Origin of the sequence: Paenibacillus sp. ov031 (assembly GCF_900143165.1) — a bacterium.
In the GTDB taxonomy this organism is placed as follows: Bacteria; Bacillota; Bacilli; order Paenibacillales; family Paenibacillaceae; genus Paenibacillus; species Paenibacillus marchantiae.
On the sequence record NZ_FRDO01000003.1, the window covers coordinates 1 to 785,758 of the forward strand.

General features: G+C 45.4%; 747 protein-coding genes, 10 tRNA genes, 7 pseudogenes, 3 riboswitches and 1 other annotated feature. Of the genes and pseudogenes, 166 read left to right on the forward strand and 598 right to left on the reverse strand.

Going from position 1 to position 785,758, the window contains the following annotated elements:
- Positions 1-283 precede the first annotated feature (283 nt).
- From BUA17_RS13695 to nrdR, 3 genes are all read right to left on the reverse strand, one after another.
- Positions 284-356 (reverse strand) — tRNA-Lys (locus tag BUA17_RS13695).
- 16 nt (positions 357-372) lie between these two features.
- Positions 373-445 (reverse strand) — tRNA-Ala (locus BUA17_RS13700).
- Between the two features lie 185 nt (positions 446-630).
- Entirely contained in the window at positions 631-1,098 is a 468-nt protein-coding gene (gene nrdR, locus BUA17_RS13705) for a transcriptional regulator NrdR (protein WP_063568108.1), read from the reverse strand.
- A gap of 115 nt (positions 1,099-1,213) precedes the next feature.
- Between nrdR and BUA17_RS13710 the strand changes: the two genes are divergently transcribed.
- Positions 1,214-1,435, forward strand: coding sequence for an alpha/beta-type small acid-soluble spore protein (locus BUA17_RS13710; RefSeq protein ID WP_053783555.1), 222 nt, complete (start codon positions 1,214-1,216; stop codon positions 1,433-1,435).
- A 107-nt stretch (positions 1,436-1,542) separates the two neighbouring features.
- Here the strand turns inward: BUA17_RS13710 and BUA17_RS13715 are convergent, their stop codons facing one another.
- The 12 genes from BUA17_RS13715 to BUA17_RS13770 form a co-directional block, all read right to left on the reverse strand.
- Complete coding sequence (locus tag BUA17_RS13715) at positions 1,543-2,106, reverse strand: lytic transglycosylase domain-containing protein (protein WP_063568107.1); 564 nt, start codon at positions 2,104-2,106, stop codon at positions 1,543-1,545.
- Entirely contained in the window at positions 2,103-2,699 is a 597-nt protein-coding gene (gene coaE, locus BUA17_RS13720; RefSeq protein WP_063568106.1) for a dephospho-CoA kinase, read from the reverse strand. The genes BUA17_RS13715 and coaE overlap by 4 nt, the downstream gene beginning before the upstream one ends.
- Positions 2,700-2,708: 9 nt before the next feature.
- Positions 2,709-3,506, reverse strand: coding sequence for a manganese efflux pump (locus BUA17_RS13725; protein WP_072733974.1), 798 nt, complete (start codon positions 3,504-3,506; stop codon positions 2,709-2,711).
- A 154-nt stretch (positions 3,507-3,660) separates the two neighbouring features.
- The gene (gene mutM / locus BUA17_RS13730; protein WP_063568104.1) at positions 3,661-4,491 is read right to left on the reverse strand and encodes a DNA-formamidopyrimidine glycosylase; all 831 of its coding nucleotides are present in this window, start codon (positions 4,489-4,491) and stop codon (positions 3,661-3,663) included.
- Between the two features lie 116 nt (positions 4,492-4,607).
- Positions 4,608-7,262 (reverse strand): DNA polymerase I, encoded by a 2,655-nt coding sequence (gene polA / locus BUA17_RS13735; protein WP_072733975.1) that lies wholly within the window; start codon positions 7,260-7,262, stop codon positions 4,608-4,610.
- A 221-nt stretch (positions 7,263-7,483) separates the two neighbouring features.
- Positions 7,484-8,143 carry a phosphate signaling complex protein PhoU gene (gene phoU / locus BUA17_RS13740; protein WP_063568102.1) on the reverse strand — a complete coding sequence of 220 codons (660 nt, stop codon included), beginning with the start codon at positions 8,141-8,143 and terminating at the stop codon, positions 7,484-7,486.
- A 63-nt stretch (positions 8,144-8,206) separates the two neighbouring features.
- Entirely contained in the window at positions 8,207-8,962 is a 756-nt protein-coding gene (gene pstB / locus BUA17_RS13745) for a phosphate ABC transporter ATP-binding protein PstB (RefSeq protein ID WP_063568101.1), read from the reverse strand.
- Positions 8,963-9,180: 218 nt separating this feature from the next.
- The gene (locus BUA17_RS13750) at positions 9,181-10,374 is read right to left on the reverse strand and encodes a methyl-accepting chemotaxis protein (RefSeq protein WP_072733976.1); all 1,194 of its coding nucleotides are present in this window, start codon (positions 10,372-10,374) and stop codon (positions 9,181-9,183) included.
- Positions 10,375-10,525: 151 nt separating this feature from the next.
- Positions 10,526-11,254 (reverse strand): response regulator transcription factor, encoded by a 729-nt coding sequence (locus BUA17_RS13755; protein ID WP_053783546.1) that lies wholly within the window; start codon positions 11,252-11,254, stop codon positions 10,526-10,528.
- 115 nt (positions 11,255-11,369) lie between these two features.
- Complete coding sequence (locus BUA17_RS13760) at positions 11,370-13,199, reverse strand: two-component system histidine kinase PnpS (protein ID WP_072733977.1); 1,830 nt, start codon at positions 13,197-13,199, stop codon at positions 11,370-11,372.
- Positions 13,200-13,229: 30 nt separating this feature from the next.
- Positions 13,230-13,574 (reverse strand): cupin domain-containing protein, encoded by a 345-nt coding sequence (locus BUA17_RS13765; RefSeq protein ID WP_072733978.1) that lies wholly within the window; start codon positions 13,572-13,574, stop codon positions 13,230-13,232.
- A gap of 274 nt (positions 13,575-13,848) precedes the next feature.
- Positions 13,849-14,718: an SDR family oxidoreductase gene (locus BUA17_RS13770; protein WP_072733979.1), complete on the reverse strand. Its 870-nt coding sequence runs from the start codon at positions 14,716-14,718 to the stop codon at positions 13,849-13,851.
- A gap of 448 nt (positions 14,719-15,166) precedes the next feature.
- Here BUA17_RS13770 and BUA17_RS13775 point away from each other — a divergent pair, with 448 nt between their 5' ends.
- Positions 15,167-16,726, forward strand: a complete 1,560-nt coding sequence (locus BUA17_RS13775; RefSeq protein WP_063568096.1) for a histidine kinase N-terminal 7TM domain-containing diguanylate cyclase — start codon at positions 15,167-15,169, stop codon at positions 16,724-16,726.
- 228 nt (positions 16,727-16,954) lie between these two features.
- Here BUA17_RS13775 and BUA17_RS13780 read toward each other — a convergent pair whose 3' ends face one another.
- The 4 genes from BUA17_RS13780 to citZ all read right to left on the reverse strand — a co-directional run bounded on the left by BUA17_RS13780 (position 16,955) and on the right by citZ (position 21,030).
- Positions 16,955-17,380 carry a hypothetical protein gene (locus BUA17_RS13780; RefSeq protein WP_170867849.1) on the reverse strand — a complete coding sequence of 142 codons (426 nt, stop codon included), beginning with the start codon at positions 17,378-17,380 and terminating at the stop codon, positions 16,955-16,957.
- 138 nt (positions 17,381-17,518) lie between these two features.
- The gene (mdh, locus tag BUA17_RS13785; protein WP_072733980.1) at positions 17,519-18,460 is read right to left on the reverse strand and encodes a malate dehydrogenase; all 942 of its coding nucleotides are present in this window, start codon (positions 18,458-18,460) and stop codon (positions 17,519-17,521) included.
- Positions 18,461-18,475: 15 nt separating this feature from the next.
- A complete protein-coding gene (icd, locus tag BUA17_RS13790; RefSeq protein WP_063568094.1) occupies positions 18,476-19,768 on the reverse strand; it encodes an NADP-dependent isocitrate dehydrogenase in 1,293 nt (430 codons plus the stop codon).
- A gap of 149 nt (positions 19,769-19,917) precedes the next feature.
- Positions 19,918-21,030 carry a citrate synthase gene (citZ, locus tag BUA17_RS13795; protein WP_072733981.1) on the reverse strand — a complete coding sequence of 371 codons (1,113 nt, stop codon included), beginning with the start codon at positions 21,028-21,030 and terminating at the stop codon, positions 19,918-19,920.
- A gap of 478 nt (positions 21,031-21,508) precedes the next feature.
- Between citZ and ytvI the strand changes: the two genes are divergently transcribed.
- Entirely contained in the window at positions 21,509-22,627 is a 1,119-nt protein-coding gene (ytvI, locus tag BUA17_RS13800) for a sporulation integral membrane protein YtvI (protein ID WP_072733982.1), read from the forward strand.
- Between the two features lie 71 nt (positions 22,628-22,698).
- Here the strand turns inward: ytvI and BUA17_RS13805 are convergent, their stop codons facing one another.
- The 8 genes from BUA17_RS13805 to BUA17_RS13840 all read right to left on the reverse strand — a co-directional run bounded on the left by BUA17_RS13805 (position 22,699) and on the right by BUA17_RS13840 (position 33,200).
- Positions 22,699-23,100, reverse strand: a complete 402-nt coding sequence (locus BUA17_RS13805; protein WP_063568091.1) for an FxsA family protein — start codon at positions 23,098-23,100, stop codon at positions 22,699-22,701.
- A gap of 6 nt (positions 23,101-23,106) precedes the next feature.
- Complete coding sequence (locus tag BUA17_RS13810) at positions 23,107-23,613, reverse strand: acyl-CoA thioesterase (protein WP_063568090.1); 507 nt, start codon at positions 23,611-23,613, stop codon at positions 23,107-23,109.
- A gap of 130 nt (positions 23,614-23,743) precedes the next feature.
- The gene (gene pyk, locus BUA17_RS13815) at positions 23,744-25,171 is read right to left on the reverse strand and encodes a pyruvate kinase (protein WP_063568089.1); all 1,428 of its coding nucleotides are present in this window, start codon (positions 25,169-25,171) and stop codon (positions 23,744-23,746) included.
- 105 nt (positions 25,172-25,276) lie between these two features.
- A complete protein-coding gene (locus BUA17_RS13820; RefSeq protein WP_064639318.1) occupies positions 25,277-26,308 on the reverse strand; it encodes an acetyl-CoA carboxylase carboxyltransferase subunit alpha in 1,032 nt (343 codons plus the stop codon).
- Positions 26,309-27,202 carry an acetyl-CoA carboxylase, carboxyltransferase subunit beta gene (gene accD, locus BUA17_RS13825; protein WP_063568087.1) on the reverse strand — a complete coding sequence of 298 codons (894 nt, stop codon included), beginning with the start codon at positions 27,200-27,202 and terminating at the stop codon, positions 26,309-26,311.
- A 406-nt stretch (positions 27,203-27,608) separates the two neighbouring features.
- The gene (locus tag BUA17_RS13830) at positions 27,609-27,797 is read right to left on the reverse strand and encodes a hypothetical protein (RefSeq protein WP_017689496.1); all 189 of its coding nucleotides are present in this window, start codon (positions 27,795-27,797) and stop codon (positions 27,609-27,611) included.
- A gap of 286 nt (positions 27,798-28,083) precedes the next feature.
- Entirely contained in the window at positions 28,084-28,575 is a 492-nt protein-coding gene (locus BUA17_RS13835; RefSeq protein ID WP_024629130.1) for a phosphatidylglycerophosphatase A family protein, read from the reverse strand.
- Between the two features lie 560 nt (positions 28,576-29,135).
- Entirely contained in the window at positions 29,136-33,200 is a 4,065-nt protein-coding gene (locus BUA17_RS13840; protein ID WP_072733983.1) for a DNA polymerase III subunit alpha, read from the reverse strand.
- Positions 33,201-33,506: 306 nt separating this feature from the next.
- On the opposite strand from BUA17_RS13840, the gene BUA17_RS13845 reads away from it, so the two are divergent.
- The 3 genes from BUA17_RS13845 to BUA17_RS13855 all read left to right on the forward strand — a co-directional run bounded on the left by BUA17_RS13845 (position 33,507) and on the right by BUA17_RS13855 (position 34,786).
- Positions 33,507-33,836 carry a YtrH family sporulation protein gene (locus BUA17_RS13845; protein WP_024629128.1) on the forward strand — a complete coding sequence of 110 codons (330 nt, stop codon included), beginning with the start codon at positions 33,507-33,509 and terminating at the stop codon, positions 33,834-33,836.
- 21 nt (positions 33,837-33,857) lie between these two features.
- Positions 33,858-34,346 (forward strand): sporulation membrane protein YtrI, encoded by a 489-nt coding sequence (locus BUA17_RS13850; RefSeq protein WP_063564310.1) that lies wholly within the window; start codon positions 33,858-33,860, stop codon positions 34,344-34,346.
- Positions 34,347-34,444: 98 nt separating this feature from the next.
- Positions 34,445-34,786, forward strand: coding sequence for a YtpI family protein (locus BUA17_RS13855; protein WP_244552145.1), 342 nt, complete (start codon positions 34,445-34,447; stop codon positions 34,784-34,786).
- 123 nt (positions 34,787-34,909) lie between these two features.
- Here the strand turns inward: BUA17_RS13855 and BUA17_RS13860 are convergent, their stop codons facing one another.
- From BUA17_RS13860 to BUA17_RS13870, 3 genes are all read right to left on the reverse strand, one after another.
- Entirely contained in the window at positions 34,910-36,244 is a 1,335-nt protein-coding gene (locus BUA17_RS13860) for a DRTGG domain-containing protein (protein WP_064639320.1), read from the reverse strand.
- 237 nt (positions 36,245-36,481) lie between these two features.
- Complete coding sequence (locus BUA17_RS13865; RefSeq protein WP_090808856.1) at positions 36,482-36,766, reverse strand: hypothetical protein; 285 nt, start codon at positions 36,764-36,766, stop codon at positions 36,482-36,484.
- Positions 36,767-36,870: 104 nt separating this feature from the next.
- Positions 36,871-37,218: a YlbF/YmcA family competence regulator gene (locus tag BUA17_RS13870; protein WP_024629123.1), complete on the reverse strand. Its 348-nt coding sequence runs from the start codon at positions 37,216-37,218 to the stop codon at positions 36,871-36,873.
- 280 nt (positions 37,219-37,498) lie between these two features.
- On the opposite strand from BUA17_RS13870, the gene BUA17_RS13875 reads away from it, so the two are divergent.
- The 5 genes from BUA17_RS13875 to BUA17_RS13895 are packed head-to-tail and all read left to right on the forward strand — an operon-like array spanning position 37,499 to position 43,856.
- Positions 37,499-38,866, forward strand: coding sequence for a YheC/YheD family endospore coat-associated protein (locus tag BUA17_RS13875; protein ID WP_063564308.1), 1,368 nt, complete (start codon positions 37,499-37,501; stop codon positions 38,864-38,866).
- 30 nt (positions 38,867-38,896) lie between these two features.
- Positions 38,897-40,087 (forward strand): YheC/YheD family endospore coat-associated protein, encoded by a 1,191-nt coding sequence (locus BUA17_RS13880; protein ID WP_072733984.1) that lies wholly within the window; start codon positions 38,897-38,899, stop codon positions 40,085-40,087.
- Positions 40,088-40,147: 60 nt separating this feature from the next.
- Complete coding sequence (locus tag BUA17_RS13885; protein WP_063564306.1) at positions 40,148-41,521, forward strand: YheC/YheD family endospore coat-associated protein; 1,374 nt, start codon at positions 40,148-40,150, stop codon at positions 41,519-41,521.
- Positions 41,521-42,627 (forward strand): YheC/YheD family endospore coat-associated protein, encoded by a 1,107-nt coding sequence (locus BUA17_RS13890; RefSeq protein WP_063564305.1) that lies wholly within the window; start codon positions 41,521-41,523, stop codon positions 42,625-42,627. The genes BUA17_RS13885 and BUA17_RS13890 overlap by 1 nt, the downstream gene beginning before the upstream one ends.
- A 35-nt stretch (positions 42,628-42,662) precedes the next feature.
- Positions 42,663-43,856 carry a YheC/YheD family endospore coat-associated protein gene (locus BUA17_RS13895; RefSeq protein WP_063564304.1) on the forward strand — a complete coding sequence of 398 codons (1,194 nt, stop codon included), beginning with the start codon at positions 42,663-42,665 and terminating at the stop codon, positions 43,854-43,856.
- A gap of 106 nt (positions 43,857-43,962) precedes the next feature.
- Here the strand turns inward: BUA17_RS13895 and BUA17_RS13900 are convergent, their stop codons facing one another.
- Positions 43,963-44,649, reverse strand: coding sequence for an HAD hydrolase-like protein (locus tag BUA17_RS13900; protein WP_063564342.1), 687 nt, complete (start codon positions 44,647-44,649; stop codon positions 43,963-43,965).
- Between the two features lie 286 nt (positions 44,650-44,935).
- Here BUA17_RS13900 and BUA17_RS13905 point away from each other — a divergent pair, with 286 nt between their 5' ends.
- Positions 44,936-46,654 (forward strand): methyl-accepting chemotaxis protein, encoded by a 1,719-nt coding sequence (locus BUA17_RS13905; protein ID WP_072733985.1) that lies wholly within the window; start codon positions 44,936-44,938, stop codon positions 46,652-46,654.
- 122 nt (positions 46,655-46,776) lie between these two features.
- Here the strand turns inward: BUA17_RS13905 and BUA17_RS13910 are convergent, their stop codons facing one another.
- Positions 46,777-47,748 (reverse strand): Gfo/Idh/MocA family protein, encoded by a 972-nt coding sequence (locus BUA17_RS13910; RefSeq protein ID WP_072733986.1) that lies wholly within the window; start codon positions 47,746-47,748, stop codon positions 46,777-46,779.
- A gap of 406 nt (positions 47,749-48,154) precedes the next feature.
- Here BUA17_RS13910 and BUA17_RS13915 point away from each other — a divergent pair, with 406 nt between their 5' ends.
- The 4 genes from BUA17_RS13915 (at position 48,155) to BUA17_RS13930 (ending at position 51,752) form a co-directional block, all read left to right on the forward strand.
- Positions 48,155-49,786, forward strand: coding sequence for a thiamine pyrophosphate-binding protein (locus tag BUA17_RS13915; RefSeq protein WP_072733987.1), 1,632 nt, complete (start codon positions 48,155-48,157; stop codon positions 49,784-49,786).
- 13 nt (positions 49,787-49,799) lie between these two features.
- Positions 49,800-50,168, forward strand: a complete 369-nt coding sequence (locus BUA17_RS13920) for a carboxymuconolactone decarboxylase family protein (RefSeq protein WP_024629113.1) — start codon at positions 49,800-49,802, stop codon at positions 50,166-50,168.
- A 186-nt stretch (positions 50,169-50,354) separates the two neighbouring features.
- The gene (locus BUA17_RS13925) at positions 50,355-50,705 is read left to right on the forward strand and encodes a hypothetical protein (protein WP_063564300.1); all 351 of its coding nucleotides are present in this window, start codon (positions 50,355-50,357) and stop codon (positions 50,703-50,705) included.
- A gap of 54 nt (positions 50,706-50,759) precedes the next feature.
- On the forward strand, positions 50,760-51,752 hold the full coding sequence (locus BUA17_RS13930) for a 3-oxoacyl-[acyl-carrier-protein] synthase III C-terminal domain-containing protein (protein WP_063564299.1): 993 nt from the start codon (positions 50,760-50,762) through the stop codon (positions 51,750-51,752).
- Between the two features lie 221 nt (positions 51,753-51,973).
- Here BUA17_RS13930 and BUA17_RS13935 read toward each other — a convergent pair whose 3' ends face one another.
- The 7 genes from BUA17_RS13935 to BUA17_RS13965 all read right to left on the reverse strand — a co-directional run bounded on the left by BUA17_RS13935 (position 51,974) and on the right by BUA17_RS13965 (position 58,783).
- The gene (locus BUA17_RS13935) at positions 51,974-52,543 is read right to left on the reverse strand and encodes a manganese catalase family protein (RefSeq protein WP_063564298.1); all 570 of its coding nucleotides are present in this window, start codon (positions 52,541-52,543) and stop codon (positions 51,974-51,976) included.
- Between the two features lie 93 nt (positions 52,544-52,636).
- Positions 52,637-52,912, reverse strand: coding sequence for a spore coat protein CotJB (locus BUA17_RS13940; protein WP_063564297.1), 276 nt, complete (start codon positions 52,910-52,912; stop codon positions 52,637-52,639).
- Positions 52,902-53,141: a spore coat associated protein CotJA gene (locus BUA17_RS13945; protein ID WP_063564296.1), complete on the reverse strand. Its 240-nt coding sequence runs from the start codon at positions 53,139-53,141 to the stop codon at positions 52,902-52,904. Before BUA17_RS13945 ends, BUA17_RS13940 begins: the two co-directional genes overlap by 11 nt.
- A 222-nt stretch (positions 53,142-53,363) precedes the next feature.
- Positions 53,364-54,758 (reverse strand): hemolysin family protein, encoded by a 1,395-nt coding sequence (locus BUA17_RS13950; protein ID WP_072733988.1) that lies wholly within the window; start codon positions 54,756-54,758, stop codon positions 53,364-53,366.
- A 46-nt stretch (positions 54,759-54,804) separates the two neighbouring features.
- Positions 54,805-55,941 (reverse strand): radical SAM/CxCxxxxC motif protein YfkAB, encoded by a 1,137-nt coding sequence (gene yfkAB, locus BUA17_RS13955; RefSeq protein WP_090808721.1) that lies wholly within the window; start codon positions 55,939-55,941, stop codon positions 54,805-54,807.
- Positions 55,942-56,164: 223 nt separating this feature from the next.
- Positions 56,165-57,283, reverse strand: a complete 1,119-nt coding sequence (locus BUA17_RS13960) for an HD-GYP domain-containing protein (protein ID WP_063564294.1) — start codon at positions 57,281-57,283, stop codon at positions 56,165-56,167.
- 69 nt (positions 57,284-57,352) lie between these two features.
- Positions 57,353-58,783, reverse strand: a complete 1,431-nt coding sequence (locus BUA17_RS13965) for a bifunctional metallophosphatase/5'-nucleotidase (RefSeq protein ID WP_072733989.1) — start codon at positions 58,781-58,783, stop codon at positions 57,353-57,355.
- 120 nt (positions 58,784-58,903) lie between these two features.
- Here BUA17_RS13965 and BUA17_RS31875 point away from each other — a divergent pair, with 120 nt between their 5' ends.
- Both BUA17_RS31875 and BUA17_RS13975 read left to right on the forward strand, forming a co-directional pair.
- Positions 58,904-59,650, forward strand: coding sequence for a molybdenum cofactor biosynthesis protein (locus tag BUA17_RS31875; RefSeq protein ID WP_063564292.1), 747 nt, complete (start codon positions 58,904-58,906; stop codon positions 59,648-59,650).
- Positions 59,651-59,774: 124 nt separating this feature from the next.
- Positions 59,775-60,824: an HD-GYP domain-containing protein gene (locus BUA17_RS13975; RefSeq protein ID WP_063564291.1), complete on the forward strand. Its 1,050-nt coding sequence runs from the start codon at positions 59,775-59,777 to the stop codon at positions 60,822-60,824.
- Positions 60,825-60,963: 139 nt separating this feature from the next.
- Here BUA17_RS13975 and BUA17_RS31465 read toward each other — a convergent pair whose 3' ends face one another.
- The 9 genes from BUA17_RS31465 to BUA17_RS14015 form a co-directional block, all read right to left on the reverse strand.
- Positions 60,964-61,095 (reverse strand): YjcZ family sporulation protein, encoded by a 132-nt coding sequence (locus tag BUA17_RS31465; protein ID WP_211754048.1) that lies wholly within the window; start codon positions 61,093-61,095, stop codon positions 60,964-60,966.
- 142 nt (positions 61,096-61,237) lie between these two features.
- Positions 61,238-61,957, reverse strand: a complete 720-nt coding sequence (locus BUA17_RS31880) for a M23 family metallopeptidase (protein WP_072733990.1) — start codon at positions 61,955-61,957, stop codon at positions 61,238-61,240.
- 244 nt (positions 61,958-62,201) lie between these two features.
- The gene (sufB, locus tag BUA17_RS13985) at positions 62,202-63,599 is read right to left on the reverse strand and encodes a Fe-S cluster assembly protein SufB (RefSeq protein ID WP_024629097.1); all 1,398 of its coding nucleotides are present in this window, start codon (positions 63,597-63,599) and stop codon (positions 62,202-62,204) included.
- Positions 63,600-63,619: 20 nt separating this feature from the next.
- Positions 63,620-64,051 (reverse strand): Fe-S cluster assembly sulfur transfer protein SufU, encoded by a 432-nt coding sequence (gene sufU / locus BUA17_RS13990; RefSeq protein ID WP_063564289.1) that lies wholly within the window; start codon positions 64,049-64,051, stop codon positions 63,620-63,622.
- Positions 64,041-65,261, reverse strand: a complete 1,221-nt coding sequence (locus tag BUA17_RS13995) for a cysteine desulfurase (RefSeq protein ID WP_072733991.1) — start codon at positions 65,259-65,261, stop codon at positions 64,041-64,043. The genes sufU and BUA17_RS13995 overlap by 11 nt, the downstream gene beginning before the upstream one ends.
- Positions 65,258-66,562, reverse strand: a complete 1,305-nt coding sequence (gene sufD, locus BUA17_RS14000; protein ID WP_063564287.1) for a Fe-S cluster assembly protein SufD — start codon at positions 66,560-66,562, stop codon at positions 65,258-65,260. The genes BUA17_RS13995 and sufD overlap by 4 nt, the downstream gene beginning before the upstream one ends.
- Before the next feature lie 24 nt (positions 66,563-66,586).
- Positions 66,587-67,366: a Fe-S cluster assembly ATPase SufC gene (sufC, locus tag BUA17_RS14005; RefSeq protein WP_063564286.1), complete on the reverse strand. Its 780-nt coding sequence runs from the start codon at positions 67,364-67,366 to the stop codon at positions 66,587-66,589.
- Positions 67,367-67,737: 371 nt separating this feature from the next.
- On the reverse strand, positions 67,738-68,295 hold the full coding sequence (locus tag BUA17_RS14010) for a DUF1802 family protein (protein ID WP_072733992.1): 558 nt from the start codon (positions 68,293-68,295) through the stop codon (positions 67,738-67,740).
- 127 nt (positions 68,296-68,422) lie between these two features.
- Positions 68,423-68,884, reverse strand: coding sequence for a Dps family protein (locus BUA17_RS14015; protein ID WP_063564284.1), 462 nt, complete (start codon positions 68,882-68,884; stop codon positions 68,423-68,425).
- A 299-nt stretch (positions 68,885-69,183) separates the two neighbouring features.
- Between BUA17_RS14015 and mtnK the strand changes: the two genes are divergently transcribed.
- Complete coding sequence (gene mtnK, locus BUA17_RS14020) at positions 69,184-70,401, forward strand: S-methyl-5-thioribose kinase (RefSeq protein ID WP_072733993.1); 1,218 nt, start codon at positions 69,184-69,186, stop codon at positions 70,399-70,401.
- Positions 70,402-70,446: 45 nt separating this feature from the next.
- On the forward strand, positions 70,447-71,520 hold the full coding sequence (mtnA, locus tag BUA17_RS14025; RefSeq protein ID WP_072733994.1) for an S-methyl-5-thioribose-1-phosphate isomerase: 1,074 nt from the start codon (positions 70,447-70,449) through the stop codon (positions 71,518-71,520).
- Between the two features lie 111 nt (positions 71,521-71,631).
- Here mtnA and BUA17_RS14030 read toward each other — a convergent pair whose 3' ends face one another.
- From BUA17_RS14030 to BUA17_RS14090, 13 genes are all read right to left on the reverse strand, one after another.
- Positions 71,632-71,934: a YunC family protein gene (locus BUA17_RS14030; RefSeq protein ID WP_017689545.1), complete on the reverse strand. Its 303-nt coding sequence runs from the start codon at positions 71,932-71,934 to the stop codon at positions 71,632-71,634.
- Positions 71,935-72,133: 199 nt separating this feature from the next.
- Positions 72,134-73,957: a DNRLRE domain-containing protein gene (locus BUA17_RS14035; protein WP_211754049.1), complete on the reverse strand. Its 1,824-nt coding sequence runs from the start codon at positions 73,955-73,957 to the stop codon at positions 72,134-72,136.
- Positions 73,958-73,980: 23 nt separating this feature from the next.
- Positions 73,981-76,107: an SPRY domain-containing protein gene (locus tag BUA17_RS14040; RefSeq protein ID WP_072733996.1), complete on the reverse strand. Its 2,127-nt coding sequence runs from the start codon at positions 76,105-76,107 to the stop codon at positions 73,981-73,983.
- 52 nt (positions 76,108-76,159) lie between these two features.
- Complete coding sequence (locus BUA17_RS14045) at positions 76,160-77,419, reverse strand: discoidin domain-containing protein (RefSeq protein ID WP_244552168.1); 1,260 nt, start codon at positions 77,417-77,419, stop codon at positions 76,160-76,162.
- Between the two features lie 254 nt (positions 77,420-77,673).
- A complete protein-coding gene (locus BUA17_RS14050; RefSeq protein ID WP_072733998.1) occupies positions 77,674-79,032 on the reverse strand; it encodes a LamG-like jellyroll fold domain-containing protein in 1,359 nt (452 codons plus the stop codon).
- A 62-nt stretch (positions 79,033-79,094) separates the two neighbouring features.
- Positions 79,095-80,768 carry a hypothetical protein gene (locus BUA17_RS14055; RefSeq protein ID WP_072733999.1) on the reverse strand — a complete coding sequence of 558 codons (1,674 nt, stop codon included), beginning with the start codon at positions 80,766-80,768 and terminating at the stop codon, positions 79,095-79,097.
- A 6-nt stretch (positions 80,769-80,774) separates the two neighbouring features.
- Positions 80,775-81,935 (reverse strand): discoidin domain-containing protein, encoded by a 1,161-nt coding sequence (locus tag BUA17_RS14060; protein ID WP_072734000.1) that lies wholly within the window; start codon positions 81,933-81,935, stop codon positions 80,775-80,777.
- A gap of 5 nt (positions 81,936-81,940) precedes the next feature.
- On the reverse strand, positions 81,941-82,513 hold the full coding sequence (locus BUA17_RS14065; protein WP_072734001.1) for a hypothetical protein: 573 nt from the start codon (positions 82,511-82,513) through the stop codon (positions 81,941-81,943).
- Between the two features lie 32 nt (positions 82,514-82,545).
- Positions 82,546-83,166: a hypothetical protein gene (locus tag BUA17_RS14070; RefSeq protein WP_072734002.1), complete on the reverse strand. Its 621-nt coding sequence runs from the start codon at positions 83,164-83,166 to the stop codon at positions 82,546-82,548.
- 66 nt (positions 83,167-83,232) lie between these two features.
- Complete coding sequence (locus tag BUA17_RS14075) at positions 83,233-83,775, reverse strand: hypothetical protein (protein WP_072734003.1); 543 nt, start codon at positions 83,773-83,775, stop codon at positions 83,233-83,235.
- A gap of 17 nt (positions 83,776-83,792) precedes the next feature.
- Positions 83,793-84,557 carry a hypothetical protein gene (locus BUA17_RS14080; RefSeq protein WP_072734004.1) on the reverse strand — a complete coding sequence of 255 codons (765 nt, stop codon included), beginning with the start codon at positions 84,555-84,557 and terminating at the stop codon, positions 83,793-83,795.
- Positions 84,558-84,915: 358 nt separating this feature from the next.
- Positions 84,916-85,650, reverse strand: a complete 735-nt coding sequence (locus BUA17_RS14085; RefSeq protein ID WP_072734005.1) for a hypothetical protein — start codon at positions 85,648-85,650, stop codon at positions 84,916-84,918.
- Positions 85,631-88,366, reverse strand: a complete 2,736-nt coding sequence (locus BUA17_RS14090) for an RNA dependent RNA polymerase (protein ID WP_072734006.1) — start codon at positions 88,364-88,366, stop codon at positions 85,631-85,633. Before BUA17_RS14090 ends, BUA17_RS14085 begins: the two co-directional genes overlap by 20 nt.
- A gap of 268 nt (positions 88,367-88,634) precedes the next feature.
- Between BUA17_RS14090 and BUA17_RS14095 the strand changes: the two genes are divergently transcribed.
- Entirely contained in the window at positions 88,635-89,213 is a 579-nt protein-coding gene (locus BUA17_RS14095; protein WP_072734007.1) for a hypothetical protein, read from the forward strand.
- 149 nt (positions 89,214-89,362) lie between these two features.
- Here the strand turns inward: BUA17_RS14095 and BUA17_RS14100 are convergent, their stop codons facing one another.
- On the reverse strand, positions 89,363-89,749 hold the full coding sequence (locus BUA17_RS14100; protein WP_063564280.1) for a DUF423 domain-containing protein: 387 nt from the start codon (positions 89,747-89,749) through the stop codon (positions 89,363-89,365).
- 278 nt (positions 89,750-90,027) lie between these two features.
- Between BUA17_RS14100 and BUA17_RS14105 the strand changes: the two genes are divergently transcribed.
- Together BUA17_RS14105 and BUA17_RS14110 are read left to right on the forward strand one after the other, a co-directional pair.
- On the forward strand, positions 90,028-90,504 hold the full coding sequence (locus tag BUA17_RS14105; protein WP_072734008.1) for a hypothetical protein: 477 nt from the start codon (positions 90,028-90,030) through the stop codon (positions 90,502-90,504).
- A 120-nt stretch (positions 90,505-90,624) separates the two neighbouring features.
- On the forward strand, positions 90,625-91,473 hold the full coding sequence (locus BUA17_RS14110) for a DegV family protein (RefSeq protein ID WP_063564278.1): 849 nt from the start codon (positions 90,625-90,627) through the stop codon (positions 91,471-91,473).
- A gap of 135 nt (positions 91,474-91,608) precedes the next feature.
- Here the strand turns inward: BUA17_RS14110 and pdaA are convergent, their stop codons facing one another.
- Both pdaA and BUA17_RS14120 read right to left on the reverse strand, forming a co-directional pair.
- Positions 91,609-92,388, reverse strand: coding sequence for a delta-lactam-biosynthetic de-N-acetylase (pdaA, locus tag BUA17_RS14115; protein WP_072734009.1), 780 nt, complete (start codon positions 92,386-92,388; stop codon positions 91,609-91,611).
- 156 nt (positions 92,389-92,544) lie between these two features.
- The gene (locus tag BUA17_RS14120) at positions 92,545-92,943 is read right to left on the reverse strand and encodes a hypothetical protein (protein ID WP_072734010.1); all 399 of its coding nucleotides are present in this window, start codon (positions 92,941-92,943) and stop codon (positions 92,545-92,547) included.
- Positions 92,944-93,091: 148 nt separating this feature from the next.
- Between BUA17_RS14120 and cysC the strand changes: the two genes are divergently transcribed.
- Complete coding sequence (gene cysC / locus BUA17_RS14125) at positions 93,092-93,730, forward strand: adenylyl-sulfate kinase (protein WP_063564275.1); 639 nt, start codon at positions 93,092-93,094, stop codon at positions 93,728-93,730.
- Positions 93,731-93,839: 109 nt separating this feature from the next.
- Here the strand turns inward: cysC and BUA17_RS14130 are convergent, their stop codons facing one another.
- The 9 genes from BUA17_RS14130 to BUA17_RS14165 all read right to left on the reverse strand — a co-directional run bounded on the left by BUA17_RS14130 (position 93,840) and on the right by BUA17_RS14165 (position 103,934).
- Positions 93,840-95,744: an ABC transporter ATP-binding protein gene (locus BUA17_RS14130; RefSeq protein ID WP_083584710.1), complete on the reverse strand. Its 1,905-nt coding sequence runs from the start codon at positions 95,742-95,744 to the stop codon at positions 93,840-93,842.
- 3 nt (positions 95,745-95,747) lie between these two features.
- Positions 95,748-96,944 (reverse strand): nucleotidyltransferase domain-containing protein, encoded by a 1,197-nt coding sequence (locus tag BUA17_RS14135; RefSeq protein ID WP_083584711.1) that lies wholly within the window; start codon positions 96,942-96,944, stop codon positions 95,748-95,750.
- The gene (locus BUA17_RS14140; RefSeq protein ID WP_063564274.1) at positions 96,928-97,410 is read right to left on the reverse strand and encodes a lasso peptide biosynthesis B2 protein; all 483 of its coding nucleotides are present in this window, start codon (positions 97,408-97,410) and stop codon (positions 96,928-96,930) included. Before BUA17_RS14140 ends, BUA17_RS14135 begins: the two co-directional genes overlap by 17 nt.
- A 3-nt stretch (positions 97,411-97,413) precedes the next feature.
- A complete protein-coding gene (locus BUA17_RS14145; RefSeq protein WP_072734011.1) occupies positions 97,414-97,713 on the reverse strand; it encodes a lasso peptide biosynthesis PqqD family chaperone in 300 nt (99 codons plus the stop codon).
- Positions 97,710-98,657 (reverse strand): hypothetical protein, encoded by a 948-nt coding sequence (locus BUA17_RS14150; protein WP_083584712.1) that lies wholly within the window; start codon positions 98,655-98,657, stop codon positions 97,710-97,712. Before BUA17_RS14150 ends, BUA17_RS14145 begins: the two co-directional genes overlap by 4 nt.
- Before the next feature lie 145 nt (positions 98,658-98,802).
- Positions 98,803-98,940: a paeninodin family lasso peptide gene (locus BUA17_RS30870; protein WP_170867850.1), complete on the reverse strand. Its 138-nt coding sequence runs from the start codon at positions 98,938-98,940 to the stop codon at positions 98,803-98,805.
- A gap of 77 nt (positions 98,941-99,017) precedes the next feature.
- Complete coding sequence (locus BUA17_RS14155; RefSeq protein ID WP_072734013.1) at positions 99,018-100,949, reverse strand: asparagine synthase-related protein; 1,932 nt, start codon at positions 100,947-100,949, stop codon at positions 99,018-99,020.
- On the reverse strand, positions 100,946-102,214 hold the full coding sequence (locus tag BUA17_RS14160; protein WP_072734014.1) for a sulfotransferase family protein: 1,269 nt from the start codon (positions 102,212-102,214) through the stop codon (positions 100,946-100,948). The genes BUA17_RS14155 and BUA17_RS14160 overlap by 4 nt, the downstream gene beginning before the upstream one ends.
- A 379-nt stretch (positions 102,215-102,593) precedes the next feature.
- Positions 102,594-103,934, reverse strand: coding sequence for an MFS transporter (locus BUA17_RS14165; protein WP_072734015.1), 1,341 nt, complete (start codon positions 103,932-103,934; stop codon positions 102,594-102,596).
- Positions 103,935-104,197: 263 nt separating this feature from the next.
- Between BUA17_RS14165 and yhbH the strand changes: the two genes are divergently transcribed.
- Complete coding sequence (gene yhbH / locus BUA17_RS14170; RefSeq protein WP_053780501.1) at positions 104,198-105,364, forward strand: sporulation protein YhbH; 1,167 nt, start codon at positions 104,198-104,200, stop codon at positions 105,362-105,364.
- Positions 105,361-106,800, forward strand: a complete 1,440-nt coding sequence (locus tag BUA17_RS14175; protein WP_063564267.1) for a SpoVR family protein — start codon at positions 105,361-105,363, stop codon at positions 106,798-106,800. The genes yhbH and BUA17_RS14175 overlap by 4 nt, the downstream gene beginning before the upstream one ends.
- A 65-nt stretch (positions 106,801-106,865) precedes the next feature.
- On the opposite strand, the gene BUA17_RS14180 is transcribed toward BUA17_RS14175, so the two are convergent.
- The 7 genes from BUA17_RS14180 to BUA17_RS14210 form a co-directional block, all read right to left on the reverse strand.
- Positions 106,866-109,337, reverse strand: coding sequence for a bifunctional diguanylate cyclase/phosphodiesterase (locus tag BUA17_RS14180; RefSeq protein ID WP_063564266.1), 2,472 nt, complete (start codon positions 109,335-109,337; stop codon positions 106,866-106,868).
- A 299-nt stretch (positions 109,338-109,636) separates the two neighbouring features.
- A complete protein-coding gene (locus BUA17_RS14185) occupies positions 109,637-111,298 on the reverse strand; it encodes an ABC transporter substrate-binding protein (protein ID WP_072734016.1) in 1,662 nt (553 codons plus the stop codon).
- Between the two features lie 116 nt (positions 111,299-111,414).
- Positions 111,415-113,184 carry a sensor histidine kinase gene (locus BUA17_RS14190; protein WP_348537073.1) on the reverse strand — a complete coding sequence of 590 codons (1,770 nt, stop codon included), beginning with the start codon at positions 113,182-113,184 and terminating at the stop codon, positions 111,415-111,417.
- Between the two features lie 12 nt (positions 113,185-113,196).
- Positions 113,197-114,813 (reverse strand): response regulator, encoded by a 1,617-nt coding sequence (locus tag BUA17_RS14195; RefSeq protein ID WP_170867851.1) that lies wholly within the window; start codon positions 114,811-114,813, stop codon positions 113,197-113,199.
- Between the two features lie 236 nt (positions 114,814-115,049).
- On the reverse strand, positions 115,050-116,054 hold the full coding sequence (locus BUA17_RS14200) for a LacI family DNA-binding transcriptional regulator (protein WP_072734018.1): 1,005 nt from the start codon (positions 116,052-116,054) through the stop codon (positions 115,050-115,052).
- A gap of 129 nt (positions 116,055-116,183) precedes the next feature.
- Positions 116,184-117,188 (reverse strand): globin-coupled sensor protein, encoded by a 1,005-nt coding sequence (locus BUA17_RS14205; protein ID WP_072734019.1) that lies wholly within the window; start codon positions 117,186-117,188, stop codon positions 116,184-116,186.
- A gap of 246 nt (positions 117,189-117,434) precedes the next feature.
- A complete protein-coding gene (locus BUA17_RS14210; RefSeq protein ID WP_063564261.1) occupies positions 117,435-119,330 on the reverse strand; it encodes a PrkA family serine protein kinase in 1,896 nt (631 codons plus the stop codon).
- 361 nt (positions 119,331-119,691) lie between these two features.
- Between BUA17_RS14210 and BUA17_RS14215 the strand changes: the two genes are divergently transcribed.
- Entirely contained in the window at positions 119,692-120,540 is an 849-nt protein-coding gene (locus BUA17_RS14215; protein WP_072734020.1) for a DUF2161 domain-containing phosphodiesterase, read from the forward strand.
- Positions 120,541-120,640: 100 nt separating this feature from the next.
- On the opposite strand, the gene BUA17_RS14220 is transcribed toward BUA17_RS14215, so the two are convergent.
- From BUA17_RS14220 to BUA17_RS14230, 3 genes are all read right to left on the reverse strand, one after another.
- Positions 120,641-121,267, reverse strand: a complete 627-nt coding sequence (locus BUA17_RS14220; RefSeq protein WP_063564259.1) for an FMN-dependent NADH-azoreductase — start codon at positions 121,265-121,267, stop codon at positions 120,641-120,643.
- A gap of 239 nt (positions 121,268-121,506) precedes the next feature.
- On the reverse strand, positions 121,507-122,730 hold the full coding sequence (locus BUA17_RS14225; RefSeq protein WP_063564258.1) for an aminotransferase-like domain-containing protein: 1,224 nt from the start codon (positions 122,728-122,730) through the stop codon (positions 121,507-121,509).
- Between the two features lie 141 nt (positions 122,731-122,871).
- Positions 122,872-123,528 (reverse strand): response regulator transcription factor, encoded by a 657-nt coding sequence (locus BUA17_RS14230; RefSeq protein WP_063564257.1) that lies wholly within the window; start codon positions 123,526-123,528, stop codon positions 122,872-122,874.
- A gap of 441 nt (positions 123,529-123,969) precedes the next feature.
- Here BUA17_RS14230 and BUA17_RS14235 point away from each other — a divergent pair, with 441 nt between their 5' ends.
- Together BUA17_RS14235 and BUA17_RS14240 are read left to right on the forward strand one after the other, a co-directional pair.
- Positions 123,970-124,380, forward strand: coding sequence for a hypothetical protein (locus BUA17_RS14235; RefSeq protein WP_063564256.1), 411 nt, complete (start codon positions 123,970-123,972; stop codon positions 124,378-124,380).
- Positions 124,377-125,441: a phosphodiester glycosidase family protein gene (locus BUA17_RS14240; protein WP_072734021.1), complete on the forward strand. Its 1,065-nt coding sequence runs from the start codon at positions 124,377-124,379 to the stop codon at positions 125,439-125,441. Before BUA17_RS14235 ends, BUA17_RS14240 begins: the two co-directional genes overlap by 4 nt.
- Positions 125,442-125,787: 346 nt before the next feature.
- On the opposite strand, the gene BUA17_RS14245 is transcribed toward BUA17_RS14240, so the two are convergent.
- The 7 genes from BUA17_RS14245 to BUA17_RS14275 form a co-directional block, all read right to left on the reverse strand.
- On the reverse strand, positions 125,788-126,804 hold the full coding sequence (locus BUA17_RS14245; protein WP_063564254.1) for a LacI family DNA-binding transcriptional regulator: 1,017 nt from the start codon (positions 126,802-126,804) through the stop codon (positions 125,788-125,790).
- Positions 126,805-126,903: 99 nt separating this feature from the next.
- The gene (locus BUA17_RS14250) at positions 126,904-130,275 is read right to left on the reverse strand and encodes a GH36-type glycosyl hydrolase domain-containing protein (protein WP_072734022.1); all 3,372 of its coding nucleotides are present in this window, start codon (positions 130,273-130,275) and stop codon (positions 126,904-126,906) included.
- Positions 130,276-130,398: 123 nt separating this feature from the next.
- Positions 130,399-132,564, reverse strand: coding sequence for a beta-glucosidase BglX (gene bglX / locus BUA17_RS14255; protein ID WP_072734023.1), 2,166 nt, complete (start codon positions 132,562-132,564; stop codon positions 130,399-130,401).
- A gap of 134 nt (positions 132,565-132,698) precedes the next feature.
- A complete protein-coding gene (locus tag BUA17_RS14260) occupies positions 132,699-134,297 on the reverse strand; it encodes a type 2 periplasmic-binding domain-containing protein (protein WP_063564251.1) in 1,599 nt (532 codons plus the stop codon).
- 54 nt (positions 134,298-134,351) lie between these two features.
- Entirely contained in the window at positions 134,352-135,254 is a 903-nt protein-coding gene (locus BUA17_RS14265) for a carbohydrate ABC transporter permease (RefSeq protein WP_063564250.1), read from the reverse strand.
- 18 nt (positions 135,255-135,272) lie between these two features.
- Positions 135,273-136,232, reverse strand: coding sequence for an ABC transporter permease (locus tag BUA17_RS14270; RefSeq protein WP_063564249.1), 960 nt, complete (start codon positions 136,230-136,232; stop codon positions 135,273-135,275).
- Positions 136,233-136,243: 11 nt separating this feature from the next.
- Positions 136,244-137,008 (reverse strand): alpha/beta hydrolase, encoded by a 765-nt coding sequence (locus BUA17_RS14275; protein ID WP_064639416.1) that lies wholly within the window; start codon positions 137,006-137,008, stop codon positions 136,244-136,246.
- 464 nt (positions 137,009-137,472) lie between these two features.
- Between BUA17_RS14275 and BUA17_RS14280 the strand changes: the two genes are divergently transcribed.
- Together BUA17_RS14280 and BUA17_RS14285 are read left to right on the forward strand one after the other, a co-directional pair.
- Positions 137,473-138,390 (forward strand): serine hydrolase domain-containing protein, encoded by a 918-nt coding sequence (locus tag BUA17_RS14280; protein ID WP_072734024.1) that lies wholly within the window; start codon positions 137,473-137,475, stop codon positions 138,388-138,390.
- Positions 138,387-138,818, forward strand: coding sequence for a GNAT family N-acetyltransferase (locus tag BUA17_RS14285; protein ID WP_072734025.1), 432 nt, complete (start codon positions 138,387-138,389; stop codon positions 138,816-138,818). The genes BUA17_RS14280 and BUA17_RS14285 overlap by 4 nt, the downstream gene beginning before the upstream one ends.
- A 94-nt stretch (positions 138,819-138,912) precedes the next feature.
- Here BUA17_RS14285 and BUA17_RS14290 read toward each other — a convergent pair whose 3' ends face one another.
- The 17 genes from BUA17_RS14290 to BUA17_RS14365 form a co-directional block, all read right to left on the reverse strand.
- On the reverse strand, positions 138,913-139,167 hold the full coding sequence (locus BUA17_RS14290) for an AbrB/MazE/SpoVT family DNA-binding domain-containing protein (RefSeq protein WP_024629045.1): 255 nt from the start codon (positions 139,165-139,167) through the stop codon (positions 138,913-138,915).
- 170 nt (positions 139,168-139,337) lie between these two features.
- A complete protein-coding gene (trmL, locus tag BUA17_RS14295; protein WP_064639422.1) occupies positions 139,338-139,802 on the reverse strand; it encodes a tRNA (uridine(34)/cytosine(34)/5-carboxymethylaminomethyluridine(34)-2'-O)-methyltransferase TrmL in 465 nt (154 codons plus the stop codon).
- Positions 139,803-139,939: 137 nt separating this feature from the next.
- The gene (gene serC, locus BUA17_RS14300) at positions 139,940-141,028 is read right to left on the reverse strand and encodes a 3-phosphoserine/phosphohydroxythreonine transaminase (RefSeq protein WP_063564244.1); all 1,089 of its coding nucleotides are present in this window, start codon (positions 141,026-141,028) and stop codon (positions 139,940-139,942) included.
- A 233-nt stretch (positions 141,029-141,261) separates the two neighbouring features.
- Positions 141,262-142,686, reverse strand: coding sequence for a type I glutamate--ammonia ligase (gene glnA / locus BUA17_RS14305; RefSeq protein ID WP_063564243.1), 1,425 nt, complete (start codon positions 142,684-142,686; stop codon positions 141,262-141,264).
- 414 nt (positions 142,687-143,100) lie between these two features.
- The gene (aroF, locus tag BUA17_RS14310) at positions 143,101-144,165 is read right to left on the reverse strand and encodes a 3-deoxy-7-phosphoheptulonate synthase (protein ID WP_063564242.1); all 1,065 of its coding nucleotides are present in this window, start codon (positions 144,163-144,165) and stop codon (positions 143,101-143,103) included.
- Between the two features lie 232 nt (positions 144,166-144,397).
- Positions 144,398-145,351, reverse strand: a complete 954-nt coding sequence (locus tag BUA17_RS14315; RefSeq protein ID WP_072734026.1) for a 4-hydroxy-3-methylbut-2-enyl diphosphate reductase — start codon at positions 145,349-145,351, stop codon at positions 144,398-144,400.
- Between the two features lie 68 nt (positions 145,352-145,419).
- The gene (locus BUA17_RS14320; RefSeq protein ID WP_063564240.1) at positions 145,420-146,880 is read right to left on the reverse strand and encodes a sensor histidine kinase; all 1,461 of its coding nucleotides are present in this window, start codon (positions 146,878-146,880) and stop codon (positions 145,420-145,422) included.
- 1 nt (position 146,881) lies between these two features.
- Complete coding sequence (locus BUA17_RS14325) at positions 146,882-147,571, reverse strand: response regulator transcription factor (RefSeq protein ID WP_063564239.1); 690 nt, start codon at positions 147,569-147,571, stop codon at positions 146,882-146,884.
- A 195-nt stretch (positions 147,572-147,766) separates the two neighbouring features.
- Positions 147,767-149,467: a S1C family serine protease gene (locus BUA17_RS14330; protein ID WP_072734027.1), complete on the reverse strand. Its 1,701-nt coding sequence runs from the start codon at positions 149,465-149,467 to the stop codon at positions 147,767-147,769.
- A 148-nt stretch (positions 149,468-149,615) separates the two neighbouring features.
- Positions 149,616-150,278, reverse strand: a complete 663-nt coding sequence (locus BUA17_RS14335) for a response regulator (protein ID WP_072734028.1) — start codon at positions 150,276-150,278, stop codon at positions 149,616-149,618.
- Complete coding sequence (locus tag BUA17_RS14340; protein WP_063564236.1) at positions 150,275-151,312, reverse strand: HAMP domain-containing sensor histidine kinase; 1,038 nt, start codon at positions 151,310-151,312, stop codon at positions 150,275-150,277. The genes BUA17_RS14335 and BUA17_RS14340 overlap by 4 nt, the downstream gene beginning before the upstream one ends.
- A gap of 3 nt (positions 151,313-151,315) precedes the next feature.
- On the reverse strand, positions 151,316-152,371 hold the full coding sequence (gene liaF, locus BUA17_RS14345) for a cell wall-active antibiotics response protein LiaF (RefSeq protein WP_072734029.1): 1,056 nt from the start codon (positions 152,369-152,371) through the stop codon (positions 151,316-151,318).
- Between the two features lie 170 nt (positions 152,372-152,541).
- Positions 152,542-152,727 (reverse strand): hypothetical protein, encoded by a 186-nt coding sequence (locus BUA17_RS14350; RefSeq protein ID WP_063564337.1) that lies wholly within the window; start codon positions 152,725-152,727, stop codon positions 152,542-152,544.
- A gap of 115 nt (positions 152,728-152,842) precedes the next feature.
- Positions 152,843-153,616 carry a 3D domain-containing protein gene (locus tag BUA17_RS31885; RefSeq protein WP_274570318.1) on the reverse strand — a complete coding sequence of 258 codons (774 nt, stop codon included), beginning with the start codon at positions 153,614-153,616 and terminating at the stop codon, positions 152,843-152,845.
- Positions 153,617-153,798: 182 nt separating this feature from the next.
- A complete protein-coding gene (gene thrS / locus BUA17_RS14360) occupies positions 153,799-155,736 on the reverse strand; it encodes a threonine--tRNA ligase (protein WP_063564234.1) in 1,938 nt (645 codons plus the stop codon).
- A 5-nt stretch (positions 155,737-155,741) separates the two neighbouring features.
- Positions 155,742-155,969, reverse strand: a complete 228-nt coding sequence (locus BUA17_RS30875; RefSeq protein WP_063564233.1) for a hypothetical protein — start codon at positions 155,967-155,969, stop codon at positions 155,742-155,744.
- A 196-nt stretch (positions 155,970-156,165) separates the two neighbouring features.
- Entirely contained in the window at positions 156,166-157,110 is a 945-nt protein-coding gene (locus BUA17_RS14365) for a putative sporulation protein YtxC (protein WP_063564232.1), read from the reverse strand.
- Positions 157,111-157,291: 181 nt separating this feature from the next.
- On the opposite strand from BUA17_RS14365, the gene BUA17_RS14370 reads away from it, so the two are divergent.
- The 4 genes from BUA17_RS14370 to BUA17_RS14385 all read left to right on the forward strand — a co-directional run bounded on the left by BUA17_RS14370 (position 157,292) and on the right by BUA17_RS14385 (position 160,766).
- Positions 157,292-157,696, forward strand: a complete 405-nt coding sequence (locus BUA17_RS14370; RefSeq protein ID WP_063564231.1) for a hypothetical protein — start codon at positions 157,292-157,294, stop codon at positions 157,694-157,696.
- Positions 157,697-158,008: 312 nt separating this feature from the next.
- Entirely contained in the window at positions 158,009-158,503 is a 495-nt protein-coding gene (locus tag BUA17_RS14375) for a cation:proton antiporter regulatory subunit (RefSeq protein WP_053780467.1), read from the forward strand.
- Between the two features lie 4 nt (positions 158,504-158,507).
- Positions 158,508-159,746 (forward strand): cation:proton antiporter, encoded by a 1,239-nt coding sequence (locus BUA17_RS14380; protein WP_063564230.1) that lies wholly within the window; start codon positions 158,508-158,510, stop codon positions 159,744-159,746.
- A 114-nt stretch (positions 159,747-159,860) separates the two neighbouring features.
- Complete coding sequence (locus BUA17_RS14385; RefSeq protein WP_063564229.1) at positions 159,861-160,766, forward strand: YitT family protein; 906 nt, start codon at positions 159,861-159,863, stop codon at positions 160,764-160,766.
- Positions 160,767-161,044: 278 nt separating this feature from the next.
- On the opposite strand, the gene BUA17_RS14390 is transcribed toward BUA17_RS14385, so the two are convergent.
- The 6 genes from BUA17_RS14390 to metA form a co-directional block, all read right to left on the reverse strand.
- A complete protein-coding gene (locus BUA17_RS14390; RefSeq protein ID WP_072734031.1) occupies positions 161,045-162,058 on the reverse strand; it encodes a zinc-binding alcohol dehydrogenase family protein in 1,014 nt (337 codons plus the stop codon).
- Positions 162,055-163,032 carry an aldo/keto reductase gene (locus BUA17_RS14395; RefSeq protein ID WP_072734032.1) on the reverse strand — a complete coding sequence of 326 codons (978 nt, stop codon included), beginning with the start codon at positions 163,030-163,032 and terminating at the stop codon, positions 162,055-162,057. Before BUA17_RS14395 ends, BUA17_RS14390 begins: the two co-directional genes overlap by 4 nt.
- Before the next feature lie 251 nt (positions 163,033-163,283).
- Entirely contained in the window at positions 163,284-164,420 is a 1,137-nt protein-coding gene (mqnC, locus tag BUA17_RS14400) for a cyclic dehypoxanthinyl futalosine synthase (protein WP_063564227.1), read from the reverse strand.
- 244 nt (positions 164,421-164,664) lie between these two features.
- On the reverse strand, positions 164,665-165,858 hold the full coding sequence (locus BUA17_RS14405; RefSeq protein ID WP_072734033.1) for a trans-sulfuration enzyme family protein: 1,194 nt from the start codon (positions 165,856-165,858) through the stop codon (positions 164,665-164,667).
- Entirely contained in the window at positions 165,851-167,038 is a 1,188-nt protein-coding gene (locus BUA17_RS14410; RefSeq protein WP_053780460.1) for an aminotransferase class I/II-fold pyridoxal phosphate-dependent enzyme, read from the reverse strand. Before BUA17_RS14410 ends, BUA17_RS14405 begins: the two co-directional genes overlap by 8 nt.
- A gap of 24 nt (positions 167,039-167,062) precedes the next feature.
- On the reverse strand, positions 167,063-167,980 hold the full coding sequence (metA, locus tag BUA17_RS14415; protein ID WP_063564335.1) for a homoserine O-acetyltransferase MetA: 918 nt from the start codon (positions 167,978-167,980) through the stop codon (positions 167,063-167,065).
- 234 nt (positions 167,981-168,214) lie between these two features.
- A riboswitch (SAM riboswitch) is annotated at positions 168,215-168,339 on the reverse strand.
- A gap of 453 nt (positions 168,340-168,792) precedes the next feature.
- Here metA and corA point away from each other — a divergent pair.
- Positions 168,793-169,728 carry a magnesium/cobalt transporter CorA gene (gene corA, locus BUA17_RS14420; protein WP_053780458.1) on the forward strand — a complete coding sequence of 312 codons (936 nt, stop codon included), beginning with the start codon at positions 168,793-168,795 and terminating at the stop codon, positions 169,726-169,728.
- Positions 169,729-169,820: 92 nt separating this feature from the next.
- On the opposite strand, the gene BUA17_RS14425 is transcribed toward corA, so the two are convergent.
- The 8 genes from BUA17_RS14425 to BUA17_RS14460 all read right to left on the reverse strand — a co-directional run bounded on the left by BUA17_RS14425 (position 169,821) and on the right by BUA17_RS14460 (position 177,140).
- Positions 169,821-170,822 (reverse strand): HRDC domain-containing protein, encoded by a 1,002-nt coding sequence (locus BUA17_RS14425; RefSeq protein WP_063564225.1) that lies wholly within the window; start codon positions 170,820-170,822, stop codon positions 169,821-169,823.
- Positions 170,823-171,005: 183 nt separating this feature from the next.
- Positions 171,006-171,884, reverse strand: a complete 879-nt coding sequence (locus BUA17_RS14430; RefSeq protein WP_072734034.1) for an ROK family protein — start codon at positions 171,882-171,884, stop codon at positions 171,006-171,008.
- Positions 171,885-171,955: 71 nt separating this feature from the next.
- Positions 171,956-172,651, reverse strand: coding sequence for an MOSC domain-containing protein (locus BUA17_RS14435; RefSeq protein WP_072734035.1), 696 nt, complete (start codon positions 172,649-172,651; stop codon positions 171,956-171,958).
- A 29-nt stretch (positions 172,652-172,680) separates the two neighbouring features.
- Positions 172,681-173,787: a phosphodiester glycosidase family protein gene (locus BUA17_RS14440; protein ID WP_072734036.1), complete on the reverse strand. Its 1,107-nt coding sequence runs from the start codon at positions 173,785-173,787 to the stop codon at positions 172,681-172,683.
- 5 nt (positions 173,788-173,792) lie between these two features.
- Positions 173,793-174,686: a 5'-3' exonuclease gene (locus tag BUA17_RS14445; RefSeq protein WP_072734037.1), complete on the reverse strand. Its 894-nt coding sequence runs from the start codon at positions 174,684-174,686 to the stop codon at positions 173,793-173,795.
- A gap of 173 nt (positions 174,687-174,859) precedes the next feature.
- Complete coding sequence (locus BUA17_RS14450) at positions 174,860-175,225, reverse strand: arsenate reductase family protein (RefSeq protein ID WP_063564222.1); 366 nt, start codon at positions 175,223-175,225, stop codon at positions 174,860-174,862.
- 353 nt (positions 175,226-175,578) lie between these two features.
- A complete protein-coding gene (locus BUA17_RS14455; RefSeq protein ID WP_072734038.1) occupies positions 175,579-176,562 on the reverse strand; it encodes an RluA family pseudouridine synthase in 984 nt (327 codons plus the stop codon).
- The gene (locus BUA17_RS14460; protein ID WP_063564220.1) at positions 176,559-177,140 is read right to left on the reverse strand and encodes a cob(I)yrinic acid a,c-diamide adenosyltransferase; all 582 of its coding nucleotides are present in this window, start codon (positions 177,138-177,140) and stop codon (positions 176,559-176,561) included. Before BUA17_RS14460 ends, BUA17_RS14455 begins: the two co-directional genes overlap by 4 nt.
- 227 nt (positions 177,141-177,367) lie before the next feature.
- Between BUA17_RS14460 and BUA17_RS14465 the strand changes: the two genes are divergently transcribed.
- Positions 177,368-177,979: a DedA family protein gene (locus BUA17_RS14465; RefSeq protein WP_024628348.1), complete on the forward strand. Its 612-nt coding sequence runs from the start codon at positions 177,368-177,370 to the stop codon at positions 177,977-177,979.
- A gap of 105 nt (positions 177,980-178,084) precedes the next feature.
- Here the strand turns inward: BUA17_RS14465 and BUA17_RS14470 are convergent, their stop codons facing one another.
- The 7 genes from BUA17_RS14470 to BUA17_RS14500 all read right to left on the reverse strand — a co-directional run bounded on the left by BUA17_RS14470 (position 178,085) and on the right by BUA17_RS14500 (position 182,330).
- The gene (locus tag BUA17_RS14470; RefSeq protein ID WP_072734039.1) at positions 178,085-178,621 is read right to left on the reverse strand and encodes a bifunctional adenosylcobinamide kinase/adenosylcobinamide-phosphate guanylyltransferase; all 537 of its coding nucleotides are present in this window, start codon (positions 178,619-178,621) and stop codon (positions 178,085-178,087) included.
- A gap of 37 nt (positions 178,622-178,658) precedes the next feature.
- Positions 178,659-179,210, reverse strand: coding sequence for a type 2 periplasmic-binding domain-containing protein (locus BUA17_RS14475; protein WP_063564218.1), 552 nt, complete (start codon positions 179,208-179,210; stop codon positions 178,659-178,661).
- Between the two features lie 162 nt (positions 179,211-179,372).
- On the reverse strand, positions 179,373-179,594 hold the full coding sequence (locus BUA17_RS14480) for an aspartyl-phosphate phosphatase Spo0E family protein (RefSeq protein ID WP_323374397.1): 222 nt from the start codon (positions 179,592-179,594) through the stop codon (positions 179,373-179,375).
- A gap of 190 nt (positions 179,595-179,784) precedes the next feature.
- Positions 179,785-180,993, reverse strand: coding sequence for an aminotransferase class I/II-fold pyridoxal phosphate-dependent enzyme (locus BUA17_RS14485; RefSeq protein WP_063564217.1), 1,209 nt, complete (start codon positions 180,991-180,993; stop codon positions 179,785-179,787).
- 13 nt (positions 180,994-181,006) lie between these two features.
- Positions 181,007-181,507: an Lrp/AsnC family transcriptional regulator gene (locus BUA17_RS14490; RefSeq protein WP_024628343.1), complete on the reverse strand. Its 501-nt coding sequence runs from the start codon at positions 181,505-181,507 to the stop codon at positions 181,007-181,009.
- Between the two features lie 158 nt (positions 181,508-181,665).
- Complete coding sequence (locus tag BUA17_RS14495; protein WP_063564216.1) at positions 181,666-182,061, reverse strand: spore coat protein; 396 nt, start codon at positions 182,059-182,061, stop codon at positions 181,666-181,668.
- Positions 182,062-182,096: 35 nt separating this feature from the next.
- The gene (locus BUA17_RS14500; protein ID WP_063564215.1) at positions 182,097-182,330 is read right to left on the reverse strand and encodes a hypothetical protein; all 234 of its coding nucleotides are present in this window, start codon (positions 182,328-182,330) and stop codon (positions 182,097-182,099) included.
- 96 nt (positions 182,331-182,426) lie between these two features.
- Between BUA17_RS14500 and BUA17_RS14505 the strand changes: the two genes are divergently transcribed.
- On the forward strand, positions 182,427-183,647 hold the full coding sequence (locus BUA17_RS14505) for an NAD(P)/FAD-dependent oxidoreductase (protein WP_072734040.1): 1,221 nt from the start codon (positions 182,427-182,429) through the stop codon (positions 183,645-183,647).
- 61 nt (positions 183,648-183,708) lie between these two features.
- Here BUA17_RS14505 and BUA17_RS14510 read toward each other — a convergent pair whose 3' ends face one another.
- The 4 genes from BUA17_RS14510 to BUA17_RS14525 form a co-directional block, all read right to left on the reverse strand.
- On the reverse strand, positions 183,709-184,923 hold the full coding sequence (locus BUA17_RS14510) for an MFS transporter (RefSeq protein ID WP_072734041.1): 1,215 nt from the start codon (positions 184,921-184,923) through the stop codon (positions 183,709-183,711).
- Between the two features lie 128 nt (positions 184,924-185,051).
- A complete protein-coding gene (locus BUA17_RS14515) occupies positions 185,052-185,618 on the reverse strand; it encodes a hypothetical protein (protein WP_072734042.1) in 567 nt (188 codons plus the stop codon).
- Between the two features lie 118 nt (positions 185,619-185,736).
- On the reverse strand, positions 185,737-186,114 hold the full coding sequence (locus BUA17_RS14520) for a DUF350 domain-containing protein (RefSeq protein WP_053780553.1): 378 nt from the start codon (positions 186,112-186,114) through the stop codon (positions 185,737-185,739).
- 114 nt (positions 186,115-186,228) lie between these two features.
- The gene (locus BUA17_RS14525) at positions 186,229-188,598 is read right to left on the reverse strand and encodes an endonuclease MutS2 (protein WP_063564211.1); all 2,370 of its coding nucleotides are present in this window, start codon (positions 188,596-188,598) and stop codon (positions 186,229-186,231) included.
- A gap of 187 nt (positions 188,599-188,785) precedes the next feature.
- On the opposite strand from BUA17_RS14525, the gene BUA17_RS14530 reads away from it, so the two are divergent.
- Positions 188,786-189,151: a phage holin family protein gene (locus BUA17_RS14530; protein ID WP_053780442.1), complete on the forward strand. Its 366-nt coding sequence runs from the start codon at positions 188,786-188,788 to the stop codon at positions 189,149-189,151.
- A 205-nt stretch (positions 189,152-189,356) separates the two neighbouring features.
- On the forward strand, positions 189,357-189,740 hold the full coding sequence (locus tag BUA17_RS14535; RefSeq protein ID WP_072734043.1) for a cupredoxin domain-containing protein: 384 nt from the start codon (positions 189,357-189,359) through the stop codon (positions 189,738-189,740).
- Between the two features lie 104 nt (positions 189,741-189,844).
- On the opposite strand, the gene zapA is transcribed toward BUA17_RS14535, so the two are convergent.
- The 15 genes from zapA to leuB form a co-directional block, all read right to left on the reverse strand.
- On the reverse strand, positions 189,845-192,565 hold the full coding sequence (gene zapA / locus BUA17_RS14540; RefSeq protein WP_072734044.1) for a cell division protein ZapA: 2,721 nt from the start codon (positions 192,563-192,565) through the stop codon (positions 189,845-189,847).
- Positions 192,566-192,703: 138 nt separating this feature from the next.
- A complete protein-coding gene (pheT, locus tag BUA17_RS14545; RefSeq protein WP_072734045.1) occupies positions 192,704-195,157 on the reverse strand; it encodes a phenylalanine--tRNA ligase subunit beta in 2,454 nt (817 codons plus the stop codon).
- A 72-nt stretch (positions 195,158-195,229) separates the two neighbouring features.
- Positions 195,230-196,264: a phenylalanine--tRNA ligase subunit alpha gene (pheS, locus tag BUA17_RS14550; RefSeq protein WP_024628331.1), complete on the reverse strand. Its 1,035-nt coding sequence runs from the start codon at positions 196,262-196,264 to the stop codon at positions 195,230-195,232.
- A 458-nt stretch (positions 196,265-196,722) separates the two neighbouring features.
- Positions 196,723-198,615: a ribosomal protection-like ABC-F family protein gene (gene abc-f / locus BUA17_RS14555; protein WP_072734046.1), complete on the reverse strand. Its 1,893-nt coding sequence runs from the start codon at positions 198,613-198,615 to the stop codon at positions 196,723-196,725.
- Positions 198,616-199,106: 491 nt separating this feature from the next.
- Positions 199,107-199,177, reverse strand: a tRNA-Gly gene (locus BUA17_RS14560).
- Positions 199,178-199,188: 11 nt separating this feature from the next.
- A tRNA-Pro gene (locus BUA17_RS14565) sits at positions 199,189-199,262 on the reverse strand.
- 142 nt (positions 199,263-199,404) lie between these two features.
- Positions 199,405-201,531, reverse strand: a complete 2,127-nt coding sequence (locus BUA17_RS14570; RefSeq protein WP_072734047.1) for a bifunctional diguanylate cyclase/phosphodiesterase — start codon at positions 201,529-201,531, stop codon at positions 199,405-199,407.
- Positions 201,532-201,932: 401 nt separating this feature from the next.
- On the reverse strand, positions 201,933-202,889 hold the full coding sequence (locus BUA17_RS14575; protein WP_063564204.1) for an aldolase catalytic domain-containing protein: 957 nt from the start codon (positions 202,887-202,889) through the stop codon (positions 201,933-201,935).
- A gap of 83 nt (positions 202,890-202,972) precedes the next feature.
- Positions 202,973-204,289 carry a hypothetical protein gene (locus tag BUA17_RS14580; RefSeq protein WP_072734048.1) on the reverse strand — a complete coding sequence of 439 codons (1,317 nt, stop codon included), beginning with the start codon at positions 204,287-204,289 and terminating at the stop codon, positions 202,973-202,975.
- Positions 204,286-205,401: a DUF58 domain-containing protein gene (locus tag BUA17_RS14585; protein WP_072734049.1), complete on the reverse strand. Its 1,116-nt coding sequence runs from the start codon at positions 205,399-205,401 to the stop codon at positions 204,286-204,288. The genes BUA17_RS14580 and BUA17_RS14585 overlap by 4 nt, the downstream gene beginning before the upstream one ends.
- Before the next feature lie 3 nt (positions 205,402-205,404).
- Positions 205,405-206,373 carry an AAA family ATPase gene (locus BUA17_RS14590; protein WP_063564201.1) on the reverse strand — a complete coding sequence of 323 codons (969 nt, stop codon included), beginning with the start codon at positions 206,371-206,373 and terminating at the stop codon, positions 205,405-205,407.
- 127 nt (positions 206,374-206,500) lie between these two features.
- On the reverse strand, positions 206,501-207,604 hold the full coding sequence (locus tag BUA17_RS14595; RefSeq protein ID WP_063564200.1) for an ATP-binding protein: 1,104 nt from the start codon (positions 207,602-207,604) through the stop codon (positions 206,501-206,503).
- Between the two features lie 443 nt (positions 207,605-208,047).
- Complete coding sequence (locus BUA17_RS14600) at positions 208,048-208,464, reverse strand: hypothetical protein (RefSeq protein WP_024628323.1); 417 nt, start codon at positions 208,462-208,464, stop codon at positions 208,048-208,050.
- A gap of 363 nt (positions 208,465-208,827) precedes the next feature.
- Positions 208,828-209,367 carry a peroxiredoxin gene (locus BUA17_RS14605; protein ID WP_024628322.1) on the reverse strand — a complete coding sequence of 180 codons (540 nt, stop codon included), beginning with the start codon at positions 209,365-209,367 and terminating at the stop codon, positions 208,828-208,830.
- Positions 209,368-209,640: 273 nt separating this feature from the next.
- The gene (gene leuB / locus BUA17_RS14610; protein WP_024628321.1) at positions 209,641-210,726 is read right to left on the reverse strand and encodes a 3-isopropylmalate dehydrogenase; all 1,086 of its coding nucleotides are present in this window, start codon (positions 210,724-210,726) and stop codon (positions 209,641-209,643) included.
- 231 nt (positions 210,727-210,957) lie between these two features.
- Here leuB and BUA17_RS14615 point away from each other — a divergent pair, with 231 nt between their 5' ends.
- Positions 210,958-211,938, forward strand: coding sequence for an aldo/keto reductase (locus BUA17_RS14615; protein WP_063564199.1), 981 nt, complete (start codon positions 210,958-210,960; stop codon positions 211,936-211,938).
- Positions 211,939-212,164: 226 nt separating this feature from the next.
- On the opposite strand, the gene BUA17_RS14620 is transcribed toward BUA17_RS14615, so the two are convergent.
- The 4 genes from BUA17_RS14620 to ilvB form a co-directional block, all read right to left on the reverse strand.
- Complete coding sequence (locus BUA17_RS14620) at positions 212,165-213,706, reverse strand: 2-isopropylmalate synthase (protein ID WP_063564198.1); 1,542 nt, start codon at positions 213,704-213,706, stop codon at positions 212,165-212,167.
- A 123-nt stretch (positions 213,707-213,829) separates the two neighbouring features.
- Positions 213,830-214,822 carry a ketol-acid reductoisomerase gene (ilvC, locus tag BUA17_RS14625; protein ID WP_053780427.1) on the reverse strand — a complete coding sequence of 331 codons (993 nt, stop codon included), beginning with the start codon at positions 214,820-214,822 and terminating at the stop codon, positions 213,830-213,832.
- 302 nt (positions 214,823-215,124) lie between these two features.
- On the reverse strand, positions 215,125-215,607 hold the full coding sequence (gene ilvN / locus BUA17_RS14630; protein WP_024628317.1) for an acetolactate synthase small subunit: 483 nt from the start codon (positions 215,605-215,607) through the stop codon (positions 215,125-215,127).
- Positions 215,604-217,355, reverse strand: coding sequence for a biosynthetic-type acetolactate synthase large subunit (gene ilvB, locus BUA17_RS14635; protein WP_063564197.1), 1,752 nt, complete (start codon positions 217,353-217,355; stop codon positions 215,604-215,606). Before ilvB ends, ilvN begins: the two co-directional genes overlap by 4 nt.
- 601 nt (positions 217,356-217,956) lie before the next feature.
- Between ilvB and BUA17_RS14640 the strand changes: the two genes are divergently transcribed.
- On the forward strand, positions 217,957-218,400 hold the full coding sequence (locus BUA17_RS14640; RefSeq protein ID WP_063564332.1) for a GNAT family N-acetyltransferase: 444 nt from the start codon (positions 217,957-217,959) through the stop codon (positions 218,398-218,400).
- 6 nt (positions 218,401-218,406) lie between these two features.
- Here the strand turns inward: BUA17_RS14640 and BUA17_RS14645 are convergent, their stop codons facing one another.
- The 9 genes from BUA17_RS14645 to BUA17_RS14685 form a co-directional block, all read right to left on the reverse strand.
- Positions 218,407-218,787, reverse strand: a complete 381-nt coding sequence (locus tag BUA17_RS14645; RefSeq protein WP_063564196.1) for a hypothetical protein — start codon at positions 218,785-218,787, stop codon at positions 218,407-218,409.
- Positions 218,788-219,002: 215 nt separating this feature from the next.
- Positions 219,003-219,965, reverse strand: a complete 963-nt coding sequence (locus BUA17_RS14650) for an ABC transporter permease (RefSeq protein WP_063564195.1) — start codon at positions 219,963-219,965, stop codon at positions 219,003-219,005.
- On the reverse strand, positions 219,966-221,045 hold the full coding sequence (locus tag BUA17_RS14655) for an ABC transporter permease (RefSeq protein WP_063564194.1): 1,080 nt from the start codon (positions 221,043-221,045) through the stop codon (positions 219,966-219,968).
- A complete protein-coding gene (locus BUA17_RS14660) occupies positions 221,038-222,576 on the reverse strand; it encodes an ABC transporter ATP-binding protein (protein ID WP_072734050.1) in 1,539 nt (512 codons plus the stop codon). Before BUA17_RS14660 ends, BUA17_RS14655 begins: the two co-directional genes overlap by 8 nt.
- Positions 222,577-222,916: 340 nt before the next feature.
- On the reverse strand, positions 222,917-223,957 hold the full coding sequence (locus BUA17_RS14665) for a BMP family lipoprotein (RefSeq protein ID WP_072734051.1): 1,041 nt from the start codon (positions 223,955-223,957) through the stop codon (positions 222,917-222,919).
- Positions 223,958-224,535: 578 nt separating this feature from the next.
- Positions 224,536-224,895, reverse strand: a complete 360-nt coding sequence (gene rplT, locus BUA17_RS14670) for a 50S ribosomal protein L20 (RefSeq protein ID WP_017689664.1) — start codon at positions 224,893-224,895, stop codon at positions 224,536-224,538.
- A gap of 78 nt (positions 224,896-224,973) precedes the next feature.
- Positions 224,974-225,174 (reverse strand): 50S ribosomal protein L35, encoded by a 201-nt coding sequence (gene rpmI / locus BUA17_RS14675; RefSeq protein WP_062320217.1) that lies wholly within the window; start codon positions 225,172-225,174, stop codon positions 224,974-224,976.
- 24 nt (positions 225,175-225,198) lie between these two features.
- Positions 225,199-225,693, reverse strand: a complete 495-nt coding sequence (infC, locus tag BUA17_RS14680; RefSeq protein ID WP_024628309.1) for a translation initiation factor IF-3 — start codon at positions 225,691-225,693, stop codon at positions 225,199-225,201.
- A 313-nt stretch (positions 225,694-226,006) separates the two neighbouring features.
- Complete coding sequence (locus BUA17_RS14685; protein ID WP_063564191.1) at positions 226,007-227,245, reverse strand: glycosyltransferase family 2 protein; 1,239 nt, start codon at positions 227,243-227,245, stop codon at positions 226,007-226,009.
- A 711-nt stretch (positions 227,246-227,956) separates the two neighbouring features.
- Here BUA17_RS14685 and BUA17_RS14690 point away from each other — a divergent pair.
- Together BUA17_RS14690 and BUA17_RS14695 are read left to right on the forward strand one after the other, a co-directional pair.
- Positions 227,957-228,484 (forward strand): phosphatase PAP2 family protein, encoded by a 528-nt coding sequence (locus BUA17_RS14690; RefSeq protein WP_063564190.1) that lies wholly within the window; start codon positions 227,957-227,959, stop codon positions 228,482-228,484.
- A gap of 50 nt (positions 228,485-228,534) precedes the next feature.
- Positions 228,535-229,683: an MGDG synthase family glycosyltransferase gene (locus BUA17_RS14695; protein WP_063564189.1), complete on the forward strand. Its 1,149-nt coding sequence runs from the start codon at positions 228,535-228,537 to the stop codon at positions 229,681-229,683.
- 83 nt (positions 229,684-229,766) lie between these two features.
- Here the strand turns inward: BUA17_RS14695 and BUA17_RS14700 are convergent, their stop codons facing one another.
- From BUA17_RS14700 to BUA17_RS14710, 3 genes are all read right to left on the reverse strand, one after another.
- Positions 229,767-231,314, reverse strand: coding sequence for an ABC transporter substrate-binding protein (locus BUA17_RS14700; RefSeq protein WP_139295662.1), 1,548 nt, complete (start codon positions 231,312-231,314; stop codon positions 229,767-229,769).
- A 113-nt stretch (positions 231,315-231,427) separates the two neighbouring features.
- The gene (locus BUA17_RS14705; protein ID WP_063564187.1) at positions 231,428-232,327 is read right to left on the reverse strand and encodes a carbohydrate ABC transporter permease; all 900 of its coding nucleotides are present in this window, start codon (positions 232,325-232,327) and stop codon (positions 231,428-231,430) included.
- 29 nt (positions 232,328-232,356) lie between these two features.
- Entirely contained in the window at positions 232,357-233,262 is a 906-nt protein-coding gene (locus BUA17_RS14710) for an ABC transporter permease (protein ID WP_063564186.1), read from the reverse strand.
- A 402-nt stretch (positions 233,263-233,664) separates the two neighbouring features.
- On the opposite strand from BUA17_RS14710, the gene BUA17_RS14715 reads away from it, so the two are divergent.
- Positions 233,665-235,911: an AraC family transcriptional regulator gene (locus BUA17_RS14715; protein WP_072734054.1), complete on the forward strand. Its 2,247-nt coding sequence runs from the start codon at positions 233,665-233,667 to the stop codon at positions 235,909-235,911.
- A 117-nt stretch (positions 235,912-236,028) separates the two neighbouring features.
- Here BUA17_RS14715 and trmB read toward each other — a convergent pair whose 3' ends face one another.
- Positions 236,029-236,778: a tRNA (guanosine(46)-N7)-methyltransferase TrmB gene (trmB, locus tag BUA17_RS14720; protein ID WP_064639506.1), complete on the reverse strand. Its 750-nt coding sequence runs from the start codon at positions 236,776-236,778 to the stop codon at positions 236,029-236,031.
- 152 nt (positions 236,779-236,930) lie between these two features.
- Positions 236,931-237,131: a hypothetical protein gene (locus BUA17_RS14725; protein WP_062320234.1), complete on the reverse strand. Its 201-nt coding sequence runs from the start codon at positions 237,129-237,131 to the stop codon at positions 236,931-236,933.
- 272 nt (positions 237,132-237,403) lie between these two features.
- Between BUA17_RS14725 and BUA17_RS14730 the strand changes: the two genes are divergently transcribed.
- The 4 genes from BUA17_RS14730 (at position 237,404) to BUA17_RS14745 (ending at position 241,168) form a co-directional block, all read left to right on the forward strand.
- The gene (locus tag BUA17_RS14730; RefSeq protein WP_063564182.1) at positions 237,404-238,357 is read left to right on the forward strand and encodes a tRNA modification radical SAM protein MnmL/YtqA; all 954 of its coding nucleotides are present in this window, start codon (positions 237,404-237,406) and stop codon (positions 238,355-238,357) included.
- Between the two features lies 1 nt (position 238,358).
- Positions 238,359-238,943, forward strand: a complete 585-nt coding sequence (locus BUA17_RS14735; protein WP_072734055.1) for a tRNA 5-(aminomethyl)-2-thiouridylate-methyltransferase MnmM — start codon at positions 238,359-238,361, stop codon at positions 238,941-238,943.
- Between the two features lie 187 nt (positions 238,944-239,130).
- The gene (locus tag BUA17_RS14740; RefSeq protein ID WP_072734056.1) at positions 239,131-240,108 is read left to right on the forward strand and encodes a type I phosphomannose isomerase catalytic subunit; all 978 of its coding nucleotides are present in this window, start codon (positions 239,131-239,133) and stop codon (positions 240,106-240,108) included.
- A gap of 82 nt (positions 240,109-240,190) precedes the next feature.
- A complete protein-coding gene (locus tag BUA17_RS14745; protein ID WP_072734057.1) occupies positions 240,191-241,168 on the forward strand; it encodes an alpha/beta fold hydrolase in 978 nt (325 codons plus the stop codon).
- 126 nt (positions 241,169-241,294) lie between these two features.
- Here BUA17_RS14745 and odhB read toward each other — a convergent pair whose 3' ends face one another.
- The 11 genes from odhB to BUA17_RS14800 form a co-directional block, all read right to left on the reverse strand.
- Positions 241,295-242,569, reverse strand: a complete 1,275-nt coding sequence (odhB, locus tag BUA17_RS14750; RefSeq protein WP_072734058.1) for a 2-oxoglutarate dehydrogenase complex dihydrolipoyllysine-residue succinyltransferase — start codon at positions 242,567-242,569, stop codon at positions 241,295-241,297.
- Between the two features lie 5 nt (positions 242,570-242,574).
- Positions 242,575-245,448 carry a 2-oxoglutarate dehydrogenase E1 component gene (locus tag BUA17_RS14755; protein ID WP_072734059.1) on the reverse strand — a complete coding sequence of 958 codons (2,874 nt, stop codon included), beginning with the start codon at positions 245,446-245,448 and terminating at the stop codon, positions 242,575-242,577.
- Between the two features lie 678 nt (positions 245,449-246,126).
- The gene (locus BUA17_RS14760; protein ID WP_244552146.1) at positions 246,127-249,228 is read right to left on the reverse strand and encodes a DUF5704 domain-containing protein; all 3,102 of its coding nucleotides are present in this window, start codon (positions 249,226-249,228) and stop codon (positions 246,127-246,129) included.
- 588 nt (positions 249,229-249,816) lie between these two features.
- Positions 249,817-251,100 (reverse strand): S-layer homology domain-containing protein, encoded by a 1,284-nt coding sequence (locus BUA17_RS14765; RefSeq protein WP_083584716.1) that lies wholly within the window; start codon positions 251,098-251,100, stop codon positions 249,817-249,819.
- 342 nt (positions 251,101-251,442) lie between these two features.
- A complete protein-coding gene (locus BUA17_RS14770) occupies positions 251,443-251,856 on the reverse strand; it encodes an NUDIX domain-containing protein (RefSeq protein WP_240321356.1) in 414 nt (137 codons plus the stop codon).
- Between the two features lie 163 nt (positions 251,857-252,019).
- A complete protein-coding gene (locus tag BUA17_RS14775) occupies positions 252,020-252,382 on the reverse strand; it encodes a cupin domain-containing protein (RefSeq protein WP_063564173.1) in 363 nt (120 codons plus the stop codon).
- Complete coding sequence (locus tag BUA17_RS14780; RefSeq protein WP_063564172.1) at positions 252,379-252,891, reverse strand: GNAT family N-acetyltransferase; 513 nt, start codon at positions 252,889-252,891, stop codon at positions 252,379-252,381. The genes BUA17_RS14775 and BUA17_RS14780 overlap by 4 nt, the downstream gene beginning before the upstream one ends.
- 172 nt (positions 252,892-253,063) lie before the next feature.
- Positions 253,064-253,480, reverse strand: a complete 417-nt coding sequence (locus BUA17_RS14785) for a GNAT family N-acetyltransferase (protein ID WP_072734415.1) — start codon at positions 253,478-253,480, stop codon at positions 253,064-253,066.
- A 175-nt stretch (positions 253,481-253,655) separates the two neighbouring features.
- Complete coding sequence (locus BUA17_RS14790; RefSeq protein ID WP_072734061.1) at positions 253,656-254,024, reverse strand: YybH family protein; 369 nt, start codon at positions 254,022-254,024, stop codon at positions 253,656-253,658.
- A gap of 44 nt (positions 254,025-254,068) precedes the next feature.
- Entirely contained in the window at positions 254,069-254,563 is a 495-nt protein-coding gene (locus BUA17_RS14795) for an 8-oxo-dGTP diphosphatase (protein WP_063564170.1), read from the reverse strand.
- Positions 254,564-254,840: 277 nt separating this feature from the next.
- Complete coding sequence (locus tag BUA17_RS14800) at positions 254,841-255,626, reverse strand: DUF3891 family protein (protein WP_072734062.1); 786 nt, start codon at positions 255,624-255,626, stop codon at positions 254,841-254,843.
- A gap of 193 nt (positions 255,627-255,819) precedes the next feature.
- Here BUA17_RS14800 and coaA point away from each other — a divergent pair, with 193 nt between their 5' ends.
- Entirely contained in the window at positions 255,820-256,749 is a 930-nt protein-coding gene (coaA, locus tag BUA17_RS14805) for a type I pantothenate kinase (protein ID WP_072734063.1), read from the forward strand.
- A gap of 58 nt (positions 256,750-256,807) precedes the next feature.
- Positions 256,808-257,170, forward strand: coding sequence for a DUF423 domain-containing protein (locus BUA17_RS14810; protein WP_072734064.1), 363 nt, complete (start codon positions 256,808-256,810; stop codon positions 257,168-257,170).
- Between the two features lie 70 nt (positions 257,171-257,240).
- Here the strand turns inward: BUA17_RS14810 and BUA17_RS14815 are convergent, their stop codons facing one another.
- The 18 genes from BUA17_RS14815 to BUA17_RS14895 all read right to left on the reverse strand — a co-directional run bounded on the left by BUA17_RS14815 (position 257,241) and on the right by BUA17_RS14895 (position 271,872).
- Positions 257,241-257,792, reverse strand: a complete 552-nt coding sequence (locus BUA17_RS14815; RefSeq protein WP_072734065.1) for a histidine phosphatase family protein — start codon at positions 257,790-257,792, stop codon at positions 257,241-257,243.
- 32 nt (positions 257,793-257,824) lie between these two features.
- Positions 257,825-258,649, reverse strand: coding sequence for a glutamate racemase (gene murI / locus BUA17_RS14820; RefSeq protein WP_072734066.1), 825 nt, complete (start codon positions 258,647-258,649; stop codon positions 257,825-257,827).
- Positions 258,650-258,681: 32 nt separating this feature from the next.
- Positions 258,682-259,068, reverse strand: a complete 387-nt coding sequence (locus tag BUA17_RS14825; protein WP_072734067.1) for a hypothetical protein — start codon at positions 259,066-259,068, stop codon at positions 258,682-258,684.
- A gap of 227 nt (positions 259,069-259,295) precedes the next feature.
- Complete coding sequence (locus BUA17_RS14830; RefSeq protein WP_072734068.1) at positions 259,296-259,814, reverse strand: GNAT family N-acetyltransferase; 519 nt, start codon at positions 259,812-259,814, stop codon at positions 259,296-259,298.
- A gap of 48 nt (positions 259,815-259,862) precedes the next feature.
- A complete protein-coding gene (locus BUA17_RS31890) occupies positions 259,863-259,991 on the reverse strand; it encodes a hypothetical protein (RefSeq protein WP_280174356.1) in 129 nt (42 codons plus the stop codon).
- 233 nt (positions 259,992-260,224) lie between these two features.
- A complete protein-coding gene (locus tag BUA17_RS14835; protein WP_072734069.1) occupies positions 260,225-261,109 on the reverse strand; it encodes a serine/threonine-protein kinase in 885 nt (294 codons plus the stop codon).
- Entirely contained in the window at positions 261,106-261,687 is a 582-nt protein-coding gene (locus BUA17_RS14840; RefSeq protein WP_083584717.1) for a GNAT family N-acetyltransferase, read from the reverse strand. The genes BUA17_RS14835 and BUA17_RS14840 overlap by 4 nt, the downstream gene beginning before the upstream one ends.
- Positions 261,684-262,265, reverse strand: coding sequence for a DJ-1/PfpI family protein (locus BUA17_RS14845; RefSeq protein WP_072734070.1), 582 nt, complete (start codon positions 262,263-262,265; stop codon positions 261,684-261,686). Before BUA17_RS14845 ends, BUA17_RS14840 begins: the two co-directional genes overlap by 4 nt.
- A gap of 51 nt (positions 262,266-262,316) precedes the next feature.
- Positions 262,317-263,237 (reverse strand): SDR family oxidoreductase, encoded by a 921-nt coding sequence (locus BUA17_RS14850; protein ID WP_083584718.1) that lies wholly within the window; start codon positions 263,235-263,237, stop codon positions 262,317-262,319.
- A 70-nt stretch (positions 263,238-263,307) separates the two neighbouring features.
- Positions 263,308-264,621 (reverse strand): F390 synthetase-related protein, encoded by a 1,314-nt coding sequence (locus tag BUA17_RS14855; RefSeq protein ID WP_072734071.1) that lies wholly within the window; start codon positions 264,619-264,621, stop codon positions 263,308-263,310.
- Positions 264,618-265,478 (reverse strand): MBL fold metallo-hydrolase, encoded by an 861-nt coding sequence (locus BUA17_RS14860; protein WP_072734072.1) that lies wholly within the window; start codon positions 265,476-265,478, stop codon positions 264,618-264,620. The genes BUA17_RS14855 and BUA17_RS14860 overlap by 4 nt, the downstream gene beginning before the upstream one ends.
- Positions 265,472-266,467: an NAD-dependent epimerase/dehydratase family protein gene (locus tag BUA17_RS14865; protein ID WP_072734073.1), complete on the reverse strand. Its 996-nt coding sequence runs from the start codon at positions 266,465-266,467 to the stop codon at positions 265,472-265,474. The genes BUA17_RS14860 and BUA17_RS14865 overlap by 7 nt, the downstream gene beginning before the upstream one ends.
- Positions 266,464-267,759, reverse strand: coding sequence for an ATP-grasp domain-containing protein (locus tag BUA17_RS14870; protein ID WP_072734074.1), 1,296 nt, complete (start codon positions 267,757-267,759; stop codon positions 266,464-266,466). The genes BUA17_RS14865 and BUA17_RS14870 overlap by 4 nt, the downstream gene beginning before the upstream one ends.
- Positions 267,749-268,750 carry a beta-ketoacyl-ACP synthase III gene (locus BUA17_RS14875; protein ID WP_072734075.1) on the reverse strand — a complete coding sequence of 334 codons (1,002 nt, stop codon included), beginning with the start codon at positions 268,748-268,750 and terminating at the stop codon, positions 267,749-267,751. The genes BUA17_RS14870 and BUA17_RS14875 overlap by 11 nt, the downstream gene beginning before the upstream one ends.
- A gap of 257 nt (positions 268,751-269,007) precedes the next feature.
- Positions 269,008-269,889, reverse strand: coding sequence for a TIGR01777 family oxidoreductase (locus BUA17_RS14880; RefSeq protein WP_072734076.1), 882 nt, complete (start codon positions 269,887-269,889; stop codon positions 269,008-269,010).
- A gap of 82 nt (positions 269,890-269,971) precedes the next feature.
- Positions 269,972-270,475 carry a hypothetical protein gene (locus BUA17_RS14885; RefSeq protein ID WP_072734077.1) on the reverse strand — a complete coding sequence of 168 codons (504 nt, stop codon included), beginning with the start codon at positions 270,473-270,475 and terminating at the stop codon, positions 269,972-269,974.
- A gap of 58 nt (positions 270,476-270,533) precedes the next feature.
- Positions 270,534-271,091 carry a DJ-1/PfpI family protein gene (locus tag BUA17_RS14890; protein ID WP_072734078.1) on the reverse strand — a complete coding sequence of 186 codons (558 nt, stop codon included), beginning with the start codon at positions 271,089-271,091 and terminating at the stop codon, positions 270,534-270,536.
- 379 nt (positions 271,092-271,470) lie between these two features.
- Entirely contained in the window at positions 271,471-271,872 is a 402-nt protein-coding gene (locus BUA17_RS14895; protein WP_139295663.1) for a hypothetical protein, read from the reverse strand.
- 258 nt (positions 271,873-272,130) lie between these two features.
- Between BUA17_RS14895 and BUA17_RS14900 the strand changes: the two genes are divergently transcribed.
- Positions 272,131-272,478: a helix-turn-helix domain-containing protein gene (locus tag BUA17_RS14900; protein WP_072734079.1), complete on the forward strand. Its 348-nt coding sequence runs from the start codon at positions 272,131-272,133 to the stop codon at positions 272,476-272,478.
- A 99-nt stretch (positions 272,479-272,577) separates the two neighbouring features.
- On the opposite strand, the gene BUA17_RS14905 is transcribed toward BUA17_RS14900, so the two are convergent.
- The 5 genes from BUA17_RS14905 to BUA17_RS14925 form a co-directional block, all read right to left on the reverse strand.
- Entirely contained in the window at positions 272,578-273,309 is a 732-nt protein-coding gene (locus BUA17_RS14905) for a YdcF family protein (RefSeq protein ID WP_072734080.1), read from the reverse strand.
- Between the two features lie 52 nt (positions 273,310-273,361).
- Positions 273,362-273,913 carry a nucleotidyltransferase family protein gene (locus tag BUA17_RS14910; protein WP_348537074.1) on the reverse strand — a complete coding sequence of 184 codons (552 nt, stop codon included), beginning with the start codon at positions 273,911-273,913 and terminating at the stop codon, positions 273,362-273,364.
- 262 nt (positions 273,914-274,175) lie between these two features.
- Positions 274,176-275,057, reverse strand: coding sequence for a glycoside hydrolase family 43 protein (locus BUA17_RS14915; protein ID WP_072734419.1), 882 nt, complete (start codon positions 275,055-275,057; stop codon positions 274,176-274,178).
- Positions 275,058-275,135: 78 nt separating this feature from the next.
- On the reverse strand, positions 275,136-275,993 hold the full coding sequence (locus tag BUA17_RS14920; protein WP_244552147.1) for a DMT family transporter: 858 nt from the start codon (positions 275,991-275,993) through the stop codon (positions 275,136-275,138).
- Positions 275,994-276,035: 42 nt separating this feature from the next.
- The gene (locus BUA17_RS14925) at positions 276,036-277,001 is read right to left on the reverse strand and encodes a metallophosphoesterase family protein (RefSeq protein ID WP_072734081.1); all 966 of its coding nucleotides are present in this window, start codon (positions 276,999-277,001) and stop codon (positions 276,036-276,038) included.
- A 259-nt stretch (positions 277,002-277,260) separates the two neighbouring features.
- Here BUA17_RS14925 and BUA17_RS14930 point away from each other — a divergent pair, with 259 nt between their 5' ends.
- The 3 genes from BUA17_RS14930 (at position 277,261) to BUA17_RS14940 (ending at position 279,833) form a co-directional block, all read left to right on the forward strand.
- Positions 277,261-278,031: a DeoR/GlpR family DNA-binding transcription regulator gene (locus tag BUA17_RS14930; protein ID WP_072734082.1), complete on the forward strand. Its 771-nt coding sequence runs from the start codon at positions 277,261-277,263 to the stop codon at positions 278,029-278,031.
- A gap of 76 nt (positions 278,032-278,107) precedes the next feature.
- Positions 278,108-278,638, forward strand: a complete 531-nt coding sequence (locus BUA17_RS14935) for a TetR/AcrR family transcriptional regulator (RefSeq protein WP_072734083.1) — start codon at positions 278,108-278,110, stop codon at positions 278,636-278,638.
- An 88-nt stretch (positions 278,639-278,726) separates the two neighbouring features.
- Positions 278,727-279,833 (forward strand): MFS transporter, encoded by a 1,107-nt coding sequence (locus BUA17_RS14940; RefSeq protein WP_072734084.1) that lies wholly within the window; start codon positions 278,727-278,729, stop codon positions 279,831-279,833.
- Positions 279,834-279,869: 36 nt separating this feature from the next.
- Here the strand turns inward: BUA17_RS14940 and BUA17_RS14945 are convergent, their stop codons facing one another.
- Complete coding sequence (locus tag BUA17_RS14945) at positions 279,870-280,904, reverse strand: formylglycine-generating enzyme family protein (protein ID WP_083584720.1); 1,035 nt, start codon at positions 280,902-280,904, stop codon at positions 279,870-279,872.
- Positions 280,905-281,053: 149 nt separating this feature from the next.
- Positions 281,054-281,599, reverse strand: coding sequence for a hypothetical protein (locus tag BUA17_RS14950; RefSeq protein WP_072734086.1), 546 nt, complete (start codon positions 281,597-281,599; stop codon positions 281,054-281,056).
- A gap of 249 nt (positions 281,600-281,848) precedes the next feature.
- On the opposite strand from BUA17_RS14950, the gene BUA17_RS14955 reads away from it, so the two are divergent.
- Positions 281,849-282,148, forward strand: a complete 300-nt coding sequence (locus tag BUA17_RS14955; RefSeq protein ID WP_072734087.1) for a SunI/YnzG family protein — start codon at positions 281,849-281,851, stop codon at positions 282,146-282,148.
- 136 nt (positions 282,149-282,284) lie between these two features.
- Here the strand turns inward: BUA17_RS14955 and BUA17_RS14960 are convergent, their stop codons facing one another.
- The 10 genes from BUA17_RS14960 to BUA17_RS15005 all read right to left on the reverse strand — a co-directional run bounded on the left by BUA17_RS14960 (position 282,285) and on the right by BUA17_RS15005 (position 296,230).
- On the reverse strand, positions 282,285-283,247 hold the full coding sequence (locus BUA17_RS14960; protein ID WP_072734088.1) for a glycosyl hydrolase: 963 nt from the start codon (positions 283,245-283,247) through the stop codon (positions 282,285-282,287).
- 91 nt (positions 283,248-283,338) lie between these two features.
- Positions 283,339-284,349: a carbohydrate ABC transporter permease gene (locus tag BUA17_RS14965; RefSeq protein WP_079696486.1), complete on the reverse strand. Its 1,011-nt coding sequence runs from the start codon at positions 284,347-284,349 to the stop codon at positions 283,339-283,341.
- A 32-nt stretch (positions 284,350-284,381) separates the two neighbouring features.
- Complete coding sequence (locus BUA17_RS14970; protein ID WP_064639573.1) at positions 284,382-285,281, reverse strand: carbohydrate ABC transporter permease; 900 nt, start codon at positions 285,279-285,281, stop codon at positions 284,382-284,384.
- Positions 285,278-287,863, reverse strand: coding sequence for a DUF5696 domain-containing protein (locus tag BUA17_RS14975; protein WP_072734089.1), 2,586 nt, complete (start codon positions 287,861-287,863; stop codon positions 285,278-285,280). Before BUA17_RS14975 ends, BUA17_RS14970 begins: the two co-directional genes overlap by 4 nt.
- A 14-nt stretch (positions 287,864-287,877) precedes the next feature.
- Positions 287,878-288,498, reverse strand: a complete 621-nt coding sequence (locus BUA17_RS14980) for a YIP1 family protein (protein WP_072734090.1) — start codon at positions 288,496-288,498, stop codon at positions 287,878-287,880.
- The gene (locus tag BUA17_RS14985; protein ID WP_072734091.1) at positions 288,479-289,945 is read right to left on the reverse strand and encodes an NHL repeat-containing protein; all 1,467 of its coding nucleotides are present in this window, start codon (positions 289,943-289,945) and stop codon (positions 288,479-288,481) included. Before BUA17_RS14985 ends, BUA17_RS14980 begins: the two co-directional genes overlap by 20 nt.
- 11 nt (positions 289,946-289,956) lie before the next feature.
- Entirely contained in the window at positions 289,957-290,820 is an 864-nt protein-coding gene (locus tag BUA17_RS14990; RefSeq protein ID WP_064639582.1) for a carbohydrate ABC transporter permease, read from the reverse strand.
- Positions 290,821-290,822: 2 nt separating this feature from the next.
- Positions 290,823-291,734 carry a carbohydrate ABC transporter permease gene (locus BUA17_RS14995; RefSeq protein WP_064641001.1) on the reverse strand — a complete coding sequence of 304 codons (912 nt, stop codon included), beginning with the start codon at positions 291,732-291,734 and terminating at the stop codon, positions 290,823-290,825.
- 75 nt (positions 291,735-291,809) lie between these two features.
- Entirely contained in the window at positions 291,810-294,737 is a 2,928-nt protein-coding gene (locus tag BUA17_RS15000) for an extracellular solute-binding protein (protein ID WP_072734092.1), read from the reverse strand.
- Positions 294,738-294,853: 116 nt separating this feature from the next.
- A complete protein-coding gene (locus BUA17_RS15005) occupies positions 294,854-296,230 on the reverse strand; it encodes an ABC transporter substrate-binding protein (protein WP_244552148.1) in 1,377 nt (458 codons plus the stop codon).
- 521 nt (positions 296,231-296,751) lie between these two features.
- Here BUA17_RS15005 and BUA17_RS15010 point away from each other — a divergent pair.
- Entirely contained in the window at positions 296,752-297,792 is a 1,041-nt protein-coding gene (locus BUA17_RS15010) for a LacI family DNA-binding transcriptional regulator (protein ID WP_244552149.1), read from the forward strand.
- Between the two features lie 112 nt (positions 297,793-297,904).
- Here the strand turns inward: BUA17_RS15010 and BUA17_RS15015 are convergent, their stop codons facing one another.
- The 20 genes from BUA17_RS15015 to BUA17_RS15110 form a co-directional block, all read right to left on the reverse strand.
- Positions 297,905-299,083, reverse strand: coding sequence for a DUF4272 domain-containing protein (locus tag BUA17_RS15015; RefSeq protein WP_072734094.1), 1,179 nt, complete (start codon positions 299,081-299,083; stop codon positions 297,905-297,907).
- A 214-nt stretch (positions 299,084-299,297) separates the two neighbouring features.
- On the reverse strand, positions 299,298-300,518 hold the full coding sequence (locus BUA17_RS15020; protein ID WP_072734095.1) for an RtcB family protein: 1,221 nt from the start codon (positions 300,516-300,518) through the stop codon (positions 299,298-299,300).
- Between the two features lie 199 nt (positions 300,519-300,717).
- Complete coding sequence (locus BUA17_RS15025) at positions 300,718-301,140, reverse strand: hypothetical protein (RefSeq protein ID WP_072734096.1); 423 nt, start codon at positions 301,138-301,140, stop codon at positions 300,718-300,720.
- Positions 301,141-301,246: 106 nt separating this feature from the next.
- The gene (locus BUA17_RS15030) at positions 301,247-301,684 is read right to left on the reverse strand and encodes a GNAT family N-acetyltransferase (RefSeq protein WP_072734097.1); all 438 of its coding nucleotides are present in this window, start codon (positions 301,682-301,684) and stop codon (positions 301,247-301,249) included.
- Positions 301,685-301,724: 40 nt separating this feature from the next.
- On the reverse strand, positions 301,725-302,150 hold the full coding sequence (locus tag BUA17_RS15035) for a GNAT family N-acetyltransferase (RefSeq protein ID WP_063564137.1): 426 nt from the start codon (positions 302,148-302,150) through the stop codon (positions 301,725-301,727).
- Between the two features lie 22 nt (positions 302,151-302,172).
- The gene (locus BUA17_RS15040; protein ID WP_072734098.1) at positions 302,173-302,655 is read right to left on the reverse strand and encodes a GNAT family N-acetyltransferase; all 483 of its coding nucleotides are present in this window, start codon (positions 302,653-302,655) and stop codon (positions 302,173-302,175) included.
- A gap of 41 nt (positions 302,656-302,696) precedes the next feature.
- A complete protein-coding gene (gene pgsA, locus BUA17_RS15045) occupies positions 302,697-303,275 on the reverse strand; it encodes a CDP-diacylglycerol--glycerol-3-phosphate 3-phosphatidyltransferase (RefSeq protein ID WP_072734099.1) in 579 nt (192 codons plus the stop codon).
- 157 nt (positions 303,276-303,432) lie between these two features.
- Complete coding sequence (locus tag BUA17_RS15050; protein WP_072734100.1) at positions 303,433-305,358, reverse strand: ABC transporter permease; 1,926 nt, start codon at positions 305,356-305,358, stop codon at positions 303,433-303,435.
- On the reverse strand, positions 305,355-306,110 hold the full coding sequence (locus BUA17_RS15055; protein ID WP_072734101.1) for an ABC transporter ATP-binding protein: 756 nt from the start codon (positions 306,108-306,110) through the stop codon (positions 305,355-305,357). The genes BUA17_RS15050 and BUA17_RS15055 overlap by 4 nt, the downstream gene beginning before the upstream one ends.
- Positions 306,111-306,210: 100 nt before the next feature.
- Positions 306,211-307,215 (reverse strand): sensor histidine kinase, encoded by a 1,005-nt coding sequence (locus BUA17_RS15060; protein ID WP_072734102.1) that lies wholly within the window; start codon positions 307,213-307,215, stop codon positions 306,211-306,213.
- On the reverse strand, positions 307,212-307,901 hold the full coding sequence (locus tag BUA17_RS15065; protein ID WP_072734103.1) for a response regulator transcription factor: 690 nt from the start codon (positions 307,899-307,901) through the stop codon (positions 307,212-307,214). The genes BUA17_RS15060 and BUA17_RS15065 overlap by 4 nt, the downstream gene beginning before the upstream one ends.
- Positions 307,902-308,205: 304 nt before the next feature.
- On the reverse strand, positions 308,206-308,946 hold the full coding sequence (locus BUA17_RS15070; RefSeq protein WP_072734104.1) for an SDR family NAD(P)-dependent oxidoreductase: 741 nt from the start codon (positions 308,944-308,946) through the stop codon (positions 308,206-308,208).
- A gap of 72 nt (positions 308,947-309,018) precedes the next feature.
- On the reverse strand, positions 309,019-309,738 hold the full coding sequence (locus BUA17_RS15075) for a class I SAM-dependent methyltransferase (RefSeq protein ID WP_072734105.1): 720 nt from the start codon (positions 309,736-309,738) through the stop codon (positions 309,019-309,021).
- Between the two features lie 267 nt (positions 309,739-310,005).
- Positions 310,006-310,512: a GNAT family N-acetyltransferase gene (locus BUA17_RS15080; RefSeq protein WP_072734106.1), complete on the reverse strand. Its 507-nt coding sequence runs from the start codon at positions 310,510-310,512 to the stop codon at positions 310,006-310,008.
- A gap of 30 nt (positions 310,513-310,542) precedes the next feature.
- The gene (locus BUA17_RS15085; protein ID WP_072734107.1) at positions 310,543-311,016 is read right to left on the reverse strand and encodes an NUDIX domain-containing protein; all 474 of its coding nucleotides are present in this window, start codon (positions 311,014-311,016) and stop codon (positions 310,543-310,545) included.
- Positions 311,017-311,043: 27 nt separating this feature from the next.
- Positions 311,044-311,568 carry a YfiT family bacillithiol transferase gene (locus BUA17_RS15090; protein WP_063564126.1) on the reverse strand — a complete coding sequence of 175 codons (525 nt, stop codon included), beginning with the start codon at positions 311,566-311,568 and terminating at the stop codon, positions 311,044-311,046.
- 47 nt (positions 311,569-311,615) lie between these two features.
- On the reverse strand, positions 311,616-312,155 hold the full coding sequence (locus BUA17_RS15095; protein WP_072734108.1) for a GNAT family N-acetyltransferase: 540 nt from the start codon (positions 312,153-312,155) through the stop codon (positions 311,616-311,618).
- Positions 312,155-312,697, reverse strand: coding sequence for a hypothetical protein (locus BUA17_RS15100; protein ID WP_063564125.1), 543 nt, complete (start codon positions 312,695-312,697; stop codon positions 312,155-312,157). Before BUA17_RS15100 ends, BUA17_RS15095 begins: the two co-directional genes overlap by 1 nt.
- 20 nt (positions 312,698-312,717) lie before the next feature.
- Entirely contained in the window at positions 312,718-313,158 is a 441-nt protein-coding gene (locus BUA17_RS15105; protein WP_072734109.1) for a cupin domain-containing protein, read from the reverse strand.
- Between the two features lie 57 nt (positions 313,159-313,215).
- Positions 313,216-313,887, reverse strand: a complete 672-nt coding sequence (locus BUA17_RS15110) for a class I SAM-dependent methyltransferase (protein ID WP_244552170.1) — start codon at positions 313,885-313,887, stop codon at positions 313,216-313,218.
- Positions 313,888-314,112: 225 nt separating this feature from the next.
- Here BUA17_RS15110 and BUA17_RS15115 point away from each other — a divergent pair, with 225 nt between their 5' ends.
- Complete coding sequence (locus BUA17_RS15115; RefSeq protein ID WP_072734111.1) at positions 314,113-314,886, forward strand: sporulation protein; 774 nt, start codon at positions 314,113-314,115, stop codon at positions 314,884-314,886.
- 97 nt (positions 314,887-314,983) lie between these two features.
- Here the strand turns inward: BUA17_RS15115 and BUA17_RS15120 are convergent, their stop codons facing one another.
- The 3 genes from BUA17_RS15120 to BUA17_RS15130 are packed head-to-tail and all read right to left on the reverse strand — an operon-like array spanning position 314,984 to position 316,418.
- Entirely contained in the window at positions 314,984-315,277 is a 294-nt protein-coding gene (locus BUA17_RS15120; protein ID WP_139295665.1) for a hypothetical protein, read from the reverse strand.
- Between the two features lie 9 nt (positions 315,278-315,286).
- Positions 315,287-315,823: a DEAD/DEAH box helicase family protein gene (locus BUA17_RS15125; protein ID WP_072734113.1), complete on the reverse strand. Its 537-nt coding sequence runs from the start codon at positions 315,821-315,823 to the stop codon at positions 315,287-315,289.
- Positions 315,824-315,842: 19 nt separating this feature from the next.
- Entirely contained in the window at positions 315,843-316,418 is a 576-nt protein-coding gene (locus BUA17_RS15130) for a DMP19 family protein (protein WP_072734114.1), read from the reverse strand.
- 241 nt (positions 316,419-316,659) lie between these two features.
- Between BUA17_RS15130 and BUA17_RS15135 the strand changes: the two genes are divergently transcribed.
- Entirely contained in the window at positions 316,660-317,820 is a 1,161-nt protein-coding gene (locus BUA17_RS15135) for a glycosyltransferase family 4 protein (RefSeq protein WP_072734115.1), read from the forward strand.
- Between the two features lie 241 nt (positions 317,821-318,061).
- On the opposite strand, the gene BUA17_RS15140 is transcribed toward BUA17_RS15135, so the two are convergent.
- The 46 genes and pseudogenes from BUA17_RS15140 to BUA17_RS15365 all read right to left on the reverse strand — a co-directional run bounded on the left by BUA17_RS15140 (position 318,062) and on the right by BUA17_RS15365 (position 347,561).
- Positions 318,062-318,580: an NUDIX domain-containing protein gene (locus BUA17_RS15140; RefSeq protein WP_231952621.1), complete on the reverse strand. Its 519-nt coding sequence runs from the start codon at positions 318,578-318,580 to the stop codon at positions 318,062-318,064.
- Between the two features lie 66 nt (positions 318,581-318,646).
- Positions 318,647-319,309 carry an HAD family hydrolase gene (locus BUA17_RS15145; RefSeq protein ID WP_072734116.1) on the reverse strand — a complete coding sequence of 221 codons (663 nt, stop codon included), beginning with the start codon at positions 319,307-319,309 and terminating at the stop codon, positions 318,647-318,649.
- Positions 319,310-319,870: 561 nt separating this feature from the next.
- On the reverse strand, positions 319,871-320,650 hold the full coding sequence (locus BUA17_RS15150; protein ID WP_072734117.1) for a Cof-type HAD-IIB family hydrolase: 780 nt from the start codon (positions 320,648-320,650) through the stop codon (positions 319,871-319,873).
- A gap of 232 nt (positions 320,651-320,882) precedes the next feature.
- On the reverse strand, positions 320,883-322,418 hold the full coding sequence (locus tag BUA17_RS15155; protein ID WP_072734118.1) for a PH domain-containing protein: 1,536 nt from the start codon (positions 322,416-322,418) through the stop codon (positions 320,883-320,885).
- On the reverse strand, positions 322,415-322,912 hold the full coding sequence (locus BUA17_RS15160; protein WP_072734119.1) for a PH domain-containing protein: 498 nt from the start codon (positions 322,910-322,912) through the stop codon (positions 322,415-322,417). The genes BUA17_RS15155 and BUA17_RS15160 overlap by 4 nt, the downstream gene beginning before the upstream one ends.
- A gap of 104 nt (positions 322,913-323,016) precedes the next feature.
- Positions 323,017-323,583, reverse strand: a complete 567-nt coding sequence (locus BUA17_RS15165) for a GNAT family N-acetyltransferase (protein WP_072734120.1) — start codon at positions 323,581-323,583, stop codon at positions 323,017-323,019.
- Positions 323,584-323,846: 263 nt separating this feature from the next.
- Positions 323,847-324,269, reverse strand: coding sequence for a YhfM domain-containing protein (locus BUA17_RS15170; RefSeq protein WP_139295666.1), 423 nt, complete (start codon positions 324,267-324,269; stop codon positions 323,847-323,849).
- Positions 324,270-324,470: 201 nt separating this feature from the next.
- Positions 324,471-325,247, reverse strand: coding sequence for a hypothetical protein (locus tag BUA17_RS15175; protein WP_072734122.1), 777 nt, complete (start codon positions 325,245-325,247; stop codon positions 324,471-324,473).
- A 109-nt stretch (positions 325,248-325,356) separates the two neighbouring features.
- A complete protein-coding gene (locus BUA17_RS31210) occupies positions 325,357-325,512 on the reverse strand; it encodes a hypothetical protein (RefSeq protein ID WP_162842428.1) in 156 nt (51 codons plus the stop codon).
- A 224-nt stretch (positions 325,513-325,736) separates the two neighbouring features.
- Complete coding sequence (locus BUA17_RS15180; protein ID WP_072734123.1) at positions 325,737-326,069, reverse strand: HIT domain-containing protein; 333 nt, start codon at positions 326,067-326,069, stop codon at positions 325,737-325,739.
- Between the two features lie 20 nt (positions 326,070-326,089).
- A complete protein-coding gene (locus BUA17_RS15185; RefSeq protein ID WP_063564108.1) occupies positions 326,090-326,539 on the reverse strand; it encodes an NUDIX hydrolase in 450 nt (149 codons plus the stop codon).
- A 46-nt stretch (positions 326,540-326,585) separates the two neighbouring features.
- A complete protein-coding gene (locus BUA17_RS15190) occupies positions 326,586-326,981 on the reverse strand; it encodes an HD domain-containing protein (protein WP_348537078.1) in 396 nt (131 codons plus the stop codon).
- Entirely contained in the window at positions 326,962-327,156 is a 195-nt protein-coding gene (locus tag BUA17_RS31975; protein WP_348537075.1) for an HD domain-containing protein, read from the reverse strand. Before BUA17_RS31975 ends, BUA17_RS15190 begins: the two co-directional genes overlap by 20 nt.
- A gap of 34 nt (positions 327,157-327,190) precedes the next feature.
- Positions 327,191-328,042, reverse strand: coding sequence for a GNAT family N-acetyltransferase (locus BUA17_RS15195; protein ID WP_072734124.1), 852 nt, complete (start codon positions 328,040-328,042; stop codon positions 327,191-327,193).
- The gene (locus tag BUA17_RS15200) at positions 328,039-328,839 is read right to left on the reverse strand and encodes an inositol monophosphatase family protein (RefSeq protein ID WP_072734422.1); all 801 of its coding nucleotides are present in this window, start codon (positions 328,837-328,839) and stop codon (positions 328,039-328,041) included. The genes BUA17_RS15195 and BUA17_RS15200 overlap by 4 nt, the downstream gene beginning before the upstream one ends.
- Before the next feature lie 326 nt (positions 328,840-329,165).
- A complete protein-coding gene (locus BUA17_RS15205; protein ID WP_072734125.1) occupies positions 329,166-330,002 on the reverse strand; it encodes a phosphotransferase in 837 nt (278 codons plus the stop codon).
- Complete coding sequence (locus BUA17_RS15210) at positions 329,986-330,441, reverse strand: GNAT family N-acetyltransferase (RefSeq protein WP_072734126.1); 456 nt, start codon at positions 330,439-330,441, stop codon at positions 329,986-329,988. The genes BUA17_RS15205 and BUA17_RS15210 overlap by 17 nt, the downstream gene beginning before the upstream one ends.
- Positions 330,442-330,459: 18 nt before the next feature.
- Complete coding sequence (locus tag BUA17_RS15215; RefSeq protein WP_170867877.1) at positions 330,460-330,897, reverse strand: cytidine deaminase; 438 nt, start codon at positions 330,895-330,897, stop codon at positions 330,460-330,462.
- Positions 330,857-331,651, reverse strand: a complete 795-nt coding sequence (locus tag BUA17_RS15220) for an aminoglycoside adenylyltransferase domain-containing protein (protein ID WP_072734128.1) — start codon at positions 331,649-331,651, stop codon at positions 330,857-330,859. Before BUA17_RS15220 ends, BUA17_RS15215 begins: the two co-directional genes overlap by 41 nt.
- Before the next feature lie 26 nt (positions 331,652-331,677).
- The gene (locus BUA17_RS15225; protein WP_072734129.1) at positions 331,678-332,571 is read right to left on the reverse strand and encodes a PhzF family phenazine biosynthesis protein; all 894 of its coding nucleotides are present in this window, start codon (positions 332,569-332,571) and stop codon (positions 331,678-331,680) included.
- Complete coding sequence (locus tag BUA17_RS15230; protein WP_072734130.1) at positions 332,568-333,227, reverse strand: Type 1 glutamine amidotransferase-like domain-containing protein; 660 nt, start codon at positions 333,225-333,227, stop codon at positions 332,568-332,570. Before BUA17_RS15230 ends, BUA17_RS15225 begins: the two co-directional genes overlap by 4 nt.
- On the reverse strand, positions 333,202-333,783 hold the full coding sequence (locus BUA17_RS15235) for a GNAT family N-acetyltransferase (protein ID WP_072734131.1): 582 nt from the start codon (positions 333,781-333,783) through the stop codon (positions 333,202-333,204). Before BUA17_RS15235 ends, BUA17_RS15230 begins: the two co-directional genes overlap by 26 nt.
- 45 nt (positions 333,784-333,828) lie before the next feature.
- Positions 333,829-334,206 carry a MerR family transcriptional regulator gene (locus BUA17_RS15240; RefSeq protein WP_072734132.1) on the reverse strand — a complete coding sequence of 126 codons (378 nt, stop codon included), beginning with the start codon at positions 334,204-334,206 and terminating at the stop codon, positions 333,829-333,831.
- Positions 334,203-334,715 carry a nucleoside deaminase gene (locus tag BUA17_RS15245; RefSeq protein WP_072734133.1) on the reverse strand — a complete coding sequence of 171 codons (513 nt, stop codon included), beginning with the start codon at positions 334,713-334,715 and terminating at the stop codon, positions 334,203-334,205. The genes BUA17_RS15240 and BUA17_RS15245 overlap by 4 nt, the downstream gene beginning before the upstream one ends.
- Before the next feature lie 104 nt (positions 334,716-334,819).
- Positions 334,820-335,386 carry a histidine phosphatase family protein gene (locus BUA17_RS15250; RefSeq protein WP_072734134.1) on the reverse strand — a complete coding sequence of 189 codons (567 nt, stop codon included), beginning with the start codon at positions 335,384-335,386 and terminating at the stop codon, positions 334,820-334,822.
- A gap of 102 nt (positions 335,387-335,488) precedes the next feature.
- Positions 335,489-336,337 (reverse strand): adenylyl-sulfate kinase, encoded by an 849-nt coding sequence (locus tag BUA17_RS15255; RefSeq protein WP_072734135.1) that lies wholly within the window; start codon positions 336,335-336,337, stop codon positions 335,489-335,491.
- Positions 336,338-336,375: 38 nt separating this feature from the next.
- The gene (locus BUA17_RS15260) at positions 336,376-336,903 is read right to left on the reverse strand and encodes a hypothetical protein (protein WP_072734136.1); all 528 of its coding nucleotides are present in this window, start codon (positions 336,901-336,903) and stop codon (positions 336,376-336,378) included.
- The gene (locus BUA17_RS15265; RefSeq protein ID WP_244552150.1) at positions 336,900-337,481 is read right to left on the reverse strand and encodes an HAD family hydrolase; all 582 of its coding nucleotides are present in this window, start codon (positions 337,479-337,481) and stop codon (positions 336,900-336,902) included. Before BUA17_RS15265 ends, BUA17_RS15260 begins: the two co-directional genes overlap by 4 nt.
- 335 nt (positions 337,482-337,816) lie before the next feature.
- Entirely contained in the window at positions 337,817-338,152 is a 336-nt protein-coding gene (locus tag BUA17_RS15275) for a hypothetical protein (protein WP_072734138.1), read from the reverse strand.
- A complete protein-coding gene (locus BUA17_RS15280) occupies positions 338,142-338,552 on the reverse strand; it encodes a hypothetical protein (protein ID WP_072734139.1) in 411 nt (136 codons plus the stop codon). The genes BUA17_RS15275 and BUA17_RS15280 overlap by 11 nt, the downstream gene beginning before the upstream one ends.
- Before the next feature lie 47 nt (positions 338,553-338,599).
- Complete coding sequence (locus BUA17_RS15285) at positions 338,600-338,956, reverse strand: immunity protein Imm33 domain-containing protein (protein ID WP_244552151.1); 357 nt, start codon at positions 338,954-338,956, stop codon at positions 338,600-338,602.
- Between the two features lie 32 nt (positions 338,957-338,988).
- On the reverse strand, positions 338,989-339,390 hold the full coding sequence (locus BUA17_RS15290) for a hypothetical protein (protein ID WP_072734141.1): 402 nt from the start codon (positions 339,388-339,390) through the stop codon (positions 338,989-338,991).
- Between the two features lie 226 nt (positions 339,391-339,616).
- Entirely contained in the window at positions 339,617-340,000 is a 384-nt protein-coding gene (locus BUA17_RS15295) for a hypothetical protein (RefSeq protein ID WP_072734142.1), read from the reverse strand.
- Between the two features lie 32 nt (positions 340,001-340,032).
- Complete coding sequence (locus tag BUA17_RS15300) at positions 340,033-340,545, reverse strand: hypothetical protein (RefSeq protein ID WP_072734143.1); 513 nt, start codon at positions 340,543-340,545, stop codon at positions 340,033-340,035.
- Positions 340,546-340,601: 56 nt separating this feature from the next.
- Positions 340,602-341,105: a DUF4188 domain-containing protein gene (locus BUA17_RS15305; RefSeq protein WP_072734144.1), complete on the reverse strand. Its 504-nt coding sequence runs from the start codon at positions 341,103-341,105 to the stop codon at positions 340,602-340,604.
- A 40-nt stretch (positions 341,106-341,145) separates the two neighbouring features.
- Positions 341,146-341,628, reverse strand: coding sequence for a GNAT family N-acetyltransferase (locus tag BUA17_RS15310; RefSeq protein ID WP_072734145.1), 483 nt, complete (start codon positions 341,626-341,628; stop codon positions 341,146-341,148).
- Positions 341,629-342,021: 393 nt separating this feature from the next.
- On the reverse strand, positions 342,022-342,657 hold the full coding sequence (locus BUA17_RS15320) for a zinc dependent phospholipase C family protein (protein WP_072734147.1): 636 nt from the start codon (positions 342,655-342,657) through the stop codon (positions 342,022-342,024).
- Between the two features lie 38 nt (positions 342,658-342,695).
- Entirely contained in the window at positions 342,696-343,220 is a 525-nt protein-coding gene (locus tag BUA17_RS15325) for a hypothetical protein (RefSeq protein ID WP_063564085.1), read from the reverse strand.
- A gap of 82 nt (positions 343,221-343,302) precedes the next feature.
- Positions 343,303-343,608: a hypothetical protein gene (locus tag BUA17_RS15330; RefSeq protein WP_063564084.1), complete on the reverse strand. Its 306-nt coding sequence runs from the start codon at positions 343,606-343,608 to the stop codon at positions 343,303-343,305.
- A gap of 88 nt (positions 343,609-343,696) precedes the next feature.
- Positions 343,697-344,179 carry a hypothetical protein gene (locus tag BUA17_RS15335; protein ID WP_063564083.1) on the reverse strand — a complete coding sequence of 161 codons (483 nt, stop codon included), beginning with the start codon at positions 344,177-344,179 and terminating at the stop codon, positions 343,697-343,699.
- A gap of 210 nt (positions 344,180-344,389) precedes the next feature.
- On the reverse strand, positions 344,390-344,905 hold the full coding sequence (locus BUA17_RS15340) for a GNAT family N-acetyltransferase (protein ID WP_072734148.1): 516 nt from the start codon (positions 344,903-344,905) through the stop codon (positions 344,390-344,392).
- Positions 344,906-345,109: 204 nt separating this feature from the next.
- Entirely contained in the window at positions 345,110-345,598 is a 489-nt protein-coding gene (locus BUA17_RS15345) for a cysteine hydrolase family protein (RefSeq protein ID WP_063564081.1), read from the reverse strand.
- A complete protein-coding gene (locus tag BUA17_RS15350) occupies positions 345,595-346,002 on the reverse strand; it encodes a DinB family protein (protein ID WP_211754050.1) in 408 nt (135 codons plus the stop codon). Before BUA17_RS15350 ends, BUA17_RS15345 begins: the two co-directional genes overlap by 4 nt.
- A gap of 95 nt (positions 346,003-346,097) precedes the next feature.
- A pseudogene (locus tag BUA17_RS15355) lies at positions 346,098-346,807 on the reverse strand (AAA family ATPase).
- A 41-nt stretch (positions 346,808-346,848) separates the two neighbouring features.
- On the reverse strand, positions 346,849-347,175 hold the full coding sequence (locus tag BUA17_RS15360; RefSeq protein ID WP_072734149.1) for a DUF962 domain-containing protein: 327 nt from the start codon (positions 347,173-347,175) through the stop codon (positions 346,849-346,851).
- Between the two features lie 20 nt (positions 347,176-347,195).
- Complete coding sequence (locus tag BUA17_RS15365) at positions 347,196-347,561, reverse strand: VOC family protein (protein ID WP_072734150.1); 366 nt, start codon at positions 347,559-347,561, stop codon at positions 347,196-347,198.
- A 234-nt stretch (positions 347,562-347,795) separates the two neighbouring features.
- Between BUA17_RS15365 and BUA17_RS15370 the strand changes: the two genes are divergently transcribed.
- Genes BUA17_RS15370 through BUA17_RS15380 form a run of 3 tightly spaced genes read left to right on the forward strand, consistent with a single transcriptional unit; the run spans position 347,796 to position 350,671 of the window.
- Complete coding sequence (locus tag BUA17_RS15370) at positions 347,796-348,680, forward strand: PRD domain-containing protein (protein ID WP_244552152.1); 885 nt, start codon at positions 347,796-347,798, stop codon at positions 348,678-348,680.
- Positions 348,677-349,183: a PTS sugar transporter subunit IIA gene (locus BUA17_RS15375; RefSeq protein WP_072734151.1), complete on the forward strand. Its 507-nt coding sequence runs from the start codon at positions 348,677-348,679 to the stop codon at positions 349,181-349,183. The genes BUA17_RS15370 and BUA17_RS15375 overlap by 4 nt, the downstream gene beginning before the upstream one ends.
- 30 nt (positions 349,184-349,213) lie before the next feature.
- Positions 349,214-350,671, forward strand: coding sequence for a PTS transporter subunit EIIC (locus BUA17_RS15380; RefSeq protein ID WP_072734152.1), 1,458 nt, complete (start codon positions 349,214-349,216; stop codon positions 350,669-350,671).
- A 142-nt stretch (positions 350,672-350,813) separates the two neighbouring features.
- Here BUA17_RS15380 and BUA17_RS15385 read toward each other — a convergent pair whose 3' ends face one another.
- The 7 genes from BUA17_RS15385 to BUA17_RS15415 all read right to left on the reverse strand — a co-directional run bounded on the left by BUA17_RS15385 (position 350,814) and on the right by BUA17_RS15415 (position 356,396).
- Entirely contained in the window at positions 350,814-351,827 is a 1,014-nt protein-coding gene (locus BUA17_RS15385) for a bifunctional glycosyltransferase family 2/GtrA family protein (RefSeq protein ID WP_072734153.1), read from the reverse strand.
- Between the two features lie 2 nt (positions 351,828-351,829).
- Positions 351,830-352,816, reverse strand: a complete 987-nt coding sequence (locus BUA17_RS15390; RefSeq protein WP_083584724.1) for a phosphodiester glycosidase family protein — start codon at positions 352,814-352,816, stop codon at positions 351,830-351,832.
- Between the two features lie 205 nt (positions 352,817-353,021).
- Positions 353,022-353,990 (reverse strand): radical SAM protein, encoded by a 969-nt coding sequence (locus BUA17_RS15395; protein WP_072734154.1) that lies wholly within the window; start codon positions 353,988-353,990, stop codon positions 353,022-353,024.
- A gap of 167 nt (positions 353,991-354,157) precedes the next feature.
- Positions 354,158-354,634 carry a hypothetical protein gene (locus BUA17_RS15400; protein ID WP_139295667.1) on the reverse strand — a complete coding sequence of 159 codons (477 nt, stop codon included), beginning with the start codon at positions 354,632-354,634 and terminating at the stop codon, positions 354,158-354,160.
- 113 nt (positions 354,635-354,747) lie between these two features.
- Positions 354,748-355,341, reverse strand: coding sequence for a GNAT family N-acetyltransferase (locus BUA17_RS15405; protein ID WP_072734156.1), 594 nt, complete (start codon positions 355,339-355,341; stop codon positions 354,748-354,750).
- A 68-nt stretch (positions 355,342-355,409) separates the two neighbouring features.
- Positions 355,410-355,718, reverse strand: a complete 309-nt coding sequence (locus BUA17_RS15410) for a hypothetical protein (protein WP_072734157.1) — start codon at positions 355,716-355,718, stop codon at positions 355,410-355,412.
- A gap of 21 nt (positions 355,719-355,739) precedes the next feature.
- Positions 355,740-356,396 (reverse strand): pyridoxine/pyridoxamine 5'-phosphate oxidase, encoded by a 657-nt coding sequence (locus BUA17_RS15415; protein WP_072734158.1) that lies wholly within the window; start codon positions 356,394-356,396, stop codon positions 355,740-355,742.
- A gap of 279 nt (positions 356,397-356,675) precedes the next feature.
- On the opposite strand from BUA17_RS15415, the gene BUA17_RS15420 reads away from it, so the two are divergent.
- Entirely contained in the window at positions 356,676-357,122 is a 447-nt protein-coding gene (locus tag BUA17_RS15420) for a GNAT family N-acetyltransferase (protein ID WP_072734159.1), read from the forward strand.
- A gap of 53 nt (positions 357,123-357,175) precedes the next feature.
- Here BUA17_RS15420 and BUA17_RS15425 read toward each other — a convergent pair whose 3' ends face one another.
- The 12 genes from BUA17_RS15425 to BUA17_RS15485 all read right to left on the reverse strand — a co-directional run bounded on the left by BUA17_RS15425 (position 357,176) and on the right by BUA17_RS15485 (position 366,798).
- The gene (locus BUA17_RS15425; RefSeq protein WP_072734160.1) at positions 357,176-357,790 is read right to left on the reverse strand and encodes a histidine phosphatase family protein; all 615 of its coding nucleotides are present in this window, start codon (positions 357,788-357,790) and stop codon (positions 357,176-357,178) included.
- 78 nt (positions 357,791-357,868) lie between these two features.
- Positions 357,869-358,375 carry a DUF2569 domain-containing protein gene (locus BUA17_RS15430; protein WP_072734161.1) on the reverse strand — a complete coding sequence of 169 codons (507 nt, stop codon included), beginning with the start codon at positions 358,373-358,375 and terminating at the stop codon, positions 357,869-357,871.
- Between the two features lie 146 nt (positions 358,376-358,521).
- Complete coding sequence (locus BUA17_RS15435) at positions 358,522-358,815, reverse strand: RNA polymerase alpha subunit C-terminal domain-containing protein (RefSeq protein ID WP_072734162.1); 294 nt, start codon at positions 358,813-358,815, stop codon at positions 358,522-358,524.
- Positions 358,816-358,857: 42 nt separating this feature from the next.
- The gene (locus BUA17_RS15440; RefSeq protein ID WP_072734163.1) at positions 358,858-359,865 is read right to left on the reverse strand and encodes an aminoglycoside phosphotransferase family protein; all 1,008 of its coding nucleotides are present in this window, start codon (positions 359,863-359,865) and stop codon (positions 358,858-358,860) included.
- A gap of 3 nt (positions 359,866-359,868) precedes the next feature.
- A complete protein-coding gene (locus BUA17_RS31680; protein ID WP_244552153.1) occupies positions 359,869-360,846 on the reverse strand; it encodes a GNAT family N-acetyltransferase in 978 nt (325 codons plus the stop codon).
- Between the two features lie 55 nt (positions 360,847-360,901).
- Positions 360,902-361,345 carry a GNAT family N-acetyltransferase gene (locus tag BUA17_RS15455; RefSeq protein ID WP_244552154.1) on the reverse strand — a complete coding sequence of 148 codons (444 nt, stop codon included), beginning with the start codon at positions 361,343-361,345 and terminating at the stop codon, positions 360,902-360,904.
- Positions 361,346-361,607: 262 nt separating this feature from the next.
- Positions 361,608-362,114: a DUF4275 family protein gene (locus BUA17_RS15460; RefSeq protein WP_244552155.1), complete on the reverse strand. Its 507-nt coding sequence runs from the start codon at positions 362,112-362,114 to the stop codon at positions 361,608-361,610.
- A 58-nt stretch (positions 362,115-362,172) separates the two neighbouring features.
- Entirely contained in the window at positions 362,173-362,715 is a 543-nt protein-coding gene (locus BUA17_RS15465; protein WP_072734165.1) for an NUDIX hydrolase, read from the reverse strand.
- 167 nt (positions 362,716-362,882) lie between these two features.
- On the reverse strand, positions 362,883-363,560 hold the full coding sequence (locus tag BUA17_RS15470; RefSeq protein ID WP_072734166.1) for an ABC transporter ATP-binding protein: 678 nt from the start codon (positions 363,558-363,560) through the stop codon (positions 362,883-362,885).
- Positions 363,557-364,681 carry an ABC transporter permease gene (locus BUA17_RS15475; protein WP_072734167.1) on the reverse strand — a complete coding sequence of 375 codons (1,125 nt, stop codon included), beginning with the start codon at positions 364,679-364,681 and terminating at the stop codon, positions 363,557-363,559. The genes BUA17_RS15470 and BUA17_RS15475 overlap by 4 nt, the downstream gene beginning before the upstream one ends.
- Before the next feature lie 66 nt (positions 364,682-364,747).
- Entirely contained in the window at positions 364,748-366,124 is a 1,377-nt protein-coding gene (locus BUA17_RS15480; RefSeq protein WP_072734168.1) for a sensor histidine kinase, read from the reverse strand.
- Entirely contained in the window at positions 366,121-366,798 is a 678-nt protein-coding gene (locus BUA17_RS15485; protein ID WP_063564057.1) for a response regulator transcription factor, read from the reverse strand. The genes BUA17_RS15480 and BUA17_RS15485 overlap by 4 nt, the downstream gene beginning before the upstream one ends.
- A 303-nt stretch (positions 366,799-367,101) precedes the next feature.
- Here BUA17_RS15485 and BUA17_RS15490 point away from each other — a divergent pair, with 303 nt between their 5' ends.
- On the forward strand, positions 367,102-368,070 hold the full coding sequence (locus BUA17_RS15490; RefSeq protein ID WP_072734169.1) for a cation diffusion facilitator family transporter: 969 nt from the start codon (positions 367,102-367,104) through the stop codon (positions 368,068-368,070).
- Positions 368,071-368,212: 142 nt separating this feature from the next.
- Here the strand turns inward: BUA17_RS15490 and BUA17_RS15495 are convergent, their stop codons facing one another.
- From BUA17_RS15495 to BUA17_RS15535, 8 genes are all read right to left on the reverse strand, one after another.
- Positions 368,213-368,509, reverse strand: a complete 297-nt coding sequence (locus BUA17_RS15495) for an SHOCT domain-containing protein (protein WP_072734170.1) — start codon at positions 368,507-368,509, stop codon at positions 368,213-368,215.
- 119 nt (positions 368,510-368,628) lie between these two features.
- Positions 368,629-369,087 carry a DUF2262 domain-containing protein gene (locus BUA17_RS15500; protein ID WP_072734171.1) on the reverse strand — a complete coding sequence of 153 codons (459 nt, stop codon included), beginning with the start codon at positions 369,085-369,087 and terminating at the stop codon, positions 368,629-368,631.
- Between the two features lie 131 nt (positions 369,088-369,218).
- Complete coding sequence (locus BUA17_RS15505) at positions 369,219-370,082, reverse strand: phosphotransferase (protein ID WP_072734172.1); 864 nt, start codon at positions 370,080-370,082, stop codon at positions 369,219-369,221.
- A 77-nt stretch (positions 370,083-370,159) separates the two neighbouring features.
- Entirely contained in the window at positions 370,160-370,375 is a 216-nt protein-coding gene (locus BUA17_RS15510) for a hypothetical protein (protein WP_072734173.1), read from the reverse strand.
- Between the two features lie 330 nt (positions 370,376-370,705).
- Positions 370,706-371,569 (reverse strand): DUF4085 family protein, encoded by an 864-nt coding sequence (locus BUA17_RS15520; RefSeq protein ID WP_072734175.1) that lies wholly within the window; start codon positions 371,567-371,569, stop codon positions 370,706-370,708.
- Positions 371,570-371,754: 185 nt separating this feature from the next.
- Positions 371,755-372,159, reverse strand: coding sequence for a hypothetical protein (locus tag BUA17_RS15525; RefSeq protein WP_139295668.1), 405 nt, complete (start codon positions 372,157-372,159; stop codon positions 371,755-371,757).
- A gap of 45 nt (positions 372,160-372,204) precedes the next feature.
- Positions 372,205-372,699 (reverse strand): NUDIX hydrolase, encoded by a 495-nt coding sequence (locus tag BUA17_RS15530; RefSeq protein WP_083584727.1) that lies wholly within the window; start codon positions 372,697-372,699, stop codon positions 372,205-372,207.
- 18 nt (positions 372,700-372,717) lie between these two features.
- Complete coding sequence (locus tag BUA17_RS15535) at positions 372,718-373,035, reverse strand: winged helix-turn-helix transcriptional regulator (protein ID WP_170867878.1); 318 nt, start codon at positions 373,033-373,035, stop codon at positions 372,718-372,720.
- A gap of 318 nt (positions 373,036-373,353) precedes the next feature.
- On the opposite strand from BUA17_RS15535, the gene BUA17_RS15540 reads away from it, so the two are divergent.
- Positions 373,354-373,941, forward strand: coding sequence for an NAD(P)H oxidoreductase (locus BUA17_RS15540; protein WP_072734178.1), 588 nt, complete (start codon positions 373,354-373,356; stop codon positions 373,939-373,941).
- A 96-nt stretch (positions 373,942-374,037) separates the two neighbouring features.
- On the opposite strand, the gene BUA17_RS15545 is transcribed toward BUA17_RS15540, so the two are convergent.
- The 6 genes from BUA17_RS15545 to BUA17_RS15565 all read right to left on the reverse strand — a co-directional run bounded on the left by BUA17_RS15545 (position 374,038) and on the right by BUA17_RS15565 (position 378,744).
- A complete protein-coding gene (locus tag BUA17_RS15545) occupies positions 374,038-374,679 on the reverse strand; it encodes a FusB/FusC family EF-G-binding protein (RefSeq protein ID WP_072734179.1) in 642 nt (213 codons plus the stop codon).
- A gap of 353 nt (positions 374,680-375,032) precedes the next feature.
- Positions 375,033-375,206 carry a hypothetical protein gene (locus BUA17_RS31215; RefSeq protein ID WP_170867856.1) on the reverse strand — a complete coding sequence of 58 codons (174 nt, stop codon included), beginning with the start codon at positions 375,204-375,206 and terminating at the stop codon, positions 375,033-375,035.
- Positions 375,207-375,401: 195 nt separating this feature from the next.
- Complete coding sequence (locus tag BUA17_RS15550) at positions 375,402-375,983, reverse strand: hypothetical protein (protein ID WP_072734180.1); 582 nt, start codon at positions 375,981-375,983, stop codon at positions 375,402-375,404.
- A gap of 71 nt (positions 375,984-376,054) precedes the next feature.
- Positions 376,055-376,714: a hypothetical protein gene (locus BUA17_RS15555; protein WP_072734181.1), complete on the reverse strand. Its 660-nt coding sequence runs from the start codon at positions 376,712-376,714 to the stop codon at positions 376,055-376,057.
- A 190-nt stretch (positions 376,715-376,904) separates the two neighbouring features.
- The gene (locus tag BUA17_RS15560; protein WP_072734182.1) at positions 376,905-377,777 is read right to left on the reverse strand and encodes a carbohydrate ABC transporter permease; all 873 of its coding nucleotides are present in this window, start codon (positions 377,775-377,777) and stop codon (positions 376,905-376,907) included.
- A 16-nt stretch (positions 377,778-377,793) separates the two neighbouring features.
- On the reverse strand, positions 377,794-378,744 hold the full coding sequence (locus tag BUA17_RS15565; RefSeq protein ID WP_053780273.1) for an ABC transporter permease: 951 nt from the start codon (positions 378,742-378,744) through the stop codon (positions 377,794-377,796).
- Between the two features lie 182 nt (positions 378,745-378,926).
- On the opposite strand from BUA17_RS15565, the gene BUA17_RS15570 reads away from it, so the two are divergent.
- The 3 genes from BUA17_RS15570 (at position 378,927) to BUA17_RS15580 (ending at position 384,561) form a co-directional block, all read left to right on the forward strand.
- Positions 378,927-380,735 carry a sensor histidine kinase gene (locus BUA17_RS15570; RefSeq protein ID WP_072734183.1) on the forward strand — a complete coding sequence of 603 codons (1,809 nt, stop codon included), beginning with the start codon at positions 378,927-378,929 and terminating at the stop codon, positions 380,733-380,735.
- 428 nt (positions 380,736-381,163) lie between these two features.
- Positions 381,164-382,771 (forward strand): response regulator transcription factor, encoded by a 1,608-nt coding sequence (locus BUA17_RS15575; RefSeq protein WP_072734184.1) that lies wholly within the window; start codon positions 381,164-381,166, stop codon positions 382,769-382,771.
- Between the two features lie 107 nt (positions 382,772-382,878).
- Positions 382,879-384,561, forward strand: coding sequence for a type 2 periplasmic-binding domain-containing protein (locus tag BUA17_RS15580; RefSeq protein WP_072734185.1), 1,683 nt, complete (start codon positions 382,879-382,881; stop codon positions 384,559-384,561).
- Positions 384,562-384,665: 104 nt separating this feature from the next.
- Here the strand turns inward: BUA17_RS15580 and BUA17_RS15585 are convergent, their stop codons facing one another.
- A complete protein-coding gene (locus BUA17_RS15585) occupies positions 384,666-384,992 on the reverse strand; it encodes a hypothetical protein (protein ID WP_072734186.1) in 327 nt (108 codons plus the stop codon).
- A 36-nt stretch (positions 384,993-385,028) separates the two neighbouring features.
- Positions 385,029-385,214, reverse strand: coding sequence for a hypothetical protein (locus BUA17_RS15590; protein WP_072734187.1), 186 nt, complete (start codon positions 385,212-385,214; stop codon positions 385,029-385,031).
- Between the two features lie 164 nt (positions 385,215-385,378).
- Between BUA17_RS15590 and BUA17_RS15595 the strand changes: the two genes are divergently transcribed.
- The gene (locus BUA17_RS15595) at positions 385,379-385,630 is read left to right on the forward strand and encodes a helix-turn-helix domain-containing protein (RefSeq protein WP_072734188.1); all 252 of its coding nucleotides are present in this window, start codon (positions 385,379-385,381) and stop codon (positions 385,628-385,630) included.
- Positions 385,631-385,871: 241 nt separating this feature from the next.
- Here BUA17_RS15595 and BUA17_RS15600 read toward each other — a convergent pair whose 3' ends face one another.
- The 4 genes from BUA17_RS15600 to BUA17_RS31220 form a co-directional block, all read right to left on the reverse strand.
- Positions 385,872-386,612: a hypothetical protein gene (locus BUA17_RS15600; RefSeq protein WP_072734189.1), complete on the reverse strand. Its 741-nt coding sequence runs from the start codon at positions 386,610-386,612 to the stop codon at positions 385,872-385,874.
- A gap of 901 nt (positions 386,613-387,513) precedes the next feature.
- The gene (locus BUA17_RS15605; protein ID WP_072734190.1) at positions 387,514-388,224 is read right to left on the reverse strand and encodes a hypothetical protein; all 711 of its coding nucleotides are present in this window, start codon (positions 388,222-388,224) and stop codon (positions 387,514-387,516) included.
- A gap of 130 nt (positions 388,225-388,354) precedes the next feature.
- Positions 388,355-388,933, reverse strand: a complete 579-nt coding sequence (locus BUA17_RS15610) for an HNH endonuclease (protein WP_072734191.1) — start codon at positions 388,931-388,933, stop codon at positions 388,355-388,357.
- Between the two features lie 230 nt (positions 388,934-389,163).
- Positions 389,164-389,871 (reverse strand): GNAT family protein, encoded by a 708-nt coding sequence (locus BUA17_RS31220; RefSeq protein WP_072734192.1) that lies wholly within the window; start codon positions 389,869-389,871, stop codon positions 389,164-389,166.
- On the opposite strand from BUA17_RS31220, the gene BUA17_RS31685 reads away from it, so the two are divergent.
- Complete coding sequence (locus BUA17_RS31685; RefSeq protein WP_072734193.1) at positions 389,858-390,133, forward strand: hypothetical protein; 276 nt, start codon at positions 389,858-389,860, stop codon at positions 390,131-390,133. The two genes, BUA17_RS31220 and BUA17_RS31685, sit on opposite strands and share 14 nt — an antisense overlap.
- A gap of 139 nt (positions 390,134-390,272) precedes the next feature.
- Here BUA17_RS31685 and BUA17_RS15625 read toward each other — a convergent pair whose 3' ends face one another.
- From BUA17_RS15625 to BUA17_RS15640, 4 genes are all read right to left on the reverse strand, one after another.
- Positions 390,273-391,832 (reverse strand): hypothetical protein, encoded by a 1,560-nt coding sequence (locus BUA17_RS15625; protein WP_072734194.1) that lies wholly within the window; start codon positions 391,830-391,832, stop codon positions 390,273-390,275.
- Positions 391,833-392,006: 174 nt separating this feature from the next.
- Positions 392,007-393,512 (reverse strand): RNA-directed DNA polymerase, encoded by a 1,506-nt coding sequence (locus BUA17_RS15630; protein ID WP_244552156.1) that lies wholly within the window; start codon positions 393,510-393,512, stop codon positions 392,007-392,009.
- A 169-nt stretch (positions 393,513-393,681) separates the two neighbouring features.
- Positions 393,682-394,965, reverse strand: a complete 1,284-nt coding sequence (locus tag BUA17_RS15635) for a hypothetical protein (protein WP_072734196.1) — start codon at positions 394,963-394,965, stop codon at positions 393,682-393,684.
- A 194-nt stretch (positions 394,966-395,159) separates the two neighbouring features.
- The gene (locus BUA17_RS15640; protein ID WP_018883096.1) at positions 395,160-395,384 is read right to left on the reverse strand and encodes a helix-turn-helix domain-containing protein; all 225 of its coding nucleotides are present in this window, start codon (positions 395,382-395,384) and stop codon (positions 395,160-395,162) included.
- 152 nt (positions 395,385-395,536) lie between these two features.
- Between BUA17_RS15640 and BUA17_RS15645 the strand changes: the two genes are divergently transcribed.
- A complete protein-coding gene (locus BUA17_RS15645) occupies positions 395,537-395,818 on the forward strand; it encodes a hypothetical protein (RefSeq protein ID WP_072734197.1) in 282 nt (93 codons plus the stop codon).
- A 219-nt stretch (positions 395,819-396,037) separates the two neighbouring features.
- Here BUA17_RS15645 and BUA17_RS15650 read toward each other — a convergent pair whose 3' ends face one another.
- The 21 genes from BUA17_RS15650 to BUA17_RS15755 all read right to left on the reverse strand — a co-directional run bounded on the left by BUA17_RS15650 (position 396,038) and on the right by BUA17_RS15755 (position 416,214).
- Positions 396,038-397,831, reverse strand: coding sequence for an AIPR family protein (locus BUA17_RS15650; RefSeq protein ID WP_072734198.1), 1,794 nt, complete (start codon positions 397,829-397,831; stop codon positions 396,038-396,040).
- A gap of 198 nt (positions 397,832-398,029) precedes the next feature.
- The gene (locus tag BUA17_RS15655) at positions 398,030-399,565 is read right to left on the reverse strand and encodes a tetratricopeptide repeat protein (RefSeq protein ID WP_072734199.1); all 1,536 of its coding nucleotides are present in this window, start codon (positions 399,563-399,565) and stop codon (positions 398,030-398,032) included.
- A 247-nt stretch (positions 399,566-399,812) separates the two neighbouring features.
- Positions 399,813-400,196 carry a hypothetical protein gene (locus tag BUA17_RS15660; protein WP_072734200.1) on the reverse strand — a complete coding sequence of 128 codons (384 nt, stop codon included), beginning with the start codon at positions 400,194-400,196 and terminating at the stop codon, positions 399,813-399,815.
- Between the two features lie 277 nt (positions 400,197-400,473).
- Positions 400,474-401,478: a tyrosine-type recombinase/integrase gene (locus BUA17_RS15665; protein WP_280174357.1), complete on the reverse strand. Its 1,005-nt coding sequence runs from the start codon at positions 401,476-401,478 to the stop codon at positions 400,474-400,476.
- 212 nt (positions 401,479-401,690) lie between these two features.
- Positions 401,691-401,984, reverse strand: coding sequence for a hypothetical protein (locus tag BUA17_RS15670; RefSeq protein WP_244552157.1), 294 nt, complete (start codon positions 401,982-401,984; stop codon positions 401,691-401,693).
- 12 nt (positions 401,985-401,996) lie between these two features.
- Positions 401,997-402,290 (reverse strand): hypothetical protein, encoded by a 294-nt coding sequence (locus BUA17_RS31690; RefSeq protein WP_244552158.1) that lies wholly within the window; start codon positions 402,288-402,290, stop codon positions 401,997-401,999.
- A gap of 76 nt (positions 402,291-402,366) precedes the next feature.
- On the reverse strand, positions 402,367-403,152 hold the full coding sequence (locus BUA17_RS31695) for a WXG100 family type VII secretion target (RefSeq protein WP_348537076.1): 786 nt from the start codon (positions 403,150-403,152) through the stop codon (positions 402,367-402,369).
- 631 nt (positions 403,153-403,783) lie between these two features.
- Positions 403,784-404,239: a hypothetical protein gene (locus BUA17_RS15685; RefSeq protein ID WP_072734202.1), complete on the reverse strand. Its 456-nt coding sequence runs from the start codon at positions 404,237-404,239 to the stop codon at positions 403,784-403,786.
- Positions 404,240-404,286: 47 nt separating this feature from the next.
- A complete protein-coding gene (locus BUA17_RS15690; RefSeq protein WP_072734203.1) occupies positions 404,287-404,751 on the reverse strand; it encodes a hypothetical protein in 465 nt (154 codons plus the stop codon).
- A gap of 19 nt (positions 404,752-404,770) precedes the next feature.
- Positions 404,771-405,457 (reverse strand): hypothetical protein, encoded by a 687-nt coding sequence (locus BUA17_RS15695; protein ID WP_139295669.1) that lies wholly within the window; start codon positions 405,455-405,457, stop codon positions 404,771-404,773.
- A 307-nt stretch (positions 405,458-405,764) separates the two neighbouring features.
- Positions 405,765-406,247, reverse strand: coding sequence for a DUF4279 domain-containing protein (locus tag BUA17_RS15700; RefSeq protein WP_083584730.1), 483 nt, complete (start codon positions 406,245-406,247; stop codon positions 405,765-405,767).
- Between the two features lie 1,028 nt (positions 406,248-407,275).
- The gene (locus BUA17_RS15710) at positions 407,276-407,584 is read right to left on the reverse strand and encodes a hypothetical protein (RefSeq protein ID WP_072734206.1); all 309 of its coding nucleotides are present in this window, start codon (positions 407,582-407,584) and stop codon (positions 407,276-407,278) included.
- Positions 407,585-407,667: 83 nt separating this feature from the next.
- Positions 407,668-408,072 carry a hypothetical protein gene (locus tag BUA17_RS15715; protein WP_072734207.1) on the reverse strand — a complete coding sequence of 135 codons (405 nt, stop codon included), beginning with the start codon at positions 408,070-408,072 and terminating at the stop codon, positions 407,668-407,670.
- A gap of 215 nt (positions 408,073-408,287) precedes the next feature.
- Positions 408,288-408,893, reverse strand: a complete 606-nt coding sequence (locus BUA17_RS15720) for an oxidoreductase (RefSeq protein ID WP_072734208.1) — start codon at positions 408,891-408,893, stop codon at positions 408,288-408,290.
- 374 nt (positions 408,894-409,267) lie between these two features.
- On the reverse strand, positions 409,268-409,867 hold the full coding sequence (locus BUA17_RS15725; RefSeq protein WP_072734209.1) for a hypothetical protein: 600 nt from the start codon (positions 409,865-409,867) through the stop codon (positions 409,268-409,270).
- A gap of 585 nt (positions 409,868-410,452) precedes the next feature.
- Positions 410,453-411,190, reverse strand: a complete 738-nt coding sequence (gene pyrH / locus BUA17_RS15730) for a UMP kinase (protein ID WP_063564016.1) — start codon at positions 411,188-411,190, stop codon at positions 410,453-410,455.
- A gap of 293 nt (positions 411,191-411,483) precedes the next feature.
- Positions 411,484-413,205, reverse strand: coding sequence for a helix-turn-helix domain-containing protein (locus BUA17_RS15735; RefSeq protein WP_072734210.1), 1,722 nt, complete (start codon positions 413,203-413,205; stop codon positions 411,484-411,486).
- Positions 413,206-413,250: 45 nt separating this feature from the next.
- Positions 413,251-414,027 (reverse strand): (2Fe-2S)-binding protein, encoded by a 777-nt coding sequence (locus BUA17_RS15740; RefSeq protein WP_072734211.1) that lies wholly within the window; start codon positions 414,025-414,027, stop codon positions 413,251-413,253.
- Position 414,028: 1 nt separating this feature from the next.
- Positions 414,029-415,069 carry an ABC transporter substrate-binding protein gene (locus BUA17_RS15745; protein ID WP_072734212.1) on the reverse strand — a complete coding sequence of 347 codons (1,041 nt, stop codon included), beginning with the start codon at positions 415,067-415,069 and terminating at the stop codon, positions 414,029-414,031.
- Between the two features lie 136 nt (positions 415,070-415,205).
- Positions 415,206-415,484, reverse strand: coding sequence for a hypothetical protein (locus tag BUA17_RS15750; RefSeq protein WP_072734213.1), 279 nt, complete (start codon positions 415,482-415,484; stop codon positions 415,206-415,208).
- A 145-nt stretch (positions 415,485-415,629) separates the two neighbouring features.
- Positions 415,630-416,214, reverse strand: coding sequence for a chloramphenicol phosphotransferase CPT family protein (locus BUA17_RS15755; protein ID WP_072734214.1), 585 nt, complete (start codon positions 416,212-416,214; stop codon positions 415,630-415,632).
- 441 nt (positions 416,215-416,655) lie between these two features.
- Here BUA17_RS15755 and BUA17_RS15765 point away from each other — a divergent pair, with 441 nt between their 5' ends.
- A complete protein-coding gene (locus BUA17_RS15765) occupies positions 416,656-417,270 on the forward strand; it encodes a hypothetical protein (protein ID WP_072734215.1) in 615 nt (204 codons plus the stop codon).
- A gap of 276 nt (positions 417,271-417,546) precedes the next feature.
- Here the strand turns inward: BUA17_RS15765 and BUA17_RS15770 are convergent, their stop codons facing one another.
- The 4 genes from BUA17_RS15770 to BUA17_RS15785 form a co-directional block, all read right to left on the reverse strand.
- Positions 417,547-418,383, reverse strand: coding sequence for a carbohydrate ABC transporter permease (locus tag BUA17_RS15770; RefSeq protein ID WP_072734216.1), 837 nt, complete (start codon positions 418,381-418,383; stop codon positions 417,547-417,549).
- A 17-nt stretch (positions 418,384-418,400) separates the two neighbouring features.
- Positions 418,401-419,336, reverse strand: a complete 936-nt coding sequence (locus tag BUA17_RS15775; protein WP_072734217.1) for a carbohydrate ABC transporter permease — start codon at positions 419,334-419,336, stop codon at positions 418,401-418,403.
- Between the two features lie 72 nt (positions 419,337-419,408).
- The gene (locus BUA17_RS15780; RefSeq protein ID WP_072734218.1) at positions 419,409-420,710 is read right to left on the reverse strand and encodes an ABC transporter substrate-binding protein; all 1,302 of its coding nucleotides are present in this window, start codon (positions 420,708-420,710) and stop codon (positions 419,409-419,411) included.
- 411 nt (positions 420,711-421,121) lie between these two features.
- Positions 421,122-422,246: a GntR family transcriptional regulator gene (locus BUA17_RS15785; RefSeq protein ID WP_072734219.1), complete on the reverse strand. Its 1,125-nt coding sequence runs from the start codon at positions 422,244-422,246 to the stop codon at positions 421,122-421,124.
- 57 nt (positions 422,247-422,303) lie between these two features.
- Between BUA17_RS15785 and BUA17_RS31700 the strand changes: the two are divergent.
- A pseudogene (locus BUA17_RS31700) lies at positions 422,304-422,481 on the forward strand (transposase); the annotation flags it as partial.
- Between the two features lie 85 nt (positions 422,482-422,566).
- On the opposite strand, the gene BUA17_RS15790 reads toward BUA17_RS31700, so the two are convergent.
- From BUA17_RS15790 to BUA17_RS15845, 12 genes are all read right to left on the reverse strand, one after another.
- On the reverse strand, positions 422,567-423,838 hold the full coding sequence (locus tag BUA17_RS15790; protein WP_072734220.1) for a Gfo/Idh/MocA family protein: 1,272 nt from the start codon (positions 423,836-423,838) through the stop codon (positions 422,567-422,569).
- 43 nt (positions 423,839-423,881) lie between these two features.
- On the reverse strand, positions 423,882-425,507 hold the full coding sequence (locus BUA17_RS15795; RefSeq protein WP_072734221.1) for a type 2 periplasmic-binding domain-containing protein: 1,626 nt from the start codon (positions 425,505-425,507) through the stop codon (positions 423,882-423,884).
- Positions 425,508-425,548: 41 nt separating this feature from the next.
- Positions 425,549-426,433, reverse strand: a complete 885-nt coding sequence (locus BUA17_RS15800; protein ID WP_064639811.1) for a carbohydrate ABC transporter permease — start codon at positions 426,431-426,433, stop codon at positions 425,549-425,551.
- A 15-nt stretch (positions 426,434-426,448) separates the two neighbouring features.
- Positions 426,449-427,411, reverse strand: coding sequence for an ABC transporter permease (locus tag BUA17_RS15805; protein ID WP_083584731.1), 963 nt, complete (start codon positions 427,409-427,411; stop codon positions 426,449-426,451).
- 628 nt (positions 427,412-428,039) lie between these two features.
- On the reverse strand, positions 428,040-429,092 hold the full coding sequence (locus BUA17_RS15810) for a LacI family DNA-binding transcriptional regulator (RefSeq protein WP_072734222.1): 1,053 nt from the start codon (positions 429,090-429,092) through the stop codon (positions 428,040-428,042).
- 534 nt (positions 429,093-429,626) lie between these two features.
- Positions 429,627-429,923, reverse strand: a complete 297-nt coding sequence (locus tag BUA17_RS15815) for an aspartyl protease family protein (protein WP_348537079.1) — start codon at positions 429,921-429,923, stop codon at positions 429,627-429,629.
- Positions 429,914-430,144, reverse strand: coding sequence for a hypothetical protein (locus BUA17_RS15820; protein WP_063563999.1), 231 nt, complete (start codon positions 430,142-430,144; stop codon positions 429,914-429,916). The genes BUA17_RS15815 and BUA17_RS15820 overlap by 10 nt, the downstream gene beginning before the upstream one ends.
- Positions 430,145-430,302: 158 nt before the next feature.
- Positions 430,303-430,947 carry a DUF3885 domain-containing protein gene (locus BUA17_RS15825; RefSeq protein WP_063563998.1) on the reverse strand — a complete coding sequence of 215 codons (645 nt, stop codon included), beginning with the start codon at positions 430,945-430,947 and terminating at the stop codon, positions 430,303-430,305.
- Between the two features lie 56 nt (positions 430,948-431,003).
- A complete protein-coding gene (locus BUA17_RS15830) occupies positions 431,004-431,411 on the reverse strand; it encodes a hypothetical protein (protein ID WP_139295670.1) in 408 nt (135 codons plus the stop codon).
- 208 nt (positions 431,412-431,619) lie between these two features.
- The gene (locus BUA17_RS15835) at positions 431,620-432,387 is read right to left on the reverse strand and encodes a nucleotidyltransferase domain-containing protein (RefSeq protein ID WP_072734223.1); all 768 of its coding nucleotides are present in this window, start codon (positions 432,385-432,387) and stop codon (positions 431,620-431,622) included.
- 131 nt (positions 432,388-432,518) lie between these two features.
- Positions 432,519-432,902 (reverse strand): nuclear transport factor 2 family protein, encoded by a 384-nt coding sequence (locus tag BUA17_RS15840; protein ID WP_072734224.1) that lies wholly within the window; start codon positions 432,900-432,902, stop codon positions 432,519-432,521.
- Positions 432,903-433,025: 123 nt separating this feature from the next.
- Positions 433,026-433,580 (reverse strand): GNAT family N-acetyltransferase, encoded by a 555-nt coding sequence (locus BUA17_RS15845; protein ID WP_072734225.1) that lies wholly within the window; start codon positions 433,578-433,580, stop codon positions 433,026-433,028.
- Positions 433,581-434,202: 622 nt separating this feature from the next.
- Here BUA17_RS15845 and BUA17_RS15850 point away from each other — a divergent pair.
- Entirely contained in the window at positions 434,203-434,910 is a 708-nt protein-coding gene (locus BUA17_RS15850) for a CAP domain-containing protein (protein ID WP_072734226.1), read from the forward strand.
- Between the two features lie 183 nt (positions 434,911-435,093).
- On the opposite strand, the pseudogene BUA17_RS31980 reads toward BUA17_RS15850, so the two are convergent.
- A pseudogene (locus BUA17_RS31980) lies at positions 435,094-435,318 on the reverse strand (IS30 family transposase); the annotation flags it as partial.
- A gap of 195 nt (positions 435,319-435,513) precedes the next feature.
- Here BUA17_RS31980 and BUA17_RS31710 point away from each other — a divergent pair.
- Positions 435,514-435,696, forward strand: a pseudogene (locus tag BUA17_RS31710) (hypothetical protein); the annotation flags it as partial.
- Between the two features lie 288 nt (positions 435,697-435,984).
- Here BUA17_RS31710 and BUA17_RS31715 read toward each other — a convergent pair.
- The 7 genes and pseudogenes from BUA17_RS31715 to BUA17_RS15895 all read right to left on the reverse strand — a co-directional run bounded on the left by BUA17_RS31715 (position 435,985) and on the right by BUA17_RS15895 (position 445,522).
- Positions 435,985-436,314 (reverse strand): tyrosine-type recombinase/integrase, encoded by a 330-nt coding sequence (locus BUA17_RS31715; protein ID WP_348537077.1) that lies wholly within the window; start codon positions 436,312-436,314, stop codon positions 435,985-435,987.
- Positions 436,304-436,852, reverse strand: a complete 549-nt coding sequence (locus BUA17_RS15870; RefSeq protein ID WP_139295671.1) for a tyrosine-type recombinase/integrase — start codon at positions 436,850-436,852, stop codon at positions 436,304-436,306. Before BUA17_RS15870 ends, BUA17_RS31715 begins: the two co-directional genes overlap by 11 nt.
- A gap of 405 nt (positions 436,853-437,257) precedes the next feature.
- Positions 437,258-439,300 carry a B12-binding domain-containing radical SAM protein gene (locus tag BUA17_RS15875; protein WP_072734228.1) on the reverse strand — a complete coding sequence of 681 codons (2,043 nt, stop codon included), beginning with the start codon at positions 439,298-439,300 and terminating at the stop codon, positions 437,258-437,260.
- Positions 439,301-439,372: 72 nt separating this feature from the next.
- Positions 439,373-441,253 (reverse strand): DNA helicase RecQ, encoded by a 1,881-nt coding sequence (gene recQ, locus BUA17_RS15880; RefSeq protein WP_072734229.1) that lies wholly within the window; start codon positions 441,251-441,253, stop codon positions 439,373-439,375.
- 344 nt (positions 441,254-441,597) lie between these two features.
- Positions 441,598-441,875, reverse strand: a pseudogene (locus tag BUA17_RS15885) (Rpn family recombination-promoting nuclease/putative transposase); the annotation flags it as partial.
- Positions 441,876-441,885: 10 nt separating this feature from the next.
- The gene (locus tag BUA17_RS15890) at positions 441,886-443,694 is read right to left on the reverse strand and encodes an ABC transporter ATP-binding protein (RefSeq protein ID WP_072734230.1); all 1,809 of its coding nucleotides are present in this window, start codon (positions 443,692-443,694) and stop codon (positions 441,886-441,888) included.
- Positions 443,687-445,522 carry an ABC transporter ATP-binding protein gene (locus BUA17_RS15895; protein WP_072734231.1) on the reverse strand — a complete coding sequence of 612 codons (1,836 nt, stop codon included), beginning with the start codon at positions 445,520-445,522 and terminating at the stop codon, positions 443,687-443,689. Before BUA17_RS15895 ends, BUA17_RS15890 begins: the two co-directional genes overlap by 8 nt.
- Before the next feature lie 115 nt (positions 445,523-445,637).
- Between BUA17_RS15895 and BUA17_RS15900 the strand changes: the two genes are divergently transcribed.
- Complete coding sequence (locus BUA17_RS15900) at positions 445,638-446,531, forward strand: AraC family transcriptional regulator (RefSeq protein WP_063568328.1); 894 nt, start codon at positions 445,638-445,640, stop codon at positions 446,529-446,531.
- Positions 446,532-446,552: 21 nt separating this feature from the next.
- Positions 446,553-447,074 carry a DUF5412 family protein gene (locus BUA17_RS15905; protein WP_072734232.1) on the forward strand — a complete coding sequence of 174 codons (522 nt, stop codon included), beginning with the start codon at positions 446,553-446,555 and terminating at the stop codon, positions 447,072-447,074.
- A gap of 79 nt (positions 447,075-447,153) precedes the next feature.
- Here BUA17_RS15905 and BUA17_RS15910 read toward each other — a convergent pair whose 3' ends face one another.
- Genes BUA17_RS15910 through BUA17_RS15930 form a run of 5 tightly spaced genes read right to left on the reverse strand, consistent with a single transcriptional unit; the run spans position 447,154 to position 452,233 of the window.
- Positions 447,154-448,290, reverse strand: a complete 1,137-nt coding sequence (locus BUA17_RS15910; protein ID WP_244552161.1) for a glycosyltransferase family 2 protein — start codon at positions 448,288-448,290, stop codon at positions 447,154-447,156.
- 59 nt (positions 448,291-448,349) lie between these two features.
- Positions 448,350-449,096 carry a class I SAM-dependent methyltransferase gene (locus BUA17_RS15915; RefSeq protein ID WP_072734233.1) on the reverse strand — a complete coding sequence of 249 codons (747 nt, stop codon included), beginning with the start codon at positions 449,094-449,096 and terminating at the stop codon, positions 448,350-448,352.
- Complete coding sequence (locus BUA17_RS15920) at positions 449,083-450,510, reverse strand: nucleotide sugar dehydrogenase (RefSeq protein WP_244552171.1); 1,428 nt, start codon at positions 450,508-450,510, stop codon at positions 449,083-449,085. The genes BUA17_RS15915 and BUA17_RS15920 overlap by 14 nt, the downstream gene beginning before the upstream one ends.
- A 25-nt stretch (positions 450,511-450,535) precedes the next feature.
- On the reverse strand, positions 450,536-451,525 hold the full coding sequence (locus tag BUA17_RS15925) for a polysaccharide biosynthesis protein (protein ID WP_072734234.1): 990 nt from the start codon (positions 451,523-451,525) through the stop codon (positions 450,536-450,538).
- Positions 451,526-451,543: 18 nt separating this feature from the next.
- A complete protein-coding gene (locus tag BUA17_RS15930) occupies positions 451,544-452,233 on the reverse strand; it encodes a glycosyltransferase (RefSeq protein ID WP_063568332.1) in 690 nt (229 codons plus the stop codon).
- Positions 452,234-452,588: 355 nt separating this feature from the next.
- Here BUA17_RS15930 and BUA17_RS15935 point away from each other — a divergent pair, with 355 nt between their 5' ends.
- A complete protein-coding gene (locus BUA17_RS15935) occupies positions 452,589-453,299 on the forward strand; it encodes a GT-D fold domain-containing glycosyltransferase (protein ID WP_072734235.1) in 711 nt (236 codons plus the stop codon).
- Between the two features lie 111 nt (positions 453,300-453,410).
- Here BUA17_RS15935 and BUA17_RS15940 read toward each other — a convergent pair whose 3' ends face one another.
- Positions 453,411-453,827, reverse strand: a complete 417-nt coding sequence (locus BUA17_RS15940; RefSeq protein WP_063564344.1) for a hypothetical protein — start codon at positions 453,825-453,827, stop codon at positions 453,411-453,413.
- Between the two features lie 189 nt (positions 453,828-454,016).
- Between BUA17_RS15940 and BUA17_RS15945 the strand changes: the two genes are divergently transcribed.
- The 12 genes and pseudogenes from BUA17_RS15945 to BUA17_RS16000 all read left to right on the forward strand — a co-directional run bounded on the left by BUA17_RS15945 (position 454,017) and on the right by BUA17_RS16000 (position 463,823).
- Positions 454,017-455,150, forward strand: coding sequence for an RluA family pseudouridine synthase (locus tag BUA17_RS15945; RefSeq protein WP_072734236.1), 1,134 nt, complete (start codon positions 454,017-454,019; stop codon positions 455,148-455,150).
- Between the two features lie 114 nt (positions 455,151-455,264).
- A complete protein-coding gene (locus BUA17_RS15950) occupies positions 455,265-455,843 on the forward strand; it encodes an SLOG family protein (RefSeq protein WP_072734237.1) in 579 nt (192 codons plus the stop codon).
- 121 nt (positions 455,844-455,964) lie between these two features.
- Positions 455,965-456,783 (forward strand): adenosylmethionine decarboxylase, encoded by an 819-nt coding sequence (gene speD, locus BUA17_RS15955; RefSeq protein ID WP_063564347.1) that lies wholly within the window; start codon positions 455,965-455,967, stop codon positions 456,781-456,783.
- Positions 456,784-456,960: 177 nt separating this feature from the next.
- Positions 456,961-457,371 carry a flagellar basal body rod protein FlgB gene (flgB, locus tag BUA17_RS15960; RefSeq protein WP_072734238.1) on the forward strand — a complete coding sequence of 137 codons (411 nt, stop codon included), beginning with the start codon at positions 456,961-456,963 and terminating at the stop codon, positions 457,369-457,371.
- Positions 457,372-457,600: 229 nt separating this feature from the next.
- Positions 457,601-458,092, forward strand: a pseudogene (locus BUA17_RS31720) (GNAT family protein); the annotation flags it as partial.
- Positions 458,093-458,293: 201 nt separating this feature from the next.
- Positions 458,294-458,701, forward strand: coding sequence for an NUDIX domain-containing protein (locus tag BUA17_RS15970; protein ID WP_244552172.1), 408 nt, complete (start codon positions 458,294-458,296; stop codon positions 458,699-458,701).
- A gap of 234 nt (positions 458,702-458,935) precedes the next feature.
- Complete coding sequence (locus BUA17_RS15975) at positions 458,936-459,457, forward strand: RNA polymerase sigma factor (protein WP_063564349.1); 522 nt, start codon at positions 458,936-458,938, stop codon at positions 459,455-459,457.
- Positions 459,447-460,784 carry a DUF4179 domain-containing protein gene (locus BUA17_RS15980; RefSeq protein ID WP_072734239.1) on the forward strand — a complete coding sequence of 446 codons (1,338 nt, stop codon included), beginning with the start codon at positions 459,447-459,449 and terminating at the stop codon, positions 460,782-460,784. Before BUA17_RS15975 ends, BUA17_RS15980 begins: the two co-directional genes overlap by 11 nt.
- Positions 460,785-460,878: 94 nt before the next feature.
- On the forward strand, positions 460,879-461,922 hold the full coding sequence (locus BUA17_RS15985) for a S66 family peptidase (protein WP_072734240.1): 1,044 nt from the start codon (positions 460,879-460,881) through the stop codon (positions 461,920-461,922).
- A gap of 64 nt (positions 461,923-461,986) precedes the next feature.
- Positions 461,987-462,292, forward strand: coding sequence for a hypothetical protein (locus BUA17_RS15990; protein ID WP_063564352.1), 306 nt, complete (start codon positions 461,987-461,989; stop codon positions 462,290-462,292).
- Positions 462,293-462,592: 300 nt separating this feature from the next.
- Positions 462,593-463,354, forward strand: coding sequence for a threonine/serine exporter family protein (locus BUA17_RS15995; protein ID WP_064641029.1), 762 nt, complete (start codon positions 462,593-462,595; stop codon positions 463,352-463,354).
- Positions 463,355-463,373: 19 nt separating this feature from the next.
- Positions 463,374-463,823: a threonine/serine exporter family protein gene (locus BUA17_RS16000; protein ID WP_072734241.1), complete on the forward strand. Its 450-nt coding sequence runs from the start codon at positions 463,374-463,376 to the stop codon at positions 463,821-463,823.
- 243 nt (positions 463,824-464,066) lie between these two features.
- On the opposite strand, the gene BUA17_RS16005 is transcribed toward BUA17_RS16000, so the two are convergent.
- From BUA17_RS16005 to BUA17_RS16040, 8 genes are all read right to left on the reverse strand, one after another.
- Complete coding sequence (locus BUA17_RS16005; RefSeq protein ID WP_072734242.1) at positions 464,067-465,929, reverse strand: transglycosylase domain-containing protein; 1,863 nt, start codon at positions 465,927-465,929, stop codon at positions 464,067-464,069.
- A complete protein-coding gene (locus tag BUA17_RS16010) occupies positions 465,923-466,717 on the reverse strand; it encodes a hypothetical protein (protein WP_139295672.1) in 795 nt (264 codons plus the stop codon). Before BUA17_RS16010 ends, BUA17_RS16005 begins: the two co-directional genes overlap by 7 nt.
- 168 nt (positions 466,718-466,885) lie before the next feature.
- A complete protein-coding gene (locus BUA17_RS16015) occupies positions 466,886-468,022 on the reverse strand; it encodes a sensor histidine kinase (protein ID WP_072734244.1) in 1,137 nt (378 codons plus the stop codon).
- 54 nt (positions 468,023-468,076) lie between these two features.
- Complete coding sequence (locus BUA17_RS16020) at positions 468,077-468,811, reverse strand: response regulator transcription factor (RefSeq protein WP_170867859.1); 735 nt, start codon at positions 468,809-468,811, stop codon at positions 468,077-468,079.
- Positions 468,812-469,135: 324 nt separating this feature from the next.
- Entirely contained in the window at positions 469,136-469,594 is a 459-nt protein-coding gene (locus tag BUA17_RS16025; protein ID WP_079695331.1) for a DinB family protein, read from the reverse strand.
- Positions 469,595-469,778: 184 nt separating this feature from the next.
- Complete coding sequence (locus tag BUA17_RS16030) at positions 469,779-470,723, reverse strand: DUF1963 domain-containing protein (protein ID WP_072734245.1); 945 nt, start codon at positions 470,721-470,723, stop codon at positions 469,779-469,781.
- Between the two features lie 155 nt (positions 470,724-470,878).
- Positions 470,879-472,168 carry an ammonium transporter gene (locus BUA17_RS16035; protein WP_072734246.1) on the reverse strand — a complete coding sequence of 430 codons (1,290 nt, stop codon included), beginning with the start codon at positions 472,166-472,168 and terminating at the stop codon, positions 470,879-470,881.
- A gap of 2 nt (positions 472,169-472,170) precedes the next feature.
- On the reverse strand, positions 472,171-472,584 hold the full coding sequence (locus BUA17_RS16040) for a hypothetical protein (protein WP_063564360.1): 414 nt from the start codon (positions 472,582-472,584) through the stop codon (positions 472,171-472,173).
- A 282-nt stretch (positions 472,585-472,866) separates the two neighbouring features.
- Here BUA17_RS16040 and BUA17_RS16045 point away from each other — a divergent pair, with 282 nt between their 5' ends.
- Positions 472,867-473,367, forward strand: a complete 501-nt coding sequence (locus BUA17_RS16045; RefSeq protein WP_072734247.1) for a DinB family protein — start codon at positions 472,867-472,869, stop codon at positions 473,365-473,367.
- Between the two features lie 87 nt (positions 473,368-473,454).
- On the opposite strand, the gene BUA17_RS16050 is transcribed toward BUA17_RS16045, so the two are convergent.
- Positions 473,455-473,958, reverse strand: a complete 504-nt coding sequence (locus BUA17_RS16050) for a GNAT family N-acetyltransferase (RefSeq protein WP_063564362.1) — start codon at positions 473,956-473,958, stop codon at positions 473,455-473,457.
- A 100-nt stretch (positions 473,959-474,058) separates the two neighbouring features.
- Positions 474,059-475,207 carry a M23 family metallopeptidase gene (locus BUA17_RS16055; protein ID WP_083584735.1) on the reverse strand — a complete coding sequence of 383 codons (1,149 nt, stop codon included), beginning with the start codon at positions 475,205-475,207 and terminating at the stop codon, positions 474,059-474,061.
- A gap of 217 nt (positions 475,208-475,424) precedes the next feature.
- On the opposite strand from BUA17_RS16055, the gene BUA17_RS16060 reads away from it, so the two are divergent.
- From BUA17_RS16060 to thrS (BUA17_RS16070), 3 genes are all read left to right on the forward strand, one after another.
- Positions 475,425-476,192, forward strand: coding sequence for a response regulator transcription factor (locus BUA17_RS16060; protein ID WP_072734248.1), 768 nt, complete (start codon positions 475,425-475,427; stop codon positions 476,190-476,192).
- On the forward strand, positions 476,189-477,949 hold the full coding sequence (locus BUA17_RS16065) for a sensor histidine kinase (protein WP_072734249.1): 1,761 nt from the start codon (positions 476,189-476,191) through the stop codon (positions 477,947-477,949). The genes BUA17_RS16060 and BUA17_RS16065 overlap by 4 nt, the downstream gene beginning before the upstream one ends.
- Before the next feature lie 475 nt (positions 477,950-478,424).
- Positions 478,425-480,404, forward strand: a complete 1,980-nt coding sequence (gene thrS / locus BUA17_RS16070; protein WP_244552162.1) for a threonine--tRNA ligase — start codon at positions 478,425-478,427, stop codon at positions 480,402-480,404.
- Between the two features lie 116 nt (positions 480,405-480,520).
- Here the strand turns inward: thrS (BUA17_RS16070) and BUA17_RS16075 are convergent, their stop codons facing one another.
- Positions 480,521-481,384 (reverse strand): SDR family oxidoreductase, encoded by an 864-nt coding sequence (locus BUA17_RS16075; protein WP_063564365.1) that lies wholly within the window; start codon positions 481,382-481,384, stop codon positions 480,521-480,523.
- 129 nt (positions 481,385-481,513) lie between these two features.
- On the opposite strand from BUA17_RS16075, the gene BUA17_RS16080 reads away from it, so the two are divergent.
- Positions 481,514-482,059 (forward strand): hypothetical protein, encoded by a 546-nt coding sequence (locus tag BUA17_RS16080; protein ID WP_063564366.1) that lies wholly within the window; start codon positions 481,514-481,516, stop codon positions 482,057-482,059.
- Positions 482,060-482,126: 67 nt separating this feature from the next.
- On the forward strand, positions 482,127-482,858 hold the full coding sequence (locus BUA17_RS16085; protein ID WP_072734250.1) for an MBL fold metallo-hydrolase: 732 nt from the start codon (positions 482,127-482,129) through the stop codon (positions 482,856-482,858).
- Positions 482,859-482,960: 102 nt separating this feature from the next.
- Here the strand turns inward: BUA17_RS16085 and BUA17_RS16090 are convergent, their stop codons facing one another.
- Positions 482,961-484,169 carry a PQQ-dependent sugar dehydrogenase gene (locus BUA17_RS16090; protein WP_072734251.1) on the reverse strand — a complete coding sequence of 403 codons (1,209 nt, stop codon included), beginning with the start codon at positions 484,167-484,169 and terminating at the stop codon, positions 482,961-482,963.
- 250 nt (positions 484,170-484,419) lie between these two features.
- Here BUA17_RS16090 and BUA17_RS16095 point away from each other — a divergent pair, with 250 nt between their 5' ends.
- Positions 484,420-485,511 (forward strand): M24 family metallopeptidase, encoded by a 1,092-nt coding sequence (locus BUA17_RS16095; RefSeq protein ID WP_072734252.1) that lies wholly within the window; start codon positions 484,420-484,422, stop codon positions 485,509-485,511.
- 104 nt (positions 485,512-485,615) lie between these two features.
- Here the strand turns inward: BUA17_RS16095 and BUA17_RS16100 are convergent, their stop codons facing one another.
- Both BUA17_RS16100 and BUA17_RS16105 read right to left on the reverse strand, forming a co-directional pair.
- Positions 485,616-486,299, reverse strand: a complete 684-nt coding sequence (locus BUA17_RS16100) for a queuosine precursor transporter (RefSeq protein WP_063564370.1) — start codon at positions 486,297-486,299, stop codon at positions 485,616-485,618.
- A 259-nt stretch (positions 486,300-486,558) separates the two neighbouring features.
- Positions 486,559-487,956, reverse strand: a complete 1,398-nt coding sequence (locus tag BUA17_RS16105; protein ID WP_072734253.1) for an L-cystine transporter — start codon at positions 487,954-487,956, stop codon at positions 486,559-486,561.
- 334 nt (positions 487,957-488,290) lie between these two features.
- On the opposite strand from BUA17_RS16105, the gene BUA17_RS16110 reads away from it, so the two are divergent.
- Positions 488,291-489,991: a methyl-accepting chemotaxis protein gene (locus tag BUA17_RS16110; RefSeq protein ID WP_072734254.1), complete on the forward strand. Its 1,701-nt coding sequence runs from the start codon at positions 488,291-488,293 to the stop codon at positions 489,989-489,991.
- A 345-nt stretch (positions 489,992-490,336) separates the two neighbouring features.
- On the opposite strand, the gene BUA17_RS16115 is transcribed toward BUA17_RS16110, so the two are convergent.
- From BUA17_RS16115 to cobD, 11 genes are all read right to left on the reverse strand, one after another.
- On the reverse strand, positions 490,337-491,878 hold the full coding sequence (locus BUA17_RS16115) for a cobyric acid synthase (protein WP_072734439.1): 1,542 nt from the start codon (positions 491,876-491,878) through the stop codon (positions 490,337-490,339).
- 72 nt (positions 491,879-491,950) lie between these two features.
- Positions 491,951-492,841 (reverse strand): adenosylcobinamide-GDP ribazoletransferase, encoded by an 891-nt coding sequence (cobS, locus tag BUA17_RS16120; protein WP_072734255.1) that lies wholly within the window; start codon positions 492,839-492,841, stop codon positions 491,951-491,953.
- A complete protein-coding gene (gene cobU, locus BUA17_RS16125; RefSeq protein WP_072734256.1) occupies positions 492,838-493,398 on the reverse strand; it encodes a bifunctional adenosylcobinamide kinase/adenosylcobinamide-phosphate guanylyltransferase in 561 nt (186 codons plus the stop codon). Before cobU ends, cobS begins: the two co-directional genes overlap by 4 nt.
- Positions 493,395-494,534: a nicotinate-nucleotide--dimethylbenzimidazole phosphoribosyltransferase gene (gene cobT, locus BUA17_RS16130; RefSeq protein ID WP_072734440.1), complete on the reverse strand. Its 1,140-nt coding sequence runs from the start codon at positions 494,532-494,534 to the stop codon at positions 493,395-493,397. Before cobT ends, cobU begins: the two co-directional genes overlap by 4 nt.
- Positions 494,535-494,581: 47 nt before the next feature.
- Entirely contained in the window at positions 494,582-495,361 is a 780-nt protein-coding gene (locus tag BUA17_RS16135) for an ABC transporter ATP-binding protein (RefSeq protein ID WP_244552173.1), read from the reverse strand.
- Between the two features lie 38 nt (positions 495,362-495,399).
- Positions 495,400-496,446 carry a FecCD family ABC transporter permease gene (locus tag BUA17_RS16140; RefSeq protein ID WP_072734257.1) on the reverse strand — a complete coding sequence of 349 codons (1,047 nt, stop codon included), beginning with the start codon at positions 496,444-496,446 and terminating at the stop codon, positions 495,400-495,402.
- Entirely contained in the window at positions 496,443-497,444 is a 1,002-nt protein-coding gene (locus BUA17_RS16145) for an ABC transporter substrate-binding protein (RefSeq protein ID WP_072734258.1), read from the reverse strand. The genes BUA17_RS16140 and BUA17_RS16145 overlap by 4 nt, the downstream gene beginning before the upstream one ends.
- 199 nt (positions 497,445-497,643) lie before the next feature.
- Positions 497,644-497,781, reverse strand: a riboswitch (cobalamin riboswitch).
- 166 nt (positions 497,782-497,947) lie between these two features.
- Positions 497,948-498,595 carry a histidine phosphatase family protein gene (locus BUA17_RS16150; protein WP_072734259.1) on the reverse strand — a complete coding sequence of 216 codons (648 nt, stop codon included), beginning with the start codon at positions 498,593-498,595 and terminating at the stop codon, positions 497,948-497,950.
- Entirely contained in the window at positions 498,586-499,566 is a 981-nt protein-coding gene (gene cbiB / locus BUA17_RS16155; protein ID WP_072734442.1) for an adenosylcobinamide-phosphate synthase CbiB, read from the reverse strand. The genes BUA17_RS16150 and cbiB overlap by 10 nt, the downstream gene beginning before the upstream one ends.
- 44 nt (positions 499,567-499,610) lie before the next feature.
- Positions 499,611-500,429 (reverse strand): adenosylcobinamide amidohydrolase, encoded by an 819-nt coding sequence (locus tag BUA17_RS16160; RefSeq protein ID WP_072734260.1) that lies wholly within the window; start codon positions 500,427-500,429, stop codon positions 499,611-499,613.
- Positions 500,410-501,558, reverse strand: a complete 1,149-nt coding sequence (gene cobD / locus BUA17_RS16165) for a threonine-phosphate decarboxylase CobD (RefSeq protein ID WP_139295673.1) — start codon at positions 501,556-501,558, stop codon at positions 500,410-500,412. Before cobD ends, BUA17_RS16160 begins: the two co-directional genes overlap by 20 nt.
- Before the next feature lie 211 nt (positions 501,559-501,769).
- Here cobD and BUA17_RS16170 point away from each other — a divergent pair, with 211 nt between their 5' ends.
- Together BUA17_RS16170 and BUA17_RS16175 are read left to right on the forward strand one after the other, a co-directional pair.
- A complete protein-coding gene (locus BUA17_RS16170) occupies positions 501,770-502,771 on the forward strand; it encodes a lipoate--protein ligase (RefSeq protein ID WP_063564381.1) in 1,002 nt (333 codons plus the stop codon).
- Between the two features lie 242 nt (positions 502,772-503,013).
- Positions 503,014-503,817, forward strand: coding sequence for a Cof-type HAD-IIB family hydrolase (locus tag BUA17_RS16175; RefSeq protein ID WP_072734262.1), 804 nt, complete (start codon positions 503,014-503,016; stop codon positions 503,815-503,817).
- 111 nt (positions 503,818-503,928) lie between these two features.
- On the opposite strand, the gene BUA17_RS16180 is transcribed toward BUA17_RS16175, so the two are convergent.
- Positions 503,929-504,234: a hypothetical protein gene (locus BUA17_RS16180; protein WP_063564383.1), complete on the reverse strand. Its 306-nt coding sequence runs from the start codon at positions 504,232-504,234 to the stop codon at positions 503,929-503,931.
- 40 nt (positions 504,235-504,274) lie between these two features.
- Positions 504,275-505,219 (reverse strand): DMT family transporter, encoded by a 945-nt coding sequence (locus BUA17_RS16185; protein ID WP_072734263.1) that lies wholly within the window; start codon positions 505,217-505,219, stop codon positions 504,275-504,277.
- 120 nt (positions 505,220-505,339) lie between these two features.
- Between BUA17_RS16185 and BUA17_RS16190 the strand changes: the two genes are divergently transcribed.
- Positions 505,340-506,761, forward strand: a complete 1,422-nt coding sequence (locus tag BUA17_RS16190) for an aminotransferase-like domain-containing protein (RefSeq protein ID WP_231952662.1) — start codon at positions 505,340-505,342, stop codon at positions 506,759-506,761.
- A gap of 186 nt (positions 506,762-506,947) precedes the next feature.
- Here the strand turns inward: BUA17_RS16190 and BUA17_RS16195 are convergent, their stop codons facing one another.
- From BUA17_RS16195 to cysT, 16 genes are all read right to left on the reverse strand, one after another.
- Positions 506,948-507,574, reverse strand: a complete 627-nt coding sequence (locus BUA17_RS16195) for an ABC-2 transporter permease (protein ID WP_072734264.1) — start codon at positions 507,572-507,574, stop codon at positions 506,948-506,950.
- Positions 507,567-508,433: an ABC transporter ATP-binding protein gene (locus BUA17_RS16200; RefSeq protein WP_072734443.1), complete on the reverse strand. Its 867-nt coding sequence runs from the start codon at positions 508,431-508,433 to the stop codon at positions 507,567-507,569. The genes BUA17_RS16195 and BUA17_RS16200 overlap by 8 nt, the downstream gene beginning before the upstream one ends.
- The gene (locus BUA17_RS16205) at positions 508,433-508,813 is read right to left on the reverse strand and encodes a GntR family transcriptional regulator (RefSeq protein WP_063564387.1); all 381 of its coding nucleotides are present in this window, start codon (positions 508,811-508,813) and stop codon (positions 508,433-508,435) included. The genes BUA17_RS16200 and BUA17_RS16205 overlap by 1 nt, the downstream gene beginning before the upstream one ends.
- A 218-nt stretch (positions 508,814-509,031) precedes the next feature.
- Positions 509,032-509,613, reverse strand: coding sequence for an ATP-dependent Clp endopeptidase proteolytic subunit ClpP (clpP, locus tag BUA17_RS16210; protein ID WP_072734265.1), 582 nt, complete (start codon positions 509,611-509,613; stop codon positions 509,032-509,034).
- Positions 509,614-509,631: 18 nt separating this feature from the next.
- Positions 509,632-510,498: an RNA polymerase sigma factor gene (locus tag BUA17_RS16215; protein WP_072734266.1), complete on the reverse strand. Its 867-nt coding sequence runs from the start codon at positions 510,496-510,498 to the stop codon at positions 509,632-509,634.
- Between the two features lie 133 nt (positions 510,499-510,631).
- Positions 510,632-511,411: an MBL fold metallo-hydrolase gene (locus BUA17_RS16220; RefSeq protein WP_072734267.1), complete on the reverse strand. Its 780-nt coding sequence runs from the start codon at positions 511,409-511,411 to the stop codon at positions 510,632-510,634.
- A 158-nt stretch (positions 511,412-511,569) separates the two neighbouring features.
- Positions 511,570-512,016: a hypothetical protein gene (locus BUA17_RS16225; RefSeq protein ID WP_072734268.1), complete on the reverse strand. Its 447-nt coding sequence runs from the start codon at positions 512,014-512,016 to the stop codon at positions 511,570-511,572.
- A gap of 55 nt (positions 512,017-512,071) precedes the next feature.
- A complete protein-coding gene (locus BUA17_RS16230) occupies positions 512,072-513,007 on the reverse strand; it encodes an ABC transporter ATP-binding protein (protein ID WP_063564391.1) in 936 nt (311 codons plus the stop codon).
- The gene (locus BUA17_RS16235; RefSeq protein ID WP_072734269.1) at positions 513,004-514,029 is read right to left on the reverse strand and encodes an ABC transporter ATP-binding protein; all 1,026 of its coding nucleotides are present in this window, start codon (positions 514,027-514,029) and stop codon (positions 513,004-513,006) included. Before BUA17_RS16235 ends, BUA17_RS16230 begins: the two co-directional genes overlap by 4 nt.
- Before the next feature lie 129 nt (positions 514,030-514,158).
- Positions 514,159-515,004 carry an ABC transporter permease gene (locus BUA17_RS16240; RefSeq protein ID WP_053781729.1) on the reverse strand — a complete coding sequence of 282 codons (846 nt, stop codon included), beginning with the start codon at positions 515,002-515,004 and terminating at the stop codon, positions 514,159-514,161.
- A 7-nt stretch (positions 515,005-515,011) separates the two neighbouring features.
- A complete protein-coding gene (locus BUA17_RS16245; protein ID WP_064639956.1) occupies positions 515,012-515,962 on the reverse strand; it encodes an ABC transporter permease in 951 nt (316 codons plus the stop codon).
- 271 nt (positions 515,963-516,233) lie between these two features.
- A complete protein-coding gene (locus tag BUA17_RS16250; protein WP_064639958.1) occupies positions 516,234-517,841 on the reverse strand; it encodes an ABC transporter substrate-binding protein in 1,608 nt (535 codons plus the stop codon).
- 223 nt (positions 517,842-518,064) lie between these two features.
- The gene (locus tag BUA17_RS16255) at positions 518,065-519,129 is read right to left on the reverse strand and encodes a sulfate ABC transporter substrate-binding protein (protein WP_072734270.1); all 1,065 of its coding nucleotides are present in this window, start codon (positions 519,127-519,129) and stop codon (positions 518,065-518,067) included.
- Positions 519,130-519,185: 56 nt separating this feature from the next.
- Positions 519,186-520,250, reverse strand: a complete 1,065-nt coding sequence (locus tag BUA17_RS16260) for a sulfate/molybdate ABC transporter ATP-binding protein (protein WP_072734271.1) — start codon at positions 520,248-520,250, stop codon at positions 519,186-519,188.
- A 1-nt stretch (position 520,251) separates the two neighbouring features.
- Entirely contained in the window at positions 520,252-521,049 is a 798-nt protein-coding gene (locus BUA17_RS16265; protein WP_064639962.1) for a sulfate ABC transporter permease subunit, read from the reverse strand.
- A complete protein-coding gene (gene cysT / locus BUA17_RS16270) occupies positions 521,046-521,861 on the reverse strand; it encodes a sulfate ABC transporter permease subunit CysT (RefSeq protein WP_072734272.1) in 816 nt (271 codons plus the stop codon). The genes BUA17_RS16265 and cysT overlap by 4 nt, the downstream gene beginning before the upstream one ends.
- A 364-nt stretch (positions 521,862-522,225) precedes the next feature.
- Between cysT and BUA17_RS16275 the strand changes: the two genes are divergently transcribed.
- The gene (locus tag BUA17_RS16275; protein ID WP_072734273.1) at positions 522,226-522,627 is read left to right on the forward strand and encodes a secondary thiamine-phosphate synthase enzyme YjbQ; all 402 of its coding nucleotides are present in this window, start codon (positions 522,226-522,228) and stop codon (positions 522,625-522,627) included.
- Between the two features lie 194 nt (positions 522,628-522,821).
- Here the strand turns inward: BUA17_RS16275 and BUA17_RS16280 are convergent, their stop codons facing one another.
- The 5 genes from BUA17_RS16280 to tkt all read right to left on the reverse strand — a co-directional run bounded on the left by BUA17_RS16280 (position 522,822) and on the right by tkt (position 528,269).
- Positions 522,822-523,424, reverse strand: coding sequence for a TetR/AcrR family transcriptional regulator (locus BUA17_RS16280; RefSeq protein ID WP_063564400.1), 603 nt, complete (start codon positions 523,422-523,424; stop codon positions 522,822-522,824).
- A 5-nt stretch (positions 523,425-523,429) separates the two neighbouring features.
- Positions 523,430-524,062, reverse strand: a complete 633-nt coding sequence (locus BUA17_RS16285) for a YigZ family protein (RefSeq protein WP_072734274.1) — start codon at positions 524,060-524,062, stop codon at positions 523,430-523,432.
- Positions 524,063-524,226: 164 nt separating this feature from the next.
- Positions 524,227-525,582 (reverse strand): glucose-6-phosphate isomerase, encoded by a 1,356-nt coding sequence (locus tag BUA17_RS16290; RefSeq protein ID WP_063564402.1) that lies wholly within the window; start codon positions 525,580-525,582, stop codon positions 524,227-524,229.
- Positions 525,583-525,768: 186 nt separating this feature from the next.
- On the reverse strand, positions 525,769-526,086 hold the full coding sequence (locus BUA17_RS16295) for a pyrimidine/purine nucleoside phosphorylase (RefSeq protein WP_053781719.1): 318 nt from the start codon (positions 526,084-526,086) through the stop codon (positions 525,769-525,771).
- Positions 526,087-526,226: 140 nt separating this feature from the next.
- Complete coding sequence (gene tkt / locus BUA17_RS16300) at positions 526,227-528,269, reverse strand: transketolase (protein ID WP_064639968.1); 2,043 nt, start codon at positions 528,267-528,269, stop codon at positions 526,227-526,229.
- A gap of 433 nt (positions 528,270-528,702) precedes the next feature.
- On the opposite strand from tkt, the gene BUA17_RS16305 reads away from it, so the two are divergent.
- Positions 528,703-529,203, forward strand: coding sequence for a hypothetical protein (locus BUA17_RS16305; RefSeq protein ID WP_072734275.1), 501 nt, complete (start codon positions 528,703-528,705; stop codon positions 529,201-529,203).
- Between the two features lie 80 nt (positions 529,204-529,283).
- Here the strand turns inward: BUA17_RS16305 and purU are convergent, their stop codons facing one another.
- A complete protein-coding gene (purU, locus tag BUA17_RS16310) occupies positions 529,284-530,177 on the reverse strand; it encodes a formyltetrahydrofolate deformylase (protein WP_072734276.1) in 894 nt (297 codons plus the stop codon).
- 22 nt (positions 530,178-530,199) lie between these two features.
- Positions 530,200-531,327: a deoxyribonuclease IV gene (locus BUA17_RS16315; RefSeq protein ID WP_064639974.1), complete on the reverse strand. Its 1,128-nt coding sequence runs from the start codon at positions 531,325-531,327 to the stop codon at positions 530,200-530,202.
- Between the two features lie 170 nt (positions 531,328-531,497).
- Here BUA17_RS16315 and BUA17_RS16320 point away from each other — a divergent pair, with 170 nt between their 5' ends.
- Together BUA17_RS16320 and BUA17_RS16325 are read left to right on the forward strand one after the other, a co-directional pair.
- On the forward strand, positions 531,498-531,968 hold the full coding sequence (locus BUA17_RS16320; RefSeq protein ID WP_063564408.1) for a DUF2621 domain-containing protein: 471 nt from the start codon (positions 531,498-531,500) through the stop codon (positions 531,966-531,968).
- 157 nt (positions 531,969-532,125) lie between these two features.
- Entirely contained in the window at positions 532,126-533,037 is a 912-nt protein-coding gene (locus BUA17_RS16325) for a TIGR01777 family oxidoreductase (protein ID WP_072734277.1), read from the forward strand.
- On the opposite strand, the gene BUA17_RS16330 is transcribed toward BUA17_RS16325, so the two are convergent.
- The 16 genes from BUA17_RS16330 to BUA17_RS16405 form a co-directional block, all read right to left on the reverse strand.
- Positions 533,026-534,942, reverse strand: coding sequence for a DUF6382 domain-containing protein (locus BUA17_RS16330; RefSeq protein ID WP_072734278.1), 1,917 nt, complete (start codon positions 534,940-534,942; stop codon positions 533,026-533,028). The genes BUA17_RS16325 and BUA17_RS16330 overlap by 12 nt on opposite strands.
- Positions 534,943-534,968: 26 nt before the next feature.
- On the reverse strand, positions 534,969-535,481 hold the full coding sequence (locus BUA17_RS16335; protein WP_072734279.1) for an A24 family peptidase: 513 nt from the start codon (positions 535,479-535,481) through the stop codon (positions 534,969-534,971).
- Positions 535,482-535,489: 8 nt separating this feature from the next.
- Positions 535,490-536,575: a pilus assembly protein gene (locus BUA17_RS16340; protein ID WP_083584737.1), complete on the reverse strand. Its 1,086-nt coding sequence runs from the start codon at positions 536,573-536,575 to the stop codon at positions 535,490-535,492.
- Positions 536,576-536,604: 29 nt separating this feature from the next.
- Positions 536,605-538,755 carry a hypothetical protein gene (locus BUA17_RS16345; protein WP_083584738.1) on the reverse strand — a complete coding sequence of 717 codons (2,151 nt, stop codon included), beginning with the start codon at positions 538,753-538,755 and terminating at the stop codon, positions 536,605-536,607.
- A gap of 57 nt (positions 538,756-538,812) precedes the next feature.
- Complete coding sequence (locus tag BUA17_RS16350) at positions 538,813-539,490, reverse strand: TadE/TadG family type IV pilus assembly protein (RefSeq protein WP_072734281.1); 678 nt, start codon at positions 539,488-539,490, stop codon at positions 538,813-538,815.
- Entirely contained in the window at positions 539,471-539,662 is a 192-nt protein-coding gene (locus BUA17_RS16355) for a Flp1 family type IVb pilin (protein ID WP_072734282.1), read from the reverse strand. The genes BUA17_RS16350 and BUA17_RS16355 overlap by 20 nt, the downstream gene beginning before the upstream one ends.
- 12 nt (positions 539,663-539,674) lie before the next feature.
- Complete coding sequence (locus BUA17_RS16360) at positions 539,675-540,544, reverse strand: type II secretion system F family protein (RefSeq protein WP_072734283.1); 870 nt, start codon at positions 540,542-540,544, stop codon at positions 539,675-539,677.
- A 12-nt stretch (positions 540,545-540,556) separates the two neighbouring features.
- Complete coding sequence (locus BUA17_RS16365) at positions 540,557-541,318, reverse strand: type II secretion system F family protein (RefSeq protein WP_244552163.1); 762 nt, start codon at positions 541,316-541,318, stop codon at positions 540,557-540,559.
- A gap of 25 nt (positions 541,319-541,343) precedes the next feature.
- On the reverse strand, positions 541,344-542,648 hold the full coding sequence (locus tag BUA17_RS16370) for a TadA family conjugal transfer-associated ATPase (RefSeq protein ID WP_083584739.1): 1,305 nt from the start codon (positions 542,646-542,648) through the stop codon (positions 541,344-541,346).
- On the reverse strand, positions 542,645-543,868 hold the full coding sequence (locus BUA17_RS16375; protein ID WP_072734285.1) for a nucleotide-binding protein: 1,224 nt from the start codon (positions 543,866-543,868) through the stop codon (positions 542,645-542,647). The genes BUA17_RS16370 and BUA17_RS16375 overlap by 4 nt, the downstream gene beginning before the upstream one ends.
- Before the next feature lie 159 nt (positions 543,869-544,027).
- Positions 544,028-544,411, reverse strand: a complete 384-nt coding sequence (locus BUA17_RS16380; protein WP_072734286.1) for a VOC family protein — start codon at positions 544,409-544,411, stop codon at positions 544,028-544,030.
- 266 nt (positions 544,412-544,677) lie between these two features.
- Positions 544,678-545,541 (reverse strand): DUF6612 family protein, encoded by an 864-nt coding sequence (locus BUA17_RS16385; protein WP_063564419.1) that lies wholly within the window; start codon positions 545,539-545,541, stop codon positions 544,678-544,680.
- 99 nt (positions 545,542-545,640) lie between these two features.
- Positions 545,641-546,063, reverse strand: a complete 423-nt coding sequence (locus BUA17_RS16390; protein ID WP_063564420.1) for a thiol-disulfide oxidoreductase DCC family protein — start codon at positions 546,061-546,063, stop codon at positions 545,641-545,643.
- Positions 546,064-546,206: 143 nt separating this feature from the next.
- Complete coding sequence (locus BUA17_RS16395; RefSeq protein ID WP_024629327.1) at positions 546,207-546,485, reverse strand: hypothetical protein; 279 nt, start codon at positions 546,483-546,485, stop codon at positions 546,207-546,209.
- A 98-nt stretch (positions 546,486-546,583) separates the two neighbouring features.
- Complete coding sequence (locus BUA17_RS16400; RefSeq protein ID WP_024629326.1) at positions 546,584-546,829, reverse strand: zinc ribbon domain-containing protein; 246 nt, start codon at positions 546,827-546,829, stop codon at positions 546,584-546,586.
- Positions 546,830-547,034: 205 nt separating this feature from the next.
- On the reverse strand, positions 547,035-547,454 hold the full coding sequence (locus BUA17_RS16405; protein ID WP_063564421.1) for an organic hydroperoxide resistance protein: 420 nt from the start codon (positions 547,452-547,454) through the stop codon (positions 547,035-547,037).
- Positions 547,455-547,900: 446 nt separating this feature from the next.
- On the opposite strand from BUA17_RS16405, the gene BUA17_RS16410 reads away from it, so the two are divergent.
- Positions 547,901-549,196: an Nramp family divalent metal transporter gene (locus BUA17_RS16410; protein ID WP_063564630.1), complete on the forward strand. Its 1,296-nt coding sequence runs from the start codon at positions 547,901-547,903 to the stop codon at positions 549,194-549,196.
- A gap of 140 nt (positions 549,197-549,336) precedes the next feature.
- Here the strand turns inward: BUA17_RS16410 and BUA17_RS16415 are convergent, their stop codons facing one another.
- Together BUA17_RS16415 and BUA17_RS16420 are read right to left on the reverse strand one after the other, a co-directional pair.
- Entirely contained in the window at positions 549,337-550,029 is a 693-nt protein-coding gene (locus tag BUA17_RS16415; protein WP_161490571.1) for an HAD family hydrolase, read from the reverse strand.
- 165 nt (positions 550,030-550,194) lie between these two features.
- On the reverse strand, positions 550,195-550,593 hold the full coding sequence (locus tag BUA17_RS16420) for an HAD family hydrolase (RefSeq protein WP_228469185.1): 399 nt from the start codon (positions 550,591-550,593) through the stop codon (positions 550,195-550,197).
- A 117-nt stretch (positions 550,594-550,710) separates the two neighbouring features.
- A riboswitch (cyclic di-AMP (ydaO/yuaA leader) is annotated at positions 550,711-550,886 on the reverse strand.
- A 367-nt stretch (positions 550,887-551,253) separates the two neighbouring features.
- Between BUA17_RS16420 and BUA17_RS16425 the strand changes: the two genes are divergently transcribed.
- The gene (locus BUA17_RS16425; protein ID WP_072734287.1) at positions 551,254-551,730 is read left to right on the forward strand and encodes a glutathione peroxidase; all 477 of its coding nucleotides are present in this window, start codon (positions 551,254-551,256) and stop codon (positions 551,728-551,730) included.
- A gap of 150 nt (positions 551,731-551,880) precedes the next feature.
- Here BUA17_RS16425 and BUA17_RS16435 read toward each other — a convergent pair.
- Positions 551,881-551,963: transfer RNA gene (locus tag BUA17_RS16435), tRNA-Leu, on the reverse strand.
- Between the two features lie 421 nt (positions 551,964-552,384).
- Between BUA17_RS16435 and BUA17_RS16440 the strand changes: the two genes are divergently transcribed.
- The 3 genes from BUA17_RS16440 to BUA17_RS16450 all read left to right on the forward strand — a co-directional run bounded on the left by BUA17_RS16440 (position 552,385) and on the right by BUA17_RS16450 (position 554,248).
- On the forward strand, positions 552,385-553,086 hold the full coding sequence (locus tag BUA17_RS16440; RefSeq protein ID WP_072734289.1) for an urease accessory protein UreF: 702 nt from the start codon (positions 552,385-552,387) through the stop codon (positions 553,084-553,086).
- Positions 553,087-553,363: 277 nt separating this feature from the next.
- Positions 553,364-553,567 (forward strand): hypothetical protein, encoded by a 204-nt coding sequence (locus BUA17_RS16445; RefSeq protein ID WP_063564423.1) that lies wholly within the window; start codon positions 553,364-553,366, stop codon positions 553,565-553,567.
- Between the two features lie 27 nt (positions 553,568-553,594).
- Complete coding sequence (locus BUA17_RS16450; protein ID WP_063564424.1) at positions 553,595-554,248, forward strand: nitrogen regulation protein NR(II); 654 nt, start codon at positions 553,595-553,597, stop codon at positions 554,246-554,248.
- A 25-nt stretch (positions 554,249-554,273) separates the two neighbouring features.
- Here the strand turns inward: BUA17_RS16450 and urtE are convergent, their stop codons facing one another.
- The 5 genes from urtE to urtA form a co-directional block, all read right to left on the reverse strand.
- The gene (gene urtE, locus BUA17_RS16455; RefSeq protein WP_072734290.1) at positions 554,274-554,969 is read right to left on the reverse strand and encodes an urea ABC transporter ATP-binding subunit UrtE; all 696 of its coding nucleotides are present in this window, start codon (positions 554,967-554,969) and stop codon (positions 554,274-554,276) included.
- A complete protein-coding gene (urtD, locus tag BUA17_RS16460) occupies positions 554,947-555,756 on the reverse strand; it encodes an urea ABC transporter ATP-binding protein UrtD (protein ID WP_072734291.1) in 810 nt (269 codons plus the stop codon). The genes urtE and urtD overlap by 23 nt, the downstream gene beginning before the upstream one ends.
- On the reverse strand, positions 555,719-556,813 hold the full coding sequence (urtC, locus tag BUA17_RS16465; RefSeq protein ID WP_072734292.1) for an urea ABC transporter permease subunit UrtC: 1,095 nt from the start codon (positions 556,811-556,813) through the stop codon (positions 555,719-555,721). The genes urtD and urtC overlap by 38 nt, the downstream gene beginning before the upstream one ends.
- An 18-nt stretch (positions 556,814-556,831) precedes the next feature.
- The gene (gene urtB / locus BUA17_RS16470; RefSeq protein ID WP_072734293.1) at positions 556,832-557,737 is read right to left on the reverse strand and encodes an urea ABC transporter permease subunit UrtB; all 906 of its coding nucleotides are present in this window, start codon (positions 557,735-557,737) and stop codon (positions 556,832-556,834) included.
- A 149-nt stretch (positions 557,738-557,886) separates the two neighbouring features.
- Positions 557,887-559,137, reverse strand: coding sequence for an urea ABC transporter substrate-binding protein (gene urtA, locus BUA17_RS16475; RefSeq protein WP_072734294.1), 1,251 nt, complete (start codon positions 559,135-559,137; stop codon positions 557,887-557,889).
- Between the two features lie 260 nt (positions 559,138-559,397).
- Here urtA and BUA17_RS16480 point away from each other — a divergent pair, with 260 nt between their 5' ends.
- From BUA17_RS16480 to BUA17_RS16505, 6 genes are read left to right on the forward strand one after another with little or no spacing between them, the layout of a single operon-like run.
- Positions 559,398-559,700, forward strand: a complete 303-nt coding sequence (locus BUA17_RS16480; protein ID WP_063564430.1) for an urease subunit gamma — start codon at positions 559,398-559,400, stop codon at positions 559,698-559,700.
- A gap of 18 nt (positions 559,701-559,718) precedes the next feature.
- A complete protein-coding gene (locus tag BUA17_RS16485) occupies positions 559,719-560,108 on the forward strand; it encodes an urease subunit beta (RefSeq protein WP_063564431.1) in 390 nt (129 codons plus the stop codon).
- Positions 560,105-561,823, forward strand: a complete 1,719-nt coding sequence (gene ureC / locus BUA17_RS16490) for an urease subunit alpha (RefSeq protein ID WP_072734295.1) — start codon at positions 560,105-560,107, stop codon at positions 561,821-561,823. Before BUA17_RS16485 ends, ureC begins: the two co-directional genes overlap by 4 nt.
- A gap of 15 nt (positions 561,824-561,838) precedes the next feature.
- Complete coding sequence (locus tag BUA17_RS16495; RefSeq protein WP_072734296.1) at positions 561,839-562,537, forward strand: urease accessory protein UreF; 699 nt, start codon at positions 561,839-561,841, stop codon at positions 562,535-562,537.
- 36 nt (positions 562,538-562,573) lie between these two features.
- Positions 562,574-563,296 carry an urease accessory protein UreG gene (gene ureG, locus BUA17_RS16500; RefSeq protein ID WP_072734297.1) on the forward strand — a complete coding sequence of 241 codons (723 nt, stop codon included), beginning with the start codon at positions 562,574-562,576 and terminating at the stop codon, positions 563,294-563,296.
- The gene (locus BUA17_RS16505) at positions 563,268-564,173 is read left to right on the forward strand and encodes an urease accessory protein UreD (RefSeq protein ID WP_170867860.1); all 906 of its coding nucleotides are present in this window, start codon (positions 563,268-563,270) and stop codon (positions 564,171-564,173) included. The genes ureG and BUA17_RS16505 overlap by 29 nt, the downstream gene beginning before the upstream one ends.
- 168 nt (positions 564,174-564,341) lie before the next feature.
- Here BUA17_RS16505 and BUA17_RS16510 read toward each other — a convergent pair whose 3' ends face one another.
- From BUA17_RS16510 to BUA17_RS16525, 4 genes are all read right to left on the reverse strand, one after another.
- On the reverse strand, positions 564,342-564,758 hold the full coding sequence (locus tag BUA17_RS16510; protein WP_063564435.1) for a helix-turn-helix domain-containing protein: 417 nt from the start codon (positions 564,756-564,758) through the stop codon (positions 564,342-564,344).
- Positions 564,759-564,930: 172 nt separating this feature from the next.
- A tRNA-Leu gene (locus tag BUA17_RS16515) sits at positions 564,931-565,013 on the reverse strand.
- Between the two features lie 17 nt (positions 565,014-565,030).
- A tRNA-Lys gene (locus tag BUA17_RS16520) sits at positions 565,031-565,106 on the reverse strand.
- A 112-nt stretch (positions 565,107-565,218) separates the two neighbouring features.
- Positions 565,219-565,290: transfer RNA gene (locus BUA17_RS16525), tRNA-Glu, on the reverse strand.
- 307 nt (positions 565,291-565,597) lie between these two features.
- Between BUA17_RS16525 and BUA17_RS16530 the strand changes: the two genes are divergently transcribed.
- Both BUA17_RS16530 and BUA17_RS16535 read left to right on the forward strand, forming a co-directional pair.
- Positions 565,598-566,374 carry a DeoR/GlpR family DNA-binding transcription regulator gene (locus BUA17_RS16530; protein WP_063564436.1) on the forward strand — a complete coding sequence of 259 codons (777 nt, stop codon included), beginning with the start codon at positions 565,598-565,600 and terminating at the stop codon, positions 566,372-566,374.
- Positions 566,375-566,377: 3 nt separating this feature from the next.
- Complete coding sequence (locus tag BUA17_RS16535) at positions 566,378-567,274, forward strand: Cof-type HAD-IIB family hydrolase (protein WP_063564437.1); 897 nt, start codon at positions 566,378-566,380, stop codon at positions 567,272-567,274.
- 57 nt (positions 567,275-567,331) lie between these two features.
- On the opposite strand, the gene BUA17_RS16540 is transcribed toward BUA17_RS16535, so the two are convergent.
- Positions 567,332-568,003 (reverse strand): MgtC/SapB family protein, encoded by a 672-nt coding sequence (locus tag BUA17_RS16540; RefSeq protein ID WP_079695276.1) that lies wholly within the window; start codon positions 568,001-568,003, stop codon positions 567,332-567,334.
- Between the two features lie 210 nt (positions 568,004-568,213).
- Complete coding sequence (locus BUA17_RS16545) at positions 568,214-568,882, reverse strand: flavin reductase family protein (RefSeq protein ID WP_083584741.1); 669 nt, start codon at positions 568,880-568,882, stop codon at positions 568,214-568,216.
- A gap of 101 nt (positions 568,883-568,983) precedes the next feature.
- Here BUA17_RS16545 and BUA17_RS16550 point away from each other — a divergent pair, with 101 nt between their 5' ends.
- On the forward strand, positions 568,984-569,682 hold the full coding sequence (locus BUA17_RS16550; RefSeq protein ID WP_072734299.1) for an ArsR/SmtB family transcription factor: 699 nt from the start codon (positions 568,984-568,986) through the stop codon (positions 569,680-569,682).
- Positions 569,683-569,796: 114 nt separating this feature from the next.
- Here the strand turns inward: BUA17_RS16550 and BUA17_RS16555 are convergent.
- The 5 genes from BUA17_RS16555 to BUA17_RS16575 all read right to left on the reverse strand — a co-directional run bounded on the left by BUA17_RS16555 (position 569,797) and on the right by BUA17_RS16575 (position 572,938).
- Positions 569,797-569,885, reverse strand: a tRNA-Ser gene (locus BUA17_RS16555).
- 5 nt (positions 569,886-569,890) lie between these two features.
- Positions 569,891-569,966, reverse strand: a tRNA-Asn gene (locus tag BUA17_RS16560).
- 126 nt (positions 569,967-570,092) lie between these two features.
- Positions 570,093-571,421 (reverse strand): sensor histidine kinase, encoded by a 1,329-nt coding sequence (locus tag BUA17_RS16565; RefSeq protein WP_244552174.1) that lies wholly within the window; start codon positions 571,419-571,421, stop codon positions 570,093-570,095.
- Between the two features lie 214 nt (positions 571,422-571,635).
- The gene (locus BUA17_RS16570; RefSeq protein WP_090953172.1) at positions 571,636-572,337 is read right to left on the reverse strand and encodes a response regulator transcription factor; all 702 of its coding nucleotides are present in this window, start codon (positions 572,335-572,337) and stop codon (positions 571,636-571,638) included.
- 139 nt (positions 572,338-572,476) lie between these two features.
- Positions 572,477-572,938 (reverse strand): SprT family protein, encoded by a 462-nt coding sequence (locus tag BUA17_RS16575; RefSeq protein ID WP_072734302.1) that lies wholly within the window; start codon positions 572,936-572,938, stop codon positions 572,477-572,479.
- Positions 572,939-573,058: 120 nt separating this feature from the next.
- Here BUA17_RS16575 and BUA17_RS16580 point away from each other — a divergent pair, with 120 nt between their 5' ends.
- The gene (locus BUA17_RS16580; RefSeq protein ID WP_024630711.1) at positions 573,059-573,415 is read left to right on the forward strand and encodes a hypothetical protein; all 357 of its coding nucleotides are present in this window, start codon (positions 573,059-573,061) and stop codon (positions 573,413-573,415) included.
- Positions 573,416-573,647: 232 nt separating this feature from the next.
- Entirely contained in the window at positions 573,648-573,791 is a 144-nt protein-coding gene (gene cmpA, locus BUA17_RS30895) for a cortex morphogenetic protein CmpA (protein ID WP_090808144.1), read from the forward strand.
- Between the two features lie 153 nt (positions 573,792-573,944).
- On the opposite strand, the gene BUA17_RS16585 is transcribed toward cmpA, so the two are convergent.
- The 6 genes from BUA17_RS16585 to BUA17_RS16610 all read right to left on the reverse strand — a co-directional run bounded on the left by BUA17_RS16585 (position 573,945) and on the right by BUA17_RS16610 (position 582,613).
- Positions 573,945-576,167 (reverse strand): Tex family protein, encoded by a 2,223-nt coding sequence (locus BUA17_RS16585; protein ID WP_063564442.1) that lies wholly within the window; start codon positions 576,165-576,167, stop codon positions 573,945-573,947.
- A 274-nt stretch (positions 576,168-576,441) separates the two neighbouring features.
- Positions 576,442-578,631 carry an alpha-galactosidase gene (locus BUA17_RS16590; protein ID WP_072734303.1) on the reverse strand — a complete coding sequence of 730 codons (2,190 nt, stop codon included), beginning with the start codon at positions 578,629-578,631 and terminating at the stop codon, positions 576,442-576,444.
- Positions 578,632-578,865: 234 nt separating this feature from the next.
- Positions 578,866-579,216 carry a type II toxin-antitoxin system PemK/MazF family toxin gene (locus tag BUA17_RS16595; protein WP_024630714.1) on the reverse strand — a complete coding sequence of 117 codons (351 nt, stop codon included), beginning with the start codon at positions 579,214-579,216 and terminating at the stop codon, positions 578,866-578,868.
- 3 nt (positions 579,217-579,219) lie between these two features.
- A complete protein-coding gene (locus BUA17_RS16600) occupies positions 579,220-579,501 on the reverse strand; it encodes a CopG family ribbon-helix-helix protein (protein ID WP_024630715.1) in 282 nt (93 codons plus the stop codon).
- A 261-nt stretch (positions 579,502-579,762) separates the two neighbouring features.
- A complete protein-coding gene (gene alr, locus BUA17_RS16605; RefSeq protein WP_063564444.1) occupies positions 579,763-580,950 on the reverse strand; it encodes an alanine racemase in 1,188 nt (395 codons plus the stop codon).
- Positions 580,951-581,410: 460 nt separating this feature from the next.
- Positions 581,411-582,613: an outer membrane lipoprotein-sorting protein gene (locus BUA17_RS16610; protein ID WP_072734304.1), complete on the reverse strand. Its 1,203-nt coding sequence runs from the start codon at positions 582,611-582,613 to the stop codon at positions 581,411-581,413.
- Positions 582,614-582,908: 295 nt separating this feature from the next.
- Between BUA17_RS16610 and BUA17_RS16615 the strand changes: the two genes are divergently transcribed.
- The gene (locus BUA17_RS16615) at positions 582,909-584,402 is read left to right on the forward strand and encodes a serine hydrolase (protein WP_072734305.1); all 1,494 of its coding nucleotides are present in this window, start codon (positions 582,909-582,911) and stop codon (positions 584,400-584,402) included.
- Between the two features lie 43 nt (positions 584,403-584,445).
- Here the strand turns inward: BUA17_RS16615 and BUA17_RS16620 are convergent, their stop codons facing one another.
- A complete protein-coding gene (locus BUA17_RS16620; protein ID WP_170867861.1) occupies positions 584,446-586,275 on the reverse strand; it encodes an ABC transporter substrate-binding protein in 1,830 nt (609 codons plus the stop codon).
- 141 nt (positions 586,276-586,416) lie between these two features.
- On the opposite strand from BUA17_RS16620, the gene BUA17_RS30900 reads away from it, so the two are divergent.
- Positions 586,417-587,667, forward strand: coding sequence for an MDR family MFS transporter (locus BUA17_RS30900; protein WP_072734307.1), 1,251 nt, complete (start codon positions 586,417-586,419; stop codon positions 587,665-587,667).
- Between the two features lie 154 nt (positions 587,668-587,821).
- Positions 587,822-589,996 (forward strand): serine hydrolase domain-containing protein, encoded by a 2,175-nt coding sequence (locus tag BUA17_RS16630; protein ID WP_072734308.1) that lies wholly within the window; start codon positions 587,822-587,824, stop codon positions 589,994-589,996.
- 156 nt (positions 589,997-590,152) lie between these two features.
- Here BUA17_RS16630 and BUA17_RS16635 read toward each other — a convergent pair whose 3' ends face one another.
- A complete protein-coding gene (locus BUA17_RS16635) occupies positions 590,153-591,217 on the reverse strand; it encodes a hypothetical protein (protein ID WP_072734309.1) in 1,065 nt (354 codons plus the stop codon).
- On the reverse strand, positions 591,217-593,052 hold the full coding sequence (locus tag BUA17_RS16640) for an HSP90 family protein (protein ID WP_072734310.1): 1,836 nt from the start codon (positions 593,050-593,052) through the stop codon (positions 591,217-591,219). Before BUA17_RS16640 ends, BUA17_RS16635 begins: the two co-directional genes overlap by 1 nt.
- Before the next feature lie 448 nt (positions 593,053-593,500).
- On the opposite strand from BUA17_RS16640, the gene BUA17_RS16645 reads away from it, so the two are divergent.
- From BUA17_RS16645 to BUA17_RS16660, 4 genes are all read left to right on the forward strand, one after another.
- Positions 593,501-594,406 carry an ABC transporter ATP-binding protein gene (locus BUA17_RS16645; RefSeq protein ID WP_170867862.1) on the forward strand — a complete coding sequence of 302 codons (906 nt, stop codon included), beginning with the start codon at positions 593,501-593,503 and terminating at the stop codon, positions 594,404-594,406.
- Entirely contained in the window at positions 594,399-595,232 is an 834-nt protein-coding gene (locus tag BUA17_RS16650; protein ID WP_063564453.1) for an ABC transporter permease subunit, read from the forward strand. Before BUA17_RS16645 ends, BUA17_RS16650 begins: the two co-directional genes overlap by 8 nt.
- 152 nt (positions 595,233-595,384) lie before the next feature.
- Complete coding sequence (locus BUA17_RS16655; RefSeq protein ID WP_063564454.1) at positions 595,385-596,671, forward strand: hypothetical protein; 1,287 nt, start codon at positions 595,385-595,387, stop codon at positions 596,669-596,671.
- A 198-nt stretch (positions 596,672-596,869) separates the two neighbouring features.
- A complete protein-coding gene (locus BUA17_RS16660) occupies positions 596,870-598,498 on the forward strand; it encodes a helix-turn-helix domain-containing protein (RefSeq protein ID WP_072734312.1) in 1,629 nt (542 codons plus the stop codon).
- Positions 598,499-598,596: 98 nt separating this feature from the next.
- Here the strand turns inward: BUA17_RS16660 and BUA17_RS16665 are convergent, their stop codons facing one another.
- On the reverse strand, positions 598,597-599,169 hold the full coding sequence (locus BUA17_RS16665) for a GbsR/MarR family transcriptional regulator (protein ID WP_063564456.1): 573 nt from the start codon (positions 599,167-599,169) through the stop codon (positions 598,597-598,599).
- A gap of 497 nt (positions 599,170-599,666) precedes the next feature.
- Here BUA17_RS16665 and BUA17_RS16670 point away from each other — a divergent pair, with 497 nt between their 5' ends.
- Together BUA17_RS16670 and BUA17_RS16675 are read left to right on the forward strand one after the other, a co-directional pair.
- Positions 599,667-600,896 carry a quaternary amine ABC transporter ATP-binding protein gene (locus BUA17_RS16670; protein WP_063564457.1) on the forward strand — a complete coding sequence of 410 codons (1,230 nt, stop codon included), beginning with the start codon at positions 599,667-599,669 and terminating at the stop codon, positions 600,894-600,896.
- On the forward strand, positions 600,862-603,453 hold the full coding sequence (locus tag BUA17_RS16675; RefSeq protein ID WP_072734313.1) for a glycine betaine ABC transporter substrate-binding protein: 2,592 nt from the start codon (positions 600,862-600,864) through the stop codon (positions 603,451-603,453). Before BUA17_RS16670 ends, BUA17_RS16675 begins: the two co-directional genes overlap by 35 nt.
- Positions 603,454-603,634: 181 nt before the next feature.
- Here BUA17_RS16675 and BUA17_RS16680 read toward each other — a convergent pair whose 3' ends face one another.
- The 13 genes from BUA17_RS16680 to BUA17_RS16740 all read right to left on the reverse strand — a co-directional run bounded on the left by BUA17_RS16680 (position 603,635) and on the right by BUA17_RS16740 (position 622,166).
- The gene (locus BUA17_RS16680) at positions 603,635-603,847 is read right to left on the reverse strand and encodes an immunity 17 family protein (protein ID WP_064640044.1); all 213 of its coding nucleotides are present in this window, start codon (positions 603,845-603,847) and stop codon (positions 603,635-603,637) included.
- A gap of 155 nt (positions 603,848-604,002) precedes the next feature.
- On the reverse strand, positions 604,003-609,558 hold the full coding sequence (locus tag BUA17_RS16685; RefSeq protein WP_072734314.1) for an S-layer homology domain-containing protein: 5,556 nt from the start codon (positions 609,556-609,558) through the stop codon (positions 604,003-604,005).
- Positions 609,559-610,044: 486 nt separating this feature from the next.
- Positions 610,045-611,418: an ABC transporter substrate-binding protein gene (locus BUA17_RS16690; protein WP_072734315.1), complete on the reverse strand. Its 1,374-nt coding sequence runs from the start codon at positions 611,416-611,418 to the stop codon at positions 610,045-610,047.
- A gap of 290 nt (positions 611,419-611,708) precedes the next feature.
- On the reverse strand, positions 611,709-612,530 hold the full coding sequence (locus BUA17_RS16695) for a carbohydrate ABC transporter permease (protein WP_063564462.1): 822 nt from the start codon (positions 612,528-612,530) through the stop codon (positions 611,709-611,711).
- Entirely contained in the window at positions 612,527-613,489 is a 963-nt protein-coding gene (locus BUA17_RS16700; RefSeq protein WP_063564463.1) for a carbohydrate ABC transporter permease, read from the reverse strand. Before BUA17_RS16700 ends, BUA17_RS16695 begins: the two co-directional genes overlap by 4 nt.
- A gap of 402 nt (positions 613,490-613,891) precedes the next feature.
- Complete coding sequence (locus BUA17_RS16705; protein ID WP_063564464.1) at positions 613,892-615,709, reverse strand: APC family permease; 1,818 nt, start codon at positions 615,707-615,709, stop codon at positions 613,892-613,894.
- A 284-nt stretch (positions 615,710-615,993) separates the two neighbouring features.
- Positions 615,994-616,845 carry a rhamnulose-1-phosphate aldolase gene (gene rhaD / locus BUA17_RS16710; protein ID WP_063564465.1) on the reverse strand — a complete coding sequence of 284 codons (852 nt, stop codon included), beginning with the start codon at positions 616,843-616,845 and terminating at the stop codon, positions 615,994-615,996.
- Between the two features lie 388 nt (positions 616,846-617,233).
- On the reverse strand, positions 617,234-617,755 hold the full coding sequence (locus BUA17_RS16715; RefSeq protein ID WP_072734316.1) for a GNAT family N-acetyltransferase: 522 nt from the start codon (positions 617,753-617,755) through the stop codon (positions 617,234-617,236).
- Between the two features lie 236 nt (positions 617,756-617,991).
- The gene (locus tag BUA17_RS16720) at positions 617,992-618,279 is read right to left on the reverse strand and encodes a hypothetical protein (RefSeq protein ID WP_063564467.1); all 288 of its coding nucleotides are present in this window, start codon (positions 618,277-618,279) and stop codon (positions 617,992-617,994) included.
- Between the two features lie 177 nt (positions 618,280-618,456).
- The gene (locus BUA17_RS16725) at positions 618,457-618,945 is read right to left on the reverse strand and encodes a DinB family protein (RefSeq protein ID WP_063564468.1); all 489 of its coding nucleotides are present in this window, start codon (positions 618,943-618,945) and stop codon (positions 618,457-618,459) included.
- Positions 618,946-618,971: 26 nt separating this feature from the next.
- Positions 618,972-619,883: a helix-turn-helix domain-containing protein gene (locus BUA17_RS16730; protein ID WP_072734447.1), complete on the reverse strand. Its 912-nt coding sequence runs from the start codon at positions 619,881-619,883 to the stop codon at positions 618,972-618,974.
- 221 nt (positions 619,884-620,104) lie between these two features.
- A complete protein-coding gene (locus BUA17_RS16735; RefSeq protein WP_072734448.1) occupies positions 620,105-621,073 on the reverse strand; it encodes an alpha/beta hydrolase in 969 nt (322 codons plus the stop codon).
- 28 nt (positions 621,074-621,101) lie between these two features.
- Positions 621,102-622,166 carry an LLM class flavin-dependent oxidoreductase gene (locus BUA17_RS16740; RefSeq protein ID WP_072734317.1) on the reverse strand — a complete coding sequence of 355 codons (1,065 nt, stop codon included), beginning with the start codon at positions 622,164-622,166 and terminating at the stop codon, positions 621,102-621,104.
- Between the two features lie 306 nt (positions 622,167-622,472).
- Between BUA17_RS16740 and BUA17_RS16745 the strand changes: the two genes are divergently transcribed.
- From BUA17_RS16745 to BUA17_RS30905, 4 genes are all read left to right on the forward strand, one after another.
- On the forward strand, positions 622,473-623,057 hold the full coding sequence (locus BUA17_RS16745; RefSeq protein WP_072734318.1) for a TetR/AcrR family transcriptional regulator: 585 nt from the start codon (positions 622,473-622,475) through the stop codon (positions 623,055-623,057).
- A gap of 209 nt (positions 623,058-623,266) precedes the next feature.
- Entirely contained in the window at positions 623,267-623,530 is a 264-nt protein-coding gene (locus BUA17_RS16755; RefSeq protein WP_064640066.1) for a DUF2642 domain-containing protein, read from the forward strand.
- A 369-nt stretch (positions 623,531-623,899) separates the two neighbouring features.
- A complete protein-coding gene (locus tag BUA17_RS16765) occupies positions 623,900-624,469 on the forward strand; it encodes a hypothetical protein (protein WP_072734321.1) in 570 nt (189 codons plus the stop codon).
- Between the two features lie 744 nt (positions 624,470-625,213).
- Entirely contained in the window at positions 625,214-625,813 is a 600-nt protein-coding gene (locus BUA17_RS30905; RefSeq protein ID WP_244552175.1) for an IS3 family transposase, read from the forward strand.
- Positions 625,814-626,119: 306 nt separating this feature from the next.
- Here BUA17_RS30905 and BUA17_RS16780 read toward each other — a convergent pair whose 3' ends face one another.
- The 8 genes from BUA17_RS16780 to BUA17_RS16815 form a co-directional block, all read right to left on the reverse strand.
- A complete protein-coding gene (locus tag BUA17_RS16780; RefSeq protein WP_072734322.1) occupies positions 626,120-626,821 on the reverse strand; it encodes a hypothetical protein in 702 nt (233 codons plus the stop codon).
- Positions 626,822-627,426: 605 nt separating this feature from the next.
- Positions 627,427-629,058: a chaperonin GroEL gene (gene groL, locus BUA17_RS16785; RefSeq protein ID WP_063564477.1), complete on the reverse strand. Its 1,632-nt coding sequence runs from the start codon at positions 629,056-629,058 to the stop codon at positions 627,427-627,429.
- Positions 629,059-629,131: 73 nt separating this feature from the next.
- Positions 629,132-629,413 (reverse strand): co-chaperone GroES, encoded by a 282-nt coding sequence (groES, locus tag BUA17_RS16790; protein ID WP_024630746.1) that lies wholly within the window; start codon positions 629,411-629,413, stop codon positions 629,132-629,134.
- A gap of 450 nt (positions 629,414-629,863) precedes the next feature.
- Positions 629,864-630,646 (reverse strand): twin-arginine translocase subunit TatC, encoded by a 783-nt coding sequence (tatC, locus tag BUA17_RS16795; protein ID WP_072734323.1) that lies wholly within the window; start codon positions 630,644-630,646, stop codon positions 629,864-629,866.
- 78 nt (positions 630,647-630,724) lie between these two features.
- A complete protein-coding gene (tatA, locus tag BUA17_RS16800) occupies positions 630,725-630,973 on the reverse strand; it encodes a twin-arginine translocase TatA/TatE family subunit (protein ID WP_072734324.1) in 249 nt (82 codons plus the stop codon).
- A gap of 202 nt (positions 630,974-631,175) precedes the next feature.
- A complete protein-coding gene (locus BUA17_RS16805; protein WP_024630749.1) occupies positions 631,176-631,661 on the reverse strand; it encodes a MogA/MoaB family molybdenum cofactor biosynthesis protein in 486 nt (161 codons plus the stop codon).
- Positions 631,662-631,698: 37 nt separating this feature from the next.
- Entirely contained in the window at positions 631,699-632,202 is a 504-nt protein-coding gene (moaC, locus tag BUA17_RS16810; protein WP_072734325.1) for a cyclic pyranopterin monophosphate synthase MoaC, read from the reverse strand.
- 15 nt (positions 632,203-632,217) lie between these two features.
- Positions 632,218-632,856, reverse strand: coding sequence for a 5-formyltetrahydrofolate cyclo-ligase (locus tag BUA17_RS16815; protein ID WP_072734326.1), 639 nt, complete (start codon positions 632,854-632,856; stop codon positions 632,218-632,220).
- A gap of 278 nt (positions 632,857-633,134) precedes the next feature.
- Here BUA17_RS16815 and BUA17_RS16820 point away from each other — a divergent pair, with 278 nt between their 5' ends.
- On the forward strand, positions 633,135-635,093 hold the full coding sequence (locus tag BUA17_RS16820) for an ABC-F family ATP-binding cassette domain-containing protein (RefSeq protein WP_063564481.1): 1,959 nt from the start codon (positions 633,135-633,137) through the stop codon (positions 635,091-635,093).
- 521 nt (positions 635,094-635,614) lie between these two features.
- On the opposite strand, the gene BUA17_RS16825 is transcribed toward BUA17_RS16820, so the two are convergent.
- From BUA17_RS16825 to BUA17_RS16860, 8 genes are all read right to left on the reverse strand, one after another.
- Positions 635,615-637,171: a 2-isopropylmalate synthase gene (locus tag BUA17_RS16825; protein WP_072734327.1), complete on the reverse strand. Its 1,557-nt coding sequence runs from the start codon at positions 637,169-637,171 to the stop codon at positions 635,615-635,617.
- Between the two features lie 214 nt (positions 637,172-637,385).
- Positions 637,386-637,730 (reverse strand) — a binding site (T-box leader).
- A 17-nt stretch (positions 637,731-637,747) separates the two neighbouring features.
- Positions 637,748-637,897, reverse strand: a complete 150-nt coding sequence (locus BUA17_RS31225) for a hypothetical protein (protein WP_170867863.1) — start codon at positions 637,895-637,897, stop codon at positions 637,748-637,750.
- Between the two features lie 344 nt (positions 637,898-638,241).
- Positions 638,242-639,297 (reverse strand): tRNA (adenosine(37)-N6)-threonylcarbamoyltransferase complex transferase subunit TsaD, encoded by a 1,056-nt coding sequence (gene tsaD, locus BUA17_RS16835; protein ID WP_072734329.1) that lies wholly within the window; start codon positions 639,295-639,297, stop codon positions 638,242-638,244.
- Complete coding sequence (rimI, locus tag BUA17_RS16840; protein ID WP_063564485.1) at positions 639,294-639,815, reverse strand: ribosomal protein S18-alanine N-acetyltransferase; 522 nt, start codon at positions 639,813-639,815, stop codon at positions 639,294-639,296. Before rimI ends, tsaD begins: the two co-directional genes overlap by 4 nt.
- 17 nt (positions 639,816-639,832) lie before the next feature.
- Positions 639,833-640,681: a tRNA (adenosine(37)-N6)-threonylcarbamoyltransferase complex dimerization subunit type 1 TsaB gene (gene tsaB / locus BUA17_RS16845; RefSeq protein ID WP_072734449.1), complete on the reverse strand. Its 849-nt coding sequence runs from the start codon at positions 640,679-640,681 to the stop codon at positions 639,833-639,835.
- 2 nt (positions 640,682-640,683) lie between these two features.
- Complete coding sequence (gene tsaE, locus BUA17_RS16850; RefSeq protein ID WP_063564486.1) at positions 640,684-641,166, reverse strand: tRNA (adenosine(37)-N6)-threonylcarbamoyltransferase complex ATPase subunit type 1 TsaE; 483 nt, start codon at positions 641,164-641,166, stop codon at positions 640,684-640,686.
- 193 nt (positions 641,167-641,359) lie between these two features.
- Positions 641,360-641,536 carry an H-type small acid-soluble spore protein gene (locus tag BUA17_RS16855; RefSeq protein ID WP_053783520.1) on the reverse strand — a complete coding sequence of 59 codons (177 nt, stop codon included), beginning with the start codon at positions 641,534-641,536 and terminating at the stop codon, positions 641,360-641,362.
- A gap of 2 nt (positions 641,537-641,538) precedes the next feature.
- Positions 641,539-641,835, reverse strand: a complete 297-nt coding sequence (locus BUA17_RS16860; protein WP_063564487.1) for a hypothetical protein — start codon at positions 641,833-641,835, stop codon at positions 641,539-641,541.
- A gap of 197 nt (positions 641,836-642,032) precedes the next feature.
- Here BUA17_RS16860 and BUA17_RS16865 point away from each other — a divergent pair, with 197 nt between their 5' ends.
- From BUA17_RS16865 to BUA17_RS16905, 9 genes are all read left to right on the forward strand, one after another.
- Complete coding sequence (locus BUA17_RS16865) at positions 642,033-642,944, forward strand: non-homologous end joining protein Ku (RefSeq protein ID WP_072734330.1); 912 nt, start codon at positions 642,033-642,035, stop codon at positions 642,942-642,944.
- A gap of 306 nt (positions 642,945-643,250) precedes the next feature.
- Positions 643,251-644,120, forward strand: a complete 870-nt coding sequence (locus tag BUA17_RS16870; protein WP_072734331.1) for a VOC family protein — start codon at positions 643,251-643,253, stop codon at positions 644,118-644,120.
- A 218-nt stretch (positions 644,121-644,338) separates the two neighbouring features.
- The gene (locus BUA17_RS16875) at positions 644,339-645,436 is read left to right on the forward strand and encodes a GerAB/ArcD/ProY family transporter (protein ID WP_072734332.1); all 1,098 of its coding nucleotides are present in this window, start codon (positions 644,339-644,341) and stop codon (positions 645,434-645,436) included.
- A 68-nt stretch (positions 645,437-645,504) separates the two neighbouring features.
- Positions 645,505-646,053, forward strand: a complete 549-nt coding sequence (locus BUA17_RS16880) for an ATP-dependent DNA ligase (protein WP_244552164.1) — start codon at positions 645,505-645,507, stop codon at positions 646,051-646,053.
- A 243-nt stretch (positions 646,054-646,296) separates the two neighbouring features.
- Positions 646,297-647,511, forward strand: coding sequence for a hypothetical protein (locus BUA17_RS16885; RefSeq protein WP_072734333.1), 1,215 nt, complete (start codon positions 646,297-646,299; stop codon positions 647,509-647,511).
- A gap of 5 nt (positions 647,512-647,516) precedes the next feature.
- Positions 647,517-650,912 (forward strand): helix-turn-helix domain-containing protein, encoded by a 3,396-nt coding sequence (locus BUA17_RS16890; RefSeq protein ID WP_072734334.1) that lies wholly within the window; start codon positions 647,517-647,519, stop codon positions 650,910-650,912.
- Positions 650,899-652,575: a site-specific integrase gene (locus tag BUA17_RS16895; protein ID WP_170867864.1), complete on the forward strand. Its 1,677-nt coding sequence runs from the start codon at positions 650,899-650,901 to the stop codon at positions 652,573-652,575. Before BUA17_RS16890 ends, BUA17_RS16895 begins: the two co-directional genes overlap by 14 nt.
- The gene (locus BUA17_RS16900) at positions 652,562-653,209 is read left to right on the forward strand and encodes a hypothetical protein (RefSeq protein ID WP_083584745.1); all 648 of its coding nucleotides are present in this window, start codon (positions 652,562-652,564) and stop codon (positions 653,207-653,209) included. The genes BUA17_RS16895 and BUA17_RS16900 overlap by 14 nt, the downstream gene beginning before the upstream one ends.
- Before the next feature lie 259 nt (positions 653,210-653,468).
- Complete coding sequence (locus tag BUA17_RS16905; RefSeq protein ID WP_072734337.1) at positions 653,469-655,334, forward strand: hypothetical protein; 1,866 nt, start codon at positions 653,469-653,471, stop codon at positions 655,332-655,334.
- Between the two features lie 201 nt (positions 655,335-655,535).
- Here BUA17_RS16905 and BUA17_RS16910 read toward each other — a convergent pair whose 3' ends face one another.
- From BUA17_RS16910 to BUA17_RS16940, 7 genes are all read right to left on the reverse strand, one after another.
- Positions 655,536-655,898 carry a hypothetical protein gene (locus tag BUA17_RS16910; protein WP_072734338.1) on the reverse strand — a complete coding sequence of 121 codons (363 nt, stop codon included), beginning with the start codon at positions 655,896-655,898 and terminating at the stop codon, positions 655,536-655,538.
- A gap of 23 nt (positions 655,899-655,921) precedes the next feature.
- Positions 655,922-656,296, reverse strand: a complete 375-nt coding sequence (locus tag BUA17_RS16915; protein WP_072734339.1) for a hypothetical protein — start codon at positions 656,294-656,296, stop codon at positions 655,922-655,924.
- A gap of 12 nt (positions 656,297-656,308) precedes the next feature.
- Positions 656,309-657,679, reverse strand: coding sequence for a hypothetical protein (locus tag BUA17_RS16920; protein ID WP_083584746.1), 1,371 nt, complete (start codon positions 657,677-657,679; stop codon positions 656,309-656,311).
- A 429-nt stretch (positions 657,680-658,108) separates the two neighbouring features.
- Complete coding sequence (locus tag BUA17_RS16925; RefSeq protein ID WP_072734340.1) at positions 658,109-658,873, reverse strand: hypothetical protein; 765 nt, start codon at positions 658,871-658,873, stop codon at positions 658,109-658,111.
- A gap of 358 nt (positions 658,874-659,231) precedes the next feature.
- Positions 659,232-660,806 (reverse strand): hypothetical protein, encoded by a 1,575-nt coding sequence (locus tag BUA17_RS16930; RefSeq protein WP_072734341.1) that lies wholly within the window; start codon positions 660,804-660,806, stop codon positions 659,232-659,234.
- Positions 660,807-661,098: 292 nt separating this feature from the next.
- A complete protein-coding gene (locus tag BUA17_RS16935) occupies positions 661,099-662,283 on the reverse strand; it encodes a restriction endonuclease (protein WP_072734342.1) in 1,185 nt (394 codons plus the stop codon).
- Positions 662,284-662,707: 424 nt separating this feature from the next.
- Positions 662,708-663,091 carry a helix-turn-helix domain-containing protein gene (locus BUA17_RS16940; protein WP_170867865.1) on the reverse strand — a complete coding sequence of 128 codons (384 nt, stop codon included), beginning with the start codon at positions 663,089-663,091 and terminating at the stop codon, positions 662,708-662,710.
- 142 nt (positions 663,092-663,233) lie between these two features.
- Here BUA17_RS16940 and BUA17_RS16945 point away from each other — a divergent pair, with 142 nt between their 5' ends.
- The 4 genes from BUA17_RS16945 (at position 663,234) to ligD (ending at position 667,270) form a co-directional block, all read left to right on the forward strand.
- Complete coding sequence (locus BUA17_RS16945; protein ID WP_072734343.1) at positions 663,234-664,229, forward strand: DGQHR domain-containing protein; 996 nt, start codon at positions 663,234-663,236, stop codon at positions 664,227-664,229.
- A gap of 542 nt (positions 664,230-664,771) precedes the next feature.
- Positions 664,772-665,722 (forward strand): ATP-dependent DNA ligase, encoded by a 951-nt coding sequence (locus BUA17_RS16950; protein ID WP_072734344.1) that lies wholly within the window; start codon positions 664,772-664,774, stop codon positions 665,720-665,722.
- Between the two features lie 221 nt (positions 665,723-665,943).
- Positions 665,944-666,300 carry an ATP dependent DNA ligase gene (locus BUA17_RS16955; protein WP_072734345.1) on the forward strand — a complete coding sequence of 119 codons (357 nt, stop codon included), beginning with the start codon at positions 665,944-665,946 and terminating at the stop codon, positions 666,298-666,300.
- A 79-nt stretch (positions 666,301-666,379) separates the two neighbouring features.
- Positions 666,380-667,270, forward strand: coding sequence for a non-homologous end-joining DNA ligase (ligD, locus tag BUA17_RS16960; protein ID WP_063564492.1), 891 nt, complete (start codon positions 666,380-666,382; stop codon positions 667,268-667,270).
- Positions 667,271-667,329: 59 nt separating this feature from the next.
- On the opposite strand, the gene BUA17_RS16965 is transcribed toward ligD, so the two are convergent.
- The gene (locus BUA17_RS16965) at positions 667,330-668,238 is read right to left on the reverse strand and encodes a YitT family protein (RefSeq protein WP_072734452.1); all 909 of its coding nucleotides are present in this window, start codon (positions 668,236-668,238) and stop codon (positions 667,330-667,332) included.
- Positions 668,239-668,585: 347 nt separating this feature from the next.
- A complete protein-coding gene (gene cls / locus BUA17_RS16970) occupies positions 668,586-670,025 on the reverse strand; it encodes a cardiolipin synthase (RefSeq protein WP_072734346.1) in 1,440 nt (479 codons plus the stop codon).
- A gap of 376 nt (positions 670,026-670,401) precedes the next feature.
- Between cls and BUA17_RS16975 the strand changes: the two genes are divergently transcribed.
- Positions 670,402-671,745 (forward strand): hemolysin family protein, encoded by a 1,344-nt coding sequence (locus BUA17_RS16975; protein ID WP_063564494.1) that lies wholly within the window; start codon positions 670,402-670,404, stop codon positions 671,743-671,745.
- 349 nt (positions 671,746-672,094) lie between these two features.
- Here BUA17_RS16975 and BUA17_RS16980 read toward each other — a convergent pair whose 3' ends face one another.
- The 24 genes from BUA17_RS16980 to BUA17_RS17090 form a co-directional block, all read right to left on the reverse strand.
- Positions 672,095-673,174 carry an AI-2E family transporter gene (locus BUA17_RS16980; RefSeq protein ID WP_240321363.1) on the reverse strand — a complete coding sequence of 360 codons (1,080 nt, stop codon included), beginning with the start codon at positions 673,172-673,174 and terminating at the stop codon, positions 672,095-672,097.
- A 220-nt stretch (positions 673,175-673,394) separates the two neighbouring features.
- On the reverse strand, positions 673,395-674,189 hold the full coding sequence (locus BUA17_RS16985) for an ABC transporter permease (protein WP_063564496.1): 795 nt from the start codon (positions 674,187-674,189) through the stop codon (positions 673,395-673,397).
- A complete protein-coding gene (locus tag BUA17_RS16990) occupies positions 674,182-675,090 on the reverse strand; it encodes an ABC transporter ATP-binding protein (protein ID WP_072734347.1) in 909 nt (302 codons plus the stop codon). The genes BUA17_RS16985 and BUA17_RS16990 overlap by 8 nt, the downstream gene beginning before the upstream one ends.
- A 32-nt stretch (positions 675,091-675,122) precedes the next feature.
- Positions 675,123-675,374 (reverse strand): hypothetical protein, encoded by a 252-nt coding sequence (locus BUA17_RS30920; protein WP_064640103.1) that lies wholly within the window; start codon positions 675,372-675,374, stop codon positions 675,123-675,125.
- A 243-nt stretch (positions 675,375-675,617) separates the two neighbouring features.
- Positions 675,618-676,136 carry a hypothetical protein gene (locus BUA17_RS16995; protein ID WP_072734348.1) on the reverse strand — a complete coding sequence of 173 codons (519 nt, stop codon included), beginning with the start codon at positions 676,134-676,136 and terminating at the stop codon, positions 675,618-675,620.
- An 88-nt stretch (positions 676,137-676,224) separates the two neighbouring features.
- Entirely contained in the window at positions 676,225-676,797 is a 573-nt protein-coding gene (locus BUA17_RS17000; protein ID WP_063564499.1) for a VanZ family protein, read from the reverse strand.
- 38 nt (positions 676,798-676,835) lie between these two features.
- Positions 676,836-677,753, reverse strand: a complete 918-nt coding sequence (locus BUA17_RS17005) for an LCP family glycopolymer transferase (protein WP_072734349.1) — start codon at positions 677,751-677,753, stop codon at positions 676,836-676,838.
- Positions 677,754-677,792: 39 nt separating this feature from the next.
- Entirely contained in the window at positions 677,793-679,124 is a 1,332-nt protein-coding gene (locus BUA17_RS17010; protein WP_072734350.1) for a UDP-glucose dehydrogenase family protein, read from the reverse strand.
- Complete coding sequence (locus BUA17_RS17015) at positions 679,121-680,509, reverse strand: sugar phosphate nucleotidyltransferase (RefSeq protein ID WP_072734351.1); 1,389 nt, start codon at positions 680,507-680,509, stop codon at positions 679,121-679,123. The genes BUA17_RS17010 and BUA17_RS17015 overlap by 4 nt, the downstream gene beginning before the upstream one ends.
- Before the next feature lie 47 nt (positions 680,510-680,556).
- Positions 680,557-681,549 (reverse strand): polysaccharide pyruvyl transferase family protein, encoded by a 993-nt coding sequence (locus tag BUA17_RS17020; protein ID WP_063564503.1) that lies wholly within the window; start codon positions 681,547-681,549, stop codon positions 680,557-680,559.
- The gene (locus tag BUA17_RS17025) at positions 681,515-682,900 is read right to left on the reverse strand and encodes a lipopolysaccharide biosynthesis protein (RefSeq protein WP_139295677.1); all 1,386 of its coding nucleotides are present in this window, start codon (positions 682,898-682,900) and stop codon (positions 681,515-681,517) included. Before BUA17_RS17025 ends, BUA17_RS17020 begins: the two co-directional genes overlap by 35 nt.
- Positions 682,900-683,796: a glycosyltransferase gene (locus tag BUA17_RS17030; RefSeq protein ID WP_072734352.1), complete on the reverse strand. Its 897-nt coding sequence runs from the start codon at positions 683,794-683,796 to the stop codon at positions 682,900-682,902. The genes BUA17_RS17025 and BUA17_RS17030 overlap by 1 nt, the downstream gene beginning before the upstream one ends.
- A gap of 31 nt (positions 683,797-683,827) precedes the next feature.
- Positions 683,828-684,973 (reverse strand): glycosyltransferase family 4 protein, encoded by a 1,146-nt coding sequence (locus BUA17_RS17035; protein ID WP_063564505.1) that lies wholly within the window; start codon positions 684,971-684,973, stop codon positions 683,828-683,830.
- A 39-nt stretch (positions 684,974-685,012) separates the two neighbouring features.
- Entirely contained in the window at positions 685,013-686,095 is a 1,083-nt protein-coding gene (locus BUA17_RS17040) for a glycosyltransferase family 4 protein (RefSeq protein WP_063564637.1), read from the reverse strand.
- Positions 686,088-687,242: a glycosyltransferase gene (locus BUA17_RS17045; protein WP_063564506.1), complete on the reverse strand. Its 1,155-nt coding sequence runs from the start codon at positions 687,240-687,242 to the stop codon at positions 686,088-686,090. The genes BUA17_RS17040 and BUA17_RS17045 overlap by 8 nt, the downstream gene beginning before the upstream one ends.
- 5 nt (positions 687,243-687,247) lie before the next feature.
- Positions 687,248-687,544, reverse strand: coding sequence for a hypothetical protein (locus BUA17_RS17050; RefSeq protein WP_139295678.1), 297 nt, complete (start codon positions 687,542-687,544; stop codon positions 687,248-687,250).
- Positions 687,545-687,687: 143 nt separating this feature from the next.
- The gene (locus tag BUA17_RS17055; protein WP_072734353.1) at positions 687,688-688,881 is read right to left on the reverse strand and encodes a glycosyltransferase; all 1,194 of its coding nucleotides are present in this window, start codon (positions 688,879-688,881) and stop codon (positions 687,688-687,690) included.
- 25 nt (positions 688,882-688,906) lie between these two features.
- Entirely contained in the window at positions 688,907-689,869 is a 963-nt protein-coding gene (locus tag BUA17_RS17060; RefSeq protein WP_063564509.1) for an SDR family NAD(P)-dependent oxidoreductase, read from the reverse strand.
- A gap of 33 nt (positions 689,870-689,902) precedes the next feature.
- Positions 689,903-690,571: a sugar transferase gene (locus tag BUA17_RS17065; protein ID WP_205412004.1), complete on the reverse strand. Its 669-nt coding sequence runs from the start codon at positions 690,569-690,571 to the stop codon at positions 689,903-689,905.
- Positions 690,568-691,476 carry a UTP--glucose-1-phosphate uridylyltransferase GalU gene (gene galU, locus BUA17_RS17070; protein WP_063564639.1) on the reverse strand — a complete coding sequence of 303 codons (909 nt, stop codon included), beginning with the start codon at positions 691,474-691,476 and terminating at the stop codon, positions 690,568-690,570. The genes BUA17_RS17065 and galU overlap by 4 nt, the downstream gene beginning before the upstream one ends.
- Positions 691,477-691,736: 260 nt before the next feature.
- Positions 691,737-692,420 carry a CpsD/CapB family tyrosine-protein kinase gene (locus tag BUA17_RS17075; RefSeq protein WP_063564510.1) on the reverse strand — a complete coding sequence of 228 codons (684 nt, stop codon included), beginning with the start codon at positions 692,418-692,420 and terminating at the stop codon, positions 691,737-691,739.
- Positions 692,398-693,150 carry a YveK family protein gene (locus BUA17_RS17080; RefSeq protein ID WP_063564511.1) on the reverse strand — a complete coding sequence of 251 codons (753 nt, stop codon included), beginning with the start codon at positions 693,148-693,150 and terminating at the stop codon, positions 692,398-692,400. The genes BUA17_RS17075 and BUA17_RS17080 overlap by 23 nt, the downstream gene beginning before the upstream one ends.
- Before the next feature lie 66 nt (positions 693,151-693,216).
- On the reverse strand, positions 693,217-693,975 hold the full coding sequence (locus BUA17_RS17085) for a tyrosine-protein phosphatase (protein ID WP_072734354.1): 759 nt from the start codon (positions 693,973-693,975) through the stop codon (positions 693,217-693,219).
- A 151-nt stretch (positions 693,976-694,126) separates the two neighbouring features.
- Positions 694,127-694,561, reverse strand: a complete 435-nt coding sequence (locus BUA17_RS17090) for a hypothetical protein (protein WP_063564513.1) — start codon at positions 694,559-694,561, stop codon at positions 694,127-694,129.
- Positions 694,562-694,893: 332 nt separating this feature from the next.
- Here BUA17_RS17090 and BUA17_RS17095 point away from each other — a divergent pair, with 332 nt between their 5' ends.
- Positions 694,894-695,262 carry a helix-turn-helix domain-containing protein gene (locus BUA17_RS17095; RefSeq protein WP_063564514.1) on the forward strand — a complete coding sequence of 123 codons (369 nt, stop codon included), beginning with the start codon at positions 694,894-694,896 and terminating at the stop codon, positions 695,260-695,262.
- A 102-nt stretch (positions 695,263-695,364) separates the two neighbouring features.
- Here the strand turns inward: BUA17_RS17095 and BUA17_RS31230 are convergent, their stop codons facing one another.
- From BUA17_RS31230 to BUA17_RS17110, 4 genes are all read right to left on the reverse strand, one after another.
- Complete coding sequence (locus tag BUA17_RS31230; protein WP_157258495.1) at positions 695,365-695,520, reverse strand: hypothetical protein; 156 nt, start codon at positions 695,518-695,520, stop codon at positions 695,365-695,367.
- 221 nt (positions 695,521-695,741) lie between these two features.
- Entirely contained in the window at positions 695,742-700,340 is a 4,599-nt protein-coding gene (gene gltB, locus BUA17_RS17100; RefSeq protein ID WP_072734355.1) for a glutamate synthase large subunit, read from the reverse strand.
- Positions 700,341-701,013: 673 nt separating this feature from the next.
- Positions 701,014-703,296 (reverse strand): YhgE/Pip family protein, encoded by a 2,283-nt coding sequence (locus BUA17_RS17105; protein ID WP_072734356.1) that lies wholly within the window; start codon positions 703,294-703,296, stop codon positions 701,014-701,016.
- Positions 703,297-703,504: 208 nt separating this feature from the next.
- On the reverse strand, positions 703,505-704,089 hold the full coding sequence (locus BUA17_RS17110) for a TetR/AcrR family transcriptional regulator (RefSeq protein WP_072734357.1): 585 nt from the start codon (positions 704,087-704,089) through the stop codon (positions 703,505-703,507).
- A 357-nt stretch (positions 704,090-704,446) separates the two neighbouring features.
- On the opposite strand from BUA17_RS17110, the gene BUA17_RS17115 reads away from it, so the two are divergent.
- Positions 704,447-705,667 (forward strand): MGDG synthase family glycosyltransferase, encoded by a 1,221-nt coding sequence (locus BUA17_RS17115; protein ID WP_063564518.1) that lies wholly within the window; start codon positions 704,447-704,449, stop codon positions 705,665-705,667.
- A 277-nt stretch (positions 705,668-705,944) separates the two neighbouring features.
- Here the strand turns inward: BUA17_RS17115 and BUA17_RS17120 are convergent, their stop codons facing one another.
- Positions 705,945-706,802 (reverse strand): cell wall hydrolase, encoded by an 858-nt coding sequence (locus tag BUA17_RS17120; RefSeq protein ID WP_072734358.1) that lies wholly within the window; start codon positions 706,800-706,802, stop codon positions 705,945-705,947.
- A 130-nt stretch (positions 706,803-706,932) separates the two neighbouring features.
- On the reverse strand, positions 706,933-707,541 hold the full coding sequence (gene thpR / locus BUA17_RS17125) for an RNA 2',3'-cyclic phosphodiesterase (protein ID WP_072734359.1): 609 nt from the start codon (positions 707,539-707,541) through the stop codon (positions 706,933-706,935).
- A gap of 189 nt (positions 707,542-707,730) precedes the next feature.
- Between thpR and BUA17_RS17130 the strand changes: the two genes are divergently transcribed.
- On the forward strand, positions 707,731-708,687 hold the full coding sequence (locus BUA17_RS17130) for a D-2-hydroxyacid dehydrogenase (RefSeq protein ID WP_072734360.1): 957 nt from the start codon (positions 707,731-707,733) through the stop codon (positions 708,685-708,687).
- A 138-nt stretch (positions 708,688-708,825) separates the two neighbouring features.
- On the opposite strand, the gene BUA17_RS17135 is transcribed toward BUA17_RS17130, so the two are convergent.
- From BUA17_RS17135 to BUA17_RS17335, 40 genes are all read right to left on the reverse strand, one after another.
- The gene (locus tag BUA17_RS17135; RefSeq protein ID WP_244552166.1) at positions 708,826-709,800 is read right to left on the reverse strand and encodes a TRM11 family SAM-dependent methyltransferase; all 975 of its coding nucleotides are present in this window, start codon (positions 709,798-709,800) and stop codon (positions 708,826-708,828) included.
- Positions 709,801-709,844: 44 nt separating this feature from the next.
- Positions 709,845-711,557, reverse strand: coding sequence for a methyl-accepting chemotaxis protein (locus BUA17_RS17140; protein ID WP_072734362.1), 1,713 nt, complete (start codon positions 711,555-711,557; stop codon positions 709,845-709,847).
- 362 nt (positions 711,558-711,919) lie between these two features.
- A complete protein-coding gene (locus tag BUA17_RS17145; protein ID WP_244552167.1) occupies positions 711,920-712,915 on the reverse strand; it encodes an LLM class flavin-dependent oxidoreductase in 996 nt (331 codons plus the stop codon).
- Positions 712,916-712,945: 30 nt separating this feature from the next.
- On the reverse strand, positions 712,946-714,361 hold the full coding sequence (dgt, locus tag BUA17_RS17150) for a deoxyguanosinetriphosphate triphosphohydrolase family protein (protein WP_072734363.1): 1,416 nt from the start codon (positions 714,359-714,361) through the stop codon (positions 712,946-712,948).
- Between the two features lie 610 nt (positions 714,362-714,971).
- The gene (locus BUA17_RS17155) at positions 714,972-716,180 is read right to left on the reverse strand and encodes a hypothetical protein (protein ID WP_072734364.1); all 1,209 of its coding nucleotides are present in this window, start codon (positions 716,178-716,180) and stop codon (positions 714,972-714,974) included.
- Between the two features lie 734 nt (positions 716,181-716,914).
- On the reverse strand, positions 716,915-718,795 hold the full coding sequence (htpG, locus tag BUA17_RS17160) for a molecular chaperone HtpG (protein ID WP_072734365.1): 1,881 nt from the start codon (positions 718,793-718,795) through the stop codon (positions 716,915-716,917).
- 882 nt (positions 718,796-719,677) lie between these two features.
- Positions 719,678-720,577 carry a nickel transporter permease gene (gene nikC, locus BUA17_RS17165; protein WP_072734366.1) on the reverse strand — a complete coding sequence of 300 codons (900 nt, stop codon included), beginning with the start codon at positions 720,575-720,577 and terminating at the stop codon, positions 719,678-719,680.
- Positions 720,578-720,601: 24 nt separating this feature from the next.
- Positions 720,602-721,606: an ABC transporter permease gene (locus tag BUA17_RS17170; RefSeq protein WP_072734367.1), complete on the reverse strand. Its 1,005-nt coding sequence runs from the start codon at positions 721,604-721,606 to the stop codon at positions 720,602-720,604.
- A gap of 152 nt (positions 721,607-721,758) precedes the next feature.
- Positions 721,759-723,411 (reverse strand): ABC transporter substrate-binding protein, encoded by a 1,653-nt coding sequence (locus tag BUA17_RS17175; protein ID WP_072734455.1) that lies wholly within the window; start codon positions 723,409-723,411, stop codon positions 721,759-721,761.
- 843 nt (positions 723,412-724,254) lie between these two features.
- Positions 724,255-725,184 (reverse strand): glycoside hydrolase family 25 protein, encoded by a 930-nt coding sequence (locus BUA17_RS17180; RefSeq protein ID WP_072734368.1) that lies wholly within the window; start codon positions 725,182-725,184, stop codon positions 724,255-724,257.
- A gap of 122 nt (positions 725,185-725,306) precedes the next feature.
- Entirely contained in the window at positions 725,307-725,804 is a 498-nt protein-coding gene (locus BUA17_RS17185) for a phage holin family protein (protein WP_072734369.1), read from the reverse strand.
- A 212-nt stretch (positions 725,805-726,016) separates the two neighbouring features.
- On the reverse strand, positions 726,017-726,853 hold the full coding sequence (locus tag BUA17_RS17190) for a tail fiber protein (protein WP_072734370.1): 837 nt from the start codon (positions 726,851-726,853) through the stop codon (positions 726,017-726,019).
- A complete protein-coding gene (locus tag BUA17_RS17195) occupies positions 726,854-727,399 on the reverse strand; it encodes a putative phage tail protein (RefSeq protein ID WP_072734371.1) in 546 nt (181 codons plus the stop codon).
- Positions 727,396-728,454: a baseplate J/gp47 family protein gene (locus BUA17_RS17200; protein WP_072734372.1), complete on the reverse strand. Its 1,059-nt coding sequence runs from the start codon at positions 728,452-728,454 to the stop codon at positions 727,396-727,398. Before BUA17_RS17200 ends, BUA17_RS17195 begins: the two co-directional genes overlap by 4 nt.
- On the reverse strand, positions 728,447-728,860 hold the full coding sequence (locus BUA17_RS17205; protein WP_072734373.1) for a DUF2634 domain-containing protein: 414 nt from the start codon (positions 728,858-728,860) through the stop codon (positions 728,447-728,449). Before BUA17_RS17205 ends, BUA17_RS17200 begins: the two co-directional genes overlap by 8 nt.
- On the reverse strand, positions 728,857-729,114 hold the full coding sequence (locus BUA17_RS17210) for a DUF2577 family protein (RefSeq protein WP_170867869.1): 258 nt from the start codon (positions 729,112-729,114) through the stop codon (positions 728,857-728,859). The genes BUA17_RS17205 and BUA17_RS17210 overlap by 4 nt, the downstream gene beginning before the upstream one ends.
- Before the next feature lie 6 nt (positions 729,115-729,120).
- Positions 729,121-730,131: an XkdQ/YqbQ family protein gene (locus tag BUA17_RS17215; RefSeq protein ID WP_072734374.1), complete on the reverse strand. Its 1,011-nt coding sequence runs from the start codon at positions 730,129-730,131 to the stop codon at positions 729,121-729,123.
- Positions 730,132-730,144: 13 nt separating this feature from the next.
- Positions 730,145-730,840 carry a LysM peptidoglycan-binding domain-containing protein gene (locus BUA17_RS17220; RefSeq protein WP_072734375.1) on the reverse strand — a complete coding sequence of 232 codons (696 nt, stop codon included), beginning with the start codon at positions 730,838-730,840 and terminating at the stop codon, positions 730,145-730,147.
- A complete protein-coding gene (locus BUA17_RS17225) occupies positions 730,841-732,829 on the reverse strand; it encodes a phage tail family protein (protein WP_072734376.1) in 1,989 nt (662 codons plus the stop codon).
- A 201-nt stretch (positions 732,830-733,030) separates the two neighbouring features.
- The gene (locus tag BUA17_RS17235; RefSeq protein WP_036611390.1) at positions 733,031-733,453 is read right to left on the reverse strand and encodes a phage tail assembly chaperone; all 423 of its coding nucleotides are present in this window, start codon (positions 733,451-733,453) and stop codon (positions 733,031-733,033) included.
- Between the two features lie 181 nt (positions 733,454-733,634).
- Positions 733,635-734,093 (reverse strand): phage tail tube protein, encoded by a 459-nt coding sequence (locus BUA17_RS17240; RefSeq protein ID WP_017690162.1) that lies wholly within the window; start codon positions 734,091-734,093, stop codon positions 733,635-733,637.
- Position 734,094: 1 nt separating this feature from the next.
- Complete coding sequence (locus BUA17_RS17245) at positions 734,095-735,411, reverse strand: phage tail sheath family protein (RefSeq protein ID WP_072734378.1); 1,317 nt, start codon at positions 735,409-735,411, stop codon at positions 734,095-734,097.
- Complete coding sequence (locus BUA17_RS17250) at positions 735,411-735,620, reverse strand: YqzN/YkzM domain-containing protein (protein WP_072734379.1); 210 nt, start codon at positions 735,618-735,620, stop codon at positions 735,411-735,413. Before BUA17_RS17250 ends, BUA17_RS17245 begins: the two co-directional genes overlap by 1 nt.
- 48 nt (positions 735,621-735,668) lie before the next feature.
- The gene (locus BUA17_RS17255) at positions 735,669-736,100 is read right to left on the reverse strand and encodes a phage tail terminator family protein (RefSeq protein ID WP_072734380.1); all 432 of its coding nucleotides are present in this window, start codon (positions 736,098-736,100) and stop codon (positions 735,669-735,671) included.
- 119 nt (positions 736,101-736,219) lie between these two features.
- Positions 736,220-737,428: a tail fiber protein gene (locus BUA17_RS17260; protein ID WP_072734381.1), complete on the reverse strand. Its 1,209-nt coding sequence runs from the start codon at positions 737,426-737,428 to the stop codon at positions 736,220-736,222.
- Entirely contained in the window at positions 737,428-738,018 is a 591-nt protein-coding gene (locus tag BUA17_RS17265; protein WP_072734382.1) for a YmfQ family protein, read from the reverse strand. The genes BUA17_RS17260 and BUA17_RS17265 overlap by 1 nt, the downstream gene beginning before the upstream one ends.
- Before the next feature lie 215 nt (positions 738,019-738,233).
- Positions 738,234-739,373: a baseplate J/gp47 family protein gene (locus tag BUA17_RS17270; RefSeq protein WP_072734383.1), complete on the reverse strand. Its 1,140-nt coding sequence runs from the start codon at positions 739,371-739,373 to the stop codon at positions 738,234-738,236.
- 4 nt (positions 739,374-739,377) lie between these two features.
- Positions 739,378-739,833, reverse strand: coding sequence for a DUF2634 domain-containing protein (locus BUA17_RS17275; RefSeq protein WP_072734384.1), 456 nt, complete (start codon positions 739,831-739,833; stop codon positions 739,378-739,380).
- A complete protein-coding gene (locus BUA17_RS17280) occupies positions 739,826-740,236 on the reverse strand; it encodes a hypothetical protein (protein WP_072734385.1) in 411 nt (136 codons plus the stop codon). Before BUA17_RS17280 ends, BUA17_RS17275 begins: the two co-directional genes overlap by 8 nt.
- Positions 740,229-741,215, reverse strand: coding sequence for an XkdQ/YqbQ family protein (locus BUA17_RS17285; RefSeq protein ID WP_072734386.1), 987 nt, complete (start codon positions 741,213-741,215; stop codon positions 740,229-740,231). Before BUA17_RS17285 ends, BUA17_RS17280 begins: the two co-directional genes overlap by 8 nt.
- Positions 741,212-741,841 (reverse strand): LysM peptidoglycan-binding domain-containing protein, encoded by a 630-nt coding sequence (locus tag BUA17_RS17290; RefSeq protein WP_072734457.1) that lies wholly within the window; start codon positions 741,839-741,841, stop codon positions 741,212-741,214. Before BUA17_RS17290 ends, BUA17_RS17285 begins: the two co-directional genes overlap by 4 nt.
- Positions 741,842-741,895: 54 nt before the next feature.
- Positions 741,896-743,566 (reverse strand): hypothetical protein, encoded by a 1,671-nt coding sequence (locus BUA17_RS17295; RefSeq protein WP_072734387.1) that lies wholly within the window; start codon positions 743,564-743,566, stop codon positions 741,896-741,898.
- A gap of 183 nt (positions 743,567-743,749) precedes the next feature.
- Entirely contained in the window at positions 743,750-744,184 is a 435-nt protein-coding gene (locus BUA17_RS17300; protein WP_072734388.1) for a phage tail assembly chaperone, read from the reverse strand.
- A 183-nt stretch (positions 744,185-744,367) separates the two neighbouring features.
- The gene (locus BUA17_RS17305; RefSeq protein ID WP_064640174.1) at positions 744,368-744,775 is read right to left on the reverse strand and encodes a phage tail tube protein; all 408 of its coding nucleotides are present in this window, start codon (positions 744,773-744,775) and stop codon (positions 744,368-744,370) included.
- A 173-nt stretch (positions 744,776-744,948) separates the two neighbouring features.
- Complete coding sequence (locus tag BUA17_RS17310) at positions 744,949-746,412, reverse strand: phage tail sheath family protein (RefSeq protein WP_072734389.1); 1,464 nt, start codon at positions 746,410-746,412, stop codon at positions 744,949-744,951.
- A complete protein-coding gene (locus BUA17_RS17315; protein WP_083584750.1) occupies positions 746,412-746,612 on the reverse strand; it encodes a YqzN/YkzM domain-containing protein in 201 nt (66 codons plus the stop codon). The genes BUA17_RS17310 and BUA17_RS17315 overlap by 1 nt, the downstream gene beginning before the upstream one ends.
- Positions 746,613-746,793: 181 nt before the next feature.
- A complete protein-coding gene (locus BUA17_RS17320; RefSeq protein WP_139295679.1) occupies positions 746,794-747,699 on the reverse strand; it encodes a hypothetical protein in 906 nt (301 codons plus the stop codon).
- A 342-nt stretch (positions 747,700-748,041) separates the two neighbouring features.
- Complete coding sequence (locus tag BUA17_RS17325; RefSeq protein ID WP_063564552.1) at positions 748,042-748,401, reverse strand: hypothetical protein; 360 nt, start codon at positions 748,399-748,401, stop codon at positions 748,042-748,044.
- Between the two features lie 54 nt (positions 748,402-748,455).
- A complete protein-coding gene (locus tag BUA17_RS17330; protein ID WP_063564553.1) occupies positions 748,456-749,559 on the reverse strand; it encodes a matrixin family metalloprotease in 1,104 nt (367 codons plus the stop codon).
- A 301-nt stretch (positions 749,560-749,860) separates the two neighbouring features.
- Positions 749,861-751,714 carry a DUF4127 family protein gene (locus tag BUA17_RS17335; RefSeq protein ID WP_072734391.1) on the reverse strand — a complete coding sequence of 618 codons (1,854 nt, stop codon included), beginning with the start codon at positions 751,712-751,714 and terminating at the stop codon, positions 749,861-749,863.
- Positions 751,715-752,067: 353 nt separating this feature from the next.
- Here BUA17_RS17335 and BUA17_RS17340 point away from each other — a divergent pair, with 353 nt between their 5' ends.
- Positions 752,068-752,550, forward strand: a complete 483-nt coding sequence (locus tag BUA17_RS17340) for a hypothetical protein (protein ID WP_063564555.1) — start codon at positions 752,068-752,070, stop codon at positions 752,548-752,550.
- Positions 752,551-752,605: 55 nt separating this feature from the next.
- On the opposite strand, the gene BUA17_RS17345 is transcribed toward BUA17_RS17340, so the two are convergent.
- The 7 genes from BUA17_RS17345 to BUA17_RS17375 form a co-directional block, all read right to left on the reverse strand.
- Positions 752,606-753,730 (reverse strand): hypothetical protein, encoded by a 1,125-nt coding sequence (locus BUA17_RS17345; protein ID WP_244552176.1) that lies wholly within the window; start codon positions 753,728-753,730, stop codon positions 752,606-752,608.
- Positions 753,705-754,340, reverse strand: coding sequence for a VOC family protein (locus BUA17_RS17350; RefSeq protein ID WP_072734392.1), 636 nt, complete (start codon positions 754,338-754,340; stop codon positions 753,705-753,707). Before BUA17_RS17350 ends, BUA17_RS17345 begins: the two co-directional genes overlap by 26 nt.
- Positions 754,337-754,807 carry a VOC family protein gene (locus BUA17_RS17355; protein WP_072734393.1) on the reverse strand — a complete coding sequence of 157 codons (471 nt, stop codon included), beginning with the start codon at positions 754,805-754,807 and terminating at the stop codon, positions 754,337-754,339. The genes BUA17_RS17350 and BUA17_RS17355 overlap by 4 nt, the downstream gene beginning before the upstream one ends.
- Before the next feature lie 19 nt (positions 754,808-754,826).
- Positions 754,827-755,402, reverse strand: a complete 576-nt coding sequence (locus BUA17_RS17360) for an NADPH-dependent FMN reductase (protein ID WP_063564558.1) — start codon at positions 755,400-755,402, stop codon at positions 754,827-754,829.
- Positions 755,403-755,582: 180 nt separating this feature from the next.
- Positions 755,583-756,305, reverse strand: a complete 723-nt coding sequence (locus tag BUA17_RS17365; RefSeq protein WP_063564559.1) for a response regulator — start codon at positions 756,303-756,305, stop codon at positions 755,583-755,585.
- A gap of 17 nt (positions 756,306-756,322) precedes the next feature.
- Positions 756,323-757,993, reverse strand: a complete 1,671-nt coding sequence (locus tag BUA17_RS17370) for a GAF domain-containing sensor histidine kinase (protein ID WP_072734394.1) — start codon at positions 757,991-757,993, stop codon at positions 756,323-756,325.
- A gap of 95 nt (positions 757,994-758,088) precedes the next feature.
- The gene (locus BUA17_RS17375; protein WP_053783401.1) at positions 758,089-758,571 is read right to left on the reverse strand and encodes an ArpU family phage packaging/lysis transcriptional regulator; all 483 of its coding nucleotides are present in this window, start codon (positions 758,569-758,571) and stop codon (positions 758,089-758,091) included.
- A 791-nt stretch (positions 758,572-759,362) separates the two neighbouring features.
- Here BUA17_RS17375 and BUA17_RS17380 point away from each other — a divergent pair.
- The 3 genes from BUA17_RS17380 (at position 759,363) to BUA17_RS17390 (ending at position 762,235) form a co-directional block, all read left to right on the forward strand.
- Complete coding sequence (locus BUA17_RS17380) at positions 759,363-759,809, forward strand: helix-turn-helix domain-containing protein (RefSeq protein WP_072734395.1); 447 nt, start codon at positions 759,363-759,365, stop codon at positions 759,807-759,809.
- Between the two features lie 42 nt (positions 759,810-759,851).
- Positions 759,852-760,268: an ImmA/IrrE family metallo-endopeptidase gene (locus BUA17_RS17385; protein WP_072734396.1), complete on the forward strand. Its 417-nt coding sequence runs from the start codon at positions 759,852-759,854 to the stop codon at positions 760,266-760,268.
- Between the two features lie 182 nt (positions 760,269-760,450).
- Positions 760,451-762,235 carry a 5'-nucleotidase C-terminal domain-containing protein gene (locus BUA17_RS17390; RefSeq protein WP_072734397.1) on the forward strand — a complete coding sequence of 595 codons (1,785 nt, stop codon included), beginning with the start codon at positions 760,451-760,453 and terminating at the stop codon, positions 762,233-762,235.
- Positions 762,236-762,819: 584 nt separating this feature from the next.
- On the opposite strand, the gene BUA17_RS17395 is transcribed toward BUA17_RS17390, so the two are convergent.
- Positions 762,820-764,589 carry a proline--tRNA ligase gene (locus tag BUA17_RS17395; protein ID WP_072734398.1) on the reverse strand — a complete coding sequence of 590 codons (1,770 nt, stop codon included), beginning with the start codon at positions 764,587-764,589 and terminating at the stop codon, positions 762,820-762,822.
- Positions 764,590-765,119: 530 nt separating this feature from the next.
- Between BUA17_RS17395 and BUA17_RS17400 the strand changes: the two genes are divergently transcribed.
- Positions 765,120-765,791 carry a 3'-5' exonuclease gene (locus tag BUA17_RS17400; protein ID WP_063564564.1) on the forward strand — a complete coding sequence of 224 codons (672 nt, stop codon included), beginning with the start codon at positions 765,120-765,122 and terminating at the stop codon, positions 765,789-765,791.
- Between the two features lie 54 nt (positions 765,792-765,845).
- Here the strand turns inward: BUA17_RS17400 and BUA17_RS17405 are convergent, their stop codons facing one another.
- The 3 genes from BUA17_RS17405 to BUA17_RS31240 all read right to left on the reverse strand — a co-directional run bounded on the left by BUA17_RS17405 (position 765,846) and on the right by BUA17_RS31240 (position 768,053).
- Positions 765,846-766,811 (reverse strand): helix-turn-helix transcriptional regulator, encoded by a 966-nt coding sequence (locus BUA17_RS17405; protein WP_072734399.1) that lies wholly within the window; start codon positions 766,809-766,811, stop codon positions 765,846-765,848.
- Positions 766,812-766,973: 162 nt separating this feature from the next.
- Positions 766,974-767,678 carry a hypothetical protein gene (locus BUA17_RS17410; RefSeq protein WP_139295681.1) on the reverse strand — a complete coding sequence of 235 codons (705 nt, stop codon included), beginning with the start codon at positions 767,676-767,678 and terminating at the stop codon, positions 766,974-766,976.
- 207 nt (positions 767,679-767,885) lie between these two features.
- Positions 767,886-768,053, reverse strand: a complete 168-nt coding sequence (locus BUA17_RS31240) for a hypothetical protein (RefSeq protein WP_170867871.1) — start codon at positions 768,051-768,053, stop codon at positions 767,886-767,888.
- Positions 768,054-768,393: 340 nt separating this feature from the next.
- On the opposite strand from BUA17_RS31240, the gene BUA17_RS17415 reads away from it, so the two are divergent.
- From BUA17_RS17415 to queF, 6 genes are all read left to right on the forward strand, one after another.
- The gene (locus BUA17_RS17415; protein ID WP_024632428.1) at positions 768,394-768,849 is read left to right on the forward strand and encodes a hypothetical protein; all 456 of its coding nucleotides are present in this window, start codon (positions 768,394-768,396) and stop codon (positions 768,847-768,849) included.
- Between the two features lie 18 nt (positions 768,850-768,867).
- Positions 768,868-769,572, forward strand: coding sequence for an AIM24 family protein (locus tag BUA17_RS17420; RefSeq protein WP_063564567.1), 705 nt, complete (start codon positions 768,868-768,870; stop codon positions 769,570-769,572).
- A 360-nt stretch (positions 769,573-769,932) separates the two neighbouring features.
- Positions 769,933-770,622: a 7-cyano-7-deazaguanine synthase QueC gene (queC, locus tag BUA17_RS17425; protein ID WP_072734460.1), complete on the forward strand. Its 690-nt coding sequence runs from the start codon at positions 769,933-769,935 to the stop codon at positions 770,620-770,622.
- The gene (gene queD / locus BUA17_RS17430; protein ID WP_064640203.1) at positions 770,619-771,110 is read left to right on the forward strand and encodes a 6-carboxytetrahydropterin synthase QueD; all 492 of its coding nucleotides are present in this window, start codon (positions 770,619-770,621) and stop codon (positions 771,108-771,110) included. The genes queC and queD overlap by 4 nt, the downstream gene beginning before the upstream one ends.
- A complete protein-coding gene (gene queE / locus BUA17_RS17435; RefSeq protein WP_072734400.1) occupies positions 771,103-771,855 on the forward strand; it encodes a 7-carboxy-7-deazaguanine synthase QueE in 753 nt (250 codons plus the stop codon). Before queD ends, queE begins: the two co-directional genes overlap by 8 nt.
- Before the next feature lie 123 nt (positions 771,856-771,978).
- Positions 771,979-772,470: a preQ(1) synthase gene (queF, locus tag BUA17_RS17440; RefSeq protein ID WP_072734401.1), complete on the forward strand. Its 492-nt coding sequence runs from the start codon at positions 771,979-771,981 to the stop codon at positions 772,468-772,470.
- Between the two features lie 146 nt (positions 772,471-772,616).
- Here queF and BUA17_RS17445 read toward each other — a convergent pair whose 3' ends face one another.
- On the reverse strand, positions 772,617-772,829 hold the full coding sequence (locus BUA17_RS17445) for a hypothetical protein (protein WP_072734402.1): 213 nt from the start codon (positions 772,827-772,829) through the stop codon (positions 772,617-772,619).
- Between the two features lie 217 nt (positions 772,830-773,046).
- Here BUA17_RS17445 and BUA17_RS17450 point away from each other — a divergent pair, with 217 nt between their 5' ends.
- Positions 773,047-774,315, forward strand: a complete 1,269-nt coding sequence (locus tag BUA17_RS17450) for an MFS transporter (protein WP_072734461.1) — start codon at positions 773,047-773,049, stop codon at positions 774,313-774,315.
- Between the two features lie 323 nt (positions 774,316-774,638).
- Here BUA17_RS17450 and BUA17_RS17460 read toward each other — a convergent pair whose 3' ends face one another.
- From BUA17_RS17460 to BUA17_RS17495, 7 genes are all read right to left on the reverse strand, one after another.
- On the reverse strand, positions 774,639-775,484 hold the full coding sequence (locus BUA17_RS17460; RefSeq protein ID WP_072734403.1) for an EcsC family protein: 846 nt from the start codon (positions 775,482-775,484) through the stop codon (positions 774,639-774,641).
- 201 nt (positions 775,485-775,685) lie between these two features.
- Positions 775,686-776,666, reverse strand: coding sequence for a glycoside hydrolase family 43 protein (locus BUA17_RS17465; RefSeq protein ID WP_072734404.1), 981 nt, complete (start codon positions 776,664-776,666; stop codon positions 775,686-775,688).
- 710 nt (positions 776,667-777,376) lie between these two features.
- On the reverse strand, positions 777,377-778,798 hold the full coding sequence (locus BUA17_RS17475; RefSeq protein WP_072734462.1) for an arabinan endo-1,5-alpha-L-arabinosidase: 1,422 nt from the start codon (positions 778,796-778,798) through the stop codon (positions 777,377-777,379).
- A 56-nt stretch (positions 778,799-778,854) separates the two neighbouring features.
- On the reverse strand, positions 778,855-779,697 hold the full coding sequence (locus BUA17_RS17480) for a carbohydrate ABC transporter permease (RefSeq protein WP_072734406.1): 843 nt from the start codon (positions 779,695-779,697) through the stop codon (positions 778,855-778,857).
- A gap of 26 nt (positions 779,698-779,723) precedes the next feature.
- The gene (locus tag BUA17_RS17485; protein ID WP_062324023.1) at positions 779,724-780,614 is read right to left on the reverse strand and encodes a carbohydrate ABC transporter permease; all 891 of its coding nucleotides are present in this window, start codon (positions 780,612-780,614) and stop codon (positions 779,724-779,726) included.
- Between the two features lie 243 nt (positions 780,615-780,857).
- Positions 780,858-782,198 (reverse strand): ABC transporter substrate-binding protein, encoded by a 1,341-nt coding sequence (locus BUA17_RS17490; RefSeq protein WP_063564577.1) that lies wholly within the window; start codon positions 782,196-782,198, stop codon positions 780,858-780,860.
- A 132-nt stretch (positions 782,199-782,330) separates the two neighbouring features.
- Entirely contained in the window at positions 782,331-783,290 is a 960-nt protein-coding gene (locus BUA17_RS17495; RefSeq protein ID WP_072734463.1) for an arabinan endo-1,5-alpha-L-arabinosidase AbnA, read from the reverse strand.
- A 351-nt stretch (positions 783,291-783,641) separates the two neighbouring features.
- On the opposite strand from BUA17_RS17495, the gene BUA17_RS17500 reads away from it, so the two are divergent.
- Both BUA17_RS17500 and BUA17_RS17505 read left to right on the forward strand, forming a co-directional pair.
- Positions 783,642-784,559 carry an ArsR/SmtB family transcription factor gene (locus BUA17_RS17500; protein ID WP_063564578.1) on the forward strand — a complete coding sequence of 306 codons (918 nt, stop codon included), beginning with the start codon at positions 783,642-783,644 and terminating at the stop codon, positions 784,557-784,559.
- A gap of 222 nt (positions 784,560-784,781) precedes the next feature.
- Entirely contained in the window at positions 784,782-785,309 is a 528-nt protein-coding gene (locus BUA17_RS17505; protein ID WP_170867872.1) for an NAD(P)H-dependent oxidoreductase, read from the forward strand.
- A gap of 82 nt (positions 785,310-785,391) precedes the next feature.
- Here BUA17_RS17505 and BUA17_RS30645 read toward each other — a convergent pair whose 3' ends face one another.
- Positions 785,392-785,508, reverse strand: a complete 117-nt coding sequence (locus BUA17_RS30645; RefSeq protein WP_280174362.1) for an IS3 family transposase — start codon at positions 785,506-785,508, stop codon at positions 785,392-785,394.
- A gap of 3 nt (positions 785,509-785,511) precedes the next feature.
- Positions 785,512-785,758: pseudogene (locus BUA17_RS30650) on the reverse strand (DDE-type integrase/transposase/recombinase); the annotation flags it as partial.

Sequence of the window (785,758 nt, forward strand, 5' to 3'; positions counted from 1 at the left end):
AGTCAAAATTAAAAGGCATGAGCCCGGTACAATACCGAATTCATGCCATACAGGTTGCATAAAAATATTTGTCTAACTTTAAGGGGTCACTTCAATTTACGGCACCCTGGTTTTTGTTTTTCTATTCAAGTCGGGTCAGGAATTTGTTTTTCTTCCCACGGCGCAGCACGACAAGTTCGTCAGATAGTTATGCATCTTGCCACTTAAAGACTCTGTGACTGTATAAAAGCAATCAAGTTGTCTCCTAATAAAAAAAGAACGGCATCTCTGCCGTTCTTTTTGATGGACTCTCAGGGACTCGAACCCTGGACCAATTGATTAAGAGTCAACTGCTCTACCAACTGAGCTAAGAGTCCATATGATGTTCTTGTATGGAGCCTAGGGGGATCGAACCCCTGACCTCATCGCTGCCAGCGATGCGCTCTCCCAGCTGAGCTAAGGCCCCAAATTATGAATGTAACAAGTTGTCCAACACTGCAATGCTCCGCAGGCGACTCCTATATCATATAAAATACAGCTTTTGCTGTCAACAACTTTTTCTTGAAGCTAAAGTGATTGGAGAAGAACAACCTTTTTACTGGAACACACAGATGGTAACCCCAGAATGCTCTTCCCCTTTTACCCGTTTCACTAATCCTCGTTGTTGTCTTTGGACAATAAAGATTTCAGTTCTTTCATGAACATATTGATGTCTTTGAATTGACGGTACACCGAAGCAAAGCGCACATAGGCTACTTCATCCACTGGAAACAGCTGTTCCATCAGCAGTTCGCCAATCTGACGGCTCTCTACTTCTGCATCGGCTGTATTTCGCAGAGACTTCTCTGCCTCAGATACCATCATTTCCAGTGTCTCCACAGAGACCGGACGTTTCTCACAAGCCCGAATCAGGCCACGGAGAATCTTGTCCCGGCTAAATTCCTCACGACTGCCATCTTTCTTGATGACGATCAGCGGTGTTTCTTCCACCATTTCAAAAGTTGTAAATCGACGGCTACATTGCTCACACTCACGACGACGACGAATCGATTTCGATTCATTGGCCGGCCTTGAATCAAGCACCTTTGTGCCCAGGTAGGCGCAATAAGGACATTTCAAATCAGATCACTTCCCACGTTTTACTTTTTACCAGAAATTGCCTGCATGTATTTAGTTATGAAAATCGTATTGCCGACACATAATACTTTTACCAACCGCGAGGAGGTGAACAGCAATGGCACAAAGCAATGGTAACTCCAACAACCTGGTGGTAACTAAAGCTTCCGCAGCTCTCGAACAACTGAAATATGAAGTTGCTCAAGAACTCGGAATCAGCATCCCACAAGACGGATACCAAGGTAACATGACTTCTTACGAGAACGGTTCGATCGGTGGATACATCACGAAGCGTCTGGTAACAATTGCAGAACAGCAATTGGCAGGTCAATACCAATAATATCTGCATCGTAATACGGTACACAGAGGAGCATGGAGCGGCCGGTGAACAACCGGCCTGCTCGGTGCTTCTACTTATTTTAGAGCATGAATCCAAAGTGTCTTAACTTAGAACGTATTATAGATCTTTACATATTGATTATAATAATAAATGACGCGTTGTACATAGTGCCGGGTTTCACCAAACGGAATATCTTTGACCGTCTCGAATGAACCGTCCCATACGCCATCCCTTAACCATGAGTTCACTTTACCTGGACCTGCATTGTAAGCAGCAATCATAGCCGCTTCATTCCCGTCAAATTGATCTGACAGATTACGTAGATACCAGGTGCCCAGCTGGATATTCCTTTCAGGCTCGTGCTTCAATTCTTCCAATGAGGTTCCCGGAATTTTGGCTTGCTCCATAATCCAGTTCGCGGTGTCAGGCATCAGCTGCATTAATCCGATGGCACCTCTCTTGGATTCCTTGCTTGTCTTAAAATTGGTCTCCACCTTGATGATGGAAGCTATGAGAAACGGATCAACCTCATAACTCTGAGACTGGGCCCGAATCTCTTCCTTATAATGAATCGGATAGAACCATGACATCCAATTGGTATTCAGGAACAGCACCAATACAAAAGACACAAACATCAACAACAGTACCCGTTTCTTACGCAGCAATCTCATATTAGGCCCTTACGATGCAAAAATGAAATGAGTTGCTGCTCCGTCTCTGACCACAAGCCGCTGTTATCGATAACCACGTCAGCACGCTGCTTCTTATCTTCAATATCCATCTGCACGTCTATACGGGCATCTGCCTGTTCTGCCGTCATTCCATCCCGGCTCATCAGTCGTTCTAGCTGCACTGACCTCGGAACGTAAACAACCATCACCTCTTCGAAGCCATCCTCCAGCCCTGACTCGTACAATAACGGAATATCCGATACGACCAGCTTGTCCGGATGTTCAAGCTCGTACAGAGCAGCGCGCTCGCGCATCTCCTTGCGGATCGCTGGATGTGTAATAGCCTCAAGTGCCTTACGTTCCTCTGGATTCTGAAAAACAATACTGCCAAGCTTTTTCCGATCCAGTGTTCCGTCCTCATTCAATATGGCTTGTCCGAACCGCTGAACAGCCGCAGCCAAAACGGGATGCCCGGGCAGCATTACTTCCCGGGCAATAACATCTGCATCAATGAGCAACGCTCCCTTACTGGCGAGAAAGGCGGACACGCTGCTTTTGCCTGTCGCGATCCCGCCGGTTAAGCCAATATTCATTATTTCACCTCACAACAACTTCATTATTCCCATAAACATTAATAAAAGCGCAGGTAACACAGATAATCTTCGCATCCACCGCAGAGCAGCAAAGCGCAACCCAACTTTCATGCCCAGTGACAGAAATGCCCCACTAAACAACGCAATAACTAATGCTGTCCACAAAGTCGGAAATCCCAATAATGCTGCCCCTAATCCTGCACCAAAAGCATCCAGAGAAAGGGCTATCCCCAGCCACATCGCTTCTTGGACGGATATACTGCCCGAGTTATCCATATCCGCCTTCGAGGGACTACGCAGGATCTGAATAACCACACCCAGCTTCCGCAGCTCAAGTGTAAAGACCATTCGTTCCAGAGATCCTCCAGAAGCAGATGGCTCAAGCTCCAGCGCGAGCACCTGATTCCTGCCCTTCGACTGAGCTTCTGGTGAGGCTTGCGTACTACTGCGGATTGTTCCTGCTCCTGCTCCTGCTCCTGCTCCTGCTCCTGTTCCCTCACCCACTCCATTGTCCGTTTCCAGCTGTTCCTTGCCCCGTTTTCGAATGAGTTGCAGCAACGACCATGCGCCAATACCGATCAGAATAACCGCTCCAACAATTGAAGCCACGTCCGGAGATACGACATGAGACAGAAGCACACCTACTTGCATCGATAATGCAATAACCAGACCCGAACAGATGGAAATGACGACAATGGATAACAGCGGAATTTTAGTTCTCCGCAGCCCATATGTAATCCCGACTCCAAAACCATCTAAACTAAGCGCCAAAGCAAGCGCCAGTAATGAAATAAAATGATGCAGCACCCCGGATTCCTCCCCTGTGCGGAACTCGTTCCAACTGGCGGCTGCCAGTATGGGTATACGCCCGCTTATTTCTGCCATATCAGTATATGGAGGGAGGAATCCAAGGGTGCTACAATTTGACGATTTCGTTCATGCTACCAAACCCATCAACGATTTAGAGCAGCGGTTGACAGTTTGGACAGTAATGCGTGCCCCTACCACCTACAACACTCTTCTCGATTAATGTGCCACACGTTGCACAAGGTTCAGACTTGCGTCCATATATTTTCAACTGATGCTGGAACATTCCCATCTCGCCCTGTCCATTGACATAGGACTTAATGGAGGAACCTCCTGCATTCACCGCATCCTGGAGCGTAACCACGATCGCTTCATGCAGCACGGTTAACTGGGCTTCGGTTAATGTCTTGGCAATGGTTTCTGGATGAATTCCAGCGCGGAACAAGGCCTCGTCCACATAAATATTCCCGATGCCGACCACATATGCCTGATTTAACAAGACGGCTTTAATTTTGGTCGTGCGTTTGCCAACAGCATCACGGAAGGCAGCTACAGTAAACGCAGGATCAAGCGGCTCCAGCCCCAGTTTTAACAAAGGTTTGGATACCAGTTCCTCCCCTGCATTGAAGAGATGCATTGTACCGAATTGACGGACATCCTTGTAACGTAATTCTGTACCATCGGTAAAGTGAAAGATAACATGGGTATGCTTCTCCACTTCCTCATGCTGTTGGTATACCCCGTACCTGCCTTCCATCCGCAGATGGGAGACAAGCACCAGCCCGTCCAGCAAAATACGCAAAAACTTGCCTCTGCGCTCCACACCGATCACGGTATGTCCCTTAAGTTCCATTGCAAATGCATCTATGTCGTCCGGCCGCTGAATAATCCGCGGCAAGCTAACGGTAACGGAGTCAATGGTCTTGCCAACAATAAGTTGATTCAATGTTCTTCTGACTGTTTCGACTTCCGGTAATTCCGGCATGATGTTCTCACCTCCCCTATATTATAACGGAAGATGGCGCTCAGCGGGACCCCTTCTTGTGTCGAAAACAGTTGAAAAATATTTTGTAAAATAACGGAAAACCCGCTTGGGATCTATTATTTAGCCTCGTACCAGTTTTCTCCGTAGCTGACTTCCGCTTTTAGCGGCACTGACAGCTCCAATGCTTTTTCCATCACCGAAGGAACCAGCTCTTTCATCAGTTCCATTTCATCCGCAGGCACTTCGAATACAAGCTCATCGTGCACCTGTAATAGCATGCGGCTCTTCAGCTTGCGTTCACGCAGTGCTTCATCCATCTGTACCATGGCAAGCTTGATGATATCTGCCGCAGTTCCCTGGATCGGTGTATTCATTGCTGTCCGTTCAGCAAAGGAACGCAGGTTAAAGTTGCTTGCATTGATTTCTGGCAGATAACGACGGCGTTCCAGCAACGTTTTGACATAACCATCCTGACGGGCTTCCTTCACAATATCATCCATATATCGACGCACACCCTGAAATACTTCAAAATATTGATCAATGAACTGTGCTGCCTCTTTCCGCGTGATGTGCAGGTTCTGAGACAAACCGTAGTCGCTGATCCCGTATACGATACCAAAGTTAACTGCCTTGGCAGAACGACGCATGTCTCCATCCACCTCTTCTGGCTTCACGCCAAACACATCTGAGGCCGTCTTCGTATGGATATCCATGTCCTGGACAAAAGCTTCCTTCAGCCGCTCATCATCTGAAATATGTGCAAGGACGCGCAGTTCAATCTGCGAATAGTCTGCTGCCAAAATGGACCACCCTGGTTCGGAAGGAACAAATACCTTTCTGATTTTACGGCCTTCCTCCATCCGAATCGGAATGTTCTGCAAGTTCGGGAACTGGCTGCTAAGACGTCCAGTAGCCGCAATCGTCTGACGGTAAAACGTATGCACCTTGCCATCCTTATCTGAAATCTCTTTGAGGAGTCCTTCTACATATGTGGACTGCAACTTGGCAAGTTGACGATATTGCAGAATATGTTTGACCACATCATTATATGGAGCCAGCTTCTCCAATACTTCGGCATCCGTAGAGTATCCTGTCTTTGTTTTCTTCACCACAGGCAAACCGAGTTTATCAAATAAAATCTCACCCAGCTGTTTCGGTGAATTCAGATTGAATTCCGTACCGGAAAGCTTGTAGATTTCCGCCATCAACCTGCTTATATTTTCTTCGAACTCACTACCCAAAGCCTTCAAATCTGCCGTATTAGCCTTAATCCCCTGTTTCTCCATATCTGCAAGAATACGTGACAATGGCATCTCCAGTTCATGGAAAAGTGCGTTCATCTCATTACTCTCCAGTGCCTGCTCTTGGAGTGGAATAATGGCTGCTACTGCCGCCGCTTTACGACATAGAAAATCGCCCAATATATTCGCCTCAGGCACTCTGTATTTTGCACCTTTGCCCATAACCGAATCATCCTCCACGAGGGAAGGCAGACCATACTTCGTGGTCAGGCCGCTAATCGTCTGATTCGATTCGGTTGGATCAAGCAAATAGGCAGCCAATTGCACATCAAAGGACGCTCCAGCAAACTCAATGCCATGCGCATGCAGTGCCAGATCAACACGATGTAGATCATAACCACGCTTGGGTTGATCTGCATTGCCGAGCCATTCTCGTACTGGGGCAGCTGCATCTGACTGGAGCAATTCGGAAGACAGGAATGTATAGGTTTCGGCTGAACCAACAGCAAGTCCAATGAGTTTCGCCTGATGCGGGTTATCACCATGTGTCTCCACATGCAGCACATCAATGGATTCGAGTGAACTGAACAGTTCACTAATCGTTTCTTCTGTTGCAATGGAGGATTCCACTACGGCCGCCGGAACGGCTTCCTGTTCAGAAACTACACTTGCACGGAATGACAGGCGCTCTAGCAAAGACTTGAATTCGAGCTTGGCCAAAGCCGGACCTGCCAGTTCCTCTTTTAAGCCAGCAAACTGCATATCTTCCCAAGTTTGTTCCAATGGAACTTCACGGTGGATCGTGGCAAGCTGCTTGCTCATACGTGCATCTTCGGCGTGAGCCTCAATTTTTTCTTTCATTTTGCCCTTTAGCTCACCTGTGCCGTTAAGAACTTCCTCAACCGAACCGAACTGGTGCAGCAGCTTCAGAGCCGTTTTCTCTCCAACACCAGGAATGCCCGGAATATTGTCGGACGCATCGCCCATCAGACCTTTGAGGTCAATGATTTGCAGCGGGGTCAGACCATAGCGCTCCTTGATCTGAGCGGGATCGTATAGCTCAATCTCGGTTACCCCTTTGCGCGTAAGCCCGATATGCACATGTTCAGAGGCAAGCTGCAGCATATCTTTGTCACCTGACACAACGAGAACCTGTCTTCCGGCTTCATCCGCACGTTTCGTTAATGTTCCGATAATATCATCCGCTTCAAACCCTGCAAGCTCAAACTGGGCAATCCCGAAGCCCTGAAGCAGCTCTTTCAGCAGCGGAAATTGTTCCGACAACTCCGGCGGTGTTTTCTCCCGACCACCCTTATACTCCTGGTAACCTTCGTGTCGGAACGTAACTTTGCCTGCATCAAATGCCACCATCACATGTGTCGGTTTATGCTCTTCCAGCAAGCGCAGCAGCATCGTGGTGAAGCCGTACACCGCATTGGTGTGTAAGCCTTTCGAGTTAGTTAGCGGTGGCATTGCAAAAAACGCCCTGTAAATAATGCTATTTCCATCTATAAGAATAAACTTGTCCATTCCAGCACCTCGCGTATCGTATGGTCAATCCTTCAATCACATCTACTCTCATGATACCATACACACCTGTTACAACAAAAAAAATAGTCATCTTTATAGGCCATAATCTGGCCTGCAAAAAAAAGGAACTCCCTCCGCGGATTGCCTGTTCACAGGCCGCCCGAGAGAAAGTCCCTTCATTTCGCTACGAATAATACCCCAATTCCACTAAAAACGGTTACCTATTGATTCAAATCAGGGCGTTTTCCTGTTACCAGATACACCGTGCTCTCACCAATGTTTGTTGCGTGGTCACCAATCCGTTCGATATAACGTCCTACCAACATCAAGAGCATCGCTTGGGAAGCCTTATTTGGATGGTCTGTCATAAACGAGTAGAGGTCACTGATCATATGACTGTACAATTGGTCAACCTGATCATCGGTCTGAGCCATTTTGTAGGCCAGATCCGTATTTTCTTTCAGGAAGGATTCAATGGATTCCTCAATCATGGACTTCACGATTTCCGCCATTCTTGGAATATCCACAAGCGGTTTAATGAGCTCCTGCCCATCCATACGAAGGGTCACTTTGGCCACATCCAGCGCAAGGTCACCCATACGCTCCAAGTCACTTGAGATTTTGAAGGCAACAATAATGCGTCGCAAATCCTTCGCTACCGGCTGTTGTGTAATGATGAGCTTGGAACCCAATTCCATAATCTTGTCTTCCAAGGCATTCAGATTCGCATCATTCTTGATGATGACCTGAGCTTTCTCGGCATCCATCGTCTGTAAACTTTCAATAGCACCATCCAACGCTGTGCCAACATGCTCACCCATTTGCCGAAGCAGTGTGCGCAGTTCCTCAAGCTCCTGATCAAATTCTCTTCTGCGAATCATAGATTCCATGTCCTCCTTATCCATCATCTCCGGACACGCCGGGATCGTTCGAACTCAGCTAGCTTATCCGAACCGTCCGGATATATAATCCTCGGTTCTGGAATCTTGCGGTGTGGAGAACAATGTTTCTGTATCCGCTGCCTCCACCACTTCTCCGTTCAGGAAAAATACCGTACGACCCGATACACGAGCAGCTTGGTGCATGTTGTGGGTTACCATTACAATTGTGTATTTGTGGTGCAATTCCTTGACCAGTTCCTCAATTTTGAGCGTTGAGATTGGATCAAGTGCAGACGTTGCTTCATCCATCAACAGTACGTCAGGCTGCACGGCCAGAGCACGTGCAATACAGAGGCGCTGTTGTTGTCCACCAGAGAGACTGAGTGCCGATTTTTTGAGCACATCCTTTACTTCATCCCACAGTGCAGCATGAACAAGACTCTGCTCAACCAAACGATCCAGTTCGGCTTTTTGCGTCACCCCATGAAGTCGTGGTCCGTAGGCCACGTTATCGTAGATCGATTTTGGAAAAGGGTTAGGCTGCTGAAATACCATTCCGACCCGCTTACGCAGCGTCTCTACTTCAATCTCATTGCTATAAATGTCGGAACCGTCCAACATAACTTGTCCTTCCACACGTACGCCTGGAATCATGTCATTCATCCGATTCAATGTACGAAGCAAGGTCGATTTACCACAGCCCGACGGACCGATAAACGCGGTAACTGTCTTCTCCGGCAGGTCCATCGATATATTTTTAAGCGCGTGATGCGTATCATAGTATAAATTAAGTCCTTCAATGTGAATGAGGTCCTTCATGGATGTTCACTTCTCCTTCGCGGCAGGGACAACCAGATTCCCTTACGTAGACCGATGCCAATGATTGAACTTGGCTCTCGGTCATCTATAATATCCTACCCTCTCATTGTAAAAACAGTATCACTTTCATGTTAACGGAATGTAAAAAGAGACATCTTTCACACCCATGACCCTCCTATCCGATCATTGCGTATGAATGATGCCTATCCTACCGTCATTTAGTCATCCGCCTGGACCATATCTTCCAGTCTCTCCCGAATGTGCTCGGCCAATTCTCCAGCCGTTTTGCCTTCCTTCGCGATATCCTCTGCAATATGGGACATGCCTGCCACAGCCGTGTTCAGCTGTTTGAATGCAGCCCCTCCTTCGTTTACATGAACGGAGCTGCTGTCAATCTCTGCCGCGCTTGCTCTCACCAGTTCTACAGTCTGTCTGGTCAATCCTCCGATATCATCCAGTAAAGAGGACATATTTCCCGCAACCTCACGGGTCTGCTTGGCTAGTGCACGAATCTCACCAGCAACGACCTGGAAACCCCGTCCGTACTCCCCCGCATGTGCCGCTTCGATGGAAGCATTCATAGCGAGTAACCCACTTTGGTCAGCCAATGAACGAATGGAACGTGCCATCCCGGAACCCATGTCGATAGAGCTCAGCATGTCATCAGCGTGTTTCTGCTGACCCTCCATATGCTGATATACACGGTTATAGGAAGCATCAACCTGACTGAGACTGCTCGCTCCCCGTTCGGACAACTGCATGATCTGAGACGCTTCTACCCCAGCCTTTTGAGCAGCTTGAACCAGTTTGGTGACGGAGTCGTTGATTCTCGTTATTTCCTGTCTGCTCTGTGTAATAATATGTACACGTTCTTCCGAAGCCACATGCTGCAGTTTACGGGAAAGGGACATAACATCCCTCATCGTCAACACACCCAGCAATCGGTCTTCTTCCGTAACGATCAAACAATCGTAGAAATGTTGCTCACTGCGTGCAAGAGCGATGTCAATAATCGCGGTCGCTTCTGCATGCACATCGACAATAACAGGAGAAGAGTCCGCTACGTGTACAACCGGCTTACGATAGAAAAGATCTGCCGCGAAGCGTCCATTCAACATTCGGTATAATGTCTCTCGCATCAACAAACCTAATGGCCGCATGTGATCATCACATAATACAATACACGGATATTCCTGATCCTGATTGAGCAGGCTTGCCGCTTCCCCGCAGGTAGTGTGAACGTCAACTACAGGTATTTGACGGCAATAGTCCCGTAATGAAATTACATTCTCTTTGGTGACCCCAATTTCATCTTCATCTTTTTGTTCTCCCGTGGGAGCTACAACTTGTTCCTGTTGCGTATTTATCATTTCTTCGGGCTGGTCGGGCTTCACTTCGAGCAACATGGGCATAAATGCGCAATCTCCTTTACGTATGAGCTCCGTCCTGAGGTGGAATATATAGGTATAAAGTATCACTCAGACAGCTTCATCCTACTCCCTATACGTAAAGGAAAATAATTGTTTATGTTAACGGAATGTAAAAAAAACTCCCCGATCATTGTTAACTTGAATGATGGGGAGTTTTTCTTTTTACAACCAATTTATAACCTACACCGCGAATCGAATCAATATGAACCGATTCCGGGTCCAGCTCCAACTTTTTCCGCAATGAACTGACATGAACGTCCACCGTGCGCTGTCCTCCGATATAATCGAAGCCCCAGACCGCATTCATCAGATCATCCCGTGTAAGCACAACACCCGGCTTCTTGGCCAGATAAAGCAGTACCTCGAACTCCTTGGGACGAAGACTGATGGATTGTCCACCCAGTGTCACTTCATACTTCAAAGGATAAATCTCAAGCTCTCCCAGAATAATACGGGAACCGTCTTTATCCTCTGGTTGCGGCAAATCTTCACCGTTCGAATAACGTCTTAACACTGCATCTACGCGAGCAAGCAATTCGGATACACCAAATGGCTTCGTAATATAATCATCGGCACCTGATTTTAAGCCTTGTACAACTTCGGCTTCACCGTTTTTGGCTGTGAGAATAATGACCGGTGTGCTAACACCCTGAATTCGTAACTTATTCAGAATATCCAGACCGTTCATTCCAGGAAGCATCAGATCCAGCAGAATCAGATCAAACTCCTGGGACAACGCCCGATCATAACCTGAAGATCCGTGATCCTCAGCAATAACATCATAGCCCTCTTGTGTCAGGTTATACGTAAGCAATCTTGATAATGTTGGTTCATCTTCAATAACGAGCAAACGCTGCGCCATGATACCCCTTCTCTCTTATAGGTTGTCTGTTGCCACAACACTTTCATTATCATAGCACCTAATTGTTAACTCTGTGTAAAACAGCTCATTCCTTTTACATTTCACTTCCATTGCACTAGATTTCTTCATCCTGAATTAATGGAAGGATAACACGAAACGTAGTCCCCATGCCAAGTTCGCTCTCTACAGACAGTTTGCCATGGTGCAATTCTACCAGATGTTTCACAATTGAAAGTCCAAGTCCGGTGCCTCCCGAATTACGGGATCTGCCCTTATCCACCCGATAGAAGCGTTCAAAAATCCGCGGCAAATCTTTCTTCGGAATACCAATTCCTGTGTCGGATACTGCAAATACAACTTCTTCTTCGTCCTCATTATATTCAACCGACACTTGTAATTTTACCCGTCCGCCCTCAGGCGTGTAATTAATGCCGTTGGATAACAGATTAATAAAGATCTGCTTCATTTTATCCTCATCAGCTTCAATATACAATTCTTCGGGAACATTCATCTCCAGGCGAATCTCTTTCTTCTCCGCCACCTTGGACAAGGTACCCAGGACCATCTCAAAGAACGAATGCACATGCACAGGTGAACATTGCAGGGGAGCCCGTTTGGACTCAATTTTGGATAACTCCAGAATATCTCCGATTAATCGATTCAGTCTGTCACCTTCATCATAGATAATCTGCAGGAATGAACGCTCCGTCTCTTTGTCCTGTACCCCGCCGCTAAGAAGCGTTTCGGCAAAACCTTTGACCGCAGCCACCGGCGTTTTGAGTTCATGAGATACATTCGCGACGAATTCACTGCGCATTGATTCCAGCCTGCGGATTGCTGTTACATCCTGCAGAAGGAAGAGCATCCCCCGATAAGCGCCGTCATCTTCGGACATCGGTACTCCATCAATGCGAATTAATTTTTCGACTGGATTGAACACACTTACTTCTTCATGCATCGGTTCTCGCAATGCAACACTCTCTTCAATCGTGCGTGTCAGCTCATAATGCCGCTTCAATTCAATATATGGTTTGCCAGTAACCCGCTCTGCCTGAATGCCGAGCATACGCTCCGCTTCCCGGTTAACCAGTGCAATGGATTGACCTGCATCAATCATAATAATGCCGCCCGTCATGTTGGCAAGCACACTTTGCAGCAGCGCTTCATTATCCCTGATCGTCTTCAGTTGCATCTGAAGGCTGTCTGCCATTCCGTTAATGGCAAGTCCCAGTTGACCGATCTCATCATTACGAGTTACATCCACTCTAGCATCATAATCCAGCTTGGTGATCCGGTGAGCCACCTTCGTAATATGCTCAATGGGCGATGTCAGTCCCCGCGCAACCCGGTAACTTACCAGAGCCACAATCAGGAACAGAAGGCCCAAGGTGAAGAACATCAAAATCCAGCCCTGCTGAAGACCCTGATCAACAGCTTCAAGACTCATGGATAGTCGAATGTAACCATCAAATTTCCCACTGGGTAACTCGATCATGTCGCTTTGATCCGAATTCACAGGAAGCGCCACATACAGCATGTCCTGCCCTAATGTTGCACTATAACGAATCGACTGACCATAATTTTGCCCAACCGCTTCTTTAATCTCCTGACGGTTCAAGTGGTTGTCCATTGAATTGGGATCGCTCTCCGAGTCGCCAATGACCGTTCCGTCTTTATTGATAAAAGTTACCCGTGAATCCGTCAGTCGATCCAGCTCAACCGCACGTTCTGAGTAATATTTCTGTGTCTCTGCATTTTTTGGATTGGTTGCATCATGGAACGGGAACGTTGCTTTTAGCAAGTTGATCTCACGCACCATCGTTTGCTCCAATGCATTAATGTGAGTAGTCTTAAAAACTCTGCCCATCGTATACCCCGCCACAATGACGGAAATACCGATCAGCACCATCATAATGATGGCAAGGCGAATTCGGAACGGTCTCATCTATCTCTTCCTTTGTTATAAAATTAATAATTACATATCTATTTCTATTCGATCACCACGAGTGGTGGGTTGTGAAATGACAAGAAACTCTACGTCTGCTTCGCCCCGATTCTGCATCTGATGTGGCATCCCCGGTGTAATCTCTATCCCTTCTTGGGGTTCAAGCACAAACTCTTCCCCGTTAAGTTCCATACAAGCCTCACCGCTAAGAATAAAGAAAAACTGACGACTTTTCGAATGGTAGTGCCGGGTTTCAGAAGTTCCTGCAGGCATACGTTCATGAATAATGCTCAGTGTTTCATTTTGAACGAGATGCCAACCATCGCACTGTCCACCCCATATATAGTGTGCCGCATTTTGTTTGCTAATCTTCATGTGAGCGCCTCCGAAGCTTACTTGTTCGGTCTATATCATATCACAGATAGCATGGAGACCCTGCCATTTTTGATTAGCAGCACGCGGCGTCAGTTCTAGAACTATCTCCAGGCAAGCCTAATGATAAAGTATCATGGTTGCATCAACGCCGATCCCGACTTTTGTAAACTGGATCAAAATCATATCTCTTCCGCTATATGCTCATTAAAAAAAGACGTACCGACCAGTCATGCTGGTAACGATACGCCTTCGTTTGAAATACGTCGTCAATGGATTATCCGTTGACCACTTCGCCGCCATTAACGTGCATCACCTGACCGCTCACGTAGGAAGAATCATCCGAAGCGAGATATACGTAAGCTGGAGCCAATTCATTCGGTTGCCCTGGACGTTTCATCGGCTGAGTAGCACCAAATTCACTCACCTTTTTCTCATCAAATGTGGATGGAATGAGCGGGGTCCAAATTGGCCCTGGAGCAACAGCATTCACACGAATTCCCTTCTCCACAACATTCATCGACAAGGAGCGTGTAAATGAAGTGATAGCTCCTTTCGTAGATGAATAATCAATTAACGTCGGATTTCCGCGATATGCGGTAATGGAGGTTGTATTAATGATTGTACTGCCTTTCTTAAGATGTGGCAGAGCAGCCTGTGTAATATAAAACATGCCAAAAATATTTGTGCGGAACGTACGCTCCAGCTGTTCTGGAGTAATATCCTCCAGCTGCTGTTGGGGATGCTGCTCCGCTGCATTATTCACGACAATATCCAGCTTGCCTAGTTGATCCACCGTCTGCTGCACGGATTTCTTGGCAAAGGCATTGTCACCAATATCACCGGGAATCAATATGCATCGGCGTCCTTCCTGTTCGACCTGACGCTTGGTCTCTTCCGCATCCTCATGCTCACTCAGGTATACAATCGCTACATCCGCGCCTTCCTTCGCATATGTAACGGCAACAGCACGTCCAATTCCACTGTCTCCACCCGTGATCAGAGCAACCTTATCTAACAATTTACCGGCTGCTTTATATTCAGGTTTCTCAAACTCTGGTTTGGGGTGCATCTCCGATTCGATACCCGGGCGCTGATCCTGATGTTGGGCAGGCATCGTCTTTTTGTTTTGTGTGTCGGTTGACATCTGGCATTTCTCCTCCCAAAATGGAATGTCCTGATTCAGATTCATTCTGTAGGATGGCATGAACAGTACAGATTAATCCCTTTTCCAATGCTCATGCTCCAAAGTCCCTGTCTCTTGCCTCGATACATACTTACCACTCGCTTTTGGCGGTTAAACAGAAAAATTCCCAATACTCTAATGGCTGTTTCTTTATCGTTTCTCGCAGACATGCTGTCAACTGAGGCAAAGCCGCATTGAATTCGACCTATTATGCCAATCATTCGAAAATTTTATCGAAATTGAACGGATTCACCAACCAAATTGTATTCCTATGCCGTATGGGCTGATGTACAATGTACAGTATACAGATAAGCTTTAAATAAAATTAATCCAGTTTGGATGAAGCGATGTCATGCATTCATGCTTCCCAACTAAGCAAATATTCTGATCTAATATGGAGACCAAACCCATGGAATCGCACATTAATTCTTATATAACACTTGTAGCAACTTCAGCTGTGCTGAATGTTTTTCTGTGTTTATATACTTATGTTAGAAGAGCAGAAATCCCCAGTTCGAAAATATTCATTCTCTATACAGCAGCTCTGTCGGTTTACACCTTCGGTTACGCGATTGAACTCGCCAGCAATACACTGGAGCAGATGAAATTCTGGACGGTCATCGAATACATTGGTATGCCTTTCTCCGCCTCTCTTGGGCTGATGCTCATGATGCAATACACGGGTAAAAAATTATCCAAAAAAGCTTCTGCTGCACTGTTTGTAATCCCTTCCATTACCTTGTTCATGGTGGCAACAAATGATTTTCATCATCTTTTCTATAAAAGAGTATGGTTAAGAGAAGACAGTTCCGTCCCTCTAATGGATATTGCCGTAGGGCAATGGTACGTTGTTCATGGTGCATTCACCTTTTCCTGTCTGTTATGTGCCTGCCTTATTCTCGTCGGACAATGGAAACATACCAAAAAGATGTATCGTCGTCAGTTACTCACATTGATCACTTCACAGCTTATTCCCATGGTAGCGGCCTTTGTGTATTTACTTGGTCTGACCCCAGGTGGTATGGATCCTGTTCCGGTTCTCATGTGCATTACATCCGCAATGTATATCTGGGCTATTCTATCCTCCCGTCTGTTAACCATCGTACCTATCGCCAAGGATAGTATCTTTGAGAGCATGCGTGAAGGCGTTATCGTGCTGGATAGTTCCAATCGTCTCGTCGACTATAATAAATCTCTGCGTGATATGCTGCCAGAGCTTGATTTCAGCATGGTAGGTCAACATCTGAACGATGTATGGCTGTCGCTTGCCGGTGAGACCTTTCCAGTGGAATATGGCCGAGAAGGTCTGCAAACCGATCTGTACTGGCAATTAAACGGAGAGACCGTCTGTTATCAGGTGAGAACCTCTTATGTGTATAACAAAGAAGGACAAGCCGTTGGCACACTGATTATGCTGATTGATATTACAGAGCAACGTTTCCTACAAGAACAATTGAAGCAACTGGCTTACTTCGATGGTCTCACCAAAATATATAACCGCACGCAGTTCCTGCTTAGAGGTCGAGAGATACTGAGTGAAGCCCAGCTTAATCTGCGGCCGACGGCCTTTATCTTATTTGACATTGATCATTTCAAACGAATTAATGACACCTATGGACATGACGTTGGGGATCAGGCCATCATTCATGTGGTCTCTGTATGTAATCGTTATCTGAATTCGGAGATGTTGTTTGCACGTTATGGAGGAGAGGAGTTTGTTATAGCTGTACCCAATGCCTCCCTCCAAGACGGTGAGCAGCTTGCTGAGAAGTTACGCGTGGCTTTGTTGAATGACCCGCTGGAGGTACAAGGTACTCGTATTCCACTGACTTCAAGCTTCGGAGTGGCACAATATAATGGAGGGTCCGATTCTCTAGAATCCTTGCTGCGTGATGCCGATACGGCACTATATGAGTCCAAGCGTAACGGTCGTAACACCGTATTTGCCCACGCTGTAAGCTTGGGTTAACTAAATGTAGCGTTTAACTACGTGAGCCATATATGCCGTTATTTCAACACTAGCACCTTGTTGGTTGTCAGACCATCACCCCAGACCGAGCGAACAAAAATAGACAGCCTCAGGGCTGTCTATTTCAATACGGTTCAAAACCTTACTTTCTTATTCAGCTTGTCCCAACGTTTGAAGTGCAAACGCTTTAAGTTCAGCTCGCAAATAAAACTCGTTTCGCAGCTATTGTTAGATCACCTGGTTGTTCACCATCAGATACACCATAATGAGCAGGAATACGGCAAGCAATGTGCTGAACGTACGAATCTTGCTTTGTTCTGCACTGACGTCACGATTGCTTTTCACAGCCTCTGCTGCCAAGCGTAACGGTTTACCCATAATGCCACCGATTGCTGCAATAGCCAGCAACAGAACCACTACCACGCCCATCCACAGATAGGAATAGTCACCCTTGGTCATCAAGTAACCACCCGTAAGAAGCTGAATCACAAGTCCGTACTGTGCGATACGGTTCAATGAACGGAGCGATGCAAATGCTCCCTCTTGAGCGGCGACACTCAAGGTCCGGATTTTGCCAACTACGAATGGCAAGATCAGATAGAAACCCATCGCCAGTGCTCCAATAATATGGAGCAAATACATAATCATTGTCAAAATGTCCATCCTCCTCAGAAATTTCAGTCAGTGTGCTATACATCACATCTCATTATACTGGGGAACTTATCCAAAGAAAAGAAAACCTCCGGATGATCCGAAGGTTTTCTGTCTGTTCCTGTCAAAAAGTTTTCAAACTTACAAGTTAACTACTGAAATGACGTTACGAACCGAATCCGCAGATTTGTCGAGTCCCGCTTTTTCTTCAGCAGTCAGTTCCAGTTCAAATATTTTCTCAATTCCGTTACCACCCAGAACGGTTGGCACACCAAGGAACAAGTCGTTGTAGCCATATTCCCCTTCAAGGTAAGCAATAACCGGAATGATTCGTTTTTTGTCTTTCAAAATGGCTTCGGTCATTTGCACCAATGAAGCTGCTGGTGCATAATATGCGCTGCCGTTTCCGAGCAGGTTAACGATCTCACCCCCGCCAACACGTGTGCGTTGTACGATGGCTTCAATGCGCTCTGCCGGGATGAGGGTATCGATTGGAATACCGCCAACGCTGGAATAACGAACGAGTGGTACCATATCGTCTCCGTGGCCGCCAAGAACGAATCCACGGACGTCTTCAACCGATACATTCAGCTCTTGTGCAATGAATGTGCAATAACGTGCAGTATCCAGAACACCGGACTGGCCGATTACGCGGTTTTTAGGGAAACCAAGCGTCTGATAAGCTGCATATGTCATTGCATCTACCGGGTTGCTTAGAATAATGACGATGGAATCAGGGCAATATTTTTTCACATTTTCACAAACAGACTTCACGATTCCTGCATTCGTGTTGACCAGATCATCACGGCTCATACCTGGTTTACGGGCAATACCTGCCGTAATAATAACAATCTCCGAACCTGCAGTATCCTCGTAGTTGGAAGTACCGACGATATTGCTGTCGAAGCCCTGAACAGGACTAGCTTCCCACATGTCGAGCGCTTTACCTTTAGTCGGGTTTTCCAATTGCGGAATATCAACCAGAATAACATCCCCGAGTTCTTTTTGGGCAAGCATCAAAGCCGTTGTAGCTCCGGTAAATCCGGCGCCGACTACTGTGATTTTTTTGCGCTGAATAGTCACGATTCACATCTCCCCTTACAGGTTTTTAATGATTTGATCAGCAAATTCAGAACATTTCACTTCAGTAGCGCCGTCCATCAGACGTGCAAAGTCATAAGTTACTGTTTTGTTGTTGATGGATGTTTCCATACCTTTGTAGATCAGGTTAGCCGCTTCTTGCCATCCCAGGTGCTCAAGCAACATTACGCCGGACAGAATAACGGAACCAGGGTTCACGACATCTTTGTCTGCATATTTAGGTGCAGTACCGTGAGTAGCTTCGAAGATAGCATGTCCTGTTACATAGTTGATGTTCGCTCCTGGAGCGATACCAATTCCGCCAACTTGTGCAGCCAGTGCATCGGACAGATAGTCACCGTTCAGGTTCAACGTTGCGATTACATCGAACTCACCTGGACGAGTCAATACTTGTTGCAGAGCGATATCGGCAATAGCATCTTTCACGATGATTTTGCCAGCATCTTCAGCTGCTTTTTGAGCTGCATTAGCTGCATCCGTACCGTCTTTTTCTTTAATGATATCGTATTGTGCCCAAGTGAACACTTTGTCAGCGAACTCGTCTTCAGCAACTTCATATCCCCAGTTTTTGAAGGCACCTTCTGTAAATTTCATGATATTACCTTTGTGTACCAATGTAACGCTCTTACGGTTGTGATCGATGGCATATTGTACTGCTGCACGTACCAAACGTTTGGAACCTTCGGAGGAAACTGGCTTGATACCAATACCGGAAGTTTCAGGGAAGCGGATTTTGTTTGCACCCATCTCCTGTTGCAGGAATTGGATTACTTTTTTCACTTCTTCTGAACCTTCTGCGTATTCAATACCTGCATAGATATCTTCCGTATTCTCACGGAAAATGACCATGTCTACCAACTCAGGACGTTTAACCGGAGAAGGTACACCATCGAAATAACGAACAGGACGCAAGCAAGTGTACAGATCCAGTTCTTGACGAAGCGCTACGTTCAGGGAACGAATTCCGCCACCGATTGGTGTAGTCAATGGTCCTTTGATCGCTACGATATACTCGCGAATAGCTTCAAGCGTATCGTTTGGCAGCCACTCCCCGTATGTATCGAATGCTTTTTGTCCAGCAAACACTTCATACCATGCGATTTTTTTGTTGCCGTCATATGCTTTTTCAACAGCTGCATCCAATACACGTTTGGAAGCTTTCCAGATGTCACGGCCTGTACCGTCACCTTCGATAAATGGAATGATCGGGTTATTAGGTACTTGCAGTGTACCGTTATCAATTTGAATTTTTTCGCCTTCAGTTGGGTGAGCAAATTTTTCTAATTTCATTAGTATAATTCCTCCTTGGGTTTCGTAGATGCAGTATGATAACACACCGCTTGTCTTATTGGAGGAAGGGTTATGAACGTGCTGCTAATTTCAGCCAACATGTTACACCCCTTCACCCCGTCCTTTTTATTATACTGGTTTTGATGCCATTAGCGAAGTTCGATTGAAACGTACTTCTGATCTGTTGGGCCTGTGTACTCGGCACGCGGACGAATAATACGGTTATCCGCAAGCTGTTCCAGAATATGAGCAGTCCAACCTGATACCCGGCTAATCGCAAAGATTGGTGTAAACAGGACCTCTTCAATACCCAATTGGGTATATACGGAAGCGGAATAGAAATCTACATTTGGTTTCAGACCTTTTTGTCCTGTCACCAGTTCTTCGATCTTCACCGACATATCGTACAAGTGTGTATCGTTGTTCATTTCCCCCAGTTCCTTGGACATCTTTTGCAGATGTTTCGCACGTGGGTCTCCATTTTTGTAGACACGGTGTCCAAAGCCCATGATCTTCTCACGGTTGTTCAATTTTTCTTGAATAGCTGCTTCCAGACGATCAGGTGTTCCAATCTCATTCAGCATTTTCATAACGGCTTCATTTGCACCGCCATGCAATGGCCCCTTCAATGCGCCAATCGCAGAAGTTACTCCCGAATAGATGTCGGAAAGCGTAGCTACTGTTACACGTGCTGCAAATGTAGAAGCGTTCAACTCGTGATCCGCATGCAGGACAAGCGCTTGATCAAGGGCTTTAACAGCGGTCTCGGCTGGTTGTTCTCCAGTCATCATATATAAAAAGTTTTCTGCGATGGAAGCGCCTTCTTTTGGAGCCACAGGTTCTTTGCCCTGACGGATACGGGCTATGGCTGCCACAATGGTTGGCAACTGCGCTTGCAGCTTAACCGCTTTATTCTCGTTCGCTTCCGCTGTCATCTCGTCAGCCTGCTCATCGTACAGAGCCAGTGCGGATACCGCGGAACGCAGTGCTGCCATGGTACTCATGTTTTTCGGATACAATTGGATTTGTGCAATCAACTCGCTCGGAATCGGCGCGTAATCGCTCAGGCTTTTGCGAAGGGATTTCAGTTCATCCGTAGTTGGCAATTTACCAAACCACAGTAAATAGGCAACTTCTTCAAAGCTTGCATGTTCTGCCAGATCGTCAATATCGTAACCACGGTATGTAAGCACACCGTCTACAATGGAGCTGATCGAAGAGGTTGTTGCAACGATGCCTTCCAGACCTTTGGTAGCTGTCATATTACATCTCTCCTTTAATAAACGAAATCAAGAACCCATCCAGAGTGTCATCTACGTGCTCAAACGCACTCGTCCTTCTTTTGTAACCATTTACATTTTAAAATTAATAAATACATCAATATCCGGTTTTCATATCTGTCAATCGGTATTTCCTTATCTCATCATACTGGATTTTGTCGTTTATGTGAACATGATGCGAGGTCATCCGCACATCAAACTTCTTTATCAGACCGATAAAGCATTTTTGAAAACCTTTACAAAAACAAGGTTGACATTTTATTCTTTTTATATAAATCCGTGCTATAAATCAAGTTTTTATTGCTATATTTTGTGAACATGAGGCATACTCTAGGCAAAAGAAAAGATATAATTCGACGACATCCTGGCGTTTCAAATCAGTGTATTTGCTCTATATTAACTAGATAACTTCCTGTGCTTCCCTCATGGTAGCTTGAAATGGAATAAGGAGAGTTGATGCTTGGATAGAATCATAATGAAACGCCTGTTGCGCGGCTTATGGGTGATTATCGCGACCATACTCATTGCCGTTGCCATATACCTGCTGTTCCCGCTGTTATATCCTTTTGCCATCGCCTGGATTATCGCTTATGCGATGAATCCTCTGGTGAAGTTGCTTCAATACAAGGCCCGATTTCCCCGCTGGCTGGCTGTAACCTTATCATTAATCATTTATTTCGGGGCCATTGTCGTCGTATTATCTGCCGCGGTAACCCGTATGGTCAAGGAAGTCATTTCACTAACGACGAGCTTCGACCTTCATGTCGATGAGATAAAAGCTACGTTCGTCCGCTGGACTCAGAATGATACGATTCAGAGTTTAATTGGACAGATTAATGAATTTTACAAAGAAAATCCCAATTATCAGGAGACCATTAACAGCAATATTAGCAAAACAACCGAAACGGTAGGTACAGCTGTAACGGACCTGGTCACCGGATTTTTCAACATGATCCTGAACCTGCTCACTTCTCTACCCAATATGGGAGCCGTATTAATCGTGGTTCTGCTATCAACTTTCTTTATAAGCAAAAGTTGGACCAGACACAGCATTACCGTATCGGGCTGGGTACCCTCATCCATTCGCAAACCGATTACCGACATATGGAATGATCTGAAAAAAGCCCTGTTCGGTTATGCACGAGCCCAGTTGATCATGATCTCCATCACCGCATTATTTGTCATGATTGGATTGCTTGTGCTCCAGGTTAAGTCTGCCTTCACGATTGCATTGCTTATCGGTCTGGTGGATCTGCTTCCTTATCTCGGCGTTGGCCTGGTGATGGTTCCCTGGGCAGCATACCTGCTTATGAATGGAGACTTGTACCTGGGGATCGGCATCAGTATTGTATATCTCATTGTGCTGATTGCTCGCCAAATCATTGAACCAAAAGTGCTTGCCAGCAGTGTCGGGTTGGAGCCTCTGGCCACATTGGTTGGCATGTTTGTCGGATTGAAACTGTTCGGTGTACTCGGTTTGATTATCGGCCCTGTCAGCCTCGTTATCCTTGATGCATTTAATCGAGCGAACGTGTTCCGTGATCTCCGAACATATATTATTAACGGACGTGTCCGATGAATAAAAAAAGGCACCGCTCATCAGACTGAATCTGGTGGTGGGTGCCTTTCTTTAACTGATGCTGGTATATCCTATTTTTTCGGACCACGATAAAACTTAATACTTCCGTTTCTCATTTTTTTCTCCAGCCAGCCCAGGAAGAATAGACGGTACACTGAACGTGTTACTGGGAACAACAGTGTAAATCCGATCAGATCTGTGATAAAGCCCGGAATCAACAGCAGGAAACCACCGACAAAAATAAATAGTCCATCTACCATTTTCCTTCCGGGCACCTTACCGCGCTCCATCTCGGATTTGGCATCAATAAGTACTTTTCGTCCTTCAAACTGCAACATTGCTATACCGATCAAGGACGTGAGAATCATGAGAAGCAATGTCTTTCCGGCTCCAATCCAGTCACTCATAAGAATGAAACCAAACAGTTCAATCACCGGAATGATTAATAGCAGGGCCCACATCCATCTTCGCATTACGTATTACCCCTTTCCTGAAAGCCACACTTTCTCAAGCGCGCTGTAGAGCTCAGAAGCTGCCTTATCCAGCCTGACTGGCTTCCAGTCCCCATTGACCCATACATGTTGGGTAGAGCCTGTAACCAATCGTTCACCAGGAAGGGACTCCTCAGATGACCATACTCGTTGCCCGCTGCCTATCTGCTCATTAAGGTCTGGAGTCATGCGCCTTATGTCATACTCATAGTTCAGTCGCAGACCACTAAATGCAGCAATACGGGTGAAAATGATGATGTCATCATCATACCGGGCAGGTTTATGATATTTCACATCCAGTCCGGTTACCGGAAGCAGTAACCCCTGTTCCTCCATTTTACGATATGTATACCCCATTTGGCGAATCATCTCGGTTCGACCGATTTCAAACCAATTCAAATAGTTGGCGTGATAGACCACACCCATCTGATCACTTTCTTGATAACGCACGCGAAGGCGTGCCGTGTACCAACTGCCATTGCTTTGTTGTTGCATGTTACCGGCCTCCTTCGATATACCAATTATTACGTATCTAGCGACGATAAAGTCTCATAAAGATGGAAAAAAAGCAACGGGACGCAAACGCCCCATTGCTTCATTCCTGTTGCTTCTCGTCCAAACACAATTATGCGTTGTTTGGAATTTGGCTTACTTTGATCAGGTTAGTGGAACCCGAACGACCCAAAGGTACACCCGCTGTAATAACAACAAGATCTCCTTCTTTTACAAGTCCGGATTTCACGCCGCCTTCAATTGCATTTTCAAACAAAGCGTCAGTGGAATCAACAAGTCTTCCTTTGACTGGTGTTACACCCCAAGCCAGTGCAAGACGACGGGAAGTTCTGTCTTCCGTTGTCACCGCGATGATTGGAGATTCTGGACGATATTTAGAAATCATGCGTGCTGTATGACCGGATTCAGTCGAAGTAATGATCGCTTTAGCGTTCAGATCTTGAGCTGACAGGGCAACAGATTGGCTGATTGCTTCAGTAACTGTTGTTTGTTGTGCAACACGTTGTTTCAGATACAGCTCTTGGTAAGGCAGAGCGGATTCTGCTTTTTCGGCAATACGGGACATTGTCAGAACGGATTCAACTGGGTATTTACCAGCAGCTGTTTCACCAGACAACATGATTGCATCTGTACCGTCGAAGATCGCATTAGCCACGTCACTTGCTTCTGCACGTGTTGGACGCGGGTTGCGTTGCATGGAATCCAGCATTTGTGTAGCTGTGATAACCGGTTTGCCTGCAACGTTACATTTTTCGATCATGCGTTTTTGTACCAATGGTACTTCTTCCGCAGGAATCTCTACACCCAGGTCTCCACGAGCAACCATCAGGCCATCGGACACTTCAAGGATTTCATCCAGGTTGTCCACACCTTGTTGGTTCTCAATTTTGGAGATGATTTGGATATGTCCAGCATTGTGTTTTTCAAGCAATTCACGAATCTCAAGGACGTCGCTTGCTTTACGAACAAATGAAGCCGCGATGAAATCGACACCTTGCTCGATACCAAATACGATATCGTTAGCATCTTTTTCAGTAATACCCGGCAGAGAAATGGCAACGCCAGGAACGTTAACACCTTTTTTGCTTTTGATCGTACCGCCGTTAACGATACGGCATTTGATCTCGGTGCCTTGTACTTCCACCACAGTCAGTCCGATCAGACCGTCGTCGATCAGAATTGTAGATCCCGGTTCAACATCACTCGGAAGATCTGCATACGTAATGGAGAGACGTTCTTTGGTGCCCAGAATTTCTTCTGTTGTCAAAGTGATGTACTCGTCTTGAACCAATTCGATTGGCTCCACTTCGAGTTTACCTGTCCGAATTTCCGGTCCTTTGGTGTCCAGCAAGATCGCTACTGTCTTGTTCAGCTCTTCGCATGCTTGGCGAATTGCTGTGATCCGTCCGCCGTGCTCATCGAAATCACCGTGGGAGAAGTTCAAACGGGCCACGTTCATACCGGCCATAATCAATTTTTTGGTATTCTCCAATGATTCACTGGATGGACCAATCGTACATACAATCTTTGTTTTGCGCATTTTGGGTTTCCTCCGATTTTAAAGGTCTATCTTTTTATCTCTTTTTCTTTTTCCAACTATTAAATTTACTATACTTTTGCTCATTTGTATAGGAAATTCGTCACATCATTCAGCATTTCCCGACAAATTACCCGCTGGATCGACTTCAACAGGTACTTGAGGGGCTTCAATTTGCACCTCAGGTTCAAACGTGACTGATCCAATCTTACGGAATTTCTCATACCGATCCTGCTTCAATTGGTCACCAGTCCAGCCTTTCATCTCGTCCAGATGACGAACCAATGCCTCGCTAATTGCAGCCGCAGATTCTTCATAATCCCGATGAGCACCACCGCGTGGCTCAGGGATTATTTCTTCAATGACCTCCATCTCCAGAAGGTCTTTGGCCGTTATTTTCATCGCTTCGGCCGCCTGATCTGCCTTGGATGCATCTTTCCAAAGAATGGACGCAGCACCGTTCGGAGAGATCGCTGAGTAAATCGCATGCTCCAGCATCAACACACGATTACCCACAGCCATAGCCAGGGCCCCGCCGCTTCCGCCTTCGCCGATGACCACTATAATAACAGGCACCGAGAGCTTCGCCATTTCCAGCAGGTTACGGGCAATAGCTTCCGATTGACCTCTCTCTTCAGCAGTATTACCCGGATACGCCCCTTTAGTATCAACGAATGTAATAATTGGACGACCAAATTTGTTCGCTTGCTTCATGAGACGCAGCCCTTTTCGGAATCCTTCTGGATGTGCGCTCCCAAAAAAACGGGCGATATTATCCTTCGTATCTTTCCCCCGCTGTTGGCCGATGACCGTTACTGTTTTTCCGTTTAGCTTCGCCAGTCCGCCAACAACCGCCAGATCGTCTCCGAACATGCGATCACCGTGCAACTCAATGAAATCGGTAAATATCAATTGGATTAAATCCAGTGCCGTCGGACGCTGCTGATGCCGCGCCAGATGCATTTTCTGAGCAGCCGTTATGCCGGTATAAATCTCTTCTTCGAGTCTATGATAACGTTCTTCCAGGCGGGCAATTTCATCAGTGAAGTCGATGCCTTTTTCCTGTCCAAACTGTACGAGCTCTTCGATCTTCTTGCGCATCTCAACCAGAGGCGCTTCATATGGCAACTCACCCGCCATTTAGACCCCTCCTTTTTCACTATGCATGTCTAGAAGCTTGCCAAGGGTGGCTCGAAGTTCTTTACGATGGACCACCATGTCCAGCTGACCGTGCTGCAAATTAAATTCTGCCGTCTGAAAATCATCAGGCAGTTTCTGACGGATCGTCTGCTCAATGACGATTCTACCGGCGAAGCCAAATACAGCTCCCGGCTCGGCGATGATGATATCACCAAGGCTCGCAAAACTGGCCGAAACTCCACCTGTCGTAGGATCGGTAATGACCGAAATATACAATCCGCCCTGTTCATCCAAACGGGACAAAGCCGCACTAGTTTTCGCCATTTGCATAAGGCTAAGAATACTCTCTTGCATCCGGGCACCCCCAGATGTTGAGAAAATGATCAAAGGTAAGCGTTTCTCTGTTGCATGCTCAATCGCACGGGTAATTTTCTCCCCTACAACCGAACCCATACTACCTGTGAAGAAGTCGAAGCTCATGACAGCAACAACCACAGGCAAACCTTCTAAGGTTCCCTCACCCGTAATGACAGCTTCCTTCAGTCCTGACTTCAGGCGCTGTTGTTCCAGTTTGTTACTATATCCAGGGAATTCAAGTGGATCAACTGATACCATATCAGCGTCATACTCCACAAACCCTTGCTCATCTAGAACCATGGCGATACGTTCCATTGCGTTCAAACGCATATGGTAGCCGCAAGCCGGACATACTTTCAGGTTTTTTTCCAATTCCTTGCTATATTGAATCGTGCCGCATTTGCTGCACTTGTTCATAAGTCCTTCAGGTATTTCCCGTTTTGGACGTTCTCCAGCTTCCTGACCTTCGCCACGAAGCGCACGCTCGGAAGGTATGGTGGCGTACTTCCGTTTTTTCTGGAATATATCTTTGAACACAACTACACCTCTCCAGCCGTTGATTTGATGGCCGCAACCTGCAGTCCGTTGCATGTAGCAACTTCATCCGCGCGCTGCGGTAAACCGCTTACGACCCATACGCTGCCATGGGCCTTGTCCAGCATTCACAACAAAAAAATCCGCCGGTATAAGGCAAGGATCAGCGGCTTCTGTCAGCACGATTGATGTTACCTGCAATAACCGAAAGATTGTTGCGCTGATGTTTGAATCTGTCTTGGTAGGGTCTCTGGGAGCAATCTGGTCAGTCCTTGTCCTAACAAAAAAAGAAGGAAGGACAGCAGCATACAATACATGCAAGTCGATTCCTCTTTCCGCTTACGCGGTCAGTCCCTTATGTACCATTGGTACTTCTTCATCTGCCAAGGCACGTCTGATATCGAATGAATCAGGAATGCAGAATCGAATTCAGCACTTCCTGAACCTCTTCCAATTCCCCTGAAGGGACGCGAATCTCAAATTGCTGCTTGGATAAACTGATGGGACGGGTCTGTACCAGAAAACCTTCTTCCGAAAGCTTGGTCTTAATCTTGTCCGCAACCTTTGCTGTCGGTGCAATGTAAATCACCGTCCACATGCCATGTCCGCCCCCTAAGCTAATGTTCAGAGCCCGTATATTGGACTAATGATAACATACCTCACTTTTTTTCTGCAAGGAAGGGTTCGGGACCTTTGGGGAGAAAACGAGATCTAGAGGGACATTTGTCCCGCGAGGATAACCGATATGGTTGATGCAATGTTCCTAAGACTTTCTTTATCAAAAAGGAATTTCAGGCCGCTCAGGGCAGCAACAGCCACCCTGGATGACCTTCCATTGAACAAACAAAAGATACCAAATGAATGAAAAACACAAATGGAGAAAATCAGATATCCGATGGATATTTCTTGGCTTTAATATTTTTGTGAGCAATTCGGGCAGAAGCAGCAGCGGCGAGCCCGGCAACCAGGTCGTCCAGAAAAACATGTATAGCTGGTCCTGCTTCGTTCAGATCATGAATGACACCAATCTTTTCTTTATCCAGATAACCAAAACTGGTTAAACCGATCATACCATACACATGGGTAATGCCAAGAGCAAGAGTCTCGTCCACTCCATACAGGGATTCATCCGCCTCCATAATTGCCTGCAAAGGTTGCGGCAAAAGGCGTTTCTCAGCAAGCTCGTCGAGGGCTATACCTGTGTACAGCGTATATTGCACCTCACGTTTCTGCAGTACCGATTTTACACTCGTGACACAGTCATCCATAGTCAGTTCCGGGTGGTACCCTTTTTGCAGACGATATACAATTTCCGCGATTGCATCAATCTGTACACCCCGCCGGGCCAGCATGGCTTCTACGATTTCATATGACATATCTCGACCTCCCGCATCGCTCCCCCGAGGACCCCCAGGTCCTTCGGTGTTCTCAAGTGTATGCGGCAAACTTCCAAAATGTTCATAAAAAATGCGGAATGCACATTCGCTTTGATAGTCTGCTTATCCTATAAATTATGTAAAAAGATTCACATATTACATTCTTGCTTGCGTTCAATATCTCCTTCGCCTGCATACCTGATGGAATTGGTAAAATAAATACAAAAAACCTGCTCGGCAGTTGGCCGAACAGGTTTCATCATTGGAAATAAGAGAGGTGTCACAAAAGTCATGAGCATGGCTTGAGACACCTTTCAAGTTTTATTCGATTCGGACCTAACGAATCCAGCGCACGTTATTAGCTCCAATTTCCACAGAACTGCGGTTTAACGAATCACAGAGATGTTATTTCGTCATTCTATAAAGTCGTGCCGCAGTTTTGTACCGGAGTACCGTCACTGAAGTTCGTTAAATTTTGCATTTTACGATCATCCGCCTTTAAGGCGCGGTAGATTCGTTAGCGCTTTGAATCGAGAAACAATCTCTTGCGTGATAGGCTATTATTTTATTTTGACCGTGCCCTCACCCAGCATCTTCTCCATCTCGGAGAACAAAGAGGGCGAAGGTTTAATCCGGTAGGCATCACTCAATGCGAGCAGCTTCTGCTGCTGTTCATAGAAGAGCACCGTCGCCACCGGGCCCGAATGCTGCTGAAGCAACTGTTTCAGTCGGGCCAGAAGCTCGGGCTTCTCCGACTGCGGGGTGATCTTCACGAACACCCGCTGCTCCGCCACTCGTGGCCCACGACTCTGCTCCGTGCCGCTAGCGGCCTCAGGGGCCCGACGAGCCACGGAAGCAGCCCCATTCGCATCGGCCGCCCCAGATCCCCCCCCAGCGCCGTGCGACGCTGCCGGACCCTTGCCTGCGCTGCTGCGTGCAGCTCCGGCTCCCGCGCCGCTCGCCTGCCGTGGCGGAGCCGCCGGGCGCGAAGCACTGCCGCCGCCGGGCTTACCGCGCCGTTCGCGGCTGCGCAGCTGCTGTTCCAGTGCCGCTGGTGACAACGGCGCCACTTCCTCAGCCAGCAGCTTGAACCCTTCGTCCTGCTGCTGCACCTTGGCGCGCACGACGAGCAGTTCACCTTTCCCGACATGCTGCTGGCTGCGCCGCCATACTTCGGGAAAGAGAACCACTTCACAGCGTTCGATCTGGTCTTCCAGCTCCATGAACGCCATAGCCTTGCCTTGTTTCGTCGTAATTGACTTCACAGACACGACCATCCCGGCTGCCACGGCCATCGTATCGTCAGCCGCTTCCGTCAGCTCCATAATGCGATCTGCGCCGCTGGATTCAAGCACATCTTCATAGTCATCTAATGGATGACCAGATAGATACAAACCTAACAGCTCACGTTCCAACTCCAATTGCTGACTCCCGGAATAAGGCGGAATTTGAGGATATTCAATCTCCCAGTTCGGCGTCTCGACAAAATCAAACAATTGAATTTGCAGATCCTCGCGTTCTTTGCGCCATTTCAAAGCCGCTTCCACAGTCTCATCCAGCATGGCAAGTAATTGGGCACGGTGCCCAGGCAATGTGTCAAAGGCTCCCGCCTGAATAAGCGATTCAATTACACGTTTGTTGCATACCCGCAAATCGACGCGACGACAAAAATCGAGCAAACTGTCGAACGGTCTTTCCTGCCGTACAATCATGATACTTTCCATCGCCTGGGTACCTACATTTTTCACCGCAGCCAGACCGAAACGTATCGCCCCGGTTACAGTATCTGCATCAGAGTTCTGATTCGACAATCCATCTTTCTCCTGTACAGCAGACATTTCATGCTGTTCAGAATGCGAGGACTCCTCTTCCACAGTTCCATGCAGACGTTCTGCTGTAGAAACAGTCACTACGCCCGAATTAATCCGATCCTCGGACTGCTCTGGCACAGCCGTCGCTGCCTGCCACTCATAGGCACTACCGTCTTCGTCTGGTGAGGGACCCGGGTCATCTGGTAGAGGTGCTTCACCGTACTCCGCTTGTCCGGAATAATGATCATCAACATGTATGGCATGTTCCATCGTAGAACTTGCTGTACCGTCCTCCCCATGTTCTCCCTCTAAACGTTGGGTTTCCGCCGCTTGTCCAGCCTTTGTTCTGTTGGATGATGCAAGCACAGGTGTAAATAGAATGCCGCTCTCATTCACATCCGGTGGAAGTACTTCAATATCCATGCGACGGCATTCCACAACGTACTCCGCTACTTTGCGGTGACTGCCCATAACGGCTGTTAACATCGATGCCATAAAATGAATGGGATAATGTGCTTTCAGATAAGCCGTCTGGAAAGCAAGCACGCCATACGCAGCGGCATGAGCACGCGGGAAACCGTAGTTGGCAAACTTGACGATCATGTCATAGACCAGGTCTGCCTCCGCTTCACTGTATCCTTGCTTAAGACTGCCCTGAACAAAATGTCCACGTTCGAGATCCAGTACTTCCCGTTTCTTCTTGGAAACCGCTCTACGGAGCAAATCTGCTTCGCCGAGAGAGAAGCCCGCCATCCGGGAAGCAATCTGCATAATTTGTTCCTGATATACAATGATGCCGTACGTATCCTTGAGGATGGACTCCAGATCCGCATGCGGGTAATCCACTTCGATCTGTCCATGTTTGCCCTGAATGTATTTGGAGATGAATTCCATTGGGCCCGGACGATACAAGGCCAGCACGGAAATAATATCTTCAAATACACTTGGCTTCAGCTCCTTCAGGACACGACGCACTCCTGCGGATTCGAGCTGGAATATCCCCATCGTGTCGCCTCGACCAAGCATCTCATATGTGAGTGCGTCGTCATCCGGAATATGACGAAAATCCGGAATTTCGGCATTTTCCCCAATCCAGCGCAGACAGCGTTCAATAATTGAAAGGGTACGCAGACCGAGGAAGTCCATTTTGAGCAGTCCGATAGACTCCAGGTTTTCCATGGAATATTGCGTTAAGGCCGTTCCCTCACTGCCCTCCTGAAGCGGAACAGCATCCGTCAGCGGATCACGGGAGATGACAACCCCCGCCGCATGTGTGGAAGCATGACGAGGCATACCTTCCACCTTCATGGCCATATCGAGCAATTCACGTGTTTTCGGCTTGGTCTCATACAAAGCCTTTAGTTCAGGGGTGGATTCCATTGCCCGCTGAATGTTAATACCAAGCTGTGCAGGAATCAGCTTCGCTGCCTTGTCCACCTCGCCGTAAGGCACATTCAGTGCACGTCCGACGTCCCGAACGGCTGCACGGGCAGCCATCGTACCAAAGGTAATGATCTGGGCGACATGGGCTTTGCCATATTTTTTCGCCACATATTCAATGACTTCGTCCCTACGTTCATCGCTGAAGTCGATATCAATATCGGGCATGGAGATCCGTTCCGGATTCAAAAACCTCTCGAAGAGCAGGTTATACTTCATGGGATCAACGTCTGTAATACGCAAGGTATAGGCAACCAGACTACCTGCCGAGGAGCCACGTCCCGGTCCGGTAACAATTCCCTGCTGGTGAGAATAGGCGATAAAATCCCACACGATCAGAAAATAATCCGAGAATCCCATACTGTCTATAACCCGGAGCTCATAATCCAGCCGCTGTTCAAGTGCGGCTCTGAGCTCCGAGTCCGTCCAACGTGATGATTCACTATAGCGCTCTTCCATTCCCTCTTCGCACAACTGACGCAGATAGGTAGAAGGACTTTTCCCTTCAGGAAGCGGTCTGTACTCCGGCAAAATGGATTTGCCGAATTCGAGCTGCAACTCACATGACTCCGCGATGCGAACCGTATTCGCCAAAGCCTCGGGCACATGTGGGAACAAACGCGCCATTTCTTGTTCACTCTTGAGATAGAGCTGATTGGTTCCAATGCGCAGCCGATTCTCGTCATCTACCGTTTTCCCTGTTCCGATGCAGATCAACACATCCTGAAGCTCAGCGTCCTCTTCGGACAGATAATGCGCATCATTAGTCGCCACCAATGGAATATCCAGTTCTGCTGCCAGACGAATCAGCTGAGGGTTCACTCTTTTTTGCTCAGATAGCCCATGATCCTGCAGTTCCAGATAGAAATCGGCACCAAAAATATTTTTGTAACGCAGCGCCGCACGCTTTGCCTCTTCCTCTCGTCCATGCAGCAGATGCTGGGGAACCTCGCCTCCCAGACATGCACTTAAACAGATGATACCCTCGTGATGGGCAGCCAGACTCTCCATATCAATACGTGGTTTGTAATGGAAGCCTTCCAAATGTCCGATGGAGCATAGTTTCATCAGATTTTGATAACCCGTCATATTTTTGGCTAGTAAAATCAGATGATGGATCGGCTGATCCTTGCGGCTTCCCCGCTCTTTGCGAGACCCGGCAGTCATATAAGCCTCACATCCAATGATCGGCTTAATTCCCCGCTCGACGCATGCTTTATAGAAAGGAATAGCACCATACATTACACCGTGGTCGGTCAATGCCAGCGTAGTCATTCCGAGATCCGCGGCCTTATTCACGAGATCCGGTATACGCGCAGCGCCGTCCAGCAAACTATATTCACTGTGAACGTGCAAATGCACAAAAGAACTCATGTTTTTTTCTTCCTTTCGCCATGGACAGTCGCATCAACCTTTTTGCATCAGGTTACTGCACTGTCTTCTTCTATCCGTATTTTTCATCCTTCGGTTCAGACCGAAAGTCGTTTTCTGTATTCATGTAAAATGCTCTATTAATGAAATGAATGAAATATAAGGATTCATCCTAATGGAGCGCGTTTTATTATTCTATTTTATCATAACGTTCGGGGGCACGCCCATACAATAGAAGTACAAGCCGCTCCCCCTGTTACGGACCGAAGACAGGAGGTGTGCTGCTGGGTCTGAAAGGGGTGTTGCCGGATGAGCACATTTTTGTCCAAAGCTATTCTTGATTTCTTCATTGCGTTTGGGATCGTGCTGGGCGGCGCGATGATTGGAGGTATAGGAGCGGTGGTCTCTCTCCAGCCTCCGACACAGACGATGCTTGATGTCGCTGGGAAAATTAAAATTTGGGCGCTCGCAGCGGCCGTTGGCGGTACAATCGATCCGATGCGGGTGATCGAAAGCAACGTGCTGGACGGCAATCTGTCTCCGGCAGTCAAACAAATTTTGTACTTGATATCCGCCTTTATGGGCGCACACATGGGTACTGAACTGGTGAAATGGGTTTGCGGTGGAGGACGGGGTTAGCATGACTCCAGGACAGCGCCCATGAGAATCCCGCCTTTTTCACGTTACCGCCCGCTTATGCGCATGACTGCTGTCTTTGTTCTGGGAATGATCGCCGGTTGTGTCGTGTACAACGGTGTATTTCACCTGAGTTACAACGAGTTGTGGCTCAACAATCAGGAGTTGCAGCTTCAGCTGCATCAGAATGAGGAGGATATTAAAACGCTGAAAAAATACAGTAAACGCCAAACCGTCATCAAGGAAATCAAGGTCCGTGCAGAAGACTCTGACAAAGGTCCGGACGAGGCCTCCCTAAAAGTGATGTTGCAGAAACTGGGGGATGAACTTGAGGTGCTCCGGGGTCGCGACGTCTTCAATATCGATGAGTACAGCAAAATGACGCGGATTATGCTGAACCAAAAAGTGTATACGGTCAGAGAAAAGGAATATACCGTCCAGGTGAAAACGATGCTGGTGATGGAAGGTGTGCTGCAAGTTTGGGTACAGATTCGGATGCACGTTCCGGCTTAGGAAATGGATGACAGCCCCGGAAAAAAACTGCCCTTGCCCTCTGCCTGCATGGTACAATAAGGGCAGTAAATGCTTTCCAGAAAAGGAGCTGCGTCTTTGTGTTCATCGATGTACTCAAATATGCCCTAATCGCCATCTTTGCCCTGGCCATGGTCTGTTCAGCTCTGAACAGCATTCGTTCGCGCAGGACCACTGATCCCATCGCCATAGGTCTTTATCGCTCATGGACCAACATCTGGATGGGTAGCATGCTGATTATTCTTTCCCTCATCCTGATGTTTGTGTTTACCGGTTCTACGCTATCCGTCGTTGTGGAAGCGCTATTTCTGATTATAGGAGCGTACAATCTGTTCGCCGGATTACGTAACCGCAGTTACTATGCTCGTCTTCAGCAGCATGCAGACGGTGGAACTGGCAAGACATCCGGACAATCTGCCTGATGCACTTAGCACGATGTCATAGCGCTCTGCCAAAAAGAGAGTATCCTCATCTATCGAACAAGCCTGAACCACGTCGATTTCGGGGTACAGTTCGCTCTTTCGATAAGAGGATACTCTCTTTTTCTAGGCATGGTCAATGGATTGCAGGGTCATTACCGCTTTGCATACAACATTCCCATCACGGGAAATGACAATATCCATTTTGCAGGTCCGACGACTTGTCTCCAGAATAATGGGACGAACCAGAATCTGATCTTCAATCTGTACCGGACGAACAAAATACGTTGTTACATTATCCACGACATGGTCGTTTCCTGTAACATCCCAGGCTGCGCGCCGTCCCGCCTGTGTCATCACATTCAGCAGAACGCCTTCCGAGATGGTACCAAGGTCTGTCGCCATCTGCGGAATGATGAATCCGTGGAAAAACAATTCGTTCTGCTCTCCGCGCTCTTCCGCAAACCCGTTCCAGATCAGATGATCAAACGTCTCTCCAAGCTGTGGCTGCTTCTGTGCATCACGCATCGCCTGCAATACTTCCTTACGTGTGACGGATGCAATCAGTTTACGGTTCCGATCTACAATCGGCAGGAAGTCAATGCCTTCCCACGTCATGATCTGTGCAGCCGAAGCCAGTGAGGTTTGCAGCGAAGCTGTGATCGGGCGGCGTACGACACACTTCTCAATACTCTGATCCTCTTTTAACTCACTCACATCTTTCAGACTGACAATACCGATAACCCGGTTCCATTCATCTACTACCGGGAAGCGATGCTCTCCCGTTTCGGAAACCAGCAGATGAAAATCCGCGGCTGAACTGGTCACCTTTAGCACCTGAAGGCGGGGTTTCTGACCGATAATATCCTCTACCAACATAATCTTTTTCTTAATCAGTCGATCAAAGATCGCACGGTTAATCATTGAAGCCACTGTGAACGTATCATGTCGGGAGGAAATAATGGGCAGACCCAACTCATCAGCCATCACTCTCACTTCACGGCTTGTACCGAAGCCACCTGTAATTAATACACCAGCGCCCTGTTCGAGCGCGAGGGAATGTGCATTGTCCCGGTTACCAACAATCAACAGGCTTCCCGCGTCAATGTATCGGGCCATGGCCTGCTCTTTCATCGCACCGATCACGTACTTGTGAAGCGGTTTGGCTAGACCGTCACTTCCACCCAGCACATGACCTTCGACGATGGTTACCACATCGGCAAAAGTCAGCTGCTCGGTCATACCGCGAGGTCTTTTCTCGATCCGCACTGTTCCAATTCGTTCCTTGGTCACGACCAGGCCGAAGTTCTCTGCCTCTTTTACCGCACGATATGCTGTTCCTTCGCTTACCCCCAGCTCCCGCGCCAGTCCGCGCACCGATATTTTACTGCCTACCTTCAGTTGTTCAATATGTTGAAGCAATTGTTCGTGCTTCGTCACGTTTTCTTCCTGTCCGTCCATCTGTACCACCCCCGAAGATGCATCTGTACTATTCTGTATCTATTATAACACGACCTTAGGAAAATAACCCCATCCTACGTACCTTTCTCCTAAAGAACCTCGCTACATGGATCTGAATAATCGGAGCAGCAAATTACGGGCATAAAAAAAGACCGGTTCCTTTTATGCCAAAGGGAATCCGGCCTTACTTAGACAGATAGAACCATCTCTATTACCATGTCGTATGTGATCCAAACCTTATACAGATTTGCTCTGCTCCTGCTTGTCCACCAGTTTCATCTCCCACTGCCGCAGCTTTGCCCGTCGAACAGCTTCCAGTGCACGCTTCTTCTCTTCATCCACACCAAGAATAAAATGCAGATGTGCACCAATGATTAATAACGAGAACAGCACCCATACGATGCCAAAAATATTAACCCAGTCCATTCCACCAGCAAAGGAAATCCGCGGCAACGCAATAACCAGCATCGACAACGCGATAACCAGATAGATCACATGTTTTGCTTTCTTTAACCTTTTCACCATTCACAGCTCCTTCGTTCTTGATCGACTCTATATGTCTAGTCTATGAACGATAAGGAGCTAATATGAGAGGTTCAGGCAAAAAAACGGGACAAGGTTTAAGTTTAGGCTTCAGCGCCACCGTACAGATGACCCAGGCTGTCTGCAATAATTTTGTTCACGTCTTCGATAATGACACTCAGGCGACGTTCAGCGTCAAACAGACGACGGATATTCAGGTTCAGGCTCAATACTTCGAACAGTTTCTCCATTTTCTCCATTTCGTCCGGTGCAGGCATATCCCCACTCATCATACGTTGTTGCAATTCCATCTGTTGATCACGAAAATTATCCAGCATAGCCTTTGCTTCCGGGTCTACTTCGATCAGCTTCATCGCAGAAGTTATTTCTTCCACCTCGCTACTTTCTCTCAGTGCTTTGGCCAAATCATTGGCTTTGTCATAAATGTTCACTATAATTCCTCCTCAAATTGGGTTGTTCTTCTGTTATTCATTCGTATTCATTCGCATTCTCATCGCAACGTTCACCCGTGTTAATACACGTATTTCACTTCCGTCAAACAAAGGTTGCGGAAACATGCCATCCATTACCTACCGAGCATCAAATGCATTTAATCCAAATGGGTCAATCACCAAGGGTTATATGTCCTCATATGATGAAGCACATGCCATGTTCAGATGCCGTTCAACTTCGAGATCAGACATCAAGTTGCCGCCCGGAAGGAGATCCGTGATGTCCACTAAAAAAGTAACGATTCAGGTTACCGGCTCGGGCATCCTGCAGGACGACGTCATCATGCTCGGTGAAGGGCTGCTCAAGGCGCTTAAAATCCCTTCGGGAAGGCCGCTTCAGCTGCAATTCGGCTCTTTCCGCCGTGAAGTTACTGTCATCCCTGTTCCCAGGTATGACGGTCTGCGCATCAATCAGACGGTAGCCAGCAAGACCGGCCTTGTTTCCCGTTCGGTCCTGAGCATATCTTATCGTTCAACCAGCCGTACTTTGCGTCTTGGACCCTACATCAGTGTATTGGTCAGCCAGGATTACCCCGATCAGCCCGATCGGCCCTTTGGCTCCATCACGATGTTCTGTCAAGAACTGGTGAACGCCTGCCGGAAGAAGGGCGCCTATGTATCCTTTTTCACACCGGAGGATATTGGAGCGGTAACGGGTTATATGAAAGGCTGGGTGTATGATGACGGCTGGAAAAAGACCGTTCTGCCTATAGCAGACGTCGTCAATAACCGGCTGACGTCCCGTAAGCTTGAGAACAAACCTAGCGTACAGCATTTTATGAAAGAAGTAAAATCGCTTTACGGTACACAAACCTTCAACGAAAAGTTTCTGGACAAAAATGAAGTATTCGATGCCTTGAAGTCCATTTCAACACTGAAGAGGGTACTACCCGAATCCCATTTGCTCAAAGCTTCCGCCACACTCAAAACGATGTGCAATCGATATCCGGTTGTCTTTCTGAAGCCTGTTCGCGGGTCGCTTGGCAAAGGTATCATCCGGGTCTCTCGTCAAAGCGATGGCAGCTTTCTCACGCTCGCTACAAGCGTTGGGGGGACCCGAAAACAAACGTATGCTTCTCTGGATAAACTATATGCCAGTCTGTCCGGGAAAATGAAAACAACGCGCTACCAGATCCAACAGGGTCTTTCCCTGATCGATAACAGCGGCAGACCCGTAGACTTCCGTGCGCTTGTGCAAAAAAACCGTACGGGCAAATGGAGTGTCACTTCCATCGTCGCACGTATTGCAGGCGGCAGTCACTATGTATCCAACCTGGCACGAGGTGGAAGTCTCAGCACCGTCAAGGAAGCTGTAGCCAAAACCCAATTATCCTCATCAGCCAAAGCTTCTGCGTATGCAGGATTGCATACGGCGGCGCTGGATATCGCCAAAGGCATTGAAGGTGCCATCCCCGCCCATTTCGGTGAACTCGGCATCGACCTTGCCTTGGACACCAGCGGAAGGGTCTGGCTGCTTGAAGTAAACTCCAAACCATCCAAGAACGATAATACGCCACTTAGCGAGAGCAAAATCCGGCCTTCGGTCAAAGCGATGCTGGAATACTCCACCTATCTGGCCGGATTCTGAAGAGTCATCCATTAGAGGAGGTGCAGCGGCATGTTCCTGCAACATCAGACAAACACACTAGCCATCCTGGTTCGGGCAACAGAAGGCTCGCCTCCTTTCGTGGATGAACTCTTCTGTCGTCGTCTCAGTTTGGAAAGCGACCGTTACGGCCTAAATATCATTGTGCTGGCCGTAGCGAATAACCCCAGCGTATCTCGGCTCACACAGGGCTATGTATTTGACAGAGGAGAATGGAACATCGTGCCTCTTCCTGCTGTGGACCTAATCATGGACCGCTGTCTGCTGCCACTTCCCAGAACATTCAAACAGCAGCTTCAGCAGCTAGTTTCCTCAGGCAACGGACACCACGGTCGTTACTGGTCTGCTTCCTTGCCTGGTAAATGGAAGGTATATCGCGCCTTGTCTACTGATATAAGACTGCGTGCTCTTCTTGCGCCTACGACACTTCTTCAGTCGGATACCCGATGGGAGAAATGGCTGGAGCGCTGGCCGAAAGGCATTTTCTTCAAACCTGTATCGGGCACCCATGGTAAAGATACGTTTCGCCTTTATCGCGAAGATCACCACACCTCCTGGATTATGGAGGGCAGAAATACTCGCAATGAATTGATTCACCGTACATTTGAGTATCGCCAGGATGTCTCTGCCTGGCTGGATTCACACAAGGCCGGTAAAAAGATGATCTTACAGCCGTACCTGGAACTGAGTCATCACGGACGACCATTCGACATTAGGGCCTTGATGCAAAAAAATGGGCAAGGACGCTGGTCTCTAACCGGATGTATGGTACGGGAAGGACCGGCTGGCTCACTCACTTCCAATTTGCATGGAGGGGGAAAGGCGTACCCTGTGCATCCTTATCTGCTGGAACGATATGGGAGCAAGCAAACCAGCGCTCTGCTGGAGAAGATCAGGCAGGCTGCTGCCCGCATCCCTACCCTGTTGGAAAGCCAATTTGGCAGACTGGCCGAACTGGGTCTTGATTTCGGAGCAGATGTTCAGGGTCGCCTCTGGCTGATCGAAGTGAATTCGAGACCGGGACGTTCCTCATTCGCAGAGGCGGTTGACCCCCGTATGCACAGTCTGACCTACACCCAGCCGCTTGCCTATGCCCGTTATTTGCTGCAACAACATGTTCTCACGGACGTGAAGCGTCCAATGAAAATGCCGAATACATCCAGCACAGCTGGCCTGAAACCCATCCCGATTCACGGCGGTTGAGGCACGCAGCGCCCCGCTGCCATGGAGCCGAAGGATCTTTTCAGGATAGGAGGATAAATCATGAGTTTGACCTTTTGCAATCTGCATTTCACACAGCAACCGGATAAAGTGGTTTATGTATCCAACGCATTAATGAAAAGCCTAAATCTAACCGGCAAAAAAACGATTCATCTGCGGTTTGGCCGTGACCGGGTGCCCGCAACCATCAAACCGATCAAAAAGGCTGGCAAACATCTCTATCTCGCTTCTGGCATACGCAATCTGATGAACGTTCCGAAACGGGGCAGCATCTACCTCCGCAACTTGCAGAACGATGAAGTCCAGTTGGGTCCACTGATCGGGGTGCTGTCTGACGGACCTTCGTCTGGCTCCAATCCGTTTGGTTCCCGTACCGGTTTTATCAAACAACTGCTCCGCGAAGGAAGCCGTAAATCCTATATTTATGCGTTCACTCCAAGAGATATCAACTGGCAGAACGAAACGGTGTCCGGTTTTTTCCTTAATGACAATGGAAGCTTCAGTCGGAAAACGGTACCTCTGCCAGACGTCGTGTATAACCGATTACCCAGCCGTCGCTCTGACTTCTCACCAGCGATCAATCAGCTTCGGGAGCGATTCGTTCGGCGCAAAATTCCTTTCTTCAATTGGAGTTTCTTCAACAAGTCGGATATTTATAAACTGCTGGAGAACGACCCGGCAGCAGGACGCTATATACCTGAGTCCATCACCAACCCGACGGTAGAGCAAATGAAAGAAATGCTGGAACGCCATCAGTTTGTCTATTACAAACCAACAGCGGGAAGTCTGGGCAACGGTATCTATCGATTGACCTACTCTCCCAAACGTGGATATTTTGCCCGATATCGCAAAAAAAGCGGCAACGCACTTCTGCGCTTCGGCTCATTTAACAGCCTGATGCGCATGCTTCAAGGCAGACATGGCAAACAACTTCGCGGTTATGTTGTTCAACAAGGCATCCGGCTTATTGAGATTGACGAATGCCCCATTGATTTTCGTTTTCACATGCACAAGAATGGCAACAATCAATGGGTCGTCGTTGGAATCGGCGCCAAAAAAGCTGGTCGCGGCAGTGTAACCACACATATCAAAAACGGCGGCTCCCTGATGACACCTGAGCAGGCACTCAAACGAAACTTTGGTGACCGCTCTGGAGAAGTGCTTCAGCATGCCAAATCTGTCGCTATTACACTGGCCCAGGCGATTGAAACCCAGCACCAGCATCTGATTGGTGAGATTGGCTTTGATCTGGGCATTGATCAGGAGGAACATGTATGGATGTTCGAAGCGAACGCCAAACCCGGCCGCTCCATTTTCCGTCACCCTTCGCTGCGGCTGGAAGGAAAATCATCGGTGGAGCACATCCTGGAACATTGCCTGTATTTGAGCAAATTCCGGAAGAAAGACGGCATTTGATGAGCTTGCAGGATGATTTCAGACCCGTTATTGCTATCCTGACCATGCATGATGATCAACGGATGTTCAGAGGAAACCATCAAAACTTCCTGGATATTGTGCAGACGGGCGAAAATATGGGATATGTGGTGTACGTCGTGACTGTAAGAGATTTAAACGTGAGCGGCCCCACCGTAAAAGGATACACTTACAACAATGGGAGTGGGAGATGGACTTCACAGTCCTTCCCCCTTCCCCATGTACTCTACAATCGGATTCCCAACCGGGAAGATGAACGCAAATCTTCAGTACAGCGAAAAATTGAAGAATGCATGCATTCTGGAATCGAACTGTATAACCCGTTTTTTTTCAATAAATGGAATCTGTTCGAATGGCTTAAGAAATCCAAATCCACCCAGCAGCTGGTCCCCCATACTCGCCGGATGCGAACAGCAACTGCTCTCGGGACGGTGCTGCGATCACATCCCTACCTATATCTGAAACCAGAGAGCGGCAAGGCCGGCAAAGGCATCATGATGCTCAAGTTCCAGGAAAAAGAACGTCTTCCTTACCGACTTAAAATACAGAGTACCCGAAAAAGCACCACGTACAAAGCAGCAACCCTTTCCAAGTTATGGGCAAGAATTCGCAAGGAGACCGGTCACACGCCCTATATCATGCAACAGGGTATTGAGCTGGCGTCATCTCACAAGCGCCCATTCGATCTCAGGGTACTCGTGCAGAAAAACGGCAAGGGACAGTGGAGCGTAACCGGTGTTGGCGCCCGTCTCGCTGGCTACCGAAGCATTACCACCCACGTTCCGCGTGGAGGTACGGTGGAGGACCCGGAGAAGCTGCTCACCGATCTCTTCGGGGAAGAAATGTCGAATACACTGATGAAGCGGGTGAAGTCCACTTCATTGTTGATCGCGAGACAAGTGGAACGAGGCTCAGGGCATACGCTCGGTGAGATGTCCATGGACCTGGGCGTTGACGATCTGGGCGAGATCTGGTTCTTTGAAGCGAATGCAAAGCCGATGAAGTTCGATGAACCGCAGATTCGGCGGAAGTCACTGGAACGTATTTTTCAGTACAGCGCCTACCTTGCCCGTCAGTCCAAACGATGATGAACAGGAATAACAGCAAAAGAAGGTGATTGTTTGTGTCCTCACCTGTTCTGGGCATTATGACGTTGTACTTAAATGAACATCGCGCTCTGGAAGAACGGAGCATATACCGCAGAATGATCCTTGAAGGGCGCAAGCGGGGACTCGATATATATGTGTTCACACCTGCCGATGTACATCCAGGAGGCAAACAGATTGAGGCCATGGTCTTTCATTCGGGAAAAGGCTGGTCCCGGGAATGGCGTTCATTCCCGGATATCATCTTCGACCGCTGCCGCATACAGCGCAATCGCAGATTCCAGCAGCTGCTTGCCTTTCGGCAAAGGTATGGTCACTTGCTCTTTCTCAACCGCCCATTGCGTAATAAGTGGACCATCCATCAGACACTCTCGGCGAAATCAGCCTTTCGTGAGCATTTGCCCGACACTTTTCTGTATCAGGATATGTCCGACGTCAATCGAATGCTGAAGGCCTCCTCCCTGCTCTACCTGAAGCCCATTAATGGAACCGGAGGGCGCGGAATTCTCCGCATCGAACGCAGTGGCAGCGAGGCCAATACAGTTCTCGTACAGGGACGGGACCAGAAGCGGCGGATCATCACCCCGCGTAAAGTCCATCTGTCACGCTTGGGTTCACTTCTCCAGAACTGGAATATGAAAGACAAATATCTGGTTCAACAGGGGATTCAACTCCAGCTTCCGAATGGCCGTGTTCATGATTATCGAATGCTGGTCCAGAAGAACGGCGAAGGACAGTGGGAATTGACCGGATGTGCCGGACGGATGGGTGCGGAGAAAAGTGTTACCTCTAATCTGCATGGTGGTGGTCAGGCCATAGCGATGCACAAACTGATGAAACAATGGATCACGGATGAGAAGCAGCGAACAGAAATTTACGCAACGGCCGAGAAATTCGGGATTGATGTAGCTACGTTTCTGGAAAACACCTATGGCAACTTGTGTGAATTGGCTCTCGATTTGGCGATTGACAAGAGCGGGCACATCTATCTGCTTGAAGTGAATCCGAAGCCTGCGCGTGAGGTGTTTGCCCGCATTGGTGAGAATGATATCTATTCCAAAGCGATCACCCAACCATTGGAGTACGCCTTGTGGGTGTACCGCAATCATGCAAATACAATTCGTCCCCCTCGGGGGGTGAAGGTAACTAAACCGGTCAAACGCGTAAAAGGTAAATCCGCCACCCTCAAAAGAACCAGAGGATCCCGGTGATGACCGTCAGACTTCATTGGTAGTGAACCAAATCCTCCTTGAACTAAAAAACCGACCACTCCAATGTCCGAATGGACTAGGGGTAGTCGGTTTTTTTGGTTTTGTTCTACTCGGCTTCCCGATACAAACGAAGCAGTTCCGTAAAATCAGAGATCAGTACATCTGATCCTGCCAGTTCTTCGTCCCGTCCGAACCCTGCATAGGCACAGCCGATAACGGTCTGGTTATTCATTTTGCCTGCCTCCACATCCGAAGAGCGATCCCCTACCATCCATGCATCCTGAATCCGATGCTTCTCAAGCAGGATCTGAACCAAGTTAACTTTGGAAGCGGTCTTGTACTGTCCAGCACTATACACGCCTTCAAAGAGCGGCATGATCTCATGGGCAAAGGCCACGCCTTTGACATAGTCCTCCAGCCCGTTGCTGGCGACAAACAACCGCACACCCTGTTCTTTCAACGCTTTCAGCGTCTCTTTTACTTGTGGGTACAGCTGCGAGCTTCCCCCATCCAACCCTTCAATCTCCAACTGAAGCAGCAATTCGTCTGCACGTCGATGGGCCGCAACTGAAGCTTCGGGCATAACCACTTTCCATATATCCTCTAGCAACATCCCCAGGCTTCCCAGCATTCGTTCTTCAGGAGGAGTCTCTCCCTCAAAATGCCCTTCGGCCCGCAATGTATCAAACAGCTGATGATAGGCTGGCAACAACAGAGTTTCCGTCTGAAACAAAGTACCATCCATATCAAAAATCATCGCTTCCGGTTTACGCAATACCGTCTCTTTTGTCATGTCCAATGTTCCTTTCGGATTGGGATATGTATTCGGAATCGTTCCCCTTCCATGATAAACATAAACGTTTGGCAGTGTAAACCGCGCAATGTAAAACATCTGTATCGTCGACGCCATACAAAATCCACAAACATTATACTTAAATTAAACAAACTATATACAAGTAAACATCCTTTAAGTATAATACTGAAAATAGTTCTTTAGACACCACACCTAAAGGACTATAATAGCTATTGTTCAAGTTTTTTCGACAAATACATATACCCCAAGGAGAGGCATAACAAACATGAAAAAGCACAGGACCTTCAAAATTTTTTATAAGATTGGTTTAGGTTATTTGCTCGTACTCGCGGTGCTCGCTGGCTCTATTTTATTGATTCAAAACAGTATCAGCCAGTTGCAACGAGAACTGGACTTTCTGGTGGATCACGATATGAAGGTACATGATCTAACCTATGAGATTGAAAATATTATGGTGAACATGGAGACAGGACAACGAGGTTATGTAATTACAGGACAAGAAAACTACCTGGACCCTTATAACACAGGCGTTCAACAGAAGAATATACTCAAGGATCAGCTTGCGGTGCTTGTCTCGGATAACCCGGCACAGCAGGCACTTCTTGAAAAAATTTCAGCTAAAATGGATGACTGGATTCAAATCGCTGGCGAACCGGTTATTGCGCTTCGAAAAGCGAATGATATGGCGGCGATAAGGCAATTTTTTGTGGAGGACCCCGGCAAGAAGGATATGGATGAGATTCGCGGTTTATTGAATACATTTCGCACCAATGAGCTGGCGTTGACTGAAAATCGCACCGAAGCGCTGAAGCAAAAGAACAAAATTTTGAACTGGGAGCTTTACGGAGCGCTTATCGTTGTGGCCTTGATCTCGATCTTTGCAGCCTTGATTCTATCCCGTTCCATTGTAAAAAACATCCGAACAGTAATCCGCGCGCTGAATGACATCGGCTCCTCCAATGGCGATCTGACACTGCGCATTGCCACGCCGATGAAGGATGAAACGCGGGAACTTGCGGAGGCAGCCAATACGATGCTCCTTGGTTTGCAGCAGATGATGCTGGACGTCCAAAGCAACGCTACCACCCTGAACGCCGCATCTGACCGGCTGGATAAAGGCGTGTCCGACAGTCATCTGGCTGGAAAAGAGGTTGCCGCAGCCATGGAACGTGTGGCCGAAGGCGCAGATGAGCAGGTTGCACTTACACAGACGATGGTTGCCGCCATGGAACAATCCCTGACCGGACTCAACCGGGTTGCTGGCTCCGCATCGGAGGCTGCTGAACGCGCTGTACGCACAGAGTCCATTGCACTCGATGGACAGCAGCGAATTAATAATGCGGTTGGCAAAATGGGGACCATCGAACAATCCTTCCTGTCTGTTCAGGGAGCCATTCATGAAATATCCAAAATGTCCGATCAGGTCATCAACATTGCCGATTCCATGTCAGGCATTGCAAGACAAACGAATCTACTCGCGCTCAATGCCGGAATTGAAGCGGCGCGTGCAGGGGAGAATGGACGCGGATTCGCTGTAGTCGCTGGCGAAATTCGGAATCTGGCAGATCAAAGCGCCACCTCTGCCAAAGAAATTACAAGCATTCTGGAGACGGTCGTAGCTGGTATACAGAGCACCGTTCATGAAGTCGAAGGCAGTACACAGCATGTCAGCGAAGGCTTACAGACGATTGAAGACGCGGGCCAAGCCTTTGCGAATATTACGCAGCACATTCAAGACCTCAGCGCTGAGATGCTGGATGTATCCGCTGTGGTTGAAGAGCTCACCACAGGCAGCGAAGCAGTAATGACATCCATTAACGAAGTATCAGCCGTTGTAGAGGACACCGCATCTGCCACGGAGGAAGTATCGGCTATGACCGAGGAGCAGCTTGCGTCGTTACAGGAAATGGCGGATACGTCCAAGCAATTGAACGAAATGTCAGATGCGCTTGATCAATTGGTTAACCGATTCAAGCTGTCCTGACCCTATTGATCAGTCCCAGATAACACAAAGAAGCAGATCCCACTCTATAGGGATCTGCTTCTTTTTTTCAAAATGAAAGAACATTTAACATGAATCCTTTTCTAGCTCAGTACCTTTTTCGATCAGGATTGATCCGGATTACGCAGCGCTTCAAGGACAAGCTGTGCATGATAGCCATCGTTGAAATCGTATATTTTGGCAGGTTGGCCTTGAATACGGGCAATGACGTGTTTAAGTACAGGCAGCTGGCTTAAGGATTCATCTACTTCGACGGGAACAAGCGGCTCTCCGATGCGCCCACTCCATAGTTGGTCCCAGTTTTCCAAGGCAATCGTTCCTTCTGTACCGTAAACCACCATGGATACACGCTCTTCACCTGCAAAATGAGCAATCCCATTTAATTGAATTCGGGTTCCATCCTCTAGCTCCATCGCGGCCTGAACTTCATGTTCACATTCACCTGTATTTTGAGGAAATTGAACCTCACTGTTAATCACACGGATAGCACCAAACACATTTTGGATCATATGAATCCAGTGGATTCCCACTTCAAGAATGAATCCGCCCTGCTCGCGGCTGGTAATCCAGGCATTTTGCTGCCACGCTCGTGGCCACTGAGGGAATTGCAGAATCAGATCGATTTTGCGAATCTCACCAATCGTTTCCTGACGAATCAGCTCTTGCAATTTCACTACCGATGGTTCATGCGGCATGGAGAAATGAATTGCATGTACTACACCAGCCTTCTCGGCTGCCTCGAGCATTGCTCTAGCTTCCTCCACGCTATTGGCCAGTGGCTTCTCACAGAATACATGAATCTTGCGCTTTAATGCCTCCATAACGACTGGATAATGATATTTAGGTGGAACTGCTATGTACAGCAGATCAACCGGATGTGTGTCGAGCAATTGCTTGAAATCCATATACGTCTTCGTCTCCGGATGCGAGGAAGCAAACGATGTCAAATTTTCCTCACTGGAATCGCACACTGCTACAATCTCTACTTTTTCGGATAGTTCTGCCTCTGTTGCCTGATGTATCATATGTATTCCCATTTTGCCCAGACCAATTACGGCCATTTTTATCGTTGTCATTCAACTCACTCCCATCGAATTTCAGTATAACAGAAAGCATAATATTGCCAATCCTTGCACGGATACGAAATGGAAAGCATACGCTTCTAATTTGATCTACACAAAAAAATACATCATATTATATAGTATTTTACATTTAATTCTATAAATCTTGTTTATAGGTAATTCGTTGCAGGAATATATAACCAATTTATTTTCTCATATGGGACAAGACATTAAGCGTTTCCAACCTAAGAATCAGGAACTTATACTCATAAAAGCGGTTGACAAAAAACCACAAAAAAAGCTACTCTTCCTATTAACGAGGATTTATTTCCTTTTACAACCTTAGACAACGACATACACTCCAAAAACGGAACTTGACCTGTGGGTCCAAAAACCTATTTTGTGAAGCGAGGTGTCCCGCATGAGAACAGTTGCGGACTATTTGGCAGAAGCTCTGCGTAATTTAGGCGTTACTCATGTCTTTGGTATTATCGGAAAATCCATCTGTCCTGCTGTCCTGAAAATGGTCGATTACGGTTTGGAATTCATTCCAGGTCGCCATGAATCCAGTTCAGGCTTTGCCGCATCGGGCTATGCCCTCCAAACAGGGAAACTGGGTGTGGCCTTCGCCACTTCTGGTCCGGGCGGAACCAACTTGCTCACCGCTGCAGCCCATGCCAAGGCCAATAATTTGCCCGTCCTGTTTATTACGGGTCATCAATCCATTCAGGAATTGGGGCTTCCGCAATGTCAGGACTCTTCTTCCTACTTGGCTGATCTGGCGGAGATGTTCCGTCCTGCCACGCTATTCAGCAAACTGGTGGAGCGTGGTGATCATTTCAGCACCATATTGAATCACGCCCTTTCCATTGCACTCGGTCCCAACAAAGGGCCCGTCCATCTCTGTCTTCCTTTTGATGTACAAACCGAACAGCTTGCTGACTTTCGGGTTGTCATCCCGGAGCCAGAACCCCTGATTAGCGTATCCAACCTGAATCGTATCCTCCCCTTACTTCAACAGTCCAGTCATCCTTTAATTATTGCAGGCAAAGGCGTCAGCCGCGCCAGAGCCCATGATGAATTGCTCCATTTTGCCGAACATTTCAATATTCCTGTCATTACTTCTCCTGGCGGAAAAGGTGCCGTTGCTTGGGATCATCCCCTATATCATGGGCCCTGCGGTGTTGGTGGCTTCCCTCATGCAGATGAACTACTGAATCAAAGTGATCTCTATATCGTACTCGGTTCACGTCTAAGTGATATGACGATCTGTAATTTGAAGCCTGAGAACCATCCTGCACATCTGATTCAATTCGACGCTGATCCTACATTCGTTGGTAAAATACTTAACGCTCAAACCTTACATATCACCGGAGACTTGAAGAACAACCTGCAGTTTTTGCTCGGTACACTGACAGAACAACCTATTGTTCCAAAAGAAACTACAACTGTAGATTACACCGTACCTCTCCCGGATCTGCCGAACCTGTCCCTGGCATCCGTGCTGGAAGAAATGAGTGAACTGCTTCCATATGATCATAAGCTGTTTGTAGATGATGGTAGTCATGGTTTTCATGCCGTTCAACGATATAAAGTCAAGAAACCCGGCAGCTTTGTGTTTGACGCCTACTTTGCCTGCATGGGTAATGCCATCGGCATGGCTATTGGGGCCAAGACTGCCGCACCGGAAGAAACCATCGTATGCATTACAGGTGACGGATGCTTCATGATGCTTGGAACCGAGATTAACACTGCTGTATGCAACAATCTGCATGTCATCTTCATCGTCGTGAACAATAAACAGCTGGATATGGCACTGAAAGGCATGGAAAAAACAACAGGCCGGATCGATGGCACCTTGTACGAGGTTCCCGTGGATGCGGCAAAGTTTGCGGAGTCTCTCGGCGCTGTTGCTTTCCGGGCGGAAACACGGGCCGAATTCACATCTGCTCTACAGACCGCGCAGCAGCTGAACCAAGTTACTGTAATTGAGCTTCTTACCGATCGCGACGAGATTCCACCCACGGCTCACCGTACCGTGACTTTGAATTAGGAGGAACATAGGCATGAGTGAACAAGTGACTCAAGGATTGGAGCGTTTTGCAAAGCTTTCGGGTGAATATGGTGCAAAAGCATTGGCACCCATTAAGGATCAGTTCCCTGAGCTCGCCGAGTTTATTATGGGAACGGCTTACGGTGATATTTTTCAACGTACCACCATTACCGATCAATGGAAGGAAGTTGCGATTATCTCCTCACTGATCTCACAAGGGCAGTATGAGCAGTTGGGGGTTCATTATACGATGGCGCTAAGTGTCGGTGTAACTGTAGATCAGCTCAAAGGAATTTTGCTGCATCTGGCACCTTGTGTTGGAGCACCGCGGATCATCAGTGCTTTTAATATATTGCTCGCTACACTGGATGAAATCCAATAATTCACTCTTCTACATTTTTATACACGATTCGACTTTTTTATTGATCTTATTACATCTCTACCTTTATAATATGGTTAAATTATCCTTCGAATCCGCCTACATCTCAGAAGCATTCAGCGAGGGCCTCAAGGCCTATGTCTTGGTGAGCGGGATAGCCTTAACTCATTTAAAGGAGAGATAACAATCATGGGAAGTTTTATACTGAATACTGACGTTCCGAACAAGGTGTTGAACATTGAACTGGAGGGCTCTTTCTCTCAAGAAGACGGTTTACGTTCCATCTCGGCATATCAGGACACGATCGCTCCGATTAACACCAAGGAGTATGAGCTGAATATTGATTGCAAAAAGTTGAATGTTACCGCTCCGGAAATTGTGCCTCTTCTCGAGGGCTGCCTGCAGATGTTCAAAAAAGATGAATATAAAAAAGTGGTGTTGACGCTTGAGAATAATGCCATTCTGAAAATGCAGCTGTCCCGTCTTGGACGGTCTGTCGGACTGGAAAATCTTGAGATCATCTCCACGGTTACGACCTAATAAACCAGGCGGACAAGCTGAGGGTTCACCCATCCGCTCAGAAGGAGAATGAAGATGGCTGGAATTCGTATTGTAGATATCGATATCTATCATCCAACGAACAAGGTGGGCAATGACTTTTATATTGAACATTTTGATGCAAGAGGTGTAGATATTCGGGGATTGTTAAAGGCACTTGGGCGTGATACACGTTACAAAATTGACAACGATGATGAAAACTCACTAAGCATGGCCTTTGAGGCCGCCAGTAATTTGCTCGAAAAGACCGGACTCACCGGTGCCGATATCGATCTGATTGCTTATGCAAGTCAAACGCCGGAATACATCTTTCCTACGAATTCCTTAATGATTCATCGCCTGATTAACGGGGCATCCCATACGATCTGCATTGATAGCAATGCCAACTGTGCGGGCATGACCGCAGCCTTTGAACAAGTTAGCCGTCAGATGATGAGCAATCCCAGAATTCGTCGTGCTTTGATTATTGGCTCGGATTACGTGGCTCCTCACGCCAGTCCGGATGATCCTGTATACTTCGCGAACTTTGGGGACGCAGCAGCAGCTGTCATTGTTGAGCGGAATGAGCAGGCTGTCGGTTTTATTGACTCGATCTATCAGACCGATACCTGTGTGTACGGCAATTCTCTTTTCCCGGCACAAGGTCTTGCAAAACTGGGCCAAACCGGTGTTGACGCAGGAGCCTTCCATGTCAAATTCATACCGTTTGATGATTCCATCTGTGTAGGTGCAGCCTCTGAATCGATTCGCACGCTGCTGAGTCGTAACGAAATCGGAGCAGATGAGATCAAAGCCGCTTGTTTCTCCCAATTATCTATTGGCAATATACGTGCTGTATCCGAAAACATTGGCATTGGCGAAGATATTGCCGTCTACATCGGAGACGAGTTCGGGTACACCTCAACCAGCAGTCCGTTTATTGCATTACATCGAGCCATTACATCCGGCCAAATTCAGCGTGGTGATAAAGTGCTGTTCTGGACCGTTGGTGCTGGGTGGCAAAATGTTGCCATGGTCGTTGAATACTGAGAGCTTGACACGGAACCCCAAAAAGCAGGGCAGCCTTTTTTAACAAAAAAAAGGATGGTCCTGCTTTTTTATTATTTTATATTTGAATGATAACTTACATTGGATAACATTCCATTCCCATTACTTCAAAACCAACGAGGAGCATGCTCTAAACGTTCCTTTCATCGCAAAAACCGCTCCCTTTGCAGAGAACGGCAATGAGAATTGATATGTTGTCCTCATCAGAAAATCTTCTTTGTCTCCCGATCATCCTTCAGAATCTCTACGGCCTCACGAAAACGCAAGGAATGCACAATCTCCCGTTCTCTCAGAAACTTGAGACTGTCCTGTAGATCCACGTCATCCGTCAGATCGATCAACCACTGATATGTAGCCCGAGCCTTCTCTTCCGCTGCAATATCCTCGTACAAATCTGCGATTGGATCCCCTTTCGAAGCAATATAGGCTGCTGTAAATGGTACACCGGAAGAATTCGTATAGAACAAAGCAGAATCACGCTGTGCATAGTTCGGCCCAAGCCCCGCTGCTTCCAGTTGCTCCACAGTCGCATCCTTTGTCAGCTTGTAGATCATTGTTGCAATCATCTCAAGATGAGCAAATTCCTCCGTCCCTATATCATTCAACAGCCCGATAATCTTGTCCGGAATCGTATATCGCTGGTTCAGATACCGCAGGGCAGCCGCCAGTTCTCCGTCTGCGCCTCCATACTGTTCAGCCAGCAATTTCGCCATATGAGGATCACATTTGCTAACCCGAACGGGATATTGCAATTTTTTCTCATACACCCACATGCAGACGCCTCCTCTTTTAAATCAAATCCTACCTGTTACGATCCCTCGAGTTCCCGGCCTGGAACGACTGCAAGGAAACCCGAGGATGTTATCTCACACTTGCCAAGGCCATGGTGTCTGGGACCATTCCCACGGATATTTGGAGAAAGCATGCCCAAAGTTCATCAGCGGTCCGTACAATTGCTGAAACTCATGTGCCACTCTCATCCGCTCCTGGCTGAATTTGTTGTATTGCTCGATGCTTTGATAGTCGCCCGGGTGGGTGTCCAGATACAGATTCAGCTCAACCAATACAAAATCCAGGGCCTGAAGTTCCTCCAGCAACTCATAGTATTTTGCATCACAGGCTTTGGGTGCTTCAGGTTCCATCTGCTTCCACCTTCCTTCCCTTCGAGCTCGCAGGTGTATAAGGACTGTATAAAGCAGGCCACAACGTTCCAATTCTTAAAGCTTCTGCGGGACTGTACTGCGGCCAGCCCATCGGCTGAAATGGGATAAACAATTGCGGAGGAACCAAGTACGTCCGAATCGTCTTCGGTGGACATGGATCAAACGGCCCCACAAAAGGGGCGTAAGCACGAAGCTGCGGATCTGACACAGAACAACGCCTCCTTCATCACTGATTTGGTACATTCGACATCCCTACATTACAAGCTTTCATTTCCCGTCTCTATAACCATATGTCGCTGTCCCCCAAGTTAATCCCATATTTAGCGGAACGCAAAAAAAGACCTTCGAACAACTTCCCCCGCTGGGCAGTGTCCAAAGGTCACTTCATTTGATATGGCGGCATAAGCATCAATGATTATTTCATCAATACTCAGTCCCTGTTAAGTTCACGATCATCATCCTGCATCGAACCTGGTTCCTTTTCTTCCATTTCCACCTTATCTTCTTCAGGATCGGGTCGCTTATATACCTTCACACGGGTAATTCGGAGACGGGTAGATTCTTCCACTTCAAAGACATAACCGTTTTGCTCCCGTGTTTTACCTTTGACCGCGCTGCCTTCCAATTCCTTGAATAGCCAGCCGCCAATCGTATCAACTTCCTCATCCTCAATGACAGCTCCTGTCCATTCATGGACCTCTTCAATCAGGGAACGACCATCGATGGAAAAGGCTTCTCCACTGCGCTCCATATGCGGACGTTCGTCTTCGAACTCATCATATAGATCACCAACAATCTCTTCCAAAATCTCTTCAGCAGTCAGCAAGCCGGCTGTACCGCCATATTCGTCGACCACCAGCGTCATCTGGGAGTGCTTTTTCTGCATCAAACGAAGTACATGACTGATCTCCATCGATTCAGGAACATTCAGAATTGGTCGAACAAGCGCAGCCAGATCATGCTGCTGGGCTGGTTCAGCGAGAAGCAGATCGGTAATGTGGATAAATCCGATAATCTCATCCTTATCCTCAACAGCTACAGGGTAACGGGAATGCTTCGTTGCATTAATGATTTTCAGGTTTTCTTCCAGCGACATATGAGTGTACAGACAGTCCATATCCGTACGTGGCAGCATAATTTCGCGTGCCAGCATATCGGAGAAATCAAAGATGTTATCCATCAGTTTGATTTCATCCTTGTCGATAACACCACTCTTCGCACTTTGCTTCATCAAGATGCGAAGCTCATCTTCCGAATGGGCCTCCCCTTCGCTGGCGGGTTCAATGCCCGCCAAACGCAGCAGTGCATTGGCTGATACGTTCAGTACCCAGATGAATGGGAAGAAAATTTTATAAAATAACAGCAACGGTGCGGATAGCAACAAAGCCACTCCGTCTGTTTTTTGAATCGCCAGAGATTTGGGCGCAAGCTCACCCAGCACAATGTGCAAAAACGTAATAATACAGAAACCAATGATGACCGATACCGTGGATATAAGTCCTGTATCCGCTACACCAAGCTTGAACATTAGAGGTTCGACCAGCAATTCGGAAATGGCCGGTTCACCTAGCCAACCAAGCCCCAGCGATGTCAGCGTGATTCCGAACTGGGTTGCCGATAGATAGGCATCCAATTTACCATTCACCTTCAGTGCATAACCAGCCAACTTATTCCCTTCACTCTGTAATTGAGTGAGGCGTGTTTGTCTAACTTTGACCAGAGAAAATTCCGCTGCGACAAATACACCATTCAAAAATACGAGCAGAAACACACAGACCAGATTAAAAACCAACTGCCCAAGATGAAATTCGGTATGAATACCCAAGTCGAAACTCCCCTTTTCTCTCTATTTCAGGAATACACCTGGAATATCAACGTGTAATTGCTTTTCTCGATTTGAAATCCACACCTTTATAATACATATCTGCCACCAGCAGATTCGGACCGCAGCAAGAAGCAGCATCACAATGACAGTTCACTGTCTGATTCAAAGGATGTTCCGCCGACCACTCATGGAATACGTCATCCAGCTTCCGGTCACGAATGTTGCCAAACGCCGGGATGTCGGCAAAATCGGTAACATACACGTTCCCAGTGAACATGTTCACGTTAACGCGGTTACGACCATCGGGATCATTACGAACCGTCACTTTAGGCTCGCTATACAGGCGGTTGATCAGTTCGCGATCCTGCTCTGCTGCACTGCATGCGAAGAACGGAAGTGTACCAAACAGCATCCACATATCCTTGTCACGCACATCTAACAAACGATGAATTGCTGCTCTCATATGATCAAGGGAAAGCACCGGCAGCGAAGAAGCAAAATTCGAATTATACATCGGATGCACTTCATGACGGACACAGCCCATCTCACGGATCAATTGATGAATGCCCTCAAGCTTGTCATGAGTACGGAAGTTAATCATGGACTCCGCAGAGATAAACATGCCCGCTTCACTGAGTTTTTGGGAATTTTCAATCATTTTCTCATACATCTTCACCGCGACTTCCCGTTTTACAGGTCTACCACTGTTGGCAAACCCAACTTGGTGAAAGTCATCGGCATTCAGATAATTGAATGAGATATGCATAACGTCCAGATAAGGCAGAAGCTGCTCGTACCGACGGTAATCCAGCGTCAGATTGGAGTTAATCTGGGTACGAATGCCCCGTTCCTTGGCATATTTGAGGAGCGGAATGATCATCTCATCCACGGTCTTCTGGCTGAAGCTCGGCTCACCACCCGTCAGACTGATCGTCTGAAGGTGCTCAACCTCATCCAGCCTTTTAAGCATCAAAGGCAGCGGAAGCGCAGGTGCTTCGCGCATCGTTAACATATCTCCTACCGCACAATGCTCGCAGCGCATATTGCACAGATGAGTCACGGTCATTTCTACACTGGTCAGCACATGGCGTCCATATGTACGCAAAGAGCCGATCGGATCCCAAGGATCATTAGTCGGCGATAAAGGCATCGGTTCTACCGATCCTGAGTTTAGCATGGTCATTGTTCTTCACCTTATTCCTTTTATTAACCTAAAAAGTTTTATTTACAACATACCCCGTCTGCAACTTTTGGAGTTATCTTTAATCATAGCACAATTTCCTGTGCTCTGGCATGAGCATGCTCTGTCCATTACATGACAAAAAACGCCCGCGTAATATCAAGGCCTTGCTGGCCCGGATATTACGAAATGAGCGTTGACCCATTCTCCATTTGACGTCAGGATATCAAAATAATTCGCCACGCGCTGAAGCTGGCGTAGCGTCTTCCACACCCTCAACACCTGTAATCATAACAGACAACGCTGTAGACAGATCGATCTCGTAGGGTGCACTTAATGTCTGTCCGTCTGCATCCTTGAGAACACGAATACGTGGTCGTTGCGGAATGCGCGTATGGATGTCTGCAACAACCCCGACCTCCCCTGTACTCAGCGTGACGGAGATACCTAAGGGATAAATGGCTACGCAGTCACGGAACTTCTCCAGCATTCGCTGTTCATATAAAGTTCCTGAACCCGTGTATAATACTTCCACAGCTTGATGTGGCAGCAAAGCTTGTTTATATACCCGATTGGTTGTCATCGCATCATACGAATCGGCAAGAGCTAGCCATTTGGCGTACTCATGAATCTCTTTGTCTTTCAAACCAAAAGGATAGCCGCTGCCATCAATCCGTTCATGGTGTTGTAATGCGCAATGGGCAGCAAGGAGCGGTATACCCGGTTCGTCTTTGAGAATACGATGTCCATATGTAGTATGCTGCTGTATGATTTTAAATTCCTCATCGCTCAATTTGGCAGGCTTGTGCAGAATTTCTGGAGCAATCTGTGTTTTTCCAATATCATGTAACAAGGCACCCAGACCAATCTCCATTAATTGCTGGCGGGTATAACCCGATGCCACACCAAGAACCAGCGTATACACACATACATTAAGAGAATGATTATACAGGTCAAAATCACTGGCGTTCATATCCATAAGCATAATCATTGCTTCCTTCTGACTGCCGATGTCCTCCAGAATCGTATTCATTAACCCGCTAAGTGCTTTTCCGAAGTGTGGGATTCGGCTTTTGGTTTTGAGACCCGACATACTCTGAAACTGCTGTTTGATCTCAACTAACGCTCTGCGCCTGGTCTCTTCCTGCAGCATATCCGGAATGATGATATCCTCTGTTGCTGCATCCGAAATATACACATATCCAATCCCCAGGTCCTTCAGACGTCCAATCAACCGACTGGTCAGCTCCACTCCCTCACTGAGCAGAACCAAACCCTCTTCACTATAAATTCGTTTCCCCAGCTTCATGCCAGGCTGCAATAGGTTTATATGTACTAAACGCACAGCCTATCCTCTCCCGCTCCGTAGATGTAATTTCCACTAGCCGCCGCTTCAGCAGAAGGCAAGTACTTGTTAGATTTTATGCCAACGGGATCGCAGGCTGTCATCCAGCGCCCCAGGCCTTTTTAATTCCGTTTCGAGCAGGTCACGTATGAATTCAGGAAGTCGATACGATATATCCGTTCCAAGAGCAAGGGACGGATATCCCACGTTAAAGGTAAACATGTCGAGTGTTCCTACCACATATTCATGTTCATCATGAACCGGCTCGCCCTCAATATATATGGCACGGATTTTCTCATATGGAGGCGAATGGGGGTCATACTCCACATCCATACCATCCATGCACAATGTTCCTAAAATATCCCCACGAAATCCAAACCCGATAATCGGTTTACGTGAAAACTCTGACAACAGGGACTGCTCCAGAGCCTCCCGAATCTGAATTCCATTCAAGCATATTGTACAGGCATTAATGGGAGATGGACATAGGGAATGTAACATTCCCTTCGTGATATTCCCCTGCGGAAGATTTCCAAGGAGCTGCCCGGCGTTAACAAGAGACAACTGCGCTCCAGTGAACTGCCGAACTGCCTGGGCAAGCAATGACGCAAACGGTGACTCATGATCGTAATCAATGGTCAGCGTCCTGTCCGTAATAACGGCTGTTTGGCCCAGCGCACGCTCAGCTTCCGTCCGGTGTGTATCTATAGCCAGCGATACGCTTTCTTCGAGCAACATGTTCTGGACCGGAACACAGCCGCTGCTCACCAGTGTAAGTTCATTCGCTTCATATTCCCGATCCAGTACCACCTTACCGAGCCACTGGCCAAACTTGCCTGCCGCTCCAAGCACCGTCTGACCAATGATTAATGGTTCTTCCAGTACATGATGTGTATGTCCGCCCAGAATGACATCGATGCCCTGGATCTGTTCGGCCAATCTGCGATCTGTGGAAAGCCCCAGATGAGACAAAATAACGACTACATCCACCTGAGGACGCAAAGCTTCAACTTGCTCACGCAGCGTCTCTACCGGGTCCAATACATCCCAACCCAACAATTCATAAAAAGCGGTAAAGGGTGCTGTAGCACCAAGCAAACCGATGCGAAAAGGCCCCTTCTCCAAAATGAGAGAGGATTTCATCCAGACTGGTGGCAGGCCTGTAGCCTGGTCCACAACATTTCCACATACAACAGGACACAGAAGTCCAGAGTAAGACTGCGCCAGTTGCTCGGATGTAAATGTTAGTCCTTCGTTGTTTCCGATCGTTACCGCATCATAACCGGTCAGGTTAATGACATCCACGTTGGCTGCCCCCAGGGTACCCTCCGTCTCAACTGCCATCCGGTCCATATGATCTCCGATATCCACTACCAGAAATTCTCCAGCCTGTTCCTTCTCGTGTCCGATCATGGCGGCGATGGAGCTCATGGAGCCAAAATGACTATGGATGTCATTGGTGTGTAGAATCGTTAATGTTTGCGCCTTCTTGGTGCTCATCACACCGCCTCCCTCATATCGTCGATAACGTACATTCCTCTAATGGATAAGCATAACATTTTCCGCGTCGTTATGATATATTTATAGGGTTTAGAGATTAAAAAGAGGTGAGTAATTTCCATGAAATTAACAATTCAACTATTTGCAGGAATCGCTGAACGTCTGGGCACATCCCTGCTTGAATATGATTATCCCGGAACGGATCCAACTCCTATGCAATTAAAAGAAAAACTGGGCCTTGCTTACCCTGAAGCGGCTGCTCAAATACGTGTTTCTTTTCTAGCAGTAAATCAGCAGTATGCTTCTGCCGATATTATAATCAAGGCCCAGGATGAACTCGCCTTAATTCCCCCTGTATCGGGAGGAGATGGTTCCCATTTGAATGGTGACGGACATCGTTCTACCCATCCTGAGCATCGTACGGATGACGGATTATTCCTGATCACCCAGTCCCCGCTGTCCGTCGAAGCTACAACGGAGCTCGTCATTACGGCAAACCATGGAGCTGCCCTTACCTTTGTTGGCACCACCCGTGAAATGACCGGACAACAACGAACGGTTCATCTTGAATATGAGGCCTATGTACCTATGGCACTTTCTCAGATGGCAGCTATCGGTAGTGAAATCAATGAACGCTGGCCAGGCGTAAAATGTGCGATTAGCCATCGGATTGGGAAGGTAGACGTAGCAGAGATCAGCGTCGTTATTGCCGTTTCCTCCCCTCATCGCAGTGACTGTTATGACGCAAGCCGTTACGCGATTGAAAGACTCAAACAGAATGTACCCATCTGGAAAAAAGAAATATGGGAAGATGGTTCCGAGTGGAAAGGTCATCAACTAGGACCCTGGAACCCTACAGACAATTAAATAACTAGTCATTCGACCTGTTCGACGGGTGATGAAATTAGTAAATAAGTCGTTGTCAACCCATTTTTTTCTTGTTATTATAATCATATATGTCGATATTAGTCGAGGAAAAGGTGGTTTATACGTGAGAGTGCATGTTACTGATCTTAAAACTGGCGACCTGTTAAAAAATGATGTGTACAACAGTTCGGGTCTCCACATGCTGATGAAAGGTTCCACACTCAGCGACGATGATATTGCCAAGCTGCTGCAGCACGGAATCGATTACGCAGATGTAGAGCATACAACATCTGACCTCCACTCTGATGCACAAACCTTACCTTCCGATCAAACCCGTCTGTTAACTAACCTGTTTAACGATACGATCAAAGGTACAGAATCTCTGTTTGGACAAGCGATGGAGAAGGGTTTTATTGATGAGACTCAGGTCGATGAAATACTGATAACCCTAACGGGACAGCTTGAAAAACAAAAGGACGTTGTCTCCTTGCTGCTGATGCTTGACGGGGATAACGACTATACCTACAACCATTCCTTACAAGTCGGAATGCTCGCTTTTTATATCGCCGGCTGGATGGGCTACAATCCTGAGGAGTGTCTAACCGTGGCCAAAGCAGGATATCTTCACGATATTGGCAAGTCCAAGATTCCTTCTGAAATTTTACATAAGCCGGGCAAGTTAACGCCGGAAGAATTCGAAGAAATGAAGAAACATACGTTATATGGTTATGAGATTGTCAAAGAGTCCACTCAGGACGAGATCCTTGCAACCGTTGCCCTCCAGCATCATGAGCGCGAGGATGGAAGTGGCTACCCTTACGGACTGAAAGGTGACGAGATTCATCCATTTGCCCGTATAACGGCTGTAGCCGATGTGTACAGCGCGATGACGACTAATCGGGTGTATCAGACTAAGCAGGAATTAATCTCCGTGCTATGCGAACTGTACAGCCTCAGCTTCGGCCAGTTGAATGCTGAAGTTACGCAGGAACTCATCAAACACATGCTACCCAATTTTATTGGCAAAAGGGTTCTGCTCACAACCGGCGAAACCGGTCTGATTGTCTTGAATAACCCTGCGGATTACTTCCGCCCACTCGTTCAGACCTCTACAGCCTTCATTGATTTAGCGAAGGAAAGAGATGTAGCTATCGTTGAAATTTATATCCAGTAACCATTAGCATTTAGGTATGCGCAGCAGCAGTTAGAGTAACCCAAGCTCAAGAGAATTTCTTACACACTTATATTATTTGACGCAAAAAAGGGGAGCCGTTAAGGCTTCCCTTTTTGAATACCGATTTGTTCATATCATATTAAATAAAGAATGCTTTAGTGATGATAACCAACAGAATGAACAGTACCAAGATCGCACCCGTGTTTGTGAACATATTGTATCCGCCTACGCCGCCTACGTTGCCCCCACAGCCATATCCTACTTCGCTCATGTGATTGCCTCCTCTTCATCAGGTATACCCTAACATATGACGTTTGCGTTGGGATGAACCGGGCGAACTGGAAACATTCAATAAATGGTTGTCTGCCTGCTTTTGCCTAAATCAATCTTCACGTATACTCCTGATCTGTTCGTTAACTTGAGGAACTGGAAGAGACCTTGATTCCCTTCTCCTTACGATACATGATGACAAGTAATCTCCAAAAGTCATAACTGCCTGTTTCGTTCATTATATATGGTTGGTAGTAATGATAAGCTTCCTCAGCCCAAGACGGACAAGCCATACTGGAAATGCTCTTCTGCTGCTGAATCCAGGCTGACTGGGATTCCAGCATCTTCTCCATCGCTGTTAATCGTGCCCTTTCCTCCGTCGTCATTGGGGTCCCCTCCTGTCCTTCAACCGTCGAACTATATTCAGATTGCAAATATATCCCTGGATCAACAACACCATTTTCACTAGCCGTGTATCCATACGAAGGGGAGCTCGTTTTGCGTACCTCATAATGCACATGCGGACCCGTGCTTTCACCCGTGCTCCCCTGGTTGCCAAGAAGCTGTCCTTGTTTCACTTGCTGTCCAACTTTCACTGCAATTCTAGAAAGGTGAGCATAACAATGCAAGTAGCCCCTATGATCCTGTACTGCAACCGTAAGCCCGTAACCGCCGAATCCTGAGCCTGTAGCACCTTCCGCAGCAAAACGTACAGTCCCGTCCATAAATGCATGTATGGGCCCATTCCATGGCTCTGTGACGAGATCGATTCCACGATGAAATGTCTGACCGCCAGAAATAGGATGAATTCGATAGCCAAATGAACTCGTAATCCGATATCCCTTAAACGGATTTATGCTCATGTATTCACATCCTTTTCTATCATTAGATGCTTAAATCTAGTAAATGGCTTGTGCTATTGATCTTATTTTATTACAAATAAACCCAGGATAGAGCATCCCAGTTCGTTTCTACTGCAATAAAAAAAGATCGAGGGATAAACTCCCTCGATCTTTCTTGATATGCTATTTAGTTCACGTGAAACTGATTCAGCACAACTTTGCCACAATCAGAATCGACGTTTCGAAACGGGTTAGGGCAGTTGGATTAACCAATTGACCCTTCCATTTCAAACTTGATCAATCTGTTCATCTCTACCGCATATTCCATCGGCAGTTCCTTCGTGAACGGTTCAATAAAGCCCATGATGATCATCTGTGTTGCTTCTGCATCGGTCAAACCACGGCTCATCAGGTAGAAGAGTTGATCCTCGGACACTTTGGATACCGTAGCTTCATGCTCAAGCATGATGTTATCATTCATGATTTCATTGTAAGGAATCGTATCGGATGTGGACTCATTATCCAGAATGAGCGTATCACATTTGATATTGGATTTTGCGCCCTCCGCTTGGCGACCAAAGGAAGCCAGACCACGGTAGGTTACTTTACCACCATGTTTACTGATCGACTTGGATACAATCGTTGATGTTGTATCTGGAGCCAAGTGAATCATTTTCGCGCCTGCATCCTGATGCTGATTTTTACCAGCTACAGCGATGGACAGAACCGAACCTTTAGCTCCGCGGCCTTTCAGTACAACTGCTGGATATTTCATCGTCAGTTTGGAACCGATGTTGCCATCGACCCATTCCATCGTTGCATTTTCTTCAGCAACCGCACGTTTCGTAACCAGGTTGTAGATGTTTGGTGCCCAGTTTTGAATCGTTGTATAACGAACACGAGCATTCTTCTTACAGATGATCTCAACAACCGCACTGTGAAGTGAGTTCGTGCTGTAGATTGGAGCTGTACAGCCCTCTACATAGTGAACGAAGCTGTCTTCGTCCGCAATGATGAGTGTACGCTCGAATTGTCCCATATTTTCGGAGTTAATCCGGAAATAGGCTTGCAGAGGCACTTCACATTTTACGCCTTTAGGCACGTAGATGAAGCTTCCTCCGGACCAAACGGCACTGTTCAATGCAGCGAATTTGTTATCTGCTGGTGGAATAACGGTTGCGAAATATTCACGCAGGATTTCCGGATGCTCTCTAAGTGCAGTATCCGTATCCATGAAGATTACGCCCTGATCTTCCAATTCTTTTTGCATGTTGTGGTATACAACCTCGGACTCATACTGAGCCGATACACCTGCGAGGAACTTTTGCTCCGCTTCAGGGATACCCAGTTTATCAAAAGTTTCCTTGATTTCGGAAGGAACTTCTTCCCATGTTTTTCCTTGCTTGTCAGAAGCACGGACATAATACTGAATTTCGTTGAAATCCAATCCGTCAAGATCTCCGCCCCATTTAGGCATCGGCATTTTTTCGAATTGTTTCAGGGATTTCAAACGGAATTCCAACATCCATTCCGGTTCGTTCTTAATTTTGGAAATCTCCGTAACGACTTCTGCAGTCAGACCTTTACCGGTTTGAAAGATGGATTTGTGCTCGTCGCGAAAACCATATTTATACTCTTCCATTTCTGGTGCTTTTTTAGCCATCTTGCTCTACCTCCCTATCGTTATTGTACATTGTCCTCTTCGTCAATTCCTTTGCGTAAAGCATTCCAGGCCAATGTGGCACATTTGATGCGTGCAGGGAACTTGTTCACACCGGATAGGGCTTCGAGATCTTCATAATCGTCGAAATCGACTTCTTCCCCTTTCATCAGTGAGGAGAAACGGTTAGCCATGTCGAGTGCCTGATCCATCGTTTTGCCTTTGACTGCCTCGGTCATCATTGATGCCGAGGACATGCTGATGGAACAACCTTCCCCCGTATACTTGGCTTCCTGAACGATTCCGTCTTTCAGTAAAAGTTGCAGTGAAATCCGGTCGCCGCACGTTGGATTGTTCAAATTCACCGTGACAGCTTCATTATCAAACGTTCCGCGGTTCCGCGGGTTTTTGTAGTGGTCCATTATGACACGCCGGTACAGATCATCAAGTTGCATCGCCAAAATACTCCTTTGTCTGGATTAAGGCGCTGACAAGCCGGTCCACATCTTGTTCGTTATTGTATAGATAGAAACTGGCACGAGCTGTTGAACTGACTTCAAGCCAGCGCATCAGCGGTTGGCAACAGTGGTGTCCGGCACGAATGGCTACGCCACTCGCATCCAGCACAGTTGCCACATCATGCGGGTGTACATCACCGAGGTTAAATGTAACCACTCCGACATGACGCTTGGCTGGTCCATAAATGGTCAGTCCGTCAATCTCGGCCATACGTTCCGTTGCATAAGCTGCCAGCACACTTTCATGATGAGCAATCTCATCCATGCCAATCTGCTCCAGGAAATCGACAGCAGCGCCCAATCCAACCGCACCTGCGATAATCGGTGTTCCACCTTCGAATTTCCAAGGAAGCTCTTTCCAATTGGATTCATAGAGACCCACATCATCAATCATTTCACCGCCGAACTCAACCGGCTCCATGGACTCCAGCAGCGCCTTTTTGCCGTAAAGTGCACCGATCCCGGTTGGTCCGCACATTTTATGGCCGGATAATGCGTAGAAATCACAGTCCAGATCCTGCACATCCACCTTCATGTGCGGTGTGCTCTGTGCGCCATCCACAACGATGACAGCACCATTGCGGTGTGCAATTTCAGCAATTTGTTTTACCGGATGAACAACACCCATAACATTGGATACATACGCGATTGCTACAATTTTGGTATTGTTCGTAATCGTCTTCTCCACATCAGCCAAATCAATGTTGCCATCCGGCTGTAGCGGAATGTATTTCAATGTCGCTCCCGTTTCCTTGGCTACTTGCTGCCATGGAATCAGATTGCTATGGTGTTCCATCTGCGTAATAACAATCTCATCGCCTTCTTTGCAGACTGAGCGTCCGTAGGACGAAGCCACCAAATTCAGAGCGGTCGTTGTCCCACGGGTGAAAATAATCTCCTGTGTGCGCCGTGCGTTGATAAACTTGGCAACCTTCTCACGTGCGCCTTCATAAGCATCCGTTGCACGGCTTCCAAGCGTATGAACACCACGATGCACATTGGAGTTCTCAAATTCATAATAATGTTTAATCGCTTCGATTACAGCCAGCGGCTTCTGGGAAGTCGCTGCGTTATCTAGGTATACGAGCGGGTGTCCGTTGATTTCCTGGTGGAGGATCGGGAACTGCTCGCGGATAACCGGGTTCATTGTCCCAGTTTCCGTTCGATGAGAGACTGCAATTGGGTACGCAGTGCTTCCAAAGGAATATCCGCCACCACCGGAGCCAGGAAGCCGTAAATGATCAGGCGTTCCGCATCCGTACGGTTAATCCCGCGCGACATCAAGTAATGAATTTGCTCCACATTGACTTGACCTACAGAAGCCGCGTGACCAGCTGTTACATCATCCTCATCAATGAGAAGGATTGGGTTGGCGTCTCCACGTGCTTTCGGGCTCAGCATCAGTACTTTCTCTGTTTGCTGTCCGTCCGCTTTGGTAGCACCTTTCTCAATCTTCGTGATTCCGTTAATGATTGCAGAAGCCTCTTCACGCATAACTGCACGTGTAATCATCTGACTTGGCGTGTTTTTGCCAAAGTGACGAGCTTCTGTTGTGTAGTTCAGTTTTTGGGAACCGGAACCTACTGCGATAACTTTGGAATCGGAGCTTGAGCCGTTCCCTTTAAGAACCGTCATCGTGTTGCTAGCAGTATCACCGTTGTTCATCTCACCAACGATCCACTCAATCGAAGCGTCGTTCTCCACCACTGCACGGCGGAAAGATACGTCAGTAACACTTGTGCTCAGTTGGTGAACTGATGCGAAACGGACTTTGGCACCAGCTTTCACGAATACTTCCACAACACCGTTATGGAATACAGGTGAAGACAGTTCGCCAGATACATAGTTATCCACATAAGTAACGGAGCTGTTGGACTCAGCAACTACAAGCACATGCGGTGCAAATGTTGCAGTAGCATCATCTGTAAGCAGTACCGCTTGCAGCGGAACTTCAATCTCTACGTTTTTCGGAACATAGAGGAATACCCCACCGTTCCAAAGTGCTGCATGCAGTGCAGCAAGGGAATGCTCATCTGCTTTCACAGCCGTATTCAGATATGGTTTTACCAGATCGCTGTGTTCGCGAACCGCTGTAGCAAGATCCGTGAAGATAACTCCTTTTGCTGCAAGATCAGCAGACAACTTGGAATATACCGTACTGGAATTACGCTGGATAACCAGACTGCCTTCCGCTTGGTCCTTAACCAGATCTTTAATGGAAGCTGGTACTTCCTCAAGGGAAGCAATCGCTTCACTAGCTTTATACGTGCCGTACTCGCTGACATTCCAGCGTTCGATTTTTTGTTTTTCCAGTTTAGGAAGCGCAAGCCCACTTGCTAGCTTAAGGGCTTCGAGACGCTGCTCGGTCAACCAGCCGGGTTCATTGTTGCTTTCCGACAAGGCGCGAAGCGCTTCAGATTCAACCGGAAGAATTGTTTGTGTAGTCATTGATTATCCTCCTCCGTTTTGTCTTTACGCTTGACCTACAGTTTCGTCTGTGATTCCCAGCTCTTCCTTAACCCAGTCATATCCTTCAGCTTCCAGACGGTGAGCCAGTTCAGGTCCGCCAGACTTCACGATACGACCTTGCATCATTACGTGTACGTAGTCAGGAGTAATGTAGTTCAACAGGCGTTGGTAGTGAGTGATGATCAGGAAGCCGCGATCTTCGCTCTTCATTGCGTTTACACCGTTTGCTACGATTTTCAGAGCATCGATATCCAGACCGGAGTCGATTTCATCGAGTACTACAATTTTTGGATCAAGCAACATCATTTGCAGAATCTCGTTCCGTTTTTTCTCACCACCAGAGAAACCTTCATTCAGGTAACGGTGAGCAAACTCAGGGTTCATGTCGAGTTCTTTCATTTTACCTTCCATTTGGCGAATGAACTTGATCAGGGAGATCTCGTTACCTTCACCACGACGTGCGTTGATTGCGCTACGCAGGAAGTCAGAATTCGTTACGCCAGCAATTTCACTCGGGTATTGCATAGCCAGGAACAGACCTGCACGAGCGCGCTCGTCTACAGCCATATCCAGTACATCTTCACCATCAAGTGTAATCGTACCTTCTGTTACTTCATATTTAGGGTGCCCCATAAGTGCAGAAGCCAGTGTTGATTTACCTGTTCCGTTCGGACCCATGATTGCGTGGATTTCTCCACCTTTCATTTCCAGGTTGATGCCTTTCAGGATTTCCTTACCTTCGATCGTCGCTTTCAAACCTTCAATGACGAAATTCGTAGCCATGTGTATTGTTTCCCTCCATTGATTAAATTGATGTTTACTGTCGAAAACGAAAAAGCACCTATTAATATCTGAACAGGGCTTCCCCTGAATTTCTCCTGTACTCCAATCTCCAAAGCAAGAATCACTTTAGAATAATTCTAAACTGATTCTCAATGATTATCAAGTCATTTCCTAAGAACTCTTGTCCCTTACAGGAAACATTATTCTATCTGATTCTATAATAAAAGCCAGATTGAATCAAATGACAAAACTTCTACGTCATAAATAGACAGTGAGAAAAATCACAGGGATTCAATCTTTTATCAAATCTGATCCTCTCAATTGAAAAAGGACCTATCCATATCATGGACAAGTCCTTCCGATAAATAACATTACATTTTGAGCATCTCGTTAATCTTCTGTACCTGTTCGTCAAAATCCGCAACGTCCACCACCGGCGTCATTTCGCGCGGCACCGGACCATTCGGAATGGAAATCCATGAACGGCATCCGTTGTATTCCATCGGTTCCTTCAAACGGTACATTCGGAGTATCAATACGTGGAGTGGATCTTTGCGTTTCCACTTTAGGCGATCTTCGGCAAAATCCGCAGTCCACATATGAAAGTCAAGAAGTCGATCCAGCATCTTCTGATCTATGATCTCCAAATCCTGTGTCACTTCAGCATATGCTGTGAGACGGATCGTCGAAGCTTCAGGCACCCATTCGGCCAGTGATTCCTCAACATAGAAATGATCAGAGGACTTTATCAGTTCTTTACGCTGATGTTCATAAGTCGGATACAGATAGAACGCTGGACTTTTCAACTCAAAACGTCGGGTTTCCTCCACAATCCCGCCTTTACGCATCACCATAATCTGGCGATCCGTTTCCAGTGCTTTGATTGCGGAGGCCCATTCTTTTAACGCTGGTATCGTTGTGCCTATCATAAAGTTCTCCTCCCGAAGTCAGTCTTGTCAGCAGTATAGACGCTCGGCGTCATCCTGACAACGTGAAAGATCGGTTAGAGTAACTGGATGGTTTATAAGCCAACAAACTCGGTAAATGCGGATGGAATTAGCCCAAGAAAGAGCGCAGCATCCACATATGTTTCTCCAGATCAGCTTTGAAGCCTGTCAGCATATCAGATGTTGGTTGGTCTTCCGCAGCGTCTGCCACTTCAATACCTTCCTGGTACTCGTTCGACAATGTAGCAAAATCTTCGATCAGATTCTGTACCATTGTGTTGGCATCTTCGCCACCAGCTGCTTCCTGAATGGAGGAAATCTCCAGATATTCTTTCATCGTAGCCGCTGGGCTACCTTTGAGGGTAAGAATACGTTCAGCAATTTCATCCATTTGTACAGTCACTTCATTGTAGAATTCTTCGAATTTTACGTGCAGTGTGAAAAAGTTAGGTCCTTTTACATACCAGTGATAGTTATGGATTTTAACATACAGGACGTTCAGGTTTGCCACCTGACGATTAAGTACTTGTTCCACCGATTTTGCTTGATCTGTTTTGTTTTTTGTAGCCATCTTAATCCCATCCTTTTATTTTAAAATTAGTCTGACATTCACTATAAGCAGGGTACCCTGCCGTAAATGACAGAGATTTAACATTTCGGCACCACCCAGTGGTGGGGAGCCTTGTCGGCGGTATTTCTGTCAACCGTCCGGCCTATTTGTTTTTACCCGTACACCGGAAGTTCGAAACAAGTCCAGTATGGGCTGTCTCAAAAAAAGGGTACAAAATCACAGTTATTTCCGATATACTGACATATACCAAGCAAAGAAGTGGGTTTTCCTGTTTCTTCATATATATGGAGGTGGCATTCTTGTCCCAATATCACCCTTTTACACCCCAGGATGCAATCGAACTGGCCAAAACTTTACCGGGTCCGTTTGCGGCAGATGCGAATCTGGAATGTCGTGAGATCGGTGACGGCAATCTGAATTTGGTCTTCCATATCACGGATCAGAACTCCGATAAAAGTATCATTATCAAACAGGCTCTTCCTTATGCGAAAGTGGTCGGAGAATCATGGCCATTGTCTCTGGTACGTGCCAGAATTGAACGGGAAATCCTACAGGAAGAGTATCGTCTATGTCCGGGAATGGTGCCGGAAGTGTACCATTATGATGATGATCTCGCCTTAACCGTGATGGAAGATTTGAGCGATCATGTGATTATGCGTAAAGGCCTCATCGATGGCGGAACATATCCTCTTTTTGCACAACATATTGGGGAGTTCATGGCAAGAACATTGTTTTTCACGTCAGATCTTGGCATGAACCAGCAACTGAAGAAAGAGAAACAGGGCAGATTCGTCAATCCCGATCAATGTAAAATAACCGAAGATCTGATCTTTGATGAACCGTATCGCATTGCGGAGAAAAATAATTATGAGGCTTCCATTGAAGATGAAGCGGAAGCACTTCGTACAGATGGAGAACTTCATCTTGAAGTAGCCTTGCTGCGCGAGAAATTTCTCACCCATGGTCAAGCTCTACTTCATGGTGATTTGCACACAGGCAGTATTTTTGTCACACCTGAATCCACGAAAGTCATTGATCCCGAATTTGCCTATTTCGGCCCAATGGGATTTGATGTAGGAGCCGTGCTTGCCAATCTGCTTCTACATTACGCGTCGCTGCCAGGTCGAATTCAGGATCAGAAGGCTCTTCATGAGCGTGAAACGATTTTGCTGGATATGGTTCGTGACGTATGGACTGAATTCGAATCCCGCTTCCGTGGTCTGTGGAATTCCGATCTGGTTGATCCTATGGCTAAAGCACCTGGATATGAAGATCTTTATGTACAACAATTATTCAGAGACTCTGCTGGCTTTGCTGGCGCAAAAATGGTCCGTCGTATTGTTGGACTTGCGCATGTCGCAGATATCGATACGATTGAAGATGCGACACAACGTGAACGTGCTCAGCGAAAAGCGCTGGCCATCGGTAAAGCACTCATCAAGCATAATCGCAATCTGAATACCATTGGTGAACTTCTAGATACAGTAGCTACTGCGGTTACTTCTATTAAAGCCTAACTCAAAGAATGCATATGACTTAACTCAAGGAACGGAGGAACATCCATGACAACCCCTGAACATCAGCCTCTGTCCTCCCTTATATGGAAACAGGACAAGCTTGAAATGCTTGACCAGCGTCTGCTGCCTGAAACAATTCTGATGCTGAAACTGTACACCCCCGAGGAAGTATGGGAATCCATCCACTCAATGAAAGTACGCGGCGCTCCCGCCATCGGGATTGCTGCTGCATTTGGTGTCGTGCTCGGTGCCAAAGCATATGACGGACTTGCTGTACAAGGCTGGCTGGATCATGTCAAATCCATCTGTGCTCACCTTGCCACTTCCCGTCCAACGGCCGTGAACCTGTTCTGGGCGCTGGATCGTATGATGCAAAAAGCCAGTGACCTTGCTGAATCCGGTGCAAGCATTGAAGTTAGCAATGCTGCTCTTGAAGCGGAAGCACTTTTGATTCAAAAAGAAGACGAAGAAGTCTGCCGTCTTATCGGTGAAAATGCTCTTCCTTTGTTCGCAGACGGTATGGGTGTGCTCACACACTGTAATGCAGGCGGACTTGCAACCGCGAAATACGGAACGGCAACTGCACCGATGTACCTCGCTCACGAGCGCGGCATCAACCTGAAAGTATTCGCAGACGAAACTCGCCCTGTCCTTCAGGGTGCACGCCTTACAGCCTTTGAGCTCCAGCAAGCCGGTATCGACGTTACTCTGATCTGCGACAACATGGCAGGCATGGTCATGTCCAAAGGCTGGATTCAGGCAGTTATCGTGGGTACAGACCGCGTCGCTGCCAATGGGGATGTAGCTAACAAAATCGGAACTTATAGCGTAGCGGTCCTTGCCAAAGCGCACAACATTCCATTCTATGTAGCCAGCCCACTGTCCACCATTGACCTGTCTACACCATCCGGAGATCTCATTCCGATTGAGGAACGTGCTGCGGAGGAAATAACCGAAGGATTTGGCAAGCGTACCGCACCGCAAGGTGTGAAAGTATTCAACCCAGCGTTTGACGTCACACCTAACGAATATGTAACAGCCATTATTACGGAAAAAGGCGTCGTTCGCGCTCCTTTTAAAGAGAATCTGGCTGCCTTGTTCGCCAAGGATGAAGCTTAATTAGTGGAAACATGTTTTATCGTTTGATATAGAATGGTATATGTAAATTAAAGAGAGGGCTTCCCAGTAGGGGAGCCCTTTTTCATTGTTGAATTATTGATTATTCAGGGATTAGATCATCTTGAGCAATGCTTCTACACCCGTCATGCCAACCGTAATGCCCATAGCCTCGGCTTCCGTGGTCACCGACTCCATAGGTGCATGCAACAGCTGTTCCAATGTGCGCACACCAACCGCCCGAGCTGCAATAATTTTGCGATCCCCAAGCTTCTCGTTAAGTAATCCCACATCGAGTGCTCCGCACATGATATATCCTTTGGATGTATTAATCGTCAGTAATGTCGTTTTTGGCAGTTTTACCTCTACTCCGACCAGAACATGTTCTCCAACCACAATCGGCTCCATCGTCACCATAATTTCCCGATACACCTCCTCTTCCACAGGTCACGATAATTGTATGCCTCATTCTGGATAGCCGTGTGGACACCTGCCGTGTTTTGAGAAAATGTAAGTTATTTACGGATGAAATGAGTTTATTGCTTCTACAATGAGTGTTAAACGAGAAACGCAAAAAAAGAGGGCACTAGGCCCTCTTTTTTGACTTTATTTTGATTTATAAAATGTAGAAATAAGCTTGATTCCCAGGTCCTTTCACAACCACTGTGGATGTTAAATCACTCGCACCTCGTTTACGAATACTTGTAATCGAACTTAATTCCTCATTCGCAATTACTCTTGGATGGATATAACCAGCCAGATCCGGTTTGGAAACCGTAATTTCATTCTCCATATCAAAGATCTGTCTAACATCAACAGTCGATTGTATGTCCTTCCATTCATACACATAAAGGGTACACTCCAGGTATTCTCTTTCTTTAACGATAATGTGGCCATCCAGAACATCCACATATTTGACCTCAATACTCGAAACCACATCAGGTTTGGAAACAGACAGTTTCCCGGGTTGTTCTTCAAAATTCGGAACTTCAATAATGCTTGCTATATCTGCATTGGCTGAAGCTCTTACGTTGATCTCACTGTTTATATCAGGTGTAGACACGGCCAAATTCGAAATCCAGACTTCTTCATATAACTGTGAAATGGTTAGTTCACTAGCCAGAGTCATCTGTCTATCGACAGTAATCACTGAAGATATTTCAGGATGAGAAACGGTAATTCCCATCTCTTTTTCTTCGTTGCGACTTACTCTAACAGCTACCAAGCTTTCTTTATCTGCGACTGTGCGTATGGCGGTAATGATTTCGGAATTGAGCTCTGGATTCGAAACGGCAATCCATGACTCTTTCTCCTCCACCATATTTTCAGCTACCGAGATCGTCACCATCAGTTCTGCATTCAACCGCTTGGCTACAATCAGGTCTACATCCAGGTTAGGATGACTAACAGATATAACCTCAGGTAAATCATGATGTACATGGTCTTGATATCTGTGAACATACAACTCTGACGTTAGCCATTCAAGGCCAATATCACTGTGTACAGTTAACGTTGAAGCGACTTCTGTCCGACCTGCGCCATAAATAAAAACGGCACTTTCTATTTCGGTTCGACCGATCGAATAGATTTGAGAAGTGATATATTTAATTTGTAAAATCGGTGGTTTGGATGACTCACGAGTGTTGAAATAAATAGGTGTGGCATCACTTGATTGAATAATCAATCCCATATTCGGAACGCTTTGCTCTCTCCACATCTTCAGCAATTCCATCATATCAAACTCAACACAACGTTCAGTTGTATTGAGAATATAACCAGATGATAAAAGTTGAGTTGAATGTGGTCTGTTCGCATACGTTATGCCGTATTCACGCCATAATGTATTAGGCTGATGTAGTTCAATACGTGCATCAGGTGCCAGACTCCCCGTGTAATACAATTTCAACTTGGCTTCTTCAAGATATAATAGATCAGGTATTCTGGCATCCAGATCACCAAAACTTACGAAGGATTCAAACTGCTCTATTTCATCTCTACCAATCATCATACGCTGCGTGTCACCAAAGTTGAGTGTCTGCAAGTGAGGCTGACTTCGCGTTGTCGCATCGGCAATCGGCTCTAGTTTCATTACGACACGCGGTGCTTCCAATAACTCATATTTACCATATGCACGGTTATGTGGACGAACGGAGAGCGTACCTTCAAGATCTATTTTAGATGCTGCTTGGATGGATGAATCCAATTCTCCTTGCCCTCTGTACATGATAGAAAGATTATTGGTCATCTCATGTGTACGTCTGACGCGGACAGATACACTTGAGGACATATCAGAAGCTAATCTTGTCGCAGCTATTAACGATGCAGATAAATCTTCGTCCACCTGATTGTATAGAATATACTTTGCAGCAAAACGATTTTCTGGACTTTTTATATGTATATAACTATCTAATAGAGTCTCCCCGTTTAGGATTTTACTCACTTCCTGTCTCATTGTATTGAGAGCTACACCCGGTCTGCGGTGACCTTCATCTCAAAATTACCATTAGGATTAGGCTTCGCATGGATATCAGTTGCAATTCGAATATAAAAATCAATGCTCTCATCAGGCTGAGTTAGACCGTATATCAGATAGTCGATCGGAAGAAAAGGATTAGCCTGTCTGGATAATTGGACTTCTACACCCTCGGTTTCAAATTTCTTATCCATCTCCAGGTAAACATTATCTACGGCATATCCAAGCAGATTTTTAATTCTAACTTTCTTCGTTAATGTCGTCTGTCCAGCGATGATCACACCATAATCAAGTTGCTTCAAAATACCGCCAAATGTATCGGACAGAAAGTCTCCCGACTCATCCATAAACATTAATCCAGAATACGATCCTATAAATTTGGTTTCCCAATAGTCGATGACGCCCCAGTAATCCTGGAACTCAACCTTCAACGTGTTTTCGGCACCAAAATTAACTTTCCTCTCGTCAATGCCAATATCGATATTAAACGGCGAGGACATTAATCGAGTGAACCCCCCTTCCTCTGGATAATATAGTTTACCGTTCAATAACACGCGATATTTGACTTTACCCTGATCTGCATCTTCCAGCACACCCTTTAGCTTGTTACCAGAGAAGGTTACGTTGATCGTAGCTGTAGTATTCAGGAGTTGCAGAGACATATCTTTGAACTCGACTCCATTACGGGGCGAGCCCATCACCATCATCACTTCATCCAATGCATAGGCATTTTCATAATGCATACTACTGTCAAAGTAATAGGCAATTCGGGTTAAACCTGTTAAGTCCTTCTCAGGGATAGCGTTGAGTGTATCCAGACTCATCCCCTTTCTCTTGAACAAAGTTGAATTTGTAATATCCATTTCGAACCACTTATTGAAACGATACGTCTTCCATGTTAGCCCGGAGTCAAACGATGCAGCCATTTTCAATATGCCCTCAGCAGAGGTTGGGACTACTTTCGTAGCAATAATTTTTTTCACATCTCCATACAAAGCAATATCAGATGGTTGCACAATTAATTGTTCGAAAGGCAACGCATTGTACGTTAACATCATGTCGCTATTTCCTGCAATAACGTCTTCATCATTCGTCCACGTAACCACGTCAAAATCTCCCTCAAGTTCATCCAATGGGGAGTAGTTTGCAGTGATATTTAATTCGGCTGATGTTTTGGATGGGTCATCTGTGTAATACAAAACATCGACACTATCGCCTAGTTCGTCATATAGGGTAAAAGGTTCAGTTTCGATTGTGATCGTTGATTCTGTTTGATTGGGATCGTCGGTGTACTCAATGATTTTGATTTCCTTGTCTTCCCACTCTTCTTTCAGAGTAAAAGGTTCGGTTTCAATGTTGAAGGATACTTCTGTTTTTGTTGGATCGTCAGTATAATTACACAATTCCACTTCTCCTTGGAGCTGTGACCATGAGGACTCGGGTATGATTGAGATGTCGTCAATTCCATAAGTTAGGTAGTCTTGTTCTGTGGGACTCTTGGATACATCAATCCAAGAATTTGCACTGTAACTGTAAAAGGAATTATTGAAATTAACTAACGTTTTTTTATCGATTTCCCAAGCATAAGGTAAATATCCTGTAGGAACATTATATACGAAAGGCGTACCGCCAAAATTATAAGTCATTATTCTAGTGGCATTAATTGCTCCCGCTCTGAAATGAGGAAATACTTCACCCAACCCAGATAAATCATTATGAGATGTACCCACGTAAACACCGTTTTTATAAAATCCCAATTTTCCACTATCTAAATCTAGTGCTATACCTACAACATCACCGTAAGCGATTCTTGTTCCATAAGATAAATTCTCAGGATACTTATTACCATCGTTGCCATAGTAACCTCTAAAATTAACGTTTGTCTCTACTCCGCCGCCGCTTGATGGTATTGTTTTATTGGAAATTCCAACAAAAACATTATAACTGTTCGAACCCACCTCGAATTTGACCTCCCAATACCATTTCCCTTTTGACTTTCCAATGGTCGCCCGAACACCAGCATAAGAAGATGTGTTAGTTACCGTTAGGTTGTTATTACTAAAAACATTAGATGTAGAGGAATCATTAGGATTAAGTGTAACAGTAGTAATTGCCATTTTCTTTTATCACTCCTTTCTAAATTATTAATCATACAATCATTTCATATAGTCATGTGATTGATGCTTTCTTAATTGGTATCTTAGCTGTATCAATTTTTTGTTTGAAAACTTTTCCTGAACCAAGTGTGATTGATGTTGGATTGACAAAGATTCTAGTTGAGAAACTAATGTCTAATCCAATAGATTCAGATTTACTCATACCGTGAGATAAGTAAGCCGTTTCAGCATTATTTAATTTTACATTTTTCAAGTAAGCCCCTTGATTAGAACAACCCATTTTTATTTCCTTTATTAGTACTCCGTTGCTGGAGTTGTTATTTACAGCATTTATCCTATACATCTTATACTTTGCTTTATTACCAATAATAAATGATCTTGTCTGTGTAGTATTCCAGTCTATAACATTTCTTCGTGTGTCTAATACAGTCCAATTCGTTCCATCATTTGAACCTTCAAAAGTCCAATCTTTGGGAGACATGGTGTAATTAGCATCCGATCTTCCTGTGATTGTATACCTGTCAATTATAATTGGACTATTGAAATCGAAGCCAATCCATCCAGACATCATGGTTGCAGATATCCAAGCAAATTGATGATCTGATGTAATTGTTTTTTTATCAAATGCTTGCCATGCAGGGTAACTTGCATTCTCATCACTACGGATGACACTTCCTAAAACAGTTACATTACTTGTCAGTGCAGGAATAATATCGTCAGACTCAGGATATTGAGTAACACTATAATATTTATCTTCTGATGAAATCAAGAATTTATCAGAATAAAAGCTGTTGTAAGGAATGTATCCAGATGGTAGATTGTATTTAAAAGGCGTAGCACCAAAATTAGCAGTATAACTGGCGCTACCTCCATTAGAACCTACCCCTATTTTTACACCATTGCTAAGACTAAGTTTGCTATTTATGCTGGATACCTTTCCTTGGCTAACCCCATTCTTCCAAAACTCCAACTCATTATTGTCACAATCAATCAAAATACTAATCGTATCACCAACACCATAATTAACGCCATATGGAAATGATGCTTGTGAGCGGAAAAAATTACCAGTATAACCATACAGCCCTGTTATTTGATACGACCACAATCGATTTCCAGCAAGATGTGTAGCTGGCACTATTCCAATCATAAAGTAGATTCCACTTACAACAGTAATCTCTGTATAAATTTTTCCAGTATTTCTAACTAAAGATGATAGTGCATTTTTATCTAACGCTGGAGTTAAAGCTGTTAAATCACCATTACTTAAAACTACGCCTGTACCAATATTTACCTTATCCCAAGTAACTAGCACCTTATCCAAAAAATCATTCTCCTTTTTATGAAAGTTAAACATTTCTTTTAAGCGAAATAAAAAGAAGCAGAGTATATGAAACTCTACTTGTCACCTTAAACAATATCTTATTTGTTTTACGCTTAGACAAGTCGATAACGTGTTCATATGTCTTTCCTGATCCGAGTTCTCGACCTTCACGCTAACATCTACCACACTGGAATAGGTGTTAAGTTCTACGGCAGATACACCATATAGATGTGTTCTTCATAAATTTAGCCAAGCGTAATCTTATCAACTCGGCGTTTTGACATATCAATTGTGTGTTCAAATGTTTTCCCTGAAGCAAGCGTAGAAGAATTACTTCTGTATAATTTTATCTTATCTGCTATTTCAGACAAGTTTCCAATATCTATTCCTTCTTTCAAAAATGTAGATTCATCACTATTAGTAAGCAGTTTCAATGTAGATGCTCCTAACTCCATCATTTCCATTTCACCTATGCTTACATATGAGGTGTCACCGTTATTAGAGGTTACATTGATACGATACGATAAAAACTTCGTTTTATTTTTGAATACATATGATCTTCTTTCTCCTGTTGACCAGTTGGTTTCATTTGTTCGCGTATCCAAAACAGTCCAATTGGTTCCATCATTAGACCCTTCAAATGTCCATGTTTTTGGCGTTCTTGTTGTGCTGTTATCGCCAGATTTAATAGTATATGCTTGCACCAAGATTGCCAACGGGAAGGTGTATTTCAACCAACCAGTTATAGCATTTGACAACCATCCGTAACTGTCATTCACCCTGTCGAATGCTTTCCATGCATAATAAGAAGAATATGTTGTACTTGCTTCTACTGTGCCTGATGGTATTGTATAATTCGTCATAGCTGGAACTAAATTTTCTTGTGGTGAACCTTGCTTAACACTAACTACTTTATCACCATATGAAAGTAAGATTTTACTCATAATCGGAACGACGACTTCATTATAGATTTCCAGTTCATCTATTAGACCCGTAAAATACAGTCTAGCATTCGAAAGACTAGATGCACCAATTACTAGATTTGTGCTTTGTGCTGTCGTTTCAATAGCTGTTGCTGTAGATGTTGCAACAGGATTTTTCATATCATCTACATAAATCTTGGCTGTATTGGTATTTGTAGTACCATCCCAAGTAAGAAGAATGTCGTGCCATTGGTTGTCACACACTGAATTTGGAGAGCTAAAAGCAAGTCTAAATACACCACTCGTACCCTTACAGCTAACCCAAGTAATTAATCCAGTATTGCCCGTGACCGATATTCTATCTCCATGATTACCACTACTACCTAATTCATTTGAAATAATATATTCATCGCTTAATGGATTTCCATTTCTCTTAAATTTAAATCGGATACTCTTTCTGCCTAAAGGTATCACTCGGCTATTAAGCTGTATTAAACCGGCGCCATCGAATGACCTTGCGTTTCCACTCACACCTGAAACAATTGATGTTCCTGTTACTGTAGATGTATTTGTTCCCTTTGAGTCCAATACTGTACTCGTGACAGTTTCATCAAATTTAAACCATGATACACCATATTTATCCATTAAGTATTTTGTATAAAGAGCATTGTAATTAACCAAATAAATGTCTCCTTTCTTTAAAATCATTATTTTAAAAACAAAAAGAAGTAGAGCGCCCAGCTCTACTTCACACTTACACTTGTTATTTCAAAATACTTTTTCAAATCGACACTAACCTTAAATATCTTGCCTGATCCTAATGAACCATTAGCAGACATACTCGCAACGAAACCTTTGTTTTTCCTATCTAATACAGAAAGATCATCCATTCCGTCATTAATAAAAGTGTTTTCTGAAGGCAAAGTTGCGGATATTGTCTTCCAGTTTCCAGTAATAGTGTCGAATTTTTTATATGATCCATCATGATTAATGAATGTTCTGTTCATCGGTAGAGATTCAATTTCCAAGACAGGGCGATAAATATTTGAACCGCTCGAACCAGTTGCCTCGAAGGAAGAAACAGAACTGCTTCCTCTTCTAATCCGATTGACACTGTTCACACTTGATGTACTCGTAAGGCTTGTAGCTCCGCTCCAATTCCAAACACTGTTATCGCCAGCAGTTATTTTTCCACCCAACGTAGAGCTGACAATATATTTATCCCAATCATTATCTTTGTCTGATGCATTTATTCCACCCGTTAGAAGCCTGAGATTGATTTTAAACCTATTATCTCCAAAATCTCTATTAACACCAAAAATCAAACCATCGTTATTAAGAGAATCCCACGATATCGATGACTGAATGTTCCTGTCGGCTATAAGCACCTTTTTCCCATTATATTCGTCGACCATAATGAAGTAAAAATCTCCACTAGGTACACTTGATGGTGTCGTAGGTAGCATATTTGAAGTCTCTTTGCCTAAGTTTCCAAACGCACCAGTTTTACCAGAAGTAGTAACAACGTAATTGCATCTGATTCGCTTACCAATTTCAAGGTCTGAGATATTTGTTACTTCATCTGGATGGAATAATCGTCCTGTAGAATCAATATCTATAGCATCGAGAGAAAACCAGCTTCCACTAGCAGATGAAATCTTCACATCATGATAACCCAAAGATAGATCAGTTTTCTCAAAAACCATGACTTGAGTAACCGCCGATGCACTTGTACAGTTATAGACAAATGATTGTCCATCAATCATAATCGTCCTGTCTCCACGACTTGCCGTTTTGTAGTCGATTACCCTAATTTTTGTACCGTAGAATCTAAACGTAAATACATCATCTGTAGTGGGTGTTTGTTTCTCCAAGATGGAACCATTCCAGTGAGAAGCACCCGTAGTCCTAGTCCATCCAGCACCTCCAACCTTAACAGATGTCTCGTCGTACCGTTTCCAACCTACGTCTGGTGTAGTCAGTTGGCTACCAATTGTTCTGGTTAAATATCCATCTTCATCAACGTCAATAGCATCAAGCAACAGAACTTTTGTGTCCATTGTTTTAATCAGGACGAAATGTTTCCCTTTGGTTAACCCAGACAAATGAAAAACAAGAGCTTTTGTCCGGGAGGTCGCAGAATCTTCATTAATCGTTCCTACAACTTCTCCATCAATAATGACCTGTGCAGTTGTTGTTCTACCACTATACAAACCGCCAATAATTCGTAGCTTTGTACCGAAGAATGTGAAGCTCATAGTAGAGCCATTAATTGAAGTATACTTTGCGCTTCCACCATAGTTACCAGCAAGTGTTTCTGTTGACCACGTACCCGTGTAGACAATCACTTCATTTGTATCATCACACCTTTGCCATCCACTTTCTGGTGATGATAATTGTTCTCCTATAGCTACCATAGATTTTTACACCTCCCTGTATTCAAATACTGGACGGAAACCAATTTCTGCATTAGCCGTAGAAGATGTTGCGCTATATCCAACCCGCTTTAATGTGGCTTGTATAGCACTAGATTGAATTTTGCCTCTTCTCATTCTGCTAGATGAAGTTGCACTACTTGCGCTTCCATCTATAGCCGCCAGTCCAGTCACAGGTGTATCTTTGCACCAAGTACTAACTCCTACAGACCAATTAAATACATCGTCCAACGTCTTCCCCACTTGAATTTTATTAAGTGGAAAATTAACTATGTATTTATCCCACTCATTAACAATAGGCCATGCTCCATTACCTAAGTCGCCACTTAGAAGCTTTTCCCCATTTACATCAGCGTAAGCTACACCACCACTAAGTGAACGAAATCTCCCCTCAACTGCATCCTTCAATTCCAACTCGGACAATGCTACATAGTCTGTATGTCCATGATTCAAAGTTATATTTAAACGATAACAAATATAACTTTGTTTATTATTAATTACATATGTTTTTTTCTCTAAGGACGAGTTCAGAGTCTCATCCACTCTATTATCAAGCACCTCCCATCTCGTTCCATCGTTAGAACCTTCAAATGTCCAACTTTTCGGATTAACTTGAGCGGTAAGTTGAGCAGTATCAACTCCAGTAATAATGTATTTAGTTACTACCCTCCCTTCCGAAAATCTATATTGAATCCATCCTTGGCGAGCGTTTGCCTGCCAGAATTTATTCCCATTTGCTTTATCAAAAGCCTGAAATGCAAGGCGATTATTATTTATTTCACTACTAGCACTTGCTACACCATAAGGGGCAGTATTACTAGTCATTGTTGGTGTCAAACCAAAAGAATCCCATGACGTCCCTTCAATTAATTTCCCTGCATTCAGCGCATCCCATGTAACCGAATTAAATATGACTCGATCAGAAATTAAAAGTCCCTTATCCACTTTTACAAAATAAAAACCACCAGATTGTCCTGAAATTGAATTGAAACCAGTAAAAGGTATTTCATCGGTTCTAGGATAACCGATATCGTATGCGAATGATGCTGATAGTCCTGATGAACGCAGAGCACTACATGAAATATAATCCCCAACTTCCATATCTCTTATATTCGATCTCAATTGACCTGTCGTTGCTGGTGCCGGCATCTCTTTTACCCCCTTCCCACTTTAATCGCATCCATTTTTTTGAACTTGGTTCTTTTAATCTTTTTTGAAACAATGAGACCACCAGGGGGGCTCGATACCATATCCATCTTATCTCTGTATGTTCTCTTTAAAGACAGGAAGCCAGCTTCACTTTCAACAAACTTATTATTGTATTTCCCCGGAACTTTAAAATCATCTATGTAAAAATTAGAGTCTTTCTTCTCAGCGATAATTTCAATTTTCAACTTGACGTACTTTGCAGGAGCATTATGAATAGTGCCATCTGTACGCGCTTCTTCATATGTACTCCAATTAAAACCATCCTCAGATGTACTCACATACTGCTTGTACGTGGCTCCACCAGAAACATCAATAGTACCAGCGATACCTTTTAATGAAGTTATCTTGTCCTGAATCAGAATCGGCATAGACTCCCAGAATCCAAAGGCAGGATATATCGGATTTCCATCTGCGTCTTGTCCTAGCTTCCTTAACTTTAATTTCTGATCCTGGAAAACTGTATCTTGGAATACCCCCACTGATAAATCGATATTCAATGCTATTTCCTGAATTGCCATTCCCCCACCACCTTTATAATATCGAATTCAAATCAGCGAATATCCCAGTTGATGATTCCCGCATGGTTAGCCTTCAACGGAGCTTCTATCTGATCTATTACAAATCCGTTCTTTCGAATAACTAATCGTCCAGGCAGATCCTGGTTGGAAGAAATTTTCATCTGAAAATATACATTTTCCTTTAATGGCAGGGAACACACGCATTGAAAATTAATCTGAACATCGTTCAAACTCATCGATTTTTTGTAACCAAAGTTAAAACATTCGATCGTGTTTCTGAACGTTCCCGAATTCGCAGTTCCTGAATATCCACTCATATTAGCTTCTGAAGAACCATTTTTGAATTGAATGATGTCATTATATAGAAAGGTTCTTCCGGTTAACGGATACTCTTGATCTTCACATACGTAAGATACGGAGTAACGATCGGCATTAATGTGAAAGACACCATTTGCAACGTTATAGTAAACTTGAGAGCCTTGACCTAATAATCCGAAAGAAACCAGCTTGTCTTTGTTAATCTCATAGAAACTATGCCATTCTTTTGTTTGTAAATCGAATTCACTTAGATATGTTCCATCATAATAATCAGCAACCCATACATAAGCTTGAGATACAAGTGAGTGAGTATATTGCGTATTACCTAGAATCAAAATGTTCCCCCCCCTTATATTAAAAAGAACAGGCTAATTTAGCCTGTCCTCATAAGTGTTTCTTTCTTACACATACCGATAGGAAATACGTTTCTTGAACTGTTGCTTGCCACTTCTTGCATTTAACGGTACTTCACATTGGATGGAGAGTGTCACGTAGTTTCCCGCTGCATCTTGGGGATTCCCATTGTTACTCACACCCAGAATTTCTTTTACTCCTGGTGCCATTGGTGTTGCGTAAGCTTTTCCCGTATAATCCTTGGTTGTTTTACCAGTAGTTCCAATGGGTTTGGAAAAGCTTTTACCTACTCGGGAACTCTCTTGATCCAGGTCTGTCTCGTTCAATGAATCGACCTGAACGTGGAACCAGTTATTTTTAACAACTTCAACTTCGTTACCTACAGTATCTCCAGTACCACCACTCATGTCCCGAGTCGTAAATGTGCAATCTTCCATTTTGGACACATCTGACTCACCATTTCTATTGTTCCACACGTTAAAGATGTATGGTCGGCTTTTGGAATCCGCATCAATGACACCGTAGTCAAACGGCGCCGTAATCTCCTTGCTGTGTGTAGCATTCATCCATGTAATAATAGGTTGTGTCATCGTATCTATCTCCCTTTTTATGTTCTGATCGTTAATTGAATCGTGAGATGTTGAATGTTTGCCCCTGCTTTAGTGATGTTGACTCTAAAGACGTCTCCAGCCTCCACTTTTTTCGCTCTAAATGTTGCATTACCGTTATCACGCTGCTGATTTGCCTCGAACAGTAATGGACTTTCCATTACATCATCCCAGTGTACGAGATTACTGGATCTTTCAATTTTTAATTCTGTTTCCGTATCTCCGGCTACACCGCTGTACCCCTTCACACTTAAGATTTCACCATTAAATGGAAAAGGAGCAAGAGTTCCCACGATCTCAGGAAATACATGTGAATCTATACAAAATACAATAACCCGATCCTGAACTTCGAGCGGAATTTCGCTTAATTTCACATGTTCAGCGGCACTCATGAGTCCATCCTGATCTGGATTAACGGGTTGCAAATTCTGACCAAACACATCAATTTCAACCCACGTCTTGCCATCATAACGATATCTCTTTCCGTCCTTATACGTCTGCACAGTCCAGCCCATGTCCGGGGAAGGATAGAGCGTATGCAGCTCCTGCAAATCAGCAACCGGTTTCTTGTACACTAGCTGGGTTGTCTGATAAGCTTCTTTTGCCCTTTCAGCGGCATGTAAGGCATCATCCGCAGCCTGGAGTGCTCGCTTAATGGCGAGTTCAGTTGCCCCATTCCCTTCACCAGGTTGTCCCGTGCCAGTGTGGTCTAGAGCTTCCCTAATTACAGCCTCTACATACGCTACAGTTATTCCATTTGCCATAGTTCACCTACCTATGTGTTAAGTTCCATTTTTTTGTTGAACCTGTTATGTACAAATCTTTGTTCATTTAGAATCAATACCTCAATGACTCTTTCACAATCTACTATCCTTTAAACCTCTTCTTGAATGGTTATGACAAACACCTCCTTTAAATTGCCCCAACGCCTAACCTGCCCCTGGCTTATCATTAAACAATTTCTTGATAAACAGAACAAAGCGTTGCTCCATCTAGGTTTACAGCAATTTTCTAACGAGGTTAAGTTGGTAAAATTAAAAAAGAAATCATGTCTTCTGCACCCATGACTTCTTTCCTTACAAATACAGTTTATAAGCGACGTAATCATTCATTCGAAAGGGGTTAACCGGCTCTCTTACATTCCCTGCAATATTTCATTCGGTTCGATTTCGCCAACATTCGTCTCCCGCATACAGTACAATTTTTAATATTTTCTCCTTTCCAACGCAAATATTCCAATACAAAGTCATCAAACCTAACCAGTTTGAAAGCAACTTCATCCTCCTCAACGGCAAACAGCACTTGTACGTTGGTTGAATCAATGTACCTGCTCTCTTTGAGATACCCTAGTTGAATGAGCTTGTGCACGAGTAAGCCTTGATCCTTTTTACTTACTGCCATTTGACTATCACTATAGATCTCTTTTAAATCGTTGTTGATCCAATACGTATCGTTTTCGTTGATCAAATTATTAATTTTACTATATACCAGCAAGACAAAGGCTAGTTTCTCTAATCGTTTACTTTTAAGTTGTTTGATCTTTCGAAGTTCACTATACGTAATGGACACGCTATTGATCTCAATCAGCTTGCTCTTATGCGCTTCTTCCCTAGATTTGATGTACTTTTGAGACTGCTTAATTACACGGGTCAAAAATGTATCCCAACGAACCGTATTATAGTGTGGATAATACTCGGTCATGAAGTTATTTAATAAGTCGTAGGTACTGTCAGCACTTTTGCCTTGCTCAAGCCCATATTTGGCCAAACATCCTAATGTCTTCGCAGGTTTTCTATCCATTTCTCCATACTGTAGTGCGCGCTCGGCATGGCGTCGCTCATTCAGAATGATTTTCACTGTAAAGATCCTCCAGCTTCAATGTAGTCATTTTGAACGTTTTCCCACCAAATTCAATATCTCCCTGCGGGTCACTGACTGGATAACCAACCATATGATCGTTAGCATTCAATAAATTGCGGATAATCTGATCCCCAGAAACGTCCCAGACAAATTGCTTTGATTTCTCAACATTCTTATAACATAGCGATACAATCATATTGCACAAATCTTCCTCGTTATTGCAAATGCCCAGTGCCTGCTCTTTAAAGCGTGAAACAAACAATTGCCATTGGGCTGATCGTTCATCTTTTTTCACTTTACTCTTACGTATGTTCGTCATATAGCTACGTAATTCTTCATTATGAACCTGATATAATTGTTTAATTTCTTTGTATCTGGCTTGCGAATACTTCTTGGGGCTCATCAGAATGTTAGGGTCAAAGGCTGTATTTGCCTGTTTCCACTTTAATCCCTCAAACACCTTCTCAACCTGGTGACACAGCCGGTTCATTACAGAGGGGGCCATCGACACAGGCAATCTCTGTTCAAATTGAGTAAGAAACTGTGCTTCATCCATAGATAATTCATTCTTTGAGCGCAATTCATCCATAGTCATACCAAACCGTTGCAAGCACTTCTGACTGGTCTTTTCCATGTACGTTGTATAATCCCGTTTCTGTTCCGGATCGTTGTATATGAAAAAGTACGGTTTTTTATGGGCTACGATGTTCAGATCCAATTCGTTCTTTGCAGCAACCCGAATATCATACCAATGTTTAGGCATTCTTTTACACTCGATCCCTTTTGCCTGATCAATGGCATTTTGTTGATAATGCTGACCGCATTGAATCCGATACATCAGTTCCTGATATTCAGCACTGTCCTCTTTATAATTGGCTAGCACATCAAACATTGAAGTAATCTTATTAGTGGTAAAACCGATCAAGTCTCCAAAACTGTCTTTATTGGCCTGAATCAAATCGTCCTCATCCGGAATTTTGGGAGCAGCTGTCTTCTGAACACACACAATTGCATCCAGTTCCTGAATTGCATCTAGAACGACTTTATTATCTGTAGTCAGAACCTGATCACTATCCATATCTGCACCATTCAAGGAATGAGTTGTTGTATCCCATGAATTTAATATGGTGACGGTATTCATGTATCGGTACCAGTGTCGCATTTCGTCGGTATCACCGAAACGAAGCACCTTGATATTGTTATGACATGTCATCGGAGCTCTGAAACAAGCCACACGGTTAACATCACGCTTAATCCAGTATCTTGAATAAAACTCACCGGACTTTACCAATCCTGTTAGTGCCATCCCAAATATACTTTGGCATAACGTAAACGGATCACCGGATATGATGCTGAAATTTCCTCTAACTCTCAGAACGCCTATTTTAGCTTTGTTCATACGCTTCCGAATCTGTTTGTATATTTTATTTCTTACAAAAGGATCATTGATGAGTCGCTGATCAATCATTAACCCTTTGATATAATCGTTTGGACTGTTTCTGAAATGCTGTTCGTTTATATGAACGCCCTTGAGAAATAACAATGCTTTGCGATAATCCTCGCCAAGTACATCTTTAATGGAGTCTACCGTAGGGCGTATGAGTTCACTAATCTGAGCATCATTCAGTTTAAGAGATTGAATAAATTGGTAATTCAGATGACGCTCATCCTCCAACTGCTCGGGTGTGATTTTCGTAACGCTGAATGTGTAACCATAATAACCACAGCATAGTAGATAATCATCAACGCTGTTGTATGATCTCCAAAGTTTGAGCATGGACGTCGTTATAATCAAATCCACCTCACGGATATCTACGGAATTACCCCATGCATCATCAACCATATATTTATGCGAAACTTTATCTGCAAACTCATGGAAATCAAACGTGAATACCATACCTTTACAAAAGCTATTGCGGATACAAAAACCACTTGGAATATATCCATGCCCCAGTTCTTTAGCCCATCGTTCACTTAATTCAGGAGAAATGAGACCAAACCCATCACTCATATTCATTCGAATAGGTGCATTTCTTTTGCTTTCAATTTGAGGATATTCCGATTCAGTGTCATCAATTTGAATGATATTGGCTTCAAATTCAGTTATACAATCATGTACTACCAGCAAACGTTCAGGATGTGACACGGGTATGCTTGTACTACAAGCCAATGCCTTGTATGCCTCCAGTTTAGTCGGGATCATCTCCATATTCGGATTTCTACCGTTATTCAATCTGTTCTCCAATAGCGGATGAATATCCTCACTTACATAAATGACCGTTGAACTTTTAGCGCCTCCTGTCGTTGCCAGTAAGCGTTTATATTTCTTACCATTAACTTTGAATCCTTTGGAGGAATTTAGTCGGTCATAATCTTTATTGTTTTCAATGACAATCAGCAGGTAATCGCTAACGAATTTCAGTTGATTTAATTCTTCATGTAATCTTTTAACCGTCCTTTTATTTTGCACATTCGTCTTCAAAGCTTTTAATTGAAGGATCTCTCCCTCAATTTTGGCGATGTCGACATCTCTATGTTTATGTTTTCGAATCGTATCGATGAAACGTAGTACCTGGTTGTTTCCAATAGACGCCAGTTCTCCATTAACTGTAGCTTCATGATAAGTAAGCTGAAGATCGTATTCCAATTTTCGAATTCTGGAAGATGTAATTTTATACACATACCTCAAGCGATCCTGATATGAACGTCCCATACATGATACCTCCTGTTGCATCCTAGCAATGATTAACTAAATTATATATACAACCAGGATTAATGAAGCCGGAATACAGGATGATCATGGGACGAAAAAAGAAGAGTTTTGGATTCATTCCATTGAGATAAGGGCGATGATAGGGGATCTTAATCGTACATAAGCTGCTCATTTTCTATGTCTCCAGTACTATGATTATTGCCTTTTTAATGATATAGTGTATTGAAGCATGTTTTTGCTGACATATCTTTTAACGGGGCTGGGATCAATGAAAGAAACCTTATCCAACGAAGAAGAAATCGGCTTTTTATTCAATGTCGATATTCTTATTAAGAGCCGCTCGAATGCATTGGCACTGCAGTCCCTGTTGGAGTTTATAAACAAAGAGGAACAAATTGCAGACTTCCGGATTCAATCCGGCATAGAGCTTGGCAAAATTATTGAAGTGACTCTGCAGTCCAAAAAGGACTCATTCGCCTTTCTTCATAAAGAAAGAAAAAAATCACAATCCAATGCAAGACAGAAGAACACTTCACCAAATCAAGCGACGGCTTCAACCGTTCCAGTCAAACCACAAAGTGAAATCGAAACACCTGCTTCCCAGAAAGCTCCTTCAACCGAAGCATCCAACACTACCAACGGAAATTCATTCGATGTATGGATTGATACCCTTATCAAAGAAAACCGTCTTACTCGGATCGTTGTGAACAACAAGAACGGCCGGCATCAAAGCATACCATGCCGAATCTTGAATTTTGATCGGGATACCAGCATTGTAAGCGTCTACCATGTGGATGAAAAACAAGTGTATACGTTCCGGACCAATGAAATTGATGAGTTTCTTTAACTCAATGAGCATTCAAACAAAAAGCAACTTACGGGGAAATTCCATAACATTTCCCAGGCAAGTTGCTTTTTTAGATAATCATTCATGTAACAATGAACTGCTACATCATAATTTCTCCATAACTACTTCCAGCTATTGTAAATAAATCATCATGAGCGATCTTTTCCCCGCTGCCATACGTCTATTGCTAATAACAACCATCCGACAATAAAGGCTACCCCGCCGATTGGCGTGATGGCTCCCAATATTTTAATACCGGAAATACTCAGTACATACAGACTGCCCGAGAATATGATAATTCCGATAAACAGCAGGCGTGCTGCCCACTTGAGCTTGGTGGACGGACCAAGCTGGCCCGCTGTAAGACCAATAATCAGAAGTGCGATTGCATGTATCATGTGGTACTGCACTCCGGTTTCATACACGGCTATGGCGTCTGCACCAATTTTTTCCTTGAGCATATGTGCACCAAACGCACCAATAGCTACCGAAAGCATTGTCAGTACAGCACCAAGCATCATCCATTTCCGTTGCATTTAACTTCTCTCCCTTAATTCATCTCTCAACTATTATTTTAGCGAATCCTTGCAGTGTTTACCAGCCAGCTCCGATGCGGAAGGCATTTATATGTCTGGTTATATATACTTTGTTGCGCTTTTGCCTCAAAATCGACGAAAACTGGCGTTAAACCTTGATTTTTATCGATTTTTATGGAAAAGTAAAAAGGAATGCCTTCATTCTCTTGATGAGAATCATAATACCCGGATTAGGTTAATTACACTCATGCCACGATTAAGGGAGGGATATACCATTTATGGATAATCACAATAAACAGAATAACAATAATCCTTATCAATCCGGTTCCGGCACGGATTATTCAGATCCCAATCATGACAACCTGTTTACACCTTCCCCTTCCTCCCTGGAAGATCCATCCATGGGTCGATTGAAACATTCCGGGCCTGGTATTGCAAGTTTTGTGATTGGATTGGTCTCAATCATTGGTTACATGCTGACTTTTTTTATTGCCACAATGGCTATAAACAGTTCAATTGGCGTTGTAACCACACCGATCCAAGTGGAGGAGATTGCATTACATCCAGCAGTTGTTCTGGCTTCTCTGGCTATTCTAGTTTGTCTGATTCTTAATCTGGCCGGAATCATTCTCGGCGTGATTGGGCTTATTCTCAAAAATCGAAAAAAAGTCTTTGCTATTATTGGAACCATTCTCAGTGGAGCCATGATCCTGGCGTTTGCAGGGCTTATTATTGCAGGTATCTATATGATGTAGAAGCGTATATCCGCTTTACATTCATTCTTCAAAAATGATAATGAAATAACACTGATTCATCTCAACATAATCCATTTGATCCATTCTATTGCCAAATTTTCGTATCCAAAGGAGATTGACATGTCACGAATCAAAATTTTCACGGACAGCACAAGTGATCTGGCCCCAGCATGGATCCAGCAGCACGATATCGGTATCATCCCTTTATATGTCGTGTTCGGTGAGGAATCACTGAAGGACGGTGCTGAAATTAAGCCGGAGCAGCTCTATGAACGTGTAAGCAGGGATGGGCGTCTGCCCAAAACAGCAGCACCTTCACCTGCTGATTTCATGACGGCATTTCAACCTTACATAGAACAAGGGTATGATATCTTATATATCAGCTTGTCCTCTGAACTTTCGTCAACTTACCAAAATGCGAGATTGGCCAGTTCCGAGTTCCCGGAAGGTCGCATCTCTGTCGTGGATTCTCTGAATCTTTCTTCCGGGATTGCCCTGCTGGTGATGAAGGCAGTTCATGCAGCAGAAAAAGGGCAAAGCCTGACGGAGATTACACATCTCGTTGAAGCCATCAAGCCAAATGTGCGAACTGAGTTTGTCATCGATACGTTGGAGTATCTGTATAAAGGTGGACGCTGCTCGGGCATGCAAAACCTGATTGGCAGTCTGCTGAAAATTCGCCCCGTCATTCGGGTAGCCGATGGCAAGATGTCTCCTGCCTACAAAGTCCGTGGCAAACGGGAAAAGGCGCTGGAACAAATGCTGCAAAACACACTTAACCATAAGGAACAGATCGATCGCGATCTCGTTATCGTCGTGCATACCATGGCCGAGGAAGATGCGCTTGATTTGCAAAAGTCTCTGCAGGAGCAGACTGGAGCACGAGTGGAATTAACTACGGCTGGTTGCGTTATATGTAGTCATTGTGGTCCCAAAACGATCGGTATCATTTACAACACGGTTTTATAAAAGGCCTCTCATCACACAGCATGTTTCCTTAATGATTAGAATCATGTCTGCTGAAACCATTAAAGACCAAGCCAGAAAGGGCATCCCAAGCTATCGTAGCTCAGGATGCCCTTTTTCTATTGTAAACATGTAACATTAATAACTTTTTGTTTTCAGGTCATTCAAACTTTTGAACGCATATCCTTGCTTACGTGCCTCATCAATGATGGAGGCTAGCGCCTCTGTGTTATCCTTCGACACAGAGTGAAGCAGAATGACTGCTCCCGGATGAAGCTGTTTCAAGACTTGCTGACGTGCATACTCTGTCCCACGTTGCACTTTGGTATCCCAATCTTTATAGGCAACGGACCAAAACACATTAACGTAACCTTGGGCGTGGCTCTCTGCAAGCGTCCGGTTGTTAAAAATGCCACGTGGTGGCCGCAAAAAGGTCGCTTGCTGTCCAGTTAACCGATTGATCTCAGAACGTACCTGATCAAGCTCTGTTCTTATTTTTTCATTGGAAACTCGGGTCATATCGGGATGGCTCCAGGAGTGGTTACCCACAATATGGCCTTCAGCCGACATTCGCTTCACCAATTCGGGCTGGTCTTTCAGATAATGTCCCGTAACAAAAAAAGCAGCTGGCACTTTCTTGTCGCGCAGAACGTCCAATATAGCTGGCGTAAACCCATTTTCATAACCGTTATCAAACGTAAGATACAGCTCTTTCTGTTTTGTATCCCCCAGGAAAATGGCATCATTATGCTGCAATATCTCCTTAAATCCTTCCTGATCAATGGAAGGCAACTGGCCGTTTTGGCTCTTTTTGAAGCCAAAATGATAAGCTCCATTTATTGGCGATGCTTCAGTATGTGCCGGTAATGTACCGAACGTCAATACAGCCAGCAGCATGTAAAGAACCATTCGCTTCATTGCTATCCGCTCCTGTTCCTGAAAAATTCGGTTTGTCGTTTCCTATCACGAACACCTTCAGGTAATATGCCACAGGAACAGCTAATGTATGTAAATTTCAATTACAGATCGCTTCACATACTTACACACCATGGAGCCCAGTTCTCATTTCTCCGTTTAAAACCGTTTATTGTCTCGCTCGGGATGATGAAACAATTCAAGTAAGGTCTGAGGTTTTCCACTGGAAGCCAACCATTCTCTAACCATCTCTATTGCACGTGTCTGACCATCACCACTATCCCGCCAGGTTAGCAGCTCAATTACTTTAATAATCAGGGCAGACATATTATGATTATCATGCTCAGAGCGATCTGCGCGCAATTTATGATATAGAGCCTCCTGCTCCCAATCAAGTAAAATCTCGTCACCAATGGTAGGCTTCATCAATGTGTATGCTCTACCACACTCTGAACAGCGAACCGCACTCACCTGCTCATGAGCAAAGATTGCCCGAATATCCTGATCGCAATCCGCGCACTGAAAATATACCTGTATGTTGTGTATGTTATTGTTCATGTTGGTCTTCCTCCTGCTATGTATGTACTACATCTATACCCGAATTGTCGTTGATTCACGCTAAATTCCGCCAAATTCAGAAGGTGCTATAATCTTGTAAATATGTTAAAATATTATACATATCATAAGTAGGAAGAGGCGGATATCCATGTCAAAGGAAGAGCGTAACATTACTTGGCAGCAATCCAGCTTAAACAGGCAGGACAGGGAAAAACATAACGGTCATCGCAGTCGTGCCTTATGGTTCACCGGCCTATCCGGCGCAGGAAAATCCTCGCTTGCATTTGCTCTGGAGCAGTACCTTTATGAAAAAGGGGTTCATTGTTACGTACTTGATGGGGATAACGTACGTCATGGACTGAATCGGGATCTTGGGTTCACAGCCGAGGATCGGCAAGAAAATCTGCGCCGAATTGGTGAAGTATCCAAGCTGATGGTAGATGCCGGGTTATTTGTTCTTTCCGCCTTTATCTCGCCAGATGCACAAGACCGGAATATGGTTAAACAGCTCTTTGAAGCGGATGATTTCATTGAAATTTATGTTCGTTGTTCGATCGAAGAGTGCGAACGACGTGATCCGAAGGGACTTTACAAAAAGGCCCGCAGCGGTGCCATTCCACATTTCACAGGGATTTCGGCCCCTTATGATATTCCAGAAGATCCTACACTCATCATTGATACCGAAGAGCTGTCCATCGAAGAGGCCGTGCATGAAATTGTGCAGCATCTGGAACGTGTTGGTGCTTTTCAGCTGCCGCAACCTGTTAGTAATGCCATCGTTCACTAAATGCAAATGGCAATCTGATTGAATTACTTTCCAACTACACATACTTCAAAGGCGCTGCCTTTAATGGCGCGCCTTTTTACTTTATTCATTTCCGGATTTACCGAGAGACTCATTGCCCCACGACACCTGCCTGCATGTTTAACAGTTTGCTGAACGTGCCTACCGGATCAGTAGACAATTGCTGATAACCCCCTTGTTGGATAACCCGGCCCTCATCCAATACAATCACTCGATCTGCTGTTCGAATAGTGGATAGTCGGTGGGCGATAACAATAACCGTCACATGCCCTTTCAGGCGCTCGAGAGCCTCATGAATGTGCTGTTCATTCTCACTATCCAGCGCACTCGTCGCCTCATCCAATACCAGTACAGAAGGGTTCCGAAGCATGGCGCGGGCAAGCACCAAACGCTGACGTTCACCGCCGGACAGGCGGATGCCCCGATCACCGATAATGGTATCCAGTCCTTGGGGAAGTTTGCGGACAAACGCTGCAGACGAAGAAAACTGTAGTGCTTGCCACATCTGTTCCTCACTGGCATTTGGATCTACCAGACGCAAATTTTCACGAATACTCGTATGGAACAGAAAAGGGTCCTGAGAGACATAACCGATTGAACTTCTCCAGGCTAACAATCGATTCTCGGTTAACGGCACCCCATCCACCAAAATCTGACCACTCTCCGGACGTATGAGTCCCATAATCAAATCAATCATCGTGCTCTTCCCGGCTCCAGACTTGCCTACAATGGCTGTCATACCTCTCGCAGGGATGGATGCATACGCTTCGAATAACGAGTAGGTATCGCTGCCTTCGTAGCGATAATTCACTTGCTGACACTCGATGGACTCCTTAAGTACCAGAGGTTCAATAGGTAGCATATTGCCATCTTTCTGCTGCTCATTCAGCTTGGCCTGGGCCTTCATTCTAACCGAACGAGGACCGGGAATCGTTGACTCCTCATCATATGGTTCACTAGCATTACCCGTTTTTTCGCTAATCTCACGGCTTTTCTCGGTCTCAGTCTGTAACTCTCTGACAATCTGAAATGCGGGCAGCATCGAACTCATATACTCCAGATTGGATTGAATGGATGTAAATCGTGGCCACAACCGTGAAAAGATCAGAATGATGAGCAACAAACTTGCCGGAGGCACAGCGAGCACATGCAGGGATAAATAGATAAAAGCAGCAATAATGACAGCCGCCGATATTCGATGAATCAATTGTGTGCCACTGTTCAACTGGCTGAACTGAATCACATTACGTTCAATCCGCCCACACATACGTTCAAACCAGCTAATATGTGATTTTTCAAGCATATTGCTTTTAATGTCCTTGATTCCGTTAAAGTGCTCTGTAATGCCGTTATAATAGCTCTGGGAATATTCCGACGTCTGATCCCCAATCTGTTTTGCTCGTTTCACGAATTTTCTCAATACAATAAACAGTACCAATCCGCAGACCAAGACAAGGGTAGTTAACTTGGCAGACAACCAGAAGGCCAGGACGATTTGAATGCCGGTGAAGATCAAGGAAGCAGCCATTTGCAGCATAATATTCGTTCCCTGACTGACACGGGCGAGTTCGGTCGTTAATATATGATTAAAATCGGATTTTCGTTTTTGGAGAAAAAAAGACCACTGCGCCATAATGATGGCACGATAGGTTTCCATGCGCAGCGTTCGAACAAATTGCTGCTGAATTCGAGTGTTGCGAATCGTCTGAAGACGTTGTAGCCACGCCTGTCCAGAGACAATGAGAACAAAGGTCAACAATACAAGCAGCAACCGGCCATTTTCCGGAAAACGATTTAAAAATTCAGATATCCAGGGTAAGTGCAGACCTGTTGAACCCATTTCAAAAATACCAATAAGACTTAACATCGGAACGAGCATATAAATGCCTATTCCTTCCATCAGACTGATGCAGATCATGCCCAGCAGGTTCCAATATAACACTGGGCCCGTTACACGATGCAGTTTCCGCATAAAGAATTGTAATTCCGAAATCATACGTTATCCCCTCTCCGTCATCGTGTTCCTTTTGATTCGCCGCCAGAACCAGAGAAACGGACGTAACGGAAAATACAAAAAATGCAGTGAACGCGGAAGTGGTAGTTGGTCTACATCCCAGGTACTCGGATACAAACGTTCGATAAAGAAAAACAGCTTCTGCCTTGTGCTTCGCAGTGCGAACAGATAGGAACGATAACTCTTTACATCTGCCGGGCTCTCAATCATCTCATTCATGAACACTACGCCGCGTCTGGCTAATTTCTCTCCCGCACGTTCGTGAGCAGACAACAAAGCAAGATAATTGGCATCCAAAGGGGTGTCCATTAATACCGAAGCCAGATGAAGAGCTTGTGAACCGATAGATAATCTTCCTTCTGCTTTCAGGCGTCGCTCCACTTTTTTGACATCCAGTGGCATATTGCGAATCATCTGGTCGATATCCAGTAACCAGCGCATTCTGAACCACCCGTGTCTTGCGCCGTGCGTCACCAAATATGCCCACAGATCCTCCCTTTCCAGCATACGGACAGGCGTCTGGGTATAGGTGCTGAATCGGCTGCGTTTCCACAATAATTCAAAATCGGTTTCTCTTCCGGAATCCGGGTTAAGCCGCCAATGGATCTCGACTTGGGTTCTTTTGACCGGGTGTTTGTAACAGATATGATGTTCCCGCCATTTCCAGCTGGCAACAGTTGGTGTTCTCTTGCCTTCCTTTGATTCGTAACCAAGCGATCCAAGGATCTCTTCCGCAGACTCCACATCATCAAAGGGAATGAGAATGTCCAGATCTTTAGAGGTCCGCAATGAAATATCTCCGTATAAATCATGTGCCAGCGCGGGCCCTTTGAGCGTAATATTCCGAATGCCTCGTTCACGAAAAGCACCACACACCTGCTCCATTTCGGCTGTCAGATGTAACATGCGGAACGTATTGACTGTATATTGCTGCTTCAGGTTTTCCACTACAAAAGCGGGAATAAGCGCTGAATCCAACTCTTTTATGTTCAGATAGAGTACAGAGTACAGTCGATGATGATGGGCAAGCTGCAAAAAGAGCTGCCAGTCCATGTCCTTCATCCGTATTTGGGCGTCCTCAGGGGTTATTGCTGTTAGATCGCCTTTAATCATACTCAAAATCAGCTTAAGCTCCTGCGGAAAATCCGCTGTATATTGTTCCCACTCATGTATCGTAGACAATCTCCCCAGCTCCCTTCTCAGGACACCGTTTGCCAAACACGCCGACAACCGTATATTGGTCCATTGTATCTGCTCCAGTCACAATCAATTTCCCACTTCGCAGCCATGCATGAGCCATCATTTGGCCTTGTTTATTCCGTGCAGTACCCATATATAGAGTACTCTCCATTTTACGGCGTTCCAGCATCTTCATCGCTGCGATTGCCATGACAAGGCAACGACTCTCCCATAATGTATGCCTGCTAGCAATGAGTATAGCTTTAGAAATATTTCGTATTGTCGTCACATCACTTCGATTGAGTCCCGTCATCGGCGTTTCGTACATGGGTGTACCGAGACCAGGAGCAATCTTGGCAAAAGGCATCGCCTTTAGTATTCGTGCCCATCCAAGGTGGACATAAGCTTCCCATACCAATCCACGAATTTCACGCGGCAATGAACGATATGCTTTTATTTTTCGCAACATGGTCTACTCTCCGCGGGTAACGTCAATTAATCCTTCATGCGTCAAATGCTCTAGAAATTGTACAACCTGCTCACGGCATAGGTCTGGTTCAATCTCATATTCTGAAGCTAACACTTCAACCAATTCAGTCAATGTTCGTTCTTGGCTGATTAGATCCCAGATTCGTCCACCCGTGCTGCCCAGATTATAGTACTTTCCGTTATGGATGCTCATCATGACTTTTTCCCCGCCCATGTCACTGACAAGATTGCCTTCCTTACGCAACACACGGTCTTCCCCATTCATTGGCTTCGTTGCTGTCATTGTCCCGTATACACTCCTTTGCGCGCATATTCTGTAATTCGGTCAGCCATCTCAAATGCCGTAAAATCAGAGCCTGACCTCGTGATTCTAAAAACTTCAATACCGGCGGACAGCCGTGAAACCGTCTCGAACAGCCATTGTGCCAGACCCTGCCTGGAAACAAGTCCACTACGAAATGTATGAGAGCACAGCATGTGAAGGCGTTCCAATCCGGCAACTTCCTTCAGCTGTACGGGTTTCAGCATCTCTTCCGGTTTCGGATCAAGTTCAAACACAGCCGCAAGCGGAACAGGTCTATCATGAAAATAGTGCTGAACCGGTATCGCGTATTTCGTAATCTCCGCATGAACCGTTGCGTAATCCTGTTCCTTCATGCCGAATCCGTCTAGACTAGGCTGCCATAACTTTTGCTGCGGATAACCCGGTGATACGATTGCTCTTCCTCCTGCATCCCATGTCAGTGCCACGACATCATCCGTTAAGAGTGGAAAGCCGCGTGAGGCAAGTGCAGCTGATAAAGTGGATTTGCCTGCACCCGAGTGTCCAACAAATGCATAAGCCCAACCATCAATGACCACCGCACTTCCGTGGAGCGGAAGAATGCCGCGCTGCATCATAATGACGGCCATACATGTGCCCAGCACAAATAATCTAACCTTTTTGTCATCTGCTCCCACTTGAGGGGATACCACGATACGGCGTCCTTGTTCCATGAGAAACAGACCTGTATCTTCGATCCGAAAAAAAAGACTGCCATTCCGGGATACAAAGTTATCACTCCCCACATCCCACGCTTCCCACTGTGCCGCCAAATCAGCTATTTCAATGTGTACGTCCGTATAGGCAGCTAGAGAATCTGTATCGTTCTGTACGATTTGGAGTTCAGGCATTGGGAATTGGCTCAACCAAGACAAGCCATACGCTTTATACTGCACAGGCAACAATGAATGACTCCTCCTTCGCAATTCTGCATGTAAGTAAAAAAAGCCCTTATATTCGTAATGCTCAATATAAGGGCGGAGGCGAAAAGTTGGAATATTGCCCTTTCCGCCCTTCTAAGTATGATGGCACATGTTAAAACTAAACAACTTAGGAAGTTGGATCGTAGAGATCAGCATCGTGGACAGTAACCCAGTCGATCTGTCTGTAACCTACTCCTGCCATCGTTTGGTTCACTTCCAATACTTCCAGTGCTGGTGCTTGCCATTCCTTTTTTTCCATTTGCATCGTGTTCACCTCCTCTCGTGAGTCAACTGATTAATGAACCTGTAACCCGGTTCATATCGCTACGCCCACTAGCTACATCAGAACTTTCGGATGAATCGATACACGATCAGGCTATGCATCATCAACCGCAAGTCGGGGTGGGAAGCGAGCTCCGGCCGAGGGTTTGGAAAATTCGCAAGTGCGGACTTGATTCGCTCTGTGTTCAATATGCCAGCGACCCGGCTGTCAGAACATAACGCACGCAATTCGGCAGTAAAATCACCCCAATTGGGAATCATGCGGTGCAACCAATCCGCGGGCTGAACACCGCGCACTCGCTGGTTTAACCTCACTTTGTCAGGCAGCTCAGGCGATGTAGCCCTCCGAATCAAAGCACGGTCCGTTCCTTGATTAACATATTGTTCAATCGGTACAGACAGACAGAAACGAATCACTCTGGCGTCACTCGTAGGATCACGCTCCCACGCCCGATAACGAAGGGAGCATTTGGTGGCGACAGCACCATTTTTGTTCGCAATGGCCAGGTTGTTGAATTTCTCTGCCCGTACTTTGAGCGCATCTGCCTGCGCACCACCTTGCAGAACGATAATTGATTTGAGCCGATCCAATACGCCTGTTCTTCTAGCAAACTCCGGATGGATTAATTGCACCGATGCGGCTTGGGCAGCTCCCTTTGACATGGATTTAAACAATTCCGGATACGCTTTACGGCCCGTAATTTTGGCAATTCGTGAGAACTTCATTCCGGTTCGTTCACTGTACTGCTGCATTTCCCGGAGCCACCGGAACCAACGTCCGCTTTTTAGCAAACTGGCGTAATAATCTAGTGCTGGGCCCCAGGAGACCGTGAAGTTGCCCCGCGCTCCAGTCAGTAGAATGCCTGCATCCTGCTGGCTCGCTTTTTCATAAAAACCACGAATCCAGAAGGAGTTCTCAAAGTATTTATAAGGCATTTCCATAATATCAAGCCAGGTGTCTACCTCACTAAGTGGGCTTCTCCCCTCAAAATCAAGATAATTCTCTGTGATATTACCCACATGATTAACCGTAGACTGGATAAACGGTCGTTCATCTGCTAACAGTGTTTTCGATGTATAATCCGTGAAGTCAGGCACCGGAACATAGCTATACGCATTTAACGTTTTTCCCTGTCTCCGCAGTGTTCCTGAGGCAAATCCAACCACAGCTCCGGAATCCAGCCCTCCGCTTAAAGCAGCAGCCACCTGTCGATGCGTTCGCAAACGCGATCCAACAGCTTGACCAAATACCTCGCGGAATGCTTCTACATATTCCCCATCGGACTTGAGCCGTAAAGGCTCCACTTCGTCCCAGCGATGATATTGTTTCTGTTCCAGCCTTCCATCCCTGAAGCTAAGCGTATGGGCAGGGGGCAGCTGGCTCACTCCGCGATAGACGGTAGAATGGATATCTGCTGAGTCATGCATGTCGGGAATGGCAAGAAATTCGGACAACCAGATCTCATCCAGTTCTTTATGTACACCTTCCAATTGCAGCAACGGATTCATTAAAGTACAGAAGGCAAACCGCTCACCATCATGCCGAAAATAAAAGGATCTCATGCCCGTAATATCTCTGGCAGCGAAGAGTCTGCGCTTGCGATCATCCCAGATTGCGAAGGCGAAATCGCCAAGCAGTTTCTCTGCCATATGTTCATCCCACCGCAGATAGGCTCGCAGGATCAGTTCACTATCCGACAATCCTGCTAACTCCGCTCTTGATATGGACATTTGGTCTGCCAATTGCTCCCGATTATCCAAAATGGCATCCGACGTGATAGTCAGACCGCTCACTTCATCATATAAAGGCAATTGCTCGCTGACCGACTCCGGCGTAATCCACTGGGCGTGGCAGCTCAGAAAAGCTTCATTTCCTTTCCAGACCCCCGTTGTATCCGCCGGAACGTGGCCTAGACTGGCATATAGGCGCCAACTGTCCTCCCACAACGCTTGCTGACCATCGGTGTGAACAATTCCTGCTATAGCGCTCATGACTTTCCTCCCCGGAGTATCTTGCGCTGTGAAGCCCAGGCGCTTATCTGGTTACCAAACGGAATCAAGGATTTGATACGCTGAATCTTACTGTGAGCAGAGGCAAGCTGTACCTTCAATCGTTCCCGCTCACTGTACCCTCGCTCCAGCCGATTATCGGCTGCACGTAATGCGGCTTCCAACTGCCTGATCGTTGCCAATGCGGCCAGTGTCGGGTCAATTGCATCGGGTTCATTCGCTGCCTGATTATCCCTGTTTTCATCTGGAGTATTGCTCACTAGGTCTACCGGCTGCATCCGGTAACCTTGCTGCCAGCTGCTGCCCGTTGCTTCGGAGAATTGACGCGTTAACTTGGATATGACTTCCTCATCCGGGCCAGCTTCGTAACGTACACCCGTCCATCGCTCGGCTTCTTCGAGCTGTTCACTGTAGCCCATCCGATGGAACAGATCTGCGCCTATCACTCGGCAATAGAATTCAACTTCCTGTGGATCGAGTATTTTTTTCCAGTTGTTAACAGAATCTTGATGAGCTTCCTGATGCGAGGACAGAAATGGATCACCGACACCCATACTATAGAACATATTGGACTTTGTACTGTCCACAAAGCGTCCATATTGCTCAATTCCCTCTTCATATCCGATGCCAAGAAAACCGCATAGCTTTTCCATTTCGTCCCCAGGGTTGGAGACAAGTTGTTCGTACTGAACTTCATAGGCATTCGTGTGTTTGTCCGCAAAATAATCGTTCAAACGGAGCATACCCAGTGTGAGATCAACTGCTTTCATATTAAGGTTCGGACTCTGCAAGCTGCCAATCAGTTCGAATCCTTCTCCTGTATGGCGGTTTACCTTTTTGTAGGAAGCAGCTATGGCAAGGGGGTTACGCTGGAGATGAATGCGCTTGGACTGTGGAAACAGGCGATCAAGCCATTCTAGCATATAATAGTAACGAGGAGATTTATCTACGATGAAGTCTGCTCCACTCCCCTCCAGAAATCCGTTATAGATTTCAAGAGCAAAGCTTCTGCACGCCTTCTCAAAACCTTCGTCTGATACCATAGCGCTGTAAAACTGACGGATAATTGCACTTCCACCATAGGGGCGGGAATCAGCCTTCTGCAAATCTACAAGATTCATCAGAAACCACATCTCCTGTGTGGCAAATACACGGCTGTGATTTTGCAGCATCACGGTGGATAGCGAACTTCCACTGCGAGGTACACATAGTAGTAAGACAAGTCCGTTACCATGAACATCTACCAATGGCAGCCTCTCCTCTGTAAAATTAAAATAAGCATGCAGTTGGTATAGCTCTTTATATCAAAATCCGCTAATAATCCTACTTGGGAATAGGTAATATGGATGATGTACTTTCGACAATTTTTAGATACGATATGTATTCATACTTTTACTCTATGATACAAAATGTATCATGTCAATCTTTTATTTTCACCTTTTCATAATATCTTTCTATCCACTCTATTCTGTTCTCTGTCGTTTAAGCACTTATACTTATTCTATGACCCTCAACATCTATAACTGTTGCATAAACATGAAAAAGCTCCAAAGCAGTTTACGAATAAACAGGCCCACGGAGCTACTATTATTAATGATGAACATTCTATAAAACGTTAATAACCACTCATCCAGTCGATCTTGCCTCTGAGCTTTTCCCCGAAATGGGATGATGCATCCATCCCTGCCCTTCTTCCTGATCCGCCTGAATCGCATCCGACATCCCCTGCTGCACTTTCACAGTCACTAGCACTGCAATCCCCACAGCGAAAAAGAAAATTAGAGACAGAATTCCCCAACGGGTTGACCCTGTTAATTGGCCTACCCAACCAAATACAAACGGCCCAAAAATGGAAGAAAATTTGCCTGTAATATTCACAAATCCAAAATACTCTCCAGTTCTGCCAGCAGGCATCAAATTGCTAAACAAAGAACGCGCTGTCGATTGACTTACGCCCTGCACTACGCCAACCAGCCCAGCGAGCAGATAAAAATGGATGGATGATGTCATGAAATATCCTAAGATAACGATGCATATGTAAATGGACAAGCTTACCATCAACACCTGCTTCGCGCCCCAACGCTGTGCCCATGCCCCCAGCAGCAATGTACAAGGAAATCCGATAAACTGGGTCAGTAACAAAGCAAGCATCAGATCTGCTGTCCCGATCCCAATGCTTGTTCCATAAATCGTTGCCATCAGGATAATCGTGTTAATGCCATCATTGAAAAACCAGAAAGCAACCAGCATGCGCATCAGCTGCGGAAAACGCCGGATCTGGCGAAAAGTTTGGCCAAGTCTGCGCACGCCCACACCGGCATATGCTTTCCATGACTTGGGCATGTCCGGTGCTGCAGGACGGCGTGGTGCATGGCGGAATAACGGAATGGAAAATACCAACCACCACAACGCTACGGAGATAAAAGCAAGTCTTGTTCCCGCAAGTGTGCTCGCCATCCCAAACCACCCAGGCTGCTGAATCATGAGCATATTGATCGCAAGCAACAATCCTCCACCAATATAACCATAAGCATAGCCTTTGGAGGAGACCATATCTCTTCGGTCCGCTGATACCAGATCAGGCAGCATCGCATCATAGAACGTGTTACCACCCGCAAAACCGATTGTCGAAATGACCAGCAGTGCAGAAGCGAACAGCCAGTCTCCCTCCCCAATGAAGCTGAATCCGAGTGTTGCAACGATACCAATGATGGAGAATACTCGCAGAAAATCACCTTTGCGTCCCGATAAATCCGCTAATGTCCCCAGCAAAGGGGTTAATAGCGCTACACATAACATGCCGATGGAATGGGTGTACGCCAGATATGATGCTGCAGTATCTGTATCCAGTGTAGCTGCAGCCACGGAAGCGTAGAAGACGGGAAGAACGGCTGCAAGTACCGTCGTCGCATAGGCCGAGTTGGCCCAATCATACATAATCCATGCCTTAACTGCCCGTTTATCCAAATGGTATCCTTCCTTTGCACACATCCCTCAACGGGATGCCAAGTAAACACCTTGTCCCTATTGTAAAGGAAGTTCGTCACACTTGTTCATCGTTTCTGTAAAAAAGTTCCGGACGATCTGTACAATTTTAGTTGATCCCGGAAGGCAAACTCGCGTAATTGTATCATTTTATCTACTCACGCATCACATATCGTCCCCGCCCGTGAATATACTTAATTACCGACAGGCCAAACTGTGCCGCGTAATCAATGGGGGGTGCCTACATGTCAAATTCACACCAGCCTTACTCGTTCGTCGTATCCCGGGAAGATTGGTCGCTTCACCGCAAAGGGTACCAGGACCAGCAACGCCATCAGCAAAAGGTTAAAGATGTCATCAAGCAGAATCTGCCTGATTTGATTACTGAAGAAAACATCATTATGTCCGATGGACAACAAATCATCAAGGTACCAATCCGCAGTCTGGATGAGTACCGTTTTGTGTATAACTACCAAAAGCAAAAACATGTGGGGCAGGGAGACGGTGACAGTCAGGTCGGGGATGTCATTGGTCGTGATCCCGCTTCGAAGAAACCAGGCAAAGGTGAAAAGGCCGGAGATCAGCCCGGGCATGACATTGTTGAAGCCGAGGTGAGCATCGAGGAATTGGAAGATATGCTTTTTGCGGAACTGGAGCTTCCGGATCTGAAGCAAAAAGACAAGGATCAGATTGAGACACATACAGTGGTATTCAACGATATTCGCAAAAAAGGCATGCAGTCCAATATTGACAAGAAACGCACCATATTGGAGAACTTGCGCCGCAACGCCACTACCGGCAATCCGGGTATTCACCATATCAGTCCGGATGATCTGCGTTACAAGACGTGGGAAGACAAAATCATTCCACAGTCCAATGCAGTCATTATCGCCATGATGGACACTTCCGGGTCCATGGGCTCCTTTGAGAAATATTGCGCACGCAGCTTTTTCTTCTGGATGACCCGTTTCCTCCGCCGTCAGTATGAGAAGGTTGAGATTGTTTTCCTAGCCCATCATACCGAAGCCAAGGAAGTGACCGAGGAAGAATTTTTCACCCGCGGCGAAAGTGGAGGCACCATTTGCTCCTCTGTATATATGAAGGCACTGGAAATTATTGATAGTCGTTATCCGCCTTCCAGCTACAACATCTACCCTTTCCATTTCTCGGACGGAGATAACCTGACCTCGGATAATGAGCGGTGTGTCAAACTGATTGGTGAGCTGATGAAGCGCAGCAACATGTTTGGTTATGGCGAGGTGAACCAATACAATCGCAGCAGCACACTGATGTCCGCCTATCGTCATATCAAGATCGACCAGTTCATGTATTATGTGATCAAAGAAAAAGGCGAAGTGTATAAAGCTTTGCGCAGCTTTTTCCAGAAACGGGAAGGAGGTAGCGTAAGATGACAGATGAAATCCGCGACCTTGAATACGCCATTGCCGAGATTATGGAGATTGCCGATGGATTCGGCCTGGATTATTATCCGATGCGTTATGAAATATGCCCTGCCGATATCATCTATACCTTTGGAGCGTATGGTATGCCGACCCGGTTCAGTCACTGGAGCTTCGGGAAGACTTTTCATAAAATGAAGATGCAATATGATTTTGGACTCAGTAAAATTTATGAGCTCGTAATCAATTCCAACCCTTGTTACGCCTTCCTGCTGGATGGCAACTCGCTGATCCAGAACAAGCTGATTGTCGCACACGTGCTGGCTCACTGCGATTTTTTCAAAAACAATGCTCGCTTCTCCAAGTCGAATCGTAATATGGTGGAGAGCATGGCCGCGACGGCTGATCGGATCAGCAACTATGAGATGGAATATGGTACAGAGGCTGTTGAAGCGTTCATCGATGCCGTTATTGCGATTCAGGAACATGTTGATCCACAGTTGATCAAACCCCGCCATTTGGACAAACAACGTTATATGGAGATGAAAATGCGGGAGCAGCGTGGGGAGAAAACGCCAAAGCCGGAAGGTCGCTATGATGACTTGTGGTCCCTTGATGATACCCAGCCCGAGGAAACACCTGCGGAGGGAATACAAGTGCATCACTTCCCACCAGAACCGGAAAAGGATGTCATGTGGTTTATCCAGGAATTTTCCGAAGTGTTGACCGATTGGCAGCGGGATATTATGAGTATGATGCGTGAGGAAATGCTCTATTTCTGGCCGCAGATGGAAACGAAAATTATGAATGAAGGCTGGGCCTCCTACTGGCATCAACGTATTATACGGGAGCTGGACCTGAACAGTGAGGATACGATTGAATTTGCCAAACTGAACTCTTCCGTCGTGCAGCCATCCAAGCAAAGTTTGAATCCCTACTATTTAGGGCTGAAAATATTCGAAGATATTGAACGTCGCTGGGATAACCCGTCCCGCGAAGAAAGAGAACGTTTTGGGCGTCAACCAGGGCAGGGTCGTGCCAAAATGTTTGAGGTACGCGAATTCGATTCCGATACCTCATTTATCCGCAACTACATGACCAAGCAATTAACCGAAGACCTCGACCTCTACGTATTCGAGAAAAAGGGCCCGGACTGGAAAATTACCGACAAGTCCTGGCAAAACATACGGGATCAGCTTGTATTTTCACGCATCAACGGTGGTTCTCCGTATCTCGTCGTTCAGGACGCCGATTACCTGCGCACCGGAGAACTCGTGCTCAAGCATCAATACGAGGGCATCGAGCTGGATCTGAAGTATATGGAACGGACCCTGCCTTATCTGTACCGGCTTTGGGGGCGTACCGTCCATGTGGAAACACGGGTGGAAGATAAACCGATCTGGTTCACATATGATGGCAAGAAGCACCACCGCAAGTTTTTATCATAAGAACACAAAAAAGCGGCAAGTCCCTGGCATAAGGCGGGGACTTGCCGCTTGGCATTTCAGTGAACTTAGAGAATCGATGGAGTTCCATGCAGCCGCAGTGGCACAAAAAAGTCATGCTCCACTTCGCTTGCCGGCAATGGACGACTGAAATAATATCCCTGAATTTCGCGGCAATCATTTTGCATCAGAATATCCAGCTGTCCTTTCGTCTCGATCCCTTCCGCGATCACTTCCATCTTCAGATTTTGAGCCATCGATATGATCGTGGCCACAATCGCCTGATCACTCCGGCTCTCCGTAATATCCGTCACGAAGGAACGGTCAATCTTTAACTTATGAATTGGAAAATGCTTCAAATAACTCAGCGAGCTATATCCTGTCCCGAAATCATCCAGGCTGATTTTGACTCCAAGCGCTGTAAGTTCATTCAGAATACCTGTGGATACGGATGCATCCATCATCATGCTCTCTGTAATTTCCAATTCAAGATAGCGGGCATCGAGGCCCGTCTCCGTGAGTGCATTTTTGACCTGCTCCACTAGGTTGGATTGATGAAACTGCTGACTAGACAAGTTAACGGATACCGGAATGAGTGGACCGCCACTGGCATGCCAAAGTTTCATCTGTCTGCACGCTTCGCGCAATGTCCAGTTCCCGATCTCATAGATCAGGCCTGTCTCCTCAGCTAGTGGAATGAACACATTCGGAGACAGAACGCCTTTGTCTGGATGATTCCAGCGAATCAAAGCCTCCACGCCGATCATACGGCTGTCTTCTGTACGTATCTGGGGTTGATAATACAAGACCAGCTCATCTCGTTCCAGTGCCTTGCGCAAATACCCTTCCAGTTCAATTCGTTCATACAGCTCCGAATCCAGTTGGGCCGTGTAAAACTGAAAACCGTTCTTGCCGTTTTTCTTGACTTCATACATGGCAGAGTCTGCATGCTTCAACAACGCATCCGCTCCTGTTCCATGATACGGATACATTGCGATCCCGATGCTGGCTGTAACGTAAAAGTCATTTTCCTTTAATCGATAAGGTAGCTGAATCGCTCGAACAATCCGTTCGGCCAGTTCGGCCACCCGTTCTTCATTCCCCTGCTCATTGGTAACAACCAGTGTGAATTCATCGCCCCCCATACGAGCAAGCATGACATTATCCGTCGCGTTCGGGTCTGAATCTTGGATTGCACTCATAATTCTGCTGCTCACTTCTCGAAGAAACATATCTCCAATGGAATGTCCCAGAGAGTCATTAATCATTTTGAAACGGTCAATATCCATCACCATAACCGCAAATGAACTTCCTGCTGCCCCCGAAGTCGCGATCGTGCTCTCCAGCACATCATCCAGCTTGCGTCGATTAGGGAGCCCGGTCAGCGGATCATGCAGAGCCTGATGGCGGATGCTTTCCTGAGCCTGTTTCTCCTCGGTGACGTCTTTAATCAGGATATGGCTTCCCTGATGTTTACCATCAATCAGTACAGGTACTACAGCGATACTTAGATCAAGAAGATTTCCCTGAACGTTTTTCATTTTGCCCATGAAATGCTGCTGCTCACGGCTATCATCATCCCATTCCACATGATGCATTTCACTTGCCCAATGAATATCAACATGCTGTGAAATCTCATCAATAGAATGATGTATGATCTCTCTTTCCTGGTATCCTGTAATACGTGTGACTGCAGCATTAATCCCCTTGATAGCCCCTTGCTTATCCACCGAAATAATGGCATCTGAATGGTTTTCGTACAAGGCTTGATACCACTGTTCATTTTCATGAATCCGGCGATCCTTCTGAGTTAGACGCTGATTAATAAAGATACCGAACAAGGTCAACCCTAATGCAATAAAAGTACCCGCTGCGATCAGATACGCAAGAAGTGAAGGCTCAATCTGCATCCCCGAACCAGCCATTGCATCATGTGCATGATGAAATTGTGCAGCTGACATCCCCGTATAATGCATTCCCGAGATGCCCAGCCCCATAATGAGTCCGCTGCCCATCTTGTACACCCATGTATAACGTGACTGATGCTGCCGGAAGAAAAACATGAGCCACAAGGCAGCAAATGAAGCTAAAGCTGCGATCAGGATGGATAACAACACTATGCCTGGTTCATATGTGATGGTAACCGACATGGCAGCCATTCCGATGTAATGCATGCTGCTAATGCCTGCGGTCATGAGCACCCCTGCGATCAGGAGCTTGCTTATTTTACCTGACTGCTGACCTGCAATATTTAACGCAACACCAGATGCAATGATTGCAAGCAGAACGGATAGAAAGACCTCACCTGTGGAATACGACACATGCATGGGAAGAACAAAAGCCAGCATGCCCACAAAATGCATGGACCAAATTCCCAAACCCATAGAGACTGCGCCGCAGGTAAGCCAGACATTTCGGGACATGCCCTTAGCCAGACTTACTCGGCCCGCAAGGTCAAGCGCTGCATAAGAAGCCAACGCTGCAATAATGTAAGATAAAATAACCAGTTCTAAGTTGTACGTTCCATGTAGGTGCTCCACTCACTTTGTCCTTTCAACCGGGAAATGCCTTGTATGTATGCAAAATGTAAAAAAAAGCGAGTGCGCTGTCTGGATGACAGGCACTCCCTCCACATCATTTGTCTGGAGACCACCGACTTATTATAAAGCCAAAGTCATACATCTCTAACCCGTTAATATTGATGTATATAGTCTAAACGTCCCAGACGTGAAAATCAACACTTTTTTCCAGATAAAACGAATGTTTAATATTGTCGAATTCCCATTCACCACGCGCCTTGCAGGCGCTTATCCCTCCATGCCATCCTTTCCTCACCACCTTATTCACCTTGGACCAGTTTTGCCTTCTTGCGAACTTCTTCGGTCATCGTCTGTTCATAGCCCTTCACATCGAGCTTGTTGAATTCCTTCACATATTCATCCCAGACCTTGTTAAAGTCAGCCGGACTGGAGAGGACTAGTTTGGGCACATATTTCTTTTGCAAATCTGTACGTTTCTGTCCATAGATATGGGCTGGGGAACCTTGATCAAAAGCAATGCTCCAAGCCGGGTACCATGGACGTTCATCCGGCGCAGCGAACAGTTGAGAGAACGTCTCCACGCCATACTTCTCCAGAATGAGCTTATCTCCATCCGTATAGGAGAATTGGGCAACTTCGGGTTGTCGTTCTACACCGACAGAATTACCGTCAGGCAGAGTCGATCCATTACCGTAACGCGGCCAGCTGTACTCAAAATATTTGAATCCGAACGATTGACGGAACTCATCTGAATCTGTTTTCCGGATCATTTCCGCAGAGCGCGTAAACCGCCCCTTGTCATCCACTTCGTAGGTTTCTCCTTCGATCCCCCAGTTGGACAGAATCTGATTCTCATCCGTTAATAGGTTATCGAAGAATTGGATGATACGGACCGGATCTTCTGCACTTACGGTAATGCCAATCCCCCGGTTATTAACAAAGCTCGGCGGATCAGTATACTGATCCTTGGTGTTTGCGTCGTACACAATCGGCAGTGCCATATAACGCAAATCGTCATTACCGGCTTCCTTCAGATTGTTCATTTCCTGCCCTACCTGCCAGGCATAATCAAAGAATCCAAGCACTTTCCCACTGGTCACTTTCGCAAGATACTGGTCATAGTTATCGACAAAGGAGGACTTATCAAACAGCTCTAATGAATTCATTTCATTCAACTTCTGCATCCAGCGTTTGGTCTCTTCCGTAAGCCCATAGTCCTTGGCTTCCTGTGTCTGCATATCCACCATAATGGCTCCATCATTCGGATAACCTGCAAGGTGCATGGCCGGATTAGTGATCGTAAAAAATTTATCATCATACGTCAACGACAGGAATCCAGTCAATCCTTCATCCTTATGTTTGTCAGCGTATTGTTTAATCAGATCCATGTATTCATCCAGCGTGGTGATCTTTGGATATCCAGCCTCCTTCAATACACGACGCTGTATCCAGAAGGCACCTTGATCCACATTCGGATTAGGCAGATAGTTTCCAACCACTGCGCTCATGGGCAGAAAATAAATGTTGCCATCTTCCTCTTTCATCAGGTTGTAGTACGACTCATACACCCGTTTAATGTTGGGTCCATACTGATCAATCAGATTGTTGAGAGGAATAAATGCACCGGCATCCACGATTTTGTCAATAGCCCCGTCCGGGACCATCACATCCGGGTACTTGTTGCTTGCAATCATCGTTCCAATTTTGGTATTAATATCACCAACCAGGTATTCAATTTTGAAATTAACCCCGGTTTGTTCCTCCAGCTTTTTGCCGATTGTGGTTTCATTTGTATTGATGTCCTTGCCTGAACCCGCTTTAAAATACGAGAATGTCACTTTCTCTGTGCTTACTTTGCCGTCTCCCCCCGCTCCAGCTTCCGGTTTAATCTCACTTCCTCCCCAGGAACAAGCCGTCACCATGGTTAAAGCTAATACTGCCGGCAGCCAGCGCTTCAGCATGTGATTAACCAATATGAACGCACCCTCTTTCCCCCCTCTAATGTAAGCACTCTCATTATAAGGTTGATGACAAACTTTGTTTACCGGATAAACTATAGGTTTATGCCTTAGAATGTTTAATGCTTTGGTGGATTGGATGAATCTTCAAGGGGTAAACCAATTTCCACACGTGTGCCTGTCCTAGGAGCGCTATCGATCTGAATATGGAACCGGCTATCGTAGATCAGCTTCAGACGATAGATGACATTCTGTACACCTACGCGATCACCCATTGAATCTTCCGTTTCCACGTAAGAGAGTAGCTGCTTTCTTTTGTCCTCTGTCATACCTGCCCCGGAATCCTCCACCACACAGATCAGTTCTGTGCCTGTTCGTCGAATACAAAGCCGAATTTCCCCGCCTTCCTTCAGTGGTTCGATCCCATGAATGCTGGCATTTTCAACAAAAGGCAACAATGTCATCTTGGGAATGGAACAATCCGCAGCCTCTGGGTCCAGATCAATCCTATAATTCAACTTATGACCAAAACGATATTTCTGGATTTCAAGAAAACAGGTCACATACTCCAATTCCTCCCTTATGCTGACTTTATCCCGATTCCAGGTGAGGGCATTTCGAAAAATTTTAGCCATATGATAAATAATTCGTGCCGTCTCATCCTCATCTTTCATGAGGCTGCGCATACGGATGGTCTCCAGCGCATTAAACAAAAAGTGTGGATTAATCTGGCTCTGCAATGCATTTAATTGGGCATGCCGCCGCTGTAACTCCAAATTTTTATGTTGAATGTCTGCTACATAGACGTCGTTAATCAAACGATGGATCGTCATCGTCATGCGATTGAATTCGGCTGTCAGCTGCCCAATCTCGTCCGACGATTCCGGCTGTCTAATCGGTTCAAATCGCTGATGCTTCACTTTTTCCATGTGTTTCAGTATTCGAGCCAGCCTCACGTGGATTGTGCGTGTCATCCAGATAATAATCCAGGTCGGCAGGATCAGATTGATACAGGCCAGCACAACGACAAGGTGACTGGGTTTGCCCAGTTCCTTGTAAATCTCGGATTCATCGAACACTCCGTTGATTTTCCATCCCTCCATTTCACCGGACAATGGATAGGCCATTTCGAACTCTTTCTTACTTTGTTGATCCATGACATCACTATAATTCACGAGTTGACTGGACCATGGGATACCAGAATCCGTCGAGTAGTCTATTTGTCCAGCCGGATTAATCAGATACAGGTTGCCCTGTACGTTAAGGTTGGTGAAAATCTGGCGAATCGTCGATGGCTTCAGATCCAATCGTACGAACTTTTCCTTCCACCCGGGCAGAGCTTCATAATAATTGAGTTTGCGTAAAATGCTGAACGTCTGCCGATTCCCTTCAGGACCGGATCTCATCAGAATGGGTGCGGAATGTTTACTGTTTGCCAGCAGCCTGTATGGCTTCGACTGTCGAACCTCTTCGGTTAGAAACTCAACTCCCCCGGAAGGCAGTACACTTTTGTTATCCACATATATCGTCAAACCTTGGAGGGAGCGGTAACCGGAGTAATAGGTATTCAGGATTTTGCGAAGATAAGAATCGTAGGCTTCGATATACTGAACCGGATTGGTGTAATTCACATCCAGCATGTCATTCAGTATACTGTCCGTATAAAAGCTTGAGGAAAAATCGGCCGCATTGCGAATTTCCCCCATAAATTGACTTCGAATCTGTTCCATTCCTTTGGAGAGGTCGGCCATTCGCTGGGATTTTACGTTCGCTATAGTCACCTGATAGAAAATAACATTAGTTAGAATAACGGGTACGAGTACAAAGAAGAGATATAAGATCAGCATTTTATCGCGTAAGCGGATATTATTAAAAAAGTTGAGCTTCACGCTTTCATCTCCCTACCCTTCATCCATGATGCGATTTCGATATTCCGTAGGAGCGCATGATTCCGTTTTCTCAAATTGAGTTGCGAAATAATCACTGCTTCCAAACCCAACCCTCTCGGCGATTTCATATACTCGCATATCCGTCTGACGCAGCAGCTTCTTGGCTTCCTCCATCCGAAGTTGAAGCAGGAAGTCGTTGAAATACATGCCATACACCTTGCGGAAGCGTTGACCCAAATAGACCGGATTCATGTAAAATATGGAGGCAATACTTCTCAAACTAATATTGCTGCTGTAGTTGGCTTCAATATAATGTTTGATTTTTGTCATTGCACCCCTGTGATTGTACTGACGCTGTTCCGCCAGCTTCCGCGCTGAATCTAGCATGAAAACCGTCAACAACTGTCTGGTCTCAGCCAATGTTCCCCGCTCCGCTTGCCATGCCAGAATGGGTTTGAACGAAGGTATCTCTTTCACATTTGCCTCAGCCGATTTCAGAATCGATAGTACCGCTGAGATCAGTTGGTGGATTGCAGACGTCACTGCAACAGGAGCGTAATTGGCCGTTCTCATATCGGTGAACCATTCACCCATTGCATACTCTAACGCCTGAATCCGTTGTTCCTCCATAAGTGTCAGGAGCTCCTGCTCCTTTTCATGATCGATATGCACCCACTGTACAGACTCATGCAGCATGTTATCATACAGAACGATCCCACTCTTCTCTGAAATAAATTTATAGGAAATCGCCTTCAGTGCGGTTTGATAGGCATGTCCAATGAGTAAAGGTTCATAACAAACCTTCCCGATATATATGCATACAGAGTCATGACCCATTTCGGCGAAGCAGGATTGCATTTGCCCGGCAACCGCATGTAGATTCATTGAATAAGGGCGTAGATGTTCCGCAGTTAACAGAACTCCGATACGTTCGCCGTGCTCTTTTACATACAGATATGAGCGATTTGCATACATCTTTCCAAGAACAGACTGCACAATCCGGCCAAAATTTTCTCCGTTCCTGGCCCCCGGCCCCTCCTCTTGAACAGTATCCGAAACCTGGAAATGTGGCGTGTTATTCTCAAACAGCAGATATGCCAGCGGATCGTTAGCACTTGTACCCGTCAGTTCAATCCATTGTTCAACCGTTTCCAAATCCGATTCGCCATAAATAAACTGATTAAGTAATCTGACGTATTCCTGCTCACGTCGGGTTTGTTCAGCATGCTTGCGCCGATTCAACTCCTCCGCCAGCTTGCGTAAAGTCCCTTCCAGTTCAATCTCATCAATTGGCTTCAAAATATAATCCTGTACCCCGTACCTTACGGCCTGCTGGGCATAAGCAAAATCATTATATCCACTCACGATGATAAAATAGGGCTGTTTGCCCTTGGTCAGAACCTGCCCATCTCGCTCAACCGTGCGCCGGATCAATTCCAGTCCATCCGTCTCCGGCATACGTATGTCCGTAATGACAACGTCGGGCTGTAGCTCTTCGATCCGGGTACAAGCCTCATCCCCATCATTCGCCTCTCCAGCCACTTCGAACCCGCATGCTTCCCAGTGGATCAGTTTTCTAAGTCCTTTTCGTGCGTATAGTTCATCATCAACCAACAGTACCCGATGCATGCCCATCACCCTTCCCTTTGAATGACAATTGCAGTGTCCCTATATTCATCAGTAAAAAGAAAGCGGTTACATAAATTTTTGTATTATTCTGCCTTTTATTGTTAAGGTCTGTGTGGTAAAAAGTCAACAGCTTTTCCTGCAAGGATTGCACAACAACTTCTGATATCCGTTATTTCCCAAAAAGAAATAGCATACCAAAAAAGCACAGCCCATAGGCTGTGCTGGTTTGAAGACCTTTACGCTTGCACAGGTGCAGTCGTTTGGCGAATCACCAGATTGGATGGCTCCGTAACGACTGGAGGAGTATATGCAGGATTCTCAATCATGGCGATCAGATATTCGATGGATTTGATTCCAATGGAATGAATATTTTGATTAATCGTGGTCAACCCTGGTTTGAACACTTCCGCATAGTATGTGTTATCAAATCCGACAACAGATACATCCTCAGGCACCCGTAAACCATGCTTCTCAATTTCGTGGATCGCACCAAAAGCAGACATATCTGAAGCACAGACAATCCCCGTAGGCTGGTCCTTCAATGCAAGCAATCGGCGAGCTGCCTTACTGCCACCATCGAAAGAATAGTCACAGACCTCCAGATACACCGTTGAATATGGAATGCCGCAGAATCGCAAACCTTCCCGATATCCATCCAGTCGAAGATTCGCTACGGCAGGCCCAAGTGTACCTGAAATATAGGCAATTTTCTGGTGACCCAGTTCATGCAAATGCTTCACACTCATGGCAATGGCATTTGCATTATCCGTCGTTATGTATCCTGCCCGCTTGCCAAACAAGTCGGTATCAACGAACATCGTCGGAATCTCAGCAGTAACCAATTCCTGAATACTCTCGTTGTCTCTTCCTTCCCCGAATACAACAACGCCATCCACATTTCGGCTGCGGCAATGTTTAATAAACGAGTATGTCGGATCATCAAAACGTGTAGATAAGCGAACAAGATCGTATCCGCTGTTTTCCAGCGCTGTTTTGATTCCTTCAAGCAACTCCGATACAAACGGATTGGTAAAAGGAACCGTCAACAATACACCTACCGTCCAAGAACGGCGTTTTACAAGTCCACGTGCAACCACATTCGGTTGATATTTCAATAGTTCGATGGCTATATTGACTTTTTTGCGAGTTTTGTCACTTACATCGGGATAATCGTTCAGCACTTTGGAAACGGTTGCAACAGATACGCCCGCCTCTTTGGCCACATCATGGATAGAAGCCACCTGATCACCTCAACCTCTTTCAAATCCCCTGTCTCCGGCTGCATTCACTATAACATCGGCAGGTTTGTCTACCCATTATAGCTTAAAACAGCCAGAAACGGTATCACAGCTTCCAGCCAGTATTACCGCCTATTCCTGATGATCCAATTTCCTGAGATCAAGTGCCAGTTTCTCCATAGTGGTAGCAAAAACCGCAAGCTCTTCTGATCGGGATGCCTGACGCCTTGCTCCCGAAGCAGTGTGCTCCGACTCCTGTTGAACACTACCTAGCTTCTTCATGATCTGTGCCAAGTTCGACTGAATTTTCCCTTGAGCCTCTCGGGAACTAGCCGCAAGCTTGCGAACCTCACTGGCAACCACCTCGAATCCCCGGCCAAATTCTCCTGCATGTGCAGCTTCAATGGCGGCATTCAAACCCACGAGATGACTCTGATCTGAGATTTCACGAATGATTTCACCCATTTTGCCAATCTGATGAATTTCCTTAGTCAGCTCTTCCAACAATCCATTTGCCTGATCCTGAGAGGCAGCCGTTTCTCTGGCCACATCAGAGATCGCCTGAGCATTTTCATTCAATTCACTAATCATGCCCGTCAACTGCTGGGTAATGTCCGTGATGGCCAGCAACGTATGCTGCTGATCTTCAGCAAGTTGATTTAATTTTTCCTTTTCCTTCTTCTCGTAAGCCTCCAATACAAGCTGTGAATCGAGATTGAACATTTTACTAAGAGCCTGGATGACCAGATGCCAGTGTTCGGGGATGACTTGCTGAAATATGCTTGTTGCAATATCGAGGTAAACCATATACGTGCCCAGATAATAATCTTCGGACAAACCAATGCGGGAATGGACCAGTCCGATTGCAATGCGCTGTTCAATGTATGCATCATCAACTACACCATCGGTCATGGATAACCAGTATAGCTTTTGTGTTTCCTTCAAACGGTCAATGGACGAGAACCGGGCAATCAGTTCGACCAAATTCGGATAATTGCCTACATGATTGTAGAAATGGTCCACCACTTCGTCCACGACTTTCTCAAAAGCAGGTCGATGATCCGCAAGCAATTGTAGATCTCCGGCGGTCAACCCAATATAATCAAGTTGTTGTTGTCTTGCTATAGTAATACTCATAACTAGTTCTGTCAGCTCCTTAATAACCACAAAAAATATTAAATTGTAAATATCTGTTTACCGATTATAGACTAAATGACCTAATTTTACATATACCATTAGAACTAATTTGTCATGGAATTGACCTTCTCTGTCATTTTACTAGTCATAATTGTACAAATACCTATATAAAAAGACCCCTGACCCTGCTGTGAAGGAGCCTCACAGCAGGCGTCAGGAGCCTGATCCGGAATGGTTCGTTGCAGATTAGCGATTCAACAGACTACCCACATAACGGAGCAGTTCATTCGCACTAGCTGCGGTATATCCATGTTCTTCAATCAACCGTTTAATCACTTCATTCATTCGTTTCAGTTGAGTGGCATCTGGTGTCTTGGTTGAAGTTGTGATCTTCACAATATCCTTCAAGTCAGTGAACAGTTTCTTTTCAATCGCTTCACGCAAACGATCATGACTGCTGTATTCGAACTTCCGTTCCTTGCGGGAATAAGCCGAGATGCGGATCAATATCTCTTCCCTGAAAGCCTTTTTGGCATTTTCGGAAATACCGATCTGCTCCTCTATCGAACGCATCAAGCGCTCATCCGGGTCCATCTCCTCATCCGTCAGTGGATCACGAATTTTGGCCCAGTTGCAGAATGCCTCGATATTATCGAGGTAATTTTCGAACAGCGTTCTGGCCGACTCTTCGAACGAGTAGACAAATGCTTTCTGCACTTCCTTCTTCGCCAGCTCATCATATTCTTTCCTAGCCAGGGCAATAAAGTTCAGATAACGCTCACGTTCCTCTTTTGAAATCGAAGCATGCTGATCCAGACCATCCTTGATCGCCCGGAGAATATCCAGCGCGTTAATGCACTGAAGGTTTTGCTTAATCAAAGCACTGGATATCCGGTTGATGACATAACGCGGGTCAATGCCCGACATGCCTTCATCCAAATATTCATTTTGCATCTCACGCAGATCAGCTTCTTTGTACCCTTCGACTTCTTCACCGTCATACATCCGCATTTTTTTGACCAGATCCATGCCTTGTTTCTTCGTTTCTTTCAAGCGGGTAAGTATGGAGAAAATGGCTGCAGTCCGCAGAGCATGCGGTGCAATATGGACATGCTTCATATCACTTTGCTGAATGAGCTTGCCGTAAATCTTCTCTTCCTCGGAGACCTTCAGGTTGTAGGGAATTGGCATGACGATCATCCGGGATTGCAAGGCTTCATTCTTTTTGTTGGAAATAAATGATTTGTACTCGGATTCATTCGTATGCGCCACAATCATTTCATCCGCACTGATCAAGGCAAATCGACCTGCTTTAAAATTCCCTTCCTGCGTCAGCGATAACAGGTTCCACAGAAACTTCTCATCACATTTCAGCATTTCCTGAAATTCCATCAAGCCACGGTTGGCCTTGTTCAATTCACCGTCAAAACGATAGGCGCGTGGATCGGACTCGGAGCCGAATTCAGTAATGGTTGAGAAGTCGATACTTCCCGTCAGATCGGCAATATCCTGGGATTTGGGATCGGATGGACTGAATGTTCCGATTCCCACCCGGTTATCCTCGGAAATGGTGACCCGTTCCACTCGCACCTTGCTGATATCACCGCCATATTCGGTCCGAAGACGCATCTGGCAGGATGGGCAGAGATTGCCCTCAATGCGGACACCGATCTCCTTTTCCACTTCGGGACGAAGCTCCAGCGGAATCAGATGCAAGGGCTCCTCATGCATTGGGCATCCGTCAATGGCGTATATAGCACCCTTCTCTGTGCGGGAGAATTGTTCAAGGCCACGTTTCAGCAGCGTTACCAGTGTTGACTTACCTCCGCTGACCGGACCCATAAGCAGCAGAATCCGTTTGCGAACATCCAGACGGCGTGCTGCCGAGTGGAAATATTCTTCCACCAGCTTTTCAATGGACCGATCTAGCCCAAAAATCTCCTGTTCAAAAAACTTGTACCGTTTGTGCCCCCCAACTTCTTCCACGCCAAATGATTCAATCATCTGGTACACTCGTGCGTGAGCCGTCATTGCCGGAGTCGGGTCCTCTCTCAGCAGTGCAATATAATCTTCAAATGTCCCGTTCCATGATAAACGGTCACTCTCTGCCCGATGTTCCGCAACGCGTTCAAAAATATTCATGCTTGGTACCTCCCATGGCTCCTTTAGTGTGATTGTCAACCATTCCGAATGGTATGAAGAAATCAATAGAATTACGGCTTGTGCTTGAATACCAATCTTGCGGTCCGGATTAGTCCCGCCACCCTCTGTCCAAACATCATGTATTGTTGTGAAAAGTGTATTACATACCTATGCGGCAAATCGGATAAGTTGACCTCTTTTTTTCAATCTGCAGGTCTTAATTTGAGGCTTTCCCTGTTCTATCAGACATCTTGTGCGCTCAGAAAAAAAAGAACGGATATGATATAATGAAGGTTCTAAATTCAGAAAACGGAACAATAGATGGCCAGAGACGAGCCACTTCAGGAAAGGAGCAGAAACGATGGCAGTAAAGTACGAAACCGAGTTATATTCGCCTGTAAAGGCTTTTTTCGAACGACGCGGCTACGACGTGAAGGCTGAAGTCAAACATTGTGACCTGGTTGGGGTCAAATCGGATCAGAATGAACCACTCATTGTGGAGATGAAAAAAACATTTAATCTGTCTCTGCTGTTACAGGGAATGCAGCGCCTGAAGCTCAGCCCCTTCGTGTATCTGGCAGTTGAGCGGAACCGCAGCAAGCGTGGTGCCGTGAACCAGCGCTGGGGAGATTTGACCGCACTGTGCAGACAACTTGGGCTAGGGCTTATCACCGTTACGTTCTACAAAACCAAATCACCTCTGATTGATGTGCTGTGCGAACCTGCTGCCCAAGCTCCTATGTCTGGTAGCGGCAGCACCGGTGTCCGTAAAGGCGGTATCCGGCGGCAACGACTGCTGAAGGAATTCGACGAGCGAAGTGGTGACTACAACACAGGAGGAAGCACACGCAGGCAGCTGGTCACCGCTTACAGGGAAAAAGCAATACGTGTGGCTTCCGCCCTTCGCGCTCAGGGAGAAGCCTCCCCCGCCTTGATCAGTAAACAGACAAGTGTGGGTTCCGCTGCGGCCATTTTGCAAAAAAACTATTATGGCTGGTTCGAGCGCTTATCCCGTGGACGATATGTGCTGACGGTTAAGGGTGTGCAGGCACTAACTGAGCATGCTCACATGCTTGAGGATAATGATATGATTGAACGGAGTATAAATGAACTAGAAATGGATTTTTCCTTAAATCAACATGACGACATTGAGCTAGAGCTTATTGCGGAAGTAGCGGAGCCCTACCTGATCCATGGAAAGAATGACTGAGGCAACAGGTAACGTAGCTTCATGCAAAATGAAGATGCAAAAAAGCCCATCATCTCCAATAGAGATCATGGGCTTTTTCGTGTTTCTATATATTAGGCTATTAGAAGCTTGCTGCTACTTCGGAAGCCAATTTCAGACCTGCTGCTACGATCTCTTGGGAACGGTCAGGTGAAGCATTGTGGCCTTCAACGATAACCAGTTCAGGGTTTTGGATACCCCAGAAGTTCAGTACATTTGTTACATATTTAACGGACATTTCAGCGGATGCCATAGGCTCTACGGAGTAAACTCCGCCACGTGCGTTCAACAATGCCACTTTTTTGTCGCCTACCAGACCTACAGGGCCTTCAGCAGTGTATTTGAACATTTTGCCAGCTTGGCTCAGGTAGGAAATGTAGTTCACCAGTGGTGCTGGAACAGTGAAGTTCCACAGTGGGAATGCAAATACTACTTTGTCTGCTGCCAAGAATTGATCTTGCAATTGTGCTGCCAGTGCAGCTGCTTTTTGCTCTTCAGCAGTTGCTTCGATACCATTAGCGGCTTTGTATCCACCTGTAATTACAGTGTTGCCGTAGTAAGGAATATCTGTATTGTAGAGATCCAGTTCGGTAACTGTGTCACCTGGGTGGGATTCTTTGTATGCGCTCAAAAATGCATCGTACAATTGTACGCTGACTGCTTGATCTGCAGGACGGTCGTTTGCTTTGACAAATAAAATGTTAGACATGTTCGTTCCCCCGTTAGTTAAAATATATGAGTGCTTCTCCTGAACTTGCAATGATTGCAGCTTATATAAAGAAAACAACAACTCATTAATACATATTATATATAAAAATGTTAGTGGATGCAATAACGTAATTACTTTGGGGGTAACCTATTTGCTTCCAAATCCAGTGCCTGGAACTTCTGCTGTCCCAAGTTCCAGGCATGAATTTGACCCTACATTCTTTCTTTTCTAAATCCGGTTTAGCTCCGGGCTGTAAACTCTGTTATGGACTCACTGATCAGATTCATGCCAAGCAGCAACTCATCCCGGCCGGGATGACTGAAGTTCAACCGGATGTACCGATGATCCTGTTCACCCGTGGAGCAGAGGGAACCGGGAAGGAAGGACACCCCTTTTAACAGCGCTGCTTTGAGCAGAGCTCCGCTGTCCAATCCATCCGGTAACTGTACCCACAGATACATCCCCCCTTCAGGAATGCTATACTGACTGCCTTTCCAACCCGGGCGCTTCAACAATTCGAGCATAAGCTTGAGTCTGGTCTTATACTCCCTGTTCAGCATGGAGAGATGATCACTCCACTTAAAAGGAGAATGGGCAAGCAGTTGATACAATAACCGCTGATTCATGGGACTGGACTGTCCGTCTGCTATCCGTTTCACGGAGGCCATAGCCTGGATCAAGGCCGGATGTCCGGCAGCCCAACCTGTACGCAGGGCAGGTGCTACAGTTTTGCTAAACGAACCAATGTAGAGAACATGTCCACCCTGATCCGCTGTATCCAGCGCAAAGAGGGAAGGATATTTCCGGTAGAAGTCTGCTGGTTCCAATCCATCGAAATGAAGTTCACCATAGGAATCATCTTCCACGAGCAGTACGCCATAACGTGAACACAGATCAAGAACAGCCTCACGCCGCTCCATACTCCACAGCACGCCAGTTGGATTGGAAAAACTGGGTGCAGCAAAAAGCAGCTTCGGTCTCACCTGCTGCATGTGATGCTCCAAAAGGTCAGGCAAAATGCCATCCCCATCGCCTGTGACGGGCACGATTTTGGCACCTTGCATCTCCAGAACCTCGAGACAGCCTGGAGAGGTAGGATGCTCGACCAGTACGGAATCTCCAGGCTCAAGCAGCAAACGCATCACAAGATCGATGGCCTGCTGAGTCCCTGTGGTCAATAAAATCTGCTCTGGAACTGTCCGTATGCCCTTGCGAGCATTCCAATCGTTGTCCAGCCATTCTCTCAACGGTCTGTACCCTGCCGGCTCGCCATACTGCAATGCGGAGGGTCCGGAACTAAATACAGACACCGCTGCTTCTTCCAGCAGTTTAAATGGAAACAGCTCCTCCGCAGGCAGTTCTTCTGCCAGAGAAATGAAATAATCCCGACCAGACATCTCACGTATGTCCCTCAGCGGTGATGTCAAAAGCCTGTTTGTACGGGAGGCGAAGAAATACTTCATCGGTCCGTTCCCCTTTCATCCCTAATCCGAACTTTGCTCGCAGTCCGTAGCCCCTACAACCTATTCCTGTTGGACACTGAATATGACCAGACCGGACACTTGACGAGTCATCGTACATAGGGATTCATGGAACCATGCTCGTCAGGATACGGTTTTGGTCTGCCTCGCATATAAAGCGTAACGTTCAATCGCCTGTGCCCTGCTGCTTACATCCAGTTTCACGTATATTTTACGCAGGTAATTATCAATCGAACGTCTGCTAACGTTAATCTCACTGGCTATTTTATCATAGGTTACGCCCTGAACAATTCTTTCCATGATAAAAGTTTCGGTTTCTGTTAATTCAACAATAAGTTCTTCTGCAGGAGATTCGACGGGCTGAGCCCACTCTGAACTGGCTAACCATGATAAAGGAATGGATACACATCCCTCACGCAACCCGGAAATCAGATGAATCAGCTGGCTAGGGGAAGCCTGTTTGGACAGCATACCACTAGCACCAAGACTGATCAGATGACGAAATAATTTTACATTGTCCTCGTCCGTTAGAATAATGATGTGACTATGAGCCGACAGATTTTTCATTTGGGATATATACTGATCCGCCTGGCCCTCAGGAAGCCGGTAATCCATCAAAATCAGATCGGGCTGGTGAATGTTCACCAGGTCAAGACCTTCGGACCCGGTCGAAGTCATCCCCCGTACCAACAGATCCTGCTGTTCTTCCAAAATCAATTTTGTTCCCAGCATGCTGGTGGGGTGGATATCTACGATGACCACCTGCCATACTTTTTTCATTGTTGTTCCCCCTGTTATGTATTGGACAAATTCCTTTTCTACCATCAGCCATGATAATGCCTCTATCCTTGCGACAGTCCGTGTATAGAAGAAGTAAAAGTCGGATAATGTCGAAAAATAGAAAAACACTTGATACAGCTGTAAGAACAGCTCTATTTCTACTGTATTTTGCTGTCGTCACATCAGGACTTTTGTCTTCCCAAGCGAAGAAAGATCAAAATATAGTATAAATTTCCTGCATTTCTATCTAAAAAAGTCGAAAAACTTGCCCAAAGTTCCTACTTATTGCATCTATAAGAAATTGTATCCTAGGACTTCCTTCCGATGCAATCTCTTTTTATCCTATTACTCAAAGAATTTCATTTTTGCGTAATCAATAGTGGCATGATAGAATGAGGACTGGAAAATTTTTTGTACCTATAAATAACCAGGAGTGATGATATGAAACCTTCTGTCCAACCTTCTGACATCCATCACACCCGGAGCGCCAAAGGTAAGGCCGGATCTTCAGTCAAGCTGTTTCTGGTCATGTGGATTGTTCTCATTGCACTTGGAGTACTCGGAACCTACTATTATAGTAACCACCTCCAGCAACAGATGATTAATCAGCTTCAGACCCATAATCAACAGCAGATTGCAGCGCTTAAAGCCGACTACGAAAAGCAGCTAACAACGATATCCAAGGAAGTAGCGGACCTGCAGGGCCAGGTGCAGTCCTTTAATGAATTACTGACTTTCACCAAGGATAATGCAAACGATAAAACCGACAACAGCAACAAATTGTATACCCAACTGAGCGAAGTCAAAAAACAACTGGAGACACTCCAGAAAAAGATGGACCTGCTCAAATGATTACACCCGTAAAAAAGGTTAATCGTTTATTTATGCTTGCACTTGCTCCTTTTGTTGGATTGATGTTATGCATGCTGCTGATTCGTCCTCCGCTTGAACCGGGAGACTTCATTCATTCCGGTCTGGCTGAAGAGAATGTTACACCCCGGACCCAGGCAATTAGCCAAGAGCTTGCAGGGGCAAAAGAAGCTGCTGTTCAGACTTCTTCTTCTATTAAAAGAACAACACAGCTGTACAATCAGACAACGAGTACGATGTCGACGCTTGTACAGAAGGCTACGGTTCAAGCCGCTCGCCCGGAAACGATCTACAATCAACGGATCTCATCCAAGCTGGGCGTTCCGTTTGAACGGATAGACAGTGATCGAGTTACGATTGAACTCTATAGGGTCAATCCAGGCGCCTATAAAGGCTATGCGATGAAAATCAAGCTAAAAGACCCCACGGCCATGAAGATGGCTCTGGACAGCGAGCCAGGCCGATCTGAGACAACTATGCAAGCGGTCAAGCGCAGCGGTGCCATTGCCGGAATTAATGCCGGAGGATTCGCCGACAGCGGCGGAAAACGGTATCCGCTGAGTACTACCGTTATGGACGGCAAGTATGTGAATGGTTTTCAGGCCAGCTTTAAGGATCTGTTTTTTGTAGGTCTTGATAATGCCGGTAAGCTGGTAGGCGGTAAATTTTTCGAAAAAAGTTCCCTGGATCGCCTACAACCCCAATTTGGTGCCACATTTGTACCCGTGCTCTTGCAGAATGGACAAAAAACGGTCATTCCCGCCAAATGGAAAGTCTCACCCAAGCGGGCTCCACGCACCGTGATCGGCAACTACAAGGACGATCAATTGTTGATTATCGTTGTTGACGGGTATAACGAAGGGGGCAGCTCAGGAGCCACCCTGGAAGAGCTGCAAGGACGTTTGTACAAACTTGGCGTCATGGACGCCTATAATCTGGATGGCGGCGGATCGTCCTCACTCATCGTGAACAACCGGGTTGTGAATAACCCTTCGGATGGGAGCCTCCGACCGGTACCTACTCACTTTTTATTTTACAAATGATGGAGTGAAGCATTTCTTTTCTTCCTATAATGGTTATAATAGAAGTAAAGATTTTGCAGGAGGTGCTATGGTATGTCATTTTCACTGACATTTTGGATTATTGCAATTGTATTGGCTCTCTTCCTTACAGGCATTCTCACTTCATCCTACAACAATGACAAAACTAAGGGCCTTTAAGGGCCAAGCCTCTCCTGGTGAGAGGTTTTTTCATTTTATAATGGGTCAAATAAACAAGCTAAACAAGAGACAAGGCTTAAAAGAATGCTTCAATTCTTCTAAGCCTTGTCTCTTGCTGTACAGTCGTCGTTTAACACAACATCCATGGAATGAAGAGGGGGCAGCGTCGTCAATAGCTAACCGCCTTTTCACCTTGGGCTTGTGCAAGATATGCTGACTGTACCTTGCTGTTTACCGACCCGCCCTCCACCAGTGTCACGTAGATGCGTTCATGATCAACAGGCTCTCCGGCAATAATCTTGATTAATTGTTCGGCTGCCAGTGCGCCCCATTTTCGTTTGGAATAATCAATCGTGACCAGTCTTGGCTGCACATATTTGCTAAGTTCAATATTATCAAATCCGATAATATCAATCTCCTGACCAATGTTTAACTCGCTATCAGCGAGCCGGTCACACATCCCAATCGCCATCTCGTCATTGAGACAAAACACCCCAACTGGTTGAGTATATTCCTGAATAATACGTTCGGCTGCCCGTTCTCCGCCACTCTTCTCGAAATCTCCGGTAATTTCGATCCATTCCACATTCGCTTCCCGCTCCGATACTTGCCTCACAGCCTTCAACCGCTGAGCCGAGTCAAATGAACCTTCAGGACCTGTCACGACATAGATCTTCGTGTGTCCCTGTTCGATCAAATGCTCCATCGCAAGGGTTGCTCCTGCCTTGTTATCCAGTAGAACCTGATTAATATTGGGGTGATCCAGTTCCCGGTCAAGAACGACAATCTTGTGTCCTATGTCTGCATATTGCATTAGTTCCTTGCTCGCAAATGTATGATCCAGAATGACAGCACCATCAATCATTCGCTCCGGAAGCATTCGATGAGATTGTTTCCCGCTGCACACAATCAGGTCGTACCCTTGCGCGTTACATACAGATTTCATACCACTAAGTAAGTCTCCATATACATCCCCGCTAAAATCCGTCAGAAATACACCCAGAATTTTGGATTCTCTCTTCTTCAATGTTCTGGCAGCAGCATTGGGAACATAGTTCAGCTCTTTGGCGATAGCCAAAATTTTGGAACGGGTCTCATCTGTCACTTTGTTGCTACCATTCAGAGCGTATGACACGGTAGAGATCGAAACTCCCGCCTGTTTGGCGATATCCTTGATACTGACCACATTCTTCGCTCCCCTGTTATGTTCATCAGGCCCTTCGAAATCGAAGGACCTGACATCTAAAATATTTATACTTGATAAAATGGACTAACGTTTACACGATTAACTGTAAATCTCAATCACGTTATTCTCGCTTAGGCTCTGTTCAAGCTCCTTACGTGAAATACGCAGTCCACCAAGACGATAAGGTTGTTGCAACCTAGTCGCATCCAGTTCCTTGCCATTCAGCACAATACGTTGTACGGCCTCTCCGCTGAGATGATAGACGAAGGTTACCTTTTTGCCGGCAAATTGGAAATCAAAATGCAAGCCATCCAAGCTGACAGGTAACACAGGGTCCAGAACCAGATCTTCTTCCTCCTGACGAATACCCAGGGCGTTCGAAATGAGTTGATTCATGTAGATTCCCGGTCCACTGGAGTAGATTCTCCAGCCGCCCTTCACCTGCACATCTCCGGTGCGAAGCTTATCGAACTGCTCCTGCGCTGCATAACGGTTGTTGAATTTCCCGTCAGAACTGCTGAAGTAGGCATTACTCTGGCGTAGATCTGCGTTAGGAACAGCTTCCTGAATACCCACTGGGTTGATAATGCCCAGCCCATTCCAGACCTCATCCGGGTTGCCCAGCTTCGCCATGGCTTCAATATAACGGATGTGAGCATGAACATATTGCAAGCCCACTTCACGTCCGAAGTTGGATGCCTGCTCTGCACGTTTGAAATGAGTGCTGACGCCGCCATCATATTGTGCTGGACGATTCATCAATCTGACACCATCCGGGCAGTACAGCTTGTCCTTGATCAGTTCATAATGGGATTGCGCTTGCTCAGGCTCCAGCAACTCGGCAATCATGCTGCGTGTCATCGGCAGCAAACGGTACTGAATACCTGTCTCGCTGTCATCCGGATGCAGCATGCGCTTCGCTTGTGCCGGATCTTCCATATATACAAAGCCCGGAATCACATCGGTATCCAACATATACTTGCTGAAGTCCTTTTTCACACCCGCTGCCATATCGCTTAATTCCGAAGAAAGCTCCGGTTTCACAGGCGCAAGCGCTCTGGATAGCTGCTTCAACGTTTGATAGGTGAGCGCCACAGTCCAGCTGCTGACCATATATTGCTTCAATTGAGCATTGGCAGGCTGTAATGTATCGTCCCAGTCCCCGTCACCATATGAAGAGAGGAATGTATCATGCAGGAAATGACTGCGGATATACTCCAGTTCTTTCTGGGCATGCTCCAGCACGCTGGCTGTCTGATCAGTAAAGTCAAAACCATGTTTTACGGTATAAGGTACTTCCTCATTCAGAATCGAATAATCCTTGGTGGCAATCAGATAATCACTTAGCACTTTGAGAGGCCAAACAATAATGTCACCATGGCTTTCTTCCTGCTGAACTTTGAAATAACGATCGAACATAAACCATTGCGGCCAGTTACCGTCATCCTCATACTGATGCGAATATACCGTCTTCAGAATGTCGCGAACCTGCTCATACTTTTGTGTAGCCATAAAGTATTCGACCGGACCCTGGCAGACATCCCGTGTACCCCAAGCTGCACCGCCATATTGCTCCAATCCGTGAGGAACAGAGTAATGCACCAGCATATTGTGGGTGTACCACCATGCAAGAGCATTCACTTTGAACAACTCATCTGCTCCTTGCTTCTGAGGTTGAGACAAATGGAACCCATTCATCACTTCTGCATAGAAGGTACGATAAGCTGCCACTTCCTCTTCGAAGCTGCGTGTCGAGGATGCAATCTGTCCTCCTTCCAACAGCCCTTGAATGGTCAATGTCCATTCAGCACTGCTGTCCAGTCGTAAAGTCGTCAGTGAGTCGTCGCCTGCGTTTACTCCACTAGCCAGTTCAGTCTCATCGCCAACCGTCACTCCTGCTCCGCTTACCCGCATGCGGTACTCCAGATTAGGATATACTTCGGCACTGAGGGAGCTGTGATCTGCCTTGAAGATCAATTCACCATTCTGCTCCGAAACATGAACAGGAAGTTCATATTCATTCACATTCATCGTAATCTGATTGGTAATCAGGTATCGATAAGCTATTCCTTTTTCCGACTTCACATGAAGATGTACTTCAGGAGTATCCAAAGTTGTATAATTCGTGATAATCAGCGTATCCTCAGCTGTTTTGTAATACCAGCGAACATAGTTGAAGCCCATTTCAAACAGGGAAGGCATCGTGAGTAGGTGGAAGATTCCTTCAACCTCGACGTAGATCCGCTGACCGGATGATTTGGGTATGTTGAGTGCGCTACGTGCATTGCTCATCATTTTATTGAAGTTCGTATTTCCCACAACCACATGGGAATTGAAGATACCATACATATAGGAAGACGTTGTGATTACGTTCTGACCCTGCTTCACATTTTTACCACTCATCAGAATGTGTCCATGCGGACGTTCCACACGCATTTCCTTTTCCTTGAGCACAATATGCTCATACGTATCTGTAAAGAACGCCAGCAATTTACCATCCGCGCGCTCTTCTTGATGTCTCTTCGAAGCCGGGAAACGGGAATTAACTTCTTCCTCGGTCATCGATAAAGTAGGCAAGGGTTCACCCATTACCGGATGGAGAGATACTTTTGGGAATACGTTGGATACTGCTTGTACCGTGCTTGTATTCTCTTGACGCTTCGCTTCATACTCGTCCCAAGCCTGTTGGAGAACATCCTGGTATTCGAGTTCCTTCACCGCTTCAGCGTGGTTGGCCTGAAAGAGTCCATAGAACACAAAGCGAGCTTCGCCACTCAACACCACTTTTTCGGACTGCAGAGCTGTGTATGCAAATTCATACTGGTACACTTCATTCGCAAGTGTTGGCTTACCCAGACTTTCAGGGACATTCGTCTCCTTGTAACTCAAGCCAAAGAACTGAAATCCATCTGTGGAGTAACCTGCTGCACGGGTTAATGAACCCTGTTGAAGATAAGGAAAAGCCCCGCCCTGCGGTTGATTCTGCCGTGAAGCTACGATATATCCAAGTTTCGCATCCTCAAATACGGCATGGTCAATATATTGCGACAAGTAAGCCTCATTGCTGCGTACCGCACCTGGATCAGCATTGCCGACATCCTGGCCATAGACCACGTCGACCTCTTCTCCATTACCGTTTACGGTTACATCCCAGAACCATACACCTTGTGCTGTTGGAGCAAATACAACCTGATAACCTACGCCCTCAGCGGTACCTGTCCATACCATACGACTGCCGTCAGTGCTCACCTGGCTGTCGGAGTGAATGCCAAGCATTGGCACAAAACGAATGCCGGATTCACTGTGAAACCGCAAGTATAGATTGTTCATGGAGCCGTCCACCGGACTAGCCATCCACTGATTAATCATCGTTGTTCCACTTACAGCCTTGAACAAATCACCGCTTTCCCAGAACGTAAAGCACAGGTCGCCGGATTGTACGTTGATTTGAGATTTATTCATGGTCTTCATATATCTATTCATATCCTCCTATCCTGCCTTGTTCCCTGCTGCGAACAGAAGAGAAGAAGGCAGTGCAGATTTGCTGCTTTTGTATGATGAGTTCAATCATTCATCGATATGAGGTGTATCCCATTACACCAGCTTGAATGTGCTCTCCAATGTATCGCGGCTATTCGGCCCTACGAAAATGTGGAATGTTCCCTTATCACTGCGATGACTCAAATCGGAATGATGATAACGAAGCTGTTCTTCGTTTAATGTAAATGCAGCCGTACCACTTTCACCCGGTGCGAGTGACAGCTTGACATACCCTTTCAGCTCACGCATTGGACGTACAACTTCACCAGTGACATCACGTACGTACAACTGAACCGTCTCTACGCCAGCACGTTCGCCAGCATTGGTTACACGCACTTGGATTGTCAGAGGTTGATCAGCAGTCATTTCATTGCTTGATACTTCCAGGTCACCATACTCAAACGAGGTGTATGACAAGCCGTAGCCAAACGGAAGCAGCGGATCATTCGGACTATCAATATATTTGGAAACATAACGCTCTTCCGTCTTTTGCGGATTGAGTGGACGTCCTGTATTAAAATGATTGTAATATACCGGTATCTGACCTACAGATTGCGGGAAGGACATCGTCAGACGCGCAGATGGATTCACCGCACCTGTCAATACATCGGCAATGGCCGCTCCACCTTCACTGCCGGGGAACCACGCTTCAAGCACAGCATCGGATTCTTCAAAAACACCATGTAAGTCCAGAGGGCGACCGTTGAAAATAACGCTGGCGATTGGTTTGCCGGCTGCTTTGAGCTGTTTAACCAATTCCAGTTGAACTGCTGGCAAACGAATATCCGTACGCGATCCACCTTCACCACTCATTTCGGAATCTTCACCAAGTGCAAGCACGATCAGATCGGCTTTGCTTGCTACTTCAAGCGCTTCAGCAATCTGTTCAGCGGTGATCGTGTGAACGTTGCTGCCTTGAGCCATATGAACTTTCCCGGCAGTAAGACGTTCCTGCAAAGCAGTTCCGAGTTTAACGGCATCTTCTTTGACACCTTCACAGGACCACCATCCGAGAATGTCTTCACTTTGGGCAAAAGGTCCAATTAACGCTACATTGGCTTCTGGCTTCAGCGGAAGCACGTGATTATCATTTTTCAACAATACAGCGGATTTGGTTGCAAGCTCATACGATACCTGACGATGTTCTTTCGAGAACACAATCTCGCGCTCACGCTCCGGATCTGCTGCACGCAGTGGATTATCGAACAATCCCAGCTTTTCTTTCAGTTGTAGAATACGCAGCACCGCTTCATCAATGAGCTTTTCTTCCACTTCTCCGTTCTTGATCAACTCTGGCAGATGATGGACATAACAAGGTGTCATCATCTCGATGTCCACTCCTGCACGAATGGCGCGGTATGCAGCTTCACGATCATCTTCAGCTGCGCCATGAGCAATCATCTCGCGAATGGAAGCCCAATCCGAGATCAATACACCATCAAAGCCCCACTCGTCACGCAAGATGTCACGCATGAGCTTCTCATTTCCGCTCGCTGGAATACCCTCTACGGTATTGAATGAAGCCATAACCATTTCAACACCTGCATCCAATGCTGCCTTGTAAGCCGGTAAATAGTACTCACGCAAGTTGCGTTCAGACATGTCGACCGTGTTGTAATCACGACCACCTTCTGCTGCCCCATATGCTGCAAAGTGTTTTACACAAGCCGCCAGACGATCCGGCTCATCCTTCAAACTGTCGCCCTGATATCCACGTACAAATGCCGCAGAAAACAGACTGTTCAAATAAGGATCTTCGCCTGTCGTCTCCATTACTCGACCCCAGCGCGGATCACGAACAAGATCGACCATCGGTGCAAAAGTGACATGGAGGCCAGATACGGCGGATTCACGTGCTGAAATCTCAGCACTTTTCTCAGCCAGTTCGGTGTCCCATGAACAGCCAATGGCTAGCGGGATGGGGAAAATGGTTTTAAAACCATGCACGACGTCCGCCATGAACAAGAGCGGAATGCCGAGACGGCTTTTTTTCAGGTAAGCTTGCTGTACATCTATAATGGCCTGTGCACCAGACAATCCCAGAATGGAGCCACTGGCATCCACGGACTGCTCCGTGATTCCCATCTCTTCCATTGGACCTGTGATCTGACCTTCAACATTGGTTCCTTCATAAAAGTTAGCGGTCAGCTGAAGCAGCTGGGCCGTTTTTTCTTCCAGGGTCATTTGGTTTACAAGGTCTAGCAACTGCTCGTTATTCATAGACATTATCCTCCACTACATGTTGTTGAAATAAAGAACCCGGCTGCGTTCGGGGAGAGACCGCGCACCGGGTTCGATTGGATGGGACAGACAGAACACACCTGTCATATCCCATCTTGCTAATTACTGAATGATTACTTGAATTCTTTGTTCAGTTCATCCAGATAAGGTTGAACCAGGGACATTTTACTGTTTACCCATTCTTTCCAGTTCGCTTCAAGATCTCCATTTTTGAGGATCAAGTTGGCATATTCATTCTGGTAGTCGAATGAAGCCTGACTTTTAGCTTTGGAATCGTACAGGTTGATATCCCAGTCGTATGTTGCGAGTGACTGACCTTCTGTACCGAGTTTTGCTTTTTCCTCGAACAGCTTCACAGCTCTATCACGGTAATCCTTTTTAATTGCAGGGTTTACAACACTGAAGTCGTCACCCAGCAGGTACAGACCTTCGAAACGTGCTGGGTATTTGTCTTCCAGAACAGTTCCTTCTGGCAGCAAGCTAACCAGTTCTTTGTTTTCATCATATTTCCAATCTTTACCTTCGAAGCCCATGTTGATGAGCAGTTGTCCTTCTTTGGTAGTGGAGTAGTCGATCAGATCCATGATCCGTTCGAATTTCTCGTCACTGATGTTCGGATTGAAAATCAATGCAGACCAGAAGTTCGCTTGCTCCATGTTGCGGTATTTCCCATCATCGCCCAATACGATTGCTGTGTGTACCAGGTCATCACTATCTACACCCAGATTCTTTCTCATATCAGAATCCAGACCTTGTCTGTACGAAGCCAGTCCGCCCAGACTTGTTACTGCAGCTGTACCTGTTACTTTGAAGTTGTTTTGACCTTCATTGTTTTTCCATGTGTAGAACTCAGGATTGAGCAAGCCATCTTTGTAGGCTTTTTGCATCAATTTAAGTCCTGTCAGAGTTTCAGGATCTGATGGTCCCCAGTGGAACTGGCCATCTTCTCCTTTATAGAACGGAGAGTCAGTCATGGCATGCACACTGTTCGGCATAATGATATTCGTCATGGCATCTGCCGCATTGTAGGACAGAGGTACAAGTTTGTTGCCCACTTTGCCTGGATCTTTTTCTTTCACAAGCTCAGCGTATTCATTCAATTCAGTAGTTGTATATGCATCTTTCAGTTCGAAACCAACCGCTTCAGCCCAGTCTTTGCGAAGCGCAATGACACCAATTTGGTTCGTCAATGGGTCAGCAGGTTTGTTCTCGAAATAGATTGGTCTTGGCAGGACGTATGTTCCACCCGTCAGTTCTTCCAGCTTGTCTCCAAGACCGGTCAACTTGTAGGCTGCTGCCACGTTAGGCCAGCGTTCTTTCCAGTCATCCGGAAATTTGTAGAACAGGCCTTGATCAATACTGTTCATGGCATCGCCATGCACGTAGTTCCATACTGCTACATCCGGCAAATCGCCAGAGTTGATCCACAGACGAAGCTTCTCGCCCCATGAATCCCAATCGATATAGTTGTAATCCCAAGTTACATTGAACTTGTCTGTCCAGAACTTGTGGAAGTCATTATCCAAGTTCCCGTTTTTAATTTCTGTCAGGTTAGCTACTGAGATGGTCAGGTTGTCTTTGTAATTTCCCTCTGCATCTTTTTCGTTACCACCTGAAGCTCCTTGGCTGGAACAAGCGGTAACCATCAGCATAACTACACTAAGCGTGATGGCAAAGAGAGCTCTTACTGACAACTTTTTGTTCGTTTTCATGTTTTACCCCCATGTTTTTTAGTAGAATTTTAATGCAAAATCCTATACGTATAATCAGGTCTTGATAGCCCCTGTTAATACCCCTTTGGCAAAGTGTTTTTGCAGCATTGGGAAGAAACACATAATTGGTACCATGGTGACAAATACTGCCGCCATCTTCATACCCATTGAGAAATTGCTTGCTTGGGCAGCATCCACACTGGATGCATTGGATGCGTTCGTCTGGGATGTGACGATAATGTTTCTGAGTACATTCTGGAGCGGTAACTGATCCGCTTTTCGAAGGAATATCATCGCATCATACCAACTGTTCCAGTACGCCACACCGTAGAACAACGTGATTGTAGCCATAATTGGTGTAGCCAGCGGAAGAACAACTGAGAACAGAATTCTCCACTCTCCTGCTCCATCCAATCTCGCCGATTCCATCAGCGATTCAGGCAAGGTATAGAAGTAGTTCATCATCAGAATCATGTTGAAAGCACTAAAGCTTCCCGCCAGGATAACGGACCATAGCGTACCTGTAAGGTGAAGTGATTTCATGATCAGGTACAGCGGTACAATACCACCATTAAAGATCATGGTGAACAGTACTAAGAAAAAGAGAAATTTCTTGAACGGAAATTTGTTGCGACTAAGGCCATATGCCATGCTTGTTGTCAGGAACAAGCTGAGTGGCAAACCGATGACTAGCAAAATAATTGTATTTTTGTACCCCGACAGAATCGTTCCGTCAGCGAACAACGCCTTATAGGAATCCAATGTCCATTCTTTAGGGAACATCAAAAATGGATTGTCAGCATATTCTTTTTGTGTTGCGAACGAGATCATGATGACATTCCAGAACGGAATCAGAATCATCAGAGCAAGCACAAGTAAAATGGCGAAAATAATGTAATCGAGAAATGTCATTTTTTCTGTACCAATTCTCGGTTTTTTGTTAGACTTCTTACTCATTTCATTTTTCCTCCTCTCTTATCGGAACAAACCGTCTCCGCCAAGCCACTTGGCAAATCTGTCTGCGAGAAGCAGCAAGACCATATTCACGAGGGAACGGAACAAGCTGACCGCTGTCGAGAATGAGAAGTCCGTTGAGGACTGGAACGTAATCCGATAGATATATACATCCAATACTTCCGATACATTTTTAGTTGCGGCATTTGCCAAGTTGAAGATCTGGTCGAAACCGGAAGACATCAATCCACCAACCGACAGAATGAACATGACGGTGATTGTTGGAAGTATGTTTGGCAATGTAATCTTGAACATCTGCTGCATACGGGAAGCGCCGTCAATCTGCGCCGATTCATACTGATCCTGATCAATACCGGAAATGGCTGCCAGGAAGATAATCGCACCCCATCCGCTTGATTTCCAAATATCCGTCAACAGCAGCATCGGTACAAAGTTAGACTCGGAACCAAGGAAGTTAATGGTTGGCAATCCAAGCAAACCAAGTGCGCTGTTTACCAGTCCGTCATAAGCCAAGACGTTGATGACTACCCCGGATACGATGATCCATGAAAGGAAGTGAGGGAACGTAAGAACCGTCTGGAACCACTTTTTCCCTCTGCGCATCCGCAATTCATTCAACAACAGGGCAAGAATAATCGGGAACGGGAACTGAATAATCAGTTTTAGAATGTTGATGTACAGCGTCCGCCATACCGCGTCAATAAAGGTTGGATCCCGGAAAACGTATTTGAAATTCTCAAATCCGCTCCATGGGCTTCCCCAAATCCCCAGGTTTGCCTTGTAGTCTTTAAACGCAAGAGACAGGCCACCCATTGGCATGTAGGCAAACAGGATCAGCCAGACGAGCCCTGGAATAAGCAGGGTGTACGTCATTCTGTGCTTCCAGATTTCACTCCAGAGCGAATTGCCTTTCAAGTTTCCCTTCAGCTTTTTGCTAGGTCCTTCGGCTGCAGGTTTCAAATTGCATCTCCTCACTCTACTTTGGTCTTGTCGTTATACAGAAAATCAAACATTGTTCTCAGGTGTTGCTCCCAGAATCTCCATTCATGGGTACCCGGTGTCTCCACATACCGAAACTCAAAATCCGTTTCCTGCATGTATTCCGCGAATTTGCGATTCATATCCACAAACGGATCAATGTCACCACAACAACTCAGAATATCCGGTAAATCTCCACCTTGCTTCAACAGCTTGGCAGACAGTGCGTACAGGTCCTGATCAGGTTTTACCTGTAACCGTTCTCCAAAAACCGCTTTCATTTCCTTGATCATGCCTGATGGCATCTCCGGATCGTGAAGCCGGGTCTGAATATCAGTTACACCTGATAAGGACACCGCTTTGCGGTACCTCTCGGGATATGTCAGTGCACATTTCAATGCACCGTACCCACCCATGGATAGACCGGCTACGAAAGTCTTTGCCGGGTCTGTATTGAGATTGAGCTGACGCCTGCAGAATTCAGGCAGCTCCTGAGTGATGTAATGGAAGTAATTCAGGCCGTATTCCATATCGGTGTAATAGCTTCGGTTCGCTTCCGGCATAATGATGGTACAGCCATATTGTTGCGCATACATTTCAATTGTAGTCAAACGTTGCCATGTACTTGCGTTATCGCCTGCCCCATGCAGCAAATATAGCGTACCGCCTGAAGTGTCTCCGGAGTCACTGGACACTACATGTATGCTTGTATTCATGCATAACGTAGGCGATCCGGTTTCGATCGTTATATGCGCCATATGTAACCCCTCTCATCGTCGGCTGCTGTCTGTAAACTTCTGTTTCTCTGCCTTTTTGTTGCAACTTCCAGTGATTCCCCCGTATTTCGCTCGGTTATCGAAACGATTTTCTCGAATCGTTTCAAAACATAGCCAACGTTGATTTACTTGGACTTGATTACAACACATTTTACGTGGAAGCGATTTCTTCGAATCGTTTCGAATAAATCATAATCCCGAAGTACAAACCCTGTCAATAACCTTTTTACAAATTTCGTGCTTTTTTCTCAAAAAACTGATTTTCCGTGATAAAATTTGCGTCAAAAGGCACTTTTAATTTGAAACAATTTCCTTTAAGTAACCGTTTGCACCTATTCATTGACATTGAACTTCGTTTGTACTAACATAAGTTCTAATTTTTGATCCAGATTGCGGAAACGTTTCACCAACAGTTAAAATTCTTCTTTTTTAGAAAGGATGTTAAGATGTCTAGTATTATTAATTCTTTTGTTCATCATATAGATGAGCAGCAGTTAAACGTTCATTCTGTTCGGGTATTGCAGAAAGGGGTTACAATCGGAGCGTGGGATCGCACCAGCGATATGCGCCGCTTACAGCATTCTGTCAGCAAATCGTTCACCTGCATGGCGATTGGACTTGCTTTGGATGCGGGCACACTTACACTTGAATCCAGACTAGGAGACTATTTCACATCACCAACACCTGCTTCCCATTTAACAGCCTTCCCTCCTGCGGACCTCACCCTGTACGATTTGCTGCGAATGTCATCGGGGCATGACGTACCTGTGTTATGGGCAGAAGAGCGAGCCACCCTTCCTGAGAAAGATTGGGCGAAATATTACATGTCCCTTCCTTTGAACAGAGTTCCTGGTGAAACGTTTACATACAGCAGTGCAGATACGTTTATGATCTCCGCCATGTTCCAGACTGCCTCTGGTCAAACCGTTAAGGACTATCTGACTCCCCGGCTATTCGAGCCACTGGGCATTACGAATGTAGAGTGGGAGACTTCTCCCTTAGGCATTACATTGGGCTGTGCGGGCCTGCAACTCACCAATGAGGAATTAGGCAGGTTCGGTCAACTGTTGCTTCAGGAGGGCCACTGGAACGGCGAGCAGCTCATTCCTGCGGAATGGATCCGATTAGCGACAACACAACAGATCCCTACACCAGGAGACGGCGACTGGGGACAAGGTTATGGATATCAATTCTGGAGATGTTCCCATAACGCTTACCGTGCTGATGGCGCCAATGGTCAACTATGTGTTGTCCTACCGGAGCTGGAGTCCGTCGTTGCCATCAATAGTGATGAACAAAATATGCAAGCCATTCTTGATCATGTATGGTCAGATATATTGCCTATTCTGGAGGGGATCATTTGATTATACGAGCAGCCACTCAGGCAGATTATGCGGAGTTGAGAATCATCTATCTCGAGTCGCGACGTGCCCGGTTCCACTGGGCTAAGCCGGAAGAGCTGTCCCTACAGGATTTTGATACAGACACCGTTGAAGAATATATCCTCGTGGCTGAAAATGAAGAAGGACAGCTTCTCGGCTTCGCTTCGCTATATCTTCCCGAGAACTTTATTCACCTTCTGTTTATCCATCCCGGTTTTATCGGCGGGGGTACAGGTTCACGCTTACTTGATGCGTCAATTTCACTTATGCAGCAGCCTGTTCGATTGAAATGTGTATCTGATAATCATAAAGCAATTGGCTTTTACGAACGACAGGGTTGGAAAAAAGTCATTGAAGAAGGTACACCCGGGGAGAAATATTGGGTGATGGAATACAACACGAATAGCTGAATCCATTCGTTTGATCCCGGTAAATTGGAAGTGGACATGATTTTTCCACACAAAAAAAGTATCATGACCTTTAGAGGCCATGATACTTTTTATTTTACCCGTGCTGTGGAAGCTGGGTCATTTCATCTAAACATTGTGCGCATATGTAACGCTCTTTGAACTCATTGACTTCTTCCATCGATCCACAAAAAATACATTTTGGACGGTATCTCTCCAGAATGATATGGTCCCCTTGTACTAAGATCTCTACAGGATCTCCCTCATTCATTTGATACCTTTTACGCAAAGATTTAGGCAATACGATCCTACCCAATTGGTCAACTTTGCGAACGACTCCAGCTGGCTTCATAGCTACGGCACACCTCTCCTATCTTACTCTAAATTTCTAGGTACATTTGTACTATGTTTATTAATTCGCCAAGATTTTGTCGAATCCTGCTGGAAATAAACATTTTTTGTCCTTTTTTTTGAAAAATGTTTTTTTAGCGAATTCTAACCGTCACTTATACGCGAATTGGATTAATCAAGACCCGGGAAATTAAGTTGACGCAAAGCCTCATACACAATGATTGCTGCTGAGTTTGACAAGTTCAATGATCTGACATCACCTGTCATTGGCATCTTCATACAAGTATCTGGATTAGCAGCAATTAACTCTGGAGGAAGGCCTTTGGTCTCTTTACCGAACACCAGAAAATCTCCATCTTGAAACTTAAAATCGCTATAACGGTTCTTTGCCTTCGTGGTTGCGTAGAAAAAACGCCCATCTGGATACTGTTCCTGAACCTCGGCAAACGAATCATGATATTCAATATGAACGGCATGCCAGTAATCCAGACCCGCGCGTTTCAGTGTGGCATCATCCGTACGGAATCCGAGTGGACGCACGAGATGCAAATGTGTGCCGGTAGCCGCGCATGTACGAGAAATATTGCCCGTATTTGCTGGAATCTCCGGTTCAACCAGAACGATATGTAAAGCCATATGTGTTCAATCTCCTTTTCATTTCATGTAAACGACAATTCTCTAATCTTAAAGAAAAGCCCTCCACACGTCAATGTGGAAGGCTCTGGTAAAGCACAAGTGTGAATGCTTGAATTCACAACTCGCTGCCAGGTTATTTATCCATTTGTCTTCTGGAAGTGGCTCATGAAGTCCGTAAGTGCTTTAACACTTTCATATGGAGCAGCATTGTAAATGGAAGCACGCAGGCCGCCAACACTCCGATGCCCTTTCAGACCAACAAATCCTTCTTGCTCCGAAGCCTTGATAAACTGTTTCTCCAAGTCCTCGTTAGCTAAGCGGAAGGTCACATTCATCAGGGAACGATCTGCCGGATTTACACAGCCACGGTAGAAGTCTCCGGAGGAATCGATCGCATTATAGAGCAAATCCGCTTTCTTCACGTTCTTCTGTTCAATTCCAGCCAATCCGCCTTGTTCCTCGATCCATTTCAGAACCTCATTCACCATGTATACGGAGAAGGACGGTGGTGTATTATAGAGAGAATTGTTGTCCACATGTGTACTATAACGAAGCATCGTCGGAATCGTTTTAGGAGATTCACTAACCAGTTCTTCGCGAGCAATAACAACCGTAATCCCTGATGGGCCCAGGTTCTTCTGTGCACCCGCATAGATCATGCCGAATTGATTAAGGTCAAACGGTTTGCAGAAAATGTCACTCGACATGTCGGCAATAAGTGGAACTGAACCGGTATCCGGGAATGACTTGAATTGAGTTCCCTCAATTGTTTCGTTAGACGTCAAATGAACATAAGCTGTGCGATCCGGGAAGCTAAGATTCGACACATCCGGCAATTTCATATATTTATCCGCTTCGGAAGATGCAGCGACCTGCGTCTCCCCAATCAGTTTTGCCTCAGACAGTGCCTTCTTGGCCCAGCTGCCTGTCATGACGTAACTGGCTGTCTGCCCTTCCCCGAGCAGGTTCATCGGCAGCATGGCGAACTGAGTGCTGGCTCCGCCCTGAAGGAAGAGGACCTTGTATCCCTTGGGGTTGCCTAGCAGAGACAACAAACGCTCCTGAGCTTCATTATGTACAGATTCGTACACCGCTCCACGGTGAGACATCTCCATAATCGACATCCCTGTATTCCGAAAATCAACAAATTCTGCCTGAGCACGCTCCAGAACCTCAAGTGGCAACGCCGCAGGTCCTGCATTAAAATTATACGCTCTCTTTGTCACAAAATCCCCCGCCCTTTCCATCCGTAGCTGACATATGAAGTGAATATTATCGCTATGATATCAGTATTCCCTATCTGCTTCAAGGGCAATAAGCACCGAAGCTGCGAATCAGGGTTATCAAATTCCTTTATCACCCTGCAAAGTTAATGCACTACATCGTTCAATTCAAGGAAAAGCCTCCGAGAGCGAGTCCCGGAGGCTTTACATTGGGAACAGTTTCTGTTCCGACTGGATTAGCAGTCGAAGTAGAGGCTGTACTCATGCGGATGAATGCGAATTGCCACTGCTTTTGCTTCGTCACGTTTGAGGTTGATATAGTTTTCGATGAATTCTTTCGTGAAGACGCCACCTTCAGTCAAGAATTCGTTGTCCGCTGCCAGAGCGTCAAGCGCTTCTTCCAGGGAAGCTGGCACACTGCGGATATTTTCTTTGTCTGCATCAGACAAATCATAGATGTTTTTGTCGAGTGGACCATATCCAAGCTCAGTTGGGTTGATTTTGCGTTTGATTCCATCCAGACCCGCCATCAGCATTGCAGCGAACGCCAGATAAGGGTTAGCTGTGGAGTCCGGTGTACGGAACTCGATACGACAACCTTTTGGTGTCACAGCTGCAACAGGAATACGTACTGCTGCCGAACGGTTACCTTTGGAGTATACCAGGTTAACCGGTGCTTCATAACCAGGTACGAGACGTTTGAATGAGTTCGTACTAGGGTTAGTCAAAGCAATCAGAGCTGGTGCGTGGTACAAAATGCCTCCGATGTAGTGCAGAGCCATTTCGCTCAGGTTTGCATATCCCGCTTTGTCATAGAACAATGGGGAATCGCCATCGAAGATGGATTGGTGAACGTGCATTCCGCTACCATTGTCACCAAACAGTGGTTTTGGCATGAATGTTGCTACTTTACCATATTGACGTGCAGTGTTATGCACGATGTATTTGTATACAAGCAGGTTATCTGCTGTTTTCTTCAACGTATCAAAACGGAAGTTAATTTCGGCTTGACCAGCTGTCGCCACTTCGTGGTGATGACGCTCGATCGACAGGCCCGCTTCTTCCAAAATGCGACACATTTCACTACGAATATCTTGTTGTGTATCCACTGGAGCTACAGGAACGTATCCGCCTTTAGTGCGAACTTTGAAGCCCAGGTTACCGCCATCTTCCTTACGGTTGGTGTTCCAAGAAGCTTCTTCGGAATCTACGAAATAGGAAGAGCTGTTCGTGCCGCTCTCATAACGTACATCGTCGAAGATGAAGAATTCGGATTCAGGTGCGAAAAATGCTGCTGTACCTACTCCGCTTTCTTTCAGGAACTCTTCGGCTTTGACTGCGATACCGCGTGGGTCACGCTCATAACGCTCGCCATCCGGAGTGAAGATATCACACATAACATTCAATGTAGGGTGTGCTGTGAACGGATCGACAAAAGTCGCTTCAGGATCTGGAATCATAACCATATCGGACTCTTCAATTCCGCGGAAACCTTGAATAGAAGAACCATCAAAGGCTACTCCATTTACAAAAGTGTCTGCGTCAACTGCCGAAGCTGGTAACGAGATGTGGTGCGCACGACCGGATAAATCTACAAAACGAAAATCTACCCACTCGATGTTGTTCTCTTGAATTGATTTCAATACGTTTTCAACCGACATGTATTCGTCCTCCCAAATATTCCGAACATTAAACAACCCCGCTAAGAAAATGTCCATATTCGAATTTTTTTCTGTCGTCATTATAAAATCTCAAATGTGACATCGTCAATACTTATGTAAGGTATTTTTTGCAACTATGTAAGCTATGCTAACATTTTATAAACCTATTGATTTCACTTAACAACGTAAATACACTATATTTAACTGGTTTAATGCGGTAAAGCAGGGGTATATTTAGCCTAAATTATGGTAATAACATTACATCATAAATGTTTCTTATCACCTATGATTAATAAATGCGTTCAAGGCTCCAAATAACATAAAAACCGGACATTTTGTCCTAGCCTCATTCTCATCGAACGGAGCCAGGGCAGATGCCCGGATGATATATATTACCTATACTATGAAGATCAGTTATACGCCTACTCGTGCTGGAAAGAACTCCGCCGGTTGTTTGGCTGTGTTGAATGTTTTACCCACGATTGGTGCCAATTTCTCCAGATCCTGAAGCAGGTTGGCGAATTGGTCAGGGAACAAAGATTGCACGCCGTCACCCGTCATGGAATTATCCGGGTCCGTATGCATTTCGATAATTAGGCCGTTAGCACCAGCAGCAACAGAAGCCTTCGTCATCGGTTCAACCAGCTCACGGCGACCCGTACCATGACTTGGGTCCGAAATGACTGGCAGATGACTGAGAGACTGCAGAACAGGGATGGCCGACAAGTCGAGCGTATTGCGTGTGTAGGATTCGAATGTACGAATACCACGCTCACACAACATTACATTCGGGTTGCCACCCGCAAGAATGTATTCAGCCGCATTCAACAGCTCATCATAAGTTGCACTGAAACCACGTTTCAGCAGTACCGGTTTGCCACACTCACCCAATTTGCGCAGCAAATCGAAGTTCTGCATGTTCCGTGTACCTACTTGCAGAATGTCTGCGTACTCGGCACAAATATCAACATATTCAGGCGTCATGACTTCTGTAATGGTCAACAGGTCATGTTTCTTGCCTGCTTCAGCCATCATGATCAGACCTTCAACACCCGTTCCCTGGAAGCTGTACGGACCTGTACGTGGCTTAAATGCACCACCGCGCAGCACCTGTCCACCAGCAGCCTTAACCAGTCCGGCAATCTCATCAATCTGTGCAGCTGATTCAACCGCACAAGGTCCGCCCATAACGACGAGTTCTTTGCCGCCAATATCTACTCCTTTGATGGAGATTACGGTATCTTGAGGATGGAAGTCACGGCTTGCCAATTTGTAAGACTTCGAAATCTTGACGACATTCTCCACACCTTTCATTTGACGGAGATGCTCAGCCATTTTCGGCTCTACTTTACCAATCAAACCAATGATGGTGCGGTCCTCTCCACGCGAGATATGAACCTGAAGCCCTTCCTTTTCAATTGTAGCGACGATATCCTGAATATGTTCCTCCGGAGTAGCTTTACCTGCAATAACGATCATTATAAATCCCATCCTTCCTTGTATGAGAGCGCCTAAGCGCGTCTGATTTAATCTCCAAAACTCTTCTTCACTTAAACGCTTGTTCGCTTTTAAGCTTTTATCCACTAAAGTAAATATAACATATTCACCCTTTTCAGTCAAGCCGACTCTTATCCCCCTCAAAAAAAAAGAATCCTGCATTCAGTCACCGGATTTCGGCTCTGTACTGCAGGATTCTTATAATAATGTTTGTTTACGTTGTACGAGTCTTTTCCCTTACAGGAGGTAATAGCTTGCTCATATTCACCGTACGCTTGATTTCCCATGTTTCCGGCTTGTCATGTTCATATTGCTCCAGATACAGGATGACTTCCTTCGTGATCGGTGTTGGTGTAGATGCGCCCGAAGTAACCGCCACCTTATTCACACCTTTCAGCCATTCCTGCTGAATCTCAGCCACATCTGATACACGATATGCCGTTACACCCGCAATTTCCTCCGATACTTGTGCAAGTCGGTTGGAGTTATTACTGCGAGGATCACCGACAACAATGACCAGATCGGCTTGCCCTGCCTGTTCAGCAACAGCTTCCTGACGTACTTGGGTAGCCAAGCATATCTCATTATGAATTTCTGCGCCTGGATACTTCTCCAGAAGACGGCTCATAATGTGTTTAATGTCCCATTGACTCATCGTTGTCTGATTTGTGATAAGGATTTTGCCAGGAGGTACGTTCAGTCCGTCAATCTCCTCTTCCTTCTCGATCAGATGAACATGATTGGGTGCAACACCAACCGCACCTTCCGGCTCTGGATGGTTCCTTTTCCCGATATAGATAATGTCATACCCTTCAGCCGTCTTCTCCCGAATAAGGTCATGGGTTTTGGTTACATCCGGACAAGTTGCATCCACTGTAGTCAGACCTTTATCACGTGCCATCTTGCGCACTTCCGGAGATACACCATGGGCTGTAAAGATCACTGTTCCGCTCTCTACTTGGCTCAAAATATCAATCCGGTTCGGTCCGTCCAGTGTAATAATGCCCTCATCTTCAAAAGAGTCCGTCACATGTTGGTTATGCACAATCATACCCAATATATAAATAGGCCGTGGTAGGTCCAGATTGCGTGCCGCCTGGCGCGCGAGCACCATCGCATCCACAACTCCATAACAATATCCCCGCGGCGAAATTCGCAGTACTTCCACTTGGTTGCCACCCGCTTTCTTTCTCGGCAAAGATAGCCGATGTAATTGCAGTCCTGTCTATTATAACCTTATTCGATAGGCGGAGCAAAGACAACCGGCAACCAAATGATAAAGGTCGTTCCTTCTCCACGTCTGGTTACAACCTCGACAGACCCTTGGTGTTCCTCTATGATCCACTTGGCAATCGACAGCCCCAGACCTATACCTGGTGTGGCACCGCGCGACTCATCTGCCCGATAGAACCGGTCAAAGATAAATGGAACTTCATCCCGATCCATTCCGATGCCCGTATCACTGATGCGCAGTCCTACCTGACCTTTATAAAGTATTGCATCAAGCGTAACCGAGCCATCTGGAGTGTACTTGAAAGCATTCTCGATAAAAATAAACAACATTTGCTGCAAATAGTCCTTGCTCCCGTTCACATAAATGCCATTCAAAATCGATAGATCACCTGGACGCCAGTCAGCCTGGTGATCAAGGAATTGCGATCTGCGAGCCACTTCCTGCACCAGAATCTGCAACGGGATCGGATTCAGTTCGATTTTCTGTCCTGTATCGGCTCTGGCCAAAGACAACATGTCACTGATCAGTCTGCTCATGCGTTTGCCTTCATCCGCCATGTCCTCTATCGCTTCAAGCGACATTTGTTTAACCGTTTCTTCGTCCAGATTCGGTCGGTCCGTGCTCTCCTGATCCCATAGCTTCTTAAGGAAGTCCACATTGCCACGGATCGTGGTCAGCGGTGTACGCAGCTCATGTGAAGCATCAGATACAAATCTGCGCTGAGCTTTATTCGTCTCCTCGAGCCCGCGGAATGACAGCTCTGTTCGTTCAAGCATATTATTAACTGTTTCAATCAGACGCCCAATCTCATCCTTGGGACCTGTGTATTGAATACGCACACTAAGGTCATCCCCGGATTGAATCTGATTGGCGGCATCAATCACATTGACGAGCGGACGCATGGATTTACGAGCCAGAATCAGACCCGAAGTAATGGCAAGTGCCATCGCTACAAGCCAGCCAAAAACCAGAATATTTCGCAGAGCTTCCAGCAATCGTTCCTGGGAACTAACATTGGCACCGACTTGAAGGAGCCCCCTTATTTCATTGGTCCCCTGAAGAGACAAGGGCTGTTGATTCACCAAGAAAGGGGTCCCATTGACATAGATCTTGGATATGCCACGCTTTTTCTGAATCTCATTGGATTTCACAACGGGAAATTGAATCTGAAGCTTCTCCATATTGCCTGAGATTTTACCAGATCTGCTCTGATAGTCCCACAACTGGATGTATATCTGCGCTTCCTGAAGCTGACTTTCTGTAAAAGGGTCCAGATCCAGCGACTGTGAGAGCGGATTGACACCAATCTGATTCGTAATTCGTTCACTTTTATCTTTCAGTTGCTGTTCCACTTCTTGATACGTATTAAAATAAACAAAAGCGTAGATCACAACTCCCCAAAAAATGAGCACGGCTGCCAAGATGCCTGAATACCACGCGGTTAATCTTAACCGAATGGACATGTCAGGAGTCACCCCTCAAAATATAGCCGGCTCCCCGGATCGTCTGGATCAAACGTTTGCCGCCGTATTCTTCGGTTTTTTGTCTGAGCATGGCAATATACACTTCGAGCACATTGGATTCACCACTGTAATCATAACCCCAGATTTTATCCATAATCAGATCACGGGACAGCACACGTTTCGGATTTTGCATGAACAGATTCAGCAATTCGAACTCCTTGGCAGTCAGTTCCAGACGCTGACCGTCACGCAACACCTCACGAGAATCATTATCCAGAATAATATCCTCATACATAAGTCGATTATCAGGCGTGTCTGCTATATCCGCTTTACGACGCAATAAGGCACGGACACGAGCCAACAGTTCTTCAAGCGCAAACGGCTTCACGAGATAATCATCTGCACCTGTATCGAGCCCAATTACCCGGCTCTGTACTTCATCTTTGGCAGTGAGCATTAGCACGGGCACTTTGCTCCCCGCTTCTCTGAGTCTGCGGCATACTTCAAACCCGTCAATTTGCGGCATCATGACATCAAGAACCACGATATCCGGCTCTTTATCCATTAGCTTACTGAGGCCCTCCGCCCCATTCGAAGCTGTCTGTACCTCATATCCTTCAAAAGCAAGTCCCCGCCGAAGCATGGAAACGATTTTTTCATCATCATCAACAATCAGAATAGTTGAGCGCATGGTCTTTCTCCTTTATCCCTTAACGTTTTAATCTTATTGTAACAGCCAAAAGCGCAATCTGCATCTTTCCAAACACCTTGTTGCTTTGCGAGTCAGACCTTGATGGAGTACAAACGAATATAGTGCAAAAAAAGCGAAAGGGCCCTCGAACCCTTCCGCTCTTCTAAACCTTATTCTATAACCCATGTTTCGGCATTATGGTTGTTGTTGCTGTTGTTGATCCGTTGTTTGTGTAGTATCGTAATCATTTTTGTTGCCGATTTTGAGTTTCACATCCATTTTTTTACCGTCCCGAACAACATTCAGTGTCACTTCACTGCCAATTTCCTGTTTCTTGATGAAATCAATCAAATCCTGACTTGTGCTGTATGCTGTGCCATTGGCACCTGTGATGATGTCATAAGCACGCAGGTCTGCTTGGTAAGCAGGGGATTGATAGATCGTGCTGGCTACAACTGAACCTTCAGTGATATCCGTTCCCATCTGTTTAGCCACTTCAGGCGTGAGGGCCATCAGAGATGCACCAATGAACGGTACGGGCTCTTTGGGAACTTCTTTGTTTTCTTTCAAATATTTAACCGCATCCGAGATTACACTCGAAGGAATGGCAAACCCAATACCCTGGGCATCCGCGCTAACCGCAACGTTCATACCAATGACTTCACCATTCAGGTTAAGCAATGGTCCACCGGAGTTACCAGGATTGATGGAAGCATCCGTTTGTAACAAGTGGCTGTACTCACGAGTTTTGCCGGTTTCTTCGTCCGGAATGCTGATGGTACGTTCTTTCGCACTCAACACACCTGCAGTAACTGTATGTTCAAATCCTTCCGGGTTACCAATAGCTACAAGCCATTCACCAACTTGAGTACTGTTAGAATCGCCCAGTGGAGCGACAGGGAAAGCATCATCGCCACTGTTTTTCTCAATTTTCAATACGGCAAGGTCAAGGTCGAAGCTGCTTCCCAGCAATTTTGCTTCATACGGTTTGCTGTTGTTCTCCAGCGTTACCTGAATCACATCTGCACCCTGAACCACGTGTTGGTTCGTCAGGATGTAGCCTTCTTTGTCAAAAATAAATCCGGAACCAATGCCGAGTGGAACCAACTGATTGCTGCTTTGTTGCTGTTGCTGCTGATTATTTTGGCCTTGGTAGCTATCTGTTCCACCATTGCTTCCGTTACCAAAGAAGTATTGGTACAATGGATCGCTCATCGTAGAACCACCCTGGCTACTGCTGCGTGTAGACTGCTTGGCAAGTGTTTCAATTTTGACGACAGCCGGACTTGTACTCGTTACTACAGAGGATACATCCTCTTTGCCCGTTGGCAGTAATGACGCTGTCACATTATTGCTGCTGCCTGAGTTAGTAGGAGAAGATGACTGACTGGAGCTTTCATTGTCTGCACTTGTCAGCGCTTCCTGTGGTGTAAACATGTTTGTTCTGTCCGCTGTATACATCAGCACTGTAATGACCAGCATCCCGGCGATAAAAGAGAACAGGAGCGATCTTACGGAAGAACGTGGCCGACGGTTATTATAATTCCAATTCCCATTGTTCTTGCCGCCGTTCCCCTGATCTCCTCCGTTGCCTGAACCATTGCCGCCGCCCCCTCTGGAGGACGTATTAGCTTGATCAGATGATTCGTTATTGTAATTACTGTAGTAAGTAGGTACGGGCTTCACGGGTTCAGGTCTTGTAATCTCTACATTTCCTTCTTCACGTTGATTATTTTCCCCATTATGACTTGCTGTATCTTCCTGATTCACGGACTGAAAAGGTCCGTAAGAATAATAATAGGAGGAATCGTCCGTCCCTGATGAATTGCGATTCTCCGCTTGTTTAGTTTCATTTTCCTCGTCTTGACGGTTCGCTCTGTAATTACGTTCGTCCATGCCTCTCTACCTCCCAATCTCTTCTTCGCAAGAGATATTCTTTAACTGTCCTTATTTTGTACTTTAAACCTTAACCGTACCTTAAAAACAATTAAAAAGGAGATAAAAGCACGCTGTTATAGAACATTTTTCCCGCCAAATCTGCATTCTAACCCTTATTCTTCACCCAGCCCTGACGATGAGCGTAGATTGCCAGCTGTGTCCGATCGTCCATTTCACATTTCATCAGCAGATTGCTCACATGAGTTTTGACGGTTTTGATACTAATATGTAGTTCTTCCCCGATGTCCTTATTGGTCTTGCCCTCTGCAATCAGCAAAAGCACTTCCTTTTCCCGTTCCGTCAGGCCGGATTCGTTCTCTCTTGCTGTGCGCTGCCTGATGCCACGGGTCAATGCCTGTGATACGTCGCCTGTCATTACAGGCATACCTCGGTATGCTCCTTGCAGAGCGTAGATCAACTCTTCAGCAGATACTGTCTTCAGCACATAACTGACCGCACCGGCTTCAATCGCTTGTACCACAAGGTCATCCTCCAGAAAACTGGTCAGCATCACAATTTTCATCCCCGGAAATTCGGTCATAATCGCTTGTGTCGCTTCCGCGCCATTCATTACCGGCATCATCAAGTCCATCAGGATCAGGTCAGGCAGTTCGTTTTCTCCCAGCTTGCGCAGCTGATTCAATGCATCCTGTCCGTTACCCGCTTCCCCCATCACATGAAATGTAGGCTCCAGCATAAGATACGTTTTTAACCCCATCCGCACCATATCATGATCATCCACAATCATTACATTTATTATTCCGCTCATTCCGTTTCCCCCTCTGGTTCTTTCGGGAATTTCGGGATGAATACCCGCACCGTCGTCCCCGCTCCCGGCTTCGATATAATCTGAACCTGACCCCCAAGCTTCTCTGCCCGTTCACGCATCGTTGATAATCCGTATGAACCAGGCCGTTCCGCTTGCTGCAAAAACCCCTGACCGTCATCGCTAATGCTCATGCTGATCTGATGTTCACTCTCTCGTATGGACAGACTGACTAGACCCGCTTCCGCATGTTTGACCACATTAGCGACCGCTTCCTGAATAACAAGAAACAGCTGGTGCTCGATGGCATCGGAAATTCCGCCATCCAGTTCCAGCTCTTTCACTCCTTTTAAACCATTCTGCCTGCAATAATCCGGGAACCAGCTATCCAGCGCTTCGCCAAGATTCCTTCCCTCCAACTCCACTGGGCGAAGCTGAGCGATAAGCCCACGCATCTGCCGCTGTGCGATATGCGACATCTGAATAAGTTGCTCCAACACTTTGCTGCCATGCTCGGGATTCATCTCCAGCAAACGTGGTAAGGAGGAAGCCGACATATGCATGGCAAAAAGCTGCTGGCTGACCGTATCATGCAAATCTCTTGCCATCCGTTTGCGTTCTTCAATCACAGCGCGCTCGGATGCCTGTTCCTTTTCAATGACTTCCTGCTCACCAAGCCGCTGAAGCAATCTCATTTTTTTCTCAATCGAATCCATCATGACATTGAATTCCTGATATACCCGTCCGAAGGAGGCATCATCTGCCTCAGGCATACGAACAGCGAGATTGCCCTTGGACACTTTCAGCATGTTGAGATCCAGAAGATCAATCTTGCGTTGAAGCCGTAAGGCGGCAATATATCCCGTGATTATGGTAGCCAGGAGAACAACAGCAACATAGGTCCACGCACGCTGACGCCCTGTTCCCATCAGCACTTCCCCGTACAGTAAGTAAAACCCGCCCAAAGTAATGAGTCCGGTCAGCGCAAAATACATCATCAGTTCCCACTTATTTGCCTTGAGAATCGTTCGAATCATGCGTTAACCCACCTTGTTCACTTTGACATCTCCAATAAACACACTAACGACAATCCGTACTTTTTTTCCCGCTTCCCGATAATGCGCCGTTTCAGCCTGAGCACTGCTTAGGAATCCACCCCGTTTTTGATTTAACAGCGACATGTCTCCAATAAACGAGTTCGTCGTTACAGTCACACCCAGATCCATATCTTCCGGTACAAATACCTTCACATCCCCGATAAAAGAGGAAATGTTAATCTTCGTCTCACCGTAAGGTATTTGCGCCTTCGTCAAATCAATCACCGTATCGCCAATAAATGCCGAAATATTCATCGGTTTCAGGGAGAACACTTCCTGTCCCATATACATATCGCCGATAAATGCCGATTTGTTAATCGTATTCCCATGGCCATCATAATAATTCGAATCATCATCATAGTGGTCATCATCATCAAATGTTCCATATGCCTTTTTATTTGAACCATAACCTTTATGCTTGTGATGATGTTGTTGATGTTTATGATGGTGTTGATGTCCGTGTGATTTATGGTCTTCCTTATCTTTATAAAATGAGCCATGTGAATCATTCTTTTGTTCCTGTTTCGGTTTGCCAAATGTTTTCTCAAACTGTTCGTCAAACGAAGACGGCATTTCCAGATCCTCAGGGGACAATGGCTTATAAGGTGGCTCCGGTGGTGGAGGCGGTTGTACTTGGTCATGATGTTTCCGGTCACGACGACGAGGTCCGATCAGAACGAACAATCCCCCACCAATGAGCATCACCGGTATCAGGTAGCGTATAAACTCACCCATGGAGTAATCAATCCACCCCAGATTGCGTGCCAAGAAGTATCCACCAATCGCCAGTACAATGGCCGGTCCAATCAATGCATGACTCCCATTGCGCCGAATTTCGGTTATACCTTTTACACCCCACCAAATCAAAAATAACGGCCAATATGTTCTGAACATGTATCCGATATCTATGTCATATCCCAATTGCCTGAACAATATTATTGCGCCAATCGCAATAAGAGGAATGCCAACCCACCAGCGGTCCCGCGTAGATCGTTTCATCGCTCATGTCTCCTTTGTCTGTATTCTGTATCCAGTTTACATCAGACAAGGATTGGTTAACAGCGGCGGCAGATGGAATTGATCTCAGTCTCCAGACCGAGACGGAAGGGTATTTATGTAAAATATTAAAAACACCCTGGAGAAATTCTCCAAGGTGTCTGTGCATTGATTTACTTTTGTGATTTGCCTGTGTTCTCAGTACCGAACTCAGCATTGTATTTTTCATCAGGTGTTTGGAAGTTATCCTTCACTTTGTTTTGGTGCGATTGTTTCACTTTGCTTGCTGCATTCTCTTCTCCAAACTCTGCATTGTACTTCTCGTTTGGCGTTTGTGAACCTTGAGATTTCTTAGCCACGACGATCACCTCTCTCTTCATATTTACATTGCATGTCTGCAACGCGGGGTTCGTCCCCAGAGAGTATTATGTGAAGAGTGCGCGTGCGTTATTCATGTATTAAAATTCATCATCATTATACGGCCTTGTCCAGCCATGAATCGGGTACGGATTTGTACACATCGATGGCTTCTGATAATTCTTCCAGCATTTTTTCAGTGCATTTTCCAGCACCTTGTTTGATCACCTGTACTTCGACGTCCTTTTTGCCCCATTCTTTATACACTTGCTTTGTGGTAGGGAAATAAAGATCAATTTTATTGCCCTTGATCGCCGAGCCCGTGTCTGCAACGATGCCGTAACCGTAACCGGGAATATATAAAATGGAACCCAGTGGGAACAGCTTCGGATCAGCTGCAATCGTTGAGACCGTTTCTTTATCACGGCGCACCTTTACACCTGAATACGTGATTCCGTATTGAGGATGTTTCGGACCTTTTCCGGTTGATTCCACACCTGCAGTGTATCCGGTAGCCGTCACTTTATGCGTGTCCAACACCTGTTCTGTACGCGGAGCGAGCACCGGCATGGATGGGTCAACTCCGGTCTGCTTCTCCGGAACTTCCGGCCGTAGAATAACAATAGGCTGTGGAGACCATAAAAACCCCATATAGACCAAGGTTGTGAGCTGAGCCTGATCGCTGTATTCATAAACTGCCGTTTCAGAATGTACGCCTTCAAGCTCTCCTGAAGTTTCGCTGTGCTGATTCTCCACATACATGACTTCATTTTCCTCTTCGAAGGTATATGCTTCTACCTGATTCCAGCCCAAGACTACTCCGGCGAACATTACACAACAAGAGATGATGAACCTTATGTTTTTCTTTTGAATTAAGAATTGCTTTTTCATTATAGAACCTCCCCCTTACTGCAAAGGTTTTCCAAAATGAAAAAATTCTATACTTTTCACCTATTAAGGCTTTTAAACCGGATGTCAGAAAACCAGAAAACAACAAAAAAAACCGTCTGAACCCTTGGATTTACTCCAATATGATTCAAACGGTTTTCTATTATAGAACCCACAATTCAGGATTACACCAGTCTTGTTGCAATCTCTTCTTTGAGCTGGGCTACAATTTCGTCCACAGGTTTCATGCCGAGGTCGCCTTCTCCACGTTTCCGCACAGATACACCCTCTGCATTACGTTCATTTTCACCAACGACAAACATGTAAGGCATTTTCTCAAGCTGTGCTTCACGAATTTTATAACCAAGCTTCTCGTTACGCAGATCCGCTTCAGCAGAGATGCCTGCACGTTTCAGCTTCGCTTCCACTTCACGTGCGTAGTCGTCGAAGTTGCCGGATACAGGAATAACCTTCGCCTGTACAGGAGACAACCACAGTGGCAGAGCCCCTGCAAAGTTCTCCAGCAAGAATGCAGTGAAACGCTCCATCGTACTGATTACACCGCGGTGGATAACGACCGGACGATGTTTCTGCCCATCATCTCCCACATATTCAAGCTCAAACCGCTCTGGTAAGAGGAAGTCCAATTGAACGGTAGACAATGTCTCTTCTTTGCCCAGTGCTGTCTTGATCTGAACATCCAGTTTTGGACCATAGAATGCCGCTTCGCCTTCTGCTTCATAGAATGGAAGGTTGAGTTCTTCCACAACTTCACGGAGCATGCGTTGGGACATTTCCCACATCTCGTCATTCTGGAAGTATTTCTCGGTATCCTGAGGATCGCGGTAGGACAGACGGAAACGATATTCGTGAATGCCGAAATCTTTATAAACCGTTTGAATCAGCTCAATAACACGAGCGAACTCTTCCTTGATCTGATCCGGGCGTGCGAATATATGAGAATCGTTCAGCGTCATCGCACGTACACGGTGCAGACCTGTCAACGCGCCCGACATTTCGTAACGATGCATCATGCCAAGCTCGGCAATCCGGATCGGCAGATCACGGTAGCTGTGCATGCTGGACTTGTACACCATCATGTGGTGAGGACAGTTCATCGGACGAAGAACAAGTTCTTCATTGTCCATAACCATTTTCGGGAACATGTCATCCTGATAGTGCTCCCAGTGACCTGATGTTTTGTACAATTCAACATTACCCAGCACCGGTGTGTACACATGCTGATATCCGAGGCTCTCTTCCAAATCCACGATATAACGCTCCAACGTCCGGCGCAGCTTGGCACCATTAGGCAACCAGATTGGCAGACCTTGTCCAACCAGTTGGGAGAATGTGAAGATTTCGAGTTCCTTACCCAGTTTACGGTGATCCCGTTTACGAGCTTCTTCCAGGAAGTGCAAATGCTCATCAAGCTGTGCTTTTTTCACAAAAGCTGTACCGTAAATACGTTGCAGCATTTTGTTTTTGCTGTCTCCACGCCAGTAAGCACCGGCAACATTCATCAGTTTGAATACTTTGATTTTGCTGGTGGATGGTACGTGTGGTCCACGACACAAGTCGAAGAATTCACCTTGCTCATAAATAGTGATAACACTGTCTTCTGGTAAGTCACGAATCAATTCAAGCTTGTAAGGATCGCCCACTTCTCCGAAGATTTTGATCGCTTCCTCGCGGCTAACTTCCTTACGTACAATCGGCAAGTTCTCATTAACAATACGTTCCATTTCCTTCTCGATCTTTTGCAGATCTTCGGGATTGAGAGGTTGTTCCAGATCCATATCATAGTAGAAACCATCTTCAATGACAGGACCAACGCCGAGATGTACCTCTTTGTTTCCATATAAACGTTTCACAGCTTGAGCGAGCAAGTGAGCTGTACTATGACGCATCACTTCCAGGCCTTCTGGTGAATCCAGTGTTACGATCTCCACCAATGCTCCCTCATGAAGTGTTGTGGACAAGTCCACCACGATTCCATCCAGTTTGCCGGCTACGGCATTTTTGCGAAGTCCGCTGCTGATCGAAGCGGCCACATCTTCAATGCTGCTTCCGTCGGCATACTCACGAACCGAACCATCGGGTAGTTTAATGTTAACTGCCATTTGTCTCATTCCTCCTGTAAATTCAACCTCTGTCCATACATAATCATGGATGGATAATCTATTGCTGTTCCTGCAATTTTTGCAAAGGAACGCAAAAAACACCCGTCCCGGCAAAGGGACGAGTGTTGTATACTCTCGTGGTTCCACCCTAATTCAGCTGCTTCATCCGTATTGGAAGTACAGCCCTCATTGGCATGACGGTAACGGGCATGACCCGGCATATCCTTACTCATGGATGACTACCTGTATTATAGAGGCAATATTTATATCCATTTTCAAAACTGCAGCTACAAAGGGGTAAACCAAACGTGGCATCCGGAGGAAATTTCAGCCTAGTTCCCTCTCTCTGCACTGACCGTGCGTATGGTTCTTGTCTTTGTCAACGCTTTTGTTTATTGTTCCATAACAACCTCAAATAAATATCATGGATCAACAGTTATTATAATTGCCGATATCACTTGCGTCAAGACCTGTCAACAATCCGGAGCGCAGCACTTCACACTCAGGGCAATGATGGCATAATTGCACCTTGTCTTCAAAGATCTGACGGATCGTAGAGATGATAGGCAGATCTGGAGTCCGTGTATGCAGCATGACCTTTTCAGGCGAGATGGAGATCAGCGTACTCACGATCATGTCTTCGATATCCATTTCCAATTCAAGTCCAGGCATCTCTACAACGACCTGTTCATCCTTTTGTACGGGCAGCACATTAAGCGCAGCATCCAATACTTGAAATTCATGCAAACCTTTGTGTATCAAATGCACAAGAGGTACTTTCGCCTCCTGAAAGAACACAAAATATTTGAGTAGCCCCATAAACTCTTCATATTGACGATCCATCCAGAATTCATCCAGCGCATATTCTACCAGCTCATGAAGTTCCTGCTTATATGGCCGAATCCGGAAATTAAGAATGCCTTCAAGATTAAAAAAATGCACCTCTTCCAAATCTTGCTTCAAACCATTGGCCAAAGTGGTACGGCGACGCTCGCGCAGGCCTGGCTGATCCAAGTCACCATTGAATAATAAAGGCATGCAAATCCGATTTACCTTCTCCACCTCATGTTCATCCATGACTGAGCAGGCCTTTGAGATCATCTCTTCCACCATAATACGTTCACGTGTATCCATGATGTAATCTGCAAGTCCAGTGGCAAGCAAATCACTGATCTGAGGCAGCCACTGCTGGAAGTCAGCGTGATTCTCATTGCCTCTGCATACCCAGGCCGCTCTTCCGTCATTATGTTTGAAGGTGAGCCGAAATCCTCTTTTGCTTATATGTAAACCTTTGGTTTTTTCCTTCACACAACGATAAAATTGATCCGCTTCCTCCTGCCCTGATACATCGGTCCATACGGCGAACAGTTCCATAAGAATCACTCCTTTCCTTCCTGTTCAAAGTATATGGCAAGGCTGATAGGGATATACGAAGCGGATTGATGGAAAGCGTGTCATGATTTCTCAGTATATTATCAATCTGTTTGGAGTTAAGACAAAAATGTGTTATTATTTTTATAACAGTATGTTTCACGGAAAAGGGGGGGAAGCCAAAATGAGACAACAACCAAGAATACTCCGTTACGCTTTTATTATCATTTTGTGCGTATTCCAAGCGTTGTCCTTCCCTATTCCGATGCAGTCGGAATCCGCTGTCGAGGTAACCGTTGAGACGACTTCCAACAAGGAAGTGCTTGTCCACACATTGGAGTCTCAGCAGAAACCTGCCATTCGCAAATACCCACAAGTCATGTCGAAGTTGATTGCGGTCACGCATAACAAACCTGTCTTTCTTGTGCTCGCTTTGTTGCTAATGCTGCGAATTCCTACACCGCGTCTACCCTTTAAACCGTTGATTTGTCTGTTTAAACGCAGATTATTTCTGCTACCCATCAAATTCACCAGTATGTATGTATCTCCCACCCCTATAGCACCAAAATACGTGAACGCTCTTAACTAGCCTTTACACCGTATTTTAGGTTGCTTTGCATGGAGACACCTCTGTCTGATAGACGGTGTGCTTGTGCATAACTTTTAACCCTTTTAGCAAATGTTAGATATCGATCAGCCTCATTGGCAACACCTATTTGTTAGCATCTATTTTGTTATCCCCATTTTCATTAAAAATTCACAACACAAGGCTGTGTGTCAGGAGTCCCTGGCTCTGTTTACCCGCATCATTTAATGTTCCTAAGTTCAGCTGTTCATTCTATTTTCGGGAAATAAGCCTGTCTTCTGTGGCCAGCCCTCAATTTAAGGAGGCATACTATCCATGGATGTACGCGAAACAGATTTGCCGGGAATCGGCAAGAAATTTCAGATTGAAACGAGCAGTGGAGATAAAATTATTGTCATTATTCACGATGACGGTCGCCGGGAAATGTACCATTTTGAGTACGATGATCCAGACCAAAGCATCTCCATGATTACACTTGATGACTATGAAGCAAGACAGATTGCTGCCATCGTTGGTGGATTGACCTATAAACCAAAGCAGCTTGAAAATATTGAAGTAACGTTTGACGATCTGATTATTGAATGGTACAAAATCGAGCCATCCTACGGATGTATCGGTAAATCTATTGGTGAACTGGACGTACGTCAAAACTCAGGGGCAACGGTTATTGCCGTTGTAGAGAAGAATCACAAAAAACATATCAGCCCCGGTCCGGAGGTCGTGATTAGTGCAGAGTCCACGGTAGTAGCCGTTGGCGAACGCAATCAGCAGAAACTGTTTAAATCCCTCCTCCTGACTGGAAGGGGGTAAATAGATGGATCATTTGATATTCGAAGTAGGTCTGGCCCTTGTGCTCATTGCGGCAGCCGGCCTTTTATCGGCAAAACTAAGATTTTCGGTCGTTCCGTTTTATATTCTGATCGGGATGGCTGTTGGGCCACATGCTATGAAAATCTGGCATCTGGACTTCCGTTTCATTGAAAGTCAGCCGTTTATTGAGTTTATGGGCCGCATTGGTATTCTCTTCCTGCTCTTCTATCTAGGGCTGGAATTCTCGGTTGGTCGTTTGATCAAATCGGGTAAATCCATTGCAGTCGGCGGGTCTATCTATATTGGGATTAACTTCACGCTGGGATTAATATTCGGTTTTATGTCCGGTTTCCCAGTTGCAGAAGCACTTATTATCGCAGGTATAACTACCATCTCTTCCAGTGCCATCGTGGCCAAGGTACTCGTGGATTTGAAACGAACGGCCAATCCTGAAACAGAGATGATATTGGGTATTATTATGTTCGAAGATGTATTCCTCGCTGTATATATCTCGATCTTGTCCGGACTTGTGCTTAGTGATTCATCCTCCATCGGAGGCGTCATCATGTCCGCACTTATTGCTCTCGGATTCATGCTTATCGTGATTATCCTTGGACGCAAAGCAACACCGCTACTAAACAAATTGCTTAAAATTCGATCGAATGAGCTATTCTCTCTCGTTGTATTCGGAGCCTTGTTCCTGGTAGCCGGCTTCTCTGAAACCATTCATGTTGCCGAAGCGATTGGTGCATTACTGGTTGGTCTGGTGCTTGCTGAAACAGAACACGCGAAACGGATTGAGCACTTGATTCTACCGTTCCGTGACTTCTTCGGAGCAATCTTCTTCTTCAGCTTTGGATTGTCCATTGATCCGTTGTCCTTGGGTGGCGAAGCCGTATGGTTAGCTCTGATTGCAGTTGTTATTACATTGTTCGGTAACTTCCTGGCAGGTATGATGGCCGGACGCAGTGCAGGACTATCGCCCAAAGCATCGGCGAATATTGGATTAACCATTGTGTCACGGGGTGAATTTTCCATCATCTTGGCCAACATGGGTAAAGCCGGAGGACTGTTGCCAATGATTCAACCGTTTGCCGCGCTCTATGTCCTAATTCTGGCCATTCTGGGTCCTTTATTAACCAAAGAGTCCAAACATGTATTCCGTTTATTGGATAAAATATTCAAGTTCAAGGATCCTCGGAAAAAGAAAGAAGAACCAAAAGTTCTACAGAAAGAAGGATAATTCCTTATGTCTGTACAGAACAGACACACTAACGTACTTCGCGGCTCTTATGCCGATCTTTCTGTGACTAACCCAGGGAGAATGGCTCGAAAGCCGCACTAAGGAGGATGACCTATGAAAGCACCTCTGATATCGGCTAATCCGGTGCCACAAACCGCCAAGACCAGATTATCATCTGCCCGTCGCATGTTGAATTTATTGTTTGTAATCGCGGGTGGAATTCTGGCCTCCGTGGGACTTGAATTGTTTCTACATCCCAATAAGATCATTATTGGAGGCATTACAGGTATCTCTTCGTTGTTCGCCCACTGGACCGAAATGAGGATTGGTTTGTTCCTGTTTTTGTTCAACGTTCCGTTTATCTTTCTGTCCTATAGACTCGTGCAAAAGAAATTCGTACTGGTCACTGTTCTGGGTTTGGTTGTCTTTTCGATTGGTGCCATTGTGCTTCATCCCATGCCGCCGCTTGTCGAGCACCCGCTGGCTGCCGCCATGTTTGGCGGATTATGTCTCGGTCTAGGAATCGGTCTAGTCGTGCGGTATGGTGGGACACTGGATACGCTGGAAATCGGTGATCCGTCCTCCCGTCCACCTGAACGTGTATTTAGCGGGAAACGGATGCTTATCGAAAAAATAATCATGCTGCTCAACTTGTTGATTCTAACCGCCGCTGGTGTTGTCTTCGGTTGGGATCAAGCGATGTACTCGGTAATTGCTTATCTCATTGCATATGAAATGGTGTATATTGCATTCCGCGGATTCACAGCTAAGCGCAAAATATGTATTTTAACTACACAAAGCGCTCAAGTTGAAAAAGCCATCCGTAAACGGCTGCGCCGTGAACCTGGAACATTGGCTGCTTCAACGGATCCAGGGCATCCAGCTGTCGCTGAAGGTTGGATCCAACACGTTCCGGGAGCGCTCTACTATGAGATTCATTTCCTCGAAATGATCTGGCTCAAATCCATTGTGCGTCATATTGATCCACATGCAGGTATTGTGACAAATCCGGAAAAATAATAGCTCATGTAAGTTGAACTAAAGATATTTACACTGACACTACGATGACAGAACAACCTTCCAATCGCTGTTATCCCCAGATTTTTTCGATTCCCTTTTCTGAAGGGAAAAATCCGGGGATAAAGGCGAACGCTTCGCTTTTTCAGGTTTTTTCTGTCCTCTTCGTTATCGTGTAATTTTAATTCAATTTACAAAAAACGCTCTCTTCCCCTATGGATGGACAGTATTGTCCAGTAAGGTCAGAGAGCGTTTTTTTCTGTTATCAGACTTACTTGTTATTATAGCTCAACGATGGCTTTGACTACATGTGAATTTGGCAATAACCATTGATCTATTGCAGTAGGTAACTCATCAAATTCCACTCGATGTGTGATATACCCATCCATGCTTAATTTCTTTTGACGCAAGGTCGACAGGACTTGTTCAAAATCTTCACGGGTTGCGTTTCGACTGCCCAAGATACTCATCTCCCGCTTGTGAAATTCGGGGTCATGAAAGGTAACATCCGCTTTCACCAGTCCCACGAAAATAAGTTGACCACTATGAGCAACATATTGAAACGCCTCATTCATCGAATTCACGTTACCTGTTGCATCGAAGACAGCCGTCGCATAGTCCCCATTCGTGATTTCAGCAACTTGTTGTACAGAATGTTCATTGGCCTGTACCGGGTCATCCGCTCCAGCCCAAGTCCGGCTAAGCTCCAGCCTGTCCAGATTACGATCAACGGCAATAACACGCGCCCCCGCCTGTTTGGCAAATGCCATCACACCCAATCCAATGGGGCCAGCTCCAATCACAACCACATGCTCACCATACTTGATTCCCGCTCTTCTGACGGCATGGGCTCCAATGCTTAATGGTTCTACCATTGCCGTCTCATCCAGCGTCAAACCTTCTGCTGAGAGCAGATGTGAGACAGGCACGCTGATTTTTTCTCTCATGCCTCCGTCTACGTGCACACCCATCACCTGCATGGACACACAACAATTCGTTTTCCCTGATCGACAGGCGATACAATGCCCACAATGCAAATACGGAATAATACTAACCTGATCTCCCTTCTTCAGGCCCGCTTCATTCTCCCCGATGTCTTCAATAATCCCTGCAAGCTCATGACCCAATACACGAGGATAGGTGAAAAAAGGCTGATTGCCTCTGTATGCATGCAGATCTGTGCCGCAGATACCAATTCGTCGGATAGTAACCAACGCCTGATTCTCGGTTCTTTCGGGTTCAGCTATGTCTCGCAACGCCAAACGATTTATTTCTTCACATATAACTGCTCTCATTCCTGTTCCCCCTTCGATGATGCTTGTGACTTCATGTTATGTTCAATGTTATATTCAGGACGGCCGCTGGCCCAGCTCTCATTATGAACCGGAGCCAGGATTCGGAGCACCTCCGATAACAGTTCCTGGTCTAATGGTTCCTCAATCCAGGCTGCATTGTTGCGGATATTATGTTCACTTGCACTGCTGACCAGTGTCGTTGGAATCCGTTCATTGGCTGTTGCAAACTGCACGGCAAGCTTCGCAATATCGCTGCCCTGTTCCGCGCAGAACCGCGCCGCTTGCAGGCAGACCTGCTTCACGCGATCATCTGCCGGGTGCCAGGCAGGAGCTCCTCTTGTGCTTAATAAGCCCATAGAAAGAGGCGAAGCATTCACAAGGCCAATTTCTTTTTTTTCCAACAAGGGCAATAACGACAATAATGAGGTATCATTCAATGAATAATGACAATACGAGATGATCGCATCCGGATCGATCTGTGGCAGAACCTTCTCGAACAACGGTAGGGGCAATCCACAAATCCCTGCATGGCGAATGACTCCCTGCTCCTTTAGGCGGAGTAAGGTTGGGAAAGCTTCTTCAATAATAATATCGGCCGGGACAAACTCGATGTCATGCAAGAACAGGATGTCGATATAATCGGTATGCAGTCGATCCAGACTCTCTTGTACACTATCATGTATCCGCTTACGCGAAAAATCAAATGCATTCTCCCCATAACGTCCAGCCTTGGTCGACAACGTAAACGAGCTACGTGGCAAACTACGGATGGCTTCTCCAAGGACCGATTCAGCCTTCGTTAATCCATAATAGGGCGAAACATCTATATAGTTCATCCCTGCATCTACAGCGGCGTGAACCGTACGAACACCCTCACCTCGGTCAATATCACGAAATACTGAACCTAGAGAGGATGCTCCAAAGCTCAGTACAGGTACTTCCAATTCCGTCTTCCCAAGTCTTCTTGTTTTCATCGGCCTGCCCCTTCCCAGCATGTCTGCTTACTCACGTGTCCTTTCATTGTAACAGTTGAATTTCAAACTAAAATATCGCCAAATGCGTAATATGTACTGTTTGATGATCTGTGAATAATCGCTTGGTGTGAAGTGAAATTAAAAAGTCCGCCGATTCCCCCTTAAAGAGTAATCAACGGACTTCATATCCAAACTGACTGAATGATTCTTATCCATTCAATTCATCAGCGTGATGTACTATAAAATAAATATTAGTTCTGCATTACAAAATCTTGTTGAATGGCATTATTCTCATCAAACGTCCGCAGGATGTCATATCTTGTGTTACGCTGTGCCGGAATATAACCGGACTCCCGAATCAGTTGCGTAATGGAACCAATGTTGACTTTGTACGTTGCGCCTGCAGCAGATACCACGTTCTCTTCAATCATGGTGCTACCAAAGTCATTGCAGCCAAATTCGAGTGATTTTTTGCCGACTTCAGGTCCCATCGTTACCCATGAGGATTGAATGTTTTTGATGTTGTCCAACACCAGTCGACTGATCGCTACCGTCTTCAGGTACTCTTCTGGCGTCTGACGCTCCAGCTTCAGGTTTGTATTATCCGGTTGGAATGTCCAAGGAATGAACGCCAGGAATCCTTCGGAATCATACTTGTTCGCAATGCACTCATCCTGAGCTTCACGTACACGAAGCAGGTGCAGTGCGCGCTCTTCCATCGTTTCACCAAGGCCGATAACCATCGTTGCCGTTGTGTTCATACCGATACGGTGAGCTGTCTGCATAACGTCCATCCAATCGCGCCATGAACCTTTCAAACGGCTGATTTTGCGGCGTGTACGGTCATCCAGGATTTCCGCACCACCACCAGGCAGAGAATCGAGTCCCGCTTCGTGAATTGCACGTACAACCTCTTCCAAAGTAAGACCGTCGGACACTTCAACCATTTTCATAATTTCAGCTGGCGAGAAGGAGTGCATCGTAATATTAGGGAAACGCTCCTTGATCGCTTTGAGCAGGTCAGTGTAATAGCTAAACGGCAGATTCGGATTCGTTCCGCCTTGCATCAAAATCTCGGTACCATTTACGTCTTCGGTTTCTTGAATCTTCTGGAAGATGACTTCATCGGGAAGTACATATCCTTCGTCAGAGCCAGGTCTGCGGTAGAAAGCACAAAAACGGCAGTACACATCACACACGTTCGTGTAGTTGACGTTACGCCCAATTACAAATGTTCTGTATGGTTCGGGGTGCATGCGTTTTACAATCACATTGGCGGCGGCCCCGATTTTGTCTACTTCATTTGATTCAAACAGCTGAATCGTGTCTTCCAAGTCCAAACGTTCGCCCCGAAGGGCTTTATCTAAGATACGGTCTACCGTACTCATCGTAAAAAAGCCTCCCTCATGAAGAGAAAATATAATCACGATCCGTCCCAACTTGCTCATATAGATGAAAGTTTTGGTGGCAACATCGCATTTCTGTACTCCACATATCGTAACACAGGTTACATGTGAAAAAAAGCACCTTATGAGAAGGTGCTTTAAAAATTAATAAAAATGTTTACATATGCTATCTATTTCATTTCTTTTTCAGCGGGATCTAACACCCGTGTTTCAATACGGTTCGATCCTACGAGTCCTGAAGTGCCTGATCCAGATCTGCAATCAGGTCATCAATGTCTTCCAGACCTACAGAGAAGCGCAGTAATCCGTCAGTTATACCCCGATCACGGCGAACCTCAGCCGGCATAGCCGCATGAGACATCATTGCAGGATAAGACAAGATACTTTCAACCGCACCCAAGCTCACGGCAACAATTGGCAATTTCACACGATTAAGTACTGCCTTGGCCCGATCGCCTGAACCAACGTCAAATGACACGACTGCCCCGTATCCGCTTGACTGACGTTCATGAGCTTCACGGCCGGGATGATCCAGCAGCCCCGGATAAAATACAGCCGTAATATCACTGCGTCCACTAAGCCATGCAGCCAGCTTCGCTGTGCTCTGTTCACTGTGTGCCATACGCGCACCCAAGGTCTTCATACCACGCATCAGCAGCCAGGATTCCTGAGCCCCGAGCACGGTTCCAAGTCCATTCTGCAATTGTTTTAGCTGTGTACCCAATGAATCCGTACGAGCAACGGCTAAACCTGCCAGCACATCACTGTGTCCGCCAAGAAACTTGGTCGCACTATGTACGACAATATCCACCCCGAGCTCAATCGGACGTTGGTAATAAGGCGTCATGAAGGTGTTATCAAGAATGGAGATTAACTCATGTTCCTGTGCCCAGGAGGTGACTGCAGCAATATCCGTGATCCGAAGTGTCGGGTTGGATGGTGTCTCCATATAGACTGCCTTCGTGTTCGGTTTGAGTGCTGCCTTTACTTCTTCAATATTGGTCATATCCACAAAGGTAGTCTCAATCTGCATCCGGCTCAGAATGGAAGTAAGCAGTCGATACGTTCCTCCATATACATCTTCCGTCACAATCATGTGATCGCCTGCCGAGAACATCATGAACACACTGGAGATGGCAGCCATGCCTGAGGAATAGGCAAACCCTCGTGCCCCACCCTCCAATAATGTAATGTAATCCTCCAATGCCTGACGAGTCGGGTTACCGGAACGACTATAATCATGTTGAGGTGGATTAAAAATATCAAAATGATGGAATGTGGAGGCCTGGTAAATTGGCACACTGGAAGCCCCGGTGGTTTTATCGATTTCGTCACCGAAATGCAGCAGCTTGGTATCGAACTTCAGGTCGGAATGAACATTCCGTTCATGATTGTTGGCATTATTGTTTTGCTCACTCATGATGCGTTCCCCCTTCTATCTCCTGCTGTGCAGCTGTGAGTGCATTGCCCAGATCGGCAATCAGATCTTCGGCGTGCTCGATCCCTACAGAGAAGCGCAACAGACGGTCATCTACACCTACAGCGTCACGAATTTCAATCGGAATATCCGCATGGGTCTGTACCGCAGGATAAGTCATCAATGACTCTACACCTCCGAGGCTTTCCGCAAAAGCAATCAGTTTAATGTGACGTAGCAATGGTTCAACATAACGAGCATCCTTTACTTTGAAAGAGAAAATGCCTGTATTTCCACTGGATTGTTTATTCTGTATTTCAAATCCGGGATGATCCGACAAACCAGGATGATACACTTCATTAACGGCTGGGTGCTCCAAAAGGTACTTGGCAATCGTCAAAGCATTATACTCATGCCGCTCCATACGAAGAGCGAGTGTCTTCATGCCTTTCATCAGCTGATAGGAGTCGCTTGGAGACAACACTGCTCCAATAGAATTGTGCAGGAATGCCATTTCGGCCGACAATTCTTCCCCTTTGGTAATAATTAATCCGGCAAGTACATCATTATGACCACCCAGATACTTCGTGGCACTATGGATGATGATATCAGCACCGAGTTCAATTGGACGCTGGAAGAATGGAGTCAGTAGTGTATTATCCACAATGGTCAGCAAGTTATGGCTCTTGGCCCAGGAGCATACCGCTTCCACATCCGTAATCATCATTAGTGGATTGGTTGGTGTCTCAATAAATACCGCTTTTGTATTCGGTTGACGAATACTTTCCAGAGCTGCCAGGTCATTGGTATCTACATAACTTGCTGTCACACCAAATCGAGACAGGATGCGTTCAAGCAAACGATACGTTCCGCCGTACAGATCCAGCGATACAATCAGATGATCCCCTTGTCCAAATAAAGCGAAAATCGTTTGCAAAGCAGCCATGCCGGAGCTACAGGCAAAACCTGCATCACCGGATTCCAACGCTGCCGCTGCTTCTTCCAACACTTTACGGGTTGGATTGGTCGTACGAATATAATCAAATCCCGTGCTTTGTCCAAGCTTTGGGTGGCGAAACGCAGTGGATTGATAGATCGGAAAATTAATGGCGCCCGTTACCGGTTCATTGATAGACCCAATTTGGGCCAATCGACTTTCGATTTTCAACTTATTGTCTTCCATTGCAGCATCCTCCTGTAATGTCGATTAGATTTGCGGACCAATATCGTAAGGTGTCTCTTGATACACATAGTAATTGAGCCAATTAGAGAATAATAAGTTTGCATGTGCCCGCCAAGTGGCCGGGGGAACACGGGAAGGATCGTCATTCGGGAAATAATGTCTAGGCAGCGCAATGTCCATGCCTTTAGCTGCATCACGGTCATATTCCCATTTCAATGAAAGAGGGTCATACTCAGCATGTCCGGTTGCAAAAATCTGTTTGCCGTCTTTGGTAGCAACCAGGAAAATACCCGCTTCCTCAGATTCAGCCAATATCTCAAGGTTTTCGTTTTTTTCAATATCTTCACGTCGCACTTCCGTATGGCGGGAATGCGGGACGTTGAATACTTCATCAAATCCGCGCAGCAACTGCACATTGGATCTGTTGATCGTATGTGAGAATACGCCAAAACATTTTTCATCCAGCGGAACTTTGGGAACTCCAAAATGATGGTATAAACCCGCTTGGGAAGCCCAACATATATGCATGGTCGAAGTCACATTGGTTTTGGTCCATTCGAAGATCTCCTGGATTTCTTTCCAATAGTTCACGTCTTCAAAGTCCATTTGCTCTACAGGAGCGCCTGTAATAATCATGCCGTCAAAACGGCGGTGTTCAATCTCATCAAAGGTTTTGTAGAACAAGTCCAAATATTCCTGGGAAGTATTCTTGGACGTATGAGACTTCGGATGAACCAGAACGATATCTACCTGAATGGGTGTGTTACCCACCAGACGAAGCAATTGTGTTTCTGTCGTTTCCTTTGTGGGCATCAGGTTTAATATAGCGATACGTAGTGGACGAATGTCCTGCTGGTAAGCAGATGTCTCGTCCATGACAAAGATGTTCTCTCCTGCAAGTACTTCCTTGGCAGGCAGTGTGTCTGGAATTTTGATTGGCATGGTGTTTCTAACTCCTCCTTGTGCATAAATAGATGCAGCCACTGCGGAATCGATACGATTCGCATCCGTACAGTTATAGGCTGCCATGAGCTTGCCTGCAGGCGCTGAATTGCAACCACATTGCTGGCGGCAAGCTCAAGTTCCTTAGCGAAAATCACTGCTGAGAAGTCGGTGCATATAACAAAGACCTTCCTCGGATTCCGAGAAAGGTCATATGTAAATAGATATGCGCCTCTCTCATCTCTCAGTTACAACAGTGTCACTTGGACACTTGGTCGCTGCAAGAATTAGCACCGTGCGGTATACCGCCGGTTGCCGGGTTTCATCGGGCCAGTCCCTCCACCTACTCTTGATAAGATTTCGCTTTATTCAATTGTAAATACTAGTGTGGTTCACCTTTTACTTTAAGACATTAATCCCCTCACGTCAAGGTGTAGTTCAATGTCTGTTCCTCAGGATCGGAACCGTTCATCATCCGTTGTCATACACTGCTCCAGGGCGCGAAATGGACACATTTTTGCGCTTGAAAGGACCCTGTACCAGCGGTATACTAGACAAGTGTTATAAACCCTTATGTGAGAGGTGACATATTCAATGGATGGCGACCCGAGGCCTGACTGGCAGCCGAATTCCGACAAACTGCATAGAGAATTGATATCAGCATGCCGGCAGCGGGACGTTACTTCCGTTTGATTATAGAGCGAACGCAGTCCTGACTTCCAGGCTCCGCTGCCGACCGGCTGATCTGTTCTTTTTGCGCCCATATTGATGAAATCCGCCCATTTGGCGGGTGCAGAAGGAGTAGATGAATAATGAAAATCCGGTTGGTAAATAACGGTGTATTTATTCCGGTGGACGACATTCAGCAGGCGCTGACTCCACCAGCGGAGGGGTTTTACTGGATTGATGCGGACGTAGACGATTTGGCGGTACTTCAACCGCTGTTCATGATGCATGATCTGGCCGTGGAAGACTGTTTGAGTGACGAAGAACAACGTCCGAAGATTGAAATTTATGAGAGCCATTATTTTATTGTTATTAATAGCATTCGTTTTGATGATGAAGAGATTTTTTTACGTGCCGTCAACTTGTTCCTTGGCAGACACTTTATTATCAGTGTTACCAAACAGAAAGTTAGCGAATTGCGAACATTGAAACCGATCCTATGGGAACAGGAAATCAGTACGCCGGATAAGCTGCTGTATCTGCTGGTTGACTTGATTGTTGATAATTATTTCACCGTAGGTGACCGAATTGAAGCGCGTATCGAGAAGCTAGAAGAAGACATTTTGATGCACACCAAGAAGTCTCATCTGAATGAGATTATCGGGTTGCGCAGTGAGATTTTGTGGCTGAAGAAAGTGCTGGGACCTCAGAAAGAGGTCATTAACACACTCAATAAAAAAGATCTGCGTCTTATTGATGATCAACTGCAAAAGTATTTCAGTGACATTTATGAGAATGCTGTTAAAATATCCGAAACCTTTGAGACTTATCGCGACCTGATGGGGAACTTACGAGAAGCTTACCAATCCAGTATCGCCAACCGGGCGAATGAAATCATGCGTGTGTTCACCGCCATTACCACGGTGTTCATGCCGCTGACCGTTATCACTGGCATCTATGGGATGAACTTCACGAACATGCCTGAGTTGGACTGGAAATATGGTTATTTCGTGGTTATTGGCCTAATGGTTACGCTGGGCCTAAGCATGTTCTTTATTTTCCGCAAAAAAGATTGGGTTTGAAATAGCAAAAGACGAAGCGCTCCACTTTTGGAGACGCTTCGTCTTTTTTTATAATTAGCTTATTGTATGACAACTAACGTCCTATTTCCAATCTAGCCTGCATTCTGCTCTGTCTCTGTGTGACGACGAAACCGGATGCGAATCATGCGCAGTCTTTCGTAGACCTGCTCCAGATTGCTCCCGCCAGGCTTCTCTTCTCCATACACCTTATGTAACACGGGCTTCAGAAACGTATCTCCCAGCTCCTCGTAGGCGCTCCATACTGCCTCTTGCTCCTCTTCGGGCATGACAGCAAGCTCCGCATCGAGTAGACAATCTGTGTCATACCCCTCCAAATCCAGTGCCTCTAACAGTTCAATTAGCTCCCGACGGGACAATCCGGAACGATTCACGATCTCCTCTAACGTATATCCTTCTTTCATCCCTTCAAGTACCTGCTTCCGTGTGGTAAATCTGTCTAGCTCCTGCTTGTATTTCTGCTCTCTCTGTTTGTACAACCAGCTCTCATATTCTTGTTCCTTCAGAACCGAGTACACCCACTCTAGCGGAAAAGATGTGGAACGTTCCAGTCCATTCGTAAGCTCCAACCATTCAGCTCCGTACTCGGAAGCCTTGCTCTCTCCTACGCCAGGCAGTTGCATCAATTCATCGATGGTTTGTGGAACAAATGCACTGATCATGCGTAACAACCGGTTTGTTGCAATAAAATAGGGGGCCTTCCGGTCAGACGCTGCTCTCTTCCTGCGCCATATGCATAGGTCCATATACAGCCCCTCATTGCCATATAATTCACTGTAACAATGAAGACGTTGACCGCCATAACTGCGCGACTTCAAATCATCATTTTCGTGAAACATACCCTGCAGCAACGGACGATATCCTTCGCCCATCTGTATGGCTAACTGATGACGATAAACATGTAACAGCTCGTCCCACGAACTGCCAGCATACCAGATGTCATCCGTTCGATCTCCTTCCTCATATCGGCTCCATCCCAGATGCCACGCTCCTTCTTCTTCACCGATCCACAACTGCGCATGCTCTTCATTCTGACCTGACATTCTGGATAATCTGTTCATGAAAATGACTTCCATATCTTGTCCCTCCTTCAATAGTTCAGCTCGACACAGTTTGTATTGTGCTAAATTAAGCAGCACAAAAAAACACCTCTCCTGCAAAATCCATGCAAGAGAGGTGCTTCCTCATTAACCGTGCTATGCTGTTGCTCATATATTACCACAATGGAAAAATTCGTCAACTGCTTGTTTGTAAAGCTATTACTTGTTCAAAGCCAATTTGGCCAACGCAAGCGAACCACACAGTCCTGCGTTATCGCCAAGTCCCGGTGAAACGACATACTGGTCAATTTCGGACTGAAGTGCAGGATGCTGAACGTATCCAGCGAGCAATTCCTGCAGTTTGCTGCGAACCATTGGGAACAGATGCTCCTGCTTCATCACACCGCCACCCATTACAATTTTCTGAGGTGTGAGGATCAATACATAATTCATCAGAGCATGCGCCAGGTAATGTGCTTCAATCTCCCAGGCCTTGTGATCGGCTGGCAGATCGTAAGCTGGTTGCTCCCAACGTTTATTGATAGCAGGACCTGCGGCAAGCCCTTCCAGACAGTCTCCATGATACGGACAGAACCCTTCATACGTATCTTCAGGATGTCTGCGTACAATGATGTGTCCCATCTCTGGATGTGACAATCCATGGACCATTTTGCCACCTACAACTGCGCCTGCACCAATACCCGTTCCGACAGTAATATACAGACAGCTATCCAGGCCTTGTGCAGCCCCCCAGGTTGCTTCCCCAAGCGCAGCACCGTTCACATCCGTGTCGAACGTCATCGGTACATCAAAGTGCTCCTTGAGCTTACCAATCAGGTTATACTGACCCCAATGCGGTTTGGGTGTTGTTGTGATGTAACCATAGGTCGGGCTTCCTTCAATCGGATCAATTGGACCAAATGAACCTACACCCAAAGCTTCAATACCTTTACCTTCAAAAAAAGCGATTACTAGAGCCATCGTCTCTTCCGGTGTCGTCGTTGGAAAGCTTACGCGCTCAAGAACTTCTCCTTCTTCCGTACCGATACCACATACAAATTTGGTTCCTCCAGCTTCAATTGCGCCTAAAATCGTCATGTTAGTCACTCTCCCAAGTAGTTTAAAATTAAAATGGATCTTCGAATCTGTTCTCTAAACGAGGACATGAATTAATCCTGTTCAGCAGTTTCGAGCTTGGCCAATCGCTTCAATAAGGTCTGCTTCCAGCTGTCGGCTAACGTTGGAATGGCCAGCAAAGCACGCATAGCAACGGCATCCTGCTTCCCCTGATGCATAATTCGATTGGCTTCCAGAATGGTCATTGATGCAGGGTCCGTGCTTATTCGTCTGAATATTGCAGAAGGAGTTACCTCACCCTCTTGCAACACCCGAAAATAAAATCCGGTATGCCCGCTATCCTGAAAATAAACAGGCAATTCTTTGTAATCATACCTTGCACCAAGCTTGAAGCAAGGCTGTCTTGGCTGGCTGACCTGTACCGTGGCTTCCCCCAATTCATACACATCACCAATCCGGACTTCTTCCTCCATACAGCCTTCAACTGTCAGATTTTCTCCACAAGCTCCCCAGTCCAGCTTGCGATCCATCAGTTGTTCAAGCGCCGCATAACGACTGTAATCGTATACACAAACTGCCTTATCAGGCCCACCATGATGCTCGAGATCCGCCTGGGCATCCCCTGTCATTCCGGTGAATGACAGGAAGACCGGGCTGGATATGGGATGTTTCACAATGCCGCTCATCACTTCACGCTTCTGGCCAGGCAAGGCCTGAAGTTGCCCTACGTTTACAGCTAATACCGCCGTTTTGTTTTTATCTGGCTTCCGGTTATGTGTGAGTGTCATCTGATCCTACCTCTCATATTAGCTTTCTTTTAACGAACAGAGCCACCAAAAACAAGTGTATTACTTAACAAGCGGCCCGGGGAAGTAAGCATTTTGCCGCCAGCATACATGCCAGAAGATGCACCACCATCCAGGTTCATTGCCTCCTTGGCACCAAGCTTCTGCATGACAGCAGCCCATTCTTTGATGGTCGCTCCTGACACGGTAGTCAACATAACCGAACCGTCGGCCATTATGGCTATACCGCTTCTTGCGCCGGAGGCATTGAGAATTTTGGTATCCTTGAAGCCCTCACTCGTTGGATTTACGGCAACTTTGCCGTCTTTCACCAGACGCGGACCTGCGCCCACAGCGGTGACTACATCTTGCCAAGGGATCTCTTTGCCTGCTGCATTGGTGTATTTATAATTCATCTCTACAGTTGATCCAACGGTGAAGCGATCCGACGAAGATTTCTGATTTCCCGTGAAGACCAGCACCGAGCCATTCTTCGGAATGACTACATCGGTATTCGGTACTTTCTTGGTGACAATCCCTTTCTCCATCACAACCGCCGTACCTCCTTTGAACCCGACTGTAGATCCCCGCTCTGGCGTGTATAACATCGTAATACTCGCATTCGCGGAAGGTGTTCGGTTAATAAAGGTCGCATACCAACTGCGTGATTTCCCTTCTTTATCTGTTACTTTACCCGTCAGACTCACTTGAAGCGAATCCATGATGGCTGAACCGTCTTCCTTAAACCCAATCGTTGTTCCGTATCTTCCAATATGTATAACCTTGCCATTTGCTATTAACATGCCGTATGGATCTGGAGCTCCGTTATAAGCTTCAAAAAATGCTCCGTTAATGGCCGCTTGTGCGCCATATGCCTTAACAATCGAAGGTAATGTTGCGGTCTGACCGACCTGCTTCTTCGCCAATCCTACGGTAACTGGTGTACCCTTGGGAATACTAACCGTCTGCACGGTAAAACTGCGTCCTGCTGCTTTTACTTTCTGTACCTTGGTGCTAATTGCCGCTTTGGCATCCGCTGTCTGTGGAGCACTCACCGCTCCTGAAAGGATTACCGGCAAAGCAAGGACGAGGGCCATAGCCCCTGTCCACCACTTTTTGCCCGTCCTTTTTGTCTGCATACTACTCACCCTATTGCCACTCCCATCCAAGAGCCCAGGCTCTTCATCTCAAGTTGTTCGAACTTGTCCATCACCATATCCGGATCAAGACGCAATTCACATACATCCAGTGCACAAGCTACCGGAACAGCACAGTGAATCTCTGCCAGTTTACGAGACAGATGAAGCATATCGAGATCATTCTCAATCTTGTTACGTACCGAAGGGGTAAGTTTATCCATATTGTCCAAAATGCCTTCTATGGAGCCAAACTCCTGCACAAGTTTCAAAGCCGTCTTCTCCCCAATGCCCCGTACCCCAGGATAATTGTCACTGGCATCGCCCATCAGACCTTTCATGTCAATCACTTGACGAGGTGTCAGTTGTTTCTCCGTCATTAGAGATTCAGGCGTATACACCATGTAATTGCCATGACCTTTTTTCATAATAATAATGCTTGTGCGGTCATCAATCAGTTGCAGCATATCATGGTCACCCGTAAGTACCATCACGTTCATATCCGTCTGCTCGGTGTAGTACTTGGCAAGTGTACCGATGCAATCATCAGCCTCATATCCTTGAGCGCCAATATTCGGAATGTTCAAACTATCCATCACTTCACGAATCAGAGCAAATTGAGGAATCAGATCATCCGGAGCTTCCGGACGGTTCCCCTTGTACGCTGCATACTCTTCACCGCGAAACGTCTTGCCCCCCATATCCCAACAGCATACGACATGACTTGGCCCAAAGGTCTGAACCGCATCCCAAAAATAACGGATAAATCCGTATACTGCGTTGGTTGGCACGCCTGCCTTTGTACGTCTGATATATCCGCTTGCAGATGTTGCATAGAATGCACGGAACAACACCGCCATACCATCTACCAGCAACAAAGTAGGTTCATTACGTTGATTCACTTGAATTTGTTCTCTCCTGTCCTGTATCTAGCAAATAAAATATCGAACTAATTCTATCATTATAGCATAGTTCCGCCAAGGATCGACCAGCCAAAAAAGCCCTGAAATTTGAACATTCAGAGCCTTTTTCACCTTGGTTCATTTAACAATCAATGAAATCATTCATCTATAAATTACGCGTTGTTCCATTCCTGCTCATACGTGTCTTCTTTGAATCCTACGGTCACTTTGTGACCATCCGTAACGATTGGACGTTTAATCAGACGACCATTGGAAGCCAGCAAACGAATCTGCTCTTCTGTGGACAACCCTGGCAGCTTGTCCTTCAATTGCTGCTCCTTGTACACTTCCCCACTCGTATTAAAGAACTTCTTCACTTCAACTCCGCTCTTCTGAATCAACTCCGTTAATTCTGCTTCGGATGGAGGTGTGTCGAAAATAGGGATTAATTCCAGCTCATGCCCCTGAGCTTCCAGCCATTTTACGGCTTTGCGGCACGTGCCACATTTGGCGTATTGATATACTTTTAGATTACTCATCGTTACTTGTCCTCCTATGTGTGCTCCGGTGGTGCTCCGGTTTCGACTTCTCGCTTCCCTTGGTTTGCTTTGCAAATCCAAAAGTCGCTCCAAACCGATACCATCGCACTGTAATTTTAAACCTCTTTTCGAATGAGAAAAATATACATTCGGTTATATCATTTTAGGATCAAGACACTATGACCTAAGAGCTCTAGAACCAAAGAGCTTATAATCGCAAGACCTTAGCCTACGGCATATTGTTCGGATACATCGCATCCCTCACATGGGTTATCTTACATCCAGTTGATATGCGGACGCACCATGCACTGAAGTCCGCACACAGCGCAAATCACAGGCCGTTTGACAGCATTTCACAATACTTCTCTAGGTGATGCCTCCGTATCCAGGCGAGCCTCCAGGGCAGCCATATCAGCGGGCAACGGGGCTTGGAACGTCATACGGCTTTGCAAAATGGGATGGTCAAACGCCAGCTCACATGCGTGCAATGCCTGACGGGCAATCCAAGTATCTCGTTCCTCCCGAACAGCCATGGTCTGCCCATCGATCTCATGCACAGGAAGGGTCTTGTACATCCGATCCCCAATTAACGGGCAGCCAATCGATGTCATATGTACCCTTATTTGATGGGTTCTGCCGCTCTCCAGCTTCAGATTCACCGCACTGGCACTTCCGCCCGCCCATCGGACAACGGTCGTGTATAACGTTCTTGCCGCATACCCGTCAGGTGTAACGATTCGACGATGCGGCTCTTCGGGATCACGATCAATCGGGCCATCGATGGCCCCCTCTTCTTGTGCAGGACTACCGTGCACTAAGGCAATATATTGTTTATCCACCGTTCCTGCGATCATCTGTTCAGACACATGCTGGTGCACATATGGATTTTTTGCGATTGCCAGCACACCCGATGTTTCCTGATCCAGTCGATGAATCGGCCTGAAGCGGAATCGCTCGCCTTTGGACTTCCAATAATGGACAACCCCGTTTGCCAAAGTACCTTTGTAATGCCCATGTGTTGGATGTACGATGACACCGGAATCTTTGTTCACGATAAGCAAGTGCTCATCTTCATACAGTATCGTAAAGGGAATCGGCTCAGGTAAAATATCATCCGACTCTTCCTGTTCCATTCGGACTTCCAGGACGTCACCTGCGCTAACTTTGACGCTGATGTATACCCGCTCGCCATTCAACATAATTCCCTGCTCTGTAAGTTTGATTCTCGACAGGAGCTTGCGCGAAACCTGTAGGCGCCGCTGAAGCACGGTCTTCAGCAGCCAGCCATCTTCATTTTCGGGAACCGTGTAAATAAGTGGTGAATAATAATCGCTCATTCTTTGTCTTTGCGGCGGAATACTTTTTTGCTCCGCACATACTCAATGTCAGCTACCTGTTGTCTCGCATTAGCAGTCCGAGCTACAACGAAGAAATAATCAGACAGACGATTCAAATAACGTCGTACAGAAGGGTTGATATCCGTGTGCTGTCCGAGTGTTACGGCGCGGCGTTCAGCGCGACGACATACTGTACGGCAGACATGTAATGTGGAAGAGAGCAAACTGCCCCCTGGCAAAATAAACCGTTCCACCTTCGGATTTTCCGCATCATACAGATCAATCCATTGCTCAAGCCGGGTGACCATCTCATCCCGTACTTTATATTTGGTTTCGCTAATTTTTACAAAGGCGAGATCGGACCCGCAATCAAACAATTCTTGCTGAATTTCGAGCAAGTGTTCACGCAAATCCTCAAATTCCCCATTTGCTTGATCAATAAAACTGATGGCCTGCCCAACAAAACAATTCAGCTCATCAATTGTCCCGTAAGCTTCAACCCGGTCATCGTCCTTGATGACCCGTCCACCAATGACTGAGGTCTGCCCCTCGTCACCTGTTCGTGTATATATGCCCATTGTAATCCCTCCTATTGTTAATATCATTCGCATGGTAGAACGCTGGGGTTAAATATAAATGCATTGCCCTTCTAGAGTTTAACTTAATCAGTATACTTGACCTGCTATGAATACGGGAATGCTATTATTTTCAGAAACCAGTGAGATCCTTCACACGTATATATGAGTTGGTGTACTCTGCCGAGTATACGCCAAATCCTTGCAAACCAAAAGTAGAGGAGACGATTATGCAAAACTGGATAACCGATTTCATGGAACAATACGGCTACATAGGCATTGCACTCATTATTGCGCTTGAAAACGTATTTCCCCCCATCCCCTCCGAAATCATATTACCTTTTGGCGGCTTCATGACCACCTACACCAGCCTGACCCTTCCCGGTGTTATTATTGCTGCTACCATTGGTTCTGTGCTTGGGGCTGTCATTCTCTATGGGATCGGACTGCTGATTGATGTCAATCGGCTGGAGAAGATTGTAGAACGTTGGGGTCATATTCTGCGGATCAAAAAAGAAGATATCCACCGTGTCGATGCATGGTTTGACAAATATGGAATGTGGACCGTACTATTCTGTCGCATGGTTCCCCTTGTTCGAAGCCTGATCTCAATTCCTGCCGGCATGTCCAACATGAAATTTGGTTTATTCCTACTCTTCACAACCATTGGAACACTGGCCTGGAATATTATTCTCGTCTCGGTTGGTGCGGCTCTCGGTGCTTCATGGGAGAGTATTCTGCACTTTATGGACGTGTACTCCCTGGTCGTATATGTACTTCTGGCGATTATTGTTGTTGGCTGTATAATCTGGTGGATCAGACGCAATAAAACTCGGAAATAAAGAAATTTACACGCATAGCTTTTGTCATAAAATAAAGCCTCCGCACCACAATTTGTGGTAACGGAGGCTTCTTTAGGCTCGTCCATCGTTTAACACTATGAAATACTAATCTTCATATCGCAGCCCTCGATCTTTGAGATCAACAGGCAAGCCAGATATCAACAGATACATCTGTTCCGAATGCGCCTGCAACGCCCGGTTAACTGACGCCATTCTTGCTGCAAAAATTCGTTCTTCCTCTGAAGGATATAAAGAACCGTGCATTTCATTGGTAATCACGAGCAGCTTTCCCTGGTAAGACAGAAGGGCGTCCAGCAACAGCTGTGTCTCTGAACGCTGCTGATCCAGATCATCACTTGCCCTGAACCCGGCTGCCATCCATGCGGTCAGACTATCCACAATGACAATCCGCTGATCTGCCAGGAAGAGATTGGATTCTCGATTAATCTGGTGAAGCACCTCCGTCAGGTGCTGGCCGTTCCCAGCCTGGATGGCACGATAATGAGCGGATGGCAATTCGGGAATCACGGGATCATGATCACCAGTGGATAAATAGATGCCCTCCCGGCTAATCCGGGCTGCGTATCCAAGCGCAAATCGGGTTTTACCACTGCCTATGCCGCCTGTGACCGTAATTAGCAATCCGCTCCCCTCCTTCAGTAGCCATACTAGATTGCATTTACTCTGTCAGCGCCTTCAGCACTTTCTTGGACTCTTCGACATTAGACGCCGACACCGGAATGGTAGCAAACAGATTTTGCGCAGCATAATCTACATCTTTGAACATTTGCATGTCTTCCAAGGGAATGCCATAGAGATGTGATTCTGTCTTGATATCTGAACCGTCATCTCCTTCACCCTTTTCAACCAGGACCCCGCCTTCAAATACACCGCGCTTATACTTCTCCGCATCAAATGTATCATCAAGCGGAATATTGGAGCCGTTACTTCCGTACTGCTTCATATCAGCCTCAGGCAAAATGAAAATATCATGACCACCGGCCGCGTACTCTACCATAATTTTCTGCACATCATACATCGCACTGGTGATAACCTCCACCTTGGGCTCCTCGCCCAGCTTCTGCTGCAAATTAGCTTGCAACTGCTCCGAGATCACGGATGGATTTCCTTGGTTATCAATGATAAAAATTGTAAAACCGTCCTTACCGCCACAGCCAGCAAGCAGAAAAATCATAGAAATGATTGCGGTAAGCCCCCAAAATCTCTTCATTCCAGTTCCCCCTTTAGTCTCCTATGTACAATATATCACAATTGTTCCACGCAAAAAAATAACCCTACCTATCCAAAGCAATCTGTTCATAGATCAAAAAAAAAGACCCTTTCCGGGTCTTCTTCCAATCGAATATGCGTAACGTTTCGATACAACGAAAAATTACTTTCCTTTAATCGGATTAGCCTTCATGTATTCATTAATCTTCAAATCTAGCAAACTGCTAATTTCAATTACAATATCGGATGTGAATGATTTCTCTTCAAGGAATATCTGTTCCATCTTGCGGCGTAGCATATGGATCTCATCTTCCAAGGAAACGTTATGCAAAGATGCGTGATCCGGTTTCACCGACCATCGGTCGCCATGATCGCCTTCTGCCAAATAATGCCCACGATTAGTCGGTAAATCATATTCAACACAAAACAAAGCCAACCCCTCCTTGGAAAAATTAGTTTCCAAATACAAGAAAAACTTATTTCAAATTGAAATTATATCACAATATTTTGTAAAAGAAAGTTATTTTTTTCTAGTTTGAAGAAAGTTTATGTCGATCAGAAGCTTCTAATCCCTATTAACCCTCTTTTTGCAGTTTGTAAACAAAGTTTCCGATTCGTTCCAAGGCTTCATTCAATTGGGTCACAGATGTTGCATAGGAACAACGAAGAAATCCTTCACCTTGTGGACCAAATACATTCCCCGGTACAGCCGCCACTTTATTTTCCGTTAGCAAACGCTCAGCAAAAAGATCCGAACTCAGCCCCGTCTTCTGGATACTAGGAAATGCATAAAATGCTCCCTGGGGTTCATGGCAGTCCAGTCCAATATCTCTAAAACCCTGCACGATAAGGCGTCTGCGCTGATTATAGGATTCAACCATTCTATCCTTCTCACCCAAACCGTTCGTCAATGCCTCAAGCGCGGCCACCTGTCCCATAGCAGGTGCACACATCACCGTGTACTGATGAATTTTGAGCATGGCTGCAATCAGTTCGGGATGTCCGCACATATACCCAATTCGCCAGCCGGTCATCGCAAAAGCCTTGGAAAACCCACTAACCAAAATGGTACGTTCCTTCATATCCGGAATCGTAGCGAAACTAACATGTTTTTGCGTATACGTCAGCTCAGCATAAATCTCATCCGCAATGACGATCAGATCATGCTTTTTGATCACTTCAGCAATAGGCAGCCATTCTTCATAGGTCATGATGGCACCTGTCGGATTGCTCGGATAACAGAGGATAAGAACCTTCGACTTCGGCGTAATTCCCGCTTCCAGCGCCTCGGCAGTCAGTTTAAATTGATCCTTCGCATACGTTTCTACACCAACCGGTATACCTCCACCAATCGAAGCGATTGGAGAATATGCCACATACGAAGGTTCTGGAATCAGAATTTCGTCTCCGGGTACAATCAATGCACGCAATGCCAGATCAATGGCTTCACTGCCACCAACGGTAACGATAATTTCGTCCTTTGGATCATACTTGGTATCAAATTGAGTATCCAGATACTCGCTGATGGCTTCCCTCAGTTTCGGCATACCCGCATTGGAAGTGTAACTGGTCATGCCTCTTTCGAGTGAATATACACAAGCTTCACGCATATGCCATGGTGTAACAAAGTCCGGTTCACCTACACCCAGTGTGATGATATCCTTGTTATCGCCAACCAGATCAAAAAATTTACGTATGCCGGATGGCGGTATCTGTTGAACCAAAGGTGCCAAATACGAAGTCATTTTCTTGTTGTTTCCTGTTGTCTGTTCATTCACTATCATGACGCATCTTCCTTTACGGCGAGATCATGAGACGGTTGTCTTCCTGATGGTCTTCAAAAATAATCCCGTCCTGCTTATATTTTTTAAGAATAAAATTCGTTTTGGTTGAAAGTACAGAGTCAATCGGAGACAATTTCTCCGATACAAAATTAGCGACTTCACGCAGGTTGCCACCTTCTACTTCTACGAGCAGATCATATGCACCTGACATGAGATATACCGATTTCACTTGCGGATACAGATAAATGCGTTCAGCGATCCCTTCGAAGCCACGACCACGCTCAGGCGTAATCTGTACTTCAATCAAGGCCGTTACTTTCTCATCATCAATCTTGCTCCAGTTCACAACGGTTGCGTATTTCACAATCACGTGGTCCTGTTCAAGCTGGGCCACGGCGTTCTTGATCTTATCTTCCGACTCCCCCAGCAGCGTCGACAGCAGTGCGGGAGTCCTTCTCGCGTCTTCCTTCAACAAATCCAGAACTTTTAATTGCAGATCGTTCAGATCCTTCATGTCTTTCCCTCCAGCGTCATCCAGCTTCCTGAAAATGAATTAATACTTATATTACATGAATTCAACGATCATGCAAAGACAAAAACCGCCCGCCCTGAATTCGGGCAAGCGGTGGTATGGTCTGTAACAGTACCTGCTTCAAACCATAATTACAAAGGTTACATGTAATAAGGGTTACCGTAATTCGGTTGATGCTGGGGTACATTAGGCGCCTGGTTGTAAGCACTGGCCTGCGTATTCTTTTCCTGAATGAACTGCTGGCATTTCTGTTGGGTCTGGTGGGCCGATTGAATCTGCTTGTCCACATCCTGGCGCAATGCCTTCGAGCCTACCGAATACATGTTGTTCTGCTGCATCACATTAAACAGCTCACCTTGCAAACGGAGTGTATCATTGGTCAAATCTGTGAACATCCGACGTGTAATGGGACAGGAAGCTTCGGTTGTTGCTGTCGTATATTCGCGCGCGGTTCGTCTTAAATCCGCAAGAATCGACTTCAACAAATCCTGTTCCTGCATAAAAGATCCACTAGATGATAAAGATTGAGAATACACACGATTTCCTCCTATACGGTTAGATTCGGCTTCTATTACTGTGCTTGTGTTGGAGCAATAGATTGATGTTGTTGCAAAGCATTAACGAGTGTGTTCAGATGCTGTTCATGGGAACGAACATAGTGATTCAGTGCCTGCTGAATTTGCGGATTATGTGAGATAGAAGCTGTAGCCGCGCACTGCTTGATCAGCAGTTCTTCATTGGTTATTGAATCCGCAATATAATTCAATTCTTTCGGACTCAGCGCTTGCATGGATTGATTCTGCATGTTTCGTTGACCTCCTCGGCATAAAGTTTATGCGCAATTATTGTTAACCCGGTCACTCAAAAGTATACAAACGTAATCATGAAGGAGATGTTTCTAATGGATCTGGTCTATGGTACACCGTTCTGGCCTTCCACTTTTAACCCAAATTCTAACTATCCCTCGCTACAAACCGACATCTCCTGTGACTGCTTGATCATAGGTGGTGGTATGGGGGGGGCACTGACTTCCGAATTGCTTACGGAGCGTGGAGTTAATACGGTTGTTATTGATAAGAGAAAGATTGCGCATGGCAGTAGTTCAGCCAATACAGGACTTTTGCAGTACACAAACGACAAAACACTGACCTCCTGTATCAATACCTTTGGTGAAAAGACAGGCGTGCGCTTCTATGAACTATGTCGTGAAGCCATGCAGAAACTCACACAAATTGCGGACAGGCTGGATACCGATCCCTGGTTTATTCCACGGACCAGTCTCTGTTTTGCCAGCAGCATTGATGATGTAGCCATGCTGGAGGAAGAATATCAAACGTTGAAGCATTATGGCTTTGAAGCTGAACTGTGGAATTCCGACAAAATCAGCACCCATTTCCCCTTCAGCAAACCTGCCGCATTATATACGTTGGGGGATGCTGAAGTGAACCCGTATCGTTTTGTTCATGCCTTGTTTGAATCGGCAAGCAAACGAGGAGCACGAATCTATGGACAGACTGAGATGATTCATTGTGAATTCGATGATGATGGTGTGCTGTGTCATACTTCAGGTGGGAAAATCCGCGCCAGCAAGGTTATTTTTGCTGCCGGTTATGAGACGCAGGCCATCAAAAAGGATCAAGGAGCCTACCTACAAACCACCTATGCTATCGCTACAAAACCGTTGCCTGACCTTAAGGAATGGTATGAGCACAGTCTGATCTGGGAGACGGCACGCCCTTACCTGTATATGAGAACCACACCAGACGGACGGATCATTGCTGGCGGTCTGGATGAAGAGACACCGAGGGAAGATCAGCGTGAGATTCGGGCAAGACACCGGGGAGATACACTCCTGGAAGAAGTTCGCTCTTATTTCCCACTGGAGGGTCTTGAAGTTGATTATGCCTGGGGTGCCGTATTTGGCAATACGAATGACGGACTTCCGTTTATCGGCCCACATCCTGAATACCCGCATTCTTATTTTCTTGAGGGTTATGGCGGTAACGGTACAGTGTACAGCATGTTCGCTGCTTCTATTTTGGCCGATGCTGTTACAGGAGTTGAGAAGGGCGATATGGAACTTTTCTCATTAACGAGAACGAGTAAACCTTCTCCTGTGTAAGCAACGCCTCAAATAAATAAGGGTACAGCTCAGGATTATTCCCTGGACTGTACCCTTTTCCCTATGCTGAGGGTTCTTGCTGATCCGGATGTACTAACAAGTTGCGCATGAATATCCAGCCAATAAGCGGGAAAGCCCCAAGCGCCACAATAAGCCAGGTTAATGTTTGTAAAGAAGGGCCATTCATGACCGTCAGAATAAATACAGCAAGGCCAAATAAACGACCGACCATCAAACAAAGCTCCCTTAATACGACAAGTTCAACCCTTTTCTCTACATTTTCGCCGCTCGCTCCCATCAGGTCGAATCCTGCCGAAATCATTGGCAAAATATACAACGGCATCGATAAGGCAGATCCAATTCCCATAATTAAAAGCGTACCATAGCTGACCTTCCATAATAGCGGAATTAACACGATGAATAACAGTATCGCACCGGCTAACATCCCTCTGGACCTGTATTGCGGCTTAAACCATTTTCCTGCGGCCCAGTAACTCACCAGTGCTACGGCTGAAGTAATTAGCGAGAACTGCCCTAGTTTATATTCCTGCTTAGTTGCCACATAGACAAGCAATGCAATCAGAAAGGCAAATACGCCTTCCCGCACGCCTTGTGCAAACAGTCCCATGCCAAGCGGTCTCCATGCGCTATCCTTGGCAGACAACTGTCGCCACGGTTCAGACCAGCGGTATGTGCCGCTGACCTCCCTTTTTTTCAGAAAAAAACTGAACACAACGGCAATCACATATATGACCAATGACACCGTAAAAATAAGGCGATAACCCGAATTATCAACCATTCGTGAAATAATAAGACCTGAGAACCACGGACCGATGATGCCTGTCATGGAACCCAGCAGACCCACCCAGCCATTGAACAGGTCCCTATTCTCCCGGTCAGTCACCTCAAAATAAACCACATTGAACGCAATCCAGAACAATCCAAGTGCACATCCAAACAAAATCCCCAGAGGCCATATCCAGTCAACCGCTTTTGGTCCCGCCCATAAAACAAGCATGTAAAAAATACCTGACAAGGCCGTTCCTAATCGCAACGCACTCATTTTGTTATGTTCCTTGACCCACTTTCCCGCAAGCCAAAACGTGAGTCCAAGTGCAATTTGCTGGCTGATCGTAAACCATCCCAGCATAGCGTAGTCGGGACGACTTTTCCACAGATACACATTCAGAAACGTTCCCGACAAAGCTCCGGCTAACACAAACAATCCATTCACGCCTAGTAGCAGAATGGATTGTCGGCCCAGAGAAATCTTCATCTGCTCCCTCCTTATTCCACCTGAAGTCAGCACTTCACAGGCAAGGTCTAAGGGTTAACGTACCCCAAGCAGAAGGAAAACATGATGAATTTCCCGGATTATTATATTTTCAGAAGCGTCTTACTCTCTTATTTCCGTGCACTCAAATTCTGGATCAGACGCAGACGGTCATCTTCGGACAGGTTATATTGAACCTGGAAGCAACCTGAGCATACATACATTTGTACAGAGAACGGCGCATCCAGCAACGAATCCGTACCAGAGACAGCGTTGGCAACAGTGTTGAACGTATCCTTGGTTGCCTTCTGTGTACCCGTGAGGATCATGAATTCACGGCAGTGTGGGCATTCCGGAACCTCTTCTTGCAAATCAAGCTGCTTCTCCACGCCTTCTTCGTATTGAATCAGATCATTGCCCTCATCCGCATATTTCGTCAATGTACGAAGCTCCGGCAATTTCAGCTCTACTTCATCTCCCCACAAATTGGCGAGATCCGTAGTTTGTTCACCGTCCTCAACATCATCCATATCATAGATGTCTTCCTCGGCTTCATTGTTCTCTTCATCACCGATATTGATGTTTAGAGTACGATATCCCTTTAATTCATTATGACAGTAAGGGCATTCTTCTTCTGGACCTAGCTCCTCATCCCATACAATCTCGGTGTGGCACCATGGACATACTGTTGGTTCCATATTAAATCAACCTTTCTTTCAGATAATCATGTGTTTAACACATATATGATGCCTATGGCAAAAAATACAATCGATGCAGCAAACAGAATCCGTATCAATATCTTCATGAACGGTCCCCCTACATGATGCTCGCGCCAATAACAAATGACAACGAGACGGAAATAATCATGGATATCAATCCAACGGCCCGGTTATCCGCTTCAATCTCCTTGTCAATGGAGAACACCGGTGTCAGAAACTCGAATAGAAAATAGGCAATGAGCAGAAGGACAAATCCTACAAATGACCACGTCATAGCTTCATACACCGATGATTTGGCCTGAATGCAGAAATGAAGCACGTTGCAGATTCCAAAGATCTTGCCTCCTGTAGCCATCGCAACCGCCACATTGCCCTTCTTGATTTCATGCCAGCATTTGTACTTGGTCACCAGTTCAAAGCAAGCAAGAAATACAAGCAGCTCCATAATCGCTACGGAGAAAAATCCGAGCACCATCCCCAAGGGATGAGACAGCAATTCGTCAATCGTCCCTTTCACTCATCGTTCCCCTTCCCCATTCTGCCGCCTGAACTCACTCAGGCGGCAGAACTTCTTTGATTCCTGGTCGGGCTATTCCAATTCTGCGACGGTCACACCGTTTCCGCCTTCTCCGTAATTGCCCAGCCGGTAACTTTTTATATGTCTATGCTTACGCAGGTAATCCTGAATACCGGAACGCAAAATTCCTGTTCCTTTACCGTGAATAATATACACCTGACCCAGATTAGCAAGGAAAGCTTCGTCGATAAAACGATCTGTCTCCATCAAGGCTTCTTCCAGATTCGTCCCCCGCAAATCCAGTTCACTTTTCACATTGTCATCGCGAGTTCGTTTCACGCCGGTTACCGGTTTCTGCTTCGGTTTGGCTTCTGCTGGTGCAGACTGCTGTAATTCCAGGTCATTCAGGGATACTTTCATTTTCATGATCCCCAATTGAACCATGGCATCCTTGGTGCCTGACATCTCCACCACATGACCTTTTTGATTCAAACTGTAGACAAGAACTTCATCGCCCGGTCCGATGGCCCGAGACTTCGTTGCCGTTGAAGTGCGCTTAGCCGTCTTCTTGCGTTTCTCAGGTTCAGCTTCATCCAGTTGTTTGCGAGCAGCAATAAGTTTGTGCTCCTTCACGGATGCGCCTTCTTCCATAGCGAGCTGACGAAGATCAGTTATAATCTTCTCAGCTTCCGCTCTGGCCTTGTCCACAATGTTGCGGGCATCTTCTTCCGCTTTTTCAATGCGTCGGTCACGCTGCTGTTCCAGCTTCTCCAGTTCGGCTTGATGACGGCTGCGCAATTTCTCCATGTCCTGGCGCAGACGTTCCGCACTCTCACGTTCTTGCTCCGCAGTAAGCCGGTTCTCTTCCAGGGAAGCGATCATATGCTCTACACGCTGGTCTTCTTCTTTCACTTCGCCACGCGCGTAATCCAGAATGTATCCTGGCAGGCCTAGCCGCTCCGCAATTGCAAACGCGTTACTCCGTCCCGGCACACCGACGAGTAGTCGGTAGGTAGGGCTCAGTGTATTAACGTCGAATTCCATGCTGGCATTAATAACACCTTTTCGCTCATAAGCGTAAGCCTTCAGCTCACTGTAATGCGTTGTTGCTACCATGCGGCATCCGGTCTGATGCATATGCTCCAGAATGGAGATCGCCAGTGCAGAACCTTCTGCCGGGTCGGTACCTGCCCCAAGTTCGTCAAGCAACACCAGACTTTTGGTTGTCATGTTCTTCAGTATCCGAATGATGTTCGTCATATGACTGGAGAATGTACTCAGGTTCTGTTCAATGCTCTGTTCGTCACCAATGTCCGCGTAAATCGCATCAAAAACACATAACTGGCTGCCATCTTCCGCTGGAACGAACAAACCTGACATTGCCATGAGGCTCAGTAAACCAATCGTTTTGAGTGTTACTGTCTTACCACCCGTATTTGGACCCGTTACGATAATGGACGTATAATCGTTGCCGAGTTCAATGTCGGTTGGCACCACATTTTCAATCGAGATCAGCGGATGGCGTCCCTTTTTGAGCTTGATGAATCCGCGATCGTTCATGCGTGGCAATGTGGCTTTCAATTCACGGGCAAGACGTGCTTTGGCAAATATGAAATCCAGCGATCCCAGCAGGTCAACATCAACCAATAACCACTCTGCCTGTTCACTGACAAGTGCCGTTAATTTCTGCAAAATCACTTCAATTTCGCGTTCTTCCCGGATTCGGGTCTCGCGCAATTTGTTATTCATCGCAACGATGGATTCTGGCTCAATAAACAGCGTTGCTCCTGAACCGGATTGATCATGGACAATCCCGCCAAAGTAAGAGCGATATTCCGATTTCACGGGAATCACGAAACGGTCTCCCCGAATGGTTATCAGCTGGTCCTGCAGCATTTTGGATACTGTAGAAGAACGGATCATCGAATCCAGTTTCTCACGGATGCGAGCTTCACCGCCGCGCAGCTCACGACGAATCTGCGCCAGTGTTACACTCGCGCTATCTGAGACTTCGGCATTGTCGTCAATACAGATACGAATTGCATCTTCAAGCGTTTTTTGCTCAGATAACTGATCACTGATGTAGAAAATCGATTCCACCTTTTCATCATCGTGGAGTGCAGCGATCTGACGTTTCAATCGACGTGCTGCAAAAGTGGTGTTGGAAATTCCCAGTAACTCATGCGGGTTCAACGTGCCCCCTATTTCGGCGCGTTTGATCGAAGCGGTAATATCCACAATTCCCCCAAAAGATGGAGAGCCTTTCAGACGATCAAACATAAAAGCTTCATCGGTTTGCTGGAGCAGTCTCTTCACTTCTTCCAGTTCACTGATCGGCTCCAATTGTTCCGCTTTCTTTTTTCCCATCGTAGTCTGGGCAAAGCTTTGCAATGTATTTAAAATTTTGCGATATTCCAATGTTTTCAAAATTTTCGTGTCCAAGTGTACAACTCCTTCCAAACTATAACTGTATTATAACGAAAGAAACTTTCTAGCGCTATTTAACGAATCCTTCCACACATAACTTGGGACATAGCGCCGCAAACTACAGGTGTCAGGATTGTGCAACCTCACCATTGAACAGGATGTACAATGCTCAATCCGATCTGAATAAAGGAGGTATAACACCATGAATTTTCTGGGACATGTCGTGCGATTTATCATCGCCGCAATTGTATTGATGGTCGTCAGCTGGATCGTGCCCGGATTCGCCGTCGGTGGTTTCTGGAGCGCACTGATGCTTGCTCTGGTTATCGCTCTGCTTGGCTGGGTTGTCGAAGGAATCTTCGGGAAAAGGGTTAATCCTTTTGGCCGTGGTATTGTCGGCTTCATCGTCAGCGCACTGGTGATCTGGATTGGTCAATATGTCGTAGATCATGTACATGTCAGTCTGCTTGGTGCCGTTCTGGCTGCATTGGTCATTGGGATTATTGATCTGTTCATCCCGGTTTCCACCCCTTTTGATGCCGGAAGAAGATCCAAGGATCACGCATAGGCTCCAACGTACCTACTCCCCATAGGCTTCCCCTAAACCTCTGATGGCTTAAACGCCTGATGAGGTTTATTTTTTTAGGTTGTGTGCATGCTTATGTTCAAAAATACGACATAGGCAGCATGTACAGGCATCGTCAATTTGCGGTATGATGACTGGAGAAATCAATCAAATTTTATCCATATCACGCTTTTTGAGGAGGCATATGATGAAGAAAGGCATGGCATGGCTTGCGGTCTGTATGTTGATTCTGGTCCTTGCTGCATGTGGTGGAACTGGACAATCCGCAGAATCAAACGGCGAGTCCGACTCGGGTGCAACTGCAAGCGAAGAACTGGTAATCAAAGCAAGCAACTATGAATTTGACCAACCTGAATACCATTTGAAAAAAGGTGTCCCGGTTAAGATTATTTATAAAAATACAAACGGAAACCATGGTGTTCTCGTGCCTGAGCTGAACCTTCGGCTGGATACCAGGAACAATTCCAAAGTGATTACTCCCGACAAAGCAGGGGAATTTGAAATGTCCTGTTCCGTCTATTGCGGAAGCGGTCACGGCAGTATGATCTCCAAAATTATTGTTGAAGAATAGTGTTCAAGACAAGGAGCCCCCGTAGCGACGGGAGCTCTTTCTTCATTATAACAAATTGTACAAGAGTGCGCTGTCCAGGATTCCAGTTATGACATAATCATCAGCTAGGTCTGATCCTGCTCAATCAATTCAATCCATTCGTTATATTCCGTCTGCAATTTCGTATATTCATCCCGCAATTGGCGGTAATCTGTATTCAGTTGCTCCGCCTTCTCCTGCTCCATCTCACGTTCAACTTGCAGCAAACGTAACTGATTGGCCGCAAGTTCATACCGCTCACCGATATCCAGCAGTTCATTTTCCATCGTCTGCTTTTCTTCGATTGCTTCTGCACGCTGCTGGGCAAGCTGCTGCCGCTCGTGTTCCAACTCTTCTACCTTCTCCACACTGGCAGCACTTTCTTTCTGCCAGAGATTCAATTCATTCTCCAGTGCAGCCCATCGATCTTGCCAGGACTGTTCCTGAGCCGCCCATTCATCAGCACGACGTTGCCAAACCTGATCTTGTTGTTCTGCTTGTTGTTCCGCTTGTTCTACTCTGGATTTCAGCTCAACTTCCCGGGCAGTCAGCTCTTGCAGGCGAGAGGAGAGCTCTGCCTGTTGGGCAGATAATTCTTCATGCTTAATCTGCCACTCAAGTGCTTCTTCTTCTGTCTGAGTCAGTAAGCTGCCTTGCTCATCAATCCGCGCAGACAGCTGATTGGCATGCTGCCTGGATTCTTCAAGCGCACGCACGATTTCTTTCTTTTCTTCGCTCATCTCATTCAGCTTGCGAGTATAGTCTTCTTCGCGCTGCAATGCATCACCATAATCCTTGCGGATTTGTTTATAATTCTCCTGCAGCTTGTTCAGTTCTTCACGTGCTTCATTCAATTGACCATCAAGCTCTTTATGTTGTAGCTCCAGACGACCAGCTTGCGCAAGATAACGTTCTGCTTCTTCGCTGGCGTGACGAGCTTCTTCTTTAACAACGGATAATTCATCATGAAGGGACTGTACACCAGACTCTAACGTTTCATTCTGTTCTGCAGCTTCAAGTACCTGTGTCTCCAATTCGCCGATCTCGATCAGACGTTGTTCAGCCTGCTCTTTCCAAGACTGCTCGCTCTGCGTCAGTGCACCAAGTTCATGTTGCAATGTGCGTACTGCCGCATGGGCCTGCTCAAGCACTTTTTGCAACCTGCGCTGCTCATCCTCGGACTTCACTTCGGCTTCACGGAGTTTTTTGATTTCCTGTTCAAGCTGACCGTGCTGATCCTGTACTTTTCGCAGTTGTGCTGTCAGAGAAGATTCACGTTCAACGGTCTCGTTATACTGCTGTTTCCATTGCTGTTCCGCTTCCCGGAAATGTTCGGCCTCAGCTTCTGTGTTGCGGAGTTGTTCAGTCAGCAGAGCACTGTCCGCTTTTAGTTGTTCCAGCTGCTGCTCCAATTCCGTAATTCGACGAAGCTGAACATCTTGCTCCTGTTTGTATACGGCTTGTTCACTGCGCAACGTTTCAGTTTGATTACGCTCGTGTTGGAGCTGTTGCTCCTGATCCACAACAACCTCTTGAGCATTCTTGAGCTGCTTGCGTACCTCGGCTAATTGGCCTTCAACATCGATTAAGCGCGATTTGGCCTGTTTACGTTCTTCTTCCAACTGCTGCTTCAGCTTGCCTTGCTCTTCTTGCAGCAAAGCTTCAGCAGTTGCCGCAGCTTCGTTCGCCTGAGTCTGGGCTGCTTCATGGATTTGCTGAAGCTGTTCTTCATAAGCCGCTTCTTTTTCCATCCATTCCAATTCCGCCAGTTCGGATGACTCCTTGAACGTTGCATTCAGCTGTTCAATCTCATCCAATCGCTTCTGCTCTGCTTGTTGCTGCAGTGCGGCTTGTTCTTCTTTTGCCTTCTCAGTCAGTTCTCGAGCTTGATTGACGGCAGCTTGCTCTGCCTGCTGTATACGCTGCTCCATCTCGGACTGAAGTTCACGGTATTGAAGCTGGGCTTCTTCCTGAACCTTTTGCAATTGAGACTCGGCTTGTTCCAATTCAGACAAAATTGCCGCTTCTGCTTGCTCCTTCGCCGTTTGTACTTGCTGTGCAGCCTGCACCTCAATTTTTTGACGTTCTGCCACGGCCCGAGCTTCGGCTTCTTTCAGTTGAGCTGCCGTCTTATCCTGCAGCTCCTTGTATTGTGCAGCCGCTTTAGCTTGGGCTTGCTGCAACTCATTTGCTGAACGTGTCTGTGCTTCTTTCAGCTGAGCTGCCGCCTGAGTCTGTGCATTCTTGAGTTGATTCGCTGCTTTTTCTTCTGCTTCTTTGAGACGCGCCTGTGCCTTCTCCTCAGCCGCTTTCAGTTGCGACGCAGTTTGAGCCTGAAGCTTTTGCTCGCGACCTGCTGCCTGAGCGCGTTCCTGCTCCAGTAATGTATTCAGCTTGGCTACTTCTGCCTGCTGATCCTTCTGGAGTTTCGCGATGGCCTGTTCCACCTCAGCCTTAAGTTTCATTGCTTCAGCGAGTTCTTGGTCACGGCGTTCCAGTTCCTGCTGATGTTCATTTTGTATGGCATTCAGCCGATTGAGTTCATTTCTCATTTCGGTACGTTCACCGGTCAGCATTTTCAGCTCATTCCGAATTTCCTGAGTCTGAAGAGACTGCTCAGCCATATGTACAGCTGCCAGAACTGCAATACGCGGGGTATCCAGTCGGGAATTATGTTTGGAGATGGCGCTCATTCGCTCATCCACCAGGTTAGCTACTTGTTTCATATAGTCGGCACTGCTGCCAACCAGTTTATAGGAAGTCCCGTAGATCTCTACGGTGACGCGTGTACGATCAGGTATAGTCACAGTTGTGCCCTCCTTAAAGTCTGTATGTTGATTCTAAGCTGTAAAACAAAAAAAGTCACATCGATCCTCTAATGCTAAGGATTCGATGTGACTTCAAGCAATTCCTGCTAATCTTTGTTCAAAAAATTGACTTATGTTCTATTTACGCAATTCGGCTCCAAATTGCTCCTCCAGACGAGCAACAACACGAGCATGAACCTCGGTAATTTCCTCATCTGTCAATGTGCGTTCACGGTTGCGATAAACGAGAGCCATCGCTACGCTCTTCTTGTCTTCACCCAACTTGCTGCCTGTAAACACGTCGAATACCTGTACGGTTTGCAACAGTTCGCCAGCAGATTCACGAATTGAGCGCAGCATATCCCCAGCTTCGATTTCTTTACTCACAACAACTGCGATATCCCGCTCAACTGCCGGGAATCGTGGAAGCTCACGATAACGGATATCCGCATCCGCTTCACTATAGATAGCTTCAAGCCCGATCTCTGCGAGATATACATCGTTCAAATCATATTGCTGTTGCAGTTCAGGATGCAATTGACCCATCGTACCAATCAGTTTGCCCTCTCCGCCATCTTTTGCTTCAAGGTATACCGATGCGGAACGACCAGGGTGGAAGCCTTCTGGACTGTTTGCTACCAGGCGAATGCGCTGCTCCAGGCCCACATAGGCGAACAGGTTCTCAAGTGCACCTTTCAGATCGAAGAAGTCCACTTTCTCTACTCCCACATTCCACTGCTGGGATGCACGATTTCCAGTGAGCAACAAGCTCAGGACCGGAATTTCATGCGGTTGCTTCGTCAGCTTTTCTTCTTCAGTGAAGAACACACTACCTACTTCGAATACAGCCAGTGAATCATGTTTGCGGTTCATGTTATACACCGTGGCATCCAGCATTTGCGGCAAGATGCTCTTACGAAGCACGCTGCGGTCCTCACTCATTGGCATAGCCAGCTTCACGGCTTTACTGCCTTCTGTTAGAGAAGGGAACAAGGATACTTTATCCGGGTGTACGAATGAATAGCTGATCATTTCCTGCCAGCCACTACCTGCAAACAAACCACGAATGGTACGGCGCATTGCTTGTGAACGCGTGTAAGCACCCGGTGTTGTTGGTCCTTCGATCAACGTGGTTGGAATATTGTCGTATCCATACAGACGGGCAATCTCTTCAAACAGATCCACATCAAGTGTAATATCCCCTCTGCGGCTAGGCACTTCAACATCAAGCAGACCCTGCTGCGCATCACCACATGCAAAGTGCAAACGAGCGAAGATGGTTTTCACTTCAAGCAGGGACAACTCGGTTCCCAGATAGCGATTCAGTTTATCCAGCGACAGCTGCACAATATGTTTATCCGCTGCGGCTGTTCCAGCTTCCACAATCCCCTGATGAACTTCGCCTTCCGCATAACGCTGAATCAATTCAGCCGCACGGTTCAATGCCGTAATGACAGCAGCCGGATCGACTTCTTTCTCAAAACGCATGCTTGCTTCGGAACGCAGCCCCAGTTGGCGCGACGTTTTCCGAACGGTTCCGCCGTCGAACTTGGCGGATTCCAGCAACAGATTCACTGTGGTTTCCGTTACCTCGGAATTCTCGCCACCCATAACACCCGCAATGGCTACCGGTTTCACGCCATCGGTAATGAGCAGCATATGCGGCTCCAGCTTGCGCTCTTGGCTATCCAACGTCACGATCGTTTCGCCTTCTTTGGCCATCCGCACTTCAATGTGGCCCTTTTCCAGCTTATCTGCATCAAAAGCATGCAGCGGCTGTCCGTATTCCAGCATGACATAGTTCGTGATGTCAACGATATTATTGATCGGACGGATGCCAGCGGCCATCAAACGGTTTTGCATCCACTGCGGGGAAGCTCCCAGCTTGATCCCAGTTACATAGCGGGCTGCATAATGACTGCATTGTTCGTCAGCCGTAATCTCAACCGAGATATGATTCGCAGCCGCATCACCGATTTCCACCAACTTTTGAGTTGGATCAGGCAGTTTCACTTCACGACCAAGAATTGCACCTACTTCATAAGCTGCACCCAGCATGCTCAAACAGTCGGAGCGGTTCGGTGTCAGGTCCAGTTCAAGAACATGATCGTCAAGACCAAGCACTTGGCTGATTGGTGTGCCAATTTCCGTTTGTGCCGGCAATACGAGAATGCCTTCTTGTTGGTCCTTCGGCAGCAACTTGTCGTTCATGCCCAGTTCTTTCGCAGAGCAGATCATGCCAAGTGAAACAACGCCGCGCAGCTTGGCTTTTTTGATATCGAGTCCACCAGGGAGCTTCGCTCCTACCAGGGCAACGACTACCTTTTGACCGGCATCCACATTTTTCGCACCACATACAATCTGCAGATCTTCTTCCTGTCCGGCATCAATCACACATACATTCAGCTTATCAGCGTCAGGGTGTTTCTCCTTACTCTTCACGTAACCAACAACCACTTTGTTCACGCCCTGGTTCCGGTTCTCCACTACATCAATCTCAATCCCCGCACGGGTGAATTTCTCTGCCAACTCCTGCGGTTCCACGCCTTCCAGCGCGATATAATCAGACAGCCAATCTGTCGATACTCTCATGGACGTTCACTTCCTAATCTATGAATTGGTGTTGCAAATGAAGGGCGTTCGCCCTGTATGCTACTTCGGTAATTACAGTCGTCCGAATTGTTTCAGGAACGCCATATCACTGTTGTAGAAATGACGAATATCATCAATGCCGTATTTCAGCATGGCGATACGCTCTACGCCCATTCCGAATGCAAACCCACTGTATTTCTCCGGATCATAACCGCCCATCTCGAGCACTTTCGGGTGAACCATACCGCCGCCCAAAATCTCAAGCCAACCGGTCTGTTTACATACCCGACAGCCACTGCCACCACATTGCACACAAGTCACATCCACTTCAGCACTTGGCTCTGTGAACGGGAAGAAGCTTGGACGGAGACGAATTTCGGTGTGTGAACCGAACATTTCGCGTACGAATTGCAGCAAGGTACCTTTCAGGTCACTCATGCGAATGTTCTCGCTAATAACCAAACCTTCTACCTGATTGAACTGGAACGAATGCGTCGCATCGTCATCGTCACGACGGTATACTTTACCCGGACAGATGACTTTAACAGGAACTTCACCTTTCATGCTTTGCATCGTACGAACCTGAACCGGAGACGTATGCGTACGCATCAACAGATCTTCTGTTACATAGAAAGAATCCTGCATATCACGCGCCGGGTGGTTCTTCGGCAGATTCAGTGCTTCGAAGTTGTAATAATCCATTTCAACCTCAGGACCTTCCGCTACGCGGTATCCCATACCGATGAAAATATCTTCGATTTCCTGTACCACTTTGGTCAGTGGATGCAGTCCGCCTTGACGTCCGCGACGTCCTGGCAGGGTCACATCAATTTTTTCGGATTGCAGACGTTTAGCCGTCTCTTCCTTCTGGAACTGCTCCTGCTTGCTATCAATGACTTCTTCAATCGCGCCGCGAACATCATTGGCAACCTGACCAATCACCGGACGTTCCTCTGCACTAAGCGCACCCATACCGCGCAAAATCTCGGTCAATGCACCCTTTTTCCCCAAATACTTTACACGCAGATCACTCAGCGTCTGTGGATCGTTCACGCCAGACAGTTGCTCCAGCGCTTCGATCTTTAATGCCTCCAAACGTTCTTTCATGTGTAAATGCCCCCTTTATGTGGTTTAATGCAACAAAAAAAGGCCTTCTCTCCCCTGAAGGGACGAAAAGACCGTGGTACCACCCTTGTTAGACATTCAGTGCTGCCCGGCCCTTCCGGCCTGCAACATGTTTGCCTCACTCTATACGGAATAACGACCGTTAACCGTTACCCCCTACTGACTCCTGCGATGAATCGCAAGATATGGTTCAGGGAACCGCTCCGGAGTGAATTTCAGCAGCCTTGTTCTACAGAAACGCTCTCAATCTACGGCGCTTCCTCCCTGTACAGAGGCACTGCTTACTTGTCTCCATCATCACGTTTGCATGTCAGATAAACCTTCAAATTTACTGATGATCGTCCATTATTATATGCAAAATCGCTCGAAATAGCAAGCCGTAAAGCCGCATGATCAAACGTTAAGCCAAAAAGTAAAACGGCATAAGCTTCGTCAATCGATTACTTCTGTTTTCGCAGCTCGTGCAACTGTTTTAAACGACGCTGAATTTCGCGAACCTCGGCAACTTCAGCCGCCCGTTCAATTACATCATCAGGCTTAGTCAACACATCATTGCCCCCACTGTTCATGGGAGATAACAATTCGGATAAACGCATTTCAAGCCGCAGCCGTTCATCATCTGACTCCCGAACCTCAAGGGCAGACTCTCGCAGTTTGATGGATTGCTCCCAGTCCTCCACTCCGCCTTCATACAGTGTAGCCTTCCCACCGGGTTCTAAATCAAGCAAGCGGCTGGCGAGTACTTTGGTCAACATGCGGTCATGGGATACGAGTACCAGTGCTCCGGATGCCTGCTTCAATATATTCTCCATCACTTCCTGTGTGTCAATATCCAGATAATTGGTTGGTTCATCTAACACCAGTACATTAGATCCCCCGAAGTACAACCGCAGGAATGCAACTCTGCACTTCTCTCCCATACTCAAATCCCCAATACGCTTGAACACATCATCTCTTGAGAATAAAAAGCATCCGAGAATGGTACGTGCAGCACTTTGTGTCATGGATGGAAGACTGAGCAAACTGTCCAGAAGTGTCTCTCTTTCCGGTAACCCCTCAAGCTCTTGCGAAAAATAACCGATCTTCAGTTGTGGATGACGTGTCACTTTGCCCTGGGATGGTTCCAGATCTCCAATCATCAGTTTGAGCAGTGTCGTCTTGCCTGTGCCATTCGGACCACGTACGGCAAGACGATCTCCACGTTCGACTGCAATCCGGAGATTGTGAAGCAATGTCGGGCTCCCCGGATAAGCAAAGCTAACGTCTTCCAGTGCAAGGAGTTGGCGGGCAGCCAGCGTGTTCACCTGCAGCTCCATGTTCAATTTTGCAACTTCGCGGGGTTTATCCACGCGTTCCTTCTCCAGGCGCTCCAGTTGCTTTTGCTTGGCATGGTAGCGGGAAATGTTCTTGTTGGCTTTCGCTTTGTAAAAGCTCTGAGTTATTTTCACTTCCACATCGCTTGCTGAATTATGAGCCTGATGAAACCACTGCTGATAATTGCGGATCGTCTCTTCTAGCGCTTTCCGTTCCAGCTCCTGCTTGCGATAGGTTGCTTCCTGCTCACGTAATTCGCGTTCCTTATGGCCTTTGTAATCAGTGTAACCGCCTTTATATTTGGTCAGTGCATCCGGGCTAAATTCAATAACACCCGTTGCAACCTCATCAATAAAGGTCCGGTCATGAGAAACAAACAACAATGTTCCGGCATAGGCAGAAAGCCATTCTTCAAGCCAGCACATGCTCTCTTCATCCAGATGATTCGTCGGTTCATCCAAAATCAGAAATTTGGGTTTACTGACCAAAAGTCCTGCGAGACGGGCCTTCGTTTTTTGCCCACCACTCAAAGAATGATATGGCCGACTCCAATGTTCCAACGATAACCCCAGACGAGTCAGTACCTTCTCTACCTCAGTCTCCCACATATACCCGTTCAATTGCTCATATTGCTCCATCGCTATCGTATAAGCTTCGAGCAGCCGCTGCTCATCTGCCGCTCCACTGTTGCTCATCCGTTGTTCCAGTAATTCCAGGTCACGCTTCACCTCGTAAATCCGTCCACTTTCCTGCCGGACAGCATCAAGCACATTCATCTCAGGCTTGATCAATGAGCGCTGGCGCATGAAACCCCACTCCTGCTGCGGAATGTGACGTTCGATGCGTCCACCACCCTCTTCTTCTCCAAGTATGATGCTTAATAAGGTGGTCTTGCCACAGCCGTTGCGACCTAGAATGGCGAGCCGCTCACCTTCATTTATTTCGAGATTTAATCCTGCAAACAACTCATTCCCGTTCCACTCTTTCGATACTTCATGTAGGCGTACCATTGTCATCATGAGGCCTCATCCTTCCTGCAATTCAAAATAAAAAAACCGCTGGCATCAGCCGGCGGTAGGCAATTCAGGATTGGATAAAGCGTCAAAAAACAAGCATAAGATACCCCACGGTATGAACAAAGAACCCTTAAAAGGGTACACACAAGCAAAGCCAGAACAGCCTGCCTGTTTCCATACCTGATCCCATAGCTGAATTTGGACACACGAATCCCCTCATTGCTCAGCCGCTTTTTGGCTGACTGCGTCATAAACTCTCTGCAGTTACTGGGGTTCAATTCATGTGTTTTACTTCATGGGACGTATGGTTACCTCTCATTCATGTGTAGTATCGATTTCTCCGTTATTGTACCAGATGATGGGGAAAAAGCAAAGGTTTTGAATTTGGAGTCAGTGATATTCTCCATTCAAACATGACTTAAAATACACTAACTAACTTCTAGAAAAAGAAAAAACCCTTGTTTTCACAAGGATTTCAGGTGTTGCATTAGTTAAGCGGGTGATGGGAATCGAACCCACGCTATTAGCTTGGAAGGCTAAAGTTCTACCATTGAACTACACCCGCGCGAATGACGATCGGGACGACACGATTTGAACATGCGACCCCCTGGTCCCAAACCAGGTGCTCTACCAAGCTGAGCTACGTCCCGTCAAGTTCCGAGGAACATTAACATGAATTTTACAAAATTAATATACCATGATCATCCAATGCTTGCAACTTCTTTTTACCATTTCTCCCCTAATCTTTCGAAACAAAACAAGACAGAAGCGTGTCCACGCCCCTGTCTATCCTTACCCCGTGGGTTTATCCACATCTCTCAAAAATTTTTTTTCAAAATCGGCTGCCACAATGGGTTTGCTGAAAAAGTACCCTTGAGCCTCATGACAATGCTGATCACGAAGAAATGAAAGCTGGTCCTCATTTTCAACGCCCTCAGCCGTCACTTTCAACTGCAGGTGATGAGCCATCGACGTAATGGTCGACACAATTGCCGCGTTATTGCTGTCCTCCATCACTTCATTGACAAAGGAACGGTCAATCTTGAGGCGGTCAATCGGCAAATCTTTCAAATAGTGCAGTGAACTGTACCCTGTACCAAAATCATCAATACTGATGTGCACACCAATTTCCTTGATTTTGCGCAACTGCTCAAACGCACGATCCTTGTCAAACGTCATGCTCTCCGTAATCTCGAGCTCAAGCCACACAGGTTCCAAGCCTGTTTCCTTGAGAATGTCGCTGATGTTGTCCAGCAGATGGGAATGTCTGAATTGTCTCATGGACAGGTTAACCGATACACACAGCTTGCGGTAACCTGCTTCTTGCCAGCGCTTGTTCTGTGCACAGGCCTCACGCAATACCCATTCTCCAAGTGGCACGATCAGCCCACTCTCCTCCGCAAGAGGAATAAATTCCCCAGGGGATACTGACCCTCTCAGCGGATGCTGCCAACGTACCAAAGCCTCCATACCCACAATCAAACCACTAGCTAGATTAACCTGCGGCTGATACACAAGATAGAACTGCCCTCGATCCAACGCTTTGCGCAAATCATTCTCAAGCTGCAAACGTTCTTGGGCTTTCATCTGCATCGCATGAGCATATCGGTTTAGCTCTATTCCCTGCTCTTTGGCATTATGCAGCGCTGTATCCGCATTTTGGATGATCTCTTCCGGTGAGTCTCCGTCATGCGGAAATATCGCCATACCAATACCCAACGTGAGATGGTACTCGTTCCCATCCACCGTTACAGGTTTTTCGAACAGTTGCAAGATCGATCTAGTCCGTCGCAACGCCGTATCTGTTGTGCAGAAGTCTGTCATTGTCAGTACGAATTCATCTCTTCCCAGTCCGAACACTTCCTCTCCCGGGAGCGAAGAATGATTCAAACGCTGTCCAACCTGACGAAGTACACGGTTTGCCGCTTGTTGCCCCAACGAATCATTAATCGTTTTGAACCGATTAATATTCAATACCAAGACTCCAACAAGCTGCTCCTCTACCATAGCTGCATTCATCATCACTTTCAGTCGCTGAGAAAGACGACGGCGATTCGGCAGCCCTGTCACATCATCATGGTGAGCAATAAAGTTCATTTTAGCTTCAGCCACCTGTTGTTTGAGGAAAGGCGTATCCACCACAGACGAATACAGTCCCTTCTGGATGAAGAAATAACCCAAACAATCGCTTAACAGACCTAGCAACAGATTGAGATCATTAATCTTCGTAGCAGAGACAAAGTAACATTCTCCAAAGAAGAAACAGAGGATTGCACAAAGGATGGTAGGCAGATCACCATCTTTGCCTTTTTTCCATTGAACGAATAACACAACAGCAGTCACGCCATACAGGATTCCGATCAGAAAATGAATTCGGGTAAACATGCCTCCAAGTACATTGCCCACCAGCAAGTTCGGCAGTACAGCCCATTCCTGAATAGCCACTGTATACAAAACAACAAAAATGCCGAGTGTTCCGCTGAAGAGTAAAAATTTGCGTGGTAACGCAATTTCCCTCTCGCTAACTGCATATATGAACAGCAAACCTGCCGCACAAACAAGAGATCCCAGCGACATCATCTTCAGCGAGAATTCTGATTCCACCATTGCGCCATTCGGCATTTCTTCGGCAAAAGAAACGATGTGAACCAGTTCAAATAAACCAATTAATAAAAACAGTGTAGTCATAAGGACCCTTCGGAGGGTCAGTCTTTGAGTCTGAAATAACCAGCTTTGATTATAAATGCCGATACAGGCCGCTGCTGCAGCGAAGCCACCCAAGAGTGTCAAAACCGGGTAACCCGATATGATCAGATCAGAGCTTGCAGAGGAACGAAACCATTGACTTGCGAGGAAACACAATAAGCCGCCTATCGCGACCCAACCTATTTTTCTCTGATCTTGCTGATTAGCCTTCATGCCGTGTTTTCCTTCCCGGGATCACCTATCCTGAAATAACTTTAACGATATAAATTTACATTGTTACAATATTCGACATTTTTACATCTACCAACGTTCAATTCACATGCGAATACATGCTATCTGGTACATAATAACATTTATTTCCGCAGACGTGAACAAAAAAATAAGCACTCCTAGGAATATTTATTCATAGATATGTAGAAAAACAAGGCAATAAGAACTAAAAAAACATGAACTCCTCATTGGAGTCCATGTTTTTTTGATTTGCAACTGTATTTTAGACTAATTTTCGCCACATATGCATCATTCGACTTAAAACGCTAATGCGCTAAAGTTATAGTCGTATTAGATCCATCTCTTGTTGACTTGAAGTCAATCTCAAGAATTATGCAACAAGCTTATTTGTCAAAATTCACTTCTGGTGTTGTCAATTTATCATAGAAATCAACAACCTTGTCTTTGTCTTCCGACGAACGCAGTGCCATCGCCGAGCGAGGATGCTCGTCCAATGTACCTGTAATCATATAAGGCAAAATGTAACCCCACTCTTCTTTTTCACGGAGAGGGACCATCAATTGCTCCAATACACCCAGTACTGGACGCAGGTTGTATTTTGTGCCTTTCAAATGAGCAACGAGCAGTTCAGTAGGACAGTTTCCTGCAGCACGTCCCATACCGTATACGGAAGCATCCAGCAGTTCAACGCCAAGCTCAGCTGCTACCAACGAGTTCGAGAACGCCAGTTGCATGTTATTGTGTGTGTGAACGCCAAGACGTTTGTTCGGCAGATGAGTTTTGAACTTCTCCACCAGATATTTCACATCGTTATGATCCAGGCTTCCATAGGAGTCTACTATGTATACAACATCCACAGAACTTTCCTTGATCAGTTCAAAAGCTTCCAGCAGTTCATTTTCCATAACATTAGACAATGCCATAATGTTCAGCGTTGTTTCATATCCACGATCGTGGAATGTTTGAACCAGAGCAAGTGCCTTGTCTACATCTTTGCTGTAACAAGCTACACGGATCAGATCCAGCATGCTTTCGCTGCGCGGCAGAATGTCATTTTCGTCCACACGTCCAACGTCAACGAGTGCAGACAATTTGGTATTGCCTTTTTGCGGAATTACTTTACGCAGGAAATCATCATTCAGAAAACGCCATGGTCCTGCTTCTTCTGCACCTTTCAAGAGCTTAGGTGAGTTTTTGTATCCAATTTCCATATAATCAACGCCCGCTTCATTCAATCCAGCATAGAGCTGTTGAACAAAGTCCACGCTAAAGTCCCAGTTATTTACCAATCCGCCATCACGGATTGTACAATCTACTATTTTGCAATGATTTGTCTTCATTAATGTCTGCTCCTTTTCTGACCAACTTGTGTATTCCTCTCATGATACTTGAACGTAACAAGAAAAGTAAAGGGATTCCCGACTTATTTACTTCGATAAGATTTCCATATCCGATCAATCTCACTCATCTCGGAATCGTCTGGAGATTTCTTCCCATAGCGCACAACGTTATAGGTATCTGGTAGCATTGCAGAGAGCTTCTGATCATCTTCTCTGGCCCCATGCTGAACAATCGTCTCCGCAGCCTCCAGTGGCGTATGTGCACCCTGTATATGCACGCCCCGATGTGCAGCTCTGTCAATCCACTTTCGATAATAATATCGAACACGTTCAGCTTCCTGTGAGGGCAGCGACTCCTTCTTGCGGAACCAGGATTTGCGCGTTTTTGCAGGCACCTCTAACGTTTCGCTAATGTCCACATACTCCGTCCGGGGTTCTACCTTCTTCTGACCGGGCTGCAGTAGCCCTTTGAAACGCTCCATAAGTTTGTTTATCGCCTTCTGTCCCAAACGTAGGATAAGCCACAAGATCACAACTGCGACAGCCCCCATGACTACCCAACCCAGGATATCCCAGAAAACAGAGGGCTCCCCTGCCGGTTCCATCCCTTCAGGTATCATTGGCGGTTCATTTGGAGCTGTAGGCGTAATAGGTGGCTCCTGATTGGAACTCGAACCTATTAAACCTCTGATCCAAGCAAGCAGACGGTCACGCAGTGGTCCTAGCCAGGCAACAAGACTGGGAAAAGCACCAATTCCTGCGATCACAATCAGCATCCATAACAGACGCTGATGATTCGCCCGGGCAAACTTACGTAACACGATCCTTTTTGAGCCATCATTTAATATCGCCCGATCCAGCTGCACACTGTATTGGCCTACCAACCAGCCAACAAAACTGATTAATCCCGCTGCATATATGGTTCCGGTGTAAGCCCGAAGAGGTTGCATGAATTCAATTCCATTGGCCGCCCCACTAAGCACAATTGCACTGACTACACCCCAAATCTGCAAGCGCCAAATCAAAATCGAACGGAAGACAGGTTGAAAATTCAACCCAATATAGGCTGAAATAATACCCCATACCACTGCCGTCAGCAAATCAGGTAAAGGAAAAGCCCACACTAGTGCGATAACCAATGAGACCAACAGCCCCATAAGCAACGCTGCACCCCATCGAATAAACGTGTTTTTTTCACTGATGGTTGGTAACCTATGTTGTACCCACTGACCTAACCAGCCAGCAATAACAAAGATAGCCATTAATGTGTATGGAAAATGTCCCGTTGCATAGAGAGAAGTAAGCGTTAATAGCGGATAGAAATATACTCCAATCAACAGAACGGCCGACAAGGATAAAAGTACTTTTTCCTTGGTATTGTTGCTGTTGGACTCATTCATGCACTCACCGCCTTGGAATCGCTTTTCCCGCCCTCTACGGGGAGTACGGTCACACGGTGGCCTTGCTCATGCAAACGCGCAATTTCATGTTCCATAGCTGGAGATACATAGGACGTAATTAAGAGATAACTGCGAACCTGCTGAGCCTCTTCATTCCGTTCGACCTCATCACTCAGGAACTGCTCCATGGGAACCATGCATTTCAGCTCCGTCTCTGCCATAGCTTCCAGTAACATTTCCAGATGAGGACTGCCGTAATCTGGCTCAATCCGTAATGGATCACGCCCTCCACTTACACGGTAGCCATTATGAGCAAATCCTGCGGGTAACCCTCTTCCAATCGCATCTACCGCGGCTGTTGCCGCATAACGGAGTGCCCGTTCGATCATCTCGGGGCGGGTAACGACACTCCACATGTCTGCTGACTCCTGAATGTTAACCACAATCCAGGATTGAGGGTCCGCAGTCCATCCCTGCTTATAAACCTGCAATTCTCCTGTGCGTGCACTCGCTTTCCAATGAATACGGTTCATCGGATCACCCGCACCATACGGTCGTACCCCGAGAATCAGAAAGGGATCTTCAACAATCCAACGGGATACTTCAACCTCACCCTGCCATACCTGATAAATCGCAGGCAGATCCTCCGCATGAACAAGTGAAGGATAGACGACCATGGACAGATGAACGGGAATAGGCTTCGAGGTACGCCAAAGGCCGAACAAGTCCCCTCCGGTCATGGTTACGGTGTTTAACGTGTAGATCCCACGTCTACTGCATACAAAAGGATGCTTGCGCGTAATACGGGTAAACGGTTTCAAAGTAAAGATACTTTTATGATTCTGATAAATATCTCCCTGACTGATATCCATGCCTGAGCCGGAACGGAATACAAATGAAACTGGCATCATAGCTTCAAGTCTGAGCCATGGAACCGATATTCGTTTTTCATTCGCAATCGTCTCAACCATCTCCAGCTCATCCCCGGCGTAACAACGCATTTTGCTGAACTGTCTGGTATACTTCAGCTTGCGTAAAGCCGGACGGCCGAACCATATGCCGTGTACTCCAATAACAATGCCTCCAACAACGACAAGCCATAGTAATGCCATATGTTATCGCCCGCTGCCTGTAGCAAGATTCTCCGTCGGCACTTCAATCTGGCTCAGAAGTTCCTGAATAATACGCTCCGCCAAGCCCTCTTGTTGTCTCACCCGGTTACGGAATACAAGCCGATGGGCTAACACGGGCTCCGCCAATAATTTAATATCATCAGGGAGAACGAAGTCTCTGCCATGTAAAGCAGCCCAGGCCTGACTTGCCTTGAGCAACGCCTGAGCTCCTCGTGGGCTTACGCCCAGTGAAAGCTCGGGATGCTGCCTAGTCGCTTCTGTCAGACGGATAATATATCGTAATAGATCTTCGTCGATTTGGACCGATGTATAAGTGCTCTGTGCCTCAAGCAGCTGCTCGCGACTAATGATAGCGGACAGATCGGCAACAGAAAGGCTCGCTACCGTACGTCTCAGAATTTCTACACTTTCTTCACTGCTTGGATAGCCCATTCGGATCTTCATCATGAAACGATCCATCTGTGCCTCGGGTAATGGAAAAGTTCCCTGGTTATCTACCGGGTTTTGTGTGGCAATGACGATAAATGGTCGTTCCAGCTGTCTGGTTGAACCATCAATACTGATCTGCCGTTCCTCCATACACTCCAGCAAACTGGATTGGGTACGCGGTGTAGCCCGGTTAATCTCATCTGCCAGCACCAAGTTGGCAAACAGGGGGCCAGGTCTGAATTCAAAGTCACCTTCTTTTTGGTTGAAAAAATGAATACCTGTCAAATCGGATGGCAACAGATCCGGTGTGAACTGAATACGCTGGAAGGTACAATCCAGTGAAGAGGCTACAGATTTGGCCAACATGGTTTTCCCCGTACCGGGTACGTCCTCCAACAGAACATGCCCTGAGGCAATGATGGCTGTCATTACAAGCTCAATCGTATGGTCTTTTCCCACAATGATCTTCCCTACATGGTCCATTAGCTGTTTGTTCATTTGTTCCATTCCCTGGATATTCATAATTGGTTCTTCCTCCCGTAAATTGAGCTATGTATTCGCATTCATTCTAACTATAACCCTAATCGTCCCAACAAAAAACAACAGGAATCGGCGGGTAGGCCAATTCCTGTTTTCATAACTCTTGCCTCTACACCAAGGGAAGCATAATGATGAACCGGGTGCCTTCCCCTTTTTTGCTATCCACAGAAATATTGCCTCCGTGATTTTTGATAATGCGGTAACTCACGGAAAGTCCCAGCCCTGTTCCGCTCTCCTTGGTGGTGAAAAACGGGTCAAACAGGCGCACAAGGGTGTTGTGGTCCATTCCCTGTCCATTATCAGCAATGGATATCTGCACATACTTGTTCTCGGTTCCCGTAGAGATCTGAATCAAGCCAGTATGCTCTTCGCCCACATCCTCGATGGCATCCATTGCGTTTTTAACCATATTCAAAATTACCTGCTTAATCTGTTTGACATCAATGGACACATTTAACGGGACTTCTGCTTCATCCAGGGTGATCTCGCACCCCTTCATCAATCCTTCGCTTTCTGTCAGCAAGACCACCTCTTTGAGCAAAGAGTTAACAGAAATAATGGTCTTCTGAGGAGCTGACGGTTTCGAGGAATTCAGAAATTCGTAGATAATGTCGTTCGCCCTGTCAATCTCCGTTAGAATGATTCGAGCGTACTCGTCTTTCCCCAATTGCAACAAATGAGGACGAAGCAACTGGATAAATCCCCGGATAGCCGTCAAAGGATTGCGAATCTCATGGGCAATCGATGCCGAAATCCGCCCCAACATTGCAAGTTTGTCATTCTGATAAGCGGTCTGCTCAATCTGTTTATAATCGGAAACATCCTTCACACTGAAGAGGAAGTCCCCATCCATCTGATCCCCGTACGTTACTGTAACCAGCCAATGCCTGCCATACTCGTCAATCAATTCATGATAGCGCTTACGATGAAAGATAGTTTCCCGATAGATGCGTAAAATTTTCTTTTTCTTGAATCGGCTCATCTGTGGATGATGCAGCATTTGCATCAGGGTGCAGCCGCTCAATAGACTCCTAGGAAGCTCCAACAATTTTGCCATTTGAACGTTAATAAATGTCAATACACCGTTACTGTCAAACAACATTATACCGCTATCCAGATGTTCCAGGACATTCTCATACTTGTTGTTATCCAGATGTACAGGCGGGAATCCATTCGTTGGTCGAGGCACTGTATCCTGAAATTCACTAATCATGTCAGGTTCCTCCTTTTCACGTAAATGATAAACTTGCCATTCGGACATCATATCATCACAGAAACAGGAAGGGCCGATTTTATTTTTCATTACCGGTGCCCTTTCATTAGGGGGCTGAGCCGAAAATATGGATGGCATGTCCGGAACCCAAGCTGGTCTATTCCGGGTAACCAAGAGTCGATCCGGAAAACATTATACGTCTGTTCCATTCTAACCTTCTCCTATTCCCAAACACGAACATTTTTTGCTCCGCCTCTTTTGCAAGTCTGTTTTTATCATAGACAAGTTTATAGAAGGGAGTCAATCGGAGAAAGTGTCGAATGGAAATTATTTTAAGAAAAACCGTGAATTAGTTTCTATATACAACAAAAACGAAGCTTATTCGCTCGATTAGCGAATAAGCTCCGTTTGTATAGTTTAAATTTTAAATAATTAAATTCAATCTATAGTCCACTCTTGTTATGCTGAATTTTGAGTCTGCGCTGACTCATGACGGCTAAGCGACGCTTTAGTTCACTTTCCCACTTCTCATCCTTCATTTCCTTGGCAAGACGAAGTAGATCCAGAGACATGTCGATCTGACGCTGCACAATGACCATAGCATCCTCGCTTTCACGATTCACGCAATTTTCAAAAATCGCATCTTCGTCTTCCGTCACGTAATCTTGAAAATCAATCTCCGACGCACCATCTCCATGCGCATATTCAGCCAAAATTTCATATTCATTTTCCACTTTATAATGCACTTCTACCCGGTGACACACCGGACAAAACAGCAGGGGAACATTATGAACCTGGGTGCGGTAATGCTTCAGCGTGCCCTTTGTTCCCACCATACTTGCCCCACAACAGTAACTCATTTTTGTTCACCCTCCTTATAACGTGCCGAGACTTTTTAATGGATAGCAGTCCCGTACACTTCAAGCACTTCCGAAAAAGGAATAGTTCCATCAGTGTATCACATTCATGTACAAATTATAAATGCAGAGCACCGGAATATTTACCGGGTTTCCATACCCTATTCGCCTTAAGGCCCTTCGATTCCTCTTTCCAGAGATAAAATGAAGGCTTTCTTCTATTACATCATTACCACGTTTACGTCCCTGTTTAAACACTTTTCTTCCTTTAGGCTTTATATTCTCGCAAAAGGGTGCAAAAAGCCCTCAATCCCATGAGGGATGAGGGCTTGAACAATAAACGTTCAAGTTGAAGTTCAATCAGGCTTACAGGTTGTTGTCGCCTGGTTTCCAGTTCATTGCACACAATCCACCGGATTGCAGAGCTTGCAGTACACGAAGTGTTTCTTCAACACTACGGCCTACATCATTGTGGTTAACGACTTGGTATTTCAATTCGCCTTCTGGATCGATGATGAACAAGCCGCGCAGTGCAACGCCTTCTTCTTCGATCAGAATGCCATAATCTTTAGCAACTTGTTTCGTGATGTCGGAAGCAAGTGGGAAGTTCAATTGACCAAGACCATTGCTGTCTTTAGGTGTGTTGATCCAAGCTTTGTGGCTGTGTACGGAGTCAACGCTCACGCCAAGAACTTCAGTATCCAAAGCTTTGAATTGCTCAGCAGCATCACTCAAAGCTGTAATTTCAGTTGGGCACACAAAAGTGAAATCCAAAGGATAAAAGAAAAATACGAGCCATTTGCCACGATAATCGGACAGTTTTACGGAACCAAAGTCTTGTCCATCTCCCGATACTGTTTCCATTGCAAAATCCGGTGCGGGTCTACCAACCAAACGTTCTGCCATAACTAACAATTCCTCCTTTGGGATTATGTAAGCACTCACATTGAATGCTCATCATCAAGAAAAACGAGAACGCTTTTCCTGTAATTAAAATGGGTTTGTTACTTGATAACAAGTACAAGTAAAATGTTATCATCCGGACTTCTCAAAGTCAAGATTATAATCGTTGTTTTATTATAATAATTATAAATAAGGATTTTTCGTGGCAAAAATCATAAAGATACAGCCCTCTGCAATTCCGGATCGGAGCAAAGGGCTGTACTGTTCTTACTATTATTAAGCCTGTTTCTGAATTGCCGCGACAATCAGATCGCCCATTTCCGTCGTGCTGATCGCTTTGCTCTTGTCTACAGCGATATCGCTTGTACGATGTCCCGCATTTAGTACATCAGACACAGCTGCTTCAATTGCATCAGCACCTTCTGCATAACCAAAGGTTGTACGGAACATCAATGCCAGCGAAAGGATCGTTGCGATCGGGTTCGCCAGTCCTTGACCTGCGATATCTGGTGCTGAACCGTGTACTGGCTCATACAGACCAAAGCTGCCTTCACCCAGCGATGCAGATGCCAGCATGCCGATCGAACCTGTCAGCATCGCTGCTTCATCACTAAGGATATCTCCGAACATATTTTCAGTCACAATAACGTCAAAGCTGGATGGACGACGCAGCAACTGCATTGCACAGTTGTCTACAAGCACATGTTCCACTTCAACATCCGGATATTCCGGTGCTACACGGTTAACGACTTCTCTCCAAAGACGGGAAGTTTCCAGCACGTTAGCTTTATCTACCGAAGCCAATCTTTTGCTACGTCCTTGGGCAATTACAAAAGCCTGACGAACGATGCGCTCCACTTCAGTTACATTATATACGCATGTATCCACTGCTTCTTCGCCTTGTGCACCTTCACGTCTGAACTTTTCACCAAAGTAGATTCCCCCGGTCAACTCACGCACGACCATCAGATCCGTACCTTCCAGCACTTCCGGTTTCAAGGTGGAAGCATCCTTCAAGCAATCAAATACCACTGCCGGACGCAGATTTGAGAACAATCCGAGCGCTTTGCGAATGCCGAGCAAGCCTGTTTCCGGACGCAATTCCTTGCTGTTGTTGTCCCATTTTGGGCCACCAACGGCTCCGAGCAGCACAGCATCTGCACTCTTACATACTGTCAGTGTTTCTTCAGGAAGCGGCGTACCTTTCTCATCAATAGCGATTCCACCAAACAGCGCATGCTCTGTCTCAAAACGGTATCCGAACACTTCCTCCGTACGTTTGAGAACTTTCTCTGCCTCTGCTACAACTTCAGGACCAATTCCGTCACCTGCGATAACTGCAATTTTTTTCACGTCTGCCATGGGTTGTCCACTCCTTATATCCATTCATTCGGTTATTCACTTCAATAATTAACGTGTCATTTTTAACTCTCTCCTTTGTATCATATTCAGAGGTCATTTGACCAAGATATACAATCTATGACTTTAATAGTTTTTACCTATAAGTGGTTTAAGATTGGTTGTTCTGTACCTCTGACTGAGTTAAAATAAAGCCTGAAGACAAATTCAGGTAACTCAGGAGGGATTGCAATCATGCAATACACGTACTTGGGAAAATCAGGTCTTAAAGTCAGCCGGATCTGTCTCGGCACGATGAACTTTGGTCCTGCTACAGACGAAAAAGAGGCATTCCGTATCATGGATGCGGCACTCGATGCTGGTGTGAACTTTTTTGATACCGCTAACATTTACGGCTGGGGCGAAAATTCGGGTCTCACCGAAGAAATCATTGGGCGCTGGTTTAAACAGGGCGGCGGCAGACGTGAAAAAGTTGTTCTTGCGACCAAAGTCTATGGCTCTATGCACGACGATACAGACGGTCCAAACAATGATGCAGGTCTCTCCGCTTACAAAATCAGACGGCATCTGGAAGGTTCCCTCCGCCGCCTGCAAACCGATCATGTTGAATTGTACCAGATGCACCATGTTGATCCCGCCATCTCGTGGGACGAGCTTTGGGGCGCATTTGAGAACGCTGTTCATCAAGGCAAAATTGGTTATGTAGGTTCAAGTAACTTTGCTGGTTGGCAGATTGCCGTTGCCCAAAGCGAGGCCAAAAATCGCCATTTCCTCGGTCTTGTATCCGAGCAGCATAAATACAGTCTTAACTGCCGTTTGCCTGAGCTCGAAGTGCTGCCCGCAGCGAAAGAACTGGGCCTTGGCGTTATTCCATGGAGTCCGCTTGATGGTGGTTTACTTGGACGCAATGCCCTCCAGAAGCTGGAAGGTACACGCAGTGGAGGCATTGCTGAACGGATTGAATCCCATCAAACTCAGTTGGAACAATTCGCAGCACTTTGCCGCGAACTCGGCGAACCACAGGATACCATAGCTTTGGCTTGGGTTGCCGCCAATCCAGCAGTTACCGCACCCATTATTGGGCCTCGTACGCTGGAGCAGTTTGAAACTGCGCTTAAATGTTTGGATGTACCTTTGGAAGAAGCGGTCCTCAAACGTTTGGATGAAATCTTCCCAGGTCCGGGAGGACAAGCTCCAAACGCTTATGCTTGGTAAAAGCTTATCAGCTTAACTGAGTGCGTCTTTTCAATAAAAATGCTCTAAATAATAATGCAATTATCCTATACGTAACAACAAAAAAGTCTGACCTTCAAATGTTGAGGGTCAGACTTTTTATGTACCTCACTGAACTACAATACTTAGGGCTGGGGACTCCATCTCAGCTTCTCCAGCCAGACGAATTCCAGTCCAATGAAGAGCTTTGCTTGCTGCAAATGATGTGTTAAAGGTTCACATTAACGCGATTCGTGTAAGTCTTGCGTTTTTCGATCAACTTGTTCAATCCATCGACATAAGCACGTGCACTGGCACCCAGAATATCGGTGCTTACGCCACGTCCTTGTACAGATATTTGGTTTTGAGTAAGTACGACGTGTACCTCACCCAATGCGTCCTTACCATGTGTAACCGATTTTATCGAGTAGTCGGATAGCGTGACCTCTTCCCCGCTCACTTGGTCAATTGCATTATAGATGGCATCTACCGAACCATTTCCTTCTGCTTGTTGTTCCACCGTATCACCATCAAGTGTAGCAATACGAACTTTAGCCGTTGGAGTAGATTCATCACCATACGTCACAAAGATGGATTCCAGTTTAAACACCTCAGGTGCATCCTGCAATTTCTCTTCGATGACCGCCAGCAAATCCTCATCTGTCACTTCTTTTTTCTTATCAGCCAGATCTTTGAATTGGGCAAAAGCACGGTTCAATGCTTCATCTTCCAGTTCATAACCCAACTCAATCAAGCGCTCACGGAAGGCATGACGTCCCGAGTGTTTACCCAGTACGAGCTTACTTTCCTTCAGACCGATGGTCTCTGGCGTCATAATTTCGTATGTTGTTTTCTCTTTCAGCATGCCATCTTGGTGAATTCCGGATTCGTGTGCAAACGCATTCGCACCAACAATCGCTTTATTTCCAGGCACAACCATACCCGTCAAACGACTCACGAGGCGGCTGGTCCGAGCAATTTCAGAAAGTTGCAGCGAAGTTCTCGCCTGGAAAAATTCCTGACGTGTCTCCAGTGCCATGGCAATCTCTTCAATCGCGGTATTACCTGCACGTTCACCAATGCCGTTAATGGTGCCCTCAATTTGATCGGCTCCATTCAGGATGGCTGCAAGCGTGTTGGCAGTTGCCATCCCCAGATCATTATGACAGTGTGCACTCAGCTGCACTTTATCAATGTTGTGTACGTTTTCCTTAAGATGTTTGAAAATATTACCGTACTCATATGGGCTCAGATAGCCCACCGTATCCGGGATATTTACAACAGCTGCCCCTTCTTCCACTGCCATATTTACCATCTCAACGAGGAAATCATACTCGGTACGACCTGCGTCCTCCAACGAGAATTCAAGCTTCGAAAAAGTTTTCTTCGCATAACGAATTGCGGAACGAGCTGTATCGAGAACCTGAGCTCTGTCCATCCGCAATTTATGCTGACGGTGAATAGGTGAAGTTGCCAAAAAGATATGGATACACGGGTCTTGAGCGCCCTTCAATGCCTCTTTCACCGCATCGATATCCTGCTCTCTGGAGCGGGACAAGCCAATGACGGTAACGTTTTTGACCGCTTTGGCTACTGCATTAACTGCCGCCAAATCGCCTGGAGAGGCCGCGGGGAAACCGGCTTCCATCCGGTCAATACCAAGCCGCTCGAGCTGGTGCGCAATTTCCACCTTTTCACGAGTATTCAGATTGACCCCCGGGGATTGTTCTCCATCACGCAGCGTTGTGTCAAATACATAGATTTTACGCACGCCTCGCACCTCCTAGACTTGTATTTTATGTTCCTCTAAACCAGTAATAGCGGCACACGCATATGCACGGCCGCTATTCCCGGTTAAAGCTGTAAGTTTACTAGATTACCTTAAAACGAATGCTTACTTCTTGATCCAGTGCATCATCTCACGCAATTGTCCGCCAACCACTTCGATTGGGTGTTCAGCTTCATTGCGACGAGTTGCTGTCAGGAATGCACGACCGGATTGGTTTTCCAGGATGAAGTCACGTGCAAATTTACCTTGTTGGATATCTGTCAGAACTTCTTTCATTGCTTTCTTCGTATCTTCAGTTACTACGCGAGGTCCAGTTACATAGTCACCGTACTCAGCTGTGTTACTGATGGAATCACGCATGCTTGCAAGTCCACCTTCATACATCAGGTCAACGATCAATTTCAATTCGTGCAGACACTCGAAGTATGCCATTTCAGGAGCGTAACCCGCTTCTGTCAATGTTTCAAATCCAGCTTTTACCAGGGCGCTTACACCACCACACAGAACAGCTTGCTCACCGAACAGGTCTGTTTCTGTTTCTTCACGGAAGGAAGTTTCGATAACCCCTGCACGCGTGCAACCGATACCTTTAGCATAAGCCAAACCGATATCTTTTGCTTTACCTGTTGCATCTTGCTCAATTGCGATCAGGCCCGGTACACCGAATCCTTCCACGTAGGTACGACGTACCATGTGACCAGGGGACTTAGGAGCTACCAGCAATACATCGCTGTCTTTTGGAGCAACGATTTGACCGAAATGAACATTGAAACCGTGGGAGAAGAGCAATGCAGCGCCTTTTTTCAGGTTTGGTTCGATTTCGTTTTTGTATACAGAAGCTTGTGTTTCGTCAGGCAGCAAAATTTGAACTACGTCTGCACGGCTAGTAGCTTCAGCCGGGGACAGAACTTCAAATCCGTCATTTTTTGCAGTGTCAAAAGATTTACCTTCACGAAGTCCGATGACTACGTTCAATCCACTGTCACGCAGGTTTTGAGCTTGGGCATGGCCCTGGCTACCGTAACCGATGACCGCAATCGTTTTTCCTTTCAATACGTTAAGCTCTGCATCCTGTTCATAATAAGTAGTTACTGGCATGTTTATAAGTCCTCCTTTGTATTGTAAAGAACCCTTCATTAATGAGCGGGTGTCTCAAGGGACCGGCACGCTTTTCCTGCTTTAGCGTCTCTGGTCTGATCCGATCCGTTCAGACACCCGCCCATTAATGCGGGTGTGTGGCTATATAGTCAAGCGTTACATCACTAAAATGTTAAATTGCAACTTGTACGGGACTGGCACCTCATCTAAGATGAACGGTATTTCTCAGCTTAATGCTGCTAACACATCATTGTCGTTCCGTCGATAAGCATCAGACCATGCTTTTTTCTCAATATAATTGCTTAAACGTTGCCTCGTACCAATGCAGTTATGCCTGTACGTGACAGTTCGCGAATGCCGTATGGCTTAAGCAGTTCAATCATCGCATCAATTTTATCTGTATCCCCGACCACCTGTACAATCAGGCTGCCTGGACCAACATCTACAACAGATGCACGGAATGTCTCCACCACACCCAGAATTTCTGGACGTTCAGATGGCTCTGCCTTTACCTTGATCAATGCAAGTTCACGGGCAACCATCGGTTTCAGACTGAAATCAACCACTTTGATGACATCGATGATTTTGTAGAGTTGCTTTTCAATCTGTTCCAACGTTTTGTCATCACCGATCGTCACAATGACCATCCGGGACAAACCCGGTTCCTCGGATTGACCTACCGTGATGCTCTCAATGTTGAATCCCCGTCGACCGAACAACCCTGATACCCGCTGCAGGACGCCAGGCTGATCGTTGACCAATATCGAAATCGTATGTCTTATCATTCCTCAGCATCCCCCATCAGCATTTGATCGATTGTCGCTCCTTGCGGAACCATTGGATATACGTTTTCTTCCTTGCGTACTACGAATTCAACAACGACCGGTCCTGGTGTATCCAGGGCTTCTTGCCAAGCACGCTCGGCTTCTTCCTTGTTGGTTGCACGCAATCCTTTTACGCCATAAGCTTCAGCAAGTTTTACAAAATCAGGGCTGCCTGCCAGATCGATATGACTGTAACGGTTCTCATAGATGATCTCTTGCCACTGACGTACCATTCCAAGGACCTGATTGTTGATAATAACAATTTTCACCGGGATGTTGTTAATGGCACAAATTGCGAGTTCTTGAGAACACATCTGCATGCCGCCGTCACCATTGATGGAAATCACGAGCCTGTCTGGATTGGCCATTTGAGCGCCAATTGCAGAAGGGAATCCAAAACCCATCGTTCCTAGTCCACCAGAGGTTACCCATGAACGCGGTTGGTTGAATTTGTAATATTGGGCTGCCCACATTTGATGCTGTCCAACGTCCGTAGTCACGATTGCTTCACCTTTGGTTGTATCATTGAGCATTTCCACAACCCATTGCGGTTTTAATACTTCATCTGAATCTGTGTAGCTGTAAGGTTTCTCTTGTTTCCATTGTTTGATCTGATCTCTCCAAGCATCCGCACGTTCAGCACGTTGAACCTCTTTGTTCGCTATTTCGAGAACCGTTTTCACATCACCAACGATTGGAATGTCGGTTGCAATGTTTTTGCCGATTTCAGCCGGATCAATATCAATGTGCACAATTTTGGCATGTGGAGCGAATCCGTCCAGCTTGCCTGTTACCCTGTCATCGAAGCGTGCGCCGATGTTGATGAGCAAATCCGATTTTTGAATCGCCTGATTGGAAGTGTATGTTCCGTGCATACCCGGCATCCCGGTCCACAATTCGTGACCACTCGGGAATGCTCCAAGTCCGAGAAGTGTTGTCGTGATTGGAATGCCTGTCTTCTCCACAAATTCGAACAGTGCTTCGTGTCCACCGGAGTAAACTACACCGCCGCCTGCCAGAATCATCGGACGTTCTGCTTCCTGAATCGCCTGAGCCAGACGATCAACCTGAAGTTTGTTCGGTACTGTCCGTGGGTTGTACCCTCTCAATGTAACAGGTTCAGTCACCGGTTCAAACAACGTTTTGTTTGCCGATACATCCTTCGGAATGTCGATCAATACGGGACCTTTACGACCTGTATTCGCAATATGGAATGCCTCATGAATGACACGTGGCAGATCTTCTACGTCTTTTACCAGGTAACTGTGTTTGGTGATTGGCATTGTGATTCCGGTGATGTCCGCTTCCTGGAAAGCATCTGAGCCGATCAGGCTGGAAATTACATTCCCCGTAATGACTACGAGTGGTACGGAATCCATATACGCTGTTGCAATACCCGTAACTAGATTCGTTGCTCCAGGTCCGGAGGTAGCGATACAGACACCCACTTTTCCGCTCGCCCGTGCATATCCGTCAGCTGCATGAATGGCGCCTTGTTCGTGACGGGTTAACACGTGCTTGAAATCCTCGAAACCATACATCGCATCGTAAATGTACAACACTGCGCCGCCCGGGTAACCAAAAACACACTCTACACCTTCCAGCAACAAGCTTCTCAGCAGAATTTCGGAACCGCTAATGACCTCCGGCTTCATCCATTTTTCACGTAATTCATCTGTCGATCGTACTTCTGGAATTTGAGCTCCCATCAGTCATCCTCCTCTCGGAATTTACATCATTCTGACATTTAAAGTTACAAAAAAAACCTTCCATCCCTGCAAACAAGTTTATGCTTGCGAGGGACGAAAGGTTGTTGCTTCCGTGGTACCACCCAACTTTGTCCGAAATTTCGCAATAACGGACCTTACCAGGTACAAAAAACGATAGATCAAACGGATATACCCGTTCTCCATACCTGTTGTCTGTAACGCAGACATACGATTTTCCCTAATACCCAATGGAGTGACATCCAATGCTTTTCAGGAAAACAGCTCCGAGGTGAGCTCGTATATAAGGGGTAATGGTGGTGGTTTCAGCAATTCCAGCCACTCTCTGAGCAAAAGAGCCCTTAAAACTTCGTCCTCTTCATAGCCGATGAAATATTCTCGTTAAATGTTAGGAACATTATATGATTCCTCTAACCGATAAGTCAATACCCCTTTTGTATAAAAATTCAGAACGTCCCTAATTCCTTCATTCTCCATCTTTAACGTTACCCCAATCCCAATGCTTCATTCAGTCACCTTTCAACTTGCCTCAGGCATAGGATATACGAGCAGCACGACTGGTCCTGAAAGGAGGCTTCCGATGGTGATTCGGCAACGTAAATCCAAGCTGGATGATGCCGCCATAATGAGGCTGATTGACTCTCAACTTGTTCCTCTATCTCATATGAGTGAAATTGAAATTAATAAAATACGCAAAGAAATACCCCTGCGAATGAACAGGGGCATGACCTTTGTTGTCTCATCGAATCCTGACAACGAAGCTGTCGCATTCATCCATTTTCTCATGCACGGCGAACTGCTGTATGTGGATATGATGGCTGTTGCTACAAAAGAACAGCGAAAGAAATACGGTCAGACCTTGCTGCTCAAAGCCGAGAATTTCGCAGCATCTCGTGGTTGCAAAAGATCCAAAGTGATGGTTGACGAAGGCAACACAAAAGGTCTTCGATTTTACCAGAAAAATGGATATATCACCATTCGATACATTATGTTAAGCCGCTGTTACGAGTTGGAAAAAACATTATAAATCGGTCTAGAAAAAGCCTGGTGGCCGTGGTCCATAGGGTCCATATCCCGGTCCTGGCCCTGGTCCATATCCACCACCAAAACCAGGTCCATACCCTGGGCCTGGTTTTGGCCCCGGGCCAAATCCTGGTCCACCACCTGGACCATAACCGAATCCAGGGCCAGAGCCGTAAGCATAAGGCAGCGTTGCGACAGCGAGTAAATCAAATAATACCAATGGCAAAATAGCTTTGGTGTGTACTTTTTTGCCAACTGCACGTTTCAGCACTAATTTATTGCCCGATACTTTCAACAGTCTTCCGGTCACCCGAGTACCGTCTTTTTTGATCGCGACAATATTTTTGCCTATTAATTTCATCGCTTCATCACGCGTAACATGTTGTTTCATACTTTCCCCTCCTCCTCGGATCGTTCAAAACAGTGTATTCGTCCAGGGCCGGCTTCGCCTGTTTCTTTGTCCCTAAATGAAAATATGGGTGTCTTTCTCTTTAACAGTTAAGGAAGCTGATGATCTGTTATTTATCTTTGTGAAACAAAAAAAAGGTTCGCACGAGGCGAACCTTTTCTAGTAAAGAATTATGTGGGAAAACAGAATTTCTGTCGTTACCTTTTCCCGGGATCATACGGTTCCCCAAGTGCGGACGGAGCAGAAGAGCGTCCAACAGCCGCAACGAGCACGATGATGGTGAGCAGGTAAGGAAGCATATAAATAATTTCCTGGGGAATACTTTGAGACCATTCGAACAACTGTACATAGTTCCGGATAGCTTGCGAGAAACCAAAGAACACAGCCGCCCCAAAGGCACCAATCGGATTCCACTTACCAAAGATCATCGCTGCAATCGCAATGTAACCTTGGCCGGAAACGGTATTATGAGAGAATGTACCTGTCGTAGTCAGCGTGATTGCAGCTCCACCAATAGCAGCCAGCGCACCACTGATCATCACGGCAACATAACGGTAACGACGCACTTTAACACCTACGGTATCCGCAGCACTTGGATGTTCACCAACCGAGCGAAGACGAAGACCGAATGGAGTTTTGTACATAATGTAATACGTCAGGAAGACGAACAGAATAGCCAGATATGTTGTCGGGTACACATTCTTGAAGAAAGCTTCCCCAAGCAAAGGAATATCCTTTAACAGCGGCACATCAAACTTGCTGAATCCTTGTACCAATGGTGAATCGCCTGATCCTTCAAACAGCAGCTTTACCAGATAAAGTGTGCTTCCTGCTGCCAGAAAGTTAATGACGATACCGCTGATAATTTGGTCAGCCTTAAACGTAATGGAGGCAACCGCGTGGATCAGTGAAACCACTACACCCAACACAACCGCGAACAAAATCCCCATCCAGGCAGACGTCGTTCCTCCCATGCCAGCTTCTTGTGCATAATGCGCAGCAATCCCTGCAGCAAACGCACCAAATACCATGAAACCTTCAAGTCCAAGGTTGGTCACACCGGATTTTTCCGAGAAAATCCCGCCCAGGGATGCAAAAATCAATGCCGTGGCAAAGACAAGCGTCGTATTGATAATTTGCCCAATTGTCAACAAGTCCATCTACAACACCTTCTCTTTCTTGCGCTTGGAATAGAACGGTTTAAGTACCCAGCGCACGATGCCTTGTGCCGCAATGAAGAAGATAATCGAACCGATAACAATCCGAATAATCTCGGGCGGTACATCCGCAGCAAAGCTCATTCCCGCAGATCCATAAGTGAGCGTACCGAATAACAAAGCACCCAGCAACACACCAAACGGATGATTCAAACCAATCAGTGCAACCGCGATTCCGTCAAAACCTGTACCTGGCGAGCCCGACATAACGGTTTGATATTGGAACACCCCGAGTACCTGGAATGCACCGCCAAGACCTGCAAGCATACCACTGATAAACATAGCTTTAACGATATTGCGATTGACATGCATACCCGCATACTCTGCCGCATTCGGGTTATATCCTACGGCACGAATCTCGTACCCTTGTTTGGTTTTCCACATGTAAATATAAAAGAGTACAGCCATGACAAGAGCAATCAATGTTCCCATGTGAACACGGGAGTTGCCCATCAGCTCAGAAAGCCATGTCAGACTAATCGATGCGCTATCACTGATATCCACCGAACGATTTTCACCTTTTAACAGCAGGAATTGGCGCACGATCAGGTTGGCCAGATACAGACCAATCCAGTTCAGCATGATACTACTGATAACTTCGTTAACCCCACGCGCTGCTTTCAGATAACCGGCAATAGCTGCCCACAGACCACCAAATACTGCACCAGCAATCAAAGCCAGTGGAGCATGAATGTAGATTGGCAGACCTGCAAACTTCACGCCTACAAAAGTCGCCGCAGTCATACCGACGAGAAATTGTCCTTCGCCCCCGATATTAAACAGTCCTGCACGTGCCGCAAATGCAAATGCAAGTCCTGTCATAATCAGTGGTGTCATTTCCCGGACTGCTTCACCAAAGTTGTACATGTCTCCGAAAACCTTCGTAAACAATGCACTGTACGCTTCAATCGGGTTGTATCCGCCGATCAGCATGACAATACCACCCAGGATCAGACCCATAATGATGGCTACAATAGGTAATATAAATGAATCACGGGTAAACCATTTTAATACGTTATTCATGCACAGTACCTCTCTTTTGGGTGCTGCCCGCCATCATCAAGCCGAGCTCCCTGTCATTGGTTTCTTCCGGCAGCACCTCGCCCACGATCTGTCCTTCATAGATGACAGCAATTCGGTCGGATACGTTGATAATTTCATCCAGCTCGAATGAGATCAGCAATACCGCTTTGCCCTGATCACGTTGTGCAATCAATTGTTTTTGAACAAACTCAATAGCACCTACGTCCAGACCACGAGTTGGCTGGGCAGCAATAAGCAGTTCAGGATTTTTATCAACCTCACGTGCGATAATGGCTTTCTGTTGGTTCCCTCCCGATAAGGAGCGGGCCTTTGTTTCAATGCTTGGTGTACGCACATCAAATGCCTCGACAAGACGCTTCGCTTGCTTCTTGATCGCATCGAAGTTAAGGAATCCTTTACGCGTATAAGGAGACTTATAATACGATTCCAGAACAATATTTTCACTCACAGAAAAATCAAGGACAAGTCCATGCTTGTGCCGGTCTTCCGGAATATGGGCTACACCCGACTCCGAAATATGGCGCGGAGAATGATTAGACAGTTCTTTACCCTCAAGGCGAATCGAACCGCTATCTACTTTACGCAGTCCGGTAAGAGCCTCAATCAGTTCGCTCTGTCCATTACCATCGACACCTGCGATTCCTACAATCTCTCCTGCACGTACATTCAGGTTGAGTTCGTTCAGAACCGAAATGCCTTCTTTGTTTTTGGCGGTCAATTTGCTAACTTCAAGCACATTGTTTCCTGGTGTAGCCGGCTTTTTGTCCACTTTAAATGTGACATTGCGACCAACCATTTTTTCTGCCAACTCATTTGGATTCGTTTCTGATGTTATAACTGAATCAATCACTTTACCACGGCGAATAATTGTCACCGTATCGGAGATTTCCATGATTTCTTTCAGTTTGTGTGTAATCAGAATAATGGACTTGCCTTCGGCCACTAATTTTTTCATGATTACCATCAGTTCTTTGATTTCCTGAGGTGTTAATACAGCAGTAGGCTCGTCAAAAATAAGAATGTCTGCACCACGATACAACGTTTTTACAATTTCAACACGTTGCTGCATTCCGACAGAAATATCATGAATTTTGGCATGCGGATTCACTTTGAGTCCATACTGTTCAGACAGACGCTGCACTTCAGCAGCAGCTTTTTTATAATTAATGTTGAGACCTTTCCTTGGTTCAGATCCCAAAATAATGTTCTCTGTTACCGTGAACGGCTGTACAAGCTTAAAGTGCTGATGCACCATGCCGATGCCAAGATCGATTGCTTTGTTAGGGCTATCGATGATGACAGGCTTGCCATTCACTTCAATGGAACCTTCATCCGGCTGATAGAGACCAAAGACAATATTCATCAACGTTGATTTACCAGCGCCGTTTTCGCCCAGTAGAGCATGGATCTCGCCTTTACGAAGCTGAAGGCTGATGGCGTCGTTGGCAACAATGCCTGGGAAACGCTTCGTGATTTGTTTCAACTCAACGACGGGGGTTGCTGCACCCATGTAATCACCCTTATACCTGATATAGTGTGGTTCCGCAAACGTAAGAAAAACGTCTAACGACGTTTATTCAAGGAAGATGACCGCATTTCAGCGGTACTTTTTCTTGGGATTATCGAATCCTTCAGTTTCAGCGAAACTTCTGCATTCCATAATCTTAAGAAAAGCTCCTACCGGAGCGTTGATACGAAGACTTCTTTCTTTTGCCGTGGCTAATGCCCAAGCACATACTACATAGCTTGTACAATTGTTATGATGACCTGAGCAAATTTTCCTACTCTGACAATCATAAGGCCGGTCAAGACCGGCCTCGATGATTATTCATTTTCACAGCAGAATCAGATTACTCTGTAGGAACTTTGATTTCGCCGTTGATGATTTTTTCTTTGTACTCGTCCACTTTTGCAAGTGTATCAGCAGAAACATTTTTCGTAGAAGTGTCAGCGATACCTACACCGTTTTCTTTCAAAGTCAGGTTCTCAGCTCCGCCTTTGAATGTTCCATCGATGATTTCTTGGTTTACGCGCTTAACAGCTTCGTCAACTTTTTTGATCATGGAAGTCAGTGTTACTTCATCACCAAACTCCAGGGATTGGTCTTTATCTACACCGATAACCCAAACGTCTTGACCTTGTTTCTTACGAGCGATTGCTTCGTTGAACACACCATTACCTGTAGCACCGGAAGCGTGGAAAATGATATCTACGCCTTTGTTGTAAAGTGTAGCTGCTGCTGCTTTACCAAGGTCAGGCTTATCAAATGCACCTGTGTAGTTGGAAATGAATTCAGCATTAGGATTAACCGCTTTAACGCCTTCTCTGAAACCTACTTCAAACTTTTTGATCAGTGGGCTTTCCATACCGCCAACAAAACCAATTTTGTTCGATTTAGTTGTCAGACCAGCTACAACACCTACCAAGTAAGAACCTTCTTCTTCAGCAAATGTTACTGATTTAACGTTAGGAGCATCAACAACACTGTCGATGATCGCGAGTTTGGAATCAGGATTTTGTTCAGCTACAGTCTTGATCGCATCAGCCAATTGGAAACCGATACCCCAAGTCAGATCATATCCACCTTTAACGAACTCGTTCAGGTTTGGAATGTACTCTTCATCGGATTTACTTTGCAGGTATTTAACAGCTACACCTGTTTCAGTTTCAGTTGCTTGCAGAGCTTCCCAAGCGGATTGGTTAAACGATTTGTCGTTAACTCCACCTACGTCAGTAACCATACCGATTTTCAAATCGGATTTAGCTTCAGTGTTTTCTCCACCTGCAGTTCCTCCGGCATTTGTTTCCTCTTTCGGTTTGCTACCGCAACCTGCGAGCATAACCGATACTGCCAGCAACATGACCAAAGACAAGCTGAGCATCTTTTTCATTTCTCTGTTCCCCCTTAATGATATATACCTAATTCCTGTCCAGGCCAAAATGGAACGGATCAACAGATCGATAATATGGCTTTTATGCAGAATGTATGGTTTCTTCGACATTAAAAGCGCATTCTTACCACTAAACAATTGTGTCACCTGTCGAAAAACCGAACATTATGACTTGAAGAGAAAATTTTAGGACTAGCCTACTAGAGGTGATTATACATTCAACCCGTGGTAAAATCCAGATGTTTCATCACCAAATCTCACTTATTTTTGCTCTTTTTTTATTGAAAGCGCTTAATAATTTAACGATTTAACACACTAACGTTACAACGATGTGATGTTATATAACAAAAACTTATCACACTCCCTAGAAGGATGTGGAATTCACCTGTTTTTGTTTGCATTATTTCACCGTTCGTATTTTATGTATTATCACAGCCTGTTATTCACCCGTTATATGCTTTCATTGTGCCCTTACAGATTGCAGCATATTCGTCGCGCACAACCAGACTCTTTGGAGTAGATCAATCTTTAAGCCGTAAAAAAAGCCGCCATAGGTACGGCGGCTTGCATAAACAATTTTAAGCGTTGATTTTGCCTTTAGCTACAGTAGCCAAAGAGTTGAACGCATTGATGTCGTTAACGGCCAGATCAGCCAACATTTTGCGGTTCATGTCTACACCAGCAAGTTTCAATCCATGGATCAGTTTGTTGTAAGACAAACCATTCATACGTGCTGCAGCATTGATACGAACGATCCACAGTCTGCGGAAGTTACGTTTTGTGTTGCGACGGTCACGGTATGCGTATACCAGGGATTTCATTACTTGCTCGTTAGCTGTTTTAAAAATACGGTGTTTGGAACCGAAATAACCTCTTGCCAGTTTCAAAACCTTTTTATGACGACGACGTACTACAAAACCGCCTTTTACTCTTGCCATATTAAAAGAACCTCCCAATAAATATTAAATGTATCCGTGGTATGTGTACGGCCTAAGCCGATCCCCCATACGGATTTACTATTTCAAGTTAGCCAGACCTTGTTTCAAACGTCTTACGTCCCCGGCAGCCATTACTGGGTTGCCGTTCAGAACGCGCTTAGCACGTTTTGATTTGTGGGAAAGCAAGTGGTTTTTGTGAGCTTTGTAACGCAGGACTTTACCGGAACCGGTAATTTTGAAGCGTCCTTTCAAACTGCTGTGTGTTTTCATTTTAGGCATTTTGTGTTTCCTCCTCCAATGTTATCAGGCTTTAGGAGCCAGAATCATGATCATACTGCGGCCTTCCAATTTTGGTTGACGTTCGATGGTGCAAAGTTCTGCAACCTCCACCTTAACGCGTTCCAAAATCCGTTGACCAATAGCGGCATGCGCAATTTCACGTCCGCGGTAACGAACGGAACATTTTACCTTGTCGCCTTCTTTCAAGAACTTAACTACATTACGAAGCTTCGTTTGATAATCATGCTCCTCAATATTGGAACGGAACCATACTTCTTTAATGTCAACAATTTTCTGGTTCTTACGGGCTTCTTTGTCTTTCTTTTGTTGCTCATAGCGGAATTTGCCATAGTCCATGATGCGGCATACCGGCGGTTTAGCCTGTGGTGCCACATTGACCAGGTCCAAGTTCAGGTCAATCGCCATTTGCAGTGCTTCCCGAATCGGCGTGATCCCAATTTGTTCTCCTTCAGCTCCGACAAGGCGTACTTCCTTCGCCCGAATCTCATCATTAATCATGTGATCTTTACTAATAACCGTCCACCTCCAGGTCATTTTGAATATCCTGTTACACAAAAATAAAAGGGATGCCGGTTAAGCTACCGACATCCCTGTAATCAACACAATTCTTCATGAGTAAACACTTCATAAATTATTGGGATCGTTGACCAGCCAACATGTTTGTTGATCAGGTGAGAAGTCGGACTTCTACTTGTGATTCCATAGCTATTCATTTAACGCACTTGAATACTATAACATCCTGCAAAACTATTGTCAACGTCTCTACAATATTTTTTTTACAGACATGCTTTTCATCCAAGTCAATCATTCATTATCCCTGCTTACTCTGCACCTCATCCAAACGTACAACACGTGTATGTTGAGTATGGCTCCATTGTTTGTTGTTCTGCGTGAAGAACGCGTAGAACGTAATTGGATACCATGAAAGAAGGTAAATCGGGAACAAGATCAGGTACAGATACACTTTGGCAAAAGTAACCTTTTCCAGCGCCATGGACAACAAGAATGTCAGGACATTCAGACCAATCGCTACGAACCCTACCCAAAGCGGGAAGTATCCGTATATGTTTGCGATATGTGGACCACTGAATATCGCTGTATCCACCCACAGGACAGCAGTCATCAGGAACGTAAGCAAAACAACGTACACGTTTGCTCCATACACAGCAAGGTCAAATTTCACCAAGCTTCTTTCCTTGATACTCTGCCACAGCAGCGGGAAGAAATATCTACGCGCAACCGTAAAGTGACCTTGCATCCAGCGAAGACGTTGTCTTGCTGAAGCTTTAAAGGTTAACGGTTTCTCATCAAATACTTTGGCATCATAGTTAAAGACAGGATATACATTACGCTGAACACTGCGCATCGTAAACTCCAAATCCTCAACCAGACTTGTAGCGCCCCAGCCAATTTCCTTGAGCAGGTTGGTCTCGAAGCACATTCCAGTACCTCCGAGGAAATTCGCCATATTCAAATTATGACGGGACAACTGCCACAGACGGTTGATGTACCAGTAAGATACACCATATGCTGCAGTGATCCAGGAATCCTCCGGATTCTTGGTATCAATGTATCCTTGAATTACACGCGAACCATTGCACAAGTCGTCATTCATCTCAAGCAAGAAGTTACGGTCAACCAGGTTATCCGCGTCAAACATGACAACTGCGTCATACTGACGTGGCAATTTCCACAAGTATTTAAGCATCCATTCAATGGCATACCCTTTACCTCTGAGATCAGCATTCGTACGTACACAAGCATTTAATCCATGCTGTCTTACAATTTGAGCCGTTCCATCCGTACAGTTGTCACAAATGACAAACACATCGTACAGATCTTCCGGGTAATCCAGTTGTTTCAAGTTCTCCATCAAAGCACCAATAACTTGTTCCTCATTGTGTGCTGCGACGAGTACAGCGAATGATTTTGTCGCCGGATAATGTTTCTTTTTCTTTTTCTTAATCAGACCGAACAGCGAAAACGTGAATTGGTACACGGCTAGCAGTGCCAGAAGGACCTGCATCGTGACGAATATAGCGTCCAACATCGTTCTCTGTTACCCCCTTTTTTTCAAAACCAGATTACTTTAAATGTTTCTCTTCCTGGATTCTGCACTTTTATTTTTTTGTGATGCGCAGAATATGACCCTGTTCTTTTGTTTACTACGCAAATATTTCAGACAATGTTTCAAGCATGGTTGATGCCAGTTGGCTGCTTTATCGATTTTGTATTCTTTTCAGCCATTTGTCAAAACCGCAATTCCACTTCCTGAAGCAGAAATGTGAACTTTAAACGCTGAATAGGCACCTCGTGATACTCCAACCTCGCATTCATGCCTGTTATATCTTATTTTCAGCCGTTTACTTGATTTTTATTTCTAAAGTCCCTGCTTTTTTCATCAGGCTGATACATATCGACAGAGGCTCTATATCAAATAACGTAAACAGACCTCATAAAGTTCAGTCTTAAACTTACATTTTTTTAACCGCATTTCAGCCATGTTGAATCATTGTATCTTTTTTAGATAGTCCGAGTCAAAAAGTTAAGTTGGGTGTATATCCACTCTTTAACATGAATTTTACCTTCTTCACATGTGTTCTTCTTGAAAAGGACAACATTTAAAAATATGATAAACATATACCTGAAATAACCTCAAGTTCACGAAAAAACGGTTATATACTATTCAGGACGAAACCGGACACAGCAATTTACCGGAAATACTGCCGCCAACATGGGGCCTGACTGGCAGGAGGCCAATATGAGCCGTTTATTCGTAAAGTTTCAAGAGTATGATCGAAATGTATTTATGTGGATTAATGGTCGACTTCATAATCGATTTATGAACTTTTGGCTGTATTATTTCACCCATCTGGGCGGAGCAACTTCTTCTATTGCAGTATCCTTACTAATCTGGCTGCTGGCTCCCGCTCCTTGGAGTACAACAGGACTTCAGGCATGCATCGCTCTAGCGGTTAGCCACATTCCCGTAGCAATCGCCAAAAAACTGTATCCGCGCATTCGGCCTTACCTGGCCCTACCGGATACGATTACGTTCCGCAATCCCCTGACGGACCATTCGTTCCCTTCAGGGCATACTACTGCCGTATTCTCGGTTACGGTCCCTTTTATGACGATGGAGCCGTTCCTGTTGCTGTTGCTACTCCCTGTTGCATTAATTGTCGGATTTTCACGAATTTACCTGGGATTACACTATCCCTCAGATGTTCTCGCAGGTGCTACGATCGGTACTTTAGTCGCACTTGCAACTGTTGCTTTATGGACATAATGTGAATATGTTAGACTAAGGAAAACCTAGCAGGAACAGGTGAAGCAAGCGTGGAGAAAAAAAGAGTATTACTATTATCTGAAGGCTTTGGCGCTGGTCATACTCAAGCCGCTTATGCGCTGTCCAGCAGTTTGCGAAAACTTTCGCCGAATGTGCAAACCAAAGTGCTTGAGTTGGGGAGTTTTCTGAACCCCAGAGTTGCGCCACTCATCATTACAGCGTACAAAAAAACGGTCATTAACCAGCCCAAGCTCATCGGGTATGTATACAGGCACCAATATAAAAAATCCTTGAACCGGCTGACTACACTCGCGTTGCATAAACTGTTTTATACCCATACACGCAGTATTGTCCGTCAGCTTCGTCCGAATGTTATTGTATGCACCCACCCTATTCCCAGTGCTGTCATATCCAGACTGAAACGTCTGGGTGTGCAGGTTCCACTTTGTACAGTCATTACCGATTATGACGCGCACGGGACGTGGATTAGCCCTGAAGTGGATCTGTATCTTGTTTCTACAGATGAGGTAAAGTCCAAATTAATGCTGCGGGGTGTATCTTTAGACAAAATTCGCGTTACCGGCATTCCGATCCACCCCAACTTCTGGGAACATCCCGGGCGGGACGAGATCCGAGGAAAATTCAATTTGAAGAACATGCCTACTGTGCTTGTGATGGGCGGTGGTTGGGGAATGCTTAGTGATGAAGTAGTTAACCAATTATTGACACGCTGGCATGAGGATGTTCAGATTATTTTCTGCCTTGGCCGCAATGACAAAAGCCGAATCAGCATGGAACAAAATCCGTTGTATAAAAAAGATAATATCCATATCATCGGGTACACCAATGAAGTGGACAAATTAATGGAAGTATCTGATCTCCTGATCACCAAGCCGGGTGGAATGACATGCAGTGAAGGGTTGGCAAAGGGAATCCCCATGCTGTTCCATAATCCCATACCGGGTCAGGAAGAAGAAAATGTTCAGTATTTCACCGCACGAGGTTTGGGGGAGCCCATTACTTCCCTTGATGTTGTTGTGAAATGGATGAATAAACTGCTTCATAACTACCCTGACATTGTTCGCAAACGCAAACGCCACATGGCGCAGATTGCCAAGTATCACCCAATGCAAAGCGCACAAAGTATTATCGACCTTCTGGATCTGCGTCCCTACTCGGCAGACCAAGCCAGACTGTAACGGCTTCAAACAAGCCTGCATGTACACAGCAAAGGTGCCTTCGAATCGAAGGCACCTTTTTTTAATATGAAGAATAGTACAAACTATTGAATACCAGCCGACTTCAAGTAATCCTGCCACTGCTTGGTATACTCGGTCTGAATCTTCTCAAGGCCTGCCTGTTTGGCTTTTTCCATAAATGTATTCAGACCCGCTTCTACATCCTCCACCAATCCCACATTTAACGGATAGAGATACTGCTTCTCTACCTGCTCCAGTGCAGCTTTCTCAGCTTGGTATGGCGTCCAATCCTCAGCAAATCCAGTAAAGATATCCGGCTTTTTCATTTTGTCCAGCTCTTTGAAAATAGCCAGTACGTCATCAAAGCTCTTATCATAGAGCATGAATTCCGGATTACGCCAAGCCCAACCATTCATGCCTTCGCGCGGAAATCCATTGGTCTGGGCATCGCCCACCATTTTATAATAACCGTCTTGAACTTCAAAGTTCTTGCCTTCCACACCATATTCGGTAAGCCAGTTGTAACGTTTGTCGGTAACCAGTTTTTCATAGAATGCAAGTGCTTTCTCCGGGTTTTTGCTGCTGCGCGGAATTGCAAAACCATTGTGAATCGGGTGAACTGGTTGTGCAAATCCTTTGGCATTCGGGTAAGGGAAATAACCGAGCTTCCAATCCGGGTGAGTGGACTGGACCTTGATCACATCCGCATTAAATTTGTTCGGGTTCTCACCCGACAGTACAACAGCCGATTTGCCATTTTGCAGTAATGAGTTGGACGTATCCTTTACATTCAGCACGTTTTTCGGAAAAAAGCCTTTGTCCATCCAGCGTTTGTACGTTTTCAGGTCCTCCAGATGCTGTGCAGACCCCCAATAGGAAGTGATATTGGATGGTGTGTCATACATGATGTCCAGACCATAAGGGAGCTGACCTGCCGTATTCACCAGCTTGGATGTCAATTGTCGAATACCATGGGTATGGTTCGCATTGCTATCCGCGATTGGAATCATATTCGGTTCATTGGCTTTGATACCCTCCAGATAGGCTTCGAGTGTCTCCAGAGATTCCGGTTTGGACAGATTGTACTTCTCACGCAAATCCTCACGGTACGCAATACCCTCAGTAACATATTCAGTCCATGTCGATGGTACAGTATAGATCTTTTCATTGACTTTTACCGCGTTCCACATGTCATCAGGTACATAAGCTTTGAGCGTTGGTGCTGCCTTAGGCAGTAATTCATCCAGAGGCAGGAACGCTCCTTTTTTCGCATAGGACTGATAGAACGTCCAATCCGCGGTAAAAATCAGATCAATCGGTTGACCGGAAGACAGCAGCAATTTGTATTTTTGGTCCCAGTCTGTCCAGGAGGTATAGTTAAATTTCACATTGACGTTCAGATCAGCCTCAGCCAGCTTGTTGATTTCCGACTCAATCACAGGCAGATCCTTGGGGGCATCACCAAGCATGTAGAATTGCAGTGTTACCTTCTCCCCTTTGTTCTCAGAAGAACCTCCCTGCTCACTTCCTTGCGCAGATCCCCCCGAACCGTTATTACATGCGGCAAGCACCCCGGCAAACAACATCAGGGCAAGTACCATAGACAGGTGCCGAATTGTTTTGTTACGCATACGCATCCTCCCTTTTTGTGGTCAACCTTATATGTTAGCGCAGACTCGCCATGATTCAGACGCAGACGGATAGACAGCTATCCCGCCATCTGCACCCACAGCGCGTGCACGTTCTAACCTTTCACCGCACCAATGGTAAGACCCTTGACAAAGTACCGCTGCACAAATGGATACAGGAACAAAATGGGTCCAGTAACCACAATAGCCATCGCCATTTTGGTCGATTCGGTAGGTACATCCTGGCTAAGAGTTATGCCGGTACCAATCGCCATCTGGTCAATGAAGGTAATCGTGTTCATGGTGTTATACAAATAGAATTGCAGCTGGTACATATCCGGGTTGTTAATGAACAAGGATGATGTGAACCAGTCATTCCAGTATCCCAGTGCCAGAAATAACCCTACAGTGGCAATGCCGGGCATCGCCAGTTTCAGTACTACGCTAAAGTAAATGCGGAAATCATTCGCACCATCGATTTTGGCTGACTCAATCAGCTCATCCGGAACGGCTGAACGAATGAAGTTTTTCATCAGGATAATGAGAAAAGGCGTCATCAATCCCGGAAAAATCAACACCGTATACGTGTCCGTAAGATTGAAATAATTTGCAAGCATGATGTACCAAGGAACCAATCCCCCACCAAAGAGGGTTGTAAAGTAGATGAAAAATGAGAAAGCGTTCCGGTACTTGAAATCTTTGCGTTGCAGTACAAATCCCGCCATCGTAATAAGAAATAGTCCAAGGGCCGTACCCACAACGGTTGTAAATACCGTCACGCCATAAGCTTTGAGCACCTGGGTCGGAAATTTGAACACCATCTTATAACCTTCCAAGGAGAAATCGGTGGGAAAGAGGTGATACCCGTCTCTTACAATCGATTCGTTGCTGCTGAATGAGCCGGATAAAATCAAAAGAAATGGAATGATACAGATTAAGGAAAGAATCAGGATCATGCTGTAAGCGATGATTTGAAACAACAAGGTGAATTCCGTATCTCGGGTACGCGTGTGCATAGTAGGTCTCCCTTCTGCCTATAGGCGTTTTAGAACAAGGCGTAGTCCTCATTCACTTTACGGATGATATAGTTGACGGTCATGATCAGGATAAAACCGAACAGCGATTGATACAGACCAGCCGCAGTAGCCATTCCGATATCAAACGTCACTTTCAGGGAACGATACACATACGTATCGATGATATCTGTAGCGTTATATAAGACACCGTTATTTCCAATGAGTTGGTAAAAGAGATCAAACTGTCCCTTCATAATGCTCCCGAGCGAGAATAACAACAGGATGACAAAGGTCGGTTTTAGCATCGGTACGGTGATGTACCAAATGCGCTGAAAGATATTGGCCCCGTCAATCCGGGCGGCCTCGTAATACTCATCGCTGATCCCTGTAATGGCTGCAAGGTAGATGACCATGCTGTAGCCGAGATTTTTCCACAGATAAAAAATGATGATCAGAAACACCCAGATCCAGGGTGTGTTGTAAATATCAACAGGCCCCGCCTCAAAACGTTTGAGTACCGTGTTCACAAAACCGGATTCATAATTGAACATGTTGTAAGCGATTACACTTAATAGAACAAACGAGATAAAATACGGTAAAAACATGACCGACTGCGTAATTTTCTTAAACACTTTTCCCCGAATCTCACTGAGCAAAATCGCACAGAAGATCGCTAGCCCGTTTCCTAATATAATGAAGGCCAGATTGTACCCCACCGTGTTGGTTGTCAGCTTCAGCAGCATTCCGGATTGCCACAGAAACTTGAAGTTCTCCAGGCCCACAAATGGGCTGCCGAACAATCCACCTTCAAAATCATAGCGGGTAAACGCATAATAGATGCCGACCATCGGAAAATACGAGTTAATCAGAAAAAAGATCAGTGTAGGCAGCAGCATGAGAAACATGATTTTGTTTTTGTTCAATTCTTTGAGCATGGCTCGATCCCTCCCGAATTTCTTACGGCGCGGCGCGCAGTGGAGCTCTGTTTTTATTGTAGTTGCCCTAAGTGCTACCGGATACTGAATCATTCGGCCGGATCATGAACGATTCTGCGAAACAGAATATGAACAATATGAACGAACACTGAAATGAATGCCTGAGCGTTCACAAAAGTTGATATCGTGCATAGGTTGAACCTAGTGAACAATAAAGCGAAAGTTGAACTTTAGCTACGGAAATCGGCCATAGCATGCTGTCCACCGTTGATGTAAACGCATACATACTATATAATTCGAGATACATCCGTGATTCACCACGCCCATATATGAATTCTTATCCTTCGCTATGAAGTCTAACTTTTGTTCATCCAAAACAGGAGGTCCACAGGAGGAAAGGTCATGCGCAAACGTTCAGAGGACAGCCAGAAAGTGTTTGCACGGATTCTCATCGGCATTATTGTTAGCACTGTTGCCACCTTGCTTGTGGCTTCTACCATTTTGTACGTCAACTATAATCGTATTGCCCTCCGTCAGGTCTACCGAACCGATATGAACGGTCTTACCCAGACCAGTCGGGAAGTCTCCAAGATGACCGAGACCGCCAAATCACTGTCTTATCAGATTTATCAGGATTACATGATCTCTGCCCTGCTGCTCTATTCAAATCCGAGCATCTATGAAATTACGTCAGCGATGGAACAACTCGACAACTATCGCATGTCCCTCCCTTTTATCGAATCCATCTATGTATATAACTCCAAAAATGATGAGTTCTTTATCAGCTCCAATGAGGTTCGCAATGGACAACAATCCATCTCTGAAATAGACGATCAAGGGATTACAAGTATCCTCGACCGTTTCCATGATTACAAACCCTTTGTCCCCATTCCGCGTACATACCAAGTTGGCTCCACCGAGGAAACTCAAGTCAGCAGTTATACGTACCTCTGTTACGACACGATCAATGACAATGCTACACTGAATTATGCTGTTGTCGTAAATATCAAGGACGACTGGCTCAGTCCCAATATGAACTCAGCTGATCAGCCAGGGAAAACGTTTATTATCAATGAACAGGGACAGTTATTGTCCGATTTCAGCAATCGTGCGCTAATGAAAGATTTGTCCAATGAAACGTTTATGCAGCCAATCCTAGAAAACAAGGAGCAGTCCGCCTACTTTACGGCAGAGGTCGATGGAATAAAATCACTCATTACCTACACTGCTCCTGATAACCTAGGGTGGCGCTATGTAAGAATAACGCCTTATGACCTGATCACCTCAGATATTCGTAATATGCGGACACACACCGTTCTGTTTTGTATTGGGCTATTAATTGCGGGATTGCTCTTATCCTACCTCGTGTCCCGGAAGCTATATCATCCCATTGATAAAGTGCTTGTCCGTATGCGTGTGATGGAAGCGGAGCGTCGTGGCAGTCTGCACCTATTACGACAGGATTTTCTACGTGGGGCTTTGCAAGGACGTGAAACGGTATCGGGAGGCATGCTGGAGGACAGAATGAAGTTCTACGGCTCTTCTGTTGATGTTCATCGTCTAACAAGACTGGTACTGCTTCGTATTGATCATTTTACCGATTTCAGCGATACCTACAGGGATGAAGTCCAACTTATAAAATACGCGATGATAAACATTTGCACGGAAACGGCTGACCTTTACTACCACACCGAAGCTGTGGATATGGGCAGCGATCTGATCACACTTATCTTTAATGATAAAGTTCAGGATGAAGCTGATGATGAGTATTGCCCCATTGAGGACCTGCTGCGCATGATGCAGGCTGCCGTGATGACACATCTAAGATGTTCCATTTCATTTACCATCGGGCCAGTGGAAGATTCACTGGAAAACAGTATTGCTTCTTATACTCGATCAGCAGAAGCTTCTCTTCATCGTTTGTTCATGGGTCCTGGATGCCTGATTTATACCTCGGACATCATGGCGTACCATGCCAAAGAATATGCTTTCCCTGTTGGAAAAGAGAGACAGCTGATTGATTGCCTGATGACAGGCAAGACAGGCGAAGCCAAACAGGTCTATGCAGACATCGTGAGCGAAACGGCAACATATCCATTTACCGTATTTCAACTGGCTCTGTCCCATCTGACCATGACTCTGAATCATGTGAGAAACACACTCAAAAAGAACAACCAGCTTACACTTGAATCCATCACCGATCGTTCAATGCTTCCGATTCATGATGCCGAGGATCTTAGTGAAGTTCACGCCCACTTCTATCGCATGTTCGACGAGCTTGGATCCAAAGTTGAGGAGAAAAGAACGCTTAAGCATGAGGAACTCATTCGAAAAATTAACTGCATTATTGAACGAGATTACGCAGACACCAATCTTTGTCTGACCTCGATTGCAGATGAACTAGCCATGTCACCCATCTATGTCAGCAGACTCTATAAACAACTAACGTTAAAAGGTCTAACCGATGTTATTAACGAGACCCGCATAGCCAAAGCGCAATTCCTGCTCATTGAGACGGAAAACTCTGTAGCTGATATTGCTGAGCAAACCGGGTTCACCAACAGTTCTTATTTCTATCGGATGTTTAAGAAATTCAACGGGGTTACTCCCAACGATTATCGACGTAAGGAGCTTCATTCGGAGCTTTAGCAGAAGTAAAACGAATTTCCACAAGTGACTTCATGAGGTTTAGTTCATCGAAATTAGCAAAAAAAGCGTGATATGAGAGTCTGGTAGCCAGATGCATATCACGCTTTTTTTATAATATCACTCTTGATCTTCGCCAGACTCGTCCGCAGCTTCCCGAACTTTATACTTGTCCAAGCGGATTTGTTGATACTCGCGCAAGGCCTCTTCACCTACGATAACTTCAACCCGGTGAATGTTCATGCCTTTGCCCATGAATTTCTGCTCATACTCTGTCATGACATGCTCTTCATTCAATCCATCACGGTGCAGGTTCAGAGACAAATTGGTCATTTGCAGACCAAAGTCGGCAATTGCATTGAGAGAGAAATCAAACAATGTTTCCGAATCTGTTTTGAAATGAATCTGTCCTTTGGTGTTAAGCAGTTCCGTATATTTCTTCAGGAAACGTGGATGTGTCAAACGACGACGTGCATGCTTGGCTTTCGGCCAAGGATCGCTGAAGTTCAGATAAATCCGTTCCAGTTCTTCCTGTTCAAATACTTCCTCAATCTGTTCGATATTAGCCAGCGCCAGCTTCAGGTTGGGTGGTGTCTCCACTTCTGCCTGACTCCATGCTTTCCGAGCCTTCTCGCTGGCACGACGCACCAATTCATCATACATATCAATACCGATAAAATTAAATTCCGGATATTTATAACTCATTTGGCTGATAAATTGACCTTTACCCATGCCAAATTCCACAAAGATTGGATGGTCATTGCCAAACAGTTCAGACCATTTTCCTTTGTACTGTTTGGGATCAAGAACAACGAGGTCAACTTGTTGCTCCAAATTTTCACGAATCCCTTTTCTGCCACGTAAACGCATCTTATTCCTCCGTTTATCCATACTTGTCTCAGAATCATTTTGCCGAAGAACTGGCTAATTGTAAAGAGCAATGAAAAAGGAATCTTCGGATCTGCCACTTTGGGGCAAATCTCAAAGATTCCCTCTTCGATTTATTTGGAATTGGGGTCCAACTACTTTAATAGTTCATAGTCTACCTTATCTTGGTGTGAAAAATCAAATGTCTTTTCGAAAGCATCGCGAACTTTTTGTCTTGCAGCCGCTTTCACTTTCGGATTGCCATTGAAACGAACACCTGTCAAAGCCAGAGCTTCTTCTGCCGTCAGTTCTACAGAAACATGATGAAGATCATTATTTTTAACTTGGGAATTCATTCATATCACCTCACGGTATAGTATGGTCCATGACGTCAACATTGATTCAAATGCTATGATGAATAGTACCCATTAGATGGTGTCTGACGCTGGTTTAAATATAACATAATGTGTAAACTATAGCAAGGATAAAACCTCGTTTCTACGGCCTATTTTTGCGACTAGATTCCCCTTTTTTTGAGTTTTTTGATACAATGGTAAAAGTTCAAAAAGAGTCGAATTCGGTAATAGAATAAGCAAGCCATTAGGTAAGCCAAAGGAGTACCCTGAAGATGAATGCACCTTCAATACAACCTCCTCTTCTGTGGGGAGATAAACGATTCCATACCTGGAATTACGAAATGAGAGACGAATTTAACAATAAGGTTTTCAAAGTGATGCTGGATGCAGGTTTCACCTGCCCAAACCGAGATGGATCTATCGCCAAAGGAGGCTGTACATTTTGCAGCGCTCGTGGATCGGGTGATTTCGCCGGTAGCAGACGCGATGATTTGGTCACCCAATTTAATACCATTCGGGATAAACAGCATCTGAAATGGCCGTCAGCTCACTACATTGGCTATTTCCAAGCCTATACCAACACATACGCACCCGTTGAAGAACTGCGTGAATACTTTGAAGAAATTTTGAAGCAGCCCGGTGTCGTGGGACTGTCCATCGCCACTCGCCCTGACTGTTTACCGGATGACGTCGTTGATTACTTGGCTGAATTGAATGAACGCACCTACCTATGGGTTGAGATGGGTCTGCAAACCATTCACGAGTCCACGTCAACCCTAATTAACCGTGCGCATGATACGCAGTGTTATGAGGAAGCCGTTGCGAAGTTACGCAAACGGAATATTCGGGTGTGTACACATATTATTTACGGACTGCCTCAGGAAACCCATGAAATGATGCTGGATACCGGACGGGCTGTTGCCAACATGGATGTGCAGGGAATCAAAATTCATCTACTTCATCTGATGCGCAAAACGCCAATGGTGAAACAGTATGAAGCCGGGCTCCTTCGTTTCCTGGAACAAGACGAGTACATTAAACTGATCGTCGATACGCTGGAAATGCTTCCACCCGAAATGATTGTACACCGTCTTACAGGGGATGCACCGCGTGATTTGCTGATCGGGCCAATGTGGTCCATGAACAAATGGGAAGTGTTGAATTCGATTGATCGTGAGCTGCGTGAGCGGGATTCCTGGCAAGGTAAATACTGGAGGGGTGCTTAAGATGGGCTTTCTTTCGGTTTTAAGTTGTGCTCATCAATGGATTTCTTCCCGGCTACAGCCTGGAGATTTAGCTATTGATGCAACGGTTGGAACGGGGGCGGATACTCTGTTTCTGGCGCAAAAAGTTGGTAAACGTGGTCAAGTCATTGGTTTCGATATTCAGAGCGAGGCACTTACCTTGGCACAAGCCCGTATTCGCAAACAAGAGGATAGCGCAAAATTAGGCTCCATCTCCATGCTTCAATTAAGCCATGATCGAATGGCTGAGGCCGTTCCTGAAACATGGCAGGGTAATGTCGGTGCTGTAATGTTCAACCTGGGTTACCTGCCTTCGGAAGATGCGGACTCCACCATAATTACGGAAACAGACAGTACTATTGCTGCTCTCCAGGCTGCACTGGCATTGCTCAAGCCGCGCGGCATTATTACCGTTGTGCTGTATCCAGGTCATGATGGAGGATCACAGGAAGCGGATGCGGTATTGGAGTGGTCCTCTGCTCTACCTGTAGAGCAGGCACAAGTGGTGATTTATCGCCAATTGCAGCGTGATGCCTCTCCTTTTCTGATTGGCATCGAGAAAAAATAATTTCCTTTGTCCCACAAATGCAATAAACTAGACACAATCGCAACAAAGCACTCTTTGGGTTTAATTTATGCGATTTGTGTACTACATAAAGACGTGCAACCGTATTCACTGTTACATTCATGCCAATTACGCGGTCATGATTGATTAAAGCGATCCACCATTTCATATACTAGAGGAGAGATTAGGAATGCCTACGCCATACCCACTGCAATTTCAACCAGAGTTTAAAGAACGTGTATGGGGAGGTCGCGCGCTGGAGCAATTCGGCCTGACGCCACCTGAAGGACATATAGGAGAAGGCTGGATGATTGCGGATCATCCCAATGGTACAACCAAGGTATTAAATGGAGTACTTGCTGGAAAAGGCCTGGACGAAGTTCGTGAACAGCTGGGCACAGCATGGCTTGGAACTAAAGGAGTTTCGGAAAAGGGCGGACGATTCCCGCTTCTGATCAAACTGCTTGACTGTAACGATGATCTGTCCGTACAAGTTCATCCAACAGATGATTACGAAGCGCTCCCTCCTGGCGAGCTTGGCAAAACGGAAATGTGGTATGTGCTTGATGCCAAACCAGGAGCTCATATCATTTACGGCTTGAATGAAGGCGTTGATCGTGAAGTACTGAAGGAAGCGCTGGAAAATGGTACGGTCATGGATACCCTTCGCCAAGTACCTGTAGAGGCTGGAGATACGTTCTTTATTCCTGCGGGAACGGTACACGCTTTATGTGCAGGTGTCGTTGTGGCTGAGATTCAGCAAAACTCGGATACAACATACCGGATTTATGATTATAATCGTCCAGGCCTGGATGGCAAACCACGTGAGCTGCATGTTGAGGATTCATTGAATGTAACGGCTTATGAGGGTGCTGGCGCCACGACGATGAAAACCAACAACGCAACTCCAGGTGAGTGGCTGAAGCTTGCGGAATGTCCATACTTTGTAGTGGAAAAAGGGATTGTTACAGGACGTTGGGAGCTCTCTACAAGTGCTGAAAGCTTCACTATTCTTGTGGTCTGTGAAGGTAGCGGAACGCTGGAGTGGGATAACGCGGAATCGGATAAAATTGAATTGAAAGCTGGACAATGTTACTTACTGCCTGCCAACCTAGGCTCCTATACGCTGGATGGCAACACTACTGTTCTTCGCTCTTATTTGCCTTAATCGTATAATCAATGATCTATTCAAGTGATTTACCTTAGCTTAAATGGCTCTAATGTGACCTGTGAAGGAGGATTTACACGAGATGCAGGAATCTACCTTTAGCCTGGTTGGCAATGAAGGTACCCGTATTCATGTGTACCGCTGGCTTCCCGATCCGGAGTGCAACATCAAAGGTGTGGTCCAGATTGCACATGGCATGAGCGAGACCGCTGCCCGATACGCTGAATTTGCGCAACATCTCACCACGCACGGCTACGCGGTCTACGCAAATGATCATCGTGGTCATGGTAAAACCGTCGAAAACTCGAATTTGTTGGGCAATGCCGGCGTAGATGCTTTCCGCTGGATGGCGAGTGACATGATGAATCTGGGCGAAGTTGCCGCCAAAGAAAACCCTGATGTGCCCCTCTTTTTGATGGGGCATAGTATGGGATCGTTTTTGGTACAGCATCTAATGTATGCTGGCCACGAGCGTTACCATGCATTTATTTTGTCCGGCACCAATGGCAAACGTGGTCTTCTTCGGATTGGAGAGAAACTGGCTTTCTTGCAGTGTGGCATTCAGGGGAAGGGTCATCCAAGTATGCTGCTCAATGCGCTCGTATTTGGCGGATTCAACCGTTCTTTCCGTCCGGCAACCACGCCATTTGATTGGCTGTCTCGGGACTCCGAAGAGGTCAAGCGGTTTATGGATGATCCTTTGTGTGGAGCCGTCTGCTCCGCAGGTTTTTTCCGTGACTTTTTCAAACTGCTGTTGGACATTCACTTGCCGCGCAACATGAAACGTATTCCTAAGGATAAATCTGTATATCTGTTCTCGGGTGAACAAGATCCAGTGGGGCTTCATGGCAAAGGAGTGCTTAATCTGGTCTCCCAATATCGAGAGCTTGAGCTTGAGGATATTGAATACCGCCTCTATCCGGGGGGGCGCCACGAAATGCTGCATGAAACGAATCGGACTGAGGTTGCCGGGCATGTCGTGGAGTGGCTGGAGAGGCATACGTCCGACTACAGTGCCTATCATTCCACAGCACACGCAGAAACCGCCGATTCCATATAATGCGACACAAATTACCTATACAATGACGAAAGCCCCTGAACGGGTGCACAGCATACACTGTGCTCCGCGTTCAGGGGCTTTACTTTTTTATTTATAAGATGGCAATTTAATGTTAATCGTTATGGATTACCCTTCGATCAGCAAAGACTCTGGATCTTCAAGCAATTCTTTTACCGTCACGAGGAAACGTACGGCTTCGCTACCATCAATGATACGGTGATCGTACGACAGGGCGATATACATCATCGGACGGTTCTCCATCCGCTCTGCATCAATCGCTACCGGACGAAGCTGGATTTTGTGCATACCCAGAATACCTACTTGAGGTGTATTCAAAATTGGTGTGGACAACAGGGAGCCAAACGTTCCGCCATTGGTAATGGTGAAGGTTCCTCCTTGCAGATCAGACAAAGCTAGCGTGTTGGAACGCGCTTTGGACGCCAGGTCAGCAATGCTTTTCTCGATCTCAGCAAAGCCAAGACGATCTGCATCACGTACAACCGGTACGACAAGACCTTCTTTGGCAGATACCGCAATACCGATATCATAGTACTTTTTGAGTACAACATCTTCACCATCAATTTCCGCGTTAATGGTTGGGAACTTTTTCAGTGCGCCTACAACTGCTTTGGTGAAGAAGGACATGAAGCCGAGATTGATTTCATGTTTCTCTTTGAACTTGTCCTTACGACGTTTACGAACATCCATGATTGCCGTCATATCCACTTCGTTAAACGTAGTCAACATCGCTGCAGTCTGCTGTGCTTCTACCAGGCGTTTCGCGATGGTAGCACGACGGCGGGACATACGTTGACGCTCCACTGGTTTGGTATACGTGGAACCACCTGCTGCCGGAGCACTAGGTGCTGTAGCGGGAGCTTTAGCAGGAGGCGCTGTAGGAGCGGCAGCCTGCGTGTTGTGAGTTTTCACATCATCCTGATAAACACGGCCAATCGGATCCTTGCTCTGTACCTGATCGAGCTCAATACCACGCTCACGTGCAAGTTTACGAGCAGATGGTGAAGCTGTCTTCGAGCCGTTATCCGAAGATTCCGGTGCTGCAGCAACGGGTGCTGGTGGCGGAGTTGGAGCTTCCGGTGCAGGAGCTGATTGTTTCTGCTCTGTTGCTGCTGGTTGGGAAGCGGACGCGCCGCTTCCTCCTCCAGTTCCAGCTGAAAGTGTTCCAATCGTTTCACCAATTTCTACAGTCTCGCCTTCCTGGCGAACAATTTTCTCAAGAACACCGCTCTCTTCAGCACTGATCTCAATATTTACTTTATCCGTTTCTAGTTCCAGAAGAACATCACCCTGATTAACGGTTTCGCCTTCTTTGACCAGCCATCTGGATACGGTTCCTTCCGTTATCGACTCACCCATTGCAGGTACTTTAATTTCACTCACAGCTGTTACCTCCCCAGTGGAATATTATTCTTCGTCGTTTGCTTCAATGCGGATGTAATGATCTGTTGCTGTTCCATGCCATGCACAAGTTGATAACCGCTGGAAGGACTCGCATGTTCCGGGCGACCTTCGTATTTAACGGTTGTTCCTTCTGGGGCGATTTCACGAAGACGAGGCTCCATGTATGTCCAGGCACCCATGTTTTTGTTTTCTTCCTGTACCCACACCAGCTCTTTCAGCTTGCTGAAACGTGCAAGTACACGCTTGATTTCTTCCGCCGGGAACGGATACAGCTGTTCGACACGAATAATGTGAAGCCAAGACCAATCTGCTTTATCTTTCTCAAAAGCATCTTCCAGATCGATGGCGATTTTACCACTGCACAAAACAATGCGCTCTACGCGATCCGGTTTTGTGCCCAATCCTGCTTGCTCAAGCACAGGCTCAAACTTGCCTTCGCTGAACTCTGTTGCAGGTGAAGCGACACGAGGATTACGAATGAGACTTTTCGGCGACATCATAACGAGCGGACGAGCATCTTCCGTTTCAGTCAACGAAGCCTGACGACGCAACAGATGGAAATATTGCGATGCACTTGTCAAATTCGCAACGGTCATATTGTCTTCTGCACAAAGCTGCAGGAAACGTTCCAGACGAGCACTTGTATGCTCAGGTCCCTGACCTTCGTTCGCATGAGGGAGCAGCATGACCAGACTGGATTTTTGTGACCATTTGGCACGGCCGGCAGATACGAATTGGTCAAAAATAACCTGTGCACAGTTGGCAAAGTCTCCGAATTGTGCTTCCCAGATTACAAGCGTATCTGGTGAATAGACGTTATATCCGTATTCGAAACCAACAACGGACTCCTCAGACAACGGACTGTTGTAGATGGCAAAAGATGCTCTTGCCTGTGGCAGATGATGCAGTGGGCAGAATTTCGCACCATTCTCGGAGTCATGCAACACCAAGTTCCGATGGGCAAACGTTGCACGCTCTGCATCCTGTCCACTGATCCGGATTGGTTTGCCATCCGCAAGAATGGTAGCAAACGCAAGCGTCTCTGCAAGACTCCAGTCTACTTTCTCGCCTTCGTTCAGAGATGTGCTTCTGCGCTGCAAAATACGCTGCAACTTCGGATACACATTAAAATTCTCTGGCCATTTCAGCAAATCGGCGTTAATTGTCCGCAGATTTTCCAATGGTACCGCAGTTGGAATAATCGAAACGGCTTCTGGCTCGCTAATTTGACGTTGATAATATTCATGTACTTCATTGTTCTTCATCTGCTCGTATGCTTCTTTTAAGCGGTTCGTCACAGCTTCACGAATGCTGTTGATGGAGGCATCGTCGATAACCGATTCCTCTTTCAGATGATCCTGATACAAGTGACTAACCGTTGGATGAGCTTTTACTTTGTCATACACCGTCGGCTGTGTTGTTTCTGGATCATCCGTTTCGTTATGACCATAACGACGGTAACCGATCAGGTCAATCAGGAAGTCCTTTTTGAACAGGTTACGGTATTCTGCTGCCATACGAATAGCTGCGATACACGCATCCGGATTGTCTGCATTGACATGCACAATCGGAATCTCATATCCTTTGGCAAGGTCACTCGCATAATACGTTGAGCGTGAATCGCTGCTGTCTGTTGTGAATCCAAGACGGTTGTTCACGATAATATGAATTGTTCCGCCATTTTGGTAACCAGGCAATGCTTTGAAATTGAGCGTTTCTGCTACAATACCTTCCCCAGGGAAAGCCGCATCACCATGCATCAGAATAGTTGCCGCTTTGGTTACATCCTGCTTCGGATATCCCGGATCACGGCGATCATCCTGTGCTGCACGTGCAAAGCCCTGTACAACCGGATTTACATATTCCAGGTGACTCGGGTTATTGGCTAGCGTAAGACGCGCTTGTACTGTTTCACCGTCTTTTACATAACGGTTTGCGCCCAGATGATATTTGACATCCCCCGTCCAACCGTAATTGATTCCTGTTGACCCTTCGGAAGGAACCAAATCCTTGTTCGGAGAATGATGGAATTCAGAGAAAATTTTGCTATACGGCTTGCCCAGTACATGAGCAAGTACGTTCAATCGACCACGGTGAGCCATCCCCATCAGAATATGGCTGGAACCAGCGTGTGCCATAATTCGGACTGCTTCATCCAGCATAGGGACTAACACGTCGTTACCTTCAATGGAAAAACGTTTTTGCCCAACAAATGTTTTGTGGAGGAAATCTTCAAATTGCTCCACTTCAACCAAACGTTCCAGTAAAGCTTTTCGCTCCTCTGGATTAAGCGGTGCCGGCGAAGTACGAGATTCTGCACGGCGGTTCAGCCATTCCCGCTCATGAACCTCATGCACATGGCTGAATTCATAAGCGATAGGACCAGTATATATTTGCCGCAGGCGCTGGATGGCATCCAATCCTGTTACCGTCTGTCCATCTGCACCTTCCCAGATCAGGGAAGCTGGCAGAGCTTTCAAATCTTCTTCATTCAATTCAAAATGCTTCGGTTCAAGCAAAGAAGTATCTGAATCTTCACTGATTCCAAGGGGATCAATATCGGCCGCAAGGTGACCATAGGTACGTATATTCATTACCAGTTTCCCTGCTGTAACCGCTTTCTGTAATAGTTGAATATCCACGCTTCCGGAAGCCTTTTGGGCGTTGCCAGAATACGAGACTGTATGTGCATCCCTGCCAGACATCGGCGGTGCACCCCATTGTTCAAATAATTCCCGATAAGCCGGTGTAACTGCACCCGGGTCTTGGGAGTATAATTCATATTGTTCCTGTACGTATCCCATATTCGGGCCATAGTAACTTTCCCAGGGTTTCTTGTTGCCTTCCTCGATCGTCATCGACGTTCCCTCCGTCTTGATTTAGTCATAAGTTTTTGACGGAAATCATTGACTAAGCCGTAATTTGCGTTCGTTCAACATTTTAAGCTAAATTTTTCGTGAAGTCCAATAATCGTGCTGTTGGTGGTAGTAACGTTGTTCCGACGCTCCCGTCAAGGTTTGTCTGCGTTTTCAAAATCATAGTAAACTGATGATTGTATATACCGTCGCACAGATGTCGAATACTGTCCTGATCCGTTCGAGGGTTACACCTTCCTCAACTTTTTCAAGTGAAGTCCGTGTTCTAATATCTATTCTATAAACTTTTACGCTCAGGAGCATTTCCTATTTTTAGTTCAATTGATGCATAAATTAGATGAATCGAATAATTGGAACATTTCCGACCCACAAATGTGCTCTGATTGTATGGCGTTTTGTTGTTAATCGCTTATCCTACAATGGTTTCTACACATTTTCAGGTTTCACCCGTTTTGCAGCCTCCTTATTTAGAATTGTGGTCCATAATGTCCAAAAACAAACCGTCAAGATAAATATTAACCATTTGGCTTGGTATTCAACAAGAAAATGGGTATTTCTTGAAATTCAATGTATAAACCAAAAGCCGCCTGTAATGCGTAAAAGCATCCGGGCGGCTCTTTTGGACTTAGTTTATTTAAACTGACAGACTTTTTATTTTTTTTAATGTGGCACCTGAGACTGAAAATCGCTCCGGCTGGACTGATCTGCATGGTAAAAGACCACATCGCCATCCTTTAAGAACCAAGTTCTGCCTTGACTGTCTACTGGACTGTTGTTGAAACCTTCCATCTTCCACTGATTCATCAGTGGAGCATAAATGTATTGCAGGTGTGGAGCTTCTGTATTCCCATCTCGAAGTGTCTCGATATTAAAGTTGACCACGATATATCCGCCCTTCAGAAATACAGAAGCCTTTTCATCCAGTTGATTTTGTCTGGCAAGCAATTCGAGATTAGTTCCCTTCGGCACGGCGTATACATCTGCAGGCAGGCTGTATTCTCCGTACCAACGCTGGATCGCCGCATTCGCCCGGTCCACACTAACACCCGAAGGAATGTCTGTCTTTGGTCCAATCAGTGTACGAATTGAAGCGGGTAGGATCATCCAGTCATAGCGGCCTACCCATGTTTTCTGGTGAGAGGTTTGATCTACAAGCGTAACCATATAATCGGCGAGCGATCTCTGGTTACGGTCATCGGCTGTCAGTTCATACGTATACTGATAACGCGCCGTATCCCCCAATTCCGTACCGGGTACATTACGCAATCTCGAGTTCAGGACAACAAACCGTTTCTCCAAATCCTGCGCCGATCCTATCCGAATAAGTCGCTCTTGACCGCGGTGGTAGTATAGATCAACTTCTTGTCTGGAAGAGCCATCTTTGCTCACAAAGTAGAATGTTGGAGTAATTCGAACACCATCCTGTTTGCCAAACATATTGCCTTTTGTTTTCAGGTCGAACTTGATATGGTAACCCGTTTTCACCGCAATATTACTAAAACCCTGCACAGGGTGACTACCTGGGCGAACAGGTAACACTAATGGTTCCAGATTCCCTCGCGGATCACCATCAATACTGTTAAGTCCTGTCCAGTAGCTCACTCCTGTCGGCTCCGAACTCCCGAGTTGCTTGCGGAACACGTTCTCCCAATTATAATCGGCGATATCCGTAACATGAAAATCATACAATCGCCCAACAACCTCCACCGGGACCGTATCTGCCGCGACATGATGGGTCAGATTTGTGTTGGCATCCTGCTGTTCGGTGAATGTCGAAGGAGCATTTTCCGCAATATTGCGAAATTCAACTCGGTAATGCCCTTCATCCACCCATACTGGAAGATAGAAAATGGTATCCAGTTGGTTAACCGGAATGTCCACCCAGGTCTTGGCTAGAATGAACTGACTCCTATCGGCGTTATAGACGTCAAAGGGGAAACGAATCTGCTTGATGCGAAAATACTTAGCATAGTCCCTATTGCCATAACCCGGGTAACTGGTTACGTCCAGATGCTGCCCTGAGGTCGGGATGCGTACGATAAACGGTCGTTCCAAAATAAGTGCCGAACTGGTCGGATCAGGCACTGTTTTCTGGTTATGCGGCTGATCATCAGACACCCAGGCGTAGTTAACGACAGGCGTGTGCACCGTGACAGAATTGATCCCTTGAATAGAAAACTTCTGATCCTGACCGCCTTTAATGTTGCCAGGAATCAAGCCATATGCGATCTCGCCCGTTGTCGGTTGGTCTGCCTTGTTGACCAGTGTATTCTGAATAGTTAAACGATTCTGGTACAGCACGTTGTCGGCGATCATACCAGGCTGAGGGATTGTCCCAGGTCGCGGAGCAGTCTTATCCATCGAAGCAGGATCCATCACAGTGGTACCGTTAAACACTACCTTGTCATTATTTACAGTGTTCTCTTTAACCTCAGTCTCCGCTTTGGATTGGAATAATGACGTCTCATCAGGTGTAGGCGGCTCGCTGTCACCGCCTGACTTTGTTTCAGTGCCAAGGTCGATTTCCTTGCAAGGTGCAGGTTTCACATGTGCGGTAACCGCATCATCATTAGCCGATTGTAAGGTCGGGGGTGTATATCCGTTTGGAGTCAACGTTACTGTACCACCGTAGCCACCAAGTGCATAGTTGGATATCGTAGCTTGATTTATCTGATAGACTTCCAAATTATCAATCTGCCAATAACTATATTGTCGTGTAACCTGCATTGGTTTTTCCACAGGAACGTCTAGTTCCTTAGGTTGTGGAGGTGTGCCTGGATCATTCGGTCCTGTCGAGGCTCTGCCCGGAATCGTCCATGTTTTGTGATACTTCTTTTTTACGTTGACCGTATAAGTCACTGTTCCCGTCATGTTCACCCAACGGTGCTGGAACAAGTATCCTCTAGCCATGACATTTGCATAGAGATCTTCAGAAGTCGGGATGCCTCGGGTGACATCGAACTTCTCAGACCCCCGATCATCAGCTTTCAGCACGCCCGAAACGGAGGGGTCCATGACAGCCGATTCGATCAACGCTCCTTTATTAGGAGGACTGATGGTCACGGGGCAACCCACAACACCGCCGTTACCTGGATCAGTTCCCCCATCTCCTCCGTTGCCTGTGCAATCCTTTACATCTAAAACCTGAGTTCCTTCCTCATCCAACTGCTGGGCAGTATCCAAAAATCGCGCAGTAATGGTGGTGCTGCCGACGATACCCTTGATCGTCATTTTCCCATCTGCACCTATGGTCGCTACTGCTGGATTAGAGCTTTGCCAGGTCAATTTGGGATGAGCAGTAAGCTCATGAACAGAAAGGTCTGACTTGGTCAGGATAGCTTTAGCTTGCAGCGGTGTAGCTGTGTCTGCTTTACAAGCGTTTGGCAGGTTCACAATGAGTCCTGGTTCGGACGTTACCGTAATGTCAGCCGTATCCGAGATGAGGTATGTACCGTTGTTCCAGATTGCACGCACAAAAGCAGTACCCGGCTTTTCAGCCTTCACCATTCCGGTTTTGGGTTCAATACTCACAATACTCGGATCGGATGACCACCAGGTGGTTTCAGCTTCGCGCCGACTTACGTCGATGCCTTCACTAAATTGAGTTGCACCATAGTTTTTCGTTTTAACTTTGGCTACCATCTGTTTAGTTTCTCCGACCGTTAGAGTGGAGTCTGGAGTTACGTCGATTTGCTTTTCTTCTTCGAGATCCCCTTCCCAGATGATATCCATTGGTGTATGGTAGGCTACTACTTGCTTCACACAATTTTGATTAGTTTTACCACCATTTTCGAACTCTGTTCGATCACTTACTGAATGATTCCCTCCTGTTTTTGTGTTGATTTTTACAATGGTACTATCTCTTCGTATTACCGTTTCACCAATTCCTGTATAAGAAGTTTGCTGTAATCTGGTTTGATAAGTAACACTTTTTATTCTTATAGACTTAAGAACTGATGAAGTTATAGGATATCCATTATATTCATTCCATTGAGTAGCAGGCCAATTGGAAAAGTCAACTTCATCGGGTATATCTTTTTCGTCAGGATAAGGAGACGAACAAGACAAGGGATTCAAGTTTCTAGAGAAACTAGGCCCAGTAGTATGATCAGCTTTAAAACTTCCATCATCAAGCTGATACCAATAAACACCTGGATTAGCAACTCTTGGTGCAGATTTTACGGTCAGGACAGATGGACTCTTCATTGATTTTGGACCGTACGGATCATTGGTAGCTGCTTGAATTGGAAGATAAAATGTACCCATAGCACCTACAATTAAAAACATAACGTTAAATACTAACATTAATTTATAATGGAGTTTCAGTACTCACTCACCGCCTTGAAGAAACTACATGTTCTGAATTTGAACTAAATCATTGTTGTTAGCTTTTAAATAATAAGAGCCACCTTTTGCCACAAGCACAGAGGAAGTCCAAAAACGTTTTTTAACATCTTTCTTTATAAGATTACTAGACATCTCTGGAATAGTTATGAATCCATTTTTTTCGGCATGTTTAACATCCATACGATTAAATCTTAACAATGCACTGTCTAGACCACCGCTAAAAGCTAAGAGATTCGATTTTTCTATATTGGATGTAAACGAAATATCTGCAAATGTCATGTAGCTTCCTGGAAACTGAATGGAATCGGGACCAATAAACAGTGATGAGTAAACCCCTTTCGGCGTGCCTTTCGTAACATCTACTACAATAATTCGATGCAGTCGAAGTATGCCGGAATTATTAGAGAGAGTTATATCTCCCTTAGATAGATCACTTACCGTAACAGAATTTTTAGTATAAAAGTAATTACTAATCGTCGTTAAATTCGTTCCTGTTTTACCTACCTCACGCATTTCATTCAGATCACTGTACTTCCCTGCATCCGTACCCTCGACATCCATATAACGCAGCAAAATGGCAGACACTTCAGCTCGCGTTGTTGGATCAGCAGGCTTCAAGGAACCATCCTCAAATCCACCCACAATGCCAGTGCCGCGAACAAGTGCAAGATAAGGAATTTGCTCTGCACGAATCGTTCCACGATTCACTTCAGGGGTAGGTAGCAGTGTATTTCTGGTATCGTCAAAAGCATCCTGGAAACTAGTTCCGGACTTGATCAGTCCGTTTGCAATCCATTTCATCATCTCGTAGCGTGTGAGCTCGGCATTGGGGTTGAATCCTTTCGGATAATCATTAGCGTTAATAAAGCCTTGGCCAACCAACTGTGTCACAGCGGATTCAGACCAGTGCCCCTTGAGATCAGCAAAAGGATTCTCGCTTTGTACCTTTTCCGAGCTGGTTGCACGGCTGAGAAGTGTGGCATACTCACCACGTGTGATTTTGGCATTGGGGCGGAACGTACCATCCTGATAGCCGGAGATCAGATTTTTATCATAGGCTTTGACAATTGTGGCTTGCGCCCAGTGCCCTTTGATATCTTTGAACTTCGTAAGCGCAGAGGCAGTTGTGCCCGCTCCATTCGTGCTTGTAGCAGCATCCACAGTAGACACCAGACCCACGGTTCCAGTAGTCAGCAGCGTTCCTGCCAGCAAAGCCGTCGTCAACAATCCGACTATTAACACATTCCTTTTTGATTTACTACCGTTTAATCTCATCTGCTTCTTCAAATCTACTCACTCTCCTATGTACCTTAGTATGGGGCAAACTTCTGCTTCTTCAGCAATCGTACTACTCTTCAAGCCAAAACCTAAATTTGTAATAATCATCAATATTCTACCATGCAAATCTAGGCTATTGGTATTATTTTTCAGCAATCCCCATCACTACAAGGCCTGCAACCTCCCCTTCCAAAGACCCAATCCACCCCTAAAAACACAAAAAAAGGCCACGAATCCGCAGATTCATAGCCTTATGCTTTAAGGTGTCAGTCCTATTCATTTGAAAAAATTGTAATCTATCTATCACAGAATAAACGATTCTGTTCCATTTGACCAGTCCTAAAATTCAAATCAAGTAGTTTTGTTAATCATATACTTTGCAAATGGCGTCAACGACAACGCTCCGACCTCTTCCAGAGTAAACCATTGTGCGCCCAGCGAATCTTCGCCATCCGGTTCCCTTTTGATCTCATAAGGCCGACTTTCGCTTGTCAAATATACATCGTATAGAATTCCAATATGGTGCAGCTCTTCCGGCTCGCCTTCGTGAACCCACTCCAATACGTTCGATTCCGCAGAACGAATCACCAATTGTAGATTGGAAAGACCCGTCTCTTCCTCGATCTCACGGTGTAGGGCGGTCTCCGGTTGCTCACCAAACTCCAACCTTCCTCCAGGCAAATCCCATTTCCCCATGTAGGCCCCTCTCGCCTTATGTATTAACAGGACTTTTTGCTCCCAAGTGACTAAACCGTATACCCCCATGTGTGTGTACCGATCCACTTAAAGGTTCTTCCTCTCGTCTGAAAGATGCCTAACTTGCTCTTCCAATCTACGAATACGCTTATTCAACTGATAGAACGATGGAGTAAATATCACTCCAATAATAATAACAATGACCCAAACACTCAAATCATCAGCCCCTATCTTAAGAATCTCCCGACTCTAGCGATAACCGAACAATCAGTTCTTCACCCTCAATCAACAATGCGGTTAACCCTTTGTTCGAGCCAGATTGGTGATTCTCCCCGTTGGTCCAATACGCGGCTTCTCCTGATCGTATCGCTACCCGTTCGCCTGTCTCACCTTCCACCCAACCTTCGCCTTCAAGCACCAGAAACACCTGCTCACCCACTGCTGGATGCAAACCTACACTTCCTCCTGCAGACAGTTTCAGTTGTGCTACGTGGCAGGCTGTTGCGCTTCGGAGTATCGGCGTAATCTCTGCTCCCTCACTGCCATAAGCGGTGATGGTACGTCGGTCCTCTGGTTTGAGACGATATATCTTCACTTCTTATTCTCCTCTGCCACGGTATCCAGATCCAGAGACAAACGAATCATATCGACGCAGCGAATACCATCTTCTATAATCTCTTCTTCATAATGTTTCACAAAGAAATCCCGATCAACCCCTACAATGCGAAAACCACAGCGTTGATATAGCTTCAACTGATGAAAACTTGAGTTGCCTGTCCCAATTTCTACCGTTCGACCACCGAGCCTGCGTGCTGCTTCTATCGCTTCCTTGATCATGTGTTTGCCAACGCCCTGTCCCTGTAATTCTTCCTGTACGGCAATATTAACAATCTCAACCGTCTCTGGACGCGTCTTCAGCAAGACAAACTCTCCTACCATTTCCCCTTCATATTCAGCGATAAAACAAACACCGCGACTCAGATATTCGTCAACTATGGCTTTGGACGGATCAGCCATCAATAAAAGTTGATAAGGTTTTTCTTCTTCCCAGTCCAAAATCCGGAACGACAATTTCACACCAATCTCCACCTTTTCCTCGTACATATTCATTTACGTCCCGTTTGCAGAAGCCTATGTATGGCTAGTCACCAAATATATAACAACCTTCCGTATATAAATGTTTTAGTCTGAATTCATATTTTTCTCTTTTTATAACTTCGGGTTACTACGGAACGATTTTTATACTTTATTTCAACCATCTAGTTCACCAAATCTATTAGCTACTTACCGCTCCAGCCTGATTTTGATAATGACGAATCACCATGCCAGATGCTTTTTGCATGCCCTGTTTCTCATAGAACTCCTGGAGTTCGTTATCGCACAAAAGATCAATCATATAGAGATCACCCAGACGATTAAACATACGCTTGATGAGATCTGTTCCGATCCCTTTACCCTGATACTCCGGAAGCACTTCCAGTAATGGAATATATGCACTAAGAACTCCATCTGAAATCGCTTGAATAAAACCCACCACATTTCCGGTTTCTTCATCAATAGCCAGTTCGACAGCATAGGATTGTTCCAGCAACTTCAGAAATGTAGGCGTAGATGGAGGGTTTGGCCAACCTTCGAAAAAAGCCCCGCTAAGTTGGTCGATACATATTCCCTCCAGCGATTCACGAAATGTAATATCCATAATAGCAAGTCCTCTCCTTTTAAAAAAGTAAACTTCATTATATCATAATATCTGGATATAAATATATAGAATTGGCTGATAAAATAAGAGACATGCTTTAAATAGAAGCCTTAATTATTAGCTTTATTCATGTAGACTGTTATAACAACGCAACGTTCTATTGGTCACGTTATACACCCGCACTTAAATGTTCGTGGATTAATTTCCATTCTCCGTTGATGCCTGCAACAAAAACATTGGTAGCCCGACCTTTTCCAGCAGCCGGCTCCCCTTGATACATTCCTTTCCAGTGATACGTATAAATACAGACCGCCTGTTCTTCGCCAGTCGTAATCCACGTGACATCTTCTGCACGATATACCTCATCCTTGACTGTCTCCCAAGCGTTTTCAAAATAAGCCCGAATTTCGTTAAGGGTAGTACAAGACGTTCCCGTAAACCAATATACGGCAGCCGGTGATAACCATTTGCTTACCTCATCAAACTCATGTGTATTGGTTGCTGCAATGTATCCTTCCAGTGCATGCTGGTATCCCATAAATGCTTCCTCCTCCTGAGCGTTTTGAATTATTTAACTTCACTCTATTCAAGAACCGAATCGCTATACACCATAAACGTCTCTTTCAGTGTACGTCCGGTTGATTTCTCCCAGATCACACTCCGCTCAAACGTACCTGCTTGAAAAAATCGCGGGAAACGTTCTGCAAACCAATCCTGCATGGGCAGCTCAAGCGCCTGTCCCAGAGACACCCACAACAGTTCGCCTTCCGGCGGCTCGTTCAATAGCTCTCCCTCATAAGAAGTAGCCACGTAGTTGAAGACCATATAACGCAATCCTTGCTCCGGATCACAAAATTCATCAAGACCTTTGTATGTAATCTCTTTCACAACAAGTCCTGTTTCCTCTTTAACTTCTCGCACGGCACCATCCACAATACTTTCTGGAAAATCAACTTTCCCTCCAGGAGCAATGTATCCCGGAAATCCTTTTTGGTTCGGACGATTCATTAATAGCACCTGATCATTCCGTTTGTCCCATACCATACACATCGTTAAAATCTCAGTTCTAGTGTCCATGTTTATCCTCCCAGTTGCCTTATACAAAACCTAATCCCTTGCAATTCACACATAGAATTAATCTTATATACTTCGTTGTACACTAACACTTCTGGTACATAGATAGATTCTCCTGCTTCAATCTCTATTCCGAATCCCTCTTCACTTTCCTGATTATCTGCAAATTCAATTTCGATATAAACGCATACGAAAGACGGACACCGGAAATTTCGGAGGCCCGCCTCTTTATGATGTATGCAATGTTTTGTTTTTGAACCGAATATCGAATAGGCGATACTCAGCTCATGCCTGTAATTAATACCCGGCGCTCTTTCCACTCGGCACGGCGATAAGCCTGCAGCAGACCAAATTTGCGGATACTTGCTTTCGGTACCGATTTGTAAGGCATAACGACTGTAAAGTCCTCATCAAACGGCACAAAAGACAATCCGACTTTCTCATTGGAAAGCCACTCGGCCTGAATGGGCTGCCTTGAACAGGCATCGAAGGTAGAGCCCAGTCCATCAGCGAAAAAATCATAACGTGCAGCAGGTGTTCCGGGTTCCTCCATACAGAGAAAAAGGCTGAGCTGATCACAAAATAGCATAATTTCTAAATCATGTTTCAGCCTAAGCTTCAACGCTTCACCAGCACCAAGCTGCTGTTCCCAACGTAACTGATGCTCCCGTTCATCGTTTAGATACTCCCTGATATCTTCATCATCATTGGCGTTAGCACCCAGGTTTTTTTGAAACAAATCTGTATACATCATGCTGCACAACAACCCGGCGTACAGGTTTTTCTCCCGAACCTCTTCAATACCTTTACGGTAAAATACAAATCGTGGACGTAGCGGAAAATCACGAAACGAATACGGTATCTGACTATAATCATTCCAGAATGGAGCAGAATCCAGTTCAATCCATCCCCGATCATGCTCTTTTGCGGCAAAAATCAGATCTTCTCGATGCGCTTCATCAGTTAATAATTCCGTTTTCCAATGGGAAGCCATTTCTCCGGCTACTAATCCATGCTCATGCTGTGCGGTCAAAACAAAATCATGCTCTCTCTCATATACGATCATTTGCTGTCACCCTCCCGCATGGTATACGTTGACTTTAACATAATTTGGTTTACAATTTCCTATAAGTTGCTTTTCATTCAACTTTCAGGGAATATACTAAGGGACCATCAATGTAAAGGTGTTGTCAGTTCCCTGAAATTTGGTACACTAATGATTGTGCCAACATAACATTACATACAGAAAGCGGGATCTCATGAATTTATACTCTCCTTACACCGAGTTTAACCGCAAGGAATGGGCTGACTTGAAGAAATATCAGACCACTCTTCCACTAACGACAGCGGAATTGGAACAGCTAAAGGGATTAAATGAAGAGGTATCCATTCAAGAAGTTGAGGATATTTATCTACCTCTTACCCACTTTATTGACTTATATGCAGGAGCTTCACGAGAGCTGAATCGCTTAACGGCATCTTTTTTAAAAAAAGAAGCACATCACGCTCCCTACATTATCGGTATTGGGGGCAGTGTTGCCGTGGGCAAAAGTACAACTGCCCGCCTGCTTCAGGCTATGCTGGCCAGAGGCAAAGGAAATCCAAAGGTGGATCTGGTCACTACGGATGGTTTCCTGTATCCCAATGCCGTGTTGCAAGAAAAAGGCATCATGAACCGAAAGGGATTCCCGGAAAGTTATGATATCAAGTCACTGATTCAGTTCATGGGTGATGTCAAATCGGGCAAACCCGAAGTGATGGCACCCGTATACTCCCATCTTGCCTACGACGTCATTGCAGGTGAAGAGAATGCCATATGTCAGCCGGATATCCTCATTATTGAAGGAATTAACGTGCTCCAGGTCAAAAAGGAAACCCCACTGTTGGTCAGTGATTTTTTTGACTTCTCCATCTATATCGATGCAGAAGAGGAGCATATTCGCCACTGGTACATTGAGCGTTTCAAGTTGCTACGCAATACAGCGTTTCAGAATGAGAATTCCTTCTTCCACAGCCGTTTTGCCAATCTGGAAGAAAATGAGGCTGTTCTTACGGCAAGTCAGATCTGGAAAGATATCAATGCCAAAAATCTGCACGAAAACATCCTGCCAACTAAAGGACGAGCCAGACTGATTCTGAAAAAGGAAGCGGACCATTCGATTCAGCGCATTCAATTGCGTAAGCTTTAAGTGTCATAATGAGCAGAAACATTCTGCTTAATACTCATTAAAAAGGAGACAAGACTACATGCAGACCTTGATTGTACTTGGAAGTATCATGATGTTTCTTGCTGTTGCCCTTGGAGCATTCGGTGCACATGCGCTCAAACGCAGATTGTCTGCTGACATGATCAAAATATACGAGACTGGCGTTCAGTATCACCTTGTTCACGGACTCGGAATCATCCTTCTCGGACTGTTTGCTGATCGACTGGAGCAGCCTTCTCTTGTGTTGCTGGCTGGATGGCTGCTATTCGCCGGCATCCTCTTGTTCTCGGGCAGTCTGTATGTCCTAAGCGTAACTGGCGTTCGAAAACTGGGGGCGATCACACCCCTTGGCGGAGTAGCATTTTTGGTTGGTTGGGTAATGTTATTAGTCGCCGCTTTGTAAAACCAACATCGTAAACTGAAAAGAGTGTTCTAGCCGATCTCAAAAAATCGCTGGAGCACTCTCTTTATGTTTAACTTCGCCCTATACGGCGAATGCTGTGTGTGACTTTATCTCCCTGCTGTTTTTCCAGGACATATACATCAGGATTAGATAGATTTTTCCACTCCTCGAATCCAAAGGATTCATCATGGCTGCGAATGAGCAGAGATAACAGATTACCGTGTGTAATCACAGCCCCGCTATGCTCAGGCCGGCTCCACAGCTCGTCCAGCACCTCAAGGCCCCTGGCTGTCGCGAAACGAGAAGATTCACCACCTTCTTCCGTCCAGTCTTCGTCCGTGTATGTACGTTCAAGCACATCCATCCAGTTATCCAGATGAAGGGTACTAAGCACCCTTTCTTGAAGACGTTCATCCGTATGTATATGTTGCAGGACGGTTTTGCCCAGTGGGGCAGCGGTTTGAAGTGCCCTTTTCCACGGACTCGACACAATGTATTGGATTGGGTGCTCCGCCAACATCTCAGCAAGTTCTTCTGCCTGACGAAGTCCTTCATCCGTAAGCTCGGCATCCGGTTCTTGCCCTGTAGCTTTGGCATGACGAATGAGATAAATAGACTGCATCGCCCTTCAACTCCTGTTGATTCAAATTACATTCAATGCTTCTCCAGATATTTGAGTGCAATTCGCATGTTCTCCCGGTCTTCCGAACGGCCAGATGAACTAAGAAAAGTAACCTTTTCCTCTGTCCACACGCCCTTTTGGTCTGCCAACCCAAGAAGCTGCTTCAAGCGGTTAACCGTTCCCGTACTGCCATCAATAATCTGAATATGATCTGGTAGAACCGTACGAAGAATCGATGTGTAAAACGGGTAATGCGTGCAGCCAAGTACAACTGTACCGTATAAGTTCAGATCAAGATCAGCCAGTTTAAGGCGGAAATACGCCGCAATCTTCTGTGGATCAAAGTCCAACTGCTCACACCACTCCACAAGTTCAGGTAATGGAATGGAATCGACACTGTGGTGATCATCCACTCGGGATACCAATTCATGATATTTCGTTTGACTCAAGGTTAGGGCTGTAGCAAATACAAGCACTCTTTTGCCGCTTCTTCGATTCATTTCCACTGCCGGTTTCACAGCAGGCTCCATCCCGATAACGGGGATATCATACTTGGCACGTAAATCCTTCACGGTCAGACTGGTCGCTGTATTGCAGGCAATCACAATCGCTTGCACATTTTCCTGAACAATAGCCTCCACACAATGGAAGATATGTCCTCTAACCTCATCGGCGGACTTGGTCCCATAAGGAACATGCAATGTATCGGCATAATACAGAAACGCTTCTTCAGGGAATTGATGCAAAGCTTTATGCAAGACGGTTAAACCACCGATTCCCGAGTCAAAAAATGCAATTTTCTTCTTCAAGGGTTTCACCTCTATAACGTATTCTTTCAGGTTCCTGGAACCTCTCATTCCTGCTCATGATGACTGGGAGGTGAGTTATGTTATTCTACCTTCATTTTATACTGTCTGAGCCAGTCTTTGCCACTTTGCCAGCGTTCCACAGGGTTACGCTCTCCGAGCAGCTCCGTACTTGCCTGAGCCATAAGCCATTCCTTAAGGCCATTATCTGCACTGGACTCCAGTTGCTGAATCAGAACGTTCAGTCCCTCTTCACCCGTATCCAGAATCTGAGCATACGCCTCTGTGTTAGCAACAATATAATCACCTGGATTACTGCTGGTCAGAATCTCAGTTTCGTTCACGATTTGCTGAAGATTGCTATCAATTTTCCAGCTCACGTCATGACTTTCCACCTGATTCGAGCATGCTACCAACATCCATGCTGCACACAGCATCACCGTGCCGCTTGCAATACGTTTGCGAATCATGGAATCACTCCTGTCCCTGCTCAAACTTATGAACGGCACTCTCAATAAACTCGACAAAGCTATGATCATAATTATACTCATCCCGATAGATACGGATATGCGCTACAATGACTTATTGCAGGTTCTTTTGTACAAAAGTCCTAATTATTGCTGCAACAACAACTTTTGATCCAGAGTTTCAACCCTGCGGATTGATGCCCTTCATTTAACACAAATGATTGCATCTTTTATGACGAGGTCGTGATGCTGAAATCCACACCAAACTGGATTAGTCCCAACTTCCGGGCAACAGTCTGCGAAGCTATATTATCCCATGATGTGCTATAGATTGGAATGCGCCCGCTCTCTTTAACATGATACTTCCAGCACTTTACAGCCTCTGCTGCATAACCCTGTCCTCTGAAATTAGGCGCCGTATACAGACTAGCCTCAGCACCCTGTTGGGATACACGGGCCGAACAACATACAGCGACAGCCGAATTCTCCATTACATAAGCGGCAATGGGCATTTTCTCTTGCAGTCGTTCTATTAAATCAGGAAAATGCTCTTCCAGCAAAAAAGCACCATGACTCTCTATAAGCTGAACATTCGGATGCCATTCGCCGCACTTCTCGGGAAATGTATAAGCCGGGCCCATCCATGCACTCTTCACTGGCTTAAACGTCTCCACTCTCCGAATCAGCTTCGCAATATCGAGCGGAAGCTCAGCATCACAGCCTAGCTCCTCAATCAGAGTGAACGGCAACTGCTCATGATAGTAGGAACATTGCCCGACAGAAGTTATTCCAATAAATTAGGCTGGAGCCTGCCCACCATCCGGCTCGTTAATACTTAACAGACGCTTCTGATTGTCCATCGTATACAATGTATTTGCCTGAATTTTCATCATATCCATGGGTGAAGGATTTAATATGGGATTCATAATTACGGAATGAACCTCTGCAATAACGGTTCGCCTACACTTCTTATTCCAGCGTCATGCTGCTTCAGAAAATCAGTTATTAATCCTGATATCGTATATATGCACATTGGCTATACCCCCTCATTAATTTCCATTATACGGTATATCCCGTGCAGATACGAATCCAATGTGCACAATTACGTATGAGAAATATATTAGATAATTTTAAGATCTAAACAAGGATTCAATATCGCTTATTGATCCTGCAGCACGGCTTTTTTCCATGCTTCACCTAATTCAGCAACCGACGCATAGCGACTCGCTCGCTCAGGGTCTATCGCACGAATAACCACCTGGTACAACGCTTCTCCCGCATCCCATCTGGCATATGAACGATCCAACTCTCCACCCAGCAGGGAGAAAGCCATCGCTCCCATGTTGAACACATTCGTGACTCCATCCATTGGTGCACCCAACTCAAATTCCTCAGGAGACATAAACCGGGATGATCCCCACATCCGTCCCATCGTATTCGTGAAAGAGCCCTTTCGATACAAATCAATATCACATATTTTCATCGATTGTTTGTCAAAATCATAGATCAGACTGCCATCGTAAAAATCAACAGCCACATACCCTCTCCGTTGCACTTCAATGTGAAAATCCAAAATCTGCTTCATCGCCTGAATACGCGTCTTTACCGGAAGCTGTCTGAATCGATAATAGGGGGAACGAGGGTCCTCATACTTGGCTGGTGGTGGAAAATCCCAATGGGAATGCAGACATTCTCCTTCCACCCAATCGAATACACAGACGTAGCCATGTTCCGTTGCAAAATGGTCTTTTAAATGAATCAATGTGTCATGTGCCAAATCTTCGTATATGGAAACGGATGATTTCAAATAATGAATCGCTTCGGCAGGTGTACTTAAACTGTTCGCATGTATCGTGCATGCTCCAGCATATTTCACGAATATCCGCTTTCCGTCCAGACCCAGAATACCAAAGGACAAATTGCCAGAATCCTGCTGATCAAACACACGGAATACAGTACCCAGGCGCGCGATCCACTCGAATGAATGAGGTTCTTTTAACTCAAAAGAAATGCCGTCAAGTTCAAGCTGAACCGTGTCCGTCATAAGTCACCACCTTCTTCAACATGCTCATCGCTCACATTCAAACGCTCAGCATAAAAGTACGTCATATGCGCTTCATCGTAACCCTTTCCCTGAACGACCAGTGCATTGCGCTCAATGCCATAGGTTTCAAATCCATGCTGCTCATACAATCGCCTTGCTGACCCGTTTGTGGTAACCACACTGAGATTGATTTGCTCTATGCCTTCCAATTCCCTGCCCCGATCCAACACTTCGCGGAGCAATCGGGAAGCAAGTCCACATCCACGATAAGACGGTGAGACATAAACTCCCCAGATGTATCCTTTGTGCCTCAGCTTTAGTCCCTGTTCTCTTTTGAACCCCATTGTCCCTGTGAGGATGCCTTCTTCTGTATATGCACCCAGAATGTAATTATCGGGTTCGGTATGTATACGTTCCTGCACTTCACTCATGGGAAGCTGAATGGACATTTCAAATGAAGCCCCGAAGGCTTCCGGATGATTTTTCAGTGCTTCCAGCCGCAAAGGCCAATATTTCTCTGCCTCATCTCTGCGTATATTGCGAAGGATGAACACGTTCTCCTTCTGACCTTCATTCATTCTTCAACCACTCCCTGCATGTCATAAGGATAATCGATTTGTAGCTTTACATTCGCTGCGGCTTCCTGGCCTGCAAGCAAACCTACAACATAGACCCCAAGATCAATGGACGTCGCTACCCCTCCGGCCGTAATCACATTTCCGTCTTTCACAATCCGAGTTTGAATCACCTCAGCAACATATGGCTCAAGCAGTTCATAGACATTGGGATGCGTTGTTGCTTTTTTACCCGTTAAAAACCCCGCCGCCCCCATCAGCAGAGAGCCTGTGCACACGGATACCTTCAGTGGAACATTCTCAGCTTGTCTCAGCCAGCCCACAAAAGCCTCATCGAATCGAAGCTTACGGGTTCCCATGCCACCAGGAACAAAAATGAGATCATATTCCGCCAAATTGGGCTTCACCCGGTCCACCTTCAACGTTAAACCCGATTCGTCCGTAACCTGATCTGTCATCGCACATGTTTCCCACGTCGTGCCTTTGGTTTGTTCAAAGAAATTCAACCGATTGATCACATCATAAAATCCTGCAAAATCAAGGAAAGTCAAACCATCAAACAAAACAAAAGCGATTTTCATATGAAAGCCCTCCAGTGTTTTTTATTTCGTGATTGAGTTTCGTAGCTGATTCTATTTCAATCCACGCGCAATAATCCACTCCAGCCATTTCCAGGGAAGCAGCAGCTTGCCGATGATAAGCAAACGCGAGCCTTTGCCCAGCGCATAACGAAGCCTTGGTGCACGCATCCGTGCAATGCGAGCAATCAGATCGGCTACTTCCTGCGGATCAGGTGCAGTCTCTCCAGCATGCTGGGAATAACGAAGAACCGCGTCCAGCTTATCCTTATAGGGAGAATCATCGCTCCTGTGAATTTCGCCCAAGCCTTTACTCCATATGGGTGTACGATAAGCACCCGGCTCTACCAGCACAACCCGGATGCCGAACGAGGACATCTCATGACGCAAACTTTCCGTGAAACCTTCCACTGCGAATTTGGATGCAGCATACGGCGCATAACCTGGAAAACCGGACAATCCACTGACGCTGGACAAGTTGATGATCAATCCCTGCTTTTGCTCACGCATGACAGGCAGGACCGCACGTGTAACGGCAATCAAGCCAAACAGATTCGTTTCCATTTGCCGACGCCAATCATCCATGGATACTTCTTCAATAAATCCGCCAAGCGCAAATCCTGCATTGTTCACCAGCATATCGATCCGCCCATTGTTTTGAAGTACCGTCTGAACAGCCTCCTGTACCGAATCACCATCCGTTACATCCAGGCGAATAACCTGTAACCGATCCGAAATGCCCGCCTGCTCCGCCAACCTTGCCAATTCCACATTCCGACTCAAATCTCGCATCGTTGCCACAACACGATATCCTTGTTTAGCCAGCGTAACCGCCGTAAGCATGCCGAACCCACTCGATGTACCCGTGATTAACGCAATAGGAGCGTTTGAGTCGAACTCTTCCGGTTTCCCCACGGTTGAACCTGTTTCGCCCTGTATATGATTGTCCTCTGTCTGTATCTTCTGTTCTGTCATCTGCTTCACCTCTTCCCTCGATGGATTTAGTAGATTTATTATCGTTAACACTATCATCAAAACGCTTCACTTAAGTGTGTTGTCTCTCCACTCGGCGCAGCTTTGTTATTCCCGGTTCAAACGTATAAGGGACAAATCTGATATCAGGTACGATGCATTCCAGCCGCTCTCCCAGATTCATCAGCTCCCGCTTCACACCAACTTCCACCTGCTGCATCCCTTCTCCTGCAAGCCGAAGTGATACTTCCAACACCCCGTTACCCCGCTGAACGACGCGATAATGCTCAATAGCCGGAGAGGCTGCAATCACTGCACGCGTAACAAAATCCGGAAATACAGGTACGTCTTCGCCCGTTTGTCGATGTGGAAAATAAAGCGTGTCATCACACCGGCCTTCGATCCGCTCAATGGCAGTGAACGAAGACCCACAGGCACAAGGAACCGCTGCCTCGGTCAGAATGTCGTTCAGCCGATACCGGATAATCGGCTGTGATGTTCTGGAGAAGTCCGTGATCACAGGCACGAACCTCCGGGTCGTGGGATCAATGAACTCTTTTTCAATATGAACGATATCTTCATTCAAATGCAAAGTGCCGAAGCGGCAGGTTGCGCCCAGAAATCCCTCAGTACACTGGTACACCTGATGAATGGTTTGCCCAAAAACACTCTCCAGCACCTTGCGATCCAGCGGGTCCAGCACTTCAGCAACCGAAATGATTTTGTCCGGTACAATGGTCAATGTGCCTGACGTATAAGCGTCAGCCAACATTCTCAGCATGGAGGGCGGCGCTACCCATACGGTGGGTCGGTATGTTTCCATACGTTCAACCAAGGTATCGACACGCTCCAGCAGATCAAAATATTGAAATTGCAGCTTACCCCGCTGCACCGATTCATACAGATTACTGTTGGCCCGGAGGAAAAAGGCGATCTTGGCAGGCTTCCACAGTCCGCCAGGCAGGAGCTTGGCCAACACAGTCCCTGTCCACGCATCCTGCTCACGATCACTCACCAGAAACAACCCCCGGTTGCCCGATGTGCCTGAGGACAAGCCTACCGTCACGCCCTGAACGGATGGCTTGAAATCACGCGTTTCCTCACTTTCCCCGGCGAGAGCCATCGCTTCGCCCTTGGAAATGCCCACCGTGTTGAGCCGATCGAAATGCTGCATCATGATCGTTTTGTCAATCAGCGGAAAGCTTCTCCAGTTGGATGCATCAACATCACCCCACCACTCCCGGTAAAAAGCGGACTTTTTACGAACCCGTTCCACTTGCCGAATGATCTGGCGTTCCTGCCAGCGTTCAAGCTGCGCTCGTGTTTTCCATTTTCTCAATCCCCGTGCAAGTGCATAATGGTAGACAATACGCAGTGTACTGCTCATATGTGCTCACCCTCTGTACCCCAAGCATTCAGCGCTTCATGGCAATGACTGGGCACAATCCGAATCGCTGGAAACTGCTGATGCAACTGAACGAGTCTGTCAAAATTCCTTCGATACGCCTGACGATCCGACATAATGATTCCAGCGAGTGCATGAGGTCTGCGTTGTTCCTGAAAAGCACGACTCGACCACACTGTGTCCGCGCACAGAAAATAGTCATGTGACTCCGTACTAAGCAAAATTCCCATCATGCCTTCCGCATGACCCGATACGTCAACACCCAGCAGACTGCCATCACCGAAAATATCGTATACCTCGGGAAAAGGAAAATCCTCACCCGCTCTTACCCATCTCTCCGGCTGCTTCGTAACAGGCAATGATCGGGCATCAAAGTCCTCTGGCAGCAGCCCGGACAGAAACCCTGCCTTTACAGCCGCAATGGGGCCAAGTGAACGCACGGCGTCATAGGCTCTTGGCAGATAGATCAATTGCGCCTGTGGGAAATCCCGCACACCTGCAATATGATCCCCATGAAAGTGCGAGAGGATGATGTACCGAATATCCGAAGCTTCCAGTCCTAAACGAGCCAGAAAATGTACCGCACTGTCTTCTTCACGATAGACCACAGGTGTAATATGACGATACAGCGCGTTTGGCAAGCGGGCGGTTTCCTTGAAAAAACGGGAGCTATATCCCGTGTCCAGCAGAATCGGACCATGTACAGGATGAATGATGCACGCAAAGCCTGCCGGAAAGGCCACCGGACGCAAACTTCCACCACGCAGCGTCAGAAACTCCGGATGTGTGCAATAACCCGCTGCTCCAAGATGAAGCTTTACCGAAGTTGTTGTCAGCATGATTCAGCCCTCCACCAGTCTGCAAATTGTTGTAACCCCTCATCAATGGACAACCGAGGCACATATCCCAGCTTCTCACGGGCATCCGTAATATCCAGCGTCTGCGGGATAGATAATGAACCAACCGTATACCGCGTCAATTGAGGTTCACCTAACGCAGGAATCAAGCGGTGTACACGTTCCAGCACTGCGGCTGCTCCGTATGCTGCTCCGTAGGGAATATTTCGACGGTGTAAAGACATTTCCAGCTTTCCAAACAACGTGCTCACCAAATCCTGAAACGGTCTCGGATCTCCATTGGAAATATTGTAGGCACGACCCAGCACTTCTGTCTTAGCATCCCTGCATAACAAAAGCGCATCCACCACGTTATCCACACAAGTCAGGTCAATGAGTGCCTGTCCGCCTCCGATCATAGGTACACCCGATTTGGCATTTGCTGCAACGATTCTGGGAAAAAGGGTCTGGTCATACGGGCCAAAAATAGCTCTCGGACGAATCATGATCGATGGAAGTCCCTTAGCATGAGCCTGCAAAACCACCTGCTCAGCGAGCCGCTTGGTGGCTGCATAATGATTAGCTGGCTTGGATGGCAAGGGGTCATTCTCATGTATGTCATATCGCGGACTGTAGTTAAAATATAGGCTCGGCGTTGATACATGAATGAAGCGCTTTATGCCAACTTTCATACAACGGTCCACCAAATGCTGTGTCCCCTCCACATTGATGCTGTAAAAATCCCGGTATTTGCCCCATGGCGACGATAACGCCGCACAGTGAAACACAACACCCTGGCCCGAACAGGCCTCATTCACTGCCTCCTGATCCCGTATATCTCCGTTATAAAAGCGAATGCCTGCTGCCTCCAGCTGTGCACCGTGCTTTTGCTGGCGTCCCATACCCGTAACTTGCCAGCCTTGCTCTGCAAGCCGTATCGCCAAATGCCTGCCCAGACATCCCGTTGCTCCTGTAACCAATGCTCTATTCATTGTTGTTCACCGTTCCATTCTATGTCGTGAGTCAAAGCTTCAGTCAGCGAGAACTTATGTTTCCTTGCAAGCCGCCAGGCGGAGAGTACAATTGCAAATTGCTCAAACAAAGGTTTCATATCGTGTCTCAGATACACCACATCCCTCGTTCCCCGCCAGGCTATCATCCATGCCCGCATGCTGCCCTTCCCCCAGAGCTGCTGCAATCCACTTCCCAACATCGGAAGCATCAACATCGCTTTGCTTCCTTGCTTGGGGATGATCACCTTTGCTGCTTTCACCAGCTCTTCAGGTGCAATTAAAGCACGTACCAAACCATCACCAGGGTGAAACAAATGGATGCCACTGGTCGCCCTCGGATTACACTCAATGGCATATACTTGTCCGTCCTCTGTTTCGATAAAATCAAACCCAATCTGCCCGCTAAACCCTGTCGCCTGTACAAATTGCCTTACCCACTCGTAAATTCCTTCATGCTCCACATGTTCAAAAAAAACACTCGCCCCTACGCTGCCCGTTCGATAGCGACTGTCGTAGGTTGTATGTGCAACGATTTTCCCTTCATAAGCTACGCTGTATGTACATAACATTTGCCCGGCAACATAAGCCTGTGCAACCCAAGGGGAAGCCGAGGATATTTCCGTGTCACCAGGAGGATCATTCTGTAAACGGTGCTGCTTCATTTTACCTTCGTATATCTTCTGATCAGGTGCGCCTCTATCAAAGTCTGCTGTGGAGGATATCGGCATACGAACTCTGGCAGCAAAGCGGGAGTATACGGGCTTCCATACCCATTCCCCTTCTATATCCAGATCAGCCTGCGCTTCCATCCATTCCTGCCGACTGTTGATCAGACGGGTATCCGGCACCGAAAGGCCAAACGACTCTGCAAGCTGAATAAAGCGATATTTATGATGCAATTCATGCAGCTGCTCTATAGACGAAACAAGTACACGGCAGTGATTACGCAGTCGATCTGTCCCTTGGGCAATATAAAAAACTTCTTCACACATCGGAATCAACAATTCGATCTGCCAGGTTTGAACCAGACTCTCCATCTCTAACAAGTAATCCTCTGTTTCATGACGTGGAGATGGAACCATGAAACACTGCTCCACCGCACTGGTCAATCTGCACAAATGACGCACCACGCTCTCCGCAACGTAAACCCGGTGACCCGCACGATGAAGCATACGCGCCAGATCGAGCGTTACCGGAGCCCGCCCGCCTGTGAGCAGCACATTTAAGGATTCTGATGTTTGATTTCCATTCTTCGTGAATCTAGTAGTCAAAAATAAGTCCTCCCAGTGATAATCCGGCGGCTGTTCCGATCATTAGCACCCGATCTCCCCTCTGAATGCGCTGCTGCTTGATCGCTTCATGCAACCCCATCGGAATGGAAGCGGCAATGGTATTGCCGTGATTTCGTGTAATGTCCATAAAACGGTCCTCTTCGATTCCTAGCTTCTTGCGGATCAGCCTCATCGCCATGGCACTTCCCTGATGCGGAATTACCAATTGGAAATCCTTCATCTGATTACCAGTTGCTTGCAACATATCGTCAATAAATGCTGGCAGCAATCTGGAAGCCATACGGAAGATGGCCTGTCCATCCATATGAAAAAGATAGGGCGCCGGCTGCTCTGCCACATAATTCGAGGCATGCAGACGAGTGCCCCCACCGGCAATTTCCGAAAACCGCGCGCCGCGGCTGTACGTTTTCAGCGAGGCATGTACAATCTGCGAAGACTCTCCTTCAGCGGAGCGTTCAATAATGACAGCAGCAGCTCCATCACCGAACAGGGCTGCACTCTCCTTGTTTGACCAATTCAATCCCTTCGAAGCGATCTCCGTAGCTACAAGCAGCACCCTTTTATAACGCCTGGCATCCACCATATAGGAGATAACATCCAACCCGTTTAGGAAACTTAAACAGGTCGCATCCATGTCAAAAGCCGGTACACCTGAATCCTGCTGTCCCATCGCCTGCTGAATGAATACCGCCGTACTGGGTAAAGGTTGTTCCTTCGTACCGCTCGTACACACCAGACAGTCTATATCTGCGAACGTCAATCCCGCATCAACAAGTGCTGCTTCGGCAGCCCTCGCTCCCATGAAGGAAGAGGTCTCTGCATTGGAAGCATAATGGCGCACACCAACACCTGTTGCTTTACTGACCCAGCCCGCAGGCACTTGCAAACGGCGATCCAACTCCTCGTCGGTTACTTCCTGTTCAGGCAAATACTTGCCTGTTCCCACAATTCTCACTCTTCTAAGCTGCATATGACCTACCTCTTTCTCTTCTTCTGACTGAATATAAGTTCAACTAATAAATATGTACACTAACACTCCAATGACAGAACAACCTTGTTATCGCAGTTATCGTGTAAATGTTTAGTCGAACATATCTAAATGAAAATTACACTTCACCCCGCCTGGCTAAACGCCATGACGAAGTGCAGAAAATACAGCAGAAGGGCAGATATCTCTGCCCCTCCCGTTGTGTTATCTTTTTTATTCAGTCATGTTGATTCATTTCCTTACTTCAAAATCTTGGCCAGTGCAAGATCGAGCGTATCATACTTGAATGTAAATCCTTCTCTTTCCAGCCTCTCGGGAATAACCCAGCGACTTTTGAGAACCAGCTCTGTTTCGGTCCGGATGAATCGTGCCCCCAGTTCCAGCATCCAGCGAGGTGAAGGAAGTCCAATACGAACTCCCATCTGCCGCCGCAGACTCTCCATAAGCTGGCGGTTCGTGACAGGATGGGGAGAGGATGCATTAAATACACCCTCCAATTGCGGATGCTGCTTAACATAGATCACCATGCAGAACAAATCTTCTATATGAATCCAGCTAAACTGCTGGGTTCCAGGTCCTTGTGATCCACCCAGCCCAAAGCGGACCAGATTGGTGAGTGGCTCCATGACGCCGCCTTCTCCCAGCACAATGGCAATCCGTAATGCAATCTGACGTGTAGACGGCAGACTGAATTCAAAAAAAGCCTTTTCCCACGCCTTGGCGACATCCACCGAGAATCCGGAGCCAATCTCGCCCTCTTTCTCCGTCATGGGACGATCTTCTGCATGTCTGTATATGGTGGCCGTGCTCGAATTAATCCATAATTCAGGAGGGTTGCTACAAGCCAGAACAGACTCGCCCAAAATGCGGGTTGTGCGTGTTCTGGATTCCAAAATGACTTTGCGGTTCTCGTCCGTGTAACGGCAGTTTACGGATTTTCCGGCCAGGTTAATCAGCAATTCTGCACCTTCAAGTGCCTCTATGATTCCAGCCTGGTTCTCCCAGGCAATATGACCGGGCTGACGTGAGATGATGAGCACCTCATAACCAAGCTCCTTGAATCTTTGGGCAAAATCCTGACCAACAAACCCTGTTCCACCCGCCAACACAACCTTTTTCACGGTATCCCCTCATTTCCCCATACTGGGTAAAGCAACTACGCTATATATGGACTAACACTGTCTGCGACGGTTTTGTTTGATTTTAATTTATGCCCAAGGCTGCGTATAAACGATTGCGTTCTTCAATCGCCCATGCGTTCGCTGAGTTTTGCTCCAACTGATACATAAGCTCATCATGGAAATCATGAATCATGAACCCTTCAGGCAAATTCCCCAGCATGGCTGTAAAATTGTATTCAGGCAGTTTTCTTTGTCCTTTACCGATCTGCTTCAACCATTCCATCCATTCGACAAGCGTCAGCACTTCTACCTGCCATAGTTCGGCCTGTAATCCAAGTGCATCCTGAAACTGCTCATAAGCAGATAGCTCGGAGAAGGGACGACAAGCTTGCACAGCCAATTCATACAACTCGATTACTGCGCGCCGCACCTCATGCTCAAGCTCGATTTCCAACCCTTCCATGAAGTCCTGAACTTGAATTGACAGCCCGTCATCATATAGTAATGGTGCGTGTGCCAACAAACGCACAATCTCTTCCATGTCATGCGCTGAAACTTTCTTTTGCTCATAGAGAGCAGGTAACATATATGCTGTAATGATCCTTCACTCCTACATCGTTCTTCTATTAATGACGTATATTATATCATGATTTGGCGTTGAAATATTTGAACACTTGAATCGTTTCTTCCAGATCTTCAGGACCTGAATAGATATTCATAACTTTACCGATTTCGATTCCAAAATCCACATAAGCACTCGCCTTGGCTGTAATGATATGTCCATCAACAACAACACCTTCATTTACATATTTCCCTTGGGCTGTGATAGCTCTCATCTCGGATTCAGCATTAGTCGTAAATGATCTGCTCTCCAATATTTGCGCTTGACCGAACAATAATATTCCTGCACAGATGGCTGCAATGGGCGTCTTGCGCGCATTAAGTGCTTTGATGAAGTACATCAAGTCCGGACGTTGCAGCATTGCCGTAACATCTCCTCCGGGAATTATCAAAAGTTCCACTTCTGACGGATCAATCTCATTTAGTAGAACAGAGGGATTAACCGAAAATCCCTCATATGACTGTAAAGGTCCTTTTTCCAACGCTACCGTTATGATGTCTCCTTGGGTTTTCATAAAATAGCTGGCTAACATAATCTCAAATGATACGTATCCTTCAAATAATAATATGTATGTTTTCAAATCAGCTGCCCCCTTCTTTTTGTCCTTCTACCCTCGATACATATTAGTCTGCAAACATTTTTAAAGCATACTGATGATTATTTCTGATCAGATGATCATGGGCCATTCTCAAAAATTAGTTGTGAGCATCATTTGAATCCCGCAGCTGGATAAAATGCTTTTAATCCTGCTCTTCTATTTCACATAAAATGATCTTGATTAGTAACTAATGCATCCTCTCATGTTTATCCCCTATTTATGTTTCAATTTTCCAACTACCTCATTGTACAAGATTCTTTCGATTGATGGCGTGTTCCAACAAAAAAACAGCCCCGTGTAGGCCGATTTGGAATACGGAAGCTGTCGCAGTCAAACAAAACTTTTTATATATTTTCAGCAATTAAAAAAGTGGAGTGTTTGGTTCACTAAGAATTCGGGCGGATAGTTCACTCAACACTTGTTCTGTTCGTTCAAGCAGTTTGTCAATGTTGGTTGGCTCTGCAAGAAAAGAGTCTGGGCCGTTTTCTATTGAAGATATATATTGTATCGTGCTGATGAATAAGACAATATCCAATCCGGGATTCTTATCTGTATGCACAAAAGAAAGAATTTCGTTCATCGTCCATTTGTCAGGTAAGATCGTTGTTTGGTGCTCATGAATGTACAAAGCCTTGATCATGGCAGTCAAAGCCCAGTCACAGAGAATCAGGCAAACTTTCCTTTGGCTATGCTTATGCATCATAAAAGCCAATTTCATATGATATCCAGCAAGTTTTTGATAATCGAACACATCTCTTTTCACATTGGAAATCTCATCAGTTAAGTACAATAAAGGTTTATCGATCTGCCGATTCATGAAGGAGTGCATTTCATTCAAGTCCAACAACCCCTTTATCCGTTTTACTCTCTGTACAAAAAACTGGTGTGTATTTTTTAAGTTTTGGGCAAGATATAGATAAAATATTACTATATAGTAGTTTTTTAATCAAATTACTTATTAAGTATTGGTTAATCAACCTCTATTCTTTCTCTACACTTCTAATTAAAGAGAGGTGTACCCATGTCAGAACTTTTGGAGTTAGTTGGTGCAAGAATAAGAGATCTTCGGAAATCCAAGGATCTATCTCAAGAGGCTTTAGCTGAAAAGGCAGGATTTAATACAAGCTATATCGGATTCATTGAACGCGCGGAGCGTAACATCTCTTTGAAAAATTTGGATAGAATCGCGGATGCTCTTGATGTCGGCGTTAATCAATTATTTACATATGTGAATGAAAACGAGGCACTCTCCTATGAAGATAATAACATTCAGAAACTAATTACCATCCTGAGAACCCATGAACCACATGAAATAGCTATGGCTCTCAATGTGATCACTGAAATTTTCAAAACGTATGATAAGAAATAACAAAAAGGCAACGTTCACTCGATTAGGAGTTGATCGTTGCCTTTTTTGGATGTGATATCTTGAAGATTGTAATCCATTTCTGAATTCGCGCATTATCCATTAGATAAACGCTTTAACCGCTGCAAAATACTCCCGGATCATATTGATCGGTTTCAGATAACCCGGTGAAGGAGCGGAAATGCCGTATTCGGCAGCGTAACCGTTCTTGGCGGCCAAATACTTGGATCTGAACATATGGTAATCACTTGTGACAATCATGATCTTGGGATGCTCCAGCCCAGATGCATCAATGATTTTTTTGGAAAAAGCCATATTCTCCTGGGTGCTCGTCGATCGATCTTCCATAATGACTTGTGTGGGGCTGATCCCCTGATCAACAAGGTAGTTTTTCATGGCGAGTGCTTCCGGAATCGATTCACCCGGCCCCTGCCCGCCGGATACAATCACTGGCGTCTGAGGATGACTGCGGATATAGTCCAAACTGGCATCCAGCCTTTGTTTCAAGGTCAATGACAATTCAGTTCCCTTGATGCCCGAGCCGAGAATAATGACATAGTCCGCTTCTTCAGGATCATTCGCGTTAAGCTGAGTAAACACAAGTGCTTCGATAATTACAAATGAAACCGCAGCGATCCCGAAGCCAGTAAGCAGAATGCGTTTCAGCAGGATATGCTTTTGATAATCAATCCGCCTCAACACGATAAAAGCTATAGTGATCATGCCAAAAAACTTCACTGCGAAGTTCCAGCCCCAGAAAACAAGGAAGAACACAAAACATGCAATGAAAATAAGATCAAGGATTAGGCCTTTTTCTCGTATAAACTTTTTCATAAATCCAGTAACACTCCTTCTCGGGCCTTCACTTCCGTCATATGCCCTTGATTCAGGATTTTATGATCGTGAGCTTGGGCCACTGTTGTTGCCAGCATTTCTTCTCTACACGATGATTATAGTAGTCTGCATCCGAGAAAAACGGACTTTGGCGTACGATTAACGTATACAGATCCTCCAGCCCATGCGGGGCACAGATACGCACCTGACCTTGTTCATCTAACCGCACACCTATGGCTGTGACGATTTCTGGCCAATACCGAAGGGCATCTTCTGTGGATTGATAGGGCTTGTTTCCATTACGCAGATGCATCCTCGCCTGATTTTTCACCGACCATATGGAATTGCCTGTCTGCTCGCGAAGCCCTTGTTCCAGCAGCAGGTCCCGCTCCTCACGCATATCTTCCGTATCGTAGTAAACAACATCAATATCGCTGTGAAGTTCGCGAAGAGGATAGCCATGAAGCACATCCCAGATATAATTGCGAATATACCCCGCACCTATGTAACACTGAGGCAGATCCAGACTGCGAATCCGCCGCAGGTCGTGCATTAATTGTTCATGCTCCGTAATCGCCTGGATCAACTTTTCCTTATGCAACATATAAGGTCTCTCCCCGTCACTCTGTCCATTTCATTATAGAGCTATCATTGCTCGCTTTTACATTACCGACACGCTGCTCCTTCCAATATATCATGTTTGAGTACCTGCGATAAAATAAACAAATCCCCTCAGGCAGTCATCCTAGGCTCATCTGAACAGATGTTCCTTAAGATCATTTACCCTGAGGGGATGAATTGAAGAAGATTGAAAAATCGATTAGGCCAGCATCTTTCCCGAATACATGATCTGCATTTTCTACATTTTACGTTGGATTATCCATAAGCGTCAGTTGTCCTTGCTTCTCCTGCATGCGGAAAATAACGGGTCGTTCCTTCGGATGATTGTTCGGAGCATGAATGGTGAGACACAGTTGTCCTTCGAACGTTCGAAACAGCATCCCATGTCCTCCATTATTGGCGAACAACGGCTTGTCATCCTGCTTCCATGGTCCTTGCGGTTTACCGGACACCGAGCGGGCCACCCCCAGTGTATAACCGTCTTGACCGGATGTGGACCACATCATGACGAGTTCATCATTTTGCATACGATACAAAAACGGACCATCCGTGACATAACGGTTTCGCTGTTCTCCACCTCCGACAGACCATGGCGCTTCGGAAGCTTTGAATAACAGATCAGGTTTGCCTATCGTTCCTTTCAGATCCGGTTTCAGACGTACCGCGTACATCTCCCCATCCTCCACCTGTACCCATTCCTTGCAAAAGATCATCCACGGATCACCCTGATCGTCCACATACAATGTACCGTCCAGGCATTCCCAATCTGGTGGCGTCAGGGAGCGACACCACAATTCAAAAGGCCCTTCCGGCTGATCAGCCACCAACACACCTGTTACCCGCGAAACACCTTCCGCCTTGAAGCTGGCAAACATATAAAAGCGACCTTCCCATTCATAGACTTCCGGGGCCCAATAGTGGTGATCGGACCAGAAGTCCGCAGGTGCACGGAAGCATGGGGAAGGACCGCTCCAATGGATCAGGTCTTCGCTCTCATAGACATCAAAACCGATGGCTGGGCCATTCCACACATTTTGCCCGATAGAGCCATATAAATAATATTTCTTGCGCGATGGTATAGCCAGTATGTAGGGATCACGAAAATGAATATCTTCCAAACGGTGCACGTTCAATGGTTCATCCTCCTCATGAGAGCGGTTCATTAACCATGAGTATACACCATATCTCCAAATACTGGAATTCCATTAACCCCACATACCAATCAGCAATATGCCGCCAAAAATAACGATGGAACAGAGAATACGCTTCTTCCCCTGCTGTTCTTTCAGTAACAAAATACCGAGGAAGGCCGCAAATACTGTCCCTACTTCCCGAAGCGGGCCCAGTCTAGCCATTGGCGCCTGCTGCAATGCAAACAGAAACAACAAGTACGAGCCTGGATTCAGCAGCGCTCCCAGCATAATGGTTGATCGGTTCTTCTTCCACTCCTGACGCAGTTGGCGGGAAGCGAGCAGCGCCGGAGTCAAGCCGGCAACAAAGCCAATGTTCGTCACTTCAAGTAACGACAGGGGTGAAATATGCTCTAGATTTAATTTGTCCACGAACACATAACTCGTTGTACATAACCCGACACATAAGGCCATCAGAACCGGCTTTGATCCTGTTACACTTGAGCCAGATTTGCCAACTCTGCTTCCCACACCACTCAGCACCGTAAATCCTACAATCATGCAGGCAATACCGACCCAGCCGAACATGGACAACGTTTCCCCCAGAAAAGCAACACCGATCAATGGCACTAACAAGGTGCTCGTTCCCCGCATAATCGGATAAATCTGCGACAAATCACCCGATTCATACGTCTGCGATAGCAGCCAGGAATACAAGGCTTGCAGCGCCATTGATAACACGAGTAGTGCATAGGCTGGCATGGATAAAGGTTCCCGTACCAATTCCACAATAAGCACAGGCAGCAGTATTACGGTTGGAATCATCATGATGGACCATAAAAACACACTTTTGTTTAAACTGCGTTTGGTGAACATACTCCAGACAGCGTGAGCCATCCCGGAAGCGAGCACCAGAACTATAGGTAAAATCATAATCAAAACGTTCCTCTCTAATGCCTTGCTCTTCTATATTCTCTAATGTGCCGAAGTGCTCTCAGGTTGATGTTCTGGCTGTTCCTTCACGACCGATCCGTCTTCCAGACGAATCCAGGTATCAAAGCTGCGTTGTCCCGCCTGCAATTGAATGACCCGTCCTCCGCGCAGCATGCCTTCCCTTCCATATGTACTGTGTCCACTCGAACGCCCGTAGCAGAGACGAATGCCGTGGTAAGTCCCCTGAAAATCATTCACATGATCATGTCCGCAAAAGGTCCCCATCACATCGCCCATCTCCAGCAGTGCAGAGAACAGACCCGAGTTCACTTGGGCAGAGCAGACAGGTTCATATTTGCTGCCGTAACAGATCTGTGTGTCCCACATGGACTGATATTCAGGAATCGGGATATGGAAAAACGCCAAGGCTGGGAGCTTCTCCCCGCGGCTGCGGCCGGGATTGACGCGTGTGGATTCAGACATCAGCCACTGGATCTGATTAGGCTGAATCCAGCCATAACCGGGAATGGACTCGAACTGGGAATAGTTCCCCGAATCGAGTAAATACAACACTGCCCCCGGACGGCCATCCGCTCCGGCAATCTCCAATGTGTAATTGCCTAGTCCCGCAATCTCACGCGGTCCAGATTCCGTCACGGTATGCGCATGCTCCTGAATCACATCCATTAATGCATCGGGGGTAATCCGATTCTCTGTATCATGGTTGCCATACACAAAAGCCCACGGAATACCACGCTCTTCCACTACCGACACAGCATCCCGGAATGCCTGCTCCGGGTGTTCACATTCCTTATTGCCAGGATCGACTGGTCCCGTGTAGATGACATCGCCTGTAAAGACAACCAGATCGGGTTGTTCCGCTTCAATGACCGTTTTCATTAATTGCCTGGTCCGAAGATCTTCAGGTCGCCCATCTTTCCAGTGTAGATCTGTAAACTGCACGATTTTGAATGCTCCATTTGCTTGAAAAGCAAGCTGACGTTTCACCCTTTTTCCTCCCTGATGATCCATGTACTATGGATTAATATTTAAATGTTGTTTGTTGTGGTTTTACGTTGTTTCATATGATCTTATCGTCACATCATATTACTGTCAATACATATTAAGAACAGAATATACTCCTCATTACATTTCAAAATTGACAAGGTCTTCTCTCCAACTTAAACTATTAAAACAACAACAATCCACACTATCTCACAACTCTAAAATAAATAGAACTTAGATCGAAACTTCAGGAGGCACAAACATGTCTTTAACGTATGAAGAACGCAGACACACCATTCTTAACCAGCTTGCTACCCAGGGCAAGGTTCAGGTACAGGTTCTGGCGGATCTGTTTCAGGTGTCTACGGAGACGATTCGGCGGGATCTGGACCGACTTGAAAAGGAAGGCGAATTGCGCAAAGTATACGGAGGCGCTGTACGTGTACGCTCAGGCATGATCGAAGCCCCTTTTCAAAAGCGTGCGCAGCTTCAACTGAACGAAAAGCAGGCCATTGGCGTGGCAGCCGCCTCTCTGATTGAGGATGGAGAGACCATAATGCTGGACAATGGTACAACAACGCTGGAGATTATGCGGCAGCTGCGACATCGGTCTCAGGTGACCATCATAACCAACTCCGTCCCCATTCTTACCTGTGCGCTAGAGGAGTTTGCAGGCAAAATCATTTTCGCTGGAGGAGAAGTCACCCCGGTCGTACAAGCCTCTACTGGACCCATTGCTCATGAATTGCTCAGTCAATTCAAAGTCAACAAGGCATTCATCTCAGCAGGCGGCGTTTCGTTAACGGATGGGATCACAGATTATGTGCTGGAAGAGGCACTCATCTCCCGCAAAATGATGGAGCGTGCGGAGGAAGCCATTTTGGTAGCAGATCATACCAAGTTTGGACGTTCAACCTTCGCCCAGATTGCACCTATAAATCAAATATCCATGGTGATCACAGATTCTGGATGTCCCACAGAATGGATAGATGCTCTTCACCAAATGGAAATCGAAATGGTTCACAGCATTTGACAATGTGAGCCATTTTCTATATTTTAGAAGTATAATGATCGTTCTATCTTATTCTGAAAGGAGCGTATCGCTTCTTATGAGCAGCAAAAAGGAAATGCTGTTGAACGTGGCTGAGGAATTATTCTACCTGCACGGCTTTCATTCTATCGGCTTGAAGCGAATCATCACAGATGCCGGGATTGCCATCATGACGTTATATAATCACTTCAACTCCAAGGATGATCTCATTGTTGAAGTACTTCGGCGGCGCGAACAGCGCTATCTGGAACAGTTGCGGCAGTATGCCGACAACAAAGCGCAACCCGTATTCCTCAATCTGGCGGAAGGACATGCACGCTGGTTGATGGAGCATGAGTCGAGAGGATGCTTGTTTTTGCGTGCCAAGGAGGAATTTGGCGGAGATCCAGACAACGTCATTGTACAAACTGTCAACGCACATAAGAAACATGTGATGACCTTGATTAAAAATCTTGATCCTGCCGCAAGTGACCGTGCAGTGTTGCAATTTAGCCTGTTGCTGGAGGGTTCTACTGCACTCGCTGAGACAGAAAATGTAAATAGCGTCTGCCGGGAACTCATTGACATGACGAAGAATAGTTTCAAGTAGTCCCACACCGGGTGAGTTAGTAGTTCAACTCACTTTTTTATTTTAAAGAAAATATAATGATCGTTCTATCTAAAAGGCGGTGGATTTGATGAAAAAAATTATTTTCCCAGGGATTGCCCTTATCGCTGTATGTTATGCATTCGGGAGATTCAGCTATGGGCTGTTTATGCCGGAAATCTCGGAAGCACTCCAACTGGACGATGCCCAATCCGGAGCAATCAATTCCGCAACCTACATTGCGTACTGTCTGTCTCTACTTAGTGCCCCACTGTTAATTAATCGCATTGGGCACTATCATGTCATTCAAATAGCGGGCGTTAGTGCTGTGCTCGGTTTATTGGGCATAGCCTTGTCTCCAAACGCGTTTGTTCTCACACTAGGTGTATTTCTTGCCGGATTAAGTACAGGCTTGGCCTCTCCTGCATTGGGTAACACCGTCTACGCTGAGCTTGCACCTGAGCAGCAAGCCAGGGGGAATAGCTGGATTAACACAGGTACCAGCTTTGGCATTATCGTATCCGGTCCGATCTACTGGCTGTTCACCGAGTATTGGCGTTTTACTTACATCTTCTTTGCTGTTCTGGGTGTTGTAGTAGTGTTATGGAATAGACGTGTTCTTTCCCCACGCAAAACAGAGCCTTGTACCAAGTCCCTCTGGGCATGCATGAAGCCGACCAGACCCGGTGTGGCTCTGCTCATGGCTTCCCTTCTGACAGGTATCAGTTCTGCGATCTATTGGACCTTTGCCCGAAACTTCCTCACCGACGAAAAAGGGGCCTCCGATTCGGAAGCCGTACTGTTCTGGATTGTGATGGGGATTATGGGGATTCTCGGTGGGTGTGCTGGACGGATTATTGAACGCATCGGAATTGGATGGTCCTATCGGATAGGCCTTCTACTCTTGTCTGTTTCACTTGGCGTTATCCTTCTTCCATCGATGGCCGCCAGCCTGGTCTCAGCTGTTATGTTTGGCAGTACCTATATATTTCTGACCAGTGTATTCATCGTGTGGGCGACCAGGTTATTTCGCCCAAATACGTCCATCGGAATCAGCCTTGCTTTTCTCGCGCTCGGTGCGGGGCAGTTCATAGGTTCATCGATAGCGGGGTACACCATTGAGATGTTCTCCAACACGACAGCATTTCTGGTCTTTGCTGTACTGGGTCTGTTCGGATTACTTATTCGGGTGAAATAGCCAGACCCTTATCCTACAAACAAGCAAACCAACAGACTATACATCCGCTGCGCATCTGAAACCAATATGCCCAGTAGATGTATCAGGCGTGTTGGGGATTCTGGCCGCCACTCTATAGCGATTGCAGTAGGAACGGTGGCATAGGTAGGAACCGCCTTTTAACACCTTGCGGTCTTCATGAGGAGATAATTCCGTGGCAGCATCCGCAGCCTTCTCGTGATCCGTAACGTAGTTGTCTGCGCACCACTCCCATACATTGCCTGACATATTATAAAGTCCGTATGCATTGGGAGGAAACGATTGAGATGGAGCGGTGCCTGCATAACCGTCGGCTGCATTATTTTTCGCCGGAAATACACCCTGCCAGATGTTGCAATAGTGCTGTCCATCCGGCCTTAACGTATCGCCCCAAGGATATTTTTTCTGAATTAGGCCACCCCGGGCTGCATATTCCCATTCGGTTTCTGTAGGCAGACGTTTACCCGCCCAGCGGCAATAGGCATTGGCATCATTCCATGAGATATGAAGAACGGGATGATCAGAGCGATCTTTTATATTAGAATCGAGTCCTTCGGGATGAGCCCAGTCTGCACCTTCAACAACCCACCACCAGGGTGTCTGTTGTACCACGGTTCGAACTTGAGTCGCCGTTTGCGGAGAAACGAACAGATGAAAAACAAAAGACCAGCCAAACCGCTCCGCCTCAGTCCTATACCCCGTCTCACGAACAAACTGTGCAAATTCCGCATTGGTTACCGTACAGGCATCCAGATAAAAGGAGTTCACCTGAACTTCTCTGACGGGGCCTTCTCCATCCGCTGCAAAAGCTTCAGGGTCATTCGTGCCCATCAGGAAACGTCCACCTTCAATACGAATGCTTTCTTTCTTCTCTGCTCTATTGGTTAGAGCTATTGTGAAGTCAGCTGAATAACTGGTATGACTTGATGGCTTGTCCTCAACAGCCTCTACCGATGCAGCCGTTTCCTCTGGCAAACTCTTTTCCTCGAGCTTGCCGCTCCGACTTGCAGCGCAGCAGCAGGAAGAAGGTTTCTTTGGCAGCCGATCATGCATCTCAAGCATCCCCTTCTATGGTTAGGTTTAAGACTTTTTCCCCCTATTGTACACGGCAGGACGAATATTCGGATACGGTGGTGTTATCATTCCTGCTCCTACTTTTTTGAACAGTCCATTCAACTGAATTTCTTCATCCATTTCGCATATCAATCAAGGTAACGATATGGTCTGATAATTCTCTCGTTCCACACCTGTACTTCGATATAACGCTCCGGTCCGAGATCACCCTGTTGATTCCATTCCTGAGGCCAGCCATAGGATTGAATAATGTCCAGTATTTCATCTTTCGTGTAGACCTGCTTACGATAAGGTTTATCATCGATATAACGCATCGTTGGAAACAAATCGCCGTAGGTAAAACTTACGGAATCAGCAGGCAGATTCTCCCATGAGATCGTGACCCAATCCGGTTCGGTATACCAAGATTCCAACCACGCGCATGCACCCAGGGTCATATAGTGAGGATAACGGTTGGTCGGTTTCCCACCTTTGGAGATAAACTGCTCGTACGCTTTCCGCTCAAGTTCTCTTCGAATCATCATGTAATCTGCTGATCGCTGACTGGCAAAATTCCGGCCTCCCTGCCTGATATGCTGCGCAACGGCTTCTGCATCCTGCTCGGACAAACTGGAGAGATTGCGGAATGGTCCAACCCTTTTTTCAAAATAATGATACGCTTTCAGATCTGTCATACGGCACCACCTCCATGTACATCTCTTCGTCCCCCGTTTTCGTTAGTCATAGTGTACATCACGCCAACATGTATGGAAATAACTGTAGCAAACCATTTCCTCTGGTACACTATGCCATTTCAATTACAGTACCATCTTCCGATCGCTGCTTCGCTTCTCCAGGATGATCCAGCACTCTCCGTCCAATAAGTGATAAACTAATAAAAGGGCATTTATCTTCAACAAGCTTAAAGGGAGGAGGTTGTGTGTATGTTAGGCATAAAAGTACAGCAAGTAGAGAATCAACTCATCATCCGTTGGCAGCTTTCCAAAATAGAAATTCCCATCTCAGATATTAAAACAGTTACCCTTGATGATACATATGGTGGAAGTGAGCCTTCAGCCGTTCGAATCGGCGCAGCGTATGGCTCTTCCGAAACAATTCTAATCCGTACAACCAATCAACACTATATCCTGTTCACTTCCAGTGAGACTTTATTTCCAAAAATCAGTGCCATGCTATCCAATAATTCAGGTGAAGCGGAATGCGTCAAACTTGCAACGTGCTAACGAATCTAGCGCACCTTAAAGGTCCGATTCTCAAGGCAGGCCAAATTAACGCGAACAAGGGGCGTCCACCGTCATGTTCATGACTTGTGGAACAGTCCCCTTTTTTTTCACGTCGGTAGAAGTTCAAATGATATCCCTATCTCCAACTCCACTTCGGTAATTGATCCAGCGTAATGACTTCTTCACTATTATATACTTCCTTCAAATACGCCACGGTATTATGATTACCACCCTGTAGGAATTCTCCCGTCCAGGTACAAAACCAGCTCCAATGTACACCTTGCTCTTTCATCTGCTTTGGATCTGGAATGGAGCCGTTCTCGGCTAAGGCAATGATTTTGCTGTCATTCACCAGTTCACGCAGATTTTCATAACGCTTAGCTAATGGGCTGTGATCGCCTGCTTCTGGATACACATCCACACTCACAATGTCCACCACATCGTCACCCGGATACCAATCCGGCTTTTCCGAGTTCCACACCCAGATCAGATTACCCAGCTCATACTTGTTGACCAATTGATCATACATTAGGCGATATAACTGTTTGGCAGGTTCAGGTCCTTTGGCTCCCCACCAGAACCAGCCTCCTTCCGCTTCATGAAGCGGCCGGAATAACACTGGCACCCCAGCCTCCTTGAGTTCTTGCAGATGTACTGCAATTGCATCGATATCCCGGATCAATAAGGTATACTCTTCCGATTCAGGGTGAGCCAGCGCTGACGCGAGATCGTAGGTGGTGGCATCCGTATAGAAGCCGCGCCACCATTCTTTACCGGGTTCATTGATCAGATTAGCAGGTGCATTCCAGTGCCAACATAATGTCACAATTCCGCCTTGCTGATGCCATGCAATCGCATCCCGAATCTCCTGAGAGATCGCGCCGCGTTCTGTCCTTGATGGAGAATAATCCATGAGATCGAATCCAATTACCGCCGGCTTGCGGCCTGTATTCTCATTAATCCAGTTCAGATTGCCGTAATCCTGTTGACCTGACAGTACCCCTTTTCCATAACGCTCCGCCAAATACTTCATCAGTTCTCTAGCCTCGGAAGTCGCATCTTTATTCACTAAATTACTGCTTATCTTTTGCTCCGTCATTGATAATCCCCCATTCCCATGCAGGGCACATAGCGACCCAAATATCAAAAACACCCGAATTACGCATCCTATACGACTACTCCAAACCCGGTTAACCAACTACACCTGAACGTTCAATACTCTCGACGAAATAGCGTTGTACAAACAAATACAAAATAATGAGCGGTGCAATCGCCAGCAGAATGCCTGTATCCACGATCATGGCAACATAATTAGGGTCTGCCTTCATGCCCGAGTTCGAACCAAAACCCATCAATTGGGGAATTAACTGGTTCGCCTGGGCAGGCAATGAAGCCACCTTCAGCGAGATAAGCGGGCTTTCACTCATGAATAGCGCGGAATAGAACGTATCGTTGTACTGCCAGACAAACGAGAACAGAATGACTGTGATCAGCGGCGAAATGGCGTTCGGCAGCATAATTCGGGCAAATGTCCGAAATCCGCCCGCTCCATCAATCAGTGCAGCTTCTTCAATTTCCTTGGGCATGCCCTTGAAGAACTGGCGGAAAATATAAATGAACAGCCCCGCCTTCAGCCCACCAGCCGTAGCCGCAGTAATCATCGACGGCCAGTATGTATTCAGCAGGTTGATCCCTTCTCGCCCCGTGAACAGCCGAATCATGCCGAGAAAATCAAAGTTGCGGAAATGCAGATACATCGGCACCATCAGGGTGCTTGTCGGTACTAAAATAGTGAGGATGACTAATACAAACAGCACATTGCTGCCGGGAAAAGAAAAGCGGGCGAAGCCGTACCCGGCTAACGCACAGGATATCGCTGTGAGCAGCGTTGTAATCGTGACGAACAACAACGTATTCGCCAGCAAAGGTAAATAATCCATCACCTGCGCCGCAAGCTTGATATTATCCAGCGTAAAATGCTGGGGAATCATATAGATGGTCGGATTATAGATATCCTGTTTATCTTTGAACGCAACCGAGATTTTAAGAAACAATGGATACAAAATAATAAATGAAATACCAATAATCAATGCATATCTGAAGATGGAATACAGGAGGTCCGATGTCTTGTTTCGTACCCTCTGCATGCGGTAGTTCTCTTTCGGAACCACCACCATGCGATCCGTTCCCGACACAGCCATAGTCTCATGCCTCCTTCAACGTTCGTTAGCTTTCAGTTGTAATGAACCCGTCGTGATAGTACCCATCCCACAACAACCAATACCAGACCGATGACCAGCGTATACAGCCAGGACATGGCTGAGCTCAGGCCGAAGTTCTGGGTTTTAAATGCCGTCTGGTAGATGGCCTCCGTCACCGGGCTGCCTGCAAAGGAATCAATAATCGTATAGATGACATTCGTCAGGATCAATGGACTCACCATCGGAAACGTAATTTTCCAGAAGGATTCATAGGCCGTTGCACCTTCAATTTTGGCCACTTCATACATCGAGCCGGGTACCGATTGCAGCGCAGCGAGGAAGATTAAAATCTGTACCCCAGAGCTGCTGACAATATCGTAAATGCGCATGATGGCTTCAACGATGTAATCGACATATGCCATTGGCAGCCCCACATCATTCAGCATTCGCACGATTGAAACGACGTTGAACGAAGCTCCCCCCTCCGCCGACGTATCCACTGCACTGATGTCTCCCATCAGATTGATCAGACCTGCGGACTCGGCCGCCGCCACCGCACTGGAGGCCAGAATGACCGGCAGGAAGAAGATCGCACGTGCCATCGTTCTGCCCTTGAATTTCTGGTTAAGCAGTGTCGCCGTAAATAAACTGAAGAATAGAATCATCGGCACATTCAGCAGCATCGCTCCGACCGAATCCACCAGAATCCGGTTGAATGTTGCATCGACCAGGATGGCATCTTTGAAATTTTTCAAACCGACAAAATCCAGTACATAGCCTCCTGGGGCAACCGACAGATTGCTCAAACTGAACCGGATCGATTGCAGCAGCGGCGTAGCGAACAAGAAGATGAAACCAATCAACCAGGGCGAAATAAACGCAAGGCCAAGCAGCGCTCTCCGTGATTTCAAGGATAAACGAAGGGTTCTCATCGGTTCACTCCTTCCACTGCATAGTCCGCCCCGCCAACGGTAATTCCATCAATCGTTACCGGATCAGCCGTATAATTCACCAAAATCGTTGCATCGCCACTATATGTGACACGCACCACGCCATCCTGAACTCGTTCATGCTCGGTTATTGGCTGGTTCCGCAAATGACCTAATACCTCATTCGCTTCCTTGTATAAGGCTGCTGCGTCATCTACCCAATAGGCAAAGTCAGTGGCATAAGCCGAATCATAACTGGTCAGCTTCAGCTTGGACGATGGTTCATACGTCCATTGAAACTGCGGAGCTGATCCCAGCTCCAGACTGCGGAGCAGCTGTTTGCGCAGATCCTGATCCCCTGACGTATTCATTGCGGAAGCAGCGTAGTCCATATATCCATGAATGACCATCTCATAAAAAGGAACTTCCTCATCGGTAATGTTGAACCGGCTGGAGCCTGAGGGAGCATTAACAATATGCTGCGTATATCCCCACGCATACGCATTAGCGGATGATAACATCATGTTTGGATATTCCTGCTGCAGCTTGCCCAGCTGCTCCTTCACGATGTTCTTCGCGGTCTCCCGGTGGATGACACGACTATCCCGATAATCCGAGCTCAATACCTGCCCGAGATCACGCAGCGATAATGCGCTGAGTTCCAATTTGTTGATTTTCCCGGCAAACTCGCTCACCACATACGGCAGCTTGGCGGCCGACAACAGATAATAACTGTCTTTGCTCTGATCCATCCGGTTGAGGGCAGGACTGTATGGATACAGTTCAGCCGTCTCCTTGGTGACAAATCGCGCTGCATCGGAGGATGGGGCAAAGTTCCAATCGTCGTGGTAAATACGCTGGAACGCCACATCAGGGAATAACGCTCCACCGGACTGCTTCAGTTGTTCAGACAGATCATGCAACTCGGAACGACTGCCCACTTCACTGTCCAGCTTGACCTGTGTCGGTGTATGGTGGCTGAAACCTCCGCCAAACCATCCCTGATACCGCATCTGCACGCGGTTCACACCTTCCTGCTGCAGCTTCGCAGCCATTTCAGCCGCTTGTTCATATGTCGTCATAGCCAATGTGGTCCGATAAGGTACACCCAGGAATGAAGCTTTTTTGTCCACTGCACCTAACACATCCACGTAAAAAGGCAAGGCTGAATCGTCCTCCAGCGGTTTCAGTACGTTCTGCCCAACCAATTGCTGCTGATACAAACGGGCCATCCCGGAATAGCTGGCATCCTTACCATTAAGGAAATGGTAGCGCACCTGAATATCCCCGCGGAATGGTTCCTCGCTTAGTAGCTGAATCTCCTGCATCTTTTGCGAGGTATACATCTCCAACTCATCCTCACCCCGCAGGGAGAACGTGCCGTAGACGTGGTTATAGCTATTTTGCCTGCCTCCAATGTCCGCAGAGATACTGGCCATGCCATCCCCTTTTTCAATCACGGCAAACCAGGCATGTTCACCGTTCTTCAAACCAAAGACAGGCATATGGACAGATTCACTAACCTGCGGGCGACTGAGTGAATTGTCATTCGGATCTGCACCATACACACGTTGTACGTACTGCTCCTCTTTGACCTTTCCGTTATTCAGATGGATCAGACTACCTGATCCGTCAGGTACAAACATATAACCTTCACCTTTCGTATCGGCGGCACCAAAATAAGCGAGCAGATCGATATTACGAATACGGTATTGACCGCTCTCTTTCACCTGACTTAGCGGCACGGTTACAACCAGCGAACCTTGATCCAGCCGATATTCCACCGGAATGACGAAGCTTGGTTTATCCGATGTGCCCCCGCCTTCGACTCCATTCTCCTCATTGTCAAAAGCAAGATCTTCAGCGGTGTAACCCGCCGTCTCAAAGGCATCCAGCATCTTGTTCAGTACAAGCTGCTTTGATATCTGTCCATCCAACCGTTCCAGCACATCCGGATTGTTCTTGGTTGGATAGTAGCGGGCAGATGTATATCTTGCGACTGTGGCATCCAGTTTCGAAAGTACCTTCTCCTCCAGACGCTGTTTGCTTATCAGTTTGGGCAGAGCATCAATGCCTAGCGAGGTATCCCCAAGCGTGTATGTAACACGAATGCCCTGATCCACATTGGCAGCTGCGAACTGTTTGTTGCTGATGCTGGAGCTAAAGTTCGGAAAGTTCTCCAGTGTACCGATCGCATCCCGAAATGACACGTTCAGCTGGGAGGACAACACTTCCTTTTCATAAGCGGAAGCCAGGCCATCCTGATTACGTTCGTTCGGATTGCTGTACCAGATCTGTCCACTCGCTCCATCACGAACGGCAATTTCCGTCGTCTCCTCGTTGTAATAAAGCGCCAGTCCCTGATCCTCGGCGACCAGTTGCATACCCGGCACCCCCTGCGAGGAATCGGTAAGGAATTGCAATGATTCCGTCTCGGTTGGCATAGCCTCTGTTGTTGCTTCAAGAAAAGTCGTTGCCTCCACGGCTGGAACTCCCCTGTTATTGATATACAGCAGTCCGGCTGTAAGCAGGATCACAGCAGCACCACTGGCCAGCACCGTATATATTCGTTGCCTTTTGTTCACGGATGCCGCCTCCTTTAGGTCCGAAAAATCAACTCGAGGTAGATGTTGTAACCGAATTCATATAACTGCTGCAACATGCTGAACACCAATGCTCCGAGGAACACGATTATGCCCATGACAATTAACGTCAGCAGCATCGTCAGGATCGTTTTGATCACGGTGTACTGGTGTACCGTCATCGTGCCAATGAAGAGCAGCAGCACGAACCAGAAGAACGCGATGCTATTAAATAAATAATAAAAAGCCGTCTCTTCCTGTACCATAAACCGGCTAATGATAATCATCGGGACATAGATCAAAATAATCGGAATAAGCGAGTATCCTGTTGCCAGAAAAATCTCCCTGAACTTTCCTTCACCTTCCATCAGGGTGGTTACCGCCCAGTTGGCTATGCACCAAAGAAAGAACGGTACTGCAACCGTTGCGATCTCCCCTATGCTGTTGATTGTGCGAGGATCGATGTAATTCACAAGAAACCCCGCGTATTGTTTTTGCAAAATCATCATGATAATGGTAAGCGCCAGTGCTCCAAAAGCAACGGTCAACCTGCCCCGCTGATCCGACTTGATATCCCAGAATGCATCAATGGGGTGAAAAATGAGATGCAGCGGAAACTTAATGTAATCCTGCTTCACGGTCAATCTGCCTCCTCCGTCTCCATTTAACCGCCACTCGGACCAGGATCAGAATGAAAATCAGTGCGATGGCAAGTGTCAGAAAGGTGCCGAAATGTTCCTTCATCATCTCTCGCCGATATCTTTTGAACGCGACAGAATAACTTTTGCGATCCATTCCCAGTTCGAAGTAACCCAGAGCTTCCTCGTTTTTCTTCTCCATCAGCAAGGACTTGCCGATACCGATATAGGCGATATCATAGTTGGCGTTAAGCTTCAGCACTTCTTTCCAGATATGAACAGCCTCCGTATCCTCACCCTGATAATGAAGGGCAACCGCCTGGTTCACGCTGGCTCCAAACCGTGTTGGCTCATAGATAACCAGATTGCTTTTTCCCCGATCCAGCACTAATTGATGATCCCCGGACTGTTCCATGGCGACTGGTGTTTTGAGCGTTCCCACCTGATTGCCTTTGCCTCCATATACGTAGAGCAGATGACCTTCATCATCGTAAGTAAACACCCGGTTCTGCGTCGCATCCAGCACACTGTACATACCGTTGCCCAGTACCTTCACATCAATCAGCTTGGACGGGCCCGGGTTATTGCGGAATCTGATATCTCCTTTGACTTCAAAATAACCAAATCTCTTTAGCACATCCTCGCCAGATGGATTGAGACGTTTAATCGGTTCGCTGGAACCCGGGTCGATATTAGTCGCATATACGAACCCTTTGGTGTCGATATCGACATTGGAAAACTCGGTCGGTACAAACAAAACCATCTGCGCCCGCTGGGCTTTGGTTGAGAGCATCCGCCAAATGTATTCGCCGTAGTCGCGTTCCACCTTGTTCGTACCGACGTATCCAATGAATTGACCGTGCTCGTCAAACTGCATAATTCCTTCGTAAACACCCTGAGCCACCACATACACGCGGCCTACCCGATCCACAGTCAATTTCAGCGGTTGGAACTGAAAATTGGTCGCGAGGATATCGGACTCCGGCTTCGTAATCGTATGGACCAGCTGACCTTCCGCATCCAGGACAACTACACGGCTGTTCCCCGTATCAGCGATGTATACTCGATCCTCTTCATCCACGAATAATCCACCTGGCGTATTAAAACTCTCCTTGCTGCCGTCCATCATAAATCCTTCGATCACCCGCAGCAGCTTATAATCCGCGTCCAGGACAACAATTCGGCTGTTGCCACTGTCCAAAATATAAATCTGCCCGGAGGGAGAAACGTTTACATCACCGGGGTCTTTGAATTCGCCAATGCCCAGGTCGCTGCCCGAGATGGTTTGCTTGGGCAGATAGGCATCCGGTGAAGGAACGGCCTCTTTCCAGTAGTTGTAGTTATAACTCTCATACGGCGCCGGGGAGGCCGCCGCAGGCACGGCATTCACCAGCAGCAGCGATACTGCCGCCAGGAGAACAAGCCATCTTTTCACTGTGCGTGCCATATCGTTCCCCCTTATTCCTTCATGCCCGAACTCGCCATCGTCTCAATGATGCGGCTCTGGGAGAAAATGAATAGCGTAATGGGCACACTCATCAAAATAAGTGCTACCGCAGCACCTGCCCCGGCCCGGGATATCCCGCCCTGAATGATCTGACCCGCCGCATAGTGCAAGGTCTTGAGCTGTTCACTGTAGATGTACCCATTGCCATCACTGCCCCACAGCATCTGGAACAGCAAAATGATCAATGTGAGCCAGGCTGGCTTTACATTGGGCATGACAATGGACCAGAAAATCCGGTATTCACTGGCACCGTCAATTTTGGCTGCTTCCAGCAACGCATCCGGGATCTGCTCCATGAACTGCTTCATCAGATACAGACCCAATGAATAGGCAAATGCCGGAATAATGACGGCCCAATACGTATCAATCCAACCCAGCCATGACATGATCATATAGTTGGGAATGGCCGTCACGGCAGGTGTGAACATCAGGGAAAGCACAACAACCTGGAACATGAACACTTTGCCCGGAAATTTGTGCTTGGCGAGTGGGTACGCCGCTGCCGAAGCGAGCAGTACATGGCCCACGATGCCAATGCCCGTAATAAATACCGTGTTGAATATATATCGTGAGAACGGAACCCACGAGTCACTCAGCAGATTCAGCAGATCCGTAAAGTTGCTGAACGTTGGATTTTTGACAAATAGTGTGGGTGGAAAAGTAAAAATCTCATCCAGCGGTTTGAACGCATTATTGATCGCATAGATCAGCGGCAGCACCATGAAAGCACCAAATACGAGCAGAAGGGCAAACAGGGAGATGCTTCCTGATAAAGAGCGGTTGACCCTCTTTTTGCCTGTCGCAATTGCAGCCATAGCTATTCTCCCACCCTTCGAAGCAGTTTCTGTACCAGCAGGTTGGTGCCCACCATAATCATGAACAGCACGGTTGCAATCGCCGAGGCGTATCCCATCTCAAACCGCGTTGTACCAAAGTCGATCAAATGGGTCACCACCGTCTCCGCCGCATAGTTCACACTTGGGAACCCCGCCAGCGCAATGGACACATCCGCCACCGCGAATGAGGTCGTAAGTTGAATGACCGCACCGAACATCAATTGCGGGCGCATCGAAGGCAGGGTAATATACCAGAGCTCCTGCCAGCGATTTTTGATTCCATCTACCGCACCTGCTTCATATAACGTCCGGTCTACGGTCTGCAAACCGGCGATAAACGCCAGAAAGCCTGTGCCAAGACTGAGCCACAATTGCACCAGAATGAGGATTGGCATAATATAGGCTTCCGTTTTCAACCACTGGATTGGCTCCAGCAGAAATCCCCATTTGATCAGCAGTCCATTGGCTATACCGTAGCGATCCCCCGAGAAAATCATCAGCCAGATAAAATAGACGTTCCCCGATATGGATGGCGCATAGAAAATCAGCGTCATGAACGCTCTCCATTTGGGTGTTAATTCATTAATGATCCACGCAAATACGAAACAGGCAATATAGCTGATGGGTCCGGTAATAATGGCAAACAGCAACGTATTTTTGATAGCAATCAGAAATACGTCATCCTCCAGAAACAGCCGGGTATAGTTCTGCCAGCCAATAAAACGCGGAAACTCCAACATGTTGAAATAAGTGAAGCTGAGTATGATGGAAATGACCACCGGAATCACAGTGAACATGATGAATAGGATCATATAAGGAGCTAGCAGTACATAGGAATGTTTGCTGGCCTTCATTTCCTTGAGCTTCCAGGACCACCATGATTTCATGCCCATGCCTGGTGTTTTCTCAGGAGGACTGTTTTGTCCGTCTCGGAGTGATATTTGTGACACTGTTAACCCTCCCTCTACTTACGGAAGACCAAATTCATTACGCTTGACTCGAATCTCGTCCTGAATATACTGGGTGTAATCCATGATGGATTCCCTGGCTTCCACTTGGCCAACAACCGTCTTGTAAAATGCATTGAACAGATGGCGTCCGGTAAAATAACCGCCAGGCACCTCGGGAATGCCCTTTACCGTCTCGAATTGTGCTTTCAGATTCGCATAATCCTCAGCAGGCCACGGAAGTGAATCGAGTGCCTTGATGTTGGCTGTCGGATAACGCGCAGCCGCACCCATCAGCCCTTCCATCTCGCGGCCAAACTCAGCCTGAACCGGTGTACTGGTCCACCATTTCATGAACTCCCACGCGGCCTCTTGGTCCTTGGCGCTCTCCAGCATCATGACCGCGCTGCCGCCACCCGGAACGTCCCGATTCAATGTTCCATCCGGCTGCACAGTCCCCGGAACCGGAACAAATCCCCATAATCCACGGATCTCCGGTGCAAATACAGACAACTGGTTATACATCGTGTAATCCGTCAGACCAATCGGCATCTGTCCGGTCCGGAAACGGTTGGCAAAGTCATACTCCCGCTCCAGCTTGTAATCGGTATAAAACTCTGTCCACTTCTTAAAGGTCTCAATACCGATGCGCGAGTCCAGATCCGATTCCTTGCCGTCATTCCGATAGAAGGAGCCTCCGTTCTGCAGCAGCATTGTGGCATACTGCGAGTTAGGCGGGATATTGACCCCCTGAATGTTGGCTTGGGCCACCACCGGCATGCCAAATTCCATATGATTTTTACTCAGAATCGCCAGCAGGCTCTCGACATCATCCCACGTTTGAGGAACTTCAAGCCCCAGCTCTGCAAGCACATCTTTTCGATAAAACAACATATTAAAGGTCTGTGTCTCCGGCAGGGCGTACACGCCTGAATCATAGGCGTACGGTACGATGGCACTGTCTCTAAACTCCTGTTCTACCGTGGTATAGTCACTGAACTGGGTGAGATCCACCGCCGAGTTCCGCATCGCAAAGTTCACCGGCAGATCATTGCCGATCTGCATCGCTACATCAGGTCCTTCACCCGACAAGGTGGCTGGCAACAGCGTACCCATGTTGACCAGCTTCAAATTGACGTTGATGCCGCTCTCCGGTGTGAATGTCTCATCAATCATCGCTTTCATCGTGTTCGCCTGATCACGGCCACTGCCGATCCAGACCGTCACCGTGCGCTGATCCTCTGATGTGGCTACGTTCCCGATCTGGTTATAATCAATGAAGAACGAATGATAGAATGTCTTCGCTTCATGACCAAGCTTCGCCAGCGGACCCATACCCTTTCCGGGAATGCTGCTGTCTAATGAAGCTACATAGAGGGCATCAATCTCAAGCGGTTGCTCGCGAGCCTGCTGCACCCAAGTCCCCAGTCCGCCCGTGTTCGTTTTGTAAGCGGCAAGTCTTCTTGGAATGGTATCCGGCTTATCGATCATCTCATCCAGCTGTTGGGCCATCGTTTTGATCAACGCTTCCTGATCGCTGGACTGGCCTGACAGAAGACGAAGTTGCCTTGCAACTTCCTTCAGACGTTTGCTTTCTCCGCTAAACACCTCCAGCAGATTCGGGATCTGCTTCTCCACCCGATAATCCCGGAATTCATCCGGCTTGGTGCCTGTAATCATCAGAATTCTCCGGTACATGGAGTTCAGGTTGTACAGGCTGTCCTCCACATTGCGAATAAGTGGTGCGAAGTCGCCCAGGCTGTTCTCCAGACGAATGACATGTCTGCCTTTATCCAACTGGAACTTGTAAGCTTCCTCGCCGCCCAGCACATCAATGCGATAATCGCTTTGGTAACGGAACGGCGCCTTCGTCATCTCTGCAAACGGAATCTCGCCATCAATGGTCAGCTTGCGTGTGGAATAGATGCCTTTGACAAAATTTTGCTGAGCGGTAAAACCGATATGATAAAGTCCACTCTCCGGCACATCCACTTCCCATTCGATCCACTGTCCTGGCAGACGCCAGTTAAAACCACCAATCGTATTAATACGCACCTGGGAAGCGCTGTACGGAGATACGGCTGAACTTGATCTTTCACTGGTTGGATATAACGTAGGTGAAGATTTGGCAACAGCCGCTTCCCCTTCAATTCGGATGAGCACATCCTTAGGCTGACCAGAAGCATCCGTATGCTCGGCCCCTGCGGTTTCCGCATAAGGAACGGCTGGCTTCTCATTGAATAGCCGTATGGATCGAATTACTATGGGTTCGCGAGAGGATTTTAGCGTTAACGTGTGCCTTCCCTTTTCCAGATAGAATTTGAATGGAGCCTGTTCATACCCGTCCGAATCCTGAAATGTTTCCTCCATCCAGCGGGGCTTCTCCACTTGTTTTGGGCGAAGATCATTGCCCTGATTATCCTGTTCAACAGCCTGTTTCTCATTGCCCCATACCCGGTCAAACTGCAAATAGGCGGCTTCCGCAAACGGAAGTTCACCATCAATGTACAATGCACGCTCAATGGCCGAACTCTTTCCTTCTACGGGAAAATAGACAGCAGAGAGGTTGTACAGCCCGGTTTCCGGTACTTCAACTACCCAGTCGATCTCGCCTGTCTCCCCAGTATGAAGCGATACACCTGGCTTGCCCTCATAATCATTCAGCTTGCGTACCTCTTCACCCTCTGCCCGTATGTAGTCTCCTGCTTCGATGGTCATATCCACATTCGGTCTTGAGGCCTCACCTGCCTGGGACAAATATTGTTCATATCCGTTCTTCTGCCTCGTCTGCTGCAAGATGGCATCCACCTCAATGGCAGGCAAACTGCCAGAAGGCACAACTGCACTCTTTACACCTGCACCGGAAGTAAGCAAAAGTATGACGCAGGCTGCCGCTGCTGCAATGACTATGGGCAGGATCCATTTCTTTCGTTGTAGAATTCCAGCCATCCTACGAGCCCTCCTCATCAAGGCTGATGCCAGCAATGCTTAAATGGTGATACAGGAAAAGAGGTACCCGTGCGTGAGCCCGGACACGAGGCACCCCTGTCTGAATCATGCTGGTATTACTGTTTGCCAAGTTTATCGACTGCCGCTTGTGCCTGCGCTTTATACTTCTCAGCTGTTGCTGTAACGGAAGCATTGTTTTTGATGATGTCGTTTACATAGTCACCGATTGGATAGCCCGTGTAGGCGTCATCTAGCAGGATGCGCCCCGTTCCTGCGATATGCTCGCGAATCATAGCGATGTCCTTCTCGTCGGTATAACGGCTTTCCAGGTAATCCTGACCTGGGTACTCTTCAATCTGCGGAATGTCGAAGGTTTCTTCATAGATTTGGTATACAATTTTAGGATCTTCCACACCTTTGGGAATGAATTTTGCTGAGGCAGCGTTGTTGGCGTATGTTACATCCTTGTTGCCCTGAGGACCGTTCGGAATTGGTACGACTCCAGCAGCAAAGGTGATATCGCCCAACTGCCATTCCGCAGCAGTGAACAAAGCCACATCTCCATCCTTGAATGTGTTGCTTTCCTCCCAGTTCGTTTTGTCGCCTGTTTTGACTTTCACAACATTCTCGACGTTATACAGGCGTTTGACGAATTCGGCAGCTTCAATCGTTTTCGGATCGGACAATCCTTCTTTTGAATGTTCGTCGTCTACGATCGTGCCGCCATTGGCTGCAGTAAAGTGACGAAGTACGTCGATGGCCCAGCCAGAGAACCCGTATACGTCAATTTTTCCGTCGTTATCCGTATCTTTGGTCGCCTGTTTCGCCAGTTCCATGAATTTATCCCAATTCCATTCGCCTTTGTTGTATAGCTCCTGAGGATCAGGCAGCGACAACTTCTTGAATAAGTCACGGTTATAGTGAAGTCCCAGACCGATGCTGGTTGGAGATTCAAATGCGTAGTAGTTGCCTGCGATGGCAGGGAATTTCGTGATCAGGTTTGCCTCTTGGTTGATGTTATTCTCAGCTGTGGTGAATTCGGAGATCGGAAGCAGTTGCCCTTTGAGGATGGCGGGTAATGCGGATTTGTACTCCATCTGAACGATGTCTGCGAACGGTTCGCCAGCTAGCGCTGTCGTGGTAAATTTGTTCATGTATTCTTCGAATGGCACGTTTACAAACTCAATTTTCACGTTGTATTTCTTCTCGACTTCAGCGATTTTATCCAGTCTAGCCTTATCCGATGCGGTCTCCCCCGCTGGCTTCAGATCCCACCAGGCCGCAACCTTGATGACACGTCCACCCAAATCAGGTACATTTACGGCCACTTCTTCTTTTCCGCCTTCTTTGTCTGTTTCGACGGTTCCAGTGCTATTGCCCGAATTCGCTGGTGCATCATCAGCTGGCTGAGCCGTCCCCCCACCACTGCAAGCGGATACAAAAAGCATTACGACCAATAACATGAGCGGCAAAACGTTCCATTTTCTAGTCACGATTTTAACAACCTCCCCGAATGTGTATACAAATCATGGTCCGGCATAACTCCCTGACTTTCATTTACCCTAATGAAATTCGACGACCACCACCATTTGTTATTTTACCGTTTGGTTTTGACAAACAAAATTTAACATAGCATAATGTAAGCGTCAACATTTTTATTGTTAACATTTTCTAATTATTCTGATAAAATGCTGTTATATCGCTTTAATACCTTATGATATAGCATATTATTCGAATACCATTCTGAGTACTTCCATATCCAAAACGAAAATCATTTTTGATTATTTTGTTATTTTATAAAATAACAAAAAGATAATAACCCATTCAAAATTCGCCTTTTTCTCCTGCAACACGTCCATTCGCCAAGGTCTATTTTCGTCGTTACATGTATGGAACACTAACATTTTCACTTCTACAGCCGTTATTAGATTAAGAGAAATACATCATGATATACTAGAAACAGCTTTATTGCACAATGTAAGGAATACGGCAGAACTACGAGTGTAAGGATGGTATGATGAAGACGAAGGTAACAATTCAGGAAATTGCACATTTTACAGGTCTGTCGAAATTTGCGGTCTCACGAGCACTGTCCGGAAAATCAGGTGTTAGTGAGCAGACACGGGACGTTATTCTTAAGGCCGCTGGCAAACTTGGATATTTCAAAGATAACAGCATGTTGTCTGGTGATATGTATAGCAGCAATGAACTTCAGGACCCGCAGAACACGCGGTGGAGTGGCACCATTTTGATTTTGTTTCCTAATGTTCGTTATCAGAATCAGGAATCCGTATATTGGGGGCCTGTCTTTAACGGGATATCCTCCAGACTGAACCAGAAAGGCATCAATATTCTTACTCTGACAGAGCCTTCTGCGGATCAACTGTTCACGTTGCTGAATCCGGATGCCATTCGGGGCATTATTACGGTTGGTTCTATCTCCACACCCATTCTGCTTGAAATTAAGCGTCTGGGCATTCCTGTTGTCATGGTGGATCATCTGGACCCCGTCTTTCACAGTGACAGTATTTTCACAGACAACTTTGCTTCCATGCGTGACATTATGCTCTATTTGCTGCGCAAGGGATTCAAACGGTTTCAGTTTGTTGGAAATACCAGTGATGCGCACAGCTTCTATGAACGATGGGTCGCCTATACTTCGGTATTAATGGGTCATGGATTGGAAATGAATCAGATCCCTGAACTAAGCAGCCCGGATGTGGATGATTTTCGCAAGACGTTCACTTCGGTCATTCATGAGGGGAATTTGCCTGAGGTTTTTGTCTGTGCCAATGACTTCTATGCGCTATACACCATCGAAGCTCTGGAGAGTATTGGGATTAGTGTACCCAACCAGTGCGTAGTCACCGGTTTCGATAATGTGTATGATAATATCCCTGTACTCGCCACAGTTAATGTGAACAAGGAATTGCTTGGTGCGCGTGCGGTTGACCAGATGTTATGGCGAATTGTAAACCCGGAGAGCAGTGTGGAGAAAAAGCTGATTCTTGCTGATGTGATGATTCGGGAACAGTACGGAAGACATAACGGATAAAACGGCAAGGTAACCATAGACACCAAAACACCCCCATATCCAGTGTTCGGCTGGCTTGGGGGTGTTTGAATTTGAATGTCATATAAAAAATAGTTGATGTTAAAAGTCCATTCTACGTATCTGTCCGGACATCATCCCAATCTTGATCCAGATAACAGATCAGCCAATTCAGCGCACGGTGACGTTCGTAGGCCACTCCGCCATTCAGACCCCCGGGAGGTGTTTGCTCCTTCACACGACTGTCTACACACACCCAGTTGTACCGGTAGATTAGATCCGCTGCATCCAAAATCTCACTTTTGGAGCGAAGCTGTGCCCCGGCTACAAAGGCTTCAACATCGTCACATTGCTGCAAATACCCTACATCTTGTCCTACGTTACAAAGATTTACTGGTGCTCCAAGTTCCTTGACGTAGCCAAGCGCCCATAACATCACATGATAAGCTTCGTATCCCCATGAAAAGGAGATGACCTCCTGATGCTCTGCTCCATGCTGCTCCACAAATCTTCTCTCTACAGGAGAGAAAAATGAATTCGCATCATACTTGTCGATCACTTCCTGGACCAGCGCTGCTGTATCTTCTGCGCTCTCCCCCGCTCCAAGGCATTCACCTTTGAGAGCTGCAATACAAAGGGCTACCGCGCGCTCTGCGACTTGTTCCACACTGCGGATCGTAGTATGCTCATCCCCCGCTCTTGCAGGCAAATGAACATTGAATGGGATTCCTTGCTCCGTTAGAAGCTGCTCGGAGCGCTCTTTACGCTGCATTGCAGATTCCGACGGGGGTCTGGCATCATCCAGAAAACTGGTGTGCGCTGTCACTTTGTAATCCTCTACTTCGGATTCTCCGTTGACATCCAACAGCAGCTGACCTTGCGCATTCAGCAAGGAGCCACCTCCCCAGAAGATGACTGCATCCAGGGCATCGGCCAGATGCAATAATTCATTAAAGAATTCTTCGGAAATGTCTTCTTCTGTCTCGATCCCAACAACCATATTCAGTGTAGAGCATTTAATAAGTACCTTTTCCTGTAGCGCAGCATTCTTTCCCTCAATCTGACTTAGAAATCCCAGCATCCCCTGAATCATTGCAGTAAATTCTTCAGGGTGGGTCTGGCTCGTCATGATATTGAAGCCCTTTGTCTTCTTACTAAATAACTTCTTACGTGTAACTTGAATATGGGTTTTGTCTTCCTTACGCTCAATTGTATCCTGAGGGTATATGGATTGAATCATTTCAAACAGCTGATCCAGGTCAAACTGCGAGCTGTATATCGCACAATTTCTCATGAGGTTCACCTTCTTCTTTCTATATAAGTTCAACTAATAAATATTTACACTGGCACTCCGATGACAGAACAACCTTCCGATCGCTGTTATCCCCAGATTTTGTTGATTCCCTTCTCCAAAGGGAAAAATCCGGGGATAAAGGCGAACACTTCGCTTCTTCAGGTTATTTCTGTCCTCTCCGTTGTTGTGTAAATGTTGAGTTGAACATATCTAACTAGTCCTTATACGGGTCGAATTCATTACCTCCGGCCATCGCGACACCTACGGGACGCAGAATATGGTTTATTTTCAAGGTATGCGCATGCGCATTCAGCACGTCCTGCAGCTTTTTGTACACAAATGGACTTTCATCCGTTCCTGCACCCCGAAGCTCCACACCATATGCACGAATCGCCGCTCGCATCTGTTCCTCGCTGATCTCGCCGCCCATACGTGTGCGCAGCTTGTAATTCATTTTGCCAGCCGCTTGGGTTCGGCTCATAGTGCGCCCTGCACCATGCACGGTGCTGCGGAAAGACTCGGTATTCTCTTCGCTGTGGATTCCTTCCACGATCACCGAGATATCCCCCATGCTTCCGCCCACAAAACCGAGCTGGCCCGGTGCCAGCGGCGTTGCTCCCTTGCGGACCACCACCACGTCTTCGCCCATATGCTGTTCTTTCCAGGCAAAGTTATGATGGTTATGAACCGAATATTCTGCGATCGCTCCGAGGATGCCGAGAACCTGCTCAATCACATAATCGCGCCCTGCATACGCATAACGGCCTGCCAATGTCATCCCGTCCCAATACATATCACCCATTTCACTCTTGAGGTCAAACAGTGTTGGTGGTTGGTCCATCGATTCTCCCGGCGCTTTGCCACTAAACGCACGTCCGGCAGCCAGATTCAGAAAACCACTGGCGACCTTATGCCCAAAGCCACGACTGCCAAAATGGTTTGCAATCCATACTTTACCCGTCGCCTCTTCCACAAAAATATCAACAAAATGATTACCACTGCCCACAGTCCCGAGCTGGTTGCGCGCGAGTGTCTTCAACTTGTGCTGTAGCCCATGCTCAATGGAATCAAACAGCTTCCAGCTGGCATCGTCGAACAGCTCATGCTCCACAGGGTTGGGATTGTTGCGTCCTACACCAAAGGATATGGTCGCATTAATATCATCCATAATCACAGCAATCTGATCCCGTATATCATCCCACATCAGGTTGGTGCGCACTGCCTTGTTACCGCAGGCAATATCATATCCAACCCCTGACGGACTGATCATGTTCCGGTAGGCAACTACGCCCCCGATGGGCTGTGAATATCCTTTGTGATGGTCTGCCATTAGAGCCACGCCCAGTACATCTCCATACTGCGAGCAAGTCACCGCCTGACTTACCGCATTCTCCAGCGGCTCCCCCCAGACTTTAATGTTATCTACGATACGCATGATCTGGTTAACCTCCTTTTGTCTTCATTAAAACTTACAATTAAATATGTACATTGAAACATATAAGTCCCTGCCCACAACTTTCTTTATTTTACCAAAGAGGGACCCTTCCCGAAACTATACATTCCTTCAGCTCAAAGATATCCGTATAAAGTAAAAAAAGAGAGCTAGGCTCTCTTTTACATGATCAGTCCCTATTTTATTTCTTACTGATCTTAAACTTGAACTCCCACGTCGCTGTGTTACCCGAATAACGCCCTCTGTTCTCCGTCACAACTACGGATAGGGTCTTGTTAATTGATTTGGTAATGGAGGAAACCTTAACGTTCATACTTTTGCTCCCCAGATCAGGGATTTTGTCCTGCTCTTCGGCATTCGCTTGTAATTTCAGCGTATCTGTAGGTTTCAGATTCAACGTGACCGACGAACCCTCCTCCAGGCTCTTGCCGTTCACACTTGCCCCTATGGCCCATTCATTACCAACGGAATTGTTCTCCACCAGTTCTGCACTGACAAGCGTCACGGTCACTTTAACCGTCTTGGCAGCGGCATAGGATGTTGGGGAACATACAGCGAATACCAAACTCAGAATCATCAAAACATTAGCCCATTTTTTGAACACGAGAGTGCCTCCCTCATATCAGTTCATTTATTTCGAGACTATGCCTTATTCGCCCTGCTCCTTAAGTAGTCCTTCTACCTATTAGACATTTTCCGTGATATATTGATTAATTAAAATGCTTCCGGTAACCCTGAACTTTCTCATCTTCAAAGCCCAGCTTTTCATAGAAAATATGAGCCTCTTTGCGCTGATCGCCAGACACCAGAATCATGTATTCACATCCAAGATCTCTCGCAATGTGCTCAATCTGAAGCATAAGCTTCTGACCAATTCCCTGTCTGCGTACCCGATCGGATACAATCACATTCTCCACAACCATGAAGGGATTGCACTGACCCGCCAGATCCATACATTCAATACCCATAACCGATCCGGCCAGTTCGCCGTCGTAAAATGCACCGAGTACATGGTAGTGCCCATTTTGCTGGATATAATGAAACATCTTCTGCATCTGTTGTTCATTAGTCGGTGTACCCATCAATTCGTTGTATAATTGGCTTAGCGCCGGTAAATCCTCAAGTTCGATTGCTTTAATGGTAACCATAATAACCCTCCTGATTTTGCCCTATTTCACATACGCTGTCTTACGTTAGGTCCTTCTTAAAATAATAATGACTGTGTCCGGTCGGTGCATTCTCGATCGTTGTGATCAATTGGTAGCTATGCTTCTTGTAAAATTCCGGTGCTTGATATGAGAATGTGTTCAATTGGATGAAGTCACAGGATTTCTCTCGCGCAATTCGCTCAACTTCAAGCAACAACTGAGAACCATATCCCCGATGCCGTTGTTCAGAATCCACCCAAAGAATATCAACTTCCAGCCAGTTCCAGCAAAGTGTACTAAGCACACCTGCAACTATCTCGCCGGTCTCATTTTTGATATTGAAATTCAGTTCTTCGTAACGATGCCTTAATTCCTCGCTCACATGCGCAGCATTAAATGCGATAAGTTGCTGACGAACATACTCTGAATCCTCTGAAGTACTTGGATTGATGTTTATTTGGGACATCCTCTTCTCCTCCTTCTCGTCATTACTTCGTGGTAAACATCTGAATAGGACCTTCCCAGTCAGGCTCTCTAACCTCTTGGTATTTATTATCGGTATAGCGTGCGATGACCTTACGCCAGAAAATCTGAGCAGGCTCATTCGTCTCCATCTCCGCTACTTTCCATGTCCCAGGGAAAAGGTTGAACACATGGATGGCCGCTTGCGCACCCATTCCCAGCTTTCTGTATTTTTTCATTACAAAAAACTCTGCCATAGCGTATATACTCGTTCCCTGTTCACTCTCGATTTCACGAATCAGTGCGAATCCCGCCAATTGTCCTTCTACCCGAAACAAAAAAGGATATCTGCCCGCTTCTGTCCAATAATGGTCCAGGTACACATATTCATATAACCCGTTTTCGTTAACATCTTCCGGGTCATACTCACTAAAATCATATTTGTACAACTCCATCAGATTACGCAAAGTTGATTTATGTTGGTAATCCGCCTTATGAATCGATAACATGAGATTATTTCCTTCTTTCCGTTAGGTTTCGCAGGGGTTCTTTATTTCAGTAGTCTATAATTTACTAAGATATAGTTCAATCCTGAGAACAGCGTAACTCCTGCCGCCAGCCATAATAAAATCATATCAACCCGCACATCTGTCAGCAAACTGAACGGAAAATTATTCAATAATACAGCGATGATGGCTGCCACCTGCAGCACCATTTTGATTTTGCCATATCGATCAGCAGCCAAGGCAATTCCCTGTTCACTCGCAATCATACGCAGTGCTGTAATGACAATTTCACGTCCAATGATGATCACAGCAATCCATGAACCGATCAGATTCTCCTGAACCATCATAATCAGTGCAACCGAAATCAAGAGTTTATCTGCCAGGGGATCAAGCAATTTCCCCAGATTGGTGATCTGATTATATTTTCGCGCCACATACCCATCCAGCTTATCCGTACCCGCAGCCAGTGCAAAAATAATAACGCCAATCACCAGACCATGCTGATCCAAAAAACGAATAAGTTCACTCGACTCCTGTATCCATGATGGCAACGGGATGAAGCACAACATAAATAAAGGAATCAATGTCATTCTTGCCAGGGTAATCTTGTTAGCCAGGTTCATGGAAAACCTCCCTCTACTTCACTCCAATATGTTGTGATTTCTCCACCCTTGCGCCATCCTCCTTTTTTTCACAAAAAAAGAAAGGGCAGACTGTATATCATACAGTTGCCCTTCTTCGGAATTTTTTAATGTATTCCTCTGTTCCTCATCCTCTGGTCTACAATGATTCCTTAATCACTCGTTTGTAATACCATATGGACAACAGGCCGAAGATGGAATACAACAACGTATACACTATCATGACGATTACAGTCGGTGTGGCAAGTTCTGTACCGAAGAAAAACCAGCCTGATTTCACGGCAAAATAACTATGGCTCAGTCCCACAACAAGGGGAATGCCGAAATTAAACAACTGCTTGAACTGAATTCCGCGTAACAGATTGCTTTGCGTAAACCCGAGTTTGCGCAGAATCGTATAGTTTGATTTCTCTTCTTCGCTCTCATTCATTTGTTTGAAATAGAGGATACACCCGGATGTAATCAAGAAGGTGAGTCCCAGGAAACCAACAATGAACATAATCAGGCCCATACTGGTACGTTGATTATTTCTGAACTCGATCTGGGAGAAGCTTGGGGCCTTCAATTGCAGATCTGCAAAAATAGCATATGCATTCTCGTCTTGCCTCGAATCTGTAATTTGCACACCGTAATAATCGGTCGCTTGCCCTTTTTGAAGTTTTGGATCAAGATCCTGCGCAAGCTCTGCATAAACCAATTCATCCACAACCGTCACGGGCGTGCCTTGGTTATAGTATACGGGAAGCACGCCCTGTTTCGTGGTTCCGATTAGCTGCTGGTCAATCGTTTTCTTCAACCCGTGAAGAACAATGGGACCTTCATCCTTAATAGAAAAGAATTGCTGAATCACATTGCCATATCCCATGAAAATAACTTCGCCTGGTTTCAGGTCGATGTTATCCACCATGCTGTCACTTAACACACTGCTGAACAATCGATCTTCCGACAGGGAGTCATTCATGACCTTCGATGCATCAATCTCAATATATAAAGGTTGTCTGTGCTTTTCTTCATACGGAATTTGTTTGTTATCCAGCTCAGCTACAAAACGATCCTTTACATTCGCCTGAGCAAAAGAGAAATCCTCCGGCAGGCTTTCCTTGGCTTGTGCCTCTGCCGAATAATAGGAAATGTAACTGAGCGACAACAAACCTATGGCGAGTGCAGATACGGTAGTAATAATGGTCAGTAGCAAGGCATTCGACCTCATGCGAAACATGATGGAGGATAACGACAATACCTCATTAATGGAGAGATAGCCTTTTTTACTTTTGCGAATCAGATTAAAGAGAAAACTGACGGAACCTTTATAGAACAGATATGTCCCCAGAATAACCGAGAACAAAATCAAAATCATGGTGTACATTAACTGCTGCATATCCAATTTCTCGACGCTGAACAGCCGTGCAGACAAGATGTAACCGAACACGATGAGAGCAATACCCAAGATACCCATCAGAATCTGCCCCACAGATAACTTCTGTACCTGCTGCTCCGTTGTAGAAGATACTCGGAAGAGCGATAGGATGCTCTGTGCTCGGATAAACAGGTAATTCATCAGCATGATGAGCAAGTACATGACCGCAAAGACAATCAGCGTTTGCAACAGCGCCATCGGTGAGAAGTATAGTTTTGTTATCGCATCAACGCCAATAATTTTGAACAAAATCATTAATATCAGCTTGGAACCCAGAAACCCGATTAGAATACCGATTACCATAGAACCAAAGTAGAGAATACAATTTTCCGCACTCAAGATGCCAAATATTCTCCCTTTCGTCAGTCCGATTAGCTGAAACAAACCGATCTCCTTACTGCGTCGCTTGATAAAGATTGTATTGGCATAGAGCAGAAAAATGCCCACAATGACAATCAGTAACACGGACGAGGCCCCTATCGCGGCAGCCCCTTTCGTTGATTCAGCAACCTCATTCATGGAGGGATCATACTGCAATGTCACAAAGGAAAAATACAGCGCCACACTAAAGATCAGGGCGAAGACGTAAAGATAATAATTCTTCAGGTTTTTCCTCAGATTGCGAAAAATGATGTAGTTCAGACTCATGGCTGCACACCACCCAATACGCCCTGAGTTTTGATAATATCGTTGAAGAAGGATTGCCGGGACTCGTCTCCTTTATTTAATTGAGTGTAGATCTGACCGTCCCGAATGAAAATCACCCTGCTGCAATAACTTGCGGCAAACGGATCATGTGTAACCATAATAATCGTAGCCTGATGTTTCCTGTTCATATCACCCATTTTGCCAAGCAGGTCCGAAGCCGATTTGGAATCGAGTGCACCTGTCGGCTCGTCAGCGAAAATAATGCTCGGATCATGCACAAACGCACGCGCAGCCGACGTCCGCTGCTTTTGTCCACCCGAAATTTCGGACGGATATTTGTCTTTCAATTCGTATATGCCCAGTTCACGAGCGATTTGTTCGAACTTCAGGTGTGCCTCCTGCTTCGGAATACTCGTAATCGAGAGCGGCAGCAATACATTTTCCTTCACGGTGAGGGTATCCAGCAGATTATAATCCTGAAAAATAAATCCGAGATAGTCTTTGCGGAACTCAGCCAGCCGTTTCTCCTTCATGCCGGTAAACTCCTGGCCTTCGATTTCAATCGTGCCCTGACTTACCCGATCAATCGAGGAAAGGACATTGAGCAATGTCGTTTTCCCTGAGCCGGAAGGTCCCATAATGCCAACAAACTCTCCCTTGCTTACCCCCAGATCAATCCCCTTGAGGACTTCCTGTTTATTTAATTTGTTGCCATAGACTTTATGAATTTTTTTGGCTTCCAGTATCCACATATCCCACTCACTCCTCTTTGGTATATCTCCATCATAGGCGGGATACTCCGATTTATCGTGCGATTCACCGAACAAAACCAAAAAGCATGTGACAATGTTGTCACACGCCTGCTAGGTGGATCATGTCATTTTTTCTCGGGAAGGTTAGTTTGACACTAGTGCCCTCTACGGGAGCAGACTGTACTTTAACGTCTATACGAAGTGCTTGTGCCACCTGTCGGGTCAAATACAAGCCCATTCCCGTTGCCGTTCCTTCCAGTCTACCCTGAGTTGAAGTGAAGCCTTTATCAAAGATACGTGGTAAATCCTGCGCTTCGATCCCTCTTCCATAATCCTGAATGGTCAATATGATGTGCCCATCCTGTTCCTTGCTTTCAATGACAATGTCAGAGGAATGGCTGTATTTCACGGCATTACTAAGCAGCTGCCGTATGATAAAACCTAACCATTTGCTGTCTGTCAGCACCTTTGTCACATCTAATGACACGTCGAAGCCAATCCGTTTGGATATACACCACGACTTCAAAGCTCTAATCTCGCCATTCAAAATCGGTTCAAGCTCTGTTTCTTCCACAAACAAATCATTATGCATAAATGGAATACGCTTCTGGTGAAGCTGCTGATCGAGAAGTTGGTGAATTCGCAGCCATTCATACGTCATCTGACCCTGCAGCTTGTCATCCGGCATTCGCTCAATCATTAATTGTAGCGCGGTTAAGGGCGTCTTCACCTCATGAATCCAGGACAGCATCTCATCCTTTTCTTGCTCCAGCAAAATAAAATGAGCTGAGGACTCCTTCCGATAACGTTCGGTCTGGGAAGTGACAGCATCGTGCACAATCCGTTCATAAGGGCTTTCAACGATATCTAAATCCCCTGGATCATAGGTGTGATCCCAGGCAGTTAATCTTTTGTAGAAACGAGTCTCTCTTGGATATCTCGCCCAGATAAACACAATGCATACCACCACATTCAGCACGACGATATACGCTACAGATCGGAATGGAATGGACGTGTCGATATAGGCTACAAATAAAATGATGAGCTGCATGCTTATAAGTAACACTAGCCAGCTGAGCTTTTCCCGTATGTATTTGCGAATCATACTTCCGCCTCTTCTGTTGCCATATAGCCCTGACCTACTTTCGTTTCGATATAGCTATCGAGTTCTAGCGGCTCTAGCTTCTTACGAAGGCGATTGACGTTGACTGTCAGCGTGTTATCACTCACAAAATGTTCATGATCCCATAAGCTGCGAATCAGGTCTTCCCGGGTCACAATCTGATTTTTGTGCTCCACTAGCACTTTGAGAATGAACATTTCATTTTTGGTCAAAAGGACAGATTCATTGTTATGGGTAAGTGTATTTTTCACATATTCAATGGTAGCCCCACGCCATGTGCGCAGCTCAATCCGCTCTGTATTGTAGTTATACACCCTACGCAGGGTCGCTTGGATCTTGGCAATCAGCACATCGAAATGGAAGGGCTTCTGGATAAAATCATCTGCGCCCAGATGCATCGACATGACCATATCCGTAGGATGATCACGTGAGGACAGAAAGATAATCGGTACATTGGAATGGGCTCGGATCATGCGACACCAATGAAATCCGTCATACTGGGGAAGCTGAATATCAATGATGACCAGCTGTGGCTGAATGGCACTGTATTCCTGCATCACTTTGCCAAAATCCTGCACGCCATACACGTCATACGACCACTGGGATAACCGTTCTTTGATTTCACTGAATAACGATTCATCGTCTTCAATGAGCATAATTTTAAACATATACTTTCACCACGTTTCTGTTCTTCTTGGGCATTGCCCGAAGCATATTGTTTGACAATCTACGAGGGACCGTTCCAGATACGGATCGTTCTTCCGATCGCAGTTGTCCCCAAATTTCCTTTATTAGATTTATTAAATGTAGAAATTAGGTGACAAAGGCGAACGCTACCGCTTCTTCAGAATCGATTCCGTCTCTTCCACTCCTGCCGCTATTACATAGAACAATACAAATTGTCGAGGCAAAGTAAAATCCATAGTCTCTTACCAATTTAGATGAATCTAAACGTTTATAACTTTTAATCTGTTATCCCTCCATAGTATGGAGGACCTTGCTTGGATCACTGATTTCTTCCATCCGTTCGATCAATTGCTTTGCGACATCTTGTGGCGATCTTAATTGGCCTGCTTCATAGACCTGACCGAATACCTCAGACAGTGCAAATTCTTCTGCACTTTTGCCTCTTGCCACAACCTGTAGCTCAGTATCTACCATCCCTGGATCGAATGCAATCACTTCAACGGAATTGGGTTGCCCGGATTGTTCCATCGCTACGCATTGGGTGAACATGTTTATTCCAGCTTTGGAGGTACAGTAAGATGCCATTGAAGGTGCCGGATAACTGCCTGACCCGGACGATACATTGACTATTTTTCTGCGTGTGGTCAGGTGGTTGGTATGTTGTATAAAAGATGAAGTCAGAATCATAGGCGCTGCCAAACTGATGTTCAGATTAAGACTGATCTCCTCTGCACTGCACCGATCTATCGATTTCAACGGTTCCAGCATCGCTGCATTGTTAATGAGCCCGATGAATTCAACTTCTTGCAGTGGAATCTGTTCTAATATGCCTGAGACAAGATCGTCGATGCTATGAATATCTGCCAGATCAAACTGAACATGCTGGTAACGCTCGTAAGCTTCCTCCAAGTCAGACGTTCCGCGTGCAATACCGTAGACGTGATCTCCCTTTTCCAATAACAATTCCGCAAGCTGTTTGCCGATTCCTTTGGATGTACCTGTAATGATAAAATACCTTTGTCCCATATTCTCCCCGCCTTTCTCTCGCTCTGTGCAATATTGGTTAAACACGTCAAATCTATGACCCTTCCTCTATGACTACACGTTTGGTTTTCTCCACAATGTCACCCATAGGATGGGCAAGCCAAAACAATCTTCATCCTGATCCATCGCCTTCATCGGTCGCAGCTCCACGCATTCAAAAGGATCTTCCAGCAAATAGCGAAGCTTTTCTTCCGTAAAAGCCAGACCACCTTTCATCGACTTCTCACGGTATACCTCCCAATCGTCCATAACGCTCTCCGGTCCACCCTGACCGCCAAATCCTGGAGCAAAGCAGGTCATTCCAAAATACCCTCCAGGTTTAAGTCCGTTCTGAATCTTCTGTATGTAGGGAATTCGCTGATGTGGCAGCAGATGGTGAAGACAGCCCGAATCATAGACGAGATCGTACTCTTCATGTGGCGTGAGTTCTAATGCTGATTTACATTCGAAATTCACTTCAAGCTGTTCCTCCACAGCTCTTTCCTTGGCCCAGGCAATGGCTGTCTCTGAAAGATCATAAGCATCTACTTTATAACCCTGACGTGTTAGATATATTGCATTTCTTCCCGGGCCACAACCGAGCTCCAATGCTTTGCCCCCAGGTAATATTCCTGAGTTTACATGTGCTACCAGATTTTCATCCGGTTTGTTTGAAAAAAAGGGAATCGGCCGGTCTCGATCCTCGTAAAAAGGTTCCCAAAATTGCTTCGCTGATCTGAATTCTGAGTCAAGCATGTCATATAGATCCTGGACATTTTTAATCGTCTTCTCCATAACCACATTCCTCCTCAAATTCATATAAATTATCCTTCATATTCCCTCTTATGTTTCGATCTCTGTGCTCACCATTTGCCCGCTTCATCACGGTTTATACGCTAAATCAACTACCCTCTATTATAACATTTTCACCCAATCCAACTCTATTTTTCTTGTAAGATTCGAGCCGAAAACAGTCTGATTATATGTAAAAAAACGCTGTTTAGAAGAAAGTAATTCCCTGTCCTCTCAACAGCGTTATAATCCTTTTTATTCAGAATTCGATCAGCTTAACTTCTTCGTTAAATAGAGCACTACATCGTCGTCGATGATCGTTTCATCGCCCCACTTTAGATAACGGTCATGCTTGTGAATGCCCTGTCCATCTGGTATATATCCACGACGGGCATATAGAATTTGAGCTTTGCCATAATCGGAGAACACCCCAACACCAATCCCGGCAGTTTCGGTTCGCTCATGAATGACTTCTTCTGCCCGGTCCATCAAACGTGATCCAATTCCCTGACGCTGATACTTGATCAGCACATTGAAATCATTAATTTCCGGAATACCCTGTTCCCTGAACGAAGGGTAATACGAATTCCACAATACATTCACGTAACCGGCAAAAGCTCCATCCAATTCCGCTACCAAAGTCACCCGCTCACCATTCTGCTGTTCTGCAAGATATTGAATGTACTGCTCCGCCGATTTCGCCCAACCCTGTTCCTGAAACGCCTGCGAAATTACGACCGGATCGCCTTCATTTAATAGTCTGATATGTATATTCATCGATATAATCTCCTTAATATTATTAGATATTTAAATGTTATTTTCACAAAGAGTCAGATCCACAAAGTGTTCTTGTGTCCCTTTGGCAGAATATATCCTCCATCGATGCAAAAAAGAATAAAACATATCACCAAAATTCATGCCCTCTGGTAGTTTATCTACCATTTTCATTGCACCTATTTCGGAGTTAGGTTCCAGCGATAGAGCACGGAATTTCGTAATATTCGCATAATAAACCATACCAAACGTTCCATTCATTTGGTAAATTCCGAAAGGTTCTAGCATGAACCTCAATGCTCCCGTCTCTTCGTACAGTTCTCTTTCTGCAGCCCTAAGAACTGACTCGTCGGGTTCACGATTACCTCCTGGGAATTCCCAGCCTCTGCGTTTAAGATTATGAATAATGACGTATTTCTCCTGAAACTGAGTAACCATGATGACATACTGAATCTCTTGTTCCAATTCATGATATTCACTGAGATCCAGCCACTGTTTCTCTATCATCGAAATCACACCTCACATATTTCACCACTAGATTCTCAACCTGCTTCTAAGCGAGGTAATATGGGCAACGTGGTGTCTGCCATGCCATGCATATACGCCCAAATTGTAGTCCAGTCTGGTCGTTTCTTTGGAAGCGGGATGATAAAAGGTTTTGGCATAGTCTACATCTGTTAATGTGTTCAGTAGCGCTACCCAACGTCGATGCAGCGCATCCAGGATTTGCAGGGAAAACTCGACATCCAGCTCCCGCGAATCACTCAGTTCAGCCCATCGCTCCTCGTAATATGGTCTTATCGTGGGGTTATCCTCCGTCAGTGCCAGCTTGAAACGAACCATGCTATTCATATGGCTATCTGCCATATGGTGTATGACCTGTTTGAGCATCCAGCCACCTTCCCGGTAGGGTAATCTCAATTGGTCTTCACTCAATCCTTTGACCGCTTCGCGGGCGCGCTCCGGCAACTCCGCAATATCCTGAATCCACTGCTTCCGCTGCTCTGATGTAACCTCGCCTGTATGTTCAAATGATCCAATCGGGTATCTCAAATCCATCGATCATTCCTCCTTGGTTAAATGGTTTATATAGCACCGCGTACTGCCTATGGGGTATACTCCATCAGCCAGCAGTCTCTCATCTGCCCTTCATGCAGTTCATGTTCTGGTAACAGTCTGACCTTCCTGAATCCACACTTCTCGTAACAGGATATGGCTCGTTCGTTCCAGGATTGCGGGTCCATGACCACTTTCCGAGCTTGTTTATCATTGACCAGATAGGTCATCATGGATTGTACTAGTTGTGTGCCAATAGCGCGGTTCCAGTAATCAGTTTCTCCAATAAACTGATCTGTTCCATAGATGATTTCATCTGTATCTCCATAACCATACTCATTCCGTTCTTCCTCCTCCAGTTCATAGAACTGGATATAGCCGATCGGTTTACCTTCGTGTTCAACCATACAACGATGTGCCGTATCCTCTTGTCTATAAAAGTGCTCTCTGACCAAGTTCAGATCATGCGGCTGATCACGGCCTTCGTAATATTGAAGTACTACTGGGTCAGACAACCATTGAACAAGGAGCTGTTCATCCTTTTCATCCAGTAAACGTACCGTAATCTCATTCGATTGATAGATTAGCATCACTCTGCATACTCCTTAATGATCTCCAGAGGCTCTCCTGAGACCCAGCTCAGGTCTTTGCCCAGTAATTTTTCCTGATGAACATAATAGATCATCGGTTGCCGAATCAGTTCTGCCTCCTCACCCAAAGGATGAATAGTAAAACGCACCTTGTACGTGCCCACCGCATCAGGTATGGAGAACCCTGCAAATTCAGTAATCGCTGTTGATGACTGCCTCTGTAACACTTGACGAAGAATCTCTTCCATTGCACCTGTGCTGCCGACGGAAGTAGGTCGAATAAATCGGTTGTCCTGTTTGTCATCAAAAGATATTGAACCCCAGCCAGCTACAAGGGGATATATGGTGTGCTGACCCTTATCTTCTTTTGTACGTGTAATGGTTAATTGCACCTCGTATTCATCCGTAGCTGTCTGCCGAATCGTGCCCTTCATGTTAACATCCTGCGCTGTAATGCTTGGAGCCAGATTATTATATACAAGAAACACTGCTACAATAATAATTGCAATACCAGTTAGCCAAAATATCGTACTTTTTCGCATGTTTTTAACCCCCAAGCTGGTTAAGCGTAAGTCTGAATTAATTCACTCTCCATTAGCTTCTGTGTAACGCTGTCCAGTTCCGGAGAAGCAGACCAATCACTATCTGTATTCAAACCATATTTAATCGTATGGATAACGCTATTAGCTGACATATATAAATTATGGTGTACTCCTGGTTGCACAATGATGTGATTTCCTTCGCCCATAACTCTGATTTCAAGCGTCTGATCATTCGTAAAATTTGCATAAGCGATCCAACCAGACTGCACAACATAGAACTCGGTTATATGGTTATGGAAATGGCTATTTTGCCATGCTCCCTGAGATGAAGCTACCGTTCTGCAATAATAACTGCCATCTTCTGAAACCATCTTGTATTTCCGTTCCCCGTTAGCCATCTGCTCGAAGCTGGTATTCACATTATCTGGTCCTAAATTTTGTTCTAAAGTTTCTCTATCCAAAACACAACCTCCAGATCTGAAATACGAAGTCAGGCATTCATATTTTATAATCTTTCTTTAACGCCTTACGGCCTTCCAGATATATTTGTGCTCACGCACAGCAAGTCTCCCCTCAATCTGAATTTCCTTCAGCTTAACTTGAAGCTGCTCATGGTACTCAGGCTGTGTGTAATCCGGGTTGCCAGGGATATCGGAAAGAAAGATAGCGAACTCTTTTTCATCAGGGAAGACCATTAGGGCCTCGTTGAATTCCTCAATTTCAATGTTTTCATACTGATTTGTATGCAGCCTTTCTCGTACCTTGCTTACATCGGTATGAATGCCAAAGATCACGCCACCCTTTCGCAGCAATCTCCCATGTTCAATAATGGACGTAGGTCCTCTGCGGTCATAGATCAGGTCGAACTGTTCGTCTTCGAAGGGCAACTCTGTTTTGGTTGTAGCGTAGACAAATTCAACATTGCCAACGTCACCGGCCACAAGCCCAGCCTGAGCGATACGCAGTAGCTCCTTCGAGTTGTCAAAACCCGTAATATGATCGGTATATGCCGACATTTTTAATGTGAATTCACCATGACCACAACCTACATCAAGCACAGATTTATGCTGAGGTAGCAACTGTATCAAGCGCGCTTCAAATACATCTTCTGCTGAATTGCCCTCCCAGGTAAATACCGATCTGCCTTTGTATCCTCCGTTACGTTGTCCGATCATGTCATACCATTCCATGCCCAATAGATATCCCCCCCAGAAGAAAATCCCATATTAAACAACATTCGACACAGACAAGTCGATTTTCCTGTCCATAGGTTAACTTTTTTCTCACTTAAGAGTTTTATCTATCCTCATCTTGTGCTTGTTAAAATTTGAAACGCTTCTCTCGTAGGCGCCGTATTATGCTCGAAGTCGTATTTTGCCACTTGGATAAACCAATAGGATGTGGAGGTTGAATGAATGTCTTTTTTTAAGAAAATGTTAGCCAGTGTAGGTGTTGGAGCAGCCAAAGTAAATACAGAATTACATACACCTGAGGTTACGCCTGGAGGAATCATCTCTGGGATCGTGTACATCGAGGGTGGAGACGTGGAACAGAATGTAGACCGAATCTACCTTACGATCAAAACCCATTACATACGGGAGCACAATGATCGAAAAGTAAATGAAACTGCCGTTGTAGCCAAATACTTGCTTACAGAAGGTTTTATTTTACAGCCTGGCGCCAAACTGGAGAAATCCTTCTCCTTTGATCTACCTGAAAATCTCCCAATTACACTGCATCGTGCAGAGGTATGGGTTGAAACGGGCCTCGATATCTCGAGCGCCATGGACCCCTCAGACCGGGACAGACTCCATGTAGTTCCTACAAAAGATATGAATACTGTGCTTGATGCGATTGATCTCCTTGGTTTCAAGCTGAGTGAAGTGACCAATGACTATGCTCCAAAGCTTGGTGGCAATCTTCCATTTGTACAGGAATTTGAATTCGTGCCAACGAGCAAATTCCGTGGTTATTTGGATGAGCTGGAAGTATTGTTTTACCCAATGGGAGATTCACTGGAACTGTTGCTTCAGATCGACCGCCGCGCACGTGGACTCGGTGGCATTTTCTCGGAGGCGATGGGGACGGATGAGAGCTTTGTCCGACTGCATCTCTACGAGAGACACCTTGCACGGGGTGCGCATTCGGTTGCCCAAGGTCTGGAAGAGGTCATCTCCAAGCATCTATAATCTATTAAAAATAGACCCAAAAACAAAAAACAGTTCTCCTACCAACTTTCATTGGTGTAGAACTGTTTTTTGAATATGTTCTTCTTTTAATAAACAATCAGAAACGCTGTGTCCAGCGCTGTATCCCCGATCGAAGTCCGTAGTATGCAGCAGCAAGCAAGAGAAATCCAACAGCAGCGACCAGAATCGAAGTAGTATCCCAACGGGCAATGGAGCCAAAATCAACCTTGGACTGCAACGTGCTGGTAGATGAATCAGTGTTCATCATTTCAGGTGTATGATTCAGCGTCATTAACATGCCTTGAATGACATTCCAAGCCATAAAACCCAGTGTGAATAGCAAAGTTACCAACAGGGACTCCATACCTAATCGTTTGTTGATAGTCATCATTTTGCCTCCTCATTTACGGTTTGACAACACTTTGGAAGTTATAAAATTCACTACATCATCTGTCGTTTGGCCATCCGTCTGAATGTGCTCTTCAAAGCGTGCTCCATGGAATGCTTCGACACACTTAATCGCTTGTTGAAAAGTCCATCCATCAGGCTTATCCCCGCGCTTCAACAATCTCTCATGTAATGTTTCCATGGATGTCATCAGGGTAAAATGAAAAAGGTCAGTATCTAGCTCTTTCAGACCCCGATGGATGTAACTGAACTGCTCTGACTTGTAGATGGTCATTGGAACAATCAGATGTTTGTTATACTTCTGCCTGATTTCACGGGCGACTTTCACGGTAAGGACTTTCCACAGCTCCATATCCTGAAAATCGTCCGTTTTCTCCACATCCATTCGGACGTCATCCACAATCACGTTTCTTAACATGTATCCAATCTCTTCTGGATCGTAGATCATGCTGTTCGGAATTAACGGCTGCAGCTTGGTTGCAGCAGAGGTTTTACCCGAGCCAAATGCCCCATTAATCATCACAATCATAGTGAAGTCCTCCTGCGTGTCAGATTGAATTAGACAAGAGGTGCTCCAACTCCTGTTTCAGGCGATCTTTGTTCGTATCCACATATTGATAAAGGAGTTCAAATACCTCTTCATTATCCGATTGCATGCTTAAATTACCCGCTTCCAGCTCAACCCGTTGCAAAACCTCAAGGATCTGCTGTCCATGCGTATTCAGGGTCGTCGTTACATCCTGTTCGGAGAGTGCATTCACATTTTCTCTTAACTGCTCAGGTGTTACACCACTTTCGGATAACATATGCTGGATGTTCTTCAGAATCTCTGCATCAGCATCATTGCCTATGCGCTGCATCGCTTCCGTCGTTTCACCCAGAAAACGCCCACTCAAATTTTCAAGAAAACCAGTAATGCCGCTCATGGATAGCTCTGTATCCAGATCTATGATCAGGATGGTATCTCGCAATACCTGTGGAAGTTCAGGTCCACACTCCCGAATGGTCGCAAATTCCGCGCGATACAGATCCATCGCAACACTCCCCACCACTTCCTCACCTGACATGCTGTCAAACTGATCCAAGGGTAATAATTGCTGCAATTCTTCCTGCAATTTGTTCATCTCTCTGCCTCCTGTATCTCTCTATCTATATAAGTTGGACGAATGATTTCACACAGGTCCACTAAAACGAAACGCCTATACATCATAGCAGAATATGTTATATAAGTTTATCCGATGTAAGTTTGCACCAGATCACTTCCCCGCACACTTTACACGGAATATGGATAAAGTTAACCTTCACTTGACCTTTGGAAAATGATCCGCTGTTATGATCTTCTCATCAAGAGTCTTGGGAGGGGTTATGATGCGCCTGGCCTTGTTCACCGACACCTATGTTCCGGAAACCAATGGTGTTGCCGGTACGCTGCACCGCTTGAGTAATCACTTGAACCGCAAAGGAATTGAGCATCTGTTATTCACACCGCAGTCTGTTATTGAAGGCAACGATGCCGCTCCAGTCCGTTCGGTTACCAACATCCCCTTTTTCCTCTACCCGGAATGTCGTATCGCCTTACCTAATCGAGCATCCATCCATCGGGAGCTAAAGACCTTTCAGCCAGATCTGCTGCATATCGCCACTCCGTTCAATATGGGTCTTTTCGGTCTCAGATATGCGCTCAAGTATCAGCTTCCACATGTCATCTCCTACCATACTCACTTCGATCGGTACCTCGAATACTACAAGTTGAAAAGCGTCATTCCTCTTTACTGGAAGTATATCCAATGGTTCCACCGGGCCTGTGATGCAACATTGACACCGTCTCAGGAGACCTTAAACTCATTGCAATCAAAAGGTATTCAACGTCTGAAGTTATGGTCCCGCGGGATCGATTGCAGCCTGTATTCACCTGATAAACGAAGTTCCGATATCCGTACTCGCTACAATATAACCGCTCCTCTAATTCTACTCTACGTTGGACGAATTGCCCCGGAAAAAGATATCGCCACCCTCACCCTTGCCATGCAGCAGTTGCCAGAACATATGCAAGCCCGTGTACACTGGATCATTGTAGGCGATGGTCCATTGCTCCCCAAAATGCGTATGCAATCCCCACCCAATGTCACCTTTACAGGGTATCTGCATGGTGAAGAGCTTGCTGCTATGTATGCTTCGGCAAATATCTTTGTGTTTCCTTCCTCAACAGAAACATTTGGCAATGTGGTGCTGGAAGCGATGGCTTCGGGATTGCCGGTTCTCGCTGCGAATGGTGGCGGTGTAAAAGACTTGGTCACACATCATCGAAGCGGTGTTCTGTTCAAGCCAGGCCATGCGGATGCATTGATTCGGGAGATATGCCTCTGGGGAGATCATATGGATCAACTGAGGAATATGGGTCTTGAAGGCCGAAAACTTGCTGAACAGCGTTCGTGGGATCACATTTTTGACAGGTTGGTCAGAGATTATGAGGAAGCCATTGAGAATCGGAGAAGACGCACGAAAGATCGAATCATCACAGCTTAATTTTCATTAAATAAACCGAATTGAATAATGGATGATCACTGCTGCTCCAAGACCCACCTGTTGAAGTTTGGATATTCATATCCATCATCATTCCAAAAAGAGAATTTATATTCAATACGAGGTATTAAAAAAGAGCGGGGATGGTTAATATCCTCGCTCTTTATAACAGTCGCCTACAGACGTTAAACGTATAGCTTTTTCGATCAGAGATATGTCCCTTTCCCGGTCAAGACGTCTAACATTACACAACGGGTTCAAAGGATATCGTATCTTGCATAATACTCCATTCTACCCTTGGTTTAGCCGTTGCCCCTTCTCCATTCAGGACATTCCCGATCCATATCTCGTCGGTCTCCTGATTCTGCAAAAAGTGCCGGATCGCAGCTTTAATCAGAATGGATGTATGTAAATCCAGCAGTTCATCCAAAGGAATCCAAAATAAATCCCCTTCATCTGATGGAATAAAGGCTCGATGTGTCGTCTCACCAAAATATACAAACTGCTGCCGAACTTCACCGTCGCTATACTGCATCAAAACATATCGAAGACGGAAATTTTCAATTTCCGCTTGCTTGAACCCCGTCTCTTCTTCAATCTCCCGGTAACTGGCGGTCATTGGTGAATTAAGCTCGCCGTGCTCCAGATGCCCGCCAATACCACCCCAGAACTCAAAATCAAACAGCCTGCTGCCTGCCTTCTTCATCATTAACATGTCGTTGCCATTACTCAAAAATGCGGTAGCCATTTGTCTGATCTCCATGTGCACCTTCCTCACTGTTCTGTTATGTAATGTTGTGTTGTTTGAATCTAATCTGACGATCTCCACTTAGAGCAGGCCTTTTAATTCACCAAGATGCTCAATAGCATGCAATGGTTTGGTTGTAATGCTGTCCTGCCAAGGCTGATTAACCTTCATCCAGATCGTGCTCAAGCCTACTTTTGCCGCTCCTTCAACATCATTGACGGGATGATCTCCAATGTAGATACACTGCTCGGGAGAGAGGTTGAAATGATCCAATGCCAATTTGAAAATACGAGGATCGGGCTTTTTGACACCAGCCTCTTCTGAAACGATAATATGATCAAAATCATCCCGGATGCCAAGTTGATCGATTTTGCCGTACTGAATCTCAGTTTTACCATTGGTGATTAAACCTGTTTTATATTTTCCTCTTAGATGCTGAACCACTTCTCTCGCCTGCTCCATCAGAACAGCACTTCTCACATACTCTCTGCCATAGAACTCCATAAGCTCTGCGTGAGGTGGATTCTCAGCCCAAGGTAATTCATGGAGCAGCTCGTTGAACAAGACATCCTTGTCCTTGTAACCATCCTCATCCAGCTCAATAATTCGTTTAAAAATATCATCCGTAGTCTCAAGATGGGCAAAATAAGTGTTGATCAAGCTCTGGCTGAAGCCTTCAAAGGTACTTGTTCTGTTGAGAATTGTATTGTCTAGATCAAAAATAATTGCTTTAATATGATCCATCGTCATACTCCTCCTGTCTGGTCTTAAAAACGTTCTTTCCTTAATAGTTGCTCCAGTTTCCGATTGGTTTCGGCCTGCTCTTGAATTAACCGTTTCGTATTACTTTCTATACTGATGAGTGTGACCGTCATAATAATTACACAAATGATCCCAATAAACCCCATAATACTACTCACCTCTAACGTAATGTTTATTGTATTCTGTTAGCTGCGACTACCATGAATTATAAACATGCAAACCCAACCATAGATTAGACCAGGGCTGGGTTTAGCTTGTAAAACTCAATTTCATTTCTTCTTTTTGTGATAATGGTAGCCTGTGCAAAGGCCCTTTTGTTTGGATTTCGCGGAACAATTATGTCCACCATTTTTGTCCAGTCTACCTGGATGGGCATAAGCTGAAGAAGATACACCAATAAGTACGACAAAAGACAAGATTACAATGACAACCTTTTTCATAAGTCACCCTTCGATCACACCCTATGCTTTAGGGCTTAATTCATCCTCCATCATTCTACATGAAAACCCATAATTAGGATATCCTTATTACTCCAAAATTTGCTTATTCTATGATTTTAAACTTCCTCAACGCATGTGTGATGCCATCCTCACTTGCTCGCAGCGTGACATAGTCGGCACTTTGTTTGACGCGTTCTCCTCCGTTTCCCATCGCAATGCCAAGACCCACGTACTCTAGCAAATCAATATCATTTTCACCATCGCCAAAAGCCATTGCTTCCTCTTTCGATATTTTCAGGTGGGCGAGCACTTTTCCTGCCGCTATCGATTTGGATACTTCGTTCTCTTCCAGTACGTTAGACACGTAAGGATGAAACCTCACGAATTTTAATGCAGGGAATCTGGATTGGAATTTCTCCACTTCGTCTTGATCAGCATATAAGCAAATGCAATACACTTCCTGTTCCAAAGAACTGATGCTCAAGGGGTACTCCATCAGACCGAGCGTATCTCTCAATGCATCGGTGACACGTACATCCGTTGGGCATAAACCATTCATCTCGAATGACTCTGTAAAATAAGAAATACTGCTGCCGTTCAGCTCGGCAAATTCACTGAATTCTCTTACCACTCGTTCAGAAAGCACCGACTTATGTATCACTTCTTCACCGTTCTTGATCAATGCCCCGTTAGCCGAAATTATGGTATTAATCCCGAGTTTCTTGAAATCTCGGCATAAATTGTACGGTCTGCCAGTGACCAGCACGACCTGTATGCCCCTACGAACCAATTGTCGAATCGACTCCTCTGTACTTGGAGAGAGACTTCGATCCTTCTCACTGAGTAGCGTACCGTCCACGTCCATAAATACGATTTTAATCAAAGGAACACCTCCTAAGTTATATCAATTGAACTAAAGCATATTTACACCTGCCACTCCGATGACAGAACAACCTTCCGATCGCTGTTATCCCCAGATTTTTTTGATTACTATTTTAAAGGGGAAAATCCGGGAATAAAGGCGAACACTTCGCTTCTTCAGGTTATTTCTGACCTCTCAATACAAAAGGCAAGTGCACAATTAACTTAGTAGTCTTCCTGCACTTGCCTTTACATTAACGGGTCTGGACGTTCTGGCTCCGCTCCATATACCACAGCTGAAACGCCTCTACGGCTTCAAGCGGAAGATCGTTTAGCGTATGATGCAGAACAGGTTTGGCACGATTCACGGTTTGAATCGAAGCAACCCCAAACCAACGTTGCAGCAGATTCCGGGTGATCTGTACCTCAATGACTTTCTCTCGCTTGGAGATGTATAGTGTTGAGGTTAATGCACCAGTTCGCAATTGGATAAAGTTCTGATTCAGCACGTATCGTGTATGGAGAAAATCAGTTATTCTGCATATGACAATCCACAGTAACAGAATAGCGGAAATCATCCACCATGCCTGATCCTGTCCCAGAATCGGCGGTTTGAAATAAAACAGTAACCCCGTTGCAATGATCCACACCCAGCTTGGTGTCAACATGCGCAGCCATAATGATTTTCGTGGAAGCTTTTGCATCTCCTGCGTAACTTGATAGGATGGCAAAATCTCCGAGATCATATCGTATGCTTGCTTCACAGGCAAAAAAGGATAGAGCGAGTTAACTTCCTGTTCGGATTCTCCCACACCACCTGCTGTCGTTAGTTCCACTTCTGCCAAGCCTAGCAGTCTTTTCATCGGAGACTGTGTGATTTTCACCGCCTGTACTCGTTCTTTCAGGATTGAAAATGCGGTCTGTTCCAACATACCCTTCGTAATGTAGATACGTTTGCGATCAGAGGAGATTTGGAAATCGCCATACTTCACAAAGGTTCTGACAATACCTAGCATAATAGAAACAGCAATAAGTCCTGTGATGATCAATGCGGTAATCCACCAGGTATCCAGCCATGTCAACAGGATGCTCTCCGTCACTTTTTCATCGGGAAAGAAATCTTTCACCGACGAATAGAGCGATCCCAGAATCGGAATAAGTACCAGAAAGCTGAGCGAGGTAAACGAAGCTTTGAATATATCTTTTCGGGTGGACTTGTAATGGACAATCCGTTCAAGTTCTTCTTTTACAGTCGAGGGGATATCTTCTTCCAGTGTTACGTGTTCAGGTCGCGTCACGGGTTCTTCGTTTGGTTCTACAGCATCACTGGCGACAATCGCTTCCGTTATATGCCCTGCTACAACCTTTTCAAGCCTATCCGATTCCGTAAGTGAAACGACTTGCAACTGAAAAGTAGAATCTTCTCCCTTGATGCCCGTCTCAAAACGAATGGATGTGACTCGGAACAAACGATGAAACAACGACGTATGCCGGTTCACGTTCTGAATTTTGGTATAGGGTATCGTTCTTCTTGTGCGATTAAACACCCCACTGTAGATCTGAAAAGCCTTATCATCTGCGGTATAACGTAGCGTAAACCAACTCCAGATGATGTTTATCACACTAAACGCGATAGCCACATAAAAGACGATTCTGCCATACATGATCCACATGGACGCCGAGCCATGACGGAGAATAAATAAAAAAACGATAAATGCAAAAGAATTTTTCACCAGTTTCCACAAACTCCAGAGCATGGCTAACGGGTGTTGTCTTTTCATCTCGTTCATTCATCCACCTCATTAATCCTTGCATAGGACGCAATCTGACTACGCAATTCAAGCGCCACTTCCTCTGGCAGCGCCGGGATCGTATGAGATGAACCCATCGTGCCAACCGATACAGAATATAGGCCATATTTTCTCAAAAGAGGACCCTGGTTCGTCGTGACGGATTGTACTTTGGCCATGGGAACGATCTGATGTACCTTTTTCAAAGCGCCGTGTTTCAATTGCAAGAACTCCTCATTCGCATCGTAATACCAATGCTTGTATAACAATGAAGGCCGGATAAAAACCTCCCACACCGCATACAGCACTGATATGGCAGTCACTCCCCACAGCAACCAACCAATCCACGCCCTCCATCCAAAGACGGAATCCAGAATCAGCAGTGCTGCAAGCACAATCAACCCTATTCCGTTCGATATAATCGCACTGATTCTCCATATGGTTATGGCATCCGGCGATAAACGTTGCTCGGGTGTACTCTGTATGTACTGCATATCTTCACTCCTTTTTCTTACTGTACGAAGAATAGTCCTCTATCGATGCAGAAAGATTGACTTAGTAAAAGAGATGACCCCTGTTCAGTACAGGTCGTCATCTCTTAGTCATTTATTGCAGCAAAATCCTTCACATTACATAACCACACCATATGGTCCGTGCATTCACCCCAATAGTTCTTTGCCACGGCATAGGGGTCTCCAAACTTCCGCTGCCATTTCTTCTGCGCTATCCGGTATCCACTATCCAGGCAAAATTGCGTAATCTCACGTCTCTGAAGTTCAGTAGCCAAGGCCTGAATGAGAGCAGAGCCAATTCCCTGACCCTGAACCTCTGGTAGAACGTAGAGACTACCCAATTCTCCTATGTGGTTCAGTTGGTGGTCTGCGCATTCTTGAATCTCCTCGCCGCAAGGTCCATACGAAATAGTGCCTACGACGGTATCTTCCCTTTTGGCCAGCAAGAAGAAAACATTCGATTCCTGTTTGTTGTCAGGATGCAAAGCTAAGTAAAGCATCGCTTTTTTGTGTTCAATTTCATCGCGTATGTCTTCGTGCAGGGAACCCAGCCCTTCCTGTGTAAATGCATTCGTTATGGATGTCTCGAATACCCGCCAGGCACCCTCCATATCCGATGCTGTTAAAGGTTGAATGGTAATCAGGTGACTCATATGACCGTCTCTCCGTTTCAATAGATATATAAATTAAACCAAAGAATATTTACACTTGCCACTCCGATGACAGAACAACCTTCCGATCGCTGTTATCCCCAGATTTTTTTGATTCCTATTTTCAAAGGGGAAAATCCGGGTATAAAGGCGAAGCTGATGCTTCGCTTCTTTAGGTTTTTTCTGTCCTCTCCGTTATCGTGTAAATTTTTTTGTTAAACCTATATAGTAAATTGACTTACCGATGTAATCAGTAGGCTTCTATGTTAATCCGTATGACTCTGGATCAGTTTCCTTATTTGGTTTGCATCCTCGATGGGTATGCTGTATCCTACGTGGGTATCCTCATGGTTAACCAGAAGGGCTGACTGCTTGGGATCTTTGCCTATGGAAAAATCATACTTCGTTAAGTAGCCATCTGCATCTGTTAAGTTCATCTTGTACTCCACGCTATAATCAAGACTTCCCGATATACGCTCCGCTTTGTTTATAGCCTCGATTACGATTCCAATCTCAACCGGATCTTCGAATTCCACATCTTCACACGCTTCAATCGTGAAGTTGGGATTGCAGGTTAATGTAATGAGTGAAGGTAGCACTTCTTTCGGATTAGAATTAGCTCCATTTGAAGGATTGCAGCCTGCTAGTAGCACTACGAAGAGACCTAAGAGAATCCCTGCTTTTTTCATTAGCATATATACCTCCGGGCTCGACTAAACACATAGTACTCACTCTCTAAGCAATCATCTGTATTTAGCTCTAGATGCTTATGCTCGCATGCTGCAACTCGGTGTCCCATCCTTGGAGCAGGACTTTAAACGCTGTGCAGTATCGGCCACGAAAGCACTTATCTTTAGGTCCGTAATGTATTTGGGAACTATACCCGGTGTTCAACCCTGCACTCGCTCTGTTTGTATCCTCTCAAATAACTGCTCCAAATCCGTATGAAGATCCGGCTGTTCGTTAACGAGCAGGCTTATGTATTCCGACCCGCATTCATAGAAAACAAGACGATTAAACGGAGCTGAATCCCCCATACGATTGATTTCCAGTCCCAATTTCTCCCGAATTCGATTCTCCAGATAGCGCGCGTAACCTTCGTTCCATTCCAGCCAGTTGAAGTACTCACCTTGTTCTTCACTCAAAGAGCTGAACAGGGCCACTCTCGCCTCTTTCACTTGCAAGAGATCCTTACTCTTCAAGGCTGACAGCAACGAAGTGATCCGCTGGACAACCATCTCATTGTCATAAGGAAACTCATAATCCAGTTCCCATGTTACACGTTTGATTTGCTCCATCTTACGTTTGATCTCAAGACGGTCACCCATGTCGGTATACTGCTCATATACGTAACAATGGACAAACTCATGAAAGAGATAGACTTTCTGCTCAAAATTTTGGAACGCCGCATCCGTCACCACTGCGCACATCCGCCCACCCATGTGGTGCACCGGAAATGCTGCAAGGCATCCTTCGGGAATGTTCAGGTCATCTGGGACGGTTTTCACCCATTCATATTGCTGCGTCTTGGACGAATAATCATAGATATATAATAAAGTTTCAAATGCCACAACCACGGGATAATAGTCTGCGAATAAAGGATGTATACTGACCAAATCTTTTTGAAGCTCCTGCAATTCGTTGATTTGCTCTAAAAAAGTATCCATGTCATTTACCCTCTCTTTAGTTGAATGATGAGTTAATCATATCAATAGAGCAACAATAAAACACTGAGAGAAAAATGATAATTCTATTGTTGAGTGAGATTTCTACAGCTTAGAACCGTTCTCCTCGTTTCTCATATAGATAAATATCCAACGCCTGAATCCCGAGTTTAGCAAGTTTGATAAATAAAATGAGGGCATATACACCCAAACCGAATAACACCAAGTTAAATAACACTGCGAATGTTGAAATGAATGAAAAGCTCATCACAATTCCTCCTTTTTTATCAACGTACTGAATTCATAATTCATATGATCATCATGATTGATAAATAGTTCAATTTATTAATTCACCAAACTATTTTAGCATATTTTACCTCCATTTACTTTCTCCAATCAAATTCCTCATTCTTGATAGAGTGAATTCTAATCATTAAATTCAAAAAGTCTTCCCCCGAACATCCGGCAGGAAGACTCTACTTAAGACTTATTTTATTGGATACGTTCACCGCTTACCACATGCCAGTGTTGATGCTTCGAATCCTGGTAAGTGCCCAGGTTGGTTACGATTTTGGAAGAACCCGTCTGGACAACCATGTCCGCAGCAACCTTTTTGATAACGCGCATGATCTCCAGTAATAGTTCATCATTATTAGCTTCTTCCTGTGAAATGAACGATTGGATATGGATCTTTGGAATAACAACAATATGATGCTTGTAGTATGGTCGGGTATGATGATAAGCCAGCACCTTGTCTGTTTCCATGACGATATTTACTTTGGTATTACCACTAAGCACTTCATCACAATAAAAATCCTGTGTCATATACGATCTCCTTTCACTACTTAGTTAATATATCCCGCTTTTTTCAGCACATATTCCGTGAACGGATTAATCTCTAGGATGGGCATACTCAGATCAAAATAACGCAGTTCCAGTCCTTCATCATCCATGACCGTTGGTTCGCCCTGAATTTCTGTAGCTTCATAGACTGCCATGACATTATACACTTCATCTCCATGCGGATACTTGTAATACATGTCCTGACCAGAGAAAACGGTAATGAGTTTATATGCACCCGCTCTCAGTCCGGCTTCCTCATATAATTCACGGGCAGCAGCTTCCTCCAAAGATTCTCCCGGTTCCAATGATCCGCCAAGGGTTCCCCAATCCAGGCTATCTGTACGTCTTTGCAACAGCAGATGGCCCTGCTCATTGAAGACCAACACACATGAACCAGCCATGATTAGAGGACGCGAACCCACCAGCTTTCTCAACTCCATGATATATCCCATAAAGATTTTCCCCCGTCTGTATTCAGATAAGTTCAGCAACGTGTCTCTAAGACTTGGATTTAATCAAGATTCCCTTGTCTACGGAATTTTGGATAATCTGCTGTGCGTACGTCCACAATGTTTCGGAACCGTTCTCAATCTCACGATTTCTATTTAACACCTGCTCACTTGTAATATTGTATTTCTGCCACGTATCTCCCTCATTCTGATGATTGTGGATCAACGGCTGCAACCGATCCATCGACGAGGCAAACTGCGCTTCGTTGGTCTCCTTTGCCTCAAACTCCAGCCATAGGTTCAACAATTCTTCGGCTTGTTCCTCAGGTAAAATCCCAAATAGTCGATGCGCAGCCTTGATCTCTCGGTCATATTTATCCGCATGCCCTACCGTATCGTAGGCAAATGTATCTCCGGCATCGATCTCAACTGACTTTGAGAATATCCACCTCCTTGTTGGAGTGACTCTGCAAAATCAGGGCCATCATCGCCAGATGCCAGGAATGCTCTGCATCATTTTCGAGTCTGTCGCCATGGATGATTCTCGTTTTTCGTTCAATCGTTTTCAGCTTATCAATCTCAATAAGAAATTGAATCTGACTCTGTAATGATTCGTTCATTTAAGTCTCCTTTCAGCATTTTTTTCCAAACCCCTCAAGAGAGATTGTACCAGTAAACTCTGTAATCAAAGTTCAGAGACATACCCACACCCTCTGCCAAACGTATTGAACCTGCATTATCTGGGGAACAGTCCCAATACGGATGAATACCTTTAATCCTGCATTCTTCTACAAATGCTTGCGCTACCCGTGCACCGTAATTCCTTCTCTTGTATGCTTCGATAGTTTCAATATCAATTGCATGCCACTGATCTGATATAAACGCCGAAAAGCAAACACTCGCGATATCCTCGCCTTGTACTGCAATGTATCCAAAGCCATGTTCCAAGAACTCATCCATGTTATCCCAAAAGCGTGAGACTTTGTCCTTCAGAAAAGATAGATTGTTGAACTTCCCAGCTTTCAGTAATGCCTCGTCTAATTTGAGAAGCCTGACAACCTCATTCTGAGAAACATACCCTTCATGAATACCCGGATGACTTAGATGTTCAGTCATACCTTGGTCTGAATCCAATGTGAATACATGCTGAATATCGCTATGGAGCTCTTTATTCACGGCCATATGATGAAGCACATCTTCCCAGCTTTCATCCGCCACACCTACCTCGACTGTGTGGATATTTAATCTTAATAACTCAGGTTCTATGTGTTCTTTCATGAAATCTTCCAATTCATTCAGGAAGGGTTCACTTCGAGCGTCTCCGACCAACTGAAAACCGTTTTGTCCCTTCACCCAAATTAACGCTGCTGTGATATTTGCTGCATCATCAACGTAGATTCGGCCAGTTTTCAACCCAGATACCACGGCCTTCACCTCAATATTTCTGTATAAGTCCGTGAAGTGCCTCAACTTACAGAATTCATGCTTATTAAGCTCGCTAATCATGAGTTCATTCCCTCCCGAACGACACTCAGGAAATACTCACGATGATCCGGATGGCAGGCAATCAGATATGGCTCTGAATTCATGCCTTCAAAGGGAATCCCTTCAAAATCCATAACAATGGCACCTGCTTCTTTCGCCATTAATATGCCTGAATACAAATCGTCTCCTTCCGAATTGTAGAGCACAATGCCGTCAATATCCCCCTTAGCTAACATGCACCACTGTAAGGTTGGAGCCCATAATCGCATCATTCGTTTGAAGCAAACATCCAGATGTTGACGTAGCTGTACAGCCTTCTCCTCATTTTGCACCTGATGTCCCTGAATCCATCCAATGGTCCCTTTATGAATATGCTCTTTCTTTTGGACTTTCATGGGGTTCTGATTACAACTCGCCCCATTCCCACGTGATGCCACAAACAAACGATCCACCAGAGGTTCGTAAATAACTCCGAGGACGGGTTCTAAACGATACAATAATGTAATGGAAACGGAAAATATCGGTAGGCCAATGGCAAAGTTGTTTGTTCCGTCTAACGGATCAATCATCCACAGCCAGTCACTCTTCTGTCCGTTATGGCCCCTCTCTTCACTATGGATCTCATGATCGGGAAAACTTATGCTAAGTTCATCACATATCATCCGCTCTGTTTCATGATCTACTTCAGTAACTATGTCGCCAAAGATGCCCTTCTCCTCTGCACAGGTGATCTGATCAAAATGATCTTTGGCAACTTTTCCGGCTCTTCCAATGACTCTCTCGGCAATCGCTTGGGCTAAACGAATGGTTTGTTCGATGAATATCACTCCGTTCGGTTACTTGATCTGTATTTTCGCATTCTGGACAAAGCTCTTTTGGCATTCGTCTGTACATCGGGTGATCTGCTAGAGCATATGTTTTTCATTCTTATTGGGTATAAGTTGATCCCTAAGGATATCCTCAGTCTCTGACTCATAGTAATCGTTATTGAATCAGACCAAGTATCTATGAAACAATTCTTGAATTTTTAAATCATGCTTATGTAGCCAGTTTATATTCCGCTCAAATTGATTAAGCATAAAGTTAAAGTTTTGCTCAATCGTCACTCCCGCATAATGCTGACCAATATAAAAATGAAGCACCGCTATAAAATAGATTTGGGTAAGTAATTGATTTCCAGAGTGGAGTGTTTACGTTCAGTTGAATACCCTTGAAGAAAAGCCTCAATCATATCCAATGCACCTTCGGATTCCTGAATCATATGATTGAAGCTAATCGCCAATTCCATGAACGCAACATCCATCCCCATAAAATCAAAATCCAGTACGCCTATGATCTCATCGTCAAGAGAGAGCAAATTATATATCAACAAATCATGATGAACGAGTTGACTCGGCAGCACTTCCAAAGAAAGGTTGGATGTCTCCACATCAGTAATCATCCTTTGGTAAAAAGAGTACATTTCATCTGATAATTCAAGAGGTGAATTTTCAAAAAAAGTCTTTATTGACTGACGATTAGCTAAAGGATGAATATCATATATTTTGCTAAATGATATCCCATGATAGCCGTCTTTTTTGGTTTGAAGCTTACTCATCTCAGAAGAGAACGTTCCCACCAATCTACCAAAATGTTTAGCTTTTTTCAGATCAGACAAAGGAGGTATAGAGCCCTCTATAAAATTAGTAATAGCTGCAAGAGACCCATCGTATAAAACGACGAAATTCTCTCCAGATAAAGTATGAAGAAAGACAGGTACCTGAAACGATAAATGTCTGCCATCAAGTAATGTCGTCACTTGAGTTTCGAGCTCAATACTATCGATCGTTTTCATGTACTTATTATAGATTCGAACGATATACTTCTGCCTATTCATTTCAAGGACTTGGGTTGTATTGGTCAGTCCAAATGGGACGGCTTTCAAGACATACTTCGCTTCACAGAAATAATGTTGAAGAACTTCATCAAATTTGATGTTCATAGATCCGAGTCTCTTCATCATCGAGCAAATATCCTTTACCGATATACGCCCAGTTATTTTTTTCATAATAGTCCGTCAAATCCGTACATAAATACAGCTTATCGTAGCCCTTCGTCTTCACCTCATTAATCGCATGATTCTGTAGTTGCCCACCAAGGTTCTTGCCTCGGTATTCTGGATCAACATGAAGGCACGCAAACCACGGGAACAGATCCTGGCGGCTATTCAAATCACTCCTTAACAGAGCATATCCTCCAACAATCCTGTCCCCAACCAACAGTACATAAAATCGGGGCACATCACTCTCGGTTTCCACGGAACGTTCAATGCAATCCCGGTAAAAATGATAACTTGATTCCGAGCCCCACTGCTTCCAAAAGTATTGTACAGCTGTCTGCAGCATGTCCGGCTTTTGCCGAATATCAACTATCTCAAACATCACAGTCTACCTTCCTTATTATGTTCTTGTATATTTTTGTGGTAATAGCTGCCCAATCGTTGTTTTAGAATAACCCTCTTCTCCCTGCAAGATGACCTGTGTGTCCTTCCCATAATCACTAATCAGTTCTCTGCAAATACCGCAAGGAGATACCACATCTAACTGGATTTCCGCTCCGTTCGGTACATCATTAGGATCAACTTCGGGATGTCTTACGGCCACGATCGTTTCGAATTCATGTTCCCCTTCCGAAATGGCTTTACCTATAGCAATCGCTTCCGCGCATACTGAGACACGACCGATATAGGCTTCCAGATGTACCGCCGTAAATATTTTTCCAGATCGAGTTCGTACTGCTGCCCCAACGTGATGCTTGCCCTCCTGATACAAACGCGAAATTACGTTCTTTGCTGCTTCAATCAGTTCCAGATCCTCTGTCGTTATAATCATCATGATGTCTCCTTTTTATTTCATCCAACATGTACTTCGCATAATCCAGAAGTAAATCATCACTTAGATTCACTCTTTCCAGCTCTCCGTTATATTTTGCTAGACATTGTGAGATGACTTCTTTGTACTTCGGTAAAATATGAATGAGTGCCCACTCGCCTGCTTCTCGCTTGGAGTATATAACTGACTCTTTCACATACAATAGAACCCGTGATAGGTTCAAAACATAGTAGACAGGATTCTCCGTTATTTCTTCCATAGCTGAATCAACGTCAGATGTAATAGAGGCCAACATATATTCACGTTTTACGGGCTGGAATAACTCCTTAATCGGTTTGCCGACGAGCACAATTCCACGGTCAACAATAACGGCCAGGTGTGCTACCAGATCCGGATCTTCGTATCCACCGCAAAGATATTGATCCTCATTTCTATACTTTTCCCGGTGATACCCAGAGTAATGAAACTCAAATGGAGTCGGAAACGTCAGTTTAGCAACCGTAGACTCCAAAATAATACTAAGTTCAAACCCTGTGACAATATGCATTTCATCTTCGGTCTGCATCAATCTCTTCGCAATCCTTCGATAGGTATCAGCAGACAGCTGCTCCCGGCATACCACCAGAATATCGATATCGCTTTGATTCGGAAGGAAGCACCCCATAGCCATGGACCCGTGCAAATAAATTCCTACCAGGGAATCCGAACATTCTTCTTTTAACAAATGGGTAACTGTATGTAGTACCGCCTGTTCATCCACCTAAATTCACTCCTTTATTTACGTTGCTACGCATCCAACTCCACTTTCATTGCCTCCACAAAAACAGCCGTTCCTCGTATTCTGACATCCATGTCCTGTCCATTTCTGACCACACTGACATGAACTTTCCCATCTCTGCCAATCTCGTGTCCTTGTTCCACAACAAAATGAGTCTTATCCAACTCAGGATTTAGATACTCCATATAATAGGCACCCATCACACCGGATGCTGTTCCCGTAACCGGATCTTCCGTAGTACCCGAAAAAGGCGAGGAAAAATGTCTGGCATGCATTAGAGCATCTGAATCGCGGGTTTCCAGAGTAAAGGGATGCAAAGAAGCTTTCGGATTTTCAACTAATATCTCAGGAAATAGAGAAGAATCCGGTTTCATTTGTTGGAAAGAAGTCAGTTTACGAATCGGTATCAATAACGTCCAGGTACCCGTAGTTCCATAGACGATGGGTGTGGATAGATCAATATCATCCGTGGTTAGATTAATAGAATTTGCCAGCTTCTCTATGTCACCTTGGAATGCCATGAAACGGGGTTGATCCTGCTTCATCTCAATGTTGATCGTATCGCCATCCTGCTGGAACTGAATCGGCAATATGCCTACATTAGTCTCAATGGTAATCGACTGCTTATCCTCCAGTAGCCCTCTAGTCTTTAACCCATACATGGATGCCATTGTTGCATGCCCACACAGATTAATCTCATGACCCGGTGTGAAATATCGTAATCTAACGTCTGCCACTTCTGAACTCATCACAAAAACCGTTTCATTAAAGCCAACTTTATGCGCAATCTGCTGCATCGCTTCCTCACTGAGCGAATCGGCATGAAAGACGACTCCGGCCGGATTTCCTTTACCAGGAACCGTCGAAAAAGCATCATAATGATATACAGTGATTTCACTCATTGTAGACCCTCCTTATTTTCAGTTAAACGACGTGCATCGCCATATGACTCTACCACTTCACCATCGATAACGATCCCGCCACCATCTTTGCAAGCATAGATTGTTGTAGAGTTGTCTCGCGCGTAATCTCTTAATAAATCCAAAGCTTCTTCCGTTCCATCCCAGTGCGGTGAAAATTCAAAATCAACGAGCGCCAGAGCCTGCTTGTCCATTAATCCAACATGGTTCTCATCTGCATCTTTACCATATCCGGCCATTTCAATCGTTGGTGTAGTTAGAATACTGCCTGCGCTAACCCCAATCAGAATGCCACCTTTAAGCACATAGGAACGCAACAATCCCATTGCATTTCTCTTCTGCAATAAACTTAGAAAATAAAATGTATTCCCTCCAGATAAATGAATCGCATCAGTTTTAAAAATGGTATTAAATCTGTTTTCCTCGTATTCTAGGTCGAGGTCAAAATAATCAATCGTTTCGATTCCCAGTTCATTATAGTAACGTCTCGTATGCTCGAAATATTTCCGTCCCGGGTCGGAACACGAAGGTACATAACCAATGGAAGGCTGGTCAGAGATGAACAAGCTCAATATCCTCTGATTTAGTTCGTGGTTAGATTCGAAATATAAATCACTTAACAAAACCAGCTTGGTCATCTGAACCTCTCCCTCTTCGTTCACTAAACTCTTTTTCTAAAATGGAGAAGAAATATTGATCCGTCCATTGATTGTTCCACCAAAGTTCTTCCTTGAACACAGCTTCCCGTGTCATACCCACATGCTGCATCAGCGCAGCAGATCTGACATTCTGAGCATTGCACATACCTATCACTTTATGGGCGTGTAACCCGTTAAATGCAAATTCTAATATAAGATTCGTAGCCTCACTTCCGTAGCCCTTCCCTACATAATTCGGAAGCAGCGCGAATCCGAGTTCCCAGCTTTTTCTATGACCTACATAGCTCCACATTTGGATAAGGCCAATTGGTTCACCTTCTGGATCTTCCAAACGGCGAATAATGAAATCATAGGCATACGGTTTTTCATCCGTAGTGAAAAAATGACTACGATATTTATCGCGAACTTTCTCCGTATCCGTTTCAACGGTCTCCTCAAAACTCCATATACTCACATCACATTCAAGTTTGCTTATAAAGTCGAGGTCCTGTTCTGTGACAGGTGTTATTCTTATCTTCTGTCCCGCGAACTCCATTTCAAATTCTCTCCTTTGTTTGTCTAAGCCGTCGTTCCCCTAGGACTATTGCATCTGCCCATTAATATATCTTCTATGACTTGAAGATGCGTCCTGAGCCCACAATTCCAACTCGATTCTACTAACCAAAAATTGATCTTGAACCTTGATGAAAGGAAACATTTTTCCTTCAAAGAAACCCGATGCCGAGAAACTTCCTTGTTCGGCCTTAATAATGTCCATCACCTGTTCTTTAGTCATACTCAGATACTCCGCCGTTTCTTGGATCGTCATTAATGTTTTATTATTGTTCGGCACATCCTGTTCCACTGCCTGAGTCGATTCACTAGCTCTCCCCTGATTTGATAGCAACAGGCAGCCAACTATGAACGATATTCCCAAAATGACACTGGCTAGTAAAATGGAGATCGGAATGGATTTCATTGTTTGGGAGTCTCCCACTCTGTATTAAGCAAACCTCTACCAATATTCCATTGGGCAAGCAATGCTCGCTGTCTATTTTCCAAATCAAGATATGGTGCTGCAACACAAGAAAGTGTGTCGAACAGATGGATAAAATGAGGGCCCTCCTTAAAACGTCTAAGCCCGCCATACCCTTCATCATCCGCTGCCCATACAATCTTCTTAATTCCCGACATTAATATAGTGCCTGAACACATGGGACAAGGTTCACAGGTGGAGTAGAGGGTCAGGTCATTCTTCGTGTATCGCTTCTTACTTACATCCAGCAAATGTTGCCCTGCCTGACGGATAGCATCGACTTCAGCGTGTGCGGTGGGATCACATTCAGAGAAGACTCGGTTTCTTCCTTTACTCACGACATCCCCATCCGCATCCACAATTATCGCTCCAATCGGATAGGTTCCTTCTATTAGCGCCTGATCTGCCTCTTCCAGAGCCAAAACTAAATATTCATAATCCGATAATCTCACGGAAAATCCCCCTTAGTGTAGTTATTGACCGCTTACAAAATAAAGTCTTGGTTCTTCAAACTATTCCGAGAAAAGGGTTCATGTCCAATGTCCCCTCTTCTCTATTACAGATCTCTAATCGTGTAATGACCCGACTCACCGAGAAAATCACTTCGGGTTAACCCCTGCTCTCCAAGAAAAGCTCTATAATTTGTTATCGTACCATCATGTGAAATGATAAAAGTACTCCCGCTCTGCTCTCTGCACCATTGAATTAGCTGTCCAGCATAAGCCTCAAATAGACGTTCTTCCATTCGATTAATCCCATCCAACCAGCAATGAAGTCCAAAATCAAGAATTCGGAGCCCCTCATACTGAGCATTTAATTCATCTTTCGAATAGATATGATCACAGCGCAGAACGGGGAACTCCGGATTTTGAGGAAACATTCTCGGGCCAACGAGTGGACAGACTGTCAGTTTATCGCTTGATGTTAAGAGGAATGCCGTTTCTATCGTTCGTTTCGTAGGACTCACCAAAACGATGTCTTCCGGTAAGATTTTAATCTGCTTTCGTAATTCAGTTGCCTGCCTCTTTCCTTGTTCAGTAAGTCCCGGATGCAACTGGTTTAGCTGATGAGGATAATGAAGCAAATGTTCAGCGTGACCATGACGAATAAATGTGAGATCCATAAGCTCCTCCTATTTCGTTGCCTCAAGAAATAACATAAAAATAAACCTCCGTTATGTATTGTATTGCCGTGCTAAGAAATCTTGTACTTGTACTTTAGTATCTCAAAGTGAAACTTTCAGGATCTTCTCCAGTTCCTCCTGACAAGCAGCGCGGTTATATTCCGAATTGTCCAGCCAGTGTTTGTCCATCTTCAGTAACTGATAAATTTCGGTCTCCAACTCTTTTCTTGCCTGAAGAACCTTCACCGTGCCTTCAACACCATGATATCCTTTCGCGAGTCCCCATCCTTGATTTGTGTAGTATTGTATGAATCCATCTGACCATTCCTTGGGTCTTTCCTGGATTGCCTTGTCAAAGGTGTGCGCAAGATCCTGCTGATGTACATAAATTAATAGCGGATTTAATAGTTGAACGATGCGCTCCAATTCCAAAACATATTGCACGTTTTCTTCTCTGGATTGATTGTATTTCACCATACCTATGGTCAGTGGATTTTGAATGAAACAACATTCGAATATGGTGATGGAATCATCATCCGCACTTATCACGCTTTCGGTAAAACTCCGCCATTTTTCGGTGATCAGCTTCACATTTTGTTCAAAAGGTAGTTCGTAAATATCTTTGCTAAATATCTCCTGCACCACATGATCGGGGAAATCCACTCCGAATTCCTCTTTCATTTTGCGATAAGGAATCAGAAAACCCTCTTGATAGGCTGTTGCTCTGCTCTCCAATATATGTTTACACGTCTCCTGAGCATCCACCAAAGATCTGAACTCTTCCGCAGAATAAAAGGCCACACCATCATAATCAGCAGGGTGATCCAGATTCCCTTCCTGGATGAGTTGCACCTTTTTGCCATGCTCAGTCAGAATCTCGGAAACCATCTTGGCAATCGTCGACTTTCCTGAACCCGGTAATCCCTCAATAAGTATCAATTGTTTTGTCATGATTTCATCACCCTTAACTTCTTTTCATTCAGTCGTTGTTAATCGATGTCTGCAAAGATCCACTTCGCAGCATCGCCATCCGCTTTCTTTTTCCTAAACACCATGCTAGAGCTGGCCTCCTCCTCGTTCTCTCTTAATTCAGTAACCATCACAAGTGCTTCATAAAGCTTCTTTTGCTCTCGAATGTTGATATCACTCATAGAGATGATCTTGCGAACTTTAAAACCTGAAAATCCTGAGACTGGCATGCCCGAGACTGGCGATTGTGGATCAAAAAGGCTCATATAGCCCTTCTCATCCTCTTCCCACATATAACGCATGCGATCGTTCATCAGTTTGACGATTTCCAGTTCATCACCTGTGTACTTCGTTTCATCAAGGTAAACAGGAGGGATGCCTTTGTCTTTTTTGGGTGCTTCTGCTTCATCGTCCTTCTGCTCGATTGCTTCATCAGTAACGCTTTCCGTCACAGGAATCGTTGGTTTCTGTACAGCTTCATGGGTTGTTTTATCCTGACAGGCGATTAAGAACAGAAATAATAACGACAACACGGTTAACTTTTTCATATCCAAGCCTCCAACATATGCACAACTTCGCCAAGATCTTTGCACTCATAATCCGGTGTAATCTGTTGCGGTTTGAGTTTTCCTTTTCGATTCAACCAGATAGCCTTAATTCCCGCATTTTGCGCTCCTTGTACATCACTTACCAGAGAATCGCCTATATGGATCACCTCATCTCGCTGCAAACCATACCTGTTGATCGCTTCATCAAACATCTCTGACCTTGGTTTATAAGAACGAACATCCTCACTGGTAATCACTCCGGCCACTTCAATGTTATGTGCCTTCATTGCAGCTTTCACGTCATCAGTATCGATATTGGACAGGATATATACTGGAATTTTAAGAGAATGAAGGAAGGGAATTGAATCAGCAAATATGCCAGGGTTACGCCAATGTGCCAACTGTTCCTGATTAAGCGACTCAGCTTCCAGATCCGATTTGAAATGGAGAAGCGTTTCTGCCAGAGATTGCACATTCAGCATTCTTTGCGTGGTAAACTGGCTGCCGTGGCTTGCATAAAACAATGTTGAAAAAGCCTTCCACCAGTAAGCACCGATCTCATCCGTTGTACATTCCACCTGCGCTGTCGCTTGAACTTGTTTACGGGTAGAATATCATCATCTTCATGAACAACTGTCCCATAGAAATCAAGGAAAATAGCTTTCATTCTATTCCTCCTACTGGAATAATCTCAATCTCCAAAAAACTTCCTATGTATGTTAAATTTTCTCTGTAGGTACATCATAACCCATAATGTGGAATTTGCGAATGAACCAAATAACGTAATCCTCCCCCTCCTTACGGATTTTGCTCAACACAAAAACCACGATGCTCTGCATGTTTTCATCATACAAAGAAGCGTGGTATATCGATAAAGCCTTTACAACTTCCAACATCATAGAACAGAAACCAACTATCTTTTAAAGAACATGTTCATTACACCAATGGCTTTAATGTTGATCTCATTACCCTCAGCATCCATAAAAGTCTCATTATACGTAGTAAAGATTCCCACATGCTTTATATGTCCGCTTCTGAAATTAAGACTTCTTTCCTGGCCGTTCGTGATCTGTGTATACGTCGTTTCATTGATGTCGTAGGAGACATGTATACCATACTCGCTTTCCAGCCATGTATAGAAATCTGTTCTGGATGGATTGGTAATAATCATAATGACAACTAAAATGACAAGACTCATAACTAGTATTTTACGGATCAAGTTCGGTTCATAACCAAATCTATTCTTCATCTTTTTCATTCCGTATCTTTGTTATCATTTCAAGCTTTTTAGCCAATACCCAGCCACTTAATCCATATGATGATGTAATGACAAAGTACAAATATTCCCCCTCGATCAACTTGGTTTCCAGTTCTTCATCAGTTTCATACATGATAGGCCAGCCCTGACCTTTCCCTTTCTCCAACAAATCGCGATTGTAACTAATAAAACAATCCAAACCAACGTCGTCAATATCGAAGATAATGCTGCCTTGCAACGGTGTATCAAACGAATGTGCCAATACATCCGAGAAAAGGATATCCGTATCATCATGCAATTCAGGATGATGCGAACGGGTACGCATCCTAATCTTCTCATTCTCCAAATCGACTTCGTAACTTAATATGATGTTATCATGCACACTTGGCATTTTATGACCCCTTTCAAAGTTCCATTTTAACTCATTGGTTGCTCTGCTTATAATCTGTTAAGCAACTGCCCATCAAACCATACATCCTCATAATCTTCTGCAATCACAAACCGCCATCCCGGCGCAAGTCCGAGGTACTTCTTAATTTTTGGGTCCCAGTCATCGATGTGTGTTACATGTAAAGGTACAAAAAAATCATCTGCATCCGAGTAATTTTCTGCCCAAATATACCATCCGGTTGTATCTCCATCGGGCTGAATACGCATTCCATGGATCGGTTCCAACTTCTCTTTGACGTTCCAGGCGATTCCGATCTTATGGTGCAGTTCACTGGGTACATAGTCTGCGCTATATTTCTGGCACATCTGAATCTGTTCCTGGATGGAAGCAGCATTTGTCATCATTGATCATCTCATTTCTCACATGTTGTATATGACTAAGGTAGTTCATAATATTTTTTATAGGTAGAGACCCACTCCTCTTTGGAAAAATCAACAAAATCATATGGCTCACACTGTCTAAGATAATTCAACTGCTCTCCCGCTGATTCCTCGAGATTCTGCTCCAGATAAGTCACTGTCTTCTCATAACCGGCACCACACAGAAGCTGCACATCAATATAACTGCCCGTATCCTGATTCTTGCGTTTTGCCTGCCAGATCAGCCCAGTGTCCTCTACATTTCCTATGCAGAATAACATAATACATAAGGTTTTGAGATACTCATGATCCACTGCTTCTTGATTCTCAATTTCCTTCTGCAACAACTCCCTGATTATCTGCCTATGTCTGGTATCGGGATCTAAACCGTACAACTCCAAGATCTCTTCTTCGTTCATTTCAGTACCCCTTGCTTACTTCAGAATATTGTTTAATTCTTCCGCTTTTTTCCTGCTATCCATTCTAGCATAGAAATAGAATTGAATTATGTGAAGTACTTGTTATGTTAGAAGAATTTCGAATTAACACAGCATAGTTTCGCCTTCATAATCATGAAAAAAAGAACTACTCCATGAAGAGTAGCTCTCCTATTGACCTTACCCATACCTGCTTCTAAAGATCAAATCATCGATCCGTTATCAGCCATGTCTTTGCCTCTTCAGGATCAGCATAAAATGATACAGATTGCCCCATCCCCAGGCTCTTCAATCTTCTTTTCAATTTCCAACGATTCATCCCTGATAGTCCTACAAATGAGAGCTTATCCACATGATCTTTGAGATTATTTATGTTGCAGATTAACTGATCCAAGACTTCTTTGGTAATCTTCGTCTCATACATATCCACCCAAACCTTGAGCTTTTTATTGATCCCTAAGATGAAAGCCTCTTCTTGTCTCATCACATCGAAAAGCTTATTTTGGTCCTTATGCTTGCTGCCATATTTCAGACAATGGATTTCTCCACCTTTATAATAATAAGGAAAAATAGATCCACCTGGAGATTTCATGAAATGATCACTCCTTATATTTTGAGATTACTTTAGGCGTTGATCTCCGTAATCTCCAGATACATCTCCTGATTCTGCCGAATTATTTCATTCATGTGTAAAATAGCTTCCTGAGCAGCGGCTCGATATTTAGCGTATAGTTCTTCCGTTCTTTGCAGCAGGATTGGGTCTTTCTCCAAATCCGCAGGCAGGACCTCACGCCACGTATCTCCAACTTTATTTTTATCTGTAATCAAACGCTCGATGTCATCCAGCAGAGTTACCATTTCATTTTGGTTAAAATAGCGCATCCCGTTCTTAATTCCATTCCAGCTCTTCATGTCAATAATGTTGTACGCCGAAAACCAATAAAACTCCGCCAAGCTCTTCGTATGGTTATGGTAGGAGTAGAACAAAAATATCGCTTGTTGTCCTTCATGTAATCGCCGATATACCTCTACTTTTGCTGCAACATCTTTACCCCGAACGGAGATTAACATCGGTTGGACACACAGCCAGCTAAGCTGCTCAGAGCCTAAATCTTCTGGTTTGACATTAACTTTCAATAACATGCTCCTCTCTACTTGCGATGATTGTACATTCGAACTACACTAGTCATTTGTTAAGGATTCTTTGGTGTTTCTACTGCGGGATCACTCTCTCCACCCATTCTACGTCTGGACGTTTCTTTCCTGCCTGTCGCTGGAACATGGTTAGACACTTTAGCCAACCCGAATTTGGGCATATTCGCATAGATGGTCTCATATGAACCGGATTGAGCTTTGTACGTTTCATGATAAATCCCCACGCTTCCATCCGATCCAACGGAACTGTTAAATCGTTTCCAAGCCTCCAAGTGCAGGCCACCGCGTGCGTATTTCTCCAATTCATCATAAGATCTCCAATATTGCAGCAGAGTCACTCCACGCCAGCTCATAAAAAATTCCGTTCCCAGAAACCCGGTATCTGGGTTCACGTACAGTTCTTTGATCATCGGGCCCATGGATTTAAAAACAGGCAACCACTTATGTATGGCCCACAGGCGATTAACTCTCATTCCAATAATAAAAACAACAAACTCGCCTTCGATCTCAGCTGAATATCTTCCCTTGTGTATGTTTGCCACATTACTCCTCCTTTTCATCCTGTTTGCCGTACTTCATCCCCTACACCATTCTATATTGCAAAATTAGTTGAAGACCATTGATGCCCATTTTCCGCTCGCCCATATCCAAAAAACCTGCTTTTAGATACAGCTTTTGTGCTGCAATATTCCCCTCGTTCACAGCTAAAATAATTTCATCGACCTTCGGATCAAGCTGCTTAACCAGTTTAGGCAGTTCCCTCATGGCAGTGAGTGCATACCCGTTCCCCTGATGTTCTAACGTAATGGATAACGCACGTACCAGTATCGTACGGGAAGTATCACTTTCCTCTACGTATTCAGAATTTTTATGTAATATGAAGAAACCAACTGGAGTCTCATCATTTAAAATCACTACCGGATATTTGTTCGGATTTTGGAATGCCTCCTCCATCACTTCCGCAGGCATTGCAGTAAACTGAACCTGTTCATCACTTAACGAAAAATTAGCCAACTCTTGATTGTACTTCTCATTATATGGGGCGAGGCTAATCCGTCTTTCCATTTAGAAAATACCTCCCACTTTCCTTATTAAAGTCTTTAGTGAATCAGATGGTATAACCATGCCCATCGTCAAGCTTCTTTCTTTGTCATTAACACTCTTATGATACTTGTCGCGTTGTCGAATTTCATCCGATTATTTTTCTGGCAGCAGTCCCATCCTTGTTCTAATGCATGTTGAATGAGATTAGATATCAGCTTGGGTTCATAGACAAATATATCCCATGTATCTTCCCAAGGGACAACAAACTCCACGAATGTAGATTTATACGTATTCGAAAATATACGGATTATAATGTCTTGTGCTTGCTCGTCTACAACGTACAGGAACAAAATATCTTTTATCACCATTTTACGGATTTGTTTCTTGTATACCTTCACAAATATCACTCCTTGCTCAAGCAATGCAGCATAAATCTTCAAACACATCCCACTTTGTAAACAATTGTCTAAGTCTTTGGGCCGTTGTTTGTATAAACTCTTCTATAGCTTCCATAGATAAAATGTTCAAATCATCTAAGGGCTCATTTTCAAAGTTATTCAAAAAGTCTACTTTTTCTTTTCTATACTGATACACCTCTTGCTCCAGCAATCCACCTAAGTCAAACGCTTGACCTGCTTCCAGCTTATTCAATAAATCCTGGCCATCAGACCCTCTTCTCAAAATCATAAATTCCAGCTTCGTAACATCCTGCGTATAAATACTTCGTCCACTCGGATGAACTTCATATGCAGGATAAATCTCGAAAGTCCATACACGATCCGTATATACATGGGCGATGTACCCGCACAAATATTGCATGAACTTAGGCTCACTCTGCGCACGTTTCTTGTTTGAATTGAAAAATGCCCTGAGCTCTTCGTCTGTTGCGAAACGTCCTGCCTCTGGCATGAGATGAGTTTTTGCCTTTTCGGCTCTTTCATTCGTTCTCACATGAATGGAGTCAGGGGCAAGACTTCCCACTATAAATTCAGGGGTTGGATCAGATAATAATTCCGATGCGATTGCAAAATGAACCATAGGCCAAGGCATAATAATCCTCCTAAATATAATAAACTCAGGGATTTACATTATAAAGAATTGCAGATGATACATCCAAAACATGATAAATACACCGAATGCTGATTACACATTGGATAGCCCTCTGGGATCGTTGGCACCTCGTCACCTTCATAAGGTGTTATCCATTCGAGGTAATTTTGAGAATTTACATGTTTTTGCTCAAAACTTTCAATCATTTGATAGAAATGCTGAAATGTGATGTTGCTCCATTTCACACTGGGCTCATAATTCAAAACAGCCCATCCCGTTTTATGTATCGCCCCTTCGACTGTCTTTAACAAGAATTGTTTCATAGGATAAAAATCTTCTTCTGTCCATGGCATTTCATCCATATTAAACCCAACGTTCCCACGGCCTACACAATTTTGGTCGTGTTGCGCAAGCCAAATGATAAATTCTTTTTCTCGATCAATTGTTGCAGTCTGCGACCCACTTAGAACTAAAAGTTCGAAAAAAATTTGAGTGGAGGTGTTTGTCATTCTTAATGATTCTACAGAATCCGCAATCGAATCAGGCACTGAAAACTGGTTCATAGGACTCTCCTTTACTCTTCCATATGCCAAAGATGATGGGTTACTACTGCAACTTAAATGTATGACTTAAGGGATTCATATTTTAATCATCTGAATTTTGAATCAACTGATTAAATATTTCTTTATACTGTGTCGACTCAGGAAATTTCTCATTAATAAACTTTATTCTACTCCAGAAGTCATCTTCATAAATTGAATTTGTACCCTCAGCAATTGATAATGCAAGATTGTGAAAAGCGTTTGTCATATAAAATATGAGCAAACCATTTCTTTTGGTATCCTCGACATCTTCAATTGAGGAATATGCTAACTTGGATGCAATCACACGTATATCTAAAAACGCTTGGTATATTAATGTTTGGTATGCTGAAATTTTGTTCTGTTCCATTTCTCCCCTCTTTACTCGTCTCTTTTCAAATGGTTCACTTCTCCTTATAGTCAGAAGCTATGTTCCATATGAAAACCACTTTAATGGATCAAATACCAAAATGCAAAATGCATTTCCCATTTACCTCAGCATCTTTTGCCATATTCGCAAGCTTATTTAATTCGTTTATCAATTCAACTCTGTTATACATGAGTTTCTCATAATAGCCCCTCTGTTCATTTCCATCAAAACAATAATCTCCTGTAAGATTGATCTGATCAGGAGCAAGGTTGAATACATCAATCCATGCGCGAATTAGTTGATGAAACTTCGACAAAGCATCTTTTTCTTCAATAACCGTTATCCCATAGTTGTTCAGTCCACTACATCTTTTACAGGTAGATGGGTTCCATGTATTCAGCCAGTTAAGAGAATCATGAATGTATGCAATGAACTCATCTTCCAAGTCAGCATGTTCCTCTGCCATTAGTCCACTTTTATGTATAACTCCATGAGCATCCCATGAGTAGGAGGTGTAGATAGATTCATTGATTTCCGACTTATTTTCAATAACAAAATTATGAATAGGCATGCTTCCGAACCCCCGTTTTCTCTCGTGGTCCCCTTTTCATTCATCATAACCCATGTATTGGTAAATACGAAGTTATTATATAAGCTCAGAATGATCTACTTTCAACTCCTTTTGGGCTAGACAAAACATAAAAAAGATCCTGTCAGACTCCCAAAGTAGGGAGGAGACAGAACCTTCTTGAACATGGAAAGAGTTAGATTGAAATAGTGACTACTCCGTTCTTGCACGTACAAAGGTTTGAGACAGAATCCGATGGCTGCCAGCGATGTTTTCAATTTCAATGCTATACTCAGACTCTACATATTCAATGTGATGTTGTTCATAATATTTTCTCCATAATGAAACAGCCGATTGGTTATTAGCCAATTGCTCCACTTTGAATCTGCCCTGAAATTGTGCAAACACCAAATCAACCGCTTGAGCCGCCAATCCTTGCCCACGATACTTTTTGACCAGAAACAGTTCTTGGACTGTATAGTCGACATCATCATCTACAAATGGAGGAGAGCAAACCAGCACAAATCCGATTACCTTTCCTTCATCTAGAATAAAAAACGGATGTAATTCCGCCCGTTCCAGATAGAGATAGGTATTCGTTGGATCGAATTTCCCCTCTTTTAGCAAATCCTCACCCGAGAATTCGGAAAGATCATACAGATAAAGGTTGTACAAGTTTAAAAATAATTCTTTCTGACTTTTATCGATTCTGGTGATCTGTACATTCATGTCATTACACCTCACTTATTAATAAACCGCAATTCCCCATCTTTAGTTGCATAACACGCCCCTGCTTACCACTTAAATGTATCGCTTCAACTCCAGTAAATATAGGTAAAGTTTAATTTAAACGATGAAGAATCCTTCCCATCATAAAAGGATATGTTTAACCAAAAACGGACACGACATCGTCGCGTCCATGAGTAATCTCACTTATTTGATTAGATAATTAACTACAGGATAAGAAATCACATTCCGGTCTCTGTAGGTTGAAATCACCGCTTCGGAATGCGTACTTAGAATCCCATTTTGCAACATGACCGGTCTAAATCCTCGCTCCATCGCGCCATTATAGGTAAACAAAACACATTCTTCGGCGGCAAATCCCGAAATGATCAACAGCTCAACACCGTGACTCTTCAGAATCTGCTCCAAGTCTGTTTGCCAGAATGCATTGGAACTCTCCTTCGTCACTGTCAGATCCTTCTCAGTCACATCAACCTCAGAAATAATACGATACGCCTCAGAATTTGAATTCTCCATCCCTTCCACGTCTTGTACATGAACGACCACATGACCGCTCGAACGAAGCACGTCTGCAACATGATTGATATATTCACAAGCGCGGTCTATAGCTTTTTGATCTAACTTATCTCGTACAATACTCTCTTGCATATCCACGATCAGTAAACCTATTTTCATATCATCTCTCCTCTTACTTTCTTTCTCAGCATCATGATCTGTCCAATATGATACGCATTATGAATACACAGATTGGATATGACATTCCACCATGGGGCATTGAAGTACGATGGAATGGTCATCCCTAATTTTGCATCATCAATTTCCTCTACAGCCTGTATCCAGCGACTAAATGTTGCACCAATCTGTGCAATGCTTTTCTGCCAATCTTTTTCACTTACATGTGATGGGTTAACAATGAATGTCTCATCATTATTTATGCTATTGTCCGAACCCACATCACCCTTGATAAACCGCTCCAACCAAGTTTCATTCCAGAAAGTCAGATGATTCACCAACCTCCAGATCGATTGTCCCTCATCATTCAGCCATAAGGCCTGCGCAGCGGTTAGATCATGTAACATCTCATCCAGCGGCATAATGACAGGCAGCGAGTTGGTCCAACAGCACCAATTTGATACTCATGTTCGGCTCCTGTCTCCTTTAAAAATAAAAACTATTAGTCCTTGAACAACTCATTCAGCATCCGGTCGCGATTTTCCAGGAAACTGCGGGTGATCTGATAATGTTCTGTATCCTCATATTCCACTTCCTGAATCCCATCGTCGAAGCTCAGAATGCATGCTCCCGGATATCCCAGTAGAATCGGCGAATGCGTCGCGATAATAAATTGGGAAGTGCCTGATAGATCATGCAGAATGCGCAACAAGGAGAGTTGACGGGCTGGCGATAAGGCGGCTTCGGGCTCATCGAGCAGATAAATGCCTTTGGAATTGAATCGGTTCACGAACAGATTGAGAAAAGACTCCCCGTGGGATTGTTCATGCAACGAACGCCCACCATAATACCTGAGCGACTCCGGCCCCAATTCATCTACATGCGATGCAAATTGATAAAAGGACTCCGAGCGCATGAAGAAACCATTCGTGATTTTGGGCAACCAGGACAGACGCAAATAGTCACCCAATGATGATTCAGCAGCATCAATCTCAAATGCATTATTTTTCCCGCCCCCTGCTGTGTTAAATCCACATTGATGAGCGATACCTTCGAGCAGTGTGGACTTGCCCGATCCATTTTCGCCAACAAAGAAAGTAATGTTATTGTTGAATTCCAATCGCTCTAATGACTGTATGACGGTATATGAAACGGATATTGATCCGGATTTTCGACTTTAGCAGACAGTAACTCCACACTTCGAAGATACATAGACACACTCCTATTTTTATAACGTTGGACTCCTGTTGGTTTCAGTCCTGTTTATTGATCCACGGATGGATGATTTCTTTGCGGGTGATGATCTCAATGGTCTTGATAAAAAACCAGGTGAACCCGGCATAAAAACCGATATGCGGATATCGGAATGCCGCCGGTTTATTGCCTTCGTAATAGAAGTGCCCAATCCAGGACAGGACGTAATGGATAAGAGCCAGAACCAGCATGACTTTGATATTAATGAACAAGAAAATCCAAGCCACAAACGCCGATAAAAATGCGAAATAATGCAAGATGAGGTTGTTCCGATCCTGATGTTCCTGAAGATAATAACGCAAATCCTTGCGAACACGGTTCAACATCCGGTCACACTCATTTCACCCTAAAATGTGATCATGGCTCCTTTTTCATCAAATACGGCAGTTGGATTCCAAGTAACTTCCCAGCAGTTATTCTCCGGGTCCAGAAAATAGGCGATTCTTCCGTCCCAGGCAGCGTCGTAGGGCTCTTTGATTACATTACCTCCGGCTGCGCGAATTTTAGCAATGGTATCATCAACATCTTCCGCTTTATCCACATTGATTGCCAGCGACGTTCCCTTCAACCCGTCAGATGCACTGAATGTCATACCTGTATCTTTCTCAAGCTCCTGAATGGGATATAACGATAACAATACACCAGTCGTTTCAAAGACACTGTACTGATCTGAACTGATTGCTGTCTCACTCCAGCCAAGCTTCTTACACATTCCCTATATTAAACGACGAACAGACGGATGACAAAATTATGGTTGACGGCGGCAGATCAGCTTCTATATTATGTAGGAAGAACGTTCTGCATAAAAACATAAAATGAATTGGCGTGTTACCACCCCAGAGGGCATGAGCCAAGAAGCGAACATGAGACTATACTCGCTTCTTGGCTCTTTTTGCGTTCCGGAGACCTGGAAGCGTTAACTTTAGAAACGAGGAGGCGGTGAACCGTGAGTAAAGGAATGATGCTGCAGGTGGAGCGGGTCGTCGGCAGCAATATTGTTCTGGCCCGGTCGCACCAGAATACCAAGGAGTACGTACTGATCGGCAAAGGGTTGGGATTTGCGTTCAAGGTGGAAAGCACCATTCAGTCCGATGATCCGCGGATTGAGAAAAGGTTCCGGCTGGAGGACCGGGAGGAGTGGGGGCAGGCGCAGGAGTTGATGAAGGACTTGGACCCCAATGTCATCGACATCTCTGATCAGATTATCCGTCTCATCGCTGATCAGTTTCCTGGCAAGCTGAATGACAAGATCTACCTTGCTCTTCCAAGTCATATTCAGTTCACCTTATATCGTATCCGCAACGGGATGGAGATTCTGAATCCTTTCCTCACGGAGACAAAGCTCAGTTTTCCGAAAGAATTCGAAATCGCCTCGGAAGCGGCGGCCATGATCGGAGAGGCATTTGGCGTAGAGGTACCGGAGGATGAGGCCGGGTTCCTGACATACCATGTGTACTCCTCCGTGAATCACGTCCCTGTTGGACAGTTGGTTAAGGTATCCAATGTGATCAGCAAGCTTCAGTCCATTATTGAAGAGCAGGGTGGCGTTCGCTTTGAGCAGGGCAGCCTTAGCCAGGCAAGACTCCTGATACACCTGCGCTTCTCCATGGAACGCCTGTATCAGCAGCCGATGACGGCCCCCACCTTCGCACAATATGTGAAAAATGAATATCCGTCCGAATACCAGCTGGCCAGAAAGCTAAGTGCTGTAATGGCCGAGGATTTGGGTACAGAGGTACCCGAGGAAGAAACGGCTTTTCTCGCCATGCATTTATACCGGCTTTTTCAAACCCAAGCCAAAACCAACAACAGAGAGGATAACACACAATGATCTGGAAATGGAAAAACAATAAATCTGCCAAAACATCTGAGACAATATCCGTCGTCTCCCCACTCACCGGAACCTGCGTCAGTTTGGAAGAAGTGCCTGACGAAGCGTTCGCGCAAGGACTAATGGGTCCAGGAGTTGCAGTGATTCCCCAGGAGGGCAGGCTGATCGCACCTATCGACGGCACTGTGGTGCACCTGATTAAATCGCATCATGCCGTAATGATTGAGCATGCTTCTGGGCTACAGCTGCTGCTGCATATCGGTATGAATACTGTCAGTCTGAAAGGACAGGGCTTCACACCCCAAGTGCAGACCGGGGATCAGGTCGCTGTCGGTCAGACCCTGATCGAATTTGACCTGAATGCTATCGTTTCGGCTGGTTATCCGGTCATCACCCCTGTCATCGTTGCGAATGCGGCAGAACAGCCGTGGGAGTCACACCCGACGTATGGCAACGTAGAAGCGGGCTTGGGAACTATCATGAAAGTCAGCTTGCCCAAATAACATGAATCTAAAAAAGAAAGGAAGAACAATATGCTGAAAGCATTGCAAAAGCTAGGGAAATCCCTGATGCTTCCTGTAGCAACCCTGCCTGCAGCAGGTATTCTTCAAGGCTTGGGTCTTCTTAATTATGAAAAGGACATTCCGCTTGGACCCGTGATAGGGGGATTTCTCAATCAGTATGTCGTTCCATTCATGAATGAGGGAGCGGGGGCGATCTTCGGCAACCTTGCGCTCATCTTCGCCATCGGGGTGGCAATCGGACTTGCGGGGGATGCGGTCGCCGCTCTTTCCGCCCTGATCGCTTATATGGTGCTGATACGGATTCTGGGAGCCGTTCCAGGTGTATTCGGTTATATTCCTGACGATGTCAAGCTGGATACTGGCGTTTTGGGCGGGATATTTGCCGGACTGCTTGCAGCCTATATGTATAATAAATACCACAATATCAAGCTTCCTGACTGGCTCGGCTTCTTCTCCGGCAAACGCTTTGTGCCGATGGTCACCGCCGGCTCCATGCTGGTGTTGGCCATCCTGATCGGCATGATCTGGAGCCCGATTCAGGATGCCATCGGCGCTTTCGGCGCCTGGATTGTAGGCTTTGGCGGCTTTGGCTCCATGGTGTTCATGATCGCCAACCGCCTGCTCATCCCGCTCGGTCTGCATCATGTTCTGAACTCCATCGCCTGGTTCCAGATCGGGGATTATACCAATGCAGCCGGGGAAGTCGTGCACGGGGACCTAACCCGCTTCTTCAACGGAGACCCTACGGCAGGCATGTTCATGTCTGGATTCTTCCCGATTATGATGTTCGCTCTTCCGGCGGCGGCGCTTGCCTTGATTCATACAGCCAGGCCTGAAAAGCGCAAAATGGTCGCTTCGATCTTTATCGGCGCAGCGGTGGCTTCGTTCTTAACGGGTATTACCGAACCGCTCGAGTTCTCCTTCATGTTCGCGGCGCCTCTGCTGTATGTGGTGCACGCTATTCTTACCGGTGTAGCGGCACTGATCATGTACCTGCTGGATGTTAAGCTGGGCTTCGCCTTCTCCGCAGGTCTGATTGATTACCTCGTGAACATGAAGCTATCGACCAATCCGCTGCTCATGATTCCAGTCGGACTCGCATTTGCGGTCGTCTATTATTTCCTGTTCCGGTTCATGATTCTCAAGTTCAACCTGAAAACGCCGGGACGCGAGGATGACGCTTATGATGCCGATGGCCACACTCATGCTTCCGCCGTGGCAGCGGCGTCTGGCGACACCAAGGCTGGCAAAGTGCTCGCCGAGATCGGTGGAACAGATAATATCGAGAGCATCGATGCTTGCATCACTCGCCTCCGTCTTGTTGTTAAAGACGACAAAGCCATCAACGACCAGGCCCTCAAACAGCTTGGCGCTTCCGGCATCATGAGGCTTGGTGGCGGAGCTGTACAAGTCATCTTCGGCACCCAGTCCGAAATTCTGAAGGATGAGATTAAGAAACTGATGTAACGCTCGTCCTCCTTTGAGTTCAAAAGGTCGAGAACAGGGGTATGCTTTACCCTGTTCTCGACCTTTTTTATTACCAAGAAGCGCATGATATTCTTTTGAGTGGCCATGTCTTCTTTTGGTCTATGAGTTTTAATATACAAAGTTAATATACAAATCTGCGCTGCGCCCAATAGCTGAACACAAAGATCGATACCTCTGTTAACAGCTTGGCTGCAATCAGCGGGATAATCAATTTTTCATTGTAGAAGTACAACAATCCGTAATTTAATAACAGCACCAGAATGACCAGTGAGAAGTACTTCGGTAAAGACTGACGGACTCTGGACGTTTTCCCAGCTGAAAATACATATTTCCGATTGATCGTATAGTTGAAGATGGAGCTGCACAGTCTCGCTGCAACGACCGATAGAAACAGATTATGCGTGAAGTACTGGATCACGAACAGTAAGCCAAAATCGATCAAGGCCGATAACACCGAAGACGTACTGAACATCAGAATCGGCATATAAATGCGGAATGAATCTACCAATGGGCGAAAATGAGAGGATTTGTTATGATCCAGATAGACCGTATCAATAAACTCCTCTGTAATCTCATATCCTTCTTTATGAGCTGTTAGCAGCATGTTCATTTCATATTCAAATCTTTCCCCCGGTATCTGGCACAGCCAGTCCAGCATCGAGTACGGAAAACCTCGCAGGCCTGTCTGTGTATCGTATACTTTCGTACCTGTCGTGAGAGAAAAGACACCTCGTGTGACCGTGTTGCCAAAACGACTACGCGCTGGAATGGTTCCATTGAACCGACGGCTACCCAGTACAATCCCCGGATTCGTTTGCTCCAATAGTACATCAAAGATACGTTTGATATCATGCGGTAGATGCTGTCCGTCACTGTCTGCGCACACAATACCGCCCTGTGGGCCATGTTCCTTAATATATTGAAATCCTGTCTTGAGTGCACGTCCCTTGCCCAGATTAACCGTATGTGTCAAGACAGTACACCCATAGGCTTCTGCCGTCTCGAAAATCCCCCTGTAACCTGGTCCGCTACCATCATCTACAATGACAATGGGTCCTAACTGAAACGTCTGCAACTGCAACACGAGATTCAATAAACGAACATCCGGTTCGTATGATGGAATTAATATGGTCATGATCATTGTCCCTCTTTCAGATAAAGGATGTCACTTACGCCGCGTTCCTGGTTTCTCCCCAGCGGATTATTAACAACCCGACCCATGAAATACATTGTGGATGAACCGCCGCCGTCCAGATTGTAGGCTTCCGTTGCTCCAAGACCTTTCATGACATCGGCAAGCTCTGCCAGCGTCATGCCACGGCTGTCATCCTGCCGTCCGTCAACCACAACAAATACATAATGATTCGGGGCGATCATGCCGATTGCAGTTCTCGGATTGGCATCCTGGATCGACCGGTTGCCAAAGTTGTTATCGATTTTCACACTGCTGAAGTCACTTACAATCTCACCGTCCTGAATCAGAATCGGTCCAAAAGATAGCGTATTGGTCGCACCTTCCGCCAGCAATTCCGATGAGGATTCTTCTGTCTCGTTATATGTCTTCATCGTGCCATCACTGAACACTGCCATCGCATCACGCACCGGATCATCCCGATATACCGTACCATTGCGGATAATTACGCCATCATCACGGAAGCCGTAATAGTCACCATTGATGGCAAAGATGGCATTGTTGGCCAATGCTATCTCTGAGGTGTTTTCGGTAATATTCGTGCCAAAGCTGTTATCTGCCAGAGCCGAGCGCAGGCTGCTCGCATCTGTCAGCTGTACATCTGCGACGTAATACGTAATTTTATCTGAGCCGGACCCCGTCTGCACCTTATCGATTTTGACCTGCATATCATCGCTGGAATAGTTCCAGTCATCTGACGTTGCATTTACTTCAGTCGTCGGGGTTGAAGTATCATTAGAGGTGCTGGTTACTGATGTATTGTCATCCGCTACAACAACCTGTACATGCCGGATTAAGTAGCGATCTGCCAGGCTGTATATCACGGTACCAAGGCCCAGAACAATAACAAGGATAATCATCAGCCATTTGCGCCTTGGTTTTGCATTTTTATATGGGTCGTTCTCGTTGGTTTTCGGATAGATCTTCATCATGTGAAGTTCACCTCTTCATCTAAGTTCTTAAGGCTCATCATAGGCGGGCTAGCTTAAATGAATCTGAAACAGGCTGAACGCAAAAAAAAGAAGGTCATCCTTTCCCCCGAGAGGAAATCAGACAACCTTCCATATAAGTGATAATGATGGATCTCAATCTATATATATACCCCAAATAGGGACAAGTACGATGCTAAACAACTTTCTATAAACGGGACTGTTCACCAGCAAAAAGAACATCGTATGCAGGGCAGGGCTGCTTTTCTAGATAATCCATTAACGCTTGTGGTTGCTTGGTATAAATATCCTTCAAAGACGTACCCTCGTAGATATTGCCGATCACGACTGGGTGGCATAACTCACAGATGAGAATATCCCCATTACCGTGTAAATGCAGCTGCTTCGTCCCATCCACACAATTGGAGAAATACACACCCGGTTGTTCTCGTAACCCCAATTGCTCCGCGAAACGATCCATACAGGTAAAATATAATGTCGTATCTTCTTTCTTGTGCTTGATCAGATCATTTACGGACTGGATGAGGGACTCCTTGGAGGCAATCTTGCTCCATTTACTGTGTGGCATCACGATGCTGTTCTGAATCTCATGGATGCGCACACCCAGTTCATAGACTTTATCGCTAATAGCTTGCATGTTCGCTTGGGTTCCTTCGAATAACAGCGTTTCAAGCACAGTTTCCAGCCCCGCTTCAGTACAAAGACGTATGTTATGCTCCAATCGCTCATACATGCGCGGATGTATACGATAATATGCTGCATATGCATCCCGATCTGTATAGTTAAAAGATATATGAATATTGGACAAGCCTGCATCCCGCAAAGCATGAATTCGTTCTTCCGTTAGCAGGCTGGCATTGGTATTTAATTGCGTGTCGATGCCATGTTCCCCACAATACGTCACAATCTCCAGGCAATCCTGATATTTCAGAGTCACCTCTCCCCCGGACAAACGCACCCGCTTGAGCCGCGGAAGCTCACGGATGATTCGGATAACCTCCTGACCGCTGATGCATTGCCCATCGTCCCGATTGTAGGCGCAGCAATAGTCGCATTTGTAATTGCAATTGGAGGTCACGCCGACCTCCAGTCCTTCCAGTTCATATACGCCGGGTGTTTCAAGCTCAAGTGATTTATATCTGTTTTTCGTTGTCAATTCAATGTACCTCCCGATTCCTTATCCATGTTTTTTCAACTTGGAGATTATAACGGATCCCGGTCGATGCTCGATATGACATTGTGTACGTTGGGGGAGTTTTAAAATTTATACTTTTAATACAGCTCTCAATGATTCAACTGCTTTTCCCATCAATAAGGGTTCTGTTATCCATCTTCGCGATGCGAATAACGGCCCTTATCGTCAATAGCACATACACGGCGCTCTTTAATATACTCAGACCAATTCATCACCCGTCTCATCTTCTCTTCAAACACTTTATCTACAAATCCCATAATTACAAAGCGAGACTTGTTGCATTCTTCCAAAAATGATTTCTGAGAGTGAGTTATAGGATCTTCAAGTAATGTGAGTGCTTCGTTGGAAATAGCTTGTTTGGCTCGATAATGATAGATCTCTGCTTTTGAACCAAGGGGTTGACGAATATTGGAAAGATTATAGATACGCAGAATACCACTTGGCTCAGAATGACCTTCAAAACTTAATTTGATTAGCTTAATTATATTTCTCATTGTCAAGTCTGCGTAATCATTAACTTCAAAAGTATTGCCTTCACTAGTACCATTTTTATAAGAAATCCATTCTGCTGTCTTCTTCAATTCAAAACTTCCGGGATTTGTCATGATTACCATACCCATTTGTTCAGTAGATTCTCCGAAATGTATTGAAGTATTATGTCTTAATAGTAAGGCCTCATTATCATGGTACACTCTGGATATTTTCTCATCATATACCCTCACCTCACATAAAAAGTTGAAGTTGTGTTTGAATCAAAATCTTCTCTGGTCATCGCATACAAATTCAAATCCTGCATTTCGTTTTTAATTTTCATATAACTCCGTAAAAGCCCCTCGAATTTCATGCCTGTCTTTTCCATGACCTTTGCGGAGCCGATGTTACCCACCAGACATTTAGCCTGAATTCGTTCCAACCCGATGTCTTCAAATCCAAATTGAATGATTCGGCTAATCGCTTCCGTCATGATGCCTTGGCCCCAGTACTCATTGGATAACACATAACCTAATTCCACCCTCATACTGTTGCTGTCGCATCCTAAATAATTGCAGCTGCCAATCAACTTCTTCGTTTGTTTATCCTCAATCCCCCATGGCCCCAGCTTATCCACCTCATATCGACTCATGACAAAATCAATAAAGCCTTTCGTATCCTCCTTGCTCTGATGTGCGTCCCAAGTTGTGTACTCCGATACAGCAGGAACCGCGCAATAACGGTACATCTCATCCAGATCAGCATAGGTAATGGGCCTAAGGAGCAATCGTTCTGTTTCCAATACCGGAAATGGATCAAAATAACTTTCAATGGACTTCATATGTATGCCTCCCCAGCTTATACAAATTAATTTAGCAACTGTTGCTGATAAGAACTCACACTATCCAGTTAATCTGTTTTGTTCTGGCTTCCCGCTTCTTGATCTACAGATTCATAACTCACAAAACGCTTGAGACTTTCTTTGGTTTTGGAGCTGGTTGCTTCATATTCCGCCCATACTAAATAGAACAAACCCAGGATTAAAGCAGCTATACTCCAACTTTGCGGAGCGGTTCCCACATAATTCAGCATCTCCTGAAACAATTCCGAATTCCACGAAGCCACACCAGAACCAAAAATGGCAGCACTCAAATATCGAACACCGTATAGAAATGCCGCTATGACCAGCAGCAGTGTCCCTGTAGTTCTACGACTCACACAATTCCCCCCTTTATCAAATCACGGCCATAATCGCCGTTGCTTCCATTGCCCATGTTGCAGAATATATTGGATTCGCACATGCTTTCGCTCCGGGTCTCCCTGCCAGAACTCAACTTCCTTTGCGTTCACGGCGTACAGTCTCCAATTCGGTGTAATGACATCAGAATCCCGGCTGATCCGCTCTTTCTGAGCGGCAATGGCGCGTTCCAATTCTTCCTCACTCTCCAGCTCCTGACTCTGTCGTCCTGTCATCGCAACTGCGCGCGCACCTGCCGATCTTTTCCGAAAATCCGCTGCACCTGCTTCCTCGCCCATATCCACGGCTTCTCCTCTTATGCGGATCTGTCTGCCCAATGTAGGCCAGTAAAAGGTCAGTGCCACATGCGGATTGTTCTCCAGCTGCTGTCCTTTTCGACTCTCAGAGCCAGATGCAAAATAAAAAGCTTCGTCAACTACGTCTTTCATTATCAATACTCGTGCATCAGGAAAACCATTCGAATCCACTGTCGAAATCGTCATCGCATGAGGTTCTTTCACCCCGTAATCTATAGCCAGTCTCAGCCATTTCAGAAAAAGATCCCCTGGTCGATCCGGTAACTGTTCGGTGTCCCAAGTCGGAAAAGGTCCAGACAAGGACTTCAACCCACGCAACAAATCACTTGGTTTATTAATCATATCTGCAACCTCCTTATACTTCCATTTCATTCCATTGTAGCGTAGTAGGCCATTTTCTCAACTCTTTATTTTGAAATGATTGATATGTTCAATCTATTTTCACTGATAAAAGAAGGATATATTAAACAAAATAGCAAATAACCTACATTAGAGTTTTTTCATTTCGAAAGGAGTGATGTGGTATGAAGAATAACCATGTTGCAATGATTTTTAGGAAGGATACGAAGTAAGTGCAGAGGATAAATTCCTCTGCAAAGTAAAATTTGGGAGGAACTCCGAATGGTAGTTGTATTAAAGCCAGTGTCTAATGAAAATTGGTATGAATGTACCCAGCTTAAAGTTAAGCCAGAACAGCTTAATATCTTTCCTGCACCTGTCGTTTATTGGATTGCTGAATCTAAATATGTTGATGATTTTGAATTACGTGCTATTTACTCGGAAGAGGTTTTAGTCGGTTTTCTCGTATTCTGTGCGAACCCAGACAAGGATGATAACTACTGGATTCCTGCCATAATGATTGACGAGAAGCATCAAGGAAAAGGTTATGGCAAGGCAGCAATGAAAACTTTGATTCAGCTTATGCGTATTTCAAATTGCACAAGAATCATGATTGGACACCGACCAGACAATCTAATTGCGGGAAAGTTGTATGAATCTTTAGGGTTTATAAAAACTAGTGAAGAAGTAATAGATGGTGAAATAGTGCGTCTGCTTCAGATAAACTAAATAATATATATAAAGACTGACGGCACCTGTCGGCAGTCTTTATATTCCCTTTTCTAACCTAGATGACTCATCATATTCATGCTGCTAAACTCCCAACCATTCACTCCTTTTTCAAGCGTATGAACACTGGTATTCCCAATAGAATGAAACACCGATGTATTGGTCCAATTTTGGTTTCCTAAGAGATAATAAAGGATGTTGATTACTCCGCCGTGCGTGACCAGTAGAACATTCGATTTGATCTGTTGCTCCTCTATACTTCGGCATAAATCCCGAAAGGATGTACATATTCTGTTATAAAAATTCCGAGGACTTTCTCCTCCTGGAAACGGAGTGTCCATGCCAAGAGTGTTAAAATAAACTCCGGCATATTTCAATTCTGCTTCCTTATTTGGCATTCCAGCCAAATCTCCGTTGTTCATTTCTCTCCAGTCTTTCAGATAAAGCCCCTTTATGTACAGTCTTTTTTCAAGCTCTTTGGCAGTCTGTACTGCGCGCGGAAGATCACTGCTAATCACTGTGTTTATCTTATATTGCTCTGAATGATGGTACAGGTAATCTCCGAGCCTCGCCGATTGAGTAACACCTTCTTCAATGAGCCCTCGCTGACTCCAACCACCTCTGTAGCCCTCCTCATCCATCCCATGCCTTACCAAGAAAATCTTCAAGATATCTCCTCCTCTATTTGAAACCCTTATAACAAACCCCGGCCTTAGATCTTCCATCTTAGGTCGGGGCTTATGTTTTTATTTCACAAACGTATTGTGAACTCGAACTGATTTGATAAAATAAGGAATCCATATGGCACAGGTGAGTACCGTCCTACCTATCCCTTTTAACGAACTTCCATCCTCAAGTTCTACCGCCATAGGAATCTGAAGTAACAACAGATAATCAATGATGCCCACGGCTAGACTCACACTGTAAAACATAATCATAAGACGAGGGAATATCGATTTCTTTCTATAAAACGTAATCAGCGTATATACGCTAAATACTAAAAATAGCACATTATATACCGTTTCAAAAATGAGAACCGGGCCCCACCATGCGTGATAATAGTCAGATTGTTTGGAAGTTAAGAGCTCCCAAGTCTCTGTCGTCATTGAAGGTACAAGGTATTGAAATAATTGCACAACAAGCATAATGATGGTGAGATAAAGTCCAATATGGACAAGAATCAACCATCCCCCAAGTCCTGATATACCCAAAGGTCGATAATCAACCTTCTTTTCTTCAATTTGTGGTTCCACTAAATAATACCTCCTATTCTGTTTTGTTATTCTGAGATGATTCCTCTTTCTCGTGTAAACTTTTACACAACTGTATTATTATACAATGCGAGGAAGAGATACGATACCAATTTCTCCAATTAAAGCCATTGACCAACAAAAGAGGGTTACTCTTTAAAAGATAATCCCTCTTCTTCAAGTGCTTGTCGAAGTTTTGGCATTGCAGAAGGCCCGATCCCGTGCAGCTTCAAAATCTCTTTTTCGGTGTATTGCGAGAGTATCTGCAATGTCGTAATCCCCTGATTCTCCAGCGCACGTCTGGCGGGTGCAGACAGCAATGAAAGAATTCCTTCTTTCGGTTTCCGTTCCTTCTCACATACCGGACAAGTTGGACAATCGCTACTTTTGTAATAGGAATGCCCTTGTTCGCATGTTCTTAGTGTTCCTTTAGTGTTTGCCATGTTAGTCACCCCTTCCTGTATCGGATAACAATTATCTCGGATTTAGCTACTCAACCAGTTCTCAACATCTGAGATCATATCCTCATATTGTTTTAAAGCCTCTATAGTCCATGTAACTTGTGATGTTCCCATTTGTTGTTCTTCATCGTCTGTGCATTCAATCCACAAAGAGCGTTTTAGACTGTATTCGAGCCAATCCAATTTTCCGGAAAAACCATTATCGAGAACCCTTCTCAAAGTGGCGTTTAAATTCCCCACTCGAGACCGATATCCATTTATAAAAGCCAAGAACCTTTCTTTGCCCACGTTTCCGGTCTGATCTACAGACCAATACATCGCTGTTTCCACCAGATCATGCATCGGATTGATATAACCCGCTGATTCCCAATCAATAATGATGGGGTTGTCCTGCTGCCACATCACGTTCTTAGGCTCAAGATCTCTATGGCTAATAACTGTATTTGAGGCCAGCATTACTGATGCTTTTTTTGCCTGAGCACTCCACTCATAGAGCTTTTGAATGTTATCAGCTAATAAGATCGTCCAATCCGAATTTTCTTTCTGCCCTTTGGTTAAATAATCATTCCAATCGATTTCTTTGGAATGATCCAACTGAAGGTCAGGAATATGAAGCTGTGAAAAATCAGTTTTATGAATATCCGCAAGAATCATGCCCATATGCTCACAATGGGTTTCGGTTACTTCATGAAGCTCCAGACTTTTTCCATCGATCCAGTCAAATATAAGATAAAATTGATGATCTAAGATCTGCATCGAAGAACCGCTTATCACTTTGGCAGGTTGAGCATCGATAAAATTTGCTGCCACGTTTGCTATTTTTTCGGATTGAATATAATTTTGCATAGCTGTAGGTCTACTCATAATTTGAGGATTCAGTGCTTTCACAGCATATTTGGCATGTGTAGTTTCAATGGCATACATGCGATGTAAAAGCCCACCCGAGATTGCCTTGGGTGTACTGATCAACTCACCAAGTTCTAATTCAGCGACGAGTTTTTCGAATTTTAGATTATATTGAATATTATTCATACGTTACAACACCTTTTGGAAACTACCAATATCCAATCTGCGATCAAATTTATATCCCACGCCTTTAAACATCGCACATTGCTCATACCCATGCTTTTCGAACAGGGACTTGCTGCGTGTGTTTTCCATGCATACCGTAGCAATCAAGGTGTAGAACCCTTGCTCGCGCGCAACATCCTCTATATATCGCAGTGCCGTTCCACCAATACCCTTCCCTACGATATCCGGTTTCAAATAAATGGTTACTTCTCCCGAGAAGTCATAGGCTTGTTTGCTCTTGTATTGCGTAATTAGCACATACCCTTTAATTTCGTTCTCTTCTTTAATGACAAACGATTTAAAGCGCGGATCTCTGTTTATGACAGATGCCTTGATTTCTTTCAGGGTCAATTCTTCAGTATGAAACGAGATAGTCGTGTTGGAAACGTAGTAATTATATATTTCTCTGACTTCAGTCAAATCCTGCTCCGTTATTTCTTCAAAAGAGTAGATGGACATTTCCAGTTTCATACTGATAAATAACATGTCCTCGTCATGCACTTTGCTATAAAACTCCTTATCTCTTTTAAAGCCTATCCGCTCATACACTTTAATTGCTCGTTCGTTGAATGTGGCAACAACCAGCCGAAACTGAGAACTTTTGAAATGATTTTGCAAGAATACTAAACTTTGTTTAAGGAACACAGACCCTATCTTTTGTCCTGTCAGATCTGGATCTAATCCAAGGCCTATATCCAGATATCCTTCTTCTTGATACAATCCGATTGAGGTTCCTCCCGGAACTCGAGCTGATGCCCCACAACAAATAAATCCTACTAACCTCTCCAGTTCATCCAGGACTGAAAAGTACTCCCCATTCATCAATTCTTGAATATCTTTATTGGATTCAGAGAAACTGTACATCGCGTATTCCTCTTCATATTTCCAGGTAACGATTTTTTCTGCATCAGCTATTTTCATTGGATGATAGGATAAAAGCATGAATAGTCCCCCTTTTTATACACTTACGAGCTTAATGAAGTCGATAGAGACACCATCACTGTTTTTCATACAGACTGGCACTCCAGTTCCCCTGTTTCATTCTGCGGATGTATTGGAATCCATAATCCTTATAGTATTGATTAAGTCTCAGGTTATCTGCCATGCAATCCAGCCGGATCAAGGTCTTACCTTTTTGCCTAATGTTCTCTTCAGCTGATTTTAGAAGGAGTAGACCTATATTTTGCCCTTTAAAATCTCTATTCACTGCGAATCGGTGTATGTACCCGGAATTGGTGTTGTCGAGTTCTTCCCAGATCAGGGGGTCTGACCACGTTAAGGTATACGTCCCTACGATTTCGTGATTTATTTCAGCAAGATATACGTCAGATCCATCCGTGATGAATTCATTTACTTGTTCCAAATTGAAATACTCAGGACGCCATTGATATATCTCTTTGGAGTTCAGCCATCGGGCAGACTCCTGCCATAGGTTCAACACAATGGAAGCTTCCTCCGGTAATGCAAGTCTAGTTATGAGTTTAGTATTAAGTTGCTCCATCAAGATCCCTCGCTTATTCAAAAGTTAAAATCTTTTCCCTGGATAATTACTTTATTGCAAACGGTCTATTACCGATACTAAGCATGGCGCGTCTGAATATTTTAATCGACCTCTTACGCATCAGAAGGTTCCTCCGGCAGATATTCGTTTGTTTAAAAAGCTGAACCAAAACTCCTCACTCGTGACTCCTTACTGCTCCTTGTTACTTCACTTTATAAAAATACGGTCCGCACCTGGATTCATGGGTATGTACATACGTCCACGTGAATTCTTGGTCAAAAATATAAATGTCCTGTTCCGAATCAAAATCTTCTGCGATGACCTTATTCGCATTCTGAAATACCTGTATGAATGGTGTATGTTGATACATGACATACAACTCGTTATTATTTTCGGCATTAAAAGCATCTCGTGCTGCATCGTCTGTTAGGCAATCCTGTTTCTCATAACTGAACATATGCCACTTGTACTGGCTATAATAGATGGCCTCTTTTACCTCTTCACTGATGTTCTTGGCAAATGTGTTATCCCATTTCTGTATAATCTCTTCGGATTCCTCGCACAATTCAGTCACAAGGACCCCCTTATCCTCCAAATTTTTGTTATACATATATTTGCGGTGCACAAGCTCGATTCGCGAGTACACCACATTTAGTTCATGGTCCGGTAGAGCATCCAGCAACTCATTAATTTCATCTCTAATCATCATAACCTCCGAAGTTTGTAGGATTTAAGATTTAAGATTTAAGAATAAACTAGCATTCCAGTTACTCACCATTTGCTTCTTCTCGAAGCAAATAGGCCAATCGGTACATTTCTGCAATGTCATATCTATTCTGTTCTTCAAATCTCCTGATCGCTTCACCAATTTCCACAACCTCTACGGCAATTACCTGTTCCCCATCTATCGGATTCAGCGGTTGGCCCACGAGTTCAACTTCTCCATAGCCAATAATTCTCACAAAATGAGGATGTGGAATATGCGGTCTATACGGCTCAGGTTCACTCGACATGCAATGAAATTGTCCAAACACCCGATACGTGACCAACTTGGCTCCGAGCTCCTCCATCACTTCACGTTGCAGACCATCCATATACTTCTCTCCTACCTCCAACGTTCCTCCGGGCAGCTCCCATTTTCCGTTATCGATCTGAAAAACAACCACTCGTTCCCCCACAAACGGGATAATGCTCACATTGCTTACCAGCGTTTCATCCACGATGTCATTCAATCTAAACTCCGCTTTAACAATTCCCCAATGAATCGATGTGCTGAGCGCCGGGAACTGTTCCCGATCCAAAGTCTTCATTTTCTATCCGATCCTCTCTATGTAAAATAAATCTTCCATTATAAGTTCTAACTCTCATTATAGATCAAAAAAGAAAAAAGAAGGCCACTTTTCCCATCGGGAATTCATGGACCTTCTAATGTTATTTCAGTTGAACTAAAGAAAGTTTACACTTTCCACTCTGACCACTAATGGTGTACCAGTTTCCCGTTTTCCAAAAAGAGAACCCGATCACATAGCGGCAAAATCCGCTCATCATGCGTAACCATGACTGCACTCTTGCCCTGCTCCTTCACGAGCCGTGCAATCATGCTCACAATATCCAGTCCACGTTCCGCATCCAGACTGGCTGTCGGTTCATCCGCCAGCAGGACGGCCGGATCATTCATCAAGGCTCTGGCAATGGCAACCCGCTGGCGTTCTCCGCCAGAAAGCTTCTCGAAATATGCCTTACGTCGATGCGATAAGCCTACCGTATCCAGCAACTCATCGACCCGCTTCTCTGCCTTGTTTTTGTCCGTTCCAGCGAGCTTGGCGACCACCATCAGTTGTTCTTCCACTTTCAGATACGGAATGAGGTTGGCACTTTGAAAAATAAACCCGAGCTGCTGGAGCCGTACATCGGATATGTCCTGTTTGTTTTTGCCCATAATCGATGCGCCATCCAGCATAACCTGTCCCTCCGTCGGTTCAAGTAGTGCACCTGCGATGGACAGAAATGTACTTTTGCCTGAGCCAGAAGGCCCCATGACCGCGACGAGCTCTCCTTCGGCCACCTTAAGATCCAACTTATCCAATATCGTCCGTTTGACTCCACCATCTTCAAAAGTCTGTGTAATTCCCTGCAATACCAGTCGGTTTCTCATGCTGCTGTCCTCCCAATCGCATCAAGCGCATCAATTTTGGTAACCTTCCACACCGAGAATAGCGAACCCGCCATAGACATCACCACGAATAACACACACGTTAGTGCCAGGGTGGACAAGCCTAATTGAAACGGCATCGAAGCTGGCAAGATCGATTCAAACAGCTGAACCAACAGCACACTGATCACCAGACTGCCGATGGACAGAAGCAATACTTGCAACGAAACACTGCCCGCCAGATATGAATTTCGCGTCCCAATGGCTTTCAAAATACCAAATTGACTCGTTTTCTGAATCGTGATGACGTAGAAGAATACCGCAAGCACAAACGCCGAGATGACAAATAAAAAGGCAATCATCATGAGCAGTGAGCCCTGCTCTTCCTTGTACCCAGGAATGGCCGATACCGCATCGGACTTCGTAATTACTTCCGTATTCGGCAAAGCGGAACTGAGGCTGTCTACCTTCTCACCTGCATCTTTAACGGCAATCGCACTGTATTCCGGAGCATTAGAGTTTGCTGTTCCTTGCGAAGTACGAGAACCTTCTTGAATAGCGAGCCATTCCTGCTCGTTCAGAAACACAACCGGTGAGTGACTGAAGGACTCTTTTTCCACAAATCCACCCACGGTCCACTTCGTTCCCGAGGCTTGATCGACCAGTTCCGTTCCAATCCTCACGCCAGATTCAGACAGCTTTTGATCCACTACAACCTGCCCGTCTTTCAGATCCGTGATTGGAGAGCCTTCCGTTACGGTTGGAGCCAGCCAGCCTTCCGGGTTCACCATGAATAGCGTTACATCAATCTTCTTTGTGTCGCCAGCTGGACTGACTGTTGTCATTTTCACACCCAGCGGTTCAGCATTCTCTTGCCCCACAACGGAGCGTGTCTGCTCCAGCTGGTCCTGATTCACCTGGGAGCGGGTAAACCGATGATTCGAATCCTGTTCCAGAACAAAATGGGTTGCTGCCATATTTTTGATGGATGCCGCGTTATCATACGCAAGCCCCTGTGCCAGACCTGTGACAAACAAAACCAGAAATGATACAAGCACCATAATTGTAGCAATTAATGCATATCGCCCTTTGGCAAACCTCATCTCTCTAATAGCCAAGTACATATTCTCTGACCTCCTCTTGATAATCCAAGTATAGGAGGCGAAAATGAACGGCAAATGAATAACAGATTACATCTGCGGGAGCGTCACGGTAAAGACCGTTCCTTCAGACGAACTAGAGACCTCGATCGTACCGTCATGGATGCGGATAATTTTCTGCACAATGGCAAGCCCAAGCCCGGTTCGGCCGGAAGAACGTTCTCTCGCACGGTCTACTCGGTAGAAACGATCAAACAGGAAAGGCAAATGCTCTGCCGCAATCCCATCTCCTGTATCCCGAATATAGATTACGCACTGGGCATTGGTCTCTTCTGCACGAATCTCGATGCTTCTCCCCTGTGGAAGATGATTCACGGCATTACCCAGCAGATTCATCCATACTTGCATGAGCAGCACTTCATTGCCATATAACTGGATGGATTCGGGTACCGAGATCCTTAGCAACAGTTCTTTTTCTTCCAACTGCCATTGCAGCACCTGAACCGATTGGCGGAATTGATCTCGTAGAGAGAATCTCACTTTGGTCAAATCCTCATTTCCTTGTTCCAGAGAGGACAACAGCAGCAATTGTTTACTGAGCAATGAGAGATGGCGGCTCTCCTCTTCAATAATGGAAGCATAGTGCTCCCGTTCTTGTTCAGGCAGATCTCGATCCGCTACCAGTTGGGCAAAACCCTGAATCGAGGTCAGCGGTGATTGAATCTCATGGGATACGTTCGATACAAACTGCTGCCGGGCCTGATCCACACGCTCCAACTCACGACTCATGGTCATGAAATGCTGGGCCAACTGTCCAATCTCATCACGCCTAGTCGTGGACAATTTCAGATTATAGTTTCCTTGGGCAATGCGCTTGGTCGCCTCGGACAGACGTTCAATCGGATTCACCAGATAGCGGGTACTGATTAAAAAGAGCAGAATACTAATGCACACCGTAAACGCTCCAATCAACGCAAAAAAGATACGCAGCTCACCGAACTGCAAAATAACATCAGGGCGCATAAACAACGCATAACTTGCATTGCCCATCTGTAGATGAACACCAACGGTATTACTCAATTGATTATCGAAGAAACCCGTAATGAAGGGTTTGCTGGGAAACTCGGCAACGCCGTGGTATATCTCACCACCTAATACCCGATCTACAGCCTGCTTGTCCAGATCTTTCTGGCGGAATTCGCGGCCATAGAATTGGTCATTCCCTTTTCCATCTGTCACATAAATTTCGTAACCGAGCGCTGCGGCATTGTCCAGGTAATGCTCTACCGTAGCGGGTTCCTGCTCCACAAACTGCTTCATTTGCGTCGCGATGCCAACTAACTTCTCGTCATTGAAAGACTTCAGCTTCGCATGATAATAAATATTGGATAAAAGAAAACCCAGCATGGCGCTGACCAGAATCACCGCGATTGTAATCATAAACACCCGAAAGTACAGTGATCTCAATGCGCTTTCACCTCAATCTTATAACCAATCCCCCGTACCGTCTGAATGACAAAATCATCCCCATAATCGGCAAAACGATCACGCAGCCGCTTGATATGTACATCCACGGTGCGGTCATCGCCTTCATAATCCGCTCCCCAGACCAACCGAATTAGTTCATCACGCGAGAATAATCGCCCCGGAAACTGAGCAAGTTGAGAGAGTAGCTCGAACTCCTTCATTGGCAAAAAGAGAATCGATTGCCCATCGGAGACCTCGACATTATTCCGGTCAATCACGATGCGATTCATACGAATGATATCACTGGACGTACGATGGTACCGACGAAATAATGCTTTAACCCGGTAGACCAGTTCCTCGGGTTCAAATGGCTTCGTCACATATTCATCTGTGCCTCTCAAGTACCCATCCCGCTTGTCGGATAGTTGATCCCGTGCTGTCAGCAGCATAATCGGTATGTCATAATGTTGCCGAATGAAATCACATAACTCCAGTCCGTCCATACCTGGCATCATCACATCCAGAATCGCCAGATCGATTGGTGTTGCTTGCATAACCTTGACTGCTTCCACTCCATCCTGTGCTTCATGTACCCGATACCCTTCCTTGGTCATGACATGCCGGAGGAGTGCTCTAATATTGGCGTCGTCGTCCGCCAGAAGCAGATTCTTCATATTGTTGTCCGCCCCTTTTCTGTAAGTTGAATGAATATAAATTCCGCGACTTTGATCCTGCACAGATGGTAGCACAAAAGCAACGTAAATCGCCAGCGAACATGCAATGAAGCCCCGCGTGCATGTTTATATTTTCTCAATTCTGGTTGACACTATTATTAGGCCCACTTATAATAAAACCATAACATATGAACGATTGCTCATATGTTCATTTATAAAAACTTTATCATTACCAAGGATTACTTTAGTCACAAAAGAAATCAATTACATAACGGAGCACGGCTCCAAAGGAGAGGATCTCATATGTCCAGACATCATCACAACCACGACCATGGACACAATCATGGTAGTACCAATAACAAGAAAGTACTGTTATTTTCCTTCATTATTATTACCGTTTATATGATTGTTGAAGCCGTTGGCGGATTCATGACGAACAGCTTAGCCCTCATCTCCGATGCAGGTCATATGTTATCTGATTCCATAGCTTTGGGGATCGCCTTGCTGGCGTTCACCTTTGGAGAAAAAGCGGTGAATACAGGCAAAACGTACGGGTACAGACGCTTTGAGATTTTGGCAGCCACGTTAAATGGGGTCACCTTAATCGCCATCTCACTTTACATCTTTTACGAAGCAATTGGTCGCTTCATCAACCCACCAGAAGTCGCAACAGTCGGCATGCTGATCATCAGTATCATCGGCTTGCTCATTAATATCCTGGTGGCATGGATCATGATGCGCGGTAGCGATACGGAGAAAAACTTGAATATGCGCGGAGCATACCTCCATGTCATTAGTGATATGCTGGGATCGATTGGCGCCATTGCTGCGGCTTTGCTCATGATGTTCTTCGGTTGGGGCTGGGCCGATCCACTCGCGAGTGTCATTGTTGCTGTACTGGTCCTGCGCAGTGGATTCTTTGTCACCAAATCATCCTTGCATATCTTGATGGAGGGAACGCCAGCGAATGTCGATGTAAATGATCTTGTGCAAACCATTCAGAAAGTAGATGGTATCAAAGGCGTACACGATGTACATGTCTGGTCCATCACCAGCAACCTGAATGCACTGACCGCACATATCGTGGTGGACGGAACGATGGATGTATACGCATCAGAGGTGCTTGTTCAGAAGATTGAGCATCTGTTGGAGCATAAAGAAATCAAACATGTGACCTTGCAAGTCGAATCTGAAAGACATCTTCACGACACCTCGGTATTATGCACCGTCAAAGGCGACGAACCGGATGCTCATGCGCATCATCACCATTGAGATGAGTAACAAAATATAGTTATAACAAAAACAGGGCATATTCCCATTGAAGGGGAACGCCCTGTTTTGAATTTCCTAAGTTCAGCTTTTTGGTATGAGTAGAAAATAGAATAGCCTTTACCTAACCGCAGCGGGCTCTGGACTACTTGTATCTGGAGAGTAATTTCTCTTTCTTTTGATCGAATTCATATTCCGATATGATATTTTTTTCTTTTAATTCACCTAGCTGAAGCAGTTGTTCATGTACATTCACAGGGGTCTTTTTTCTCTTGCTAGATATGACCAGGGCTAGAATTGAGAAAAGCAGACCATACAGTACACCCAGAAGTCCCAAACCTGCCGCTGCCTCCGAACTTTCTTGCGAACCATCTAAAAAAACTGCTATTAATAAAAAATTGAGTACGAACCAAATAAGGCTGAAGATCGATAATGCTTTCAATGAATATTCCTCCTAAATGTTATGTATAATTCTATTTAAATCAGGAAAGGCAGGTCAGAACACTAAACATCAACCTCGGCCCAGTTTATAATGACGTATCCAACTTAACGTTTCCTCACCTAAACATCTGCATCAATTAAATGATAGTCATGATCAAATTTTGCATGAATCCGATGTCCACCAAATAACTCTCCATCTGAACATTCACAGTATATATGGTTCACTCGTAATTCAATGTCTAGCAACGTTATGACTCTTTCAAAGTCTTCTGTGGTTACGTCATATTTCCCAGCATCTACATCATCCCAATTTAAATTCTCATCATCTTCATCGTATTCAGGCCAAAAATCATTTTTATAATCAATTAAATGATGTGCTATCTGTGTCTTAGCCCTTTTTTCAAATCCATCAAACTGACAGAATAGTTTTTCTGCTCTACTCATCAATGCATCTACATTGGTGCTTTCATTCTCAAGCTTTAAACTGTAATATACTTTCCCTTCCGTATGCTCATAGGAGTTTAATTCCTCTTTGTACATAAAAGAGCCTATTATTCTACTACTAATCGTCTTTTCCATAGGTGATTACCTTTCTCTTCAATATATCTAAATCAATATTCCATCTCATATTCATACCTCACCAATATCCTATTACCTACGATCAGAATTTTTCTTTCACTTTTGAATGATAAGGTGAAAACTTTACTATTTTAACATCCCTGACATAGTCTTTTCCATTCATTCCATGCCTCCACATACTCAGGCAGATCATCCGGATGATGCTTGTTACTCAGCCCAATTCGGCAATATAGATGGACCAGAGCTTCCTCTATCAATCTGGATTTATCCATATCTACTTGCTCTAAAAGTTCGAACGTAGCAAATAATGTTTCGGTGTTGATATCATCCGGCGAAGAGCTAAAAGCATACAAGAAATCATAGAGGATAGGTCCAACCATTGGAGATGGGTCAATGACGCCGATGAGTTCATTTTGAGCAAACACAAAATTATGAACACCCGTATCGTCATGCAAAAGAAACTTCTCTTCTTGCTCATGAAACAGGCGGTCCACTATAGATTGAACCAGATTATAATCATCTTTCGTTAAAATACTTCCGATATTCATCTTTGCTTCATGAACGCTAATCTGATTGAATTCTTTCCAGGTCCTCTGTGGGAGCTCTATTCTGCCCCATGATTCCGTATCTGAAGAATGCACATATGTATTGAAAAGCTCTTTCACCAGACGAGATAACCAGTCTCTTTTTTGTCCACGGTTGAAATGGGTCGTGCCTTCCATATAGGTATAAATAAAATATGTGTTGTCCAGATCAGTCAACAAAACTTCAGCCAATAACGGAGAATTCTTATACGTGTGCAGAAACTGCTGGGCGATATGAATCTGCTCAGGTTCATCGGATTTCAGAATGTATTGTTTATTCAGTTTCGTACTCAACCGATAAACACATCCAGTGGTGGTACCTGACAAACTTTGAATTTCAGTGATTTCTTCGTTGATATGATGCATCTTGAATAGGTCATTGATCTCATTTATCGTTGGATTGATTAACATATGCTTCTCCTCGTATAACTAGGATCTTGATTCATTTGGTAAAGCATGCTCATACAGGTGTACCTCCGTTCTGTTTTCTATACTTTCTCATCAATAATATGTTTGCTATCATCTCGCTGCTTATTGGACTGCTGTTTTTTGATTTCAGTTTTCAGAAACTTTACTTCTTTAATTAGAACATCCAGCTTTTTCGATGTTTTGGATGAATCGATGGCATAACGTATTATTGCAGCAAAGATAAGAACCGCAATTAAACTTATAAGTGAAACTACTAGAGCTCCATAAAACTCCATATTGTTGTTCAACTCCTTGCTGTCAAAATAATAAGTTGTAAAACTCTTCTGAAAACCAAAACCATATAATCCCCAAGAAAACCATAATGGTTCCTAATACTTTTAATATTATTTCTATGTTTAGGGATATCACTATTGGGAGGGTTATCTTCAAACTCGTGATTCGGTTTTATTTCTCGATATCGTATCAGAACAAATATTTTGTACAGAAAATCAGGAAAGAAGTAACATACAATGCCGACGACAAATACGGGAGTAGATAAATAACCAAATGTACTGGTGGTCCATTCCATCTCTATTCCCTCCATAATAAGCCTTTAGGGCTCTCTCTCATTCTTCCTCTACGAGAATATCAGCACAGCGAACAATCAGCTCAGGCATATTCTCTCCACCAAATAGAACATGAAGTTCATATCCATTATCGACCCGATACAGCTCTTGATACAGCCAGTAACTGCCGACAATCTCTCCCTCTTGCTTGATGATTTCGGGTGCAACCAGCGTAAGTTTATTTATATTGGTAAAGCCCCCACGGGTGTCAAAACGGATGACCACTTCATCACCCATCAGCAGTTCTGTCACTGTACAATCATGATATTGAACCCTGCCATGTATTTCATCGGGAATATCCTGTGCCATCATCACTTCTCTAAATTCTTTCGCTGCGTGATCCACATGTCTCTTATTTTCCGCACTTTGTTTCTTTAATTGCTGTAAAATCTCTCTCGTGCAATAATCCAGCGTAAACACACGAATATCCGCAATTTGTTCAACGATTTCCTGTGGCAAATTCTCCGCCTTGTATTGAAAAGTCCACTCCATCGATTCTTTGTACTCTTCCTTGCATTTCTTCTCATCAAAAGGAGGGCGTATATCATATTCTGCAATGAGTTTCTCGATATGCGCTCGTTCTTCCGGAGGCATGTGGTAAATGATCTGATCCTCTTCTGTCACTTCTTCCTCACCGAAAGCTTTGTCTACGCGAGTGAGCACTTGACCATCATGCTCCAGCATGAAACGTGGGTCCAAGTTATATAGCTCTCGCTCCTGCTTCACATGCGCTGTTTCTTTTCTTTTATACAGCCTTAAAAATAGATTCTCATCGAACTCGTAAGCTCCGTTATGTACTCTTAAACCAAAATGAAGATGTGTCTGCTGACACAGCTCATACCATTCTTTCGTTAAATATCTCATATGCATCTCTCCTACTAATTTTTAGAATCTACTTGAATAATCGTCTTAGCGATGACAGATCTCGTAAATCCTAACACCTCGACCACTTCAGATCGATCTCGTTAGAAATTGCTCTATTGTTTTCACCGCTATTCCTCCAAAATCTTCAGCCTCAACGATTCCTTATATTCAACAGACGTACTGATCTACGCCAAGGTTTGAAAAAATTTGTGTTTGATCTCTTTTTCGTTTCGCGCCGCCCATTCATGTACAGCTTCTATGCCTGCGGACTCCTGACCTCGTTGAAAATAAAAACATAGATCCATCGGCACTAACCGTTTACCATAGAGTTTGATGCCAATCCGTCTGTAATTCATATAAATACACTCAATCTGAGATGCATCATATCTCTGATGTTTCGTTGAAATCACATGATCGCTCTCCAGCGTAATACTGGGTTTAGTGAAAAATAAACGCCAGATCAGAAAAACGATATAACCCAGAATATAAGTCAATATAACGATCAGGGAGTACTTCAGAATACCATTTTCATCGTAAATAACATTTCTGAAAAGCATAGCTTCAATGGCCAGCATGCATATTAAATTCAATAAATCTCTTGGGTAAGTCGTCGAATATGTGATAAGGTATTCCTCCTATTCTTTATCTCCATTAATCCGAAGCCACTCGGAAGGGGCTTTTCTGGCAAAATGCTTTTCCACAAACTCTAAAATGTCATCGATTCCAGGCAATGCGGCGTTTTCTTTAGCTTCTTCAAACGTCATCCATTGGTACTCGATATGTTCATGATTTAACCGGACAGGCTGGCTATCATCCACATATCCTACGAATACGGGAGCGGTATAGATATAATCCTCCTTGGGTGAGTAATATTGTTCGAATTGATTGGCAGAATACAACCGTACTTCCATAATACCTGTTTCCTCGTGAACTTCTCTGAGTGCAGCTTCCCATGCCTTTTCACCCTTTTCTATACCACCGCCCACATAACACCACTCATTATGCAACATACGACCAGCCCGCTTTAACATCAGTACAAGGTATTGATTGAGGCTCTTCTTCAACAGAACTACAGCCACTCCTTCACAACGAAAGGGGACTGCCTGTTTCACGTGCTCTGCACCATTCAATTTCTCGCGCCCCTCTCTTCAACTTTCCTGAGAGTCAAAATCCTCTAGAACCTTAAACTTATCTCCGTGCACCTTTTCCAGATGCTCCTCTCCCCAATAGCACAAAAAGTCCAAAGCTGGTTTGAGTCCCCAACCGTAACTCGTTAACTCATATTCCACTTTTGGAGGAACCTCCGAATACACCTTTCGCTGAACGATCTCGTCCTTTTCCAAACCTCTAAGCTGCGTTGTCAGCACTTTCTGCGTGATGTCCGGTATCAATCGACGCAGCTCTGACGTGCGTTTACGTCCTGCCATCAAATGATAAATAATCAAAGGCTTCCACTTCCCGCCCATCACTTCCAAGGCCGCCTCCACACCGACTTTATATTTCTTTGGAGTGCTCGTTTTCCCATGTTCCGTCAACTTTTATCCCCTCCTTCATCAAGCTGTGTCTGAGGTAAAATCATAACCCTCTTCCTTCTCTTCGTTTCGTTATTTGAACTCCATTTCGAGGTATCTATTTAGGGTACTTTGATGTACCTATGGCACTTCATTCTTCCTATAGAACATCAAAGTGCGTACTTCCAGATGTTTTCATACCTATTTATAATAGCATCAGCCATTGATTCATGGCTACAAGACTGCAATGCAGAAAGGTAGTGAAATTTTACGATGAACGTACTCGTTGTTGTATCCCACCCGCGACAAGATTCCTTGACCTTCCAGGTTGCTGATCGTTTTGTACAAGGTCTTGCCGAGGCTGGTCACGGTTATGAGATATTGGATTTGCATGGGATTGGATTCGACCCGATTCTTCGTGAGATGGACGAACCAGACTATACCCAAGAAAATCAGATGTTCTCACCTGAGGTTGAAACCGAGATGAAGCGATTGAAGAAACACGATGCTGTCGCTTTTGTGTTTCCTCTCTGGTGGTGGCATCTGCCGGCCATGCTGAAAGGTTATGTGGATCGTGTCATGAACAACGGATTTGCCTATGGCGTGAACAAACTTCCTCATCAGCAGATCTTGTGGATCGCTCTTTCGGGTGTGACGGAAGAACAGATGCAGAAGCGCAACTATGGTGAATCGATTAAGAACCTGCTCAATGTGGGAATTGCCGATTATTGCGGCGTGCCCCAATCCAGGGTTGAGTTTTTATACGAAACGTTGGAATCCAAACCAGAGCATTATGAGGCATTGCTGAACCATGCGCACAACCTGGGAATGAACTATGCCAACGATCCTTCGACGCTATAAAGATATTAATAGCGCTGCATGGTTATGACGCCCCAATTCCGCTTGAACACAGTAAAAAAGGTCGCTCCAAAGAGCGACCCTGTTGTTTAGATGCCATTATTTTACGGTCGAGAGAAGAAACTTCTCCAACATACGGGTATCGGTGATACTATGGTTACAAGCTGTGTTATCCATGCATACGTACTGGGCCACGGAAGAAATGTTGTCCGGCGTATAGCTCTTAGTCTTCACGTTGAAGAATCCAAGCTCCTGATGGCGATGGCAAAACATGCAGTAACCTTTCTTGTTCGTGGCTGTAAGCCGTCCCTCAATTCCGAGGAATCTGCCTTCATATGGATACACGATGAACAAGCGATCGGTAGCAATGTCGGTCCATCTCAGATAAGTTGTACGTGCGTAATCGATGGATTCCAGATCCGGCACTTTGAGCTTCTTTACCTTGGGAAACAGCTTCTGAATCTGCTTCGCGGATACTTGCGGAAATGGAATCAGATATGCTTCCAGCTGGTTCAGATAGGTCTGCAACTCATGTGTCGTCTCATACGTGGATAACTGCTCCAGCAGTTGCTTTTGTTCCGGCGTCAGATCATTAAAGATGCCAACGGCATTTGTGCTGACGGTATAACGGACCGTATCCAATACTTTGGGGTCCACGACCGAGCGTAGCGTTTTGAGCAGGAAATCAGCTTGTTTATGAATGTAATTGAATTGATGATTGTGAATAAATGGTGTTTGCATGGCTTTCAGCCCCTTATTTTTATTAGGAAAATAAAATAAAGTAAGGTGCAAAGCCTGCGGGTTGAACCATGATGTTGATGTTGATTCCAGGGCGAACAATCTCATTTTGTCGCGCCCTACACAAAGTCCGCCCCTATTCAGGCTTTGCGTAAGGCTTTCTAGCGAACGAGCAATCCGGCATCATCCATATTGCCACGTCATAACCCCCAATGCGATAGATATACGGAAATTATAACAGGATCGGGGTTATGTGGGCAACGGTCTTCGTTCCAATTTTATCTTTTGAAGAAATATGCTTAAATCTAAGGTTCAGCAATGATATATCCTAAAGTGTTCTCTAGATTTTCCACTTTTCACTTCTTGCCATTTTCCACAAAATGATCTACTGCTGCCTGCTCAATAGCCAGTCCTTCGGTGTAACGCTCCAACTGGTCCGTATCGGGCTTCAGCCCCATCGCCTCATAAAACTCACGTAACAAGCTGATCCAGGCGTTAATATCGCTGGAGCAGTTATTCGCAAGAACCATGCCGACAGGACTGCCATCAGGTGTAGTTACGATATCGATCTCAGGGTAATGCGTGGATACGACATTGAAATGAAAGCTACCCTATGATCACTCTTGTGATCACTCTTGGCAAACTGCAAATGTTCCACCTTAACAATATATTGTCCTCATTCGATGGATAGAGTTGTGGACCAGCATCTTCATATTTCTTTGTTCTTAATATCGTTCTTTAAACCTACTGATCCACCAATCCCTCTTCATTAAATATTCAATTTTGATTGGCATAATAATGTATTCTTCCGTTACTTCAATCGGCTTATTGGGACCGTTATAGATTAAATCCACATTTAAGTGAAATGGTTTAATTTTTCTACCCACTTCATCTTCAAATTCTTGAACATAACGTATAAGGTCAGGTATACCTTCCCAGTAATTCATTGCAGCTTGCCCGCCCGCTGGCATGTACCACCAATGCCTAAAGGATGGCCATAAATGAACCAATACCTCCCTTAATTCATGTTGTTCAACTAACTCAAAGTCGGGCAGTCCTAGCACAAATGATACATGATGATTATTTTTATGCGCCTTCTGTTGGATGCTGCGATCCCAGAACCATTTCCATTGTATTTCAAGTTTTTGATGAAGTTCATCTGATTCTACCCTTTGCCGGGATGGCCATAGAATATTCTCATTGATGTCCTCTTTAAGAAGGCCATACGTACTCGCTACATAGATCATAAAGTTCAATTCAAAATCACTGGATATACAAACAGACCATGAGTTATGGTTTTGAATCATTGACATTTCTCCTTTCACCCAAAATGCATAAATTTAACGTTGATCAAGCGATTTGAGAGATATTCTTTTTCCTATTTTGTTGCACTAATATAGCTCAATTTAAAAATACGATCATACATATATGTGTAAGAATCGTAATACTCAAGCGCCTTTTTTCTCTCTTCGTGGAAAGACTTTAATCTTTCCTTGTCCCCGGTATGAACATAGGCTATCAGCTCAATACTTGCTTTTTTATATGCCTCCAAACTATAAAACGCATCAGATAAATCAGAGGAACTATAGTCTTGTACTGGAGTAAATACCTCTGGACGGATCACGACATTGGATTCGGCTTCCTTTATTAACTGTTGTAATCTGGAGATGTCAACTTGCTCTTCTAATATCACTTTACTAAGAACATCAATTACTTCTTGCTCGATCTTGTTGAATTGGCTTGTAAATTCATGATTGGAAAGGTGCATTTCTATTAAATTTTTGTTGTAAGGAGAATAGTTATTCACTAAATTAAGCTTGGAGTTCTTATACTCTACCGCAAATCTTGCATCACGAAGAACACTGGCCGGGATATAAGCATGATTGTCAATTATTTTGACTTCTGTCCCTGTTCTGGTCTTTAGTTCTTTTCCATTCAAAACTATACTTATCTTCTGTGGTGCACTTGTAGCTGCAAAAGCAAGAGAAGCGCTTATTAACGACAAAACCAAGGTAACGATTATCATCTTCTTCTTCACTTCGTACACACCCTTCGATATGAATAATAAGGATAACTTTTGATCAGCCCCATCGTACCATTTTATTCAAATAAAGGTAATACACTACATACGTGCAATGTCTTTCTCCACGCAAAAAAGAAGCCACCTCCCTGGCCTTTCCCAGTTCAGTGACTCCATTTTACAACCCTATTCTAACCCCTACATTTAACTACTCCTTCACAGCCCCAACCACGATCCCAGTCACGAAATAACGTTGCAGGAACGGATACACGAGCAGGATTGGCAGTGCGCTGATAAAGATCTGCGAAGCCCGAATGGTCCGTTGGGACAGGTTCTTCACCGCTTCTGGATCAAGCTTCGACATGTCGGCCTGTACGATGATCGTCTGCATGAATGTCGCCAGTGGCAGCTTTTCCGCATCACGGATGTAGATAATCCCGTCAAAGTACGAGTTCCAATGTCCCACCATCATGAAGAGAGAAACGGTTGCAATGACAGGTACGGAGACAGGCAGATAGATTTTGATAAACGTCTGAAAATGACCTGCGCCATCGATAAATGCAGCTTCCTCCAGATCCTTCGGAACGGTACGGAAGAAATTCAGCAGCAGAATAATGTTGAACACGGCAACCAGTCCCGGCAGGATCAAGGCCAGCAATGTATTCATCAGTCCCAGCTTCAGAATCAGGATATACCCCGGAATGAGGCCACCGCTGAACAGCATCGTGATGACAAAATACCACAGATAGATGTTACGTGCACGGAACACCCGCGTCTCCTTGGAGAGCGCGTAGGCTGCAATCGTATTGACGATTAACGCGAGCCCTGTTCCCAGTACCGTCCGCTCCACAGACACCCACAGGGAGGAGAGGAAATTGCTATTGGCGAACGTCTTAGCATACGCCTCCAGTGTAAAACCAATCGGCCAGAACGTCACCAGTCCAGCATTGGCAGGAGCAGATGCGCTCAGTGATACCATGAGTAAGTGATACAAAGGCAGCAAGCAGAGCAGCGAAAGGATGGTCAGTAACACATTGTTGATTATGCTGAATATGCGGTAAGGCATCGTTTTATGATACATGAGTTCGTCATCCTTTCTAGAAAATTCGGTATCCGGCGAATCGGTAAGCCAGTCGGTAGGAGATCACAATCAGGATCAAACTAATGACCGATTTGAACAGATTCACGGCGGTAGCGAAACTGAACTGCCCACTTAGCAGACCTTCTCTATACACAAACGTATCGATAATATCTCCTTGTTGGTAAATCAATGGACTATATAAGTTAAAGATCTGGTCAAAGTTGGCGTTAAGCACATTGCCCAGTGCCAGGGTTGCGATTACGATCCCAATGGGAATAAGTGCCGGGATGGTAATATACATCGTTTGCTTCCAGCGTCCTGCCCCATCCACTTCAGCCGCTTCATAGAGTGCCGGGTTAATGCCAGACAGTGCCGCGAGGAAGATGATCGTGTTGAATCCAAACTCTTTCCAGACATCACTCGCAATAATCGTGAATCGGAACCAGCTGCCATCCCCCAGGAAGAAGATTGGCTTAATGCCGAATACGGAGACCAGGAACTGATTGACAATACCCGTCTGCGCCAGAATATCGATCAGAATGCCTGACAGCGTAACCCAAGACAAAAAGTGCGGAAGATATACGAGCGTTTGAATGGTTCTTTTCAGCGCCATCTTCCGTACCTCATTAAGTAATAAGGCGAAGACAAACGGAATAATTAGGTTCATAATGATCTTGGAACAGGCAAAAAACAGCGTATTCCACGTAATTTGCAGGAAATAATCATTTTCCCACATGTATCTGAAATGCTTCAGTCCGACCCATTCGGAATCGAAAAAACCCAGTGCAGGTTTATAGTCTTGAAATGCCATCAAAATCCCGGACATCGGAATGTATGAAAATATAAAGACCATAATGGCCGCCGGCAACACCATCAAGTGCAGAATCCATGGTTGTTTGTAGCGTTTTTTTGTTTTTCTATTCGGCTTGCTCCCAATGTCCGCCTGAGGTACCCGATTAGCTTCCATATTAGCCTCCATAGCGCGCTCCTGTTCCCAAAAAAAGTTTTTGTGTGTAATGGGGATCTCTGCTATAAATAGTATCAGGCATTTCTCAGGTCTGACTATATAACATTGTTAGGCTTGATAGTGTTTTGTTAGGAACATCATCTGAAGAGATTGTTTACACACGAATTTGAAGGAGACTTTTTATGAATATATGGAAGCGCTTTATATCATTGGGAAGAACGTCCAGATCCCGGTTTAGTCTATTTGCCAAAATAAACTGTTTAATCGTGGTCCTGTTCATCCCCATTATTATCATGTATACCTACTCGAACAACGTCACTTATGATGTTGTAAGCAAAGAGCTACAGGTCTCCAATACGAAGCAGCTCACGTTTTTATCCAGTCAGATCGATTCACGAATCAATCAGATGATGGATTTTAGTCTTATTCTCTCAAGAGATCCCAATGTCAGAGCATTCAATGGCTTGAACATATGGAATGATCGATATGACAAGATGCAGACCCGATATGTTATTCAGGAAAAGCTGATGCTTCAATCGGGGGTTACCGATATATGGCCCACTCGATACGCTGTCCATTCACAGCAGAATCAAGATGTCATTGCCAACTATAATAGAACAACCGGTTATGATGAGGATTATTTGAAAAGAAATATGAGCGGACAATGGACATACGGTGATGGTGCTGAGAGCCAAGAGGATATGCAATCCTTTTACTGGTTCTTTACAGATTCCTTGGCCCAGCCGGGCATGTTGACGGGAAGCAATCTGGTGATTGAAGCCAGCTTCAGTTATGAGAACATTCAGAACATGCTGGATACGTATAAGGCAGGTGGACAAGGCGATCCCTTCTTTTATCACAAAGGAAATTCACCCATTCTGAACCGCAGTGCAGACAAGCAGCTGTCTGAAGAACTCATTCGTTATCTGGATGAACACTCGTCAGAGGATACCACACAGGATGTCGTCAAGCTGAACGGGAAAAAGTATCTGGTTAGCTCGGTGAAATCCTCTTATCTGGATTGGCATTTGGTCGATGTCGTACCACTCTATCAGATTCTACAGCCGATCTCGCTCAGTCGGAACTTATTCTATCTCTTTATGATTCTGTTGTTTGTGGTGGGCATTTCCGCTTCGATCCTGTTATATCGAAACATTCAATATCCGATCAAAAAGCTGATCCGGGGCTTACGCCGCGTGCAGCGCGGAGATTATTCCGTCCGTCTGCATAGCAAGGATCAGAATGAATTCTCGTTTTTGTTCCATCGATTCAATGATATGTCACATCAGATTCAAGACCTGATCGAGAACGTGTTCCAGGAAAAAATCAGGGCCAAGGAAGCTACGCTGAAACAGCTACAGGCGCAGATCAATCCTCATTTTCTATATAACTGTCTTGGCTATATCATCAACATGGCCCAGATGAAGGACGAGCAAGCCGTCGTCTCCATGGCACATAACCTAAGTGCCTACTATCGTTATACGACACGAGTGGAGCGAGAGACATCTTCTCTAAAAGAAGAAATCAATCTGCTCGTCAACTATTTGGATATCCAGAAGCTGCGTAATGGCAGAATTGAATACCACATCGACATCCCTGAGAATATGCTTGCCCTGTCGGTACCACGATTAATGCTTCAACCCATTGTGGAGAACTCGGTCATTCATGGTGTGGCGAAGTCGTATTCATCCGGCGAAATTCGAATTACTGGCGAGAGCTCGAACGGGTTCTGCAAAATTTACATCGATGACGATGGACCCGGCTTAAGCCCGGATCAATTGGAGGCGTTGAATCTGAAAATGCAGCAGCCGCTGCAGGAGGAAATGGGCTGTGGCCTATGGAACACGAATCAGCGAATCATGCATCTATTCGGCAATCAATCCTACCTTCTATTCGGCCCCTCCCCTCTCGGCGGATTCCGAACCGAGATGATCTGGGAGATTCCCAAAGAGGATACTGATTCCGATAAAGGAAATACCGATAATAATTGATATCGATACTAACGATAATTTGACGATTTAATTTTGAACGAACCATTTACACGTGAACGCAGAGGACAGAAAGAACTTGAAGAAGCAAAGCGTTCGGAAGTGCTAGCCTATCCAGCCTTTCTTAAAAGAATGCTGGATAGGGGCATAGGCTTCGCCTTTATTACAATTCCACCTTTATATAAAGTCCTTGTTTAAAATAAATGGTTAGAGTACATGTGAACCAAGCGAAGGATTGAAGGGATTCTGTAGAAACGAAGTGTTCGCCTTTCAAGCACCCATTTTAACCTTATAATCATCTAATTCAGAAAATGGGGCTTGAACAGCGATCGAAAGAACCCTTCAAATCCGTAGCGACTTTGTTCACTTCACGTATCCTTTGATTTTAATTATTGGCCTTATATACCAACCACCAAGGGAGACAATACAACATGCAAATGATCATCGTAGACGATGAAGCACACTGGGTAGATAACCTGTCCATGACCAAACCGTGGCATACGCTGGGGATCGAACAAGTGCACAAAGCATACTCGGCACACGAAGCACTTCAACTGATCGATACCCACCCTATAGATATTGTAATCTCGGATATTCAGATGCCCGAAATGACAGGTATTGAACTGATCGAACGGATCAGAGTCCGTGATAAAAAAATAAAGTGCATTCTTTTATCGGGGCATTCCGAATTTGATTACGCTAAAAAAGCCATCCAGTTCGAGGCCGTCGATTACTTGCTTAAACCACCGACAGATGATGAATTGATGGGCGCTGTTCAGAAGGCCATTGATCAATTAAATACTGAATGGGAACTCGTAAGTTCACTAAAACGAACCCAGTTTACCCTTCGAGAGAACCTACCGCATTTGCGGGGGCGATTGCTCCTTGAGGCTTTACAGGGACATCGAATTGCCTCCAGCGAGTGGGCACGGAAACTTGCCAATTACGATCTGCCCTTCCACGCCGGGGATTGCGCGTTAATGCTTGTACGTATGGAAGAAGAATTCGGGCAATATGACAACAACGATCAAACCTTGCTTGAATATGCGGTCATCAATATGGCGGAAGAGATTATGGGTGAGTTTATGGAAGTTTGGGGCGTCAAGGAGGAGCATGGATATCTGGTGTTTCTGCTTCAACTGAAAATGAACAACACCGACATTGGCAAAGAAACCATACTGGAGAAGCTTTCTGTACAGCTTCAGTCTAAGGTCAAGCAGTTTCTGAAGGGCTCCCTCTCCATCGTCATCACCGAATGGTTCGCGTTTCCCGATCAGCTATATGATCGTTTTCGGCAGGCCTCCGCTTATTTCCGGCAAATTGTCGGGGACGAGCGTGAGTTCGTGATGCGGGTCAGCGACGTGGAGACTCCGTCGGCACAAGGTCCGCTGGATGTTCTGTATACCCCACCCACGTTCATTCATCTGTTAGAGAGTGGTCAATGGGATGCGGCAGAAGAAAAAATACTAGCTGTCTGTGCGGAGCTGGATGAGAAATGGTCGGAATCGTGGGAGCATTGTATGGAGGCTGGATTTCTAATTACGGCTTCGTTCACCAATCTCGCACACCGTAACAAGCTGACATTAGCTAATTTAATGGGTGACGATATCGAGTGGTTGCAGAGCGGAGAAGCTTTTACTACCATCAGTAAACTGCGCAAATGGTCGCTTAGTGTACTCAGCAAACTCAAGGAAGGCACGTCCAACGAGATCAAGGACATCCGTTCCGAGTATGTGAAGAAGATTCAGGACTTTACGGATAAAAACCTGCATCTGGATGTTTCTTTGCGTGTACTGGCCGACCATGTCAATCTGCATCCAACCCATTTGTCGAAGATTTATAAGATCGAAACGGGCGAAGGCATCAGTGATTATATCTCGCGCCTGCGCATGGATCGGGCCTGTCACAAGCTCGTTACGACCACCAAAAAAGTATATGAAATCAGCATGGAGATTGGCTATATGGACCCTGCTTATTTTATTAAAGTGTTCAAGCGCCAGTTTGGCGTCACGCCGCAAGAGTACCGAGACCAACATTAAATAACATAATAGAGTCCTATCGAAACTAACAAACTCATATAGATGCCCTCCCACCCAAATTGGTACAGTTACACTGTAAAGATCATACATCGTAGGGGGATTGAACAATGATCAAATTCAAAACATGGTGGTCACTGCTCATGGTTATCGCGCTCATCACGATCACTGCGTGCGGCGGTGGCGATACAGCCAGTGACAATGGTACCAAAGATGATACACCGGCGACCGTCGGTTCAGCTGAAGCAGAAGCTGCTTTTGCCAAAGGTAAATACGACCCACCCATCGAATTCAGTTCGGTATTGATGCCGAAGAAATACGTGCAAGGGGACACCAAAGAAAATAACGTTCACGATCGCTGGATGTTGGAAACACTGGGTATGAAGCATAAAGATACCTGGTATCCGGCCAATGACGATCAATACAGACAAAAGCTGCAACTGGCTATCGCCTCTGGCGAGAAGCTGCCTGATTTCGTATCCGTACCGACCAATGCGGTATTGACCAATCAGTTGATCGACTCCGGTCAATTCATCGCCATTGATGAGTTGTTCGACAAGTACGCGAGTCAGACCCTGAAAGATCACGCAGCAGCACATCCTGAACTGTGGTATCCATTCACCAAGGATGGCAAGAAATACAACATGCCAATCATGGAGTATACGGATAACGACGATACGCTGCTCTGGCTACGTGAGGACTGGATGGAGAAGCTGAACCTGGAAGCTCCGAAAACCATTGCAGACCTTGAGAACATCATGGACAAATTCAAGAACGAAAACCCGGACGGTCTGTCTCCAGACAAAGTATTCCCGCTGGCGATCTCGCTGAAAAATAACACCAACACCTGGATGGGCGGGCTCGACTGGTTGTTCGGTGCATACGGCACAATCGAGGAGCAATGGAACAAAGACGCAAACGGCAATCTGGAGTACGGCTCCGTTAACCCGGGTGCGAAACAAGCCCTTGCCAAGCTGGCTGAATGGATGGACAAAGGTTATATCCATACCGACTCCGCCCTGTGGGATGAAGGTAAATCCGCTGAGAGCTGGACCGCTGGCAAAGCGGGCATTCTGCCTGGCGCAAACTGGGTACCCGACTGGCCGGCACCTGACCTGCTGAAGAACGTACCTGGCTCAAAATATAAAGCTTACCCTGTTCCGGCTGGCCCAGACGGCAAGATCGGTACGAAGTGGCAGAACTCTGGTGTCAACGCCAGTATCATGATTAACAAGGATGCGAAGCATCCAGAAGCCATCTTCCTGTACTACAACTACCTGCTCGATAACCTGGCTAACCCGGCTGCGGGCAGTGAATATGAATACGGCTTCGCCAAAGGTTACGACTGGGATATCGTAGACGGACAACCGACCAGTGACAAAGAGAAGATCAAAGACTTCTCCAACGAGTTCCCTTTCCTGACTGGCCCGGCTCGTATTCCGGATCTGTACATGAAAACACTCGTAAAACTGGCCAACGGCGAGAAGCCTGAAACACCGTACGAGAAACAAATGGCCGAATTCCGTAAACCGGAAAACTGGTATGCAGGTAAAGTCGTTATGTCCCAGATCGACATTCGTAAACAGAACTACTTTACTGGCGCAGCCACACCAACCATGGTATCCAAATGGAACCTGCTCCGCCAGTCCGAAATGGAAACCTTCAACAAAATCATCTACGGCCAACTGCCGGTTGATGCCTTTGACCAATTCGTCACCAACTGGAAGGCCAATGGCGGAGATCAGATCACGCAAGAAGTGAATGATTGGTTTAAGTCGGTAAGTGCGAAGTAAGAATTGGATTTTGGAAAAGTAAAGCATTAAAACCCGAGCCGAAGCGAGTAATTCACGCTTCGGCTCGGGTTTTTAAGTTAAAGATCGGGGTCGCTTTCCCTGACTTATGGGTTCGCATTAGTAGTTTGATGAGCCTTTGTATTTGTCTCCTCCAACATCGACTGGCCCAGCAAGGAAACTGTGAGCTGAATGCCGTCTCTTAGCCCTTTCATGTACAACCGCTCATTCTCTATTCCTTTGCTGACAATATAACGATTCTCCCACTCGGCATATTCAGGTGTCTGTTCAACATCCTTACCTGCAAACAAAGTTACAAATGCTTCGTCTGTTTCCCCACGTACCCGATTAAGTTCAGGATCATGCTCGATCTGGGAAGACACCTCTTCCAGCCTTGCCTGAATCGCTTGTTGCATCCACGATGGAAAATCCATTGTTTCTCCTCCCCTATGCATTATGTACCTCACCCATCATCGTACAACTCGGTTATTCCTCGCCTTCATTTCACTCACTCGGGTCACCAGTTCATCCACCCTTCGGCTCTGTTCTTGCACTTCGGGGTTGTCCCACAACGGAATCGCTTGCTTCAAGGATGTCTCTCCAAGCTGATTAAGCTTGCGCCGTTCCTCTTCCAATAAGTCAAGCAACCGGCTCATACATCCACCTCTCTGATGGGTCTAAACTGCACCATGTCTTGTTAAGACTAGGCATGATTAGTCATTTTTAATGCGATTATCGGTTTATTTTATTTTAATTCGATATCCGCATTAAAACAACCATTATTTCTCATACAATTTGGTTGAAATGAGAGGTGTACATAATGAAGCATAGACAAGAACCACCTGGCGACAAAAACATCATCGGCTCCCGAGTCGTAGCTATTCGTAAAAGTAAGGGCATCAAACAACGGGAATTCCTCGCCAGATTGCAAACACTAGGTTTGGATATCAGTCAGACCAGTCTTTCCCGTTTGGAGGGTCAATATCGTCTTGTTCAGGATTATGAAGTGGTGATGATTGCGAGGGCTTTGGAGGTTTCAGTGGGGTATTTGCTTGGGGAAGCTGGGGAGTAAAGAACATCATTTAATTTTTTCATTACTCCCACCAAGCAACAATTTCCTTCTTCTGGGTAGATGGTGAACCGTACAAAATAATAATCAAAGCAATTATTTAAAAACTTGGCCTTACAATAGACAAACCATAGAGAAGGTAATAATGATTTGCTTTTATTCTGCTCCATAATTTTCCTTATTTTCAACCACTCTTGTCAGTGGTGTTCCCAATGTATTTATAAGTTTAATTAGATACACATTGTTAATTCTTAATCTCCATTGAATTAATCTTATCCATTGGTATAGTAACAATATTTTTGTTTCTATCAATACCAGTGGCTAGCTCTTTATTAATATCATAGATCAACATATCGTAGGTTCCTTTTTCAGTTTCTATATGCATTGTTCTTACTTTTTTTCCATCTATGAAGCTGGCTATCTTGTTAGCTTGTGTTAATTGACCAAGCCAGTAAACATGTGTACATAATGAAATTATTAGAAAAATAGAAGAGGTAAACAGGATTAGTCTTCGCTGGCCTCTTCTATATGATTTAGCACAGAGAAAAATATAGATGAATAATGAGAAGTAAATAAAAAAATAAATCAATAAATGTGGTTCGTTTAAATGATCACTTAAGTAGTTTTTAGTCATTTGATAAAAAATTAGTGTAATTCCGTGAAACCAGAAAGAAGCTAACACAATGTAAAATCCTTTTTTAAATGGGGAATTAAATTTGTTAATGAAAAAACGTACTACTGGGAATGCTAAACAAATAAATGGCAGTAACAAACCCAGTGAAATAAATAAACCTTTATAAAGATATACTTCAAAATTAAAAGGATACAAAGGGAATGCTAGATCCGACATTAATGTATCTCCATTTATTGCACTGAAGCTACCTTGAAGACAAAGAAAACCAATAACATATATTATTGCTGGTACAAGAAAATAAATTTCCTTATATTTTAAAATGTAACTCAGCATACTATTATTATTTGTCATATTGTAACCTCCATAATAATTTAATTGATGTTTATAAATAACACTTAAACAGACTGGACATAATTCAGTGTTCTCACGTATGTAATTTCGCCTAACATAAATATTCACGACCCAACGTCTGTCGCTTATAACGCGAACGCCGGACCCAGGACGAATTTCCTCAGCCCAAATATTATGTTATGTGATGTTTCTGTCCTCATTGAATGGCTTACAAAAACACTTAATTAGTTTTATGTCGAATCTTGTAAACATATCTTCTTACTCGTTTCCCCATTAATGTTCACACCAAGATTTTTTTTCATCAATTCCTATTCTATCTTTCCATCACTCTTGACCCCATGAGATAGCTGATTTACACTCTCGGCATCTTCCCCCTAAACTCTAGAAAATTAATCCTCTATATTCAAAAAAAACATTTCTATAAGGTAATTCTCTATAGATGAAGCATTAGAATGTATAGTAGTGGAATATTGGAAGCTTTGTCCATGTACTCAAATTCAACAACTCAATGGTGGATCAGTCCACCCATTATTTGTTATAATTATTATCTTGTTCGCATTCGCTAATTCCAGCTATCTCCCATCATACATCTACTTGTCGAGATCGACCTAAATCTGATCAAGAATAGTACTGGTCTCTATTTTTTAACCCATTTATTATATCTTATTGTAAATACCACCAACTATATTGTGATTTTCTTGCCATTTCATTGCTCACACACTCACAGGTTTTGTATACAGAAATTCCGCCTAATGGTTCCTGTTTCACGACATCTGGCGTAAGCCTGTTGTGTCCGGCTAACTCTCCTTCTCCCAAATCCTACTCCGGACCGAGCGCTTATGCTTAATGCGTGAATTTCATGTTAGCTATTTCAGACACTACTTTGAAATACAAAACTATTTTACTCAATAGATGATATTTTGTATGCTTCTTTTAACGAATTGAAAGCATTCAAAATATCGTTCCTACTTATGTTACATTTCGGACGAACAATCGCCTGAATTGTTGCTACTTTGTCATCTTCAGTTGCTATATTTTTAAACAGCAAGTATTCTTTATGGACACCTAGTATCTCTCTCGCTTGCATTACAAAAGGTTTAAAGCTAAAATTATTGGAATCAGGCTCCAAAAAAACACGAAATATCATCCTTTTACTTGAATTCGAGCCCTCAAGTACCACATCATTAATATCCTCTTTAATTTCTTTTGCCTTCTTATTTAATTCATTCTCGAGCATAAATTTGATGGCCGTTTTATCGAATGTTTCCCCCTGAGCATCAATTTTAGTTTTAAATGTATTAACAACTTCATTCATTTTCTCATCAATTGTTCTACTCATTGCACTTAAATCTAGTCCGCTTACCTTATTATCAACCTGACCGATTTTTTCTTTCATTTCTCCTAAAATAAAACTAATCTCATCTTTAACCTTCTCTGTTTTTGTAGCTTCTCTTACTGATATATATATGGCTACACCACCAAGTGCAATTGAAACAAAAGTTGATACATAGGATATTATATTCATTACTTCCGACTTATAGAGAAAGGACAAGCCACAAGCATAAATAATTACTGCAAATAGCCAAAACCAATCTTTATTGCTCCACTTCATTGTAAACTCCTCCTCATTAAATAAACATTGATTGCTTACATCAAAATTTTCCAGATTTCACGACCCGACCTATGTAGGGTTTCCGGCGCATGCAGGTCCGAGGACGAATGTCCGCAACGTGAATATTATGTTAGGTGAGGTTATTGCCTTCTTGGGAGACTTTCGATTTGTCTTGTTCTTTTAGATATCCATATAACGCTGAAATATATGTTGAGATGGTTATTTGAGCACCTTTTCCATTCTGATTCATATGTATCCCTAAGTTTTCAATGATTTTATCCTTTATCTCTTTATTTGCAATTATTTCGTTCAGCTCTTCAACCCTGTCTTCAAGTCCAAAATTTTTCATTTCCTTCATTACTTCGTCTCTAAAATTCTCATACCAATTTTGCTTTTCTGTCCATATTAAGAATGCTTCTACCGATCTAGTATTCGGAGCTTTATCATGACAATCCCTGCACATTAAAAACAAATTTGAGGGTTCATCAGTACCTTCAAATTGCTTGGCAATAATATGGCATCTCTGTAAAGGGACATTATCCCAATTCTTTATTATTTCTTCCCTAGTTGCATGAGGTTTCTTTATATCATATTTATCCTGCCAAAACCTTCCACATGCCCAACAACACGGTTCTCCCCAATCAATTCCCTTCTTAGCTAACCAATTCATCCAATATTCAAATATCTTTGATTTCGAAGGCATTCCCATCTTAAACTATCACTCCTTTCATTTAATCGATTACAATAATTTCGCCTAATGTTCCTGTATCAATGACGTCTCACCGACTTAGGCTCCGTCAGAAGCCGGCCGCGATGCGGTTAGTCGGTGCATATGTGTCCGCTGAGTCTACTTACAGGCCAATCGCTTATCGCTGACCGCGGATCTGTCAGGCTCCGATGCGTGGATATAAAGTTAGACGAATTACTTGGCTTCCTGACCTAACAATCCAAATATAATTCTTCTACACAAGCTTCCATAACAATTGATTTAGTACTTCCATTTCTAATCCTTTTAAATCCGCATCTCTTATAGTAATTTGATAATCTACTTGAACTTTTAAAAACATTAGACTTCTTTGATAATTTTGATTTCATTGGTTTTGCAATTAGAAATACAATTCCACTCGCATTTCTGAGCATATATTTAAAAGTATGTTGTATCAATTTTAAACCTACCTCTTGCCCACTGAATTCCGGGTGTACGTCTAATCTCTGTATGTAATATAAACTTCCGTATTCGAAAGCTTCTCCATATATATCTTGATTTACAATCGTATCCGCTCTTTCACCAATTAATGCATAATCTCCGTCTAATGCATCAAGCCAACAAAACCAAGAATCTCCCATTTCTTCTTTCCATTCATTTGGAAATTCCGTTATTTCTAATCTAGCAACAACTATTTGATCTTCATTTTCTTCAAAATAATATTTTTCTTTTAATTGATTTTCCAGCTCTTGCGTCAATGTACATTCCATATCGATTTGTTCCATTGAAACTACAACAGATATTGTATGATAAATTGGTGGGTAATCTTCATTAAATTCTGAATGAGGAAACTCATAAAGTGTTCCAGTAGTTTCATAAACCATTTTCGGTGAAACATCTATCTTTAGTACTCTTTCATCCACAGATATTTCTAAAATCATTTTGGTTTCTCCCTTTTCAAATATTTCGAAGCATTATAGCGATCTTCTCAAAAACAACTCTATCTATAATCAATTCTCATCTGATCGAAATCATTACTTCAAACAGTTACATGAACTTCTACCTCAGGATATGCATAAAACTCTATTTCTTTACGATGATGCAGACCTCTCAGTTCAAACAATCCTAGAACGTGAAATCTACTTGCAAGGTTTTAAGGATGCTCTTCAATTACATAATGAATTAAATATAACTTCTAATTAAGAGCCAAACGGCTCTCTTTTAATTTGATTCTGTCGTGTAACGTTATTCGTATGCCGGACCTATGACGAATGTCCGCATCGTGAATATTATTTTATATGACGTCTTTCCTTAGTATTTATGAAACACGATTTAGAAATTATTATTTTAATTTCTCAACTACATACTTCAAGTCCACTTCATCGTTTTCACAGTTCCATTCTTCTAATTTCTCAATAATACTGCTAGCTAAGTCTTCTTGATATTTAATATACGCTATTGTGGTATCTCTATACTTTTCATTAAGATTTACCATAACTGCTCTCTCATTTTCAAAAGATTCATTAAATTTGAATAACTCAACTACAAAGCTTCTAATTAGTTCAGGATAAGAATCTGACAATTCGTTAAATAAGTCCCTACAACTATGAGAATAGTATCCGCTTTTTAATGCTTCTCGCATAATAGCTGAAATTAAATCATACTTAGATTCATTTGAGACTAAGTCAATCCACACTTCTTTATCAATTTGCTTAAATAAAAGTACCGCTTTATTTGCAACATTGAAATCCCAATTATTTATGTTTTTAGTTATAACTTTAATCCAGTGTTCAAACTGAAATCTATCCTTCATAGCTATTATTAATTTGATAAAATCACTGTCTTCATAATGATCTAAAATAAATTCTTTTCTCATACTTTTCATTATTTTTTCATAAAAAACAACATCACAATTTTCGGCTTTTATAATATCGTAAATGAAATTGTACTTTACACAATTAATTTTAGGTGCATTTTTAAATCTAGTAAGCGATGCTACTATTGAATTACTATGATTCTCATTTCCCTGTAAACGCGAAGATAATACAACTTCCACCCAACTTTCCCTGTTTGCAACTTCAATAGCATCTAAATTAGCACTCAATTTAAATATTATCTTTTCTATACTGCTCTCATTTAAATGATTTATTATTTCAATATTTTCATATAACAATTCAAGCAATTCATTTTCATTCTGATCCTTTTCAATTAGTGGCGAGATGATACTTTCATATTCATGTGGTAGTTGTTGCAAAGAATAAGCTAAAAAATAAATCAAGTTTTTTTTGTGAGTATTTGTTTTCGGAGCAATGGTAACTTTACATATTAGTTTTAATAATGAACTAAATGCTTTAGGATGAAACTTTATTAATCTTTCTTCTACAATTGCCCTGATCCTAGAAGGTTCTTTAACAGGGAAAAACGACTTTTCTTCAAGTTCTTCTATCAATCCCTTCATATGTCGGAAACCAAATAATACAGGTTTAGATAACAATATATCTATCACTGATGTAAAAACATCTCTAGCTTTTTCTGGCGAACATACAAAACTATTAGGATGAGCACAATCATTTCTCGTGTCTAAGCACCGTATTAATTCTTTAGCTTCATTGCTATTTAACATATCAATTTCAGCTGTAGCACATTGTTCAACTAAATACTTCTCATAAACCTCTAGATCACGTTTTTTCTGTTCTACTTTATCATCAAGTTCTCTACAAGCTAAATCGCTCGATGCCATTGCTTTTACTTTCATATGCAAATCATAGATTGCTGATATCACACTCATGATTACACATGCTTTATAAGAACCTGCATTGTAGCATCTTAGAGCTTCAGACATATGAACTTTAGTTTCTGGGCTCTCTACCTTATTCAACATTTCTTCTATATCACGTAGCACTATCCATTCCTTCTTCCTCATCAATTTATTAAATTTTTAACTTTTAAAAGACTAATCTTTGTAGATTTTAGGTGTCAAATAACTTTTCTTTGTTCATGAACTCCGAAGAAGTTGTATGCTGAAATCCCTCTACGAACTCTAACAGACCAAAGCTACGTTAGGATCATTTTCCATTTAATTAAAGGGGCTAAGATAAAAACGCACATTATTACTTAATGCCTCAGTTAAAAGTCTACTTTGATTTAGCATTTTCTTTAATCCTGTAATCCATTGATTTCTGTTAATTTCGTATATGAGAATCCACTTATCTCCATAGATAGTTTCATTTATCAGTTTAGATTTTAAATCACTCTTACTAATTTTAATTTCATTCTCTCTATTCAAGCCTTTCTTTTGAACATAGTCTAAAGCCATAATTGTAGATAACGGTTCAGCATGGACAATAATATTAACAAGATTCTTCACTTCAATCTCCATATTAAGAGAACCCATTACACAAAGTAGCCATATGGTTTCAAGTTCATGTTTGTAATTAAGGCAACTTGCTAATATGTTGTTTATATTCTGTTGTATTGATCTATCAAAAGTGAAGCTATTGTTTATTATTACATTATGTACATATTCAGCCATATTAGGGAATGATAAAATTATATTAACTAGGTGCGAGAAGACAAGTTTCTTCTCTTTATTTGGAATAGTGTGGCTACTTAAAATTTTCAAACCGTATTTTAGAACACCTTTGTTATTTTGGTGAAGTTCTATCATTTTCTCTATATATTTTAAGTATCCGTCTTTAGAAAAATCATGTTCTTTTAGAATTTTGGTAAAGTCTTGGTTCAACTGATATGGATATTTACTTATTTGTGTCTTTTCAGTATTAATATGCATTTTATAATCATAAAGTATATTTTGAAATAGAGGGATAAATTCATTGATCTCACTTTCAGTTCTAAAATAGAAGTTGTAATCATCCACATAACGCTTAAAATGGTGCCCTTTCCCACTTAAAATCTCATCAATAGAGGTCAAAATAATTTCCGAAACAATTCGAGAACTCAAAGGACCTGTTGGAATACCTTTAGTTTCATTATTGTTTATAGATCTAACTAACTTGTCAAATTCATCATAACTTGCGTATGTCAAATTTCTTAGTGATGGACTTTTTTTAAGTTCATCTTTTGATTGTTCCTTACCATATAAAGCCCATGTTAGACTATGCGTATAGATGTTCTCATAGCATTTACTTAGATCAATTTTTAAAAGATACTTGTAACCAGCAGAATATATAGTGCGGTCATGATAATTTTTCATAAATCTAGAGAATACTTTGTACCCTCTGATTTGATTAGGTGCAATGATATTAGAGTACGAATGTTGATTTTGGCGAAGCTTATATTCTATAACTCTTCTATGTTTTTCAATAGCTTCGCAAAGCATAAGATACAAATCTATGTGAGGGATAGCAATAATTCTCCTTTCAAGGTCACTCTTGTAACTTGAAATAAATAAACAAGGAGTAGATTCAATCTTCCTAGATTTTAAACTTGTTGAACTCAAATTTATCATTGATGGATTAGCTTTAAGAAATTCTGCTATTTCAATACTTGTAAATACTTGAGATGGTAGATTATCTGAAAAAAATCCACATTTAATCAAATTATATATTGTTAATCTCATCATAAATCTCCATTCACTTTTAATAGTTTGCATTGTGTTTGATTCTGTTGTATAACGTTCCTGTATTCACGACTCGACGCATGTCGATTGTCCGGCGAATGCCGGGCCAAGGGTGTATGCCCACAGCGTGAATATTATGTTATATGAAGTATCTATACTTGTAACATACAAGTCACTTTAAAATATGCACCAACGTTTTAAATTTTTCTTTAATGATACTAAAATCTTCTTTTACATTTCTCTGATAGACAGCTTCTCTATCTAGCTTAAAGTCATCTGTGAAATAAATTTCAACGTTACATTCATGCTTTTTAAAGTAGTCATTAGTATTAAAAACAGGTAAAGGTACGAACAAATCTCCTGTTTTATCAAAGAGCACGCCTTTAATCTTAAACAAACTCAGGAGTTGCCTTAAATTAAAATCATTGGTCAAAAAGAACGGGATAAAAAAACGCCCTTCTCCACCGAGCTTAAGAAAATATTCCATGATACGAGGAACTGAAAAATCCCAAGCTATATTTTCTATTAGACGAAATAATTTTTCAGTATTCATGCCTTTGTTGATTTTATTAAGCATATTAACGTTTTTTGAATTCAAAAAATATTGATGCGCTACAACTACTTCTCTCTCATAATAAATTCCTAAATCATCATTGATGAACCTAAATAATTTATCTATTTTTTTAGGAACGCTCACTTTATTCTCGAATTTATGTATTAAAATACCAATGAGTAATAGAGTCATACTTTGATGAAGATTTTTGAATAAGCTCATCATTTCTTTAATTCCATTTGCATTAAATGTACCATTAAAAATTCGGTCAGCAAGAAGAAAGGCCTCTGTTTCACTGATTCCGTAAGAGATAGTTCCGTTATCTATATACTGTTTCTGATCAATACTTTTGAAAAGCTCTAGACTGACTAGATTTTTATATAACTTTGCTCGTTTATCCATTCTGATTGACTCATCTAATTCTTCGTCTAATTTAAAAGAATTTTTATAATTCTCAATCATGTAAAACAAATAATCATAATGGTATCCTCCTCGAATAAGTACATCTATAGATTGAAACACTTCATTATTCATTGTTGACCATCCAGTATTCGTAACGAAATTATCAATATAGCTAGCATAATTAGTATCCAACATGATTGAATAATCCACTTTAAATGTTGTGTCATTGCTTCCATTCATGATCATTTCTTTAATTAAATCATTTTCTACAAAGTACAACTTATCACTTGAAAAATAAGGAATGAAGTGACTGTTTTCAGATTCAATAAGTTTTTTTATTCCAATGGGATAACTACTTTTATGATAGTTGTCTAACGATAAAACTGCTCTTGTATCATCGGAAGTGTTCATACTTGCCCAAGCTTCAAAGAGCTCATTTGGTTCACTTGCTTGCGAAAGATTATATAAACCTGCTCCAAAACTATTGCTTTTTCTATACATAAACTTGCCTCCAAAATAAAGTGATCCCCAAAGATTTCATGGATATTTCATAAAACTTTCCTGTATTCATGAACCCCGAAGGGGTTGTCAGCTGAAATGCCTCTCCGAAATCCATCTAGCAGACCAAGGCTCCACAGGAGCCGCAGCGTGAATATTATGTTATACGACGGAATCGCTTCTCGAAACGGCTCTCACTATTTGTTTTCTTCCGGCACATATTCGATCAAATCAGACAACTTACAATTAAACGTATCACACAACTTGAATAGTGTTTCTAATTTTGTTGTTTCTATGTTCGTCTCTCTATATAACTTGTTGATTGAGTTCCGACTTAGACCTGATCTCACCATCAATTCCGTTATATCATCTATTCGATGTTCTGCCATGAGTTCTCGTATATTACACTTGATTACATTCATCTTTTCCCCTCCATAGCTCTATCTTATCTTTCATATTAGTAATCATCAATGAAAAGCGAAGTTTTAACTCTATAGTGTCAAATATCCACCTTTCGATTAACTTTATAAAGTTATATAATTACTCTATAAAGCTAACAAAAGGAGGTATAGGTATGGTTAATACTTTAGAATCGCTAACAGAACCGCTTATTAGAATACGTCTAGAATTACTCTTTACTGAACTTCTGGAATGTCATGCGGAATACAGTCAGCTTTGTGCGGAGACAGATCAATACTTCAAAACACTTCGTGACGCTTTGCCCGATCAGTTTCAACATACGGTTTTTCTTTGCGAAGACGCTCAAATTTCTCTTCAATCCATCTTAGAAAGAAGTATCTACATACAAGGCTTCAAAGACGCTCTACGACTCTTTAGTGAATTGCAACATTGTTAGACAAAATAAATTGATTCTTTGTAAATTTTATTGTTTAATCATTCTTTAAAACGCCCGATCAGATAGAATTTAAGATCTATCTAAGATCGGGCGTTTCTTGACTTAACTCTCATACTCAGATTATTGATCTAATCAATTCTCTTGACATCATCAGCTATAATTCATTATTTTTCTTCTCTTATTTAAGAAATTATTTACACTCAAATCAAATAAAATCATTTAAGTATAAATATGAGTATGCTTTTTTTCTATAACATTCTTAGCAAATTCATCATAGGCCTCATTGTTGGTGTCGCGTGTAGATTCTATCATACTACAAAATCTTTCAAAACATTCTTCAAAAATCTCTTCTTTCTTCACTCGAGTTTCAATAATGCTACTAAGCGAAGAGGGAACAAAATGAATAAACTTAGGAAACAATTCCTGCCAAAGAGACACAGCACCTTGAAAATCAATATTAGTATTAAAAGACAGGTCATTCATGTTCGTTACCTTTCTATTTAAAATAGATTCTATAGATTTTGCCACACTTGCGATGAGAACATATATTGAACCAGAATGACTTAAAAATTCAAGTATTTTTTGTTCTGTTGTTTTCAGTCCTTTTTCAGTCTTAGAAACTTCTTTAAGTCCTAATTTCAAGTCTAATATTGCTTTGTATAAAGAATACGTAAACACTATGTGAAATGGACTAGTTTGTTCATTAAAAACGTTTGAGTATAAATCATCATTTTCCCATATCTTAGACTTAAAATGTGTTGCATTTTTAGGATCTCCATGAAAAGCTGTAAGAGATTGAGCCACTTGATCTGAAACTAATAAATTTCTGCTTCTTTTTATTGTGTCTTCACCATTTCCTCTTCTTCCACCCAAATATGTTACATCTGAATAATACGTTTTAAATTCCTTTCTTAATCTGCTTTGAACAATATCAGTACTTCTGAAATCAGCAACTTGGACAGTATTTTGGCTATTATTAAATCTAATGATGTCCTCAATAATCTTAGGACTTTTGCACTCAATGAATCTTACTGGAACAATTGCGCTCTCTCTAGGCGATCTAGCAAGCGAACCTATAGCCCCAGTGGTTTGAGCCCCATTTACAATTGAGATTCCAGTTATTTCAACATTTTGATATATTGTATTTTCTTTTCTACTTCTTATTCTTTTAGAAGGTTCAAGCTTACTTACAAGAGCAGTAATTCCATTGTTAAAAACTAAAAAATTTTCAGGATCACTGCTTGCAGTTGTTTTAATTCCATTATTAATATTGGATTCTGTTTTTCTACTTCCTAAGTAGCTTCTTACATTAGCAGAAAATAATTGTTCATTATAGGTCCTATACATCTCGTGGATCCATTGAGCTGAGACAGCAGTGCTAAAGACTTTCCAATTCTCCGTTTCATGCAAGTATCCTCCTAAAGTTTTAACAGAGATTGTATCATGCACTAAAATCGGTGCGCTAGATGCTTTATACCATTCTTCAATAGTCTCGATCCCAATTTCTTTTGAAGAAATTTTGACGAAATCCAAGTTTTTTGATGTAATTGCTTGTTTAGCAGTTATTTCAACTGTCTTCAACTCATCCTTTATTTCTTGGTGCTCATGACAATTATGTACATACCAAAATTCCAGTTTATTTATTGTACCTTCTTCAATAGCATTTCTTAAATCCTTAACTTGCGCCTGGATCAATAAAGGTAAATCTTCTATATTTCTAGAAAGTACCCATGACACAGCAGTATTTAGATCACTAGCTTTATTTTTTTTGGCACAGCGCTTCACACTCTCAGCAAAGTAACTTTGCCCAACTATAGCTGTTTTTTCTTCAGTATTTATATAAATCAAATCACATTTCCTGTCGTTTTTTCCATCAGTAACTGTACTTGCCGCTATACTATGGATATCGTCAATATTGAATTTCAATTCAATAGCTAATAACGCCCAAGCCTCACTATTATATCGTTTCAGATCCTCACGAGTTTCAAAATATTTTAATGAAGTAAATACCATCACAAAACCCTCCATATGATCTATTAGATTATATTTTGATATCATAGCGCCTTTCTTATCGCTATCTTTTAATAAACGTATTTATCCGATTATGCTTCATTATTATAGCTGGAGAAGTCCCTTTCCTATTGAACCGACCCTGCTTGTTAGTTAACTTTGTTTGTTGAGGGCTTTCAACTTAACTAGATAAAATATAAATCATATTTTTAAATAATGATAAATAAATCCTTTAATTTGTGTCTTTAAAGTCTCATTTCCTATTTCATCAAAAATTTTGAATGCTCGATCCATATGTAAACGTGCTTCAGCATTTTTTCCAGAATAATATTCGGTAAGTCCTAAATTATACAGCATTTCTCCTGTACCTTGTTTGTAACCAATCCCTTCTAAGATATCTAAAGATTTTTTCAATTCATTTTCAGCTAAAACATAATCACCTTTGTTCATTAAGGTCTTTCCAATGTTTCCATGACTGAGACCAATACCTTTTTGATCGCTAATTTCATTCTTGATTTCCAGCGACTTCTCTAATGATTCAATCGCAAGATCATATTCTTTTTGTTCATTGTAAATCAATCCTTTATTTCCATACTGATCTGATAAACTTAATTTATTATTATGATGCATGCTTATATCAATTGATTCTTGCGTATACTTGAGTGCATTTGAGTAGTCTCCCTTTCTCCGATAAACAACGCCTATATTCCCTAATACAACACCTTCTGAATAATTATCTTTAGCCTCTCTATAATTTTTAAGTGCATCAAAATATAAATCCAAAGCCTTTTCAAACTTCATCATGTTCTTGTAAAGTATTCCTAAGTTATTTTGAACGTTTGCTAAAAATCTAATGTCACTTTTTTCAAATAATTGTATTGATTCAATAAACAGACTTTCTGCCACATCGTTTTTTCCTAATATTCGATATGCTATCCCCATATTCCCTAAAACACCAGCCTTCAAATCACTCATATTATCTATTTCTATCATTTCTAGAACAGACTTATATGTTTCTAAAGACTTACCAAAATCATGTTTCTGAATTTGAATAGCTCCCTCATAAGTACATAATGATAATCGTTCTTTAAAACTTAAAGTATATTTAATTCTCATTTTCGAAATTTCTTTTAGAGCATTGTCAAATTTGTATTCACGCATTAAAAGATTTATCTTAATTGCATGCTCTTTAATTTCATTGTTATCTGTTTTTAGCACACCGTCATGCCAGTAAAACGCACTATCAACATTATACGGTATTCCAATATAGTTACTTATTATATATTTATATCCTTCTAAAGATAATTCTTCAATTAAATCAAAATCTAGAAATTCCATTTTTGAAATGGTAATAGTTTTTTGTTTTCTCCAATTAGAGTTTTCTTTATCCAATACTTCCTTTATATATCTTTGAACAAAAATATAATAAAAGCACTTTTTCGATTCAACCCACAGTAATATGAATACAGGTAACCAATGCTTCTCATAATCCTTCATGTTCTCAGTATTCATATTTTTGAGTTTGACATTATCATTTAAAAATACACTATCCGTCGACTTTAACTGAATTGAAATAGTTTTTTCTGTTACATTCTCATCTGTATCAACGATTTGAAGTTCAAAATCAATTCCATAATCCTTTTCTTTTTTTCGGACAATCCAATTTTTCTTAGTTACTAAATCTCTTAGCGCATTTTCCGACAATTCTTCAAGGTTGTGTGAACGTTTTTTTTTCATAATTTCCTCCATACATATTTATTTTTAGATTCTGTCGTATAACGTCTTTGTATCTACGAACCCGAGAGGCTTAAAGGAGCGTACGCGACTGGGTCCGACGTACTTACCCTCGCAGGGTTGTGAGCTGATACATCTTCTTCGCTTATCTCTTCTTGCGAACCAAGGGCCGAAGTGCCCGCAGCGTAGATACTATGTTATATGATGGGCATGTCCACTTCGATCAACAATCAAAATTTCTTTATGTACTCTAAATTGTTATGTTCTCACTTTCTTTAAGACTTACAAATTCAATATCATTACAATAGAAGTTAATAATTCCGTTCTCGTAGTCCTCAATTAAATATTTCATTGGGTGATATCCATGATCCTTTAAATCTCTAATATTAAATCCACTTATTTGAGTTAGTGCCCCTCCAGATTCAAGCTTAAGACTTTCAATATTAGAAAATCTTATAACTAACTCATATGTTTTTGAACTCTCCTTAATTAAAAAAGTTATATCTAGTATTGATATGTTCTCAAAATACTTGTCTTGAGTAATATAGAAGTGAAAATTCGAAAGCCATTCTATTTGACGGATAGTAAAGTTACCAATAAACGGTTCTATGCTTTCTATATTTCTTATCATCATCAAAAAAACTCCTTAAATGATTAGTTACATGTCTTTCATATAACATCTAATTTATGTACTTCGTAAATACCACACATCCTGCATGATATGTGAACTACGTATATGATAACTTAAGGTGTAGTATTTGCGAAGAAGAATTTGGTGAAAAAGAGATTTATTGAAGCATTCAATCTCCCAAATCCATCCGATCCAGCGGGCTTTGAATACGCTGGATATTTTTCGTACTAACATGCGTATATCGCTGAGTTGTACGTGCACTCGTATGACCAAGTAACTCCTAAATATAGCGCAGGTCTGTCCCGTTTTCCAGCAAATGAGTGGCGAAGGAGTGTCTCAGCGCATGAATACTTACCTTTTTCATAATTCCTGCGCGTTGTCTAGCTTCTTCAAATACCTTCTGCACGCTCCGCTCAGTAAGATGTCGATCAGAAGATTGCTCCGGAAATAGCAAACGATTGGGTCTGTATTCATCTATGTATTTCTGAACCATATCCCAGACGAGGCTTGAAAGAAGCGTTCTCCGATCTTTTTGACCCTTTCCCTGTCGCACAATGAGTGTCTGCCTTTCAATATCCAGATCGCTGCAACGCAGACGCACAACTTCACCTACACGAAGCCCGGAAGAATAGGTCAGAAACAATATGGCTCTATGTTTAAGGTTGGTTACGGATTTGAGTAATTGTGCAACTTCCTTTTCGGACATCACTTGTGGAAGCTTGGTCTGCTTCTTGGGACGAATATACTGGATATCCGTAGGATGATGGAGCACATGTTTGCAATAGAAGCGGAGCGCGCTAATGGTCTGATTCACGCTTGAATGGGAAATTCCTCGTTCCAGCAAACCTAAACAATACATCTGAACATTGGAAGTAGTGACATCCTTATTTTTAAGGCTAAGGCTGCTTAGAAAACGCTCGACCTGATTACAATACGCTTTGATCGTTTTGCGACTATATCCTCGTAACTTTAGTGCCTTCTGTAACGGTTCTTTGCTCCACTGGTTGTTTCCCCTATTAGCTTTCCATTGCTGCAGTTCTTCATTGTCAACCCACAACTCCGGGGTAATCTGAACTTCATCTGGATCAAACTGGCTCGTAAACTCCTGGATGGCCGCAATAGTGTAGGGTATGATCCACATTTTCTGTTTGGGTTCCCACTTTCTGCCCGTAATCTGGCGAATGCGCTGAATATATGCAGGGTTATAGGGACAACGAATATGCAATGAATGAGTAGAACCTTTAGTTATGGTGATCTTCTTTTCCGTTGTAGTATCATCGTTCATAGGAAACTCTCCTTTGTTTGAGTCTATGTCTTTCTCCGCAATTTTGAGAAATAAAAAGGAAGGCTATCCTCATCCCAAAAAGGGAATCAGATGACCTTCCGATGCTTTCGGAACATATATGATCTTTAAAAGTAAAGATGGGCACAGCCAGTGCAAAAAAAAACTGCCATTCCATGTAGCTTCAACAAAGCATACCTACTGTCAATTTGTCCTCATGGATAATAGTAGACGATTGAACCCGCAGGTATTTCGTCTGGGGATATACTTTTACCCAAACATATACCGATATTTTTTTTACCGGCTATAGAATGGTTAATTTGAGTAGAAACAACTTCAAATATTTGCTCTTCCCCATCCGTTTTTTTGATGATAATCTGTTTACCGATCATCTCTTTGATTGTTGAAGGAAGTAGTTCATCCAACTCTTCATTAGCCCCCATAACGATGGTTCCGAATTCCGGAGTATCGAAGACTAACCCCACGCCAAACAGCATTTTAGTTTCCATTGTATGGCCTCCTTATCTCTGATCTATGAATAGCTCGCCTTTGACATCTCGCACTCTGAGATCGGCATTACGAAGTCTAAGCATCGCATCTCTCAATAAAGCATATCGTTCAGTAGAATGAATTTCAGGAGCAAACCTTGCTGCCCGAATACTTGCCTGAGCCTCATTAAGAGCATAGTTTCTTTTGATGACTTCAGGAGGAAGACCATAAAGTGGGAACGCTCTATCTGCAATAGAAGCCTCATAATGTCCAACGATCTCGTGAGCTAGTGTAGCATTCATTAAAATGCGAGTATTCCCACTCAAAGTCCCTACTCCTTGGGGCTGCTGCTGGTAAGACATCCGTATTGATAACCAAGCGATTATACATCATGCCTGTATTCTAGATATCATAATAACCTGGTTGTGCAATTAAGATGTTTTCTTCGGGGAAATCAAGTTTGTTTAAGTACCGTTTAATCTCAATCTTCAGGTTATCTGTCAGCGGTGTCTCATTACGTTGTCCGTCACTTAAAATCTGTCTAAAATCGACTGTACCCTCGTATTGGATAGGGGTATCGATATGCAACTTGGGTTTGAAAACAGAGCTTACTCCTAATACCATACCACCTGTGCCAAGCATATTTATCCAATTTTCACTTGACCACGCATTTGTAGGCAGGACAGCTTCCCTAATCGTTCCATGGACCCCAAATGTCAACCAGTTCAGTGTGTCTTGAGGCGACTCTAAAACTTTGTCAGCTCGATCAACATACCCGTTTACGAGTCCACTTGGAATACCAAATGTCCAGTAATCCAGAAATCCGCCTACACTATCATATCTCTTCTGATATCGGTCATCTGCCGATTGTATAAATGCTTGTCCTAGCTCTTTTAAACTATCTACAGACTTCTCAACTGCATTCCGATCGTCTACACCTTCCTGTGGGCCACAAGCATTCGGTGGTGGTGGTAAACAGTTTATGTCTACTTGCCCTTCCGACCCGTGATCTGCTTGGAGAAATCGTTCTCCATGGTTATGTAACACAGTTGATATTGAACTCATAAGTGTGACAACTTCAGTCATAACAAGCTGTGACTTCTTGAAATCATAGTAGAACCTTTCTCTAGTACTCCCATCCCAGTTCGCTTCAATATCAGTCATGCTTCGTAGAAGACTTTCATTCATGTGTTGAAGAGTAGTATATGTTTACTAATTGCGAAAAGTTGCTCTGGCGTAACCATAATTCTCGTCATAAAACACCTCACACCTACTAAAGAAATATTTAGTTTCTAAATTCAGGGAATATCTGGATTTTAGCGTTCATTTATTACCTGTGTCAAATACCTGTAGCAATAAGCCACTGAACAATCTGAACTAGAGCCCTTTTCTCAAATGCAACAATTACACCATTCAAGAGAGATGTCGGAGAATTTCCCCTTTCCAATTAACGATGTTTATTTCTTTGTCTTTCAAGAGACACCAATCAATCATTTCACCTATCAATTTTGGCGTGATGATCTCATCGCTCCATTTCGGCGTTAGTACTCTTCTGTATCCTATATATTCTAACGTCCAGCCTTCGAATTCTTCTCCGATGATGACTATAAATGGGATCTTGTTCTTAATACTATGTTGTCCCACTTCATAAGTGACGATTAACTTCTTATCCTCAGAAACAATATGTAATTTGATTATCCCTTCATCGTCAAAATCCGGTTCAACATACCAATAAAATAATCGATTGGAGCGAACGATTGCCCATCCACATGAACACTTTGTTATCCGATGTTGATGGGCCTTATGATCATTCATTTTATTACTTTGTTATTCTTTCTTTATTGCCTAATATGACTTCATGAATTTCATCATATAATTGTAAATCTATAAATTCTTCATGAATCCATAGTCCTTCCTCAACATCGCCTCCCCCCATACCTCCACTAATCCCATCACCAGGAAAGAGTTTCTCGTAATATAGTCCTTGGCCTTCTCCCTCATTACAGTCCCATGCAATGGTATCTAAATCTTTTAATAGAGTATGTAATGTCTCCTCACTGCAATTTACTAGTTTCATAGGGCAAGACAAGTAGATTTGTCCTCCATCATCACCTTCCATAATTACATATGCATCTGGAGTATCTACAGCTTTCTTAAAACTATCTACAAATTGGTTGTTCGGTAGTCCGTTTGCTTCATTAAGGATATGTCGTACAGGGCTATGGTGCTCTGGAATTACACTCATCTGATTGTTTTCCTCTTTTTTTCTTTCCATAAAGATACACCTCTTTGTTAGATATGTTTTCTTGGAGTTATCTGAAATTAGTTATTTACTTCATTCACTTCATTCATTCCTATGACTTGTTCAATTGCTATATTAAATTCTTTAACATTAATGTTTAACTTAATTATTCCTTCTTTATCAAGCCCTTTTGTATCTAATCTAAAAGTACCCGCCACTGCTTCCGAACTATTACCATCAATTTTCTCATTTATGTTTAATTTAATGTCTCTATCGATTAATTGATTCTGAATATCCTTACTTATGATTGGCTCAACTGTTTTTAGCATTATTGATTTATTGGTTCTATTCCATAGATTGAAATTATATGTTACGACTGTTATACCTGCATCTTCTTCACTCCCTCCCAGTCCAATTGAAATCGAGTTTATTATTAACCCGTCCTCAACAATTTCATCCGCCTTCATACTGTTTGAACTACAACCACTTAGGGCTACTATTATTAAAAGAAATATTAAACTCATTGCATGCTTTTGATTCTTCAATTCAGGAACTCCTTTAGATTTATTTTCCTATTACAAAATCACATAGATTATGTTCAAAGTCATCTGAATTACAATATGGTGGAACAGTTGGGCTATTTCGAACCGTAAAATCAATAGAATACTGATCGTTTGGATACTCTTTAAAGCTCTTATAATATATGAATACTCTTACTTTATACTTAGCTGAAGGTAAGGCATTAATTACGTTATTTAAATCCTCTGATGTCAGTGTTTCATTTTTCTTTCTTAATTTAATCCAAATATCATGTCCATTATTACTCCAGTAACGAAGAGTTTCAGTCTTGCTTTCGTTATAATCAAATTCCAATGGTGCTATTTTATCAACAAAACCTGCTTTTAAGTTATTCATATAACTTTCCACATAAGGCTTCGCGCGGTTTGTTTGATAAGTATCAATCACATTATTAGCCACATCGACGACTGGTAAAGTAAGAATAGCGGTAACAACAATGATTACAATACTTGGGCCAATATAGGAGTTGGAATTGTAAATGAGTCTGCCAAGTAGTAAAAAAACGATTGTTCCTACTACCGCCAAAGCAGCAACCCCGAAAGCAGCAGGCTTGTTATCACTACTAATGAAACCACCGCCAATATTAAAGATAAAAAACATGAAAGAATAAAAACATCCAACGCCGACTCCTACAGCAGATAACAAATAGATTAACTTCAAAATTCTTCTCACAATTCCCGCATCCCTGCTATAAATTAATTATTATTTCCTCCTAGTGAAGCAACATAACTTTTATCTTTCTAGTATGTTCTCACCTAAATACAGTCTTTTGCTTAAGATTTAATTAACTATTTTCACTGGAGATTATGTATTTAATATTTTATCAATTATCACTCATCAGAATGTTCCAGATAACATTCCTGTGTTCACGATCCAACGTATACTGGGTGTCTCTATCTTGCCGGACCCAGGACGAATGTCCATAGCGTGTATAAAATGTTATCTGATGTCCATTAGTTCGAAGCGTGTCTTACGAACTTTATTTCTTTATTTCTTGTTCCAATTCTTCATTATATGGATTTATATACAAATCCACATCAATTTCAGCATGAATCATATTAACGAATTCAATAAAATCAGAATCGAAATAAAGAGCAGGAGTTTTGCCCTCTTCTATTCTGATTACAATGAAAAATTTCGTAAATAATCGATGTTCAATCCGAATCGAATTGATTTCTTTCACTTTATTTTTTAATAGATCAACTACTTTTGTTAATTGGTGATTTACATCTAATGATTCTTCATACTCTGTACCTAATGTCCATGATGTTTCTTTTATTCGATGCCTTTTGTTAATTATATCGCCTTTATAAGCCGTATTCGTAGGTTCAATTTTAAGTATTGAAGTTACATAATTCGGATCGAATTCATCTCCAAACAAACTAAAATAAGCCATTACTTCGGTTTTGTCTTTCAGGAGTTTCACCTCTTTAAGAATTGATGTATGGATTTCGCCTAACATTCAAAGATTCGCGACTGGCTTCATTTTAGATAGCTCTTATCTTAGGATAAAACCTGTGTGGGTAAGTTATGCTTCTACTGTATCTATTTCATACAATCAAGGGCGTATGCTCGTAGCGCGAAACTTTTGTTATGTGATGTCTCATTCCACCTGAAACACTCCAAAAAATATTGTTTAATCAGAAAATATATACCAAGTGAAATCCTCATTTAATCCAGAAATTTTTAATATCTTCTACTATAATTTCTGAAATATGTTTGGATGAATCCTGCGGGTATAAACATATTGTTACGATAAGAGTTAAACATATCATTAACCCTACAATAACTCGTCCAACGACTCTAAATCCGGTGTATTTAAGCAAATAATAAACTAAACCAGAAGAGATCAGAATAATCATACCATTCATCATAAAGGTTATGGGCAAGCTTATGATTCTTCCTAATCCGGTGTTAGGATATTTTAATAAAAGTAAAATCTCTAATACTACAAATGGAACTGACAGTAGCACAATGTAAAAAAAATGACTTTTGAATTTTCTCTCCACCACTGAACTCACCTACTCCAACTCTTTTAATACAATTTCACATAATATTTGGTGTTTACAAGCCCTTGAACCCTAACTGACCACCAATAACTAGAGAAATTTCACTATTTCCCTGCTTATCGTTCATCAGCGTATATATATTATCATCCATTGTAATAGACACAACAAAATATTCCGGTCCGCCTCCAACTAATGCTGAATCTGTGTCTGTTATCTCAAAAAACTAATGTAAATTTATCTCCATCGAGTTTTCTCAACAAACGTTAACTGTCTGCCCAACCCTTGATCTTCTGCCTGCAATGAAATGTTAACCAGATCATCAACTTTCACCGAAACCAAATACATATGGCTTTTCTAACTCTGTAATGGTGCCTTCATATGTCGTTCCTTCAGCATCATCGAAGGCAAGCTTGCCACCAAGTCTGCGATCCATCTTTCCTGTTGCGAAAGGGGACCATTAGGAGAAGGAACTAGGCTTTCATCACATATATCCATCTTCAGGTTCACCAACTTCAAAGCCCAACACTTTTGACGCTTCCAGCTTAAATGTTTCTATCCAAGACACCCAATCATCAATATTCATCTGTGCATAAAATGATAATCCACTAGGCTCTACGGATGCCTCAATAAAAACATAATCCTCTTCAGACCCAAACCAATATGGAACTCCACTTTTATAACCCATCCACCCTGGCATACTCTCATATACTTTAGAAACTTTAGCCCACACCTCATCAGGCAGATCATACCTTATATTTAGGTTGCAATGATGAGAATTTATGTTGTTCATCTACATTCTCTCCTTCTACATTGGAGGTGTATGAAGATATATCCTCTGTTTTATGTAAAATATCACACTTGTTTGATGCTAATTCAAGGATAGATCTCTTGGTCTTTATATACTATTTTCGTTATCATTTTTGAATATTTTAATCTCGTTATTTCAATGAGTTCATTTGGCTGCATCATATTCACGATGTGACTATCATTTATTTTAATTTTGGTGTTACCTCGTCCCAATCCTTTGACTATTACGATGTTATTATTCACATCAACTATTTGTCCAATTGTGTTGAAATGCTCTTGTTTCTTGAGATCAAGGTATGTTACACAGCCAAGTATACAAAATATAATAAAGCAAAAAATTGATAACGCAGTTGTCCATGCAGGAGGGTGATATGCTAAGTTATTGGCAGTTACTTGAATTACGATTATAAAAATAAATAGAACGATGAATAGAAATTGCTTTTTTAATTTGCCTTTAGCTTTTTCGTTCATAGCTTCTCCTTATTAGGTTTTCTGGTATTTCACATAACGTTCTTATCTACAAACCCTCACTACCTTAAAGAATGCAGCGACTTGCCGCGATTCGGTTAGATAGTACAGGGTCACCTGCTGACTTCACTTCTCCGAATACCCTCGGTAAACCGAGAAGTGAAAGCAACGCGGCGTAGATATATTGTTATCTAGATGTCAATTACCTTCCACAATACTTATAAATTGTACTTTATTTTAATTCTTTCATATAACTTATAATCCGTATTTCTATTTACAATCTCTCCAATTAACTCTTTCCATTTATTTTCAATCCACTTAGGACTTTGTTCTTTCAGAACATCCTCGTTAAATTGATTATCAATATACTCCAAATCTTGTTTAAGCACTCCTATGTCCTGAATAAGTTGATTTCTCGATTCTTTTTCTAGCGATATCTTATTCGATAATATTTCTCCTATAATTTCTACTCTTATATGCGTATACATATCTCTAAACACATTATAGATTAAATAGGTTGAAGATAATTGATCTTCCCGGAAGTCGGATTTCAGAAAGACGAATGATTCTTCACCCACTTTCAAAGATACTGCCATATTTCCTAATGCGTGTATGACTGTTTCCTTCGAAGAATTGTCCTCTAAGCTTTTGATCACATTATCTAAATTGTAGATTGATTCTTTTATACCAATTTGAGTTCCATGATTCAGTTTAACCGTGTAATCAACTTCTTGATTGTCTTTGTACGCTTTAAATTGATAGTTGAAGTACATGCTTATTATCAATCCAACCATTAGTATGATTATTGCTATGTTTTTTTTCATTGAATCACCTCGTAATTTTCAATGGAATTCCTAAAATATCTAATTTTTTTGCTTTTCTAACATACAACATATTGCATCTACTAGTGCCTGAACTACGTATATGATAACCCATATTGTTACATTTAAGAAGGTGAATTGGCGAATAAGGGATAATCATTAGTTTTCTCAAACCCTTATCCATATAGATCAAAAGAATAAAACGATAATTGTTCAAAATTAGTAAAGGCACGGGTTATACTCACAAATATCCAGTATATACACTGCAGTTTACTCGTTTTACGACATAAACAAGAAAGGTCAGCCTAGAGAGGCTGACCTTTCTTGTTTAAAAATGAGGACAGAACTTATTACATAACCTTAATTCATTTAATCAGTTAATCAATAATTTTTTTAAGCTCAAAAATAGTTGCCTCTGATAACAAAATAAGCCTATCGTTATTAACAGCTAAAAAGCTTAAACTTACAGGTATGCTCATTTTTGTAGAAGAGTCACTTATATCTATTGCCTTTATTTCATCATTTATATGTAAGTCTGGGATATCTATTTTATAATATCTATAAAAAGAGTCAGAGTTATAGCATGTCGCCGTAATCTGATATAATGGATTTTTTAGTTCATATTGATATTTCTTATACTTTTTAAGTCCTTTTGATGAAAAAAAGTCTTTTTCGATTACAATTTTATCTCCAATAAATTTTTGCCCTGTTGGATATTCAGAAGCATCATTATATGAATTTGCAAATCCTAAAAGCTTCTCAACTTTCCAAGTTCCATAGAAATATTTATCAGTTTCACTATCCAAGCTTATACGGTCTACCGTACAATAATCGGATGTGTTTTTTTGAATAATAGCCTCCTGAGTTTCAGGTTTAAGCTCACTAGAAGTATTGGGATTTGATATCTTTTCAACATTTCCACAAGCCGATGCTAGCATCAACATTATCATCATACAAGCCAATATTGTTTTTTTCATATCTCACACTCCTACTATGAAGTTATGATTTCGCATGTTTACTCGCTTGCTAACTGAATTAATCCCCGTATGGGTTAAAATCTTCTGTTCCTTCTTTTTATATCACCATGTGCTATTAGCTACTTCCATACAGCGAATAATTCTTCATTGCTATATAACAAATGGGGGATACTTTTTCTTTACTTTCCGATGACTTTATCAGTTTTGCCTCAGTGTTTTTTTCCGGTTGAGTTGTTACATGTTTACTGGGCGGCTCACTCTAGCAGAAATTATATCAGAGCAATTAAAGCAAGGAATGACATAAAATTTACATTATTTATGAACAAAGTTAACTATATGTTATCTAAATCACAAACAAAAATTTCCAATCTCACCCATACGCTTGCACTTGGTAACAGCAACGCTGGTATTACCCCGACTTAAAGGATTCTGAATATCTAACTTGCTTTAAGCTTGGAAGGTCTGACTTTGTGGAGCCATAAACAAAATCCCACTCCATGGCCGAGTGGGATTTTGAATAGAACTTCTCTTTTGTGGAACTATCGTTTCGCTAAATCAATGGGAGAGTAGTATTGCTAACATATTTCATTCCAACTCTGAAACTGATTCGCCACTAATTATCGTACCGTTATTCTTACCTTCACAAATTTCTTTCATCGAGCCTGGTTTATCGAAGTTAAACACATGCATTGGCAGATTGTAGTCTCTTGCTAAAATGAAAGCTGATTGGTCCATTACCTTTAAGTTGTGTTTTAAAACGTCGTTGTAATGAAGCGAACGAAATTTCCTTGCATCTTTATCAAATTTAGGGTCTGCATTAAGAACACCATCAACACCTTGCTTTGCAACTAATATAGCGTCACAATTAACCTCGATGGCTCTTTGTACTGAAGGATAGTCTGTTGTAACGTAAGGTTGACCGTTCCCCCCTGCAAAAATTACAATATAGCCTTTTTCTAGATGGTGGATTGCTCTTAGACGGATGTATGGTTCTGCAACTGAAGTAATAGGTATTGCCGTCATTACTCGTACTTCCTTTTTGGTCTTGGCTTTAAGAACTCCACGAAGCATTAAACTATTTACTACAGTCGCAAGCGTCCCAATGTTATCAGCTTCTGCCCTTTCTATCCCCCAGCTTTCCGCCATATTGCCTCTGAAAATGTTACCCCCACCTATAACTAACGATACTTCAACGCCTAAATTTACTACTGACATAATTTCATCCGCAATATGGTCTAACCTTTCTGGCTCAAAACCAAATTCAGAGTTTCCTGCTACTGCTCCACCACTTAGCTTAACGAGAACCCTTTTGTACCTTGACAATTATTACACCCCCATAAAATAAAAACACTAAAGCAATAAATGCTTTAGTGTCCTAATGGAATGAAAATATGAAATTACGCAAGTCGACTGAATGTAAGTCTTCCGTTTCCACCTCATACTCCCACTCCTTCATGTTTTTTCCATCAAGTAATTTTACATTACGTGAGGCTAAATTGCAATTACCGTCAATATTAAATCTGCAAGCAATTTCAATAAGTTATAATATGATTTACGATGCGCCGTATCAAAGAGCTACCTTGCCGTTTTACGAACAACAAAAAAATCATAACCCCTCAAGCCAACAACGCCTGTTCAATCTGATCCACAATGCCATTAATGCCTGTCGGTCCATAACAGCCGATCCATGTCGCAGCATCTACGGAATGTATTTGCTGTCGCTCACCCGTATCCAGCAACCCCCACACACGCTGTTCTGTCGCGGATATCCCATCCTGCATAAGCTCATTACTGAGCAAAAAGTAGTGACTGGCTTGTACAGCCGTTAATCTATCAACCGAGATATGATAGGCTGTGTCAGCGGTATCGGATACAAATAACGGAACAGGCAGACCCAGATCACGGTACAACACAGCACCTGTACGATGAGCGGCAGAGTGAACCCGAACGAGAGAGTCCAGCGGACGAATCAATGCCACACTTTTACCTGCCAGTACTGGAGCCAGTTCTTCGGACAGCAAAGCAGTACGTCGATGATAATCCGCAAGTATACGCTTGGCCTCTGCCCGCTTGCCTGTCAGTTCACCGAACAGACTCAGGATGTTCTGCCAGCTCTCATTACGCTTGAACATAATCACTGGAGCGATCCGGCTTAACCGTTCAACGTGCTGATCATGCACCTCAGTGCAAATAATCAGATCTGGAGACAGTCGTTCCACAGCAAGCAGATCAGGGTACTCATACGTTCCGAGCAATTCGGTAGTTTGAAGTCCTGCCCTGATATATTGCGGGAAATGGAACGTTGCACTTCCTACTCCTACACTTCCCGCTGGAGACAACCCAAGCGCAATCAAATGATCGGCATACTGGACATCAAGTACAGCGATACGTTGCGGTAACTCGGTGACAGTATACTCTCCTCGCATATGGCAGATCACCGGGCCTTGGGCTGACTCATACGAAGAAGCCAATCGATTCCGCAGCAAGGAATGAGCATAGTTTGCATCTGTTTCCGAAGCGGCAGCAAGCCGATAACGCAGCGGAGGAACGCCATAATATTTCTTAAACGCCCTACTGAAATAATACATGTCACGGTAGCCCATTTTGTCAGCAATTTCCCCAATGGGAGCATCCGTATGATGCAGCATCCGCGATGCATTCTCCATGCGTAGCTGGATGACGTACTCCATCGGTCCGAGCTGCTTCTCTTGTTTGAATCGTCGCTGCAACTGTCTTACACTGCACCCAGCGAGGGCTGCCAGCTCTTTAAGCTCCAGATTCTGACGATAATGCGATGATATATATGACACGACAACATCCACCATGTCGGACTCTGCTCCGCCTTGACCACATTCATACTCCATGATCAGTTCGTAGATCATCACCTGGAGCAACGCATTGGCATGAAAACGTTCCAGCCCTTCGCCACGACGCCATTTGGCAACGATTTTTTCCGCATTCTCGATCCATTCCGCTTGGGTCACCGGATTCTGAATAAACGAAGTTTGCAGTGGGTGTTTGCGATACGAGCGTATAACATGAGAGGCTCCTTCCATGGAAGAAGCCTTGTACATGATCACGATATAATAAAGTTCGTCTGATCTGGCGGTCAGCGTGAAGGATGTGCCCTCCACCACATGACAGGCAAAAGAAGCTCCAATGTGGCAAACCTCACCATTCATTGCAAGCTCCCCTTCCCCTCCGCATGCCAGCAGCAACACATTTGAAGTTATTTCTGTTTCGCTAAGAACACTGCCTGTCTGCAAAGTACCGCTATACCCGTCGAGCATCTTGATCGTCGTATCACTCCATAGACTTGTCTGTTCTTGCAGCGGCATTTCTCTCATCTCCTGACAATAGCAAAGGTAAAATGGTTGCTGTTGTCATTTTAATTGAGATTTATTCTCATTGTCAATTTTCGGACATTTTCTGCAATATTCCCCTGACATCTGATAATAAAAACAACAGGTGATCCGCTCGCTTTTGGCAACGTAGCCATTGTCTTTGCATTCGGTGAAGCGAGTTAAGGGATTCTTTCTCACGCCAAAAATCTGCCCGGATGCCACCTGCGTCAGATAGGCAAAGTCTGCCTGAATTTGCCCTCTTTCCTGCTCCGTCTCGTTTTCATCCGTTGTGTATAGGCGGCCAATGCGTACCATGATATTCTCCCAAAGGATACTCATTGAAAGTGGAGCAATCACAGCAAGCATCTTTAACAGCGGTGTAAGCTGTACCGCAAACATCTCCTCGACCACCTTTTCCCGCCATACTGCCCTGTCTCCCGCTAGTCCTTCAGCCTGAAGTCCATTCACCGCTAGAAAAGGAAATCGTGTGCCGCCCTTATGATCTGAGAGCGCCGGATGATAGAGAAAGCTGTTCTCCAGCTGAAACGAGACATGCTGATGATGAAAAGTCATCGCGGTCACCAGCGGAGCCGTCCACAGATAACCGATCCGTTTGGCTAACATGGAAGCGGCAACTTTCATATCAGGCGCATCGATGTACTCCTGAAACCAGCTGATATACTCTCGGCATGCCGCTTCGTCATGCAGTTCACTTAAAGCAATGGTACGGACACTATGTTCAGGCGGCTCACCAAGCAAAATCGAATGATCCTTCACTGTCTCTTTCCATAAGTCTGTCGAGAGATAATGGGTCATATTAATTCGATCCGAGCAGGGCTTCCGATGCCTGATCTACAATAAGATTAATAGCAAGAGGTCCGTAATATGCGATCCAAAGTGTTGAGTTTACGTCATACGTGCGGTTATTTTTCACAGCATCAAGGGACTTCCATACAGGATTACTTACCATAGCCTCAGCTTCTGCCGCAAACAGTTCATCTGACAGTACAAAATAACGATCTGCGCCAATCTCAGGCACCTTCTCCATTGAGATTTCAACAGAAGTATCATCCTTGATTCCCTCAACCAGTGCAGGCATATTCAAGCCCAGATCCTGATACAGAATAACACCTGTACGATGCTCAATCCCATGAACACGAATGCCTTCTTTACGCGGACGAATCAGCGCTACCGTCTCATCACCCAGCTTCTCCGCCAGCTTGGTCTTCATTCCAGCAACTTTTTCCTCATACGCCGTGCGCACTTTCTCTGCCTCGTCCTGCTTGTCTGTAATCTTGGCGACCGTAGCTAACGTATCATGCCAATCTTCGTAGAAGTCGAGGACAAGGGTAGGTGCAATTTTGCTTACACTCTCATACTGCTTCTCCTGGAAGTCCGTCATGATAATCAGATCCGGGTCCAAGGCTACAATTGCTTCCAGATTAGGCTCGTCCCGTGTACCCAGAACCTGTACATCACTCGGTTGATCGCCTAAGTATTCTGGAAAATCAGTGTTTCCTCCAGCGATAACACTGCCAGCCGGCTTCTCGCCAACGGCTAACATTTGATCCAGGAATTTGACATCAAGCACAGCAATTTTCTTTGGTTTTTCATTTAGGGTCAGCTCGCCCTTCATGTGTTTGATCGTTACGGGAAAAGCTCCGTCCGTCTGAGTTCCTTCATTCGCAGGTGTCTCCGCTGGCGTTGCCGCAGACGGCTTGCCGCTATCTGTACTTGTTCCGGCACCGCAAGCCGTCAGGACAAGAATAAGGGCTAACATCAAGCCCATGAATAATCGTGATTTGCGAGCAGCATATGCCTTGCTTCCGGCAGCCTGCCCCTTTGTTCCTTGAATCATGATGAATCCCCCTTATGTATAATACTGATAATGATTTTCATTATCGAAACATAAAGAGAGTATAAACGATCTCCGCATCGCGTTACCATGTACTTTTGCGACATTTGAGCCGGACTAATGCGACATCATCAGCCGCTTATCCGCCCTTTAATTTCTCAGCGATATACGCTTGCAGTCGGTAAATGTCTGAAAGAAGCTCTTCTTCCTCCAGCGTATTTCCATACTCCCCTAGCCAGCGCGGTGTGCGGATATGCCACTCGTTAGACATGTATTGCTGTTTATCTCGATACACTAGAACATGTTCCAAGAAATACTCCAAAGAGCCGAAAGATCGCTTACGACTGTCGTTGATGATGGATTGTGTTTTCTCAATGATTGCCTGTAACATGTGTTGGATATCATCTTCTGGATTCATAAAATTTTCCCCATTTCAACTGTGCAAAAAAAGAAAGGCCCTCCTTCTTCCCATGGGGAATCAGACAACCTTTCAATTCTTTCGGATTTTTCCAATGATAATCTTTAATCGTTTAATTTACTAATCTACTTCAGTCTCTTCTACTTCAGTCTCTTCTACTTAACTTCTTAAATGCCGCGTATTCCTGCTCGGAATTCATATAACTTAATATCTTTTCTGCACATGCAGCTGAGCTAAGCTCTTCCGTATTCACTTCCAGATCATATTCATCATAGGAGTATATGTAGTCGAATTGGGAATGGGCCAGTCCAATCTCACGATCTCCCCTGGTCTGCTCTCTTCTGGTAAGTTCTTCTTTGGAGCACTGCACGCCTACAAACAATATTGGATAATCCGATAGTAAATCATAAAAACCATTAAACCACTTGTCATTGCTGATGACCGTATCCACGATGACATTCAAACCCATTTCCGAAAACAGTTTAATGGTTGCATAGTACAACGAATTGATGGGGTCGAACAGGATATCTGTCATCACATGGTGTTCCACTTCTCTTGTTGGTTTCATATCTGGATATGTAGTGTCGATGAATTGATCATAATTATGAAGAAATTGATCTACAGATAGATGATGAAACGGAATGTCCCCCTGATTCTTCATTTCCATCGCGATGCTTGTTTTCCCCGAACTTGATGTTCCGTTCAAAAATATAATGAGTCCTCGTTCCATATCTATCACCCTTATCTATAAAATAAAAAAACGCTTCGGCTCGGCCGAATTACCACTCTCTCCATCCTCCTGGATCTCCAACCCTGCAAGCCTAGCCGCCTTGTCGATAAAATCAGCCAATTCTTAACGTTCCATCATCTCAATAAAATAATCTTGGGCCTCATTCATTTTGTTAAACCTAATCTCTCTTCTGTGAAAATCTCATATCCGTATTTAACCATTCTCTCGTTCCATAGTTTCGTTGGTTTTTCATGAAACAAATTTTGTAATGTCATTGGAATCAATCCCTTCCACTGTTACCTTGAGTTATTGAATTTTGAATTCAATAATTACATTTTATAATATTTGTATAATTAATTTACAATAATTTTCAGTTATGTGTATAGTAGAAATGCAGCAAAATCCTTGCAAGGAACTCAAATTCACGGAGTGGGTGAGATCATGTCTCTTTTCAAAAATAAATTAATACTAACCTTTGTATTGTTATTCTTAGCTTTCTCCATAGGTACATTAGCATATATGAACGGTCAATCAAAACCGGAGAAGCCCATTCATAATGTCGTCAACCTTTCAGCAAACTCCCTAACATTTCATGAAATAGATAAGCTGGATGCATTCGCTGAATTGATCGTCATTGGCTATGCAACAGAAAATTTCAAAGATCGCGAGCATATCATAACTGCATTTGATGATGGGACCATGCAATCCTTTCACACTAACACGAACATCAAGATCGAAAAAATATTGAAGAAACCCGAAGATTTCCCTTCAGATCAGAACGAATTAACGATCATCGAACCCGTCAGTCTGGAAGGAGACGTCAAATATACAACCAATGACTATATGGAACTACAGAAGGGTGATAGAAGTGTGCTTTTCTTAATGAAAAACTCCTTTGGTGATTATGGATTAATCAATGATAACTTGGGAAAATTCAGCTTGGAAGGGATAACTCAATATAGTGTACCTCAATCCTCCACTGCACAAGCGTTATCAGAATACGAAACATTTCGTAACTCTGTCATGGAGAAGTATAATATACAGCAAGTAGAATAGCAGACCACCAGCTATAACATGATTAATTTGAGTCGAAACAACTCCAAACAGTTACTCTTCACCATCCATTTTTGGATAATAAAAAATACAATCGTATAATAGAAATACTTTCTTTTTTTCATTGGTTGGCAAGTAAAGTTAGTTCATAATATGTTGAATGTACAAAGAAACCGTCTCTTTTGGTATATGGTTGCTTACACACCCATTTACCAAGGAACGGTTTCTTTTGATATTACAATTTATAATAAGGCTATCTATTCCGCCCTGTATGATTGTTCAACCTTTTATACCGCTAAATGTAATGCCGCTAATAAACGTCTTTTGAAGAAAAAAGAACAAAACAATAATAGGTAATGTCATCAAGGTGGATACCGCCATTAATAGACCCCATTCGGATCCCTTTTGACTCTGAAATTGCTGCAATCCGAGCGAAACCGTGTAAGATGGTTCATTGGTTAAATAGAGCAAGGGGCCCATGAAATCAGTCCAGCTCCCCATAAATTGAAACAATGCCACGGCCAAAACGGCGGATTTGGCTAGTGGAAACATGATCTGTAAATATATGCGGAACTCACTAGCACCGTCTAAGCGGGCCGCTTCGCGGAGGGCATCAGGCAGTCCCATGAAAAACTGTCGCAATAGAAAAATGTAAATGGGCACTCCAAAAAATTGAGGTACAATCAGTGGAAGAGATGTTCCTACCCAACCTAATTTAGTAAACAGCAGGAATAGAGGAATCATCGTCACCTGTCCGGGAATCATCATCACAGCAAGGGTCACAAAAAAAAGTATACCTCTCCCACGGTACTCTAACTTGGCAAAACTATAGGCAACCAAGGGACAGGATATGATCACACCCAGCGTACTAACGATTGTTATAATCGCCGTGTTTTTCAGATATGTCCAGAAAGGGATATACTCAACGGCACGGGAATAATTACTCCACAGAATTGGATGCGGAATCCACTCTGGTGGGAATGTAAAGATTTGTGTGAGTGGTTTAAGAGATGTGGAAAGCAGCCAAATGAACGGAATAATGAAAAATGCAGAAGCAACAATTAGACATACATAGGCTAACGCACGATTGATTCTTTTGATAGCGGTAGGATTCATCCCTTACTTCCTCCTCCTTATTTCCCTTGATAATGAACCCAGCGTTTAGACGTAATAAAAATAATTCCGGTTAATGCCATAACGATAATAAATAAGATCCAGGCCATTGCGGAGGCATAACCCATTTTGAAATACCTGAATCCATTCTCATATAAATACATGACGTAAAAAGTCATGGAATTTGCAGGAGTTCCTTGCCCTTTGGTCAACGTATAGGGAAGAGTAAACTGTTGAAATGCACCGATCATTCCCATGACAAGGTTGTAGAAAATAACGGGAGTGAGCAAAGGCAGGGTTACCTTTCTCGTTTTCTGAAACCAGTTAGCTCCATCGATTTGTGCTGCTTCATAGTACTCATCAGGGATATCTCCTAATCCAGCAAGGTAGATGACAACAGCTTGCCCAATACCCCAAAGCGACATCAAGATGAGCGAAGGCTTTGACCACGACTCACCACCAAGCCAAGAAGGCCCATCGATACCGATATTCGCTAACATCCCGTTCACCAATCCAAAGTTTGGATGTAACAACCACATCCACAGAACAGCCAATGCCACTTGTGGAACAAGTGTAGGCAAGAAAAAGATCGTTCTGAATATAGCCATCCCCTTGACCTTCATATTCAACATCATAGCGAGTGCCACACCGAAAAATATACTTAATGGAACAAAAAATACGGTGAAATAAAGCGTGTTGTATATGGATTTCCAAAACAGAGGATCATGGAAAAGATCTTTATAATTACTCATTCCGACAAATTCACCAGGCTGCAGAATGCTGTAAGTAGTGAAGCTGAAGTAGATGGACATTAGCATCGGAATTGCATAAAAGCATAGCAGCCCTATAGCCCAAGGTGAAGCAAACAGCCACCCAATCACGTTAGTTCTGTGGAGTGCTCGTTTCCTTGCCGATGGAATTGCGTTTACTTGAACTGAATCGGCCAGTTTCGCCATTTGCATTCTCCTTCCAATTGTCATTCATTAATAGGCAAGGAGAGAGAGTTCTCTCCCTGCCTACCAAGCACCCTATTTGTCGTATTTTTCTAAAGCCTTATTAATAGTCTCTGTTACTCTATCCAGGTTCTCTTTCGGAGTACCGTTACCGCGGGTAGCCTTTTCCGTAGCGGAAGCTAACTCATTCCACAACAGCTGTCCTTCAGGAATAACCGGGCGGTTGTGTGAATTGGGCAAAATATTAATAAATTCCTTCATAATCGGATCGTCCTTGTAACCGTACTTGTCGTTAACCGAATCGATAACGGAAATTTGAGAGTCAGCGTTTAATAACGTTTGCCCCTCTTCTTTCCCTAAGAATTCGAGGAATTTCCAAGCAGCAGCGACGTTCTTGGCGCCTTTAGGGATAATAGCGGACCCGCCTCCCGACCATGTCGTAAAATTAGCACCTGTTGGGGTCGGTATTGGTGCAACACCGTAATTTAAATCCGGCTTAAATTTTTCGATACCCTTCACCGTAAAGTTTCCACTTATCTTCATGCTGACTTGACCGGAAATGAACGGATCCATTTCCTCCGTGCCAGCTGCGCTTGTGAATCCGGCAATATCCTCGACATTGTATTTTTTGCCAAAGTCGGTCATCCATTGTAGGGCTTCAACGACTTTAGGATCATTTGCGGTAATTTTGCCAGTGGCAGCGTCCTGGAATTCTCCTCCAAATGCCCATCCCCAAGTATACAGCCATCCTTGCGAATACCATGGGATGAACCCGATCCGTTTGAAACGTTTACCTTCCTTGATGGTTAACTTTTCGGCGGCAGCTTCAAGCTCGGCGATCGTTTGTGGTGGTTTGTTGGGATCCAGCCCTACTTCTTTGAAATGATCCTTATTGTAAAATAACAGGCGAGAGTCCGTATCCATCGGCATTGCATAAAGCTTTCCTTGATAACTGGACTCCTCCCAAGCAAATGGATAATACATTTCCTTAAGAATTCCAGATTCTGCTGCCATCGAGGATAAGTCAGTCAGAGAATCTTGCGCAGCCCAAGTACCGACCTTAAAACGGTCGAAAAGTGCAACGTCAGGAGGATTGCCGCCAGCGACTGCAGTCAGCAGCTTCTGATCGGATCCCTCACTGGATTCTGTATAAACCAATTTCATTTTGATGGTAGGGTTTTTCTCTTCAAATGCCTTCACGACTTTATTCAAATTATCTAAATCAATGGAGGTAAGACCATGCCACATCGTAACCGTTGTATTCCCCTCTCCGGCCTGATCACTTGAGTCTCCCTTCGTTGAGCAAGCGGTTACAAGTAGTGACATAGCCAGAAAGTAAACAAGAATTGGAAATGCGAATTTTTTGGATCTCCTCATTCAAAGTCCCCCTTAAGTTAAATTAATTAGTTTAACTTGAATTCCTATAGAATCCACTCCATTTTCTGATCAATCCACATTTTATGTAAGCGCTAACAAGACTGGTGATATGAACTATTAAAATCAAAAAATGATGAACAAAGTGAATTTGTTATAAGAATCCTACTGGCTATACTAATTATACTCAGTATATTAATATGACATCACGAAGCATGTCAATTGCAATATTACGACATACTTCACAGAAGACAGACCGCCTCTAGAAGAAGTTTTTCTTGCGATATCAGGTCAGGAAAGTCCATGCTTCAAAGTTTTATTTCTGATATCAAAAAAGGTGCCGATAAGCCCCCGGGGACTTTTCGACACCTTGAACAATATGCTTGCTTTTGTTGAGCTGCGCTTGTATTAACCCTACCTGTTATTTTTCACGACCATACGATGTTCAATGATGTTCAGCTCGGGAACTGCTGTTCCATGCAACTGAGAGATTAGCATATCCACTGCCAATTCACCCATCTGATTCTCATCCTGCTTAATATGTGTGAAGATGGGTTGACCCAAGTGATCGTTCAGGGAGTCGAAACAAACAATCTCGAATTCCTCCAAAGATTTCCCCATGGAGTGGATGACTTGAGCCAGCATGGTAGCTATTAGAAATTCCGACGCGACAAACGCCTTTACATCAGGGTGTTGTTTTAAAAAATGCTTTACTGTTTCTTTATCACTATTAATCGCTGTCCCGTTTATGTTCATAGGAAGGGTGCCCTTCAAGTTCGTTAATACATAATCTTTGTTCAAGTTCATTCCTTCTTGAGTGAAGGCAAACGTATATCCGAGCAGCCTTTCCTCCAATGTTGAAGTGTTCTCTTCCGGCGGAGATAAAAAGGCAATTTTTTTATGACCTTTGCTAATCAGATGACGCGTAAGATCCATGGCTGCTTTCTTATTGTCTGTGTATACCGAACAAACCGGAATTCCTTTTAGATATCTATCGACCAAAACGATTGGAAACCGATCTAATACAAGTCGAAGCAGCTCCGAATTATAGTGTTGACCATGAATGGGGGTCACGATTAATCCTTTGATGCCCAAACCAATAAATAAGTCGATCGCGCGTTTTTCCTCATCCCGATCCCCGCAAGTTCGTTTAATAATGAGTTGATAATTATGCTCAGCACTCCGCTTTTCCATCGATCTAAGAAGTTGTAGGCCAAACTCGTCAGAAAAATTCGGTATAATAAAACCGATCAACCGCTTATCATCCTCAGGCACCAAGGTCGTTTTTACCTCTGAATAGTGCTTCGGTTCTTGTCCTCCAATTATACCATCGGCCACATATGAACCTTTTCCTTGTATCCGTTTAATAACCCCAGAATCTGCCAATTTCTCCAAAGCCTTTTTAGATGTAATACGACTGACGCCAAATTTTTCAGCCAACTCTTTTTCAGAAGAGACTCGGTCTCCTTCTTTTAATCGACCTTCTTTAATCTCTTGTACAATAGAGACATATATCTGCTCGTATAAATGCAATTCCACAAAACCACCCTGACATCATAATATTAGTATACTAAGTATATTACACAAGAAGTAATTCGCAAAGTCACTCAGCTTACCGGCGAACTTCTGTGGCATGGCGTTTTCCAAGTCTATTGTGTCAGACCTCTCCTTACAGTTAGCCCCCCTGGTAGGGTCATGGAATAACTGGCCCTAAGTCGACAGCCGATTCCCGTTTATCTTAGTGGATGTGATGGTATTGAAGGTCCGTGAAGAAAACTCTCGAATTCCAAACGAACAAAAAAAGCCGTCCCTCAAAATATATTCATACCTTGAGGGGCAGCTTATCGATACACTGCTGATTATTTAGATAGCTCTTCCTTCACCATAAGCTGACGGGCATATTCATTCAGATCGATAGACTCGCCCCCGTTCAGCCGCGACTTTTCAGCTGCGAATGCGATCAGATGGCTCCGGACGGAAGCCGCAGCCGATGTCAGGCTTTCCTGACCGTTATAGTGACGCACCTCATTCAGAAAATTCCTCACAATGCCGCTATCTCCCCCACCATGGCCACTGGTTTGAGAAGGGATTGTGATTTCTGTTTTTTGATGTGTCAAAAAGTCGTACACCGTAATTTGATCTTCCTCACCACGAAGTTCTCCTTTCGTCCCCATGATCTGGATTCTACGTTCCTGCTCAAATGTAAAGCCGCACATACTGAACATGGCCGTAGCTCCTCCTTCAAATTCCATATTCACAACCTGATGATCTACCACATTATTGTCACTCCGGTATACACACCGGCCGTAATCGGTATCACGCAAGCCCTCTATGATATTCGGCTTTGTCAGCTCCTGTGTAAAATGTCCTGCCCAACCCCTGAATTGGTCACTCAAATAAAATCTTGGTGCAGAATACGCACAGGTTGGTTCTACAGCACAATCCAAGCATCGGTCAGCGGAACCTTCCGGTGCATTGCCTTCATGAAAATGTTTAAGAGATCCGAACGAACTGACCTTAAGGCAAGGCTGATCCACGAGCCAGGATAATACGTCCATATCATGGCATGACTTGGACAGGATCATCGGGCTGGATGTGTTGGAATTGTTCCAATTTCCCCGCACGAAGCTGTGGGCAATATGCCAGTAACCCACATTCTCATTCAACTGAATGGAGACAATTTCTCCGATACGCCCTTCTTGTATCACCTTCTTGATTGTATTCCAGAACGGTGTGTACCGCAGCACATGGCAGATCGTCAGCAGCCGGTCATTATCTCTGGCCGCTTGTTCCATCTCAAGACATTCCTTCGGATCAGGAGACATCGGCTTCTCCAGCATAACATGATACTTCTTATCTAAAGCCTGCATCGTTGGGCCATAATGCATTCTGTCCTGTGTACAAATAACCGCAATATCAGCCAGCTTAGGTTCAGCCAACAGGGGCTCCCAAGTCTCATAACAGTGTTCCGGCGGAATCCCGTGCTTCTCAGCAAATCTTGCTCTTCTCACTGGATCGGCTTCGGCAACCGCAATGAAGGTAAGCTCATGCGGATAATCAAGTGCATAGGGTGCATAGCCACCCGCTCCCCTCGCACCTGCTCCAATCAGGACTGCTTTCAGTTGACTCATATTTGTTCACTCCTTTATGATCTGAAATCTACGGATGAACCTTCTAATCCGCTTGGGTATAACGGTCTGCTGCTGATTGATAGATGGCTACATATCGTTCTACGCCCATCTTTTGGAGAGCTGCCACATACTGATCCCAATTGTCAAAGGATTCATTTCCAGTAATGAATTTGTCACGCATTTCATCTACATACGTTTCAATATCTGTCTGGAAAGTGGTCAGATCCCGCTGCTCTTCCTGCGTGAAATTAAATGGAGGCCATATTTGATCTTGTGGTAAGATGTGAGACTCTGCTTTTTTCGCATTATCCACCGAAGTTGGCAGACCTTCAGCACCCTTGAAGTATTTCTGCTTCACAAAACCAGGGTAGTATCCACCCGGCCAGATCAGGTATTGACCTACCGCCTGGTCCAGATTAAGGCCATCCGGGTTGTTTTTAATATTATCGACATAATCTACGTTACCGTCTGCGTCTTCTTTATACGTCTCATCTTTCCAGCCCATGAAGAACGTTTTGATGCCCTCATCGCTGTAGAAATAATCCATCCAGCGGATCATCGCCTCTGGGTTTTGGGCTTTATCTGTCAGTACGAACATCCCGATATTACCGAGTGGAGAACCATAGGCGTTGTATGTCTGATCGCCATGAGGACCCTTCAGTACTGGCATGCCAACATAACCTTGCTGATTGTATATCGCAACCGGATCGACATTATCAACGACTCCGATCAGGCCTTCCATACCTTTAGCATCCACTTCCGTACTCTTAACAGATACAATATCCTGCTCGAGCAATCCGTCCTTGTAGAGCTTATTCACGAATTGTAGCAGCTCCTTGTACTGGGGATCGGTTGGAATAAAGCGTACTTTATCCGTCTGAGGATCTGTATCAATGTTAATGTTGGAGGTTCCATGATTATTCAACCCAAATGAACCTCTCAGGTAGTTCACCACACCAGCCGTCCCCACACCGCCCCAGGCTATCTCGTCCTTCTGCCCGTTGCCGTTCGGGTCCTTTTCTTTAAAAGCTTTCAACATAGTATAGAAGTCATCTAATGTCTGCGGTTCCTGCATACCTAATTTATCAAGCCACTCTTGCTTCACCCAAGGTGTCCCGTACAGAACCGACTTGAATTCCGGATCATACAAGGTTGGCAGCCCATATATGTTACCATCCGGCATCGTAATCCCTTTGCCAATAACCGGATACTTCTTCATTAGTGCCTTAAAGTTAGGCGCGTATTGGTCGATCAGATCATTCAGAGGAATGAATGCACCTTGCTTGCCGTATTTCAGCAGATCCGATCTGGAAAACGCCGAGGCGTAGAACAGCTCTGGGTAAGCGCCGCCTGCCAGCAGGAGATTGCGTTTTTCCTTCAAATTATCCTTCTGCACCGTATCCCACTGGATATGAACATTGGACATCTTCTCATACTCTTTCCAGAGTCTAAGATCGTTCCAGTCTGCATTGGCAAAAAACTTTCCGGCAAATCCGCTTACTGTAATGGTGTCATTTACGATCGGAAATCCGCTCGCATTGACTTTGCCATTGGCAGCTCCTTTATCCTTGCTACTTCCCGAATCAGCATCCTTAGAATTGCACCCGGCCAGCATCGAAACGGACATCATACAAACCAGAGCGATACTCCCCCACTTTTTGAGTGTCATTCTTATTCCTCCCTTTGTCCCATCGTTATCCATACAAGGAATCATCCTTTAATGGCACCAATCATTACGCCTTTAACAAAATATCTTTGCAGGAAAGGATAAAGCAGGAGCACCGGTATATTGGCAACGACGAGTACAGCATATTTGATGCCCTCCACTTCCCTTTGCTGCTTAATTGCAGACTCGGTTGACATTTTGACCATATCGTTCGTCTGCCCTTGAATCAGAATTTCCCGCAAAATGAGTTGAAGTGGAAACTTGTCCTTGTCTGACAGATACAACATTGCGTTAAAGAAGGAGTTCCAGTGCCCAACAGCATAGAACAGAATCGTCACCGCTATTATGGGCATGGATAATGGCAGGATAATCCGGGTTAACGTTTGAATATTAGAGCAGCCATCAATCGTCGCCGCCTCATGCAACTCATTTGGAATCGATTGCTGGAAGAATGTCCGCATAATGATGATGTTCCAGATCGAAACGGCATTCGGAATGATCATGACCCAAAATGTGTTTAACATGCCAAGGTTTTTGATTAACATATAGGTTGGAATTAATCCGCCACTGAAGAACATCGTGAAAACAAACAGGGCCATGATAGCATTGCGGCCTATAAAATCCTTTCGGGATAGCGGATATGCCGCCAGAATCGTCATGACGAGATTAATCAGCGTCCCCACTGACGTATAAATCAGTGTATTGGTATAACCTCTGAGGATATCTTTGTTCTGAAAAATCTTCTCGTAAGAATGGAAATTGATCCCCTTAGGCCATAGGAACATTTCACCACGCAGGACGGCCTGCGGATCGCTGAACGAAGCACTTAACACAAAAACAAGCGGGTAGATAACAATGAGCGTAATTATAATTAACAAAAAATGGTTAATTATATTAAAAATACGATCTCCTCTAGATTCAACAAGCATGCATCAGCAACTCCCTTACCATAGGCTCGTTTCACTCATTCGTTTTGAGATCTGGTTAACAGTAACTAATAAGATGAAATTGATTATGGAGTTAAACAGACCAATCGCCGCCGAGAAGCTGTATTCAGCATCTTGTATCCCACTCCGGTAAACGTAGGTAGAGATAATGTCCGAGGTTTCTAAATTCAGTGTGTTCTGCATCAGCAGGACTTTCTCGAAACCAATACCCATGATGCTTCCGATGTTTAAAATGAACAAAATGATAATTGTCGGCATAATACTCGGTATATTAATATGCCATATACGCTGCAACCGGGTTGCCCCATCCACACGCGCTGCTTCATGAAGCTGAGAGTCCACGCCGGCTAATGCCGCCAAATAAATAATCGAGCTCCAGCCCATGGTCTGCCATACATCCGACATCACAAACAAGGTCTTGAACCAGGAAGGCTCAGACAAGAAATTAATGGGATTACCGCCAAACATACCAATGAAGTGATTAATGATTCCGTATCGCGGCGATAAAAACATCATCATCATGCCTACGACCACGACAGTTGATAGGAAGTGCGGCGCATAGGTAATGGTCTGAACAAATTTTTTAAACTTTTCCGCCCTTACCTCATTCATCAGAAGCGCCAAAATGATAGGGACTGGAAAACCTACTGCCAAGCTGTACAACCCAAGTCCAAGCGTATTTTTAATTAATCTCCAGAAGAAATAACTGTGAAAAAAACGTTCAAAATGTTCAAAACCGACCCAGGGGCTTCCCCAGATTCCCTTCGTTGCAATGAAATCCTTAAACGCGATTTGAATGCCATACATCGGCAAGTACTGAAAGACAATGTAATAAGCAACAACTGGTGAGATTAACAAATAAAGCTGCCAATTTCGTAAAATCGGGTTCCACTTTTGACGTCTTCTTCTCTTCTTTTCATGTACTGCATTCATTGCAGGTTGTACAGTTGTATTGGCCATGAACATCCCCCCTGGAATCGTCACTACAATTCTGCCTGGCAAAATGTCTTTGTGTTAAACCACCAGCGTCCTTACGCTGCTCGAAGCAGTTCCCACCTTTCTTTTTTTGATTTCTGATCTTCTTTGATTTCTGAGATTTGATTTAAAGTACTTATATGTTAGAAGTTATTACACAAAGTGAGTGGATAACGTTAATAAATGAGTTAATTATCTAACGCAAGGGGATTTGTTTTTTTGGATATATATTTGGATATATATTTGGTGCTAGTTTGGAATATATTATATGTAAATGGGAAGGTATCAGTTTGGATAATAGGTTATAAGAGTTTTAGAGGTTTCTTGTATATTTTATATAAACATTGATTTAAAGGGGATAAAAGCGCAATCATTAATTTGGTTTAACATATAATCTTAGTTTCTGGCTAAATCCAAAAACACAAAAAATAACGCCAAACGCTTAATTTCATACATCATAATATAGCCCATGGACGATTGTCAAACATTTTTTTGGTTTTATTTGGATTACTTTTGGCTAAGAAAACAAGAAAAAACCCACGCGGATGCATTCCTCGTAGGTTTTATATGACAGTCATCTGTATTCATATGTAATATAATATCACACAACTAACTAGTCATTTGTATGATTTGTACGATCATAAACAGATGATTCCCTCACAATAAGGGTGCTGGGCAACAAAACTTTATGGAGAGATGAATAACGTCCTTCCAGATAATCGTTAATTAATTGTGCTGCTACTTTGCCGATTTCATATTTTGGAACTTGTACGGACGTCAGAGGTGGTGTCGTATACTGCGCCATAGAGATATTATCCATGCCCACGAATGCGATATCTTGAGGAATACGACCATTTTGTTCAACAACTGCCCGCATCGCAGGAATAGCGAGCATATCACTTGCACAAAAAATGGCCGTCGGCCAATCAGACTTGGGCGTCTCGGTCAGGAGATCCGTCAGTTTGCTGTAGCTGAGATTCACATTCCAGTTGGTGTTGATAATCCAATGTTCATTCAGATTCAGGTTTGCTTCCAGCATGGCAAATTTATAACCGACATACCTTTCTTCGCTCTCTATTTGTTCCGAATATGCGGGGCCACCAATAAACCCAATCCGGGTATGGCCTTGCTCGATCAAATGACGGACTGCTGTGCGAGCAGAAAATATTCGGTCACAGTCAACGACCGGTACAGTAAGCCTTTCATCATTGAGACTCACACCCAGTACAGTGATATTCTCTTGCTCAAGCAGCTCAAACAATTTTTCATCGTACCAGCTGATTGCGACTATACCTTGAGTACCCGTTTCCTGAAGCATCATTTTTATCCGTTCGGTGTCACTAAGTTCTTCGCAAGTGCGGACAATGGCTGGAGGCAGCCCCAGTTCCGTCATTTTAACGTGAAAACCTGTCAGTACCTGTGAAAAGTACGGATGGTCATCCATCAAAATCTGTGGCACGATACAGGCTATCCGTTTGGCTGAGGTAATCTCTTTGCCAATGGATTTGGAGGATTCATCCAAATTGTATCCCAACTCAAGAGCAGCTTCCCTAATTTTTCGCTTTGTCCCTTCATTGACCGGTCGATTGGTATCATTGCTGATCGCACGCGAAACCGTTGATATGGATACGCCTACACGTTCTGCGATATCTTTTAATTTTGGCATTACAGCACCTCCCCTTGCTCTCTTTATTTGGAGCCAAAATTCATGTTTAGCAATGATCATATCATAATATTGTAATATTTTGGCGTCAATTAAACAAGCTGCGATACGAGTTCTGTTATACTATCAACACTTCCCCCGAGACTGCCCTTTTTCCCTTAATTCCTAGATGGCCGAGCGATTTGATGAATTCCTCGCCGTCCACTCAATGCCAATCGGACAGCAGAGATGGTTTAGGGGATGATCCATACATTCAATTTAGGTTCCCACTGTCTGACTGTAATCTGGTGAATACGCTGAATATATATAAGGTTGAATGGGATGCGAATGATTGTAGAAGCCTTCTTTCATGCTGCCATCCCTGTTTGCTTTAACATCAGCCATATCTCCAAAAGAGCTTAATTCAACTGTTGAAAAGCGGACAGGCTCTAGAACAAAAAACCTAACAAAAATTGTTAGGTGAACTTCACTTGTATATGTATCTTTTTATCTGATGCTCATTATAAATAGGACTCGTTCATTGATAAAATTTTATTTTCAATTATGTAATTCTAATGTTTTCAGATCAATAATAAAATTTTGTTGTTTCAGAATATCCAATCCGAGAAGCCCTTTATGTTCTTTAGGCAATATGCCTACATCTATTTCTATATTCTGAATGCTGTTTGTTCCTATTTCAATCCTGTCCATGACTTTGGTGTAGAAAGGAATACTTCCTCCAATCCCGTATGCTTCATATATTGAATCTCCGGTTTCATAGGTCACACCGATTTCCTCTAGTACATCAGGACTAATGATCGTATGTGAAGAGCCTGTATCTATAATTACATTAATGGATCTCTGCGGAGGTTGATCACAAAGTCTTGATTCGAAGTATGATACACGATGTTACCAGGCTCTACTTGAAAAAACTCTTTATTCGCATCTTGTTCGGATACGGTACGAATTGGTGCAACTTCATCTACTATTTTTTTGTTGTCTTCCTCATGATAATGAATGATAGAAACCAAAACAAACTGGTCAGGGAACAGTTCTCTAACTTCTTGCCACTTCATGTGTTCTACCTCCTGTTATTGAGTTAGTTCTACTTTCTGTAATTTTAACATATATCGCGATTGCATATAACTTTCTTGGATTTCATGACAACTGACTTAGACTGATTTGTTTACTGAAATGACTTACCACAATCACCCACGTAGACTAATACTTCGCACTATCCCAGAAATACGTTGTTAATACGTTCTCGATCATAATCTAGAATCCAATCGTTATATTCTTTATAGATATCCGTTAGCGCTTCTCTTGATGGTGAAATAACATCGCAACCTCTATCATCATAGATATGAAATATCGTTTTCTTACTTATATTAATGAAATACACCCTATGATAGATCGTTGGCTTAATGCCAACATCATGATTACATATAGCTTTGATTAACTGACGATATTTCAAGTCTTCAATTCTACATTTAGTCCAGTACCTATACATGTTGTTCCTTGGATCTGGGGTTTCATCCGGTTCACAATCCAAATCTGGAAGTATCTCAAGTCTCAAGGCTCTAATCGGCTCTTTCTTCTTGATATATTTCCTGTATAGGTTCAACTTCTTCACTTTGTGTTTAGGCTTATCTGCAAAATAAACTTGAGTTATTAATAGGACTTCATCTTCTTGATCATGAAGAGCCTTAAATAATTCAAGCGATCGATGATAAACTCGTTCCAAGTAATGCTCCTTATTTATTCCAAACATCAGAGGATTGCCAAGTTCGAATCGTATTGCAACATCCCAATTATAGAAAAGAGGCGGTTCTAAGGTCAGGTTTGGGAAATGCTCTGCCAGGTACGTCTTTAGGTCCATTCTGTGGCCTCCATTTCAAACCTTGTTTGAATCATTTCATTGCACTCTACAAACTGTTATTTTTCTTTATAGTCATTTGCTGCCTCTTTAATTTCTTCATTTTTAGAATTAATTCCCAATTCAATTCCCCAATCTAGTAATTTTGGAATTGCCTCTGAAAGTAGCTCTAACAACCTACGATACTCCCATTCATCGTCAAGACAAATTGCTGTTTTAGCTACATTAGGAAGATGTTCTATTAGCCAATCAGAAGGAATTGTTTTAATCTTTTTCCTCGCTATTTCAATTGGGTGGGTATTTTGTGGCTGGCAAGCCCATTCAATAAGGATAGTGAGTATTTTTATTCCAAGCCGCGTAGGGATACGTTCAATATCTTCTAGTCTAGTTGATATATTGGGAGATATTTGATTAATTTCATAATCTATTTTCAGTTCTTGCCATGATGCCATACCATTATTCATCATCCTTCCCTCCTAATACATTCATACTCAATTGGAACTAGATCTCCGGAATTTCACTTAACGTTTTGTATTGACGACGTCCTGGCCCCTTAGAGTCGCTGCTTATAGTTGTGAGGCTTGCCGAACACCTAGTGCAGTGACGTCTCGACGGGCTTAGGGGGCTAAATGTGGTCATTCGCTTCTCAGAGTGATCCGGATCGTCAATATTTTGTTATTCGAAGGAAGCTCTGGAAGCAGCCATTGCATTTAAAGCGTTCTCAAAATAGCTATATACTTCATCTGCAATTCCCAAAAACTCTTCAACAAGTACATTACTATCCAAGTAACAAGCATACAGATAATCAACTAAAGCGGAGTCAATATCACAATAGTCTAATATGGCATTCTTCATCTTAATAAAGTCATCTTGCCATACGCCTGTTTCTTCTAAAACCAAAGAGTATAATGCACGAATTAATCTCTTAGAGTAACCTTTAATATATCTAGTTTTCATTGTGTTATCACTAGCACTAGAAAGTAAACGATGTATACGATCTACTTCCTCCTTGGTCTCTGTATTTAAGTCTAATATGAACTCAGGAGAAATAACTATCGGAGGTACTTTTTCACCAATGTCATCACCATATAGGCAAACACAAATGATCTTAACCCAAAAACCCCACTCATTTGGTTTACTTAATACATCGTCAATCGAACAAATGGTCGTATCAATCTTAGTTAACACTGGATATTTTTCCAAAAGCCTGTCTTTAATATTTGACAATCTTTCGTAATCAACATCTTTGGGATTTACACATACAATAGTAAAGTCTGCATCTGACTTAAAAGGTTTAGCAGTTCCTTTGGGAATCGAGCCACACATATAAATGCTATGAATCTTACCTTTAAATTCGCTAAGTATAAGATCTACATACTTATCAACAAAATCCTTATATTCATTTTGTATTACAATTCTATTTATAACTTTTTCTAATATCATATAGACTCCTCCTAAAATAAGAACTTCTTTCGACTAACGTTGTGTATTCATGACACTTGGCGTATGCCCGATGCGGTGAATATATTGTTATCTGATTTCAGGGTAATCTATGAATAACTTTCAATACTGTTTCAACTATGATCTTCAATCAGTATTAACTTCTTATCTTTCATTTGAAATATTGATTTCCCTTGAAGTTTTAATGTTTCTCCTGCCTTCATTCCATTAGGGAGATCACTGGACAATATTCCCTCATAATCAATGTCAACCTCTGCTTTATCTCCTGCGAAAATAATGTTCTTTATTACTTGACGCCTTTGAGAAAATACCTGAATTGACTGCTCTGCTAATGTGCGAAATTCCTGAATCCCCTTTGTTTCCGAATTCACTTCACCTTTAGAAACGTTTCGAAAATAAATATTTTCATTCAAAACTCCTATCATTCCATCAATGTTAAACGTGTTATATGCGCTCAGGTATTTTTCAATAAGATCTTTTAAATTTGAGTTCTCCAAGTCGAATCACACTCCTAGATTTTGATATTACATATTTGTCCTGATTTTAGATAACGTTGCTGTATTCACGAATCTGAGAGGCTCAAAGGAACGTAGCGACTGGGTCCGTCAGGACCTAGCCTCTCAGTGGTTGTCGCCTGAGTCCGCTTCCGTTCTACTGAATTTCGCTAAAACCTCATCAATGTTATCCCATTCATAAATTAATTCATTTAGAACTTTTCCTCCAATTATTATTTGAATTGATTTACATAATTTAGCTCCATAATGTTCATAGAAATATCGTGTCTTATTATCTTCTAGAACTTTAACAAATATCTTTTGATAGCCTAAGAATTTAAATTGTAGAAATAGTTGTTTAAGTAATCCTTTCCCTAAACCTCTTCCGTGATATTCCTTAAGTATGTATATAGATGTTAAATCACTAGAATTGGCTACTATATTTGTTTCTCTCTTCCAAGAATCTGCAAATCCAATAATTTCTCCTTCTGGGTTTTCTGCTATAACTACAAAATTATCTTCTCTTTCAATATTTTCGATCCATAATTCAGTTCTTTTTTTATATGATAGATTATATAAGAATTCATCTGGAATAATACCTTTGTAAGTTGTTCTCCAACTATCCACATGAACTTTTGCAATGCCTTCTGCATCATTCATCGTTGCTTTTCTTATTTGCATAATAACCACCTCATAAGATTAGTTAAAACGATATTTCAAGCACTTAGCCATAACTGTATATAATGAGTAGCATTATACAGTTCCTATCTTGTAATTTATTTACGATGATTTCTCATAACTTTCTTGTATTCACGAAACGCCCCGGCCTTAGATAGCTCTTATCTTAGGCTGGGGCGTTTGTTGACTGATATTTCTTCCATCATTATACATCTGTCAATCAAGGGACGATAGCCCTACAGCTTGAATACTGTGTTAAACGCAGTTGCTGACTTCATCGAATGATCAAATATTTGCTTTCAGTTTGTTTTATATGATGCAGCATATGGTTTATATTCTATAAAATTGTCTATTAGTTTGAAATAGATTCTCCCAATTATCCATCGAAATACTCCAATCATCAGGAATCCCATTGAACTAGATAACATTCATCCCGTGATGCATTTATGACCCGATATGGCCTTCTTTATCCATAACCATTCGCAACACGCTTTCCTCGAGACACAAAAAAAGACAAGGCTATCTAAATGGTATCGATCATAAAAAAGTACTGGATAAGTAAATGGCATACAGGAAAACATAAATCCGGGAACTTCATTAACTAACGGATTTAGGAGGTCGGCAAATGGCAAAGTTTTTCGTTTTAATAATATTATTATTGGTGGCAGGCTGTTCGTCCCATAACAATATGATGCAAAAACAAGTGACTCCTGAGCAAAAACAAATTTCAACTCATGATCATGCTGCTGCACCAAACTCTGTCCTCACACAGGCATCATCAACCGCTACATCTTGGCAAGAGAGATCTATTACAACAAAAGAAGCCCAAAATGGAATTCCATTGGATTTGTTGGATCTGGTTCGAACACCGGATGGAAATCCAGTAAACCAGGCACCTGCAGGAAATCCTGAAAATAAGGAGCCAACAGGACAAGTACAGGAAGGTAAAAAAAATACTACGGATAAAACCGATTTTGAGCAGCAGGTTCTGGATCTAGTCAATCAAGAAAGGGCCAAAACAGGATTAAGTTCCTTGAGTAGGAATGAAGAATTGTCAAATGTGGCTATGGTCAAGGCACAGGACATGTACAACAACAGTTACTTTGATCATAATTCGCCAACACATGGATCCCCCTTCGATATGATGAAGGAATTCGGAATCACATATAATACCGCTGGAGAAAACATCGCAAAAGGGCAAACCACCCCTACTCAGGTTATGAAGGAGTGGATGAATAGCCCTGGCCACAAAGCAAATATACTGAATAATAGTTATACTCATATCGGTATTGCTTATTATAACAACACATGGGTTCAGGAATTTACTGGGTAGCGCCTTTCATCTCCCAACAATAAAGTATCAAAAACCCGCAATTTATGTCGGGTTTTTGATACTTACAGATCCTGCATACGCCACCAGTTTTTTTTGTTTCCTCGAACCGGATTTAATTGTAAATTTTATCCATCTTTATCTTATTTGCATTAATTTCACCCACCATTTTTATGTGATAGATTGTCAAACCAAGTGCGACAGTTCCTCTGTGAAAGATTCGTGGGCGGTTTTCCAGCCCAGACATTTCCGAGGGCGATGGTTGATTAAATGAAGCGAACGATCCAATGCTGCATCTAATATTTGAGTAAAGTCTGTGCCCTTGGGAAAAAACTCACAAAGTAAGCCGTTTGCATCCTAATTTGAACCTCGTTGCCAGGAAGAGAAAGGGTCGGCAAAATAGATCTGTACGTCGTGCGTTTCCTCCAAGTTCGCGTAGCAGACAAATTCCTTGTCACGGTCTGTTGTAGCAGTTTGAAAAGCTATAGCAAGATACTGAGCAGCGGCTACACCAAAGGCAATCTCCATCGATAGATTTGAATCACGGTGTACAGGCGTGTTTTCCGTTCAATGAAGGTTGCTAAATTGTCGATGTAGGATTTCTAGCTTGCTGCGGAGCTTCTGGAATGTCATACGGAATACAATCAGCTTTCTGCGGAGACAGATCAATACTTTAAAACACTTCGTGATGCTTTGCCCGATCAATCCATCTTAGAAAGAAGTATCTACTTACAAGGTTTCAAAGACGCTTTACAACTCTTTAGTGAATTGCAAAACTCTAACATTTAAAGGATCATATGATCCTCTTTTCTATTGTTTTTGATTCTGTCGTATAACATCTAATTTATGTACTTCGTAAATACCACACATCCTGCATGATATGTGAACTACGTATATGATAACCTATGGTGTATTATTTGCGAAGAAGAATTTGGTGAAAAAGGGAGATTTATTGAAGCACTCAATCTCCCGAATCCAAACGATCCAATGGGCTCTGAATACGCTGAATATTTTTCGTACTAACATGGGTATGTCGCTGTGTTGTTCGTGCACTCGTGTGACCAAGTAGTTCCTAATTTAGCGCAGGTCTGTTCCGTTTTCCAACAAATGAGTAGCAAAAGAGTGCCTCAAGACATGAATACTAACCATTTTTACAATGCCTGCGCGTTGTCTAGCTTCTTCAAAAACCTTCTGCACGCTAAGCTCGGTAAGATGCCGATCAGAAGATTGCCCTGGAAAGTGCCAACGAGTTGGTCTATATTCAGTGACGTATTTCTGCACCATATCCCACGCTAGACTCGATAGGATCGTTCTCCGATCCTTTTGCCCCTTTCCCTGTCTCACGATGAGTGTTTGCCTTTCAATATCAAGATCGCTGCAACGCAAACGCACAACTTCACTTACCACGAAGTCCAGAAGAATAGGTTAGAAACAATATGGCCTTATATTTAGGGTTGGTTACGGATTTGAGCAATTGAACGACTTCCTTTTCTACTTGCGGAAGCTTGGTCTGCTTCTTGGGACGAATAAACTGGATTTCCGTAGGGTGATGGAGTACATGTTTGTAATAGAAGCGGAGCGCGCTAATCATCTGATTCACGCTTGAATGGGAGATCCCTCGCTCAAGAAAACCTAAACAATACGTCTGAATTTTGGAAGTAGTCACATCGGTACCTTTGAGGGGAAAGCTACTCAGAAAACGTTCGACCTGATTACAATATGCATTAATCGTTTTGCGGCTGTATCCTCGTAACTTTAATGCCTTCTGTAACGGCTCTTTGCTCCATAGATGGTTTGCCTTACTAGCTTTCCATTGCTGTAAATTGTCATTTCCAACCCACAACTCTGGGGTAATCAGAACGTCATCAGGATCAAATTGATTCATGAATTCCGAAGAGCAGCTATGGTGTGTGGGATGATCCACACTTTTTGTTTGGCTTCCCACGTTCTGCCCTTAATCTCACGAATCCGCTCAATATATGCAGGGTTATATAGGATATGAATGCCTAGTAACTCAGCGGAACCTTTAATTATGGTAAGCAGTAGCATTTATTCATAGGAAACTCTCCTTCGTTTGGATAGGTTATATTTTTGACACAAATTCGAAAAAAAAGGAAGGCCCTTCTTCATCCCATAAGGAATCAGACGACCTTCCAATGCTTTCGTAACATATATGTTTTGATAAAAGGTGAAGCGGAGCGCGGCTTGTGCAGTGGCAAGCCGCGTAAGGTTGAGGTGCTGCGCCAATAGGGCAACACCTCACGGAATTGCACCGCGTCCACAACCGCGGTGCTCACTGTTGTAGCACCAGAACGGCAAAGCCATGGTGCTTCCCCCAATGCCGTTGCACCTACATGGCAGCGGCTTCTTCTCCCAGCGGCAGCGTGTAATACTGCGCCTGCTGCCCTTCATGCTGCTGGTACACCACGACCAGCAGCGTCCGGCCTTTCGCGGCAAGCGGGCTGGCGCCAGCAAGCACTCGCTCAAGCCGGAACGGAAGCACATCCAATACGGTGTGCTTCTGCAGTTCCTTTTCGCCGAGACCGAGGTCGGCGAAAGCACGGGCACCCATGACCGTCTGTGCGGTCATGGCTGAGGTCATCGGCAACGCACGCGAAGCGTTGCCGTCCCCCATGTCCGCCGCTCCATCTGCGGCGGACTCAACTGCGTCGCGCGCTGCAAGCGACGCCACATCCCCGCCATCGCTGCCGATCACACCCGCCGCATCCGCGGCAGAGTCTTCCCCGTCAGCAGCCGAACTTCCCGCAGCGGCAATCGCACTCGTGCCGCTGCTTTCCAGCCACGCCGTGCCTGTGGCACCGGCAATACGCGGCAGGCGAACGTCTTCCGGACGTTCAGCCAACGTTTTCATATAACCCGCCCACTGGTCTTTCTGGAGCGGATCTTCCCACCAGATTTTGCGTGGTTTGTACTTGTGGCCGAGGAAATAATCCAGCTTCATCAAGCCGAGCACAATATCCATATGCGGCGTGTTGCGCGACTCCAGGAAGCTGTGCAGACGAGTGAACAGATCCTCCAGCTGGTGACCGATCTTCTGCCAGCCCTGACCCTCCCAATAATCCCCGAACGCCTGGAAGAAATCAAATGGCGAATCGAACTCCTGCTCCATCAGATACTTCAGCGTATGGTCCATCCGATGTGCGTTCCAGTATTTCTCCAGCACATCCTCCAGCCGCTTCAGGCGCACGATGTCGCTGAACGGCAGCACGTCACTGCCCAGAATCTCATACGGCGCGTGATCCATATACGTATAGTTGTACTTCTCCGCATCCAGACGCAGACCCGTACCGCGCAGCATTTTGAGGAATCCAAGCTGAAGCTCTTCCGGCCCCAATGCAAACACATCGTTAAACGTCTTCCTGAACGTATTGTAATCTTCCTCCGGCAGTCCGGCGATAAGATCCAGATGCTGGTCGATTTTGCCGCTGGCTTTCACCTTGTTCACGGTACGACTCAGCTTCGAGAAGTTCTGGCGGCGTTTCACCAGTTCATTCGTTGGATCATTCGTGGACTGAACCCCAATCTCGAACCGGAATGTGCCTGGCGGCGCATTCTCTGCCAGATAGTCCAGTACCTCGGGACGCATAATATCAGCCGTAATTTCAAACTGAAATACCGTCCCCTGATGATTCTCGATCAGGAATTTGAACATTTCGAGCGCATAATCCCGCTTGATGTTAAATGTCCGGTCCACAAACTTGATTAGCTTCGCGCCCTTCTCGATCAGGTACAGAATGTCCGACTTTGTCCGCTCAATATCGTAATACCGCACGCCGACCTCAATACTGGACAGACAGAACTGACAACTGAACGGACAGCCACGGCTGGTTTCAAAATAAACAACACGTTTCCCGAGCTCCGGGATATCCTCTTCAAAACGGTGCGGTGACGGCAGATCATTCAGATCCGCTTTTGGCCGTCCCGGCATGAGAATGACTTCTTCCCCTTTGCGATACGCCAGTCCATATACGAAATGGAACTTCTTGCTTCCCTCCAGCTCCGTCAAGAGCTGATGCAGCGTCTCTTCCCCTTCACCCATCACGATGAAATCGACATTGGGGATGCGGTTCATCCAATATTCCGTGTCGTAGGACACTTCCGGCCCGCCGAGCAGAATTTTCACCTCTGGCATAACCTTTTTCAAAATATCAATGACCTTGATTGTCTCTTCAATGTTCCAGATATAACACGAGAACCCGATCATGTCAGCACCGCGCTGATACAGATCGGACACGATATTCATGACCGGGTCCTTAATCGTATACTCGGCCAGCTCAATATCAAAATCCTTCTCACTGTACGCCTTCAGACACCGCAAGGCCAAAGAGGTATGGATGTACTTTGCATTTAATGTAGAGAGAATAACTTTCATGGTTCACAACCTTTGTCTGGACCACCAGACTATATTTTTCATTTCAAAACGTAAGAATCTTCATCCAACATCTCACTCGTATTCATAAAAAGCATCATCATCCGTATCCACGTCTTCGCCCGTTTGCTTCTGGAAAAACTCCAGGAACGGCAGCCCGTACTTACGGTACTTGACCTCACCGACCCCTTTAATATCCAGCATGTCACGTTCTGTCCTTGGACATACCACACTCATCTCGCGCAAGGTCGCATCATTGAAAATAATGTACGACGGCACATGCTCTTTCGCCGCCAGATCACGACGGATCAGACGCAGCTGCTCAAATACCGTCTCGTTAACCGCAGATGGCATTGCATCTCGTCCACGACGTCCGCCATAGTTTGTACCCGAAGCCGTTGCCGCCGTCTTGCGAACCACCCGCTGCATCACTTCACGCTGACCTTTGAGCACTTCCACCGCCAGTGGCTGCAAACGAACAACCGGATACTGCCCCTCGGACAGCATCAGATAACCTTCGGACACCATGACGTTAATGATTTCCGCGATCTCACGCTCTGTACGATTACCCATCACGCCGTATGTTGGCAGGGAGTTGAAGCCGTAATCGAGTACTTTTTTGGCACGGGAGCCCTTGAGCACCGAAGCGACCAGCGATACACCATACCGTTCACGCATGCGGTGAATGCAGCTGAATATTTTCTGCGCATCAATCGTCATATCCACCAGCTCACGGTCGTCCGTACATGAACTGCAAATGCCGCACGGCTTGTCCTCATGCACCTCACCGAAATAATCCAGCTGTGCACTGCGCAGACAACGCGTCGTGTAACAGTAGTCCACCATCTGTTGCAGCTTCCGGTAATCGTTTTGTTTGCGGTCACCCTCCATCGGGTTCTGCTCGATCAGGAACTTCTGGGTGATAATGTCCTGTGCCCCGAATAACAAAATGCACTGGCTCGGCTCTCCGTCCCGTCCCGCACGACCGGCTTCCTGCACATATGCCTCCATGTTCTTCGGCATGCTGTTATGAATAACGTAACGCACATTGGATTTATCAATCCCCATCCCGAACGCATTCGTGGCCACCATCACCCGGATATCATCGTACAAAAAAGCTTCCTGGCTCTGGGACCGTTCATCGTCCGTCATCCCGGCATGGTAGCGTCCTGCGGGTAATCCCGCCTGCAGCAAACGCTGATGCAAATCGTCCACGTCCTTGCGGGTCGCGGCGTACACAATACCCGGCTCGCTGGCGTGCTCGCGCGCGTAATTCAGGACAAAGTCCTTTTTGCTCTCGCCGCGCAGCACGCTGAACGCCAGATTATCTCGCCCAAGTCCGGTCACATACGTCTGCGGGTCCTGCAAACGCAGGAGCCGCAGAATATCTCCCATGACTTCGGGCGTCGCTGTAGCCGTAAAGGCCGCAACCACCGGCCGCTCCGGCAAACTGTCCACAAACGGCGCTACCGCCAGGTAGCTTGTCCGAAAATCATGCCCCCACTGCGACACACAGTGGGCCTCATCCACAGCAACGCACGAGATCGGCAAATAGCCCATCTCCTCGCGGAACCAGTCTAGCTCCAGTCGCTCAGGCGCGACGTAGAGCAGCTTCAGCTCACCGCGCTGCGCTGCGCGGATACGATCATTCACTTCTTTGCCGCTGAGCGTACTATTAATATAGGCGGCTGCAATACCAGCCGTGGTCAGGGCATCAACCTGGTCCTTCATTAATGAGATCAGCGGAGAGACGACAAGCGTCAGACCCGAATACAACAAAGCGGGGATCTGATAACAGATCGATTTCCCGCCCCCGGTTGGCATAATACCCAGCGTATCTTCACGTTCAAGCAGGCTGGCTACGATCTTTTTCTGTCCCTCACGGAAGTCGGGGTAGCCATAATATTTTTGCAGGAGACCCTGCGCTTCTTCTAATGTAGGTGTTTGCACACTCATGTAAAGACTCCTTACTTATCACCGGTGTTCTTCCACCAGCTTGGTCCGATCCGATTCTGACATCCGAAAGCGGCATATACCGCATCCTTGACAACAAAATGGCGTTCTCATGACTTGTCCGTCAAGCAAACGCCGCTCCCTTTAGTTTAACGGCCCAGACCCGAATGAGCAACCGCGTTTTACTGTAAAACGATCTTTGGCAAATGTGTAACAGCGGTATATCCTGAGTGATCCGGAAAGAATGCAAGTAGAATCAGGTGTGAGTGAACATTTTAGGACAAATTAAAAAACAACCGCCTGCCCTTTTGGGGACAAGACAATTGTTTAGATTTAAAACACATTTGCTAATCTTTTAGCGCCTCAACTTCAGATTCAGTTAGACCACTCGTTTTGACAATGATAGAAACTTCAATGCCGAATGAAAGCATATTTTTAGCTATTTCAAAAGCCTTTCTTTTTTCACCTTCCACTAATCCCTTTTCCCTAGCCCATTCAATCATTGAGGCTTCATCGTGCAAATACTTTTGCCGCTCTTCATACAACGACGTGCTTCACGATCCAGACTCAGAAACTCTAGCGTATCCATCCCTTTCTTCAATGTAGGTTCATTCATTTACAGCACCCCACAATCCTCAAAAGTTCTCCCGCATATTCATACGATAGTACAATCCTCTCTTCTCCATCAACTGCTCATGTATTCCATCCTCGATAAGTCGACCTTCTTCCATCACAATGATGCGGGAACACTGACGAGCGACTTCCATACGATGAGTAACAATTAGTGCAGTTTTTCCTTCCATGAAACTTAGCAGATTACTCGTTACTTTTTGCTCCGTCTGGATATCCAGCGATGCCGTCGGTTCATCCAGAATATACAGATCTGATGACCGCATGAACATTCTAGCCAGCGCGAGCCGCTGCTGTTGCCCTCCGGACAAATTGGAGCCTTTCTCCTGTAAAGGAGCATAATATTGCCCCTCCTGCGTTTCAATAAATTCATGCAATACCGCTCGCTCTGCCGCAAGTCTTACCCCCGGTAAAGCAGCTTCTGCAGTTAGGCGAATATTCTCGTCGATTGTGCCTGAAAAAAAGTTCGGTACCTGCGGCATATACGTCAGAATGGATAGGTCATCCATTCCGATATATTGAGCAACCGGTTTATTATGAAGTAATACTCTCCCGCCTTTGGGTTCAATCAGCCCTGCACAGACTTGGCACAAGCTCGACTTGCCCGAACCACTGGTGCCAACCACAGCTACCATCTCCCCCTGCCTCACATTCAACGTAAACTCATCGAGGACGACACGACCACTGATTTCATTGATTACGCTAACCTGTTCAAGTCGAAGGATAGGTTCTGCAAGATCATCGGATTGTTGTATATTCCACTGTTCATTCAGCTTAATATCACCATTTGCTTCCCCCAACTTCAGCCATGTCGAGATTCGTCCAAATGCCCCTACACTCGCCTGCATTTGGCTCCACTGACTGGACAGCCCAAGTACAGGCCACACGACCAGCTCAAATAGCAGACTGCTGGCTACAACCGTACCTGGTGACAAACTGTCTCTAGCCGCTGACATAGCGATAAGGAACAAAGCAGCCAACTGGGCAAGACCGAATACGGCCATAGATACGTTATCTGACAGGCTCAAAGTCATTTGCAATTTCGCCTGACTCCGATTGAGTGATTCTTGTTGTGATCGAAAACGAGACAGAAACCAGTTGGATGCGTTATAGGCTTGAACCGATGGTATCCCCTCAACATACTGTTGAATTTGCTGCTGAGACTCCCCTTCTTTCCCTTCTACTTCATCAGACAGACGTACAATTCGCTGATCATATAGTCTGGCCGTCAACCAAATCGCTGCCGCACTCACCAATGCAACTACAGCGACCCATGGATCTGCTCGGTACAAATATCCAAGTGACAATACAATAATAAAGACAACCGTTACACCCTCCGCAATCGCCTCCACGACTTCTGCGCCATGTTTGGTGTCCTCTTTAATACGGAGCATGATATCTCCAGACTTTTGCCTTCGCACCCACACATACGGCATTCGGTTTAACAGCGTCAGCAGATTCATCGACATATCCCTGTATAGAGATTCTTTTAGCCACACAAGAACGTATCGATGCATCGCCAGTAAAACGATAAAACCTGTCAGGAGGCCTATGACGAGAATCGCTGTTTTGTTAAGTTGCTCCTGCCCTCCTTGATTAATGGAATCTACGAAGAATCCCTGGACAAAGGCAAGTCCCCAATCAAAGACGGCATCTGCTGCTATAAAAACAAGCAAGACAGCAACAGCAAGTCCATAAGGCTTCATGAAGCGAAAAATAACAGGCCATACATTCGCCAGAGTTGCCGATACCTTATGTTCATTGACTTGGACCTTTTCATCCACACGTTCCGTTTCCACATGTATGTTACTCATGGCGTTCCTCCACTTCCAGGACCTGCTCCTCAATATAGCTACGATACCCATTCGGGCGATCCAACAATTCATGATGTGATCCCGTATCCACAACGCGGCCTTCCCTCATATAGACCACCCGATCTGCCTTTTCGAGGAGAGGTACTCGGTGTGTAACTGCAATAATCGTCGTTTTTTTCTCCTCAGTAAGTTTGGTAAACATGGCATTTAATCGTTGTTCATTTATGGGGTCTTGTGAAGATGTGGGCTCATCCATCAACATGACATCTGGCTCCCTAAGAATTGCTCTTGCGATACTGATTCGCTGAAGTTCACCGCCAGACATCGAACTTCCTTGAGGCTCTAGAACCGTGCGGTATCCCAATGTTTGACGCATAATCGCATCATGCACCTGAGCAAGACATGCAGCGCCTACTATTTGTTCCGGCAAGAGCAACTCTTGACCAAAGGCGATGTTTTCTTCCACTGTACCTGTGAAAATAAAAACTTGCTGTGGTACGTAGACCTGACTATAGTCATTCATGCCTGAACTGTGTTCAGGTATAAATTGTACCGATCCACTCACAGGCATATGTACATCAGCTATACATTTTAGCAACGTGGATTTCCCACATCCGCTTGGTCCAGTGATGACAGTGAGCTTTCCCATCTCAGCCGTAAAGGTGGCATCGAATAGCATTGCTTTCTCCGCGTAGCTGAAGTACACATGCTGTATATGCAGACCTGCCATCGGGAGCTGTCCTTCGCGATCAGCAGCAGTTTTTTCTAAGTTCTCATATGTATCCCCGTTCATTGAACCAGACTCCGTATTCTTCAAGGACCGCTTCATCTCATTTGTCAGGGTTTTCTTTTTATCCAAATCCATCACTTCAAAAATTCTCGCCGCATGAGAAGCTGATCCGATAAAACCATTCCAGAGACTGGACATGGCCTCAATCGGACGAGTTAACTGACTGCTGGCAACCAGAAAAGCTGCCAATCCTCCCACATCCATATGTCCATTTAACACCTGAATCCCACCGAGATACAGAATCAAAATCATCCCGCCATAAGTTGACACTCGCCCAGCCGCTTCCGAAAGACGCTGCAAGACCGATACAGACATTGTTTGTCTGAATACCTGATTCATACGTTCCTCGTAACGTTCATATATGTAACCCTTCAGTCCGTAACTTCGGATCTCCACAGGAGCCTGAATCACTTCAGTTAGCAATGCATCCCTTGCCGCAGCATCTGAATTCAATTGATCATGTCGTCTTTGCAGGCGGCTGCCCAGACGCATTGTGACAACAGGATAGACCAAAGTGAATACAATGATCGCCAAAGACAACGGCAGATTCACCCAACTAAAGTATGCAAACGCGAGAATGAGTTGGATGATATTTTTTGCTAACTCAATACCATGCTGGTTCAACCCATTTTGCGCTTCTTTAGCAGATGTCCAGACTCTCGCAGTCAAATCACCTGTATGATAACGAGTGAGTTCACGTGAAGCAGTGCTTCCCAGCGAGGACAGCAGCAGCATCTGTAAAGACAAGAGCGTCTTTTGTTGAAAGAGCGTTTCTATCCACGTCATGATTGCGGTAACGATGACTCTTAACGCAACAATGGAAACACCAATAATGAGCCCCGAATAGATCAGGGAAAATTGAGATTCAGTGGCACCTTTGACCAATCTTCGTATGGATTCCATATAACCCACTTCTATCAATGAGATTGCAAAGGCGGCGAAGAGCAAAAGGACGATGAACATCCGATATCTGCCCGTTAATGTCCATAAACGAGTTATCATACCTCGTGTGGTATAAGTTCTTTTTTCAGCAAACATGGATGCTTTCTCCAATCTTGTCATTAAATTAAGTACTTGGTTATGATATCATCGGATATAAGGAAAAAATGAACATTTCTTGCTCTAACTACTTGAATTGATAAGGGAGATTCATATGCAACACGATCAGCTACATACCTTTGATAAGTTATTTAACTACATAGAGGATCATATCCATGAAAAATTAACGCTAGATCATCTAGCATCAACCGCTCACATATCCAAATTCCATCTCCATCGGATGTTCAAACATATGAGCGGGCAACTGCCCGGAGAATATATTCGCTCACGCAAACTGGCCCGCAGTCTGGATCAGTTGGTCGATCAAAACTGGAAGATCATCGATATTAGCGGTCATTATTCTTTCGAGCATGAACAGTCCTACATACGCGCATTCAAACAGGCATTTGGTATCACGCCTCTGCAATACCGCAAACAAGGAACTGGCGATCTCCAGCTTACCGCACGCTTGACTTCGTCTATGATTACGACGCTTCCGTATGGTTATATTTTCAAACCTACGTATGTACGGAAACCAGCCATGATGCTGGTTGGTGAACGTTCACAGATACGGTATATCGATAACGAGGAACATTATGAATCCAACGCAAAAGGCAATAGCTTTTTTGAAAATCATTTCCACACCATACCCGATACGATGCATCCTAATGTATATATTGGGTTCACCAACGAGATTAATGATGACTACAGTACCTATCTGCCTTCCGTGCAAGTGACATGCCTCGACAATGCACCCGCAGAGTTGGATCAGATCGAAGTTCCGGCCAACCAGTATGCCGTATTCAAATACGTCTGTGATTTCCATCCCAGTCTAATCAACATTGATCATCTGGACAGTGTCTGGACGTTTATAGACGAGTACTGGCAGAGCCATTCAGGATATTCGAAGAGTGACTCGTATTATTTTGAAAGGATCGACGGCAGCCTCGCGCAGGATCATTACGGGGAGATGGAAATTTATATTCCTGCGAAGCAAACTTCGCTTTAAAAAAAGGGGGGATCAAAGCATATGGACCAGAATCCTCAAGCTACCAATTCATCGATGACAAAGCCACGCAAACTATGGATACGCCGACACCCGATATTCACTGCACTTTCAATATTGATTTTTGTGCTGTTTGCCGCCGTATTCCTGTATTTCTGGCTTCGCCCTTACTTCTCCACGTTTGATCGATCCGAACAAGGAGATCTGAGCTACTCCATGCCTTCAAGAAACGGAGAATATACCGCCGAGATTTACGGTGTGCCCTATGGTGGTGCGGCAGGTGGAGTCACAATCTGGGTGGATGTGAAAAAAACGAATGATCCGAATGATTCTATCGTAAAAAACATATATCGCGCCGAGTACCACGGACATAACCATCTGGAATGGGAAGATGAACACACGCTCCGAATCGAAAATTGGAATGAGTATGTAGATGAAACCATTACGCTAAACATCGATGACGAAATCTACGACGGCTGGAGCTGGGCATGCCAAAGCCTGCGCATGAAGGACCAGTACGTTCGCTGCCTAGCACCTGAAAAATAAAAACACAAATAAGCAGCCCCGCTCGCGACTCTCACGGCAAGCGGGGCTGCTCTTATTCCACCTCTAGAACAGATCAACACTACTCTTTCTCTTTCTCTTTCTCTTTCTCTTTCTCTTCCAAGCCGCTGTTCACCTTACTCAACACCGCTTCAAGCTTCAGCCGATTGGCGAGCAGGCCGGGGTCATTCGGCAGATACTCTCTTGCTTTGCTGTTATGCAGAAGCGCCTGCTCCCAGTTTCCCATGTGAGCGTAACAAAGGGAGAGCCTGGCGTGTGGCAGCCAAGTGCGGCATGCCGCAGGCACAGGGCGCAAACCCGGATCGCGACTGCTGACATCGAGCGCTTGCATATACCAGTAGATGGCGGACACAATCTCCTGCCTCTCATGGAAGCAGGCAGCGATGGCACAGCAGAAGTCAGCATGCGGCAGATCGAATTGAAATGATTGCAGCAGCGCACCCAGCTTCCGACCCGGCTCGCCAAGCCGCTCATAACATTCCGCCAGCCGCGCGCAGGCGATGAGCCGATCCTCGCGATAGCCGCTCGGCTCCAGCAGCAGCTTCGCATACGCCCGAACCGCCGCCGCATAACGCCGGCGGTCATAACATTCGCCTGCATAATAGAACAGCAGGCGTCCCTGGGCTGCGCCCTCTTCGGCGATCCATTTGCGCAGAATGCGCACGTTTCGCGCCGAATGATGGCCCGCTTCGCGGCGGTGCGTGACGGCAATGTCTGCCGTAATGACACCGCTCTGCGGGAAGCCTAACTGCTCGTGCAGCCGGCCATGCCAACGGCAGCCCGCTTCTCGCTTGACGAGGCGCAACCGTCGGTCCGTCACGAGTGGACTTCCCTCCGGCCCCTCGGCCAGCGTGTAGCCCAAGATCACAGCCGCCGTCTCACCGCCTGACGGCAGCTGCTGCTTCAACCTTTCAAGCTTCGCCCGTTCCGCGGGCAGCAGCACATCATCCGCATCCAGCCACAGGATATATTCCTGTGTGGCCTGGTCGAAAGAATAATTCCGCGCTGCAGCAAAATCGTCCTTCCACTCATACGTGTAGACCCGGTCGGTGTATTGCGCGGCTATCTCTTTCGTACGGTCAGATGAACCGGTATCTACAATAACGATCTCGTCCACGATGCCGGCGACCGAGTCGAGACAGCGAGCAAGCGTGCGTTGTTCGTTCTTCACAATCATACAGAGACTGATGGTGATCACGGTTTAAGCCCCTTCCTCGTCTTACGCGTATTGCGTTTTTTTCTTCTTGGCCTCATATACTACCCTTCCCCGGTCTCCTGACGACGCAGACGTCTAACCTGCTCCACCGCATTGTCCAACGCCTTTTTGCGTTGATTCATCAGACGAAGGTGATTCTGTTCCACGGTGGCAAAATGTACATGATCCAGCTTCATCCACTCCGTCAGTTGGCTTGTGGTAGGCGAGACATGCAGCTGCGTTTCCCGCCGCCTGCGTGCCACGCAACATAGATATTTATGATGAATTTCCAGCTTCAATACTTCAAAATAAGGCATCAGGCACATCGCCAGGTTCCCGGCGTAGAATGTCTGCTTGTGATCGTAGAACGGATGATACCCGTAAGGAACCGTGACGACCAGCGTCCCTTTTTCATGCAAAAGGCGATGAATATTCATTAACAACGTTTCGGGATGGGCAAAATGCTCCAGCACTTCACCCAGCAGCACCGTATCGAATGGTGTTCTGCCTTTCCACTGGGTAATATCCAGCATACGAAAATCCACTTTATCCTGTACCGGCTTCGATTCCTTCGCCAGCTCTTGCTTGGCATACCGAATGCTCTCTTCTTCCAGATCAATCCCGGTTACCCGAAAGCCTTCCCGTGCCAGCAAAATGGAGGTGATGCCCTGGCTGCATCCAATATCCAGAATTCGTTTACCTGTCGCTTCCCGGCACATCCAGTGAATGCGGGTACGTGTGGCTTCATGCGATTCCTCCGAATTGATCTCGCCATAATAACGCTCACTTACCCGATCATGATTCGCCATGGCTGCCTCCTGACGTTTCCCTCAAGCTTTCAGGGCTCACATCCGGCCGAGTCGGCTGTCCAAGCACCACTATATTTCCACCGACACATCCGGCTGTGGCATTACGTGTATCGAAGATCAGCTTGGCATGATCCGCCATCTCCTGATAATCGAAGCCCGTATGATCCGTCGTAATCATGACCAGATCAGCCCCGGCCCACAATGCTGGTGATGCTGGTTGAGCATGAGCAACCGTGCCATCATCCTTGCGGAACACAGGCACCATAGGATCGGTGAAGACCACGTCTGCCCCTGCTTCACGAAGCAGTCTATAGACATCCAGCGCTGGCGATTCACGCAAGTCGTCGATATCTTTTTTGTACGCCATACCCGCCAGCACAATTCGGGCTCCCTGCATCGATGAACCGTTCTGTTCGAGCAGCTCGGCGGCACGCTTGACGACTCTTTCCGGCATTTGCCGATTGGTCGCATCTGCAAGCGAAATGAATTGCAGTTCCGATCCCTGACGGCCAGCGGCCCAGGACAGATAGATCGGGTCAATTGGAATACAGTGTCCACCAATACCCGGACCCGGATAGAACGGCATATAACCGAACGGCTTGGTCGCCGCAGCGTCCAGCACCTCCCAGATGTTCACGCCCATTTGCTCACAGGCAGGTGTCAGTTCGTTCACGAGCGCGATGTTCACGCTGCGAAACGTATTTTCGAACAACTTTGCCGTCTCCGCCACTGTCGTTGAACTAACGGGAACGATTTCGTTCAGGAACGAACCGTAGAATGCTTTTCCATAAGACAGACAGGACGGCGTGGAGCCGCCAATAATCTTCGGTGTATTTTTCACCCCGTAATGCACACTTCCGGGATCTACCCGCTCTGGAGAATAACAGACATGGAACTGCTGTCCTACTTTCCACCCTTTCGCAGCTTCGATCGGATGCTTCACACGCTCCTCGGTGGTGCCAGGATATGTGGTACTTTCCAATATGACAAGGCTGCCCTCCTGAAGATAAGGCGTTATGCCATCCACCGCTGCAGCGATAAATGAAATGTCCGGCTGATGCTCGGCGGTCAAAGGCGTAGGCACACAGATAACAATCACATTGGCCTTTGCCACTGCTGCGAAATCCGTGCCTGCCATGAACAACCCGGACTGAGCAAGGGATTGCACCACCTTATCCTCAATGCCGATCACATACGATTTCCCGGCACGCAGCTTAGCCACCTTTGCTCCATCGATGTCAATTCCTTGCACCTGATACCCAGCCTGCGCCATCTCCACCGCCATGGGTAACCCAACATACCCGAGACCAATGACGGCAGCTTTCAGGGAGCGGTTGTTTATATTTTGAAGCGTGGTACGTTCCTGTGTTTCCTTATTTCCTTCGTGCTTGCTGCTCTCTACCATTCCTTCCACCTCCAAACGGTCCGCCTCCCTTCTATTAATCGATAAAGCCGCCTGCACGCAAAAATTGGGCAATCGCTGACCGGTTCATCATCGCGCTATCCGAACGATACTCGGAAAAGGTCACACGAGGCAGACCACTATACGGATCTGTCAGGCTTTTGTTCGGTTCTTGTGGCAAAATCACATAATATTGCTCGTCATATTTGTAGGTACGTGGTGCCTCGAATGGAGAAATGAGTACTTCATGCAATTTTTCGCCTGGACGAATCCCGGTTACTTTATAATCGTGAGCCGGACGACCTGCCTGTTCCAACATGACCGACGCCAGATCTGTCATCTTGCAGGCTTTCATTTTCATCACAAACGTCTCACCGCCCACTGATGCCTCAGCCGCCTTCAATAACAAATGGATGGCCTCCGTTCGCGTCAGGAAAAAGCGGGTCATGCCTTTGTCCGTAATGGTCAGGCTCTTGCCTTCATCAATCTGACGACGGAACAATGGAACAACGCTGCCGCTGGTTCCGAGCACATTCCCCCCACGAATACACACAAAACGGGTGGACTCGCTCAAACCATTGGCACGAATCATCATCTTTTCACCCAGAGCCTTGGTCATGCCATAAACGTTAATCGGATCTACCGCCTTGTCGGTGGACACGTCAATGACTTTGGCAACCTGCATACGAATCGCAGCGCGAATAATATTCTGCGTGCCGATGACGTTGGTCTTGAACGCTTCATCCGGCTGATCCTCGCATACCGGAACATGCTTCAGTGCAGCCAGATGGAAGAGAACATCCACCCCACGACAGGCTTCCTCCACAGCACGATAGTCGCGAATGTCCCCGATGACAAAACGCAAACGTGCATCATGACCGAAATCCCGTTGCATCGCAATCTGGGCGTACTCATTACGCGAGAGAATCCGAATCTCGGCCGGATTCTGCTCCAGCAGTACCTCGGTCAGTTTTTGTCCCCAGGAGCCTGTTCCTCCGGTGATCAGAATCGTTTGTCCTTTAATCATGGTTGAATTCCTCCTTGTTCAGATCATGAATTCGCGTAATACCGCAGCCATCTCTTCCCGGTTTAACCGATCTTTGGGCGGTACTTTTTTGATGGAAGTATTGCTGGAATGCACAATATTCACGTAATTGCGCGGAGCTAACAGCTCATGCGGAAGCTCAATGACATTGCCATGTGTTCCCCGGCCCGGCAGCTTCACCCGGTATCCTGCTGCATACTCCGCCGTTTTATATAGGTAGACATAGAACTGCGGGGAACGATGGAACGCTGGTGCCATCTCATGATTCACGCTGTCCCACAGATATCCATTCTGATTAATGAGTGCCATCGTTCCGGGCTGCGGCTGCACATCATAGAGCTGTTGAACAAACGTCTTGTGATACAGATCATCCGAATCCAGTCGGGCAATATAGATATCCTCTGCTCCCTCGGCAAAAGCCAGAATGGCACGCACACTTTCGATATTTGTTCCAAAACGGATATTGGAAGGCATTGGCTCCTGTTCGGCCAGAATCTCTTGCATCAGTTCCCCGGATTCCTTGGACAGCTTCACCACGGTCAGAAAATCCTGATTCGTCTGGGCCTTAAGGCAATGCAAGGTGAATCTACGAAAAATACCCACCCGCCGCTCCAACCACTCTCTCGTCAGCCGCTGCGGGTCCATCCCATAATTGTTGAAGTTAATCTCAATAACCACTCTTCTGGACATACCCTTCCTCCTCATTCATTCTGTGATCTTCTTTCAATTCAGTCAGACTATTTTCATAGTCTTTGCAGCCCTTTCCACGCCAAAAACGGCCTCTGTCTGCTTGAAGCTGCCATACAGAAGCTCTAGTCAATCCAGCCGACTCTATAACGTATGAAAAAATAATAGAACCGGTCCGGACACTTGCACGTGTTCTTCCATAAATCAGCTTTTACATAAGCCCGCCAGCGCTCACCTGTACCGGAAGTAGATTGATATATACCCGAAGATGCGCCCTGCGGGTCGAACGCACAATACGTAGTCGAATCCGCAACATAGAATAGAGCAATTGAATTTTCAAAGGGGGCCTTATACCAGAATGAATGCAATCTATCTTGAAATGGATGGTGTGCTGGATCAACTTGAAGCCGCTGTGAGAGAGCAGCGTCCTTTCTCTCTGGTCCGTGTGGGCGATGGGGAGAATATCGTCATGTCCCAGGAAACGGTCTGGACCACGGAGCAGGTTCTGCAAGAGCGTTGGGCCATCAAGGCCAATCTGGGTCAAAAAGGACTGCGTCTACCCAATCTGCAGCTCCGGGATGAGGTAGCCGCTTCCTTACAACGGGCGAATATCGTAGGCGTTCTTCCACACGGGGACAGTACTATCAAAGCCCCGGAGCATCTCAAAAGACAGCTGACCGACACGGTGTTCGCGCATTTCGGCATTTCTCCGGCACTGACTTGCCATGCCTGTGTCAATCGGGAACTCGCGCAGGTGCCCCGCTTCTGGAGTATGCTCGCAGGCAAGCGTATACTGCTCGTTACCCGCGAGATTGAACAGCTGCGGGCCATGCTCATTCAGGAGCCGTATCACCTGAATATTACAGCTGCGCTGCCGTTCGACAGCTGGGATCAGATGCATGCAACACTGCATTGGATTCAAACGAATCAGGATACGTTCGATGTAGCTCTTTTCTCCTGTGGCGTAAACGCGGTTGTCCTTGCGGAGCGGACAGCGGCACTTGCGGGCAAAGTCGCCATCGACTTCGGCAAAGCCAACAACATCATTTTGAAAGGCCGCGCCAACTAGTTTGTAAAAGTGGATACTACAACAAAAAATCCCGGACTCCTTGGAGCCGGGATTTTTGTCTGTTCATCATAAGATGCCATATGATAACACTCTTCCTGTTGAACCTTCTGTTCACAGGAACCAATTGGTGGCTGCAATACCATAGAACACTTCGGGTCCGGTTCGTACCGATGTGGATACCCCTGAAATAAACGAGGTATACACACTTTCCAGTGCAGGCGGTGCGGACAGATCCTGTGCAGTGAACGAATGAAATTCAGCGCCACCATTCTGACCTACTGTACCTTCGGCGCGATAGATTACAAAGAACGGATCGTAAACACTGCCCCGTACAAGTTCAACAACGAACGTATCCCCCACTTCTCCAGTAACGCCAACCGTGCCATTCAAGGTGATAATGGGGTTTGGGACACCAAGGGTCTGCAGACCAATGGAGCCAAACGCTTCCGGCGAAGGAGACAGGGACAAACCCGGCTGTCCTACGAATCCCGAGTTCATCGAACTTCTCATATCGAGAAACACACCCATGAGTAACACCTCCAATGCTATGGGATACGTTATTCTATGAATCTCGACTCTCTTTGGACTGGATGGGTAACAGATTCCATCCACCTATTTTTATTTGCCCCCGGTTAATGGTATATTGAACTGCATAACGAAATGAACGGATCGTATGCACACAAGCGGTACAGGCTGTTCAGAAGGAGATTATTATTTATGAATAAACGCAAACGCCCAACAGGCAATACATCGGCCAAGGGGAAAGCATCCACAGGTTCGTCCACAGCACGGTCCGGTCGGTCCACTTTCACTTCGGCCAAATCATCAGGACCATCCGCATCACGCAATGCAGGAGCGGCGAAGAAACCAGTAGCCGCCAAATCCTCCGCGGCTCCCAAGAAGGCCGGAGCACCCAAACCCAAAGCAGCCAAACGCTCGGGCAATTCCTATTATCGCAAGCAAGAACCACCACGCCCATACAAGGTTACTGAACCGGATGAGCTGCTCAACTTCTTGCTGAAGCACTTGAAGTCCGGCCGGAATGCGGTCAAATCCATTCTGGGTCGTGGTCAGGTTTCCGTTGATCAGAAAGTGGTGACCAAGTTTAATCTGGAGCTGACGCCAGGGCAAATCGTAACGATCAGCAAAGAAGGCGCAGTTGCCGCTCCTTCCCTGACGGGCATTAACATTTTGCATGAAGACGATGATATCATCGTCATTCGCAAGGAAGCCGGACTGCTATCCATTGCCGCTGACAAAAGTGATGATCTTACTGCTTATCGCCAGTTGACCGAGCATGTTCGCCGTACTGACGCGCTGAACCGAATATTTATTGTCCATCGTCTGGACCGCGACACTTCGGGTGTCATGATGTTTGCCAAGAGTGAAGAAGTGCAGCAGAAGCTGCAGGACAATTGGAAAGAGAATGTACAGGAACGTTTGTATGTTGCCCTTGTGGAAGGCGCCGTTGCGAAAGAAGAGGGCACCATTTCCTCATGGTTGAAAGAAACCAAAACGCTCAAAATGTATTCTAGTTCTCGCCCGAATGATGGACAACATGCCATTACACACTACAAACGTCTACAGTCGAACCGCGAGTTCTCCTTGCTGGAAGTCCGTCTGGAAACGGGACGCAAAAACCAGATTCGTGTGCATATGGAAGATCTGGGCCATCCCATCGCAGGCGACAAAAAGTACGGTGCTCATACCAAAACACTGGGTCGCCTGGGACTGCATGCACGGGTTCTCTCGTTCATCCATCCAACGTCGGGTGAGTTGATGAGATTTGAGACCGACATTCCGAAACAGTTCCTCTATCCATTCCGTACGGATGCTCCACCAGCGAACTAACGGGATGATTCAAAGAACAGGCATCGCTGACTCAGCGATTTCAGCCGATTCTGGACAAGCCTCGGTGCCGGAACTGGCCGATGGACTGACCACGCCTGAAAGGAGGAAGCGATACTGAAAAACTTGCTGATTACCGGTTATCGTGCACATGAACTACAGATCTTTGGACAGAAGCATGAGGGAATTCCTTTCATCAAAAAGGCGATCTCCTCCCGTCTTACGCCCCTGGTCGAAGACGGGCTGGAATGGGTGCTGACTCCAGGCCAATACGGTGTAGACCTGTGGGCCTGCGAAGTGGTGCTTGAGCTGAAAAAGACGTTCCCGGATCTGAAGCTGTCCATCATTACCGCTTTTCAGAATCCCGAGGAACAATGGAAGGAAGACAAACAGGAATATTATCGCTCCATTCTGCAAGGTGTGGACTATTATGGTGCGATTAGTCATCAGCCGTATATCGGCCCGTGGCAGTTTACTGCGCGGGATGACTTACTGCTGCGCAAAAGCGACGGTCTCCTGCTCGTGTATGATGAAGATGCCGGGGATGGAAGTCCCCGTTTTATTAAGGAAAAAGCGGTCAAAAAACAGCAGAATGAAGATTATACGATCATCAGCGTCACCTCGGAGGATATCCAATCGGTCGCCGAAGATGAACGGATGAACGATGTTGGGGATTATGAAGATTCTTCATTCTGATCTGTGCACGACTGGAGCAGTAAAGAATGACGTACATATGTTTTTTTTGGCGGCAGGTTGGGTATAAGTAGTAGTAAAACTGCGATTACCATGTCGTATGGGACAAAGGGGAACTGCAACCATGACATTAACGCCAGAGCAGCGCATTCAACTGCATGGATTCAACAACCTGACCAAGTCGCTAAGTTTCAATATGTACGATATCTGTTATACAAAAACCAAAGATGAACGCGAAGCTTACATTGAATATATTGATGAACAATATAATGCCGCCCGGTTGAGCAAAATCCTGAATAACGTGTCTGACATTATCGGTGCCCATGTGCTGAATGTCGCCCAACAGGACTATGTTCCCCAGGGTGCAAGTGTGACGATGCTTGTCTCGGAAGGCCCCATTGTGGAGATCCCTGAAGAATCCTTCGATGAATCTCCCGGCCCCCTGCCCGATAATGTCGTCATGCAGCTCGACAAAAGCCATATTACCGTTCATACGTACCCCGAATTCCACCCGAGCGAAGGCATCAGTACGTTCCGGGCAGATATTGACGTCTCTACCTGCGGTGAAATCTCGCCGCTAAAGGCACTGAACTATCTGATCCACTCGTTCGATACGGATATCATGACGATGGATTACCGGGTACGTGGCTTTACACGGGATACGAGTGGACGCAAGCTGTTCATTGATCATGAGATCGGTTCAATCCAGAATTACATTCCGGATGAGATCAAGAGCAGCTTCGACATGATTGACGTGAACGTCTATCAGGAGAACATTTTTCACACCAAGTGTAAACTGAAAGAATTCGATCTCGATAATTATCTGTTTGGTTATACCAAAGATAAACTGAGCAAGGCCGAGCAACAGGAAATTACGGAGTGGTTGAAGCTGGAGATGGATGAGATTTATTATGGCAAAAACATCAATCGTCCTTCTTCATAGCTGATTCGTAAGGACTGATTCATACGGGCTGGGACAAGGATAAGATGTCATGAAGCAGGATTTCGTAATGGAAGCCTCCGTCATGCGCTTGTCCTTTTCTTTTGCCTAACTTGACAGGCAGTAGCTCATTTTTTTATGATGAAAGCAATTGCATTTCCATTGAAGGAGACTGAGCCGTTGATTGAAACGAACACTTCCAGACGCAATGAATCTCTGTTACAAGCGCTGAACGTACAGCACAAGGTTACCACTGAAAATATTGCCAATGCAGACACACCCAATTACAAAAAGAAATCGGTGGAGTTTGAGGAAGAGCTTAGACGTATCATTGAGAATGGCAAAACAGATCAGCTCGATATGAAACGGACTCATGAGAAACACTTTCCGGTCAGTAATGCCAATGACTCCATCGTAAACTACCGTATTGTCGAGAACAACGAAACATCCATGAATAATAACAACAATAACGTTGATATTGACAAGGAAATGGCGAATCTTTCGGAGAATCAGCTTATGTATAACTACATGGTTGATCGGGTCAGCGGGCACTACAAGAAAATGAAAAACCTGTTGCAGGATATGAAATAATGAATGGTAGAGCAGCCCTTCGGCTGCTTTTTGTTTTGTCTACATTCGGAAATATCCAGATGATCTATATTGAATTATATTGATCTATATTAAACGCATTTAGCGTCGCTTTTCTTTTCCTAATCAGGAGGATATGCTCCCCTACTTGTGCCCTTTTTCGGTATCCTCTCTGTTTCGTAGTATAATGAGATAAAATGTATGATTTCATATCCAATAAAAGAGGTGCAACATGGCTCCACGTCATTTAAATGCTTTTCAAGGCTCCAAAGTCCGGCTGGCTGCTCCTTGCCCAGAAGACTGCATGCGGCTCTCCCGCTTTACTGACAGTTATGATTACTTGCGTAATCTGGATACCGATATTGCTGTTCCGCTAACGCCGGATGAGACGGGGTCATCCGCAGTTCGTAGAGACAATGGCTTTGAATTTGCACTGCGTACTCTCGAGGACAATCGGTTCATCGGATTCACGGCCCTCTACCGAATTGAGTGGAATAACCGCTCTGCACGCCTGGCAATTGGTATTGGTGATGACAAAGATCGGGGCAAAGGATACGGCAGTGATGCTCTCGCCCTGATTATTCGTTATGGATTCCATGAATTGAATCTGAACCGGATTGCGCTCGAAGTGATTGAATACAATGAAGCTGCGAGGCGCGCCTATCTGAAAGCCGGATTTCGGGAGGAAGGCCGTCAGCGCTCTGCCGTTCTACGGGATGGCACGCATTATGATCTGATCTCCATGAGTATCCTTGCAGAAGAATGGTCAACGCAGACCAAACTTCCGCTCGCGTTTCAGTCTACTCATGTCCAAGGAGCTAAACAGACGGAAGATCACTCAGACTCACGATTGGTCGCTGCCGAAGGATCTGCGTTGTCCTTACTTAACACCAAAGGTACAGAGAACTCTCCTGTCCAACCTCGGATTGGTGTCGGAGCGGTCATCCTCAACGAACGTAATGAAGTCCTTTTGGTTTGGCGGAATCGTCAGCCTGAACAGTACACCTGGAGTATCCCTGGGGGCAAAGTCGACCCATACGAATCCATTGAAATGACCGTCATTCGGGAGATTAAGGAAGAAGTCGATCTGGATATTACCATCGACAAGCTGCTCTGCACCGCAGAGACGATCCGACCTGAAAAACAAGAACATTGGATTTCCGTCCTCTACTCAACTCGAGTTATTGGCGGCATTGCTCGTAACCTCGAAGAAGGCGGAGCGATTGGTGAGATCGGTTGGTTCCCGCTGGATGATCTGCCATCGCCACTTGCTAGTTTCGCGGTGCCTGGTCTGGAAGTTACGAAGAAACTCCATCTTTATTCGGAAGATTGAAATCGGGAGAAACGAACCTCATTACGGTCAGACAAGTCATATAAAGAAAAACAACCGCCGAACTCCTCTCTCTAACATAAAGGAGAGCTTGGCGGTTGTTTTCAGTTTTCTGAGCAATTTGCTTCTTTGTGGTAGTCTCAGTACGTGTATACATAACTTTTTTCCCAAAATCAAGAACCGTTTGGCCCTTTGCACGGTCTAATACGCAACAACATCCATGAAAGGAGGAGCCATGTGACCCCTGCTCAACTGACCATCGCCGCACAAAAAGGGGATGCCGAGGCTTTTGCAGCCTTAATGGAGATGCATCAGAGCCGACTGTACCGGATCGCCTGTGCCTATCTGCACAACGAGGGCGATGCGCTGGAAGCGATACAGGAATGCACCTACAGAGCTTATCGAAAGCTCAAGAAATTAAAAGAACCCTCCTATTTCGCCACTTGGCTGATCCGCATTCTGCTGAACTACTGTGCGGACGAACGCAAACGCAAGAGCCGGTTCAGCCACGTTACCGAAATTCATGAACCCAGCAGCTGGGACCAGCCCGCAGACCCTGATCTGGCCGCAGCCGTCTCTGCGCTGGATCGGGATTGCAAACCAATTATTATTCTAAGCTATTTCGAAGGTTTCTCCTTAACAGAGGTCGCTGATATTCTCGAAATTCCGACCGGAACCGTAAAATCCCGATTGCATCGAGCACTTAGGCAGCTCCGGGACCAACTTGAAACGAAAGGAGATGTAACTCATGAGCGATGAGATGAAGTCATTTGAAGCCATTGAGCAGCGTCTGAATGATCGTAAAACAGAATACGACGCCATGTCTGTACCGGATGCCGAAGCATATCAGGCTGTACAGGCCGGAATTCGTCAGGCTGCGCGCAAGCGCAAGTCCCGGCTGCGCTGGGTTATGAGCTCCATATCGGCAGCCGCAATCATCCTCGTGTTTACGGGATGTATCCGCGTCTCCCCCGCTTTTGCGTCCTTTGTGGAGCAACTGCCAGGCATGGAGGGCATCGTCAGTATGATTCGCCAGGACAAAGGGTTAATGATGGCTATCGATCAATCCCTCTTGCAGAAGGTTGGTGTGACCGATGAGCATGATGGAGCTTCGGTGACCGTGGACAGCATCATTACAGATGAGTCACGCATGGTTATTTTTTACACGATGAAAGGCATGAAAGATCCAGACAAGGGTATGTATGACATCGATTTGCTTGATGAGCATGGTAAGAATCTTCCTGTTGGATTTAGTTATTCTTCCCCTAAACCGACTTCAGACGAGAATGTTTATGAAAATTATATCGATGTTATCTTTACGGGCGATGCTTCCCCCCCCGAAGAACTAAGTGTTGTATTTAAATCCAGATATAAAGGGAGTTCTAAAGAGTGGAAAGTTACTTTCCCAGTAGACACTGATTTAACGAAAGGTATGAAAAAAATCATCCCGGTAAATCAAACGTTAATGGTAGATGGGCAGCGTATTGATGTTAAACAGGCTACCCTTTATCCAACTCGTTTTGTGCTTGATGTAAAATTCGATCCAAAAAATACAAAGAAGATCTTTGGACTGGATGATCTTCAATTGGTCGATGAACAAGGCCGCGCATGGAGAACAAACACCACGACAGGTGAGGATGAACGATCCATTTATTTTGAAAGCATGTACTTCTCTATTCCGAAAAAGCTGACTTTACAAGGATCTGGATTTTCGGGGTTGAATAAAAATGAACTGGATATCGTCGTTGATCTGAAATCACACAAAATTACAGGCGGTCCATCTGGATTGAAGATGCTTGGAAGCAAGGTCGTTGGTAAAGATTTGGTTATCCATTTCTCTGTGGACGGTAGTATGGAAGGCAAGTTCATTCTAGCTTTCAGAGATGTTATGGACAAAGCAGGTAAAGAATATCAGATTCCAGGCTCCAATTGGAGCAGTGGAGATGGAACAGATGAAAGACATACAATTATCTCTTCTACTATTCAAAATGGGGCTAAGATGAAAGGGGAAATAAAGATGCATATTTCCACCTATCCAATGAAATTTAAATCACCATTTTCAATGGAAATCCCGGTGAACCCTTAATCATTTTCAGAATCATGCTGGTATAAGCGCAATTATTCTTTATAATGGAAACATTCGTTAAATCGATATGTTCACAAGAAAGGGTGTTTCCAAAATGAATAACCGTTCTATCCGTTACCCGCAACCACTCGCTTCGGGAAATACCATTGGCGTGGCTGCACCATCCAGCGGTGTAAGTGAATCCTTGCATCATTACCTTGAAGAGAGCAGGCACAACATGGAGCGCCTTGGTTTTAGTGTTCAGGAGAGCCCATTTCTACGGCATAACGCCAAATGTGTAAGTTCCTCCAAGGAAGATCGCGCTGCCGAGATCAATGCATTTTTCCGTGACCCTGAGATTCAGGCTATTATCCCTCCGTGGGGTGGAGAATTCCTTATGGATATCCTGCCCCTGCTGGATTGGGAAGCTTTGAAAACGTTGCCTCCCAAATGGGTTATGGGATATTCAGATATCAGCACCTTTTTATTCGCATACACCCTGATCACCGGAACGGCTTCGGCACATGGTACGAACTACGTGGATCTAAGGTCCAACGATCTCGATCCGGTGACCGCCCGCTGGATTGATGTATTACAGACAGGCCAGGGAGGCCAGATCACTCAGTCTTCCTCCACTCACTATCAATCGGAATGGAAACCGGAGTTGTCGACGTTCAATCTGGATACTCCTTCTCACTGGAAACAGCTAGGGCAGTCCGAAGGAGCAGACTCGCAAGTTACATTCTCAGGTCGGTTGATCGGCGGCTGCATGGATACGATCACCTGTCTGATTGGCACACCTTACGCACCAGTTGAAGCGTATCTTGATCAGTATTGTGCAGAAGAAGGAACGATCTGGTATCTGGAAAGCTGTGAGATGAATGCGGGTGATATCTACCGTCATCTGTGGCAGATGAGACAGGCAGGCTGGTTTGCAGGCGTAAAAGGCTTCATGTTCGGCCGACCTGCTGGTTATTCCGATACAGGAGATTTCAACTTCATCGATGCCCTGTCTTCGGCTCTCGGAGATATGGATGTTCCCGTACTGTATGATGTGGATCTTGGCCACATCCCGCCACAGTTAACTTTTGTGAATGGCGCACTTGGCAATGTGGCTTATGAGAATGGGCATGGAAGACTTGAGATGGCATTTGTGTGATCACCTTTTGTAGGCAGATGCATACCTTGAAGTAAGAAATTATTTTGAGGAAGGGTTGTGCATCATGTCTGAATCCACATCCACACCATCCGCACGGGTCGTATACCAAGCCAATCAACCAATGCTCCAATCCGTGCAAAGTGTGCGGAATATGCTTCATCATACAGCCCGGCAGCATGTAGGCAAGAATGTGCAAGTCCAGAATATCGATGGTCAGGTATGGGAAGGTGTCATTATCAGCGCAGATCGGGGAATACTGTATCTCCAGGTTACGCCGATGCATGGATATCCTGAGCCACGTGCCTTGTTTGGACCAACCATTCTGCCACTCGTGCTGTATGAGCTGTTGGTCATTACCCTGTTGATGTAGTTGTTTTTTGTCTCGATTGAGCCTAACCCAAGAAGCTTCACTCCCATTGACCATCAGGCCCCGGGAGCGAAGCCTTTTTGGGTTTTAGGAGTTATCGGGTTATCAATTTGGTGTGAATGTATGGCATTAATCTCTGCAACCTGGATGACTTCCTGTGGTTCGTGCGGTATGTTTCCTTGCTAACGTGTGAAATATGATACAATGGTGTCGGCACCAAGCCTTATCTCATATGAACGGAGCTTGATCCGGTTGGAATATATCCCTCATGATCCTCCACCCGTGCCTCAGTCTGAGACGGAGCTGGTTGGGACAAATCATACTGAACAATCCCGCGTGATTGCAATCTGTCTATTGGCAGGCAAGATCATGCTGCAAAGCGGCGGTGAGACCTATCGTGTGGAAGATACGATGAAACGCATGGCTGCCGCGCTGGGCCTTCCCCATTCGCACAGTTATGTTGTGCCCACAGGTATCTTCTTCTCGGTTGATGCAACCGAGCCCGCCAAGCTGATACGGATCTCTGAACGAACCACAGATTTGCACAAGGTCTCCGAAGTGAATGCCGTTTCCCGGCGTATTGGACAAGGTGAATTGTCCGTTGAGGATGCCTATGCATTGTTACAACAAATTGAGGGTCAACCCTCTTCCTATTCTGCGGTTGTGCGGCTTACGGCGGCGGCATTATCCAGTGGGTGCTTTACCATTATGTTTGGTGGAGGCTGGGTCGACTTTCTCCCTGCGGTACTCTGCGGTGGTATTGGCTATGCAGCGGTCATTGCCTTCCATCGGCTGGTACTCGTGAAATTTTTTGCCGAGCTGACAGCTTCATTTGTCATCGGTCTTCTCGCCTTTTTGCTTGTGTATATGGGCGCGGGTCATGAACGGGACAAAATCATTATTGGCTCAGTCATGCCCCTGGTACCGGGACTGCTGATTACCAATGCTGTGCGTGACCTGATGGCCGGGCATCTTGTGTCCGGGTTATCCAAGGGAGCCGAGGCGTTTCTGACGGCTTTTGCGATCGGTACCGGCATCGCTGTTGTTTTTTCACTTTTTACGTAAGATGGAGGAGTTGCAGGTTATGCTTCATTTTATTGAACAGGCCCTGACCAGCTTTGTCGCCTCGGCCGCATTCGGTATTATTTTCAACGCTCCTCGGCGCATGCTGCTTCACGGTGGATTTGTCGGCATGATCGGCTGGATCATCTATATTGTGCTCGAATATGCTGCGGATGCTGTTCCTGCTACTTTGGCAGCGACCATCGCGGTTGGTGTCATAAGCCAGCTGTTCTCCCGCATGTTTCGCGCACCTGTCATTATCTTCAGCGTAGCAGGTATCATTCCGCTCGTTCCCGGTGGACTGGCCTATAATGCGATGCGTAATTTTGTGCAAAATGACTACAGCGCTGCCATGGAGATGGCTGCCAAAGCACTTATGTTATCCGGTGCCATCGCGATCGGACTTGTATTGTCCGAGGTGTTGAACCAGATGATTCGTCGTATACCCGAATCATTGCGAGCAAAATCCTAACACAGCAGAAGAATATATTATCACTAAACTAAAACGATAAAGGCCTGTTGGAGACAGGGTAAACGCTGTCTCCAACGGGTCTTCTATATTTCCAACCAATGTTGATCCGTTATCATCAAATTTTGCAGTGTTTTGTTTTCATCCTTGTATCCATTTGTATGATAACTGTACAATCCATAAAAAAGAACTCCCCATGTCTGTTGGACAATCCATGTCCATTGGTGTACGGTAAACCATTCTCTTTTATGGTAATGCACGCTTCATAACCGATGCAAATAAATCCGCCGCAACGCCACTTCCGGATCTCATATAATGCTTTGCATCCGTACGATCAAATCCCATCCAGACTGCAGCCGTCCACTTGCTGGTATATCCTACAAACCACAGATCCCTGTTCGCCTCCTTGGTTATACCAGGTAATGCAGCTTGCGTTGTTCCTGTCTTCCCCGCTACCTTATACTGACTCAGCTGTGCCCTTCTACCTGTTCCTTGACTGACCACATCTTGGAGCATACCGGTCATGACTGTTGCCGTGCTGGTGGAAATCACCTGCTTGTTCTCTGGCTTAAAAGCATAGATTTTCCGGCCGCGTGAATCCGTAATTTCACGAATTAGATGTGCCGTATTGAACTTGCCGTTATTGGCAAACACGGAATATGCCTGGGCCATTTTTAGTGGAGACACCCCTTTATGCAAACCACCTAAGGCAATCGACAGATTAAGATCCTCCTTGCCCAGTTCAATGCCCAATCGACCTGCAAATTGATGTGCGCGTCCCAGTCCTGTCTTATGCAGCAGCCATACAGCCGGAGCATTAATGGAATTTTCAATCGCTTGCGACATCGTAACTGTACCTCTGTAACGCCCGCCCAAGTTGCTTGGTTGATAACTCCCATATTTCATGCGTTGATCAGGCAGCATGCTCTCTGGCTTAAACCGACCTGATTCCAATGCAGGTCCGTATGCAATAATAGGCTTAAATGCAGAACCAGGTTGCCTTGCATCCGTGGTTGCCCGGTTAATGCCTCCTTTTACAGGGTCTCGCCCGCCCATCATCGCTTTGACTTCACCGTTATGCTGGTCCAGTATGACCATACTCGCCTGCACTTGCTCATCCTCACGATCATCGGTGAAACGGGAAGATTCACGGAATGCTTGCTCCATCGCCAGCTGCGCCTGATCATCCAATCCCGTACGAATGGTCCAGCCTGCGGATTGAATCTCTGCTCCACTCTTGCCTGTGAGACGAGAAGCCTCCTCGATTACCGCATCCAAGGCAGACACGTAAGCAGGCGCTGTTGAGCCTGGAGTCGATTCAACTGTTGAATTGGGCGGTGTATAGTCCACATTTCGCGCTTCCTCCATCTGTTTCTTGGTAATAATTCCTTGCTCATACATGAGTCCAAGAACCACAGAACGCCTCTCTTTGGACAGGTCTTCCCGATCCACCGGATTGTATATAGAAGGCCCCTTCGGAATGCCGGCCAGCGTAGCCATTTGCCAGATCTCCAGCTGATGTAGATCCTTAATCCCGAAGTAGCGCCATGCCGCAGCTTTAACCCCATATTGCTGGCGTCCCATATAAATATGATTCAAATACAGCTCTAATAGCTCATCCTTGCTAAATCTCTTTTCCATCGCCATGGCAATCGACATTTCATTCACCTTGCGAACCAGCGTTTTATCTCCGTTCAAGTACAGATTTCTGGCCAGTTGCTGTGTAATTGAGCTGCCTCCCTGACTCAGGTTCATATGTAAAACATCCTGCACAACCGCCCTGCCAATTCCGATAAAATCCAGTCCATCGTGGTTATAGAAACGTCGATCTTCCGTAGCCAGAAACGCCTGCTTTAACAGATCGGGCATATCCATCAAATCGGCATACTCCGCATATCCCTTGGTTTGTACTTGTAATCTCGAAATTTCTGTTCCATCCGCATTGGTAATGATGGTGGAAGAGGCCACCGAAATGGCCTCAGGATGATTGCGAAGTACACCTTCGCCGTAAGTAACAATATAGATGTAGCCGACCGCTAGCAAAATAACGATGACTACAGAGGCATCAAATATGTGATAGATACCGCGCCTTATGCTGGATCTCAACATTCAGGCTCCCTAAATACATGTGGATTGGAGCCTGATTGTTCCTGCGGCTTCATTTCCATAGAATCCAGGGCAAGCTCCAGCCTTAACGTCTGTTCATACGCCAACCTGACCCAGTGCTGAACCTCCGCTTCATCCCGACAACGGCCTTCCATGATCGTATCCAGCGAAGAACGAACACCGTAGAGAGTCAGTTTAATCGGCAGATCGGCACTTATGCGACCAGATTGTGATCCAACCAAATCTGCTTGAATACGTTGCTTATGACTTCTCTCACTTTCTGACGCTATTTGTTGTCGGCTACTTTCTTCGCCAAACATATACATACCAGAACTGAACCATTCTTCGTCTCTCGGCTCTCGATCTATCCACTCCTGGTCTGAACTGTTTAAGCGCTCCGATTGTATACGTATCGCAACGTCATTCAGATCCGTGGCAATCTGCCGCAGCTCTCCTCCGTTTAACACTTCAATCTGTGCTGGAATTCGGCCATGGGCCAGTTCATGAGTTCCACGACCAATCACCTTGAGGTCATCTGCAATCTTCTGGGATCGAATCCAAAAAAACAATGCAAACATACCACCCCCGATGAATATAACCAATGGCGTTGTACCGATATGGTTTATCACCCAGTACATAATGCGAGTTATTCCTGTTGTCTCCGATAGGATATGATGATGGGCAAAACGTAACATGTGATAAACGACAAATAGGAGCGCTACGCTAAGTAACGCGCTTGCTCCGCAAATATATATGTAGCTCAATCTGACTGTACGTAATAATAATCTCATATTCGGTATCCTCCTCAATTTTGCAGTTCATGTGTACGATTGAGGTTAAGAATACCGAATATTTCTTAAGGAGGAAGTGGGTAACTTCTTATCATTTTCTTAATTCAGCATCTAGCATAGATGCTGAATCAAGCAAACTCTCTTATATAAGAAGAGGATTCTGCCAGGTTACCGTTCCTCTGTATCTCTGTTCATCGGAGGAGCAGTCACCGGAAAACGCGTAACAAAATCGGTCCGGCCCTGTTCACTGTAGGCAGTGATACTCCCGCGATGTAATTCAATCATGGATTTGGCAATAGCCAGCCCCAGTCCGGTGCCGCCTGTGTCGCGAGAGCGGGATTTGTCCACCCGGTAGAATCGATCGAATAAGTGCGGCAAATCCTGCGCCGGAATGGGTTCACCATAATTGCTAATGCGCACCACAGCTTCTTCACCTTCAAGAGACAACGCAATCTCCATCACTTTACCCTGTGCCCCATAACGGATCGCGTTACTGAACAAGTTCTCATACGCACGAACAAGCTCGCCAGGAGCGGCCTGAATCCATAAAGGTTCTTGTCCACCAATGATCTTGTATGTCATGCCCGCTTCTTCCAGCATCGGAGCGAACTCCTCCGCAAGCTGCATCAGGAATGGATTCAGGTTCAAGGAAGTCAATGACAAGGGTAAGCTACCACCACTGACACGGGTATATTCGAACAAATCGTCGATCAGCTTCCTCAATGTTAAGGATTTCTCGTACGCAATACTCACGTAATAGCGCATCTCAATTTCATCCTGGTACCGATCCTTCTCTATGTATTCCAAAAATCCGAGAATGGAGGTCAGCGGCGTCCTCAAATCATGAGAAATGCCTGTAATCAATTCATTTTTGGCAGCAACTGCGCTGCGCTCCTCCTGCAATGACAGCTGCAATTGTTCAGCCATCTGATTAACACTGGCAGCCACAACGCCAAATTCATCCGATGTCTTCACTTCGATCCGATGAGACAGCTCCCCTTTGGCAACTTCCTGAATTCCCGCCGTAATCTCGTCCAGAACCAGCATCACCCTGCGCGTGAACAGGAAAAAGAACAGCACAAAGCCAAGTATGCCAACCATAATCATTAATGGCACCGACCCAATATGGTTCACCAGCCACCTGATGCCCCTTGCAGGGATCGAATAATTAGGATAGGTCTGAGCCGCCAGAATGGAGTGTACAACTTTGCTGCCCCCATACAAAATAGCCGCCGTCAAAATGCCACTCAGCAGAAATGCGTAGATAAATTTCCACCGGACTGTGTTAATTAATTTTGAATTCATTTCGGAACTCCTTGCTCACGCTCTGTATCCAATTAACCTCATAGACGCACGTGCTTATTGTGGTTTGATCATCTTATAACCAACACCCCATACCGTCTGTATGAACTTGGGATGTTTGCTGTCGAGTTCGATTTTCTCACGAATCTTACGGATATGCACCATGACAGTGTTGTTGGACTCCATAAACTCCTCTTTCCAGACCTGCCTGTAGATCTGCTCCATACTCAGCACAGAGCCTTGATGGCGTGCCAGCAGCTCCAGAACGGCAAATTCACGGGGAGTCAAGCGAACAGGCTGCTCATCCACCCAGACCTCATGCGTATCGGTGTTGATGACCAGATCGTCAATCACCCACTCATGCTCCTTGCTTTCCCGGCCCTCATTGAAGGTATGGTACCTGCGAAGCTGTGACTTTGCCCGTGCCACAAGTTCAAGCGGGTTAAACGGCTTGGTCACATAATCATCAGCACCGATGCTCAGCCCTGTGATTTTATCCATATCCATGCTTTTGGCGGACAGCATAATGATCGGCATTTTCTGCTCTTCCCTAATTTTCATACATGCTTCAATTCCGTCCATATTCGGCATCATGACATCCAGAATGATCAGATCAATTGGCTTTTTCTTCAATTGCTCAAGCGCCTCGATCCCATCACTGGCTGTCAGAACCCGGTATCCTTCATTGCCAAAATAAATCTCCATCAGTTTAATAATATCCTGCTCATCATCCACAAGCAGAATGGTTGCTGGCTGTGCCACGGCATTATTCCTTTCCATTCCTTGAATCATTGCTTGATCAAAGTATACCACTAGGAAATGAATCTGCGAAAATCATCGCCCTCGGAAAGAAGCAAAAACGTTGGATTTCCGGTAAACTGAGTACCCTCAATAATGGAAACGATTATGGAAACCCGATGCAGCTTCTGAATAGGTTCCTCTCTCTCTCATCAGTAGTATTGTTTTCTTCCATTTCGCAATCTCTATTATTAACATATAGTATCGTCGATCTAATCCTTGCTTAACCGTTGCTTGTTCCGGATAACATGTTCTATGTATTCTATTAAATCTTGCTCTATATTTAGGCAGAACCTCACATTATGGACCTGGATCTATCTATTCAAACAACGCTACTTTGGGCTCTATACCAGTCAGTGTCAGCATCGTATGCAGTTGACCCCTGTGGTGATACACATGTCCCATGATCTCAAGCAGCCACTCCAGACGACTGTACGAAGCTCCCCAATAGGAGTCAGTCACCTGTAATAATTCCTCTGTATTAAACTGTCTATATCGATGATAGAGGTACATCTGATTCGCAATCAGCGCTTCTTTGATCTCACTCAGTGAATTCGGCTGATTTTCCTCGTAAAACAAAGCCATTTCTTCTTCGGAAGCTCCCTCCGAAATATGTACATCTGCACGACAAATGACGGATAGATGAGAAAGCAATTCTCCGACCGGCCGTTTGCCCTCAATCGGAGTCAAAGCCAAGTCTTGCTCCGACAGTTGGTCACATAAATGGATTAATGATGTCACTGCCACATCAATATGTTTAAATGCAGACTGAATCAACAGAAACACTCCCTTTTTATCCCATTATATAGAACGTATGATCGCTAATCAACCATAAATTCCCCCTTTATATATAAACCAGCTTTGATCGAAAACCAACAATAATGAACAAAAAAAAGTCCCTCCTCCCCCATATAGACGGAATTTGGGACATTTTGTTGCTCCGATGATAACAAACACGAACTCAACTTGAATATAACGAACAATACGTTTGATCGAATCGTCCTGCGAACAAGTCAGCCTTACGAACGAAAAATTGCAACTCCCCACAATCCCACCATTGAAAACCGATAGCGTCATGCGTATCAATTTTTAATAGAAGCAAGGTATCCGCAAGCTCTTGTTGTGTCCGTTTCTCATCCCCGCCATAATGTTCAGTCAGCTTCCTCTCACACGCCTGCTCGTCATAAGTATACTCTTCACCAAGTACGATCTGTAACAGCGCCTGGTGTTCGGCATCCGGATGCTGACCGTCAGGGTATCCAAACATGCCACCCCAGTTCTGCGTACTCGGATGATTCCAGCTGGACTCAAATTCCAGGTATCGGTCATATAGACCTTCCTCCCCTTCGACAGCTACCGTTCCACCAGACAGCGGGGCGGCGATTGCATTCAGAGCCAGAGAATCAATGTATGCATATGTAGGAAACTCGAGATTAGGCAGCACTGTTACCGAATGTGCTACAAAATCGTCCTTACCCAGCGCGGTTTCGCCATCAGGCTCTCGCCTTATCAGGTTATGAGCGTCCGGCTCGTAAATCACACGATGCTCAATATGATAAGCCGGTTCATCCACACCAATGAAGAAGTATAACATGCCCCGTTCGGGCAAACTCCCGCGCCCATCATTAGGCGTATATGGCGTCAAATCCACGAGATTCAACTGGGCCAGGAACGTCATGGGCACCCCGTCCTGTGTCAAAGGCCATTTCATGTTGCTCGGCAGATCCGGATTTCCACCTACACGTGAATTTCCTGTTCTGCGATACTCATCGATTGTCGATACATCAAGGCGAATTCCCCAACGGCTTGAAGATAACAGCAGATCGGCAGCATTACCCAATCCATACTCCTCAAGAGTTTTCCGGGCTTTTCTGGTCAGACGTTCACATTGTTCAGGTTTAATCATACAGATCCTCCCCTTCTGACAATACATCTATGGTGAGACATATTCAGGTTCACACCTGTATATTCTTCCGCTGAGTCTTCTTTCCCTGCTTCTTGCAAAAAAAGAGACTGACATCCGGTGTCAGTCTGCTTCCTTATTATCCAGTCGGTTCATTCTTAACGATCCCGATTCGGTGAATCATTCTGGAAAGCACGAATATGCTCCTCGCCATCCAAAAATTCATGGGACTGGTGTGCAGCCATTACACCATGATAACTAATATCCAGACCCAAATCTTCCTCTTCTTCCGTGGAACGGACAGGAACGATCTTGCCAATCAGTTTCAGACCAATCCAGGTCATGACAAATCCCCAGACGACCAAAGCCGTGAGGCCGAGCGCCTGAACACCCAGCAGCCTCCAGCCACCTCCCATGAACAAGCCACCATCGGTTGCAAACAAACCCACGGCAATCGTTCCCCACATTCCGGATACAGCATGAACAGGGAACGCACCCACCGGGTCATCAATCTGCCTGCGGTCCAGCCAATTCGTTGCAGCCATCATGAGTAATCCAGATACCGCCCCGATGAATATCGCAGCTACATCACCGACAAAAGCACACCCCGCCGTAATACCGACCAGACCGGCCAGCGAGCCATTAATGACCGATGGTGCGTCTGAACGATTGAATCGGAACAAGGTGTAGAGCAGTGTAGCCGCACCGCCCGAAGCAGCAGATAACATCGTAACGATGGCAATGTGACCGATCCTTACATCAGTTGCGCTGAGCGTACTTCCAGCATTGAAGCCAAACCAGCCGAACCACAGCAGAAATGCGCCTACAGATGCCAGCGGCAGATTGCTCGGAAGCGCAATGGCACTCACGCCAAGCGGTGTGTATTTACCTTTACGCGGCCCAATAATAATCGCTGCAGCCAGTGCAGAGAACCCGCCCAACGCGTGAATGACTGCAGAACCGGCAAAATCCTGCATCCCCAGCTTGCTGAGCCAACCGCCGCCCCATGCCCAGTGTCCACCAATCGGATAAATAATGGCCGTCATCAATATGATGTACAGCAGATAGGCACGAAAGTTAATCCGTTCAGCCACAGCGCCCGATACGATGGAAATGACGGCAATGGTGAACGCGGCCTGGAACAGCCAGAATGTTTCCAATGAAACGGGTACATCCAGGTGAGACAAGTCTCCATTGAGGAAAAATCCGGTTATGCCTACAAAACCTCCGGCATCAGAGCCATACATCAAGCCAAATCCGATGGCATAGAAAAGCAACGTTCCAATCGTAATGTCAGCAAAAACCTTCATAATAATATTTACGCTATTTTTATAACGTACAAAGCCAGCCTCCAGCAGAGCGAATCCGCCCTCCATCAACAAAATCATGGCTGCACTCAGTACGACCCAGACCGTATCCATCCCGGAGCTTAACGTCTCCAAAGTCATGCTTATACATCCTCCGTTTCCCTAAGCTGTCTAATCTCCCGGATCGTTTCGGGCGTAAGCTCGATTTCATCCCGTTCGATGCTGTCCGGATGCTTGATTCGTTCAGCAATGCGGTCCAGTTCTCGTATCCGCCGCCGGATTTGTTCCATTTTGCGAAAACGCTCCTTCACCTGGACCATATATTCCACCGCCTGGTGATGGGATGCAGGGCGGCCTGCGAACCATTTGCGTACAGTCGACAAGGACTGATAAGCCACTTCTTCCGCACGTTTTTTTTGTTCGAATTGTTCAATTTTATGTTTAAGCGTTTCGATCTCATTTTCTTTTTTGACCTTGAGCTGTTGGATAAGGTACAATAAATCGGACGATGATATTTGCAATGCTGTATGGTGATACACCTCGTCAATTACTAACATATCATGTCAGGACTCCTTACATATCAAGTTACTTGTTATCGATTATAGAGTCCACCACTACTTAGCGTCAATCCTTTTTTGGCGATGGCATGATTTCATATGACCCATTTATAAAAAAAAGCTTCATTCTCATGCACAAAACTTCAACTAACAAAGTAATTCAAACACATCTTCGCATTCACCTTTCATATCCTCTATGATGTGTATTAAGCATCCACATTTTAGGCACTACACTTACACAAGCTGACATCATAGAACTCATTTAAAGGAGAGGATCGCACGATGTTCACTCGTAATGACGACATTCGGAGCCAAATCTGGGAAGCCGTCTCTGGACTCACTGAAGAGCAATTGAACCTCCAACCCACACCTGACCACTGGAGTATTATGCAAGTTCTCCGTCACCTGAATTTGATGGAAAACATCATTGTGAAGCAAGCCCGCACCGCGCTAATGAAGGAACAGACCGTTTCTGTGGACAAAAAACCATATGAGCTTACATTGGATCGCAGCCGCTCTGTTAGCGCCCCATCTCATCTCCAGCCTCCTGCGGAACCGGAAACGCTGGCGAATGTACGCCACGACCTGGAAGACTCCCATCAAGCGTTGATGCATCTCGCACAAGATCATGAGGCTGAACTGCTGCGAAGCAAGTCCTTTCTTCACCCGGTTTTCGGTGAGATGGATCTGGCTCAGTGGGTCGATTTTGCAAGCTATCATGAAGAGCGTCATCTGGCACAGATTCAGGATATTAAACAAAGGCTTGGCGTGTCGCACACCTAAGTCATCCCCTATTTACTCGATGTAAGCAAAAATAACCTCCAATCCACGCATTGTGGATCTGGAGGTTTTCATTTATTTTGAAACATGCTATATTTTTTTGCCCAAAATCGCCAAATCCCGGTTGACACCATCCAGCACAGCCACTTCAGGGTAATAGCCCCACTGTTCAAAGCCATGCTTGCGTAATAACCCCAGACTCGGTTCATTATGTCCAAACACAAATCCCAGAATCGTCTTGATTCCAAGCGCAGGACAAGCGTCAAAAATGGTGTTCAGCAAACGTCCGCCAGCCCCAATTCCCCGGCACTGCTGATCCACATACACACTGACTTCCACCGTCCCATTGTACGCAGGTCGTCCATAAAATGAACCCAGGCTAGCCCAGGCTACAACCTGTCCCTCAAGTCTCATCACCCAGAGTGGGCGATGATCGGAAGAATGCTCCTCAAACCACGGAATACGTTGCTCGACGGTCACCGGCTCCAAATCCGCCGTCACCATTCGGCTCTCAATCGTAGAATTATAGATCTCCACAATCCTTGGTAAGTCCTCACGACTCGCATACTCAATCTGTACACTATCCAGCTTCATGTCTACTCCTCCATCATCCAGATCGATTCTATCTTATGACGGTATTATAACGGAGGAATGAAGTCGACGTCATCCCCCAACATTCAGCTCAAATCCATATTTACTCAGACAACCCTTGAATCGTGTTACCCCGGGTTAACTGCTGGCTCTGATCCGCCCAACGAATGTTAACAGAACGGGAAGTGAATAGATCCGGGCCGTCCGATACCTGGAAGTGCAGATGAGCTTCACTGGAATTACCTGAGTTACCCAGCTCTCCAATGAGGTCTCCCTGCTTGACTTTATCCCCTTTTTTGACGGCCACACTGCCTTCCTTAATGTGCCCGGTGATGCTGTATTCTCCGTATCCATGGTCAATGACCACATTATTACCCGCTGGTTCTTCCGGGTTCATAACACCTGGTATATTATCTGGAATATCATTCTTGATATCGACTACGGTTCCGTCCGCAGCTGCATAGAGCGGCTCACCAAAAGCGTAGTAGTTTTCGTTCACCTTTGCATCTCCGTTGTAACTGAAAGCTGCTTTGGTGCGAATGATATCTAGCGCATAGCGCTGTGTTTCATGCTCGTAATGATAGTTTGACATCACATCATTGCCTCCCCAGAACACATACCATTCACCCTTCATTGGGAATTGAAATTCTGTTTTGGTGAATGTTTGATCCGTATCTTCATGGGGTTCCAGTGGTTGGATTAACAGCCCTTCAATCTGATTTGCTTCGGTAAAATAGGCTTGAATTCCTTTGTCTCCTGTTTGATCCTTCCAGGCGAGCTCAGTTAAATGATTCACTTTGGCATTCACCACTAGATCAAAGGAAGTTACGCCCTCAAGGAATTGATCCGCAGACGATTTAAACTGTTCAAGCGTTAGTGCTTCCTTCAACTCGGGACTCATCTGACTGTAGATGGCATCCTTGGAACCGTTCATTAACGTATCGATGAAATTGTCGGGTGTAATGATGGCGCTCACCTCTATACCTGAATTCTCTGCCTGATGGGTACTCTCACTCGCTTCATTGGCATTTGTCGTCCGTTCCTTGGACTGCTGCTCCGCCTGCTCGGATGTAATCGAGTTACTGTTACCGCAGGCAGACAACATCAAGCAGGCTCCAAGGGCAATGGCAAGCAACTTCCAGCTCTTTTTGCTCTGTAACTTCTCATGTGCAGCATATCCTGATTTCGGAAGACTTCCCCCGCCATTTAAGTGATTCGCACGAATTTTAGATCCTTCTTTTAAACTGTTCATTCTCTACATCCCTTCTGTGTTCGTTATACTTTCCTGTTAAGTGTACAGAATGAATCTTATCCTTCGTCTAACCCATCCTTACATGTAGTTAAACTGTAGCGTCTTCTATGGCTTCATAATTAAGATTCCGTTAAGATAGCTCACACACTACATAGTCCTTTCGGATGGTATGATTAGCAATAAACAAACAGGAATCCCTAGGAGGTCATTTCACATCATGGATCACGTCTCCATACTGCTAGTTGATGATGAACAAGCCATTTTACATATGCTCAAAACCGTCCTGCTCAAAGAGCAATTTGTAGACATCGACACCGTTACCACTGGAGAAGAGGCGATTACCGCCTGCGAAAATAAAACCTATCACTGTATCGTGCTGGACATCATGCTGCCTGGCAAAAGCGGACTGGAGATCTGTCCCTTCCTGCGGCAGGTGACCGATGCACCGATTCTTTTTCTGACCGCCAAAACAACGGATTATGACAAGTTAACCGGATTCGCCGTTGGCGGCGATGATTATGTCGTTAAACCATTTAATCCACTGGAAGTGGTCGCCCGGATCAAATCACTGCTGAAACGTTATTTACCTACCAAAATGGCGGCGACTACAACGGCGTCTCCACCCTCTTCTGACGTAACTTCGTCATCTCCTGCCGTGCAGGAAGGGGTATATGATTTTGGTCGTTTTCAAGTATTTGAACACGCCGGTGAACTTCAGGTTGAAGGACAACCTGTAACCTGTCCGGCTCTTGTCTACCAGCTGCTGCTCTTTTTCTGCAAGCATCCAAATCGTATTTTCACCAAATCGGAATTGTATGAGCGTGTATGGGGTTCGGAAGCCATCAGCGATGACAACACCGTTATGGTTCATATTCACCGTATCCGTGAGCGGATTGAAGCTGACCCCTCTAACCCTGCGTTTCTCGTCAATGTTCGGGGACTGGGGTACAAACTCATTCAGCCTAACCAAGTGTCACGCGCATGAGTATTCGTCGCAGATTAATGACCCGGTTTATCGGTATGCTTGCTGGCGCAGTAGTTCTTATCATCCTGTTGGGTTCTGCAGCCACCTATTGGGTTGTTCAAAAGGTAAATGAAGTAAGCCTGGTGGACGACTTCGCTACCAGTGGTCTTGACCAACTGATTAATACCGCAGAAATCATGCCCGATGGGACGGTCCGCTATGATCCCAGGCTGCTGAAGCAGGTCGAGAAAAATCAGGGATGGCTTCAAGTTGTGGATGAAAAAGGCTACGTCATTGATGATTTTAATACACCGGATGACGTTCCGAAGCAATACAAGCCTGGAGAGCTGATCGCATACTGGGAGGCCAAGAAGCCGTTCCCATACCAGATCGTCATGCTGATTCGGGAGAAAAACGGCGAGATGTTCACCTTGCTGTACGGCGAACGCAATCAGACCAAATCCTTACTCGATCAAGCCCGGGAGGACAGTCATTACACCGATGGAGAGCTTATGCTGCGCCCCAAACAAGAGGATGCCATCCGTTCCAAAGGTGCGTATCTGCAAATTTTGGATGCCTATGGTCAAGAGCTGGCTTCTTATAATAAACCTGCCATGGGCGTCCCTAACAGTTACAACATACAGGAACTGGCTTTGCGTATTCGATATCCCAATCGATATGGGATATCGATCGCAACCTTTTACGATGAACAGAATGGCACGACCTGGATGCTGAGTATACCTGTCGATCCAACTGCTACAGGGGATGAAAATCCCTATAACTTCATTTTGACCCCAGTGCTCATCGTGCTGATCCTATCCGTTGTGATTTTGCTAATTCTGCTGGCCTTATGGTACGCCAATCGTTTCGGTTCCCCCATGCTGCATATGCTCCAATGGCTCCAACGACTAGAACAAGGACATTATGAAGAACCCAAAGGCATTGGCGGCATACCTCGCAGTCAGCGACGAAATGGCAAATGGAAACGGAAATACCACGTGTATGCCGAAGTGCTTCGCTCCATGCAGGCATTATCCGCAACATTGAAACAAGATGAAGAGCTTCGTAAACAGACCGAAGCTCTGCGTGAGGAATGGATCGCCGGAATAACGCATGATCTCAAGACACCGCTATCCTCCATCCAGGGATACGCCCATATGCTTGAAGCACAGAAATATAGCTGGTCCGCGGAAGAAGTAAGAGAATTTGCGGGCATTATGCTGGATAAATCCATGTATATGGACCGACTTGTGAATGACCTTGCCATGACGTACCGATTGCGAAGCGGTGGATACCAGCCACCTGTGGAAGAAACTGACGTAAATACGCTACTTCATGATCTCGTCCAGCGTGCAGAACGCAACCCGGTATATGGCGAGGGACGTATTGTTTTCCGGCCTGCGAAAGTTCCGGTATACGGCCATGTGCATATTCCTTCGTTTGAACGCATTGTGGATAATCTGACCGCTAATGCCCTTCTGCATAATCCAGCGGAGTCAACTCTGACCGTTAGTGTGCATCCGGGTAAGCAGAAAGGTGAGTTCAGTGTTCATTTTGCCGATGACGGTCAAGGAATGGACCCGGAACTGGTCTGGAGGCTGTTTGAACGATATTACCGAGGGACCGATACAGGTACGTCCGATGTCGGATCAGGCCTTGGCATGGCGGTTACGAAAGGGTTAATTGAAGCGATGAAGGGTCGTATTGAAGTGCAATCGACTTCTGGTGAAGGTACTGTCATTCGATTAATATGGGATGGACAATCAGAACATGGGTAAAAAACATTCCGCTTGACCTTTTCATTTTCAATCTATATAATCGACACTCAATAACACCTGTTCCAATATATTGATATGGACTTCAACGATATAAGATCAATTTAATTGATATCGATTTTGCATATTTGGCGATGACCAGAGACAAGATTCCGTTTGCGTGCTGCCCAGAGAGAGAAGGGATTGGTGAAACCTTCTTCAGCGAACGGACCGGAATTACCCCTCTGCAGCCGTGACCTCGAACTTCAGCTTTTCGGTCTTCTTCATGAATTCCCGACAAAGCTGTCAGTAGAGTTCACCGCCTGATCCCCGATAACGGATTCCAATGAGGGTTATGATGTTCTTGCTTGCGGCGGCTGGTCGTGTTCAGGAGCATTCATAACCAAATTAGGGTGGAACCACGAGCTGAGCGCACTCGTCCCTTTTCCGGGACGGGTGTTTTTTGCGCTTCAAATTTGAATATTGGAGAGTGGTTCACATGAGTAATCCGAATAAAAACAGCCAATCCAGCAACCAACCGAAGAATGATCAACAGCAACCCGGGCATCCGATTGAAATTCGCCTGCAAGGCGGAGCTGTACGTTCTTACAACGCAGGCATCACTGTAGGAGCGGTCGCCTCATCCATCAGCACAAGTCTGGGCAAACAAGCCATCGGCGGAATCGTAAATGGTAAGAATGTCGATCTCGACTGGGAGCTTGAGCAAGATTGCGAACTCGTCATCGTTACTTTGGACAGCGCGGAAGGTCTGTATCGTTACCGACACAGTACAGCTCATGTACTCGCGCAGGCTCTCAAACGCATCTACGGTGCGGAACAAGTGAAGCTGGGCATCGGACCTGTCATTGAAGATGGATTCTATTACGATGTTGATCTGGAGCATGCTCTATCCATCAGTGATTTGGCTGCCATTGAGCAAGAAATGAACAAAATCATAAAAGAAAATGAAAAGATTAGCCGCCGGGTAGTTAGCCGGGAGGACGCACTTCGCATCTTTGGAGAGATTCAGGACCCGTATAAGCTTGAACTCATTCAGGATTTACCAGAGGACGCTGAGCTTTCGATTTATGACCAAGGAGAATTTTTCGACCTCTGTCGAGGCCCACATCTTCCGTCCACTGGTCGGATCAAAGCATTCAAACTGCTGAATGTGGCTGGTGCATACTGGCGCGGCAACTCGGATAATAAAATGCTGCAACGCATCTACGGCACTGCTTTCCCGAGCAAAGCCCAATTGGATGAACATCTGTACATGCTGGAAGAAGCGAAAAAACGAGATCACCGCAAACTGGGCAAAGAGCTTGAATTGTTCATGTTCTCCGAAGAAGCACCCGGTATGCCGTTCTATCTGCCCAAAGGCATGACTCTGCGTACAGAACTGGAGCAATTCTCCCGTGAATTGCAACTACAGGAAGGCTATCAGGAAGTTCGCACTCCCCTCATGATGAACAACCGTCTGTGGGAGCAATCCGGTCACTGGGAGCATTACAAGGACAATATGTATTTCTCGGAAGTGGACGATGCCACTTTTGCCATGAAACCTATGAACTGCCCGGGACACATGCTGATTTTCAAAAATACACTCCATTCCTATCGTGAGCTGCCTATTCGTATGATGGAATTCGGTCAGGTCCACCGCCACGAATTCTCAGGCGCTCTGAACGGCATGATGCGGGTGCGGACTTTCTGTCAGGATGATGCCCATCTCTATGTGATGCCAGAGCAGATCGAGGAAGAGATTAACCAGGCGATTTCATTGATCGGACGCATGTACGACATCTTTGGATTCGAATACAACATTGAGTTGTCCACTCGTCCGGACGATTCCATGGGATCGGAAGAGCTGTGGGATCAAGCAGAAAGCGCATTGCAAAATGTACTCGATCGGCGCGGTGTGAAATACCGCATTAACGAGGGTGATGGTGCCTTTTACGGTCCGAAAATTGACTTCCACATTCTCGATGCACTGAAGCGCAGCTGGCAGTGCGGAACAATTCAGCTCGATTTCCAAATGCCCGAGAAATTCGATCTCACTTATATTGGCGAGGATAGCCTGAAACACCGTCCTGTCGTGATCCACCGTGCCATCTATGGTTCAATTGATCGTTTCATCGGCATCCTGACTGAACATTATGCAGGTGCGTTTCCGCTCTGGCTCGCGCCCGTGCAAGTGAAGCTGCTGCCAGTGTCAGATCATTACGCAGATTATGCGCTTCAAGTTCAGAGCCAGCTGCGGGCTGCCGGTATTCGAGTAGAAACAGACTTGCGCAGTGAGAAGCTAGGCTACAAAATCCGTGAAGCTCAGATGGAGAAAGTGCCTTACTCGCTTGTACTGGGGGAAAATGAGAAAAATGCCTTATCAGCCTCTGTCCGTGCATACGGTCAGGGCGATCAAGGCATTCAGCGCATTGAAGCATTTATTGAGCTGATTCAGCAAGCTGTGAAGGCCAAAGCCTAAGCGCTTAATCAGGAATGGGCTGAAACTTAACGTTAGAGGCAGCCGTTATTATGGAAAACGGTTGCCTCTAATTCTGTTCCAAGAATGTTTCCCCTTTTGCTTCGAGCGGCCAACAATTACAACTTTTCTTCTGGTCTAAGTCCGACTTGCTCTTCGCTCCATGTCCAGAAACGCTCAGCAGCTGCGACATCCAGCGCATGGGCTTTCAATTCCTGGTCCTTTTGTTGATAGAAGTAACGCCCGGTTACGCCGGCGACTTCAGGGCTTGTGGCGAGATAGATGGCCGTTTGTGCCCCTTCTTCAGGTGAAAGGAAAAACGGCAGCTTGCCCACCAAAGCCATAATGCGTGTGCCAAACCCAGTATTGCGGTCTACGCCAATACTTGTACCAACCGCACCGGGATGAAGGCAGTTGACCGTGATCCGGGTTTCCGCCAATTTGCGGGCCAGAACACGGGTGAACAACACGTTAGCCAGCTTCGATTGAGCGTAACTTTTGATTGGATTGAAGCCTTTATGCAGATGGGGATCTTCGAAATGTATTTTGCCGGCTTTGTAGGCACCAGACGAAACATTCACTATACGCCCCTGCTTCGCAGACTTCAACGGTTCGATCAGGAGTAAGGTAAGCAGGAAATGTCCAAGATGGTTAATACCGATAGCTTGCTCGAAACCATCGGAGGTTTCTTGGCGCTTCAACATGACGACACCCGCATTATTAACGAGAACGTCAAGTGTGTCGTAACGCTCACGGAAGGACTGGGCAAAATGACGGATGCTTTCCAGTGACCCCAGGTCACACAGCATCAATTCAATCGCAGTAGAGCCAGACTGACGCAGAGCCTCCTCCAGTGCCTGCTGTCCGCGCTTCTCGCTGCGGCACGCCATAATCACGTGATACCCTTGCCTTGCAAGTTCAATGGTGGTTGCCAGACCCATGCCTGAATTGGCTCCCGTAACAATGGCTGTTGGAATGGACATCAGGTACTTCCCTTCTGAACCAGAGGTTCTTCATATTTTGGAACTCTCGTCTTCTTGTTTTTTTAGCACTACTGACGTCAATATGAGATAATTGAAAGAACACATATTGGTCTTATAGGGAGGATACGTATGCTAACCAAAGAAGACTTCAAGAAACTGAAAAAAGAAGCGAAACTTGAGATTGCACTCATCGAACAGGAAGTTCAAAATCTCCAGCAAAAGATAGACTCATCCCTGTATGAAAAAGATAAACTGTGGAACGATGAAGAGATTGGTGAGCTTACCCAAAAACGGAAAGAGCGAAAATATAGTTCATGGACGATTGAATTATGCACGATTATTGAAGACCTGCTAAATCAACTATACCAGCAAACGTATCAAAAAAAATTTAATTCGATCCAGTTGATGAAAACTCCTGCATACCGCTCATTATCCAATATCGAGATCCTTCAGGCTGAATTGAAAAATCAGCATCTTTCCCTGAAATCGGGAGAAGAGAAATTTGAAGAAGAAATAGCCAAAGTGTTTCAACTGAGAAATAAACTTATTCACTCCAACTTCTCTTATGCTTCCATTATTAGAGAAAATCACGATGCAAAGCAAGAGTTTGAATTCATCCTGGATACGGTGAAGAAGTATAGAAAACACTTGAAATATAATCAGTCAGAGAACTGACGAATGCATGATTCAAAATGATCCTACACGACAAAGGAGGTGCCCCGGATTCGATCCGGAAACAAATATGAACAATCAACCCATGGATATTACGGTTCTAAATCTTCATATTGTCACACCTGCGGGTAAAAACCCGATCTATCCTGTTATGTTGCGCGATGAAGATGGTATTACGCTTGTGGATACAGGCATGATTGGCCAATTCGCCGAACTTCAGTCCGCACTGGAGCATGAAGGCGTTCAGCTATCTGATATCAAGCGCATTATTGTAACACATTCCGATATTGACCACATTGGTAATCTTGGTGCCCTGGTGAATGCTGTTCCCGAAGTGGAAATCTGGGCGCATAGCGATGAAATTCCGTATATCACGGGCAAAGAGCCCATGATCAAGTTCACGCCAGAACGCAAAGCGTTGCTACCTGAACCTATAGCGGAGCTGGCGGAACAATTGATCTCACAACGGACTGAGTTCAAAATATCCAAAGTGCTAGAAGATGGTGACATGCTTCCTCTACAAGGCGGCATCCAGGTCATTCATACACCAGGACACACCCCAGGACATATCTGCCTCTACTTCCGGGAGCAACAATTCCTGCTCGCTGCCGATGAATTACGTGTGGTCGATGATGAATTGGTGGGTCCTTCTCCACCCGCAACACCGGACATGCCTGAAGCACTGCGCAGCTTGAAAAGATTACTTGGCCTGAAGCTGGAGAAGGTACTTTGTTACCATGGTGGCGAGTACACCGATGAGCCGAGTCGGCGCATTGCCGAACTCGCGGAAAGTGCGGACTAATTGGTCCCTGCAACCTAAGCTATATTTACGTAAATAATGAAGCGAAGGGGCTGTCCCATACGTCATGAACATGGCGGGACAACCCCTTTTCTATTGTAAATGTTACGGTTTCGGCGTCAGAACGATCAGTTGGTCATCTCCATCGCGTGGCGATCCCCTGCCATCCCGGTTGTTCGTGAGCACGTATAACTTCCCGTCTTCTCCGGCAGTCACATTGCGAATACGTCCCCACTCGTCTTTAAAAATCGGCTCTACCTGCGTTACTTGTGTACCATCTTCGGACAGAGTAATTTTAAGCAGTTGTTCACCCCGCAGATTGGCAGCAAGCAGTGATCCGGCCCACGGACCTTCCTCTATAAAGGCTACACCCGATGGAGCCCATGTTTCATCTCCACTATGGGCAAGCGGAGCCTGATATGTGCCATTCTTATCATCGTCTCCCTCTACCTCTGGCCAGCCATAATTCTCACCAGCTTCAATCCGGTTAATTTCATCAAAATTACGCTGACCATGCTCTGTGGCATACAGATAGCCATTGTCCAGGTTCCAAGCCAGGCCCTGTGCGTTCCGATGCCCCATGCTGTACACCGGTGAATTAGGCCAAGGGTTATCTTCTGGGATCGATCCGTCGAGACCAATCCGCAATATTTTGCCACCCAAGCTTTCTTCGTTTTGGGCCAACTCCGGCTCATAGCGTTCACCTGTCGTAATATAGAGCAGATTGTCCGGGCCAATCTTGATCCGTCCTCCATTGTGATTCACCCCACCAGGAATGTCACTGAGCAGCTCCTTGTCTATGGTCGCCTTCCCATCACTTACCTTCAGGCGCAACACCCGATTGGCAATGTCACCACCACCTTCCAGATAGGAATGGTATGCATACAGATAGCCATTATTGTCAAAGTCCGGATCAGCAGCAAGTCCAAGCAGGCCACCTTCCCCTTCTTCATTAAACGGTGCAGAAAATTCAATCAGAGGTTCAGATGCCAGCTCTCCGTTCTCGATGACCTGAATGGTACCTGGTCGCTCTGTTATAAACATCCGTCCATCAGGCACGCTTACCAACTCCCAAGGTACATTGAGTCCGTCGACCAGCACGGAAGCCTCGTAAGGGATTACAGTATTTTCGTCTGTTTCCTCTTCCCCACCACTCGCACCGTTATTACCACCTTCCGCTGTCTGCCCCTGACCTGTACCCTGTCCTTGTGACGTCTGCTGCGATTCTGTCGTTGGCTCACCCGAAGCACAAGCAGTTAGCAAAGCCATACTGAGTAAAGAAGCATATAACGGAACGCTTAGTCGATTATTCATGAATACATCTCCCTTCTATTTTTGTTATATCGTGTAATCCTAGTTTCAAGGACCGTCCATTTCCAAAGTAAATAAGTAAGTAAGCAAATTAGCAACCCTACGCGGTTTCGCCCTGTATTACCCTCCCTACCTGCCACTCAAACGGGTAGTTAAAGCTAATTTTCGGTCATCATTCCTGCCTCCATTTGGATTTCCCCGACATTCTTCTATAATAGAAAGATAGAACGAATGAAAGGTGGACATATAACTAATGAATCAAACTCCTTTATCCCGGCTGGAAGCTGGTCTGTCTACGCAAGGATTGGACGCCATGCTGATTACAGATCCGAAGCATATTTACTATTTAACAGGTTTTGCGAGTAATCCGCATGAACGTTTCCTTGGGCTTGTTCTTGCACGCGGCGAAGATCCGCTGTTGATCGTGCCTGCACTTGACGAGGAAGCTGCAGCAGCCGCTTCTTCGGTCTCGAACATTGCCACGCATTCAGATACGGACAATCCTTACGCCTTATTTGAGCGTTATCAAGAACGTCTGGGCCGCGTAGGTCTCGAAAAAGAATACGTGACTGTCGCACGTTATGAACAGTTGACCGCCGCGCTGGGCGCTGCCAACTTTGAAGATGTCGGCCCTTTGCTTCGCACCTTGCGTGTGAAAAAAACACCGGATGAAGTCGCTCGCATTCGCCACGCCATTCATCTGATCGAAGAGACGCTCCGCCAAGGACTGTCTCACGTTCGTACAGGTGTAACCGAAATCGAACTGGTTGCCGAAATGGAATACCAGATGAAGAAACTGGGTGCAGACGGCCCTTCCTTTGATACCATGGTGCTCACAGGACCCAAAACAGGCTTGCCACATGGCACACCAGGTGAACGCAAATTGCAGCATGGCGATCTGTTGATGTTCGATATGGGTGTCTACGCTGGTGGGTATGCATCAGATATTACGCGCACATTTGCCTTTGGTGACATTTCACCTGAACTTAAAACCATCTATAACACTGTGCTCGCAGCAAACGAAGCTGCCATTCGTGCAGTTAAGCCAGGTGTCACCTGTGCGGATATTGACCGTGCAGCACGCCAGGTTACGGAAGAAGCCGGATACGGCGAACGTTTCCTGCACAGAGTTGGACATGGAATGGGCATTGACGTGCATGAGTATCCTTCACTGCATGGTCAGAACATGGACATTCTGGAGGAAGGTACGGTATTTACGATTGAGCCGGGTATTTATGTAACCGGAGCAGGCGGTGTACGTATCGAGGATGATGTAATTGTGACGGAGACGGGTGTAGAAGTTCTGACGACATATCCGAAAGAGCTGCAAATCCTGACGGACTAATCCTTTTTGGTCATAAGCAAAAGTCCCGTGAAACCATGAATGCATGGCTTTGCGGGACTTTTGTGTTTGAATTCAGCATTTTGCAGAAGAACTTAACTACGAATCTAAGCTTCATCCTTGAATTTAAAGCTTCGTGCAGCATATAGAAACGGCGTTCCTACCGCGGTCAATACAAATTTGATCACGTATGTGGTCAAGAAAATTTCAAGCCAAACGTCCCATGGATAGATGAAGGCAAACGCAATCGTGCAAAATACCAGTGTATCCGCGAACGAACTGATGATCGAACTGCCGTTGGTTCGTATCCACAACTGATTACGCCCTGGCGCCACCTTACGCAGCCAAGTGTATAGTCGCACGTCCAGGAACTGACTGATGAAATAGGCTGTCAGACTACCGAGTGCCAGACGTGGCAGCATACCAAACAATTTTTCCATCGACTCCTGTGCAAAGTCCGTCGATGCTGGCTCAAAGAACAATACCATCTGCATCAGCACTGTCGTCATAATCAAAGTGAAGAACCCGAACCATACGGCTTTACGTGCCTCACCTGGTCCATATTTCTCATTGAGCAAATCACTGGTCAAGTACATGCTGACATACATCGTATTGCCCAGCGTCAGAACGATACCCATAATATCTATCGTTTTGGTCACCTGTATATTGGCAATGACTGTTGCCACACCAATCCAGGCATAAAGACCCTTTTTGCCGAACAAGCGGTAACACAAAAGAAAAAAGCCGTACGTTACGAGAACGAAAAGCGCTCCCCATCCTAAATTAAACAATATAAATACACTGCCTTCCTAGTTTTGATTACGCGGGATGGTTACGAACCGCGGTTTGACTCTGGGCCAAAACATGAATACTCTATCACATTTCCCCAAGCTTGAACAGCACTAAATAACTCCAACTGGCTTCAGATGATATTCACCGTATGCCCAACGGATGCTAAAAGCAAAAAGCCGCCCTCCGGATTAACCCGAAGAACGGCTGCTCTTGCATGGCTTGTGGCAGTAACTGCCATCCGCCTATTATGAATCTGAATTACGCCTGAACGGCTGAATCCAGATCACGACTTTGATCATTAAATGTATCATGATCGTTTTCTTTCAGAATTTTGCTAGTCACAAGTCCTGAAGTCATAGACCCGTTCACGTTCAATGCTGTACGACCCATATCGATCAACGGTTCAACCGAGATCAACAACCCTGCCAGAGCTACCGGCAAGTTCATCGTGGACAACACGATCAGGGAAGCGAAGGTTGCCCCGCCGCCTACACCAGCTACACCGAATGAACTGATCATGACAACCAGGATCAGGGTAATAATGAAGTCCCAGCTCAGCGGATCGATTCCGACCGTTGGAGCAATCATCACCGCCAGCATGGCCGGATAGATCCCGGCGCAGCCGTTTTGACCAATCGTGGCCCCAAAGCTTGCTGACAGATTCGCAATCCCGTCGGATACACCCAGTTTCTTCGTCTGCGTCTCCACGTTAAGCGGAATTGCTGCCGCACTTGAACGAGAGGTAAAGGCAAATACCAGAGTTGGCAAAACCTTTTTCAGATACGTGAGTGGGTTGAACCCAGAGAGCGCAATGATAATCAGATGAATGATGAACATGACGAGCAACGCAACATAGGATGCAATCACGAATTTGATCAGCTTCAGAATCTCATCCGCATTCGTGGTGGCCGTTACCTTGGTAATCAGTGCCAAAATCCCGTAAGGCGTCAGCCTGAGCACCAGTGTTACAATTCGCATAACCACCGCATATACCGCATTGACCATACCTCGGAATGTTTCCGCCTGCTGTGGTTTTTTGCGATCCAATCCGAGCACCGCCACACCGATAAACGCCGAGAAAATAACAACCGCCAGTGTGGATGTACGACGTTCTCCGGTCATGTCCGCGAATGGATTCGACGGAATGAACTCCAGTACTTGCTGTGGAATCGTCTGATCCTTCACGTCAACGAGACGTTCCTCCATCTTCTGCCCCTGTGCAAGCTCTCGGTCTCCACCTTCGATCTCAATGGAAGTCAGGTTGAAGCTCAAGCTTGTCACAATGCTGACCCCTGCGGCAATAGCCGTCGTGATCAACAAGATCGCGATAATCGAAACACTCATTTTACCGAGATTCTGCTTGCCTTTCAGATTCATGATGGCCGATATGATAGAGACCATGATCAATGGAATCACGACCATTTGTAACAAACGAACATATCCTGAACCGGCCAGATTAAACCAATCGACCGACTTGGTAATGATTTCAGAATCAGATGTGTAGATCAATTGCAGAATGACGCCGTATACAACCCCGATGCCCAAACCCGCAAATACACGCTTGGTAAAGGAAATATGTTTCTTCTGCATCCAGTACAGGACACCCAGAAGAGCGAGCATAACCACTACGTTCAAAATGATTAAAAAAGTATTCATCTGTATAAATCCTCCTCAGTGTGAGTAACCGGATATTCCGGTTTTCTACTCGCTCAAAAGCGATATTCAACAATATATCACATAACAAACTATTCTGGTAGGTATTAATTGATATTATGTAATATGCGTGTAATAAATTCATCTATTCCTGAAAAAAATACACTGAATCGTGAAAATTATTGTATTCAACCTCCGGTTAATTTTGTAATATAGGTATATCCGCTTATTCCCAAGTTTTCTCAACGTGAAAATTAGGCCTTTCTTCGTTGGTATTTAGTCTTACGATAACGGAAAAGCGACGATGTTAATGAACATGACGTGAAAGGATGATCCTATGTTTCGAAATCGCACCGTTGCCGGTAAAATCAGAGGCACTTTGTTCCTCGTACTGCTGGTTGCTTCCCTGTTGTTTAGTATCAGTTTCTATGCTGTCTCCATGAATATTATGCAGAGTTACGTGCTTCCACAGTTCGACAAGGTCCTGGGCACGTCCATTCAGGATATATACAAAAACACATCCGCTTCTAAAATTTTGCAAGTACAGAGTGGCGGAGCTGGCTCTGAGGGTGCTGCACTGACCGTGGAATCCTATTTGGCTGGCAAAGCCAAAGAGCATAATCTGGACGGAGCATACGTTGTCTCTATTCAGGATGGTAAAGCTACGGTTGTCATCGCAAATACCTCCTCGGGCATGAAAGCCGGAGATGAGATTAAAGTAGAAGCAGCAATGAATGAGGCCACTGAGAAAAAAGAAATGGAAATCAGCCAAGTTTATGCCGATTCCTTCGGTGTACATAAAGCAGCCTTTATTCCGATCGCAGGAAGTAACATGATCATGGCTGTTAGCATGGATGCCCAATTCATTCAGGACAAAATTGCACAGATCTTCTGGTTGTGCCTCGGTATCACGGCATTGGTCTTTTTGCTCGGATGGCTCATCTCAACAAGCATGATCAAACGTGTAACCAAGCCGATCATTCAGCTCGTTCAACATAGCAAACAGATATCACAAGGAGATCTGACTGCTGAACTTCAGATTAAAGGTAAGGATGAAATTGCACAGCTCGCTTCAAGCTTCCAGACGATGACTCATAATCTGAAAGAAATGATTAGCCGTGCCCTCTCCACATCCAATGAAGTTGTGGAAGGCTCCAATGATTTGCTCAAACGGGTAGAATCCATGTCCGGTATGGTGAAAGACTCCAGTCGTTCTGCAGAAAGTGCCGAGAAAGGCAGCGTAAGTATCGCTTCCAGCGCAGCCGAAAATGCCAGAGCCATGGAAGAAATCACGCAAGGCATCATGCATATTGCCTCCTCTTCTGCCGAAGTATCCGAGCAGATCGGAGATGCTGCAAACGAAGCTGTTAACGGTAACCGTCTGGCACAGGATGCCATTCAGCAAATGGAACGTGTCGGCCAGACCGCGAGCGAATCTCTGCGTTATGTGGAAACGATGAACGAGCGCTCGATCGCGATAGGAACTATCGTTCAATCCATTTTTGAAATCACGAAACAGATTAACATGCTGTCCCTCAACGCTTCCATTGAAGCAGCACGTGCTGGAGAGCATGGACGCGGGTTTGCCGTTGTTGCCGGAGAAGTACGCAAACTGGCGGAGCAATCCAAAACAGCTACGGAGGAAATCTCCGATTACCTGGGAACCATCCGTGAAGATGCTGAACGTTCGGTTGATGCTATGAACCGCGTAACCCAAGAGATTGGATCAGGTACTCACGTGGTTCAACAGGCAGGCTCCGCATTCCAGCAGCTTAACGAATTGATCCAGAACGTCAATCTGACCATTCAGACGGTATCGGCCTCTACCCAGCAAGTATCAGCTGGAGCTGAACAAGTCAGTGCTTCCGTGGAAGAAACGGCTCAGATCACGTCCAAATCCCGTCAAAGCATGCAAGAGATTGCTTCTACAGCGGATCTCCAACTGAATGAAATGGACTCCCATTCCAGCACGGTACGTCATCTACATGAGCAAGCGGTAGAACTGCAATCCGCCATGAAGAACTTCAAAATAAACTAACCGGAATACCTTTAACCCATTATTTCCATCTTCGAATCAAACTTTAACATTAGGTACACAAATACCCCCATGCTCAGCATCGTTCCAGGTTTCAGGGAACGTTGCCACACATGGGGGTATTCTTTTGGACTGCACATTATATAAATTGAACAAATGAATATGTACACGCTCCACTCCGATGACAGAACAACCTTCCGATCGCTGTTACCCCCAGATTTTTTTGATTCACTTTTAAAAAGGGTAAAATCTGGGGGTAAAGGCGAACGCTTCGCTTCTTCAGGTTGTTTCTGTCCTCTACGTTCTCGTGTAAATGTCTAGTTTAAATTAATATAGCATGCAGTTTTTTTATTTAGGTGGCTGAACGCCCATAATCTCGTATACACGCTGCATGTTCAATGAAGAACGTAATGATTCAGCTACACGGTCAAACTCCATTTCCTTACGTTCACGTGCGCTGTACGTCTCCAGCAACGGAGCAAGCCCTTTTCCTTCACGTAGACCATTAAGCCATGAGCGCCGGAACTGATCACTTTCAAACAAACCATGGAGGTATGTTCCCCACACTTTGCCGTCAGTCGTGCCCCAGCCTTCATTGAAGGATTGACCTCCCGGATGGGCGATTTCGAATAAGGCCGTTACACGTTCAGGCTCAATACACTCGGTAACACCCATATGAATCTCGTATCCATTGATCGGCAACGAGTTTGCTGCATCACTTTCCTTGGGTAAACGAATTGGATGAAGACCGTGTACATGCCCAGAGGCTCTTACCGTTTGTTTGTTCTGCAGAAAGGTTGTCGATATGGGTAGCCATCCCAATCCATGGGCTTCCTGGATCTGATTCGCTTCTACCGCAAATGGATCTTTGAGATGCTGACCGAGCATCTGATATCCACCACATATCCCGACAAGCTGAACGTGTTCACGCTCCGTCTGGCTGGCAATCGCTTGCTCCAGTCCTGACGCACGCAGAAATGTCAGATCACCGATCGTATCCTTCGTACCCGGAAGCAGAATGGCGTCGGGATACCCTAGTTCATCGGGAGAAGTCACGTATCGCACATTCACATCCGGCTCCCTGGAAAGGGCATCAAAGTCTGTAAAGTTGGAAATACGCGGATAACGAATTACCGCAAGGTCCAGCTCCTGCTGACCGGATTTGCCGTGTCGCATGGAATCCAGTACCACGGAGTCTTCCGCTTCAATCTGAATATCGCTTATGTAAGGCAATACGCCTAATACGGGAATACCTGTCCGTTCTTCAAGCCAGTCCAACCCAGGCTGCAGCAAGGACAGATCTCCACGAAACTTGTTGATGATGAATCCTTTTACACGCTGAACCTCGTGCGGCTCAAGCAGCTCCAGTGTACCTACAATGGAGGCAAAGACACCACCACGATCAATATCCGAGATCAGAATAACCGGAGCATCCGCCCAGCCCGCCAGATTCATGTTAACGATATCCCGATCCTTCAGATTGATCTCCGCAGGACTGCCTGCACCTTCCATCAGCACAATATCATACGTCGCGCGCAACCGATTCAGTGCATCCATGACCGTTTGTTTGGCTTCGGGTAGGAAATGCTGCCGGTAGTCCCATGCACTCATCTGTGTAAGAGGCACACCGTGCACGACAATCTGGGAATGCATATCCCGAACCGGCTTGATCAGGATCGGATTCATATCCGTCGTCGCTTCAATGCCGCATGCCTCGGCTTGCGCTCCCTGGGCTCTTCCGATTTCCTTGCCGTCTTCCGTGACGTAAGAATTCAGTGCCATGTTCTGTGATTTGAACGGAGCCGGCCTGAAGCCATCCTGCTTGAATATTCGGCATAAGGCCGTCGTAATTACACTTTTCCCCACATCCGATGCCGTCCCTTGCAGCATTAATACTGCTGCCGTTTGTTCGGACGTTTGTGCAGAAGTATCTTCCACGTTCCCTCACCTCCACTCTCAGCGTTATATCAAAAAGAATCCCTGCAACAGAATAAGTACGGTTAACAGGGCGGCTTCCAGCAATTCATTCATGGCTCCATACGTGTCCCCTGTTAGTCCACCCAGCCTTTCACTGATACGCCCGGCAACGAATTTGCCAATTACATAACCAGCCAGCGGCACCACTATGATCGCTGCAACAGGATACAGCCACCATGGTAACGTCCCCAATCCATTCTCCGTCGCCAGTACCTGAAACATGGCTGTATCCGGCTGGAAGATCCATACAACTGCCCATGTGATCACACCTGCCAGAATGGATAGTCCTACCGCAGAGCTGCGTGCACGCTGGACTTCCCTCCGTTCACCCAATCCCTTGAACAGGACAGCGAGTCCGTCGTCCTTGCGTGCATTCGGCCAAGCCGCCATGGCATACACCATGAACCAACGGCTCCAGATCATCGGCAGGATGAGTAAAGCTCCATAGGCCCAGTTGCCACGAGCGATAAAGTCAGCAATCAATGCTGCTTTCATCATCAACAGCAGGACACAGGCGATTACGCCCATGGCCCCCACACGACTGTCTTTCATAATCTCCAGCATTCGCTCACGGGTTCGATAACTGAGTAGCCCATCTGCCGTATCCATCCAGCCATCCAGATGAAGGCCTCCGGTTAGCCATACCCATAACGTCAAGGTTAACACCGCTGCCGGAAACGATGGAAGCAGTGCACCCATCAGGGCTCCGCCCAGCCAGACGCATAATCCGATGATCGCACCAACCAGCGGGTAATATACTACACTCTCCCGCAATATTGGCGGGGCGAAATCAAGCTGCATTTTTACCGGGAAACGGGACAGAAATTGAAAAGCGGCCGCAGCCGCATGTTTTTGTTCAAGATCGCCTTTACTCATAAACGATACTCCCTGCTTTTCAGCTCAATCGCAATGCCCACTGTCACCAGAAACACTTCGCGGCAAATCGCTGCAATCCGCTGATTGAGAATGCCCGCCAGATCCCGATATCTTCTGCCCAGCGCATACTCCGGCACAATACCGTCCCCTACTTCATTGGTGACAAGCACGAGCAGACCCGGATACGAATGGATGGCCGCTACCAGCGCGTCCATATGATCGTACAGCACCTGCACCGGTTCATGTTCATGCGCTAACAGTACATTACTGAGCCACAGTGTCAGACAATCGACCAGAACGGTTGGTGCAGACGTACCTGTATGGGACTCTCCCATTTGTGTAATTAACTCAGACAATGCCAGCGGTTCCTCCACCGTATGCCATAGATATCCTGCTTCATCCCGCTGGCTCTGATGCAGACGTATACGCTCACGCATCTCGTCATCATAAGCTTGAGCCGTAGCGACATACCAAGCCTCAGAGGATCGCTGCATACAGAGACGCTCGGCAAATGAACTTTTGCCACTTCGTGCCCCGCCCGTCACGAGAACACTCATGAGGATAACTCCCCTTGAACAGATGAATCAGCAGAGTCTGATGAAGACTCCGTAGGTTGAGTCTCGTTCGTCTCGTTCGTGCCACCAGATACCCCTGCACTTGCAAATGTCGCCATCTCATTTAGAATGCGGCATGACGCATCAATCAGATGAAGACTAAGAACGCCTCCGGTACCTTCACCCAGTCGCATGTCCAGATCAAGCATGGGCTTCAGACCAAGCTCACGCAGCAACGCTGCATGTCCACTTTCATGCGATGTGTGGGAAGCAATCATGTATTCTGTGCTGAGCGGAGCAAGATGACTCGCAATCAACGCGGCAGCGGTGGAGATAAATCCATCCACGACAACCGGGCATCCGTTTGCAGCAGCAGCGAGAATCACGCCTGTCAGTCCGGCAATCTCCAGTCCGCCCACTTTGCACAGTACATCGAGTGCATCGTCTACATCCGGAGCATTCACGCTGAGGGCTTGGCTGACTACTGCGGCTTTGCGCTGCAAACCGGCATCATCCACCCCTGTTCCCCGACCAACCGCTGAAGCAGGTGCTGTTCCGGTTAATGCACACATCACCGCAGCGCTAGCGGTTGTATTACCGATTCCCATCTCTCCGGTCACAAACAACTGCGTTCCCTTCGCAACCTCGGTGGAGACCACTTCAGCTCCTGCAAGAATGGCCTGAATCGCCTCGCCCCGGGTCATGGCAGCACCCTTCGCCATGTTGGCTGTTCCTTTACGGACTTTACGGGAGACCAGGTCTGGATGATCCAGATCCGCATTCACCCCGATATCCACACAGATCACATGAGCTCCAGCGTGGCGCGCAAGTACATTGACAGCCGCTCCCCCTGCTAGGAAATTCAGGACCATCTGCGGCGTTACCTCAGCAGGAAAAGCGCTAATCCCTTCTTCAACCACCCCATGATCCGCAGCCATAACGATGACAGCTCTTCGATCAAAGCAAGGCCGAGCCTCACCGGTGATCCCCGCCAGACGAATAACTAGCTGTTCAAGCTTGCCCAGACTGCCGGGTGGCTTCGTCAATGCATCCACATGCGCGGAAGCTTCAGCCGCAACTGCCTCATGTGGACCCACGATCCGACCCATTAACCGTTCCAACACCTGTTCATTATTCATACAGCCAGCACTTCCTTTATTAAAATATAGGGTATCCCCCGCTTCATTCATTTCTTCTCTCGTCTTAGCAAAAGCTGTGGCAATCCATTGTCGGGATGATTCACCATGGCCGGGCTCACCCGGAAGATCTCCCGGATGTTCTCTTCCGTCATCAACGAATGGGGTGTGCCACTGCCTACACAAGTCCCGTCACGCAGCGCCAGAATATGATCGCAAAATTGTGCGGCCAGGTTCAGATCATGCAGCACCGCCACAATCGTAATATGATTTTTTTGACGCCACGCTGATAATAACTCCATGAATTGCAATTGATATTTGATATCGAGAAAGGTGGTTGGCTCGTCAAGCAATAATAGCCTGGGTTCCTGAGCCATGACTTTGGCAAGCGCAACCCGCTGCCGTTGTCCGCCACTCAGTGCATCCAAAGGTCGTTCGGCCATGTCACTCAGACCCAACTCCTCTAACACCTTATCAACTACTGCTGCTCCATCCGACGTTTCTTTGCCAAGCCAGTTCTGATAAGGGTAACGTCCCATCTCGACAACATCTCTTACGGGATAAGAGATGGCCGGCAGACCATCCTGCTGCAAGACCGCAATCATACGTGACAAATCTTTACGGGTGTATGAGGAAATGTCGCGTCCATCAATCTGTATGCTGCCTGCGTTCGGCTGTTCGGTTCCGGCAAGTAGCTGAATCAGGGTCGATTTGCCACTGCCGTTTGGACCAACAACGCCCCACCATTCACCCTCTTTGACTTTCCAGTCCACTGCATGCAGAGCCCGATGGTTACCATACATTTTACCAGCTTCCGTGACCTCTATCATCGGCCGGCTCTCGGTAAGGTCTGTTTTCATGAATGTGCTCATGGCATCATCCCCTTCCGCAGCTTTTTGTTCCGGTGTAGCAGATACGCGAAGAATGGCGCTCCAACGAAAGCCGTAACCACACCCAGCGGAATTTCGGTTGGGGCCAGCAATGAGCGTGCAATCGTATCTGCCCAGACCATGAAGATGGCTCCCCCAATCGCGGACAAAGGCACCAGCAATCGATAATCAGGTCCGACGATGAGCCGAAGAATATGCGGAATGACCAATCCGACGAAGCCAATCACGCCCGATACGGAGACAGCGCCTGCCGTAAGCAGCGTACCCACAGCTAACACCGACAGCTTCAATCCATCCACCTTAACCCCGATATGAGCAGCCTGTCGTTCCCCCAAGGCAAGCACATTCAACGAACGCGCACGGCTCCAGAGGAAAATCAGCCCCAGTACAAAATACGGGAAAAGGATGGCCGTATACGACCACCCACGCAGTGCCAGACTTCCCATCGTCCAGTATATAATTTCAGTGATTGTCTGTTTCGACATGGTCGACAGGAAGGAGACGACTGCTCCCAGGAAACTTTGCATGACCACGCCAGCCAGAATGAGGCTGTGTGTCGGTATTTTGCGTCCCTCACGAGCGAGGGCCAGCACAAACCACAATGTGATTACTCCCGTCAGAAACGCGACCAATGGCAGAGTCCAGATCCCAATCAGCGCATACTGCAATCCGAAAAAAATCAGAAAAGCCGCACCTACCGATGCACCGGACGATACGCCCAGGGTAAACGGATCAGCCAGAGGGTTACGAAGAACCCCCTGGAATCCAGTTCCAGCAATCGCCAGCGATGCACCTACAAGCACGGCAAGCAGTACACGTGGGAATCTGACCTTCCATATAATCTGTTCTGCTGCCGTATTCCAGTCAGGAACAATCCAGTCGCCCAGCCAGGGAATGCGATGAAGCAAGATGCCCGCAATGTCCCGGACAGGCAGGGCAACCGAACCGATGCCCGTGCAGATGAGCACGGTTAACACAAGCAGCACAATTCCGGCCGTTCCGTACACTGCCAGCTTTTTACTCATTTGAACAGATCAGGATAGATCGCTTTGGCTACTTCTTTCAGACCTTGGGTTACCCGTGGTCCCGGACGGCTCAACAGGTTGGCATCCAGACCGATGACTGCATCGTTTTTCACAGCCGTGATTTGATCCCATCCGCTGCGTGCTTTGATGATTTGATCCAATGTTTTGGAATTTTCATCAATGACATCGTTCGCATATAGAATGACGTCCGGGTTAGAAGCAATAATGTTCTCTTCATTAATCTGATTCCAGCCAGTCAAGTCGGAAGCTACGTTGTTTCCTCCGGCAAGTGTGATCAATTCATCCATGAATTCGCCTTTACCCACAGTCCAGCCTGGGGAGAATTCAACGTATACTTTTTTCTTTTCTTCTGGTTTAACTGCCTTCACAGCTTCAGTTACATCAGCCACATCTTTTTTCATCTGGGTGATGATCTCCTGTGCTTTTTCCTGATGATCCGTGATTTCACCAAAAGTTTCAATGTTATTCATCACATCATCCACTGATTTAGGATCTGTTTTGAAAATGGTAATGCCCAGATCGCGCAGTTTCTTCACCGACTCTTTGCTCATCGAGATACCTGTAAATACGATGTCAGCTTCAGCTGCAATGATCGACTCTTCATTAGGCTTTGTTATGCCGCCCATTTTTGGTTTCTTTGTTGCTGCTTCCGGATAGTCGTCATAGTCGGATACCCCTACGATCTGCTCGTCCAATCCGAGTGCGAACAGGGATTCCGTTTCAGCCGGAGATACGGATACGATTTTGGCTGGTGCTTTGTCAAAGGTAAACGATTCACCCGTAGCATCTGTAACCGTGAGTGGATATTGTGTTTTGAGATCTGTTTTAGCCTGTTCCTGGGATTGCTCCTGTGCAGGTTGCGAGGTTCCTGTACCCTCGTTTGTTGTTGTACCACATCCGGCCAACGTCAGTGCCAGCATCGCTGCGCTCAGCAGTGACGCTACGCCTTTCCATGTCTTGAAATTCATTGTGTTCATTCTCCCCTTCTCTATCCATTCTAGTGAGTAGTGCTCCTGTCCCAATTCCGCTTGAATTTGTGTTCCGAAAAAATAAAATCCCCAATCCTTGGGTCAGGATCAGGGATGACGTCTCGCATGTGGCGATCTGTGCATGATCAGCTTGGCGCTGTATATGCACAGAGAACTGCCCGAAACGCTGTCCTTTCCTCGAAGGAACACCGGTTTATACGTCCAGGGCAGGTAACCTGACTTACAGGAATTCATCCTGATTTACAGTGGCGGGACCGTGCCGGATTTACACCGGCTTCCCTATTTCACCCGTTTGCCGTTCATCGCCTTATATAAAAGCATGAAACATTACTGCATGCACTCGGGACCCATGGTCGCTAATATTGTTTAACCATTCAAGTGAGCATCCTGCATCGTTGGCAGGGCTTGTTGAGCCTCCATCCGATGATGCACTTGCTAAGTCACACTTCTGTTGTGATTATAGGTTATATTGTACATCCTTACAACCCGATTTACGGAAAAGTCAATCTGGTTCCAACCCAGCTATCCCCATCGCCAGCCAGCCGGATCTTTATCGCTTGTCCTGGTACTACCTGCGTATCCCAGAAATCTTGATTCGGAATGAGACGTGACACAATATAACGAATAACACCGCCATGCGTAATCACGGCTACTTTTGGCACGTTTATGCTGCGAGAGTGCAGTATTGGTGAAAAGGACATCAGACACTCTTCCATAAATGAATCAATCCGCGCTGCAAATGCTGTCCAAGGCTCGCCACTCGGTGGCGTTACCTCATGCGGCGCATCGATCCAGTCTCGGTACTGCGGATTGTCCTTGAGCTGATCGTAGGTCAACCCCTCCCACTGACCAAAGTCGATCTCCCTTAGTCGGGCATCAAGCTTGGCCTGTCCCATTTGGGACGATGCAATGTGTGAAAGTGTCTGCTGACAACGCAGCATATCACTGCAATACAAGGCGTCGCATGTGATATCGCTACACTGCTCACGCAGTGAAGATAGCTCCTGCTTTGCCTCAGGCAACAGTCCGATGTCAGTATGCCCAAGATACCTTTTTTCCAAGTTCCACGCCGTTGTACCATGACGTATCAAAATAATCTCACGGCTTTGCATGCCACCATGTCCAGCTTCTATCTCCATAACAGTGCACCTCCAGCAGACCATATCCCGAAGGTGACCAACCAACATAATAAAACAAAAGAACCTGCCGACCAGAACATAAGCCGTGTTGTTCGTACAATATCTTCTGCTTCCATCCGTCTTGTAGGCTCGCCCATATATGCGCGAAATGAAGCAACGCCGTGATATACGTTATGTCCACCAAGTCTTATGCCCAGCGCTCCGGCCACCGCTGACTCGGGAAAACCGCTATTCGGGCTTGGGTGCAGTCGTGCATCCCGGGACACCATGCGTGCTGCCCCTCTGGCATCCATCTTCATGAACCAGGCTCCCATAATTAACAGCAAGGCAGTAAGACGTGCGGGAATCCAGTTGGCCCAATCATCCAGACGGGCAGACGCCCAGCCGAGATGCAGATATTTTTCATTTTTATAACCCACCATGGAGTCCAGTGTATTCACCGCCCGATAGGCCATGGCAAGTGGTGCACCACCAATCAGGGCATAGAACAGTGGAGAGACGATTGCATCCACGATATTTTCCGCCACAGTCTCCACCGTTCCTCGCACAATCTCCGGTTCATCCAGATGAGCCGTATCACGTCCTACAATCATACCCAGTGAACGTCTCGCCGCAGGCCAATCCTGTTGACTTAAATGGCGGTAAACTTCCATACCTGCATCCTTCAAACCTTTCGAGGCAATGGTGGTTGCGATTAACACCACTTCTGCCACAACCGCAACAACGGGATGTATAAGACCCAGCACATAGATTAATCCCCAAGTCAGTGCAAAAGAACCGCCTGCAATCAAAAGTGGAAATAAAACGCCAGCTCTTTGGAGAGCCTGGTTCGAATCCACCCGCGACCTTATCGCTCGCTCCAGTGCAGAGATGGCCTTTCCCATGCCAATCACCGGATGGGGAATCCAGCGTGGATCTCCGATGCAGCGATCCAATATGTATGCTCCTACAATAATCCAGGCTCCAGCCATTCCCGTCCAGATCGGCCAAGAAGCCCATTGAATCAGCAGAGATGTCATTGCTTGTTATTCCTCTCTTTCCACTCCTGCGCGGCTTTCAGGCTTTCCATTATCGTCTCATACACCAGCCTGCCGATCGCTGCACCCATGACCGTAGCCGTCCCGGCGTAACTGATGAGCGGTTTATTTACTTCAGCCTGGCTTACCGCGAGTACGATGGCATCCGTTGTTGTTCCGGTTGCGGTTAGACCATTCTCTGAATCGGCCACACCGAAATCAGCTAACGCAGCGGCCTTCGCCTCTACCGCAGTCTGAATGGCATTCACCATCGCTCCAGCAGTCATACGCCCATTCATCCACAACATGATATTGATCGTACCGGGAGTATAGGTTGAAGTCGAAACCTTCCCAATTTTCTGGGACACCGTCCCATTGCTCATCTCATTCCCCGCAGCATCAAACACGGTTCTTGCAGAACCCGCCCGTGCAGCATTGGATACCCCTGCTGTAGTGCAGCAAAGTAATCCGAACTCATCACTTTCGCATTCCTGGATCGCTGTGTGCTCCAATCGAACGGCAGTCAGAAGACCGGCACATTGATCCTGCTGCTCCTGCCATTCACTCAACAGATCAGCAATATCACGTGGTGGATCGTCACAGCGATAATGTTTGTCCACATAGATGTTGAATATACGATCCAGTTCAATCATGCCGCCCTCATACACGGCACTGGAGAGTGCTGTTACAACAGAGGGGCTGGACGCTTTAATATGCCGTTCATGTGCAGAGACGAATAATCCTGGCCATACAGAAGATCTGTATTCATTTTGGTCCTTTTGTACATGGGAATAATAATTATAGAATGGCAGTGCCATCGCTTTGTCCCCCTGCCTCTAATCCGGTTGTCGGATTAGACGTAATTACATTTCCTATCGTTTCCAGCAAACGTCCGTTAGCCTCCGCGTCCTTGACCGCAAAACGTACATGTCGTTCCCCAAGTCCGGGATACATTGCGCAGCTTCGGATCAGTATACCGCGTTCACCGAGGGCAGCCTGGATGGACGTCGCTGTCCACGGCTCTGGCAGAGCTACCAGTATAAAGTTCGCTTCCCCTCGCGTCACCTTACATCCCAAAGCCTTCAGGCCTTCCGTTAATCTCCCCCGCTCGTGTGAAACCAGTGCCAATGTCTCCTGTTCAAAATCCTCTCCGCTGCGCAAACAGGCTTCTCCTGCGATCAGTGCCAGCCCATTCACACTCCAGGTGACTTGTTTCTCTGTCATGGCACGGATCAGTTCGGGACGCCCCATCGCATAACCCAGACGCAGGCCTGGTATCGCATAAAACTTGGTCATTGAACGAATGATGATCACTTGCGGATACTCTTTCAAGCTGGACGCCAGCGATTGCCGCTGTGATTCAGCAATAAAATCGATAAATGCCTCATCGACAACCAATATTGTGCCTGTTGTCTCTGCTTTACGAGCAAGCCGTTGCAGAACGTCCACCGGATACTGTACCCCATTGGGGTTGTTGGGCTGTCCAAGGAATAGCAGGTCCACCCGCTCCATCAGCTTCTCAATATCTTCCGGTTCTGCTCGCCAGTCCAGCTCTTCCCGTCCTTGAACATGGTGGACTTCTGCTCCAAATTGTCTGGATAATGCACTGTACTCTGAAAAGCCGGGCTCTACCGTACCTACTCTACGAGGCGCGAGTCCAAGTAAGATTAGAGCCATACTTTCCGCCGCCCCATTGCCCACAGATATGTGATCCGGGGTTAAACCCAGTCGGTCACTAAGCAACATTTTGAACGCCCGATGGCCCGGATCGGGGTAACGAAGTACCATATGTAATCCTTGCTCCAGAGCCTCCAGTACTTCCCGAGGTGGACCCAAAGGATTTATGTTTGCGCTAAAATCGAGGAAATCCGCAGGATTCCCTCCAAAACGTGCCGCGGCCGTCTCCACATCACCGCCATGTCCGAAAACTTCAATTAAACCGGTCATCCTGTCCGTCATCCTTTCTGCATGTCCTTTTTATTATGGATGTGGTGGCAGGCAGGGGTCAATCCTGATTTGGCTATTCAAGCCCTTTGCGGCTTCAATTTCTTTGTGTCCTTTCGACAATTCGTTTACAATAGAGAAGGAATTTCGATTCCGTAAAGCATCACTACATAAGGGATATGCATCCCTCACATACATTAATGGAGGAATGACCATGCTGTTTGTTGATAACCAGGGCATTACAGATCCTTCTGTAAACCTCGCCATTGAGGAATACATTCTGAAGCATCTGCCGATGGATGACAGTTACTTGCTGTTTTACATCAACCGCCCGTCCATTATTATCGGAAAACACCAGAATACCATTGAAGAGATCAACATTGAGTATGTTCAGGATAACGGTGTTCAAGTCGTACGTCGTCTTTCGGGAGGCGGAGCCGTTTATCACGATCTGGGCAACCTCAATTTCAGCTTTATTACCAAGGATGACGGACAATCCTTCCATAATTTCCGCAAATTCACACAGCCTGTGGTGGAAGCCCTGCAAGAGCTTGGGGTTAATGCCGAATTGACGGGACGCAACGATCTGCAAGTCGGAGAGAAGAAAATTTCGGGCAATGCCCAATTCTCTACGCGTGGCCGCATGTTCAGTCATGGCACATTGATGTTTAACCTGAATCTCGACCACGTTCAGGCTTCACTCAACGTTAATCCGGAGAAGTTCAAGTCCAAGAGCACCAAATCCGTACGCAGCCGTGTTGCCAATATTCGTGATCTGATCGACAGCAATCTGACCATTGAACAATTCCGGGACGAGCTGCTGCGTCACATTTTCCGCATGGAGCCACAAGATGTTCCTCAATATGAACTCACAGAGAAAGATTGGGACAAGATCAACGAAATCTCTGCTGAGCGTTATAACAATTGGGACTGGAACTACGGGCTTTCCCCGGAAAGCAATGTGAAGCATACACGTAAATTCCCTGTCGGCATCATTGATCTGCGCATGAATATCAAAGATGGACGGATTGAAGATATCAAAATCTTTGGTGATTTCTTCGGCGTAGGCGATGTGGCGGATATCGAAGATATGCTGCGTGGCAAGCGTTACGAGGAATCTGAGGTGCGTACTGCACTTGAGGGTCTGGATGTAAAACATTACTTCGGTAACCTGGAGCTGGAGGACTTTATTGGCCTCATTTTCCTTGAAGAATAAAATTTAGATGTGAGTATAATTTTAGAACGAATTCCAGAATTACACGTTAACGGAGAAGGCAGAATCAATCTGAAGAAGCGAAGCGTTCGCCTTTATCCCCGGATTTCCCCTCTGGGGGATGGATTCAATGAAATCCGGGGATAACAGCGATCGAAAGATGAATCTGCAGTCGGAGTGGTCTCGTGTAATGCTATCTATTCGTTCGTTGTTATAGATACAGATAAAAAAGGAGAGAAACACAGATGACCTACAAATTAATCGCAATTGACATTGATGATACCCTGATCAACGATAACAAGGAAGTAACGCCTGCAACACAGACTGCCCTGGAACAAGCGGTAGCTCATGGTGTCGTTGTAACACTGGCAACCGGACGTGCCTATGCTTCTGCACAAGCACTCGCTCGCCAAACGAAGCTGAACGTGCCAATCATTACGTATCAAGGCGCTTTGGTGAAAAACTTGCTGGACGAAAAAGTACTCTACGAACGCTACGTTCCACAGGACGCTTCCCGCAAATTGTACGACTACTGCCTGGAGCATAATCTGCACCTGCAGACGTACATTGACGACAAACTTTTCGCCCGTGAAGAAAACGACAAGCTGCGTGACTACGCCAAACTGAATGGCACTCAGTACCACATCGAACCGGATTTCATCAAAGTGATCGAGCAAAAAACACCGAAACTGCTCATCATCGATGAGCCGGATTACTTGGATGAGGTTGCGGTTGCCCTGCGCGAACTGCTCGGATCAGAAGTACACATCACCAAGTCCAAGCCATACTTCCTTGAAATCATGCACCGCGAAGGAACGAAAGGCCATGCACTAACCTTCCTGGCAGATCACTTCGGTCACCAATTGAGCGAGTGCATTGCCATCGGGGATTCCTGGAATGACCATGAGATGTTAGAAGTCGCTGGTCTTGGTGTAGCGATGGGGAATGCGATCCCTGCTCTGAAAGAGCTGGCAGATTACATTACCGCGAGCAATAACGAAGACGGCGTGAAGCAAGTGATTGAGAAGTTTGTACTGAACGCAGAGTAAGCTTTTAAGAGGTCGAGTCCATATAAAACATGTTATTTCAAGATACAATGAAACAGCCCTGCACGGTGATGAATCGCTTGTGCAGGGCTGTTTCTGTAATAAAACTGTTAATTATTCTATTTTGCCATACTTCTCGTCAAATTCACGATTCCGCTCACTGATCTCCTTCATTACTCTCCCTTTGGATAAATCGGCCAATGGCCTAGGAAGCAGGAGTGTTACTCCTATAATGAATAAAAGAATGGCCAAGATAAGTCCAATGATGCCACCCGTTTCAAAAGTGGCTTGCAGATAACGGCCCCATTGATTGAACCAGATCGTTACGTCCGGTAAATGAATAATGGTCCCAATATGGATCATGCCATAGAGCACGATTCCCGCAAACAATAAAACAGCACCGATCCCCTGTCTATTCAAATGGATGTCTCGCCTCATTCCTGCATAAAATATATATTCCCTATTTTACCATGAATTTGGAAGTCTGACCCAATGAAGTTGAAGTTGTGCGTTTGCCCCTCTTCAGCAAGTTCATTACTTTTTCATTCATCGCCAGCAAACCTGAAACGATTAGAGCAACTCCCAACCAGGTAATCCAGCTTACATGCTCATTGTAGAGAACCGCCCCAAGCCCGACCGCAATCGGAGGGGAAATGTATAACCAGGTCGCTGGGAATAACGGGTTGGTACGAGACATGATCCAGTAGAACAAGCTGTGCCCGACCATCGAACCGATTACCGTCAGATAGATCAGGGATGATACCGTCGGCATCCAATCCAGTCCAGTTGTGCTCCACGATTCGGTCACCGCCGAAAGCGCAGATAACAGTACACCTCCGTACATCATTTGCACCGCATTGATCGCTACAGGATTAGCCTCCTTAAACTGGTTAATGACCTTTTTGGAGTACAACGCACCTGCCGAGTAACAGACTTCACCCACCAATACGGCAATACAGCCCCAAAGCCACAGGGAACTACCACCAATCGATACACCCGGCAACACGACGAGGATAACTCCAGCAAAACCGATCAGGCAGCCCGCAATCATGCGTGCAGACGTTTTTTGACGCAACAGCGCTGTCTGCATCACCATAATCATCAGTGGACCTGTTGCTGACAGAATCGCGCCAACACCCGAGCTCACATATTGCTCAGCCCAATACAAAGTCGCAAAGGTCCCGAACGTGAGTCCCGCACCCGTCAAGAGCATCTCTTTCCGCCATAATAAAGACAAGTTCACTTTCCCTTTCATCCACATCCATGCAAACATTAGAGCACCTGCAATGATAAAGCGTAGTCCGGCCGACAGAAAAGGCGGCATGCCTGCCTCCACGCCAATTTTAATCGCTAGAAACGTTGTTCCAAAAATAAGACACATTACGGTAAATGCTACTGCAACCATGCTAGCCCCTCCTTCATCTGTTCTCCATCATATAGCACTGTCCACAGAACAGAATGAATAAAACAGAACAGTTAGTTCCCGTTTGCTGTTACAATGGAGTTCAAAAGGAGCGTGAGCCGGGTGGGCAAAGCCATTATGATGACAGATAACAGCCTGAAACTATATGAGCAAGTGGTACATTATCTGGTTGTACGGATCGAAGCCGGAGAGTGGAAAGAGCATGAGAAGCTGCCGTCCGTGCGGAGCCTGTCCGAGCTGCTCGGTGTACATCGCCTCACCGTTTTTAAGGCCTATCAGGAATTAAAGGAACGGGGGAACGTTTACGTCAAGGATAAGTCCGGTTATTATGTCAGCCCTGCTGACCCTTCTCCCGTGACAGATCAGGCCGATGACCCGGCAGTCTCTGCCTGGTTGCATTGGGATTCACTTGCCCGCGTGCAATCCCTTGAGGCGGAATACCAATTTTCCAAATCATTGATCGACCCCGCCCTGCTGCCAAACCGATATTGGGGAGAATTAATGCGGGATTTGCTGGATTTATATCCCCGTCTGCTTGGGACGTATTCCACGATTCAAGGAGATCTGGAGCTGCGTAGTGCCTTGGCAAGCCATCTGACGACGAGAGAACGTTTCTACATCTCGGCTGATGAAGTGCTGATCACTTCCGGGGCACAGCAAGCCATTGATGTGATCTCCCGCAGTCTCGTCAGACCCGGTGACCGTGTGCTCATGGAGAGGCCAACGTATGGCCCTGCGATGGAAATTTTCCGCAAACAAGGTGCCAAGTTAATTTTTACGGATATTCATCCTCATGGCTACGATCTGGAACAGATTGAACGCCTGATGAAGCAGGAAAAGCCGAGAGTATTTTATATGACGCCGACCTTCCAAAACCCTACGGGCATCAATATTCCGACCGAGCAGCGCAAACAGCTACCTGAACTGGCAGAACAGTACGGATGTTTTCTGGTGGAAGACGACAGCACCTATGATATCTATTTCAAGGAAAAGCCTCCCGCGCCAATCTTCACATACGATACTACAGGTCATACACTCTATATTCGCAGCTATAGCAAATATGTCGTGCCGGGTCTGAGGATTGCCGCCATTATGTGCCGTCCCCGGTTCATGCCAGGATTACAAGCCGTAAAAGCACTGACAGATAACGGATCACCTCTGCTGAACCAGAAGCTTTTCCTCCGTTATTTCCAGTCCCCACGCATGCACCAGCACTTGTCCAAGCTGCGTACCGCCATTCAACTGCGGATGGAAGTAATGGAACAGTGCCTTCAACAAACCAATTGGACGTGGACTCGTCCTGAGGGTGGACTCAACATCTGGGCGGAGCTTCCGGAAGGTGTAGATACGGGGCGCTTGCTTCACCGATGCATGGAGCATTCCGTCGCTTTTGTGCCGGGAACGGTATTCGATCCTTCCGATGCGAACGCCAGTCGCAAGCTGCGTCTCTCCTTCTCCTATGCTCACGAGCAGCAAATCCGAGAAGGCATGAGCAGACTCATTGCGTTGGCTGAAAATACGTGATGATACGTTTGCAAAATCTGCATTTGCAGATTAACGATAGCTTGTCTGGCAGGTCACAAATTTTAAATCTTCTGTAACACAAAAAGTCGCCGTTTGGCGACTTTACTTTTTGGGCTGCTGTTCTGCTGTTCTCGACTGGCAAAGTAAGTTTTAAAGTTTTTTTATTGAAATTCTTCTTCATCCATCCTATAGATCTTTCCTTGCAAACAGTCGGACCGTTACAAAATAGGAGACAATGAACAACAGAAGAATGCAAACTGAAACAAAAACATAAACCGAAGCACGACCCATTCCGTTCTCGCCTGCCATATATAAGAGCGAGGCGACAGGTTGCGCTAAAATAATAAGAACGATCATGAAAACCGTATTAATTATTCCCGCTCCCTTTTTACTAAGGGCGTAAAAAAGAGGCATATAGATCGAAATTAAAACCAGCACCATTCCAATCGAAATCAGGATGTCCAGTACCGAAAAGTCGGGCTTGTTCAGTTCGGGAAAAAGAAAGTTAACCAGCCAGTGAGCGCCTGACGAAGCGAAAACTCCAAAAAGCGTATAGAGAACGGCAGACAGATACTTTGCTTGCACAATGTTTCTGCGACTAAGCGGGAGCGTGACAAGAAATTTATGATTATGGTTTTTGATATCAATCATGGTTGCAAGCATAATCGAGCCAAAAGCGGTATAGATCCCTACAAAATACATCGACATTTCCACTGTCGGGATAAATGCGACACTGAATACAACAAAATAAAAAAGGATGGACCATAGCGAGCTTTTCAAAGCGATATAATCTTTGCGAAGCAAGTTAAGCATAATGCTTTTCCCCCTTGGCCGTAAAATAGATAAGGTCTTCGAGGGAGGGTCTATGTAAAAGAGCATAATTGCCAAATAATCGTTCTGCCTCCGCCTTGTTATCTGCCAAGCCTTCAAAACCAACCGCTGTCTCACGGATTCCGACGAATTGTCCTCGCGTGTCCGCATCAAGCAGCTTCATGTCCCCCTTTACTATCGTGTACCTTTCAAGCACATCATCCTTTGCTTCATTAAACACAATCTTTCCTTTATTAATGAATGTAATATAATCTGCTATACGCTCCAAATCCGTCGTGATATGAGTCGAGAAAATAATGGATCGAGTTTCGTCCTGTATCATATCTGCAAGCAGGTCAAGCAGTTCTCTACGAAACACAGGATCAAGCCCGGATGTAGGCTCATCCATGATGAGTAGCTCAGCATCGTGAGATAAAGCGATAGCCAGTGAAAATTTTATTTTCATGCCTTTGGACAGTTCTTCAATCTTCTTTTTGGGAGACAATTCGAATTGCTCCAGGTAGTTGTTAAATTGCTTTTCATCCCATTTCTTATAAAAAGGAGCAATCATGCTTTTCATTTCACGGATCGTAAGATGCTCATAATAGAAACATTCATCTGAAACAATACCAATGCGTTCTTTAACGTTAACTTCCTGAGCAGGCATCTCTTTTTCCAATGTTTTGATGCTCCCAGAGTCCGGATGAATCAAGCCGGTGATCAGGTTGATCAGTGTGCTTTTCCCCGCCCCATTCGGGCCGATAAGTCCGGTAATATAACCTTGTTTTACTTCCAAAGTGATCTGATCCAGCTTGAATAAGGGGTACGTTTTGGATAGGTTGCGCAACTCAATTGCGTTCATCATGCTTCTTCCTCCTCAACTAGCAACGTAAAATGCTTAACTACATCTTGAACACTCATGCCCAGTTCCTTGCTCTCACGAAGGATATCGAGCATTTTATCTTCGATTCGTTTCAGCCGCTGTTCCCGAATAAACTCCTGATTGGCCCCGGAAACAAAGGAGCCTTTGCCTACGACAGAATCAATCAGTTTCTCTTTCTCAAGTTCTTCATAGACACGTTTGGTAGTAATTACACTGACCTGCAGATCCTTTGCAAGTTGACGGATGGAGGGGAGACTCTCCCCTGCAACCAGTTCCCCGCTTAAAATGCTCTGTCTAATCTGGGTTAGAATCTGCATGTAGATGGGATCGCTTGATGCGTTTGATATTAGTATGTTCATGTTCTCTCACCTCACTGGTTTCAATCCAGCCCATGTATAGTGTATATATATAATATATACACTATACATGGGCTGAGTCAATAATCATTCAATTTTTTCCCAATACAGACAAAACAGCAAAGTAGCCCGAAAAGTCGAATGACCTCCCAGGCTACTTTGTTGTTCATTTTCCTTGTTTTTTTAGTCGTGTTTCTTGGCACGTATGGTACCTTTTTTTCTTACGTACTGGAAATCACCTTATCCACAAGACCATACTCGACGGCTTCCACAGCGGTCAGGAAATAATCTCTGTCGGTATCCTTTTCAATCCGATCCATCGGCTGTCCCGTATGATCGGCAAGCAGCTTGTTGAGGCGCTGACGGTGCTGGATAATCCGGTTGGCATGAATCAACATATCCGAGGCCTGCCCCCGTGTTCCGCCAAGCGGCTGGTGAATCATGATTTCACTGTTCGGCAACGCCAGCCGTTTCCCTTTTGTTCCACCAACCAGCAGGATCGTACCGAAGCTAGCCGCCATGCCTGTGCAGATCGTGGAAATGTCAGGTTTCACGAATTGCATTGTGTCATAGATGGAGAATCCAGCAGTTACGGAACCACCAGGACTGTTGATGTACATCTGGATATCCTTCTCCGGGTCCTCTGCGGTCAGAAACAACAACTGGGCCACGATCGCATTGGCCATCTGATCCTCAATTTCCCCGGACACCATAATGATCCGATCTTTCAGCAAACGGGAATAAATATCATAGCTCCGCTCTCCGCGGGCTGTCTGTTCAACAACATAAGGTACCACGTTCATGCATTTTGCCTCCCCGGTTTATGCAACCATGCTGACCGTATATCCTCCCCCATACGACATGGAATTCGTACCGGAGCTTGAATAACTGTACATCACTGGCTGCATTGATTGAGACGGCAGAGTCTGCTGCAAAATCGTTCCCGCCACAGCCATCGGATCATCGGTCTGATTCAGGCATAGATCAATTAAACGGGCTGTATCACCGCTGCGGAACGCCAGTAAATAACTGCGCAGTTCCTCCCGATTTTGCTGATGTTCCTCCAATCGATTCGTCTGATCAGAATCCGTTTCGTTCAGGCTGTGCCTCACTTTCGCCAGAGCAGAGCGGGCACGACTTAGGGCAGCTTTGACCGCCCCTTCCGTCGTATCCAACAGTTCAGCAGTCTCTACCGTCGTGTATCCCATCAAATCACGTAACATATATATCGCTCGCTGCCACGGTGGCAGTTCATCCACAAGGATTTGAACAGCGGACTCAACTTCCTCGAATCGCTCTTCTTCCTCAAATTCCTGCATAAATGGCTTCATGCTTTCCAATTTGCTTGCCAAGTTCTCACGCTTCCGTATGGCGTCAATCCAGGTGTTGCGTGCAACGCGGATGAGATAGGCTTCCCAGTTCATGTCCTCTGTCATTCCCGTTCTTTGGGTAGCTGAAGAGGATAATGCTTTAACACATGTATCCTGAACCAGATCCTCCGTCTCCCAGACTGAACCAGTTAATGACATACAGTAGGCGTACAACGAGCCCAGCAGGTTCGGAAGCGCAGCTTCAATCGTTTGCTCTAAAGAATATCCGGTTTGAACACCGGAATGGCTATATGGTGCAACCTGTTTATCATTATGTGGTCTGTTGATTCTGCAATCCACGGACTTCACAAAGGCCATGTTTGGGGCCCCCCTTTGTTGGTTCCTGATTGATCTTGCTTCAATTCACTTGCTGTAATTGCCTTACACTATGTAAACGAAGAACCTCCGGCAAAGGATACGCTCTTCTGAATTTATTTTTAGCATTGTTGTCCTATTCTCCCAGCTTCACCTTCAGACCGGTAAGTGCCAGCGTAATCCCCTGATTCAGATCATAATTCTGGCGTACATCGACGTCGTGAGACATATGTGTAAAATAGGTATGACCCGGTTTTAAATCCTGCAACAGCTCCTGCGCCTCAACCATATCGTACACTGAGCGTGTGGAGAATTCCGCAAGTTCATGAACAAAGCTCGTTCCAAGTACCAGCAGATCGAGCCCGTATAGCGGCTGCTTCTCCGCAGCTTTCAGATCAATGGCATCCGAGCAATACGCCCAGGTGTATCCTTCACGTTCCAATCGATACGCATACGAATAGCCATTATGACCGTGGCAAACTTTCCAGGAATGCACCTTCCATCCACCGAGCTCAATATCCGCATCCGTTTCCAGGAAATTCATATGACGACCGAGCCATGGAAATTGACTCTGGATGGTCGTGATCACCTCCCGTGGTGCATACAACTGCCCTTTTACACCCAACCATCGACATGCATCTGCCCATTCGGGCAAGCCTCCAATATGATCAAAATGCGCATGAGTGATAAGCAGCGTCTGCACCATCCGCATCCCCTGGTCTTCCATCTGTGATCTCCAGTCCGGTCCGCAGTCAATCATGAAAGGTTCGTGCTCGCCATCACTATGAATCAAAACAGCAGCACGTTTGCGGCGATTGATCCCCGTAAGTCGGGCTTCTGTGCAAACGTCACAATCACAATACACCCGCGGAACACCCATCGCATCCCCGGTTCCCAGAAATGTTAGCTGATTCATTATGAAAGTCCCCTCTCTATCCCGGAAGCAATACATCCAAATTTATGTTCCATCCGATTAATGATATGTAAATTGTAATCTCCCACCTCTATTTTTGCAAAAAAAAAAGACCATCCCGCCGCAGTTATTCACTGCAAACGGGACAGTCTGTTGTTTCACTAAACCAAAGCCCGCAGCTTCAACATCAGCTCTTGGCCCTCAGGTACATCTTTGGATTCGGTAATGACCCAGTTTGATGCAAGGCGTTTTGCCAAAACATCTGCCTGCTCCGGTTTTAATTTCAACCCGGTTACGATGCCTTCACCAACAGTGAAGTCTTTCTCCGGCTGTAATCCGAAGGACTTCTCCAAGTAGATCCCCAGACCACCACGAGTGTTAAAGGTAATCCGGTAGCCGTCTTTAACAGCGCCTTCCAGATTCTCGCCATGCTCGTCCGCATAGGAGAAAAGATCATCATATCTGTAGTGCTCCTCAGACACGGCATCAAAAGCAGCAACATCTTTGGCCTGTATCGCTTCCAACAAAGCTGCATCCGACATGCCTTTGCTACGAGCCTGTTCCAATCGAATGGCTGTATTTTGGGACAACTTAAACTCAGCACTCATCCAACTCACACCTTCCTGTCACTATATATCGTTATTCCATGATATTCCTAATCCATTATATCCTGTCACGATAGCCGGATACAAAGTGTCCTGGTGAAACTTCCATCCACTCCGGTTCTTCATCCCGTCCCCGAGCGGATGGGTCGGTATCCCCACTGTAGATCGGTGGCATAACGTTCCGTACCGTTGGATCAGGTACAGGAATTGCTGCCAGCAATGCCTGGGTATACGGATGTACCGGATTACGGTACAGTTCTTCTGTTGGTGCCACTTCCACCAGCTTACCGCGATACATCACACCGATTCGATTGGAGATGTGGCGTACCATCGACAAATCATGGGCAATAAACAAATAGGTCAGTCCCAGCTCTGCCTGCAAATCTTCAAGCATGTTGACCACCTGTGCCTGTACGGACACATCCAGAGCAGACAACGGCTCATCACACAAAATGAACTCCGGGTTCACCGACAATGCACGGGCAATGCTGATCCGCTGACGCTGCCCCCCACTGAATTCATGTGGATAACGCTCCGCGTGCTCTGGCTTCAGGCCCACACGGTTCATTAGGTCAAGCGCACGCCCCTTCATCTCTGCTTTTGAAGCATAATTATGAATTTCCATGGGTTCACTAATAATCTGCAGGACATTCATACCCGGATTTAGTGAAGAATAGGGGTCCTGAAAAATCGTCTGCATTCGTTTGCGAAAAGGCTTCAACTGGCGTTCATTCATTTTCGCAACGTCCTGTCCGCCAAACATAATGCTTCCGTCCGTCACATCATAAAGTCTCACGATGCTGCGTCCAGTCGTTGATTTGCCACAGCCGGATTCACCAACCAGTCCAAATGTTTCTCCCTTGTGAATATGAAAACTGACGTTATCCACGGCTTTCACGACGTCTTTGCCTTTGCCAGCACCACGTACCGGAAAATGTTTTTTCAAACCACGCACGTCCAGCAGTACTTCACGCTGATCGATTCCTGTACTCATTTCTCCACCTCCTCTGACGATGCTCCTGTTTGTACTTGTTGTTGTTCCCGACCTTGATCGTCCAGCAACCAGCATAGCGCTCGATGACCGGGTGCAGTCTCGGTATACTTAGGCATCTGTTTGCATACTTCCATGGCGTGTGGGCAACGTTCCATAAACGGACATCCGGTTGGCGGATGAAGCAGATTGGGCGGTGTGCCTTCAATGGTTGCCAGCCGCTGGCGTCCACCTTCCTCGCCGTGCTTCGGAATGGAGCGCAGCAATCCCTGAGTATACGGATGCTGCGGATGAGCGAAAATACGCTCCACTGGCCCCTCTTCCATAATAAGTCCACCGTACATCACAATCACTCGGGTACAGACCTGAGCAACGACACCAAGGTCATGCGTAATCATCAGAATGGATGTCTGCGTGGAATCTTTTAGTTCCTGCATCAGCTGTAAAATCTGTGCCTGAATGGTCACATCCAGCGCTGTCGTCGGTTCATCCGCGATCAATAACTCCGGCTTGCAGGACAGAGCCATGGCGATCATTACCCGCTGTCTCATGCCTCCGCTGAACTCGTGTGGATATTGGTCAATCCGTTCTTCCGGAGAAGGAATGCCCACTTGCCGCAGCAACTCAATCGCTTCCTTGCGTGCAGCCGACTTGTCCATTTTCCGGTGACGACGAATGACCTCTGTCATCTGTTTGCCTACACGAACCACTGGATTAAGTGATGTCATCGGGTCCTGGAAAATCATCGAGATGCGGTTGCCCCGGATTTTGCGCAGCTCCTTGTCCGACTTGGTCAGCAGATCCTCTCCACGGAACAGAATCTGACCATCCGTAATCCGGCCCGGCGACTGGATCAGCCGAATCAGCGAACGGGCGGTAACACTTTTGCCACTTCCGGACTCGCCGACCAGCCCAACCACTTCGCCTTCTTTTAACGTAAAACTCACACCCCGGACGGACTGTACCTCACCTTCCCGAGTTGCAAAGGACGTTTTCAGTTGTTTGACCGATAATAAATCTGTCATTGTATTCACCCCGTTGTTTACATGATATGGGTTGTCGATTATATAAGTTAAAAGATTAATTTCACACTGGAACACTACGTGATAAGAACAACTTCTATATTGCAAAAACATTTCACAGTAAACAATTATCTATCGCTTGTTCGCTTTAGGCTCGAAGGCTACGCGGAACACATCCCCCAAGAAGTTAAACGACAGCACCGTCAGCAAAATAAACAATCCCGGGAAGATCGCCATATATGGCGCTTCACTAATAAAGCCCTGTGCATCATTCAACATGCTGCCCCAAGAAGAGTTCGGCTGCTTGACGCCCAGTCCGAGGAAGCTTAGTGACGATTCCATCAGGATCGCACTCGCGATGTTGATGGTTGCTGCGACAATAATAGTTGGAATAATGTTGGGAATGATGTGCTTCATGATGATCCGGCCAGGCTTTTGGCCTGATACACGCGCATACAGCACGTATTCCCGCTGCTTGACCGACATCGCCTCAGCCCTGACAATCCGGGCAATATTCATCCAGCTCAGCACCCCGATAATGACAATAATCGTACCGATCCCCGGCTTCAGATATGCGTTCAGGATCAGCATCAGGAAGAAGGATGGAATCGACATGAGCACGTCAACAATACGCATCAACGTATTATCCACCCAGCCGCCAAAATAACCACTAACCGTCCCTACCAGTGTTCCCATAATAACTGCAATTGCCATCGACAGGAAACCTACGGCGAGAGACACTCGTCCTCCGTATAACGCCCGAGCCAAATAATCCCGTCCGTAATCGTCCGTACCAAACCAGTGATCTGCACTCGGCTGTTGAAGCCGCTCCATCACTACAATTTCATTTGGATCATGTGGAGACAGAAACGCAAACAGGGATGCGAGTACAAAGATGCCCAATATGATGACAGCCGCAAGGCCCAGTTTCTGCTGTCGGAACTGCGTCCGTAAATTACGCCAGCGCATTGAATTCATTTTTGTCTCACCCCGTTGTCTTGATTCGTGGATCTACCACGCCATATAAGATATCAGCTACCAGGTTTCCGACGACCAGCAGCACAGAGGACATCATCGTAATGCCCATAATAATTGGATAATCCAAACCGTGAACGGCCGAAATCCCGAGAGATCCCATCCCCGGCCACGAGAAAACGGACTCCGTAATAAACGCTCCCGCAATCAGCTCCGGCAAAGACATACCGAGAATGGTGATTACAGGCAGCAGTACGTTTTTGAGTACATGACGAAGCAGTACCGTTCCTTTGGTTGCGCCGTAGGCATATTGGATTTGGACATAGTCCTCTTCCAACTGACTGATTGTATTCGAACGAATATACCGCATGTACACGGACACGTTCATGAAGGTCAATACGGTACATGGCAAAATGCCGTGTTTGATAATATCCCATGCGGAGTCCATACCAACCGTTCGCATACCCATACTTGGCAACCAGTGCAGCTCTACTGCAAAGAAATAGATCAGCATCATACCGAACCAGAAGCTAGGAATCGATATCCCGATATACGAGATTAAGCTGAGTCCACGGTCAAACAGACTGTTCTGACGCGAACCCGCAATCATGCTCAGCGGAATAGAAATCAGCAAAGATAATAATAGCGATGCCCCCATCAATCCGAATGTAGCGGGCAAGCGTTCAACAATCATTTCGGCAACCGGGCGATGGTTCACCAGTGAATAGCCAAGGTCGCCAGACAGTACATTTTTGAGCCATACGACATATTGCACGTACATCGGTTGATCAAGACCGAGGTTTTGCCGAATACGCTCCACATCTTCTGCCCCCATATTCGGGGTAACAAAGGAAAGCACCGGATCGCCCGGCGCCAGCTTGATCAAGGTGAACGATACGATGGAGATTACAAAAAGAAGAGGGATCGCTTGTGCGATCCTTCGGACAATATAGTTGTTCACATGGGCACCTCCGAATCAACGCCGGCCTCGCGGCCGGCGTTATTGGCTTGTTATATAGAATGAACGCAAGTGGATTGAACCAAGGATTCACATCGGCCACTCCGATGGCAGAACAATCTTCCGATTACTGTTATCCCCGGATTTCTTGATTTCCTTTTCTTGAGGAAGAAATCCAGTGATAAAGGCGAACACGTCGTTTCTCCAGATTTTTTCTGCCCTCTACGTTCTTTGTGAATCTCGAAGGTTCAAACAATACGTTCATTCTATATGATTATTTTTTATAAATTTTGGACAGATCTTCAAGCATAACGACTGGTTTTGGATTTGCATCTTCAACGCCGCCGTATGTGTTATCCACAGCCACTACAGCTTTCGTGTAGGCAATTGGGTATACAGTCATTTCGTTTGCTACAGTTTGTTGGATTTGTTTGTACAAATCACCACGTTTAGTTTCGTCAATTTGAACGGCTGCTTCATTCCACAGCTTGTCGAAATCGGCATTTTTGTAATGGGAGTAGTTGTATGCCGCATCACTCAAGAAGAGAGATTTATAAGCATCTGGCTCATAACCCATGATGTATCCACCAAAGGACAATTCAAAGTCTGTATTGTTCATGTCCAATGTACGGTTACCATAAGCTGTTCCATCCATCGGCAGCAATTCCACTTCAATGCCCACGTCTTTCAGCTTTTGCTGAATGTACAGCGCTTGGCTTGTTTGTGGTTTGTTCGTATTTGTGTAAGCAAGACGCAATTTCAAGTTGCTAACGCCTGCATCAGCCAGCAATTGTTTTGCTTTTTCTACGTTGTAGTCGTATTTCTCAACATCATCCGTTTGGTACAGCGTGTCCGGTGTGAGAATGGACGGAGCCGGTTCAGCAAAATCAGCTGAGGAATACGAAGCGGTGATCAGTTCATTTTTATCCAAAGCATAAGCGATGGCTTGACGAACTTCTTTCTTTTGCATCGAAGGCACGTTCAGGTTGAACACCATGTATTGCAAGCGGCCTTCCGGGTAAGTCAGCATGTTGAATTTGCCTGTGTCGTTCAATTTGTTGTAATCCTGTGTGTCGACCATTCGCATTTGAATCTCGCCGTTTTGCAAAGCCAGGTTCGCTGCATTTGGATCTTTCGCTACACGATACGTCACGCTATCCAGATGAGCTTTGCCTGCAAAGTAGTCATCAAAACGTTCCAGTGTTACGTATTCGCCCGGACGGTATTCCTTGAACTTGAACGGACCGGAACCGATCGGGTTGTTGTTTTTGTCGCTTTTCTCAATATCGGCTTCGCCTTCGAAAATGTGTTTAGGGATTGGAGAGAAAGAAACCAATGCTCCTTCGAAAGCAGCAGATACTTCCGGCAATTTGAATTCCACCGTCAGGTCATCGACCTTGGTTACTTTCACCGGTTTGCCATCAAAAACATACTGACTACGGGAAGAACTGTGCTGTTTCTCATCAAGGATGCTATCCATTGTGAACACAATATCATCGGCTGTCAGAGGCTGTCCGTCATGCCATTTCAGACCGTCTTTCAGCTTCAATGTATACGTCAGGTGATCATCAGAGAAGCTGTCGCTTTCTGCGAGCACATACGTTTTTTTGCCATCATTCACATTGAACAGTGGAGCATATAAGGATTGATCAATCGTCAACGTTACACGGTCACCCGCGTAGATCGGATTCATCACTTTAGGATCGTCCTGAACGGCAATAATGATGCTTCCTCCGTCTTTCGGTTGCCCATCATCCGTTGTTGCTGTATTTTCTGCGGTATTAGACGAAGAACTTGTTCCGTCACCGCTGCTTCCGCATGCACTCATGATTGCCACAACCAGAACCAGCATCAATGACAGCCACATTTTTTTCGATTTCATTATGATATTTCCCCTCGCTGTAATTTAACGTTCTGTTAGATAGTATAGGCAAGGATTCGACAAATTGCAACGATTTTTTCCAACTTAACCTATCGGGTTTAAATGAAATAACATTATTGTCTAGCAATGCAAAAAACCTCCAGCTCACGTTGTGTCGTGAAATGAAGGTTTGGATGACAATTCATCTTCTGAAATTCAATAACAGGACGATGCTCGTACGGGCTTACAACCCGGCTAACACCTGGTACCATACGCCTCGTTTGGAATATAGTGTACTGCGTACCTTGTCCCATCCGCCGAGGTAGTTAATATCGAACAGACCTTCTGGCGTTGGGAACGAGGACTTCGTCTCTGCAAACACTTCAGGGTCTACCGAACGGAAACCATGCTTGGCAAAAATGCGCTGTGCTTCCGGTGTTCGTAGATAGGCTACAAAAGCCTCCGCCAATTCACGATTGCCATGCTTACCTGCATATTTGTCCACGACAACTGCCGGATTTTCAATCAGGATCGTGTTTTTGGGAACCACGATGTCATAATTTACACCCTTGGCAATCCGGGCAAGCAATTCATTTTCATACGTGACGATCACGTCACCCACGCCATATTCGAAAGCCGCCATGGAGGATCGACCACTCTTATCCAGTGACTCGACATTCTCATGTACTTTTTCCAGAAAAGCTTTGGCCACGGCAGGATCTTTCTTGCCTTGCTCCTTCTCAGATAACTTCAACCCTGCACCATAGATGGCATTAATGTCCCACTGTGCTCCGCCTGACGTCTTGGGATTAGGATAAAGCACTTTAACACCTGGCTTGGTTAAATCTTCAAAATCACGAATCCCCAGCGGGTTGCCTGCTCTTGTACCCAGAACTACAATGGAACGGGTGATCATGCCTTTATTCGGAGCCTGCTTCCAATTGGAGCTGACCAAATCGGCTTTGACCAGCTTGTCGATATCACTTTCCATCGCGAGTAGCGCAACATCAGCTTCGAATCCACCAACAATGGCTCTGGCTTGTGTGCCAGAAGCTTCATAGGATTCCTGAAAGTGAACCGTCTGTCCGGTCTTTGCCTTCCATTCTTCCTGAAATTTGGGCAGCAATTCTCCGACGGCGTCTTTGGCTACACTGTAAGCACCGATTACCAGCGTATTGGATTGGTCGTCCGTCGAGGTTCCGTTCTGTCCGCTCACATCTTCCTGCTTGCTACATCCAACGGTCATGCAGACGAGCAGAAGTATGAGGACAACATATAAAGGGTTGAATTTCTTCTTCCTCGTCTGCATGGGCAGCCCCTCTTTTCCAAAAATAAGGATCATTCCTGAATTAAATGATGTTCTGATTAGATGATGACCGGCATTGGATCTTCCTTCAATCGGTTCTCAACAACCCAGCTATGGGTATCATTGAACAGATATGCCCGATGCACAAGCACTCGAATCTGTTGGCCGACTTGCAGGGTTGTTTTCTCCAGGGATCGATACGTAATGAGTTTATGGCCCTCAACTTCCACTTCCACCATCCATTCACTTCCACGGAAATGAAGGTGTTTGACAATCCCCTTTTCAGTAGCGGACAGCATGCTAAACTCGTTTTTCAAACCGATCTCGATATACTCAGGCCGGATCAGTGCACGTGTACGCTCTCCTTCCACCGCATGTTCGAAGCCCTTAAGCTGTGAAGCGTCTTCCACAACGGTAGATTCCCCTATAAATGTGGCAACAAAAGGCGTCTCTGGATTTTTGTAAATATCCCATGGTGTACCTTTCTGCTCTAAGCGCCCTTGGCTGATAATCATGATTTCGTCGGCAACTTCAATCGCTTCATCCTGGTCGTGGGTTACAAAGATCGAAGTGATGCCTACCCGCTCAATCAGCTCTCTCAGCCACGAACGCAATTCCTGACGGATCTTGGCATCAATGGCGGCAAAAGGTTCATCCAGCAGCAGCAGCTGTGGCTCCGGAGCTAATGCTCTGGCAAAAGCGACACGCTGACGCTGTCCACCAGACAACTGATGTGGATAACGCTGTTCGAAACCTTTCAGCCCCGTCAATTCCACCAACTCCATGACCCGATCACGGATCTGGGCTTTGGGTGTCTTTTTAACCTTGAGCCCAAAGGCGATATTTTCAAATACCGTCATATGTTTAAACAAAGCATAGTTCTGAAATACAAATCCGATTCCCCGCTCCTGCGGAGGCAGATGGTTTACGACTTTTCCGTGAAAACGAATCTCTCCGGAACCCGGATTCTCCAGCCCTGCCAGCATACGCAGTATGGATGTTTTCCCACCTCCGCTGGGTCCCAGCAAACCGATTAGATGGCCTTTAGCAATATCGAACGAGACATCTTTTACCGCATGAAAATCACCGAAATGTTTGTTCAGATCACGGACTTCCACATGCATATCAATGCACTTCCTTTCGCTTCTTGGCCCATTCCATCATAAGCAGCAACCCGACGGAAAAGGTAACCAGTACCAATGCCACACCATTTGCGGCAGCTACGTTAAAATTCTCTACATCCTGATATACAAGCGTTGTTGCCGTCTGCGTTTTGTTCATAATGTTACCCGATACAACCAGCACTGCACCGAATTCCCCAAGCGAGCGGGCAACCGTCAGCACAAGACCGTACACAACCGCCCAGCGGATGGAAGGCCAGGTAACACTCCAGAACGTTCTCCAGCCGTATGCACCAAGCGTTGACGCAGCCTCTTCCTGCTGAGATCCAAGCTCCTGCAAGACAGGCATCACCTCTCGAACCATCAGTGGAAAAGTAACAAACAACGTTGCAATGACCATACCCGGGAAGGCATACACCACATTAAATCCAATTCCTTCAAAAAAAGCGCCCATAATGCTGTTGGGACCCAGCAGTAGTACAATCATCAGTCCGCCAATGACGGGCGATACGGCATAGGGCAGATCCACAATGCTGTTCAGCAGCCCTTTCACCCGGTCACTCAGCCATCCGGCGCGAACCAGATAGATGGCCATCATAACGCCAAACAATGTATTTAACAGCGTGACAACAAGTACAACAAGTCCTGTCATCATCAAGGCATGCAGCGCCTCAGGGCGCAACAGCCCATCCAGGAATCCTCCTGCCCCGTCTTCAAATGCACCAATAAAAATACGTCCAAGCGGGATGATCAGCAGTACAATGAACACCGCAAACGTCAGTCCGATTAATAGTCGCCTCATCGTCTTCTCCCCCGCATCTGCACCAGATTAATGAGCCAGAGGATCAGGAAGGAGAGTGTTAAGAGCAGTACGGACACGGCCGCGGCACCGGTTGGATTGTCACTTTCGATCTCGCCGTAAATAAATACGGAAGCCGTCAATGTTCTTCCCGGAATATTGCCTGCCACCAGCACAACAGCCCCGAATTCGGCCAGTGCTCTGGAGAATGCGAGCATTCCCCCACTAATCATGCCCGGAGCCATGGAAGGAAGAATGACCTGCCTGAATGTGCGCGCCTTCGATGCTCCCATCGTGTAGGATACCTCTTCCTCCGAGGGATCGATCTCCTCGAGCAAAGGCTGCACCGCACGGATGACAAATGGAAACGTAACAAAGGTCATCGCGATCACAATCGCAGGCTGGTGAAACACAATTTCAAACCCCATAGATTCCGCTAGTTTGCCTATGGCACTGATCGGACCCAGGAGAAGCATAATCATCAGGCCACCAACAGCTGTTGGAAGAGCAAAAGGAAGATCTACCAGACTGTTAAGGAACGACCTCCCAAAAAAGCGATAACGTGTCAGCACCCAGGCAATCATGGTTCCCAAAATGACGTTAATCACCGTAGCTATAACAGCCAGCCGGATCGTTAACAGCACGGCTTTCCATGCAATTGGGTCCATAATGCTTTGGATAAAGTTGCTCCATCCTTCAGAAAAGGAATTGACGTACACACCGATGATTGGAAGTACAATGAGTACGATAAAATATAGCAATACGGTACTGCGGAATCCCCAAGTCCATCCCTTGTGACGAAGAACGGTATTCATTGCTGCATTCCCTCCCAGCCTCCGGTTCTATGACCGGTCGGCAGTCTTCCTGCTTTGATACAACCATTTTCCTAAGTTGGATTTTATTACTTTAATATTATTCCCATTAGTCTACTTGGTTTTTGCTTATCTGATACTTTACCAGTTTGCAGTGCTAATCGTCAATGCTTTTATTGAATAAAATCGGGGTACCTATGAGATGGATTTTATAAAAATCACACTGCCTACTACACGGCCAGAACAACCATCCTATCGCTGTTATCCCCAGATTTCTTTGATCCCCCTTTATCTAAGTGGTTTGTTTGGTATGGAATGGTTAAGGTACAATCTAGAGGAACAATTTGGAGCAAAGGAGTGAAGTAATATGTTATATACGAAGAATTTATCGACATCCCGACGGGATGAGATGAAGGATATTACGCGGGAAGTAGAGCAGGTTGTCCGTGACAGCGGTGTGCAGAATGGGACTGTATTGATTTATTGTCCACATACGACAGCAGGCATTGCAATTAATGAAAATGCAGACCCTGATGTCAAACATGACGTGCTGCTTCGTCTAAACGAGGTATACCCCTGGCAACATCCCGAATATCGGCATGCTGAAGGAAATACGGCTTCTCACTTGAAATCGATCACAACCGGACCATCACAAACGGTGATTATACATGAGGGCAGATTACTGCTTGGCAGATGGCAGGGCATCTATTTTTGCGAATTTGATGGTCCTCGTCAGCGGGAATATCTCCTTAAAATCATGGAAGGTTAGCTCCATTTCAACCTCATTTCTAATGATTCGCCATCAATGGAAATAAAAAAACAAACAGGCGGCCCACCCTATTCTAGGGATGTAACCCGCCTGTAATGATCTTCTTCGCGCAAAAACTTTCGCGAGACAACGTTATAAAGAATTAATGTTATGACAATTCACCGCCCTGAAGTGTGGAGTGCGACAAAAGCGCCTTATTGGACGCCAGGCTGGTGTTGGAGATTACGGCAGAGTACTTTGACATGAGATAACGCAGCCGATTCAATCTCTGCAAAGGTTAAACGGTCCTGAATATAATACGATATGAATCCGTGCATGGACAAAAACAGCGTACGTGGTACACATTGAATATCCTCTTCCGTACAGCCCTCTTCATTCATGTATTGCCGAATAATGGAGGCGAACAATTCAAAGCATCTTCCTTGCTCCGTACGACAATACGATAGCAATTCCTCATCCCGAATCATGAACATAATCTCGTACTGATACGGATTCTCCAAACCAAAACGAATAAACTCCATCATGATATGTTCCACCTTGCTCACGCCGCCCATGACTGGCCTGACCATGGCTTGCAGCAGCAAATGCCCCAGATGATTGAAATCTTCAACCACGATGGCATAAAACAACTCTGCCTTTTCCTTAAAATGATAATACAGCGACCCATGACTATAGCCTAGATGCTGGCCGATGCTTCGCATCGAAATGGCACGGTATCCTTTGGTAATAAAAAGATGCCTTGCCGCCTCCAGTATCCGCTCCCTCGACAACTCCTGTTCGACTGCTCTTCTAGCCATATATTTTATTCCCCTTCAATAAAATAAAGCCGCTGTCCCTCCGTGATCCGGGATTGCCCTTGCGTCAAATCTGTGATCCAGGCCACAAATGCCTCGGTTTCACTATCCGGCGGAAGACAAGTCAACGTAACCTTATCGGTGAACCCAGTTTCACCTGTACGGACTTCCCGGCTCCTTAATTCATTTTCCACTTTGCCCAGCCATGTATAATCCAGTTCAACAAACACTTCACGATGGAGCACTTTGGTAATCGCTTCCCCGGCTTCTATGGCTGCAACTGCTCCATCCGTATAAGCGCGTATTAACCCACCTGCTCCAAGCATAATTCCTCCAAAGTAACGTGTAACAACGATAGCCACATTTTTCAATTGCTGATTTTTGATGACTTCAAGAATCGGTTTTCCAGCGGTTCCGCTTGGTTCACCATCATCGGATTGCTTCTGGATCTCATCCCGCTCACCAATCATATACGCTGAGCAGTTATGAGTAGCATTCCAATGTTTCTTCTTTATTTCATCAATAAAAGCGTTAGCTTCTTCTTCCGTCGTGACCGGCATAATATGACCGATAAATCGCGACTTTTTGATTACAATTTCCAGATTGCCCGGTCCTCGAACCGTGCGATAACGTTCAATCATCCCTATCCAACTTTCCACCAATTTGATCCATTTTACAAGAAAGCAGTTCCCCGCGCGCACGCGGACGAACTGCCTTGGTTTAACATCCGGGAAACCATTGCTTCACAATGACTCCCCGAATGTAATTACATTACCTTATTTAACTATATGAGCAGACCGATGAATTATTCGGAAAGTCTCGCTTCCAGCGCTGCTTTCTCTTCTTCAAAGCCTGGTTTGCCCAGCAAAGCGAACATATTTTTCTTGTAAGCTTCCACGCCTGGTTGGTCAAATGGATTGACTCCCAGCAGGTAACCACTAATGCCGCATGCTTTTTCAAAGAAGTATACCAGATATCCGAAAGAATATGGAGACATATCTGGAATGTTCACAATCAAGTTTGGCACTTGACCATCTGTGTGTGCAAGCAGTGTTCCTTGGAACGCTTTTTTGTTAACAAAGTCCATTGTTTTACCTTCAAGGAAATTCAAACCATCCAGATCATCCGGGTCAGCTTGGATCGAAATATGCTCCGATACTTCAGCAACCTGAATCACAGTTTCGAAGATGTTCCGGCTACCCTCTTGAATGAATTGACCCATGGAGTGCAAGTCAGTCGAGAAATCAACGGATGCAGGATAAATCCCTTTATAGTCTTTACCTTCACTCTCTCCGTAAAGCTGTTTCCACCATTCGGATACAAAGTGCAAGGATGGCTCGTAGTTCACGAGAATTTCTGTTCCTTTACCTTTGCGATACAGTGCGTTACGAACAGCTGCATATTGATATGCTTCGTTCTCAGCTACGTTCGGGTTGCTGTATTCTTTGGAAGCGTCAGCCGCACCTTGCATCATTTCTTCAATGCTGATGCCAGCTGCTGCGATTGGCAACAAACCTACAGCCGTCAGAACGGAGTAACGTCCACCTACATCATCCGGGATAATGAAGGATTCATAGCCTTCTTCATTCGCCAGTTTTTTCAGTGCGCCACGCTCTTTATCTGTCGTAGCATAGATACGTTTGCGAGCTTCTTCTTTACCGTATTTTTTCTCCAGTGCTGCACGGAAGATACGGAAAGCAATTGCTGGCTCCGTTGTTGTACCGGATTTGGAGATAACGTTAACGGAGAAGTCTTTGCCTTCAACCAGATCCAGCAAATGAGTTACATACGTGGAGCTGATGTTGTTTCCTGCAAAGTAGATTTCAGGCGTTTTGCGTTTGTCTTTAGGCAGGTTGTTGTAGAAAGAGTGCGTAAGCATCTCAATCGCTGCACGTGCACCAAGGTATGATCCACCAATACCGATGACGATCAGTACTTCGGAATCGCTTTGGATTTTAGCAGCCGCTTTTTGAATACGGGAGAACTCTTCTTTGTCATAAGCGGTAGGAAGGTCGATCCAGCCCAGATAATCCGATCCGGTTCCCGTTCCGTTGTGGAGCTGCTCGTGAGCCAAACGAATCGGCTCAGCGAAATAGTCCACTTCATGCTGATTGACGAATTGCAGGGCAGTGCTGTAGTCAAACTTCACTTTTTTTGCCATGATCTATAAAACCTCCTGATATCGGTAGCGTATTTTTTTCCGTTTTCCATTCTAAACAACTTAGCCTAAGGATACTTCAAATCCACAGGGCTGACAAGCTTGCAGCCCGAACTTTGTCGTTAGAGTTTAAGAAGCAAAAAGGGTTAACCGAATCCGCGTGTCGCGGTTCTGGTTACCCTTCTTGTATTATTCCGCCGGGTACGAACAGCAGTAGTCGGTAACGCTGCGTATCTCCAGTTTAAATTTGGATTCGGCAGGCACGTGGAACGTAGCTTGACCTTGAATCTCTTGCCAATCTTCTTCTCCGGGAAGTAATACTCTCAGATCGCCGGACAGAATTTCCATAATCTCACGGGAATCTGTACCGAACTCATAACTGCCTGGAAGCATAATGCCCAGAGTCACCTTGCTGCCATCCCCCAAAATAACCGTTCTACTAGTTACCTGGCCCTCATAATAAATGTTGGCCTCTTTCACTACACTGACTTGATCAAACTGTGACATGCGTACCCGCTCCCCCTGAAGTTAATCAAAACAAAAGGCAAAACAGATCAGGGCGGTTGCCCACCCATTCTCTGCCGGAAATCACTTACTGCTCGGCAGGACAGAAATTAACTGTCCCTCTTGCAGCATTTTTCAAGCTATTACAGCAATGCTTTTACGCGACTAACCACGTTTTCCACAGTGAAGCCATACTCTTGGATAACACGGTCGCCAGGCGCGGATGCACCAAATGTGTTGATTCCGAGAATGTCGCCTTGGTCGCCGACATATTTTTCCCAACCCATTGGGTGAGCCATTTCAATCGCCAGACGCGCTTTAACATCTGGAAGCAGGACGGATTCTTTGTATGCTTTGTCCTGTTTCTCGAACAGATCCCAGCTCGGCATGCTGATTACACGAACTTGGATGCCTTGTTCAGCAAGTGCTGCTTGAGCTTTGACAGCCAGTTGCACTTCGGAACCTGTCGCGATGATTTGAGCAACAGCTTTGCCGTCTTTTGCATCAGAGACAACATACGCACCACGTTTCACATTCTCACGTGAACCTTCAACGGTACCTTCCAGAATCGGCAGGTTTTGACGAGTGAGTACGAGTGCAACCGGATTGCTCTTGTTCTCAAGCGCGTAAGCCCATGCTGCAGAAGTTTCATTACCGTCAGCCGGACGAATAACTGTCAGGTTAGGAATGATACGCAGGGATGCCAATTGCTCGATTGGTTCGTGAGTAGGACCGTCTTCACCAACAGCGATACTGTCGTGAGTCAGGACGTACGTTACAGGCAGACCCATCAGGGCAGCCAGACGAACAGCTGGACGCAGGTAGTCTGTAAATACGAAGAATGTACCTCCGAATACTTTCACACCACTGTGCAGTGCCATACCGTTCATTGCTCCAGCCATACCGAATTCACGGATACCGAAGTAGATGTTGCGACCGGAATAATCTTCAGGTGAGAAGTTCTCCAGGTTGTTCAAGTGAGTCATTGTGGAGCTTTCAAGGTCAGCAGAACCACCTGTCAGTTGTGGCACGTTATGAGCCAAACCGTTCAGTGCATTACCGGATGCTACACGAGTGGATACAGCTTTGTCTGTTGCTGCATATTTAGGCAGATCGCGATCCCAACCTTCTGGAAGATCGCCATTGATTGCCGTTTCGAATTGAGCTGCCAGCTCAGGGAATGCTTTTTTGTACTCAGCAAATTTCTCGTCCCATGCTTTGTTAGCAGAGATACCACGATCTTTCACTTGTGCAAAGTGTTCGCGAACTTCAGTTGGAACGTGGAAATCTTCCTGGTAAACCCATTTGTAAAACTCTTTAGTCAATTTAGCTTCGTCTGCACCCAGTGGAGATCCGTGAGTACCGCCGTGGCCGCCTTTACCTTGTTTGTTCGGGCTACCGTAACCAATTACAGTTTTAACTTCAATCAGTGTAGGACGAAGCGTATCTGCTTGACCTTCCTCAATTGCTTTTTGGATTGCAGGCAGATCGTTACCATCTTCAACGCGCAGCACTTGCCAGCCATAAGCTTCAAAACGCTTCGCGATGCTTTCAGAAGAAGACAGGTTCAATTTACCATCCAAAGTGATGTCATTGGAGTCGAACAACATGATCAATTTGCCCAGGTGCAAACGTCCAGCCAGGGAAGCTGATTCATGGGATACGCCTTCCATCAAGTCACCGTCACCACAGATTGCGTAAGTGTGGTGGTCGATTACGTTGAATTTGTCTTTATTATATGTTGCGCTCAGTTGAGCTTCAGCCATAGCCATACCTACAGCCATTGCAATACCTTGGCCCAGTGGTCCAGTTGTTGCGTCAACGCCTGCAGTATGTCCGAATTCCGGGTGACCCGGAGTTTTGCTTCCCCATTGACGGAACTGTTTCAATTGTTCCATAGGCAGGTCATACCCGCTCAGGTGAAGTAAGCTGTACAGCAACATGGAGCCATGTCCTGCGGACAGAACAAAACGGTCCCGGTTAACCCAAGTTGGGTGGTCCGGGTTATGTGTCATCGTTTTTGCAAAAAGTTGGTACCCCATTGGAGCGGAGCCCATAGGCATTCCCGGGTGTCCGGAATTTGCCTTCTCGATTGCATCAATCGCCAGTGTACGTACGGTAGTGATCGACAGGTTGTCGATGGTGTTGTTCTCTTCCTTTTGAATCGCTTCGTTCTTGTCAGTCATGGTTTGTCCTCCTCATGTCTTTAGATAAGTCGGGTTGCGCAAGCGAATCCCTCTCATCATACAAGCAAACCGAATTTCACAATAAGTGAATCCGCTTGAGTGTTTCATTTTGACTTATTCACTTTTGTATTGTATCACTTGGCGTGAAGGTTTTCCATAACCTTCTTTTAGAAGATCGGGAAAATTCGGCTGTTTATGACGAGGGATTTGTTTCCAGTTGCGCAAAAAGAGTGTCATACTGAGCATTTCAGCATATCTTCTAGCTCAGCCAGCATCGCAAATCCATCGGATGAAGTATAACCTTTAAGCGGAAAACCATACTCTTTTTAGATATCGAAGTTGATTTTGCATATAATGGTCCTTGATCATGATTGGAAAAATCGGACTTTTGTGCACATCAGGCTGTACTTCATATGGAAAAGAGGATTCGCATATGCCGGAACATTTGGCTAAGTCACCAAAATCGCTAAAACACATATTACCCTGGAAAGCCGGGGTTTTAACAGGTCTTACATCCGGACTGGTGCTCGGGTTCTTTTTAAAGGCTCTTCAGACTTACACTGGTGAAAAAGTCTATACCTTGCTGCTGAACATTGATTTTGTTCCATGGCTTCCGCCCACATTACCTGAATATATCGAATTTGTGCTGCATCTTATCGTTTCCATAATCATTGGCAACTTCTACATATGGTGGATTCAGCGTTCAGGTCATCCGATATCCAAAGGCGTCCTGATCGGCGCTCTCTCTTCCCTGCTGTATATTCCACTCTCCCAGCTGTCGAGTCGTGTGCCTGATCTATATGATATAAAAGCGATACTTTACTGGCTGACAGGGCATCTGTTATTTGGCGTGGTCGTTGGTTGGTGCGGTCATGTATGGAAGCACAGCCAGAAGCACAACCAAAAAGGCGATCCCCCTTTCAGACATGAATAGGGGAACGCCTTTTCTTTTTTTCGGAATAGAACTGAACTGTATCTTTACGAATCAACCTTGCGCAGTATTAAAGCATTAGCTTAAAACACAACGGTTTTATTTTCATGAACCAGTACACGGTCTTCAACATGCCATTTCACGGCACGAGCAAGAACTACACGCTCAATGGTACGTCCAATGCGTTTCAACTCGGTTACATCATCCCCGTGGCTTACACGCTGAACGTCCTGCTCAATGATCGGTCCGCCATCCAGCTCTTCCGTAACATAGTGAGCTGTCGCACCGATAATTTTGACACCTCGGTTGTACGCTTGGGCATACGGTTTACCGCCGACAAAGGCAGGCAGAAACGAGTGATGAATGTTAATAATACGATTGCGGTAATGCTCAATGAACATCGGGGAAATGATCTGCATGTAGCGCGCAAGAATAATCACGTCGATATCATTACCAATGACGTCCAACTGACGTTGTTCCGCTTCCTTCTTCGTATCCGCTGTAACCGGAATATGATGATAAGGGATGCCAAATGATTCTACATAGTCCTTCATATCCAGATGATTGCTCACAACAAGCGCGATGTCTGCATCCAGATCGCCAGCCTGCCATTGCCACAACAGCTCAACCAGACAGTGATCCTCCTTGGATACAAAGATAGCAAGTTTCTTCTTGCGGCTAACCGCAGAAAGACTCCAATCCATTTTGAAACGGTTTGCCACTTCTTCAAAATCAGCTTCCAGCTTAGGCAGGTTCACCGATAATTGTGGAAGATCGAACTCGATCCGCATAAAAAACATGCCGCCAGCCGGGTCCATTGTGTACTGGTCCGACTGTACAATGTTTGCACCATGCTGGTGTAAGAAATGGGATACTGCGGCAACAATTCCCGGTCCATCCGGACAGGAAATGAGCATCCGCGCCCGATCGGCGCGGTTTTTAACATCAGGTCGTACTTGTTTAGCGTGAATCTCCATCGGGTTAATTTTCCTCCTTCAACTAGGCCGTGACAAAAATTTCTTTGCCTGCAAGCCAGGCGATCAAACGTTGATTCAGTTGTTCTTCATTCAAGTGCGGGAACAATGCGGCTTCAGCCACGAGGTCATACAGACGTTCCAACGGCTCACGTGGATCGGCTTTCTTCGCTTTGGCATCATTCTTGAGCAATGTCCAGATATCCAGAACATATGAACGGGACTCAATCTCTTTTCCTTTGAAGAAATGATGCAGCTGTTCCACTTCAGTCAGGAACTCAGGACCAAATCGACCAGCAACATCCCCGCGAAGCAATGCAATCTCTGCTTCATACATAGGACGCTGAGTTTTGGCTTCTTTACCAATCCAAGGCGTTTCCAAAATAAACGGACGCCCTTGAAGAGCCTCGTGATGCACGATACGGTTAATCGCCTCAAAACCAATCCAGCCGGATCCAATCGGTGTATGACGGTCCTTGTGCGCACCCACAGGGTTCTTACTATCATTAATATGCATTACGGCAATGCGGTCAAGCCCTACCGTACGATCAAATTGTTCAAGAACACCGTCCAAGTCGTTCACGATATCATAACCCGCATCGTGAATGTGACATGTATCCATACACACAGTAAGGCGTTCATTGTGTGTGACCTTCTCCATGATCTGAGCAATTTCTTCAAAACTGCGGCCCATTTCAGTTCCTTTACCAGCCATCGTTTCCAGAGCGATATTCACATCCGTCTCCTTCACTCCGTCCAGCACTTCATTCAAGCCTTCAGCAATACGTCCGATGCCGTAGTGAGCATCCTTATCCGTAAATGCGCCGGGATGCAGCACGATATTTTTGACTCCAATCGCATGTGTGCGACGAATCTCTTCCTGAAGGAAACTTACGGCTAGCTCATACGTGTTTTCTTTGTATGATCCGAGGTTAATAATGTATGGCGCATGGACAACGATATCTTCCATTCCGCCCTCTTGCATCGCAAGCTTGCCTTCCTCAATAAACATGGACTCAATAGGCTTGCGGCGGGTATTTTGCGGTGCACCCGTATATATCATAAACGAACTGGAACCGTACGAGGACGCTTCCTTCGTTGCACTCAATAATCCCTTGTCCGAAAAGGACACATGGGAGCCGATTTTAAGCATCATTAATCCCCCTTTTTCTGAATTATCCCTTATTCTAACGCGATTATCGAAATAAATCTAGAAATGCGCTATAATTCGGGATATAGGCTATTTTTTACAGCTGTAATTTGGAACATGGGTGGGCGGAATCCGTCTTTCCGTGAAAATCAATAAACCGAGGTGACTCCGCAATGATTTTCGGCTCCTACGCTTGGACGTTGACTAGTAGTTCCCCCAGCAATTGGTTTATGAACACGATCGCATTCTGGACCGTTCTTTTGCTTGGAAGTATGTGTGTTGGCGGATTTTTTATGATGCGCAAGTTTTTGAAAGTGCTTCCGAAGGCAGACGGGAAGTCGAAACTCGATTGGCAGAACCACTGGGTTGAAACCAGCCGTCATTTATGGACAGATGAAGCAAAAGCTTTTCTCGACCAGCTTGTGGAGCCTGTTCCTGGCCCATTTCGAGATATCGCCAAACATTCCATTGCAGCAGAAATCGGCAAAATTGCGTACGAAAATAATGCACCTGAAGTATCCAGAGATCATTGCATTAAAGGATACATTATAGCCACACCGAAGCGGGATAATAAGTTTCTGGTGAAATTTTTGGAGAAGAACCAAATTGACTATTCGCCTTATAAACATTTGATGAATAAATAGAAAATGGAATACAGCCGAACATGCATTAGGCTTACATATTTGCAAACATGCTCCGTCAGGTAAGTCATTCCCAGCAAGGCAGTGCTTACCGCCCGGGGCTGTTTGTCGATCCAATATTACATGTCAGCATAGTCAAAATAACAAGGAGGTCGCCAAGATGAAGATTGCGATTTGCGGAGGTACCGGTTTTGTCGGAGGAGCACTCGTTGATTACTGGCTTCAGACAGGCCATCATGTGAAAGTTATTACACGCAAACTGCCGAATTTACATAATCCCAGCCAAAACCTTACTTATGTCTCATGGGAACAGGTAGAGGAACAGCCTCATTTGCTGGAGGGAATGGATGCCTTGGTGAATCTGGCTGGAGAAACGTTGAATCAACGTTGGACAACCAAAGCGAAACTGGAGATTGTTGAATCCAGAGTGACTACTGTAGCACGCGTAGCCAAATTGATAGATTCACTGGAACACAAACCAGAGGTGGTCGTACAGGCATCTGCCATGGCAATCTATGGCACCTCTCCTACAGAAACATTTGATGAGAACAGTCCTCAAAAATCGGTGAATTTCCCATCCCGCGTTTCTCAACAATGGGAAGTTGCTGCTGATGCCATCAAACATGTGAGACTTGTGAAAATCCGCGTTAGCCTCGTGCTTGGTCATAAAAAAGGTGCTTTTCCATTAATGAAACTGCCTTATATGCTTGGTGTTGGGGGCAGGGTGGGAAGTGGCAAACAGTGGACCAGTTGGATTCATATTATGGATATTGTGCGTTTGATTGATTTCACGATCCAAAATAAAGAAATCTCCGGTCCGGTGAACGCCTCTTCGCCCAACCCGGTAACCAACGATGAATTCGGACGCACGGTAGGCAAAGTGTATCATCGTCCGCACTGGTTCCCCGTACCCGGAATTCTGATCAAAACACTGGTCGGAGAACTCTCTGTCGTGCTGCTTCAAGGACAGCGGGTTGTCCCGCAAAAAGCGTTGGATCACGGATTCCAGTTCACCTTTCCTACATTAACCGATGCACTGGAAGATCTAAAACACCGGGGTCTATCCGACTGATCGATACGTGTAAACAGACTCAGCTAACGTAAAGGTATCCCCATCTTCCAGTGGATATTCTTTGTACGGAGCAAGAACATCGCCCTTGAGAATGGTTCCATTCACAGAACCCAAATCCTTAATGACATAGCCCGATTTGTTCCGGCTCAATTCCACATGAGCACGGGACACACCGGTTGCTGAATCTACCCACTGGACCATGTCCGCCGATCGGCCAATGACAAACGATGCTCCTCGGACATCCATCCGTTCATTTTTGTCCCCTGTTGCTGATCTGCGTTCAAGATAAAAGGAAGGTACTACTAGACCTGCTCCCGTAATGCTTCCGCCAGCAACACTCTGCAAATTTACTGTAGCATCAGCCGCCGCATGATGACGAATGAGCTCCGATGTTGCAGCCACGGATTCGACAGTATGCTGAACAAAAGGTTCATCAGAAGCTTCAGATGGTATATGTAGATTTTGAAAGCGAGAATTTCCTGCTACAGATGACCTGGATTCAAAAGATTGCCCCCGTTCTGATTGAGCATTTTGTATATCACCAGAGCTCTGTTGACTCATGTAACCTTGTCCATAGCTGTTACCTTCTGGTGACATTTCAGATGCATTCCAACGCCAGCTCTCCTGAAACATCTCTTCTTGGCTTTCTTTCTGCTTATCTTTGCCTCTCCCCAATCCAAAAAAAGCAGATTTCTTATTGGTAGAGCCCTCTTGTAATTCGCCATCTGCATATTCTTCATTCGGCATCTTTTTGCGTAGCAAATTGGATTTTGAATTTCCGAATTTCCCTTTGGTCACCCATGCCCAACCCGCGATCCCAAGCAAGCCAGCACTTAATGCTGCAGATAGAATCTTTTGTGTCTGCCCTGGTTGTTCCATATAGATGAATCTCCATACCAGCGCGATGGCAATCATACAGCCCAGAATGATATAGGTCGTTTTGGAAGAATCCTGCTTCTTGTCCTTCTCGTCCTTTTCCATATCATCGTCCTGTATTGAATCAAACGTTTGGCGCTGTGACGGATTCGTAACACCTTTCGCTTGCAATGAGGACTCTATCGGTGAACGTCTGCCCGAAAATCCTGAAAAGGGTTTGTTAAGTGGTTTGTCATCCTCCGCAGTAGATATCCTCGGTTGATGATTTGATTTTAACTGCTGCCCAGCTTCGCCATTCCGATCCAACTGACGATACTGATCTTGCCCACTTCTATTGAAAAACAGATCATTTCCCTGCTCCGGAACTGCAGAAAGTGGCATTCCTAATTTACTGTCAGTTGAGCCGGATGACCCACGTGAAGACATAAACGTTGCCTGGCCTAAACCACTCTGCTCATCTGCATATAATTCAAGCAAAAGTTCACGCAGTTGTCTAATATCCCATTGTTCAATCTCACATAGCTGGAGGACACGCTGAATCCCTTCGCCCTGAAGTTCCTGAACATGGGCCATTAACCTAATAACCAGTTCTCGGAATTGCTGAGGCGTCGGATCTACCTCAACTGCATCGACCATTGGAATATATACTAAGCCAAGCTCTCCCAGTTCAAGTGAACCATTGATAAATATGTACTCTTCCTGAATCTGTAATTTACGCGAATCCAACATATATTGTCTACACTCTGTAAACGTATCTGCCAGCTGAAACAATAGACCATATAACACACGCAGCTTGATTTTTCCTGACTTCAACATTTGAGGTAACATCTTATATCCTGAAATATCGTATTGTAACGTTACATTTCGGTCTACCTCTCGAATATGAACGGGAAGAAGTCGGGGAATTTGATTTGAAGACAACATGCCCGTCTGCACACGGCTCAGTTCGTCCATTCGCAGCCCTTCCGCTTTCTCCAAAACCATAAACGATCCGCCATTTCGAATGAAATCTCTCGTTAATCCATACATGCCAATCCTCTCTTTCCATTGCTTAGTTAAATCATGTAGATATAGGCGCTAATGAATCCTGGCAATACGGCCAGCATAAAAGGAAACTTCAATGTCTTTTCCTGATTGACCAGCTTGAGCGAACCGAGCATGAAGAAACCGGCAAGATTTCCTGCCATCCCGCGAATCCGCTTCGCAGAATCCCTTCGGAACAATAGAATGACTAATCCAATTGCCCCTGCGTACAAAACGGAGTAAATAATAACGTGAACGCCAAAGGCCAGTCCTGTCCAAGCTCCAATTCCTCCAAACAATTTCACATCTCCTGCACCCACTGCCCCGATTAGATACATTAGAAATAAGACACCGAACCCCATCGCGAATCCGGCTGCGGAGAACAGAAACCCCTCCCAACCTCCCCAGATAATATGGACCAGCACTCCAGCGACAGTCACTGGTAAAGTTAAACGATTTGGAATTTTCATCGAACGAACATCTGTAACAAAAGCTGCAATCACATACAGACCACAGGCCAGGTAAAACCACTCCACCTCCACCATCTCCTTCCTTATTTTCTGGAAGCCACATTAAACTCGGTCACCGTCTTGGCACCATCCGCAGTCTCTACAACAAATGTCCATGTGCCTTCCGTTGTACGTGTACCAACAAACCAGTTCCACTCAATCACACCATTTTCGTCAGCAGTCGCCCACCCGATATGCTTGGCTGAACTTTCACCGGACTTGTAAAATATGGTCAAGTTCGCTGTGGCTCCGGGCTCTACTTTGACCTTAATTGTTGCATTGTTGCCTATGTATGCTGGCTCCGGCTTGGATAACACGGTTACTGTTCCTGCAGAATCGGCGTCTCCCCCACTACTATTGGAGCCTTCTCCGGTATCTCCGATCCATACCCGTTCTGCCGCAGCCGCTTGAATACGTAAAGATTTCCCTAGAAAGGGGACTTTAACAGGCAATTCATAGCTCAATTCAAGCCGAAAGTAAGGATTCGTTTTATTTTTGAGATCAGGTATGGAAACACCGTTAACATGCACACGCTCTACATTTAGTACAGAAGTATTAATAAAAGGCTCAAGCAGCGGTTTAACGGTAGGATCAAGTACTGTCTCAAGAACGGATGTCTTTACCTCCTGTAACGGTTGTTCACCCCTGGCAGCAGCTGCACGTACCCAATCACTTAGCGGCTCTGGCAGTGAAGAGGCGTACTCTTCGGCCCATTCCGTCAGTGACAACTCCGGTATTTTCCACCCACCCTCCGAACCTTCACCATCTGCGGAATCAGAGGGGCTGAATACAAGGGAGACCGGATATATTTTCGTGGATAACTGCTTTACTGCCTCTCCTGCCGTGCTCTGCAATGCTGTTGATACCAACGTCATCTGTACGATGTAAATGAGGAACATGACAAAGAACAGGAATACAGGCAAAACCAGTGAGGCTTCCAAAACGATGCTGCCCATTTCCTTTTCTGATGAACCCGTCTTTTTTGGAGAACCTTCTTTTTTTGGAAAACGCACTTTGGAAACTGAATGTGTCTGCTCAGTCAGAGACTTTAATCTTTCCAGTCTACGCACTCGTGTAAGTCGACTCTGTAATCGTGCCAATATTTTTTCCTGCAGATGCTGCTTATCCATAATCCCTCCACCGAAACGACCCAGATTACTCAATAGGAATAATCGGCCTTTCGATCAATGAAAAATCGCCCATCCTCTACCTGGTCTGCACTACCCATGAGAGCACCTATACTTCTTGTGACTCCTGGTAAAAACCACAATTTAATACTGCTGCGCATGTTTCCTGAAGCGTATGTCTGCTTCTCATCCGGATTCACGCCGGTATTCAATCGGATCAAAGCCAACATTCTGGACATTTTGCGTTCATTGTTGCTATGCATTAATAGGAACAAACGCAGATGGTCCCTGTATGTAAGCTTGACTTTGATATATTTGGACAATTCCACACTACCTTCTTTAGCCAGTTTCACCATATCTGCTATAGCGTTTGTAATTCCGTATAAAATTGCAGCAGATAATACAAGTAGTGGATTCCCAAGCTTGCTATTCTCAATTAGTCCTTCTGCAGTTCGAATCGCCAGACGCATGCCAAAGATCTCCGCATACGCAGCGGCAATGTTCCCCGAAGGATTATGAAAACCATATACGATGTACTCCAATTCCTGATTTTGCAGTTTGAACACTTCACCAGCATCTCCACTGCCTTCAGTCCAGCCCAACAATTGCCCAAAATCCATGGAGTTGAAATACGCCAGTGCATACTCATTCTGGAACAACTCATCGCCAAAACTATCCAGCAAATTAGACATTCCTCCGAACAAACTGTCCATTCCGTTCATTGCGTCACCACCGGAGTCATACGGATCTCCAGCAATCTCTGCCTTCTTGGCTTCTTCACGGCTCGCTTGGTTAAAAGCGATGTTGGCGTTGTAGTACTCCTCCAATTGTTTGAAGGCTTCCATGGAGCCGGAGCTCCCCTTTTCGATTTGTGACAATATGCGTTTAACTTCCTTCAACTTCCCTTTGGATTCCTTATCATTCGCTTTGCGCTGGGCATCAGATCCGCGACCGCTCTCCAACAGCTGTTTGCTTTGGAGAATAACATTGGAGGGACCACTTCTTACATAAGTGTCCATGTATCGTTCCGTGACCTGACTAGCCTGTCTAACCCCTGGTTTAATGGAAACACCACTCATTACCGTAACAGTGCGAAGCTGCGTATTAAGCTCCATACTGTCATTTCTGACATTGGTGAAATCCGAATTTTGTGAGCGTACATGTGCATTTAACTGATCAAACAGCGTGTCAGCTCTTACAAGTTCCGAAGCAAGGGAGCGTGTACTCTTGGCTTCACTTCCCGATCCGGTAGACGGAGGGCTCGTCCCAGGCAGCGTTGAGTTGCCTACGTTTTCATAACTGGCATTCTGTGAACGGTTCTCCCCTTCAGCGATTACCCGCTTCATTTCCTCATTGATCTTGCGAGCTTCTTCAATCTCGACTTGGGCTTCCTCCAATTTTGTCTGGTGAGCCTGCAATGCTGGTTGTATGATCGTGCTTATGCCTGTCGCCACATTCCCTACACCTGTCCGATAACGAGCTAGCTCTAGCATGTACTGTTGCTGGTTAAATGGCAGCCCCTCATCCATTTGTTTTTTGTTAAGATAATCCGCATAACGCGCCGCTGCTTCGGCAGCTGTCTCTGGCGTCTCTCTTAACATCTCATCGTAAATGGCAGAGGAGGGCGGATTCATGATCAGTGCAGGCAGACCCTTCAGCTTATCGGCGGATTCCGTCTGATTGGCTATTGCTTCGTCCAGCAATTCCTCACGTTTGTCATACAGTTTTTGCAATTTTTTGAGCAGATCCACGGTATGAGCAGCTTCTTTCATCTCTTCTGACATCGGCTTAAAACGGTTGACCACTTCCAGGGTAAAATCAACCGGCGCACGATATTTCATATCCTCCTGGATCTGGCGATTAAAAATATCGTATCTGCCCAGTTCACGCTCCATGCTTAGTGAAGTCGTATCCCATTGGATATCCAGAATGGGAAACCCATCTTTCACAGCCGAGGGCTTCACACTATCATTCAGCACCTTGGCCATAATGGAGTCACCACTGCTGTCACCGTATCCAAATAGACCATACTCCCGCAAGGAAGTATCGTAGGCTGACATCACAGATCTCATCGCTGCATGCGTCATTCGTTCTGCCTGTACTTTGAAAGCAGCAATACGTGCATAATCAATGAAAATGGAAACAAACATAAAGATTCCAGCCAAAATCAAGATCAAGAACACGGTTACGGCTCCAGATTCACCGTCTTTTTTTCTGAACAGTGCTTCCTCCTCCTTTCCTCATTTTTTGGTTTTGCCAAAATGCTGTACAACCTGTCCCGCTTCAGCGGCAGTACTGGCTGCGGCTCCGCCCTTGCCTTTAAACTTGGCTGCATAATAACGGACCAGATCCACCGTTCGGATGAATTCCGTCGGCTCTACAACTGCAGATGAACCTTGTGTTAATACACTGTTACCTGAATCAAATAAAAAAGAAGGCAGCGGTAAAGAAATCACCTGCTCCAGCTTAGTCGTTACTTTTCGCTGGATCAGCGAGTTCTGATATTCAATTGTCCCGTTCATGCCAGAGGGCATACCTTGTGCCGCTTGGGACAGTTTCTTTTCCGATAGACTTCCGCCTTCTCCTGCGGGTACTGACACAATAACCTCATTGTCCGCTCCCACCCAACCAAACAGTGCTCCGAGCAATCGATCATCGGTCAGTCTCCAGTACAAGTTGTCATGTTCCCCAGCAACAACTTCTCCTGTCATCGCCTGCTTGTGGCTGTTATCCCAGCTGTAGGCGGCACGTTCAGAAGCTGCATACGCATGCTGGTTCAAAAATGTTTTCTGATACATGTACATGGAGAAAAATAAAAGTAACACGAGAATAAACAACACAATAGGGAAGACCAGGGAGGCTTCAATGGTGAAGCTCCCTTCTTCCTTTTTGAATCTACTAACCCGGGAAAAATTCATTACTTTTCGTGTCCACTTTACTAAGGAGGCTCGTAATTAGTTCAGTTATTTGTTTCTTGAATATTAATGCAATAATGATAATAACGCCGATGATCAGAATCAGCTCCAACGTACCAAGCCCATCCTCTTCCTTCCAAAATCCAGTTACCTTGCTTTTCATCAATTCCAGCATCCCCAATTCCTCCTACATATTCATCATCATAAAAGCAGGTGCCCCGATCATCACCACAATTGAAAAAAAGATCAGTACCATCGGAAACACCAGTTTGGAAGAAGCCTGTTCTCCCTTAGCCCGACTAACAGCCTTGCGTTTCTCCCACAACACATGGGACAGATCACGCAGCGCCAATACAAAGTCACCTCCCCCTCGCCGGAAATTCAGCAGCACTGTTGTTGTAAAAATCGTCACTTCCTGTACACCACAGCGGCGACTGAACTGTTCAAAGGATTGTTGAAACGAATAACCGTTATTCCAATCCCCAACCATCTTTCGCAACTCATTATAGAGGGGATGATTTCGTTCTCCCTGACTGGCTACACAGTGAACAATGGCACGCTGCACCGTTTCTCCCGCACCAACTAGCAGAACAATTCGGTTCAATAACTCCGGCAGCTCCATGAGTATGTCCTGATCTCTTCGCTGTACTTTGGTGTTAAGATCTTTGTAGAGCGCAAAGGGCAGTGCAGCACCGAGTGCCAATCCACCTACCATACCCCCAAGCCCCATGTCCCCAACGAGCGCCAAAAGGCAGCCTACGAGCAACATCAGCCACGAATAAGTCAGCATCTCAGCACAGTAGAGCATCGTTTTCTCTCCACTATGCTGTATGCCATACATTTTCTGAATGGCATGCTGCATACGGAACATGAGCACAGGCAATCTGCGGCCCACCTCGAACTTGTCCAGTAAAAACAAAAAGGGGCCATGCAGCTTCTTCAGACGTATTCCTTCCATATCCAGTTTGCGCAAATGTCGGTAGGTCTGCCCTCGCGTTCGATCAAGCACCAGCCACCCTGCTCCGAGCACCCCTCCGAAAATAACGGGAAGCAGCATCGTGTCAGCTCCTTATACTTTGATATCCATAATGCGTGTAATCCACAAATAACAGCAGGCAAGTAACGCCAATGCCCCGCTGGAGATCATATATCCCATCCCGCTGTATAACGGCTCCATAAAATCCTTGGCCGTAAAGTTTAGAAAAATCAGAAAAATAAATGGAGCGGCAAACATCACTTTAGATTCAAACTTCTTCTGTGCCACCGCTACCATGATGTCCTGCTGAATATCCAGCTTCTCACCAATCACCGCAGAGGTTCGCCTTACCACTTCGACCAGATCTCCACCCGTTCGCTTACAAGTGATGAACACATCGGCAAAGTTTGTGATATCCTCAATTTTGGCCCGATCCGAGAAGTCTTGCAGCGCCTCTTCAATGGGCTGACCATATTCCATACGCGTCCTCAGAATGGTGAATTCACGAATGAGATCTGTATCCGCCTCAGGATTCAGCATGCGCAGATCCTCCACTGATTCCTTAAAACCGTTCTCTACTGATTTTCCCGCAGCCAGCGCAGAGGATAACGCATATAATGCCTGCTTAAAATGTAAACTGAGAGTCATTCTTCTTCGTTCCAGCAGTACTTTGGTCCAGTGTTTTGGTACCCATATACACCCCGCAGCTAATATCAAGCCGGCCAACCAGTGATGATAGAACAAAATACCGACACCAAAGAACAACAAACTACTAATCAGCATACAGACAATCCGCTGTCTCCGGGAAAGCGTATATACGGTGTAGTCTGTTAACGCCTGTCTGGCCTCACCCAACTTCATCACCTACCAATGAAATCAACTAATTTACGTTGTTATCCGATCCATTCAACTCATCACTATTGCGTTCTATGTACTCGTTCAACCATTCCGCTAGCCCAGCCATCTGAATTTTATCCACTTGTCTCAGTGTTCCAACTTGCACGAGTCCGCCAATAATCTTGCCTTCTTTTTCTTCGATTTCCTGGAAACGAAACAGTGGATTGAGCAGTACTTCTCCGTCCTGCATGCCAATCACTTCGCTAATCTCGGTCACCCGACGTGAACGATCACGCAGCCGGGATAAATGTACAAAGATATCAATGGCTGAGCTGATCTGCTGCCGGACAACCGCAATGGGAAGATCCGCTCCTCTGAGCACCATGGTCTCCAATCTGCTGATCATATCGGAGATCGTATTGGCGTGACCCGTGGACAACGAGCCATCATGTCCAGTGTTCATGGCCTGCAACATATCCAGTGCTTCTGCCCCCCGCACCTCACCAATGACAATTCGATTTGGACGCATCCGCAAGGATGACTTGATCAGGTCCCTAATAGATATTTGCCCCTTGCCCTCGGTATTGGCATTACGCGTCTCCAGCGATACCAGATTGGGTACCGTAACAATCTGCAATTCAGCAGAGTCCTCAATCGTGATGATCCGTTCATCCGCCGGGATAAACTGAGATAATGCATTTAGGAAAGTAGTTTTCCCCGACCCGGTTCCGCCGCCGATAAAAATATTGTATTTGCTGCGTACCAACTGCTGCAGCAATTCTGCCGCTTTCTCATGCAGGGCACCTTTACCAATCAGATCGGACATCTTCATCGGTTCACTTGGGAATTTCCGAATCGTCATAGTCGGACCCTTCAATGCAATAGGAGGCAACACGATATTGACCCGAGAGCCGTCTTTCAACCGCGCATCCACGATTGGAGAAGACTCATTCACAATCCGGTTCACCCCGGATACAATCATCTGGATAATGTCTTCCAGTCGTTCCCTGGACTCGAACTCCAGCGTGATCTGTCTGACTTCACCTTCCTGCTCAACGAAAATCTCACGGTGGCTGTTGATCATAATCTCCGTAATTTCGGGATGATCCACCAATGGTTGCAGAATATCCAGCCCTCGAAAGGAGTCAAATAACCGTTGTACCAGCGTATGACGCTCCCCGGAGGTCAGATCATCCAGATTCGGGTCAGAGAGCACTTTACGCTCAATTCCCTGCCACAGTTCTTCGTCTCCCGCAGACGACGTTAAATCGAGGCCAGCCCTGACCTCGCGACGCATGATCTGAAACTGCTCTTCACGGTCCAGTATCATCTTGGATGAATCCGTCATAGTGACCAACCATCACCCTTCTGGATTCGTCCTGTCTGCTTCAGTTCTTCTTCCCCATCCTGTACGATCATGGCGCATAGTCTCTTCACTTCGCGTTGAAAGATCGGTGAGCTGAGCATCACTTCCTCCTGGCTTAGCTGCTTCCAGGAAGGGATATACGGCAGTACAGCATCCAGATGCAGATCAGGTCTTGGCAAGGCATTGATGACGCTGTCCCGATACTTGTTGACAATGAAGCGGGCACGATCCAGTACACTTTCATGCAGATCCGGCCACGTACGCTCCATATGCTGCATCCATTGACCCCAGCGGTGCATGGAAGAGATGTCATCCTCAACCAGCCACACGAACACACCTGCAGCATCGAAAATCCCCTCACTGCGTCCATCCCAACCTGAGTCCCCATCGAGAATGAGCACATCATATTGCCCACAGTCAGCCAAATAACGGATCAGACTCTTCGTATCTTCACGGGACATTTGCAGCAATTCCTTCCGATTCGATAACGGCCAGAATACATCCGACTTTAGCGCTTCGTGACGAAGCACGTATCCATCCACCCCTTTGGAGGAAGACTGCACTTGTCCCTGTTTGCATGATTCTTTCCTGCCCACCTTCAAATCGTATAGCAGACGTGAAAGCCCTGTTTCTGCATCAGTTATACGCTGCCCACTTCTAGACATACCCTTCTCCAGAAATGGCATTGAGCTATCCAGCGTCTCCAGATTGAGATACAGAACAGCATATCCCGCAACCCCCAGTTGCTTCGCCATATGCATCGCCACCGCCGTTTTGCCACTCCCGCCGGAAGCTGATACAACTCCAATAGAAAGTGTCTCCTGTCCTGGACGATGGGTTTTCTTCCGACGCGGCTGCCGACAAGCATTAAGAACAGCATCCATCAGCGTAGGCAATGGTTGATATTTCATCAGCCGTTTATCCTCATCCACCTCATCTAATCCTTCACTAAGCATCACCCATGGAATACCCGAGGTTTCGCCACCGTGACTCAGCCAGCTGTTCAGAAATTCCGGTTCCGCAATCACCAGATCCGGCAGTTCCCTGCCTTCTTGTTCATTCATGTGATCCCTGAACGCTTCCCATTGTGAAAAGGCGGTAAATCGTATACCGGAGCCGGACGAGCTCCCTTGTACAAAATCAAGCCAGGCGCTGATATACTCTCTGTCTTTGGAAGCCAGCACTGCCTTAAGAACAATCAATTCTTCTTCCCTCCCTGCAAAAAAGCACAAAAAAGCACCGTCCAATAACCGCATGAGTATGCAGTGTATGGACGGTGCTTCCGTCACGTGCTATGAATGTATGGATAATATAGCATACAATTTCTGGAGGAGCAAGGGATTTATTCAAACGCAAATCACTCAAGAATGATAAGGTGCATCAAACTCAATAATATTGCGGTCAGGATCAAGTACAAAAATCTGTGCAAACCCGGCAACACTATCTGGTCTTGCCTCATATTCAATTCCCTGCTGTTCCAGCCAGGCCAAAGTCTCCTTGTAACTCTTCACCCAGATCGCAAAATGTCCATCTGTTGTATCGATCCCTGCCTCACGAAGAGTGTGTCCCTGCGGGTGCTGTAACAGATGAAGCTGTTGACTACCAAGGGCATACCAGGTGCCTGTGGAGTTGAAAGGCGGACGTTCAATCTCTTGCATGCGGAGCAAACCGGAATAAAATGTCTTCGCAACTTCCAAATCACGTACAGCCAGACTCACATGATGTATATGTGCATATTCAATCATTTCTTTGACCTCCTGCCTGAAATAGCCTTCCTTCAACTTCCCATCAACTCTAAATTCAATCGCTTACACGACTATACTATAACACCTTGGACTCTGACCACAACGCATACAAAAAAAAGAAAAACACCCCTGATTGAATTCAGCGAACCTGTCGGTTCACACAAATTCATATCAGAAGTGCCTTCTCCAGAATATCCACATCATAAGCAACTTTACCAGGTTAACTTCTCATCAGAGAGAATCACACCCGCTTAGCCTTGCGCTTATTATTTAGCACTATCCAATGCTTCTTGCGGGATTTTAATCTCTTTCACGCCATTATGGTTAGAGAACGTACTGGTCATCTTCATGTCCATCGAGATTTTCTGTCCTTCCTGCTCCATATTCATAACCATGTTGACATCCGTACTTGCAGGCAGGTAGGTTTCTTTGTTGATCATATATTTCATTTTCATGCTGGTAATATTCATTTGATCAAGCATCGCTTGAGTTTGGGCATCCGATCCATTTTGCTCCATAACCGCTTTGGCCAGTTCCTTCACGTTATCACCGGATACGTCAGCGTTAATGACGTAGTTGTCGCCTTCTTCCGTAATTTTGGTGTCTTCGGCAATCTTTTTGAATTGCTCCAGCTCACCTTCCGGATTCATGCTTGCCTGCATCTGCTCAATCAGTGGTTTCGTTTGCTCGTCAGGAATTTTGACCCACTGGTTCCCCACCTGCGAATAAATCTTATCCGAAGTGATGTACTGCTTCACATTCTGCGCTTCCTGTCCGGACATTTCCATTTTCATCTCCTGATAGATCATCATCGGATCTTTGATGATATCCATCTTCAGTGATGTTTTCACCTGTTGATCCTGGGACTGCTCACCAGCCACCAGTTTCAAATTTTGATCGATATTGGCTTCCGTAGTGAAGCTTTTCATATCTTTAGTAGCTGCATTCGTTTTCTCAATTAACTCGTCCAATGTAGGGATCTTTGTCTCCTGCTCCGCAGTTGTATTCCCCTCGTTAGACGTTTCGTTTCCAGCTGGCGGCGTTGCTGTACTGTTATCTGCATCGCTACTGCAAGCTGTCATGCTTACTGCTAATAATGCCCCAATAATTAATGTAGTCCACTTCTTCAAGTTATTTGCCTCCCAAAATAGAGTTGATCCGTACTCATTACCCAATTATTTCCGTTATTAATCAATCGTCACCGATAAAATATGTCACACTTCAGCCTTTCAAAGGAATCGATCCTTAATTTCAGGTGTAGGCAGCATGCACGCTTCATCTTTACCGAACCAGCGATATCGGTTGCGAGCTACAGTGTTATATATGGCATTTCGAATAAATTTCGGTACAATAATCAACACGTACAATAATGGATAAGGGAATTTCAAACCTTTGGCCAGACGCAGCGCTGCGGTTGAACGTGTATAATATTTTCCATCCTCAATGAGTACAAAAGTATCCATGCTGTCCGTGGACAGATTGCCCTTCTCCAGCAATTTTTTCGCTACATCCGATTGGAGTGATGCAAAATGATATTTCCCCTCAGGGTCACGCTTGATAATCCACTTCGTTAATCCTTGGCAGAAATGACAGACTCCGTCCACAAGCACAATCGGGTGTCCCTGATGCTGATCCGTTTGATTTACTGTCATAATCGTGGCCTCCTCATGTGTGCTATTAGCATAACTTACCCGTTTTGAGTCATCTCGGTCGCTTTTTCACATTTTATTTAAGTATAACGGAAAATAGAAAAAGAGCGCAGGGTCTATGCCCACGCTCGTATCTGTTTTGGCAATTACTCGGCAATTGCCTTTTCCATCCATTGGTCGTCGATCATCTGTTGGTGCAGGTCACCAGCCCACTGGTCCATGCATTTGCAAATGAAATCTTTGCGACATACCGGACAAGGTGTTTTCTGTAGACGGCTGATATTGGTCAGCTTCCATTCCGGGGAATGGGAGTAGAATACACGGCATTGTGTACCGTCTACCAATTTCATTTTAAATTCATACAATCCGTCTTCCTTGTTGCCACTAGCTAATTCTAAATTTGCAATACGCGGTCTATAAGACATGGATATCACCTGTTAATTCAAATTTGGTTCATGCATTGACACTTCTTAGTACTAAATCATATTAAAGAAATTTTAGTTCGATGTCAACTCACGCACATTTACCCACCAAATAGAATATCAAGAATGGTACCCACCTGACCCTGTTTTTTCCCTTTCAACACATCCGGATCGAATACTTCTACATATCCACAGGAAGAACAGGCGACGAAGAGATAATGATTGTGCTGAATATCAAACATTTTGCTAAGTCCTGCTCCTGACATGGATACTTCCTTAATATTGCAATCCGTACCCCTGCATTTGGTACATACAAATCGTCGTTCTATCATCTCTTCAATACTCATTGTCGTTCCCCCTTATTCGAATGTATGACTTCAAGCAAGAGTAGATTATGTAAAATAGTACGCTGTTCAACATGCAATCTCCTGCATCTCATCTGTATTATAAAATACAAAACCCTGCCGAAGGCCAGCAGGGTCTTGTACTCGAACATCAGGTATCCAAAGATACCCTGCTCTATATGTTCCCTTTACTCCTACGAGTCAGGTCTTAAACTACATTAAGTACCACATCAATATTGCCGCGTGTTGCTTTGGAGTAAGGACAGAAATCATGTGCCTTGCGTGCAAGATCCTCTGCTTGACTGTGATCCACGCCAGGCATGCTCACATCCAAACGTACAGACAGTTGGAAACCATCATCTGCCGGATCTTTGCCGATGGATACATTACTTGTGACCACCACATTCTCCAATTTCACGCCTGCTTTGCGTGCCACATTGGCAAGAGCACTTTCATAACATGCACCGTATCCCGCTGCAAAGAGCTGCTCAGGATTGGTTCCTTCACCACCGGAGCCTCCAAGTTCTTTTGGCATTTTCAGATCATGCTTGAGCACGCCATCCGAAGAAGCCACCGAACCTGTACGTCCACCTTTAACTGTCGCTGTTGCTGTATATAAAGCTTCCATTAAGAATCTCTCCTTCACCTATAAGATTTTTGTTGCCTACAATTCAATTTAAACTTCTGGCTCATTTTGAAACGTTGTTGCTCCTTATTCAGCTTTTACATCTTTATCTTTTTCATGCATTGAGGATGAACACAGGTAATTTATCCAGGGTTGGGTAATATACTAAGGCACAATTCACTCTCCGGTAAATTTTGTCCTCATACACAAAAGTTGCACTAGACAAAAATAATTGAAGGAGTACAATGTAAGTATCAACATAAACGTTTAGACATATGTGAGGTCGTTTAATTACGCTTTTAAGATTTTGGTTTCAATGTTCCAATTTAATCAAAGGAATGACACCGTTCCTCTTCATATAGAATATCAATACTTCAAAGTCGGGTGATTATATTATGAGTAAAAAAAATCCGTTCAACACTCCTTCAAATGAGCCATTGGCTGCGGGCATGGCCCCATCTCTCGGGGAAGCCCACAGCTCCATGAAGGTGCCTCAGAACGCTGCTTGGTGGAAAAAGTTCCTTGCTTTTGTTGGACCGGGTTACCTCGTTGCCGTTGGATATATGGATCCCGGGAACTGGGCAACGGATATTGCCGGTGGTTCACAATTCGGTTATACGTTATTGTCCGTTATTCTGATTTCGAACTTAATGGCTGTTGTGTTACAGTCTCTCGCTGGCAAGCTCGGGATTGTCACAGGACGGGATTTGGCGCAAGCCTGCCGCGAACGATTTAGCATGCCTGTTGTAATCGTGTTATGGATTTTGTGTGAGCTTGCGATTGCAGCCACCGACCTTGCCGAGGTTATTGGTTCAGCCATCGCGCTCAAGCTGCTGTTCAACATCCCCATGTTATACGGCGTCATTATTACCGCTGTCGATGTACTGGTCATTCTTTTGCTGCAAAATAAAGGCTTCCGCGCATTGGAATCCCTCGTAATTGTACTAATGGCTACCATCGCCCTCTGCTTCGGGATTGACCTGTTTCTCGCTAAACCGGATATGGGTGGCGTCATGCATGGTTTCGTACCGAATGTTGAGATTTTGCAAAATCCAGCTATGCTCTACATCGCCATCGGGATTATCGGTGCAACCGTGATGCCCCATAATCTGTATCTGCATTCTTCCATTGTGCAGACCCGTCAGATTGAACAGACGCCAAAAGGAAAAAAAGAAGCGATTCTGTATTCCACCATGGATTCAACCATCGCTTTAACGCTAGCTCTGTTCATTAATGCAGCCATCCTGATTGTGTCTGCTGCCGTGTTTCATAGTGCGGGTATGACCCAGGTTGCGGAAATTACAGATGCTTACCATCTGTTGACACCTTTGCTGGGAACCACTATCGCCAGCATCCTGTTCGGTGTAGCCCTGCTGGCTTCAGGCCAAAACTCAACACTCACCGGCACGTTGTCCGGACAGATTGTAATGGAAGGCTTCCTGAACATTCGTATTCCAGCGTGGCTTCGTCGACTGGTTACACGTCTGATCGCTATCATCCCGGCCGTCATCGTAACAGCCATTGCTGGAGAGCACGGAACAGAAGAACTGTTGATTCTTAGCCAGGTTGTGCTGTCTCTGCAGCTACCCTTTGCCGTCATTCCGCTGGTAATGTTTACGAGTGACAAAAAAAGCATGGGGGCTTTTGCCAACAAGCTGTGGCTCAAAATCATCTCCTGGATCATTGCCGGAGTTATCGTTGTCCTGAATGTGTATCTGATTATCCAGACCATTCTGTTGTTCTAGGTTAAACGGAACTACGCGGTATTTTGTCTAAATCAAAAAGGCTGATCAACTCAAGTAACGTACCCCTTGAGACGATCAGCCTTTTATATGTTTGAGCAGCAGCCTAATTATACCGATTAGATCTTAAATACTGCTCTTATTTAGTTGTCTGAATTTTGAGTTACCATTAACAATGGAAGAAGTTCCTCCAGTGATTCAATAGTCCAGTCTGGACGCTCTGCATCCGCAAGCTCCGGCTGGAATCTACCATAACCCTGCAAAATCCGGATCGTGTGCATACCCAGCTTCTTAGCCGGAATAATATCATTATCAATCCTGTCGCCGATCATGACCGCTTCCTCAGGTTTGCATCCCGCCTGTTTCAACGCTACAGCATACAATTCAGGATCAGGCTTGGACACTCCTTCTTCAGCCGAACAGGCCAGCACATCCACATACTTGCGCAAGCCGTAGCTATCCAGCCGATTTTCCGTCCCCGGACTCTGATTGGCAATGATACCAATCTTATAGTGTTGCGACAACGTCTGGAGAACAGCGTCGGCTGACGCAAAGGGGCGCTCAAGCTCTTTGCGGAACTTTAGCTTCTCCTGTATCTGTTCCCGGTGCCCCTCATCGCTGATAAGGGTACGAATAGCCAATTTCATCGGCCATTGCTCGTAATTTCGGTAAGAGGCGGCAAATATATCTCGCACCGTCTGCATCTCCACCTGATAACCGAGCGCACAAGCTTCACGAACGAACTGACCGATAATATCATCTACCGGCTCCCATTCGTCCACGAGCGTATCCCCCACATCAAAGAACAACCATTGTATTCCACGTACATCCGGCACGCCTATTCCTCCTCGTTAGCCACAGGAAATCCATATCCCTATTTCCCAAACCATAAAAAAGAAGACCCACCAACATGCATGAGTCTCCTCAAGTTTCCGTTTATTTATGATTTCAATTATAACAGGCAGCTGACACTGGATCAATCACAGGAATAGTACTAGCCACTAGCCATTCAGTAGAAACCCAACTTCCCCATTCAAGGAATATACAATACGGTCTGCTCCCATTCCCCGATAGATCCCTTTGGGGTGGCTTTGTTCCGTAATGACACACAGGGACTTGGATGTCCAGGAGCGGCAGATCTGCAAATATCGACAGGTCAGGTTTAGGCTATTTTCAAAAATAAAAACATTGCCGACACTACCTTGCGGCAAAAACCATTTCTGAGCAGCAGCTGTGTTCATGCGAATGACATGCTCCACACCGATTCTCCGGAGCCTGCGCTCTTCCCCTGCACTGTTGGTCAGAACGGCAAACGGCATTTTTTTGTACATCAGCAATTTGATAAATTTACGTCCTGCTTCATTTGGAGCAGTCACTAAGATCATCTCTTTATCCATCATTCGTTCCTCCCTTGGCGTGAAAAGACAACAAAAAAGAAGCGTGGGGGACCAAGGCCTCCCGGACGCTTCTTCAATAATCCATAGCAAAAAGACACTATGAACCAGCGTACGGCTTGTTGCCTCTCCCTTTAACGCTTACGAGGTTAGCTGACGGATTCGGGCGCGAGAGTCGCCCTATTTCCGGCTGTCACCGGAAAATTCACCCCATGGATGCCTACTGTCCTAGACAGTTCATCCTGTTGGTTCCCCCGTTTCCCACCCATGAATGAATGGAAACTCAGCGATTAAAACATCGTTCTTTTATAATCATTAATCAGAGCGATATTATCGTTTGTTTCGTTTTTCATGTAAAATTTAATTTAAATTGGAATTACGATATGAATCATACACCCGTGCCATATTGGTGTAAAGTCTGCGCAGATCACCGAATCGACGGATTTTTGCCATTTCACATCAATAATAGCGCTTACAACGTATCCATTCTCTACCCATCTCATCAAAGCTCTCTAATTCTCTCTTTAGCGAAATTCAGGTAGCAAATCAGTCACAGATCATACACGACAGCTTCAAATTAAGTTAAAAAAGCAATATTAATTTTGCATTATTTAATTGTAATCAATATAATAGAAGAAAGAAGAATATGAAATGGAGGCGATTTTCATGTCAGTCTACGACTACAAAGTAAACACCCTTCGCGGTCAGGAAGTTGAAATGTCCAACTATCGTGACAAAGTACTGCTTATCGTGAATACAGCAAGCCAATGCGGCCTCACACCTCAATTCAAAGGTCTGCAAGAGCTTCAGGATAAGTTTAAAGACTCCCCATTCGAAGTTCTTGGTTTTCCAAGCAACCAGTTTGCACAGGAAAAAGGCTCTTCTGATGATATTGCCGAGTTCTGCCAGATGAACTATGGTGTTAGCTTCCCGATGTTTGAGAAGATCGATGTGAATGGTTCAAGCGCTCACCCTCTTTTCCAGCACCTTACCAAAGAAGCGCCAGGCGTACTCGGCTCCAAAGCCATCAAATGGAACTTCACCAAATTCCTTGTGGATCAGAACGGACGTGTTCTGAAACGGTATGCTCCCAAAACAACACCTGATAAAATTGAAGCGGACATCAAAGATTTGCTTAAATAACAAGTAAAGGCCATCCGACCCCAGCAGACAGAATGAGCATGCATTCAGGGGAAACGGGTGACCTTTTTTTGTCTGGCCCATCTGTACTGTAAATAAAACAAAAAAAAGAAGCTTCCCATACGGGAAGCTTCTTCTTTATCGTTCTTATGATGCGGTCGAGAGGACTCGAACCTCCACGGGTATACACCCACTACCCCCTCAAGATAGCGTGTCTGCCATTCCACCACGACCGCATGTCGTAAATAATCGGCAACAAAATTGATTATACCCGGTTCATGTTTAAAAGTAAAGCATTTTTCTAAATATCATTTTAACTGCGCTTTTCCTTCCATAAATCGTATAATCTCGTCATTTTCTCCTACGAAGTGCATATGATTAAATTTAATCCCGTTTGTATACCCGATTAGGCCGATCACTCTACTTTATTTGTATTACCATCCTTCATATCCCTTAGTATAAAGTAACTCATAAAGTTATATAAAATAACACTAAATAGATTTAATATTCAAAAAACAAAGAAACTATTGACAAAAAGCGGATATTTATGTGAATATATATATCATATAATTCGGATTTACAAACATATAGCGAACCAAAAAGGAGTATAAATGTTATTTAACATAACATTTAACGAACCGTAGGAGGCGAAAGATTGTGAACCGTGGGAATAAGCTGCTCGATTATGTCAAACTGCTTGATTCCTCTATCCAGGTCGGAGGGTTCACCCATTCCTTCGGTATGGATGCCCATATCGCTGAAGGTACCATTCGTAGTGTTGAAGATCTCGAATCATTCATGCGCTGTCAATTGCATCCCAGCATCGTGCGTCTGGAAGGTATGGCGATTAAAGGCATATACACCGCCGCAGATCACAAGGACGCATGGCGTACAGCCCTCATCGACAAACTCGTTCATGTCCAGCGCACCCCAGTCAATCTTAGAGAACATGCCTCCATTATGGGCAAACGACTAATTAAGCTAGCTCGCGCACTACACCCCTGGATTGATTTTAGCCATCTCGAACAAACGCTGGCTAAGTATGAATCTGTTGGCTGTCTCCCCACTGTTCACGCCTGGATTAACCACCACCTCGAAATCCCTGTCGAGGAGGCGGTCCTTGGTTATCTGCATTCAGCCATGAGTGCCTGCATAACCGAAGCCTCCAAAGTGATTCCCCTTAACACCGATACAACCCAGGACCTGCTGGTTCGCCTGGCCGCAGACCTGGAGCATGAATGGGATACCGTCAGCGCCTCCGCTGCGGATGGACCGGTACAACCGACCTCATTGTCCATGAAAACGTTGTTTCCAAGCTTTCACATGCTTGGAGCAGGGCTTCACGCATACAGAGCCTAATTCCCATCCCCTTTTTCTTCACACAACCCACCTCCTCACACAGTAAAATATAAAAAAACACGCCGCAACCTCATTGCTGGCGTGTTTTTTATGTCATTTATTTTGTCTATTTAACGCATTTACGCCATTTAACATATTAAAATACACTTATTTCCGTCTTTTTTAATTGTTAGATGACGCAAATGCGTATATAATAAAACATACAGCTCGCATATCTATATATTTTACACCAAGAATAACCAGCTGAACACTACATTCCAACGAGGGGTGAACCCTTTTGAACAAAAAGAAACCTGTGACTCCTTTCGGATGGGCCATTAAACGACGACTAACCGAACTCCAGGTCGACCAAAAGACATTTTGTGAACAGTATGGCATTCCGCCATATCGTCTGTCCAATCTCATTCACGGTACCCGCAAAGCAACCCGGTTCAGGAACCAGGTCGCAGACATCTTGGAAATTCCAGATGATTTAAGATAAGATTTCTGCCAAGGAGGAGCTCATTTCATGAGATACTTAATATCCGATCTGGAGAGATTATCGTTCCAGTCCATTCAACACCAACTTATCATCGTCGATCACAACTGGATCATTCGAAGCTGCAACACCGCTTGGCAACATGGACTTGGGCAACTGCTTCCCAAACAGAGCGTAACAAGCCCCTCCAGAACAGCACCTGAACCGCCTCATTACCTTCATCTTGTAGAGGGGTGGACATTACGCGAGGAGAAAGCAAAAAATGCGAAGATTGTTCAGGAGTTGAAAAGTATCACTGCACCTTTTAAAGACAGTTATACATACGATATCTCCGTTCAAACTGCTCACAGCGAACAGCGATGGTTCCGTATGGAACTCACCCCATTGATTCAGGCCGACCCATCCCTGCTGTCTGATCTTGCACTGATTGCACACACGGATGTTACCGAACAGAAACAGACAGAACGCCAATTGAAGAAGGCTCTGTCTGAAGTACGCACTTTGCGTGGACTGCTTCCCATCTGCGCTGTCTGCAAACAGATTAAGGATGAACAGGACAGCTGGAACTCTGTTGAAAGTTATTTGGAGAAGCACACCCATGCCGAATTCACTCATGATATCTGCCCGGATTGCATCCGAAGACTATATCCGAAGTACTCCAACATTCTGGACAAGCGCTCCTGAACTCATCCTACGCCATGAACCTTAGCTACACAGACAGATGGTGCTCAAACTGCGACATATCCAGCTCTCGCGGTTTTCCTTGCAGTGCAATTGCCCCTTTGTCCATTACATAGATATAATCTGCAGCACCGCGTACAAAATCAATGCTTTGCTCCACCAGCAAGATGGAGATCTCACCCTTTTCCTTAATTTGCAAAATGACCTGCCGGATGTCCTCTACGATGGAAGGCTGAATACCTTCTGTCGGTTCATCCAGAAGCAATAATCCCGGCCGAGAAGCCAGCGCGCGGGCAAATGCCAACTGCTGTTGCTGCCCACCACTCAAATCACCACCCTGCCGCCCATACATCGTGGCAAGCACCGGAAACATCGCTAGCACATCCTCTGGGAACGTCTTCACCCCTGCAGCACTCGTCTCCAGACCCAGCAACAGATTTTCTTTTACCGTAAGCTGCGGGAATATTTCCCGCCCCTGCGGCACATATCCAATCCCCGACCTGGCCCGTTTGGCCGGATCGTGGGTGGATAATTCCTGACCTTTCCACTGAATACTTCCCTTGCGCGTTTTAAGAAGCCCCATCAACGTCTTCATCAAGGTGGTTTTCCCTACACCATTACGCCCCATCAGGCATACTACCTGACCTGGCTCGACATCCAGATTCACACCGCGCAGCACATTACTTTCCCCATAGCCGGACTCAATTCGTTGCAGCGACAGCATGGTCATCCCTCCTTTTGCCCAGGTACACTTCAGCCACTCTCGGATCTTCCTGCACTTCCGCCATCGTACCTTCCTTAAGAAGTTTGCCTTCATGCATCACCGTCACTTTGGCTGCATACTCGCGGACGAATTCCATATCATGCTCCACTACCACAACAGACCTTTCTCGCGCAATCTCCTGCAGTAGGCGACCCGTCTTGTGTGTTTCTTCGTCCGTCATCCCCGCTGCCGGTTCATCCAGCAGCAATACACGGGGTTCCTGCAGCAGTAGCATGCCAATCTCAAGCCACTGCTTTTCCCCATGTGATAGAGCACCTGCACGTGCGTCCACACGGTCCTGCAGACCAACCTGGAGCGTAATCTGCTCCATTGCCGGACTTATTTTTGAATAGCGTTGAATACCCAGAGCCTGTAAAGGAGAACGACGAGTCTCCGCAGCCAGCGTCAGGTTCTCCTGCACGGTCAGACCAGCAAAGATCGATGGAGCCTGGAACTTGCGCCCTACCCCTTTTCGAGCAATCTGGTGCTCCTTCAGACGTGTCAGATCCGTACCATCCGCCATCTTCACTGTACCGGACAAGGGCTTGGTTTTGCCGCAAATCACATCCAGCATCGTTGTTTTTCCAGCACCATTGGGGCCGATCAGAAAATGCAGATCATGTTCATGCAGCTTCAGATCCATACCTTTGACCGCAACAAAACCGCCAAATGCCACCGTGATTTCCTCGGCGACCAGAACTACCGGAACGTCAGTAGACTTTTGGTTTTTCCTGACTGACTGGAACATGCACAACCTCTCCTCTCCGTTTCAGCAAGCGCACCACATGACGATATACACCAACAAGTCCATTCGGCATGAACAAGACCACTGTTACAAAGAGCCCACCAATGACAAACAACCAACCTTCCGGATAAGCTTCACTGATGCCCGTTTTGGCTGCGTTCAGTACCACAGCTCCGATTACCGCACCAATCAGCGTCCCACGCCCGCCCAAGGCAACCCATAATACCATTTCAATTGATGGCACGATTCCCATCATGGAAGGTGAGATGATCCCTACCTGGAGCACAAATAACATACCTGCGATTCCCGCCAACGCTCCGGAAAGGGCGAAAGCCAGCGTCTTGAACCCTGCCGGGTCATAGCCAAGAAAGCGAACCCGATTCTCCCCATCCCGCGCAGCTTCAAGCACCTGACCAAACCTGCTGTTCACAACCCGGCGACAAAGCAGGTAGGCGAGCACCAGAACAGCAAGCGTTATATAGTAGAGAGCAATCGTTGTCCCTGCCGAATGAAGGGTAAAACCAAAGATCGCGTTATATCCCGTTATACCATTGGTCCCTCCCGTCCATTCCTGTTTGCCCACAAATAACGTTACGGTAATGAGGACTAACGCTTGGGTCAGGATTGTAAAATACACACCGGTGATCCGGTTACGGAACGTGAACCACCCCAGGGCAAAGGCCAGCAATGCCGGAAGGGCAATGCCCAGCAATAGCGCCACTGGGAATGACCTGAACGGCTCCCAGAACCACGGCAGACCACTAAGACCACTCCATCCCATAAAGTCTGGAAGTGTTGTACCGCTGGCTTGCAGCTTCAGATACATCGCCATGGCGTACCCACCAAGTCCGAAGAATACACCATGGCCCAGACTAAGCACCCCTCCATATCCCCAGATCAAATCCAGACCGATCGCCAGAATGGCCAGTGCCAGGAATTTCGCCAATAGACTAAGCCGGAATTCCGTGGAAATGAGTGGAGCAAGACACATCATGATCAGGACAACCGCCCAGATGATCTTCATTTTCAGACTACCCGTCTTGAGAAGTGCCGACATCATATAACCCCCTTCTTCGCATTAATCCAGACTCCGAGTCCGTATGGCAACGAGCCCACGCGGCTTCCATTGCAGAAAAGCTACTATACAGACAAATACCAGCACCTTACCGATAGAGGCTGAGGTATACGTTTCAAATAACGTATTGAACATGCCAATTCCAAGCGCACCACACACGGTTCCCACCAGTTTCCCCACACCGCCCAGTACAACCACCATGAACGCATCTACGATATAATACGTCCCCAGCGAAGGGCCAATCGGGCCAATGAGTGTCAATGCACATCCAGCGATGCCGGCAATGCCCGAACCAATCGCAAAGGTCATGCCATCCACCCGTCTGGTGGAAATCCCGAGACAGCCCGCCATGCTTCGATTTTGCATCACGGCCCTCATCCGTCTCCCGGAAGAAGTCCGATAGATGTACAGATACATGCACAGCAGTACAACAGAAACCAGCGCGATAATGAAAAGACGTTTATACGGAAACACAATACCGTCCGCTATGGTCAGACCTCCGTTGAGCCAAGCCGGACTGGATACCCCTACATTTGGCGCCCCAAATATCGTTCGGGCCAATTGTTGCAGCATCATGCCTACGCCCCATGTAGCAAGCAGACTATCGAGCGGCCTCCCATACAGATGCCTGATCAGCACCACTTCCAGCAACCAGCCTATAAGAGCCGCCACACCAAAGGCGATAGGCAGAGCCACAATAAAGTAGACATCGAACCACGCTTGCGGAGCATACGAAATGAACAGGTTTTGCGTCACATATGTAGCGTAAGCACCGATCATGATCAATTCACCATGAGCCATGTTAATGACATTCATCAATCCAAATGTAACCGCGAGTCCCAATGCAATCAGCAGCAAGATGGAGCTGATGCTTAACCCATTGAACATTTGCAGGACAAACATATCCATCGCCTTTCCCTCCTCATGCTGTGAACATCTGAAATTTTATACAAGACATCAATTTACGTTTCGCATCAACGCTTTACCGTGATGTTGTAAGAGGGTGTGTTGTCTCACCCTCGTCTGTTATTCAGCAGTTCTGACGTGAGATGCCCATGCTATTTGGTACTAAGGGAAGCGCCCCAATCGTACGTTTTCAGATACGGATCAGGTTTGACGGGTGCTCCGGAGTTCCACAATTCCTTGAACTGTCCATCTTCCTGCACTTCACCAATCCGCACCGTTTTGTAGATATGCTGGTTCTCTCCATCCACCGTCACTTTTCCTTCCGGCGCATCGAATTCCAGACCTTTGGCTGCCTCCTTCACTTTTTCAACATCAGTTGATCCGGCTTTTTCCACGGCTGCTTTCCACAGATAAACGGCCACATATCCCGCTTCAATCGGATCGGCCGTCACCCGGTCAGCTCCATATTTTTCTTTATATTTCTCTACAAATGTTTTATTTTCAGGTGTATCTGTCGTTTGATAATAGTTCCACGAAGCCAAATGCCCTTTCAGCACATCCGCACCAATCCCCCGAATTTCTTCCTCCGCCACACTCACTGACAGAGTTGTCAACTGTTCCGAAGAGATCCCGGCATCCTTTAATTGTTTGAAAAAGGCGACATTGCTGTCTCCATTCAGCGTGTTGTATACAATATCCGGCTTGGCAGCCTTGATTTTGCTGATAATTGTACTGTAATCCGTATGTCCCAGCGGTGTATATTCTTCCCCTACAACTTCGCCACCCTCAGCTGCCAGCTGGGCTTTGATGACCTGATTGGCCGTTTTTGGGAAAACATAATCGGAACCAAGCAGATAAAACTTCTTGCCCCTGTTCTCCAGCAACCAGGTTACGGATGGAACGATCTGCTGATTCGTTGTGGCTCCTGTATAAAAAATGTTGGGGGACGATTCCAATCCTTCATATTGCACCGGGTAAAACAACAGACCCTTGTTTTGTTCAAACACCGGAAGCATCGCCTTCCTACTCGCAGAGGTCCATCCGCCGAATACAGCAGCTACTTTATCCTGTTGCAGCAACTTCCCTGCTTTCTCCGCAAATGTAGGCCAATCGGAAGCACCGTCCTCGACCACAGGCTCGATCTGTTTACCCAGAACTCCGCCCGCTGCATTAATCTCTTCAATGGCAAGCATCTCCGCATCCTTAACCGACACTTCACTGATTGCCATCGTTCCACTTAGGGAGTGAAGAACACCTACCTTAATCGGTTCTCCGGACGAAGTTGATTCTCCCGCCCCATCGGAGCCCGATGCCTCCGGCGGCGTTCCACCCTCCACACATCCTGTCAACGCAATGACCGCACCGAGCAAAACACTCCATAACTTGACCGTCCTCTTCTTCAATAGCCTACACTCCCTTTTTTTAGTCTATTGACGAACATTAAGGTCATATATGTCCGAAATGTTCGTTGATCCAAATTATGGAGGGTCACACTCACCGTGTCAATAATGCTTACACAATTTTATTTTATGCATACTCATTTCATGCATGCTGCTAATATAATTGGAACCATATTGACAAAGGGTCCACCCTGTGTGAGTATATTTAACATATAACATGATCCATGACGACATAGACTATCTAAGGGAAAGGTCGGATTACCTTGCACTGGACTGAGCAGGAAAAAGAAAAACTCCTGATTACCGTGGCTGCTAACCTCGCCCGCGAACGCAGAGGACGTGGACTTAAACTGAATGTTCCTGAAGCTATCGCATTGTTGACCTCCGAACTCATGGAACGTGCACGCGATGGGATGAGTGTTGCAGAGTTGATGAGATACGGCGGCACGATCCTGACACGCGAAGACTGCATGGAAGGTGTATCCGATATGATTCCTGAGGTACAGGTGGAAGCCACTTTTCCTGACGGAACAAAACTGGTCACTGTCCACGAACCTATACGCTGAGAAAGGCAGGAGAACTCCATGATCCCAGGTGAATATCGCTTAAAACAGGATGATGAGATCGTCTGTCATCCCGATCGCTTAACCGTGCGTCTGATTGTACTGAACCGCGGCGACCGTCCCGTTCAGGTCGGTTCTCACGTTCACTTCTATGAAGTCAATGCTGCGCTGGACTTTGATCGCCTTTCCGCTTTTGGGCACCGTCTGCATATTCCGGCAGGCACCGCTGTTCGTTTTGAACCTGGTGAAGAAAAACCGGTCGAACTCACCACATTCGGTGGCAAACGTCAGATTTATGGATTTAACGGATTAACCGAAGGATCGGCAGATCAGCCACCTGATCCACAGAAACTAGAAACATTTCTGAAGACATTTGCACCCCCTATGCAGGACGGAGGGGACCCTTTATGAAACGAATGAGCCGCGAACAATACGCGTCCATGTTCGGGCCTACAACCGGGGATGCCGTCAGATTGGCGGATACGGAACTATGGGCGGAGATTGAGCATGATTACGCTGTCTATGGGGACGAAAGCAAATTCGGTGGCGGTAAGGTTATTCGTGACGGGATGGGTCAGTCCACATCTGCCCTTCGCAGTGATGGCACACCTGATACCGTCATTACCAACGCCGTCATCATCGATCATTGGGGGATTGTCAAAGCGGACATCGGTATTCGCGATGGCTTCATCTGCGCAATCGGCAAATCCGGCAACCCGGATACAATGGATGGAGTCGATCCCGCGCTGGTTATTGGCGCATCGACCGAAATCATTGCCGGAGAAGGCATGATTGTGACCGCTGGAGGCATTGATACCCATATTCATTTTATTTGTCCACAACAGATTCAAACGGCATTATCTTCAGGAGTAACAACCATGATCGGCGGCGGTACAGGACCTGCAACTGGCACCAAAGCCACCACCTGTACACCCGGAGCCTGGCACATTCACCGGATGCTGGAGTCCGCAGAGGCATTTCCCATGAATATCGGTTATCTAGGTAAAGGCAATAGTTCCAGCACCGCTCCATTAATTGAACAGATTGAAGCCGGTGTCATTGGACTGAAGCTGCATGAAGATTGGGGCACAACGCCAAGCGCTATAGATGCCTGTCTGACCGCGGCCGGAGAACATGATGTTCAAGTAGCCATTCATACCGATACGCTGAACGAGACCGGATTTCTCGAAAATACACTGGCGGCCATTAACGGACGCACAATCCACACCTACCATACAGAAGGTGCTGGCGGCGGACACGCGCCGGATATTATTCGCGCTGCCGGAGAGTCTTACGTCATCCCCTCTTCGACCAACCCAACACGTCCTTACACACGCAATACCGTAGAAGAACATCTTGATATGCTGATGGTTTGTCACCATCTGGACCCGTCTATCCCTGAAGACGTTGCTTTTGCTGATTCACGTATTCGTCCCGAAACGATCGCGGCCGAAGACATTTTGCATGATCTTGGTGTATTCAGCATCATCAGTTCCGATTCGCAAGCGATGGGCCGGGTTGGCGAAGTCATTATTCGCACCTGGCAAACTGCCGACAAGATGAAAAAGCAGCGAGGCAAACTTGAACTGACCTCAGGCTCCCCGTCCGATAATGATCGGATCAAAAGGTATGTCGCCAAATATACGATCAATCCAGCTATCGCTCACGGCATAGGCCATCTCGTCGGTTCCGTGGAGGTTGGCAAGTTGGCAGACCTGATCGTCTGGAACCCGGCCTATTTCGGGGTAAAGCCCGAGATGGTTATCAAGGGCGGTATGATCACTTTCGCCCAGATGGGTGACCCCAACGCATCGATCCCTACGCCGCAGCCCGTATTCGGCAGACCGATGTTCGGTGCTTACGGCGGTGCACTTGCCAAAGGGTCGATCACTTTTGTCTCCCAAGCCGCAGCAGATGCAGGAATCAAGGAGATGCTAGGCTTGAACAAGCGTGTGGAACCCGTCAAAGGCTGCCGATCAGTGAGCAAAAAGGATATGATTCACAACGACGTGACACCCATCATTGAAGTCGATCCCGAAACCTATGAGGTACGGGCTGATGGCGAGCTTCTCACCTGTGAGCCCGCAGACGAATTACCGATGGCACAACGCTATTTCATGTTTTGACAAAGGGGGACACGCATGATGATGCACAGCGGCACGAAATTACTCCGTTATGTTCAACTGCTGGATTCGGCCTTGCCCATTGGCGGGTTCTCCCACTCGTTCGGTCTGGAGGCATACACTCATGACGGTAGAATACGGACCACCGCCCAGCTTGAACAATTCATTCGCGGCCAGCTTCATTCCAGCCTCGTACGGCTTGATGGTCTTGCCATCAAGGGTGTCTACCAAGCCATTGAGCAACAGGATGCCGCCCTTCTAGCCCTTTACGACAAACGTGTACACGCCCAGCGAACCCCCAGGGAACTACGGGAAAGTGGGCACAAGATGGGTAAGCGATTACTCAAACTCGCGAGATCACTATATCCGTGGATGGACTTTTCTCTAATCGATGAAGCCGTACAGGAACACGGTGCATTTTGCGGCATTACAACGATTCACGGCTACATCAATTATCAGTTGGAAATCGGAATGGACGAAGCTGTCACCGGACATTTGTATACCTCTGTTAACGCTTATGTTAATAGCGCTCTGCGTCTTCTGCCCATCGGGCAAACCGAAGCACAGATGCTTATCCAGAAACTTTTGAATGATATTGATTCTGAATGGTCTCAAATTCGGGATAACGACCCGGAAGACATGCACAGCTTCGGTATTGCCCAGGAAATCTATGCTATGCGGCACGAGAGCCTGCCAGCCCGTCTGTTTATGTCCTAACTGTTACAATAATTCAAAACCAAGGAGGAATTTGTTATGTGTGGAGGAGCTAATCATACGCATCATGCGGAATGGGAACGTAAGGTATTTGATCGGAGTCGCCCGATGCGAATCGGAATCGGTGGGCCGGTAGGTTCAGGAAAAACGGCCCTAGTAGAGAAGCTGTCCAAGGCACTGCGTACACGCTACAGCCTGGCCGTTATTACCAATGATATTTACACAAAGGAAGATGCCGAGATTTTGCTGCGTCAGAATGCACTCGCACCGGAACGTATTATCGGTGTAGAGACAGGAGGCTGCCCACATACCGCTATTCGCGAGGATGCTTCAATGAATTTTGAAGCCGTTGATGAGTTGATTGAACGCTTCCCGGACTTGCAACTGATCTTTATCGAAAGCGGCGGCGACAATCTCTCTGCTGCATTCAGCCCTGAACTGGCGGATGTATTCATTTACATTATTGATGTGGCTCAAGGGGAAAAACTGCCTCGCAAAGGTGGTCCAGGTATTACACGTTCTGACCTGCTACTGATTAATAAGACCGACCTCGCCCCTTATGTTGGCGCAAGTCTGAAAGTGATGAAGGATGATACTGAACGGGTACGCGAAGGACGGCCTTATGTGATGTCGAACCTGATGAGTGGTGAAGGGGTATCCGAAATCGTCCATTGGCTTGAACATCAATATATGGATGACGATGCTTCCGCTGCGCATCTGCATACCCACACTCATGAGCACGGAACGACTCACAGCCACTAATCCTTCTTCCTCTTCACATGGAGTTGAACATGGACCGAACCGCAGTACCGGAGAGGCCGTGATACGCCGCAGCGAGCTTCGGGCCACTTTCGCCCTCCAAGGCGGGCGCACCGTCATGACCGATCGGTATTATAGCACCCCTCTGCGGTTCAGTCGATCCTTTCGACCTCCGGGTGGCGGAGATGAATTATGTGTATACACCTCAGACGTCTCTCCAGGCGTGCTGAACGGTGATCATTATCGATCCGAATGGCAATTGGGCCAGAACACTCACTTAATGCTAAGCAGTACATCAGCCACGAGGCTTCATCCAACACCTACTGTTCCGTCATCTGTGAACCATCACTTTCGACTGGAGCAAGGAGCGGTGCTGGAGTACTTCCCTGAATGCGTTATCCCGTTTAAAGGCAGCTCATCATCACTCACCACGACCTTTGAGCTGGGTGAACAAGCAATACTTGCGTATGCTGATATCTGGTCCGCTGGACGGATTCATCGGGGAGAAGTCTTTCAGTTCAAGCGATATCGCAGTCTAACAGAAATCTGGCAAGGGAAGCAATTGGCCGTATGGGATCGCTTCGGGCTCGAACCAGAGCCGGACGATCCAAAATCATCCGCAGCGTTGTTAAACTACACCCATACTGCAGCTTTATGGATGATTGCCCCCGGATTGGGCGCAGCACAGTTGGAGTCCGTACGGTCCATTCTTCCCCCAGATGGTCGCATGCTTGCCGGGGCTAGTTTGCTCGCTACAGGCGGGATTGGTGTTCGTTTGCTCGGAATGGCTGCTTGGGAACTTCAGGAGCAATGCCTTCAGATCTGGAACACCCTTCGCTCCGATCTTTTGGGTAAACCTAGCATCACATTCCGCAAGTGAAGGCTACACGTCTATCAGACTAACAACTTTCGGAATCGCATGTTCATGTTGCAACGAGTTTCAAAGAAAAAAACCTCTGGACCACTCTCCGACGGGTTTCGGATGTGTTCAGAGGTTTTTTTATATACGCAGATAATCCAGTCAAGTCGTAGCTTCCACTAACTTGTACTACAACAGATCGTCTCCTTTGGGCTTATCTTCTCCCTTGTAACGAAAGTCGCCTGAATCTCTGCTTTCCTTGGATTTACGATAACGGGTAAATTCAATATATTCACTGATAAAAGACTGTTCCACAGTCGATAATTCGCTTTCTTGGCAATTCAATTGCCGCAACACGTCAAAAAAATAATCCTCCCGTTTTTCCCGTACCATCGCCTCCTTGGATGGACGCCCAATCATGAGCCAATCAAGGCTCACATCAAAAAACGAAGCAATCTCAATTAGTTTATTCGTACTCGGAATAGATTTACCGCGTTTCCAGTCACCCAGATTGCCCGTGCTGATCTTCAGCTGTTGGCAGAAAGCCTTCTTAGTCATTCCTCGTTCGGCAATCAGGTGTTCAATTCGCTCATAGATCGACTGCATACAGAACCGCCTTCCAACCGTAATAATCAATACATGTACCTAAATTATACCACAACCTTCCTGAATCCTCAGCCTTTTAATCCCAGGAATACGTTCTGGTATTTCTCATAACACAAAGATAGACTCCCATGAATAATCATGAGAGTCTATCTTATAACGTTTGTTACTGTGATGCGGTCGAGAGGACTCGAACCTCCACGGGTATACACCCACTACCCCCTCAAGATAGCGTGTCTGCCATTCCACCACGACCGCATATTCAATTGTAAAAATGGTGAGCCATGAAGGGCTCGAACCTTCGACACCCTGATTAAAAGTCAGGTGCTCTACCAACTGAGCTAATGGCTCTTGCTGTAACTTCACCGAATGTGTGTGTGCCATACGTAACTCTTTTGTATAGGAGCTATGACTTTTTGAGGATTCCTCATCAGGATTGTACATCCCTGAGGGGTGAAGATAATGACCCGTAGGGGATTCGAACCCCTGTTACCTCCGTGAAAGGGAGGTGTCTTAACCCCTTGACCAACGGGCCTTGTAAACAAGTTGTCTTTCTTGGCGACAAGAATGAGTATATCATAGGCCAACTTAAATGTGCAACACTTTTTTTCAAACTTTTTTTATGCACTCCTTTTCCCCTTCTCCATGAGGTCAAGAGCGTTGCTCACGCCTGAAATGTCTTTCACAAATTTATCATCGTAATCTTCGCATTTTGTTAAATTAATATCAAAAAACTTAAATACACTTACATTCACTTATAATATTGCAAATATCATTATTAGTACTTATAATTAACCTATCAGTTATATACACGGTCAGCTACGTATAAGGAGGCGGCACGTTTGTTTCAGGAAGAACGAATGCAGCTGATTATTGAACATTTGCGTAAACACAATCGCATCTCAGCTGATGATATTGTATCCCTCTTTGACGTTTCCCGGGACACAGCACGAAGGGATCTGATCAAACTCGAAGAACAGGATGCCATTATCCGAACGCGCGGCGGTGCAATTCTCCCCGTTCCACCAGACGAGCACCGATCCTATAAAGATCGTTTGCTCCACATTTCCAATGAAAAAAGAGCTATTGGCAAGCTAGCCGCTGCTATCGTCCGCCAAGGCGAACACATTATTCTGGATTCTTCCACTACAGTGCAGACTTGTGCCGAAAATCTAAATGGCAAGTCCTGTACTGTCATCACCAATTCCATTTATTCAGCTGATCTTCTCTCCAATCATACTGCTGTCGAGATTCGTTTGCTGGGCGGCAAAGTCGATAAGGAGCAACGTTATGTCTATGGTACTTCAGTGATTGAAACTCTTTCCCATTATTATGTAGACAAAGCCTTTATCGGCATTGGCGGAATTACGATGGATGGCTTCAGTGCCTCTGAAGAAGAAGGAAAGATCAAGCACAAAATGATGCAGGCTGCAAAACAGGTTATTGTACTCGCTGACCATTCCAAGTTTGATAAGCGTTATGGTTATCGTTTTGCGGACTGGTCACTCGTTGATATGTTAATTACAGATCAATGGCCTTCCCAAGATTGGCGGACTTTTCTAGCCGAGCAACAAGTCGAGATTCTCATTCCTGAACCTACAATTGAAAAGGAGTTGTAACATATGAAATTATTTGCTACCGATTTAGATGGAACCCTATTGAACAGAGATAGTCAGATCAGCCCGGAAAACGCAGCTGCAATCCATAAGGCGCAACAAGAAGGATTGAAGATTACGATTGCTACAGGTCGGGTCTATTCCGACGTATTAACTATAAGCAGCGAAGGCGGAATTAACACACCAGTCATCGGCTCCAACGGAGCTACCATCCACGATGCCAACGGTGAACGCCTATTCCATCTTCCACTTGAGCGTGAAACGGCAGCATCCGTCATGCAGTGGCTGGAGGATCATCATTGCTACTACGAGGCCTCCACACAACAGGGTATTTACGCTCCTATAAGCAGCCACGAGGCGATGCTCGCTGAGATGGATCGCATCCTGGGTTCGAGTCCTGGGGAGGATATTGAACGCCTTATTCGAGCTGTTAAGAAGCACTATGACAAGAAAGACTATCACCGCGTAAACTCCCATCAGGAAATCCCTTCCGAAGCTTACATTTACAATATTATGGCCTTTTCAATGGATCCGGCTCAATTGCAGCAGGGACGCGAATACTTTGCTTCTCGCTCCGATGTAGCCATGGTGGTGTCCTCTGAACACAACTTCGAAATGCAGCATCCTGATGTATCCAAAGGTAACGCCTTAAGCAAACTGGCAGCTCATCTGAACATTTCCATGGAAGATACAGCAGCCATTGGTGATAACTTCAACGATGTATCCATGCTGAAAATGGCAGGACTCGGTATTGCCATGGGCAATGCTGAACCGGAGATTAAGGCGCTTGCCAAGGCTATCTCTTTGACCAATGTGGAGCATGGTGTCGCACATGCCATTCAGTGTGTTCTTGAAGGCAAGCCCGTTTCCCGGCCGGAGACCGTCGTTGAAGGCGGTCAGTAATCGATTGTTGTGATAGCTCGGCATTACGCGACATAACGAACCAGCGATAGCCTGGGCTCACCTCATATCAACGGATCGAACGTGAGGCACATCCTGTAATAAAACAATTAATTGCTCGGCCCTATATGATCCAGGCAGTTGCAGAGTGAATTCAAGTACAGTCTCCTCCCCGGAGTCTGTGCTTATTTGCTGTTCTGTTTTGAACCCAACCACCGAGATTTTCTCCTGTCCAAGCAAAGCCAAAACGGTTTTGAGGGTGTCCCCTTCCTTTAGCAGTCGAATGGTCAGCGTCTCTGTTCTCGCGGACACCAACCAGCGTGTCGGCCGATGCAGCAGCATCTGTGCCACTACAATAAGCAGCGTTACCCCAGCCCCAGTCCAATACAATCCCGAACCCACAGCCAGTCCCATTCCTGCAGTCGCCCAGATTCCCGCCGCTGTCGTCAATCCCCGGACCGTGTGGCGCTGTGTGAAGATCATCCCGGCTCCAATGAAGCCAACCCCACTGACCACCTGTGCGGCAATCCTGGATGGGTCAAGCGAGAGATTCGCCCAGCCTGCCTGATCCTGAAAGCCATACTTAGATACAATCATCATCAATGCTGCACCCACCGCAACAACAAAGTGTGTACGTATCCCCGCTTCCTTCATTCGGTTCTTGCGCTCATATCCGATCAACACGCCGCATATGCCAGCTATGAGTACACGCATTAAGTATTCCATTTCCATGTTCATCACCCCTCTTATGTATATGCTTACATGTATCTTTCTTTACTATTTACCCAATCCCTGCCTAATAAAATAACCGAATTCTTTGATTACTCGCATGAAACCTTAATGAAGCCTCATATAGACAGAAAGAAGTAGCACCACAACTGGCCCCACTTCATATATTCTGGATTACTTATTGGTAGTCTATGCTATTTCAGAATCCACAAATCACTTCTCTGCCCGAAAACTCTCCCCATACCTTTCTCCAAGTCCATAATAGTGTCGGAAATTATAAATTAAAGGGTTCCACTTCTCTGGGTTAATCTTGTTCAAACCTGAAATCAGTCGGGTATGTGCGTGTACCTTCAACGCTTTCACTTCCACAATCGCCATGAAAGGTGTATGTTCGGGAATACGAATGTGTTGTACCGCGGCTTCAATCTGGAGCGGACATTCCGCTATTTTATTCGGCTCAACCTGAACTGAACTTTGGGGTGTCAGTCCAGAGACGGCAAATTTATCATCGCAAAACTCAAATCCCATCCTCCTTTTCTCCTCAGGAACGGGATATATTCCGGTATAACGCCCCAGTCCCTCAACCTGCTCCCACATGGATGCATCCGGCAGATTAATCACACATTCGGGATGACGACTCAGGTTCTCAAAGGCTTTGCCCTGAATACCGACTCCAAGTACCAAGCAGTCTCCAAGTGCCCATGATGAAGAAAGGGGCGACAAGTTTGTCGTTCCATCTTCATTTAACGTGCTCAGCAGCAATACCGGTGTGCCATAGTACAAAATACTTGGATTTATCACCTCGTGCTGTATCAATTCGCTGGTCCAGCCCCGTTGATGCTCTGATCCAAACTCTTCTTGCGTTCTATCATTGGTATACATTGTTTCTTCCTCCATTCTTCAATCCATCCCTTCCATCTCTTAGGTTGTAATTCATGCATGATTGAATTGTATTACACCAATAGTTAAGGTATCATCGAAGTATGAATACCTATCCGAATATTTCTGTGATTGCATCGTTAATTGCTGATCCCAGTCGTGCTATTTTTTTGGAAGCTTTGTTGGATGGTCGTGCGCTTCCTGCCGGCGAACTTGCATACATGGCGGGTGTTACTCCTCAAACAGCAAGCAGTCATCTCGCCAAGCTGGTAGAAGGCGGGCTGCTCGTCGTTGAACAGCAAGGACGACATCGATACTATCGTCTCGCAGGCAAAGAGGTTGCTTTTCTGATTGAGACGATGGGAAGTATCGCCGCACCAGTACAAGTGAGATCCCTCAAACAGTCCAACCAGCTTCAACATCTAAGCTTTGCTCGAACCTGTTATGGGCATCTGGCCGGAAAATTGGGGATATCGTTGTGTGAAGCTTTATTACGGGAAGGTTATCTCGAAGAACCTGAGGATGAGCAGGCCAAGGATTACCACATTACAGAGAAAGGGATTCAATGGTTCACTTCTTTTGGCATTATGCTTGAAGGGAAAGCCGGATCACGCCGCGCTGTGGCTCGCAAGTGTCTGGATTGGAGTGAACGTCGTCACCATATCTCCGGAGTACTGGGAGACGAACTGGGACGCCGCTTGTCTGAGCTGGACTGGACCCGCCAGAAGGAAGGCAGCCGTTCGGTGGAAGTCACGGAAGCTGGCAAGAAGGGTTTGTACGAGGTATTGGGCATTTCATTATAGGGACGCAATCGGGCATTCTTTCTTGTACATTGGCAAAATGACGATACATCAAAAATCCCCCTCCTGAGTATCCGTTAAAGGTTACTCAGGAGGGGGATTATGTTTTGTTCAGAACGGAGAGAGAGGGATTCGAACCCTCGCACCGCTTACGCAGTCTAACCCCTTAGCAGAGGGTCCCCTTATAGCCACTTGGGTATCTCTCCAAGAATGGCTCCCCGAACAGGGCTCGAACCTGTGACAACTCGATTAACAGTCGAGTGCTCTACCAACTGAGCTATCAGGGAATAATAATCTTGAATAACCTAAATTTATCATGATTAATATTCCAAGTCAACATGCCTCCGGTGACTTTCTTGGAAGCCTTGCATCTTTCATTCGAACGCATAGAAAAGTCGGTCATAACGCTTATTTTATTGCTTCTGCTGAATGCATTTTGGAAAATGGACCGTCACTTTAAACAGATCGCCATCAATTTCGATGTTAACTCTTCCTCCATGCAGCTCAACAATACTTTTCGCAATGGATAAACCCAGCCCTGATCCTTCTTCGCTCCGGGAATGGTCGCCCCGCTTGAAACGTTCAAATATTTCATCTGCTGCAAACTGCATTTCATATGTAGAAACGTTTTTGATACACAATATCACATACACATCATCTTCTGATAATTCAATAAATACCCTTGAATTCTTCATTCCGTATTTAGTGACATTACCAAGCAAATTCTCGAATACACGCCATGTACGTTTTCCATCCAAGTGAGCGTACATCGGACCATCCCTACTACTTACTCTGAAAATCAAACCGGACTGTACGATAGACTCACTATATTCCGCCAAAGCCTGATGTAATAAGGCCGCAACATCAACCTGCTCCAAATGAAGCTCCACATCCCCACTGGCCATCTTAGCCGCCTCAAATAAATCTTCAACAAGTACACTCAGCCGCTTCGTCTTGCGTTGCAGCACCTCAATATATTCTGCCTTTTCCTCAGCAGTCCCTTCATTACGTTTTAATAAATCCACATAGCTCACCAGCGAGGTCAGCGGCGTTTTTAAATCATGTGAGACATTGGTAATCAGTTCCGACTTCATTCGCTCACTTCTCACTCTTTTTTCGACGGTATTCTGAATTCCTTGCTTCATATCGTTCATATGCATCGTCAGTTGGTCAAGCATACCGTTTGTCTGCTGAGGAAGCTGAACGTCCATACGTCCTAAAGCCATGGCCGAAGCGGCTTGTGTTACACCTTGCAAACCATGAATGATTCGTACGATCTGACCCAGGATAATCACACTGAACGCCACGATCAGCAGTAGGATTGGAAACCTAAATACCTCTACCACAAACGCAATGATCAGTAATACGAATTGAGATACAAAACATACGATGAGGGTTTTGATGATCCTATTTCCAGGTGGGGTCCCATGTTTCAGTTCATCCCGTATCATATGGATCGTCGTACGTAACCATAATTCATTGAGAATCTGACAAAGCGCGGCTCGATCTGAGATCAACCGAATTCCCGCCCTACCATACTCCCCAGCAAAACAGAGCAGCAAGGATGATAACAGGAATGCAGATAAATACATGACAAAGTCGTTGATCCACTCATGTTGGCTCATCCGTATGCCGTTCCCCTGCATGACAAGAATCGTTCCATAGAACAACGCTAAACCGATGACAAAATAAAGCAATATTTGTACATCCATAGTTAATCTGACCGACATCCAATTCTTCATCTTCACATATCTGCTCTCCGGAGGCAGTGGGAATCGGTTCCTAAACACAAATAAAACAGCGATCAGGAACAAACATATGATTAAAGACGGATCACTCTGAACACCCCAGCCTCGAAAAACAAAATCAATATTCTGGAAACTTCGTGAGACGGCATAAAAAAACATGAGGGTACTGCAACTGATCAAAACAAATCGAACCATATAGGGAATCACATTAACCTTCCATCTTGTAGCCAATGCCCCACACCACCTTTACATATTTCGGTTCTCTGGGATTAAACTCAATCTTCTCCCTGATTCGGCGAATATGTACAGCCACCGTGTTTTCCGGCTGAAAGGCCGGCTCTTTCCAAACACGTTCATAGATTTCATCAATGGCAAAAACGCGTCCCGTATTCTCCATCAACAATTTTAAAATATGAAACTCCGTTGGAGTCAATCGAATCTCTTCACCTTCCAGCGTTACTTTTTTTCTCCTATTGTTAAGTACTAGCCCCCGAACCTCAATTTCTTGTTCATTATCCCGGTCGATTTGTTGTGTTCCAAGTCCTGTAAATCGACGCAACTGGGACTTCACTCTAGCCACCAGTTCTAATGGATTGAAGGGTTTGGCTATGTAATCATCAGCTCCAATATTCAGACCAAGAATTTTGTCGCTGTCCTCGGTTTTGGCAGATAAAAAAATAATCGGTACATTGCAGTCCTCGCGTATTTTGAAAGTTGCTTGTATACCATCCAGAATGGGCATCATTACATCCATCACAATGAGGTGAACTTCTTCTTCCCTGACTTTTCTTATCGCTTCCTGCCCATCTGCTGCCTTAGTCACCAAGATTCCTTCAATCCGCAAATAAATCTCAATCGCGTTGCGGATATCGGGATCGTCATCTACTACAAGTACCCTATACTTTGCCAATCTTCTTTCCTCCTTAGCCATTACTCTTTTGGTGATCTGAACTACACCAGCTTACTACAAAATAATGACAAGGATGTTAATAAAAACATTACAATTTTCTTAAGATGGCTATATATAATTCGGATAGACTTTATTTTCACTATATTTCACTCAATAGCAACTTGCCGGCACATCGACCACAGCGGTACCGCTTCGGATCAACTTTGCGTTTACGCAAATATTCCGTGCCACAGCTCTTGCACACCAGCTTATAGCGATACGGTAATGGCTTCCTGCCCTTTCCATCCGGAAGGGACTGGCAGAATCGCGAACCGCCCACCTTCTGCAACAAGGCTTTGAATTCAGGGTCCCGGTGTTGGTAGCCGCGTCCACGAATGTGCAGATGGTAATGACAAAGCTCATGCTTGATGATTTTTTCAACCTCTTCCCGCCCATAGGCTTCGAGCTGATGAGGATTAATCTCTATTCGGTGACTCTTGAGCATATAACGCCCACCTGTAGTCGTCAGACGACGGTTAAACAGCGCCTCGTGAGTGAACGGAACCCCGAAATGATCGAGTGACACCTGCTCAATCCATTGCTGCAATTCCTCATTTTCCATCGGTTTGTCCTCCTTTCACACCTCTTGGGCCATTTGTTTTTCCGCCATAATACTTGAATTTTAACCGTTTCGTAGGCTACACTGTCAAGTAGAATGTATGAGGGGAGATTATTACTCGTTATGCCTACAATGCGCTACGTCATCCTGCAGCAGGAACAGCAATTGCAGTTTGTGGAAATGCCTGCCGATTACGCTTATCAACTCAGTGCGCTCAACCTGCGCCTGCACAAAGAAATTGACAAACTTACCGCAGCAGATGTACCTGTTCTGCCTTGGGCAATCGCCGAATGTGACAATCTTGATCTTCTGGACGAGCAACTCTCCATCATCGGAGGCCTTGATTATATCAATGCGCTTGAACAAAGCTTTGCAGCACTAAGAGAGAGTGAATATCCTTTGATTTCCCTGCTCACTGAGATCCGGGCGCTTCAGGCTCAATTAGAGCAATGGTATGAAGAAGAGATGGAATCACTCTAATCCACCTATGGACTTATTATTAATGCAGGATGGAACCAAAAGCGCATCTCCTAAAAACAGGGGCTGCGCTTTTTTCACTTTTTTTCAACCCTACAATCATACGCCCCGCTCTTCAGTACATGTCCGTATAGATATTGAATTTTCCGAGTTCATCACGGGTTAATTCGCACAGTCCAGGCTATTGCCACATATGCTAACGTACAGATGAATTATGCAAGAGGAGGAGATACCCTTGCCTCAATGGCTTTGCAATCAACTGATGCGTGCATTTCACAAAAAAGACAGCAGACAGATCAAGCTGCTGAACGAATGCTGGTTCTTTTACCGAAACAAACCGACAAGTGGCACCCCGCGCAGCGCGGACAGCGAACTCTAAAAATCTGACGCCACTCTCTCCGTCCACTTCAAGCTCTCACTTCTTTCATAAAATCCCTTCGAAGAATACAGTACGGGCAACAGTACTATTATAACTGACAACAAACAGCCTTCCCATTACAGGGAAGGCTGTTTTCCGATCATTGTGCCTAGTTTAGGAAGACTGCTTAGAAGAAGCAGGTTTCTTCATCGTGAGGCCGACACGGCCTTTTTTGGTATCCACGTTCATCACCCAAACCGTTACATTATCCCCGACAGATACAACATCCATCGGATGTTTGACGTAACCGTTGCTCAGCTGTGAGATGTGGACAAGCCCGTCACTCTTGATGCCGATGTCAACAAAAGCACCAAAGTCGATCACGTTACGAACCGTACCTTGCAGCTCCATGCCTTCCACCAAATCTTCAATTTTGAGCACATCCGTGCGGAAGATCGGTAGCGGCATTTCCTCACGCGGGTCACGACCCGGACGCTGCAAGCTGTCCAGAATGTCACGCAGTGTAGGTACACCCACATCCAGCTTCACAGCCAGCTGTTCCGGTTGTTGCTCAGACAGGAGAACAGACAGTTCCTTGCTGCCCAGCTTGTCCAGCGCAACCTGAAGCTCCTTAAAGAGCTGGTCTACGACTTTATACGATTCAGGGTGAATCGGTGTGCGATCCAGCGGGTTCTCGCCTTCACCAATCCGCATAAAGCCTACGCATTGCTCATAGGTTTTGGCACCCAGACGCGGCACTTTCTGCAACTGGCGACGATTCGTGAACCGGCCGTTCTCTTCGCGGTATTTCACGATATTTTTGGCAATCGTGGCATTTACACCCGCAACATAGGACAGCAGTGAAGGCGAAGCCGTGTTCACATCCACGCCCACATGGTTAACTGCGGATTCCACAACAGCCTTCAGGCTTTCTTCCAATATTTTTTGAGATACGTCATGTTGGTATTGGCCTACACCAATGGCTTTTGGATCAATCTTAACCAGCTCAGCCAGCGGGTCTTGCACCCGACGGGCAATCGAAGCAGCACTCCGCTCAGCAACGTCAAGATCCGGGAATTCTTCTTGCGCCAGCTTGGATGCAGAATATACACTCGCTCCAGCTTCATTGACGATCAGATACACGAGACTTTCGTCCCCGTTCTCCTGAATAATCTCGGCAACAAACTGTTCAGTTTCACGGGATCCGGTACCATTACCGATAACAATCAACCCGATATCATATTGCTTGATCATCCGATGGAAAACCTCGGCAGCTTCACGCTTCTTGTTGTGTGGTGGCGTTGGGTACGTAACAGCCACTTCCAACAGCTTGCCCGTATCGTCGACCACAGCCAGTTTACAACCGGTACGATAGGCAGGATCGACACCAAGCACACGTTTGCCATGAATCGGCGGCTGAAGCAACAGATTACGAAGATTAGCCGAGAATACGGATATCGCTTGGTTTTCACCTTTTTCCGTCAGCTCTGCACGAACCTCACGCTCAATCGAAGGGGCAATCAATCGTTTGTAAGCATCTTCAATCACAGCACGCAAAACGTCTTGGACCGCAGATGCACCCTTGATGATTTGTCCTTCCATATGACGGTGAGCCGGTTCAGGCTGCACGTCCAGGCCCACTTTCAAAATGTTTTCACGTTCACCGCGGTTAATGGCGAGAATACGGTGAGGAGGCATTTTTTTGGCTAATTCACGATAATCATAGTAGTTCTCATATACAGACTCCTGCTCAGCATCCTTCGCTTCCGAAGTCAGCATGCCATGATCGAGCGTATAACGACGAATCCATGCACGAATAGCAGCATCATCTGCAATATTCTCAGCCAAAATGTCTTTGGCTCCCTGAATTGCAACCTCTGCATCTTCTACCCCAAGTTCAGCATTGATATAACGCGCAGCTTCCTCCAGAGGGTTCCCTTGCTTTGGTTGACCCCAGATCCAGACAGCGAGTGGTTCGAGACCTTTTTCCTTCGCTACACTGGCACGGGTTTTCCGCTTCTGACGAAACGGACGGTACAAGTCCTCCACTTCCTGCAGCTTAACTGCCTGAGTGATAGACTGTTTCAGTTCTCCGGTCAGCTTGCCTTGTTCCTCTATAATACGGATGACTTCCACTTTGCGGTCTTCCAGATTACGCAAGTATACGATGCGTTCTTCAATGAGCCGCAGCTGGTTCTCATCCAGCTCTCCAGTCATTTCTTTACGGTAGCGGGCGATAAATGGAATCGTATTGCCTTCGTCCAGAAGCTCCGACGTTGTGCGGACCTGCTTCAAGGACAGTGACAGTTCCTTGGCTACCTGTTTGATGATTCGTTCATGGCGTTCTGCCTTTATTGTTTCTTCATTGGGTTCCAGAACCGTTTCCTGTTCAGACAAATAAATCCCTCTTTCCTTCCTGAATCGTTCAGTTGAAGCTTGTTCAGGGCAGCTTTGCTGCTGTAATCACAGTATCGAACCTGCATTCATGCAGATTCCTCTCCCCTATATTATCACAAAATCCCGTTCAGATTTCCAGCATTCGTCCATGTTACAAGTTCTTACAATTGAGATTACGTATCAAACCTTCATCTCAACCATAAGAAAAGACCGAAAAACGTCTCCCCGACGTCTTCCGGTCTCCCCTGACAAACACTGCATTCACGCCAGTTTATTATACCCGTTCGAAGCGGAACATTTCACTCCAATAGTCTCCCGATGCACGGCCTACAGAGATCCCACCATACATCAGCGCATCCCCGGTAAACGTCTCGGAACCACCTTTCAGGCGGTAATCCGCATCAGGGTCCAGGCCCTTCAACTTCAGACGTTGGAGCGGTGCATTTGGTTCAGACAGCACACGGAAGTAGAATACAACGGCTTCGCTGCCATCTGGTGCAATAAACATCCATGCCGTTTCATTTCCCTCAAACGGACTTAGCAAGCGCCGGAACGTTCCGTATTGGATGGTTCCTCGAATTTCCTTGTACAGCTCAACCTGAGCCTTCACGATAGCATTCTCTTCCTCTGTGAAACGAGTCAAATCCAACTCGTATCCAAAGTTACCCGACATCGCGACATGTCCACGAATCTCTAAAGAAGTAATTCGGTTGACCTGGTGATTTGGAACCGCTGAGATATGTGACCCCATTGAACTTACCGGATATACCAGGCTTGTACCATACTGAATACGCAGGCGGGATATCGCGTCCGTATTATCGCTGGTCCACGTTTGCGGCATGTAATACAGCATACCTGGATCAAAACGGCCGCCACCACCTGAACAGCTCTCGAATAGGATATTCGGGAACGCCGAAGTAATACGTTCCATGACTTCGTACAATCCAAGCATATAACGATGCGCAGTCTCACGCTGTCTATCTGCTGGAAGCAATGCAGAACCCACTTCCGTCATATTCCGGTTCATGTCCCATTTCACATAAGTGATCGGCGCAGATCCAAGCACATCGCTTAGCATGCGTACAATCTCATCACGCACATCCTGACGGGAGAAATCGAGTACCAATTGTTGACGCCCTTCCGTACGACGACGATCCGGCACATGCAAACACCAGTCCGGATGAGCACGGTACAATTCGCTGTCTGGCGAAATCATCTCAGGCTCGAACCATAGTCCGAACTGCATGTCCAAACTGGTTACCCGGTTGGCCAAATCATCCAGGCCTTGTGGCAATTTGTTCTTGTCCACAATCCAGTCACCGAGTGACGAGTTATCGCTGTCCCGATGTCCGAACCATCCGTCATCCAGTACGAACAGTTCAATGCCAAGCTTCTTGCCTGCCTGAGCGATCTGCTCAATCTTATCTGCGTTAAAGCCGAAATAGGTCGCTTCCCAGTTGTTGACCAGAACCGGACGCTCTGCATTGCGGAATTGTCCGCGTGCAAGGCGCTCCCGATACAATTCATGATACGACTGAGACATGCCATCCAGGCCTTCATCCGAATAAACCATAACTGTTTCAGGCGTCTGGAATGACTCCTGTGAATCCAGCTTCCAGCTGAACTCAAACGGATTGATTCCAAGCGATACACGCGTGGTGTGGAACTGATCCACTTCCGCCTGTGCAGTGAAGCTGCCGCTATATACAAGGCTGAACCCATAAACCTCACCCTGATCTTCGTCTGTACCCGGTGTCATTAGGGCAATGAACGGGTTCTGCTGGTGACTGCTTGAGCCGCGACGACTCTCGATGCCTTGCAGGCCGGAAGCAAGCGGTCTGCGAACGATGTCCCGTTCACGCGTCCATGCTCCTGACAATTGCAGCAATTCGTAATCGGCATGTGGGAAATCAACGGAAGAGCTGAGCGCACGTGCAATATTCACCGAGGTAGCGCTCTCATTAATGATACGCATGGAACGCGTAATCGCATTAAATGCCGTAAAGGCCGTGTAGCTAAGTTCAATCTTGATCCCTGCAACACGGTCCTCCAGCTCAACGATGAGTGTCTCGGCTTCATCGTCGGACTCAACATAAGTTGCAGGCAGTCCGGTAAGCGCTGTCTTTCCTTTGATCAGTCGATGGCCTGTATACGTAAACTCGGAAACGGTTGAACCATTCTCAAGCTCCAATTGGATTGCCGGATTACGGAAATCACTTGTACCATACATCGGCAGTTCTACTGCCAACGTGTCGAAAGAGATCGTCCGATCTTCCGGCACCGGATTTGGGCTGAACGAAGCACGTTCTGTACGCACATGAAGCCAGCTCAGATCGGTATCACGCAGTTTTTTGCCATAATATAAATGTACCAAATATCCCGAAGGCAGGACCTGAAATACATAGCTTGCCTTTTGAGTCTGTAGATGAAATTGAAGCTTCTCCTGATCAATATAAATGCTCATATGTCTCCTCCACCTCTATATATGTCGATTAACGTAAACGGTTTCTCAGGTATCATTATAACGAAAAGCTTCACAATGTTCTACGCTTTCATGAAGCTTTAATCAAAAGAGCGTACCCCAGCCATTAGGCTGTTGTACGCTCTTCTGATTGCTGTCTGAAATTGTGTGTTCCTGCAAGGAACATCCATTGTCTACGGATGGCACGGCAGAACAAAGAAACAACTGCCTGGTGCCTTAAAAATCGATTAAACCCAGGCTGATCTGTAAGGCTTCGTTGACCAGTTTCATGGTCTCCTCGTCCAGATGGGTAATCTTGTCGGTCAGCCTCTGCTTATCAATCGTCCGTATTTGTTCGAGCAAAATAACCGAGTCCCGGTCAAAGCCGTGTGCCGCCGCATCAATCTCTACATGCGTCGGCAGCTTTGCCTTTTGGATTTGGGCGGTGATCGCCGCCACAATACAAGTAGGACTAAACCGGTTGCCGATGTCATTCTGGATGACCAGAACCGGCCTGACTCCACCTTGCTCGGAACCAACAACGGGAGAAAGATCCGCAAAAAAAACGTCACCGCGTTTTACGATCAATGTCTACACCCCGCTAACTAAGCGGTCCAGAGTGCTGTCCGCATCTTCCTCCGCGTGAAAGGCCTCGGATGCCATGGTGAGGTTAATCTTCGCCATCTCCATGTACCCTCGCTGCATCGATTCACGGATGTAACGTTTCTTACGCTCCGTCAAATACAGCTTCATGGCCTGCCTAATCAATTCGCTGCGGTTGGAATTCTCCAGCGCTACGATGCCATCCACTTCTTGCAAAAGATAATCAGGCAAACTGATCATGATCCGCTTGGTGTTCTGCAAGTTGGCCACCTTTCTTCCACCCCCACAAACCTTTCGCCATTGTGAACCAGTATTACGTTTTTCCAGAACTTTTATACAAAGGAATATATATGCCCCGAGTATATCAAGTATGCTGTACTCCATTATAAACACGGGGAACAATATTCGTACAGACCAAACATCTCTTTTCAGGATTTTTCATCCCAGTCATCATTCATAATTCGAGATGCTCCGACAGTTTTCCTTCTGTTCTGAAAAAAAGTTTATTGGTAATAGCGTCCAGTCGAGCTATCAGGATGTCAAAAGAGGGTTGATTCTGGCGACTACTGCTCCATTACGGGTATAAACCCGCGGGATTCGATGCGCCATCATGCAGATCACTTCGTAGGGAATCGTACCGAGCTGAGATGCCACTTCGTCTGCAGTTATGACTGCACCCGATTGGTGACCGATGAGAACAACCTCTTCGCCGACTTGAATTTCTTCTGCTTCTGCTGCAAAAGATTGTAGCGACACCATACACTGATCCATGCAGATCGTACCGACGACAGGAACGCGGCGGCCGCGCACAAGTACTTGTGCTTTACCTGACAGCATTCTTGAAAATCCGTCTGCATAGCCTATAGGCAGGGTCGCTATTCGTTCGTTCCCTTGTGTTACATAACGGGTTCCGTAGCTGACACCCCAATGAGGTGGCAGCGTTTTGACCAGAACCGCCTTCGTCTTCAGTGTCAATACCGGGGACAGCTTCACTACCTGATGATTCACCTCTCCCGAAGGATACAATCCGTACAGACTAATTCCCACACGTACCATATCGTAGGACAACTCCGGTGTATCAATGGTAGCGGCGCTGTTCGCCGTATGTATAATCGGGATGACACATCCCTGATCCCGCAGCGCATCAACCACGCCTCGGAACCGTCGATACTGCTCCAGTGTATAGGTCTTGTCTTTTTCATCCGCCTTGGCAAAATGGGTAAACATGCCTTCAAGCATCACCTGCTTCAGCTTGGCTGCTTCCTGAATAAAAGCAACTGCCTCTTCGCCAGGCAACAGGCCAAGTCTGCCCATGCCGCTGTCGATTTTGATGTGAACCTTGAGCTTACGAGAGGATGTGCCCGTCTCCAGATGTTGAATGGCTTCGAGTACTTCCTTACTGAACAGCGTAATGGTTACATCATGTTTCCATGCTTCAGCGATGCCTTCTGGCGGCGTGTAGCCCAATACCAGAATCGGAAGGGTAATTCCGTGTTGTCGCAATTCAAGCGCTTCGTCAAGAAAAGCTACACTTAAGTAATCCACGCCAACTCGTTCCAGTTCTCTGGCCATCTCCACTGCCCCATGTCCATAGGCATTTGCCTTTACACAAGCGAGCAGTTTCTTGCCTTGCGGCAATGTTTCACGGAAAGCGTCTACGTTGTTGCACAAATGATCCAAATTGATTTCCGCTTGGGTCGGCCGATATTGTTCTTGCACGTTAAGTCACCTTCTCTAATCATCTTAATCCGGCTCACGTCAGACTCCATCGTAATGCTCAAGCATGTGACTGTCAAATGAACGGAAGATCTGCAGTCCAAAACACATACAGGAGCGCTATCCTGAAGTCGGGAGCAAACGCGGAATAAGACCCATAAGCCAGACCATGAATGAGATATTCATCTCTCCATAACGTAACTCATCTGCTTATATCGTTTTATTTACCCGGTTCCTCCCGCGTAGAAGCGTGTTTTGCATTATTGAGTGCACTGGACCTAATCCTTGCTTATCTTACGCAGGGTCATGGGCTGTTGATACTCATAGCTTCAACTGAAAATCAAATCCTGCGAATCACTGATATAAAACAGGAACGAAGAACTGTATATGCAGCAAAGCACCGGAGAATTCATCTCCGATGCTTCTTAGCATTCCTTATGTTAGGACGACTATACTTTGCAAATCATTTCCCTGACTCTTCCTGCATCGATGTCGCAATCTGTACCATCTCATTCTGTGGAAGATCTGCACTTGTGATCCGGTACTCCACTCCATCTGTCATCCATGTAAGTGTCTGTAAGGCATCTCCACTCAACATACCCAGCGTGAATCCAAGATCCACGACACTGGATGGCGCAAGTGATACCGCTCTGTCCTGCGGCCGCGCTTCAAAAATCGTGTAATTATATGTTCCTTCGTAGCGAAGCATAACCGAATAGTCTCCTGATCCTTCCACGATCTGATCGTCTTTCAGCTTGACGCCTTCCGGTGCATAGGTCGGCTGAATAACCCCGAAGCTGCCTGTACCTTCCGGCTCGGCCGATGTCGGTTCTTCGGTTCCTTTCCCACTGGCTGGATCTTCTGAACCTTGCTGCTCGGCGTTATCACTCACACCCGTCTGTCCATCACTAACGGTTCCGCTTGGATTGGATGCAGAACCTTCCTCTGTTGCAGCTTGAGGATTGGTAGTCTCTTTACCCTCCCCAGCAGGAGCCGCGCCTGAGTCAGTACCAACCTTGCCACCATTTTCAGTAGCAGCAGTCATATTACGCTGCATATCAAAAGCGTCTTTCTCAAATTCGGTACCAAATTTGAAGCTATCGAACTTCACATCGACCACCACATTGGCATTCGAGTCGGATACTTCTACCTGTTTTGGAGCGTAATCGCTTTTGTTTAACCATATTTTCTGTCTGACCAATGCATGTGTATTGTAGTTGGCAGCTACATCGAATACATAGCTTTCCTTCTCATCGGCAAACTGGCGGGTCGAATCACCTGTTATGCTGCGGATCAGCGTCTCGTAGAGGTAAACCTGGCCTTGGTTATCCGGCCAGTTACTCTGGAAACGGAAGCTTTTGTTCTGACTCGGTGTCAGGACAAATACGCCCTCATCATTGCGCAGTACAATTTGTGTTACATCCTTTTTGGCATTCGTTAACGCGATACGATAATATGAAGGCTTTTGATGCCATACCTCGACCTTGTACTGCTGCGGCGTATCTCCGGTATGCAGCGTCATAACGCCTGCCCCCTGATAACTTTCCATTTCTCCTACGACTTCGTTCAGATCTTTGACCACGGCTGCCGCATCCTTCTTCCCGCAGGCGGCAAGTAAGGTCGATAAGACCAATACCATGGCAAGCATCCATGATATTCGGCGCATGACATCATCCCCTTTAGCACATGTTTTCACTTCAGGATTGTGCGTACAGCAGAACCCCTACTTGATTAGTACATGTTATGAGGGACTTGTTCGATATATGCGGACTAGTTTGACAAGCATTCCATCAATCAGTGCCGCAATACCCTATCTGGTAACAAAATCAGTCTCGGGTAGGATGTGAAATCCAACCAGATTCTTCATAGTAAGTACAGATAACAACACAACCCATGTAATTACATACCACGATTATGTAGCTTAATTGATGTACAACTCTATTTTAAATTGGAGGAAAATAATGAACACAACCTATCTTCACTCATTGCTGAATGGATTGGATGATTTTGTGGAAGAGCAGCTTCAACGTTGGAAAGGAGTAGGTGTGGCGGTAGCGGTTATTCACAAGGATGAAGTCATTTTGCAAAAAGGATACGGTTATCGCGATCTGGAGTCCCAGCTTGAAGTTACACCCCATACCCTATTCGCGATCGGTTCAAGTACCAAAGCCTTCACAGCATCAACCGCTGCCCTGCTGGTGGATCAGGACATTCTGAAGTGGGACACACCTGTTAGAACGTATTTGAAAGACTTCAAAATGTTCGATCCGGTAGCTACAGAACGCCTGACCATCCGCGATATGCTCTGTCACCGCTCCGGACTTCCAAGGCACGATATGGCATGGTATAACTCATCACGGAGCAGAGAAGAACTCGTAAACGCGCTTCAGTATCTGGAGCCTAATGAGGACTTCCGGAACAAATGGCAATACCAGAACCTGATGTATATGGCCGCTGGTTATCTGGTGGGTCAACTCAAAGGAACTTCATGGGAGAATGTTGTCCAGGAGTCCCTGTTTAACCCACTTGGTATGAATTCAAGTGTCTTCTCTGTCGATGAGATGCAGAATCAACCTGACTTCGCCTTCCCTTATATGGATCAAAATGGTGAGAATACGCGGATACCTTTTCGGAAAATTGATGCCGTAGGCCCTGCTGGCTCCATTAACAGCAATCTGGTCGATATGATCGCCTGGGTGCAATTTCAGTTGAATCAAGGGCAACAGGGTGGGAATCAACTGATTTCCAAAGAACAGTTGGCTGTTACACACAGCCCGCAAATGGCTTGTGATTCACCATTCCACAGCAAAGAGCTGCCTGTTAGCACGTACGGTCTGGGCTGGATGATCGATTCTTATCGCGGGAACGCCATGATTCATCACGGCGGGGCAATCGATGGATTCGCTTCACAGGTCGCCTTTTTACCAGAGGAACAGATCGGTGTTGTAGTCCTTTGCAATACCAATGGAAGCATTCTTCCCTACACGATTTCTTTTAACGTTATTGATCGTTTGCTTGAATTGGAACCTGTAGATTGGAGTGGGAGATTAGCCAAATTAGTGACTGGAGATTCAACTGATTCCGAAGTTGCAACAGACACCATAGAAACACCAACGACTTCAGAAACCTCTGTTGAGGAAAAACCAGTGGAAGCTCAGGTTCATCCCCATGATCGTCCTAACCATGCGTACGCGGGAAGTTATAATCATCCGGGTTACGGCGAGATCGTTATTCAACAGACGAACGATGGGTTACAGGCCACATTGAATGCCATTGAAATGCCTATGGAATACACTGGAAAAGATACGTTTTCCGTAGAGCTTGTCCTGTTTGGCTTGAAAATCACTTTTACGTTTAAGACGGATGAAGAGGACACCATAAGCTCTCTCTCCATTCCGCTACTGCTGGAACCAGGTACGAATCCAATTGAATTTATAAAGACACCTTCAGTATAAAAGTATCCCCCACCGGCCTATCCCATTGTAGTAATTACACTCTTTACCACAATGGGATATACGCCGGATAACTCGCAGTATCTTCTTCTGTATTTGGACTTCTCTTCACCCACAATCGACGCAGATCAGGCATACCGTATGCTACGACACGGTAATCCTGAAGCGAAACGTGGTGTGCATGTTCTTCCCTGAAGCTGTATGTAGGCAAGAGTAAGGCCTCTTGAATGAGTCGCCCCTCCAACGTCATTAGCGTACGCAAACGCTCAGCACTATCCTGAATCATAACGACGTGTCTGCATTCACGTTCTAGCTCGCTTTTTCGCTCGTCATCCAATGCCATAAGGAACAGCGTATTTTGGAAAGTATACATCGTTAATAGACTCAGCGTCACATGCTCATCGAACACTTCACCCGTGTAAATCAAATCATAAGAGGCGAATTTATCATGGTATACGGCATCTACCGGATTACCTGGCGTAACACTCACTTTCAGTCCAATAAGTGCACAACGCTGTGCGAACCAGGCCATGTCTGTCTCCATTTTCTCGCCTTCCTCTACCCACACATTCATGATCTGGCCTGCGTAGCAGCTGCGTTGTAACAGCTCTGAAGCTCTTACGAGAGATAAGTCAGCAGAAAGGGCTGTTGGCTTCGATTCTATTCGTTCAAGTATCTGCTTTTCCTTGGACTTGTCCCGAATCAGGCTATATGCAGCCTGTACACCTGTGTGTGCCAACGCCCCCATCATCTCTTGTGGATCCATCAGTTGCTGAACAGCCTGACGAAAGTATAAATCCTGCTGCGGGCCTTCTTTTCGCATATTAAAAGTCATATACACGCCGCCCTGAACCTCATGCTGAATCGATCGAGCCAGTCCGTCTGGAAACAAGTCCTGTTTGATCACTGACTCCACTAGACCCGTCTGAGGAAGCTGCCATATTTCAACCCGATCAATAAACGCCCGCCCCCTGAAATAGGAAGGGAACACCTCCAGCACAAGCAGCTTGGGATGATTGCGTGTCAATCGGTAAGGCCCCGTACCAATCGGATGCATCGGGTCAAGCTCCACATCACGGGGTAAGATGGATGCATTCATGCTGCTCATCAGATCCGGGAACATAAAGTTGGGAAACCGCAACACAAAGCGCACCGTTAGCTCGTCGAACGTTTCTATGTGATGAATGGAGCCAAACAGTGACTTGCAAGGGTTCTCCTGATCGGAAAGAATCCGTTCAAACGTATATCTTACGTCCTCTGCATTAAGCATCCTGCCATGGTGAAAGACTATGCCTTTGTGCAAATAAAAGATCCACTCTGTTCCCTCAGGGTTGCTCTCCCATGCAACGGCAAGACTCGGTTCACAGACTTGGCGTTCAGCGTTGTACTGCACCAAGCGATCAAATACCTCCGCAACAATTCCAACTTCTCCCCACATGTAAGCCCGGGTAGGGTCCAATGTCTCAAAGGCAGTCTCCTGTGGAATTCGCAGCGTATCAACTCTTCCCCGAGCGCCGTGATCGGAACGCAGACCGAACTGGCCTTGTAATCCTTGCATCAATATTTCTCGCATCGAAAACGGCATTGTTGAAGCCAGCATATAGGCCTCCTCCAACTTGTTTCCCTGCAACAGTCGATCAAATCGTTCCTGAACAGCCTGTAACAGAGGATGGCAAAAAATGAGCACCGATGTCTTACCTCTGCCGCGTTGTGGGCTCCATCTGATCCAGCCATGATCCATAAATTTGTTCATAATCAGATTCATATTGCGCATCGTACAACATAAATGATTCGCCAGCTCACCAATCGTTGTGTGTATTTCTTCCTCCTCGTCCACGTTCGAAAAGGCCACGCGAAGCTGAATATAATGATCCATAACCTCCACAACTATCCCTGCCTTTCCTTCCCCTGCGTAAAATACGAAATTGACTCGTACGCTTCTACAGTTTTTCTTCAGGTTTTCCTCCATTATACTCAGGTACATCGACAACACCAGCGGGAAGGAAGAGAACTGCACATGAAATATACTGATTTGCATCCCAACATCAAGATTCGTATCATTACTGATTTTTTTACGGATCTAACTCAGAAATCCATTATTCCTTTTATGGCGATTTATCTGAGTGTCCAGATTGGTGCAGGCTGGGCAGGTATACTGTTAACCGTTAATATTGTGGCCTCCATGATCGTTGGCTTGGGCGCAGGATACTGGTCTGACCGAGTCGGGCGCAAGAAACTGATGGTCATCGCCCAAATGTTGCAGGTATTCGCCCTGTTCTTGCTGGCTGCCGCCAACTCCCCATGGATGGACTCCGTTCCTTTAACTTGTGTCATGTTTCTGCTTAGTAGCATCAGTTCGGGTATCACCGGACCCATTGCCAATGCCATGATTGTAGACGTGAGCAGTGAACATGAACGTCAGTATGTCTATGGGCTGCAATATTGGACCACCAACGTTGCCGTTACGATTGGTGCGCTGATGGGCGGGTTATTATTCGAGTCCTTCCGCTTCATTTTGTTCAGTCTGGTATGCATGGAGAGCTTGGTTACACTATTTATTCTCTTGTTATATATTCACGAAACAATGGATATTAAACACTCGAATCAGCTTGATGCCCCGATTAATAGGAACATACTGAAAACGTATGGCGGTGTATTTAGGGACAAACGTTTTATGGTGTTTTTCACCGCAACAGTGCTGGCTGTCTCTCTGGAATTCCAAATGGATAAATACATCGCCGTTCGTCTGAAAAGTGAATTCAACGCCCAACTGTTCCGTTGGGACATCTCAGGTCTGCAGATGTTCAGTCTGATCATGGCGATTAACACTGTGCTCGTCGTAATCATGGCCATTCCTTTCTCCAAATGGCTGGGGCGTTTCCAGTCCAGATTTATTATGACTGTCGGCATGTGTCTGTACACTACTGGTTTTGCCGTGCTCGCTTTCAGCAATTGGGCCTGGCTGCTTATTACATCCGCTGTACTGCTAACCATCGGTGAGCTCATGTATGCGCCCGTCCGTCAGGTCATGCTTGCTGGCATGATTCCTGAATCCGACCGTGCTGCCTATATGGCTGCAGACGGCATGAGTTATAACGCGGCCGCTCTCCTGGGTAGTCTTGGCCTAACGATGGGGGCCTTTCTGCCTTCCTATGCAATGGCTGGCCTGTATGTATTGATGGGGATCGGTGCTCTCGTATTTTTCCGTCAGTCGCTCCGGACGTCAACGGTTCAAAGTGAACCACGACCCTGTGCAGATGCCTCATAAATTCCAAGCTCCTCTATGCTGGATTTTCTCCTGGTAGTTTTGAGTTCTATTGGAAGTGTATATCACAATCTACTATCTTGAAACTTATCGGGCCAGTAATCAGTAATAACAGGAGAGTCCTATTTACAAAATTTTCTTTTGAAGGAGTGTTTACATGCATTTATCCAATCGAAGCGCCCGCTTCAGGCTCACCTCCATAACGGGGGCGTTCATGGCGTTTGTCCTGTCCCTCAGTCTATGGGCACCCGCCGTGCAGGCGGAGACTGCACCTGCTGCGGTCAATGAAAAAGGGAAAGTAACAGCGCTGACAACGGAGTCCGCGACAGCCTTTCTGGATACATTTTTTGATTCCGCCGAAGCGAAAGCACAATATGTTGGTGCTTCCGTAGTCGTTGTCAAAGATGGAAAAGTCGTGGCAGAGAAAGGGTATGGATATTCCGATTTGGAGAGTAAAACGCCCGTTGATCCGAAAAATACCACCTTTCGTATCGCCTCGGTCTCCAAAACATTCACATCAGCCGCTGTCATGCAGCTCGTAGAGCAAGGCAAGGTGGATTTGAAGGCTGATTTCCAGACCTATGTGAAAGGACTGGATTTCGATAATCCTTTTGACAAACCTGTAACGGTAGAGAATCTGCTCACACACACCACCGGATTCGAGATTCGCGACCCGCAGCAGGAAGACATCCATGATGACTTTGACAAAAGTGTATCGATGGAGGATTATGCCAAGTTACATATGCCACCTGTCGTTCGAGAACCTGGTAGCGCCTACATGTACGACAACTTCTCCTTCCTGCTGCTTGGCATGATTGTGGAGAATGTGAGCGGCGAGCCTTTTGAATCGTATATGCAGCAGCATATCTTCAAACCTCTGGGTATGGATAACAGCAGTTTCTTGCTAAACGGCAAGTTCAAAAACCAACTTGCAACAGCCTATGATGCGGGCCATAATCCACTCGACCTGTACACCCTTTCCCCAACACCTATGCCTCAAGGCGGCATGCTCTCAACGGCAGAGGATATCGGGAATTTCATGATCGCTTTCCTGAATGATGGTGTGAAGGATAACGAACGTATTTGGAAAGAATCTACGGTAAAAAGCATGGAACAATACCGTTCTTCCATTCATCCGCTGCTCCCCAATACCACTTATGGATTTGAAGCTGCTTTTCAGCTTCCGGGTGCAGGCAGCAGTTCCAAAATTATCACCAAAGCTGGCGACCTGATCGGATTCAGCTCTTATCTCTTCCTTATTCCCGAGCAAAACACCGGCGTTTTCCTTACTTACAACCAGACGGGAGCACTTCGTAATTTCTTCTACCCGGCCTTTATCCAGACGTTCTTCCCGCAATATGCGGAGCCCGTCAAATTCAAGGAATATACACCTCAATCAGCGGATGAGCTGCAACGCTTCGCTGGTCTATACGCGGATCTGCGACTGAGCACCATTGTCAGTTCCCTGAAAGATGACGGCAAAGAACCTGGACAATTGAGCATTTCCGACGTCTTCCTTGGCCCACGTACCCTGATTCAGGTTGAAGATCATCTCTTCAAGGATGAATTAACAGGCCAGTTCACGGCGTTCAAGGAAAATGCTGATGGAACCATCTATATGAAAGAACCTTATCTCAACCCAATGGGTTATGAGAAAAAAGGGAAGAAACCCCAAGGCTTCCGGGATGTCCAGGCGAATAGTCCTTATGCTGAAGCCATCTATGGTTTGCAATCCCTTGGATACTATACCAATGATGCAAGTGAAGCTTTTCAACCCAAAAATGCCGTTACACGGGCTGAATTCATTGAGGATGTCCTTAAAATGAGCGGGCTGAAAGCCAGCAAAACGACGCCACCTGCGGATACCGACTGGGCAACTCACCCTGCTGCCGGTTACATTCAGCTAGGTTATGAATCCGGCATGATCGCCGGTGCGGATGAGAAACAGTTCAAACCGGATCAGGTCATCACACGTCAGGAAGCTATGGTGATGATTTGGAGAACTCTCCAGCTGCAATATCCAAATGAACTGTTCGAGGATGTGAAGCTGGCCGGGCAGACAGATGCCTGGGCTGTGCCTGCGATCCAGATGATGGTTAAGCTAGGCATCCACGGTCCTGAAGTGAAGGTGCTGGAGGATGGATCAGTCGATTTCCTTGCGCGCAAACCACTGATTCGCCAGGAAGAAGCAGCAATTATGTACCAGCTGTTTACACAGCCAACCGACAAGATCGTAGCTGACCTGATGACAAAGCAGCCGCAATCGGAAACTTCCTCAGATGAGGAACCTGCGGAAGATACAACCGCGCCTGCAACCGTAACTCTTGAATAACCGGAGCACCAACCTTATATTCACGGTATAAAAAACGATAAACAGGCTTGTTCAAAGGAGGATAACCCTCCTTCTGAACAAGCCTGTTTTGGCTAGCGTAGTGACCTTCTGGTGTACCATTTAATGGTGCGATGATACTTAAGAGGTCTTCTCAAGTTATGAATTAAATACCTCGCTCAACATGGAAGAGACATGTTGATTGCCATTCCGCTGGTCATATTTGTCTGCGGCTGCTTTGGCATATGCCGCAAAATAGTCGGCCAGTTTACGCAAATCTCCTGGATCTCCTTCATAAGAGAATGAAGCAGGAAGCCGCAATCGGTATCCTGGAGATTCATCAGCCCAGCGGCGCAGCAGTTGTGCTGCTCTAGCATAGAACATCATTTTGGCAAACGGATCTTCATGATCCATCGCGAGCACTATACTTTCTTCCAGTACATCGATGCCCTTCGCCGGGTTCGTGCGTGCAAGATAATCCATCTGCTCAGCAAAGCTCTGCACAAAATCATTATGTCCTTTGATCATGCGATAGCCTTTGGCCTGATGTTTGTCAGCTTCATCAATCTTGCCAAGTCGGTATAGTGGCATCAAAATCTCCGATAAGGTCAGGTGCGGAATTTCGGCACAACTCATTCTCCCTTTCAAAATGGGCTTCGCTGCTTCCAATACCTTCTCATCATCACCTGCCAATAACCAGTAGCGCATGATCTCGTCCTGCTCACAGGCTTCACAATCACTCATAAAGTCACGATCCATACTTCTGAACTTCGTATAACTGGTACCCGCCTCCTCCAGATCGCCAAGATCCATGGATATGCGGAATCGATAATACCAATACGAACGTTCACTGTACCCAAATGATTTGAAGCGACGTCCAAAGTCCTCCAGCAGCTCCATCATTTTATCGCGAGACACTTCCGGGAAGCTGGATAGTTCTCCCAAAATCCATTTATACGACCACATTAACGTTTCTTCGTCATAGCGTTCTGGCTCTTGATCAAACTTGCCCAGCTGCCAGGAAAAAGCAATCAGTGCTTTCATCGGATAACCGCAGAATGTCGCGGTCTCCACGATCTCTGAACGCGCTTCGTACGCTTCCTCCTCCATGCCATTCACATCGGCGACTCTTGCCGCTTCCTCTAGCATGCCAAGCTTCGCTGTTCCATTAGGCAGGCCATAGGCCTCATCCATCAAATCCTCAAAATCCATTTCGGTCTTCATCAGGCATCCCCCTTACGATCTGTATTCGCACGCAAACCCCAATCAATAAAACGAACGATGCCCTGATTCAGCACCTCAAGCTCCTGTCGATTCATCGCATAATGCCCCATCATTAATGCATTGACATACAACATCTCAATGGCAATGGGAGTCATTTGGGCATCCGGTGTAGTCAGGACCCGCTGAATAATTGGATTGCTGATGTTCAGGTACAGGGTCGAATAACCTGCGGAACTAATTCCGGATGACAATGATCCAAGGACGGAGGAGAATAATTCTGTACTCTCCTCACTTGCTTTTTCCAATGCACGCAGCGTGGAAGACTCCTGCGAGAGCGTGAACAGCACCGGCAAATCAGCTGGCTTGAAGCCCTTGACCTCTGCACGGCAGCGGAAACGTTGCAAAGCAGAGTCAGCAAGGCGCAAGGCATCATAATACTGATTCCGTTCAGCTGGTGGCACATCGGTGAAACTCATGGATACCTCATCCGGCTGCAACCGCTGCGTCTGTACATGCTGCACCACTTGTGGCAGCATTGCCATCAAATCGCTGTCGTAGATGTATCCACCGTTAATGACCAGCATCGATTGGGCTGACGCGACATGATGAATCTGGCGATACTCATCCACTGTGGTAGTGAAGTACAACGTCTCTCCCTCACTCATCAACTCGCCCAGTTCCCGATGACCACGGGTACTTTCAAATGGAAGCCAGCGGTGAATCATGGCATAGAACTCCTGATCCTGCACAGCCAGTGCCTTCATCGACAGCGCATGCAGGCGAATCAGCTTTTGCAGCCGTTCCGTCTGGCGCTCAGCCATGTCGGCCAATCCTTTACGAAGGGCATCGCCAAGTTCGGAGCGAACCTCTTCCAGCTTTTCATTTTCATAAAAATGTTCCCGTGAAGCTGTAGGTTGAAGCTCGTCTGTCCAGATAAGGCATTTCACGAAAAAGGCCCAATCCGGCAAAATATTCTCCGCCTTCTCCGAGATTAGCATCCGCTTCAGATACACCCGGTGAGAACGCTTGGCATTCAAATTAACTGCATGCGGAAGAACAAATGCGATGCCTCCTGTACGACCTGAAGCCGTCGTCAGTGGGATGAAATCCTGAAACTTCTCTCCCAGCAATCGTTCACCAAAAGCCAGCACCTCCGCTCTGCGTCCACGTGCAAGCCCAGGCTCCATCAACCAGATCGGTGACTCGCTATTGACGATATGTTGAACACCGTCACTATGCAGGATGACTGGATAAGGCAGCAGCGCTCCATAATAGAACAAGGCTTCTTTCACATATTCCGTTTCAAAATAATGCGCTGCGTCCGGCGTACAACGCAGATATACTTTCGTTCCAGGAGACAACTGTGTCTCCAATTGCCGAATCGTATACGTTCCATCGGGCTTACCCCGCCACTCCATCGAAGGTCCACCCTTCGCGGATTGCGTCAGCATGACGATTTCATGACTCACCATGAAACAGGACAATAATCCGATTCCGAATCGCCCGATAAACGAAGTCTCTCCATCCAGCAAGGCCTGCTGCCCACGCTTCGAGGATTGACCTATCATCGCGAGAAATTCATGGATATCGGCTTCTGTCAAACCAATGCCGTTATCCTCCACCATCATGGTCAACTGCTCGCCTGTTCCGGTCAGTTCCACACGTACTTCACCCTGGAATCCCGGTTCCGCTTCTGTTCGAGCTGTAATGGCATCGGTCGCATTCTGCATTAATTCACGTAAAAATACTTTAGGGCTGCTGTATAGATGGTTCGATAGAATCTGGATCATACCGCTTAGATTCACCTGGAAGCGATACTCATTGGATGCTGTCATTTCGCTCACCTTCCTCTGGTCCAAACACATCTGATGTTTCCTACTTGGAAGTGTTCATATGATGTGTTAGACGAAATAGTTATGTAATCACAAGAAATGAGGCGTTCCATTGGATGAATACGCCAAGTAACGACGTTAAACCGGCCTTGGCTAACCAAGACCGGCGTTAGATGAATATTCAGGCATTCATGATATGTAAGAGGCCTTAAGTCTAATTACCACGTTATGGATGGCAATGAAACGAGATATTGCATCCTTTTAACCAGAATACATGGTATAGACCACAGTGAAAACAAACCTGAGACCCGATTTCGCCGGACTTTAGGGTGAAGTTGCTGTTTGCGTTTGGGACTAAAGACGTATAATTTTTATTTTTCGGCCCTCCATTTGAACGATATATCTCATCTGGACGTATAATCTCCAAACTCAGATCGGACGGTGAATGTGCATGATTGAAGTTCGCAACATTTCAAAGCAATTTAAAGTGCATCAGGCACTGAACGATGTCAGCTTCACGGTTGAACAAGGCAGCGTTACCGGGTTGATCGGTCCTAACGGTTCGGGCAAAACCACCCTGATCCGCATCATGAACGGCGTTCTCGGCGCTTCGGGTGGGCAAGTGAGCATTAACGGCCTCGATCCCTTCCGTGAGACGGAGAACGTACTCGCCCTATGCGGCACATTAACCGAGCAGAGTGGATTGTATGAAAATATGAGTGGGCGTGACAACCTGATCTTTTTCGCTGAAGCTTTCGGTGTACAACATGCCAAAGCACGGATTGATGAGCTTGTGGATCTGTTCGAATTGCAGGAATATCAACATCGAAAAGTAGGTACCTACAGCACAGGCATGAAAAAACGCGTAGGTCTAGCGCGGGTGCTGCTGCACCGCCCCTCCATTCTCTTTCTGGATGAGCCAACCAATGGGCTTGACCCGGATGGGATTCAGATGGTCCTCCGAATCATCCGTCGGCTAAATCAAGAGGAACATATGACGATTCTCGTATCGTCTCATGTGTTATCCCAACTATCGGCCGTGTGTGATCGATATATTTTTATGGAAAAGGGGCGCAAGGTTGAGGAAGGTACGGAGCAGGAGATCATTAACCGATACCTGACCTCACCCCGGATTGAGGTTGAAGCGACCATGCCGAATGGCTGGCAGACGGTAACAGGGTATACACCGGAGATGGTTTCCGCCAACAAAGCCGTTTTTCAGCTTCAAACCCGTGAAGATATTCCGTTGTTACTGCGACAATTGACTGAGCGTGGACAAGTCTATCAGGCCCGGATTACGGGCAGCGATCTGGAGAGTATTTATTTTGCCATTAGGGAGGCACATCATCATGAATAACCGACAAGCCATACGTGCACTTGTTCGTAAAGATATTCGAGCTATCACAGCCAGCGTGCAGCTTTGGTTGCCCATGTTGATCGTTCCGCTAGTTATCGGGATCATCATGCCTGGGATACTCATTTGGGCAGCCTCAAGGATGGAACTTGCTTCCCTCGGCAATATGAGCTTCCTGCTTGATACACTGGATAACCTAACCCATGCCGGGCGAATTCCGCAGCTTGCTTCGATGCCTACGGATAACCATCGTATTGTCTATTACCTGGCCTTGTACATGTTCGCACCCCTGTTTCTCATCATTCCGGTGATGGCATCCAGCATTCTGACGGCCAACAGTTTTGCAGGCGAGAAGGAGCGCAAGACTCTGGAAAGTCTTCTGTTCACTCCGATGAGTATGGATACGTTGTTTAAAGGCAAGGTGTTAGCTGCCCTTATTCCTTCCCTGCTGTTATCCTGGATTACCTTCATTATCTACGGAATCATTGCCAATATCCTGTTGTATCCCATGTTCGGGGCATGGATGTTTCCCAATCTGAACTGGATCATTCTGGTTCTATGGGTTGTTCCAACGTGCAGTCTTGTGGTCATTCTGTTAAATGTACTGATCTCGGCGAAGGTACGTGGATTTCAGGAGGCCTATCAACTCGGAGGACTGGTCGTTCTTCCATTGCTTGCGCTGATTGCTGGTCAGGCGAGCGGCATGCTGCTTATCAGTCCTCTCATGTTAATCCTGGTCGGAGCAGTACTTCTGCTCATCAGTTTCATTTTGCTTCGTCTGGTTACTTTGTGGAACAGTCGTCAACAGCTGGCTGAAAGTCAGATTTAGGCTGAATATGGTTGAATATAACGGCAGAAGATCTGATCTTCTGTCGTTTTTATCTGACTGAGATGTGTAACATATTTTCCATAGTTTACCGATATAACGTAAGGTGATAATGTGTTACTTACATACATAAAAAGAAGGGTGACGATTGATTTATGAACAAATGGTCTACACGTATGCATCGCACGGTTTGCACCTTGCTGCTGTTCACACTGATCACGGCAGCAGTGCTTGGAGGCGGAGCCAATGCTCATGCAGCTTCCCTCAGCCAAACTACGGTATATTATGAGTCCGATGGTGTATTGTACAAAGTATCCGGTGACGGAAGCGGAACTACAGAGGTATTGCTTGATTTTGAAGGAGATGGTCTGTCTGCGGCTGGAACCTATCTCTATTACACTCGTTCCGAGTCTTCCACAACGCTGCTTCGCGTTCCCAATGACGGTTCTAGTGATTCCGCTGAAACGTATGCGACAGATGTATTGAGCTACTTTACGGATAACGGGTTCATCTATTATATGGATTCCAAAGGAACGATCTATCGTGGAAATGGCAATAGCGAAGCTTCCGCTGCCACCAAAATTGCAGACAAAGCAGATACAGATTTCCCGCTGCTCGCCGTAACGAAAGGCCGTGTATATTATAACGGGCTCGTTAATGGAAACCCATGGATCGTTTCTAAGGCATCCAATGGAAGCGGAGCAGTGCAACGAATTGCTGCTGGTGCAGTAGAGAGTCGTTATTTTATGAACGTGGCCAAAAACGAACTGCAATTGATGGTGAACACTGACCCATACGAGCAGTACTACTCTACCAACGCCATTATCATGTACAAGGTAAACTACAATACAGGCAAAGGTACAGCAGTTAATCCCAAAGCAAAGCTGGATGTGAACGCTGTTTACGCTGGCGGCTGGGGCAACAATCTGTATGTGTACAACAAAGGCATCAAGCTGGATAGCAACAAGGATTATGATTATTCAACAGGCAAAGCCTTTGCATTAACCACTTCTGGCAAAACACTTCAGATTCATAGTAAGAGCATCCGGGAGGTCAATCCACTGGGTACGGATAAGGTTGTCGTTGTGGATGCAGACAAAAAGGCGTATGCCAAAACCATCGCCGGGAACAAGGTATCCAAATCTGCCAACCTGAATTTGAACAGTGTCACTTTCGTAACTGCTCAGTTGACCAACGGAACACCAACTATTGCATATCTTTCCGGTACAAATGGTCTTTATTCCGTGAGCACAGCTCTCAAAGTAACCAAGCTTGCTGGAGAGGAATGGTCAACGTTCCAGCTTCATGACGATGTTCCGGGCATGTTCTACATCAACGCAAATGATCTCTATCGGCTGTATCATGTGCAAGCCAATGGCACAGGCAAAAAGGTGCTAAGCGACGTCTTCCTGGATGATATCCTGTTGGTCGTGCCAAACTAACCCACGCATGTGGGTATAGACTTATAGAGACTTATAGCTATCTCAACATTCTAGTTTCAAATATAGAGGATAACTCTAAAGCCATCACGGCTCTGGGTATCCTCTTTTTTTCATGTCCAAAACTATTTTTCAAAAACATCTTCCATATGAGAATGATAATTGTTATCATTAAGAAAATAAGACAAAAGGATGGTCCGTATGACTGAACAGCTTTCCTTCATTTCTGAAACCTCATCTCTACCGCTCCTCTCTTCCATGTGCCGTGTACGGCGCGGGGAGCATTTCCGTGTGCAAGGCAAGACGGTGTCCCGGCCCATGCTCTGTCTTATTTTACAAGGAGACGGTGTTCTGGTCTTGAACGATACAGTCTATACCGCCGAAGCCAATCAACTGTATGTTCTGAAGCCAGGAACAACGATTGAGGCGGCTGCACGCTCGGCTGTTACGGAGTTTATAATACTTAGCATGGATACGGTATGTTTGCAGCAAGTGCGTGGCCAATGGAAAATGTCCTGCTCCTCTGGTTTCCCGCTGGATTGGGAGACAGGCAGACTGATGGTTCGTCATGACCAACAAGCCAGAGCGCGAGTTGAACAATTGTATGAAGCCTATCGCGGCGTTCACCCCGATCACTTTATCAGTATACATAGCCAGCTGCACGAGCTTTTGCAGTATCTCTCGGAGAACCGGCTTGAAGAAAATTATGAGAAGGTCGATCCGGCGCTTGAACGCAGCATTATGTATATGAAAAGGTTCATGAGTGAAGGTATCAGCATGGATCAACTGGCCAAAATTGCCGGATTGACGCCAAGCTCCTATTCTCGCAGTTTCAAGAAAGCCAAGGGCATGTCACCTACCGATTATCTGAATCGCTTACGGATTGACGAGGCCAAAAAACAGCTCAAGCAGGAAACATGTGTAATCAAAGACGTCGCCGTATCTGTTGGCTATGGCAATGAATATTATTTTAGCCGCAAATTCAAACAAACCTTGGGGATCGCACCCAGCCTATATATGAAAAAAGACCAAATTCGCGTGGCTACCGCGTCCAGAATGGGACTTCATGAGAACCTCTCTTCGCTCGGATTGTCTCCCGTAGCTGCAATGGACGCATTCCATGATCGGGAGCTTGATGAAGTCGAGCAGCAGCAGCGGCTATCCACACAATTGGAGAAATTACGTCAGGCCAAGCCGGACCTGATTATCGGTGACTTTTATCATCAACCCTTTTACGATAAGCTCAAAAGTATTGCACCTACGGTTATCATGGATCAGGCCCATAAATGGAAAGAAAATCATGTACGCTTGGCTGAACTGGTCGGACGGGAGCAGCAGGCCTTACAGAATTTCAAACAGCTTGAGCTTCGCAACCTTGATATCGGACTCCGTTTGAAGCATCATTTCGGGCAAGAACGTATTATGCTTATGCAGGTTACGAATCAGTCTATCCGGCTCCAGGAAAATATCGAGCATCCATTAAATCGCCTTATCTACGGTGAACTTGGACTGAACCCTGCACAGATCATATATACAGACTTAATGACAGATGAGTATGCGGCAGATAGCATCCCCATGCTGGATACGGATCATCTGTTCATGAACCGTGTCTCCAATACTCCTGCCAGTGAGAAACTGCTTCGGCGTATGAAACAAACTACAGCCTGGAATCGATCTCCAGCCGTGTTGAAAGGTAACGTACATGATATATCCGATTGGACTGTACTATCCTGGACCCCCAGCGGACGCCATCAGATCATGGACGAACTGGAACAGATCGTTCAGCAGCTTGTGACCTTATCACGTGTGGGATTAATCGGCCAATTGTAAAGCATGTGTTTTTCTTCATTATAAATGTACAAGTGCGTAACCCCCCAAGACAAAAGAGCCCTCTCCAATTCGGAAAGGGCCCTTTGCTTTTGCTGTTATTAATGTTCCTTGATCTCTTCCTTCGGAACCAGTTTGTATATTTCTTCATCTTCCATGGTATCAATCAAGCGATCCAGCCATTTGTAGTAGGCCTCTGCTTGAAGCACCTTATGCTTGTCTTCCTTAAGAATGTGAAGAAGTTCAGCATCTGCTTGTTCATCCAGATCAGCAATCAAACGATTCAGTTCATCAACGGATTTGCGCAGTACCTGAAGGTTACTCTCCACGGCTTTTCTCCATTTAATCACAAAATAATCCGTAAACGTCTGATGCCAGTCATACTCCACTTCATATAGGTCTTTCCGGGAGCCTTTGCTCCATACTTTATTCACCATTTTTAGATCCAGCAGTGTACGTACGCCGGTACTCATGCTCGTTTTGCTCATTTCCATTTCCCGGCCCATATCGTCAAGGGTCATAGGTTTGTCTGCAAAAAAAAGCAATCCATATAAGTGTCCCGTGGACAGCGTAACGCCGTAGAGATCCATATTACGCCCAATGGCTTCAATGACGCGTTTACGGATCCTAAGAACGGTTGCCTGCTGTTCCTCTTGTAAATGGTCCAAGCTCATGCTTGCAACCTCCATTCTCAACATTCCCAGTCTCGGCAAAATAATTGCAACTGTTTAAGATCCGGCTTACATGGGAAAGTATCCGGCAGGACATCCTATATGCCAACAGGCTTTAGGTTACCCCATGTATTTCATGGGAGCTTGACCAAGTTGCAAACGCCTACGACTATCTTTTAACCAAAAAAAACTGCTTAGATTCAGCACATTTTCTATTGTAGAAAAAGCGATATCAAATGTAAAGGTGTCTTATTAGCCAGAATAAGGAGAATGACGGAGCATATGGACGGAAAACTTTGTACAGTTTTTACTGTACAAACATTATGTACTGTTTATTCGGTTGCTATACGGGTTAAGTATTGTTAGAATACAAAACGTTACCCAGAAAGACGGGAAGCGAAGCAACGATTACCGGATTTCGTGGCTGGGCGCACAAGTGTATGGGCTTGTGGATGCTGAAAGCCGTTCGAAGTGCACAACACATCAGAAGGGGTGAAAACATGACCATACTTGAAGTAAAAAATGTAAGTAAACTGTTTGGACCCCAAACCGAGCAAGGTCTACAATTACTGGAGCAAGGTTGGGGCAAAGAAAAGTTGGCCAAAGAAAAACAGATAACGGTTGGTGTCAACCGGGTCAACATGGAAATTCAGGAAGGTGAAATTTTCGTCATCATGGGACTGTCCGGAAGTGGTAAGTCTACACTTGTTCGAATGTTCAATCGTCTGATTGAACCGACATCGGGAGAGATTCTTGTCCATGGTAAAGATCTACGTAAGATGAACAAAGAACAATTGCGCGAAGTGCGTCGGAAAACGATCAGCATGGTATTCCAGAAGTTTGCGTTATTCCCGCACCGTACCGTTCTTGATAATGTGGAGTATGGACTCGAAGTTCAAAAGGTAGATAAAGATGAACGTCGGGAAAAAGCAAAAACGTCGCTTGAACTGGTTGGCCTTAAAGGCTGGGAAGACAAAATGCCGGATGAGCTGAGTGGCGGGATGCAGCAACGTGTAGGTTTGGCTCGTGCGCTGGCGAATGACCCGGAAGTCCTGTTAATGGATGAAGCATTCAGTGCACTTGATCCACTGATTCGTCGTGATATGCAGGATGAGCTGATTGAGCTTCAGGATAAAATGAAAAAGACCATTATTTTCATTACCCATGACTTGGACGAAGCGCTGCGCATCGGCGATCGTATTGCCCTCATGAAAGACGGCGCAGTCGTGCAGATCGGTACTCCGGAAGAAATCATGATTCAACCGGCCAACTCATATGTGGCCCGCTTCGTCGAAGACGTGGACTTGTCCAAGGTCCTTACCGCATCTCATGTTATGCGACGTCCTGAAACGATTACGCTTGACCGTGGTCCTCGTGTTGCCCTCGAATTAATGCGCGAACGTGGTATTTCCAACCTGTTTGTCATTGACCGTTCGAAGAAGCTGCTTGGTGTTATTACAGCAGAAGATGCAACCCGCGCGATGCGCGAAAACAAAGTGTTGAACGATATTCTGATTACGGATGGGCCGACTGTAGCGCCTGAAACCCTGATTCATGAATTGTTCGAAATTGTAAGTTCAGCCCATGTGCCGCTCGCTGTTGTTGGCGAAACCGGCCGTCTGCAAGGTGTTATCGTCCGCGGTGCCCTGCTTGGAGCACTAAGCGGTGAAGTTGCAGTAAAGGAGGAACTTGTGAATGATTCCCAAAATACCACTAGCATCGTGGATTGAAGCGATTGTTGACTGGATGAGCACCTCGCTCTCCGGATTATTTAAAGTCATTTCTGTTGTTATTCAGGAGGTTGTCGGATTTTTCTCCGGGCTGTTCATGCTCCCCCATCCGCTCCTGTTTATTGTAATACTCGGTGTATTGGCATATCTTGTTGGCCGAATACCACTGACCCTGTTTACAGTTATCGGTTTCTTGCTCGTAGATAACCTCGGATATTGGTCCCAATCGATGGATACTTTGGGCCTCGTTATTACGTCAGGATTAGTCTCCATTCTGCTTGGTGTTCCCATCGGTATCTGGCTCGCATACAGCAAAACTGCAGCCCGGATTATTACACCATTGCTCGACTTTATGCAGACCATGCCTGCATTTGTCTACTTGCTGCCAGCGGTAACCTTCTTCAGCCTTGGTGTGGTTCCCGGTGTTATCGCGTCCGTTATATTCGCGATTCCACCTACAATTCGCCTGACTCACCTCGGAATTAAGCAGGTATCTGGCGAACTGGTCGAAGCAGCGGATGCTTTTGGTTCTACGTCCATGCAAAAGTTGTTCAAAGTACAGCTTCCACTCGCATTGCCTACCGTAATGTCAGGGATTAACCAAACCATCATGCTGTCGCTGTCCATGGTTGTTATTGCTTCCATGATCGGTGCACAGGGTATTGGTGCGGAAGTCTATCGTGCGGTAACACAGTTGCAGATTGGTAAAGGTTTTGAAGCAGGGCTGGCTGTCGTGGTTCTCGCGATCGTACTTGACCGTTTCACTCAAAATCTGTTTATGCCAGGCCGTAAGAAAAGCTCACGCTTCTCAGCGAAACAAAAAGCCTGGATTACTGCTGCAGCCACATTTGTTGTGCTCGTAGCTGGTTTCTCACAATACTTTGTTGGTGGCAACAGTACTTCTGCCGGTGGTAACAACACTCCAGCGAATGCTGTAGGTGAAGAAGTCAAATATCAGATCATTGGTATTGATCCGGGTGCAGGCATTATGAAATCCGCTGCCAAAGCCATTGAAGATTATCATCTGACGGACTGGACCCTGATTGAAGGATCTGGTGCAGCGATGACTGCCACACTGGACAAAGCCATTAAAGCGGAAGAACCGATCATTATTACAGGCTGGACTCCACACTGGATGTTCAACAAATATGATCTAAAATATCTGGATGATCCCGAAAAATCTTTCGGTGATGCTGAAGAAATTCACACCATCGCACGTAAAGGCTTGAAAGGAGATCACCCGGTTGCTTATGAATTCCTGTCCCGTTTCCAATGGACATCAGATGAAATGGGCGAAATGATGAGTGCCATCCAAAATGGTACATCTCCAGAAGAAGCCGCAAAAGACTACGCTGAGAAACATGCAGACCAGATTGACGAATGGACCAAAGGTCTGACGCCAGTTAACGGTGATGCATTTAAACTTAGCTATGTAGCCTGGGATTCTGAGATCGCTAGTACTAACCTGTTGAAATATGTCATGGAAAGCAAACTTGGCTATAAAGTTAACGCCCTGCAAGTTGAAGCTGGACCTATGTGGACGGGTGTCGCCTCAGGCGACGTAGATGCCTCTCCAGCAGCTTGGCTGCCATTGACTCACGCTGACTACTGGGAACGTTACAAAGACCAGGTGGATGATCTGGGAGCCAACATGACCGGTGTACGCACAGGGCTCGTTGTTCCTGCATACATGACAGACGTTAATTCGATTGCAGATTTGGAAACAGGTGCTTCTTCCTCCACTCCATCGGCGAATGCCAATGTGGGAAATGAAGTGAATCACCAAATTATCGGTATCGATCCAGGTGCCGGAATTATGAAATCCACAGCGAGCGCCATTGATAAATACGGTTTGACTGACTGGAAACTGGTTGAAGGTTCAGGAGCCGCAATGACAGCTACGCTAGATAAAGCGGTTAAGAATAAGGAACCGGTTATCGTTACCGGTTGGACGCCGCATTGGATGTTCAATGCATATGACCTGAAATACCTGGACGATCCGGAAGGCGTCTACGGTGAAGCAGAACAAATTCATACCATTGCCCGTAAAGGGTTAAAGGAAGACAAACCTGTCGCTTATGAATTCCTGGATCGCTTCTCCTGGACACCTGAGGATATGGGTGAAATCATGGTTGCCATTCAAAACGGAGAAGATCCCCAAAAAGCCGCAGCAGCTTTTGCAGAGAAGCATAGCGACAAAGTGGCTGAATGGACCAAAGGTCTGACCCCGGTGAATGGAGATTCCATTAAACTGAGTTACGTAGCCTGGGACTCCGAGATTGCAAGTACGAACTTGCTGGAGTACATCCTTAAAGAAAAACTGGGTTACAAAGTAACCTCTCTTCAAGTGGAAATCGGTCCAATGTGGACCGGCATTGCCAATGGTGATGTTGATGCAACTCCAGCTGCATGGTTGCCGCTCACCTCTGCAGATTATTTCAACAAATACAAGGATCAGATCGATGATCTCGGTCCAAATATGGACGGTGCCAAAACAGGTCTGGTTGTACCAACCTATATGGACATCAATTCCATTGAAGATTTAAAAGATAATTAAACCAGATTAAGATGGATAAACCTGAATTTAGCAAAAAGACCACCGAAAAAATTTCGGTGGTCTTTTTTAGTGTAACTTTTAATTGATTAGGTAAGCTAATGGGTTAAAGCTATCAGGTGTTCAAAGCTGTGAAACTGAATTATGTACTCTGACTATACAAATTTCTTTTCTTTTTCTACGCTTACCCAATCAGCAACAATAATACGCCAATGGTAATCAGCACAATACCAAAAATCCCATACACCACTCTTGCACCCTGACGTCCAATGGTTTTCACAAAGAGACCTGCTCTAAAACTCTTCATAAACCAATCCCAATTATTGATTCCACCCAACAAACTGAAAATCCCTGCGGCAATAGCCAATAGTGCGATTAAAACCGGTTGATCTTGCATTTCAACACTCCTTCAATATAATCCTGTCTACTATACCTTCCTCTGGTAAAAATGAACAGTCATTAATTAGTAAAAAACAGCTTGCAGATGAAGGTCTGCAAGCTGTTCTCATTAGAATATTGGCTTCCTTTTCATAGGAAGATTGACTAGTCTTATTACTTCGCCTGAAACTCACTCGCTGACATCAACAGGGTTACAACTTCAGCACGAGTTGCTTCAACGAGTGGATTAAACATGTTCTTGCCTGTACCTTTCACCAGTCCTGCATCATATGCAGCTGCGATATAAGGTACGGCCCATGCAGGTACTTTATTTGCATCTGCAAAGGTTAGTGTGGCATTCGATTTAACTGGAAGTCCGAGTGCTCTTACGAACATAACCGTCATCTCTACACGGGATACTTTGCCGGATGCACGGAACGTCTCATCTGTATAGCCACTAATGATCCCTTGTTCTACAGCTTGAGCAATAAAGGATTGTGCCCATGCTGGAATTTTGGAAGCATCCTTAAACGTCAACGCCTTGCTGCTGGCTGGGAGTTCAAATGCTCTTGCCAGCATTACAATGAACTCGGCGCGTGTTGCCGGTCCATTTGGACGGAAATTACCGTCCTGATATCCATTCACAATTCCCCGGGAAATGGCCTGCTCAATGGCAGCTGCTGCCCAGTGATTACCAATATCTTTCAAAATCACACCCGGATTGGTTGGTGTAGTACCGCCACCATTCCCATTCCCCGGAACGGAAGGTGTTGTAGGCGTGGTCGGAGTTGTTGGATCTGTTGGTGTTACAGGTGTGGTTGGTGTCGTTGTACCTCCACCACTATTACCACTGCCCGGATTGCTTCCGTTGCCATCCCCCGGAAGTGGAGCTCCCTTCAGATCGGTACTGCGTCCTTCCGTTGTCTGATTTACCGTACCTACACGGTCCAGATGTTCATGGAAGACTTCATAATCGACCAGATTCAGTTCATAGTACCGGTTGTCATCCTTGGCCGCTCTCATGGACCGATAGAAGTCTCCACCGTTAGCCATAAACGAGTTCGTCGCTACGATGTAGTATGCGTTTGGATCGATGTCTGTGTACGTGCCATTGGCATTCTTAATCTGTACTTTGAGCACGCGTTGACCGACTTGGGTCACCGTATTGGTTATAGCGTCGACTTTCTCGCCCGGCTTCGTGGAATCATAGTAGAAACGTATGCCTGAAACTTGCGGGAAGCGCCCTTCGCCTGTTTCTACACCACTCACGCCATTTTCCAGCGCAGCCGTAATTTCCTTACCTGTCATTTTTAGCGCAGACAGGTTGTTTCCATTTGGCATCATTTTCAGCAATTGTTCCAGGGTGATGTCTCCCTCCTTGAACGATTCCCGAATGCCTCCACCATTTTGAATGGCGACATATCCTTTAACATTGTTTTCCTTCACAATAGATTTCACTTTCTCTAGCATGCCGTCTGCTACCATGTTACCGAGATTGGTTTCCTGCTTACGCACACTGCCGCGTTCTCCATCAAGGAATACGTTCGTTTTACCGATAACTTCTTTTTTGAACTCAGCCAGAGGTTTCGCATAGGTTGCCAGCTTCGCTTTTGCAGTCGGATCATCTGTGTAAACATACTTACCGGTGGCATCCTTCGCATCCAGGTTCAGCAATTTGCCGTTCCATGTTTTTAGTACACCTGCTTCATTGAACGTGACATCCAGTTGACCCAAAGAAACGTCATATTCTCCCGTCTGTACAACCAGCGTCGGATCGGTGTGCATATCTACAACTACCGGTTTGTTCAAAATGGTGTGCGAATGACCACCCACTACGATGTCGATGCCTTCTACCGCTTCTGCCAGTTTCAGGTCTTCCGAGTAACCCAGATGCGTCAGCGCGATAATTTTGTTGATACCTTCATCTTGCAGCATGTTCACTGTCGCCTGAGCACTTGCTTTGTAATCCTTAAACTTCAGATCATCTCCCGGTGATGAAAGGGATACGGTATCCGGTGTCGTCAAGCCAAAGATTCCGACTTTCTCGCCGTTTACTTTCGTAATGATGGCCGGATAGATTTGAGAATTCTCGCCTGGATTTCCGATGGTATCGTTGTACAGGCCACCCAAATTCGCATCCTTGGTATAGTCAATATTGGCACTCACAAATGGGAAATCCGCTTTTTTAATAAACGTCTTGAGCACACTTGGCCCTTTGTCAAACTCATGGTTTCCGAAGGTCATGGCATCGTATCCAATCATGTTCATGAACTCCAGATCCGCCAGACCGTTAAAGAGGTTAAAGTACAATGTACCCGAGAATACGTCCCCTGCATCCAGCACCAGGGTGTTATCATTGCGTGTTTCCTTAATAGCTGTTACGCGGCGCGGGATGTTATCCAAATGCGCGTGCGTATCATTGGTGTGCAACACACGCAGGTTGAAGTCACCCTCTTCTGCTGTGCTTCCAATGATTAGCTGTGCAAGCAACGGATCATGGTCACTGACACGCCCATGTGAATCTTCAAAATCAGCATTCACATGAACCGCTTCAATAGCTGCTGTTTCAGACAGATTTTTGCTCACCAGAATATGATCCAGTGTCTGAGAGTTTCCATCATAGATGTAGGAATAACGCTTGTTCTCTGGCAGTTTGTTTACCAAATTATCCAGTTCATTACCTTCGATAATATTCAATGTTTTGGAGAACTGGAAGTCATTGAAGTCGCCAAGAACAGCAACATTCACCTCAGGGTCTTTGTGGATTAATTCAGTTACAAAATCATTGACAATCGTTGCTTGCTGCGCACGCCGCACTTCACTGCTGCGGGTTGCAGGCTGGACATTACCAAATGGGGCTAAATCTCCACCCTTGGAATTGAAATGGTTAGCGATAACGACCACACGTTCACCGTTAAATTCAAATTCCGCAGCAAGCGGTTTTCTTGACGCTTCAAATGCAACATTATCCGGTTTAATTCGCCCTGGATTCAGCGACAGGTTTCCACTTGCATCAAGGGACAGTGCTGTTTTTGCCTCACCCTTGGTACCTGCTTTTAAGGATACTCGATTCGGATTGTACAGGAACCCTACACGAATGTTGCCTCCGGTTGCTCCACCATCCATGTTATTTAGCGGTGCAATATCGGTATACTGATAACTTGGTCCATTATTGCTTTTAATTGCATCCAGAAGCGTTTTGAAGCTCTCACTCGCATCTGTGTTTCCGCTATCTGTTGCGCCGTCGTTATCCTGAACTTCCATGATCCCTATAATATCAGGGCTTTTTAGATTGTTAACGATAATTTTACCGATTTTGTTTCCACGTGCTGCATCTTTTTTACTGAAGTTCTCTACGTTGAATGTAGCAATAGTCAACTTGTCTTGTTGTGATTCAATTGAGGTTGTTGCCTGTTTCAAACCACTGGATGTAATCGGAGGTAAATCGCCTTCCAAGGTGACCTTATAATTACCACTCGAATAAGAAATCACACCATTAATCGGGCCTGCAAATTTATCACCCGTGGTCACAGCTTGAGAAGGTTTTTTATTAATGAATAAGCGTTGAGGATTTAGAGAACTTTCAAACTCTCCAGCTCCATCTCTACTTAAGATTAGTCCTCCTGCCGGGGTCTGCAATGGATTATTAGGTTCGTTGTCTACCGTCACTGCTAATCCAGGATTGTAGGAATAAGGTCCAAGAATAGTAGCATTATCTAACTGAATACGCATGCCTTCCAGACTTTCATAGAAATCAATGGCATCCACGTCCGGGTTGAATTCGCTCAATCCATCCGAATCAATGACATTCGGTATTACGCGACCACCTTTTCCAATGATTACGGGTTGTGGCAATTCAACATTGGGTTGTTCCAACGTAATCTCAGAAGCTACAATTTCAGTGGTTGGCAGGTCTGTTGCGCTTGCTGCATACTCTTTGACTTGACCTGAAACCTTAACTTGATGCTGGATTTTCATTCCATGATCTTTCTTATAGATTAAAATCCCCTCAGAAGTTGCCGGATCTCCATCTTCCTGACCAGGAATGGATTGCATATAGAATGAATCTACGTTAACAACAGATGTAACTACACCTTCTACATTCTGGACTTTCAGTCCGTCATAAATGGAATAATGGCCTGCTCCCTGAATTTCGTGAATACGTACACCATCAAGTCGATCCACCGCAGTATACTCAAAAGAAAAAATGGTGCTTACTCTGCTATCAGCAGTGGCAACAGCTTTAATGATTTGATCTTGATTAATCGTAATAGGCTGTGTGTATTCCGTTGAATTCACAGTTGGTTCAGAACCGTCCAGTGTATAGAAAATTTGGGCACCTACATAAGGGGAAGACAACGTAACTTCCGTTCCTTTTACAATACCACCGGAAGGTGTGCTCGCTGTTACGGAGAGCAAATCCTCCAGAATATCCGACGCCGTTCGAGGAATCAACTCCAGACCGTAAGTGGAATGGTACGTCAAGACTCCTGTCACTTTATGATAAGATTTGCCAACGGAGAGAGCAGACGGGCTGTTTTTGGCATAAATCAGCATTTCACCGCCATGTTCATCTGTCGCCGTGTAATTGGGCGTGTTGCTTTTTGTCACTTGAATATTGTTTACTTCGACAAGCATCCCTTCATACTGCCCTCCAGAACCCTTACTCCCCCCCGCGCCAGAAGCAAAATGGGAAGAATTGAGTGGTACAGGTGAAGGTAGATCCTGTGACTTTTCGACAGTCCGAATATATCCACCCTGAAATCCCGATTTGCTTGCTTCAACCTGGATAAGGCCGTTGTAGATTGTAATTGGGCCGTAGACTTCAATTCGGTCTCCCACTTCCACACCAGAAGCATTACCGCGCACAACGATCCCGGCATCGTTAGCCTGAATATACAGATTGGATACACTTCCGGATAATTCGCTGTAAGTTACAATGCCTTGAACGGTAACGGTCCTATTTTCAATTGCTTTTCTTGCATCAGAGATGGAAATAGGGCTGTTGTCGATGATGGTGTAGTCAAAACTGATAACATCACTATTGTCGATCCCCTCTTTGGCTGCGTAGGTTTCAATGTGAGTTGCATCATTTACCGTGATGGGCACGGTGTAGGGAAGATAATCAACATCCGTATTCTGTTTGTAGTATACAGTTGCACCGACTGTGGTTGTTTCCAAGGCCACCTGGGTCCCTGTTGGAACAGCGCCGGAAGTAGGATTAGCTGTGACGTTTGCCACTTTAGTTACTGGAGTCTCATCGATCAGTTGGAAGGTTGTTGAAGAGGAGTCAATGTATTTGAGGCCAGGAAGAGAAAGATAGGAAGCTAACGTTCCATTGGTTATCCTGACTTTTTTACCAAACAGCTCGGGATTTTTATTTAATCCAAATATGTCACGTACGGAGGTATCACTGGGAATTTGAACAGACATAATCTTGCTTAAATCCCTTTCCCCTGGAGTATCGGCAAGTCCGAAATTACTTCCTCCACTAAACGGAGCTTCGGTTTGAAGTTGGTTTTTAGAATTATTGTTAAAGTACCCGATAACGTATCCTTCTACTGTCCCCGGTAGTCCATCATTGTTGCGAGCTATCGCCTGAGCAACCGTTAACGGCTCATCCGCCGCGGCTGCCTTACTGCTGAACAATCCGGCTGGAATGGCACCCGTGATGAGCAGGACCATGGCCAGGAACAACCTGAGCCACCTCTTCATTTGCAGAACATGCATCTTTTACCTACCTCCATGTTTTAAATTCATAATCATTTGTTCATGAAGCTTGTACATTAGTTCAAATATAAGATAACTGAACTTCTATTACGTGTAAACAATATTCTTTTTAAATGATATAAAATAGAACACAAACATCACAAAATTGATGAAAAAAATAAAAATAGGTAAAAAAGTACTACTTCACAGCTTTTATATGTCAGATTTATTACTTTTATAGTGAATTTCTGTGTATAAAAACCTATATTGAGTAACTTAAACTGACATAATAAAGATGTGGATCTCTGTATTCGACATATATTGCTAGATATCCCTATAGCCAATTCGCCTTAAAGCAATTTTGTTCAAGATATTTTCACAGCAAAACGATGCGACAGTCAGGGTTGACCATCGCATACGTCTCACTCGTTATGAAATCCTAAGTTAAGCCATACATTTCAACTTTGCTATATCCAGCCTAAAGTTTGTCCTATTTCAAGAAATAAGTTACTTCTTCACCGTGCTGTTATACTGCCCAATCTTGTCTGTAATTCGCTTCGCTGCTGCATCCAATACGTCTTGCGGTGTACCTTGTCCATTCAGAACTGTCTCGATCGCTCCTTCGACAATTTGACGGGCTTCGGGGAATACACCCATTACAGCCCCGGATGTTGCTGTCGAATCAGCGGAAGCGTGCAATTGGTCGACTGCTGTCTGGAATTGCGGGTACTTCGCCATATTATCCTTTAATACTTGCTCATCGTAGGCTGCTGTCGTAATAGGGAAGTATCCTGTCGCAACACTCCAGTTGGCTTGTACCTTAGGTGTAGCCAGGTACTTGATAAACTCCCAAGCGGCTTGCTGTTGAGCTTCGGATTTGTTGTTCATGATATACAAGCTTGCGCCACCAACAACGACGCCGCCTTCTTTGGCATCTGCTGGACGTGGCAGGAAGCCTGTTCCCAGCTCAAACTTGCCACCAGCACCCTCTACAATTTTGCGCAATCCAGCGGTGGAATCCAGCGTCATACCGATTTGCTGTGCGGTAAACGCAGCGGTCGTATCGTCAGTGCTGCGTCCCAGATTAGAGACGGTTTTCTCGTCCATCATCTTTTTCCACCATGTCAAAGTCTTCACACCAGCTTCGGAGTTTAGCATGGATTCAGTCGCTGCACCGGTTCTTCCGTTACCATTGTTTACATAATCTGCATTCTGGTTCGCAAAGAACTGTTCCATAAACCAGCCATAGATGGCCATGGATGCACCTGGTTTACCGTCTTTCGCCAGTGCTTTAGCTGCTTGCTCAAACTCTTCATATGTCTTAGGCGGGTTCTCAGGGTCCAGACCAGCAGCTTTGAACATATCTTTGTTGTAATACAGAATCGGGTTCGATGTGTTGAACGGCATCGCATTTAATTTGCCATCGATGGTGTAATAACGGATGATATTGGGCTCCAATTGGGACAGATCGAACTTATCTTTATCGATAAATTGCTGTACCGGCGTAATCATGCCCGAATCGATCATAAACTTGCTGCCGATCTCGTACACTTGGATAATATCCGGACCACTGTCCGAACCCATGGAAGCTTTGAGTTTGTTCAGGCTCTCATCATATTTCCCTTGATAGATTGCCTTCACCTGAATGTCCGGGTGACTTGCGTTGAAATCGGAAGCGAGTTGATTAATGGCTTTCTCCCCTGCACCCGACATCGAATGCCACCACGTCAGTTGTACCGGTTCAGCAGCTGCAGCATCTGCCTGCGCTCCGCCCGTTGTGCTTGTTGTTTCGGTTTTTCCGCCACAAGCGGACAATACCAGCATAAGTGCAGCCAACATCAATGCAAATGTTCCTCTTTTTTTCAAACGAAACCCGATCATAATCGCTCTCCTTTTTTTGAGGCTCACTTCACAATAAGTGCTTTAATTTCTGCAAGGTGGCCGTTATGGTTACGAATCGTTCTTTCGATCGCTGTTATCACCGGATTTTTTTCATCTCCCTCAAAGGAGAAAATCCGGTGATAAAGGCGAACGCTTCGCTTCTACAGAATCGATTTCGTCCCCTCCACTGCTTTTGCAGCCTTTAAAGAACTTATTTCAAGAGTGAGCCTTGTTTATTCGTTCCTGGGTATCCAAACCACAAACGTTAAATCCATACACTTTTAACTTAATCAACCCTTCAGCGCGCCTGCTGCCATACCGCGGACAAGCTGTTTCAAACCGAAGACCAGAAGCAGCAGCGACGGTAAAATAACAAGCGCTGTGCCGGCAAACACCAGATTCCATGCTGTGGATTCCTGGAACTCCAGCATCGAGATCCCGATCTGTACCGTCCTCATCTCTGGAGTATTTGTAACAAGCAGTGGCCACAGATAGGAGTTGTACATGCTCAGGAACGAATAGATTGCCAATGTTCCAAGTGCCGGGCGAGACAATGGCAGGACATGGGACACAAAATACCGGATATGCCCACAGCCATCGATCTTCGCTGCTTCAAACAGTTCCTTGGGCAGCTGCATGAAGAATTGTCTCAGCAGGAATGTACCGAACGCTGTTGCCAGGAACGGAATGGTCAGTCCCTGATACGTATCGAGCCAGCCCCAACTGCGCACCGTCAGATAGTTCGGGATCATGGTGACTTCCCAAGGAATCATCATCGTCGCCACAAACATGCTAAAGATGACGTTCTTGCCTTTAAACTCCATTTTCGCGAATGCATAGGCCGCCATACTCGCTGTAACAAGCTGACCAAGCATCGTCAGTCCTGCCACCAGGAATGTATTGCCGATAAACGAACCAATCGGAACGATATCGAATACTTCCGTGAAATTGGACAGGTCTATCGATTGCGGGATGATATGAGGCGGATACGCACTGGCATCCTCCGGCGTCATGACCGCCATGAAAAAGGTGTACAGCACCGGATACAGTACAAGTGCCGCACAGATTGTAAGCAACATATACAGCAATGTTTTGGTCCATGGTGTCCTCATTGGTAATGCACTTTCCTTTCCACCCATTTGAACTGAATCAGGGTCAGCAGCATAATGACCGCGAACAGGATAAGCGCCTGCGCACTGCCCGTCCCAAAGCGGAAATTAACAAAGGCTTCCTGATAGATGGAATATACGAATACATTGGTGCTGTCCATCGGGCCACCACGGGTTAGAATGTTGATTTGACCAAATGATTGGAACGCACCAATGATCGATACAACTGTGACGAAAAACAGGGTTGGCGACAGCAGTGGCATCGAGATTTTGCGAAAAGTAAGTAAAGGACCTGCGCCATCAATCTTCGCGCTCTCATAAATTTCATCCGGGATGCCCTGTAATCCGCTGGATAGAATAATGTAATTGAATCCGAGATTCATCCAAATCGTCATAATGGAGATCGATATTAAGGCCCAATCCGGGCTGGTCAGCCAGGGAATTGGATCGATTCCAACTTTTCCTAATAAATAATTCAGCATGCCCAAGGTCGGATGGAACAGGAACTTCCAGATGACCGCCGATGAACCGACAGACAATACCACGGGCAGAGAGAATACAAACTGGAATATACGCATTCCCTTGAAACGGTTGTGTGTTAATGCCGCTAGAATCAGAGCTGCCAGCATGCCGGTTGGCACGGTAAACAGGACAAATAGCAACGTCACTTTCATGCCTTGCAGGAACAGTCCGGACTGGAATACCGCCTTGAAATTGTCCAGTCCCACATAAGCTGCAATCTGTCCGGTAGGGTCAGTGGAATGCAGACTCAGGTACACCGACTTGAACATCGGATAAAACAGAAACACTGCAAATAAAAGCAGCGATGGTGCCAGGAAACCATAGGCCAGCATATTCTCCCGCATTCGCTGCACACGCAGCGAAGCTGTCCGGCGCTGACTTGTACCCCATACGCGCCGTCTGGCAGCAGGCAAGCCGATCCGGTTGTCAAGCTCACTCATCGGATTTTCTTCCCCCTTGATCTACGCATTCGGTGTGTGAACTTCATCACCCACATTATCTAGTGTAAAAGCCAACTGTCACAGCAGCATCCGTTCTGAATCAACGCAGCGTTAATCGTGGACAAGCGACTTTACCAAACAAGGGATGTTAAATAGACTTCATAACAAGCTCAGCAAACAGCAAAAAAACCGCAAGAACTCCCTTGATTCGGGAACGTTCGTGCGGCTTTATGTGTTAAGGGAAGATGAACAACGATTAGATATCTACTCAATCAATTTAACAGAAAACTGGATATTTAATGTTAACGCAAAATTTTCGGTAGAGAATCCCAAAGAAAATGGATGGCATATAAGCATATAACATACTCTTTTCATGCCATTGGCCAGTGTAGACGAAGCCTTTTAACGATTGAGATGATACGGCACAGTCGTGACAATCACGTCTTTGTAATTGATCAAATAAGCGCGGATCATGAAGCTGGTCTGGTTGTGTAGTACATTTTGCCACCAATGCTTGGTGATGAACTGTGGAATTAGAATCGTGATATGGTCCGTCTCGGCCGTTTTCCATTCCACGGTATCAATGAACTTCTTGAGCGGTCCCATAATACTGCGGTATCTTGATTTAATGACAACCAGGCGAACGCCAGGGTTCCACTCTTCCCACTTCTGCTCCATCTTGCGAATGGCTTCATCATCGAACCCGATATACAAGGCAACCACGTGATCTGACATCGTCTGGGCGTAAGAGATTGTATTCATGACCACCCTTGTAATGCCAGCCACCGGAATGACGATCGTATTGCCCTTTCTCACCGGTTTCTCCAGCTTGATATCAATCCTCAATTCATCCGCGATGTTACAGTAATGACGGTGAATGCGCATGAACACATAAACGACGAGTGGCAGGAAAATAAAGATAACCCATGTTTGTGTGAACTTGGTGAATATAAAAATCAATGTAATTGACAGTGTGGTCAGCATACCAATCGTATTGACGAGCAGCTTCACACCCCATCCGGATGGTTTGACTTTGATCCAGCGAATCATCATGCCCAGCTGCGACAGGGTGAATGGAATGAACACGCCCACCGCGTAGAGCGGAATCAAGCTTTCCGTATTTCCTTTGAATCCAACAACCAGCAAGGCAGACATCACACTGAGAAAAATAATACCGTTCGAGAAGCCAAGGCGGTCTCCTCTAACCATAAACATATGTGGCATATATTTATCCTTTGCCATCATGAAGGACAGCAGCGGGAAAGCAGAATAGGCCGTATTCGCTGCCAGGAACAGAATCAAGGCCGTTACACCCTGAATAATAAAATACATCGTACCCCTGCCAAATGTCGCTTCGGCAATCTGGGAAATGACTGTGGCTTTCGGATCAGGCTTCACCCCGTAACCATAAGCAAGTAACGTAATCCCGATAAACATGGCTCCCAGAATACATCCCATAAGCATCAAGGTTCCTGCTGCATTTTTCTCCGCAGGCTGCTTGAAGTTCGGAATGGCGTTACTCACCGCCTCAACCCCGGTCAAGGCCGAACAACCCGAGCTGAATGCCTTCAGCAGCAGAAACAGACTCACATGAGACATACTCGTTCCGAATTCTGGGGCCGCAGCTTCCATGCCACCAGCCAGAAATTTGATACCTCCGGAGATAATCAGAATCGCAATCGAAAAGATAAACAGATATATGGGGATCGCCAATACGGAAGCTGATTCCGTCACCCCTCGCAAATTCATAATAGTCAGAAATACAATCATGATCAGTGCAATGACGATGCTGTAATCATGAAGCATTGGAAAGGCAGATGTAATCGCATCGGTCCCTGCGGACGAACTTACAGCAACAGTCAGAATATAATCGACCAGCAAAGATCCTCCGGCAATCAAGCTCGGAGCCGTGCCGAGATTATCCTTGGCTACGATATACGCGCCGCCTCCTGTTGGATAAGCAAAAATCGTCTGGCGGTAGGAAAAAATTAAAATGACGAGTAATCCCAACACGGCGATGGAGATTGGAACAGAGTACCACAAGGCGGCGAATCCGGCCGCAACGAGCACCAGTAAGATCTGCTCCGTACCGTAGGCAACGGACGATAGTGCATCGGAGGACAGGATGGCAAGTGCCTTCCATTTCCCCAATTTTTCTGCATCCAATTCAGCCGATTTCATAGGCTTGCCTATTAAGATTCTCTTCATTTTGCCAAGCATGATCATAACTTCCTTCCGTCTTTCATCTGTGAAGCATTGTTATTATGCAAAATCGCCGAGCCATTGACAATACGTCATTTCACCCGAATTTCGCCAGCGTGTGATAATGCATTCTACGATTCAATAATCGATAACAAAGCCGCGCTTTATCAGTTTTTTGAACGTTTTTGAACCAAAATGGCGTTTGTTCGCCGAAAAAAAGGAAATGGCCTTCGGTTTAATAAACCAAAGACCATTCATATTAGGCTGTGTTGTAGCTCTTTCTTTTATACGATTTCGATCCGTCAAACTTCTATGCCCAATATACCAGGACGTGGAGTGACACCGAAAGCTTGGGCCAATGTAGCTAGCTGCTCATCCGTAATTCTCTGTCTGATCTCATGACCTGCAACCAGCATATACACCTGAGCCGCTTTCTCAATAGTCTCAATGAGGCCAAAGGCTTCATCAATCGTTGTACCTGTTCCAAAAATCCCATGCTGCGGCCAAATGACCGCATGGTATTCCTTCATTTTCTCAGCCGTTTCCCGTCCAATTTCATTCGATCCAGGCACCATCCACGGAATAATACCAACACCGTCAGGAAATACGACAACGCATTCCGTACACATCTGCCACAGCGTCTTTGTAAATTTCATTTCATCCAACTCATGGATAAAGGTCATCGCCAGCACATTGGTCGCATGGTTGTGCATCACAACCCGGTGTTTCGAGTCGACTTTCAGACGTTCGATATGACTCATAAAATGCGTAGGCAATTCACTCGTTGGGTTCGCTCCCGACTTTAGCCCCCACAGCACTTCCAGCTCCTGTCCATCATTCGATACTCGTAGCAACCCCAGATTGCTCTCCGGATCAGCCAGTACATTTTTGAAATATTTGCCCGAAGCAGTCACAATAAAATACTTGCCTGCCAGCTCATGCATCGAAAATGCTGGTTTGATCTTGCGGATCACATGGTTGATATCGATATATTTGGCAACTTCCTCTTCCCCCAGCAGATAGCTGACATTGCCACCATTGCGTTCATCCCACCCGTTTTTCCACATATGTTGAGTAATCTCCGCCATCTCACGAACAAATGGGATATGGAAGCCCGCAGCCTGCGTTGTTTCATTGGTAAGGGTCACGTTCATCATCATTCTCTCCTCATGATAAAAAATAGAATGCCCATCACGTACATAGTAAGTTCCTTTTTTCACATTCATTATACCTTTGTTTATCTTTATAAGTCAATGATTCACAGATAAAAAAACTTCATTTATTTTTGTTTATGTTTGTTTTGTGTATATTTATAAAAATAAGCAAAAAAATACCTCACCGGCGTCCGGCGAGGTCAGTCACACATCTATCTAACACGAGAAGGGGTTTACAAGAATTATCTTACCTCTGCTACCTTAATAGAAGCTGAAAATGAAATAAAAAAACGATGAAAACCCCTTTACCAAAAAATGACGGTCACCCCTGCTATCCATCCATTTATGCTATATATTTAAAGACGTTGTGCTGTATTTTGGAACATATTTATTCCTTTTTCAGCAAATAGGACGGGTGCATCAGTCCTGTCGGTTTATAACGCTCATCCCGTACATACTCAAAGCCCAGCTTGGACAGCATGTGACGTGACACTTCATTATCCGGATGATGCCCGGCAAACAACGCTTTAGCCTTCAGTTCGCCAAATGCATAGTCAATCACCGCCCCTGCCGCCTCCATGGCGTAGCCCTTGCCCCAATGATCCCGGGTTAGATGAAATCCCAGTTCATATATCTCTTCTTCCGGAGAATACGGGCGCAAGCCACAGCAACCAACAAACACTTCCGAATCTTTCTCAAAGAGTGGCCAGTATTGCACTCCCACATCTTCTTGCCTTTTTAATTCCTGAGTCAATCTCGCTTCCACTTCATCCTCGCTCAGAAATCCTTTGCTGCTAATCCACTTCGATACCTCGTGATCTCCCCATAGAGCGGAAGCCAGAGCACAGTCTTCTTCATTCCATGTCGAGAAAACAAGCCGCTCGGTTTCAAGAAACGTTGGTCTTTTCATCGTCCAATAACCTCCTGTTTCACAACATCAGTCTTCATTCTGTTCCTAAATATAAATTACTCGAATGGTAGCCTATGTAAACAAAAATTTGATCTAAACCTATCATATCACTGGGGTCGCACATACAATTTCTGAGGCTGTTTCTTGATTGAATCGATATGATGCATCCATAAAAAAAAAGAAAAACCTCTGCCGACAACATGTCCGACAGAGGTTCACAAAGCACGCTACATTCATTAGAAATCAGATGTTGCGATTTGAATTGTGCCTGTTGAAGCACCTGACGGAGTAGTCAACAAAGCAGCTACGAGCAGCAAATCAACAGACAACGTAAGGCTGTTGCCAGCTGGGATCATATACGTGATCACTGGAGCGTTAACACGAGTCACAACCAGATCTACCGGGGCAGTACCAAAATTGTTCACCGTGATGCTGGCATTCGTGCCTCCAGCGAGGTTTTCATAATACGATTTACCCACGCTTGCATCTAAGGCATAAAATTGTTGCGGTAAAAGGATGGCCATGGAAATCACCTCCTTTTGCTTTGATACAGTATTCTATGTTTGGAATCTATTAATGTAACGGTAAAATGACCGTGTGATAACGTCCATTTTAATAGAGACGCTAGAATACTAGACACAAAAAAAGCCCCGCCAGTCATTAGGCGGAGCTAATTACACAAAACTCATATTCTAAGATTTTTAAGCATACAGCATGAAAAAGTTCAACTCATGCCCCTGTTGTTTGAGGTAATTATACAACTGTGAACGGTGATGGAATACGTGAGTTAGCGTTTCAATCTGCCATTGAGCCTGCAAATGACCGTGCTCCATATAGAAGGCTTTGGTTGAGCGGTTCAACAGATCTTCTTCGCTGAGTGATACAATATAAGCTTTGTAGGCTTCCAAATTGCCCCAAAGTGTTGCCTCCAGTTTTTCAATATCCTCGATCCCTGACAGGATATTCTCTACCACACCAACCTCGGCTTCGCTCTTCTCCTGCATAATGGCAAGGTCCGATGCCGTGATTTGAATAAAATGATGGACCAGTTCCACCAGTGAACGCATATTGTCCTGCGGGCGGTACGCCCAATCCTCTGGACGGATCAGGCGGATCAGACTCACCCCCGTACGTACTCCCGTCTCCAATTCATTGAGCAGATGATCCCGAATTTGCAATGTTCCATTCATATATGATATCTCCTTTACTATTATTCTCACGATCTCAGTATATCTGAAGGGGCAACCGACTTATTGTACAAATCGGACAACCTTTGTTGATGTTCCTTGGCAGCGGTCAGCGGGGTTTCCCCATAAAACTTGCGGAATTGACGAATCAAGTGGGCTTGGTCAAAAAAACCATGATTCAGGGCCAGCGCTACCCCATCCGCCGTATGCCCCTGATGAATACTGCCCAGGACACGATGAAAACGAACCACCTCACTGAATCGCTTCGGACTGATTCCGATCCATACTGCAAACTTCCGATGCAGCTGGCGTTCGCTAACAACTTCTCGCATTGCCAGCTCACTGACGCTCATACGTCCCCCATCGATATAGATGCGATGCAGCGCGTTTTTCATCAAATCATTCTCGTATGTATTAGTTTGCACGGATAGTGGACTCAGATAGGCATTCATTACCTGCACCCGTTCTTCAAAGGTTCTTGTTCCAGCCATCCGCTCCTGAAGCTCATTCAACCTGACTGGCCAACATTCCTCAAGCGGAATTCGCATGTCCGTAAATCCTTCCAATGGCAAACCATGAAAGACGTACGCCCCACCCGGAAAAAAACGTACGCCAAATGTGTAATCTGCGGAAGGACTTACATCGGATGCCTCGGGCACAGCAAATGGATGCGTATAGTTGCCACAGTATGCATAGGAATGAGCCGAACGGACCGAGTCGTATGTAATCAGCATGTCCGTGCAGCCATCCGGCAATACCCTAGCGGGCACTGATATAGGTTCCTGATCTTGCTCTCCTGTGTGCGGAATAGAACCGGATTCCCAATAACAGGCTACATGAGCCATTAGGGAGATAGAAGGTATTTGTTCAATATAATACGTGTTCCGATCTGACCCATTCATCTGAATGGGTCTGAACAGCGGATGCAGGCTGGGGTCTATGAACCATCCCTCCGTTACTAGCATTTATGTATTTATCTATCATACCATCAACCGATGAAATGAAGAAAAAAAGTACCCCGCCGGACGATCCGACGGGGCTAGTCACACATCTATTTAACACGAGAAGGGTTTTACAAAACTTATCTTAACCCTGCTACCTTAACGGAATCTGAAATGAAGATGAAAAGAACATCAATTTTTATGGAAAACTCCGGAGACATTTATTGCTCCCATGAAGGATTAAGCGCTCTAGCCATGGCCCGGATATAGTCCTGACTAGCCCGCTGGCTAACTTCCGCATCAGGCACAAATACTTCGAAGCAGTGATAAGCACCGGGATACAGGTGCATTTCGACATCCACTCCCGCTGCCGCAAGGCGTGTCACATAGTCGATTGTCTCGTCTCGAAATAGATCCAGCTGGCCAACACACGTATACATCGGAGGTAACCCTGCCAGATTTTCAGCTCTTGCTGGGACAGCGTAAGAAGGCATGTGGTGTTCTTCGGTATCCCCCAATCCCTCCATCTCTCCTCCAAGGTACATACTCCATGCCTCCAGGTTATTCGTCCGATTCCATGTGGCATTTTGTTCCGTAATTTCATGGCTCGAAGCCGAAATATTCCGATCGTCCAGCATCGGGTACAAAGGCATTTGGAAGATCAGACTCGGCCCACCTTTATCGCGGACCATTTGTGCAAGTGCTGCAGTCAGTCCTCCCCCTCCGCTCGCTCCGGCAATTGCGACCCGCCTAAGATCAATGCCAAGCGACTCTGTTTCGTCCATCATCCATACCAGACCTGCATAGCAGTCATGAAGGGCAGCAGGATAAGGATGCTCAGGAGCCAGACGGTAATCAACCGATACGACTACACAATGAGCCGCTTGTACAAATCGTTCACATAACGCATCATCCATATCTGGATGTCCCAACACATAACCTCCTCCATGAATCCACAACATCGCTGGCAATTTATCTCCAGTACGCTCAGCCGGTTCATATAGTTTGACCAGCATGTCTCCTGCTGCCCCAGCAATAATTCTCTTTGTTGTGCGTACGTCATCCGACTTCTCAATCGGTGGATTCATGAGCATCGCCCGGCTAACCTGCAATACCCCCTTCAAATTAAAGCCCGGAAACTGGGTCAATGCATCTCTTAATTCAGGTACCACCCGATCTACAAAACTCATATGCAATTCCTCCTTCAGTGTATGTTCTTTATGCTCTTTGTCCATTCTCAGCTTCCCACTCAGCCAACTCTGTGCGCACTCGAGGTGCCACCTCTGTTCCGAGCAATTCAATCGCTCTCATCACCTGATCGTGTGGCATCGTGGCAATCGGTACGTACATCATGAAACGTGTAATGCCCACATTCTTGCGAAGGTGAATGATCTTTCGGGCAACCGTCTCTGGATCACCTACATACAAAGCACCGTCATGGCTACGTGCAGCATCAAAGCTGGCACGACTGTAATGTCCCCATCCGCGTTCTTTGCCGATTTTGTTCATGCCCGCCTGGGTAGAAGGAAAGAACAGATCAGCCGCCAGTTCTGTATTTTCAGCCACAAATCCGAGCGAATGCGACCCTACAGTAAGCTTCGAAGCGTCATGTCCGGCATGTGCCGCTGCCTGCTTGTACAACTGTACAAGGGGGCCAAAATTCCTTTCCGGGCTCCCGCCAATAATAGCCAACGTCAACGGAAGCCCCAGCAATCCTGCACGCACCACCGATTCCTGATTGCCCCCGCTGCCAATCCATATGGGCAAAGGGCTCTGCACAGGCCGTGGATATACGCCCAGATTATGTATTGCAGGTCTGTGCCCACCTCGCCAGTTGACTATTTCGGACTTTTGCAGGTTAAGCAGCAGTTCCAGATGTTCATCGAACAGCTCATCATACTCACCTAGCTCATATCCAAACAAAGGGAATGATTCGGTAAAGGAACCCCGCCCTGCCATAATCTCCGCACGTCCATTCGAAATGCCATCCAGTGTGGCAAAATCCTGAAACACACGTACCGGGTCAGCGGACGAAAGTACCGTTACTGCACTAGTCAGCCGAATACGCTTGGTCAGGGATGCAGCTGCGGACAGCACCATCGCAGGGGAAGAAGCCGCATAATCTTTACGATGATGTTCTCCTACGCCAAATACATCCAACCCCACCTGATCGGCAAGCACGATTTCTTCCACCACTTCACGCAATCGCTGTGCGTGACTTATGACCTCACCTGTCCGAAGATCGGGTGTTGTCTCCACAAACGAAGTAATTCCTATTTCCATAACTGATTTCTCCTTATTCAAAATTGGACTATCACTACTCGTAAAATAAATTACCGATCGGTATGTTATTTAGGTAGTTAATATATCTCAGTGTTTCTCTTACTGTCAATCTATTTATTTTGATTAAAAATGTATCTCATTTCTTAAATACATCCTCAAAAAGACGTTGGTTTGACAAATTATTGAGAGTTATATATTATATATCATACTGATGAGTACGAAATATAATTAGCAAAACACGATCTATATGATCCAATACAAAAAAATCTATACTTTAGAAAATATAAGTAACAAGGAGTATTTATTATGGCGAGAACTCGCGAATTTGACGAAGAGAAAGTGCTGGATGCAGCGATGCAGCTTTTTTGGGAAAAAGGATATGAAGCCACTTCATTAAGTGATCTGACTTCAAGAATGGGCATCCAAAGACCCAGTATATATTCCACTTTTGGAGATAAAAGAGAACTGTTCGAAACTTCGCTACGGAAATACACGATGGCTCGTGCCGCAGAGATGCGAACCAGACTGGCGGGTATTACATCGGTTAAAGAGGCCTTTCGTACTTTTTTTGCAGAAATCGTGGACGAAGAATACAACGCAGAGCGACTCAGTCGTGGATGCTTTTGCATCAATACGATGGTTGAGCTTGCACCCCATGATGAGAAATTTGAAATTCTCACCCGGGAACATCAGATGTACCTGTCGGTCATCTTTCAGGAAAATATTGAGCGGGGAATGCGATCAGGGGAACTTAACCCCTCCCTGGACGCTAAGGCTGTCGCGCAAGCACTTATTGTATCCCTAATTGGACTGACCGTTTTCATGAAGTCCCGTCCCAATCGTTCATTTATAGAAAACTCGATTCGAGTCACACTTTCCTTGCTGGATTAAGTCCAAGTGATGATAAGAAAAAATAGCACTGCTGGCTAAAACGCCGGCAGTGCTTCATTCATTTCACTGTAAACTTGACCCTCTGCGATTGGCTGACAAACATAATACCTCATTCGGATTTTCCAAAAGTATATACTTTGGTCAAACGCCCAGTCGTTCGCGTGGGCAATCGCATAGGATGCCGTATAAATGATTTGGGAGGTTTTTTCTTGAATAATTATCAAATGATGCATCCAATGGCTAACTCACATTATGTGCCCCATATGCCCCATAACATTGTCGTTCATCCAGTGGATCATTGCGTAGTCGAAAGTCTAATGTCCCTGGTGGGAAAAGTGGTTATCCTGGAAACGACTCGCGGTAGACTGGATGGATGTGTGGTCGCTGTTAAACATGACCATGTTGTACTAGAGGAAAGAAATAGAAAATTCTTCGTGCGCATTGCCGAAATTGTCTGGATTATGCCTGACTAAATACCGATTGAGGGCTAACGAACCGAACGCCTCTTAACAGGGGGATTAGACCACACTTAAGAGATGATTCCTGTACTGCACAGGGGTCATCTTTTTCGTCTGCTCGCTCTACTGTTCATTTTTTAAAGAGACGAGTACAGGTTTAAAGTTTCTCGAAGGAACATTATAATGAGAGTATGAAATAACGATGCATTACGAGGTGAGAATTTGCAATATCTGTTTACAATACTATTCATCCTAGGCTTTATGGCTTTCTTCGTATTTATTGTTTTGATGGTCCTATCCATGAGGAAACAAAACCGGATACCGATAAAGCATGTTTTGCTAACGGCGGCATGTTTTGCAATTGCTTCGATAGGAATGTATGGCATGTTGGCTTTACCTTCAAATCCTCCGCAATCATCGGGGACAGAACACACGGAGAAACAAGAATCTGGCGCTGTTACAACAGAGGAAGATCACGCACCTCTAACTCAAACGAATGCCTCTGGCTTCCACATGACAACGGAGGAATTCAAAAACAAGTTTAATGGCGCCGTGGGCAAATACCGACTGAATGGTTTGAGTATTACCCGCTTGAATATGAAAGACTCTTCAGAGCAGGGCACTGACGCTTTCGAGTATGTATTCAATGATGAATTACGATTGGTTGGTACATTAAATTTGGATCAAAAAGTACAAGAAGTCAGGTTGTACGAGAATGGTGATGTCAGCGAACCAACGGGTGGAATCTTTTTGACTGCTATCGCTACACTTATTCTGACAACCAATAACGAGTACACGTATAATGATGCGCAAGACGTGATTCAGGATATCGGCATATTGGATCGCGATGTAAGTCAGAGTAATTTTGATGGAGCGAAGGTTCGAAATGGATTTGAATATCGCTTCAGTATTCAAGAGGATATTTCCACTTTTGAAATAACAACTGTTGAGTGAGTTTCAAATGTGCAAACAATTCGTTCAAATAGGAACGACTCCCCCCCCCCCTTCGCCCTTCTGCAAACTGCGTTAGCCTTTCCTTCGTATCCGCTCCTGCATCTGAATAAAGAAAGGCTCCCTAGTGGGAGCCTTTAAACGATTGATGGACAAAGTTGTTAACCTGCCTGTTAACAACAAGGCTATGTAAGGTAAATGTTTCTGATTACTGACCCACTTTGACCAGTAATCTCTTCAATTTCACTCAATATTCCACTTTTCCCCAATCAAGTTGAGCCGTTCTCTCAATCATTATTGAAAAAGACCCTATGCGGCAAACTGGCGTTTGGTATTATCCCCTAAGTAGACACTTAAAAAAACCTTCATTTTATCATGAGGGTTCAAGTGACACTTGGAGGGGATATTTTCATAAAAAAAAAGGAAAACATTTCAGACGTATACCGAAGAGTTTAAATTGAATGCAGTTAGATCATATGTCGAAGGTTCTTCAAGTTAAAAGGTGTCGCTGATTGCGAAAGAATTCGAAACTGTTCACAACTGAAGGTGTGGGTGAAAAAATGGAAAACGGGGAAGCGTTCGATGAGCGAAAAAACAATGTCCCGAATCCACTGAAGGGACGCCCCGTACTGCCTTTAGCAGTGTAGAAGAAGAACGAGACTATCTTCAAGCACAGGTAGATTATTTAAAAAAGCGGTATTCAAATCTAGTAAAGGAGAAGCGCTGAGCCAACGTGAGAACTACGATATCATAGACGAATTGCGCTGCTCGCATGGCATTACACGCTTATTATCGATTACAGGAATACCCCGTTCCAGTTACTACAAATGGCGAGCAACACAGCCGCAGCGAGACGCAATACAAGACCGTGAGCGTGAGAGCAAAGAACACATGATGGCTATTCATTTTACCAACCGAGAGTTTGGTTATCCTCGCATGACAACGGCGTTGTGTGAGGCGGGCCTGAACGTCAATCACAAGAAAGTATGGCGAATCACGCGGGAACTATCTATCCAATCGGTGATTCGCAAGAAGCCGAAGAAGTCCAGCTATACGCCATCTGTCATCTATTCGAATCGCCTGAAGCGCCAATTTCATGCGACAGCACCCCAGCAAAAAATGGTGACCGATATTACCTATATTTCGAATGGAAGCACATTTGTTTACCTGTCCGTGATTCAAGACCTGTTCAACAATGAGATTGTAGCTTGGCAGTTGTCTAAACGGAACGATGTTCAGCTCGTATTGGATACGGTGGAACAATGGACACAAAAAAGAGGCGTTTCAGAAGCCGTGCTCCATTCGGATCAGGGCTTCCAATACACGTCTCAGGCGTACAACTCGTGATTAGAAGCATTCGGCGTCAAGGGTAGCCACTCTCGGAAAGCAACTTGCCTAGATAACGCCTGATCAAATCCTTCTTTTCGCATCTCAAGACAGAGAAGCTGTACCTTAACCAGTGTAATTCAGAAGTAGAGATTCGACAAGCCGTGGAAGATTATATGTACAATTACACCTACGGACGTTTTCAAGCCAAACTCAAACAGCGCGCACCGATTGAATATCGATGCGCACTGGCAGCAGAGCTTTTTTCATCTGTCTACTTAACAGGGGTAAGACCATTATGCAAGGTGGTAGTTTAGTTCTTTATAATTAACCCAATCCCATAAAAAATGATTGAGATTTTGTTACGATATCACCAATACCACCAGAAATTATGCTAAGGGTTCTAGTTCCTTTGATATATATGGAACCTGACCGTCCTGAAAAAGAGGCAGACTGATTAGTCAAGACTGAATCATGAGACCAAGAGTTTCCAGGGTGGAAACCCTGAAGCGAGCTTGAACTACCAGTAACTTTGGTTATATTCCCAGAACTATTTCTATCATAAGACACGGTAGCTGTAATCCAAGAAAGGTTTGCCCCTGCAGCCAATCCATCTCCCCAAACTGTAGCTGTATTGGAATCGGCTGCAGCAGCCCTCGCCTGAGGAGCTGATGACGCTTTAAAGCTTTGGTTAGCAATATCTGAATAATACGTCAGTAGAGCAGCATATTCATCCAAATCATCTACAGTTGTTGCTCCTTTGTTAAGTTGCATATTACTAGCATTTTCAGTTTTCTCTACTGTAAATCCTGTAGCTTTCAAAATTTCTTCTTTCGATTTATATTTTCCTTTCACTTCTTCAAAATACTCTGCTGGCACAACATCACGAACAGATACTGTCTCTACCTCAGTAGAAATTTTCACATCATTAATAGTGGTTGAAACTTCATTAGCACTGGCACTAGCAACACCTAAAGAATTAAGCAACATTGCACTGGATAGCAATACAACTGCTCCCTTTTTCATCATAAAATTACCTCCTAATATTTTGTATTATTGTTATTTTTAACCTTTATAGGTTATATAGAATATGTTACCATAAATACAGAGAATAGTCTACTATTTTAAATAATTTTGTATTTTTTTGTTAAAAGATAGTGTTGATATGATAATTGAACCCTTCTATAGTCAAGCATTCTAACGACTCCTTTTAGGCAAACGATGCAATTAATCTTCTCATTTGCTCTTTCTTATTGCCTTTTGAACTTATCTAGTTTTGGCAGTCTATCTCCTCTTTCGTTATAGATTCCATTTTCAAATGACGGATTGTTATATGAAGTGCGACACCTACTGGAAATAAATAAAAAAGGGCCCATGGCTGGATTCGTGTAGAATGATGTCACCCAGCATATTCAAGTAATTACGGATGTTCACTTTCGTTGTGTTTTTAAACTTACGATCATCCAAAAAATCCTGAAATGCAAATTTCAACAACACAAAAACCACTCCTTAATAAGATATTAAGAAGTGGTCATTGTATCATTTATAATTTGTAACAGTGACTGCTTCACAAACCCTCAATCAAATTGACCGAAAATTTGCTCTGCTAGACACATGAGATAAGGTCAATGACCTTACATCATGCCGCCCATTCCACCCATACCGCCCATGTCAGGAACGCCAGCAGCGCCTGCAGGTTCTGGTTTGTCAGCGATAACCGCTTCAGTAGTCAGGAACATTGCTGCTACGGAAGCAGCGTTTTGCAATGCATAACGTGTTACTTTCGCAGGGTCAACGATACCCGCTTCGATCATATTAACCCACTCGCCAGTCGCAGCGTTGAAGCCTACGCCAGTTTGTTCTTTTTTCAGACGTTCCACGATTACGGAACCTTCTTCGCCAGCGTTAGCTGCGATTGTACGGATTGGTGCTTCCAAAGCGCGCAGGACGATGTTCACGCCTGTTTGCTCGTCACCGGACAGGGCTACGCCTGCAACCGCGTTGTATACGTTCATGAGCGCTGTACCACCACCGGATACGATACCTTCTTCAACCGCAGCGCGAGTTGCGTTCAGGGCATCTTCGATGCGCAGTTTGCGTTCTTTCAATTCTGTTTCAGTAGCCGCACCGACTTTGATTACTGCTACACCACCGGACAATTTAGCCAGACGCTCTTGCAGTTTCTCTTTGTCGAACTCGGAAGTTGTTTCTTCCAGTTGCGTACGGATTTGGCTTACACGTGCATCGATATCGGATTTGTTACCAGCACCGTCAACGATGATTGTGTTTTCTTTCGTTACACGGATTTGACGAGCTGTACCCAGTTGTTCCACAACAGCGGATTTCAGGTCCAGACCCAGTTCTTCCGTGATCAATTGGCCACCAGTGAGGGCAGCGATATCTTGCAGCATTGCTTTACGACGGTCACCAAAGCCAGGAGCTTTAACAGCTACAGCGTTGAATGTACCACGCAATTTGTTCACAACCAGCATCGCCAGTGCTTCGCCTTCGATATCTTCAGCGATCAATACAAGCGGTTTGCCTTGTTGAACGATTTTTTCAAGCAATGGCAAGATTTCTTGCGTGTTGGAGATTTTTTTGTCTGTGATCAGGATGTACGGGTTGTCCAAAACAGCTTCCATTTTGTCCGTATCCGTGATCATGTATGGAGAGATGTAACCGCGGTCGAATTGCATACCTTCAACCACTTCCAGCTCTGTAGCGAATCCACGGGATTCTTCAACAGTGATAACGCCGTCTTTACCCACTTTTTCCATAGCTTCAGCGATCAGTTCGCCTACTTCTTCGTCAGCTGCAGAGATCGCCGCAACTTGTGCGATGGATTGTTTGGTTTCAACTGGTTTGGAGATGGATTGCAGTTCAGCTACAGCAGCTTTAACCGCTTTGTCGATCCCTTTACGGATACCGATTGGGCTAGCGCCTGCAGTTACGTTTTTCAAACCTTCTGTGATCAGCGCTTGAGCCAATACAGTTGCAGTTGTTGTACCGTCACCGGCAACATCATTTGTTTTGGTTGCTACTTCTTTAACCAGTTGTGCACCCATGTTCTCGAATGCATCTTCCAGTTCGATTTCTTTAGCAATCGTTACACCGTCATTCGTGATGAGCGGGCTTCCGAATTTTTTCTCCAGAACCACGTTACGGCCTTTAGGACCGAGTGTTACTTTAACTGCATTAGCCAATGCGTCCACACCACGAAGCATGGAACGACGAGCGTCTTCACTGAATTTAATGTCTTTAGCCATGGTAAGAAAACCTCCCTAGTATATTGTGTAAAATAGTGTTGCTATATGGTTCGGTTAACCGATTAAATTTGAATTAGTCGAGAATCGCGTGAATATCGCTTTCTTTCATAATCAAATATTCTTTACCTTCGAACTTGATTTCTGTACCGGCATATTTGGAGAAAATAACGCGATCTCCTTCTTTCACTTCCAGAGCTACACGTACTCCGTCTTTCAATACTCCTGCGCCAACAGCAATAATTTTACCCTCTTGCGGTTTTTCTTTAGCGGAGTCCGGCAGTACGATCCCGAAAGAAGTTGTTTGCTCTTGCTCCAGTGGTTCTACCAATACGCGTTCACCTAAAGGTCTGATCATGAAAAATAGCCTCCTTTTGAAATTATATAACGTTACATTGTAGGTTGTAGCCATATGTATTAGCACTCGACAGTGTTCAGTGCTAACAACCAACTTTATGATACTTCAACTTGAAGCATGATTTCAAGTCCTTTTCATGAATTCCTGCGAGATTTTACGTTGTATTTACACCAACCCAGCCAAAAAACTCCCGATTGGCCTGCGTAAATGCCATAATACCTCATTAACTTATTCCACAGAATCCGTAAGTCCTCCTGCATCGTTCTCAGGCAACCCTTTTCCATTGTATCCATTGTTGAACATAATATGCCTGCTTGTCCCGTCCATCAGAATATATAACCGTAAAAGTTTGTCGCCCTTCATTTCCCGGGTAAGAACTGGTCGCCTTATCCCGGGACGGGCACCATACAAGATTATCACAGTTACAAAAATCCTATGGAATCTCTCTTGTTATACTACGCTCTGCTTATCCTCGGCACGGATGTAACGGGATTCAGCCTCTGCATCAGCTGCAAGCTGTTTGCGATACACAAAGCCAGACAGAAACACACTGATCTCATATAACAGGAGCAAGGGAATCATCACAAGAAAATCGGAAATAAAGTCAGGCGGTGTGACCACAACCGCAATGAAAATCAGGACAAAATATGCGACTCTGCGCATTTTGCGAAGCCGGATGGGATTCAATATGCGCAGTCCTGTCAGGAACATAATGATTAGCGGAAGTTCGAACAACAGGGATACCGGCAGTACAATGCCAAACAAAAAACTAAAATACTGCTTCATTCCGTAAGTCTCAACAAGCCCCATTTTTTCCGTAATCGATGAAGTAAAAGAAAGTGCCATCGGGAAAACAACGTAATAGGAGAAAGCTAACCCGATCAGAAATAACAGAAATACATAAGGTACATACTTCAACGTGGCTTTTCGCTCACGCGCCCGGAGACCTGGACTGACAAACTTCCAGAGCTGAAACACCGTAAACGGCAGCGTAATGACCAGTGAGAACAGACCAGCAATCTTCATGTAGATGCCAATCCCGTCCCAGAACGAGAATGCATGCAGTACAAAGCCCTGAGCGGTCTCTGCCTTCGTCAGATATTGATACACCGGGTCCGCCACCAGAAAGCCTGCCACCAGCCCCAAAATAAAAATACTCAACACATAAATCAACCGCTTGCGCAGCTCACTCAAATGTTCTGTAAGCGTCATTTCTTCCTTCTGCTGCGTCATGCCTGCCCCCCATTGTTGCCAGCTTAAAATACAAAACCCTTCCGGCAGGAAGGGATTTCTCTTTCATTGCCGTCAAAGTTATTCCGGCAGGCGTTTATCCTCAGGCTTGTCTGCAGATGCCGTATCAGATGCCAGCGGCTTCGCCTTTTCCTGCTCCTTGCGACTGGATGAATCATCATCCGCAATAATCTCACGTGCGCCTTCTTTGAATTCACGGAAAGTGCGTCCGACGGCCCGCCCCAATTCCGGAAGCTTGTTGGGTCCAAACAAAAGCAACGCGATAACGGCCAGCAAAATAAAACCTGTTGGTCCAATGGAACTTAACATTGATATTATTCCTCCTCGTTTCAAGCTTCAAAGATGCACACGCTTGGCCATAAGCTCATAGATGTCTTTGCTTCATTTTGAATTATGTCAATCATACCATAGATGTAACCACTTACATAACCCACATTATTCACAAAAGAGACCCCGACATCCAATCATTTTTCCTGCTTAATTCACACCTGCTACTATAGCTGTTTCACCCTTATTGCTTGAACTGACCCGTAACCATCAACAATGCTTCCGGAAGCTGGTCCATAATGGCCGCCAAATGCTCATGCACACCCTTCGGTGTACCTGGCAGGTTGACAATCAATGTACGTCCGCGAATGCCGCATACGCCGCGGAACAGCATGGCAGAACGATTCTTGCCCATAACACTGTATCTCATGGCTTCAGCCATGCCTGGAACTTCCCGTTCAATAACCCGCCGGGTCGCTTCTGGAGTAATATCACGAATCGCAAGCTCCGTACCCCCAGTGGTCAATACCAAATCAGCGTGAAAATAATCTGTCATTTCAATCAAAGCCGCAATAATCTCATCGGGTTCATCCGGAACGATGCGGTACTCCACGATTTCCCCACCCAGTTCTTCTTCCACAAGTTCCCGGATCACTTGGGCACTCGTATCCTCACGTTCCCCGCGGGCCCCTTTGTCGCTGGCTGTCAGGATTGCTGTTCTCCACACCATAAAGATCACCCTTCTCCTCTATGAAAATAAATGTCCCTTATCGGCTGAAATCGCCGTTTTTGCCACCACTCTTGGAATTAAGCATGGTTGGACCGATAATCATATCTTTTTGCATGGCTTTACACATGTCATAGATCGTCAGTGCCGCAGCCGACGCCGCCGTGAGCGCCTCCATCTCGACACCTGTCTTTCCTTCGGTTTTGACCGTAACTTCAATCTGCAATTCATCGACACCGTTGTCATGAAAACGAATATCCACACCCGTCAATGCCAATGGATGGCACATCGGAATCCAGTCCGACGTTTTCTTGGCGCCCTGAATGCCCGCAATTTGAGCCACAGCCAGAACGTCACCTTTGCCGATTCGGCCCTCCCGAATCGCTTCAAGCGTAGCCGGACTCATCGTCACTTTGGATACCGCAACAGCTGTACGCACGGTACTTTCCTTACCCGAAATATCAACCATCCGAGCTCGTCCCTGTTCATTAAAATGAGTCAGTTTATTGCCCGAAGCCTGGTCGTTATTCGTTTCTGAATTCAATCACATCACAACCCTTTATTCGATATGTAATATACCTTCGGTTGTTATCAACAGATCAATTCGCAGATCAAGTGGGTCCATCGGAATTTCATCCTGTAGCTGGCCTGGCAATACCAATGCAGCCATCCGTGGCCTTTTGTCCGTCATCGCACATTTCGCTGCAAGTGTCTCTGCAAAACGATCATAATAACCGCCGCCATAACCAATGCGCCCTCCATGAAGGTCATATCCCAGCCCCGGTACTATGATAAGATCAATATCCGGCCAGCTTTCAGGTTGCAGCACTTCAGAGGAATCCTTGGGTTCAGGTATCCCCCATATTCCCGGCTGAATATCCTGTTCACCCATGACACGTCGCAATTCCATGCGAGCCGGATTCGTCAGCACTTTCGGCGCGAGCATCTGATCTCCATGCTTCCAGCCTTCTTCAAATAAAAAAGCTGTAGATGCTTCGCTTCCATAAGACAAATAGCTGAAAATCATAAGCCGCTTGTTCCCCAGCTTCCATTTGTCCCGTCTAAGGCGCTCCAGCTCCCGTTTCGTCACATCATTAATCTCACTCATCGCCTGCTGACGCATGCTTTCATCCATCAGATCCCGGCTCTGTCTCAGCTTGGAACGAAGACGGATTTTCTGTTCCGTATGATCCTGCATGTCCTTGAATAACCTCCTGTTGATCGGGAAGGTAAACTAGCTCTCAATTAAAACCATTTATATGTTATGCACCAGTTGTCATCGTGTTGGAATCGTTAAAATGATTCATTTTCTGCAAAATCCTCATGTATTAACATGCCTTCTTTCAGTTTATCATTGATTGACCAAAAAGACTACACGCTCCAAGCACTCCTAATCGGTGCATTTGCTCTGTATTTCATGTAAACTGGGATATAGTTGTCATATCAAGAACTGGACCTATGGAGGAACTTAATTTTATGCTGCTGCAAGTATCCGGAATTATCAAACGTTTTGGTGTCGATCCAATCCTGGACGGCGTGAACTTACAAATATTAGAACGCGAGCGCATCGGACTCGTTGGTGTTAACGGCGCAGGGAAATCCACTTTACTCAAAATTGTGGCTGGAGAAATGTCCTACGATGGTGGGCAGATTTTCAAATCCAAGGAAACAACGCTTGGTTACCTCGCTCAGAACAGCGGACTGCAATCCGATCGCTCCATATGGGAAGAAATGATGAACGTATTCGGCCACCTGACTCAGGCGGAAGCAGATTTGCGTCAGATGGAACAGGATATTGCTGATCCCGCGCAAATGGAAGATGAAAAAAAGTATGCCGATCTGCTTGAGCGTTATGCGAAACGCTCGGACTGGTTCAAGGATCATGGCGGTTATGAAATGGAAACCCGCATTCGCAGTGTACTGCACGGGATGGGCTTCGGTGAATTCTCACCAGATACCCAGATTGCCACACTGAGCGGCGGGCAAAAGACACGTCTTGCGCTTGCTCGCATTTTGCTTCAGGCCCCTGATCTGCTCATGCTGGACGAGCCTACCAACTATCTCGATATCGCCACCCTGACGTGGCTCGAAGATTACCTGAGAGGTTATTCTGGCGCCCTGCTGGTTGTATCTCATGACCGGTATTTCCTTGATCGGCTTGTAACGAACATCGTGGAGATCGAACGGCACCGCTCCAAAAAATATACGGGCAATTACAGCCGGTACATGGAACTGAAAGCTGCCGAGTACGAAAGCCAGATGAAGCAATACGAGAAACAACAGGATGAAATCTCCAAGATGGAGGAGTTTGTTCAGAAGAATATCGTCCGTGCTTCAACAACCAAACGGGCACAGAGCCGCCGCAAGGCACTCGACAAGATGGATCGACTCGACAAACCGATGGGAGATTTGAAGAAAGCTCATTTCTCGTTCGAACCGGCTGTGATGTCCGGCAAGGAAGTGCTCCGTGTGGATCAGCTTTCCGTTGCCTACGATGAGGCTTCGCCGTTATTCCGCAATGTATCTTTTGATCTAAGACGCGGGGAAACGGTTGCTTTGATCGGTCCGAACGGTATCGGAAAATCTACCTTGCTCAAATGCCTCACCGGAAGTTTGCGCCCTGTAAGCGGTGAGATCCAATGGGGTACCAAGGTGCAGATTGGCTATTATGATCAGGAGCAGACGGGACTTAATCCTTCCAATACCGTATTGGAAGAACTGTGGAGCGCATATCCAGGTATGGAAGAATCACGGATTCGTACGGTACTAGGCAACTTCCTGTTCAGTGGAGATGATGTACTCAAAAAGATCTCATCTCTTAGCGGTGGAGAAAAAGCTCGTGTCTCCCTCTCCAAGCTCATGCTCAAGGAAGCCAATATGCTCATTCTGGATGAGCCTACGAACCATCTCGACCTGTTCGCCAAAGAAGTGCTTGAAGCGGCGCTGATGGACTATGAGGGCACATTGCTGTTCATCTCGCATGACCGGTATTTCCTCAATAAAATGGCTGAACGTATTGTCGAGCTGCATCCCGGCGGAACAGAGCATTACCTCGGCAATTATGATGATTATGTAGAGAAGAAACAGGAGCTTGAAGATATTGCGCGCGAAGCTGCTGAAGCACGCCAGGCCTCTAACAAAAACTCAGCCAAATCAGATCCAGGTCTATCCGCAACCGAAAAATCCGGTGCCGCCTCATTCGAAGCGGACAAGCAGGCCAAGCGCGAAGAACGTAACCGGCAACGCAAGCAGGAAGCTCTGGAACAACAGATTGCGAAGCTGGAAACGGAGATTACAGAGCTTGAGGCTCAGATGGCTCTGCCTGAAATATATCAGGACTACATGAAGCTGCAAGAGCTTCAGGAGAAAGCGGAGGATCACAAGCTTCAACTTGCCAAGGCTTATGAAGAGTGGGAAGAATTAGCTTTGGAATAAGAAAAAAACAAAATAGACTGGATTTTATATCAAAAGCTGATTCCTTACGGGATTGGCTTTTTTTGAGCATAAAGCGAGACAGATTTGAGTAGGATGATTCCCTATTTGTCAAATCCACTCGAATCAAGTAAAATATTTTTACGTTGTAAAGCCTCTAATTTATCCACAAGAAAGCAAGATAGCAAGCAATCCAATTCATTTAATTATACGGCGGTAGAATAGCTTTTTTTGCACAAAAACCATATTTATCCACCGAGTTATCCACATTATCCACAACTTTGTGAATATAACTCGACCATTTTATCCCCTAAAGCCTTTTATTTTCGAAAACATTACTGGTTTGAATTTGAGATAGTTACCCACAATTTACACTGAATATGTGGATAACTATAATCACACCTTGACAAACACATTCGTTCTTTCAAATTTTTCTCCTATAAAAGGACAAAAGCAGACCTCTGTATTTAAGGCCTGCCTCTGGTTTATTTTGACATAAAGTTATGTGATTTACTGGAGTACTATTACGCGTGCACTGATTCATCACTTTCGGAAGACTCCGCCTTCAGTCCGGCCGCATTGCAAGCTGCTACATAAGCCAAACCGGCTGCCATGACAATATCATTGTGCGTGGCAGTTCCTCTGAATTCACGTCCTGCACGTTCCACAGTAACTGCAGCTTCTGCACTCGCAGCCTCTCCTCCACTCAGTGCGTGCATTTCCATATCGACAAAAGTAATGTCGTCCGAGATACTTTGACCAATCGCACGAATCGTTGCATCTACCGGACCACCGCCAACCGCAGAATAGGATTGCTCCCCTGCGCTCGTGCGAATACGAACTGCTGCCATTCGATCCGTCATGCTGCCGGCCGTAACCTGCAATTCAACCAGTTCATAATCCTGGGCAGGAATATTCATGGTCTGGCTCACCATCTGCAATAACTGGTCATCACTGACCACTTTCTGTTGATCGGCAGTTTCTTTAAATATCTCATACAGCTGTTCCATTTGCTGCTCATCCGGTTCAAAGCCATATTTACGAACCCGATCTTTCAAAGCGTGACGACCGGAATGTTTGCCCAGAATAATCATGCTGCGTGGAATTCCCAGCGCTTCCGGGTCCATAATCTCATACGTACTCCGATTCTTAAGCAGACCATCCTGATGAATACCAGACTCATGCTGGAAGGCATTGCGCCCTACCACCGGTTTGTTGTATGCAATTGGGAAATGCATCGCACGGCTAATCTGACGGGATGTCTCATACATCTGGTTCAGTTTGATATTTGTCGTTGCGCCAATAACATCTCCCCGCGTCTCCAGAGCCATAATCAGCTCCTCCAATGCACAGTTACCCGTCCGTTCGCCCACACCGTTGATGGTTACTTCGATCTGGGAAGCACCGTTGGCAATCGCAGCCAGACTGTTGGCAACCGCAAGGCCCAAATCATTATGACAGTGGGCGCTGTATCGAACCTTATCTCCGCCTCTTGCGCCCTCACGTACCTGACGGAACATCTCTCCATATTCATGTGGCAGTGCGTACCCAACCGTATCTGGCAAATTGATAATACTTGCTCCCGCTTCAATGGCTACTTCGACCATCTCGATCAAATCATCCATCTTTGTGCGAGCCGCATCCATGGCAGTGAATTCCACAATATCCGTGAACTGACGTGCATAGGAGACCATCTCCCGGGCGGTAGCTACGACTTCGCTGCGCGGACGGCGCAATTGATGCTCAATATGAATGTCCGAAGAGGAAATAAACAAGTGAATCCGGCGGCGCGATGCGTCAGCCGTTGCTCGAACGGCTGCATCAATATCCCCTTTGACCGCACGCGCAAATCCGCAAATCTCCACGTTTTGCAGTTGTCTGGAAATCGCCTGAACCGCCGCGAACTCACCTGGACTTGAGATCGGGAATCCAGGCTCGATGACGTCAATGCCCAGAGAAGCCAATTGATGTGCCAGTTCAATTTTTTGTTCAGGCTGCAGACTCGCTCCCGGTGCTTGTTCTCCATCGCGCAGTGTTGTATCAAAAATCTCAATCATCCGTTTGTTATTGTTCTTTGTCATATTCATCAACCTCCATCAAATTTGAATGTATATTGGATTTTTGGGATCGGAACGAGGGGGTTCACTTCCCGTTTTCTATGTTTATTCATTTTGCATTCCATGCTGGCGTGCACGTCGACTTGCACGCCAGTCTTATTTCTTTCTAAACCATGATTATGGATTCCCATCGCCCACCCTGCTGCCGGCAGCAAACACAAATAACCCGCCATCTCATCTAAGAGACGGCGGGTTATTATCCCTCCGCGGTACCACTCTTGCTTGATGGGCCGGGCTTGCGCCAGGCACCATCCACCTCGTCGTCTCCGGCCCAGATCCATTGCAGCTGCGTAGACGCAACAATAACAACCGATCCAGCCGGAGAAACACCATATAACGGAGGTTAGCCGTTGCTGTGTACCACGATGTCCTTTGGTTACAAGGACAAGGTATGAGACATCGTCTCACTGCTTCCACAGCTCCGTTCCCGGGCGAGATTCGAACGATTCCAGCCACTGCGTCGCACCACCCCGCAGCTCTCTGTGCGCTTTATCGTTTTACTGCTCCCGTTCATTACATTTATGATATGTGACCATGAATTTAATCACCATTTTGAAAATCAAAAAAGCCTGCCATCTCCTGCAATAATGCAAGAGACGACAGGCTGTTCACCTTCGCGGTACCACTCTTGTTGACTTTCATTTCCTTCGAGCTGATCCTGTATGCGTCCATACCGTTATCATTGCCCAAAGTGACAAAAGCCCCCTCAGTTATTGTTGATCTTCTACCGATATGTCATCCGGATTCCATCAACAACGGCCCATTCACGGAGGCAACCCGTAACCATGTACTTTGGGCCATCATCGGCCTTCGGCTTCTCCCGAGGAGTTACCGTGTTCCATCGTTCCGCTTCCAGGTGAGTTTCAGGTTTCCTTCGACTGCGTTGCACCACACCGCAGCTCTCTAAGACCGGGAAATACCCTACTGTTCCTGTTCATTGCGTTTCAGTTCAGGAATCATAATTCCTGTTTTAATTTGTAATTAATATACAGTCTTCACTTGAGGCTGTCAAGTCTTCATATACATGAATCATTTTATAGCGATTGTACAGACCATGCCTCAAGTGAAAGTCCAGGATCAGCTTTGGCATCAAATTCCGAGATTTCTCCCCGCTGCCATTTCAAATACGCCGCAGCTCCAATCATCGCTGCATTGTCCGTGCAATATTCCATCGGCGGGATCAGCAATTCGAGCCCTTCCTTCGCACAACGCTCCTGCAAAGCTAAACGCAATCCCCGGTTTGCCGCAACGCCACCGCATAACAGCAACTGACGTGATCCATACTCACGGACAGCCCTTACTGCTTTTTCTACCAGCACTTCGACGACAGCTTCCTGGAAGCCCCGTGCCACAGCCGATGGTTCAAGCGTTTCTCCGCGCATTTTGGCTAGATTCAGCACATTCAACACAGCAGACTTCAGACCACTCAGGCTGAAATCATACGAATCTGCTTCCAGCCAGACGCGTGGCAAAGGTACCGCCTGCTCTGCTTCAGCAGCCATCCGGTCCACATGCGGTCCTCCCGGATAGGGGCAACCCAGTGCACGCGCTACTTTGTCATAAGCCTCGCCTACAGCATCGTCCCGCGTACGGCCGATCAGTTTGAACTTGCCTTCGGATTCCATATGCACAAGCTCGGTATGACCACCTGAAACCACCAGTGCCATCGCTGGATATTGCAGCTCATGGGTAAGTCTGTTGGCATAGATATGTCCCGCAATATGATGTGTGCCAATGAGTGGTTTGCCAAGTGCCATGGCCATGGTTTTCGCCGCGACGATACCGACCAGCAATGCACCAACCAGTCCAGGCCCTTGCGTCACGGCGATTGCACTCAGATCACGCGGACGGATGCCAGATTGTTCAATAGCCTGTTCCAACATCAGTGTAATGACTTCAACGTGTTTACGCGAAGCCACTTCAGGTACAACTCCGCCAAATGCCTTATGTGTCTCGATCTGACTGGAGATCAGATTGGACAGCACTTCCCGTCCATCCTTGACTACCGCTACGGATGTTTCATCACAGCTTGTCTCCACGGCCAATATATAAGATGGTGCTGAACTTACCTTTTCATTGAAATCCTTCATGAATCCGTTACGCTTCCTTCCTCTTCGCCGCTCCGGCTCGCAGGCGGCAAATTCGCCCACATAATCATCGCATCTTCCCCATTGTCGGAGTAATACCCTTTGCGAAGACCAGCCGATTCAAACCCTTTTTTCTGATACAAGCTCTGGGCAATCCGATTCGAAACCCTGACTTCCAGCGTCATTCGTTCCATCCCGAGATAAGCCGCCGTTTTCATCAATTCGTCCAGAAGCTTCTCACCGAGCTTGCGCCCACGATAAGCTTCCCGGACTGCAATATTGGTAATGTGGGCTTCATCCATGATTGTCCACATGCCGGCATAGCCGATCGCTGTACCTTCCAATTCCATGACCATATATTTAGCAAAATGATTGTGTGTCAATTCATTTTGAAATGCTTCTTCCGTCCAGGGCAGGGTAAAGGCTTCATGTTCAATAATCATGACATCGGGAATATCATCCAGAGTCATGAACCTGAACTGAAGCGTTGCTTCCTGCTCATCATTCTCCACGTTGTCCATCTGCTTCCCCTCCCCCTTTAGCCTTTGCGTAGCAGGTTGGCTTCCGCTTCAGCCAGCTGAGTGTAATTAGGCACGAGCGCATGCACGTCATCTCGCTGACCTGCAAGCAGCGCCTCGGCGCCTAAGCGCCCAACCCAGCGGCCCTCCAGCTCATAGGGTACGAGCTGGAGCGCCGTTCCTGCGGGGCAGCGAAGCTCAGCCGCTGCTGCCGCATGCGGGCCCGTCTCGCCGACAATCCAGACGGCAGCGGGCCGCTCTTCCGGCGCCGCTTCCGCCATGCGGGCGGCGAGGGCTTCCAGCCATCCGTCCACCATACGGATGGCATCTGGCGCCAGCCGCCGGGGCGCAGCGCTCCCCGCGGAGGCAAACAGCGCGGTATAGGCTTGACCGCGCCGTGCATCCACAAGCGGAACGATCCAGTGGACAGGGGCGGCACCAGTGCCGCCCTGGTCCGCGGATGGCGTTCCGCCAGCCCCTGCTGCGGCATCCTCTGCCGCAGCTTCGGCCTTGGCGGCGAGGCCACTGTGCCAGCCGCCCCAGGCCATAGCCTGAAGGCTGGACACCCCGACAACCGGGATGTCCCACGCCCAGGCTAACGTTTTCGCCGCGGTCACCGCAATGCGGATGCCCGTGTACGAGCCCGGGCCAATGCCCACGGCAACGCCGTCCAGCTGTCCCGGTTGCGTGCTGCTAGCTTCCAGCAGCTGCTCCATTACGGGCACGACGTGTACCGAATGGTTGCGTTCTGCCCGTTCATTCCGTTCTTCCAGAAGGACGTGGCCTTCCATAACTGAGGCTGCCATCACCGCAGTCGATGTATCCAACGCCAAAAACCGCTGGCGCGGCTGTTTTTGTAAATCTTCCATCATCATTTGACTCCATTCTGTCTGAACTGTCGGCACATGGCAGCATAAGTCTCGCCATACCCATCCAGCGTAATCGTTCGATCCTCTGGACCCGTCGTTTCAATCTGCACATGCAAGTGTTCCTGCGGCAGTAATTCGGGAATGATACTGGACCATTCAACCAGACTGACTCCGGTTCCATAGAAATACTCATCCAGTCCAAGCTCGTCCGCTTCTTCCAGCGATATGCGATACACGTCCATGTGATACAAGGGCAGACGCCCTTCGTATTCCTTGATCAGTGTAAACGTGGGGCTGTTGACCACATCACGTACACCCAAATGCCAGGCAAACTTTTGTGAAAATGCCGTTTTGCCCGCGCCCAGATCACCGTCCAATGCAATCACCATGCCGGCGGTTGCCTGTTCAGCGAGTGCGGACGCGAGTACTTCTGTATCTGTAATGCCATGGGAGTGATACACCCACTGCTCATGCGTCTGATTCAATATACGCCCCACCTTTGGCGGTCAAGCCGCCTGAGTTCACTTTGAACTTTATTATATCGGTCCCATTCTCCCCCCGCAACATCGAAGGAGCAGAAGCAGAGCAGAAGACAGGCCACCATTCACACGAACGACAAATAAACCGGTACCTGACGGCACCGGCCTTCCTAGACATCCTTCACCAGCACTTTGCCTTTTACTCTTCCAAACGGTCTACACGTACCGTCTGAGTATTCCCCGGTCTGCTGCCCACCTGCACCGTTGCCATGCCATTAGCTTCATCCACATTTTCGATCCAGACCGGATCTCCTTCCAATGTAACTGCAATCGTATCTTTGGAATCATAAATGGCTTTCGCGCGTTTCACATCCAACATTATTCATACTCCCCTTCCGGATCATCATGCGATTCCCGCACCATGCTATCTGTCGTACTTTCACCGATATAACCGTTATCTTCCGTGACTTGTCCACCGCCCAGACCCTCATTCACCATCCGGTCAATGTCCAGCATGAACGACTCCCGGTCAAGCGGCAGCTCTTCTGATGTGATAGCCTCCCAGTTAACCGCTGTTGCAGGTGTATGAAAACCTTCAGACCCTTCCGACTCGGCACGAGGATACGGAGAGAACGTATGGGCGTGAGCTTCAGCTTCGTCTCGTTTGTTCTTCATAGGGGTGCCTCCTGACGTGATAGTTAATAACTAACATCATCCTCTTCCAAAACCAGCGCCATACAGCACAGATCTTAAGGATGTTTCTGTTATCATCCCCCACTCTTTCTGAAGCATACCGCTTCCGGGGAAATACGGTTATCCCTCCTGTGAAATGCCCATACTATAAATAAAATGTTCTCGGAAAGGAGCCGTTCATGCATACGGTCTGGAAAGGTGCAATTAGCTTTGGTCTGGTTCATGTTCCTGTCAAAATGTTTTCGGCTACCGAAGACAAAGACATCTCCATGCGTTACATTCACAAAGTCTGCGGCAGCCCACTCGCTTATGTACGTAAATGTCCTTCCTGCGAAGTTGAGGTTCAATGGGAAGAGATCACCAAAGGATATGAATATGAGAAAGGCAAATTCGTCTTGTTCGAGAAGGACGAGCTTGAAGCGTTAAATGATTCCAGCAGCAAAACCATTACCATTCTGGACTTCGTAGATTTAACGGAGATCGATCCGATTTATTTTCAAAAAACGTATTACCTCTCCCCCGATCAAGCGGGAGGAAACGCCTACCAGCTATTAATGACTGCCATGCGGGATACAGGAAAGATTGGCATCGCCAAGATATCCATTCGCTCCAAAAGCAGTTTGGCCGCGATCCGTGTACTGGACGATTGCCTCTCTATGGAAACCATTTTCTATCCAGACGAAATCCGTCCCGTCTCTCAGGTTCCCAACCTGCCCGAGGTCCTGAACGTAAACGAGAAGGAGTTGACGATGGCGAAACTGCTGATCGATCAGTTATCCACTCCTTTTGAACCTGGTAAATATACAGACGACTACCGCGCCAAACTGCTGGATCTGATCAATCACAAAGTAGCCGGTGAAGAAATTAAAATTGCCCCTGCCAAGCCTGAAGCGAATGTCATGGATCTTATGGCAGCATTGCAAGCAAGTATTGAAGCTGTGAAGCCCATTCCAACCGATCCCGGAACCACCACAGCCAAACCCAAAAAACGTGCTCCTAAGAAAACTTCGGTCCAAGCAGTGGCTGGAGGAGAGGCAGAGGCTCCTGCTCCTTCGAAAAGAAAGAAGGCTGCGCCTAAGCCTAAGGCTTAAGCGGCAAACAACAAAGAGATTCGTTTGTCACCAACATCAACATTGGAGATCCGGCCATGAAGCCGGATTTTTGTTTTGTATTCCATAATAGAAGTAATATTCAACCAAGAATGACTACACCAAAATCGAAAATACAATTGACGAAAGTTGATTTATATTTTATATTAACTTATGAAAAGTAACTTATTTATAAATGTACAGTTGAGTCTCATATCCACATGAGCTATGACATTACAATAGCCCCTACCATTGCCAATGGGCGAACCGCAACAAACCAACTAAACTTGTTTACAGGAGGAAATCCTTATGACTTCTACTTATCAAATTCCTGCTACAACCCATCTGGGTGAAGTAAGTCTGCGAATCAGCAATTTGGAGCGATCCATTCAATTTTATACCGAAGTGGTCGGACTGAAACTGCTTGAACGCAGTGAAAAAGTCGCTACCATGACTGCCGATGGAAAGCATTCGCTTCTACGCCTTGAGCAGTTGACCGATGCCGTGACGATGCCTGTTCGCTCCACTTCAGGCCTATATCACTTCGCCATCCTGCTGCCCGACCGCAAATCGCTGGGCCTTGCCCTCCGTAATCTGGCTGAATCCGGCATTGAAATTGGTCAGGGTGATCATTTGGTCAGTGAAGCATTCTACATTTCAGATCCGGATCAGAACGGTATCGAAATCTATGCAGACCGCGCCCGCGACACCTGGAAGCGAGATGCAGATAATAACTACATTATGTCAAGTGATCCTGTTGATGTAGACAGCCTGTTCGCTCTGGCCGCAAACGAGCCTTGGCAGGGATTGCCCGCCGGAACCGTCATTGGTCATGTTCATTTCCACGTACGTGGTCTGGAAGAATCGCGCCGTTTTTATACAGGAGTCCTTGGTTTCGACATCGTTGGTAACTTCGCCAATATGTCCGCCCTGTTTGTGTCCGCAGGCGGTTATCACCATCACATCGGGCTGAACATTTGGGCTGGTACAGGCGCCCCAGTAAATCCTGACAATGCGACAGGCATTGACTACTTCACCATCGTTTATGACGAGAAAGAACAATTGGAACAAGCTGTAGAGCAACTGCGTCAGTCGAACGCATCTATCGAACAGCAAGGTAAGGACTGGTTTACAGTAGACCCACAGAATATTCGCATTCGTTTGACCACAACGAGCTAACACGGGAAATCCGTGACGTGAATATTGTGTATTAAATTGAGTACTCTGATTAGCCCGGACACAAATTCCCTCGCTCCATATAGGGAATTCAGTTGTCCGGGCTTTTTTGCCTACCTTTTTTTTATGTTGATATATGCCTTTATCCATTTCCTAATAAAATTGGTGCAATTGGCGTATCCTAACCAAATATCTAGATCGACATGCGAAGGAGAACCCACATGATTGAAAAGGGGCGTTTAACTGTAAGACAACTGGGCTCGCTGATGTTCTTATGCACGATTGGTGAACAGATTATCGTCTTCCCCTCGATGATCACTTCATATGCGCATCAGGATGCATGGTTGTCCGCATTATTGGGCGTTGCTGGAGGAGCAGGCATACTGTCCATTATGCTCGTTGTGTACAAACTGCAGCCCCGGATGAATCTGATTCAACATGCATTGCATACTCTTGGGCCCTGGATCGGGGCCTTCATCAGCTGTTTTTATCTATTCTATTTTCTAATGGGTACCTCCGCGTTTATACGAGAAATTGGGGATTTCATGACGACCCAGATCTTGCCCGAATCCCCGCTCTTCATTGTGAATTTGCTCTTTGTTTTCACTCTTGTCTGGGGGCTCTTATCTGGTCTGGAACCCATAGGCAGGAGCGCCGAGGTATTTCTTCCCCTGATTGTGCTATTTCTGCTCATTCTGACCGTCTGTCTGTTCCCGCAATCACATCTGGACAACATCAAGCCTGTTCTTGGAGAAGGATTTCTGAATCCCTTTAAAGGCTTTGTCGCTGTGCTTACCTATCCTTATTGTGAATTGTGTATCTTTCTTATGCTCTTTCCTTATGCCAAAAAGGAAGCACATTGGGAAAAGGATATCCTTCTGGCAGCCATTATAGGCGGATTGATGCTTACCCTAACGCTAACGATCTGTCTGCTGGTCATGGGGCCATTTATGACGCAGCACCATTGGTTCGCAGCATTTAATCTGTCGCTGAAGATTAACATAGGCAACTCTTTGCAACGGATCGAAGCCTTTATGGCTTCCGTCTGGATTATCGCCGTCTTTTTCAAAAGCATTCTGTTTTTCTATAGCTTTGTACTTGGAATCACTCATCTCTTCAAATTGTCCAGCTATCGTCCACTCATTTTGCCTGGTGCCCTGTTGGTTCTGGCCATGTCCATTGTTCTAGCTCCAAACGAAAATTTCTATCTCAAGGTTGTTATTCCATATTGGATTGATTGGGACCTGACCTGTGGCATTGCACTTCCTTTGCTGCTCATTATGGTACACAAACTAAGGGTACGGCTGCGGAAGAGTTAAACTTGCGACAGTCAACTTAGGGCATCAACCTCCAGGCAGATTTGAAAGAGGAAAGGAGTTTTAGGCACATGTTCAATCCTCTGGTTCCTTTTGAACCTATATCCCGAGATGTGATCCCTAGCGGGCAAAACTGGATTGCCCAAATCAAATGGGATGGGGTCCGCATGCTTGCTTACGAGGACGGACAGGGAATTCAATTAATTAATCGCAGATTGCACAACCGAACTGCGCAATATCCTGAGCTGGTTCAGCCACGCAATCTGTGCTCCGTCCCTTCTTATATTTTGGATGGAGAGATTATTGCCCTTGACCCGGATACGGGAAAACCGTCCTTCTATCACGTGTTGCGGCGAGATCGCATGAGCAGACCGGATGGCATTGCCCAAGCTGTAAACCAGATTCCGGTGACTTATATGGTATTTGATATTCTTTTCTGCGATGGGGTATGGGTCACAGATCAACCACTTGCAAAACGTCAGCGTCTGCTGCATCAAGTTCTGAATCCTGCTCCCCATGTTCAGGAGGTGACCAACACGTCAGATCCGGACGCCCTGCTCACTGTGATGAGACAGCACCAGATGGAGGGAATTGTATGTAGTATCTATATAATTCTGTAAATAAATTAAATGTACATAATTAAACCAAGAGAATGCCTGTAATACAAGGCATTCTTTATTCTTGTATCCAGTCCGATACTGTACACCTATTCTAACTACTTTTTATATCAAAAGTCGGGAACTTCATGATGAATTCGCTTATAAATATGTACAAATACCTCATTTTTTTTGTTAAGATATGGTATATATTTGATACTAATGTCGAATTCAAAATATTGAGGAGGGAATATAATAGCTGAGCTCATGCCATTCAAGAAAGAGATTAGATATCGATTTCGCACTGATTCAATTTGGATTGAATGGGACCGTAATAATAAAAAACAACTTGTTATGATTTGTGTCTCTGACGTTATAAACAATACTGATACAGTTCACCCACTGACAGACTTTATTTATACAAACTGGAGATACAATTCGTATAACACTCAACGAAAACATGCTATCAATGTTGTTGCTTTCTTGAATTATCTATTAGAGGAGAACCGAGAGACTGAATTCAAATCACTTATAGATCTTCAAATCGTTCATGGTGATAGTTACTTAAATGAATTGAGCAAACGAGGAAACACCAAAACAAGCATTAAGAGTGTGGACCGTACTCTTAATAGTTTCTACCGTTATTTATACAAGAATCAATGCCTTCCAAACGTTTCCCCAAATGCATTTGAGACATATCAGAATCAATTCGGTGAGGACGTTCAGATCTCTATATTTAGGAATGTGATTTTACCATCAATAGCAAGCTCTCCTTTAGAGCACACCTTCCCTTCACACTATATCCCTTTGTTATTTGAAACAGCAATCATAGTGGCTAAACCCATTGTTCTAGGCTTGTACTTCCAAATATTTGGAGGACTACGGGTTGGTGAAGTGGTCAATATCACCAGATTAGGCGTGAGATATCGATTAGATGGTGAAGTTGTGCTATTGAACATTCGGGAGAGGCAGTTACGAACGGATATTAAAGATTCTGATGGAGCTAACTTTGTCAAAAAGGAAAGAAGGCAACAAGTGTTCATCTATAAAGAGTGGTTCGATAGCATTTATAATGATCACCTTGAGTTATTTAAGAGCACAGATGGTTCAGGTGCCCTATTCGTTAATCGTGATGGAAAAGCGATGTCAGCAAAAAGTTACAGACAATACTTTAATAAATTAAAAAAAGAATTTATCAGACTACTACAGCAAAGTCCAAATATTCAAGACAAACTCTTGGCACATCATTTGAACATTTCAAAGTGGTCAACTCACATTGGTAGAGGATTATTTAGTAATCTTCTTGCTGAGATTGCTCAAAATCCATATGAAATCTCTGTGCCCAGAGGTGACAGTTCAATACAGTCTGCCCTTTCATACCTCAAAAAGACTTCTCGGTTCAGAATAAAACTTGAAGAGCGTATGAACCATATGCACGGAAACTATATTCCACGCCTTATAAAGCAAAGACAGGAGGAATAAATGTAGTGCAGAACACGACAGAAATGTTAACAATATCACAGGCATCTGAATTCCTTGGATTAACAGATGATACTCTGAGACATTTAATAAAACTAAAAAAAATACCTTCATTCAAAAAAGAATCGGGAATAAGAAGCCGTATCTTTATAAGTAAAGACACATTGATTCAGTTTAAAGATAACAATAAGCCTCTATTCGATTATTATCAATTTGGTGCTCCCAAGGGGTATTTAACCCTTAGAATGATTGCGGAAAGGTTTAATATTAAAAACTCACTTGCAAGTCTTTGGATTAAACAGCGCAGATTCAAAGATGTAGAAAAACTAACTGGACTACCCTGTGGTGATCTTATCGTTGTTCCCCTTCACTCCATAATCGAATATGAGAATACCGTAAAACAACTGGAAGGTTCGCATTTAACGATCGAACAAGCCCAAAAAATGTTGGGAATAACGAAAAGTTTGATTTTAGGCTGGTTAAGGCAAAAGAAGATTCGAAAGGTTATAACTTGGTATGGTGTGCGTTACATATCATTAGATGAACTTAATTGGCTACAGAGTGAATTAAAACGGGAAAGAGGGATGATTACATTATCAGAGGCGGTAAGAATACTTGAAATACCCTATGAGATAGTTACGGATATTTCATCAAAGTACCGAATCCCATCAATGATCGGAAAAACGCATCTTTTATCAAAATCAGATTTTGAAAAGATGAAATTAGAACATATCGAACTAATTACTTACCATAAATCAGGTATTCCAAAAGATTGCTTTGATACAAAAATGCTAGCAGAACGATTTAAAGTGAATCAAATTGAAATTATTCGCTGGATTAGACAAGATCGATTCCAGGGAGTAAAGAAACTCGGGGCTTCCACTACTCATTCTAGCTTTTATATCATCCCCAAAAGTTCTGTATATGAATATGAGAATTACTTTAGAAACTTAAATGAAAACTATATACCTGTAGAGGAAGCAGCGAAGGAACTGAACGTTTCTACAACCACTATTCATACTTGGATTTCTCAAAACAAAATTACGGGCGCAATTCTTTGGCTAAAAAAAAATTACATCCCAAAAGCAGCTATTATGACTAGAGTTGCCAAAATGGATCCGCGAAAGAACTCAATTAATGTATCTCAGGCAATTCGAGAATTTCAGATTTCGAGAAGTCAATTAACAGCACTAATCAAGAGTGGTGATGTACCATTTTCAAAAATAAAAGCATCAGAAATACTTATTAACCGTGATGATTTGTCTACTGCTTTGAAAAGAAGAGCAAGTAGAGTATCTCAACACACAGCAAAAAATCAATACAGCAGTCTTCGTCGTATTCCTGAAGGGTTTCTGACTATTCGTAATTTTAGTAAATTAGTAAACGCTCGTAGAAGCACGATCGAACAACTAATACAAAATAATCAAATCCAAGATGTAAAACGACATAGAATTTATGGACAAGATTATATTTTAATCTCAAAATCTGCAGTAGAGGAGTTTCTGAAAAACAATGATTTTAGAGAGAAAGTCTTTACAGCAAAACAGGCTGCAGCTTATCTAAAGACAAGTTATTTTTACGTGAATGAGATGGTGAGAAAAGGCTATTTCCCAAATACGTTCATTGAATATAAGCAAAATTTGATTCCACAGTCAGATTTAGATGAGTATATAAAACTAAAAAAGTTAAATATATTTCCAAAACGAAAAAACACTCCTAAACAAAACAAAGAAGAGATTATTGAAAAGCTGGCTAAACATAATTTAATCCCTGAAATACTAGAAAGAATCAATCATTTTACTACTCCAAATTACCTTTTACAAACTAAAAAACTTTATGAAAGTTACACTGAATTGCGCATTGCAGCATTAGGTGGCAGGCCAAAATACATCAAAAAAGAGTGTGGAGTAATTCTAACGGTGTATGAAATGATTATTTCTAAATTATCTAAGAATTGCCTTGATCTTTCCGAAGAAGAGATTAAAAATATATTACAAGATGAATCACTACCCATTTCGCATAGAATTTGTGCAAACCGTTTTTTTCAATATTCCTTTCAGACCTTAGGTATAAAACGAGAAAGATTGTTTGTTATCAAACAAAAAGGGAAGCATTCTACGGAAAAAGATATCTACGAACCAGAAATTTACCTGGAGTATGTTCATTATGTTAAAAAGGTCCCACTTCATACGGAAGAAGCCATTAAGAGCCAATACTACTCAAATATGTGGTTGTTTACGCTCATGCATCTAATGGATGCCTGGCGTCCCTCAGATATTGTTAACGAGCTTCCCACTTTAGATTTAGATGAATTAGGGATTCATCATTTAGAGTGGTTTATCTCAAACGAATTGAGTGTTGAGCAAGCTCAACAAATAATAAACCAAGTATATATAAAGACCAGACATTCCTTTGCTTCCAAAACAAAAGCGCTCCTCACATTTCTTGTTCCTTTAGACATGATACTAGCGGCAGGAACAGCCTTCCTCATCAATGAGTTGCACAGACGAGAAAACCGAGATTCTTTTTTGATACAAACATTACTAACCAATGGACTAAGTGCAAAGAAGCCAACACACAGGCATCTCGCCTTTTTTAAGTTTAATGAAAAGCTTAAAAACTTCCAAAGCATAACCATGATTCGTTCTACTATGACCTATTTATTTAACAGCATTATTGACAGTGCCCCAGATCCAGAATTGGCGCTATCATACACCATGTCCCTGCGTTCGCACGAAAGACAAGAGTCTACTGCAGTTTATGTCCAATCAACGAACCAGGACGGTTCAACAAATCGTGTATCCGTAAATTTGTTAAACCGTGGGCACTTTGGTTGGATATTTAACTTTATGATTAAACAGATCCTTACTAATCAAGAACTTCAACCTACCTTTGAAGAAAGAACAGTGCTAATCTCTAGTATCCGTCAAGATCTGACTCCTATTCAATTAGAGAATTGGGCTGCCTTTATCAGAAAAAACAATGAAAGTAGAGATACATTAACAACAAAATTGCTATCTCTTTCTCACAATGAACTGATTGATTTATTCAGAAAAATAATACGAGGTGAATGTACGTCTAAAGATGCTCAAGGTCAATGCTTCACCTTCCCTGACTGCGCCAAAATACATTTACAATCTTGTTTTTATTGTGAAAATTTCATCCCTCAACTTTATCTATTGTTCCAATTGAAGCACGAAATCATTCGCCTGTATAAGTCGATAAAGGAAACCGTTCATCTTACAGTTTTACTTCGTGATTCAAACTTCCTCAAAAAACTACTAACGATTTTAAACGAAGCCGTTTCGTTTTATGGAGAACCGTACGTGAACAGCTTCATTGATCTTCATGAAGTTCGTAATAATGTATTTGAAATCAGGGATCGGCTCTTTGCAGAAAAATAAAGAATGGAGAATTAATTTGTTAATTCGTAGGAGACTGGGAGATTTAAATGAAACAAATACATTAAACGCAATTGAAAATGTTTTTTTTCAAAATATGTCTAAGCATAACTTTGAAGAACACTACGATCACCTAAAGGAACATAAACTTATTCGTGCGGAATCATTTGAAGATACTGTATGGCTTTTACCTGACTCTCATAAAGACAGAGATGTTATTTTCCACTTTAATTTAGAGGTATTTAAAGAACTAAATCTCGCAATTAAAGGTTACGTTTTGCTTAAGAGAGTAAGTGGCAGGGCAGTTTCTTCTTGTCATAACATGCTTCAAACTTTGAAATATTCGGCATTGGCTTCGAACGGATTCAAACATATTGCAAATCTAGAGACTTACTTACTCCAACAAACCCCGTTGGTTGCATATGAAAATGCATGGATCATCAAAAACTTCTTTTTATTCTATAACCACGACAAGGCTTCAGAAATTAACAATGTCTGCAATTCAATTCCTAAACCTACTAGAAGAAACAGGGATCTGCCTAATTATAAAGATATTCTCACATTTGATGAACACATCATTGATTTCTTCAGTTATATTTCCTATGGAGACGAACATGTTCGTTTTTTCCCAGTTTATATATGGTGGAAACTAACCAATGTTATACCTATGCGCGTCATTGAATTTCTAACATTGCGGAAGAATTGTATTGAACAAAAAGATAACGAAACATACTGGATTAACATTCCTCGCGAAAAGAAACAAGCGGATTCACCCTTTAAAGTGGATGTGACAGATACATTAGAGATTAACCACGAGATGTATTCAATAATTAATAAATACATTTGTACTCTTGAAAACTTAAACATTCATTCAGAATACCTAATTCCGTTTGATGCTTATGTCAGATATTTAATTAGACCGTATCAAACCATACAACAACGCAAAGGGAAGCAAAATCGATTGATTGATAAGTATCTGCAGCGTCTTATTGATGATTTTTACAAAGAAATTATACAAGATGAATCAGTAGATAAAATCACCTGTGGAGATACACGACATTTTGCCATCATGAACATGTTCCTACAAGGTTTCAATATGTTATCCATCGCTCGAATGGCAGGTCACGATACTCTCGGGGTACAGCAAAACTACTACTCTCATATCGATCATTATCTTCAGTCTCAGGTTTACTTAATGGCCCAGGAAAAATCTAAAGTAACATTCAAAAAAAACATCGGTGCCCCTCTTCTAGGCAAAACAAGGGAACTGATCGATCGAGGGAAAATATACGAATATGAGGACCTCTTAAACTTCCATTCGACGACCTACGGCTTTTGTAGTTATCAAGAAGCTGATTTCCCCGATGGTTGTGCTGAAGATTGCAGAGTTTGCCCTAAGTATATTTTCAAACCGCCAGTTAATGAAATTGAAATGGGAATTCGTTGGCTCAAAGATTACTCTGACCTATTAACTCAGAAAGTGAGAGAAACAACAGAATTCATGCTAACGATCAGCAAGCATATGTACTATGATTTGAAGAACCTATCCCATCAGAAAACAGGGCAAGATCAATTAAATGCAGCATCTCAAAGATTGGTGCAAATGATGGACCATCTTTCAGTCGTTAATTCTACATTATTGGAGAATCATTATGAAAAACAATAAAGGACGACCTAAATCCGTTGAAGATCAAAAGCTAAAAGAAATGGCACTTCAAATTAAAACTAAATATAAAGGGAAGAAATTATCGTTTCTCATGCTTGAGAAAGAAACAGGGATTAGCCGGAATACCTGGAAGAGGAGAATTTCTGATTATATTCAAGAATTGAATACACCCATCATGCAATCAACCGAACAAGTATATCTGGACATCTACTTCCCAGATATTGAGGAGCTCTTCAGCAACAAAAACAACAGTAGAGAAAAGATTGTCCAGGAACTCCACGCTATCGTCGAAACATTGCGTAGTCTCTACTTAGAAAACAAGGAATTGAAAAGAAATGCTAAAGACATAAGTAAGTTAGAGACAACGGTTCAAAAGCAAAAGTTCCAATTAGATAAGTTAAAACAGCAAGTACTTCATTATGAAAATTTGTACAAGACATTGGTTGTATCTAGTGCTTTCCCCCACTTGAGAGAAGAGAACGCCATACAAAGCAATCTTCTTGATTTCAACAAAGAAATATATACAAATACAAACATTGAGCAACAACATTTAAAAAAAACATTTGCAGACTCACGAAACGAAGCTCAGAAGGAAGATAAGCTCAGGGAAATGTTCCCTAATCTTTTCACATAACATGTTGTTTCTTACCCTGTTTATAATCTCCCCGCTTTAAGGTGCCTTGCGAGCCCTTGTAGAGTCATTGGGATAGTGAAGTACTTGAAGATACATTAACGGCTGTATAAGCCTTTCTAAAACGTACCGATGAAAGATACAAAACTGCGATCGCTACAACTTAATTGTCTTTTGGGCTTCAGTTTGATTCTATTTAAAGAAATTTTTTTAAAAACATATCCGTATTAATAAAATAACTTTTCATGAGGTGATCATAGCTATGTCTATAAATTTCGATTCTAACTATTATTCTGCCCATTGGTCTTATGATAGGCTTAGAATTTTACAACCACATGTTATCACTGACGGACTTTGGTACATTAATGATTTTTACTATATCAAATGCGAGGATTTATCAGTTGAACCTCTTAACAATGAGGATTCATTACCGTTAGAAGTCTTCTTTAAAAAAACAATAAAAGCACTAGCTACCCCCATTTTCCTTGTCGAGCAAGTGCCAGAAGAAGCCATTAGATTAGATGATCGCCCGTTGCAAGAAGCTGTTCAAGTAGTCGGTGAAATGCTCAACCAAAATGATTTCGATGATCAAATCGCTTTGCTCATACCTCCCGATTTCCCCAATTACAGATTTTACTTACAACAAAGAGAAGGATGGATACTTGAAGTTGAGCGTACGATAACTGATTCAGAGTATGATTGTTTCATATATTCGTTAGATAGACTACAAGGTTTCACTAGACCTGATAACATCAAATTATTAATAAACAGTCAAATTCATTCTAAAAATATTAATGCAGAACCTAGCTTGGACTTGATACCAAGTAGAAGGTCATCGATGAATGTAAGCTCTGAATTAAAGAAACAATGGGAATTTGATGAACAATTATGGGTTGATCAGTCAGTGTCCATTCTGACTTCTGATGACTATATTAAAGAAGAATCATTACCTACAACATGGAAACAAAACGGATCATCCTGTTTATTGGATCTTTCCGTCTCTGGTGCACAAGACATTCGTAACTACCTCACGATGTATCAAACAGTGAACATCGTTGCTCCTCCATCATTCGACCATGTAAGTGTACTTTCAACTCTCGGTATAACAGAAAAAGAACTTATCGAGCTTGTTAGATTGGATAGAGTAAAAATACTATTACCTCAAGATATCAACCATTATGAACAAAAATTTCTTGAAGAACTAGTAGAATCGGCTCCTCACAATCTTATGTTTTCTCGACAATTAGCTCTTAGGACTATCGCTGATAGTCGCAAAAGAAATCCACTTTTGTATCCTAATCTTGAAACTGAGGAAAAACAAAGATTACTCTCAGCTCTGCATGGTCTAGCCCTAAAGTTAATTGATCCAAAATCACAAGCTTGGGTCAGAGCCCTAGCTATCCAACTCTCAGAAATTTGGAACGCTAACACTTTAGTAGCATTCAGAGGTGCTATGGGAACTGCACCAACTGGTTACGGAACTCTGATTGCTGCTATTATTGAAAGTCAGACTGGTAAAGACTATAGATTCGAATTAATTACAGCATCTCACGCTGTCGAATGGGCAGGAGCTCTAAAGTCTACACTATGTCCTACGGGAGAAGAAGCTCATATTAGAAACTCTGAGACTTTAGCAAACATGTATTCAGGAGTCAATAATGAATGGAACATGGAGTTTATGAGTACACCAAATATAGCAACAGAGGGGATTTTAACTATCGCTAACAGTGTTCCTGTTTTAGAATTAGCAACTGCATTTAAAGGTGGTGATATAGCTCGATTTCATATGTTGATTCAGAGAATTTCCAAGCATCAACATCCAGAAGAACGAAAACAAATTATTGATGCATTTAATAATGCTGTTAAATCCTTTGAAAGAAACAAGAACAGGGTTAATGCATGGGATATAAGAGGTGTGTTAGTTGATATTGGTACAACTTTGACGAGTACTACTATTCCCTTAGCAGGACTACTTTTAAATGGTATTGAAAAGGCGCTAGAGTATTCTGGTGGGAGCTCTAAAATCATCGGGGATATACTGGACAAGACCCAAGCTAAACTGTATCAGACGACTCCAGATGCTATTCTTGTAAGTCGAATGAGGGATAGCATTAAGCAGTTACTTTAACTTAGTAATTTACCACCTAATTAGATAAAAAATGAAGAAGAAGTTTTAGTCCCAAATTGGGGCTAGAACTTCTTCTTCATTTTTTACGATTCATTTACTGATACACGTACCTGTCTGTTTATCCCTGATTTTCAGAAGCGATTCTTGATATGATTTCAAACAAGCTAATTGATTGCTCCATCAATACAGTCACACACGTTGCTATTTTTGGGGTTTCTCTACGGTTAACCATCGATGGGTTCCACCATAGTAACCATAGTATTTACCTCTAAATTGATTCATAGCTGCTCTAAATTGACCAAGAATTAGAACAGCATCACTATTTTGCGGTAGTGACTCATCGTCCAGTATATCTAAGTATTCAGTGCTTGGATCGGAACTTAATATTTCTTTAATATCAGACAATAACCGATTTAAAACTTTTACCTTTAATGGATTTAACACACCATCTTGTTTCTTCTTCGAAAATTCACGCATTTCCAATAATGCAGAGTCTAGCATCGGAGACAGCATATCATATTTAGCAGCAGTTGCTTCAGTAGGTAAGTCTGTTGCTTTTGACATGGACAATTAACCCTCCTTTTAACTTACCAGGTTATTTTCTTTGGTGGAGCCGTTCGAATATCAGTTCGGTTTCCGTTTTCCATCCAAAACCAGCGAGCTCCATATACTGTGATGTTATCAGCTCTAAGCTTTTCTAAGCAGCTAAGATACTGAGACAAAATCAAGATAGTATCACTATTGGTCGGAAGACTATCCTCATCAAATTGTTCAAAATCTGAAAATGGTTTGTAGTCTCCGGTCAACAGTTTGTTTGCTTCAGTCAGTATTGGATTAATGATCTTTAATTTGAATTTATTAATGGCGTCATCGGGCTTTTTCTTGGAAAGCGTACCAATCTCATCAAACAGTCCTTGAAGTTGAGCTTGTACTTTCTCAAAGGTGCTAACATCAATGCTCATGGATTCATCCTCCTAAGACGGACAGCTTCGTCTAAATTCTAAGTATTTCTTTTTGATAACCTCTATCGGATGCCGTTGTTTACTTTCATACACGGAAACCATCATTTTTAGATCCTCATCGGTCAATGCAATTATACATTTTCGTTGACCTGACCAAAGATCAATCGTATTTTTGAAGATTGGCTTTGGCAAAGGGTTTCTTGTTATTAAAATACCGAAACTGCCAAATGAGTCAGTAAGATAACGATTAAGCTGATTAACATGATCTCGTTCAACCTTGGCAACATTCTTTAATTCCATTACAATTTGTCTGCTTTTGTAATCGTCATATATATCTTTTAAAAAATCGAATGAACGATTATTATAAAAAATCAAATCTCGTATTAAAGCTCCGGAATCGGTTCTGCTTTGCGCTTGAGCAAAATCCAAATGAGGGTAAAGTGCAGAAGCCATTAGCTGGCAAACATGATCTTCATATTTTCTATCTGCGTTATCGGTTTTACCTGATGGCAATTTTATAATTTCATTTAATTTTCTATTGGCTGATGTAATCGGTATCGATTTAAAAAGTGGATCATTTTTGCAATCTTCAAATGTTCTTTCTTTCATCTTGATAAAGTTTTGAACCACATCATAATTTTTTCGGTTGTATTCCAAAATCTCAACTCTAGAAGGTATGTTATCCTTATCTTGCCAAACCTCTTTTACGAAATAACCATCAAAGTAATCTTCATAGTTAATCCACGGAATATAGCGAAGCCATCGCTTTGGAACAAGTAGCACCGGCTTTTTAGTTTCTGGATTAATAGGTAAGTATGTATCTTCTTCAATGATCTGATATGTTTTATGATTGTACAAATCCTGGACTTTTGTCTTCTCCATTGGTATTTTATGCTTTTCACACTGTTGGATCGTGTAATCAATTAAAAACGACTTCAAAAAATTACAGGCAATGTCACTCACACGATCTTTTGAAATCTGATTAACATAAAGCTGAATTTCTTCAAAATGATTAAATCCGCCTACTGTGATCTGAGGAACAGAATTGAAGAGCGATAAAATTGAAGTTGCTGTTTTCCCTCCGATTCTCATTCCACTTTTATTACCCGAAGTGCCTAATCCAACTTCAGCACATTCTGACGCTCGAATTAATATCTCCGTAGCTTCTTTTTCATTATTCTTCTTAATTAGATGGCCTAAATGATTGAAAGAATTCGAAATGATAGCGTGTAAGGCGTTGTCTTGCATTGATGGTGATTTCCACAGTAAGAATGGATCTAAATATAACGGAATATCTTCATCAAGAAATGGAATTGCGAAATCTACTTCTTCTTGTGTAAATGGAAGATCATGAAAATCGTTAAGTCTTGGTCTAATCAACATGTCAGTTCACCCTATTTTAATGTCGTCTTTTCAATAGGAAAATCGTACCATAATTCATACTTTGTCACAATAACCTTTTCAATGTATAAAAGGCAACAGAGAAGCTTATGATCCATACATGCAAAGACAAAGATCACGCCCGTTTTACTCACGGTTTAATATGTCTTTTCGATACTTTTTGTGAGGATGGGGCAGAGTAGCTCTTGATATCTACTCAGCTCTATAATCCGCAGAAGTGAATGTTACCTCAACTGCACCACTATTTTAATAAACGGACAGGGCAATCAGTCTAACCTTTTTGTACTTTTGATATCCGTCGAAAATAAACACCGCTCATTTGAGCGGTGCATTGAACTTATTGAACTAACGTTTCCCGTTAGCTTAAAGGATACTTATTAACACTTAACTATTACTAGAAGTATAGTGAATTTAAAAACTTGGAGGAATTGGCTTGTAGTAGGTGTAGTAGTCGGGATGAACTTCAAATAAGCATTCTTCATTTAATGCTTTTGTAAACTCCATGTACAACTCATAGAACTCATACATTCCTTCTCTATGATGTAGATAATCGTTACCCTTTGCAATGTTTGAAATACTGTAATTTAAGAAACGACAATACTTTATTTTTCCAATAATATGTACCAAGTCGCTGTCAACATATTTGATTAACGGCGAAACAAACATTTCATTTATAGACTCCTTAATAGCATCACGATGATAAATGAGGAAATCACCTTGATTATCCGCTTCTACTTTCACACTAACAAGTTTGCCACTGTCACCTAGAAAAAACTCCACAGGCTCTGACGGATCTAGCCGCTCAATTTTTCTGAAATCATCTTTCGTCAGCATAATTAATGTTTTTTCAGTCTCCATTTTGAAATACAGCAGGCCTAATATTTTTTTCGAGTGGAATAAGACTCTGGGTACATACATCCCAATAATTCCGGAATTTGCAGCCCGTTTGTTCCGCTTATCCGGAATGTAAACCACTATGTAATAGAATATTACACTGACTATGTACCCTATACATAAATTGTTAACTAGCTCCCCAAACTCGTGGCCCCATGGAAACCATTTCGGGGGGGGAGTGTTTACCCAAACAAACTTCACTAAAAAAATTGAAAGAAATGATACAAATGTAAGCACCCAAAATAACACCCGATCTGGCGATAGTAATTTCTTCAGTTTCAAACTTTAACCCCCAATTTCGTTTATCATGTTAATTATTTATAACACATTAATACGATAGGCTACATGGATTGTTTCGTGCTCATACGACACTGAGCGTCTTACTCAATCTTCATGCACTTATAACTGTTCCTTCCTTTCATATTTATCCATTTTGAGAATACCGCTCCTAATATTAAGAAGCTGCTTCAATAAGTACATATAAGAATAGGAGTTAAAAACAAAGACCACTTTGCATTTGTCAAGTGGTCTTTGTTTGCCGTTACTTCATTCTTTATCCTACTCTTTATAATTATGTAAGAAAAAAAATAGCGTTGCACATATCAACTAGATAATTGGATTTATGATTCATACCATACGCTTAACGTATAGAATCCTCCGTAGGAATTCGCTCCACTTCTTCCATTTGCTGCAGAACCTCCTCAAATAGTTTGGGATCCATAACGTTAAAGCCATCATGATACATGCCTGGGAACTTCCGATCGAGCATAAGCCCCCTGAGAAGAGTAAGCTCCTTATCTGCAAAAAACTCACTCTTAAGCACCCATTCAAGTTTGGCGTCCAGTTTTTGGTGAACCTTCTTTCGGTCAGCGCTCCCGAACTTGTTCAGTAGATTCCGCATTTGATTGGGTGAACTTGGTAGTTCGTAAACTTTGCATTCCAGTATAACCAGGAGTTTTTTATCCGGCCTATAGGCGAGGACATCGATCTCGCCAGATAGTTTCTTTCCTTTAACCTTCAAAGGCATTTCACCGTTTTCTGTGTACCATATGCCGTTAGTTTCTACCCTCCCGCTCGTATGGCCGGCTATCCTAAGTCGTTCAATGATACGATGTTCAAACTTATCTGAAATGAATTTTTTTCGGAATTTCTTAGATAGCTTAACGGGACTACTGGAATAGCCCATCATCGAATCCTCAATAAAATTACCAAGAGAATCCATTATAAGAAAGAAGGAGGTGACGTAACATTTTTCTTCATTTTTGATCCTAATCACTGGTCGGCTGATCAACATATCATACATGTTAATTTTATTATTATTCGCATGCTCATACCACTCGTTTGTCCAAAATAAATCTTGAATCGCCTTCTGAAGCTTCTCCCTCCCTATCTTGGTAGAGGACAGAATAGGTATATGGTCAGGTATAATGCTAATACCTACATACTGAGACGAATCCCTGTAACCAAGGGACACCATAAACACTTTGAGCCTCGCCCAGATACCCAGCCAGAATTCAATTGGTTCTGACTTTTTAATTCCGCTAAAAATCGTGTTTTCAAATTTTTTGATTTTGGAAGGAGATTCACCGTTCATAACTCTCTCCACCGCCCGCAAGGCACCAGGAATATCCGACATAAACACATTTACGTATTGCCCCCATGTCCGCTGTAGATAGCCTTCCCGAAAAGATTGATAGAAATCATTCAATACTTGGTGAAAATCATCAGACCCGTGTAAACCTTCACTATCCAAGCTAAACGGTTCGCAAATAAAGCATTCCAGATACAGACTGGACTCAAGGTCATTTAAAATATGTATGCTGAGTAGCGCCTGCTTGATATCATCTGTCTCTCTGCTTGTACCCTTCGCCACGCCTTCAGTAAGCTGCTCCCACAGAACGGCCACGCTGTACTTGATCGCAGTGCCCAGCCAAGAGGGTGCTGAGGAGCAAACAGAATAAAAGTTTGTGTACATTTGAAGAAGAATAGGCAGAGCATGTTCCACATCAATGATGGAGCATTTGGCGTAAGCGAACGACCTGAAGGAATCGATCTTCCTCCTTACGTCCTCATAGTCGCTGAACCTCAGCAACTCTTGTCCGTCAGCAAATTCTTTCAACATTTCTCTGTTAGGATACGGGTCATCCTTTATTGATCCCCATAATATTTGGGCGTTGCACTCTATTTCTGCAAAAAATGATTCCGGCATTGTCATAGTACCATCTCCTTCCATTCTCGGCAGTAGTTCAACACATATAAAGCACTATCGTTTCCCGTTAGCTTAGTCTTGTTTCTAAGTATTAAAATTAATATAATCAACCCTATAGTCATTAAGACCCTCTCGTCTCAATTAATTTTAACAGTCTCCTATCGCTCTCTTTTCACTGTCAATTCCAAAATAAATTTTAATCTCAGAATATTCGTGCCTTGGATAAGAAAACACATAGGCGTTGGCGAACAATTTTGACGAAGAGTGCTTATATTGGAGGGAGTATAGCAGTTTTTTCTTAGAAATAATTATTTAGGAAAATCATATCTGAAAGTGTCCGATTTCTGCTTCCTCCAGATTTAAATTTCTCTATAAATGGCTCGTAGTAACTCTTACTGTCTCTATGATAACGATCACTATTTGGTCTAATTTTAACCAAGTTAACATCCCAGTATGTTAAATACCACATTGAATCATCTTCTTCGTATAATCCCATACCATCATTGAAATATTCATTTAATTCTTTAGGACTTAATATTACTTTATCATCTTCACTTACCATATAGTCTACGTAAACACGAAATTGCTCATGTTTATTATCAAAGTAAATAGCCCGAGGTCTTAAAAATTGATTCTTAGGTAGAATTGGGAAATTATCGATAATTTCAAGTATTTTTTCGCAATCTCTCAAATCGGGAAAAGTCATAGCTACGCGTGAAGATAAATATATGAAGTGTTCTTTATAATTAGCTGCCCAAAAAGAGGGTGAATCTGAATTATATATCTTCCAACCTATATTCTCTGACGATTTCGGAAAAAACATATGTATAAGTGCAAAACTCTCAGGATTAAATAATCGTTTTTCTATTTCGATCGCATCCCAATAAATAATTTTCAGTCCTTTACTATTTTGCAGCTCATTAAATTTCCGAACTAAGGACGATGAAGGCTGTGTTGAACACGCCAATATATATCCATCAGCTCCAGCAGCACTACAAGAATCAATTATTGACGATAAATCATTAATTCCTACAGACTTGTTTGCCTTAGCATAGTGCTTACATTCAATTAACCACGTTCGCTGAAAACTACTAAGCGGTCCTAATACTTTTTCTACAACTATCAAATCTCTACCTTGGTCTGGACCTACGCCTGTCCAGTGCGCTTCATATCCTTCTCTTAACACAAGTTCTCTAATTAACTGTTCAAAAGCTACACCATCGCTTGAGAGTTCAGTGAAATCAATCATATTTTCTTGTTCTCCTTTATATATATTTCTCTGAACGGGAATATAATTATAATCTTCAATAGGAGGTTCAAAATTTTCATAGTAATCTAGCGTCATAAAATAAAGTTCTTTCTCTGTTTTCTTGTGCCCAACTATTATTAGATCTTTTTTATCTCGTAAATAATAATCAAGTTGTTCTTTGCTTTCAAAGCAATCTATGTATTGCTCATTTAAAAAAAGCTTAATATAATGCATCCTGTAGCCCCATTGTCCTTTAAATTTTGTAATAATACATAATTTCTCCTAACTGTATCTTAAATACAATATTCCTTTTACATCATATCAATAATCTTCTTACTTAGGTATCACCCTGCAATCATAATTTTACTCCCATAAATAATTCTTAGTGTAACACTCATCATTAATCGCCATATTTATGATAAGGTTCTCCGAGACTAATCTATAACTAAATTGCCGGTAGCTTAATGAAATGACGAAGTGATCCTAGTTAATGTTAAGAACACATCTACTTGGTAATTAACAAGTTCTCTTTCTTGGATCGTAACACGAGTTTGTTCAGATAAGATAAAAAAGTTTCTATAATAGAACTTTCAAACAGACCCTGTTCTTGCCCTCTCTTAATATAAAAAAATAACCTCCCAGAAGCGTTGAAGGGAGGTTATTTTTTCTCATTTTCAGATTTAACATGAGAATCAATCGTTGCTAGAACATCATTCGCTAATTGTTGAATCATCTCGATATCTCGAATAGGCCTTTTGGATAAGAGTTCACTCAAGTTGATTAAGACTGACTCTTTCGCTTTCTCATTTTCAGAAAAATAATTATCATTGTAACCTCTGAAGAATTCGCTAGGGGAAACTTCAAGAGCTTCTAGAAGACGTTCTAAGGTGTCTAACGAAATGTTTCTCTCACCTCGTTCTATGCCTCCAATATAAGGCTGAGGTAGACCAACTTTCTCACCCAACTGCTCTTGGGTATAATTTTTACTTTTTCGAATATTTCTTACTTGTTCTCCTACATACTCAGTAATTCGAACTCCCAAAGCAACCACCTCTCTTAACAGATTAGGTAAGTTGCATTAGTTATTACAGATATTCATGTTATATATTGTTATTTGAAATTATATGAATTTAGGTCTATATTATGCTATGAAAACTTTGAGATACAGGAAAGGTGAATATATTATGAATAGCTTACCTACGAAAATTGTGATTGAGAATGTCCTTCAATACAAAATGCGTGGTAAAGTTGCCTACCAGAGCTACTTAAATGCTTCAACTGCCATAAATGTTACCTATGTTAAGCGTTATGATGATCCGTCTGGAAAAGGATATCAGCGACCGGTGGACAAAAAAAGAAGTACTGATTTTGCCATATATTTATCTAAAGGTGAGGATGCTTTGTTTTCACCTATATTATTAAATGCTGCTGGGAATTGGGAATTTTCGTCTTACGATAACTTGCGAACAAATTACGGAAGGCTAGTATGCAGAGGAAAAGCATCACTTATGGATGGTCAGCATCGTCTTGGTGGTATTGAACGATATATAAAAGAAACAAATACCGAAATAAATGTTCCATTTCTAGCTTTCCATTACCTTGATGAAGACGAAGAAATACATTTTTTTGATACTATTAACACTAAAGCGAAAGGCATTGGAACCTCTTTAAGCAAGTATTTACGACGTAATGCCGATGATTATAGCTGGATAGCAACTGAGCTAGTAACACGCCCTGAAAGTCCTTTCCATAATATTGGGAGCATTATCGGTAAACGTACTCGTGGTAGACATGTTACTCTTCAAAATCTGTATAGAACACTTAAATACTTGTTCAAAGAACAAAATTTTTCAGGTTTGACGAATGAAGAGAAATATCAAGTAGCTTTAAATTATTATCGGTATATCAAGGATGTTTTCGCGAAGGAATGGATGAATTACGGGGATTACCGCATAACACATATTGTTTGTTTGGATGCTCTTTCAATTGCTGGAGCAAAAGTTCTAACCAAATGCGTTAATGATCGTGGAAGAATGAATTATGACTTGATGCATAAGTACGTGAAAAGACTTACATCATTAAACTGGTCTTCGGAAGGACCTTTAAAATATATAAAAGGCGTGAGTGGGTCAAAATCTTTAGCAATAGATCTAATCGATCTAATGTTACCTTCTTCCTAACTTGAAATACAGAAGACCATCCCACTGATGAACTGCCCGTTAAAAGACAGTACAAATATAAAAGATGGTTAAGCGGCCTTGGTCCTGAATTCATGGGACTGAGGCCGTTTAGTTTTGCCTGTAACCGTTCGTAATTGTAACAGTGTATTACGTCAATGTCTTTTCGAAACGCTTCAAAGGCCCGTTAGGAGCCTCTGCATCCTGCTGAGGTTAAAGCCGACGTACTTTCTTCCTCTTTCTTCGGGTGACAGACTGGATGCCCTGAAGCTTCATCAGACGGTATACTCGCTCGCGTTAATGACGGCGCCCATACTTCTTCTACACCCTTTCTTTATAAGAGGAGCATAACCTAAGTTTCGCATTGTCAATATCACACAAAAGCTGAATGGAGCAAGACTCCTCTTTCCGAACAGCCAGAATAGAAAGGTATAGGTTCTCATGACAAATATGACTAACTTCTTTTGTTCCATAACAATGCATAAACTAAAATTTCTGAAAATGGAAAGAATGAAATTTAAGAACATAAGGAGGTGGGATAAGTTATGGAACTAGATCCAGTCATTCCATTTGAACCAACAAGGATGCAGAATCCTCCATCAGGAACCAACTGGGTGGCCCAAGTAAAATGGGATGGAGTAAGGATTTTACACTACTGTGATGGGAATGAATCTCGATTATTCAATCGAAAATTGAATGAACGTACGCAGCAATATCCTGAATTACTTGACACTAACTCCTTCTGCAAAGCTGATTCTGTCATTCTTGATGGAGAGGTCATTGCATTTGACAGCACTACACCTTCCTTTCATGAAGTTATGAAAAGGGATCGTTTAAAACAAGAACGAAGTATAAAGCATTCCTTAACCATAACACCTGTGACCTATATGATTTTTGACATCTTGTTTTACAACGGCACCTGGGTTATTGATAAATCATTAGAATATAGACAACGACTGCTCGATGAAATTATCGTACCCAGAAATAATATACAAATTGCACAAAACTTCAGCGATGGACCAGCTCTTTTTAATCTTATGGGTCAATATCAAATGGAGGGTATAGTTTATAAGGACATCTCCAGTAAATACAGAATAAATGGTAAAGATGATCGATGGAGAAAACATAAGATTGTAAATGATTTATTTGCAGTGGTAGGTGGGGTAACACGAACTAATCACATCGTTAATTCACTTTTATTAGGTCTGTATACCGATAAAGGTGACTTTATTTATATCGGTAGTGCAGGTACAGGGAAATTAACACGTCATGATTGGGCATTCCTCACTGAACAAACGAATAAGATTGTTTCAACAAAATGTCCATTTTCAAATGATCCAGAGAAATCCAAAGATGTTTTTTGGGTGAAGCCAGAGTTAACCGTGAAGGTAGAGTATCTTGAGTTTACTCCGGGAGGTTCAATGAGGCACCCAAGTATTCAAACTATAATTGATGTTGATAAAAGTGAATGCACAATAAATCAGATACACAAGTAAGTGAGTGTACATAATTCATGCCATTATGTACAACGCATTATTTATGTACATGTATTTATTAATCATTGTTCCCCCTATAAAACAAGAAAAGATATAATTTTTTTCGATTAATGTCCATAACTTTTATGTAGATACTTCAATAAGACCTTTCCAGTACCTATGGAATCAACGGTAAGGATCAACGCTGGCAGAAGGTCAAGATTTTCCACGATCTATATGCGATGATTGGCGGGGTCACCTACCGCAGTGGTATCGTCAATGCAATCGCAGTTGGTGTATATGATGGGCCAAACTTTGTCTATATTGGTCATGTCGGCACGGGTAAACTGAACTCGGACTCCTGGCGTAAACTAACCGAAGAAGTACAGCCTCTCATCCGAAAGGATAGACCATTCCATAACATACCTGAGAGAAGCGCGGAGACGACATGGGTTGAACCACAGATCGGAGTCAAAGTGCAATTCATGGAACTCACCCACCATCTTACCCTACGTCACCCAAGCATCCAGGCTTTTGCTTCGGTAAAGCGAGATGAGTGTGAGATCAGCCAGATCAGTCATCTTATCCCTGAACGATAAACTAATTTTTACATCCACCTGAAAAAGTAAAAAGGCTTTCCTTTTAAATTATACTTGTTCCCCAGAGGAGGTGTTATTCATGGCCCATACAATAAAGGGCACCATAACGATTAATGGAATGGAACTTACTGTGACTAATCCAGACAAGTTGTTATGGCCCGAAGCAGGTGTAACCAAGGCTATCTATTTGCAAAAGTTGGCGGCACTGGCTCCCTACCTACTTACTTACACCCGTAATCGGCTGCTCACCACGATACGTTATCCGCATGGTGCAGGCGGCGAGTTTTTCTATCAGAAAAATGCCCCAGAGCCCGTTCCGGAGTTTGTGCGAACCGAGATGCATGACGGGATACGATATGTGGTGATGAACGACCTCCCTGATCTGTTATGGCTTGGCAATCTGGCCGCTCTGGAGTTTCATCCTTCCTTGCATGCCGTAGGCAACCATCTGCCTTGCGAGTGGATGATTGATCTCGATCCTTCGCAGGAAGAAGAACCTCGCATTATGCAGGCGGCCTTAATCGTGGGGGAAACGCTAACTTCACTTGGTTTGAGATCGGTACCGAAAACATCCGGTGCCACAGGTGTACAGATTATTGTTCCGATTCGCCAAGGTGTAACCTTCGATGAATTAAGAGACATCGGTTATTTTGTAGGCAAATACGTCACTCAAAAACATCCGGATCTATTTACACTGGAACGACTAAAAAAAGACCGGGGGGATCGCATTTATTTTGATTACCTCCAGCATTATGGTGGCAAAACGCTGGCAGCTCCTTACACTCCCCGCGCCAAGCCAGGTGGCACTGTGTCTACTCCACTCACATGGGATGAAGTGCGGAACAACGTTTCGATCAAGGATTACCACTTGATGAACATCGTGGAACGCCTGACGAAGACCGGGGATCTGATCGCAGCTGTTGAACCCCAGCCTGTTGAACTGATCATCCAGCATTTAAAACAAAAATAGCCGGTCACCCTCAAACCAAGGGTACCGGCTATCTTTTCGTTTACGCGCGATGAGATTCGCTAATGTATACCTTTTTTCTTGAAACGTCCGCCCTTCACATCGTGAATGTTACCAATCGCCACAAAGGCATGTGGGTCCCAATCTTCAACAATGGACTTCAGTTTAGCTTCTTCCAAACGAGTAATAACCACAAAGATAATTTTCTTCTCGTCTCCGCTGAAGCCACCCTCTCCATCCAGGAAAGTGACGCCACGACCCAGACGGTCGGTTAAGGCTGAACCAATATCACGATACTTCTCGCTGATAATCCATACCGATTTGGATTGATCCAATCCTTCATTCACAATATCAATCATCTTCATTGCAATATAATAAGCAATCATGGAATACAGGGCGTTTGGCCAGCCAAACACAAAACCTGCACCTGCAAAAATAAATACGTTAATGAACAATACGATCTGACCTACAGACAATGGTGATTTCTCACTCAACAGTATGGCTACAATCTCCGTACCATCCAGTGAACCGCCAGAACGAATGACGAGACCAACACCAACCCCCAAGATCAATCCACCAAATACAGCTCCAAGCAGTGGTTCACCTGGCGTCAGTGCAGGAACGCGGTGTAACAATGACGTTCCAATGGACATTACAACGATCCCGAGCAGTGTAGATAGCGCAAACGTTTTACCAATTTGTTTATACCCCAGAATCAGGAAAGGCAAGTTCAGCAAGGTCAGGAAAATTCCGAGTGGCAGATGTGTAAGCTCTGACACCATAATCGAAATCCCTGTTATTCCCCCATCAATAACGCCATTCGGCACGAGAAATACTTCGAGTGACACAGCCATCAGTGCAGCACCGACCAGAATCATCACGATGCGCTGCAGAAGCTTCAGTGAAAACACCGAACTCTTCACATTGCGGTCCGGCTTGGATGTTAGTTCTTTAACCGATACATTGGACATGGTATCCCCCCCATTTTGATCAAGATGTGAATCCATTTCATAAATCATTTAAGTACCCCAGAGGAACCCTACATACAGAGGAACAACGCCGTCCCAACGCTATATGCACCCCGTTATAAAAGCACCTAAAGGCTATATGAAATGTATTCAAGTATGTCTTAATTCCGGTTGACACTTCCAAAAGAGAGCAAAAGGGAGCCTGTTTTCCCGCAGACTCCCCTCCTTCGCCAAGACATAATTTATATAAACATTATATCATAAAAGATCAAATTTGAGCAAAATAGTTAGCAAAAAGAAGATAAATTCACAAAAAGTGAACTTATCTTGAGAAATCCGCCCTATAACGGCTAAAGCAGCGGAGAAAGCATGCGAGAAAGCATTTCCGCCCCTTTTTGCCACCGTGAACGCTGCTGAAACACCTTCACGTCAATCTGGCTGCATTCATCCAAATCACGTTCAAAATCCTCGGTCAGCCGTTCCATGGATGATTTTTCGAACAACACAGCGGTCAACTCGAAATTGCAGAAAAAGCTCCGCATATCCATATTGGCTGTGCCTACCGTCGCAAGCAAATCATCCACAATCAGGACCTTGGCATGCACAAAACCTTTGCGATATTGATAGAATTTCACTCCCGCACGCAACAGTTCTTCGACATAGGACAGTGAGGCCAAGTGCACAAGCCGGGAATCCGATTGATAAGGATTGATGATTTTCACATCTACCCCGCTCACGGCAGCTGTCTTAATCGCTTCATACAATGCGGGGTCCGGAATGAAATAGGGTGTTGTGATGTATATGCGTTCGCATGCCACGGAAATCGCCCCAAAGCACATTTCTTGAATGGCATCCCAGTCCTGATCCGGCCCGCTGGCCAGAATCTGAATCCGCTCTTCCCCGCTGCAAATATGTGGAGGGAACAGCTCTGTCAGTTGAGGCTCTGTAATCTGCTCGCCGGAAGCAAGTTTCCAGTCGTTCAGGAACGTATTTTGCAGGAAATATACGGCATCTCCTTCAATCTGTACATGGGTATCGCGCCAGAATCCAACCTCCGGATATTGTCCGAGATAATCATCACCTATATTAATTCCACCCACAAATCCAATCCTTCCATCCACCACAACAATTTTACGGTGATTCCGGTAATTCACCCTTCGGTCAATCGTTGCAATGAGCGGCGGCAGAAAATAATGAAACTCCACGCCTGCGTCCTGAAACTTGCGGATAAAGCTCCAGCTCATCTTGTGACTGCCGAGTCCATCGCAGATCAAACGCACTTTGACGCCTTCTTTCGCCTTGCGAATCATCACGTCCTGAAACTTTGTACTGATGACATCATCCCGAAAAATATAAAATTCAACATGCAGATGGTGCTCTGCCTGTTCCATTGCCCTCAACATGGCTTCAAATGTCTCTTCACCATTCGTCAGTACTTGACTCCGATTGCAACCTGTAATTGGGCTCTCAGACAGGTGTGACAGCAGGTTAAACAAACGATGCTGATGATTATATCGGCTGCCAGACATCTGATCTGCATGCTCGACAATATGAGCCTGCTCCCAGATCGTTTCCCGTATTTCCCGAAAGATTCGCGAACCGCCCTTACGGACCTTCTTTCGTTTGCTGTAGTCCTGGGCGACAAAATAATACACAACAAAGCCGATCAAGGGTACACAGAATAAAATAAAAAGCCATGCCACAGCTTTCGCCGGATTACGGAATTCCAGCAACAGAATGGTGGCTGCCTGAAAAGTAAATACGAGCAATATAATGACCAGCCAAAACATTCGGCTTCCTCCTCATGGCAAGGGATAACCTTGCCGTTCTCTCTCACTGTACAAGCTTTGACGATAAAGCCTTTAGCTAATCATTAGATACCCAATGTATGCACTGTTCGTAACGTTTGCTTAGATAAAATTTTACATACACAGCGCATCTGTAACAGTGCTCAGCCAGTTCTTGCCATGCTTTGGCGTTGTATATTCTGACTGTGTTCCCCTCTACATATGATTCATTACAGTCTGCGGATCAGCACTCCATCGCCATTTCGCATACTCTGCCTTCCAGACTCTTCCTCTTTTCTTGATTGGAAGGTGGTCTTCTTACGTAAAATTAGATATAATATTCGTTAAAAACTTATTACTTAAAGGAGAAGACTAGTTAATGGAAAGTGAGAGGTATGCGTTAAATTTAGTATTGGTTGCATTTTTGATAGGACTTTCGGCGTTTTTTGTTGCAGTGGAGTTCGCTCTGGTACGGATTCGTCCGAGCCGGATTGACCAAATGATTGCAGAAGGAAACAAGCGTGCCTTGGCTGTTAAACAAGCCGTTGCCAACCTGGATGGATATTTGTCCGCCTGTCAGTTGGGTATCACGATTACATCTCTGGGACTGGGCTGGCTGGGAGAACCCACGGTAGAGAAAATTCTCCACCCTGTGTTCGAAAGCATGAACATGCCTGAGGCAGTTTCTTCATTCTTATCGTTTGTTATTGCGTTTGTTGCCATCACGTATTTGCATGTGGTAGTTGGCGAACTTGCACCTAAAACGATTGCAATCCGTAAAGCCGAAGCCGTTGCTCTGCTGACGTCTACACCTATCATCTGGTTTAACCGAATTATGTATCCTTTTATCTGGCTGTTAAACAGCTCAGCGAATCAACTGGTCAAGTTGTTCGGAATCAAACCTGCATCGGAGCATGAAGATGCGCACTCCGAAGAAGAATTACAGTTTATCATTAATGAAAGCTTTGAGAGCGGCAAAATCAACCAAGCCGAGTTCGGATATGTAAGCCGAATTTTTGCTTTTGATGAGATGCTTGCCAAAGAAATCATGGTACCCCGGACTGATATGGTCTGCCTTTATGTCAATAGATCGAACGAGGAAAACCTGGATATTATCCGTCAAGAACAATACACCCGTTTTCCAGTAGTAAATGAGAGCAAAGACGATATTATCGGTATCATAAATACCAAACAATTTTTCCTGGAGTTGTACGGGAACGAAGAACCTGTCGATCTCTCTTCCCTCATTCAGCCGGTATCGGCTGTTCACGAAACGACTCCGGTCAAGGACCTGCTCAAGAAAATGCAGAAGGATGGCGTGCATATTGCCGTGCTGGTCGATGAGTATGGAGGTACGTCCGGGATTGTAACGATTGAGGATGTGCTTGAACAGATTGTCGGAGAAATTCGGGATGAGTTCGACGCAGACGAAGTGGAGGATATTCAGGTTATCAATGAAAACTATGTCATTATGGATGGCAAGGTGTCCTTGTCCAAAGTAAACGATATGTTCACGTCAAACCTGGATGCTGACGAATGGGATACCATTGGCGGATGGCTTTATAGCCATCGTCCAGAGATGAATGAACAGGAAGAATATGAGTTCGAGAATCTCACCTTCGTGTTGCTGGAAAAAGACAAAAATCGCTTCTACAAAGTCGCCGTTGTTCCTAAGGAACCGCTGACCATGTCCGACTACACTGATGAAGACGAGACGAATTAATAAACTCGCTTCTTCAATATAGATACACTAAAAGGTGGTGTCCATCGTCGTGAAGATGATGGATACCACCTTTTTCATATGGCAGGCGTATTGGGATGAGTCGCGGTTAGCGATACTTGCTGTTTAGCATAGTTCGCTCTCGCGGCGAATATCTAACGAATCGAGCACGTTCTATTGGCCCTATTTTCACTGTTACAACAGTTTAACGAATCGCAGACACTCTAATGCCTTGATCTGCTGGTCCTTTCGCATTTTTCCGGCGTAAAAGAGACCCTGAAGTTCGTTAGCCTTGGCCACTCATGCTAATTCACACGATAAGGTGCCTAGAGTTGTTAGCACCTTAGTTGAATTAATTGGCTGGATCTGCCTTGTCTTCGACGATTCGATTCTGAATCTTCCGGAAAATAATTTTGATGATCATATATAACGGAATAACGATAATCATCCCAAGAATGTTCCCCAGGTCTGCACCTACAAGCAGTAAGATGACGGTAGTCAACGGATGAATGTCCAACTGTTTGCCATAGACATAAGGAGAGATCAGATTATCTTGAATTTGCTGAGCGATAACAATGATGACAAGCGACCAGATCGCCATTGAAGGTGATTCAATGAACCCCACAATGACGACAGGAATGGCTGCCAGCAAAGCCCCTACATAAGGAATGAAGTTCAGGATAATGGATACGGCCGTCAGGAGTAATGCATATGGCAAACCGAGAAAGAGAAAACCAATATACATCAGGATGCCCAAGGCTACATTGACAATGACACGACCTACAATGTAGCTGCTCAAAGCTTCATCGATTTCATGTACCGTCTCTTCTCCATCTTTACGGTAACGTCTCGGGAGCAACAGTGTAAGATTAGTTCCAAATTTGCTGCCTTCCTTGAGCATGTAATACAGCATGATCGGGAACGTCGCCAGAATGATGACCAGATTAGATACGACAGAAAACAATCCGGATACATAATCCGTTACCTGGGCAATTCCTTGACTTAGAAAATCGGAGAAGCGTGAGAACAGATCGGAATCCTCAGGTATATATTTTGAAAGGAAACCACTCTTTTCGAATTCAGCCAACTGATCACTGAGCGATGTAACCAGTACCGGGGCATTCTCCACAAAATTCAACAGTTGTTCACGCAGTGAAGGCCATACAAGCACACTGAATCCTGCCATAATCAGCGCAATTACCACGTAAATAATAAGGACTGACAGTGCACGTTTCATTTTGTGCCGTTCCATATAGTCGACGAGCGGACGCAGCAGATAATAGAAGAAACCAGCAATCAGCAGCGGAATAATGATGATGTGAATCAGCGAGGTCAGGGGGCTGAAAATAAAGTTGACTTTATCCCCCAAATACACGATGAGCAGCAGCAAAATAATTGCTGTGCATATACGGTAAAACTTGTTGTTTATCAAGAAACGTGATCCCTCCATACGCTGCTCTGCCAAATACGACTGCGGCGATAATATGTATGTCATGCAACTTAATACAGCTTGGACAGCGTGTTCCATTCCAAGCCGTATTCTTATGTATGATTATATGTACCCTTAAATGCTAGTCATGCCACAGCGAATGCTGAATATACTCTCTTTTCCATCCTGAAGGAGAAATTGGGTAAAAAAAAGAAGCAGGCGATTAGCCTGCCACATCTCTTTTGTTGAATACAACCCATGAGATCAACATGAAAACAACATAATATACAGCTAGCACAGCAACAGAAAAGCCAAGTGTCATGCCTGTATTCCCACCGTCAAACATACTAAAGTCCGTCACTGGATCCATATACCGACTGAGATCCATGTTATTGAACAGAACATACTTGGCCCATTCATAACGAACGGGATTGAAGATCAATGAGAACAAATTCTGTGTAAACATGATAAATAGAGACAAACCGATGGCCAGAGCTCCCGAACGAAACACGGAGGAGACCATAAAGGCAATAGCGAGCGTAATAAACAAGTCCACGTACAGATATCCCCATAGTGCAAATGCGTGTGATGCAGAAGCACCGCTTCCATCCGGAGTTACGGAATGGGAGAACAGCATATACGACATTACGGTTGCCATAATAACAACAAGTAACGTACTCAGAATACTGAATCCAATCACGGACAAATATTTGGATGCCAGTATTTTGCTGCGTGACCACGGACGAATCAACAGTAGTTTAATGGTTCCCCAAGTGAACTCTCCGGCCACCGCTTCGGCTGCAATGACGACACAGAAGATAGTATTCAGGAAAAAGACGACCTGAACGGTAGTAATAGCTGCTTGCCAGTATGGAACTTCACTGGACCCCATGCCTTCATTGAGCAGAACCGGCATCAACAGCGAAATTAATGCCAGAATAGATAACATAATCCAAGTACGCGGACGACGGAAAATTTTCATGTTTTCATTCATAATGAGATTGCCGAAATTACCCAATGCTTCCGCCCCCAGTCACCTGCAAAAATTGATCTTCCAGCGTATGGGTTACGCTACGGATACCGTATACCTGGAACCCTTCACTGACCAGCCTCGCATTCAAGTCCGGAATCTGCTCACGGGATAAACGAATCACAATGGCATTGCCCTGAACTGTAGCTTCGCTAATTCGTTCGGCTGCACGTGGAGCATCATTTACCTCAAAAGCAACTTCAGTAAGTACGTCTGCTCCCGCCTCAGCTCTGAGATTTCTCACATCAATCAATTTGCCATTTTGGATAATCGCAACGGTATCACACATCAATTCCATCTCCGACAACAAGTGGCTGGATACAAAGACGGTGATCCCTTCCTCCTGACAGAGCTGACGCAAATAATCCCTAAGTTCCCGTATTCCCTGTGGATCGAGCCCATTGGTGGGTTCATCCAGTACCAACAACTTTGGTTTATGTAATATGGCTTGGGCCACGCCCAGACGCTGGCGCATACCCAGAGAATAGGTCTTTACCTTGTCATGAATGCGTGCTGTAAGCCCAACACGTTCAATCGTCTCGGCAATGCGTTCTTTCGTAATACCAGGTGACATCCGGGCAAAGTGAACGAGATTTTGATATCCGGTCAGAAACTTGTACATTTCTGGATTCTCGACAATAGCCCCAACCTGAGCGATGGCCTGTTCAAATTCATTCTTTACACTGTGTCCCGAGATGATGATATCTCCTTGACTGATGGACATCAGCCCTACCATCATTCGAATCGTTGTTGTTTTCCCCGCCCCATTGGGTCCTAAAAAACCAAAAACCTGCCCCGGAGAAATATCCAGAGTCAGGTCACTGACCAATGATCGGGAGGAGATGATTTTACTGACGCCCTGAAGACGGACGACCGGCTCCTGCTGCATTCCATTTCCTCCTTCATCAACGGGCATTCACATCATGCCCGCTTCTCATATGAAGATAGTGTATCATAATCTTTAGTATATTGTCCCGCAAACTGGGATTTCCCCTGACGTTTCGTTTGAACTACACACGCTTCACAGCATCCAAGCGGCATCTCACTCCGATAAAATCCGGTGCGAAATACGTGATTGCCTCCACAGTCCTCTTCCTTTAGTTCGACAGAGCCCCTAGCGACCGACACAATCATCCCACAACTGACACAGTAAAAGCGGTCCGTTTCAATCAATGATATTCCTTCCCCTCACAAGGAGCATTGAAGTCCCTGTTATTTGTCGTTAGACGCTGAATTTTGATACATTTTGTATCTAACTCGTAATTTACTTGACACCGGGACTAATGTCAACCCCTTAAAGGTTTAAAAAGAAATGAAATGCAAAAAAAGCTCTATAAATGCGACTAAAGTCTCGCATTCATAGAGCCTTTTCAAGTACAAATGATACAATTCGGCACATAGTATGGGTTAATACTATCATTCAGTTTTGTCATGCTGAGTCTCGGTATCTCCATTCTTCGGATAATACCAAAGCAATGTCCAATCGTCCCCATCCTTTACGATATAACAATTCTGCACGATTTTAAATTGACCAAAGGTTCCCGTAAACTTCTGGGTAACACCAATGCGATATGCCTCTGCAAATGGCTTAACGCCATCAATTACCGTAACGTCAAACTCTCGCTCTGGTTTTTCCATCTCCAGATCAAAGGTTTCCACCCCAAAATGCTGCATGAAGATATGCGCTCTCGACTGTAAATAAGCGCTTTTGGGAAAGCGCTCTTTCATCAATGGATGAAACAACTCCCATGAACTGCCGAAATCACCCGTCTGCTCATATTTGTAAAACTCTTGGGCAATGGAAGCAGCTTCATCTGGTGCATCTGCACGAAACAGATATGGGATGGTTCTGACTATGAGCCACAACAGCAGCAGCACAAGTGCTATGAATCCGATCTTTTTAAGTAACGCATTCCGGTTCCTTCTTCGCAGCATGCCCCGTCCCCCCTTGTCCTACTTCCATACTTATGATGGATAGCAAGCAAGTAGAAGCGGGAACTAGCGAGCAGCATTTCCTGGGAAATCACTTTCTTTTGACTGATGATCGCCTTGGAGACCTGAATCTTCTGAAAACGACATTAACCCCTATATATAAGGCAATTCCGCCACATCCGCCAAGCAGATCTACGCCGACATCACGGATTGAACTCGTCCGGTTAGGGCTGAACTGTTGAATATATTCATCAATGGAGGCGATAACCGCTACTACGGCCAGGGCAGCAGCGATACAAGTGAACATCCGCATTTTCCTGTATCTCAGCCCACCATAGATAAGCACCGCCAGCACAGCATATACAAATAAATGTGCACTTTTCCGAAATATGAACTCAACAAAATCATACGGTCGTTGTCTTAAGGAATAATCAAGCTCACCGTATGTGAATTGCACATCAGGTAGCGCAAATCCGATCTTTACCTTTTCAGACCATTTATGCAGCCAAGGCTGGATGGTCTGCTGCTGATATGATTGGGTCGAAAAGTGCCAAATCACCAAAACCCACGCCGCAATCAGAAGCAGTGACAAGATATAAACATAAGGTCGTTTATTACGTCTATGCTTATGCCTTCGTTTCCCGTAATCCTCCTCCATAAGCATGGTCCTCACCACTTTCATAAGCCTTTCATTATTTCTGTTTATTTCTCCAAATGTTCTTCAATTATTCCGTGAATGCGATCTTTTTCCTGCTGATCCACGATGTAATAATAAATCCCATTGATTTTCTCGCCTTTACCCTTAATTTCCACCGTATCTACATTCTCCAGATCATTACGATAATCAAGGAGAAGTTCCTTCATCTCATCAAAAGTAACATCCGTTCTGACATGAGTACCTAGTTCATCAAGCATATTCTGGATATGAAGTACACTGGAGAATTGCATCGTATTCTTAAGCATCTGCTTCAGAACCTCACGCTGTCGATCATTACGACCCAAATCCCCTTTCGGGTCATCATAGCGCATTCTTGAAAAACCGAGCGCAGCAACACCGTCCAGATGAATATTCCCTTGATCATAACTCTGGCCCTCATAATCAAATGCAAAAGGATTATTTACATCCACGCCTCCGACCAGGTCAATGATTTTGGCAAAGCCCTCCATATCCACTTTCATATAATAATGAATGGGGACTCCCAAAAATTGCTCAACGGTATTTACCGACATGTCCACGCCTCCGAAGGCATAAGCATGATTGATCTTATCTACTGTATTGTGTCCCACAATGTCTGTCCTTGTATCCCTTGGAATATTAAACATGAGCACTTGTTTTTTTTCTGGGTTCACACTCAGTACAATCATCGTATCCGAGCGCCCTCGATCATTAGGACGCTCATCCACGCCAAGAATAAGTGCATTAAAAGGCTCTTTACTGTTGATATCCACTGGTAGCCCACCTCTGCTATCTGTGACCGAGACGGGCTTTACAGGATTCCGGGGCTCATAGATTTGGTCAGCGGTTGATTTAACGGATTGATAGAGATATATGGCATAACCAAACACAACAACTACAAACAAGGAAACAATCCAGATGGTAACTTTCATCCACTTTTTCATGTGTTCTTCCTCACTCACATTCAAGATGATGAATAGCGGTTAAATGATTGCTGCCGCTTTCCCTTCCAGCTTCGTCAAACCCGGACGACCTACCGAATAATATTGAAGATTAGACGCCTGCACCTGTTCAGCACTATACAAATTACGACCATCAATCATAATTGGATCCTTCATGATTTTGACCAGTTCATTCAAATCGATATGAGCGAATTCCTTCCATTCAGTCAAAACGCACAAAGCGTCTGCTCCTTCCGCAGCATGAAGTGGATTCTCTTCCCACGTGATGGAGGCGACATCTACCTCTTTACGGAAATTCGCAGTTGCGATGGGATCGTAGGCCTTAATGACTGCTCCAGCATCACTTAAATGCTGAATGATATCGATCGCTGGAGCATCCCGCACGTCATCTGTCTCCGGTTTAAAAGCTAACCCCCAGACAGCAATTGTTTTTCCTTTTAAAGATCCCAGCGCCTCTTCCAGTTTGTGAATGACATGTAAACGCTGATCTTGGTTTACTTGGACAACGGATTTTAACAGTCTGAAATCATAATCGACCATGCCTGCGATCTGAATTAAAGCCTGTGTATCTTTTGGAAAGCATGAACCTCCATAACCAATGCCTGCCTTCAAAAAGGAAGCTCCTATACGCTTATCATAGCCCATGCCTTCGGCTACTCTTGTAACGTCGGCTCCTACTTTTTCACATATATTCGAGATTTCATTAATGAATGAGATTTTGGTTGCGAGAAATGCATTGGAAGCATATTTAATCATTTCGGCTGATCGAATATCCGTAATGATCAGGTTCTCGGTCAATGGCCGATGAAGTTTCTTCAGTGTTTTAATCGCCCGATCACTGTCTGTTCCAATGACAATCCGGTCAGGATTCAGCGTATCCTTGACCGCAGATCCTTCCCGGAGGAATTCGGGAACAGAAGCCACATCGAAAGGCTGAGATGAAATACTGCTAATCAGCTCACGGACACGATCATTGGTGCCTACAGGAACGGTGCTTTTGGTCACGATAATTTTGTAGCTTTCAATGTGACTTCCAATCTCTATAGCTACTTGCTCCACATAGCTCAGGTTGGCTTCTCCGCTCGGAAGAGAAGGCGTGCCTACAGCGATAAAGATAATATCCGACTGGCTAATCGCTTCAGCAATATTGGAGGTGAATGATAGTTTGCCTGCTTGCATGTTGGAAGCCATCAACTCTTTGAGGCCAGGCTCATAGATGGGCACGTTGCCCTCGTTGAGCATCTCTACTTTGGCCTCATTGTTGTCCACACAGATGACTTGGTTGCCGATCTCCGAAAAGCATACTCCCGATACAAGACCTACATACCCTGTTCCAATCACCGCAATATTCATCTTGTTTTCCCCCAATTCACGCAATTTTGGATAATATCTGTCCATTCCATCTCGATTCGCACGATATCCTCTTCCACCAGCTCACTGCCCATCTGAACTTCAATGATTTCAAGTTCGGTTACGGCTTTCACACTGTGTTTACTACCTGCCAGAATGGAGATAACATCCCCTTGATTAAGCAATCTCAGTTCACCATCCAGAATCAGTTCGCCCTGTCCCGAAACAACTGTCCATACTTCATTTCGTTTGAGATGGTATTGATAAGAAAAATTCTTATCTGCCCCAACAATAATGCGTTTGGTTAATACCTCTTCTCCTCTGGCATTACGCGTGTAATCAAGCACCTTGTAACAACCCCAGCGGCGTTCCTCATACATAGGACGTTGATTATCATCCTTAAGAATCTCTTTAATCTGTGGACTTGCCTCTTTCTCACTAACCAGAATTCCATCCGGACTGGTCGCAACAATAAGGTTGGATACTCCCAGCACACACACCGGAATATTCAACTCATTGATCAGATGTGTGTTTACCGAGCTATTCGTCATTACACCTTTGCCCACAATATGGGTACTCATTTCGTCCGTCAGCGTATTCCATGTACCGAGATCTTTCCAATATCCCTCATAAGGTGTAACCACAATGTGACTGGCTTTTTCGACTACTTGATAATCAAAGCTAATTTTCTGTAATCTTCCGTATTGTTTGAGCATCTCTTCATACTGAATTGGCAGTTCAAGGGAGATCAGCAGATTAATCAGATAGTTCAGCTTGAATGCAAAAACCCCGCAATTCCAAAGGGCAGATTGCTCTATCATCTCTGCCGCTTCAGTCTCACAGGGTTTTTCTTGAAAACGTGATACTTTGGCGTAATGGTTATGTTTTTCGGTTTCATGTGGATCAGGAATAATATAACCGTATTTCTCCGAAGGATAAGTGGGCTTTACCCCGATTAGTGCGAGCTCCGCACCAGACTCATCCAACACTCCTTCAAGCTCCGTAACTTTATAGAAAAAGGATTCCTCCACATATGGATCAACGGGAAGTACAGCAACCGTTTCGTTCAGACTGACGCCCTGTACCGAGTACAGATAAACAGCTGACAAGGCAATCGCGGGAAAGGTATCTCTGCGTTCTGGCTCTACGACAAGCTCAACCTCATCGCCCAGTTGACTCCGTAAAATTTCCACCTGCGGCTTGCTCGTTGCAATCGTGGCCTGTTCGCTTAATCCCGTATGCTGCAGTTGCCTCCATACCCGTTGAACCATGGATTCCGTCTGCCCTTCAGGGCCCTCCAGTACTTTCAAGAACTGCTTCGATCTCGTATCGTTGGATAAGGGCCATAACCTCTTGCCTGATCCACCGGAGAGAAGTACGATTCTCATGGTTATCACTCCACTCTCTATATTTTACACACATTGAGCCCATTTTTTTAAACTGTTGCGGTTGTTTCCATATACTTAGGTGTAGGTTGAGAGATCGTTTTTGAGGAGGTATCCATGTTTGCCGTGTTTACTTCATGAGTCCATATTCGATAATATCCCGAGTTTTTCCCGTAGGAGTTATCAATCAGTACATTGGGTTTTGACATAAGGCAGGATAAGATATGTCCGTGTAATCTGGAAGAATGAATCATGCGATAATCCGCGAAACAACGAATAGCCTTATTCACCAGATAATCACTATATTTCATCCATAAAAACTGTGAAATGGCTCGTGACGCCCGCTTTTTCAGTCCTTTACTGATGTAATAAATAAGTTTCTTTTCATATCTGTTATATAATGTTGGCCAATCCTGATTATCGCCTTGTACTTCCATCTGTGTTTGTTCTGAATTTTTTTCAATATCGGTTCTATAAAAATTGAGTCTCTCTTTGCTTGGGTTAATCTTCACTTCTATTGGCCAAAGTTGATGCGCCATATCTGGAAGAAGAGCAACATGACAATTTATAAAATACGTAGATGCCAACAGATAAGATGACTCATCTCGCACATATAAATGGAGATTTGTATGTTTATTAAAAATTGCTGCTGTTTTAAGAATATTGCTTTCCTCTTTATAGAAGATAGTCTGAGGCAAAATCACTATTTTGTGTCGAGGATAATTCTGAACAACTGTTTCTCTCACCTTCTGATGAGCATCATACAAATCCCCGAAATTACCTCCCCCACTAAGAACAATAATGTGGTCTTCTGGGATATGAATGTTTTCATGAAAATCATGCACGCTATATCTTGCTGAAACGTGAATGTGGTTGCTCTTAAAAAAAGCCTCTGCTCCTTTCATTATTAATATATCGCCGCCGTTACTATAAACCGGATAATCAATATAATAAATTTTGGATTTAGGAGGTACGATCTCCAATATCAATTCAAGCCGCTTTTTTAACTCATCCATGGGATGAATCCTTTGCACGTTTGGCATCTTTTCCGGCTCCTTTGAGTATATTTTTCTCTCTCAATCTTTCCTTTAGAAAAGTAATATCTTCCTTGTTGTACAGCATCTTATGCATAGGCATTTTGAAAATAATGGATACGGATGCAAGTGACATCAACATGCGTACAAAGGAACCGAGCAATAATGCTAACCCTATTCCGTATAAGCCCAGTAGTGGAGTGAGCACAAAAAATAAAGTAATCGTCACTGCCAATGCTACAATCTGCCGGAGTACGATTACACCAGGTCTTCCCAACGCATTAAACGCCGAAGCCAGAATCCAGGAACCTCCGCCAACAATGCATTCCAGAGATAACAAATAAAACACACCGCTAGCTTCAAGAAATTCCGGTCCGAACAGTATTCCAATAAAAAAACGACCAATCAGCATACTAGGTATGATGATGATCGTCATAAGAACCATACTAATACGGAAGGCTCTGCCTACAAGAGTCAGTACCTTCTGCTGCTCCATGCCTGCGACCTTTGGAAAGATCACATTCGTTATCGCAGTCTGAACTACGTTAAACATTCGGGAGAGGGCAAAAACAACCGAATACAACCCAAAATCTTTGGGTGTAAGTAAAGCCAAAATAATTATTTTATCAAACTGGTTATACAAAGTACCAAGCAGCTCCACACCGTATACTCGAATACCATAACTGAATAGGTGAATACAGGTTCTAAATTGACTCACCAGCTTGCTTGCTGAACTGAATATTTGCTGCCTCATGGCATAAATGTAACAGATTAATACAAGTATATTAGCTGCAAAACTAACAATGATTGCTCTTTCCACTGTTAATATGCCTGTTATCCACAGCAGTACCAGACCAACAAGATTAAATAAGGGAGCAAACAACCTTGATAGATTATAAATATGGAATTTATCCGTTCCTTGGGCGGCTGCTGCAAGCACTCCCATTAACAGCATTACAGGAACCATGGATACGGTATACCAGCGCGCAATGGAAACGACCGATTCCGAATATCCGGAGAGCCAGAAAGAGATGCCAAACCAACTTACAATCCCAGCTATCAAGCTGATAGGAATTTGAACCGCAAAGCTCATGCTGATGTATGTTGGTAATTGATTTATGTTTTTTTTCACATTGTAGATTAACGAGGTTGGTAGACCAAATGCAGCTAGACCAGATATAAAGGCGGGCCAAAACAGTACAGCAGCAAGTTCACCTTTACCTGTTGCCCCGAACATTCGAGCTGTAATAATAGAAGTGAGAGTCGTCACAGCCATAATAAGAATATTGGCAACACTGGTCATAAAAATGGTCTGCACCATGCTAAGCTGCCTTGGCTTTTTGGCAATTGCCATATTCATCAGGTGTTCAGTCCTCTGCTGTTCCGGAAAGACCCTACGATCGTTCCGTTACGATAAGATATTTTTGCCATTTCACTCATTACCTTTTGGACATTATTAAATGAGATTAATATTAATAACGCCGCCTGAACAATCCTAATAGTATGCTTGAATATTCCCCATCCACTCTTCTTATAACGTGTTGCATCACTAATGCCTTGCCAATAAACTCTTCGCAGTAACCAACGTTTAGTTAGCCTACTTTTTGCTATTTTGTGCTCTACAATAGCGTATGGACTGTAAAAAACTTTATATTCTAGACGAACTCGACCAATTAGCTCGCTTTCTTCACTTGACATTAAATTGCTACCTACACGTCCCAAATCTTCTCTAAATGGTTTAATCTGCTGAAAAATACTCATCCTGAAAGCTACATTAGCTCCAAAAGGAATAGAGGGCGCCTGCATTTCCACAATTTCGCTAGAAAAATCCATCAGCGTGTACAGACTAACGATATCATGTGGTATCCAATCAGGTTTCCCCCCCTCCCAGATAGGTACTATTTTTCCACCAACACAACCAATTTGGGAATCCATATCAAAAATTTTAATGACTTCTTTAATCCAGGTAGAACACGCTAGTGCGTCATCATCCAGGAATAAAATAAACTCTCCCTTCGCTTCCTGTATCGCTCTATTTCTTGCATAGGATAATCCTAATTGAGGCTCGAAAATATAGCGAACATGCGCTGGCATGTTAAGAGAGTCGAATAATTCTTTTGTGTTATCCGTTGAATTATTATCAATAACCAGAATCTCGTAATCAGCATTACCCGTGTCCCCATTCAAAACACTTTCAACAGCCTGCATCGTGTCTATTGCTCTGTTGTGTGTGCAAATGGATACTGAAGCCCTCATTATCTCACCCCAAATATACAGTTTTATTTGTTCATGCTAATTGCTTCAACAGCTGTCCGCGATGCGACCATAAGCAATGATTAATAACCCAGTCATGACCGTTATTTCCCATCGTTCTGGCTAGTCCTTCATCTGTAATCAATTCTTCGATACGATTGGCAATTTCCTTTTCATCCAGAGGATTTACAAGATAACCAGTTATCTCGTCCTTTACTGCGTCAGGAATTCCGCCGCTGTTGCCCGCAATCACAGGTAATCTGTAGTAATTGGCTTCAAGAAATACAATTCCGAAACCTTCCACATCACCTTTTTCCTTAATATCACGGCTAGGCATGACAAACAGATCAGAACCTTCATATAACTGATGCAGCTCGTGGTCAGTGATACCGCCTGTGAATACGACTACAGAATCTAACCCGTACTGCTTCACCAGACGTTCCAATTCGCCTCTGTATGGACCATCTCCACATATTAGATATTTCAGATTAGGAATCCGCTTGATTACATGACTAATAGCTTTAAGAGTGACATCATGTCCCTTGCGCTCAACCAAACGAGAGACGGTTATCATCACTTTTTTGCCATGCAGATCATATTTATCGCGAATGTCTTCATTGAAATCAGAACCACCGTTTAGTTTGCTTACGTTTAACCCTGGTGGAATAATGACAATCTGCATCTCCGGAATGCCGAGCTCCACCAGCTTTGACTTGGTATACTGGCTATTGGCAATCACCTTGTCAGACCGCCTCAAAATGAACAAAAGGAGTGGGAATAACTTGCTGTTCACCATCCCCATAACATCCAGGCCATGAACATAAGGGAAATATTTAACCCCAAAAAAAGTTTTCATAAACGGGCCTGCGATGCCTACTGGGAATATGTTAACAAAGTGTATTTCGTCGGCCTTTTTGCGCCATTTCAGAATAATAAGCTGGAAGACTAGGATAAGCTGCGATACGATGAGCAGGAGCTTATTGGAATTCCAAAAGATTCGTTTCCGGATAATCTCGAAATCGGTCTTCTGGTCAAATTGTTCGGACGCTGCAACATCCTTTATTTTATTCGTTAGAACCGTGGTCTCTTCTGCAGAAATCTGAGATATAAGTCCATAAGCATAATCATGTATCCCTCCTTTTTCCGGCGGGAAATCAATAGCAACAAATACCTTATTCATACATTTTATCTCCCTTGAGAGGTCTTATGGAAAGAGTATCTACATCGTGTTCATAATGATGTTCACCGTGTCTTTAGCACATTTGTTCCAGGAAAACAGACCCGAGTGATCTTTTCCTTTATAAGACATTTGCTTGCTCAATTCTGGATTTGATGTAATTTCAATCAATTGTGAAGCTGCTTCTTTCGGACTATCTGGATTAAAATACAAAACAGCATCCCCACAAACTTCTGGAATGGATGCACGAGAAGATACAATAACCGGGCAACCTGCCGCCATTGCTTCCAAAGGCGGCAAGCCGAAGCCTTCATACAAGGAAGGGAATATAAACCCAGCCGCATCCTCGTAAAGCGCCTTTAATTCCTCATCTGTAACATAGCCCACCCAATTAACTGCATCGGATTTGGCCCATGTCTGTTCACCAAAAACTTTACTGTTTTTAGACCCAACAATAACAACGTTCAGATTGTGAGCTTCGATCTCAGGTAAAACTTCAAAAATCAAGTTGAAGTTTTTATAGGGATTCATCGTACTCACGGCTAAGACATAAGGTGATTGAATACCATATTTTTCGATCGTTCCTGCAGCTGCCTTTTTTCGATGAATGTGATCAATACCCAGATGAGTGACCACGAGCTTGTGCTCCGCTATTTTACAGTGCTGCATCAGTTCTCCTTTGGAGAAGTGAGATACAGTAATAATCTTCTTGGACGTTTTCCCCAGTCGAACCATCAAAAATTTGTACCAAGCACGGAAAGCAAAAGAAAAAGCCTTTGGGTAGTTGAACACAGCGGCATCATGGATGGTTACAATCTGATTTTTGTTAAAAGCTGGCCCTGTGTTACATAGATTGATTAACAGCCCATTTTTCGCATGAAAGGGGAGCTCGAGTTGTTCCCATAGATGTCCTTTCAGCTTACCGACTTCTTTGTGATGAATATGCTTGAAATCAGGCTGAGTGACTATGTTGGAAGGTGACAGCAGACAAAACTCGTACTTTGCAGGATCGATTTCTCCCCGATCAATCATCTCATCCATCTCTTTCACAAGTTCAAGTGCATATCGTTGCACTCCAGTAATAGTTTGGGTGAGAAACCGGGCATTAATATATATTTTAGTCATGAACATCTCCAGCTCTCTTTGAAAGTTCCAAACGACCCGTTGCAGCCCCTCCCTGGGATGAACTTCCTGCATAGGCATGATGATAGAGACTTACAATCTCTTCATTCATTCGCTCAGCGCTAAACTTTGTCTTATACAAGGCATATCCTGCTTCACCCATCCTCTTCAGTTCATCCTTATTAAGATGTTTGAGAATCTGCAGCAGTTCATGAGAATGTTCGATGTCAAATAAATATCCGCTTCTTCCGTGCTCAACCAGTTCAGGCAGAGCTCCGCGATTGCTTGCAATAACAGGCTTGAAGTTTTTCATAGCCTCCACAGCGACCAGTCCAAACCCTTCCCAACGAGAAGGCATGATTACTGCGTCACACTGCTGATAATAACGATCGATATCTGCATTATTCACCCAACCCAAACGGATAACATTGTCTGGAAAGTTCCATTCATTATTCTCCAACACGCTATCCCCAATAACATATAAACGAATATAATTCTGCAATTCAGGATGATCATTCAATATTTGCAGCAGCACATCCAGTCCTTTTTGCCGATCATACCTGCCTACAAACAATAACCGAACGATTTCAGGCTCTCTGTCTGCCTCATTCCATAAGTTAAAATTGACACTTTCACGCTCTCGCACACCGTTATACACCAACTTGGACTTGGAGGCCGACAGCCCCAGCTTTATAGAACTTTCGAGCTCATGTTTAGAAATATTAATAATTACATCCGTTTTATATGACATCAATTTCTCGATAAACAAGTAGCCCTTCTTATATAACGGCTTCGTATCCATAAGAAATGCCCAACCGTGAGAACAATAAAAAATATGGGCCTTCCTTGGCAGAACAAAAAACAAGCCCCTTACGAGCAATCCCGCAAATGAGCTGTGAATGTGAATAATATCCGGTTTCAATTTACGTATAGTCTGGTAAATCTGCCACATCGCCGAGAGAAAGTACTTAGGATGACGCTTGTATTTGTATTGCAAAATATGATCCTGCTCCAAATCAAAACTTGTGGCGCTATTATTTGCGCTCATTAACAAATAGACATCATAATGTTGCCGCTGGTATGCAACAACCTCATTGAGATAGGTTGCCATACCACCAACAACGTATTCCCCAATATGCAAAATCTTCACTGTGCTCACCCCGCTTTCTGTGGCTTATCATATTCATCACGAGACTGTACAAGAGCCTTACCAATAACAAACCATAAGAACACATTGGCAGGAAATATTTCAAGTACATTAGTTGTAAGACTTGCAGCTGCAATTCCAGCCAGTAGTGCAATGGCCACCTGCTGCAAACGGAACTCATCTAAACTAGGCAGCATATTCTTTTTACGAACAAGCGCTACAGCGAGCGAAACAAACAAGACAGCAAAGTATATTAAATCAATCCACCCTGTCTGTTCGTAAAAGGAAAAATATTGATTATCCACTGCAAAGTTATTCGATTACAACCCGATCATGTGCGTTCGTCGGTTGGCAGCTCAGCGATACCATAAACAGCAGATGGAGACTCTGATCTCACCTGAACGAATGGATGAGATCTGTCATTCAGTGAAATCATTTGGGTGTTAACTTAACCTCCACGCGTGATTAACCTCTCATAGATATCACTATGTTCCTTAAGAAGATAATCTGCATTAAAGGACTGGCAATGCGCAAAACATTGATGCTTCAAATCTCTTTTGGCGGGTCCAGACAGATTGTAATAGTGGAAAATAGCCTTGATAATCTCCTCTACGCTATGGGAAGCAAATGAAAATTGCTCAGCGTCCAATAGAATCTCTGGCATCCCCCCAACCCTTGAAGCATAGACTGGCGTACCCACCTGATAAGACTCAATGACCACTCTGCCGAACGGTTCATTCCATGTGGAAGGTACTATGGTCAGATCCATGTCTTTCATCTTTTGGGCAATTTGCGATTTGTCCAGTTTCCCCATAAAGATAATACGTGTGTCCGAACCGGCCATCTCCTTCAACTGATCCAGCATGGGACCATCCCCAAAAACAAATAATCTTCCCGCAATCTTTTCATCCACTCGTTTTACTGCATTGATCAAATACTGAACACCCTTCACTTCGGTCAGCTGCCCGAAATATCCAATATCCAGCGGCAGATTATGATGAACCTCTTTGCTTGCATACAGATCCTGAACTACTTCGTTCTTCTCCACAATATTATGAATCACATGTTTGGTGGAGTGTTCGAAGAACCCCATCACTGTATGCGTCCGGAGAATATGCCCTGATATACCAATAACCGCAGAGATCATTCGGCTATATCTCTTGGAAATTTGTCTGTACATTTTGGAGTAGGCTGCGATCTTAATAGGCTCAATCAAAGAGAAGTCTCGAAGCGTGTGCACCACCGGGATATCCAGTTCATACGCCGCTTTCCAGATCGCCAGGCTAAGCCCCGGAATGTTCTGAGTATGGATTACAGACGGACGAGTCTGCGTAAGATAACGTTTAATTTGCTGATATTGCCTGACGTTAAAAATATCCTTAACTCGCCATAGCACTTTATCCGGAGTTGATAATTGCTTGGCCGAGTCACCAATCCAGTACCGATTGTTAAATGGTAATCTCAATATCTCAATTTCATTGACCTTATCTATCCGCAATTCTCCTTCCTTATGCCCCCCAACGGTAATGACTTTAACGTCATAAGTGGGATTGAGGGTTTGAGCGAGAATTTGCGTTGATATTTCAGCCCCGCCAATAACATCCGGCGGATACAAACTGTGGGCAATTAATATTTTTTGCACTCATCTCATCTCACTTTGATTGGTTTCACGGAGTTTCCTGCAACGTGGCACGAACGTTCTCAATCGTTAGTTTTAATCCATCTTCTAGTGAAATTTCCGGATACCAACCGAGCACTTCCTGTGCCTTTTGAATAACAGGGCGGCGAACTTTAGGATCATCCTGAGGCAAAGGCAGGAACACCAACTTGCTGTCCGATTGGGCTAACTTTTTTACCAAATACGCCACTTCAAGCACGCTGTACTCTGTAGGATTTCCGATATTAATAATCTCTCCATTCGCTTCTTCCGTTTCCATCAATTTTTGCAGACCACGAATATTATCATCTACGTAACAGAACGAACGAGTTTGCGAGCCATCCCCATAAACGGTAATGTCCTGCCCCGTAAGTGCCTGTGTCACAAAGTTAGAAATAACACGGCCATCATCGTTCCGAAGCCCTGATGAATACGTATTAAAAATACGTGCTACCCTCACGGAAACACCGTGTTTCGTGTAGTATTCATAACAAAACACTTCACCCAAACGCTTGGCCTCATCATAACAAGCTCTAGGCCCCCAAGTGTTCACGTTACCTCGATAACTCTCAGGCTGCGGATGAACTTCGGGATCTCCGTAAGCTTCACTCGTACTCGAATATAGGAACTTTGCTCCTTTGGTACGGGCGAGCTCCAACAAATGATAGGTTCCTCGAGTGTTCACCCAGATCGTTCCGATCGAATCTGCCTGATAGAACTTGGGTGAAGCGGGTGAAGCCAGATGATAGACTTCATCTACTGGCTGATCTACCAGAAAATCCAGTGAGTCGGACAACGTAACATCAGCTTCACGGAAAAAAAAGAGGGGGCTGTTAGCCACCTCTTGCAGATTTTTAGAAACGCCTGTTGAAAGGTTATCTATTCCGGTAACCTGATGTCCTTGATCAATTAATGATTTGACTAAATGTGAGCCTAGGAAACCGGCCGCGCCAGTCACTACAACATGTTTCAATGCGATCACACTCCATATTATCTAATGAGTAGGTTAAAATGTATTACTTTTGATCATAACGCCAACGGTTTTAAAAATGATAATAATATCCATCTTCATAGAGACGTTGGAGATATAATGAAAATCATATTGCAGATTATGGTGAATCGGTTCCTTGCGAACATCACTTACTTGCCACAGCCCGGTAATTCCTGGTTTTACCAGAAAACGTCTGCGCTCCAGATCCGTGTAGCTTTCTTCTACGATTCGTTTCATTTCAGGTCTCGGACCTACGAAGCTCATATCTCCTTTGATAATATTAAGCAATTGAGGCAGCTCATCCAGGCTAGTCTTCCGAAGTAATCTTCCTAGTCTGGTAATTCTGGGATCATCGCTTGTCGTTGGCGATATGCTATATTTCGGTGCATCCGTACGCATCGTTCTGAACTTATAGATACTAAATTTAACTCCGTTTTTCCCGTAACGTTCTTGTCTAAATATCACAGGTCCTTTGGAATCAAGTTTAATCATAATCGCTGCAACAAGCATGACCGGTGATGTAATCAGCAACAGCACAGCCGCAATAATAAAATCGATAAACGGTTTTATTACGTCAGCATATCCGCCAACACGTTGCGAGTAAGGCTGTTCCAATACTGCCGAAGTGCCATCCTTAGCCAGGGCATCTCCACTCCCTAAGTATTCCGGTCTCGAAAGTTTCACAGACTATCCCCTCCTGCTACAAGCATTTGGTTCAATTGTTCCTTCATCAAAATCTCTTCAATAGCCATTAGGACTGGCGCACGCAATTCTTTATTTTTGAGAGCAAAATCAAGTGTGGTCAGAATATACCCCAGCTTCTCACCCACGTCAAAACGTGAGCCTTCAAAATCATAAGCACTAATTCCTTCATCCCGATTCAGCATTTGCAACGCATCCGTGAGTTGGATCTCACCACCTGCACCCACATTTTGCTCTTCCAGATACTCAAAAACTTTAGGTGTCAAAATGTAACGACCCATAATTGCCAAATTGGAAGGTGCTGTACCCAATGGTGGCTTCTCAACCATGCTGTTTACAGAAGACAAACGCCCCTCTGTATGCAATGGATCAATAATTCCGTAGCGGTAGGTTTCACTTGGACTCACGGTTTTCACACCGAGTACTGATTGTTTGACCTTCTCATATTGCTGAATTAACTGCTTCGTGCACGGCACATCAGAAACCACAATATCATCACCAAGTAATACAGCAAACGGTTCATTTCCAATAAAATTTCGAGCACACCAGACAGCATGCCCAAGTCCCAGCGCTTCCTTCTGTCTTATGTAATGAATATCAACGTTGGAGGACTTCCGGACTTCTTCCAGTAAGCTGAGCTTTCCTTTTTCGAGCAGATTTTGCTCCAGTTCAAACGCGCTGTCAAAATGATCTTCAATCGCACGTTTTCCCTTGCCCGTTACAATAATAATGTCCTCAATCCCGGAAGCTACAGCTTCTTCAACGATGTATTGAATGGTCGGTTTATCCACAATAGGGAGCATTTCTTTAGGCATTGCCTTTGTAGCGGGTAAAAATCGGGTTCCCAATCCGGCTGCGGGAATGATTGCTTTCCTCACTTTAGTCATAAATACCACCCTATCCATTATTATTTTTTTATGTTTAAAAGCATGAGTTGGATCATTTAAATCCATGAAACCATGAAATAAATTGATGCAATTCTTACTTTTAATTTCATAAAAGGGCATTAAACCCAACCTCACATCACACCCTTGACGATATACGTCTAAGGTACACTACCCACAGTGTGACCGAGTGCCTACATTGATAAAGGTATAGTAGACATGACCTTGAAGCTTTTATTATTTGACTTCAATCCCCTTAATCTTTATGCATCTTCTCCATAGTTAGCATTTCTACCCTTCGGCACCTGGATATTGTTTAATACCGCTCCAAGAATTCGTGCGTTCACATGTTCAAGATGTGATTTTGCTTTTTTGACCAGATCCTTCTTAACCTTGCCTGCGCTCACTACCAGAATTACGCCATCACACAGTGAACTAATAATTAGTGCGTCTGTAACCGCAAGAACAGGGGGGGTATCAAATAAAATCACATCATATTCTTCTTTCAGATCCTGGAGCAGAGCCGTCATTTTACGTGAACCAATCATCTCCGAAGGATTGGGCGGTATAGGACCCGAAGACAGGACTTGCAATCCTTCCACATCCGTTTCCCTCAAGACTTCTTTAACTTTATATTGACTTGACAAAACACTGGTCAGACCCACATGGTTGGGTAAGTTAAACATACGATGCACAGCAGGCTTACGTAAATCCGTATCCATAAGCAGAACCTTTTTTCCTTCTTGAGCATAGGCAACTGCAAGATTGCCTATCGTTGTTGTTTTTCCTTCACCAGACAAAGCAGAAGCAATCATGATCGTTTGAATCTGACTATCAATGGATGAAAATTGGATATTGGTTCTCAACTTCCGATAAGCCTCTGATGAACTAGACTTGGGATTAGCCATTGTAACTAGACTCCCTTTATCTTTGGTTAACCGTGGCATATTGGCCATCACCTACCTGCTTTTGAGATGTTGTCTGCTTAGAGATGCGAGCTTCTTCTTTCTTAATTTTGGATATAACAGCGAGTGCCGGAATACCCAGTTCTTTCTCTAATTCATCTTCAGTTTTTAAGGTGTCATCCAAGTATTCCAAAAGAAATACAAAACCTATAGCCAGTAAAAGTCCTACAAGAAAACTGACGAGTATGTTTAAAGAAGGATTTACATTAATGGGTCTAGAGGAATCCGTAGTCTTCGCTTCACTTAGAATGGTTACATTATCAACTTTCATAATTGCGGGGATTTGGGATTTGAACACTTTGGCAACGGCGTTAACCGTTTTGGCCGCTTTTTCGGAAGATATACCTATGGCGGTTAAACTCATAACCTGGGATTCTTTGGCAGTAGTGACCTGAATGTTCTGCCCCAGTTGGCTCCCACTCATGCCTAGATCGGGGTATTTAGCAGAAACTTTATCGAGAATTGCTGGAGATTTAATTATTTCTATATAAGAGTTGATTACCTTAATGTTGGACTGGATTGAACCAATATCAAGATTGGGGAAACCTTCTGCGTTATATGCCTGATTAACGATTAATTTAGCATTTGCCTCATAAACAGGTACGGTAAAAAAATAATTTTTAACACCTGCTCCGATGCAAGCAACAACAACAAAGGCTACGATGATCCAAAAACGTTTACGTAAAATGTGCATATACTCTTTTAACTCCATCTCGTATTCCTCCCATTTAAATCAGCAATTATGATGAAGAACGGTGTCTTATATATAATTTGGCTGTTACCAGAACAACAATCTACGCTTCATGATCGTGGGTTCTTCCGGCTCTACGAATTGATTGTTCCATACCGAGCACGCATTATTTTGCAAATTTTGAACTAGACGATCTCCAAATCGGCGTTCAAGCAGGTGATATGCGGCCTTCATTGAAAATGTTCTTCCTTCCATATTGTGGGCGTCTGATGAAATGAAATGAAATCCGTTTTCTTTGCAAAAATGAAAACACCATCTCTGAACTTTTCGCCCGAAAAGTCCTATGACCGATTGAGCCGTGATTTGACATAAAGCACCTTGCCCAAGATATTCAACCAATAAATCGGGATTGTTCTGGATTAGACGATTTCGTTCGGGATGAGCAATAATAGGAATGATACCCGCCAACTTAAGTTCTTGGAGTATCCCGGGGAACTGCGAGGGGATATGACCAAAGGGCAATTCCAGCAACATGTATCGGCTCCCGGCGAGTGTGCAGCACTTTCCTGCGTATAAGTCTGCAATCAGGTTGTCATGCACCCTGATCTCCTGTCCGGGACGGATCTCCAAGCAAATGTTGCGTTTGCGAAGTTCTGCATGTAGCAGGTCCACTGCCTGATTGACCACGTTGGGTTGATTGTTGTACTGCCCGTTCAGGTGATGCGGAGTAGCAATAATCGAGGTAATTCCTGAGGCTGCCGCTTTCTCAGCCATCGCAATGGACTGTTCCATATGAACAGGACCATCATCCAGACCGGACAAAATGTGGCAGTGCATTTCAACCATATCCAAACGTCCTCAATGTATGATCCCCCTCGCCCCTTTATTCATTGCGCAAATGCTTTTGGTGTTAAAGAACTAATGCATAACGCTATGAAATATAGTAAAATGGCGTTAAGTACATGCTTGTTCAGAATATGTTTAGAATGTGTTCATTTCATATGGTAAAATCAATGTAATGATAGGTTTCCTGCAAGTTAGGTTGTTCCGATGCCTTCTCATACTGAAACCGGGAAACGGTCGGAAACTGAACTTCTCGAATCATTGTATTTAACTGTCCCGTTATATATAGTGTCTGCTCTTGCTGAATATGCAAGTTTGAATGATACAATGTGAGCTCACCGAAGGGCTGTTTCCATTGCAGCTTTGCGTGGAGTCGCACACATACATGGCTATCTTCTACATCCAAACCAATTAGCATCTCTGGTGATATCGGCAAGTCCAGGTCGCTCAGGAAGGTGATCGCTCTTGTGTCCATACCTAGCAGCAGAACGGGGCGTCTTTTGCGGTCTACCAATTTGCCATGAAACTCCTGAATGTACATATGGACATTTAATTTGAGATCCGCCCATTCCTGAATCATTGAATTCATGGCTTCATTCCTTTAGAATGGATTAGCTTGCAAGAGTTGCCTATACTCCTTCTCACAGGTATATTGGCTAGGCAACGTGGTCATACTTAAAATATCCCAAATGATACATTTTGTAACTCCATACGTCCAATTTACGATACAATTTGTATCATGTCAAGCAGTATTTGGACATGGTTCTTTTGATTTACGACAATATGAGATGTCCTTAGACAGACCTATATACAACTAGGACTACTAAGGCGTTACGATGATGCAGGAAAGCTGCCCTGATCAAACACTTGGCTCAGGATTGTTTCAATATATATTTGATGGCGTTCAGGGGGAAATAGCATATGAGCTACGGAAATCGCATTGCTGAATTAAGGGAACAGCGGGGACTTACTCAAGAAGAACTTGCGAGCTCCATTCATATTACAAGAGCTGCTCTCTCCCACTACGAGAAAAACCGACGCAAACCGGATTTCGAAGTGTTAACGAGACTTGCTGACATCTTTGGCGTATCTATTGATTATCTCATTGGACGGACGAAACAAAATGATGTCGTAATGGATGAGGACGTAAGGGAGTTCGTGGACGCCCTTGAATTATCGGATAAGGAAGTGCTGGAACGCTTCGGCCTGATGATTGATGGCAAACCCTTAACAGAAGAAGAGGCACGTCGTTTTATTGCTTTTGTCCGCATGGAGCGTAGTATGGATTAAACCGCAAAGAAGACCCAGTACCGAGAAAACATCACTCTCCGGTTGCTGGGCTTTTTTATGTCTTGATTTCCCTCCATCTATTCTAGGCTTGTCGATGTGTTGTCAAGCGCGCTTGTTGTTGTCGGAGGATACGAAATGGTTCCAACGCTCCGGGTCGATTCCGCATTGCAGTAAAACTTTCATGATGTCCATCTGGGTTGCTTCGACTGGTTTACCTTTCGGCTTACGATCGCCCCTGTTTGGTTGCTTCATATTCATTCCGCTAACCTCTCTTATCTTTATACTTTCCCTGCACTCCAAAACTAGCCTAATTATACTTGAGAAAGTTCTTCAATGTTGTCGTCTCATGGCGATAGCGTTTTTTGTGCGGGTTCTAATTTTGTCGAAAACCAAATAGGAGCTCTACAGCGCCGTTTTGGCCGCCATAAAGCTCCTATTATTCTTAATACAACCCGTTCATGCAATCGGACAGGAATATATTAACCTCCTGTACGTGCAAGTTCACGCATGTTGGCTTCAAAAGCAGCCAGCAAAGCTGCATCTCCGCTCAGGCCCGTTGCCTGAATCCGTTCGATTTGCTCGGTCATTCGTTTGAAGTCCTTCGGAATAACACGAACAAATTGATCTACAGATTGCTGCCAGTTATCCAGAATGCGCTGACCAACCGCACTACCTGTATTCGCAACATGACGTTGAATCATGCCTCGCAGATCTGCACTCTCAGAAACATCTTCGATACGCTCCAAAAGTACCATTTCCAGATTACAACGTTTCAGGAATGTGCCTTTTGGATCATACACATAAGCAATACCTCCGGACATCCCGGCTGCAAAGTTACGACCTGTATCACCCAGAACGACGACACGGCCACCTGTCATGTACTCACAACCATGGTCGCCTACACCTTCAACAACCACTTTGGCACCCGAGTTCCGTACAGCAAACCGCTCCCCAGCAATACCACGAATATAAGCTTCACCACTGGTTGCCCCGTATAGAGCCGTGTTACCAATGATGATGTTATCTTCGGCATCAAATGTGGCTTTTGGTGAAGGCATGACGATCAGTTTACCTCCAGACAACCCTTTACCTACATAGTCATTGGAATCCCCTTCGACGGTCAATGTCATACCTTTAGGTACAAAGGCCCCAAAGCTTTGTCCAGCAGAGCCGACAAATTTGAATTGAACCGTATCTTCCGGTAATCCTGCAATTCCATATTTGCGCGTGATTTCACTACCCAAAATGGTTCCTACTGCACGGTTAACGTTGGTAATTGGAAGCACCGCTTCAACCGGTTGACCAGATTCAAGCGCAGGTTGCGCCAATGGCAGCAACTGCTGCATATCCAGCGTCTCTTCCAATTGGTGGTTTTGATACTGTGTACGGTAACGTGCAGAGCCTTCCGGCATTTCAGGCACATGCAGTAATACGGACAGATCTACACCTTTCTTCTTCCAGTGGTCTACAGCCTCTACTGTTTCAAGGCAATCTGTACGGCCCACCATTTCCTGAATCGTACGGAAACCAAGATCAGCCATGATTTCACGAACGTCTTCAGCGACAAAACGCATGAAGTTAACGACATGAGCAGGATCTCCCGTGTAATTTTTACGCAATTCAGGGTTTTGTGTTGCTACACCTACCGGACATGTATCCATCTGACAGACACGCATCATGATACAGCCGAGTGCAACGAGTGGTGCTGTAGAGAATCCATACTCCTCAGCTCCCAGCAAAGCAGCAATGGCCAAGTCACGACCATTCAGCATTTTGCCGTCAGTTTCCAGCACTACACGGTCACGCAGATTGTTCAGCATCAACGTTTGATGCGTTTCTGCAAGTCCCAGCTCCCAAGGCATACCCGCGTGGCGAATCGAACCTTGTGGAGAAGCCCCTGTTCCACCGTCATAACCGCTTACTAGGATAATGTCGGCACGACCTTTAGCTACACCAGCCGCAATCGTTCCAACGCCGACTTCGGATACCAATTTAACGTTGATCTCTGCACGTGGATTGGCATTTTTCAAGTCGTAGATCAACTCAGCCAGATCCTCAATCGAGTAGATATCATGATGCGGTGGCGGAGAGATCAGACCTACACCCGGTGTTGATCCACGAACTTCAGCAACCCAAGGGTATACCTTACGTCCAGGCAGCTGTCCACCTTCACCCGGTTTTGCTCCCTGTGCCATCTTGATCTGAATCTCGTCAGCATTGACCAGATAGTTGGATGTTACACCAAAACGTCCGGATGCCACCTGTTTGATCGCACTGCGACGAGAATCACCGTTACTATCTTTAATGAAGCGAGCCGGATCTTCCCCGCCTTCACCTGTATTGGATTTACCACCAACACGGTTCATCGCAATAGCGAGATCTTCGTGTGCCTCTTTACTGATTGAACCGAAGGACATTGCCCCGGTTTTGAAACGACGCATAATGTCTTCGACGGACTCTACTTCTTCCAAAGGAATCGCAGGACCGACCGGTTTCAGTCTCAGCATGGAGCGAATGGTCAGCAACTGATCATTTTCTCCTTGCACGAGTTTGGAATACTTTTTATACAGTTTGTAATCGCCCGTACGTACTGCATGCTGCAGCGTATGGATCGTTTGCGGATTGAACAAATGCTCTTCTCCGTCGTTACGCCATTGGTATTCCCCGCCGGAATCCAGCACTTTGTCATTACCATCCTTGTCCGTAAAGGCACGGTTGTGATGAGTCAATGCTTCGGCAGCCACTTCTTCCAGGCCAATCCCGCCAATTCGGGAAGGCGTCCACGTAAAGTAACGGTCAACGAAGTCCGATTTCAGACCCACGGCTTCAAAGATTTGAGCTCCACGATAGGATTGAATCGTCGAGATTCCCATTTTGGACAATATTTTAATAACGCCTTTGGTAGCGGCTTTAATATAGTTCTTCACAGCTTTATCATGTGAGATGCCACGCAGCAGCCCTTGCTGAATCATGTCATCCAGCGTTTCAAACGCCAGATAAGGGTTCACCGCACTTACGCCGTAACCAAGCAACAAGGCATAGTGATGAATATCACGTGGCTCTGCCGATTCCAGCAAAATGCTGACTTTGGTTCTGGTTCCTTTACGAATCAGATGGTGATGCAAACCTGCTACAGCCAGCAATGCTGGAATAGCCGCATTCTCGGCGTCCACACCACGGTCAGACAGGATCAAAATGTTGTGACCTTTGTCAATGACACGGTCTGAAGCTTCGAAGAGCAGTTCCATCGCTTTGCGAAGTCCTTCTGCGCCCTCTTTTGCTGTAAAGAAGATCGGAATCGTCATGGAACGGAAGCCCGGACGACGAACGTGGCGAATCTTCGCAAAATCCTCATTAGAAAGTACCGGTGTATCCAAACGAATCTGACGACAACTCTCCGGTTCAGGATTCAGCAGGTTACGCTCAGGTCCGATCGTTGTTGCCGTAGACGTTACAATCTCTTCACGAATCGCATCGATCGGTGGATTGGTAACTTGTGCAAACATCTGCTTAAAATAGTTGTACAGACGCTGTGGACGATCCGACAGAACCGCAAGCGGCGCATCATAACCCATGGAGCCTGTAGCTTCCATACCTGTTGAAGCCATGGGCTCCAACACTTTGCGTAATTCTTCAAATGTATATCCATACGCCAGCTGAAGCTGGGTTACGTTATCATGTTTTGGATCAGGCAGTTCCGGTGCATCCGGCAGCTCATTCAGATCCATCAGATGCTCATCGAGCCAATCCTGATACGGATTCTCGGCCGCAATGAGAGCTTTCACTTCCTCATCCGCGATAATCCGTCCTTGTTGTGTATCGACAAGCAGCATACGTCCAGGACGCAGACGATCTTTGTAGAGAATTTCTTCAGGAGCGATATCAAGTACCCCAACCTCAGAGGACAAAATAATACGATCGTCTTTCGTTACATAGTAACGTGCAGGACGCAGACCATTACGGTCAAGAGTTGCACCAATCTGCAAACCGTCGGTAAAGGCCATTGCTGCCGGTCCATCCCAAGGCTCCATCATCGTGCTGTGGTATTCATAGAATGCTTTTTTGGCAGGGTCCATTCCCTCATCTGTACTCCAAGGCTCAGGAACCATCATCATGGCCACGTGTGGCAATGAACGGCCGCTCAAATACAGGAACTCCAGCGTGTTATCAAACATTGCTGTATCCGAACCATCCGGATTGATAACCGGTTTTACTTTCGAGATGTCGTTACCGAACAATTCGCTCTCAAACAGCGACTGCCGGGCATGCATCCAGTTCACGTTACCACGCATCGTATTGATCTCACCGTTGTGGATCATGAAGCGATACGGGTGAGCACGTTCCCAGCTTGGGAATGTATTCGTACTGAAACGGGAGTGAACAAGCGCAATCGCTGATTCCACGAGATCTTCCTGAAGATCCAGATAGAACTGTCCCACCTGTTCCGTTGTGAGCATGCCTTTGTAGACAATTTTGCGACAGGACAAGCTTGGCAGGTAGAATGAACCACCTTCTGCTTCATCCGCCGAATAACGAATAGCCAGCTCCGCACGTCTACGAATGACGTACAATTTCCGTTCAAATCCCAATTCATCCTTAACATCTGTCGATCTTCCAATGAACACCTGACGCACATAAGGCTTCGCTGCAAGCGCAGAACGTCCCAGCATCTCATCAAACGTAGGCACATCCCGGAAACCCAGGAACGTCTGGCCTTCTTCTTCGATGATCTTCTTAAGGCTCTCTTCATGCGCGCTCCGAATGACAGGGTCCTGTGAAAGGAACAGCATCCCTACGCCGTAGAAGCCCTGTTCAGGCAATGCAAAACCAAGACGGTCCGCTTCCTGTGCAAAATAGCGATGTGGAATCTGGATCAAGATACCGGCTCCGTCACCGGAATTCGGCTCACTGCCCTGTCCTCCGCGGTGTTCCATGTTACTGAGCATGGTCAGTGCCTGACTAACGATGTCGTGTGAAGGTACTCCTTTGATGTTGGCAACAAAACCCATTCCGCATGCGTCTTTTTCGAACTGTGGGTCGTACAGACCCTGTTTAGGAGGTAATCCGATGTGTCTCATGGAACGCAACCTTTCTATAGTGAAGTATTTCGGAAAGATCAAGAACATAGGCAACAAGCAACAATGAAACGGAAGGAGCGGGCATTTCAATATGAATAAACACCTGCTAGATGAACGAGGCGACAGCAATAAGGGCTGTCAATCTTATAATTGCTGCTATTGCGGCAGAGGCCATCCATGAGATGAGCTGGTCCGGATCACCCGGTAAACAGCTTGGTATAACAACACGCAACCGCTGGCACGGCCGCTGATATGGAGCGACGTTTTTTGATATAGTTCTATTATTTTAACACCGACCTAACATCAGCGCAATTTAAACTTTTTAATACCTCTGATAAGAAATGTTTTGCAGTACAGCTTTAGTGTGATGATGCTAAAATCCATCTCTTTTTCGAATAATTATACACATTTTATGTCAGAGTACAACTAATTTTAATTGCTGACAAAAGAAAATCATTCCATATGTAGCCTGCATTTAACCATAGTTGGGCCAATTTCTCATACCATGCTCCAGCGAATATCTTCATCCTTATGCATTTGTATACAAAAAGAGTCTGCAACCCGTTTTCGGGTCACAGACTCTTTGCACTATTTGACTACTATATTGCATAATTTTGATACTTGAGTTCAAAGTTTATTTTCACTATTCTGTCCTATTCCGGTTCAATTCGGCTTATGCCGTCACCACTTGACCGGATTCAGCCACTTCAGCTTCTTTTTTGCGACGTTTGCCGCTCCAAAGGAAGAAAGCCAAGGTCAGCAGCACAGATACACCTGCATAGATTGACAGAATACCGACCTGATGCCACATCACATCGAAATTGCCACTGGATACAACTGCTTTGAAGCCCATGATGCTGTGCGTCATTGGCAGCCAAGGGCTAAATGACTGGAGCCATGACGGAATCAGCTCTACCGGGAAGGTTCCCGCACTTGCTGCAAGCTGGAAGACCAATAACAGGATGACAACATAACGACCTGGCAAGTCAAGCCAAGTTACGAGGGCCTGAACAATAAACATAAAGGTTAGTCCCGTAAAGATCGTGAACAGATAGAACAGCGGTACGCTGTGCGTTTCCAGTCCAAGACCGTACAGCATGAAGCTTGCCACGATTACGGATTGGATAATGCTCACAAAACCGAATACGAGTGTACGGCTGACAAAACGGTTCCAACCCGTTGCGCCCGGTACGGAAGTTTCCCGCATTTTCAAAACAATCGTTGAAATCAGTGATCCAACAAACAAACCGATGGACAGGAAGAACGGCGTCAACCCTGTACCGTAATTGCTCACGTTCTCTGTTGTATTCTCGGATGTATTCACAGGTTCGGCGAACATATTCACCACATCGTCCGTTTTCTTGACTTCTGACGTTTTCTGAGCTGCATCGTTCAGCTTGGTAGCCAGTTCGCTTGAGCCGTCTTTCAGCTCAGTTAAACCATCTGCCAGCTTGCCTGCCCCATCACCGAGTTGTTTGGAGCCATCCGTTAGTGAACTCACGCCACCGCTCAGTTTACCTACACCCGTTTGCAGGGCTGTGGTTCCCGAGCCCAGCTGCTTGGCTCCATCTGCCAGCAATGTGCCGCCACTTGCAGCTTCACCCAACTTGCCGCTAAACTGCTTCAGACCATCAGAGAGCTTCGCTCCGCCTTGGCTAAGCTGTCCAGCGCCCGCCAGCAATTGCTGCTGACCATCCACCAACTGGTTCGCACCCGTCAGAAGCTGCTCTTGGCCTCCATGCAGCTCGGATGCACCTGATGCCAATTGCTGATTGCCCTGGTGCAATTGATCTGCACCCTGCGCAAGCTTCTGTTCGCTCTCATGCAATTGCTTACTGCCTTCAGCGACTGCTGCACTGGCTGCCAGCAGCTTCTGTACATCCTCACTGGCTGCCAGTTCAGGGTTGGATGCAGCTAGCTGCTTCAACCCGTCAGCAACGCCCTGAGCACCGTCAGCAACCTTGCTGCTGCCGTCTACTGCAGATTGCAGGCCAGTGGCCAATGTGCCGCTGCCTTGCACTGCGCTTTGCAGACCCTCGGACAGCTTCGCACTGCCCTGCTCAGACGATTGCAGACCTGCTTGGAGCTTGCCTGCTCCGTCTACGGAAGACTTCAGTCCAGTTTCCAGCTTGGCACTGCCGTCCTTCAGCTGGTCTGCTCCGCTCTGAAGCTGGCTTGTTGCCGCCGCTTGAAGCTGCTGCAAACCGGATACCAGATTCGATGTTCCACTTTCAAGTTTGGTTGCACCCGTGTGCAGTGCATTGACACCGTCACTTAATGGAGACAAGCCATCCTGAAGTTCCAATGTACCGGATGCCAGCTTCGCCAGATTATCCTTGAGCTTCACAGCTCCATCATCCAGCTTGCCTGCGCCTGTATTCAAGTCTCCTGCGCCATCGCCAGCTTCAGCCAATCCGTCCGATACTTCGGAAAACTTGTCGAGCAGGGTCTCCGCATAGGATTCTGTTACTTTGGCCGAAACCTTAGCTTTCAGATCTTTGATGGCCGTTTTGCCAATCTGCGCACCCACAAAGCTGTAATTACCATTCGGTTCGTAGATTAGATCAGCCGGCTCTGGCTTGTCATCAAGCAACGTCGTTGCCTGGGAAGAAAAGTTTTCCGGGATCGTAATTTGCATATAATACTTGTCGTTTTCCATGCCTTCTTTAGCTTGACTGGCACTGACAAAATCCCATTTAAAATCTGCATTCTTCTTCAGTTCATCAACGAGGTCACTACCGACATGCAATGATTTGCCTTCTAGCTCTGCACCTTTATCAAGGTTAACAACCGCAACCGGCATTTCATCGACATGACCATATGGGTCCCAGTAGGCAGCCAAATAGATACCACTATATAGAATCGGTATAAACAAAATTGCAATAACGGGGATCAACACCTTCGGGTTTCTCACGGCCGATCCCACATCCTTGAAAAACACGGATAAAGATTTCATGTCATTTTCTCCCCTTGTTCTCTCTGCTTTCCAAGCAGAATAACCATAATGAAATTAATTTGATGCGTTCCGGAAAATTTACCGAAACACGAAGTGACCAATTTCCTCAAACGGTCACTTTAGAGCAAAAAAAACAAACCTGTCTCTCGACAAGCCTCACTGCCTGTAATCGTATGACTAACCCATATTATAGTAGAATAAATTCGGGTTACGTTGCAGCAGCAGCAATTCCTTCCATTAAGAAAAGGCGAAAGTAATTCTTGATTTCCTCTTTGCTCAGCGGTTCGTGTTGCTTGCTCCAATCTGAGGTGAGGGCAATGTACAAACGAATCATCATAAAAGCTACTACCTGTGGATCACACTCACGAATCTCTCCGTTGTCTCTTGCCTTCTCAAGCTCCCGAGCCAGAAAATCGGAGATGACTTTCTCCACTTTCTCCAAACCTTCCTTGGCCTGAAGAGTTCCAAAATCCTTAAGCTCCTGGGACAATTTAACCAGCAAATCGTGATCACGACGAAACTCCAGCAATGAATCTAGTACACGAAACAGATTATCAAAAAAAGCACTTTCCTGATGAACTTCACGATGAGCAATGTTTTTCATTTCCTGGATTACTTCCACCAAAATCTGATCAAACAATTGTTCCTTATTCGTAAAGAACGTGTAGATCGTTCCCTTGCCAACATTCGCAATCTTCGCTACCTGATCCATCGTGGTTGCCTTGTATCCAAACATGGCAAAAGACTGCGCAGCTGCATGAATGACCTGCTGTCTCCTGTCAATCGGAGCCATCATATCCCTCCTCGTTTTCGTTGATCGTCCTCTTTAAATGACCAAAAATACAATTCGGTCATTCGGTCAAAATCAAGATTACCACTCTCATCATCAGATTGCAACCCTAACATTAAAAATTTGTGTTAATTTTTTTTAACCGAAATGCAGTGGAAACTGCTTCTATCGTCGTCTATAGTGTATGATGACTCCAATAACACGGATAAAGACGAAGTTTTGATGTATCAGAACATTAACTATAGTGTAAATATGTAACGAATGAACATGATTTTCCGCTTCGCTGTATATTCATGTAGTAATGCAACGTGCGGTATAACTGTGAATGTTAAATTTAAATTGATGAATAAAGGTGAACTCATGCGAAAACCAAGAGTGCTCTTGTTATCCGAAGGTTTCGGCACCGGTCACACCCAGGCCGCCCATGCGCTCGCAAGCGGCATTAAGAAAGTCAGTCCACATGTGCATAGTCGGGTCATTGAGCTCGGCAAATTTTTAAATCCAACCATGGCTCCGCTTATTCTGTCCGCATACCGCAAGACACTAACCGTTCAGCCCAAGCTGGTCAGTCTGCTGTATCGGACACAATATAACAAATCATTAAACGGATTTACCAAACTGGCCTTGCACCGGATTTTCTATACACAGACGGCTCAAGTCGTATCCCAATTGAAACCCGATGCCGTAATCTGTACCCATCCATTTCCGAATGCGGTCATCTCACGACTGAAACGTCAGGGACTTAATATTCCACTATATACGCTGGTCACAGACTACGACGTACATGCAACGTGGATTAATCCCGAGGTCAACAAATATTTGGTATCCACACCTCAGGTAAAGGCTCTGCTTGAGATCAGGGGTGTTGAACCCTCTCGCATCCAAATCACCGGTATTCCTGTTCATCCTGACTTCTGGGAAGCAGGAGACAAGGTAAGCCTCCGACAGGAAATGGGGCTTCAGAACATGCCCACTGCTCTGCTAATGGGTGGCGGATGGGGTCTTTCCTTTGATGAAGAGCACATGAAGGCCCTCACATCATGGGCGGATCGTGTACAGCTGCTGTTCTGTCTGGGAAGCAATGAGAAAATGATTGCCAAGCTGAAGGAAATGTCCTGCTTCCAACATCCGAATATACGCATTCTTGGGTATACCCGTGAGGTCAGCAAACTGATGGACGTATCCGATGTTCTCATTACGAAACCAGGTGGCATGACTTGTACAGAAGCATTGGCTAAAGGCCTGCCGATGTTATTCGTACCTCCATTGCCGGGACAGGAAGAAGAGAACTGTGAATATTTTGTACAAGCCGGATACGGCCAAGTCATTCACTCTGCTGACGTTATCGCCGATCGCTTCAGGCATTTGTGTGAGCAGATCTATGCACCACGTGAAGCTGAAAGCCAGCTGAAATCAGTCCACAAACCAGGGAGCAGAAACACCTACGATCCAACGTGTTGTGCCCAGGCTGTCCATGATTTATTGTTCCCGGCTACAGCGGAAGTCACATCCGCACCTAAGGAACGCCTCACAGCCGGATTTGGGGCAACTTCGCTGTCAGGTACCCGAATCCCATTCTAGCAGCTCTATGACCCCTTATAGTCGTTCTACGAGGATGTTTTATCTCTTAAGGACATGCATAAAGAAGGTTCCCCTCCAATGATCCGGAAGGGAACCTTCTTTTATTTCATTCATATATACGTATGATTTGCTGCAAAAAAGGGTAATTTAAATAACAAACTCTCATCACCAATGAAATTAAAAACGAGGAAATAAAACTGCATTACAGGGCTTTTCAAGGTCTATGTAGCAAATACATAGTTAACTACCCTGCCTGTTTGCAGAATTTACAGGTCAATTACTTGTAAAAAGTATGATGCCCGATCGTTTTTACTTTTTTCTGGGAGTGAGCCACTGTCAGATCATCCGCAAGCGTCAATGACAAGAAATAATACGTATCATCGGCGACTTCCTTTTTCCCATTCAACGCTGCATTAACTGCCTTGATACTGTCCTCATTAGGAGTAACACGTTTCAAGCGCCCGTTCGCTACAGGACTGAATTGAGATTTCTGGTAGATTACTTTGTAAATGGTATCGGGAAAATTGGCTGACCGCAGCCGGTTTAAGACAACATTGGCAACTGCCACTTTGCCTTCGTACGGTTCACCTTCCGCCTCTGCCATGACGATTTTTTGCAGCAGAAGCAGCTCTTTATCGGACACACTGTATGACCAGGTTGCAAGTTTCGAGTCTTCCTGGTTCAGGAGTTTGGTCCGTGTAAAGTAAAGTTTTTTGGGGGGGTTCGTAATTGCAGCTAACGCTTTGGCATGCTCAATCTTGGCCAATTTCAGAGCAGCTTCTTTCTTCGCTTTGGCCGCAGCTGCAGCTCGGGCCGCATGTTTAGCCTTGGCTTCTTTCTGTTCCTGCTCTTCTTGGGCAGCCGTCAGCCAGTTCTTGGCCGGGAGCGAATTGGTCCAGTTATCAGTCTGAATAGACGCATCAGTAGATAGACTTGTCCCGTCTTCCATCATTCGCCTGTCTCCGCTAAAAGAATTTTCGCTATTTTCTGCAGATGCCGCAAGTTCGGTCATCTGTTTGCTATCACTTGCCTCATTCCACTTACCTGTCGCCTGAACGACGTTAGCCCCCACTATACATACAAGCAGCACAGATAACATCGGTGCCACCCAACGATTCTTGCTTATAATATCCATTCGAAGATTCCTCCTGTCGAAACAATTCCCTAATCTAAGTAACCACAAAAAAAGAATTTGAATAACGATGGCTAATATTACATAGGGAATAACGTAATGTCAATGTGATTTTATGTCATATCAATGAGTTTCAGGAAAAAGAAAACGTATCCACAACCCCATACATCGGCGCCTGACCTGGCTGTGTCACATAAAGCACAAAATCTTGCACCATCCAAGAATTAACACCTAAAAATTGTCCTGGAAGCACTTTAAATATCCCTTTATCTTCATTTCCTGGGTCCTGACCAAGAAATTTACGCGCAATCGTAATATGAGGAGAATAAGGTCTTAATTCGGCCTCGAATCCAAGGGAGGAAGTTGCGTCGACGATCCGTTTTTGCAGAAGATGAAGTTGATCCGTTTCTCCTTCAACACCTTTCCACAGCACCTTTGGCGCCTCTTCCAAACCGAACGTTCCCCAACCGGATAATTGCAGTTCAAAAGGCTGGAACCCGGCCGTTACCGAACGCAGCGCTTTCCGAAGTTGTCCAATGTCACTAACAAGGATATCTCCCAGAAATTGCAATGTAATATGATAATCCCGGTAGTCCGTCCATTTGCGAAAATCTAGCTTTCCTTGCACCTGTTCCGCAGACATCCGAAGTGAATTCTGAATATGTGCAGGCACCCGGAGTGCAATAAATAATCGTTCCTGTCGGGATGGAAGATCCGTATGTGAATGTAAATAGTTATTCATTGTATACACCTCATCTAAAGTTCGTTTTATTATTTCACAGTCGTCTCTATGGTTTCAAGCTGGTTAAGTATAGAGTGACACAATTTTTGGGATTTGCACAAGAGGCTGTATTCCTGCCTTTTACGCACATCACCTTCTTTTCTGCTACACTAATACCACAACTTATTTCAATTCAGGAGGCCACTAACTATGGGTAAAATTGTATGTTTTCCATCCTTGTCGACAAAGCAGCAACAACGTATTCTGGATGCAGCACCAGGTTATACACTTACGGTTGGCAAAGCCAAAGAGATTGACACATCGGAGTTAAAAGAAGCCGAAATTATCTTAGGCTGGTCTCCTCTGGTAACTGAACATGCACTTGAAGAAAATAGCCCATTGAAATGGGTTCAGGTCTGGTCCGCAGGTGTGGACAACCTTCCTTTCTCAGATTTGGAACAAAAAAGTATATTGGTAACCAGTGCTAATGGCGTACACGCCATTCCCATTACCGAAATTATTCTGGGCATGATGTTGTCCCACAGCCGCTGGCTCAGACAAGCAATGCTGCACCAGCAGCAGGCAGAGTGGAAATCCCCAGGCAAACCACTTCCTGAACTGCATGGCAAAACAGCGGTTATCGTCGGTGTGGGAGAGATTGGATCAGAAACTGCGCGCATTCTCAAAGCACTGGGCATGAACGTCATTGGGGTTCGGCGCTCCGGAAAAGACGTTCCAAATGTAGACCAAATGTACAATATGTCCGGCCTACATGAAGCACTGGGGCAAGGCGATTACGTTATCAATATTTTGCCACTCACAGATGAAACCCATCATATCTATAATCAGACTGCATTTGAGCATTTCAAATCCGGTTCCTGTTTCGTCAACGTGGGACGTGGCCCAAGCGTGAATACGGAAGCTCTGCTGGGTGCACTGGACAGTGGACAGGTTGCCTTTGCTGCACTTGACGTATTCGAGGAGGAGCCGCTCCCTGCCGACCATCCACTATGGGGTAAGGATAACGTCTTGATTACGCCGCACATTGCAGGCAGTACAGAGCAATACACCGAGCGGGCACTTGATATTTTTGTTCAAAATTTGGAAGCATATATCGCCGGAAAAACCCTCCCGCTCAATCTGGTGAATTATAGTCATAAATACTAAAAATGCTAGATGTTCCTATGTGAAATTGTACAAATTCATGTAAGGTAGTTTCCCTACGAAAATCAAAAACCTCCGTACCGGAAAATGGATTTTTTCCGGTACGGAGGTTTTTTTTCAGTTATTTTCAGCGCAGTCGTTCTAAGTGCATAGCCAAATGTGACGTATAAACGTACCTTTGCTCACCGTTCGATACTGGTCGATGTTCCATCCGGCATCCAGAATGTGCCCCTCCACCCATTCGGTGGAAACGATCACTGCCCGTCCTGCAAGTCTCTTCAAACTGGTCAACATGGCAAGTTGTTCCTCATCCGGAAGAACAGAACAGAGATTATATGGCATGTCCAGAATAACTGCATCGTAGAAACCTTCCAGATCATTCATATCCCCGAGGGTAATTCTGGCTGAATCATACCCATAATGAGGAAGATTAATGCGAGCACCCTGTACTGCCAAAGGGTTCAAATCATTTCCTTTGGCCTCAATTCCCATCGACAATGCCTCAATTACAACGGTTCCCATTCCGCAGCATGGATCGAGCAACTGATGCCCCTCCACTTGCGGAATAGCAATATTGACTAACGCTCTGGCTAACGTAACACCAAGGCCTGTGGAGTAATTTTGCGGCTTCTGATGATGGGTTTGCCACGAGCGATCGGCTTCTGTCCATTGACCGAAGAGCCATTTTCCATTCAATAGCATTAGTCCAAAAGTCACGTCAGGCTGTTTCATCATAGCTTTGCCTTGAATGCACATGCCCAGCTCTTTTTCCAGCAGACGGGAATGCGCATAATCCGGCATGTCATCGCCCTCTTTCAAGCAGACAACCTTGAACGTTTCACCAGATGACAGGTCGATTTGTGAAGCGACAGGTTTCAGACCTGCCACTGTATCCGCTTCGGCCATCACATCCAGTCTGCCCCGGACAAACGGACTTCTACCTGGTGGAATGCAAATATTGGAGCAAACATAGGCGTGATCTCCTGAACCAATATCTGTCCCAGGAACGAGCATCGTTTCCAATTCCAATTCACATAGGGCACGTTCATTCTCATGGCAAGCGAAGGTATATACGTAACTTCCGACAACTGAATCTTTGCTGTTTGTAGAGCTCAATATGGTAGCCGTCCTTCATGTTTCTTCTATTATAAGAAGAGGTTTTATATTTTTAATTTTTCAATGGAAGAAAGCAGATCCTCGGACAGATCTTTCAAGGTTTGAATATTGCCGCTAATCGTTTCCATTGAACTCACTTGTTCTTCGGCTGACGCTGACACTTCCTCAACACTTGCCGCGGATTCCTCTGACACTGCCGAGATTTGTTGACTGAAATCATTCATGCGTCCGCTCGCTTCCTGCATACCTTCCAGACCATCCGTCATTGTACCAATGACTTGAACCATACCCTCTACCGACTCATTAATGGTACGGAACAGATTGCCGGAATTACGTACTTGCTGCTGCCCTCGTTCTGTTTCCAGTACACCTGTTCGCAATTCCTCAACAACACCCTGAGAATCCTTCTGGATATCCTCGGTGATGACGGTAATCTCTTCTACAGAAGTCCGAACGGCTTCGGACAACTTCCGCACTTCTGCTGCAACAACTGCAAATCCGCGTCCACTCTCTCCTGCACGGGCAGCTTCAATGGAAGCATTCAATGCGAGCAGGTTGGTCTGGCGCGCAATGTCATGAATAACTTGAACCAACTGCGATATATCTTCGTTTTTGCGGTCCAGCTGTTCCATCTTGTTCATGGAAGAGGAAACTGCGCCAGCAATCTGTAGCATTTGGTTCACGGATTGCTCCATGGACTCGCGACCTGTCTGTCCTTGTTTCAGAATCAGTTCTGACATCAGACGAAGCTGATTCCCCTGTTCCGAATGTTGCTGAATATTTGCGTTCAGCCCCTCGACGGTACGGGCGGATTCAACAGCCGTTTCCGCCTGACTCTCCGCCGCTTTTGCCGACTCTTCCATCGTTAAGGCAATTTGGCGACTGCCGATCTTAACCTCTTCAGAGGAAATGGCCAGTTCGCTGCTTTGACGATTGACGGCTTCAGCGATTCGTCTGACATTCAATACCATCGAGGTCAGATTACCTTTCATGTCATTCACGGCTTTGGCAAGTACACCAACTTCGTCTTCATGTTTGGTATGTATGTCCTGGACATTCAATTGACCTTCCGCAATCAGTTTCACGGCACTGATCACCCGAAGCAGTGGTTTAACGACTTGTGAACGGATAATAGGGATCGCAATTGCTGTAATGATAATCATCACGAGAACACCAATGACGATAATGATTCGTCCATCTTGGACGGATCTGATCGTCTGAGCCGCAGAGAGATCGGACTGCTCCTGATTGTAATCCACCAGATAGTCCAGATGGACTTGCATGGCATCGAAGGAGGCAGCCCCTTTTTCAGATACTTCCTTAGCCAGTTGTTCCTGACCTTCATCACTCAGCTTGATGGATTGCGTGTTGATTTTGAGGTAAGCTTCCCACTTGGTCTTTAATGCTTCCCAATGTTCTTTTTCTTCAGCCGTCTTTTGCTGTTGATCATATATTTTAATAGCCTGAGCCGTTTCGCGAATGTATTTGGTGCGCTCTTCAGCAAGGTCCGCTTTGGCCCCTGCCTGTGCATCAAAGTGACGATAGCTCAATGACAGAATATGTTCTGTTGTATAATTCAATCGGTTAATCTGCTGGATGGAGGGCATCCAGTTATTGGTGATCATATTCGTGTTTTTTTCCATCGAGTTCATTTGTGTAACAATCGTGACACTAAGAAGAATTAAACAGAGGATTAATAGATAGAACGCGATGCTGATACGCAGACCGATACTCTTGATCCTGAATCTGCTGAACATGTGATTTCCCCCTTGTGCCCATCTTCGGCCACTTCCGTATTTTAGGTGCTTTTGTCGTTGTTTTACCCTTCTTTTGGCATCTTGCAAAATACTCTTTTCTATATTATATCTATAGGAAAAGAGACGTAAAGTATTATAACATTCTTTTGTTTTAGTCATGCTTTATTTTGTAAAATCTTGTGATTATTTCACATCATCTGTTGAACGGAATCGAAGGATGTAAAATTAAGACTAAAATGAAGCAAAAAAGAGCTGCAGCATACGGCAAATATCCGATCTGCAGCTCTTACAATTTGACTCCATGCAGATGGCGGGTATGAAACCAGCCATTCTTTGTATCATAACGGCTAACAGTCGCCCTCTTATGCGTTCGCCAGTAGCTTGTAAGAGGCCAACCTTCGCTCGTAATCTGGTCCAGTTGTCACCACAAGCAGCCGATCCGTATTTAGCCTTTGGCACACCTGCTGCAACTGATTCCAGACCTGTTCAGGTGTACCGGCATAATGTCGATGTACATCATTCTCATTGGCATCGGTATCGGCGTTGGCGCTGGTACTTGTGTTGATGTTGTCAGATTGCGTTGGAATCTCTTTCCCAACAGCTCTGCGTTTCTCCGCCATTTCGCGGCTACAGGACAACGCTTCTTCCTGCGTCTCCGCACACAGCACACTTACAGCAACCATAACCTCCGGCTCTTTCCTATTGGCGCTGGGGATAAAGCCCTCCCGATAACGCCGCACAGCCTCCGTACCATCCGCATCACTCATGAATTGTCCGAATACATACCCCATACCGAAGCGAGCGGCAAACTCAGCACTCTTCACGTTGGTACCCAACATCCATAAGGATAATGGAAGCTCCGGAATCGGACGGGCCGTCACCGGATGTTCCTCATAAGTGTAACGATCTTCCAGCAGTTCGGTCAGTGCAGCGAGCGACTCAGGCAACTTGGACACATGTTGCAAGTAATTGCCACTCAAGGCCATCGTTGCATGGGGACCTCCCCCAGGAGCACGTCCCAAGCCTAACTCAATGCGCCCCGGGTAGAGCGCCGCCAGCAGTCGGAACGACTCCGCTACCTTAAGCGGGCTATAGTGCGGTAACAGTACGGCACCGGAGCCAAGCTGGATCGTGTTCGTTCGCGCGCCAATATGGGCAAGCAGCACTTCCGGTGATGCTGATGCAAGTTCGTCCATGTCATGGTGCTCAGACGTCCAGTACCTTGAATAGTTCCACGCTTCAGCATGCTGCGCAAGTCTAACGGATTGTTGCAGCGCCTGTTCTGCTGTGGCGCCGTTCAACCTTGGAACAAGGTCAAGTACGCCCAGATTGTATTTTCCACTGATGTTCGCACCCAAGCGTCTCATCTCCCTTCGTCATGCTTATCTCTAATCTAGATCGTAGATGGAACCGACCTTGAGACCATAAAGTTCATTGTAGATTTTCTCGGCAAAAGCATCCGTCATCCCGGCAATATAATCAATCACCATATGCTCCCAAGTCCAGATCGGATTCGCCTTCGCCTGATCCTTCTCATAGCGTTGCAGCCAATCGGATGGAATAATGGATTTAGACGTTTCCGGGTCAAGGAAAGCATCCCACAGACGCTTGATTATCCATTCACTGCGCTTTTGCAACCTCTGCACACGAAGGTCACGAATCATGGTCACCCAGGCAAAGCTCTTAAGCACACTCACCGTGCGCAGCATATCGAGATCCTCGGCTCCTTCACGGACAAACGTCACCTTTTTCCAGTCTCCGTTATCAATAACCCCCAGGCTAGCAACAAAAAGGCTGACCCAGTAGGCCTTGACCTCACGGCGGGTACGTGAGTAATCATGCTCGCAGAAAGGCATCTTTTCATTCCAGATGCGCAGGAACGAAGCGAGGACTTCTTCGACTTTTTTCCCAATCGCTTCCCTTTTCCATCCGTTCCAGAACAGATCCTCCAGTGTGGTAATCTTATCCACAATCAATCGATTGATATGTGGATCTTGCAGGAAATGCTCGTGTACTTCGATTTTACCTGCCTTAATGCCATCTTCCAGATCATGTGCGGAATACGCAATATCGTCGCAGAGGTCCATAAGCTGCGCTTCAAGCGTCTTTTTGCCAGCAGGAATGTTCCAACGATCGCGAATCTCGCGGATATACTGCCATTCATGATGATACATACCTTTCTTGCTCTCCGTGCCAGGATACGGGTACTTATTGATGCCAAGCAGCACCGCATCCGACAGGTTCAGCCCATCGATATCTTCCCGTTTTTCCAAATACATAATGAGACGGAAGTTATGCGCGTTGCCTTCAAAGTGCTCATACTTCCGCTTGAGCTCTGCACGAATTTCCGGTTCCGGTTGAGGTGAGTTGGCCCCGCGATTTTTCTTCATGATTTTCTTGGCCTCTGTGTTGATGAGATCATCGAGGATGCCATCCAGCACTTCTTCCCCTTTATGCCCAAAAGGCGGGTGGCCGAAGTCATGCGCAATCGCGGCACACTCCACCACTTCCGAATCAATAATCAGTCCGGGGCTGTTCGCCTGGTTCAACTCCACCTCCGGGTAGCGACGCAGCAAGCTTCTTGCTGCTTCTCGCGCAATCTGCGCCACCTCCAGGGAGTGGGTCAATCGTGTTCGATAATAATCGCCCGTTCCTGCGCCAAACACCTGCGATTTGCCTTGCAGCCGACGAAAAGTCGGTGAATGTATCAGTCTGGAATAGTCGCGCTCATAGGCTGCACGAGCCCCGTCCAGTTTCGTTAGTTCAGGGTATTGTCTATGTTCTCTCAGATCGTTCCATTGCATGTTGATCACTCCTAGCCGACTGTCTCTATTTTGAGTGATTATACACATATTCTGCAGTTTCGAAAAGCAAAACCTGTCTGCGATTGTCATCTCTTCTCACATCAACTTGTGATGCACAGTCGTCTTCTCTTATTATACCCTGCCAGACTATCATCCGTGCACCTAAATGATAATGATATAAAATGAAATCACAATTTACTCAAATTTTCTCAGCTCTAAAAATCGCTAAAATCGAAAGGGCAAACGATTTGGAAATAGCTGCATGCCTGAGGGCTTTCACGATGTGAAGCGTAGCAAAAAGTTTAGAAAAACGAGGTTGTTTGGACAAGGAATGTTGTTGTAACATAGGTTTATACACCTTTCTTTTTCATGGTTGCTCAAAGCTCCCATGAATCAAAGAAGCGAGGTGTTTTTTTGTCAATAGAAGTAACTGTATTGAATTCTTACTTACGCCTTTAAGGGTTTAAGTTAACATTCTAGGTGCGAAAGTTGAATTAATAAGTACAACGTATTCCATTGATTAAATTCTCTAAAAAAAAGTTCGGTAAAGTATCCCTCAAAGAATGAGAAATCTACTTTACCGAACATTTAATTCTAAGTCCCTACATATTCACATTACTTTTGATGATTGAAATTTTGCGGGATTCAAATTATGAAGAATAGTTGATTTTTTTTCTCTAGCTAGCTGATTGTAACTTATCCCCAAAAATAACCATGTAGTCAAGTAGGAAAATTCCGGGACGGATATCATTAAGGAGACATAAATTATTAGCAAAGAAATTTTAAGACCATCATTAAAATAGTTTCTCTTTAATTTGAACATTGGATATAAGAAAAATATACTAAAGAAAATAAATCCAAGGATACCGCTATTAACCAATAATGTTGAGAAAAAATCGGTTGAGCGAACATATCCAAATCCAAGCCCGAACAACTTATTGAAAAATGGCATATGAGAAAAATATTCTAGATGTGTGAACATAGAAGAGGATCTTTGATTTCCAGAGTGGGAATCAATCTTATTAAATAGTAAGAATTCAAGAACAGATGCAACCCTTTTATAATTTAGGATAACTAAAATTGTGGAAAAATATATTAGTATTTGACAATACCTATCTTTTAAATGATAACGCAAAACTCTATAGATGAAATAAATCAGTATTCCTAAAAATGCGGTTGATGAGGTAGATAAAATTAATGCTATTAGCATGGGGATATGGAATAAAGGTTTGCGTAAATGTATTGCGAATACCCAGAGAGGTAATACAGTTAGCGCGAAAGCGCTTGGCTCTCCTGTTAGACTCTTCATTCTGAGTGTGTTTATTCCAAAAGCATCAGTTCTCTGACTCATGCTCCCCAATCTAGGATCACCGTTAATATCTAAAGCAAATACTCTGTTACTTAAAAAGTCTCCAGTTGTTCCAAATACTAAATAATAAATCCATTCGTAAAACCCATAAATAAGAAATATAGAAGTACCTATGAATATGTACTTATTCCACTCTTTCTTGTAAAAATACTTAGTGTAAAAGCAAATTATTGAAGCAGCAATAAGATATATGGATTGAGTAAATAGGCTAGTTCTTAAAAATACATGCCCATTTTCGTTAACTAATATAACATTGTGCACAAAGTTGTAGTCATATCCTTCATTCATTTTGAATAAGACAGTTAATTGTGCTAAACCGTTAAATAGCGTTAACACGTAAACGAAAATAATTATATCTCTATAAAAATAATTTGTTACCTGTTTAACTTCCATATTGTTTTTGAATTTTAGACTAATAGCAAATAAAAGCACAAAAACAACTGATAACAAGGATAAAAGTAACCCAGGCGTGGTTCCTGGATTTGAAGGCATTAAAACCCAAGAATTTATAGGTAAAACAACGGCCCAAATTTTAAAATAATTATCAAAAGGTTTAGGTGCGAATAATGCTTTAATATACTTTCACCTCTCAACATCGCTTTTGATACAAATTGTATCATGGACAATGGTTTGTATCAATGCCAAAGTAATTTTTCAGTAAAAAATAGTTCCATTCATTTTTTTGAAAATTACATCTGGAGGAACCATTATTTATAACAAATGACTTACCTACATAGCTTCATTTTGTTATTATCACGAATTGTAAAATGAGGTACGACAGTTCCACTATGAAAGTTCATATTCAGACAGTTCAAATACATGAAATATTATTGCTTAATGTGCATCGGCGGCCGTTCCGGTTATGGATCGTTCTTCCGATCATTTTTTGTCTCCAGAATCAATTCCATCCCTTCATTACTTCCGCTGTTTCTTATTAACAAATCTTGATGTCATTTATTACTTCAATGATTCTCTGTCTCTCACGTCCCCTCCCCTTAGGTAAGATACAATAAAAAAAACCGACAGGAAGGAAATACCCTGTCGGAGTGCAGATGGTGGTTGCAAGGGTTAGGCCGTTGCAGGTTACAGAAGAACTCTACCGTACCTTAAACCCTTACGTTACGTAAAATGTTGTAATCCTGCTTTCTTATTACACCGGTTGTATTACTGCAGTATTGCGGATTTTAGACCATAACCTTGCAGATATCGTTGGTAAACTCTACCGGGTCTTGAATTGGCAGTCCTTCGATCAGCAATGCTTGATGATACAACAAGCTTGTGTAAAGGCTTAGTTTTTCTTTATCTTGTGCGAATGCGTCTTTGAGGGATTTGAAAACATCGTGATTTACGTTGATCTCCAGAACTTTATCTGCCTGTACATTTTCGCTGTTCGGCATGGCTTTCAGGATTTTCTCCATCTCAATCGTCAGCTCACCTTCAGTGGACAAACATACTGGGTGGCTTCTCAGGCGCTTGGAAGCTTTAACAGCTTTTACTTTGCCGCCAAGCTGCGCTTGCATCGCTTCGAACAACTCTTTGTTGTCGTTGTCCTGTGCGTCCGTCTCTTCTTTGTCTGCACTGTCCTCGATGCCCAGGTCACCGCTGGAGATGGATTTGAATTCTTTCTCTTTATAATTCGTGATCATCTTGATTGCAAACTCATCAATGTCGTCGGTGAAGTACAATACTTCATAACCTTTGTCGAGTACACCCTCGATCTGTGGCAGCTTCTCAATCCGTTCAATGGATTCACCGGATGCGTAGTAGATGTACTTCTGATCTTCCGGCATTCTGGAAACGTACTCGTCCAGACTAACCAATTTCTTCTCTTTGGAAGAAGAGAACAAAAGCAGATCCTGCAGGGTATCCTTGTTCACGCCATAGTCGCTGTATACGCCATACTTCAGCTGACGGCCAAACGCTTGATAGAATTTCTCGTAATTCTCACGCTCGTCCTTGAGCAAGCTTTGCAGTTGGCTCTTGATCTTGTTCTTGATGTTCTTCGCAATCAGGCTGAGTTGACGGTCATGTTGCAGCATTTCACGGGAAATGTTCAGAGACAGATCCTCGGAATCGACCATACCTTTTACAAATCCAAAGTAATCTGGCAGCAAATCACCGCATTTATCCATGATCAATACACCATTAGAGTACAGTTCAAGCCCTTTTTCATACTCTTTTGTATAATAATCAAACGGTGTGTTCTCCGGAATAAACAGGATCGCATTATATACCACTGCGCCATCAGCGCTGATGTGCAAGTGTTTGAGCGGTTTGTCAAAACCGTAGCGTTTTTCCATATAGAAGTTGTTGTAGTCTTCTTCGGTCAGTTCGCTTTTATTTTTACGCCAGATCGGCACCATGCTGTTCACGGTTTGCTCTTCTTTGTACTCCTCGAACTCGTTCTCCGTACCCTCTTTTGGACGCTGACCTGTCACATCCATCTTGATCGGGTAGCGAATGAAGTCGGAGTATTTCTTGATGATGGATCTCAGGCGGTACTCTTCCAAAAATTCGTCATAGGAATCTTCTTCGGTATTTTGTTTGATCGTCAGGACGATTTCCGTACCCACGGAATCTTTCTCGGCTGGAGAGATCGTGTATCCGTCCGCACCTTCGGATTCCCATTTCCATGCTTCGTCGCTGCCCAGCGTTTTACTCGTTACCGTCAGCTTGTCCGCCACCATAAATGCGGAGTAGAAACCAACCCCGAATTGTCCGATGATGTTGTGGCCGTCTTTGGCTTCATTCTCTTTCTTGAACGCCAGCGAGCCGCTCTTCGCGATAACCCCCAGATTGTTCTCCAGCTCTTCCTGCGTCATCCCAATTCCTGTATCGGTCAGCGTGAGCGTGCGGTTCTCTTTGTCGATGGTGAGCTTGATGTAGTAGTCCTCTTTGTTGAAGACGAGTGTGTCGTCCGTGAGTGCTTTGTAATATATTTTGTCAATGGCGTCACTGGAGTTGGAGATCAGTTCTCTCAAAAAGATTTCTCTTTGAGTGTAGATGGAGTTGATCATCATATCCAGCAAGCGTTTGGATTCAGCCTGAAATTCTTTTTTAGCCATGAATGGGTGTCTCCTTTCAAATTGGATATAGAATGATTTGATTGAATATAGAAAGTAAACCTTTGAATACTCCCATGCAGAATATTACGTTACTAGAAAAACCTTTAATCGCTTTGATCACTAGATTATTTTGATTCAATCAATCGTTCATTTAAAATAAGTGCATGATTTTCTGCGGTCTAGCCGTTCCGGTTACGAATCGTTTTTCGGATCGCTGTTATCCCCGAATTTCTTTGATTCCCTTTTTGAAAAGGGAGAAATTAGGGGATAGCGTATGCTTCCGTAGCAGCTTTCCTTCAGAAAGCTTTTAGGCGAACGCTTCGCTTCCTCCAAATCGATTTCGTCCCCTCCACTACTTTTGCATCTGATCAGGAACTGATTTTAAACATTGAGATTTTCTCAATTGAAAATCTATTGATCAATCTTTCGCATGCCAGGCCTTTTCTAGCTCATTCCACTCTCATGTCCTATTCAAAGTTAACTTAATCCATATTCAAAAACACAATCATTCCATATGTAGTCGTGTAGTAAAAACATCATTTGTTAGCACTCCGGTGTTCAGAGTGCTAAACCCTTCCTTTTATATAACATATGGGAAAATTGGGTGTCAATACGATGGCGGTTATTTTAACAAAATCATCGAGTAACACTTTAAGTTTTGCACATCTCTAACCATTTTAGCGCAATACATCATGCAACACAAAAGCCGCCTCGAACCAAAGTTCGAACCGGCTTGGATACAAATTGTAATGAGTACGGGCAGCATTGGCAAGAAATCGCAGAATAAGGCATCCTAGGTTCGTTAGATTGGAACAGAGTTGTAGACTTAGTTAGAGATTCAACTAGAGTTGAAACTAGAAGAGCAACCAGAGATGCAAACCTCTACTTTTTGGCCATCTTTGGATCAAGGGTGTCGCGCAAGCCGTCCCCGAGCAAGTTGAAACCGAGCACGGTGAACATGATGGAAAGTCCAGGGAAAATAAGCGTCCACGGTGCTTTTTGCAGAAACTGGCGGGAATCCGACAGCATTTTGCCCCATTCCGGGTCTGGGGGTTGCGCCCCCATGCCGAGGAACCCAAGCGCAGCTGCTTCAATAATCGCTGTTCCAATCCCCAGTGTGCCTTGTACGATGAGCGGGGTGAGACTATTGGGCAAGATGTGCCGGAACAGAATTCGCATATTGCCAGCCCCCAGCGTACGCGCTGACGTAATGAATTCCTCCTGTCTCAAGCTAAGTACCCTTGAACGCACCAGTCGTCCGTAGGTCGGGATGTTCACGATTGCAATCGCGAGTAGTGCATTTTGTAAGGACGGGCCTAGAATCGCCACGATGGCGATTGCCAATAGGATAGCTGGGAAAGCGAGCAAGATATCGAACAAACGTGAGATGAGCATGTCTGCCCATTTTCCATAATATCCGGCAATCAGACCGAGCAAAGCGCCCGCAATAATAGAGCCAATAACAGAAAAGAAACCAACCCACAATGAAATGCGCGCTCCATGCAGCACTCTGGAAAATACGTCACGTCCGAGATCATCGGTACCAAACCAATGCTCTGCCGAAGGGGCTTGCAGACGATCTGCGAGCACCTGCTCTTTGTAGTCATACGGGGCAATATACGGGGCAGCAAAGGCCAACAGGATGAAAAAAACGATAATGATCAAACCTGCCAGCGCAAGTCGATTTTTCCGAAACGTTCTCCAGGCTTCCCGCCATGGACCTGATGCAGGTGCCGACGCGGCGTCAATAGGTGCTCCGGTATTGGTCGATAATTTGGCCATGCGGCGTCTCCCTTCTGTTCATACTCATTTATAACTAATACGTGGATCGAATACGGCGTACAGCAAGTCCACAATCAGGTTGATCACTACGAAGAAAAATGCCACGATCAGAATGCCGCTCTGGATCACCGGATAGTCTCTAGAACTAATTGCTTCATATATATAGCGACCTACACCGGGCCAGGCAAAGATCGTTTCAGTCAGTACGGCTCCGCCCAGCAAAGATCCGGTCTGTATGCCGATGACGGTGAGCACGGGTATAAACGCATTTTTCAACGCATGTCCATATACGACGAAAAACGGGCCGAGTCCCTTTGCCTTCGCGGTTCGGATATAATCCGAACTCATTACCTCGAGCATGCTGGAACGCGTCATCCGGGCAATAACGGCCATCGGAATTGTGCCGAGCGCGATACTTGGCAGCAGCAAATGTTTCGTTACCGTCCACAGCTGATCCCAACGTCCGGCAATCATCGTATCCAGCACATACAAGCCCGTAATGGCTTCAACCGGATCACGCGCATTCATCCTGCCGATGGATGGCAGCCAGTGCAGTTTATTCGCAAACAGCCACTGCTCCATCAGCCCAAGCCAGAAGATTGGCATCGATACACCCACCAATGCAATGACCATGCAGCAGTAATCAAACCACGAGTTATGTTTCCAAGCACTGACGATCCCTGCATTCACGCCAATAATGATCGCAAACAGCATACTCGCCATCGTTAATTCAAGGGTCGCTGTCAGATAGGGCACAATTTCCTGGGCAATGGGAACCTTGGTGCGGATGGATGTGCCCAGATCTCCCTTAAACAGGTCGCCCAGATAAGCGAAATATTGTTGAAACCATGGTTTGTCCAGTCCGAGCTGGTCACGCAGAGCTTGCTTGGATTGTTCGGTTGCCTTTTGCCCGAGTATGGTCTCGGCCGGATCACCCGGAATGGCGTGGATAATGGAAAAGACGATCAGGGTCATGCCCAGCAGCACGGGCAGTAACACGAGTACACGTTTGACGATGTAACTGTTCACTCCTCATTCACCTGCCTTTAACGTATAAAAAGCGCTGGCAGACATGCATGCTTTAGATCGTTACATCCTGATGTGGGTTCTGCCAAGCATTGCGTGTACGCCAGCGCTTTGAACTAATGAATCATGATAGTACTAACTCAGCTCGTATATAGTTATTCGAAGTAGGCATTAGCATAAGATTCCGTGCCCAATGGGGACGGTACAAAATCCTTCAGGTTCGCTTTACCAGCCAAAATAGGAGTGGTGTGCACAAGTGGAATCCATGGAGCATCTTCCTTAATAATCACTTGCGCTTGCTTGTACAGTTCCGCACGTTTGTCCTGATCCGTTTCTTTCTGCGCACTCGTAAGCAACGTATGCAATTCTTCGTTTACGTAGAAGCTGCGGTTGTTGCCCGGGATTGCATCCTTATCGAGCAGCGTGTACAGGAAGTTATCCGGGTCACCGTTATCACCGGTCCAGCCAAGCATGTAAATATCGTCTTTCTCCCCGGCTTTGGCATCATCCAGATAAGTTGCCCATTCTGGTGATTCGATGTTGACGGTCACTCCGATTTTCTCAAAATCGGCCTGGATCGCTTCGGCAACCTTCTTGCCGTCAGGCATATACGGCCGGGATACTGGCATTGCATAAAATGTTACCGGGTCAGGCAATCCGTCAGGGTAGCCGGCTTCGGCAAGCAACGCTTTTGCTTTTTCCAGATCGTAAGCATAGTCCTCAATACTATCGTTATACCCCCACAGTGTTGGCGGCATCGGGTTCACCGCTGGCTGCGCTTGTCCCGCAAAGAAAGCATCAATAATGCCCTGTTTGTTTACCGCGTGGTTGAGCGCTTGTCTTACTTTCACGTTATCAAACGGTTTTTTCTTAAAGTTGAAGCCAATGTATGACACGTTAAATGGTGGACGCTCGATTTTTTGCAGCTCACTATTTCCCTCAAGGATGGACAGATCGTCCGGGTTCAGATCCTCCATGATATCAATCTCTCCGTTTTGCAGCGCATTGAAGCGAGCCGTATTATCCGGAATCGAACGCACGATCACTTTGTTCAGCTTCGGCAGTCCCTCTTTCCAATAATTCGGATTCTTCTCCAGGGTGATGGAGTCGTTCCGCTTCCACTCTTTGAATACAAACGGGCCTGTGCCTACTGGCTCGCTCTTGAAATTCTCCTTTTTCTCCTGAATCGCAGTTGGACTTGCAATGCCAAATGGCGTCATCGCAATGTTTTGCAGGAAAGGCGCTTGAGGCTGGTTCAGGGTGAACTCGACCGTTGTCTCGTCAATCGCCTTTACTTCCTTGATCACGCGTCCGTCTTCCGGACCGAACATGGAATCGTAATAGTCGAAGGAATCTCCTTCAAATTTATATTCACTAGCCGGATCACTCCATCGGTTGAAGTTGAACACCACAGCCTCTGCGTTAAAATCCGTACCATCGTGGAATTTCACGCCAGACTTCAGCTTGAAGTCATACTTGAGTCCATCCGCCGAAATCTCCCAGCTCTCAGCCAGTCCAGGAACAACCTCGGTTCCACCTTCTTTGTAGTCCAGCAATGAGTCGAATACCTGATGTCCAATCTTCAACGACTCTCCATCCGTAACGATTGCCGGGTCCAGCGCCACAGAATCTCCGCCGCGTCCCATAATCATTGTATCCTGTGCTGCCACTTCTGCTGGAGGCTCACTACCTTCCGCCGGAACGGGGGAATTACCTGTACCCTCGTTACTGGCGCTGGAGCAGCCCGATAGAATCAACACTGTGCTCATGGCCATTGCCATGACCCCGGATAACCACTTTTTTCTCATTCGCATACGTACAACACCCTTCCCTGTCTCATAATGTGTGTGATACTGGCGTGAAAAAACTTCAATGATTACAATCGATCGGTTTGGTGCTTTGTATCATTTGAAAGGCATTAGATGCCTTTGATACCTGTCATGTAAATCTGGATAAGTAAAAGCGTATATATGAAATGTAAAACGGGATGTAACCGTACACATTTTGTAAGTTTTTTCGGATGATTTGACGAGTTGTAAATGCCTGTGGTTGTTGCGTAATAATTGAACTTAGGTCAATAAGCAACAGTAGAATGGTACGGACTTGGTGGCGGCTTAAAAGACTGATTTAGAGAGAACGGTAGTGTTGTTTGGTATGGAATTTGGTATGCAGTTTGGCTAAAGGCTTGGCTTAGGGTTTGACTGCGAGTTAAACGTCATGGCTAAAGTGTAATTGGCAACGTCTAATGATGGCGATTAGCCGGAACAGAAAGTTGGTAAACAGGACATTTAAGTGGTTTCTCAAGCAGGTTGGATTGGATTGTTTTAATACGTTGTGAGATTGATCTAGAGATGTTGGATTTTACAACAGGGAGACATTACAATAACTTTTCATGTTAAAGTCTTGTCATGATGAGGAGGTTTGTGTAAATAAACAGTGGTGAAAAACGATTTCGTGTAACTTACTTTACATCACATTCATCAATTAGACAAGAGATTTACGGACATAAGTCTTCAACTTTATTATATATGTCAATATCATTTACATAAAACACAAAAAAGGAACACTATTCGACAAAAAGTGTCGTGTGTCCCTTGTTGTGTTCCCTCTTTTAAAACCAGGTCCAACTTATATTTTTATGTTAGGTGAGCTTATTTTTTGAATAAACCTCTGCGGTACATGACCGTGATAAAACGGTAAAAATCATAACTCGCCCCACTATCGATGCTGAACAACGGATTCTTGGTGTCATATGCCAGTGCTGCGTCAACGGCCGCTTTCGCCCAGACTGGAACTTCCATCTGCTGGCGCGCCTGCAGTTTATCGACCTGGGATTTGAGCGCATCAAACGCTGCTTTCTCTTCGGCTGTCATCGGTTCGCCCCCTTTCGGTGGTTCGGTTGGATTCGTGGGATTGGTTGGTTCGGGTGGCTTTGGTGTTGCTGTTGCATATTTTGCTTTCAATTCCGCTGCCGATCCTTGGAACTCGTTCATATCCACGTTGCCGCTGATCCCGTTCACCTTGCCCGAGTCCGTATACTGCCAGAACGTCCAACGTTTCCAGGCCGGCTGGTCTTCTGGTACACGTGTGTTGCTGTAACGCGCAATCCATAGATCGTATGAGTTCATCGAAGGTTCAAAATTGCCAGCAAATGAATTGCCCGTGTATATGATCGGTTTCACACCCGTGAGACGTTGCAATTCCGTTAAAAATGCCTTAGCTACCGTGTTGATCTGAGCTTTGCTCAGGTTACCCGGATTGTTCTCGTAGTCCATGACAGGAGGTAATTGCAGCGCCTTGGCGCCTCCTACTTTTTGCAGTGTATTGGCATAATGTGCCGCTTCGGCCTTGGCTGCTTCAGTGGACGTCGCGCGGAAGAAATGATACGTCCCTACCAGCATACCCGCTGCCAGTGCGCCAGTTACGTTTTTTTGGAAATTCGGATCGATATACGTCTGTCCTTCGGTGGCCTTGATGAACACAAATGTCATACCGCTTGCCTTCACTTTGGCCCAATCGATCGCGCCCTGGTAACGGGAGACGTCAATGCCCTGTGTGTTGCCCGAGCTTCTTGTTTGCATGTTTCTCACACCCTTTATGCGGCAAATTGCCGTTTGTATATAGTTAATGCTTGGGGATCAGGGGTTGCTTGTGTGCGTGTCCTGATTGTTGGTAAAAGGTAAGTCGGAAGGCTGAGTTGTAACTATTTTGTGCCATCTCTAGTTTGTGAATCTGTATCATCTGAATCTGCCTGTGAAAAAGAGTCTTTGGTACTCGGGGAGAAGTTACCGGGGAGTTCCCCGGTTCCTCCCTTGCCCTTGAGCACTTCAATAGCCTGCCGGATTACAGGCGGGATCGGTGCGCCCAGCTTGCCCCCATTTTCAATTATAGACAACAACTCATTTGCGATATAAAAAAAGGCGACCGCATCCCTGAACAAATGTCCGTCTCCCAGAACACCGTCCACCAGATGTGCCACCGATACCATTGCAAATATAAACACCTTTCGTGCGATGCCGAACATCCCGACATTACTCTCCAGCTTGCCAGTCATCCCTGCCGCTGCGATGCCTGTCAGGTAATCGAGGATTACGAAAACTAGTAAGACACCGAGCACGCCTGACCAGCCTCCGAAGAAGTAGGTTGCTGAGCTGGTTATTAGGGCGAGGAGCCATTTCCATAGAGTGTCCCATCTTTCCATGGTTTCACCTCCTTTGGCTTTTTATATTTTATTGCTAAAAATAGTCACTGTACTTAGGACAATTCGTCCCTGCTCAGTCCTTGGATTATTGGTTAATAGAAATATAATCTTTGTCCATAACTGTAGTGATAAATGCTTCTAAAGCGTGCCACCTTAAACTTATAGATGATCTGAATATCTATCTCAAAAAATAAACTTATTTTAAATTGAATCTAGGGTACAAATACAACTTCAGGAATGATATATGGGTTGACATTCGCGTAGATAGACGGCATTCCAACTGAATAAGGCCATCGGTATGACCCGCCATCAGGAGAGGCTGTCCAAAATTCTAAATGATCACCAGCATCAAAAGTTAAATCCTCTGTGAAAGTTGTTCCAGGATAAAATTCGCTTGTAGTTCTAAGCACACCATAAGGAAGACCATTTTTGTAAATCCTACACTGACAGCGCATGACAACCGAACTGCCATTCCCACCAGCCGCAAGCGTAAATCTAATTCTGTATTTTCCTGATCTACCAATTCGGTATGTCAGCGATTTCGTAGGAGTAGTACTAGAAGATATGTTCATGTTATATGAGGTTGTTGCAGAAAAAATTAAAATTTCTCCAGGAGACGGGATAACTTCTTTTTTTATATCAGATATTTTCTTTATCAACTGAGCCCAGGAGTCCGATGTGGATGCCAATACACCAATGGAGTTAAGCGCGGCAACCACATTCGCTTTTTGCTCAACTCCAAGCTGCTTTGCCGATATAGCTTCATTAACTGCAATCTTCACTGCTTTCGGCGTAGCAGCCATATCTTCCGAGTTGCTATCAATTGCATTTGACAATTGAACCTTACCCTTCTGCGTCAAAGACGCATCGGGAACATCTATCTCACTCACCGCTTCACGAAGCTTCTCTAAATCTTCCTTAGTCGCCACACTCTCATCAACCTTCTCCCAGTTCTGATCCAGATACTTGTCCAGATCAAAGTTAGTCGTCGATGGTGAGGAACGGTCAATCTTATTCAATCCCAAATTTGGTGTTTTTGGTTCATTCATCTATGCTCCACCTCCTGCAAATTTATCCTGCCGAGTCTGTTCGATCTCCTCCAGTGTCATGCTTTCAACCTCCGCAATCGTCAAATACCGTAGACGATACTCCACAGTCATATGTGCCGGTTTAATGTCCTCAATTGCTGCTTTCAGATCATCCAGATTGGGCGGCAAGCCCCATGTGTCGATGAAGCGGATTCGGATCAAGTACTCCTCGGGCGAAACGGATACATCAATCCCGCCACTTTCGTAGGCCTGCGCCACGTTCTTGAGCATGGAGCCTGAGACTTTGCCGCTGCCGCGCATTTTGGAAATGATTACGGATCTCCGCTGATCATCCGGCTTGGCTTGATTTGTAGGAATCTGCAAATCCCGCTCATACCGCTCCAATGCCCAAGTCGCAGACTCCGGGTAGAATTGGTCTAGCACACTTTCCAAACCCACCGTAAGCTTGTCCAGCTCAACACCTTCGGTCTCTGTAAGAAGCTGCATCTCCAGCACATTCTCATACAACGGGGGCAAAAGTGTCATTAATACCTCTGCTTTACTCATGTCACCTTCACCGTCCCAAGAACGGCTACTGCACCGGGGGCGATCTCCAGATTGGACATGCCACCATTCACCAGCAGATCACTGTAATCGATCACAGGCGGGATATCCAGAATGACATTGGCAATACGTGTCCAACGAACCAACGGATCGGCAAAAGCCAGTTCTTTCAGATACGCCGTAACTCCCGTTTCAATCAGTTTCTTCACGCCCTCGTACGTTGAACCAGAAGCAAGCGTAACCTGTACCTCCACATCGATGGGTATTTCTTCCGCCCCCACCACTGTGACCACAGGTCCGATTGGAGCTGTGCCTTCGCCCATTCCATCATGGGTTGGATCGATATACTCTTGCACCGCCTTAATGACCGCCTCAGCAGGTGTTTGCATTTCGTTGTTCAGCAATGCCACTTTGACTGTACCCGGCCCGTCCCACAGTGGAAAAGCCTTCGCTTTGCCCACACCGGAGTTTTCCCTTGCCCATAACTCATACTGATATTTGTTCGCACTCGTGACCGGACGGGAAACTTTATCCTGATATCGGTCATATAAGGCTTGGTCCGTTTCCTCGTCTTCTCCATGAACCAGCAACTGTGTCAACTCGGCTGTGGTAAGACCAGCAATATAATCGATGGGCAGCAGTGCCCCCGTATATTCATTACCTTCCGCTCCCGCGACCTCACATTCCAACACATATTGCCCTGCCGCGATGCGTTCCACAACAACATACACCCGATCCCCAGTGGAAAAACGACTCTCCAAAGGAACTTCAACAGGCTTTCCTTCGTTATCCCGGAAACTGCCAACCCAACGTGCCTTCGTGGTCGCTTTCCGACTAATGCCAGACCAAGCCACCGCACGATCCAGATACTCTCCAGATGCTGTATCCGCAAACTTCAGGTTGGAGTTCACATCCAGCTCTATATACATCTGAGCCATTTCCACTGCCGCTGGCGCAAGCGCATCATAGATAATGCTGCCTTCACGTTTATCCACACCATCCGGTACCCTGTCCAGCATTCGGTTTAAAATAACTTCAAACGTCTGCTCTTCATACATCCATGTTCACCTCCGTCTCTTCCCTAAAGCTGCCAAAATCCGTTTCCACGGTAAAAGAAACCCGTACCCCGTCAGCCTCGTGGACAAAATCAAACTCCGTTACATCCGATATACGATCATCCGGAAGCAATGCTTCGCGAATCCAGCGTTCCAGTTCCGATTCAACCATGGATCTCCCGGCCATTCCTTCCCAGGACCATTCCATGCCGTAATCCGAAGAATAGATTAGATGCTCGTAGCGGCGTGTGGACAACGCTTTATACACCGCCTGTTTTACCGCATCTTTTCCATCCAGTTGCAGTCTTCCAATTCGCTGTCCTGAAGCTTGAAACACATACGTCAAACTTGGAAGCACAGCAGCCTCTTCCTGATCTTCTGCGCTAATCTGCGCACCATGTGGAATCATGGATTCACCAGCCGATCCAGCACAACAAAGCTGTCTCCACCTTGAACACGTAACAACAAGACATGGTCACCCACGGTCCAAGCTTTGTTCACTACGGATTCCGGCAGTACCAGAAAAGGCTCAGCCAATGTCAACCGTTGTTCAACGGTGATCTCCAAAGGCTGTGTGTTTGTCACGCTTCCGTACATTACCTGAACGGGAGACTTGGCATCTACAGCGGCGACCGCCGCCTTTTTAATCACGTCCAGCATCATTTATCGTTACACCACCTTCAAATCCAGTGACATCGTATGCACGCCCCCCTGTACCTTATGCGTACATTCGTCTACCAGAAAATATTGATTAATCTTGAGTTCATTGATCTGGATGTTGACAAAACTGCCTGCCCTTACCTTGAAATCACCAAGCGCATCCACTTTCAACGTCTGTGTCTCGCGATTACGGAGGGTCATCAGGGTCTTCAGCATGGCATCAATCTGGCCTTCGTTCAGACCATCGTCCGCTTTTTGGTACAAAAAAAGCAGCCCCCATTGACGGATGCTGCCTGAATCCTGATGCACAAACGTTTCTCTTTTGCCCGTATCCTTGTTGTCCCGATACAGCTTGATCTTGTTATACGTCTGGTCGTCAATCGACCTAGTGTAACTGTAATCCGTGAGCAGACTGTTATCCCCAATGACAAATCCATAAGGCATCTCTTCCACATCCCGAAGCTCAAGCTTGCCGAAATCATCGTAGAAGATGTAGTTTTTGCCGCCATAGATCAACGTTCGGTCGAGCGCCTCACAGATCATGTCAATCAGCTTTTTGTTATCAAATAACATGCGCGGAATAACATATTTCGGCTGGATCAGCTCGCCTACCTTTAACTGAAAGTCGGTAGCAATTCGTTTGATCACATCCATAGCCGTTGCGTTAACGAATTTGTACGTCTGATTCGCGGTCAGATAACGAGTCTGGTCGTAGGCTTTGATTTTGATACTTTCGTTCTTACCACTATCCACCGAGAAGATATATCCATAAAATATGCCTACCTCGTTGCTGATATATTTCACGACATATCCATTCTCATAGGTGAATTTCTTATTCTGGTACAGACTGCCCTTGATCAACGTGAATTCCAGAGAGGAAGGCTTGCCGATACGGGAGGTTTTGTACGTAATGTCACCAGCAATTTCGCTAATGTCCCAGATGTTGCCCTGTTTGTCATCCAGTAATAACCGTTCCTTGATGTTTGCCAGCTTATCATCCAGCTTGATCTGCTCTTGCATTTTACCTCTCCTTTCACGGAAGCTTGATCACAAGTCCAATCGGCAACTTCTTCAGTTCTGCATCTTTGATGCCATTCAGCTTCTGCAGCTCTTTCCAGCGAGATCCATCTCCCAGATGGGCTTTAGCTACAGACCACAAGGAGTCTCCTGCTTTAAGTGTGACGGTCTTCGGCTGAATTTTTTCATTGGGCCGGGAGGCTTTGGTTTTTGTTTTTGAAGCAGCAGTATCCTTACTGTCCTTGAGTGGCACTACTTTTTTGGCGGCATAAAAGATAAACTGCTTCAGCTTGATATCATACTGGATATCGCCCACCGTACCCGCTGTCTCCTTCCAGTCGAAGCTCTCAATGGAAACAGCCATATTAATGGTGTACCTTGCACTGGAAAAGAAAAGCCTGACGGGTCTGCCCGTCTGCATCCAACGGATGATCTTTTTCACATATTCATAGGGATCACGGTAAAACTGCTTCTGAATTGCCGGATGTCTTGCATCGTAGTTCAGATGATACGGGCTGTAGTCTGCCGGAAAAATCCCGCTGAAACTGACTTCACGCAGCTTCGGCGATTTGATCACGTTAATTTCACCCAAAGCGCTAACGTTAAATGTACTGCCATCTCCCGAATCCGAAAACTCAATGCTCTCTGGTGTCACCGGGAAAAACATGTATTCAGAGCGATTATTGAAGCTTAGTTGAATATAATATTCCACTTATCCATACACCCCCTGGGCACTGGAGACGATCTGACTGTTCAGTCCATCGGTGATTTTGCTGATGATGCTGTCCACGTCATGTCCGCTGTTGATATCACCCGTGGTGACCTGAACAGTTGGCGTCAGACTGACAAATCGCTGAATCGCCTGCATCTCAGCAAGCTCACGCATCAGTTTTAGATCTTCACTGGTGACATCCACTGTACCATCCACATCACCGATCTTGTCCACCTGTCCGATATTGTTGATTTTGTTGATGTTACTCATGTTGTTGTTGGGAACGACCGTGGGAGCAGGTGCAGTTGGTATGGAAGGCATAGGAGGTGTTTTGGGTATTTCGGGTGTGAAGTCTTTGCCAAAATTACCGCCTGGTAGACCTTTATCCTTGGAATCCGCATTCGAGGTTGAAGAGAAACCAGAAAGTAAATCCTCCGCAACCTGCTGACCATCTTCAAAAGCTTTAGGATTGTATTCTCCGTCCATTTTGAAAAATGTCTTCACATCTTTGTCACTCGTAGGCTCCCAGGATTCCAGGCCTTTCTTCCACTCCTTTATTTGCTTGCCACCTAAATTAATATCTGACTCTTGAAACAAACCAATATTAAAGCCAAAAGTTTTGTTAACCAGTTTGATCAGACTGTTAAGCCCACCATTAATTCGTTCCATGGCATCTTCAATTACAGTTACGACATTATAGAATATATCAAGTATGAAAATCCCCATGTCTTTAAATAACTTCTGTATGGCATATACTGGGTCTATGAAAAAGTTAACAACAGCCTCCCCCAGCGAAGCAAACAGGTTCCACACTGTAGCCACAACTACGCGTACGATTTCTCCAAGCATCATAAATGAACCAATAATAACTCCCAGGATCTGTGTACCTGACATCCCCATCATGTTCAGGATTCCAATAACTGCCGCAATCGCAGCAATTGCCAAAAGAATCGGCCAATTCAACAATAACCACGCAGCAACTAGACTATAGACTTGTGCGATGACCAATGCCAGTACAACAATTGCCAATGCCATCAGGATAGGCTGAATGATATCCCAGTTCTGCTGAATCACGGCTGCAAGGTATAAAATACCGTTTACCAGCATCGTCAACGCGTTTGCCGCAACAGTAAATGCATTACTAATCCACTCAATAATGACCGTGAACTCCCCATTTGCAAAGGCTTCATTTAATCGATCAAGTAAAGGCGTCAACGCAACAAGAGCTGCCTGTCCAATCTGGCCGAGAACCCCATTAAACTGATTAACTAATGCATTCCACTTCTGCAACGGTGAATCCAACATGGTGTCGAAAGCCTGTTGAGTATAGCCTTGTTTTTGTAGAATGACATCAAGCTTTGTGATAAACCCATCCAGATTGGATGAATCAATGGTTTGTTGCAGACCCGCTCCGCTAAGAGCTTCTGCAGGAATGTTAAAAGAATTGGCAAGTTCAACGTTGTCTCCGTTCATGGCAGCGACCAAGGCACTGGATGCATCTGACATACTTTTTCCATCTGGAGAAAGCATACTCAACCGTTTAGTCATATCTCTCAGTTGGTCAACCTGATCCGTATTCTGTGCATATGGGATGAGCGATAGCGCACCTTTCAAAGCATCAGTAACATTCTGTCCGCTCTTGAACGCTTCCGCACGGTACCGATTAAAGATCGTCTCCCCTTGAGCATCATCACCCGTAGTAGCCATATAGCGATGCTTCAGATCCTCTTCCTGCGCCGCTGGTACAAGAACCGCTTGTCCTGCTGATTTCATCATGCTGATCCAGGAACGCACGCGCTGGGCTCCTTCTGTAAAGGCAGCATTTACCTTAGCCTGTTCTTCTGACACACCTTGGAGTAAGTTGCCTGCCAACTGAATTCGGCTCAGATTTCCAGGGTTGAATACCGAATTGATTACGGTAGGCAGATTTTGAAATTGCTGAACCATATTGTTTGACATGATATACAGTCTTGCAAACATGGCATACATTCATTTCTCCCTCCTTTCCCTTTTATTTTTTCCGGGCGCGATTCTTGGACCGTTCTTTCTTCTCTTCCTCCACCCGGATGGATATCATTGCATAGATGGCCGCTCGTTCTCGCATCGAGAAGGCCATTAGCTCATGAGGCAAAATGTTCAATTCATGGAGAGCGTAATAAGCCAGGTTGGCTTCGGAATCGCCCTCTTTAATTAGTTTTTTACGTCATCCACCAGTTCGTTCATGTCCTGATTGAAGCCGTTCAGCTTCTGAACCTGTTCGCCGAGCGAAGCAAATTCCCCAGGCAACAGCATTTTCCGCAAAAGCGACTCTGCCCCCATTACGCCATATGAACGCTGGAGTTCTGCATTTTTCAAATCTGGATACACGACACTGGCACTCATCAGGCGAGCCATGTAATCATTCGCATCGATGTCAGGTGTGTAGACACCGTTCTTGCCCTTGATTTTGCGGGTAGCCGCCTTGCGGCATTCCTGGTTCTCGTCCTCGGTCATGCTTCGCAGTTTCCAGGCAACCGGCTCGCCTTTCTCATCTTTGAAACGGGGAGATACGATAAACTCCTCCGTTGTATCAGTTGCTGCATTTTGGGCAAAAAACATACTCAATCCACTCATGTATTGTTCCTCCTCTAAAGTTAGGTCCCCCGCCGCACGAAGCGACGAAGAACAGTATTTTGACACGCCAAATAGCCCGTAACACAGGCAAGTTGAACAAGTTTCTTTTATTTTATTTTACAAACCCACTCTAAAATCAAACTCGTTATTCATTTATGGTTCATATGTCGCAACTTCTATATTACTTCGGCAGATTAAACGATACAGGCATATCCACATCTTCAAAAGTAAAGCTCACTTCTTCCTCCAACGCCTCGGCCTCGGTATCCAGGGATGCCATGATCACACTGTCAAGATTGACGCCTTTGAGGGTCACGGTCTGTTTGCCAATGGTAGACGAAGGATCTTCGTTGGTCACTTCAATGTCGAAGTAAGTGTCGACACCATTTTGCATGTACTGAAGCATCAGCTCGCGGAAACGGGAAGTGGTATAAAAGATCGTCATAGAACCTGAGCCAGACCAACCAGTTGCTTTGTGCTGTACACCGCGTCGTCCGAGGGTTTTGACCTCTGCTTTTTGCTTTTCCACGGTTGCTTCAAGTGTCTTCACATAGAACATTTCTTCCGTCTGTCCGTTAATCGTTGCGTATGCGCGGCCTTCCTGGCCGGAGATTGTATCGCTTGCTTTCAAAAATGCCATCTTAAACCACCTTCACTTTCATGTATACTTTTTCAACGGAATCTACAGGTTGGACCTGAATCTCGATCAGAATGCTGTCGGTTTCATTGCCAGGAGCAACAGTGATATCAGTTTTCGAATCAAAATTCTGAATCGCCCCAATATCCTGAAGCTGCTTGAGGTAAGTAACACATTGGGAACGGAACAGGCTGCGCCCATCTTCGTTGTTGTTCACTTTGCCGATGTAATAGGACTCGAAAATCCGTTTCATATCGTTAGCGATACCATCGAGAACACGGACAACACGGTTTTTGGCAAAATGACGTGCCTTATCCGGTGTCACCGAACGGAATGTATTCACATCCTGCTCTACCACCGCACGGTTGCTACTCGCCTTAAACACAAACTCGCCATTACGCAATGCTGCTTCTGTCTCGGTATGTGTCAATCTGCCATTCACATCCACGGCATCGTCATAGGCGCGGAAGGTCAGAGATTCATTCAGGTTAGCTCCCGCTGTTGCACCGGCAGTCCATGCTACGGTTTGTTTTGGCGTAAGAACGGTACCGTCTGCGAGCACAACACCATTTTTAACGCTAATCACGCCTGCATGATCCGCAGCGGGGTAATCCGACAGCACCAGTTGTACCTTCTTGCCTTCGGTGTCGCGCAAACGCTTGATGTAGGCCGTGTATACAGATTTCAACGTAGCATCGTCTGTGATCAAACCGACTGTATTAAAATCCAATACCTCCAACTTAGTCAGGAAATCCGCATGCTCTTGGTTGGTTACTGTACCATCCAGTCCTCCTGTTAGTGGAAGTGACGCTGTAGCTGTGAGTACACCTTCACCAGTAAATGTGACATATGCGTTGGATTCCAAAGCTTCGATGATGGATGCCGTTTGTTTGTCCACTTCTTTACCCTCAAGCAAAGTGGAGACATCCAATTGTTCCGGTTCATTGATATTGGTGGAGATTACAACTGCCAGATCATTACCACGCACACCACCGTGTCGGGCTGTCACTGTCAGTTTGTCCAAGGTTGCCTTGGCTTTGGTCCCTGCATTGAGTCGGTAAAGAAGCAAGGTCTGCGCCCGTTTCAATGCCTCGCGGATCAGCAGCATTTGCGGTGCTGTCCAGTCATAGCCCAATTTGGCATGTACATCTTCACCTGCCTGTACGGTCAGGATTGTGCCTGCTTGTCCCCAGGACAATGGAAGTGCCAAAGCCACTGTTCCCCGCTCCCCTACCGTACCAGGCAACGAGCCCTCTGATGCAAAATTCATATATACGCCGGGGCGTACCTTGTTTTGTGTCGTCCATGTTCCTCCAGCCATTATTGTGCCTCCCCATTCATAAATTGTTGGATGTGTTCCTGTGCTTCTTCCATTGTGTACGTTTCTTGTTCCAGCAGCACGGCTACCAAAATTTCTTTCTCTATCCGGCTGAGCTGCCAGGATTCAGAGAACTGTGCTTTGCTATATTTCTGGTTGTTTTTCTGTTGAGTTTCCTGCTTTTTAGGGTCCGGTTCCTTTTTCGTAAACATTGCCAATGCGCCTCCTATTCCTTTCATGTAGATCCCCTCATTTGATTATTATTCGTTCGCAGCTTTAAGTGTGGTAGGGCGCTGTTCCAGTTGTTGCATGGTAGAGGTGGACTCCGACACTTTGGTCGTTCGCATAGTATAGTACACCAGCATTCGAGGCGTATTGTTCTCCGTCTCCCAGCGCAGTTCCGTTGCTCGATAGGTTACGCCTTCTACGTCGATGGTTTCCAATGCTTCGAACAGTTCGTCCGGTAAAGTTGCCGGGATATGGTCTGTTTCGAGCCAGCGGATTTCAAAGACGTGAAATTGCACAAAGCGATCGCTACGTTCCCGGGTAAGTTGAGCGGATAGCAGGCGGTAGGTAATGCCTTGACTGTCCGGAGTTGAGCTGGTGTTGCCCGTTGAAGGGCGGATTTGGGTGTTGGGAAAGTGCTGTGTGAGTGTGTTAGCGATGGCAGTGGTTAGTTCGTTTGAAGTCATGGTTCACCTCCTTTTATTGATTAGAGTTGATCTTGATTAAGATTAATTAAGAGCAGTATGAATGTAATAATCCCTTTCCACTGAGTTGTACGTCTCAAGATTAAACTTGAAGTATTTCTTTAAAGTGACACTATATTAGTATTACTTGCGTAGTAATGAACTCCAGTGCCTGTTCCTCCTGCCCAAGAACTCTCAGTTATATTGGATTTCGTGATGTACAGTGCGAGTTCTAACTCACCATTGAAGTCGAAGCTTGCAGGAACATTAATTGTAGCGTAGGGTTTGTTTCTAGTTGAGTAGGTATTTCGGTTGTTGTAAGATACATAATTAGTAGAACCACTTAAACCAACACTCTTTTTCGTTGAGTCCACAAATAAACTAGTTAATGTTGAGCCTATCTCAAAATTGTACCAGTTGTAGTTATCATTGTTTATACTCCCCCCAGCTATGCCTACAAGAGCGAGCCTGTTACCATTAATATCAACCAGATACAAATTCATGCTCGCTGCATATTGTTCATGTCTCACTGGAGTGTATAAATTTCCAAAACTGATTGTACCTGTGTTCATCGTGATCAGTTTTGTTCCAGCTGAAAATTTCGCAAATGAACTCCATTTTGTTCCGTCATGAGATGCGCCTATCACAAAATCGTTAAGATTGTTCGTGATATTTAAGTTTTGGTATCGTCCTTGTTGGATCTTCTCCACGTTACTCGCGATCGTTGCAAATTGGGCATCTGCCGCTGTTGGTACTCCCTTGCCAGTAATCGCAGCGGCAATTGATGCTTTACCGTTACTGACAGATTGCTTTAAATCAGAAAGTGCTGTCACTCCGTTCTTATCTCTGAATAACAATTCTCCTCCGTATTCGTTTGCAATTGTAAAGTCCTTCCCCCCGGGAGTACCAAATCCGATGTATCCCTTTCTACCTGAGTCCTGGCCTTCTGGCAAGAAACCTTGATAAACATGAGTTGAACCCACGAGGTGTAATACTCCTGCGTCGCTAACTATAGAACCTCCAGACCTTGGCAGGCTTGCATTCTTCGCATTCGTCTCAGCCGTCACACTCGCATCCCTAACTGCTTTCTCCGTCGCTGCCACCGTCTCAGACGTGCCATCCGTCTTACTCGACAACTGTACCTTCCCTTTCTGCGTCAAAGACGCATCCGGAATATCCATCTGACTCACCGCTTCACGGAGCGTATCCAAATCCGCTTGCGTTGCAACCCCTGCATCAATCTTTTCAAAAATCCCGTTAATACTCTCCCGGGTTACATTTTCGTTCCCCAAGGGAAGAGGTAACTTCAATCGATCGGTTTCTTGTGGCATTACGCCCACACCTCCAGTTCATTCCACGTCAAGGACGCGGCGTCCAGTTCATCCCATGTTTTCTGCTTCTTGTCCAGATCGTCCCAGACCAGATAACGATACTCATATTCCACGGCCATGTGGGCCGGTTTCAATTCATCAATTGCGCGTTTGAGATCGTCAATATTGGGCGGAATGCCCATCGTGTCCACAAAGCTCACCCTAAAGCTCCACGCTTCCGGTTGAAACGTTACATCCACCTTACCTCCAGCGTATGCCTCAGCCACATTTGCAACCAATCTGCCCGAAAACTTCCCGGCACCCCGCAGCTTGGACTCCACCACGGCACGCCGCTGCTCCATAGGTTTGAGACGATCCGTCTCAATGCCAAGCTCATTCTCCCATAAATCCAGTCCCCACGTCGCCGTACGGACAAAAAATTGATCCAATGTTTCATCCAGCGCCTGATACAGCATATCCATCTCGGTCCCTTTGGATTGCATATCGGACTGCATCACGCGGGAAGTCTCATAGTAACTCGGCAAATACGAGAACAGTTCCCGCCCTTTTTCACTCGTCAGTCCAACATCTACAGCAGAAGGTGCACTCATTACCTGCATCCTCCTTTCCTTTCAGATCAACGTAAACAGCTTCGCTTAAATGCTGCTGCGTTCCCAAACGGCGTTCTGCACGATACAAAAGCCCTTTTTGCCCGCCTTTTTCTTCACTTCCACCTAAGTCGGGAGCAGCACAACTAGAACATCCACCTTGTCGTACATTGCCTCTATCCCCACATCCGCACTTCGCTTTCACCATCTTCACTGCGCTACTCATGCACATCCACCGTCCCCAGCACCGCCACCTGACTCGCCGTCATCTCAATATTCTGATCGCTCACACCATTCACGGTCAGCTCCGAATAGTCGATAATCGGCGGAATGTCCAGCAGGATCGCGGCAATCCGGGTGTAGCGTACAAGTGGATCGGCAAATGCCAACTGCTTCAGATACGCAGTCACCCCGCGTTCGATCAATGCCCGCACATCAGCGAGTGTCGCATCACTTGCCAGCGTCAGCTTCACCTGAATGTTCATCGGCACTTCCTCTGCCGGCATGACAGTCACCACGGGGCCAGCTGGTGCAACGCCTTCACCCTGTCCATCCTGCGTTGGGTCAACGTACTTCTGTACCGCCGCCACCAGATCGGTTCCCGCGGCACGTTTGTCCGTATCCAGCAAATACAATCCCACCGTGCCCGGGCCTTTCCATAGCGGTATTACACGAGTTGCACCAACACCTGGCACCTCACTGGCCCATTGCACATATTGCGATTTGTTGCCGCTTGTCCCTTGGTTGCGGACTTTGGCATAAAAGCGTTCCAACAGTGCCGTATCTGCCTCAATATCCGCACCGCCTTTAATCACCTCAACATTAGTTACAGACGTAACGCCACTCACTGGTGTGGACAGCACAGTTACCGTGCCCGCAGGCACATTACTTTCTTTTCCAGCAACGAGCGCCCGCACACCAAGACTACCCAGACCATCTTCTCCCAGCTCCACACGACCAACGGTTTCATATTCAAGCGAAGCCTCACCGGAGATTTCATCTGCCAAAGTAGCCACAACTGTACCCGCAGGAATCACCTTGCCCGGCGTACCCACGAATTGAACCGTACCTTGTGCCGCCACCGCAGTCCGCCGCGTAAGGCCATGTTCTCCCGCCCGCAGATCCAGCTCTTCCGAACGGAAATTCGGATCACTGCTCGCGGCGGTACTCACAAATCCACGTCGAAGCAATTCCTGCGCCCACAAAGCCGCTTCAGACAGCATAAACGCAACCGGAGCCTCCGCATCCCACAAAAACGAACCCTCCGACTTGTCCAGATCCGCGGGCAGACGATCCAGCATGCGCTGCATAATCTGTTCCTCCGTCTGGTCCTCCAAATAACGCGGAATCTCAGCCATCCCGTCAGATCACCTCACTTTCCAGAATAAACATCTCTTCGTGCACACTCGCCACCCGACACGAGAACATGCACTGCTCCCGATTCCAATCAAACGTAAACTGGTCCACCGAATCCGTGCGTGGATCAGCAAGCAGCGTCTCCGTAACCATCCGGGTGATCTCACTTTCCATTACTCCCCGGCTGTCCCCCTGACCCACCAACTCATCCAGCTCCGATCCATAGTTTCGGGAGTAGATCACATGTCTGTACCGTGGCGTTTTCACGGCCTTGATGCACCATTGCACCCAGGCTTCATGCGCACCCGCCGCAGCAACTTTGCCACTTGGGGTCAGCACAAAATCCCCCGCATCGTAATCGAATCGCCAGCTCCGTCCAAACCGCACCTCTTCCGAAGCCGCCCCCGACAGATCTTCCTCGTCTCCCCATACCAAACCTGTTTCAGGGAACAAACTAGGCATTCCCACTCACCACCTTACACAGCACCACAATGTCGTTACCGCCATTCACCCGCATCGCCAGTACGCGATCTCCCGCTTTTAATCCTTTACCAAGAGACCACACCGCTTCTTCCACTTCCCCTTTTTGCAAAAGAAACCGTCCCGTGCCCGTCGTTCCGCCGTTTGCCACGTCAGATATACCGGAAATCGCGCCGGCAGCCTCGCGCGCCGGCAGTCCAAGCGTGCCCGGCAGCTCGGCCACGAGATAATCCTGCACTTCGTGCTTGAAATCATCCAGCTTCACGCCGGATGAGGTCATCGTGCCCAATACCGCGCCCAGCCCGCTCACAGCCTGACGAGAATGTGTGCTCATCGCACCCCGCATGACCTCGGCAAAATGCCCGTACGGATCATCTTTATTCAAGGTAAACCCTCCTTTTCACCATCTCGACCGTGCCCAGCTCCAACGTCATCGTTCCAGGTCCAGCGGACAGATCACGGCTAACCGACATGACGATCAGTTTCAGCCCTTTAAGCAGCACCGCGTCTCCCGCACGAATCGTATTCACATCTGGTGCAGATACGGTAAAGGTCTCCTGAATACCCGTCAGGCGGCTTTTCGCTAGCTTCTTAGCAGCAGTCGCCGTTTTCACCTGATCGTCTTCGATCAGCTTTTGCAGCGTACCCAGTTCGGCTACACCATCCTGCTCAATCGCGAGCACTTTGGATGGAACCTCTTTGCCGCTGCTGGACTCCGAGGCCGCCATCACTTTAACTTTGGTGACCGCACCTTCGAGCGTACGCATCTGAGTCAGATCGATCAGTCGATCCAGCTCGTGCACTTTCGCATTGCTGCCCACCTTAAACAGCTGCAACCCGCCCGGCGTCATCCGCGGATGATACATATCCCCACCGGATTTCACCGTTTCCTTCAGATCGGCAAACATCATCGAAAAAATCGTCTGCGACCGATACACCGCTTTGCTCAGCTTCGTTTTGGTATCCGGCAGCGCGGCGTATGGAATTTTCCATTCCTTGGCGTACGTTTTGAGTCGCTGCGTGGCAGTCTGGTCTTTGGGCAGTAGGAACTCATCCTCCGATTTTTCCAGATAAATCATCCGGTCGTAGACGGTCAGGGACAGTCGCTTGGTGCCGCTGTTTGAGCTTTCCACTTCCCAGATGACCGCAGGGTGCAGCAAGTGAACCATTGATTTTTCGCCAAAAGGAATCCCGCTGATCCGCACCGCCATACCCGGTGATATCGCAGGCAGACCTGAAGACGCAGACACCGCCAGCCGGATGTTAGCCTGATAGGCAATCTGGTCGAGCGAGTCCTTCAACGTAATCGTCTCCACCAGCTTGGTGATGTCATATTTGTCGTCGACAATGACCTTGTAGGTCATGGCATCACCAGCTTTTGTCCCGGCTTGATCCGGTTGGGATCACTGCCGATGGTCTTCACATTGAGCTTGTAAATCTCGTTCCATTTGGAACTGCTGCCCAGCTCAAGCTTGGCTATTTTGGACAGGGAATCGCCAGATTTGACGGTGTAGGTCTTGCTGCTCGTTTTCAGATCCGAACGGGAACCAGACTTGCTCGCAGATGTAGCCGCGCCAACCTTCTCCACTTTGGAATCCCGCCACGTACGCAGCGTAATGTCAAAGTAAATATCCCCGCTCTCACCGCCTCGGAAGGTGGTATTGTGGGAGATCAGATACACGGGCACGTTCACCCCCGTGTTGGTAATGATGAAACGCAGCGGCTTTTTCGATACCAGAAACGTATTCAGCATATTCATTGCTACACGCGGATCAGGCAAAGGCTCGTACATGCAATAGGACGCATCATATTCTTTGGGAAAAAAAGAAGAGAAGGTGATCTCCTTCACCTTCTCCCCCTGCGCAAAATCAAACTCGCCATACTCCAGCATATTAATCGTCTCATACCCTTTGGATCGGGAGATTGTCAGTTCTTCCGGTTTCACCGGGAATTGAAACTTCGTTTTCCCATCGATCAGGGTAAATTCCATTTTGACACCTTCCACGTTATCTTTAAAAACAGTCATGACAGGCCTCCTTTCTGCTTAGGCCATAATAGTTTTGCGATTCTCCATCGCACGGCGCACTTCACCTGCAAATCTCATTCCAACCTGATGTGAAATCGCATCGTAGTCGATGGCGTTCTCCCGGACAGTCACCTGCACTGCACCTTGTGGTACGTTTACGGATATCTGGTTGGTCGTCTCGGTTTTGAAATCCTTGAGGTAAGCGGACAGACTGCTCATCTGATCTTCGGATATTTGTACCGTCATCGTGGATGATTTGCCGTTGGCATTTCCAGCAGTTTGCGCTCCGTTACCTAGACCCATGGCTTGGGACTGCATCACGCTTGTTCCCATAAAACCAGCAGATGTAGACTGGCCGACCTTACTGTTCATATAAGCTGCTGGACCCGTCATTGTCAGTGCCGGTGGAATATAGGCAGGTGGCATCTGCGGACCTGTTGCTACTTGCGACGTTGAAACCACCATTGCTGCTGGGGATACGGGGACAGTGGATACGGGTACGACAGGCTTCTCTTCCTCTTTCTTGGAACCAAAACCGAAGAAACTGGATATGCCATTGAACATATCCTTTGATTTCTCCATAACAATATTCGTTCCCTGCACAGCAAGATTCGCCATTTTCGAAATACCCTCTGCATGGTTATTGATAAATCCACCTACCTTATCGCCAACCCAGCCACCTGCTTTCTCACCAAGCCAACCACCTAATGCACCTCCTGCAAAGGTTCCACCCACCGGAATTACACTGCCAAGGATGCTGCCAAGAGTTGTTCCTACTGCACTACCAGCAACAGAACCTAATGCACGCACTCGTTCCTCTGGAGGGGCGCTCGCAAGATCTTTAATATTGCTAAGCATACGAATCGGTGCAAATAACTTGCCTGCGCCCTTGGCTAACCCTCCACCCAGTTTACTCATTATTCCAGAGGCTCCACTACCTCCTGCTCCTCCACCACCAAATAGTCCTTTGACATCTCCCCACATTCCATCAATACCACCGATTAAATCCGATCCTGCGGACGAGAAATCATTGACAAAAGTGGCTCCGCGTTTCGTAACCTTCATCAATTTCTTTAACTTATTTCCTGGAGTGGATGGCCTTTTTATTTCTCTCAACAGCTTTTTCCCACTACTCCTGGCAGCGAATCCTTTCTGTACGCCAGAAGAAATCGATTTGCCTCGATCAAACATGCCCTTCATCTTTTGCAAAAAGGTTTTAGGTTTTTCTTCGGCTCCTGCTGCTCCCCCAATATTAATGGAATCCAGCTTGGTGCTCAGCATATTAATTGACTGCGTATTCATACTCAAAGCATCTATTAATGGCTGTGAATTCACATTAACGGACACACCTGAAATTTGGTGACTCACTTTGAGCTGCACATTAGCTGTAGCATTCAACATCTTAGATCGGATTTGCTTCATTTTTTTCAACAAACCATTTAATGCTGGAGTAGCACGGTCAGCCAAATCAACCGTTGGCGTGATCCGCAATCTACTCAATCGCACAGCCGTACTATAAATGCTCTCCAGCCTACGCCCTGTTGTTCTCAGCTCATTGTTCACTTTAATCAGACTCTGATAGCGAACTCTGCCCAGACGTTCCGTTGAGCGCTGGATCTGATCCAGATATCGGATGGTCGTTCGCATTTCCGCATTGGATTTGGATAAACCCACAATCATTTCTGCCATTTCTTTCACCCCCTGTCCGATCTAATCATCGATTCATTTGCGAGGTGATCGCTGCCATTTCCTCTTCTGAGAAAGCAATCAACAGCGAACGCTCCCCGCGTGGCAAAGACCAGAATTCTCCGGGCCGTAGATGATGACGAACCCACATGTGATATAAGAACGTAGTCATCCCGCCGGAGTGAATCAGTTTTTTAGGTCTTCAATCTCCACACCGAAGCCGGAAAGTTCCAGCACCTTGTCGCCAACGGCATCCAACTCACCCGCGAGCAACATGCGGCGAACCGCTTGTTCCCCACCGGACAGCTTCATGCGTCCGGTAATACGGTTATCTCCCCAACCGGACAATTCCAGGCTGCGAACATTCATTTTTACCGTTGCTTCGGAAATCAGTAGCGCGTTAAATGTTTCGGTATCCACCTTTTCCTCGGTGCGGCCTTTGACCGTTTTGCGAATCGTACAGCGTTCTCGGATCTGATCCACTTTGGAGGACGTCAATCCACGCAGGGTCAGCAACAGATCCAAACGTTGAATGCGTACATTCTCTTCCGGCAAACGTTCTGCTGCTTCAAACAGCTGATCCAAAATTTGTTCTTCAGACATATTCTCGTTCATACTCATGGGGTGCGATCTCCTTCTCATTTCACAATTGGGTTAATACATCTCCACATCCAGGGACAACAAAGAGACCGAGAATTTCTCGGCCTGCCTGTGTATCCCACTTCTGTTAAGTCTCGTTGCCCGTATGCCTGATTAGACAAGCTTCGTTACGAGGTCTTTCCGAAGTTCAAAGTCGTCCCATCCTTAATTCGCTACAATCGGATTCAACAGTTCGAACCCTTCAAATGTAAAACTTGTTTCCTCCGGTACTTCCTCACCCGCAGTCCAGTTGGCAAGCTGGATTTTGTCCACCATGCAACCTTTCAGCAAAACACTCTCATGACCGTATGATTCTGGATCGTCCACCTTCGAGATAATTTGGAACTTGGTGAAGCCGCGCTGGATCATGTCCGAAGTGACTTTGTAACCCGTCATCGTGCCTGTTCCTTTTTTCGCACCATTCTTGTGTACTTTCCAATCGTTGCCGACCAGATTCAGTTCACGCTTCTCGATTTCTACGCTGGCCTCCAGCTTATTAATATTCGTCTGCCACACACCATCGATATGCAGCTGACCATGGGTACCGAGAATTACTCTTGACGCATCCAACATGACAATTCCTCCTTGGAATGGTTGGCTGATCATTGTTACACGGTATAACTCCGCGGGCAGAATAATCTTCCGATCGCTGTTATCCCCAGATTTTTTCTGCCTTCTCCGTTATCGTGTAAAACACCAGCTCAAATAATTTTAATCAATTTAATAACCGATCTTCTCTACACTACTTATTGCACGTAAAACGTTCCAAACAACTGCTCCATCACATCCGTCAGCTTCACGTTCCATTGCAGGAATACCTGATCCGCCTCCGGCTTGAGAATGGGTGCAGCACCATAATACGCCGGGTCAAGAACGACATCGTATCCCTCAGCTTCAATGACATTGCTCTGTGCGAGCAGCGCCAGATAGGCTTTCATCGCACCGATCAGCGCCTGACGGCCCTCTTCCGTATTGTTCACTTTGCCGATATACGTATCTTCAGCAGAGCGCTGCAAATCCGTATTAATTGCATCCATGACACGAATGGAACGGATTTTTTTCCAGGCATTATTCTGTCCTGCAGCAGGGGTCACGAGTGTATTCACTCCGCGAAGCGCCTTCACCTGACGTCCATCATGGAAGAAAATAAATACGCCATTCTGTACCGCCTGCTCCTGTTCTGCACGAGTCCAGCGACGAGTCACGTCATCGAACGGAGAAGGAGCGTATGTTGTGGATTCATTCAGACGTTGTCCGGCAATCAGACCCGCAACATAAGCAGACGTTTCCGCCGAGCTGTAGAACGCATCTCCCAGACGCACACCCGTACCAACATTAATCACACCCTCATGATTCAACGTAAGTGAACGTGCTGCTGCCTTCTGTGCTGCAGTCGTAGAGGTGTCGTCTGCCGTAGTACCACCGAGTACAGCCATCACGGGTTTACCCTCATTGCGTACACGTTTCACCCAAGCTGCAAAACTCGCCAGCAAAGGTGCATCCGCCGCATGATCCAGTGCCAAAACGTCAAATTGCTCTCCTTCCAGCGCGCCCTGCACGGCGATATACTCCGCATTGGTCAGTCCATCGTTGCCACTTGCACCACCTTTAAAAGCCGCTCCCGCAACGGTTGCAACAACACCTGTACCATCGCCAATCGCCTGAGCGTTAATCCAAATGTTGCTTTCATCCGCGTTGATCTCTTTCGCCAGTGACGCTGCCGAAATATCCGCAGTCAGCAGTGCATATAGCATCCGGTTGCCTTCAAACAAGCGCACTTCATGCTTCGTATTATCAATTACACCCGGTTGAATGGTGACGTAGAACCCGTTACCCCGGTCACCCGGATACTTGGCGTCCAGTTGCAGAACGGCTGTATCACTGCTGTCTTTCAGCGTAAGCGTGGCTGCTTTCGCCGTCTCTCCGGCTACCCGATAAGCGAGCAGCTTTTTCGGTCCACCCAACAGAGCGAGCTTCAAGGATGTATAAGCTGTTCCGTTATCCAAGGCATGTGCCGAGAAAATACGCTCAATTGCAGCTTCACTGCCAACTTCTACAAAAGTACCCACCGGACCCCAGTTTGCCTTGATCGGCACAACCACCGTTCCCCGATTACCAGCCTGAATGGCCGAAGACGCTGCCGCCTGAAAATTCATATATAAGCCCGGAAGTACCGGACGATTCGTTTGCTCCCAAGTTCCGCCTGCCATTATCCCTTCACCTTCGCTTTCATAAATTGGTTGATGCGTTCCTTCGCTTCCTCAATGGAAAACGTTTCTTGCGCCGCTTCGTACAGCGCACCATACAGCACCTCTGCCTTAACGGCAAAGAGGGCTTCGGCATGATTCATCAGCTCGCCCCGCGTATATTGCGGGGCGGCCTGTTTGTTTTTTTTCGCTGAGCTTGCCATAACCATCTCACCTCATTGTTTGACTACTGAATTCGTTGAACCTGATCTTTGAACTATAATTTTGACCTATGAATTTTTGTCCCTATGAATCTACGAACCTATGAATTTATAAATTTGAAGCTAACGTATGATATTGAATTTCTCATCTGGAACCCCATTTAGAGTCCCTCTCGACTAGCACTTACTCTATCCCTTTGCTATGGTGAATCTCGCGGATCAATGGAACATCCGTACCCGGACGGCGAATACGCTGCTGCAGCGTCAGACGAATCTGTCCGTTCAAATAGGCGTCTGCCTGCAAGTCGGCAGAAACTTCATCCACCGTCACATATCGCGTACCGTCTGTATCCGTCAAAGCAATACGGGGCTGCACAGCCAGTTGTTCAACCAGATGTGTGACCGTTTGACCGACATCTGCTACATTTGCAGACAGCACGTGCCCAATCCATTGCTTACGAATCTCCAACGCAGAAGTCCCTGCGGTGGTTGTGCTGCATCCCGTCAATCGCCACAGGATGGACTTGGCCTTATAACCTCCTGGCCACACATCCCCATATACGGACCATTCCTGTCCGAGCTGGGTTCGTGTCCAGCCCTGAAGTGCAGCCATCCACGAATCTGTGGTTTCAGCCTGAGCGTATTCCACCGTTTCCGGAACATACACCCCGAATCGCAGGCTGCGCGTAACCAGTCCAGAACTGGCGTCCACACGATCGCAATCCGAGGAACCTAGAAAAATACAGGTAAATGCCCCGCCTTCTTCATCCTCTAGCCTGACCTGGTGCAGTCCTTCCATCAGCGCTGCTGACCATGCCTCCACTTGTTCAGCACCTCCATCTTCGGCGCGTGCATAGGGAGAGATTTTGATGACTCTCCTATATCCCGCCCAAGCAGACTTCGGTACTTCTTCTGCAAAAGCAATCACGGCACAGGGTCCGGCTAACACCTCTCCCGGTGCAGGAATATCCTGTACTCGGCCATTCCATGCCGGGACAAGAGCCTCCAGCTTCTGCTTCAGCGTTCGCCTGATGACGTTGCTCACTTGCCCTGTGCTGGCGGTGTTGTTTAACTCACTACTCATAGACACATTCATTTTGCCCCCTTCAGCTGCAAGTTTGAGATCTGCCCGCATTGTGCAGCAACAATGTTGCAGCAGCGAATTCCCCCTTTAACTCAGCCTCTGCGTATCTACCGGAGCCAAAGCGGGACACCATTCACCGCAACAAAAAGACCGGCCCCTTGTGGCCGGTCTGTACATTAGCGTATGTGCTTTCGGTGTGTGTCCTTTGCTATTGATCCGATAATACAATCTTACACCCTTTCATCCCTAGCGCGGATGGTGATTCGTACGACTTAGGTGCAATTAAGGGTGCATCCGGGGTGGAAAAAAGACGATCATTGGGTTGAAGTATAAGACGTCTTATTAACATTATTTTATTTCTTTGTATTTGGTATTATAGGCAATGAGGTATTTCTCTGTAGAGTCCTCAACAGCAATCATATCTTTACTGTTTTCGTTTTTGATTTTAAATAGTTTTGTACCTACATTGTAGGTGTTGGAACTAATAACGTTCCCATCACCGTGATCACTCTCATTGGTCGAGGATACCTCTATCTCACCTACTTGTTCAGCTAGTTCCTCCTCTGAGATGATGTCATTGCTTGTAATATAGACTTCTTCCTTTAGTTTTATCATTTTATCTGAAGCAAAACTTCCTGAGGAAGATGAACAACCAATCAAAAGTAAAATCAAAGAAACGACCGGTATAAATAAAAATTTTCTTTTCATATTACCTCCAGGAATAGATTAAGGCCCCCAATTGATGAGGCCTGGACTTGGCTATTAATTAATAGAAGCCGAAGCTTCATCAAGAGTAACTAAACGATTATCGTACAGGTTTTTAAACGAACTGTCACCCGTTTTAAGCGATTGTACACCCTGTTTAATAAAGATACTTTCATCCTCATTAATTGGAATGTATACATTATCATCGATCTTTTTTAGATACATCAATACTTCTGTACCTTCTTGGAGTTCGGTTGAATTTTCATGGTAAATAATAGACGTATCCGTTTCTCCGCCAATTTGGCGTAAAATAATTGTATCTCCTTTTGAACCTTCTCCTTTGATGACATTTTCTATAGCTACCTCTGATTGGTGAAATGCTTCTTCGGTTTCACCATCATTTTTTATGAGAGGACTAAGTTTGTTTTTAACAATCCCACTCACAATAAGATCAGCATCATATGCACGAGCTTCGAGTGTGCTATAGCCAATAGCCCAGGAATAATGATTTATTTTCAAATCTTTTTGTGTTATCTGAGCCTTTTGAAGAATATTTTCGGGAACATCTAGTACAGGTTCTTGATTCTGGGCTTTAGCAAAGTTATTGTCATAAAGAACATTAACGGTATTTATGTCCCATGAAGTTGGTGACTTGTTTGGACGCCCATCTACCAAAGTTCCAGAAGATTTACGTTCAAATGTATTTGGAGTCATAACTGTAGGATTACCATATGGAGCATGATCCAACCCAAGGGCATGTCCAAATTCATGAGTTGCGATACCCTCTACATTGTCTGTATTGTAATGACTTTGCGTTGTGTAGTATGTATTAACCCATGTTTTCATAGTGGAATAGTTACCAGTTATAATACTAAATGTCCATTCCGCAAGACCGTCCCAAGTAACGCCACTGTCAGATTTATTGCCCGCAGTAAATTTAGAATTCGTACCAGCTTTCAGAAAAACATCAGTAGATAGATTCCATTCATCTCTAGCATTTGTCCATATGTTTATGTAGAAATTATTAGAACCATTGTTTTGATAAGTTATATTTCTGCTTCCCCAAGAATAACCAGTTACTGGAGTCGCATAAGCTTGTATGTTACTAAACAATAATCCTCCTAAGCCGCATATTAATAACGCTTTCTTAATATATTTCATACAACCACCATCCCTTTGTTGGATTTTTTTTCCACAAAAAAACCATACCTTGAACATGTAAATATGTAAACGTAATCCAGAAAAATAGCACTTTTATACTGATTTTTTCGGATTGAAATTCAGTAGAAAAGTGCTATTCTTTATTAATTTAAACAAAAGAAATGAATTAATTCCTAAATATCTGATCATATCTTACAAAAGATAACATCCTATCTTTCTAAACGATGGACTGACCAATGCGGAGTATATTTATGAGACTCGCCACATTTCACTTCCTAAAACACAAATAAAAAAAAATAGATTATTTCAGCGTAACTTTCGGATTCAACGTGATTTCAAACGCACGTCCCCAGATGAAATCGGGGTTCGTATATTCCAGCAGCGCGCTGCAATACTCCGCATAAGCTGCTTCGCCATTACAGATTTGTTTGATCGCTACGTTCCCTTGGGCAAAAGCTGGTTTTCCTGCCAACGTTGCTGTATGGGTCTGCATCAGATCTCTGAGTAAAGTCTGCAGATGAGTGTAATCCTCTTCAGAGTTGAAGAGTGCCATGTTCTGATCTGCAAGGGTTGCCACATTGGTATACAGCGCATGCGCTCTGGAATACGTGCGGATATCTGCAATCGCTACTGCTTTATAGTAGTAATCTTTCAGGAAACGTTTGAACAACAATGAACCATGTGCATTCATGGCATCTCGCAACGTATGGGCATGTGTTTCGGTTGTAATCAGAGCATAACGGGATTGTCCCATACCCACAGCCATACCGATTTTGTTCCCCGGCGTATTCCATGCACTGTAACCCAGAACCCGACCCGCATACGGGCTGTTCAGGAGCGCTTCGGCTACATCGACGTTGGCTGGACCTTTTCCTACAAAATCAATCAACACCGAAGGCAGCCCCTTCTCACTATTACTCGTCAATTGCGCCACTGCCGCCTGCACCTGATCCAGCGCCGTAATAGCAATAATCTCAATGTCCACCGATTTATTACCCGGTTTGCCTGGATGACGGTTCGTCATGCGATCCAGCTCAGACGCCATGTCAAACGAAGAAGCTTCATCGACAGATGTAGCATTCGTTAATTCATTTCCATTTTCCACATCGGAAGTTGTATCCGTTACCACATCAGATTTTGGATAAGCGGAATCCGCTAGAACCACACCACCTACAATATCCACATGCCGTACCACATTCTCATGCAAATTCATATATTCGTAGGCATTGATAATCGTGGAACCATGAGGGCCAAAATATTTCACTGCATAACGCGTCTTCTTCCCACCACGAAGCAATTGGTTAGCCATGCGTGCCACCAGAGCGTGCCCCAGGCCATCGGCATCTGGAAGGATAATCGCCCGATCGGGATTTTGTCCATCCGTCCCACCGAGCCATTCATTGATCCTCGCTTCCACATAATTGATCTCGTTAATCTGAACGCCTTGCGTATTCGCATCGTCGACTCCTACGCCGAGGAAGTCAATATATCCTTTGCGAGCAAGCTTATCCAGAATGTACAGGTTCGTTTTGAATTTATGTTGTCTGGTGTTGTAGTACTGCTCTTTATTAAAATACGTCGTTTCCCCATATTCCGTAGACTCTGCAGAAAGGTTGTACCCGTTCACAATATCCTCGAATGCCGTAAAGGACTGGCGCGGCTGCTGCATCAGTGCACGTGATTCGTTGTAAGCATCCAATGCGAGACCATCTGCAAATGAGGTGGTGGCGAGTCGCATAATGGTATCCATCACAAACACCGGTTTGCGTGGATATTTTCCTTTAATCGCTTTGATCACATCGAGCAAACGGGTTGTGTCCTGATCATAATCAGGATATGTGCCCCCTCCATCTTCACGAAGCTGACGACTGCCAATCAGACCACCATAAGCCAGCATATCCGAAGAGATGATGAAGCCATCCACTTTAGCGGCATTTTTCAAAATGAAATCATGAATATTGGACGGTTTCCCATACGTAGGCGTAGACGTTCCAAGCAATGTGGTGCCTTCTACCGTTTTCTCGGAATCCAGACGATTTTGAATGTCACCCAGGTGCGGTGTAATGATATGGATACCGGCTGCTTTTCCTTGTACAACGACGTCATCCAGATTCGCTGGACGATCATCCAGTGGAACATACAATACTGTTTTCATATCCTAAGTCCTCCTGTTAGATATATTCAGTCTTTCTTTAGTACCCGATCAGAGCAAGTGTGCAATCACCGCATAAAAAAACCGGCCCCTGGCCGGTCTGTACATTAGCGTATGTGCTTATCGGGATATGTCACTTGCTACTGATCCGATAATACAATCTTACATGTTTAAATCGGTCGCGCTGACGGTTGTCCGTATGGATTACGTCTATTTGTTGTCGCAATCATGGCGGTTAAACGTCGGTTTCTTGCAGAGATTTCCTCCAGATAACCCAACAAATCCATTCCTGATGCTGTTTATATGATAATAAGCAGCCTTTCAAACCTTATTTACGATAAAGGATGGATACGATCATGAAAAAAAAGCTCTGGTTCTATCTGTGGATCGCTATTACCAGTTACATGGCTGGCCCCGTTATGTACGCTTTGACAATGTACACCTTTTATCAGGAAACAGATATTCTAACTACTTCACTCATTGGATGGACCGCTGCAACATTCTCATCCGTTGGTATCCTGTTTATCCTGGTCACAGTCATTCTGCTTCGAGTGCTGCACATCTATTATTTCTGGCTGCAAACCCTGCTATTTGAGTTACTTTTCCTTCTGCTCGTCTATATGACCACTGTTCTTCTTGGGGCTGGCAATACAGGTCTGCCCTCGCTGTCCTTTCCATTTACGCCTGAAGGCATTCCCTTATGGATGTTCTGGGGAAGTATTGCACTTATGAGTTCCTGGGGAATATGGACAGCGCGTCAGCCCATACGAAAATCACCATACATGCTGGCATCCAGAGTCATTTTGATCCTGTTTATCCTTGAAATTTGGTCTCGTTAAAAAGATAAAAAGAAGCACAGCCATCTCAGGCTGTGCTCTCTTAAACGTATTTTGCTCACGCGATAATATAGCGGAAGTTTTCCCAGCTTTCCGGAACTGAATTTCCGTTTCTTGCATGATGGTAGAAGCTGAATGGAAATTTGAACACATGACCTCCATGCCAATCGCGGGAACGTCTGTCGGTGAGCCAGTATTCCAGTTCATGTGGAAGTGCAACAGAGCGTTCTGCACGAATCAATGGCAGACGATCAACTGGAGATTGAAGCGTTGGCATCTCCTGTTCGGCATCCACATCCCGGCTCAGTCGCAGCGCCTTGACCATCCTGAGAAAAGGCGGAATGCCTTTATGGAACAAAGCAGGGTAATCCAGTTCAAATAATATATTAAGCGCGTGCCCGTAGGTTAGCATGTGGCCGATCAGATCATGATGTGCTTCTGCCTGATAGATGGTACGAAATGCGCCAAGCTCATCCAGAATCAGCCGGGACAATTGTTCCGGGCGTTCTATATCAGGGAATCCGTCTGCCTCACTCAACTTCAAGCTGCGAATTTCTTTCACAGTTGTGTTTACCCAGGATCTACCTGGAATGGTTCGTTCAAAAGAATCAATAAGTTCAACCATCTGATCCATGTCCTGCTCCGTGCCCCAACCATCCAGTTCACGAATGGCTTTCAGACTAAGGGCACCATAGATGGCCTGATGACCCACCCAGTGCAGCTCTCCGATGGTTCGATCCAGCGCTGCTGTAATACGCGCTTCGGCCTCTTCCCTTGGCAAAACATCTCCATTCCGGGAGTTCAAGCCATCATTCAACCCGTGCTGGCGAAGCATGGCTTTCGCTTCAGCCGTAACACTGCCCGCCGCAAGGGCAGTGAGACGATTTTCCCTCACCCAAAAGTAAGCCGCAATAGCTCCCGCCCCATAATGGGCGTGCCACAAATCTCCTGTACGCTCCCGACTGGACACAATAACAGCCAGCCCTTCTTCCAACAAACGTCGATCCAACATGCCACCACCCTTCATCGATGCGAACCCTGATACACACACGACCAGCAACAGTTTTTTTAGCAAAACACTCTTTTTAAAGCGTTTACTTCTATAAGATGATTCAAATGGTGCACATATGACCGTTTTGCCTGCTGTTCCGCGCATTTTAGCCGATTCGAAGTCTCCCAACATCACGTATGGACACTTCCAGCGGATAGATGTTTGCTTTTTGCTCCGAAAAGAACCAGGTTCGCTCCTTTCTCACCACAATAAACAAACCGTTCACATCCCCTATAGGGGCAAAGGTATCGCTAATCGCTCTCCATCGTTTCAACCCCATCTGCTCAAGTTCATCTACCGCAGAAAGCACATCTTCCGTGACAAGTCCCACCTCACACACCTGCAGCAGATCCTTCTCCGAAAAGGGGCGGTCACTCTCGTTATGAACGGAATGATGAGCAATCAGCTCCAGAATGTTACCGACAGGATCTTCGAAATAGAGCGAATTCGAGTTCCAATTCGTTGAATAGGTCTCATCCTCACCTTCATGCCTACTTAGACGGACACGTGCCGCTGCCCATGCTTTGGCCTCCTGAAAACGATTCGTTGGAATCATCCAGGCGAAGTGGTAAAACGGATTCTGATCTGCTTCACTTCGCATGAATATCATTTTCGTTAAACCAATCTGTAGCGTGAAGGCATGCTCGGACTCTTCAGCCATGTTCAAACCCAGTGTGTTGATATAAAAGTGCTTAATGTCTTCCAATCGTGCTGTATATAATTTGACCTCTTCAAAAATCATGCTGTGTCCCCCTTCACCCGACCGTGCATCTTCTCCCACTCACTCCATGGCACCATGCCAAGTTCCGGCTTCGCTTCATCCGGGAGCATCGATATGAATTCCAGGGAATGACCATCCGGATCGGTAAAATACACGGACACAGCCGGCATCCATCCAAATACATATAACTCGCCAATATCATCATCCTGAAAGTTATGCGTATTAATTCCTTTATCCTCCAGGTAAGTGACAGCTTGCTTCATGTCCTCCAACGATACCTGAAAAGCAAAATGCTGCCGCTGCACCTCGGAAGGGTCCTTTTGCCACAGTCCGAGCATCGCGTTGCCTTCACCGCCAATCCAGTAAAAGGAGTTCCCACGTTCCTTCTGCCCATAAGCATGCTGCAATCCAACGATCTGTTCATAAAAATGATGGGATCTCTCCAGATCCGTTACATTCAGATGAGTCTCAAATATGCCTTTAATCATGATGAAAACCTCTTTTCTCTTAACTCTCAGATGGTTTCCGTACTGCAGTTAACGTCTCGGCAAGGTGCAAAAATGAACCAATCACGCGTTTGATCCGATCCTCAATATCCTGACTGCCTTCAAATTCTTCGTATCCGTCAAACGTTGCTTCAAATCTTCTGCGCTGTGCACCACCAATGGAAATCCACTCCTGCGCGTTAATACCATGCAAATTGCGAATAATCACCTGCAGCTGCAAAAGCGAGCTTACGCCCACCGCACCTCCTGCTGAGCTGATGGACAATACCGGTTTACCACTGAAATGAGCCTGACTCAGGTGATCCAATGCATTTTTGAGTACACCGCTGATGCTGCCATGATACTCTGGCGTAGACAGAATAATGGCATCTGCGGCGAGCATACGTGTGTTCAGGTCAGACAGATTCTGATCTTCATTCTGTTTTTCATCCGGTGCGTAGAATGGGAGCGGTGTCTGATATAAATCGAACAAGCTGGCTTCATGCCTCTGACCGCTGATTACCTCCACTGCATATTCCCCTAAACGTGTACTGGTTGCATTTTTCCGATTACTGCCTGCCAAAATGATAATATTCATCTATGTCACTCTCCTTCGATTTTATAAAAACATTCTTTCTCTTCGATTCAACTTTCTCTACTCTCATCTTACCTTGCTTCTACCTCGGAATCGTCGGCAGATAGACTTAACTTGCAGCACAAAAAAACTCAACCTTTGGGTTGAGTTTCTACAACTTTAGTCTGAGAATAGGAAGATGGATCAGACGACCCAACCATTTCTTACGGCATGAAGCGCAGCTTGCGTGCGGTCTGCCAATCCCAATTTGTCCAACAGATGACTGACATGGGTTTTCACCGTTTTCTCGGTAATGATTAGTTTGATGGCGATCTCTTTATTACTCAATCCTTGTGCAATCAGCCCCAGAACCTCTCGTTCCCGGCGAGTAAGCATGTCCGGTCTATGAGAAGTTTCTTTTCCCAGCCCTATCCGCTCTTGCTCTGGAAGCCGAGTAGACGAATGGGGATTTGCACGCTCATGCGCTTCATTCATCGACAGTTCAGACGATGCCATCACATGCATTAATTGTCCTGCTGCTGCAGGATGAAGCTCTACCTGACCTGCATGCACATTACGAATGGCAACGGCAAGATCCTCTGGCTCAATATCTTTTAGCAGATATCCCTTCACTCCTGCGCGTACGGCCGGTACGACATGATCCTGATCGGAAAAGGACGTAAGTACGATGATACGGATTCCAGGCAAGATCGAACGAAGCCTTCTCGCCGTCTCGATCCCGTCAAGCACGGGCATATGCAGATCCATTAATACCACATCCGGATGCAGTTGTTCTGCTTGTTCCAGTGCTTCCTGTCCATTCGAGGCTTCTCCGACGACTTCCATATCTGGCTGAGTGGACAAAAAAACGTGCAACCCGCGCCTCACCATTGCATGATCGTCCGCGAGTAAAATCGTAATCGGCATGTCTTCTCCCCCCTGATTTATACAGATTCGGACGGAAGTGGAATGACGACCGTTACCGATGTTCCCTTTCGGGATGAACTCACAAGTTCAAGTCTGCCGCCCAGTGACTGGGCCCGTTCCCTCATGATGGACAGACCAAGTGAACTGGCAGGCAAAGCCTCACGCTTTTTGGCCCCCCCTTTTCCTCGATCTGTAACGATTAATATCGCTTCCTGATCGCTTAGCTGGAGGGATATCTCAGCAGAAGGGACTCCCGCATGTTTACGCACATTATTGAGTGCTTCCTGTCCAATACGCCATAAGCCTTCCTCAATACTTTGAGGCAAGGAGCGCATACCCGTCCGATGTACAACGACCTGCAATCCCTGTCCTGTACCATATTCCTGCAATGCACTGAGCAGACCAGACTCCAAACCCGCCGGACGAAGCTGCATAATCAAGGCACGCATTTCCTTTAATGCTTCCTGCGACAAGGAACGTATATCCTTCATCGCTTCCGCAGCCGGATGCAGCTGTAGTGATCCGGCTAACATGCTCTCTGCCCCTTTGGCTGTGAGAGACAGGGAGAACAAAATTTGGTTCACCGAATCATGCAAATCCCGAGCCAAACGGTTTCGTTCCTCCAGTCGGGTCAATTCCCGCCGTTTGTATACTAGTCTCAGACTCTCCCACGAGGCTGTAATATGTTCAGCGAGTGCATCGAAAACCTCACGATCTGCCTGAAGGAAGCCATTGGCCGAGCCCAATCCAACCACCAGTACTGCCGTTTCGCCAGGAGAACTTAATGGGATGGGAGCAGCCAAGCCTGAAGCCAAAACAGACTTAGGGAGCCCGGTATTGCAGATAGCAGAAACATCTTGGATTTCCGTTGCCGACAATACCATAGCCCGATGAGAATCAATCACACGATGCATGCGAGTCTGCAACTCTGGAGAGAGTCCAGATATTGTCATCATTTCGGACCTGCCATGAGCATAAGCCGCCTGTACCATAAAACTTCCGTTTTTCTGGGATAACAGTGCGGCAAAAGGCCAATCGTAATGATACCCAAGCAGCTTTACAACCATCTTGGCCATATCGTCTCCACTGCTGCAATCGTTGACCGTCACGCCCAGCGATCGGCTGAACTCCCCCAGCCTGACATACAGATCCGCTCGCCTTTGCTCTGCGCTATATAATCGCATCCGCTCCATTGCACTGCCTATCTGATAAGCTACAGCCTGCAAAAGCGCCAGCTCACTATCACTGAAATGCTCTTTCCCTGGTGCAGCAACATTCAGCAGTCCCAGCATCTTTTCCCCCGAGCGGAGCGGAACCGTTGCATGATGGGTGATGTCATGGGTATCTCCCCATTGATGATCGACGGCATCCTCTAGGCGTTTGCAATTAATAATATTGACGGCATTATCCAATCTCCCGTCCCGGAAGCGATTCACGCACCAGCAAGACCCACAGCGCATCGGCTCCTTGTCATGATGCAGCAGAGCAGGAGGCAAACTGTAATCAGCAATACAGGAGTACTCTCCCTGATTATTGATCAGGAATACCCAGCCCGTAGTCAATCCCGTCAGTTCCAACAATTTACCGAGTACCGTATCCAGCATCAGATTCAGGTCGTTGGATGTGTTGAGCGTTTCCGCGATCGTCTTCAGTGTGTACATCTCCTGCATTCCGGCTTGTTCCGTCATGCGGATTCCTCTCCTTTGACTGATCCTTAATATTGTTTTCAATTATTGTATACAATCAGCGAAGGATATAAAAGGATGAACTTCTTGCTTCACCTCTAGCCCAGCTTCTGTCGCTCTTTGCGAGATGCAGATAAAGGCTCCATATTAATCAGACCACGATCCGACAGAGCCAGCGCCATTTTATAGAAAGCACGTGTCCGAATCTTCGTATACGTATCCTTGCTGACAGGCGGGTCAAACACATGGTTATACACTTTATAGTCAAATACATCGTCATCCTTCAGATAACGTTCGCTGACAAGTACACGTTCCTTCTCGCTCAGTCGAGATACCACAAAATCAATCGTATCGCAGTACGCCTGACGTGCGCGCTGTACATCCACATTATAGATTGCCGTTCTGGCAGTGGAATCCCCGGTCACATTCGTTGCACCATGGAAACGCTCAGCGTAACTCGCCGTCACCATCACCTCTCGTTCTTCAAAAGCAATCGTTTTATAAATCCGGTATTTTTCCAGCGCGGCTTCAACAGCAGTCTGTGTTTTGCGTCGGTCCAATTCGGGCAGCATCAGTTCCATATTCATTCTCCTCCTTAAAGGGTCAGTTAAACTCGCATTCATCTCATCTTTGGTATTTTGTATTATTCGGTTCCAGTCGCTTACGGGTACAATAGTTAGACGAATAGAAGCTTTTCGATCTACCTATTGCTAATTTGAATCGCTTTTGGGATTAATACAAAATACTCCTTTTATTAGAGTTATCCAGTTCTCTCAAATAGTAACGGCATTCTTCAAGTTTTTTCTGTTGCCTTTTGGAATCAGTTAAAGTCAGGTATGAAGCAGGAATAATTCATTTTCCTCATCATCCAACTTGTCTCAACTTTACATTTTGTTCGTATTTTGTTCGTATTTCTATTTGAGGATACCACTTTCTGGGGATCGGCGTAAACCTTCATTTTGGGTCGTTTTAACTATAAAATAAAACCCGCGCTCTCATTTCCTTTACCTTTTGGCATAATTGTTTCATATCCCTTTACCTAATGGTATATATACGATATAGTACAGATAATTAAAGATCCTCGTATAAGTCATTTGACTTTTATAAAGAAGCTACTCCGTTTTGGACGATGGGCTAGAAGTATGGTCACGCGCATACGCAGTGAAGGAGACGGAATCGATTCTGAAGAAGCGAAGCGTTCGCCTTTATCCCCGGATTTCTCCCTTTAGAAAGTGAAATAGGAAATCCGGGGATAACAGCGATCAAAAGAACGATCCGAATCCGGAACGGGCATAGAACGCACATCTATCTCCCTCATCCAACTAGCTTCTTTATAATTCAAGCACTTGTACGAATCAAAGGAGTGGAATGAATGGTGGAGCACGCTTTTGGTCCTTATCTGAAACAACTGCGCGAGCAACAGGGATACAGTATCAATCAGCTCGCCGAAGCAGCAGGAATCAGCAACTCGCAAATTTCACGCATTGAGAATGGGGTTCGTGGAGTTCCCAAGCCTGCTACCATCCGCAAAATCTCGGACGCACTCTCGGTTCCCTACGCGGATATGATGAAACAGGCCGGCTATCTGGAAACCGGAAATACAGCAAGTGAGCTCCATGACGCTCCAGAATGGGCAACTTATAAGGACCGTCGGGACTTTAAAAAGATGCTCGAGGACGAGGATGATCTGATGTTTGACGGCATCCCGCTGGATGATGAGGATAAGAAACGAATTAAGGATGTCCTGACAGGTCTGTTCTGGGAAGCCAAACAGATGAACAAACGAAAAAAAACGAACGATCCGGACGAGCGCCCATGAAGCATTTCAAGCTGAACAAACTAAAGCAGCAGGTGAGATGATATGGATGACATTGTAACAAAGCTGATTCGAAAACACCGGACAAACTGCCCTTTCAGCATTGCCAGAGCCATTGGAATACAGATCCGGTTCACCAATCTGGGCAAGTCCACCAAAGGACTGTATTTCCGAAAGCTCCGTCGCAGATTTATCGTCATTCACAATGATTTACCGCCGGAATGGCAGCGTTTTGTGTGTGCCCATGAACTTGGACATGACCGATTGCACAAAGGCATAAACCGGTTCTTTCTGGAGGAACACTCCTATTTTGCCCCAGGCAAGCTGGAAAGACAGGCCAATCGTTTTGCCATACAGCTTCTAACTTCAGGGGTGATGCCAGAGCCGGATGAATCACTGGAGAAATTTTGTTTGCGTACTGGACTGCCACGTGAAGTGCAGCATTTTTTTAAGCCTTTTTAAGAACATACGTTCCTCACAAGTGAAGTTCTCTCTTAATCTTCCACTATGAAAATCAGATGTCACTTTCAGGTTACCTATTTTTACGTGAATCACGAGATTTCCTAATAGTAGTCTGGTAAAATACAACATGAGTTGTGCAAACGCTCAGGTAGATTATTATTTTGGGGAGGTTACTGATTCATATGAAAATCTGGAAGACTTATGTTTCACTTGTGCTAACGCTCTGTCTGCTGCTTGGCAGTGTGGGCATTGCCGCTGCTGCAACGGATACCACTCCGGGCACAGGTAAGCACATTACTATTCTACATACGAATGACACACACGCACGCGCAGTTGAGTCCTCACCTGCGATGGGTTTCGCCAAAGTTGCTGGAATCGCGGACAAATACCGTAGCGAAAACCCAAATACCCTTCTGCTGGATGCCGGAGATGCAGTGCATGGTACAACCTTTGCTACACTCGTTAACGGTGAGAGCATTGTCAAAGTAATGAATGAAATCGGTTATCAAGCGATTGTACCGGGTAACCACGAATTCAACTACGGTTCCGAGCGCCTCATCGAACTTGCGGATATGATGAACTTCCCCATGCTCAGTGCCAATGTGAAAAAGAAAGACGGAACTCGTCTCTTCGATCCTTACCTCATTAAAGAAGTAGACGGCGTGAAGATCGGTATCATTGCGCTGACTACACCGGAAACGATGTATAAAACGAATCCGAAAAATGTGGAAGGTCTTGATATTACAGACCCAACTGCAGAAGCCAAAGTTCTCGTGAACGAAATTCGCAGCAAAGTAGATGTTGTTGTTGTATTGGGACACCTTGGACAAGACGCGTCCAGCACCGATACTAGCTTCAAAGTTGTAAAAGAAGTGCCTGGCATTGATGTATTCATCGACGGTCATAGCCATACGGTTCTGCAAGATGGACTTGTATCGGATAACGGAACACTGATCGCCAGCGCTGGAGAGTATACAAACTTTGTAGGCGTGATCGACCTGTGGGTTGACGGCGGCAAAGTAACGAAAAAACAAGCAACACTGATTGATGAAACGGAAGCAAAAGACATCAAACCGAATGAGAAAGTTGCCGCATTGGTGAACTCCATTCTGAAAGAACAAGAACCCATTTTGAAAGAAGAAGTAGCCAATACAGCGATTCTGCTGGACGGCAAACGTGAACAAGTACGCGCAGGTGAAACGAACCTGGGTGATCTGCTGGCAGATGCCATCCGTGACATCAGCAAAGCCGATATCGCACTCACAAACGGTGGCGGTATTCGTTCTTCCATTGAAAAAGGTATCGTAACTAAAGGGGATATCATTACTGTCCTTCCTTTTGGTAATCAGGTTGTAACGCTTGAAGTAAAAGGCTCCGATGTACTCGCAGCCCTTGAAAACGGTGTAGGATCTTATCCAGAACCAAGTGGCGGATTCCCACAAGTATCCGGCATGACATTCAGCATTGATTCTTCCGCTGCAAAAGGCAGCCGTGTACACTCCGTCATGATCGGAGATAAAGCCCTTGATCCAAAAGCAACGTACACAATGGCTACGAATGATTTCACTGCTGTTGGTGGTGACGAGTACACGATGTTTGCAAAATATACAACGTCCGGCATGTACGGTGCTATGGATGAAGCGTTGATCGAATACATGCAAAAACTGGGCGCTGTAGAAATCAAAACAGACGGTCGAATCAAGGAAGCAAAGGCTCCTGCGGTTGAACCGGAAGCTCCAGTAACGGAAACACCAGCTCCAACTACACCAAAACCAGAAACACCGTCGAAACCGACGCCAAGTAAACCAGCTCCAGCCAAAGTGCATGTTGTAAAATCCGGAGATTCCCTGTATTCCATCTCCAAACAATACGGTACCACTTGGCAAGCTCTGCAAAAGCTGAATAAGATCAAAAATCCACACTGGATTTATCCAGGCCAACAATTGAAACTGCCTGCAGCCTCTTAAGTTCTGAGAAGAGCAGATAGTTGTACCAATTAAAATTCAAAGAAAGGGTGTCCCTCAAGCCATAACTGGCTGATGGACACCCTTTTTTATTTTACAAATTACATCACTCAGTAGTTAACCTACCGAGTTGCACATCCATGTTTACATGAATATAGCTTTGCTGCAAAAATAAATCTCCAAAGCCACTTTAAGAAATCACTTCATCCCATGCCCTCTACCATGGACTATAGAAGATATCTCCAAAATTGCCACTCTCATGCGGTTATTTCACATTCAAACGATATATTTCTCGTTCCATGATTTGCGTATTTGCACATGCATAGATTCCTGACATGATTCGCCAGAAGCTCTTATGGACAAACCGACTGTATACAGAATACAATTTTTCAAATTCTAGTAATTTGGTATGACAATACGCAAATAGTGTTGCATACTTATATGACTATAGCCCTCTTTTTAACGCTTTAATCCGTTACATAACCACAAACATCTCTTACCGCATAATATCTGGACCTATTATACATCGCTCTATTATATAGAGACACGTAGCATGGTTTTCATAAGGATTTTTTTTTAATTCTGGACTATAGTTGTTCCTTCACCTGACTTACAGCCTCTTGTGCCGTCATACTGATTCGTTTGGATTCGCCTTGTGCTGCAAGAACATGCGATCCAAATTCCACCTGTCCCTCTGCCGCACCTCGGCCAATAACAATCTGGACAGGCAATCCGATCAATTCCGAATCCTTGAACTTCACCCCTGGCCGTTCATCCCGATCATCGATCAGTACACTGTATCCGGCATCTACTAGTTGTTGTTCCAGTTCCAACGTGAGTTCGCGTTGCTGTTCGTCCTTCCAGCTCATTGGGATCAGATGTACATGATAAGGCGCAATGGCTGCTGGCCAACGGATACCATCTTCTCCGGCGTATTGTTCCGCAATAGCGGCCATCAGACGAGACACACCGATACCGTAACAACCCATTACAGGTGCGCACTGTCGTCCATTGCGATCCAGGAAGGATGCTCCCATGGCGTCACTGTACTTGGTTCCCAGTTTGAAGATATGCCCGACTTCTATTCCTTTTGTGAATACAAGCGATTCTCCACAGGTTGGGCAGCCGTCACCTTCAGCAGCAAAACGGATTCGATCTACTTTGTCCAAAGCAAAATCTTTACCCGGACGTACATTCGAATAGTGTACATCAACTTCATTCGCTCCTGTAATGGCATATTCCATTGCAGCTACATCCGCATCTACTACAATCGGCAGATCCAGTCCAATAGGACCCAGGAAACCTACAGTTAAATTCGGATGACTTGCAAGGGCAGTTTCATCAGCCAGAATTAGCTCTTCTGCACCCAATACCTGCTTCAGCGCGATATCATTCACTTCATGATCCCCACGAACAAGCGCAGCGACCAGTTGACCATCAGCCTGATAAAGCAATGTTTTGATCATATGCTGGGCATCCTTGCCCACAAAGGCGCTTAACTCATTGATCGTACGTACACCTGGCGTTTGGATACGAACCAACGTGTCACCCTCGGTATTCCCATCAGCTTTTTCAACCGTTTTCAGGTCAGCAGAAGCTTCCGCTTGTCCTGGATTCTTAGTAGAAGATTTAGAAGTCTGATACCCCGCCTTCTCCAGATTTGCGGCATATCCACAATGTTTGCAAGTTACGATCGTATCTTCTCCCACATCAGCAAGTGCCATGAATTCGTGGGTCTCCCCCTGACCACCAATAGTGCCTGCATCGGCTTCCACTCGAATATATTCCAGTCCACAACGCTCCAGAATACGCGAATACGCCGTATTCATGGCCTGATAGGTGCGATCCAGCTCTTCCCAATCGGAAGCAAAAGAGTACGCATCCTTCATGATGAACTCCCGTCCCCGCAGTAATCCAAACCTTGGGCGACGTTCATCTCTGAATTTGGTTCCAATCTGATAAAGTGTAAACGGCAGCTTCCGATAAGAATTAACCTCGTCACGAGCCAGTGCAGTCACAACCTCTTCATGGGTTGGACCCAAGGCGAATTCTCGTGCATGGCGATCCTTCAGACGCATCAGCTCAGGGCCATACTGAGTATATCTTCCGGATTCTTCCCATAACTCAGCAGGCTGCATGATTGGCAGCAATACTTCCTGACATCCTGCACGGTCCATTTCTTCCCGAACGATTCGTTCGACATTCAGCAAGATACGACGCCCCAAGGGCAGATAACTGTATATCCCTGCTGCGAGTTGGCGAATCATACCCGAGCGCAATAACCAGCGATGCCCTGCTGCATCTGCCTCTGCTGGTGCTTCACGTAATGTTGGAACAAGCATTTCACTTTGACGCATCTTGTCACACCCCTTATTCTTCTAATCGATATTGTAAATCTGGTTATAAACAGCAAAAAAACACATCCGTCAAGGGACGAATGTGTCGTGGTACCACCCTTATTTAACTGCACTTTGCCGGCTGACCTGACTTCAAATCATCAGGTCATTTGCCATAAACCGGTTCTACGTTTGCAACCGATGCAAAACGTGAACGCGCAGTCCTTCAAGGCATAACGGGCCCATCCGGCGAAGGTTACAGGCCGTTCGGGCCTTCTCCTCCGCAGCTCGCGAGGTAGGAATAACGAAACAGCAACAGAAACCTTGCACTAAGCGGTTTCCTCTCTGTAGAAGCTGGCTAACGTAATTATGTCCTCGTTGATCGCTGTTATCATTTTTGATCACCATAGTGTATTTACAAGAAGTTGTCAACCACACTGTTGCCAGCTTTACGTTAAAATGAATTGCTGGGCGATGGCTGACATGGCTGTGCGTTCCCTGTAATATAGAGAAATAGAAACCATGTATTAATTGATAAAGGAGTTTGTCCTATGCCATATATTATTTACGATCTTGAATTCACGGTAAGTCGCAATACACGTTACTCTTCTGAAATTATAGATATCGGTGCCGTCAAAGTAACGGAAGGTGAGAACGGCCTGTTCGTGTCGGATACGTTCCACACTTATGTTCGTCCATCCAATAAGTCGGTGCTATCCGCCGATACAATTCAGTTTACGGGTATTACGCAGAAAGACATCGACGCAGCCCCTCTTTTTCCCGAAGCACTGAATCAATTTATTGCATGGATGGGAAGTGAATCCTATTACATGTGCTCCTGGGGACCGGATGACCGCACCAAACTGATCTCTCATTGTCGCACTCATCAGCTCGATGTAGCCTGGATCACCAACCACAATGATCTTCAGCAGCAATGGTCGCGAACTGTGCGTAAGGAAGGAAAATTCCGTCAGCTTGGACTCGCTCAGGCTCTGGAACTTTGTGGTATTGAATTCGATGGCACTCAGCACCGCGCTTTGGATGATGCGATTAATACAGCCAAAGTATTCATGCATCAATTTGATCAATTCAAACTGGAAACCAATTGCGCCGCAGATGATGAGGGCATCACATCCAAAGTGGTCTATTCCAGCAGTGTAGAAGATGACGAGAAAGATTCCCCTTTTGGTAACCTTGCACACCTGTTCAAGACCAAAGAGTAATTGCATACAACGCATGTTGAACAAAGGCAGACCAGCCATGATCTGCACTGACGTTCAGTTGTAGATCTCTCTCCAACGTTCCAGACGTTCCTTCATCAAAAGACGGTAGCTCTGAGGCTCCAGAATTTCGGCATCGGGTCCATATTGAGACAACCAGGTTAGAAACCCTTGTTCATCACTCAGTATGGCCTCAAATAACAGCGTACCCTCCGGTTCGATCGTCAAGATGGGGCGTGCAAAAAACTGCTCCTGCATGACACGCTCCACGGCGTGCGGCGAGAATCTGATCTTGAATGCAGTCCACTCCGTACTGCCGCTAAGTTCCTGTGGCGTGCGGAAGTGAGATTGTAAAAGGTAATCATCTTTGCGGAACGTGCGTGGCAAAATCCGAACCCTGTGCAAACGATTCACTTGAAATATTCTCAGTCTTTCTGACAGGTGACAATATGCCAACAGATCAAATCGGTATTCACGAGGAATAAGACAGTAGGGATCCATTCGCGCAATCCCCTTTTTACCTTGAAACAGATATTCTCCTTCAATAGTGTTCTGGGAAATTCCGGCCTGAAGCAAGGTCACCAGGGAATGATTCAGAAGTTCAGTACTTTCATTTTGCCAAGCAGATGTACCCACTTTGAACAACCCGCTAATTTGCTCAGACCATTCCACTCGCTCTGTTTTGTTTTTCTGACTCGAAGCAACCACTTTCTCATACGCGCTCTCAAAAGCAGGCTTCAGCAACGGACGAATATTCTCCATGACTTCTGCCAGGTGCATAAAGGCTTGAGCTTCTTCATCAGACCAATTCAGCGGATACATGGCAAAATGGCTGATAAACATGTATCCTCTCCCGTGTCCCATATTGGCGATGGGGATATGCATTGCACTGAGGGCCTCCATGTCGCGGTATATCGTCCTTTCCGTTGTTTCGCACCGCTCGGCAAGCTCACGGGCCAGAACACCCGGTTTGGCCTGCACAAGAGTTATAATGCGCATTAATCGGATCAGTCGGTCTGTCATTTTGCCGGACCCTCCACGATGTTGTTTCAATAAATTCGATACAACTCCATCCATTTTTTTATTATTATGTTGTTTAGTACATTCGACTTATTCCTTGACTTCACCTTCAAAAAATTATGTAGAAACATTCCTTTCCGCCCCATCTTCCCTAGTTCTTTATCCCTATTCACCTAACATCGTTTTTCCGCGATTATGAACCATGGAATTAAAAGTAATCCCGTAATGGTGCCGAAGTTTCTCCAATATTTCGGCTTCCTCATAATAATCTAGATCCTGTTTGCGAGCCGCTTCAATTAACAAAGCATCTGCATGACGACGCAGCATATCACTGCCCTCTTGTGTACGGCCTCTTTCATAAGCACGCAAAGCTTGTTTAATTAGAGGAACTGTTTCGTTTAATTTGATTGTCTTCTCTACCTTGGGATCTTCCGGCTGACGCAGCATGCCCAGATGACTTGTATACTGAATATACAACTGTTCTCTGCGCAGCAGTACTCTCTGGCTTTGTTTCAACTTTCGCGTACTCCAATAAGCTGAACATACGGCACTTTTTCCTGATACACGCGGTCCCATGGCGAATTCGAGTAAGATTTGTTTACTCTCTCCCTTGTATACATCACCAAGTCTTAAAACCCAACCGATATCCGTTTCTTTGGAACGACAGCCGTAGATGCCCTTGAGCTGAATTCCAAATTCCGGTTTGAGCAAAAGTTCCAAGTCTCGTGACACAATTTTGGGTGCTATTTTCCTGAGTCTTTTGGCAGGGGCTCCGTTACGCCACTCCACCATCATATATACGGGGTCGGCTCCCCCTGTCGGTATGGCCTCTCTATTCCACGAATAAGATACTTCAAAGACTGAGTTCACTGGTAGTCTCTCCCCCGATTTATATGTATTATCTTCTAAGTTATCAGGGTAAATGGACACTATATTGTCACGGAACATATGTTCGCAGGAAATTTTTCCATAATATTAGTTTCTCATCCCTAAATCCGCGTAATTACGACAATAAACGACGAAAAAGCTTGGCAGTATGCCAAGCTTTTAGACCACTTTTATATGACAAGTCCTATCTTAAATCGTAGATGGATCAATTCCCATTTTGTGTAAACTTTGTACAGAATCAGGTTCTGTGATTGGAGCATAAGTAATACTGTCGATAATCAATTCACGCCCGATCGGCTCACCATTTACAGTGATCATAATCGTTTTGGTTGTTGCAGCTTGTTTAGTTGTGTACATACGTTTCTACCCCTTCGTATTCACGATCTTCATAAAAATCGGATATATTGTTTTCTCTCATTAAATTACAAATTTCGTTATTATGAATAGCAGGCACCCAGAGCTGAAGTAAAAGAATCATGTCAAGGCCGTCCGGAGTGCTGCCCTGTCCTTCTATTACCCCGACGTTCTTAAAATTAAACACTTGTCCACATGTATTGATTTATTCTCATATAGGGTAATTAAAACTATATCATCTTGAACCCATTGTCCCGGTTTTGACGTATAATGTAAGAGCCGTATTTCAACAAATGACGACAAAATCGGCAAACGATTATGTAACCGAAAGAAGGTGCCATTCATGCCAAAACCCATTCAGGGTTATTTCATTCGGGTGTTATTCACCACATGTGTATTGTTTACTGTTTCTTTGACTTCTACAGTCAGTGCAGCAAATGCCAATATATTCTCCGATATCTATAGTGGATGGGAACGAGTCTCCGAGCTACCTGGAGAAGTGAACGCCTTGCAGGAAAGCTATAAACAGACGCTGGAGCAGTTGAATCAGACCTCTGCCCAATTGGGACAAGCCCAGGCAAATGTCGAAGCATTCAAGGCCCAGAACGAGTTGTTGCTGGCACAAAACGAAAAACTGACCGACATGGTGAGCAAGCTGCAAAATGATCAGGATGCCAAAACGGCAACTGCCAAACGCATTCAAACGATGATTATCACAGCCGTTTCACTCATATTGGGATACTTTATTCTGATTCGGGTGATGCGCTGGGGAATGCGTCGCCGTTCTGGCCGAGTATAAAAGAACAGGAGCAACCGAATGCACATACACCTGAATAATGCCGAAGCTGGCGGAGCCGGACAAGTGGTCACGTTCTCGTTGATCCAGGACGACCGCCTGCATATTCTCCATCCCCAGCAAATTGTCGCTTTTCGCGGCCCAAGCAGCAGTCGCAATGATAAATTCATGAACATTTCGGGTATCTATCGCAAAAAAAAGCTCATCAAATCCGAAATTACCGGTCCTTGTCAATTTGTGGCCGCCCTGCCTCCCGGATTCACCATGAAGGAAGTTGAACTGAGTGAGAACAGCGATCTGCTGTATGACTTCCGTCACCTTTTCTTCTACTCCGACGGCGTCACGATGCACACCAAAATTCAGAAAATCAAAAACATGCTCATCACTCGGGATGCCGTGAAAATGAAATTTTCGGGCAAAGGCAAGATTGGATTGCTGACACAAGGTCAGGTCTGCCAACAGGAACTGCACCCTACCGCACCACTATACGTGGATGCAGGCAGTATTATCGCCTATCCTGAGAACGCGCAGCTGGAACTTACCGTATACGGGAACAACCTTGCCAGCCAGCATATGAACTATCATTGGAAGATGACAGGACATGGCTCTGTACTCTTTCAGGCCGGTCGTGAAAATCATAGACTGGAACAGGATATGAACGATGAAGGCTTATTTAAGCGAATTCTGAAGGAAGTCATTCCTTTTGGAAATGTATTGATTAAATGAATCCAGATGACGTTAGGCTCAGTTATAAATGGATTCTCATGGAAAGCATGCTCACCGTATTGGAAATGTGATATACTGTACCGGACAATTGAAGAAGAAAATCCATGCCTATGGCATGGGAGAGGTTCGCGAACTCCCTCTATAAGACTCGACCTTCATTAAGGTCAATAAGTCTTGCGTACATTTTAGGTAACAACGTACGTAAAAAACTAAGGACACTAGATCGTCCTGCTTTTTTGAAGCAGCCTACGAGAAGGTGTGTTTTTTGATGGATGCCAGTTCATGAACTTCTCTGTTCTTCCGACACTCTGTGCCTATGTGCATGGATTGATCTTAAGAAGATGGAGAGGTTTTTTTATGTTGAACGAAGAAAAAGCAGTCGTTGTATTTAGCGGCGGTCAGGACAGTACAACTTGTTTGTTCTGGGCCAAACAGCAATTTGCCGAGGTTGAAGTGGTTACCTTCGATTACGGCCAGCGTCACAAGCTGGAGATTGAATGCGCCGCAGAGATCGCTCGCGATCTGAGTGTACAGCAAACGGTACTGGACATGAGTTTGTTAAACCAACTCGCGCCTAATGCACTCACCCGTACGGATATGGAGATTACGCATGAAGAAGGCGAACTGCCAAGTACGTTTGTCGATGGACGGAATCTGCTGTTCCTCAGTTTTGCAGCCATTATGGCGAAGCAAAAAGGGGCTCGTCACCTCGTCACAGGTGTATGCGAAACGGATTTCAGCGGATACCCGGATTGTCGGGATTCGTTTGTAAAGTCGATGAATGTTACGCTGAATCTATCGATGGACTACCCATTTGTCATTCACACCCCACTGATGTGGCTGGACAAAGCCCAGACGTGGAAAATGGCGGATGAGCTCGGTGCCTTCGATTATGTGCGGGAGCGCACACTGACCTGTTATAACGGAATTATCGGCGATGGCTGCGGAGAATGTCCTGCCTGCAAACTGCGCAAAGCCGGACTGGATCGCTATCTGGAGCAACGCACTGATTCTACTACTGTTGGAACTCCAGGAGCGGACGTACGATGAGAGAACCGGGAACATTTCGTATTGTGGAACGGTTGCAGCGGATTGGAGAAGATATCCTTCCTGCCCAGCTTCGCTATCATCGCAAACGTGTGCTTGTCAGCAAGGAGTTTACGTTTGACGCTGCGCATCATCTGCATTGTTATGAAGGCAAGTGCAAGAACTTGCACGGACATACGTATAAAGTTGTTTTTGGCATTAGCGGTTACCCGGGTGAGACCGGACTGACTGTTGATTTTGGACATATCAAGGATATATGGAAAACACAAATTGAAGGGTATCTGGATCATCAGTATTTGAACGAAACCCTTCCCCTCATGAACACAACTGCTGAAAATATGGTCGTCTGGTTGTTCGAGCAGATGGAGCATGCCTTGCAAACCGAACCGTATGCTGCACTTACCGAGGGTGGTCGAACAGAGTTTGTCCGCTTATACGAGACGCCGACCAGTTACGCTGAGGCCAGACGGGAGTGGATGATCGATGAGTAGTGTGGAACGTAGCATAGAGGCTCGTATTCCTGTGATGGAAATCTTCGGCCCGACGGTTCAAGGTGAAGGCATGGTTATTGGGCAGAAAACGATGTTCGTTCGAACCGCGGGCTGCGATTATCGCTGTTCCTGGTGTGACTCGGCCTTTACTTGGGACGGCAGTGGCAAGGACCTGATCCGAATGATTACGCCGGAGGATGTGTGGGAGGAATTGCGCCGCGTTGGCGGCTCACGCTTCTCTCATGTGACCATCTCAGGCGGAAATCCTGCCCTGCTCGCTTCGCTGGGCGGATTGGTTAAGCTGCTTCGGGAGAACGGCATCCGCACCGCGGTAGAAACGCAGGGCTCTCGTTGGCAGTCTTGGCTGGGGGACATTGACGAAGTCACCGTCTCGCCCAAGCCTCCCAGCTCAGGAATGAACACCGACTGGGCTGTGCTGGATGATCTGATCCACCGACTGGCTGTTCGCCCGGTGGAACGAAGTCACAGTCTGAAGATCGTAATTTTCGATGAAGCAGACTTGGACTATGCCCGCCGTGTGCATGCACGGTATCCGGGCACCGATTTATTTTTGCAGACCGGGAACCCGGATGTCACTTCTGCTGATACGCCAGATCTGGCGTCTTCGCTGCTTGCTCGCTATGAATGGCTGATTGATCAAGTCAGTGCATCCGATGATCTGAACAACGTTCGTGTGCTGCCACAGCTGCATACCCTTGTGTGGGGCAACAAACGCGGCGTCTGATGGGCTATATGGGTGGAATGGGCGGCATGATTTAATTTTGGGAACATACTAAGGCTAAGATGGCCTATCATATATACCGGTCAGCTTCGTGCGTCGCCGGAAATAAGGAGCGTTTACGAATCCATGAGACAACCTGATGAAATGCAAGATCTAACGTTGCTGGGTAACCAGGGCGTAAAATATACGTTTGAATATGATCCAGGTATTCTGGAAAACTTCGATAACAAACACCCGTACCGGGATTATTTTGTCAAATTCAACTGCCCGGAGTTCACCAGCCTGTGCCCGATCACGGGTCAGCCGGACTTTGCAACGATCTATATCAGATACATCCCTGATGTGAAAATGGTGGAGAGCAAGTCACTTAAGCTGTACCTGTTCAGCTTCCGCAACCATGGTGATTTCCACGAGGATTGTGTGAACATCATCATGAACGACCTGATTAAGCTGATGGACCCACGCTTCATTGAAGTATGGGGCAAATTCACGCCGCGCGGCGGCATTTCCATCGATCCGTACACCAACTACGGTAAACCGGGCACGAAGTATGAGCAAATGGCCGAGCACCGCATGATGAACCATGATATGTATCCAGAGACGATAGATAATCGTTAATTTGGTAGATACATCAATTATGCTTTGTATAAAATCATAGAACACACAAAAGCCGAAATCTTCTATCTGAAGAAGTTCGGCTTTTGTTTTTTTGTATGCTATGGAACGTGAGCGTTTGCAACCAATCGTATGGATTGGACTAGCATTCAAGGGTTACTGTCTTCCTTCAGTTCTTTCACTTTTTTGATGTAATGTCTCAGCATAAGTACACCTATAGATTGAACAACCACAAAAAATCCGATAGCAAAGTACAGAGACGTCGATGCAACATAGATAGCCAGAAAAGTCATGACTGCCATATATAGAATGGTCATTGTCAAATTACGTTTGGCAAGAACATATGGTGATAGCGATTTCATATGGATCAGTCCTTTATCATTTCTGATTTAGTAGAACTTTAATAGTAGATTCTTTAAAGTATATCAATAGTTTACATTAAAATGAGAACGTTAATTTCCCCTGTTCCCCTTGTCGACCTTTCAAATCTGTCCTATTATGTAACAATATGCTTAGGCACATCACATCATCAGGCGCTGATCCCTCGTGACCGCGACCAAAGGAGAACTGTTCATGTCCATGCAAAATTCATTATCCAAAGACGCCGCTGCGCGTTCGAAAGCTCCACCCGGGTTGGATGCTCAAGGTACCGTTTATCGGATCTTAATTGCCATCAGTCTGGTCCATTTGTTCAACGATTCAATCCAATCTGTCATTCCTGCTATTTTTCCAATTCTGAAAGACTCCATGCATCTCACGTATACACAGATCGGATGGATTTCGTTTGCAATAAACTTTACTGCGTCCATTATGCAGCCTGTTGTAGGCTATTTTGCTGATAAAAAACCGACACCCTCCATTCTGCCCATCGGCATGGGCTTTACGTTTACCGGTATGCTATTGCTTGCCTTCGCCGACAGTTATATGGCCGTCCTGATTTCCGTCATCTTTGTTGGTCTCGGTTCGGCGGCATTCCATCCAGAGGGTTCACGGGTATCCCATATGGCCTCAGGGCCTCGTCGAGGTCTGGCTCAGTCGATCTTCCAGGTGGGTGGTAATGCCGGTCAGTCTCTGGCCCCATTGCTCACCAGATGGATTTTCATCCCGTTTGGGTTGTTCGGTGCCATCGGATTCACGGGCATTGCAGCTGCGGGAATCGCGGTTCAAATCTACATCGCTCGCTGGTATGGACGCATGCTGCAATCGGGAGGATATTTGCGCAGACAGGCGGCAGCTCGTCGTGCACCCAATCCAGCATTACGTAAAAAGATTGCTGCTGCAATAACCATTTTGATTCTGCTTGTCTTTGTCCGTTCGTGGTATGTCGCTTCGATCGGCAGCTTCTATGCGTTTAACCTGAAGGATACATTTAACTTGTCCACAGAGGACGCACAGATCTATATCTTCCTGTTCCTGGCGGCTGGGGCTCTTGGTACGTTCTTTGGTGGTCCACTGGCGGATCGCTTCGGTAAACGTAACATGATCTTCCTGTCGATGGCCGGGGCCGCTCCACTGGCGCTTCTGCTGCCTTACGCCAATTTGTTCTGGACAGCCGTGTTGCTGAGTATTATTGGGTTCATCATGTTGTCCAGTTTCTCGGTGACCGTTGTGTATGCGCAAATGCTGATTCCAGGCAAAATCGGAACCGTCTCCGGCCTGATTACTGGTCTGGCATTTGGTATGGGCGGTCTGGGAGCACTCGTGCTGGGGAACTGGATCGACGTGTTCGGCGTATCTCCAGTTATGCAGATGTGCAGCTTCCTGCCACTGATCGGTATCTTCACCTTCCTGCTTCCATCGGATAAGTTGCTGAACCGCTGGGCTGAAGAGAACGGTAGCGAAGAATAAGGAATATAGACATTCAGCCACTTGAAAAGGGGTTTTCGCCTCAATCTGGTTTAGTCATAACTCCTCAAGTTAGCAATAAAAAAAGATAAAAGCGGCGACCTTTTCCCGAAATTCCATCGGGGAGAGGTCGCCGCTTTGTGTAGAAATAGATTTTTAACGATATGTTCTGTATGTGGAACATTATGAGAGAATATTTCCTCCATAGTGTATACTGCTGGATGTTCAAAGCTCTCGTAAACTATGTTGTTGCGGTTTAAAAGATCATAGAAACCTTGTTTGTTTAACATGTAAATTCATCTCTTCCAGTTAAGTTTTCTGTAACATTATTTCAAACGCTGAAGAATGAGCCGTTTTTTGTACAGCATTTTTCCGGCTTCCGCAACATCACGAATCGTATTTTTGTTGCTTACCGAACCGAATACCATACCGGCAATCGGAATAAGCTGAAACAGCTTTTTCCAACCAAACGATTCACTGTAGGAATTAAAAACCTCCCGCCAGCCCTGCATTTGAGAGATAACCTCAACCTGCTTGTCCGGATTATCGTAATCGGCGAGTTCATCCATTATTGCTTTTTTGCCCACAATATCGGCAGAGGAGAATTGCAGACATTTGACGATAAATATGCGCTCTTGAGGTTCGTCAGGATCATATCCGTAGCATAGCGCCATCTCCTGCAGCACCTTCAGGGAAAGCCCCATCACCATCGGAATATCCGCCGCAATCGTTACAATGCCGCCGATACCTGTTGCGGCCCCTTGTGCAGCAGCAAACCTCGTTCGACTGTCCGTAATGTTATCAGCAGTGCGATCCAATACTTCAAGCGGTAAACCTTCCACACTGTGGATTTTCGTCGTATCTCTTGCCTCTTCATCCTGTTCATCGTAAGAGGTATCGGCCTTCATGGAATAACCGGATTTGGTCGCTTCCTCTCGGAGCAGCTCAGCTACCTTCTTTTTCTGAACGAGAAATTTCCCACCATTCTGCACATACTGACCGACTTCGTTCAGCGAGTCTCCAATCTTCTGTTTCAGCGCTTTGGGCATAACTTTATCCAGCATGGCAAATGGCAAACGTCCAATTTTGTCCCAAATAAACAAGTCCTTCTGCCCTTTTTCCCATTTTAAAATCTGTTCCAGCTCCCGGTCCAATGTCTCGCGTGAATCCATATATGGCCTCCTAATATTATGTGTATAGTGAATTGTATACTCCTCATACGCATTGGTCACGGGATGGTTGCTAATATGCAGACCCTCGTATCCGTCTTTATGTCTTCAAGTCTCCCTTCTCAATGTGTACATAAGTAAAAGCCCCTAATCAGCATGGCTCGCTGACTAAGGGCTTACTATATTAAAACTTTAGCAGTATTATTATTTCGCTTCAGCCGCAGCCTTCCCATCTGGAACAGGGACTCCAAAGTCAGGTGTGCCATCTTCGTTCCAGCGAATAACCTGCGCGCGGGCGTGACGGTTTGGATCATAGAGAGGATCTCCCTCGATGTCCTTGTAGTTTCGTGCGTGATAGATCAGAATATCTGTTTTGCCGTCCGGTGATACCGTAAAGCTGTTGTGACCCGGACCATATTGACCATTCGCTTCACACGTTTGGAATACCGGCTTAGGCGATTTCATCCAGCTCGCTGGATCAAGCAAGTCGGCATCTTCATCCGCAGTGAGCAAACCCATACAATAATTATAGTCGGTCGCACTCGCTGAGTAGCCAATGAAGATCCGCCCATTGCGATGCAACACTGCTGCCCCTTCGTTTACCTTGAAGCCGATGATCTCCCAATCATATTCCGGTGTAGAAATCATGACCTGCTCACCACGGAGAGTCCACGGATTTTCCATTTCGGCAATGTACAGGTTGGAGTTACCCGGAATGTCCGGGTCCTTTTGCGCCCATACCAAATAACGGGTACCTTTGTGTTCAAACGTCGTTGCATCCAAGGCAAACGTCTCCCAACGCGTCCGAATCTGTCCTTTCTCTACCCACGCGCCTTCGAGCGGGTTGGCCGAGTCATTTTCCAGCACATACATGCGGTGGTCGAAAAGGCCCTCATTGGTTTCGCTGGTATGGGCTGCAGCGTAATGTATGTACCATTTTCCATCGATAAAATGAATTTCAGGTGCCCAAATGTTGGCACTCATCGGTCCTGTATCATGTTTGTGCCACGCCGTTACCGGCTCGGCATCTCTCAACTCTTCCAGGGTTTGTGCACGCCGAATCTCAATCCGGTCAAAGGCTGGCACCGAAGCTGAGAAATAATAGTACCCGTCTGTGTGACGGTACACCCACGGATCAGCTCGCTGCTCCAGGATGGGATTGGTAAATGTAATGGAATCAGTCATGGGAATGCTCCCCTTTCAAATGTGTGTGTATGGCTCGGAGTGAAGATTTGAAAACAGTTGATGGATAAAGTGCAAAGACTATTTTGCTGGTGCATCGCGGACGCTTCGGGGGTGGCAGGGCCTTGTCGCTCTCTTGTCCTCCGATTTCTTTTTCCCCACCGCTCTTGGCGGTTGAAATCGGATGCCAAAGACGCTCCTTCGGCTCCTTCCTCCCCCTTCGCTGCTTGTGCACCTTAAAAGCAACAGCTTCGCTCTAACCGCGCTCGCTGGAATCAAATCTAACTCCGAGCCATCAGTGTGGCTCTGTATCTATGGGGTCGCCCGCTTCGCTCAGGCGACTCTCCCCACTGAATGCATGGCTGGCCTTTTTTCTCGGGCCAGCTCTTGGTGCACCGCGGACGCTTCGGGGGTGGCAGGGCCTTGTCGCTCTCTTGTCCTCCGATTTCTTTTTCCCCACCGCTCTTGGCGGTTGAAATCGGATGCCAAAGTCGCTCCTTCGGCTCCTTCCTCCCCCTTCGCTGCTTCTGCACCTTAAAAGCAATAGCTTCGCTTCCACGCTCGCTGAACTAAATCCAACTCCGAGCCATCGGTGTGGCTCTGTATCTATGGGGTCGATCGCTTCGCTCGGGCGACTCTCCCCACTAAATGCTTGACTGGCCATAAGCTCGGGCCAGCTCCAATTCCAAACTTCGAGCCATATCTACGGCTCTCTATTTCTCCGCTGCGCTAATCTGCTTACCCCAGACGGCAATGCCATGGTCGTTCAGGCCGGTAACTACAAGCGCAGACTGGCTTCGCTCCCAGTCCCAGGACGGGAGCAGCTTGAGCTCCTCTGTGGAAGCTCCGCCCCACGGGCTTTCTTTCCACTCCAGCGTCAGTGTTTGTTTGCCGTCAAACGTCCATTTGCCTGAACCGTTTTCGCTTTTCACTTTGCCGTTGGCTTGCAAAGTGTAAGGCACTGCCTGCACCTGTCCGTCCACCGATGGGTCAACAGCCAGGCCTTCCCACTCCCCGGCGATCATCGACTTCGGAATGTCCTGTGCATACTCACCTGCATAACGTTCCGGTGACACAACAGGCCAGCCGTCCTTGGTCCACAGCATTTTACGTACATGCAGATACGGCCAGTTTTTATCGGTCTCACCTCTCGCATGATGCACGATATAATAATCGTCTCCATCCTTAAGGACGGAGTTATGTCCAGGTGCAACCCAGCCCTCACCTTCGGTGAAGCGATAGCCACCCAGAATTTTGGTTCCGACTTCGTATTGAGGCAGATGCTCTGTATCCAGCATGTTCATGCCATTTACATCCGTGTAGGGGCCTGTAATCGAATCAGCACGGGCTACACGCACGTTATAATCTTCGAATAAAGAATCATACGAGACGAATAAATAATACTTTTTGAACTCCGGGTTATACACAATATATGGCCCCTCCACCGCACCTTCTTCCGTAGCACGATCACGGGCGGCAATGCGTGTACCATACCCCTCTTCCTTGAACTTTCCGGTTTCCGGATCGAGAGGTGAAATGTATATCCCATCAAAAAAGGAACCGTAGACCATCCACGAATTGCCTTCGGCATCCAATACCGGATTGGCATCGATGGCATTTAACTTATCCTTTTCGTTCTCAGATGTTTTAACAACCAACCCTTCATCTGTCCAAGGACCCTCTGGGGACGAGGATGTCTGCAAACCAATAGAAGAACGCGTACTACCAAAAGATGAAGCCGAATAATACATCCGGTAGGTGTCACCAACCTGAATCACATCCGGTGCCCACAGATTTACTGCCCCAGTCCAATCGAGGGCTTCCTTCGGAATACCCGGCAAAGCCTGACCTACCCATGACCAGTTGATCAGATCATCCGATTTGCGTACCATGACGCCGGGTTTCGCTTCTCCTGCTACACGAACATCGGTCGAATAAACGTAATAGCCCTGATCTGTTTTGATAATGGCCGGATCATGCGCATTGTTCACCGTCCAACGGGATTCGTCGTCCAGAATGGAGGTGTCATACAATTGGGTATCTTGGGGAGTCTCAGGAAAGACCGGCGGGGACACCGCTTCCCCTGCTCCTTCTCCAGAACAGCCTGTAGCCCCAACCAACAACAGCAGCAACATCGAAGCAACAACTCCTTTTCCTGAATTCGTCCACCCGCGGAATGTTCTCCGCAGATTCATCCTTTCACTCCAGAGATTGCTACCGATTCAATAATCTGTTTCTGGAAGATCAGGAAGATGATCAATACCGGCAACAGCGCAACAATGGACGCTGCCATAATTAGCGGGTAATCCGTCTGGATCGCATATGTGGCATTGAAGTTTGCTATAACGAGCTGCAAGGTCTGTTTTTCAGGTGAATTCAGATAAATAATTGGTGCTAGATAATCGTTCCAGATGCCCATGAACCAGAGAATCAGCTGAGCTGCAATCGCCGGTTTAATGAGCGGAAACGTAATGCTCGAGTACAGTCGGAAATAGGAGCTGCCATCAATTTTCGCTGCTTCAATAATGGCATCAGGCACACTAAGCAGGTATTGACGAAGGAAGAAGATCATGACGACGTTACCAAATAATCCTGGAACAATAAGCGGCAGCAGTGTGTCCACCCAGCCCAGCTTCGAGAACATGATGAATTGCGGAATCATGACTGTCGGATACGGAATCATCATCGATGCGAGCAAAGCTAGAAACATTTTGTTTTTATGCGGAAATCTCAATTTGGCAAAAGCAAAGGCAGCGATACTTGACGTAAACGTCCCGACAACGGTAACACTGACCGCCACGATCAAGCTGTTTTTGACCCCGCTGAGTAACGGACCTGCTTCCCAAATTTCCTTATACTTTCCGAATTGGAACACTTCAGGTATCCACACGGGCGGAAGCGCGAACACATCCTGCTTCTCCTTCACGGAAGTGGACAACATCCAGATCAGTGGTGCAATCATCGCAATAGCACCAAGCGCCAAAACGATAAAAATGATAGAGTTTGTTAATTTCCTCTTTTGACTGTAAGACATCTCCGGTTCACTCCTTTCCTAGACCATTAATCCCCATCATAGGCTGATTTTTCGTTCATTTTGAATTGCACCAAGGTAATGACAAAAATGAAAATACCAAGAATCATGGCCATCGCAGAGGCATAACCCATTTGCAGGTTGCTGAATGCTTTCTGCCAGATGTAGAAGACAATGGATGCGGATGAATATTCAGGACCACCCGTAGGGGTCATAATGTTCATTTCGGTGAAGATTTGGGAACCACCAATAATGTTTGTAACAACGAGGAAAAAGGTAACCGGCTTCACCATTGGCCAGGTGATGTTGCGGAAGATCTGGAACCCGTTTGCTCCATCCAACTCAGCCGCTTCGTAATATGTACGTGATACACTTTGCAGTGCAGCCAGATACAATAACATCGTATAACCTAGACCTTTCCACACCGTCATAATAATCAGGGCCGGTTTAACTGTGTCTTTGTTTGCGAGCCAGTTAGGGCCTTCAATACCGAATAGATCAAGGAATTGGTTCACTAATCCGTAATCCCCGTTGTACGCCCAGTTCCACATGATGGACACCGCTGCGAGGGAAGAAATGACCGGAATATAATAGATTACACGGAACGTCGTTGTGCCGGGGATTTTACGATTCAGACCCATCGCCAGCAGCAATGCGAGCAACAAACCAATCGGGATACCCAACATCAGATAAAAGGTGTTGAACATCGCTTTGTAAAACAAATCATCCGTGAGCAAATCCTTAAAATTGGCTAAACCGATAAAGTTCATCTGTCCCAAGCCATCCCAATCCGTAAACGAACCGTACAAGGAATAAAGGAAAGGGAACAGAACAAAGATCAGCAAACCAAGAACCGGAGGCAAAATAAACAAATATCCGTACAGCCTCTCTTTGCGATACAAACTAGATTTTGTAATCACTGCGCTCACCCCTGTTTCTAATATCAGCATGTTGCATGAATCGATGGATGCCTGCTTGATCAATTCATGCAACATGCCCGTATGGAATCCAAAAATGATGCCAGCAGCGTTAATAGCAGGCTGCTGGCACCGGCTTTTTTTGAAAACGGAATCTACTACTCATCCATTTGGCGTAGGCTGATTCTCTCTAGAACCTATGTTTCAATCTTTCCAGCCACATTTTTTCAGCATTTTATAAAATGCTTATTTCTGAGATTTCTTCTCTTGTTCTACTGCTTTGTCTAACAGCTTTTGCATTTTCGGCTGCTGCTGTTTCACATAGTCTGCGGCTGTAATTTTGCCATCCAATACCGGCTGAATGTCAGTGAAGAACAGGTCATACCATTCCGCATTGTACGTGTAGTTCCCTGGAAGAGAACGGCCATAATCTTCTACGATATCAATGAATTCCTGTTTATTGGCTGGTTTCGTTGAAGTATCTTTGGCCCATTCGTCAGCCATGTCGAGAAGATTCGGAATTTGCACTTTGGCATCAACCAACTGCTGCATGCCTTCTTTGGAAGCTGTGAGGTAATTCACCAACTCTGCGGCTTCTTCTGGATGTTTCGTTTTGGCCGATACACCGATACCCAGTGAACCGATCCACGTTGCGGATTTACCCGTAGAGCCCGCAGGGAAAGGCAGTAAATCATATTCGAAAGGCAGTTTCTCGAATGTACTCATATCCCATGGACCTACTGGGAAGAAAGCCATTTCTCCTTTCATCCAGCGTTGGTACGTATCCAATGTCTGCGCTTCCTCAATAGAAGGCGTGATTTTGTATTTATTTTGCATGTCCGCAAAGAACTGCAATGCTTCCGCGAATTTCGGATCATCAATGGTTACCTTTGTTTTGCTATCATCCAACCAGTCTGCACCATTGCTCCATACGAAGGACTGCAGCGCCCATTGTACGTTGAAGCCTGTACCAAATACGTCCGGTTTACCGTCTCCATTCGTATCCTTGGTCGCTTGTTGGTTGACCTTGATGAATTCTTCCCATGTGTAAGGCTTGTCCTTATCAGGGAATGGGATGCCCTCTTTTTCAAATAATGTCTTGTTATAACCGAGTGCAAACGGACCCAGATCTTTCGGCATTCCGTAGATATCGCCCTGACCTGCCATTTTGCCATCATAGCGATACAAGTCCAAACCATATTTCCAGATGTTATTCAGATCTACATCCGCATTATTTTCAACGTAAGGTGTCAGATTCATCAACACATTGCTGTTCACATAGGCTTTAATATCGCCAGGGTTAAAATAGAACACGTCCGGCAAGCTGTTGCCTGTAATGGCAGCTCTCAATTTGGTTGCGTATTGATCCGCAGCTGTAACGATAATTTTAACTTTGACACCTGGATGCTCTTCTTCGAATTTCTTAACAACGGCTTGATATGCCTTCTGTTCATCCGTGCCGCCCCGGAACATAAATGTCAATTCCTTGTCCCCGCTTGAACCGCTGCTTCCTCCGCAACCCGCAAACACGAGTGCACTTACCAGCATTAGAAGCATAAGTGTGACTAAACTCTTTTTCTTTACCATCTGAACCCCTCCTGATCTGGATTTGTAACCGTATTCAATTAGGTGAAATAAGATTTCTGTTGTTAAATTTATCAAATCCAGATCACTTTAGTCAATACTTTATTAAAACATTTTATATTTATTTAAAACAAATCAGTACGTTGGCCATCCGCTGGAATCCCACAGCAAGTCGTTGATTAGTAATTTCGGATTGCCGTTATCGTCAGCATCGTAAGCGTGGCGCGCAATCACATTACCGTTATACACATCCTGACCGCCCGGTCCTTTCCACTTGGCATTCCCCGAATCCAATATGGTTCCGCCGCCATTCAACATGTTCACACCGTTTTTGTCCACATACGGACCTGTAATACTCGTTGAACGTCCATAGACCATTTTGTACGTGCTATTCACGCCCTGGCAGCAGGAATCAATCGAGGCAAACAAGTAATAATAACCATTACGGTATACAATACTTGGTGCTTCGATGGCCCCGCCATTATTCGGACGCGCCGCAATGGAGGAGATGCTTCCAGTCGGTTTCATCGTGGTTTTGTCGAGCTTCACAATCTTCAGACCGCTCCAGAAAGAACCGAAAGCGAGCCACGGGTTGCCTGAAGCATCGATGACCAGATTCGGATCAATAGCGTTATAATCGTTGGCGGTTGTGGTTTGAAGCACTAACCCCTCATCCTTCCACTGGCCTGCTCCAATGCTGGTTGCAGACGCAAGCCCGATCGCCGATCTGTTGGAGCCAAAGGTAGAGATAGAGTAATAAAGCCACACTTTTCCGTTATACTGCTCAACGTCAGGTGCCCATACATCCAGACCACTCTGTCCCGGAACGGCAGAGGCCCACCAGGATGGCTTGCTCAGAAAAATCTGCGGAACGCGGTACCATGAGGACCCGTTATCCGATTTCAGTACCTGAATGCCAGCACCGGTTGAAAAGGTATACCATGAGCTGCCTTCTTTGATGATGGATGGATCGTGGACGGCAATATCGCCGGTCAGATTCCAAAATGCCGCGAATGCCCTGGACTGGCCCGCCAATAGCAAAACAAGTACAACCAGTGCAGGTAATGCCCAACGTTTCTTCCTGAATCCTGTCATTCCTTTGAACTTTTCCAAACCGAATTCCACCTCTCCTGATCAAATAGTTAATTTGGTTCATGAAGTATTAAATCAATTTAGGTATACTAGGATTATAAAAGCGGTTACATTACATTTCAATGGTATATTTCAAATATATATGAAATGATTTAAGTTGTTTTTTAAAGTAAATATTCAAAATTTTATGAATAATACGCTCATTTATGCTATGTATACAAGGGATTCGGCTTTCTTTTCTCGCCCTTCCCTTCCATCCGGTAATCATTTATAATTATCTAAAACAAACCATATAAATGTGCAGAAGCCTGGATCAGAAGGGCTTTGTTCAGAACGTGGAAAGGAAAACCACCTATGATTTATATTAAAGATCTGATGTCTGGCGTTAATATTTTCAAGGCACTCAGTTCGGAAATCCGAATCCAGATTATTGAGTTGCTTGCCAAGAACCAGAGTCTTAACCTCAATGATCTCGCAACCAAACTGGGGCTCAGCAATGGCGCCATTACAATGCATATTAAGAAATTGGAAGAAAGCGGCCTGATTGAGATCAATACTGCGGTTGGCAAACATGGAATTCAGAAGATTTGTTATCTCAATGAGGAAAAACTAATGGTAGACCTGCGTTCACAGGAGATTTTTAACCGATACGAGGTTGAAATTCAGGTAGGTCATTATAGCGATTATCAGGCAGCTCCTACATGTGGTCTCGCTACCCGAGACAGCATCGTCGGTGAGTTCGATGATCCGCGTTACTTTGCTGATCCGCTCCGTATTGATGCGGAGATGATTTGGCTGGCCGAAGGTTATCTGGAATATCGCATTCCCAACTACCTTAAGCCTAACCAGACGTTCAGCGAAATCCAGTTGTCCATGGAATTGGGTTCAGAAGCACCAGGTTTTTGCGATAACTACCCTTCGGATATTTATTTCTACGTCAACGGCATCGAGATTGGCTGTTGGACGAGTCCAGGAGATTTTGGCAATACCCGAGGTACGTTCAATCCAGACTGGTGGCCACCACATCTGAATCAATACGGGATGCTGAAGCTGATCCGCATCACCCAAGAGGGCAGCTATATTGATGGATGCCGCATCTCCGATGTTACTCTGGACCAGATTGGCCTGGATTACAAAAGCGATATCCACTTTCGAATCGCTGTAACGGACGGACCAGTGAACAAACGGGGATTGACGATCTTTGGTAAAAATTTCGGCAATTACGGCCAGAACCTGCTTGCGCGTGTACTCTATAATGTGCAAGAGGAATAGATCAACGAATAGACATTGTCATCATAAAACAAAGCATTAAAACAGCCGTCAGTTGAGAAACTGACGGCTATATTCATTTCTTTCACCCAATCTCGCCAAGATGTTCTTCAGGAAGGGTGCTTACCTTGAGGTAAGTACATGTACTAAAAGTGCGTACTTACATCTCGGCAATACTCCCTTTATACTCAAGAAACATTATAGCTTAGGGAGGAAGAATTCATTTTGAAAACACTTGTCATCGTAGCACATCCCAACCTGGAAACGTCGGTCATTAACAAACGATGGATAGAAGAACTCCAACAATATCCGGAAAAATATACGATACATGAACTATATAAAGTTTACCCTGATGGACGTATTGATGTGCAGCAAGAACAGCAGCTTATTGAAGCTCATGACCATCTGGTCCTGCAATTTCCGTTTTATTGGTTTAGCAGCCCACCTCTCCTTAAACAATGGCTGGATGAAGTTTTTACGTATGGCTGGGCTTATGGCTCCAAGGGCGACAAATTGCAGCAACGCAAAGTCGCCTTGGCCGTATCTGCCGGAATCAAAGAGGCAGATTACACGGAAGAGGGCAAATATCGTTATACCCTTGGACAACTATTATCTCCTTTTGAGACGACCTTCCTTTACTGCGATGCGGATTATCGATCATTTTTTGCCTTCTACGGGGCAGAACACGAGCCTGCGGCAAATGAATTGGAACAAAGCGCACAAAACTATTTACGTTTCATGGATAACCTATAATACTCACTCCAAGCAGATCAAAAAAGCAGTATCTCCGTGGTCATAGCCCCGTCAAGTAGACAATAAAAAAAGAGAAATTCCATTAAGCGGCGACTTTTTCCCTGAATTCAATCGGGGAGAGGTCGCCGAGTTTGTTTTGGAAACGTTCCTTGTTGTAAAACAAAATATACTCTGTAATTCGGTTCCTTGCTTGCTCCAGATTCTAAGGCTTCTCCAAATACAACTTCTCTGTCTTTAAGTGGGAGAAGAACGACTCAATACATGCATTGTCATAGCAGTTCCCACGCCGAGAATGGCTTCCTGTTAGCTTCTTCTCTTCAAGCAACTTGGCATAGCTCTGTGTTGTATACTGGAACCCCTGGTCGGAATGGAGCAAGGTAGGTCCACATTTTAGTTTCTTCACCGTGTCCATAACGAGTTTTAAGTCATTTCGCTCGGATAGTTCCCAA

Coding starts and splice junctions, on each gene's coding strand:
- BUA17_RS14440 (WP_072734036.1), bottom strand. CDS start 173,787: ATGCAGACAAAAAGGACGGGCAAAAAGTGGTGGACAGGGGCTATGGCC.
- cysT (WP_072734272.1), bottom strand. CDS start 521,861: ATGAATACCGTTCTTCGTCACAAGGGATGGACTTGGGGATTCCGCAGT.
- BUA17_RS15375 (WP_072734151.1), top strand. CDS start 348,677: ATGATCTGGAAATGGAAAAACAATAAATCTGCCAAAACATCTGAGACA.
- speD (WP_063564347.1), top strand. CDS start 455,965: ATGACATTAACGCCAGAGCAGCGCATTCAACTGCATGGATTCAACAAC.
- groES (WP_024630746.1), bottom strand. CDS start 629,413: ATGATCAGACCTTTAGGTGAACGCGTATTGGTAGAACCACTGGAGCAA.
- BUA17_RS14725 (WP_062320234.1), bottom strand. CDS start 237,131: ATGAATTCCCAAGTTAAAAATAATGATCTTCATCATGTTTCTGTAGAA.
- pheT (WP_072734045.1), bottom strand. CDS start 195,157: ATGAGAGTATCGACAGATTGGCTGTCTGATTATATCGCGCTGGAAGGC.
- BUA17_RS14215 (WP_072734020.1), top strand. CDS start 119,692: ATGGCAGTAAAGTACGAAACCGAGTTATATTCGCCTGTAAAGGCTTTT.
- BUA17_RS16695 (WP_063564462.1), bottom strand. CDS start 612,530: ATGAGGACACCATGGACCAAAACATTGCTGTATATGTTGCTTACAATC.
- BUA17_RS17480 (WP_072734406.1), bottom strand. CDS start 779,697: ATGTCTTACAGTCAAAAGAGGAAATTAACAAACTCTATCATTTTTATC.
- BUA17_RS16450 (WP_063564424.1), top strand. CDS start 553,595: ATGAGATACTTAATATCCGATCTGGAGAGATTATCGTTCCAGTCCATT.
- BUA17_RS14795 (WP_063564170.1), bottom strand. CDS start 254,563: ATGGACACTAGAACTGAGATTTTAACGATGTGTATGGTATGGGACAAA.
- clpP (WP_072734265.1), bottom strand. CDS start 509,613: ATGAACGTGGTACCTTATGTTGTTGAACAGACAGCCCGCGGAGAGCGG.
- BUA17_RS15595 (WP_072734188.1), top strand. CDS start 385,379: ATGAAGCATAGACAAGAACCACCTGGCGACAAAAACATCATCGGCTCC.
- BUA17_RS15030 (WP_072734097.1), bottom strand. CDS start 301,684: ATGGTTACCATTAAAGCAATCGAACTTGAGGATTTACCGGCGCTAAGC.
- BUA17_RS16005 (WP_072734242.1), bottom strand. CDS start 465,929: ATGTTGAGATCCAGCATAAGGCGCGGTATCTATCACATATTTGATGCC.
- BUA17_RS16275 (WP_072734273.1), top strand. CDS start 522,226: ATGTTATATACGAAGAATTTATCGACATCCCGACGGGATGAGATGAAG.
- BUA17_RS14965 (WP_079696486.1), bottom strand. CDS start 284,349: ATGGCTGTGTCGGGAACGGATCGCATGGTGGTGGTTCCGAAAGAGAAC.
- BUA17_RS15795 (WP_072734221.1), bottom strand. CDS start 425,507: ATGACACTCAAAAAGTGGGGGAGTATCGCTCTGGTTTGTATGATGTCC.
- BUA17_RS14705 (WP_063564187.1), bottom strand. CDS start 232,327: ATGCACACGCGTACCCGAGATACGGAATTCACCTTGTTGTTTCAAATC.
- rimI (WP_063564485.1), bottom strand. CDS start 639,815: ATGGACAACGTGGAGAATGATGAGCAGGAAGCAACGCTTCAGTTCAGG.
- BUA17_RS16170 (WP_063564381.1), top strand. CDS start 501,770: ATGCTGTTTGTTGATAACCAGGGCATTACAGATCCTTCTGTAAACCTC.
- BUA17_RS13770 (WP_072733979.1), bottom strand. CDS start 14,718: ATGTCAACCGACACACAAAACAAAAAGACGATGCCTGCCCAACATCAG.
- BUA17_RS17345 (WP_244552176.1), bottom strand. CDS start 753,730: ATGTTGGGAGACTTCGAATCGGCTAAAATGCGCGGAACAGCAGGCAAA.
- BUA17_RS16255 (WP_072734270.1), bottom strand. CDS start 519,129: ATGCAGACGAGGAAGAAGAAATTCAACCCTTTATATGTTGTCCTCATA.
- BUA17_RS17400 (WP_063564564.1), top strand. CDS start 765,120: ATGCCATATATTATTTACGATCTTGAATTCACGGTAAGTCGCAATACA.
- BUA17_RS16870 (WP_072734331.1), top strand. CDS start 643,251: ATGACTTCTACTTATCAAATTCCTGCTACAACCCATCTGGGTGAAGTA.
- BUA17_RS13905 (WP_072733985.1), top strand. CDS start 44,936: ATGAAAAAGCACAGGACCTTCAAAATTTTTTATAAGATTGGTTTAGGT.
- BUA17_RS16395 (WP_024629327.1), bottom strand. CDS start 546,485: ATGTCTTATAGACCGCGTATTGCAAATTTAGAATTAGCTAGTGGCAAC.
- ilvC (WP_053780427.1), bottom strand. CDS start 214,822: ATGCCAGTAACTACTTATTATGAACAGGATGCAGAGCTTAACGTATTG.
- BUA17_RS14535 (WP_072734043.1), top strand. CDS start 189,357: ATGAAGAAAGGCATGGCATGGCTTGCGGTCTGTATGTTGATTCTGGTC.
- BUA17_RS16075 (WP_063564365.1), bottom strand. CDS start 481,384: ATGTCCATTCCAACAGCCATTGTTACGGGAGCCAATTCAGGCATGGGT.
- BUA17_RS16065 (WP_072734249.1), top strand. CDS start 476,189: ATGAGTATTCGTCGCAGATTAATGACCCGGTTTATCGGTATGCTTGCT.
- BUA17_RS13760 (WP_072733977.1), bottom strand. CDS start 13,199: ATGAGACCGTTCCGAATTCGCCTTGCCATCATTATGATGGTGCTGATC.
- BUA17_RS15155 (WP_072734118.1), bottom strand. CDS start 322,418: ATGAACGAGATGAAAAGACAACACCCGTTAGCCATGCTCTGGAGTTTG.
- BUA17_RS15990 (WP_063564352.1), top strand. CDS start 461,987: ATGTCTGAATCCACATCCACACCATCCGCACGGGTCGTATACCAAGCC.
- BUA17_RS17405 (WP_072734399.1), bottom strand. CDS start 766,811: ATGACAGACCGACTGATCCGATTAATGCGCATTATAACTCTTGTGCAG.
- BUA17_RS17210 (WP_170867869.1), bottom strand. CDS start 729,114: ATGATGCTGGACGTGATTAAAAAGGCGGCGGTCGCCGCTGTAGATGCC.
- BUA17_RS16225 (WP_072734268.1), bottom strand. CDS start 512,016: ATGAGTGCTGAGTTTAAGTTGTCCCAAAATACAGCCATTCGATTGGAA.
- BUA17_RS14600 (WP_024628323.1), bottom strand. CDS start 208,464: ATGAGTTACTGTTGTGGGGCAAGTATGGTGGGAACAAAGGGCACGCTG.
- BUA17_RS15715 (WP_072734207.1), bottom strand. CDS start 408,072: ATGAACGAAAAAGCTAAAGGCAAATTAAAAAAGCAATTTCTATTCATC.
- BUA17_RS16340 (WP_083584737.1), bottom strand. CDS start 536,575: ATGGATAAGCAGCATCTGCAGGAAAAAATATTGGCACGATTACAGAGT.
- BUA17_RS15050 (WP_072734100.1), bottom strand. CDS start 305,358: ATGAGTCTGAACTACATCATTTTTCGCAATCTGAGGAAAAACCTGAAG.
- BUA17_RS17290 (WP_072734457.1), bottom strand. CDS start 741,841: ATGGAATTTACCCTGATCGATGGGAAAACGAAGTTTCAATTCCCGGTG.
- BUA17_RS15260 (WP_072734136.1), bottom strand. CDS start 336,903: ATGAAAAAGTTAACCGTGTTGTCGTTATTATTTCTGTTCTTAATCGCC.
- BUA17_RS17105 (WP_072734356.1), bottom strand. CDS start 703,296: ATGAAATCTTTATCCGTGTTTTTCAAGGATGTGGGATCGGCCGTGAGA.
- BUA17_RS16305 (WP_072734275.1), top strand. CDS start 528,703: ATGCCGGAACATTTGGCTAAGTCACCAAAATCGCTAAAACACATATTA.
- BUA17_RS14370 (WP_063564231.1), top strand. CDS start 157,292: ATGAGACAACAACCAAGAATACTCCGTTACGCTTTTATTATCATTTTG.
- BUA17_RS15645 (WP_072734197.1), top strand. CDS start 395,537: ATGGTTAATACTTTAGAATCGCTAACAGAACCGCTTATTAGAATACGT.
- BUA17_RS13935 (WP_063564298.1), bottom strand. CDS start 52,543: ATGTGGGTGTATGAGAAAAAATTGCAATATCCCGTTCGGGTTAGCAAA.
- BUA17_RS17030 (WP_072734352.1), bottom strand. CDS start 683,796: ATGAGGGCTTCAGTATCCATTTGCACACACAACAGAGCAATAGACACG.
- BUA17_RS17185 (WP_072734369.1), bottom strand. CDS start 725,804: ATGGAAAGATGGGACACTCTATGGAAATGGCTCCTCGCCCTAATAACC.
- BUA17_RS16330 (WP_072734278.1), bottom strand. CDS start 534,942: ATGTATGGATTAACGAGAGATTTCATTCGAAATGGCGGATCGTTTATG.
- BUA17_RS17390 (WP_072734397.1), top strand. CDS start 760,451: ATGAAAATCTGGAAGACTTATGTTTCACTTGTGCTAACGCTCTGTCTG.
- urtC (WP_072734292.1), bottom strand. CDS start 556,813: ATGATGTCGGCACTTCTCAAGACGGGTAGTCTGAAAATGAAGATCATC.
- BUA17_RS17255 (WP_072734380.1), bottom strand. CDS start 736,100: ATGACTTCAAACGAACTAACCACTGCCATCGCTAACACACTCACACAG.
- BUA17_RS16335 (WP_072734279.1), bottom strand. CDS start 535,481: ATGGTGGAGGTGGAGTGGTTTTACCTGGCCTGTGGTCTGTATGTGATT.
- BUA17_RS16905 (WP_072734337.1), top strand. CDS start 653,469: ATGTCTATAAATTTCGATTCTAACTATTATTCTGCCCATTGGTCTTAT.
- BUA17_RS15280 (WP_072734139.1), bottom strand. CDS start 338,552: ATGCCAAGTGTGCATGATAACATCATATTAAGTTACGAAGTCGATTTG.
- BUA17_RS14905 (WP_072734080.1), bottom strand. CDS start 273,309: ATGAAAAAGTTTATACGAGAAAAAGGCCTAATCCTTGATCTTATTTTC.
- sufC (WP_063564286.1), bottom strand. CDS start 67,366: ATGGCTACGAATTTCGTCATTGAAGGTTTGAAAGCGACGATCGAAGGT.
- cobS (WP_072734255.1), bottom strand. CDS start 492,841: ATGAGTAAAGGCGATCTTGAACAAAAACATGCGGCTGCGGCCGCTTTT.
- BUA17_RS16820 (WP_063564481.1), top strand. CDS start 633,135: ATGCTGCTGCAAGTATCCGGAATTATCAAACGTTTTGGTGTCGATCCA.
- BUA17_RS14280 (WP_072734024.1), top strand. CDS start 137,473: ATGTCTAGTATTATTAATTCTTTTGTTCATCATATAGATGAGCAGCAG.
- liaF (WP_072734029.1), bottom strand. CDS start 152,371: ATGAAACGATCTACGCGGGACCGCTGGTGGGTTGGCATTCCTCTTATT.
- BUA17_RS15670 (WP_244552157.1), bottom strand. CDS start 401,984: ATGGAAACTAAAATGCTGTTTGGCGTGGGGTTAGTCTTCGATACTCCG.
- pheS (WP_024628331.1), bottom strand. CDS start 196,264: ATGAAAGAACGTTTGGAGGCATTAAAGATCGAAGCGCTGGAGCAACTG.
- BUA17_RS14140 (WP_063564274.1), bottom strand. CDS start 97,410: ATGTTGCGAAAAATAAAAGCATATCGTTCATTGCCGCGTGAAATTCGT.
- BUA17_RS16885 (WP_072734333.1), top strand. CDS start 646,297: ATGCCATTCAAGAAAGAGATTAGATATCGATTTCGCACTGATTCAATT.
- BUA17_RS15810 (WP_072734222.1), bottom strand. CDS start 429,092: ATGCCAAAATTAAAAGATATCGCAGAACGTGTAGGCGTATCCATATCA.
- BUA17_RS14260 (WP_063564251.1), bottom strand. CDS start 134,297: ATGAAAACGAACAAAAAGTTGTCAGTAAGAGCTCTCTTTGCCATCACG.
- BUA17_RS14825 (WP_072734067.1), bottom strand. CDS start 259,068: ATGATTCGCAAACGTATTGCAAGCGGCACGGTGATGCTGTGTGCAGCA.
- BUA17_RS15075 (WP_072734105.1), bottom strand. CDS start 309,738: ATGGAGAAGACGATTAAAAATGTCCAGGATCTATATGACATGCTTGAC.
- BUA17_RS16200 (WP_072734443.1), bottom strand. CDS start 508,433: ATGAACGCAATTGAGTTGCGCAACCTATCCAAAACGTACCCCTTATTC.
- BUA17_RS16655 (WP_063564454.1), top strand. CDS start 595,385: ATGAACAAATGGTCTACACGTATGCATCGCACGGTTTGCACCTTGCTG.
- BUA17_RS17015 (WP_072734351.1), bottom strand. CDS start 680,509: ATGAGAATCGTACTTCTCTCCGGTGGATCAGGCAAGAGGTTATGGCCC.
- BUA17_RS16105 (WP_072734253.1), bottom strand. CDS start 487,956: ATGAATACTTTTTTAATCATTTTGAACGTAGTGGTTATGCTCGCTCTT.
- BUA17_RS16055 (WP_083584735.1), bottom strand. CDS start 475,207: ATGAACAGTTTAAAAGAAGGATCTAAAATTCGTGCGAATCACTTAAAT.
- BUA17_RS15460 (WP_244552155.1), bottom strand. CDS start 362,114: ATGATGATTAGAGATGAAATTAATGAGTTGCTGGATGCTCTACCGGAC.
- BUA17_RS17140 (WP_072734362.1), bottom strand. CDS start 711,557: ATGTTCAGCAGATTCAGGATCAAGAGTATCGGTCTGCGTATCAGCATC.
- BUA17_RS15900 (WP_063568328.1), top strand. CDS start 445,638: ATGCAACACGATCAGCTACATACCTTTGATAAGTTATTTAACTACATA.
- BUA17_RS16765 (WP_072734321.1), top strand. CDS start 623,900: ATGTTGGCTTTACCTTCAAATCCTCCGCAATCATCGGGGACAGAACAC.
- BUA17_RS15340 (WP_072734148.1), bottom strand. CDS start 344,905: ATGAATGTACAGATCACCAGAATCGATAAAAGTCAGAAAGAATTATTT.
- BUA17_RS16740 (WP_072734317.1), bottom strand. CDS start 622,166: ATGGAAATAGGAATTACTTCGTTTGTGGAGACAACACCCGATCTTCGG.
- BUA17_RS14920 (WP_244552147.1), bottom strand. CDS start 275,993: ATGATTTTACCTATAGTTCTGGTGCTCGCTTCCGGGATGGCTCACGCT.
- BUA17_RS15390 (WP_083584724.1), bottom strand. CDS start 352,816: ATGATGAAGATCTATCCGAAAACCAACGAGAACGACCCATATAAAAAT.
- metA (WP_063564335.1), bottom strand. CDS start 167,980: ATGCCAATCAAAATTCCAGACACACTGCCTGCCAAGGAAGTACTTGCA.
- BUA17_RS14265 (WP_063564250.1), bottom strand. CDS start 135,254: ATGAGTAAGAAGTCTAACAAAAAACCGAGAATTGGTACAGAAAAAATG.
- BUA17_RS17375 (WP_053783401.1), bottom strand. CDS start 758,571: ATGGAACTGATGCTGCCCGAATTGGACCGACGCAAAACACAGACTGCT.
- BUA17_RS14010 (WP_072733992.1), bottom strand. CDS start 68,295: ATGATAGGCACAACGATACCAGCGTTAAAAGAATGGGCCTCCGCAATC.
- BUA17_RS17215 (WP_072734374.1), bottom strand. CDS start 730,131: ATGCAAGAGCAGATCAAGCTGGATGATAAGCTGGCAAACATCAAGGAA.
- BUA17_RS15510 (WP_072734173.1), bottom strand. CDS start 370,375: ATGGAGTTTTATGGAGCTCTAGTAGTTTCACTTATAAGTTTAATTGCG.
- BUA17_RS14615 (WP_063564199.1), top strand. CDS start 210,958: ATGCAATACACGTACTTGGGAAAATCAGGTCTTAAAGTCAGCCGGATC.
- BUA17_RS15125 (WP_072734113.1), bottom strand. CDS start 315,823: ATGATTGTGATGATTAATGGGGCATTTGGCTCGGGTAAAACCTCTGCT.
- BUA17_RS17475 (WP_072734462.1), bottom strand. CDS start 778,798: ATGTTGCTGCTGTTGTTGGTTGGGGCTACAGGCTGTTCTGGAGAAGGA.
- BUA17_RS17080 (WP_063564511.1), bottom strand. CDS start 693,150: ATGGAGTTAAAAGAGTATATGCACATTTTACGTAAACGTTTTTGGATC.
- BUA17_RS14650 (WP_063564195.1), bottom strand. CDS start 219,965: ATGGACTTGTTGACAATTGGGCAAATTATCAATACGACGCTTGTCTTT.
- BUA17_RS31220 (WP_072734192.1), bottom strand. CDS start 389,871: ATGATTTTAGAAATATCTGTGGATGAAAGAGTACTAAAGATAGATGTT.
- BUA17_RS15565 (WP_053780273.1), bottom strand. CDS start 378,744: ATGGAAGCTAATCGGGTACCTCAGGCGGACATTGGGAGCAAGCCGAAT.
- BUA17_RS16965 (WP_072734452.1), bottom strand. CDS start 668,238: ATGTCCAATGTATCGGTTAAAGAACTAACATCCAAGCCGGACCGCAAT.
- BUA17_RS15765 (WP_072734215.1), top strand. CDS start 416,656: ATGTCTCTTTTCAAAAATAAATTAATACTAACCTTTGTATTGTTATTC.
- cls (WP_072734346.1), bottom strand. CDS start 670,025: ATGTTTTGGCTGGTCATTATATTGCTCGTATTTACTTTTCAGGCAGCC.
- BUA17_RS16640 (WP_072734310.1), bottom strand. CDS start 593,052: ATGACAGCATCCAATGAGTATCGCTTCCAGGTGAATCTAAGCGGTATG.
- pyk (WP_063568089.1), bottom strand. CDS start 25,171: ATGCGCAAAACAAAGATTGTATGTACGATTGGTCCATCCAGTGAATCA.
- BUA17_RS17180 (WP_072734368.1), bottom strand. CDS start 725,184: ATGCAAACAAGAAGCTCGGGCAACACACAGGGCATTGACGTCTCCCGT.
- BUA17_RS17315 (WP_083584750.1), bottom strand. CDS start 746,612: ATGGCAAGCTCAGCGAAAAAAAACAAACAGGCCGCCCCGCAATATACG.
- BUA17_RS15630 (WP_244552156.1), bottom strand. CDS start 393,512: ATGATGAGATTAACAATATATAATTTGATTAAATGTGGATTTTTTTCA.
- BUA17_RS16580 (WP_024630711.1), top strand. CDS start 573,059: ATGCCTACAATGCGCTACGTCATCCTGCAGCAGGAACAGCAATTGCAG.
- BUA17_RS16015 (WP_072734244.1), bottom strand. CDS start 468,022: ATGAATTCAAAATTAATTAACACAGTCCGGTGGAAATTTATCTACGCA.
- BUA17_RS16815 (WP_072734326.1), bottom strand. CDS start 632,856: ATGCAGGATCATACGGAACAGAAAATCCGTCTTCGTTCCAAGCTGAGA.
- BUA17_RS15170 (WP_139295666.1), bottom strand. CDS start 324,269: ATGAAAAAAGCAGGGATTCTCTTAGGTCTCTTCGTAGTGCTACTAGCA.
- BUA17_RS17450 (WP_072734461.1), top strand. CDS start 773,047: ATGCAAAATTCATTATCCAAAGACGCCGCTGCGCGTTCGAAAGCTCCA.
- BUA17_RS14075 (WP_072734003.1), bottom strand. CDS start 83,775: ATGACACAACCTATTATTACATGGATGAATGCTACACACAGCAAGGAG.
- BUA17_RS15090 (WP_063564126.1), bottom strand. CDS start 311,568: ATGGATTTGAGATACCCGATTGGATCATTTGAACATACAGGCGAGGTT.
- mtnA (WP_072733994.1), top strand. CDS start 70,447: ATGACAACCCCTGAACATCAGCCTCTGTCCTCCCTTATATGGAAACAG.
- BUA17_RS14365 (WP_063564232.1), bottom strand. CDS start 157,110: ATGGAACTGTTCGCCGTATGGACCGATGTATCAGGGCAGGAGGAAGCG.
- BUA17_RS17335 (WP_072734391.1), bottom strand. CDS start 751,714: ATGAAAACAGTATTGTATGTTCCACTGGATGATCGTCCAGCGAATCTG.
- BUA17_RS14390 (WP_072734031.1), bottom strand. CDS start 162,058: ATGAGAGCAGTTATATGTGAAGAAATAAATCGTTTGGCGTTGCGAGAC.
- BUA17_RS16090 (WP_072734251.1), bottom strand. CDS start 484,169: ATGAATAATCGACTAAGCGTTCCGTTATATGCTTCTTTACTCAGTATG.
- thrS (WP_244552162.1), top strand. CDS start 478,425: ATGAGTAATCCGAATAAAAACAGCCAATCCAGCAACCAACCGAAGAAT.
- BUA17_RS15605 (WP_072734190.1), bottom strand. CDS start 388,224: ATGAAGTGGAGCAATAAAGATTGGTTTTGGCTATTTGCAGTAATTATT.
- BUA17_RS14910 (WP_348537074.1), bottom strand. CDS start 273,913: ATGTTGCATAAGGAAAAGTTGATCCAGGCGATTACGGAGCATGAACAA.
- BUA17_RS17115 (WP_063564518.1), top strand. CDS start 704,447: ATGCGAAAACCAAGAGTGCTCTTGTTATCCGAAGGTTTCGGCACCGGT.
- BUA17_RS15590 (WP_072734187.1), bottom strand. CDS start 385,214: ATGAGCCGGTTGCTTGACTTATTGGAAGAGGAACGGCGCAAGCTTAAT.
- BUA17_RS16995 (WP_072734348.1), bottom strand. CDS start 676,136: ATGCTGCGAAGAAGGAACCGGAATGCGTTACTTAAAAAGATCGGATTC.
- BUA17_RS17295 (WP_072734387.1), bottom strand. CDS start 743,566: ATGGCAGAAATGATTGTGGGTTTATCCAAATCCAATGCGGAAATGCGA.
- BUA17_RS16295 (WP_053781719.1), bottom strand. CDS start 526,086: ATGTCACAGTTTGATCAAGTCAGTGTAGTGAAAGAGGCCAACATTTAT.
- BUA17_RS17130 (WP_072734360.1), top strand. CDS start 707,731: ATGGGTAAAATTGTATGTTTTCCATCCTTGTCGACAAAGCAGCAACAA.
- BUA17_RS13965 (WP_072733989.1), bottom strand. CDS start 58,783: ATGAGCACCAAGAAGGCGCAAACATTAACGATTCTACACACCAATGAC.
- BUA17_RS16935 (WP_072734342.1), bottom strand. CDS start 662,283: ATGCATTATATTAAGCTTTTTTTAAATGAGCAATACATAGATTGCTTT.
- coaA (WP_072734063.1), top strand. CDS start 255,820: ATGAATTTATACTCTCCTTACACCGAGTTTAACCGCAAGGAATGGGCT.
- BUA17_RS14780 (WP_063564172.1), bottom strand. CDS start 252,891: ATGTACGAGGAAAAGGTGGAGATTGGTGTGAAATTGTCGTTCCGGATT.
- BUA17_RS17175 (WP_072734455.1), bottom strand. CDS start 723,411: ATGAGAAAAAAGTGGTTATCCGGGGTCATGGCAATGGCCATGAGCACA.
- BUA17_RS14970 (WP_064639573.1), bottom strand. CDS start 285,281: ATGAGAACCCTTCGTTTATCCTTGAAATCACGGAGAGCGCTGCTTGGC.
- BUA17_RS15405 (WP_072734156.1), bottom strand. CDS start 355,341: ATGAAGTCCATTGAAAGTTATTTTGATCCATTTCCGGTATTGGAAACA.
- BUA17_RS15360 (WP_072734149.1), bottom strand. CDS start 347,175: ATGTTGAACCGTGTTCGCAAGGATTTGCGTTATTATCTTCAGGAACAT.
- BUA17_RS14945 (WP_083584720.1), bottom strand. CDS start 280,904: ATGCATGATCGGCTGCCAAAGAAACCTTCTTCCTGCTGCTGCGCTGCA.
- BUA17_RS14740 (WP_072734056.1), top strand. CDS start 239,131: ATGCCTACGCCATACCCACTGCAATTTCAACCAGAGTTTAAAGAACGT.
- BUA17_RS14320 (WP_063564240.1), bottom strand. CDS start 146,880: ATGTCCATTCGGTTAAGATTAACCGCGTGGTATTCAGGCATCTTGGCA.
- galU (WP_063564639.1), bottom strand. CDS start 691,476: ATGACTAAAGTGAGGAAAGCAATCATTCCCGCAGCCGGATTGGGAACC.
- BUA17_RS16205 (WP_063564387.1), bottom strand. CDS start 508,813: ATGAACATACTAATATCAAACGCATCAAGCGATCCCATCTACATGCAG.
- BUA17_RS15520 (WP_072734175.1), bottom strand. CDS start 371,569: ATGAGATATTTAACGAAAGAATGGTATGAGCTGTGTCAGCAGACACAT.
- BUA17_RS14410 (WP_053780460.1), bottom strand. CDS start 167,038: ATGGAAGACAATAAGTTGAAAATCGAAAGTCGATTGGCCCAAATTGGG.
- nikC (WP_072734366.1), bottom strand. CDS start 720,577: ATGGCCAAATTATCGACCAATACCGGAGCACCTATTGACGCCGCGTCG.
- BUA17_RS15095 (WP_072734108.1), bottom strand. CDS start 312,155: ATGCTAATCTATCAATCGAATGAGATTACGGTACGTTTACTGGATGAA.
- BUA17_RS13820 (WP_064639318.1), bottom strand. CDS start 26,308: ATGGCGGGTGAGTTGCCATATGAAGCGCCTCTGGTTGAGATGCGCAAG.
- BUA17_RS13860 (WP_064639320.1), bottom strand. CDS start 36,244: ATGGACGGACAGGAAGAAAACGTGACGAAGCACGAACAATTGCTTCAA.
- BUA17_RS14405 (WP_072734033.1), bottom strand. CDS start 165,858: ATGAGTGAGCAAAACAATAATGCCAACAATCATGAACGGAATGTTCAT.
- BUA17_RS16565 (WP_244552174.1), bottom strand. CDS start 571,421: ATGAAGAATTGGATGTCGGTCAGATTAACTATGGATGTACAAATATTG.
- BUA17_RS14875 (WP_072734075.1), bottom strand. CDS start 268,750: ATGCAGCTTAGAAGAGTGAGAATTGTGGGAACAGGCAAGTATTTGCCT.
- BUA17_RS14065 (WP_072734001.1), bottom strand. CDS start 82,513: ATGGCAATTCAGGAAATAGCATTGAATATCGATTTATCAGTGGGGGTA.
- bglX (WP_072734023.1), bottom strand. CDS start 132,564: ATGAATAACGAGCAGTTGCTAGACCTTGTAAACCAAATGACCCTGGAA.
- BUA17_RS16620 (WP_170867861.1), bottom strand. CDS start 586,275: ATGGATCATTATATTCAGCTTCGCGTGGCCTTTTCGAACGTGGACGAG.
- BUA17_RS16020 (WP_170867859.1), bottom strand. CDS start 468,811: ATGATTCAAGGAATGGAAAGGAATAATGCCGTGGCACAGCCAGCAACC.
- BUA17_RS16010 (WP_139295672.1), bottom strand. CDS start 466,717: ATGAGATTATTATTACGTACAGTCAGATTGAGCTACATATATATTTGC.
- rplT (WP_017689664.1), bottom strand. CDS start 224,895: ATGGCAAGAGTAAAAGGCGGTTTTGTAGTACGTCGTCGTCATAAAAAG.
- murI (WP_072734066.1), bottom strand. CDS start 258,649: ATGAGAGGTTCCAGGAACCTGAAAGAATACGTTATAGAGGTGAAACCC.
- htpG (WP_072734365.1), bottom strand. CDS start 718,795: ATGGCTAAAAAAGAATTTCAGGCTGAATCCAAACGCTTGCTGGATATG.
- ilvN (WP_024628317.1), bottom strand. CDS start 215,607: ATGATAAGACATACGATTTCGATATTGGTCAACGATCAGCCTGGCGTC.
- BUA17_RS31880 (WP_072733990.1), bottom strand. CDS start 61,957: ATGAGCATAAATCCGTTTAAGGGATATCGGATTACGAGTTCATTTGGC.
- BUA17_RS15010 (WP_244552149.1), top strand. CDS start 296,752: ATGATGAAGACGAAGGTAACAATTCAGGAAATTGCACATTTTACAGGT.
- leuB (WP_024628321.1), bottom strand. CDS start 210,726: ATGGCAGACGTGAAAAAAATTGCAGTTATCGCAGGTGACGGAATTGGT.
- BUA17_RS17460 (WP_072734403.1), bottom strand. CDS start 775,484: ATGGATTCACGCGAGACATTGGACCGGGAGCTGGAACAGATTTTAAAA.
- BUA17_RS16510 (WP_063564435.1), bottom strand. CDS start 564,758: ATGCAGTCGATCTATGAGCGAATTGAACACCTGATTGCCGAACGAGGA.
- BUA17_RS13830 (WP_017689496.1), bottom strand. CDS start 27,797: ATGTGGACGGTGATTTACATTGCACCGACAGCAAAGGTTGCGGACAAG.
- BUA17_RS14590 (WP_063564201.1), bottom strand. CDS start 206,373: ATGAATATCCAGGGAATGGAACAAATGAACAAACAGCTAATGGACCAT.
- BUA17_RS14225 (WP_063564258.1), bottom strand. CDS start 122,730: ATGAAGTATTTCTTCGCCTCCCGTACAAACAGGCTTTTGACATCACCG.
- BUA17_RS15660 (WP_072734200.1), bottom strand. CDS start 400,196: ATGATGATAAGAAATATAGAAAGCATAGAACCGTTTATTGGTAACTTT.
- BUA17_RS17235 (WP_036611390.1), bottom strand. CDS start 733,453: ATGAGTGGATTGAGTATGTTTTTTGCCCAAAATGCAGCAACTGATACA.
- BUA17_RS15700 (WP_083584730.1), bottom strand. CDS start 406,247: ATGTTAGGCGAAATCCATACATCAATTCTTAAAGAGGTGAAACTCCTG.
- BUA17_RS15350 (WP_211754050.1), bottom strand. CDS start 346,002: ATGTTACATGATCTAACCGCTGCGCAGGCCTTATGGCTGAATGATGAG.
- tatC (WP_072734323.1), bottom strand. CDS start 630,646: ATGACGCAGCAGAAGGAAGAAATGACGCTTACAGAACATTTGAGTGAG.
- BUA17_RS14840 (WP_083584717.1), bottom strand. CDS start 261,687: ATGAATGAAGGTCAGAAGGAGAACGTGTTCATCCTTCGCAATATACGC.
- BUA17_RS16390 (WP_063564420.1), bottom strand. CDS start 546,063: ATGACAGTAAATCAAACGGATCAGCATCAGGGACACCCGATTGTGCTT.
- BUA17_RS16360 (WP_072734283.1), bottom strand. CDS start 540,544: ATGCTGCTTCCCGTTATTTTCGGAGGGGTGCTCGGAGCAGGGTGGCTG.
- BUA17_RS13940 (WP_063564297.1), bottom strand. CDS start 52,912: ATGGAACCTGAAGCACCCAAAGCCTGTGATGCAAAATACTATGAGTTG.
- pstB (WP_063568101.1), bottom strand. CDS start 8,962: ATGAAGGACCTCATTCACATTGAAGGACTTAATTTATACTATGATACG.
- BUA17_RS15735 (WP_072734210.1), bottom strand. CDS start 413,205: ATGCCGCTGCAAGAACAGACAAGTCTATGGAGTGATACGACGATCAAG.
- BUA17_RS17385 (WP_072734396.1), top strand. CDS start 759,852: ATGGATGACATTGTAACAAAGCTGATTCGAAAACACCGGACAAACTGC.
- BUA17_RS15285 (WP_244552151.1), bottom strand. CDS start 338,956: ATGATGACAAATGCTGCTTCCATCCAGGAACAGATTCAGATGTGCCAG.
- BUA17_RS15000 (WP_072734092.1), bottom strand. CDS start 294,737: ATGGCTGGAATTCTACAACGAAAGAAATGGATCCTGCCCATAGTCATT.
- rhaD (WP_063564465.1), bottom strand. CDS start 616,845: ATGAACGTGACCCTTACCAATGAAACAACGCAGGCTGCGGGCTTCCAT.
- BUA17_RS14510 (WP_072734041.1), bottom strand. CDS start 184,923: ATGAAGATTTCTCTGGGCCGACAATCCATTCTGCTACTAGGCGTGAAT.
- BUA17_RS16700 (WP_063564463.1), bottom strand. CDS start 613,489: ATGAGTGAGCTTGACAACCGGATCGGCTTGCCTGCTGCCAGACGGCGC.
- BUA17_RS15470 (WP_072734166.1), bottom strand. CDS start 363,560: ATGAGAAACCGACTGGTATTGCAGGGAATTACACAGACTTTTGAAGAT.
- BUA17_RS31695 (WP_348537076.1), bottom strand. CDS start 403,152: ATGAATGAAAGTCTTCTACGAAGCATGACTGATATTGAAGCGAACTGG.
- BUA17_RS14930 (WP_072734082.1), top strand. CDS start 277,261: ATGTCTTTAACGTATGAAGAACGCAGACACACCATTCTTAACCAGCTT.
- BUA17_RS16115 (WP_072734439.1), bottom strand. CDS start 491,878: ATGCTGCAAGGGACGGCATCGGATGTGGGGAAAAGTGTAATTACGACG.
- BUA17_RS16715 (WP_072734316.1), bottom strand. CDS start 617,755: ATGAAAAGACCAACGTTTCTTGAAACCGAGCGGCTTGTTTTCTCGACA.
- BUA17_RS15060 (WP_072734102.1), bottom strand. CDS start 307,215: ATGATTCGCAAATACATACGGGAAAAGCTCAGCTGGCTAGTGTTACTT.
- dgt (WP_072734363.1), bottom strand. CDS start 714,361: ATGCAATGGAACGATCTGAGAGAACATAGACAATACCCTGAACTAACG.
- BUA17_RS15640 (WP_018883096.1), bottom strand. CDS start 395,384: ATGAATGTAATCAAGTGTAATATACGAGAACTCATGGCAGAACATCGA.
- trmB (WP_064639506.1), bottom strand. CDS start 236,778: ATGCGTTTACGTGGCAGAAAAGGGATTCGTGAAAATTTGGAGCAACAA.
- BUA17_RS16350 (WP_072734281.1), bottom strand. CDS start 539,490: ATGAATTTTTCCCGGGTTAGTAGATTCAAAAAGGAAGAAGGGAGCTTC.
- BUA17_RS16045 (WP_072734247.1), top strand. CDS start 472,867: ATGTTCACTCGTAATGACGACATTCGGAGCCAAATCTGGGAAGCCGTC.
- BUA17_RS15830 (WP_139295670.1), bottom strand. CDS start 431,411: ATGATGAATAATGGTATGGCATCATGGCAAGAACTGAAAATAGATTAT.
- BUA17_RS30900 (WP_072734307.1), top strand. CDS start 586,417: ATGAAATATACTGATTTGCATCCCAACATCAAGATTCGTATCATTACT.
- BUA17_RS16085 (WP_072734250.1), top strand. CDS start 482,127: ATGAACAATCAACCCATGGATATTACGGTTCTAAATCTTCATATTGTC.
- cobD (WP_139295673.1), bottom strand. CDS start 501,558: ATGACCGGTTTAATTGAAGTTTTCGGACATGGCGGTGATGTGGAGACG.
- BUA17_RS15185 (WP_063564108.1), bottom strand. CDS start 326,539: ATGGGATATATCATGGAGTTGAGAAAGCTGGTGGGTTCGCGTCCTCTA.
- BUA17_RS15535 (WP_170867878.1), bottom strand. CDS start 373,035: ATGGGCGGGAAGTGGAAGCCTTTGATTATTTATCATTTGATGGCAGGA.
- BUA17_RS14455 (WP_072734038.1), bottom strand. CDS start 176,562: ATGAGCGATTATTATTCACCACTTATTTACACGGTTCCCGAAAATGAA.
- BUA17_RS13910 (WP_072733986.1), bottom strand. CDS start 47,748: ATGACAACGATAAAAATGGCCGTAATTGGTCTGGGCAAAATGGGAATA.
- BUA17_RS16325 (WP_072734277.1), top strand. CDS start 532,126: ATGAAGATTGCGATTTGCGGAGGTACCGGTTTTGTCGGAGGAGCACTC.
- BUA17_RS16805 (WP_024630749.1), bottom strand. CDS start 631,661: ATGGTGTGGAGAACAGCAATCCTGACAGCCAGCGACAAAGGGGCCCGC.
- BUA17_RS14515 (WP_072734042.1), bottom strand. CDS start 185,618: ATGGAACCAACAGTATGTCCATGGTGCCACACCGAGATTGTATGGGAT.
- BUA17_RS17310 (WP_072734389.1), bottom strand. CDS start 746,412: ATGGCAGGCGGAACTTGGGAGCAAACGAATCGTCCGGTACTTCCGGGC.
- sufU (WP_063564289.1), bottom strand. CDS start 64,051: ATGCAACTTGATGATCTGTACCGGCGTGTCATAATGGACCACTACAAA.
- BUA17_RS16825 (WP_072734327.1), bottom strand. CDS start 637,171: ATGACAAAGAACAATAACAAACGGATGATTGAGATTTTTGATACAACA.
- BUA17_RS13750 (WP_072733976.1), bottom strand. CDS start 10,374: ATGCCCATGTTGCTCGAAGTGAAGCCCGACCAGCCCGAAGAAATGATA.
- mqnC (WP_063564227.1), bottom strand. CDS start 164,420: ATGAGTACGGTAGACCGTATCTTAGATAAAGCCCTTCGGGGCGAACGT.
- BUA17_RS17010 (WP_072734350.1), bottom strand. CDS start 679,124: ATGAATATTGCGGTGATTGGAACAGGGTATGTAGGTCTTGTATCGGGA.
- BUA17_RS13775 (WP_063568096.1), top strand. CDS start 15,167: ATGGAATCGCACATTAATTCTTATATAACACTTGTAGCAACTTCAGCT.
- BUA17_RS14940 (WP_072734084.1), top strand. CDS start 278,727: ATGAAAAAAATTATTTTCCCAGGGATTGCCCTTATCGCTGTATGTTAT.
- BUA17_RS14860 (WP_072734072.1), bottom strand. CDS start 265,478: ATGCTGACAACAACTTCGGTAAAGCTTCATCTTGGAGCAGCGGGTTAT.
- BUA17_RS13915 (WP_072733987.1), top strand. CDS start 48,155: ATGAGAACAGTTGCGGACTATTTGGCAGAAGCTCTGCGTAATTTAGGC.
- BUA17_RS16410 (WP_063564630.1), top strand. CDS start 547,901: ATGGCCCCATCTCTCGGGGAAGCCCACAGCTCCATGAAGGTGCCTCAG.
- BUA17_RS17355 (WP_072734393.1), bottom strand. CDS start 754,807: ATGATTAAAGGCATATTTGAGACTCATCTGAATGTAACGGATCTGGAG.
- BUA17_RS14205 (WP_072734019.1), bottom strand. CDS start 117,188: ATGAGTATTACTATAGCAAGACAACAACAACTTGATTATATTGGGTTG.
- BUA17_RS15250 (WP_072734134.1), bottom strand. CDS start 335,386: ATGGATCTCACATTTATTCGTCATGGTCACGCTGAACATTTGCTTCAT.
- BUA17_RS15120 (WP_139295665.1), bottom strand. CDS start 315,277: ATGATGACTATCAACAAACGATTAGGTATGGAGTCCCTGTTGGTAACT.
- BUA17_RS16505 (WP_170867860.1), top strand. CDS start 563,268: ATGAGCACGGAACGACTCACAGCCACTAATCCTTCTTCCTCTTCACAT.
- queD (WP_064640203.1), top strand. CDS start 770,619: ATGAGAGAACCGGGAACATTTCGTATTGTGGAACGGTTGCAGCGGATT.
- BUA17_RS16545 (WP_083584741.1), bottom strand. CDS start 568,882: ATGTATACCAATGATAGAACGCAAGAAGAGTTTGGATCAGAGCATCAA.
- BUA17_RS15650 (WP_072734198.1), bottom strand. CDS start 397,831: ATGGTATTTACTTCATTAAAATATTTTGAAACTCGTGAGGATCTGAAA.
- BUA17_RS16670 (WP_063564457.1), top strand. CDS start 599,667: ATGACCATACTTGAAGTAAAAAATGTAAGTAAACTGTTTGGACCCCAA.
- BUA17_RS13710 (WP_053783555.1), top strand. CDS start 1,214: ATGGCACAAAGCAATGGTAACTCCAACAACCTGGTGGTAACTAAAGCT.
- BUA17_RS31890 (WP_280174356.1), bottom strand. CDS start 259,991: ATGAATCCCATATTAAATCCTTCACCCATGGATATGATGAAAATTCAG.
- BUA17_RS14250 (WP_072734022.1), bottom strand. CDS start 130,275: ATGAAGACCATGAATAAATCTCAAATCAACGTACAATCCGGCGACCTG.
- BUA17_RS15110 (WP_244552170.1), bottom strand. CDS start 313,887: ATGGAATGGTATGACATGATCGGACAACGTAACGGAGGATACAAAGGC.
- BUA17_RS14240 (WP_072734021.1), top strand. CDS start 124,377: ATGATTACACCCGTAAAAAAGGTTAATCGTTTATTTATGCTTGCACTT.
- BUA17_RS15235 (WP_072734131.1), bottom strand. CDS start 333,783: ATGGAGTTCGCGGGACAGAAGATAAGAATAACACCTGTCACAGAACAG.
- BUA17_RS17190 (WP_072734370.1), bottom strand. CDS start 726,853: ATGAATGAACCAAAAACACCAAATTTGGGATTGAATAAGATTGACCGT.
- BUA17_RS16280 (WP_063564400.1), bottom strand. CDS start 523,424: ATGGCTAGAAGAGCAGTCGAACAGGAGTTGTCGAGGGAGCGGATACTG.
- BUA17_RS14935 (WP_072734083.1), top strand. CDS start 278,108: ATGAGCAGCAAAAAGGAAATGCTGTTGAACGTGGCTGAGGAATTATTC.
- BUA17_RS15720 (WP_072734208.1), bottom strand. CDS start 408,893: ATGAAAAAAAACATAGCAATAATCATACTAATGGTTGGATTGATAATA.
- BUA17_RS16735 (WP_072734448.1), bottom strand. CDS start 621,073: ATGAGTTTTGTAGATCGGGTGGTACCTGAATTAAGAGATGCATTGACC.
- BUA17_RS15115 (WP_072734111.1), top strand. CDS start 314,113: ATGTCTTTTTTTAAGAAAATGTTAGCCAGTGTAGGTGTTGGAGCAGCC.
- BUA17_RS17025 (WP_139295677.1), bottom strand. CDS start 682,900: ATGAATATGGCAATTGCCAAAAAGCCAAGGCAGCTTAGCATGGTGCAG.
- BUA17_RS14485 (WP_063564217.1), bottom strand. CDS start 180,993: ATGATAGTGAATGAACAGACAACAGGAAACAACAAGAAAATGACTTCG.
- BUA17_RS16000 (WP_072734241.1), top strand. CDS start 463,374: ATGCTTCATTTTATTGAACAGGCCCTGACCAGCTTTGTCGCCTCGGCC.
- BUA17_RS17340 (WP_063564555.1), top strand. CDS start 752,068: ATGAAAAAAAAGCTCTGGTTCTATCTGTGGATCGCTATTACCAGTTAC.
- BUA17_RS16665 (WP_063564456.1), bottom strand. CDS start 599,169: ATGAGCTTGGACCATTTACAAGAGGAACAGCAGGCAACCGTTCTTAGG.
- BUA17_RS16220 (WP_072734267.1), bottom strand. CDS start 511,411: ATGAATCAGCTAACATTTCTGGGAACCGGGGATGCGATGGGTGTTCCG.
- BUA17_RS14275 (WP_064639416.1), bottom strand. CDS start 137,008: ATGGCGCATATAACGATCGAAACCGGATCGCCTACGTTATGCATGAAT.
- BUA17_RS17380 (WP_072734395.1), top strand. CDS start 759,363: ATGGTGGAGCACGCTTTTGGTCCTTATCTGAAACAACTGCGCGAGCAA.
- rpmI (WP_062320217.1), bottom strand. CDS start 225,174: ATGCCTAAAATGAAAACACACAGCAGTTTGAAAGGACGCTTCAAAATT.
- BUA17_RS15835 (WP_072734223.1), bottom strand. CDS start 432,387: ATGATATTAGAAAAAGTTATAAATAGAATTGTAATACAAAATGAATAT.
- BUA17_RS16875 (WP_072734332.1), top strand. CDS start 644,339: ATGATTGAAAAGGGGCGTTTAACTGTAAGACAACTGGGCTCGCTGATG.
- BUA17_RS17415 (WP_024632428.1), top strand. CDS start 768,394: ATGCCAAAACCCATTCAGGGTTATTTCATTCGGGTGTTATTCACCACA.
- recQ (WP_072734229.1), bottom strand. CDS start 441,253: ATGAGTGTGCAAACACCTACATTAGAAGAAGCGCAGGGTCTCCTGCAA.
- BUA17_RS15935 (WP_072734235.1), top strand. CDS start 452,589: ATGAATGCAATCTATCTTGAAATGGATGGTGTGCTGGATCAACTTGAA.
- tsaB (WP_072734449.1), bottom strand. CDS start 640,681: ATGGAAGATTTACAAAAACAGCCGCGCCAGCGGTTTTTGGCGTTGGAT.
- BUA17_RS15475 (WP_072734167.1), bottom strand. CDS start 364,681: ATGTACTTGGCTATTAGAGAGATGAGGTTTGCCAAAGGGCGATATGCA.
- BUA17_RS16095 (WP_072734252.1), top strand. CDS start 484,420: ATGAATCAAACTCCTTTATCCCGGCTGGAAGCTGGTCTGTCTACGCAA.
- BUA17_RS16080 (WP_063564366.1), top strand. CDS start 481,514: ATGCTAACCAAAGAAGACTTCAAGAAACTGAAAAAAGAAGCGAAACTT.
- BUA17_RS14435 (WP_072734035.1), bottom strand. CDS start 172,651: ATGACACTCACACATAACCGGAAGCCAGATAAAAACAAAACGGCGGTA.
- BUA17_RS16380 (WP_072734286.1), bottom strand. CDS start 544,411: ATGATTGAATATGCACATATACATCATGTGAGTCTGGCTGTACGTGAT.
- BUA17_RS15685 (WP_072734202.1), bottom strand. CDS start 404,239: ATGGAAAGAAAAAAAGAGGAAAACAATCAGATGAGTGTAATTCCAGAG.
- BUA17_RS31875 (WP_063564292.1), top strand. CDS start 58,904: ATGAAATTAACAATTCAACTATTTGCAGGAATCGCTGAACGTCTGGGC.
- BUA17_RS15915 (WP_072734233.1), bottom strand. CDS start 449,096: ATGGCGAATCATGATCGGGTAAGTGAGCGTTATTATGGCGAGATCAAT.
- BUA17_RS15035 (WP_063564137.1), bottom strand. CDS start 302,150: ATGTCCCAAATAAACATCAATCCAAGTACTTCAGAGGATTCAGAGTAT.
- BUA17_RS16145 (WP_072734258.1), bottom strand. CDS start 497,444: ATGAACACAATGAATTTCAAGACATGGAAAGGCGTAGCGTCACTGCTG.
- BUA17_RS14605 (WP_024628322.1), bottom strand. CDS start 209,367: ATGGCAGAACGTTTGGTTGGTAGACCCGCACCGGATTTTGCAATGGAA.
- BUA17_RS16320 (WP_063564408.1), top strand. CDS start 531,498: ATGATTTTCGGCTCCTACGCTTGGACGTTGACTAGTAGTTCCCCCAGC.
- BUA17_RS14530 (WP_053780442.1), top strand. CDS start 188,786: ATGAATTTTCTGGGACATGTCGTGCGATTTATCATCGCCGCAATTGTA.
- BUA17_RS13890 (WP_063564305.1), top strand. CDS start 41,521: ATGAGCTTGCAGGATGATTTCAGACCCGTTATTGCTATCCTGACCATG.
- BUA17_RS16920 (WP_083584746.1), bottom strand. CDS start 657,679: ATGTTGATTAGACCAAGACTTAACGATTTTCATGATCTTCCATTTACA.
- BUA17_RS17000 (WP_063564499.1), bottom strand. CDS start 676,797: ATGCTTATGGAGGAGGATTACGGGAAACGAAGGCATAAGCATAGACGT.
- BUA17_RS16630 (WP_072734308.1), top strand. CDS start 587,822: ATGCATTTATCCAATCGAAGCGCCCGCTTCAGGCTCACCTCCATAACG.
- BUA17_RS16400 (WP_024629326.1), bottom strand. CDS start 546,829: ATGAGTATTGAAGAGATGATAGAACGACGATTTGTATGTACCAAATGC.
- BUA17_RS15655 (WP_072734199.1), bottom strand. CDS start 399,565: ATGAAAAAAAAACGTTCACACAACCTTGAAGAATTGTCGGAAAATGCG.
- BUA17_RS14770 (WP_240321356.1), bottom strand. CDS start 251,856: ATGGGGGTATACGGTTTAGTCACTTGGGAGCAAAAAGTCCTGTTAATA.
- BUA17_RS14755 (WP_072734059.1), bottom strand. CDS start 245,448: ATGACGATCGAGGAAGGCAACAAGAAACCCTGGGAAAGTTACTATGGC.
- BUA17_RS15255 (WP_072734135.1), bottom strand. CDS start 336,337: ATGACAAAACAATTGATACTTATTGAGGGATTACCGGGTTCAGGAAAG.
- BUA17_RS15845 (WP_072734225.1), bottom strand. CDS start 433,580: ATGCAAATAAGAAAAGCAACGATGAATGATGCAGAAGGCATTGCAAAA.
- BUA17_RS15755 (WP_072734214.1), bottom strand. CDS start 416,214: ATGGAACGAGGACTCATTATATTTTTGAACGGAACATCAAGTTCGGGG.
- BUA17_RS16615 (WP_072734305.1), top strand. CDS start 582,909: ATGAACACAACCTATCTTCACTCATTGCTGAATGGATTGGATGATTTT.
- BUA17_RS14015 (WP_063564284.1), bottom strand. CDS start 68,884: ATGGCTACAAAAAACAAAACAGATCAAGCAAAATCGGTGGAACAAGTA.
- BUA17_RS14175 (WP_063564267.1), top strand. CDS start 105,361: ATGACAGATGAAATCCGCGACCTTGAATACGCCATTGCCGAGATTATG.
- sufB (WP_024629097.1), bottom strand. CDS start 63,599: ATGGCTAAAAAAGCACCAGAAATGGAAGAGTATAAATATGGTTTTCGC.
- BUA17_RS16535 (WP_063564437.1), top strand. CDS start 566,378: ATGAAATTATTTGCTACCGATTTAGATGGAACCCTATTGAACAGAGAT.
- BUA17_RS16865 (WP_072734330.1), top strand. CDS start 642,033: ATGCATACGGTCTGGAAAGGTGCAATTAGCTTTGGTCTGGTTCATGTT.
- BUA17_RS17095 (WP_063564514.1), top strand. CDS start 694,894: ATGAGCTACGGAAATCGCATTGCTGAATTAAGGGAACAGCGGGGACTT.
- BUA17_RS15055 (WP_072734101.1), bottom strand. CDS start 306,110: ATGTGGATACTGGAAGCCAAAAAAATTCATAAAGTCTATGGCAACAAA.
- BUA17_RS16990 (WP_072734347.1), bottom strand. CDS start 675,090: ATGCAGCAGGAGCCGGTCGTCCGTCTTCAGGGCGTCAGTAAAATCATC.
- BUA17_RS16660 (WP_072734312.1), top strand. CDS start 596,870: ATGACTGAACAGCTTTCCTTCATTTCTGAAACCTCATCTCTACCGCTC.
- BUA17_RS14395 (WP_072734032.1), bottom strand. CDS start 163,032: ATGAAAACAAGAAGACTTGGGAAGACGGAATTGGAAGTACCTGTACTG.
- phoU (WP_063568102.1), bottom strand. CDS start 8,143: ATGATTCGCAGAAGAGAATTTGATCAGGAGCTTGAGGAACTGCGCACA.
- BUA17_RS16425 (WP_072734287.1), top strand. CDS start 551,254: ATGTCAGTCTACGACTACAAAGTAAACACCCTTCGCGGTCAGGAAGTT.
- BUA17_RS14730 (WP_063564182.1), top strand. CDS start 237,404: ATGAATGCACCTTCAATACAACCTCCTCTTCTGTGGGGAGATAAACGA.
- BUA17_RS15825 (WP_063563998.1), bottom strand. CDS start 430,947: ATGGACCTAAAGACGTACCTGGCAGAGCATTTCCCAAACCTGACCTTA.
- tkt (WP_064639968.1), bottom strand. CDS start 528,269: ATGACTGACAAGAACGAAGCGATTCAAAAGGAAGAGAACAACACCATC.
- BUA17_RS17035 (WP_063564505.1), bottom strand. CDS start 684,973: ATGAATAAGGTATTTGTTGCTATTGATTTCCCGCCGGAAAAAGGAGGG.
- BUA17_RS14030 (WP_017689545.1), bottom strand. CDS start 71,934: ATGGTGACGATGGAGCCGATTGTGGTTGGAGAACATGTTCTGGTCGGA.
- ligD (WP_063564492.1), top strand. CDS start 666,380: ATGGCCCATACAATAAAGGGCACCATAACGATTAATGGAATGGAACTT.
- BUA17_RS15545 (WP_072734179.1), bottom strand. CDS start 374,679: ATGCAAACACCATTTATTCACAATCATCAATTCAATTACATTCATAAA.
- BUA17_RS13715 (WP_063568107.1), bottom strand. CDS start 2,106: ATGAGATTGCTGCGTAAGAAACGGGTACTGTTGTTGATGTTTGTGTCT.
- BUA17_RS15790 (WP_072734220.1), bottom strand. CDS start 423,838: ATGAGTCAACTGAAAGCAGTCCTGATTGGAGCAGGTGCGAGGGGAGCG.
- BUA17_RS16160 (WP_072734260.1), bottom strand. CDS start 500,429: ATGGCACTGCCATTCTATAATTATTATTCCCATGTACAAAAGGACCAA.
- BUA17_RS15290 (WP_072734141.1), bottom strand. CDS start 339,390: ATGAACGAAGAAGAGATCTTGGAGTTGTACGGTTTAGATCCCGATACC.
- BUA17_RS16540 (WP_079695276.1), bottom strand. CDS start 568,003: ATGGAAATGGAATACTTAATGCGTGTACTCATAGCTGGCATATGCGGC.
- BUA17_RS14430 (WP_072734034.1), bottom strand. CDS start 171,884: ATGACGATTTTAGGCGCAATTGAAGCTGGAGGAACCAAATTTGTATGT.
- BUA17_RS17205 (WP_072734373.1), bottom strand. CDS start 728,860: ATGATTCCACATGGTGCGCAGATTAGCGCAGAAGATCAGGAAGAGGCT.
- BUA17_RS15365 (WP_072734150.1), bottom strand. CDS start 347,561: ATGTGTAAGAAGCTTGGCTGGAGTGAGACAGCAATCAGTTCAGATCAG.
- BUA17_RS15135 (WP_072734115.1), top strand. CDS start 316,660: ATGATGCGCCTGGCCTTGTTCACCGACACCTATGTTCCGGAAACCAAT.
- BUA17_RS16240 (WP_053781729.1), bottom strand. CDS start 515,004: ATGAATTCAATGCGCTGGCGTAATTTACGGACGCAGTTCCGACAGCAG.
- BUA17_RS15020 (WP_072734095.1), bottom strand. CDS start 300,518: ATGCGTATCGTAGATAACATTAAAGTCTGGGGGGAGCCGCTGGAGAAT.
- BUA17_RS14790 (WP_072734061.1), bottom strand. CDS start 254,024: ATGGGATACCAGCATGCACTGGAAGGATACATTGCAGCAACCAATACA.
- BUA17_RS14885 (WP_072734077.1), bottom strand. CDS start 270,475: ATGTTACCTGCTCTCTATGAGCAAAAGAAAGTTTCAGCGCATGACATG.
- BUA17_RS16140 (WP_072734257.1), bottom strand. CDS start 496,446: ATGAGTAAAAAGCTGGCAGTGTACGGAACGGCCGGAATTGTGCTGCTT.
- BUA17_RS15575 (WP_072734184.1), top strand. CDS start 381,164: ATGCAAATGATCATCGTAGACGATGAAGCACACTGGGTAGATAACCTG.
- BUA17_RS16550 (WP_072734299.1), top strand. CDS start 568,984: ATGAATACCTATCCGAATATTTCTGTGATTGCATCGTTAATTGCTGAT.
- BUA17_RS31680 (WP_244552153.1), bottom strand. CDS start 360,846: ATGCTTTTATCCTATCATCCAATGAAAATAGCTGATGCAGAAAAAATC.
- BUA17_RS16725 (WP_063564468.1), bottom strand. CDS start 618,945: ATGAATGGAACATTGCAAATTCGGGATCATCTGCTCAATGAATTGGAG.
- BUA17_RS14800 (WP_072734062.1), bottom strand. CDS start 255,626: ATGATCGTATATGAGAGAGAGCATGATTTTGTTTTGACCGCACAGCAT.
- BUA17_RS14580 (WP_072734048.1), bottom strand. CDS start 204,289: ATGAATGAGTCCAACAGCAACAATACCAAGGAAAAAGTACTTTTATCC.
- BUA17_RS14520 (WP_053780553.1), bottom strand. CDS start 186,114: ATGGTGCTCGGATTTTTCTCCGTAGCGATTATGGAGCTGCTTGTATTT.
- BUA17_RS15905 (WP_072734232.1), top strand. CDS start 446,553: ATGGACCAGAATCCTCAAGCTACCAATTCATCGATGACAAAGCCACGC.
- BUA17_RS14505 (WP_072734040.1), top strand. CDS start 182,427: ATGGATCTGGTCTATGGTACACCGTTCTGGCCTTCCACTTTTAACCCA.
- BUA17_RS13810 (WP_063568090.1), bottom strand. CDS start 23,613: ATGCAACAACAAAGCAATGGCAGTTGGTACACGGCACGCCTTCGCGTG.
- BUA17_RS16135 (WP_244552173.1), bottom strand. CDS start 495,361: ATGATAGAGGTCACGGAAGCTGGTAAAATGTATGGTAACCATCGGGCT.
- BUA17_RS17395 (WP_072734398.1), bottom strand. CDS start 764,589: ATGCGTCAAAGTGAAATGCTTGTTCCAACATTACGTGAAGCACCAGCA.
- BUA17_RS14120 (WP_072734010.1), bottom strand. CDS start 92,943: ATGAACAATAACATACACAACATACAGGTATATTTTCAGTGCGCGGAT.
- BUA17_RS16495 (WP_072734296.1), top strand. CDS start 561,839: ATGATGATGCACAGCGGCACGAAATTACTCCGTTATGTTCAACTGCTG.
- BUA17_RS17490 (WP_063564577.1), bottom strand. CDS start 782,198: ATGGTAAAGAAAAAGAGTTTAGTCACACTTATGCTTCTAATGCTGGTA.
- BUA17_RS15345 (WP_063564081.1), bottom strand. CDS start 345,598: ATGAAAATAGGTTTACTGATCGTGGATATGCAAGAGAGTATTGTACGA.
- BUA17_RS16880 (WP_244552164.1), top strand. CDS start 645,505: ATGTTCAATCCTCTGGTTCCTTTTGAACCTATATCCCGAGATGTGATC.
- BUA17_RS16230 (WP_063564391.1), bottom strand. CDS start 513,007: ATGAGTACAGGAATCGATCAGCGTGAAGTACTGCTGGACGTGCGTGGT.
- BUA17_RS14570 (WP_072734047.1), bottom strand. CDS start 201,531: ATGAAGGCTAATCAGCAAGATCAGAGAAAAATAGGTTGGGTCGCGATA.
- BUA17_RS14475 (WP_063564218.1), bottom strand. CDS start 179,210: ATGAAGAGATTTTGGGGGCTTACCGCAATCATTTCTATGATTTTTCTG.
- BUA17_RS17495 (WP_072734463.1), bottom strand. CDS start 783,290: ATGACAGGATTCAGGAAGAAACGTTGGGCATTACCTGCACTGGTTGTA.
- BUA17_RS14330 (WP_072734027.1), bottom strand. CDS start 149,467: ATGGACGAACGTAATTACAGAGCGAACCGTCAAGACGAGGAAAATGAA.
- BUA17_RS17350 (WP_072734392.1), bottom strand. CDS start 754,340: ATGATTTTTGAAGAGGTCAAATTATATACAGCACGATTGGAAGACATT.
- BUA17_RS16780 (WP_072734322.1), bottom strand. CDS start 626,821: ATGATGAAAAAGGGAGCAGTTGTATTGCTATCCAGTGCAATGTTGCTT.
- BUA17_RS14645 (WP_063564196.1), bottom strand. CDS start 218,787: ATGAAACAACATGTTACGCGTGATGAAGCGATGAAATTAATAGGCAAA.
- trmL (WP_064639422.1), bottom strand. CDS start 139,802: ATGGCTTTACATATCGTTCTGGTTGAACCGGAGATTCCAGCAAATACG.
- BUA17_RS16110 (WP_072734254.1), top strand. CDS start 488,291: ATGTTTCGAAATCGCACCGTTGCCGGTAAAATCAGAGGCACTTTGTTC.
- BUA17_RS15805 (WP_083584731.1), bottom strand. CDS start 427,411: ATGGCCAATACAACTGTACAACCTGCAATGAATGCAGTACATGAAAAG.
- BUA17_RS17370 (WP_072734394.1), bottom strand. CDS start 757,993: ATGACGGAACAAGCCGGAATGCAGGAGATGTACACACTGAAGACGATC.
- BUA17_RS14380 (WP_063564230.1), top strand. CDS start 158,508: ATGGATCATTTGATATTCGAAGTAGGTCTGGCCCTTGTGCTCATTGCG.
- BUA17_RS13840 (WP_072733983.1), bottom strand. CDS start 33,200: ATGAGTTCTTTTGTGCATTTGCACGTTCACAGTGAATATAGTTTGCTG.
- BUA17_RS16285 (WP_072734274.1), bottom strand. CDS start 524,062: ATGATTGAACGTTATCGCACGGTTCGAGGACCGGGCAATCTGGAAATT.
- BUA17_RS17120 (WP_072734358.1), bottom strand. CDS start 706,802: ATGGATATTATAAGCAAGAATCGTTGGGTGGCACCGATGTTATCTGTG.
- BUA17_RS14100 (WP_063564280.1), bottom strand. CDS start 89,749: ATGCAACGGAAATGGATGATGCTTGGTGCTGTACTGACAATGCTTTCG.
- BUA17_RS17275 (WP_072734384.1), bottom strand. CDS start 739,833: ATGCCTAGTTTGTTCCCTGAAACAGGTTTGGTATGGGGAGACGAGGAA.
- BUA17_RS15540 (WP_072734178.1), top strand. CDS start 373,354: ATGAACGTACTCGTTGTTGTATCCCACCCGCGACAAGATTCCTTGACC.
- BUA17_RS14230 (WP_063564257.1), bottom strand. CDS start 123,528: ATGAAAAAAGTATGGCAGGTGGTCATCGTAGATATCCACCCCACCAGC.
- BUA17_RS14660 (WP_072734050.1), bottom strand. CDS start 222,576: ATGGGTGCAGCAACCCCCGTCGTTGAGTTGAAACAAATCACGAAGCGT.
- BUA17_RS14835 (WP_072734069.1), bottom strand. CDS start 261,109: ATGACGGACACGGTTCAGCTTGAACTTGACGGCATTTCTTTTGAGTTA.
- BUA17_RS15980 (WP_072734239.1), top strand. CDS start 459,447: ATGAGCGATGAGATGAAGTCATTTGAAGCCATTGAGCAGCGTCTGAAT.
- ureC (WP_072734295.1), top strand. CDS start 560,105: ATGAAACGAATGAGCCGCGAACAATACGCGTCCATGTTCGGGCCTACA.
- BUA17_RS15325 (WP_063564085.1), bottom strand. CDS start 343,220: ATGAACCAGTTTTCAGTGCCTGATTCGATTGCGGATTCTGTAGAATCA.
- BUA17_RS14850 (WP_083584718.1), bottom strand. CDS start 263,237: ATGACAGAACAGAAGATACAGACAGAGGACAATCATATACAGGGCGAA.
- BUA17_RS15775 (WP_072734217.1), bottom strand. CDS start 419,336: ATGGCGAAACTGGCCGATTCAGTTCAAGTAAACGCAATTCCATCGGCA.
- BUA17_RS17075 (WP_063564510.1), bottom strand. CDS start 692,420: ATGCCACGGTTAACCAAAGATAAAGGGAGTCTAGTTACAATGGCTAAT.
- BUA17_RS16050 (WP_063564362.1), bottom strand. CDS start 473,958: ATGAAGCTGGATAGTGTACAGATTGAGTATGCGAGTCGTGAGGACTTA.
- BUA17_RS15205 (WP_072734125.1), bottom strand. CDS start 330,002: ATGAACATCAAATTTGATGAAGTTCTTCAACATTATTTCTGTGAAGCG.
- BUA17_RS15400 (WP_139295667.1), bottom strand. CDS start 354,634: ATGACAAATCCCGGAAGTTTTGAATTGAAGAAGACAGCAGAATGGATT.
- BUA17_RS15015 (WP_072734094.1), bottom strand. CDS start 299,083: ATGAGAAATTGTGCGATATACAGCTCGCAGTTTGACCTGGATCAGCTG.
- icd (WP_063568094.1), bottom strand. CDS start 19,768: ATGAAATTAGAAAAATTTGCTCACCCAACTGAAGGCGAAAAAATTCAA.
- BUA17_RS14685 (WP_063564191.1), bottom strand. CDS start 227,245: ATGTTGGACGCTATATTCGTCACGATGCAGGTCCTTCTGGCACTGCTA.
- BUA17_RS15195 (WP_072734124.1), bottom strand. CDS start 328,042: ATGATTAGCGAGCTTAATAAGCATGAATTCTGTAAGTTGAGGCACTTC.
- thpR (WP_072734359.1), bottom strand. CDS start 707,541: ATGAATAACTATTTACATTCACATACGGATCTTCCATCCCGACAGGAA.
- BUA17_RS13925 (WP_063564300.1), top strand. CDS start 50,355: ATGGGAAGTTTTATACTGAATACTGACGTTCCGAACAAGGTGTTGAAC.
- BUA17_RS16215 (WP_072734266.1), bottom strand. CDS start 510,498: ATGGCCTTTGTGAAGTCCGTGGATTGCAGAATCAACAGACCACATAAT.
- BUA17_RS13885 (WP_063564306.1), top strand. CDS start 40,148: ATGAGTTTGACCTTTTGCAATCTGCATTTCACACAGCAACCGGATAAA.
- BUA17_RS14130 (WP_083584710.1), bottom strand. CDS start 95,744: ATGATTTCGGAATTACAATTCTTTATGCGGAAACTGCATCGTGTAACG.
- citZ (WP_072733981.1), bottom strand. CDS start 21,030: ATGACAGCTACCAAAGGTCTGGAAGGCATCGTTGCAACAACCTCTTCG.
- BUA17_RS15080 (WP_072734106.1), bottom strand. CDS start 310,512: ATGAATATACATATCAGACTATTAAATGAAGGCGATCCGGTCGTAATT.
- BUA17_RS16690 (WP_072734315.1), bottom strand. CDS start 611,418: ATGATCGGGTTTCGTTTGAAAAAAAGAGGAACATTTGCATTGATGTTG.
- BUA17_RS14595 (WP_063564200.1), bottom strand. CDS start 207,604: ATGATTAGTGAATTTCAGGATACAGTGCCTCGACCAACGAATGGATTC.
- BUA17_RS14985 (WP_072734091.1), bottom strand. CDS start 289,945: ATGGCACGCACAGTGAAAAGATGGCTTGTTCTCCTGGCGGCAGTATCG.
- BUA17_RS15165 (WP_072734120.1), bottom strand. CDS start 323,583: ATGAGTCACCTGATTACCATTCAACCTTTAACAGCATCGGATATGGAG.
- BUA17_RS15145 (WP_072734116.1), bottom strand. CDS start 319,309: ATGGATCATATTAAAGCAATTATTTTTGATCTAGACAATACAATTCTC.
- BUA17_RS14325 (WP_063564239.1), bottom strand. CDS start 147,571: ATGCGCTCAACTATTCTGATTGTTGATGATGATGAAAAAATCGTTTCC.
- gltB (WP_072734355.1), bottom strand. CDS start 700,340: ATGAGACACATCGGATTACCTCCTAAACAGGGTCTGTACGACCCACAG.
- BUA17_RS15725 (WP_072734209.1), bottom strand. CDS start 409,867: ATGAAAAAAACAATATTGGCTTGTATGATGATAATGTTGATGCTAGCA.
- BUA17_RS15335 (WP_063564083.1), bottom strand. CDS start 344,179: ATGCCTATTCATAATTTTGTTATTGAAAATAAGTCGGAAATCAATGAA.
- BUA17_RS15465 (WP_072734165.1), bottom strand. CDS start 362,715: ATGAAGACTTTGGATCGGGAACAGTTCCCGGCGCTCAGCACATCGATT.
- BUA17_RS15925 (WP_072734234.1), bottom strand. CDS start 451,525: ATGATTAAAGGACAAACGATTCTGATCACCGGAGGAACAGGCTCCTGG.
- queE (WP_072734400.1), top strand. CDS start 771,103: ATGAGTAGTGTGGAACGTAGCATAGAGGCTCGTATTCCTGTGATGGAA.
- BUA17_RS17005 (WP_072734349.1), bottom strand. CDS start 677,753: ATGAAAAAGTGGATGAAAGTTACCATCTGGATTGTTTCCTTGTTTGTA.
- tatA (WP_072734324.1), bottom strand. CDS start 630,973: ATGTTAAGTTCCATTGGACCAACAGGTTTTATTTTGCTGGCCGTTATC.
- BUA17_RS16745 (WP_072734318.1), top strand. CDS start 622,473: ATGGCGAGAACTCGCGAATTTGACGAAGAGAAAGTGCTGGATGCAGCG.
- BUA17_RS14950 (WP_072734086.1), bottom strand. CDS start 281,599: ATGACAGATCTGAAAGCGTATCATTATTTTGAAAAAAGGGTTGGACCA.
- urtB (WP_072734293.1), bottom strand. CDS start 557,737: ATGGATATGTTTGTCCTGCAAATGTTCAATGGGTTAAGCATCAGCTCC.
- BUA17_RS16035 (WP_072734246.1), bottom strand. CDS start 472,168: ATGACTTTGGAGACGTTAAGCTCCGGGATGGATACGGTCTGGGTCGTA.
- BUA17_RS16485 (WP_063564431.1), top strand. CDS start 559,719: ATGATCCCAGGTGAATATCGCTTAAAACAGGATGATGAGATCGTCTGT.
- BUA17_RS14855 (WP_072734071.1), bottom strand. CDS start 264,621: ATGAGCAGTACACTGCGTATTGTCTACCATTATGCACTTGCACGGGGA.
- BUA17_RS15225 (WP_072734129.1), bottom strand. CDS start 332,571: ATGAGTGAAATCACTGTATATCATTATGATGCTTTTTCGACGGTTCCT.
- BUA17_RS15180 (WP_072734123.1), bottom strand. CDS start 326,069: ATGACACAGGATTTTTATTGTGATGAAGTGCTTAGTGGTAATACCAAA.
- BUA17_RS17200 (WP_072734372.1), bottom strand. CDS start 728,454: ATGTATGAAGAGCAGACGTTTGAAGTTATTTTAAACCGAATGCTGGAC.
- BUA17_RS16955 (WP_072734345.1), top strand. CDS start 665,944: ATGATTGGCGGGGTCACCTACCGCAGTGGTATCGTCAATGCAATCGCA.
- BUA17_RS31230 (WP_157258495.1), bottom strand. CDS start 695,520: ATGAATATGAAGCAACCAAACAGGGGCGATCGTAAGCCGAAAGGTAAA.
- BUA17_RS17110 (WP_072734357.1), bottom strand. CDS start 704,089: ATGGCTCCGATTGACAGGAGACAGCAGGTCATTCATGCAGCTGCGCAG.
- BUA17_RS13930 (WP_063564299.1), top strand. CDS start 50,760: ATGGCTGGAATTCGTATTGTAGATATCGATATCTATCATCCAACGAAC.
- BUA17_RS13900 (WP_063564342.1), bottom strand. CDS start 44,649: ATGACAAAAGAGACGGTATTGCGTAAACCGGAAGCGATGATTTTTGAT.
- pgsA (WP_072734099.1), bottom strand. CDS start 303,275: ATGAACCTGGCTAACAAGATTACCCTGGCAAGAATGACATTGATTCCT.
- BUA17_RS14500 (WP_063564215.1), bottom strand. CDS start 182,330: ATGCAGAATCAATCCATGCAAGCGCTGAGTCCGAAAGAATTGAATTAT.
- BUA17_RS14335 (WP_072734028.1), bottom strand. CDS start 150,278: ATGAGCGGAATAATAAATGTAATGATTGTGGATGATCATGATATGGTG.
- BUA17_RS15485 (WP_063564057.1), bottom strand. CDS start 366,798: ATGAAGAATCTGCTTCTGGCGGACGACGACGCCAATATTAGAGCACTC.
- BUA17_RS30870 (WP_170867850.1), bottom strand. CDS start 98,940: ATGCAAATGGAAAAAAAGGAATGGCAAGCACCAGCACTGGAAGTATTG.
- BUA17_RS17195 (WP_072734371.1), bottom strand. CDS start 727,399: ATGAGTAAAGCAGAGGTATTAATGACACTTTTGCCCCCGTTGTATGAG.
- BUA17_RS14195 (WP_170867851.1), bottom strand. CDS start 114,813: ATGCATCGGGTACTGTTGGTTGATGATGAACTATACGCACGAAAAGGA.
- BUA17_RS15850 (WP_072734226.1), top strand. CDS start 434,203: ATGGCAAAGTTTTTCGTTTTAATAATATTATTATTGGTGGCAGGCTGT.
- BUA17_RS16060 (WP_072734248.1), top strand. CDS start 475,425: ATGGATCACGTCTCCATACTGCTAGTTGATGATGAACAAGCCATTTTA.
- BUA17_RS15930 (WP_063568332.1), bottom strand. CDS start 452,233: ATGTCCAGAAGAGTGGTTATTGAGATTAACTTCAACAATTATGGGATG.
- BUA17_RS15380 (WP_072734152.1), top strand. CDS start 349,214: ATGCTGAAAGCATTGCAAAAGCTAGGGAAATCCCTGATGCTTCCTGTA.
- BUA17_RS17250 (WP_072734379.1), bottom strand. CDS start 735,620: ATGTTTACGAAAAAGGAACCGGACCCTAAAAAGCAGGAAACTCAACAG.
- BUA17_RS31975 (WP_348537075.1), bottom strand. CDS start 327,156: ATGAACGAATCATTACAGAGTCAGATTCAATTTCTTATTGAGATTGAT.
- BUA17_RS17305 (WP_064640174.1), bottom strand. CDS start 744,775: ATGTTGGATGCGTCAAGAGTAATTCTCGGTACCCATGGTCAGCTGCAT.
- BUA17_RS17245 (WP_072734378.1), bottom strand. CDS start 735,411: ATGGCTGGAGGAACATGGACGACACAAAACAAGGTACGCCCCGGCGTA.
- BUA17_RS14815 (WP_072734065.1), bottom strand. CDS start 257,792: ATGCAGTCTATTTATCTCATTCGTCATGCCAAAGCTACAGGGCAAGAA.
- BUA17_RS17300 (WP_072734388.1), bottom strand. CDS start 744,184: ATGAGTATGAACGAGAATATGTCTGAAGAACAAATTTTGGATCAGCTG.
- BUA17_RS16705 (WP_063564464.1), bottom strand. CDS start 615,709: ATGCTTGGCAAAATGAAGAGAATCTTAATAGGCAAGCCTATGAAATCG.
- BUA17_RS15415 (WP_072734158.1), bottom strand. CDS start 356,396: ATGATTAATAAACCAAGTGATTTGTTGCGTGGGTTGAAGTCCTTGTCT.
- BUA17_RS31885 (WP_274570318.1), bottom strand. CDS start 153,616: ATGAAAAAGCAATTCTTAATTCAAAAGAAAAACATAAGGTTCATCATC.
- polA (WP_072733975.1), bottom strand. CDS start 7,262: ATGGACAAGTTTATTCTTATAGATGGAAATAGCATTATTTACAGGGCG.
- BUA17_RS16290 (WP_063564402.1), bottom strand. CDS start 525,582: ATGGCAAAAAAAGTGAAGTTTGACTACAGCACTGCCCTGCAATTCGTC.
- BUA17_RS14700 (WP_139295662.1), bottom strand. CDS start 231,314: ATGCGTAACAAAACAATTCGGCACCTGTCTATGGTACTTGCCCTGATG.
- cobU (WP_072734256.1), bottom strand. CDS start 493,398: ATGAGTGTTCTCGTGACGGGCGGGGCACGAAGTGGCAAAAGTTCATTT.
- BUA17_RS17360 (WP_063564558.1), bottom strand. CDS start 755,402: ATGAATATTATCATTTTGGCAGGCAGTAATCGGAAAAATGCAACCAGT.
- BUA17_RS14375 (WP_053780467.1), top strand. CDS start 158,009: ATGGATGTACGCGAAACAGATTTGCCGGGAATCGGCAAGAAATTTCAG.
- BUA17_RS16685 (WP_072734314.1), bottom strand. CDS start 609,558: ATGCATGTTCTGCAAATGAAGAGGTGGCTCAGGTTGTTCCTGGCCATG.
- BUA17_RS14290 (WP_024629045.1), bottom strand. CDS start 139,167: ATGAAGCCAGCTGGAGTCGTTCGCAAAGTTGACCAATTGGGTAGGATC.
- BUA17_RS14040 (WP_072733996.1), bottom strand. CDS start 76,107: ATGGCAATTACTACTGTTACACTTAATCCTAATGATTCCTCTACATCT.
- tsaD (WP_072734329.1), bottom strand. CDS start 639,297: ATGAAGGATTTCAATGAAAAGGTAAGTTCAGCACCATCTTATATATTG.
- BUA17_RS14210 (WP_063564261.1), bottom strand. CDS start 119,330: ATGAATATTTTTGAACGCGTTGCGGAACATCGGGCAGAGAGTGACCGT.
- BUA17_RS15240 (WP_072734132.1), bottom strand. CDS start 334,206: ATGAAATCCATTCCGATCTCCATTTTACTAGCCAGTGTCATTTTGGGA.
- BUA17_RS17090 (WP_063564513.1), bottom strand. CDS start 694,561: ATGAATTCAATGATTCAGGAATGGGCGGATCTCAAATTAAATGTCCAT.
- BUA17_RS15820 (WP_063563999.1), bottom strand. CDS start 430,144: ATGAAGTGGCAAGAAGTTAGAGAACTGTTCCCTGACCAGTTTGTTTTG.
- BUA17_RS16590 (WP_072734303.1), bottom strand. CDS start 578,631: ATGAGCATTTATATTGATCAGGAGAAGCTTCAATTTCATCTACAGACT.
- BUA17_RS15665 (WP_280174357.1), bottom strand. CDS start 401,478: ATGAACGATGATACTACAACGGAAAAGAAGATCACCATAACTAAAGGT.
- BUA17_RS17270 (WP_072734383.1), bottom strand. CDS start 739,373: ATGGCTGAGATTCCGCGTTATTTGGAGGACCAGACGGAGGAACAGATT.
- BUA17_RS15490 (WP_072734169.1), top strand. CDS start 367,102: ATGTCCAGACATCATCACAACCACGACCATGGACACAATCATGGTAGT.
- BUA17_RS15750 (WP_072734213.1), bottom strand. CDS start 415,484: ATGAATCCAGAAGATGATATCCAACACATGTTACAGGCAATCATTGAG.
- BUA17_RS15875 (WP_072734228.1), bottom strand. CDS start 439,300: ATGAAAGTTATTCTCTCTACATTAAATGCAAAGTACATCCATACCTCT.
- BUA17_RS15065 (WP_072734103.1), bottom strand. CDS start 307,901: ATGTTTAAAATTATGCTCATTGAAGACGATGAATCGTTATTCAGTGAA.
- BUA17_RS15570 (WP_072734183.1), top strand. CDS start 378,927: ATGAATATATGGAAGCGCTTTATATCATTGGGAAGAACGTCCAGATCC.
- BUA17_RS16195 (WP_072734264.1), bottom strand. CDS start 507,574: ATGCTTAACTTGCTTCGCAAAGATTATATCGCTTTGAAAAGCTCGCTA.
- BUA17_RS14955 (WP_072734087.1), top strand. CDS start 281,849: ATGTTAGGCATAAAAGTACAGCAAGTAGAGAATCAACTCATCATCCGT.
- BUA17_RS16945 (WP_072734343.1), top strand. CDS start 663,234: ATGAATAGCTTACCTACGAAAATTGTGATTGAGAATGTCCTTCAATAC.
- BUA17_RS14665 (WP_072734051.1), bottom strand. CDS start 223,957: ATGAAAAAGATGCTCAGCTTGTCTTTGGTCATGTTGCTGGCAGTATCG.
- urtD (WP_072734291.1), bottom strand. CDS start 555,756: ATGTTCCAGTCAGTCAGGAAAAACCAAAAGTCTACTGACGTTCCGGTA.
- BUA17_RS16150 (WP_072734259.1), bottom strand. CDS start 498,595: ATGGAGATAGAAGCTGGACATGGTGGCATGCAAAGCCGTGAGATTATT.
- BUA17_RS14575 (WP_063564204.1), bottom strand. CDS start 202,889: ATGAAGACAAATCATTGCAAAATAGTAGATTGTACAATCCGTGATGGC.
- BUA17_RS15385 (WP_072734153.1), bottom strand. CDS start 351,827: ATGACCATATTAATTCCATCATACGAACCGGATGTTCGTTTATTGAAT.
- BUA17_RS15895 (WP_072734231.1), bottom strand. CDS start 445,522: ATGTTTGCTGAAAAAAGAACTTATACCACACGAGGTATGATAACTCGT.
- BUA17_RS16175 (WP_072734262.1), top strand. CDS start 503,014: ATGACCTACAAATTAATCGCAATTGACATTGATGATACCCTGATCAAC.
- BUA17_RS15780 (WP_072734218.1), bottom strand. CDS start 420,710: ATGAGGAGATCCAAAAAATTCGCATTTCCAATTCTTGTTTACTTTCTG.
- BUA17_RS15310 (WP_072734145.1), bottom strand. CDS start 341,628: ATGGAAAGACGGATTAGCCTCGCCCCATATAATGAGAAGTACAATCAA.
- BUA17_RS17240 (WP_017690162.1), bottom strand. CDS start 734,093: ATGGCATTTTTGAAAGCAAGCGATACAATCTCCGGCCAGGAAGGCCGC.
- BUA17_RS14060 (WP_072734000.1), bottom strand. CDS start 81,935: ATGCCGGCACCAGCAACGACAGGTCAATTGAGATCGAATATAAGAGAT.
- BUA17_RS16915 (WP_072734339.1), bottom strand. CDS start 656,296: ATGAGCATTGATGTTAGCACCTTTGAGAAAGTACAAGCTCAACTTCAA.
- BUA17_RS13880 (WP_072733984.1), top strand. CDS start 38,897: ATGTTCCTGCAACATCAGACAAACACACTAGCCATCCTGGTTCGGGCA.
- BUA17_RS14110 (WP_063564278.1), top strand. CDS start 90,625: ATGTCACGAATCAAAATTTTCACGGACAGCACAAGTGATCTGGCCCCA.
- corA (WP_053780458.1), top strand. CDS start 168,793: ATGAAAATCCGGTTGGTAAATAACGGTGTATTTATTCCGGTGGACGAC.
- BUA17_RS16950 (WP_072734344.1), top strand. CDS start 664,772: ATGGAACTAGATCCAGTCATTCCATTTGAACCAACAAGGATGCAGAAT.
- BUA17_RS15100 (WP_063564125.1), bottom strand. CDS start 312,697: ATGCGAAAAAGTACGATATTTTGGCTAACTGGTATTGCAATTATTATT.
- BUA17_RS15130 (WP_072734114.1), bottom strand. CDS start 316,418: ATGAACAAATTGCAGGAAGAATTGCAGCAATTATTACCCTTGGATCAG.
- BUA17_RS17445 (WP_072734402.1), bottom strand. CDS start 772,829: ATGAAATCGCTATCACCATATGTTCTTGCCAAACGTAATTTGACAATG.
- BUA17_RS15320 (WP_072734147.1), bottom strand. CDS start 342,657: ATGCCTTGGCCTATGGTTCATTTTGCAATCGCATCGGAATTATTATCT.
- BUA17_RS14460 (WP_063564220.1), bottom strand. CDS start 177,140: ATGGGCATATATACACGAACAGGTGACGAGGGGCAGACCTCAGTCATT.
- cobT (WP_072734440.1), bottom strand. CDS start 494,534: ATGAATAATGAACAGGTGTTGGAACGGTTAATGGGTCGGATCGTGGGT.
- ureG (WP_072734297.1), top strand. CDS start 562,574: ATGTGTGGAGGAGCTAATCATACGCATCATGCGGAATGGGAACGTAAG.
- thrS (WP_063564234.1), bottom strand. CDS start 155,736: ATGGCAGTTAACATTAAACTACCCGATGGTTCGGTTCGTGAGTATGCC.
- BUA17_RS15560 (WP_072734182.1), bottom strand. CDS start 377,777: ATGTATCATAAAACGATGCCTTACCGCATATTCAGCATAATCAACAAT.
- BUA17_RS16635 (WP_072734309.1), bottom strand. CDS start 591,217: ATGAAGACCGAAATGGATTTTGAGGATTTGATGGATGAGGCCTATGGC.
- BUA17_RS17225 (WP_072734376.1), bottom strand. CDS start 732,829: ATGTATGCCATGTTTGCAAGACTGTATATCATGTCAAACAATATGGTT.
- BUA17_RS14185 (WP_072734016.1), bottom strand. CDS start 111,298: ATGCTGAAGCGCTGGCTGCCGGCAGTATTAGCTTTAACCATGGTGACG.
- BUA17_RS14990 (WP_064639582.1), bottom strand. CDS start 290,820: ATGGCTGCAATTGCGACAGGCAAAAAGAGGGTCAACCGCTCTTTATCA.
- BUA17_RS17330 (WP_063564553.1), bottom strand. CDS start 749,559: ATGAAATATATTAAGAAAGCGTTATTAATATGCGGCTTAGGAGGATTA.
- BUA17_RS14340 (WP_063564236.1), bottom strand. CDS start 151,312: ATGATTCGAACGATTCTCAAGGCAAATAAGTGGGAACTGATGATGTAT.
- BUA17_RS13850 (WP_063564310.1), top strand. CDS start 33,858: ATGAGAATCCCGCCTTTTTCACGTTACCGCCCGCTTATGCGCATGACT.
- BUA17_RS15330 (WP_063564084.1), bottom strand. CDS start 343,608: ATGGAACAGAACAAAATTTCAGCATACCAAACATTAATATACCAAGCG.
- BUA17_RS15040 (WP_072734098.1), bottom strand. CDS start 302,655: ATGTTATCGATTCATAAGGCGGATTACCAACATAAATCAACTTTGCGT.
- BUA17_RS17465 (WP_072734404.1), bottom strand. CDS start 776,666: ATGACTGATTCCATTACATTTACCAATCCCATCCTGGAGCAGCGAGCT.
- BUA17_RS16315 (WP_064639974.1), bottom strand. CDS start 531,327: ATGCTTAAAATCGGCTCCCATGTGTCCTTTTCGGACAAGGGATTATTG.
- BUA17_RS14655 (WP_063564194.1), bottom strand. CDS start 221,045: ATGAATAACGTATTAAAATGGTTTACCCGTGATTCATTTATATTACCT.
- mutM (WP_063568104.1), bottom strand. CDS start 4,491: ATGCCGGAATTACCGGAAGTCGAAACAGTCAGAAGAACATTGAATCAA.
- BUA17_RS16860 (WP_063564487.1), bottom strand. CDS start 641,835: ATGAAGAACAAACGAGACGAAGCTGAAGCTCACGCCCATACGTTCTCT.
- BUA17_RS17265 (WP_072734382.1), bottom strand. CDS start 738,018: ATGAGTGCACCTTCTGCTGTAGATGTTGGACTGACGAGTGAAAAAGGG.
- BUA17_RS15160 (WP_072734119.1), bottom strand. CDS start 322,912: ATGCAGTACATACAGAGTACACCCGAGCAACGTTTATCGCCGGATGCC.
- BUA17_RS16250 (WP_064639958.1), bottom strand. CDS start 517,841: ATGAAATCGAAAAAAATGTGGCTGTCATTGATGCTGGTTCTGGTTGTG.
- BUA17_RS14055 (WP_072733999.1), bottom strand. CDS start 80,768: ATGGTAGCTATAGGAGAACAATTATCATCACCAGAAAGTGGATGGCAA.
- BUA17_RS14810 (WP_072734064.1), top strand. CDS start 256,808: ATGCAGACCTTGATTGTACTTGGAAGTATCATGATGTTTCTTGCTGTT.
- BUA17_RS17260 (WP_072734381.1), bottom strand. CDS start 737,428: ATGCCACAAGAAACCGATCGATTGAAGTTACCTCTTCCCTTGGGGAAC.
- BUA17_RS15800 (WP_064639811.1), bottom strand. CDS start 426,433: ATGCTTGTTGAATCTAGAGGAGATCGTATTTTTAATATAATTAACCAT.
- BUA17_RS13805 (WP_063568091.1), bottom strand. CDS start 23,100: ATGCGAAGATGGATGTGGGCCCTGCTATTAATCATTCCGGTGATTGAA.
- BUA17_RS13995 (WP_072733991.1), bottom strand. CDS start 65,261: ATGAACCCGGTTATCCGCGAGCAGTTCCCGATCCTCCACCAGGAAATC.
- BUA17_RS14960 (WP_072734088.1), bottom strand. CDS start 283,247: ATGACGGAGCAAAAGATAAGCAGTAATTTAGTGAATAAAGATGCGACT.
- BUA17_RS13755 (WP_053783546.1), bottom strand. CDS start 11,254: ATGGCGCAGCGTTTGCTCGTTATTGAAGATGAACCAACATTATCAAGA.
- BUA17_RS14425 (WP_063564225.1), bottom strand. CDS start 170,822: ATGGAAGTCATTTTCATGAACAGATTATCCAGAATGTCAGGTCAGAAT.
- BUA17_RS15295 (WP_072734142.1), bottom strand. CDS start 340,000: ATGAAATCTCCAGGTGGATCTATTTTTCCTTATTATTATAAAGGTGGA.
- BUA17_RS15500 (WP_072734171.1), bottom strand. CDS start 369,087: ATGGAAAAGACGATTAGTAGTAGAATAATAGGCTCTTTTATGTACAAA.
- BUA17_RS15435 (WP_072734162.1), bottom strand. CDS start 358,815: ATGGCAAACACTAAAGGAACACTAAGAACATGCGAACAAGGGCATTCC.
- BUA17_RS17285 (WP_072734386.1), bottom strand. CDS start 741,215: ATGACCTACAAGGTCATTGTCGACGACAAATATGACATCACCAAGCTG.
- BUA17_RS15085 (WP_072734107.1), bottom strand. CDS start 311,016: ATGATAGAGAAACAGTGGCTGGATCTCAGTGAATATCATGAATTGGAA.
- BUA17_RS14690 (WP_063564190.1), top strand. CDS start 227,957: ATGAGCCGTTTATTCGTAAAGTTTCAAGAGTATGATCGAAATGTATTT.
- infC (WP_024628309.1), bottom strand. CDS start 225,693: ATGATTAATGATGAGATTCGGGCGAAGGAAGTACGCCTTGTCGGAGCT.
- BUA17_RS14845 (WP_072734070.1), bottom strand. CDS start 262,265: ATGAAAATCGCTTTTGTTTTGTTTGATGGTTTGACTTTCCTTGATTTT.
- BUA17_RS14710 (WP_063564186.1), bottom strand. CDS start 233,262: ATGCTCAAAGAATTGAACAAAAACAAAATCATGTTTCTCATGCTGCTG.
- BUA17_RS16720 (WP_063564467.1), bottom strand. CDS start 618,279: ATGGCCATCCTTTTACCGCAACAATTTTATGCCTTAGATGCAAGCGTG.
- BUA17_RS15610 (WP_072734191.1), bottom strand. CDS start 388,933: ATGGGAATGCCTTCGAAATCAAAGATATTTGAATATTGGATGAATTGG.
- BUA17_RS17020 (WP_063564503.1), bottom strand. CDS start 681,549: ATGCCAAACGTGCAAAGGATTCATCCCATGGATGAGTTAAAAAAGCGG.
- BUA17_RS14585 (WP_072734049.1), bottom strand. CDS start 205,401: ATGGCATTACTATGGCTTGTCGTTGTTGGAGGCATTGTTATTGGAGTA.
- BUA17_RS15945 (WP_072734236.1), top strand. CDS start 454,017: ATGAATAAACGCAAACGCCCAACAGGCAATACATCGGCCAAGGGGAAA.
- BUA17_RS16185 (WP_072734263.1), bottom strand. CDS start 505,219: ATGGTTGCAGTAGCATTTACCGTAATGTGTCTTATTTTTGGAACAACG.
- BUA17_RS15890 (WP_072734230.1), bottom strand. CDS start 443,694: ATGAGTAACATACATGTGGAAACGGAACGTGTGGATGAAAAGGTCCAA.
- BUA17_RS16030 (WP_072734245.1), bottom strand. CDS start 470,723: ATGATTAAACCTGAACAATGTGAACGTCTGACCAGAAAAGCCCGGAAA.
- urtE (WP_072734290.1), bottom strand. CDS start 554,969: ATGCTGTCGCTGCAACGAATTGAGTCCGGCTATGGGGAAAGTAATGTG.
- BUA17_RS13875 (WP_063564308.1), top strand. CDS start 37,499: ATGTCCACTAAAAAAGTAACGATTCAGGTTACCGGCTCGGGCATCCTG.
- BUA17_RS15635 (WP_072734196.1), bottom strand. CDS start 394,965: ATGTATAGAAAAAGCAATAGTTTTGGAGCAGGTTTATATAATCTTTCG.
- BUA17_RS15210 (WP_072734126.1), bottom strand. CDS start 330,441: ATGTTTGAGATAGTTGATATTCGGCAAAAGCCGGACATGCTGCAGACA.
- BUA17_RS15550 (WP_072734180.1), bottom strand. CDS start 375,983: ATGATTCAAAACCATAACTCATGGTCTGTTTGTATATCCAGTGATTTT.
- BUA17_RS16355 (WP_072734282.1), bottom strand. CDS start 539,662: ATGCTGGAATTGATGAAAAGCAAGGTAACTGGATTTTGGAAGGAAGAG.
- BUA17_RS14865 (WP_072734073.1), bottom strand. CDS start 266,467: ATGAATAGAGCATTGGTTACAGGAGCAACGGGATGTCTGGGCAGGCAT.
- BUA17_RS16680 (WP_064640044.1), bottom strand. CDS start 603,847: ATGCAAGATCAACCGGTTTTAATCGCACTATTGGCTATTGCCGCAGGG.
- BUA17_RS16900 (WP_083584745.1), top strand. CDS start 652,562: ATGAAAAACAATAAAGGACGACCTAAATCCGTTGAAGATCAAAAGCTA.
- BUA17_RS13835 (WP_024629130.1), bottom strand. CDS start 28,575: ATGTCATATGAAATCGTAGAAGCCATGCTGGCCCGGCGGGGTGTACAG.
- BUA17_RS13845 (WP_024629128.1), top strand. CDS start 33,507: ATGAGCACATTTTTGTCCAAAGCTATTCTTGATTTCTTCATTGCGTTT.
- pdaA (WP_072734009.1), bottom strand. CDS start 92,388: ATGAAGCGAATGGTTCTTTACATGCTGCTGGCTGTATTGACGTTCGGT.
- BUA17_RS15420 (WP_072734159.1), top strand. CDS start 356,676: ATGGTAGTTGTATTAAAGCCAGTGTCTAATGAAAATTGGTATGAATGT.
- BUA17_RS17085 (WP_072734354.1), bottom strand. CDS start 693,975: ATGGTTGAAATGCACTGCCACATTTTGTCCGGTCTGGATGATGGTCCT.
- BUA17_RS16420 (WP_228469185.1), bottom strand. CDS start 550,593: ATGATGGATAAAGAGATGATCTTAGTGACTGCTCCAAATGAAGCAGGA.
- BUA17_RS15275 (WP_072734138.1), bottom strand. CDS start 338,152: ATGAAGAATAGATTTGGTTATGAACCGAACTTGATCCGTAAAATACTA.
- yhbH (WP_053780501.1), top strand. CDS start 104,198: ATGTCAAATTCACACCAGCCTTACTCGTTCGTCGTATCCCGGGAAGAT.
- BUA17_RS15070 (WP_072734104.1), bottom strand. CDS start 308,946: ATGGGACAAAGGTATTTTATCATTACAGGTACATCCAAAGGAATCGGC.
- BUA17_RS14450 (WP_063564222.1), bottom strand. CDS start 175,225: ATGAGTAATCTAAAAGTATATCAATACGCCAAATGTGGCACGTGCCGC.
- BUA17_RS15740 (WP_072734211.1), bottom strand. CDS start 414,027: ATGACCCATTATCTCTCGACAGACTTATGGAAAGAGACAGTGAAGGAT.
- BUA17_RS31215 (WP_170867856.1), bottom strand. CDS start 375,206: ATGGTTCTTGCGAATAACTGCTCCAGCGATATTAACGCCTGGATCAGC.
- BUA17_RS16645 (WP_170867862.1), top strand. CDS start 593,501: ATGATTGAAGTTCGCAACATTTCAAAGCAATTTAAAGTGCATCAGGCA.
- BUA17_RS15580 (WP_072734185.1), top strand. CDS start 382,879: ATGATCAAATTCAAAACATGGTGGTCACTGCTCATGGTTATCGCGCTC.
- ilvB (WP_063564197.1), bottom strand. CDS start 217,355: ATGGGAGCTCAAATTCCAGAAGTACGATCGACAGATGAATTACGTGAA.
- BUA17_RS14745 (WP_072734057.1), top strand. CDS start 240,191: ATGCAGGAATCTACCTTTAGCCTGGTTGGCAATGAAGGTACCCGTATT.
- BUA17_RS16260 (WP_072734271.1), bottom strand. CDS start 520,250: ATGCATGTGGAAGTCCGTGATCTGAACAAACATTTCGGTGATTTTCAT.
- BUA17_RS16370 (WP_083584739.1), bottom strand. CDS start 542,648: ATGACGGATTCATCCAAGATGATACTGGACCGTGAAGAGCAGTTTCAG.
- BUA17_RS14735 (WP_072734055.1), top strand. CDS start 238,359: ATGGGCTTTCTTTCGGTTTTAAGTTGTGCTCATCAATGGATTTCTTCC.
- BUA17_RS15230 (WP_072734130.1), bottom strand. CDS start 333,227: ATGACCAAGCTGGTTTTGTTAAGTGATTTATATTTCGAATCTAACCAC.
- BUA17_RS15770 (WP_072734216.1), bottom strand. CDS start 418,383: ATGAATCCTACCGCTATCAAAAGAATCAATCGTGCGTTAGCCTATGTA.
- BUA17_RS15985 (WP_072734240.1), top strand. CDS start 460,879: ATGAATAACCGTTCTATCCGTTACCCGCAACCACTCGCTTCGGGAAAT.
- BUA17_RS16405 (WP_063564421.1), bottom strand. CDS start 547,454: ATGGAAGCTTTATATACAGCAACAGCGACAGTTAAAGGTGGACGTACA.
- cysC (WP_063564275.1), top strand. CDS start 93,092: ATGTCAAAGGAAGAGCGTAACATTACTTGGCAGCAATCCAGCTTAAAC.
- BUA17_RS30875 (WP_063564233.1), bottom strand. CDS start 155,969: ATGAGTAAGGATATGCCGGGTCATGCCCGTTACCGTCATGCCAATGAG.
- queF (WP_072734401.1), top strand. CDS start 771,979: ATGAGACAACCTGATGAAATGCAAGATCTAACGTTGCTGGGTAACCAG.
- yfkAB (WP_090808721.1), bottom strand. CDS start 55,941: ATGACCATGCTAAACTCAGGATCGGTAGAACCGATGCCTTTATCGCCG.
- BUA17_RS16650 (WP_063564453.1), top strand. CDS start 594,399: ATGAATAACCGACAAGCCATACGTGCACTTGTTCGTAAAGATATTCGA.
- BUA17_RS17325 (WP_063564552.1), bottom strand. CDS start 748,401: ATGAAAAGAAAATTTTTATTTATACCGGTCGTTTCTTTGATTTTACTT.
- BUA17_RS13765 (WP_072733978.1), bottom strand. CDS start 13,574: ATGAAGATTAGCAAACAAAATGCGGCACACTATATATGGGGTGGACAG.
- BUA17_RS14385 (WP_063564229.1), top strand. CDS start 159,861: ATGAAAGCACCTCTGATATCGGCTAATCCGGTGCCACAAACCGCCAAG.
- cbiB (WP_072734442.1), bottom strand. CDS start 499,566: ATGGCTGGAGCCTGGATTATTGTAGGAGCATACATATTGGATCGCTGC.
- BUA17_RS17500 (WP_063564578.1), top strand. CDS start 783,642: ATGATTTATATTAAAGATCTGATGTCTGGCGTTAATATTTTCAAGGCA.
- BUA17_RS16975 (WP_063564494.1), top strand. CDS start 670,402: ATGGAAAGTGAGAGGTATGCGTTAAATTTAGTATTGGTTGCATTTTTG.
- BUA17_RS14080 (WP_072734004.1), bottom strand. CDS start 84,557: ATGGCAAATGGAATAACTGTAGCGTATGTAGAGGCTGTAATTAGGGAA.
- BUA17_RS14465 (WP_024628348.1), top strand. CDS start 177,368: ATGCAAAACTGGATAACCGATTTCATGGAACAATACGGCTACATAGGC.
- BUA17_RS14155 (WP_072734013.1), bottom strand. CDS start 100,949: ATGAGCGCTATAGCAGGAATTGTTCACACCGATGGTCAGCAAGCGTTG.
- BUA17_RS14900 (WP_072734079.1), top strand. CDS start 272,131: ATGTCAGAACTTTTGGAGTTAGTTGGTGCAAGAATAAGAGATCTTCGG.
- glnA (WP_063564243.1), bottom strand. CDS start 142,686: ATGTCGGTTGAAAACGTATTGAAATCAATTCAAGAGAACAACATCGAG.
- BUA17_RS16675 (WP_072734313.1), top strand. CDS start 600,862: ATGATTCCCAAAATACCACTAGCATCGTGGATTGAAGCGATTGTTGAC.
- sufD (WP_063564287.1), bottom strand. CDS start 66,562: ATGACTACACAAACAATTCTTCCGGTTGAATCTGAAGCGCTTCGCGCC.
- BUA17_RS15440 (WP_072734163.1), bottom strand. CDS start 359,865: ATGAATAATATTCAATATAATCTAAAATTCGAAAAACTCGTCGCTGAA.
- BUA17_RS13920 (WP_024629113.1), top strand. CDS start 49,800: ATGAGTGAACAAGTGACTCAAGGATTGGAGCGTTTTGCAAAGCTTTCG.
- BUA17_RS15710 (WP_072734206.1), bottom strand. CDS start 407,584: ATGAACAACATAAATTCTCATCATTGCAACCTAAATATAAGGTATGAT.
- BUA17_RS16610 (WP_072734304.1), bottom strand. CDS start 582,613: ATGCGCCGAATATCATGGATGCTTGCCATGGTATTGGTCTTATCGACC.
- BUA17_RS16265 (WP_064639962.1), bottom strand. CDS start 521,049: ATGAGGCGACTATTAATCGGACTGACGTTTGCGGTGTTCATTGTACTG.
- BUA17_RS14105 (WP_072734008.1), top strand. CDS start 90,028: ATGGATAATCACAATAAACAGAATAACAATAATCCTTATCAATCCGGT.
- BUA17_RS15940 (WP_063564344.1), bottom strand. CDS start 453,827: ATGGGTGTGTTTCTCGATATGAGAAGTTCGATGAACTCGGGATTCGTA.
- BUA17_RS14490 (WP_024628343.1), bottom strand. CDS start 181,507: ATGAAGGATCTGAACGATCTGCAATTAAAAGTTCTGGATTTGTTGAAG.
- purU (WP_072734276.1), bottom strand. CDS start 530,177: ATGGAGATTCACGCTAAACAAGTACGACCTGATGTTAAAAACCGCGCC.
- BUA17_RS31240 (WP_170867871.1), bottom strand. CDS start 768,053: ATGTACACAACTAAACAAGCTGCAACAACCAAAACGATTATGATCACT.
- BUA17_RS15175 (WP_072734122.1), bottom strand. CDS start 325,247: ATGGATACTTTTTTAGAGCAAATCAACGAATTGCAGGAGCTTCAAAAA.
- abc-f (WP_072734046.1), bottom strand. CDS start 198,615: ATGATGACAATGGTACGCCTACATGAAGTATCGAAAGAGTGGAACGGG.
- BUA17_RS31210 (WP_162842428.1), bottom strand. CDS start 325,512: ATGAGCTTTTCATTCATTTCAACATTCGCAGTGTTATTTAACTTGGTG.
- BUA17_RS15600 (WP_072734189.1), bottom strand. CDS start 386,612: ATGACAAATAATAATAGTATGCTGAGTTACATTTTAAAATATAAGGAA.
- BUA17_RS14715 (WP_072734054.1), top strand. CDS start 233,665: ATGCGCAAACGTTCAGAGGACAGCCAGAAAGTGTTTGCACGGATTCTC.
- BUA17_RS14145 (WP_072734011.1), bottom strand. CDS start 97,713: ATGACAGCAACGAAGCCAATGAATGGGGAAGACCGTGTGTTGCGTAAG.
- groL (WP_063564477.1), bottom strand. CDS start 629,058: ATGGCTAAAGACATTAAATTCAGTGAAGACGCTCGTCGTTCCATGCTT.
- BUA17_RS16930 (WP_072734341.1), bottom strand. CDS start 660,806: ATGACAATGCCGGAATCATTTTTTGCAGAAATAGAGTGCAACGCCCAA.
- aroF (WP_063564242.1), bottom strand. CDS start 144,165: ATGATCGTTATTGCAGGTAAAGCTACTCCGGAGGAACATATTCAGGAT.
- BUA17_RS17365 (WP_063564559.1), bottom strand. CDS start 756,305: ATGCCGATTACGATTTTACTCGCGGACGATCATGCAATGGTGAGGCGC.
- coaE (WP_063568106.1), bottom strand. CDS start 2,699: ATGAATATTGGCTTAACCGGCGGGATCGCGACAGGCAAAAGCAGCGTG.
- BUA17_RS31465 (WP_211754048.1), bottom strand. CDS start 61,095: ATGAGCGAAGTAGGATATGGCTGTGGGGGCAACGTAGGCGGCGTAGGC.
- BUA17_RS15140 (WP_231952621.1), bottom strand. CDS start 318,580: ATGGAGATCAGACAAATGGCTACCGCATTTTTGAGTAATGGCAACGAC.
- BUA17_RS15745 (WP_072734212.1), bottom strand. CDS start 415,069: ATGATTCAAGGAACAAAGGGGCAGGCTGCCGGAAGCAAGGCATATGCT.
- BUA17_RS15505 (WP_072734172.1), bottom strand. CDS start 370,082: ATGTTAATCAATCCAACGATAAATGAGATCAATGACCTATTCAAGATG.
- BUA17_RS17420 (WP_063564567.1), top strand. CDS start 768,868: ATGCACATACACCTGAATAATGCCGAAGCTGGCGGAGCCGGACAAGTG.
- BUA17_RS14235 (WP_063564256.1), top strand. CDS start 123,970: ATGAAACCTTCTGTCCAACCTTCTGACATCCATCACACCCGGAGCGCC.
- BUA17_RS14095 (WP_072734007.1), top strand. CDS start 88,635: ATGAAAGAAACCTTATCCAACGAAGAAGAAATCGGCTTTTTATTCAAT.
- BUA17_RS16235 (WP_072734269.1), bottom strand. CDS start 514,029: ATGACAGATTTATTATCGGTCAAACAACTGAAAACGTCCTTTGCAACT.
- BUA17_RS17040 (WP_063564637.1), bottom strand. CDS start 686,095: ATGACTAAAATATATATTAATGCCCGGTTTCTCACCCAAACTATTACT.
- BUA17_RS14995 (WP_064641001.1), bottom strand. CDS start 291,734: ATGGGCATGAAATCATGGTGGTCCTGGAAGCTCAAGGAAATGAAGGCC.
- BUA17_RS16910 (WP_072734338.1), bottom strand. CDS start 655,898: ATGTCAAAAGCAACAGACTTACCTACTGAAGCAACTGCTGCTAAATAT.
- BUA17_RS14090 (WP_072734006.1), bottom strand. CDS start 88,366: ATGGGACGTTCATATCAGGATCGCTTGAGGTATGTGTATAAAATTACA.
- BUA17_RS16040 (WP_063564360.1), bottom strand. CDS start 472,584: ATGTTAGTAATTGACGAGGTGTATCACCATACAGCATTGCAAATATCA.
- BUA17_RS15585 (WP_072734186.1), bottom strand. CDS start 384,992: ATGGATTTTCCATCGTGGATGCAACAAGCGATTCAGGCAAGGCTGGAA.
- BUA17_RS14220 (WP_063564259.1), bottom strand. CDS start 121,267: ATGTCTAACATTTTATTTGTCAAAGCAAACGACCGTCCTGCAGATCAA.
- BUA17_RS16575 (WP_072734302.1), bottom strand. CDS start 572,938: ATGGAAAATGAGGAATTGCAGCAATGGATTGAGCAGGTGTCACTCGAT.